Annotated in this window: 846 protein-coding genes, 9 pseudogenes and 2 CRISPR repeat arrays (2 of these 857 running past the window's edge); of the genes and pseudogenes, 439 read left to right on the top strand and 416 right to left on the bottom strand. The window is 73.6% G+C overall.

Features of this window, described 5'->3' with window-relative positions; translation table 11 throughout:
- Positions 1–593 carry the 5' portion of a nucleotidyltransferase domain-containing protein gene (locus ACQPYD_RS17210; protein WP_433696613.1) on the bottom strand. Its footprint begins 181 nt before the window's first position, so the window shows 593 of its 774 coding nt (coding positions 1–593); its start codon is at positions 591–593; its stop codon lies off the left edge, out of view.
- Between the two features lie 224 nt (positions 594–817).
- Between ACQPYD_RS17210 and ACQPYD_RS17205 the strand changes: the two genes are divergently transcribed.
- A complete protein-coding gene (locus ACQPYD_RS17205) occupies positions 818–1,630 on the top strand; it encodes an SAM-dependent methyltransferase (RefSeq protein WP_433696612.1) in 813 nt (270 codons plus the stop codon).
- 232 nt (positions 1,631–1,862) lie between these two features.
- A complete protein-coding gene (locus ACQPYD_RS17200; RefSeq protein ID WP_433696611.1) occupies positions 1,863–3,110 on the top strand; it encodes an Nramp family divalent metal transporter in 1,248 nt (415 codons plus the stop codon).
- A gap of 68 nt (positions 3,111–3,178) precedes the next feature.
- On the opposite strand, the gene ACQPYD_RS17195 is transcribed toward ACQPYD_RS17200, so the two are convergent.
- Positions 3,179–4,219, bottom strand: coding sequence for a hypothetical protein (locus ACQPYD_RS17195; protein WP_433696610.1), 1,041 nt, complete (start codon positions 4,217–4,219; stop codon positions 3,179–3,181).
- 208 nt (positions 4,220–4,427) lie between these two features.
- Here ACQPYD_RS17195 and ACQPYD_RS17190 point away from each other — a divergent pair, with 208 nt between their 5' ends.
- From ACQPYD_RS17190 to ACQPYD_RS17165, 6 genes are all read left to right on the top strand, one after another.
- Positions 4,428–5,516 carry a LacI family DNA-binding transcriptional regulator gene (locus ACQPYD_RS17190; protein ID WP_433696609.1) on the top strand — a complete coding sequence of 363 codons (1,089 nt, stop codon included), beginning with the start codon at positions 4,428–4,430 and terminating at the stop codon, positions 5,514–5,516.
- Between the two features lie 10 nt (positions 5,517–5,526).
- Entirely contained in the window at positions 5,527–7,149 is a 1,623-nt protein-coding gene (locus ACQPYD_RS17185; protein WP_433696608.1) for an FAD-dependent oxidoreductase, read from the top strand.
- 86 nt (positions 7,150–7,235) lie between these two features.
- Positions 7,236–9,419, top strand: coding sequence for a hydantoinase/oxoprolinase family protein (locus ACQPYD_RS17180; RefSeq protein WP_433696607.1), 2,184 nt, complete (start codon positions 7,236–7,238; stop codon positions 9,417–9,419).
- Positions 9,416–10,087, top strand: coding sequence for a hypothetical protein (locus ACQPYD_RS17175; protein ID WP_433696606.1), 672 nt, complete (start codon positions 9,416–9,418; stop codon positions 10,085–10,087). Before ACQPYD_RS17180 ends, ACQPYD_RS17175 begins: the two co-directional genes overlap by 4 nt.
- A complete protein-coding gene (locus ACQPYD_RS17170) occupies positions 10,084–11,415 on the top strand; it encodes a transporter (RefSeq protein WP_433696605.1) in 1,332 nt (443 codons plus the stop codon). Before ACQPYD_RS17175 ends, ACQPYD_RS17170 begins: the two co-directional genes overlap by 4 nt.
- Positions 11,416–11,549: 134 nt before the next feature.
- Positions 11,550–11,684 carry a hypothetical protein gene (locus ACQPYD_RS17165; protein ID WP_433696604.1) on the top strand — a complete coding sequence of 45 codons (135 nt, stop codon included), beginning with the start codon at positions 11,550–11,552 and terminating at the stop codon, positions 11,682–11,684.
- 140 nt (positions 11,685–11,824) lie between these two features.
- Here ACQPYD_RS17165 and paaK read toward each other — a convergent pair whose 3' ends face one another.
- Positions 11,825–13,183, bottom strand: a complete 1,359-nt coding sequence (paaK, locus tag ACQPYD_RS17160) for a phenylacetate--CoA ligase PaaK (RefSeq protein ID WP_433696603.1) — start codon at positions 13,181–13,183, stop codon at positions 11,825–11,827.
- A gap of 244 nt (positions 13,184–13,427) precedes the next feature.
- Here paaK and ACQPYD_RS17155 point away from each other — a divergent pair, with 244 nt between their 5' ends.
- The 11 genes from ACQPYD_RS17155 to ACQPYD_RS17105 all read left to right on the top strand — a co-directional run bounded on the left by ACQPYD_RS17155 (position 13,428) and on the right by ACQPYD_RS17105 (position 23,474).
- On the top strand, positions 13,428–14,663 hold the full coding sequence (locus ACQPYD_RS17155) for a thiolase family protein (protein ID WP_433696602.1): 1,236 nt from the start codon (positions 13,428–13,430) through the stop codon (positions 14,661–14,663).
- On the top strand, positions 14,660–15,409 hold the full coding sequence (locus ACQPYD_RS17150; protein WP_433696601.1) for an enoyl-CoA hydratase/isomerase family protein: 750 nt from the start codon (positions 14,660–14,662) through the stop codon (positions 15,407–15,409). Before ACQPYD_RS17155 ends, ACQPYD_RS17150 begins: the two co-directional genes overlap by 4 nt.
- 68 nt (positions 15,410–15,477) lie before the next feature.
- Positions 15,478–16,296, top strand: coding sequence for a 3-hydroxyacyl-CoA dehydrogenase family protein (locus tag ACQPYD_RS17145; protein WP_433702079.1), 819 nt, complete (start codon positions 15,478–15,480; stop codon positions 16,294–16,296).
- A 4-nt stretch (positions 16,297–16,300) separates the two neighbouring features.
- Positions 16,301–17,089 (top strand): enoyl-CoA hydratase/isomerase family protein, encoded by a 789-nt coding sequence (locus tag ACQPYD_RS17140; RefSeq protein ID WP_433696600.1) that lies wholly within the window; start codon positions 16,301–16,303, stop codon positions 17,087–17,089.
- 97 nt (positions 17,090–17,186) lie between these two features.
- Positions 17,187–18,164, top strand: a complete 978-nt coding sequence (paaA, locus tag ACQPYD_RS17135; protein WP_433696599.1) for a 1,2-phenylacetyl-CoA epoxidase subunit PaaA — start codon at positions 17,187–17,189, stop codon at positions 18,162–18,164.
- On the top strand, positions 18,161–18,478 hold the full coding sequence (paaB, locus tag ACQPYD_RS17130; protein ID WP_433696598.1) for a 1,2-phenylacetyl-CoA epoxidase subunit PaaB: 318 nt from the start codon (positions 18,161–18,163) through the stop codon (positions 18,476–18,478). Before paaA ends, paaB begins: the two co-directional genes overlap by 4 nt.
- Positions 18,479–18,522: 44 nt before the next feature.
- Positions 18,523–19,401 (top strand): 1,2-phenylacetyl-CoA epoxidase subunit PaaC, encoded by an 879-nt coding sequence (gene paaC, locus ACQPYD_RS17125; protein WP_433696597.1) that lies wholly within the window; start codon positions 18,523–18,525, stop codon positions 19,399–19,401.
- Positions 19,395–19,916 (top strand): 1,2-phenylacetyl-CoA epoxidase subunit PaaD, encoded by a 522-nt coding sequence (gene paaD, locus ACQPYD_RS17120; RefSeq protein WP_433696596.1) that lies wholly within the window; start codon positions 19,395–19,397, stop codon positions 19,914–19,916. Before paaC ends, paaD begins: the two co-directional genes overlap by 7 nt.
- Before the next feature lie 2 nt (positions 19,917–19,918).
- Positions 19,919–21,022, top strand: coding sequence for a 1,2-phenylacetyl-CoA epoxidase subunit PaaE (paaE, locus tag ACQPYD_RS17115; RefSeq protein WP_433696595.1), 1,104 nt, complete (start codon positions 19,919–19,921; stop codon positions 21,020–21,022).
- Positions 21,019–21,426 carry a hydroxyphenylacetyl-CoA thioesterase PaaI gene (gene paaI, locus ACQPYD_RS17110; protein ID WP_267944628.1) on the top strand — a complete coding sequence of 136 codons (408 nt, stop codon included), beginning with the start codon at positions 21,019–21,021 and terminating at the stop codon, positions 21,424–21,426. The genes paaE and paaI overlap by 4 nt, the downstream gene beginning before the upstream one ends.
- Before the next feature lie 293 nt (positions 21,427–21,719).
- A complete protein-coding gene (locus ACQPYD_RS17105) occupies positions 21,720–23,474 on the top strand; it encodes a LamG domain-containing protein (RefSeq protein WP_433696594.1) in 1,755 nt (584 codons plus the stop codon).
- Between the two features lie 197 nt (positions 23,475–23,671).
- On the opposite strand, the gene ACQPYD_RS17100 is transcribed toward ACQPYD_RS17105, so the two are convergent.
- Positions 23,672–24,874 carry an MFS transporter gene (locus ACQPYD_RS17100; protein ID WP_433696593.1) on the bottom strand — a complete coding sequence of 401 codons (1,203 nt, stop codon included), beginning with the start codon at positions 24,872–24,874 and terminating at the stop codon, positions 23,672–23,674.
- Between the two features lie 273 nt (positions 24,875–25,147).
- The gene (locus tag ACQPYD_RS17095; protein ID WP_433702078.1) at positions 25,148–26,134 is read right to left on the bottom strand and encodes a LacI family DNA-binding transcriptional regulator; all 987 of its coding nucleotides are present in this window, start codon (positions 26,132–26,134) and stop codon (positions 25,148–25,150) included.
- 747 nt (positions 26,135–26,881) lie between these two features.
- Between ACQPYD_RS17095 and ACQPYD_RS17090 the strand changes: the two genes are divergently transcribed.
- Entirely contained in the window at positions 26,882–27,244 is a 363-nt protein-coding gene (locus ACQPYD_RS17090; RefSeq protein WP_433702077.1) for an ADP-ribosylation/crystallin J1, read from the top strand.
- Between the two features lie 56 nt (positions 27,245–27,300).
- Here the strand turns inward: ACQPYD_RS17090 and ACQPYD_RS17085 are convergent, their stop codons facing one another.
- On the bottom strand, positions 27,301–27,453 hold the full coding sequence (locus ACQPYD_RS17085; protein ID WP_433696592.1) for a hypothetical protein: 153 nt from the start codon (positions 27,451–27,453) through the stop codon (positions 27,301–27,303).
- Between the two features lie 472 nt (positions 27,454–27,925).
- On the opposite strand from ACQPYD_RS17085, the gene ACQPYD_RS17080 reads away from it, so the two are divergent.
- From ACQPYD_RS17080 to ACQPYD_RS17070, 3 genes are all read left to right on the top strand, one after another.
- Positions 27,926–28,087: an LPXTG cell wall anchor domain-containing protein gene (locus ACQPYD_RS17080; RefSeq protein WP_402910920.1), complete on the top strand. Its 162-nt coding sequence runs from the start codon at positions 27,926–27,928 to the stop codon at positions 28,085–28,087.
- Positions 28,084–29,562, top strand: a complete 1,479-nt coding sequence (locus tag ACQPYD_RS17075) for a glycosyltransferase family 2 protein (protein ID WP_433696591.1) — start codon at positions 28,084–28,086, stop codon at positions 29,560–29,562. Before ACQPYD_RS17080 ends, ACQPYD_RS17075 begins: the two co-directional genes overlap by 4 nt.
- A gap of 206 nt (positions 29,563–29,768) precedes the next feature.
- The gene (locus tag ACQPYD_RS17070) at positions 29,769–30,878 is read left to right on the top strand and encodes an LLM class flavin-dependent oxidoreductase (RefSeq protein WP_433696590.1); all 1,110 of its coding nucleotides are present in this window, start codon (positions 29,769–29,771) and stop codon (positions 30,876–30,878) included.
- Positions 30,879–30,925: 47 nt separating this feature from the next.
- Here ACQPYD_RS17070 and ACQPYD_RS17065 read toward each other — a convergent pair whose 3' ends face one another.
- Positions 30,926–31,369, bottom strand: coding sequence for a hypothetical protein (locus ACQPYD_RS17065; RefSeq protein WP_433696589.1), 444 nt, complete (start codon positions 31,367–31,369; stop codon positions 30,926–30,928).
- Between the two features lie 239 nt (positions 31,370–31,608).
- Here ACQPYD_RS17065 and ACQPYD_RS17060 point away from each other — a divergent pair, with 239 nt between their 5' ends.
- From ACQPYD_RS17060 to ACQPYD_RS17010, 11 genes are all read left to right on the top strand, one after another.
- Entirely contained in the window at positions 31,609–32,229 is a 621-nt protein-coding gene (locus ACQPYD_RS17060; RefSeq protein WP_433696588.1) for an FMN reductase, read from the top strand.
- 195 nt (positions 32,230–32,424) lie between these two features.
- A complete protein-coding gene (locus tag ACQPYD_RS17055; RefSeq protein ID WP_433696587.1) occupies positions 32,425–33,723 on the top strand; it encodes an extracellular solute-binding protein in 1,299 nt (432 codons plus the stop codon).
- Between the two features lie 87 nt (positions 33,724–33,810).
- Complete coding sequence (locus tag ACQPYD_RS17050) at positions 33,811–34,680, top strand: carbohydrate ABC transporter permease (protein ID WP_433696586.1); 870 nt, start codon at positions 33,811–33,813, stop codon at positions 34,678–34,680.
- On the top strand, positions 34,677–35,516 hold the full coding sequence (locus ACQPYD_RS17045) for a carbohydrate ABC transporter permease (RefSeq protein WP_433696585.1): 840 nt from the start codon (positions 34,677–34,679) through the stop codon (positions 35,514–35,516). Before ACQPYD_RS17050 ends, ACQPYD_RS17045 begins: the two co-directional genes overlap by 4 nt.
- The gene (locus ACQPYD_RS17040; RefSeq protein WP_433696584.1) at positions 35,513–36,334 is read left to right on the top strand and encodes an IclR family transcriptional regulator; all 822 of its coding nucleotides are present in this window, start codon (positions 35,513–35,515) and stop codon (positions 36,332–36,334) included. Before ACQPYD_RS17045 ends, ACQPYD_RS17040 begins: the two co-directional genes overlap by 4 nt.
- Positions 36,335–36,450: 116 nt before the next feature.
- Positions 36,451–37,122 (top strand): maleylpyruvate isomerase family mycothiol-dependent enzyme, encoded by a 672-nt coding sequence (locus tag ACQPYD_RS17035; RefSeq protein ID WP_433696583.1) that lies wholly within the window; start codon positions 36,451–36,453, stop codon positions 37,120–37,122.
- 200 nt (positions 37,123–37,322) lie between these two features.
- Complete coding sequence (locus tag ACQPYD_RS17030) at positions 37,323–38,042, top strand: nuclear transport factor 2 family protein (protein ID WP_433696582.1); 720 nt, start codon at positions 37,323–37,325, stop codon at positions 38,040–38,042.
- A gap of 540 nt (positions 38,043–38,582) precedes the next feature.
- Positions 38,583–40,718, top strand: coding sequence for a glycoside hydrolase family 48 protein (locus ACQPYD_RS17025; RefSeq protein WP_433696581.1), 2,136 nt, complete (start codon positions 38,583–38,585; stop codon positions 40,716–40,718).
- An 82-nt stretch (positions 40,719–40,800) separates the two neighbouring features.
- The gene (locus ACQPYD_RS17020) at positions 40,801–42,231 is read left to right on the top strand and encodes an endo-1,4-beta-xylanase (protein ID WP_433696580.1); all 1,431 of its coding nucleotides are present in this window, start codon (positions 40,801–40,803) and stop codon (positions 42,229–42,231) included.
- 160 nt (positions 42,232–42,391) lie between these two features.
- Positions 42,392–43,750 (top strand): cellulase family glycosylhydrolase, encoded by a 1,359-nt coding sequence (locus ACQPYD_RS17015; protein ID WP_433696579.1) that lies wholly within the window; start codon positions 42,392–42,394, stop codon positions 43,748–43,750.
- Positions 43,751–43,829: 79 nt separating this feature from the next.
- The gene (locus tag ACQPYD_RS17010; protein ID WP_433696578.1) at positions 43,830–44,900 is read left to right on the top strand and encodes a lytic polysaccharide monooxygenase auxiliary activity family 9 protein; all 1,071 of its coding nucleotides are present in this window, start codon (positions 43,830–43,832) and stop codon (positions 44,898–44,900) included.
- Between the two features lie 229 nt (positions 44,901–45,129).
- Here the strand turns inward: ACQPYD_RS17010 and ACQPYD_RS17005 are convergent, their stop codons facing one another.
- Complete coding sequence (locus ACQPYD_RS17005) at positions 45,130–45,723, bottom strand: flavin reductase family protein (RefSeq protein ID WP_433696577.1); 594 nt, start codon at positions 45,721–45,723, stop codon at positions 45,130–45,132.
- 59 nt (positions 45,724–45,782) lie between these two features.
- On the opposite strand from ACQPYD_RS17005, the gene ACQPYD_RS17000 reads away from it, so the two are divergent.
- Positions 45,783–46,742, top strand: a complete 960-nt coding sequence (locus tag ACQPYD_RS17000) for a threonine ammonia-lyase (protein WP_433696576.1) — start codon at positions 45,783–45,785, stop codon at positions 46,740–46,742.
- Positions 46,743–47,037: 295 nt separating this feature from the next.
- On the opposite strand, the gene ACQPYD_RS16995 is transcribed toward ACQPYD_RS17000, so the two are convergent.
- Together ACQPYD_RS16995 and purB are read right to left on the bottom strand one after the other, a co-directional pair.
- Positions 47,038–47,280, bottom strand: a complete 243-nt coding sequence (locus ACQPYD_RS16995; RefSeq protein WP_433696575.1) for a histidine kinase — start codon at positions 47,278–47,280, stop codon at positions 47,038–47,040.
- A 198-nt stretch (positions 47,281–47,478) separates the two neighbouring features.
- The gene (gene purB / locus ACQPYD_RS16990) at positions 47,479–48,909 is read right to left on the bottom strand and encodes an adenylosuccinate lyase (RefSeq protein ID WP_344176005.1); all 1,431 of its coding nucleotides are present in this window, start codon (positions 48,907–48,909) and stop codon (positions 47,479–47,481) included.
- A 172-nt stretch (positions 48,910–49,081) separates the two neighbouring features.
- On the opposite strand from purB, the gene ACQPYD_RS16985 reads away from it, so the two are divergent.
- The 3 genes from ACQPYD_RS16985 to ACQPYD_RS16975 all read left to right on the top strand — a co-directional run bounded on the left by ACQPYD_RS16985 (position 49,082) and on the right by ACQPYD_RS16975 (position 52,249).
- The gene (locus ACQPYD_RS16985; protein ID WP_433696574.1) at positions 49,082–50,470 is read left to right on the top strand and encodes a sensor histidine kinase; all 1,389 of its coding nucleotides are present in this window, start codon (positions 49,082–49,084) and stop codon (positions 50,468–50,470) included.
- Positions 50,437–51,126 (top strand): response regulator transcription factor, encoded by a 690-nt coding sequence (locus tag ACQPYD_RS16980; protein WP_330159274.1) that lies wholly within the window; start codon positions 50,437–50,439, stop codon positions 51,124–51,126. The genes ACQPYD_RS16985 and ACQPYD_RS16980 overlap by 34 nt, the downstream gene beginning before the upstream one ends.
- A gap of 193 nt (positions 51,127–51,319) precedes the next feature.
- Entirely contained in the window at positions 51,320–52,249 is a 930-nt protein-coding gene (locus tag ACQPYD_RS16975; RefSeq protein WP_433696573.1) for an oxygenase MpaB family protein, read from the top strand.
- 250 nt (positions 52,250–52,499) lie between these two features.
- Here the strand turns inward: ACQPYD_RS16975 and ACQPYD_RS16970 are convergent, their stop codons facing one another.
- Complete coding sequence (locus ACQPYD_RS16970) at positions 52,500–53,597, bottom strand: pyridoxal-phosphate-dependent aminotransferase family protein (protein WP_433696572.1); 1,098 nt, start codon at positions 53,595–53,597, stop codon at positions 52,500–52,502.
- Positions 53,598–53,772: 175 nt separating this feature from the next.
- On the opposite strand from ACQPYD_RS16970, the gene ACQPYD_RS16965 reads away from it, so the two are divergent.
- From ACQPYD_RS16965 to ACQPYD_RS16950, 4 genes are all read left to right on the top strand, one after another.
- Entirely contained in the window at positions 53,773–54,072 is a 300-nt protein-coding gene (locus ACQPYD_RS16965) for a DUF3099 domain-containing protein (protein ID WP_433696571.1), read from the top strand.
- Between the two features lie 129 nt (positions 54,073–54,201).
- Positions 54,202–54,735, top strand: coding sequence for a GNAT family N-acetyltransferase (locus ACQPYD_RS16960; RefSeq protein ID WP_433696570.1), 534 nt, complete (start codon positions 54,202–54,204; stop codon positions 54,733–54,735).
- Positions 54,736–54,961: 226 nt separating this feature from the next.
- Positions 54,962–56,452, top strand: coding sequence for an aminopeptidase P family protein (locus ACQPYD_RS16955; protein WP_433696569.1), 1,491 nt, complete (start codon positions 54,962–54,964; stop codon positions 56,450–56,452).
- 258 nt (positions 56,453–56,710) lie between these two features.
- Entirely contained in the window at positions 56,711–57,868 is a 1,158-nt protein-coding gene (locus ACQPYD_RS16950; protein ID WP_433696568.1) for a glycerol dehydrogenase, read from the top strand.
- Positions 57,869–57,927: 59 nt separating this feature from the next.
- On the opposite strand, the gene ACQPYD_RS16945 is transcribed toward ACQPYD_RS16950, so the two are convergent.
- Positions 57,928–58,974 (bottom strand): phosphotransferase family protein, encoded by a 1,047-nt coding sequence (locus ACQPYD_RS16945; protein WP_433696567.1) that lies wholly within the window; start codon positions 58,972–58,974, stop codon positions 57,928–57,930.
- An 807-nt stretch (positions 58,975–59,781) separates the two neighbouring features.
- On the opposite strand from ACQPYD_RS16945, the gene ACQPYD_RS16940 reads away from it, so the two are divergent.
- From ACQPYD_RS16940 to ACQPYD_RS16905, 8 genes are all read left to right on the top strand, one after another.
- Positions 59,782–61,422, top strand: coding sequence for a BCCT family transporter (locus tag ACQPYD_RS16940; RefSeq protein ID WP_433696566.1), 1,641 nt, complete (start codon positions 59,782–59,784; stop codon positions 61,420–61,422).
- A 296-nt stretch (positions 61,423–61,718) separates the two neighbouring features.
- Positions 61,719–63,206 (top strand): MDR family MFS transporter, encoded by a 1,488-nt coding sequence (locus ACQPYD_RS16935; RefSeq protein WP_433696565.1) that lies wholly within the window; start codon positions 61,719–61,721, stop codon positions 63,204–63,206.
- A gap of 196 nt (positions 63,207–63,402) precedes the next feature.
- Positions 63,403–63,927: a hypothetical protein gene (locus ACQPYD_RS16930; RefSeq protein ID WP_433696564.1), complete on the top strand. Its 525-nt coding sequence runs from the start codon at positions 63,403–63,405 to the stop codon at positions 63,925–63,927.
- 40 nt (positions 63,928–63,967) lie between these two features.
- Entirely contained in the window at positions 63,968–64,528 is a 561-nt protein-coding gene (locus ACQPYD_RS16925; protein WP_433696563.1) for a TIGR03086 family metal-binding protein, read from the top strand.
- Between the two features lie 229 nt (positions 64,529–64,757).
- Entirely contained in the window at positions 64,758–65,276 is a 519-nt protein-coding gene (locus ACQPYD_RS16920) for a 2Fe-2S iron-sulfur cluster-binding protein (protein WP_433696562.1), read from the top strand.
- The gene (locus ACQPYD_RS16915; protein WP_433696561.1) at positions 65,273–66,265 is read left to right on the top strand and encodes an FAD binding domain-containing protein; all 993 of its coding nucleotides are present in this window, start codon (positions 65,273–65,275) and stop codon (positions 66,263–66,265) included. Before ACQPYD_RS16920 ends, ACQPYD_RS16915 begins: the two co-directional genes overlap by 4 nt.
- A complete protein-coding gene (locus ACQPYD_RS16910; RefSeq protein WP_433696560.1) occupies positions 66,262–68,352 on the top strand; it encodes a xanthine dehydrogenase family protein molybdopterin-binding subunit in 2,091 nt (696 codons plus the stop codon). The genes ACQPYD_RS16915 and ACQPYD_RS16910 overlap by 4 nt, the downstream gene beginning before the upstream one ends.
- A 116-nt stretch (positions 68,353–68,468) precedes the next feature.
- Positions 68,469–69,596 carry a sodium:calcium antiporter gene (locus tag ACQPYD_RS16905; protein WP_433696559.1) on the top strand — a complete coding sequence of 376 codons (1,128 nt, stop codon included), beginning with the start codon at positions 68,469–68,471 and terminating at the stop codon, positions 69,594–69,596.
- A 467-nt stretch (positions 69,597–70,063) separates the two neighbouring features.
- On the opposite strand, the gene ACQPYD_RS16900 is transcribed toward ACQPYD_RS16905, so the two are convergent.
- Together ACQPYD_RS16900 and ACQPYD_RS16895 are read right to left on the bottom strand one after the other, a co-directional pair.
- Positions 70,064–70,732 carry a lysophospholipid acyltransferase family protein gene (locus tag ACQPYD_RS16900; protein ID WP_402910829.1) on the bottom strand — a complete coding sequence of 223 codons (669 nt, stop codon included), beginning with the start codon at positions 70,730–70,732 and terminating at the stop codon, positions 70,064–70,066.
- Between the two features lie 147 nt (positions 70,733–70,879).
- Positions 70,880–71,809 carry a threonine/serine dehydratase gene (locus ACQPYD_RS16895; RefSeq protein ID WP_433696558.1) on the bottom strand — a complete coding sequence of 310 codons (930 nt, stop codon included), beginning with the start codon at positions 71,807–71,809 and terminating at the stop codon, positions 70,880–70,882.
- A 99-nt stretch (positions 71,810–71,908) separates the two neighbouring features.
- On the opposite strand from ACQPYD_RS16895, the gene ACQPYD_RS16890 reads away from it, so the two are divergent.
- Positions 71,909–72,829: a LysR substrate-binding domain-containing protein gene (locus ACQPYD_RS16890; protein WP_330159300.1), complete on the top strand. Its 921-nt coding sequence runs from the start codon at positions 71,909–71,911 to the stop codon at positions 72,827–72,829.
- A gap of 231 nt (positions 72,830–73,060) precedes the next feature.
- On the opposite strand, the gene ACQPYD_RS16885 is transcribed toward ACQPYD_RS16890, so the two are convergent.
- Positions 73,061–73,693: a trimeric intracellular cation channel family protein gene (locus tag ACQPYD_RS16885; protein ID WP_330159290.1), complete on the bottom strand. Its 633-nt coding sequence runs from the start codon at positions 73,691–73,693 to the stop codon at positions 73,061–73,063.
- Positions 73,694–73,996: 303 nt separating this feature from the next.
- Here ACQPYD_RS16885 and ACQPYD_RS16880 point away from each other — a divergent pair, with 303 nt between their 5' ends.
- Entirely contained in the window at positions 73,997–75,355 is a 1,359-nt protein-coding gene (locus tag ACQPYD_RS16880; protein ID WP_433696557.1) for a dihydrolipoyl dehydrogenase family protein, read from the top strand.
- A 22-nt stretch (positions 75,356–75,377) separates the two neighbouring features.
- Here the strand turns inward: ACQPYD_RS16880 and ACQPYD_RS16875 are convergent, their stop codons facing one another.
- Complete coding sequence (locus ACQPYD_RS16875) at positions 75,378–76,232, bottom strand: siderophore-interacting protein (protein WP_433696556.1); 855 nt, start codon at positions 76,230–76,232, stop codon at positions 75,378–75,380.
- 210 nt (positions 76,233–76,442) lie between these two features.
- The gene (locus ACQPYD_RS16870) at positions 76,443–77,471 is read right to left on the bottom strand and encodes an N-acetylglucosamine kinase (RefSeq protein WP_433702076.1); all 1,029 of its coding nucleotides are present in this window, start codon (positions 77,469–77,471) and stop codon (positions 76,443–76,445) included.
- 324 nt (positions 77,472–77,795) lie between these two features.
- Here ACQPYD_RS16870 and ACQPYD_RS16865 point away from each other — a divergent pair, with 324 nt between their 5' ends.
- The 10 genes from ACQPYD_RS16865 to ACQPYD_RS16820 all read left to right on the top strand — a co-directional run bounded on the left by ACQPYD_RS16865 (position 77,796) and on the right by ACQPYD_RS16820 (position 91,798).
- The gene (locus tag ACQPYD_RS16865; protein ID WP_433696555.1) at positions 77,796–79,070 is read left to right on the top strand and encodes a GNAT family N-acetyltransferase; all 1,275 of its coding nucleotides are present in this window, start codon (positions 77,796–77,798) and stop codon (positions 79,068–79,070) included.
- A 35-nt stretch (positions 79,071–79,105) separates the two neighbouring features.
- Entirely contained in the window at positions 79,106–80,383 is a 1,278-nt protein-coding gene (locus ACQPYD_RS16860; RefSeq protein ID WP_433696554.1) for a GNAT family N-acetyltransferase, read from the top strand.
- A gap of 390 nt (positions 80,384–80,773) precedes the next feature.
- Positions 80,774–82,222 (top strand): alanine/glycine:cation symporter family protein, encoded by a 1,449-nt coding sequence (locus tag ACQPYD_RS16855; protein ID WP_433696553.1) that lies wholly within the window; start codon positions 80,774–80,776, stop codon positions 82,220–82,222.
- A gap of 382 nt (positions 82,223–82,604) precedes the next feature.
- Positions 82,605–82,694 (top strand): potassium-transporting ATPase subunit F, encoded by a 90-nt coding sequence (locus ACQPYD_RS16850; RefSeq protein WP_433696552.1) that lies wholly within the window; start codon positions 82,605–82,607, stop codon positions 82,692–82,694.
- Entirely contained in the window at positions 82,694–84,364 is a 1,671-nt protein-coding gene (gene kdpA / locus ACQPYD_RS16845; protein WP_433696551.1) for a potassium-transporting ATPase subunit KdpA, read from the top strand. The genes ACQPYD_RS16850 and kdpA overlap by 1 nt, the downstream gene beginning before the upstream one ends.
- Positions 84,365–84,370: 6 nt before the next feature.
- A complete protein-coding gene (kdpB, locus tag ACQPYD_RS16840) occupies positions 84,371–86,533 on the top strand; it encodes a potassium-transporting ATPase subunit KdpB (RefSeq protein WP_433696550.1) in 2,163 nt (720 codons plus the stop codon).
- Between the two features lie 24 nt (positions 86,534–86,557).
- Entirely contained in the window at positions 86,558–87,178 is a 621-nt protein-coding gene (gene kdpC, locus ACQPYD_RS16835) for a potassium-transporting ATPase subunit KdpC (RefSeq protein ID WP_433696549.1), read from the top strand.
- Positions 87,175–89,676, top strand: coding sequence for an ATP-binding protein (locus ACQPYD_RS16830; RefSeq protein WP_433696548.1), 2,502 nt, complete (start codon positions 87,175–87,177; stop codon positions 89,674–89,676). The genes kdpC and ACQPYD_RS16830 overlap by 4 nt, the downstream gene beginning before the upstream one ends.
- Positions 89,673–90,380 (top strand): response regulator transcription factor, encoded by a 708-nt coding sequence (locus ACQPYD_RS16825; RefSeq protein ID WP_433696547.1) that lies wholly within the window; start codon positions 89,673–89,675, stop codon positions 90,378–90,380. The genes ACQPYD_RS16830 and ACQPYD_RS16825 overlap by 4 nt, the downstream gene beginning before the upstream one ends.
- A gap of 53 nt (positions 90,381–90,433) precedes the next feature.
- Complete coding sequence (locus ACQPYD_RS16820) at positions 90,434–91,798, top strand: TrkH family potassium uptake protein (protein ID WP_433696546.1); 1,365 nt, start codon at positions 90,434–90,436, stop codon at positions 91,796–91,798.
- Positions 91,799–92,052: 254 nt separating this feature from the next.
- Here the strand turns inward: ACQPYD_RS16820 and ACQPYD_RS16815 are convergent, their stop codons facing one another.
- The 3 genes from ACQPYD_RS16815 to ACQPYD_RS16805 all read right to left on the bottom strand — a co-directional run bounded on the left by ACQPYD_RS16815 (position 92,053) and on the right by ACQPYD_RS16805 (position 95,295).
- Complete coding sequence (locus tag ACQPYD_RS16815) at positions 92,053–93,411, bottom strand: flavin monoamine oxidase family protein (protein WP_433696545.1); 1,359 nt, start codon at positions 93,409–93,411, stop codon at positions 92,053–92,055.
- Positions 93,412–93,585: 174 nt separating this feature from the next.
- A complete protein-coding gene (locus tag ACQPYD_RS16810; protein WP_433696544.1) occupies positions 93,586–94,641 on the bottom strand; it encodes an aminotransferase class V-fold PLP-dependent enzyme in 1,056 nt (351 codons plus the stop codon).
- A 114-nt stretch (positions 94,642–94,755) separates the two neighbouring features.
- On the bottom strand, positions 94,756–95,295 hold the full coding sequence (locus tag ACQPYD_RS16805; RefSeq protein ID WP_267944570.1) for a MarR family winged helix-turn-helix transcriptional regulator: 540 nt from the start codon (positions 95,293–95,295) through the stop codon (positions 94,756–94,758).
- Between the two features lie 362 nt (positions 95,296–95,657).
- Here ACQPYD_RS16805 and ACQPYD_RS16800 point away from each other — a divergent pair, with 362 nt between their 5' ends.
- The 5 genes from ACQPYD_RS16800 to fahA all read left to right on the top strand — a co-directional run bounded on the left by ACQPYD_RS16800 (position 95,658) and on the right by fahA (position 101,926).
- Positions 95,658–96,620, top strand: a complete 963-nt coding sequence (locus tag ACQPYD_RS16800; RefSeq protein ID WP_433696543.1) for an MBL fold metallo-hydrolase — start codon at positions 95,658–95,660, stop codon at positions 96,618–96,620.
- A 96-nt stretch (positions 96,621–96,716) separates the two neighbouring features.
- Positions 96,717–98,414, top strand: a complete 1,698-nt coding sequence (locus tag ACQPYD_RS16795; RefSeq protein WP_433696542.1) for an FAD-dependent monooxygenase — start codon at positions 96,717–96,719, stop codon at positions 98,412–98,414.
- A gap of 144 nt (positions 98,415–98,558) precedes the next feature.
- The gene (locus tag ACQPYD_RS16790) at positions 98,559–99,767 is read left to right on the top strand and encodes a homogentisate 1,2-dioxygenase (RefSeq protein WP_433696541.1); all 1,209 of its coding nucleotides are present in this window, start codon (positions 98,559–98,561) and stop codon (positions 99,765–99,767) included.
- Positions 99,764–100,633: a hypothetical protein gene (locus ACQPYD_RS16785; RefSeq protein WP_433696540.1), complete on the top strand. Its 870-nt coding sequence runs from the start codon at positions 99,764–99,766 to the stop codon at positions 100,631–100,633. Before ACQPYD_RS16790 ends, ACQPYD_RS16785 begins: the two co-directional genes overlap by 4 nt.
- A gap of 78 nt (positions 100,634–100,711) precedes the next feature.
- Positions 100,712–101,926 carry a fumarylacetoacetase gene (gene fahA, locus ACQPYD_RS16780; protein WP_433696539.1) on the top strand — a complete coding sequence of 405 codons (1,215 nt, stop codon included), beginning with the start codon at positions 100,712–100,714 and terminating at the stop codon, positions 101,924–101,926.
- Between the two features lie 63 nt (positions 101,927–101,989).
- Here fahA and ACQPYD_RS16775 read toward each other — a convergent pair whose 3' ends face one another.
- Entirely contained in the window at positions 101,990–105,232 is a 3,243-nt protein-coding gene (locus ACQPYD_RS16775) for an NACHT domain-containing protein (protein WP_433696538.1), read from the bottom strand.
- Between the two features lie 196 nt (positions 105,233–105,428).
- Between ACQPYD_RS16775 and ACQPYD_RS16770 the strand changes: the two genes are divergently transcribed.
- Complete coding sequence (locus ACQPYD_RS16770) at positions 105,429–106,052, top strand: HAD-IA family hydrolase (protein WP_433696537.1); 624 nt, start codon at positions 105,429–105,431, stop codon at positions 106,050–106,052.
- Positions 106,053–106,276: 224 nt separating this feature from the next.
- Here the strand turns inward: ACQPYD_RS16770 and ACQPYD_RS16765 are convergent, their stop codons facing one another.
- The 5 genes from ACQPYD_RS16765 to ACQPYD_RS16745 form a co-directional block, all read right to left on the bottom strand.
- Positions 106,277–107,614, bottom strand: coding sequence for an MFS transporter (locus ACQPYD_RS16765; RefSeq protein ID WP_433696536.1), 1,338 nt, complete (start codon positions 107,612–107,614; stop codon positions 106,277–106,279).
- A 309-nt stretch (positions 107,615–107,923) separates the two neighbouring features.
- On the bottom strand, positions 107,924–108,580 hold the full coding sequence (locus tag ACQPYD_RS16760; protein WP_433696535.1) for a nucleoside/nucleotide kinase family protein: 657 nt from the start codon (positions 108,578–108,580) through the stop codon (positions 107,924–107,926).
- Between the two features lie 60 nt (positions 108,581–108,640).
- Positions 108,641–109,258, bottom strand: coding sequence for a TetR/AcrR family transcriptional regulator (locus tag ACQPYD_RS16755; RefSeq protein ID WP_433696534.1), 618 nt, complete (start codon positions 109,256–109,258; stop codon positions 108,641–108,643).
- The gene (locus ACQPYD_RS16750) at positions 109,221–109,883 is read right to left on the bottom strand and encodes a hypothetical protein (RefSeq protein ID WP_433696533.1); all 663 of its coding nucleotides are present in this window, start codon (positions 109,881–109,883) and stop codon (positions 109,221–109,223) included. The genes ACQPYD_RS16755 and ACQPYD_RS16750 overlap by 38 nt, the downstream gene beginning before the upstream one ends.
- 142 nt (positions 109,884–110,025) lie before the next feature.
- Positions 110,026–110,562: an NUDIX hydrolase family protein gene (locus tag ACQPYD_RS16745; protein ID WP_267944558.1), complete on the bottom strand. Its 537-nt coding sequence runs from the start codon at positions 110,560–110,562 to the stop codon at positions 110,026–110,028.
- 452 nt (positions 110,563–111,014) lie between these two features.
- On the opposite strand from ACQPYD_RS16745, the gene ACQPYD_RS16740 reads away from it, so the two are divergent.
- Positions 111,015–111,374, top strand: coding sequence for an STAS domain-containing protein (locus ACQPYD_RS16740; RefSeq protein WP_433696532.1), 360 nt, complete (start codon positions 111,015–111,017; stop codon positions 111,372–111,374).
- Between the two features lie 55 nt (positions 111,375–111,429).
- Here the strand turns inward: ACQPYD_RS16740 and ACQPYD_RS16735 are convergent, their stop codons facing one another.
- The gene (locus tag ACQPYD_RS16735; protein WP_433696531.1) at positions 111,430–113,301 is read right to left on the bottom strand and encodes a PH domain-containing protein; all 1,872 of its coding nucleotides are present in this window, start codon (positions 113,299–113,301) and stop codon (positions 111,430–111,432) included.
- A complete protein-coding gene (locus tag ACQPYD_RS16730) occupies positions 113,298–113,795 on the bottom strand; it encodes a PH domain-containing protein (protein WP_330159412.1) in 498 nt (165 codons plus the stop codon). Before ACQPYD_RS16730 ends, ACQPYD_RS16735 begins: the two co-directional genes overlap by 4 nt.
- 105 nt (positions 113,796–113,900) lie before the next feature.
- Here ACQPYD_RS16730 and ACQPYD_RS16725 point away from each other — a divergent pair, with 105 nt between their 5' ends.
- Positions 113,901–114,809, top strand: coding sequence for an SPFH domain-containing protein (locus ACQPYD_RS16725; RefSeq protein ID WP_267944554.1), 909 nt, complete (start codon positions 113,901–113,903; stop codon positions 114,807–114,809).
- A gap of 17 nt (positions 114,810–114,826) precedes the next feature.
- Positions 114,827–115,087 (top strand): hypothetical protein, encoded by a 261-nt coding sequence (locus ACQPYD_RS16720; protein WP_433696530.1) that lies wholly within the window; start codon positions 114,827–114,829, stop codon positions 115,085–115,087.
- 62 nt (positions 115,088–115,149) lie between these two features.
- Here ACQPYD_RS16720 and ACQPYD_RS16715 read toward each other — a convergent pair whose 3' ends face one another.
- The 3 genes from ACQPYD_RS16715 to ACQPYD_RS16705 form a co-directional block, all read right to left on the bottom strand.
- Positions 115,150–115,791 (bottom strand): Uma2 family endonuclease, encoded by a 642-nt coding sequence (locus ACQPYD_RS16715; RefSeq protein WP_433696529.1) that lies wholly within the window; start codon positions 115,789–115,791, stop codon positions 115,150–115,152.
- 156 nt (positions 115,792–115,947) lie between these two features.
- Positions 115,948–117,612 carry an FAD-binding dehydrogenase gene (locus ACQPYD_RS16710; protein WP_433696528.1) on the bottom strand — a complete coding sequence of 555 codons (1,665 nt, stop codon included), beginning with the start codon at positions 117,610–117,612 and terminating at the stop codon, positions 115,948–115,950.
- Positions 117,613–117,806: 194 nt separating this feature from the next.
- Positions 117,807–118,901: an alcohol dehydrogenase catalytic domain-containing protein gene (locus ACQPYD_RS16705; protein WP_433696527.1), complete on the bottom strand. Its 1,095-nt coding sequence runs from the start codon at positions 118,899–118,901 to the stop codon at positions 117,807–117,809.
- 206 nt (positions 118,902–119,107) lie between these two features.
- Here ACQPYD_RS16705 and ACQPYD_RS16700 point away from each other — a divergent pair, with 206 nt between their 5' ends.
- The 3 genes from ACQPYD_RS16700 to ACQPYD_RS16690 all read left to right on the top strand — a co-directional run bounded on the left by ACQPYD_RS16700 (position 119,108) and on the right by ACQPYD_RS16690 (position 121,959).
- Positions 119,108–120,085, top strand: coding sequence for a Ku protein (locus ACQPYD_RS16700; RefSeq protein ID WP_433696526.1), 978 nt, complete (start codon positions 119,108–119,110; stop codon positions 120,083–120,085).
- A 207-nt stretch (positions 120,086–120,292) separates the two neighbouring features.
- Entirely contained in the window at positions 120,293–121,129 is an 837-nt protein-coding gene (ddaH, locus tag ACQPYD_RS16695) for a dimethylargininase (protein WP_433696525.1), read from the top strand.
- Between the two features lie 203 nt (positions 121,130–121,332).
- On the top strand, positions 121,333–121,959 hold the full coding sequence (locus ACQPYD_RS16690; protein ID WP_433696524.1) for a TetR/AcrR family transcriptional regulator: 627 nt from the start codon (positions 121,333–121,335) through the stop codon (positions 121,957–121,959).
- A 44-nt stretch (positions 121,960–122,003) separates the two neighbouring features.
- Here the strand turns inward: ACQPYD_RS16690 and ACQPYD_RS16685 are convergent, their stop codons facing one another.
- The 4 genes from ACQPYD_RS16685 to ACQPYD_RS16670 form a co-directional block, all read right to left on the bottom strand.
- The gene (locus ACQPYD_RS16685) at positions 122,004–123,446 is read right to left on the bottom strand and encodes an aminobutyraldehyde dehydrogenase (RefSeq protein WP_433696523.1); all 1,443 of its coding nucleotides are present in this window, start codon (positions 123,444–123,446) and stop codon (positions 122,004–122,006) included.
- 112 nt (positions 123,447–123,558) lie between these two features.
- Complete coding sequence (locus ACQPYD_RS16680; protein ID WP_433696522.1) at positions 123,559–125,184, bottom strand: thiamine pyrophosphate-binding protein; 1,626 nt, start codon at positions 125,182–125,184, stop codon at positions 123,559–123,561.
- A gap of 4 nt (positions 125,185–125,188) precedes the next feature.
- On the bottom strand, positions 125,189–126,142 hold the full coding sequence (gene speB / locus ACQPYD_RS16675; RefSeq protein ID WP_433696521.1) for an agmatinase: 954 nt from the start codon (positions 126,140–126,142) through the stop codon (positions 125,189–125,191).
- A gap of 71 nt (positions 126,143–126,213) precedes the next feature.
- The gene (locus ACQPYD_RS16670) at positions 126,214–127,728 is read right to left on the bottom strand and encodes a sodium:solute symporter (protein ID WP_433696520.1); all 1,515 of its coding nucleotides are present in this window, start codon (positions 127,726–127,728) and stop codon (positions 126,214–126,216) included.
- A 248-nt stretch (positions 127,729–127,976) separates the two neighbouring features.
- Between ACQPYD_RS16670 and ACQPYD_RS16665 the strand changes: the two genes are divergently transcribed.
- Together ACQPYD_RS16665 and ACQPYD_RS16660 are read left to right on the top strand one after the other, a co-directional pair.
- Entirely contained in the window at positions 127,977–129,563 is a 1,587-nt protein-coding gene (locus tag ACQPYD_RS16665; RefSeq protein ID WP_433701903.1) for a PucR family transcriptional regulator, read from the top strand.
- A gap of 456 nt (positions 129,564–130,019) precedes the next feature.
- Positions 130,020–131,339: a GAF domain-containing protein gene (locus tag ACQPYD_RS16660; RefSeq protein ID WP_433701902.1), complete on the top strand. Its 1,320-nt coding sequence runs from the start codon at positions 130,020–130,022 to the stop codon at positions 131,337–131,339.
- A 296-nt stretch (positions 131,340–131,635) separates the two neighbouring features.
- On the opposite strand, the gene ACQPYD_RS16655 is transcribed toward ACQPYD_RS16660, so the two are convergent.
- Positions 131,636–132,247, bottom strand: coding sequence for a hypothetical protein (locus ACQPYD_RS16655; RefSeq protein WP_433701901.1), 612 nt, complete (start codon positions 132,245–132,247; stop codon positions 131,636–131,638).
- A 560-nt stretch (positions 132,248–132,807) separates the two neighbouring features.
- On the opposite strand from ACQPYD_RS16655, the gene ACQPYD_RS16650 reads away from it, so the two are divergent.
- Entirely contained in the window at positions 132,808–134,040 is a 1,233-nt protein-coding gene (locus ACQPYD_RS16650; RefSeq protein WP_433702075.1) for a PLP-dependent aminotransferase family protein, read from the top strand.
- 56 nt (positions 134,041–134,096) lie between these two features.
- Positions 134,097–135,047, top strand: a complete 951-nt coding sequence (locus ACQPYD_RS16645; protein WP_433701900.1) for a D-alanine--D-alanine ligase family protein — start codon at positions 134,097–134,099, stop codon at positions 135,045–135,047.
- A 228-nt stretch (positions 135,048–135,275) separates the two neighbouring features.
- On the opposite strand, the gene ACQPYD_RS16640 is transcribed toward ACQPYD_RS16645, so the two are convergent.
- The 7 genes from ACQPYD_RS16640 to ACQPYD_RS16610 all read right to left on the bottom strand — a co-directional run bounded on the left by ACQPYD_RS16640 (position 135,276) and on the right by ACQPYD_RS16610 (position 146,000).
- On the bottom strand, positions 135,276–136,274 hold the full coding sequence (locus ACQPYD_RS16640; protein ID WP_433701899.1) for an FAD binding domain-containing protein: 999 nt from the start codon (positions 136,272–136,274) through the stop codon (positions 135,276–135,278).
- Positions 136,271–138,922 (bottom strand): molybdopterin-dependent oxidoreductase, encoded by a 2,652-nt coding sequence (locus tag ACQPYD_RS16635; protein ID WP_433701898.1) that lies wholly within the window; start codon positions 138,920–138,922, stop codon positions 136,271–136,273. Before ACQPYD_RS16635 ends, ACQPYD_RS16640 begins: the two co-directional genes overlap by 4 nt.
- A 235-nt stretch (positions 138,923–139,157) precedes the next feature.
- Positions 139,158–140,600, bottom strand: coding sequence for an NCS2 family permease (locus ACQPYD_RS16630; protein ID WP_433701897.1), 1,443 nt, complete (start codon positions 140,598–140,600; stop codon positions 139,158–139,160).
- Positions 140,601–140,813: 213 nt separating this feature from the next.
- Positions 140,814–143,246, bottom strand: coding sequence for a xanthine dehydrogenase subunit D (pucD, locus tag ACQPYD_RS16625; protein WP_433701896.1), 2,433 nt, complete (start codon positions 143,244–143,246; stop codon positions 140,814–140,816).
- A complete protein-coding gene (locus tag ACQPYD_RS16620; RefSeq protein ID WP_433701895.1) occupies positions 143,246–144,628 on the bottom strand; it encodes an 8-oxoguanine deaminase in 1,383 nt (460 codons plus the stop codon). The genes pucD and ACQPYD_RS16620 overlap by 1 nt, the downstream gene beginning before the upstream one ends.
- Positions 144,625–145,140, bottom strand: coding sequence for a (2Fe-2S)-binding protein (locus ACQPYD_RS16615; RefSeq protein WP_433701894.1), 516 nt, complete (start codon positions 145,138–145,140; stop codon positions 144,625–144,627). The genes ACQPYD_RS16620 and ACQPYD_RS16615 overlap by 4 nt, the downstream gene beginning before the upstream one ends.
- Positions 145,131–146,000: an FAD binding domain-containing protein gene (locus ACQPYD_RS16610; protein WP_433701893.1), complete on the bottom strand. Its 870-nt coding sequence runs from the start codon at positions 145,998–146,000 to the stop codon at positions 145,131–145,133. The genes ACQPYD_RS16615 and ACQPYD_RS16610 overlap by 10 nt, the downstream gene beginning before the upstream one ends.
- Before the next feature lie 244 nt (positions 146,001–146,244).
- On the opposite strand from ACQPYD_RS16610, the gene ACQPYD_RS16605 reads away from it, so the two are divergent.
- From ACQPYD_RS16605 to ACQPYD_RS16585, 5 genes are all read left to right on the top strand, one after another.
- Positions 146,245–147,819: a PucR family transcriptional regulator gene (locus ACQPYD_RS16605; RefSeq protein ID WP_433701892.1), complete on the top strand. Its 1,575-nt coding sequence runs from the start codon at positions 146,245–146,247 to the stop codon at positions 147,817–147,819.
- A gap of 44 nt (positions 147,820–147,863) precedes the next feature.
- On the top strand, positions 147,864–148,565 hold the full coding sequence (locus ACQPYD_RS16600) for a pentapeptide repeat-containing protein (protein WP_433701890.1): 702 nt from the start codon (positions 147,864–147,866) through the stop codon (positions 148,563–148,565).
- Positions 148,566–148,709: 144 nt separating this feature from the next.
- Positions 148,710–149,279: a TetR/AcrR family transcriptional regulator gene (locus ACQPYD_RS16595; protein ID WP_433702074.1), complete on the top strand. Its 570-nt coding sequence runs from the start codon at positions 148,710–148,712 to the stop codon at positions 149,277–149,279.
- Between the two features lie 153 nt (positions 149,280–149,432).
- Positions 149,433–150,617 (top strand): GDSL-type esterase/lipase family protein, encoded by a 1,185-nt coding sequence (locus tag ACQPYD_RS16590; RefSeq protein ID WP_433701888.1) that lies wholly within the window; start codon positions 149,433–149,435, stop codon positions 150,615–150,617.
- A 241-nt stretch (positions 150,618–150,858) separates the two neighbouring features.
- The gene (locus tag ACQPYD_RS16585) at positions 150,859–151,425 is read left to right on the top strand and encodes a hypothetical protein (RefSeq protein WP_433701886.1); all 567 of its coding nucleotides are present in this window, start codon (positions 150,859–150,861) and stop codon (positions 151,423–151,425) included.
- Positions 151,426–151,752: 327 nt separating this feature from the next.
- Here the strand turns inward: ACQPYD_RS16585 and ACQPYD_RS16580 are convergent, their stop codons facing one another.
- Positions 151,753–152,673, bottom strand: coding sequence for an NAD(P)H-binding protein (locus ACQPYD_RS16580; protein WP_433701884.1), 921 nt, complete (start codon positions 152,671–152,673; stop codon positions 151,753–151,755).
- Positions 152,674–152,753: 80 nt separating this feature from the next.
- Between ACQPYD_RS16580 and ACQPYD_RS16575 the strand changes: the two genes are divergently transcribed.
- Complete coding sequence (locus ACQPYD_RS16575) at positions 152,754–153,695, top strand: AraC family transcriptional regulator (protein ID WP_267944525.1); 942 nt, start codon at positions 152,754–152,756, stop codon at positions 153,693–153,695.
- Positions 153,696–153,893: 198 nt separating this feature from the next.
- Here the strand turns inward: ACQPYD_RS16575 and ACQPYD_RS16570 are convergent, their stop codons facing one another.
- Together ACQPYD_RS16570 and ACQPYD_RS16565 are read right to left on the bottom strand one after the other, a co-directional pair.
- Positions 153,894–154,829, bottom strand: coding sequence for an aminoglycoside phosphotransferase family protein (locus tag ACQPYD_RS16570; protein WP_433701882.1), 936 nt, complete (start codon positions 154,827–154,829; stop codon positions 153,894–153,896).
- A 177-nt stretch (positions 154,830–155,006) separates the two neighbouring features.
- Positions 155,007–155,975, bottom strand: a complete 969-nt coding sequence (locus tag ACQPYD_RS16565; protein WP_433701880.1) for a LysR family transcriptional regulator — start codon at positions 155,973–155,975, stop codon at positions 155,007–155,009.
- 38 nt (positions 155,976–156,013) lie between these two features.
- Here ACQPYD_RS16565 and ACQPYD_RS16560 point away from each other — a divergent pair, with 38 nt between their 5' ends.
- Together ACQPYD_RS16560 and ACQPYD_RS16555 are read left to right on the top strand one after the other, a co-directional pair.
- Positions 156,014–156,874, top strand: coding sequence for a serine hydrolase (locus ACQPYD_RS16560; RefSeq protein WP_433701879.1), 861 nt, complete (start codon positions 156,014–156,016; stop codon positions 156,872–156,874).
- 122 nt (positions 156,875–156,996) lie between these two features.
- Positions 156,997–157,965, top strand: a complete 969-nt coding sequence (locus tag ACQPYD_RS16555; RefSeq protein WP_433701878.1) for an MBL fold metallo-hydrolase — start codon at positions 156,997–156,999, stop codon at positions 157,963–157,965.
- Here the strand turns inward: ACQPYD_RS16555 and ACQPYD_RS16550 are convergent.
- A complete protein-coding gene (locus ACQPYD_RS16550; RefSeq protein ID WP_433702073.1) occupies positions 157,889–159,061 on the bottom strand; it encodes an endo-1,4-beta-xylanase in 1,173 nt (390 codons plus the stop codon). The genes ACQPYD_RS16555 and ACQPYD_RS16550 overlap by 77 nt on opposite strands.
- Before the next feature lie 196 nt (positions 159,062–159,257).
- Entirely contained in the window at positions 159,258–160,511 is a 1,254-nt protein-coding gene (locus ACQPYD_RS16545) for a cytochrome P450 (protein ID WP_433701877.1), read from the bottom strand.
- Positions 160,512–161,100: 589 nt separating this feature from the next.
- Between ACQPYD_RS16545 and ACQPYD_RS16540 the strand changes: the two genes are divergently transcribed.
- Complete coding sequence (locus ACQPYD_RS16540; protein WP_433701876.1) at positions 161,101–162,909, top strand: serine/threonine protein kinase; 1,809 nt, start codon at positions 161,101–161,103, stop codon at positions 162,907–162,909.
- 810 nt (positions 162,910–163,719) lie between these two features.
- A complete protein-coding gene (locus tag ACQPYD_RS16535) occupies positions 163,720–164,385 on the top strand; it encodes a lytic polysaccharide monooxygenase auxiliary activity family 9 protein (protein WP_355011849.1) in 666 nt (221 codons plus the stop codon).
- Between the two features lie 81 nt (positions 164,386–164,466).
- Here ACQPYD_RS16535 and ACQPYD_RS16530 read toward each other — a convergent pair whose 3' ends face one another.
- The gene (locus ACQPYD_RS16530; protein WP_433701875.1) at positions 164,467–165,630 is read right to left on the bottom strand and encodes a 4-hydroxybenzoate 3-monooxygenase; all 1,164 of its coding nucleotides are present in this window, start codon (positions 165,628–165,630) and stop codon (positions 164,467–164,469) included.
- Between the two features lie 303 nt (positions 165,631–165,933).
- On the opposite strand from ACQPYD_RS16530, the gene ACQPYD_RS16525 reads away from it, so the two are divergent.
- The 4 genes from ACQPYD_RS16525 (at position 165,934) to ACQPYD_RS16510 (ending at position 170,117) form a co-directional block, all read left to right on the top strand.
- Entirely contained in the window at positions 165,934–166,797 is an 864-nt protein-coding gene (locus ACQPYD_RS16525) for an ABC transporter permease (RefSeq protein WP_433701874.1), read from the top strand.
- Complete coding sequence (locus ACQPYD_RS16520) at positions 166,794–167,651, top strand: ABC transporter permease (protein ID WP_433701873.1); 858 nt, start codon at positions 166,794–166,796, stop codon at positions 167,649–167,651. The genes ACQPYD_RS16525 and ACQPYD_RS16520 overlap by 4 nt, the downstream gene beginning before the upstream one ends.
- Before the next feature lie 58 nt (positions 167,652–167,709).
- On the top strand, positions 167,710–168,558 hold the full coding sequence (locus ACQPYD_RS16515; protein ID WP_433702072.1) for an ABC transporter ATP-binding protein: 849 nt from the start codon (positions 167,710–167,712) through the stop codon (positions 168,556–168,558).
- A 92-nt stretch (positions 168,559–168,650) separates the two neighbouring features.
- Positions 168,651–170,117, top strand: a complete 1,467-nt coding sequence (locus ACQPYD_RS16510) for an aldehyde dehydrogenase family protein (protein WP_433701872.1) — start codon at positions 168,651–168,653, stop codon at positions 170,115–170,117.
- Between the two features lie 167 nt (positions 170,118–170,284).
- Here the strand turns inward: ACQPYD_RS16510 and ACQPYD_RS16505 are convergent, their stop codons facing one another.
- On the bottom strand, positions 170,285–170,938 hold the full coding sequence (locus ACQPYD_RS16505) for a TetR/AcrR family transcriptional regulator (RefSeq protein WP_433701870.1): 654 nt from the start codon (positions 170,936–170,938) through the stop codon (positions 170,285–170,287).
- 59 nt (positions 170,939–170,997) lie between these two features.
- On the opposite strand from ACQPYD_RS16505, the gene ACQPYD_RS16500 reads away from it, so the two are divergent.
- Positions 170,998–172,410 (top strand): aldehyde dehydrogenase family protein, encoded by a 1,413-nt coding sequence (locus tag ACQPYD_RS16500; protein WP_433701869.1) that lies wholly within the window; start codon positions 170,998–171,000, stop codon positions 172,408–172,410.
- A 149-nt stretch (positions 172,411–172,559) separates the two neighbouring features.
- On the opposite strand, the gene ACQPYD_RS16495 is transcribed toward ACQPYD_RS16500, so the two are convergent.
- Both ACQPYD_RS16495 and ACQPYD_RS16490 read right to left on the bottom strand, forming a co-directional pair.
- Positions 172,560–174,176 (bottom strand): polysaccharide deacetylase family protein, encoded by a 1,617-nt coding sequence (locus ACQPYD_RS16495; RefSeq protein WP_433701868.1) that lies wholly within the window; start codon positions 174,174–174,176, stop codon positions 172,560–172,562.
- A gap of 143 nt (positions 174,177–174,319) precedes the next feature.
- Complete coding sequence (locus ACQPYD_RS16490) at positions 174,320–175,414, bottom strand: pyroglutamyl peptidase (RefSeq protein ID WP_433701867.1); 1,095 nt, start codon at positions 175,412–175,414, stop codon at positions 174,320–174,322.
- A 201-nt stretch (positions 175,415–175,615) separates the two neighbouring features.
- Here ACQPYD_RS16490 and amaB point away from each other — a divergent pair, with 201 nt between their 5' ends.
- The 3 genes from amaB (at position 175,616) to ACQPYD_RS16475 (ending at position 178,299) form a co-directional block, all read left to right on the top strand.
- On the top strand, positions 175,616–177,163 hold the full coding sequence (gene amaB, locus ACQPYD_RS16485) for an L-piperidine-6-carboxylate dehydrogenase (RefSeq protein ID WP_433701866.1): 1,548 nt from the start codon (positions 175,616–175,618) through the stop codon (positions 177,161–177,163).
- Positions 177,164–177,313: 150 nt separating this feature from the next.
- The gene (locus ACQPYD_RS16480) at positions 177,314–177,805 is read left to right on the top strand and encodes a MarR family winged helix-turn-helix transcriptional regulator (protein WP_433701864.1); all 492 of its coding nucleotides are present in this window, start codon (positions 177,314–177,316) and stop codon (positions 177,803–177,805) included.
- A 65-nt stretch (positions 177,806–177,870) separates the two neighbouring features.
- On the top strand, positions 177,871–178,299 hold the full coding sequence (locus ACQPYD_RS16475) for an organic hydroperoxide resistance protein (RefSeq protein ID WP_433701863.1): 429 nt from the start codon (positions 177,871–177,873) through the stop codon (positions 178,297–178,299).
- Between the two features lie 301 nt (positions 178,300–178,600).
- Here the strand turns inward: ACQPYD_RS16475 and ACQPYD_RS16470 are convergent, their stop codons facing one another.
- The 4 genes from ACQPYD_RS16470 to ACQPYD_RS16455 form a co-directional block, all read right to left on the bottom strand.
- Entirely contained in the window at positions 178,601–179,611 is a 1,011-nt protein-coding gene (locus tag ACQPYD_RS16470) for a hemolysin family protein (RefSeq protein WP_433701862.1), read from the bottom strand.
- Positions 179,608–180,990 carry a hemolysin family protein gene (locus tag ACQPYD_RS16465; RefSeq protein ID WP_433701861.1) on the bottom strand — a complete coding sequence of 461 codons (1,383 nt, stop codon included), beginning with the start codon at positions 180,988–180,990 and terminating at the stop codon, positions 179,608–179,610. The genes ACQPYD_RS16470 and ACQPYD_RS16465 overlap by 4 nt, the downstream gene beginning before the upstream one ends.
- A 235-nt stretch (positions 180,991–181,225) precedes the next feature.
- On the bottom strand, positions 181,226–181,786 hold the full coding sequence (locus ACQPYD_RS16460) for a TrmH family RNA methyltransferase (protein WP_267944504.1): 561 nt from the start codon (positions 181,784–181,786) through the stop codon (positions 181,226–181,228).
- A 122-nt stretch (positions 181,787–181,908) separates the two neighbouring features.
- Positions 181,909–182,565, bottom strand: coding sequence for a class I SAM-dependent methyltransferase (locus ACQPYD_RS16455; RefSeq protein ID WP_433701860.1), 657 nt, complete (start codon positions 182,563–182,565; stop codon positions 181,909–181,911).
- A gap of 140 nt (positions 182,566–182,705) precedes the next feature.
- Between ACQPYD_RS16455 and ACQPYD_RS16450 the strand changes: the two genes are divergently transcribed.
- Complete coding sequence (locus ACQPYD_RS16450) at positions 182,706–183,212, top strand: dsRBD fold-containing protein (RefSeq protein ID WP_433701859.1); 507 nt, start codon at positions 182,706–182,708, stop codon at positions 183,210–183,212.
- Between the two features lie 342 nt (positions 183,213–183,554).
- Complete coding sequence (locus ACQPYD_RS16445; RefSeq protein ID WP_433701858.1) at positions 183,555–184,820, top strand: APC family permease; 1,266 nt, start codon at positions 183,555–183,557, stop codon at positions 184,818–184,820.
- Between the two features lie 24 nt (positions 184,821–184,844).
- Here ACQPYD_RS16445 and ACQPYD_RS16440 read toward each other — a convergent pair whose 3' ends face one another.
- The 5 genes from ACQPYD_RS16440 to ACQPYD_RS16420 form a co-directional block, all read right to left on the bottom strand.
- Complete coding sequence (locus tag ACQPYD_RS16440) at positions 184,845–185,618, bottom strand: NUDIX hydrolase (protein WP_433701857.1); 774 nt, start codon at positions 185,616–185,618, stop codon at positions 184,845–184,847.
- Positions 185,615–186,355, bottom strand: coding sequence for an HAD family hydrolase (locus ACQPYD_RS16435; RefSeq protein ID WP_433701856.1), 741 nt, complete (start codon positions 186,353–186,355; stop codon positions 185,615–185,617). The genes ACQPYD_RS16440 and ACQPYD_RS16435 overlap by 4 nt, the downstream gene beginning before the upstream one ends.
- A 141-nt stretch (positions 186,356–186,496) precedes the next feature.
- Positions 186,497–187,444, bottom strand: a complete 948-nt coding sequence (locus ACQPYD_RS16430) for a VWA domain-containing protein (RefSeq protein WP_433701855.1) — start codon at positions 187,442–187,444, stop codon at positions 186,497–186,499.
- A 77-nt stretch (positions 187,445–187,521) separates the two neighbouring features.
- On the bottom strand, positions 187,522–188,490 hold the full coding sequence (locus ACQPYD_RS16425; protein WP_433701854.1) for a DUF58 domain-containing protein: 969 nt from the start codon (positions 188,488–188,490) through the stop codon (positions 187,522–187,524).
- A gap of 4 nt (positions 188,491–188,494) precedes the next feature.
- A complete protein-coding gene (locus ACQPYD_RS16420) occupies positions 188,495–189,562 on the bottom strand; it encodes an AAA family ATPase (RefSeq protein WP_433701853.1) in 1,068 nt (355 codons plus the stop codon).
- Positions 189,563–189,711: 149 nt separating this feature from the next.
- Between ACQPYD_RS16420 and ACQPYD_RS16415 the strand changes: the two genes are divergently transcribed.
- The 5 genes from ACQPYD_RS16415 (at position 189,712) to ACQPYD_RS16395 (ending at position 195,494) form a co-directional block, all read left to right on the top strand.
- On the top strand, positions 189,712–190,431 hold the full coding sequence (locus tag ACQPYD_RS16415; protein ID WP_433701852.1) for a hypothetical protein: 720 nt from the start codon (positions 189,712–189,714) through the stop codon (positions 190,429–190,431).
- A 314-nt stretch (positions 190,432–190,745) separates the two neighbouring features.
- Positions 190,746–191,513, top strand: a complete 768-nt coding sequence (locus ACQPYD_RS16410) for a HipA family kinase (protein WP_433701851.1) — start codon at positions 190,746–190,748, stop codon at positions 191,511–191,513.
- Positions 191,510–191,947, top strand: a complete 438-nt coding sequence (locus ACQPYD_RS16405; protein ID WP_267944494.1) for a DUF3037 domain-containing protein — start codon at positions 191,510–191,512, stop codon at positions 191,945–191,947. The genes ACQPYD_RS16410 and ACQPYD_RS16405 overlap by 4 nt, the downstream gene beginning before the upstream one ends.
- A 147-nt stretch (positions 191,948–192,094) precedes the next feature.
- A complete protein-coding gene (locus tag ACQPYD_RS16400) occupies positions 192,095–193,402 on the top strand; it encodes a multidrug effflux MFS transporter (protein WP_433701850.1) in 1,308 nt (435 codons plus the stop codon).
- A gap of 142 nt (positions 193,403–193,544) precedes the next feature.
- Positions 193,545–195,494: an AMP-binding protein gene (locus ACQPYD_RS16395; protein WP_433701849.1), complete on the top strand. Its 1,950-nt coding sequence runs from the start codon at positions 193,545–193,547 to the stop codon at positions 195,492–195,494.
- Positions 195,495–195,552: 58 nt separating this feature from the next.
- On the opposite strand, the gene ACQPYD_RS16390 is transcribed toward ACQPYD_RS16395, so the two are convergent.
- The 3 genes from ACQPYD_RS16390 to ACQPYD_RS16380 form a co-directional block, all read right to left on the bottom strand.
- The gene (locus ACQPYD_RS16390; RefSeq protein WP_402910589.1) at positions 195,553–196,200 is read right to left on the bottom strand and encodes a LuxR C-terminal-related transcriptional regulator; all 648 of its coding nucleotides are present in this window, start codon (positions 196,198–196,200) and stop codon (positions 195,553–195,555) included.
- Complete coding sequence (locus ACQPYD_RS16385) at positions 196,152–197,417, bottom strand: histidine kinase (protein ID WP_433701848.1); 1,266 nt, start codon at positions 197,415–197,417, stop codon at positions 196,152–196,154. The genes ACQPYD_RS16390 and ACQPYD_RS16385 overlap by 49 nt, the downstream gene beginning before the upstream one ends.
- Before the next feature lie 150 nt (positions 197,418–197,567).
- The gene (locus tag ACQPYD_RS16380) at positions 197,568–198,539 is read right to left on the bottom strand and encodes a hypothetical protein (RefSeq protein WP_433701847.1); all 972 of its coding nucleotides are present in this window, start codon (positions 198,537–198,539) and stop codon (positions 197,568–197,570) included.
- 377 nt (positions 198,540–198,916) lie between these two features.
- Here ACQPYD_RS16380 and ACQPYD_RS16375 point away from each other — a divergent pair, with 377 nt between their 5' ends.
- The 3 genes from ACQPYD_RS16375 (at position 198,917) to rnhA (ending at position 201,066) form a co-directional block, all read left to right on the top strand.
- On the top strand, positions 198,917–199,360 hold the full coding sequence (locus ACQPYD_RS16375; protein WP_267950397.1) for an SMI1/KNR4 family protein: 444 nt from the start codon (positions 198,917–198,919) through the stop codon (positions 199,358–199,360).
- Between the two features lie 105 nt (positions 199,361–199,465).
- Positions 199,466–200,134, top strand: a complete 669-nt coding sequence (gene def / locus ACQPYD_RS16370) for a peptide deformylase (protein ID WP_433701846.1) — start codon at positions 199,466–199,468, stop codon at positions 200,132–200,134.
- Positions 200,135–200,592: 458 nt separating this feature from the next.
- Positions 200,593–201,066, top strand: coding sequence for a ribonuclease HI (gene rnhA, locus ACQPYD_RS16365; protein WP_267950192.1), 474 nt, complete (start codon positions 200,593–200,595; stop codon positions 201,064–201,066).
- Positions 201,067–201,154: 88 nt separating this feature from the next.
- Here rnhA and soxR read toward each other — a convergent pair whose 3' ends face one another.
- From soxR to ACQPYD_RS16350, 3 genes are all read right to left on the bottom strand, one after another.
- On the bottom strand, positions 201,155–201,628 hold the full coding sequence (soxR, locus tag ACQPYD_RS16360) for a redox-sensitive transcriptional activator SoxR (protein WP_433701845.1): 474 nt from the start codon (positions 201,626–201,628) through the stop codon (positions 201,155–201,157).
- A gap of 322 nt (positions 201,629–201,950) precedes the next feature.
- Positions 201,951–202,367 (bottom strand): hypothetical protein, encoded by a 417-nt coding sequence (locus ACQPYD_RS16355; protein WP_433701844.1) that lies wholly within the window; start codon positions 202,365–202,367, stop codon positions 201,951–201,953.
- 213 nt (positions 202,368–202,580) lie between these two features.
- Positions 202,581–203,345 carry an SDR family oxidoreductase gene (locus tag ACQPYD_RS16350; RefSeq protein WP_433701843.1) on the bottom strand — a complete coding sequence of 255 codons (765 nt, stop codon included), beginning with the start codon at positions 203,343–203,345 and terminating at the stop codon, positions 202,581–202,583.
- A gap of 145 nt (positions 203,346–203,490) precedes the next feature.
- Between ACQPYD_RS16350 and ACQPYD_RS16345 the strand changes: the two genes are divergently transcribed.
- Positions 203,491–203,994 (top strand): DJ-1/PfpI family protein, encoded by a 504-nt coding sequence (locus ACQPYD_RS16345; protein ID WP_433701842.1) that lies wholly within the window; start codon positions 203,491–203,493, stop codon positions 203,992–203,994.
- 86 nt (positions 203,995–204,080) lie between these two features.
- Complete coding sequence (locus tag ACQPYD_RS16340; RefSeq protein WP_433701841.1) at positions 204,081–205,064, top strand: DUF2332 domain-containing protein; 984 nt, start codon at positions 204,081–204,083, stop codon at positions 205,062–205,064.
- A gap of 51 nt (positions 205,065–205,115) precedes the next feature.
- On the opposite strand, the pseudogene add reads toward ACQPYD_RS16340, so the two are convergent.
- The 4 genes and pseudogenes from add to ACQPYD_RS16320 form a co-directional block, all read right to left on the bottom strand.
- Positions 205,116–205,733, bottom strand: a pseudogene (add, locus tag ACQPYD_RS16335) (adenosine deaminase); the annotation flags it as partial.
- A 5-nt stretch (positions 205,734–205,738) separates the two neighbouring features.
- Positions 205,739–207,274 (bottom strand): tyrosine-type recombinase/integrase, encoded by a 1,536-nt coding sequence (locus ACQPYD_RS16330; RefSeq protein WP_433701840.1) that lies wholly within the window; start codon positions 207,272–207,274, stop codon positions 205,739–205,741.
- Positions 207,275–207,421: 147 nt separating this feature from the next.
- Entirely contained in the window at positions 207,422–207,772 is a 351-nt protein-coding gene (locus ACQPYD_RS16325) for a hypothetical protein (RefSeq protein ID WP_433701839.1), read from the bottom strand.
- A 195-nt stretch (positions 207,773–207,967) separates the two neighbouring features.
- Entirely contained in the window at positions 207,968–208,510 is a 543-nt protein-coding gene (locus ACQPYD_RS16320) for a hypothetical protein (protein WP_433701838.1), read from the bottom strand.
- Between the two features lie 155 nt (positions 208,511–208,665).
- Here ACQPYD_RS16320 and ACQPYD_RS16315 point away from each other — a divergent pair, with 155 nt between their 5' ends.
- The 14 genes from ACQPYD_RS16315 (at position 208,666) to ACQPYD_RS16250 (ending at position 215,396) form a co-directional block, all read left to right on the top strand.
- Positions 208,666–208,899 carry a helix-turn-helix domain-containing protein gene (locus tag ACQPYD_RS16315; protein WP_433701837.1) on the top strand — a complete coding sequence of 78 codons (234 nt, stop codon included), beginning with the start codon at positions 208,666–208,668 and terminating at the stop codon, positions 208,897–208,899.
- Positions 208,896–209,168: a hypothetical protein gene (locus tag ACQPYD_RS16310; RefSeq protein WP_433701836.1), complete on the top strand. Its 273-nt coding sequence runs from the start codon at positions 208,896–208,898 to the stop codon at positions 209,166–209,168. The genes ACQPYD_RS16315 and ACQPYD_RS16310 overlap by 4 nt, the downstream gene beginning before the upstream one ends.
- Before the next feature lie 83 nt (positions 209,169–209,251).
- Entirely contained in the window at positions 209,252–209,587 is a 336-nt protein-coding gene (locus ACQPYD_RS16305) for a hypothetical protein (protein WP_433701834.1), read from the top strand.
- Complete coding sequence (locus ACQPYD_RS16300; protein ID WP_433701833.1) at positions 209,584–209,814, top strand: hypothetical protein; 231 nt, start codon at positions 209,584–209,586, stop codon at positions 209,812–209,814. Before ACQPYD_RS16305 ends, ACQPYD_RS16300 begins: the two co-directional genes overlap by 4 nt.
- Positions 209,804–210,238: a hypothetical protein gene (locus tag ACQPYD_RS16295; protein ID WP_433701832.1), complete on the top strand. Its 435-nt coding sequence runs from the start codon at positions 209,804–209,806 to the stop codon at positions 210,236–210,238. The genes ACQPYD_RS16300 and ACQPYD_RS16295 overlap by 11 nt, the downstream gene beginning before the upstream one ends.
- Positions 210,232–210,642: a helix-turn-helix domain-containing protein gene (locus ACQPYD_RS16290; protein WP_433701831.1), complete on the top strand. Its 411-nt coding sequence runs from the start codon at positions 210,232–210,234 to the stop codon at positions 210,640–210,642. The genes ACQPYD_RS16295 and ACQPYD_RS16290 overlap by 7 nt, the downstream gene beginning before the upstream one ends.
- The gene (locus ACQPYD_RS16285) at positions 210,639–211,523 is read left to right on the top strand and encodes a PD-(D/E)XK nuclease-like domain-containing protein (protein ID WP_433701830.1); all 885 of its coding nucleotides are present in this window, start codon (positions 210,639–210,641) and stop codon (positions 211,521–211,523) included. Before ACQPYD_RS16290 ends, ACQPYD_RS16285 begins: the two co-directional genes overlap by 4 nt.
- On the top strand, positions 211,523–212,278 hold the full coding sequence (locus tag ACQPYD_RS16280; RefSeq protein ID WP_433701829.1) for a hypothetical protein: 756 nt from the start codon (positions 211,523–211,525) through the stop codon (positions 212,276–212,278). The genes ACQPYD_RS16285 and ACQPYD_RS16280 overlap by 1 nt, the downstream gene beginning before the upstream one ends.
- 404 nt (positions 212,279–212,682) lie before the next feature.
- Positions 212,683–213,096: a hypothetical protein gene (locus ACQPYD_RS16275; RefSeq protein WP_433701828.1), complete on the top strand. Its 414-nt coding sequence runs from the start codon at positions 212,683–212,685 to the stop codon at positions 213,094–213,096.
- Between the two features lie 66 nt (positions 213,097–213,162).
- A complete protein-coding gene (locus tag ACQPYD_RS16270; protein ID WP_433701827.1) occupies positions 213,163–213,690 on the top strand; it encodes a hypothetical protein in 528 nt (175 codons plus the stop codon).
- Complete coding sequence (locus ACQPYD_RS16265) at positions 213,687–214,361, top strand: WhiB family transcriptional regulator (RefSeq protein WP_433701826.1); 675 nt, start codon at positions 213,687–213,689, stop codon at positions 214,359–214,361. The genes ACQPYD_RS16270 and ACQPYD_RS16265 overlap by 4 nt, the downstream gene beginning before the upstream one ends.
- Before the next feature lie 68 nt (positions 214,362–214,429).
- Positions 214,430–214,813, top strand: a complete 384-nt coding sequence (locus tag ACQPYD_RS16260; RefSeq protein ID WP_433701825.1) for a hypothetical protein — start codon at positions 214,430–214,432, stop codon at positions 214,811–214,813.
- Entirely contained in the window at positions 214,810–215,166 is a 357-nt protein-coding gene (locus tag ACQPYD_RS16255) for a hypothetical protein (protein WP_433701824.1), read from the top strand. Before ACQPYD_RS16260 ends, ACQPYD_RS16255 begins: the two co-directional genes overlap by 4 nt.
- On the top strand, positions 215,163–215,396 hold the full coding sequence (locus ACQPYD_RS16250) for a hypothetical protein (protein ID WP_433701823.1): 234 nt from the start codon (positions 215,163–215,165) through the stop codon (positions 215,394–215,396). Before ACQPYD_RS16255 ends, ACQPYD_RS16250 begins: the two co-directional genes overlap by 4 nt.
- Positions 215,397–215,446: 50 nt before the next feature.
- Here the strand turns inward: ACQPYD_RS16250 and ACQPYD_RS16245 are convergent, their stop codons facing one another.
- Complete coding sequence (locus tag ACQPYD_RS16245; RefSeq protein ID WP_433701822.1) at positions 215,447–215,629, bottom strand: hypothetical protein; 183 nt, start codon at positions 215,627–215,629, stop codon at positions 215,447–215,449.
- A 120-nt stretch (positions 215,630–215,749) separates the two neighbouring features.
- On the opposite strand from ACQPYD_RS16245, the gene ACQPYD_RS16240 reads away from it, so the two are divergent.
- The 23 genes from ACQPYD_RS16240 (at position 215,750) to ACQPYD_RS16130 (ending at position 227,459) form a co-directional block, all read left to right on the top strand.
- Positions 215,750–215,938 (top strand): hypothetical protein, encoded by a 189-nt coding sequence (locus tag ACQPYD_RS16240; RefSeq protein ID WP_433701821.1) that lies wholly within the window; start codon positions 215,750–215,752, stop codon positions 215,936–215,938.
- A gap of 36 nt (positions 215,939–215,974) precedes the next feature.
- Positions 215,975–216,175: a hypothetical protein gene (locus ACQPYD_RS16235; protein WP_433701820.1), complete on the top strand. Its 201-nt coding sequence runs from the start codon at positions 215,975–215,977 to the stop codon at positions 216,173–216,175.
- A gap of 97 nt (positions 216,176–216,272) precedes the next feature.
- A complete protein-coding gene (locus tag ACQPYD_RS16230) occupies positions 216,273–216,491 on the top strand; it encodes a hypothetical protein (RefSeq protein ID WP_433701819.1) in 219 nt (72 codons plus the stop codon).
- A gap of 16 nt (positions 216,492–216,507) precedes the next feature.
- Entirely contained in the window at positions 216,508–216,690 is a 183-nt protein-coding gene (locus ACQPYD_RS16225) for a hypothetical protein (RefSeq protein WP_433701818.1), read from the top strand.
- Entirely contained in the window at positions 216,687–216,980 is a 294-nt protein-coding gene (locus ACQPYD_RS16220) for a hypothetical protein (protein WP_433701817.1), read from the top strand. The genes ACQPYD_RS16225 and ACQPYD_RS16220 overlap by 4 nt, the downstream gene beginning before the upstream one ends.
- 72 nt (positions 216,981–217,052) lie before the next feature.
- Complete coding sequence (locus tag ACQPYD_RS16215; RefSeq protein ID WP_433701816.1) at positions 217,053–217,412, top strand: hypothetical protein; 360 nt, start codon at positions 217,053–217,055, stop codon at positions 217,410–217,412.
- Between the two features lie 60 nt (positions 217,413–217,472).
- Positions 217,473–217,736, top strand: a complete 264-nt coding sequence (locus ACQPYD_RS16210) for a hypothetical protein (RefSeq protein WP_433701815.1) — start codon at positions 217,473–217,475, stop codon at positions 217,734–217,736.
- Positions 217,737–218,009: 273 nt separating this feature from the next.
- A complete protein-coding gene (locus ACQPYD_RS16205; protein WP_433701814.1) occupies positions 218,010–218,456 on the top strand; it encodes a hypothetical protein in 447 nt (148 codons plus the stop codon).
- Positions 218,453–218,701, top strand: coding sequence for a hypothetical protein (locus ACQPYD_RS16200; protein WP_433701813.1), 249 nt, complete (start codon positions 218,453–218,455; stop codon positions 218,699–218,701). Before ACQPYD_RS16205 ends, ACQPYD_RS16200 begins: the two co-directional genes overlap by 4 nt.
- 57 nt (positions 218,702–218,758) lie before the next feature.
- The gene (locus ACQPYD_RS16195; protein ID WP_433701812.1) at positions 218,759–219,844 is read left to right on the top strand and encodes a hypothetical protein; all 1,086 of its coding nucleotides are present in this window, start codon (positions 218,759–218,761) and stop codon (positions 219,842–219,844) included.
- Positions 219,841–220,458 carry an ATP-binding protein gene (locus ACQPYD_RS16190; protein WP_433701811.1) on the top strand — a complete coding sequence of 206 codons (618 nt, stop codon included), beginning with the start codon at positions 219,841–219,843 and terminating at the stop codon, positions 220,456–220,458. The genes ACQPYD_RS16195 and ACQPYD_RS16190 overlap by 4 nt, the downstream gene beginning before the upstream one ends.
- Positions 220,455–221,807 (top strand): replicative DNA helicase, encoded by a 1,353-nt coding sequence (locus ACQPYD_RS16185; RefSeq protein WP_433701810.1) that lies wholly within the window; start codon positions 220,455–220,457, stop codon positions 221,805–221,807. Before ACQPYD_RS16190 ends, ACQPYD_RS16185 begins: the two co-directional genes overlap by 4 nt.
- Positions 221,807–222,988 (top strand): DNA cytosine methyltransferase, encoded by a 1,182-nt coding sequence (locus tag ACQPYD_RS16180; protein ID WP_433701809.1) that lies wholly within the window; start codon positions 221,807–221,809, stop codon positions 222,986–222,988. Before ACQPYD_RS16185 ends, ACQPYD_RS16180 begins: the two co-directional genes overlap by 1 nt.
- A 154-nt stretch (positions 222,989–223,142) precedes the next feature.
- On the top strand, positions 223,143–223,478 hold the full coding sequence (locus ACQPYD_RS16175) for a DNA translocase FtsK (protein WP_433701808.1): 336 nt from the start codon (positions 223,143–223,145) through the stop codon (positions 223,476–223,478).
- Entirely contained in the window at positions 223,475–223,639 is a 165-nt protein-coding gene (locus ACQPYD_RS16170; protein ID WP_433701807.1) for a hypothetical protein, read from the top strand. Before ACQPYD_RS16175 ends, ACQPYD_RS16170 begins: the two co-directional genes overlap by 4 nt.
- A complete protein-coding gene (locus ACQPYD_RS16165) occupies positions 223,639–223,821 on the top strand; it encodes a hypothetical protein (protein ID WP_433701806.1) in 183 nt (60 codons plus the stop codon). The genes ACQPYD_RS16170 and ACQPYD_RS16165 overlap by 1 nt, the downstream gene beginning before the upstream one ends.
- Positions 223,821–224,255 (top strand): single-stranded DNA-binding protein, encoded by a 435-nt coding sequence (locus tag ACQPYD_RS16160; protein ID WP_433701805.1) that lies wholly within the window; start codon positions 223,821–223,823, stop codon positions 224,253–224,255. Before ACQPYD_RS16165 ends, ACQPYD_RS16160 begins: the two co-directional genes overlap by 1 nt.
- Positions 224,255–224,425: a hypothetical protein gene (locus tag ACQPYD_RS16155; protein WP_433701804.1), complete on the top strand. Its 171-nt coding sequence runs from the start codon at positions 224,255–224,257 to the stop codon at positions 224,423–224,425. The genes ACQPYD_RS16160 and ACQPYD_RS16155 overlap by 1 nt, the downstream gene beginning before the upstream one ends.
- 210 nt (positions 224,426–224,635) lie before the next feature.
- Entirely contained in the window at positions 224,636–224,938 is a 303-nt protein-coding gene (locus tag ACQPYD_RS16150) for a hypothetical protein (RefSeq protein WP_433701803.1), read from the top strand.
- On the top strand, positions 224,935–225,264 hold the full coding sequence (locus ACQPYD_RS16145) for a hypothetical protein (protein WP_433701802.1): 330 nt from the start codon (positions 224,935–224,937) through the stop codon (positions 225,262–225,264). The genes ACQPYD_RS16150 and ACQPYD_RS16145 overlap by 4 nt, the downstream gene beginning before the upstream one ends.
- Entirely contained in the window at positions 225,257–225,769 is a 513-nt protein-coding gene (locus tag ACQPYD_RS16140; protein WP_433701801.1) for a hypothetical protein, read from the top strand. The genes ACQPYD_RS16145 and ACQPYD_RS16140 overlap by 8 nt, the downstream gene beginning before the upstream one ends.
- 109 nt (positions 225,770–225,878) lie before the next feature.
- Entirely contained in the window at positions 225,879–226,559 is a 681-nt protein-coding gene (locus tag ACQPYD_RS16135; RefSeq protein WP_433701800.1) for a phage minor head protein, read from the top strand.
- A gap of 96 nt (positions 226,560–226,655) precedes the next feature.
- On the top strand, positions 226,656–227,459 hold the full coding sequence (locus ACQPYD_RS16130; RefSeq protein WP_433701799.1) for a hypothetical protein: 804 nt from the start codon (positions 226,656–226,658) through the stop codon (positions 227,457–227,459).
- Positions 227,460–227,516: 57 nt separating this feature from the next.
- On the opposite strand, the gene ACQPYD_RS16125 is transcribed toward ACQPYD_RS16130, so the two are convergent.
- From ACQPYD_RS16125 to ACQPYD_RS16000, 26 genes are all read right to left on the bottom strand, one after another.
- Positions 227,517–227,708 (bottom strand): hypothetical protein, encoded by a 192-nt coding sequence (locus ACQPYD_RS16125; protein WP_433701798.1) that lies wholly within the window; start codon positions 227,706–227,708, stop codon positions 227,517–227,519.
- A 49-nt stretch (positions 227,709–227,757) separates the two neighbouring features.
- Entirely contained in the window at positions 227,758–228,579 is an 822-nt protein-coding gene (locus ACQPYD_RS16120; protein ID WP_433701797.1) for a peptidoglycan recognition protein family protein, read from the bottom strand.
- The gene (locus tag ACQPYD_RS16115) at positions 228,576–228,728 is read right to left on the bottom strand and encodes a hypothetical protein (protein ID WP_433701796.1); all 153 of its coding nucleotides are present in this window, start codon (positions 228,726–228,728) and stop codon (positions 228,576–228,578) included. The genes ACQPYD_RS16120 and ACQPYD_RS16115 overlap by 4 nt, the downstream gene beginning before the upstream one ends.
- 60 nt (positions 228,729–228,788) lie before the next feature.
- Positions 228,789–229,106, bottom strand: coding sequence for a hypothetical protein (locus ACQPYD_RS16110; RefSeq protein ID WP_433701795.1), 318 nt, complete (start codon positions 229,104–229,106; stop codon positions 228,789–228,791).
- A gap of 35 nt (positions 229,107–229,141) precedes the next feature.
- Entirely contained in the window at positions 229,142–229,555 is a 414-nt protein-coding gene (locus ACQPYD_RS16105) for a hypothetical protein (RefSeq protein ID WP_433701793.1), read from the bottom strand.
- 188 nt (positions 229,556–229,743) lie between these two features.
- A complete protein-coding gene (locus ACQPYD_RS16100; RefSeq protein WP_433701792.1) occupies positions 229,744–231,681 on the bottom strand; it encodes a hypothetical protein in 1,938 nt (645 codons plus the stop codon).
- On the bottom strand, positions 231,681–232,919 hold the full coding sequence (locus ACQPYD_RS16095) for a hypothetical protein (protein ID WP_433701791.1): 1,239 nt from the start codon (positions 232,917–232,919) through the stop codon (positions 231,681–231,683). Before ACQPYD_RS16095 ends, ACQPYD_RS16100 begins: the two co-directional genes overlap by 1 nt.
- Before the next feature lie 9 nt (positions 232,920–232,928).
- The gene (locus ACQPYD_RS16090) at positions 232,929–233,942 is read right to left on the bottom strand and encodes a hypothetical protein (RefSeq protein WP_433701790.1); all 1,014 of its coding nucleotides are present in this window, start codon (positions 233,940–233,942) and stop codon (positions 232,929–232,931) included.
- An 8-nt stretch (positions 233,943–233,950) separates the two neighbouring features.
- Complete coding sequence (locus ACQPYD_RS16085; RefSeq protein WP_433701789.1) at positions 233,951–234,835, bottom strand: hypothetical protein; 885 nt, start codon at positions 234,833–234,835, stop codon at positions 233,951–233,953.
- On the bottom strand, positions 234,825–238,328 hold the full coding sequence (locus ACQPYD_RS16080) for a hypothetical protein (protein WP_433701788.1): 3,504 nt from the start codon (positions 238,326–238,328) through the stop codon (positions 234,825–234,827). The genes ACQPYD_RS16085 and ACQPYD_RS16080 overlap by 11 nt, the downstream gene beginning before the upstream one ends.
- A 4-nt stretch (positions 238,329–238,332) precedes the next feature.
- Positions 238,333–238,632, bottom strand: a complete 300-nt coding sequence (locus tag ACQPYD_RS16075) for a hypothetical protein (protein WP_433701787.1) — start codon at positions 238,630–238,632, stop codon at positions 238,333–238,335.
- 122 nt (positions 238,633–238,754) lie between these two features.
- Entirely contained in the window at positions 238,755–239,129 is a 375-nt protein-coding gene (locus tag ACQPYD_RS16070) for a hypothetical protein (RefSeq protein ID WP_433701786.1), read from the bottom strand.
- An 86-nt stretch (positions 239,130–239,215) separates the two neighbouring features.
- Positions 239,216–240,034 carry an Ig-like domain-containing protein gene (locus ACQPYD_RS16065; RefSeq protein WP_433701785.1) on the bottom strand — a complete coding sequence of 273 codons (819 nt, stop codon included), beginning with the start codon at positions 240,032–240,034 and terminating at the stop codon, positions 239,216–239,218.
- Positions 240,035–240,117: 83 nt separating this feature from the next.
- Positions 240,118–240,576, bottom strand: a complete 459-nt coding sequence (locus ACQPYD_RS16060) for a hypothetical protein (protein ID WP_433701784.1) — start codon at positions 240,574–240,576, stop codon at positions 240,118–240,120.
- A gap of 8 nt (positions 240,577–240,584) precedes the next feature.
- Entirely contained in the window at positions 240,585–240,860 is a 276-nt protein-coding gene (locus ACQPYD_RS16055; RefSeq protein ID WP_433701783.1) for a hypothetical protein, read from the bottom strand.
- Positions 240,853–241,122, bottom strand: a complete 270-nt coding sequence (locus ACQPYD_RS16050) for a hypothetical protein (protein ID WP_433701782.1) — start codon at positions 241,120–241,122, stop codon at positions 240,853–240,855. Before ACQPYD_RS16050 ends, ACQPYD_RS16055 begins: the two co-directional genes overlap by 8 nt.
- An 8-nt stretch (positions 241,123–241,130) precedes the next feature.
- The gene (locus tag ACQPYD_RS16045; protein ID WP_433701781.1) at positions 241,131–241,511 is read right to left on the bottom strand and encodes a hypothetical protein; all 381 of its coding nucleotides are present in this window, start codon (positions 241,509–241,511) and stop codon (positions 241,131–241,133) included.
- Between the two features lies 1 nt (position 241,512).
- A complete protein-coding gene (locus ACQPYD_RS16040) occupies positions 241,513–241,881 on the bottom strand; it encodes a hypothetical protein (RefSeq protein WP_433701780.1) in 369 nt (122 codons plus the stop codon).
- A 1-nt stretch (position 241,882) separates the two neighbouring features.
- Positions 241,883–242,284: a hypothetical protein gene (locus tag ACQPYD_RS16035; protein ID WP_433701779.1), complete on the bottom strand. Its 402-nt coding sequence runs from the start codon at positions 242,282–242,284 to the stop codon at positions 241,883–241,885.
- 13 nt (positions 242,285–242,297) lie between these two features.
- Positions 242,298–242,483 (bottom strand): hypothetical protein, encoded by a 186-nt coding sequence (locus tag ACQPYD_RS16030; protein WP_433701778.1) that lies wholly within the window; start codon positions 242,481–242,483, stop codon positions 242,298–242,300.
- Complete coding sequence (locus ACQPYD_RS16025; protein WP_433701777.1) at positions 242,480–242,806, bottom strand: hypothetical protein; 327 nt, start codon at positions 242,804–242,806, stop codon at positions 242,480–242,482. The genes ACQPYD_RS16030 and ACQPYD_RS16025 overlap by 4 nt, the downstream gene beginning before the upstream one ends.
- Before the next feature lie 4 nt (positions 242,807–242,810).
- Entirely contained in the window at positions 242,811–243,878 is a 1,068-nt protein-coding gene (locus ACQPYD_RS16020) for a major capsid protein (RefSeq protein WP_433701776.1), read from the bottom strand.
- An 18-nt stretch (positions 243,879–243,896) separates the two neighbouring features.
- The gene (locus ACQPYD_RS16015) at positions 243,897–244,586 is read right to left on the bottom strand and encodes a hypothetical protein (protein ID WP_433701775.1); all 690 of its coding nucleotides are present in this window, start codon (positions 244,584–244,586) and stop codon (positions 243,897–243,899) included.
- Positions 244,587–244,637: 51 nt separating this feature from the next.
- Entirely contained in the window at positions 244,638–246,224 is a 1,587-nt protein-coding gene (locus ACQPYD_RS16010) for a phage portal protein (RefSeq protein ID WP_433701774.1), read from the bottom strand.
- A 53-nt stretch (positions 246,225–246,277) separates the two neighbouring features.
- Positions 246,278–247,561: a PBSX family phage terminase large subunit gene (locus tag ACQPYD_RS16005; RefSeq protein ID WP_433701773.1), complete on the bottom strand. Its 1,284-nt coding sequence runs from the start codon at positions 247,559–247,561 to the stop codon at positions 246,278–246,280.
- Between the two features lie 46 nt (positions 247,562–247,607).
- Entirely contained in the window at positions 247,608–248,180 is a 573-nt protein-coding gene (locus tag ACQPYD_RS16000; protein ID WP_433701772.1) for a hypothetical protein, read from the bottom strand.
- A gap of 191 nt (positions 248,181–248,371) precedes the next feature.
- Here ACQPYD_RS16000 and ACQPYD_RS15995 point away from each other — a divergent pair, with 191 nt between their 5' ends.
- Positions 248,372–248,623 carry a hypothetical protein gene (locus ACQPYD_RS15995; RefSeq protein ID WP_433701771.1) on the top strand — a complete coding sequence of 84 codons (252 nt, stop codon included), beginning with the start codon at positions 248,372–248,374 and terminating at the stop codon, positions 248,621–248,623.
- A 262-nt stretch (positions 248,624–248,885) separates the two neighbouring features.
- On the opposite strand, the gene ACQPYD_RS15990 is transcribed toward ACQPYD_RS15995, so the two are convergent.
- From ACQPYD_RS15990 to ACQPYD_RS15965, 6 genes are all read right to left on the bottom strand, one after another.
- The gene (locus ACQPYD_RS15990; RefSeq protein ID WP_433701770.1) at positions 248,886–249,266 is read right to left on the bottom strand and encodes a hypothetical protein; all 381 of its coding nucleotides are present in this window, start codon (positions 249,264–249,266) and stop codon (positions 248,886–248,888) included.
- An 82-nt stretch (positions 249,267–249,348) separates the two neighbouring features.
- Positions 249,349–250,053, bottom strand: coding sequence for a hypothetical protein (locus tag ACQPYD_RS15985; protein ID WP_433701769.1), 705 nt, complete (start codon positions 250,051–250,053; stop codon positions 249,349–249,351).
- Between the two features lie 20 nt (positions 250,054–250,073).
- Positions 250,074–250,292, bottom strand: a complete 219-nt coding sequence (locus ACQPYD_RS15980; protein WP_433701768.1) for a hypothetical protein — start codon at positions 250,290–250,292, stop codon at positions 250,074–250,076.
- Entirely contained in the window at positions 250,289–250,573 is a 285-nt protein-coding gene (locus ACQPYD_RS15975; RefSeq protein WP_433701767.1) for a hypothetical protein, read from the bottom strand. The genes ACQPYD_RS15980 and ACQPYD_RS15975 overlap by 4 nt, the downstream gene beginning before the upstream one ends.
- A 19-nt stretch (positions 250,574–250,592) precedes the next feature.
- Positions 250,593–250,802 (bottom strand): hypothetical protein, encoded by a 210-nt coding sequence (locus tag ACQPYD_RS15970; protein ID WP_433701766.1) that lies wholly within the window; start codon positions 250,800–250,802, stop codon positions 250,593–250,595.
- Between the two features lie 9 nt (positions 250,803–250,811).
- Positions 250,812–251,168 (bottom strand): hypothetical protein, encoded by a 357-nt coding sequence (locus ACQPYD_RS15965; protein WP_433701765.1) that lies wholly within the window; start codon positions 251,166–251,168, stop codon positions 250,812–250,814.
- A gap of 107 nt (positions 251,169–251,275) precedes the next feature.
- On the opposite strand from ACQPYD_RS15965, the gene ACQPYD_RS15960 reads away from it, so the two are divergent.
- From ACQPYD_RS15960 to ACQPYD_RS15945, 4 genes are read left to right on the top strand one after another with little or no spacing between them, the layout of a single operon-like run.
- Positions 251,276–251,500, top strand: coding sequence for a hypothetical protein (locus ACQPYD_RS15960; RefSeq protein ID WP_433701764.1), 225 nt, complete (start codon positions 251,276–251,278; stop codon positions 251,498–251,500).
- Position 251,501: 1 nt separating this feature from the next.
- Complete coding sequence (locus ACQPYD_RS15955) at positions 251,502–251,729, top strand: hypothetical protein (RefSeq protein WP_433701763.1); 228 nt, start codon at positions 251,502–251,504, stop codon at positions 251,727–251,729.
- A complete protein-coding gene (locus ACQPYD_RS15950) occupies positions 251,726–252,256 on the top strand; it encodes a DUF6221 family protein (protein WP_433701762.1) in 531 nt (176 codons plus the stop codon). Before ACQPYD_RS15955 ends, ACQPYD_RS15950 begins: the two co-directional genes overlap by 4 nt.
- Positions 252,257–252,315: 59 nt before the next feature.
- Complete coding sequence (locus ACQPYD_RS15945; protein WP_433701761.1) at positions 252,316–253,029, top strand: hypothetical protein; 714 nt, start codon at positions 252,316–252,318, stop codon at positions 253,027–253,029.
- Positions 253,030–253,089: 60 nt separating this feature from the next.
- Here ACQPYD_RS15945 and ACQPYD_RS15940 read toward each other — a convergent pair whose 3' ends face one another.
- Both ACQPYD_RS15940 and ACQPYD_RS15935 read right to left on the bottom strand, forming a co-directional pair.
- Entirely contained in the window at positions 253,090–253,305 is a 216-nt protein-coding gene (locus ACQPYD_RS15940; protein WP_433701760.1) for a hypothetical protein, read from the bottom strand.
- Positions 253,306–253,343: 38 nt separating this feature from the next.
- Positions 253,344–253,496 carry a hypothetical protein gene (locus tag ACQPYD_RS15935; protein ID WP_433701759.1) on the bottom strand — a complete coding sequence of 51 codons (153 nt, stop codon included), beginning with the start codon at positions 253,494–253,496 and terminating at the stop codon, positions 253,344–253,346.
- A gap of 73 nt (positions 253,497–253,569) precedes the next feature.
- On the opposite strand from ACQPYD_RS15935, the gene ACQPYD_RS15930 reads away from it, so the two are divergent.
- Complete coding sequence (locus tag ACQPYD_RS15930) at positions 253,570–253,782, top strand: hypothetical protein (protein WP_433701757.1); 213 nt, start codon at positions 253,570–253,572, stop codon at positions 253,780–253,782.
- 621 nt (positions 253,783–254,403) lie between these two features.
- Here the strand turns inward: ACQPYD_RS15930 and ACQPYD_RS15925 are convergent.
- Complete coding sequence (locus tag ACQPYD_RS15925; RefSeq protein ID WP_433701756.1) at positions 254,404–254,574, bottom strand: hypothetical protein; 171 nt, start codon at positions 254,572–254,574, stop codon at positions 254,404–254,406.
- A gap of 77 nt (positions 254,575–254,651) precedes the next feature.
- Between ACQPYD_RS15925 and ACQPYD_RS15920 the strand changes: the two genes are divergently transcribed.
- The gene (locus ACQPYD_RS15920; RefSeq protein WP_433701755.1) at positions 254,652–254,918 is read left to right on the top strand and encodes a GntR family transcriptional regulator; all 267 of its coding nucleotides are present in this window, start codon (positions 254,652–254,654) and stop codon (positions 254,916–254,918) included.
- 1 nt (position 254,919) lies between these two features.
- Here ACQPYD_RS15920 and ACQPYD_RS15915 read toward each other — a convergent pair whose 3' ends face one another.
- The 10 genes from ACQPYD_RS15915 to ACQPYD_RS15870 all read right to left on the bottom strand — a co-directional run bounded on the left by ACQPYD_RS15915 (position 254,920) and on the right by ACQPYD_RS15870 (position 258,958).
- Positions 254,920–255,189 (bottom strand): hypothetical protein, encoded by a 270-nt coding sequence (locus ACQPYD_RS15915; RefSeq protein ID WP_433701754.1) that lies wholly within the window; start codon positions 255,187–255,189, stop codon positions 254,920–254,922.
- Between the two features lie 67 nt (positions 255,190–255,256).
- Entirely contained in the window at positions 255,257–256,468 is a 1,212-nt protein-coding gene (locus ACQPYD_RS15910; RefSeq protein WP_433701753.1) for a helix-turn-helix domain-containing protein, read from the bottom strand.
- A gap of 120 nt (positions 256,469–256,588) precedes the next feature.
- Positions 256,589–256,993 (bottom strand): hypothetical protein, encoded by a 405-nt coding sequence (locus tag ACQPYD_RS15905; protein WP_433701752.1) that lies wholly within the window; start codon positions 256,991–256,993, stop codon positions 256,589–256,591.
- 48 nt (positions 256,994–257,041) lie between these two features.
- On the bottom strand, positions 257,042–257,248 hold the full coding sequence (locus ACQPYD_RS15900) for a hypothetical protein (protein WP_433701751.1): 207 nt from the start codon (positions 257,246–257,248) through the stop codon (positions 257,042–257,044).
- Positions 257,245–257,502: a hypothetical protein gene (locus ACQPYD_RS15895; RefSeq protein WP_433701750.1), complete on the bottom strand. Its 258-nt coding sequence runs from the start codon at positions 257,500–257,502 to the stop codon at positions 257,245–257,247. The genes ACQPYD_RS15900 and ACQPYD_RS15895 overlap by 4 nt, the downstream gene beginning before the upstream one ends.
- Positions 257,499–257,789: a hypothetical protein gene (locus ACQPYD_RS15890; protein WP_433701749.1), complete on the bottom strand. Its 291-nt coding sequence runs from the start codon at positions 257,787–257,789 to the stop codon at positions 257,499–257,501. The genes ACQPYD_RS15895 and ACQPYD_RS15890 overlap by 4 nt, the downstream gene beginning before the upstream one ends.
- A complete protein-coding gene (locus ACQPYD_RS15885; RefSeq protein WP_433701748.1) occupies positions 257,786–258,277 on the bottom strand; it encodes a hypothetical protein in 492 nt (163 codons plus the stop codon). The genes ACQPYD_RS15890 and ACQPYD_RS15885 overlap by 4 nt, the downstream gene beginning before the upstream one ends.
- Complete coding sequence (locus tag ACQPYD_RS15880) at positions 258,277–258,501, bottom strand: hypothetical protein (RefSeq protein ID WP_433701747.1); 225 nt, start codon at positions 258,499–258,501, stop codon at positions 258,277–258,279. The genes ACQPYD_RS15885 and ACQPYD_RS15880 overlap by 1 nt, the downstream gene beginning before the upstream one ends.
- Before the next feature lie 53 nt (positions 258,502–258,554).
- Positions 258,555–258,752 (bottom strand): hypothetical protein, encoded by a 198-nt coding sequence (locus tag ACQPYD_RS15875; protein WP_433701746.1) that lies wholly within the window; start codon positions 258,750–258,752, stop codon positions 258,555–258,557.
- 23 nt (positions 258,753–258,775) lie between these two features.
- Positions 258,776–258,958 carry a hypothetical protein gene (locus ACQPYD_RS15870; protein ID WP_433701745.1) on the bottom strand — a complete coding sequence of 61 codons (183 nt, stop codon included), beginning with the start codon at positions 258,956–258,958 and terminating at the stop codon, positions 258,776–258,778.
- A 120-nt stretch (positions 258,959–259,078) separates the two neighbouring features.
- Between ACQPYD_RS15870 and ACQPYD_RS15865 the strand changes: the two genes are divergently transcribed.
- The 3 genes from ACQPYD_RS15865 (at position 259,079) to ACQPYD_RS15855 (ending at position 261,318) form a co-directional block, all read left to right on the top strand.
- Positions 259,079–259,270 (top strand): hypothetical protein, encoded by a 192-nt coding sequence (locus ACQPYD_RS15865; protein WP_433701744.1) that lies wholly within the window; start codon positions 259,079–259,081, stop codon positions 259,268–259,270.
- Between the two features lie 329 nt (positions 259,271–259,599).
- Positions 259,600–260,505, top strand: a complete 906-nt coding sequence (locus ACQPYD_RS15860; protein ID WP_433701743.1) for a hypothetical protein — start codon at positions 259,600–259,602, stop codon at positions 260,503–260,505.
- Positions 260,506–260,586: 81 nt separating this feature from the next.
- Positions 260,587–261,318 carry a hypothetical protein gene (locus ACQPYD_RS15855; protein ID WP_433701742.1) on the top strand — a complete coding sequence of 244 codons (732 nt, stop codon included), beginning with the start codon at positions 260,587–260,589 and terminating at the stop codon, positions 261,316–261,318.
- 82 nt (positions 261,319–261,400) lie between these two features.
- On the opposite strand, the gene ACQPYD_RS15850 is transcribed toward ACQPYD_RS15855, so the two are convergent.
- Positions 261,401–261,673, bottom strand: a complete 273-nt coding sequence (locus ACQPYD_RS15850) for a hypothetical protein (protein ID WP_433701741.1) — start codon at positions 261,671–261,673, stop codon at positions 261,401–261,403.
- 110 nt (positions 261,674–261,783) lie between these two features.
- On the opposite strand from ACQPYD_RS15850, the gene ACQPYD_RS15845 reads away from it, so the two are divergent.
- Entirely contained in the window at positions 261,784–262,269 is a 486-nt protein-coding gene (locus ACQPYD_RS15845) for a hypothetical protein (protein ID WP_433701740.1), read from the top strand.
- On the opposite strand, the gene ACQPYD_RS15840 is transcribed toward ACQPYD_RS15845, so the two are convergent.
- The 15 genes and pseudogenes from ACQPYD_RS15840 to ACQPYD_RS15770 all read right to left on the bottom strand — a co-directional run.
- Positions 262,254–262,700: an N-acetyltransferase family protein gene (locus ACQPYD_RS15840; RefSeq protein WP_433701739.1), complete on the bottom strand. Its 447-nt coding sequence runs from the start codon at positions 262,698–262,700 to the stop codon at positions 262,254–262,256. The genes ACQPYD_RS15845 and ACQPYD_RS15840 overlap by 16 nt on opposite strands.
- Positions 262,701–262,721: 21 nt before the next feature.
- Positions 262,722–262,925 (bottom strand): hypothetical protein, encoded by a 204-nt coding sequence (locus tag ACQPYD_RS15835; protein ID WP_433701738.1) that lies wholly within the window; start codon positions 262,923–262,925, stop codon positions 262,722–262,724.
- Between the two features lie 133 nt (positions 262,926–263,058).
- A complete protein-coding gene (locus tag ACQPYD_RS15830; protein WP_433701737.1) occupies positions 263,059–263,820 on the bottom strand; it encodes a metal-dependent hydrolase in 762 nt (253 codons plus the stop codon).
- A 176-nt stretch (positions 263,821–263,996) separates the two neighbouring features.
- On the bottom strand, positions 263,997–264,677 hold the full coding sequence (locus ACQPYD_RS15825) for a GIY-YIG nuclease family protein (RefSeq protein WP_433701736.1): 681 nt from the start codon (positions 264,675–264,677) through the stop codon (positions 263,997–263,999).
- A gap of 99 nt (positions 264,678–264,776) precedes the next feature.
- Positions 264,777–266,156: a hypothetical protein gene (locus tag ACQPYD_RS15820; RefSeq protein ID WP_433701735.1), complete on the bottom strand. Its 1,380-nt coding sequence runs from the start codon at positions 266,154–266,156 to the stop codon at positions 264,777–264,779.
- A 65-nt stretch (positions 266,157–266,221) separates the two neighbouring features.
- Positions 266,222–266,404: a type II toxin-antitoxin system Phd/YefM family antitoxin gene (locus tag ACQPYD_RS15815; RefSeq protein ID WP_433701734.1), complete on the bottom strand. Its 183-nt coding sequence runs from the start codon at positions 266,402–266,404 to the stop codon at positions 266,222–266,224.
- A 207-nt stretch (positions 266,405–266,611) separates the two neighbouring features.
- Positions 266,612–268,585, bottom strand: a complete 1,974-nt coding sequence (locus tag ACQPYD_RS15810) for a hypothetical protein (RefSeq protein ID WP_433701733.1) — start codon at positions 268,583–268,585, stop codon at positions 266,612–266,614.
- A 29-nt stretch (positions 268,586–268,614) separates the two neighbouring features.
- On the bottom strand, positions 268,615–269,556 hold the full coding sequence (locus tag ACQPYD_RS15805; RefSeq protein WP_433701732.1) for a hypothetical protein: 942 nt from the start codon (positions 269,554–269,556) through the stop codon (positions 268,615–268,617).
- 697 nt (positions 269,557–270,253) lie between these two features.
- On the bottom strand, positions 270,254–270,499 hold the full coding sequence (locus ACQPYD_RS15800) for a hypothetical protein (protein ID WP_402921211.1): 246 nt from the start codon (positions 270,497–270,499) through the stop codon (positions 270,254–270,256).
- Between the two features lie 82 nt (positions 270,500–270,581).
- Positions 270,582–270,752, bottom strand: a complete 171-nt coding sequence (locus tag ACQPYD_RS15795) for a hypothetical protein (protein ID WP_344175704.1) — start codon at positions 270,750–270,752, stop codon at positions 270,582–270,584.
- Between the two features lie 14 nt (positions 270,753–270,766).
- Positions 270,767–271,354 (bottom strand): NUDIX hydrolase, encoded by a 588-nt coding sequence (locus ACQPYD_RS15790; RefSeq protein ID WP_433701731.1) that lies wholly within the window; start codon positions 271,352–271,354, stop codon positions 270,767–270,769.
- A 26-nt stretch (positions 271,355–271,380) separates the two neighbouring features.
- Positions 271,381–271,704, bottom strand: coding sequence for a hypothetical protein (locus ACQPYD_RS15785; RefSeq protein WP_433701730.1), 324 nt, complete (start codon positions 271,702–271,704; stop codon positions 271,381–271,383).
- A 76-nt stretch (positions 271,705–271,780) separates the two neighbouring features.
- Complete coding sequence (locus tag ACQPYD_RS15780) at positions 271,781–272,002, bottom strand: hypothetical protein (protein ID WP_433701729.1); 222 nt, start codon at positions 272,000–272,002, stop codon at positions 271,781–271,783.
- Entirely contained in the window at positions 271,999–272,202 is a 204-nt protein-coding gene (locus ACQPYD_RS15775) for a hypothetical protein (protein WP_433701728.1), read from the bottom strand. Before ACQPYD_RS15775 ends, ACQPYD_RS15780 begins: the two co-directional genes overlap by 4 nt.
- A gap of 222 nt (positions 272,203–272,424) precedes the next feature.
- Positions 272,425–272,808, bottom strand: a pseudogene (locus tag ACQPYD_RS15770) (adenosine deaminase family protein); the annotation flags it as partial.
- Positions 272,809–273,009: 201 nt separating this feature from the next.
- On the opposite strand from ACQPYD_RS15770, the gene ACQPYD_RS15765 reads away from it, so the two are divergent.
- Complete coding sequence (locus ACQPYD_RS15765; RefSeq protein ID WP_433701727.1) at positions 273,010–274,191, top strand: aminotransferase class V-fold PLP-dependent enzyme; 1,182 nt, start codon at positions 273,010–273,012, stop codon at positions 274,189–274,191.
- A gap of 49 nt (positions 274,192–274,240) precedes the next feature.
- On the opposite strand, the gene pip is transcribed toward ACQPYD_RS15765, so the two are convergent.
- On the bottom strand, positions 274,241–275,185 hold the full coding sequence (gene pip, locus ACQPYD_RS15760) for a prolyl aminopeptidase (protein WP_433701726.1): 945 nt from the start codon (positions 275,183–275,185) through the stop codon (positions 274,241–274,243).
- Between the two features lie 257 nt (positions 275,186–275,442).
- Between pip and ACQPYD_RS15755 the strand changes: the two genes are divergently transcribed.
- Positions 275,443–276,009: a TetR/AcrR family transcriptional regulator gene (locus tag ACQPYD_RS15755; protein ID WP_433701724.1), complete on the top strand. Its 567-nt coding sequence runs from the start codon at positions 275,443–275,445 to the stop codon at positions 276,007–276,009.
- A 140-nt stretch (positions 276,010–276,149) separates the two neighbouring features.
- On the opposite strand, the gene ACQPYD_RS15750 is transcribed toward ACQPYD_RS15755, so the two are convergent.
- The gene (locus ACQPYD_RS15750; RefSeq protein ID WP_433701723.1) at positions 276,150–276,539 is read right to left on the bottom strand and encodes an Hsp20/alpha crystallin family protein; all 390 of its coding nucleotides are present in this window, start codon (positions 276,537–276,539) and stop codon (positions 276,150–276,152) included.
- 168 nt (positions 276,540–276,707) lie between these two features.
- Here ACQPYD_RS15750 and ACQPYD_RS15745 point away from each other — a divergent pair, with 168 nt between their 5' ends.
- Complete coding sequence (locus ACQPYD_RS15745; protein ID WP_433701722.1) at positions 276,708–277,115, top strand: pyridoxamine 5'-phosphate oxidase family protein; 408 nt, start codon at positions 276,708–276,710, stop codon at positions 277,113–277,115.
- A 196-nt stretch (positions 277,116–277,311) separates the two neighbouring features.
- Here ACQPYD_RS15745 and ACQPYD_RS15740 read toward each other — a convergent pair whose 3' ends face one another.
- Entirely contained in the window at positions 277,312–278,295 is a 984-nt protein-coding gene (locus tag ACQPYD_RS15740) for a phosphotransferase family protein (RefSeq protein ID WP_433701721.1), read from the bottom strand.
- A 53-nt stretch (positions 278,296–278,348) separates the two neighbouring features.
- On the bottom strand, positions 278,349–278,834 hold the full coding sequence (locus ACQPYD_RS15735; protein WP_433702071.1) for a MarR family winged helix-turn-helix transcriptional regulator: 486 nt from the start codon (positions 278,832–278,834) through the stop codon (positions 278,349–278,351).
- 77 nt (positions 278,835–278,911) lie between these two features.
- Here ACQPYD_RS15735 and ACQPYD_RS15730 point away from each other — a divergent pair, with 77 nt between their 5' ends.
- On the top strand, positions 278,912–280,561 hold the full coding sequence (locus ACQPYD_RS15730; protein ID WP_433701720.1) for an FUSC family protein: 1,650 nt from the start codon (positions 278,912–278,914) through the stop codon (positions 280,559–280,561).
- 139 nt (positions 280,562–280,700) lie between these two features.
- Here ACQPYD_RS15730 and ACQPYD_RS15725 read toward each other — a convergent pair whose 3' ends face one another.
- The 5 genes from ACQPYD_RS15725 to ACQPYD_RS15705 form a co-directional block, all read right to left on the bottom strand.
- Positions 280,701–281,651: a DMT family transporter gene (locus tag ACQPYD_RS15725; protein WP_433701719.1), complete on the bottom strand. Its 951-nt coding sequence runs from the start codon at positions 281,649–281,651 to the stop codon at positions 280,701–280,703.
- Positions 281,652–281,683: 32 nt separating this feature from the next.
- Entirely contained in the window at positions 281,684–282,385 is a 702-nt protein-coding gene (locus ACQPYD_RS15720) for an ArsR/SmtB family transcription factor (RefSeq protein ID WP_433701718.1), read from the bottom strand.
- Between the two features lie 141 nt (positions 282,386–282,526).
- Entirely contained in the window at positions 282,527–283,807 is a 1,281-nt protein-coding gene (locus ACQPYD_RS15715) for a metallophosphoesterase (protein WP_433701717.1), read from the bottom strand.
- Between the two features lie 132 nt (positions 283,808–283,939).
- Positions 283,940–284,869, bottom strand: coding sequence for a ribonuclease Z (locus ACQPYD_RS15710; protein ID WP_433701716.1), 930 nt, complete (start codon positions 284,867–284,869; stop codon positions 283,940–283,942).
- A gap of 69 nt (positions 284,870–284,938) precedes the next feature.
- Positions 284,939–288,217: a BTAD domain-containing putative transcriptional regulator gene (locus ACQPYD_RS15705; protein ID WP_433701715.1), complete on the bottom strand. Its 3,279-nt coding sequence runs from the start codon at positions 288,215–288,217 to the stop codon at positions 284,939–284,941.
- A gap of 129 nt (positions 288,218–288,346) precedes the next feature.
- Between ACQPYD_RS15705 and ACQPYD_RS15700 the strand changes: the two genes are divergently transcribed.
- Positions 288,347–289,225, top strand: a complete 879-nt coding sequence (locus ACQPYD_RS15700; RefSeq protein WP_433701714.1) for an alpha/beta fold hydrolase — start codon at positions 288,347–288,349, stop codon at positions 289,223–289,225.
- Positions 289,226–289,392: 167 nt separating this feature from the next.
- Here the strand turns inward: ACQPYD_RS15700 and ACQPYD_RS15695 are convergent, their stop codons facing one another.
- Positions 289,393–289,764, bottom strand: coding sequence for a VOC family protein (locus tag ACQPYD_RS15695; protein WP_433701712.1), 372 nt, complete (start codon positions 289,762–289,764; stop codon positions 289,393–289,395).
- A 549-nt stretch (positions 289,765–290,313) separates the two neighbouring features.
- Complete coding sequence (locus ACQPYD_RS15690; RefSeq protein ID WP_433701711.1) at positions 290,314–291,531, bottom strand: acyltransferase family protein; 1,218 nt, start codon at positions 291,529–291,531, stop codon at positions 290,314–290,316.
- Positions 291,532–291,651: 120 nt separating this feature from the next.
- Here ACQPYD_RS15690 and ACQPYD_RS15685 point away from each other — a divergent pair, with 120 nt between their 5' ends.
- From ACQPYD_RS15685 to ACQPYD_RS15660, 6 genes are all read left to right on the top strand, one after another.
- On the top strand, positions 291,652–292,887 hold the full coding sequence (locus ACQPYD_RS15685; RefSeq protein WP_433701710.1) for a sensor histidine kinase: 1,236 nt from the start codon (positions 291,652–291,654) through the stop codon (positions 292,885–292,887).
- Positions 292,884–293,504, top strand: a complete 621-nt coding sequence (locus ACQPYD_RS15680; protein WP_433701709.1) for a response regulator — start codon at positions 292,884–292,886, stop codon at positions 293,502–293,504. The genes ACQPYD_RS15685 and ACQPYD_RS15680 overlap by 4 nt, the downstream gene beginning before the upstream one ends.
- A 647-nt stretch (positions 293,505–294,151) precedes the next feature.
- On the top strand, positions 294,152–294,358 hold the full coding sequence (locus ACQPYD_RS15675; protein WP_433701708.1) for a hypothetical protein: 207 nt from the start codon (positions 294,152–294,154) through the stop codon (positions 294,356–294,358).
- An 8-nt stretch (positions 294,359–294,366) separates the two neighbouring features.
- Positions 294,367–294,906, top strand: coding sequence for a pyridoxamine 5'-phosphate oxidase family protein (locus ACQPYD_RS15670; protein WP_433701707.1), 540 nt, complete (start codon positions 294,367–294,369; stop codon positions 294,904–294,906).
- Between the two features lie 472 nt (positions 294,907–295,378).
- Complete coding sequence (locus ACQPYD_RS15665) at positions 295,379–295,972, top strand: helix-turn-helix domain-containing protein (RefSeq protein ID WP_433701706.1); 594 nt, start codon at positions 295,379–295,381, stop codon at positions 295,970–295,972.
- 334 nt (positions 295,973–296,306) lie between these two features.
- Positions 296,307–297,179 (top strand): class I SAM-dependent methyltransferase, encoded by an 873-nt coding sequence (locus ACQPYD_RS15660; RefSeq protein ID WP_433701705.1) that lies wholly within the window; start codon positions 296,307–296,309, stop codon positions 297,177–297,179.
- A gap of 147 nt (positions 297,180–297,326) precedes the next feature.
- Here ACQPYD_RS15660 and ACQPYD_RS15655 read toward each other — a convergent pair whose 3' ends face one another.
- A complete protein-coding gene (locus ACQPYD_RS15655) occupies positions 297,327–298,166 on the bottom strand; it encodes an alpha/beta fold hydrolase (protein WP_433701704.1) in 840 nt (279 codons plus the stop codon).
- A 389-nt stretch (positions 298,167–298,555) separates the two neighbouring features.
- Between ACQPYD_RS15655 and ACQPYD_RS15650 the strand changes: the two genes are divergently transcribed.
- The 3 genes from ACQPYD_RS15650 to ACQPYD_RS15640 all read left to right on the top strand — a co-directional run bounded on the left by ACQPYD_RS15650 (position 298,556) and on the right by ACQPYD_RS15640 (position 301,196).
- Positions 298,556–299,119 (top strand): TetR/AcrR family transcriptional regulator, encoded by a 564-nt coding sequence (locus ACQPYD_RS15650; RefSeq protein WP_433701703.1) that lies wholly within the window; start codon positions 298,556–298,558, stop codon positions 299,117–299,119.
- Between the two features lie 44 nt (positions 299,120–299,163).
- Complete coding sequence (locus ACQPYD_RS15645) at positions 299,164–300,669, top strand: MFS transporter (protein ID WP_433702070.1); 1,506 nt, start codon at positions 299,164–299,166, stop codon at positions 300,667–300,669.
- A gap of 83 nt (positions 300,670–300,752) precedes the next feature.
- Positions 300,753–301,196 carry a hypothetical protein gene (locus tag ACQPYD_RS15640; protein ID WP_330161369.1) on the top strand — a complete coding sequence of 148 codons (444 nt, stop codon included), beginning with the start codon at positions 300,753–300,755 and terminating at the stop codon, positions 301,194–301,196.
- 126 nt (positions 301,197–301,322) lie between these two features.
- On the opposite strand, the gene ACQPYD_RS15635 is transcribed toward ACQPYD_RS15640, so the two are convergent.
- Together ACQPYD_RS15635 and ACQPYD_RS15630 are read right to left on the bottom strand one after the other, a co-directional pair.
- Positions 301,323–302,330 (bottom strand): aldo/keto reductase, encoded by a 1,008-nt coding sequence (locus ACQPYD_RS15635; protein ID WP_433701702.1) that lies wholly within the window; start codon positions 302,328–302,330, stop codon positions 301,323–301,325.
- Positions 302,330–302,455 (bottom strand): hypothetical protein, encoded by a 126-nt coding sequence (locus tag ACQPYD_RS15630; RefSeq protein WP_433701701.1) that lies wholly within the window; start codon positions 302,453–302,455, stop codon positions 302,330–302,332. The genes ACQPYD_RS15635 and ACQPYD_RS15630 overlap by 1 nt, the downstream gene beginning before the upstream one ends.
- 100 nt (positions 302,456–302,555) lie before the next feature.
- On the opposite strand from ACQPYD_RS15630, the pseudogene ACQPYD_RS15625 reads away from it, so the two are divergent.
- A pseudogene (locus tag ACQPYD_RS15625) lies at positions 302,556–303,110 on the top strand (helix-turn-helix domain-containing protein); the annotation flags it as partial.
- 141 nt (positions 303,111–303,251) lie between these two features.
- Here ACQPYD_RS15625 and ACQPYD_RS15620 read toward each other — a convergent pair.
- The gene (locus ACQPYD_RS15620) at positions 303,252–303,827 is read right to left on the bottom strand and encodes a recombinase family protein (protein ID WP_433702069.1); all 576 of its coding nucleotides are present in this window, start codon (positions 303,825–303,827) and stop codon (positions 303,252–303,254) included.
- A 227-nt stretch (positions 303,828–304,054) separates the two neighbouring features.
- Here ACQPYD_RS15620 and ACQPYD_RS15615 point away from each other — a divergent pair, with 227 nt between their 5' ends.
- Positions 304,055–304,294: a nuclear transport factor 2 family protein gene (locus ACQPYD_RS15615; RefSeq protein ID WP_433701700.1), complete on the top strand. Its 240-nt coding sequence runs from the start codon at positions 304,055–304,057 to the stop codon at positions 304,292–304,294.
- A gap of 268 nt (positions 304,295–304,562) precedes the next feature.
- Here the strand turns inward: ACQPYD_RS15615 and ACQPYD_RS15610 are convergent, their stop codons facing one another.
- Positions 304,563–306,140, bottom strand: a complete 1,578-nt coding sequence (locus ACQPYD_RS15610; RefSeq protein WP_433701699.1) for an alpha/beta hydrolase — start codon at positions 306,138–306,140, stop codon at positions 304,563–304,565.
- Positions 306,141–306,264: 124 nt separating this feature from the next.
- Positions 306,265–306,990, bottom strand: coding sequence for a hypothetical protein (locus ACQPYD_RS15605; RefSeq protein WP_433701698.1), 726 nt, complete (start codon positions 306,988–306,990; stop codon positions 306,265–306,267).
- Positions 306,991–307,104: 114 nt separating this feature from the next.
- Here ACQPYD_RS15605 and ACQPYD_RS15600 point away from each other — a divergent pair, with 114 nt between their 5' ends.
- The gene (locus ACQPYD_RS15600) at positions 307,105–307,749 is read left to right on the top strand and encodes a TetR/AcrR family transcriptional regulator (RefSeq protein WP_433701697.1); all 645 of its coding nucleotides are present in this window, start codon (positions 307,105–307,107) and stop codon (positions 307,747–307,749) included.
- Here the strand turns inward: ACQPYD_RS15600 and ACQPYD_RS15595 are convergent.
- Entirely contained in the window at positions 307,724–310,747 is a 3,024-nt protein-coding gene (locus ACQPYD_RS15595; RefSeq protein ID WP_433701696.1) for a Tn3 family transposase, read from the bottom strand. The genes ACQPYD_RS15600 and ACQPYD_RS15595 overlap by 26 nt on opposite strands.
- On the opposite strand from ACQPYD_RS15595, the gene ACQPYD_RS15590 reads away from it, so the two are divergent.
- Together ACQPYD_RS15590 and ACQPYD_RS15585 are read left to right on the top strand one after the other, a co-directional pair.
- Positions 310,728–311,144: a hypothetical protein gene (locus tag ACQPYD_RS15590; RefSeq protein ID WP_433701695.1), complete on the top strand. Its 417-nt coding sequence runs from the start codon at positions 310,728–310,730 to the stop codon at positions 311,142–311,144. The genes ACQPYD_RS15595 and ACQPYD_RS15590 overlap by 20 nt on opposite strands.
- A gap of 86 nt (positions 311,145–311,230) precedes the next feature.
- Complete coding sequence (locus tag ACQPYD_RS15585) at positions 311,231–311,773, top strand: MOSC domain-containing protein (RefSeq protein ID WP_433701694.1); 543 nt, start codon at positions 311,231–311,233, stop codon at positions 311,771–311,773.
- Between the two features lie 98 nt (positions 311,774–311,871).
- Here ACQPYD_RS15585 and ACQPYD_RS15580 read toward each other — a convergent pair whose 3' ends face one another.
- The 3 genes from ACQPYD_RS15580 to ACQPYD_RS15570 form a co-directional block, all read right to left on the bottom strand.
- The gene (locus tag ACQPYD_RS15580) at positions 311,872–312,201 is read right to left on the bottom strand and encodes a hypothetical protein (protein ID WP_433701693.1); all 330 of its coding nucleotides are present in this window, start codon (positions 312,199–312,201) and stop codon (positions 311,872–311,874) included.
- Between the two features lie 71 nt (positions 312,202–312,272).
- Positions 312,273–312,698: a DNA-binding protein gene (locus ACQPYD_RS15575; protein ID WP_433701691.1), complete on the bottom strand. Its 426-nt coding sequence runs from the start codon at positions 312,696–312,698 to the stop codon at positions 312,273–312,275.
- 145 nt (positions 312,699–312,843) lie between these two features.
- On the bottom strand, positions 312,844–313,584 hold the full coding sequence (locus tag ACQPYD_RS15570) for an SDR family oxidoreductase (protein ID WP_433701690.1): 741 nt from the start codon (positions 313,582–313,584) through the stop codon (positions 312,844–312,846).
- Positions 313,585–313,810: 226 nt separating this feature from the next.
- Between ACQPYD_RS15570 and ACQPYD_RS15565 the strand changes: the two genes are divergently transcribed.
- From ACQPYD_RS15565 to ACQPYD_RS15555, 3 genes are all read left to right on the top strand, one after another.
- Positions 313,811–315,187, top strand: a complete 1,377-nt coding sequence (locus tag ACQPYD_RS15565; protein WP_433701689.1) for an FAD-binding oxidoreductase — start codon at positions 313,811–313,813, stop codon at positions 315,185–315,187.
- 58 nt (positions 315,188–315,245) lie between these two features.
- Positions 315,246–315,848: a helix-turn-helix domain-containing protein gene (locus ACQPYD_RS15560; protein WP_433701688.1), complete on the top strand. Its 603-nt coding sequence runs from the start codon at positions 315,246–315,248 to the stop codon at positions 315,846–315,848.
- 75 nt (positions 315,849–315,923) lie between these two features.
- Positions 315,924–316,634 (top strand): hypothetical protein, encoded by a 711-nt coding sequence (locus ACQPYD_RS15555; protein WP_433701687.1) that lies wholly within the window; start codon positions 315,924–315,926, stop codon positions 316,632–316,634.
- Positions 316,635–316,644: 10 nt separating this feature from the next.
- Here the strand turns inward: ACQPYD_RS15555 and ACQPYD_RS15550 are convergent, their stop codons facing one another.
- The gene (locus ACQPYD_RS15550; protein ID WP_433701686.1) at positions 316,645–317,274 is read right to left on the bottom strand and encodes a histidine phosphatase family protein; all 630 of its coding nucleotides are present in this window, start codon (positions 317,272–317,274) and stop codon (positions 316,645–316,647) included.
- A 345-nt stretch (positions 317,275–317,619) separates the two neighbouring features.
- Between ACQPYD_RS15550 and ACQPYD_RS15545 the strand changes: the two genes are divergently transcribed.
- Entirely contained in the window at positions 317,620–318,165 is a 546-nt protein-coding gene (locus tag ACQPYD_RS15545; protein WP_267950151.1) for a type 1 glutamine amidotransferase domain-containing protein, read from the top strand.
- Positions 318,166–318,249: 84 nt separating this feature from the next.
- Here the strand turns inward: ACQPYD_RS15545 and ACQPYD_RS15540 are convergent, their stop codons facing one another.
- The 8 genes from ACQPYD_RS15540 to ACQPYD_RS15505 all read right to left on the bottom strand — a co-directional run bounded on the left by ACQPYD_RS15540 (position 318,250) and on the right by ACQPYD_RS15505 (position 326,199).
- Positions 318,250–318,363, bottom strand: coding sequence for a methionine/alanine import family NSS transporter small subunit (locus ACQPYD_RS15540; protein ID WP_267950150.1), 114 nt, complete (start codon positions 318,361–318,363; stop codon positions 318,250–318,252).
- On the bottom strand, positions 318,363–319,907 hold the full coding sequence (locus ACQPYD_RS15535) for a sodium-dependent transporter (RefSeq protein ID WP_267950149.1): 1,545 nt from the start codon (positions 319,905–319,907) through the stop codon (positions 318,363–318,365). The genes ACQPYD_RS15540 and ACQPYD_RS15535 overlap by 1 nt, the downstream gene beginning before the upstream one ends.
- Before the next feature lie 267 nt (positions 319,908–320,174).
- The gene (locus ACQPYD_RS15530; RefSeq protein ID WP_433701685.1) at positions 320,175–321,221 is read right to left on the bottom strand and encodes a pirin family protein; all 1,047 of its coding nucleotides are present in this window, start codon (positions 321,219–321,221) and stop codon (positions 320,175–320,177) included.
- A 64-nt stretch (positions 321,222–321,285) separates the two neighbouring features.
- Positions 321,286–322,290 carry a DUF2804 domain-containing protein gene (locus ACQPYD_RS15525; RefSeq protein WP_433701684.1) on the bottom strand — a complete coding sequence of 335 codons (1,005 nt, stop codon included), beginning with the start codon at positions 322,288–322,290 and terminating at the stop codon, positions 321,286–321,288.
- A gap of 127 nt (positions 322,291–322,417) precedes the next feature.
- On the bottom strand, positions 322,418–323,050 hold the full coding sequence (locus ACQPYD_RS15520) for a GyrI-like domain-containing protein (RefSeq protein ID WP_433701683.1): 633 nt from the start codon (positions 323,048–323,050) through the stop codon (positions 322,418–322,420).
- 103 nt (positions 323,051–323,153) lie between these two features.
- Positions 323,154–324,299, bottom strand: coding sequence for a winged helix DNA-binding domain-containing protein (locus tag ACQPYD_RS15515; RefSeq protein WP_433701682.1), 1,146 nt, complete (start codon positions 324,297–324,299; stop codon positions 323,154–323,156).
- Between the two features lie 311 nt (positions 324,300–324,610).
- Positions 324,611–325,582, bottom strand: coding sequence for a lysostaphin resistance A-like protein (locus ACQPYD_RS15510; protein WP_433702068.1), 972 nt, complete (start codon positions 325,580–325,582; stop codon positions 324,611–324,613).
- 53 nt (positions 325,583–325,635) lie between these two features.
- A complete protein-coding gene (locus ACQPYD_RS15505; protein ID WP_433702067.1) occupies positions 325,636–326,199 on the bottom strand; it encodes a DUF3887 domain-containing protein in 564 nt (187 codons plus the stop codon).
- A 431-nt stretch (positions 326,200–326,630) separates the two neighbouring features.
- On the opposite strand from ACQPYD_RS15505, the gene ACQPYD_RS15500 reads away from it, so the two are divergent.
- From ACQPYD_RS15500 to ACQPYD_RS15475, 6 genes are all read left to right on the top strand, one after another.
- On the top strand, positions 326,631–327,785 hold the full coding sequence (locus ACQPYD_RS15500; protein WP_433701680.1) for a Gfo/Idh/MocA family protein: 1,155 nt from the start codon (positions 326,631–326,633) through the stop codon (positions 327,783–327,785).
- Complete coding sequence (locus ACQPYD_RS15495) at positions 327,782–328,942, top strand: dihydrodipicolinate synthase family protein (protein WP_433701679.1); 1,161 nt, start codon at positions 327,782–327,784, stop codon at positions 328,940–328,942. Before ACQPYD_RS15500 ends, ACQPYD_RS15495 begins: the two co-directional genes overlap by 4 nt.
- A complete protein-coding gene (locus ACQPYD_RS15490) occupies positions 328,939–329,859 on the top strand; it encodes a sugar phosphate isomerase/epimerase family protein (RefSeq protein ID WP_402910437.1) in 921 nt (306 codons plus the stop codon). Before ACQPYD_RS15495 ends, ACQPYD_RS15490 begins: the two co-directional genes overlap by 4 nt.
- Positions 329,860–329,929: 70 nt before the next feature.
- Positions 329,930–330,835: a 5-dehydro-4-deoxyglucarate dehydratase gene (locus tag ACQPYD_RS15485; protein ID WP_433701678.1), complete on the top strand. Its 906-nt coding sequence runs from the start codon at positions 329,930–329,932 to the stop codon at positions 330,833–330,835.
- Positions 330,836–330,837: 2 nt separating this feature from the next.
- The gene (locus ACQPYD_RS15480) at positions 330,838–331,926 is read left to right on the top strand and encodes a mandelate racemase/muconate lactonizing enzyme family protein (protein ID WP_433701677.1); all 1,089 of its coding nucleotides are present in this window, start codon (positions 330,838–330,840) and stop codon (positions 331,924–331,926) included.
- A 137-nt stretch (positions 331,927–332,063) separates the two neighbouring features.
- A complete protein-coding gene (locus ACQPYD_RS15475) occupies positions 332,064–332,447 on the top strand; it encodes a DUF2784 domain-containing protein (protein WP_433701676.1) in 384 nt (127 codons plus the stop codon).
- A gap of 87 nt (positions 332,448–332,534) precedes the next feature.
- Here ACQPYD_RS15475 and ACQPYD_RS15470 read toward each other — a convergent pair.
- Positions 332,535–332,840: pseudogene (locus ACQPYD_RS15470) on the bottom strand (alpha/beta fold hydrolase); the annotation flags it as partial.
- Positions 332,731–333,516, bottom strand: coding sequence for a hypothetical protein (locus ACQPYD_RS15465; protein ID WP_433701675.1), 786 nt, complete (start codon positions 333,514–333,516; stop codon positions 332,731–332,733). The gene ACQPYD_RS15465 and the pseudogene ACQPYD_RS15470, both read right to left, overlap by 110 nt.
- A 154-nt stretch (positions 333,517–333,670) precedes the next feature.
- Here ACQPYD_RS15465 and ACQPYD_RS15460 point away from each other — a divergent pair, with 154 nt between their 5' ends.
- Together ACQPYD_RS15460 and ACQPYD_RS15455 are read left to right on the top strand one after the other, a co-directional pair.
- The gene (locus tag ACQPYD_RS15460) at positions 333,671–333,928 is read left to right on the top strand and encodes a hypothetical protein (protein ID WP_433701674.1); all 258 of its coding nucleotides are present in this window, start codon (positions 333,671–333,673) and stop codon (positions 333,926–333,928) included.
- Between the two features lie 121 nt (positions 333,929–334,049).
- Complete coding sequence (locus tag ACQPYD_RS15455; RefSeq protein ID WP_433701673.1) at positions 334,050–334,538, top strand: N-acetyltransferase family protein; 489 nt, start codon at positions 334,050–334,052, stop codon at positions 334,536–334,538.
- Positions 334,539–334,628: 90 nt separating this feature from the next.
- On the opposite strand, the gene ACQPYD_RS15450 is transcribed toward ACQPYD_RS15455, so the two are convergent.
- Positions 334,629–335,195: a TetR/AcrR family transcriptional regulator gene (locus ACQPYD_RS15450; protein ID WP_433701672.1), complete on the bottom strand. Its 567-nt coding sequence runs from the start codon at positions 335,193–335,195 to the stop codon at positions 334,629–334,631.
- 103 nt (positions 335,196–335,298) lie between these two features.
- Between ACQPYD_RS15450 and ACQPYD_RS15445 the strand changes: the two genes are divergently transcribed.
- On the top strand, positions 335,299–336,222 hold the full coding sequence (locus ACQPYD_RS15445) for an NmrA family NAD(P)-binding protein (protein WP_433701671.1): 924 nt from the start codon (positions 335,299–335,301) through the stop codon (positions 336,220–336,222).
- Between the two features lie 82 nt (positions 336,223–336,304).
- Here ACQPYD_RS15445 and ACQPYD_RS15440 read toward each other — a convergent pair whose 3' ends face one another.
- The 5 genes from ACQPYD_RS15440 to ACQPYD_RS15420 form a co-directional block, all read right to left on the bottom strand.
- The gene (locus ACQPYD_RS15440) at positions 336,305–337,366 is read right to left on the bottom strand and encodes a LacI family DNA-binding transcriptional regulator (protein ID WP_433701670.1); all 1,062 of its coding nucleotides are present in this window, start codon (positions 337,364–337,366) and stop codon (positions 336,305–336,307) included.
- Positions 337,367–337,451: 85 nt separating this feature from the next.
- Positions 337,452–338,342 carry an NAD-dependent epimerase/dehydratase family protein gene (locus ACQPYD_RS15435; RefSeq protein ID WP_267950133.1) on the bottom strand — a complete coding sequence of 297 codons (891 nt, stop codon included), beginning with the start codon at positions 338,340–338,342 and terminating at the stop codon, positions 337,452–337,454.
- A gap of 394 nt (positions 338,343–338,736) precedes the next feature.
- Positions 338,737–339,582, bottom strand: coding sequence for a PmoA family protein (locus ACQPYD_RS15430; RefSeq protein ID WP_433701669.1), 846 nt, complete (start codon positions 339,580–339,582; stop codon positions 338,737–338,739).
- Positions 339,579–340,796, bottom strand: coding sequence for a Gfo/Idh/MocA family protein (locus tag ACQPYD_RS15425; RefSeq protein WP_433701668.1), 1,218 nt, complete (start codon positions 340,794–340,796; stop codon positions 339,579–339,581). Before ACQPYD_RS15425 ends, ACQPYD_RS15430 begins: the two co-directional genes overlap by 4 nt.
- Positions 340,793–342,112, bottom strand: coding sequence for a Gfo/Idh/MocA family oxidoreductase (locus ACQPYD_RS15420; protein WP_402910412.1), 1,320 nt, complete (start codon positions 342,110–342,112; stop codon positions 340,793–340,795). The genes ACQPYD_RS15425 and ACQPYD_RS15420 overlap by 4 nt, the downstream gene beginning before the upstream one ends.
- A gap of 424 nt (positions 342,113–342,536) precedes the next feature.
- Here ACQPYD_RS15420 and ACQPYD_RS15415 point away from each other — a divergent pair, with 424 nt between their 5' ends.
- Genes ACQPYD_RS15415 through ACQPYD_RS15405 form a run of 3 tightly spaced genes read left to right on the top strand, consistent with a single transcriptional unit; the run spans position 342,537 to position 345,714 of the window.
- Positions 342,537–343,502: a carbohydrate ABC transporter permease gene (locus ACQPYD_RS15415; RefSeq protein WP_433701667.1), complete on the top strand. Its 966-nt coding sequence runs from the start codon at positions 342,537–342,539 to the stop codon at positions 343,500–343,502.
- Positions 343,492–344,367 (top strand): carbohydrate ABC transporter permease, encoded by an 876-nt coding sequence (locus tag ACQPYD_RS15410; protein WP_267950128.1) that lies wholly within the window; start codon positions 343,492–343,494, stop codon positions 344,365–344,367. Before ACQPYD_RS15415 ends, ACQPYD_RS15410 begins: the two co-directional genes overlap by 11 nt.
- An 18-nt stretch (positions 344,368–344,385) precedes the next feature.
- Complete coding sequence (locus ACQPYD_RS15405) at positions 344,386–345,714, top strand: ABC transporter substrate-binding protein (RefSeq protein WP_352982461.1); 1,329 nt, start codon at positions 344,386–344,388, stop codon at positions 345,712–345,714.
- Between the two features lie 109 nt (positions 345,715–345,823).
- Here the strand turns inward: ACQPYD_RS15405 and ACQPYD_RS15400 are convergent, their stop codons facing one another.
- Both ACQPYD_RS15400 and ACQPYD_RS15395 read right to left on the bottom strand, forming a co-directional pair.
- The gene (locus tag ACQPYD_RS15400; RefSeq protein WP_433701666.1) at positions 345,824–346,780 is read right to left on the bottom strand and encodes an EamA family transporter; all 957 of its coding nucleotides are present in this window, start codon (positions 346,778–346,780) and stop codon (positions 345,824–345,826) included.
- Positions 346,781–347,063: 283 nt separating this feature from the next.
- Complete coding sequence (locus ACQPYD_RS15395) at positions 347,064–347,585, bottom strand: N-acetyltransferase family protein (RefSeq protein ID WP_433701664.1); 522 nt, start codon at positions 347,583–347,585, stop codon at positions 347,064–347,066.
- Between the two features lie 40 nt (positions 347,586–347,625).
- Between ACQPYD_RS15395 and ACQPYD_RS15390 the strand changes: the two genes are divergently transcribed.
- Together ACQPYD_RS15390 and ACQPYD_RS15385 are read left to right on the top strand one after the other, a co-directional pair.
- Positions 347,626–348,189 carry a helix-turn-helix domain-containing protein gene (locus ACQPYD_RS15390; protein WP_330159765.1) on the top strand — a complete coding sequence of 188 codons (564 nt, stop codon included), beginning with the start codon at positions 347,626–347,628 and terminating at the stop codon, positions 348,187–348,189.
- Positions 348,190–348,397: 208 nt separating this feature from the next.
- On the top strand, positions 348,398–349,303 hold the full coding sequence (locus tag ACQPYD_RS15385) for an NADP-dependent oxidoreductase (RefSeq protein WP_433701663.1): 906 nt from the start codon (positions 348,398–348,400) through the stop codon (positions 349,301–349,303).
- Between the two features lie 9 nt (positions 349,304–349,312).
- Here ACQPYD_RS15385 and ACQPYD_RS15380 read toward each other — a convergent pair whose 3' ends face one another.
- The gene (locus tag ACQPYD_RS15380) at positions 349,313–350,083 is read right to left on the bottom strand and encodes an alpha/beta fold hydrolase (RefSeq protein ID WP_433701662.1); all 771 of its coding nucleotides are present in this window, start codon (positions 350,081–350,083) and stop codon (positions 349,313–349,315) included.
- Positions 350,084–350,192: 109 nt separating this feature from the next.
- Positions 350,193–351,026 (bottom strand): phosphotransferase, encoded by an 834-nt coding sequence (locus tag ACQPYD_RS15375; protein WP_433701661.1) that lies wholly within the window; start codon positions 351,024–351,026, stop codon positions 350,193–350,195.
- A gap of 298 nt (positions 351,027–351,324) precedes the next feature.
- On the opposite strand from ACQPYD_RS15375, the gene ACQPYD_RS15370 reads away from it, so the two are divergent.
- Positions 351,325–352,974: a hypothetical protein gene (locus ACQPYD_RS15370; RefSeq protein WP_433701660.1), complete on the top strand. Its 1,650-nt coding sequence runs from the start codon at positions 351,325–351,327 to the stop codon at positions 352,972–352,974.
- Positions 352,975–353,171: 197 nt separating this feature from the next.
- Here ACQPYD_RS15370 and ACQPYD_RS15365 read toward each other — a convergent pair whose 3' ends face one another.
- Positions 353,172–354,224, bottom strand: a complete 1,053-nt coding sequence (locus ACQPYD_RS15365) for a Gfo/Idh/MocA family protein (protein ID WP_433701659.1) — start codon at positions 354,222–354,224, stop codon at positions 353,172–353,174.
- Positions 354,225–354,448: 224 nt separating this feature from the next.
- Here ACQPYD_RS15365 and ACQPYD_RS15360 point away from each other — a divergent pair, with 224 nt between their 5' ends.
- Together ACQPYD_RS15360 and gdhA are read left to right on the top strand one after the other, a co-directional pair.
- Positions 354,449–354,754: an ester cyclase gene (locus ACQPYD_RS15360; RefSeq protein WP_433701658.1), complete on the top strand. Its 306-nt coding sequence runs from the start codon at positions 354,449–354,451 to the stop codon at positions 354,752–354,754.
- Positions 354,755–354,993: 239 nt separating this feature from the next.
- Positions 354,994–356,361 carry an NADP-specific glutamate dehydrogenase gene (gdhA, locus tag ACQPYD_RS15355; RefSeq protein ID WP_433701657.1) on the top strand — a complete coding sequence of 456 codons (1,368 nt, stop codon included), beginning with the start codon at positions 354,994–354,996 and terminating at the stop codon, positions 356,359–356,361.
- A gap of 190 nt (positions 356,362–356,551) precedes the next feature.
- On the opposite strand, the gene ACQPYD_RS15350 is transcribed toward gdhA, so the two are convergent.
- The gene (locus ACQPYD_RS15350; protein ID WP_433701656.1) at positions 356,552–357,583 is read right to left on the bottom strand and encodes an aldo/keto reductase; all 1,032 of its coding nucleotides are present in this window, start codon (positions 357,581–357,583) and stop codon (positions 356,552–356,554) included.
- Between the two features lie 137 nt (positions 357,584–357,720).
- Positions 357,721–358,143, bottom strand: coding sequence for a VOC family protein (locus ACQPYD_RS15345; RefSeq protein WP_433701655.1), 423 nt, complete (start codon positions 358,141–358,143; stop codon positions 357,721–357,723).
- Between the two features lie 265 nt (positions 358,144–358,408).
- On the opposite strand from ACQPYD_RS15345, the gene ACQPYD_RS15340 reads away from it, so the two are divergent.
- Positions 358,409–359,413 (top strand): helix-turn-helix transcriptional regulator, encoded by a 1,005-nt coding sequence (locus tag ACQPYD_RS15340; RefSeq protein WP_433701654.1) that lies wholly within the window; start codon positions 358,409–358,411, stop codon positions 359,411–359,413.
- Positions 359,414–359,531: 118 nt separating this feature from the next.
- On the opposite strand, the gene ACQPYD_RS15335 is transcribed toward ACQPYD_RS15340, so the two are convergent.
- Both ACQPYD_RS15335 and ACQPYD_RS15330 read right to left on the bottom strand, forming a co-directional pair.
- Positions 359,532–360,509, bottom strand: a complete 978-nt coding sequence (locus ACQPYD_RS15335; protein ID WP_433701653.1) for an aldo/keto reductase — start codon at positions 360,507–360,509, stop codon at positions 359,532–359,534.
- Positions 360,510–360,623: 114 nt separating this feature from the next.
- Entirely contained in the window at positions 360,624–361,625 is a 1,002-nt protein-coding gene (locus ACQPYD_RS15330; protein ID WP_433701652.1) for a helix-turn-helix domain-containing protein, read from the bottom strand.
- 51 nt (positions 361,626–361,676) lie between these two features.
- On the opposite strand from ACQPYD_RS15330, the gene ACQPYD_RS15325 reads away from it, so the two are divergent.
- Complete coding sequence (locus tag ACQPYD_RS15325) at positions 361,677–362,078, top strand: cupin domain-containing protein (protein ID WP_330158994.1); 402 nt, start codon at positions 361,677–361,679, stop codon at positions 362,076–362,078.
- Positions 362,079–362,108: 30 nt separating this feature from the next.
- Here the strand turns inward: ACQPYD_RS15325 and ACQPYD_RS15320 are convergent, their stop codons facing one another.
- Positions 362,109–362,765 (bottom strand): CatB-related O-acetyltransferase, encoded by a 657-nt coding sequence (locus ACQPYD_RS15320; protein WP_433701651.1) that lies wholly within the window; start codon positions 362,763–362,765, stop codon positions 362,109–362,111.
- 192 nt (positions 362,766–362,957) lie between these two features.
- On the opposite strand from ACQPYD_RS15320, the gene ACQPYD_RS15315 reads away from it, so the two are divergent.
- Entirely contained in the window at positions 362,958–363,713 is a 756-nt protein-coding gene (locus tag ACQPYD_RS15315) for a class I SAM-dependent methyltransferase (RefSeq protein WP_433701650.1), read from the top strand.
- Here ACQPYD_RS15315 and ACQPYD_RS15310 read toward each other — a convergent pair.
- Positions 363,679–364,497, bottom strand: coding sequence for a TetR/AcrR family transcriptional regulator (locus ACQPYD_RS15310; RefSeq protein WP_433701649.1), 819 nt, complete (start codon positions 364,495–364,497; stop codon positions 363,679–363,681). The genes ACQPYD_RS15315 and ACQPYD_RS15310 overlap by 35 nt on opposite strands.
- A gap of 73 nt (positions 364,498–364,570) precedes the next feature.
- Here ACQPYD_RS15310 and ACQPYD_RS15305 point away from each other — a divergent pair, with 73 nt between their 5' ends.
- Entirely contained in the window at positions 364,571–366,844 is a 2,274-nt protein-coding gene (locus tag ACQPYD_RS15305; protein WP_433701648.1) for an ATP-binding cassette domain-containing protein, read from the top strand.
- A gap of 141 nt (positions 366,845–366,985) precedes the next feature.
- Here the strand turns inward: ACQPYD_RS15305 and ACQPYD_RS15300 are convergent, their stop codons facing one another.
- Positions 366,986–367,849, bottom strand: coding sequence for a hypothetical protein (locus ACQPYD_RS15300; protein WP_433701647.1), 864 nt, complete (start codon positions 367,847–367,849; stop codon positions 366,986–366,988).
- A gap of 347 nt (positions 367,850–368,196) precedes the next feature.
- Between ACQPYD_RS15300 and ACQPYD_RS15295 the strand changes: the two genes are divergently transcribed.
- Both ACQPYD_RS15295 and ACQPYD_RS15290 read left to right on the top strand, forming a co-directional pair.
- Entirely contained in the window at positions 368,197–368,817 is a 621-nt protein-coding gene (locus tag ACQPYD_RS15295; protein WP_433701646.1) for a TetR/AcrR family transcriptional regulator, read from the top strand.
- A 31-nt stretch (positions 368,818–368,848) separates the two neighbouring features.
- Positions 368,849–370,036, top strand: coding sequence for an acyltransferase family protein (locus ACQPYD_RS15290; RefSeq protein WP_433701645.1), 1,188 nt, complete (start codon positions 368,849–368,851; stop codon positions 370,034–370,036).
- Positions 370,037–370,242: 206 nt separating this feature from the next.
- Here the strand turns inward: ACQPYD_RS15290 and ACQPYD_RS15285 are convergent, their stop codons facing one another.
- On the bottom strand, positions 370,243–371,418 hold the full coding sequence (locus ACQPYD_RS15285) for a winged helix DNA-binding domain-containing protein (RefSeq protein WP_433701643.1): 1,176 nt from the start codon (positions 371,416–371,418) through the stop codon (positions 370,243–370,245).
- Positions 371,419–371,517: 99 nt separating this feature from the next.
- On the opposite strand from ACQPYD_RS15285, the gene ACQPYD_RS15280 reads away from it, so the two are divergent.
- Positions 371,518–372,183 carry a TetR/AcrR family transcriptional regulator gene (locus ACQPYD_RS15280; RefSeq protein ID WP_433701642.1) on the top strand — a complete coding sequence of 222 codons (666 nt, stop codon included), beginning with the start codon at positions 371,518–371,520 and terminating at the stop codon, positions 372,181–372,183.
- A 163-nt stretch (positions 372,184–372,346) separates the two neighbouring features.
- A complete protein-coding gene (locus ACQPYD_RS15275) occupies positions 372,347–372,889 on the top strand; it encodes a sugar O-acetyltransferase (RefSeq protein ID WP_433702066.1) in 543 nt (180 codons plus the stop codon).
- Positions 372,890–373,103: 214 nt separating this feature from the next.
- On the opposite strand, the gene ACQPYD_RS15270 is transcribed toward ACQPYD_RS15275, so the two are convergent.
- Complete coding sequence (locus ACQPYD_RS15270) at positions 373,104–373,439, bottom strand: winged helix-turn-helix transcriptional regulator (protein WP_433701641.1); 336 nt, start codon at positions 373,437–373,439, stop codon at positions 373,104–373,106.
- A 169-nt stretch (positions 373,440–373,608) separates the two neighbouring features.
- Between ACQPYD_RS15270 and ACQPYD_RS15265 the strand changes: the two genes are divergently transcribed.
- Positions 373,609–374,499: an NAD(P)-dependent oxidoreductase gene (locus ACQPYD_RS15265; RefSeq protein WP_433701640.1), complete on the top strand. Its 891-nt coding sequence runs from the start codon at positions 373,609–373,611 to the stop codon at positions 374,497–374,499.
- 53 nt (positions 374,500–374,552) lie between these two features.
- Here ACQPYD_RS15265 and ACQPYD_RS15260 read toward each other — a convergent pair whose 3' ends face one another.
- Together ACQPYD_RS15260 and ACQPYD_RS15255 are read right to left on the bottom strand one after the other, a co-directional pair.
- The gene (locus tag ACQPYD_RS15260) at positions 374,553–376,454 is read right to left on the bottom strand and encodes an ABC transporter ATP-binding protein (protein ID WP_433701639.1); all 1,902 of its coding nucleotides are present in this window, start codon (positions 376,452–376,454) and stop codon (positions 374,553–374,555) included.
- Positions 376,455–376,568: 114 nt separating this feature from the next.
- Positions 376,569–377,537 (bottom strand): EamA family transporter, encoded by a 969-nt coding sequence (locus ACQPYD_RS15255; RefSeq protein WP_433701638.1) that lies wholly within the window; start codon positions 377,535–377,537, stop codon positions 376,569–376,571.
- 33 nt (positions 377,538–377,570) lie between these two features.
- On the opposite strand from ACQPYD_RS15255, the gene ACQPYD_RS15250 reads away from it, so the two are divergent.
- Positions 377,571–378,434, top strand: coding sequence for a LysR family transcriptional regulator (locus tag ACQPYD_RS15250; protein WP_433702065.1), 864 nt, complete (start codon positions 377,571–377,573; stop codon positions 378,432–378,434).
- Between the two features lie 29 nt (positions 378,435–378,463).
- Here the strand turns inward: ACQPYD_RS15250 and ACQPYD_RS15245 are convergent, their stop codons facing one another.
- Both ACQPYD_RS15245 and ACQPYD_RS15240 read right to left on the bottom strand, forming a co-directional pair.
- Entirely contained in the window at positions 378,464–379,201 is a 738-nt protein-coding gene (locus ACQPYD_RS15245) for a sensor domain-containing protein (protein ID WP_433701637.1), read from the bottom strand.
- 107 nt (positions 379,202–379,308) lie between these two features.
- The gene (locus ACQPYD_RS15240) at positions 379,309–380,019 is read right to left on the bottom strand and encodes a GAP family protein (RefSeq protein WP_433701636.1); all 711 of its coding nucleotides are present in this window, start codon (positions 380,017–380,019) and stop codon (positions 379,309–379,311) included.
- 71 nt (positions 380,020–380,090) lie between these two features.
- On the opposite strand from ACQPYD_RS15240, the gene ACQPYD_RS15235 reads away from it, so the two are divergent.
- Together ACQPYD_RS15235 and ACQPYD_RS15230 are read left to right on the top strand one after the other, a co-directional pair.
- Positions 380,091–380,720, top strand: a complete 630-nt coding sequence (locus tag ACQPYD_RS15235; protein ID WP_433701635.1) for a TetR/AcrR family transcriptional regulator — start codon at positions 380,091–380,093, stop codon at positions 380,718–380,720.
- Between the two features lie 111 nt (positions 380,721–380,831).
- Positions 380,832–381,404: a GNAT family N-acetyltransferase gene (locus ACQPYD_RS15230; protein WP_433701634.1), complete on the top strand. Its 573-nt coding sequence runs from the start codon at positions 380,832–380,834 to the stop codon at positions 381,402–381,404.
- 18 nt (positions 381,405–381,422) lie between these two features.
- Here the strand turns inward: ACQPYD_RS15230 and ACQPYD_RS15225 are convergent, their stop codons facing one another.
- The gene (locus tag ACQPYD_RS15225) at positions 381,423–381,830 is read right to left on the bottom strand and encodes a MarR family winged helix-turn-helix transcriptional regulator (RefSeq protein WP_433701633.1); all 408 of its coding nucleotides are present in this window, start codon (positions 381,828–381,830) and stop codon (positions 381,423–381,425) included.
- A 197-nt stretch (positions 381,831–382,027) separates the two neighbouring features.
- On the opposite strand from ACQPYD_RS15225, the gene ACQPYD_RS15220 reads away from it, so the two are divergent.
- Positions 382,028–382,522, top strand: a complete 495-nt coding sequence (locus ACQPYD_RS15220; protein ID WP_433701632.1) for a macro domain-containing protein — start codon at positions 382,028–382,030, stop codon at positions 382,520–382,522.
- Between the two features lie 132 nt (positions 382,523–382,654).
- Here ACQPYD_RS15220 and ACQPYD_RS15215 read toward each other — a convergent pair whose 3' ends face one another.
- Complete coding sequence (locus ACQPYD_RS15215; RefSeq protein ID WP_433701631.1) at positions 382,655–384,130, bottom strand: MFS transporter; 1,476 nt, start codon at positions 384,128–384,130, stop codon at positions 382,655–382,657.
- A 425-nt stretch (positions 384,131–384,555) separates the two neighbouring features.
- On the opposite strand from ACQPYD_RS15215, the gene ACQPYD_RS15210 reads away from it, so the two are divergent.
- Together ACQPYD_RS15210 and ACQPYD_RS15205 are read left to right on the top strand one after the other, a co-directional pair.
- Positions 384,556–384,948, top strand: coding sequence for a MarR family winged helix-turn-helix transcriptional regulator (locus ACQPYD_RS15210; protein ID WP_433701629.1), 393 nt, complete (start codon positions 384,556–384,558; stop codon positions 384,946–384,948).
- Positions 384,949–385,177: 229 nt separating this feature from the next.
- Positions 385,178–386,431 carry a 2,4-dienoyl-CoA reductase gene (locus ACQPYD_RS15205; RefSeq protein WP_433701628.1) on the top strand — a complete coding sequence of 418 codons (1,254 nt, stop codon included), beginning with the start codon at positions 385,178–385,180 and terminating at the stop codon, positions 386,429–386,431.
- Positions 386,432–386,651: 220 nt separating this feature from the next.
- On the opposite strand, the gene ACQPYD_RS15200 is transcribed toward ACQPYD_RS15205, so the two are convergent.
- The 3 genes from ACQPYD_RS15200 to ACQPYD_RS15190 all read right to left on the bottom strand — a co-directional run bounded on the left by ACQPYD_RS15200 (position 386,652) and on the right by ACQPYD_RS15190 (position 388,370).
- Positions 386,652–387,449: a methyltransferase domain-containing protein gene (locus ACQPYD_RS15200; protein WP_433701627.1), complete on the bottom strand. Its 798-nt coding sequence runs from the start codon at positions 387,447–387,449 to the stop codon at positions 386,652–386,654.
- Between the two features lie 61 nt (positions 387,450–387,510).
- Complete coding sequence (locus ACQPYD_RS15195; RefSeq protein WP_433701626.1) at positions 387,511–387,933, bottom strand: DUF4180 domain-containing protein; 423 nt, start codon at positions 387,931–387,933, stop codon at positions 387,511–387,513.
- Positions 387,930–388,370 (bottom strand): helix-turn-helix domain-containing protein, encoded by a 441-nt coding sequence (locus tag ACQPYD_RS15190; RefSeq protein ID WP_433701625.1) that lies wholly within the window; start codon positions 388,368–388,370, stop codon positions 387,930–387,932. The genes ACQPYD_RS15195 and ACQPYD_RS15190 overlap by 4 nt, the downstream gene beginning before the upstream one ends.
- A 199-nt stretch (positions 388,371–388,569) precedes the next feature.
- On the opposite strand from ACQPYD_RS15190, the gene ACQPYD_RS15185 reads away from it, so the two are divergent.
- Entirely contained in the window at positions 388,570–389,052 is a 483-nt protein-coding gene (locus ACQPYD_RS15185) for a VOC family protein (protein ID WP_330159020.1), read from the top strand.
- 311 nt (positions 389,053–389,363) lie between these two features.
- Here ACQPYD_RS15185 and ACQPYD_RS15180 read toward each other — a convergent pair whose 3' ends face one another.
- The 3 genes from ACQPYD_RS15180 to ACQPYD_RS15170 form a co-directional block, all read right to left on the bottom strand.
- On the bottom strand, positions 389,364–389,669 hold the full coding sequence (locus tag ACQPYD_RS15180; RefSeq protein WP_344175723.1) for a hypothetical protein: 306 nt from the start codon (positions 389,667–389,669) through the stop codon (positions 389,364–389,366).
- Positions 389,670–390,204: 535 nt separating this feature from the next.
- A complete protein-coding gene (locus tag ACQPYD_RS15175; protein ID WP_433701624.1) occupies positions 390,205–390,960 on the bottom strand; it encodes an SAM-dependent methyltransferase in 756 nt (251 codons plus the stop codon).
- An 87-nt stretch (positions 390,961–391,047) separates the two neighbouring features.
- Entirely contained in the window at positions 391,048–391,779 is a 732-nt protein-coding gene (locus ACQPYD_RS15170) for a (2Fe-2S)-binding protein (RefSeq protein ID WP_433701623.1), read from the bottom strand.
- 210 nt (positions 391,780–391,989) lie between these two features.
- Here ACQPYD_RS15170 and ACQPYD_RS15165 point away from each other — a divergent pair, with 210 nt between their 5' ends.
- The 3 genes from ACQPYD_RS15165 to ACQPYD_RS15155 are packed head-to-tail and all read left to right on the top strand — an operon-like array spanning position 391,990 to position 395,025.
- Positions 391,990–393,273: a sensor histidine kinase gene (locus tag ACQPYD_RS15165; protein ID WP_433702064.1), complete on the top strand. Its 1,284-nt coding sequence runs from the start codon at positions 391,990–391,992 to the stop codon at positions 393,271–393,273.
- Positions 393,270–394,004 carry a response regulator transcription factor gene (locus ACQPYD_RS15160; RefSeq protein ID WP_433701622.1) on the top strand — a complete coding sequence of 245 codons (735 nt, stop codon included), beginning with the start codon at positions 393,270–393,272 and terminating at the stop codon, positions 394,002–394,004. The genes ACQPYD_RS15165 and ACQPYD_RS15160 overlap by 4 nt, the downstream gene beginning before the upstream one ends.
- 46 nt (positions 394,005–394,050) lie before the next feature.
- Complete coding sequence (locus tag ACQPYD_RS15155; protein ID WP_433701621.1) at positions 394,051–395,025, top strand: DUF4097 family beta strand repeat-containing protein; 975 nt, start codon at positions 394,051–394,053, stop codon at positions 395,023–395,025.
- A gap of 21 nt (positions 395,026–395,046) precedes the next feature.
- Here the strand turns inward: ACQPYD_RS15155 and ACQPYD_RS15150 are convergent, their stop codons facing one another.
- Complete coding sequence (locus tag ACQPYD_RS15150) at positions 395,047–395,430, bottom strand: hypothetical protein (RefSeq protein ID WP_433701620.1); 384 nt, start codon at positions 395,428–395,430, stop codon at positions 395,047–395,049.
- A gap of 132 nt (positions 395,431–395,562) precedes the next feature.
- Between ACQPYD_RS15150 and ACQPYD_RS15145 the strand changes: the two genes are divergently transcribed.
- Entirely contained in the window at positions 395,563–396,579 is a 1,017-nt protein-coding gene (locus ACQPYD_RS15145; protein WP_433701619.1) for a Gfo/Idh/MocA family protein, read from the top strand.
- Here ACQPYD_RS15145 and ACQPYD_RS15140 read toward each other — a convergent pair.
- The 5 genes from ACQPYD_RS15140 to ddaH (ACQPYD_RS15120) form a co-directional block, all read right to left on the bottom strand.
- Positions 396,557–397,474: a GNAT family N-acetyltransferase gene (locus tag ACQPYD_RS15140; RefSeq protein WP_433701618.1), complete on the bottom strand. Its 918-nt coding sequence runs from the start codon at positions 397,472–397,474 to the stop codon at positions 396,557–396,559. The genes ACQPYD_RS15145 and ACQPYD_RS15140 overlap by 23 nt on opposite strands.
- A 298-nt stretch (positions 397,475–397,772) precedes the next feature.
- Positions 397,773–398,729 carry a helix-turn-helix transcriptional regulator gene (locus ACQPYD_RS15135; RefSeq protein ID WP_433701617.1) on the bottom strand — a complete coding sequence of 319 codons (957 nt, stop codon included), beginning with the start codon at positions 398,727–398,729 and terminating at the stop codon, positions 397,773–397,775.
- Between the two features lie 156 nt (positions 398,730–398,885).
- Positions 398,886–399,290 carry a RidA family protein gene (locus ACQPYD_RS15130; RefSeq protein ID WP_433702063.1) on the bottom strand — a complete coding sequence of 135 codons (405 nt, stop codon included), beginning with the start codon at positions 399,288–399,290 and terminating at the stop codon, positions 398,886–398,888.
- Between the two features lie 119 nt (positions 399,291–399,409).
- A complete protein-coding gene (locus ACQPYD_RS15125) occupies positions 399,410–400,165 on the bottom strand; it encodes an alpha/beta fold hydrolase (RefSeq protein ID WP_433701616.1) in 756 nt (251 codons plus the stop codon).
- Between the two features lie 163 nt (positions 400,166–400,328).
- Positions 400,329–401,114 (bottom strand): dimethylargininase, encoded by a 786-nt coding sequence (gene ddaH, locus ACQPYD_RS15120; protein ID WP_433702062.1) that lies wholly within the window; start codon positions 401,112–401,114, stop codon positions 400,329–400,331.
- A gap of 134 nt (positions 401,115–401,248) precedes the next feature.
- Here ddaH (ACQPYD_RS15120) and ACQPYD_RS15115 point away from each other — a divergent pair, with 134 nt between their 5' ends.
- Together ACQPYD_RS15115 and ACQPYD_RS15110 are read left to right on the top strand one after the other, a co-directional pair.
- Positions 401,249–402,367, top strand: coding sequence for an NAD(P)/FAD-dependent oxidoreductase (locus ACQPYD_RS15115; RefSeq protein ID WP_433701615.1), 1,119 nt, complete (start codon positions 401,249–401,251; stop codon positions 402,365–402,367).
- A 120-nt stretch (positions 402,368–402,487) separates the two neighbouring features.
- Positions 402,488–402,769: a YiaA/YiaB family inner membrane protein gene (locus tag ACQPYD_RS15110; RefSeq protein ID WP_433701614.1), complete on the top strand. Its 282-nt coding sequence runs from the start codon at positions 402,488–402,490 to the stop codon at positions 402,767–402,769.
- A gap of 98 nt (positions 402,770–402,867) precedes the next feature.
- Here ACQPYD_RS15110 and bioB read toward each other — a convergent pair whose 3' ends face one another.
- Positions 402,868–403,929, bottom strand: a complete 1,062-nt coding sequence (bioB, locus tag ACQPYD_RS15105) for a biotin synthase BioB (RefSeq protein WP_433701613.1) — start codon at positions 403,927–403,929, stop codon at positions 402,868–402,870.
- Positions 403,930–404,267: 338 nt separating this feature from the next.
- Between bioB and ACQPYD_RS15100 the strand changes: the two genes are divergently transcribed.
- Positions 404,268–405,695, top strand: coding sequence for a sugar porter family MFS transporter (locus ACQPYD_RS15100; protein WP_433701612.1), 1,428 nt, complete (start codon positions 404,268–404,270; stop codon positions 405,693–405,695).
- 259 nt (positions 405,696–405,954) lie between these two features.
- A complete protein-coding gene (locus ACQPYD_RS15095; RefSeq protein WP_433702061.1) occupies positions 405,955–407,292 on the top strand; it encodes a sugar porter family MFS transporter in 1,338 nt (445 codons plus the stop codon).
- Positions 407,293–407,317: 25 nt separating this feature from the next.
- Here ACQPYD_RS15095 and ACQPYD_RS15090 read toward each other — a convergent pair whose 3' ends face one another.
- Positions 407,318–407,566, bottom strand: coding sequence for an SHOCT domain-containing protein (locus tag ACQPYD_RS15090; protein WP_267950071.1), 249 nt, complete (start codon positions 407,564–407,566; stop codon positions 407,318–407,320).
- Between the two features lie 323 nt (positions 407,567–407,889).
- Between ACQPYD_RS15090 and pabB the strand changes: the two genes are divergently transcribed.
- Positions 407,890–409,962, top strand: coding sequence for an aminodeoxychorismate synthase component I (gene pabB / locus ACQPYD_RS15085; protein WP_433701611.1), 2,073 nt, complete (start codon positions 407,890–407,892; stop codon positions 409,960–409,962).
- A gap of 8 nt (positions 409,963–409,970) precedes the next feature.
- Here the strand turns inward: pabB and ACQPYD_RS15080 are convergent, their stop codons facing one another.
- Complete coding sequence (locus tag ACQPYD_RS15080; protein WP_433701610.1) at positions 409,971–410,714, bottom strand: TetR/AcrR family transcriptional regulator; 744 nt, start codon at positions 410,712–410,714, stop codon at positions 409,971–409,973.
- Between the two features lie 131 nt (positions 410,715–410,845).
- Here ACQPYD_RS15080 and ACQPYD_RS15075 point away from each other — a divergent pair, with 131 nt between their 5' ends.
- The 5 genes from ACQPYD_RS15075 to ACQPYD_RS15055 all read left to right on the top strand — a co-directional run bounded on the left by ACQPYD_RS15075 (position 410,846) and on the right by ACQPYD_RS15055 (position 418,429).
- Positions 410,846–412,234, top strand: a complete 1,389-nt coding sequence (locus ACQPYD_RS15075; RefSeq protein WP_433701609.1) for a serine hydrolase domain-containing protein — start codon at positions 410,846–410,848, stop codon at positions 412,232–412,234.
- An 86-nt stretch (positions 412,235–412,320) separates the two neighbouring features.
- The gene (locus ACQPYD_RS15070) at positions 412,321–412,929 is read left to right on the top strand and encodes a DUF4291 domain-containing protein (protein ID WP_433701608.1); all 609 of its coding nucleotides are present in this window, start codon (positions 412,321–412,323) and stop codon (positions 412,927–412,929) included.
- Positions 412,930–413,115: 186 nt separating this feature from the next.
- Positions 413,116–415,278 carry an RNA polymerase recycling motor ATPase HelR gene (gene helR, locus ACQPYD_RS15065; protein WP_433702060.1) on the top strand — a complete coding sequence of 721 codons (2,163 nt, stop codon included), beginning with the start codon at positions 413,116–413,118 and terminating at the stop codon, positions 415,276–415,278.
- Between the two features lie 505 nt (positions 415,279–415,783).
- Positions 415,784–416,740 (top strand): ABC transporter substrate-binding protein, encoded by a 957-nt coding sequence (locus ACQPYD_RS15060; protein WP_433701607.1) that lies wholly within the window; start codon positions 415,784–415,786, stop codon positions 416,738–416,740.
- A gap of 60 nt (positions 416,741–416,800) precedes the next feature.
- Complete coding sequence (locus ACQPYD_RS15055) at positions 416,801–418,429, top strand: thiamine pyrophosphate-dependent enzyme (RefSeq protein ID WP_433701606.1); 1,629 nt, start codon at positions 416,801–416,803, stop codon at positions 418,427–418,429.
- 52 nt (positions 418,430–418,481) lie between these two features.
- Here the strand turns inward: ACQPYD_RS15055 and ACQPYD_RS15050 are convergent, their stop codons facing one another.
- The 5 genes from ACQPYD_RS15050 to ACQPYD_RS15030 all read right to left on the bottom strand — a co-directional run bounded on the left by ACQPYD_RS15050 (position 418,482) and on the right by ACQPYD_RS15030 (position 422,687).
- Complete coding sequence (locus ACQPYD_RS15050) at positions 418,482–418,985, bottom strand: GNAT family N-acetyltransferase (RefSeq protein ID WP_433701605.1); 504 nt, start codon at positions 418,983–418,985, stop codon at positions 418,482–418,484.
- A gap of 260 nt (positions 418,986–419,245) precedes the next feature.
- On the bottom strand, positions 419,246–419,890 hold the full coding sequence (locus tag ACQPYD_RS15045; protein WP_433702059.1) for a response regulator: 645 nt from the start codon (positions 419,888–419,890) through the stop codon (positions 419,246–419,248).
- On the bottom strand, positions 419,887–421,062 hold the full coding sequence (locus tag ACQPYD_RS15040; RefSeq protein ID WP_433701604.1) for a sensor histidine kinase: 1,176 nt from the start codon (positions 421,060–421,062) through the stop codon (positions 419,887–419,889). The genes ACQPYD_RS15045 and ACQPYD_RS15040 overlap by 4 nt, the downstream gene beginning before the upstream one ends.
- A 32-nt stretch (positions 421,063–421,094) precedes the next feature.
- Entirely contained in the window at positions 421,095–421,880 is a 786-nt protein-coding gene (locus ACQPYD_RS15035; RefSeq protein ID WP_433701603.1) for a hypothetical protein, read from the bottom strand.
- Between the two features lie 363 nt (positions 421,881–422,243).
- Positions 422,244–422,687, bottom strand: coding sequence for a winged helix-turn-helix transcriptional regulator (locus ACQPYD_RS15030; RefSeq protein WP_433701602.1), 444 nt, complete (start codon positions 422,685–422,687; stop codon positions 422,244–422,246).
- Between the two features lie 130 nt (positions 422,688–422,817).
- Here ACQPYD_RS15030 and ACQPYD_RS15025 point away from each other — a divergent pair, with 130 nt between their 5' ends.
- On the top strand, positions 422,818–423,690 hold the full coding sequence (locus ACQPYD_RS15025) for an oxidoreductase (protein WP_433701601.1): 873 nt from the start codon (positions 422,818–422,820) through the stop codon (positions 423,688–423,690).
- A gap of 13 nt (positions 423,691–423,703) precedes the next feature.
- Here the strand turns inward: ACQPYD_RS15025 and ACQPYD_RS15020 are convergent, their stop codons facing one another.
- Both ACQPYD_RS15020 and ACQPYD_RS15015 read right to left on the bottom strand, forming a co-directional pair.
- Entirely contained in the window at positions 423,704–424,261 is a 558-nt protein-coding gene (locus ACQPYD_RS15020; RefSeq protein WP_433701600.1) for a putative immunity protein, read from the bottom strand.
- 149 nt (positions 424,262–424,410) lie between these two features.
- Positions 424,411–425,340 carry a LysR family transcriptional regulator gene (locus ACQPYD_RS15015; RefSeq protein WP_433701599.1) on the bottom strand — a complete coding sequence of 310 codons (930 nt, stop codon included), beginning with the start codon at positions 425,338–425,340 and terminating at the stop codon, positions 424,411–424,413.
- A gap of 400 nt (positions 425,341–425,740) precedes the next feature.
- Between ACQPYD_RS15015 and ACQPYD_RS15010 the strand changes: the two genes are divergently transcribed.
- The 4 genes from ACQPYD_RS15010 (at position 425,741) to ACQPYD_RS14995 (ending at position 429,666) form a co-directional block, all read left to right on the top strand.
- A complete protein-coding gene (locus ACQPYD_RS15010; protein ID WP_330161513.1) occupies positions 425,741–426,439 on the top strand; it encodes a metal-dependent transcriptional regulator in 699 nt (232 codons plus the stop codon).
- A gap of 150 nt (positions 426,440–426,589) precedes the next feature.
- Entirely contained in the window at positions 426,590–427,414 is an 825-nt protein-coding gene (locus ACQPYD_RS15005) for a class I SAM-dependent methyltransferase (protein WP_433701598.1), read from the top strand.
- Positions 427,415–427,588: 174 nt separating this feature from the next.
- A complete protein-coding gene (locus tag ACQPYD_RS15000) occupies positions 427,589–428,611 on the top strand; it encodes a DUF6924 domain-containing protein (RefSeq protein WP_433701597.1) in 1,023 nt (340 codons plus the stop codon).
- A gap of 155 nt (positions 428,612–428,766) precedes the next feature.
- Positions 428,767–429,666 (top strand): aminoglycoside phosphotransferase family protein, encoded by a 900-nt coding sequence (locus ACQPYD_RS14995; RefSeq protein WP_433701596.1) that lies wholly within the window; start codon positions 428,767–428,769, stop codon positions 429,664–429,666.
- Positions 429,667–429,712: 46 nt separating this feature from the next.
- On the opposite strand, the gene ACQPYD_RS14990 is transcribed toward ACQPYD_RS14995, so the two are convergent.
- Positions 429,713–429,961, bottom strand: coding sequence for a hypothetical protein (locus ACQPYD_RS14990; RefSeq protein ID WP_433701595.1), 249 nt, complete (start codon positions 429,959–429,961; stop codon positions 429,713–429,715).
- Positions 429,962–430,159: 198 nt separating this feature from the next.
- On the opposite strand from ACQPYD_RS14990, the gene ACQPYD_RS14985 reads away from it, so the two are divergent.
- On the top strand, positions 430,160–430,498 hold the full coding sequence (locus tag ACQPYD_RS14985) for a hypothetical protein (protein WP_433701594.1): 339 nt from the start codon (positions 430,160–430,162) through the stop codon (positions 430,496–430,498).
- A 68-nt stretch (positions 430,499–430,566) separates the two neighbouring features.
- Here ACQPYD_RS14985 and ACQPYD_RS14980 read toward each other — a convergent pair whose 3' ends face one another.
- Entirely contained in the window at positions 430,567–431,517 is a 951-nt protein-coding gene (locus ACQPYD_RS14980; protein ID WP_433701592.1) for an aminoglycoside phosphotransferase family protein, read from the bottom strand.
- 441 nt (positions 431,518–431,958) lie between these two features.
- Between ACQPYD_RS14980 and ACQPYD_RS14975 the strand changes: the two genes are divergently transcribed.
- Both ACQPYD_RS14975 and ACQPYD_RS14970 read left to right on the top strand, forming a co-directional pair.
- Positions 431,959–433,206 (top strand): MFS transporter, encoded by a 1,248-nt coding sequence (locus ACQPYD_RS14975; protein WP_433701591.1) that lies wholly within the window; start codon positions 431,959–431,961, stop codon positions 433,204–433,206.
- A gap of 61 nt (positions 433,207–433,267) precedes the next feature.
- A complete protein-coding gene (locus ACQPYD_RS14970) occupies positions 433,268–433,891 on the top strand; it encodes a hypothetical protein (RefSeq protein ID WP_433701590.1) in 624 nt (207 codons plus the stop codon).
- Between the two features lie 121 nt (positions 433,892–434,012).
- Here the strand turns inward: ACQPYD_RS14970 and ACQPYD_RS14965 are convergent, their stop codons facing one another.
- Together ACQPYD_RS14965 and ACQPYD_RS14960 are read right to left on the bottom strand one after the other, a co-directional pair.
- Entirely contained in the window at positions 434,013–434,711 is a 699-nt protein-coding gene (locus ACQPYD_RS14965; RefSeq protein ID WP_433701589.1) for a type 1 glutamine amidotransferase domain-containing protein, read from the bottom strand.
- A 182-nt stretch (positions 434,712–434,893) separates the two neighbouring features.
- Positions 434,894–435,880, bottom strand: a complete 987-nt coding sequence (locus ACQPYD_RS14960) for a phosphotransferase enzyme family protein (RefSeq protein WP_433701588.1) — start codon at positions 435,878–435,880, stop codon at positions 434,894–434,896.
- Positions 435,881–436,433: 553 nt separating this feature from the next.
- Between ACQPYD_RS14960 and ACQPYD_RS14955 the strand changes: the two genes are divergently transcribed.
- On the top strand, positions 436,434–437,234 hold the full coding sequence (locus ACQPYD_RS14955) for a SigB/SigF/SigG family RNA polymerase sigma factor (RefSeq protein ID WP_433702058.1): 801 nt from the start codon (positions 436,434–436,436) through the stop codon (positions 437,232–437,234).
- A 98-nt stretch (positions 437,235–437,332) separates the two neighbouring features.
- Here the strand turns inward: ACQPYD_RS14955 and ACQPYD_RS14950 are convergent, their stop codons facing one another.
- Positions 437,333–437,575 carry a peptidoglycan-binding domain-containing protein gene (locus tag ACQPYD_RS14950; RefSeq protein ID WP_433701587.1) on the bottom strand — a complete coding sequence of 81 codons (243 nt, stop codon included), beginning with the start codon at positions 437,573–437,575 and terminating at the stop codon, positions 437,333–437,335.
- Between the two features lie 1,043 nt (positions 437,576–438,618).
- Between ACQPYD_RS14950 and ACQPYD_RS14945 the strand changes: the two genes are divergently transcribed.
- Both ACQPYD_RS14945 and ACQPYD_RS14940 read left to right on the top strand, forming a co-directional pair.
- Positions 438,619–438,885, top strand: coding sequence for an AbrB/MazE/SpoVT family DNA-binding domain-containing protein (locus tag ACQPYD_RS14945; protein ID WP_433702057.1), 267 nt, complete (start codon positions 438,619–438,621; stop codon positions 438,883–438,885).
- An 86-nt stretch (positions 438,886–438,971) separates the two neighbouring features.
- Complete coding sequence (locus tag ACQPYD_RS14940) at positions 438,972–439,190, top strand: hypothetical protein (RefSeq protein ID WP_402911617.1); 219 nt, start codon at positions 438,972–438,974, stop codon at positions 439,188–439,190.
- 173 nt (positions 439,191–439,363) lie between these two features.
- Here ACQPYD_RS14940 and ACQPYD_RS14935 read toward each other — a convergent pair whose 3' ends face one another.
- From ACQPYD_RS14935 to ACQPYD_RS14920, 4 genes are all read right to left on the bottom strand, one after another.
- A complete protein-coding gene (locus ACQPYD_RS14935; protein ID WP_433701585.1) occupies positions 439,364–441,022 on the bottom strand; it encodes an alkaline phosphatase D family protein in 1,659 nt (552 codons plus the stop codon).
- A 397-nt stretch (positions 441,023–441,419) separates the two neighbouring features.
- Positions 441,420–441,935 carry a dihydrofolate reductase family protein gene (locus ACQPYD_RS14930; RefSeq protein WP_433701584.1) on the bottom strand — a complete coding sequence of 172 codons (516 nt, stop codon included), beginning with the start codon at positions 441,933–441,935 and terminating at the stop codon, positions 441,420–441,422.
- Positions 441,936–442,038: 103 nt separating this feature from the next.
- Complete coding sequence (locus ACQPYD_RS14925) at positions 442,039–442,545, bottom strand: SRPBCC family protein (protein ID WP_433701583.1); 507 nt, start codon at positions 442,543–442,545, stop codon at positions 442,039–442,041.
- A 3-nt stretch (positions 442,546–442,548) separates the two neighbouring features.
- Positions 442,549–442,890 (bottom strand): ArsR/SmtB family transcription factor, encoded by a 342-nt coding sequence (locus ACQPYD_RS14920; RefSeq protein WP_433701582.1) that lies wholly within the window; start codon positions 442,888–442,890, stop codon positions 442,549–442,551.
- 472 nt (positions 442,891–443,362) lie between these two features.
- On the opposite strand from ACQPYD_RS14920, the gene ACQPYD_RS14915 reads away from it, so the two are divergent.
- Positions 443,363–445,372, top strand: coding sequence for a GTP-binding protein (locus ACQPYD_RS14915; protein WP_433701581.1), 2,010 nt, complete (start codon positions 443,363–443,365; stop codon positions 445,370–445,372).
- Between the two features lie 174 nt (positions 445,373–445,546).
- Here the strand turns inward: ACQPYD_RS14915 and ACQPYD_RS14910 are convergent, their stop codons facing one another.
- A complete protein-coding gene (locus tag ACQPYD_RS14910) occupies positions 445,547–446,407 on the bottom strand; it encodes a helix-turn-helix transcriptional regulator (RefSeq protein WP_433701580.1) in 861 nt (286 codons plus the stop codon).
- 232 nt (positions 446,408–446,639) lie between these two features.
- On the opposite strand from ACQPYD_RS14910, the gene ACQPYD_RS14905 reads away from it, so the two are divergent.
- The 4 genes from ACQPYD_RS14905 to ACQPYD_RS14890 all read left to right on the top strand — a co-directional run bounded on the left by ACQPYD_RS14905 (position 446,640) and on the right by ACQPYD_RS14890 (position 449,988).
- Positions 446,640–446,849 (top strand): 4-oxalocrotonate tautomerase family protein, encoded by a 210-nt coding sequence (locus tag ACQPYD_RS14905; protein WP_433701579.1) that lies wholly within the window; start codon positions 446,640–446,642, stop codon positions 446,847–446,849.
- A 133-nt stretch (positions 446,850–446,982) separates the two neighbouring features.
- Complete coding sequence (locus tag ACQPYD_RS14900; RefSeq protein ID WP_433701578.1) at positions 446,983–447,261, top strand: hypothetical protein; 279 nt, start codon at positions 446,983–446,985, stop codon at positions 447,259–447,261.
- A gap of 175 nt (positions 447,262–447,436) precedes the next feature.
- Entirely contained in the window at positions 447,437–448,738 is a 1,302-nt protein-coding gene (locus ACQPYD_RS14895) for an MFS transporter (RefSeq protein ID WP_433701577.1), read from the top strand.
- Positions 448,739–449,142: 404 nt separating this feature from the next.
- Positions 449,143–449,988, top strand: a complete 846-nt coding sequence (locus tag ACQPYD_RS14890; RefSeq protein WP_267950031.1) for an alpha/beta fold hydrolase — start codon at positions 449,143–449,145, stop codon at positions 449,986–449,988.
- 94 nt (positions 449,989–450,082) lie between these two features.
- Here ACQPYD_RS14890 and ACQPYD_RS14885 read toward each other — a convergent pair whose 3' ends face one another.
- Positions 450,083–451,186 (bottom strand): alkene reductase, encoded by a 1,104-nt coding sequence (locus ACQPYD_RS14885; protein WP_433701576.1) that lies wholly within the window; start codon positions 451,184–451,186, stop codon positions 450,083–450,085.
- A gap of 61 nt (positions 451,187–451,247) precedes the next feature.
- Here ACQPYD_RS14885 and ACQPYD_RS14880 point away from each other — a divergent pair, with 61 nt between their 5' ends.
- A complete protein-coding gene (locus ACQPYD_RS14880) occupies positions 451,248–451,616 on the top strand; it encodes a MerR family transcriptional regulator (protein ID WP_433701575.1) in 369 nt (122 codons plus the stop codon).
- A gap of 321 nt (positions 451,617–451,937) precedes the next feature.
- Here ACQPYD_RS14880 and ACQPYD_RS14875 read toward each other — a convergent pair whose 3' ends face one another.
- Complete coding sequence (locus ACQPYD_RS14875; RefSeq protein WP_433701574.1) at positions 451,938–452,813, bottom strand: AraC family transcriptional regulator; 876 nt, start codon at positions 452,811–452,813, stop codon at positions 451,938–451,940.
- A 247-nt stretch (positions 452,814–453,060) separates the two neighbouring features.
- Here ACQPYD_RS14875 and ACQPYD_RS14870 point away from each other — a divergent pair, with 247 nt between their 5' ends.
- Complete coding sequence (locus ACQPYD_RS14870) at positions 453,061–454,197, top strand: hypothetical protein (protein WP_433701573.1); 1,137 nt, start codon at positions 453,061–453,063, stop codon at positions 454,195–454,197.
- 86 nt (positions 454,198–454,283) lie between these two features.
- Here the strand turns inward: ACQPYD_RS14870 and ACQPYD_RS14865 are convergent, their stop codons facing one another.
- A complete protein-coding gene (locus ACQPYD_RS14865) occupies positions 454,284–455,339 on the bottom strand; it encodes an exonuclease domain-containing protein (protein WP_433701571.1) in 1,056 nt (351 codons plus the stop codon).
- Between the two features lie 174 nt (positions 455,340–455,513).
- Positions 455,514–456,770: pseudogene (gene thrS / locus ACQPYD_RS14860) on the bottom strand (threonine--tRNA ligase); the annotation flags it as partial.
- A 382-nt stretch (positions 456,771–457,152) separates the two neighbouring features.
- On the opposite strand from thrS, the gene ACQPYD_RS14855 reads away from it, so the two are divergent.
- From ACQPYD_RS14855 to ACQPYD_RS14825, 7 genes are all read left to right on the top strand, one after another.
- Positions 457,153–457,317 (top strand): hypothetical protein, encoded by a 165-nt coding sequence (locus ACQPYD_RS14855; RefSeq protein ID WP_433701570.1) that lies wholly within the window; start codon positions 457,153–457,155, stop codon positions 457,315–457,317.
- Positions 457,318–457,813: 496 nt separating this feature from the next.
- Complete coding sequence (locus tag ACQPYD_RS14850; protein WP_433701569.1) at positions 457,814–458,731, top strand: ATP-binding cassette domain-containing protein; 918 nt, start codon at positions 457,814–457,816, stop codon at positions 458,729–458,731.
- Between the two features lie 86 nt (positions 458,732–458,817).
- The gene (locus tag ACQPYD_RS14845; protein WP_433701568.1) at positions 458,818–459,612 is read left to right on the top strand and encodes an ABC transporter permease; all 795 of its coding nucleotides are present in this window, start codon (positions 458,818–458,820) and stop codon (positions 459,610–459,612) included.
- A gap of 29 nt (positions 459,613–459,641) precedes the next feature.
- Positions 459,642–460,916: a sensor histidine kinase gene (locus ACQPYD_RS14840; protein ID WP_433701567.1), complete on the top strand. Its 1,275-nt coding sequence runs from the start codon at positions 459,642–459,644 to the stop codon at positions 460,914–460,916.
- Positions 460,897–461,541 (top strand): response regulator transcription factor, encoded by a 645-nt coding sequence (locus ACQPYD_RS14835; RefSeq protein ID WP_433701566.1) that lies wholly within the window; start codon positions 460,897–460,899, stop codon positions 461,539–461,541. Before ACQPYD_RS14840 ends, ACQPYD_RS14835 begins: the two co-directional genes overlap by 20 nt.
- Positions 461,542–461,801: 260 nt before the next feature.
- Complete coding sequence (gene guaD / locus ACQPYD_RS14830) at positions 461,802–464,117, top strand: guanine deaminase (protein ID WP_433701565.1); 2,316 nt, start codon at positions 461,802–461,804, stop codon at positions 464,115–464,117.
- Between the two features lie 206 nt (positions 464,118–464,323).
- Positions 464,324–465,262 carry a phosphotransferase family protein gene (locus ACQPYD_RS14825; protein WP_433701564.1) on the top strand — a complete coding sequence of 313 codons (939 nt, stop codon included), beginning with the start codon at positions 464,324–464,326 and terminating at the stop codon, positions 465,260–465,262.
- A 121-nt stretch (positions 465,263–465,383) separates the two neighbouring features.
- Here ACQPYD_RS14825 and ACQPYD_RS14820 read toward each other — a convergent pair whose 3' ends face one another.
- The 5 genes from ACQPYD_RS14820 to ACQPYD_RS14800 form a co-directional block, all read right to left on the bottom strand.
- Positions 465,384–466,253: an alpha/beta fold hydrolase gene (locus ACQPYD_RS14820; protein ID WP_433701563.1), complete on the bottom strand. Its 870-nt coding sequence runs from the start codon at positions 466,251–466,253 to the stop codon at positions 465,384–465,386.
- Positions 466,250–466,726, bottom strand: coding sequence for a GbsR/MarR family transcriptional regulator (locus tag ACQPYD_RS14815; protein ID WP_267950018.1), 477 nt, complete (start codon positions 466,724–466,726; stop codon positions 466,250–466,252). The genes ACQPYD_RS14820 and ACQPYD_RS14815 overlap by 4 nt, the downstream gene beginning before the upstream one ends.
- Before the next feature lie 153 nt (positions 466,727–466,879).
- Positions 466,880–467,707 (bottom strand): lipase family protein, encoded by an 828-nt coding sequence (locus ACQPYD_RS14810; RefSeq protein WP_433701562.1) that lies wholly within the window; start codon positions 467,705–467,707, stop codon positions 466,880–466,882.
- Between the two features lie 328 nt (positions 467,708–468,035).
- Positions 468,036–469,043, bottom strand: coding sequence for an NAD(P)/FAD-dependent oxidoreductase (locus ACQPYD_RS14805; protein WP_433701561.1), 1,008 nt, complete (start codon positions 469,041–469,043; stop codon positions 468,036–468,038).
- A 121-nt stretch (positions 469,044–469,164) separates the two neighbouring features.
- Positions 469,165–470,904, bottom strand: coding sequence for a serine/threonine-protein kinase (locus tag ACQPYD_RS14800; protein WP_433701560.1), 1,740 nt, complete (start codon positions 470,902–470,904; stop codon positions 469,165–469,167).
- A 371-nt stretch (positions 470,905–471,275) separates the two neighbouring features.
- Here ACQPYD_RS14800 and ACQPYD_RS14795 point away from each other — a divergent pair, with 371 nt between their 5' ends.
- The 6 genes from ACQPYD_RS14795 to ACQPYD_RS14770 all read left to right on the top strand — a co-directional run bounded on the left by ACQPYD_RS14795 (position 471,276) and on the right by ACQPYD_RS14770 (position 476,425).
- Complete coding sequence (locus tag ACQPYD_RS14795; RefSeq protein ID WP_433701559.1) at positions 471,276–472,034, top strand: VanZ family protein; 759 nt, start codon at positions 471,276–471,278, stop codon at positions 472,032–472,034.
- Between the two features lie 155 nt (positions 472,035–472,189).
- Positions 472,190–473,128, top strand: coding sequence for a metal ABC transporter substrate-binding protein (locus tag ACQPYD_RS14790; RefSeq protein WP_433701558.1), 939 nt, complete (start codon positions 472,190–472,192; stop codon positions 473,126–473,128).
- Positions 473,129–473,133: 5 nt separating this feature from the next.
- Positions 473,134–473,907, top strand: a complete 774-nt coding sequence (locus ACQPYD_RS14785; RefSeq protein WP_433701557.1) for a metal ABC transporter ATP-binding protein — start codon at positions 473,134–473,136, stop codon at positions 473,905–473,907.
- The gene (locus ACQPYD_RS14780; RefSeq protein ID WP_433701556.1) at positions 473,895–474,797 is read left to right on the top strand and encodes a metal ABC transporter permease; all 903 of its coding nucleotides are present in this window, start codon (positions 473,895–473,897) and stop codon (positions 474,795–474,797) included. The genes ACQPYD_RS14785 and ACQPYD_RS14780 overlap by 13 nt, the downstream gene beginning before the upstream one ends.
- A gap of 57 nt (positions 474,798–474,854) precedes the next feature.
- The gene (locus tag ACQPYD_RS14775) at positions 474,855–475,838 is read left to right on the top strand and encodes an RNA polymerase subunit sigma-70 (RefSeq protein WP_433701555.1); all 984 of its coding nucleotides are present in this window, start codon (positions 474,855–474,857) and stop codon (positions 475,836–475,838) included.
- Between the two features lie 143 nt (positions 475,839–475,981).
- Complete coding sequence (locus ACQPYD_RS14770; RefSeq protein ID WP_433701554.1) at positions 475,982–476,425, top strand: hypothetical protein; 444 nt, start codon at positions 475,982–475,984, stop codon at positions 476,423–476,425.
- Between the two features lie 89 nt (positions 476,426–476,514).
- On the opposite strand, the gene ACQPYD_RS14765 is transcribed toward ACQPYD_RS14770, so the two are convergent.
- A complete protein-coding gene (locus ACQPYD_RS14765) occupies positions 476,515–477,129 on the bottom strand; it encodes a TetR/AcrR family transcriptional regulator (RefSeq protein WP_433701553.1) in 615 nt (204 codons plus the stop codon).
- Positions 477,130–477,234: 105 nt separating this feature from the next.
- Here ACQPYD_RS14765 and ACQPYD_RS14760 point away from each other — a divergent pair, with 105 nt between their 5' ends.
- Positions 477,235–477,867 (top strand): FMN-dependent NADH-azoreductase, encoded by a 633-nt coding sequence (locus ACQPYD_RS14760; protein ID WP_433701552.1) that lies wholly within the window; start codon positions 477,235–477,237, stop codon positions 477,865–477,867.
- A 232-nt stretch (positions 477,868–478,099) separates the two neighbouring features.
- On the opposite strand, the gene ACQPYD_RS14755 is transcribed toward ACQPYD_RS14760, so the two are convergent.
- Positions 478,100–478,729 (bottom strand): CGNR zinc finger domain-containing protein, encoded by a 630-nt coding sequence (locus ACQPYD_RS14755; protein WP_433701551.1) that lies wholly within the window; start codon positions 478,727–478,729, stop codon positions 478,100–478,102.
- Between the two features lie 119 nt (positions 478,730–478,848).
- On the opposite strand from ACQPYD_RS14755, the gene ACQPYD_RS14750 reads away from it, so the two are divergent.
- The gene (locus ACQPYD_RS14750; RefSeq protein ID WP_433701550.1) at positions 478,849–479,592 is read left to right on the top strand and encodes a metallophosphoesterase; all 744 of its coding nucleotides are present in this window, start codon (positions 478,849–478,851) and stop codon (positions 479,590–479,592) included.
- 151 nt (positions 479,593–479,743) lie between these two features.
- Here the strand turns inward: ACQPYD_RS14750 and corA are convergent, their stop codons facing one another.
- The gene (gene corA, locus ACQPYD_RS14745; protein ID WP_267950005.1) at positions 479,744–480,718 is read right to left on the bottom strand and encodes a magnesium/cobalt transporter CorA; all 975 of its coding nucleotides are present in this window, start codon (positions 480,716–480,718) and stop codon (positions 479,744–479,746) included.
- A 142-nt stretch (positions 480,719–480,860) separates the two neighbouring features.
- Positions 480,861–481,667: a thioesterase family protein gene (locus ACQPYD_RS14740; RefSeq protein WP_433701548.1), complete on the bottom strand. Its 807-nt coding sequence runs from the start codon at positions 481,665–481,667 to the stop codon at positions 480,861–480,863.
- A 162-nt stretch (positions 481,668–481,829) separates the two neighbouring features.
- Between ACQPYD_RS14740 and ACQPYD_RS14735 the strand changes: the two genes are divergently transcribed.
- Positions 481,830–482,606: a MerR family transcriptional regulator gene (locus ACQPYD_RS14735; protein ID WP_433701547.1), complete on the top strand. Its 777-nt coding sequence runs from the start codon at positions 481,830–481,832 to the stop codon at positions 482,604–482,606.
- Here ACQPYD_RS14735 and ACQPYD_RS14730 read toward each other — a convergent pair.
- The 6 genes from ACQPYD_RS14730 to ACQPYD_RS14705 all read right to left on the bottom strand — a co-directional run bounded on the left by ACQPYD_RS14730 (position 482,549) and on the right by ACQPYD_RS14705 (position 488,192).
- Positions 482,549–483,196, bottom strand: a complete 648-nt coding sequence (locus tag ACQPYD_RS14730; protein ID WP_433701546.1) for a hypothetical protein — start codon at positions 483,194–483,196, stop codon at positions 482,549–482,551. The two genes, ACQPYD_RS14735 and ACQPYD_RS14730, sit on opposite strands and share 58 nt — an antisense overlap.
- Positions 483,193–483,576 carry an AAA family ATPase gene (locus ACQPYD_RS14725; protein ID WP_433702056.1) on the bottom strand — a complete coding sequence of 128 codons (384 nt, stop codon included), beginning with the start codon at positions 483,574–483,576 and terminating at the stop codon, positions 483,193–483,195. Before ACQPYD_RS14725 ends, ACQPYD_RS14730 begins: the two co-directional genes overlap by 4 nt.
- An 83-nt stretch (positions 483,577–483,659) precedes the next feature.
- Entirely contained in the window at positions 483,660–483,947 is a 288-nt protein-coding gene (locus ACQPYD_RS14720; RefSeq protein ID WP_433701545.1) for an ATP-binding cassette domain-containing protein, read from the bottom strand.
- A gap of 9 nt (positions 483,948–483,956) precedes the next feature.
- Complete coding sequence (locus ACQPYD_RS14715; protein WP_433701544.1) at positions 483,957–484,835, bottom strand: alpha/beta fold hydrolase; 879 nt, start codon at positions 484,833–484,835, stop codon at positions 483,957–483,959.
- A gap of 3 nt (positions 484,836–484,838) precedes the next feature.
- Positions 484,839–487,514 (bottom strand): helix-turn-helix transcriptional regulator, encoded by a 2,676-nt coding sequence (locus ACQPYD_RS14710; protein WP_433701543.1) that lies wholly within the window; start codon positions 487,512–487,514, stop codon positions 484,839–484,841.
- Positions 487,515–487,697: 183 nt separating this feature from the next.
- On the bottom strand, positions 487,698–488,192 hold the full coding sequence (locus ACQPYD_RS14705) for a hypothetical protein (protein WP_433701542.1): 495 nt from the start codon (positions 488,190–488,192) through the stop codon (positions 487,698–487,700).
- 182 nt (positions 488,193–488,374) lie between these two features.
- Here ACQPYD_RS14705 and ACQPYD_RS14700 point away from each other — a divergent pair, with 182 nt between their 5' ends.
- Both ACQPYD_RS14700 and ACQPYD_RS14695 read left to right on the top strand, forming a co-directional pair.
- Positions 488,375–489,301, top strand: coding sequence for an MBL fold metallo-hydrolase (locus ACQPYD_RS14700; protein WP_433701541.1), 927 nt, complete (start codon positions 488,375–488,377; stop codon positions 489,299–489,301).
- Between the two features lie 122 nt (positions 489,302–489,423).
- Positions 489,424–489,966 carry an NUDIX hydrolase gene (locus tag ACQPYD_RS14695; RefSeq protein ID WP_433701540.1) on the top strand — a complete coding sequence of 181 codons (543 nt, stop codon included), beginning with the start codon at positions 489,424–489,426 and terminating at the stop codon, positions 489,964–489,966.
- A 39-nt stretch (positions 489,967–490,005) separates the two neighbouring features.
- Here ACQPYD_RS14695 and ACQPYD_RS14690 read toward each other — a convergent pair whose 3' ends face one another.
- From ACQPYD_RS14690 to ACQPYD_RS14675, 4 genes are all read right to left on the bottom strand, one after another.
- Positions 490,006–490,251 (bottom strand): DUF397 domain-containing protein, encoded by a 246-nt coding sequence (locus ACQPYD_RS14690; RefSeq protein ID WP_352982588.1) that lies wholly within the window; start codon positions 490,249–490,251, stop codon positions 490,006–490,008.
- Complete coding sequence (locus ACQPYD_RS14685) at positions 490,248–490,505, bottom strand: Scr1 family TA system antitoxin-like transcriptional regulator (protein WP_433701539.1); 258 nt, start codon at positions 490,503–490,505, stop codon at positions 490,248–490,250. Before ACQPYD_RS14685 ends, ACQPYD_RS14690 begins: the two co-directional genes overlap by 4 nt.
- Positions 490,506–490,639: 134 nt before the next feature.
- A complete protein-coding gene (locus ACQPYD_RS14680; protein WP_433701538.1) occupies positions 490,640–490,771 on the bottom strand; it encodes a hypothetical protein in 132 nt (43 codons plus the stop codon).
- 4 nt (positions 490,772–490,775) lie between these two features.
- Positions 490,776–491,273, bottom strand: coding sequence for a hypothetical protein (locus ACQPYD_RS14675; protein ID WP_433701537.1), 498 nt, complete (start codon positions 491,271–491,273; stop codon positions 490,776–490,778).
- Positions 491,274–491,403: 130 nt separating this feature from the next.
- Between ACQPYD_RS14675 and ACQPYD_RS14670 the strand changes: the two genes are divergently transcribed.
- Entirely contained in the window at positions 491,404–491,967 is a 564-nt protein-coding gene (locus tag ACQPYD_RS14670; protein WP_433701536.1) for a hypothetical protein, read from the top strand.
- Positions 491,968–492,015: 48 nt separating this feature from the next.
- Here the strand turns inward: ACQPYD_RS14670 and ACQPYD_RS14665 are convergent, their stop codons facing one another.
- Positions 492,016–493,008: a GNAT family N-acetyltransferase gene (locus ACQPYD_RS14665; RefSeq protein ID WP_433701535.1), complete on the bottom strand. Its 993-nt coding sequence runs from the start codon at positions 493,006–493,008 to the stop codon at positions 492,016–492,018.
- An 83-nt stretch (positions 493,009–493,091) separates the two neighbouring features.
- Entirely contained in the window at positions 493,092–493,502 is a 411-nt protein-coding gene (locus tag ACQPYD_RS14660) for a DUF2000 domain-containing protein (protein ID WP_433702055.1), read from the bottom strand.
- A gap of 107 nt (positions 493,503–493,609) precedes the next feature.
- Between ACQPYD_RS14660 and ACQPYD_RS14655 the strand changes: the two genes are divergently transcribed.
- The 5 genes from ACQPYD_RS14655 (at position 493,610) to ACQPYD_RS14635 (ending at position 499,773) form a co-directional block, all read left to right on the top strand.
- Positions 493,610–494,065, top strand: a complete 456-nt coding sequence (locus tag ACQPYD_RS14655; RefSeq protein WP_267949987.1) for an Lrp/AsnC family transcriptional regulator — start codon at positions 493,610–493,612, stop codon at positions 494,063–494,065.
- Positions 494,066–494,284: 219 nt separating this feature from the next.
- Positions 494,285–494,530, top strand: a complete 246-nt coding sequence (locus tag ACQPYD_RS14650) for a hypothetical protein (protein WP_433701534.1) — start codon at positions 494,285–494,287, stop codon at positions 494,528–494,530.
- 212 nt (positions 494,531–494,742) lie between these two features.
- Entirely contained in the window at positions 494,743–496,152 is a 1,410-nt protein-coding gene (locus ACQPYD_RS14645) for an MFS transporter (protein WP_433701533.1), read from the top strand.
- On the top strand, positions 496,149–498,221 hold the full coding sequence (locus tag ACQPYD_RS14640; RefSeq protein ID WP_433701532.1) for a molybdopterin oxidoreductase family protein: 2,073 nt from the start codon (positions 496,149–496,151) through the stop codon (positions 498,219–498,221). Before ACQPYD_RS14645 ends, ACQPYD_RS14640 begins: the two co-directional genes overlap by 4 nt.
- 97 nt (positions 498,222–498,318) lie before the next feature.
- Positions 498,319–499,773, top strand: coding sequence for an FAD-dependent oxidoreductase (locus tag ACQPYD_RS14635; RefSeq protein WP_433701531.1), 1,455 nt, complete (start codon positions 498,319–498,321; stop codon positions 499,771–499,773).
- 74 nt (positions 499,774–499,847) lie between these two features.
- Here the strand turns inward: ACQPYD_RS14635 and ACQPYD_RS14630 are convergent, their stop codons facing one another.
- Complete coding sequence (locus ACQPYD_RS14630) at positions 499,848–500,696, bottom strand: helix-turn-helix transcriptional regulator (RefSeq protein WP_433701530.1); 849 nt, start codon at positions 500,694–500,696, stop codon at positions 499,848–499,850.
- A gap of 87 nt (positions 500,697–500,783) precedes the next feature.
- Here ACQPYD_RS14630 and ACQPYD_RS14625 point away from each other — a divergent pair, with 87 nt between their 5' ends.
- Together ACQPYD_RS14625 and ACQPYD_RS14620 are read left to right on the top strand one after the other, a co-directional pair.
- On the top strand, positions 500,784–501,587 hold the full coding sequence (locus ACQPYD_RS14625) for an SDR family NAD(P)-dependent oxidoreductase (protein ID WP_433701528.1): 804 nt from the start codon (positions 500,784–500,786) through the stop codon (positions 501,585–501,587).
- A gap of 435 nt (positions 501,588–502,022) precedes the next feature.
- The gene (locus ACQPYD_RS14620) at positions 502,023–502,712 is read left to right on the top strand and encodes a hypothetical protein (RefSeq protein WP_433701527.1); all 690 of its coding nucleotides are present in this window, start codon (positions 502,023–502,025) and stop codon (positions 502,710–502,712) included.
- Between the two features lie 343 nt (positions 502,713–503,055).
- Here ACQPYD_RS14620 and ACQPYD_RS14615 read toward each other — a convergent pair whose 3' ends face one another.
- Complete coding sequence (locus tag ACQPYD_RS14615; RefSeq protein ID WP_433701526.1) at positions 503,056–503,319, bottom strand: hypothetical protein; 264 nt, start codon at positions 503,317–503,319, stop codon at positions 503,056–503,058.
- Positions 503,320–503,450: 131 nt separating this feature from the next.
- On the opposite strand from ACQPYD_RS14615, the gene ACQPYD_RS14610 reads away from it, so the two are divergent.
- Complete coding sequence (locus ACQPYD_RS14610; RefSeq protein ID WP_433701525.1) at positions 503,451–503,639, top strand: hypothetical protein; 189 nt, start codon at positions 503,451–503,453, stop codon at positions 503,637–503,639.
- Positions 503,640–503,803: 164 nt separating this feature from the next.
- On the opposite strand, the gene ACQPYD_RS14605 is transcribed toward ACQPYD_RS14610, so the two are convergent.
- The gene (locus ACQPYD_RS14605) at positions 503,804–504,727 is read right to left on the bottom strand and encodes an aminoglycoside phosphotransferase family protein (protein WP_433701524.1); all 924 of its coding nucleotides are present in this window, start codon (positions 504,725–504,727) and stop codon (positions 503,804–503,806) included.
- A 49-nt stretch (positions 504,728–504,776) separates the two neighbouring features.
- Positions 504,777–505,265 carry a DUF1772 domain-containing protein gene (locus tag ACQPYD_RS14600; RefSeq protein WP_433701523.1) on the bottom strand — a complete coding sequence of 163 codons (489 nt, stop codon included), beginning with the start codon at positions 505,263–505,265 and terminating at the stop codon, positions 504,777–504,779.
- A gap of 211 nt (positions 505,266–505,476) precedes the next feature.
- On the opposite strand from ACQPYD_RS14600, the gene ACQPYD_RS14595 reads away from it, so the two are divergent.
- Complete coding sequence (locus ACQPYD_RS14595; protein ID WP_433701522.1) at positions 505,477–508,479, top strand: AAA family ATPase; 3,003 nt, start codon at positions 505,477–505,479, stop codon at positions 508,477–508,479.
- A 211-nt stretch (positions 508,480–508,690) separates the two neighbouring features.
- A complete protein-coding gene (locus tag ACQPYD_RS14590; protein ID WP_433701521.1) occupies positions 508,691–509,530 on the top strand; it encodes a class I SAM-dependent methyltransferase in 840 nt (279 codons plus the stop codon).
- A gap of 31 nt (positions 509,531–509,561) precedes the next feature.
- Here the strand turns inward: ACQPYD_RS14590 and ACQPYD_RS14585 are convergent, their stop codons facing one another.
- From ACQPYD_RS14585 to ACQPYD_RS14570, 4 genes are all read right to left on the bottom strand, one after another.
- On the bottom strand, positions 509,562–510,731 hold the full coding sequence (locus ACQPYD_RS14585; RefSeq protein ID WP_433701520.1) for a PP2C family protein-serine/threonine phosphatase: 1,170 nt from the start codon (positions 510,729–510,731) through the stop codon (positions 509,562–509,564).
- 296 nt (positions 510,732–511,027) lie between these two features.
- Entirely contained in the window at positions 511,028–512,164 is a 1,137-nt protein-coding gene (locus tag ACQPYD_RS14580) for a hypothetical protein (RefSeq protein ID WP_433701519.1), read from the bottom strand.
- Between the two features lie 181 nt (positions 512,165–512,345).
- Positions 512,346–512,987: a DsbA family oxidoreductase gene (locus tag ACQPYD_RS14575; protein ID WP_433701518.1), complete on the bottom strand. Its 642-nt coding sequence runs from the start codon at positions 512,985–512,987 to the stop codon at positions 512,346–512,348.
- 15 nt (positions 512,988–513,002) lie between these two features.
- On the bottom strand, positions 513,003–513,143 hold the full coding sequence (locus ACQPYD_RS14570) for a hypothetical protein (RefSeq protein WP_433701517.1): 141 nt from the start codon (positions 513,141–513,143) through the stop codon (positions 513,003–513,005).
- 87 nt (positions 513,144–513,230) lie between these two features.
- On the opposite strand from ACQPYD_RS14570, the gene ACQPYD_RS14565 reads away from it, so the two are divergent.
- Complete coding sequence (locus ACQPYD_RS14565) at positions 513,231–513,647, top strand: winged helix-turn-helix transcriptional regulator (RefSeq protein WP_433701516.1); 417 nt, start codon at positions 513,231–513,233, stop codon at positions 513,645–513,647.
- Between the two features lie 134 nt (positions 513,648–513,781).
- Here the strand turns inward: ACQPYD_RS14565 and ACQPYD_RS14560 are convergent, their stop codons facing one another.
- Complete coding sequence (locus tag ACQPYD_RS14560; protein ID WP_433701515.1) at positions 513,782–514,678, bottom strand: ADP-ribosylglycohydrolase family protein; 897 nt, start codon at positions 514,676–514,678, stop codon at positions 513,782–513,784.
- A 281-nt stretch (positions 514,679–514,959) separates the two neighbouring features.
- Between ACQPYD_RS14560 and nirB the strand changes: the two genes are divergently transcribed.
- From nirB to ACQPYD_RS14530, 6 genes are all read left to right on the top strand, one after another.
- Positions 514,960–517,470, top strand: coding sequence for a nitrite reductase large subunit NirB (gene nirB / locus ACQPYD_RS14555; protein WP_433702054.1), 2,511 nt, complete (start codon positions 514,960–514,962; stop codon positions 517,468–517,470).
- Complete coding sequence (gene nirD / locus ACQPYD_RS14550) at positions 517,467–517,838, top strand: nitrite reductase small subunit NirD (RefSeq protein WP_433701514.1); 372 nt, start codon at positions 517,467–517,469, stop codon at positions 517,836–517,838. The genes nirB and nirD overlap by 4 nt, the downstream gene beginning before the upstream one ends.
- Before the next feature lie 122 nt (positions 517,839–517,960).
- Positions 517,961–519,067: a uroporphyrinogen-III synthase gene (locus ACQPYD_RS14545; RefSeq protein WP_433702053.1), complete on the top strand. Its 1,107-nt coding sequence runs from the start codon at positions 517,961–517,963 to the stop codon at positions 519,065–519,067.
- Positions 519,068–519,122: 55 nt separating this feature from the next.
- Positions 519,123–519,815, top strand: coding sequence for a sirohydrochlorin chelatase (locus ACQPYD_RS14540; RefSeq protein ID WP_433701513.1), 693 nt, complete (start codon positions 519,123–519,125; stop codon positions 519,813–519,815).
- Between the two features lie 364 nt (positions 519,816–520,179).
- On the top strand, positions 520,180–521,334 hold the full coding sequence (locus tag ACQPYD_RS14535) for a dual specificity protein phosphatase family protein (protein ID WP_433701512.1): 1,155 nt from the start codon (positions 520,180–520,182) through the stop codon (positions 521,332–521,334).
- Between the two features lie 199 nt (positions 521,335–521,533).
- A complete protein-coding gene (locus tag ACQPYD_RS14530; protein WP_433701511.1) occupies positions 521,534–522,247 on the top strand; it encodes a septal ring lytic transglycosylase RlpA family protein in 714 nt (237 codons plus the stop codon).
- 163 nt (positions 522,248–522,410) lie between these two features.
- Here the strand turns inward: ACQPYD_RS14530 and ACQPYD_RS14525 are convergent, their stop codons facing one another.
- On the bottom strand, positions 522,411–522,794 hold the full coding sequence (locus ACQPYD_RS14525) for a hypothetical protein (protein ID WP_433701510.1): 384 nt from the start codon (positions 522,792–522,794) through the stop codon (positions 522,411–522,413).
- 289 nt (positions 522,795–523,083) lie between these two features.
- Here ACQPYD_RS14525 and ACQPYD_RS14520 point away from each other — a divergent pair, with 289 nt between their 5' ends.
- The 5 genes from ACQPYD_RS14520 to ACQPYD_RS14500 all read left to right on the top strand — a co-directional run bounded on the left by ACQPYD_RS14520 (position 523,084) and on the right by ACQPYD_RS14500 (position 530,729).
- Positions 523,084–526,686: a TM0106 family RecB-like putative nuclease gene (locus ACQPYD_RS14520; protein ID WP_433701509.1), complete on the top strand. Its 3,603-nt coding sequence runs from the start codon at positions 523,084–523,086 to the stop codon at positions 526,684–526,686.
- Between the two features lie 204 nt (positions 526,687–526,890).
- On the top strand, positions 526,891–527,214 hold the full coding sequence (locus ACQPYD_RS14515; protein WP_267949961.1) for a hypothetical protein: 324 nt from the start codon (positions 526,891–526,893) through the stop codon (positions 527,212–527,214).
- A gap of 85 nt (positions 527,215–527,299) precedes the next feature.
- Positions 527,300–527,806 carry a hypothetical protein gene (locus ACQPYD_RS14510; RefSeq protein ID WP_433701508.1) on the top strand — a complete coding sequence of 169 codons (507 nt, stop codon included), beginning with the start codon at positions 527,300–527,302 and terminating at the stop codon, positions 527,804–527,806.
- Between the two features lie 142 nt (positions 527,807–527,948).
- Positions 527,949–529,184 carry a site-specific integrase gene (locus ACQPYD_RS14505; RefSeq protein WP_433701507.1) on the top strand — a complete coding sequence of 412 codons (1,236 nt, stop codon included), beginning with the start codon at positions 527,949–527,951 and terminating at the stop codon, positions 529,182–529,184.
- A gap of 135 nt (positions 529,185–529,319) precedes the next feature.
- Positions 529,320–530,729, top strand: a complete 1,410-nt coding sequence (locus tag ACQPYD_RS14500) for a hypothetical protein (protein ID WP_433701506.1) — start codon at positions 529,320–529,322, stop codon at positions 530,727–530,729.
- A gap of 241 nt (positions 530,730–530,970) precedes the next feature.
- Here the strand turns inward: ACQPYD_RS14500 and ACQPYD_RS14495 are convergent, their stop codons facing one another.
- Positions 530,971–531,489, bottom strand: coding sequence for a hypothetical protein (locus tag ACQPYD_RS14495; RefSeq protein WP_433701505.1), 519 nt, complete (start codon positions 531,487–531,489; stop codon positions 530,971–530,973).
- A 310-nt stretch (positions 531,490–531,799) separates the two neighbouring features.
- Entirely contained in the window at positions 531,800–533,182 is a 1,383-nt protein-coding gene (locus tag ACQPYD_RS14490) for an amino acid permease (protein WP_433702052.1), read from the bottom strand.
- A 274-nt stretch (positions 533,183–533,456) separates the two neighbouring features.
- Here ACQPYD_RS14490 and ACQPYD_RS14485 point away from each other — a divergent pair, with 274 nt between their 5' ends.
- The 3 genes from ACQPYD_RS14485 to ACQPYD_RS14475 all read left to right on the top strand — a co-directional run bounded on the left by ACQPYD_RS14485 (position 533,457) and on the right by ACQPYD_RS14475 (position 536,298).
- Entirely contained in the window at positions 533,457–534,737 is a 1,281-nt protein-coding gene (locus ACQPYD_RS14485) for a sensor histidine kinase (RefSeq protein WP_433701504.1), read from the top strand.
- Positions 534,734–535,390 (top strand): response regulator, encoded by a 657-nt coding sequence (locus ACQPYD_RS14480; protein ID WP_433701503.1) that lies wholly within the window; start codon positions 534,734–534,736, stop codon positions 535,388–535,390. The genes ACQPYD_RS14485 and ACQPYD_RS14480 overlap by 4 nt, the downstream gene beginning before the upstream one ends.
- A gap of 107 nt (positions 535,391–535,497) precedes the next feature.
- The gene (locus ACQPYD_RS14475) at positions 535,498–536,298 is read left to right on the top strand and encodes a class I SAM-dependent methyltransferase (RefSeq protein WP_433701502.1); all 801 of its coding nucleotides are present in this window, start codon (positions 535,498–535,500) and stop codon (positions 536,296–536,298) included.
- 57 nt (positions 536,299–536,355) lie between these two features.
- On the opposite strand, the gene ACQPYD_RS14470 is transcribed toward ACQPYD_RS14475, so the two are convergent.
- From ACQPYD_RS14470 to ACQPYD_RS14450, 5 genes are all read right to left on the bottom strand, one after another.
- Positions 536,356–537,126 (bottom strand): alpha/beta fold hydrolase, encoded by a 771-nt coding sequence (locus ACQPYD_RS14470; protein ID WP_433701501.1) that lies wholly within the window; start codon positions 537,124–537,126, stop codon positions 536,356–536,358.
- Positions 537,127–537,141: 15 nt separating this feature from the next.
- Positions 537,142–537,990, bottom strand: coding sequence for an exodeoxyribonuclease III (locus tag ACQPYD_RS14465; RefSeq protein ID WP_433702051.1), 849 nt, complete (start codon positions 537,988–537,990; stop codon positions 537,142–537,144).
- Between the two features lie 14 nt (positions 537,991–538,004).
- On the bottom strand, positions 538,005–538,994 hold the full coding sequence (locus tag ACQPYD_RS14460; RefSeq protein WP_267949951.1) for a tyrosine-type recombinase/integrase: 990 nt from the start codon (positions 538,992–538,994) through the stop codon (positions 538,005–538,007).
- A gap of 201 nt (positions 538,995–539,195) precedes the next feature.
- Positions 539,196–540,275, bottom strand: a complete 1,080-nt coding sequence (locus tag ACQPYD_RS14455) for an acetate/propionate family kinase (protein WP_433702050.1) — start codon at positions 540,273–540,275, stop codon at positions 539,196–539,198.
- Positions 540,275–542,623, bottom strand: coding sequence for a phosphoketolase family protein (locus tag ACQPYD_RS14450; RefSeq protein ID WP_433701500.1), 2,349 nt, complete (start codon positions 542,621–542,623; stop codon positions 540,275–540,277). Before ACQPYD_RS14450 ends, ACQPYD_RS14455 begins: the two co-directional genes overlap by 1 nt.
- A gap of 372 nt (positions 542,624–542,995) precedes the next feature.
- Here ACQPYD_RS14450 and ACQPYD_RS14445 point away from each other — a divergent pair, with 372 nt between their 5' ends.
- Together ACQPYD_RS14445 and ACQPYD_RS14440 are read left to right on the top strand one after the other, a co-directional pair.
- Positions 542,996–543,427 (top strand): Rrf2 family transcriptional regulator, encoded by a 432-nt coding sequence (locus ACQPYD_RS14445; protein ID WP_433701499.1) that lies wholly within the window; start codon positions 542,996–542,998, stop codon positions 543,425–543,427.
- Positions 543,428–543,605: 178 nt separating this feature from the next.
- Positions 543,606–544,022, top strand: a complete 417-nt coding sequence (locus tag ACQPYD_RS14440; RefSeq protein WP_433701498.1) for a nuclear transport factor 2 family protein — start codon at positions 543,606–543,608, stop codon at positions 544,020–544,022.
- 191 nt (positions 544,023–544,213) lie between these two features.
- Here the strand turns inward: ACQPYD_RS14440 and ACQPYD_RS14435 are convergent, their stop codons facing one another.
- Positions 544,214–544,924, bottom strand: a complete 711-nt coding sequence (locus ACQPYD_RS14435; RefSeq protein ID WP_433701497.1) for a phosphotransferase family protein — start codon at positions 544,922–544,924, stop codon at positions 544,214–544,216.
- A 1,092-nt stretch (positions 544,925–546,016) separates the two neighbouring features.
- Between ACQPYD_RS14435 and ACQPYD_RS14430 the strand changes: the two genes are divergently transcribed.
- From ACQPYD_RS14430 to ACQPYD_RS14400, 7 genes are all read left to right on the top strand, one after another.
- Positions 546,017–546,253: a hypothetical protein gene (locus tag ACQPYD_RS14430; RefSeq protein WP_433701496.1), complete on the top strand. Its 237-nt coding sequence runs from the start codon at positions 546,017–546,019 to the stop codon at positions 546,251–546,253.
- A gap of 114 nt (positions 546,254–546,367) precedes the next feature.
- Positions 546,368–547,585, top strand: coding sequence for an urea ABC transporter substrate-binding protein (urtA, locus tag ACQPYD_RS14425; RefSeq protein ID WP_433701495.1), 1,218 nt, complete (start codon positions 546,368–546,370; stop codon positions 547,583–547,585).
- Between the two features lie 74 nt (positions 547,586–547,659).
- On the top strand, positions 547,660–548,550 hold the full coding sequence (gene urtB / locus ACQPYD_RS14420) for an urea ABC transporter permease subunit UrtB (RefSeq protein ID WP_433701494.1): 891 nt from the start codon (positions 547,660–547,662) through the stop codon (positions 548,548–548,550).
- On the top strand, positions 548,547–549,683 hold the full coding sequence (gene urtC / locus ACQPYD_RS14415; RefSeq protein ID WP_433701493.1) for an urea ABC transporter permease subunit UrtC: 1,137 nt from the start codon (positions 548,547–548,549) through the stop codon (positions 549,681–549,683). The genes urtB and urtC overlap by 4 nt, the downstream gene beginning before the upstream one ends.
- The gene (gene urtD, locus ACQPYD_RS14410) at positions 549,680–550,426 is read left to right on the top strand and encodes an urea ABC transporter ATP-binding protein UrtD (RefSeq protein WP_330159516.1); all 747 of its coding nucleotides are present in this window, start codon (positions 549,680–549,682) and stop codon (positions 550,424–550,426) included. Before urtC ends, urtD begins: the two co-directional genes overlap by 4 nt.
- Positions 550,423–551,127: an ABC transporter ATP-binding protein gene (locus ACQPYD_RS14405; protein WP_433701491.1), complete on the top strand. Its 705-nt coding sequence runs from the start codon at positions 550,423–550,425 to the stop codon at positions 551,125–551,127. Before urtD ends, ACQPYD_RS14405 begins: the two co-directional genes overlap by 4 nt.
- Positions 551,128–551,264: 137 nt before the next feature.
- A complete protein-coding gene (locus ACQPYD_RS14400) occupies positions 551,265–552,092 on the top strand; it encodes an alpha/beta fold hydrolase (RefSeq protein WP_433701490.1) in 828 nt (275 codons plus the stop codon).
- 44 nt (positions 552,093–552,136) lie between these two features.
- Here ACQPYD_RS14400 and ACQPYD_RS14395 read toward each other — a convergent pair.
- A pseudogene (locus tag ACQPYD_RS14395) lies at positions 552,137–553,159 on the bottom strand (acyltransferase domain-containing protein); the annotation flags it as partial.
- Positions 553,160–553,278: 119 nt separating this feature from the next.
- Here ACQPYD_RS14395 and ACQPYD_RS14390 point away from each other — a divergent pair.
- Both ACQPYD_RS14390 and ACQPYD_RS14385 read left to right on the top strand, forming a co-directional pair.
- Positions 553,279–554,901: an AMP-binding protein gene (locus ACQPYD_RS14390; RefSeq protein WP_433701489.1), complete on the top strand. Its 1,623-nt coding sequence runs from the start codon at positions 553,279–553,281 to the stop codon at positions 554,899–554,901.
- A 194-nt stretch (positions 554,902–555,095) separates the two neighbouring features.
- Positions 555,096–556,151, top strand: coding sequence for a tyrosine-type recombinase/integrase (locus tag ACQPYD_RS14385; protein ID WP_433701488.1), 1,056 nt, complete (start codon positions 555,096–555,098; stop codon positions 556,149–556,151).
- A gap of 217 nt (positions 556,152–556,368) precedes the next feature.
- Here the strand turns inward: ACQPYD_RS14385 and ACQPYD_RS14380 are convergent, their stop codons facing one another.
- Together ACQPYD_RS14380 and ACQPYD_RS14375 are read right to left on the bottom strand one after the other, a co-directional pair.
- Positions 556,369–556,776, bottom strand: coding sequence for a hypothetical protein (locus ACQPYD_RS14380; protein WP_433701487.1), 408 nt, complete (start codon positions 556,774–556,776; stop codon positions 556,369–556,371).
- Positions 556,777–557,013: 237 nt separating this feature from the next.
- On the bottom strand, positions 557,014–557,793 hold the full coding sequence (locus tag ACQPYD_RS14375; protein ID WP_433701486.1) for an SDR family oxidoreductase: 780 nt from the start codon (positions 557,791–557,793) through the stop codon (positions 557,014–557,016).
- Between the two features lie 98 nt (positions 557,794–557,891).
- Here ACQPYD_RS14375 and ACQPYD_RS14370 point away from each other — a divergent pair, with 98 nt between their 5' ends.
- A complete protein-coding gene (locus ACQPYD_RS14370; RefSeq protein WP_433701485.1) occupies positions 557,892–558,497 on the top strand; it encodes a helix-turn-helix domain-containing protein in 606 nt (201 codons plus the stop codon).
- Positions 558,498–558,820: 323 nt separating this feature from the next.
- Here ACQPYD_RS14370 and ACQPYD_RS14365 read toward each other — a convergent pair whose 3' ends face one another.
- From ACQPYD_RS14365 to ACQPYD_RS14355, 3 genes are all read right to left on the bottom strand, one after another.
- Positions 558,821–559,321 carry an NUDIX domain-containing protein gene (locus tag ACQPYD_RS14365; RefSeq protein ID WP_433701484.1) on the bottom strand — a complete coding sequence of 167 codons (501 nt, stop codon included), beginning with the start codon at positions 559,319–559,321 and terminating at the stop codon, positions 558,821–558,823.
- A gap of 23 nt (positions 559,322–559,344) precedes the next feature.
- Positions 559,345–559,512 (bottom strand): hypothetical protein, encoded by a 168-nt coding sequence (locus tag ACQPYD_RS14360; RefSeq protein WP_433701483.1) that lies wholly within the window; start codon positions 559,510–559,512, stop codon positions 559,345–559,347.
- A gap of 72 nt (positions 559,513–559,584) precedes the next feature.
- Positions 559,585–559,869: a 4a-hydroxytetrahydrobiopterin dehydratase gene (locus ACQPYD_RS14355; RefSeq protein WP_433701482.1), complete on the bottom strand. Its 285-nt coding sequence runs from the start codon at positions 559,867–559,869 to the stop codon at positions 559,585–559,587.
- Positions 559,870–560,357: 488 nt separating this feature from the next.
- On the opposite strand from ACQPYD_RS14355, the gene ACQPYD_RS14350 reads away from it, so the two are divergent.
- The 4 genes from ACQPYD_RS14350 to ACQPYD_RS14335 are packed head-to-tail and all read left to right on the top strand — an operon-like array spanning position 560,358 to position 564,215.
- Positions 560,358–562,682, top strand: coding sequence for a sensor histidine kinase (locus ACQPYD_RS14350; RefSeq protein WP_433701481.1), 2,325 nt, complete (start codon positions 560,358–560,360; stop codon positions 562,680–562,682).
- Positions 562,682–563,146 carry a roadblock/LC7 domain-containing protein gene (locus ACQPYD_RS14345; protein ID WP_267949931.1) on the top strand — a complete coding sequence of 155 codons (465 nt, stop codon included), beginning with the start codon at positions 562,682–562,684 and terminating at the stop codon, positions 563,144–563,146. Before ACQPYD_RS14350 ends, ACQPYD_RS14345 begins: the two co-directional genes overlap by 1 nt.
- A 57-nt stretch (positions 563,147–563,203) precedes the next feature.
- Positions 563,204–563,584 carry a DUF742 domain-containing protein gene (locus tag ACQPYD_RS14340; RefSeq protein ID WP_433701480.1) on the top strand — a complete coding sequence of 127 codons (381 nt, stop codon included), beginning with the start codon at positions 563,204–563,206 and terminating at the stop codon, positions 563,582–563,584.
- A gap of 55 nt (positions 563,585–563,639) precedes the next feature.
- Positions 563,640–564,215: a GTP-binding protein gene (locus tag ACQPYD_RS14335; RefSeq protein ID WP_267950376.1), complete on the top strand. Its 576-nt coding sequence runs from the start codon at positions 563,640–563,642 to the stop codon at positions 564,213–564,215.
- Between the two features lie 218 nt (positions 564,216–564,433).
- Here ACQPYD_RS14335 and ACQPYD_RS14330 read toward each other — a convergent pair whose 3' ends face one another.
- From ACQPYD_RS14330 to ACQPYD_RS14320, 3 genes are read right to left on the bottom strand one after another with little or no spacing between them, the layout of a single operon-like run.
- Complete coding sequence (locus ACQPYD_RS14330; protein ID WP_267949929.1) at positions 564,434–565,249, bottom strand: ABC transporter ATP-binding protein; 816 nt, start codon at positions 565,247–565,249, stop codon at positions 564,434–564,436.
- 19 nt (positions 565,250–565,268) lie between these two features.
- Positions 565,269–566,360: a FecCD family ABC transporter permease gene (locus ACQPYD_RS14325; protein ID WP_433701479.1), complete on the bottom strand. Its 1,092-nt coding sequence runs from the start codon at positions 566,358–566,360 to the stop codon at positions 565,269–565,271.
- Positions 566,357–567,391 (bottom strand): FecCD family ABC transporter permease, encoded by a 1,035-nt coding sequence (locus ACQPYD_RS14320; RefSeq protein WP_433701478.1) that lies wholly within the window; start codon positions 567,389–567,391, stop codon positions 566,357–566,359. The genes ACQPYD_RS14325 and ACQPYD_RS14320 overlap by 4 nt, the downstream gene beginning before the upstream one ends.
- Positions 567,392–567,532: 141 nt before the next feature.
- Between ACQPYD_RS14320 and ACQPYD_RS14315 the strand changes: the two genes are divergently transcribed.
- Complete coding sequence (locus ACQPYD_RS14315) at positions 567,533–568,540, top strand: ABC transporter substrate-binding protein (RefSeq protein ID WP_433701477.1); 1,008 nt, start codon at positions 567,533–567,535, stop codon at positions 568,538–568,540.
- Between the two features lie 338 nt (positions 568,541–568,878).
- Here the strand turns inward: ACQPYD_RS14315 and ACQPYD_RS14310 are convergent, their stop codons facing one another.
- The 4 genes from ACQPYD_RS14310 to ACQPYD_RS14295 all read right to left on the bottom strand — a co-directional run bounded on the left by ACQPYD_RS14310 (position 568,879) and on the right by ACQPYD_RS14295 (position 572,962).
- The gene (locus tag ACQPYD_RS14310; protein ID WP_344180525.1) at positions 568,879–569,646 is read right to left on the bottom strand and encodes a sulfite exporter TauE/SafE family protein; all 768 of its coding nucleotides are present in this window, start codon (positions 569,644–569,646) and stop codon (positions 568,879–568,881) included.
- Between the two features lie 218 nt (positions 569,647–569,864).
- Positions 569,865–570,497 (bottom strand): alpha/beta hydrolase, encoded by a 633-nt coding sequence (locus ACQPYD_RS14305; protein WP_433701476.1) that lies wholly within the window; start codon positions 570,495–570,497, stop codon positions 569,865–569,867.
- On the bottom strand, positions 570,494–571,444 hold the full coding sequence (locus ACQPYD_RS14300) for a VOC family protein (RefSeq protein WP_433701475.1): 951 nt from the start codon (positions 571,442–571,444) through the stop codon (positions 570,494–570,496). Before ACQPYD_RS14300 ends, ACQPYD_RS14305 begins: the two co-directional genes overlap by 4 nt.
- A gap of 228 nt (positions 571,445–571,672) precedes the next feature.
- Positions 571,673–572,962: an MFS transporter gene (locus ACQPYD_RS14295; RefSeq protein WP_433701474.1), complete on the bottom strand. Its 1,290-nt coding sequence runs from the start codon at positions 572,960–572,962 to the stop codon at positions 571,673–571,675.
- Positions 572,963–573,139: 177 nt separating this feature from the next.
- On the opposite strand from ACQPYD_RS14295, the gene ACQPYD_RS14290 reads away from it, so the two are divergent.
- From ACQPYD_RS14290 to ACQPYD_RS14280, 3 genes are all read left to right on the top strand, one after another.
- Positions 573,140–574,024 (top strand): LysR family transcriptional regulator, encoded by an 885-nt coding sequence (locus ACQPYD_RS14290; RefSeq protein ID WP_433702049.1) that lies wholly within the window; start codon positions 573,140–573,142, stop codon positions 574,022–574,024.
- A gap of 64 nt (positions 574,025–574,088) precedes the next feature.
- Positions 574,089–574,868 carry an SDR family oxidoreductase gene (locus ACQPYD_RS14285; RefSeq protein WP_433701473.1) on the top strand — a complete coding sequence of 260 codons (780 nt, stop codon included), beginning with the start codon at positions 574,089–574,091 and terminating at the stop codon, positions 574,866–574,868.
- 144 nt (positions 574,869–575,012) lie between these two features.
- The gene (locus ACQPYD_RS14280; protein ID WP_433701472.1) at positions 575,013–576,785 is read left to right on the top strand and encodes a GAF domain-containing protein; all 1,773 of its coding nucleotides are present in this window, start codon (positions 575,013–575,015) and stop codon (positions 576,783–576,785) included.
- Between the two features lie 16 nt (positions 576,786–576,801).
- Here the strand turns inward: ACQPYD_RS14280 and ACQPYD_RS14275 are convergent, their stop codons facing one another.
- Positions 576,802–577,455 (bottom strand): response regulator, encoded by a 654-nt coding sequence (locus ACQPYD_RS14275; protein WP_267949918.1) that lies wholly within the window; start codon positions 577,453–577,455, stop codon positions 576,802–576,804.
- 350 nt (positions 577,456–577,805) lie between these two features.
- Between ACQPYD_RS14275 and ACQPYD_RS14270 the strand changes: the two genes are divergently transcribed.
- Positions 577,806–578,375, top strand: a complete 570-nt coding sequence (locus ACQPYD_RS14270; protein WP_433701471.1) for a pyridoxamine 5'-phosphate oxidase family protein — start codon at positions 577,806–577,808, stop codon at positions 578,373–578,375.
- A 415-nt stretch (positions 578,376–578,790) separates the two neighbouring features.
- Positions 578,791–581,004: a DUF6351 family protein gene (locus ACQPYD_RS14265; RefSeq protein ID WP_433701470.1), complete on the top strand. Its 2,214-nt coding sequence runs from the start codon at positions 578,791–578,793 to the stop codon at positions 581,002–581,004.
- 129 nt (positions 581,005–581,133) lie between these two features.
- On the opposite strand, the gene ACQPYD_RS14260 is transcribed toward ACQPYD_RS14265, so the two are convergent.
- Positions 581,134–581,778 (bottom strand): ArsR/SmtB family transcription factor, encoded by a 645-nt coding sequence (locus tag ACQPYD_RS14260; protein WP_433701469.1) that lies wholly within the window; start codon positions 581,776–581,778, stop codon positions 581,134–581,136.
- A 73-nt stretch (positions 581,779–581,851) separates the two neighbouring features.
- Here ACQPYD_RS14260 and ACQPYD_RS14255 point away from each other — a divergent pair, with 73 nt between their 5' ends.
- Complete coding sequence (locus ACQPYD_RS14255) at positions 581,852–583,120, top strand: MFS transporter (RefSeq protein ID WP_433701468.1); 1,269 nt, start codon at positions 581,852–581,854, stop codon at positions 583,118–583,120.
- A gap of 104 nt (positions 583,121–583,224) precedes the next feature.
- Positions 583,225–584,022, top strand: a complete 798-nt coding sequence (locus ACQPYD_RS14250; RefSeq protein ID WP_433701467.1) for a phosphotransferase — start codon at positions 583,225–583,227, stop codon at positions 584,020–584,022.
- A 109-nt stretch (positions 584,023–584,131) separates the two neighbouring features.
- Here the strand turns inward: ACQPYD_RS14250 and ACQPYD_RS14245 are convergent, their stop codons facing one another.
- Positions 584,132–584,833: a class I SAM-dependent DNA methyltransferase gene (locus ACQPYD_RS14245; protein ID WP_433701466.1), complete on the bottom strand. Its 702-nt coding sequence runs from the start codon at positions 584,831–584,833 to the stop codon at positions 584,132–584,134.
- A 628-nt stretch (positions 584,834–585,461) separates the two neighbouring features.
- Between ACQPYD_RS14245 and erm the strand changes: the two genes are divergently transcribed.
- Positions 585,462–586,271: an ErmE/ErmH/ErmO/ErmR family 23S rRNA (adenine(2058)-N(6))-methyltransferase gene (erm, locus tag ACQPYD_RS14240; protein ID WP_433701465.1), complete on the top strand. Its 810-nt coding sequence runs from the start codon at positions 585,462–585,464 to the stop codon at positions 586,269–586,271.
- Positions 586,272–586,522: 251 nt separating this feature from the next.
- Here the strand turns inward: erm and ACQPYD_RS14235 are convergent, their stop codons facing one another.
- From ACQPYD_RS14235 to ACQPYD_RS14225, 3 genes are all read right to left on the bottom strand, one after another.
- On the bottom strand, positions 586,523–587,347 hold the full coding sequence (locus tag ACQPYD_RS14235; protein ID WP_433702048.1) for an alpha/beta fold hydrolase: 825 nt from the start codon (positions 587,345–587,347) through the stop codon (positions 586,523–586,525).
- A gap of 105 nt (positions 587,348–587,452) precedes the next feature.
- Positions 587,453–589,279 (bottom strand): malto-oligosyltrehalose trehalohydrolase, encoded by a 1,827-nt coding sequence (gene treZ, locus ACQPYD_RS14230; RefSeq protein WP_433701464.1) that lies wholly within the window; start codon positions 589,277–589,279, stop codon positions 587,453–587,455.
- Positions 589,280–589,487: 208 nt separating this feature from the next.
- Complete coding sequence (locus ACQPYD_RS14225; RefSeq protein WP_433701463.1) at positions 589,488–590,375, bottom strand: putative RNA methyltransferase; 888 nt, start codon at positions 590,373–590,375, stop codon at positions 589,488–589,490.
- A gap of 302 nt (positions 590,376–590,677) precedes the next feature.
- Between ACQPYD_RS14225 and ACQPYD_RS14220 the strand changes: the two genes are divergently transcribed.
- Positions 590,678–592,222: a serine/threonine protein kinase gene (locus ACQPYD_RS14220; protein ID WP_433701462.1), complete on the top strand. Its 1,545-nt coding sequence runs from the start codon at positions 590,678–590,680 to the stop codon at positions 592,220–592,222.
- A gap of 54 nt (positions 592,223–592,276) precedes the next feature.
- Here ACQPYD_RS14220 and treY read toward each other — a convergent pair whose 3' ends face one another.
- Positions 592,277–594,670: a malto-oligosyltrehalose synthase gene (treY, locus tag ACQPYD_RS14215; protein WP_433701461.1), complete on the bottom strand. Its 2,394-nt coding sequence runs from the start codon at positions 594,668–594,670 to the stop codon at positions 592,277–592,279.
- A gap of 210 nt (positions 594,671–594,880) precedes the next feature.
- On the opposite strand from treY, the gene pstS reads away from it, so the two are divergent.
- On the top strand, positions 594,881–596,035 hold the full coding sequence (gene pstS / locus ACQPYD_RS14210; RefSeq protein ID WP_267949904.1) for a phosphate ABC transporter substrate-binding protein PstS: 1,155 nt from the start codon (positions 594,881–594,883) through the stop codon (positions 596,033–596,035).
- Positions 596,036–596,256: 221 nt separating this feature from the next.
- On the opposite strand, the gene ACQPYD_RS14205 is transcribed toward pstS, so the two are convergent.
- The 5 genes from ACQPYD_RS14205 to ACQPYD_RS14185 form a co-directional block, all read right to left on the bottom strand.
- Complete coding sequence (locus ACQPYD_RS14205; protein ID WP_433701460.1) at positions 596,257–597,909, bottom strand: glycosyltransferase; 1,653 nt, start codon at positions 597,907–597,909, stop codon at positions 596,257–596,259.
- Positions 597,910–598,080: 171 nt separating this feature from the next.
- Positions 598,081–598,257, bottom strand: coding sequence for a hypothetical protein (locus tag ACQPYD_RS14200; protein ID WP_344181395.1), 177 nt, complete (start codon positions 598,255–598,257; stop codon positions 598,081–598,083).
- Between the two features lie 167 nt (positions 598,258–598,424).
- Complete coding sequence (locus ACQPYD_RS14195; protein ID WP_433701459.1) at positions 598,425–599,432, bottom strand: NlpC/P60 family protein; 1,008 nt, start codon at positions 599,430–599,432, stop codon at positions 598,425–598,427.
- 477 nt (positions 599,433–599,909) lie between these two features.
- Entirely contained in the window at positions 599,910–601,808 is a 1,899-nt protein-coding gene (locus ACQPYD_RS14190; RefSeq protein WP_433701458.1) for a S9 family peptidase, read from the bottom strand.
- Between the two features lie 356 nt (positions 601,809–602,164).
- A complete protein-coding gene (locus ACQPYD_RS14185; protein WP_433701457.1) occupies positions 602,165–602,989 on the bottom strand; it encodes an Rv3235 family protein in 825 nt (274 codons plus the stop codon).
- 155 nt (positions 602,990–603,144) lie between these two features.
- On the opposite strand from ACQPYD_RS14185, the gene ACQPYD_RS14180 reads away from it, so the two are divergent.
- The 7 genes from ACQPYD_RS14180 (at position 603,145) to ACQPYD_RS14150 (ending at position 611,326) form a co-directional block, all read left to right on the top strand.
- Positions 603,145–603,969, top strand: coding sequence for a glycerophosphodiester phosphodiesterase (locus tag ACQPYD_RS14180; RefSeq protein WP_433701456.1), 825 nt, complete (start codon positions 603,145–603,147; stop codon positions 603,967–603,969).
- A 5-nt stretch (positions 603,970–603,974) separates the two neighbouring features.
- Positions 603,975–605,381: an MFS transporter gene (locus tag ACQPYD_RS14175; protein ID WP_433701455.1), complete on the top strand. Its 1,407-nt coding sequence runs from the start codon at positions 603,975–603,977 to the stop codon at positions 605,379–605,381.
- A gap of 272 nt (positions 605,382–605,653) precedes the next feature.
- Complete coding sequence (locus tag ACQPYD_RS14170) at positions 605,654–605,878, top strand: DUF397 domain-containing protein (RefSeq protein ID WP_330160324.1); 225 nt, start codon at positions 605,654–605,656, stop codon at positions 605,876–605,878.
- Between the two features lie 2 nt (positions 605,879–605,880).
- Positions 605,881–606,033: a hypothetical protein gene (locus ACQPYD_RS14165; RefSeq protein ID WP_433701454.1), complete on the top strand. Its 153-nt coding sequence runs from the start codon at positions 605,881–605,883 to the stop codon at positions 606,031–606,033.
- A 129-nt stretch (positions 606,034–606,162) separates the two neighbouring features.
- Positions 606,163–609,144 carry a DEAD/DEAH box helicase gene (locus ACQPYD_RS14160; protein ID WP_433701453.1) on the top strand — a complete coding sequence of 994 codons (2,982 nt, stop codon included), beginning with the start codon at positions 606,163–606,165 and terminating at the stop codon, positions 609,142–609,144.
- Positions 609,141–609,878: a hypothetical protein gene (locus ACQPYD_RS14155; protein ID WP_433701452.1), complete on the top strand. Its 738-nt coding sequence runs from the start codon at positions 609,141–609,143 to the stop codon at positions 609,876–609,878. Before ACQPYD_RS14160 ends, ACQPYD_RS14155 begins: the two co-directional genes overlap by 4 nt.
- Positions 609,879–610,486: 608 nt before the next feature.
- The gene (locus tag ACQPYD_RS14150) at positions 610,487–611,326 is read left to right on the top strand and encodes an SAM-dependent methyltransferase (protein ID WP_433701451.1); all 840 of its coding nucleotides are present in this window, start codon (positions 610,487–610,489) and stop codon (positions 611,324–611,326) included.
- Between the two features lie 55 nt (positions 611,327–611,381).
- Here ACQPYD_RS14150 and pcaD read toward each other — a convergent pair whose 3' ends face one another.
- The 7 genes from pcaD to ACQPYD_RS14115 form a co-directional block, all read right to left on the bottom strand.
- Positions 611,382–612,515, bottom strand: a complete 1,134-nt coding sequence (pcaD, locus tag ACQPYD_RS14145) for a 3-oxoadipate enol-lactonase (protein ID WP_433701450.1) — start codon at positions 612,513–612,515, stop codon at positions 611,382–611,384.
- Positions 612,512–614,101 carry a 3-carboxy-cis,cis-muconate cycloisomerase gene (gene pcaB, locus ACQPYD_RS14140; RefSeq protein WP_433701449.1) on the bottom strand — a complete coding sequence of 530 codons (1,590 nt, stop codon included), beginning with the start codon at positions 614,099–614,101 and terminating at the stop codon, positions 612,512–612,514. The genes pcaD and pcaB overlap by 4 nt, the downstream gene beginning before the upstream one ends.
- A 12-nt stretch (positions 614,102–614,113) precedes the next feature.
- Entirely contained in the window at positions 614,114–614,677 is a 564-nt protein-coding gene (gene pcaG / locus ACQPYD_RS14135) for a protocatechuate 3,4-dioxygenase subunit alpha (protein WP_267949888.1), read from the bottom strand.
- Entirely contained in the window at positions 614,674–615,438 is a 765-nt protein-coding gene (gene pcaH / locus ACQPYD_RS14130; RefSeq protein ID WP_433701448.1) for a protocatechuate 3,4-dioxygenase subunit beta, read from the bottom strand. Before pcaH ends, pcaG begins: the two co-directional genes overlap by 4 nt.
- Positions 615,439–615,549: 111 nt before the next feature.
- A complete protein-coding gene (locus tag ACQPYD_RS14125) occupies positions 615,550–616,728 on the bottom strand; it encodes a thiolase family protein (protein ID WP_433701447.1) in 1,179 nt (392 codons plus the stop codon).
- Positions 616,729–616,818: 90 nt separating this feature from the next.
- A complete protein-coding gene (locus ACQPYD_RS14120; protein ID WP_433701446.1) occupies positions 616,819–617,586 on the bottom strand; it encodes a CoA-transferase subunit beta in 768 nt (255 codons plus the stop codon).
- On the bottom strand, positions 617,583–618,431 hold the full coding sequence (locus ACQPYD_RS14115; protein ID WP_433702047.1) for a CoA transferase subunit A: 849 nt from the start codon (positions 618,429–618,431) through the stop codon (positions 617,583–617,585). Before ACQPYD_RS14115 ends, ACQPYD_RS14120 begins: the two co-directional genes overlap by 4 nt.
- Before the next feature lie 177 nt (positions 618,432–618,608).
- Between ACQPYD_RS14115 and ACQPYD_RS14110 the strand changes: the two genes are divergently transcribed.
- Positions 618,609–619,412 carry an IclR family transcriptional regulator domain-containing protein gene (locus tag ACQPYD_RS14110; RefSeq protein ID WP_433701445.1) on the top strand — a complete coding sequence of 268 codons (804 nt, stop codon included), beginning with the start codon at positions 618,609–618,611 and terminating at the stop codon, positions 619,410–619,412.
- A gap of 106 nt (positions 619,413–619,518) precedes the next feature.
- Here ACQPYD_RS14110 and ACQPYD_RS14105 read toward each other — a convergent pair whose 3' ends face one another.
- Positions 619,519–620,055: a CGNR zinc finger domain-containing protein gene (locus ACQPYD_RS14105; RefSeq protein WP_433701443.1), complete on the bottom strand. Its 537-nt coding sequence runs from the start codon at positions 620,053–620,055 to the stop codon at positions 619,519–619,521.
- Between the two features lie 26 nt (positions 620,056–620,081).
- Between ACQPYD_RS14105 and ACQPYD_RS14100 the strand changes: the two genes are divergently transcribed.
- Together ACQPYD_RS14100 and ACQPYD_RS14095 are read left to right on the top strand one after the other, a co-directional pair.
- Positions 620,082–620,255 (top strand): hypothetical protein, encoded by a 174-nt coding sequence (locus ACQPYD_RS14100; protein ID WP_433701442.1) that lies wholly within the window; start codon positions 620,082–620,084, stop codon positions 620,253–620,255.
- Positions 620,256–620,478: 223 nt separating this feature from the next.
- The gene (locus tag ACQPYD_RS14095) at positions 620,479–621,360 is read left to right on the top strand and encodes an aldo/keto reductase (protein WP_433701441.1); all 882 of its coding nucleotides are present in this window, start codon (positions 620,479–620,481) and stop codon (positions 621,358–621,360) included.
- Positions 621,361–621,439: 79 nt separating this feature from the next.
- Here ACQPYD_RS14095 and ACQPYD_RS14090 read toward each other — a convergent pair whose 3' ends face one another.
- Positions 621,440–621,961, bottom strand: coding sequence for a GNAT family N-acetyltransferase (locus ACQPYD_RS14090; RefSeq protein WP_433701440.1), 522 nt, complete (start codon positions 621,959–621,961; stop codon positions 621,440–621,442).
- Positions 621,962–622,189: 228 nt separating this feature from the next.
- Here ACQPYD_RS14090 and ACQPYD_RS14085 point away from each other — a divergent pair, with 228 nt between their 5' ends.
- Positions 622,190–623,182, top strand: coding sequence for a glycoside hydrolase family 6 protein (locus ACQPYD_RS14085; RefSeq protein WP_433701439.1), 993 nt, complete (start codon positions 622,190–622,192; stop codon positions 623,180–623,182).
- Between the two features lie 186 nt (positions 623,183–623,368).
- Positions 623,369–625,206 (top strand): annotated as a pseudogene (locus tag ACQPYD_RS14080) (glycoside hydrolase family 13 protein).
- 31 nt (positions 625,207–625,237) lie between these two features.
- Here the strand turns inward: ACQPYD_RS14080 and ACQPYD_RS14075 are convergent.
- Positions 625,238–625,993 (bottom strand): thioesterase II family protein, encoded by a 756-nt coding sequence (locus tag ACQPYD_RS14075; protein WP_433701438.1) that lies wholly within the window; start codon positions 625,991–625,993, stop codon positions 625,238–625,240.
- 609 nt (positions 625,994–626,602) lie between these two features.
- The gene (locus tag ACQPYD_RS14070) at positions 626,603–626,887 is read right to left on the bottom strand and encodes a hypothetical protein (protein WP_433702046.1); all 285 of its coding nucleotides are present in this window, start codon (positions 626,885–626,887) and stop codon (positions 626,603–626,605) included.
- Positions 626,888–626,943: 56 nt separating this feature from the next.
- Between ACQPYD_RS14070 and ACQPYD_RS14065 the strand changes: the two genes are divergently transcribed.
- Positions 626,944–627,579, top strand: a complete 636-nt coding sequence (locus tag ACQPYD_RS14065) for a hypothetical protein (RefSeq protein WP_402911588.1) — start codon at positions 626,944–626,946, stop codon at positions 627,577–627,579.
- 142 nt (positions 627,580–627,721) lie between these two features.
- On the opposite strand, the gene ACQPYD_RS14060 is transcribed toward ACQPYD_RS14065, so the two are convergent.
- The 5 genes from ACQPYD_RS14060 to ACQPYD_RS14040 all read right to left on the bottom strand — a co-directional run bounded on the left by ACQPYD_RS14060 (position 627,722) and on the right by ACQPYD_RS14040 (position 632,810).
- Positions 627,722–628,039 (bottom strand): L-rhamnose mutarotase, encoded by a 318-nt coding sequence (locus ACQPYD_RS14060; protein ID WP_433701437.1) that lies wholly within the window; start codon positions 628,037–628,039, stop codon positions 627,722–627,724.
- Between the two features lie 77 nt (positions 628,040–628,116).
- Entirely contained in the window at positions 628,117–629,181 is a 1,065-nt protein-coding gene (rhaS, locus tag ACQPYD_RS14055) for a rhamnose ABC transporter substrate-binding protein (RefSeq protein WP_433701436.1), read from the bottom strand.
- On the bottom strand, positions 629,178–630,263 hold the full coding sequence (locus ACQPYD_RS14050) for an ABC transporter permease (RefSeq protein ID WP_433701435.1): 1,086 nt from the start codon (positions 630,261–630,263) through the stop codon (positions 629,178–629,180). Before ACQPYD_RS14050 ends, rhaS begins: the two co-directional genes overlap by 4 nt.
- Complete coding sequence (locus ACQPYD_RS14045; RefSeq protein ID WP_433701434.1) at positions 630,247–631,293, bottom strand: ABC transporter permease; 1,047 nt, start codon at positions 631,291–631,293, stop codon at positions 630,247–630,249. Before ACQPYD_RS14045 ends, ACQPYD_RS14050 begins: the two co-directional genes overlap by 17 nt.
- Positions 631,290–632,810: a sugar ABC transporter ATP-binding protein gene (locus ACQPYD_RS14040; RefSeq protein WP_433701433.1), complete on the bottom strand. Its 1,521-nt coding sequence runs from the start codon at positions 632,808–632,810 to the stop codon at positions 631,290–631,292. The genes ACQPYD_RS14045 and ACQPYD_RS14040 overlap by 4 nt, the downstream gene beginning before the upstream one ends.
- 323 nt (positions 632,811–633,133) lie before the next feature.
- Between ACQPYD_RS14040 and ACQPYD_RS14035 the strand changes: the two genes are divergently transcribed.
- Together ACQPYD_RS14035 and ACQPYD_RS14030 are read left to right on the top strand one after the other, a co-directional pair.
- Positions 633,134–634,183, top strand: a complete 1,050-nt coding sequence (locus ACQPYD_RS14035) for a LacI family DNA-binding transcriptional regulator (protein ID WP_433701432.1) — start codon at positions 633,134–633,136, stop codon at positions 634,181–634,183.
- 130 nt (positions 634,184–634,313) lie between these two features.
- Positions 634,314–635,213: a hypothetical protein gene (locus tag ACQPYD_RS14030; protein ID WP_433701431.1), complete on the top strand. Its 900-nt coding sequence runs from the start codon at positions 634,314–634,316 to the stop codon at positions 635,211–635,213.
- A gap of 10 nt (positions 635,214–635,223) precedes the next feature.
- On the opposite strand, the gene ACQPYD_RS14025 is transcribed toward ACQPYD_RS14030, so the two are convergent.
- Positions 635,224–637,506, bottom strand: coding sequence for a rhamnogalacturonan lyase (locus ACQPYD_RS14025; protein WP_433702045.1), 2,283 nt, complete (start codon positions 637,504–637,506; stop codon positions 635,224–635,226).
- A gap of 344 nt (positions 637,507–637,850) precedes the next feature.
- On the opposite strand from ACQPYD_RS14025, the gene ACQPYD_RS14020 reads away from it, so the two are divergent.
- The 8 genes from ACQPYD_RS14020 (at position 637,851) to ACQPYD_RS13985 (ending at position 644,825) form a co-directional block, all read left to right on the top strand.
- Positions 637,851–638,549 carry a GTP cyclohydrolase II gene (locus ACQPYD_RS14020; protein ID WP_433701430.1) on the top strand — a complete coding sequence of 233 codons (699 nt, stop codon included), beginning with the start codon at positions 637,851–637,853 and terminating at the stop codon, positions 638,547–638,549.
- A complete protein-coding gene (locus tag ACQPYD_RS14015) occupies positions 638,542–639,276 on the top strand; it encodes a CDP-alcohol phosphatidyltransferase family protein (RefSeq protein WP_433701429.1) in 735 nt (244 codons plus the stop codon). The genes ACQPYD_RS14020 and ACQPYD_RS14015 overlap by 8 nt, the downstream gene beginning before the upstream one ends.
- The gene (locus tag ACQPYD_RS14010; protein ID WP_433701428.1) at positions 639,273–640,253 is read left to right on the top strand and encodes a dehydrogenase; all 981 of its coding nucleotides are present in this window, start codon (positions 639,273–639,275) and stop codon (positions 640,251–640,253) included. The genes ACQPYD_RS14015 and ACQPYD_RS14010 overlap by 4 nt, the downstream gene beginning before the upstream one ends.
- 119 nt (positions 640,254–640,372) lie before the next feature.
- Positions 640,373–640,756, top strand: coding sequence for a 6-pyruvoyl trahydropterin synthase family protein (locus tag ACQPYD_RS14005; RefSeq protein WP_330162148.1), 384 nt, complete (start codon positions 640,373–640,375; stop codon positions 640,754–640,756).
- A complete protein-coding gene (locus ACQPYD_RS14000; RefSeq protein ID WP_433701427.1) occupies positions 640,753–641,811 on the top strand; it encodes a glycosyltransferase family 4 protein in 1,059 nt (352 codons plus the stop codon). Before ACQPYD_RS14005 ends, ACQPYD_RS14000 begins: the two co-directional genes overlap by 4 nt.
- The gene (locus ACQPYD_RS13995; RefSeq protein ID WP_433701426.1) at positions 641,808–642,596 is read left to right on the top strand and encodes a class I SAM-dependent methyltransferase; all 789 of its coding nucleotides are present in this window, start codon (positions 641,808–641,810) and stop codon (positions 642,594–642,596) included. Before ACQPYD_RS14000 ends, ACQPYD_RS13995 begins: the two co-directional genes overlap by 4 nt.
- A gap of 313 nt (positions 642,597–642,909) precedes the next feature.
- A complete protein-coding gene (locus ACQPYD_RS13990) occupies positions 642,910–644,118 on the top strand; it encodes a lysylphosphatidylglycerol synthase transmembrane domain-containing protein (RefSeq protein WP_433701425.1) in 1,209 nt (402 codons plus the stop codon).
- 53 nt (positions 644,119–644,171) lie between these two features.
- Positions 644,172–644,825: a DUF6518 family protein gene (locus ACQPYD_RS13985; RefSeq protein WP_433701424.1), complete on the top strand. Its 654-nt coding sequence runs from the start codon at positions 644,172–644,174 to the stop codon at positions 644,823–644,825.
- Positions 644,826–644,950: 125 nt separating this feature from the next.
- Here the strand turns inward: ACQPYD_RS13985 and ACQPYD_RS13980 are convergent, their stop codons facing one another.
- From ACQPYD_RS13980 to ACQPYD_RS13960, 5 genes are all read right to left on the bottom strand, one after another.
- A complete protein-coding gene (locus ACQPYD_RS13980) occupies positions 644,951–645,757 on the bottom strand; it encodes an ABC transporter permease (RefSeq protein ID WP_433701423.1) in 807 nt (268 codons plus the stop codon).
- Positions 645,754–646,446, bottom strand: coding sequence for an ABC transporter ATP-binding protein (locus ACQPYD_RS13975; protein WP_433701422.1), 693 nt, complete (start codon positions 646,444–646,446; stop codon positions 645,754–645,756). Before ACQPYD_RS13975 ends, ACQPYD_RS13980 begins: the two co-directional genes overlap by 4 nt.
- The gene (locus tag ACQPYD_RS13970; protein ID WP_433702044.1) at positions 646,443–648,683 is read right to left on the bottom strand and encodes a polyprenyl synthetase family protein; all 2,241 of its coding nucleotides are present in this window, start codon (positions 648,681–648,683) and stop codon (positions 646,443–646,445) included. Before ACQPYD_RS13970 ends, ACQPYD_RS13975 begins: the two co-directional genes overlap by 4 nt.
- A 534-nt stretch (positions 648,684–649,217) precedes the next feature.
- The gene (locus ACQPYD_RS13965; RefSeq protein ID WP_433701421.1) at positions 649,218–650,903 is read right to left on the bottom strand and encodes an SLC13 family permease; all 1,686 of its coding nucleotides are present in this window, start codon (positions 650,901–650,903) and stop codon (positions 649,218–649,220) included.
- Between the two features lie 269 nt (positions 650,904–651,172).
- Positions 651,173–652,339 carry an enolase C-terminal domain-like protein gene (locus ACQPYD_RS13960; protein WP_330159214.1) on the bottom strand — a complete coding sequence of 389 codons (1,167 nt, stop codon included), beginning with the start codon at positions 652,337–652,339 and terminating at the stop codon, positions 651,173–651,175.
- Positions 652,340–652,454: 115 nt separating this feature from the next.
- On the opposite strand from ACQPYD_RS13960, the gene ACQPYD_RS13955 reads away from it, so the two are divergent.
- Positions 652,455–653,156: a GntR family transcriptional regulator gene (locus ACQPYD_RS13955; protein ID WP_433701420.1), complete on the top strand. Its 702-nt coding sequence runs from the start codon at positions 652,455–652,457 to the stop codon at positions 653,154–653,156.
- Positions 653,157–653,268: 112 nt separating this feature from the next.
- On the opposite strand, the gene ACQPYD_RS13950 is transcribed toward ACQPYD_RS13955, so the two are convergent.
- The 3 genes from ACQPYD_RS13950 to ACQPYD_RS13940 all read right to left on the bottom strand — a co-directional run bounded on the left by ACQPYD_RS13950 (position 653,269) and on the right by ACQPYD_RS13940 (position 655,462).
- On the bottom strand, positions 653,269–653,967 hold the full coding sequence (locus ACQPYD_RS13950) for a hypothetical protein (RefSeq protein WP_433701419.1): 699 nt from the start codon (positions 653,965–653,967) through the stop codon (positions 653,269–653,271).
- A 105-nt stretch (positions 653,968–654,072) separates the two neighbouring features.
- On the bottom strand, positions 654,073–654,822 hold the full coding sequence (locus ACQPYD_RS13945; RefSeq protein WP_433701418.1) for a creatininase family protein: 750 nt from the start codon (positions 654,820–654,822) through the stop codon (positions 654,073–654,075).
- 121 nt (positions 654,823–654,943) lie between these two features.
- Positions 654,944–655,462 carry a TetR family transcriptional regulator gene (locus ACQPYD_RS13940; RefSeq protein ID WP_433701417.1) on the bottom strand — a complete coding sequence of 173 codons (519 nt, stop codon included), beginning with the start codon at positions 655,460–655,462 and terminating at the stop codon, positions 654,944–654,946.
- Positions 655,463–655,681: 219 nt separating this feature from the next.
- On the opposite strand from ACQPYD_RS13940, the gene ACQPYD_RS13935 reads away from it, so the two are divergent.
- The 3 genes from ACQPYD_RS13935 (at position 655,682) to ACQPYD_RS13925 (ending at position 660,158) form a co-directional block, all read left to right on the top strand.
- Positions 655,682–657,361 (top strand): MDR family MFS transporter, encoded by a 1,680-nt coding sequence (locus tag ACQPYD_RS13935; protein ID WP_433701416.1) that lies wholly within the window; start codon positions 655,682–655,684, stop codon positions 657,359–657,361.
- Between the two features lie 303 nt (positions 657,362–657,664).
- A complete protein-coding gene (locus tag ACQPYD_RS13930; RefSeq protein ID WP_433701415.1) occupies positions 657,665–658,369 on the top strand; it encodes a hypothetical protein in 705 nt (234 codons plus the stop codon).
- 133 nt (positions 658,370–658,502) lie between these two features.
- Positions 658,503–660,158: a protein kinase domain-containing protein gene (locus ACQPYD_RS13925; RefSeq protein ID WP_433701414.1), complete on the top strand. Its 1,656-nt coding sequence runs from the start codon at positions 658,503–658,505 to the stop codon at positions 660,156–660,158.
- A 213-nt stretch (positions 660,159–660,371) separates the two neighbouring features.
- Here the strand turns inward: ACQPYD_RS13925 and ACQPYD_RS13920 are convergent, their stop codons facing one another.
- From ACQPYD_RS13920 to ACQPYD_RS13900, 5 genes are all read right to left on the bottom strand, one after another.
- Positions 660,372–661,769: a condensation domain-containing protein gene (locus ACQPYD_RS13920; protein WP_433701413.1), complete on the bottom strand. Its 1,398-nt coding sequence runs from the start codon at positions 661,767–661,769 to the stop codon at positions 660,372–660,374.
- Positions 661,770–662,341: 572 nt separating this feature from the next.
- Entirely contained in the window at positions 662,342–663,847 is a 1,506-nt protein-coding gene (locus tag ACQPYD_RS13915; protein ID WP_433701412.1) for a rhamnulokinase, read from the bottom strand.
- Positions 663,844–665,943 carry a bifunctional aldolase/short-chain dehydrogenase gene (locus ACQPYD_RS13910; protein WP_433701411.1) on the bottom strand — a complete coding sequence of 700 codons (2,100 nt, stop codon included), beginning with the start codon at positions 665,941–665,943 and terminating at the stop codon, positions 663,844–663,846. The genes ACQPYD_RS13915 and ACQPYD_RS13910 overlap by 4 nt, the downstream gene beginning before the upstream one ends.
- Positions 665,931–667,109 (bottom strand): L-rhamnose isomerase, encoded by a 1,179-nt coding sequence (gene rhaI / locus ACQPYD_RS13905; RefSeq protein WP_433701410.1) that lies wholly within the window; start codon positions 667,107–667,109, stop codon positions 665,931–665,933. The genes ACQPYD_RS13910 and rhaI overlap by 13 nt, the downstream gene beginning before the upstream one ends.
- Positions 667,110–667,349: 240 nt before the next feature.
- Positions 667,350–667,970, bottom strand: a complete 621-nt coding sequence (locus ACQPYD_RS13900; protein ID WP_433701409.1) for a LysE/ArgO family amino acid transporter — start codon at positions 667,968–667,970, stop codon at positions 667,350–667,352.
- 72 nt (positions 667,971–668,042) lie between these two features.
- Between ACQPYD_RS13900 and ACQPYD_RS13895 the strand changes: the two genes are divergently transcribed.
- Entirely contained in the window at positions 668,043–668,954 is a 912-nt protein-coding gene (locus ACQPYD_RS13895) for a LysR family transcriptional regulator ArgP (protein ID WP_433701408.1), read from the top strand.
- Positions 668,955–669,075: 121 nt separating this feature from the next.
- Here the strand turns inward: ACQPYD_RS13895 and ACQPYD_RS13890 are convergent, their stop codons facing one another.
- Positions 669,076–669,918 (bottom strand): aminoglycoside 3'-phosphotransferase, encoded by an 843-nt coding sequence (locus ACQPYD_RS13890; protein WP_433701407.1) that lies wholly within the window; start codon positions 669,916–669,918, stop codon positions 669,076–669,078.
- Positions 669,919–670,065: 147 nt separating this feature from the next.
- The gene (locus ACQPYD_RS13885; protein WP_433701405.1) at positions 670,066–670,527 is read right to left on the bottom strand and encodes an N-acetyltransferase family protein; all 462 of its coding nucleotides are present in this window, start codon (positions 670,525–670,527) and stop codon (positions 670,066–670,068) included.
- 204 nt (positions 670,528–670,731) lie between these two features.
- On the opposite strand from ACQPYD_RS13885, the gene ACQPYD_RS13880 reads away from it, so the two are divergent.
- Positions 670,732–671,037 (top strand): hypothetical protein, encoded by a 306-nt coding sequence (locus tag ACQPYD_RS13880; RefSeq protein WP_267949839.1) that lies wholly within the window; start codon positions 670,732–670,734, stop codon positions 671,035–671,037.
- Positions 671,038–671,118: 81 nt separating this feature from the next.
- On the opposite strand, the gene ACQPYD_RS13875 is transcribed toward ACQPYD_RS13880, so the two are convergent.
- The gene (locus ACQPYD_RS13875; protein WP_433701404.1) at positions 671,119–671,937 is read right to left on the bottom strand and encodes a siderophore-interacting protein; all 819 of its coding nucleotides are present in this window, start codon (positions 671,935–671,937) and stop codon (positions 671,119–671,121) included.
- A 467-nt stretch (positions 671,938–672,404) separates the two neighbouring features.
- Here ACQPYD_RS13875 and ACQPYD_RS13870 point away from each other — a divergent pair, with 467 nt between their 5' ends.
- Together ACQPYD_RS13870 and ACQPYD_RS13865 are read left to right on the top strand one after the other, a co-directional pair.
- Positions 672,405–672,755: a DUF3817 domain-containing protein gene (locus ACQPYD_RS13870; protein ID WP_433701403.1), complete on the top strand. Its 351-nt coding sequence runs from the start codon at positions 672,405–672,407 to the stop codon at positions 672,753–672,755.
- A gap of 401 nt (positions 672,756–673,156) precedes the next feature.
- The gene (locus tag ACQPYD_RS13865) at positions 673,157–673,966 is read left to right on the top strand and encodes a peptidoglycan recognition protein family protein (protein WP_433701402.1); all 810 of its coding nucleotides are present in this window, start codon (positions 673,157–673,159) and stop codon (positions 673,964–673,966) included.
- Between the two features lie 137 nt (positions 673,967–674,103).
- On the opposite strand, the gene ACQPYD_RS13860 is transcribed toward ACQPYD_RS13865, so the two are convergent.
- A complete protein-coding gene (locus ACQPYD_RS13860; RefSeq protein ID WP_433701401.1) occupies positions 674,104–677,283 on the bottom strand; it encodes an ATP-binding protein in 3,180 nt (1,059 codons plus the stop codon).
- 107 nt (positions 677,284–677,390) lie between these two features.
- On the opposite strand from ACQPYD_RS13860, the gene ACQPYD_RS13855 reads away from it, so the two are divergent.
- The 4 genes from ACQPYD_RS13855 to ACQPYD_RS13840 all read left to right on the top strand — a co-directional run bounded on the left by ACQPYD_RS13855 (position 677,391) and on the right by ACQPYD_RS13840 (position 680,982).
- On the top strand, positions 677,391–678,152 hold the full coding sequence (locus ACQPYD_RS13855; protein WP_433701400.1) for an SDR family oxidoreductase: 762 nt from the start codon (positions 677,391–677,393) through the stop codon (positions 678,150–678,152).
- A gap of 121 nt (positions 678,153–678,273) precedes the next feature.
- Positions 678,274–679,164 (top strand): LysR family transcriptional regulator, encoded by an 891-nt coding sequence (locus ACQPYD_RS13850; RefSeq protein WP_433701399.1) that lies wholly within the window; start codon positions 678,274–678,276, stop codon positions 679,162–679,164.
- Between the two features lie 103 nt (positions 679,165–679,267).
- Positions 679,268–680,353 (top strand): S-(hydroxymethyl)mycothiol dehydrogenase, encoded by a 1,086-nt coding sequence (locus ACQPYD_RS13845; RefSeq protein ID WP_433701397.1) that lies wholly within the window; start codon positions 679,268–679,270, stop codon positions 680,351–680,353.
- Complete coding sequence (locus ACQPYD_RS13840; RefSeq protein WP_433701396.1) at positions 680,350–680,982, top strand: MBL fold metallo-hydrolase; 633 nt, start codon at positions 680,350–680,352, stop codon at positions 680,980–680,982. Before ACQPYD_RS13845 ends, ACQPYD_RS13840 begins: the two co-directional genes overlap by 4 nt.
- Before the next feature lie 48 nt (positions 680,983–681,030).
- On the opposite strand, the gene ACQPYD_RS13835 is transcribed toward ACQPYD_RS13840, so the two are convergent.
- From ACQPYD_RS13835 to ACQPYD_RS13820, 4 genes are all read right to left on the bottom strand, one after another.
- Positions 681,031–681,501: a GNAT family N-acetyltransferase gene (locus tag ACQPYD_RS13835; RefSeq protein WP_433701395.1), complete on the bottom strand. Its 471-nt coding sequence runs from the start codon at positions 681,499–681,501 to the stop codon at positions 681,031–681,033.
- A gap of 146 nt (positions 681,502–681,647) precedes the next feature.
- Positions 681,648–682,244 carry a DUF4352 domain-containing protein gene (locus ACQPYD_RS13830; RefSeq protein ID WP_433701394.1) on the bottom strand — a complete coding sequence of 199 codons (597 nt, stop codon included), beginning with the start codon at positions 682,242–682,244 and terminating at the stop codon, positions 681,648–681,650.
- Between the two features lie 216 nt (positions 682,245–682,460).
- Positions 682,461–685,031 (bottom strand): M14 family zinc carboxypeptidase, encoded by a 2,571-nt coding sequence (locus ACQPYD_RS13825; RefSeq protein WP_433701393.1) that lies wholly within the window; start codon positions 685,029–685,031, stop codon positions 682,461–682,463.
- Positions 685,032–685,336: 305 nt separating this feature from the next.
- Positions 685,337–685,882, bottom strand: a complete 546-nt coding sequence (locus ACQPYD_RS13820) for a hypothetical protein (protein WP_433701392.1) — start codon at positions 685,880–685,882, stop codon at positions 685,337–685,339.
- 718 nt (positions 685,883–686,600) lie between these two features.
- Between ACQPYD_RS13820 and ACQPYD_RS13815 the strand changes: the two genes are divergently transcribed.
- From ACQPYD_RS13815 to ACQPYD_RS13800, 4 genes are all read left to right on the top strand, one after another.
- On the top strand, positions 686,601–687,791 hold the full coding sequence (locus ACQPYD_RS13815; protein WP_433702043.1) for a multidrug effflux MFS transporter: 1,191 nt from the start codon (positions 686,601–686,603) through the stop codon (positions 687,789–687,791).
- Positions 687,792–687,850: 59 nt separating this feature from the next.
- Positions 687,851–688,369, top strand: a complete 519-nt coding sequence (locus ACQPYD_RS13810) for a pyridoxamine 5'-phosphate oxidase family protein (RefSeq protein WP_433701391.1) — start codon at positions 687,851–687,853, stop codon at positions 688,367–688,369.
- Between the two features lie 122 nt (positions 688,370–688,491).
- A complete protein-coding gene (locus ACQPYD_RS13805; RefSeq protein WP_267949824.1) occupies positions 688,492–688,701 on the top strand; it encodes a hypothetical protein in 210 nt (69 codons plus the stop codon).
- Between the two features lie 181 nt (positions 688,702–688,882).
- Positions 688,883–689,638 (top strand): methyltransferase domain-containing protein, encoded by a 756-nt coding sequence (locus ACQPYD_RS13800; RefSeq protein ID WP_433701390.1) that lies wholly within the window; start codon positions 688,883–688,885, stop codon positions 689,636–689,638.
- 102 nt (positions 689,639–689,740) lie between these two features.
- Here the strand turns inward: ACQPYD_RS13800 and ACQPYD_RS13795 are convergent, their stop codons facing one another.
- Together ACQPYD_RS13795 and ACQPYD_RS13790 are read right to left on the bottom strand one after the other, a co-directional pair.
- Positions 689,741–690,979, bottom strand: coding sequence for a cytochrome P450 (locus tag ACQPYD_RS13795; RefSeq protein ID WP_433701388.1), 1,239 nt, complete (start codon positions 690,977–690,979; stop codon positions 689,741–689,743).
- 216 nt (positions 690,980–691,195) lie between these two features.
- Complete coding sequence (locus ACQPYD_RS13790) at positions 691,196–691,279, bottom strand: cittilin family RiPP precursor (protein WP_352982781.1); 84 nt, start codon at positions 691,277–691,279, stop codon at positions 691,196–691,198.
- Between the two features lie 560 nt (positions 691,280–691,839).
- Here ACQPYD_RS13790 and ACQPYD_RS13785 point away from each other — a divergent pair.
- Positions 691,840–694,131, top strand: coding sequence for a glycoside hydrolase family 3 N-terminal domain-containing protein (locus ACQPYD_RS13785; protein ID WP_433701387.1), 2,292 nt, complete (start codon positions 691,840–691,842; stop codon positions 694,129–694,131).
- Positions 694,132–694,316: 185 nt separating this feature from the next.
- On the opposite strand, the gene ACQPYD_RS13780 is transcribed toward ACQPYD_RS13785, so the two are convergent.
- Both ACQPYD_RS13780 and ACQPYD_RS13775 read right to left on the bottom strand, forming a co-directional pair.
- A complete protein-coding gene (locus ACQPYD_RS13780) occupies positions 694,317–695,138 on the bottom strand; it encodes a hypothetical protein (RefSeq protein WP_433701386.1) in 822 nt (273 codons plus the stop codon).
- A 41-nt stretch (positions 695,139–695,179) separates the two neighbouring features.
- On the bottom strand, positions 695,180–696,100 hold the full coding sequence (locus ACQPYD_RS13775) for an ABC transporter ATP-binding protein (RefSeq protein WP_433701384.1): 921 nt from the start codon (positions 696,098–696,100) through the stop codon (positions 695,180–695,182).
- A 170-nt stretch (positions 696,101–696,270) separates the two neighbouring features.
- Between ACQPYD_RS13775 and ACQPYD_RS13770 the strand changes: the two genes are divergently transcribed.
- On the top strand, positions 696,271–697,557 hold the full coding sequence (locus tag ACQPYD_RS13770; RefSeq protein WP_433701383.1) for a sensor histidine kinase: 1,287 nt from the start codon (positions 696,271–696,273) through the stop codon (positions 697,555–697,557).
- Positions 697,554–698,213: a response regulator transcription factor gene (locus ACQPYD_RS13765; RefSeq protein ID WP_433701382.1), complete on the top strand. Its 660-nt coding sequence runs from the start codon at positions 697,554–697,556 to the stop codon at positions 698,211–698,213. Before ACQPYD_RS13770 ends, ACQPYD_RS13765 begins: the two co-directional genes overlap by 4 nt.
- Positions 698,214–698,410: 197 nt before the next feature.
- Here ACQPYD_RS13765 and ACQPYD_RS13760 read toward each other — a convergent pair whose 3' ends face one another.
- The gene (locus ACQPYD_RS13760) at positions 698,411–700,885 is read right to left on the bottom strand and encodes a GH92 family glycosyl hydrolase (protein WP_433701381.1); all 2,475 of its coding nucleotides are present in this window, start codon (positions 700,883–700,885) and stop codon (positions 698,411–698,413) included.
- Positions 700,886–701,326: 441 nt separating this feature from the next.
- Complete coding sequence (locus ACQPYD_RS13755) at positions 701,327–702,967, bottom strand: glycoside hydrolase family 10 protein (RefSeq protein ID WP_433701379.1); 1,641 nt, start codon at positions 702,965–702,967, stop codon at positions 701,327–701,329.
- 557 nt (positions 702,968–703,524) lie between these two features.
- Between ACQPYD_RS13755 and ACQPYD_RS13750 the strand changes: the two genes are divergently transcribed.
- Together ACQPYD_RS13750 and ACQPYD_RS13745 are read left to right on the top strand one after the other, a co-directional pair.
- The gene (locus ACQPYD_RS13750) at positions 703,525–704,250 is read left to right on the top strand and encodes a hypothetical protein (RefSeq protein WP_433701378.1); all 726 of its coding nucleotides are present in this window, start codon (positions 703,525–703,527) and stop codon (positions 704,248–704,250) included.
- A gap of 36 nt (positions 704,251–704,286) precedes the next feature.
- A complete protein-coding gene (locus tag ACQPYD_RS13745; protein ID WP_433701377.1) occupies positions 704,287–704,712 on the top strand; it encodes a hypothetical protein in 426 nt (141 codons plus the stop codon).
- Positions 704,713–704,792: 80 nt separating this feature from the next.
- Here ACQPYD_RS13745 and ACQPYD_RS13740 read toward each other — a convergent pair whose 3' ends face one another.
- Both ACQPYD_RS13740 and ACQPYD_RS13735 read right to left on the bottom strand, forming a co-directional pair.
- Complete coding sequence (locus tag ACQPYD_RS13740; protein WP_433701375.1) at positions 704,793–705,359, bottom strand: type I-E CRISPR-associated protein Cas6/Cse3/CasE; 567 nt, start codon at positions 705,357–705,359, stop codon at positions 704,793–704,795.
- Positions 705,360–705,613: 254 nt separating this feature from the next.
- Entirely contained in the window at positions 705,614–706,651 is a 1,038-nt protein-coding gene (locus ACQPYD_RS13735) for an LLM class flavin-dependent oxidoreductase (protein ID WP_433702042.1), read from the bottom strand.
- Positions 706,652–707,620: 969 nt separating this feature from the next.
- Here ACQPYD_RS13735 and ACQPYD_RS13730 point away from each other — a divergent pair.
- From ACQPYD_RS13730 to ACQPYD_RS13720, 3 genes are all read left to right on the top strand, one after another.
- A complete protein-coding gene (locus tag ACQPYD_RS13730; protein WP_433701374.1) occupies positions 707,621–708,976 on the top strand; it encodes an L-lactate MFS transporter in 1,356 nt (451 codons plus the stop codon).
- An 83-nt stretch (positions 708,977–709,059) separates the two neighbouring features.
- A complete protein-coding gene (locus ACQPYD_RS13725; protein WP_433701373.1) occupies positions 709,060–709,194 on the top strand; it encodes an MFS transporter small subunit in 135 nt (44 codons plus the stop codon).
- A 170-nt stretch (positions 709,195–709,364) separates the two neighbouring features.
- Positions 709,365–710,114: a hypothetical protein gene (locus ACQPYD_RS13720; protein WP_433701371.1), complete on the top strand. Its 750-nt coding sequence runs from the start codon at positions 709,365–709,367 to the stop codon at positions 710,112–710,114.
- Here ACQPYD_RS13720 and ACQPYD_RS13715 read toward each other — a convergent pair.
- The gene (locus ACQPYD_RS13715) at positions 710,111–711,148 is read right to left on the bottom strand and encodes a DMT family transporter (RefSeq protein WP_433701370.1); all 1,038 of its coding nucleotides are present in this window, start codon (positions 711,146–711,148) and stop codon (positions 710,111–710,113) included. The genes ACQPYD_RS13720 and ACQPYD_RS13715 overlap by 4 nt on opposite strands.
- On the opposite strand from ACQPYD_RS13715, the gene ACQPYD_RS13710 reads away from it, so the two are divergent.
- Complete coding sequence (locus tag ACQPYD_RS13710; protein WP_433701369.1) at positions 711,147–712,562, top strand: PLP-dependent aminotransferase family protein; 1,416 nt, start codon at positions 711,147–711,149, stop codon at positions 712,560–712,562. The two genes, ACQPYD_RS13715 and ACQPYD_RS13710, sit on opposite strands and share 2 nt — an antisense overlap.
- Before the next feature lie 198 nt (positions 712,563–712,760).
- Here ACQPYD_RS13710 and ACQPYD_RS13705 read toward each other — a convergent pair whose 3' ends face one another.
- Positions 712,761–713,660: a virginiamycin B lyase family protein gene (locus ACQPYD_RS13705; protein WP_433701368.1), complete on the bottom strand. Its 900-nt coding sequence runs from the start codon at positions 713,658–713,660 to the stop codon at positions 712,761–712,763.
- Positions 713,661–713,999: 339 nt separating this feature from the next.
- Between ACQPYD_RS13705 and ACQPYD_RS13700 the strand changes: the two genes are divergently transcribed.
- On the top strand, positions 714,000–714,347 hold the full coding sequence (locus tag ACQPYD_RS13700; protein WP_433701367.1) for a DoxX family protein: 348 nt from the start codon (positions 714,000–714,002) through the stop codon (positions 714,345–714,347).
- A gap of 52 nt (positions 714,348–714,399) precedes the next feature.
- Here the strand turns inward: ACQPYD_RS13700 and ACQPYD_RS13695 are convergent, their stop codons facing one another.
- From ACQPYD_RS13695 to ACQPYD_RS13670, 6 genes are all read right to left on the bottom strand, one after another.
- Positions 714,400–715,905 carry a sodium:solute symporter gene (locus ACQPYD_RS13695; RefSeq protein ID WP_433701366.1) on the bottom strand — a complete coding sequence of 502 codons (1,506 nt, stop codon included), beginning with the start codon at positions 715,903–715,905 and terminating at the stop codon, positions 714,400–714,402.
- Positions 715,906–715,992: 87 nt separating this feature from the next.
- Positions 715,993–717,171, bottom strand: coding sequence for an anhydro-N-acetylmuramic acid kinase (locus ACQPYD_RS13690; RefSeq protein WP_433701365.1), 1,179 nt, complete (start codon positions 717,169–717,171; stop codon positions 715,993–715,995).
- Positions 717,172–717,382: 211 nt separating this feature from the next.
- A complete protein-coding gene (locus ACQPYD_RS13685) occupies positions 717,383–718,543 on the bottom strand; it encodes an oxygenase MpaB family protein (RefSeq protein ID WP_433701364.1) in 1,161 nt (386 codons plus the stop codon).
- Positions 718,544–718,565: 22 nt separating this feature from the next.
- A complete protein-coding gene (locus ACQPYD_RS13680; protein ID WP_433701363.1) occupies positions 718,566–719,618 on the bottom strand; it encodes a polyprenyl synthetase family protein in 1,053 nt (350 codons plus the stop codon).
- Positions 719,611–719,892: a hypothetical protein gene (locus ACQPYD_RS13675; RefSeq protein WP_433701362.1), complete on the bottom strand. Its 282-nt coding sequence runs from the start codon at positions 719,890–719,892 to the stop codon at positions 719,611–719,613. Before ACQPYD_RS13675 ends, ACQPYD_RS13680 begins: the two co-directional genes overlap by 8 nt.
- 414 nt (positions 719,893–720,306) lie before the next feature.
- Positions 720,307–720,873, bottom strand: a complete 567-nt coding sequence (locus ACQPYD_RS13670) for a TetR/AcrR family transcriptional regulator (protein WP_433701361.1) — start codon at positions 720,871–720,873, stop codon at positions 720,307–720,309.
- Between the two features lie 90 nt (positions 720,874–720,963).
- Here ACQPYD_RS13670 and ACQPYD_RS13665 point away from each other — a divergent pair, with 90 nt between their 5' ends.
- Positions 720,964–721,971, top strand: a complete 1,008-nt coding sequence (locus ACQPYD_RS13665) for an alpha/beta fold hydrolase (RefSeq protein WP_433701360.1) — start codon at positions 720,964–720,966, stop codon at positions 721,969–721,971.
- Between the two features lie 118 nt (positions 721,972–722,089).
- Positions 722,090–722,392 carry a hypothetical protein gene (locus ACQPYD_RS13660; protein WP_433701359.1) on the top strand — a complete coding sequence of 101 codons (303 nt, stop codon included), beginning with the start codon at positions 722,090–722,092 and terminating at the stop codon, positions 722,390–722,392.
- Here ACQPYD_RS13660 and ACQPYD_RS13655 read toward each other — a convergent pair.
- Positions 722,370–723,101 carry a TetR/AcrR family transcriptional regulator gene (locus ACQPYD_RS13655; protein WP_433701358.1) on the bottom strand — a complete coding sequence of 244 codons (732 nt, stop codon included), beginning with the start codon at positions 723,099–723,101 and terminating at the stop codon, positions 722,370–722,372. The two genes, ACQPYD_RS13660 and ACQPYD_RS13655, sit on opposite strands and share 23 nt — an antisense overlap.
- 191 nt (positions 723,102–723,292) lie before the next feature.
- Here ACQPYD_RS13655 and ACQPYD_RS13650 point away from each other — a divergent pair, with 191 nt between their 5' ends.
- Complete coding sequence (locus ACQPYD_RS13650) at positions 723,293–725,119, top strand: CPBP family glutamic-type intramembrane protease (protein WP_433701357.1); 1,827 nt, start codon at positions 723,293–723,295, stop codon at positions 725,117–725,119.
- Between the two features lie 96 nt (positions 725,120–725,215).
- On the opposite strand, the gene ACQPYD_RS13645 is transcribed toward ACQPYD_RS13650, so the two are convergent.
- Complete coding sequence (locus ACQPYD_RS13645; RefSeq protein ID WP_433701356.1) at positions 725,216–725,731, bottom strand: SixA phosphatase family protein; 516 nt, start codon at positions 725,729–725,731, stop codon at positions 725,216–725,218.
- A 167-nt stretch (positions 725,732–725,898) separates the two neighbouring features.
- Here ACQPYD_RS13645 and ACQPYD_RS13640 point away from each other — a divergent pair, with 167 nt between their 5' ends.
- From ACQPYD_RS13640 to ACQPYD_RS13580, 13 genes are all read left to right on the top strand, one after another.
- Positions 725,899–726,096, top strand: coding sequence for a hypothetical protein (locus tag ACQPYD_RS13640; protein WP_433701355.1), 198 nt, complete (start codon positions 725,899–725,901; stop codon positions 726,094–726,096).
- A gap of 219 nt (positions 726,097–726,315) precedes the next feature.
- Complete coding sequence (locus tag ACQPYD_RS13635; RefSeq protein ID WP_433701354.1) at positions 726,316–727,140, top strand: SDR family oxidoreductase; 825 nt, start codon at positions 726,316–726,318, stop codon at positions 727,138–727,140.
- A 239-nt stretch (positions 727,141–727,379) separates the two neighbouring features.
- Positions 727,380–728,183 (top strand): alpha/beta fold hydrolase, encoded by an 804-nt coding sequence (locus ACQPYD_RS13630; RefSeq protein ID WP_433701353.1) that lies wholly within the window; start codon positions 727,380–727,382, stop codon positions 728,181–728,183.
- 802 nt (positions 728,184–728,985) lie between these two features.
- Positions 728,986–733,320, top strand: a complete 4,335-nt coding sequence (locus ACQPYD_RS13625) for a ThuA domain-containing protein (protein ID WP_433701352.1) — start codon at positions 728,986–728,988, stop codon at positions 733,318–733,320.
- A 172-nt stretch (positions 733,321–733,492) separates the two neighbouring features.
- A complete protein-coding gene (locus ACQPYD_RS13620; RefSeq protein ID WP_433701351.1) occupies positions 733,493–734,236 on the top strand; it encodes a hypothetical protein in 744 nt (247 codons plus the stop codon).
- A gap of 47 nt (positions 734,237–734,283) precedes the next feature.
- A complete protein-coding gene (locus ACQPYD_RS13615) occupies positions 734,284–735,441 on the top strand; it encodes an inositol-3-phosphate synthase (RefSeq protein ID WP_433701350.1) in 1,158 nt (385 codons plus the stop codon).
- Positions 735,438–736,307 (top strand): SCO3242 family prenyltransferase, encoded by an 870-nt coding sequence (locus ACQPYD_RS13610; protein ID WP_433701349.1) that lies wholly within the window; start codon positions 735,438–735,440, stop codon positions 736,305–736,307. Before ACQPYD_RS13615 ends, ACQPYD_RS13610 begins: the two co-directional genes overlap by 4 nt.
- A complete protein-coding gene (locus ACQPYD_RS13605; protein ID WP_433701348.1) occupies positions 736,304–737,158 on the top strand; it encodes a sugar phosphate isomerase/epimerase family protein in 855 nt (284 codons plus the stop codon). Before ACQPYD_RS13610 ends, ACQPYD_RS13605 begins: the two co-directional genes overlap by 4 nt.
- Positions 737,155–737,823, top strand: coding sequence for an EboA domain-containing protein (locus ACQPYD_RS13600; RefSeq protein WP_433701347.1), 669 nt, complete (start codon positions 737,155–737,157; stop codon positions 737,821–737,823). Before ACQPYD_RS13605 ends, ACQPYD_RS13600 begins: the two co-directional genes overlap by 4 nt.
- Positions 737,823–738,698, top strand: coding sequence for a TatD family hydrolase (locus ACQPYD_RS13595; protein WP_433701345.1), 876 nt, complete (start codon positions 737,823–737,825; stop codon positions 738,696–738,698). The genes ACQPYD_RS13600 and ACQPYD_RS13595 overlap by 1 nt, the downstream gene beginning before the upstream one ends.
- The gene (gene eboE / locus ACQPYD_RS13590) at positions 738,695–739,861 is read left to right on the top strand and encodes a metabolite traffic protein EboE (RefSeq protein ID WP_433701344.1); all 1,167 of its coding nucleotides are present in this window, start codon (positions 738,695–738,697) and stop codon (positions 739,859–739,861) included. Before ACQPYD_RS13595 ends, eboE begins: the two co-directional genes overlap by 4 nt.
- Positions 739,862–739,887: 26 nt before the next feature.
- Positions 739,888–741,291, top strand: coding sequence for an alkaline phosphatase family protein (locus ACQPYD_RS13585; protein WP_433701343.1), 1,404 nt, complete (start codon positions 739,888–739,890; stop codon positions 741,289–741,291).
- Positions 741,292–741,480: 189 nt separating this feature from the next.
- Positions 741,481–741,639: a hypothetical protein gene (locus ACQPYD_RS13580; protein WP_433701342.1), complete on the top strand. Its 159-nt coding sequence runs from the start codon at positions 741,481–741,483 to the stop codon at positions 741,637–741,639.
- A 409-nt stretch (positions 741,640–742,048) separates the two neighbouring features.
- On the opposite strand, the gene ACQPYD_RS13575 is transcribed toward ACQPYD_RS13580, so the two are convergent.
- Positions 742,049–742,228, bottom strand: coding sequence for a DUF397 domain-containing protein (locus ACQPYD_RS13575; RefSeq protein ID WP_433701341.1), 180 nt, complete (start codon positions 742,226–742,228; stop codon positions 742,049–742,051).
- Positions 742,225–743,043: a helix-turn-helix domain-containing protein gene (locus ACQPYD_RS13570; protein ID WP_433701340.1), complete on the bottom strand. Its 819-nt coding sequence runs from the start codon at positions 743,041–743,043 to the stop codon at positions 742,225–742,227. Before ACQPYD_RS13570 ends, ACQPYD_RS13575 begins: the two co-directional genes overlap by 4 nt.
- Positions 743,044–743,262: 219 nt before the next feature.
- Between ACQPYD_RS13570 and ACQPYD_RS13565 the strand changes: the two genes are divergently transcribed.
- The 8 genes from ACQPYD_RS13565 to ACQPYD_RS13530 all read left to right on the top strand — a co-directional run bounded on the left by ACQPYD_RS13565 (position 743,263) and on the right by ACQPYD_RS13530 (position 749,125).
- The gene (locus tag ACQPYD_RS13565; RefSeq protein WP_433701339.1) at positions 743,263–743,745 is read left to right on the top strand and encodes an ATP-binding protein; all 483 of its coding nucleotides are present in this window, start codon (positions 743,263–743,265) and stop codon (positions 743,743–743,745) included.
- A gap of 325 nt (positions 743,746–744,070) precedes the next feature.
- Complete coding sequence (locus ACQPYD_RS13560) at positions 744,071–744,958, top strand: tetratricopeptide repeat protein (RefSeq protein WP_433701338.1); 888 nt, start codon at positions 744,071–744,073, stop codon at positions 744,956–744,958.
- Complete coding sequence (locus ACQPYD_RS13555; protein ID WP_433701337.1) at positions 744,955–745,356, top strand: helix-turn-helix domain-containing protein; 402 nt, start codon at positions 744,955–744,957, stop codon at positions 745,354–745,356. The genes ACQPYD_RS13560 and ACQPYD_RS13555 overlap by 4 nt, the downstream gene beginning before the upstream one ends.
- Positions 745,357–745,458: 102 nt before the next feature.
- Complete coding sequence (locus ACQPYD_RS13550) at positions 745,459–745,587, top strand: lasso RiPP family leader peptide-containing protein (RefSeq protein ID WP_433701336.1); 129 nt, start codon at positions 745,459–745,461, stop codon at positions 745,585–745,587.
- Positions 745,588–745,652: 65 nt separating this feature from the next.
- Positions 745,653–747,389: an albusnodin/ikarugamycin family macrolactam cyclase gene (locus tag ACQPYD_RS13545; protein WP_433701335.1), complete on the top strand. Its 1,737-nt coding sequence runs from the start codon at positions 745,653–745,655 to the stop codon at positions 747,387–747,389.
- Positions 747,386–747,661 (top strand): PqqD family protein, encoded by a 276-nt coding sequence (locus ACQPYD_RS13540; RefSeq protein WP_433701334.1) that lies wholly within the window; start codon positions 747,386–747,388, stop codon positions 747,659–747,661. Before ACQPYD_RS13545 ends, ACQPYD_RS13540 begins: the two co-directional genes overlap by 4 nt.
- A gap of 8 nt (positions 747,662–747,669) precedes the next feature.
- The gene (locus ACQPYD_RS13535; RefSeq protein ID WP_433701333.1) at positions 747,670–748,077 is read left to right on the top strand and encodes a lasso peptide biosynthesis B2 protein; all 408 of its coding nucleotides are present in this window, start codon (positions 747,670–747,672) and stop codon (positions 748,075–748,077) included.
- A gap of 31 nt (positions 748,078–748,108) precedes the next feature.
- Complete coding sequence (locus ACQPYD_RS13530; RefSeq protein WP_433701332.1) at positions 748,109–749,125, top strand: protein-L-isoaspartate O-methyltransferase family protein; 1,017 nt, start codon at positions 748,109–748,111, stop codon at positions 749,123–749,125.
- An 84-nt stretch (positions 749,126–749,209) separates the two neighbouring features.
- Positions 749,210–749,666: a CRISPR direct-repeat array (repeat unit 29 nt; unit sequence CGGTCCATCCCCACGTGCGTGGGGCTCAC).
- A gap of 447 nt (positions 749,667–750,113) precedes the next feature.
- Here the strand turns inward: ACQPYD_RS13530 and ACQPYD_RS13525 are convergent.
- From ACQPYD_RS13525 to ACQPYD_RS13500, 6 genes are all read right to left on the bottom strand, one after another.
- Positions 750,114–750,698 (bottom strand): HD domain-containing protein, encoded by a 585-nt coding sequence (locus ACQPYD_RS13525; protein WP_433701331.1) that lies wholly within the window; start codon positions 750,696–750,698, stop codon positions 750,114–750,116.
- A 157-nt stretch (positions 750,699–750,855) separates the two neighbouring features.
- Positions 750,856–751,380: a GNAT family N-acetyltransferase gene (locus ACQPYD_RS13520; protein WP_433701330.1), complete on the bottom strand. Its 525-nt coding sequence runs from the start codon at positions 751,378–751,380 to the stop codon at positions 750,856–750,858.
- An 11-nt stretch (positions 751,381–751,391) separates the two neighbouring features.
- Positions 751,392–752,171 (bottom strand): hypothetical protein, encoded by a 780-nt coding sequence (locus tag ACQPYD_RS13515; RefSeq protein ID WP_433701329.1) that lies wholly within the window; start codon positions 752,169–752,171, stop codon positions 751,392–751,394.
- Between the two features lie 264 nt (positions 752,172–752,435).
- Positions 752,436–752,645 (bottom strand): MbtH family protein, encoded by a 210-nt coding sequence (locus tag ACQPYD_RS13510; RefSeq protein ID WP_267949778.1) that lies wholly within the window; start codon positions 752,643–752,645, stop codon positions 752,436–752,438.
- A 54-nt stretch (positions 752,646–752,699) separates the two neighbouring features.
- Positions 752,700–760,427 (bottom strand): amino acid adenylation domain-containing protein, encoded by a 7,728-nt coding sequence (locus ACQPYD_RS13505; RefSeq protein ID WP_433701328.1) that lies wholly within the window; start codon positions 760,425–760,427, stop codon positions 752,700–752,702.
- Between the two features lie 39 nt (positions 760,428–760,466).
- Positions 760,467–761,816, bottom strand: coding sequence for a serine hydrolase domain-containing protein (locus tag ACQPYD_RS13500; protein WP_433701327.1), 1,350 nt, complete (start codon positions 761,814–761,816; stop codon positions 760,467–760,469).
- Positions 761,817–762,954: 1,138 nt separating this feature from the next.
- Between ACQPYD_RS13500 and ACQPYD_RS13495 the strand changes: the two genes are divergently transcribed.
- Both ACQPYD_RS13495 and ACQPYD_RS13490 read left to right on the top strand, forming a co-directional pair.
- Positions 762,955–772,407 carry an amino acid adenylation domain-containing protein gene (locus tag ACQPYD_RS13495; RefSeq protein ID WP_433701326.1) on the top strand — a complete coding sequence of 3,151 codons (9,453 nt, stop codon included), beginning with the start codon at positions 762,955–762,957 and terminating at the stop codon, positions 772,405–772,407.
- A 251-nt stretch (positions 772,408–772,658) separates the two neighbouring features.
- On the top strand, positions 772,659–773,189 hold the full coding sequence (locus ACQPYD_RS13490; protein WP_433701325.1) for an NUDIX hydrolase: 531 nt from the start codon (positions 772,659–772,661) through the stop codon (positions 773,187–773,189).
- Between the two features lie 125 nt (positions 773,190–773,314).
- On the opposite strand, the pseudogene ACQPYD_RS13485 reads toward ACQPYD_RS13490, so the two are convergent.
- From ACQPYD_RS13485 to ACQPYD_RS13460, 6 genes and pseudogenes are all read right to left on the bottom strand, one after another.
- A pseudogene (locus ACQPYD_RS13485) lies at positions 773,315–773,795 on the bottom strand (DUF4158 domain-containing protein); the annotation flags it as partial.
- 321 nt (positions 773,796–774,116) lie between these two features.
- Positions 774,117–774,818: a response regulator transcription factor gene (locus tag ACQPYD_RS13480; protein ID WP_433701324.1), complete on the bottom strand. Its 702-nt coding sequence runs from the start codon at positions 774,816–774,818 to the stop codon at positions 774,117–774,119.
- A complete protein-coding gene (locus ACQPYD_RS13475) occupies positions 774,815–775,957 on the bottom strand; it encodes a sensor histidine kinase (protein WP_433701323.1) in 1,143 nt (380 codons plus the stop codon). The genes ACQPYD_RS13480 and ACQPYD_RS13475 overlap by 4 nt, the downstream gene beginning before the upstream one ends.
- 40 nt (positions 775,958–775,997) lie before the next feature.
- Entirely contained in the window at positions 775,998–776,810 is an 813-nt protein-coding gene (locus tag ACQPYD_RS13470) for an ABC transporter permease (protein ID WP_433701322.1), read from the bottom strand.
- A complete protein-coding gene (locus ACQPYD_RS13465) occupies positions 776,807–777,724 on the bottom strand; it encodes an ATP-binding cassette domain-containing protein (RefSeq protein ID WP_433701321.1) in 918 nt (305 codons plus the stop codon). Before ACQPYD_RS13465 ends, ACQPYD_RS13470 begins: the two co-directional genes overlap by 4 nt.
- A gap of 55 nt (positions 777,725–777,779) precedes the next feature.
- Entirely contained in the window at positions 777,780–779,009 is a 1,230-nt protein-coding gene (locus ACQPYD_RS13460; protein WP_433701320.1) for an amidohydrolase, read from the bottom strand.
- A 338-nt stretch (positions 779,010–779,347) separates the two neighbouring features.
- Between ACQPYD_RS13460 and ACQPYD_RS13455 the strand changes: the two genes are divergently transcribed.
- Together ACQPYD_RS13455 and ACQPYD_RS13450 are read left to right on the top strand one after the other, a co-directional pair.
- Complete coding sequence (locus ACQPYD_RS13455; protein ID WP_433701319.1) at positions 779,348–780,391, top strand: Lrp/AsnC family transcriptional regulator; 1,044 nt, start codon at positions 779,348–779,350, stop codon at positions 780,389–780,391.
- 63 nt (positions 780,392–780,454) lie between these two features.
- Positions 780,455–781,858, top strand: coding sequence for an L-serine ammonia-lyase (locus ACQPYD_RS13450; protein ID WP_433701318.1), 1,404 nt, complete (start codon positions 780,455–780,457; stop codon positions 781,856–781,858).
- Positions 781,859–782,332: 474 nt separating this feature from the next.
- Here ACQPYD_RS13450 and ACQPYD_RS13445 read toward each other — a convergent pair whose 3' ends face one another.
- The 3 genes from ACQPYD_RS13445 to ACQPYD_RS13435 all read right to left on the bottom strand — a co-directional run bounded on the left by ACQPYD_RS13445 (position 782,333) and on the right by ACQPYD_RS13435 (position 784,722).
- The gene (locus tag ACQPYD_RS13445; protein WP_433702041.1) at positions 782,333–783,124 is read right to left on the bottom strand and encodes an alpha/beta fold hydrolase; all 792 of its coding nucleotides are present in this window, start codon (positions 783,122–783,124) and stop codon (positions 782,333–782,335) included.
- A 5-nt stretch (positions 783,125–783,129) separates the two neighbouring features.
- The gene (locus ACQPYD_RS13440) at positions 783,130–783,984 is read right to left on the bottom strand and encodes an enoyl-CoA hydratase/isomerase family protein (RefSeq protein ID WP_433701317.1); all 855 of its coding nucleotides are present in this window, start codon (positions 783,982–783,984) and stop codon (positions 783,130–783,132) included.
- 138 nt (positions 783,985–784,122) lie between these two features.
- A complete protein-coding gene (locus ACQPYD_RS13435) occupies positions 784,123–784,722 on the bottom strand; it encodes a TetR/AcrR family transcriptional regulator (RefSeq protein ID WP_433701316.1) in 600 nt (199 codons plus the stop codon).
- 233 nt (positions 784,723–784,955) lie between these two features.
- Here ACQPYD_RS13435 and ACQPYD_RS13430 point away from each other — a divergent pair, with 233 nt between their 5' ends.
- The gene (locus ACQPYD_RS13430) at positions 784,956–785,162 is read left to right on the top strand and encodes a hypothetical protein (protein WP_433701315.1); all 207 of its coding nucleotides are present in this window, start codon (positions 784,956–784,958) and stop codon (positions 785,160–785,162) included.
- Between the two features lie 588 nt (positions 785,163–785,750).
- Here the strand turns inward: ACQPYD_RS13430 and ACQPYD_RS13425 are convergent.
- Positions 785,751–787,280, bottom strand: a complete 1,530-nt coding sequence (locus ACQPYD_RS13425) for an acyl-CoA synthetase (protein ID WP_433701314.1) — start codon at positions 787,278–787,280, stop codon at positions 785,751–785,753.
- 240 nt (positions 787,281–787,520) lie between these two features.
- Between ACQPYD_RS13425 and ACQPYD_RS13420 the strand changes: the two genes are divergently transcribed.
- Positions 787,521–788,441 (top strand): ketopantoate reductase family protein, encoded by a 921-nt coding sequence (locus tag ACQPYD_RS13420; protein WP_433701313.1) that lies wholly within the window; start codon positions 787,521–787,523, stop codon positions 788,439–788,441.
- 81 nt (positions 788,442–788,522) lie between these two features.
- On the opposite strand, the gene ACQPYD_RS13415 is transcribed toward ACQPYD_RS13420, so the two are convergent.
- Both ACQPYD_RS13415 and ACQPYD_RS13410 read right to left on the bottom strand, forming a co-directional pair.
- The gene (locus ACQPYD_RS13415; RefSeq protein ID WP_433701312.1) at positions 788,523–789,182 is read right to left on the bottom strand and encodes a hypothetical protein; all 660 of its coding nucleotides are present in this window, start codon (positions 789,180–789,182) and stop codon (positions 788,523–788,525) included.
- A gap of 19 nt (positions 789,183–789,201) precedes the next feature.
- Positions 789,202–789,924, bottom strand: a complete 723-nt coding sequence (locus ACQPYD_RS13410; protein ID WP_433701311.1) for a class I SAM-dependent methyltransferase — start codon at positions 789,922–789,924, stop codon at positions 789,202–789,204.
- A 122-nt stretch (positions 789,925–790,046) separates the two neighbouring features.
- Between ACQPYD_RS13410 and ACQPYD_RS13405 the strand changes: the two genes are divergently transcribed.
- Positions 790,047–790,817, top strand: coding sequence for a class I SAM-dependent methyltransferase (locus tag ACQPYD_RS13405; RefSeq protein WP_433701310.1), 771 nt, complete (start codon positions 790,047–790,049; stop codon positions 790,815–790,817).
- An 8-nt stretch (positions 790,818–790,825) separates the two neighbouring features.
- Here the strand turns inward: ACQPYD_RS13405 and ACQPYD_RS13400 are convergent, their stop codons facing one another.
- From ACQPYD_RS13400 to ACQPYD_RS13375, 6 genes are all read right to left on the bottom strand, one after another.
- Positions 790,826–791,110 (bottom strand): MoaD/ThiS family protein, encoded by a 285-nt coding sequence (locus ACQPYD_RS13400; RefSeq protein WP_433701309.1) that lies wholly within the window; start codon positions 791,108–791,110, stop codon positions 790,826–790,828.
- Positions 791,111–791,125: 15 nt separating this feature from the next.
- Positions 791,126–792,226 (bottom strand): WD40/YVTN/BNR-like repeat-containing protein, encoded by a 1,101-nt coding sequence (locus ACQPYD_RS13395; protein ID WP_433701308.1) that lies wholly within the window; start codon positions 792,224–792,226, stop codon positions 791,126–791,128.
- A gap of 112 nt (positions 792,227–792,338) precedes the next feature.
- Positions 792,339–793,568 carry a macrolide family glycosyltransferase gene (locus tag ACQPYD_RS13390; RefSeq protein WP_433701307.1) on the bottom strand — a complete coding sequence of 410 codons (1,230 nt, stop codon included), beginning with the start codon at positions 793,566–793,568 and terminating at the stop codon, positions 792,339–792,341.
- 3 nt (positions 793,569–793,571) lie between these two features.
- A complete protein-coding gene (locus ACQPYD_RS13385; protein ID WP_433701306.1) occupies positions 793,572–794,408 on the bottom strand; it encodes a TauD/TfdA dioxygenase family protein in 837 nt (278 codons plus the stop codon).
- Positions 794,409–794,799: 391 nt separating this feature from the next.
- The gene (locus ACQPYD_RS13380) at positions 794,800–795,684 is read right to left on the bottom strand and encodes a sulfotransferase (protein WP_433701305.1); all 885 of its coding nucleotides are present in this window, start codon (positions 795,682–795,684) and stop codon (positions 794,800–794,802) included.
- A 264-nt stretch (positions 795,685–795,948) separates the two neighbouring features.
- The gene (locus ACQPYD_RS13375; protein ID WP_433701304.1) at positions 795,949–796,410 is read right to left on the bottom strand and encodes an acetyltransferase; all 462 of its coding nucleotides are present in this window, start codon (positions 796,408–796,410) and stop codon (positions 795,949–795,951) included.
- Between the two features lie 179 nt (positions 796,411–796,589).
- Here ACQPYD_RS13375 and ACQPYD_RS13370 point away from each other — a divergent pair, with 179 nt between their 5' ends.
- Complete coding sequence (locus tag ACQPYD_RS13370) at positions 796,590–798,023, top strand: FG-GAP repeat domain-containing protein (protein ID WP_433701303.1); 1,434 nt, start codon at positions 796,590–796,592, stop codon at positions 798,021–798,023.
- A gap of 47 nt (positions 798,024–798,070) precedes the next feature.
- Positions 798,071–798,817 (top strand): YqjF family protein, encoded by a 747-nt coding sequence (locus ACQPYD_RS13365; RefSeq protein WP_433701302.1) that lies wholly within the window; start codon positions 798,071–798,073, stop codon positions 798,815–798,817.
- Between the two features lie 189 nt (positions 798,818–799,006).
- Here ACQPYD_RS13365 and ACQPYD_RS13360 read toward each other — a convergent pair whose 3' ends face one another.
- Positions 799,007–799,888, bottom strand: a complete 882-nt coding sequence (locus ACQPYD_RS13360) for an endo alpha-1,4 polygalactosaminidase (RefSeq protein WP_433701301.1) — start codon at positions 799,886–799,888, stop codon at positions 799,007–799,009.
- A gap of 449 nt (positions 799,889–800,337) precedes the next feature.
- Here ACQPYD_RS13360 and ACQPYD_RS13355 point away from each other — a divergent pair, with 449 nt between their 5' ends.
- The 3 genes from ACQPYD_RS13355 to ACQPYD_RS13345 all read left to right on the top strand — a co-directional run bounded on the left by ACQPYD_RS13355 (position 800,338) and on the right by ACQPYD_RS13345 (position 804,933).
- Positions 800,338–800,727, top strand: coding sequence for a roadblock/LC7 domain-containing protein (locus ACQPYD_RS13355; RefSeq protein ID WP_433701300.1), 390 nt, complete (start codon positions 800,338–800,340; stop codon positions 800,725–800,727).
- Positions 800,728–801,072: 345 nt separating this feature from the next.
- Entirely contained in the window at positions 801,073–801,318 is a 246-nt protein-coding gene (locus ACQPYD_RS13350) for a hypothetical protein (RefSeq protein ID WP_330160053.1), read from the top strand.
- A gap of 144 nt (positions 801,319–801,462) precedes the next feature.
- Positions 801,463–804,933, top strand: a complete 3,471-nt coding sequence (locus ACQPYD_RS13345) for a PHP domain-containing protein (RefSeq protein WP_433701299.1) — start codon at positions 801,463–801,465, stop codon at positions 804,931–804,933.
- 94 nt (positions 804,934–805,027) lie between these two features.
- On the opposite strand, the gene ACQPYD_RS13340 is transcribed toward ACQPYD_RS13345, so the two are convergent.
- Positions 805,028–805,822: an SDR family NAD(P)-dependent oxidoreductase gene (locus tag ACQPYD_RS13340; RefSeq protein WP_433701298.1), complete on the bottom strand. Its 795-nt coding sequence runs from the start codon at positions 805,820–805,822 to the stop codon at positions 805,028–805,030.
- 164 nt (positions 805,823–805,986) lie between these two features.
- A complete protein-coding gene (locus ACQPYD_RS13335) occupies positions 805,987–806,844 on the bottom strand; it encodes an SDR family oxidoreductase (RefSeq protein ID WP_433701297.1) in 858 nt (285 codons plus the stop codon).
- A 131-nt stretch (positions 806,845–806,975) separates the two neighbouring features.
- Between ACQPYD_RS13335 and ACQPYD_RS13330 the strand changes: the two genes are divergently transcribed.
- The 8 genes from ACQPYD_RS13330 (at position 806,976) to argG (ending at position 818,142) form a co-directional block, all read left to right on the top strand.
- Entirely contained in the window at positions 806,976–807,365 is a 390-nt protein-coding gene (locus ACQPYD_RS13330) for a winged helix-turn-helix transcriptional regulator (RefSeq protein WP_433701296.1), read from the top strand.
- A gap of 705 nt (positions 807,366–808,070) precedes the next feature.
- A complete protein-coding gene (locus ACQPYD_RS13325) occupies positions 808,071–808,880 on the top strand; it encodes a phytanoyl-CoA dioxygenase family protein (protein ID WP_433701295.1) in 810 nt (269 codons plus the stop codon).
- Positions 808,877–809,458 (top strand): DUF6309 family protein, encoded by a 582-nt coding sequence (locus tag ACQPYD_RS13320; protein WP_433701294.1) that lies wholly within the window; start codon positions 808,877–808,879, stop codon positions 809,456–809,458. The genes ACQPYD_RS13325 and ACQPYD_RS13320 overlap by 4 nt, the downstream gene beginning before the upstream one ends.
- On the top strand, positions 809,455–814,032 hold the full coding sequence (locus tag ACQPYD_RS13315; RefSeq protein ID WP_433701293.1) for an AMP-binding protein: 4,578 nt from the start codon (positions 809,455–809,457) through the stop codon (positions 814,030–814,032). Before ACQPYD_RS13320 ends, ACQPYD_RS13315 begins: the two co-directional genes overlap by 4 nt.
- Complete coding sequence (locus ACQPYD_RS13310; RefSeq protein ID WP_433701292.1) at positions 814,022–814,882, top strand: TauD/TfdA family dioxygenase; 861 nt, start codon at positions 814,022–814,024, stop codon at positions 814,880–814,882. The genes ACQPYD_RS13315 and ACQPYD_RS13310 overlap by 11 nt, the downstream gene beginning before the upstream one ends.
- A 77-nt stretch (positions 814,883–814,959) precedes the next feature.
- A complete protein-coding gene (locus ACQPYD_RS13305; protein WP_433701291.1) occupies positions 814,960–815,691 on the top strand; it encodes an SDR family oxidoreductase in 732 nt (243 codons plus the stop codon).
- Positions 815,692–815,695: 4 nt separating this feature from the next.
- Positions 815,696–816,451: a methyltransferase domain-containing protein gene (locus tag ACQPYD_RS13300; RefSeq protein ID WP_433701290.1), complete on the top strand. Its 756-nt coding sequence runs from the start codon at positions 815,696–815,698 to the stop codon at positions 816,449–816,451.
- Positions 816,452–816,690: 239 nt separating this feature from the next.
- The gene (gene argG / locus ACQPYD_RS13295) at positions 816,691–818,142 is read left to right on the top strand and encodes an argininosuccinate synthase (protein ID WP_433701289.1); all 1,452 of its coding nucleotides are present in this window, start codon (positions 816,691–816,693) and stop codon (positions 818,140–818,142) included.
- 142 nt (positions 818,143–818,284) lie between these two features.
- On the opposite strand, the gene ACQPYD_RS13290 is transcribed toward argG, so the two are convergent.
- Positions 818,285–819,547: a D-arabinono-1,4-lactone oxidase gene (locus ACQPYD_RS13290; protein WP_433701288.1), complete on the bottom strand. Its 1,263-nt coding sequence runs from the start codon at positions 819,545–819,547 to the stop codon at positions 818,285–818,287.
- A gap of 219 nt (positions 819,548–819,766) precedes the next feature.
- On the opposite strand from ACQPYD_RS13290, the gene ACQPYD_RS13285 reads away from it, so the two are divergent.
- Both ACQPYD_RS13285 and ACQPYD_RS13280 read left to right on the top strand, forming a co-directional pair.
- On the top strand, positions 819,767–819,943 hold the full coding sequence (locus ACQPYD_RS13285; RefSeq protein WP_352982759.1) for a hypothetical protein: 177 nt from the start codon (positions 819,767–819,769) through the stop codon (positions 819,941–819,943).
- On the top strand, positions 819,940–821,154 hold the full coding sequence (locus tag ACQPYD_RS13280; RefSeq protein ID WP_433701287.1) for an rRNA adenine N-6-methyltransferase family protein: 1,215 nt from the start codon (positions 819,940–819,942) through the stop codon (positions 821,152–821,154). The genes ACQPYD_RS13285 and ACQPYD_RS13280 overlap by 4 nt, the downstream gene beginning before the upstream one ends.
- A gap of 236 nt (positions 821,155–821,390) precedes the next feature.
- Here the strand turns inward: ACQPYD_RS13280 and ACQPYD_RS13275 are convergent, their stop codons facing one another.
- Both ACQPYD_RS13275 and ACQPYD_RS13270 read right to left on the bottom strand, forming a co-directional pair.
- A complete protein-coding gene (locus ACQPYD_RS13275; protein ID WP_433701285.1) occupies positions 821,391–821,573 on the bottom strand; it encodes a DUF397 domain-containing protein in 183 nt (60 codons plus the stop codon).
- A complete protein-coding gene (locus ACQPYD_RS13270) occupies positions 821,570–822,397 on the bottom strand; it encodes a Scr1 family TA system antitoxin-like transcriptional regulator (protein WP_433701284.1) in 828 nt (275 codons plus the stop codon). Before ACQPYD_RS13270 ends, ACQPYD_RS13275 begins: the two co-directional genes overlap by 4 nt.
- A 178-nt stretch (positions 822,398–822,575) precedes the next feature.
- Between ACQPYD_RS13270 and ACQPYD_RS13265 the strand changes: the two genes are divergently transcribed.
- The 4 genes and pseudogenes from ACQPYD_RS13265 (at position 822,576) to ACQPYD_RS13250 (ending at position 824,256) form a co-directional block, all read left to right on the top strand.
- Positions 822,576–823,070, top strand: a complete 495-nt coding sequence (locus ACQPYD_RS13265; protein WP_433701282.1) for an ATP-binding protein — start codon at positions 822,576–822,578, stop codon at positions 823,068–823,070.
- Complete coding sequence (locus ACQPYD_RS13260) at positions 823,067–823,294, top strand: hypothetical protein (RefSeq protein ID WP_433701281.1); 228 nt, start codon at positions 823,067–823,069, stop codon at positions 823,292–823,294. Before ACQPYD_RS13265 ends, ACQPYD_RS13260 begins: the two co-directional genes overlap by 4 nt.
- Positions 823,295–823,535: 241 nt before the next feature.
- A pseudogene (locus ACQPYD_RS13255) lies at positions 823,536–823,700 on the top strand (BldC family transcriptional regulator); the annotation flags it as partial.
- 274 nt (positions 823,701–823,974) lie between these two features.
- Positions 823,975–824,256, top strand: a complete 282-nt coding sequence (locus ACQPYD_RS13250; protein ID WP_433701280.1) for a hypothetical protein — start codon at positions 823,975–823,977, stop codon at positions 824,254–824,256.
- A 346-nt stretch (positions 824,257–824,602) separates the two neighbouring features.
- Here ACQPYD_RS13250 and ACQPYD_RS13245 read toward each other — a convergent pair whose 3' ends face one another.
- Positions 824,603–824,938 (bottom strand): winged helix-turn-helix transcriptional regulator, encoded by a 336-nt coding sequence (locus ACQPYD_RS13245; protein WP_433701279.1) that lies wholly within the window; start codon positions 824,936–824,938, stop codon positions 824,603–824,605.
- Positions 824,939–825,086: 148 nt separating this feature from the next.
- Between ACQPYD_RS13245 and ACQPYD_RS13240 the strand changes: the two genes are divergently transcribed.
- Positions 825,087–825,986 (top strand): alpha/beta fold hydrolase, encoded by a 900-nt coding sequence (locus ACQPYD_RS13240; protein WP_433701278.1) that lies wholly within the window; start codon positions 825,087–825,089, stop codon positions 825,984–825,986.
- A 627-nt stretch (positions 825,987–826,613) separates the two neighbouring features.
- On the opposite strand, the gene ACQPYD_RS13235 is transcribed toward ACQPYD_RS13240, so the two are convergent.
- Positions 826,614–827,000: a VOC family protein gene (locus tag ACQPYD_RS13235; protein ID WP_433701277.1), complete on the bottom strand. Its 387-nt coding sequence runs from the start codon at positions 826,998–827,000 to the stop codon at positions 826,614–826,616.
- A 63-nt stretch (positions 827,001–827,063) separates the two neighbouring features.
- Between ACQPYD_RS13235 and ACQPYD_RS13230 the strand changes: the two genes are divergently transcribed.
- Positions 827,064–828,029, top strand: a complete 966-nt coding sequence (locus ACQPYD_RS13230; RefSeq protein WP_433701276.1) for a helix-turn-helix transcriptional regulator — start codon at positions 827,064–827,066, stop codon at positions 828,027–828,029.
- 687 nt (positions 828,030–828,716) lie between these two features.
- Positions 828,717–829,544: an alpha/beta hydrolase family protein gene (locus ACQPYD_RS13225; protein WP_433701275.1), complete on the top strand. Its 828-nt coding sequence runs from the start codon at positions 828,717–828,719 to the stop codon at positions 829,542–829,544.
- Between the two features lie 325 nt (positions 829,545–829,869).
- Here the strand turns inward: ACQPYD_RS13225 and ACQPYD_RS13220 are convergent, their stop codons facing one another.
- Entirely contained in the window at positions 829,870–830,448 is a 579-nt protein-coding gene (locus ACQPYD_RS13220) for a 3'-5' exonuclease (protein ID WP_433701274.1), read from the bottom strand.
- A gap of 991 nt (positions 830,449–831,439) precedes the next feature.
- On the opposite strand from ACQPYD_RS13220, the gene ACQPYD_RS13215 reads away from it, so the two are divergent.
- The 5 genes from ACQPYD_RS13215 to ACQPYD_RS13195 all read left to right on the top strand — a co-directional run bounded on the left by ACQPYD_RS13215 (position 831,440) and on the right by ACQPYD_RS13195 (position 835,206).
- Complete coding sequence (locus ACQPYD_RS13215; protein ID WP_433701273.1) at positions 831,440–831,655, top strand: hypothetical protein; 216 nt, start codon at positions 831,440–831,442, stop codon at positions 831,653–831,655.
- 316 nt (positions 831,656–831,971) lie between these two features.
- Complete coding sequence (locus ACQPYD_RS13210; protein ID WP_433701272.1) at positions 831,972–832,163, top strand: hypothetical protein; 192 nt, start codon at positions 831,972–831,974, stop codon at positions 832,161–832,163.
- Between the two features lie 52 nt (positions 832,164–832,215).
- Positions 832,216–833,121, top strand: coding sequence for an NADP-dependent oxidoreductase (locus tag ACQPYD_RS13205; protein WP_433701271.1), 906 nt, complete (start codon positions 832,216–832,218; stop codon positions 833,119–833,121).
- Between the two features lie 51 nt (positions 833,122–833,172).
- Positions 833,173–833,895, top strand: a complete 723-nt coding sequence (locus ACQPYD_RS13200; RefSeq protein ID WP_174546726.1) for an alpha/beta fold hydrolase — start codon at positions 833,173–833,175, stop codon at positions 833,893–833,895.
- Between the two features lie 168 nt (positions 833,896–834,063).
- The gene (locus ACQPYD_RS13195) at positions 834,064–835,206 is read left to right on the top strand and encodes a Gfo/Idh/MocA family protein (protein ID WP_433701269.1); all 1,143 of its coding nucleotides are present in this window, start codon (positions 834,064–834,066) and stop codon (positions 835,204–835,206) included.
- Here ACQPYD_RS13195 and ACQPYD_RS13190 read toward each other — a convergent pair.
- Complete coding sequence (locus tag ACQPYD_RS13190; protein WP_433702040.1) at positions 835,158–835,883, bottom strand: Tn3 family transposase; 726 nt, start codon at positions 835,881–835,883, stop codon at positions 835,158–835,160. The two genes, ACQPYD_RS13195 and ACQPYD_RS13190, sit on opposite strands and share 49 nt — an antisense overlap.
- 43 nt (positions 835,884–835,926) lie before the next feature.
- Positions 835,927–836,258: direct repeats of the CRISPR family, unit length 28 nt; unit sequence GGTCCATCCCCGCGTGCGCGGGGAGCAG.
- A gap of 318 nt (positions 836,259–836,576) precedes the next feature.
- Between ACQPYD_RS13190 and ACQPYD_RS13185 the strand changes: the two genes are divergently transcribed.
- The 3 genes from ACQPYD_RS13185 to ACQPYD_RS13175 all read left to right on the top strand — a co-directional run bounded on the left by ACQPYD_RS13185 (position 836,577) and on the right by ACQPYD_RS13175 (position 841,360).
- Positions 836,577–838,346 carry a hypothetical protein gene (locus ACQPYD_RS13185; RefSeq protein ID WP_433701267.1) on the top strand — a complete coding sequence of 590 codons (1,770 nt, stop codon included), beginning with the start codon at positions 836,577–836,579 and terminating at the stop codon, positions 838,344–838,346.
- 203 nt (positions 838,347–838,549) lie between these two features.
- Entirely contained in the window at positions 838,550–839,479 is a 930-nt protein-coding gene (locus tag ACQPYD_RS13180) for a universal stress protein (RefSeq protein WP_433701266.1), read from the top strand.
- A gap of 519 nt (positions 839,480–839,998) precedes the next feature.
- A complete protein-coding gene (locus ACQPYD_RS13175) occupies positions 839,999–841,360 on the top strand; it encodes a YeeE/YedE family protein (protein WP_433701264.1) in 1,362 nt (453 codons plus the stop codon).
- Positions 841,361–841,533: 173 nt separating this feature from the next.
- Here the strand turns inward: ACQPYD_RS13175 and ACQPYD_RS13170 are convergent, their stop codons facing one another.
- The 6 genes from ACQPYD_RS13170 to ACQPYD_RS13145 form a co-directional block, all read right to left on the bottom strand.
- Positions 841,534–842,805 (bottom strand): aminotransferase class I/II-fold pyridoxal phosphate-dependent enzyme, encoded by a 1,272-nt coding sequence (locus tag ACQPYD_RS13170; RefSeq protein ID WP_433701263.1) that lies wholly within the window; start codon positions 842,803–842,805, stop codon positions 841,534–841,536.
- A 93-nt stretch (positions 842,806–842,898) separates the two neighbouring features.
- Positions 842,899–843,561 carry a 2-dehydro-3-deoxy-6-phosphogalactonate aldolase gene (locus ACQPYD_RS13165; protein ID WP_433701262.1) on the bottom strand — a complete coding sequence of 221 codons (663 nt, stop codon included), beginning with the start codon at positions 843,559–843,561 and terminating at the stop codon, positions 842,899–842,901.
- Positions 843,562–843,635: 74 nt separating this feature from the next.
- Positions 843,636–844,688: a 2-dehydro-3-deoxygalactonokinase gene (locus ACQPYD_RS13160; protein WP_433701261.1), complete on the bottom strand. Its 1,053-nt coding sequence runs from the start codon at positions 844,686–844,688 to the stop codon at positions 843,636–843,638.
- A 167-nt stretch (positions 844,689–844,855) separates the two neighbouring features.
- Positions 844,856–845,650: an IclR family transcriptional regulator gene (locus ACQPYD_RS13155; protein WP_433701260.1), complete on the bottom strand. Its 795-nt coding sequence runs from the start codon at positions 845,648–845,650 to the stop codon at positions 844,856–844,858.
- A gap of 276 nt (positions 845,651–845,926) precedes the next feature.
- Positions 845,927–847,756, bottom strand: a complete 1,830-nt coding sequence (locus tag ACQPYD_RS13150) for a BNR-4 repeat-containing protein (protein WP_433701259.1) — start codon at positions 847,754–847,756, stop codon at positions 845,927–845,929.
- 73 nt (positions 847,757–847,829) lie between these two features.
- Positions 847,830–849,158 carry an MFS transporter gene (locus ACQPYD_RS13145; protein ID WP_267949724.1) on the bottom strand — a complete coding sequence of 443 codons (1,329 nt, stop codon included), beginning with the start codon at positions 849,156–849,158 and terminating at the stop codon, positions 847,830–847,832.
- 184 nt (positions 849,159–849,342) lie between these two features.
- Between ACQPYD_RS13145 and ACQPYD_RS13140 the strand changes: the two genes are divergently transcribed.
- The 3 genes from ACQPYD_RS13140 (at position 849,343) to ACQPYD_RS13130 (ending at position 852,531) form a co-directional block, all read left to right on the top strand.
- Complete coding sequence (locus tag ACQPYD_RS13140) at positions 849,343–850,518, top strand: mandelate racemase/muconate lactonizing enzyme family protein (RefSeq protein ID WP_433701258.1); 1,176 nt, start codon at positions 849,343–849,345, stop codon at positions 850,516–850,518.
- A gap of 190 nt (positions 850,519–850,708) precedes the next feature.
- The gene (locus ACQPYD_RS13135; protein WP_433701257.1) at positions 850,709–851,785 is read left to right on the top strand and encodes a dihydrodipicolinate synthase family protein; all 1,077 of its coding nucleotides are present in this window, start codon (positions 850,709–850,711) and stop codon (positions 851,783–851,785) included.
- Positions 851,782–852,531, top strand: coding sequence for an SDR family NAD(P)-dependent oxidoreductase (locus ACQPYD_RS13130; RefSeq protein ID WP_433701256.1), 750 nt, complete (start codon positions 851,782–851,784; stop codon positions 852,529–852,531). Before ACQPYD_RS13135 ends, ACQPYD_RS13130 begins: the two co-directional genes overlap by 4 nt.
- Positions 852,532–852,656: 125 nt before the next feature.
- Here the strand turns inward: ACQPYD_RS13130 and ACQPYD_RS13125 are convergent, their stop codons facing one another.
- Entirely contained in the window at positions 852,657–853,589 is a 933-nt protein-coding gene (locus ACQPYD_RS13125) for a TauD/TfdA dioxygenase family protein (RefSeq protein ID WP_433701255.1), read from the bottom strand.
- Between the two features lie 736 nt (positions 853,590–854,325).
- Between ACQPYD_RS13125 and ACQPYD_RS13120 the strand changes: the two genes are divergently transcribed.
- Complete coding sequence (locus ACQPYD_RS13120; RefSeq protein WP_433701254.1) at positions 854,326–855,549, top strand: MFS transporter; 1,224 nt, start codon at positions 854,326–854,328, stop codon at positions 855,547–855,549.
- Positions 855,550–855,766: 217 nt separating this feature from the next.
- Positions 855,767–856,654 (top strand): glycoside hydrolase family 19 protein, encoded by an 888-nt coding sequence (locus tag ACQPYD_RS13115; protein WP_433701253.1) that lies wholly within the window; start codon positions 855,767–855,769, stop codon positions 856,652–856,654.
- A 275-nt stretch (positions 856,655–856,929) separates the two neighbouring features.
- Here the strand turns inward: ACQPYD_RS13115 and ACQPYD_RS13110 are convergent, their stop codons facing one another.
- A complete protein-coding gene (locus tag ACQPYD_RS13110) occupies positions 856,930–857,601 on the bottom strand; it encodes a pyridoxamine 5'-phosphate oxidase family protein (RefSeq protein ID WP_433701252.1) in 672 nt (223 codons plus the stop codon).
- 67 nt (positions 857,602–857,668) lie between these two features.
- Between ACQPYD_RS13110 and ACQPYD_RS13105 the strand changes: the two genes are divergently transcribed.
- Positions 857,669–859,120, top strand: a complete 1,452-nt coding sequence (locus ACQPYD_RS13105; RefSeq protein ID WP_433701251.1) for a PLP-dependent aminotransferase family protein — start codon at positions 857,669–857,671, stop codon at positions 859,118–859,120.
- Positions 859,121–859,384: 264 nt separating this feature from the next.
- Here ACQPYD_RS13105 and ACQPYD_RS13100 read toward each other — a convergent pair whose 3' ends face one another.
- Positions 859,385–860,938: a PepSY-associated TM helix domain-containing protein gene (locus tag ACQPYD_RS13100; RefSeq protein WP_433701250.1), complete on the bottom strand. Its 1,554-nt coding sequence runs from the start codon at positions 860,936–860,938 to the stop codon at positions 859,385–859,387.
- A gap of 124 nt (positions 860,939–861,062) precedes the next feature.
- A complete protein-coding gene (locus ACQPYD_RS13095) occupies positions 861,063–861,650 on the bottom strand; it encodes a hypothetical protein (RefSeq protein ID WP_433701249.1) in 588 nt (195 codons plus the stop codon).
- 247 nt (positions 861,651–861,897) lie between these two features.
- Between ACQPYD_RS13095 and ACQPYD_RS13090 the strand changes: the two genes are divergently transcribed.
- Genes ACQPYD_RS13090 through ACQPYD_RS13080 form a run of 3 tightly spaced genes read left to right on the top strand, consistent with a single transcriptional unit; the run spans position 861,898 to position 864,861 of the window.
- Positions 861,898–863,043 (top strand): FecCD family ABC transporter permease, encoded by a 1,146-nt coding sequence (locus ACQPYD_RS13090; RefSeq protein ID WP_433701248.1) that lies wholly within the window; start codon positions 861,898–861,900, stop codon positions 863,041–863,043.
- Entirely contained in the window at positions 863,043–863,870 is an 828-nt protein-coding gene (locus ACQPYD_RS13085; protein ID WP_433701247.1) for an ABC transporter ATP-binding protein, read from the top strand. The genes ACQPYD_RS13090 and ACQPYD_RS13085 overlap by 1 nt, the downstream gene beginning before the upstream one ends.
- Complete coding sequence (locus tag ACQPYD_RS13080; RefSeq protein WP_433701246.1) at positions 863,851–864,861, top strand: ABC transporter substrate-binding protein; 1,011 nt, start codon at positions 863,851–863,853, stop codon at positions 864,859–864,861. Before ACQPYD_RS13085 ends, ACQPYD_RS13080 begins: the two co-directional genes overlap by 20 nt.
- 227 nt (positions 864,862–865,088) lie before the next feature.
- Here the strand turns inward: ACQPYD_RS13080 and ACQPYD_RS13075 are convergent, their stop codons facing one another.
- The 3 genes from ACQPYD_RS13075 to ACQPYD_RS13065 are packed head-to-tail and all read right to left on the bottom strand — an operon-like array spanning position 865,089 to position 867,714.
- Entirely contained in the window at positions 865,089–866,129 is a 1,041-nt protein-coding gene (locus ACQPYD_RS13075) for a pyridoxal-phosphate dependent enzyme (RefSeq protein ID WP_433701245.1), read from the bottom strand.
- A 2-nt stretch (positions 866,130–866,131) separates the two neighbouring features.
- Positions 866,132–866,959: a Rossmann-like domain-containing protein gene (locus tag ACQPYD_RS13070; RefSeq protein ID WP_433701244.1), complete on the bottom strand. Its 828-nt coding sequence runs from the start codon at positions 866,957–866,959 to the stop codon at positions 866,132–866,134.
- Positions 866,956–867,714: a methyltransferase gene (locus tag ACQPYD_RS13065; protein ID WP_433701243.1), complete on the bottom strand. Its 759-nt coding sequence runs from the start codon at positions 867,712–867,714 to the stop codon at positions 866,956–866,958. The genes ACQPYD_RS13070 and ACQPYD_RS13065 overlap by 4 nt, the downstream gene beginning before the upstream one ends.
- A gap of 253 nt (positions 867,715–867,967) precedes the next feature.
- Between ACQPYD_RS13065 and ACQPYD_RS13060 the strand changes: the two genes are divergently transcribed.
- The gene (locus ACQPYD_RS13060; RefSeq protein WP_433701242.1) at positions 867,968–869,200 is read left to right on the top strand and encodes an MFS transporter; all 1,233 of its coding nucleotides are present in this window, start codon (positions 867,968–867,970) and stop codon (positions 869,198–869,200) included.
- Positions 869,201–869,291: 91 nt separating this feature from the next.
- On the opposite strand, the gene ACQPYD_RS13055 is transcribed toward ACQPYD_RS13060, so the two are convergent.
- From ACQPYD_RS13055 to ACQPYD_RS13045, 3 genes are read right to left on the bottom strand one after another with little or no spacing between them, the layout of a single operon-like run.
- A complete protein-coding gene (locus ACQPYD_RS13055) occupies positions 869,292–870,137 on the bottom strand; it encodes a citryl-CoA lyase (protein WP_433701241.1) in 846 nt (281 codons plus the stop codon).
- The gene (locus ACQPYD_RS13050; protein ID WP_433701240.1) at positions 870,134–871,354 is read right to left on the bottom strand and encodes a CaiB/BaiF CoA transferase family protein; all 1,221 of its coding nucleotides are present in this window, start codon (positions 871,352–871,354) and stop codon (positions 870,134–870,136) included. Before ACQPYD_RS13050 ends, ACQPYD_RS13055 begins: the two co-directional genes overlap by 4 nt.
- Entirely contained in the window at positions 871,351–872,142 is a 792-nt protein-coding gene (locus tag ACQPYD_RS13045) for an IclR family transcriptional regulator (protein WP_433701239.1), read from the bottom strand. Before ACQPYD_RS13045 ends, ACQPYD_RS13050 begins: the two co-directional genes overlap by 4 nt.
- Positions 872,143–872,447: 305 nt before the next feature.
- Between ACQPYD_RS13045 and ACQPYD_RS13040 the strand changes: the two genes are divergently transcribed.
- From ACQPYD_RS13040 to ACQPYD_RS13030, 3 genes are read left to right on the top strand one after another with little or no spacing between them, the layout of a single operon-like run.
- Positions 872,448–873,440, top strand: a complete 993-nt coding sequence (locus ACQPYD_RS13040; protein WP_433701238.1) for a Bug family tripartite tricarboxylate transporter substrate binding protein — start codon at positions 872,448–872,450, stop codon at positions 873,438–873,440.
- Positions 873,437–874,069, top strand: coding sequence for a tripartite tricarboxylate transporter TctB family protein (locus ACQPYD_RS13035; RefSeq protein ID WP_433701237.1), 633 nt, complete (start codon positions 873,437–873,439; stop codon positions 874,067–874,069). The genes ACQPYD_RS13040 and ACQPYD_RS13035 overlap by 4 nt, the downstream gene beginning before the upstream one ends.
- Before the next feature lies 1 nt (position 874,070).
- Positions 874,071–875,633: a tripartite tricarboxylate transporter permease gene (locus ACQPYD_RS13030; RefSeq protein ID WP_433701236.1), complete on the top strand. Its 1,563-nt coding sequence runs from the start codon at positions 874,071–874,073 to the stop codon at positions 875,631–875,633.
- Positions 875,634–875,835: 202 nt separating this feature from the next.
- Here the strand turns inward: ACQPYD_RS13030 and ACQPYD_RS13025 are convergent, their stop codons facing one another.
- The 17 genes from ACQPYD_RS13025 to ACQPYD_RS12945 form a co-directional block, all read right to left on the bottom strand.
- Positions 875,836–876,390 carry a pentapeptide repeat-containing protein gene (locus ACQPYD_RS13025; protein WP_433701235.1) on the bottom strand — a complete coding sequence of 185 codons (555 nt, stop codon included), beginning with the start codon at positions 876,388–876,390 and terminating at the stop codon, positions 875,836–875,838.
- Positions 876,391–876,399: 9 nt separating this feature from the next.
- Positions 876,400–876,567, bottom strand: a complete 168-nt coding sequence (gene amcA / locus ACQPYD_RS13020) for a multiple cyclophane-containing RiPP AmcA (RefSeq protein WP_433701234.1) — start codon at positions 876,565–876,567, stop codon at positions 876,400–876,402.
- A 3-nt stretch (positions 876,568–876,570) separates the two neighbouring features.
- A complete protein-coding gene (amcB, locus tag ACQPYD_RS13015) occupies positions 876,571–877,671 on the bottom strand; it encodes a cyclophane-forming radical SAM peptide maturase AmcB (RefSeq protein WP_433701233.1) in 1,101 nt (366 codons plus the stop codon).
- Between the two features lie 57 nt (positions 877,672–877,728).
- The gene (locus tag ACQPYD_RS13010; RefSeq protein WP_433701232.1) at positions 877,729–877,860 is read right to left on the bottom strand and encodes a hypothetical protein; all 132 of its coding nucleotides are present in this window, start codon (positions 877,858–877,860) and stop codon (positions 877,729–877,731) included.
- A 152-nt stretch (positions 877,861–878,012) separates the two neighbouring features.
- The gene (locus ACQPYD_RS13005) at positions 878,013–878,549 is read right to left on the bottom strand and encodes an ATP-binding protein (protein WP_433701231.1); all 537 of its coding nucleotides are present in this window, start codon (positions 878,547–878,549) and stop codon (positions 878,013–878,015) included.
- Positions 878,550–878,793: 244 nt separating this feature from the next.
- Positions 878,794–880,005 (bottom strand): helix-turn-helix domain-containing protein, encoded by a 1,212-nt coding sequence (locus ACQPYD_RS13000; RefSeq protein ID WP_433701230.1) that lies wholly within the window; start codon positions 880,003–880,005, stop codon positions 878,794–878,796.
- Between the two features lie 14 nt (positions 880,006–880,019).
- Complete coding sequence (locus tag ACQPYD_RS12995; protein ID WP_433701229.1) at positions 880,020–880,526, bottom strand: flavoprotein; 507 nt, start codon at positions 880,524–880,526, stop codon at positions 880,020–880,022.
- A 149-nt stretch (positions 880,527–880,675) separates the two neighbouring features.
- A complete protein-coding gene (locus ACQPYD_RS12990; RefSeq protein WP_433701228.1) occupies positions 880,676–881,548 on the bottom strand; it encodes an HpcH/HpaI aldolase/citrate lyase family protein in 873 nt (290 codons plus the stop codon).
- A complete protein-coding gene (locus ACQPYD_RS12985; protein ID WP_433701227.1) occupies positions 881,545–882,753 on the bottom strand; it encodes a CaiB/BaiF CoA transferase family protein in 1,209 nt (402 codons plus the stop codon). The genes ACQPYD_RS12990 and ACQPYD_RS12985 overlap by 4 nt, the downstream gene beginning before the upstream one ends.
- Positions 882,750–884,870, bottom strand: a complete 2,121-nt coding sequence (locus ACQPYD_RS12980; RefSeq protein WP_433701226.1) for a formylglycine-generating enzyme family protein — start codon at positions 884,868–884,870, stop codon at positions 882,750–882,752. The genes ACQPYD_RS12985 and ACQPYD_RS12980 overlap by 4 nt, the downstream gene beginning before the upstream one ends.
- Positions 884,867–886,234: an ADP-ribosylglycohydrolase family protein gene (locus tag ACQPYD_RS12975; RefSeq protein WP_433701225.1), complete on the bottom strand. Its 1,368-nt coding sequence runs from the start codon at positions 886,232–886,234 to the stop codon at positions 884,867–884,869. The genes ACQPYD_RS12980 and ACQPYD_RS12975 overlap by 4 nt, the downstream gene beginning before the upstream one ends.
- Complete coding sequence (locus tag ACQPYD_RS12970; RefSeq protein ID WP_433701224.1) at positions 886,231–887,421, bottom strand: ADP-ribosylglycohydrolase family protein; 1,191 nt, start codon at positions 887,419–887,421, stop codon at positions 886,231–886,233. Before ACQPYD_RS12970 ends, ACQPYD_RS12975 begins: the two co-directional genes overlap by 4 nt.
- Positions 887,422–887,551: 130 nt before the next feature.
- Positions 887,552–888,823, bottom strand: a complete 1,272-nt coding sequence (locus ACQPYD_RS12965) for an ABC transporter substrate-binding protein (protein ID WP_433701223.1) — start codon at positions 888,821–888,823, stop codon at positions 887,552–887,554.
- Positions 888,824–888,870: 47 nt separating this feature from the next.
- Positions 888,871–889,698, bottom strand: a complete 828-nt coding sequence (locus ACQPYD_RS12960) for a carbohydrate ABC transporter permease (protein WP_433701222.1) — start codon at positions 889,696–889,698, stop codon at positions 888,871–888,873.
- 2 nt (positions 889,699–889,700) lie between these two features.
- Positions 889,701–890,663, bottom strand: a complete 963-nt coding sequence (locus ACQPYD_RS12955) for a carbohydrate ABC transporter permease (RefSeq protein ID WP_433701221.1) — start codon at positions 890,661–890,663, stop codon at positions 889,701–889,703.
- Entirely contained in the window at positions 890,660–891,718 is a 1,059-nt protein-coding gene (locus ACQPYD_RS12950) for a LacI family DNA-binding transcriptional regulator (protein ID WP_433701220.1), read from the bottom strand. Before ACQPYD_RS12950 ends, ACQPYD_RS12955 begins: the two co-directional genes overlap by 4 nt.
- A 224-nt stretch (positions 891,719–891,942) precedes the next feature.
- A complete protein-coding gene (locus ACQPYD_RS12945) occupies positions 891,943–892,383 on the bottom strand; it encodes a nitroreductase family deazaflavin-dependent oxidoreductase (protein WP_433701219.1) in 441 nt (146 codons plus the stop codon).
- A 309-nt stretch (positions 892,384–892,692) separates the two neighbouring features.
- On the opposite strand from ACQPYD_RS12945, the gene ACQPYD_RS12940 reads away from it, so the two are divergent.
- Positions 892,693–894,525, top strand: the 5' portion of a protein-coding gene (locus tag ACQPYD_RS12940; RefSeq protein ID WP_433701218.1) for an alpha-mannosidase. 1,233 nt of this gene lie beyond the right edge of the window; only the first 1,833 of its 3,066 coding nucleotides appear in the window; its start codon is at positions 892,693–892,695; its stop codon lies off the right edge, out of view.

The raw sequence follows: 894,525 nt of genomic DNA, 5'->3' as shown, positions 1-894,525 counted from the left end.
GTGCGGTCGGGGCCGGGCATCGGCAGGGTCAGCCGCCCGGTCTCCATGAGTTCGACGCCCTGGATGCCGAGCCGGACCATGTGGTAGGCGTACTTGGTGTCGAAGCCGTAGGTGTCGACCAGTTCGGGCCTGTTGGTGTGCTTGCCGCCGCGCAGGCCCTCCATGCGTTCGCGCTGGGCGCGCAGGTAGCCGAGGAAGCGGTGGCCCGACCGGCGCGACACAACGCGGTCGGCGCAGGCGCGCAGTTCGCGGCCGGTGTCCGTGACGGCGACGATCTCGCCGTCGGGGACGAACAGGGGCAGCAGGACGGTCGGGTTGCCGTCCAGGGCCAGGCGCATCCACTTGCGCAGCGAGTAGACGGTCAGGTCGAGGTCGCCCGGGCCGGAGCGGGTGTGCTCGGGCCGGGTGCGGAAGACGTACTGCTCGAAGGCGCGCAGTCCGATCACGTACTCGGGCGGTTCGACGCAGATGCCCATCTCGTCGCGGTCGTTCTGTCCGTCGACGGCGACCCCGTGGACGCCGGATCCCACCTGGCAGCGCAGGACGGTGCCCTTCTCGGCGATGCGTGCGTACTCGGGGGCGGAGTGCTTCACCTGCGGCTCCTGGTCGTCGCTGTGCGGAAGGGGGTGGGGGCAACCTACCCTCCGGGGTGCGGGCGGTTCGACTCCTTTTCGGCGGTCGGGGGCGGGGGAAGGCCTGTGGGGCGGGGGATTCGGGCGGTTCGGTAGTTGCCCGCCGGTCTCCGGGACCGTTTACTTGTCCGCGTAGCGCCCCTTTTCGGGTACTTCCGAGCGACATGCACAGAAAGAGGCATTCCGTGCCCCCCGTGACTTCCGAGGGTCCCGCCCCCAGGATCGACACCTCCGTCCCCCACAACGCCCGTATCTGGAACTACTGGCTGGGAGGCAAGGACAACTACCCGGTGGACCGGGAGATGGGCGAGCAGATCCGCTCGTTCTTCCCGGAGATCGTGGACAACGCGGTCGCGGACCGCGCCTTCCTCGTCCGCACGGTCACCCACCTCGCGCAGGAGGAGGGGATCCGGCAGTTCCTGGACGTCGGCACCGGCCTGCCGACCCACAACAACACCCACGAGGTCGCCCAGTCCGTGGCCGCGGACGCGCGGGTCGTCTACGTGGACAACGACCCGCTCGTGCTCACGCACGCGCGGGCGCTGCTGACGGGGTCGGACCAGGGGGCGACCGACTACGTGGACGCCGACCTGCGCGACCCCGACGCCATCCTGAGCGCGGCCTCCGCGACCCTGGACCTGTCGGAGCCCGTGGCCCTGATGCTGCTGGGCGTGGTGAACTTCGTCGCCGACGACGGCGAGGTCCGCTCGATCCTGGACAGGCTCCTCGACGCGCTCGCGCCGGGAAGCTTCCTGGTCGTGTCGCACCCCACGGACGACATCGACCACGAGCGCGCCCACCAGGTGGCGGCCGCGTGGAACGAGCGCGGCACCCCCAAGCTCACCATCCGCTCGGCCGAGGGCATCGCGGCGCTCTTCGACGGCCTGGAGCTGCTGGAGCCGGGCGTGGTCTCCTGCTCCCTGTGGCGCCCGGGCCCCACCGAGGTGGGCGAGGTCCGTCCGGTGGCCGAGTACGGCGGGGTGGCCCGCAAGGGGTAGGGGCGCGGCCCGGGGCGGGGGCCTCCCGCGGGCTGCGGCCCGGACGCCGCCGCGGGCGGCCCTCCGGCGGGGCGGTCCTGGCCGTTCGTCCCCGCTCCGGGGCCCTCCGGGCGTATCGATTGCGCCACGGAACCCCCGGGGGGAGGCGTCGCCCCTTTTGTACCGTGCGTCACACCCCCTACATTCTTGCCACTGGACGGGCGGACTCCGTCCCCGCACGAAGGAGGGGCCGGTGGCGGCCACCGAACAACGCAGGGCGACCTGGAAGCAGCTCGGGCCGGGCATCGTCGTCGCGGCCACGGGCGTCGGCGCGGGCGACATGGTCGCCACGCTCATCGCGGGCAACCGCTTCGGCTACGCCCTGCTGTGGGCGACGATCGTCGGCTGCCTGGTGAAGATCTCCCTGGCGGAGGCCACCGGGCGCTGGCACCTGGCGACCGGGCGCACCATCTTCGACGGGTGGAGCAGCATGGGGAAGTGGACCACCGTCTACTTCGCCCCCTACATCGTGATCTGGGGCTTCGTCTACGGGGCGAGCGCGATGACCGCGACGGCCCTGCCCCTGGCCACCCTCTTCCCGGCGCTCCCGCTGGAGCTGTGGGCGGTCCTGGCGGGCGTCTCGGGGCTGGCGATCGTCTGGTTCAACCGGTACGCAGTCTTCGAGAAGATCATGACGGTCCTGGTCGGCGTCATGTTCGTGACGGTGGTGGGCCTGGCCCTCTACGTCGGGCCGGACATCGGCCAGACCCTGCGCGGGCTCGTCCCCCTGCTACCGGAGGGGTCGGTGTTCTACACGCTGGGCCTCGTCGGCGGCGTGGGCGGCACCATCACCATGGCGGCCTACGGGTACTGGGTGAACGCGAAGGGCTGGCGCGACTCCGGCTGGATGCGGATGATGCGGCTGGACAACCGCGTCGCCTACGTCACGACCGGCGTCTTCGTCGTCGCGATGCTCGTCGTGGGCGCCGAGCTCCTGTACGCCAGCGGCATCGCGCTGGAGGAGGGCGACCAGGGGCTCCTCCAGCTGGGCGACATCCTGCGCGAGCGGTTCGGCGGTTTCGTGGCGACCGTGTTCCTCGTCGGCTTCTTCTCCGCCGCCTACTCCTCCATCATCGGCGTGTGGCACGGCGTGAGCCTGCTCTTCGCGGACTTCGTCAACCACGTGCGGGGGCGCACCGACACCGACCCCGGGGAGAACGAGAAGAGCTGGGCCTTCCGCGGCTACATGCTGTGGCTGACCTTCCCGCCCATGCTCCTGCTGCTGGTGGGCAGGCCCTTCCAGCTGATCATCGCCTACGGCGTGCTGGGCGCGTTCTTCATGCCGTTCCTGGCGTTCACCCTGATGTGGCTGCTCAACTCCTCCCGCACCCCCCGCGAGTGGCGCAACGGCTGGCTCAGCAACACCGGGCTGGCCCTGGCGGGCTCGCTCTTCGTGGTCCTGTGCTGCTACGAGCTCTACGGGATCCTCGCCGGGGCCTGACCCCCGCGGGACCCCGGTGCTCCCGGCCCGCTCGCGCGGGCGGGCCGGGAGCGTCCGCGCGGGCGGCCTCACCCGGCCCGTGCGATGGCGATGGTGGCCCCCAGGCGGGCGCCCGCCTCGTAGAACATGTACTGCGTGCCCCCGTCCGACCCGTAGGAGGGGGCCGCGCTGCGGCCCGAGTCCGGCGGCCCCGCCAGGGGGCTGTGGACCACGCCCAGGTGGTTGCGCAGGGAGAAGTCCCGCCCGACCTCGGTGAGGCGGATGTCGCCCCGGTCGGTGTGGTAGGCGACGTAGGTGCTCCCGCCCCGCTCGAGGACATGGGGCCCGGACAGGTTCGCCACCCCCACGGAGGAGTGGGAGACCAGCGGCCGGGGGTCGAAGTCGAAGGTGATGCCGTCGGCGGACCACCCCCACCCGATGGAGCGGTTGCCGCCCGTGCTGTTGCGCATGAACACCATCACGTAGCGCGCGCCCCGGTCGGGCAGGGGGTGCTCGAAGACCCGGGCGTAGGAGGCCTCCGTGGTGCCCGGCACCATCGCCGTGGTCAGCACGGTGCCCTGGTAGTCGAAGTCGATCCCGTTCCGCGAGCGCGCCAGGCGCGTGGTGGTGTTCTCGCCGTGGAAGTACAGCCACATCTCCCGGTGCTCGGCGTTCCACATCACGTGGGGCGAGGAGACGTGGCTGACCGAGTAGTGCGGGGACCAGGTGCGGGACACGATCGGGTTGCCCGGGTGCTCGGTGAAGGGGCCCTCCGGGCTGTCGGCGTACGCCAGGCAGATGCCGCCGGGCGCGTCGTGGGGGGCGTAGTAGAGCAGGAAGCGGCCGGGGGCGCCGGAGAGCCTCCCGGCGGTGCCGCGCAGGCACGGGAAGATCAGCTCCCCCGTCGGGTTGTAGGCCAGCGACGAGGTGTCCAGTGCCTCGCGCAGGAACGTGTACCGGGGCAGGACCGGGGCGGTGCGGGCGGCGCCCGCGGGCGCCGGCCCGAGGAGGCCCGGGGCGAGGAGGCCCGGGGCGAGGAGGGCCCCGGCCGCGGCGGCCCCGGCGCCCAGGAGCGCGGTCCTGCGGCCCACGCCCGGGGCCGGTGTGTCGGGGGAGTGTGCGTCGGACATGACGGTTCCCTTCCGGAGCGTGTCGGGGGGTGCTCCGAGGCCCAGAGTCTCTGCCAGGGACGATGCGCCAGTCAAGGACCTAATACGTATTAGTGAAACTCCATGGCCATCAGCCGGAAATCCGACCGACACCTCTTGACATACCGCGTGGCGCGGCTCACAGTCATGGACTAATGCGCATTAGGGCGCCGTATCAGAGGAGGAACAGGTGACCGACGCAAGCCGGGAGAGGGCCGCCGGGCGCCGCAGGCCCCGCCAGTCCGACATCGCGCGGGTCGCGGGCGTCTCCCAGGCCGCCGTCTCCCTCATCCTGCGGGGGACGCCCTCGGGCATGGCGCTCGCCAGGGAGACCCGGCAGAGGGTCCTGGACGCCGCGGAGGAGCTCGGCTACGTGCCCGACCCCGTGGCCACGCGGCTCGCCTCCGCGCGCAACGCGATGCTCGGCCTGTACACCTTCAGCACCACGTTCCCCACCGACGTCGCCCACTCCTACTACCCGGTCCTGGCCGGGGTGGAGGAGGAGGCGGCCGCCCAGGGGCAGGACCTCATCCTGTTCACCGGCTCCGCCCGCGCCGCGGCGCGGGCGCAGGACCCGGCCGCGGTACGGCGCGTCCGCGTCGCCGACGGCTGCCTGTTCTTCGGGCGCCACGTGCCGGAGGAGCCCATCCGGCGCCTGGTCGAGGACGGGTTCCCCTTCGTCTACATCGGCCGCCGGGACGAGCCCGGCGTCCCCTACGTCGGCGCCGACTACGTCCCGGCGTCGGCGCAGGTCGTGGCGCGACTCGTCGCGGCGGGCCACCGAAAGATCCGCTACCTGCGCGAACACGACCAGGCGCCGGCCTCGGCCGACCGGGAGGAGGGTGTCCTGAAGGGCGCCCGCGAAGCCGGCCTGGACACCCGGGGCCTGGTCGCGCCGACCGACGGTACCGACGCGGACGCCCTGCTGGGCGGCTGGCTGGCCGAGGGCGTCACCGCCGTCGTCGTCGAGCAGACCGACACCGGGGCAGCCCTGGCGGGACTCGGGGCGGCCGTGGGCCGGGCGGGCCTGGACTGCCCCGGGGACCTGTCCCTGGCGGTGCTCGGCGCGGCCACCGGGACCCGTGGCCGCGCCCCGGGCGGGGGCGCCGCGTTCAGCGGGTTCGACGTCCCCATGCGCGAGATGGGCCGCGACGCCGTCCGCCTGCTGCTGGAGCTGATCGCGGGCTCCCCCGGGGCGGCCACCCGGCGCCTGCTGCCCTGCGAACCGGTGGAGGGCGGCACGATCGCCGCCCCCCGCCCGCCGAAGAAGCACACCTGAGAGGCACACGATGACCCAGACCCGTACAGAGATCCTCGTCGTGGGCGGGGGACTGGGCGGCGTGGCCGCCGCGCTGGCCGCCGCCGACTCCGGCCGCCGCGTCGTCCTCACCGAGGAGACCGACTGGATCGGCGGGCAGCTCACCTCGCAGGCCGTCCCGCCCGACGAGAACCCGTGGATCGAGCAGTTCGGCGCCACCGCCTCCTACCGCCGCCTGCGCGAGGGCGTCCGCGACCACTACCGCCGGGCCTACCCGCTGCGCGCGGAGGCCGCCGCCTCCCGCACCCTCAACCCCGGCGCCGGCCGGGTCAGCAAGCTCTGCCACGAGCCCCGGGTCGCCCTGGCCGTCCTGGAGGAGATGCTCGCACCCCACCGTGCCGCCGGGCGCGTCACCGTGCTCGAACGGCACCGTCCCGTGCAGGCGCGCACGGACGGGTACCGGGTGGACTCCGTCGTCCTGGAGGACGCGCGGGGCCGGAGGCACACCGTCGCCGCCGACTACGTCCTCGACGCCACGGAGAACGGCGACCTCCTGCCGATGGCGGGGATCGACCACGTCACCGGCGCGGAGGCCAGGTCCGAGCACGGCGAGCCGCACGCACCCGAGACCGCCGACCCCGCCAACCTCCAGGGCATCACCTACTGCTTCGCCGTCTCCCACCACGAGGGCGAGGACCACACGATCGAGCGCCCGCGCATGTACGACTTCTGGCGCTCCTACCGGCCCGACTTCTGGCCGGGCCCCCTGCTGGGCTTCGCCGCGCCCGACCCGCGCACCCTGGAGCCCTCCCGGCGCACGTTCGTCCCCAACCCCGACGTGGACCCCCTCGCCGTGGCCGCCGACCAGAGCGCCGACGCCGGGGACAAGGAGCTGTGGGGCTTCCGCCGTATCCTGGCGCGCGGCATGCACCGCCCCGGCGCGTTCGACTCCGACATCACCCTGGTCAACTGGCCGCTCAACGACTACTGGCTCAAGCCCGCCCTGGAGATCGAGGGCGTCGTGGACGCCGCGACCGTCCGCGAGGCCCACGAGGAGGCCCGCCAGCTGTCCCTGTCGGTCCTGTACTGGCTCCAGACCGAGGCGCCGCGGCCCGACGGCGGCACCGGGTTCCCGGGACTGCGGCCGCGCCCCGACGTCACCGGCGCGGAGGGCGGGCTGGCCAAGGCCGCCTACGTCCGCGAGTCCCGCCGCATCCGGGCGGTCACCACCGTCACCGAGCACGACGTGTCCCTCGACCTCGTGGGGCCGCACGGCATCGTCCGGCGCCACGACTCCGTGGGCATCGGCAGCTACCGCATCGACCTGCACCCCTCCACCGGCGGCGACACCTACGTCGACATCGCCAGCGTCCCGTTCGAGATCCCCCTGGGCGCGCTCCTGCCCGCCCGGGAGACCAACCTGCTCCCCGCCGCGAAGAACATCGGCACCACCCACATCACCAACGGCTGCTTCCGGCTGCACCCCGTCGAGTGGAACATCGGCGAGGCGGCCGGGCGGCTCGCCGCCTTCGCCCTGGAGCAGGGCACCACACCGCACGCCGTCCGCGACAAGGCCGACCTCCTGGAGGCCTTCACCGCCCTCCTGGACCGCACCGGCGTCGAACGCCACTGGCCCGACGTCCGCGGCTACTGACACCCCTGGGCGCCGCCGACCGCACCCCGCCCGGCCGGCGGCGCCCCGCACCGCCCACTCCCCACGCACTCCCCGAAGGGGCGACGATGATCGACCCGACCCCACCTCCCACCCGCGGCCCCGTACGCGTCGGCATCGACGTCGGGGGCACCTTCACCGACGCCGTGGCCGTCAGCGCCACCACGTTCGCCCTCCTCGGCCAGGTCAAGGTGCCGACCAGCCACGACCACGCCGACGGCGTCGCCCACGGCATCATGACCGCGCTGGAGCGCCTGCTCGACGACATCGGCGTCGGCGCCGACGACGTCGGCTTCCTCGCGCACGGCACCACCCAGGCCACCAACGCCCTCCTGGAGGGCGACGTCGCCACCATCGGCATCGTGGGGATCGGCACCGGCTACGACGCGTTCGCCACCGGGCGCCTGCGCTCCCTGGGCAGGCTCAGACTCGACTCCGGGCACCGGCTCCCCGTCCGCTACACCGCGCTCCGGGACCCCGAGGACGCCGCGGCCGCGCTCGCCGGCGTGGACCGGGTGCTCGCCGAGGGCGCCGAGGTCGTGGTCGCGGTCGAGCCCTTCAGCGTGGACGACCCCAGGGGCGAGGCCGCCGTCCGGGCGGCGGCCGAGCTGCGGGGCGTCCCCGTCACCGCCACCCACGAGATCACCCAGCTCTACGGCCTGGGCAAACGGGCCCGCACCGCCGCGCTCAACGCCGGGGTGATGCCCCGCATGCTCAGGACCGCCGACCTCGTCGAGAGCAGCATCCTCAGGGCCGGGGTGAGCGCGCCGCTGATGGTGATGCGCTGCGACGGCGGGGTCATGTCCCTGGCCGAGATGCGCAGCCGCCCCCTCCTGACGGTGCTCTCCGGACCCGCGGCCGGGGTCGCGGGAGCCCTCATGGGGGAGAAGGTGAGCGAGGGCGTCTTCCTGGAGACGGGCGGCACCTCCACCGACGTCAGCGTGATCCGGCGCGGGCGCGTGCAGATCAGGCACGCCGAGCTGGGCGGCAAGGAGACCTACCTGTCGGCCCTGGACGTGCGCACCGTCGGGGTGGGCGGCGGCTCCCTCGTACGCCTGTCCGGAGGCGAGGGGCCCGGCGGGGCCGCCCTGACGGACGTGGGCCCCCGCAGCGCCCACATCGCGGGCCTGCCCTACGCCTGCTTCGCCGACCCGGCCGAACTGGAGGGGGCCCGGCTGGTCCGGGTCAGCCCGCTGGCCTCCGACCCCGCCGACTACGCCGTCCTGGACACCGGCGGACGGCGCTTCGCCCTCACGGTCACCTGCGCGGCCAACGCCGCCGGTCTGGTGCCCGAGGGCGACTACGCCCGCTCCGACGCCCGCGCCGCACGGGCCGCCCTGGCCCCGCTGGCACGCGCCCTCGGGGTCGACGTGGACGGGGCCGCGCGCGCCGTCCTGCACCGGGCCACCGAGCGCGTCAGCGCCGTCGTGGAGGCCCTCGTGCGCGACTACGGGCTCGACCGCGACGTGTGCGACCTCGTCGGCGGGGGCGGCGGCGCCGCCACCGTCACCCCCTACCTGGGCGAGCGCACGGGCATGCGGTCCCGCATCGCCGCCCACAGCGAGGTCATCAGCCCCCTGGGCGTGGCCCTCGCACTGGTCCGCGAGTCCGTCGAGCGCATCATCCCCGGCGCCACCCACGCCGACGTGCTCGCCGTGCGCTCCGAGGCCGAGCGGGCGGTGCTCGCCCAGGGCGCCGACCCCTCCGGGGTGGAGGTGGACGTCACCGTCGACCCGCAGCGCAACCTCGTCACCGCCGTCGCCACGGGCGCCACCGAGCTGCGCACCAAGGACCGCACCGCCGTCACGGACGCCGGCGAGGCCCGCGCCGCGGCCGCCGCCAGCCTCGGCGCGGACCCGCGGGCCGTCACCGAGTACGCCTCCAACGGCTGGTACCGGGTCTTCGGCCTGCTCCGCCGGCCCGGTGGGCCGTTCGGCCGCTTCGCCCGGGAGCGTGCCCACGTGCGCGTCGTGGACGCCGAGGGCGTCGTGCGCCTGCACAGCGCCGACGCCCGGGTGGACACCCTGACCGCCGCGGAGGCTGGGGGAAGGCTCGGGGAGCTGGTGGCGGAGCGCACCGCCTACGGCGACGGAGGGGCGGTACCGCCCGCGGTCTGGCTCCTGCTGGGCCCCAAGCTCGCCGACCTGTCGGGGGTCATGGACCCCGGCCACCTCCTGGCGCTCGCGGGCGCCGAGATCGGCCGCCGCGGCCCCGACGAGACGGTGATCGCCCTGATGGAGACGCGCCGATGACCGCGCCGCCGCGTCCCGGGGCCGACTACGGCCGCATCTCGGCGGCCTCCGACGAGGACCTCGCCGCCGAACTCCTGGCCCTGACCCCCACGCACGAGGGCCGCGACCCCGGGCAGCTGCGCGACTGGGCGCGCACCGCCCTGGCCTTCGGGCGCGAGCTGGCCGACACCGCCGGTGCGGGGCCCGCCGGGCCCGGGGGAGCGGGGGCCGAGGTGACCGACAGGGCCGCCGGGGGGCTGCGCCCCGGCGAGGTCCTGCTCGCCGAGTACCTCCACCGGGCCGCGGGGGACCGGGTGATCGTCTACGCCGACGCCCTGGACTACGCCCGCGGGGTGGCGCAGGCGGCGGGCTGGGGCCGGGACTTCCCGCGCGCCGCGCTGCGCGGGGCGGCGCTCGCCCACGAGGAGGCCCACCGCATGCTGCACCGCGGCCACGGCCGGGAGCTGCGCCGCAGACTCGGCCACACGGCGCTGAGGCTGGGGCCCCTGCGGGTGCGGGGGCACGTCGCCGGCGCGGACGAGATCGCCGCCCACGCCTACGCCGGACGGCGCGGAGCGCTCCGCCGGAGCCCGCTCGCGCTCACCGCGGCCATCGCCGCCACCCTCGCCCACCGGGGCACGGACCAGCACGGACCGGGCCCCAGAACCACCTCCGGAGACCGCCCGTGACCGCCCTGGGAATCCTTCTCGCCATGGCCGTGGGCGTCGGCCTGATGCTGACGCGCCGCCTCCCCACCGCCTTCGCCCTCGTCCTGCTGTCCGTCGCCGTCGCGCTGATCGCCGGGGCGCCCCTCACCGGGGAGGAGGGCAGCGTCGTCGGCACGGTCGTCCAGGAGGGGGCTCCGCGCCTGGCGGCGACCATGGTCGCCATCCTGCTGGGCTGCTGGCTGGGCACGCTGATGTCGGAGGCGGGGATCGCCTCGACGCTCGTCCGCAAGATCGTGGAGTTCGGCGGCGAGCGCCCCTCGGTGGTCGCGGTCGGCGTGTTCCTGGTCGCGATCCTGTGCGGGGCCATCACGGGCTCGGCCCCGGCGGCGATGCTCGCGGGCGTCGTCGGCATCCCGGCGATGATCGCGGTCGGGGTCACGCCCACCGTCGCGGCGGGCACCGTCCTGGTGGGCATCGCCGCGGGGCTCCCCCTGGAACTGATCAACTGGCAGTTCCTGTCCGACGCCATCGGCGTCCCGGTCTCCACCGTGCAGCACTTCCAGCTGCGCATGTTCCCGATCGCCCTGGTCGGCGGCCTCGCCTACATCCTCGTGGAGATGCGCCGCAAGGGGGCGCGGCACACGTGGGCCGTGCGCGTCCCCGCGCCCGCCGGGAGCGGGGGCCCCGACCGCCCCGCGGGCCGGCGCGCACGCGCCGCCGAGCGGCGCCGCCGCCGCGGGGACGCCCCCTGGTACGCGCTGGTCACACCCCTGGTCCCGATCGTGCTGGCGCTGGGGCTGGAGATCCCCATCGTGCCCTCGCTGATCGCGGGCGTGGTCTACGCGCTGCTCACCGCCGTGCCCTGGCGGGACATGACGAGCACCGCGCTGCGGACCCTCTACCAGGCGTTCGACGTGGCGGCCCCGCCCATCGTCCTGTTCATCGCGATCGGGATGCTCCTCGCCGCGGTGAACCTGCCCGGCGCCGTCCAGGCGCTCAGCCCCGTGGTCACCGCGATCAGCCCGGGCAGCCCGTGGCTGTTCGTCCTGGTCTTCGCCGCGCTGGTGCCGCTGGCCCTCTACCGCGGGCCGATGAACATCTTCGGCCTCGGCGCGGGGGTGGCCGGGGTGCTCATCTCCGGCGGCATCTACCCCGCCCCGGCGGTGCTGGGCATGATGGCCTCCTACGGCCAGGTCCTGGGCGTCTCGGACCCCACCAGCACCCAGACGGTGTGGGCCTCGCAGTACGCCGGGGTCCGCCCCGAGCGCTCCATGCTCTCCACGCTCCCCTACACGTGGGTGGTCGCCGTCGCCGGCCTGGCCCTCACCGCGTTCCTCTACCTGCGGTGATGCGCCCGGCGGGGCCCCGCCCGGAAGGGGCGAGGCCCCCGGGCCCGTCCGCCGGGACACGGCCGGCGGCGCCTCCCGTGCCCCGCCCGGGGCGGTCCCGGCGCCGTGTCGGCGGTGACCCCTAGGATCGGGCCATGACCACTGTGTCCCACCTGCGCAAGGCGGCGCTCGCCGCCGCCGACGAGGGGACCGGGGCCGCGGTGGAGCCCGCCGATGGGCCGATCGGACCGCCGGGACCGCGGCCGCGCTGGTGGCGTGGCGCGCCATGACCATCCTGATCGCCTCCCACGTCGCACGGGCGCTGCCGGCTCCCGGGTAGGGGCCGCGGACCCGAAGCCGGGCCCGGTTCCCCGGGCGGCGCGGGCCCACGCCGACGGCCGCCGTGCCCGGGGAGGCCCCGACGTGCCGCCTACGCCCGGGGCCGCTGGTCGACGATGCGCCGGAACTTGCCCACGGACCGCTCGATCTGCTCGGGGTCCACGACCTCCACGGTGACGCTCACGCCGACCCTGTCCTTGACCGTGGCGACGATCTCCCGGCTCAGGGCGGTGCGGCGCTCGGCGGTGCAGTCCGGGGCGGCCTCGATCCGCACGGCCATGCGGTCCAGGCGGCCCTCCTTGGTGAGCACCAGCTGGAAGTGCGGGGCGAGCCCGTCCAGGCCCAGCACGATCTCCTCGATCTGGGTCGGGAAGACGTTGACGCCGCGCAGGATGATCATGTCGTCGCTGCGTCCGGTGACCTTGTCCATGCGGCGCATGGGCCGGGCGGTGCCCGGGCGCAGCGTCGTCAGGTCGCGGGTGCGGTAGCGGATCACGGGCATCGCCTGCTTGGTGAGCGAGGTGAAGACCAGTTCGCCGCTCCGCCCGTCGGGCAGGACCTCCTGTGTGACGGGGTCCAGGACCTCGGGGTAGAAGTGGTCCTCCCACACGTGCAGGCCGTCCTTGGTCTCCACGCACTCGTTGGCCACGCCCGGCCCCATGACCTCGGACAGGCCGTAGATGTCGACGGCGTGGATGTCGAAGCGCTCCTCGATCTCGCGGCGCATCTGCTCGGTCCAGGGCTCGGCGCCGAAGATGCCGATCCTGAGGGAGGTCGTGCGCGGGTCGATGCCCTGGCGCTCGAACTCGTCCATCAGGGTCAGCATGTAGCTGGGGGTGACCATGATGATCTCGGGCCGGAAGTCCTGGATGAGCTGGACCTGCTTGGCGGTCTGGCCGCCGGAGGCCGGGATGACCGTGCAGCCGAGCTTCTCGGCGCCGTAGTGGGCGCCCAGGCCGCCGGTGAAGAGCCCGTAGCCGTAGGAGACGTGGACCTTGTGGCCGGGCCGCCCGCCGGCGGCGCGGATGGAGCGGGCCACGACCGTGGCCCAGGTGTCGATGTCCTCGCGGGTGTAGCCCACGACCGTGGGGCGGCCGGTGGTGCCGCTGGAGGCGTGGATGCGGCTGACCTGCTCCTGGGGGACGGCGAACATGCCGAAGGGGTAGTTGTCGCGCAGGTCGGCCTTGGTGGTGTGCGGGAAGAGGCCGATGTCCTCCAGCGTCCGCAGGTCCGCGGGGCGCACCCCGGCCTCGTCGAACTTCTTCCTGTACAGCGGCACGTTGGCGTACGCGTGGTCCAGCGTCCACCGCAGGCGCCTCAGCTGGAGGGCGCGCAGTTCGTCGACACCCATGCGCTCGGCCGGGTCCAGGAGGTCGGGTGCGGGCGCCTGCCCGAGGCGCTGGTGAGGGGCGGCACCGGCCGACTGCGTGGTGGTGTCGTGGCTTGCCATGGGCCTCTCCGTGTACTGTGCGCGGGAACCCGCCGGGCCGGAGGCCCGGGGGTGGGCGGGCGGGGGCCGCGCGGTCGTGGATGTGGTGCGGGCCCTGTGCGGGGGGACCCGACTTGCTTACTGACCGAACGTTCGGTTACTAATGCATTAACGCAGTCTCCGGGCGAGCATGTCAAGGAGAAGTGTCGATGATTTCACAGAGGGCGGTGGCGCAGGCCACCGCCGCCAACACGGGAGGACGCACGTGAGCGACGTTTACTTGGTCGACGGGGTGCGAACCCCCCAGGGCCGCTACGGCGGCGCCCTGGCCGCCGTCCGCCCCGACGACCTCGCCGCCACGGCCGTCGCCGAGGCGGTCCGCCGCTCGGGCGTCCCCGGCGAGGCCGTCGACGAGGTCATCCTCGGCGCCGCCAACCAGGCCGGCGAGGACAACCGCAACGTGGCGCGCATGGCCGTGCTGCTCTCCGGACTCGACCCCCGGGTCCCCGCCTACACCGTCAACCGGCTCTGTGCCAGCGGGCTGACCGCCGTCTCCTCCGCCGCCCAGGCCATCCGAGCCGGGGAGGCCGACGTGGTCGTCGCGGGCGGCGTCGAGTCCATGACCCGCGCCCCCTGGGTGATGGCCAAGCCCGGCACCCCCTGGGCCAAGCCCGGCGAGGTCGCCGACACCTCCCTGGGCTGGCGCTTCACCAACCCGCGCTTCACCGAGGCCGACACGCGGGTCCCCGCCGGCGCCGCGCCCACCGACCTGCGCTACACGCTGTCCATGGGCGAGACCGCCGAAGAGGTCGCCGTCCTGGAGGGCCTGACCCGCGAGGAGTGCGACGCCTTCGCCCTGCGCAGCCACGAGCGCGCCGTCGCCGCGGCCGGGGCCGGGCGCTTCGACGCGGAGATCGTCCCGGTCACCGTCACCGACCGCAAGGGCCGGACCCACGAGGTCACCGCCGACGAGGGCCCCCGCCCCGAGTCCGGCATGGAGAGCCTGGGCAGGCTGCGGCCCGTCTTCCGCGAGGGCGGCGTCGTCACCGCCGGCAACTCCTCCTCGCTCTCCGACGGCGCCTCCGCCCTCGTCCTGGCCAGCGGGCACGCCGTCCGCGAGTACGGCCTCACCCCCCGCGCCCGCGTCGTCGGCTCCGCCTCCGCCGGGGTGGAACCGCAGATCATGGGGCTGGGCCCCGTCCCGGCCACCCGCAAGGTCCTGGACCGCGCGGGCTGGACGGTCGGCGACATCGGAGCGGCCGAACTCAACGAGGCCTTCGCCGCCCAGTCCCTGGGCGTGGTGCGACAGCTGGGGATGGACGAGGGGATCGTCAACGCCGACGGCGGCGCGATCGCCCTGGGCCACCCGCTCGGCAGCTCGGGCTCCCGCATCCTCGTCACCCTGCTCAACCGCATGGAGCGCGAGGACGCCCGGCGCGGCCTGGCCACCCTGTGCGTCGGCGTCGGCCAGGGCGTCGCCCTCCTGGTGGAGCGCCCGTGAGCGCCCGCCAGGACTTCGGGACGCTCCTCGTCGACCGCCGCGAGGACCGGGTGGTGGTCGAACTGCACCGCCCCGAGGCGCGCAACGCCATCAACGCACGGATGATCGCCGAGCTGCACGAGGTGTGCGCCGAGATCGAGGCCGACCCCAGGCCGCTGCTGCTCACCGGGCACGGGACCGTGTTCGCGGGCGGTGCCGACATCGCCGAGCTGCGCGAACGCGGACGCGAGGAGGCGATGGCCGGCATCAACAGTCGGCTGTTCGAGCGCCTGCACCGGCTCCCGGCGCCCACCGTGGCCGCCGTGGACGGGTGGGCGCTGGGCGGCGGGGCCGAGCTGTCCTACGCGTGCGACATCCGGCTCGCCACGCCCACCGCTGTCTTCGCCCAGCCCGAGCCGGGCCTGGGCATCATCGCGGGGGCCGGCGCGTGCTGGCGGCTGCGGGAGCTGGTCGGCGCCTCGGTCGCCAAGCAGGTGCTGCTGGGCGGTTTCCGGCTGGACGCCGAGGCGGCCCTGCGCCACGGCCTGGTCGCCGAGATCGTCCCGGCCGGGGAGCTGCGCGCGAGCGCCCACGCCCTCCTGGACCGGATGGCGGCCTCCTCGGCACTGGCCCTGCGCATGACCAAGCTGGTCCTGGACGCCGACGGGGCGCACCCGCTGGCCGACGACATGGCGCAGGCGGTGCTGTTCGAGAGCGCCGACAAGCACGATCGGATGACCCGTTTCCTGGAGAGGAAGAAGCGTTGAGCACCCACGAGCAGAGCGCCGCCGGGGCGGGCGTCCCCGCGGTCGTCGCCGTCGTCGGCGGCGGCACCATGGGCGCCGGGATCGTCCAGCAGTTCCTCACGGCGGGCGCGGACGTGGTCCTGGTCGAGGCCACCGCCGAGGCCGCCGCGGCCGGCCGCGCCCGGGTGGCCGCCGGCCTGGAGGGGGCCCGCTCCCGGGGAAAGGTCGACGCCGAGCCGGCCGCCTACCTGGCCCGGCTGCGCACGGTCACCGACACCGCCGCCGTCCCCGCCGACACCGGCCTGGTGGTGGAGGCCGTGCCCGAGCGGCCGGAGCTGAAGATCGCCGTGCTCACCGCCGCGGAGGCGGCCGTGGGCGAGGACGCCGTCCTGGCCTCCAACACCAGCTCCCTGTCGGTCACCGAACTCGCGGCCGCGCTCCGGCGCCCCCACCGCTTCCTGGGCACCCACTTCTTCAACCCGGTCCCCGCCTCCAAACTGGTGGAGATCGTGGCCGCCCCCGGGACCGACCCCGCCGTGCTGGAGTCGGTGCGCGGCTGGGTCGGCGCCCTGGGCAAGACCCAGATCACGGTCAGGGACGCACCCGGGTTCGCCACCAGCCGCCTGGGCGTGGTGCTCGGCCTGGAGGCCATTCGCATGGTCGAGGAGGAGGTCGCCTCCCCCGCCGACATCGACACCGCCATGGAGCTGGGCTACCGCCACCCGATGGGACCGCTGCGGCTCACCGACCTGGTCGGGCTCGACGTGCGCCTGGCCATCGCCGAGCACCTGGCCTCGAAGCTGGGGGACCGGTTCGCGCCCCCGGAGCTGCTGCGCCGTATGGTCGCGGAGGGAAAGCTCGGAAAGAAGACCGGCCAGGGCTTCCACACCTGGGACGAGGGAGAATAGAGCGTTGAGCGAACAGAGGGCGGCGGAGTTCGTCGAGGCCGACGGGATCGCCACGGTGCGTCTGAACAGGCCCGCGCTGACCCGCGAGGTCAAGGAGGAGCTGCTGGCGGCGCTCCGGGGCGCGGCGGCCTCCACCACGGCCCGCGCCGTGCTGCTGCTGGGGTCGGCCAAGGCCTTCTGCGTGGGCCAGGACCTGGCCGAGCACGCGCGGATCCTCCAGGATGAGCCGGGGCAGGCGCTCACCACGGTGCGCGAGCACTACAACCCGATCGTGCTGGCACTGGAGGGCATCCAGGTCCCCGTGGTGGTCGGGATCGGCGGGGCGTGCGTCGGGGCCGGCCTGGGGTTCGCCCTGGCCGGGGACGTGCGCATCGCCGCGCGCAGGGCCAAGTTCGGCACGGCCTTCACGGGCATCGGGCTGGCCTCGGACTCCGGCCTGGCCTACCGCCTGGTGTCGTCGCTGGGACAGGCGCGGGCCATGGAGCTGATGCTCCTGGGCACCGTCGTCGGCGCGGACCGCGCCCTGGAGCTGGGCCTGGTCACCGAGGTCGTGGAGGACGACGCCTGGGAGGGGCGCGCCCGCGAGGTCGCCGCCCTGCTCGCCTCGGGCCCGACCAGCGCGTTCGTGGCCGCCAAGCGCGAGGTCCGCTCGGCCGCCGACGGCGCCCGTGACCTGCCCGAGCTGCTGGAGGAGGAGGCCGACCTCCAGAACCAGCTCGGGATGACCGCGGACCACGCCGGGGCGGTCGAGGCCTTCCTGGCCAAGCGGGCCCCGACCTTCGGCGGCGGCTGAGCTGGGGGATTCCCCCGCCCCGGGGACTTGCCCGGGCGGGGGAATCCGGGGATACTAATTACTGACCGAACGTTCGGTTATGAATGGGGAACGATCAATGTCCACCGTGACGGCCCAGGAGACGCCCCCCGGCGCAGACCTGGACCACCAGGCGGAGTTCGACGCCAAGGTCGCCGCCGACCAGCGCATCGAGCCGCGTGACTGGATGCCCGAGGCCTACCGCAGGACCCTGGTGCGCCAGGTCTCCCAGCACGCCCACTCGGAGATCATCGGCATGCAGCCCGAGGGCGACTGGATCGCCTCCGCGCCCAGCCTGCGGCGCAAGGCCATCCTGCTGGCCAAGGTCCAGGACGAGGCCGGGCACGGCCTGTACCTGTACGCCGCGGCCGAGACCCTCGGCGTGGACCGCGCCGACCTGACCGAGCGCCTCATCGAGGGGCGCCAGAAGTACTCCTCCATCTTCAACTACCCGTCGCTGACCTTCGCCGACGTCGGCGTGATCGGCTGGCTGGTCGACGGCGCCGCGATCTGCAACCAGGTCCCGCTGTGCCGCAGCTCCTTCGGCCCCTACTCCCGCGCCATGGTGCGCATCTGCAAGGAGGAGTCCTTCCACCAGCGGCAGGGCTACGAACTGCTCATGCGGATGATGGAGGGCACCGAGGGCCAGCGCCGGATGGTCCAGGACGCCGTCGACCGGTGGTGGTGGCCCTCCCTGATGATGTTCGGCCCGCCGGACGCCGAGTCGCCCAACACCCGCCAGTCCATGGCCTGGCGCATCAAGCGCGACACCAACGACGACCTCCGCCAGAAGTTCGTCGACATGAGCGTCCCCCAGGCCGAGAAGCTGGGCGTCACCCTCCCCGACCCCGAACTGGCCTGGAACGGGGAGCGCGGCCACTACGACTTCGGCGAGCCCGACTGGGTCGAGTTCAAGCAGGTCGTCTCCGGAGCCGGCCCCAAGAACGCCGAGCGCGTCGCGCGCCGCCGCGCCGCCCACGAGAAGGGCGCGTGGGTCCGCGAGGCCGCCACCGCCTACGCCAGGAAGCACCAGAGCGCCGAGGAGGCCACGGTATGAGCGACGACGGCACCGGCGCCACCGGGGCGGCCCGCCCCGAGTGGCCCCTCTACGAGGTCTTCGTCCGCGGCAAGCGCGGCCTGAACCACGTCCACGTGGGCTCCCTGCACGCGCCCGACCCCACCATGGCGCTCCACAACGCCCGCAACCTCTACACCCGACGCAACGAGGGAGTCAGCATCTGGGTGGTGCTCGCGGAGGACATCACCGCGTCCAGCCCCGACGAGAAGGACCCCTTCTTCGCTCCCAGCGGTGACAAGGTCTACCGCCACCCGACCTTCTACCCCATCCCCGAGGACGTCCCGCACATCTAGCGCGGACGACGGGACCGGGGAACACGAGGCCAAAGGAAACAACCATGAGTGGCGACACCATCTTCACGGCCCTGACCGAGGAGCACGGCGGCGACGCCCGCTGGGCCTTCGGCACCGGCTTCACCGACGCCCTCGCGGGCGTGGACACCACCCTCCCCGCGGGGGTGGACGGCGGCGACCTCGCGCTGTACTGCCAGATGCTCGGCGACGACGCCCTCGTCCAGGCGCAGCGGCTCGTCGAGTGGGTGACCGACGCCCCCGAGCTGGAGGAGGAGGTTGCGCTGGCCAACATCGCCCTCGACCTCCTCGGCCAGGCGCGCCTGCTGCTGGCCCGCGCCGGCCAGGCCGACGGCACCGGCCGCGACGAGGACGCCTTCGCCTACCGGCGGGGCCCCACCGAGTTCCGCAACGTGCACCTGGCGGAGGCCCCCCGGGGCGACTTCGCCCGGGCCGTGGTCACCCTGCTGGCCCTGTCCAGCTCCCGGCTCGCCCTGTTCGCCCGGCTCACGGACAGCAAGGACCCCGTGCTCGCCGCGATCGCCGCCAAGGCGGTCAACGAACTCGCCTACCACCGCGAGTACGCGGTCTCCTGGACCCTGCGCCTGGGCGACGGCACCCCCTACTCCCGCGAGCGCACGGCCGAGGCCGTCGCCGCCGTGTGGCCGCTCACCGGCGAACTCTTCGCCACCCACCCCGTCGAGGCGCGCCTGGCCGGCCAGGGCGTGGGCGTGGACCCGGCCACCGTGCGCGACGAGGTCCACGCCGTCCTCACCCGGGTACTGGTCGAGGCCACGCTGGACGCCCCCGCGCCCTTCCCCGAGAGCGCCACCGCCGGGCGCGACGGCCGGCACACCGCACTCCTCGCCCCCCTGCTCGACGAACTCCAGAAGGTGGCCAGGGAGCACCCGGAGGCGACATGGTAGCCACGGACCGGACCACCGGACCCGAACGCGCCCGGGCGGCGGCCGCGGCGGTCACCGACCCCGAACTGCCCATGCTCACCCTCGCCGACCTGGGCATCCTGCGCCGGGTCGAGATCGAGGAGGACGGGACCGCGGCCGTGTGGATCACCCCCACCTACTCCGGCTGCCCGGCGCTGGCCGAGATGCGCGCCGACGTGGACCGGGCCGTGCGCGGCGCGGGCTTCGACCGGGTGGAGGTGCGCACCGAGCTGTCCCCGCCCTGGACCACCGACTGGATCACCGAGGAGGGCAGGCGCAAGCTCTCCGAGAACGGCATCTCGCCGCCCGGCGGGGCGCCCCGCCGGGAGCCTGGGCCCGTGCCGCTGACCCTGATGCCCACCCGCACCGTTCCGCGCTGCCCGCTGTGCGGCGCGGCCGACACCGAGGAACTGTCCCGGTTCGGCGCGACCTCCTGCAAGTCGCTCCACCGCTGCCGGTCCTGCCTCGAACCGTTCGAGCACGTCAAGGAGATCTGACAGTGACCACACCCGCCACCGACGCCGGGCAGGCCCCGCCGCGCCGCCGGGGCGCCTTCCACCGGCTGCGCGTGGCCGCCGTCGAGCGCCTGTGCGACGACGCCGTCGCCGTCACCTTCGAGGTGCCCGACCACCTGGCCGAGGAGTACGCGTTCGCCCCCGGGCAGTCGCTGACCCTGCGCCGCGAGGTCGACGGCGTCGAGGAACGGCGCAGCTACTCCATCTGCGCCCCCGTCGGGGAGGCCCCCCGCGTGGGGGTGCGCCTGGTACCCGACGGCCTGTTCTCCGGATGGCTGGTGAACGAGGTCCGGCCGGGCGACGAGGTCGAGGTGGGCGCGCCCACCGGACGCTTCAGCCCCGACCTGGGCGCCTCGGCCCGCCACGTGATGATCGCCGTCGGCTCGGGCATCACCCCGGTGCTGTCGATGGCCTCGTCCCTGCTGCGCCGCACCGGGTCCCACGTCACCCTGCTGTACGGCAACCGCCGCAGCGACACGGTGATGTTCGCCGACGACGTGGCCGACCTCAAGGACGCGTACGGGCACCGCTTCGAGCTGGTGCACGTGCTCTCCCGAGAGCCTCGCGAGGCCGACCTGTTCACCGGGCGCCTGGACGGCGAGAAGTTGGAGGCGCTCCTGGACACGGTCGTCGCCGCCGACGCCGCCGACCACTGGTGGCTCTGCGGGCCCTACGGGATGGTCACCGACGCCAGGGAGGTCCTGGAGGGCCGCGGCGTGCCCGGCGACCGCATCCACCAGGAGCTGTTCTTCGTCGAGGGCGCGGAGCCGCCCCCTCAGACCAGGCACGAGGAGCCCGGGGTGGAGGGGCCCTCCAGCGAGGTCACCGTCGTCCTGGACGGCCGCACCAGCACCCTGACCCTGCCGCGCGGCGTACCTGTGCTCGACGCGGCCCAGCGCTACCGCCCCGACCTGCCCTTCGCCTGCAAGGGCGGCGTGTGCGGGACCTGCCGGGTGAGGGTCTGCGAGGGGGAGGTGCGGATGCTGCGCAACTACGCGCTCAGCGACGCCGAGGTGGAGGCCGGGTACGCCCTGTCCTGCCAGTCCGTTCCCGAGACCGACACCGTGACCGTGGACTTCGACTCGTGAGCGCCCGCAACGAGACCGCCTGGCGGATGTTCGAGGCCGACCGCGCGTCCAAGAACCTGGGGATGCGCCTGGTCCGGGCCGACCACGGCACCGCGGTCGTGGAGATGACCGTCGGTCCGATGATGGTGAACGGGCACGGGATCGCCCACGGCGGATACGTGTTCACCCTCGCCGACACCGCCTTCGCCTGCGCGTGCAACACGGACGGGGGAGGGGTGACGGTGGCCTCCGGCGCGGACGTGACCTTCGTGGCCGCCGCCCACGAGGGCGACGAGCTCGTGGCCACCGCCCAGGAGCGGACGCTGTTCGGCCGCAGCGGCCTCTACGACGTCACCGTGCGCCGGGGTGAGGAGGTCGTCGCCGAGTTCCGGGGGCGCAGCCGCACCCTGCCCGGCCGCACCTGACGCGCGACGGGGGCCGACACACGTGGGGCCGGGCCGGTGAGGGTCCGGTCCCACGTCCGCAGTGGGGCGGTGTCCCGGGGGTCGGGACGCTGCCGGCGGCCCGCCGCCTCCCGCGCCCGGCGGTCCAGTGGCCATGACCGGACACGGGGGCGGGTGTTTACCCCGATGTCAGGGCGAGTGTCGGACCCAGTGGGCGAAAAGCGACTCTTGTTGCCTATGTGGGGTTCTGGGTAATTTCTTCCTGTTCTGTTCCGAAGCCCGTACACGGGCCCCAGCCAGACAGGCATCCCCCTATGCGTCGTTCCCTGACCCGTACGACGGCGGCCGCGGCCGCCCTCGCACTGGCCCTCTCCCTCCTCGGGCAGTCCTCTGCACTGGCAGAGGACATCCGACCACCGACAGTCACCTCCGACGACTACCCCGCCGACAACAGGTTCCACGGTGCACCTGGGCAGCCGGGCGACTTCACGTTCGACGCCAACGGCGTGGACGACGCGGTCGCCTTCTACTACGGCCTGGACGGCGTGTGTAGCACGCGGGTGGAGGCCGACGCCCCCGGCGGATCCGCGACCGTGTCGATCACCCCGACCAGGGCCGGTCCGCGGGGCCTTCACGCGCGTTCCGTGGACGCCTACGGAAATTCGTCTGCGTGCGAGAGGGTCTACGAGTTCTGGGTCGCGCCGCACGCCGATCCCGTCGCCTACTTCCCCCTCGACGAGGGCAGGGGCTCCACCGCACACGACTCCATGGTGAGGGGCAGGACCGCTGAGGGCACCGGTGCCATCGACTGGGCGCGGGGCAGGGCGGGCACACGCGGCGGCACCAACCGACTGGAGGGGGCTTCGGTCGTGACGTCCGACGGCCACCTCCGCACGGAGAGGCCCGTCGTCGACACCTCCGGAGCGTTCACGGTGACGGCCTGGGTGCGGCTCGACGACGCCGACGAGGACGCCGTCGCCGTCTCCCAGAACGGTGAGCACGTCAGCGGCTTCCAGCTCGGATACGACGCGCACGAGCGGCGCTGGGCCTTCCGGCAGACGTCGGCCGACGGCGTGGACGCCGCGTTCGACCGTCAGGTCCTCTCCCGGGAAGCAGCCCAGACGGGTGCCTGGACCCGGTTGCTCGCGACCCACGACCCCGCGGAGGACAGGATCGACCTCTACGTCGACGGCGTCCACCAGGGCGGAGCCGACCACGCGTCGGCGTGGAACGCCGGAGGAGCCTTCGCCATCGGCGGCGGCACGGGGCAGGGCGGATCGGTCCTCGGCTGGCCGGGGGCGGTCGACGACGTGATCGTCTGGGAACGCGTCCTCTCCGACGAGGCCCTGGTCGATTCGAGCACCGGCCGATCGGAGGTGTGGGAGTACGCCAACAGGCCCGTCGTCCAGGAGGGCGTGTGGCTGCTGGACGAGTACGACGGCCCCGCGGCTGCCGACAGCACCGACCACGGGCTCGACGCGACGCTGCACGGCGATCCCGCCACGGTGTGGGACGCCGCCTACTCCGAAATCCGGTTCGCCCCCGCCGTCGTGCTGGACGGCGCGCTCGCCGAGCACTTCCGCACCGACGGGGCCGCCGTGCGCACCGATCGCAGCTTCACGGCCTCGGCTGAGGTCCGTCTGGACCATGGCGCGGCCGACGCGGTGGCGCTGTCACAGAGCGGCGAACACACCTCGGGGTTCGCGCTCGGGTACAACGCGGACAGCCGCCGGTGGGTCTTCGAGACGGCCTCGGAGGACGCTGATGGGGGTGGCGCGCACCGGGTCCTCTCCGACACCTCCGCCGTGACCGGCAGGTGGGTCCACATCCTCGGCGTCTACGACCACACCGTCGGCACGCTGGAGCTCTACGTGGACGGACAGCTCGCAGGAACGACGACGCGTGAAGGGTCCTGGCACGCGGACGGGGACGTCGTCATCGGCGGAGCCGGCCACGACGGCGGCGTCGAGCGTGCCTGGACCGGAGCGCTCGGCCTGGCCCAGGTGCACCAGGGAGTGGCGCTGCGGCAGGACATCACCCACATCAGGTTCGGTCGGCCCCCGGTGTGAGCCCGGCGGGGCGGGCCCGTCACCGACGGGCCCGCCCCGCCCGCTCTCGTCCGCGGCGCCCCCGACCGCGAACACGCGGGGGAGGAGGCGCGTCCCACGGGGGACGGTCCTTCGTCCCTCCCTGCCTCGGAGACGTCCTGAGACAGCTCCGGAGAGGCCGCCGGGGAGACCACCGGCCTCCCCGGCGCTGCCCGGGCTCAGGGGGCCGTGCTGAAGCTCGGCGACTCCGCCCCGGCGCCCTCGCGGGCGCCTCCCGCGCGGGGGCGGTCCAGGAAGCCCGCCAGCACGGCGATGCCCAGGCCCACGACGGCCAGCAGCGCGCCGATCGCGGCGGGGGAGGTGTAGCCCAGGCCCGCGCTGATCCCGACGCCGCCCAGCCAGGCCCCGCCCGCGTTCGCCAGGTTGAAGGCGGAGTGGTTCGAGGCCGCGGCCATGGTCGGCGCCGCCCCGGCCCGGTTCATCACCAGGACCTGGAGCGGGGTGCACACGCCGAACCCCACCGCCCCCAGGACGACCAGGCTGACCGCGGCCGTCCAGGGGTTGTGCACGGTCACGGTGAACAGCGCCAGCACGATCGCCAGCGCGGCGAGGGAGCCGTAGATGGTGGGGCGCAGCGCGCGGTCGGCCAGGGGCCCCACGACCAGGGAGCCCAGGGTCATGCCGACCCCGAACAGGGCCAGGACGACCGGCACCGACGACGCGGACATCCCCGCCAGCTCGGTCATCATCGGCGAGACGTAGCTGTAGACGGCGAAGACCCCGGCGAAACCGAAGACCGCGGTGGTCAGGCCGAGCACGACCTGGGGGCGTCCCAGCTCGGACAGCTCCTGGCGCAGGCCCGCCCCCGGCGCCGCGGGCTGGCGCGGCACGAACGCCGCGACGCCCAGAGCGGCGAGCAGGGCGATGCCGGAGACGACCAGGAAGGCGGCGCGCCATCCCATCGCCTGGCCCAGGAAGGTGCCCACCGGCACCCCGACGATGTTGGCCACGGTCAGGCCCAGGAGGACGCGCGACACCGCCGTCGCCTGGCGGCCGGGGCCGGCCATCTGCGCGGCGACCAGGGATCCCACGCCGAGGAAGGCCCCGTGCGGCAGGCCGGCCAGGACCCGGGAGGCGAAGACGGCCCCGTAGGAGGGCGCCAGGACGGTGGCGAGGTTGCCCGCGAGGAAGAGTCCCATGAAGAGCAGCAGGACCGTCTTGCGGGGGACCCGTGTGCTGAGGGCGGTGAGCAGCGGCGCGCCGACGACCACGCCCAGCGCGTAGGCGGAGATGAGGTAGCCGGCGGTGGGGACCGGGACGCCGAGGTCGGCGGCGACGTCGGGCAGCAGTCCCATGATGACGAACTCGGTGGTACCGATGGCGAAGGCCCCGAGGGCCAGGGCGAGCAGGGCCAGAGGCATGGGTGGGCCCTCCAGACAAGGGACGGGGAAGGGACGGGGATCGCGGCGGGCGCCGTCGCCCGGAAAGCCCGCGCCTCGGCGACCCGGCCGGAGCGCCGAGGCGCGCAAGGGTCGTTTAGCACGTGCTAAATCCAGCCTCGCAGCACGGCCGGGGGGTTCTCAAACGATTCCGGTGTGATCTGTCCCGTGCGAGGGGAGAGCCTCACCACTCCCGTGTCCCGGCCGGGGCCGCAGCGGGGACAGGCCCCGGAGGGCCGCCCCCGCAGGGCGGGATCAGCGCCGCGGAGGAGGTCCGGTGCTGCTCCGGACGGTGAGCACGGGCTCCAGGACCAGGTGTCGGCTCCCGGTGCGCCCGTCGTCCAGGCGCTCGGCCACCGAGCGGACCGCGAGCCGGGCCATCCGCGCCGCGTCCTGGCGCACGGAGGTGAGCCGCAGGAAGGGCAGCCGGGCCGTGCGGCTGTCGTCGTAGCCCACCACGGACATGTCGTCCGGCACGGAGGTCCCGGCGCGGACCAGGGTTCCCGCCAGGCCCAGGGCGCACAGGTCGTTGCACGCGACCACGGCGGTCGGGGGCCGGACCCGGGTGAGCAGCGTGCGCGCTGCCCGGGCCCCGGACTCCTCGGTGTAGTCGCCGGGGAGGACGTCGACGCGCCCGGAGAGCCCGTGGGCGGCCATCCCCTCCCGGTACCCCCTCAGGCGCTCACGTGCTCCGGGCAGGTCGCCCCCGTCGACGTGGGCGATGTCGCCGTGCCCCAGGGAGACCAGGTGGTCGACGGCCTGGCGGACCCCGCGCGCGTCGGCGGTCCGGACGCTGTCGGTGCCGGGTGCGCCGGTGCGCTGCCCGATCTCCACCACCGGCACGAGTTCGGCGACCTTGGCCAGGTCGGTTGGGGCGGCGGCGGACATGCCGATGAGGATGAGGGCCTCGCACCGCAGGCCCAGGAGGTCGTCGACGGACTCGCGCTCGGTGCGGGTGGGCAGCATGGCGCTGAGGACGACGCTGTAGTCGAGTTCGGCCGCCACCGGGTAGACGGCCTCGACCACGTGCGCGTCGAGGGGGTGTTCCAGGGTGAACAGCACGCCGACCTGGCGGCTGCGCGTCCGGCGCAGGAGGCGGGCGGCGGTGTCGGCCCGGTAGCCGATCTCCTCGGCCGCCCGCAGGATCTGCTCGCGGGCGGAGGCGCTGGGGCCGGGGCGTCCGCCGAGGACGAGGGAGACCAGCTGCCGGGAGACGCCCACGCGGGCGGCGACGTCGGCCATGGTCGGGCGCCGGGCGGGCCGCTGCCCCCCGGGCCCGCCCGCGTCGGGGTCACCGGGCTTCGGCATCTGCGTCCCCTCGGACTCGCTGGTGTAAGCGCATCGTACTGCGGGGCGCGGCCCCGGCCGTCCGGGAGCCGCCCGTGTCCTCGGCGCGGGGCGCCGGGACGGTCCGGCACCTCGCGGAGGAGATGCGGGAGCCGGGGAGGCCGTGCCGGGGGCCTCGTTCAGCGGGCGGGCCCCGGCCGTCCGCCGGAGCGGCGGGGCGGCCCCGGCGCGGATCACGTGCGGGAGGCACGGGGGAGCGGCGGTCGGGGGAAGGGCGGTGAAAAGGGTCCGGGGACGTGCCGGTGTGGCGGCACGTCCCCGGACGTAGCTGTGGCCCACGTCCCCCAACGCGGGCCACAGCGGGCGCGGCCAGTGTGCACTGAGTGCGGTCTGGCCGCTGGGAAGGCGGATGCAGCGACTGAATACGTGCCGGAAACCCCCATTGCCGACACGAGCGCGTGCATCCGCGCTTGGTTTGTGGTGCGAGCGCCTCACAGGACCTGGGTGGGTGTGGGAAGACTACGGGGTCGGGGTTCGGTCTGGGGCGCTTCACCTGTGAGAACGCTTCGTCTGATTGTGGTGTTCCCGTTCCTCGCACCGATTTTCGGTCCGGCCGGTAAAAAGCAGGTGCTGACTGGGGCAAGGGATGCCTATGCTCCTGCTGTGAACAGCACAGGAGGGGGCGCGGGCACGCCGGGGACGATGACCCTGTGGCGGCCCACGGGGCCCCGGGAACTCGCCCTGGTCAGGGATTCCGGCTGGCGGGAGTGGCCGCCGCGGCTGGCGGAGCAGCCCATTTTCTACCCGGTCCTGAACCGGGGGTACGCGGAGCGGATCGCCAGGGAGTGGAACCTGCCACGCGACGGTGAGGGGCACGTCACCCGGTTCCGCGTGGACGCCGGATTCGCGTCCCGGTACCCCGTGAGGCAGGCGGGCGGGCGCACGATCCTGGAGCTCTGGGTGCCCGCGGAGGAGCTGGCGGAGTTCAACGCCCACCTGCGCGGACCGATCGAGCTGGTGTGGTCCTACCTGCCCGAGCACCCCGAGGGGGTCGCCCCCCGCTGACGGGAGGGGAGCGGGCGGGACCCCGGCGCAGGGGCGGGGTCCCGCCGGTCGGCGTGTCAGGCGTCGGGCACGAGTGCCAGGTCGGGGTCCAGGTCCGTGAGGGCGGCGAGGACGTCGCCGAAGGCGTCCGCGAGCACGACGGGCTCGCGGTCGGTGCGGTCGGCGGCCGGTGCGGAGGGGTCGCGTCGGGGGTCGAGGGTGGTGGCCATGGGGTTCCGGGCGCGGGGGCCGGTGGGGCGCGCCCTCCTCCTTCTCGTGTGATCACGTGCTCGGACGTCCCGGTCGCCGTGACTCCCGGTGACCGCGGGGTTCGGGTCAGGGATAGCACGCGGTGACGACCGTTCGGCTTGCGTCGCACCGGTCTCCCTTCCCCGGGAGGTGTCCGGCCCCTGGGCATGGTCATACCCGCGCACCACATCCGCGTGAACAGACGGCCTCCGGCCTGTGGACGGAGTGCCGGGGACGGGCCGGGCCGACCGCCCGGCGGACCGCTCGGCCACCGGTTCCGGTACCGCGTTCCGGATATGTCGGTCCTGGGCGCGCTCCGGTGTCCGCACCCCGGCCGAGCGGTTCGCGAACCATGCCCCGGTCTTTGCGTGAAATTGGCCTTTCTCTTTTGGAAGCGAGGACGTTCCGTGGGAGACATGTGACGTAAAGTCACCCGATCCCGAGGAAGTTCACATGCCCTACGGATACTCCACAGGTTCCGGAGCGACGCTCGCGGCGACGGGGTTCGCCGTCGGCTACCTCTGGCTGGTCGTCGTCGGCCTCGTCCTGGTCGTTGCCGGAGCGCTGCTCGTCCGCGTCTCCTTCCGCCGGGACAGGGGACCGCTGGAGCGATGACTCTCACTTTCCGCGACCCAGACCGGGCCGGGGGCCGGACCCGGCCGCCGCATGACCCGAACCTGCCCACCGCCAGGACCGCGCGCCCCGGCGCGATGGCGTTCCTGGGGATGCTCGCGTTCGCCGCGTTCACCGTGTGGGGCATGGCCCACGTGGTCGGCGCGGTCGGCGGGTTCCACGAACCCCGGGCGAGCCTGGCCATGGTGTGGCTCGCCTCGTTCCTGCTCCTGTGGTGGGCGCCCTTCGCCTGGCTGGAGAGGCCCGTCCGCGCGACCGCCGACGAGCAGGAGGCGCTCGACTCCCTGACCGTGACGGTCCAGGTCCCCGTCTACAACGAGGACCCGCTGGTCCTGCGCGCGTGCCTGGACTCGGTCCTGGCGCAGAGCCGCACGGTGGACCGCGTGCGGGTCGTCGACGACGGGTCCGTGGACGCCGACGGGGAGCCCTTGGACTACGGCGGCGTCCGCGACGCGTTCCTCGCCCGGGCCGCCGGCCTCGGGGTGGAGGCCACCTGGGACCGCACCGCCAACCGCGGCAAGCGCTTCGCCCAGATGCACGTGCTCGCCGAGGACGACGCCGACATCTTCGTCACCCTCGACAGCGACTCGGTGCTCGACCGCCACGCCGTGAGGGAGGGCCTCGCGCCCTTCGCCAGTCCGCGGGTGCAGTCGGTGGCGGGCCACGTCCTGGTGCTCAACCGGGACGCCAACCTGCTCACCAGGCTCACCTGTGTGCTCTACCTGCCGTTCACCCGGGGCCTGCGCAGCGCCCAGTCGGTCCTGCGCCGGGTGACGATCAACTCCGGCACCCTGGCCTTCTACCGGGCGCAGACGGTCCGCGAGAGCGCGGGGGCCTACGAGAACGAGCACTTCTGGGGCCGTCCCATGCAGATGAACGACGACTCCATGCTCACCTTCTACGCCCTGCTCAAGGGCGACACCGTGCACCAGCCGTCCGCGATCGTCTTCACCCTCGTCCCGGAGCGCCTGCGCCACTACTTCGGCCAGCAGCTGCGCTGGATGAGGGGGACGACGGTGCGGCACCTGTGGTGGCTGAGGTACATGCCGCTGCGCGGCGTGGTGTTCTGGGGGACGGTGACCGAGTACCTGCACATGCTCGTGGCCTACGCGGTCCCGCTGCTCGTGCTGTGCGACGAGGGCCTGCGCGAACAGTGGAGGTCCATCGCGGTCGCCGCACTCGTGATCGGCCTGGCGATCAACTACATCATGGCGCTGCGCCTGTTCACCGTGCGCAGGAGCGACGAGTCGGCGGGCTACCTGCTCCTGCTGTACCTGATCTCCCCCGCGGCCGCGGTGTGGAGGCTCCTGGTGCTGCGGCCCCTGTACCTCTACGCGATGCTGACCTGCAGGCGGATCACCCGCTGGGGCACCAGGGAGGGGGTCGAGGTGGCCATGGCCGGCGGTTCCCCGCAGGAGGGTCCCGAGGCCGCCGCCCGGAGCGCCTCCCAGGGGTGAGGGGAGCGGGGCGGCCGGCGGCGGGAGGAGGGGGCCCATGATCCGAGGGGACCCCTCCTCCCGCGCGGGGCGCCGGTCCTTCCGGGGCGCCGGCGTCCGCGCCCTCCGCTCCGGGAGAGCCGGGGAATACCTGTGTCGCCCCGCCCGTTCCCCGTGATACCTTCATAGGAAATTACTTCTCAGGAAACAATATCGGGGAGCAGGCCATGCAGTTCGGAATCTTCTCAGTCAGCGACGTGACCACCGACCCGACGACGGGACGCACGCCGACCGAGGCCGAGCGGGTCAAGGCGATGGTCGCGATCGCGCTCAAGGCGGAGGAGGTCGGCCTCGACGTCTTCGCCACCGGGGAGCACCACAACCCGCCGTTCGTGGCGTCCTCCCCGACGACGATGCTCGGCTACATCGCGGCGCGGACGGAGAAGCTGATCCTGTCCACCTCCACCACGCTGATCACCACCAACGACCCGGTGAAGATCTCCGAGGACTTCGCGATGCTGCAGCACCTGGCCGACGGCCGGGTGGACCTGATGATGGGCCGCGGCAACACCGGACCCGTCTACCCCTGGTTCGGCCAGGACATCCGCCAGGGCATCCCGCTGGCGCTGGAGAACTACAACCTGCTCCACCGCCTGTGGAGGGAGGACGTCGTCGACTGGGAGGGCAAGTTCCGCACCCCCCTCCAGGGCTTCACATCCACGCCCCGGCCCCTGGACGGGGTGCCGCCCTTCGTCTGGCACGGCTCGATCCGCAGCCCTGAGATCGCCGAGCAGGCCGCGTACTACGGTGACGGCTTCTTCCACAACAACATCTTCTGGCCGGCCACGCACACCAAGAAGCTGATCTCCCTGTACCGGCGCCGCTTCGAGCACTACGGCCACGGCAAGGCCGACCAGGCCGTCGTCGGCCTCGGCGGGCAGGTCTTCATGCGCAAGAACTCCCAGGACGCGGTCAAGGAGTTCCGCCCCTACTTCGACAACGCCCCCGTCTACGGCGGCGGGCCCAGCCTGGAGGAGTTCACCCGCGAGACCCCGCTGACGGTGGGAAGCCCGCAGGAGGTCATCGACCGCACCCTGAGCTTCCGGGACTCCTTCGGCCACTACCAGCGCCAGCTCTTCCTCATGGACCACGCCGGGCTGCCGCTGAAGACGGTCCTGGAGCAGCTGGACCTGCTCGGCGAGGAGGTCGTCCCGGTGCTGCGCAAGGAGTTCGCGGCCGGGCGGCCCGCCCACGTCCCCGACGCCCCGACCCACGCCTCCCTGCTGGCGGCCAGGGGCGCCGGGGGCGACAAGGGCACGGAGGCCGGCCGCGCCTGAGCCCAGGCCCTCCCGGTGCGGGGCGCGGGCGCGCCCCGCACCGGGTGTCAGGCGAGGGTGCCCGGCGCCGCCGGGGAGGTGCTCCCGGCGAAGTACGCCCTGGCGCTCCCGGAGTAGAGCAGCGCGACCACGGTGAAGGCGAACGCGGCGGCGACGAGCTCCGGGAGCCCCGAGACCGGGGTGAAGGCCAGGGCGAGGATGCCCACGCCGTAGACGGCGTTGACGCCCAGGGCCGCGGGCCGCGCGGCGGGCCGGCCCCGGGCGACCATGACGGTGAGCGCCAGCGAGGCGGCCCCGTACACGAGGGCGACGGCGGCGGCCACGAAGATGGCCCAGGCCGGGACCTCGGTCGCGGTCGGCATCGAGGGCGCGGCCTGCGCGGCGAACCCGCCGAGGAGGGCGAGCCCGCCGGCTCCGAGCTGGTAGAGGGTGATCAGGATCAGCAGGACGAGGACCGCGGTGACGCTCGACGGTCTGGTGCGTGCGTTCATGTGACGTTTCCTCCGCGCTAGGGGACGTCTCCTCCCAGGCACATAGCCGCAGGGGAGGGCCCTACACGTGGGTCGCGCGGGCGCCGGGGCGTTCCCCCAGGTGGCGCGGGGGAAACTCATGCGTTCCCGAGGAGCTCGGCCGACCGGTCACGGGGAATAGGCCCCGGGGGCCGGACGTTCCGAGTGTTATCCTTTCCAGGAAACTTCTTCTTAGAAAACCTTTCGCGTGGAGGCCAGGCATGAGCACCCGAAGGATCGTCACCGTGTCGGCGGGGCTGAGCACCCCGTCCTCCACCCGGCTGCTGGCCGACCGGCTCACCGCCGCCACCGAGGCCTCGCTGGCCGACCGGGGGGAGAAGGCCGAGACCCGGGTCGTGGAGCTGCGCGACCTGGCCCACGACATCATGAACGCCATGACGACCCGGGTGCCCACCGGGGAGCTCCCCGGGGTCCTGGAGGACATCGCCGCCGCCGACGGCGTCATCGCCGTCACCCCCGTGTTCAACGCCTCCTACAGCGGCCTGTTCAAGTCGTTCTTCGACATCGTCGAGCCCGAGGCCCTGGACGGGACGCCGGTGCTCGTCGCCGCGACCGGCGGCAGCCCGCGCCACTCGCTGGTGCTGGAGCACGCCCTGCGCCCGATGTTCGCCTACACCCGCTCCGTGGTCGTGCCGACCGGCGTGTACGCGGCCTCGGAGGACTGGGGCGCGGGAGACGGCGGCGGTCGGGAGCTGTCCGAGCGCGTCGACCGCGCCGCACGGCAGCTGGCCCTGCTCGCGGCCGACCACGCCCCCGGGACCGCCGACCCCTACGAGGAGCCCACCTCGTTCGCGGAGCTGATGTCCGGCCTGGGGACCTGACCCCCGCCGCACCCCGAACACGCCCGACCGGGGCGGATCCACGGCGCGCAGTGCACTGCACTGCGCGCCTCCGTTGTGCTCTGCACAACATTGGCACTCCTCCCTTCAACGGAGTCGGACCGGGTGACTACGGTCACTCCACCAGGCTGTCGGTCCCCACCGACCCCACCCCACCGGCCTGGTGAGGGAGTACCGATGCGATTCTCAGGACCCGCGCGCGCCTGCGCGCTCCTCGGGCTTGCCGCCCTTCTCTCCGCGTGCGCGCCCCTCCAGACCAGCGGCGCCGCCTCCGGTGTCGACGAGACGGAGGGAACCCTCCGCGTCTGGCTGTTCTCCGAGGTCGACCAGGCCCCCAAGGAGCGGGTCGTGGAGGCGGCGGTGGAGGAGTTCGAGGCCGCGCACGACGGGGTCGAGGTCGAGGTCCAGTACATCCCGGTGGAGACCCGCGCGGAGCGCTTCCAGGGCGCCTTCCTCGACCCCGCCTCCGCCCCCGACGTCGCCGAGTACGGCAACACCGACCTTGCCGGGTACGTGGAGTCCGCGGGCCTGGCCGACCTCTCCGAGGACCTGGCCGACTGGGGGCCCCGCGCGGACATCTCCGACGACGTCGCGGCCACCGCCCGGGTCGACGGCGCCGACTACGGCGTGCCCTGGTTCCTCGGCGTGCGCGCCCTCTACTACCGCACCGACGTCCTCAGGGACCTCGGGCTGGAGGTCCCCCGGACCCTGCGGGAGGTCGTGGAGACCGGCCGGGCCGTGCGCGAGGAGGACCCGCGGATGCTGGGCGTCTCCGCCGGCGGCGCCTACACCTACGCGATGATGCCGTTCGTCTGGGCGCACGGCGGCGACATCGCCGAACCCGACGGCGACTCCTACACCGCGACCATCGACTCCGCCGAGGCCAAGGAGGGCCTGGAGCTGTACGGGCAGATCCTCTCCGACGACGTGTGCCCGCCCCAGACCTGCTCGGAGATGAGAGGGGACGCCTCCGTGCAGAACTTCGTGGCCGGCAGCGCCGCGATGACCATCGGGGGCAACTTCAACCTCAACGCGGTGCGCGCCAGCGACATCGCCGACGACGCCGCGGTCGTACCGCTCCCGGGCACCGAGCCCGGCAGCATCGCCCCGGCCTTCGCCGGGGGCAACAACCTCGGCGTCCTCGCCGGGACCCAGCGGCGCACGCTCTCCGTGGAGTTCGTGAAGCTGCTGGCCGGGAAGGAGTACCAGCTGCGCATGTACGAGGCCATGGGCAACCTGCCCGTCTTCACCGACGTCCGGGCGGAGCTGGCCGCCTCCGACGACGAGATCGCCCCCTTCGTCGAGACCATCGACGCGGGCACCCGGTTCGTCCCGGTCACCCCCTCCTGGGCGACCGTCGACGCCGAGGGCATCCTGCCGGCCATGGTGCAGCGCCTGGCCGCGGGGGACGCCTCGGTCGACCAGGCCGCGGACGAGGCGGCGCGGGCCCTCGACGACGCCTTCGGGCGGGGGTGACGCGCCGACATGGACAACCGGACAGCTCTTCGCCGCCGCCCGACCGGCGGGCCCTCCGGCAACCGGAGCCGAAGGGTCGAACCCTGGATGTACCTGGTGCCCGCTGCGGTGGTGCTGGGCGGGATGCTGGTCTACCCGCTCTACCAGCTGGTGCTCGTCTCCTTCTTCGACTACCGCCAGCCCCAGGTCACGGGCGCCGAGCCCCTGCGCTTCGTCGGCTGGCAGAACTACCGTGACCTGCTGGCGGACGGCCAGTTCTGGGAGGTGCTGCTCAACACGGTCGGCTTCGCCGCGGCGTGCGTCGTGGGCACGCTCGCCGTGGGCGGAGCGCTGGCCGTGCTCGCCACCCGGCTGACCCCCTGGGTGCGCACCCTGCTCTTCCTCGCCGCACTCGGGGCCTGGGCGACGCCCGCCGTCACCGGCAGCGCGGTCTGGCTCCTGCTGTTCGACCCCACCCTCGGCCCGGTCAACCAGGCGCTCGCCGGGCTGGGCCTGACCGAGTTCACCGGGCACTCCTGGACCTACGACAAGTGGTCGGCCTTCGGCCTCGTCGGCGCGCAGGTGGTGTGGTGCTCGTTCCCGTTCGTCATGGTCACCCTCTACGCCGGCATCCGGGCCATCCCCGGGGAGGTCGTCGAGGCCGCGCGCCTGGACGGCGCCTCCACGTCCCGGATCGCCTGGTCGGTGATGCTGCCGATCCTGCGCCCGGCCGTGACCATCGTGACCATCCAGTCGATCATCTGGGACTTCAAGATCTTCACGCAGATCTACGTCATGACCGGGGGCGGCGGGATCGCCGGACAGAACCTCGTGCTCAACGTCTACGCGTACCAGAAGGCGTTCGCCTCGGGCCAGTACGGGCTCGGCTCCGCCATCGGCGTGATCACCACGCTGCTGCTCCTCCTGATCACGCTCGTCTACCTGCGCGCCCTGCGCCGCCAAGGGGAGGTCCTGTGACGCTCCGCCGACTCAGGAACGACATCGCGGGACTGCTCGTCGCGCTGGTCGTCGCCCTGCCGCTCTACTGGATGCTGCTCTCGGCGCTCAGGCCGCGCGCCGAACTGGAGGCCGGCGACACCGCGCCCTACACCCTCGCCCCGTCCCTGGACTCGTTCCGACGGGTGCTCACGGTCGACGGGTTCGGCCAGTACCTGCTGAACAGCGCGCTGGTGGCGGTCGTGGTCGTGACCGCCTCGACCCTCTGCGCGTTCCTGGCCGCGGTGGCGCTCACCCGCTACCGCTTCCGGCTCCGCACCACCCTGCTCGTCATGGTGCTGGTGGCGCAGATGGTCCCGGTGGAGGCGCTGACCATCCCGCTGTTCTTCCTCATGCGCGCGGTGGGCCAGGGGGTCCCCGAACTGGGCCTGAACCACCTGGGATCGCTCATGCTGGTGCACACGGCGTTCGCCCTGCCGCTGGCGATCTGGATGCTGCGCAGCTTCGTCTCGGCGGTCCCCCGGGAGCTGGAGGAGGCGGCCTGGCTGGACGGCGCCGGAAGCCTCGCCTTCGTCACCCGGGTGCTCTTCCCCCTCGTGGCCCCGGGCGTGGTGGCCTGCAGTATCTTCTCGTTCATCATGACGTGGAACGACTTCCTGTTCGCCCGGACCTTCATCATCTCGGCGCAGGAGAACCAGACGCTGCCGATCGCCCTGCTGTCGCTCTTCAAGCCGGACCAGAACGACTGGGGCGGCATCATGGCGGGCTCGGTCCTGATGACGATCCCCGTCCTGGTGTTCTTCCTGTTCGTGCAGCACCGCCTCGCCTCGGGGCTGGGAGGGGCGGTGAAGGGGTGAACCGGGTCCCGGCGCCCCGGCGCAACTCGTCGGCGTCCCTGCGACGCGCGCTGGCCATCGTGGACTTCGTCCGGGCGAGCCCGGCCGGGAGCGGCGGCGCGACCCTCACCGAGGTGGCCGAGAACGTGGGGGTGAACAAGAGCACGGTGCTGCGCCTGTCCGTTCCGCTGGTGGAGTACGGCCTGCTCACCCGTGACCCGCGCAGCGGGCGGTTCCGCCTGGGCACGGCCGCCCTCACCCTGTGGCAGGCCTACCTGGACGACATGGAGCTGCGCTCGGTCGCCTCGGACCACCTGCGCGACCTCATGAGGCGCACCGGGCACACCTGCCACCTGGTGCTGCTGGACGGCCACGACGTCGTCTACGTGGACAAGGTGGAGAACACGGCCACGGTCCGGATGGCCTCGCGGATCGGCGCGAGGATGCCCGCCTACCGCACCGCGGTGGGCAGGGCGATCCTCGCGTTCTGCCCGGACGACCTCGTGGAGGACGTGGTGGCGGCGGGCCTCCCGGCGGTCACCGCGAGGACGGTGACCGATCCGGCGGTCCTCGCCGGGGAGCTGCGCCGGGTGCGCGAGCGCGGCTACGCCATCGACGACCGGGAGAACGAGCCCGAGGTGCGCTGCGTCGCCGCACCGGTGTTCGACCACAACCGCGACCCCGTGGCGGCGATCAGCGTCTCCTCCCTCGTGAGCCGGCTGCCGGTGGTCGAGGTGCGCAGGCTGGGGCCGGAGGTGGCCGCCGTGGCCGCGCGCATCTCCGCCGAGCTGGGCGGCGGACGGGCCGAGGCCGCGGCCGGTGCGCGTCGGGGCGGGTAGGGGGCGCCGCGGCCCCGCTCCCCGGAGCCGTGGCCGGGAGGCGTCCGCGGGGACCGCCCTCCCCGGGGGCGGCCCCGACCCCACCCTGGCCTAACGCTGTTAGTTAGGCTCGGGGGATGGACTCCGCGCGCATCTACGAGACGTGTCAGAACCGCCTGCTCGACCTGGCCGCCGCCCTCGACGGGGAACAGCTCGGCGCCGTCGTTCCCGCCTGCCCCGACTGGACCGTCCGGCAGGTCTACGCCCACCTCGCCGGGCTCTGCGCCGACGTGGTGCACGGCGATGTCACCCCTCCGGCCGGCGACGAGGTCACCGCGCGCCAGGTCGCCGACCGGGAGGGCCGCGGCCTCGAGGCCGTCCTCGCCGAGTGGACCCGCACGACCCCGGCCCTGCTGGAACTCCTCGCCGCCCGGAGGCGCAGGCGCCACAGCCTGCCAGCCCTGGACGTGTGGCACCACGAGAACGACGTCCGGGGAGCCCTCGGCCTGCCCGCGCAGACCGAGGACGCCGACCAGCTCGCGGACTTCCCGCTGGGCGGCCTGGCCGGGGGGTGGTCCGCACAGCTCCCGCCGGTGCGCGTGGTCGCGACCGACACCGGCCAGGAGTGGGCGCTCGGCGGGGGCGCCGCGCTCACCCTCAGGGGCACGGCCTTCGAGCTCGCCCGCGCCGTGACCGGTCGGCGCAGCGTCGCCCAGATCCTCGCCATGGACTGGAGCGGCGGCGACCCCGCGTCAGCGGCCCCGTTCCTCCCGACGCTGCCCGCGCCCGCGGCCGACCTGGCCGTGTGACGGGAACACGGTCCCGTCCCCCGCGGACCGGGACGGCGGCCCGCGACAGCGGGGGGCGGCGCCCGGTGCCTCCGCGTCCACCGGCATGTGCAGAGATGGCCACGTCTTGGCGAAAGCGGAACCCGGACCGGGCGCAGACTGGGTAGAGAGCCCGTCCGGTCAAGGGTTGGCCGCCCGGGCGGAGAGGGGAGGGCCGGACGATGTCCACCCGTACCGAGACGGATCCGCGGTTCGACAGCGGGGCGTTGACGCGCGCCGTCGAGTCGGCAGACGCGGACGCGATGCTCGCGCTGTTCGCGGACGACGCCGAGATGGAGATGATCGACAAGAGGGCGCAGCCCAGCAGGCCGGCGGTCCTGCACGGCAAGGCCGCCATCGCGCCGGCGCTGCGCGAGGTCTTCTCGCGCGACATGACCCACGAGGTCCTCGACTGCGTGGTGGACGCCGACCACGCCGCCTACACCGAGCGCTGCTCCTACCCCGACGGCACCCGGGTCATGAGCATGACCATGCTCGACCTGAGGGACGGGCGGATCTCCCACCAGTCCACGGTGCAGGCCTGGGACGAGCCGGCGGCCCCGCAGCCGGAGACGGGCGACTTCGCCCGGGCTGAGGAGACCGAGGTCCTCGACCGGGCCCGCACGGAGGCACTGCGGGTGGGCGGCCACACCGCCGTCCGGATGACGCTGCAGCCCGGTTGGCGCTGGACTGTGGACATGGCCGAGTCCAGGGGCACCGCGAAGTGCATGGCGAACCACCGCGCCTACATCGTCTCGGGCGCCCTGCGCTGGAGGATGGACGACGGCACGGAGGGCGAGGCGCGCGCCGGACAGGTCGTGTGCCTGCCGCCCAACCACGACGCGTGGGTGCTCGGCGACGAGCCCGTCACCCTGGTCGACTGGCCGGTGGCCGAGGGCTGACCGCCGCGGCGGACCGACGCGCCCCGCGGTCCGGGGCGCGTCGGTCGCGCGTGTTCCGGAGCGGGCGCGGGGTCCGGTCCCGTCCCGGCTCCGCCGGGCCCCGGGACGGAGGGTCCGGCGGTCTCCGGTCCCTGTTTCGGTCACGCTTCCCGCTGTCTGTCCGAAAAGCCCTGTAGATCACGAATCCTGGGTCGGATTCCTCTGGTTGACCCCATTGCAGGCGCTTATCAATGGTGTTAACTTTTCGGCACTGCTCATGGGAGCGCTCCCGAAACGGGATCGGGGCCCCCTGGGCACCGGAAGGCACCGCTAGCGAGACCGGCGCGGACACCGCGCCCCCCATGGCCCGCACCGTCGACGCCGACGCCGCCGCGGCCAGCGCCCCCCGTCCTCAAGGCCCGCACAAGCCCCCTGTCTCGGCCCCCCGCTGCCCCCCGCCGAGGCGCCGCCACACCCCGGCCGACGCACCGCCCGGGGCGCCGCGCCCCTGCTCCGCGGCACCGGAGAGGCCCCAGCGGGGCACCCTCCGAGGAGAACGATGTGACCGACCGACCCGCAACCCGCCGCCGCAGACGGCGGTGGCCCCTCCCCGCGGCCGTGAGCGCCGCACTCGTGGCGGCCGCCTTCACGGCGGTCCCCTCCGCCCAGGCCGGCCCCGCCGAGCCCGCCTCCACCTACGAGTACACGCCCGTGGCCGACGCGCTCCTGGCCGAGAACCCGGAGATCACCGAGTACGAGGCCTCCTTCCTGGAGCAGTACGACAAGATCAAGGACCCGTCCAGCGGCTACTTCCGCGAGTTCGACGGCCTCCTCGTCCCCTACCACTCCGTGGAGACCCTGATCGTGGAGGCGCCCGACCACGGGCACGCCACCACCTCGGAGGCCTTCAGCTACTACCTGTGGCTGGAGGCGACCTACGGGCGCGTCTCCGGCGACTGGCAGCCGTTCAACGACGCCTGGGCCTCCATGGAGGCCTTCATCATCCCCGGGACCGCCGACCAGCCCACCAACGGGGCCTACGACCCCTCGTCGCCGGCCACCTACATCCCCGAGTCCCTGGACCCCAGCGACTACCCGATGCCGCTCGACCAGGGGGTGGAGGCCGGGCAGGACCCCCTCGCGGCCGAGCTCAGCAGCACCTACGGGACCGACGAGGTCTACGGCATGCACTGGCTGCTGGACGTGGACAACACGTACGGCTACGGGTTCTGCGGCGACGGCGGCGACGAGGCCCCCGCCTACATCAACACCTTCCAGCGCGGCTCCAACGAGTCGGTCTGGGAGACCGTGCCCCACCCCTCCTGCGAGACGTTCGCGCACGGCGGCGACGACGGCACCGGCTACCTCAACCTGTTCGTCGACGACCCGCAGGCCTCGGAGCAGTGGCGCTACACCAACGCCCCCGACGCCGACGCGCGCGCCGTCCAGGTCGCCTACCTCGCGCACGAGTGGGCGAGCGAGCAGGGCAACGAGTCCGCCATCGCGGAGAACGTCTCCAACGCGGCGATGATGGGCGACTACCTGCGCTACGCGATGTTCGACAAGTACTTCAAGGAGGTCGGCGACTGCGTCGGCGCCCAGTCCTGCCCGCCCGGAACGGGCAAGGACTCCGCGCACTACCTCATGGCCTGGTACTACTCCTGGGGCGGCGCCCTGGAGAGCGCCCAGTACCCCTGGGCCTGGCGCATCGGCGGGTCCTCCGCCCACCAGGGCTACCAGAACGTGATGGCCGCCTACGCGCTCTCGGAGGTCGACGAGCTCCGGCCGGAGTCGGCCACCGGGGCCGACGACTGGGGCACCAGCCTCGACCGCCAGCTGGAGTTCCTCCAGTGGCTCCAGTCCTCCGACGGCGGCATCGCCGGCGGCGCGACCAACAGCTGGGAGGGCACCTACGCGCAGCCCCCCGCGGACACGCCCACCTTCTACGGCATGTTCTACGACGAGAAGCCGGTCTGGCACGACCCGCCCTCGAACCGGTGGTTCGGCTTCCAGGTCTGGGACATCGAGCGCGTGGCCGAGTACTACCGCATCAGCGGGGACGAGCGCGCCGGGGACATCCTCGACTCCTGGGTGCCCTGGGCCATCGCCAACACCACCGTCGGCGAGGGCGGCGACTTCGCCGTCCCGGCCGACATGGAGTGGAGCGGCGCCCCCGACGACTGGACCGGTGAGCCCACGGGCAACCCGGACCTGAGCGTCGAGGTCGTCTCGCACAACCAGGACGTCGGCATCGCCGCCGGTCTGGCCAAGACCCTGATGCACTACGCCGCCGCCACCGGCGACACCGCCTCCCAGGAGACCGCCGAGGGCCTGCTCGACGCGCTGCTGGTCCACCAGGACGACCTGGGCGTCGCCGTCCCCGAGACCAGGGCGGACTACGAGCGCTTCGACGACCCGTTCGACTCCCCGAACGGCGGGCTCTACGTCCCCGACGGCTGGACCGGGCAGATGCCCAACGGCGACGTGATCGACTCCGACTCCACGTTCGCCTCCATCCGCTCCTTCTACGAGCAGGACGAGGACTGGCCGCAGGTCCAGGCCTACCTGGACGGGGGAGAGGCCCCCGAGTTCACCTACCACCGCTTCTGGGCGCAGGTCGACGTGGCCACCGCGCTCGCCACCCACGGCGAGCTGTTCGGCGGCGCGGCCGGGGAGGGCGGTGAGGGCGCGGGATAGGCACGGACCACCTCGGGGCCGGGCGCCGCGGGCGCCCGGCCCCCATCCCGCAAAGCCACATCGTGGAAAGGTAGGAGACACCATGTCGGAGAACACGGGGCACCTGCGCCGCCGTGCCGGAGCCGTCGCCGCGACCGTCCTCGCGGCCGGCCTGCTCGCCGGGGGCTTCGCGGCCTCCGCCCACGGGCAGGAGGAGCCGTCGGCGGGGACCGCCCAGGAGGAGACCCTCCGGGACCTGGCCGACCAGCGGGGCGTGTTCATGGGCACCGCCCTCGCGTCCCACCGCCTCGGAGAGGCCGAGTACGCGGAGACCGCCTCCGCCGAGTTCAACTCCGTCACCCACGAGAACGACCTCAAGTGGGAGGCGGTTCAACCGCAGCGGGGCCAGTACTCGTGGGCGGGCGCCGACCGGGTCGTGGACTTCGCCGAGGCCAACGGCCAGGACGTCCACGGACACACCCTGGTCTGGCACAGCCAGCTGCCCTCGTGGGTGTCCGGCGGCGGATTCACGGCCGACGAGCTGCTGGCCGTCATGGACGACCACATCAGCACGACCATGGGCCGCTACGCCGGGCGGATCGACACCTGGGACGTCGTCAACGAGCCCATCGGGGACGACGCGCGGTTCCGGGACTCGGTCTTCCACCGCACCCTGGGGGAGGACTTCGTCGCCGAGTCCCTGCGCATGGCCAGGGCGGCGGACCCCGCGGCGGAGCTGTACATCAACGACTACAGCATCGACGGCGTCAACGCCAAGAGCGACGCCTACTACGACCTGGTCGTCGACCTGCTGGACCAGGGCGTCCCCCTGGACGGGATCGGCTTCCAGAGCCACCTGATCGTCGGACAGGTCCCCGCCAGCATGCGCCAGAACATCGAGCGGTTCACGGACCTCGGGTTGAAGGTGCGCATCACCGAGCTCGACATCCGGATGAACGTCCCCGCGAGCCAGGCCGACCTGGAGCGGCAGGCGGACGACTACCGGGAGGTCGTGACCACCTGCCTGGAGGTCGACGGCTGTACGGGCGTGACCGTCTGGGGCGTCACCGACGCCTACTCCTGGGTCCCCGACCACTTCGACGGCCAGGGCGCGGCCCTGCCCATCGACGAGTCCTACCAGCCCAAACCCGCCTACTGGGCGGTCCACGAGGCCCTCGGGGGCACCCCGGGCCCACAGCCGACCGACCCGCCCACGGAGGAGCCCACCGACCCGGCCGGGGACTGCGAGGCCGAGTACCGCGTCACCAACCAGTGGCCGAACGGTTTCCAGGCCGAGGTGACCGTCACCGCCGGCAGGGACCTCGACGGATGGACCGTGACCTGGGACTTCGGCGGAGGGGAACGCGTCGGCCACGCCTGGAACGCCTCCGTCTCCAGCAGCGGGTCCGCCGTCACCGCCGTGAACGCGGTCCACAACGCCAGGGTCGCGGCAGGCCGGTCCACCTCGTTCGGCCTCACCGGCACCCACGACGGGACCGTCTCCGCACCGGAACCCGTCTGCACCGGGACCTGACCCCGCGGGCCCGCCCGCCCCACGACGGGGCGCCGGGGACCGTGGGCCGCCTCCCACGGCGGCCCCCGGCCGGCGCCCACCGACCGCCACCGGCCCGCCCCTCCTCGGGCCGGTGGCGCCCGGACCCCTCCGCGACACACCCCCCACCACTGGAGAACCCATGGTCACACGCCTGCTCATCGCCCTCGGGGCGGTCCTCGGCCTCGTCACCGCCCTCCTCGTCCACACCGCGCCGGCCCACGCCGACACCGGGTTCCGGGTCAGCGACGGCCGGCTCGTCGACGCGGCCGGGAACGACTTCGTCATCCGGGGCGTCAGCCACGCCCACACCTGGTACCCCCAGGAGACCGGCGCCCTCGCCGACATCAAGTCCCTGGGCGCCAACACCGTCCGCGTCGTCCTCAGCAGCGGGCAGCGCTGGACCGAGAACAGCGCCGCCGACGTCGCCGTCGTCGTGGCCGACTGCAAGGCCAACCGGCTGATCTGCATGCTGGAGGTGCACGACACCACCGGCTACGGCGACCAGGACGGGGCGGCCACCCTGGACCAGGCCGTCGACTACTGGCTGCGCGTCCAGGACGCCGTCGAGGGGGAGGAGGACCACGTCCTCGTCAACATCGGCAACGAGCCCTTCGGCAACGACGCCGCCACCAACCAGAACTGGGCCTCCGCCACGGGCGAGGCGATCAACCGGCTGCGCGACGCCGGGTTCGACCACACCCTGGTCGTGGACGCGCCCAACTGGGGCCAGGACTGGTCGGGGACCATGCGCGACAACGCCCAGGGCGTCTTCGACGCCGACCCCGACGCCAACACGGTGTTCTCCGTCCACATGTACGGGGTCTACCAGCAGGAGGCCACGGTGGTCTCCTACCTGGAGCACTTCACCGACGCCGGCCTGCCGCTGATCGTCGGCGAGTTCGGCATCGACCACAGCGACGGCAACCCCGACGAGGACGCCATCATGGCGCACACCGAGCGCCTGGGCCTGGGCTACATCGGCTGGTCCTGGAGCGGCAACGGCTCCCCCGTGGAGTACCTCGACATGGTCGAGGGGTTCGACGTCGACAGCCTCACCCCCTGGGGCGAGCGCATCTTCCACGGTCCCGACGGCATCGCCGAGACCTCCGTCGAGGCCCCGGTCTACGGCGGCCCGGGAGAGCCCACCGACCCGCCGACCGAGGAGCCCACCGACCCGCCCACGGAACAGCCCACCGACCCGGACGGGGACTGCGGGGCCGAGTACCGCGTCACCAACCGGTGGCACGACGGGTTCCAGGGCGAGGTGACCGTCACCGCCGCGACCGACATCACCGGCTGGACCGTCACCTGGACCGCCGGCGCGGGCGAGGCCGTGGGCCACGCCTGGAACGCCACCGTCTCCAGCAGCGGATCCGCCGTCACCGCCGTCAACGCCCCCTACAACGGAGCGCTCGACGCGGGCGAGTCCACCTCGTTCGGCTTCACCGGCACCCACGGCGGCACCCTCTCCGCTCCCGCGCTCTCCTGCTCCGCCTGACCCGTACCGGGTCGGAACAGAAACCCCGGCCGCGCCGCCCCGCGCGGCCGGGCCTCCCCCACAGAGATAGGAGTGGCCCATGAGGTCACGCAACGCCATCGCCCTGGCAGCGGCGCTCGGCGGGCTCGCAGTCGGCACCGCCGTCGTCGCCCTGCCCGACTCCGCCGAGGCCCACGGAGCGTTCACCTACCCGGCCAGCCGCACCTACGCCTGCTTCCAGGACGCCACCGGCGGCACCGGCGGCGGCGCGCTCCGGCCCACCAACGAGGCCTGCGCCGACGCCCTGGCCGAGGGCGGCGACTACCCGTTCTGGAACTGGTTCGGCAACCTCATCAGCGACGCCGACGGCCGCCACCAGGAGGTCGTGGCCGACGGCGAGCTGTGCGGCCCCACCGACGGGTTCGCGGCCTTCAACGCGGCCCGCACCGACTGGCCCACCACGGCCCTGGAGCCGAACACCACCGTGGAGTTCCGGCACAACGCCTGGGCCCCGCACCCCGGGGTCTTCCGCACCTACGTCACCGAGGACGGCTTCGACCCCGAGCAGGCGCTGAACTGGGACGACCTGGAACTCGTCGACGAGGTGACGGACCCGCCGCTGCGCAGCGGCGGCGACGCCGGAGCCGAGTACTACTGGGACGTGGACCTGCCGGACAGGGAGGGGCGCCACATCGTCTACGTGGTGTGGGAGCGCTCCGACAGCCCCGAGGCGTTCTACAACTGCTCCGACGTGGTCTTCGGCGAGGACCCGGGCACCGGCCCCGGGCCGGACCCGGACCCCTCCCCGGACCCGGACCCCTCCCCGGACCCCACGGAGGAGCCGACGCCCGGCCCCACCGACCCGCCCGGTGACCACTGCACGGCCGAGTACACCGTCACCAACCAGTGGTCCAACGGCTTCCAGGTGGACGTCGAGGTCACCGCGGGGGAGGAGGGCGTCGACGGCTGGATGGTCGACTGGGTGTTCGCCAACCGCCAGGAGATCTCCAGCGTCTGGAACGCCGCCCTCGTCAACCACGGCGCGCACTTCGAGGCCCGCAACTCCGCCCACAACGGGCAGCTCGACCCCGGGGAGTCCACCAGCTTCGGGTTCACCGCCACCCACCCGGGCGTGAACATCGAACCCCTCGTGGCCTGCCACGAGGACTGACCGGCCCCGCCCGCGACCGCGGGCCCGGACCGCCGCGCTCCGACCCGCGCGGGGCGCCGGCGTGCGGAACGCCGAACACCGGCCGAAGCACGCCGCGCCCCGAACCGCTCCCGGGCCGGAGCGCGGACCGGCCCCTCGGGCCGGGGGCCCGGTGGCGCGACGGAGGCCCGGGCGGGGCCGCCGGCCCCGGAACCGGCTCTTCCGGGGCCGGCCGCCTCCGCGTCCGCACTCAGGGGCGGTAGGGGAGGCGGTCCACCGCCCGCACCTCGCCCAGCGTCGACCACTCGTTGCGGCCCAGCCGCGCCAACGGGCGCATCAGCTCCACGTCCGGGTGGCCGTCCGCGAGCACGTCCTCGCGCACGGCCACGCGCACGACCCTTCCGAACACCACCGTGGAGTCGCCCAGCCCCAGCGTCGAGTGCAGGGTGCACTCCAGCGCCACCGGGGATCCCGCCACCCGCGGCGGACGCACCGACACGCTCGCCTCGCGCCCGATCCCCAGGGCCTCGAACTCGTCGACCTCCGGCGGGTAGGGGGTGCCGCTGGCGTTGACCTGGTCCCACATCGCCTCCGGGGCCAGGTTCACCACGAACTCGCCGGTCTCCTCCGCGTTGCGCAGCGAGTCCTTGCGCCGCACCGACGTGAACTGCACGATCGGGGGCTCGGTGCAGGAGATCGTGAAGAACGAGTGCGGCGCCAGGTTGTCCACGCCGCCGCCGGACGTGGTGGAGACCCACGCGATGGGGCGCGGCACCACCACGGAGGTCATCAGCTGGTAGAAGGCCCGTCCGGGCAGGTCGTCTGGGGTCCATTCGGTACGCATCGGCTCCGATTATGCAGCCTCGGCCGTGTGCCCGCGCCGACGCCGGGCATACACGGCGCATGGAACTGGTCACCGCCGACGACGTCCGCGCCGCAGCCACCCGCCTCCAGGGCCACGTGGTCCGCACGCCCCTGACGGCGGGCCCCCCGGGGGCGGACTTCCTCCTCAAACCCGAGAGCCTCCAGCCCACGGGAGCCTTCAAGATCCGGGGCGCCACCAACGCCGTCGCCCTGCTCGGCCCGGGGCAGCGCCGTTCCGGCGTGGTCACGCACTCCTCCGGCAACCACGGACAGGCCCTAGCCCTCGCCGCCGCCCGGCACGGGGCGCCCTGCACCGTCGTGGTCCCCGAGGGGGCGCCCGAGGTCAAGGTCGACCGGATACGCGCCCTCGGGGCACGTGTCGTCATGGCCCCGCCCCGGGAGCGGGAGGCGGTCGCCGGGGAACTGGCCCGGAGCGAGGGGCTCGCGCTGATCCCGCCCTTCGACGACCCGGACGTCATCGCCGGGCAGGGCACCGTCGGCCTGGAGATCCTGGAGCAGTCGCCCGAGGTGACCACCGTCGTCGTCCCCGTGGGCGGGGGAGGGCTGGCCTCCGGGGTGTCCACCGCGGCCTGGACCGTCCACCCGCGCCGCGTCCGCGTCATCGGCGTCGAACCCGAGCTCGCCGCCGACGCGGCCGAGAGCCTGAGCGTGGGACACCCCGTCACCTGGCCGCCCGACCGCACCGGCCGCACCATGGCCGACGGCGTCCGCGTGGGCCTCTCCGAGCGCACGTTCGCGCACCTCGCCGCCAGGCTCGACGGGATCGTCACCGTCACCGAGGACGAGATCGCCCGCGCCGTCGGAGTGCTGGCCCACGGCGCCCGCGTCGTCGCCGAGCCGAGCGGGGCCCTGGCGGCCGCCGCCCTCCTCGCCGGCCGGATCGACACCGTCCCCGGGCGGCCCGAGGCGACCGTGGCGGTGGTGTCGGGCGGCAACGCCGACCCCGGCCTCTTCGCCCGCCTGGTGGCACAGGGCTGAGGGCGCTGCCTCCGGCCCGGCGTACGCCGCCCGGTGGACAGGCCCCGGGAGGCCGGGCACGGCCCCGTCCCTCCGCCGGCCGTCGGCGTTCGTGCGGGCGGCCCACCGCCCGGGCTGCACGGCCGCGGCCGACGGCCTGCCCGTGTCGTCGGTGACCACGGCGTCCGGCCGGGCCCGGCCCGGGACCGGCGCGCACGTCCACGCCGGGCCCGGCGGCCGGGCGCGGGGCGGCGCGGGACCGCGCGGTCACGGTCTCCGCGGGCGGGCTTCGGGCGTCCCGCGGGAGGCGCTGCGGTCAGCGGCGTTGGGCGGTTCCGCGGTCGGGGTCGCCGCCCGCGGTCGCGCCCGTCTGCGGCGCCCGGGCGGCGGGGGAGGCGGGACGGGAGCCCGGGCCGGTCGCCGGGGTGTTCCGGGCGGCTCGGTCCTCGCGGCGGCGCATGGCCATGTCGGACACGGCGGCCAGTCCCAGCGCGACGACGAGCGCGGCGACGATCAGCAGGGTCCACAGGGCGGTGCCGAAGGAGGAGGGGTCGGTCACGGATGCTCCGGGGGTTCGCGGGCGGTCTGGTCCCCTCACCGTAATAGGGGTTAACTTTCGGACCCAGTGTTAGCACGAGTGAACTGCGTCATAAACGACACCGGGCGGGCGAAGGCCCAGGACACACGGAGGGCCCGGGACGGCGCCCCGTCCCGGGCCCGGCGGCCGGCCCCGCGACGCGTCGCGGGGCCGGAACGACTACAGGATCGAACCGGGGGAGTAGGCGGCGGCCTCCGGGCGCTCCGCCACGATCCCGTCGATCCGCGCCACCACGGAGGCGACCTGGTCGGCCGCGGCCCCCGTGAAGGTGATCCGGTCCTCGAGCAGCTCCTCCAGCGCGGCACGGTCCAGCGGGAAGCGCTCGTCCGCGCCCAGCCGCTCCAGGAGCCGGTTGCCCGCGCCCTCCTGGCGCATCGCCAGGGCCGCGCCCACCGCGTGCTCCTTGATCAGCTCGTGGGCGGTCTCCCGGCCCACGCCCGCGCGCACGGCCGCCATCAGCATCTTGGTCGTGGCCAGGAACGGCAGGTACCGGTCCAGCTCGGCGGAGACCACGGCGGGGAAGGCGCCGAACTCGTCCAGCACCGTCAGCATCGTCTCGACCAGGCCGTCGAAGGCGAAGAACGCGTCCGGCAGCGCCACCCTGCGCACCACCGAGCACGACACGTCGCCCTCGTTCCACTGGTCCCCGGCCAGCTCGCCGGCCATCGACGCGTAACCGCGCAGGACCACGGTCAGCCCGTTGACCCGCTCGCACGAACGCGTGTTCATCTTGTGGGGCATGGCCGAGGAGCCGACCTGGCCCTCGGCGAACCCCTCGGTCACCAGCTCGTGCCCGGCCATCAGCCGGATCGTCTTGGCCAGCGAGGACGGGCCCGCCGCCAGCTGCACCAGCGCCGTCAGCACCTCGAAGTCCAGCGAACGGGGGTACACCTGCCCCACGCTCGTGAACCGGTGCGCGAAGCCCAGGTGCCCGGCCACCTCGTCCTCCAGGGCGGCCAGCGCCCCGCGGTCGCCGCCCAGCAGGTCCAGCATGTCCTGCGCGGTGCCCACCGGCCCCTTGATCCCGCGCAGCGGGTAGCGGGCGATCAGCTCCTCCAGCCGGCCGTGGGCGACCAGCACCTCGTCGGCGATCGACGCGAACCGCTTGCCCAGGGTCGTGGCCTGCGCCGCCACGTTGTGGGAGCGGCCCGCCATCACCGTCCCGCCGTACTCGGCCGACAGCCGACCGAGCCGGGCCAGCAGCGCCACCACGCGGTCGCGCACCAGCAGCAGGCTGTCGCGCACCTGCAGCTGCTCGACGTTCTCGGTCAGGTCGCGCGAGGTCATGCCCTTGTGCACGTGCTCGTGGCCGGCGAGGGCGTTGAACTCCTCGATCCGGGCCTTCACGTCGTGCCGGGTGACCCGCTCGCGCTCCGCGATCGAGGCCAGGTCGACCTGCTCCAGGACCTTCTCGTAGTCCTGGACGACGCCGTCGGGGACGTCCACGCCCAGACGCGACTGGGCCCGCAGCACGGCCAGCCACAGCCGCCGCTCGGAGACCACCTTGTACTCGGGGGACCACAGCCGGGCCAGCTCCGCCGAGGCGTAGCGGGCAGCCAGGACATCGGGGATCAGAGGTTTCGCGCTCACGTCGCCCCACCCTACCGTCCTGAGCTGCGCCGCCCGCCCCGGCCTCGGCCCGCCCGGAGGTCCCGGGGCGCCGGGCGGTCCCGGGGCGCCCCGGCGGGGTGGGCCCTGCCCCACCCCCGGCCCGGGGGCGGGGCCGATTCCGGCCCCCGTGCCCGCTGCCTACGGTGGGGGCATGACCACGCCCCGCACGACGAAGGCGCAGCCGAGGACACTCCTGGCCGCCCTGCTGAGCCCCCGCTTCCTCTTCACCGCCTGGCCCTGGCGCGCCCTGGCCCACTCCGCGAACACCGTGTTCGTCGGCCTGGCGGTGGCCGTGGTCGCCATGCCCGTCTACCTGCCGTGGACGCTCGTCGGGGGGATGCTCCTGAGGAGGCCGTGGGACACCCTCTCCACCGGCCCCGTGGCGGCCGGGTTGCTGGGCGGCCTGGCCATGGTCCTGGTCTTCGCGCCGCTCATCGCCCTCCCCCTGGGGGCGCTGGAGCGCCGGCGCCTCGTCTTCGTCACGCGGGGGCCCTTCCCCGGCGGCCACCGCGTGCCGGAACCCGGCCTGTGGGCCTGGGCGCGCACCCGCCTGACGGAAGGGGCGACCTGGCGGGAGATCGCCTACTCGATGCTTCTGCTCCCTGTGGCACTCCTGGTCTGCACGGTCCTGGGCACCCTGATCAGCGCGGCGGTGGTCTTCGCCACGGGACCGCTCCTCGCCGAGGAGTCCCGGGGCGGCCAGGTCGCCCTCGGCTTCGTCACGATCGACTCGTCGGCGGAGGCCGTGCCCTACATGCTCCTCGCCCCGGTCACCCTCGTCGTCCTGCTCTACGCCTCGGCGGTCCTCTCCCAGATGCACCTCGCCATCGCCCGCGCCCTGCTGGTGGGGCCGCCCAAGGACGAGCTCCGCGCCGAGCTCAGCCAGGTCACCGAGTCCCGCGCCCGGCTGGTCAACGCCTTCGAGTACGAGCGCAGGCGCATCGAGCGCGACCTGCACGACGGCGCCCAGCAGAGGCTCGTCGCCCTGTCCGTGGACCTGGGGCTGGCCCGTCTGGACCTGGAGGAGGGCGGCGAGGCCGACCGGCGCGTGGCCGCCGCCCAGGCCAACGCCGACGAGCTCATCGACGAACTGCGCGAACTGGTGCGCGGCATCCACCCCAGGGTCCTCACCGACCGCGGCCTGACCGCGGCCCTGGAGGAGCTGGCCGACCGCTGCCCCGTCCCCACGCGCGTGGAGGCCGCGGTCCCGGGCCGCCTGCCCGCCCACGTCGAGGGCACCGCCTACTTCGTGGTCGCCGAGGCGCTCACCAACGTGGCCAAGCACGCCGGGGCGATGGCGGTGGCCGTGCGCGCCTCCGTCCCGCCCGGGACGGGCGGACCGCCGGGCGCCCTGCTGGTGGAGGTCGAGGACGACGGCGGGGGCGGGGCCGAGCCCGGCCGGGGATCGGGCCTCACCGGGCTCACGGACCGGGTGGCCGTCATGGGCGGCACAATGGAGCTGTCCAGCCCCCAGGGCGGACCGACCCGAATCCGAGTGGAGCTGCCGTGCGGACCGATTCCCCCGACCCCGCTGACCTGACCCCGGTGCCGACCGTCCTCGCCGAGGACGGCGTGCTGCTCAGGGAGGGCCTGGCCGGGGTCCTGGAGCGCTTCGGCTTCCCCGTCGCCGCCGCGGTCGGGGACGGGGAGGCGCTCCTGGCCGCGGTCGCCGAGCACCGCCCCGGCCTCGTCGTCACGGACATCCGCATGCCCCCCGGCTTCACCGACGAGGGGCTGCGCGCCGCGGTCCGGCTGCGCGCCGAGCACCCCGGGCTCGCGGTGGTGGCCCTGAGCCAGTACGTGGAGCTGAGCTACGCCTCCGACCTGCTGGACTCGGGGGACGGCCGGGGCGTCGGCTACCTGCTCAAACAGCGTGTGGGGGACGTGCGCGAGTTCGCGTCCGTGCTCCGGCGCGTGGTGGACGGGGCGACCTTCGTCGACCCCGAGGTGGTCCGCCAGCTGCTGCGCCGTCGGTCCGACCCGCTGGAACGCCTCACCCCCCGGGAGCGCGAGGTGCTCGGGCTGATGGCGGAGGGGCACTCCAACGGGGCCATCGCCCGCAGGCTCGTGGTCAGCGACGCCGCCGTCGGCAAGCACGTGGGCAACATCCTGGCCAAGCTGGACCTGCCCCTGGACGAGGACGTCCACCGCCGGGTCCAGGCGGTCCTGGCCTACCTGCGGGGGCGCTCCGCCTGAACGGCGGGCGGGCCGGGCCCCGCGAACGGTTCGGCCGGTCCGGCGGGCCCCCGCCTCCGGAGCGCCGCGCACCCGCCCCACCGGCCGGTGCGGCGTCCGAGGGGGGCCGAGGGCGGAGCCCGGACCCCGGACGTATCGTGGGACCACTGCCCGCCCAAGGCGCGATCCCCCCGCGCAGCCCGGAGGAGAACGGATGCAGCCCACCGCCGCCGCCCCGGAGAGCGTCACCTGGAAGATCCACCTGGACCGGTCGATGTGGGTGGCGGGCGTGCGCGCCCTCATGCTCCAGGCGCTCCACCCCGTGGCCATGCAGGGGGTGTGGCAGCGCTCGGACTTCCGCTCCGACCCGACCGGGCGCCTGCTCCGCACCGCCCACTTCGTGGCCGTCACCACCTACGGCAGCCCCACCGAGGCCGAGGCCCTCGGTGAGCACATCCGCCGCGTGCACCGCGCGCTGTCCTTCACCGACCCGGCCACCGGACGCCTGCACCGAGTGGACCAGCGCGACCTGCTCGTGTGGGTGCACTGCGCGGAGGTCTCCTCCTACCTGGAGACCGCCCACCGCGCCGGAGTGCCGCTGACGGCGGAGGAGGCGGACCGGTACGTGGACGAGCAGTCGCGCACCGCCGCCTACGTCGGCCTCTCCCGCGACGACGTGCCCCGCGACCTCGCCGGGATGCGCCGCTACCTCGCCGCGGTCCGGCCCTCCCTGCGCGCCACCCCCGAGGCCCGGCAGGCGGTGCGGTTCCTGCTGTGGCCCAAGGTGCCCGAACGCCTGGCGTGGCTGACCCCGCTCAAACCCCTGTGGTTCCCCGTCGGCGCGCTGTCCTACGCCACCCTGCCCGCGTGGGCGCGCCGCGCCTACGGGATGCTGCCGGACCCGCCGGGGGGCGGCGCCCTCGCCACCACCGCCCTGCGGGGGCTGAGGGCCGGGCTGGAGCTGGTGCCGGAGCGGTACTACAACCTCGTCTTCGACGAGGCCACCGTGCGCAGCGCCGACGAGGCGAGGAAGCGCCTGCTGGCCGCGGGGTACGAGGTCGAGAACGGGTTCCGGGCGCTGCGCGCCCACACGCGCTTCCGGGCGCCGGCCGTGCCGGCGCCCCGCGACCCCGCCGAGGTCTGAGGCCCGCTCGCCGGAGCGGGGCTCCGGAGGCGGGCCCGCTCGCGGGCGGGCCGCCGTCCGGCACGGCGTGGAGCCGGTCACGGCCGGGTCCGCCCCGCCCCGTCCCGCGGGCCGGGGCGCGTCGTGGTCCGGCCCACGCCTGAGGAGGTACGGCCTCCGGCGGGGGACTTCGCGCGCAGAGGAGGGGACGGCCCGTGGGCGGCCCCGCCCGGGACCCGAGGGGCTTCCCAACCGTCTGCGGGCCGTGCCCCTACCTGTCCAGGACCCGGCGGAGCGCGGCGAGCACCACCTCGGCGCGGTCCAACCGGGCGTTGTGGCCCATGAGGCCGATCCGCCACACGGACGCCGCGTAGCGGCCCACGCCCGCGCCGATCTCCAGGCCGTACTCGTCGAGCAGGCGCATCCGGACCTTGGCCGAGTCCACTCCCTCGGGGACGCGCACCGACGTGAGCTGCGCCAGCCTGTGCCCCTCGGCGGCGAACAGCTCGAGCCCCATGTCCACCAGGCCCTCGCGCAGGCGGGCCCCGGCCGCGCGGTGGCGCTCGGCCACCGCTTCCGGGCCCTCGGCCTCGATGCGTGCGAGCGCGGCGTCCAGGGACGCGATCATCGCCGTCGGCGCGGTGTGGTGGTAGGCGCGTCCGCCGGGGCCGCCGCGCACATAGGCGCCCAGGAGCCCCAGGTCGGCGTACCACACGGGCGGGGTCGCGACCCTGCGCTCCCAGGCGCGCTCGGAGAAGGTGAACGGGGCCAGCCCCGGTGCGACGCCCAGGCACTTCTGGGTGCCGGAGTAGGCGATGTCGACCTTCCACGCGTCCAGCTCCAGGGGCATGCCGCCCAGGGAGGTCACGCAGTCGGCGAGCAGGAGGGTGTCGTCGGAGCGCTCGCGCAGGGCGCGGCCCAGGGCGCCGACGTCGCTGACCACGCCGGTCGAGGTCTCGGCGTGCACCACGGCGACCAGCCTCGGGGAGGGGTGGGCGTCCAGCACGCGCCGGACGTCCACGGGCTGTCCCCACTCGTGGTCGACCCGTACGACGTCGGCTCCGTAGCGGCGGGCGACCTCGCACATGCGCTCGCCGAAGAGGCCGTTGACCGCGACGACCACCACGTCGCCCGCGGAGACCGTGTTGGCGAAGGCGGTCTCCATGCCGAGGGAGCCGGTTCCCGACAGGGGCAGCGTCAACGGGTTCCCGGTGCCCCACAGGGACCGGAGCCGGTCGCAGGTGCGTTCGAGCACGGCGATGAACTCGGGGTCGAGGTGACCGAGGAGGGGCGCGGCGAGCCCCAGGGTCGCCTCCGGATAGGGGTTGCTCGGGCCGGGGCCGAGCAGGATGCGGTCCGTCAGTGGCATGCGCACACCCTAGCGGGGCGTGCGCGCCGGACGCGTGACGGGGAGCGGGGGGAGGTCCGCCCCGCGGCGGCGGTGCGGACGGCGGGGCCGCGGCCCCGGGCGGCTCCCCCGGGGCCCGCGCCGCGGGCCGCGGGCGCGGGTAGCGTGGATGCCAGCGCAGGTGAGGGGGTTCCCGATGAGACGCAGGGTGCGGCAGTACGGGATCCTCATGGGCGTCTGCCTCGTCCTCTTCGCCGGTTCGCTGCCCGTCTACTACGTGTTCGGCACGGGGTGGGCGGTGGCCATGTGCGCGGTGGCGTCGCTCCTCCCGCCGGTCGCGGCCACCCTGGGCAACCTCGCCGACCCGGCCGACCCGCAGGACCGCGGCGCCCGTTTCGGGCCCAACGCCGACCCGGGCGGCGGGCGCGGTGACGGCCCCGACGGCGGGGACCCCGGCGACGGGGACGGTCCCGGCCGCGCCCCGGGCCCTCCGTAGCCCCGCGGCCCCGGGCCGGCCGACCCCCGTCGGCGGGAGCGGCGGTCCCGCACGTAGTATTCCGGCGGGGTCGGGCACCGTGCGCCCGGACGGCCGCCGCGACTCCCGGACGACAGGGGAGGGGAAGCGGTGACGCACACCAGCACCGAGGACGCCGGGGCGGGCGGCAGCACCGGAGGGGTGCGCATGCTGCGGGTGCTCCACGACGACCCCCGGGTGGCGGGGCTGCTCGCGGGCCTGCTGGAGGAGTACACCGAACGCTACGGCGCCGAGGGCGCCGCGAACGAGCTCGCCCGGTACCCGGTGTCCGAGTTCGTCGCCCCCCACGGCCGCATCGTCCTGGCCGAGTCGGACGGGGAGATCGTCGCCGGGGGCGCGATCCGCCCCTACAAGAAGGACCGCGCGTCCATGGCCGACACCGCCGAGTTCAAGCGGATCTGGACCTCGGGCCGCCACCGCCGCCGCGGGCTCGGGAGGAGGGTGATGGCCGCCCTGGAGGAGGCCGCCCGCGACCTCGGCTACACCAGGGTCCTGCTCTTCACCGGCCCCTCCCAGCCCGAGGCCGTCGCCCTGTACGAGGGCATCGGCTACCGGTGGGTCGACCCGGCCGGGTTCGACGACCTGCCGTACCCCTCCGCGATCCCCTTCGCGCACGAGCTGTGAGCCCGGCCCCTCCGCCACACGGGCAGCCCGACCTGCGGCGATCCGGCTCCGCAGGGCCGGATCCGGGCGCAGCGGGCGCCCCGCGGGCGTTATGGGGGCCGCTATGCCCGTCGGCCGGTCGCCCGTACGGTACCCCCCGTACGATGGGCGGCAACGGCCGTCACCAGCGGTCACCGAGGGCCGTCACCCGCGGCCCCTACGACGGATCCGACAGGAGAGTCACGACGTGAGCGAGCAGCAGCGCCCCGGAGCCCAGACGGACGCACCCGTGTTCAGTCCACGCAAGAACGGGCAGGCGCAGTCGGTCTCCGACGAGCTCGCCGCGTGGATGAGCACCGGGTGGGCCGACACCGAGCTGCGGGACCTGAAGCCGGTCGAGCAGGCCGGGCACACCGCCCGCCGCCGCGCGGCCCTCAGCGCCGCCTTCCCCGGCGAGCGCCTCGTCGTCCCGGCCGGGCAGCTGCTCACCCGCTCCAACGACACCGAGTACCCGTTCCGGGCCGCCACCGCCTACGCGTACCTCACCGGGGACACCTCCGACGGCGGCTGCCTGGTGTTCTCCCCGGACTCCGACGGCGGCCACGACGTGGTCCTGTACCTCAAGCCCCGCTCCAACCGCGAGAACGGCGAGTTCTGGCTGGGCGGCTACGGCGAGCTGTGGACCGGCCGCCGCCACAGCCTGGACGAGGCCGCCGCCCTGCTCGGCGTGCCCACCGCCGACGTGACCGGCCTGACCGGGGACCTGCGCTCCGACGCGGTGACCACCCGGATCGTGCGCGGCCACGACGCCGCCCTCGACGCCCTGGTGGACGGGCTGCGCGCCGACGCCGACGAGGACTCCCGCGCCGGGTCCGCCCGGCTCGACGAGGAACTGGCCGTGACGCTGGACGACCACCGCCTGGTCAAGGACGAGTGGGAGGTCGCCCAGCTCCAGCTGGCGGTGGACGCCACCGTCCGCGGCTTCGAGGACGTCGTCCGGGCGCTGCCGCAGGCCAAGGACACCTCCGAGCGGTTCGTCGAGGGCACGTTCTTCCTGCGCGCCCGGGTCGAGGGCAACGACGTCGGCTACGGCACCATCGCCGCCTCCGGCGCCAACGCCACCACCCTGCACTGGACCCGCAACGACGGGCCGGTGCGCGAGGGCGACCTGCTGCTCCTGGACGCGGGCGTGGAGACCACCACCCTGTACACGGCCGACGTCACCCGCACGATGCCGGTGTCGGGCACCTTCACCGACCTCCAGCGCAAGGTGTACGACCTGGTCTTCGCCGCGCAGGAGGCGGGGATCGCCGCCGTCGCCCCGGGACGGCCGTTCACGGCCTTCCACGAGGCGTCCCAGCGCGTGCTCGCCGAGGGCCTGGTCGAGTGGGGCCTGCTGGAGGGGCCGGTCGAGAGGGTCCTGGAACTGGGCCTCCAGCGCCGGTACACGCTGCACGGCACCGGCCACATGCTCGGCATGGACGTGCACGACTGCGCGGTGTCCCGCCAGGAGGTGCACCTGTACGGCGACCTCGAGCCGGGCATGGTGCTCACCGTCGAGCCCGGCCTGTACTTCCAGCCCGACGACCTGACCGTCCCCGAGGAGCTGCGCGGCATCGGCGTGCGCATCGAGGACGACGTGCTGGTCACCGAGGAGGGCCGCACCGTGATGTCGGCCGGCCTGCCCCGCTCCTCCGCCGACGTCGAGGCCTGGCTGGCCGAGCGCCTGCCGCGCTGACCCCGCCGAGCCGCACGCGCACGGGCCGCCTCCCCTTCCGGGAGGCGGCCCGTCGCCGTCGGGGCCCCGCGACGGTACGCGGCGGTGAACCCCTGACCGGGACGGGGACGCCGAGCCGCGTGCGGGACGCCCGCCGCCGAACCCCCGGGTTTGCCCAAGGACGGGTGATGCTTCGCACCCCGGGGTTTGCGTCACCGTGTGAACGGTGAGCAGGGGGAGAAGGACAGGACACACCGAGCAAGAGGAGGTTCTCCTCTCATGGGAGACGACAACCAGGGCCCCACGCTGCGGATCTTCGCCTCGCCGGGGCGCTACGTCCAGGGGCGCGGCGCCCTGGCCCGGTTGGGCGAGCTGGTCGCCGACCACGGGTCGCGTCCGCTCGTCCTGGCCGACGACGTCGTCCGCGGCCTGACCGAACAGGTCGTCACCGACTCCTTCCGTGAGGCGGGCCTGCCCCTCGTCTTCGAGCGGTTCGGGGGCGTTCCGACCCGGGCGGAGGCCGCGCGCGTCGCCGCGGTGATCGGGGACGGCGGCCACGACGTCGTCATCGGCCTCGGCGGGGGGACGGCGATCGACACCGCCAAGGCCGCGGGCGACGACTCGGGGGTCCCGTGGGTGAGCGCGGCGACGGTCGCGTCGACGGACGCCCCCACGTCGGCGCTGTCCGTCGTCTACACCGAGTCCGGCGCGTTCGAGTCGTACCGCTTCTACGACCGCAACCCGGCCCTGGTCGTGGTGGACACGCAGCTGGTCGCCGAGGCGCCCACCCGGTTCCTCGCCGCGGGGGTCGGCGACGCGCTCGCCACCTGGATCGAGGCGCGGGCCGTGCGCGACGCGCACAGCCACAACATGGTGGGCGGCCTCCCGACCCGCTCGGGGACCACGCTCGCGCGCCTGTCCTGGGACATCCTGTGGGAGTCGGCCCTCCCCGCGCTGGAGGCGGTCGACCGGAACCTGGTGACCCCCGCCGTCGAGGCGGTGGTGGAGGCCAACACCCTCCTGTCCGGCCTCGGCTTCGAGTCCGGCGGACTGGCCGCCGCGCACGCGGTCCACGACGGACTGACCGCGGTGGAGCAGACGCACCACCTGGCGCACGGGGAGAAGGTCAACATCGGCTCCCTCACGCAGCTGCTCCTGGAGGGCGCCCCGACCTCGGAGGTGGACGCGTTCGCGGAGTTCACGGCCCGTGTCGGCCTGCCCACCACGCTCACCGAGGCGGGGCTGGGCGACGCCGACGACGCCACGCTCGACCGGGTGGTGGCCGCGGCGACCGCGCCGGAGGAGACCATCCACAACCTGCCCTTCGCCTTCACCCCCAGGGACGTGCGCGACGCGCTGCGCGCCGTCGAGGGGGTCGGCCGCCGCGCACGCGCGCGGGCGGGCCTCGGGGAGCCGTCCGCGTCGGACCACGGCTGACCGCCGCCCCGCCGGCCCCCGCGACCGAGCGGGCAGGGGGCCGCGCCCGGAGGCCCGCCTCAGGAGACCGGTCCGGCGAGCTCCGCCAGTTCGGCCTCCAGGAGCGGTCCCAGGAACGCCCTGGTGCGGGCCGCGTCCGCGGGGGCGCGACCGCGCGGGGTGGGCTCGACGAACATGATCAGGTACAGGTACGCCCGGTAGAGGGCGAGCCGGCGGAGCAGGCCGGGGGAGAAGTCGAGGACGCCGCCCGCCTCGCGGTACCCCGCGAGGAAGCCGGCGTCGTCCCGGATGTCGCCGAACAGGGCCGAGGAGACCAGGTCCGCCGCGGGGTCGCCCCAGAACGCCCGCTCGGCGTCGATGATCCCGGTGAGGCGCGGTTCGCGGCCGGGGCCCCCGTCCGCGCCGGGCCGCGACGCCAGGACGTTGCCGTCCCACAGGTCGAAGTGCGTGAGGGCGGGGGCGCGGACCGGCGCGAGGTGGACGAGGTTCGCGGACACCAGCCGCACGACCTCGGCGCCGCCCCCGGGCAGGGGCACGGAGAAGCGCCGCGCGTCCGCCACGACCGCCACGACCATGGCGCGGAAGGCCTCCGGCCAGGTGTCCGCCCGCAGCCCCGCGGGCCCCGCCGGATAGCCGAAGGCGTCGCCGGTGACCGTGTGCAGGGCCGCCACGGCACGGCCCAGGTCCCGGCGGGCGGCGGAGGAGCGCACGGGCGCCTCGCCGGAACGCAGGTCCTCCAGGGTCTCCCCGGGCAGGTGGTCGAGGAACAGGTACTCCCGGCCCGGTTCTCCGGGGACCCGCCCGGAGGCCAGGACGCGCGGGACGAGCCCGCCCAGCAGCGGACGGGCCCTCGCGTAGACCAGGGCCTCCGTGGCCAGGAGGCCCTGCTCATAGGTCATGCGGGGGCGGTCGGCGGGCGGCGCGACCTTGAGTACCGACCTCCGGCCGTCGCGCAGGACCACGGAGCGGACCGTGTTGTAGGTGCCGCCGGACAGGGCGGTGTGCCCGCGCACCCGCGCCCCGCGCCCGAAGGCGGAGCCGGCGAGGGCGTCGAGCGCGGGGTCCGCGGGGAAGGGGCGGTCGGCTGCGGGGGGCTGCACGGACATGGGCCCAACCTAGCCGTACCGGCCGCGGAGGCCGGTGACGACCACTCCGCCCGACACACGGCACGAGGGCCTCCGGCACCGGTGCGGACCGCGACATCCGCACCGGCGCACCGGAAGGCCCTCGACGCCCCCCGCCACCCACGCCCCCTCGCACCCGCCGGACGGCCGCGGTCGTCCGAGGGGCGCTGGGCGGCCGCGACGCCCCCGCGTCCTGCCGGCACCGGTTCCGGTCGGCCCGCCGACACCGCCCGTCCCGGCCCGGAAGTCCACGCCTGCCGGTCCGTTCCGCCCCGCGTGCGTCCCCGGCCCGGCCGGGAAGCCGCCGTGGCGGGCGCCCCCGGAACGGCCGCGTGCTCCGAGGACGGGAGTTCCGTTCCGGACGTGCCGGGGCCGGGCGGCCCCCGAGGCGTTCCCGGGACACGGGTGCGTTATCTCACGGGCGCCCCGGAGCCCCCGCACAGGCGTCATCGCGGCCGGACGTGGCCTCCCTCACGGGAGAAGCACGCCCCGTCCCTGGTTGACTGGTCCGCACTGCTCGGGCCGGAGGCGTGCCGGGGGGCCGTAACGCACCGCCGCCCCACCCCTCCGCTCCGTCCACAGTCCGCGTACGTCGCCGAAGCGGCCCGGGACGACCGTCTCCGGGCGGCCCCGCGCCGCCCGACGGCGTCCGGCTCCGCGTTTCGCCGGACGGCGCGCCCCGCAGCGGGCGCCGTCCGACCGGCCTGCCGCCGACCGGGGCGGACCCTTCCACGCCGACCGTCGACAATGCCGGCCGGCAGTTTCCCACCGAGGAGCATCCCCTTCTCCATGTTCTCCACCCTGCGCACACGTGTGTCCGCGTCAGGAAACCGTCCCGACCTCTGGGTCATGGGCGTCACCTGCGTGCTCCTGATCGCCTTCGTGGTGACGGCCCTGGCCTCACCCGGGGCGGTCGGCGCCGCCGTCGACGCCGCCTTCGCCTGGTCCGCGCAATGGTTCGGCGCGTACTGGCAGGTCCTGCTCCTCGCCATGCTCGCCGTCGCCGCCGTCCTCGCGTTCTCCCGCTACGGCAGGGTCCGCATGGGCGGCATGCCCGCACCCGAGTTCGGCATGTTCCGGTGGGTCGCGATGGTCATGACCACCCTGCTCGCCGCGGGCGGGGTGTTCTGGGCCGCGGCCGAGCCCATCGCCCACTACACCGCCGCGCCGCCGGCGTACGCCGACCAGGCCGGAGGCATGGAGGGGGCCGCGGTCGCGCTGGCCCAGAGCTTCGTGCACTGGGGCTTCCCCGCCTGGGCCATCGGGGGGTCCCTGGCCACCCTGGTCATGATGCGGGGTGTCGAGAAGGGCATGCCGCTGCGCCCCCGGACACTGCTGTGGCCGGTCATGGGCGAGCGCGTGCGCACCCACTGGATCGGCGCGGTCGTCGACATCAGCTGCGTGGTCGCGGTCGTCGCCGGGACCGTCGGACCGATCGGCTTCCTCGGGCTCCAGGTGTCCTACATCGGGGGCCAGCTGTTCGGGCTGCCCGACGGGTACGGCACCCAGGCCGCCATCATCGCGGGGCTGACCGTCGTGGGCGCCGTGTCGGCGGCGAGCGGCCTCAACCGGGGCATCCAGCTGCTGAGCAAGGCCAACGTCTGGGCGGCCCTCGCGCTGATCCTGGCCATCGTCGGACTCGGCTCCGTGCCCTTCGTCGTCGACCTCTACCTCCAGGCGATGTCGGTCCACGTCCGCGAGTTCGTGCCGATGGCGCTCTTCCGGGGCGACCAGGAGTGGCTGGGCTACTGGACCGTCTTCTTCTTCGGCTGGTTCCTGGGCTACGGGCCGATGATGGCGATCTTCATCGCCCGCATCTCCCGGGGCCGCACCGTGCGCCAGATCTTCGTGGGGGCCACGGTCGCCCCGGCCGTGGTGACCACTGTCTGGTTCACCGCGCTGGGCGGCACCGGCATCTTCCTGGAGCAGCAGAACCCCGGAGCCGTCTCCGGCGCCTACGAGGCGGACGGGCTCCCCGCCGCCGCCCTGGCCATCGTCGAGGCGCTGCCGATGAGCGCGTTCCTGGGGGTGCTCATGGTGGTGGTGACGCTGATCTTCTTCGCCTCCACCCTGGACGCGATGTCCTACGCGATCGCCTCGTCGAGCATGCACGAGGGCACGCCGCCCGGGTACTTCCGGGCGTTCTGGTGCTTCGGCATGGGCGCCGCCGCCATCGCGCTCCTCCTGGTCGGGGACGGCGGCGTGCAGGCACTCCAGTCCTTCATCGTGGTCACCGCGGTCCCGGTGGGGCTGATCATGCTCCCGACGCTGTGGACGACCCCGCGCCTGCTCCGGACCATGGCCGTCGAACAGGGGATCGTCGCCGACCCCGCCTCCCCGGTCGCGCCGGACGGGGGAGCGCGGGCGGACACGGGGGACGGCGCCCCCTCGGCGGAGGGCGACCGGGTCGCGGCGGGCGGCGCCCGGTAGCCGCGGCGTCGTCCACGGCGCGGGCGGGTACACCCGTCAGGGACCCCGCCCGCGCCGTGTGCGGGCTCCGTGCGGGCCTTCCGGACAGCCGGTTCCCGGCACGCGGAACGGCCTCCGAAGGTTCCCGGACGGTCCATGATCTGGAACACAGAAGTAAATGGGCCCCGTCCCGTAGGATCGGGAATGTCCCGGTCCCATGGGAGGTTGGTGTACCTCTGGGCGGGTCCGAACACGTCCCCCGCGGACCTTGTCCCGTTCCACGACACGACCACCCACACGACGACGCGAGGACACCAGTGACCGGGCAGCACAATCCATCAGTGGCCGAGGAGAACTCGGCCGGCAGCAGCGGCGGAGCGGAGCCGCGCACCGCCGACCGCCTCGTCATCCCGCTGCTCCTCGTCTCGGCGTTCGTCGTGATCCTGAACGAGACGATCATGGGCGTGGCGCTTCCCGCGCTCAACAGGGACCTCGGGATCTCCGTCTCCACCGGGCAGTGGCTGACCTCGGCGTTCATGCTCGTGATGGCCGTGGTCATCCCGGCGACCGGGTTCCTGCTCCAGCGGTTCCACCTCCGCCAGGTGTTCATGGCGGCCATGACGCTGTTCAGCATCGGCACGCTGATCTGCTTCCTCGCGCCGGGGTTCGGGCTCCTCCTGGCGGGCCGGGTCGTCCAGGCCGTCGGCACGGCGATCATGATGCCGCTGCTCATGACGACCGTGCTGAACCTCGTGCCGCCGGACCGCCGCGGCCGCACCATGGGCAACATCTCCATCGTCATGGCGGTCGCCCCCGCGGTCGGCCCCACACTCGCCGGCTTCATCCTCAGCGCCCTGGACTGGCGCTGGATGTTCGGCCTCGTCCTGCCCATCGCCCTCATCGGCCTGGTCCTCGGCTCGCTGTTCATCCGCAACGTCACCGAGCCCCGCCACGCCAGCATCGACCTCCTCTCGGTCCTGGTGTCCGCGTTCGCGTTCGGCGGCCTCGTCTACGGGTTCTCCAGCCTCGGCGAGGGCCACGCCACCGCGATCGTGCCCCCGTGGGTCGCGATCGGCGGCGGCGCCGTGGCACTGGTGCTGTTCGTGTGGCGGCAGCTGCGCCTCCAGCGCGGCGACCGCGCCCTGCTCGACCTGCGCGTGTTCCGCTCGCGTCAGTTCTCGATCTCGATCGGCCTCGTCGCGGTCAGCTTCATGGCGCTGTTCGGCACGCTCATCCTGCTGCCGCTCTACATGCAGAACGTCCTCCAGCACGACACGCTCGTCACCGGCCTGACCCTGCTGCCGGGCGGCCTGACGATGGGCCTGCTCGCCCCGGTGGTCGGCCGCCTCTACGACCGTTTCGGCCCGCGCCCGCTGGTCATCCCGGGTGCGGCGGTCGTCTCGCTGGTGCTCTGGACGATGACGCTGTTCGGCACCGAGACGCCGCTGGGCTTCGTGGTCGCCACGCACGTCCTGCTGAGCGCCGGACTGGGCTTCATGTTCACCCCGCTGCTCACCGGCGCGCTCGGGTCGCTCAAGCCCGAGCTCTACTCGCACGGCAGCGCCGTGGTCGGCACGGTGCAGCAGGTCGCGGGCGCGGCGGGCACCGCCACGTTCATCGCGGTCATGTCCGCCAGCTCGGCGAGCCTGCTCACCGACGGCCTCCCCGAGATCAGCGCCCAGGCCGGCGGCATCCACGTCGCCTTCCTCCTCGGGGCCACGATCTCGGTCCTGGCCTTCGCGGCGACCTTCTTCGTGCGCCGCGTCGAGGCGGGCGCCTCGGAGGGCGCTCCGATCGCCCACTAGGAACCTCGCGACGGCCGCGCACGGGAGCTCCCGTGCGCGGCCGTCGCCGTGTCGGCGGGTCCTCCCTCCCCGACCCGGGTCCCGCCCTCCTCCACGCGCCGCGCCGTCCGCGGCGCGTGCGCCCCGTCCCCGGGACGCCCCTGGATAATCGGTGCGGAGCGGCCGTGCACCGGCGGCCGGGACCGGAGGGGGAGACATGGGCACGACGCGAACGCACGCGGCCGGCGCCGTGATGCTCGGTCTGGCGGCGGGCGCGCGCTCCACGCTCGGGACGGCCGCACCCCTGTGGCCGGCCTCGTCCGGGCGGCGGCGGGTGATCCTCGCCGCGGGAGTCCTCGGGGAGTTCGTCGCGGACAAGTCCCCCGTCGTCCCCAGCCGCCTCTCCTGGCCGAGCCTCCTCGCCCGCTCCGCCAGCGCGGCCGCCGGAGGCGCGGTGCTGGCCCGGGAGCGCTCGCGACCGGTCGTCGTCGGCGCCGTGCTCGCGGCCGCCGCCGCGCCCCTCGGCGCGCTCGCGGGGTCCGGGTGGCGGAAGCTGTGGACCGACGGCGGACTCCCCCCGTGGGTCGGCGCCCTCGTCGAGGACGGCCTCGCCCTCGCTCTCGCGGCGGCCGCCTGCCGGGGGGCCCGCGACGCGGCCGGGGGCGGGGGACCCGGCCCGTGGCGGACCGGCCGCCCGCGCCTCCTCCCGGGGGCGGGTTCGGCCCGCACCCGCTCCGGGTAGGTGACCCGGGCAGAACACGCATCCGACCCTGGGGAAGCACATGGCACGCCTGATCGACCTGCACGGCACCGCGCTGGAGGAGTTCGACCGCCGGGTCCGGGCGGTCGGGCTCACCGACTGGGCCCGGCCCACGCCCTGCACTGACTGGGACGTGCACGACCTGGTCAACCACCTGGCCACCGAGCAGCTGTGGGTCCCGCCCCTGCTGGGCGGGGCCCGGATGGAGGACGTCGGCGACCGTTTCGACGGGGACAACCTGGGTGAGGAGCCCGCGGCCACCTGGGCGGTGGTCTCGCGGGAGGCCCGGACGGCGTGGCTCGGCCTGCCGTCCCTGGAGCGCACGGTCCACCTGTCCTTCGGGGACGTGCCCGCCGAGGTCTACCTCTGGCAGATGACCTTCGACCTGGCGGTCCACGCCTGGGACCTGGCCCGCGCGATCGGCGCGGACGAGGCGCTCGACCCCGACCTGGCCAAGGAACTCCACGCCTGGGCCTCCGATCAGGACTTCGGGCCGGGGCAGATGTTCGACGCGCCCACCCCGGTCGGCCCCGACGCGACGCCCCAGGACCGCCTGATCGCGCTCACCGGACGCACGCCCTGAGCGGCCCCCGGGTCCCGGTGGCCGCCCCCCCGGCCGCCCGGGCCCGGGGGCCACGGGCCCGCCCCTCCGCCGGACTGCCGCGGCCCCTGCCCCCGGCGACTCCGGAGCGCCCCCGGGCGCGGCACGAGCCGTCCCGCGCCGCCCCGACGTGGCGGCTTCGCCGAGCCACCCCCGTGTCACACACTGGGACGAGAGCCGTACGAGGGGCAACGAGGGGAAGGCACATCCGGTGGACGCCACGATCACCCTGCGGGTCGACGGTGAGGAGCGCCGGCTCACCGTCGACACCCGCACCACACTGTTGGACGCGCTGCGAGACCGGCTGCAGGCGACCTCGCCCAAGAAGGGCTGCGACCACGGGCAGTGCGGAGCGTGCACCGTCCTCCTGGACGGGCGCCGCATCCTGTCCTGCCTGGCGCTCGCGGTCGCGCACGACGGCGCCGACGTCACCACCGCGGCCGGTCTGGGGGGCGGGGACGGCGCCCCCGGCGGGGAACTCCACCCCGTGGCCCGCGCCTTCGTCGACCACGACGGCTTCCAGTGCGGCTACTGCACCCCCGGCCAGGTCTGCTCGGCCGTGGGCATGCTGCGGGAGGCCGAGGCCGGCTGGCCCAGCCACGCGACCGCGGACCTCGACGCCCCGGTGAGCCTGGACGACGAGGAGATCCGCGAGCGCATGAGCGGCAACCTGTGCCGGTGCGGCGCCTACACCAACATCGTCGCCGCGATCAGGGAGGCGGCACGGTGAGGCCCTTCGACTACACGCGGCCCGACGGGCCCGCGGACGCCGTCGCCCTGGTCGCCGACGACCCCGGCGCCGCCTACCTCGCGGGCGGCACCAACCTGGTCGACCACATGAAGCTCGGCGTGGCCTCGCCCACCCGGCTCGTGGACGTGCGCGGCCTGCTCGGCAACCGGGTCGAGGAGCTCCCCGACGGGGGGCTCAGGATCGGCGCCTCGGTGCCCAACAGCGACCTGGCCGCCCACCCGGCGGTCCGCCGCCGCTACCCGGTCCTGTCCGCCGCGCTGCTCGCCGGCGCCTCGGGGCAGCTGCGCAACGCCGCCACCACCGGCGGGAACCTCTTCCAGCGCACCCGCTGCCCGTACTTCCAGGACACCACCACGCCCTGCAACAAGCGCGAGCCCGGCACGGGCTGCTCGGCCCTGGAGGGGCACGGCCGCGACAACGCCGTCCTCGGCGCCTCCGACCACTGCGTGGCGACCCACCCCTCCGACATGGCGGTGGCGCTCGCCGCGCTGGGCGCCGAGGCGCGCGTGCTCGGCCCCGGCGGGGAGCGCGTCGTGCCGATCCCGGGCCTGCACCGGCTCCCCGGCAGCGAACCCGAACGCGACACCGTCCTCGGACACGGAGACCTGGTCACCGCGGTCGACCTGCCCCACCTGCCGGTGGCCGCACGGTCGGCCTACCGCAAGGTGCGCGACCGCGCCTCCTACGCGTTCGCGCTGGTGTCGGTGGCCGCCGCGCTCGACGTCGTGGACGGCACGGTCGCGGACGTGCGCATCGCCTTCGGCGGACTGGCGCACGTCCCCTGGCGCGCCCACCGCGCGGAGGAGGCGCTGATCGGCGGTCCGGCGACGGAGGAGGCGTTCCGCGGGGCCGCCCGCGCCGAGCTCGCCGACGCCCGCACCGGGCGCGACAACGCCTTCAAGGTCCCCATGGCCGTCAACACGCTCGCGTCCACGCTGCGCGGCCTCACCGCCGAGGAGGCACGATGACCACCACGCCGGGAACGCCGTCCGTCGGGCGTCCGCTGACACGCCTGGAGGGAGAGGCCAAGGTCACCGGCCTGGCACCCTACGCCTACGAGTACGCCCTCACCGACCCGCTGTACCTGGGCCCGGTCCTGTCCACCGTCGCCCGGGGCCGGGTCAGCGCCGTGGACACCGCGCGGGCGGAGGAACTCCCGGGGGTGCGCGCCGTCCTGACGCCCGCCAACGCCGAACGGCTGGCCGACACCGAGGACCGGGAGTTCGCCGTCCTCCAGAGCGACGAAGTGGCCTTCCGCGGCCAGTTCGTGGCGGCCGTGGTCGCCGACACGCCAGAGACGGCCCGCGAGGCGGCCGGGCTGGTGGACGTCGCCTACGAGGCGCTCGCGCACGACGTGACGCTGACCGCCGACCACCCGCGCCTGTACCGGCCGGAGGCGGTCAACACCGGTGTCGAGGCGGACACCGAGCAGGGGGACCCCGACGCCGCGCTCGCCCGCGCGGCCGTCGTGGTGGACCGCACGTACCGCACGCCCATGGAGCACAACAACCCCATGGAGCCGCACACCACCGTCGCCCTGTGGGACGAGGCGGGCGGCCGTCTCACCCTCTACGACTCCACCCAGGGGGCGCACCCCGTCCGGCAGACGGTCGCCGGGGTGTTCGGCCTCGACCCGGAGCGCGTCAGGGTGATCGCCCCGTACGTCGGGGGAGGGTTCGGGTCCAAGGGCTCGGCGCACGCGCACAACGTCCTGGCCGCGATGGCGGCCCGCGCCGTCCCCGGACGCCCGGTCAAGTTCGCGCTGACCAGGCAGCAGATGTTCAGCCTGGTCGGCTACCGGACGCCCACCATCCAGAGGCTGCGGCTCGGGGCCGACCGCGACGGGCGCCTGGCCGCCGTCGTGCACGACGTCGTGGAGCAGACCTCCAAGGTCAAGGAGTTCGCCGAGCAGAGCGGGGTGTGCACCCGCATGATGTACGCCGCCCCCCACCGGCGCACCACGCACCGGCTGGCGCCCCTGGACGCGCCCATCCCGTTCTGGATGCGCGCCCCGGGCGAGGCGCCGGGGATGTACGCGCTGGAGTCGGCCATGGACGAGCTCGCCCACGAGTGCGGGGTCGACCCGGTGGAGCTGCGCCTGCGCAACGAACCCCCGGTCGACCCCTCGACGGGGGAGCCCTGGTCGGACCGGGCTCTCGTCAGGTGCCTGCGCGAGGGCGCCGAGCGCTTCGGCTGGCACGGGCGCGACCCCGCGCCGGGGGCCCGCCGCGAGGGCGACTGGCTGGTGGGCACGGGGGTCGCCTCCGCCATGTACCCGCACATGGTGAACCCGGGGTCGGTGGCCGAGATCCGGTACGGCGAGGACCGCCGCTACCACGTCGGCATCGGCGCGGCCGACATCGGCACCGGAGCGCTGACGGCCCTCACCCAGATCGCCGCGGACGCGCTGGGGCGCCCGCTGTCGGAGGTCGTGGTCTCCATCGGCGACACCGACCTGCCGGAGGCCTCCGTGGCGGGCGGCTCCAGCGGCACCACGTCCTGGGGGGCGGCGCTGGTCGCCGCGGCCCGGGTCTTCAGGGCCGAACACGGCGACGCTCCCGCGCCGGGCGCGAGCGCGCGCGGCACCACGCCCGAGGACACCGCGACGCCGGGCTGCTCGCAGTACTCGTTCGGCGCCCACTTCGTGGAGGCGCGGGTGCACGCCGACACGGGGGAGATCCGGGTCCCGCGCATGCTGGGCCTGTTCTCGGTCGGCCGGATCGTCAACCCCCGCACGGCGCGCTCGCAGTTCCTCGGGGGGATGGTCATGGGCCTGTCGATGGCGCTCTACGAGCAGAGCGTGGTCGACCCCGCCTTCGGCCATGTGGTCAACCACGACCTGGCCCAGTACCACGTCGCCGTGCACGCGGACGTGTCCGGGCTGGAGGCCGACTGGCTGGAGGGGGAGGACCCGCACGCGGGCCCCCTGGGTTCGCGGGGCGTGGGGGAGATCGGCATCGTCGGCACGGCGGCGGCCGTCGCGAACGCCTGCCACCACGCCACCGGCGTCCGGGTCAGGAACCTGCCCCTCACCCCGGACCTCTTCCTGCGCTGACCTGTGAGGAGGGGCGGCTCGCCCCGGCGTCGGGCCCGCGCGTGCGCGCGGGCCCGATTGGAGCGCCCCGCCGCGGGTAGCCGGGGACCGTGCGCCGACACGGGGAGGGAACGCACATGGTGGAAGCGGTGGCACCGCCGTGGCCGCTGGGCTGGAGTATCGCGATCTTCGTCCTGGTGGCCGCGGTGACCGTGGTGGCCAGCGTCAGGATGGCCACCCTCGGAGACGTCCTCGCGGACCGCACGGGGTGGGGGGAGGCCGTCTTCGGCGCGGTCTTCTTCGGCCTGGCCACGTCCCTGTCGGGGATCGTGATGACGGCGGTGAGCGCCGCCGCGGACCAGCCGGGACTGGCCTACAGCAACGCCGTCGGGGGGATCGCCGCGCAGACCCTCGCGCTGGCGGTGGCCGACTTCTTCCACCGCCGCGCCAACCTGGAGCACGCCGCGGCGTCGTCGGCGAACCTGCTCTTCTGCTGCCTGCTGATCGGGATGCTGTCCCTGGCCCTGATGTCCGGCTTCGGGCCCGACGTGACGGTGCTGGGGGTCCACCCGGCCTCGGTCGTCCTCGTCGCCTTCTACGCGGGCGGGCTCCGGCTGATCCACCACGAGGGCGCGCACCCGATGTGGCGCGCCGTGCACACGCGGGAGACGGTGGTGGACGTCCCCGGCGGGTCCGGCGCCTCCGGCGGCGCCCCGGCGCCCGGCTCCGGTGGCGGTTCCGCGGGGAGCGGGCCCGTGGACGCCCTCCGCGCGGACACCCCGGCGGGCGAGGGGGCCGGGAGCACGGCCTCCCTGTGGGCGGGTTTCGCACTGGTCGGCACCGTCGTGGCCGTGGGCGGATGGGCCCTGGCTGAGGCGGCGGTCGTCGTCGTGGAGTCCACCGGGCTCAGCGCGGGACTCGTCGGCGCGGTGGCGATGGGCGCGGTCAACGCCCTGCCCGAGACGGTCGCGGCGGTCGCCGCCGTCCGGCGGGGCGCCATGACGCTGGCCGTGGCGGCGATCATCGGCGGCAACAGCCTGGACGTGCTCAACCTGGCGGTGGGCGACGTCTTCTACCGTTCGGGGTCGCTGTTCCACGTCGCGGGAACCGACGAGCTCTTCCTCACCTGCGGTGCGCTGCTGATGACGGTGGTGCTCCTCGCCGGGCTCATCGTCCGCCAGGCGCGCGGATGGGGTCGGATCGGCTTCGAGGGCGTGCTGCTGATCGCCGTGTACGCGGGGATCGTCGGTGTGCTGGCCTTCTGAGGCGGGTCCGCCGGCCGCCCGCCGAGGGGCAGTCCGGAGGGCGCCGGGCGGGAAACCCGCCCGGCGCCCCGCCCGCAGGAGGTAGGCGGCTGGGAGTCGGCCCCCGGAGGGGGCGCCGGGGGCCGAACTGGGGAGAGGGTCAGCGGTCCCCGGCCCTCGTCCGGGGAGGAGAACCGGTACGGCCCGCAGGTGCGCCGTCGGCTTCCATGACCCTAGGTGACCACATTCCGGGACGCGCGGTGTGCGATTCCAGAAAAAAACTTCGGGAAATCCGGGAACGGCGAGGGCCTCGGTCCCGGGAAACGCCCCGCCCGCTCCGATCGCCCGGGGATCGGGCCCCGGGAACCCGTGTTTCGACACGCACGCGGAGTCGTCGTCCACCCACGGAAAACCCGTGTGCGCACGGCACCGCCGGAAGGGCGGTGCCGTGCGCACACGGGAAGGGAGGAGGAGTCGGCCGGGACCCGCTAGCCGCCGCTGTGGGAGTTGTACCTCTCGGCGCGCTCCTGGCCGGACATCGCCTGGATGGCGTCCATGACCTGGTCGGCGATCACCCTGCGGGCCTTGCCCGGAGCGAGGTGGTCGTAGCCGGAGGAGAAGTCCAGGGGTTCGCCGAAGCGGATGGTGAAGGGGCGCGGACGCGGCATGGACGCCCCCACCGGCTGCACGTCCTGGGTGCCCGACAGCGCCACCGGTACGACGGGGGCCTTGGACTCCATCGCCAGGTGCCCCACACCGGTCCGGCCCCGGTAGAGGCGTCCGTCGCGCGAGCGGGACCCCTCGGGGTAGATCACGCACGCCTCGCCCTCGCGCAGGCGGTCCAGCATCAGCTCCAGCGACATCATGGCGCCGCGTGCGTCGGAGCGCTTCACCGGCATGGCGCCCAGCGAGGAGAACACGGCCTTGGTCAGGCGGCCCTTGACGCCGGAGCCCTCGAAGTAGTCCGACTTGGCGAGGAAGCGCACCGGGCGCTGCGTGACCGACAGCGGGATGATGATGCTGTCCACGAACGACAGGTGGTTGCTGGCGAGCAGGACCGCGCCGGTGGCGGGGACGTTCTCACGGCCCAGGATGGTCGGGCGGCACAGGGTGCGCGCGAGTACCGACGCAGACTGCCTGAACGCACCATAGAGCACGTGGTCTCCCTCACGAGATTGGTCGGATGCCGGATCCAATGTAAGGGCGACCGGTCGGTAACATCGGCACCGGGTCACCCGGGTGCCCCAGGTCACCGCTTCGCGCGGCGGAGCCCGGGGACGGAGCGGCTCCGCTGCCCCGGCCCGTCAGCCGACGCGCCTCCAGTCCGCGTTGGCGCCGCACACGACCAGGCAGGGCCGCTCCCCGGGGACCCGCCCGGCGAGCCAGGCGGCGAAGGGCACCGCCGCCGCCGGTTCGGTGGCGATCCGGAACTCCTGCCACAGGCGGTCCTGCGCCGCGACGATCTCGGCGTCGTCCACGAGCGCCGGGGTCACCGGGGCGGTGCGCAGCACCTCGAACGGCACGCGGCCCAGGACGGACGCGCCCAGGGCGGAGGCGGCCACCGAGTCCACCGGGGTCTGCACGGGCCGGCCCGCCGCCAGCGCGGCGTGCAGGCTCTGGCAGCCCTCGGGCTCCACGCCCACGACCTCGCGTCCGCCCGCCCCCAGACGCACGCCGGCGGCGAGCCCGCCCCCGCCGACCGCGACCGCGATCGTGTCGCACTCGGGCGCGTCCGTGGCGATCTCCAGGCCGATCGTGCCCTGGCCCGCGACGACCAGGGCGTCGTCGAAGGCGTGGAGGTAGCGCACGCCCTCCGCCTCCGCGCGGGCCCTGGCGGCCTCGGCGGCCACGGCGTAGTGCTCGCCCAGGCGGACGATCTCGGCCCCGGTGGCGGCCAGGGGCGCCGCCTTGGCCTCGGGGACGGTCTCGGGCACGTACACCGTGGCGTGCAGGCCCAGCAGCCGCGCGGCGGTCGCCACGCCCAGCCCGTGGTTGCCGCCGGAGGCGGTGATGACGCGCCCGGTCGGCTCCCCGCCGAGCAGCGCGTTGAGGGCCCCGCGCAGCTTGAACGCGCCCGTGAGCTGGAGGTGCTCCAGTTTCAGGGACAGCGGACGGCCGTCCACCTCGGTGTGCAGCACGGGGGTCCGTCGGGCGTAGGGCGCGATGCGCTCCGCCGCCGCGCGGACGTCGGTGGCCGTGGGCGTGCGCGCGGCGTGCGCGGTCGTGGGGCTCATGGCTCCACTCTGCCGCTACTGACGATTAACTTAAAGTTGGGTCTGCTAAAGATCAGTAAGCAGAACTTTGTACCGGATGTCGTTTGGGGGATGGTCGCCGTGCTGGACGCCAACCGGCTGCGCGTGCTCGTGGAGATCGCGCACGCGGGATCCATCGCCGCCGCGGCCGAGCGCCTGTCGTTCACCCCGCCCGCCCTCTCCCAGCAGCTCACCAAGCTCGAGCGCGAGGTCGGCTGCGCACTGGTCGAGCGCGGACGCACGGGGGCCACCCTCACCGAGGCGGGGCGGGTGCTGCTCGCCCACGGGGAACGTGTCCTGGGCGAGCTGCGCGACGCCGAGACCGCCGTCCGCGCGTTCGCGGGGGTGGTCCCCGACCGCCTGTCCCTGGGGGCCTTCGCCAGCGCGGGCAAGGTCCTGCTGCCCGCCACCCTCGCCGCCTTCGGCCGCGAGCACCCGCACGTGCGGCTGTCCCTGTCCGACATCGAGCCGCCCGGAGGGTACGGCCTGGTCGCCTCCGGCGAGCTGGACCTGCTCGTCACGCACCGCTACCCGGGCGTGCCCCTGCCGCGGGCCGGCGGCCTGCACCGCGAACGCGTCCTCGTCGACCCGCTGCTCGCGGTCGCCCCCACCGGGCACCCCCTCGGCGACCACGACCTGGGGCTGGCGGACCTGGCCGACGAGGAGTGGATCTGCGGGGCGCCCGGGATCCACAACCGCGTCAGCCTGGACACCGCGGCGGCCGCCGCCGGGGTCCGCCTGACCGTGGCCTACGAGACCCGCGACTACGAGGTCGCCCTCGCGCTCATCGAGGCCGGGGTCGGTGTGGCGCTCGTGCCCAGCAGCATCCTGGGCGCCGCGCGCCCCGGGCGCAGGGTGAGCCGCCCCCTGCGCGACGCCCGCCTGGCCAGGGAGATCTACGCCGTCCACCGGCGGCGGCCGACCGGGCCCGTCCACGCCATGGTCACGATGCTGCGCGAGGTGGCGGACCGTGCCCTGGGGGCGACACCGGAACTCCCCTGAGGAGGCGACGGCCGTCGGCGCGCACGCGTGCCCGCGGGGCTCGCCCCCCGCCCGGCCGAGCGCCCGGCCCGTCGGCACGCACGCGTGCGGGGTCCCGCACGACGGGCGCCGACGGCCAGGGGGCCAGGGTCGTGCGTGCGCCCCGGACCCTCCGCCGCGCACACGGGTGCCGGGGCCCGCGCCCCGTCCGCGGACGTGCGGGGCGGCCGGGGACCGGTGCCGGGGCGGGGGTCACAGCGGCGGCGCACCGGGCGGCAGGGGGGCGTTCCACCGGTACCGCAGCGCGAGGATCCGCACGGTGAAGCAGACCAGGGCGCCGACGACCGCGACCAGGCCCGTGCCGAACCCGGCCACGTTCGCGAGCACGACGAACGCGGCGCCGAGCATCGCCGGGATGGCGTACAGGTGCGAGTTGGCGCTGAGCACGGTCGGTACGCGGTTGAGCAGCACGTCGCGGACGGTGCCGCCGCCGACCCCGGTGATCGCGCCGAGCAGGACCGCCTGGAGCGGGCCGAACCCCATCTCCTGCGCCTTGGTCGCGCCGATCACCGCGAACAGGCTCAGGCCGGCCGCGTCGAACAGCAGGATCGGCCTGGACAGGTGCGTCAGCTGGCGGCTGAGGAAGAAGGCCAGCGTGCCGCCGACGAGCGCGGTCGTGATGTAGCGCCAGTCCTGGAAGGTCGCCGGGGTCACCCCCAGCAGGACGTCGCGGATGACGCCGCCGCCGATGGCGGTGACCAGGCCGAGGGACAGCACACCGACGATGTCCACCCGGGCGGTGCGGATGGCCGTCAGGGCCCCGTCGACGGCGAACGCCAGGATGCCGACGAGGTCGAGGACGAGGAGGAGGCTCTGCGTGGACATGGGGATGCGCCGGGGAGGCGGTTCCTTCCGGATCGGACCGGGTGACGACCTGCAATTCCATCACGCCCCGGACCGCGCACGGCCCGTTCGGGGGGTGACGCGCCGCACGCGGGCGCTCCGCCGGACCGCGCTCCCCGTGCGCGTCCGCGGCCGTCCGCCCCGCGCGTGCGGGCCGCTTCCGCGCCGCCCGCGCGGTTCCGGAGGCGCGAACCCGTGGAATAGCCGCGTGTCGGACCTTCCCCGCACCCCGGACAGGGGCCACCATCGTGGTTGACCCACCGGGCTGCGGGCGGAACGAGGCACATGGAACACCTGGACGCGATCATCATCGGCATGGGACCGGGCGGCGAGACGGTCGCGAGCCGTCTGCTCGAGGCGGGCAGGCGGGTCGCCGTCGTCGAGCGCGAACTCGTCGGCGGCGAGTGCGGCTACTACGCCTGCATCCCCACCAAGGTGCTGCTGCGGCCCCCGGAGGTGCGCGCGGAGGCCGCCGGCGCGGCGGGCGTCTCCCGGCCGGACCTCGACTGGCCCCGGCTGCGCGAGTACCGCGACAAGATGATCCGCCACCTGGACGACTCCGCGCAGGTCCGGGGGTACCGGGACCAGGGCGCGCTGGTGTTCAAGGGGGAGGGGCGCGTGATCGGCCGCGACCCGTGGCGCGTGGCGGTGGGGGACACCGAACTCACCGCCGACCACGTGGTCGTCGCCACCGGGTCCTCGGCCGTGCGCCCGCCGATCGACGGCCTCGACGCCCTGGACCGGTCCATGGTGTGGACCAACCGGGAGGCCACCACCCTCACGGAGATCCCCCGCAGCGCCCTCGTGGTCGGGGGCAGCGCCGTCGGCGTCGAACTGGGGCAGTTCCTGTCCCGGATGGGCGCCGCGGTGACGGTGGTCCAGCGCGGGCCCCGCCTGGTGGACCGCGAGGAACCGCGGCTGTGCGAGCTGATCGGCGACCAGTTCGCCCGCGACGGCATCTCCGTGCACCTGGGGACCCAGGTCGCCTCGGTGGCCAGGGACGGAGACGGCGTGCTCGCCACCCTCGACAACGGCGAGCGCGTCCGCGCCGACGTGGTGGTGCTCGCCACCGGGCGCCGGCCCCGGACCGACGGCCTCGGGCTGGAGGAGGCCGGCGTGCGCACGGACCGGAGTGGCCTGCCGGTGGACGACCGCTGCCGGGCGGAGCCGGGCCTGTGGGGCATCGGCGACGCGACCGGGGTGTCGATGTTCACCCACGTGGCCAAGTACCAGGGGCGCGTCGTCGCCGACAACATCCTGGGCACGGAGCGCACCGCCGACTACACGGCGGTCCCCCGCGTGATCTTCTCCGAGCCCGAGATCGCGGCGGTGGGGCTCACCGCCCGGCAGGCGGTGGAGCGGGGGATCGACGCGGTCACCGCCGAGGCCGACCTGCCCGAGACCCTGGCCCGGCCCTGGACCTACGGGACCGACCCGCGCGGCACGCTCGGGCTGGTCGCCGACCGCGGGCGCGGGGTCCTGGTCGGCGCGTGGGCGTTCGGGCCGATGGCGTCGGAGTGGATCCACACCGCCGCGCTGGCGATCCGGGCCGGGATCCCGGTGGCGACCCTGCTCGACTCCATCCCCCAGTTCCCGACCTTCAACGAGGCCTACCTGATCGCGCTGGAGAAGCTGGAGGCGTAGCGGCCGGACCGGGGCCGCGGCGTCAGCCGGAGGAGGCCAGGGTGGCCTCCTCCTCGGCCTCCACGCTGCGGTTCCACTCGGCCTTGGAGGCCTGCCAGCCGTCCTCGTCGCGGCCCAGGCGCCAGTAGCCGGAGATGGACAGGCTCTCCTTGGCCAGCCCGTACTCGACGCGCAGGAGGCGGCGCAGGTCGCGGACGAACCCCGCCTCGCCGTGCACGAACGCGTGCACGGCGCCCTCGGGGAGGTCGAGCGCGCGCACGGCCGGGACCAGGAGGGACCCGACGGGCCTGTCCCCGCGGTGCAGCCAGTGCACGTGGACGTCGTCGTGGGCGTCGAGCTTGTGCTCCTCCTCGGGCCCCTGGACCTCGACGAACACGTGCGCGGTGCGGCCGACCGGAAGCCGCTCCACGGAGGCGGCGATGGCGGGAAGGGCGCTCTCGTCCCCGGCCAGCAGGTGCCAGTCGGCGCCGGGGTCGGGGGAGTAGCCGCCGCCCGGCCCCAGCATGCACAGCCGGTCGCCGTGCGAGGCGCCCGCCGCCCAGGCCCCGGCCAGGCCGGAGCTGCCGTGGTGGACGAAGTCGATGGTCAGCCGAAGGGAGTCGGGGTCCCAGGCGCGCACGGTGTAGGTGCGGGTGACCGGCCACTCCTCGCGGGGGCGCTCGGCGCGGATCCGGTCCACGTCGAGGGGTTCCGGGTCGCCCGGGGCGGGCGGCGGGAACAGGAGCTTGACGTAGCTGTCGGTGTGGTCCCCGGTCGCGAACGAGGAGAGTCCGCCACCGCCGAACACGACCCGGACCATGTGCGGCGTCAGCTGCTCGACCGACTCCACCCGTCCCGTGTGGACGGTCCTCTTCGGACGTTCCCGCCGCTCTGCCATGGTGTCCCCGTTCTCGCGTCGTGGGTTAGGTAAGCCTAACCACCTCACACGGTAGGGCACCCTGCGCCAACAGGGCAAACCGCCGCGAACCACAGGGCCGGTCCGGGGCCGGGCCGGAGCCTCGCGGACGTTCCCGCGCGGGGGCCGGGACGCGCGACCGCCCGTCACGCGTCCCCCTGCGCCGCCCGTGCGGGCCCGGAGGGCCTGACCCTACGCCGCGTCGGTGCGGTCCCTGCCGCGGTCGGCGCCCCCGCCCGGGGCGGGCCGGGTGAACGTCCCGTGCAGCTCGCGGTCCCCGTCCGACGCACCGGCCCGCAGGGCGGCCAGCCAGGCCGCTCCGCCCTCCGTGCACCCGGCCGCGACGACCTCCGACCCGGCGGTGCCCATCGTCAGCTTGCGGGTGAGCGCCGACCGCACCGGTTCCGAATGCGCGAGCACGCCGCCCGCCAGCACCACGGGCAGGCACTCGCCGGGGTTGCGCACCTGGTGCACCGAGTGCGCCAGGTGCCCGGCGGCGGCGTTCACGATCACCTCGGCCGCCGGGTCGCCCAACGCGTACGCCTCGCTGACCAGCGGCGCGAGCGCGGCGAGTGCGATCGGGGGCGCCGCGGTCAGGGTCCGGGCGAAGTTCCTGGCGTGCTCCTGGGGTATGTGGGACTCCCCGTCCACCGGCCTCTGGCCGGGGATGACGCGTTTGGCCACCGCCCGGGCCAGCGGGCTGAGGTCGCCGCCGAGGGACAGCTGCCGCGCCGTCTCCTTGGCCGCGTGGTGCCCGATCCAGAACGCCGAGCCGTCGTCGCCGATCAGCCACCCCATGCCGTCCGCGGACCGGGTCCGACGGCGGTCGTCGATCCGGGTGGCGATCGCCCCGGTCCCGGCGATCAGCACCGTGCCGTGCGCGGACGGGGTCCCGGCGGCGAAGGCCACCTCGTCGTCCCCGGTGAAGACGCCCCGGCCGACGGCCGGTCCGGCCTCGCCCAGGGCGCGCTCCATCCGCGCGCGCACGCCCGCGTCGCGGAGCGCGGAGACCCCGGCCAGGCCCACCACCACGGAGGCCACCGCGTCGCGCGCCCCCCGGCCGGCCTGGTCCAGGGCCCCCGCGATCGCCTCGGCGAGCCGGTCGGCGGCCGTGTCGGCGCCGTGGGCGTTGGGGTTGGCTCCCCCGGTCCGGGCCCGGCCCAGGCGCTCGCCGGCCAGGGTGGTGACCAGTGCGCGGGTGGCGGTGCCGCCCGCGTCCACCCCCACCACGAGTCTGTGCCGACCGTCGCGGGGCGGGTGGTCGGACGGGGTCCTGAGGGGAGGGGTCGTACGTTTCACACGGTAGGAGTGCCCCCTGGGGCCGCGGGTTACTCCTCGGTCCCGCGCCTGTGGACGACGGCCGCGGCGCCGGAGGCCGTGCGCGGCCGCCCCGCGCCGGTCGTCCCCGTCCCGCGGCCCCGGAGGGGCGCGGGACGCGGGGGAGCGGTCGGGCCGGCGGGGAGCGCCCGCCCGCCGGGGGACGATCGCGCCGACACGCGGAAAAACCAGTGGCGCCGCGCCGGGCGAGGCTGAGAGGGTCGGCCCATGGCAGGCGCTCACCACCCCGTTCCCCCCCGCAACGACGATCCAGGATGGGCCGTGCGCAGAAGCACGGAGCAGGAGTACCCCGAGTTCGCGGCGGTCTTCTCGGAGGCCATCGGCCTGCCGGTGGAGAAGCTCCTCCACGAGGAGCGGGACTTCCCCAGCGCGGAGTACGACCGCGCCCTGGTCGCCCTGGACGGTGAGCGGATCATCGGCACCACCATGGCGTACTCGCTCACCCTCACCGTGCCCGGAGGCCCGCGCCGGGCCGCGGGGATCACCGCCGTGGGCGTGTGGCCCACGTACCGGCGCAGGGGCGTGCTCAGCGCGCTGATGCGCCGGCAGCTGGCGGACATCCGCGAGCGCGGCGAGAAGCTCGCGGTCCTCTGGTCCTCGGAGGGCACGATCTACGGCCGCTTCGGCTACGGCCCGGCCGTCCGGCAGTTCGAGGCCTCCGTCCAGCTCGCCCACGCCGCGCTGCGCCCCGGGGCCCCGCGCGACCCGGCCCTCACCGTCGACCTCACCGAACCGGGGTCCGTCCGCGGCGAGCTCGAGGAGCTGCACCGCCGGGCGGCCTCCGCCCGCAACGGCCACATCCTCCGCAAGCCCGGCTGGTGGGGATGGCTCCTGCACGACGAGGAGCGGGACCGCCGGGGCGCCGGGCCGCTGCGCGCCGCCGTCGTGCGCGGCCCCGACGGGGCCGAGGGCTACGCCCTCTACCGCGTCCTGCACAAGTGGGAGGACCGCCTCCCCACGGGGGAGGTCCGGGTCCGGGAGACCGTCGCGGCCACGGCCCGGGCCAGGGTCGCCCTGTACGACCACCTGTTCTCCAGGGACCTGGCCTCCTCGGCCCACCTGGACAACCTCGCCGAGGACGACATCCTCACCGTGCTGCTGGCCGACCCGCGCCGACTGGCGCGCAGGGACTTCGACTCCCTGTGGGTGCGCCTGGTGGACCTGCCCGGAGCCCTGGCCGAACGCTCCTACGCCACCACCCTGGACACCGTCCTGGAGGTCACCGACCGGTTCGCCCCCTGGAACGCCGGGCGCTGGCGGCTCAGGGCCGGCGGCGGGGAGGCCCGCGCCGAGGCGGCGGCCGACGCGGCCCCCGACCTGACCCTGGACGCGTCCCACCTGGGCGCCGTGTACCTGGGGGGCGGCTCCCTGACCGCCTTCGTGGACGCGGGCCTGGCCGTGGAGCACGCGCCGGGAGCGGCCGCCCGCCTGGACACCGCGCTGCACGTGCCCCGCGCACCCCTGTGCACCACGGACTTCTGACCGACCGCGAAGACACGGAGAACGGTAGCACCGGCATGACAGAGAACCCCGAGACCGAGAGAGCCGCGTGGACCGTGCGCGGCACCGACCGGGACGAGTTCCCCCAAGTGCTCAGGGTCGTGGGCGAGGCCCTCCTCGCGGGCGACGACCAGGACACGATGGCGGAGCGCGCCCTCCCCTTCCACGACGCCGTCGGCTACGACCGCGTCCTCGTCGCGGTCGACGGGGAGGGGGACGCGGAGGAGGTCGTGGGCGCCACCAACCACTTCCCCTTCGAGATGGCGCTGCCCGGCGGGCCCCGTGCGGTCGCGGGGATCACCGCCGTGGGCGTGTGGCCCACCTACCGGCGCAGGGGCGTGCTCAGCGCGCTGATGCGCCGGCAGCTGGCCGGCATCCGCGCCTCCGGCGGCAGGTACGCGGCCCTGTGGGCCTCGGAGGGGGCCATCTACGGCCGCTTCGGCTACGGCCCGGCCGCGACCGAGATGGAGACGGCCGTCCAGCGCCAGTACGGCGTGCTGCGCCCGGACGCGCCCCGGGACCCCGCCCTGCGTGTCCGGCTCGCCGATGCGGCCCGGGTCCGCGACGACCTCGCGCGCGTGCACCGCGAGGTGGCGGCGGTCCAGGTCGGCCAGTTCCAGCGCGGAAGCCACTGGTGGGACAGGATCCTGCGGGACGAGCCCGGCTCCCGCGGCGGGAAGAGCCCGAGGCTGGCCGCCGTCGTGAGCGGGCCGGAGGGCCCCCTGGGATACGCCCTCTACCGCACCCAGAGCAGGTGGGCGGACGACGGGGCCGGGGGCGAGGTGCACGTCGAGGAGGTCCTGGCGACCGCCCCCGCCGCCTGGACGGCCCTGTTCGAGCACCTGTTCAACCGCGACCTGACGAGCAGGGTCAAGTTCGACTTCCTGGCGGAGGACAACCCGCTGCGCCACCTGGTCGTGGACAGGGACCGGGTCGTCCCCACGCTCTACACGTCCCTGTGGATGCGGCTGGTGGACGTGCAGGGGGCGCTCGCCGAGCGCTCCTACGCGACCCCGGTGGAGGCGGTGGTGGAGGTCGCCGACCGCCACGCGCCGTGGAACGCCGGCCGCTGGAGGATCGGCGCCGACCGCGGGGGAGCCCGGGTGGAGGCCGTACAGGACGCCCCGGACGTCTCCCTGGACGTGTCGCACCTGGGCGCCGCCTACCTGGGGCAGACCTCCCTGGAGGGGTACCTGCGCGCGGGACTGCTCACCGAGCACACCCCTGGCGCCGTGGCCGGCCTGGACGCGGCCCTGCACCGGGCGGACGCCCCGTTCTGCGGTCGCATCTTCTGACCGTCGCCTCCCCCGGGCCGGCCCGCTCCCGCCACGGGGAGCGGACCGGCACGCAGGTCCCCCTCCCGCCGCTCCGACGGGCACGGGACGGGGCGCGCCCCGCCCCGGGGCTCCACGGCCCGCCGCCGCGGACCGTCCCGGCGCCCCGCCGCGCGTGGGCGCGTTTTCGCGCCCCGGGAGCGGGATACTGGTCGCCGCGGCGGCGCCGCCCGGCCCTCCGGACGGCCGGGGACCGCGGTGCGGGCGGCGCGGCGCGCGAGCAGAGACCGTAGCGGCAGGAACACGTGACACGGATGTAACCGTCACCTGTAACGCTTCCGTGCACGCCTTCGGACCCGCCTCCGGTCCGCCGGGGGCGCCCACCCATCGACGACAGGGAGACACACTCTGATGACCGATACGATCCAGGCGATCCTGGACGCCGTCGTTTCCTTCGTGTGGGGACCGTTCTTCCTGATACCCCTGCTCCTGATCGTGGGCGTCTACCTCACCATCAGGCTGGGCGGGCTCCAGTTCCGCGTGCTCGGGCACGCGCTGTGGCTGGCTCTGATCCGCCGCACCGAGGGCGGCCAGGCCAAGGGCGACATCTCCCACTACCAGGCGCTCAGCACCGCCCTCGCGGCCACCGTCGGCGTCGGCAACATCGCGGGCGTGGCCCTGGCGATCGGCGTCGGAGGACCCGGAGCCCTCTTCTGGATGTGGGTCACCGGCGTCCTGGGCATGGCCACCAAGTACAGCGAGGCCCTGCTCGGCGTGAAGTACCGCCGCCCCGACTCCAAGGGCGAGATGAGCGGCGGCCCGATGTTCTACCTGCGCCACGGGTTCGCCGAGAAGTTCGGCCCCGGCAGCGGCGGGGCGAGACTCGGCCTGGTGCTCGGCACCCTGTTCGCGCTCTTCGGCGCCGTGGCCTCCTTCGGCATCGGCAACATGACGCAGGCCAACGCCGTCGCCGGCCAGCTCGACTCGACCTTCGGCGTGCCGACCTGGCTCTCCGGGATCGTCATGGTCCTGCTGGTCGCCGCGGTCATCCTCGGCGGCATCAAGAGCATCGGCCGCTTCGCCGCCGGCGTCGTGCCGTTCATGATCATCGCCTACGTCCTGGCCGCCCTCGTGGTCCTGGCCGTCTACGTCACCGAGATCCCGGCGGCCATCGCCCTGATCTTCACCGACGCCTTCACCGGCACCTCCGCGGTCGGAGGGTTCCTGGGCTCGGCGTTCATCCTCGCGATGCAGCAGGGCATGGCGCGCGGCATGTTCTCGAACGAGTCGGGCCTGGGCACCGGCGGCATCGCCGCCGCCGCGGCCAAGACCGCGCACCCGGTCCGCCAGGCGATGGTCTCCATGACCCAGACCTTCATCGACACCATCATCGTCGTGACGATGACGGGCCTGGTGATCATCGTCACCGGCGCCTGGCACGCCGAGGCGGACACGGGCGACGGCGCCCTGATGACCAACTGGGCCATGAGCGAGGCCCTGGGCTCCATCTCGCCGGGCCTGGCACCGGTCGGCGGCGCCATCGTGGCGATCAGCCTCATGTTCTTCGCCTTCACCACGCTGGTCGGCTGGTCCTACTACGGTGAGCGCTGCCTGGACTACCTGGTCGGCCGCAAGGCGGTCATCCCGTTCCGCATCGTGTTCGTCCTCGTCGTGTACGTCGGCGCCACGACCGACCTCAGCATCGCCTGGGCGTTCAGCGACGCGGCCAACGGCCTGATGGCGGTCCCCAACCTCATCGGCCTGCTGGTGCTCAGCGGGGTCATCGTCGCGGAGACCAAGAAGTACTTCTCGGACCCGGACTGGAAGAAACCCGACCTGGTGGACGCCCGTCAGCAGTGACGGGGGCGCCGGAGCGGATCCGGACGGGGTGAACGGGGGCGCGGTCGGTACCGCGCCCCCGTTCCGTGTTCCGGGAGCGCGGGGACACGGCTCCGCCGGGGAGGTGCCGTGCGGGACGGGGGCCGGCCCCCGTCCCGCACCGCGGCGGTCCGCATGGATGCCGTGAGGATTCACCACCGGTTCCGCATGGAAGCCGTTAGGAGCGGCATCAGCGCAGTTCCAGGGGTTTTGTATGGGTTTCAGGCCTTCGAGGCCCGTGCCCCGGACAGAGGGGCACATCCTTCACCCCAGGGAGTCGCACCGTGCTCGACGTCGTCTACGTGCTCATCGCGCTCGCCGCTTTCGCGCTGGTCGGCGTGATCGGCCGGGGGGTCGCGAAGCTGTGATCGCCTTCGACCTCCTCGCGGCCGCGCTCGCGGCGGCCGCGGTCGCCTACCTCGTGTACGCCCTCGTCGAACCGGAGCGGTTCTGATGGCCGTCCTCCTCGCGGTCCTCCCCGCCGCCGCCGTCGCGCTGGTCCTCGCCCTGCTGTACCGGCCCCTCGGCGAGTACATGGCGCGCGTCTTCACCTCCCCCCGCGACCTCGCGGTCGAGCGGGGCTTCTACCGGCTCATCGGAGTGGACCCCGCGTCCGGGCAGTCGTGGCAGGCGTACCTGCGCGGGGTGCTCGCCTTCTCCGCGGTCGGCCTGCTGTTCCTGTACCTGCTCCAGCGGCTCCAGGCGTTCCTGCCCCTCTCGCTCGGGCTGCCGCCCGTCTCCGAGGGGCTCGCGTTCAGCACCGCCGCGTCGTTCGTGACGAACACCAACTGGCAGTCGTACTCGCCGGAACTGACCATGGGCCACCTCGTGCAGTTCGGCGGGCTGGCCGTCCAGAACTTCGTCTCGGCCGCCGCGGGCCTCGCGGTCGCCGTCGCCCTGGTCCGCGGACTGGCGCACCGCCGGTCGGGCACGATCGGCAACTTCTGGGTCGACCTCACCCGCGCGACGCTGCGCATCCTCCTGCCGATCTCCCTGGTCGCGGCCGTGGTCCTGATCGCGGGCGGTGTCGTCCAGAACCTCGGCGGCCCCACCGAGGTCCGGACCCTCGTCGGCGCGACGCAGACGATCCCCGGCGGAACGGCGGCCTCCCAGGAGGCGGTCAAGCTCCTGGGCACGAACGGCGGCGGCTACTTCAACGCGAACTCCGCGCACCCGTTCGAGAACCCCTCGCCGTGGACCAACCTGTTCGAGATCGTCCTCATGCTGGCGATCCCGTTCTCGCTGCCGCGCACCTTCGGCCGGATGGTCGGAGACCACCGGCAGGGCTACGCCGTCCTCGCCGCCATGGCGGCGATCTTCGCGGTCTCCCTCACCGCCCTCACCGCCCTGGAGCTGAACGGCGCCGGAGCGGCGCCCGAGGCCGCCGGAGCGGCTCTGGAGGGCAAGGAGCAGCGGTTCGGCGTCATCGCCTCCGCCCTGTTCGGCTCGGCGAGCACCCTGACCTCGACCGGCGCGGTCAACTCGATGTTCGACTCCTACACCGCCCTCGGCGGCATGGTGCCGATGGTCAACATGATGCTCGGCGAGGTCGCGCCCGGCGGGGTCGGCTCCGGCCTCTACGGGATGCTGGTGCTCGCCCTCCTGGCCGTCTTCGTCGGGGGCCTCCTGGTCGGCCGCACCCCGGAGTACCTCGGCAAGAGGATCGGTCCGCGCGAGATCAAGCTCGCCAGCCTGTACATCCTCGTCTCCCCGACCCTGGTCCTCGCGGGTACGGCGCTCAGCTTCGCCGTGCCCGCCGTCCGCGCCGGCGTAGAGGCGACGTCGATCCTCAACCCCGGCCTCCACGGCCTGTCCGAGGTGCTGTACGCGTTCACGTCGGCGTCCAACAACAACGGCTCGGCCTTCGCCGGGCTGACCGCGGACACGCCCTGGTTCAACACCGCGCTGGGCATCGCCATGCTGCTGGGACGGTTCGTCCCGATCGTGTTCGTCCTCGCCCTGGCCGGAGCACTCGCCGCCCAGGACAGGGCGCCCGCGACCGGCGGCACCCTGCCCACACACAGACCGCAGTTCGTCGGCCTGCTGATCGGCGTCACCGTCGTGGTGACCGCCCTGACCTACTTCCCCGTGCTCGCGCTGGGCCCCCTGGCGGAAGGACTGTAACCGACCATGACCACGACATCCCGCACACCCGTCGCCGAGGCGCCGCCGAGCGCCGACCCCGCGACCGGGGCCCGCCGCAGGGCGTTCGGACCGGCCCAGGTCGCCGCCGCGCTCCCCGGGGCGCTGCGCAAGCTCGACCCGCGGATCATGTACCGCAACCCCGTCATGTTCGTCGTCGAGGTCGGGGCCGCGCTCACCACGGCCATGGCGGTCGCCGAACCCTTCCTCGGAGGCCCCGAGGCGTCCGGGGGCTCGCCGATCCCGGCGGGCTTCACCTGGGCGATCGCCGGCTGCCTCTGGCTGACCGTGGTCTTCGCCAACCTGGCCGAGTCCGTGGCCGAGGGCCGGGGCAGGGCCCAGGCCGACAGCCTGCGCAGGACCCGGACCAGTACCGCGGCGAACCTGGTGGTCGGCTACGACCCGGAGGCCGACCCCTCCGCGGAGGACACCGGGACACGCCCCGTCTCCTCGGCCGACCTCGCTCCCGGGGACGTCGTGGCCGTCTCGGCGGGAGAACCGGTCCCCGGCGACGGCGACATCGTCTGGGGCATCGCCTCGGTGGACGAGTCGGCGATCACCGGGGAGTCCGCGCCCGTGGTGCGCGAGTCCGGCGGCGACCGCAGCGCCGTCACCGGCGGCACCCGCGTGCTCTCGGACCGGATCGTCGTCCGCATCACGTCCAGGCCGGGGGAGACCTTCGTCGACAGGATGATCGCCCTGGTCGAGGGCGCCGAGCGGCAGAAGACCCCCAACGAGATCGCGCTCAACATCCTGTTGGCGAGCCTGTCGGTCGTCTTCGTGGTCGTCGCCCTCACCCTGCACCCGATCGCCTCCTACGCCGGGGCGCCGGTCAGCGTCCCCGTCCTGGTCGCGCTGCTCGTGTGCCTGATCCCCACCACCATCGGCGCCCTGCTGTCCGCCATCGGCATCGCCGGCATGGACCGCCTCGTGCAGCACAACGTGCTGGCCATGTCCGGCCGCGCCGTCGAGGCCGCCGGCGACGTGACCACCCTGCTGCTGGACAAGACCGGCACCATCACCCACGGCAACCGGCGGGCCAGCGAGTTCGTGCCCCTGGAGGGCGTGCGGAAGCCGGACCTGGTCCGCTCCGCGGCGCTGGCCTCCCTGGCCGACCCCACCCCCGAGGGCACCTCCGTGGTGGAACTCGCCCGCGCCGAAGGGGTGGTGGTGGACGCCGCGTCACCCGGCGAGGTCGTCCCCTTCACCGCCCAGACCCGGATGAGCGGCGTCGACCTGCCCGACGGCACCCGGATCCGCAAGGGCGCGGGCTCGGCGGTGCTCGCCTGGGTCCGGGAGACGGGCCCCGTGGGCCCCGTCGTCCGCACGGAGCTGGAGGACCGGGTCGGACGGATCTCCGACAGCGGGGGCACACCGCTGGTCGTGGCGGTGCGCAGGCCCTCGGGACACACCGCCGTGCTGGGCGTGATCCACCTCAAGGACGTGGTCAAGGAGGGCATCGCCGAACGCTTCGCGCAACTCCGCGAGATGGGCATCCGCACCGTGATGGTCACCGGGGACAACCCCCTGACGGCGAAGGCGATCGCCGCCGAGGCCGGGGTGGACGACTTCCTCGCCGAGGCCACCCCGGAGCAGAAACTCGCCCTCATCCGCAGGGAGCAGCAGGGGGGCAGGCTCGTCGCGATGACCGGGGACGGCACCAACGACGCCCCCGCGCTGGCCCAGGCCGACGTCGGCGTGGCGATGAACACCGGCACCTCGGCGGCCAAGGAGGCCGGGAACATGGTGGACCTGGACTCGGACCCCACCAAGCTCATCGACGTGGTCCGCATCGGCAAGCAGCTGCTCATCACCCGGGGGGCGCTGACCACGTTCTCCGTCGCCAACGACATCGCCAAGTACTTCGCGGTCATCCCGGCCATGTTCGCCGGGGTCTTCCCCGGTCTGGGCGCGCTGAACGTCATGGGCCTGGCCTCCCCCGCGTCCGCGATCATGTCGGCGATCGTCTTCAACGCCGTGATCATCGTGGTCCTCATCCCGCTCGCGCTGCGCGGTGTCCGGTACCGGCCCCTGCGCGCGCCGCAGATCCTCAGCCGCAACCTGCTCGTCTACGGCCTCGGCGGAGTGGTGGCCCCCTTCGCCGGCATCAAACTCATCGACCTCGCCGTCAGCCTTCTTCCCGGTTTCTGACGGCCCCGAAGGGAGACACCCACCATGGGTTCCACACGCGTCCTGCTCCGCCACCACGGAACCGCCCTCCGGGCGTTCCTGATCCTCACCGTCGCCCTGGGCCTGGTCTATCCGCTGGCCGTGACCGGCGTCGGCCGGGTGCTCCTGCCGGAACGCGCCGACGGCTCGCTCGTCAGGGCGCAGGACGGCACGGTCGTCGGCTCGTCCCTGATCGGGCAGTCCTTCACCGGCGCCGACGGAGCACCGCTCCCCGAGTGGTTCCAGTCCCGGCCCTCCGCCGCCGGCGACGGACACGACGCCGGGGCCTCCGGCGGGAGCAACCTCGGCCCGGAGAACCCCGACCTCGTGGACACCGTCGAGGAACGGCGGGCGGCGGTCGCGGAGTTCGAGGGGGTCGACCCCGAGAGCGTCCCCGCGGACGCCCTGACCGCCTCGGGTTCCGGCCTGGACCCGCACATCAGCCCCGCGTACGCGCTGCTCCAGGCGCCGCGCGTCGCGGAGGCGCGGGGGGTGCCGGCAGCGGACGTCCGGGACCTGGTCCGGCGTAGTATCGAGCCCCGGGACCTGGGGTTCCTGGGCGAGGAGAGGGTCAACGTCCTGAGGCTGAACCTCGCCGTCGACGGGTGGGGGGCGCAAGGCAGATGAGGAGAGGCCGGCTGAGGGTCTTCCTGGGCGCCGCTCCCGGGGTCGGCAAGACCTACACCATGCTCGAGGAGGGGCGGCGCCTGCGCGAGGAGGGCGGGGACGTCGTGGTCGCCGTCGTCGAGACGCACGGCCGCTGCGGCACGGCGGCGATGGCCGAGGGCGTCGAGGCGGTGCCCCGGACGACGGTGTCCCACCGGGGCGTCGGCCTGGCCGAGATGGACCTGGACGCCGTCCTGGCGCGCCGTCCGGGGACGGCGCTGGTCGACGAGTACGCGCACACCAACGCCCCGGGGGCGCGCCACGAGAAGCGCTGGGAGGACGTGTCGGCGCTGCTGGCGGCCGGGATCGACGTCATCACGACCGTCAACATCCAGCACATCGAGTCCCTCAACGACGTCGTCCAGCGGATCACCGGCGTCCCGCAGCGCGAGACCGTCCCGGACCAGGTGCTGCGTGCCGCCGACCAGATCGAACTGGTCGACCTGGCGCCGCAGGCCCTCCGGGACCGCCTGGCGGCGGGGAACGTCTACCCCGCCGAGCGGATCGACGCCGCCCTGTCCAACTACTTCCGCCTGGGCAACCTCACCGCGCTGCGCGAGCTCGCGCTGCTGTGGCTGGCGGACGAGGTGGACAGCGCGCTGAAGGACTACCGGGCCGAGCACCGCATCGACAGCACGTGGGAGGCCCGGGAGCGCGTCGTCGTCGCCCTGACCGGCGGGCCCGAGGGGGAGACCCTGCTCCGCAGGGGCGCGCGCATCGCCGCGCGCTCCTCCGGGGGCGAGCTCCTGGCCGTGCACGTCAGCAGCCAGGAGGGGCTGCGCGAGGGCCGTCCCGGGGCGCTCGCCGCGCAGCGGGCCCTGACCGAGAAACTCGGGGGCACCTTCCACCAGGTGGTCGGCGACGGCATCCCCGAGTCCCTCGTCGGGTTCGCCCGCGCGGTGAACGCCACCCAGCTGGTCATCGGCATCAGCCGCCGGGGGCGCCTCGCCACCGCCCTGACCGGACCCGGCATCGGCGCCACCGTCATCCGCGAGTCCGGCGGCATCGACGTCCACATCGTCAACCACGCGGCGGCGGGGGGACGCTTCGCGCTCCCCCGCCCGGGCGGGGCGCTGACCGCCAGGCGCCGCCTCCTGGGCTTCGCCCTCTCGGTGCTCGGCGGCCCCGTCCTGACCTGGCTGCTCGCCGGCCAGCGCAGCGCCGAGTCCATCGTCGTCGAGGTCCTGGCCTACCAGCTGCTGGTCATCGTCGTCGCGCTCGTCGGGGGCATCTGGCCCGCGCTGTACACCGCCGTCCTGTCGGCGGTCACCCTGGACTACTTCTTCATCGAACCGGTGCGGACCATCACGGTCGACGAGCCGGTCCACCTGCTCGCCCTGGTCCTCTACGTCGTCAACGCCTCCCTCGTCAGCTACATCGTCGACCAGGCGGCGCGCCGGTCGCGCTCCGCCCTCCGGGCCGGGGCGGAGTCCGAACTCCTCGCCACGGTCGCGGGCAGCGTCCTGCGGGGGCAGGACGCCCTCCAGGCGCTGGTGGACCGCACCCGGGAGGCGTTCGGGCTGGACGCCGTGCGACTGCGCTCGGGGGAGGACGTCCTGTGCGCGTCCGGGCAGCCCCGGGGAGGGGAGGAGCCCGCCCTCGTGCGGGTCGGCGACCGCGCCTCCCTCGAACTCCACGGCGCCGGGCCGGGCGCCTCCGAGAGGCGGCTCCTCGGCGTGATCGCCGCGCAGATCGACGCGGCCCTCGAACACCAGGACCTCAGCGACACGGCCAGCGAGGTCGGCCCGCTCGCCGAGAACGACCAGGTGCGCAGCGCCCTGCTGTCGGCGGTCAGCCACGACCTGCGCAGGCCGCTGACGGCGGCGACCACCGCGGTCAGCAGCCTGCGCTCGTCCGAGGTCAGCTGGTCCCCCGCGGACCGCGACGAACTGCTCGCCACGGCGGAGGAGAGCCTGACCACGCTGACCGGCCTGGTGACCGACCTCCTCGACGTCAGCCGCATCCAGGCCGGAGCCCTCGTGGTCTCGCTCGCCGCCACCGACGTCGACGAGGTGATCCTGCCGTCCCTGGACGAGCTGGACCTCGGTCCCGCCGACGTCGACCTGGACCTGGACCCCGACCTGCCGTGCGTGCGCGCGGACGCGGGCCTGCTGCAGCGGGCCATCGTCAACATCCTCGCCAACGCCGTCCGGTTCTCGCCGGGCGACCGCAGCGCGCGCGTGGCCACGAGCGTGTTCGGGGACACCGTGCAGATCCGCGTCATCGACCACGGGGGCGGCGTCCCGCCCGACCGGCGGGAGCAGCTGTTCGTGCCGTTCCAGCGCCTGGGCGACACCGACAACACCACCGGGCTCGGCCTGGGGCTCAGCCTCTCCAAGGGCTTCGTGGAGGGGATGGGGGGCGGGCTCTCCGCCGAGGACACCCCCGGCGGAGGACTGACGATGGTCATCTCCCTGCCCGTCGCGGACGGACAGGCTTCTGGAAGGACGGACCGGTGAAGATCCTCGTCGCCGACGACGACCCGCAGATCCTCCGGGCGCTGCGGGTCACCCTGCGCGCACGCGGCTACGACATCGTCGTCGCCACGAACGGCGCCGACGCCCTCCGGGCCGCCGTCGACCAGCGCCCGGACCTGTACCTGATCGACCTGGGCATGCCCCGCCTGGACGGCGTCGGGGTCATCGAGGGCATCCGGGGGTGGACGAGCGCGCCCATCCTCGTCGTCTCCGGGCGCACCGACTCCGTGGACAAGGTCCGGGCCCTGGACTCCGGTGCGGACGACTACATCACCAAGCCCTTCGCCATCGACGAGCTGCTGGCGCGCGTCCGCGCCCTGACCCGCCGGGGCGTCGGCGGCGACTCGGACCCGGTCGTGCGGGTGGGGGACCTGACCGTCGACCTCTCCGCCAAGACGGTGACCCGGCCCGGCCCCTCCGGCGGGGAGCTCGTCCGGCTGACGCCCACCGAGTGGCGCCTCCTGGAGATCCTCGTCCGCCACTCGGGCAAGCTCGTGACGCGGCAGACGCTCCTCTCCGACATATGGGGGTCCGACCACGTCCACGACACCGGCTACCTGCGCCTGTACGTCTCCCAGATCCGCAAGAAGATCGAACCGGAGCCGAAGTCACCGCGCTTCCTGATCACCGAGCCCGGCATGGGGTACCGGTTCCTGCAGGGCGGCTCCGACGGCGGGGAGGCGTGAACCCGGGCCCCGGGCGAAGACCGGGACCGCCGCGGCGTCGGGGCCGGATCGGCGTGCGCGCCGGACGACGGCTGCGGGACCTCTCGCAGCGGATCAGCCCGCCGCAGCTCACCGTGCTGACGTTCGCGCTCCTCGTGCTCTGCGGGGCGGGTCTGCTGGCGCTCCCCGCCGCCACGGAGAGCGGGGAGCGGACGCCGTTCGCCGCCGCCCTGTTCACCTCCACCTCCGCGGCCAGCGTGACCGGCCTCGCGGTGGTCGACACGGGGGGCCACTGGTCCCTCCTGGGCGAGACCGTGATCCTGGCGCTCATCCAGGTGGGCGGCTTCGGCATCATGGCCCTGGCGACCGTGCTCACCCTCGTGGTGGGCCGCCACCTGGGCCTGCGCATGGCCGTGCGCACCGGCTCGGAGACCAAGACCCTCACCCTGGGGGAGGTGCGCCGGATCGCCATCGGCATCCTCACGGTGACCCTCGTCTTCGAGGCGGCCGTCATGGCGGTCCTCACGCTGCGCTGGTGGATCGGGTACGACCTCCCCCTCGGCTCCGCGGCCTACCTGGGCCTCTTCCACGCGGTCTCGTCCTTCAACAACGCCGGCTTCTCGCCCTTCGCCGACAGCCTCATGGGGTACGCCACCGACCCGTGGATCACGGTGCCCGTCGCCGTGGGGGTCGTCGCGGGAGGCCTGGGGTTCCCGGTGTGGGTGGAACTGTGGCGGTTCGCGCGGCGCAGGGGTGAGCGGCACACCTGGACGATCCACGCCAGGATCACCCTGTCCGTCACGGGGTGCCTGCTGGCGGTCGGCTTCGCGGCCTTCCTGGCCCTGGAGTGGGACAACCCGGCCACGATGGGCGGGCTGGACCTGCGCGGCAAGCTCCTCACCGGGTTCTTCCAGGCGGTCATGCCGCGCACGGCCGGTTTCAACAGCCTGGACTTCGGTGCGATGAACACCCAGACGCTGCTGGTCACCGACCTCCTGATGTTCGTCGGCGGCGGCAGCGCGGGCACCGCCGGCGGCATCAAGGTGACGACGTTCGCGGTCCTGCTGTTCGTGGTCCTGGCCAACGTGCGCGGAGAGCCCACCGTCCACGTCGGCCACCGCCGCCTGGGCGAGGGCGTCGCCTCCCAGGCGGTCACCGTGGTGCTGCTGTCCCTGTCCCTGGTCCTCGCCGGCACGCTCGCGCTGATGACGATGACCACCTTCACCCTGGACGAGATCCTGTTCGAGACGACGTCGGCCTTCGCCACGGTCGGCCTGTCGACCGGCATCACCGCGGACCTCCCGGTCCCGGGGCAGATGGTGCTCGTCTTCCTGATGTTCGTCGGCAGGATCGGCCCGATCGCCCTGGCGTCGGCCCTGGCGCTGCGGCGCCGGGCGCGCGCCTACGAGCTGCCCGAGGAGCGTCCCATCGTGGGCTGAGCGACCTCCGCGCCCCCACGGGCGGGCGCCGTGGTGGCTCCGGGCCCGGCGGGTCCCCCTCCCGGAGCCTCCGCCCCCACGGGCGCGGCGGCCCCGCGCCGGCGGACCGCGGGGCCCTGGCGGGGGCGGGACGGGCGCCTTGGCCCCGACCGGGAGGACCGGGGTCGCCGCGGCGGTGCGGCGGACCCCGCCCCGGCCGCACCGGCGGCCCCTCTCCGCGCGGGGAGGGGCCGCCGGCCCCGCGCCCCGGACCCTCAGGTTCCGCGGGCTGTCGGGTCCAGGACCTCGTCGGCCGCGCGGTACCCGCTCCTGACGGCGCCGTCGAGGGTGCCGTTGCACGGGAACACCGCGGTCTCCGTCGCGGCCCAGTGGAGCGGCCCCACAGGGACGCGCAGGAGGGGGCCGAACTCGGTCAGGAACCCCGGAGGCATCGGGGACTGGTAGGCGCGGCTGTAGGGGTCGGCGTCCGGCAGGGGCTGGTGGAGGGAGACCGGCTTCGCCGCCAAGGGGCCGAGCACACCGCTCAGGTTGTCCAGCAGCAGGGCCCGGTGGCGTTCCGGGTCGTCGGCGACGCTCTGGTCGGCGCCCAGGGGATCGGCTTCGCCGAACGTGTAGGTGTGGGCCACCAGGCGTCCCTGGGAGGCCCCGGGCGGGCTGTCGTCGACGGTCCACGCGGGGACGCCGTCGTCGAAGTGCATCTCCCCGGACAGGCCGAACCCGCGCCAGAAGGGCCGCCAGTAGACGATCTCGGTGCGGATGACCTCGGCCTGCGGCCACTGCCGCTGGAGTCGGCGGCGGCTCGCCGGGAGCGGGGGCGCCACCTCCAGGCGGTCGGCGTCGGAGGGCGGGCACGCGACGACCACGCGGTCGGCCGACAGCGACCCCCAGTCGCCCGAGAGCCGCACCCTCCCGTCGCCGTGCTCGATGCGGGAGACGTGGTGGCCGGGCCGGACGGCGTCATCCGCCCGCGCGGCCAGCCTGCGCACCAGGAGGTCGGCGTCCAGGCGCAGGGGCCGTTCGCCCCTGTCCGGTTTCGGCCCCAGGTGGGCGAGCAGCCACAGCATGCTCATGCGGTCGGCGGGCAGGGCCGCGGCCAGGGTCAGCTGCTCCTCGACCAGTTCGAGCAGGTCCGGGTCGGAGGTGTGCGAGCGCAGCCATCCCCGGACGGTCAGGGCGTCCAGGTGCTCGGCGTCGGCCGAGCGCCAGGGCTCGGCGAAGTCGATCCCCTCGGCGAGCCGGGCGACGCGCCCCAGGATCCACTCGTTGCGGAGCAGGGTCCACCAGGAGGCGCCCAGGGGCATGTGCTCGTCGCTGGCCTCGGTCCCGCCGTCCTCGTCGATGCGCAGGTCGCTCAGCCCGGGGTCGTCGGGCAGCTCGTCGACCGGGACGTCCAGGGCCGCCGCCAGCTCCAGCAGGTCCCGGTCCGACCGCCGCGCGTACATGCTCGCCGGGGGCAGGCCGTCCGGCGGAGGGGACGCCGCGGCCGCGCGCCCTCCCGGCGCGGTCCGGCCCTCCAGGACCACCACCGAGCGGACGCCGCCCGCCCTCAGCCGCCACGCCGCGGCCAGTCCCGACAGCCCGGCTCCCACGATGACGACATCGCTGTGCTCCACGGCCCACTCTCTCCTCGTCTCCCGAGTCCCTGTAATGTCTCAACGGTCCCAGGTGCGGTGGAGTGCCGGGCGGCGGCCCAGGGCGGGCCGCCGGCGCCGTACGCGACCGGCCCCGTGCGCCGCCGGGAGGGCGGACGCACGGGACCGGCGCAGGGAGAGCGGGAGCCCGGGGGCTCAGGAGGTCAGGACCTTGACGAGCCGGTCCACCTCCTCCTCGGTGTTGTACAGGTGGAAGGACACCCTGAGCCGTCCGGCACGGGTGGACGCGGCGATCCCGGCCTCGGCGACCTTCCGGGACAGGTCCTCGGACACGGCGAGGGACACGATCGCCGACCCGGCCGGCGGGAGGTCCAGTGCCGTGAGCAGCCGGTCGCCGAGTCCGGCGTCGTGTTCGCGGATCGTCTCGAGGCCCACCTCCCCGACCAGCTCCAGGGCGGGCGCCAGCCCGACCCACGAGAACCACACGGGGGCCAGGTCCAGGCGCCGCGCCCCGTCGGCGAGCTCCAAGGGGCCTCCGTAGAGGGAGTTCCACGGGTCGGCGGCGGCGTACCAGTTCGCGGCCAGGGGGCCGAGATCGGCCAGCGCCTCCGCGGTCGCGGTGAGGAAGGCCGAGCCGCGCGGTCCCAGCAGCCACTTGTAGGTGCTGCACACGGTGTAGTCGACCCGCTCCAGGGGGAGGGGCAGCCAACCCGCCTGGGTGGTGTCCAGCATCAGCCGCGCCCCGTGGTGGGCGCAGGCCTCCAGAAGGTCCTCCACCGGGGCGAGGGCGCCGTCGGAGGACTGCACCGCCGAGACGGCGACCAGGGCGGTGCCCGGGCCGACCTCGTCGGCCAGCCGGTCCAGGGGCACCTCGCGCACCCGGACGCCGTGCGGCTCCCGGGCGAGGAAGGGGTGGACGACGGAGCTGAACTCGCGGGCGGCGGTCAGGACCTCGGAACCGGGCGGCAGGCTCGCGGCGATCGTCCCGACGAACTGGGAGGCGTGGGAGCCGATGGCCACCCGTTCGACGGGAACGCCCGTGAGGCGGGCATAGGCGCCGCGGGCCGCGGCGATGCCGGGGTCCGCCTCCGCGGGGGAGAACCGTCCGGCGCCCACCGCGCGCAGGTGCCGCTCCAGTTCGAGGAGGGCCGTGCGGGGGGTCAGCCCGTGGGTGGCGGTGTTGAGGTAGGTCGTCTCGGGGGAGAACTGGCTCTGCGCGGAGCGGAGGCGGTCGCGGCCGGTGTTGTGCATGGTCCGATGCTCGCCGTTCGCGGGGCGGCGCTCAAGGTCCAATCCGGGCCGGAGCGGACTCCGCCGCGGCCGGGGCCCGCCGGTGCCGGGCGGCCCGGGGCGGAGGCGTGCGGGTCAGTTGCGGAACTTGGCCTTGGCCTCGGTGGACCCGGCCATGAGCTTGTTGAGCAGGCGGACCAGCTCGGTGCGCTCCTCGGGTTCGAGGGCGGCGGCCCAGGCGGTCTCGCGCCTGTTGTGCGCGCGGAAGCCGCCGAGGATCGCCCCGTACCCGGCCTCGGTGAGGGTGAGCTGGAGGGCGCGCCGGTCGTGGGTGGCGCGTTCGCGGACGATCAGCCCGTCGCGTTCGAGGGTGTTGAGGAGCGCGGACAGGGCCGCCCGGCTCATGCCGGAGATCTCGGCGGTGGTCTTGGCCTCCATGGGACCGGCCAGCCACAGCGCGAAGATCACCCGGAACCCCGGCCAGGTGAGACCGCGCGGGCGGTGGACGGAGGACTCCAGGTCGTAGACGACCATGCTCGTGGCCCGGTTGAGGGTCAGGACCATGCGCATGGCGTCGGCGTTGACGGAGGGCAGTTCCTGTTCGGCCTTCCGCACCGCGTAGTCGACGAACGACCAGAAGGTGAGATCGCTTGGGGGGGCGGTGTCGTGGGTCACGGCGCCCAGCCTAACCCCTGGTGCGGCGCGTCCGCGGGCCGGGGAACGCACGCTCCGGCCCCGTGTCGCGGCGGGCCGGAGCGGCGCGCGGGTACGCCGGCGCCCCGGCGGGAGCCCGGGGCGGGACCGGGGCCGCGATGCTCCGTCGGCCGGGTGCGCGGTGCTCGTGGGGCGGGCGGGACAGGCGAACGGGCTGGTCGGAGTGGTTCTCCGGGTAGCCTTGATATGTGACCTGTATCACTCCACTGGTGGCTCCGCGTCTCTTGGTCCTGTGGCGTGGGGCACGTTATGGTCATGATCGTCAAACCTTTGATCAATTGGGTGGCCGCGGCCATCCTGAGCGAGTGAAGGGTCCTCAGACCATGGCAGCCAAGCCGTTCGCCTCCTCCGCCGACACCGAGGCCAAGCCGCAGACACTGGAGGTCCTGGCCGACGGGGTCTACGCGCTGACCGCGGAGGGCGACCCCAACGTCGGCGCCGTCGAGGGCGAGGACTTCGTCGTCGCCTTCGAGGCCCTCGCCACCCCCGCCGCCGCGCGCGACTGGCTGGAGGTCCTGCGCGAGCAGACCGACAAGCCGGTCCGCTACCTGGTGCTCTCCCACTACCACGCGGTGCGCGTCCTCGGGGCCAGCGCCTTCGACGCCGAGATCATCCTCACCCACGAGAAGACCCACGAACTCATCCGCGAGCGGGGCGAGGAGGACTGGGCCAGCGAGTTCGGCCGCATGCCCCGCCTGGCCAAGGACGCCGACTCCGTCCCCGGCCTCACCTGGCCCACGCAGACCTTCGCCGACCGCACCACCATCGACCTGGGCGGCGACCGCGGAGAACTCGTCCTGCAGTACTTCGGACGGGGCCACACCGAGGGCGACATCGTCGCCTGGCTGCCCCGGCAGAAGATCCTCTTCGCCGGCGACCTCGTCGAGGCCCAGGCCGCCCTCTACACCGGCGACGCCTTCCACAAGGACTGGGCGGGGGAGACCCTGGACCGGGTCAAGGCGCTCGGCGCCGAGATGCTCGTCGGCGGGCGCGGCGCCGTCAGCCGGGGCCGCGACGAGGTCGACGCCGCCATCGAGCAGACCCGCAACTTCCTCGACGTCATGATCCGCGAGGTCGGGGCCGTCCACGAGCGCGGAGGCACCCTCAAGGAGGCCTTCACCGCCACGCACGCGGCGCTCGAGGGCGACTACGGCCACTGGCCCATCTTCGAGCACTGCCTGCCCTTCGACGTCTCGCGCCTGTGGGACGAGTTCCGCGGTATCGAGCGGCCCGTCATCTGGACGGCCGAGCGCGACCGCGAGGTGTGGGCCCAGCTCCAGGGCTGACCGGCCGGACCCGTCCGGCACGGGGCCGGCGCCGACCGCCTCCCGTCCATTCCACTCCGCGCCCCCGCCGGGCGCCCAGACCGAACGGAGCCCGACATGCGACCCCCCGCTCCACGCACCCCCGCCGACCCCGGCGCCGACCCCGTCCTGGTGCTCGGAGCGGGCCCGGTCGGCCAGACGGCCGCCCTGCTGCTCGCCCGGCGCGGCGTCCCCGTCCAGCTCCTGGACGGACGTCCCGAGCGGGACGCCGTGGGCTCCAAGGCCATCTGCCAGCAGCGCGACGTCCTGGACGTCTGGGACTGGCTGGGCGCGGGCGGCCTCGTGGAGGAGGGCGTCACCTGGGACACGGCCCGCACCTTCTACCGCGAGCACGAGCTGTTCAGCGTCCACCTCGCCGATCCGGGGGCCTCGCCCCTGCCCCCGTTCGTCAACATCTCCCAGTCCCGCACCGAGGAGGTCCTGGACGAGCGCCTGACCGCGGCGGGGGTGCGGACCCGGTGGAACCACCGGGTCACCGGCATCGCCCAGGACGCGCGCGGCGTCACCGTCGAGTGCGACACCCCCGGGGGGCCCGTCCTGCTGCGCGGCTCCCACGCGCTGTCCTGCCTGGGCGCCCACGGCGGCGTGGTCCGCGACGCGCTCGGGCTGTCCTTCGACGGGACCACCTTCGAGGACCGCTTCCTCATCTGCGACATCCGCGCCGACCTCCCCGGGTGGGAGCGCGAGCGCCGCTTCTACTTCGACCCCGCCTGGAACCCGGGCCGACAGGTCCTCATCCATCCCTGCCCGGACTCGGTGTACCGCATCGACTGGCAGGTCCCGGCCGACTTCGACCTGGAGGCGGAGGAGTCGGACGGGCGCCTGGACGCGCGCATCCGCCAGATCGTCGGGGACACGCCCTACGAGATCGTCTGGCACTCGGTGTACCGGTTCCACACCCGCGTCGTCGAGCGCATGCGCGAGGGGCGCGTCCTGCTCCTCGGCGACAACGCCCACCTCGTCGCGCCCTTCGGCGCCCGCGGGCTCAACTCCGGGGTCCAGGACGCCGAGAACGCCGCCTGGAAGCTCGCCTACGTCCTCGCCGGATGGGCGGGGGAGGACCTCCTGGAGAGCTACCACGCCGAACGCCACGCCGCGGCGCGGGAGAACGCCGAGGTCACCGGTGCGACCATGCGCTTCCTCGTCCCCCACGGGGACGAGGAGCACAGCACCCGCGTCGGCGTGCTCGAACGGGCCCTCACCGACGACTCCGCCCGGGCCCTGGTCGACTCCGGCCGCCTCGCCGAACCCTTCTGGTACACGGAGTCGTCCCTGACCACCCCCTGCCCCGAACGCCCCTTCGGCGGACGCCCGCCGAGGGGGGCGACCCCCTCCCCGTGCCCCGGTGTGATCCTCCCCGACGCCCCGGTCACCCTTCCCGGCGCGGCGGAGCGGATCCGGCCGCTGCTGCGCGAGGGGCTGACCCTCCTCCTGGGCGCCGCCCCCGCCGGCCTCGACCCGGCCTCCTTCCTGGACGGCGCGCGCAGCGCCGCGCAGGAGGCGACCCGGGCCCCCGTCACCGCCCTCTACCTCGACGGGATCGACACCACGGGCGCGCTCGCCGCCGCGCTGGCGCCCGAACCCGGACAGGTGTGGCTGGTGCGCCCCGACGCCCATGTCGCCGCCGTCGTCCCCGGAGCGGACCACGGCGCCGTCCGCGCCGCCGTCCGCACCTGCCTCGGCCTCGCCGCCGCGGAGGCCCCCGCGTCCCCCGCGCCGACCGCCCGCCCCGAGCGGTCGGCCCCGACCGCCTGACCCTCCGCCGGCCCCGGTTCCGTGCCCGTCCCAGGGGCGGGCCGTGCCGCCGTCCGCACCGGACCAGGAACCCGAACCACGACCGCCCCGCACGGGTACGACCACGGTCGGCCCGGACCCGCCCACGGTGAGGAGAGAACCGCCATGGCCCACTACCGCCGGATCGGCGAGGTGCCCCGCACCCGCCACACCCAGCACCGCAACCCCGAAGGCGGGCTGTACTACGAGGAGCTGATGGGGGAGGAGGGGTTCTCCTCCGACTCCTCGCTCCTCTACCACCGCGCCATCCCCTCGGCCATCGTCGCCGCGGCCGAATGGGAGGTGCCCGCCCAGACCCGCACCCGCAACGCGCCGATGGTCCCGCGCCACCTCCGTCTCCACGACCTGTTCACCGGCGAGGACTGGAAGGCCGCCGACGTCGTCGAGTCGCGCCGCCTCGTCCTGGGCAACGACGACGTGCGCATCTCCTACGTGGTCGCGGGCGCCCCCTCCGAGCTGTACCGCAACGGCATCGGCGACGAGTGCGTGTACGTGGAGTCCGGCAGCGCCCGGGTGGAGACCGTGTTCGGCCTCCTGGAGGTCGGCCAGGGCGACTACGTCATCCTGCCGCGCGCCACCACCCACCGCTGGGTGCCCACCGGCGAGGAGCCGCTCCGCGCGTACGTGGTGGAGGCCAACAGCCACATCGCCCCGCCCAAGCGCTACCTGTCCAGGTACGGCCAGCTCCTGGAGCACTCCCCCTACTGCGAACGCGACCTGCGCGGCCCCTCCGAGCCGCTGCTGGCCGAGGGCGAGGACGTCGACGTGCTCATCAAGCACCGGGGCAACGGCCCCGGCGGGATCTCCGGCACCCGCTACACCTACCCCCGGCACCCGTTCGACGTCGTCGGCTGGGACGGCTGCCTGTACCCCTACGCCTTCAACATCGCCGACTTCCAGCCCATCACCGGCCGCGTCCACCAGCCGCCGCCCGTCCACCAGGTGTTCGAGGGCCACAACTTCGTCATCTGCAACTTCGTCCCCCGCAAGGTGGACTACCACCCCGGCGCCATCCCGGTGCCCTACTACCACTCGAACGTGGACTCCGACGAGGTCATGTTCTACTGCGGCGGCGACTACGAGGCCCGCAAGGGCTCCGGCATCGGCCAGGGCTCCGTCTCCCTGCACCCCGGCGGCCACTCCCACGGACCGCAGCCCGGCGCCTACGAGCGCAGCATCGGCGCCGAGTCCTTCGACGAACTCGCCGTCATGGTGGACACCTTCCGACCGCTCGACCTCGGAGAGGGCGGCGTCGCGAGCGACGACGGCGGATACGCGTGGACCTGGGCCGGAGGAAGGGGGGACCGGTCGTGAGCGGCGCCCTCTACCGGAAGCTGTTCGACGACGCGGCCCTGTTCCCGCCGGGCAACGCGCCGATGGGCGAGGCGCTGCCCGCCCACCGGGCCCACCTGGCGGGCCCCCGGGCCGGGTACGTGGGCCCCTTCCTGGTCGCCGACGCGCGCGTGGCCGAACTGCGCGCCGTCCTGGGCAGGGAGCCGCAGGACGACGGCCGCGCCCCCCTCGCGGTGGCCGTCACCGTCCCCGGCGGCGCGGGCGGGGTGGGGGCGGCCGTCGACGCGGTCCTCGCCGACCCGGCCCTGCGCCTGGCCGGCGTCGAGGTCGCCGCGGCGCCCGGCGACGCCCGGGAGGCGGCCGGGGCGCTGGACTCCCACCTGCCGGGGGGCGCCGAGGGCTTCGTGGAGGTCTCCCGCGGGGCAGGCGTGCGCGAGGACCTGGAGGCGCTGGCCGGCAGCGGCCACAGCGCCAAGTTCCGCACCGGCGGACTCACCCCGGAGGCCCACCCCGGCGAGGACGAGCTCGCGGAGCTCCTGCACGCGGCCGTCGCACTGGGCCTGCCGTTCAAGTGCACCGCCGGGCTCCACCACGCGGTCCGCCACACGACCCGGGAGGGGTTCGAGCAGCACGGGTTCCTCAACGTGCTCCTCGCGACCGGCGCCCTCCTCGACGGCGGCGGTTCCGGCGACGCCGCCCGGATCCTGGCCGAACGGGACGGCTCGACCGTGGCCGGCCTCGCCGCCGGGCTCACCGACGGCGGGGCGGAGGAGGTGCGGGGACGCTTCCGGTCCTTCGGCACGTGCAGCGTCACCGACCCGCTGGAGGACCTGGTCGTCCTCGGAGCCCTGCCCGCCCCCCGGTCCCGGCGGGCCCTGCACCACTGACCGGCTCCGGGGCGGCTCCCCGGCCGGGCCGCCCCGGACCCCGGACCACCGAACTCCCACTCCCAGAAAGCACCTCTCATGCCCGACAGCTGGCTCGACCTCGACCCGGACGCGCAGTTCGGCCCGGCCACTCTGCCCTACGGGGTGTTCAGCACCGCCTCCGACCCCGGGCCGCGCGTGGGCGTGGCCATCGGGGAACACGTCCTGGACCTCGGCGGCGCGGCCCGCGCACTGGGCGCCCCGTTCGCGGACACCGTCGCCGGGCCCGGCCTGGACGCCCTGCTGGCGGCCGGACGCCCCGTGTGGGACCAGGTGCGGACCGCCCTCACCCGGTGGCTGACCGACCCCGTCCACGCCGACGCCGTCCGCCCGCACCTGGTGGACCGGTCGTCCGTGCGCCTGCACCTGCCGTTCACCGTGGCCGACTACGTGGACTTCTACGCCTCGGAGCACCACGCCACCAACGTCGGCCGGATCTTCCGTCCAGACCAGGAGCCCCTCACCCCGAACTGGAAGCACCTCCCGATCGGCTACCACGGCCGCTCGGGGACCATCGTGGTGTCGGGCACCGACATCGTGCGCCCCACCGGCCAGCGCAAGCCGCCGACCGAGCCCGCACCGGTGTTCGGGCCGTCCGCGCGCCTGGACATCGAGGCCGAGGTCGGGTTCGTGGTGGGCACGCCCAGCCCGATGGGCGAGAGCGTGCCGGTGGACTCCTTCGCCGACCACGTGTTCGGGGTCTTCCTGCTCAACGACTGGTCCTCCCGGGACCTCCAGGCCTGGGAGTACGTGCCGCTGGGCCCGTTCCTGGGCAAGTCGTTCGCCACCTCAGTCTCCCCGTGGGTGGTGCCCGTCGCCGCCCTGGAGGCAGCCCGGGTCGAGCAGCCCGCCCAGGACCCCGAGCCGCTGCCCTATCTGCGGGGCACACGGCCCTGGGGTCTGGACCTGCGCCTGGAGGTACGGCTCAACGGTCACGTGGTGTCGAACCCGCCCTTCGACCAGATGTACTGGACCGCCGCGCAGCAGCTCGCCCACATGACCGTCAACGGGGCCTCCCTGCGCACCGGGGACGTCTTCGCCTCCGGGACCGTCAGCGGCCCGGAGCCGGACCAGCGCGGCTCCCTCCTGGAGCTGACCTGGAGCGGCAGGGAGCCGCTGCGCCTGCCCGACGGCACCGAGCGCGCCTTCCTGGAGGACGGCGACGAGGTGGTCATCACCGCGACCGCGCCGGGGCCGGGCGGGACGGTGGTGCACTTCGGCGAGGTGGCGGGCCGGATCCTCCCCGCCAGGTAGGCGGGGGCCGCGGCCGCGCCGACCGGGGGGTCGGCGCGGCCGTTCGCGCGGGGCCGGCCCTGCTCAGGGGAGGGCGGGGACGAACCCCCTTCGCAGGGACGACCCCTCCCCGAGGAGACCCGCTCCGATCACCCGTGTCCGGGGGAAGACCCTGACGGTGAGATCGCGCGCCCCGGCGAGGGGCCGCAAGTCCAGGGCTCCTTGGCACGGGAGGCTCAGGGTGTCCAGTCCGGGGATGTCCCGGACCCAGGACGGAGCCACGGCGGGTGAGTCGCGGAATTCCAGGGAGAGGAACTTCAGGCGGGGGATCCTGCTGATCCACCTCTGGTTCTCCGTCGCGGTCCGCACGTCCAGGCGCAGGAGCGTGAGATTGTCGAAGCGGATCAGCTCACGCAGGTCCGGGACCTCCGGTTCTATCCGGGCACGGTGAGTGAACTGGAGGAGCGACTCCCCCTGGCCCTCCAGGCCGGTGAGGCTCTGGAAGCCGGAGCAGTTCCTGACACTGACCTTCGTGAGCGTCCCCGGCGCGTCGGCCAGGTAGGACAGATCGCCCAACCGCATGTTCTCGCAGGAGAACGATGTCACGCCGGGCGGGCTGATCTCGCTGAGCGGAAGGGCGGGCAGGGCGAGACCGAACCCCAGATGGGCCAATGTCTCGGAGTCGCGCAGCAGCTCCAGGTCGAGGGTGCGGTCGGGATGGCTGAGCGAGAGCACATGGAGGGGCGTCCGGGCCAGGGGGGCGACCGACCGGACGGAGGCGTCGCCGTCCACGTCGACGCTTCTCAGCGCCGGGAGGTCCCGGAGCGGCGCGAGGTCGATGCCGTGCCATTCGTGGTGGTCCCGAGCGCGCATTGCCACGCTGCTCGTATGGGGGAGCCGGACGACATCACCGATCCCGTCCCCGCTACGCCCCTGGATGCAGACGCGGGCGCGTTCAGGGAGATGGCGGACGAGGAGATCGATATCGTCCGCCGGGACGGGAATGTAGTAGTTCTCTCGACGAGCTCTGGCCTGTGACAGGAACACGTCCGCCAGATCCTTGTCCTGGTTTTCCCACCATGCCCTCAGCGCGGCGACGAAGACCCGTTCCGAGTCGAAGTCGAGCGCCCTCCCGATGACCGGCACGGTATCCGGCCCGCCGATGGCCGTGGCGGCTTCGATCACCTTCTCCGCCTGCCGGGCGTTGGCGGGCGGGATCTCCCGGAGGAGGGGCAGGGCGAACTCGCCGACCAGTGACAGCGCGTGCACATGGGCGCGCGTGCGCGGCGGCAGGATGCCCCTGACCCTCTTCCGGATCTCCTCGCCCAGGGCCCTCGACAGCTGCGGCGACGTCTCCAGGCAGGCGAACGCCACGATCAGCAGCCGGTCCCGGTGGGCGCGGACCCGGTCGGAGCGGTCGAGGAGCCCCCGGATCAGCTCCTCCCGCTGGGCGGGGGTGGCGTGGCCCGCCGCCATCACCACCACCTCGTGCCACTGGTCGTCGTGGGCGTTGCGCACCAGCAGCGGGAAGCTGTCCTCCTCCACCAGCGCCTTGGCGGCCAGGTACTCCTCGAACGTGCGGTGCAGGAAGCTCACCCGGTCGGCGGTGGGCGTGTGCAGCAGGCCGCTGCGCACCACCAGGTGGGTGTAGACCTCCTCCGGGGCCTGCTCGACGCGGTGCATCGAGGCGAGCGACCGGGCCACCTGGCGCCGCGCGGTCTCGACGGGCGCGTCGGAGCTGCCGTTGACGACCAGCCACCGGGCGAGTTCCTGGAGCAGCAGGACCAGTTCCCGGCGGGACAGGTCCACGCCCTCGATGCCGCGCTGCTGGTCGCGGTCCTTGAGGAGCATGGCGAGCGCGGCCTCGTACACCTCCATCCGGTCCCGGGGCAGCACCGTGCGCCGGTCCCGGTGCAGGGCGCACAGGAGGGCGCAGAGCAAGGGGGTGGACGCGATGGCGCGCAGGTGCCGCTGCCCCGTGACCTTCCTGCCGAGTTCGCGCTCGTGGCGGGTGAGCAGCGCGCGCTCGTCCGCGTCGGCGGTCCCGCTGCGCACCGCCTCGTGCCAGTGGTGGACGAACGCCCGTACGTCCCGGTCCCCGAGCGGCTGGAGGTCGGCGCCGGCGAAGCCCTCGGCGTCCAGCCACCGCGCCCCGGCGGCCCCGGGCCGCGCCGTGACCACGTACCGGCACGACGGGAAGTCCGCCAGGAGGTCCCGCAGCCAGCGCCGCGCGGACTCCCGCTGCCCTCTCGGGAGCTCGTCCACCCCGTCCACCAGGACCACGGCCCGCCCCTCGGCCAGCAGACCGGTGACCCATCCCGGGGGGACCCGGTCGGCGAGGTGCCGTCCCGTGTGGCGGACGAACTCCGCAGGCTCGGGCAGATCGCGTCCGACGTACTCGCGCAGGGGCACGAGGAAGGGCACGAGCCCGTTCCAGGAGGCCATCTCCTCCGGGAAGTCGCCCCGGCTCGCCCTGACCCCGACCCAGCGCAGGAGCGTGGTCTTGCCCGATCCCGCCGGTCCGCGCAGGAACGTGCGCGGATGGGCGGCCAGAACCTGTTCGACGCTGCTCTCCCCTGTCTCGTACCGGTCCCCGGGCTGCGGATGCTCCGGCTCCCGTGACACGCGCAGGCTCAGGTACGCCAGGGACAGCGGGTAGCTGCGGGTGCCGACGTCGGCTCCGAACAGCTCGAGCACGTCCCAGCGCTGTGCCGCCTTGCGCAGGTAGGCGGTGGTGAACGCGGTCCCGGGGTCCTCGGCCCGCCCCTCGGCCCGCGCGGGAAGGCGGTCCAGGACCTCCTCCAGGTGCTCGAGGACCAGGGACTCGCGGCGCAGCAGCTCGGTGAAGGCCCCCGCCTGGAAGCGCGGCAGGGCGGAGGCGGTGGCCAGGACGTACGCGCAGGCTTCGGGGAGTACCCGGTCGTACAGGGCGACGGCCGGGCCGCCCAGGTCGCGGGTGGCGCCGGGGCTGCGCTCCCGGACGTACCGCTCCAGGTGGAGGGGGTCCAGGTCCTGCTCGAACAGCGTGCGGTCGGTGAGCCCCGCGCGCTCGAACGCGTCGGCCACGGCGAGCACCGCCGCCTCGCGCTCGTTGTCGTCCAGCCCGTGGAACTCGTGCTCGAGCTGTCCGACCACGCGGTCGGCGATGCTCTCCTCGATCTCGGCGAACCGGCGCTCCAGCCTGCGCTGGTCCCGTTGGCCGGCGACCCTGGCCTGGACGAGGTCGACCACGGTCGTGGCGGCGCTCTGCGCCAGGGGGTTGCCGAGCCAGAGGCCGCAGGCGGCCTTGACCACGGCCGCACCGAGTTTGAGGGCTGCGTCGTACACGGGGCTCCCGGGGCGGAGGGGATAGGTGCGCCAGAGCCTACGGCGAAGAGGTCGTCCGGGGGGCGGCGCGACCGGAAGCGGCCAGACGCGGTCCCGCGGCCGTGCCCGGCGGCGGCCGGAGGCCACGCCGCCGTGTCCGCGGGCGGACCCCGGGGACGCTTTGCCCGGGCGGAGCTCCGTCGGGTTCACTGGCGGCATGGTGCATTCCGAACATCCGGGGCAGACCCCCGACATCGTGCTCTTCGACCTCTTCGGCGTCATCGCGTGCCACCAGTCGGAGGAGGGCAGGGACCGGTTGGTGGGAGTCGCGGACGCGCCGGCGCCCGCCTTCTGGAAGGCGTACTGGGACCTGCGCCCCGACTACGACCGGGGCGATGTGGACGGCCCCGGCTACTGGGACAGGATGGGCCGGGCCCTGGGCGCCCGCTTCGACGACCGCCGGGTCGCGGACCTGGTCGAGGCCGACATCGCCAGCTGGAGCGCCGTCGACGCCGGCATGGTCTCGCTGGTCGCGGAGCTGGCGGACGCGGGGCGGACCGTCGCACTGCTCTCCAACATCCCGGAGGAGCTGGCCGCCCACTACGAGGCCGAGCATCCCTGGTTCGGTCGCTTCCGGGTCCGCGGCCTCTCCTGCCGCATCGGCCACGCCAAGCCCGAGGAGGGGGCCTACCTCTGGTGCCGGGACGCGCTGGGAGCGGACGCGGAGCGCATCCTCTTCGTGGACGACCGGGAGGAGAACATCCGCGCGGCGGAGGGGGTCGGCATGCGCGGCCACGTCTTCACGTCCCGCGACCTGCTCGCGGAGGTCCTGGCCGCGTAGCGCCCGTACGGGGACGGGCCGGCCGGCGGGTGCCGGCCGGCCCGTCGGAGGGGCTGGGGTCCTGGGGCGTGTTCCGTGGGTGCTGTCCGTCGCGAGCGGCGTATCCGGTGCGTTCATCGCAAGGCCGAAGAAGGAGTCAGGGCGGGGTCCTGTCGACAGATGAGAACGCCGCGAGGGGCGTGCCGGGGCGACGCGCAGCAGGGCGGGTGTCCGCGGAACACGCCCTAGCGTGCCCGGGCGGGGATGGCGTCCAGGTCGTCGTCCCGGGTCTCGCGGCTGATCAGCAGGGCCACGAGGGTGATCACACTGACGAGCACCAGGTAGCCGCCGACCCACGCCAGACCGAAGGTGCCGGCGAGCCAGGTCGCGATGTAGGGGGCGAACGAGGCTCCGAGCAGGCCCGCCAGGTTGTACGCGACCGAGGCGCCGGTGTAGCGGACGTTGGTCGGGAACAGCTCCGGCAGGACCGCCGCCATGGGGCCGAAGGTCAGGCCCATCAGGGACAGGCCGATGATCAGGAAGGCCATGACCCCGACCGTGCCCCCGCCGGCCATCATCGGCCCCATCGCGACGCCGAAGGCGATGATCGCGACGGTGACCGCGATCAGGGTGGGCTTGCGGCCGAAGCGGTCCGCGAGGAGGCCGGAGACCGGGGTGAACACGGCGAAGAACACCACGCCGATCATGAGGAAGACCAGGAACTGCGAGCGCTCGTAGCCCAGGCCGGCCACGGGGTCGGTGCCGAAGCCCAGCGAGAACACGGTCATCAGGTAGAAGAGCACGTAGGTCGCGACCATGATCAGGGTGCCCAGGACGACCGCGCGCCAGCTGGTGCGGAACACCTCGACCATGGGGGCCTTGACCCGTTCCCCGGATGCGACGACCTTGGCGAACGCGGGGGTCTCGTGCAGGGTCAGCCGGACCCAGAGGCCGACGACGATCAGCACGGTCGAGAGCAGGAACGGCACCCGCCAGCCCCAGGCCAGGAACGTCTCGTCGCTCATGGTCTGGGTCAGGGCCAGGAACACGCCGTTGGCGAGGAAGAACCCGATCGGGGCGCCCAGCTGCGGGAACGTGCCGTAGAAGCCGCGCTTCCCGGCGGGGGCGTTCTCGGTCGCCAGCAGCGCCGCGCCGCCCCACTCGCCGCCCAGGCCGAGGCCCTGGCCGAACCGGCAGACCGCCAGCAGGACGGGGGCGAGGACGCCCACCTGCGCGTAGGTGGGCAGCACGCCGATGCCGACGGTCGCGATGCCCATGGTGAGCAGGGAGGCGACCAGCGTGGCCTTGCGGCCGATCCGGTCGCCGAAGTGCCCGAACACCCAGGAGCCGATGGGGCGGGCGACGAACGCGATCGCGAAGGTGGCGAGCGACTGGAGCCGCGCCGCCAGCATGTCGCCCTCGGGGAAGAACAGCAGCGGGAAGACCAGGACCGCGGCGGTGGCGTAGATGTAGAAGTCGTAGAACTCGATGGACGTGCCCACGAGGCTGGCCGTGAGGACCTTGCGCCTGGGGTTGGTCGGTGGCTCTGCCACATCCGGTGAGTGTGGGGCGACGTCCGTCATGGGACTTCTTTCCAGGTCAGTGCTGTGATGATGGCTGGATGCTAGTCCCGGTGGACACTATGTGAAACATTTGTCTCGCTATGTGGACGCCTGGGGTGCTCGTGTCCGCCTGGTGCTCCCCGGGCGGAACGCGGGGAAGCCGGTCGTTCCAGGCGTTCCCGTCCCGAAGCGTGAGACCCGTCACGCAGGGCGGGTGCGGCCCCGGGACGCGTGCGGCGGGGCGGGGGAGCGGCGGGGCACGGTGGCGGGCCGGGGCGCTCACGCGGCCCCGGCCCCTTCCCGCGGACGCCCCGGGCGGAGGGGCCGGGCTCACCTCCGGGGCACGGTCCCCGTCGTCACCACCCGCGTGCAGTTCGCGCGGAACCGTTTGACCAGCTCGCCGTTGGGGCGGTCGCTGCGCTCCACCCAGTCCCGGGCCGCCTCCTCGCTCGCCCCGCCCGACATCTGCCGCCGGTGCAGCCTGCGCTCCCGCAGCCCGTCGTCGGCCTCCACGTACCAGAGCCCGGCGAACAGGCCCCGCAGCCCCGCCCAGGGCTCGTCGTCGCTCGCGAGGTAGTTGCCCTCGGTCACGACCAGCCGCGTGTGCGGATCGATCACGTGCCGCGCCGCCACCGGCTCGTGCAGGGTCCGGTCGTAGTCGGGGACGTAGACGGGGTGGTCCGCCTCGGTCAGCAGGCGGCGTACGAGCGCCGCGTACCCGTGCGCGTCGAAGGTGTCCGGCGCGCCCTTGCGGTCGAGCCTGCCCAGCCGGGCGAGCTGGGCGTTGGACAGGTGGAAGCCGTCCATGGGCAGGTAGCCGGCGGCCCCGGGCCCCAGCGCCCGGCAGACCTCGGCCACCAGATGGCGGGCGAGGGTCGACTTCCCCGCGGCGGGAGGGCCGGTCAGGCCGAGCACGGCCCTGCGGGCCCCGCTCCCGGCGGCCTCCCGGGCCAGGGCGAGGGCGTCGGGGACAAGCGGTTCGGGCATGGGTCCGAGCTTATGCGCCGGGGGCTCCCCGCGTCCTCCCCCGGGCCCGCCGGAAGGCGGTCACGGCCCGGTCGGCCCGTCCCCGGCGCGCAGCCCCGACAGGCAGACCTCGACCACGGTGCCGGCGAGCCCGTCCAGCCGTACGCCGGGGTCCATCAGCCACTGGACGAGGCAGCCCTCGATCGCTCCGACCACCACGGTGGCCTCGGGTTCGCCGACACCGGGGCGCAGGTCGCCCTCGGCGGCCGCGCGGCGGAGGAGGTCGGCGACCGCGCCCCGGTACTCGCGGTAGACCGAGGCCATGTCGAGGGGGGCGGCTGCCCCGCCGTGGCGGCCGGCCGCCCACAGGTCGACCATCACACGCGTGAGGTCGGGTTCGTCGGCGAGCATGGTCACGGCCGCCCGCACGAGCGAGGCGAGCCGTTCGACCGCCGGTGCCTCCTGCGCGGAGGCGTGTGCCAGCACGCCCGCGGAGCGTTCGGCCAACCGCGCGAACGCGGCGGCCAGCAGTTCGTCGCGGCTGCCGAAGGAGAGGTAGACGCTGCCCTTGGCGATACCGGCCTCGGCGGCGACGTCCTCGATCCTCGTGGCGGCGAACCCCTGGCGCGCGAACACGCGTACGGCGGCCGACAGGATCTCCTCACGCCTCGCCTCCCGGTCGACCCTCTTCGGTGCCATGGGCTCCCCTCTCCGCCGCTCCCCGTGCCGCTCCGGGGAGCATATGGCCCAGGAGGAGTTTGACGAGCATGACCGGGGCCAGCCAGGACAGGGCGTCGGGCACCGGCAGGAGCAGCAGCGCGGCGGCGGAGCCGGTCGCCGTGGCGCAGAACGCGACGGGCGGGCGCAGGGGGAGCGGGGCCAGGCCCACGGCCGCCGCGCACCCCAGTGCGAGCAGGTACAGGGCGGTGGCGGTCCACCAGTCGAAGCCGGGCACGAACAGGGCCAGGGCGAAGGGCTGGACGTGGAGGGCCACGAACCCCAGGTGGTGGCGGAAGGCGCGGCCCGGAGCGTGGTAGCGCCGTTTGGCCGCCGCCGTCGAGGTGGCCGCGGCGCCGCCGAAGAAGTCGAGGGCGACGACCCCGGTGACCGCGGTCGCCGCGGCCGGCAGGCCCGCGGCCAGACAGGCCCCGACGGCGAGTGCGGCGCCCGCCGCGGCGGAGACCAGGGTGGCCGCGGTCTCGCCGGGGGAGGGGTCGGGGCCGACCAGGGCCGTGGCGAGACCGCGCAGGGTGCGCGCGAGGGGACCGCTGCGCGGCCCGCGCACGGCGGCGGGCCCGGAGGCCGGCGGGCGGGTGTGCTTCACGGTGGACCGCTCCTTATTATGACTGACTGGTCAGTCATAATAAGGGACGGAGCGGGGACGGGAAAAGGGGCCGGCGCCGGAGAAGCTCCGGCGCCGGCCCCTCGACGGTCGCGCGGGGCCGCCGCGGCCCGCGCGGTGTGCCTCAGGGCGCGTGGCCCACGTAGGCCAGCGCCTGGCGCAGCAGCACCCCCTGGCCGCCCGTCATCTCCTCGCGCAGCTGCGGGCTGGCCGCCTCCTCCGGGGTGAACCAGACCAGGTCCAGCGCGTCCTGGCGGGGCTGGCAGTCGCCCGAGACGGGGACGATGTAGGCCAGCGCCACCGCGTGCTGGCGGGCGTCGTGGAACGGGGTGACGCCCGGGGTGGGAAAGTACTCGGCGACCGTGAACGGCTGCGGGGAACCGGGGATGCGCGGCAGGGCCACCGGGCCCAGGTCCTTCTCCAGGTGACGGAGCAGGGCGTCGCGCACCCGCTCGTGGTAGAGCACGCGGCCCGAGACCACCGAGCGCTGGAAACTGCCGTCCGGGGTGGCGCGCAGGAGCAGGCCGATGTGGGTCACCTGCCCCGCCTCGTCCACCCGGACGGGTACCGCCTGGACGTAGAGGACGGGCATCCGGCCCCGGACGCTCTCCAGTTCCTCGGGGGCGAGCCAGCCGGGCTGTGTGTCGGCGGTTTCGGTCATCGGGTGCGCGGTGGGTGCCCCCGGCCTGGCGGCCGGACGCGGTCACCGCTCCCTCCCTTCGTCTTGCTGTCCCTGAGGTCGGCCCGGGGGTCCGGCCCGGAGGCGCGGACACCTGCGGGTGTCACATGTACTGCTTCTACCGCATTCACGACCGTAAAGCACGGCGCGGCCAGGGGTTCGGGAGTGTCCGAGAGGGATGAGGAGAGGTCCGGCAGCCGCGGACCCGCAGCCGTGTGTCCCGGCAACCTCGGACAGGGTGACACCAACCTGACCGGGTGGCCATATCAGCGAGATTTCGCGGGTTTTTCTCACGGAAAGCCCCCCAGGGGTTCTCTGTAGAGGCTACGATCTCGTACGCGGTTGCGTAGTGGAAAGGTTACGTCCGGTGAGAGGTGGCCCGAGTGGTGATGGATGCCCGGTTCTCTGCCCAGGAGCGTTTCCGCTGTACAGGTGTGACGGTCGTGCCCGTCCACGGCGAGGTGGACCTCGCCACCGCCGACCGCATGCGCGATCGGCTGCTCCAGGCCGCGCACGCCTCACGGTGCGACTGCCTGGTCGTGGACATGTCGGGGCTCGACTTCTTCGACGCGAGCGGGGTGAGCGCCCTCGTGTCGGTCTTCAGGACCCTCACCGCTGAGGGGCGCCACGTGGTGCTCGCCGAACCCGCGCCCATCGCCGCGCGCGTGCTCGACGCACTCGGCATGGCGCGCCTGTTCGAGATCTACCCGATCCTGGAGATGGCACTGACCCACACCAGCGGACTGCGGGTCAACGGCGACCCGATCGGCGACACGGTCCCCGGCGGACCGTGAGCCGACGCCGGCCCCGGGCCCCCGCACCAGGGGGACCGGGGCCGGGACGCGGCCCTCAGCGCGGGTCGGGGACCCCGGGACCGCCCGCCGGCCCTCCGCCGCCGCGCACCAGGAACGGCTCCAGCAGTTCGGGCACCGCCTCGTCGGCCCAGGCCAGCCCTTCGCCCAGCCCCACGTCCGCCGCCGCGTACATCCCCTCTCCCGCGGCCGTGGTCGCCGCCACGTCCGCCAGGCCCAGCCGCCGCTGGAACGGCGACCTGGTGATCCGCCAGCCGATCACGGCGGCCCTCTCCAGGGTCACCGTCCTGCGCACCGCCATCCCCCGCCGGACCACCAGGTAGCGCGGGTGCAGCCCGTGTCCGAGCCCCCGGTAGGAGCCGACCGCGTACCAGAACGCCGCCGCGCCGAGCAGGACGGCGACCACCGCCCATCCCCAGCTCGGGGCGGACTCCACGGCCCGGACCGTCAGCGGAACGGGCATGATGTACTCCTCGACCTCGTGCGCGGCCTCCCACCACGCCTCGGAGGCCAGCGTGTGGAGCCAGGCCAGGACCCCTGCCAGCGCCAGGGCCAGCACCGTGGCGTACCCCGCGCGGGTGAGCCGGCGGCGCAGCGCCGCCCGCGGGTGGGGGGCCAGGGGCACGTCCAGGGGCGATTCCCGCGTCCGCATCAGGTCGGCGGCCAGCCCCCGAGCCAGCTCCCGGGGCATCGCCGGGGACAGGCGGCTCTTGGCGCTGGCCTTCTGGTCGTCGGCCGCGCCCAGGCCGGTCGCGACCGCCCGCACGTCCGCGCCGCCCGCGGACCTCAGCAGGAACGGCTCGTACAGGGTCACGCCGTTCAGACGGCGCCCCTCCACCGACAGCGACACGCTGGTGAGCAGGCCTCGGCGCAGGCGCACGGTGCCGTCCGCCTCCCGCGTGAGCCGGTAGTCCCACCAGGTCTCCACCGCCACGGCCGTCACGACGAGTAGGCCGGAGACCAGCAGGCCGAGCAGGGTCAGGGGCGCCACGAGCAGTATCTGGCCCACGACGAAGGAGGCCATCTCCTCGCCGCTGGGCAGGTTCGCCCGGTCGGAGATCCACCGCCACGGGGCGCCGTTGCTCTGGGCGTTCGCCCCCAGGAGCGTGGCGACGACACCGAGGCCCACGCCCACCGTGGCGGTGGTCACGGGGGCGAAGGCGAACCAGCGCCGGTCCAGCCGGGCCAGTTCGACCTCGATCCCCCCGTCGTCGCCGGGGGTCGGGACCTCCCCGGCGGCGGTGGCCCCGGCGGTCCGGGGCGCGCCCCGGTGGAGGAGTTCGCGGCGCAGCCATTCGCCCTGCTCCGCGGTGACGTAGAGCAGCTGGAGCTGCTCGGACCCCGCGCCGACCTGCTCGCCGGTGCCGACCGTCACCGAGCACAGGCCGAAGACCCTGGCGTAGAGGGGGGCGGCGACGTCCACGCTGCGCACGCGCTCGCGCGGGATGGAGCGGTACGACTTGGCGATGATCCCGGACCGCACCTCCATGCGCTCGACGGTGACCCGGTAGCGGGTGGCCCGCAGCCGCAGCAGGTCGAGGTACGTCATGAGCGCGAGGAAGGCGAGTGCGCCGGGGACGGGGGCGAGTGCCCACAGGGACTGGCCCGCGATCACCAGGACCACGGTGGCGACGATCGCCCCGGGGACGAGGAACGCGCCCGCCACGAGGGCGCTCGCCCACACGCTCAACGGGTGCAGCCGCCGCCAGCCCCCGTCCTCGGTGGCGTCGGTGCCCGCGCCGGGGGTGTTCCCCGCCTCAGGGCCGTCCGTCCCGACGGGGTCGTGGGCGTCCGCGCCGCCGGTCGGGGGCGGGAGGGGGGAGCCGTCGGCCGTGAGGCCCTCCGGCCCGTCCTGGCGGACCGGCCCGCCCTCGCCCAGGGGCTGCCTGTGCTCGTCGGGGGTGCTCATGTCGCGTCTCCCGGGGTCGCCTGGGTGGTCTCGGTGAGCTGCTCCGCCACCTCGGTGGCCCGGACGTGGTCCAGGCCCGCGATCTCGATCGGTCCCGCCGCCGAGGCGGTGGTCACGGTCACGCTGGACAGGCCGAACATCCGCTGGAGCGGGCCCCGCGCGGTGTCGACGGTCTGGATGCGCGACATCGGGGCCACGCGCCACTCCTGCCAGATCCATCCGCTGGACGTGTACACGGCGGTGTCGGTGACCTCCCACCGGTGGACGCGGTAGCGCCACTGCGGCATGAGGACGGTGATCAGGAGCCCGACCCCGCCGACCACGGCGGTGGCGAGCAGGAACCAGGTGCGCGGCGGTTCCCAGATGATCGCGGGGACCAGGGGGATCGCCGTGAGGACGACGGTCACGGCCAGCGACCGTGTCGTCCACCACCGGATCGCCCGTCGGTCCACGCGGTGGTGGGGCGGGCGCAGGCGCGGCGCGTCTGTGGTCATCGCTTCCACGTCTCCTCTCTTCGGGGCCCTGGAGGCCGTTCGCTATTAAAAGTGATATCACAATGCTATGCTCGAGTCATCACCTTGAAGAGAACGGAAGAAGCGATGGCCGAAACCAGCCAGCCCACCACGCCGGCGCCCGAGTACAGGGAGCACACGGCGAAGAGCCACGACGGCATCCTGTTCGCCGTGATCAGCCTCGTGCTGGTCCTGGGCGGCGTGGGCACCGCCCTGCTCCCGATACTCGGACTGCCGCCCCTCCTGATCGGCGTCGGCATCGTCGTCGGCCTGGTCGGACTGGGGCTCTCGTTCGGGCTGACGATGGTCGCTCCCAACGAGGCCCAGGTCGTCCAGCTGTTCGGCCGCTACGTCGGCAGCGTCCGCACCGACGGCCTGCGCTGGGTCAACCCCTTCACACTCCGCAAGGGGATCTCCACCCGCATCCGCAACCACGAGACCTCCGTCATGAAGGTCAACGACGCCTCCGGCAGCCCCATCGAGATCGCCGCCGTCATCGTCTGGCAGGTCGAGGACACCGCCCGCGCCTCCTTCGAGGTGGACGACTTCGTCGAGTTCGTGTCCATCCAGACCGAGGCGGCGGTCCGCCACATCGCGGGCTACTACCCCTACGACTCCTACGACGCCGACACCAGCCGGTCCCTGCGCGGCAGCGCCGACCTCATCACCGAGGAACTCTCCAGGGAGGTCGGCGAGCGGGTCCAGGCCGCGGGCGTCAAGATCGTGGAGTCCCGGTTCACCCACCTGGCCTACGCGTCGGAGATCGCCCAGGCCATGCTCCAGCGCCAGCAGGCCAGCGCCCTGATCGCCGCCCGTCAGGAGATCGTCGAGGGGGCCGTCGGCATGGTGGACCGCGCGCTCACCCGCCTGTCGGCGGAGAACGTGGTCGAGCTCGACGAGGAGCGCAAGGCCGCGATGGTCAGCAACCTGCTCGTGGTGCTGTGCTCCGACCGGCCCGCCAGCCCCGTCGTCAACACCGGGACCCTGTACCAGTAAAACGGGGGGAGGCGGCCGTGCCCGATCGCAAGAAGGTGCTGCTGCGGCTCGACCCCGCCGTCCACGACGCGCTCGCGCGGTGGGCCGGGCAGGAGCTGCGCAGCACCAACGCACAGATCGAGTTCCTCCTGCGCCGGGCGCTGGACGACGCGGGGCGGATGCCGAAGGAGGCCGGGTCCATCCCCCGCCGGGGCAGACCGCGCAGATCCGCGCCGGAGCAGGACGCGCCCGTGGAGGGGCCCCGGGACGAGGAGTCCCCGGAACCGACCGAGGAGTGACACCCCCCGCCCACGACGGCGCCGGGCACCCGAAGGTGCCCGGCGCCGTTCGCCGTGCGCGTCTAGTCTCCGGCCGCGGGCTTCGTGGTCCCGGCGGTCTCCTCGGGCCCTCCGATGCGCGCGCGCCAGTCGCCGTCGAGCCTGAGCATCCACTGCGGGACGACCCGGACCGGGAAGGGAACGCTGGTCTCGAAGACCTCCTCCCCGAACGCGGCCGAGACCTCTGCGTACTCGCCGTCCTCCAGCCGCAGTTCGATGATGCTCGCCTTGTCCCGGTCAGGGGTGATGACCCAGTACGAGGGGATGCCGAACTCCGCGTACTCGCGCCGCTTGGTGTGGTGGTCGCGGAAGACGCTTTCGGGGGAGACCACCTCGATCGCCAACACCGGCGGCCTCGTCGTGTACGGCATCTGGAAGTCCTCGCTCCGGATCACGGCCACGTCGGGTATCCGGTGCCGTGTCCGCTCCGTGTCGAGAGTGATGCCCGGGCCGTCCATCACGAGCATTCCCACGGGTGCGGCGTAGCTCAGGTGGGCGGTGAGGCGCCCGGTGGTCAGCGTGTGAAGGCTGGAGGGAGCGGGAGCCACGTCAAGCCGCCCGTCGACCAGCTCGTAGCGCCGTCCGTCGTCCGGCGTGTGCTGAAGGTCGTCCACTGTGAGCGGCCCCGGTTTCGGGACGGTCCTGCCGCTAGCCATAACTGCCATCATGCCTCCTCATATGCATGAGGACCAGGATTGTGGAGGAGAGGCGGCCGTGGGCCGGAATCGAGAAACTCGTGAATAAACGACCTCCCCTCTCATCTTGGGCGGTCGGCCGTAACCCGGATCGGAGGGCGGGGCCCCGCCCCCCGGCGCGCGACGCTAGCCGACGGCGGACGCGGCGGCCCGGCCCGCGATGCGGCCCGAGAAGAGGCACCCGCCCAGGAACGTCCCCTCCAGGGCCCGGTAGCCGTGCACGCCCCCGCCACCGAAACCGGCGACCTCGCCCGCCGCGTACAGGCCCGGCACCGGGGCGCCGTCCGCCCCCAGCACACGCGCGTCCAGGTCGGTGTGCAGGCCGCCCAGGGACTTGCGGGTGAGGATGTGCAGCCGCACGGCGATCAGGGGGCCGGCCTTCGGGTCCAGGATCCGGTGCGGCCTGGCCACCCGCACCAGCTTGTCGCCCCGGTAGGTGCGGGCCGAGTGGATGCTCATGACCTGGAGGTCCTTGGTGAAGGTGTTGGCCATCTCGCGGTCGCGGGCCACCACCTCGCGGGTGACGGTGTCGGCGTCGAGCACCCCGTCCCCGGCGATCTCCCGCATCTTCCGGATGAGCGCGGGCAGCCTGTCGGCGACGACGAAGTCCGCGCCGCGCTCCTTGAACGCCTCCACGGGGCCCGGCGCGCCGGGGAGGACACGCTGGAGGAGGAGTCTGAGGTCCTTGCCGGTCAGGTCGGGGTTCTGCTCCGAGCCCGACAGGGTGAACTCCTTCTCGATGATCTTCTGGGAGAGCACGAACCACGTGTACTCGTGGCCGCTCCGCATGATGTGGTCGAGCGTGCCGAGGGTGTCGAACCCGGGGAAGCAGGGCGCGGGCAGCCGCTTGCCGGTCGCGTCCAGCCACAGGGACGACGGACCCGGCAGGATGCGGATGCCGTGCCTGGCCCAGACGGGGTCCCAGTTCTGGATGCCCTCGGTGTAGTGCCACATGCGGTCCGGGTTGACGATCCGCCCGCCCGCCCGCTCGGTGATGCCGAGCATCCGCCCGTCCACGTGCTCCGGCACGCCCGACAGCATGTGCTTCGGAGGGGAGCCCAGGCGCTCGGGCCAGCTCTTTCTGACCAGGTCGTGGTTGGCGCCGATCCCCCCGGAGGTGACCACGACCGCCTGCGCGGCCATCTCGAAGTCGCCGACCACGTCGCGGTTGCTGGCCTGGCCGCGGGAGATGCCGCTGGGGGCCAGGACGGCGCCGCGCACCCCGGTGACGGTCCCGTCGGTCACGACCAGTTCGTCCACCCTGTGCCGGAAGCGCAGCGTGACCAGGCCCCGTTCGACCGCCGCGCGCACCCGGCGCTCGAAGGGCGCGACCACGCCGGGACCGGTGCCCCAGGTGATGTGGAAGCGGGGGACGGAGTTCCCGTGTCCGCCGGCCAGGTGGCCGCCGCGCTCGGCCCAGCCCACGACGGGGAAGATCCGCAGCCCCTGGGCGTGCAGCCAGGAGCGCTTCTCGCCGGCGGCGAAGTCCACGTAGGCCTCGGCCCACCGGCGCGGCCACTCGTCCTCGGGGCGGTCGAAGGCCGCGGTGCCCATCCAGTCCTGGAGGGCGAGTTCGCGGGAGTCCCTGACGCCCATGCGCCGCTGCTCGGGGGAGTCCACGAGGAAGAGGCCGCCGAACGACCAGAACGCCTGGCCGCCGAGGGACTGCTCGGGCTCCTGGTCGAGCAGGACCACCCTCTTTCCCGCGTCGGCCAGCTCGGCGGCCGCGACCAGCCCCGCCAGCCCGGCTCCGACGACGATCGCGTCGGCTCGGTCGGCTCCGCTGCTCATCTGGTTCCTTCCCCTCGGGTGGTCCGCGCCCGGAGGGCACGGCGTGCGCGATGGTGACGACTGTGCCGCGCCGTGCCCCCGCCGACAAGGGTGTCGTGTGTCCTGTGCCACATCATTTGTCACACCGTGACAAACGAGGCGGGTGTTCCGCGGCCGGCGCCGTGTCGTGGGGAGGAGCGGCGCCGACCGCGGGTTCAGGCGCCGAAACGCACGAGGGACCGCCCGCCCAGGCCCCGGCGCATGCGCTCGAAGGCCTCCGGCAGCCCCTCCAGGGAGATCTCGTCGGTGACCATCGCGGCGAGCTTCAGTCCGCCGGAGCGCACGTGCGCGGCGATCACCGGGATGTCGCGCTCGGGGTCGCTGGAGCCGTAGACGCACCCGCGCAGGGTGCGTCCCTGGTGGAAGAGCTCCAGGGCGTTGAACGAGACCTCGTCGTCGAGTGCCCCCACGCCCACCACCGTGACCGTCCCGCCGCGCCGGGTGGCGTCCCACGCCGAGCGCACCACCCGGGCGGAGCCGACCACCTCGAACGCGTGGTCCGTCCCCCGGCGCCCGGTCAGCCCGCGCACGGACCGGGTCAGCGTCTCGTCGGCGATCAGGAAGTCGGTCGCCCCCAGGGACCGGGCCAGCTCCTCCTTGTCGGGGGACACGTCCACGGCGATCACCTGGTCGGCGCCGGCGAGGCGGGCGGCCTGCACCACCGAGAGCCCGACCCCGCCCAGGCCGAGCACCACGGCCGTCTGCCCCGCGCGCACGGCCGCGGAGTTGTTGACGGCGCCCCAGCCGGTGAGCACCGCGCAGCCCAGCACGGCGGCGACGGAGGGGTCGATCCCGTCGGGCAGGGGCACGACGGCGCGGGCGGGGACGACGGTGGCCTCGGCGAAGGCCCCGCAGCCCAGGCCCGGGTGGACGGGGGTGCCGTCGGCCAGTTCGGCGTACGGTCGGGCCGCGCCGTCGAGGGCGTGCTCGCACAGGTGGGGCTCGCCCTGGAGGCAGAACCAGCACTCCCGGCAGGCCGGGGCCCAGTTGAGGATGACGTACTGGCCGGGCACCACGCCGGTGACGCCCTCGCCCACGGCCTCGACGGTCCCCGCGCCCTCGTGGCCGAGCACCGCGGGCCACTTCTGCGCCAGGGTCCCGTTGGACAGGGAGAGGTCGGAGTGGCACACGCCGGCCGCGGCGATGCGCACCCGGACCTGCCCGGGGCCGGGGTCGGGCAGGACCAGGTCGCGGATCTCGGGGGGCGCGCCCTGCTCGGAGAAGACGGCGGCCTTGACGGTCGTACTCATGGGAGCAACTCCAATCGGGGATTGCCGTGACAGTAGCAATACCGACCGGTCGGTCCGACCTTCGGGGCGCTCCCTCCCGCCCCGGCGCGCCGCGGGGCCGCGGTCGCCCGGGACGGCCGCCGTCCGGTGGACCTGACCTCTCCTTTGCCCTCCGTGGGCGGAGTCCTGCCCGGTGGGAGTGATGATGGGAGGCAGAGGGAGGGATCATGGTCAATCCGGTTTGGGTGGGAACCCTGATGTTCGGTCGGGTGCCGATCGGCGTTCGCCTCTACAGCGCCCGGGAACGCAGGGGTCCCGTGCTGCACCAGTTCCAGCGGGGCACCGCGGACCGCATCCGCTACGTGCGCGTCAACGAGCGCACGGGGGAGGAGGTCGCCCCCGAGGAGGTCGTGCGCGGGGCGCGCACCGGGCTCGAGGACGAGTACGTGGTCCTCGAACCCGAGGAGCTGGAGGACATCCTGCCGGCGGGCTCGCGCACCATGGAGATGCACGGCTTCCTGCCGGAGGGGGCCGTCGACCCGCTCTGGTACGCGTCCACCTACTACGTGTCCCCCCGGGGACCCGCCGACACCGAGGCCTACCGCCTCCTCCACGCGGCCCTGGACCGGACGCGCCGGATGGGCGCGGCCACCGTCGTCCTGCGGGAGCGCGAGTACCCGGTCCTGGTCCAACCGCACCGGGGGGTGCTGGCGGCCTCGACCCTGTGGTGGCCGGACGAGGTCCGCGACCCGGACGACGTGATGCCGCCCGTCACGGGCGCCGAGCCCGGCAAGGGCGAGCTGGAACTGGCCCAGGAGCTCGTCAGGGCCCTGTCCGTGGAGTGGGACCCCGGGGACTACGAGGACAGCTACGGCAGGCGGCTCACCGAACTGGTGCGGGCCAAGGCCCGGGGGAGCACGTTCTCCCACCGCCCCGACCGCTCGGAGGGGGGAGGGGAGGTCGGCGCGATCGGCGAGGCGCTCCGGCAGAGCCTGCCCAACCGCCCGCACAAGCGGGGACGCGCCCCCGTGCCGCGCAGGCCCGCCACCGTCCGCGCCGAGGCGAGGGGCGCCGCCGAGGGACGCCGGACCAAGCGCGAACTCCTCCGGCAGGCCTCGGAGCTGGAGGTCCCGGGCCGCTCGAGGATGAGCAGGGACGAACTGGAGGAGGCGGTCGGCCGGGCGGGCGCGGGCCGCCGCCGGTGACCGGCGCCCTCCTCCGGTCGGCGCCGCGCCCTGTTCCGGACCGGGGTCGGGGGAGGCGCGGGGGTCCGGGGGCAATTCTGAAAAACCGTCTGTTGCCGGAACTCCGGGGGAGGGTATCTCCTCTTCATCCGTGCGGGAACCACGATGTGGTAAATGCGTGTACCACCGAGGGCTGAACAGCGTTCCGCGCGTCTCACGGGAGGTCCCATGGCTCGTCCGGCTGCATCGGCACCGGCAGCGCGGCACTACCTGATGTGTCGGCCGACCTATTTCGCGATCGAATACGCCATCAACCCCTGGATGGACCCGGCGGCGGGAGTGGACAGGGAAAGGGCGATCCGGCAATGGGAGGGGCTGCGCGACCTCTACCTCCGCCTCGGGCACCGGGTCAGCGAGATCGAGCCCGTCGAGGGCCTGCCGGACATGGTCTTCGCGGCCAACGGCGCCCTGGTCGTGGACGGCCGGGTCTACGGCGCGCGCTTCGCCAGCGCCGAGCGCACCCCCGAGGGCCCGGCCTACCTGGACTGGTTCCGCAAGGCGGGCTACACCGAGACCCGTGAGCCCAAGCACGTCAACGAGGGGGAGGGGGACTTCGTCACCCTGGACGACGTGGTCCTGGCCGCCACCGGGTTCCGTACCGAGGCCGCCGCGCACCAGGAGGCCGAGCGCTTCCTCGGCCGCCCCGTCGTCACCCTGCAACTCGTCGACCCGCGCTTCTACCACCTGGACACCGCGCTGTTCGCGCTCTCGGGCCGAGAGGTCGCCTACTACCCGGGGGCCTTCTCCGAGGGGAGCCGCCAGGTGCTGCGCGCGCTCTACCCGGACGCGCTGCTGGCCACGGAGGAGGACGCGGCGGTGCTCGGCCTCAACGCCGTCTGCGCGGGGAACGACATCGTCGTCGCCGCGGAGGCGACGGCCCTCGCCGACCGCCTGAGGGAGCTCGGCCGGACCGTCCACCCGGTCGAGATGGACGAGCTGCGCAAGGCCGGGGGCGGCGCCAAGTGCTGCACCCTGGAACTGCGCGACACGCCCGACCCGGTGTGACGGGAGGCGGCCGGGTCCCGCGCACCCGCGCGGCGCCCGGCCGCCCGCACCGGACCGGTGTGGGAAATACCACCGAGGGCCGGCGGCGGTCCGCCCGTCGCCACAGGTCACGCATGCGCGGGCCGCCTGCGCCCCGCGGGGCGGGCGACACGTGTGACGAGCGGCCCTGGACCCGCGCCCCCGCCGCAATAAAGTCTGGGGTCGTGAAGACCACACAGCGCAGACTTCCGCGCCGGATCAGGGAACAGCAGATGATCGACGCCGCGGTGACGGCGTTCTCCCGTGGCGACTACCACTCCGTCAGGGTGGAGGAGATCGCCGAGGCGGCCGGCACCTCCAAGCCCACGGTGTACCACTACCTGGGCTCGAAGGAGGGGATCTTCACGGCCTGCGTGCACAGGGAGGGCGAGCGGCTCATCGCCGCGATCCGGGAGGCGGTCCACGACCCCCGGTCCCGCTCCGGGGAGGACCCCCTGCGCCGGGGCATGCACGCCTTCTTCACCTTCGTGACCGGGAACCGTGAGAGCTGGACCGTCCTGTACCGGCGCGCCGCCGTCCAGGGGGAGCCGTTCGCCGCGGAGGCCACGCGCATGAGGGACCGGGTCATGGACGAGGTCGCCGGCCTCATCACCAGCTGCACCGGAGGCCTCCTGGACGAGCACGGCGCCAAGGACGCGCAGCTCCTGGCCCGCATCGCCGTCAGCACGGCCGACGCCTACGCCGACTGGCTCCTGGACCACCCGGAGGAGAGCCCCGACGCCATGGCCGGGCACGTCACCGAGCTCACCTGGTCGCACCTGCGGGCCCGGCGCGCGGCCCCCGCGACCTGAGGGGGCCCCGAGTCCCGTCCGGGCCCGGGACCGCCCGCCCGCGGTCAGCGCAGCGCGCTCATCACGTGCTTGACCCGGGTGTAGTCCTCCAGGCTGTACGCCGACAGGTCCTTGCCGTAGCCCGAGTGCTTGAACCCGCCGTGGGGCATCTCCGACACCAGCTCCCCGTGGCTGTTGATCCACACCGCGCCGAAGTCCAGCTCACCGCTGACGCGCAGGGCGCGCCCGTGGTCGGCGGTCCACACGGACGAGGCCAGTCCCTGCTCCACGCCGTTGGCCAGCTCGACCGCCTCCTCCTCGGTGGCGAACCGCTGGACGGTGACGACGGGGCCGAAGACCTCCTCGCGCACGATCTCGTCGTCGGCCCGGAGCCCGGACACGACGGTGGGCGCCAGGAAGAACCCCTCCCCGCCCACGCGGTGCCCGCCGGTCTCCACGACCGCGTGCCCGGGCAGGCGCTCCAGGAGCCCGGTGACCCGGGCGAACTGGTCGGCGTTGTTGAGCGGGCCGAAGTCGGAGGGCTGGTCCGAGGGGCGCCCCGTGACCTGCGCGGCAGCCCGTGCGGTCAGTTCGGCGACGAACGCGTCGTGGACGCCCTCGTGCACCAGGACCCGGGTGGCGGCGGTGCAGTCCTGGCCCGCGTTGAGGAAGGCCCCCGCCACCACCCCCGCGGCGGCGCCGGCCGGGTCGGCGTCGCCGAAGACCAGGACCGGGGCGTTGCCGCCCAGCTCCAGGTGCAGCAGCTTCAGGTCGGCGGAGGCCGCCCGTGCCACCTGCACGCCCGCGCGGGTGGAGCCGGTGATCGACACCAGCCGCGCCGCCGGGTGCTCCACCAGCAGGCGGCCGGTGTCGCGGTCGCCCACGACCGCGTTGAGCACGCCCGGGGGCAGGACCTCCGCGGCGGCCTCGGCGAGCATGACGGTGGTGGTCGGCGTGGTCTCGGCGGGCTTGAGCACCACGGTGTTCCCGGCGGCCAGGGCCGGCCCGATCTTCCACACCGCCATCATCAGGGGGTAGTTCCACGGGGTGATGCCCACGCACACGCCCACGGGCTCGCGGCGGATCCACGAGGTGTGCCCCTCCAGGTACTCGGCCGCCGCCCGCCCCTCCAGGTGGCGCGCGGCCCCGGCGAAGAACCGCAGGGTGTCCACGCAGAACGGGATCTCCTCGTCGAGCACGGACGCGCGGGGTTTGCCGGTCTCACGGCACTCGGCGTCGGCGAACTCCCCGGCCCGGGCCGCCAGGGCGTCGGCGAGGGCCAGGAGGGCGTCCTGTCGGCGGGCGGGGGTGCCGCCCCGGCGCCAGAGCCGGAAGGCCCGGGCGGAGGAGGACATGGCGGCCTCCACCTCCCCGGGGCCGAAGACCCCGGACCTGCCCGCGACTCCTCCCGTCACGGGGTCGACCAGGTCCTGGACGCGCCCGTCCGCGGGCGCCAGGGGTTCTCCGTCGACGAAGCCGGGCAGTGTGTCGAACTCGTGGATGCGCATGGTGTCCTCGCGTCGGTTGCGGTGGTGTCGTGAGGCCGGGAGCCGGGCCGACCGGCGGCGGCGCGCCGTCCGGTCGGCCCGCCCGGCGGGCCGGGACTGGGCGGCGGAGACCCTACCCGTCCAGGTGGGTGGGGGCGAACAGCCCCAGCACCATGGGCAGCACGACCACGTTCGGGCCGGGCCGGGACAGGGCGGCGGACAGGTCCTCGCGCAGCCGCTCCGGGGAGGTCCGGGTGGCGGGCACCCCGAACGCCCCGGCCAGGGCCACGAAGTCCGGTCGGGCCAGCTCGGTGTGGGTGGCCTCCCCGAACGACGACTCCATGTACTCGCGCAGGATGCCGTAGCCGCCGTCGTCCACGACCAGCCACGTCACGTCCAGGTCGTGCTGGCGGGCCGTGGCCAGCTCGGCGACCGAGTACATCGCGCCCCCGTCCCCGGAGACGGCCAGGACCGGGCCGCGCCCGGCCGCCGCGGCGCCCAGGGCGGCGGGGAACCCGTACCCCAGGCCCCCCGACCCCTGCGCGGAGTACGAGCCGGCCCCGCGCGGGTCCCACGCGGACCACGCCCAGTAGGCCAGCATCGTCATGTCCCAGAAGCTGGGCGCCCCGTCGGGCAGGGCCTCCCGCACGGCCGTCAGCACGGCGCGCTCCGCTGCCAGGTCCTGCGCGTCCAGGCGGGCGGCCACAGCGGCCTTCACGGACGCCACCTCCCCTTCCACGGCCGGGTCGGCGGGGCGGCGGGCCACCGCCTCCGCGAGGCAGGCGAGGGTCGAGGCCGCGTCGCCGTGCACGCCGAGCGCGGGGTGGTTGGACTCCAGCTTGCCCAGGTCGGCCTCGACCTGGACCACGCGGCCCCGGGGCGCGAACGTGTGGTAGTTGCTGGACAGCTCGCCCAGCCCCGAGCCCACCACGAGCAGGACGTCGGCCCCCTCCAGGTAGTCGGTGGTGTGCCGGTCCTCGATCCACGACTGGAGGGAGAGGGGGTGGTCCCAGGGGAAGGCGTCCTTGCCCCCGAAGGTGGTGGCCACCGGAGCCCGGAGGGCCTCGGCCAGGGCGACCAGCGCGTCCCGTCCCCCGGAGCGGCTCACCCCGCCCCCGGCCAGGATCCTCGGGCGCCGGGCCCCGTCCAGCAGGCGGGCCGCCTCGGCCACCAGTTCGGCGCGCGGCGTGAGCGGGACCGGGGCCGGGTCCACGTCCTCCACCGGGGGCACCACGGTCGGCTCCAGCAGCACGTCCTGCGGGATCTCCACCAGGACGGGGCCGGCCGGGGCGCTCGCCGCGGCCCGCCAGGCCGCGGCCAGGGCCGAGGGGATCTGCGAGGCGTGCCGCACCGTGAACGCCGTCTTGGTGACGTTGGCGAAGCTCGCGGACTGCTCGGGCAGCTCGTGCAGGTACCCGTGGCGCCCGCCCCCCAGGCCCGCACGCGGGACCTGGCTGCTGATCACCAGGACCGGGGCGCTGGACGCCCGGGACTCCTGGAGGGAGGCCAGCGTGAGCAGCGCCCCGGGCCCGGTGGAGACCAGCAGCGGTGTCACCTCGCCGGTGAGCCGGGCGTGCCCGTCGGCGGCGAAGGCGGCGTTGTTCTCGACCCGGCTGGAGACGAACCTCAGCCCCGGGGCCCGGCGCAGCGCGTCGAACAGCCCCAGCGCGTGCTGGCCGGGGATGCCGAAGGCCACCCGCGCGCCGAGCGCGGTGAGCGTCTCGGTGACCAGGTCCCCGCCGTTGCGCGGAGCTCCCATGGGCTCAGGCTCCCGTCGTGTGGTGGAGGGCCAGGACGCTGACCAGGTCGTAGGCCACGTGCGAGGCCGCGGTGGCGGTGATCTGCGCGTGGTCGTAGGCGGGGGCGACCTCCACCACGTCCGCTCCCACCAGGTTGCAGGTGGCCAGGCCGCGCAGGATCTCCAGCAGTTCGCGGCTGGTCAGGCCGCCCGCCTCCGGGGTGCCGGTGCCGGGCGCGTGCGCGGGGTCGAGCACGTCGATGTCCACCGACACGTACAGGGGGCGGTTGCCGACGCGCTGGCGCAGCGCGTCGGCGATCTCGTCCACGCCCTTGCGCATCACGTCGGCCGAGGTGACGATGCCGAACCCGAACCGGCGGTCGTCCTCCAGGTCCTTCTTGCCGTAGAGGGGGCCGCGGGTGCCCACGTGGCAGATGGCCTCGGTGTCGAGGATGCCCTCCTCCACGGCGCGGCGGAACGGGGTGCCGTGGGTGTAGGGCTCGCCGAAGTAGGTGTCCCAGGTGTCCAGGTGGGCGTCGAAGTGCACCATCGCGATCGGCCCGTGCACGCGGTGCAGCGAGCGCAGCAGCGGCAGGGCGATGGTGTGGTCGCCGCCCAGGGTGACCAGGCGCGTGCCCTCCCGCACGAACCGGGAGGCGCCCTCGTCCAGGGTCTCCACGGCGTCGCCGATGGAGAACGGGTTGACCGCGATGTCCCCGGCGTCGACGACCTGCGCGTGCGCGAACGGGGACACGTCCAGGCCCGGGTTGTAGGGGCGCAGCAGGCGGCTGGCCTCACGGATGGCGGAGGGGCCGAAGCGGGCGCCGGGGCGGTAGGAGACCCCGGTGTCGAAGGGGACGCCGACCACGGCGATGTCGGCCTTCTCGACCTGGTCGATGCGGGGGAGGCGGGCGAAGGTCGCCGGCCCGGCGAAGCGCGGTACGAGGCTGGAGTCGGTGGGTCCGATCGGTGCGTTCATCGCGTGGTCCTGTCCTTCTCGTCGTCGGTGCGGCCGGTGGGGCCGCGGTCGGTGCGGTCGGTCGGTGCGGGTCAGTCGTCCCGGGGCGCGGGCGCGGGCGCGTCCGCGGAGTCCACGGCGGCCGGTGCGGCCCCGGCCCCCTCCGGTGCGTCGTCGCCGCGCAGGCGGCTCTGCCAGGCGGCCAGGACGGCCGGGTCCGTCGGCGGGGTCAGCAGGCTCACGGCCACGTACACCACCAGGGCGGTGCCGAGCCCCACGTAGATCGGCTCGTTGGCGAGCATCCCCGTCAGGGCCATGGTGACGATGACGGCCACCGACCCGGTGAGCATGGAGGCCAGGGCGCCCGCGCGGGTGCCGCGCTTCCACACCAGGCCGCCCAGGATGGCGACCAGCAGGCCGCCCACGAGCACGTTGTAGGCCAGGGTCAGCGCCGCGACGACGTCGTCGACGGCCAGGGCGACGCCGATGGTCGCGGCGCCGAGGACCAGGGTGAAGACGCGGTTGGAGGCGACCTCGTCGTGGTTCCCGCCCCCGTGGGAGGCCTCGCCGTGTCCGAACAGGCGGCGGACCTGGGGCCACAGGTCGGTGGACGTCACCGTGGAGCAGGCGATGAGGGCGCCGCTGGCGGTGGACATCACGGCGGACAGCGCGGCGGCGATCACCAGGCCGGCGAGGCCCACGGGCAGGGTCGCGTCGACCATCCGGGTGAACGCGTCGTCGGGGTTGGCCAGGTCGGGGAAGAGAACGGCGGCCGCGGTGCCGATGAGGGCCCCGCACACGCCGTAGACCAGGCAGTAGACACCCGCGCCGATGCCGCCGACCCTGGCGACCCGGTCGTCGCGGCCGGTGAACACGCGCTGCCAGATGTCCTGGCCGATGAGCAGGCCGAGCGAGTAGATGACGAAGTAGGTCAGGATCGTCTCCCCGCCGATGGCGGTGGGACTGAAGTAGGAGGGGTCCAGGGACTCGCGCATCCCGGAGAAGCCGCCCGCCGACCAGATCGCCACCGGCGTCAGGATGAGGACGAGCCCGACGGTCTTGATGGCGAACTGGGCCATGTCGGTCATGGTCACCGACCACATGCCGCCCATCGTGGAGTACAGGACCACGATGGAGCCGCCCAGGATGATCGCCACCGCGCGCGGGAGCTCGAAGAGGCCGCTGAAGATGGTGGAGAACGCCAGGGTGGAGGGCACCGTCAGCATGAAGGTGTAACCCCACATGACCAGGCCCGACACCACCCGCGAGTTGCCGCCGTAGCGCAGGTCCAGCATCTCGGAGACGGTGAAGACCCGCAGCCGCGAGATGCGCTTGGCGAAGAACAGGTGCAGCGCGAGGATGCCGACGCCGATGGCGACGACCAGCCAGGCGCCGGAGACGCCGTAGGTGTATCCCAGGCCGATGCCGCCGACGGTGGAGGCGCCGCCGAGCACGACCGCGGCCATGGTGCCCGCGTACATCAGCGGACCCAGGCGGCGTCCGGCGACCAGGTAGTCGGACTTGCTGGTGGCGCGGCGCATGCCCCACCAGCCGAGGGCGACCATACCCAGGAGGTAGGCGGCGATCACCGCGAGGTCGACGGTCATGGCACTCCAAATGTGGACGCGGGGGTACGGGGGCGTGAACAGCGGCGGCATTGACGCAGGTCACACGGACTTCGGACAGACTAGGCAGCGTCTCGACTACGCTCCAGTGGACGAACCGCACCGTCAAGCCTCCTTGTATGTGCGAAGCATCCAGAAAGTGCGGTCGGCGCACCCCTGTGCGCAACACGGGGGACACGAGGCGTCCGGCGCCCGAACCTGCGGCGCGGGGCGGGAAGAAGGGGAACGCCGTGGCAGACCGGACCCGACGCACCGACGTCCACACCGTGCCGCTGAGCGTGGTCACGGGCCGCCGCGACCTGGCGCTGGCCACCGTCGTCGAGGCGGGCGACCCCGGGATCGCCTGGGCCGTGGTCAGCGAGCTGACGGACCCCTCCGCCTACCTGCGCGGCGGCGAACTCCTGCTCACGGCGGGGGTCAACCTGCCCCGAACCGCCGCCGGCCTGCGCGCCTACGTCGACGCCGTGGCCGGAGCCGGGGTCAGCGCGGTCGGCTTCGGCGTCACCCCCGTCCACGACACCGTCCCCGCGGGCCTGGTCGAGCAGTGCCACGCGCGCGGACTGCCGCTGGTCGCGGTCCCCCGCCCCACCCCGTTCGCCGCCGTCAGCCAGGCCGTCGGCGCGGAGCTGGAGGAGCGGCGGCTGCGCGACCTGCGCCGCCTCGGGGAGGCGCACCAGGCCCTGGCCCTGGCCGTCACCGCCGACGCGCCGGTGGACCGCGTCCTGAGGGTGCTCGCCGAGGCCCTCGGAGGGTGGGCGCTGCTCGCCCGCGTCCCGCCCGGGGCCCCGGGCGCGCCCGGGGAGGTCGCACCGGCGCGGACGGGGTCCGCAGCCGCCTCCGGCGGGCGGCACGCGACGCCGGGCGCCCCCCGGGACCTGGACCCCGACCTCCACGGGCTCGTCGCCCGGCTCACCCTCCCGCACGGTCCCCGCAGCGCCAAGGCGCGGTACGGCGCGGACGAGGTCTTCCTGCACACCGTCGGCACGCCCCCCGACGACCACGGGGTGGTCCTGGTGGGGCGCCCCGACCCCCTCGGCATCACCGACCGCGCGGTCCTGCGCACCGCGACCGCACTGCTCGACCTCCTCGCGCGCACCGACCGGGGCGCCCCGCCCGCCCCGGGCCGCCTCCTCACCGCGCTGCTGCTGGACGGAGGGGTCGCCGAGGAGGCCCTGCCCCTGCTCGCCGGGCTCACCGGGGGCGGGGACGGCCACACCGGCGCCTACCGCGTCCTGCACGCCCTCCCCGCCGACCGGGGACGGCACACCGCGCCCGCCGGCCTGCCCCTGGACACCCGGGTTCTGGACGCCGTCCCCGGCCCGCCGGGACTGCTGCGCGCCGTCCTCGCGGACCGCGGCGACGCCGCGCACCGGGAAGGGCTGGACCTGCTCCTGCTCCACGGGTGGATCGGCGCGCTGAGCGGCCCGGTCTCCCCCGGGGAGCTGTCCGCCGCCGACCGCGCGGCGGCCTCCCTCCTCTCCCGCGCCCGCGCGGCCGGGGGCCCGCTGCTGTGGGAGGAGGGCGCCGACCCCTTCGAGGCCCTCCTGGACCCGCTGGGCGCGGACGCGCTCGCACGCGGCGTCCTGGGGCCGCTCGCCGAGGACACCGCTCCCGCGGAGCTCCTGCGCGCGACCCTGCGGGCCTGGCTCACCCGCCACGGCAACTGGGACCGGGCCGCGGCCGACCTCGGAGCCCACCGCAACAGCGTCCGCTACCGGATCGGCAGGATCGAGCGGGACCTCGGAGTGGACCTGGCCGACGCCGAGCAGCGCATGCGCCTGTGGTTCGCGCTCACCCGGTGGCGGCCCGGCCCCTGACCGCGCTCCCGGGACCTCCGCCGTGCTCCGCTCCGGCCCGCGTGCCCACCGGCGAGGTAGCCGCCCGCGCCGCCCGCAACCCCGCGGGCGCGAGGGCCGCGCCCTTCCCGGCCTCCGCCGCGCTCGGGCCCGAGCGCACGTGCGGGTGTGCGACGCGCACGCACGTGCACGGGCCCGGACCGGCCCCCCACCTGCCCTCGCCCGTGCGGGCGTGGCCGCTTCCGGCCAATTCTCCGATTCGGGGTGCGCGGTGCCCGATCCTGGTCGCGCACATCGTCGTTCCGGCGGGGGCGGCGGCTGCCATGTGCGGCGTACGGACCCGGTTTTCGCTGGGAAAGCGGAAGTTGTGCGCCGGTCACAGTTCCGAATCGTGCGCGTGTTCCGGTTCCCTCACCGTGTCGGGGCTCAGCCTGGACACTTGGTATCTCCGTAGCGAACCCGAAGTCAGGGGGCCACATGTCGTTTCCTCCGCTGGACACGGCCCTGCCCGCCGGGGCCGACGCCCGCGAGCACGCGCTCATGCTCAGACGGGTGCACGAGGCCTCGCTCAGCGGGCGTCCCGCGCCCGCGCCGCTGCGCCCGGTGATCGAGGACTCCTGGGGAAGGATGCGCGGCTTCGGCATCGACCCCGACAGCGCGCCGCCCCCGCGGGTGGCGCGCGTGGACGAGCTCCAGCGCAACCGCGACGCCTCCCCGATCGCGGCGGTCCTCCCGCTGATCCGCCGATCCCTGGTCTCGGTCGCGGACGAGGCCGATCACATCATGCTGGTCGCCGACTCCGCCGGGCAGGTCCTGTGGCGCGAGGGCTCGCACCGCATGCGGTCGGTCGGCGACAGGGTGGGGCTGGTCGAGGGCGCCTACTGGAACGAGGGCAGCACGGGCACCAACGCCATCGGCACGGCCCTGGTCGTGGGACGTCCCGTCCAGGTCTACTCGGCCGAGCACTTCGTCCGGAGCCTGCACGCCCTCACCTGTGCCTGCGCCCCGATCCACGACCCCCGCGACGGGCGCCTGCTCGGCGCCATCGACGTGACCGGTCCCGTCTCCACCATCCACCCCGCGACGCTGGCGCTGGTCAGCGCGGTCGCCCAGCTCGCCGAGGCCCACCTCCAGGGGATCCACCACACGCATCTGGAGCGGCTGCGCTCGGTGGCGGCGCCCCTGCTGGCCGGGATGAGCGAGCGCGCCCTGGTCGTGGACGACGCCGGGTGGACGGCCGCCGCCGTCCACATGGAGCCGGTCCGCAGGGTTCTGCTGCCCACACAGCGGGACACGGGGACGGCCTGGCTCCCCGCGCTGGGGGAGTGCGCGCTGGAGCCCCTTCCCGGGGGCTGGCTGGTGCGCCCCCGGCCGGAGCGGGAGAGCGGCGGGGCCACGGTCACCCTCGACCTGACCCGTTCCGCCCCCACGGTGGCGGTCGCCGGGGCCAGCGGGGAGTGGACGCACCGGCTGACGCCGCGCCACGCGGAACTGCTCCTGCTGCTGGCCGGCCACCGCGAGGGGCGTACGGGCGCACAGCTGTCGCAGGCCGTGTTCGGCGCGGGCGGCCACGTCGTGACCGTGCGGGCCGAGCTGTCGCGCCTGCGCCGGCACCTGGGCGGCATCATCGAGAGCCGCCCCTACCGGTTCAGCGAGGAGGTCCTGGTACGGGTCGTCGCCCCGCCCGCCCCGACCGACCTGCTGCCCGGATCGGTGGCGCCCGGCATCCGGGACCTCCGCGAGGCACTGAGGTCGGGCGACCGCTCTGTCGCTCTGCGCAGTCTTCTCGCAACCTAGTGCAACCGTTGCGCCCCGTTCCCGGGTGCGGTGGACTGTGCTTGCGCGGCCCCGGCCGGGGCGGTCGCCGGGCCGGAGAGGGCACGGCGACCGGAGACCGGTCCGTCGGCGCGTTCACGACCTTCGGGCCTTGAGGGGGGCCACGGGGAGGGACGTACGTGCCGCGGGGCCCAGGCGGTCGTTCGGGGTATCGGGGGAGAGCCCGAGGCCGCCGCGCGACGCGGCGGGACGTCTCCCGAGGTGGTCTCCTCCGGGACGTCCCGCCGCGCACCACGGGGCGCGGGCGCGCCTGAGCCCTAGTCCAGGGCCTCCTCGACGTTCTCCGCCTTCTCCGTCCCGGCGTCCTCGTCTCCGGGCTCCCGTTCCCCGGCGTCCTCGGCCGCGGGGGAGCACTGGAAGCAGTCCATGGTGAAGACCTGCTCGCCGTCGACGCTCCCGGTGAAGCTCCCGGGAAGGCTGTCGTCGCCCGCCTCCCGCTCGGCCAGAGCCCCGCGCAGGAGGCGTCCCTCGAACACCGCCCGCGCGCCGTCCTCGGTCTCGCCGGTGCAGTGGACCTCCAGCCGGCCGCCGCGGGGATCGGGGGAGGCGGACGCCTCGTACCCCTCCGTGCCGGCGGTCCGGTTCGGGCCCGGGGCCACGGAGGCGGCAGGGGAGGCGGCCGGGTCTTCCTGCGGGCGGCTGCCGCAGCGCAGGCCCCCCGGGACCGGGTGTCCCTCGCGGGCGAAGGCGCGCTCGGCTCCCGGTCGCAGTGCCGTCGCGGACAGGGCGTCGGCCGCCTGCTCCAGTTCGACCCGTGCCGCGTCGGCCTCCGCGTCGTGCGCCCCGCCGGGGGAGCAGGACGTGGCGAGCACCCCGCCCAGGACGAGGACGGCCAGCGGGACGAGGACGGTGGTCGAGCGGACTCTCATGGCTTCCCCCTGGAATGTCGGGCCGGGCGGCGGCCCCGCGGACACGCGTGCCCCATGCGCCCAATGTCGCTGATGGGAAGGATGGGTTCTATGTCCGACTCGGGGGGGAAGCGTGAACAGTTCCTCATATTCTCGTCATCCCCCTGTGAGTCGACCGCGGGGGATGGGTAGCCACGATGAGGACGATTCGGGATGAAGGGGACGGGGGTGGTCGGTGTGGCGAACAGCACGGAAGGCCCTTCCCCCCGGACCCGGGGCCGTGGGCTGGGCTACACTCAGCACATTTACCGAACCGTGTTCACCCACGGCTCGACCGACCCGACCGTCTCACCAGACCCCCGCGGCCCAGCCGCCACAGGGGCACCGTGTGAACCATGGGGGCACGACGGGCGTCGTACCGGAAGACCGCACCCGGGTCCCGGCCGACACCCTGCCGGCCCCTCAGACCGTCCTTCCTTCGGAGGTGGACCGTGTCCGCTGACCACCGAGAGCAGCAGCCCGCGCAACAGGGCTCGCGCATCGACCCCCACGTCGGCCGCTACGCACGTCGAGCACAGGGAATGGTCGCATCGGAGGTCAGGGCACTCTTCGCGGTGGCCTCCAGGCCGGAGGTGGTCTCCCTCGCCGGGGGCATGCCCAACGTCGCCGCCCTCCCCCTCGACCAGATCGGAGAGCTCGTCAAGGACGTCGTCTCCGAGGAGGGCACGGCCGCACTCCAGTACGGCTCGGCCCAGGGCGACCCCGTCCTGCGCGAGCAGCTCTGCGAGTACATGGCACTGGAGGGCGTCACCGCCAGCCCCGAGAACGTCATCGTCACCGTCGGCTCCCAGCAGGCCCTCGACCTCCTCACCCGCGTGTTCGTCGACCCGGGCGACATCGTCCTCACCGAGGCCCCCACCTACGTCACCGCGATCAACACCTTCGCCGCCTTCCAGGCCGACATCCGCCACGTGGCGATGGACGACCAGGGCGTCATCCCCTCCGACCTGGAGGAGGCGCTCGTCCGGGCCGAGCTGGACGGCCGCCCGGTCAAGTTCTTCTACACCGTCCCCAACTTCCAGAACCCGGCCGGGATCACCATGAGCGCCGAGCGGCGCGCCCAGGTGGTCGCGGCCTGCGAGCGCCACGACGTGCTCATCGTCGAGGACAACCCCTACGGCCTCCTCCGCTACGACGGCGAGCCCGAGCCCACCCTGTACTCGCAGAGCGAGGGCAACGTCGTCTACCTCGGATCGCTCTCCAAGACCTTCTCCCCGGGACTGCGCATCGGCTGGGCGCTCGCGCCCGCCGCCGTGCGCGCCAAGCTCGTCCTGGCCGCGGAGTCGGCGATGCTCAGCCACTCGACGTTCAACCAGCTGGTCGTGCGCCGCTACCTCAACACCTTCCCGTGGCGTGAGCAGATCAAGGCGTTCAACTCCATGTACGGCGAGCGCCGCGACGCGATGCTCAACGCGCTGACCGCGATGATGCCCGCCGGGTGCACCTGGACCAGGCCCGAGGGCGGGTTCTTCGTGTGGGCCACCCTGCCCGAGGGCATCGACGCCAAGGCGATGCTGCCCCGCGCCGTCACCGAGCGGGTCGCCTACGTCCCCGGCACCGGCTTCTACGCCGACGGCCGAGGGCGCGACAGCATGCGCCTCAGCTTCTGCTACCCCACGCCCGAGCAGATCCGGGAGGGCGTGCGACGCCTCGTCGGCGCCATCGAGGGGGAGGTCGACCTGCGTGATACGTTCGGCACCACCCTGGCCCCGAGCACCGAGGGCCACCAGTCGCCGGCCCCCGACCTGCCCTGACACCCCCGAGCAAGGCACCAAGCACCATGACCGCAGCACAGAAGGAGGTTGGCGCCGTGGCCGACCTTGACCGGGTCCTCGTTCTCGCCGGGGGCCTGTCCCCCGAACACGAGGTGAGCGTCCACTCCGGGCGCAGCGTCGCCGAGGCGCTCCGCCGACTGGACGTGGAGGTCCAGGTCGCCGACGTCGACTCCACCCTGCTCGACCGGCTCTCCGACGACCCGCCGCAGGTCGTCTTCCCCGTCCTGCACGGGTCCGCCGGCGAGGACGGCGCCATCCGGGAGGTCCTGGAACTGGTCGGCGTGCCCTACGTGGGCGCCCGGCCCTCCGCCTGCCGCCTGGCCTACTCCAAGCCCGCGGCCAAGGCCCTGCTCGCCGAACAGGGCGTGCGGGTGCCGCGCGGCGCGGCGCTGCCCAAGTCGGCGTTCCACGACCTGGGGGCACCGGCCCTGCTCGACCGGCTGGCCGAGCGCCTGGGCCTGCCGCTGTTCGTCAAGCCGGACAGGGGCGGGTCGGCCTTCGGCGCCGCCCCGGTGACCTCGGTGCAGGACCTGTCCACCGCCCTGGTCTCCTGCTTCGCCTACAGCGACTCGGCCCTGGTCGAGGAACAGGTCCAGGGCACCGAGCTCGCCGTGGGGGTCCTGGACACGGGCGACGGCCCGGTGGCCCTGCCGCCGGTGGAGATCGTGCCGGACGGCGGGGTCTACGACTACGCCGCCCGCTACACCGCCGGCCGCACGGAGTTCTTCTGCCCGGCCCGCCTGGACGCGGACGCCCTGGCCGCGGCCGCGGAGGTGGCGCTGACCGCGCACCGCGTCCTGGGGCTGCGGGACTTCTCCCGCACCGACCTCATCGTGGGGGCGGACGGCCGGGCCACCTTCCTGGAGACCAACGTCGCCCCGGGGCTGACCGAGACCTCCACGTTCCCGATGGCGGCGGCCGCCGCCGGGCTGGACTTCGCGGTCGTGTGCCGCGAACTCGCCCACCGGGCGCTGCTGCGGCACTGACCGGAGCCGCCCGGCGGACGCGGGGCGCCCCTGCGGCGCCGGAACCCGCCGACCCGCTCGGAACAGCGTGCCCGAACGCCCGGCCGAGGCACACCCCGGCCGGGCGTTTCGCGTGTGCGGCCGCCGGGCGGCACGGCCTCCGTCCCGCACCCGGGCCGCCGGTCCGGGGCCCGTGGGCGCGGACCGGCGCCGTCACGCCGTCCCGCGCCCGGCGGGGTCCCCCGCGCCTCAGGACCGGGGGACCCCCAGCGCCCGTTCGAGCACGTCGCGCACGGTGGCACGGAGCAGGTCCACCTTGTACCCGGTGGAGGGGAGCGGGGAGCACAGCGAGGCCAGGTCCGCCAGGGCGTCCTCCGCCTCCGGGCCCGGCGCGCGCCCCGGAAGGGCGCCGACCAGGGCGGCCTCCACGCCGGGCAGCCTCAGCGGGGTGCGTGCCACCCCGCCCACGGCCACGGCCGCCCGGGTCACCGGTCCGGCGCCGTCCACGCCGCAGTCCAGCCGCGCCACCGCCTCCACCAGCGGCCACTCCGAGCGGGAGCGGCCCGTCGCCCGCCTGTGGGAGGAGCGCTCGCCCCGCACCGGAACCGGCAGGGAGACCGACACCAGCACCCGGCCCGGCGCCAGCACGTGGTCCCGGGCGGGGTCCGCCCCGTCGTACAGGTCGGCCACCGGCCTCTCCTCCGGCTGCGCGGGGCCGGCCCCCGCGACCAGCACCGTCGCGTCGTGCGCCAGCAGGGCGACCGCCAGCGACGAGGGGTGCGGGGCCACGCACGGCCCCTGGTCCACGACCACCCCGTACAGGTGGTCGCCCGAACGGGCGGGGCAGGAGTCACCGCCCGTCTGGAAGCAGTCGAAGGCCGGGTTGCGCAGGTACCAGCAGCGGTTGCGCTGCAACAGGTTCCCGCCCAGGGTCGCCGCGTCGCGTACCTGCGGGGTGGCCAGGACCCGCGCCACGGCGGCCAGCGCCGGGTAGGCGTCGGCCAGCCCCGGGTCCCCGGCCAGTTCGCCGACGCCGGTCAGGGCGCCCACCCGGGCCGATCCGTCGGGGAGCCAGTCCACCCCGCGCAGCTCGCCGACGCCGGACAGGTCGACCACCGGCGCGGAGCCGATGACCCCCGAGCCCAGGCAGGCGGTCAGGTCGGTCCCCCCGGCGCGCGGGAGCGCGCCCGTGCCGTCCAGTCCGGACAGCGCCTCGTCCAGGGTCGCGGGTCGTGTGACGGTGATCATCGCAGTCCTTCGATCAGTCGGTCCGGACGGACGGGCAGCTCGTGCGGCCGCCAGCCGGTGGCGTCGTGCACGGCGTTGGCCAGGGCTGCGGCGACGCCCACGACCGACACCTCTCCCAGGCCGATCCCGCCGCCGGGGACGTGCCCGAACCCCTCCTCGTGGAAGTACACCTCGGTCTCGGGCACGTCCCCCGGCCCCGGGATCCGGTAGTCCTCCATGTTGTCGGTGAGCGTCACCCCCGTGGCGGGGTCGTGGCGCCGCTCCTCGAACAGCGCGTACCCGACCCCCTGGACGACCGCGCCCTCGCACTGGTTGCGGGCCAGCCGCTCGGCGTAGACGCGGCCGGCGGCGATCCCGGCCCAGCAGCGGGTGGGCTGCACCCGGCCCAGCAGGGTGTCCACCTCCACCTCCATCACGTGCACCGCGCCGCTGAGGCCCCGGCCCAGGGCCAGGTCGTCGGCCATGTTCGGGGAGAGCTGGCCCCAGCGGTCCAGGCCGCGCCCGCCCTCCACGCGCACGCCCTCGGCCGCGGTGAGGGCCTCCTTGAACGCGTGCTCGGGGACCGGGCCGACGGCGGGGACCGAGGGCGAGCGCTCCCGCAGGGCGTCGCGCAGCCGGTCGGCGGCCTGCACCGCGGCGGGCCCCATCGACGTGGTGGTGCGCGAACCGTACGACCCGGTGCCGTGCACCGGCCCGCTGCGCCCGATCTCCACCCGCAGGTCCGAGGCGGGCACGCCCAGCCTGTCGGCGACGGCCCCGGCGAGCACCGTGCGGATCCCGGTGCCGATGTCCTGGGTGGACGACCGGACCACCACCGAGCCGTCCTCCACCGAGAGCTCGACCCTGGCCTGCGGCCCGAGGAGGTAGAGCCAGCTCGCGGCGGCCACCCCCACTCCGCGCCGGAAGCGGCCGGAGCGGGGGCCGCGCGGCCGGTCCCGCCACAGGTCCAGTCCCGCGGCCCGCGCGTACAGGGCGCGCCGCTTGGGGTTGCCGTCCCAGCGGGCGCGCAGCGCCAGCGGGTCCTCACCCAGCCGGTGCGCCATCATGTCGACGGCCTGCTCCAGCGCCCACGCCATGGGCGGCCCGCCCGGGCCGCGCATGGGCATGCCGGGGGGCAGGTTGGTGACCACGTCGAAGTCGCGGACCCGCCGGGGCGAGCGGCCGTACATCATGAAGGCGAGCGCAGCGGCGGAGGAGCCGACCGACACCCCTCCCTCGCCCCGGGAGTCCACGCTCATCGCGGCCAGGTCCCCGTTCCGGTCGGCGAGCAGCGCCACCCGGGTGCGGGCCGCGGGCCGGTGCCCGGCGTCGGTCAGCTCCTCCGCGCGGTCGAACGCGACCCGTACCGGCGCGCGGGCGGCCCTGGCCAGCTCCACCGACGCCACGATGTCGGCGGAGAGGGCGTTCTTGGCGCCGAAGCCGCCGCCGACGTACTCGCTGACGACGTGCACCCGGTCCAGGGGCAGGTCCCAGTGCTTCGCGGCGCGTTCCGCGGTCTTGGCCACGGCCTGTGTGGACACGCGCAGGTACAGGTCGCCCCCCGGCTCCCAGGAGGCGACGCACACGTGCGGTTCCAGGGGGTTGTGCGCCTGCGAGGCGGTCGTGAACTCCCCGGAGACCAGGAGCGGGTCGCCTGCCCGCGCGGCCCGGCGCAGCCTGCGCACGGCGGTGGGACCGCGCCAGCTCAGGGTGCCGGGACCGCGCAGGTTGCCCTCCCACCGGGCCGGAGGGGTCGGGGCCTCGCCGTAGCTGGGGGCGGCGGCCCGCTCGGCCCGGGTCGGGTAGAGGACCGGGGCCCCGGGCGCCCGGGCGGCCTCGGCGTCGAGCACGGCAGGGAGCGGGTCGTAGTCGACCCGGACGGCGGCCGCGGCAGCCCGGGCGCCGGCGGAGGTCGGCGCGGCGACGGCGGCGATCGGCTGGCCGACGTAGCGGACGGTGCGGTCCTCCCCGAGCAGGTCGGTGAACACGGGTGCGGTTCCGGGGGGTGCGGCGGTGTCCTCCGGGGCGTCCCCGGCGCGCGCGGCGCCCGGGTCGACGGCGCGCACGCGGGCGTGTGCGTGGGTCGAGCGGACGATCACCCCCTCCCAGTGGCCGTGCGGAGCCAGGTCGGCGCTGAACCGCGCCCGGCCGGTCACCTTGTCGACGGCGTCGCGGCGGGGGGGATCCCGGTCCGGACGGGAGTCGAACTCCCCGGCGCAGGCGGCGGCGACGGCGGCGAAGATCCCCTCGTAGGCGCCGCAGCGGCACAGGTGGCCGGACAGCGCGTCGGCGATGGTGTCGCGGTCGGGCCGGGTGTCGCCGTGGTCCGCACGCCATGCGTCGACGAAGACCGAGGCGGAGACGACGAACCCCGGGGTGCAGTATCCGCACTGGAGCGCGTCGTGCGCCGCGAAGGCGTACTGGACGGGGTGGGTGCCGCCGAGGCCCTCGACCGTCGTGACGGTGCGGCCCGCCAGGCGGTCGGAGGGCAGGAGGCAGGAGACGGTGGGGGAGCCGTCGACGAGGATCGTGCAGGCGCCGCACACTCCGCCGCCGCAGGCGATCTTGGTGCCGGTGAGGCCGAGGCGGTCGCGCACGTGCTCGGCGGTGCTGGTCTCGGGGTCGACGGGTGCGGGATGCCGTGCGCCGTTGACCGTGACGTCGTCCATGGGTGTCCGTCCCTGGTGCGCATTAAAGTTGTCAATGTCAACTTAGGGTGGCTCCGCCGGGCTGTCAACGCCCTTCGGACACCGGCCGCGGACGCTTCCGCCGGGGCGCAGGTCAGCGTTCCCCGGTCCGCTCAGGGGGGCGCCGGCCCTCCGCGTGCCGGCGGCGCCCGCGCCCCCACGACGGCGGGGCCGGTCCGCGCCGCGGCGCGGACCGGCCCCGCGGGGGCGTGCCGGGTCAGAGCCCCAGGGCGTGCATCGAGAAGTGGAACACGAACACGGCGCTGAGCAGCCACATCAGCCAGCCCACCTCGCGGAACCGGCCCTGCGCCGACCTCAGGACCGTGGAGGCGATGATCCCGATGCCGATACCGCTCGCGATGTCGTAGGCGAACGGCATGACCGCGATCGTCAGGAACGCCGGGATCGCGACGGACATGTCGTCCCAGGCGATACCGCGGACCTGCGTCATCATCAGGGCCCCCACCAGCACCATCGCCACCGATGCCGCCTGGGCCGGGACGATCGCGAACACCGGGGCGAACACGATGGCGGTGAGGAAGAGCAGGCCCGTGACCACGCTGGCCAGCCCGGTCCGGGCGCCCTCGCCCACCCCCGCCGTGGACTCCACGAACACCAGGGTCGCCGACGAGCTGGTCAGGCCGCCGACCACGGCCCCGGTCCCGTCCGTGGCCAGGATCTGGTTGACCCGGGGCATGTTCCCGGCCGAGTCGGCGATGTTCGCCTTGGCGCCGATGGCCAGGATGGTGCCGACGGCGTCGAAGAACCCGGCCAGGACGAGGGTGAACAGGATGACCCCCGCGGCCGTGGGCCCCGCCGTGGTCCAGGCCCCGAACATGTCCACCTGGAACAGGAGCCCGAAGTCGGGCACGGCGACCGGGCTCGCGGGCAGCCGGGGCGCGCCGCCGCCCCAGTCCTCCGGGGTCAGGCCCAGGGCGTAGTGCACCGCGACGGCCATCACCGTGGCGCCGACGATGCCGTAGAAGATGGCGCCGGGGACCCCGCGCGCCAGGAGCGCGCCGGCCAGCACCAGTCCGCACACGAACACCAGCAGGGGCCAGCCCAGGAGGTGCCCGCCGTCGCCGGAGGCGCCGATCTGGAGCAGGCCGTCACCGTCGCCCTTGCTGACGAACCCGGCGTTGGCCAGGCCGATCAGCGACACGAACAGGCCGATGCCCACGCCGATCGCGAGCTTGAGGTCGTGCGGCAGCGCGTTCATCACGGCGGTGCGGACACCGGTGACGACCATCGCGACGATGGCGACGCCCTGCCACACGACCAGGCCCATCGCCTCGGGCCAGGACATGACGGGGGCGGCCTGGTAGGCGACGACCGCCATCACCCCGAGGGCGGCGGCACAGGCGATCGGCGCGCGGCCGACCACCCCCATCATGATCGTGACCAGGCCCGCGGCCAGGGCCGTCATGGTGGTCAGCTGTGCGGCCGACAGGGTGTCCCCGTTCACGTCGGCGACGCCGCTCAGGACGATCGGGTTCAGGACGATGATGTAGGCCATCGCCATGAACGTGGTGAGACCGCCCCGGACCTCGCGGGCGATGCCGGAGCCGCGCTCACCGATGAAGAAGAAGCGGTCGAGCCAGGATCGACCTGTGGCGGACGCGGGCTGTTCGCGCCTACGGGCGCGCTCACTTCGGGTCATGTCCCCTCCTGGAGGGAAACGGGGCGGCATGGAGCCACCATAGGTGAGGGGGGCGCTGCTCTGCGTAGTCACCTGGGTGTCGGCGCCGGGACGGTACAGTCCCGGACGGCGACCGGCCGCGGCACCCGCGCGGCGGGGCCCACGGACCGGGGGAGCGGGAGCAGGGGATCCGCGGGGCGCGGCGGGACTCCCCGCCCACCGCGCCCCGGCGGGCTACAGGTCGATGCCCACGATGTCCTCCGGCCGCACCGGTGCGTGCGTCAGCGGACGCCCCGTCGCCGCGCGCACCGCGGCGACGACCGCCGGGGTCGACGACAGCGTCGGCGGCTCGCCGGCGCCCCGCAGCCCGTACGGCGCGTGCGGGTCCGGATGCTCCAGGACCTCGATCCGCATCGGGGGCGTGTCCAGGATCGTCGGGATCAGGTAGTCGGTGAACGACGGATTGCGGATCACGCCGTCCTCCACCAGGATCTCCTCCATCAGCGCCAGTCCCAGGCCCTGGGCGGACCCGCCCTGGATCTGCCCGGCCAGCTGCTGCGGGTGCATCACCTTGCCGACGTCCTGCACCGCGTCCAGGGCCACCACCTTCACCAGGCCGAGGTCCACGTCCACGTCCACCACGGCGCGGTGGACGCACATCCCGAACTGGGTGTGCGAGGCGCCCTGGCCCAGCAGCGGGTCGAGCATCTCGGTGGGCCGGTGGTGGAACTCACGGGTCTCCTCGACCACGACACCGCCCTGCGCCGCCTCGCCCAGCAGGTCCGCCAGCGACACCAGCGCCCCGGCCGTCGCCGACACCACCTTGCCGCCGACCAGGGCCAGGTCGGTGTCGGGCAGGTCGCCGGGCACCAGCCCGCGCTCGCGGGCCAGGGCGAACACGGCGGCGCGCACCGACGCGCACGCCGTCCTGACGGCGCCGCCCGTCATGTACGTCTGGCGCGAGGCGGAGGAGGAGCCCGCCGAGCCCACCTGGGTGTCGGAGGGGTGGATGACGACCTTCTCCACGCCCAGCTCGGTCCGGGCGATCTGCCCCTTGACCGTCACCAGCCCCTGGCCGACCTCGGCCGCGGCGGTGTGCACCATCACCACGGGCTCGCCCGACACGACCTCCAGCCGCACCCGGGCGGTGGAGTAGTCGTCGAAGCCCTCGGAGAAGCACAGGTTCTTCAGCCCCACGCCGTAGCCGACGCCGCGCACCACGCCCTCGCCGCGGGTGGTCCCCGCCACCCCGCCGGGCAGGGTGCGCAGGTCGCCGGGGTCGGGCAGCGCCCCGCGCTCGGGCGGCATCGGCAGGTCGCGGCAGCGCTGCAGCATCTCCGCCATGGGCAGCGGCATGTCGATCTCCTGGCCCGTGATGATCCGCGAGCCCTGCGACAGCGCGTTCTTGATCCGCAGGTCCACCGGGTGCATCCCCAGCTCGGCCGCGAGCCTGTCCATCTGCGACTCGTAGGCGAAGCACGCCTGCACCGCGCCGAACCCCCGCATCGCTCCGCAGGGCGGGTTGTTCGTGTACACGCCGTAGGCGTCGACCAGCACGTTGGGCACCTCGTAGGGGCCGATGCCCAGAGAGGACGCCACACCCACCACCGCTGGGGTCGCCGACGCGTACGCGCCGCCGTCCACGACCACCTCGGCCGTGGCGTACAGCAGCCTGCCGTCGGACGAGGCGCCGTGCTCGTAGCGCATCTTCGCCGGGTGCCGGTGCACGTGCCCGTAGAAGGACTCCTCGCGGTTGTACACGAACTTGACCGGCCTGCCGGTGCGCAGCGCCAGCAGGCAGGCGTGGATCTGCATGGACAGGTCCTCGCGCGCGCCGAACGCACCGCCCACGCCCGCCAGGGTCAGCCGCACCTTGTCCTGCGGCAGCCCCAGGGCGGGGGCGATCTGGCGCTGGTCCACGTGCAGCCACTGGGTGGCCACGTACAGGTCCACCCCGCCGTCCTCCGCCGGAACGGCCATCCCCGACTCCGGGCCCAGGAAGGCCTGGTCCTGCATGCCCACCTCGTACTCGGAGGACACCACCACGGCGGCCTCCGACCGCAGCCTCTCCAGCACCGCGCCCTCGCGGGCGGCCGACCCGGCGGCCTCGGCGAACGCGCCCGTGCGGATCGGCTGGTGGCGCAGCCGGTTGCCGCGCTGGTTGAACTCGGGGTGCTCGGGCAGCGACCCCGCCTCGTGCACCGGCGGGCAGTCCGGGTCCATCGCCGCGCGCCGGGAGTCGGTGACCGGCTCCAGCACCGCGTAGTCCACCCGGATGCGCTCCATGGCGCGCCGGGCCGTCTCCGGGTGGTCGGCGGCGACCACCGCCACCGGCTCCCCCTTGTAGCGCACCTTGCCGAAGGCCAGCACCGGCTGGTCCTGGAACTCCAGCCCGTAGCGCTTCTCGCCCGGCACGTCCTCGTGCGTGAGCACCGCGTGCACACCCGGCACCTCCAGGGCCCCGGTGACGTCGATGCCGCGGATCTCGGCGTGCGGGTGGGGGCTGCGCAGGGTCGCCCCCCACAGCATGTCCTCCATCCACATGTCCGAGGAGTACGCGAACTCACCGGTCACCTTCAGCGTCCCGTCGGGACGCCGCGGGCTCGCGCCCACCCCGTCCTTCGTGGTGCTGGTCAGACCGGTCACGGTACGGGTCGTCGCCGCCATCAGCGGTTCACCTCCTGTGTCAGTGCGCGGTGCGCGGCCCGGCCGCGCGCGGCGGCCGTCTCGGCGGACAGGGTGCGGAGCTCGCCGCGGTCGACGACGGTGCTCCCGCCGACCCAGAGCCGCTCCAGCGGCGGGGTGGGGCCGAAGACCGCCGCCACCACCGGGTCGGCGACGACGTCGTAGCCGAACCCGTCCACGCGCCACAGCGCGATGTCGGCGAGCTTGCCGACCGTCAGCGAGCCCAGCTCCGCGTCGCGGCCCAGCACCCGGGCGCCGCCCAGGGTGGCCATCTCCAGGGCCTGGCGCGCGTTGAGCGCCTGCGGGCCCTTGCGGGCACGGGCCATCAGCAGGGCCTGGTGCATCTCCCCCGCCAGGGGCGTCAGCTCACTGGAGGCGGGGCCGTCCACGCCCAGACCGACCCGCACGCCCGCCTCCAGCAGCTCGGTGACCCGGCAGATCCCCGCGCCCAGGCGGGCGTTGGAGGTGGGGCAGTGCGCGACGCCGGTGCCCGTCGCGGCGATCCTCGCGATCGCCGCGTCGGACAGGTGCACGGCGTGCGCGAACCACACGTCCTCGCCCAGCCAGCCCAGCTTCTCCGCGTACTCCACGGGGGTGCACCCGAACTCGGCCAGGCACTGCTCCTCCTCGTCGAGGGTCTCCGCCAGGTGGGTGTGCATCCGCACCCCCCTGTCCCGGGCCAGCGCCGCGCCCTCCACCATCAGCTCCCGCGAGACGGAGAACGGCGAGCAGGGGGCCACCGCCACCCGCGTCATCGCGTCGTCGGCGCGGTCGTGGTAGGCGTCGATGGCCGCGGCGGTCCCGGCCAGCGCCCCCTCCAGCGTCTCGACGACGCCGTCCGGGGGCAGCCCGCCCTGGCTCCGGCCCCGGTCCATCGACCCCCGGGCCAGGTCCAGGCGCACCCCCACCTCGCGGGCGGCCTCCACCTCGGCGGCCACGATGTCCCCGCGCCCCGAGGGGTGGATGTAGTGGTGGTCGGAGGCGGTCGTGCACCCGGACAGGGCCAGGTGGGCCAGTCCGGCCGAGGTCGTCCCCGAGACGACGCCGGCGTCCAGGCGGCCCCAGATCTCGTAGGACCCCACCAGCCACTCGAAGAGCGTGCCGTCGGCGAACAACCCCTGCGTCGCCCACTGGTAGAGGTGGTTGTGCGTGTTCACCAGGCCCGGCGTGGCCAGGCAGCCGCGCCCGTCCACGCGCTCGGCCCCCGGGGCCGCCGGGGCCGGGCCCGCGCCCACGGCGGTGATCCTCCCGTCGCGCACCACCACGTGGCCGTCGGCGTACTCCGCCCCGTCCACGGTGACCACGTGCGCGCCCTCGACGACCACGGACCGGCCGGTCCCCGCCACGGTGTCCGCCGCGCTCATGCCTCGCCCCCGGTTCCCGCGTGGCGCTCGGCCGCCAGGTGCACCGCGTCGATGATCTTCTCGTACCCGGTGCACCTGCACAGGTTGCCCGCCAGCGCCTCCCGGATCTCGGCGTCGTCCGGAGCGGGCAGGCCCGCCCCCACGGTCCGCTCCAGCAGGTCGTCGGTCTGGACGAGGAGCCCCGGCGTGCAGAAGCCGCACTGGACCGCCCCCGCCTCGACGAACGCGTCCTGCACCGTGCCCAGCTCGCGTTCGGGGCCCTTGCCCGACCCCTGCGCCAGGCCCTCCACGGTGCGCACGCGGCGCCCCTCGGCCTGCCCGGCGGCGATCATGCACGAGCACGCCGTCACGCCGTCGAAGTAGACCGTGCACGAACCGCACTCGCCCTGCTCGCAGGCGTTCTTGCTGCCCGGCAGGCCCAACCTCTCACGCAGCACGTACAGCAGGCTCTCGCCCGGCCACACGTTGTCGGCGGTCACGTCCTCGCCGTTGACGTTGAAACTCACGCGCATCGCGTGGCTTCCTTCCTGTAGTCGGTGACGGACCAGCTCAGAGCGCGGCGCGCCATCACCGAGAGCGCGTGCCTGCGGTACCCGGCGCTGCCCCGCTGGTCGTCGATGGGACGGGAGGCCGCGGCCACCAGCTCCCCGAAACGGCGCACGGCCGCCTCCGAAAGCGGTGCGCCGCCCTCCCAGTCGAACTCCCCGGCCAGGAACTCCTCCGCCGCCTCGGCCCGCAGCGGCGTGGGGCCGGCCGAGCCCAGGCCGGTGCCCACGGTCCTGCGCTCCGCGTCCAGCGCCAGCGAGAAGGAGGTCACCGCGATGACCATCGCGTTGCGCGTGCCGATCTTGGCGAACTGCTGGGGCCCCGACGGCTCGGGCAGCAGGACCGCGGTGATCAGCTCGTCGTCACGCCTGGCCGTGGTCCGGAACGACAGGTAGAACTCCCGGGCGGGCACCCGGCGCCTGCCCCGCACCGACGCCAGTTCGATCACGGCGTCGGTGGCGAGCAACGGCGGGTGCGCCTCCCCGGCCGGGGAGGCGCCGCCCAGGTTGCCCCCCACGGTGCCGCGGTTGCGGATCTGCGGGGAGGCCACCGAGCGGGAGGCCCTGGCCAGCGCCGGCGCCGCCGCCGACAGGTGCTCGATGATCCGGGTGTAGGGCACACCCGCGCCGAGGCGTGTGCAGCCGTCCTCGGCGCCCCACTCGGCCAGTTCGGGGATCCGGGTCAGGTCGATCAGGGCGGCCGGGCGCCGCTTGTCGAAGTTGAGTTCCACCATGACGTCGGTGCCGCCCATGATGGGCAGCCAGTCGGGATGGGCGCTCTTCGCTTCGAGCGCCTCCTCCAGTGTGGAGGGGCTCAGGAATTCCATGCTGGTCCTCGTCGTCGGGGTTCGGTCAGGTCGTCGGCGGGCGCGCAACCCCTGGTCGGTCCGTTGCTGTTGTGAAGTACAACACCGATACACGGGCCCGGCCAGAACGTGATGACATGAAGTGATCCTGGAACGAACCGTTAGTGTTGGGCGTTTCCTACAAGCGGCGTTTCCGAAAAACCTTCCCACCGCCGCCCACCGGTCACGGGCGAGCACCCGCCCGCACAAGCACAGAAGGACGTCAATGCAGATCAGTGAGCTGCTCGCCATCAAGCGGCTGCACCTGAGGTTCCTGTCGGGAGCGGAGCACGCGCACCGCACCCTGCGGTGGGCGTACACCACCGATCTGCTCGACCCGGCCCGCTACCTGCGCGGCGGGGAGTTCGTCCTCACGGGCATGATGTGGCGCACCCGCCCCCAGGACTCGGAGGCCTTCGTGTCCTCCGTGGCCGGGGCCGGCGCCGTCGCCCTGGGGGCCGGCACCGCCCTGGGCGAGGTCCCCGACGACCTGGTGGAGGCCTGCCTGGCCCACGACCTGCCCCTGGTCGAGGTCCCGGCGGAGACGTCCTTCGGCGCGGTCACCGAGGAGGTGCTGCGCTCCCTCACCCAGCGCCGCTTCACCACCATCGCCGAGACCCGCGACCGCCACCGCCGGCTGATGGCCGACGTCGCCGCCGGGGCCGACTTCTCCGACGCGTTCACCGCCGCCACCGCGCAGGAGGGGCGGACCGCCTGGGTGATCTCCTCCACCGGGCGCCACGTCGCCTCCTCGGGGGCGCCGCTGCCGGAGGCCGACCGCGAGTGGATCGCCGCCAAGGCGCTCACCTGGCACGACTTCCCGCACACCACGCGCCTGCCGGAGGAGGGGGGCCGCGTCCTGACCGTGGTCCCCGTCCAGACCAAGGAGTCCCACCCCCTCGCCACCTGGCTGATGGTCTGCGCCGGAGACCACACCGCCTGGACCGACGAGGAGCACGAGGCGGTCGCCGAGCTCGCCTCCGTCGCGGGCCTCGCCCGCAGCCGCGCCGACGAACGCGCGCTGGCCGACGCGCGCCACCTGGAGGGGCTGCCGCGCCTGCTGGCCGCACAGCGCTTCGACGAGGTCACCGAGCTGATGCGCGGAACCGGGACGGCCACGGGCGCCGACGAGGGGGGCCACGTCGTCGTGAGCGCCGTCATGCTGCCCGAGCCCCGCGTGCCCGACCTGCCCCGGCGGGTGGTCACCGAGCTCGTCGCCGACCACCCCGGCGCCGTCGTCACCGGAGACGCCGACACCCTCGCGATCCTCCCGGTGGCCGGCGCGGGGACCGACGCCCGCGCGCGGGCCGAGGAGATCCGCGCCCGACTCCTCCACCGCGCCCGGGTGCTGGACGGAGGCCTGCTCGACCACCGCCTCGCCATCGGTCTCAGCTCGGCCGCCCGGGGCATCCCCGAGCTGCGCGGCGCCGCCGTGGAGGCGCGCCACGCCCGGCGGCTGGCCGAGCTCCGGGGCGGGCGGTCCCGCGTGATCGCCGGGGCCGAGATCGACTCCCACGAGCTGCTGCTCGCCTCGGTCCCCGAGGAGGTCCAGGCCTCCTACCGGGAGCGCCTCCTGGGGCCGCTGCTCGCCTACGACCGCGACCACCGCTCCGAGCTGGTGGACACCCTGGAGCGCTTCCTCGCCCACTCCGGCTCATGGCAGCGCTGCGCCGCCGCCATGCACGTCCACGTCAACACCCTGCGGTACCGGATCGGACGGGTGGAGGAGCTGACCGGGCGGGACCTGAGCAGCCTGGAGCACAGAGTGGACCTGTTCCTCGCCCTCAAGCTCCGCGACTGAGGGGACGGCGCCGGATGTCGCCGGCGACCGCTAGGGTCCTCGCGATGAGTACCGACCTTTCCTCTCCAGAGACCACGGACGCGGACCTGTCCGACTCCGACCTGCGCGACGCCCTGGCCGACGCCGTATCCGCCCCGCGCGTGTTCACCCGGTGCGACCTCTCCGGCGCCGACCTGCGGGACACCGACCTGACCGACGCCGTCTTCGCCGACTGCCGCATGGACGGCGCCCGGTTCGAGCGCGCCGTCCTGGACGGCGCGAGGTTCACGGGGGGAGGGGCGCCCGGGGCTCTCTTCGCCGGGGCGGAGTGCGCCGACACCCGCTTCGAGAGGATGGACCTCGCCAACACCCGCTGGCAGGGCGCGCTGCTCACCGACACGGTGTTCACCGGGTGCCGGCTCACCGGCGCGGGGCTGACCTCGCTGCGGGGGATCGGCTACACGTTCTCCCAGTGCAACATGATGCTGGCCCGCGGCAAGGGGCTCTCGCTGCGCGGCCGCACGCTGGAGGGCCTGCGCCTGGACGAGGCCGACCTGGCGAGCGCCGACCTGCGGGAGACCGTGTGGAAGGAGTCGCGCCTGCGCGGCGCCAACCTGGTCAACGCCAGGTTCGCGGGCGCGGACCTGCGCGGGGCCGACCTGGGCGAGCTCGGCCTGGACCAGGCGGGGTACCTGCGGGGGGCCAACATCAGTCCGGCCCAGGCCGGCCTCATCCTCGGCGCCCTCGGCATCACCGTCGTGGAGTAGGAGCCCCTCCGGGGCGGGCCGGGCCGTCGCGCACCTCGCGGACGGCCCGGCCCCTTTCTGCCCTCGTCGGCCTTCAGGACGACGGGACTTGCCTAAAGGCTTTAGGGAAAGATAGAGTGGGTCAAGGCGAACGGAGAAGGCATGATGGCACGCGCGGGACTGACCCCGGAGCGCCTCGCCCGGGAGGGCGCGGAGATGGCCGACGAGGTCGGCTTCGAGAACGTGACCGCCTCGGCGCTGGCCAGGCGGTTCGACGTCAAGGTCGCAAGCCTGTACTCGCACGTGCGCAGCTCCCGGGACCTGAGGACCCGGATCGCGCTGCTCGCCCTGGAGGAGATGGCCGACCGGGCCTCCGAGGCCGTGGCGGGACGGGCGGGAAAGGACGCCCTCGGCGCCCTCGCGAACGTCTACCGCGACTACGCCCGCGAGCACCCCGGCCGCTACGAGGCGGCCCAGCTCAGACTCGACCCGGAGACGGCGGCCGCCAGCGCCGGCGTGAGGCACGCCCGGACGACCCGGGCGATCCTGCGCGGCTACGAGCTGGCCGAACCGGACCAGACCCACGCGGTCCGCCTGCTGGGCAGCGTCTTCCACGGCTACGTGACCCTGGAGATGGGGGGAGGGTTCAGCCACAGCGCCCCCGACACCCAGGAGACCTGGTCGCGGACCATCGACGCCCTCGACGCGCTGCTGCGCAACTGGCCCGCGGCCTGACCCGCGGCGGGCACCCGCCCGCCCCTCGCGCACGGTGCCGGTGCGCAGTTCCCGCGCCGGTTCCGGTGAGCTGCCGCCGTCCCGCCGTCCCGCCGTGCCCGGGCGCCGGACCGGCCCACCACGCACCCACGACCACCACAGGAGGCCGCCACCATGCACGCCCAGGACGACTGGACCACCACGACCGTCACACCGGAGCTCCTGCGCGGCGCCCTCGACCTGGAGCGCACCGAACGCGGGCTGCTCCCGCACAGGCTCCCCGCCCGTGCCCGGGCCCAGTGCGCCGACCCGCAGCTCGCCATGGCGGAGTCCCAGCCCTCCGGGGTGCGCCTGGCCTTCCGCACACGGGCCACCGCCGTCGAACTCGACACGGTGCCCACCAGACGCGTCTACCCGGGAGGGCCGCCCCGTCCCGCCGGGGTGTACGACCTGCTCGTCGACGGCCGCCTCACCGACCAGGCCGTCGCGACCGGAGGTGACACCCTGCGCGTCGACCTGGCGACCGGCGCCGTCGAGCACAGCCGGGGGCCCTCCGCCACACTCCGCTTCGCCGGCCTGCCCGACCGGGACAAGGACGTCGAGATCTGGCTCCCGCACAACGAGACCACCGAGGTCGTCGCCCTGCGGGCCGACGCCCCGATCGCGCCCCTGCCGGACCGTGGGCGCCGGGTGTGGCTGCACCACGGCAGTTCCGTCAGCCACGGCTCCGACGCGGCGAGCCCCACCACCACCTGGCCCGCGCTGGCCGCATCGCTCGGCGGAGTGGACCTGGTCAACCTCGGCCTGGGCGGCGGCGCCCTGCTCGACCCCTTCACCGCCCGCGCCATGCGCGACACCGACGCCGACCTGATCAGCGTCAAGATCGGCCTCAACCTGGTCAACGGCGACCTGATGCGCCTGCGCGCCTTCGGTCCCGCGGTGCACGGCTTCCTGGACACGATCCGGGAGGGCCACCCCGAGGCGCCGCTGCTGGTCGTGTCGCCGATCCACTGCGCCATCCACGAGGACACCCCCGGCCCCTGCGGCTTCGACACCGAGGCCCTTCGGGCGGGTGAGCTGCGGTTCCGGGCCAACGGGGACCCGGCCGAGCGGGCCGAGGGCAAGCTGACGCTCACCGTGGTCCGGGAGGAGTTGTCGCGGATCGTACGGCAGCGGGCGGCCGAGGACCCGAACCTGCACTACCTGGACGGCCTGGTCCTCTACGGCGAGGCGGACGCCGACGAACTGCCCCTGCCCGACCGGCTCCATCCGGACGCCGCCACGCACCGACGCATCGGGGAGCGCTTCGCCGGGTTCGCCTTCGGGGAAGGGGGCCCGCTCTCCGGGAAAGCGGCCTGAGGGCCCCTCCCGCTGGTTCCGCGGGGCCCGCGCCGCACGGCGGCCCCGCGTTGCCGGTGAGCGTGTAGCACACCGGTCGGTTCCAGGGGTGGATTCGGTGTGATTGGCCAGGTCGGGACAGTCCTGTTACGCAAAGTGAAACAGTGGATACGTTTGTTCCGGCGGTGGTCGTAGGCCGGTTCGGCTCACCGGCCCGGCCGGGCACCGCCACCGGTAGCACACTGCGACAGGAAGAGGTTGTATGGCCAACGAGATCAGGTTCGGCGACCGGATCCACCTGCTGAACGGCTACAACGGCTGGCAGGGCGGTTACCTCGACAGCATCAACCACCGCCCGGCCCCCGCGAAGTACGGGGTGCAGACCGCGGACACCCCCACCCGCGGGGCGGGAACCGGGACCTGGGAGATCCTCTCGCCCGAGGGCAAGGCCACCGGTACGAACGTCCTCAGCGGTGACGTCGTCTGGCTGCGCAACCTCTACGGCGGCGACGGCGGCTACCTCGACACCAACGGCCACGCCAGCAGCACCCAGAAGTCGGCCGGCGCCAAGTACGACGTGTCGACCTCCCAGAGCCGGGACCGCGCCGAGGGTACCGGGCGGTGGCGGATCTTCGCGCAGACCTCCACCCCCACCGACCAGCACGTGCGCACCGGTGACGTGCTCCTGATCTGGAACCTCTACGCCGGCAACGGCGGCTTCCTGGAGACCAACCAGCACTCCACCGAGGGCGACAAGTACGACGTGTGCACCAACGCCTACTTCAACCGCGCCGCGGACGTCGCCTACTGGAAGGCGTCGCGGGCCTGACCGCGGGGACGGGCCGGTAGCGCTCCCGCGCGGAGGGCGCACCCCGGGCCGGTGCGGTGGCGGGGGAGTGCGGGGACCTCCCCGGCCCCCGGCCCCCGGGCACGGCTCCGCGCACGCACGCCCCCGGCGCTCCTGCCGGGGGCGTGCGCCCCTCCGGTCCGCCGACGCCCCCGGAGGAGCCCGTGGAGGTGCGCCCCCGGGGCCCGCTCCCACCGCCGCCGGCTCGCGGCGGGCCCCGGCCGAGGACCGCTCCGTCGAGCGCTCTTCGGCGGAGGGGTGGGGGCCGGCCCGGACGTGCACGCCCCCTCCTCGGCGAATTGCGCGAATCTACGACATAAAGGTGGCCGTTCCTCTTTTTTCCGAAACCGGTCCAGAACTCGCCCAGGCACCTGACGCCACCGCATTCCTCACGTACTCCCCGAAGGCCCGCGGCTCGCGTCCCAGAACCCGCTGGACCCCCTCGGACAGGTGCGCGTCCTTGCCGCGCAGGATGGGGGAGACCGTCGTCGCCAGCGCCTCGGCGTCCTCGGCCCCCACCCCCTGGCCGACGAGCTCCGCGACGAACCCCTCCCGAGGGAGCGCGACGTACTCCACCGTCCGTCCGGTGGCCGCGGAGATCTCCGCCGCCACCTCCGCCAGGGTCAGGGCGCGCGGCCCCGACAGTTCGTGGATCAGGCCCGCGTGTCCCGGCCCGGTGAGGGCGGCGACGGCCACGTCCGCGATGTCCTCGGCGTCGACGAAGCTCGCCGCGCCGTCCCCGGCGGGCAGTCCGATCCTGCCGGAGCCGACCATGTCGGCGAGGAAGCCCTCGTCGAAGTTCTGGGAGAACCATCCCGGCCGGAGGATCGTCCACTCCAGGCCGCTGGAGCGGACGGCCTCCTCGGCGTCCACGAGCGTGTTGCCCGCCAGGGCGGCTCCGGGCAGGTAGTCCGGGTCGTCGATCCCCCGGCCGGAGAGGAGTACGAGCCTGCGCAGTCCCGCGGCCTCGGCCTGCTCGACGAAGGGCCGTACGACCGGTGCGGGGTCGAAGGGGACCACGTAGGCCGTCTCCACGCCTTCCAGCGCAGGGCCCCACGTGGTGCGGTCGTTCCAGTCGAAGGGCCATGCGCCGGAGCGCGACGCCGCGCGCACCTCGTGTCCTGCTGCGCGCAGCCGCGCCGCCACCCTCCGGCCCGTCTTGCCCGTGGCGCCGACCACCAGGACCGGTCGGCGGGCCGTGCTTCGCGCGGTGTTCCGTGTGTCTGTCATGCCCTGAGTCAATCGGAGGGGAGTGAGACGATCCATGGTTGAAAGCCTCACTCCGATGTCTTCGCGTCTAAGGTGGTGACATGGATGCTCTCGCTGACCTGCTGGACGGAGTCCGGGCCCGGGGCGCCCTGTTCAGCCAGTCGATCATGGCCCCTCCCTGGGCCGTGCGCTTCGAGAACCGGTCGCCGTTGAGCGTGGCCACCATGGTGCGCGGGCGCGGCTGGGTCGTTCCGGCGCACGGCGAACCGGTCGCGCTCGGCACCGGTGACGTCGCGATCGTGCGCGGTCCCGATCCGTACACCGTGGCGGACCGCCCGGACACCCGGCCCACCTGCCTGGTGCACGGCGCCGACCTCTGCACGACCCCCGAGGGGGAGGAGTTCGACGAAGGGGCCCTGCTCGGGCCGCGCACCTACGGGGACCGCCCCGACGCCCCGGACCGGTTGCTCGGGGCCTCCTACGAGGTCGGGGGAGAGGTCAGCAGGCGCCTGCTCTCCGCCCTCCCAGAGGTGCTGGTGGTGCCGGCGGACGACTGCCACCGCCCTGTCACCTCCATGATCGCCGAGGAGGTCGTCTGCCGGGCGCCCGGGCAGCAGGTGGTCCTGGACCGCCTGCTGGACCTGCTGCTCATCTCCACCCTGCGTGCCTGGTTCGACCGCCCCGGCACCCGGGCCCCCTCCTGGTACGCCGCCATGGGCGATCCTGTGGTGGGCCGGGCCCTGCGGCTGCTCCACGACGCCCCGGCGCGCCCGTGGACGGTCGCCGCCCTGGCGGACGGCTGCGGGGTCTCCCGGGCCTCGCTGGCGCGCCGGTTCACGTCGCTGGTCGGGGAGCCGCCCATGGCGTACCTGACCGGTTGGCGTATCGCCAGGGCGGCCGACCTGCTGCGCGGAGGGGACGCCACGGTCGCCTCGATCGCCCGAAGCGTGGGCTACGCGAACACGTTCGCGCTGAGCGTGGCGTTCAAGCGCCTGCGCGGTGTGAGTCCCACCGAGTACCGCCGGGCGCTCGTCGCCGCCTGAGCGGTTCGCCGGTCCCGGGTGAGGGCGCCTCGGTCCGGGAGGACGGGACGCCGCTGCGGGGGAGGCCCGCCCCCGCGGCCGGGCCCCGCGGGGCCCGGCCGGTCCTCGGACGGGGCCGCCCCGGCCCGGACGTCTCGGCGGGGAGGGGCCGGGGCACGCCCTCCGGGCGGCGGCAGCGCCCACCGCCCGGCGGGCGCCTCACCCGGTCAGGGCGTCGGCGACGGCCCTGGTGGCGCCGAACCGTGTGCGCTTCCCCTCCTCCATCTGCCAGAGGCAGTCCTCCAGGGCGCGGACGAGGGTCCAGGCGCGGGCGCGGTCCCGGTCGATGCCGGCGGCGCCGGTCAGCCGGTCGAACCTGCGGCGTACGGAGGCGGGGGCACCGCCGGGGGCCGCCTCCTCGGCGAACCTGTTGCGGAGCGCGGGCATCAGTTCGTATCCGGGGTCGCCGACGAGCGGTTTGGGGTCGATGGCGACCCAGGGGTCGGGGCGTGTGCCGGACAGGGGGGCGAGGACGTTGGCGTAGTGCAGGTCCCAGTGCAGGAGCCGGTCGCCGGGTTCGGCGGCCATCTCCCGGGCGACCGCCGTCCAGCGGGCCAGGGAGCCGCGTGCGCGGCTGTCGATCCGCTCGTCGGTCAGGAAGGGGCGGACGCGTTCCACCAGGGACCGGGTCATGGTTCCGAGCCTGCGTACCCCGGGCGGTCCGGGGTGGGCGTCGAGCCGGGCGAGGAGTTCGCCGATGGCGGTGAGGGCCTGGTCCAGGGGTGCGTGTTCCAGGGTGCGGGCGGGGTCGAGGGCTTCGAGGAGCAGGGCGCCGCTGTCCGCGTCGTGGTCCAGGAGGCGGACGGCTCCGTCTCCCGCCCAGGCGCGCAGAGCACGGGGTTCTCCCTCGGTCTCTTCGTCGACGGGCTGCATCTTGAGCACGGCGGGGGTGCCGTCGGCGCGCCGCACCGGGACCACGAGGGCGACCATGCCGTGCATGGGGGCGCCCGCGGGGCGCAGGTTCCACCGTCGGAGCAGGTGTGCGGTCAGTGCGGGCAGGCCGGAGGTCCACTCGGTGCCGAACTCGCGGTCCAGGAGCGGTGCCAGGGTCTCGGGGACCCTGATGGGGGGCGGTGGGGGTGTCGTCTCGTTCACGGGTTCCTCTTCTTCGTCGTCGGTTGCGGCGGTGACGAAGAAGGGCGGGGGACCACGGGTCTAAGGCATGCCGAACACCTCACGGCTTGTCGGCGGTCACGGACGGCACGACCCTACCCGCGCCGTCCGCGCGGCGCTTCCTCTTTGCGCGTGTCCGGCGGGGCGCCGTCCGGGTTCTCACCGGGGGCGGGTGAGGGGGCCGCCTCCGTAGACCAGTGACCAGGGGCGTTCCCCGTGGGGGTCGGCGAGGGAGCTGCGGGGGTGTTCGGCGAGTACCCGTGCGGCCACCTCGGCGAAGGCGGGGGCGGCCGGGTGGGCGTCCCGGGCGGGGCGTACCGCCTCCGTGTTCCGGAGCAGGGGGGCTCCCTCCAGCGGGCGCCAGGCCAGGCGGGGTTCCCGTGCTGCCACCCGTGCGCTCTCCAGTCCCACGCCGAGGCCTGCCAGGACCAGGCCCAGCAGGAATCCCGCGTCGCCGGCCTCCCGGACCCTGGGAGGCGTCCATCCGTGTTCCCGGCACACGTACAGGACGCGCTCGAACCAGGCGGGGTCCGAGCGGCGCGCGGACAGGACGAGTTCGCGGTCGGCCAGGTCGGCGAGGGCGACGGGGGAGGAGTGCGGTGGTGCCTCGGCCCGGGGGAGCACCGCGCCCAGCTCCTCCCGGAGCACCGGTTCGCCGAGCAGGCCGGAGCCCTCGAAGGGCGTGGTGAGGAGGCCGGTGTCGACGGTGCCCTCGCCCAGGGCGCGCACGAGTTCGGAGCCGGTCATCTCGCACAGGTCGACGTCCAGTCCGGGGGCGTGTTCGGCCATGCCCCGGAGGAGGCCGCGCAGGGCCGTCGCCGGGGTGCCGGGGCGTACGGCGGCCCGGAGGGTGCCGAGTTCGCCGTCGCGTGTGCGGCGCATGGTCTCCCTGAGCCGGGCCTCGCCCGCGACGAGGTCGCGGGCCTGGGAGACCAGGAGGCGTCCGGCGGGGGTGAGGGAGACCCGGCGGCGTGACCGGTCGAAGAGGGTGACGCCCAGTTCCTCCTCCAGCCTGCGCACCGATTGGCTCAGGGCCGGCTGGGCGATGCCCAGCTCGACCGCCGCCTCGCCGAAGTGGCCTTCGCGTGCCACGACCAGGAAGTACCGCAGGTGTCGTCCGAGATCCACGGCCAGACACTAGCGGAAGGGGTTGTAGCGTGAGCGCCGTGACCACCACCGACGCCCCTGCCGTGCGCGTGCACGTTCGCGAGGTCGACGGGACCCGCGAGTGGGGGCGTCTCGCGGACGTCCCCGTCGTGCTGGCCTCCGTCGCCAAGGTCCTCATCGTCCTGGAGTTCGCCCGCCAGGCCGGGGCGGGGATCCTGGATCCGGCCGAGCGGGTCGTGGCGCGGCGCGCGGACCGCCTGGGCGGGTCGGGCATCGCGGACTTCGCCGACGACGTCGAGTTGTCCCTGCGCGACTGCGCCCACCTGGCGATGACCGTCAGCGACAACACGGCGGCCGACCTGCTCGTGGACCGGGTGGGGGTGGAGCCCGTCCAGCTGCTGGCGGCCGAGCTGGGGCTGGGTTCCACCCGTTTCACGGGCGGCCCCCGGGACCTGTTGCGGATCCTGTTGGAGGAGGGCGGGCCGGGGGGTGCGGGTTCCTCGGTCCTGCCGGCCGGTGTGCGGGGGCGCGTCACGTCCGGCACGCCGGCGGATCTGACGCGGCTCCTGCGGCTGGTGTGGACGGACGGGGCCGCGCAGCCGGAGGCGTGCGCGTTCGTCCGCGATCTCATGGCGCGCCAGCTCGTGCGTACGCGGATCGCTTCGGGGTTCGGTCCGGGGGTGCGGGTGAGCGCCAAGTCCGGCACGCTGCCGGGGCTTCGTGCGGAGGCGGGGGTGGTGGAGTACCCGGACGGTGCGCGCTATGCCGTGGCGGTGTGCGCGGTCGGCCCCGACCCGGGGAGGACGGGGCTGGAGGCGGACCTGGCGCTGGGACGGGCGGCGCGCGGTGCGGTGGAGCGGCTGCGACGGGTTTCCGGGGCGCCCGTGGCGGGGCGGACCGGGGTGGACCGGGGCCGATAGGCGAACGCCTATGGTCGGGCGCCGCCTGCTTATTGGACGCCTGTTCGGGGCCCGTGTTTGGCTGTGCGCCGTTCGGTCCACCGGGGCCGGGCTCAGGACCGGGTGGAAGAGGTGGCCGGCGCATGGCGATCGGACGACGGGGTTTCCTGCGGGGCGCGGTGGCGGCGGGGGCGCTCACGCCCTTGCTGTCGGGGGCGGCGGGTGCGGTGGCGGGGGCGCCGTCGGAGTCCTCGGGCGGGGGGTCGGGTGCGACGTTCCGGTGGCTGGGGACCAGTGGTTGGCGCATCGACGTCCCGGGGCGGGCGCCGATCCTGGTGGATCCGTTCCTCACCCGGTTCTCCACCGGCCTGTTCGACCCCGAGCGGGGGTTCGACGCCGCGACGGAGCTGGTCGTGGACCCGGTGCTGGTGGACGAGCACACCGCCGACATCGGTGAGGACGGCGTCGTCCTGGTGACCCACAGCCACTGGGACCACTTCTCCGACGTCCCCCACATCGCGGCCACGACGGGGGCGCGGGTCGTGGGGACCCTGACGACGTACCACCTGGCCCGGGCGATGGGGGTTCCCGCGGGTCAGGTGTCCACGGTGCGGGGCGGGGAGGTCCTGGACTTCGGCGGGTGCGTGGTGGAGGTCGTCCGGTCGCTGCACAGCCGCAACGCCTCCAGGTCGGTGCTCTTCCCCGGGGTGCGCGTCGGTGTTCCCGGGGCCCCGGTCACGGTCGCGGACCTGCCGGAGGGCGACACCCTCGCCTTCCAGGTGAGGCCGGGGTCGGGGCCGTCGGTGTTCTTGATGGGGGCGAGCGACTTCGCGGAGCGGGAGGTGGCGGGGCTGGCGCCGGACGTGGCGATGGTCGCGCTGCCGTCGACCTCCAGTACGCACGAGTACGTGCCGCGGCTCATCGAGGCGCTGGACAGGCCGACCACGGTCGTGCCCGTGCACTGGGACCACTTCGAGCGGGAGTTGGTGAACCCGCCCCTGGACGGGACGGGGGAGGGGATGGGCGTGGAGGAGTTCACGGCGGAGGTGTTGCGGGTCGCTCCGCGGACGCGGGTCGTGGTTCCCGAGTACCTGGTCCCTCTGAGTTTTTGAGCCGTGTCCTGTGGCCCGGGGGCGTGCGCGGGGTCGTCCGGCCCGGTCGGGCCCCTGCCCGGCGTCGTTCCAGGGCCTGCGCCATGCCTGCCAGGGCGGGCTTGGGTCGGTAGGAGCCGTCGAAGGGCAGGGCCGCGGTGTAGCCGGGGAACCACTCGGGGATCCAGGAGTGCTGGTCGCTGACGCCCCACACCGTGACGTTGACGCACCGGGGCACGTCCAGGCAGGCCTGGACCACCCGCCGGTACTCCCGGGCCTGTTCCTCCAGCTGTTCCTGTCCGGCCGGTTCGGGTATGCGCACGTCGAGTTCGCTGACGGTGACGTCCAGGCCGAGGTCGCTGTAGCGGCGCATCTGCTCGGTGAGGTCCTCGGGGACGGAGCCGTGGACGAAGTGTCCCTGGAAGCCGATGCCGTGCAGCGGCACGCCGCGGTCCAGCAGGTCGGTCACCAGGGCGTGGAGGGCGTCGGCCTTGGGGCCGGCGCCCTCGATGCCGAACTCGTTGATGTAGAGCCTGGCCCCGGGGTCGGCCTCGTGGGCCATGCGCAGGGCCTCGGCGATGTAGTCCTCGCCCAGGACCCGGTGCCACAGGTTGTCCCGCAGCCGGGGGCCGTCGTCCACGAAAGGTTCGTTGACGACGTCCCAGGTGGTGATCCTGCCCCGGTAGCGGCCCAGCAGCGCGTCCGTGTGCTCGCGCATCACCTCGCGCAGCTCCGCGCCGGTCCAGGACCCCTCTGAGAGCCAGGGCGGCTGCTGGTTGTGCCAGAGCAGGGTGTGGCCGCGCACGTCGAGGCCGTGGCGCCGGGCGAAGTCCACCACCGCGTCGGGGCCGCTCCAGTCGAACTCGTCCCGTTCGGGCTGTACGTACTCCCACTTCATGGTGTTCTCCGCGGTGACGGAGGTGTAGTGGGAGGTGACCACGTCCTGGTAGCCGCCGTCGCGGACCAGCGGGTCCACGGCCACGGCCACCCCCAGGCCGATGCCGTGCGAGCGGGCCAGCGCGGGGAGTTCGCCGACCGGCGCCCGGTCGGGCAGGGCGAGGAGCAGGGCCGCGGTGACCGTGAGGACCGCCGCGCCCAGGGCGCCGGCGGCCGGCAGCGCGCCCCTTGCCCGGGCGGGGGCCCGGCGGGCGCCGGGGGCCGTGTCGTGCCTGTGGTCCGCCGGTGTGCCGTGTTCCTCGGGTTCTCGCGGGCTCGGTTCCACCGGGGTTCCTCTCGCTGGGCCTGTGTGCCGGTGGGGCACGCCGGGGTCGGGTCGCGCGTGTTCGTGCGGGGGCGCACGTCGGTCCGGAGGCTTAGGGGGTGCCGGTGGTGACGGGGAACCTGGACAGGGAGCGTACGACGGTGGTGCCGCGGCGGGTGGGGGCGGCGGTGGGCCGCAGGCGCGGGAGCCGTTCGGCGAGGGCGCGCAGGGCGATCTCGCCCTCGAGGCGGGCCAGCGGGGCTCCCAGGCAGTAGTGGGCGCCGCTGGAGAAGGAGAGGTGGTCGGAGGCGTCCTCGCGGGTGATGTCGAACCGGTCGGGGTCCTCGAAGCGGTCCGGGTCGCGGTTGGCGGACCCGATGAGGCACAGTGCGTAGTCGCCCGGTCGCAGTTGCCTGCCCTGTACGGTCGACTCGGTGTGCGCCCACCTGGTGGTCATCTGCACCGGTGAGTCGAAGCGCAGGACCTCTTCCACGGCTCCCGGCGCCAGGCCGGGGTCCTGTACCAGCCGTTCCCACTGTTCGCGGTGGCGCAGCAGGGCCATGACCCCGTTCCCGATCAGGTTGACGGTGGTCTCGAACCCGGCGACCAGCAGCAGGCGGCACATGGCGCGCAGTGCGGCGGGGGTGAGTGCGCCGTCGTCGGCCTCGGCCACCAGGGCGGAGATCACGTCCTCGCGGGGGCGGGTGCGCCGTTCGGCCATGAGCCGGTCGAAGAGGGCGTCGAGTTCGGCCGAGGCCTCGCCGATCCGGCGCAGGTGGCCCGCCGAGCGGGCGCCGTCCAGGGCGCCGCCGATGGTGTGGCCGATCCGGACGAACCGGGCGTCGTCGGACTCGGGGATGCCCAGGAGGCGGCTGATCACCGCGATCGGCAGGGGCTGGGCGAAGTCGCGCATGAGGTCGAAGTCGCGCCGGGCGGTCGCCGTGTCGAGGAGTTCGTGGGTGACCTTCTCGATCTCGGTGCGGTACCCGGCCATGCGGCTCGGGCTGAAGGCGGGGCGGGCGAGGGCGCGCAGACGGGTGTGCTCGGGCGGGTCGAGCATGAGGAAGGACAGGTCGATGATGTCGAACTGTCCGGGGAGGGCGGCCCCGGCGGGCGGTCGCACGCCGAAGTCCCGGCTGCGCAGGAGGGTGCTCACCGCCTCGTAGGTGTTGGCGGAGCGGAAGCCGAGCTTGCTGGTGGTGAAGGGGCCCTGGGAGCGCATCCGCCGGTAGGTCGGGTAGGGGTTGTCGCGCCAGGGGTGGTGCAGGAGGCGGCTGGGGTGGTCGCCCGTCTGCGCGGACAGCCATGACAGGCCGTGGGCCGCGCGCAGCCGGGCGTCGATGCGCAGTGCGTCGATGATCTGCATGGCCGTGTGGTCCTCTCCTCGGTGCTCCGGCGTTCCCGGCCCGGGTGGGGCCGTCCTCGTGCGCTCCGCGGCGGGAGAGCGGCTGTCGGGTGGCGGGCCGGGGCCGCTGTGCCGTCCCGAGGGGCCGGGCCGGAGAGCACGTACCCGGTCCCGTTCCCTCGCGCGCGTCCCCGCCTTGCGACCCCGCCCCGCGGGCGCGGCGGGAGGCCGCCGTGGCGGTCCTGTGCCGGGCGGGCCGCCGTCCCCGGGCCGGCGGCCGCGGCGTCCTCCGCGCGAGTGGGGGTGATGTGGACGACACTAGGTGTGGCGTGAGGGCCGCAGCCACCGCGTGCGGCAACTTGGCCGGTGGCGGCCAGGGGGGAACTTCGCGGTCGGCCGGGGCGTTTCCGGCGGGGTCCGGCGAACGCGCGGACACGCGACCCCGCTTCCGGGAGTGAGGGGTGCCGTGTCGGCCGAACCCCCTAGACTGGGCCCCTTCCCGCGCGGACGCGGGGGTCGGTCCGCGGTCGGCGCGCCACCCGCCGTTGGCTACGATCGCGGGGGTCCCGGGCGCGCGGTCGCGGGACGACAGTCGCGGCAGAGTCGGAGGATGAGGACGTTGGGTCCCCTAGAGAACACTGACCCCGAACGCATTGGCCGGTACCGGCTGATCGGGCGCCTGGGCGCCGGCGGCATGGGGCAGGTGTTCTTCGGACGCTCGGCCGCCGGCCGGGCCGTCGCGGTCAAGCGCATCCATCCGCACCTGGCCGCGGACGCCTCCTTCCGCCAGCGCTTCGCGCGCGAGGTCACCGCGGCCCGCCAGGTGAGCGGGGCGTTCACCGCCCCGGTGATCGACGCGGGCCCCGACGACGAGGTGCCGTGGCTGGTCACCTCCTACGTTCCCTCGCTGCCCCTGGACGAGGCGGTGCAGGCGTACGGGCCGCTCCCGGAGGCGAGTGTGCGGGTGCTCGCCGCGGGGCTCGCCGAGGCGCTCGTGGAGATCCACCGGGTCGGCCTGATCCACCGCGACCTGAAGCCGGGCAACGTGCTGCTGTCCGAGGACGGGCCGCGGGTGATCGACTTCGGCATCGCCCGTGCCACGGACGGCACGGCCGCCACCCAGTCCATCATCGGGACCCCGGGGTTCATGAGCCCCGAGCAGGTGCAGGGGGAGCACCTGACGCCTGCCGGCGACCTGTTCGCCTACGGCGCCGTCCTGGCCTTCGCGGCGTCGGGCACCGGGCCCTTCGGCGAGGGCAACATGCCGACCATGGTCATGCGCATCATCAGCCGGGAGCCCGACCTCTCGGCGGTGCCCGAGAGCCTGCGCCACCTGGTCGCCGCCTGCCTGTCCAAGGACCCGCAGGGACGGCCCGGGCCGGGCGAGATCCTCGACTACCTGGGCGATGTGCACGCCGGGGCGTCCTGGCTGCCCCCGACGGTGATGGCGGGCGTGCAGGAGCAGGTGGCCAAGGTCAACCGTGCGCTGGCGACCTCGGCGGGGGACCCGCAGGCCACCGGCGGCCACCAGCGCACGGAGGTGCTCGGCGCCGGCGGCGCGGCCGCCCTGGGCGGTGCGGCCGGGGCCCTGGGGGGAGCCGCCGCTGCGGGGGCGTTCGGAGACGACCAGGCCACCCGGGTCGCGGGCACGCAGGGCGCCGGCCACGGGGCGGGTTCCGCGCCGGACGGGTACCAGCCCACGGCGCAGTTCCCGCCCACGCAGCAGCAGCCCGGACAGGCGGCCTCCTCGTACGGGCAGGGGGCCACGTCCCAGTACCAGCAGGGGCAGGCGTACGGCGACCAGGGCGCGGACGACCCCTACGCCGACCTGTACGGCGGGCCCCGCGGGGGGCGTGCCGACACCGGCGCCCACCAGAGGCGCCAGGAGGAGGAGCGCCGCAGGCAGCAGGAGGAGCAGCGCCGCCTGGCCGCGGAGCAGCAGCGCCAGCAGGAGGAGCAGCGGCGCCGCATGGAGGAGCAGAGGATCGAGGAGCGCCGCCGGCAGGAGGCCGAGCGCGTGCACCGCGACCGCCTGCGCGCGGAGCAGGACGCGGCCCGCCGGGCGCAGTCCGAGGCGCGCCGGGCCGACCAGCCCGGCCTGTGGGGTTTCGTCAAGCTCCTGCCGCTGCTGGTCCTGCCGCTGATCCAGATCCCGCTGGGGTACGGTGCGGCCCTGGCGTGGGCGTGGTTCACCACCGAGACGGATGTGTGGACCGGTTCGGCCTACTACTTCGAGCCGCTGTCGATGGACGGGTTCTGGCACGCGACGATGCTGGGCTACTTCCTCCTCAACAACCTGGTGTCGCTGGAGTTCCTGGTGCGTTCGCTGCGCACCTCGTTCGTCACGGGGGCGGTGCTCGCCCTGGGCGTCGTCGCGGCGACCAACGGCCTGCTGTACAGCTTCGGTTTCTGGGGCTGACCGGGGAGGGCGCCCCCGAGGGGCCCCGGGCCCGCCCGGGGCGCCGTGCCGGTGGGGGCGGAGCGGGTCCTCGGGCCTGCTCCGCCCCCACCGGCGGCGATCGCCCGGGGCACCGGTCCGGCCGGGCGGCCGCCCGGGGACGGCGCGGGGCGGTTCCCGTCGTCGGGGCGGCCCCGGCCCCCTCTTCGGGCCTCTCGCGCACGGGGCCCGCGCATGTCCGCCGGTGTCCGCTTCCCGTCTTCCGGGCAGGTCCCTCGCACACGGGGCCCGCGGGGCCCGTGCGGTGCGAGTCGGCGGGCCTCGCCGGGCCCGGTTCCGAATACTTTCCTGAGGGTGCGAAAACACTGACCTTTGCGCGCTCCGGCGTTCGCGGCGGTGGGCTCGCGCGGAGGCGGCCCCGGGCGTCCGGACGGTGATCGGCGCACGTCGGGGGCGCACGGTCGGCGCGAGGGCGGACGGGGTTCCGCAAGGGTCTGTAGCTCAGCGTGTCCGGTTCGATCCGTACCGCGAAAATTCTTCTCCAGGACCCGTTGTGGGCCTGTGTCGTTCCTGTTAACTTGCACGGTGCAAGGCCATGGGAGCGTTCCCAAAATGAATGCCCGCTCATGGTGCTCACGAAAGTCCCGATACGCCCCCGCCCCCCGTCGGGGCGGCGCAGCCGATTCCTCGGCGGGCGCCGCCGTGGTGCGAGGAAAAGGGGCGGTCGGGGCAGCCCTGCCGGGACCCTCGCCGGGTCCACCCGGAACGGGCAGGGCAGGAGCCGCCGGAAGGCCGGGCGGACAGGCCCGCAGACGGAAAGGAAGACCCCCCGTGAAGACTGTGACCAAGGCGGGCGCGATCGCCGCGGCCGGCACCCTCGCAGGTGCGCTGGCCGTGTCGCTCGCCCCGCAGCCCGCCGCCGCCCACGGCGCGTTCACCTACCCCGCCAGCCGCACCTACGCCTGCTACGTCGACGGACTCGAGGGCGGTGCGGGCGGCAACGTCGAGCCGACCAACCCCGCCTGCGCCGACGCCCTGGCCGAGGGCGGCTCGTACCCGTTCTGGAACTGGTTCGGCAACCTCATCAGCGACGCCGACGGCCGCCACCAGGAGGTCGTGGCCGACGGCGAGCTGTGCGGGCCCACCCCCGCCTTCTCCGCGTTCAACGCGGCGCGCACCGACTGGCCGACCACCGGCCTGCCCTCGGGGCAGACGGTCGAGTTCCACCACAACGCCTGGGCCCAGCACCCGGGTACGTTCTTCACCTACGTCACCGAGGAGGGGTGGGACCCCGGCTCCCCGCTCGCCTGGGACGACCTGGAGCTCATCGACGAGGTGACCGACCCGCCGCTGCGCCAGGGCGGGGTCCAGGGCGCCGAGTACTACTGGGACGTCGACCTGCCCGAGCGGCAGGGCCAGCACATCGTGTACGTGGTGTGGGAGCGCTCGGACAGCCCCGAGGCGTTCTACAACTGCTCGGACGTCGTCTTCGGGTGATCCGCCGCCCCGGCCGCGCCGTTCCCCGCCCCGGGGAACGGCGCGGCCGGCCGACGTGTCCGCATCCGCCGCCGAACGCCTCTAGGGGCGTGGCAGACCGGTGTAGTTCTCCGCCAGCTGGGTCGAGGCGGCCCGGGAGGAGGCCAGGTACTCCAGGTGCGAGAGCTGGAGGCGGTGGTCGAAGGCGTCGCCCGAGGTGTGCAGCAGCGTGGTCATCCAGTAGGAGAAGTGCTCGGCCCGCCACACCCGGCGCAGCGCCGCGGCCGAGTAGTCCTCCAGCGCCCCCGTCCCGCCGTGCGTGTACCGGGCGCGCAGGCCCTCCGCGAGCAGGGCCACGTCGTGCAGCGCCAGGTTGAGCCCCTTGGCCCCGGTGGGCGGCACGATGTGCGCGGCGTCCCCGGCCAGGTAGAGGCGCCCGTGGCTCATCGGCTCGGTGACCAGGCTGCGCATGGGGGTCAGGCCCTTGGAGGTGAGCGGTCCGCGCCGCAGTTCCCAGCCGGGCACGGCCATGCGCTCGGCCAGCTCCTCCCACACCCGCTCCTCCGGCCAGTCGTCGGGGTCGGTGCCGTTGGGCACCTGGAGGTAGAGGCGGCTCACCTCCTCCGAGCGCATGCTGTGCAGGGCGAAGCCGCGCTCGTGGCGGGCGTAGACCAGCTCCTCGCACGAGGGCGGCACGTCGGCCAGCACGCCCAGCCAGCTGAAGGGGTAGAGGCGCTCGAAGGTGCGGACGACGCCCTCGGGCAGGCTGCGCCTCCCGATCCCGTGGAAGCCGTCGCAGGCCGCCACGTAGTCGCACTCCAGCACCTGCTCCCGGCCCTCCAGGGTGTAGCGCACGCGGGGGCCGTCGGTCTCGATCCCCTCGATCGCGGTGGCCCGGGCCCCGAAGAGGACCTCTCCTCCGTCGGCCAGGCGCCGGGCGGTCAGGTCCTTGACGATCTCGGTCTGCGCCCAGATCTCGACGCGGCGCCCGCACAGGTCGGAGAAGTCCACGCGGTGGGAGCGGCCGTCGAAGCGCAGTTCGATGCCGTCGTGGGTGATGCCCTCGCGGTCCATGCGCTCGCCGAGACCGCTGCGGCGGAGGAGGCGGGCGACTCCGTGTTCCACGACGCCCGCGCGCTGGCGGGCCTCGACGTAGTCGCGGTCCCGCGTTTCCAGCACCACCGACTCGATACCGGCCAGGTGCAGCAGGTGGGAGAGCAGGAGGCCGGCGGGTCCTGCTCCGATGATGCCGACGCGTGTGCGCATCAGGTGTCCCCTCGTCGGTCGGGCGCGGCGCCCGGGTGTCACAGATGTTCCTTGTGCGAACACATATTCACATGACGAACGAACAGGAGGGGTGGTGGGCCCCGCCAGGCGGCGCGGACCCCGGGGCGTCCCGCCCGGGCGCGGCCGTCCCGCCGTCCCGCCGTCGCGCCTGCGGCGTCGAAATGCGCCCGCACCACGTCTTGACCCGGTGAGGCGCATCACCTATGTTCGCCAAAAGAACAAGTGTTCGCAAAACGTACAGTGGTGGGCGCCGGCGCCCACCCCGACGCGGTTGGAGCGCCGATGCGCCGTGGGCCGGCAGTCCTCACCACCGGGGCCGCACCGCCGGCCGCACCCGCGGGCGGCGGCGCCCGCCCGCGCCGGGCCGCCCGCGCGGGCCCCGGCAGGCCGCTCCTCGGGGCCCTGGGCATCGCCGCCCTCCTCGCGCTCTGGGAGGCCGCGCCGCGCCTGGGAGCCGTCTCCGCCCGCCACCTGCCGCCCGCCTCGGAGGTCCTGGCCACCCTGGCCGAACGCGCCGCCACGACCGCCTTCTGGGCGGCCGTGGGCGACACGCTCACCGGATGGGCCCTGGGCCTGGCCATCGCCTTCGCCGCCGCCGTCCTGCTCGGCCTCACCCTGGGCTCGCTGCCCCGGGTGCGCGCCTTCACCGACTCCACGGTGGACTTCCTGCGTCCCATCCCCTCGGTCGCGCTCATCCCGCTCGCCGTCCTCATGTACGGCACCGACCTGCGCTCCACCCTGCTCCTGGTCGTGTACGCCTCCTTCTGGCTCCTCTACATCCAGGTCCTGTACGGGGTGGCCGACGTCGACCCCGTCGCCGAGCAGACCGCGCGCTCCTACGGTCTCGGCCGCCTGGCCCGCGTCCGCCACGTCGTGTGGCCCACCACCCTGCCCTACCTGATGACGGGCCTGCGCCTGGCCGCGGCGGTCGCGCTCATCCTGTCCGTCACCGCCCAGCTCGTCATCGGCTCCCCGGGCCTGGGCCGCGAGATCGCCGTCGCCCAGTCCAGCGGCGCCGTCGCCTCGGTCTACGCGCTCATCGTCGCCACCGGCGGCCTCGGGGTCCTGGTCAACACCGGGGTGCGCGCCCTGGAGCGCCGCGTCCTGCACTGGCACGCGTCCGTCCGCGGGGAGGCCGCGGCATGAACCGTCCCCTCGGGACCGCCCGGTCCGACGACGGCGCCGGGACGCGGGCCCCGGCCGGGCGGCCGCGCCGCGGCGCCGCGGGCCGGCTGGGCCTGCGCACCCTGCACGTGCTCCTGCTCCCCGTCGTGCTCGTCGGGGTCTACGCCTACGCCGGCGCCGCCTCGGACAGCTACTACGCGCCCACCCCCGACCTCATCGCCGCCGCCTTCGTCGAGCTGTGGTTCTCCGAACGCCTCTTCACCGACGTGCTCCCGAGTATCGCCCGCCTGCTCACCGGCTTCACCGTCGCGGCGGTCCTCGGCGTGGGCCTGGGGGTCCTGCTGGGCCTGTCCCCCCGGACCCGGGCCTTCCTGGAACCCGTCCTGGAGTTCCTGCGCGCCGTCCCGCCGCCGGTCCTGGTGCCGCTGATGATCCTGCTGGCCGGCATCGACGACTCCATGAAGGTCCTGGTGATCGTCTCCGGCTGCGTGTGGCCCGTCCTGCTCAACACCGTGGAGGGCGTCCGCGCCGTGGACCCGGTCCTGGCCGACACCGCCCGCTGCTACGGCATCACCGGAGCCACACGGCTGCGCGTCCTGGTCCTGCGCTCGGCGGCTCCGCAGATCATGGCCGGGCTGCGCCTGGCCCTGGCCCTGGCGATCATCCTCATGGTCATCAGCGAGATGTTCGCCAGCTCCAGCGGCCTGGGGTTCGCCGTCGTCCAGTTCCAGCGCAGCTTCGCCATCCCCGAGATGTGGGCGGGCATGGTCCTGCTCGGCCTGATCGGTTTCGCCCTGTCGGCGCTGTTCGAGCTCGTCGAGGGCCGCGTCCTGGGCTGGTACCGGGGTCTGCGCGCCGCGAACCGGGGCGGGTGAGCCCATGGGCGCAGCCGCGGGACCGACCACGACCGACCACGAGGGAGAACGCCCCACCATGCTCAAGGTCACCGGCCTCCGGAAGGTCTACGACGGGGGAGCCGCCGCCGTCGAGGCCGTCCGCGACCTCACCTTCGAACTCGCCGAGGGCGAGCTCGTCTGCCTCGTCGGCCCCTCCGGCTGCGGCAAGACCACCCTGCTCAAGTGCATCGCCGGGCTCATGCCGCCCACCGGCGGCACCGTCGAGCTCGAAGGCCGCCCCGTCACCGCGCCGCCGCCCGACATGGCCGTGGTCTTCCAGGAGTACGGGCGCAGCCTCTTCCCGTGGATGAGCGTGCGCGCCAACGTCGAACTGCCGCTGAAGCAGAAGAGGCTCCCCGCGGAGCGGCGCACCGGACTCGTCCGCGAGGCACTGGAGGCGGTGGGGCTGGCCGGGTCCGCCGACGCCTACCCCTGGCAGCTCTCCGGCGGCATGCAGCAGCGGGTGGCCATCGCCCGCGCCGTCGCCTACGAGCCCAAGGTCCTGCTCATGGACGAGCCCTTCGCCGCCGTCGACGCGCAGACCCGTGCCGACCTGGAGGACCTGATCCGCGCGCTCTGGAAGCGCCTCGGGGTCACCGTCCTGTTCGTCACCCACGACATCGACGAGGCCGTCTACCTGGGGGAGCGGGTCCTCGTGCTCTCCTCCTCGCCGACCGTGGTGCAGGACGACGTCACCGTCGACCTGCCTGCCCGGCGGGACCAGCTCACCACCCGCCGGGACGGTCGCTTCACCGAGCTGCGCACCCGCGTCTACGCCGAGATCCAGAGGGCGAAGAGGGGCGTCGCGGGGGCGGACGGCCGCCCGCGGGACCAGACTGGGGGCCGGGACGGCAACCCGGTCGCCGGCGGGGCCCCGGCGGGCTGACCGCCCACCGTCCACGGGCGCCGGTCCCGTGCACCGGCCCCACCGAACCGCTCCCGCACGCACGCGCGGGAAACCGTCGAAGGAGACACACCGTGACCCTGATCGCCTCCGAGGAGTTCGCCTCCGCCGTCTTCACCGGGGCGTGGACCCCGGCCAAGGGCGGTGACGCCCCCGTGGTCTCGCCGTCGAGCGGGGAGGTGCTGGGACGCACCGGCATCGCCGACGCCGACGACGTCCGCGACGCCGCCGCGCGGGCCGCCCTGGCCCAGAGGGGGTGGGCCGCCGCCTCCTTCGAGGAGCGGGCCGCCGTCCTGCGCCGCGCCGGAGACCTGCTGGAGGCCAACGCCGGCGAGATCATGGGGTGGCTGCGCCGCGAGGGCGGCGCGGCGGCCGGGATGGCCGGCTTCCAGGTGCACGTGGCCGCGGGGGAGTGCTTCGAGGCCGCCGCCCTGGCCTCCCAGCCGCACGGCGAGATCCTGCGCACCGGGAAGCCGAGGCTGAGCTTCTCCCGCCAGGTGCCGGCCGGGGTGGTCGGTGTGATCGCCCCGTTCAACGTGCCCCTGATCCTGGGCATCCGCTCGGTCGCCCCGGCCCTGGCCGTCGGCAACGCCGTGATCCTCAAGCCCGACCCGCGCACCGCGGTCTGCGGGGGCGCCGTCATGGCCGAGGTCTTCCGCAGGGCGGGTGTCCCCGAGGGCGTCTTCCAGGTGCTGCCCGGAGGGGCCGCTGCGGGGGAGGCCCTGGTGGCCGACCCGCACGTGCGGGTCATCTCCTTCACCGGGTCCACCGCCGCCGGGCGCAGGGTCGGAGAGGCGGCCGGGCGCCACCTCAAGCGGGTCCACCTGGAACTGGGCGGGAACTCGCCGCTGGTGGTCCTGGACGACGTGGACGTGGACGTGGACGCGGCCGCCTCCGTCGGCGCCTGGGGCTCGTTCCTGCACCAGGGGCAGATCTGCATGACCGCCGGCCGCCACCTGGTGCACGAGTCCGTCGCCGACGCCTACGTGGACCGGCTCTCGGCCAGGGCGGACGCACTGACCGTGGGAGACGCCGAGTCGGACGGCTCGGCGCTCGGACCGGTCATCGACGCCGGGCAGCGCGACAAGATCCACGCGCTGGTCACGGGCAGCGTGGACCACGGGGCCGAGCTGCGCGCCGGCGGGACCTACGAGGGGCTGTTCTACCGGCCGACCGTCCTGGACCGGGTCGACGCCGCGACCCCCGCCTACGCGGAGGAGGTGTTCGGGCCGGTCGCCCCGGTCGTGCGCTTCTCCTCGGTGGACGAGCTGGTGGAGCTGGCCAACTCCACGGAGTACGGCCTGTCCCTGGGCGTGCTCACCCGCAACCCGATGCGCGGCATGGAGATCGCGGACCGGGTGCCCAGCGGGATCGTGCACATCAACGACCAGACCGTGGACGACGAGGCCGTCGCCCCCTTCGGCGGTGTGGGCGACTCCGGGACGGGGTCCCGTTTCGGCGGCACCCGCGCCAACCTGGAGGCGTTCACCGAGACCCAGTGGGTGACGATGCAGGCCGACCCGGCCCGCTACCCGTTCTGACCCGGGACCGGCGGCGGGGGCGCGGGGCTCTCGGAGCCCCCACCGGTCCCCGGCGGCCGGGCCCCGGGGCCTGCGGGCGGGGGAGCGCGCCACGCGCCCGCGCCCCTCGCCGTCCGCGCCGAGGCGGAGCAGGCGGGCGCCGCGTGCCCTCCGAGGGCCCGCGCCCCTCACTCCCGCGCGGCGGCCTCCGGCACGGATGCGGAGACCGCTCCCAGCGCCCTCAGCAGATAGGGGAGCAGCCGCTCCGCCATGTCCACGCCCGGTCGTGACCCCGGGGTGTGGGGGATGAGGAAGGTGTGGCTCACCATGGGCCCGATGACCATCTCCCCCACCACGAGGGCGTCCTCCACCGGGGGGATCTCCCCGCGCCCGGCCGCCCGGTCCAGGACGGCGCCGACCCGCTCCTGCAGGGGCATGACGAACTGCTCCACGAGCACGTCTGCCAGGGCCCGGTTGTGGGCGGCCTCGCCCAGGACGGCGCGCAGGAGGCGTCCGGAGGGCCCGTCCAGCGCGGCGGCCTTGTCGTGCAGGAGGGCGCTCAGGTCCGAGCGCAGGTCGCCGGTGTCGCGGTCGGGGCCCAGCTCCTCGGCCCAGGCGCGGGCGGCGCCGACGACGAGGTCCTCCTTGGAGCGCCAGCGGCGGTAGAGGGTGGCGGTGGAGACCCCGGCCCGTTTGGCGACGGCCGCGGTGGTCAGGCCGCTGTAGCCGTTGGCCTGGAGTTCGGCGAGGGTGGCGTCCATCAGCGCGCGGTCCCGGGCGGCGTCCCGCGGGCGCCCCCGGCGGGGGGTGCGGGAGACGTCGGGCAGATGGTCGGTGGTCATACCGGAATCCTATGCGAGCGCCCTGTTGGAAACGAAACACTTTCGTTTACCATCGGTTCATGACGACAACCGACACCCCCGCCGAACCGCTGACCCTGACCACCGACATCCCGCCGATCGTGGCAGGGCTGCGCTCGGCGTTCGCGTCGGGACGCACCAAGCCGATCGCGTGGCGGCGCGCCCAGCTGCGCGCGCTGCGGCGCCTCCTCACCGAGGAGCGGCCGACCCTGGAGAAGGCCCTGTACACCGACCTGGGCAAGAGCCCGGTGGAGGCCCACACCACCGAGATCGGCTTCGTGGTCAACGAGATCGACCACACGCTCAAGCACCTGGCGTCGTGGCTGCGCCCGCAGCGGGTGCCGGTGCCGGTGGCCCTGGCCCCGGCCAGGGCGCGCAAGGTCCGCGAGCCGCTCGGCACCGTGCTGATCGTCGCGCCCTGGAACTACCCGGTCAACCTGTCGCTGGCGCCCCTGGTGGGCGCGATCGCGGCGGGCAACGCGGCCCTGGTCAAGCCCAGCGAGCTCGCCCCGGCCACCTCGGCGGCTTTGGGGGAGCTGGTGCCCCGGTACCTGGACGGCGAGGCGATCGCGGTGGTGGAGGGCGGCATCCCCGAGAGCACCGCCCTGCTGGAGGAGCGCTTCGAGCACATCTTCTACACGGGCAACGGCGCGGTGGCCCGCATCGTCCTGGCCGCGGCCGTCAAGCACCTGACCCCCGTCACCCTGGAACTGGGCGGGAAGAGCCCGGCCGTGGTCGAGCCCGGCGCGGACCTGGCGGTCACCGCACGGCGCCTGGCCTGGGGCAAGTTCACCAACGCGGGCCAGACCTGTGTGGCCCCCGACTACGTGCTCGCGATCGGGGACACCGCCGAACCCCTCCAGCGGGAGCTGGCGGCCGCCATCACGGAGATGTTCGGCGAGGACCCCTCCCGCAGCGCCGACTACGGACGCATCGTCAACGAGCGCCACTTCGACCGGCTGTCCGCCCTGCTGGAGAGCGGGACGGTGACGGCCGGGGGAGAGCGCGACCGCAAGCGGCTCTACATCTCCCCCACGGTGCTGGGCGACGTCGACCCCGACTCGCCCGTGATGGGCGAGGAGATCTTCGGGCCGATCCTGCCCGTCGTCCGGGTGCCGGACCTGGACGCCGCGATCGCCTTCGTCAACGAGCGGGACAAGCCGCTGGCGCTGTACGGTTTCACGGCCTCGGACCTGACCAAGCGGCGCCTGACGACCGAGACCTCCTCGGGCGGCCTGGCGTTCGGCCTGCCCATCGCCCACCTGGCCGTCCCCGGCCTGCCCTTCGGAGGCGTGGGGGACAGCGGCATGGGCGCCTACCACTCGGCGGCCTCGATCGACACGTTCTCGCACACCAAGTCGGTGCTCGACAAGTCGCTCTTCATGGACACGATGAAGGTCGCCTACGCGCCCATCACGGGCGTCAAGGAGAAGCTGCTCCGCAAGCTCCTGTGACCGGGGCCGGGCCGGCGGGGCCCCGCGGGCACTCCACGGCGGCGGGTGCGCGGCCCGTGCCCCGCCGCCGTGGGCCCGCCACGCGCCGGCGGCCCGGTCCGAGGTCCCCGTGGGGGCTCGGACCGGGCCGCGGACGCGCCCCCCGGGGATCAGTCCTCGCCGCCGTCCCCGTCCTCCCCGTCCTCGTCGTCCTGGCCGGCGGGCTGGGCGTCGGTGTACACCTTGCCCGCGGTGAGCGCGTCCGCGCCGAAGATGTCGGTGACCGTCACGAAGTGGTAGCCCTCCCGGTGCAGCCCCGAGAGCACGTCCGGGATGGCCCGCACCGACGTCTCGTGGATGTCGTGGAAGAGGACGACGCTGCCGGGCACGGAGTGCTCCAGCGCGTGCTCGCTGATCGCGCCGGTGTCGCGGCTCTGCCAGTCCAGGGTGTCCACGTCCCACAGGATGAGCGGCTGCTCGACGGCCTCGCGCACCGTGCCGTTGAGCGACCCGTAGGGCGGGCGGATGGTCGGCGGGTCGGAGCCGGTCACCTCCTTCACGGCCTGGTTGGTGCGCTCGATGTCCCGTCGCACCGCCTCGCCCGACATGCCCGCGAGGTCGTCGTGCTTCCAGGTGTGGTTGCCGAGCTCGTGCCCCTCCGCCGCCATGCGCTCCAGGGGCTCGGGGAACTCGCCCACCAGGGACCCCAGCACGTAGAAGGTGGCGCGGGCGTCGTACTCGGCGAGGATGTCCAGGAGTTCGTCGGTGTGCTCGCCGGGCCCGTCGTCGAAGGTCAGGGCCACGCACTTGAGGCGCTCGCAGTCCAGGGCGCCGGCCCGGGCGCTCAGCCCCCCGCCCAGGGGGAAGTCCTCGTCGGCGGTGTTCCGGCCCAGCGCGGCCTCGCGGGCGTGGTAGCCCAGCTCGGACAGCAGCTCCTCGGCCTCCCCGGGCTCCACCGGCAGCAGCACCTCGTCGACGCTGCCCGCGCCCGGCACGTCGGCCGCCTCCATGCGGACGGCCAGGCCGCCCGCGGTGCTGAACGCCAGGTCCTCCAGAGGGGAGCCCGCCCAGCGCTCGGCGGCCTCCGCGGCCTGCTCCGGGTCGGCCAGGTCCAGGGGATCGCCGCCCCCGTCCGACCCGCCGTCGGGGTCGCCCCCGGGGGACGGGGCGCCGTCGGCGGCGGCGGTGTCGGCGCCCTCCTCCCCGTTCTGCGCGGCCCGGGCGGCGACCTCGCCGACCAGGCCCGGCATCTCCTGGACCGGGAGGCGGTAGCTGTCCTCCAGGATCCCGGCCACCTCCAGGTGCGCCTGCTCGATGGCGGCCTCGTCGCGAAAGAGCGAGGTCCAGGGCAGGATCCTCTCCCCGGCGACGTCGTACCACAGGCTGCGCGCGTCGAAGGTGTCGTTGGTCCCCGCGGAGGCGGTCGCGGTGAGCCGCAGCCCGACGACCTCGGAGGAGGCGGCCAGCAGGGCCACGTCCTGGTGCAGTTCCGGGGTGCCGCCCCCGGGAAGCTCCTCCAGGAAGGCCGTCTGCCGCTCGGCCATGGAGGTGCGGAGCTCGGTCATGAGCGCGGGCGCGCCGCCCAGCAGCGGATACCGGTAACTCACCACACTGTGGTCGGTGGTCACCGACAGGGTCTCCGACTCCAGGCCGGGCATCTCGTCGACCGGGGTGCGGACCGCCTCGGCGTACGGGAGCGCCTGGTCCGCGGCATGGCAGCCCGGGACCAGGAGCAGGCCCAGGGCAGCGCTGACAGAGAGATTTCTTCGCAGTGAGGTGACAGCCACGGGGGGACCATATCGAAGGGCCCGGCCGGGGAAGGACCACCGCGCGTCTCCTGGGGCACTCTGGGTGCCGAATTGGCCAATTCGATGCACTCACCAGGCCGAACGGGACCGTGAACGCCTCCGCGGCCCCGTCGGCCGACCCCTCAGGCCGTCGGGGGAGCGGCCCCCGCGACCTCGGCCACGGTGCGCACGATCTCGCGCACCTGGGCCAGGACCGCGGCGTTCTCGCCCGGGTCCGCGACCTCGGGCAGGTGGACGTGCCCGGCCGGGACCTCCCACCCGGAGCGGTCCCGGAGCAGCGTGTTGCGGTAGGCGATCTCGTTGGAGAGGTAGTTCCCGCCGCCCCCGCGGCGCGCGGCGGAGCCCTCGCTGGGGCCGTCGGGCCGCTCCCTCTGCTCGTCGGCCCCGGCGGGGACCTCGGTGACCGCGGTGTTGACCACCACCGGGTAGGGGCGCCCCGCGGCGGCCTCCGCGATCCTGGCACCGGGGAGCGACGAGCGCGTCCACTCCGGCGCGTCGGGTCCGGGCACCGGGGCCCGGCCGGTGCGGACCTCGCGGACGTTGTCCGGCCCCCCTCCGCGCCAGATCCCGTTCCACTCCTCGATGTCGAACCGTCCGGGGCGCCCCCGGCTGAGGGTGACCACGGCGTCGGCGCGCCCGTGCTGTTCGGCCAGGGCCTCCTCCACCAGTCCGGCGTCGAAGTCCGCCCACCGCACGGGGAACACCGCGGTGCGCACCACGGCGGTCCGCCCGCCCACGGGGAAGGTCCATCCGTTGAGGTCCAGGGCGGCGGCCCCCGACGGGTTGGAGCACCCCGGGTCCTCGTCCAGGCGGAAGGGGTCGAAACCGGTCACGACGATCCGGATCCACCGCTCGCCCGGAGGGAAGTCGAGGTCGGTGATCCCCCGCGAGCCGGTCTCCAGCAGGTGCAGCAGGTCCGCGCGCTCGGCCTCGGAGAGCGCGAACCCCGGTCTCCAGGTGCGCAGGCGGGCGGCGAGCACCAGCCGCGCCCAGTACGGGGGGCGGTCGTCGGGGCCGTCGACGTCGGTGCGTGTGGCCTCGGTCCACAGGCGGGAGGCGTGTGCGGAGACCGCCTCGCGGGCCTGGGCGAGGTCGGCGGCGGCGCGCAGGTCGGCGCTGAACAGGGGTTCGGCTGCGCCGAAACCGGAACGGGCCAGGATGCGGCGGGGCTCGGGGAGTCCGGCGCGGTCCTCTTCGGGCGTGGTGTCGTGGTGCACGGGGTCGCTGTCTGTCGGAAGGCGGGGCTGGCGTGTGCGGGGATCCGGGGGGTGGAGCCAGCCGAGTCTAACGTCGCCCGAACCCCGCTGTGGCAGGGGTGCGCGGCGCGTCCCGGAACGGGTCCCGGGGGCTGGACCGGGCGGCTCGGACTTGGCAGGGTGTGTGGTGACCGCAGGCCCTCTCAACGGAGAGAGAAACACATGGACACTTCCGCCCTCCCCGACACCGAGCGACTCGCCGAGCGCGCGAGGGAGGCCCTGGGACGGTGCGGCGTCGAGCGGCTGCGCGAACCGGTCGGGGCCGCCGGGGTGGCCAGGACGCCGATCACCGGACAGATCCTCTTCCCCGTCGAGTTCGACACCGCGGCCTCCGCCGAGCGGGCCGTCACCGCCGCCCACGAGGCCTTCACGTCGCAGTGGCGGGACACCCCGGCGCCCGTGCGGGGCCGGCTCGTGCACCGGCTGGGCGAGCTCCTGCGCGAGCACAAGGCGGACCTGGCCGCGCTGGTGACCGTGGAGGCGGGCAAGATCCACTCCGAGGCCCTGGGCGAGGTCCAGGAGATGATCGACATCTGCGACCTCGCGGTGGGCCTGTCCCGGCAGCTGTACGGCCGCACCATGCCCTCCGAGCGGCCCGGCCACCGTCTGATGGAGACCTGGCACCCCCTGGGCGTGGTCGGTGTGATCACGGCGTTCAACTTCCCGGTGGCCGTGTGGTCGTGGAACACCTGTGTGGCGCTGGTGTGCGGCGACACGGTGGTGTGGAAGCCCTCGGAGCTGACCCCGCTCACCGCGCTCGCCTGCCACGGGCTCCTGATGAGGGCGGCGGAGGACGTGGGCGCGCCCGCCGACGTCCACCGGCTGGTGCTGGGGGGCCGCGAGGTCGGTGGGGCCCTGGTGGAGGACGGGCGGGTGGCGCTGCTGTCGGCGACCGGGTCGACGGCGATGGGCCGCGCCGTCGCGCCGCGCGTGGCCGCGCGGATGGGCCGCTACCTGCTGGAGCTGGGCGGCAACAACGCGGCCGTGGTCGCCCCGTCCGCCGACCTGGACCTGGTGGTGCGCGGGAGCGTGTTCGCCGCGGCGGGGACGGCGGGGCAGCGGTGCACGAGCCTGCGGCGGCTCATCGTGCACGAGGACGTGGCCGACGAGGTCGCCCGGCGGGTCGTGGACGCCTACAAGCAGCTGCGGGACCGCATCGGGGACCCCTTCGAGGAGTCGACCCTGGTGGGCCCCCTGATCGGCGAGCGCTCCCACACCGCGATGCGGGCCGCGCTGGAGCGCGCGGAGGCCGACGGGGGCGAGGTGCTGGTGGGCGGCGCCCGCAGGTGGGAGGAGGCCGCCGCGGACGCCTACTACGTGGAGCCCGCGGTGGTGCGCATGCCGGCGCAGACCGAGGTGGTGCGGGAGGAGACCTTCGCGCCCGTCCTGTACGTGCTGGCCTACAGCACGCTGGAGGAGGCGGTCGAGCTGCACAACGGCGTGCCGCAGGGGCTGTCGTCGGCGATCTTCACCCAGGACCAGGCCGAGGCCGAGCGGTTCCTGTCGGCGGCGGGGTCCGACTGCGGGATCGTCAACGTCAACATCGGCACCTCCGGCGCGGAGATCGGCGGCGCCTTCGGCGGTGAGAAGGACACCGGCGGCGGCCGCGAGTCGGGCTCGGACTCCTGGAAGGCGTACATGCGCCGGGCGACGAACACCGTGAACTACGGCGGCGAGCTGCCCCTGGCCCAGGGGGTCCGCTTCCTGTGACACGCCGGCGCCCGCGCCCCGTGGCGGGGCGCGGGCGCGGCCCCGCGAAAAAAGTTGTGGTCAACCATGTTGCGCACAACTGAATTCTGCTACGGTGGTGCCACCGGCAAGCCCGCAGACGCGGGCCCCCGCGAGGCAGGAGGGAACACCGTGGCGCATCCCGACGAGGGCGACCCCCTCGCGCTGGACAACCAGCTGTGCTTCTCCCTCTACACCGCCTCCCGGGCCCTGACCGGGCTGTACCGGGAGCTGCTGGGGGACCTGGGACTCACCTACCCCCAGTACCTGGTGATGATCGTCCTGTGGGAACGCGGAACGCTCACGGTCAAGGAGCTCAGCCGCGCCCTGCACCTGGACTCGGGCACGCTCTCCCCCCTGCTGCGCAGGCTGGAGGCCTCGGGGCTGCTGACCCGGGAGCGCAGCACCACCGACGAGCGCGTCGTCCGCGTCACCGCCACCCCGCAGGGCCTCGCCCTGAGGGAGCGGGCGACGGACATCCCGGGCCGACTGGTCTGCGCCACGGACCTGACGGCCGCCCAGGCCCGCGAGCTGCGGGACGCGCTCGGCCGCCTCACCTTCTCGGTGGAGACGGCCGCGAGCAGGCGCGCCCCGTGCGACACGGCCGACGCGCCCGGAACCTGACCACGCACCGGAAGAAACCCACCACTGTTGGCTCCGCGCGTGCGGAGCCGGGAGAGAGGCAAGCAATGGCATACAAGGCCATGTACACCACCAACGCCACCGTCACCGGCGAGGGCCGCAAGGGCAGCGGGAAGACCGACGACGGGCGCCTCGCGGTCGACCTGTCCGTGCCCAAGGGCGTGGGCGGCGACGACGGCCTCGGCACCAACCCCGAGCAGCTCTTCGCCGTCGGCTACGGCGCCTGCTTCCACGGCGCGCTCAAGAACGTGGCCCGCCAGTCCAAGACCGACGTCGAGGGCTCGTTCATCGAGGCCCAGGTGACGCTCGGCAAGTCCGACGAGGGCCTGGACATCGCCGTGGAGCTCACCGTCACCATCCCCGGCGTGGAGCAGGCCAAGGCCGAGGAGCTCGTCGAGGCCGCCCACCAGATGTGCCCCTACTCCCGCGCCACGCGCGGCAACATCGAGGTCGACCTGGTGGTCAAGACCGCCTAACGCGCCGACCGGGGGCGTGGCCGGGACGGGGCGGGGGCCCGACCCCGGCGGTCCCGCACCCGCGGCCGGTGTTCGACGCCCGCACGCGCCCCGGGCAGGGGAGAGCGGCGGAGGGCGAACCCCGGCCGCCGTGCCCGGCACGATCCGCGAAGAGGGGGAGGGCGCACGAGCGCCCTCCCCCTCACGCGTCCGCCCGGCCGCCGTGCGGACGCGCATCCTCCGCGGAGACCCGCCCGTGCGAAGGGGCCGGGAGGGACCCCACGGTCCCTCCCGGCCCCTTCGGGCGCCGGCCCCGCCCTCGTCAGGCGGCCGTCTCCAGCAGCAGAAGGCGGTCCAGGATGTCCTGGAGGGTGACCAGGCCGATCACCTCGCCGTCCTCCTCCACCAGCGACAGGTGGCTGCGGCTCTCCCGCATGATGCTCATCGCCGCGTACATCGGCGTGCCCGAGGGCAGCGTGAGCACGGGGCGCATCAGGTCCGCCGCGGTCGTCCCGGCGGGGCTCGTCAGGGCCTCGCGCACGTGCAGGACGCCCACGGGCTCCTCGCGGTCCATGACCACCAGCCTCAGGTGAGTTGAGCTGCGCGACACCTGCTTGATGACCTCGACCCCGTCCTCGGGGGCGACCGAGGCGATCTCCTCGCGCCGGGTGACGATCTCGCTCAGCGGGCGGGAGTTCACCTCCAGGGCGGTGGCCAGCTGGTCGCGCCTCTCGGCGTCCAGGGCGCCCGCCTTGGCGGAGTGCTCCACCAGCTCCCGCACGTCGTCCGGGTCGTGGCCCGAGGACATCTCGTCCACGGCCTCCACACCAAGCCGGTGCAGGCACCAGTTGGCCATGCCGTTCAGCATCAGCAGGGCCGGGCGGGTGAACCACATGAACGCCCGCATCGGCAGGGCGAGCAGGATGGCCGACTTCTCCGGGTGGGAGATCGCCCAGGACTTGGGCGCCATCTCGCCCACGACCAGGTGCAGGAAGGTCACGATGATCAGCGACACCACGAACGAGACCACGTACCCCACCGTGCTGGGCAGGCCGCCGAACAGCGGCTCCAGCAGGTGGTGGACCGCGGGCTTGGAGATCGCGCCCAGCGCCAGGGCGCACAGCGTGATGCCCAGCTGCGATCCGGCCAGCAGCAGCGACAGGTCGCGGGCGCTCTTGAGCGCCGCCCTCGCCGAGGCACTGGTCTCCGCGGCCTCCTCCAACCGGTAGCGGCGGGCCGCCACCAGGGCGAACTCGATGGCCACGAAGAACGCGCTCAGCGCGATGATGACCGCGGTCACCGCCAGGGCCACCCACACGTTCATGTCACTCATGCGCGCACCTCCTCGGCGCCGTTCTCGGCCGCTTCGCGCAGACGCAGCTCCACGGTGTGCGGAACGTGCCTCTGCACGGTGTTGACGATCAGGGTCAGCGCCATGTCGGGGTCGCCGTCATGGGCGCTGGGCGGACGGGGCAGGGCGATGTCCACCCGGTCGCCCGTCTCGGGCAGCCGGTGCAGCTCGTGGATGACCAGTCCGCCGACGGTCTCGTAGTCGCCCTCGGGCAGGTCGTGCCCGATCAGCCGCTCGACCTCGTCGATGTGCAGCGCGCCGGGGACCAGGTAGGAGCCCTCGCCGTCCAGGTAGGACGGGGACTCCTCCTCCGGGGTGTGCTCGTCGGCGATCTCGCCGACCAGCTCCTCGGCCAGGTCCTCGGTCGTGATGACCCCGGCCAGGCCGCCGTACTCGTCCACGACGCAGGCGAACTCCTCGCCCGCCTCGCGCAGCTGGTCCAGCAGCACGGGCAGCGGCAGGGACGCGGGAACCATGACGGTCTCCCGGGCCACCTCGCTGACCTTGACGTCGGACAGGTCGCGGTCGCCCTGGGCGAGCACGTCCCGCAGGCAGATGACGCCCACGATGTCGTCCACCCCGTCGCCCAGGACGGGGAAGCGGGAGTGGTCGGAGGCCATCAGCTCGACGACCCGGCTGACCGGGTCGCCCTCCTCCACGGTGGTGACCTCCGGACGCGGGATCATCGCGTGCCCGGCGGTGCGCTCGTGGAAGTCCAGGGTCCGGTCCAGCAGGGTGGACAGCTCGGCGGGCAGGTCCCCGCTCTCGCGGGACTCGGCGATGATGCTCTCCAGGTCGCGGGCGGTCGCCGCGTGCTGGACGTCCTCCACCGGCTCGATCCGCACCGCCTTCAGCAGCAGGATCGCGGCCTGGTCGAAGAGCCAGATCACCGGCCCGAAGATCTTGAGGTAGATCCCCGTGGACAGCGCCAGCCAGCGAGCCACGGGCTCGGGCCGGGCGATGGCCAGGTTCTTGGGGAAGAGCTCACCGAAGACCATCTGGATGACGGTGGAGAAGACGAGGGCGAGAACGGTGCCGATCGCGACGCCGGCGCCCGTGGGCACCCCGACGCCGCCGAGGAGTTCACCGATGCCCTGGCCGATCATGGGCTCCGCCACGTAACCCACCAGAAGGGCGGTCACGGTGATGCCCAGCTGGGCGCCGGAGAGCATGAACGACGTGCGGTTGGTGATGTCCAGGGCCCGTTTGGCCCCTGCGTCACCGGCCGCGGCCCTCGCCCGCAGGCGCGAGCGGTCCACGGCCATGTAGCCGAACTCCTGGGCGACGAAGTAGCCCGTCGCCACGGTGATCAGGAAGACCACCAGGAATCCGAAGACGATACTGAGTACTGTGCTCATCATCGGGCACGCACCGCCTGGTTCCGGCTCGTGGTCGGATCCTGGTTGCTACGAGGGTGCGCGCCCTTCGGAGAAGGAGGCTCGTCGAGGTCTGGGTCACAGCATCCGTGAGGGATGCTGCTGGTACTTCGGGACGGGTCCACTGTTCCTCTCTCTGCGCTGACACGCGTTGAGTGTGTGACTGGTGTTGGTACTGCGATGGAATGACGAAAAAGCCGCCGGGAAAGTTCCCGGACGCTCAGCTCCCGACGGGAGCGTCGGCCTCTTCGCCGAAGGAGACCCACTCGCGACGGCGGGCCTCGGCGAGGGCGATCGAGGTGGCGACGGCCACGTTCAGCGATCCCACCCGCCCGATCTGGGGAATGTAGGTGACGGCGTCCGCGCCCGCCAGGAGGGCGGGGGAGCAGCCGTGGTCCTCGGCGCCGACGGCCAGGCACACGTCCGGCTCCAGGGGGGCCGCGTGCAGCGGCACCGCGCCCCGGGCCAGCTCGACGGCCACGACCTTGTAGCCGTCGGCCCGCGCCGCGGACAGGGCCTCGGCGGTCGAGGAGAGCCGTGTGTGGCTCACCTTGGCGGCGGTGCCCAGGGCGGTCTTGCCGACCTTGGGGTCGTCGGGGTCCGCGCTGTTGCCCGTGAGCCAGACCTGGTCCACCCCGAAGGTCGCGCAGGTGCGCAGGATCGATCCCAGGTTGAAGGGCTGGGTGACGGATTCGACGATGAGGGCGAGTCGCCCCTCGGTGCGCCGGCGCCATTCACGGTTGAGGCGTTTGACGTCGGTGGGGCGCAACTGCGTGCTCAACTGCGGTGTGTTCCTCAGCGGGTGTACCCGGGCGGTCCCGGTGTGCGGATGTTCGCAACAGGCTACCGGTCAGCGGGCCCGCGTGCACGCATGACCCCTGACACATCCAGGCAAAACGTCTCTCAGTCGCCCGAACGCCGCACGGCCAGGACCCGGAAGCCGGCCCGTGAGGCCACCCGTTCGGCGGGCAGGCCCTCGGCGTCCAGCCACTTCTGGAGCGAGTCGGACCCCAGGTGGCGCTGGACCACGAGGTGGGCCACGCCCTCGGGGGAGAGCCGGCCGAGCCAGGTGCGCAGCATCGCGTGCAGCACGCCCTTGCCCACCCGGATCGGCGGGTTGGACCACAGCGCGTCGAAGGGGCCGAGCAGGTCCCCGGCCAGGGGCGCGGGAGCCCCTTCCCCGTCCGGCTCCGGCACCGGCTCGCCCTCGGGGGAGACGACCGCGAACCGGACGTTGTCCATTCCGTGGTCGGAGGCGTTGCGCCGGGCCAGGCCCACGGCGCGGGAGTTGACGTCCACGCCCAGCACGGTCGCGCCCGGGGCGCGCGAGGCCATGGTCAGGGCGACGGGGCCGTAGCCGCACCCCAGGTCGAGCAGGCGCCCGCCCGCCGGTGGAGCCGGGACCGTCTCCAGGAGCACGCGTGTGCCGAGGTCGACCTTGTCGGGGGAGAAGACGCCCCGGTCGGTGTTCAGGCGCAGGTGCAGGTCCGGCAGGACCAGGTCCGCGGTGGAGGGCCGGCTGGCGGCGTCGGGGTCGGAGTCGAAGTAGTGCTGGGCCACGCCGTGACGCTACCAGGGCCCGTGGCGCGCCGCGTACCGGCAAAAACCTCACCTCCCCGGGGGAACGAAATCCCCAATCCCGGAGACCGTGCCCGGGACAGTGCGGAAGATGGAGGTATCCGAGGTTTGTGGGGTATCCCATGCGAGCAGAGGTAGGGGACCGACTGGTGGTGGAGAGCCCGCGCGACGACGCCCACCGCAGGACCGGCGTCGTCACCGGGCTCCGGGGGGCGGGCGGGTCGCCCCCGTACCAGGTGCACTGGTCCGACGCCGAAGGCGGGCACGACGCCCTGGTCTACCCGGGGCCGGACGCCCACATCGAACACCCGCCCGGCGGCACGGGCGCGGAGGCAGAGGGGACGGATGCCATGCACACGACCAAGCGCTGGAACGTCGACGTCGTCGTCGAGGAGGAGAGCGAGGGCGAGAGCGCGCGCACCTGGGCCGAGGTCGGGCTGGTGGCCGACGACGGTACGGCTCTGCGCGGACACGGCATGTCGCGCAAGCACCCCGTCGACCTCGACGTCCCGGAGATCGGTGAGGAACTCGCGGTCTCGCGGGCGCTCTCCGACCTCTCGCGCCAACTCCGCCAGGTCGCCGCGGAGGACATCAACGACAACACCGGGACCCCCTGGCGTCCCACCTGACGCCCGGGAGGCACGACCGCCGCTCGCCCGCCCGGGTCGCCCGCAGGTCCGGAACCGGCCACCTCCGCCATAGGAGGTTTGCACCCGGTGGTCACCGGCATCGGGCACACTCGGAAGTCGGGCACGACTCCCGCCCCCTCGGCGGGGGGACGTCCCAGCCCCGGACGGGCTGGGACTTCGTCGTGCCCGCCAGGGAACGGACGACGAGGGGCGGGATCACCCGAGCAGCACAAGGCCCGACGTCACGTTCCGAGGTACCGCTGTGCTCTTGCCGGAGGAACTCCGGGGAGAAGCGCGTCGCCGTCCGGCGCGAGCCGGGAGTACTCACGCAAGGAGACCCCGTTGACCACCCCTTCCGGGCCCCAGGCCAGACCCGCCAGGGTCCTCGGTACCGTCGACGCCGTCGCCATCGGTGCGGCCTCGATGCTCGGCGCGGGCGTCTTCTCCGTCTTCGCCCCCGCGGCCCTGGGCGCGGGGGCGTGGCTGCCCGTGGCCATCCTGATCGCGGGCGCCGTCGCCTACTGCAACGCCGTCTCCTCGGCCAGGCTCGCCGCCCGCCACCCCGAGTCGGGCGGGGCCTACGTCTACGGGCGCGAGCGGCTGGGGGAGCTGTGGGGCTACCTGGCGGGCTGGTCCTTCGTCGTCGGCAAGGTCGCCTCCTGCGCCGCCATGGCGCTGACCTTCGCCGCCTACGTCCTGCCCGGCTGGGAGAAGCCCCTGGCTGTGGCCGCGGTCGTCGCGGTCACAGCCCTCGACTACCGGGGCCTGAGACGTTCGACCCTGGTGCTCAAGCTCATGCTGGGCGCCGTCCTGGCCGTCCTGGCCGCCGTCGTCGTCACGATGCTGCTCAGCGGCCGGCTGGCGGCCGTGGCCGAGGTCGACGGCCTGGGGCCCTGGCCCGGCTCCTTCGGCGTGCTGGGCGCGGCCGGGATGATCTTCTTCGCGTTCGCCGGGTACGCGAGGGTGGCGACACTGGGCGGGGAGGTCCGCGACCCCGGGACGACCATCCCCCGCGCCATCGCCCTGTCCCTGGGCGGTGTGCTGGCGCTGTACCTGGTCGTGGGCACCGGCCTGCTGATCGTGCTGGGGCGCGAGCGCCTCACGACCAGCGCCGCGCCGATGGCCGACGCCGTCCAGGTGGCCGGGTTCCCGTGGATGGTCCCGGTGGTGGCCGCGGGCGCCGCCGTGGCCAGCCTGGGCGCGCTGCTCACCCTCGTCCTGGGGGTCTCGCGCACGACCGCGGCGATGGCCTCCGACGGGCACCTGCCCCGCGCCCTGGCCGCGGTCCACGAGCGCCACGGCGTGCCGCACCGCGCGGAGATCGCCGTCGCGGCCGCGGTCGTCGTCCTGGTCCTGGCGGCCGATCTGCGCGGCGCGATCGCCTTCTCGGCGTTCGGCGTCCTGGTGTACTACGCCATCACCAACGCGTCGGCGCTGAGGCTGGGCCCCGAGGAGACCCGCCCGCCCCTGCTGGTCCCCCTGACCGGGCTGGTGGGGTGCGTGGTCCTGGCGTGCAGCCTGCCGCTGCCGGCGGTCATCACCGGGATGGCGGTCCTGGCCGCCGGAGCGGGTCTGTGGTGGCTGCGCGAGAGGCTCACGCTGCGCTAGCCGGCCCCGGCGGCACGCGCCGCCTCAGCGGGTCGGGGCCGACCGGCCGTCGCCCCCGACCACGTGGGCCAGGCCCCTGCGGGCGGTCGTGGACAGGTGCAGCCCGGCCACCTCCCCGGGCTCGAACCAGCCGCAGTCCGAGGTGGAGCCGTTCTCCTCCATCACCCGGGCCGGACCGGGGTTCGCGACGTACACGCGGAAGAAGGCCCACACGGCGTAGATCTCGTAGCCGGTCGGCGGGACCCGGTGGTGGCTGGCGGCGGTGACCAGTTCCCCGACCTCGCCGTCCTGCCCGGTCTCCTCGGCCACCTCGCGCCGCAGCGCGGTGCGCACGTCCTCGCCCGCGTCCACGCCCCCGCCCGGCAGGTGCCAGGTGCCGCCGCCGGGGAACCCCTCGGCGATCCGGCTGAGCAGGATGCGCCCGGCGGGGTCGGTGACGATCCCGTAGGAGGCGAACCGGCGCAGGCGGGGACGGGTGTCCTCGGGGAGCTCCTCCTCGGGCAGCAGCTCGGCGGCCGAGGGCGCCAGTACGCCCTGCGGGGCGTCCGCCGGGGCGGCCCCGGCCTCGGCGAAGACGACCCGCTCCACGTGCAGGGGGGTGCCGTCGGGGGCCCGCACCAGTTCGGTCAGCACGTCCACCGCGACCAGGGGTGTGTGGGGGGAGAGCCCGCCCAGCTCGCGCACCACGTCGGCCGGGTCCTGACCGAACAGCACGCGCGCGCCGAGGACGGAGCGGCCCCCGGTGAGCAGGTGCGCGGTGACGCGCCGGGCGGGCGCCTCCGGGGGGACTGCTGTCACAGGGACCCCGCGGCCGGCGCCAGGCCGGGCGCGCCCAGGCCCACCATGCGCAGCAGCTCGTCGAGGCCGCCGATGGTGGTCACGCCCTCGACGCGCGGCCGGCCGTGCCGGTCGATCAGCACCGGGCGCATCCGCGAGGCGACCGCGCCGACGCCGTCGGACTGGATCTGGTCGCCCACGTGCCAGCAGGCGGCGGGGTCCACGCCCAGGCGCTGGGCGGTCATGTGGAAGATGCGCGGGTCGGGCTTGCCCGCCCCCGCGGTGTCGGCGCACACGACGGCGTGGAAGTAGGGGGTCAGTTCCAGGGCCTGCAGCTTGGCGTGCTGGAGCGACTCGGCCCCGTTCGTGATCACGGCGAGGCGGTAGCCGGCCGATCCCAGGGCGTTGAGGGCGGCGACGGTGTCGGGGAAGACCCTCCAGGCGGAGCGGTGCGCCTCCAGGTAGAGCCGGTAGAGGTCGTCGCAGTGCTGGTCGGCGATGTCGGCGTGCCCGGCCTGGACGGCCAGGGCGCGGACGCGCTCGCGGCGCTGCTGCTCCAGGCTGAGGTTTCCCCGCAGGTAGGCGGCGAAGGAGATCTCGGTCTGCACGTCCCACAGGGCGCGGGCCGCGCCGAAGTCGGTGTGTCCGAGCCGCTCCATGACCGCGCGCAGCCCCTGGGACGAGGCCCCGGTGTCGTCGATGAGGGTGTCGTCCAGATCGAAGCAGATGGCGGTCGGCGGTGCGGGTAGGTTCGGCATCGTTCCTCAACAGGGTGGCCTGACAAAACATGCCAACGCTAACCCCTGGACATAACATAAATGGTGTAAACCCCACCTAAAGGGTTGTGACCAACGTCACCGAGGCCCTGGTTTGCGACCGGTTTCCGAACTCCGCCGACGTCACGGAAGCCGCTGGAACCACAGCAGGGACGTGAGAGCGGTGGCCAGCCCCAGGATGATCGCGACCAGCACGAACCGTGTGACGATCTCCTCGTGGACGAGCTCGGTGCCCAGGGACGAGCCGATGTCCTCGTAGACCTCGTTGAGCTCCGTCTCGCTCTCCGCCTCGTAGAAGTGGCCCTCGGTCTCCTGCGCCAGCCCGCGCAGCGCGTCCTTGTCGATGTCGGCCGGCACCTGGTACCCGTCGATCTCGATCATCGCCGCCCCCGTGCCGAACGCGATCGTGGAGACCGGCACCTCCTGCTCGGCCGCCGTCGCGGAGGCCTGCACGATGTCGCGCCCGCTGGTGTTCTCCCCGTCCGACAGCAGCACGATCGCCGACGGGGGCGGGTCCTCCTCGGAGTCCTCGTCGAAGCTGCTGATCGCCTCCAGGGAGGCGAACACCCCCTCGCCGATGGCCGTGCCCGGCCCCAGCTGCAGGTTCTCGATCGACCCGATCACCGCCTGGTGGTCCTGCGTGGGCGAGGACACCACCGTCGCCGTCGAGGAGAACGCCACCAGCCCCACGTTGAACCTGTCCGGGAGCGTCTCCACGAACCCCTGCGCCGACTCCTTGGCCGCCTGCAACCGGTCGGGCTCGATGTCGGTCGCCGCCATCGACAGCGACACGTCCACGGCCACCATGATGGTGGCCCGCTCGCGCGGCTGCTCCACCGGCATCGCCGGCAGGGCCATCGAGGCGATCAGGACCGCCAGGGAGGACACGAACAGCACCGCCGGGACGTGCCTGCGGATGTCGGGGCGGTGCGGCGCCACCTGGTCCAGCAGCGCCAGGTTCGTGAAGCGCAGCGTGTACTCGCGCCGCTGCTTCTGCGCGAACACGTACGCCCCGACCACCACGACGATCAGGAGCAGCCACCACAGCCGCTGGGGTTCCAGGAAGGTCATCGCTCAGTCCCCCGTGCGTCGGCACTGTCCCGCGGGTCCGGTCCCGCGCCCTCGTTCGGTTCCATCGTGCTCCGCTCTCACCGGGGAGACCCCGGGGTGTGGCGGGCCAGGTGGTGCGCGGTGCGCCGTTGGTGGATGACGAACCGTGCCGTATCCAGTACCCAGTCCCGGTCGGTTCGTAGCAGGAGGTGGTGCACCCCGCACCGGCGCAGGGCGTCGCGCACCGCCGTCCTCTGGTCGGCGGCGGCCCGCCGGTAGCGCTCGCGCACCGCCTTCGTCAGCCGCACGTCGCGCACCCGGCCCGACCGGGGGTCGCGCATGGTCACGTCCCCGACCTCCGGGAGGTCGAGTTCGCGCGGGTCGACCACCTCCACCACCAGCACCTGGTGCCGCGAGGCCAGCTGGCGCAGGGGCCGCTCCCAGTCGATCTCACCGCCGAACGCCGGGGTGTCCAGGAAGTCCGACACCACCACGCGCAGGCCCCGGCGCCGACGGGTGCGGACCAGGTCCGCGACCGCGTCGGCCAGGGTCGCCCGGTCGGCGGCGGGGGCGCGCTCGTCGCCTGTCGGGGCCGCGGCCACCGTGGCCAGGAGGGACAGCAGCGCCTCCTTGCCCGAGCGGGCCGGCCAGCGCCGGATCCTGCCGTGGTGCAGGAAATGGGCGCCGAACCGGTCGCCGACCTTCTGGGTCAGCAGGTTCGCCGCCACCATCGCGCCGACGGCGACGTCGCGCTTGGAGCGCAGGCCGGTGCCGAAGTCCATGCTCGGCGACAGGTCCAGCAGGGTCCAGCTCTCCAGTTCCCGGTCCGCGACCAGGTCGCGGACGTGAGGGGTGTCGGTGCGCGCGGTGACGGCCCAGTCCATGCGCCGTACGTCGTCCTCACCCGGCTGGTAGAGGCGCGCCTCTGCGGCCTCCGAGCCCGGGCCGAGCCGCAGGCCGAGGTGCTCGCCGTGCAGCAGCCCCTCCAGCCGGTGGACGATGTTCAGGTCGAGGCGGCGCAGTGCCGCGCGGAGTCGGGGATCGGTGCCGATCGCCGGAGTGGTCAAGGGGTCACCTCGGGGAGGCGAGGGAAGCGGTCTCTCCGCTGGGAGGCTCGTCCCAGATCACGCGGGGCGCCAGGACGGTCGACAGGATGCGGTCGACGACCTGGGCCGGGGTGATCCCGTCGGCCAGGGCGTCGAAGGTGAGCACCAGCCGGTGCGCGATGACGTCGTGGGCGAGCACGCGCACGTCGTCGGGGAGCACGTAGTCGCGCCCGCGCAGCAGGGCCAGGGCCCGCGCCGAGGCCACCAGGCCCAGGGTGGCGCGCGGGCTGGCGCCCACCTCCAGCACCTGGCGCAGGTCCGGCATCTGGTAGGCCTCCGGCTCCCGGGTGGCCATGACCAGCCGCACGACGTAGTCGGCGATGAGTTGGTGGACGTGCACGCGCTCGGCGTCGGACTGCAGCTCGCCCAGCGTGACCGGGTCCAGGACCTGGTGCGCCGTGGGAGGACTGCTGGACATGCGCCGCAGGATCTCCATCTCCTCGTGCGCGCGTGGGTGCCCGACGTCGACCTTCATCAGGAACCGGTCCCGCTGGGCCTCGGGCAGCGGGTACACGCCCTCGGACTCGACCGGGTTCTGTGTGGCGATGACGATGAAGGGGGAGGGGAGTGGGTAGGTCGTCCCCCCGAGGGACACCTGCCGCTCGGCCATGACCTCCAGCAGGGCCGACTGGACCTTGGCGGGGGCGCGGTTGATCTCGTCGGCGAGCACGAAGTTGGCGAACACCGGCCCCAGCTCCACGTCGAACTTCTCGGTGGAGGGATGGTAGATGCGCGTTCCGACGATGTCGGAGGGCACCAGGTCCGGAGTGAACTGGAGCCTGGTGAACGAGCCGCCGGTGACCTTGGCCAGGGTGGACACGGCCAGGGTCTTGGCGATGCCGGGAACACCCTCGATCAGGCAGTGCCCCTTGGCGACCAGGGCGATGAGGGAGCGCTCCACCATGCGTTCCTGGCCGACGATGACCGTGGACACCTCGTGCAGCGCCGCGCGCAGCAGCCTGGTCGGCTCGCCCGGCGCGCTCTCGGAGCCCGACTGGGGCGCTGAGCCGTTTCCGGGTGAGGTTTCTGCCATGTCCCGCCTTCCTGGCTGGGAGCCCCCGGGAGGGGCACCGGATAGGTTGTGGATCACTCACCTGTGGCGACACTACCTGCTTCGCGGCCGCCAGTCCGGTACACGACGCGGCGGAGCGGACCGGGTGGGGACGGGAAAGGGGGTGTGACATGGCGGTTCCCACGATGGGACTGAACGAGGGCGATCCGCGTCAGTTGGGCGGTTACCGCCTCCTGGGAAGGTTGCGCGACTCCTCCCTGGGCGTGGTGTACCTGGGACGGGACAGTTCGGGGGACCGGGTCAGCGTGGCCGTGCTCGACTCGGGCGCGGGCGGCGACGGCTCGGCGCGCTCCCGTTTCGTGGAGGCGGTCAGGGAGAGCGAGGACGTGGTGGCGGCGCGCACCCACGGGCGCTCGCCCCTGTGGGTGGCGGTGCCCTACGACGGCTCCGGCCGGGGCGCGGAGGACTTCCTGGAGTCGGCGGCCAGGTCGGGCCGCGTGTCCGAGCACGGGCCGGTGGTCATGCCGCACTGGGCGGGCTCGCGGGGAGGCGCCGCGGTGCGGTGGGCGCCGTGGGCCTCGCGCGGGGGCAGCGCGGTGGAGTCGGGGAGGGGCAACTGGTGGCTGATCGGCGGGCTGGGCCTGGTCCTGCTGCTGCTCCTGCTGCTGGTGTCGCTCCTGTACTGGTGGATGCTCCAGTTCCCGCCGCCCGAGATGCCGGGGCCGGCGCAGCCCTCGGAGGCGGAACAGGAGGAGGGCGGAGAGGGCACCGAGGGGGAGGAGGCCCAGCCGACCCCCGGCGAGGACGGGGGGAGCGGACCCTCCCAGCCGATACCGACGCCGGGGGAGGGCGACGGGGAGTGGGGCGAGCAGCCCGAGGACAACCTCTGACCGGGGGCGCGGAACCGATTCCGCGCCCCCTTCTTCCCCCATCATAAAAATCTACGTCGTAAAGGTGGGCATCTGTTTCTATAAAAACAGAAAAAACAAAGCTTGATTCGTGCGGCTACGCCGCCCCCTTTTCAGACTTCCGACGCCGGAGAGGTCGGGCGTGTCGCGGTCGGAGAGTAGGGGCCTGGAACGTGTTCAGTGTCGTTCAGTGGGCCTGCGGGGGAGGGAGCCGGTGGGCGGAGAAGGGCGGAGGCGCGCTCCTCCTACCGGAGATCTGGGCGCCGCGGCGGCCGGGCGCCGGCGGGCCGGTGCCTATGCTGGTCCGCGTGCTGAAAAAGGTGATAGCGACGCGATACGTGCTCGCGCTGCGCGAAGGTGGTTCGCTCCCGGGGTTGGTCGAGGCCGACGACCTGGGGATGTACGTGGTCAAGTTCATCGGCGCCGGCCAGGGGCGCAAGACCCTGGTCGCGGAGGTCGTCGCCGGGGAGCTGGGCCGGGCCCTGGGGCTTCCGGTCCCCGAGCTGGCCCTGGTGGAGTTCGACGCGGTGATCGCCCGCGGTGAGCCCGACCAGGAGGTGCAGGCGCTGCTCAAGGCCAGCGGCGGGCTCAACCTGGGGATGGACTTCCTGCCGGGGTCGCTCGGGTTCGACCCCTTGACGTTCGAGGTGGACCCGGGGTTCGCCGGGCGGGTCCTGTGGTTCGACGCGCTCACGGGCAACGTGGACCGCTCGTGGCGCAATCCGAACATGTTGCTGTGGCACGGGAGCCCCTATCTGATCGACCACGGTGCGACGCTGATCTTCCATCACAACTGGTCGGGCGCGGACCGCTTCGTGGGTCGTGCCTACGATGCCGCCGACCACGTCCTGTCGGGGTTCTCGCCCGACGTGGCCGCGGCGGACGAGGAGTTCGCCCCCCTGGTGGACGAGGATCTGCTGCGGGGTGTGGTGGGGCTGGTGCCCGACGAGTGGTTGGTGGACGAGCCGGGGTTCGGCGCCCCGGAGGACGTGCGGGAGGCGTACGTGAGGCACCTGTCGGCGCGTGTGGCCGACCGTTCGTGGCTGCCGGGGGTGGCGGGGTGAGCGACGTGAGGCGTTACAGCGATGCGGTGACGACGGGGCGTGTGGGTGTGGAGCGTGACCGGGTGGTGTTCGAGTACGCGTTGTTGCGGGTGGTTCCCTGTCTGGAGCGCGGTGAGTGCGTGAACGCCGGTGTGATCGTGTACAGCCAGGAGCGGGGGTTCCTGGCGGCACGGTGGTCGTTGGACGAGGGGCGTCTGCGTGCGGTGTCGCCGGGGGTGGACGTGGCCGGTGTGCGGCGTGCGCTGGAGGCGGTGGAGGCGATGTGCCGGGGTGGTGCCGGGGCGGGTGCTGCGGGGCGTGAGCGGCCGGGGCAGAGGTTCCGGTGGTTGACCGCTCCGCGGAGCACGGTTGTGCAGCCGGGGCCGATTCACGGGGGGTTGGCGGAGGATCCGGAGGCGGAGTTGGAGAGGTTGTTGGATCGTCTGGTGCGGTGACGCACGGGTTGGTAACGGACATCACAGGCGATTGGTCGGTCGGCGGGGGAGCGATTCGTCCCTTTGGGGTGTTGGTATGGAGTGGTCCATGCCTGTGGGTTCGCTCCCACGCGGCCCCCTTTTCCTCTTTCTTGAGCTGGAGCGCCTGTGCAGTCCCCGAACTCCCCCGCCTCGCCCCCTGCGCAGGGGGCGGGTGAGAGGTCCGAGAACCTGTCGTCGTCCGAGAGTCCTGCTGTGTCCCGGGCCGTGCCCTGGACGCGGTCGCGTAGGTCGATCGCGCTGTTGGTGATGGTGCTGGGTGTTCTGACGGCCACGGGGCCGTTGGCGACCGACATGTACCTGCCGGCTTTTCCGGAGATCACGCGGGCTCTGGGGACGGGTGAGGCGCAGATCCAGCTGACGCTGACCTCGATGATGCTGGGTCTGGCCGTGGGGCAGTTGATCCTGGGGCCGATGAGTGACGCGTGGGGGCGTCGGGGTCCGTTGTTGGTGGGTGTGGCCGTGTTCACGGTCACGTCGGTGCTGTGTGTGTTCGTGCCGGATGTGACGTCGTTCATCGTGTTGCGGTTCGTGCAGGGTGTGGCGGGTGCTGCGGGTGCGGTGATTTCGCGTGCTGTGGTGCGTGACCTGTTCGCCGGTGATGACGCGGTGCGGTTCTTCTCGCGTCTGGCGCTGGTGATGATGCTGGCTCCGCTGTTGGCGCCTTTGGCGGGTGCGCAGTTGTTGCTGGTGGGTCCGTGGCAGGTGAGTTTCTGGGTGCTGGCGGTGATGTCGGCGGTCAGTTTCGTGTTGGTGCTGGTGTGGTTGCCGGAGAGTCTTCCGGTGGAGGCGCGTCGTCGTCAGGGGCCGCGTCAGTTGTTGTCGACGGTGGCGGGGTTGGTGCGTCAGCCGCGTTTCGTGGGTCCGGTGCTGACGCTGGGTCTGAGTTTCGGGATGTTGTTCACGTATGTGTCGGCGTTCTCGTTCGTGTCGCAGCAGGAGTTCGGTGCGTCGCCGCAGACGTATGCGTGGCTGTTCGCGGTGAACTCGTTGGGGATGATGGCGGGTACGCAGGCGAACGGTTTCCTGGTGGGTCGTGTGGAGACGTTGCGGCGTCTGGGGTTGGGGCTGGGGATGGCTCTGGCTTCGGTGGGTGTGCTCGCGGTGTTGGCGTCGGTGGGTGTGGCGTCGTTGTGGGTGGCTGTGGGGTTGTTGGCGTTGATGATGTTCAGCGTCGGTTTCATCATGCCGAATGCGACGGTGACGGCTCTTGACGGGCAGCCGGTCTCGGTGGCGGGTACGGCTTCGGCGTTGATGGGGTCGTTGCAGTTTGCGCTGGGTGGTGGTGTGGCTGCGTTGGCGGGGATGACGCCTTCGGGGCAGGCGTCGTTGTTGAGCATGGCGGTGGTGATGGTGTCTGCTGCGTCGTTGTCGTTGGCGGCGTATGTGTGGACGGTGCGTGCGAAGGTTCGGTGATCCCGGGGGTGTGGGGGTTGGGGTCGTGGTGCCAGGTTGCCGTGGGGTGTGGATTGTGGGCACAGTAGGTCACAATTCACCGATTGAGGCGGGTCTGGTCTTGTGTGGGCCCGTCTTCCGATGTGGCAGAGGATGAATTGGTATGGGCGAGCCGAGTGACACCCCTGGTGCGTGGGCTGTGGGCCTTTCGGGTCTGAGTGACCTGGTCTATGGGGTGGCGAACTCCGACGCCCATGCGGAGGTGTTCTCGGTGCCCCGGGGTGAGGGTGGTTGGGAGCGGGTCACGGCGGGTGAGTTCGCGACCGAGGTGACGGCGGTGGCCAAGGGGTTGGTGGCTGCCGGGGTGGGGGCGGGGGACCGTGTCCTGGTGGCGGCTTCGGCGCATCAGGACTGGGTGCGTGTGGCGTTCGCGGTGTGGTCGGTGCGGGGTGTGCTGGTTCCGTTGCCGGAGTCGGCTTCGGTGGAGCGGGTGGCGCATGTGGTGCGGCAGACGCGTCCGGCGGCGGCGGTGATCCAGGGGGATCGGTTGTTGCGTGCTGCGACGGGGTTGCAGCGTGAGTTGCCGGATCTGGGTCGTGTGTGGCGGATGGAGGCGGGCCTGGAGGGGATCGTCTCGTTGGGCCAGTACATGGATGCGTCGTCGGTGCGGTTTCGGCGGGACGAGACGATGCCGGAGGATGCGGCGGTGGTGTTGTATCCGGTGAGTACGGTGTCGCGTTCGATGCGTGGCGTGGTGTTGTCGCACGGGGCGTTGTTGGCGTCTGCGGCGGGTGTGGTGGATCGGGTGTGGCCGCGGTTGTCGGAGTTGCCTGCGGGGCGGGCGAGTGCGTTGTTGGATCTGCCGTTGTCGCAGGTTCAGGGGTTGGCTTCGTTGTTGGCGTGCATGGTGGGGCGTGTGCGTGTGGGTTTGGCGGGGCCGGGTGGGTTCTTGCGTGGGGCGGAGGTGTTCCGGCCGACGGTGTTGGTGTGTGGTGCGGGGTTGTTGGAGTCGGTGTTCGAGTCCGAGCGTGGGAGTGCGCGTTCGACGGGGTGGGACTCGTTGGGGACGTTCAATTCTGCGGTGGATTCGGCGGTGCAGTTCGACCGGTCGCCGAGGAAGGGTACGTGGCAGCGGTTGTCGAGGTCGATGTACGACTGGCAGTTCGCGAGGTTGCGTGAGGCGTTGGGGAACCGGGTGCATGTGGCGGTGTGCTGGGGCGGGGGGTTGTCGGACCGTTTGGACTCGTTCTTCGGCGGTGTGGGGATTCCGGTGTTCCAGGTGTTCGGTACGGCGGAGACCGCGGGGGTGTTCGCGGCGGCCGGTGTGGGGGAGCGGGTGCCGGGGACGGTGGGGCGTGCGGTTGCCGGTCGGGAGGTGTGGGTTTCGCGGGAGGGTGAGGCCCATGTGCGTGGTGGGGGTGTGTTCTCGGGTTATTGGGGGGATGAGGAGGCGACGCGGAGTGCGTTCCGTGAGGGGTGGTTGGCGACGGGGTTCGCGGTGGAGGTGGACGGGGACGGTTTTGTGAGTGTGGTGGGGCGGTTGCGTCCGCAGGCGGCTTCGGTGGAGGTGCCGGGGCGGTTCGTGTCGGGGGCTGTGGCGGAGTTGGAGGTGGCGTCGGAGCCGGAGCCGGTTTTGGTGGGGCGGGTTGTGGAGCCGGCGGTTTCTCCGGTTGCTGCGTTGGCGGCGGTGGAGGAGCCGGTGGAGCGCGGTGATGCGGAGCTGGTGGCGGAGTTCGAGGCGCGGTTGCGTGCTCATCCGTTGATCAGTCAGGTGTTGGTGATCGTGGAGGGGCGTCCGTTCGCGAGTGCTCTGGTGACGTTGGTGCGTGATCAGTTGGAGTACTGGCGTTTGGTGAACGGTCGGCCGTTGGCGATGGCGCCTGAGGAGATCGCGGGGGACCGTGATCTGCTGCGTGAGGTGCAGGGGTTGGTGTATGAGGCCAATCGGAGTGTGCCGCGGCATTTGGCGGTGCGGTCGTTCCATGTGTTGGCTGAGGAGTTCACGGTGCAGTCGGGGTTGGTGCAGCCTTCGGGTGAGTTGCGGCGTGAGGCGGTTTTGCGGGCGTTTTCGGAGGAGATTGACGGGTTGTATCGGGCGCGTCGGGATCGGTAGTGGTGTGGTGGTGGCCGCGGCCCTCGGTGTTGTTGCCGGGGGCCGCGGTTTTTTGTGTCTATTGGCCGTTGAGGTAGGCGAGGACGGCGAGGACGCGGCGGCTGTCGTCGGAGGAGGGGGGTAGGTCGAGTTTGGTGAAGATGTTGTTGATGTGTTTGCTGACGGCTTTTTCGGTGATGTAGAGGCGTCCGGCGATGGCGGAGTTGGAGCGTCCTTCGGCCATTTCGGCGAGGACTTCGCGTTCGCGGGGGGTGAGTTGGGCGAGGGGGCCGCTCTGGTCCTGGCGGGCGAGGAGTTGGGAGATGACGGCGGGGTCCATGGCGGTTCCGCCGGCGGCGACGCGGCGGACGGCTTCGATGAACTGGCCGATGTCGAAGACGCGGTCCTTGAGGAGGTAGCCGACTCCGCCTTCGGCGTCGGAGAGGAGTTCGCGGGCGTAGAGCTGTTCGACGTGTTGGGAAAGGACGAGGATGGGGAGTCCGGGGATCTGGGTGCGGGCTCCGATGGCTGCTTGGAGGCCTTCGTCGGTGAAGGTGGGGGGGAGTCGGACGTCGACGACGGCGACGTCGGGTTTGTGTTCGGTGAGGGCTGTGTGGAGGTCGGGTCCGTTGTCGACTGCGGCGACGACGGTGAAGTCGTGTGCTTCGAGGAGTCTGATCAGTCCGTCGCGGAGGAGGGCAAGGTCTTCGGCGATGACAACGCGCACGGGATCTCCAGGGTCACGATGGTGGGGCCGCCCGGTGGGCTGGTGATGTTCATCGTGCCATCGAAGGCGTCGAGGCGTCGTCTGATGCCGGCGAGGCCGCTGCCGGGGGCGGGGTCGGCGCCGCCGGTTCCGTTGTCGGTGACGGTGATGACGAGGTGGTCGCGGCCGTGGTTGATGTGGATCCAGGCTTGGGTGGCGTGTGCGTGTTTGGCGGTGTTGGTGAGGAGTTCGGCGATGGCGAAGTAGGCGGCGGATTCGACGGGGTCGGCGGGGCGGCCGTCGAGGTCGATGGTGACGGTGATGGGGAGGTGGTGGGTGAGGGCGAGGGCGTGGACGGCTCCGTGGAGTCCTCGTTCGACGAGGACGGGTGGGTGGATGCCGCGGACGAGGTCGCGGAGTTCGGTGAGGGCGTGGCGGGTGGTTTCTCGGGCTTCGGTGAGCATGGTGCGGGCGGTGTGGGGGTCTTGTTCGACGATTTGTTCGGCCATGCCGAGGTGCATGCCGAGGGCGACGAGTCGGGCTTGGGCTCCGTCGTGGAGGTCGCGTTCGATGCGTCGGATTTCGGAGGCCTGGGTGTCGATGGTGTTGGCGCGGCTGGTGGCGAGGTGGGCGACGCGGGCGGTGAGTCGGGCTTTTTCGGAGGGGGCGAGGAGGAGGCGGTTGAAGCGGATGTAGATGTCGAGGGCGGGTGGGAGGAGGACGAGGCCGAGGGTGAAAAGGAGGGCGGAGGGGGCGAGGAGGATGAGTTGGTCGGTGAGTGTGGTGGGGGCGTAGGCGTCGTAGAGGGTGTTGCCGGCGAGGCCGAGGGCGAAGAGGAGTTGGTAGAGGGCGTGGCTTATGAGGGCGCCGGGGATGGCGATGAGGGTGATGTTGGCTGTTCCGGCGATGAGCCAGAGGAGGTCTTTCCAGGTGCCGGGGTCGGTGATGATCGTGGTTCCGCGGCGGGTGAGGCCTCCTGGGGGGATGGGGCGGTAGGCGGAGGGGATGGGGTCTTTGGGGAGGAGGTGGCCGAGGGTGCGGCGTTGGCTGTCGGCGAGGGTGCGTAGGAGGGTGCCGGTGAGGATGACGAAGGGGAGGCCGATCCAGAAGAGGGTGAGGATGGCGGAGGCGAGGACGAGGGGGAGGAGGAGGAGTGCGGCGATGTTCTGGGAGAGCAGGAGGAAGAGGTAGGCCAGGGTGGTGAGGCGGCCTGCGCGGTGGTGGGGTGCGGTGGCCATGGGTGGTTCTTCCGTTCCTGCTGGTGTGGTGTGGTGTGTCCATTCTGGCTTGTGGTGGTGGGTGGTGGCGGTGGTGGTGGCTCCCCTTTTTCGGGGGTGGGCATGGGTGTGGCCCGCCCTGGTGGGGGCGGGTGGGGTGGTGGTTGTGGGTCAGGGCCAGCGGATGTCGGTGGCGGTGTCGAGTGCGGGGATGCGGGTGCTGGCGTGGGCGTTGAGGGCGTCGGTGAGTTGGGTCCAGGCCTGGCGGGGGGTGTTGTCGGTGTTGTTGCAGGTGCGTTGTTGGCAGGCGGTGTGTTGGGACATGGCTCCGGCGAAGCGGAGGGGGTCGTTGGCGTGGGTGTGGCCCCAGCGGCTGATGTTGGCCCATTGGCGGGCTTGGATGCCGTCGGTGCGGTAGATCTGGGGGAGGGCGTGGACGGTGGGTCGGCCGCCTCCGGCGAGGTGGTGGACGTCGGCGAGGGTCCAGTTGTTGTTGCAGTGGGCGGTGCCGGTGGTGGGGCAGCCGTCGGCTGAGTTGGCGGTGTGCAGGGGTGTGGTGGTGGTGTCGGTGTAGGCGTCGATCCAGCCGCGGGCCCAGGTGGGGGTGGACCAGGCGGGTTCGGCGTCGAGGGCGCCGGTGATGGTGACGGCTGGTGTGGTGGAGCGTTGGCGTGCGTCGTGGACGAGGGTGGCCCATTGTTTGCCGGCGGTGGGGCCGGTGAGGTTGCCGTCGTCCTTGTTGTTGACGCCCAGGGCGAGGGTGGCTGTTGTTGGGCCGGTGCGGCAGTCGGTGAAGCCTTGGGCCCAGTGGTGGGCGTAGGAGGCGGCTTTGGTGGTGGCTGCGCGGGGTGTGGTGGTGGCGTGGCTGGTGCCGGGTTCGCGGAGTTGGTTGTCGGTTTCCTGGGTGCCGAAGAAGAGGATGCGGACGCCGTTGGTGCCGGTGCGGGCTTCGGTGCATCCGGCGTCGCGTGCGTGGTCGGCTGTGGCGGGGCCCAGGGGGACGTAGCGGCTTGTGGTGTGTCCGGGGTAGGTGGTGGTGTGGGTGGGGGTGGTTGTGGGGGTTGTGGTGGCGTGTGCGGGTGCGGGCAGGGTGAGTGCGGTGGCGAGGGCTGTGGCGAGCAGGCGTTGTGTGGTGGTGGCCATGGCAGCATTATTACCGTTTGTGGCTTTGCCTACACTCAGGGTGATGATTTGGGCGTGTTCGGGTCGTTCGCGGCATCTGGTGTGTGGGGGTGGGAAGGAGTGCGGGACGGTGCGGCGGTCGCCTCACGGCGTGGCGCACAACGCGGCTCCGTGACCGCCCCTGGGGGCGCGGTGTTCCGCGAAGGCTTTGTGTGAGCCCGGGGGACACTTGCTACCGCACCGTCCCGCTGTGGGGTCAACGGGTCGGGGGGTGCGGCTATTCCCGCGGGGGCCGGTTGGGGGTGTGGGTGGTGGTTTGTGACGCTGCGGACGTGGTCCGTGCGGGTTTTTGGCGCAACTCGCCGTCGACGATTTCCCGTGTCTTGCCACGACCTGTGATGATCGGGAGTGTGTGGCGTGAACTGATCCTGGAGATGTATCCCGAGGCCGATCTGTACGATCCGGCCGATGAGGTGACCCTTGCCGAGGTGGAGAAGCGGTTGATGCTGCCTTTGCCGTTCGAGTTGGCCTCCCTGTTGAGGGAGACGGACGGGGTGACCAACGAGTACGGGGACGCGGTGGTGTGGAGTGCCCGGCGCCTGGTGGAGGACAACCTGGCGATGCGGGGTGAGCCCGATTATCTGGAGTTGTACGCGCCTTTCGACGAGATGATCTTCTTCGGCGACTCCGACATGGGGCCGCAGTTCGCCTACGTGCACACCGACTACGGTCCGGGGATCGTGGTGTGGGATCATGAGAGCGACCGGCGGCGGCTGGTGGTGGTGTCGTTGCGCGACTACCTGGCGCGATGCCTGATCCAGGGCAATTCCTGGTTCCGTTGACCGGGTGCTCCGTGCGTGGCTGACCTGCCGTTTCGTGCTATTTTTCGGGGTGTTGGTGGCGTTGTGTCACCGTTTGTCTCCCCTAGTGCGTTTGAGAGTAGGACCATGTCGGAGCAGTCCACGCCTGCCCATGTCGCCGCTGTTGTCCAGGGCCGGGAGGTGGAGGACTTCCCCGAACTGGCCCCGGAGGCCTCGCGCGGCCGTGTGCGGCGCATCACCGTGACGGGCGAGGAGGTCCTGCACCGGCGCAACGCGGAGGTGCCCGAGCAGATGTGGGGCGGCCGGGAGTTGCACCAGCTCGTCGACGACATGTTCGTGACGATGTACGCGGCCGAGGGTGTGGGCCTGGCGGGCAACCAGGTGGGTGTGGACCTGCGGCTGTTCGTCTACGACTGCCCCGACGACGACGGGGTGCGCCACGTGGGGCACGTGGTCAACCCGGTGCTGGACGAGCGCGACCCGGAGGAGCCCGTGGAGGTCGACAGCGAGGGCTGCCTGTCGGTGCCGGGCCCGCACGCGGACCTGGGGCGGGCCGCGACCGCGACGGTGCGGGGCGTGGACCGGGACGGCAACCCGGTGGTGGTGAGCGGGAGCGGGTACTTCGCCCGGTGCCTGCAGCACGAGACCGACCACACCATGGGCCGGCTGTACGTGGACCGGCTCTCGGCGCGCGAGCGCAAGCGGGTGCTGAAGAAGATGAACGAGATGGCCAACGACGTGTTCGCGCGTCGTGAGGAGCGTGCGGCGCAGCTGGCGGAGGAGTTCGCGGGCTGAGCGCGTGTGAGCGAAGGGGTGTCCCGGCGTCGGCCGGGGCGCCCCCTTTTTTTGTGGCCGCCGGGGTGGGCGGTCGGCGCCGTGTTCCCACCGCGTGCCCTGTCGTGGCCTGCCGCAGTCGGCGTCCGGCTGGGGGCCGGGGCGTGGGCGGAGGGGGTCGACCGCTTGTGCGGCGCCGCGGTCCCCCGGGGACCTCGCGGCGGGGTCCGGCGTTGTGGCACGAGGCCTTCCCGGCGGCCGGTTCGGGTGCCCACAGTGGCAATGCTGTGGCGGAGGGTAGTTGTGGATGGCTGCGCGCGGTGGTCGGTGGTGGCGTGGTCGATGGGTGCCTTTGGGGGGCTTGTTGGTCCGAAATGATGGGTTTAAGGGTGCCAGTGGTGGAATGTGGCTCTGTTTATGGCTCCTCGGGTGGGGGGTGTGACTCTTCTGTGACCGCGGGGGGCGGTAGATTGCGCGGCATGCACAACGGGGACGAGGTCGGCCGGGAGCCGGCGCACAGGGTGGTCGTCTACACCGACGGGGCGTGCAGCGGCAACCCCGGCCCGGGAGGGTGGGGGGTGTGGCTGAGCTACGGCGAGCACGAGAAGGAGCTGTACGGGAGCGAGGAGCAGACCACCAACAACCGGATGGAGCTGATGGCGGCCATCCAGGCGCTGGAGAGCTTGAAGAAGCCGCTGCCGGTGCTGGTGCACACCGATTCCTCCTATGTGCGCAACGGGATCACGACCTGGCTGCACGGGTGGAAGAAGCGCGGGTGGCGCACGGCCGACAAGAAGCCGGTGAAGAACGTGGACCTGTGGCAGCGCCTGGACGAGGTGGCCTCGCGCTACGAGGTGGAGTGGCGCTGGGTGCGCGGGCACAGCGGCGACGAGGGCAACGAGCGCGCGGACGAGTTGGCCCGGCGCGGGCGTGATGAGGCGGCCGGCCGGTAGGCGGTCTGCGGGTGTGGGGTGGCGGCGGTCCCTGTGGGGGCCGCCGTTCTCGTGTGCGGGGCCGGGTGCGGCGGGGGTCGCGGGTGGTTCAGAGGGCGTCGGCGTCCTCGGCGAGGGCCTGGACCATGAGGCGGCGGGGGCCGGGGCCCGCGGCGGCGAGTTCGTCGCCGGGGTTGGACAGGGTGCAGGTGTCCAGGGACAGGCAGCCGCAGCCGATGCAGCCGGTGAGGTCGTCGCGCAGGCGGATGAGCTGGGCGATGCGCGTGTCGAGTTCGTCGCGCCACTGTTCGGAGACGGCGGCCCAGTCGGTGCGGGTGGGGGTGCGGTTGTCGGGGAGGGCTTCGAGGGCCTGGCGGATGCGGGCCAGGGGCATGCCGACGCGTTGGGAGATGCGGATGAAGGAGACCCTGCGCAGGGTGTCGCGGCGGTAGCGGCGCTGGTTGCCGCTGGTGCGGCGGCTGTGGATGAGCCCTTGGCGTTCGTAGAAGTGCAGGGCGGAGACGGCGACTCCGGCGCGTTCGGCGACCTGGCCGACGGTGAGTTCCTTGGTGATGGGTGGCACGGTGCCCATCTTAGGTCGTGGGTGGTGGTGGGGTGCGTGGGTCAGGGGGTGCGGGTGCGGTGGGCGCCGTGGAGGGCGTACAGGCGTGCGTAGGCGCCGCCGCGGACGAGGAGTTGGTGGTGGGTGCCGGTTTCTGTGACGCGTCCGTTGCGCAGGAGGAGGATGCGGTCGGCGGTGCGGGCGTGGGTGGGGTGGTCGGTGAGGGAGAGCAGGGCGGTGTCGGGGGTGGGGGTGGGCGGGGCCGGTGTGGTGGTGGTCAGGAGGAAGAGGCGGGCGCCGGTGTGGCGGGTGTAGAGGGTGCGGGCCTGGTGGATGCGGGTGGTCAGGGCGGGGTCGAGGCGGGTGAGGGGGTGTGCAGGTGGGCGGGGTCGAGTCCGGTGGTGGTGAGGGTGTGGGTGAGGTGGGGGTCGTGGGGGTCGGGGGCGGGGTGGCCGGTGATGGTCTGGGCGAGGGTGGTGTGGGGGGTGGGGGTGAGCAGGTGGGTGGGGGTGTGGGTGGTGATGCGGCCGCGGGTGGGGGTGGTGCGGTGGGTGAGCAGGTGGGTGAGGGCGGTGGTGGCGGTGGGGGTGAGGCCGACGAGGGAGACGTGTTCGCCGGGGTGGACGGTGAGGTCGAGGTGGTCCAGTAGCGGGGGGTGGGCGGGGGCCAGGGACACGTCGTGGAACTCGAGGAGGGGTCGGGTGGTGGGTGGGGTGTGCGCGGGGCTGCGGCGCAGCTTTTCGCGGTGGGTGAGCCTCACGGGTGTCCGTTCGTGTGGGTGGTCGTCACCTGCCTGGGATTGTCCTGGGTGCATGAGAGTTCTCGTTATCTGTTCGTGTCCTTGGTCTCCGTGGGTGGGTGTTCGGTGTGTGGAACGGGCGGTGGGGCGGGTTGGTTCCCGGGGGCGGTGGTGGGTGTGGGCAGGGGTGTGGGCCCGCGCCCGGTGGTGGGGGCGGGCCGTGCGGGGCGGGGGTCAGCGGAAGTCGGTGGCGTGGTCGGCGACCCATTGGCGGTAGGAGCGTGCGGGGCGGCGGAGGATCTGTTCGACGGTGGTGGTGGCAGGTTCGGGGTCGGCGGGGTCGGGGTCGTGGGGGGTGGTGTGGGTCAGGGGCAGGTCCAGGACCTGGGCGAGGATGCGGACCTGTTCGGCTTCGGTGTGGTGGCGGGGGCCGGTGAGGTGGTGGGTGCGCTCGTGGTGGTGTTCGGGGCGGGTGAGGGCGTGGACGGCGACGTCGGCGATGTCTGCTTCGTGGATGAGGGGGCGGGCCGGGTGGGGGCGGGTGGAGTGGACGGTGCGGTGGGTGCGGATGCCGGGGGCCCAGCGCAGGGTGGTGGTGGCCGGTGTGCCGGGGCGCAGGAAGGTCCAGTGGGCGCCGGAGCGGGTGATGAGGTTCTCGAGGTGGCCGTGGGTGCTGTCGCGGGGGTCGGGGGCGTGGGGGTCGGCTGTGGCTGAGGAGAGGTAGACGATGTGGCGGGCGTGGTGGGCCAGGGCGGTGATGAAGTCGGGGGCGTGGTCGGGGGTGGGGTGGGGCCAGGTGAGGAAGGCGGAGGTGGCGCCGTGCAGGGCGGCGGGCCAGGTGGCGGGGTCGTGCAGGTCGGTGTGGACGGTGGGTGTTCCGTGGGGGATGCGGGGGTGGTGGGGGTGGTGGGTCAGGGCGCGGACGGGGTGGGCGTGGGTGAGCAGGGTGGTCAGGACGTGGTGGGCGACGGGGTGGGTGGGTGTGGTGATCAGGTGCACGGGTGGTTCCTCGGGGTGGGTGGGTGTGCCCCCACGCTTGCACCTGAAGTTTTGTTGAGGTCAAGGTGTGGTGGGAGGAAGGGTGGGGTGTGCGACCTTGTGGTCGCCTCGGGGGGCCGGTGAGGACGGGGACAGGGTCCATGAGGTGGTGGTGGTCGTCTTCGACGGGGTGCAGAGCCTGGACGTGACGGGTCCGCTGGAGGTGTTCTCGGGGGCCTCGTATGTGCGCGAGGGGTTCTACCGGGTGCGCACGGCGTCGTTGGGCGGGGGCGCGGTGGTCTCCTCCAGCGGTCTGGGGTTGGCGCCGTCGGTGGCGTTGGAGCGGGCGGGGCGGGTGGACACCCTGGTGGTGGCGGGGGGTGAGGGCACGCGGGGCGAGCAGCCCGGCCTGGTGGGGTGGTTGCGCGAGAACGCCGGGAGCGCGGGGCGGGTGGCGTCGGTGTTCTCGGCGGGGGTGTCGGCGGGGATCGACATGGCGTTGGCGCTGGCGGAGCGGTTGGCGGGGTTGGAGGCGGCGCAGCTGGTGCAGTTGGCCACCGAGTACGACCCGTGCCCGCTCTTCGACGCGGGGTCGGTGGACAGTGCGCCGGCCGGGGTGGTGGCGCTGGCGCGCTCGTACTCGCGGTTCCTGCTGGGGGAGCAGGGGTGAGGGGCGCCGCAGGGGCGGTGCGGGGTGGGGGCGGGTAGGGGTTCGGTGTCTTCTTCGTCCCCCGGTGTGAGAGGTGGGTGTGGGCCGTGGGCCCTGCTGTGGATCGTGGAGCGGACCTTGAGCGCATTGCGCGCGGGTACCGCGGTTTCGCCCGGCACTGTGCGGCGGGGGGTTCCCCTGTCTATGCGCGGATCTGTGAGGAGGTGGCGCGGGACGGGGAGGTGCTGGGTCTGGTGGCGTCCCTGCCGCGGGGCGGCAAGCGCCAGCCCAACCTGCTGCTGGGGGTGGTGCGCTACCTGGGCGGGCCGGTGCAGGGGTGGGGGCCGTGGCGGGCGTGGCTGGTGGGGAACTGGGAGCGGGTGCGCCGGGTGGTGATGGAGCGGCGCACCCAGACCAACGAGGTGCGGCGGTGCGCGGTGCTGCTTCCGGTGCTGGCGGGTGTGCCGGGCCCGTTGGCGCTGTTGGAGGTGGGGGCCTCGGCGGGGCTGTGCCTGTATCCGGACCGGTACCGGTACTCCTTCGACGGCGGGGCGCAGGTGGGCCCTGCGGGCAGTCCGGTGCTGTTGGAGTGTGCGACCTCGGGCGGGGTGCCGGTTCCGGAGCGGGTGCCGCGGGTGGTGTGGCGGGCGGGGGTGGACCTGAACCCGTTGGATGCGGGTGAGGAGGGTGATGTGCGCTGGTTGGAGGCGCTGGTGTGGCCGGGGCGGGAGGAGGCGGGGCGGCGTGCGCGGCTGCGCGGGGCGGCGTCGGTGGTGGCGGCCGATCCTCCGCTGCTGGTGGAGGGGGACCTGGTGGAGCGGGTGGGTGCGGTGGCGGCCCTGGCGCCGGCGGGGGCGACGCTGGTGGTGTTCCACAGTGCGGTGCTGGCCTACCTGTCGCAGGAGCGGCGGGAGGAGTTCGTGCGGGTGGTGGGCGCCCTGGAGGGGCACTGGGTGGCGAACGAGGGGTGGCGGGTGTTCGCGGGGTGGGAGAACGCGGAGCCGGTGGTGGAGACCGATTTCACGGTGGCGGTGGACGGGCGGGTGGTGGCCTATGCCGGTGAGCACGGGCAGTCGCTGACCTGGGTGTGAGGCGGTGGCGGTGGGGCCCCTCCCCTTGGGGGGAGGGGCCCGGTGGTGTGTCTACCCGGTGGCGGGGTGGGCGTCGACTTCGGCGATGAGGGCCTTCTTGCGTTCGGGGGGCAGGAAGGAGGCGGTGAAGGAGTTGCGGGCGAGTTGGCGCAGGGTGGCCTCGTCCAGGCCCAGGTGGGTGCGCAGGGCCTCGTAGTTGTCGTGGACGTAGCCGCCGAAGTAGGAGGGGTCGTCGGAGTTGACGGTGACCAGGAGTCCGGCGTCGATGAGGGCGGGCAGGGGGTGCTGGGCGAGGGTGGGCACGGCGCGCAGGCGCACGTTGGACAGGGGGCACACGGTGAGGGGGGTCTGGGTGCGGGCCAGGTGGGCGAGCAGGTCGGGGTCCTCCAGGGCGCGGATGCCGTGGTCGATGCGTTCGGCGTGCAGGAGGTCCAGGGCCTGCCAGATGTAGGAGGGGGGTCCTTCCTCTCCGGCGTGGGCGACGCAGCGCAGGCCCAGGTCGCGGGCGGCGGCGAAGACGGCGGTGAAGTTCTGGGGCGGGTGTCCGACCTCGGCGGAGTCCAGGCCCACGGCGCTGATGCGGTGCAGGTGGGGGCGGGCCTGGTGGAGGGTGTGCAGGGCTTCGGAGGCGGGGCGGTCGCGCAGGAAGCACAGGATGAGGGCGGTGCTGAAAACTAGGCAGCCACTTCAGCGAGCTTCAACGCGCCCGGGATCAACGAAAACCCCAGTACAGTAACGCCTTCGACCACCATACCCCGAGGAGTGGCAGTGCGTCGAGACTTCGCATCTGGAGTGGATCTGGAGTGAGACTTCAGGGCTCCCACGCCCCCCTCCATGAGCCGCTCCACCACAGACACCGCAGACGACACCCCCAGGGAACGCCTCCACTCCAGGGCCTGCTCCCACTCAGCCGCGAGTCCAGCAAGCATCGCCGCCCTCATGGGCGCGGTCGGATGGGCATAGCTGGCGGACACGGATCGGTCCGAATGGCCCATCCGCTCATCCATCAAAGGCTTGCGCACCCCCAGCTGGTCCAGCAGCGACCGGTGAGAGTGGCGCATGCCGTGCGGCGTGAACCCCGGAACCAGGGGAGCCCAGCAGGTGACTGCGGCCTCCATGCGCGCACGACGCTCCAGAGTCGACTCCCAGTCGAACGGTCCCGGCATGGAACCGTCTTCCCGGAGTGACTGGTACACCGGACGCCGGAAGCGCTTGTCCGTGGGATAGAACAGGCCCTGCGCGGCCGGGTAGTACACCTGCTCGCGGAACACCCCCTGCGGCCAGTGGTAAGAGCCGTCCGGGCCGGAGAAAAGGTGCACGCCGGGCGGGTGCCGGTACTGCTCCTCCAGCGTGTCGCCGCACGGGCACCATCGGGCACCCTTGGGGGGAGTGGGATGGGAAACCTGGCCAGCCTGCCACGCCAACAGCTCTCGCAGGAACGGGGGCAGGTCGACGTCACGAACCGATCCGTCCTTGGGGACCTTGCGGTAGAAGGCGCCTTTCGGGCCACCGTGGAGTTGGTACTGGAGTGAGGCACGGGTACTTACAAGATCTCGCTCCAAGCCCATCGCCTCGGAGATCCGCAGGCCCATGTAGAACATCGCGGTGGCCAGAACGAACTCGTCGTCGCGGCCGGACAGGACAGCGCACCGCTCAGCGGCCAGGAACGCCTGCCGGGCGTCCATCGTGTCCTTCTTCTCCTCGGTGGCGCGCTCGACACGCTTGGGGGCGACCTTGCCTCGGGTGCGTCGGCCTTCTGCGGGGTTGCGGTTCATGAGCTTCGCGTCGACGGCGTCCGAGCACAGGGTGGACATGAGGCCGGTGATGTTGAGGACGTACCGGCGTGAGTACGACTCCGCCAGGGTCGACTTCCACGCCTGGATGCGCCGGCCGGAGTGTTCGAGCTGCTCGAAGGACATGCTGCCCCAGGTGGGGCGGATGTGGTTCTCCAGGATCGATTTGTAGTTGCGCATCGACATGGGCTCAAGGCCGAGCGTGGGCCACCACTCGTCGTCGATCCACTGGCGAAGGGTGAGCTTTCTGGCCTCGGGGCGGGTGGCATCGCCGCGGCGGGCATCGACCTCCTGCTCGGTCGCATACGCGACCGCGGCTTTCTCGGTGGGGAAGCCGGACTTCTTCACGGCGCTCTTGCGGCCGGCCACGTACCAGCACGCGCGCCACGACTTCACCAGCTTCTCGGCGTAGGCCACGTGTGTCTCCTCGGGGGTGAGGGTTCCATGATGCCCTGCTGGAGTGACGCGTGGGAGGGCTGACACACGAATGCCCCGGTGGTCCGGGGCTTGGTGTGAGCGGGGGGTGTGTGGCGCCCCGGGGGAAGAGTCGGGGCCACAGGGTTGTCAGATGGTACTCAGCCACGGGGCCCGCTGGATGCGGGGGACCACGTGGGGGAGCGCGGGCACTGTCAGGATAGTGGGATTGACTCCGGCGATGTAGCGGAGGGGGTCACGGGCGATGGCCGCGAGGTCGACGCCTTCTCCGAACCACGGGGTGGCCCACGAGCTCACCTCGTTGTCGTGGAGGCGTCGAGCTATCTCCTGGATGCCGGGTGGGGTCGGGGTGCCCGGGTGGATCGTGATGAGGGTCCACAGGTCACTGCGGGTGATGTCTATGGGGTCGATGTGGGGTCTGAGTACCTCTGCGATCTGCATGTAGACGTGTCGGGTGATGGGTTCTGTGCTGATGGTCAAAGCGGACAACCCCCCTTGTTCCCGGCCGATCCTAGCGTCTTTGCCAGTTTCGGCTGGGCCACTGAGCCAATAGGTCAGTGACTTGGGTCACACGATACGGGGTTGTCCTGAAAAGGTAAAACAGCGGCGAGTGACCATTAAAGTCACTCATGGTGACAACGGCTGTCTCATAAGGGCTCTCGTGCTCGGTTTCGGTCAAGATCCGCTATGAGACCGCAGTAGATCCCCGCTCACCTGCGCAACCCGCACGGCGAGGGTGCGGCGCAGGTCCCCGATGACGTCCTCGGGGGCGCTGCCCGGCTCCATGCCAGCCTCGAAGGACAGGCCGCGCACCGTCAGCTCAAAGCGGCGCCGGTCGGGCGCGTCTCGCCAGCGGAGTTCCTCGCCCTCGCGCAGCGGCGCGTCCGGGCCGATGATCTCGCCGTCCCACGACGGGGCCGCGGACGCCGGTTGCGGGTCGGCGTCCGCGATCTTCCGAGCAACGTCGGGGCGGCCGGCCTCTTCCATTGCCTCGGCGGTCACGCCAACGAGTCGGGCCATGCGGGCTACGGTTTCGGCGCCGCCCCTGACGGCCACGCGTGCACCCTCTGAGCTGCCGGTGCCCTTGACGATCTGCCGCCACCTGGTGCCGCTGATGCCGACTTCGCGGGCTGCTGCGTTCTGGGATAGCCGAAGCGTTTCGCGGGCTGTCTCGATGAGCTCTCCCGCCGGGGAAAGTGTCTGCTCTTCCTGTGTCATGGGCTTCATTATCTTCGCGAAGCTTCGCGAAGTCGAGTCTTTGTCACCTACTGGCTAGGCAAGGCAACCCTGTGTGCGCAGCTATCTGCGAAGCTTGTCGAAAAGATCCCGTGCATGCGCTTGTGCTTCGCGAAGCTTCGCGCTAACTTCTCGGTATGAAGCTGAACCACCGACCCTCCCGGGTCACTGAAGCCCGCACGGCGGCGAAGCTCACCAAGACGGAACTTTCCGAGAAGCTTCGCTGCTCGCTCAGCCTCGTCAGTGAGATCGAGAGCGGCAGCAGGAACGCTTCACCGCAGCGGCTGGAGCGGATGGCGGAGGTTCTCGGAGTCGAGATCAGCTACCTCGCCAGCGACGCATACCTCGCAGAGCCGGAGGACGCGGCATGACGGACCAGCTGCTCGACAAACACGACGTCGCCGCCCGCCTCAAGGTCTCCCCCCGGCTGGTCGAGAAGAAGTGCGCCAAGAGGGAGTGGCCCTTCGTCTTCGTTGCCCGCAAGTACCGGTTCACCAAAGAGCACGTCGAGCAGATCGTCGCTCTCCTGAAGGAGGAGACGGTCCCGCACGTGCCGCACCTGGTGGCCGCCCGGTCGAACGTGACCCCGCTCCGGGACAAGATCCCGCCCCGCCTGCGCAAGAAGCAGCAGGTCTCCTGACCCCCTGAAACGCAAGATGCCCCCGCCAGGAGCTGACCCCGGCGAGGGCGAAGGCACCACACAGCTACAAGGAAGGCAGTGCCATGACGTACCTTACCGACACCCTCACGATCAGCGCGACGCGCATCCTCGATCTCGCCCGCGACGTCACCGCCGAACTGGGCGAGTGGCAGTTCCACCGCGACCTGGTCGTGTCCGTGAACAACCGGCACGGCGGCGCCCCGCTCGTGTACGTGTCCCTCTCCCCGGACGCTGACGACACCACCCGCCGCGAGTTCATCGACGCGGTCGCTCAGGCCCTCGACACCCCGGTGACCGCTCTCCCGTGCCGCGCCGGCGGGCACTTGCTGTCCGTGTCCGTGGCCGACTACGACCGCACGGGTGTGACCGTGGCGGCGTCTGTGCAGGTGGCCCGATGACCGCTGAGTTCGCTGCCGCTGAGGCCCGCCGTCGGGTGCGTGAGCTCCGCTACCACTCGACTCTCCCTGTCTTCGAGTCCGCCCGTGTGTGGCGGATGGACGACGACGGACTCGGTTTCACCCACGTTCGGTGCGGCAGGTGGTTCGGCCCGTACATCGACCCGCAGCAGACCACGGAGCACGCGGTCGCGCACGACAAGGGATGCGAGGTGCGTCGTGAGCGCTGAGAAGACGATCGAGGAGATGGGTTTCCGGGACTTCCTCGAAGCCCACCGCCGCAACGTGGACGCCGTGGAGGCCGCCTACGAGGCCGGGATCGACGGCACGGGGACGCTCGCGGAGCTGACCGAGCTCTTCGAAGACGCGGGGTTCTCCCTCGTCCTCGCCCGGTCGAAAGCGACCGCTGACCTCCGCGACCTCGAAGCCGCGTCCGTCGGCGACATGGTCCCGGAGGACGTGAACGGGCTTCCCTCCGAGCTTGTGGACGCGATCCTCGCGGACGCTGACGCCGGACTGCTGGACCTGGACACGCTGCACGACCCGGTTCCGGTGTGGACCGAGGGGGAGCGCGCTGCTGCTCTGCCCGACCGCGACGTGATCCGCGCCGACCACCCGTTCCCGATCGACCCCGACGAGGAGGTGCAGTGGTGAACGACGAAGCGACCCCCGCCATGACGTTCGGCGAGGAAGTGAAGGCCCGACGCACGGCACTGACGCCGACGGTTGGGCAAGCCCAGATCGCCGCCTTGGCCGATGTCTCCCGGAACACGATCAGCAACTTGGAGCGCAACGCCACCGAGGTCAGTCCCAAGGTGGGTCGCCGCATCCGTACCGCCCTCGCCCGGCTGGAGAACGGAGACCAGGGGGTGAGTGAGTCCGAGTTGATCGAGCGCGCGACTCGTCGGCGGATTGCCCAGGAGATCGAGGCGCAGCTCGCTCCGTACCCCGAGGACGTGTTCCCCGAGGGGTCCGACACCCCCGAAGGCCGCTACATCGCCGCGATGCGGCACGCGTACAGGACCGCCGCCCGCATCGCGAGGGGGGCCGACCAGTGACCGCCACCGACGAGCGAACCCTGTCCGCGATCACCCGCCCCGGCGTGTACGACGGCATCCCCGAGGCCGTTTATCACCGTGATCCTGTGCCCGGCGGGTCGCTGTCCTCCAGTGGGGCCCGGAAGTTGCTCGCCCCGTCCTGCCCGGCCCTGTTCCGCTACGAACAGGACCACAAGCAGCCCCACAAGGCCGTGTTCGACTTCGGCCGCGCCGCACACGAGGAAGTCCTCGGAGTCGGCGGAGGCATCGAGGTCGTGGACGCCGCTGACTGGCGGGGAGGCGACGCCCGCAAGGCCCGTGACGCCGCCTACGACGCCGGGAAGACGCCGCTGCTCCCCAAGGACTACAAGGTCGTCAAGGCCATGGCCGACGCCCTGAAGGCCCACCCGATCGCCGGGGCGCTGTTCCAGCCCGGCACCGGGAAGGCAGAGCAGTCCTTGTTCTGGAAGGACCCGCAGACGGGCGTCATCTGCCGGGCCCGGTTCGACTGGCTGCCCACACAGGTCAAGGGGCGTCGCCTCGTCATCGGCGACTACAAGACGTGCCGGTCCGCGGCCCCCGCTGACTTGTCCAAGGCCATCCACGAGCACGGCTACCACCAGCAGGACGACTGGTACCGGGCCGGGGCGCGCGCCCTGGGGATTGGCGACAAGCACACCAGCTTCGTCTTCATCTTCCAGCAGAAAACCGCCCCGTACCTGGTCACCGTCGTCGAGCTCGATCACGAAGCCCGCCGGATCGGCGCTGAGCGCAACCGCAGGGCGCTGGAGACCTACGCGCGCTGCATGGAGACCGGCGTCTGGCCCGGCTTCTCCGAAGACATCGAGGTTCTTTCCCTGCCCGCCTACGCGGAGCGGCAGCACGACGAGGAGTTCATCTGATGACCGAGATCGACACCCGCCCCGAGCAGCAGACCGACATCGCTCTCCCGTCGATGCAGGACCACGCCCTCGTGCAGTGGGCCTACGCCGCACAGGAAGCCCACAAGATCGCCCAGTCCCTGGCCCGCACGAGCTTCGTGCCCCGGTCCCTCCAGGGCAAGCCCGGCGACATCACCGCCGCGATCCTCGCCGGACAGGAGCTGGGACTCCAGCCCATGGCGGCCCTCCGCAGCATGGACATCATCCAGGGAACCCCCGCCCTCCGCGCCCACGCCATGCGCGGCCTCGTCCAGTCGCGCGGCCACCAGGTGCAGCTCGTCGAGTCCGGTGAAGGGCTGTGCGTGATGCGGGGCCGCCGCAAGGGTGACGGTGACGACGGGTGGCAGCAGGTCGAGTGGTCGATCGAACGCGCCCAGCGACTGGGGCTGACCGGCAAGGACCAGTGGAAGAAGCAGCCGCAGGCGATGCTGATCGCCCGCGCGACCGGTGAGATCTGCCGTCTGATCGCCTCCGACGTCCTCCACGCGATGCCCTACGCCTCGGAGGAGCTGGACGGGTTCGGGCAGGCCGATGGGGCGATGCAGGTTCGTCCGGTGACCATTCGGGAGCTCGCGCCGGATGCGGCGCCGGCGGAGGAGCAGCCGCAGTCGGAGGGTGAGCCGCGGACGGAGTTGCCGAAGGACGACCCGTGGTACGTGTCCACGGACTCGGACGAGGACGCTGAGGCGCTAGCTGAGTACGAGGCCCAGTCATGAGGCCGTCGCCGCAGTCGATGGTGACTTTGCTCCGTCAGCGTCCGATCCAGCTGGTGCCCGCCACCCCAGCCCCGAAGCGCGCGACTCGCGTGGATGGCCCGTGTGGGTTCTGCGAACACGACCGCGCCGGCCACGGCGTCCGCTACTCGACGTTCGGCGGTTCGCACGAGTGGCTGCCCTGCACCCGATCGGGGACGAGTCGTGACCTCCGCGCAGTGCCCCACGTGCGGCCAGACCCTCACGGTCCGCTCGGACGAACGCCTTCCACGCCACTGGGCGTCGGAAAGGGCTCGTCTCGCCGGGGACCCGCAGTGCCCCAGCAGCCAGGAGGGCACCCGGCACTGGCCGGATCAGCAGGCAGGCAAGCGCACCGTCCGTATCAAGCACCCCCGAAGGAGCAAGCGATGACCCCCGAGCGAATCGCCACCGACCTGTACGACGCCGCCTACCACCTCCGCTGGGCCCTCGGCCAGTTCACCACCGAGACCGTCACCACCGACGCCCCCATGCACACGGAAGCGCCCGACGACGACCCGTACACCCAGGAGACCGAGATCGTCCGCGAGGGCCACCACATCGCCCACACGACCGGACCGGACACCGCCGCCTACCTGTCCATGTGGAACACCGACGTCGCGGTGAAGATCGCCGACCTGTTCGAGGCCGCCGGCGAGCAGGCCGAGCAGGGGCGGGCAAGCGAGGACATCGACCGTGTCCACGATCTCGCACGGACCCTGTGCCCGCACCTGACGGACCGCGAGCACCAGGTGCCGACTGTCGCGGAGATGACCGCGAAGTTCACGGCCGCGACCAGCTGACCATCCCCCTCTGGGCGGCCCCGTCGCGGGGGCGCGGGGTCGCCCACCCCACACGCAGGAGCACACATGGACAAGCCCCGAGTCATCGGACTCGACCTCTCACTCACCTCAACTGGCATCGCCCTCGCCAACGGGGTCACCACCGTCGTCAAGGGCGCGGCCAGCCTCGGCGACTGGCGGCTCTGCCGTATTCGCGACGCCGTGGAGTACGCCGTCGACACCGACAAGCCCGACCTCGTCGTCATCGAGGACCTGCCCGTTCACGCGAAGTCTGCCGGGCTCACCGGCATGGTGCACGGTGCCGTCCGGTCCCTGCTCGTCGCCCGCGAGGTTCCCTACGCGCTGATCAGCCCGGCGACCCTGAAGGCGTTCGCGACCGGCAAGGGGTCCGGCGACAAGACCCCCATGGCGATCGCGGCACTCAAGCGCGCGGGACGGGAGTTCGAGAACGACAAGGGCGGCGACCAGTGCGACGCCTGGTGGCTGCGCATCGCCGGACTCCAGTGGCTCGGAGCCCCAGAGTTCGAGCTGCCCGCTGCGCAGGTCGCCCGCCTCGACAAGGCCAAGTGGCCGGAGCTAGAGGTGGCCCGGTGAAGAGCACGATCCGCCGCACCGGCAGCCCACTCATGCCGCCCACGGCCATCGCTGACTGGACCCGCGAAGCCGCCTGCCGTGCCGAGGACGTCGACCTGTTTTTCGGCCCCGACCATGAGCTGCCCTGGCAGCGGGACGCCCGCGAGGAGAAAGCGCTCGCGATCTGCCGCAGCTGCCCCGTCGCCGCCACATGCCTCGACGCCGCACTCGACCAGGGCATCTGGCAGTGGGGAGTACAGGGCGGGATGACCGCCGACGAGCGAACCACCGAACGTCGACGCCGACTGCGCCGCGCAGGGGACGCACGCCGAGCGGACAAGCCCAAACCCAAGGCGAAGCCCAAGCCGACGGTGTGGGTCGAAGCGATCGGGCTGCAACGCCGCGTCCAGGCCGCATCTGCCGCGGGGCGCCGCATCAAGACGTTCTCGGACATGTCTGGTGTCAGCGAGAGCTTCCTGTCGAAGCTTCGCGCCGGCCGCATCACGCGGCTTCGCGAGGAGACCGCGAAGAAGATCCGCACTGCTTATCCGGACGTGCTCGCGGAGATCACGGACGTCTACCCCGAGCCGCTTGCGGTGGCTGCCGCGCATGGGTGGCCGTTGCCGGGGGCGTGGGGTGCTGACATCGACGACCCGTCTGCTCGCCCCCGTGAGACCGCTGCCGCCGCCTGACCCAAGTCTGCCCGCCGTGCCCTCGGAACGCCATGGACACGGCGGGCCCCACGCCCCGAGGAGGGGACATGACCAGCCAGTCACTCGCCGACCTCCGCCAGGAACTCCGCTCCCTGCTCGCCTCCGCCGACAGCGTCGACCGCCCGGCGCCCGACCGTATCGCCGGACCTGACGAGCCCATCCCCGGTCCCGAGTGGCACGTCACCGGAACCCACGTGGTCGGCCGACGCGCGGAGATGGACCGGTGGATCGTTCGTTCCGGCATGGACGTGGACCTCGCCAGTGCCGTCTACCTGGGATCCCCGGACGACCTCGACAGCGGCGACGTGCGATCAATCGCCACGGAAGACGCACGCCGCCTGGCCGCTGCCCTGCTCGCTGCCGCTGACCACGCAGACCAGATCCGCGACGGAATGATCCCGCTGCGCCTGACGAAGGAGACGACGAGATGACTCACGCTCACCGCTACCTCGCCGCCATGGCCGACCGCGTCACCGAGTGGGACGCCGCGCTCATCCGCCAGGCCGTACTCGTCTTCGCGCACCTTCAGGAAGGCCGGGTGTCCGCGAACGACTTCCGCGACTATCTGCCGCCGACCTCGCAGGGTGCCGTCGGGCTGATCATCCGGCAGCTCCCCACGCCCAAGCACGGCCAGCTGATCCGCAAGGCCACCATCCAGGGCCACCCGATCACCGTCCCCTCGACTGCGGAGTCCACGCACGGCAAGCCGATTCAAGTGTGGGAGCTGACGAACGCCGGGTGGAACGCCGCAAGGGCGCTCATGGAAGGGGAGGTGGCGGCGTGATGGTCCTCCAGCTCCCCGAACCCGACGCCTACGAGCAGGCCCTCCACGCCGCATCACTGATCCCCACGGACACCGACAAGGCGGACCTGGAGAAGGCCCGCGCGTGGGAGCGGAAGATCCGCGAAGACCAGCAGCGACGCGACGCGGCCGAGCTCCTCGATCACGGGTACCCCGCTGACAGCTACCAGGTGCGTCTTGTCCGGTACGCGCCCACGGAGCCGGGGTGGTGAGGCACGCCGAAAAGCCCGCACAGCGGCGGGCTGATGCGAGGACCGCAGGGTCAGGCGTCGATCGGGCGCTTCGGAAGCTCAGCTCCCGGCCGGCCGAGGAACCACGCCATGAAGCCGTTCAGGAGTGCTTGCCGGTTCGTGCCCTGTTCTTCAGCGATGTCACCGAAGGCCTTCCAATCCTCCGGGGGGTCCGGTCGGAAGCTGCGGTTCGGGTTCTTGTGTTGGTTGGCCATGTTCCGAGGTTAGAGGTGGACGTCCAATCTGTCGAGAGGGGTTGCGGGGTGGACGTCCAGTGGTCTACATTCAAGACATCGCAGGGTGGACGTCCACCCGTGAAGTGCAAGGAGACGCACATGGCTCGCGACACTCGCCCCTGGTCCATCTGGGACAACCGCCGCCAGGAAGAAGGCGACCGCGCCCGCAGCCTCGAAGACGCCCGCGACAAGCTTCGCGGCGTCGGCTCCTGGGGTCGCAAGCTCACGATTCACGACGCCGAGGGCCGCATCGCGGAGATCTGGGAGGACGGCCGCAAGGTCGCCTGACCGCCTACTCGCGCTTGATCAACACCAAGGAGACGCATGACCGACCACGAGGGATGCCGCGAGGAAGTCCGATCCGGGATGGCCGACCTGGGGATCGAGGTGACCGTCAGCACCGCTGAGCCGATCATCGTCGGCCGATATCAGGCCTACGGCCACATCTGCCCGCACGGCACCACGTACTGGGTCGAGCCGACCAGCGAGCAGATTGCCCAGTGGCACCGCGACGGCGTCCGCTGACCCCCAGGACTTTACTTTACTAGCACCTTTAAAGAATTCTCTGACCTGCGAAAACACAAAAGAGCTGCTAGTAAACCCCTCGAATCAAGGAGTTCAAATGGCTCGCGACACTCGCCTCGCCACCGCCCGACAGACCGCCCGCGACATCCTCACCCACTCGATCGAGGACGGCTGGGAGCCCACTGACTGGTCCGACGTCCACCAGCTCCCCGAGTACGTCGCCGACCACCTCATGGGTGAGCTGCGGGCCCGCATCCCCGCCGACGCGACCGTCGAGGAGATCCGCGACGTGATCGCCCGCTTCGACGTCCGCTGACCAGCCAAGGAGACCCGTGAAAGCCTCCCGCCTCCGCCGAGGGATGACCCTCCTCCACGACGGCCACTACTTCCGCATCACCGCGATCCGCCGAAGCCTCCTCCGCCGCACCGTGACCGCCTACGGGTTCTACACGCCCGGCGGGCAGATCGGCACCTACGTCCTCAACCCGCAGCACGAAGTGGAGACCGTCCGATGATCCGCCGTCACGTCTGCTTCACCGCTGAGTGCTCCACTCCCGGATGCGAGCCCTTCGACGAGTACACGCCGCACTTCGACACCGAGGAAGAGGCCATCGAGAAGCTCACCTGCGAGTGGGGGTGGCGCTTCAGGGGCAAGACCGGCCTCTGCGCCAGCCACGCCGCCGTCCGCGAGTGCGAGCAGACCGGCCACGAGTGGTCATCCGGGTACACCGACCCGTCCACCGGGGTCCGCGAGGAGTACTGCGGACGGTGCCACGCGGCAAGCCGACTGCTCGCCACCACCTGACACGAGTGAGGCCCCGGATGGGAAAAGCACCCGGGGCCCACCCCCACCGTACCGAACCCCAAGGAGAGCACCGTGAACGCCAACTACATCCCCGGCAGCATCGCCGCCCGCGCCGTCAACGCCCACCCCTGGCTGTCCGCCGTCTACCCCGAGATCGAGGACACCGACCTCCTCATCAGCCGGCCCTACCCCTCTCAGGTCGACGACGAGCCGTCCGGCTACGTCGAGGGCCGCGCCACCTGGAACCTCACCAGCGACGGCACCGTGAACTACCAGATCACCCTCGCCTACGAGGGTCCCGACGGCACCGTCGAGGACGAGACCACCGTCGAGATCACCCCGGGGCCGCTGGCGTGGCTGGACCTGGCCCGCCCCGTCGCGGAGCTGATGGACCGACTGCACACCGACGCGCACACCAACGTCTTCGCCTGACCATCCGCCCGAAGCCGGGGCGCGACGTGCGTCCCGGCCCACCCCCTCGAAGGAGACCACGTGGACATCACCCCAGACGAGAAGCGCACCCTCAGGGCCAAGGTACGGGACGCCATCGGCGCCGGGCTCACATCCGGGCGTGCGCCCGAAGCCCCGCCGATGCCGCCGTCCCGGTCGGAGATCGACAAGGCGTCCGAGTGGGCGGTGGGCGAGCTGGTCCGCTTCCTCGCTTCCAAGCACTGGGAGAGCCTTCAGGGCCGCGAGCGCCTAGAGGGAGAGGTGCAGCGCTTGAAGGGCGAGGTCGAGCGTCTGCGGAAGATCTGACCCGCATGGGGGACCCCACGAACCCGTATGACCACGAGATCGACCACGAAGACGCCTAGGAGACACCGTGAGCACCGACAACCGAGCCCACCAGGTCGACCTCATCGACTGGGACGGTGACTGCGAAGACGGCCACGTCTACGACGGCGACGGCATCTGCGTCTGCTGCAACCACGACGCCTGACCCTCAGCCCGACCGGACCCAGCCGGACACCGCGTGCAAGGCGCGGACGGGCACCAGAACAGACCAGACCGACCCCCAAGGAGGGCCCCGTGAACCACGAAGACCCGACCAGCCAGCAGATGGAACGCCTCACCATCGCCGCACAGAACACCATCACCCACTGGTCCGACCTCGAAGTCCGAGGCCACCTCAAAGAGCACCCCGGCTACGTCCTCCACGACCTCGACCTCATCGAGGACATGATCCGCACCGTCCGCAAGGCCGCCGAAGCCGAGACGGCCCAATGGGGCGCACTGGCCGGAGACCCCCACCAGGAGTTCGAGGACCAGGTCACCGACTACCGAAACCACACCTGCACCTGCGACTACTGCTACCAGCAAGAGCCCGACCCCGACCTTGACCCCGACTACCTCTACGAGCCCTTCAGCACCCCCACGCCCGCGCACACGAAGACCCCGTGCGCGAAGTGCGGCAAGCCCCAGTGGAACGCCGACGGGGACGCGAGCTGCCACGACTGCCGCAGGACGACCCGATGAGCCCCCTCGGGGCCGCCACCGTCGCCCACGACACCGCGCTGGGCACGCTCGCCCGGGTGATGGCCGGCGAGATCGCCGCCGGGGGAGGCGACGCGAAGGACGTCGTCGAAGCCCTCGAACTCCTCCGAGCGCAGGTGCACCACCAGGTCGACGACCTCATCGACGGCATGGAACTCGGCCTCCCGCCCGTCGGGAACGCGTGGCGGGCGAGACGGTACTGCGAACTCCAAGTACCGACCAGCTGAACCCCGCCCTGCTACCCCCACCAACCAACCGACACCGAACACACGGGGGCGCCAGCAATGGCCCGAAACTACGCACAGATCAAGTCTGAGGTCTGGAAGGACGACCACTTCAAGACCCGCCTCGACGTGGACTCGCAGTGGATGTACTTCACCCTGCTCTCCCAGCCCAACCTCAACGGCGCCGGCGTTCTCCCACTCCAGGACCGGAGGTGGAAGAAGCTCGCCAACGGCCTCACCGCGGACCGCATCGAGAGCGCCTTGGAGCAGCTTCAGGCGCACTGGTACGTGATCGTCGACGAGGAGACTGAAGAGGTTCTCATCAGGACGTTCATCCGCAACGACGGACTGTGGAAGCAGCCCAACGTGCTGAAGAGCGCCCTCGGGCACGCGAACAACACCATGTCCGACGCTCTCAAGGCCGTCATCTGGCACGAGGTGGACCGGCTGCCGCTTGACCTTCTGGAAGCGGAGCGCGCGGAGAAGACCCGAACCCTTATCGGAACCCTTCGCCCAACCCTTCTCGGAACCCTTCCGGAAGGGTTCATGGAACCCCCTCGGAAGCCTTCCCTGAGCCCTTTCGAGGTGCCTGAGCAGGGCAAGCGCGCGGAGGTCATCCCGATCACGCGCACCGCTCAGGAGAACACGCAGGTCAACGACCGCCAGCCGATGCTCCCGGAGTCGCTGTGGGAAGGGTTCGCCGAAGGGTTTCAGAAACCCTTCCCGAAACCCTCCGGTGTTGGTGCAGGTGTAGGTGAGGGTGCAGGTGTGTCTTTGGGCGAGGAAGAAATTCCGAAGACTCCGTCTTCGGCGCGCACTTCCCCCAAGGCCGAGAACGCCGGAACCCTCACCGGCTGGTGGATCGACCAGTGCAACGTCCGCCCCCCGAAGCGCACCATCGGCCAGATGTCCAAGGAGATCAAGGGTCTCCTCGACGAAGGCTTCTCTCCGGATCTCATCCGCGCTGGCATCACCGCCTGGATGGCCAAGGAGTGCGGTCCCTCGGCTCTGGCTGGCTTCGTCAACCAGGCCGCGAACACCAAGCCTTCTGTCGCCCGCCGCGTCGTGGGCGGCTCCCGCAATGACGTCCCCGACAACTCGTACTGGGACACCGTGACCGACGAAGACCTGAGGAACTCCCTGTGACCGACTTTGACCCCACTGACCGGGAAGCGCACCTGCGCGAAGCCCAGCAGTCCGTGATCCGCGAACAGATCGAACACCGCGTGGCGACCTTCCTTGCCAAGCGCCCGAAGCGGTTCGCCGCCGAAGGGCAGCTCGACCCGCGACTCCTCGCCTGGTGCCGCGCCCTCTACAAGGGCGACGCCGGATCCCTCGTCCTCGCCGGCGGCATCGGCGCCGGGAAGACCTGGTCGCTGTGGAAGTCGGGGGAGACCCTGATCCGCGCCGGGTGGAAGGGCCGCTTCGAGGTGGTGGAGGCCTACGACCTCAAGCGCGCCGCCCGCAACCGCGACGAAGAGCAGCTCGCCAGGTGGACGAAGGCGGACATGCTCGCGATCGACGACATCGGCGCCGTCGGCCTCCAGGACTGGGACTCCGACAACCTCCACACGATCATCAATGACCGCTGGAAGCACGGCCTGCCGATCGCGTTGACCGCGAACATGACCGCGGACGCGGACGGCAAGGCCCACCCCGAGGATCTGAAGACACTCGTTGGCCCCCGTGCTTCCAGCCGCTTGCAGGACGAGGCGACGTTCGTGGTGTTGCGCGGCGACGACCGCAGGAGGACCGCATGACCACCTACGAAGAAGAGACCACCTCCGACCGCCTGCCCCCGTTCGACGAGCAGGCCGAGATGTCCGTTGTCGGCGGCATGATGATCAGCCGCGATGCCATCACCCAGGTGTCCGGGATCATCCGTCCCGGAGACTTCTACCGGCCCGCTAACCAGCTCATCTACGACGCGATCGTGCGCCTGTCCGACGCAGGCGAGCCCGTGGACGTCATCTCCGTCGACAACGAGCTCCTCCGAGCGGGGGAGGCGGGACGGTACGGCGGGTCCCTGTACCTGTACAAGTGCACGGACGCGATTCCCACCGCAGCCAACGCCGGCTACTACGCCAAGATCGTCTCCGACAAGGCTGTGCTGCGGCGTTTGATCGAGGTCGGCACCCGCACGGCGCAGGTGGGTTACAGCGGTGACGGCGATCTCGCGGAGCTCATCGCGCACTGCCAGCAGATGATCATGGACGTTGAGGCGCTGTCCACCGCGGGTGGCGTGGATTTGGTGCACTCCAGCGAGGTGTATCGGGAGGTCGTGGACGACCAGGACGCCACCGATGAGCAGGGCGCGGTCACCCCGCCGTATGCGGACCTGCGGGAGGTCATCCGCTCGACCAAGCCGGGGCAAGTCGTCATCGTGGGCGCCCGGCCCGGAGTCGGCAAGTCCGTGGTGGCTGCGGATTTCGCCCGCCACAACGCGATGCACCACCAGGTGGGCACGGTGATGTTCTCCCTGGAGATGACGAACCTGGAGCTGGGGCAGCGCATCATGGCGGCCGAGTCCGGGGTGCTGCTCCAGAAGATCCGCGACCGCGAGCTCGACGAGGCGGACTGGGACCGGGTTGCGAAGGTCAAGCAGGTGTGGGATTTGGCCCCGTTCTGGATGTCCGACGACTTCAACATCAGCCTTCCGCACATGCGGTCTCGTCTGCGCCGGCACACCCGCACCCACAAGATCGACCTGGTCATCGTCGACTATCTCCAGCTGTTCGACGGGCCCACGAGTGAGTCCCGCCAGCAGGAAGTGTCGAAGATCAGCCGCGGGTTGAAAAAGCTCGCGAAGGAGTTCGGGATCGTGATCGTCGTCCTGTCGCAGCTGAACAGGGAGTCGACGAAGCGGACGGACAAGAAGCCTCAGCTCAGCGACCTGCGTGAGTCCGGGTCGATCGAGCAGGACGCGGACATCGTGCTGCTCCTCGACCGTGAGGACACCCGCGACAAGGAGTCGGTGCGGGCCGGGGAGATCGACATCGACGTGGCGAAGAACCGTGGTGGCACGTCCGGGCGCGTGGTGGAGCTCGCGTTCCAGGGCCACTACAGCCGGATCGTGGACATGGCCGGGACGAACTGGGGCGGTGCGTGATGGCCCTGACGATCGGCAGTCTCTGCAGCGGCTACGAGGGCCTGGGAATGTCCGTGCAGTCCGTTCTCGACGCCGAACTCGCGTGGGTCGCGGATCCCGACCCGGGCGCCGCGAAGATCCTCGCCCACCACTACCCGCACGTGCCGAACTTGGGCGACATCACCGCTGTGGACTGGAAGGCCATCCTCGCCCTCGGCCTGGCGGTCGACATCCTCACCGCCGGGTTCCCGTGTCAGGACGTGTCCGTTGCCGGACGCAAGGCAGGCATGCGCGCAGGCACCCGCTCCGGCCTGTGGCTGTACGTCCTCCACATCATCCGCATCCTCCGACCCCGATTGGTAGTGATCGAGAATGTCCCCGGGCTCCGACACGAAGCCGCCGACAGCGACCTGGAATTCTGCCCGGGGTGCATGGGAGACCCCGACCGTCAGCCTCCTATGCGGGCACTCGGTGCCGTACTCGCCGGCCTTGCCGACGCAGGGTTCGATGCGGAATGGACAACTGTCGCCGCCTCTGACGTCGGAGCGCCGCACCGACGCGACAGGGTCTTCCTCGTCGCGTGGCCGCAAGAGCAGCCGCCGGCGTTCACCCTCCGCTCCCGAGGACCAGGGCGTACTGTTCCCGGCGGTGTGACGCTCCTGCCTACCCCGCGGGTGTCGGACTCGGCTGGGCCGGGCGTGCACGGCCAGGGCGGCCTGGACCTGAGGACTGCAATCTCCCTCCTGCCCACACCCCGGGCCCGAGACTCCAAGGGCCGGGGCTACCCCGACCAGCTCCCCAATGTCGTCGAGGGCCTGGCGCTTCTTCCGACGCCCTGGGCGTCGGACGGGACGCACGGCGGACCGAACCAACGCGGCTCCAAGGGCGACTTGGCGTTGCCGGTCGCTGTCCAGCCGGAGCGCTTCGCCCAGTACGCCGCCGCTATCGCCCGGTGGGAGCCGACCATGGGCCGCCAGGTCCCGGCACCCACGGACCCGACGGGCAAGGGCGGTCGGGCACAGCTCAGCCCCCGCTTCGTGGAGTGGCTGATGGGCTTGCCCGCCGGCCATGTGACCGCACCGGAGATCGGACTGAAGCGCGCCGAGCAGTTGCACGCCCTGGGAAACGGTGTCGTCCCGCAGCAGGGGTCGCTCGCGCTCCGTCTCCTTCTGGAGCGCGTGACTGCCGAAGTGGCCGCATAGGTGCGCCCCGCCAGGGTCTAGCTGGCGGGGCACGCCCCCGATCCTCTCATACGCCCGCACAACGCACGCTGACGGCCGTACAGGTTTGTCAGCACCCCGAGTCACACTCAAGAAATCTGAGCGCCTGACGCTCACCACAGCCCCGGGAGGGGACATGTCTACGCAAACCGGCCGCCCGCCACTCCACGAGGACTACTGGGACGTCTGCAAGGTGTCCGTGCTCGTCCTGACGCAGCAGTTCGCCGCCCAGTCCTTCGTTATGCGGCACACGGGCCTGTCCTACGACCGGACCCGCCGTGTCCTCGACCTCATGGAGGGGTGGGGGATCGTCGGCCCCGCGGACGGCACCATCGCCCGCGACGTCCTGCGCAGCCGCGACGAGCTTGGCGCGGTCTTGGACGAGCTGCACGAGGACTGGGAGCGCAGCACCGCGTGGATCCGCGCAGCCGCAGCAGAGGGTGCCCGACCCGTTGGGGAGGGCCCCCGATGACCCCCACCGACGAACAGGTCGCCGCCGTGATGGCCGCGATCGTCGCGCCGGACAGCGAGCAGCCGAACTCGGTCGCCGTCGAGTTCCAGCGGTGGCAGCTGGAGCAGACCATCCGCAGGGTGTGGCCGCACATCGCAGCGCAGATCGAACAGGAGGCGTGATGGCTGTCGTCCGCCACGGCGACCACACCCACCGCCTCGCCCCCGCCCGCGAGGACCCCGGGCGGGGGTGGGCGACACGGCGCACCCGCACCGTCTGCCACGTCCCGCTCGACGAGGCCACCATGCCGCCGCTCCCCGCAGGCACAACCGTGACCTGCCCCCGATGCACCAAGGAGAACTGATGTCCCTGCCGAACCTGACCGTGACCGCGCGTCTCGTCGACGCCCCTGAGATCAAGTGGAGCCAGTCCGGAACCGCGATTGCGAAGCTCCGCCTCGTGTCCAACTCCCGCCGCAAGAACCCGCAGACCGACCAGTGGGAGGACGGCGATACCTGGTGGGGGCGCGGCACGGCGTTCGCTCGGACCGCCGAGGCGATCGCCGAGGCGAACCTCCAGAAGGGCGACCTGGTGACGGTGCGCGGGGAGATCAAGACCGATCAGTGGGAGAAGGACGGCCAGAAGCGCAGCGCGGACGAGGTGATCATCCGCGAGATCGGGCGGGCGCTGATGCCGCCCCGCCAGCAGCAGGGCGGGTTCTCCGGCGGGCAGCAGCAGGCCGACCCGTGGGGGCAGGGCGGCCGACCCGGGTTCAGCAACGAGGAGGCTCCGTTCTGATGAGCGACGTCACCGAAGTTCGCATCCACACTGTGACGCTCGGGGACGTCGTCTCCATCAACGGGTCGTGGGTGAACGCCGCTGACCACGAGGAGCTTGCCGCAGTCGGCCGCAGGATTACCGACCTGGCAGTGAAGCTGAGGGCCATCCACGAGGACGAAGCAGGATGACTGCCTTGCGCAGCGATGACGGTCTCGCTCGGGTGTACACGCTGTGGTGCTCCCGGGCGGGCTGTCCCGCGTACTTCAACGCGACGTTGGCTGTGAGGAAGGCGTCTGAGATCCGCGAGTTGGCCCGCGCCGAGGGGTGGCGGGCACCCACCAGCAAGGCCAAGCGCAAGCGGGGCGACCTGTGCCCCGACTGCCGGACGAAGGAGCACCATGTCTAACCAGCGGGCCTACGAAGCCGTGTACGCGTACATCGACAGCATCGGCGGGTACCTGCCGCCCGACGAGGTCCACCGCAACGCCATGATCTGGCGGGCCGTGGAAGCCGCCCTCGAAGCAGACAAGCCGACCGCCCTCCGTCGCGCCCACGACGCGTTCCACCTTGGGCTGCGACTCACCGAGGAGCCCAACGGGACCTTCCACCCCAGCTTCTGGGAGGAGCCGGAGACGCACCTGCACCACATGGACACCTACGTCGGCGGCAACAGCAGCACCAAGCCCGAGGAGGACCAGTGACCCCCGCCCCGTGGCGTGTTGGCCGCAAGCTCGGCCGCACTCTCTACGAACGCAAGTACACCGACCAGCCCAGCGACGAGGACAGGTTCCTCGGGATCATGGACACCCGGGAGGACGCCAAGCGTGTCGTGGGCGCGGTGAACGCCGTGGCGCGCATCCGGCAGATTCACCAGCCCGACCCGAACCCGCGCAGCGGCTGGAACTCCGACGACGACCCTTCCGAGTACGGCACGATCGAGCGCGCCTGCCGCGAGTGCGGGGCCACCGACATGGCGGTGCCGTGGCCCTGCCCGACCATCCGCGCGCTGGGAGGCGACGATGCCTGACACCCTGACCCGTCTCACCACGGCGCTCCACGAGGAGCTGTGCCGCCTCCACGACGTCGCCCCTGAGGGTCACAGCATGTGCGGGGATTTCGCGGCACTGCGGGACGACGCGGCCAAGCTCGCGGAGGTCGCCTTCAACAGCCTCCACCCCACCGTCACCGACGGACGCCTGATCGCGGACCTCTACGAAGAGGCCATCCGGTTCTGGTTCGGAGAGTGCTTCCCGAACGTCTCCACGCCCGCGCTGCTCATCGATGGGATTCGTGGTCAGCTCGGGGGATTCGTTACCGAGGAGCTGATCGGGCGGGAGCAGAAGATCGAGGCGCTGGAAGCGGAGGTCGACCGTCTCCGTGACCTGCTCACCCGCGTGACCCGCATGGACTACGACGGTGTGGACGTGTACCCGCACGGCGACAGCTGGATGACCGCGTGGCGGGGGAGCGTCGAAGATCACGCCAGTCCCGACGATGCCATCGCGCGGGCGAAGGAGATCGCTGGAGGATGACGGAAGGGCCCGGGGTGGAAACAGCACCCCGGGCCCCGCGTCAGCATCGCACACCGTCATGAGAGCAGGCAGGACAGGGGTACCATCCCCGAAACCGTATGGAGGGCACGTGACCACGCCGACGCAGACCACCCCCGCCCAGCAGCTCGACGCCGCCGAGCAGCAGGCCGACGAGGAGATCCAGGCGATCATCACCGCTGCGGTTGCGGCGGGGCTCAGTGGTGCGGCGGTCCTCGCTGTCCTCGCGGCGCTCACGGGCGCGGTGTCAGCGGCGGCGCAGCGCGGGTTCACCACGGGCGCTCAGATCGTCCTACAGGGCGCGGCGGGCAGGCGTGCACGGATGCGTCAGCTGGCCGTGGAACCCATGCCCACGACCGTTGAGGCGGACGTCAGGGCGGTCGTGGAGGACGTCGCACGCAGGATCGATGCGGCCATCGCAGGGGAGGCGCCCGAGACGACGACCGCACCCGTTACGCCCACGCCAGCGGCCGTGGAGTTGGCCCGTTTCCGGCGGCGGATGCGGATCCTCGCGGTCACCAAGATCCACCAAGCGGCGTCGAGCGCGACGTACTCCTATGCCCGTTGGCTGGGGCTCGACCTCGAATGGGTAACGCGACGCGACGGCAAGGCGTGCGCGGTGTGCGGCGCGCTCAACGGGAAGCGCGTGCCATCCGGCGAGAAGTTCGCCAACCCCAGAGGACCCGGCGTTCCGCGGCGGCTGTGGGACGGCTTCCAGGGCCTTCCGCCCACTCACCCTTCGTGCCGGTGCAGGGTCATACCCCGGACATGAGGAAAGGGCCCGCATCCCCCGATGGCAGGCCCTCTCCCACTGCTGAGAAGATCGCTCTTCCCCGTGGTCACATAGTACGACCACGGGGGAGATTCCATGACGTACCACCTGATGTGCCGCCTGTGCCAGTCCGAGATGGACTCCGGTGTGGTGTGCTCACCGTGTGTGGGCGGGATGATGGCGGACCTGAGGGCGCTGTGGGCGACCGGGGACGTGCACGGCCTGGACGTCGACCTGGACATCGCAATCGCGAAGCAGGCGCGGTTCGGCGGTGGTGGAGGCGGGCGCGGCGGGGGCGACGAGATCCCGCTCCTCATCAACGAGGCCGCCAGCGACGTGCGCCGTTACCTGCACAGCATGCTGTCCACGTGGTGCCGGGTAGTGATGGACCAGAGCGGCGGAACCCCGCCTGCGGACACGATCGCGTCCATGGCTCAGTGGCTCCACGGGCAAGGCGTGATCGTCCGCAGCGCTGAGTGGGGCGACGAGTGCGTGCAGCAGATCCGGTACGTCGTCCGCGAGGTGCGCAGGTGTGTGGACCGGCCCGCGGAACGCGTGTACGCGGGGGAGTGCCCGAAGTGCGCAGGGAAGGTGTACGGGCTCGTCGGCGCCGACCGGGCGTGGTGCCGCACGGAAGGGTGCACGGGCGAGATCGAGGACCCGGAGGCGAGGCGGGACGCGGCCGTCAAGCGGGCAGTTGCGGCGGCGCCGGAGAGGCTCGTAACCGCAGCCGAGGCGTCCATGGCCAGTCGGGCGCTCGGGAAGCAGATCAGCGACCGGTACGTCCGCAAGCTCGCGGCCGAGGGGAAGATCCACGCCGTGCCTGGGTCGAAGCCGGCGCGATTCCCGCTCGGGGAGATCATGGACTTCCTCGATCGGAAGAAGGTCGCGGCGGCCTGACCCCGGGCATGACGAAAGCCCCCGCCCTCCGAAGAGGACGGGGGCGAGGTGCGGCGGCTACTTCACCGGGACGTCGGGGCGGCTCGTGTGCGGGGCGAGGTACCCGGCGGCGAAAGTGACCACGAGGGACACGACGCCGACGACGACGGCGTCCACGGAGGACACGTCCACATCGGGCAGGAACCCGGCGACGATCGGGGTGAGGATGGACGCGATCGCCGCGATGACGACCTTGGCTTCGATGCGCATGGTGCTCTTCTCTCTCAGGGGTGGGGTTACAGCCAGGACCAGCCGTTGCTCACGTGATCGCCTCCTCCCACAGGGCCCGCCAGGTCTGCGACCCGGTGAGGCCGTCGACGGCGAGGTCCTTCTCGGCCTGGAACTGGCGGATGACGCCGGCGAGCTTGGTGTCGTACCGGTCGCCCGCGGCGACGGACCAGCCGCGCTCACGCAGCCGGTCCCGGATCTGCCGGATACCGGGTCGCGCCGAGGAGTAGTAGCCGCTGTGGTTGCGGGAGTTCGAAGACTCGGGCCCGTACCAGTGGCCGGACTTCAGCGGGAACTTCGGCGCCTTCGTGCCGGGCTTCGGCGCGGGCTTGGATGAACCCCCGCCCGGGGCCGTGGACCCGCCGGAGGTGAACGTGCCGTCGCGGACCATCGCGTACAGCGGCCCCCCGGGGCACGAGGTGGCCAGGTGGTCGCGGTGGCCGTTCACCCGCGCACCCGCCCCGCCGGACTTGCGCAGGTACGCGACCGCGTCCCTGATGCCCTGCACCATCTCCGGCGTGGGCTTCTGGGAGCCGCCGAGCAGCGCACACACCGCGTACCAGTTCTGGTTGCCGGAGTTGGTGCCGTTCGCGGCGGTGCGCCGGTTGACGCCCCGGCCGACGAACACGTAACCGTGGGCGCACACCAACAGGCTGTAGGCGATGTCGCTCCACCCGTTGCCGTTGATGTGGTGGTTCTGGATGCCGCGCACCCGCCCCGCGCACGCCGAGTGGGAGTCGTTGATGGCCGAGGCACCCACGTAGTGGATGGACGTCCCGCCGCGGCTGGGGGTGATGTTCGTGGAGGTGGTGCGGGAGCGCGCGCCCCACGCGGCGCGGGAGACGAGCTTCATGCGTGGTCCTCCTCGCAGGTGCACCCGGCGTCGTCGGGTTCGGCCGGGTGCGGGTTCTCGGTGGCGCCGACCGCGTCGCGGCCGGCGTCGTGGGGGCCCGGTTCGACCTCGGGGTCGAAGACGAAGGCGTTGGGGTCCTGCTCGGTCACGTGTGCCTCCTGGGCATGGGAAAGCCCCGGGCACGCCGGGGCGAATGTGGAGAAATCGGGTCAGCGCTGACGCAGCTCGGCCAGCTCATCGGCCAATGCCCTCAGGCGGGTCTGCTCCGTGTGGAGGCGGGCTTCCATCTCCCTGACACGGGATTCGAGCGCGTCGATGCGGGCGTCGCGCGCTTCCAGCTCGTCCTCCAGGGACGTGACTCGCCCGCGGAGGCGTTCGTTCTCCTGCTGCAATCCGGTGAGTGAGCTGACGAGGGCGGCGTTCGCGGCGGCGGCGTCCGTCACCGTGGCAGTTCCCGCGTCAGACCGGGTCTGCGACGCCTTCACGAGGAACGTCAGCGCCCACGCCAGAGCACCGAGCAGGCTCACCCCCGTGCCCCCGACGAGTACGCCCTCAAGGCCCATCAGTCGGCCTCCGATCCGGGCAGGGTGCGCGCTGCCATGGCCTGGGTGAGCACGCGAATGCGCAGCAGACAGGCAGCTGCGAAGAGCACATAGGTGGCCGCCGGGGTGATTGCCGCGGCGGGCTGGACGACGATGATGGCCGCTCCGTAGATGAGAGTGGTCGCCGCGAGGAGCACGAGTCCGGCCTGTTCCACCCGGAGCTGCTGGAGGGTGAGACCGGTGAGGATGAGCAGCGATCCGATGATGAGGATGACTCCCCACGCGAGGACCATGGGAGCGGGTAGGCCCTGGTGGATGGATGGTGGGGCGGTTCCGAGGATGGTGGCTGCGCCGCTGATGATGCCGACGGTTCCGAGCATGGCCTCGAAGGGTGCGAGCCCGAGGGTGTCGAGGGTGCGGCGCAGGCGGTGCACGGGCGGCTCCTATTCGACGTCTGGCGGGTCGGGCGGGTACTCGGTGCCCGTGCCGGGAGGGGTGTCCGGGGGAGACCCGGGATCTGGCAGAGGCGGCTCAGTCGGAGGCGGGTCGATGATGGGAGGCGGGTCGATCGTCGGAGTCTCCGGCGACTCCTCCGGGGGCGTGCTCTCGGACATGAGTCCTCCTAGGCGAGGGGTTCGACGACCATGGAGTGTTCGTAGGTCGTGTACCAGTTGACGGTGCTGCCGACCGTGCCGTTGTTGTAGTTCCACGCGGGCGTCAGCGTGTAGGTCGCGTTTGCGACGAGGTCCAGATAGACGACGCGGGAGCAGCACTGCATGACCACTCCTCGGGCGGACCAGGCGCGGGCGACGGCGGCCGGCACGGAGGAGCCCCCGGTGAGGGCGAAGCCCATGTGCACGGTGGATGTGGCCGAGTTGTTGTTGCCTGCCGCCCCGGTGATGGTGACGCGCACCCTGCCTGACCAGCCTGTGCGGAAGGTGAGCGGGGGCCACGCCGACCCGGAGAAGGGGATCCACGTACCCGTGGCGCCGCCGCCGGGGGCGGTGGCCATGTCGGTGCGCAGGGGGGCGTGGCGGGGTGCGTAGAGGCTGTGGGTGTCCGCGAGCTCCACGACGCCGTCGGTGGTGGTGTCCCACGTCCCCGACACCGACTCTCCGCCGACCAGGACCCGCCGCGCCTGGAGGAGCACCCGCGTGTACGTGCGCGAAGGGAGCGCGCCCTCGGCGAAGATCGCCGACCTGCGCTGGTACTCCGGGCCGGTGTTGGCCTGCCACATGGGGCTCTGGAGGGACACCGACGCCGTGTCGTCCCCCGGTGTGCGGTGAGCGAATACGTAGCCGGGCCCGGAAGCGTCGCCCGGGTCGGTGGCGGCAGGGGGCGTCATCAGCACCCGAGCCGTGCTCGCGTTCGCTGAGACCTGCACCTGGGATCCGCTTGCTGACGTCCATGTGCCGCTGGTGTCGGTGCCTGTCGCGGTCAGGCTCGCACGCGGGTCCGCGAGGCTGTTGCGTTTGGACCAGATGGTGAGCTGGGATACCTCCGGGGTGGCGGTGCCCGTCACCGAGGGGAGGCCGTCAGCGGACGTGGCGCTGGAGTCCAGGGCGAAGGACACGGCAGAGCCGGACGCCGCGAAGCCCGCCAGTGGGCTGCTCGCGCTGAAGATGTCCGATCGGGCGGTGAAGTTCGCCTGCGAGCCGGTGGCTGCGAGGGACGCGCCCATGTTCCCGGACTGAACCTGGTTGGTGACACCCCCCGAGTTCCCCTCGATCGCGCCTGTCGCCCCTGAGGAGGAAGTCATGAGGAAGCGACTGCCGCTGATCTCGGACGCGACGATGTCACCGGAGAAGACGGCGTTGCCGCTGGAGTCGATCGCGAAGATGAGCTCGTTCTCCGAGTTGTAGCCCCTGAGCCCGTCTTGGTCCATCTCGACGCGGGCCGCCCCGGGGATGCCCGCGATGATGGTCGTGACCAGCGCGAGAACGGCTTGCAGCTTGTCGGCTTCCACGGCCCCCGCCTTGATGTGCACGGCCTCGATCGAGTCCGCTTCGAGGTCGACCCCGGAGGTCTGAAGAGGCGTCGCAGCCACCTCGGCGGACGCTTCGCCTTGCACACCCCCGGTGGTCACGGGGATGAGCACGACGTAGTGGGGCACGTAGGGGAGCGGCACCACGGGGAGCATGCCGCCCTCGCCGGCGCGACGGATGGACCCGACGTAGGTCGCGGCGCTGGGCGTGAAGCCCGCGCTCGTGCTGACGTGCACGGCCATGTGGTCGAAGTCCACCGGGATCGCGGGGTCGCCGGACAGCAGGCCGTCCCACGTGACGCGGAGGCCACCGAGAGAAGGGGTGACGGTCGGAGCGGTCGGCGCGGACACCGGGTCGCCGCCCTCGGTGACGAGGCCGACGGCGCCGTCCACCCAACCCCACCGGCCGCGGAGAGCGCCGGTCTCGTCGCGGGCCTCGATCGTCTGCCCTTCCTCCAAGGAGGAATGGGCGAGCTGAGAGGTTCGCTGCCCGCGGCTCAGGGCTTCTACCTGTGAGGTGAGGCGAGTGAGCTCACGTGTGTACTCGGCCAGTGCGCGCTGCGTCTGGGCGTCCATCAGGTGGCACCCCCGTATCGGAATCGGTCGGAGCGGGAACAGGTGACAGCGACTTCGCCCGTGTCGGGGGAGAGGGTCATGGAGGTGATGCGCACCCACAGGTCGATGGGAGCCCATCCGGAGTAGGCGTGCACGAGGACGTCGTCGCCGACGTCGAACGTGCCGATCCTGGCGTTCGGGTGGTCCATCACGGTGAATCCGAGAATGTCCTCGACCGAATTCCAGCGCCGCAGTTCGTCGTCTGCGACCGCTTGCAGGGCGGCCTGTGAGGTGATGTCGGGGCGTTCCACGGTGCGGGACCGGCGCACCCTGCCGTCAGTCACCGAGGCGTTCGCGCGGAGCATCTTTGAGCCCTCGCCCGCCCCGTAGGCGGTGACCAGGTTCGCGTAGTCGTCGCCGGACCGCTGGATGGTGAGGACCTCGGAGATGTTCTCCTGCTCCGCGAACCGCTTCGTGGACCGTCCGCCGAGGCGCGGGTAGCCGAGAGGGACGTGCTTGACCACGGCCTCTTTCGCGGAGGAGGCCCACGAGTACCGTTCGCGGTAGTCGTAGGGCGTCTGGCGGGCCATCTCATCCGCGACGCGGCCCAACTCGTGGTTGTCCCACCAGTTCAACTGGTACTGCCAGTAGACCGTCTTCCCGCTGGCTGCGACGGGCTTCTTGTCCTTCGCGGGCACCCACACCTTGTCGATCGGCACGGGCGTCGTAGCGATCTCCTTCGCGGGGCCGAGGCTGCCGTCTTCCTTGAGCGCCCTCGTGTTGTGCCACTCGCCGAGGCGGTACGGAGTGCTCGTGCTGTCCACGGTGACGCCGAGGTTGCCGCCCGCGCGGGACTGGAGCCACGTCCACAGCGCCCGGTACACGTCGAAGGGATCCACACCGTTGCCCGTGGTCCCCGCCTCTTTGCCACCCCACCGCAAGTTGTTCAGCAGCGGCTGACCCGTCAGGCACCCGGTCACCCCGGTGATCTCCACGTCCAGCTCAGAGCCAGCGGTCTTCACATCGGTGACCAGACCTCCGCCGCGGATCTGATCGGAGGCCTCCACCCACACCCACGTCTTCCACGGGAGCAGGAGGAGCTCGCCGTCGTCAGCGATCAGATCCCGGTAGATCGGGTCGATGGACCCAGTCACCCGGCACGGCCCCGACAGCGTCGTGGTGACCTTGAGGTTGGACAGGGGCAGGTCGCGGGACAGCCACTCGTCCGTGAGTGCGCGCTGTGCGTAGCACCGCCACATGGGCACCCCCTACGCGTCCACGTCCACGACCGGGCGCTCCAGGAAGTTCAGGGTGACCCTGTAGTTCGAAGCCCCGTCCGCGCGGAGTCGGCCGCCCGCGAGCGGGTCGCCGGACACCTGCATCTGCAAGGAAGTCGTGATCCCGCGCATCGCCGCAGGAATCAAGACCTGGTCGGAGTTGAAGATCGCAACCCTGATCCCGTTCGTCGGCGAGAGCTGGTTGAAGTTGTAAGACGACCACGCGCTCCGCACCACGTTGCCGGTCACGCCGAGGGACACGCGGGCCTCTCCGCGGGCGTCGGTGGACCCGGACCCGGAGTAGTCGTCGGGGAAGAATCCTGTCTGCCCCCACACGGCGTCGATCTGCACCTGCGTGGCCCACACGGGGATGTCGACGTCGTCCCAGACCAGGTTCGGCCAGTTCTCGAAGTCGGGCGAGGTGATGTTGCCTGCGTAGTCGATCGGGCTAACGCCGCGCTGCACCCGCATGACGACCTTGGAGCGCTCGTCCATCATCTGCCGCAGGTCGACGATGTGCTCCTGCTCGACCGTGCCCGTGGACGCGGGAAGGTCCACCCGGGCAAGGGGGATCGCCGTGATGCCGGGCTGCGACGTCTCCGCGATGGTCGTCGCCGTGGACGGCACCCCGGGGATGACCCGGATGTAGATGAGGGGTTCCGTGGCGGGGTCGTGGCTCCACGGGGACCCGGAGATGGTGGGGTCCTCGACCTGGGCGACGATCATGTCCGAGCGCGCCGACGCACCTGTCTCCGGGATGGTGACGGTCTCCTCGCCGAAGTTCGTCCCGTAGTACGACCCCTGGAAGGACACCTCTTTCCCGCGGATCACGCACGCACCCGACGCCACCCGTACCGACGTGCCCGGCACCGCGAGCTCACGCACCCGCAGGTCGCCGTATTCGATGATGCCCTCACCCGCCCTGGTTGCGGACTGGAGCTGGGCGCGTAGGACCGGGCCCGTCAGCTCCGAGCCGTCCACGGCGTAGACGCTACCGAAAGCCACAGGTCCTCCTAGGGGGTCGAAAAGCAGTCGCGCCAGTGCACGACGCACGATGAGGTGCCGGTGGGGTCCTGTCCGCGGAACGCGATCTGGGTGGATCCCGTGGGCAGGGTGAATTCGCTGAGGCGCGGACCGCGGAGTTGGCCGGCGAGGCTCGCTCCGTCGTTCCTCAGGGCGGTGCGTGCCCACGGTCGGGTGTCGATGACGGCGGTCTGGCTGGCGCCGAGGGTGGTCTGGAGTGTGAGCCGGGATCCGGTGGCGACCCATTCCACGCTGGGGTTGGTGATGGGTCCGCGGAAGGTGATGACGGGCCATGTGGGCGTGTCGCCCGTGTTGGTGGCCATGGTCGAGTCCGAGTTGCTGATGGCGTTCAGGGTGGCGGGCGGGGTGAAAGGCACCATGAGCCCGCCCGACAGGTTCGGGAGGAGGGTCAGGGTGCGTTCTTGCTCCACGTCCGCGTAGAAGCCCCTGTCCGCGGTCTGGAAGTCCGCGACCAGGTCCACGATCCCGGCGTCGCGCATGCGCTGTGAGGCGGGTGTCATCCGCCGCGGTCGGCCGTACACGCGGACGGTGTCAGTGCCCGGCATGCGCATGCGGAGGGTGGTGACGGCCCGGGAGACGCCGCGCACCTGGTCGGCTGACCATACGGTGCGCAGCGCCCCCCACGCTGATCGGGCGTCGGCTGCGGTGGTGGTGTCGGTCCACAGGTCGAGGCTGATCACCCGCCCGTCGTGGTAGTCGAGGCCGAACTGCTGGCCGTCCGCTCCGGGGGAGTCGGCGTCCCCTGTGCGGCGGGCGACGTCACCGAGGTCGACGTCGTCGCACTGCACAGGGGTCAGGTCCCCGAAGAGCAGCCCGCTGAGTTCGAACTGGCGTTCTTGCAGCTCAGTCGGCATACACGCCTCCCTTGCGGACCACGCGGAGGGTGTGGGTGAGCTCAGACATGCCCTCGCGGAAGGTCGCCTCCCCGTTGTGGAGGTGCTGGTGGTACTCGCCCACGAGGGGCGAAGAGCCCCCTCCGGTCGTCGGCGCCTGTGTTGTGGCCTTGCCTGCGGTGGCGAGCATCCGCGCCGACTCGGCGTTGCTGTAGACGCGCGCGGGGTCGTCGAATCTCGCGAGCTCGGGTCCGTCCTCCCCGACGACCGCCCACCCGGACGCCAACCCACCGTTGGCGTACCCTGCGATCTCCCGGATCTGCCGCACCAGCGGCGACATCCCGGAGCGTTCGTCCTGCTCCCTGTCCTGGCGGACGATGTCCGCGATGGACACGAGCCCGCCGTGAGCGAAACCGGCAGCCGACCAGTTCGGGCGGAAGATCGCGCCCCCCGAGTAGGGCGCCGCTGTCACGTTGTTGCTCTGGTTGCCGCCGATGCGCCGGCCACCGCCGGGCGACGCGACGAGGTTGACATGCGACGTGCCGTACACGGCGACGTCGCCGGGCTGCGGGCTGTTTGTGCGCGGCATCCCGCTCGTGTAGTAGTCGCCGGTCCACGCGGTTCTGGCGGCCCCTCCGAGCGCCCGGGAGGCACCCGACTGGGCGAAAAGCCAGCTGATGAACATTGCGCACCACGGCGCACCGTTCATCCCAAACCACTCGGTGATGGCGTTCCTGTTGTTGCCGCCCGACTCCGGATACCTGCCCAGCGACGCCTCAGCGAGCCCGACCACGCCCATCGGGCCCTGGACGGAGGACTTGAAGTCCGCGGCCATGCTGTCGCCAACGCGGCCGATCAGCGAGTTGACGAGGATTTCCCACTCGGGTCGGATGTCTCGTTTGTGGTCGTCGATGACATCCCACGCAGTGGAACCCGCGCCCCGGGAGACACGGCCTCCCTTCGCGAATCCCTGGACAGTGCCCTTGGGGATCTGCTTGTGCCGCAACGCCTCCATGAAGCCCACGCCGTAGTGGTCCACGACGTGCGTGGGCTGCACAAATTCGCCATCGGACAGCCACGCGGGGATCGAGTCCGACGTCGCCGTGCCCGGCCCGGACACCGGACCACCGACCGCGAACGTCGACGCCGACGCGCCCCTGAACGGGTTGGCGTTTGACGCGGACGCGGACACTCCCGCCCACGTGCCGTTTGCCCTGACCTCGATGGCGGTGCGCACGTCCGAGGGGATGCCGAGGTACTCATCGGCGAGATCCTCAGCCTCGGACGACGTCAGCCCCATCTGCCGGGCGACCCTGACGAATTCCTCCCGGCCGCGCGCCGCGGTCGCGGTCTGCTCGGCGACGGACTCGCCGTTGAGCCGCGTGGCCTCCGTGTTCGCGATGGTGGTGTCGCGGATCTGACGCAAGGTCGACTCGTTAGCGCGGCCTTGCTCCGTGTTCAGGTCAAGCGTCGCGCCGTTGGTGGAGATGCTGGCCGTGGCGGCGTCTACGGCGGCCTGGAAGTTCGACTCTGCCTCGACCGCCGACACATGAGCGCCGGTCAGCGCGTCGAGAGCCGTCTTCAGGTCGCGGGCCTGGAACGCCCCCTCAGCCATCGACGCGTTGAGCTCGTCCTGCCCCTCCCTGGCCGGGCCCATCGCCTCCGTCTGGCGACGGTACGACTCACCCGCCCCATCGACCGCGGTCGCTTCCTCCTCGATGGCGTCCCGCAGCTCCATGAGCTGAGTGACCGACCCGGACCACTGCTGGTGGCTGATCTCGCCCGCGTCGTACATGCGGTCATAGGCGGCGATCTGCTCGTCGATGCTGCCGACGACCTCTTCGTAGGCTCCGCCCTGTCGGAGGACAGCGTCGGTGACGCGGTCGGTGGAGAAGCCCAGCCGTTCGGCGAGCTGAAGGGCTTCCTCCTCCTCCAAGTTCTTGACGGCGAGGGCGCGCGCGGACTCGCCGAGCGCCCCAGCGTCGGCCTGGATGGCGGCGGTGTACGCCTCCGTCTCCTGGCGGGCGCGCGCCTTGGCAGTCGCAAAAGCCCCAAGGGCGATGACGCCAGCGGCGATGGCGATGCCCCACGGGCCGCCGAGGGCGCCGACCGCACCGGACAGGGCTCCGGAGAAGCGCGAGGTGCCGGTCGCTGCGGTGGTGGCGTTGGTGCCGACCGTGGACAGGCTGGACGTGTACTCGCGGATGTGCCCGGGGAGTTCCCGCATGGGCTGGATCAGCGAGGTGTTGACCCGCCCGAAAAGGCTGAAAGCGACCTGCGCGGTCTTCGCCGCGATGGCCGCCTGAAGCAGCCACGGGGCCGTCTCGGCGACCATGGAGATCGCTTCCGCGAAGACGGTGAGGCCCTGCGCGTAGATGGTGCCGAGCGGACCGATGGCCACACCGACGTCGATGGCGGCACCTGCGATGGACCCGAACATCTCGGTGAAGACGGGCCCGTTGGCCAGGGTCCACTCGATGAAGTCGGTGAAGTTCTCGGCTTCGTGACCCCACTCGGCGAAGCGTGCGGTGGACCGCTCAAGGCCGGGAGCGACCACAGTCCACAGCGGCTCCATGTTCATCACAAGCCCGGCGACGCCGCTGGCGAGGTTGCCGATGGAGCGGCCGAAGGTGATCGTGCTGGGGTTGGCCTGTCGGGAGATGAAGCTGAAGAACGCCGTCCAGCGCGAGTTGCCGAGTGCCTCCCGCGCCTCGTCGCCGAGGGTGGAGAGTGCCGAAGCGGTGCGGTTCGTCGCTGGGGTGAGCAGACGCAGCCCCACGTTGGCGACGTCCAGGCCGGACGCAGCTGCCTGAAGCACGGGGCGGTCCGTTGCCGCACGGAAGGTCTGCCACGACGCGGTGAGCCCACCCATGGAGTCGCGGAACTCGCGCTGACCGGAGGTCAGATCGCCGGTCGCGGCGTTGGCTTCGCGGATCGCGGGGACCGCGGCCAGAGCGAAGCCGAGCGCGCCCACGCTGGCGGCAGTGAAGCCCGACGCGACCGCGCCCAGACCCCCGGCGAGCGCACCCACGGCGGGCACGAGCGGGGGGATGAGGGTGGTGATCGCGAGGACCCCGGCGGGGGACACATCAGAGAACGGACGCTGCTGCCCGACGCCACTTCGGGGCGTGCTCCCGCCGCCCCCTCCACCCGACGGGGCAGAGGGGGTCCTCGGGGCGATGGGTGCGACCGGGCCGTCACCGCTGGTGTTGACGCGCATGTTGATGACGCGCCCGTCCAGCCGGTCCGCGGCCTTCTCGGCACGAACCAGGCTGGCGAGCGCGGTGCGGGTGTCCGCTGACACGGTGATGCGCGGGGTGCGCCGGCCGAGGTTGTCGACCTGACGGCGGAAGGCGTCGAGCTCCGCCTTGGCCTTCGTCGAGTCGAGTCCGACGGGCACGTCCATGCCGCGACCGGCGTGCTTCTGAAGCTCAGCACGCAGCCGAGGTCCGAACTTCTTCAGGTCGGGCAGGACGTCAACCCACACTGATCCGGCATCCGGCACGTCGGACACCCCCTCACTCTGGTGGTGGTGTCTTGACGAGCTTCAGGTGCCTCTTGGGTGGCGCGAATCTTTCGAGGTACGCCTGTTTGCGCGGGTCAGGGCGACGCGACTGACGCTCCTGTGCCTTCTCACCCTTCGCGGCGGGCACCGGGTACGGGTGGATGTCGGGGGGTTCGCCTTTGAGGCGACCGCCGACCCACATGACCCGCATGAGCGCCTGGAGCCGGGAGTCGAGCAGCGCCAGCTGGTCGTTCAGCTCCGACCACGGCCGTCCCGGGTCGCGTCCGGTGAGTGCCGCACGGGTGCGGGGCATGCGCGCCATGTCATGGATGACGAGCAGGACCATGCGGCGGAAGCTGATCTCGCGACGATAGAAGTCGAGAATGTCGTAGCCACGGTCAAGCAGGTCCAGCTCAACCTCACGCGGGTGCTCCTCTAGGACGTAGAGGAGCTGTCGCCTTCCCCCGCGTCCACCCCGGTCTTGGTCCGGTAGAACTGCACGATGCGCCCGATCTCACGGGACGTGTGCTTCAGGAGCGAGTCGAACTGCTTCGGGTCAGCCAGAGCTTCGGGGAGCCACTGTCCGAGGCGTCCGGTGTGCATGGCGACCTCTGCGGACATCGGCCAGTCATGGACGGGCTTGAACTGGTACTCGTCGCCGTTGGCCATGGCGAACGAGTAGGCGAAGGACAGGGCTTCGCTCTCCTGCGCTCCCCTGTGGTCGACGAGTTCGGCGACGGCAACGGTCTGCCGGTTCTCCTGAACGGGCTCAGCGGGCTTCTTCGCGGCGGGCTTTCGGGCAGCGGTCATGGCAGAACTCCTCGTGTTCACGCAGGTTGAGCGCAGGTTGGTGTAGGCGGGTGGGCGCACCTGCGCGGACGCCCACCCACCGGTCTTTAGGCGGTGACGGTGACCGCGAGGGTGTCGGACACGCCCCGGTACGACGCGGTGATGGTTGCGGACCCGGCGCCGACCCCGGTGACAGTCCCGTCGGCGTCGACGGTCGCAATGAGGGGCGCGGAGGTGTCCCAGGTGGCCGTCGCACTGACGTCGTCGGTGGTCTCGTTGTAGAAGGTCGCGGTCGCGGTGAGCTGCGTCGTCGCAGCCACGACGACGGCCGCGGTTCCGTCGACAGCGAGGGACTCCACGGGCAGCCACATGCCGTCGGAGAGGAAGTACCTGTTGAACATGAGGCCGTCGCTGGCCTCGTACACGGTCCACGTGAGGCCCGAAGCGGTTACGTTCTCGGCGTTCTTGGACCGTTCGGCGCGGGTGGTGACCTCCGCGATGGCGGCGACGGTGCGCTCGTGGTTGACCCCGTCGAAGGTGTCGACGGCGAGCATGTACTTGCGCTGCCCGGTGGGCCGGTACACGGGGTACGTGATGATGCCCCCGGGAAGCTCTTCCAGGGCGCTGAGGTCGACGTTGTCGTAGAGGGCCTGGGTGTAGACGTTCATCTCCCACATGGGGGTGGTGAAAGTCTTGGTGACGCCGGTGATATCGGTCCTGACGGGCGACTTGTACCCGAGGGGCCTCTTCTCGTTGCGCTCTTCCTCGTAGGCCTCGGTCAGGCCGGCGGGGTCGATCGCGCCGAGGTCCCACCACTCCGGCCCGAACGCGTCCAGACCCTCCGGCAGCTGCGAGCCGAGCGGCGCGACGTAGCACTTACCGCCGTCAGTTCCATAGGCCCTGATGGCATTGACGCTGTCCGCCATGTCCCCTCCTGGGGTTGTCAGCCCTGGTGCGGGCATGGGAAAACCCCGGCACCATGAGGCGTCGGGGTGTGGTCGAGGGTGGGTCAGGTGACCCTGAATGGGCGCAGGTACAGTTCGCCTGTGAAGCTCATGGCGAGCAGGTTGGTGTTGTCGTCGCGGAACGGGCTGGGGTTCGACTGGTGGCGGACGCACCCGACGGTGGCCGCACCGCCCGGCGTGTACGTGGTCGCCGGGAGGGTGATGGTCTGCCCGGACATGGCGGCGAAGTGCGCGGACACGTATCCGGCGAGGTCGATCGCTCCGGGCCTCCCCGTGGCCTCGTCCACTCGGACGATGCACTGGAGACGCGCGATGTCGTGCACCCTGCGATCAGCAGGCGGCGACGGGAGCCTGACGAACTGCACGATCGGCAGCGACGCCGCGAACAGCTCGGGTTCGGGGAGCTCCGAGCACACCATGCCGACTGCGCCGCCGAGGCGTTCCCGGTGCCAGGTGATCGCGACCAGCTCAGCGTCCGGGTAGAGGATGACGGGCAGGGCCACGACGCCCCCTAGCTGCGCTTGGGTGGCCGCCAGGACGACGGCGGAGCCTTGCTGTCGAGATAGCTGGCGACGCGTTCCTTCTCCGCCTCGGGGACACGAGGCGCGTTCGAGTCCACCAGCTCCACAGCACTCGCGAGGATCGTGACGTTGATGCCCGCCGGATAGCCGGGCGCGGACATGATCCGGATGCCATCGTCCACAGCGATCGGGAGCGGCTTCCCATCGAGGGTCACCCGCTGCTCGTCGCCGTGCCGCTCCACCCGGATGACGGGCAGGTCAGCCATCGGTGGGCTTCTCCGTCTTCGTGGCCACGGGCCGCTTCGGGAGGGGCTTCGGGGCCTCGTCCTTCGCCTTGGGCTTGTCGTCCTTGGGCTTGGATGCCTCGGCGATCTTCACGGCCTCCTTCGGAGAGACCTTGACGATCTTGCCCTTGCCATCAGCGACGATGCCCTCCGCCTCAGCGCTGGACACGTACACGGTCTCGCCCTGCGTTCGCTTCGATCCGTCGGGGGCCTTGTGCGGGTAGCCGATCTTGACGTGCGGCATTGCTGCTCCTAGGTGTGTGTGGTGCCGCGCGCCGCGAGTTCGAGCGCTTCGGCGAGATTCTCGGTGGGTCTAGTGCCCGGGTGACGGACCATCGCTACCGGGTGAGCCGCGCCGGGCCACCACAGGACGCCGGCCGTGCGCGGCCGGATGATGTGCGGGCGGGTACCGAATTCGATCCACGCGCTCTTGCGGTCGCGGGCGATGACTCTCCACCCGTGGGGTTCGAGGCGTTCGGTGTCGATCGAGGACACGTAGTCGCCCGTGTCGATGGGACCACGGCCGCGCGCCATCGCCTGCACACGACGGGCACGGTTGCGGATGTCGTCGTCGACGGGACCCCACGACCCCAGCCGGTTGATCACCGCCTGGTTCAGTTCAACGCGACCCATGTCACCCCTCGATCCAGTCGCCCTTGCAGATCATGTGACCGAGACCGCCGACGTCGGGGAGAGTGAAGGGTTCGCCGTTGACCTGCCAGATGCGCCCGTTGATTTCCAGTCCGTCCGTAGCGAGCACGTCCGTCCCCGGCTGCAAGAACACCTGCACCGACTTCGACAGCTGCTCGCGCCCGCCTCTGCGCTCCTCCTTGGTGGCCAGCGACGCGCCGAGCGTGGCCGAGTCCGGCTGCACGCAGGCGTCGAAAGGGCCCGTGCGAACCGCAGCCGCCCAGTCCTTTGTGGACCTCGACCTGTTGCCGTGTGCGTCCTCCACGATCGGCGGCCTGAGCACGTACACCTGGTCCGTGATGATCGGCAGCACGTCACACCACCCGGGGGTGCGCGGGGATGAGCCCCTCGATGCGGAGGATGTCCAGGGCTTGCTGTGAGTAGGGCTCCTTGATGACCTCGCCCGTGGCCGGGTTTGTTGCGAAGCCAGTGGACACCTTGTCCACCTTCACTGTCGTTGGTCGCCCGCCCTCCGGCGCCGGCGTGTTGCTGCCCTTGGGCTTGAAGGCGGCCTGCGCGCACGTGGCGTCCCGCAGGGTGTCAATCACGTGCTGGTCCGTGGGCTTGCCGTCGGCGTCCGTCTCATAGACAGCGCCGATCAGCAGCCCGTCGACGATGAGAGAGGCGTCCCGCAGCGCCGTCACAGCGCCGACCGGAGGCTCATCAAGACCCAGCCAGGTGGCGAGCTCCTCGGGCGTTGCGTACACAGGAGCCACGGGACACCCCCCTCTACGCGATGACGCCGCGGTCCCGCAGAGCGGGCAGCAGCACCGTGTTGATGTACGTGACCACCGCGGCCGTGTCAGCCGCACTGATGTTCGCGACCGTGGGCGCGTCGCCCTGGAGGCCGCCTTCCTCTAGTGCGGCGATCTGGTCTCGGATGATCCCGGTGAACTCGCCAGCAACGTGGCTCATGCCTGCTCCTCGTTCTCTGTGAGCTCGATGAGCTCGTCCTTCTTCAGGTCGGCGGCCTCAGCCTCAGTGAGATCGGTGGTGGCGACCACGTACTTGACCCACACGGCCTTGGAGTCGGCCTGCTTCGGCTTGTCCGGGGTGCTGTCCTCGGAGGGCGTCTCCTCCTCGCGGACCTCGGTGAGCGTGTAACCCCGCCGGCGCATGTACTCCACCGCAGCGAAGTGCGTCGAGGAGTCCACGTGAGCGCGGCCCTTGTAGAAGCGGACGCCGCCGGTCTCGCCGTTGTAGCCCTCGACAGGGGCCTGAACGTCGTACCTGGTCACGACGTCACCCACTCACGCGGACGTTGCGGAGCACGCCGCAGCTTCGGGTGTTGCGCAGGACCACCGCGGCGGGGCCGATCTCCAGTTCGCCACTCTTGACCGCGCCGGGCTGGTTCCAGTCGGGGAGGAATGTCTCCACCAGCGGGGTGCTGGCCATCGACGCTCCGTGGAAAGCGTCCATGCCGAAGCTGACCGCGTACAGGTCGGTCATGCCAGCCAGCGAAGCGCCGCCGCCCGCACCGTCGGTGTCACGCGACTCGATCGGGATGATCGGCCCGGACCCGTCGAAGGTGTCACCCAGGTCCATCAGGACCCAGGAGCCGTACATGGCCACGTCACGACCGAGGGCGTCCTTGGTCTCGGTGTACGACCCAGCCCACCGCGCCAGCGACTTGATGCGGGTCATGGACTTGGTGTTGCCCATGATCGCCTTCACTCCCGGAGGCAAAGCACCCGGGGTTCCCTGGTCGCCGCCGCCGACCTTCGACGGGACGATGCGAGACAGGAAGTCGTCCAGGATGTCCAGCTGAGACAGGGCGAGCGCCTGCGTGTTGACCACGGACCCGCGCCAGTCCAGGTGACCGGACGTGACCCCGTTGGCGAGAGGCAGGTACTCCGTGGACTCACCGGTCAGGCTCTTGTCCAGGCCATCGAAGCCGAGCGCGTTGACCGCGGTGTCACCGTGGATGATCTCGGACTGGAACGCGATCGTGGCGCCCACGAGGAGCTGCTGGAGCTGGAACACCATCTCGTTGGTGGTCGCCGGGCCGAGGTTGCGGAGCTTGCGGTCCAGGGTGAACGCGCCGCCGAACGGCTTGAGGTTCACCGTGTGCTGCTCGCGCTCGGCCTTGTCCGCCGGGTACTCCGTGTTGAACGCTCGGAATCCAGCGCCGCGGGCAGCCTTGAGGCGGGTGTACCCGTAGATGAGAGTGTCGCCGCCGGCGCCGGGGGTGGCGGCGTCGTCGAACGCCATCTGGTCCCACAGCCAGCTGTACCTGCGGAGGTTGTCGATGACGGCGTGGTCGATGTCCGCACGCGCGTTGATCTGGGCGTCGGCCAGAGTGATGGCCATGTGTGGTCTCCTGTCGGGCTAGCTGCCGCGGACCCCGTAGTGGTCGCGTGCGGCGGCGTGCATTGAGTTGGTGCGTTTGCGCTGCTCGCCAGGCCCGCTGGAGAAGTCCGCGCTTGAGGAGGTGGCCGCCTGGGTCGCCTTGTACTTGGGGTTCGAGTCGACGGTCTGCTTGACCAGGTCGCTCACGGTCGCGGCGAAGTCGTCCGCCGCGGGGTCTAGATCGCCGAGCTTCGTTGCGAAGCTGCGGCTGTCGAGCAGCACGTCGACGTCCGCGCCGTGCTCACGGGCGGCACGCTCAGCGGCGCGCTCCACGGTGAGCTGACGGAGGGCCGTGTCCCGCTCGGTGGCCTGCTGCTGAGCGGCGGTGAGCTGCGCGGTCAGGTCGTCCACCGACGGGGGCTTGTCGTCCTGCACCAAGCCCAGCGCTTTGCCGAGCTTCCCGGTGAGTTCGTCGACCGCGTCCTTGGCTGCCTGCTGCTTGGCCGTGGTGCGGTCGCTGGCGTTCTCGGCGCGGAGCTTGCGGACCATCTTCGCGAGGTCAGCGGACGACAGCTCGGAGAGGTCATCGGAGGCGGTGGGCTTGGTCGGCTTGGGGTCCGGCTTCGCCTGCTGCTGGGGCTGCTCCTGCTGGCCGGTGTCGGCCTGCGGGGGAGCGGTGGTCGTGGTGGTGTCGGCGGCTTCGGGCGCCTGGCCCTGCTGCTCGGTCACGTGGTCTCCAAAAGGAAGAGGTCACCGCCCGGGTGACCTCTGGATGGGTTGCTATTCGTCCCGCTCAGGCGGGGAGTCCTCAGGTGGGTCGGGTGGTGTGTCCTGCCCGTTGACGAGGCCGGCCGCGGCCATGGGGTCGACCACGGGGTTCTCGTCCTGGATGCGCTGCACCTCCTGGGCGATCTGCTCGTCATCCCAGTCCTTGTGAGCCATCCGGATCTTGATCTCCGTGGACACGGCCTGCGCGTCGGAGAGGAGCTGGATGGTGCGAGCGGTCGCCTCGGGCGCGTCCTGAACGCCATCGGGCCATTCGACCGTGGGTCGCTGCGGAGTGACGTCGGTCCCCAGCTGGGAGCGGTCCATCTCCAGCACGACCTCAGTGAAGCTGGCCAGCTCCGGGGTCACGTAGCCGATCTTCCGACTGCGGGTCGAGAAGCTCCGCCGCTCCCGATGCTGCACCTCCGTCGCGGTGATCGCGAGGTCACCGGACTCGCCGAAGGTCTGAGCGGAGTAGCCGCCACCGCGCACGATCTGCTCAGTGAGCGCAGTCGCCGCGGCGAGGTGTTCGTCCACACGGATCGCGAACTGGACCTGCTCGATCATGTCCGTGAACTTGTCGCCCGCACCCTGCAAGCCAGTGAGAGGAGTGAACACCGACCGGGACATGTCGAAGCTCGCGCCATGGCCCCGCCCGTGGGTGTCGAGGAAGCTCGTGGGCACCAGGAGGCGGGCCTTGCCGGAGTCGATGTCCTGGAGGAGCGACGACCACGTCTCGTCCAGGGCGTCCATGAAGTGCTCGACACCGGAGTAGTCCGACCGTCCGAGCGGCGTGCCGCGGATGATCCTGTGCGGCCTCATGTTCGGGATGTACACGACGGCGAGGCGTCGCGCCCCGGTGGGGATGCCGCCGGTCGCGTCGACCTTGAACCCGATGGTCTCGGGGTGGTCAGCGAGCGGGAGTTTCCTGCCGAGGCTGTCCCGGTTGCCCTCGTAGAGGCCGTGGTAGACGACGCCGGGCTCATGTCGTTCGAGGTGGCGCAGGACCGTGTTGTCGTCCCGGTCTTCGAGGACACGCCACAGGGTCACCGCGACCAGGCGGCCGGCGCGCCATTCGGGTGCGGCGCAGTCGGGGGCGATGGCGTCGACGAGCGGATGGTCCGCGACGGCCTTGTCCCAGCTGGCGCGCAAGAACACGCCACCGTAGGCCGACGCCAGCTCCGACGCTTCGAGGAGCGCGGCGTGCATGCCGCCTTCGGTCATCAGCCAGTCGATGCGGTCTTGGGTGACCTTGTCGGCCGTCTGGTCAGCGACAGCGAGCGTGGGGGCTTCCCCGAAGAGCAGGTCAGCGGACACGGAGCTGATGTCGCCGGCGAGGGGCACGTGAAGCTTGATCGTTGCCTGTTCGGGGCTGGGCGGTCTTCCCCACCACCACCGCGCGACGGTTCCGACGACCCCGCCGCGGTACTGGGAGGGCCGCGGCTGCGGCGACATCCGGTTGTGTCCGCCTCCGCCGCCGTAGTACGCGGACAGCTGGTCGGGGTCACCGGAGTACCAGGCACCCCACGCGTCGTACAACGCGCGCGGGCGGTCGGTTTCGGCGGGCGGCCATGGCACGGAGGAGTCAGGGAGCGGCACCACACACCCCCATCTCACTGGTAGTAGTCATCAGGCCCGGGGATCTCGCAAGGAAGTCACGCAGCGAGGTCAAGAGGGTCGATCAGGTACGGGCGCCACAGCGCCTCGGAGGTCGTCAGGGCGTACCGGCCGGCGTCGAGCGAGTGGTCGGCGGTCTTGATGGGGGCGTCGAGGCCCTTCTCGGTGGCCTTCTCGTCCCACGAGTAGCCGCCGACTTCGTTGATCCAGCCCGTGCAGCGGTCGGACACGAGGAGCTGACGGCGGGCGAGCAGCGTCGCGACCATGCTGATGCCGTGCGCGACGTCGTTGTGAGCAGGCGACGTGGCCAGACCGTCCTGGTGCAGTTGCACCCGGAACGAGGCTGCGGCGGGGTCGACGGCCACGTACTCGACTGGGAGGCGCGAGCCGTCGGGGAGGTGGGGGCGGTCCATCCACTCCAGCAACCGGGCCGACTGCTGAGCGTCGGTGAGGCGCTGTGTGTCGCGGCGGGGTTCGTGCCTGTACTCGTCGACGAGGAACAGGCGGCCGTCCCGAGCGATCCCGAGGAGCAGCCCAGCGGACGCGTTCGTCGTGCCGTAGTCCACGCCGAGGCACACCAGCCGCTCCATGGACGGCAGATCCTGCCACGCCACCACGTGTTCGTCGGGGTCCCACATGTCGTAGACAGCGCCCTGACCAGCGATCCAATCCCCGAGGATGAACCTCCTGAACCAGAGACCCGTGTACTGCTGCTTGAGCAGGTCCACGTACCCGGGGTCCAGGCTGGGATTGTCGTCCAGCGTGAAGTGCCAGTGCCGCATGCCAACCTCGTCGGCGCGGAGTACGAAGTCCTGTCGCAGCCAATGCCCGGGATGATCAGGGTTGGTGGTGGCCAGCAGCTTCGCGCCCTTCACGCGCAGGCGGCTGATCAGCATCATCCAGAAGCTCTGAGGCACGAGAGTGGCCTCGTCCACGTAGCTGAGCGCGATGGTCGCCCCGCGGATCCTGCCTTCGGAGCGGGCGTCTGACGCGCCCACGAGGTGCACCGTCCGGCCGAGGATGACCGCGGTCGTGGACCCGGGCGTGTGGTGGATCTGGCCGGCGAGCACACCGAACAGCTCGGGTGCGGACAAGGGGTCGAGGAGGTTGCGTTCGATGGTCTGTAGCGTCCGCCCGACCATCACGATGAGCCCGGTCGACGGGGCGCGGGTCAGAAGGATCAGGAACGCCAGCAAGGAGCTGATCGTCTTGCCCGACGACACCGCCCCGGACCACAGAGCGATCTGCGGGGTCGACATCGACCCGACGATCGACCGGATCTGAGCGGGGGACAGGTGCCCGGTGAGACGCGACAGATCCACGCCCACCCCCGAATCCTGACCACCGATAAGTGATGGTTCTCGGAGGTTAGGGGTCGTTCGAGACCTCGTCGGACGGCTCCGAGTCGAGGACTTCCGCGGCCTTCTCCAGAGCGTCAGCGATACCCGACAGCATCGACGCCGCAGTCGCAGCACCCGAGTCGGTCTCGGTCGCGAGGATCTTCAGGTGCTTGTCGAGGGCGACGGCGCTGGCAGTCATGAGGTTGCGGAGGTCACCCGTCGGCGCACGCTCCAACACGGCCTCGTTGTACGTGTTCTCCTTGCCGCCGAACGAGTAGACGAGGTGCGGCTGATCCATCTGGTCGAGGAGCTCCGACGCCTTGCGGAGGTACTTCTCGGAGACCTCGGCTCGCATCGCAGCGAGGTCGGCCTGACGCGCGCGCGTGGCCTTTTCAGTGCCTTCGCGCGAGAAGGCGTCGGTCTCGCCGGCGTCCTTGGCGATCTTGCGAACGCTGGCGTCACTGACTCCGTGTCGTGCGCCTATGGCTCGCGTGGACCCGTTCTTGGCGCGGATGTCTTCGAGGATGGCGGCGCGCTGTTCGTCGCTGATGCGCTGTCCCTGGGCCACAACACCCTCACCCCCAACCCGTTCCTGGTGCACACTGGTGTCCCGCGTCGCCCGCTCCGACGTCCCCCTACCGGAGGTGTGTCGTGAAGCTGTTCGTGGTGTGCGCTGTCGTGGTCATGGTGTCGGGATGCTCAAGCGCCGGTGCCCCTGTGGAGGAACCGTCCCCGTCGGAGGCTGCCGTGTCGCCTACCGCACCCGCGTCCCCGGAGGTGGTGGTGGATCCGATGTCCGCTCAGATCATCTGCCAGGACCTGCGTCTGTGGGACGCGTACCGCCGGGCGAATCTTCCGGGGGAGCGTGAGGCCATGGTGGCGTTGGGGGAGGACATCTCCGCGAAGGCGTTGGAGGAGGATGCGGAGCCGGAGCTGCGTGAGATCGCTGTGGAGCACGAGGGCGAGGCGGGGGTGTCTGCTGACGCGATGATCCCGTGGTGTACGGAGAACACGGAGGCGGCGAACGACTCGTCGCCGTGGTGAGTCGCCCGGCCGCTCGCCTACCCCCTGTGGTGAGCGGCCGGGACGTGTGTGTCCGGTCGCGGGCCATGCGCGGGAGCGCGAAGCGTGTGTGCCCGGCCGGACGGTTCGTGGGTGCAGCCGGAGGAGAAGGTCCGGGCACGCGAAAGGCCCCGGAGCTTTCGCTTCCGAGGCCCGATGTTCCGAGGGGTTTTCTCAACCCTATTGAATCTTACGGAACTTTTCGATTGTGCGCAACTCTTCTGAGAAAGCGCAGGTCAGCTGGTCACCGCTCGTCTCCCTCCCCCTGCCTGATGAGCTCTCCCCATGCGCCGTCGTTGATCTCGCACTCCAGCACCCACGCCGTGTGCGACTCCGGGATGCGCGCTTCCCCGATGACGACCCGCCTCCTGTCGATGACCTTCAGCGTCTCCACCCACGAGTACGAGACCGCCGGGACGCCCCTCGCCTGAAGCGCACCGACCACCCACAGGCCCACCGGGTGCCAGCGGACCGAGTCCTTCCACCCGACGATGCCGTCCGCTTCGAGCCGCCGCCCGAGCTGCTCCGTGGTCAGCCAACCCACCTGACCCAACACGTCGTCCAGGTGCGCGTTCACATCCGTGCGCCCCAGACGCGGGCGCGGCGGCGCGATAGTCTCCAACATGATCCTTCTTCCGTAGCTGGTTGCAAGGTCGCGAGGCCCGGCGGGAGGTGGTGCTCCTGCCGGGCCGTCTTCGTGTCAGGCGCTAGAGGCTCGGGAGCCATATCCGGTGGCGGGTCAGGTCGCAAGGCTCACCGATCACCGCGCGGACGTCAGCACCGGACAGCCGCCCCTCACCCACCAGAGCCCGGCCCACCGAACAGATGACCCCCCACACTTCTGGGGAGTCGAGCAGGGCCTGAGCGTCCCTCTGTGCCTGCGACCGCCAGATCACGTGCCCTTCAGCGAGCCGGGTGGTGATCGTGGCGCGGTCACCCTGGCCGGCGAGGCCCTCGACTGCCGCCTGCACCAGGGGCTCGTAGCCGAGTTCGGCCACAGCTCTGGCTTGGGCCATGGGGCCGGCCGTCAGGTGCACGGCGAGCGCCTGCGGGGGACCTGGATCGAAGCGGGCCTCACCCCCGACGCCTCCGTGGCGCCCGGTCTTGACCCACACTTCCTTCAGGGTCAGGCCGACGATCATGCCGATCACGGCGTGCGCGGCCTCGTGGATGGCCCGGGTGGTGGCCCAGTCGGTGTCGCTGACCTTGTCCTGGTGGTCAGCGAAGATGTGTCGGCGTCCGCTGGTGGACTGCGGGGCGGCGACTTCTTCGATGGTGGCCTGGTCGGGGCGGACCATGACCTCCGATCCGTCTCCGATGTCGATGACGTGAACGTGTTCGGTGCGGTCGGGGCGCAGGGTCCCGATGATGGCGGTCCTGTTGGTCAGGGTCACTGTCACCGTCTGGCCCATGAGTGGGTGCTCCTTCTCGATCATGATTCGGTGGCGTGCGCCAGGTACCGCCGGTACGCCTCGTAGCTGATCCGACCCGCGTCGACGTCGAGCATGTGCGCCCCGCAGATCGGGCCGTCGTCGCACAGCTGCCCGCACTCCACGTCGTAGCCGAGCCTGTTCACCTCCACCATGCACGTCGTCTCCACGTCGGGCACCTCCTCCGGCAGGTAGTAGCGGTCCTCGACCGTGAGGGTCACGGGTCCACCTCCTCAGGCAGTTCGGGAAAGGCCACGTACTGCTGGTGGTACTCGCTGTCGCTGAGCACGAGAGTGTCCGCCATGAGGGTCCCGAGCCGCACGAGCCAGTCGCCAACACGTCCCGTCGCGAACTCCTGGCGCCCAGTGGAGAAGACGAGCGCCCCGTCCTTGACGGCCCCGTGGAAGACCTGGTCGGTGAGGGCGTGAATGTTGTCGTGGGTGATCCGCACGGAGTGGAACTTGCGACGCTCGCGGGGTGTGCAGGTCTGGAACAGGTCCATGTGGGCCTCCTTGTGTTAGTCAGGCGTGGTCGGCGACGATGCGGCGGGCGATCGCGGACAGGTTGCGGTTGATCTTGTACTTGCGAATCAGGTGCCCGGCGCCCGACGTGCGCATGGCGGCGGCGCGGCCCTCGTCGGTGTTGACGTCGAGGAACTGGCGGGCGGCGGCCACGTCGAGCGGGGTGGCCTCCGCGGAGATCTCGCGGGCAACGGTGTCGATGGCGTTCATGCGTGCCTCCTAGGCAGCGAGTGCGAGCAGCTGGACGCGGGCGGCCTTGTACGTGTCCTTGCGCGGCTTGTAGTCGACGAGCCCGCCCATGACCCGCCCGAGGGTGTAGCGGGTGCAGTCCCTTCGAATCCCGTCCTTCCGGACGAACCCGTCGATGCCCCCAGCGAGCTTCTTCCGCAGCGTTGCCGCCATCCCGGTCGCGGTCGCGTCGTCGACCCCGAGGGCCCGCAGGTGGCCGGCGACGGTCTTCAGTCCGGCCCGGTGGGCGGTCTTCGCGGCGTTGCGGGTGGCGACGGTGGCGCGGCGCTGGAGGCGGCGCATCTCCTTCTTGACGCGGGCTTCGGTGTTGGTGGGGCGGATGCGCATGTGGTCCTCCGGGGGGCTCGTGCTGATGTGCCCACCATATGACAAGCGTGCTTGCCATTGCAAGTGGCTAGTGAGATAGTCATTCCATGAGATGCGAAACTAGCCTCATGGCAGCAAGTGACCTAGTGAAGGCAGTGCGCGACAACGTCCACGCGCAGGAGCATGCCGAGAAGACCAAGGAAGCCCTGGACGAAGCGATCGAAGACGCGATCTCTCTCCATGGCTGGCGTGTCATTGACGTGATGGACGTGACTGGACTCAGTCGCCAGCGCATTACACAGATCCGGCAGCAAGTGCGCGAGCGGCGCGCAGCACAGAAGAAGGAGGCCTGACATGGGACGCGAACGGCACGAGCTGCGTGCGAGCGCTGCACTGTCGAACCACAACAGCGCGGAGGACGACCGCGACGCCCGTCTGTGGAACGAGTTCGTCGCGGAGGTCAAGAAGCTCGCGGCCGAACCCCGCTTCGAGGATCTGGGGTGGGGGATCGACGTGAGTGCGGATGAGGCATCCGTCTACGGGTGGCCTGAGGACGAGGACGACGAAGAGGCCACCTCATGACCATCGTCGAGTTCCTGGCCGCACGGCTGGAAGAGGAAGAACAGGCGGCGAAGGCCGCTGCCGATGCCTCCGGTTACGACACCTGGCTCAGTATCGGCATCGAAGCCGGACCCGACGACGACGCGAAGTGGACTGCGATAGCCGACCGGTCGTGGGGCATCGTCGCCCCGCACCCCGATCCCCCAGACGACGACACCTTCTACGAGCTCGGCGGGGAGCTGTTCCGGCAGAGGGGGAGCCGCGGCCTGACGGACCACATCGCCCGCCACGACCCCGCCCGGGTGCTGCGGGAAATCGCGGCGAAGCAGGCCATCGTTGCGGCTTACCTGCCCAGCGGCGAAGACCCCCACCCCGGGCTGCCCTGCATCAACTACGAGGGGCAGGACCCCGAGACCTACTCCGAGTGGGACACATGCTCGCGGCACATCAAGGCCAGCGAGAGGCGGATTCACCACGACTACGTGATCCGCCTGCTCGCCGTCGTGCACTCCGACCACCCCGACTACGACCCCGCATGGGCTGCCTGACCCACACCTGAGCCCGCCCCACTTCCCCGGGGCGGGCCCCAATCCCCGAAGGAGCCTTCGTGATTAATCAGCCCACTGACCCGCAGCAAATCCGTGAGCTCATGCAGGAGCTCACGGATATCCTCGTCGAAGCGGGGTTCAAGGCCGCTACCCCCGTAGGCGCGCCCAAACCCCCGATCGGAGGCCGCGCTCGCACCAATGGCCTTTGGATCGAGTTCTGCCCCGACGGGGGCAGCACCGAGGAATCCCCCCGCCCCGAGGGCTACCGCGGGGAATTCCGCGTCCACGACATACGTCAAGGGAAGGTGGATAGCTTCTCTTCCCGCAAGAACATCAAGCGCTGCAAGCAAGCCCTCAAAAAGAGCGGCTGGCACTGCGACCACTCGCTCGACAACCCCCTCCGCACGCTCCCCATGTCCATGCACGAGGAGCAGCACCTGGTCACCAGGTGGATCCGAGAGAAGCAGCTCCAGGAAATCAGGGGTGCGAAGAAGCGTGTTCGCCGCGCAGAACTTCCCTTCGAGCTGGCCGACGGGCTGCGCGCGGAATGGGATCCCGAATTCGAGTCGAAGGCTCAAAGGGTTGGAATCGCGAGCGAGGAGTCGCGCGGGACTGTGAAATCCAAAAAGGCCGGTCAGCTCATCGCAGTCAAGGTGACGCTGCACGACGGAAGCTGGAACAACCGGTGGGACGTCGTGCCGTCCGGCGGAGGAGAACCGGAGCGATGCTACGACTTCGATGAGGCCGTGGCTGCCTTCCGCGCGCTGGGGTAGCCGAAGCCGCGCACGCGGGGATGAAAGCCCCCACCACAAGAGGTGGGGGCTTCGCCGTGTCTACTCCTGCGCCGTCCCTGCTTGCGGCACCCCGAGGTACGACTGCCCCTCCAGCGTCTCCACGTCACCCCTGGGCACGTCGTCGACGCACCACCGCCACTGGTGCGGCTCTACGTGCCCGGGGAGGGGCTGGTACTGCTCGCACCACCCCACACGCGCCCGGTCGCCCACCCACGCGAGGAGGTAGGCGTGCAGGCGCACCCCCTGAACGGTCACACGGACCAAGGGCGGGGTGCGATGCGTCGTCGGGGATCTCACCGGTAGTCCGGCCGGTAAGTGCTGTCGTTCTCGGCGTCGACGAGACGGTCGAGCATCATCCCGACGAGGACACGCTGTGAGGGCGGCAGGGAAGCGAGCCACTTCTCGTCTTCGGCGGCTTCGGCGTCCGAGACCTCTTCATCGTCCACGCAGGTCATGTACCCGCTTGGCCATCTTCGGCCACCTCGCCCGCGCGTCGTATCCGACTGGGAGGATCACAGCATGAGCGACATGGTGCAGGTGCGACTGATCGGCGGCCCGATGGACGGCGGGACTCTCCCCGTGGACAGGGAGGCGATCGAGGACGCGGAGCCCGGCTTCGACTTCGTCCCCGAAGACAGCCGCGGTGCTCCCGATGACTGCTCGCGGGTCCTGTACACCGCCGAGCCGGGCGGGGACCCCACAGTGTGGCACTGGCGGTCCTGGGTGCCGTAGACGACGAAACCCCCACCGGCATGGTGGGGGTTTTCGTATCCCCGCGCGGGCGGGGAGCAAATGCACTCAACGTAGACCCCACCGAGGGGATCAACCCCGCGTGCGCGGGGAGCAGCTCAGCGGCAGTCGCACTGGTCGGTGAGCCCGCACGTGCCGCACGAGGAACCTACCTTGGCTGGTCCTTCGGGGCCGTCACTGGGTGCCCATCCTCCGGCGACGCGGGGCTTCTGCCTTGCTTTCGCTGCTGCCCGCCGCCGTCCGGCCTTCGACCATCCGCTCGGCGGCTTCGGCTTCTCGGGGGTGTCTGCCATGGTGCTCCTCTCGGTGGGCCCATTTTCCCACCCGGTGCTGACGATCGGGCGGAATTGCGAAAACCCCCGCCCACTGGATCGTGGACGAGGGCCGGGCCCGGCTCATGTGTCTTCCCCGCCGGACCCTCCCCGGGGAGCCACCCCGGGGCCACCGCGCTATGCCCCGTGGGGCGCGCGGAGGATCAAAGGGGGCGCCGCTGTCACGAACAGCGGGCGCCCCCGCCCGACATCTGGTCGGGCTCGTCGCGTCCCCTCGCAAGGTGGCGACGCTGGCCCCGCGCGCAACAAGGGGACGGTGCGCGCGGGAAGCTCAGCGGGTCTTCGGCCCCCACCGGACGCCGTCCATCGCGTCAGGCACCTTGTGGCCGGCCGCGCGGAGACGGTCCTCCCACCGCAGCTCCATGGCGATCAGCTCGCCCTGCCGGTCGTAGTCGGCTTGTTCCTTCGGGGTGAGTGGGGCGTCGGCCTTGGCGACGGTCACTGGTCTCTCCTGGTATCGGTACGTCTCGATACGTATCCCGTGGTGGCGGCTCGTATACGCAGTTTTACGGTCGCGCCATGAATCGTGATCTTGAAAACCCTGGCCCCGACGACGAGATCGACCACGAAGGGCCCATCACCCCGTATAAGCAGCTCGCGGCCATCCTGACAGCACGCATCGAACGCGGCGACTGGGCGCCGGACCGCGCCATCCCATCCGAGGTGCGCCTCGTCCAGGAGTACGGTCTCGCGCGTTCCACCGTCCGACGCACGATCGCGCTCCTCGTGGACGAGGGGGTGCTGTATGTCGTCCCGCAGCGCGGCATGTTCGTGAAGGGGAAGTAAGTCACGACACCGTCGCCTGCGGATACAGGCCCGGTTGTAGCTGGCGCCACGCGGCCCGCACGGTCGCCCACGACCCGGCCTCTTCGATGGTGCGGTCCATCAGCGTGCCCGGACGGGCGACGAATGTGGAGGCCATCTCCTGTGAGAGCAGGGCGACGAGGTCCGCGAGCGCGGCCCGCTGAGATTCGGTGAGCGTCCCGGCTGCGATGGCGGACACGAGCGGGTCCGGGGTGTGTTCCCTGCGCGGTGGCGGCGGGCTGTGAGCGTCCATACCTCTACGTTCACAGCCCGCAAGGGGCCTGATGTTCCAAGACGGAACATTCCAAGCTTGACCCAGATCAGGCGATCTGCATTCGCGTCATCAGACCCCGCAGGGGCTCCGGGATCGACCGGTGCCGGTCCACCAGGTGCGCCGCCACCTGCCGCGCCGACGGGTGGTACCTGGTCATCTGCGGGGCCGCCTTCTCAGCCACCACGAGCGAACTGAGTGCCTTGTCGTGCCTGCCCAGCTCCACGTAGGCGCGCGCCATGTCAATGCCGTGGTGGGCCCGCCGTTCCGCAGGCAGGGTGAGCAGGACGGGGGAGGAGATCGCAGCGTCCCGTCGCAGCGCTTCGTCGTAGTCGCCCATCTCCACCGCGACCGCCGCGCCGTGAATGGCGACGTTCGCGGGGTTGAACTGCAAGGCGTACCAGTCCTGGGTGCGGGCGGGCAGCTGCCGGGCGGTCTCCACCGCGGACTCGTGGTGGGTCCACGCCTCCGACGCCGAGGTCTCCCCGGTCTGTGTACCCCTGGCGGACAGCACCGCCGACCGCAGCTGAAGAGCCCCGTGCACGGCCAAAGCCTGCGGGGAGTTCTGCTCGATGCGCGTCGCCGCCGACCGGACGAGCCGAAGTCCACCCGTCCACGACCCGTACATCATCATCATGAGCGCCCTGCTGAGCTGGGCAAGCGCGGGCAGGTTCGGGTCATCGGAGCGCCCGGCCGACCATGCGGCATCCTTGATCGCGGACGTCGCCAGATCCGTGTACCCCAGCCGGCGGCTGAGTGACACCGCGAGGGCCTGCGCGGCGTTCAGCAGACGCCACGCGCGCGGGGAGTCCGTGGTGTGGACGTGAACGGCGAGTTCCTCGATGACCGCGGGAAGCTTCGTCCCCACCTGTAGGTGCTTGGCGTCCTTCGATGCGAGACGGAGCGCTTCGATCTCCCGGGCGAGGGTGTCCAGGCTCCGCGGGTCCATACCGAGGTCCGGGGGGACGTCGACGGCGTCCAGGGCTCGGCGCAGGTCGGGGATGGTCGCGTGCACCCGGTCTTGCGCGGGGGTTTCGCCGCGATAGGGCTGGCCGGCGAGCTCGGTGGCGTCGACTCGGAGTGCGGAAGAGATCGCCGCGATGAACGCGGGTGTGGCCACTTTGCGGTCCGTTTCGACTTGGGCGATGAGGCCGCGGGAGACGTGGCTGCGGTCCGCGAGCCCGTGCTGGGTGAGGCCTCGGAGTTTTCGGAGTCGGGCTACTCGTTGGCCTACGGTCTCGGAGGTATCCTGTGTGGGCATGGCCCCGCCTTCCTTGGTGCGTCGCTGCTCTCAGGGTAGGCCGGGGCCTTCGTCTTGTCAGGGGTGCGGACTACCTGTGACAACGGGCCCCGCCGTGAGGCAGGGCCCGGGGGTGCGGACTCAGTCGGCTTTCCTCCAGCCGCCCGTATCGGACTTGTACCGGCCAGGCTCAAAACTGCGGGTGTCCAGGAAGATCTGGAGCACGATCGTCATCTCAGCGTGCAGCCGGTCCCAGCGCTCGGCATGGGCCTCGATGTAATCCTGCCGCGCGCCGTCACCCAAAGCGCCGAGGAAAGCCCCGTCCACGATTTCGGCGATGTCTTCGTGCCAGTCGGAATTGCCGTAGGGGCGCTTCCAGTTCAGACCAGGACCGGCCGCGCGTTCGGTCCAGTTCCAGCCGATATTTGCGCGTCGGGCAAGAGCGAGGTGCTCCTCGGTGACGGTGAACTCGGGCTCTTCGGGTAGCTGCTCCCGCCATCTGGCCTGTATCTGGTCGTAGAAGTGGGTGGCGTCGCGGTAGGTCATGTAGTCATCTTTCCAGCGAGAGAGACCCGCCGTGAGGCAGGGCCCGGGTCACTTCTTCGCGTCCAGCTCTCGTATCCGCTCCCGGTGCCGTGCCCACCACTGGCAGGCCTGGCAGTCCACGGGGGTGTCGTCGGGGAGGAAGGTCGCGGACAGGTCGCCCCCGTCGATGATGAGGGTCCTGTGGCACTCGGTCCAGTCGTCGCGGCCGGGTTGGGTTTCGTGGACGGTCGGGTCGAAATGCTGGCGGACTTTCACCGCTTCTCCCTCTGGCCCTTCTTCACGCCGCGGCGCACGTGGGTGCGCAGCAGCTTGCCGAGCTGCTTCCACTCGGCGTCGAACTCCTCCAATGTCTTGGCCTTGACGACCGAGGTCGGGCCGCAGCACCCGCAGTCAGCAACCGCGACCTCGACCGTGCCGTCGTTGCGCAGGTGGACTTCCCAGTCGCCGGAGCCGTGGTACGGGTCGCCCGAGGAGTCGGTTCCCATCTGCTCCCAGATCATCTCGCTCATGCTTTCTCCTCCCAGTACTTCACTTTGACGCCGACGCTTTCCGCGTAGGCGATCTCGCTGCTGACCGCGTCCCCGATGGTCCCGTCGGGCTTCCTCACGATGACGACCAGGTCGGACATGCGAATCTTCGCGTGGTGGGTGTCGGTGAGCTCTGCCATCTCCTCCTCGGTGACCGGGCGTCCCATGGGGAGCGGTGCGAGGACGGCGTGTCCGGCGAGGGTGAGGGCACGGTCGGCGGCGACGAGGAGTTCGGGGTGGGCGACGCTGCCGCACAGGGTGATGGTCATGGGTTCTCCCTCGTGTTCTCCCACATGTCGCCGTTGTGGTCGGAGTGGTCGCCGGTGTGCCCGTCGGGCCGCGAGCACGTGCTGCCTTCGAGCATTAGGCCGGATGCGACGTGCGAGCAGGCCCCGGGGTGGGGCTCCTCCCCGGCGATCTCCCGGGCACGACCCAGGGCGGCGTCGCGGTCCCATGTTTCCTCGTCGGGTCGGTCGAAGCGGTCTCGCCAGCGGTCGGAGGCGTGGGAAACACCGACCAGCCACCGTCCCCCAGCGCGGGAGACACGGAGGTCTCCGATCCGGAAGAGGATCGCGGCCTCCAGATCCCCCCGCAGCTTCCGGTTCTCCGCCTCCAGCTCCCGCACGCGGGTCTCGACCACTCCCATCACGTCGTCGGCGCGGCGGTGGGCTGCGTCGCAGGCCAGCTGCTCCGCCATCCCGGACGGGTACTCGGGGCGCTGATACAGCATCTGCGCCACCTTCTCTCGCAGGCCCATCACGACTCCTCGGAGGTCAGGGCAGCCTTGAGGCTGTAGCCGGACTTGCGCGGCTTGCCGTCGGTGTGGAGCGCGGCGAGGGTCTTCCACCGTCCGCGCTTGCCGTCGAGGCCCTCGATCCACGCAGACGGCCCGAGGTAGTAGGACCGGCCTATGCGGACGACACGGACGGTGCCGCCGCTCTTGTTGTTGATGTAGGTCTGTCCAGGCTGAACACCGGCCATCGTGTCTCCTTGTGGTCTTCTGCCGCCCCGTGGCGGCCTCTTGCGTGCGGGGGTCAGGCGCACCAGCGGGCGAAGTCGATGTCTACGGTGCGCAGCGCTTCACGGGCGAGCTCGGTGGCGTTTGGGGCTCCACCTGCGATCGCTTTCAGCACGTCGGTGTACAGGTCGTCCTCCATGCTGTGCGCGGTTTCGTCGTCGTCGCGGTTCGCTTCGATGCGTGCAACTCGGTCGCGGATGTCCTGCGGGGTCATCAGTTCTCCTTTGTTCGGTCGGGTCAGGCGGGCTTCGGCATGTCCAGGCGGAGGGGGCCGTCGGGGGTGCTGATCTCACGCCACCCCGTGGTGTCCAGGCGCGTTCCCGGGCACGGGGTGCGCTTGGGGCCGTGGAAGTGGATGCGGCCGTCCTTGAGGGTCTTGACGATCTTCGGGCAGTGCGGGCACTGGGCAAGGGCGGTCATGGGAGTCTCCTGGGGGTCGTTGCTCTTATTTTACCCGATCAGAGGTGGTTAACCACCCGTTATCTGACCCCAGTATGCACCCCGGTGGACAGGTGGTCAACCACCCCTCACAATGGGGTCATGGCCAACCAGCACAAGCACAAGCTCCGAGGCGTCAGGAACACCCCTGACGAGCTCTGGGACGCCCTCGACGCCGGCGCGAAGTCCATCGGCTCCGACCGGTCGGCGGTCACGCGTCAGTTGTGGGAGGCGTGGCTGGGGTACCCGGGCGCGGAGTGGCCTCCGGCGCCGAAGCAGGACGCGGGGGAGTGATCTCTACCCCGTGACGCACGAAAGCCCGGCGCATGGCCGGGCTTCCGTTTCCTCTGAGGACGTATGAAGTGGGCCCATCGTGTGGGCGGGGCCCGCGAGCGCTCAGGTTGACACTCCTCGGAGGACGTATGAGATGCCCACGCTAGCAGGGCTTTGTCCGCTTTGATGCACGTGCACACAAGGTAGACTGAGGGCACAACCGAAAACAGCGAAGCCGCCCGGAGTTGGCGCTCCAGACGGCTTCTAACCACCAACCTGAACGTGACTCAGGAGGCGGCCTTGTCTAAGGCTAATGGTACCTCGCGCGCACCCCGCATAGGGGGCCTGTCGTGCTGAAGGTTCACCAGATGCGCCACGAAGCGCACTTCACCATCCTCGCCAACCAGGCGATCCGCGACGGCCGACTCTCCGGCCTCGCCCGCTCCGTCCTCATGGAGCTCATCTCCCGCCCCAAGGGCTGGCAGACCAACGCAGACCAGATGTGGCGTCAGGCCCGCAAGGACCGAGGCGAACGCGCCGAAGGACGCCGCGCGTTCCGGGCCGCGTTCTCCGAGCTCGAAGAGTTCGGCTACCTGATCCGCGAGCTCAAGCACAACGGCAAGCGCGTCGAGACGGTCATGCACCTCTTCCACCTCCCCCAAGAGGGTTCAGGGAAGGGTTCGGGCAACGGTTCCGGTGACGACGCTGCTGATCAGGGCAACGACAAGGGCGACCCTGAGGCAGACCAAGAGGACTCGTGGGGTACCGGTTCCGGTACGTCTGATTCCGGTACGTCAGGAAGCGGTACGTCTGAAACCGGTACCTCTTTAAGAAGGACCGACAACGGAAGTACCGATGTAGGAAGTACCGAAGAAGAAGAGTCCTTCCGAGCTCGCTCCGCTCGCTCGGGCTCGATCGCAAGCGATCAAGCGCGCGATGAGCAAGCAGCCAAGCAGCAGCGAGAAGAGCGGCAGCGCCAACGCGCCGCAGAGCTGAACAGGCGATGGGACCTTGTGGACGCCCTCTCTCCCGACGACCTGCGAGCGGCCATGCTGAAGCTGGAACAGCAGCGGCCCACCATCTATCGCAAGGCCCGACAGGACGCCCTAGGGCAACTGAAGGGCGATGGCATCAGCAGCACCCCGAAGGGCGTCGACAACCTCGCGTGCAAGTTCGCCCTGTTGCACTACGCCAACAAGGGGATTATGACCCCGGCGTTCCTCGCGAAGCCGCTGGGACTGAAGGACACGGCCTGACCCTATGAAGCGGGCTCGTCCGGTGAACCACCACCAGACGAGCCCTAACCCCCAACCTGAACCACCAGGAAGAAGGCTGACATGAACGCTACCCCCCAAACCCCCGACGGCTGGCGCGACCTCGTCTGCAACGCCGGACTCGACAGGATCACCACCAAAGCCGCCCTCAACCTCGCCGACCGTTTCGACGGCCTCCCGCCCAAGGAAGGCCCCCGCGAGGAGCCGCCAGCCGAGATCGACACTGCCATTGAGCGGGTCCTCCAGACGCTGGAAGACCGTGGCTTCCTCCGAGTCCACGAACCGGCGAGGCCAGAAGAAGGAGGCTTCAGGTACTGGTTGACCACCCCACCGAAGGACGACGGACGTGTCGAGGTGGTGATCCCGACCTTCGCCAGCGGTTCGCAGGGCGTCGGGGGGAGCATCTTCGAGGTCAGGCCCGACCCGGTTCGTAAACGGCCCGCCCTCAAGTCCTCCCAGAAGCGCAAGGGCGTCCGACGCCGTGAGACGGTCCTGTACCGCTACTACGACACCGAGGACGTCCTCCTGTACGTCGGCATCAGCGCGAACATGCCTGGCCGCCTGGACTCGCACGAGACCGACTCCACGTGGATGGACTTCGCCGCCCGGTCCACGCTGGAACACTTCGGAGACCGCGCCGACGCGGAGGCCGCGGAACAGGCCGCGATCGAGGCGGACCGACCGCTCTTCAACATCCTCCACAACGAGACCCCCGACCGCGTCCGCCGCCTGGTGGACTACCTGATCGACCGGGACCGGCGCGATCTGCTCGTGCCGCTGATCTCGCGCGGCTAACCCCCCGGGCCCGTCGGGTGACCTCCGGCGGGCCCATCAGCCAAGGTTGCTCACTAGGTTGCCCACTGCCCGTGTGAGACACCTAGTGGGCAACCCCAAATCGGTAGCCGAGAGCCAGCCGGGGCTCCATGTCCAACTCGATCGCTTCCCCACGCTCAGTTCGGCGTGCCGTGCCTATCTGCTTCCCTTTCGCAGCCCGCTGTAGTTCTTCGACGCAGAGAGTCATCTCTGCGGCTAGGGCCTCCTCATTCAGAAGGCTCGTCGTGTTCCGCAGGATGTTCCGGTAGAAGGGGTAGCCGAAGTCAGGTTCGCCGTCTACATGCCACATGGCAACTTCATGCTTCTTCAATTCCATGTTGCCATGGTCCCTCCGCCCTGGTCTGTAGCAGGTCACGGCGGCGGCAAGGTCTGACCGCTTCCGGACATCCACCCCCGACGCCCCACCCGTACCACTACGCTCCCCGCGTGGACCTCACCCTCACCGACGCCTGGACCCTCTGGTGGTCCGGGCAGCAACTCACCGAACACAGCATCCACGGCATGTCCGTGCTCTGGGCAGCGCGCACAGGGAAGCTACTCGCGTTCCTCGCGGGCACGACGATCGTCCTCGACATCATCGGGTCCGAGAAGCTCATCGCTTGGAGTAAGAAAGCAGGCGAAAACCCGCGCCTCAAACGCATCGTCGTGTGGACCCTGTTCGTTCTCGGAGCAGGGGTTTCTCTCGTCTTCGAATTCTTCGCGTGGAGGCAAGGTGGCTTCGAATCACCGGTCTATGATCCACGATTGCTGTTCGCTACCGGCCTTGTTGCTTTGCTTCTAGGCACCAGTTCCAGGAGGCTGGCCGGGTGGGTTGGTGCTGCGCTTGCACGAGAAGGCATCGAGAAATGGGTGCGCTGGATTGCCGTCCCACTGTTCTTCCTCGGCTTCGCCCTGGACTACCTGGCGTCGTGAGTCCGCCTCCCCATCGCGGGCCACTGCTCCCCGGGGTCGTTGACCGCCTCGAACCCGGCCCGCTCGAAGAACCGGACGCGCCCCTCCACGTCCTTGCCCTCGTCCGGGAACAGGAACACCCACCGGCAGCCCACGTCCCGCGCCTCGGCTACGAACGCGTCCAGCAGCCCCGTACCGACCCCCTGCCGCCTCCACCCGGCGTCCACCACCAGGGCCAGCACATATCCGTGCGGAGGCGGCACCGGGGCGCCAGGGCCCGTGTACGCACCGTCGAGGACACCCTCGATCCAGCCCACGACCGCGCCGGCGTCCACAGCGACCAGAGCGACGGTGTCCTCGGAGTACTCCTTCGCGCCGAAGCTCGGAGCCGCGGCGGCGACCAGGGCCGCGATGTGTGGGCCGTCCTCAGGCAGGGCAGGGCGGAACAGCATGGAGGCACGGTACCTGGAACCTCAGCCCACGGGCGCGTACCCCCACCGCTCCTCAGAACCTGCGGACGCCCGCAGGCTCACCGCCGGCACACGATGCGGACGCTGCGACCGCACATCGGCCACCGACACCCACGGGCCGCCGTCGTAGGCACGCACGATCACCGAGGTGCGCGACCCCGGGTAGAGGCTGCGGAACACCCTGCCGGTGTAGATGTGGTCGTGCATGGTGCGCTCCGTTCGTAGGGGTGGTCCCATCGTGCTCGGGTCGGGCAGACGGGACCGTCCAATTCCGGACTCTGCGCAGTGGCACCGGTCACACGAAAGGCCCCCGCCGAAGCAGGGGCCGAGGGCATGCGAGTCATGCCGGCGGAGGCATTGGCGTGCTCAACAGCATCACCAGCGGGATCCCGACCAGCGACGCAATCCGGATTCCCGCCTCCACCGGAGACCGATCCTCCGTGCGGAAAGCAACCGGGCTGCGGAACATCCACCAACGCTTGCCGCGGACCACGAAGGGCCATGCCAACGGCACACCCGACTTCGTCAGCCAATCACCCAGCACGTGCGTGAGCGCGCCGACGAATACCGTCAGCCCGAGCAGCCACGCCGGAGGAGCAGCATCCGCCCCCCAGTACGCGTACATGGCCAAAAGGATCGAAACCCCCAGCACGACCTGACGGCGCTGCTTCTGCGTCCCCCAGTCCTTCTTGAGCTTCAGCACCGCCGTGCCCAGCCCCAGCGCGGACATCGACAGCACCAGCAGGGCCGCCCCCAGCGGCAGCAGTGAAAGCCCCAGGGCGACCAGGCCGAACGCCAGACACGCTGGCACGGTGTGTGTGAGGTGACGGTGCCCGCCGTCCTGGGGCTTGCGGAGCTCCACTTCCGTGGCAGTGCGCCGGTACACCTGACGAGAAGTCTCGCGGAGCCTCCCCGAGACGAGCTCGGTGACCGCGCCCAGCGATCGACCTACGCGGGACCGCGGCTCGTCCAAGTCGGGCAGGAGGGCAGCGCCGGCCCCGACGGCTGCACAGACGAACATGAACTCCGGCCTCTGGCCGATCCAGTAGCCGACCATCGCTCCGGTGAAGAGACCGGTCGCAGCATGACTGACACCCATCATGGGGGGCTCCAAGGGGGAGGAGGGGACGCGTCCTGAGGATCTCTCGGACGTGTGACATTGCGTGGGCGGATGGCCACAAGAGGACAAGGCGGGAAAGGTCGATCGCTCAGCTGAGCCCACCGCTCGTCGATGCGCTCAGATGAACGGAGCGCCCGCCGCAACGGGCGCTCCACCCTCTACGGCTGAACCTTCTGCACCGCCGCCCGGTCACGCTTAGCGGTCGGAACCGAAACCGTGTACCCGTGTTCCGCCAGGCGCTCCGCGATCTCCGGACCCGTCATCCCCGGGCTCTCCTCCAGGAACTTCGCCACCAGCTCCTGGCGCTCGGAGGTGAGAACCGAAGCTGCAGACGACGGTGCCGCGGCAGGAGACCTCCGTTGCGTCGCCGCAGCCACGTAGTGGAAAACCTCGGGGCTCAACTCGAACCACTCGCTGCTGCCATGCCGGAATGAGGTGAAGCGGGCATGCAGGGCCCGCTCCAGCTCCGGGCCTCCGGACAGCAGCGCGAGCACGTTCTCGCGGCGCAACGACAGGGCTCGCAGTCGACCGAACAGGTTCGTTGTGAATCCGATCTTCACCCGGCCGCCGTTCGCGATGAAGTACACGACATGGTCGTGGACACCGTCAGGCAGCTCGTCCTTGTCGACGGGCAGCGCGGCGTCGGCAAGCTCGGCGCGCGGTGGCGGGACGATGGTTTCGGTGACGGCGGTTCCGAGACGGTCTCGCAGGACGTCGGGAATGACCGCGAGGGCGATCTCGATCTGGTGTGCGCGGCACAGCGGGGCGGGGGCGATGAGGGTTGCGGGGCGTGGGCAGGGGCGGCCGTCGTCGGTCGCAATGCAGGGGGTGTCGTTCACAGCATCTCCAGTTGTTCGCAAAGGGGCCTCCCAGGGGTGGCGGGAGGGGAGGCGCAAGGGAGGCGCCCGCAGGTCAGGACGGGTGCCTCCCGAGGCGCACTACTCGCCGATCGGCAGCTCGTACCCGAGCTCGGACAGGCGGTCCTTCCACCGGCGGATCGTGCGCGGGTCACGGTCGAGCTTGCGGGAGGCGCCGCGGATCGTCGCCGTCTTCTCCGCCTTCACGTACTTCACGAGCTGCTGGTGGGTCTCCGGGAGCTCCTCGAAGGACACCGACGCACCTTCGGGGGTCAGCGCCTTCACGTCCAGGGGGCGAGTGAATCCGAACCCGCCACCGAACCCGGCCCGGTTCGTGATCCCCGCAGGGGCAGCCTCCGCAACGACCTCCGCCTCAGCCACGCCCGGCTCCAACGCGAACCGCGGCGCCTGCCCGTGGATCGTGCGCAGGTGACGCTCCAGGCGGATGCGCTGCTCGTACACGTCCGCCTCCTCCTGGTCCTCCGCGCGCTGCTGCTCCCCCAAACGCTTGATCTTCGCCAGCGCCTTCTTGTGCTCCGCTTCGGACTCGGCCAGCTCCAGCTCCAGCTCAGCGGCGGCCATCTCCTTCTTGAACTTCGCCAGCCGCTTCTTGTCCGCGACCTTGCGCTGCTCCTCGTGCGTCAGCTCGGTGGACAGCTCCGCCTCCCGGACTGCTTTCTCCTGGAGGCGCTCCGCCTCCACACGCGCCTCCTCAGCGGCGCGGGCCGCCTCCCTCTGCCGGGCCTGAGCCTGCTCCGTGCGGATCTGCACGACCATGCCCCACAGCAGCTTTGACACCAGCGGAGCCGCCGCGAACAACGCCGCGACCGACAGGCCAGCGTGAGCGACGATCGCGGCAGCCGCCAGAAACGCGGTGATCCAGCCGACCTGAATGGCCGGGCGCGCGAACCGCGGCGCCAGCAGGGCGATGAGGACCGACGCGACCATGGCCACGTCGAACAGCACACCAATGGGGAGCGCCACCACATCGGGGACGGGTAGCACCTGAGCGACCGACCAGGCAGCCAGCGGCAGAGCGAGCAGGGTCGGCACCGAGGCGATGGCGACGAGCGCCTTCATGAGCCACGGGGGTGCGTCGTCCACGGCCGCCTCCTCAGCGGGGGCGGCAGGGGGGCGGGACGCCTCCTCCTTGGCGGCGGGCTGCTCCGCGATGGGAGGCGGGGGCGCCTCCCCCGTGGGGGCGGGCGGCGCAGCGGAGGCCTCGGGGGTGTGCCCGGGAGGAGGCGCAGGGGAGGCGGTGGTGCGCTTCATAAGGAGGCGTCGCGTGTGACCAGCAACGACGTCGCGGGCGGTGTGGAATCCTCCGGCGAGACTGGAGCCGCGCAGGCGGGAGATGACCCACCAGGTGGCGCCGACGACAGCAACCGCGATGGCCAGCCACGCCCACCAGGGGATGGACAGGCCCTCCGCGGCCGGATCAGCAATGACATCTGCGAACATGGTGTTGCCCTTCTGGGTGGGTGGCTCGCCTTGGTCTGCCAGGACTTGAGGGGCGGGCCACTCTTCTACTTCTCGGAGTTGTTCAGAGCCCTCTGTGCGCGCTCGAACCAGTCGGCCGAGACGATCACCGCGATGGGCTTGTTGTATCGGTGGATTGCTGTGTTGACTCCCTTGTGGGCGTCGTCGAGCAGGTCGCGGAAGTGCTGTCGGGCCCATCCGCTCTGCACGACTTGAGGGTCTTCTGTCATGCCTCAAGTCTACCCGATTGTCGTACAACATGAACGTGATGTACAGAAGGGAAAGGGAGGTGTGACACCTGTGACGTCACCCCGTCCACACCCCCTCCCCGGGGCCCCAGAACAGCCAGACCCCCACCCCGTGACGGCGCCGTCACGGTGTCACCGCAGGTCAGAGGGTGACGGCCAGTGACACCGTCACGGCTGTGACGGCAGCCGTCACGCCGCCGTCACGCTCAAAGCAGCCTCGATGTCACGCCGATACCAACCCCGCGCGTCCCGCCCGTCGACCTTCAGCGAGTGCACCGGGCACGCCCCCGCAGCCGTCATCCGCGACCGCAGGACGTCCTCGTCCCCGCCCGTGAGCCGCTCCGCGAGCTGAGAGCGGGTCGCCCGGTCCGACCCGGCGTCCGCCATCACCCGCAGGGCACCCACGAGGATGTCGTCGATCGGGGTGTCCTCCACGATCTCCGCGTCCTCGATGCCGTCGTCGCCAGCGACCAGGGCGGGACCGGCGGGCTCCGGCGCGGGGGAGGCAGTGTTGCCGAACGAACCCCACCCAGACGTCCACGTCCCGGACGCCGCGGCCGACACAGGCTCGTCCTCGACGATCTCCGCGTCCTCGGTGAACAACTGGCGCATCCGCTCGTAGCGGGTCGCGTAGTCGTCGCCGGCCACACCCGCGGACGCCTCATCCAGATCCGGGCGCACCTGGGCGATCCGCAGCGCCGCCTGCTCCATGTCGTCGGGGAGAATGTTCCACCCCTGGTAGCGGGTCGGCAGGGCGCCGTCGACACTGATCCACCCGGAGCCCTTCGCCGTCAGGTGCTCCGGCTTCAGCTTGAGCTCCCACGCCGCCTCGAAGACCGCGGCGATCTCCTTCTGCTGGCGGACCTTCATGCAGATCCCCACGCCGGTCTGGGTGGACATCGCGGCGGGAACCAGGTCTCCGGTGCCACGAAGGACGCTGAGGACGAGGTTCACGGCCTCGTTCCTCGCGATCCGCTGAATCTCCTCCAGCTTCGTCGCGAGCTCCACAACCTGCCCCCTCCCTGCCGCGGCCATGGCCTCCGCGCCCTCGTCGAGGATGATCACGATCTCCGGCAGGTCCGCACCGACAGGGAGGAGGTTGGTGTTGTGCTCCTTCTTCCGCTTCCGGTACGCGATCTTGCGGTGCTTCGCGATCTTCACCGCGGCGGTCACCATGCGGATCGCCTCGTCGACGCTCGGGGCGGCCCAGTCGATCGGGCAGCGCTGCACTCGCCCGTCGAGCCACACGTCCACCCACGGCTGCGTCATCCCGCCGCCGTTGAGGTCGATGTGCCAGACGAGCGCGTCGGAGCACATGCCCACGGTCGCGGTGATGCCCCACAGCAACGTGGTCTTGCCAGCGCCCTTCTTGCCGACGACCAGCCACGACTCCTCACGCATTGGCCCTTCGGCGGTGTCGCCGTTGGGGTGGGCGCCGATCGGTACGCCGTCGAGGATGGACCGCTGTTCCTCCCACAGCGGGTGGCCTTCGTCGAGGGACGTCATGACCTGGGTGGGGACCCGCAGAATGACGGTGCGCTGACCCTCACCCTCCGGCTCGATCACCTCGATCGAGCAGCCGTGGGGGAGATTCGCGTCGGCAGCCAGGCCGGGGGCGAGGTAGCGGAGCTGGTCGACGGTCGCGCCGGCCTTGGGCAGGCACACCCGCACGTCCACCCCCAGCCCGTTCTCCCACTTCGTGACGGCCTCCACGACGATCCCGTGGAACTGCTGGCCGCCGCGGTCGATGATCCGCTGCTGCCACTCCGCGGTCTCCTTCGCGGTGGACCCGAGCACCAGACCCCCCGCACGCGCCCCGTCGGGCACGGCGGAGCGCCGCTTCAGCCACGGGCCCATGGACGCTCCGAGCACGGACCCGCCCACGAGCGCCCCGATGCCGAGCGCGGACCACGGGTCGCCGGCGAGCGCCCACGTCATCCACCCGCCGACACCAGCCCACCTGCCCAACGTCGCCATGACCCGTTCCGGTGGGGCCATGCCGCCGGTCACGAGGGAGGAGAGGGCCCCGACAGCGGCGATGCCCACTCCGGCGATGGGGTGCAGGCCGAGCGCGTCCATGGCTGCGGTGGTAGCGGCCACACCGACAGCGGCCGTGATGGCGTTGCCTCCGACGCTGTCGGTGGCGAGTGACCAGGTGGCCATCGGGGGTCTCCTCTCAGATCAGGGGTGGTTTAGGGGACGTTCCACTTGGACTCGTCGCCGCGACGAGCCTCCTGGCGGGCAATGTCAGCGGCGTGCGCCTTGCGCATCAGCGGCTCGATCTCCTCGGCGAGGTCGTACACGGACCCGAGCGCCTCGAACACCTCGCGAATCTTCGCGACAATCGCCGGATTCAGCGGGAAACGCGCGGTCTCCAGCCCATCCGCGTAGGCCTTCACGGCGTGTCCGGTCTGCACGAAAACTTCCGGCCACTGACGGGCGTCCCGCAGCACCTGGTAGGCGTCAGCGGGCTCGTAGCGGGTCATGGCGCCGGCCATGTCGGTGGCGATAGCAGCGGCGGGCAGTCCAGCCATGGTGTTTCCTCCTGTGGGTGTGCTGCTGGTCTTGGTGGTGTTGGGACTGAAGCCGGGCACGTCGCCAGCGGCCACGCGTTCGTCCCACGACCGGGGGTCGACGTTGGCGTCGTACTCGGTGGTGGTGTAGCCGGGCCAAGCAGCCCCGCCCCGGGGGTCGACGTAGCCGGGCCGGGTGTCGGTCGGGTCGGCGTAGAAGGATCCGGGCGCTCCGGGCACCTCGGGGCCGAGCTTGTAGCCGTCGCGGGCGTACCGGGCAGCCGGGGTGTCCGAGGGGGCTGCGGTGTCTGCGGCGTGCTTACCGGTGGGCGTCTTCTTCTTGGATCCTCCGAAGAGGGAAGCGAGCCCGGCCCATGCGGCGACGATGACGCCGACGATCCCGGAGGTGAGCTTGCCGCCGCCCTTCTTACGGATGGCCTTGCTGGCGGCCTTGGAGCGGGCACGGAAGCCCTTCTCCTTGCGGGCAGCCTTGAACGCGCTGGAGGCTCGCTGTCCGGTCTTGCGGTCCGCCCAGGCACCCGCGGCGCGGCCGGCGCGCTTGAGTCGACCTGCGGGCTTGGCGGTGGGGCCGGACGAGCCGCCCCACCTGGTCTTCGACATGCTGCCTCCAGAGGTGCGGGGCGGCTTCGACTTCCCGAAGCCGCCGGTCGGGGGTATGGTCTTGCGCTTCGACGAGGTGGCCCCGGGGGAGCGGCGACCGAACAGGCCACCGCCGCGCGGGGCGGAGCCGCCGCGAGGAGACGAACTCCGAGGGGAGGAGCCGCGAAGACCCCCGCCGCGAGGAGAAGTCCCACGGGATGAGCGGCCCGACGAGCCCGACTTCGGCCCGGCACCCTTGAGCGCCGACGCCCCACCGAGCCCACCCGGCCTACCGCGGCCCGGAGAACCGACGCCACCCGCTCGTGCAGCCGACGGCGAAGAGGCGCGCCCACGCCCACCGGGCAGGCTCGGTGACCCCATCCGGAGCCTCCCGCCCGGGGCGCGGCGGATCGTGCGAGGGCGACGCTCCGAGCGACGACCGCCGCGCTTCCCGCGCTTCTTGCTGTGGCGGTACGCGACGTACCCCACGCCAGCGACACCAGCCGCAGCCGGAGCAGCCAGCCACCCCACGGGGCCGACCACGGACGCGAGCGCGTAGGAGCCGAGCGTCACGGCCCCCAGGCCACCGACGGCGGCCTGACCGACGGGAAAGCCCGACTCCTTCTTCTCCTTGGCCTCCTTCGGGGTCTTCTCCGCAGGCGTCTCAACAGCAGGCGCCGGCGCGGGGGAGGCCTGCTCCTTCGTGGTGTCGGGAGACTCAGTCATCCCAGCCCTCCCTCATGTAGTCCTCAGCTTCGTCAGGTGCGTCGTCGGGGGTGATCTCACCGAGAGCCCCCGCGTAGCTGACCGCGAGTCCCGTGGCGCACAGGCCCGCGATCGCTCCGGTGATGTGGATGACCGCCCAGGGGGTGTCCCGGTGGATCCAGGTGACCCATGCGGCGGTGCAGGTGTAGACGAGGAGCGCGAGGATGCGCATGGGACCCTCCGGGTGGCGTGTCATCATGGGAGAGTCCTCCTCTCGTCTTGCAGGCAGTGGGGGCGTGGCCCGCCCGGTCCTTGGTCGTTCTGGGCGGGCCTTCGGCGTGTCAGATGAGGCCGTCGACCTCGGCGGTCAGAGCGGTGACCAGGGTGCCGATCGCGTCCCCGCCGTCAACGACTAGGCCGATCGCTGCTCCGGCGAGTCCCGCTACCGATTCCGGGTGGCGGAGGATCCAGAGGATGACGGCGACGATGAATCCCCAGGTGATGAGTTGCATCAGGCATCCGCGGATCACGACGCGACCTCCGCCATGTAGAGCTTCTGAACAGCCGCCACGTCCGAGTACGGGAGCTTGACGATCGTGTCCGTCATGTCAGACCAGAGGCTGACCCGCTTCGGGATGGTCTCGAAGATGTCCACCCACACCGGCTCCAGACCCGGGGACGCCTGCCACTCCGCCTCGGTCACGTACCCGTGCGCGTAGGCCACGGTCCGCTCCGCGAGGGCCTGGATCTCCTCGGCCGTGTACCAGTCGGCACCGCGCGTCTCGCGCTCGGACGGGGTCAGCTCGCCCGTCCACTTCGTGGCGCCGAACACCATCCACTCGTGGCCCAGCGACGCGGCGGGGATGCGGCGGCACCTGTTCTCGATGGCGCGGGCGTAGATGAGTGCCAGATCCTCCGGCCACACCGTCAGGCCGACCTCTTCCTGCGTCTCGACGACGGCGGCACCGAGGTGGGTGAGGGTCGGGATCTCGTCGGTGACGTGACCCGCGATCGGGGCGACGCCGGACGGGGCGAGGTTGCGGGTGATCATCAGGATGCGGCCGTCGCTGTCGCGGAGGACGACGCCGACCGAATTTCCATCGCACTGCTTCATGAGAGCTCCTTCTGAGGTGAGGTGGATCAGTACCGGGCGGCGGCGCGTGCGACCTGGCGGGGCGACGAACCCGCAGCCAGGCGCATCCTCGTGCTGATCCCGTACTGGTCGCGCAGCCCCCAGCCGTCGAGGTGGTGCCAGGTCAGGGCCTGCCCGTCGGGGAGCGAGATGGCCCCGCCGGGGCCGGTCTCCGCGACCTCCAGGTAGGCGGAGAGTGCGACGGCGGCGTCGGAGATCTCCAGGTCGTCCTCGGGGATGTGGGGCGTGGCCTCCCAGGCCCAGGAGTTCTCGCTGTTGCGGATGGCGATCTCGACAGATCGGATGTAGCTGTCAACGGTGGTGGCGGTCATGCTGAGCTCCTTCTCGTGTGGTCGTGCTGGTCCCCGAGCCGCCCGGGTCGTGCCGGGCGGCAGAGGGAGAGCACGACTACAGGGCGTCGGGTTCCAGCGAGAAGAAGACGGTGGTCGGCTGCCCCGTGAACGGCAGGCCCTTGCTACGGGCGTCCGCGACCATGTCCGCGCGGAGCTGCTGGAAGGCCTCGTATCGGCTCGACCCAGAAGCGAGGGTGATGACGCCCGTGGCCTCAGCAACGATGTGGTCCATGCCGCCCATGGCGAACTGCATCGTGAGGATGTACGTGTACCTCATCGCCGGGCCTCCTCGACCTCGGCGACCGCGCGCTCGTTCAGGGTGACCACCGGGCGGCGGAAGGTCGCGAGGGTGACGACGAAGGCGATGGCGAGGGCGACAAGCGCGCACACCTCGACGGGGGAGAGGGAGAAAAGCGCGAGGCGAAAAGCCTCAAGCGCGGGGGAGACGCCAGGGGCGTCGAAGGATATGCTGTTCACAAGCTCGACTCCTGCTCAGATCAGGTGATCGGGTAGCCCCTGAGGTGGTGTTCGAGACCACCTCGGGGGCTTCTTCAGTTCTGGGGTCAGACCCGCTCCATCTGGAGTGGATCTGGTGTGGCCTACACGGGCGAGCGGGGGTCCGCTGCGCTCCACGGGGGCCTACATGGGCCCCTGAACTGGGATTTTGCTGATCAGCTGGGAAGAGTCGAAGCTCGATTAAAGGGCGGTGCTGATGCCGTGGTCGCGCAGGCTGGTGTCCAGGGCGGCGGCCAGGCCGTTGACGACGGTGTCCAGGGGGATGCCGCGGCTGGTGTGGGCCTGGGGGTCGAAGAAGATCTCGGCGTGGCGCACGCCTTGGGCTGCGGCGCGGGTGAGGTAGGCGTTGGCCAGGTCGGTGAAGTCGGCTTCGGTGCGCAGGACGTCCATGAGCTCGTAGTAGAGGTTCAGGAAGGACTGCAGGTCGGTGAAGGAGTAGGCGGCGCGCAGGTCCTGGACGGTGGGGTGGGGCAGGGTGATGCCGTTGCGGTGGGCGAGGGTGAAGGCGAGTTCGGGTTCGAGGGTGCCTTCGATGTGGAGGTGGAGTTCGGCTTTGGGCAGGGCCATGGCGGGGTGCTCTCTGGTGGCGGGTGTGGTGGTGTGTGGTCATTGTGGCTGATGGGTGGGGGTGGGTGGGTCGTGTGCGGGGGCGTTGTGGCCCACACCGGGCGGGGCGGGTGTGGGCGTTGTGGGTCGGTTTCGGTGCGCCGGGCGGGTGGTGGGTAGGTTCCGGGGGGTTGGTGGTCCCCTCCTGGAAGGTGGCGGTGTATGGGAATCGATGTGGGCGCGGTGCGGGCGGACACCCCGGCGGTCGCGGAGCTGGTGCACCTGAACAACGCGGGTTCGTCGTTGCCGCCGGCTCCGGTGGTGGAGGCGGTGGTGGGGCACCTGCGGTTGGAGGCGCGGGTGGGGGGCTATGAGGCGGCCGAGCGCGCGGAGGGGCTGGTGGAGGGGTTCTACACGGCGGTGGCGCGGATGCTGGGGGCGCGGCCGGAGGAGGTGGCGTTCGTGGAGAGTGCGACGCGGGCGTGGGAGGCGGGGTTCGGGGCGGTGCGCCTGCAGGCGGGGGACCGGGTGCTGACGACCACGAGCGAGTACCCCAGTAACGCGTTGGGGCTGGTCAAGGCGGCCCGTGAGCGGGGTGTGCGGGTGGAGGTGGTTGCGGACGGCCCGGAGGGGGTGGTGGACCTGGGGGCGTTGGAGCGGGAGTTGGGGCGTGGCGGGGTGCGGTTGGTGGCGTTGAACCACATGCCCACGCACAACGGGTTGGTCAACCCGGTGCAGGAGGTGGGGGCGTTGTGCCGGGCGGCGGGGGCGGTGTTCCTGTTGGATGCGTGCCAGTCGGTGGGGCAGTGGGATCTGGATGTGGAGCGGTTGGGGTGCGACCTGTTGACGGGGACGGGGCGCAAGTTCCTGCGGGGGCCGCGGGGGACGGGTTTTCTGTACGCGCGTGCGGGTGCGGACCTGGTGGAGCCGGCGGTGGTGGATGTGTCCTCGGCGCACTGGGTGGGGGAGGGCGAGTACCGGGTGCGTGCCGATGCGCGTCGTTTTGAGAGTTTTGAGCGCAGTGTGGCGGGTCAGATCGGTTTGGGTGTGGCGGTGGACTACGCGGTGGCGCTGGGGTTGGAGCGGGTCCGGGAGCGGGTGGGGGCTCTGGCGGAGTACGCGCGGGAGCGGTTGGGGCAGGTGGCGGGGGTGCGGGTGCTGGACCGGGGTCCGGTGCGGTCGGGGATCGTGACGTTCGCGGTGCGGGGGGTGCCGGCCGAGCACGTGCGGGCGCACCTGGTGGGGGCCGGGGTGAACGTGAGTGTGGCGCGGGTGTGGAACCAGGTGTGGGAGCCGCGGGAGGGGGTGGACGAGGCGGTGCGGGCCTCGGTGCACTACTTCAACACCGAGGAGGAGGTGGAGGTGTTGGTGCGGGAGGTGAAGGAGCGCCAGGGGCGGGGGTGAGCCCGCGGGGCGGGGCGCCTCGGGCGGCGCCCCGCCGGTCGGTGGGCCGCTAGGGGGCGAGCCGGTCGGTGGCGGCGCGGGTCGCCGCTTTGAGGGTGGTGGTGCCCGCTCCGTGTCCGGCCTCCTCGACCACCGTCAGGTCGGCGTCGGTCCAGGTGCGCGAGAGCCGGTAGGCGATGTCGGCGGGGCCGCTGATGTCCATGCGCCCGTGGATCATGGCCCCGGGTGTGCCCGCCAGGCGGTGGGCGTCGCGTTGGAGCTGCCCGTCGGGGAGGAAGGCGGCGTGGGACCAGTAGTGGGTGACCAGGCGGGCGAAGGTCATGCGGAAGGCGGGGTCGGTGAAGGCGGGGTGGGGGGTGTGGCCGGGGGCGGTGGAGACGTGGACGTCCTCCCAGCGGCACCAGGCGCGGGCGGCGTCGAAGCGTACCTGCGGGTCGGGGTGGGCCAGGCGGTGTGCGTAGGCGGTGGACAGGTCGTGGGGGTCGGCGCCGGGTCCGGCGCCGTGGCGGAAGAGTTCCCATTCCTCGGGGAAGACGCGGCCCATGGCGTGGGTGAGCCAGTGGACCTCGGCGGCGGTGGTGGTGGTGAGCGCGGTCAGGATCAGGGCGCTGACGTGTTCGGGGTGGGCCTGGGCGTAGGCCAGGCCCAGGGTGCAGCCCCAGGACAGGCCCAGGACGTGCCAGGTGGTGAGGCGGTGGTGGGTGCGCAGGGCTTCGATGTCGTGGAGGAGGTGGTGGGTGGTGTTGGTGCTCAGGTCGGTGCTGGTGTGGCGGGCGTTGGGGGTGGAGCGTCCGCTGCCGCGCTGGTCGAGCATGATGACGCGGTAGCGGTCGGTGTCGAAGAAGTCGGTGTAGGCGGGGTGGCAGCCGCTGCCGGGGCCGCCGTGCAGGACCAGGGCGGGGTGGCCGCGGGGGTTGCCGTACTCGTGCCAGTACAGGTGGTGTCCGTCGGCGGTGGGGAGTAGGCCCTGGGTGTGGGGGGTGGGGGCGCTCATGGGGGTCTCCGTGGTCGCAGGGGCGGGCCGGGGACTCTACTGCAGGGCGGTGCGGGGTTGACCGTGCCCTGGGGGCAGGTGCGTCGCCGTCGGGGTGTCGGGGGTGGGTGGATCTGGTCTCGCGGCGGGCGGATCCGCCCGTGTGGTTGCGGGGGGTCGGTGGTCCCCGGCTTGCGTCTCTACCGACTGGTCGGTAGGGTCGTGGGTGCGGGTCGGCGCCCCGGTCCGCACCGCCGTCCACCAGCGAGGAGCCCACCATGACCGGCGACACCCGGACCAGGGCCATGTCCGTCTACGCCGCCCACTTCGCCGCCCGCGGCTACCGCGGCACCTCGCTGGAGGCCGTGGCCACCGAGGTCGGCGTGCGCAAGCCCACGCTCTACCACCACTTCCCCGGCGGCAAGGAGACCCTGCACAAGCTCGTGGCCCTGGACTTCATCGACAGGCGCGGCCGCAGCCTGCGGGAGTCGCTGGCCGCCCCGGGCGGGCTCGCCGCCCAGCTGCGGGCCGTCATCGTCGGCGCCGTGGCCGACCCCACGGGGGCCACCTCCTCCTTCGAGCAGCACCTGTTCGACTCCCTGGGCCAGCTGGAGGGGGATGCGGAGAAGGAGCTGCGCGAGGCGTACGTGGGCGGGCTGCTGGAGCCGGTGACGGAGCGCCTGGCGCGGGCGGTGGCCGAGGGCGAGCTCGCCGAGCGGGACCCGGCTCTGCTGTGCAACGCCTTCCTGCACCTGGCCAGGGCGGTGGACATGGCGCCGGGTTCCCCCGAGGAGGCGGCCGCCGCCCTGGTGTCGCTGTTCCTGGACGGGGCCCGCGCGGCCTGAGCGCACGCCGGCCACCCGTGCGCGGGGCCGGGCCCCGCCTGCCCGCGCGGGGGCGGCCCCGGGTGGGGCGTTCCCGCTGGTTCTCGCGCCGAGGGGGCGCGGGGCCCCCGTGGCCCCGCGCCCCCTCGGTCGTGTCGGCCTCAGAGGGCTGCGCCGCCCCGGCCCAGGAGGATCTTGCGCGGCTTGGCCTTCTCGGCCACGGGAAGGCGCAGGGTCAGGACGCCGTCGGTGTAGTCGGCGCTGATGTTGTCGGTGTCCAGGTCCCGACCCAGGCGCAGGCGCCGGGTGAAGGGGCCGGTGGGGCGCTCGGTCAGGACGGGGGCGGCCCCCTCCTGGCGGGCGGGGCGCCGGGCGCTGACGGTGAGCACGTCGCGTTCGACCTCCAGGTCGATGCTGTCGGCGTCGGCGCCGGGCAGGTCGAGCCGGACGAGGAGTTCGTCCTCGGTGCGCAGGATGTCCATGGGGACGGTGCGCTGGTGGGTGGTGGCGGCGCGGGTGGGGTCGAAGGGGATGGTGCGGGTGAGGAGCATGGTGTGAACCCCCGAGAAAGTCTCAGAAACATAACTTGATGCTGATGGGCTCAAGTTTATTGACGGAGTTTGGCGCGTCAATGTGGTGTGCGCCACCGCACACCCGGGGTTCTGGGATCCTGGGGTCCTCAGCCACGACCCGATTCGACGACCCGAGAAGAGCTGCCCGTGTCCCCGATCCCCGACGACCCCTTCCTCGCCTTCTGGAGCGAGCGCCGCATCTGCACGCTGGCCAGCCCGCGCCCGGACGGCAGCATCCACCAGGTCCCGGTGGGGGCGACCTACGACCCCGTGCGCCGCCTGGTGCGCGTGATCGCCGACGGGGCCAGCTTCAAGGCGCGCAACCTGGCCGCCCACCCCGGGGCGCGGGTGTCGGTGTCGCAGGTGGAGGGTGCGCGCTGGTCCACCCTGGAGGGCACGGCCACGGTGACGCGCGACCCGGAGGCGGTGGCCGAGGCGGTGCGCCTGTACACCGGGCGCTACCGGGCCCCGCGGCCCAACCCCGGGCGGGTCGCCATCGAGATCGCGGTCACCCGGGAGCTGGGCAACGTCCGCCCGGGCCCGGCGCGGGACTGATCCGGGGCGCACCGGGCCGTCCGGGGCCCGGCCCGCAGGGCCGTGCGTCCTCGCGGCCACCGCGCCGGGCCCGCGCCCGGGAGCGGGGCGCGCGCGGCCGGGTCGGCGTCCTGCGGGGTGTCCCACCGGGCGGTGTGGGGCCGGACGGTGCCGGTGTTGCGCAGGTGGTCGGGGGCGCCCATGGCCGGGGAGCGCGTCAGGCGGTGGTCTGCAGGGCCCGGGCCAGGTGGTGTTCGGCGATGGCGAGCATGAAGGCGCGGTCGGGGTAGTCGCCCTCGAGCAGGCGCAGGGGGCCGGCGACCAGGGACAGGTGCATGGCCAGGTCGTACAGGGCGCTGCGGTGGGGGTCGGGGGTGCGTGTGCGCAGGCGGGGGTGGTGTTCGCCGAAGCGCAGGCGCAGGAAGGAGTGCTCCCATTCGGCGTCGAAGAACATCATGCCCTCGATGTCGATGAGGACGGGGGTTCCGTCGGTGTCGACCAGGACGTGGTCGGGGCCGAGTTCGCCGTGGATGAGCACGTGTTCGCGGCGCGGGGCGATGCGGTGGGCCAGGGTGTGCAGGGCGGTGGTGAGCCGTGCGTGGTGGGGGTGCAGGCGCGGGTCGCGTGCGGCGGCCTCGTCCAGGTCGCTCAGGGCGCGGTCCAGGACGGCCTGTTCGCAGGAGGGGGCGTGGGGGCGGCCTCCCGTGGCGAGGTGGTGGACCTTGCCGAAGCCGGGGTGGGCGGTGGCGTGCATGGTGCGCAGGAAGGCGCCGAGGCGGTCCAGGACGGGGGCGGCCTCGGCGGGGTCGCGTTCGAGGAGCTCTTCGAGGGTGGGGCCGGGCACGTCCTGGACGAGGGCGATGGCGCCGGGGTGGTGGGTGCCGGTGGTGTCGTGGGCGAGCAGGCGGGGCACGCGTACGCCCAGGTCGGTCAGGGCGCGGTGGGCGGCGGTGAACAGGTGGGGGCCCGAGGCGTGGGAGAAGGGGTCGGCGGGGTCCTCGCGGTGGGCGGCACCGGTGTGCCAGTAGTCCTCGGTGCTGTGCCACAGGTAGGCGATGACGGTGTCGGTGTGGTCGAGGGTGAGGCGGTAGACGCCCTTCTTGCTGCCGCCGCGCAGGCGTTGGACGCCGGTGACGGGGCGGGGGTCCTGGAGCAGGGCGGCCAGGGCTCGGGCGAGGCGGGTGTGGGGTTCGCGGATCATGAGGGGGTCCTGGTGGGTGCGGGGGGCGGTTGGCGGCCGGGGCCGGCAGGGGTTCAGGCGCGGTCGATGGGGGCCAGGACGCGGGCGAGCAGGTCGGCGAGCTGGGCGCGTTCGTCGGTGTTCAAGGGGGCCAGGACGGTGGCCTCGCGGTCGAGTTGGGCGGCGAAGAGGGTGTCGGCCAGGGTGCGGCCGCGGTCGGTGAGGCGGACCTGGACCTCGCGGCGGTCGCGTTCGAGGGGGGTGCGGGTGATGAGTCCGGCGGATTCCAGGCGGGTGAGGCGCTTGGTGGTGGAGGCGCCCGAGGCGATGGTCTCGCGGGTGAGCTGGCGGGGGCGCAGTCCGTCGGGGGAGCGGCGCAGGGCGGCCAGGACCTCGAACTCGGGGCGGGTGACCTCGGCGCCGGCCAGGCCGTCGTCGGTGATGTTGTTCATCAGGGCGGCCAGGCGCAGGACGCGGCCCATGGCGGCCATGGTGGACAGGTCCAGGTCGGGGCGCAGGCGGGTCCAGCTGCGGAGGAAGCGGGAGACGGCGTCGCTCATGGTGGCCTTCCTGGTGGGGGAGGTCTCCCTCTCCACGGGTGGTGTGTGCCGGTGGACCACCCTAATATAATTTACTTGTGAATTACTTTTTGTCCAAGGTGGCGTCCCTGCGCGGCGTCCTCGGTGTCCGCGGGGCCTTCGCCCCCCGCCGCGTCCACGGCAACGTCACCCTCACCGCCCTGCGCGCGGGGGCGTGCGTGGCCCTGCCCCTGCTGCTGCTCCACGCCCTGGGGCGCGTGGACCTGGCGCCCTACGCCGCCATGGGCTGCTTCACCGCCCTGTACGCGCGCGACGACACCTACGCCCGCCGCGCCCGGGTCCTGGCCGTCGTCGGCGCCGCCCTCACCCTGGCGGTGGCGGTGGGCGGGCTCGCCGCGGCCCTGTTCTCCCACACCCTGGCCGCGGTCCTGGCGGGCTCTTTGGTGGCCGCCGGGGCCAAGTACCTCTCCGACGCGCTGGCCTTCGGCGCCCCCGCGGGGCTGATGTTCGTCTTCGCGACCGGCGTGGCCGCCTACAACCCGCAGACCCTGGCCGCGCTCCCCCTGGAGGTGGCCGTCACCGCGGCGGCCGCCGCCCTGTGCTGGACCGCGGCCGTGGCCGGCGCCCTGGTCCACCCCACCGCCCCCGAGCGCCTGGCGGTCTCCCGCGCCCTGTACGCCCTGGCCCGGCACCTGGGCGGGCCCACCGGCGCCACCCGCGCCGCCGCCGAGGCCGCCGTGCAGCACGCCTGGACCACGCTGCTCTCCCGCACCCGCCCCGCCCGGGCGGGGAGCGCCCCCGAGCTGGAGTCGCTGGAGGTCCTCACCGCCCGGGCCGAGACCCTGCTCGGCGGCACGGGGGACGCCCTCGGCGACGCCCGCGCCGCCGCCGAGATGAGCGAGCTCGCCCGCCGCACACGGCGCGAGCGCGTGGTGCGGCCCCTGGTCGCGGGCCGCGAGCGCGCCGCCCTGGCCGCCCACGCCGAGCACCTGCGCCGGCACAGCACCCCCGCGCCCGGTGTGGCCGAGCGCCTGCGCGGTGCGCTGCGCTCCCCCTCGCCCACCCCGGTCTCGGTGGCCCGGGTGGGGCTGGCCTCCCTGCTCGCCGGGGCCCTGGCCTGGGCCGCGGGGATGGACCACGGGTACTGGGCGGCCGTCTCGGCCGGGTCGGTCCTGCAGGCCGCCGACGTCACCACCACCTGGCACCGCACCCTGCAGCGCGCCCTGGGCACGCTCGTGGGCGTGGCCCTGGCGGCCGTGCTCTTCTCCTTCGACTACTCGCCCCTGGGCGTCATCGCGCTGGTGGTGCTCTGCCAGATGGCGGCGGAGATGGTGGTCCTCACCAACTACTCCTACGCGATCGTGTTCGTCACCCCGCTCACCCTGGCCCTGTCGGGGCTGGCCCACCCCGGGGGCGGGGCGCAGGACCTGGCGGCCGAGCGGCTGTGGGCGACCGTGCTGGGGGCCGCGGTGGGCATCGTGGTGTGCGCCGTGCTGGCCAACCGCAGGGCCGACGAGCACCTGGAGGCCGCCCTGGCCGAGGGGGAGCGGGCCCGTCTGGCGCTGGAGCGGGAGGGCGGCGCCCACCCGGCCGCCCGGCGGGGCCTGGCCCGCGCGCTGGTGGCGCTGCGCGAGGCCCACGCCCTGTCCTCGGGCGAGCCCCGCTCCCGCGGGGTGGCGCGCACGGGCGAGGTCGAGGACCTGCACCGGCGTGCCCGCGCCCTGCTGGACGCCCCCCGCGGGGGCTGAGGCCGCGGCCCCCGCCCCCAAGGGCCAGCGCGGGACCGCGGGGGCAGGCGGTGCGCCCTGCCCCCGGCCGGGACGGCCCGGCGGCGCCGCCGGGCCGTCCCGGCCGGGGCGGGAGCCGCGAGGCCGCGCCGCGGTGCGGCTACCGGGGCTCGCGGCCGGGGGCGGGGGAGGGCGCCGTCGGCGGGCCTTCGTGCGCGGGGGCGGGGGGTGCGGGCGATCGGCGGCGGGAGATCGCCACCCCTGCCAGGCACAGGGCCCCTCCCGCGAACGCCGCCGGCGCGGGCGCCTCCCCCAAGAACGCCCAGGAGAGCACCACCACCAGGACCGGCACCAGGTAGGTGGTGGCACCCAGCCGGCCCGCGGGCATGCGCGCCAGGGCGTAACCCCAGGTGGTGAAGGCGACCGCGGTCGGGAACACCCCCAGGTAGAGCATGTTGAGCGTGGCCGCGGCGGGGGCGCGGGCCGCCTCGGCGGCCAGGTCCCCGGCGAAGGGCAGGCACGCGGCCGTGCCCACCAGGCAGCCGAACGCGGAGACCTGCAGGGGGCAGGCGTGGCGCAGCGCGGGTTTTTGGCAGACCACGCCGAGGGCGTAGGTCACCGCGGCCGCCAGGCACAGCAGGACCCCGAGGACGGAGGCGTCCTCGGCGCCGGCGGTGGCGATCCCCACGACCACGGCGCCGGTGAAGGCGACCGCGGTCCCCCACAGCAGCGGGCGGGGGAGCCCCTCGCCCAACCACGCGGCGCCCAGCAGGGCGATGAGGATCGGCCCGAGGTTGACGACCATGGCGGCGGTGCCCGCGTCGACCTCGCGCTCGCCCCAGTTCAGGGCGACCGTGTACACCCCGAACCAGAGCACGCCCGAGGCGGCGATGCCCGGCCAGGCGGCGCGGGCGGGCAGGCCCGTACGGGTCGCCGCCAGGAGTGCGGCCAGGACCAGGGAGCCGGCCGCCAGGCGGCCCAGGGCCAGGGCGCCGGGGGAGTAGAACTCCCCGGCGCTGCGGATGGAGACGAAGGCCGAGGCCCACAGCAGCACGGTGAGGCCTGCGGCTGCCGGGGCGGCCCGGTGGCGAAAGGTGTGCGAGGAGGTCATGGCAGGACGGTAGGGGGCGGACGCTGCGGCGGTCAGCGAAGTGTGTCCGCGTCCAGGCCCAGGGCCTGCCCCAGGGCCCGCACCCCCAGGTCGGTGATCCTCAGGGCGCGGCCCGAGCCGATCCGTGTGATCCAGCGCGCGTCCAGGGCGTGGGCGCACAGTGCGGCTCCGGCGGTCCCGGCCAGGTGGGGGCGGCGTTCGGTCCAGTCCAGGCAGGGGCGGGCCAGGGGGCGTGAGCGGGTGCGCTCCAGGGGGATGGCATGGTCGCAGAACCAGGCCAGGCCGTCCTCGGTGAGGGCGAACCCGGTGTCCTGGCGGAGCAGGCCGCGGCGGGTCATGGCGTCGGTGAGGGCGCAGCCCAGGCGTCCGGCCAGGTGGTCGTAGCAGGTGCGTGCGCGGGCCAGGGCCTCGTTGGCGCGTGAGGTGCGCAGGGTGCGCGGGGGGTCGGCGGCGGGGGCGGCCTGGGAGGCCAGGGTCTCGACCAGGCGGGCCGCGCCCGCGTCGGCCAGGCGGACGTAGCGGTGGCGGCCCTGGCGTTCCTGGGCGAGGAGGCCGCCCTCGGTGAGCCTGGTCAGGTGCGCGCTGATGGTGGAGGCGCCCACACCGGTGTGGCGGGCGAGTTCCCCGGCGGTCCAGGCGCGCCCGTCCAGCAGGGCCAGGCACACGCCGGCCCGGGTGGGGTCGGCCAGGAGTGCCGCCAGGGCGGCCAGGCGGGTTCCGTCGGGAGCGTGCATGTCCTCCAGGATGCGTCATGGACGGTGCGTTCGCGGACGCAGCGTTGGGGCGCGGCCCTGTCCCGCCTGCGGTGACAGCCCGTGCGGGGGCGGGGTGTCCCCGCCCGAACGCGGGGACACCCCTGGAGGGAGGGCCGGGGGTCAGAGGGTGTCGGTGACGCGCTTGCCGTCCTGGTCCTTGACGATGGTGAAGGAGTCCACGACCGTGCCCTGGGCGGTGAGCGCCCGGTACCGCAGGGTGTGGCCGTCCACCGACACCGCCTGGAAGGTCTGGGTGCGGCCGAGCTGCACGCGTGCCTCGGCGCCGTTGGCGGTCCAGTTGCCGTCGCCGACGTCGTACATCTTGGGGCCGGTCACCGTGACCGCGTAGACGGGGCCGGTGTGCACGTCGGGGTCGCCGGTGCGGTTGCGCACCAGGTTGCCGCGGCTGTAGGAGTGGTCGTGGCCCTGCAGGACCAGGTCCACGTCGTACTCCTCCAGGGTCTGCAGCCAGGCCTGGCGCAGGGGGGCGTTGTCGCGGCCGGGGCTGTTGGAGAAGACGGGGTGGTGGAAGGTGACCACGGTCCACCGGTGGGGGTTCTGGCTCAGGGCCCGCTCCAGCCACTGCTGCTGGGTGCGCAGCCACGCCGAGGCGTCGAGCGGGGCGGCGTTGCGGTAGTTGGAGTTGAGGACGATGAAGCGCACACCCTGGTAGTCGGTGTGGTAGACGGTCTGCGGCAGGTCGCGGCCGGTGGCGGGCCCGTTGGCGGCGCCGGGGAACTGCGGGGCCCAGTGGGCGCTCAGGTTCGGGCCGGAGTACTCGTGGTTGCCGGGGGCGGCGATGTGGTTGATGCCGCCGGTGGCCCGGGCGCCGAAGGCGTCGAACCACTCCCCCCACTGGGAGTCGCTGTCGGCGCTGTCGACGAGGTCGCCCGCGTGCACGGCGAGTTCGGCGTCGGGTTCGGCGGCCAGGGCGGCGCGGACCACGGGGGCGGCGCCCCGGGTGATGTCGTTCTGGATGTCGCCGAAGTAGAGGAAGTCGAAGGGCTGCGCGTCCTGGGCGGGGGTGGTGAGGGTGCGCCAGGGGGTGTCGGCGCCGGCCCCGTCGCCGACCCGGTACCGGTAGGCGGTGTCGGGTTCCAGGCCGGTGGCGGTGGCGGCGTGGTAGGTGCCGCCGACGCGGGCGCTGGTGTGTGCCCGGACGCGGGTGACCTGGTCGGGGGCGGTCCCGGGGGCGATCTCCAGGACCTGTTCGCCGGCGTCGGCGGTGCGCCAGGTGAGGGTCTGGGAGGTGGAGGGGTCGGCGGTGGGGGAGAGGATGACGCGTTCGGGGAGGGTCTGGGCCAGGGCGTGGGGGGAGGCCGGGAGGGCGCTCATCGCCAGGGCGGCGCCGCTCAGGACGGCGAGGGTGCGGCGGGCGGCGGATCGGGGGGAGGCGGGCATGGGGTGCCGGGCCTTTCTGCCGGGTGCGCTGACGGTGCGAACGTAGCGAGCGTGTCGCAACGGTGCGTGAACACCCGGCGCTCCTCCGTGTCCGGGCGGTGAACTCGGCGCCCGCCACCCGGGTGGGGGCCCTCAGGAGTCGCGGGCCGGGAGGGGGATGCGGTCCAGGTCCTGGGCCAGGACGATGCGGCCGTCGAACTCCTGGCCGGCCTGGGCGGTGAAGAGCGGGTCCTCGCTCTGCTCGTAGCGTTCGGAGATGTGGGTCAGCACCAGGGTGCGCACCCCCGCCCGGGCGGCGATGCGCCCGGCCTGGCGTGCGGTCAGGTGCCCGTAGGAGGCGGCCAGCCCCTCCTCGGCGTCCAGGTAGGTGGACTCGATCACCAGCATGTCGGCGCCGCGCGCCAGTTCCAGGGCGCCCTCGCACTCGGCGGTGTCCATGACGAACGCGAATACCTGGCCGCGGCGCGGGCGGGCGCACTGGGCCAGCTCCACCCGGCGCCCGTCGCCGGTGGTGACCGCGCCCTCGCGCTGCAGGCGCCCCACCAGGGGGCCGCGGACCCCGTGGGCGGCCAGCCGCTCGGGGAGCATCCGCCACCCGTCGGGCTCGGCGAGCCGGTACCCGTAGGCGGGGACCGAGTGGCGCAGCGGCAGCGCGGTCAGCGTCAGGTCCTCCTCGCCCAGCGGGCAGGCGCCCAGGCCGCCGACCGGTTGGGGCAGGACGGTGTCGGTGTCGCGGAAGGGGGTGGCGTGGCGCAGCCTGCGCCAGTACTCCTCGCCTTGGGCGGGGTAGGTGACCCGCACGGTGTGGGGGACCTGGTCGCGGGCGATGCGCTGCAGGGTGCCGGGCAGGCCCAGGCTGTGGTCGCCGTGGAAGTGGGTGAGGCAGATGCGGGTGATGTCGGTGGCGGCGAGCCCGGCCGTGCGCATCTGGCGCTGGGTGCCCTCGCCCGGGTCGAACAGGATGCCGTGGCCGTCCCAGCGCAGGAAGTAGCCGTTGTGGTTGCGGCGGCGGGTGGGCACCGCGCTGGAGGTTCCCAGGACGACGAGTTCGCGTACGGACATGACAGGGATGCTGCCACACCCGTGGCGGGGCCCGCCCCGTCCCCGGCGGTGCGGGCCGGTGCGGGGCGGTCAGCCCAGCGCGTCCGCGGCGCGGCGGGCGGCGCGCGCCCAGTGCGGTGCGCCGGCCCGCTCGGCGGTCTCCAGGGCCCGGCGGTAGTGGCCCGCGGCCCGGGCGGGGTCGCCCAGGGCCAGGGCGAGGTCGCCGAGCTGGTGGGCGACCGGTCCCAGGGTGAGCAGTCCGCTGCCCGCCCCGGCCAGTTCCCCGGCGGCGGGCAGCAGCAGGCTGTGGGCCCGTTCCATGGCGGCGCGGTCGCCGCGTTCGAGGGCGGCCCGGGCGCCCAGGCAGGCCAGGGCCTCGGTGAGCAGCCCGGGGGGCGGGGGCGGCAGCGGTGGGCGGTCGGTGTCGGTGTCGGTGAGGGCGCGGATCCACGGCGCGTGGGGGCCGGGGGCGTCGGCGGTGGGCGGGGGGTGGCCGTGCTGCAGGCGCAAGCACACCAGGGCCAGGTCCAGCAGCCCCTCCTCCATGCCGGGCATGCCGCCTCCCGCCAGGCGCACGCTCGCGGTGCGGTAGGCGGCCTCGGCCTCGCGGGGGGTGCCGGTCACGGCCAGGCGCAGTGCCGCGTACCAGTGGGTGAACACGCCCACGAGGGGGATCTCGTGGAGGGCGCCCAGCCGGTCGGCGGCGCGCATGTGGGTGTCGGCGGCGGCCAGGTCGGCCAGGGCCGCGTGGGCCTGGACCAGGATGAGGTGGCCCAGGACCTCGAAGGTGACCAGGGAGTGCTCGGTGGCCAGCGCGACCAGTTCGGCGCCGATGCGCAGCCGTTGCGGGGCCTGGCCGGTGCGGGAGAAGGACTGCATGAAGCGGGCGTTGAGCGCCAGGGCGAGCAGTGCGGGCTCCTCCAGGCGTCGGGCGCTCTGCTCGGCCAGGCGGGCGGCCCGGGCGCCGCGCCCGTCGAGGGTGCCGCGCATCTCCAGGGCCTGGGCGGCCAGCAGGCGGGCGCGCAGGGCCTCGCGGTCCCGGGGCAGGGCGGCCAGGGTGCGTTCGGTGGCGCGGACCAGGTGCGCGGACAGGTCCGGGTCGTCGTTGCGGGGCCACAGGGCGGGCACGTCGAAGGCGGTGATGACGCGGGCGCTCAGGTCGGGGTCGCCGAGCCGTTCGGCCTCGGCGACGGCCCGGCCGCGGTGGTGGCGGGCGGACTCCAGTCGGCCCGTGAGGGCCAGGGCCCGCACCAGTCCGGTGAGGGCGTCCAGGCGGGAGCGGGGGTCCTGGTCGCCGGAGCGGTCGTGGGCGGTGAGGGCGTCCTGCCACAGGCGGGCGGCCTCGTGGGGGGCGAAGCGGTGTTCGGCCTGCAGGGCGGCGGCGCGGGCGTGGTGCGCGGCCAGGGCGGCGGTGGCGGGGGTGTCGGCGCGGGCGTAGTGGTGGGCCAGGGCGGCGTCGGCGCCGGGCCGGTCCGGGTGCAGGGCGGTGATCGCCTCGGCGGCGGCGGTGTGCCAGCGGGCCCGGCGGGGGTGGGACAGGGAGTCGTAGAGGGTGTCGCGCACCAGGACGTGGGAGAAGCGCAGCGGTGTGTCCTGCTGGGTGAGGAAGCCGGCGTCCAGGGCGGCGTCCAGGGCGTCCAGGTGGGTGTCCTGGTCCGGGGCCAGGGCGGCTAGGACGTCGGGGTCGATGTCGTGGCCGATGACGGCGGCCTGGTGCAGGAGGCGCTGTGCGGGCGGGGGCAGGGCGGTCAGGCGGTGGCGGATGACGTCGCGTACGCCGGCGGGGACGGTGGCCAGGGCGCTCGGGCCGTCGGTGCGCAGCAGGCGGGCGAGTTCGCGGGCGAAGAAGGGGTTGCCGCCGCTGCGCCGGTGGATGGTGCGCAGGGTGGGGGTGTCCACGTCGTGGTCCAGGACGGTGCGCAGGAGTTCGCCGGTGGTGTCCTGGGGGAGTCCGCCCAGGTAGACGCGGACGGGTTCGTGGGGGGCCAGGCGGGCCAGGGCCGCGGCCAGGGGCGGGGAGATCTCCCCGGTGCGGTGGGTGCCCACGATGAGCAGGGGGCCGGGGATGTGTTCGGCGACCAGGGCGGTGAGCAGTTCCAGGGTTTCCTGTGCGGCGCGGTGCAGGTCCTCCAGGACGAGCAGGAGGGGGCCCTGGCCGGTGGTGCGGGTCAGGAGGTCGGTGGTGCGGGTCAGGGTGTGGAAGCGTGCGGCGGCGGGGTCGCCCGGGGCGGGGTGGGGTGTTTCCGCGGGGTGGGGGGTGTCGGTGCCGGTCAGGGCGGTGGTGATCTGGGTCCAGGGCCAGGTGGGCGGGGCCCCGTCGTGTTCGGGGCTGCGCCCCCAGGCGGTGCGCCAGCCGCGGTGTGCCAGGCGCCGGGTGAGTTCGCGGGCCAGGGCGCTCTTGCCCGCCCCGGCGTCGCCGGAGACCAGGGCGGTCGTGGTGCGGGCGTGTGCGGTGGCGGTGGCGGCGGCCTGTTCGAGCAGGTCCAGTTCGTGGGCGCGGCCCACGAAGGGGTGGTCGGCGGGCTGGGGGCGGCCGGGCAGGTCCGGGGCCGCGGCCACGGGGGTGGGGGTGGGGGTGGGGGGAGTCAGGCGGGGTGCGTGGTCGAGGATGTCGGCTTCGAGGCGGCGCAGGTCGGGGCCGGGGTCCACGCCGAGTTCGTCGGCCAGGGTGCGGCGGGCGCGGCGCAGGGCGTGCAGGGCCTCCCCCTGGCGCCCGCACCGGTACAGGGCCAGGGCCAGCAGGTGCCAGGCGTTCTCGCGCAGGGGGTGGGCGGCGGTGTGGGGGTGCAGGTCGGCGGCGGCCTGCTCGGCGCGGCCCAGGTCCAGCAGGGCGCGGGCGCGCTGTTCCACGGCCAGGAGCCGCAGCCCTTCGAGGCGGTCGGCCTCCTGGTGCGCCCACGGGTAGGCGGTGAACTCGGCGTAGGCGGGGCCGCGCCACAGGGCCAGCGCCCGGTCCAGTGCGGCCAGTGCGGGGCCCGGCTCCCCGGTGTCCATGTGGGCGCCGGCGCGGGTCAGGGCGGCCTCGAACCTCCAGGCGTCGACGCCCTCGGGGCCGGTGCGCAGGGCGTAGCCGGGCGGGGCGGTCACGAGCAGGCGGGCGGGCCGGCGCGGGGCCCGGTCGGGTTCCAGGGAGCGGCGCAGCGCGGAGACGAAGGTGCGGACCGCGGCCACCGAGCCCTCGCGGGGGTGTTCCCACAGGTCCTCCACGAGCAGGTCCACGGGGACGGTGCGGCCCCGGGCCAGGATCAGCCGTGCCAGGACGGCCCGGTGGCGGGGGCCGGGCAGGGGGAGCGGCCCTTGGGCGCGGCGGGCCTCCAAGGGGCCCAGGACGCGCAGCTCCGCGGCCGTGTCCTCGTGTTCCCCCGTCATGTCCTCCACGGTAGCGGGCGCGGGGCCGTGGGCCGGTCCTCGCAGGCGGGGGCGCTCAGCGGGCGCTCATCGCCCGCTCATCCGCGCCCGGCATGCTCTGGTCCGAGAACCGAACCAGTGGAGGTAACCGTGGAACCGAGGATCAGCGGATTCGACTACCAGCGTGTGCCCGTGGCCGAGGGGGTGGCGCTCAACGCCGCGGTGGGGGGCTCGGGCAGCCCCCTGGTGCTGCTGCACGGGTTTCCGCAGACGCACCTGATGTGGCGCCACGTGGCGGCGGACCTGGCCGCCGACCACACCGTCATCTGCCCGGACCTGCGCGGCTACGGTGACAGCGACAAGCCCGCCGACGCCGACGGGCGCGCCTACGCCAAGCGGACCATGGCCGCGGACGTGGTCGCCCTGGCCGCGGCCCTGGGCCACGACCGGTTCGCGCTGGCGGGCCACGACCGCGGCGCGCTGGTCGCGATCCGCGCGGGCCTGGACCACCCCGGCGCCGTCACCCACCTGGCGTCGCTGGACGTGCTGCCGACCCTGGACATGTGGGACGTGATGCACGGGGTGTCGGCGTCGGTGGGCTTCCACCTGTACCTGATGGCGCAGCGGCCGGGTCTGCCGGAGGCGTTGATCGGCGCGGAGCCCGACGTGTTCTTCGGCCACTTCCTGGACGTGTGGGCGCGCGACCCCGAGGCGATCCCGGCGCCGGTGCGCGCCGCCTACCTGCGGGCGAGCCGGGAGGCGGTGCCCTCCATCGTCGCCGACTACCGGGCCTCGGCCGGGGTGGACGTGGCCGACGACGAGGCCGACCGGGCGGCGGGGCGGACGTTGTCGATGCCCGTGACGGTGCTCCAGCAGGACTGGGGGTCCGAGCTCGGCTTCGACGCCCTGTCCCGGTGGAAGGAGTGGGCGCGGGACCTGCACCACGCCACGGTCTCCTGCGGCCACTTCATGGCGGAGGAGGACCCGGCGGAGGTCGTCAAGGCGCTGCGCGCCCTGCTGGCCCGGTAGGGCGGACGCACCCCCGGGAGGGGATCCTCCCGGGGGTGCGGGGCGCCGCCGCACCCGGGGTGCGGAGGAGGGGCCGGGCCGGTGGGCGGGATTCCCACGCCCGAGGGGTGCGGTGGGCGGGCGGGGCGGGGTCCGCGCGGTGTGCGGGCCCCGCCCCGGCGGTGGGCCTAGGAGTGCGCCCATACCCCCAGTTCGTTGCCGCTGGGGTCGGCGAAGCGGAAGCGGCGCCCGCCCGGGAAGGCGTAGGGGGCTTCGACGATGCGTCCCCCGGCGCGGGTGACCGCCTCCACCGACCGGTCCAGGTCCTGGGAGAAGAGCAGCACGAAGGGGCCTCCGGGCTGTACCCGGCCCTGGGGGGTGAGGCCGCCGACCTCGTGGTCCTCCTCGCCCGGCCCCCGGATGCCCGCGTACAGGGGGCCGTAGTCGTTGAAGCGCCACCCGAACGCCTCGGAGTAGAACTGTTTGGCCTCCTGCAGGTCGGTGACGGTGAGTTCCACGTAGTTCAGGGCGTGGTGGGCTGGTGCGGCTGACGGGTTCATGGGCCGCATTGTGCCGCAGGGGTCCGACAGCGGGCGCCCCCCGTGCGCCCGCGTGTTGCGAGGAGCAGCGGTCCGAGAAAGCCACGCCGCCCCAGCCCGGTTCCCCGGCCCGGAGAGAACCACAGGCCAGGGACACCACGGCGCCGGCGCCCTCTTCGGCCCCGGCGCCAAGAAGAACAGCCGCGCCCAGGTGGTCAAAGGCGCTCTGGCCACCCGGTGGACGTATGTGAGGAACCGCTTTCCAGCCGAGGCGTCCAAGGCCGCTCGCCACGTCCTCAAGGCCCGGCCGCGCACCGACTCGTCGGCCGCCGACCAGCGCTGACAGGTCGGCCCTGCGGCCTCCGCGCTGAAGGTCTGCTTCCGGAAACACCTGTTTCCAGGAGTACGACACCGGCCACGAGGCCCGAACAGGTGACTCGCGGGTTGCTTGGCGCCTGGTGCCAGGCTCCTGACCGACGCAGAGCAAGCTGTGGCGGACCGGGGGCCAAGCGTTGGACTCTCCGCGCAAACTACTGGGACCCCGACAACGCGGGAGCGGCCGAGCGGCGTTCACGCCCTTCGTTCGGCGCTCTTCCACGGGTGTCGGTGTCCGTTTCGTTCGGCGCTCTTCCACGGGTGTCGGTGTCCGTTCAGCCAGGCGCCGAGCGGTGTGCAGCGGACGGCTAGCTGGTACGTGAGGAGCAGCACCGCGCTGGAACCGATCAGGGTGATCAACAGTTTGACCGCGACCGGGAGGCTCAGGTCCGCAAGGCTCATCCCGATGGCGACCACGATCGGCAGGTGCATCAGGTACATCCAGTAAGAGGCGTCGGCCAGGTACCGGATCGTCGGGCGGGGGCGGGTGAGGAAGCGCACGCACACGCCGACCAGACCGTAGGTCACGCACCATCCGCCGAGGGCGACCAACGCCGCGCCTATGGGTAGCGGAACCTGCCCTTGGGCGATCAGCATGATCGACAGGCTGACCGCCCCGACGGTGAGATACGCGGCCCAGTCCCTGCTGATTCTGGCCAGTGCGTCGGAGCGACGACGCAGGGCCCAGCCGACCGCGAAGGCGCCGAGGTATCCGACGAGTGGGGCGACCTCGGGAATGATCGTTGCGGGCTCGATGATGCCCGCCATCGGCTCCCCCTGGATCAACACGGCGACGATGTAGGGCACGGATGCCACGAGGACGCCGGCGCGCGACGAGAACAGCGTCGCCATCCGCTCGGAGAACGCCGACGCCCGTTCCCTCCCGATGAACCGGATGAGCAGAGCGCGCACTGCCACGGTGATCACGATGCATTCCATGAGCACGAGGAGGAACCAGAGCTGACCGGGACTGAACATGACCAGCGGGTCGGTCACCTCGGGCTGCGCCGTGCCGGGATGAGTGCTCGCGAACATGAGCGCCAGCAGGCCGAGCGGAAACACCGCGACCGGCCAGAACGCGAACATGGGCAGCAGGACGCGCTTGGCTCGATCACCCACGTACCGCTGGGCGCCACGCCGGTCGAGCATCAGAGCCCCGAAGTAACCGGCCAGCGTCATGAACAGCACCATCCTGAACGAATGAATGACGAAGTTCGTCTCGGCGAGTCCCACCGACGTGTGTCGATCGTGGAAGAACCAGGGCTGGGTCGCGATGAACGGCACGAATGCGTGCAACACGATGCCCAGCAGCAAGGCACCGCCACGAAGCGCATCCAGTCCGTGTATCCGTTGCGGGCGGCCGGCGGGCTCCGCCGCGCGGACAGGGACCGGTTCCTTGGAGGAGGTCGTCATGCCGGCGACGCTACGGATCGCGCCGTGCGGGCACATCGATCATCGGGCCAGCCGGATATCCACCGATCGGTGGAGCGGAGACGCTGGCGGATCGTCGTTCGGGACGGCGACAATCGAGTGGTGCCAAGACAAAACGGATCGGGGCGGGGCCCGGCGCCGACATCTGCCGGCCCGGTGGGAGCCTCCGCGCTGTGGATCGTGTTGTCGGTCGCCGCGCTCTCCCTCGTGCTCGCGATCAGCCTGGGAATCGGCGGAGACCTGCCTCTTCTTCTCAGTGAGCGAGCGGAGCCGGCTCCGCTGCGGGTCGTGTCACCGATCGTCGTGCTGCTCGTGCTCCGCGTCTGTATGGAACTGGTGTATCAGAGGGCGCACGAGGGCAGCCGCCTGGCGACGGCCCTCTACCTCGTGCACGGCCTCACCCTGCTGGCGGGGGTCACCCTCAACCCGTTTCTGTGCGTCTACGCCTTTCTCGGCTTCCTCGACGTCGAGCGTTTCCTGCCTCGACGTGTCGTCGTCGGAGGAATCATCGGTACGGCTTTGCTGTGCGCCTTCGGCCAGGTGGGCGCTGTCGCAGGCGTGACGACCAGCCCGCTCGTCTTCGTCACCCTGCTCCTGGTCAACGTCGGCCTCGCCGGCGCGATGACATGGTTCGCGCAGTTGCGAGAGGAACACGCGGACGAACGAGAGCGCGTCGCCGCCGAACTCGCCGAAGCTCACCGGGAGAACCTCGCCCTTCACGGGCAACTGCTCGAACAAGCCCGCTCCGCCGGCGTCGCTCAGGAACGCGCCCGGCTGTCGCGCGAGATCCACGACACAGTGGCCCAGGGCCTCGTAGGAGTGATCCGCCAGCTCGAGACGCTCCCCGGCGATCTCGGGCAGAACGCACGACCGGGGATCGAACGGGCGGAGCACGCAGCAAGGGACTGCCTCTCCGAGGCACGCCGGGCCGTGCGCGCCCTGGCTCCACACCAACTGGCCAAGGACGACCTCACCAGCGCGCTCCGCGGCCTCGTCGAACGCTGGGCCGCGTCTCAGGAAACGCCGGCCGAACTCGTCGTCGTCGGCGCCCCGGTCGCCGGCGACGGCGACGACGTGGTGCTACGAGTCGCGCAGGAGTCGTTGGCCAATGTCGCGCGCCATGCCCGGGCCTCGTCGGTCACCGTGACGCTGAGCTGGCTACCCGGCACCCTGCTGCTGGACGTCGCAGACGACGGCGTCGGATTCGACCCCAACACGATAGTTCGAGGGAGAGGACTCGCAGGAATGAAGGAGCGACTCGCCGAAGTCGGCGGCCATCTGATCGTCGAATCCGAACCCGGCCACGGCACCACGATCGCAGCCAAGGTGCCACGGTGAGCGCCGTCCGCATCGTCATCGTCGACGACCATCCGATCGTCAGACACGGCCTGGCCGGAGTCTTCGCCGACGAGCCCGGCATCGATGTGGTCGGCGAGGCGGACAGCGGCCCCCGAGGCCTGGTTGTCATCGCCGACACCGAACCAGACGTCGTCCTCATGGACCTGCGCATGCCGGACGGCGACGGTGTCCCCGCGATCCGGGAACTCGTCAAGAACAGAACCCACGGCCGACCACGAGCGCTGGTCCTCACGACCTACGACACCGATCGCGACATCCGCAGCGCCCTCAACGCCGGCGCGGACGGATACCTGCTCAAGGATGCATCGCGCGCCGAACTGGTCCGCGCCGTGCGCGACCTGGCCGTTGGCCGGCCGGTGCTGGCACCCGCAGCGCTCGCTGCCCTCCTCGGACGCGAAGCGGAGACCGAGCTCAGCACCAGAGAAATCGACGTACTGCGCCTCGTCGCCGACGGCCTCACCAACAGAGCGATCGCAACCCGCCTGAGAATCAGCGAGTCCACCGTCAAAACCCACCTCCTCCACACGTACTCGAAGCTGGAAGCCGCCGACCGCGCGCAAGCCGTCCGCATCTGCTGGGAACGCGGCCTCATCTGAGGCCGGCAGGGCGGGAGCCCTGTCTCGGGACCGGCCGACAGGCGCCGCACGATCCTGGCCCGCCGCTGCGCGAGATCGCCCCGGGGGGTCGGGGTGAGCCTGGCCGTTGTGCCCGGCGAGGTCACCGCAGGTCGCCTTCCGGAGGCCGTGCGACACGGTTGGGCCTCCCGGTCTTCGTCGCGAACATTCCAGGGCCACGGGCTCCGGGGGCACGTCCGGCGGCTCACCGCACCGCGGCCCGCAAGGGGGCGATCCGGGGCTCACCGGTCCCCGCGGCTGAGAGAAGGCCCCGCGCCCGGCGATGCGACAGCAGCCAGTGGATTCACGGTTTGGTGTACCCATCGCGTTCTCGATGCCCCCTGACCTGCCCTGAATTACGTTGCGGGGCCCTGGAGGGGGCCACTGGGGGCCTCGGCCACCCCCATGGGGGTAACCGCCGATAAGGTTCACTTATCGGGGGTGAGGATTCGGGGGTCCCCGGGGATTCGTTTCGTGTGCTCCAGGGGTTTTTGTTGTTGAGTTACGTTACAAACGAAACGTTATTAAGGAAGGGCGGGAACGGCCCTCCCAGGGCGCGCCCATCGTGGGGGCCCGGGGCCCAGGGCGGCGGCACCGAGAACCCCCTCCTGGAGGAGTCGGTCCGGGCGGTGCGCACCGTCTTCGCCTGCGGCCACCTGGCCGACGAGGCCCTGCGCAGGGAGATCCACGGCGGGCCGGAGGGGGTGGAGAACCGGGACGGCGCCGACGACACGTTCTTCCAGGGGGCCGTTGACGAACGTGTCACCAGCCGCTCCTGCGCGGGGAGCCTGGGGCGGCCGCGCACTGAGCCGACACTGTCGGTGGGATCCGATTGACTGGCCCAATGTTCGAAACTCCCGACGAGCTCCACAGCCTCCAAGTCCTGCTCGACACGTCCTTGGCCGGCTCCAGCAGCCACCTCAAATCGATCATCCGGCCAGGTGAAAGCACCTTGGACGCCGAGCAGGTCGTCCGAGTCTGCCAAGGCATGTGCACCCTGGCCATCGCCACAGTCACCCGGCGCGGTGAGCCGCGCATCAGCGGCGTCGACGGGCACCTCCTGCACGGCCGTTGGATCGTCGGCACCCACCGCCAGGCCGCCAAAGCCCGTCACCTCGCGGCGCGGCCCGGCATCAGCGCGACCTTCATGCGCGGCGAGCAGCTCGGCGTTTTCACGCATGGACACGCCGTTCCGCTGAACCCCGAGGGCAGGAGCAGCGACCCGACGTGGCCGAGCGTCCGTGACTACCTCGTCAACCACTACGACGGCGACGATGACGACCCGTTCTGGGACGAGAACGTGTGGTATCGCATCGACCCCAGCTGGATGGTCGCCTACAGCGCCGACCCCGTCGCGCTGCTCGACCGGCAACCGTCAGTCTGAGGAGAGCTCGCGCGGGTCCACCTCAGGCCGTCACGGGGCTTGAGCAGCAACCGGACGGCCAGTGGCGATAAGCCGTGACCCGGGGGTTCGCCAACGCCACTGGCCGTCCTGATCCAGGCGGCCGCGCGCAACCGCTGTGAGGCACGAACTCCTCCGGCGGCGCACGCTCCTCAGCGCGCCCGGATCCTTCCCCGCGGCCAGGGCGGTGCGACCGCCGGAGCGCTCCGGGACGTTCTTGTGGATCGTGGAGCGCGATACCCCGAGCAGGCGGGCGATGGAGGCGACACTGTTCTCTGAACGGCCTCCTCGTCCGCGGCTGCCGCCATCGCAACCTCGACCGCCGCAGCCCTCGGCTACCGGACACCGGCTCCGAACCGAATATCCACCGGCGACCTCCGCTTCCCTGTCACGTGGTCCTTCGCGCCCCCACGGCGACGGCCCCGGGGCGCACCGGAGGCATACGCTGTTGCTCATGACGCAAGAAGACGGGGAGCTGGACAGCCTCGTACGCAAACGCATCCGTGCCCTGCGGGTGGCGCAGGGGTGGTCCCTGGCCGAACTGGCCACCCGTGCCCACCTGAGCCAGTCCTCGCTGAGCCGCATCGAGAACGGCAGGCGCCGCCTGGCCCTGGACCAGCTGGTCACCCTCGCCCGGGCCCTGGACACCACGCTGGACCAGCTCGTGGAGACCGCCGCCGACGACATCGTCACCAGCCCGATGATCGACGCCGCCCACGGCCTGATGCGCTGGCCCGTCAAGGGGGACCCCGGCATGAGCGTGGTGCGCCAGCGCATGACCGAACCGCCGCCCGACAACCCCGCGCGCATGCGCGCCCACCCCGGACGCGAATGGCTCGTCGTCCTGTCCGGGACCGCGACACTCATGCTCGGCCACCGCCGGTTCCGCGTCGAGGCGAACCAGGCAGCCGAGTTCCCCACGATGATGCCCCACGCGATCGGCGCCGAGGGCGGCCCCTGCGAGATCCTGGGCATCTTCGACCGCGACGCCCGCCGCGGCCACCAGCGCGAGGGCGCCGCCCCCGAGATCCGGGGCGCCGACGGGTGAGCGCACCGGCCCGGGGACGCGACCGGATCGGCGGGAGCGGCCCCGCCGACGGCGGCGAGTCGGCCGCCGAACCGGCCGACGCGGTCCGGTGGCCGGGCTGACGGGGCACGTCGGCCTGGACACCGCCCGCCTCGCCCTGACCGGTAGGGCGGGCGGAGCGGTGGGTGTCGCAGGCGCCCACCGACGACCGGTGGGCCGGTGCGGCCTGAGGCCACCCTCCCGTACCGGTCTTCCCAGCCCCGCGTCTTGCGCCTCGGGCAGCGCATCCGACCATCGTCTTGCGCAACGGGGAAGGAACCGCGCCCCAGAGGCATGACCGTCCTACGGTGAAGGCATGAACGAAGCGCATTCGCACACTTCCCACCACGGCACCCGGCACGAGCACCACCGGGAGCACGACTCCGAGGTCCAGGCGGAGATCCTCGACCTGGACGCCGAGGTCCTCGCCGAACACATGGCCTCGATCACCGCGTGGCTGCCGCTGGAGACCGTCCCGCGCCGGATCGTGGACCTGGGCTGCGGCACGGGCGCGGGCACCTTCGCCCTCCTGGAGCGCTTCCCCGACGCGCACGTCACGGCCGTCGACACCTCCGCCGGGCACCTGCAGCGGCTGCGCGCCAAGGCCTCTGCCCGCGGCGTCGGGGAGCGCGTGCGCACCGTGCAGGCCGACCTGGACGCACCCGGGTGGCCCGGCCTCGGCTCACCGGACCTGGTGTGGGCGTCGGCCTCGATGCACCATCTGGCCGACCCCGACCGCGCCCTGCGCAACGTCCGTGGCGCGCTCGCGCCCGGCGGCCTGTTCGCCCTCGTCGAACTGGCCGGCTTCCCCCGCTTCCTGCCCGAGGGCGCTCCGCAGGAGCGGCCCGGCCTGGAGGAGCGCTGCCATGCCGTGGCCGACCGCTTGCACGCCGAGCACCTGCCCCACCGCGGTGCGGACTGGGGTCCGATGCTGGCCGCCGCCGGTTTCACGGTCGAGGGCGAACGCACGGTCTCCGTGGACGTCGCGGGCTCCCGCAGCGAGGCGGTCGGCCGCTACGCGCTCGGCGGACTGCAGCGCATCCGCACCTCCGTGGCCGCCGAGCTCTCCCCGGAGGACCTCGCCGCGCTCGACCGGCTCCTGGACGCCGAGAGCCCGCACGGCATCCTGCACCGGGAGGACCTGGCGGTGCGCACCGAACGCACCGTGTGGGCGGCACGCCGTGCCTGACCCCGGGTTCCGCGTTGCGGGGCGGGAGCTCCGGTAGCCGCCTGCCCGCCTCTTCACGCGGGCCGGCGGGTCCGGTCCCCGGCCGGCTGTGGCCGGGGTCCTGTGCGGCCCGGCCCGGGCGTCCGCCCCGGGTCGGGCCCGCCCGGGTCAGGCGCGGAGGAACTCCAGGACGGCCCCGGACCGGTCCAGGATCGCGTGCCCGACCCCGGGCAGGACGTGCACGGAGGCGTGCGGCACGCACCTTCGCACGCGGCTCGCGGTGCCGGCGGAGTCGAACATCGCGTCCCGCTCGCCCACGCTCACCTGCACCGGCATGGTCAGGCGGCGCAGGGTGTCGTCGGAGAAGACCGGGAGCCGCTCCGTGCGCGGCCGGAACTGCTCGAAGGTCAGGCTGACCCGGTCCAGGGCGGGTCCGGCCGAGAGCGCGTCCAGGCCGGTGGCCACCAGCACCGAGCGGCGCCGGCCCCAGCGCCCGAGGGGGCGCAGCAGCAGGGTCGCGAACAGCCATCCCACCTTCTGGGCGCCCACGCCCCCGGGGCACAGCAGTGCCAGGCGGCGTACCCGGTCGGGGCGGTGGGCGGCGTAGTCCAGTGCCATCCAGCCGCCCAGGGAGGTGCCGACCAGGGCCGTGTCGCCGAGCCCCAGCCCCTGCAGCACGTCGTCGAGCCAGAGCCGGTGGGCGCCCGAGGACAGGGGCGGGCGGGAGGGGGCGCTCAGGCCGGGTTCGCCCACCAGGTCCACGGCGTAGGTGCGGAAGTGCCGTGCCCAGGCGGCCGCGTCCTGGCGCCACATCGTCGCGTTGGCCCCCGATCCGTGCAGCAGGACCACGGGGGGCGCGTTCGCGGGGCCCGAGGCGAGCACGAAGGTCTCGCCCTCGCGGGTGGGCACCCGCAGGTGGTCGGCGGGAACAGGCCAGGTGCGCAGGTCCTCCTGGTAGAGGCGGCGCAGTTCCCGTTCCCCCGCTTCGGTCTTGTAGATCGCACTCATGGGTCGAGCGGTCCTCTCCGGATCGGCCGCCCGTGTCCGTCGGGCGGGGCCCGGTCGACACAGACGAACATGTGCCACCAAAGTAAACCAAACTTCCCTAAAGTCGAACCAATAAAGGGAGCTTTGGGGAGTATTAGAGTAGGAGATGGAAGATCGGCAGCCCCTGGCGCGCCCCTGCGGCCCTGGGAGCCGGGGATACTGCGCACGGTGACGCGTCCCGGCCGGGGCGCCAGGGCGCCGGAGTGGCCGGGATCACCTCCGCCGCGGGGCCCGGGGGGTGCGCGGGTTTCCAGTACTCTCGTACATGTACAGATGTACTAAACCTTGTCCGGAGCAGGAGGGACACGTATGCGCCGCAGGAACGGCCGCGCGCCCGGGGCGGAGCGGCGGTGAGCGCCCGACGCGACCCCCAGGGGCGCCGCCGGAGCATCGTCGAGGCCGCCGCCGCGCTGATCGCCGAGAGCGGCGTCTCCGGCCTCACCCACCGCGGCGTCGCCGCGCGCGCCCGTGTGCCGCTGGGCGCCACCACCTACTACTTCGCCACGCTGGACGACCTGAGCACAGCGGCCCTGGAGCACCTGGCCCAGGACACCGACGAGGCCCTGCGCGAGCTCGCCGGGCAGATCGCCCGCGACCGGGGCGACCCGGCCGCCGTGGCCGCGCTCCTGCACGACTACCTGCGCCAGGGCCCCCGGGTGCGGGCCGACGCCGAGCTGTACCTGGCCGGAGTGCACCGGCCGGACCTGCGCCCGCTGACACTGCGCTGGTTCGAGGGCCTGGTGCGGGTCCTGGCCGAGCACACCACTCCCCGGGCCGCGCGGGCGCTGGCCCTGTACGTGGACGGGGCGATGCTGCACGCCCTGACGCACGACGACCCCCTGGACCCGGACGAACTCGCCTTCGCGGTCACCGCCCTGATGGGCCGGGCCGCCACCACCGACACGGAGCTCTGATGGGAACCGATCCCTCCCCGACCGCCACCACCGGGAAGGGGCCGATGTCGGCCGCCCGGCGCTGGGCCGCGCTGATGGTGCTCTCCGGCAGCCTCCTCGTGGTGGTCATGGACATGACCATCCTCAACGTCGCCCTGCCTGCGCTCTCGGCCGACCTGAGGCCCACCTCCGGCCAGCAGCTGTGGATCGTGGACGCCTACTCCCTGGTGCTGGCCGGGCTCCTGGTGACGATGAGCGCCCTGAGCGACCGGTGGGGCCGCAAGAGGATGCTGCTGGCCGGCTTCGCGGTCTTCGGCGGCGCCTCGCTCGCGGTGCTGGCGGCCGACAGCCCCGGCACCGTGATCGCGGTGCGCGTCCTGCTGGGCGTGGGCGGGGCGATGATCATGCCCACCACCCTGTCGATGATCCGCACCGTGTTCCCCGACCCCCGCGAGCGCGCCACCGCGCTGGGGATCTGGGCGGCCATCGCGTCGCTGGGCGCGGCGGTGGGCCCCATCGTGAGCGGGCTGCTGCTGGAGCACTTCTCCTGGCACGCGGCGTTCCTGGTCAACGTGCCGTTCATGGCCGCGGGCCTCCTGGCGGGGATGCTCCTGCTGCCTGAGGCCCGCGACCCGCACCCGGGCAGCTGGGACATGGTGGCGACCGTGCTGTCGATCGTGGGCATGGTCGCGCTGGTGTGGGGCATCAAGCAGTTCAGCAAGGCCGGGGTGCTGGACCCCTCGGCGCTGCTGGCGTTCTCCCTGGGCGCGCTGGTGCTGGGCTGGTTCGTGGTGCGCTGCCTCAGGCGCCCGGACCCGCTGCTGGAGGTGCGTCTGTTCTCCTCCCCGGCCTTCACCGCGGGGACCGTGGCCGCACTGGCCTCCATGTTCGCCATGGCGGCGATGCTGCTCCTGGTCGCCCAGTGGCTCCAGCTCGTGGAGGGGCACTCGCCGCTGCAGGCGGGGGTGCGGCTGCTGCCGATGGCGCTGGGAGCCGCGGTGGCCTCGCCCCTGGCGCCGGCGCTGGCCCGGCGCCTGGGGAGCCGCACCGTGCTGGCGGGCGGGCTGTTCGTGGCCGCGCTGGGGTTCGTTCTGATGTTCGCCCTGCCGGGGCCGCTGTCCTACCCGGTGGTCATGGTCGCCCTCGTCCTGCTCGGCACGGGTTCGGGCTCCCTGGCGATCGCCTCGGCGGTCATCATGTCCAGCACCCCGCAGGCGAAGGCGGGCAACGCCGCCGCCATCGAGGAGACCTCCTACGACCTGGGCAACGTCCTGGGGGTGGCCGTCCTGGGCAGTGCCGCCGCGGCGGTCTACCGGGCGGAGCTGCCCGTGGGGCTCCTCACCGGCACCGGCCTGGGCGAGCAGACGGTGCTCGCCGCCCAGGAGTCGCTCGGGGGAGCCCTCGACATCGCCGCCGAGACCGGCTCCGCCGAGCTCGCCGCGCTGGCCCGGTCGGCCTTCAGCGAGTCGCTGACACAGATCAGCCTGGCGGGCGGCCTCGCGCTGCTGGCCGCCGCGGTGGCCGTGTTCGTGCTCACGCCCAGGTCACTGGACGTCTCCCAGGGGCACTGAGCCCGGATCGGGGCGAGAAGGGCCGGAACCGGGTCTGTGGACAACCGGTTCCGGCCGCCTGCGACCCCGCATACTCCGTAGGTATGGACTCCCACAAGGTCCGGGCCCTCCTCGACCCGCTCCTGGACGGCGCCCCCGGCGACCTGCACATCCTCACCCTCCTCACCACCTCCTCCGCCTACACCTGCCTGCGGCGCCGTCTGGGCGTGCTCAGCGTCGAGCACCCCGAGGTGGTCGACGCCCTGGGCGCGGCCCTCCTGGACGGCGTCCCCGGGACGGCCGTGCTGCGCACCTTCACCGACCGCACCTCCCACACCCTGCCCGACGGCCGCGCCGTCCCCCTCAAGAGCGTGTGCGGGTGGCGGCTCGACGGGGGAGGGCTCCACCCGCTGGACGCGCGGGGCGTCGCCGCGGTCGCCCGCACCGACGCCCTCACCGGTCGGCGGCTGCCGCCCGAGCGCGGGGTCGGGTACGCCGACGCCTGGCCCGTGGACCTGGCCCGCTTCCACGCCCCGGCCAGGAGGTGAGGGGCGTGGAAGCGGAGGCCCGGGCGTGCGGTCCGGTGGTGGACGTCGCCGTCCACACCGGTGCCGGAGGCCCTCTTCGCCCGTGCCGGGCGGGGCGGGTGTCACCGACCTCCGTGGTCGGTACGCCTAGGGCAGCGGCGCCCCGCTCCTGGACGGCGGGACCACCTCGCTGTCGCCGTTCAGCCACGAGCGCGCGCCCCTGTCCTCGGGACCCGGATATCCGGGGTCGAACCCGGCCACCGCGTCCAGGCGGCGCACCGCCTGCTCGGGCAGGTCCACCCGGACCGCGCCCAGGTTGTCCCGGAGCTGGTCGGCGGTGCCGGCGCCGATGATCGGGTGGACGGTGTGCGAGCGGGCCAGGGTCCAGGCGATCGCGACCTGGGCCGGGCTCGCCCCCACCTCCCCGGCCACCTCGCGTACGGCGCGTGCGGCCCCGTGCTCGTGCGGGGAGAGGGCGGCGGCGTCGACCCGGCGGCTGGAGGCCTGGGCGCCGGGGCCGGTGAACCTGCCCGAGAGCACCCCGGCGGCCAGGCCGCCGTAGGTGGCCGCGCTCAGCCCCAGGGCCTCGGACATGGGCAGCAGTTCGCGTTCGACGTCGCGCCGCAGGAGGCTGTAGGGCACCTGCACGCCCACGAACGGGGACCAGTCCCGCCACAGGGCCAGGGTGTTGGCCTGGGCGACGAGCCACGCAGGAAGGTTGGAGGCCCCCACGTACAGGACCTTTCCCGCGCGCACCGCCTCGTCCAGGGCGCGCATGGTCTCCTCCACGGGGGTGTACTCGTCCCAGGTGTGCACCCACAAGAGGTCGATGTAGTCGGTGCGCAGCCGTCGCAGGCTCCGGTCGAGGGAGAGGGCGAGGTTCTTGCGGTGGGTGCCGCCGGTGTTGGGGTCGGTGGGGTCCCGGGGCATGGCGTACTTGGTGGCGAGCACGAACCGGTCGCGGCGCCCCCGCAGGAGTCCGCCCACGACCTCCTCGCTGTCGCGGTAGGCGGAGGCGGTGTCGATGACGTTGCCGCCCGCGTCCTGGTAGAGGTCGACCATGCGGCGCGCCTCCTCGGGCCCGGAGAAGGTCATCGCTCCGAGGAAGAGCTGGGAGACGCGCAGGCCGGAGGGGCCCAGGAGCCGGTAGCGCATCAGGCGGCTCCCCTGGTCGCGCGTGCGGCGCCCCCGGTGCGGGCGGGCCGGTCCGCCGCCGGGTGCGGCCTGCTCGCCGCGGGCCGACCGTGCGGGTGGGCGGTTTCGTCCGGTGTGAAGGTCATGGGGCCAGTGTGGAGAGGAGGCGGGCGCGGAGGAAGGCCGTGGCGAGGCTGGCCCTGAGGGGGCCAGGACGGCAGGGGCGCCCGATCCTAGACTCGGCCCATGGACGACAACGCATTGGGAGAGTTCCTGCGCGCCCGCCGGGAGGCCCTGCCCCCGGACCGGGTGGGGCTTCCGGCGGGGCCGCGGCGGCGCACCCCCGGTCTGCGGCGGGCCGAACTGGCCACGCTCTCGGGGGTGAGCGTGGACTACCTGACCCGGTTGGAGCAGGGGCGCGACCGCAACCCGTCCGGGCAGGTGCTGGTGGCCCTGGCCGACGCGCTGCGCCTGTCCGTGGGCGATCGGGTGCAGTTGCGCAACCTGTCCAAGGCCGCCTCCGGTGTGGGGGCGCTGTGCCCGCAGCAGCCGCCCGAGCGCGAGGTGCGCCCCACCATGGTGTCCCTGCTGGAGCGTCTGGAGCCCGCCCCGGCGGTGCTGTTCAACAGGGTCGGTGAGACCCTCGCGCACACGGCCGCGTACGCGCGCCTGGCGGGCCCGGTCGGGCTCCTGGACGAGGACGGCGAGCCGGTGAACCGGTGGTGGTTCGTGTTCGCCGACGACCGGGCGCGGCAGGTGTACCCGGACTGGGACGGCGTCGCGGACGAGCGGATCGCCGAGCTCAGGTCCGAGAGCGCGCTCGACGACCCCTTTCTCGCGCACCTGGTGGAGGAGTTGGAGATCGTGGGCGGCGCGCCCTTCACCGGGGGGCGAACCAAGTACGCCAGAAAGCGGCAATGGGCTGGGCGTCGAGTAGCTGAGCTACCGCGGTTCAAGGTCGTTTTCCGCTGCCCTGACTTCCCCATGCACGACGGCCAGGTTCACCCCGACCCCACGGGCGATCTCGCGCAACGACTGACCCTCGGCGCGGCGGGCCAGGATCGCGCGGCGTTTGTCGGCGTCTACCACCCGGGGGCGTCCGCCCCTGCGTCCGGCCCGGGCGGCCGATTCCAGGCCACTCTTGGTCTTGCGGACGATGTCGCGGCGGCGGTCCTCGGCCAGGGCGAGCGCCAGGTCCAGGATCAGGCTGCGCTCGGTGTGCTCGCCGGCGGCGATGCCGTCCAGGATCTTGACCGCCACGCCGCGCTCGAACAGGTCGTTGAGCACCATCAGCCCTTCGAGGAGGTTACGGCCCAACCGGTCGGCCTCCTGAACGGTGAGCATGTCACCGGGGCGCCTGTAGTCCAGGACCGCCCTCAACGCGGGCCGATCGGCAATCTTGAGCTTGCCGCTGATCTTCTCCTCGAACACCTTGACGCAGATCGGGTCCAGGTCCTCGTGCTGGCGCCGGGTCTCCTGCTTGCTCGTGCTGACCCGCACCAGTCCGACCAGCGCCATCCCCACCTCCCGGCGTTCGCAAAACGCGTTCACAAACCAGGGTAAAGCCCACGGGTAAACGAACGGGTTGATGAACACCGTGTCCTGGGAGAACACCACCGGCCGCCCCCGGGCCGGTGGTGTTCGGTAATCGGTCGTTATCCGAACGGGTGCGTCCCCGACCGGACCGGTAGGGCCGGCCGGAATCACCTGCTGGCGCGGCCGCCCTCGCGAAGGAAGAGGGCGAAGTGCACCACCGGCCCCGCAGGCACTTCGAATCCGTCACCGGGATGCCGCCTCTGCAGACCCCGCTCGACGACTACGTCGCAGCGATCCGCAGTTCCTTCGAACCGTTCGTCGCCACGCATCACTCCGTCACCGGCCACGTCATCACCATCAACGGCGACCATGCCGCCGCCCACGCCCACGTGCACGCCGAGCATTGGGTCCCCGGCGAAGTCGCAGCCGGCGGTAAGCCTTTCGGCTGACAGGTTGCCCTCCCACAACCGGCCCCCGGCACCGGCGCTGACATGACACGCAGCGCCACCCGGCCTTCGTCGGGGTGGACGACGGGACCGCTCACCGTACGGCCGCCCACACCACGACGAAGGCCTACATCGTCCCGGGCACCGAGCCCCAGCGCGGTGATCGCCTCATGCCACGCCCTCGATCACGTCCCGACGGCCCTCGGTCCGTTCAGCCCGGCACCCACACGGTGGGCGAGGGGACCCGAGGCCTCAACCGGAGTCGAGCGTGTCACAGGCTGCAACGGGCGTCGGCGGGCGGGGGTTCGAGGTCGAGGAGATATTCGTTGACCGCGTCGTCGACGCACTCGCTGCCGCCGAGGAGGTAGGCGCCGTGCTGCTTGCCATCGACGGTGAGCAGGCTTCCGCCGAGAGCTCGAGCCATCGCGACGCCACCCTCGTGCGGCGTCGCGGGGTCGCCGGTGACCGACACGACGAGCGTCTCGGGGAGGCCTTCGACATCGGCGAGCCAGGGCTCGTCGCTCGTGGGCGGTGCGGGCCACGCCTCGCATTCGCTGTGGTAGTTCCCCGCCGTGAACACGTCGAGGTCGAACATCGGCGCGGCCTCCCCGAGCTCGCGTGCGAGCGCGGTCTGTTCCTCCGGCGTCAGGCGGGGCCAGTCCATGCAGCGCACGGCGAGGTTCGTGTCGGTGTCCAGGCCGTAGGCGCCGTCCGGCGTGCGGGCGTAGAAGGCGTCGCGCAGGGCGAGCATCTCGTCGGGGTTCCCTGCCTCGAGCGCCGTCAGGGCGGAGATGACGTTGGTCCAGCTCGCCTCCGAGTACAGGCCGCCGGAGATGGCGAGGTAGACGTCCCAGACGTTGAGGGCTCGGCCATCGGAGGTCGCCGCTGGTGTCTCGATGATCGGCTGGACGATCTCGTGCAGGCGATCGTTCGCGGCCGCGGGATCGGCACCGAGTACGCAGCCGGGTGATTCGGCGCAGAGCGCGGCGAGGTCGTCGAACCGGGCCTGCATGCCGGTGAACTGGGAGATGCGGAACTCGCTCGCCGTCAGGTCGGGCGGGACGGCGCCGTCGAGCACGATCGCACGGACCTTCTCCGGGTAGGTCGCGGCGTACATGGCGCCGAGCTCGGAGCCGTAGCTGTAGCCGAGGTAGGTGAGCTTCTCGTCGCCGAGCACCTCGCGTATGAGGTCCATGTCGCGCACGACATTCGTCGACCCGGCGTTGACGAGGTTCTCGACGCCGCCGGAGCCGTCGGCGCAGCGCTGCGCGATCTCGGCCGCCTGCTCGGCGCTCGTGACCTCGTACACCGCGCCGAACCGCAGCGCGTCGCCCGCGTCGTACTCCTCGTCGGTGTAGCAGTCGAGAGCGGGAGTAGACGACCCGACCCCGCGCGGGTCGAAGCCGACGATGTCGAAACGCTCGGCGACGGGGCTGGCCTGCCACAGCGGCAGGGTGGACGCGACGAAGGTGGTGCCGGAGCCTCCGGGGCCTCCCGGGTTGATCAGCAACGAGCCCTCGGCCTCGCCCGTGGCGGGCAGGCGCAGGAGCGCGACCCGCGCCCTCTCCCCGTCCGGCTCGTCGTAGTCGAGCGGCACCTCGACCGAGGCGCATTCGAGTGCCGGGTTCGCGAACAGCTCGGTGTCCGCCGCGTTCGTCGCGGTGTCCTCGCATCCGCCCCAGTCGAGCTCTTGTTCCAGGTAGGCGCCGGGGTCCGCATCCGCGCCGGAGTCCGGTGGGGGAGAGGCGGACGCGCAGCCGGCGAGTAGGAGGAGTACTGGCGTGGCGGCCGCGGCGAGCACGGTCGTGAGGCGCCGGGAGCGATTCGGGAGTGGAGGACGTGATCGCATGCGTTTCTCCTTTGTCGAGCCGCAGTCGTGTACGAGGGTGCGGCGGCGGTTGACGGGGTGTTCTTGGTCGAGTGCGCTGAGATGCTCGATCAGGCAGCGACCCTGACCGGCTGGTGCGGGGACCTCAGCTCCCGATCCCTTCGGTCTCGGCGTCCAGGAGCCGGTGGTGGCGGAAGGTGAGTGCTCGTTCGGTCCCCGCGAGGCCCGCGGTGATGGTGAGCGCCGTGTTCGCCCACGTCGGCAGAGCGACGGGCGAGACGAACGGGATGAAGCGATCCGCCCAGAGCGGCAGATGGGTGACCAGTTCGAGCAGCTGCGGCGCGAGGAGGATCAGATTGACCGTCAGCACGATGACGGCGCTGGCGGCCAGCGCGCGCCCGACCCCGGGGTGCCGCCGGGAGAGCTGAGCGCGCCGGTGCTCGGGCGTCCCCGGCGCGGGATCGAGGCGTCGCTGGCTACCGTCCGCGCTGATCAGGTGGATCCGCTGCATGCCGTACCTGCTCGCGGCGACCTCGATGCCGTCCGGTCCGAGTGGGAACCGGACCGGCATGTCGGAGGTCCGCACGTGCCGGTCGTCCCTGTAGAGCGACGCCCGCCCCGACAGGTGGTCGACGTCGACCGTCGCCGTCGACGCGTCGGGAAGGTCGATCGCGAAGCGCGTGCGCTGCAGCGAGAGGGAGGGGCGAAACGGTGGCAACGGCGCTCCCGGTTCCGGATCGGGCGTCGACCATGCTCCCGCGTCCCCGTCGAGACCGTCGAGACCTTCGAGCCCGTCGAAGCCTTCGATCCGGCCGTCGTCGTGATGCCTCTTCCGCGCCGCACCGTTCCAGGGGTCGTGCCAGCCGCTCACGTCTGGTCCAGTCCGGGGCCGGGACGGGAGGGAACACCGCCACGGGACCTATTTAGCATCCTCATGCCAAATAAAGTAGCACATGCATGCCAAAAAATGACTAGGATGGTGTCCATGCCTAAGAGAGTCGACCCGGATGCCCGCCGGGAGCAGGTCGCCGATGCCGTGATCGACGAGATCGCCGAGCACGGGATCCGCTCGGTGACCCTCACCCGGATCTCCGCACGCACCGGCCTGGCCATCGGGAGCATCCGGCACTACTTCGGCGACACCGTCCGCGAGGTCATGCGCTTCACGCTGGGCGTCCTCATGCAGCGCGCCGCGCGCCGCGACGCGAGGATGTCCGACGACCCGGTGGCGCGAATCGCGGATGTGATCGCCTTCGCCACGCCGACCGACGAACAGGAGCACCGGGAGAACATCGCCCTGGTCGAATACCGTGTCATGGCGCGCACGGACCCGGAGCTCGCTGCCGACATCGCCGCGACGTCCCTCGCGGCCGAGGAGCTGATCCGCTCGCTGCTGCGCGAAGCGCTGGCCGACCGTGTTGTCGACGAGGAGGCGCTGCACCGCGAGGCGCTCCTGCTGTTCGCCCTGATCGAGGGTCTCTCGTTCAGTTCGGCGCTGTCCTCCGCCCCGTTGCAGGAGACGGACGTCCGTGCCGCCGTGACGGCGACCATGCAACGTCTGCGCAACGCCTATCCGCCTTCCGAAACAGCCGTAGAGGGAGCGGCTAAGCGGCCAGGTCCAGGACGGTGAAGTCGATCTCGTCCAGGGCGGCCTCGAACGCCTCCGGTTCGATGCCCAGCACGTCGGTGGCGTAGGCGCCGAACCGGGTGATGTGGAAGCGGATGTAGGGGGAGAGTCCGGCGAGTTCGGCGGCGGTGATGGTCCACCCCTCGGCGACCAGGTCGCGGACGATGTCGGCGATGTCCAGGGCGTTGTGGAAGATGACCAGGTTGGCCAGCAGGGTGTTGAGCTTGATGAGCTTCTCCTGCTCGACGGGGTCGTTGTCGGCCAGCACCCCGTTGTTGCCGAACCGCAGCCATTGGGAGAAGCCGTTGTAGGACTCGACCTTGTTGGTGGCCGCGGTGATCCGGGAGCGCAGCGCCGGGTCGGCCAGGAAGCGCAACAAGGCCACGGTGCGCACCGACCGGCCGACCTCGCGGAACACCTTGTAGATGCGGTTCTTGCGCGAGTTGGAGCGCAGCCGCCGCATCAGGGTAGCCGAGGACAGTCGCCCCTGGCTGATGGAGACGGCGACCTGCATCAGGTCGCGCCAGTGCCGCTCGATCAGCTTGAAGTCGATGACGTTGCGCCCCCGCTCCCCGTACAGCTCGTCGGTGCTGGGGTAGATCACCTTGTCGGATGCGCGGAAGAAGGTGAGGTCGGCGAAGTTGCGGATGCGGGGCATCAGGTCGAACCCGAACAGGGTGGCCAGGGTGAACACCGGCGCCGACTGGCCTTGCGTGTCGGCGTGCACGGTGGAGGGCTTGATGCCGGAGGAGTTCTCCAACAATCCCTCGATCAGGTGGACCGCCTCCCACACCCCGCACGGGATGAACCGGGAGAACAACGCGACGTAGGTGTCGGAGACGTAGTGGTAGGCGATCCCGCCCACCCCGCCGTAGCGGATGGAGGTCTCGGCGAGCAGGTTGTCGACGTAGGTGGCGACCTGCGTGCCGTCGGCGGCCACCGAGGTGCCGTCGCCCCAGGCCCGTACCACGTCCAGGTCGTTGAATGCGTTGACCACCACGGCGATCGCGGCGTTGAGCTTGGTCAGGTCGATGTGGCGGTTGCGCACCATCGACAGCTCCCGGGCGGTGATCCCGGCGATGTGGCGGGCGGCCTCGGTCGGGCCGATGTTGATGCCGCCGGTGAACACTGCCAGCGAGTACCGGCCCAACGTGTCGCGGATCTTGGGGTCGGCCCCGGAGGCAGGGCCGAAGCAGTGGTGCCAGCCCAGCCAGTAGGCGGTGCGCGCCACGATCTGCAGCAGGGACCGCTCGGGCAGGCGCGCCTCGATCGCCGCGGCGAGTTTCTCCACCGCCTGCGGAGCGGCCGAACCGCGCCGCGAGCGCAGTCGGGGCACCCCGTCGTCGATGAACAGGTCGGTGTTGTCGGCGTACCCGGCCTCCAGTGCGGTGGCAGCGTCCAGGTGCTGGTGCCTGAGGTGGTCGACGAACCCCGCCGCGGTGGCGGGCAGGCCGACCTCGGCGCAGAACGCGGCCAGCTGCTGCTCGCACTCGGCCCAGGTGAGCAGGTGCTCGGACCAGTCGGCGTACTCGTTCGACCCGACCACGGCGATGTCGCCGGTGCGCAACTCCTCGGCCAGGTAGCAGAACACCATCGCCTCGAAGTGGCGCCGCTCCACCATGCCCGGCCGGCGCCGGTCGGTGACGACCCGCCGCCAGTTGCCCGAGGCGAAGCAGATCCCAGACTCCGCATCCTCCGGCTCGGCCGGAGGCGGCAGCGGGATGAAGTCACGCCGCTTGACCGCGTACTCCCGGGCGTGCTCCAACGCCACCAGCACCGAGGCATCCGAAGAGGTCGCTTTCAGCTCCAACCGGCCGGCCAGGTCGAACATCACCGCCCGGTCCTTCTTGAAGAACCGGTGCACCAGCACCTCGTGGTTGTCGCCGTGGAAGGCCGACACCTCCTCGATGTCGGCGAACTGGGAGGCGAACCCGCCCGCCTGCTCCACCACCTGCGCGGCCCGGCGGGCCCGCTCGGCCGCCCCGCTGCCCTCCGCAGCGTCCGGGTCCAGGTGCTCCAGGACACCGCGGTAGGTGCCGATCAGGTGCTCGTTCACCGCCCGCTGACGCTCGCGGATCTCCTCCAGTTCCTCCTTGGCCTTCTTCTGGTTCGAGGCCACCCGTTTGCACAGCATCTCGGCCAGGTCGTCCCGGGCGCGCATGCGGGCGGTGTGCACCAGGCACGCCACCAGGGCCAGGCGCTTGACGGGGTCATAGCGAGAGAGCGTGTCGGCGTCCTGGGCGGCGGCCTCGCCCGCGAAGTCGCCGATCTTGGACGGGGCGATCCCCTCCAGCCAGGCGCGGGTGTCGCCGAGCTCGTCCACCTCGGCCATGTAGGCGACCTGGGCCTTGAACCGCGACCAGGACGCCCGCTTGGCGGGCTTCTTGAGCCGGTTGAACATCGAGTAGCCGTCCTCGGCCACGGCCACCAGGGCCTGAAGGCGCGCTCGGCCTTCCTCGCCCATCCGGTCGTTGACCTGGGTGAAGATCTCGGCGTTGGCCTCGGAGCGGATGTGGGCGGCCATCTCGTCCAGGGTGGTGAACCCCGGCAGCTCCAGCGACGCCTCCACCAGGCGGTCCAGCGCGACGTTGATCAAATCGGGCGGGTAGTTCTTGGACCGGGCGGCCTCACGGATCGCCTCGGCGGCGACCGCGCGGGCCCGCGGCGGATCGTTGGTCACGCCCTGGCGGGTCCGGATCTGTTTGCGGTGCCAGCGGGTGGTGCGCCCCGCCCCGTGGTCGGGTTCGACCTCGGCATCCAGGTCCAGGCAGCGCCGGACGTGGTCGACCACCTCGGCGGGGATCTCCTTCTGGGTGGGGAAGCGCGCCATCTTCTGGTAGCACTTCAGCGCGAGCACCACCGCGAACAGCGCCTCGGGAGTGTTGGTCAGCCCGGCCGCCCAGGTGACCTCGTCGGCGTTGGGGGTGAAGGACAGGTGCAGCATCCGCGCTGAGGTCAGCTTCTTGAACTGCGGGTAGGCCGTGCGCTCGATCGAGGTCACTGGCGGCCCTCTTCCAGGACGGGGGGCGGGGATCGCGGACACGGTAGCGACAGCGAACCAGTGCGTCCCGGGCACTTCACCGAATCGCAACCGAACAGGAGCAGACCTCTCCGGCGCGGATGCCATCGGGTCCGTTGATCAGCTCATTGCCGCTTTCCGGCGTACTTGGTCCGCCCCCCTCACCGACCGGCTCGCTGCGGCGCCCGCCGTGCCCCGGCGCAGCGGCCTCGAACGCCTGGTGCACCCGGAGGCGGGCGAGTTGCGGTTGTCCTACGAGAGCCTGGACGCCGGAGGCCAGCGCCTGGTGGTCTACCTCCCCGCCGACGAGGGGACCGCCGCGGCCCTGGACCGCCTCACCCTGTGCGGCCCCGTGCCCCTGCGGGCGGTGTCCGGGTAGTGTCTCCGGCCGCCCCGGCACGGGGGCGCCCGCCCCCCTCTGGCTAGGCTGTGGGGCTCTGGCGACTGAGAGAGAGGACTGCGCCCATGGGCCCGGTCGTGGAATCGGTGAGCAGCAGCCCCGTGCACGCTTTCAGCAAGGACGTCCTTCCCGGTATCCGGCTCCTGGCCGGGCTGGGTGTGGAGGGCGACGCCCACATGGGCGTCACCGTCAAGCACCGGTCCAGGGTGGCCGTCGACCCCACCCGGCCCAACCTGCGCCAGGTGCACCTGATCCACGCCGAGCTGTTGGAGGAGCTGGCCGCGGCCGGTTTCGCGGTCGCCCCGGGGCAGTTGGGGGAGAACGTCACCACGCGCGGGCTGGACCTGCTCGCCCTGTCGACCGGGACCGTCCTGCGCTTCGGCGGCCGCGCCCGGGTGGAGGTCACCGGGTTGCGCAATCCGTGCCTGCAGATCGACGGTTTCGCCGGGGGCCTGCTCAAGCGGCTGGTCCACCGCGACGGGGACGGGAACATCGTGCGCCGGGCCGGGGTGATGGGGGTCGTCCTGGAGGGAGGCCCCGTGGAAGCGGGCATGCCCGTCGAGGTGGGCGCGCCCGCGGGGGAGCACTCCCCCCTCGTGCCGGTCTGAGGAGCGCCCGTTCCCGCCCCCGGTGGCCGGGGGCGGGAACGGGTTGCGGAGCGGGGTGCGCCACCGGGCGGGCGGTCCCGTCGCCGGGGCCCGCGGGGTCAGGCCAGCCCGGCAAGGAGTGCGGGTTCGTAGAGGACGTCGAACCCGGTGATGCGGTCCCCGTGCACCGTGAACGCCAGGGCGGCGTAGGGCCGCCCGCCCTTGAGGGAGACGAACCCGGGCAGGCCGCGGACCAGCGCCGGGCGCGCCTGTTCAGCCAGCCGCGCGAAGGCGATGGCCTGGGAGGCCACGGCCCGCGCGCCCCGGGTCCCGGCGGGGACGCCGGCGGGTGTGGCTGCGGCGTCGGGGCGGACGACCACGTCGGGGGCCAGGACCCGCAGGAGTGCCTCGAAGTCGCCTCCGCGGGCGGCCGCGAGGAAGGCGTCCACCACCTCCCGGCGGTGTGCCAGGTCGGTCCGGCCGCTCGCGCGGTCGGTCCCCGCGGTGTGGTCCGTGCCGGTCAGGAATCGGTGCGCCGGGAGAGCCGTTCGTGGCGCTGGCGGGCGGCCTGGGCCGAGCCGAGGCCCAGTCCGAAGGCGATCTCCTGCCAGGTCATGCCGCGGCCCTTGGACATCTGGAGCAGGCCGGCCTCCAGCTGGTCGAACTCCGCGCGGGCCCAGGGCACCAGGGTGAGGGCGGCGGTGAGGTCGTCCTGGTCGACGGGGGGTTCGCCGTCCTGGGGCAGGGCGCTGCCGGCGGCGAGGTCGGCGACGCGGCGCAGGGCGTCGAAGGGCTGCATGGGCATGCGCTGCTCGTCCCAGCGCGTGCGGTGCTCGCCGGCGGCGTGGCGTTCGGTGATGCGCAGGAGCGCGTGGTGGGTGCGCAGGCGCTGGGCGTTGCGGGCGTCGGGCCGGGTGAAGGCGGCGTCGCGTTCTTGCTCGGTCATGCATCTAGCATGGGGTTTGAACAAGTTGTTGTCAACTAGTTTTTTTCAACTCAGTGTTCATGACTGGGGCGGCGGTCCCCGAGGTGTTCCCCGGGGACCGGTCGGGGCGTCCGCCGCACGGCCCGGCGCAAAGGCGCCCCGGTCCTCAGCGGGCCAGGTACTCCGCGAAGGTGGTCCTGCCGACCGCTCTGTCCGGGGCCAGGTGGCCGCCCGCCCGGTAGGCGGCGAAGGTCCTGCCGGGCAGGCGCACCGGCAGGAGCCGCCGGCGCACCCCCTCCGCCTCCAGGTAGGCGCGGGCCAGGTCGCGGAAGGACTCCACGCGCGGTCCGCCCATGTCGGGGGCGCGGCCCGCCGGGGCCCCCTCCGCCAGGCGGGCCAGGCGGGAGGCGACCTCGGCGCTGTCGACCGGCTGCACGTCCACGTCCGGGAACGGCATGAGCGGCGAGCGGGCCGCGCCCGCGCAGAACCGCCGGACCAGGGCGTGGAACTGGGTGGCGCGCAGCACCGTCCAGCCCAGGCCGGAGGCCTCCAGGGCCCGCTCGACCAGCAGCTTGTCCTTGTAGTAGCCCAGGGGTACGCGGTCCACGCCGACGATCGAGACGTAGACCACGTGCGCCGTGCCCGCCGCGCGCACCTCGCGGACGAGGTGGGTGGCGGACTCGATGTCGCCGCCGGCGGGACTGGAGGCGCAGTGGACCACCGTGTCGACCCCTTCCAGGGCCCGGCCCAGGCCGGCGCCGGTGCGCAGGTCGACGCCGACGGCGTCGGGGTCCCCGGGGTCGGGGTGGCGGCTCAGGGGGCGCGCGCCGCGCCCCGCCCGGCGCAGGTGCTCCACGACGGCACGGCCGAGGGTTCCGGTACCGCCTGTGACCAGCACTGTCCTCATGGTGGCTCCCTCTGTGGCCGGTGGGGACGACGCTAACACCGGAGCAGGGTCGTACGTGTGCTTTCGCGGTGGTTCGTCGTGGTGTGTGTTCCGGCTGCCCAAGGGCCCCGCCGGACCGTTCGGCCGATTGGCCGGGGGACGGGTGACCTGCGGGGAAGGCGCGGCGCTAGGGTGCTGGCAGCGTCGGCGCAGCGGGCGGCGGCGCGAAGCGGTGAGGAGTGTGCCCATGTCCGGGATCGCCGAGAGGCTGACGGCAGCGGTCGGGGAGGAGCAGGTCGTCACCGACCCCCAGATCATGGAGGGCTACTCCCACGACGAGGCCGAATGGGCCCCCTACGGGCGCCCCGCCGCCGTGGTGCGCCCCCGCGACACCGCCGACGTGTCGGCCACGGTCGCCCTGTGCGCCGAACTGGGGGTCCCGGTGGTCGCGCGCGGCGCGGGCACCGGGCTGTCCGGGGCGGCCAACGCCGTGGACGGCTGGGTGGTGGTCTCCTTCGAGCGCATGAACCGCGTGCTGGAGGTGGACCCGGTCCAGCAGACCGCGACGGTGCAGCCCGGCGTCGTCAACGACGACCTGCGCGAGCGGGTGGCCCGGGACGGCCTGTGGTACCCGCCCGACCCCGCCTCCGCGCCCTGGTCCACCATCGGCGGGAACGTGGCGACCAACGCGGGCGGGCTGTGCTGCGTCAAGTACGGGGTCACCCGCGACTACGTGCTGGGCATGGAGGCGGTCATGGGGGCCGGGGAGGTGGTGCGGCTGGGCCGTGTCACCGCCAAGGGCGTGACCGGCTACGACCTGTGCGGATTGATGGTCGGGTCGGAGGGCACCCTGGGCATGGTCACCGAGGTGACGCTGCGGATGCGGCCCCTGCGCACCGGCGCCGAGCACACGGTGGTCGGCTACTTCGACTCCCTCACCGACGCCGGGCGCGCCGTGGCCGCCGTCTCGGCGGCGGGGGTGGTCCCCTCGGCGATGGAGCTCATCGACCGGTTCTGCCTCCAGGCGGTCGACGCCTGGAAGAACATGGGGCTGTCCGCCGAGGGCGAGGTGCTCCTGCTGGCGCGCAGCGACCAGCCGGGCGCGGCCGGGGAGGAGGAGGCCGAGCGCATCCTGTCCTGCTTCCGGGACGAGGGCGCGGTGTACGCGGTGCGCTCCACCGACCAGGAGGAGGCCGAGGCGCTGTTCGAGGCCCGCCGCCTGGCCTACCCGGCCCTGGAGCGGCTCGGACCGCTGCTGACCGAGGACATGTGCGTGCCCAAGGCGAAGCTGCCGGAGATGCTGGAGAGGATCGAGGCCGCCGCCGAGCGGTTCGACACGCGGATCGGCAACATCGCCCACGCGGGCGACGGCAACCTGCACCCGCTGTTCATCGTCCCCGCCGGCGACGAGGCGGCCAAGAAGCGCGCGCAGGAGGCCTTCGAGGTGATCGTGGACGAGGCCCTGGCCCTGGGAGGGACGGTCACGGGTGAGCACGGTGTGGGGTTGTTGAAGATGCGCGGCGCGGCACGGGAGATGGGGCCGGACGTGGTGCGGATGCACCACGCGGTCAAGAACGCCCTCGACCCCCGGGGCATCTTCAACCCGGGCAAGGTGTTCGCCTGACCCGCGGGCCGGGCGGGCCGGGGCCTCCCCGGGGGCCGCGCTGTGGCAGATTGTGGTCATGGACGACGAACTCGCGCCGACCCTGGCCGCGGTCGGACCCCGCCTTCGCGCCCTGCGCCGTGAACGCGGGGCGACCCTCTCCCAGCTGTCGGAGGCCACCGGCATCTCGGTGAGCACCCTGTCGCGCCTGGAGGCCGGACGCCGGCGTCCCACCCTGGAACTCCTGCTCGCGCTGGCCCGCGCGCACGGCGTGCCCCTGGACGAGCTCGTGGGGGAGGACCCCGCCTCCGATCCGCGCGTGCGGCGCAGCTCCTTCGTCCGCAACGGGATCACGTTCGTGCCGCTGACCCGCAAGCCCGGGGGGCTGCAGGCCTTCAAGGTCACCTATCCGCCGCCCCAGGGCCACACCGGGATCGAGCAGCGCACCCACGAGGGCTACGAGTGGCTGTACGTCCTGAGCGGGCGCCTGCGCCTGGTCCTGGGCGACCACGACATGGTGCTCTCGGCCGGGGAGGTCGCCGAGTTCGACACGCGCCTGCCGCACGCCTTCGCCAACCCCGGCCCCGAACCGGTGGAGTACCTGGGCCTGTTCGGCCCCCAGGGGGAGCGCGCCCACGTGCGGGTGCGCCCGCGCACCAGGGGATCCGCCGACAAGGAGTGAGTGGGAAAGGGGAACCGGTCCGGTGGTGAGCGGCGTCTCACCGTGGGAGAGCCGCACCCGGATGAGGAGTTCCCCTTGGACGTCGCCCTACTGGTCCTGGCCGTCACGGTCGCTGTGGTCGCCGCGGTCGGCGCCCTGGTGTTCGCGGGCTCGGCCGCCGAGCGCCGGCGTGCGAAAGCCCTGGCCGCCTGGGCCGAACGCGAGGGGTGGCGCTACGACCGGGAGCGCCCGGAGCTGGTGGACCGCTTCTCGGGGGATCCTTTCGTGAAGGGACGTTCCGACGCCAGGGCCACGCACGTGCTGTGCACGGAGCTGAGCGGCCACCGTGTCCTGGCCTTCGAGTACCGCTACTCCTCCTCGCACCACGACGGGCGCCAGACCAGGACCGCCACCCACACGCACACCGTCGTGGTGCTCCCGGTCCCGTCCGGCGCCCCCGTGCTGGAGCTGCGGGAGGAGGCCCTGGGGCATGCGGTGCTGGGGCCGCTGGGGGTCCACGACCTGAGGCTGGGCGAGACGGCGTTCGACTCCCTCTTCTACGTCGCCACCTCCGACGACGGCTTCGCCCGCGCCGTCCTGGACGAGGACGTGCGGTCGTGGCTGGCCGGCGCCGGTGCGGCGGCCGTCCCGTTCCGCGTCCACGGCGACCGCCTGCTGTGCTGGGACCACCGGGAACTGGACGCCGAACGGGTCCGTGCCTCGGCCCGGACCATGGTCGGACTGCTGGAGCGGATCCCCGCCTCGGCCTGGGAGGTCGCCCCGAAGGCCCCGGAGGTCCGTCCCTGAGTCGGCTGCCTCAGGGACGCCGCGCGGGCGCGGAACCGCTCCACCGCAGGTCCGGTTCCAGGTGCGAGACGTCGTTGAAGGCCAGGATCTCCGCCGCCCGCCCGGGCGTGTGGCGGATGACGGTCAGGGCGGCGTTGGCCGGGGCCAGGGTCGCCCACCGCCAGGCGGGCGCCCCGAGGGCGGCCACCGTCAGCCAGCCCACCGGGTAGGCATGGGTGATGATCGCCTCCCGGACCTCCCGCTCGCCCGGGGCCGGACCGGAGAAGCGCTCCAGGCACCGGCGGCCCAGCTCGGGACCGGGGCCGCGCTCCCGCTCCGGCAGGGAGGCGGTGAACGCCATGACGGTGTCTGCGTACTCGGGCGGCACCTCCTCCCGGGAGGGCAGGTGGGGCGCGTAGTCGCCCGCCTCGGGCGCGGCTGTCGTTTCGACCCCGGCCCCGTCCAGAGCGAGCCGGCCGGCTACCAGGCGCGCCGTCTCGGTGGTCCGCTCCGAGGGTCCGTGGTGGAGCGTTCGCACCCCGGCCTCGCGGAGGCGGTCGCCGAGCAGGACGGCCTGGCGCAGGCCGTTCCCGGTCAGTCCGCCTTGACCGGGGTCGGCCTCGGCGTGGCGGGCCAGGTACAGGTAGCGGGTCGCGGGCATGGGGGTCCTCCGGTCGGGTCGGTCCTCGGAGCCGGGAAGCCGCCGCCCTTCCCGGGGCGCGGCGGGGCTGCGGCCGTACCGGTCGGATCCCGTGGGGCTGTGCGCGGTTCGGCGTGCGGGGCTCACGCCGGGGACCGCGTCGGCGGGGGCGGCACCGAGGCCGTGCGCGCACCGGCCGCCGGGCCCGTTCCGCCGCCCGCCCGGGCCGCTCTGCGACGGGGCTCCGGCGGTGGCCGCGGGGGCGCGGTCCGTCCGCCGGCGGAAGGTGAGACGTCCCCCCTGAGCGGGTAGGGCGGCCAACGCGGCACCGGAGCGGTGCCGAGGACGCGACCCGAGGGGGCAGCCATGGCCGACAGGCTCAACGGACGCAGGATCGCGATTCTGGCCGCGGACGGGGTCGAACGGGTCGAACTCGTCCGCCCGCGCGAGGCGCTGCGGGAGGAGGGCGCGAGCACCGACCTGGTCTCGCTGAGCGAGGGGGAGATCCAGTCGATGAACGGCGACATCGAGCCCTCCGAGCGGTTCGCGGTGGACCGTGTGGTCTCCGAGGCCAAGGTGGAGGACTACGACGCCCTGGTGGTCCCGGGAGGGACCGTCAACCCGGACAACCTGCGCCTGGACGCGGACGCCGTGGGGTTCGTGCGCGACTTCGTCGCGGCGGGCAAGCCGGTGGCGGCCATCTGCCACGGGCCCTGGATCCTGGTGGAGGCCGACGTGGTGCGGGGGCGCACGGTGACCTCCTACCCCAGCATCCGCACCGACATCCGCAACGCCGGCGGGGTCGTGGTGGACGAGGAGGTGGTCACCGACCACGGGGTCACCACCAGCCGCAACCCCGACGACCTGCCCGCGTTCTGCGAGCGCATCGTGCGGGAGTTCGCCCAGGGGTGAGGCGTGCGCCGGCGCGGTGCGAACGACGGGCGGGGCGGTGGATGCTCCCGGCATCCACCGCCCCGCCCGTCGTCTGCCCGGAGCCTACTCCGGCCCGGACTCGTCGGGGTGGCGCCGCAGGTGGACGACGGCCGCGACGAGGCCGCCCCAGAGCACGGCGATGGAGACGACCATCATGACGATCGCGCTGGTGGACATCAGCTGTCACCTTCCTTGGCGGTCAGGGCGGCGTCGGCCGCGTCCTCTCGGGCGATGGCGTCGGCGCGCTTCCAGGGGAACAGCGAGACGACGATCCCGAACACGAGGGCGCCGATCGCCACGCCCCAGCCCGCGGAGAGCAGGAACCCGGTGGAGTAGCCCGCGTAGTTCTCCGTGAGCTCGGTGCGCAGGCTGTCCCACATCATGAAGCCGAGCAGGACCGGTGTGATCCCGCCCAGCACGACCTTCCACCACGTGCCCAGGCGGATGGAGGACACCTCGTTGGCGTGCTTCTGGAACATCGGCAGCCGGCGCAGGACCCACCCGAAGACGATGAGCATCGCCAGGGCGGCCAGGACGATGCCGTACTGGTTGATGAAGTGGTCGAACACGTCCAGGTAGTGCAGGCCCTGGTGGGTGGGGAAGATCAGGATGGAGACCAGGGCGATGATGCCGCCGACCAGGAACACGGACTGCAGGCGGCCCAGGCCGACCCTGTCCTGGACGGCGGAGACGACGACCTGGACGATGCTGATCAGGGAGGTCAGCCCGGCGATCATCAGCGAGGCGAAGAAGAGCACGCCGAACAGCGCCCCGCCGAAGGGCAGGGTGGAGATGATCTGCGGGAAGGCGATGAAGGCCAGCCCGATGCCCGAGGTGGCGACCTCGTCGACCGCGGTTCCGGCGGCGGTGGCCATGAAGCCCAGCGCCGCGAACACGCCGATGCCCGCGAGCAGCTCGAAGGAGCTGTTGGCGAAGCCCGCGACCATGGCCGAGCCGGTCAGGTCGGCCTTGCGCTTGAGGTAGGAGGCGTAGGTGACCATGATGCCGAACCCGATGGACAGCGAGAAGAAGATCTGCCCGTAGGCCGCCACCCACACGCTGCCGTCGAGCATGGCGTTCCAGTCGGGGGTGAACAGGGCGTCCAGGCCGGCGACGGCGCCGTCCAGGGTGAGCGCCTGCACCACCAGGACGAGGAACAGGACCGCCAGCAGCGGGATGAAGACCTTGTTGGCCTTCTCGATGCCGTTGCGCACGCCCAGGGCCAGGATGGCCAGCACCACGACCCACACGCCGACCAGCGGCCATGCCACCGCGGGCACGTACCCGGTGATGCCGCCGGGGGTCTCGCTCATCTGGAGGTAGTCGCCGAAGAAGAACCCGTTGGGGTCGTCCCCCCAGGCGCCGGTGACCGAGAAGTAGATGTACGAGGCGCTCCAGGCGATGATCGCGCCGTAGAAGATGGCGATGACGAAGCAGATCGCCACCTGCCACCAGCCGATGGCCTCGGCGGGCCGGGAGATCCGTCTGTAGGACAGGGGGGCGGAGGACCGGTACCGGTGGCCGATCGAGTACTCCAGGATCAGGAGTGGGATACCGGCGGTGAGCAGGGCCACCAGGTAGGGCAGCATGAACGCCCCACCGCCGTTCTCGTAGGCGATGTAGGGGAATCGCCAGATGTTCCCGAGTCCGACGGCGGATCCGATCGCCGCCATCAGGAATCCCGCGCGCGTCCCCCACTGCTCGCGAGGCTGTTGGGCCATGTTCAGGCCTCCTAAATCATCCCGTAGTTCGCGAACCGCACCGTAGCAGGAGTTGGTCCAGGCGGCATCGTTGGGACATTTCGCCTCGCCGCATGTCGTGCAGCAATACGGTTTTCGTATCACTTCGTCCAGGTATGGACGTACCCCGCGCGTGTGTCAAGGAACACTGGACACCTCTCTTCAGTCGCGCTTGCACACGCGTGTGGCGGCGCCCCCGGGGTACCGGGGGCGCCGCCACAGGTCCTGCCGCGCGGGGCCGGAGGGGTGTCAGGGGCGGTGGCGCGGCCTGGGACGCAGGCGGGCGTTGGGCAGGTCGGGCGCGGGCAGAGCCGCGCCCCCGTCACCGGTCACCGCGGGGAAGCGGCATCCGGGGGCGGGCGCCTCGCGGCCCTGTTCCCAGGCGGTGCGCGCCCGGACGATCTCGTCGTGGTCGCGTCCGACGAAGTTCCACCACATCACCAGGTCCTCGGCGAAGGGCTCGCCGCCGATGACCAGCAGGTGGGCGCGCTCCTCGGCGTGCAGGACGGCGTGGTCGCGCCCCTGCCCCAGGTAGAGCAGGGATCCCGCGCCGACCCGGTGCCCGAGGGTGTGCACGGTCGCGTCCAGTGCCAGCACGCCGTGCTCGAACCCCGGATCCAGGGGCATGCGCACGCGGGCGCCGGGCTCCAGCACCAGTTCGGCCCCCATGAGCGGGGTGTAGGTGCGGGCGGGGGAGCGGCGCCCGTCCACCTCGCCCATGATCACCGTGACCCTCGCCCCGTGCGCCGGCGGATCCGCGGGGGCCGCGCCGTCCCGGTCCAGGCGCGGGAGGTCCAGGACGGGCAGGTCGGCGTGGTGCTCGAAGTGCGGGTCGCCCTCGCGATCGGCCCCGGGCAGTGCCACCCACAGCTGGGCGCCGTGCAGGTCGCGGGGGGCGTCGGCGGGGGTGCGCTCGGAGTGGGCGATGCCGTGCCCGGCGGTCATGAGGTTGAGCTGGCCGGGGCGGACCAGCTGGTCGGAGCCGACGCTGTCGCGGTGGTGGACCGTCCCCCTCACCAGCCAGCTGACGGTCTGGAGGCCGATGTGGGGGTGCGGCGGCACCTGCATGCCGGCCCCCGGGGAGACGTCCGTGGGGCCGTAGGCGTCGGCGAAGCACCAGGCGCCGACCATGCGGCGGTTCTTGCCCGGGAGGGCCCGGCGGACCAGCATCGCGCGGGGCCCGCCCAGGGGGACCTCGCGGGGTTCGAGGAGTTCGGTGTCCGGGTCGGGGAGGTCGGGGTCGATCTCCCCGGCGCACACGCGCTCTTCGGCGGGGTGGGGTTCGAGATTGCTCACCCTGCCGAAAATAGCCGAGGCGGCGCCGGCGCGGGCACCGCCGCGAACCGGGACCGCACCCGTGTCACCAGCGCATGTGCACGTGTTCGGCGAATCCGAAGAGGCCGTCCACGGCCACCGGGTGGCCGTCGTCGGTGTGCACGGTGCCGGTGTAGTGGCCGAAGCACTGGTGGGTGTCGTTGACGAGGACGCCGGCGTCGGTGCGGTCGACCCGCTCGTGGAAGGGGGTGAAGACGAGGTCGACCTGGTCGGAGCCGGGGGTGCGGATCCACCAGGGGGTGAGGGCGTCGTCGGGGTCGTACTCCCATTCGAGTTCCTCGCCGATCTTGGACAGGCGCCCGTCCACGCACAGGGCGTTCTCGGTCAGGCCGGTGCCCTCGGTCCACCGGCCGCCGAACTGCAGCCCCACCGTGTGGCCGTCGGTGCGGCCGGAGGCCGCTCCCCAGTTCCACCGGGTGTCGTAGGGCCAGCGGCCGCGCCCGTGGTCGAGCACCCCCCAGCCGCCCCCGAAGTCCAGGACGTCCCCTCCGAGGCGGACCGCGCCCCGGGCGGGGCGGGCGGTGTGCTTGGAGGTGTACTGGAAGCGGTCGGCGCTCCAGGGGATGACCACGCTCATGGTCTCGTGGTCCTGGGGCAGGTCGACGGTGAGGTCGCCGTGGAGCCTGCCCTCGGGGGTGTCGCAGGAGAAGCGGAGCCGTGTCGCGCCGGGCGCCTCCTGGACGAGGGCGCGCACGGGTCCGATGGCCGCGCCCGTCCCGGCGCCCAGGGTGTCGGGCAGGCGGACGCCGTGGGCGAGCGGACGCAGGGAGGTGCGGCTCACCTCGCGGCCCCCGTACTCCAGGAGGTACACGCCGACCACTCCGAGGTAGTCGATGTCGGCGACGGTGAGGGCGACCAGGTGGGTGGGGGTGGACACGCACCAGTACTCCCACTTCTTGCGGCGGCCCCAGCCGGGGAGCGCGCTCCGGTGCAGTGGGGTGCGCGACCACCCCACGGCGTCGGGGTTGAGGCGGCCGTCGGGCGCGCACAGGTCGACAGGGGCGGTGATCTCCCGCTCGTGTGTTGCCATGCCCGGCAGCATAGGGGGGAGCGGGGCCGCCGGTAAGGGCCCGGCGGGCCAGGTCGGCGGCGGTGCGGCGTGCGCGGCCGCCCCGGGCGGCGGTGCCGGGCCGGTCCGTCGCGGCCGCGGGCGGGTGCTACCCGCCCGCGGCCGCGGCCTCGACCGGTTGCCTGAGGATGGTGCGCATCTTCCCCGGTGCGACCCTGCGGAAGTCGCCGAGGTAGATCTCGTGGTGTCTTCCGGTCATGCGCAGCCCGTGGTCGGGGATGAACTCGTGGTGCATCCGCGCCAGGACCCCGGCCTCCCCGTCGAACGGGCCGACGTGCAGCGTCTGCACGCACCGGCCCTCCGACAGCCGCTCCAGGCGGACGTCGCCCAGGCGCGCCGGCCTGTTCGCGGCCGCCGCACGCTCGACGGCGGAGGCGAACATGTCCTGGTCGGTCCAGTCCGGGACCATGATCATCATGGTCCAGTCCCACCGGGACTTGTCGCGGGCCGCCGTGAAGGCGTCCATGTCCTCGGCCCACCACAGGCCCTCCAGGGGCATGACGACGTAGTCGCGCCCGAGCTCCCGCTTGCTGGCGAACTTCAGCTTGTAGGCCACCGGGTAGAGCGCCCCGACCGCCTGGGCGAAGGCCGGTGAGGTGTTCGGGTCCCCGCGGCCGTCGATCATCAGGTAGTGCAGGTCCGGTATCTCGGCGATCCGGAACCGGCCCCGTGGCGCCCGGTAGGCGTCGAGGGTCTTCTTGAAGTCGGTCTTGTCGGTCATCGCGTACCTGGGCCCGGACTGCGGGCCGCGGCCTTTCCGCCTCGGAAGGCTCGGTGGGTGGGGGAGGGTCGGGGTCCGCCGCCGGTCGGCGGCGGACCCGTGGTCAGGCGTGGGGGCCCACGGTGACGGTGTCGAAGGCCAGGCGCGGAGAGGCCTGGAGGATGCGCCCGACCCGTTCGGCCTGCTCGGCGACGGCGTCGCGCCGTGCGGGCGGGAGCGGGGCCAGGGCCTCCACGGTGATGTCGAGGTGACGGCCCGACCTCCGCTGGTGCCAGACCCCGGCCGCCAGGCCGTCCACGAACAGGACGGGGTGGGTCCCGGCCTGGCCCCGGGCCAGCGCACGCCGGCGGGCCGGTCCGGGGAAGACCACCTCGCGCGGGTGGCAGCCCACGGTGTAGGCGTCGAAGTAGGGCAGCAGCAGGACCTCCGGGGCGGGGGCGGGAGGGTCGGCGGCGTCCCCGGCGACCTGGTAGAGGGTGGCGCCCTCCACCTCGACGGGTTCGACGAGCCCGCCCATGGACGCGAACAGCTCGACCGCCCAGCGCCTGGGCGCGGAGAGCCACTGGGCGAAGTGCTGGGGCGTGGCCGGGCCGTAGGCGCGCAGGTAGGCGGTCAGCACGTGGGCGAGGGCCCGGTCGGTGTCGGCCGGAGCGGTGTCCGGAAGCCATCGGCGGGGGCTGGTGTAGGTGACCTTGCGGCCGCGCATCGGGCCGAAGCACAGGGAGCCGCGGTTGGCGAGGGTGTGGGTGGCCTGCCGCCAGCGCGGCCACTTGGCCTGGAAGGCGTCCATGACGGGGTCGGCCGCCCAGGAGCCGGCCCGCTCGGCCAGGGCCTCGGTGAGCTCGTCCACGGTCATCTCGGCGCCGGCGAGGACGGAGGCGGACGCCTCGACCAGTTCGTCGGTCTGCTCGGGGGTGAGCAGCGCCCCCTTGGGGGAGGGGTTGCCCGCGCGCTGGGCCGCCGAGAGCGCCGCGGTCCACAGCGGCAGCTCGCGGGTGGGCAGCAGGTGGACGGTGCCGCGCGGGCCGAAGGTCTTGACCAGCTCGTGGGTCTCCCACAGGGCGGCGCGCACATGCGTGCGGTCGGCGCCCTCCAGGCGCAGGCCGAGCGACACCTCGGCCGCCGACATCACCTGGGCGTGGACCCCGCACATGGCGCCGACCACGTCGGACGCGCTCGTTCCCGGGGAGGTGAGCGCATGGCGCCACAGGCGTCGCGCGGTCATGTCCTGCCAGGTGGGGGTGCCCATGGGTCTCCTCGGGGTGCTGTGGTGTGCCCCCACTCTAGGAACCGTGCAGGTCGGGAACTGTCCTCCACTCGGCGGGCGGTGCCCCCTTCCGCGACCGCGTGCGAGGCAGCTCGGGGCGGGCCCGGCCCGGCGTGCGGTCAGGACTGGTCCAGGGCCCGTTCGATCGCGCGGCGGGCCAGAGCCTCCGCGAACCGGTGGGGCGGCCCCCGGGTAGGCCGGGCCCTGTGGGCGGTCCCGGCCGCGCGGGGTCCCGGTGTTCCGCCGTCTGCCACCGCCGCACCAGTCCTCGGAGGTCTCAGGGGCCGTTGCGGCTACTCACCGGTCGCCTGCCCCGTCGCCGGGTGCTCGGGGGGACGCCCCTTCTGCGACGGCGGGGCGGACGGGTGCTTCGCGGAGGAGAACTGTCCCGTGGCGATCAGGACCACGACGAGCGCGAGCGGCACGATCCATCCGCTCCAGCCCAGGACCGTCGCCTGCGTGGTGTCGACGTGCTCTCCCGCCTTCGCGAAGAGGAGGTAGGACCCGCCCGCCCCGTTGAACGCGGCATGTGCGAGGGCTGCGGGCCACACGGACCCCGAGCGGAGCCTCAGCCAGCCGAAGACCGCGCCGATCAGAACGCACATGCCGACCATCGCGGCCAGGCCGAGCCAACCCGGCGCATCGGGGTAGTTGTACCCGAGGAGGATGAGCGGCGCGTGCCATAGGCCCCAGATCACGCCGGAGGCCAGCAGGGCCGGCAGGGTGCCGAGCGGCATCAGTTTCGGGAGCAGCCACCCTCGCCACCCGAGTTCCTCGCCCAGGGCCGGAAGCAGGTTGACGAACGCCGCCAGGGGGAGTGCGGCGAGCTGGACGGCGATGAGCGCGCCGATCGGCATCGGGATCTCGGCAGCGCCTGCGGCGCCCGCCTGCTCGTCGAGGGCCTGCTGGAACGCGGAGAAGTTCGCGAAGTCGGCCGGATAGACCCCCAGCAGTGCGCCCACCGGAAGCGCCACCAGGACCAGGGCGATGGACACGAAGATCCCCAGCGCCCCGTAGCCGAGCAGCCCGCGGACCGGCCTCAGCGGCCAGACCCCGAGTTTCCACGCCTTGTGCTTCGGCCGCTCCACGAAGAACACGACGACGAGGGCGGCGATCGCGGGGGTCGCCATCGTGGCGGTCGCCACGAAGGGGAACCAGGGGCCGGCGAGCCCGTCACCGAACCAGAGCGGGAGCGCGAAAAGCCAGGCGAGCGCGAACGCCAGGGCGGTGAACACGCCGATGGATCGCAGATCGCGGCCGTCCATGCGGGGTCCGCCCCGGGCCGCGGTCGTCCTCGGTCCGCCCGCAGATCCGATGGTCACGGCGTCTTCCCCTCCAGGATGTGCAGACCGGCGATGGCGCGGTCGTCGCGGAACGCGATCCGTGCCGTGTAGTCGCCCGCCTCGAACGAGAGCGGCGTGTTCGTGACCGTCACGTCGCCGGCCCGGGCGACCTCCGGCTCCCCCCTTCCTTCGAGAGCTCCCGACAGGCCGACGATCTGCGCCCACGCGGCCGCGAGCGCGTCCTCCGACAGGCCGTCGCGCATGGCCGGATCGAACTGCTCGGTGACCCGCGTCCATTGCCCGGCAGCGAGGTCCCCGATCACCGAGGCGGCCAGTTCGGCGGCGCCGGGGAGCGGTGTGGTGTTCATGGGTTCTCCCGTTCTGGGATCGATCGGTTTGCCATAGCGCTGAAACGCCGCTTGCCTGCTCACGCCGAGCGCGTCACCGATGACCTGCCACGTGGCGCCGTTCTGGCGCGCCCGCTGCACGACAGCGCGCACGACGTCGTCGGCAGCCGCCTGCATGCCCACGGCACGGCCTATCGCGTCGGCCCAGTCGTCGTCCTTCGTCAGGACGCGTGACGCGAGGAACGCGTCCAGGCGCGCCTTCACGTTCCTCAGCGCATCTGTCAAATTTCCTTGCATATGTAAAGGATACCTTTACAACCGGACCGCGCGACAGGGGGGTGTGCGCGACGGTGTGCGACGCCGCCCGCCCGGGTGCGTGCGCGGGCATGGGCGCCGGAGGCCCGGGAGGCGCCCCCGCTGGAGGACCACTCCCTTGCCGAAGGCTGCCCCCGGGACCGCGCCTCGCCCTCCCGCCAGGGCCTCGACCGGGGCCCGCCGAGCCGTCTCCGCCCGCTTCTCCCGGGCGCCACGACCCCCTTCCCGGCGGAAACGCCCCCGGTGCGCGGGGGTTTTCCGCGGTTTTCCTCCTCGGAGCCCCTTGCGGCACCTCCGGCCCACTGGTGTGGACGGACGGTTTGCCGTACGCTGGAAAGCGCTTTCACAAGGAGAGGTGGTAACAACCCATGAGTGATCACGTGCTGGGTGTCGCCATGAACGGCGTCACCGGACGCATGGGGTACCGGCAACACCTGACCAGGTCGATCCTGGCGATCCGCGAGGCCGGAGGGGTTCCCCTGCCCGACGGCTCCCGGATCATCCCCGAACCCGTGCTGGTCGGGCGCTCCGAGCGGAAACTGCGCGAGATCGCGGACCGGCACGGCATCGAGCGCTGGACCACCGACCTGGACTCGGTTCTCTCCGACGACCGGATCTCGATCTACTTCGACGCGCAGATCACGCACGCCCGCGAGGCCGCGGTGCGCGCCGCCATCGCCGCGGGCAAGCACGTCTACGTCGAGAAGCCCACCGCGAGCACGCTCAGCTCGGCGCTGGAACTGGCCAAGCTCGCCCGCGACGCGGGCGTGCGCAACGGCGTCGTCCAGGACAAGCTCTTCCTGCCCGGCCTGCTCAAACTGCGCCGGCTGGTCGAGAGCGGCTTCTTCGGAAAGGTCCTTTCCGTCCGGGGGGAGTTCGGCTACTGGGTCTTCGAGGGCGACTGGCAGCCCGCGCAGAGGCCCAGCTGGAACTACCGGGCCGAGGAGGGCGGCGGCATGGTGCTGGACATGTTCCCGCACTGGCACTACGTGCTGGAGCACCTGTTCGCCCCGGTGCGCACGGTCACCGCCAAGGTGGCCACCCACATCCCGCAGCGCTGGGACGAGGAGGGGCGCGCCTACCAGGCCACCGCCGACGACTCCGCCTACGGCATCTTCGAGCTGGAGGGGGGCGTCATCGCCCAGATCAACTCCTCCTGGAACGTGCGCGTCAACCGCGACGAGCTCGTGGAGTTCCAGGTCGACGGGACCCACGGCAGCGCCGTGGCGGGGCTGCGCTCCTGCCGCTTCCAGCACCGCGCCTCCACCCCCAAGGCCGTCTGGAACCCCGACCTGGAGGACCCCGCCAGCTACCGCGAGCAGTGGGAGGAGGTCCCCGACAACACCGACTTCCCCAACGGGTTCCGCGCCCAGTGGGAGGGCTTCCTTCGGCACGTGGTCCTGGACACCCCGTTCCCGCACGACCTGCTCTCCGGCGCGCGGGGCCTGCAGATGGCCGAGGCCGGACTGCGCTCGGCCCAGAACGGGCACACCGTCGAACTGGACGAGGTCACCCTGACGTGAACACACTGCGCCTGCCCTCCCCCGACGGCGCCGTCGCGCCCTACACGCTGACCGGCGCCCCCGCCGACACCTCCCCCCTGCCGCCCGCGCGCTCCCGCGTCGCCTACGCGGCGGCCCACGTGGTCGCCGACCCGGCGGCCCCCAACGCGCCCGGGGCCCCCGCCCGCCTGGACTGGGAGGCCACCCTCGCCTTCCGCCACCACCTGTGGGACCAGGGGCTGGGCGTCGCCGACGCCATGGACACGGCCCAGCGCGGCATGGGCCTGGACTGGGAGGCCACCGCCGAGCTGATCCGCAGGTCGGGGGCGGAGGCCGCCGCGCGCGGCGCCGCCCTGGCCTGCGGGGTGGGAACCGACCAGCTCGATTCTTCCCATGTCGACCTGGAAAGCGTTATCACGGCCTACGGGGAGCAGCTCGACGTCGTCCAGGGCGCCGGTGCCACACCCGTCCTGATGGCCTCGCGTGCCCTGGCCGCCGTCGCCCAGGGGCCGGAGGACTACGCCAAGGCCTACGGCCGCCTGCTGCGGAGGGCGGAGCGCCCGGTCGTCCTGCACTGGCTGGGCACCGCCTTCGACCCGGCCCTGGCCGGGTACTGGGGGTTCGCCGACCCGGCCGAGGCGATCGAGCCCGTGGCCGCGCTGATCGCCGAGCACGCCGACGCGGTGGAGGGCATCAAGGTCTCCCTGCTCGACGCCGCCCTGGAGGTCCGGCTCAGACGCCTGCTCCCCGAGGGCGTGCGGCTGTACACCGGCGACGACTTCAACTACCCCGACCTGGTGCTGGGCGACGAGCAGGGCCACTCCCACGCCCTGCTCGGGATCTTCGCCGCCATCGGACCGGCCGCCGCCCGGGCGCTCGCGGCGCTGGACGAGGGCGACACCGGCCGCTACCGCGCGCTGATGGACCCGACCGTCCCCCTGGCCCGGCACCTGTTCGCCGCGCCCACCTTCTACTACAAGACCGGCATCACCTTCCTGGCCTGGCTCAACGGCCACCAGAAGGGGTTCCACATGGTGGGCGGCCTGCACAGCGCCCGCGACCTGCCCCACCTGGCCCAGGCCCTGCGCCTGGCCGACGCCGCCGGGGTCCTCTCCGACCCCGACCTCGCCGCGGCGCGCATGCGTGCCCTGCTCCAGGTGTCGGGGGTGGACCAGTGACCACGTACCCGCCCCACGGCGCCGCCCCGGTGGTGCCCGGCGCCGTCGACGTCCCCTCCGGCCTCCCTGCGGCCGTGGACACCCCGGAGCCGGGCGACCCCCGGCTCGCGCGGCTGTCCCTGAACCAGGCCACCGTCAAGCGCTGGAGTCTGACCCAGGCGGTGGACGGGTGCCTGCGCGCCGGGCTGCCCGCCATCGGCCTGTGGCGCGAACCGGTCGCCGAGACCGGGCTCGCCAAGGCCGCGGACCTGGTGCGCCGCAGCGGTCTGCGGGTCTCGTCCTACTGCCGTGGAGGGTTCCTCACCGGTGAGGACAGGGCCGCCGCGCTGGAGGACAACCGCCGGGCCGTCGACGAGGCCGCCGAGCTGGGAGCGCCCTGCCTGGTCATGGTGGTGGGCGGCATGCCGGACGGGGACCGCGACCTCGCCGGCGTGCGCGAGCGGATGGTCGAGGCCCTGGCCGAGCTCGTCCCGTACGCGGTCGAGCGCGGTGTGCGCCTGGCCCTGGAGCCGCTGCACCCGGTGTTCTGCGCCGACCGCGCGGTGCTGTCCACCCTGGGGCAGGCCCTGGACGTGGCCGAACGCTTCGACGCCGAGGCGGCGGGCGTGGTCGTGGACGCCTACCACGTGTGGTGGGACCCGCAGGTGTGGACCCAGATCGAGCGGGCCGGGGCGGGCGGGCGCATCGCCTCCTTCCAGGCCTGCGACTGGGTGGTGCCGCTGCCGGCCGACAACCTGCTGGGCCGGGGCATGGTCGGTGACGGCCACGCCGACGTGCGCGGCCTGCGCCGGGCCGTGGACGCGGCGGGGTACGACGGGGACATCGAGGTGGAGATCTTCAACCGGCAGGTGTGGGACGCCGACGGCGACGACGTCATCGCCACCCTGGTCCGGCGTCATGTGCAGCACGTCCTGTGAGGTCCCGCGGACCTCGCCGGGGCCGCCCGTACCCGGGGCGGCCCCGATCCCTCAACAGCCAAGGAGCGGCATGAACTTCGAAGGAATCCTGTTCTTCCCCCTCACCCCCTTCGACTCCGGAGGAGGCGTCGCCGAGGCCGTGCTGGCCGAGCACGTCGCCTCGGGCGTGGAGCAGGGGGCCGGCGGGGTGTTCGCGGCGTGCGGTACAGGTGAGGTGCACGCCCTGTCGGCCGCCGAGCACGCCGCGGTGGTGCGGCGGTCGGTGGAGGTCACCGCGGGGCGTGTGCCCGTGGTGGCCGGTGCGGGCGGCAGCGTCGGCACCGCGGTCGAGCAGGCCCGCGCGGCCCGGGAGCTGGGCGCGGACGCCGTGCTGCTGCTGCCCCCCTACCTGGTGGGCGCCCCGCAGAGGGGGCTGGTGGAGTACGTGCGCACCGTGACCTCGGCCGTCGACATCCCGGTGATCGTCTACCAGCGCGGATCGATGGTGTTCACCCCCGAGAGCGCCGCCGAGCTGGCGGCGATCCCCACGGTGGTGGGCATCAAGGACGGGGTGGGCGACCTCGGGCGCATGCACCAGATCGTCCTGGCGGTGCGCGAGGTGCGAGGTGACGAGTTCACGTTCTTCAACGGGCTGCCCACGGCGGAGCTGACCGTGGCGGCCTACCGGGGTGTGGGGGTGCCGCTGTACTCGTCGGCGGCGTTCGCGTTCGTGCCCGAGGTGGCGAACGCGTTCTACACGGCCTTCCACGCGGGGGACCCGCTCGCGGACCGGCTGCTGTCCGGGTTCTTCGAGCCGCTGGTGCGGCTGCGCGACCGGGTGCCCGGGTACGCGGTCTCCCTGGTCAAGGCGGGGGCGCGGCTGCGCGGGGTGGAGGCGGGCGGGGTGCGTGCCCCGTTCACCGACCCCACGGCCGAGGAGGTGGCGGCTCTGGGAGAGCTGATCGAGACGGGCCTGTCCCTGGTGAAGGAGGGCTGACGGTGCGTGTCACCGAGGTCGTGGCCCGTGCCTACCGGCTGCCGCTGCACCGGGCGTGGGACGGGGGGGTGGACCGCAACGACGTGGTGGTGGTGCGGGTGGCCACCGACACGGGGCTGGTCGGCACGGGGTTCTCGTGGACCCCGCTGATCGGGGCCCGTGCGGTGGCGGCGCTGGTCAACGACGACCTGGCCCCGGTCCTGGCGGGGGGTGCGGCGCACCCCTCCCGGTGGGACGAGCTGCGCTGGCACCTGCGCGAGGCGGGGACCAGCGGGCTCACCCTGATGGCGCTGGCCGGTGTGGACATCGCCCTGTGGGACCTGTCCGCCCGTGCGGCGGGGGTGAGCCTGGTCGACCTGGTGGGCCGGCGCCGTGACTCGGTGGAGTCCTACGGCAGCGGGGTCAACCTCGACTACTCGCTGTCCGACCTGGTGGAGCAGGTGCGGGGCTGGGTCGGGGCGGGGCACCGGGCGGCCAAGATGAAGGTGGGCTCGGCCGAGATCTCCCGCGACGTCGAGCGCGTGGGCGCGGTGCGGGAATCGCTGGGGCCGGAACGGTTGTTGATGGTGGATGCCAACCAGCGCTGGGACGTGCCCAGGGCGGCGCGGGCGCTGCGCGCGCTGGAACCGTTCGATCCGTACTTCGTGGAGGAGCCCCTGCCCGCCGAGGACCTGGAGTCGCATGCCCGCCTGCGCGAGCGGACGGGCATCGCTTTCGCGATCGGTGAGAACCTGCGCACGGCCGAGGAGTTCGAGCGGGCCGTGGACCTCGGTGTGTGCGACGTGGCGCAGCCCAACGTGGTGCGGGTGGGCGGGGTGACCCCGTTCCTGCGGATCGCGGAGTCGATGGCGCGCCGCGGCGTGCCGGTGGCTCCGCACCTGTTGCCCGAGCTGTCGGGCCAGTTGGCGCTGTGCCTTCCCCGGGTGGCCATGGTCGAGGACATCGACCGTGCCTCCTTCGCCGCGCTGGGAGCGTTGGCCCGCCCCAGCGGGGTGGAGTTCGACCGGGGGACGGTGCGCGCCGACACCGGGCTCGGCCACGGCCTGGTGTTCGCCGACACGCTCACCCCGGTCGCGGACCCCTCCCCCTAGCACAGGGTTCGCGACCGTGCGCCGGGGCGCCCTCCGCCGGTCGGGGGGCGCCCCGGCGCGGTCATGAGCACGGGTACTCAGAGGGGGTGGGTGCGGGTGCCGATGTGCGCTGTGCCGCCCCGGCCTAGGTTCGGGGCATGCCCTACCTCCTCCTCGGCCACACCGCGATGGTCCTCCACTTCGCGTTCCTCGGCTTCGTCGTCCTCGGCGGGTTCCTGGCCTGGCGATGGCCCCGGCTGTTCCGGGTGCACCTGGTGGTCGCCGCCTACGCCGTGGGCATCGTGATCGTCGACTGGCCGTGCTTCCTGACGGAGATCGAGAACTGGGCCCGGCTCAACACGGGTCGCCCGGTGATGGAGTTCGGCTTCATCGACTTCTATCTGACGGAGCGCCTGTACCCCCGCGAGCACCTCATGACCTCGCGCTGTGTGATGGCCGCCGTCGTGGCCGCGGCCTGGGCGGGTGTGTGGGTGCGCCGTCGGCGTGCCCGGTCCGGCGGTGTCTGCGCGCCGACGGCCTGAGGGCGGTGATGAGCAGAACCCGGCCACGGCCCGTACGACGGCCCCTGGATCGTTCTCCATCGGGATGTGCCCGGCCCGCGCGACGCGCACCAGCGTGGTCCGCGGGATCTCGGCGGCGAACCGCTCCGCGTGGGCGACCTCCCGGAACGGGTCGTCCTCGCCGCACACCAGCAGTTCGGGGATCGGGGACGCGCGCAGTGCGGGCACCGGGTCGAGGGTGTGGCGGGAGTCCGCCGCGGCGGCCGGTGCCGTCCAGGGCCGGGCGGTCCGGACGTGGGGGCGGTCAGGGAGCGGTGATCTCCGCAGCTGCCTGGTCGTAGGCGCGGATGCCCGCGCTGATCGCGTGCACGGTCCACAGGTAGTGCTCGTCCCAGTCGTGCAGGTCGACCTCACCGGGGTCGGGGAAGGCGATTCCCAGCTCGTCGTAGGCGTTGGCCAGTGCCCAGCGCGCCGACGCCTCGTGCTCGAGGTTGTAGCCGCTGTCCTCGCTCAGGACCTTGCGCGCCTGCTCCAGGACACCGAGGGACTCGGCCTCCCCGGTCAGCCAGTCGCGGAAGCGCGGCTCGGACCAGGAGCGGGCGGTGCCGGCGTCCAGCGTCTGTGCCCAGTAGGCGGGGTCGACGCCGCTGAAGCGGAAGCTGCTGAAGATGTCGGGGGAGCCGTTGGCGAAGACGAAGGCGCCGTGGTCGCCGCGCACCATCAGCCCACCGGGGAACGCGTGCAGATCCCACCAGGCTGTGCCCTGTTCGAAGTGCAGGTGGCGGTATCTGGCGTTGTCCATGCGCACGTCCATGGTGAACCCCGCGCTGTCGCGGGCGAACGCCTGCTTGGCGCGGTCGAGTTCGGCGGGACTGATCGTCCGGGGTTCGTCCACGGGTGCGGTGCGATCGGTCGGGTCGATGTCGGCGGCGCGCAGGTCGGCGTAGACGGTGTCGCGGTCCACGCTGTGGCGAGTGGCCAGGGCGCGGATGTCGCGGTCCCCGCGCCGCCAGGCGGCGGCAATGTCGCGGGCGCGCTGCTCGGCGAGGGCTCTGCGGGCGGTCAGGGGCGAGGTGGTGCGGTCGTTCATGGGCACAGCCTGTGTCGAACAAGACGACGTGTCCAATCACCCGTCATGTCTGACAAGTGAGCCCAGGGGGGCGTTCGGGGGTGGGCCGAGTACGCCGGAAAGCGGCCATGGGCTGGTCAACCGCCCCGGGCGCAAGCGCGTTGGAGGGGTCGGCTTGCACCATCTGGACCTGCCGCGTCCGGAGGTGGCCGAGGCCTCCGGGCGGATCACCGGGCCCCTGCGCCCGGCCGGCCTCCCCACGGCCACCGGAACGCTGGTCGCGCCGCTGCTGCTCCGCTTCGCCGAACGTCACCCGCGGGTCGGGGTCCGCCCCGTGGAGGGCTTCGACCGGGACGTGCGCGACCGGCTGCGCCGAGGCCGGCGTGGTCGTCCTGCCGGCGCCGGGGCTGGACACGGTGGACCCGGGCGGTGACGGGATGGTGGCGGTGCTGCCCGAGGGCCACCGGTGGGCGGTCGACTGCCCGGCGAGGCCGCCGGCTTCGCCGTGCGGAAACCGGTTGCGGAGGACGGCGCCCGCCAGCATGCTGGCGGGCATGCAGATCCGTGAGGCCGTTTCCGCCGACTGGCCCGCCATGTGGGCCTTCATGCGCCCCGTCATCGCCGCGGGCACGACGTTCACGTGGGAGACCGACCTCGGTCCGGAGGAGGCGCGCGAGCGCTGGTTCCCGCCCCCGCCCGGGCGCACGTTCGCGGCCGTGGACGCCGACGGGACGGTGCTGGGCACCGCCAACTCCGTCCGCAACCACCGCGGGCCCGGGTCGCACGTCGCGAGCGCGAGTTTCATGGTCGACGCCGCCCACGGCGGGCGCGGTGTCGGCCGTGCGCTGGCCGCCCACGTGCTGGACACGGCCCGCGCCGACGGGTTCCGCGCGATGCAGTTCAACGCTGTCGTGGAGACCAACACCCGCGCGGTCGCGCTGTGGCGCTCCCTGGGCTTCACGGTCGTGGGCACCCTGCCCGAGGGGTTCGCGCACCCCGAGCACGGCTACGTCGGCCTGCACATCATGCACCGCAGGCTCTGAGCCACGGCCGCCGGCCCGCGCGCCAGCGGTGGCACGGACCGGTCGGCCCCGCATACGGGGCCGGGGGAGCCGGCCTCCGCGCCGCGCCCCTCATCCCCGGGGGAGAACTCCCGCCATGGTCAGACCGAGCATCCGGTCCGCCTCGGCGACGGGGTCGGGGTGGTGTTCCGTGGCCAGGGTGATGCCGGTGACCAGGGTGACCAGATCCTCGGCGGTCACGCCCGGGGCCACCGCGCCCGCCTCCGCGGCGCGCTCCACCAGCGGTTCACCGGCAGCGGCGAGCTCGTCCGCGCAGGTGTTCCCGTGCTCCGCGTCGGCGGAGGCCCCCGTGTCGCGGAGCAGGGCCACGGCCAGCCCCCGAGTGGACGCGCCGTACTCGGTCACGGCGCGCAGCCACTCCAGGAGCGCGGTCCGGGCGTCGGCCGCGCCTGCCAGGTCCCGCGCGTGGGCGCACAGGGCCTCGATCCGTCCGCGGAAGACCGCGTCCAGCAGGGCGCGGCGGTTGGGGAAGTGGCGGCGTACGGTGGCCGATCCGACCCCCGCGACACGGGCGATCTGCTCCAGGGAGGCGTCCGCGCCGTGCGCGGCGATCTCCTCCTCGGCCACGGCGAGCAGGCGGGCGTGGTTGCGCCGGGCGTCCGCGCGCTGGACGGGCATGGTGTCACCTCGGCTGTTGCTAAGTGGCGGGGTCCTCCGTATCTTAGCGGACAAGAAACGGCGGGGCCCGCCGTTTAGTGGTGCACACCCGAGGAGCGACCCCATGTCCACGAATTCCGCACCCGTCCTGGTCACCGGCGCCACCGGCCGCCAGGGCGGCGCCACGGCCCGCGCCCTGCTCGCGGCGGGCGTCCCCGTCCGCGCCCTGGTGCGGGACCCCGCGACCGAACGGGCCAGGGCCGTGGAGGCGCTCGGCGCGGACCTGGTCACCGGCGACCTCCGCGACCGCGACTCGGTGGCCGGGGCCGCCGAGGGGGCCCGGGCGGTCTTCTCGGTTCAGATGCCCGAGATGAGAGGGGACTCCGTCGACTTCGGGGGCGAGGTGGCCCAGGCCGCCAACCTGATCGCGGGCGCACTGACCGCGGGCGTGCCGCAGTTCGTGCACACGTCCGTCTCCGGAGCCGGGCAGCACACCGGCATCGCCGGATGGGACGAAGGCCGCTGGACGGCGCTGGAGCCCTACTACACCGCCAAGACCGGGATCCAGGACCGGGTGCGGGAGGCGGGGTTCCGGCACTGGACGATCCTCAAGCCGGGCTTCTTCATGGAGAACTTCCTCCCGTCGGCGGCGTTCCTGTTCCCCCGAGGCGTCGAGGGCGGCCTGGTGAGCGTGCTGAAGCCCGGGACGCCGGTGTCCCTCGTCGCCGTCGACGACATCGGCGGGGCGGCCGCCGCGGCGGTGGCCGACCCGGAGCGGTTCCACGGGGTCGAGCTGGAGCTGGCGAGCGACCACCTGACCATGACCGAGATCGCGCGGACCCTGTCACGCGCCCTGGGGACCGAGCTGGGCGCGCCCGACATGAGCACGGAGGAGGCGTTCGCCGCGGGGATGCCGGGGATGGGGGCGTCGCACGAGTTCATGAACGTGACCGGCCAGCCCGCCCGGCCGGAGTTCGCGCGGGCCCTCGGCATCCCGCTCACGACCTTCGCCGAATGGGCGGACCGCTACCTGCGCACCGCCGGCTGACACCGCCCGCGCATCCGCCGGACACGCGTGTGGGCCCGCCCTCCGGGGGCGGGCCCACACCGGAGCGGTGCCGGCGGCGGGGTCAGACGGTGCCGACGGCCGGCCTCCGGGCCGACCGGCCGGGCGGCGCGGTGCTCTCCCGCTCGACGACCTCGCCCCGGACGGTGATCACGCGGGCCTCCTCGCCGGAGCCCTCCTCCAGGGCGAGCACCGCGGCGCGCTCGCCCATCTCCTCCAGCGGAAGGCGCACGGTGGTCAGGGCGGGGGTGAGGTCGCGCAGGGTCGGGATGTCGTCGAAGCCCGCCACCGACAGGTCCTCGGGCACGCGCAGCCCCAGGTCGCGCAGGGCGGCCATCGCCCCGGTGGCCATCACGTCGTTGACCGCGAACAGGCAGGTGGCCCCGGTGCCGACCGCCATCAGGCGGCGGGTGGACTCGTAGCCGCCGTCGCGGGTGAACGCGCCGTGCACCACGTTGTGGTGGGCCAGCTCCAGGCCCGCGCCCGAGAGCGCCGAGTGGAACCCGTCCAGGCGCTCGCGCGCGGTCCACAGGTCGGTGGGCCCGGCCAGGATGGCGAACTCGCGGTGCCCCTGCGCGATGAGGTGGCGTGCGAGGTCGGCCGCGCCTGTGTGGTTGTCGGGCGTGACCGTGTCGGCGGGCAGCCCCTCCTGGGACACGCACGCCACCCGTCCGCCCTGGCGGCGGAACAGGCGGATCTCCTCGGCCAGGCGGCGGTTGCTCTCGTCGTCGGTCGAGCGCGATCCGACCAGCACCACCGCGCGCGCCCGGTGGGCGCGCAGGGCGGCCAGGATGCGCCCCTCCTTCTGGGCGGAGCGGCTCGTGGTGCCCAGCACCAGGACCAGTCCGCGCTCCTCGGTGTGGCGGGTGACCCCCGCCGCGATCGAGGAGAAGTAGGGGTCGGCGATGTCGTGGACGAGCAGCCCGACCAGTGAGCTGCTGTTGCGGGCGAGCGTCTGCGCCGAGGCGTTGGCCAGGTAGCCGAGTTCCTGGGCGCTCGCGGTGACCTTGTCGCGCAGCCGCTGGCTCACCTGCCTGGTGCTGCCGTTGATCACCCTGGAAGCCGTGGCCAGGGACACCCCGGCGTGTGAGGCGACCTGTTCCAGCGTCACGTAACCGGACTCCACACCGCTCCCTCTTCTGGTTCGGGCCACTGGGAAAACTCTTTCCTAGCGTAGCGGAGCCCTCGACCTGTTCACGGCCGATCGGGTCTCACGGGGTGGGGGCGGACATCTGGTCGCGCCAGGTCCGGGTGGGGTTCCAGCCGAGGGCGGTGCGGGCGGCCTCCGAGGAGAACACGGAGCGGCCGTCCGCCAGGGACGCGGCGGTCTGCGCCGTGGAGGGGTGGAAGCGGGGGAGCAGCTCGTGGACCGGGCCCTCCGCGAGCGGGTCCGGCGCGACGGCGTTGAACACCTGGCCGCTGCGCACCCGCTCCGGCCGCTCCACCACGAGCGCGAACAGCTCGGCGGCGTCGCGCGCGTCCACGTAGTTGAACAGGGAGGTCGCGGCCAGGGCCGGGTCGGCCAGGCGCTCGGCCATGGTGTGGCCGAGCTGGGTGACCGCGCCCCGCCACTCCTCGGGGGCGACCACGTAGCCGGGGCGCACGCAGGACAGCACGCAGGTGTCGCTGGTGCGCGCCAGGGAGCGCACGGTGTCCTCGATGATGGCCTTGCTCAGCCCGTAGGCGTGCCAGGGGGCGACGGGGTGCTCCTCGTCCAGCGGCAGGGCCAGGGGCCGCCAGGAGGGCGTGTTGTAGCCGTAGACGGTGGGGCTGGAGGCGGCCACCGCCGAGCGGGCCCCGTGGGCGACGGCGGCGGAGAGCACGGCCCAGGCCAGGCCGGTGTTGACCTGGAGGGTCTCCACGTCGGGGCGGGCGAAGGGCACGGCGATCCCGGCCAGGTGGACGACGGCCTCGGGCCGCGCCCGGGTGAAGGCGTCCTCCCGACCCGCGTCGTCCAGCAGGTCGGCGACGATCCCGGTGACCCCGGCCGGGTGGTCCGCCTCGGCGGTGTCCACCGACGTGACGTCGTGGCCGCGCTCGGCCAGGGTGGCCACGACGCTGCGGCCGAGCCTCCCCGAGCCTCCGGTGACGAGGACGCGCATGGGTGATGCCTTTCTCTCGTACGGCGCGTGGGCGCCGTGGTCGTCCACAGGCCGGTGAAGGGCCTGGTCCGGCCCGCTCCGCGGGCCTGCATTCGTTATAGGGGCCGCCCGGACGGACGGCACCGTGCTGCCCGCCCGCGGGCGACGTGCCCCGGGGCGTGCCCCCGCGGGGGCGTCGCAGGGCCCGGGGCGGCTTCCAACACGGGCCTGCGCCGTTCCGGCGGCCAGGGGACGCCGGAACGCGAGGACCCACGGTCCCACGCCCCGGCCCCCGTGGTCCCCGGAACCCGGAGGCGTGCCCACGGCCCGGCCGGGGTCCGACCGCCGCCCCGCATCCCTCGGAACCGACGGCCGCGGCCCCGCTCGGCCCGCCAGCCCCGGGGCCCTCCCGCGCTCAGTCCAGCGCGCCCACGGCCTCCGCCAGGGCCGCCGGGTCGGCGGGACGGCCGTCGCACACCGCCACGCGCAGTCCCCGCTCCAGCCGGCCGCCCCCTGGCAGGGGCAGGCGCTCCTCCCAGGCCAGGGCGGGGCCCACCCCCGGGTAGTCCGAGGCGCGCAGGAACCACGGGTCGCGGTGCCCGCCGGGCTGGACGAACAGGAGCGTCCACGGCGCACCGGAGCCGTCCTCCCCGGCCAGGGCCAGCCACTCGGCCCGGGAGCCGTGCAGGGCCTCCTCGCCCCGCAGGCCCCCGGCGCCGGTGACCTCCGGGGGCCGCGCGCCCAGCGGGGCGCGCCAGAACAGCCCGCCGTACCCCGCCCCGGGCCGGCCGTTCGTGGCGGGGCTGCCGATGCTCAGGTCCCGCCCGGAGGTGTTGGCCAGTTCCACCCGCAGGTCCAGCACCCAGGTACGGGCGTCCAGGTCCAGGGCCCGGGTGGATCGCCGCTCGCGCAGCAGTTCCGCCCCGTCGGGTCCGGTCCAGGACAGCTCCTCGACCCGTTCGGCGTCCTTCTCCACCGCCCATGCCAGGTGCTCCTGGCGGCCGTGGTTGTCGAGCATCACCGAGCCCCGGTCGCGCACGAAGGTGCGCCCGCCCCAGAAGCTCACCCCCGAGACGTCGGGGACGGCCACGCCGACCCCCAGGTGGTGCAGGTGGTCGGCGGGCAGGTGCTCGGTGACCTCCGTGCCGCCCCGCGTGCGTACGGGGTGCAGGTAGGGGCGGGGCGAGAGCCGGGGGTCGATGTCGGCACCGTCCCGCTGGACGGCCAGGACTGCACCGTTGAGGGACAGGGACGCGGTCATGGGCGGGCCTTCGTGGTCGGTGTCGCCTCCGCGGCCCCGGGGAGCCACGCGGGTGCGAGTTCGGAGAACAGGGCGAGGTTCTGCGCGCTGCGGTGGACGAGCGCGCCGATCCCGTTGACGGTGCGGTGGGTGACGTCGTCCTCGTTCCACACCCGCTGGTGTTCGAGGGGGACGGGGGCCGGGTCCGGGGCGTGCCGGACCGCTTCCAGCACGTGCATGAACCCCCGGGTGGCGTCGGGCGGCACCAGCAGCGGAACGCCGTCGCGCAGGTGGTCGACCAGGTTCTCCAGCAGGCCCGTGCGCGGGTGGACGGTGGTGGCCGGCGCGCGGCCGGGCCGGTGCAGGGTGACCCGGTCGAGGGTGTAGTCCAGCTCGATCCGGCCGCGTTCGCCGTGCACGACCAGGCGCGGCGGTTGGCTGTCGGGGGCGCACAGCGTCACCGCGAGGGTGATGACGGTTCCGTCGGCGGTGCGCAGCCGCAGGCAGGAGGTGTCGTCGCTCTCGATGGGGTGGGCGTGGAACAGCTCCAGCTCCACGTCCCGGGGCGCCTCGGTGGCGGCCCCGGCCACGGCCAGGGCGGTGGCGACCGCGTGCGCGAACGGGTTGGTGAGCGCCCCGTCCACGACGTCGCGGCCGTCCAGGTGGCGGCGCCCGGCCCAGGGGGCCCGGTCGTAGTAGGCGGAGGTGCGCTTCCAGGCGCCCTCGCCCCCGATGCCGCGCACGCGGCCCACCGTTCCCCCCGCGATCAGGTCGCGCACGGCCGTGACCGCCTGGGAGCCCAGGCTCTGGAAGCCGACCTGGCAGGCGAGCCCGGAGGCGTCGACGGCCGCGCGCAGCTGCTCGAACTCGGCCAGGCCCGCCGTGGTGGGCTTCTCCAGCAGCAGGTGGGAGCCGTGGTCCAGAGCGATCCTGGCCAGCGGCAGGTGGGTGTGGATCGGGGTGACCAGGATAGTGATCCGGGCGCCGGTCTCGTCGACGGCCCTGCCGAGGTCGTCGAACCAGGGGACCGGGCCGTGGCCCTCCAGGTCGTCCCCGGGTTCGGGCGGTCGGCTGTCGCAGACGCCCGCCAGGCGGACGAGTCCGCTCTCGCACAGGGGGAGCAGGGAGCGCAGGTGCGAGCGGCCGTGGCCGTGCAGGCCGACCAGGAGCACCGGGACGGGGTCGCCGGCGCGGTCCGCCCGTTCCTCGGCCCCGGCTCCCCGGGGCGCGGTCACCGGTCCGTCCCGAGCAGGTCGGCGATCCTGACCGGGGCCCCGGAGTCGATGGAGGCGTTCGCCGCGAGCCCGGTGAGCAGGGCGTTGCCGCCGTCGGCGTGGTCGGGGCGGATGCCGTCGTCGGATCCGCCGAACAGGGAGTCGAGCATGACCTGGTCGCCTCCGCCGTGGGGGCCCTCGCCGACAGCGATCGGGATCTCCTCGGGCTCCTGCCAGTGGCGGCGCAGGAGGAGGCGGGCCGAGGTGTGGTCCTTGGGGGCGGGCATGCCGCGCACGGGGGTGGACTCGTCCTGGTGGGGGGAGGTGTGGTCGAACTCGGTCATGTCCAGTTCCAGGCGTCCCCGGCTGCCGGTGATGGAGATCCGGTAGCCCTCCCAGGGGGCGTAGGCGACCAGGTGGTAGCTCAGGCGGGCTCCGGTGTCGTAGCCGACGAGCACCGACATGTCGTCCTCGATGGTGATGCCGGGGCCGAACACGTTGAGGTCGCGCCGGTAGCCGTCCTCGTGCTCGGCGTCCAGGTACAGGGCGGTCAGGTCGGGGCTGTCGCCCATGTGCAGGGCGAAGGGGTCGGCCTCGGCGGCGGGGGAGCCGTGTCCGCGTTCGTAGTCGCCCGCGAGGCCGTGGCGGCGGCCGTTCTCGTCGCCGTAGAAGAACAGGCGGCCCCAGGCGAACACCTCGGTGGGCCGGGCGCCGATCCACCAGTTGACGAGGTCGAAGTGGTGGCTGGCCTTGTGGACGAGCAGCCCGCCGGACTGGGTCTTGTCGCGGTGCCAGCGGCGGAAGTAGTCGGCGCCGTGGCGCAGGTCCAGCAGCCACTCGAAGTGCACCGAGCCCACCTCGCCGATGACCCCGGAGGCGATGAGGTCGCGCAGCTGGCGGTGGACGGGGTTGTAGCGGTAGTTGAAGCCGACGGTCACCCGGCCCCCGGTGCGGGCCTGGGCCTCGTTGATACGCCGCAGCCCTTCCAGGTCCGCGGTCATGGGCTTCTCGGTGATGGCGTCGAGGCCGGCGTCCAGCGCGGCGACGACGTAGTCGGCGTGGGTGCGGTCGACGGTGCACACGATGACCTCGTCGACCCGCTCCTCCTTCAGCATGCGGGTGAAGTCGGAGGGGGAGTAGGTCGGCACGGGGTCGAGACCGGCCTCGGTCACGATGCTGTTGTGCACGGCCATCCGGGTGGCGTTGGTGTCGCAGAGGGCGACCAGTCGTCCCTGGTCCCGGTGGGTGCCGGTCAGCGCCCGTGTGTACATCCGGGCCCGGGAACCGGTGCCGACGATCGCGTACCTGCGTGGAGTGGTGTCGTTCACATGCTGCATGGTAAACGCTTTCCACAAAAAACGACAGGGGTGTCCCGCGACGAACTGGTCAAATCCGCGTCCCAAACCGATCACATCCACGCGTGTTCGCGTGACTACGAGGAGTGGCGTTTGGCGCACGAAGATCCCGGGAAGCGCGTTCACCGGCTCGTTCCCGCGCCGTGAGGGGGGTGCGAACGGTAACGATCTGGGGTGTGGATCACACTTGTGGGGAAACGAATCGTTGACACCCATGTAACCCGGTGCTAGAAACTGAACATCCTAATACTTGGATAGCGCTTACCAGGGCTACTCAGCCCGGTTCTCCCCGTGTTCTCGCACACACAGCGCCCGTGCCCTCCGAGTGAGATTGGCTCCCCATGAACCCAGGACCGAACGCCACCGGTCGCCGCCTTCCGTCGGCCCTCCGGGACGGCGGCGCGCCGTGAGCGCCCTGCTCCAGCGGGGGAGGGCGGCGGCCCGGGACCAGGCCGCGCCCGCGTCGCGCCCCCGCAGCGGAAAGAGCGCGGCCCCCCGCGCCAAGCGCGAGAACCTCGCCGCCTACGGCTTCCTGGCCCCGTGGTTCATCGGCCTGGTGTTCATCACCGCGGGTCCGCTCCTGGCCTCCCTGTACTTCTCCTTCACCGACTACAACCTCATCGGTGACCACGAGTGGGTCGGCGCCGAGAACTACGAGCGGATGTTCACCGACGCCCGGCTGCACAGCGCGCTGAGGGTCACGTTCGTCTACGTGTTCGTGTCGGTGCCGCTCCAGCTCGCCCTCGCGCTCGCCCTGGCGATGGTCCTGGACCGCGGTGTGCGGGGACTGCCCCTGTACCGGTCGGTCTACTACCTGCCCTCCCTGCTGGGCGGCAGCGTCGCCATCGCCATCCTGTGGCGCCAGGTGTTCGGCGCCGAGGGCCTGATCAACCAGGTCCTGGCGTTCTTCGGGATCCAGGGCGAGGGGTGGGTCTCCCATCCCGACTACGCGCTGGGCACACTGATCGTGCTCAACGTGTGGACGTTCGGCGCGCCCATGGTGATCTTCCTGGCCGGCCTGCGGCAGATCCCCGCCATGTACTACGAGGCGGCCTCCGTGGACGGGGCGGGACCGGTGAGCCGGTTCTGGAACATCACCGTTCCCATGCTCACCCCGATCATCTTCTTCAACCTGGTGCTCCAGATCATCAACGCCTTCCAGACCTTCACCCAGGCGTTCATCGTCAGCGGCGGCACCGGCGGCCCCTCGGACTCCACCCTCTTCTTCACGCTCTACCTCTACCAGCGCGGCTTCGGCGCCTTCGACATGGGCTACGCCTCGGCGATGGCCTGGCTGCTGCTGATGATCATCGGAGGGTTCACCGCGGTGAACTTCCTGGCCTCCAAGTACTGGGTCTTCTATGGCGACTGAGACAACGGCCCCCGCGACCTCCACCAGGCGCCTCGGGGCCCGACGCACACGACGGCTGCTCGTCCACATCGGGCTCATCGGGTTCGGGCTGATCATGCTCTACCCGCTGCTGTGGATGCTCTCCAGCTCCTTCAAGCCGACCGCGGAGATCTTCCGCGCCCCCGGGCTCATCCCGGAGACCTTCACCCCGGGCAACTACACCGAGGGGTGGACGGCGCTCCAGTTCCCGTTCCACCACTACCTGCTCAACTCGGCGGTCGTGGTGGCCGGATCCATCATCGGCAACCTCGTCGGCTGCTCGATGGCGGCCTACGCCTTCGCCCGCCTGGAGTTCCGCGGCAAGCGGCTCTTCTTCGCGGTCATGCTCGCCACGATCATGCTGCCGATCCACGTCGTGATCGTGCCGCAGTACATCCTCTTCGCCGAGCTGGGCTGGATCAACACGTTCCTGCCGCTGATCGTGCCCAAGCTCCTGGCGACGGACGGCTTCTTCATCTTCCTGATGGTGCAGTTCATCCGCGGACTGCCCAAGGACCTGGACGAGGCGGCGCGCATCGACGGCTGCGGTCACGTGAGGATCTTCTTCCAGATCATCATGCCGCTGTCGCTGCCGGCGCTGGCCACCACCGCGATCTTCACGTTCATCTGGACCTGGAACGACTTCTTCAGCCAGCTGATCTTCCTCACCAGCCCGGACATGTACACCGTCCCGGTCGCCCTGCGCACCTTCGTCGACTCCAGCTCCCAGACGTCGTGGGGGCCGCTGTTCGCGATGTCCGTCGTGGCACTCGGCCCGGTCTTCGGGTTCTTCCTGGCCGGCCAGCGATACCTGGTCAAGGGCATCGCCACCACCGGAATCAAGTAGTCGAAAGGAAATCGACCCATGTACACACCCCCTGGCGTCGGGCGCCCCCGGGCCCGCCGTCGCAGTACCCTCCTCCCCCTGGCGGCCGCGGCCACCGCGCTCGTGATGGCCGTCACGGCCTGCGGAGGAGACTCCGGCTCCGAGGACGGCGTCGTCGAACTCCGCTTCTCCTGGTGGGGCGCCGACGACCGCCACTCCACGATGCAGCAGGTCATCGACGTCTTCGAGGCCGAGAACCCCGACATCCGGATCGTCGGGGACTACACCGACTGGAGCTCCTACTGGGACCGGCTGGCCACGAGCACCGCGGCCAACGACGCTCCCGACATCCTCATGCAGGAGGAGCGGTACCTGCGCGAGTACGGTGACCGGGGCGCGCTGGCCGACCTCACCGAGTTCAGCGATGTGCTGGACCTGTCGAAGATCGACCCGCTGGTGGCCGAGAGCGGCGACCTGGACGGCCAGACCTTCGGCGCGGCCAGCGGCGTGAACGCGTACGCGATCCTCGCCGACCCGCAGGCGTTCGAGGACGCGGGCGTGGAGATGCCCGACGACGAGACGTGGACGTGGGACGACTACGTCGAGATCTCGGCGCAGATCAGCGAGGCGACCGACGGCGAGACCGTGGGCACGCAGAGCATGTCCTACAACGAGTCCGGGTTCCAGATCTTCGCCCGTCAGCGGGGCGAGAACCTGTACGCCGAGGACGGCTCGCTCGGTTTCTCCCAGGAGACCATGGCGGAGTGGTTCAGCATCACCGAGCAGCTGCTGGAGAACGGCGGCCAGCCGGGGGCGGCCGAGAGCGTGGAGATCGAGGGCGGCGGTCCCGACCAGTCAGTCCTGTCCACGAACCAGGGCGCGATGGCGCACTTCTGGACCAACCAGCTCGGCGGCATCAGCGAGTCCTCCGGCCGGGAGATCGAGCTGCTGCGCTACCCGGGCGAGTCCGAGGGGGAGCGCACGGGGATGTACTTCAAGCCCGCGATGTTCTACTCCGTCGCGGCGTCCTCCGAGCACCCGGAGGAGGCGGCCCGGTTCGTGGACTTCATGCTGAACGAGAACGCGGCGGCCGAGCTGATCCTGGCCGACCTGGGCCTGCCCGCGAACGTGGACGTGCGCGCGCACATCCTCAACTCGCTGCCGGAGGCGGACGCGCGCAGCGCCGTGTTCCTGTCCGACATCGAGGGCACGATCGTGGACGGCAACCCGCCGCCCCCGATCGGCGCCGGCCAGGTCGTGGAGATCACCAAGCGGGTCACCGACGACCTGGCGTTCGGGAACCTGACGCCCGAGGAGGCCGCGGAGCAGTTCATGTCCGAGGTGGAGGCGGCGACCGGGGGCGCCTGACCCGGATCGGTGCGAGTGGTGGCCGGGCCCGGCGGGAGAGACCTCTCCCGCCGGGCCCGGCGCCGTGTGCGGTCCTGCGCGGCCCCGCGGACCGGTGCGGGCGGAATCTTCAGGGGGAGGCGGCGGCGTCGGCGCGCCGGACGTCCGACGGGGGCGCCGGTGCGCCGGGGACGGCGGTCTGGGCGATGAACGCGCCGGTGACGATGACCGCGGCGCCCAGGATCTGGACCGGGGTCAGCGCCTCGCCGAGGAGCACCCACGCCAGCACGATCGCGGTCACGACCTCCAGGTAGGCGACGGCCCCGGCGACCTGCGGGGACAGGCGCCGGATCGCGGAGACGCCGGCGAAGTAGGCGACGGCGGTGCACACCAGTCCCAGCCACAGGGCCGGGGCCCAGCCGGGCACGTGGAGACCGCCCAGGGGGACCGGGTCGGCGAGCAGGCCCCACGGGATCGTCCACGGGCGGGCGAGGGCCCCCAGGAGGACCGTGGCGACCAGGGAGCCGAAGGCGATGACGGCGAGCGGGTCGGTGTCCTCCCCCATGCTGTCGCCCAGGAGGAAGAAAGTCGCCTGCGCGGCGGCGGCGCCCAGGGCCAGGGCCACGCCGATCGCGTCCAGGCGCATGCCGGCCCAGACCTCCAGCAGCAGTCCGAGCCCGGCCACGGCCAGGACGACCCCGACGACGGCGGCGGGGGAGACCCGGGTGCGGCGCACCACCCTCAGCCACAGCAGGACCAGGACCGGGCCGAGGAACTCGATGAGCAGGGCGATGCCGACGGGGATGCGGGCGACCGCGGCGAAGTACAGGGCCTGGACCCCCGCCATGGGGAAGACGCCGTAGGCCAGCACGAGCAGGGGCCGGCGGCGGGCGACCCGCCAGTGGGCGGCGGCGACGGGAAGGAGGAGGAGCGCCGCTCCGGCGACCCGCAGCCACGTCACGTGCAGGGGGTCCATCCCCGCGTCGAGGAGGGGGCGGGCGAACACGCCCGAGCCGCCGAAGGCGAGCGCTGAGCCGAGCGCGAACGCCAGCCCGGAGGGGCGGTGGCGTGCGGAGGGGGCGGACACGTGGCTGCTCCAGGGGATTCATGGGGAGAGGGGACCTGGGCAGAGCATACGGTCGGCGCGTCGGCCCCGGCGGGAGGGGCGGCGGCGCGAGGGCTCGCAGGCCCCGGCGGGAGCGTGGGTTCCCCGCCGGGCGGGCGCTGCGCGAGGGGCGTCGTCCCCCGCTGCACGGGGCCTCCCGCCCCGGCGCGTCGGACGGCTCGACGGACCCCCGGGAGGCGGATCGCGGGCTCGGGCCGGTTCGAAGGCCGGGGGCCCTCGGAGGAGCCGCCGCGCCTCCTCGCGGTCAGTGCCGGGGGAGGGCGGTCAGGTCGAGCTGGGCCCAGGCCACGTCGTGCCAGGCGTCGTGCTTCCAGCCCACGCGCGACATGACGCCGACGTCCTCGAAGCCCAGGGCGCGGTGCAGTCCGAGGCTCGCGTCGTTGGGCAGGGTCATGCAGGCGACGGCGACCCGCATGCCGCGCTCGGCCAGGCGGGGCAGGAGGGCGCCGTACAGGGCCCGGCCCGCTCCGGTGCGGCGGCGGCCCTGCTCGAGGTAGACGCTGACCTCGCACGTGCGCCGGTAGGCGGCGCGGGTGCGGAACGTGCCGCCGTAGGCGTAGCCGAGGACGCCGTCGGCGTCCTCCATGACGATCCAGGCGTGCTCGCGCTGGGCGGCGGCGATCCGCGCCGCCATCTCCTGCGCACCGGGAGGGTCGAGCTCGAAGGTGATCGCGGTGTCGGTGACGTAGGGCGCGTAGATCGCGGCGCAGACCTCGGCGTCCGCGGGGGTCGCGTCGCGGACGGTGAGGGTGGGCATCGAAGTCATGGTCATTATAGTAATCCGGAGCTGTCACTATAGTGAACACATGAGCGACGAACTGGGTTCCGCCCTCGCCCTGACCCTCAAGGAACTCCGAGGCTCCCGCGGTTTGAGCGCCTCGGCGCTGTCCGAACTCTCCGGCGTCTCACGGACCATGGTCAGCCGTATCGAGAACGGCGACGTCCAGCCCACGGCCTCCCTGCTCGGACGCCTGTCCGCGGCGCTCGGCATCACCCTCTCCGAGCTGATCTCCCGTGCCGAACAGGGCGACCGGCGCCTGGCCCGCTCCCACGAGCAGCCCACCTGGACCGACCCCGACACCGGCTACGTGCGCCGGGCGGTCTCCCCGACCTCCGGCGGCCCGATCGAGCTGGTCGAGGTGGAGCTTCCGGCGGGCGCGAGGGTCGCCTTCCCCGTGGAGGCCTACGTCTTCACGCACCACCAGATATGGGTCCTGGACGGCACGCTCGCCTTCCGCGAGGGCTCCGTCGAGCACCTCCTGGAGGCGGGGGACTGCCTCCAGCTGGGTCCGCCCGAGCCGTGCGAGTTCCACAATCCGGGCCGGTCCCCCTGCCGCTACCTGGTGGTCATCGCCCGGCGCGGCGCCTGAGGGACCGCCCGGGGGCACGGGCCGTGCGGTGGCGGCGGACGGCCAACACCACCTCGACCGGCCGACGCCGATCGGGGTCTTCGGGCGTGGCGCGGCACGGAGGGCGCGGGCCCGGTGCGTAGGGTGCGAGACGGCCTGGTGAGCCTCCGGGCCGAGTCGTGCTCCCGCCGCCCCCGGGGCCGGAACACCCAGATCCGAAGGAAGAACCATGCGTGCTGTGAGCTTCTCCGAGTACGGCGACCCGTCCGTCCTGACCGTCGTGGAGTCCGAGGTCCCCGAACCCGGCCCCGGTCAGGTGCGGGTGGCCGTCCGCGCCGCGGGCGTCAACCCGTTCGACGTCAAGGCGCGTTCGGGGCTGATGGCGCAGGGCGGGCGGCCGGCCACACCGCGCGTGCCGGGCCTGGAGGCCGCCGGGGTGGTGGACGCGGTCGGTGAGGGCGTCACGGGCACGGCCGTCGGCGACGCCGTCGCCGGATGGACCGCGGGCGGCGGCGGATACGCCGAGTACGCCGTGCTGTCCACCTTCGCGGCCAAGCCGGAGGCGCTGACCTGGCAGGAGGCGGCGGCTCTCCCGGTGGCGGGGGAGGCCGCGGTCCGCGCGCTGCGCGTCCTGGACCCCCGGCGCGGGGAGACGCTGCTGGTCAACGGCGCCTCGGGCAGTGTCGGAGGGATCGCCGTCCAGCTCATGGTCGAGGTCGGGATCACGGTGATCGGGACGGCGGGCGGCGCGAACCTGGACCGGGTGCGCGCGCTCGGAGCGCTCGCCACCCCCTACGGGGAGGGGCTCGCCCAGCGTGTGCGTGCGCTGGCGCCCCGGGGCGTGGACGCCGTCCTGGACGCGGCCGGGCACGGGGCGCTCCCCGACGCGATCGCCCTGCGCGGCGGCACGGACCGGATCGTCACCCTGGCCGACCCGGCCGCCTTCGACCTGGGCGTCCCCTTCCTCTCCAAGCCGGAGGACCAGACCGCGCAGACCCTGGAAACGCTGCTGGGGGCCGCGGCCGAGGGGCGGATCACCCCGCCCGCGTCCCGGGCGATGGGGCTGGAGGAGGCCGCGCAGGCCCACCGGGAGTGGGAGCGGAGGTCCTCCGGCAAGATCGTCCTGGTTCCCTGACGCGTCCGCTCAGGGGCGTGTCCGCCCACCTGTGACAGGGCTCCGACCCGGTGGCGCACCCGGCCACGCGGCGTCGTCGATCGCGAGCCACGGAGCGACGGCCACGGCCGTGGGGGTGTGCCCGGTGAAGGACTTGGCCTCGCGGTGCAGGTGGGACTGGTCGACGTAGCCGCTCTCGGCGGCGACACCGGCGGCGGCGCGGCCCGCGGCGAGAAGGCGGGCGGCGTGGTCGAACCGCACCAGTCGGGCGGCGCGTTCGGGCGTGATGCCGAGCTGGGCCCGGAAGCGGGCCGACAGGCGCTTGCGGCTCCAGCCGACCTCGTCCGCGAGGCCGTCGACCCGCGCCCGCCCCCGGCTGGAGCGCACCTGCCGCCAGGCGAAGGCGACCTCCGGGTCGACCGCGGGGCGGGCGTGCAGCCGTGGGCCGAGGATCTCCTCCGCGATCGTGAACCGTTCGTCCCACGACGCGGCGGCGCGCAGCCGGTCCTCCGCCCGTCCGGCGTCGCGGCCCCAGACGTCCGCGAGGGACACCACGGTCCCGGTGAGCCCGGTCGCCGTGCCGAGCACGGCCGCCGCTGCGGCCGGATCCAGCCGGATCTGGCCGCAGCCCGGCAGGTCGATCCGGAGGACGTGGTGGTGTTCGGCGAGGGCCGGGACCATCCTGCTCCAGGAACCGCCCGAGGCGCCCGATCCGTGGATGAGCAACAGCGGCGCCCCCTGTCGGGGGCCGTCGTGGACCACATGCATCCCGTGCGCGGGCTCGGCGTCGTACTCGGTCATGCGACCGATGGTGCACGGGCCGGCAGGCGCCGGTCTTGTACGAATGTCGCCGTGGAGCCGACCGTCTCCCCCCGGATCGGTGGAGGACCCGGCGCGTGCCGTGCCCGCGTCAGTGGAGGAGGGCCCGGGTGAACACCGGGCGCTGCTCGGCGAGCCAGGTCTGGCGGCGGTCCCAGCGGCCCCAGCCTCCGGACCGCTCCAGGGCGCGGACGAACGCCTCCTCGCCTGCGTCCACGCGTGCCGCCACGAACGTCCGGGCCACGGCCGTGTACTGCTCGATCACGCCGGGGAGGGCGGCGCGATCCACGCGGGCAAGGCCGTAGGCGTCGGCTGCCGACCGGAGTCGGCGGGGCACGTCCGCGCCCTCGCTCCAGGTCCCGGCGGCGGAGACCGGGTCGAGGGCGGGGACCAGGTAGTAGGCCAGGGCGGCCACGTCCCACACCGGCCTTCCGGGCGCGGCGAGGTCGAAGTCGATCAGGGCCTCGGCGCGTCCGTCGCGGAAGACGAGGTTCTCCACACAGGGGTCGTTGTGGCACAGGACCGGCCCGCCCTCGGGATCGGCCAGCCCGGCCGCCCCCGAGGCCCACGGCGCGGCGGCGTCCACGCCGACACGGGACGCGGCCTCGTGGTAGCGGCGCAGCAGCGCCGCGGCCGAGCGCAGAGCCGACTCGGTGCGCACCCAGGTGGGGAAGGGCGGCAGGGCCACGTCGCCCTCCACGAAGGTCAGCTCCTCGCGGCCGTCACCGCGCAGCCGGAGGGGGAGGGGGGCGCCCCGGTAGCCGGTGTCGGCCAGGGCCCGCAGGTGGGTGTGGAGGGCGGGGGACGCGGGGGTGGCGGTGCGCACGACGCGGCCGCCGTGCCGGAAGACCGTGTTCATCATCCCGCCGCCGAGCCGGCGCACGTCTTCGCGGGCGTCGTCGTCGGGGCCGGTCGCAGGGGGCATCGCTCTCCTCGGGGTGCACGGAAAACCTGTGGCGACTCGGCTCCGGCCGGGCCGCTGACCCGGTGTTCCGGCCCCGGGCGGAGGGCTCCGGGGCGGGCGGGAAAAGGCCGGGGGAGGGTTTTCCACAGCCGCACCCGAACCCGTGTTCGCTCCACTACTCTGGGTCCCGAAAGCAGTCGAGCCCGGCTCCGGTGTTGGTAGCACCTGCCGGGCTCTGACCCCCAACCTGGCAACAACAGGGAGGCGGCTAGTGGTGGAGTGTATCCAACCCGGCCCCGATGTCACGGCCATATCCCGCATGTCGTCTCCTTCGGGCACGGCGACGCAGGCGTCGCAGCCCCCGCCGGGGCCCGTCGGTCCGCGCCGGCGCGCCCCGGGCGCCATGCGCGGTATCGGCTTCATGCCCTCGCTCTGGATCACCGACGCCCTCAGGGCGGGCCTGCTGCCCAGCACCCGCGCGCACACCGTCGCGGCGATCATCGCCGACGCCGCCGACGCGGACGGGCGCTGGTGCTACCTGTACCTCGACACGATCGCGGAGCGCTCCGGCGGGACGATGAGCGCCTCCACCGTCAAACGGGCGCTCCACGACCTCGTCGGCGCGGGCCTGGTGCGCAGGCTCGGCCCGTCGCAGGCGCGCCTGTTCTTCCGCGCCGACATCGCCGCCGGGCGCCGGTGGCCCGACCGGCTCCCGCCGGTGCTGGAGCTGCTGATCCCCGCGCAGGCGTACACCGCCCAGGCGCTGGAGGAGGTCAACCGGGTGCGCCGGGTGCTGGGGGAGGAGCCGTTGTCCCCGGTCTCACGCCCCTGTCCTCCGGTGCGAACGACCGTTCATCCTGATCCGGCCGACAGGTCAGAACGACCTGCAGACCTTTCCCCTGTACACCCCTCCCCGATCCGGCGCTCCGTCCGCGGGAGCGCCACCACAGGGCGGGTGGCCGCCCGGGCGTACGCGCGCGGGGTCCGTCCCCTGCCTGTGCCGGTGCAAGCGCCCGTGGTCGGCCCGGAACGGGTCCCCGGCCCCGCGCCGGCCCCGGGGACGCGCGGGGCGCCAGCGCGCGGCGGTCCTCCGCAACGGAGGCCGGACCCCGCGCCGGAAAGGGTGACCGCCCCGGGGCCGCGAGGGCTCGCCCGGAGCCTCCTCGCCCGGATACCGGACTCGGTGCTGCGCCGCCCCGGACCGGACCGCGAGGCCCTGGCCGGAGCACTCGACCGGCTCGCCGGGCAGGGGATGCGCACGGCCGAGCTGGGCGCGCTGCTGGAGGGCGCGGAGACCCTGCGCAGCCCGTTCCCGGCGCTCATGCGCCGCTTGGGCGGCGTGAAGGACGCCCGCGGGTTCCTGGACGGCCGCCTCGGCGCGGGCGTGCGGTGCGGCGGAGGAGGCGCCCCGGCCCCGCCGTGGGCTCCCGCGCCGCGCACGGACCGGCTCGCTCAAGGGGTGCCCGCTCCCCGGCGTCCGGACGACGGGGACGCGTTCGCCGAGCCGCCCGGGTTCGCCGTCGGCCCCGACGGCGCGGCGCCGCGCACCTGCCCCGACCACCCGGGCGTGCGCAACGTCCCGGGCGGGAGCTGCCGCGTGTGCGGCGGGGCCTGCCGGAGCGTGCCCGGCGAGATCCTCCACCCGCGCCGGGACCCCGGCGTGGGGGCGGCCCGCACGGGCGGCGATCCGCCCGGGAGTCCCGCCCGGCCCGAGGGGCCCGTGCGGGCCGCGGAGGACCCGGCCGGGGCCCCGCTGGACGGTTCTGGCACCGGCGGCGCCGGGGACGGGGAGGCCGGGGAGACGGATCCCGCGGTCCTCGCGCTCATGCGCGCCTCCCTCGCCGGGGACCGCCGCGGACCGGCGCGCCCACCCGTGCGCACGGGCCGCGCGCCCACGCCCGCGGCCCGTGCCGCGGTCGACTCCGTGCGCCGCCGGCTGGACCTCCTCCGCGGGCGGGCCGCCGGGTGAGGGGCGTCGGGGAGGGCGAAGGCGCGGCGGGCCTGCGGGACGTCCGGGCGGGAACGCCCGGGTGCCGGAAGGCACGGCGTCCTCCGGGACGGGGCTCACGGTTCACGCCCCCGACTCCCGTGGGCGCGGCTCAGACCTGCGGCACGGAGTCCTCGGGGACGGGGCTCGCGGTGTCGCGCGGCGCTCGCGGACGCGGCTCAGACCTGCGGCACGGGGACCGGGCGGGACCCCCGGGCCAGCGACTCCGCACCGGCCACACCCACCAGGGAGGCCGCCACGGCGTCGCGCACCGGCACCAGGGGCGGTGTGCCGTGCAGGACCGTGTCGCGAAAGCCCCGCAGCAGCAGGACCGTTCCCTCGGTCCCGCGCTCCAGGGGCTCGCCGTCCAGGGTCACCGGAGGCGGTACACGCTCCTCCTCGCGCGTCACGCCGTCCTCCTGCGTCCAGCCCTCCTGGCGGACCCGCACCGACCAGGCCCGGTCGCCCCCGGCGCGCACCGACTCGGCCAGTCCCCGGGTTCCGCGCACCGACACCCAGCTCCAGTGGCTGTCGGACTCGCCCTGGAGGAACCCGTTGCGGGTGATGGCCAGCGCCCCCGTGGACAGGCGCACCACCATGGTGGAGGCCTCGCGCGGAGAGGCCTCGTCCACGCCGAAGGCGGTGACCTCGACGGGACGCGCCCCGGTGATCGCCAGGATCGGGGACAGCGAGTGGGTGCAGTACGCGGTCGCGGGGATCCGGCCGCGCCAGTGCTCGGGGTCGCCGATCAGCGCCGTCCGCGCCCCAGGCGACATCCCGTGCAGGTAGTCGGCCTCCACCAGGCTGATCCGGCCGACCTCTCCCGCCTCCACCGCCTCGCGCAGGAGCCGCACGTGCGGGTGGAGCACGTAGTTCTCGGCGAAGGAGTAGGTGGCTCGGGAGCGGTCGGCGGCCCCGACCAGGGCCCGGCCCTCCTCGGCGTTCGCGCAGGCGGCGGTCTCGGAGAGCACGTGGACGCCGTGTTCGAGGAAGGCGATCGCCATCGGGGCGTGGGCGTCGAAGTCGTTGGCGAGCACCACCCCGTCGAGGCGGTGGCCGGGGTCCAGCAGATCCTGCCAGCGGTCGACGGCGACCGCGCCGGGCAGCAGCTCGCGCGCCCGCTGGCGCGGTCCGGCCTCGCGGTCGCAGACCGCGACCACGTCGATGCCCGCCTTGGCGGCCCACACCGCCAGGTGCAGCCCCATCCCCAGTCCCACCACTCCTATGCGCATGGGGGCATCCTCCCGGGAGCCGCCGGGGCGGACAACGGGTTTTTCCCCGCCGACGCACGGCGACCGCCCCTCCGGGAGCGACCGTCCGCGAACCAGCGGCAGCCGCCCCCGGTTCGGTCGGTCTCCGGCCGGGACGCCGCACGGAAGAGCGACGCGTATGCGCTGCCGCTGCGCCGGACGGGTTCGAGTCCGACTTCGCGGGACTCAGCGCCTACTTCGCGTCAGTGCGCGCGGCCTTCGACGACCGGTCCATCCGGCGCGGCGTCGTGGTGGCCGAAGGCGACCACCTGGCCTGCCAGACCTGGATCGAAGGCACCTTCGTCCGTGAGTTCACCCAGTCGCCGGTCGGCCCGCTGCCGCCCAACGGCGAACGCGTCGTGTTCGACCTGATCAACATCTTCCGCTTCGACCGCCAAGGCCGCCTCGTCGAGGAGTGGGTGCGTATGGACAACCGCCACCTCCTGCGCCAGCTGGGCGCCGGGGAGGGCCGTGCGGACGACCATCGGGGGTCGGCGGTGCCCAGCAGCTGAGAGGGCGCCGCCGTCGGCAGGGGTGAGCGGCCGGAGCGGCCGACGGCGGAGGCCGGGAAGCACCGATGCGCCCAAAAGTATGTTTACGTCAAGGCAATACACTGGCAACACCACGGGTGGACAGGGCCTGTATGAGCCCATGGCCCCGTCTCCTCGAACCGATTCCTCCGACGATCGAGGTTCCCGGCACAACGGCGTGCGGGGTGCCCGTTCCAGCAGTGAGAAGGGAACGCACTCGCATGCCGTTTTCCGATGGTGCCCGCAGCGGGCACCACCCGGGGGTCCGAAGCGCGTACGAGCACGTGGTGCGGCGCAACCCCGACGAGCCCGAGTTCCAGCAGGCCGTCCTGGAGGTGCTCGACAGCCTCTCACCCGCCCTCTCCCGCCACCCCGAATACGCCGACCAGCGCATCCTGGAGCGCCTCTGCGAACCCGAACGCCAGGTCATCTTCCGGGTGCCGTGGCGCGACGACCAGGGCAACGTGCACGTCAACCGTGGTTTCCGGGTGGAGTTCAACAGCGCCCTGGGCCCCTACAAGGGCGGGCTGCGCTTCCACCCCAGCGTGAACCTCGGGGTGATCAAGTTCCTGGGCTTCGAGCAGATCTTCAAGAACGCCCTCACCGGCATGAGCATCGGCGGCGGCAAGGGCGGCAGCGACTTCGATCCCAAGGGTCGCTCCGACAACGAGATCGAGCGGTTCTGCCAGTCGTTCATGACCGAGCTCCACCGCCACCTGGGCGAGCACACCGACGTCCCGGCCGGGGACATCGGGGTGGGCGGCCGCGAGATCGGCTACATGTTCGGCCAGTACCGGCGCCTCGCCAACCGGTGGGAGGCCGGGGTCATCACCGGCAAGGGCCTGGAGTGGGGTGGTTCGCGCGCCCGTACCGAGGCCACGGGGTACGGGAACGTGCTGTTCACCCAGCGGATGCTGGAGCGCTCGGGCAGGAGCCTGGACGGCCGGCGCGTGGTGGTGTCCGGTTCGGGCAACGTGGCGGTCTACTCGGTGGAGAAGGCCCAGCAGCTGGGCGCCACCGTGGTCGCCTGCTCCGACTCCGGCGGCTACGTCGTGGACGAGAAGGGCATCGACCTCGACCTGCTCAAGCAGATCAAGGAGGTGGAGCGGGCCCGGATCTCCGAGTACGCCGAGCGGCGCGGCGACGCCCGCTACGTGGAGGGCGGCAACGTGTGGGACGTGCCCTGCGACGTGGCACTGCCCTCCGCCACCCAGAACGAGCTGGACGCGGCATCGGCGCGCACCCTGGTCCGCAACGGCGTCCTGGCGGTGGCCGAGGGCGCGAACATGCCCACCACCCCCGAGGCCGTCCAGGTGCTGCGCGAGGCCGGTGTGCTGTTCGCGCCGGGCAAGGCCGCCAACGCCGGCGGCGTGGCGACCAGCGTCCTGGAGATGCGGCAGAACGCGCGGCGCACGTCGTGGTCGTTCGAGCACGCCGAGGCCGAGCTGGCCGAGGTGATGACGGGGATCCACGACCGGTGCGAGGAGGCAGCCGAGAGGTACGGCGCCCCGGGCGACTACGTGCTCGGCGCGAACGTGGCCGGGTTCGAGCGTGTGGCGGGCGCGATGCTAGCCCAGGGCCTGATCTAGGCACCGGCCTCCGTCCGGGGCCTGTGGACGGGCCCGGACGGAGGCGGGTCCTCCTGCTCCGGTGGGGCGGCGAACCCACCGGAGCAGGAGGACCCGCCTCCGCGCCGACCGGTCGGGCGGACCGGGGAGACGGCCGTGCACGGAGGAGCGCGCGACCGCCCCCGGGACCGCGCCGGGGGCGCGGCGGGCCTCAGGCCGCGGACCGCTGGTCGGCCGGGCGCCTGCGCAGTTCCGGGTGGATGACGGCGGGCGGGTCGTAGGAGACGTCGAGGGGGCCGATGTCGGTCCCGGGCGCGACGATGCCGTCGATCCTGTCGAGGACGCCGTCGTCGAGCACGGCGCCGGCGCCCGCCAGCAGGTCCTCCAGCTGTTCCATGGTGCGGGGGCCGATGATGGCGGAGCTGACGTCGGGGTGGGCGGCGACGAAGGCCATTGCCAGGTGGGCCAGGGACATCCCGGCCTCCTCGGCCACCACGATGAGCTGTTCGACGGCGTCGAGCTTGCGCTCGTCGGTCAGGTGCTCGGGCATCCAGTGCATCCTGGCGTTCTGGGCGGGGGAGGCGCCCTTGCGGTAGCGGCCGGTCAGCAGGCCCGAGGACAGCGGCCCCCAGGTCAGCACGCCCAGGCCGTAGCGGCGGCAGAGCGGCAGGACCTCCCGCTCGATCCCGCGGTTGAGGATGGAGTAGGTGGGCTGCTCGGTGCGCAGCCGCTGGAGCGCGCGCCGCTCGGCCACCCACTGCGCCTCCACGATCTCCGAGGGCGGCAGGTTCGAGGAGCCGACGACGCGGACCTTGCCGCTGCGCACCAGGTCGGTCAGCGCCGAGAGCGTCTCCTCGACGTCGGTCCGGGGATCGGGGTGGTGGAGCTGGTAGAGGTCGATGTAGTCGGTGCGCAGGCGCCGCAGCGAGTGCTCGACCTCGGCGATGATCCAGCGCCGGGAGCTGCCGTGCCGGTTGGGGCCCTCGCCCATCCTGCCGTTGACCTTGGTGGCCAGCACGACCTCGTCGCGGCGGCCCTTGAGGGCCTTGCCGACGATCTCCTCCGTCTCGCTGTAGCCGTACACGTCGGCGGTGTCGACGAAGTTGACGCCGGCGTCCAGTGCCCGGTGGGTCATACGGATGCATTCGTCGTGGTCGGGGTTGCCCACCCGGCCGAACATCATGGTGCCCAGGCAGTAGGCGCTGACCTCGATGCCGGTCCGCCCCAGCTCGCGCGTTCTCACAGTGATCCGGTTCCTCTTCCTTTCCGGCAGCCGCACGGCACACGCCTGCGGCGGTGACGCTCCCGTGCCCGCCTGGACGGGCACGGGGCCGGGGCGGCGGGGCGCTCAGCCCGCCCTGCCGCCCCGGCACACGGGGGTCAGCCGTTGTACGGGGCCGCGACGTCCAGGACCCAGACGATGCCGAAGCGGTCCTTGAGCATCCCGTAGAGCGGCGCCCACGGGGAGGCCTCCAGCGGCTGCACGACGGTCGAGCCGACGGCCAGCTTCTCCCAGAGGGCGGTGATCTCCTCGGTGCCGTCCCCGCGCACGGAGACGAACACGGCGTTCTCGCCCCGGTCCCACGGCATCGGGGAGGGCACGTCGTAGGCCATGACGTGGAAGCCGTTGTCCGCGATCACCTGGCCCCAGGTCACCCAGTCCGCCTCGTCCGGGTTCTGCACGTTGCCCGTGTCCTTGTAGGTGACGACGGCGATGTCCCCGCCGAAGACGGAGTGGTAGAACTCGAGCGCCGCGCGGGCCTCGCCGCGGAAGTTCAGGTGGGTCGTGGTCGTGATGGACATGGTGGCTCCCGGTCTTCGTCTGCTCGGGTGAGCTTTGTACGGCTGGTGTCGGCGGCGGTCGGCCGTGCGCCGCCGCGGCGGCGCACGGCCGGGTCCCGGGGGCGGTGGAAGGCCCCGCCCCTCGGCAGCGGACACGGAAACGTCCGCTGCCGAGGGGGTGTGACCTGCGATGACCGCGTTTCCGCCCGCCCCCTCGCTGCCTGCGGCCCTACATTCGCAGGCTCACAGGACAGGGTGTGTCCTCTATGTCGAGCAGGATGGGTCCATGGTGAAAACGTCCGCCCGCCTGCTCGCGCTCCTGTCCGTGCTCCAGACCCGCCGGGACTGGTCGGGTGACGAACTGGCCGAGCGACTCGACGTCAGTGCGCGCACGGTCCGCCGCGACGTGGACCGCCTCCGCGAACTCGGCTACCCGATCACGGCCTTCAAGGGGCGCGACGGCGGCTACCGGCTCGACGCGGGCTCGCAGATGCCCCCGCTGCTGTTCGACGACGAACAGGCGGTGGCGCTGGCGGTGGCGCTCCAGTCGGCCACCGCGACCGGCGCCGGTATCGGGGAGGCCGCCGAACGCGCGCTCAACACCATCCGCCAGGTCATGCCCGCACGCCTGCGCCAGCGGATCCGCCCGATCCGGGTCGAAGCGGTCGCGCCGCCCGACGCCGCCCCCGCCCGGGCCGACGGCAGCCTGCTCATGGCGCTCAGCGCCGCCGTCCACGCCCGCGAGGAACTGCGCCTCGACTACGCCCCCGCCTTCCGGTCCGCCTCGGACCGGGACGGCACCGCGGTGGTCCGGCGCCGGGTGCAACCCCACCACCTGGTCACCTGGCGGGGGCGCTGGTACCTCCTGGCGTGGGAGGAGGAACGCGGCGACTGGCAGACCCTCCGCGTGGACCGCATCTCGCCCCGCACCCCCAACGGTCCGCGCTTCACCCCGCGCGAGGTGCCCGGCGGCGACGTGGCCGCCTTCGTCACCGGCAGGTTCCGGGGCTCGGACGGGCCGGCCGACTGGCCCTGCCGGGGGGAGGTCGTCCTCGACCTGCCCGCAGCGTCCGTCGCCCCCTTCGCCTACGACGGGCTGGTCGAGGAGCTGGGGCCGGAGCGCTGCCGGCTGGTGCTCGGTTCGTGGTCGTGGGCCGGCCTGGCCTCCGCCGTCGGGCGGTTCGACGCCGACTTCGAGGTCGTCGGACCGCCCGAGCTCGAGGACGCGTTCGAGCGCCTCGCCCGCCGCTTCGGAGGCGCCGGACGCGGGGCCCGCCCCCCGGAGGGCTGACCGGCCGCGCCGCTCCCGGCCGCAGCCCTCCGCGGCCGGGGCCGCCACGGGCCCTGTCGGACGCGGGACCGGCAGGGGCCCGTGGCGGCCTCCCGTCAGCCCGCGGGGTTCTCGCCGGTCACCACAGGTGGTGGACGTGGGGTCGGACGAGCTCGTCGTAGACCTCGCCGATCCGGGCGTGGACCTCGGGGGAGAGGGGCGCCAGGTCCGCGGCGGCGGCGTTGCCGCGCGCCTGGTCGGCGTTGCGGGCCCCGGGGATCACGACGCTCACGCCGTCCTGGTCCAGGATCCAGCGCAGCGCGAACTGGGCCATCGCCATCCCCTCGGGGACGAGCGGGCGGATACGCTCCACGGCCTCCAGCCCGGTGGCGTAGGGGACCCCGGAGAACGTCTCCCCCTTGTCGAAGGCCTGCCCCTCGCGGTTGAAGGCGCGGTGGTCGTCGTCGGCGAAGGAGGTGTCGGCGGTGAACCTGCCCGAGAGCAGGCCACTGGCCAGCGGGACGCGGGCGATGACACCGACCCCGGCCTCGCGCGCGGCGGGCAGGAACCGCTCCAGGGGCTTGTGGCGGAAGGCGTTGAGGATGATCTGGACGGTGGCCACGTGGGGGCGGGCGACGGCGGCCAGGGCCTCGTCCACGGTCTCGACCGAGACGCCGTAGGCGCGCATCCGCCCCTCCTCGACCATGGCGTCCAGGTCGTCGAAGACGGCGTCGGTGGAGATGACGGCGGAGGGCGGGCAGTGCAGCTGGACGAGGTCGACGGTGTCCACGCCCAGGTTGCGGCGGGAGTCGTCGTTCCAGGCCCGGAAGTTGGCGGGGCTGTAGTTCGCGGCGAGCTGCTCCTGGCGCCGGCCCATCTTGGTGGCCACGGTGATGTGGGGGAGTTCCTTGAGCAAGCGTCCCACGAGCCGTTCGCTGCGGCCGTCGCCGTAGACGTCGGCGGTGTCGAAGAAGGTGACGCCCTCCTCGGCCGCGGTGTGCAGGGCGGCGGTGGCGTCGGCCTCGCTGACCTCGCCCCAGGAGGCTCCGATCTGCCAGGCGCCGAAACCGACGACGCCGACGTCCTTGCGGGTGCGACCCAGTACACGTGTTTCCATGCGGCCGATCCTAGACCTCTGGAAGCGCTCCCAGGCGAGGAGGTCCGTGGTCTCCGGCGGTCCGGCGGCTGCGCGACCGGTCCGCCCGTGAGCACGGGGGCCGTGATGGCGCGGTCAGGCGCGGTCCGGGGGCCGGCCGCCTGCCGGGGCCGGGGGACGCGGACCGAACCGCTCCCGGTACCGGGCCGGGCCGACCCCGGTGTGCGCCCGCACGCTCGCTCGCAGGTTGGCGGTACTGCCCAGGCCGCTGGCCCGCGCCACCGCCTCGAAGCCCATGCCCCCGGCCTCGATCAGGCGGCAGGCCAGCAGCACGCGCTCGGAGCGCAGCCAGGCCAGCGGGGTCGTGCCCAGTTCGGCCCGGAACCGGCGGTGCAGGGTCGCCGGGCTGACCGACGCCCGGGAGGCCAGGTCGGCGACGGCGAGCGGTTCGCCCAGGTGCTCGCGGGCCCAGGCCAGGACCGGGGCCAGGGAGGTGTCGGCGGTCTCGGGGAGCGGTCTGCGGACGAACTGACGCTGCCCGCCCTCCCTGTGGGCGGCGAACACCAGCCGCCGGCTGACCGTGTTGGCGGTCTCCGCGCCGTGGTCGCGGCGGATCAGGTGCAGTCCCAGGTCCAGGGCGGCGGCGCTGCCCGCCGCGGTGAGCACGTCGCCCTCGTCCACGAACAGCACGTCGCGTTCGAGGCGGACCTCTGGGTGCATCCGGGCGAACAGTTCCTCGAACCTCCAGTGGGTGGCGGCCCTCCGCCCGTCCAGGACCCCGGCGGCGGCCAGGGTGAACGCACCGCTGCAGAAGCTGACCAGCCGGGCTCCCCGCCGGGCCGCCCGGCGCACGGACGCGACCACCTCCGGCCTGGGCGGCACCCACGGGTCGGGGCGGTTGGGCACAATGACTGTGTCGGCCTCCTCCACCACCTCCAGCCCGGCCAGGTCGGTGATGGTGAACAGTCCCAGGTGGACGCGCACGTCGGGGACCGCCGAGCACACGGTGAGGTCGTACCAGGGGTGGTCGAGCTCGGGACGGCGCAGCCCGAAGAGCTCGGTGGCCACGCTCATCTCGAAGGGGTTCGAGCCCTCGTCGACGACCAGTGCGACTCGGTGCGAGGATTCTTGCGGCATGTGCGATTCCTAGCACTTCCCCGGTCCGGGCGCCATGGCCAGGATGGCCCTATGAGCGAACGACCGATCAACCTGCGGGACGCGCTGGCCTCCTTCGACGAGCTGTGGAGTCCGCGCATCGTCACCCGGGTCAACGACTACGACGTGCGCGTGGCCAAGGTCCGCGGCGAGTACGTGTGGCACGCCCACGACGGCACCGACGAGTTCTTCCTCCTCCTGGACGGGGACCTGCGCATCCGGCTGCGCGAGCGCGAGGGCGCCCCGGAACGGGTCGTCACCCTGGAGAGGGGATCGGTGTTCGTGGTCCCGCGCGGCGTCGAGCACCGGCCCGAGTCGGACGGGGGCGCGTCGATCCTCCTCTTCGAGCCCACCGGCACCCTGACGGTCGGCGACCGCCACGAGGAGGTGCCCGACCACGTGGACGCCACCACCGGGCACGCCCTGGACGGCTGAGGCCCCGCGGCCCTCCGCCCCGCCCCGGGCTCAGTCGCCGAGGACGCCCTCGGCCACCGCGGCCACCTCGGCGGGGCTGCCGCCCATGATGAGGGCGGCGTGCTCGGTGATCGCCTCGACGGGCCAGTCCCACCACCGGGCCGCGAGCAGGCGGGCGACGTCGTCCTCGCCGAAGCGGCTGCGGATGTGCCGCGCCGGGTTGCCGCCGACCAGCGCGTAGGGGGCGACGTCCTTGGTCACGACACTGTGCGCGGCCACGACGGCGCCGTCGCCGATCGCCACCCCCGGCATGAGCGTGGCGCCCCGGCCGATCCACACGTCGTTGCCGATCCTGGTGTCGGGCGGGGCGGGGATCGACAGGTAGGTGTCCATGGTGCGCTCGGACCACTCGCCGCCGAACATCGTGAACGGGTAGGTGGAGGGGCCCACGGTGGGGTGGTTCCCGGCGGGCATGAGGATGGTGGCGCGCGGCGCGATGGCGCTGAACCGGCCGATCACCAGGCGCTGGGGGCCGTAGTTGTAGAGCACGCACGCCTGCTCGAAGGGGACTCCGCTGCCCTCGTCGTCGTAGTAGGTGTACTCCCCCACCTCGATGAGGTCGGAGGTGACCTGTGCCTTCAGGAAGACGACGTTGGTCAGGTCCGGCCGGGTCGTGGGGTGCAACCGGTTCGGGTCGGGTGCGGGCATGGGTCTCCCCGTTCTCCTCTCCCGGGGCCGGGCGGCGCCGGGTTCGTCGGGGACGAGGCTAGCGAACCGGGGCCCGCCGCCCGGCCCGCGGCGCCCCCCGGCCGCGGCCGGGGCGAGGGCCCCTCCGCGGGCGGAGGGGGCGGTCCGGAAAATCCGGGTGCGGGCGCGGGGCCGGCTCGCCAGACTGGCCGCATGGTCGACAACGTCTTCTCCGATGCCGCGATGGCCGAACTCTACGACGTCTTCCACCCCTGGGGCCTGGCCCCCGACGACGCCTTCTACATCGACCTGGTCATGTCCGCGCGGTCGGTCCTGGACGTGGGCTGCGGCACCGGGCTGCTCCAGCGGGAGGCCAGGAAGCGGGGCCACACGGGGCGGCTGGTGGGGCTCGATCCCGCCGACGCGATGCTGGAGGTCGGCCGACGCGACCGCGGGGACGTCGAGTGGGTCCTCGGAGACCTGGCGACGACGTCCTTCGAGAACGAGTTCGACCTCGTCGTGATGACCGGGCACGCGTTCCAGGTCCTCACCACGGACGAGGAGCTCCGGTCGGCCCTGGCGGCCGTGCGGCGGGCCCTGGCGGAGGACGGCCGGTTCGTGTTCGAGACGCGCAACCCCGCGGCGCGGGGATGGGAGGCCTGGCGGCCCTCGCGCACGCGCACGGTGACCGGTCCGGACGGGGCCGAGGCGACCTCCGTGCACCGGCTGGAGAGTGTGGAGGGCGACCTGGTCACCTTCACCGCCGCCTACTCCAGTACCGCGTGGGGCGGAGAAGTCCGGCACAGCCGCAGCACGCTGCGCTTCCCGGACGCCGACGCACTCGACGCGCTCCTGGCCGGGGCCGGCCTGGAGGCGCGGGCCCGGTACGGCGACTGGGCCCGCGGTCCGCTCACGGACGCCTCCGAGGAGATCATCACGTGCGCGGTTCCGGTCGGGCCCGCGCGCTGAGCTTGCCCCGGACCCCGTCGAGCAGGGCGTTCAGCCCGAACTGGAAGGTCTCCCACGCCTCCTGCTCCAGGTAGGGCTCGTTCTCGTCCTCGTTGGAGAACGCGCCCGCCTCGGACATGCGGGCGAGGACGGGGAAGCGCTCGGCGAAGTCGGGCACGAGCTCGTCCAACTGCGCGGACCGGGAGAACCACCACTCGTCCTCGGGCACTCCCGTCACGGCCTCGGCGCGGCGGGCCTCCGCGGCCGTCCGCACGGAGCCGCACACGAGGGAGAAGAGGTTGCCGTAGGTGCTGCGGATCCCGGCCGCGTCCAGCCCCGCACGGTGCAGCACGAGGGCCATGGACTCGAACAGCCGGTACTCGTTGGGGCCCAGCACCGGCCTGGCCTGGGACACCTCCAGCGCCCAGGGGTGGCGGAGGTAGAACTCCCACAGCCGGGTCGCCCAGTTCGTCGTAGCCTTGCGCCAGTCTGGTTCGCCATCGGCTTCGGCTGCTTCGGCGAGCTCCCCGAACGCGTGGTCGTACATCAGCTCGATGAGCTCGTTCTTGCTGGCCACGTAGGTGTACAGCGACATGGCGGTGCGCCCGAGCCGCTGTCCCACCGCGCGCATCGACAGCGCGTCCATGCCCTCTTCATCGGCGACGCCGATGGCGGTCTCCACGACCAGGTCCACGCTGAGTTCGGGCTTGGGGCCGGGGACGGCACGCGCGGACGGGTCCGCGGGGGCGCGCCACAGCAGGCCCATGGAGCGACGAGCGTCACCCTGCCCGGCGTAGATGACCACTTGCATCTCCTTATGCCATAAACTAACGTTCGCAGGCCGCCAGTTTACCGCATAAGGATTTCCGAGGAGCAGCGTGTCTTCCGAACCCACCTCCATGGCCGACAGCCACGACACCATCCAGGTCAGGGGCGCAAGGGAGAACAACCTCGCCAACGTCTCGGTGGACATCCCCAAGCGGAGGCTGAGCGTGTTCACCGGCCTGTCCGGGTCGGGAAAGTCCTCCCTCGTGTTCGGCACGATCGCCGCCGAGTCGCAGAGACTCATCAACGAGACCTACACGACGTTCGTCCAGTCGTTCATGCCCAGCCAGGGCAGACCCGACGTGGACACCCTGCGCAACCTGAGCGCCGCCATCATCGTCGACCAGGAGCGGATGGGCGCCAACTCCCGCTCCACCGTCGGCACCGCCACCGACGCCGCGGCCATGCTGCGGATCGTCTTCAGCCGGGTCGGCACCCCGCGCCTGGAGCCGTCGAGCATGTTCAGCTTCAACAACTCCGAGGGCATGTGCCCCGAGTGCGAGGGACTGGGCCGCACCAACCAGGTCGACCTGGAGGAGCTCTACGACCGGGACCTGTCGCTGAACGAGGGAGCCATCACCGTCCCCGGGTTCGCGGTGGACTCCTGGTACTGGCAGGTCATGGCCAACTCCGGGTTCCTCGACCCGGACCGCAAGCTGCGCGACTACACCCCCGAGGAGTGGGAGACCTTCCTCCACGGCCCCGCCACCCGCGTCAAGGTGGGCGGCAACTCCTTCTCCTACGAGGGGCTGGTGGTCAAGCTCAAGCGCACCTACCTGGCCAAGGACCGCGACTCCATGCAGCCCGGGATCCGCGCCTTCGTGGACCGCGCCGTCACCTACTCCACGTGCCCCGAGTGCGAGGGCACGCGGCTCAACGCCGAGGCCCGCTCGGTCAAGGTCGCCGGACGCACCATCACCGAGTGCTCGTCCATGCAGATCAACGAGCTCGCCGATTTCGTCGGCTCCCTGGACGAGCCCTCGGTGAAGCCGCTGCTGGACAACCTCGGCCACACCCTCGACTCCCTGGTCGAGGTCGGCCTGGGCTACCTCAGCCTGGACCGGGAGTCGGGCACGCTCTCCGGCGGCGAGGCCCAGCGCGTCAAGATGGTCCGCCACCTGGGCTCCAGCCTCAGCGACGTCACCTACGTCTTCGACGAGCCCACCGTGGGCCTGCACCCGCACGACATCGAGCGGATGAACAACCTGCTGGTGAGCCTGCGCGACAAGGGCAACACCGTGCTGGTGGTCGAGCACAAGCCCGAGACGATCGCGATCGCCGACCACGTGGTGGACCTGGGGCCGGGCGCCGGACCGTCCGGCGGGCGGATCACCTACTCCGGGGACGTGGCCGGGCTGCGCGCCTCGGGCACGCTCACCGGCGACCACCTGGACCACCGCGCCACCCTGCGGGCCGAGGTCCGCCGCCCCACCGGGGCCATCTCCATCACCGGGGCCGACAGCCACAACCTCAAGGACGTCAGCGTGGACGTTCCCCTGGGGGTGCTCACCGTGGTCACCGGGGTCGCGGGGTCGGGCAAGAGCTCGCTCATCCACGGCGCCCTCCCCGGCAGGGAGGGCGTGGTGGTGGTCGACCAGTCACCGATCCGCGGGTCGCGCCGCTCCAACCCGGCCACCTACACCGGCCTGCTCGACCCGATCCGCACCGCCTTCGCCCGCGCCAACAAGGTCAAGTCCTCCCTGTTCAGCGCGAACTCCGAGGGAGCCTGCCCCGAGTGCAAGGGCGCGGGGGTCATCTACACCGACCTGGCGATGATGGCCGGGGTCGCCTCCACCTGCGAGCAGTGCGAGGGCAAGCGGTTCCGGCCCGAGGTGCTCACCCACGAACTGCGCGGCAGGAACATCAGCGAGGTGCTCTCCATGTCGGTGGTGGAGGCACGGGAGTTCTTCACCACCGGCAACGCCCGCACCATCCTGGACCGGCTCTACGACGTCGGCCTGGGCTACCTGGGCCTGGGCCAGCCGCTGACCACCCTGTCGGGCGGTGAGCGCCAGCGCCTGAAGCTGGCGATCAGCATGGCCAAGGAGGGGGCGGTGTACGTGATGGACGAGCCCACCACCGGCCTGCACCTGGCCGACGTGGACCGGCTCCTCGCCCTGCTGGACCGGTTGGTCGACGACGGCAACACGGTGGTGGTGATCGAGCACCACCAGGCGGTCATGGCGCACGCCGACCACCTCATCGACCTGGGGCCGGGCGCCGGGCACGACGGCGGCCGCGTGGTCTTCGAGGGCAGTCCCGCCGAACTGGTGGCCGAGGGCGACACCCTCACCGCCCGCCACCTGCGCGCCTACCTGGAGCGCTAGGCCGTGGGCCGCTCCGCCGTCCGGCGGGGCGGCCCACGCGCTCGGACCGGTGGGGCGTCCCCGCCCCCCGACGGCCGTGAAGGACGGCGTGCCGGGGGGCGGGCGACCCCGGGCCCGGGAGCGGCTCGGGTCCCGCAGGGCTCAGGGGCGGTCCCCGTGCCCCTCCAGCACGACCTTGAGCTGCCCCAGCCGGTGCCTCCAGAACGCCTTCGTCCCGGCGGCGGTCTCCGCGTCCGCCAGCTTGGTGTGCTCGAAGGCGACCGTGCTCCTGCCACCGTCCTTGGCGGTGAAGTTGGCGCTGATCCGCGTGGACCGGTCGAAGTCGGCGGTCAGGCGCCGGGGCTCGGTGGAGGTGCGCACCGACAGGTCGTGGTCGGGCAGCCACCTCCCGCGCTCGCCCTCCTCGACGAAGGCGGCGAAGAGGCGCTCGACCGGCGCGTGGACGGTCTTGCTGACGCTGACCGCGAACCCGTCCTTCTTCTGGCCAGGGACCCGCATCCCGCGCTCCTGCTCGTAGGCGACCGTGACGGTCTGCGCCCACCACGCCGGGACGCCCTGCTCCCGGCCCAGCCACGCGGCCAGCTCGGTGTGGGTGCGGGCGGTGCCGTTCCAGCCGTCCAGGAGGGCGAACCATCCGGCGTAGTCGCGGCCGGTGTGCTCCCGCACGGAGTCGTCGGTGACGCGGCCGCGCATCGTCCCCGTGGTGCGCCGGTCGGCCGCTGACGGGGCGGGTGCGCCGGTGGGGCCGGCGGAGCCCGCCGGGGCCCCGTCCGCGGGAGCGGCGTCGGCGGACGCGGGGTGCTCCCCGCCGGGCGGGGGCTGAACGGCGGGGGAGCGGTCGGCGGCGGCTCTCCCGGGCCCGACGGCGGGCTCGGAGGACGCGCGGTCGGATCGGGGGGCGGTTCCGGTGCGGCCGATCAGGTGTGCGCGGGCGGCGGTGTAGCTCTCGCCGGTCTTGTCCATGCGGGCGCGCACGCGCTGCTTGAAGGATTTGTGGCTGGTCATGACGGCTCCTCGGCGACAGCGTCGGAACTCGCGCTCCCTCCGCCCCGCCGGTGGGGCACATCGGACCGGCGTCCCGAGGACCCTGAGTCCCCTTTGCCCCCTCACAGCCGGTGGCGCGAGCACCGGGACCGGGGGTTGGGCGCGGGACCGCGCCTACGGACAACGGTACCCCTGTCCCCGTTGATACTCCAGGGCCTGTGGACGAGGGCCGGGGCCCCCGGCTCGGCCGCAGGGGGAGGCGGGCCGTGCCGTCCCGGGGTTTCCACCCCCGGCCCGACGGGGGCGGGCCAGGGGCGGTTCAGGGACATCCCCCATGGATTCCTGGCCCCCTGTGTTAGATTCTGGCCATGCGGTCAGAAAATAATCCAGCCGGTCAGAAAAGGTCCTTCATCGAGGAGGCCCGCAGGGCGCAGATCGTCGCCGCGGCGATCGACACCATCGCCGAGGTGGGCTATCCCAACGCCTCACTGGCGCGGATCGCCGAGGAGGCGGGCGTGAGCAAGGGCGTGATCTCGTATCACTTCGCGGGAAAGGACGAGCTGATGGACCAGCTGGTGACGGGCGTCTACACGGAGATCGCCGAGTCCGTCGTCCCGCGGATCCTCGCCCAGGACAACGCCGCCGACATGCTCCGCGCACACGTGCGGGGTGTGGCCGCCTACGCGCTGGAGCACCGGAGCCGCATGGCGGCCCTGGCGCAGATCTTCATCCACGCGCGCAGGCCGGACGGCTCCCCCCGGTACGGGGCCGGCGAGTCCGAACCCCTCTACGAGTCCCTGGAGGGGCTCTACCGGGAGGGGCAGAGGAGCGGCGAGTTCCGCGACTTCGACGTGCGGGCGATGGCCGTGACCCAGCAGTCCGCCACCGACGGGATGTTCGAGTACTGGCGCGTCCACCCCGACCACGACCTCATGGCGCACGCCGCCGAACTCGGCGAACAGCTCGTACGCGCCACCCGCGCCGACTGACCGGCGCACCCACCCCCATCACGAGGACCCCATGACACAGCAACACGCGCCCGCCCTGAACCCGGAGGCGGCGCCACCGCCCCCGAGGCGCCTGCACTACGTCGACAACCTGCGCGTGGCGATGACCGTCCTGGTCGTGCTGCACCACGTCGCGCTCACCTACGGCAACATCCCGGTCTGGTTCTACACCGAGCCCGCGCAGGACCCCACGGGCGGGCTGCTCGACCTCCTGGTCGTCGTCGACCAGACCTACTTCATGGGCCTGTTCTTCCTGCTCGCGGGCTACTTCGTGCCCGGAGCGAGGGACCGGAGGGGGCGTCGGGGGTTCGTCCGCGAGCGCCTGGTGCGCCTGGGCGTCCCCCTGCTGCTGTTCGTCCTGCTCGTACGGCCCCTGCTCACGACCGGCGCCTACCGACTGTTCGCGGAAGGGGCCGCCGCCGAGGGCACGGAGATGCCCTACTGGCTCTTCTACGTGATCACCTTCGACCCCGGCCCCATGTGGTTCGTCGAGGTCCTGCTCGTCCTCAGCCTCACCTACGTCATGGTGCGCGGCTTCCGCGAGCGCCGCGCCGAGCGCCGGGGCACGGCGGTCCTCCCCGCCTCCCGCCCGGAGGGCACGGCCCCGCTGCGCTGGCTCGGTCCGGTCGTCGCCTTCACCGTGGCCCTGGCCCTGGTGTCGTTCGTCTGGCGCTGGGTGAACCCCGCCCCCTACTGGCCGTTCGTGGGGCTGCCCAGCCCCGACTACCTGCCCCAGTACGCGGCCCTCTTCACCGTGGGCGTGCTGGCCTACCGCCGCAACTGGTTCACCCGCCTGCCAGGCGGGGCCGGCTGGTACGGGGGCGCGACGGCCGTCCTCGGGCTGGCCGCGTTCCTGGGAGGGTCGCTCGTCCTCGGAGCGGAGAACGCCCCCGGCACCGCTCCGGCGCTGTTCCACATGGTGGCGGAGACGTTCTTCGCGGTCGGCGTGACACTCGCGCTGATGGTGTCCTTCCGACGCCTCCTCGACCGGCGGACCCGCTTCTCCGCGTTCCTGGCCGACAACGCCTTCGCCGTGTACTTCCTGCACCCGCTGGTGCTGGTCGGCCTCGGGACGGCGCTGAGCGGCTGGGAGGCTCCCGCAGCGGCGAAGTTCCTGGGCCTGGCCGCCCTCGCGGTCCCCGCCTGCTGGGCGCTCGCCGCCGCGGTCCGCGCGATCCCGGGGGCCCGTCGGATCCTCTGACGTGCCCCTCCGCGGGGCCGCCTCCGGGAAGAGCCGGAGGCGGCCCCGCCCCCGCTTCTCCCGGGGCGGCCCCGCCGGCCGACGCCGCCACCGCCCTCCGGGACCCGTGCGTCCCACGGCGCCGGGGCGGAACTCAGCTCTCCGAGAAGCGGGACGACGCTGAGCACGTGCGTCCCCCGGCGCCGGGGCGGCGCCCCCGGCAGACCTCACCCCACGGCGTCCAGGGCGGCCCGCATCGCCGGTGACACGTAGCCGGTGCCGACGCGCACCCCGCCGAGCCACGCGGTCAGCCGCTCCGCCTCCTCGTCGAGGGCCCGCCGCGTCGGGGCCGGGACCGGCTCCAGCAGGCGCACCCGGACGGCCCCGGCGCCGTCCTGCACCCATGTACCGACGGCGCGGCCGTCGGCCCAGGCCGTGGTGCCGGCGTTGCCGCGCCGCTCGAAGAGCTGCTCGCGGTGCGGCCCCAGGTAGAAGTCCCGGTCGCGCCAGCCCATCACGGTCGGGTCGAGCACCGGCAGGAGCGCGACCCACCCGCCCGGGTCCTCCACCGGTCCCACGTCGTCGGGCAGGAGCCAGCCCGTGGCGCCGCTGTCCAGGGACACCGCGACGGCCTCCAGGTCGGCCAGCGCGCCGCGCACGATCGTCTTGGTGGCGCCCAGCCACCAGACGATGTCGTCCTCGGTCCCCGGGCCGAAGCGGAGGAGCCAGCGGCGGACCAGTTCGCGGTACCCCTCGCCCGGGCTCCACGGGTCGGGGACGCCGTCCAACCAGTGCGAGGCCAGGGTCCACCGGGGCCGTGAGACGGGGAAGCGGCCGGCGTCGGCGCCGCGGACGATGTCGCCGGCGGCCCCGAGGAGGGTGAGCACCCGGGGCGCCGACCACAGCTCGCCCGGCGACCCCTCGACCCTCACGTCGATCCTCGGCACCGCCCGGCGCACGTCGATGGCGGCGAGGCCCTCCGGCGCGTCGGCGAGCACGGTGAGGATCTCGGCCCGGGCCCGGTCGAGCCAGGCGCCTCCGTCGTCGGTGAGGCCCGCCCGGACGAGGTCCTTGGCCATGCGGGCGCGCTCCGCCGCGGCGACACGGGCGGAGGCGCTCGGCCACACGCCCGGCAGCAGCTCGCGCGGGAACACGAAGAGGGTGCGCCGCATCGCCAGCTGCTTCACGAGCAGGCGCTCCCGGTGGAGCGCCCCGTCGACGTCGGCGACCGTCAGCGAGGAGACGCGGGCCCAGCAGGAGAGGTGGACCGTGGCCGGCTCGGTCGCGTGCAGCGCGACGACGGCCCGGGTGGCCGCTTCGGGGGAGTCGGCGCGGGCGCCGGGCGCCAGTGCGTGCCGCACGGCCAGTCGGGCCCGGCGTTCGCCGTCGGTGACATGGTGCATCGGGTCATCGTGCCACACCGGACAGACCATTCGATACAGTGTCGTTCCGGAACTGATGTGTATCGCTTTCGGGGGCGGAGAGACGAGGAGGCGGCTGCCATGGCGAGAGACGGCCAGACCCGGGAACCCGCGGAGGATCCCGTGCGCCCGGGCCGCAAGCGGGACCCCTCACGGGACGGCGCCATCCTCGACGCGGCGCTGGAGGTCCTGGCCGACGTCGGCTACTCCCGGCTGTCCATGGACCTGGTCGCCGCGCGGGCCGGGGCCGGGAAGGCCACGCTCTACCGCCGCTGGGCCTCCAAGGCCGAGCTGGTCGTCGACGCAGTGGCGCGCATGAAGCGCGACCAGGTCGACCTGGAGCACCTGCCCGACACCGGGGACCTCCGGGGCGACCTCCTCGGCCTGTTCAGGCCGCAGACGGTCGAGGAGGCCGAGCGCCGGCTCGAGGTCATGGCGGGGCTGGCGTCGATGCTCGTCCAGGACCGCGCCCTGGCCGACGCGGGCACCGCCGCGATCATCCAGCCGTGGGCCGAGGCCCACCACGCCCTCATGCGGCGTGCCGTCGACCGGGGCGAGATCCCACCCACGGCCGACATCGAGGCGCTGTCGCAGCTCGTCCCCTCGATGGCCGCCTTCCGCGCACTCGTCCGGGGCAAGCCGTTCGACCGGGACTTCCTCGTGTCGATGGTCGACGGCGTCCTGCTCCCGGCCCTGCGCCACCCGCCGGACGCCCCCGCGGGGCCCGACCGCGGGCCCGCCTCCTGAGGCGGGCGCCACCGGTCTCCGTCCTGCGGTGCCACCGTCGGCCGGGACGCCCGGGGGAGGGGCGCCGGACGCGGGGGCGCGCTTCGGGGAAGGCACGCCCGGGGCTAGGGTCGGGGGCGAATCATGATCGAAGGGACCCCGTGTGACCACTCAGAAGGACCGCATGCTCGCCGGTGAGCTCTACCTCGCCGACGATCCCGAGCTGCAGGCCGACCTCTTCCTCGCCGAGAAGCGGACGGAGGCGTTCAACTCGTCGACGATCGACGACCTGGAGGCGCGGCGCGCGGCGCTGGCCGAACTGGTGGGCGAGCTGGGGGAGGACAGCGTGATCCGGCCCCCGCTGCGGGTCGACTACGGCTACCGGATCACCGTCGGTCCCCGCACGTTCGTCAACTGCGGCGCGGTCATGCTGGACGTGGCCCCGATCCGGATCGGGGCGGACGTGCAGATCGGCCCGAACGTCCAGCTGCTCACCCCCACCCACCCGGTCGACCCCGAACTGCGGCGCGCCAAGTGGGAGGCGGGCGAGCCGATCACCATCGGCGACAACGTGTGGCTGGGCGGAGGGGTCATCGTCTGCCCCGGCGTGACGATCGGTGAGAACACCGTGGTGGGCGCGGGCTCCGTGGTCGTCAAGGACCTGCCCCCGAACGTGGTGGCGGTCGGCAACCCGGCCCGCGTCGTCCGCGAGATCGGCGCCTCCTAGGCGTACCGACCACGGAGGTCGGTGACACCCGCCCCGCCCGGCACGGGCGAAGAGGGCCTCCGGTGACGGTGTGGACCGCGACGTCCACCGCCGGACCGGAAGGCCCTCGACACCCCGCACCGCCCACGCCGAGGCCGCCCCCCCACACCCGCCGGGCGCCTCGCGCCGGTCCGATGCGCCGTCGACCGGGGCCGGCCCCTGCGACGGGCCGCTCCTACCCCCGGGCCCGGTCCTGGAGGCGCTCCATGTTGGCCTCGCCCCACGCGCCCAGGGCGTTCAGCGAGGGCAGCAGCGTGCGGCCGAAGTCGGTCAGGGAGTACTCCACCTTGGGCGGGACCTGGTGGTGGACCTCCCGGTGGACCAGGCCGTGCCCCTCCAGCTCCCGCAGCTGGACGATCAGCACCCGCTCGCTGATGCCCTCCACCGAGCGCCTGAGCTCCCCGAAGCGCAGCGGCCCCTCCTGGAGCCACCACAGGATCAGCCCCTTCCACTTGCCGCCCATGACGTCGACGGCGGCGTCGATCCCGCAGGTGTAGATCCGATTCGGCATGCTCCGCTCCCCACCGACCCGGAGGTCAGTACCCGACGAAAAGGTCAGTACCCGTCAAAAATATCGGTACTTGTACGAAAGTGCGTGCGCTCCAAGGATGGGAACGGGCCTCGACCGGAACCGCGGGGCCCTCCGTACGAGACACCGAGACGAACCGGGGAGAAGAGCGATGACGCAGGAGAACCGCACGGCGGTGACGGTCGTCGGACTGGGCCTGATGGGGGCTGCTCTGGCGGAGGCGTTCATCGCCGCCGGACACCCGACGACCGTGTGGAACAGGAGCGCCGACAAGGTCGCACCGCTCGTCGACCTGGGCGCCTCGCCCGGGAGGACGGTCACGGAGGCGGTGAGGGCGAGCCCCCTGGTCGTCGCATGTCTGAGCAGCTACGACGCCACGCTCCAGGCACTGGCTCCCGCCGCCTCCGAACTGCGGGGGCGCACCCTGGTCACGCTCAACTCGGGGACCCCCGCGGGAGCCCGGGGGATGCAGTCGTGGGCGTCCGGACACGGGGCCCGCTTCCTGGACGGGGCGGTCAAGAACGTGCCCCCCGCGGTGGGACTCCCGGACACCCTCCTCTACTACGGCGGCGACCGCGCCGTGTTCGACGAGCACGAGGCGACCCTGCGGGCGCTGGGCGGGGACACCGTCCACCTGGGCGACGCCCCCGACCTCGCGGCGCTGTACGAGACGGCCGTCGGCGTGCCCCTCCTCCCGGCCCTCCTCGGCTTCTTCGAGGGCGCGGCGCTCCTGAGGGAGCGCGGCCTCGACGCGGGCTCGATGGTGCGCTACTCCGTCAAGTGGCTGGAGATGATCGCCTCCGTCCTGCCGCGCCTCGCGGACGAGATCGATCGCGGCGACTACACCGACCCCCTCTCCACCGTGGGCACCTTCCACGAGGGGATCGCCCACGACCGGGAGATCGCGGCCGACGGTCCGGTGGACATCGCCTGGCGCGAGCCCATGAACGGCCTCCTGGAGCGGGCCGTCGCGGAGGGCCTCCGCGACCAGAGCGTCGCGGCCCTGTACGAACTGCTCAGGAAGCCCGCGCCCGCGGCGTGAAAAGGGTCCGTCCCCCGGTGTGGCGCCACCGGGGGACGGGGTCCGCGGGGCAGCTATCCGGCCGCGACGGGAGCGGCGGCGGTCGTCCCGGGGTCTTCGGCGGCGAACTGGGTGCGGTACAGCTCCGCGTAGCGGCCGTCCCGTGCCAGCAGCTCGGCGTGGGTGCCGCGCTCGGCGATCCGCCCCTCCTCGACGACGAGGATGGCGTCGGCCGCCCGGACCGTGGAGAGCCGGTGGGCGATGACCAGGGCCGTCCGCCCCCTCAGCGCCTCGGTGAGGGCCGCCTGGACCGCGGCCTCGGAGGTGGAGTCCAGAGCGGAGGTCGCCTCGTCCAGGATGACCACCTCGGGCCCGGCCAGCAGCAGGCGCGCGATGGTCAGGCGCTGGCGCTCGCCGCCGGAGAACCGGTAGCCGCGCTCGCCCACGACGGTGTCCAGCCCGTCGGGCAGTGCGGCCACGAGGGCGTCCAGCCTGGCCCGGCGCAGCGCGTCCCACAACTGCTCGTCGGTGGCCCCGGGGGAGGCCAGGGCCAGGTTGGAGCGGATGGACTCGTGGAAGAGGTGCCCGTCCTGGGTGACCATCCCCAGGGTGGCGCGGATGGAGTCGAAGGTCAGGTCGCGCACGTCCGTTCCGCCCAGGCGCACGGCGCCGGAGTCCACGTCGTACAGGCGGGGGACGAGCTGGGCGATGGTGGACTTGCCCGCGCCGGAGGAGCCGACCAGGGCGACCATCTGCCCGGGTTCGACGCGGAAGGACACCCCGTGCAGGACGTCCCCGTTGTCCTGGACGTCGAGGGCGGCGACCTCCTCCAGGGAGGCCAGGGACACCTTGTCGGCGCTGGGGTAGGCGAAGGTGACGTCGTCGAACTCCAGTGACACCGCTCCGTCGGAGACGGTCCGGGCGCCGGGCTTCTCGTCCACGATCGGTTTCAGGTCGAGGATCTCGAAGACCCGGCTGAAGCTGACCAGGGCGCTCATGACCTCCACCCGGGCGCCGGCGAGGGAGGTGAGCGGCGCGTAGAGGCGGGTGAGCAGCATGCCCATGGACACGACGGTGCCCGCGTCGAGCTGGCCGCGCAGGGCGTAGAAGCCGCCGAGGCCGTAGACCAGCGCCAGGGCGAGCGCGGACACCAGGGTGAGGGCGGTGAAGAAGACCTCTTGGACCATCGCGGTGCGCACGCCGATGTCGCGCACCCGGCTCGCCCTGCGGGCGAACTCGGCCGACTCCTCGTCCGGGCGGCCGAAGAGCTTGATGAGGGTGGCTCCCGGAGCGGAGAACCGCTCGGTCATCTGGGTGCCCATCGCCGCGTTGTGGACGGCGCGCTCGCGCTCGATCCGCGCCAGGCGGGCGCCCATGCGGCGGGCCGGCACGACGAACACCGGCAGCAGCAGGAGCGAGAGCAGGGTGATCTGCCAGGACAGGGTGAGCATCACGGCCAGGGCGAGGACCAGGGTGACCAGGTTGCTCACCACCCCGGAGAGCACGTCGCTGAACGCGCGCTGGGCCCCGATGACGTCGTTGTTGAGGCGGCTGACCAGGGCCCCTGTGCGTGTGCGCGTGAAGAAGGCGACCGGCATGCGCTGGACGTGGTCGTAGACGGTGGTGCGCAGGTCGAGGATGAGCCCCTCGCCGACCCGGGCCGACAGCTGTCGTACGACCAGCCCCAGGACCGCCTCGGTGACGGCGACGGCGGCGATGAGCCCGGCCAGGACGAGCACGGGGCGCAGTGCGCCGCCGTCGACGATCGCGTTGACGACCCGTCCGGCGAGGAGGGGGGAGGCCACGGCCAGGGCCGCGGTGGCCACGCTCAGGAGGAGGAACCAGGAGAGGTGGCGGGAGTGGGGGCGGGCGAAGGAGAAGATCCGGCGCAGGACCGGCAGGGAGAAGGGGCGCTGGTCCTCCTTCGCGTGCATCGCGTGGTAGACGGAGTTCCACGCGGCCATTTCCATGCTCATGTTCGACCACCGGGTGTGTTGGGGCTGTTGGCAAGAACCGTAGAACCTCAACTAATGTTCTGGTCAAGTCGGAGGGCGGTCCGCGCCCGGCGGCGCGCCGCCCTCGGCAGTGCGTCACCTCTCGGCGGTGCGTGTCCGCCCCGCGCGGCCCGCTGCCAGGGCGCTGACGGCGTTCGCCGCCACGATGGCCGCCACGGCCGCCCAGTCGACCCACTCCAGCGCCTGCCCCAGCACCGCCAGCCCCACGAGGGCCGCCATCACCGGGTGCACGCTCATGAACAGGCCGAAGTGGCGGGCGGGAACCCGCCTCAGGGCGAACAGGTCGCCCAGGAACGGCACGGTCGAGGACAGCACGCCCGCCGCCGCCGCGCACGCCAGGGCGGCGGGGGTCGGCGGGTGGGCGATGAGCACCAGCGCGCCGACGGGCGCGAAGACCAGCGCGGAGACCCCGGCCGCGGCGGCCGAGCCCCCGATGCCCGGCACCCGCCGCCCCACGGTCCGGTTGAGCAGGATGTAGGCGGCCCAGCAGGCGGCGGCCGCCAGGGCCAGCGCGATGCCCGCGTGGTCGGTGCTGGCCTGGGGGCGCATCAGCACGGCGACCGCTCCCCCCGCTGCCAGCGCGCACACCAGGTCCACCCACCGGCGCGAGGCGGCCAGGGCCACGGCCAGAGGGCCGAGGAACTCCAGGGTCACCGCGAGCCCCAGCCCGATCCTGTCGACGGCCGAGTACAGGGTGAGGTTCATGGTCCCGAACACCAGGGCCATGGACAGCACCGGCCACCACTGGGACCACGTGAACGCGCGCAGGCGGGGCCGGCCGACCGCCAGCAGGACCGCGCCGGCGACCCATTGCCGCACGGCCACCACCCCGACCGGACCGATCACCGGGAAGGCCAGGGCGCCCAGGGACGCGCCGAACTGGTTGGACAGGCCGCCGCCGAGCATCACGGCCGTCCCCGCCAACCGCGTCCGCCCGTCCGGGCCGGCCGAGGGGGAGGCGGGGGCGGTTCCCGCCCCCGGCGTGTTCACCGGTGTCTCCATGGGGGCGAGCATGCTGCTCACGGCCGCATACGCAAAATGCATGTAGGCGACCGTCTATACGCTGTGCGCATGGATATGCGCCCGAACGATCTGGAGCTGCGGCACCTGCGCTGCCTGGTCGCGATCATCGACACCGGGAGCTTCACCGACGCCGCCCTCGACCTGGGCGTCTCGCAGGCCGCGGTCTCCCGCAACCTCGGAGCCCTGGAGAGTGCGCTGGGGGTGCGGCTGCTGCACCGCACCAGCCGCAACGTCACCCCGACCACGGCGGGGGTCCAGGTCCTGGCCAGGGCCAGGGTCGTGCTGGCCGAGGTGGACAACCTCGTACGCGAGGCCGTCGACGGGCACACGCGGCTGCGCCTGGGGCACGCGTGGTCGGCGGTGGGGCGCCACACCGGGGAGTTCCAACGGCGCTGGGCCGACCTGTACCCCGGCACCGAACTGCACCTGGTCCGCACCAACTCGCCCACCGGGGGCCTGGCCGAGGGCCTGTGCGACCTCTCGGTCGTGCGGGCGGCCTTCGACGGGCGCAGGTTCGAGAGCGCCGTCGTGGGCAGGGAGCGCCGGTACTGCGCGATGGCCGCCGACGACCCCTGGGCCCGTCGGCGGTCGCTGCGGCTGTCCGAGATCGCCGGACGGCACCTGATCTTCGACCGGCGCACCGGGACCACCACCGCCGACCTGTGGCCCGAGGAGACCAGGCCGGTGATGGAGCACGTCAACGACATCGAGGACTGGTTCGCCGAGATCGCCACCGGGCGCAGCGTCGGCATCACCCCGGAGGGCACGGTGGCCCAGCACCGGCGCCCCGGGATCGTCTACCGTCCGGTGCGCGACGCGTCCGCGATCCCGGTCCGCGTGGTGTGGCGGCGGCACGACCCCCATCCGGCCACCCACGCGGCCGTCGCCCTGCTGACGGAGCTGTACCGGGGGCGGTGAGGCCCCCGGCCAGCGGGGATCCGCCGGGGTCAGACGCCCGAGGGGACGCGCTGCCCGGCGGGCGGGGCGGCGTGCGGCGGGACGTGCCGGCGGGCGCCCTCGCCCGGGACGCCGCCGGGGTGGGCGGTGTACACCCGCACCCCCGCGTCCTCGGGGGCCAGCAGCAGGGCGCGGCCCACCGTGGACCGGGCGTGGGCGCAGCCGCGCACGACCATCGGCAGGCTCAGCGCGAACAGCGCCCCGGCGGCCATGTGGATCACCGTGGTGGCCGCGACCGGGTTGTCCGGGGCGACGTAGGTCCCCAGGTCGGTGTAGCCGGGGACGGTGTACAGGGACCATCCCCACAGGGGGTGGAGCAGGCCGGCCGCGGCCCCGGCCCACCAGGTGACGGTGACGCAGAAGCCGACCACCGCGACCGGCAGTCCCACGGCGGCGTGCAGCGCGTCCAGCCAGCTCTGCCTGCAGGCGAGGGCGCCGAGAGCCCGGCGCAGGGGGCCCGCTCCGGAAACGGGGGAGCGGTAGGGGCGGCGCACCACCGGTCGGCCGTGGAGGTCGGCGAGTCGGATCCGCTCGACGTGGGCGAGCCCCCGGGCGGCGTGCAGGGTGCCCGCGGCCAGGAAGAGCCCGGCCCCGACCACGGCGGTGCCCGCTCCCGCGGCCAGGCCGACCACGACGAGCACGAAGGAGACGAGGGCGAGGGGGAACCCCCACAGGTTGTAGCGGGAGTCGGCGACGACCTGGGCGAAGACGGACTTGGGCCTGTTCATGGCACCGAAACTACGCCCGGACGGGTCGTCCGTCAGGGTCGCACGCATGCGCATCGGTGGTGGTGCGGACTCCACCGCGCGTTGGCGCCGGGACACGCCTTCCCGGCTCACAGGCCGTTGAGGAAGGCGATGACCCCGACCCCCTCCAGGGCCGCGACGACCCCTGTCTGGGCGAGGCCGTTGATCAGGAGGAGGAAGCCGACCAGGCCGATGATCCACCCCATCGCCTCCCGGGAGCCGGACTCGACCCTGGCGCGCCAGCGCTCCAGCCGGGGGCGCAGCCGCTCGCCCAGGGCACGGTGGCCCAGGTAGAGCAGGACCGGGGGGAGCACCATCACCGCGTTGTAGGCGGCGAGCAGGGGGACCCAGGTCGCGGCGGGGAGGTCGGCGGCGGTCATGATGCCGATCGCGCCGAAGTAGGGGAAGGCCGTGCCGCCCTCCAGCAGGCCGGTGGCCAGGCCCAGGCCGACCATCGAGACCGTGCGGAAGGAGGCGGGTCTGCGCTGTTCGCGGGGCTTGGTCGGCATGAGGAAGCTGTAGACCAGCAGGCCGCCGCCCAGGACGGCCATCGCCCAGCCGACGGGGGCGCTGTCGGCCAGACCGCCGAGGGCCTCCAGCAGGACGCCGAGGCCGAGCACGAGCGCGCAGCCGAGCACGAAGTAGAAGAGGGCGACGGTGCCCAGGAAGGTGAACAGGGGGCGGGCCACCGAGCGCGCGCCGCTCAGCAGCAGGTACAGGGAGATGCCGAGGGTGGCCGGGCTGAGCGTGTCCAGCAGGGCCAGTCCGGCGACGGGCAGCAGTACTTCCCAGGGGGGCATGGAGGTCTCCTCGCGGTTTTTATCGCACGTCTGTGTGAAATAAAATAACACAGATGTGTTAGAAAGGTGGCGTGCCAAAGATCGTCGATCACGAACAGCGCCGCCGGGAACTGGCCGAGGCCCTGTGGCGGGTCATCGCCGCGTCCGGCCCCGCCGCCGTGTCCATCCGCTCCGTGGCGGCCGAGGCGGGCTGGTCCCCGGGAGCGCTGCGCCACTACTTCCAGACGCGCGAGGAACTCCTGGTCTTCGCCATGAACCTGTCCGAGGACCGCGCCACGGAGCGGATCAGGGGCCTGTCCGAGCGGCAGCCCGCCGACATGCCGCTGACCGACCGCGTGGCCGAGTACGCCGAACAGCTCCTGCCCCTGGACGAGACGCGCCGGGCCGAGTACCGGGCCTGGGAGTCCGCCGGGATCCTCGGCGAGTACGACAAGGACCGGGCCCAGCGCTGGAACCTCCAGCGCAGGCTCTACAGGCAGCTGGTCGCCTCGCTCGTCGGAGCCCCGGTGGGGGACCCCTTCCGGCCCCATGCCGACCCCTGGGTGGAGGAGTGGGCCGGCTACCTCCACACCCAGGTGGACGGGCTCTCCCTCGAACTGATGGTCACCCCGGGGATGCTCGACGCGGACGACGCCCGGCGTCGCCTGCGGAGCTTCCTGGTGCGGACCGGGGAGGCGTGGCGGCACCGGGCGGACCCCTGACCTGGGGGTGCGCGAGGTGCCGGTTTTCGCGCTGGGGGTCCGTATTTGCCCGACTTCGCGGTAGTCGATACTGGGTGGTGCCAGTGACCGTAAGCGACGGGGGAGACGCGCGTGACCACCAGCCAGACCAGCGAGACGGCAGCCGGCGGGCCGCTCAGTCCGACCTACCGGCACGCCGGCCCCGCGGACGTCCCGGCCCTCGTCGAACTGGTCAACGCCTGTTACCGGGGCGACCCCTCCGCGGGGGGCTGGACCACGGAGGCCCACCTGCTCGACGGCCAGCGCGTGGACGACGAGGGCATGGCCGAGCTGCTGGGGCGCACCAACACGATCGTCCTCGTCGCCGAGGCCGACGGCCTCCTCGTGGCCTGCTGCGAACTCCAGCGGGGCGTCAACGGCGCCTACTTCGGGATGTTCTCCGTCCGGCCCGCCATCCAGGGCGGCGGGCTGGGACGGCAGGTGCTGGCCGAGGCCGAGCGCACCGCCGTCACGGAGTGGGGTTGCCGCCTGATGCGGATGAAGGTCCTCAAGCAGCGCCCCGAGCTGATCGCGTGGTACGAGCGGCGCGGCTACACCGGTACCGGCAAGACCGAGCCCTTCCCCTACGGGGACGAGACCTTCGGCCTCCCCAGGCGCGCCGACCTGGCTTTCGTCGAGCTCACCCGGGAGCTGCCCGCCCCGTGAGCCGGGGCGTCCGGCCCCTCAGTCCTGTTCGAGGTTGGCCGACATCCGCTCCAGGACGTCGACGGCCACGCGGTACTCCTCGTCGCCGATCCCCTGCGTGAGCCGTGCCCTGGCCTCCTTGACCCGGGAGAGGAGCTTGTCGTGCTCGGCCTCGCCCCGGGGCGTGAGCGCGAGGGCGGCCAGGCCCTCGACCCACCCCAGTTCGCGCAGCCGGTCGACGGCGGGGGCGACCGTGGACTCGTCCTCCTCCAGGAAGGGGGCCAGTCTGCGGTCGAGGTCGGCGGTCGTGCCGGGCTCGGTGTGCAGGGAGTTGAGCACCTGCCAGTGGCGGCGTCCCAGCGACTCCGAGGCGAGGACCCGGTCGAAGTCGTTCTCGATGAGCCGGTCCAGGTGCTTGAGCCAGTAGCCGATGGGCAGGTCGGACATGCTTCCTCCAGCGAGCTGCGTACATGCGTACACTGCCGCGCGTGCGCGGCAGGTCGACGATATGCCGCCCGACCGCGGCTTGTCAGGGGCTCGCGGCGGTGTCGCGCCGACAGGCTCCCCGTGGCCGGGGCGGAGGAAGGCCCCGGCGGCCCGCTGTCCAGGGACGCCTTGTCACCACCGGCCGCTAGCGTTCGGCCATGCCCACCGAGACAACCCCGCCCGGGCTGCGAATCGTCCGCGGCGACGCCACGAGTCCCCGGGCCGCGGGGCCCAAGATCATCGCCCACGTGTGCAACGACCGGGGCGGCTGGGGCAAGGGGTTCGTACTCGCCCTCTCCCGGCGGTGGCCCGGACCCGAACGCGACTATCGCGCCTGGCACCGCGAACGTGCCCGCAACGACTTCGCCCTGGGCGCCGTACGCCTGACCGCGGTCGGGCCCGAGACCTGGGTGGCCAACATGGTGGCCCAGCACGGCACGAGGCGGGGCAGCGGCGGGCCGCCCATCCGCTACGACGCGGTCGCCGCGTGCCTGCGCGCACTCGCCGTGCACGCCCTCGACCTCCGTGCGACCGTGCACATGCCCCGCATCGGCTGCGGGCTCGCCGGCGGGAAGTGGTCACGCGTCCAGCCCCTGGTCGAGAGCGAACTCCTCGACCGGGGGATCGGGGTCACCGTCTACGACTTCGACTGAGCCCTGCGCGTGGGGCTGCAGAAAGCCCCGGGGCAGCGGCGGTGGCGGGGACGACGCGATCGTCCCTCCGGAGGCCGCCGCCCCCGGGTCCGCGGCACGCGTGCCGCGGACCCGGGAGCGCGCTGCCGCCCGTCAGGCGCGGCCGGCCCTGCGGGCGAACAGGGCGACGCCCGCGGTGGCGACGAGGACGCCCGCGGTCGCCCAGGTGAAGGCGGTCCTGTACCCCTCGACGGCCGCGTCGGTGTCGCCGGACGCGCCCGCGGCGACCGCCGCGCCGACGAGGACGGCCATGCCGGTGGCGCCGCCGAGCTGGTCCACCGAGCGCTGGACGCCCGAGGCGACCCCCGCGTCGTCCTCGGTCACCCCGTGCAGGGCCGCGTTCTGCAGGGCGATCAGGCCGACGCCCATGCCGACGCCGACCAGGACCATGCCGGGCATGGCGTCGGTCCACAGGTCACCGTCGACCGGCAGCCTCGACAGCCAGGCGGTTCCGGCGGCGGCCGCCAGCAGGCCCGCGATCGCCGCCCCGGAGAGACCGAGCGCGCCGATGACGCGGCCGACCACGGTCGCCGAGGCCAGGATCGCCGCGCAGAACGGCACGTACGCCAGCCCCGCCTGGAGCGGGCCCATCCCCAGCACCTGCTGGAGGTAGAGCGTCACCAGGAGGAACGAGGTCGACAGCGCCGCGCTGAGCAGGACCGTCGCCGCGTTGGCCACCGTCCTGGTCCTGTTCGCGAAGAACGACAGCGGCACCAGCGGGTTGGCCGACCGCGCCTCGACCAGGACGAACAGCCCCAGCGCCGCGACCCCCGCGGCGAGCGGGCCGAACACCTGCGGGTCGCTCCAGGGGGCTTCCGCCGCCCGCAGCACCCCGTAGACCAAGGCGAGGGGGCCGGCGGTCAGCAGCACCGCGCCCGTGATGTCGGGGCGGCGCCGCACGGGTGCGGACGCCTCGGCGGGCGCCGTGTCCCCTGACCCGCCCGCCGCACGGCGGGCGCCGTCGGGAGCGACCAGGAGCGGGACGGCGACCAGGACCACCGCCACCACGGGGAGGTTGACGAGGAAGATCCACCGCCAGTCGAGCAGTTCGGTGATCACTCCGGACAGCAGCACCCCGCCGACCAGACCGGAACTGGAGATCGCTCCCCAGACGCCGAGCGCCTTGGCGCGCTCCCGGGGAGCGGGGAACAGCATGGCGATGAGCGACATCGCCGCCGGGGAGGCCAGGGCCTCGCCGGCCCCCTGTCCGAAGCGCGCGGCCAGGAGCCACGGCAGGTCGGGGGCCGCACCGGCCACGAGCGAGGCCGCGCCGAACAGGGCTGCGCCCAGCAGCAGCATGCGGCGTCGGCCGAGCAGGTCGCAGATCCTCCCGCCGAGGAGCAGCAGGCCGCCGCCGACGAGCGTGTACCCGGCGACGACCCAGGTCAGGCCCTGGGGTCCGGCGCCGAGGTCCGCCCCGATGGAGGGCAGGGCGATGTTGACGACCGTGACGTCCACGGCGATGAGGAACTGCAGCATCGAGACCGCAGCCAGGGCCCACCAGCGGCGGGTACGGGTGAAGCGCTCCTGGCGGCCGGAGCGCGCGCCAGGAGTTCGGAACGAGGTCATGTGTGATGGCCGATCGGGTCGGGCCCGCCTGAAAGCGGGCCGGGAACGGGAAGAGAGAACAACCGTTCCGCCCGCGCGGCACGCCGAACGGGCCCCGCCGGTCCTCCCAGGACACGGCGCGGCGCTCAGCGGGCGCGGACGCCCGCCTACTCCGTGACTGCGACTGCCATCATGGACGGCATCCTAGGGGCCCGTGCCGCCCGGCGCACCCGGTTTTCCCGCCCGCCCGCCCCGGGAGGGGAGCGAACCGGGTCGGTCGGGAAGGGGCGACGGGCGGTTGACCGCGCCCGCGGGCGGGCGCGAGCCGCGTGCGCGCCCGGTGGCCCCGCCCGCTCCGGCCGGATCTGGGCCGGTTGTATAGTTCGCATATGAACGTTCATGGGCGAACTAATCAGTGGTCGAGTGAGACCGTCGCGGAGAGCCCGATGCTCGCGGTGATCGCCGCGGCGCGTGCACTGGAGTCCCGGGTGAATGAGGCGCTGTCCTCGGTGACGTTGTCGTTGGCGCGGTTGGCGCTGCTGCACCGGCTCGCGGGCAGTACGAAGCCGGTGGGCCTGAAGGAACTGGCCGAGGCGCTGGGGTGCTCGAAGTCGAACGCGAGCGTGCTGGCGGATCGGATGCTTCAGGAGGGGTACCTCACGCGCGAGACGGACCCGGCGGACCGGCGCGGTGTCCTGCTCTCCCTGACTCCGGCGGGTGCGGCCGCGCACGCGGCGGGGTTCGAGGTGGTGGCCCGTCAGCAGGACGAGGTGTTCGCGGACGTGGCGCCGCAGGACTGCGCCACACTGCTGCGGGTCCTCGGGCAGGTCACGCGGTGAGCGCGCCCGGGCGCCGCACACCCGTCCCGTGGCGGGTGCGGAGCGCGGCCGACGGGGCGCCGGACGGGGCTAGGACGCTCGCCGGCCTGATCCGGCGGCCCCGAGGCGTGTCCGTCATGTTCTCCCCCGCCGCGGGCCCTGCCGCACCCGGGCGGAACCAGCCGGACCGCGGCCGCATCGAGCCCGCGACCGAGACGCCTCCGAGAAACGGAACAGGACAGAACCTGACATGAACCAGCCCCGAGACGGCAGAGCGCAGCCCCGGCACATCCTGGACACACCGCTCCGCCTGCGCAGCGGCCTGGTCCTGCGCAACCGCGTCGTCAAGGCCGCGATGGAGGAACAGCTCGCCGGGCCGCGACGGCAGCCCGATCACCGCCTCGTCACCCTCTACCGGCGACTCGCCGACGGTGGTGCCGGGCTGCTCGTCACCGGCCACGTCATGGTCGAGCGCCGGGCCGTCGCCCAACCGGGCGACGTCGTCCTCGACGAGGCCAGCGACCTCGACGCGTTCCGCCGCTGGTCGGCTGCCGCGGGCACGCTCCCGGTGTTCATGCAGTTGAACCATCCCGGGCGGGTCGTGCGACGCGACACCGGCTCCATCGCCTACGCGCCCTCCCCGGTTCCCGTCCAGGCCGGCGGATTGTCCGGACTCTTCGCGCCCCCGGTGGAGATGACCGCGTCGGACATCACACGCACGATCGGCCAGTTCGCCGCCTCGGCCCGCCTCGCCCGGGAGTCGGGATTCTCGGGTGTGGAGATCCATGCCGCCCACGGATACCTGCTGTCGCAGTTCCTCTCCCCACTCGTCAACAACCGTACCGACGAATGGGGCGGGGCTCTGCGGCAACGGGCCCGACTGCTTCTCCGCGTCGTGGACGCGGTGCGCGACAGCGTGCCGGACTCGTTCCCCGTCGCGGTGAAACTCAACTCCGCCGACTTCCAGCGCGGCGGCTTCGACATCGACGACGCCGCTGAGGTCATCGACTGGCTGTCTCCCGCCGTCGACCTCGTCGAACTCTCGGGAGGCAGCATCGAGTCGCTCGCCACAGCGGGGCATCCCGCCGACAACCGCACCCTCGCCCGCGAGTCCTACTTCCTCGACCTCGCCGCCTGCCTCGTCGGACGGACCGCCACCCCGCTCATGCTCACCGGCGGCATTCGCCGCGGCCACGTGGCGGAGAACGTCCTACGGCGGGGTTTCGCGCTCGCCGGGGTCGGCACCGCCTACGCGCAGAATCCCCGCGCGATACGGCAGTGGCTCGACGGACACGATGCCCCCGTCGCCCCGCCCACGACGTGGATCCGCTCGAAGGCCCTCCGCGCCGCCGCCGTGCAGGCCGCCGTCACGGACCGCCTCCACACCGGCGCCTGTCACCGGCGCCGCCCCCGGATGCCGGCCGGCGCGGCTCTCCTCGCCGACCAGATCCGCCGGGGCCGGCAGCTCCGGCACTACCGGAAGGAGCAGGACGGGGCGATCTGACGCTCCGGCCGACGAGGCGCTCCCGCGGTACCGGAGGAAGAGGACGGGACGGGTTCCGAGCCGGGAACCGGCGGGCCGGGCCGGAGTCCGTTCCGGGCGAAGCAGGTGCGCGCGGACGGGTGGCCGGAGCGCATGAGGGGCTTCCCGGGGACCGGTCGGGAGGGACCGGCCGGGTTCTCCTCCCCGCCCCGGCCGGTCCGGGAACCGCGGGGCGGCGCGGTCAGGCACGGCACAGGATCGCGCCGTGCGGGACCACGAACACCCCGTCGGGATCCCGGCTCCAGGCCGTCCACCCGCGCGAGATGCGCTCCAGCTCCTCCCGGGTGGCGTCGCCCTCGGCGACGGCCTGCCGCCCCAGGTCGGACTCCAGGATGCGCCGGGCCCACATGCCGCCCCACCAGGCGCGGCTGTCGGGGTCGGAGTAGGTCCACACCTCGGCCGCGTAGGCGACGTCGGTGAACCCGGCCTCGCGGGCCCAGGCCGCCATCCTGCGGCCCGCGTCGGGCTCGCCGCCGTTCCCGCGGGCGACCCGCTGGTAGAGGTCCATCCAGGAGTCCAGCTCGGGCAGGCGCGGATACCAGTACATGGCGGAGTAGTCGGCGTCGCGGGCGGCGACGGTCCCGCCGGGACGGGCCACCCGGCGCATCTCGGCCAGCGCCCGGACCGGGTCGGCCACGTGCTGGAGGACCTGGTGGGCGTGGACGACGTCGAAGGAGTCGTCGGGCAGGTCCAGGCGGTGCACGTCCGCGACCCGGAACCCGATGTTCCCGGCCCCCGCCGCGGCCGCGGTCGCGCGGGCGAGGTCGACCGCCTCGGGGGAGGAGTCCACCGCGGTGACCGGCCCCGGGGCGACCCGCCGGGCGAGGTCGACGGTGATGCTGCCCGGGCCGCAGCCCACGTCCAGCAGGGAGCGGCCCGGGACCAGCCGGTCGAGGACGTAGGCGGCGGAGTTCTCCGCGTCGCGCCGGCGGTAGGAGTCGGTGACGGCCGGGTGGTGGCCGTGGGTGTAACGCGTCATGGATCGCCCTCTCACCGGGTCGCGGAACTGTCGACGCGTCCGACCCTACATCCGACTTCTCTTATTCTGAGATGAGTTTCTCACCATGTGATACGGATCGGACATTGGTCGAGGCCAAGCGCTCCCGGAGCGCGTCCATGTCGGGGACGAACCACAGGCCGCGGCCGCGGTTGGCCTCCCTGACCAGGTCCCGCAGAGCGGTGCTCGCCGCCACGTGCGCGGAGACGTCCCCCACGACGGCCAGCCCCATCCCGTAGGTGACGAACTTCTGCGTCACGGCTCCCGCCATGCCGGTGCGCAGCGAGAAGAAGTCCCCGTCGATCCGTTCGACCGGCAGGACCACCCACGAGGCGCCCCCGTAGGAGGCCTCGCCGATGAGGTCGATCGCCTCGGTCTCACCGCGCAGGGGCGGGCCGTCGGCCGCGCACACCATGACCCGGACGCCACCCAGTTCCCGCAGGACATCGGCCATCGGACCGCTCACCCTCTTTCCTCGTTCACCATGACGTCGATCAGCTCCAGGACCGCCGCGGTCGCGGAGAGGTCGCCCAGGACGACGACCTTCAGACTCGCGCGCTCCCTGTCGTGGACGGTCTGGACATGGACCTTCGCCGCGCCGCCCGGCGCCCCGAAGAGGGAGGACGTGACCAGGGTGGTCAGACGCGAGGCGTCGTCGGGGCCGATCCCGTCCACCCGCACGACCGTGGAGGCCTCCGCGGTGCGCCCGCCGCCTGCGGCGGGCGCCTCCGGCTGGGGGAGCGGGCCGCCGGTGAACTCCTCCAGGTCCTGGCGCCTGACCCGGTACTGCTTGCCGATCCGGGTCGCCCTGAGCCGCCCGTCGCGGATGTAGGCCCGCACCGTCTTGACGTGCAGGTCCAGGAGCTCGGCCACCTGGTCCACCGAGTAGTACTGCTGATCCAACGCACTCTCCCCATCGGGGCGCTTGAAACTTCTCTATACATCCCTGACATTACCTTACGAAAGAGGAGTTTAGGGCTATATGGGACTTCCTGGATGGGGGAAGAGAAAAACCGCGCCCGCCCGATGAGTCGCGCCGTCCGGCCCGGTCGGTACGTGTAGGAAGGACGCGGGAACCGCGCCCCCGTCGAGAGGACGACCGATGAGCACGCTGAACAAGATCACGCCCTGCCTGTGGTTCGACACCCGCGCGGAGGAGGCCGCGAACTTCTACGTCGGACTGTTCGAGAACTCCCGCATCCTCAGGGTCCGCCGCTTCGGCCCCGGGGGACCCCGCCCCGCGGACATGGTGCTCACCGTGGACTTCGAGATCGACGGCCAGCAGATCACCGCCCTCAACGGCGGCCCCGAGTTCACGTTCTCCGAGGCCGTCTCGCTCCAGGTGATCTGCGACAGCCAGGAGGAGTCCGACCACTTCTGGGCCGCGCTCGGCGAGGGCGGCCAGGAGAGCCAGTGCGGATGGCTCAAGGACAGGTTCGGGTTCTCGTGGCAGGTCTTCCCGGCCGAGCTGGACGACCTCCTCGACGACCCCGACCCGGCACGCGCCGAGCGCGCCATGCGGTCGATGCTCTCGATGACCCGTATCGACCTGCCCGAGGTCCGCCGGGCCATGGACCGGGCCTGAACGGCCGGCTGGACGGTCCTACGCCCCCCGACGCCGGATCGCGTGAGCCGGCCCCGGCTGTGCGGCCGGCGCGGCCGGGAGCTCACCGGCCGCCCCTGCCGGCTCCGTGTCGGAAGCGGCGGGGAACCTGGCCCGACCGCCCGGAACGCAGGGCCTCGACCGTCCCCCGGTAGGGGGCCGGCCCGGGGGAGCCGTGGGAAGGGCGGCCACGGCCCGCCCCGGGCCGGAGTCCCTGATCGGTGTCCGCACAGGGGCGCCCTCCCGGTCAGGGAGGACGCCCCGGACGTGCGGTCCCGGTCGGTGGGAACGGGTCAGCGGTGGAGCGCTCCGTCCTCGGAGTCGTGGTCCAGCCCCAGCACCGCCAGCAGCTGGGCCAGGTCCTCGGGGTCCGCCGCGTGGGTGTAGACCGCGCGCCGGGCGTGGTCGGCCTCGCCCTCGCCGGTCGCGAAGCGCCGGGCGTTCATCCCCTCGGCCGTCACGAACCGGCCCTCGGGGCTGTCCGGGGTCACCCACTGGCGCTGCTCGGCGACGGTCCAGGTCTGCCAGAGGTGTTCTCCGGTGATGACCCTGCCGGTGGCGTCGGCCGAGTTCAGGAGCTTGAGGAGCGCGGGGTTCATGAATTCTCCAGTGGTGTGAGAGCGGGTTCGATGATGTGGCCGCGGACTGCCTCGAAAGGGCTCGCCGTCACCGGTGGACCGGTGGGCTGGTGCGGTTGCTCGCTGCGTGGGATGCTCCGGGTTCGATGGTTCCGCCCGCGGGCCCCGGCAAGGGGCGGCCGCGTGGTGGTGTGCTCGGGGTCCTTCTCCCCCAGTATCGCACTTCGGCCCCGCCATCACCGCCCCTGGACGGGGCGGATGTCGCGCGGTTCCGCCCCGGTCACGGAAACGGCCCCGCCCGGCGCCGCGGGGCGGTCGCGTGGGTTCCGGCGGTCCCCGCGACTCCCCGGAGGCCGGGGGGTCGCGGGGACCGTGAGGTGGACGGCGGGGTTCTTCGAGGCGCCGGACCGGGAGGACGGCGGCGTCCCGGGTGCCGCCCGGGCGGGAGAAGCCCTCACACGGCGGCTGACCGGCCGCGGAAGGCCGGTGCGCGCGGCCGCGGGGAGACGAACACGAGCGGGCCTCGGGAACAGCCAGGGAGCGGGGCGGACGCCCCCTACACCCGGATGAGGGTCAGGTAGACGAAGCCGATCGTCTCGCGGGTGCCGCGGATCCGGAACTCGCGGTGCCGGTCGGCCCGGGCGCGGACCTCCTCGGCGTCGGGGGAGTCCGGGTTCTCCAGCAGCCAGTCCTCCCACCCCTGGGCGTGCCGGGACTCGAAGTCGTCCCATTCCTCCAGGGACGCCTGGGACAGCGCCCGGAGCCGGAACCCGTGGGAGAGGGCGCGGTCGACCAGGTCGGGCACCGATCCGTACTGGGCGAGCGGGATGTCCTGCATGACGCCCAGTTCCTCCGGGGTGGGCTCGCGCAGCCAGAAGCCCTCGCCGAACAGGAGCCGTCCACCGGGAGCGAGCAGGTCGCTCGCCGCCGCCAGGGCGTTGCCGGTGTGCGTCACCGGATCACCGCCCCACACGTGGGACGCCCCGTTGTTGACCACGACGTCCGCCTCGGTCCCCGCCCATTCCCCCACGTCGCCGACCACCAGTTCGACGCGGTCGTCCAGCCCCCGGGCCGCGGCGAGCTCACGGCCGTGCCGGACGTGGTCCCCGTTCCGGTCGATGCCGAAGCCGGTCGCGGTCGGCTCGGACTCCAGGGTGCGCAGGAGGAACTCGGCCCAGCCGCAGCCGACGTCGACGATCCGGCGCCCCTCCAGGGGCCCGAGCGTCCGGATCAGCCGCGCCGCGTGCGCGTCGGAGAGCGGGCCGTTGAAGTCGGTGTCGCGGTACAGGGGAGGTACCTCGGGAGTGGCCATCAGATCAGGATGACGCAGGGGGCCGACCGGGTCCAGGGATTTTCGGCGCCCACGGCCGCCCGTGCACCTCCTGCGGGCCCGCGCACGTCAGGGCCGCAGCGCGCAGTCCCCGCAGTAGCCCCCGCCGGGCAGCCGGTAGTACAGGCAGCACGTCGTGCGCCGGAACGCCCCCGCACCGCCGGCCTCCGTCCCCGCGTACCCGCCGGCGCCCTTCAGTGCCGTCCGCCCCAGAAGGTCGCCGACCAGGGCCTCGGCCTCCGCGCGCCGCTCTGGCCGGGCCGCGCCCAGCGAGCGGGCGGCTCCCGCCAGGGCCGAGGCCGTGTTGCCCCGCAGCAGCCCCGGGGCCACACGGCCCGTTCCGGACAGGCTCCGGGCGACCCCCTCCAGCACGCCGAGGAGCACCGCCGCCTCGATCCGGTCGGCGGTCCGCCCGGGACCGCCGACCACCGTTTCGGCCGTCTCCTGGGAGGTGCGCAGCACCAGGGGCCCCTCCCTGCGCGGATCCCACCGGAACCGCGCCGCGTCCAGCAGCACACCGTGACACAGGGCCGCCGCCAGTACCGGGGAGAGGACCCGTGTGGCCAGCCCCTGCTGGAAGAGCGACGCCGCCACCCTCCACTCCACCTCCCCGCCGGTGCGCCCGGCCGGTGCGCCCAACCGTGCGCGCACCCGCGCCACCTCGGCCGCGAGGACCTGCCGTCCGACCCCTTCCGGGGAGACCCAGCCGGGCCCCGGGGGCTCCCCCTCCAGCGCGAACAGCGCGTTGATCCGGCCGACGTCCTCCAGGACCGGCCCTACCGGGACGCGGACGCCTCCCATGCGCACCCCTCTTTCCGGTGGGTAGTGCCAGCACCACCCGTGCTCCACGTGCTGACGGCCTCGTGCCGCCGTACCGCGGTTCCCTAGATTGGTGGCGTGACCGGTCGGAGCAGTCGTGGCGGCGGACGGGGCGGCGGGAGGGGCCTGCTGCCCGTCCTCGCCGGGCTGCCCCGCGTCGCAGAAGCCTACGGGCCGCCCTGGCGGGTCCGCATGGTGGAGCTCCTCCACCTGGTCACGTCGCTGGCCCTGGCCCTGTTCTACCTGGTCCCCGCGTTCCTGCTCGTGGTCTCCGCCACCTGGGTCGGTTTCGCGGTCACCCTGCCCTGGCTGCCGGACACCCCCGAGCGGGGCGTCGGCGGGCTCGCCGTGGACGCGCTCCTGATGCTGGTGGCCTCCCCGGTCGCCGCCTCCCTGCTGGCACGCCTGGCCTGCCGGGTCCAGCGCGAGCGCCTGGGCGCGGTGTTCGGGATCGTGGAGACCAGCCCGCCCGACCCCCTTCCGGGCGACGGTCCGGCGGTCCGCGCCTGGCGGTTCGTGTTCGGGCGCGACGCCTGGTCGATGATCGTCTACAGCACCGTCGCCGGGCTCCACGGCCTCGTCGCCGGAGGCCTCGTGATGTTCCTCGTGGTGTGCGGCGGCGCGGCGGCCGTCGGGGCCCTGTTCGGGATCATGTTCGTCCTGGTCCGGGGCGCCCCCGAGGACATCGCCGGTCCGCTCGCCCTGGTCGCCGTCGGTCCGCTGCTGGCACTCGTCGGGCTGCGGCTGACCCCCTCCCTGGTCGCCACCGAGGTCCTCCTGCACCGGATGCTCCTCTTCGAGGCCCCGGAGCTGCGCATCCGACGGCGCCTCGTCCACGTCCAGGACAGCCGCCTGCGCATGGTCGACGCCGCGGAGGCCGAGCGGCGCCGGATCGAGCGCGACCTGCACGACGGGGCCCAGCAGCGCCTGCTCGCCCTCACCATGACCCTCACACGGGCCCGCTCCCGTGTCACCGCAGACCCGCAGAAGGCCCTGGAGCTCATCACCGAGGCCCAGCGGGAGTCCCGCGAGGTGATGGACGAACTGCGCCAGGTCGCGCGGGGCCTGCACCCCCGGGTCCTCACCGACCACGGCCTGGGCGCGGCCCTCCCGGTCGCCGCGGGACGCGCCCCCGTCCCCGTGCGCGTGGACGTGGACCTGCCGGAGCGCCCCTCGCAGCGCGCCGAGGGGGTCGCCTACTACGTGGCGTGCGAGGCGCTGAACAACGTCGCCAAGCACGCCGGGGCCGCACGGGTCACCGTGGCCGCCGAGCGGGTGGCCGGCGGGGCCCGCGGCTCCGCCGACCGGCTCCGTCTCACCGTCACCGACGACGGGGTCGGCGGGGCCGACCCCGAGGCCGGCACGGGCCTGTACGGCCTGTGGGACCGCGTCGACGCGGTCGACGGCGTCCTGACGGTCCACAGTCCGGTCGGCGGGGGAACCGTCCTGACCGCCGACATCCCATGGGAGGCATGACCGTGTACAGCGGTGCGAACGCGGCGACGGACCCGGCGACGGACCCGGCGCCGGAGAAGGGGCCGGAGAAGGGGCCGAGGGTGATCATCGCCGAGGACTCGGTCCTGCTGCGCAGCGGCATGGCCCGGCTGCTGGAGGACGCGGGCGTGGAGATCGTCGACCAGGTCGGCGACGCCGACGCCCTCCTGAGGTCGGTGGAGGAGCATCCCGACGTGGACCTGTGCCTGGTCGACATCCGCATGCCGCCCACCTTCTCCGAGGAGGGCATCCAGGCGGGCGTCGCGATCCGGCGGTCCCATCCGGAGGTGGCGGTGCTGCTGCTGTCCCAGCACGTGGTGAGCCGCTATGCCGCCGACCTGCTGGGCGGCGGTTCCAGCAAGGTCGGCTACCTGCTCAAGGACCGGGTCGCCGACATCGACGAGTTCCTGGCGGTGCTGCGCAGGGTCGCCGGGGGCGGCGCCGCCATCGACCCCGAGGTGGTGTCACAACTGCTCAGCCGACACAGGGACAGCGCCATGGACCGTTTGACCCCCCGCGAGACCGAGGTGCTGGAGGTGATGGCCCAGGGGCTGAACAACGCGGGGATCGCGTTGCGTCTGAGCGTGACCGAACGCGCGGTGGAGAAGCACATCCGCTCCATCTTCACCAAGCTCGACCTCGGCCAGGACGACCACGACCACCGCAGGGTCCAGGCCGTCCTGCACTACCTGCGCGGCGCCGACCGCACCTGACCGCACCGACATCCGGAGGGCGGGAGTCCTCCAGGAAGGGAAGACAGTGACATTCAAGGCACGGGGGCTGTACGCCTCGTCGAGCAAGGAGCCCCGCCGCAGGTTCCGCGTGGGCCCCTGGCTCGTCATCGGCGGCGTGCTGGTGGCGATCATGGTGGCGGCGACCTCGTTCTCCGTGCTGGGCAACGTGGGCGTGGACAGGGGCGACCGCAGCGACTCCTTCGCCGGGATCCGGACCCTGGAGGTCGACAACCGCACGGGCGGCGACGTCGTCCTCGCCGGCGGCGGCGACGAGGTCGTGGTGGAGCGCACCCTGCGCGGCACGCCCTTCACCGAGCCGAGGGAAGGGGCCGAGGCCGACGGGGACGGCCTCGAGGTGGAGGCCGTCTGCCAGGGCGTCCCCTTCTTCGGGGGGTGCGCGGTCGACTACGAGATCACCGTCCCGGAGGGGACCGAGGTGACCGTGGAGACCGTCAGCGGCCGGATCAGCGCGGAGAACGTCAACGGCGCACTGGAGCTGTCCACGACCAGCGGTCCGGTCGAGGTGTCCGACAACGTCGGCGACGTGGCCGTGGACACCACCAGCGGGCGGGTGTCGCTGGCCGGGGTGGAGGGCTCGGTGGGGGTCGACACCACCAGCGGCGAGGTCAGCGCCGCGGGCTCGGGCGAGAGGCTGGAGGTGTCCTCCACGTCCGGACGGGTGGACGTGTCCGGGTTCGAGGCCGAGTCGGTCAGGGCCGAGTCCACCAGCGGCGACGTGGCCGTGGGCGGGGGCTTCACCACGGCGGAGGCCTCGACGGTCTCCGGTCGGATCGAGGTCGCCACCGGGGACGCCTTCGACACGCTGACCCTGGACACCACCAGCGGCAGCATCGACGTGCGGGTCCCCGAGGGCGCCTACGACGTCACCGGTGACTCCACCTCCGGGGAGCGGGACGTGGACGTGGACGTCGAGGACGGGGCGGCGTCGCGCATCGACGCCAACACCGTCAGCGGCTCCCTCAGCGTCGAGCCTGGCTGACCGCGGCGGGGCGGGGCTTCCTCAGCTCCGCTCGAAGCGCAGCGCCGCCCAGTCCGAGTCGATCGGCTCCTGGGCGGCGCGGCGCCAACCGGCGTCCACGAGCACGTCCCAGCCCTTGTCCGCGGTCAGGTCGGTGATGATGGTGCCGCCGCGCTGGGGGAAGCACACCCAGAGCCTGGTCCCCGGGCCCACGGAGGCGAGGACGCGGGGGACCTCGCGGTCCACGGTCCCCTTGTCCAGGGCGAACAGGTGGACGTCGTCGTAGTCGGCGCCCTCGATGGGGCCCAGGTCGATGTGGATGTCGAGCGGTGGCTCCAGGAGCCGCAGGTAGCGCTCGGGGGCGTTGAGGACGAGCAGCCGGTCCCCGGGCCGCACCCCCAGCCTCCGCGCGAGCGTCTCCGACATGTCCTCCTCCGTTCGTGGTCCGGCGGGCGGGCTCGTCCGCCTCACTGGCCCCCACCGTACGGTTCCCGGGCGCCGATTCCGAGGACCTTCCCCGCCTCGACCCCGAGATGACCCTGTTTTTAGGATGGGCCCATGACAGACGACAACGGTGGGCTGCGCTGGGGCGTGGTCGGAACCGGCGGTATCGCACACTCCTTCCTCGAAGGGCTCCGGGCCATCCCCTCGGCCACGGTCACGGCGGTCGGTTCCCGCACGCGGGAGCGGGCGGACGAGTTCGCGGACGCGTGGGGCGTCCCGGAGCGCCACGGCAGCTACGAGGAGCTGGCCCAGAGCCCGAACGTGGACGCCGTCTACGTGGCCACCCCCCACCCCTGGCACCACCCCAACACTCTGACCTGCCTGAACGCGGGCAAGCACGTCCTGGTCGAGAAGCCCATGGCGATGAACGCCCTCCAGGTGTCGGAGATGGTCGCGGCGGCGCGCGCCAACGACCGCTTCCTGATGGAGGCGATGTGGACGCGCTACCTGCCGGTCTCCCGCCTGGTCCGCGAGCTGGTGGACGACGGCGCGATCGGGGAGGTGTGCTGGCTGTCCGCGGAGTTCGGCGCCAACGTCCCCTACGACCCCGACCACCGGATCTTCAACGCGGACCTGGGCGGGGGCGCCCTGCTCGACCTGGGGATCTACCCGCTCGCCTTCGCCTCCCGCCACCTCGGTGAGCTGACGGTCGTGGGCGCCACCCGCCAGCTGTCGCCCGACCGCATGGTGGACACGCACACCACCGTCCTGGTGCGCGGGGAGAACGGGGCCACCGGGACCCTGTCCTGCTCCTCGCGCACCACGCTCCCCAACCGGGCGGTGGTGGCCGGGTCGAAGGGGTGGCTGGAGATCCCGAACTTCTTCGCGGCGACCACCGCGGTGCTGCACCGCGACGGCCGCGAGCGGGAGGAGTTCCACCGGCCCTTCCGGGCCAACGGCTACGAGTACGAGGCCGAGGAGGTCGCCCGGTGCGTGGCGGCGGGGGAGCGGGAGAGCCCTGACATGCCGTGGTCGGAGAGCCTGCACCTGGCGCGGATCTCGGACCAGATCCGGGACGTGGGAGGGCTCGTGTACAGCCCGGCCAACGTCAAGGCCGTCCCCCTGGGATGAGCCCGGCCGCGCCCGCCCCGGTGGGCGCGGCGGGGGCGGACCCCACGGGGACGGCTCCGCGCACGGGCCGGCCGCCGGTCGGGGGCCGTCGGCGGGCCCGCGCGCTGAGCGCGCGGGCCGCGGCGAACCTGGCCAGGCCGGGAACGCTCATGCGCGCGACGACCAGGACGGCGTCCTTGGGGCCGACCGCGTGGGCGAAGTAGTCGTCGATCGCCGGGTGGCCGCTGCGGGGCGGGACCCCGTAGACGTCGCCCTCGAACATGCGGTAGGCGTCGCGGACGCGCAGGCTCCCGGGGTCCAGCCGGGGGCCGTCCCCCAGCCACTCGGCCGCCTCGCCCGCGATGCGCCGGACCAGGGCGGGGAGGGGCCGGTGCTCGCTGGGGAAGACGCGTGCGGCGCCCAGGCCCTTGCGCCACCCGGCGTAGACCGCGGGGTGGCGGGTGCGCAGGACGACGTAGGTGCGGCGCAGCGGGTGGGCGAGGATCTCCCGTGCCAGGAAGTGGGTCATCAGGGCGGAGGTCAGGCCGAACCGGCGGTGGGCGGGGACCACGCCCGCGGCGTCCAGGTACAGGGCGCGGCGTGAGGCGAAGCTGCAGCGGTGGTAGCCGCCCCAGCCGACGGGGACGCCGTCGGGGCCGAGGATGAGCGCCAGCGTGGAGACCTGGTCGAAGAACCCGGCGTCGACGCGGGCGCGCCAGTAGCCGGAGTGGTCGGCGCCGAAGGCGCGGGCGGCGAGTTCCCGCAGGGTCCCGTGGAGCCGCCTGCGGCAGTCCGGTGAGAGCGAGGCGGGGGAGTCCCACCGGGCGATCCGGTAGTCGGGGCCGAGGTCGCGGATGGTGGGCGGTGCGCTGAGGCCGCGCAGTTCAGGGCAGTGGAGTCGGGTTGGAGCGGGCACGGACACCCCTGCTTTCATTACTCTTCGGAGGTAAATGACTCCTCAACGTAGTGGTTTTGGCGGGTTCGTGGGGTGAACTTCGACCAGAAGGTCCGCTCCCCGCCACGGCGGCCGTACGGGAGGATCCCCGCGCACGCGGGCGCCCCCGCTCCCGGCGGACCTCGGCGGCGTGCCGTTCGTGTACGGGCCGGGCACGGTCGGCCCGCGCCGCGGACCTCCCGGCGTCCACCGCGATCGTGTCGGTCCGACGATCGGTATGGGCACCGGCCTGGCCGGGGGCAGGGGGGATCGGAGGCGCTCAGCCGGAGGCGGCCCGGTTGAGCCGGACCGCCAGGCGGGCCATCTCGGCGCGCAGCTCGTCGGGTTCCTCCACCTCCATCTCGACGTCGAGCATGGCCAGGTAGCAGGCCATCATCCGGAACGAGTCCCCCGCGCACACCAGCACGCACGAGTCCCCGTCCGCGGGTTCGATCCGGCCGTGGTCGCCGATCCCGCGGCGCTCCGCCTCCTCGGCGGGGACGGCCAGCCTGATGCGGGCCTGGTGCGGCCACATGTGCACGCTCATCCGCTCCGCCAGGTAGGCGGCCACCCCCTGCGCGGGAGGGTCGCGCGGCGGGACCCGGGGGCCGGTCGGGGTGAGGGGGCGCATCCGGTCCGCCCTGAAGGTCCGCCAGTCCTCGCGGGCGGTGTCCCAGGCCACCAGGTACCAGCGCCGTCCCCGGGAGACCAGCCGGTGGGGTTCGACGATCCTCCGCGAGAGGGTTCCGTCGTGGCTCTCGTAGTCGAAGCGCAGCCGCTCGCTGTCCCGGCAGGCCGACGCGATCAGGGTCAGCACGTCGGAGTCGACCGTGGGTCCGGCGCCGGGCATGGGGACGGTGAAGGCGCCCAGGGCGTCCACCCTCCGGCGCAGGCGCGAGGGCAGGACCTGGAGGAGCTTGGCCAGGGCGCGCACGGAGGTCTCCTCGATCCCCGACACCCCGCCCTGGGCCGCCGTGCGCAGGCCCACGGCGACGGCCACGGCCTCGTCGTCGTCCAACAGCAGCGGGGGCAGGGCGGCGCCCGCCCCCAGCTGGTAGCCGCCGCCGGTGCCCATGGTCGCCCGGATCGGGTAGCCCAGCTCCCGCAGCCGGTCCACGTCCCGGCGCACGGTGCGCGGACTCACCTCCAGCCGGTCGGCGAGGTCCGCCCCCGGCCAGTCCTTGCGGGTCTGGAGCAGGGACAACAGGCGCAGCAGGCGTGCGGAGGTCGCTTTCATGCCCGCAGTCTGCCAGGGGTCCAGGACAGTCACGGTCCTGGATGCCGGGGCAGACCGGGGGTCTCCCGCGCCCGGCTCCCGCTCCGTCCGGGACCGGCGGGCGGTTCCCGGACGGAGCGGGGGAGGCGTCTACCTGCCCCGCGCTCCGGCGGTCGCTCAGCCCGCGGTGACCGCGACCGCCTCCACCTCGACGAGCTGGTCGTCGTAGCCGAGCGCGGCCACGCCGAGCAGGGTGCTGGGCGCGTCGTGCCCGGCCATGTGCTCGCGCACCACGTCCCAGGCCTTCACCAGGTCCTCCTGCCTGGCGGACGCCACGTACACCGTCGTCCGGACGACGTCGGTGAGGTCGGCCCCGGCGTCGTTGAGGGCGGTGCGCAGGTTGCGCATGACCTGGTGGGCCTGGCCCGCGTAGTCGCCCACGGCGACGGTGCCGCCGTCCTCGTCCAGGGGGCACGCCCCTGCGGTCCACACGACCCGCGCCGGGGCGCTCGCCGTGGCCGCGTAGGCGTAGTCCACGTGTTCGGTCAGGGTCTGGCTGCGGATCAGCCTCACAGCGCTCATCGTGCTCCCGTGTGCTCGTTCGTCCATGTGTACGGGACAACGACTCGGAGCCGGGCCGGGGTTTCCGCCTCTGCCGACGGCAGAACGGCCCGGGGGTCGGGGAGCGACCGGTCCCGGGGTCAGGCCCCGCGCCGGACGGGCATGAAGGTGGGCGGACCGTCCCCTGCCAGGAACCTCCGCACGTGGGAGGTGCACTCCTCCGGCCGCTCCCACAGCAGCGCGTGGGAGGCGTGCGGCACCACCGCCAGCTCCGCCGAGGGCAGGCCCCGGTACGCCGCCACGGCGTGCTCGACGGGCACGATGTCGTCGTCGCCCACCATCACGAGCGTCGGCGCCGCCACCCCGGCCAGGTCGGCGCTCTCCAAGGCGGGCTCGACGGCCATGGACTCGGCCACCTTGCGCAGGACCACGCGGATGTGGTCGGGACCGTCCGGGGAGAGGGCGGCGTAGGGCCCGGCGACCATCTCGGGCAGTTCGCCCTCGGGGCCGGGCTTGGAGAGCAGCGCGGAGTGGTGGAACACCCCGCTGATCAGCACCAGGCGCGACACCAGGTCCGGACGTAGCAGGGCCAGCGTCAGCGCGACCATCGCGCCGTGGCTGTAGGCGGCGATGCGGACCGGTCCGCCCGCCACCTCCTCCACGAACGCGGCGGTGTCCAGGGCCAGGGTCTCCAGGGCGTAGGGCCCCTCCACGTCGGCCGTGCGCCCGTGCCCGCGGCGCTCCGGGACGAGGACGCGGTAGGTGTCGGACAGCCCTGCGAGACCGCCCTGGAAGTCGTCCGCCGTGCCGAACCCGCCGTGCATCAGGAGCAGGGGTTCTCCCGCACCGCTCTCCTGGTAGTAGGTGTGGACGCCGCCGGCGTCGGCGTAGGCCATGGTGGTCCCCCTCCGGGCGGGCCCCGTGCGGGAGACGGGGTCCGGCACTGGTTCGCTCTGCCGCGCCCGCGACGCTACGCACCGCCACGGACATTCGGGGCGGGCGGGGCCCCGGACGCCTTCCGGCCCGCGCCCCCGCCGCCCGCACACCCGGCCTCCCGGATCAGCGCGCCCGATCGGGGACCAGGACGCTCAGGCAGGTCACGCACGCCTCCAGCTTCTCGAACTCCGAGATGTCCACCGGCAGCACCCGCCACCCCTCGGCCGCCAGCTCGTGGACGGTCTCGTGCGCGGCGGCGCTGACCAGCACGTCCCGCCCTCCCAGGGGCAGCACGTGCGCTCCCCGCTCCTCCGGGGGGCGGCGGACCGGTGGCAGGGCGTCGGCGTCCACCAGCTCGGACAGGCCGATCAGCGAGCCGTCCGGCAGGGCGGTCACCGCGGACTTCAGGTGCAGCGCGCGGCCCAGCTCCACGCGGACGACCTCGCGGCCCAGGGGCTTGACCAGCTGTTCGAGCTGGGCGGCGCCGTCGGCGTCGGTGCGCCCGCCCACCCCCACGTAGACGGTCGACCCCACCTGGAGCACATCGCCGCCGTCCAGCGTCCCGGGAGCCTCGATCCGGGCCACCCGCAGCCCCAGCAGGCGCACCGACGCCTCCACCCCGTCGACCTCGCCCCGCCGGGCGTCGGCGCCGGGCCGGGCCAGGATCGCGAGGTCCTCGCACACCACCACCGGGTCCTCCACGAACACCGAGTCGGGCAGGCCCGGAGCCGTCTCGACCTCGTGCACCCGCCACCCCGCCGAGGCGACGGTCTCCTGGTAGATCGTGTACTGGCGTGCGGCCAGGACCGGGTCCACGGGCGTCCGCTCCGTGTGGGTCACGATGCCCTGCGCCGACTCGGGGACGGGGCGGCGCATCAGGGCGACCCCGTAGTAGGTGTATCCGTCCACGTACACGTCCTCCAGGGGATCGGGGGTCGGCTCTCGGGAGAGCACAACCTATCGCGCACCCTTACCCCTTTCCCGGTCACGGCACGCGGGCCGTCCGGCTTGTCCCGCGGAGCCGGGAGGGGCAGGGTGGGGGCATGGACGTGATCGTGGTCGGTGGCGGGATCGTGGGGACGAGCGCGGCGTTCCACCTGGCCAAGAAGGGCGTGTCCACCGCGCTGGTGGACGCCTCGCACCTGGGGCAGGCCACGACGGCCGGGACGGGCATCGTCTTCCCCTGGCCGTTCCCGTGGGACGCCGCGCCGGTGTGGGACTTCAAGGCCCGCGCCGCGGAGCACTACCCCCTGCTCATGGCCGAGCTCTCGGAGGACGGACACGCCCCCGGCTACGAGGTGGTCGGCGGGATGTCGGTGGACCTGGAGGGGGACGACGCCGGGTTCGACCTGATGCGCACCCTGTCCGAGCGCCCGGAGTTCGCGACGATGGGCCGGGTGGAGCGGCTGGCCCCGGGGGAGCCGCGCGCCCGGTTCCCCCTGGTGCCCGAGCCCTACGGCGGCCTGTACATCGAGGGCATGGCGAGGCTGAACGGCCGGGCCGCCCGTGCGGCGCTGTTCAACGCGGCAGAGGAGCGGGGCCTGCGCTACTTCAAGGGCGACTCACGCCTGCTCTGGAACGGCCATCGGGTCACCGGGGTGAGGGTGGGCTCCGACGACCTGGAGGCGCCCGTGGTGATCGTCGCGGCGGGGGCCTGGTCGGCGGGGCTGCTCGCGGTCGCCGGGGTCGACCTGCCGGTGCGCCCGGTACGCGGCCAGATGACCCACTTCGCGCTCCCCGGCCGGGACACACGGGCGTGGCCGGTGGTGCGCTTCGGCGAACGCGACTACTTCGTGTCCGCGTTCGGCCCGGACCGTGTGGTCACGGGGGGCACGCTGGAACCCGGGGCCGGGTTCGACCGGAGGGTGACGGCCTCGGGGCTGCTGCACAACCTCTCCACCGCGCTGGAGGTGCTGCCCGAGCTGGGGGAGGCGACGGTCGTGGAGACGCGGGTGGGGTTCCGGCCGGGCACGCCCGACGGCCTGCAGCTGCTGGGCCCGGTGGAGCGGCTCCCCGGCGTGCTCGTGGCCACGGGCCTGGGCGGGCAGGGGCTGACCTTCGGTCCCTTCCAGGGCGTGGTCGCGGCCCGGTTGGCCATGGGGGAGGACCCGGGGGTCGACCTGTCCGCCTTCCGCCCCGACCGGTCGACGAGCCCGGCCTGACCCGGCGGGCGCCGTCCCCGCCCGCCGGGGCGACCCGCGAGGGCCGGCCGGGGACGCGGCGACGGGCCGTTGAGTAGCGGTACTCAGGCGTGGAGACGGGGGGCGGGGCACCCTGGGGACATGAACACCTTCACCCCCCGGTCCTCCCCCCACTTCTACCTCCAGTCCGCGGTCTCCTTCGGGATCTCCTCGGTCGGCGTCGGCGCGGGCATCGTCTTCCTCCCCGTGGACCTCTGGATCCGCGCGTTCCTCGGGCTCGGCCTGCTCTACGTCGTCACGTCCACGTTCACGCTCGCCAAGTGCGTGCGCGACCGCCAGGAGGACGCGGTGGCCGCCGAGCTGGCCCAGAGCTACCAGCAGGCACCCCTCTGGAACGGCGCCGAGCAGCCCGTCCAGCGCTGACCGGTGGCCCCACGGGTCGCGTGGGCACGGTCGGCCCCGGGTCCCGTGGGCACGAGTCCTCGGCGACCGGGTCTCCGGCCCACAGGGGCGCACGCACGTCAGACGTTGGGCGGAAGGGCCGTCCCCGCACCCCGCAGCCGCGGTTTCAGCAGGTCGCTGCGGTCGCCCGGCAGGGCGGGCCCGTCCGCTCCCTGTACCGCGAAGCCGGCGTCCTCGATCATCTCCCGGTCGGCACGGCCCGCCTGCCCCTCGCTGGTGAGGTAGTCGCCCAGGAACACCGAGTTGGCGATGTGCAGGGCGAGCGGCTGGAGGGAGCGCAGGTGGATCTCACGTCCCCCCGCCAGGCGCACCTCCACGTCGGGGAAGACGAACCGGGCCGCGGCCAGGATGCGCAGGCACCTCTGCGGTGTCAGCTCCCAGGTCCCCTCCAACGGGGTGCCGTCGAAGGGCATGAGGAAGTTGACCGGAACCGAGTCCGGACCCAGCTCCCGCAGGGCCAGGAGGGCGTCGACCAGGTCGTCGTCGCTCTCCCCCATGCCCGCGATCAGGCCGGAGCAGGGGGAGAGGCCGGCCTGCTTGGCCTTCTCGACCGTGTCCACCCGGTCGGCGAACCCGTGGGTGGTGCAGATGTCGGAGTAGCGCTCCTCCGACGTGTTGAGGTTGTGGTTGTAGGCGTCCGCCCCCGCCTCGCGCAGACGCTCGGCCTGCCCCTCGGAGAGGAGGCCGAGGCAGGCGCACACCTCCACGCCCGGGTGCTCGGCCTTGATGCCCTCGATGGCGGGGGCGAGCCGGGCCACGTCGCGGTCGGTGGGGCCGCGACCGCTGGCCACCAGGCAGACGCGGGTGGCTCCGGCCCCGACGCCGGCCGCCACGGCCGCACGGGTCTGGTCGGGCTCGAGCCAGGTGTACTTGACGACGCCCGCCCGCGAGCCCAGGCGCTGGGAGCAGTAGGAGCAGTCCTCGGGGCACAGGCCGCTCTTCATGTTCACGAGGTAGTTGAGCTTGACGCGGCGCCCGAAGTAGCGCAGCCGGACCCGGAAAGCGGCGGCGACCAGGTCCAGCAGGTCGTCGTCGGGGCCGGACAGGACCGCGAGGAGTTCTTCCCGGGTGGGCTTGTGCCGGCGGACGGCCTTCTCGGCCAGGGCGGGATAAGTGGTCACGTCATGATCCTGGAGGCTCGGGCCTGGAACGCGCAGCCACCGGACGAGCCAAAAACGCGGCGCATGTCTTGTGCGGGAGCGCCGTTTCCCGCCCGGCGAGGAGCCGTCCGCGCCGCCCCGGCACCCGTCGGGCGCGCGGTCACGACCGTGGGGGCGCCGGTTCCGGGCGAAGGCCCCGCTTCCGGCAGCCGGAGAGGCCGGCGCCGGGGCGAACCGGGTCCCGGAAGCGCCAATCCCCGGACAACTTTTGACCCGTGGGCGTTTTGTCCGTGACCTCCGCCGCCTTGTGTGCTCACCCTGGAGGGCTATCGACCAACATGGCGCTGGGGGCAGTGGACGTGAGCGGAGCCAGTCAGTCCGGGACGGGGAAGACGCCGGAGGGGGAGGGCAACATCGTCCACGTGACGATGATCGCCGCTGCGGCGGCGATGGGCGGTTTCCTCTTCGGTTACGACAGCTCGGTCATCAACGGGGCCGTGGACGCCATCCAGCAGCGGTTCGACGTCGGAGCGGCCACACTCGGCTTCACGGTCGCGTCCGCGCTCCTGGGGTGTGTGCTGGGCGCCGCGGTCGCCGGCGGACTGGCCGACCGGCTCGGCCGCATCAGGGTCATGCAGATCGCGGGTGTGCTGTTCGCGGTGAGCGCCGTCGGATCGGCCCTGCCCTTCACGGTGTGGGACCTGACCGCGTGGCGCATCGTGGGAGGCGCGGCCATCGGGCTGGCGTCGGTGATCGCGCCGACCTACATCGCCGAGGTGTCCCCGGCCGCCTACCGCGGCCGCCTGGCCTCCCTTCAACAGCTGGCCATCGTCCTGGGCATCGCCGCCTCCCAGCTGGTCAACTTCGGGATCGCGCAGATGGCCGACGGCAGCGCGCACAACATGCTCGGACCGATCCAGGCCTGGCAGTGGATGCTGGGCGTCGAGATGCTTCCGGCCCTGGTCTACCTGGGCCTGAGCCTGCTCATCCCCGAGTCCCCCCGCTACCTGGTCCGCGTGGGGCGCGTGGACAAGGCCCGCGGCATCCTCGCCGACGTCGAGGGCGGCGGGACGGAACGGGTGAACCGCAGGATCGGGGAGATCCGCGAGGCCCTGGGCTCGGAGGTCCGGCCCCGGCTGCGCGACCTGACCGGACGCTACGGCCTCCTGCCCATCGTGTGGATCGGTATGGCGGTGTCGGCGTTCCAGCAGCTCGTCGGCATCAACGTGATCTTCTACTACTCCAGCTCCCTGTGGCAGTCGGTCGGTGTGGCCGAGACCGACTCGCTGCTGCTGAGCCTGTTCACCTCCGTCGTGAACATCGTCGGCACCTTCGTGGCGATCCTGCTGGTGGACCGGATCGGCCGCAAGCCCCTGCTGCTGGTGGGCTCCGCGGGCATGACCGGGGCGCTCGCCCTGGCCGCCTACGCCTTCTCCAACGCTGTCGTGGAGGGTGAGGAGGTGGCCCTGCCGTTCGTGTGGGGCGCGGTGGCCCTGGCCGCGGCCAGCCTGTTCGTGCTGTTCTTCGCCCTGTCGTGGGGTGTGGTCGTGTGGGTGCTGCTGGGGGAGATGTTCCCGCTGCGCATCAGGGCTGCGGCGATGGGCGTGGCCACCGCCACGCAGTGGCTGGCCAACTGGCTGGTCACCGTGAGCTTCCCGAGCCTGCGCGACTGGAACCTGAGCGGGGCCTACCTGATCTACGCGGCCTTCGCGGCGATCTCGTTCTTCCTGGTGTGGAAGTTCGTCAAGGAGACCAAGGGCAAGACGCTGGAGGAGATGACCGGCTGACCTGCCCGAGTCCCCGTCCCCGGTAGACGGCCGGTCGGCTGGGGCCCAAGCGCCGGGCATCTTTTTCCCCGTGGGCGTTTCGTCCGTCCCCCCGCCCCCGCACCGCGTTCACCCTGTCGGTGACGGCCGACGGCGGCGGAGTGCCGCCGAGGAGGGAGCGGGGATGACGAGAACGGGCGGGCCCGGCGCCGGGGGGACGGGACGGGCGGACGGGGGAGCAGGTCTCGCACGGGTGACCCTGATCGCCGCCGCGGCGGCGATGGGCGGGTTCCTGTTCGGTTACGACAGCGCGGTCATCAACGGGGCCGTGGACGCCATCCAGCAGCGGTTCGAGGTGAACTCCGCCGTCCTGGGCTTCACCGTGGCCTCCACCCTGCTCGGCTCGGTGGTGGGCGCGGCGATCACCGGCTGGCTGGCCGACCGCAGGGGCCGGATCAGCACGATGCGGATCGCGGGCGTGCTGTTCGCCGTGAGCGCCCTGGGGATGGCGCTGCCCTTCTCCATCTGGGACCTCACCGCCTGGCGGGTGCTCAGCGGTGTGGCGATCGGCATCGCCTCGGTGATCGCGCCGACCTACATCGCCGAGGTGTCCCCGGCCGCCTACCGCGGCCGCCTGGCCTCCCTCCAGCAGCTGGCCATCGTCCTGGGCATCGCCGCCTCCCAGCTGGTGAACTACCTGTTGGCGAGCCTGGCGGGCGGCAGCGCGCACAACATGCTCGGACCGATCCAGGCCTGGCAGTGGATGCTGGCGGCCGAACTCGTGCCCGCTCTGGTGTACCTCCTGGTCAGCCTGGTCATCCCCGAGTCCCCGCGTTTCCTGGTGCGGGTCGGCCGCGCGGACGAGGCCGGGGACGTCCTGGCCCGCGTGGAGGGCGGCGGAGACCGGCAGGTGGCCCGGCGGATCGGGGAGATCCGGGAGGCGCTGGGCTCGGAGCGGCCCGCCCGGCTCCGGGACCTGCGCGGGCGGTTCGGCCTGCTGCCGATCGTGTGGGTCGGCATGGCGCTCTCGGCGTTCCAGCAGCTCGTCGGCATCAACGTGATCTTCTACTACTCCAGCTCCCTGTGGCAGTCCGTGGGGGTCCCCGAGGGGGACTCCCTCCTGCTGAGCCTGTTCACCTCGGTGATCAACATCGTCGGCACGGTCGTGGCGATCCTGCTGGTGGACCGGATCGGCCGCAGGCCCCTGCTGCTGGTGGGCTCCGCGGGCATGACGGTGACCCTGGCGGCGACCGCGTTCGCGTTCAGCCATGCCACGGTGGCGGGCGACACGGCGCAGTTGGGTTTCGGCTGGGGGGTGGTGGCGCTCACCGGGGCGAGCTCGTTCGTGCTCTTCTACGGCCTGTCGTGGGGTGTGGTGGTGTGGGTGCTGCTGGGGGAGATGTTCCCGCTGCGCATCAGGGCTGCGGCGATGGGCGTGGCCACCGCCACGCAGTGGCTGGCCAACTGGCTGGTCACCGTGAGCTTCCCGAGCCTGCGCGACTGGAACCTGAGCGGCTCGTACCTGATCTACACCGCCTTCGCGGCGATCTCGTTCTTCTTCGTCTGGAAGTGCGTGAAGGAGACCCGGGGCAAGACCCTGGAGGAGATGACCGGCTGAGCCCGGCCGCAGGAAGGCCGGTCGGTCAGCGCTCCAGGTCGATCTTGCGCTGGAGGAACTCCTCGCGGCCGATCTCACCGCGCGCGTATCTCAGCCGCAGCTCCTCCTCCGCCGCGTCCGGGACCCCGTGTCCGGGCGCGGCGGAGTGCTGCCTCCACGCCGGACGCGGGTGGTCGAACCGCGCGGAGCCGGACACGGTGGTCACCGCCCCGACGAGGAGGGCTCCCAGCGCCACCATGATGAGGATCACGGCCATGGCCATCACATAGGACATCGTCCACTCCCTGTCCGGTGGAGGAGCCGCCTTCCACCTCTGACTACCTGTCTACCCGGACCGGCGCCCCGCCACCAGGCCCCTCCCGTACCTGTGGACGGAACCGCCGCCTCCTCCCTGCGCCGTGCGCACGCGGGTCCTGCCCCGGGCCCTGCCCGTGCCGTTCGCGACGGCCCGCCACCCCGCCCGGTCGCCCCGGCCCGCCGGAACCGGACCCCGTGCCCCTGTTCCCGCCCCCACGGCCCCGGGAGCACGGCCCGGCCACAGCCCCGCGGGAGCCGGGCCCTAACCTGGAGTGCCAAAAACAGGACAGAAGGGGCGAAATGCGCGTTCTCCTCGTGGACAACCACGACTCCTACACGTACAACCTCGCCCAACTGGTGGCGCGCGTCCTCGGCGACACCCCCCTGGTCCTCACCAACGACGACCCCCGCTGGGCCGCGTTCGACACGTCCTCCGTGGACGCCGTCGTCGTCTCGCCCGGACCGGGCCGACCCCAGAACCCCCGCGACCTGGGCCGCGTCCCCGGCCTCCTGGAGGACGGGCGCCTTCCGGTCCTGGGCGTGTGCCTGGGCCACCAGGCCATCGCCCACCTGGCCGGAGCCGACGTGGTCTCCGCCCCCCAGCCCCGTCACGGCCACCTGACGCGGGTCCGGCACACGGGCCGCGGCCTCTTCGCGGGCGTGCCGCAGGACTTCACCGCCGTGCGCTACCACTCCCTGGCCGTCCCGGCGCCCCTGCCCGAGCCCCTGGCCGCGACCGCCTGGGCGGAGGACGGCGTGGTCATGGCGCTGGAGCACCGGCGCCTGCCCCGCTGGGGGGTGCAGTTCCACCCCGAGTCGGTGGCCAGCGACTTCGGAGCGGACCTGGTCGCGAACTTCCTGGACATGGCCCGCGCGCACCTGTCCGCGTCCCGCCCCGCGCGGGCGCCGTCGGGGGCACGCGCGTCCGCCGCCGCGGCCGCCCCCACCCCTCCCGCGGCGGTGCGCCCCCGGGCGCCCGAGGCGCCCGCCGCCCGCCCGCCGGGCGCGCCGCGAACCCTCGAACTACCGCGCGCCGTCGACGCCGAGGCCGCCTTCTGCCACCTGTACGGCGACGCCGAGTACGCGTTCTGGCTGGACAGCTCCCGGCCCCAGGGGCCCGCCCGCTTCTCCTTCCTCGGCGCCGCCACCGGCGAGGTCCTCACCTACAGGGTCGGCGGCCCCGTCCGCGTGCGCGACGCCGACGGCGCCGAGCACCACGAACCCGGGAGCGTCTTCGACGCCCTCGACCGCAGGGTCGGACGCCCCGGCCCCGCCCCCGCGGGACTGCCCTTCGACTTCACCGGCGGCTACGTGGGCTACCTGGGCTACGAGTGCAAGGCCGACACGGGGGGCGCCGCCGCGCACACGGCGTCCACCCCCGACGCCGTGTGGCTGCGCTGCGACCGCTTCGTCGCCGTGGACCACCTCCTCGGGCGCACCTACGCCGTCTGCGCCGACGGGCTCCCCGACGGCGACGACTGGCTGGCCCGCACCCTGGCCTCCCTGGACGGGCTCGCGCCGCCGGCGCCGCCCGCGCCCCCCGCGCCGGCGGCCGACCTGGCCCCCCTGCTGGAGCGCCCGCGGGAGGGCTACGTCAGCGACGTGAAGGAGTGCCTGGGGCAGCTCACGGCGGGGGAGAGCTACGAGATCTGCCTGACCAACCGCGTCCGCAGGCCCGCCGAGGGCGACGTCCTGGACGTCTACCGCCGGATGCGCGCAGCCGGCCCCGCGCCCTACGCCGCCCTGCTGCGCCTGGGCGGCGTGAGCGTGCTCAGCGCCTCGCCCGAGCGGTTCCTGCGGGTGGAAGCGGACCGCACCGCGGAGAGCCGGCCGATCAAGGGCACCGCACCGCGCCACCCCGACCCGGCCGCCGACGCGCGCGCGGCCGAGGAGCTGCGCACGGGGGCCAAGACCCGCGCCGAGAACCTGATGATCGTGGACCTGCTCCGCAACGACCTGGGAAGGGTGTGCGAGGTCGGCAGCGTGGAGGTGCCCGCGTTCATGTACACGGAGTCCTACGCGACCGTGCACCAGCTGGTGTCCACGGTGCGCGGGAGGCTCCGTCCGGACGTGTCCACCGTCGAGGCGGTGCGCGCCTGCTTCCCGGGAGGGTCCATGACCGGCGCGCCCAAGGTGCGCACCATGGAGATCATCGACCGCCTGGAGTCCTCGGCCCGCGGCGTCTACTCCGGCGCGCTGGGCTACCTGTCGCACACCGGTACCGCCGACCTGAACATCGTCATCCGCACGGCCGTGAGCGCCGACGGGGAGCTGACCATCGGGGCCGGGGGCGCGATCGTGCTGGACTCCGACCCCGAGGAGGAGTACGAGGAGATGCTGCTCAAGGCCGCCGTCCCCGCCCGCGGCCTCTGACCCGCGCCTCAGCCGTCGCCGCCGAGGCGGGCGAGCCGCGCCTCCAGCCCGTCCAGGACCCGCTGGAGGCCGTAGTCGAAGCCGCTGTCGCGGATCTCCTCCAGGCTCCTGCCCTCCTGGGCTGCGTGCCCGGCACGCAGCCTCGGCAGGTCCCGGACCGACTCCTCCATGGCGGGGGCGAGGCTCTCCCGCCACTCGCTCTCACTGCGGCCGCTGCGCGCGAACACCGACAGGTAGGCGACCTCGCTGGTCACCATGCCCATGACGTAGGCGGTCACGGTGCTCATGGCCTGGTCGGCCTCCTCCACGCCGAAGCCCGCGGCCTCGAACACGCCGAGCAGCCCCTCCGACACCTGCGCCAGGTTCGGACCGAGGCGGGAGAGCCCGACCCGGCCGAGCACGGAGACCATCCACGGGTGCCGCAGGGCGGCCGCCCTCAGGTCCCGGGCGTTGCCCTCGACCGCGGCCCTCCAGCCCCCGGCCCCTTCGGGGGCCGGCACCGGCAGCTCGCCGTAGACCTCGTCCACGACGAGTTCGATCAGCTCGTCCTTGCCGGCCACGTGCCGGTAGAGCGACGTGGCCCCGGCGTCGAGCCGGGAGCCCAGTGCGCGCATGCTCAGGGCGTCGATGCCCTCCTCGTCCAGAAGCCCGATCGCCTCGGCCACGATGCGGTCCCGGCTCAGCGCGGGTTGCCCCCCGGACTTGTTCCGCCTGGCCCACACCGACGGGACCGCCCCGGCCCGACCTGCCACGAAGCCTCCTTCGATCGACACTGATCTCCAGCGGAGACTAGCGGACAGCGTTCCCCCTTGCGCACACCCAACCCGAAGCGTACAGTGTTCGCAAGAAGAGAACACCGTACGCACGAAGGCGGGGAACGACCATGGGCTTCGACACCTCCCACTGGCAGGGCCGGCTCGACGAGCTCGGCGCCGCCCACCGCGTCCCCGGGGCGGCCCTGGCCGTCCTCACCGGCGGCACCGTCCACGAACTGGCCACCGGGATACTCCACCGGGGGACCGGCGTGGAGACCACGACCGACTCGGTCTTCCAGCTCGGCTCCATCGCCAAGGTCTACACCGCCACCCTGGCGATGGGCCTGGCCGAGGAGGGCCTGCTGGACCTGGACGCGCCGGTGCGCGACGTCCTGCCCGACTTCTCCCTCGCGGACGAGGAGGCCGCCGGGATCATCACCCCGCGCCACCTGCTCACCCACACGAGCGGACTCAGCTGCGACCTCGTCGTCGACACCGGTCGGGGCGACGACTGCCTGGCGCGCTTCGTCGCGGCGTGCGCGAAGGAGGACCTGGACTGCCCGCCCGGCACCGCGCTCTCCTACAGCACGAGCGGGTTCAGCGTGCTCGGCCGCGTCATCGAGGTCCTGACGGGCAGCACCTGGGACCGGGCGCTCAGGGACCGGGTACTGGACCCCCTCGGGCTGGACCACACCATGACCCTCCCGGAGGAGGCCCTGCGCTTCCGCACGGCGATGGGCCACACGCAAGGGGACGGGGAGGCCCCCGTGCCGACCCCGGCCTGGGACCTCATGACGCGTTCGTCCAGCCCCGGGGCCCTGGTCCTGGCCACCGCCGGAGACGTGGTGCGCCTGGCGCGGGCGCACCTGGAGGACGGCAGGGCGGCGGACGGCGCCCGCGTCCTGGCCCCCAGCACGGTGCGGGCCATGCGCGAACTGCAGGTGGAGTCCCCCGACAGGTGGTCCGTCGAGGCCGCAGGGTGGGGACTGGGCTGGACCCTGCACGACTGGGACGGGGTCCGGGGCTTCGGGCACGTCGGCGCCGCCACCGGCCAGTACTCCTACCTGCGCGCGGTGCCCGGCGCGGGGGTGGCCCTGGCCCTGGTGACCAACGGGGGAGGGGCGCAGAGCCTCTACGCCGACCTGTTCGGGGAACTGCTCGCCGCCCTGGCCGGCGTGCGCATGCCCGACCGCTTCGCCCCGCCGGAGCAGCTTCCCGCCGTGGACACGGCCCGCCTCACCGGCACCTACCGCCGTCCGGGCGTCGTCATCACGGTCACCGGGGGCGGGAACGGCCTCCGGATGGTCTACGAGTTCGTGGACGGCATGAGCCACTTCTCGCCGCCGCTGGAGGTGGACCTGGTGCCGGTGGAGGTGACGGCGACGAAGACCGTGTTCGCGGCCTCCGTTAGCGGCACCGCCTTCGGGGAGGGCTGGATGCCGGTGGTCTTCACGACCTCCGCCGACGGCACACGGTACGCCTACGTCGGCATGCGGGCCGCGCCCGAGGTCGCCTGAGGGGCCGGTGCGCCACCGGTGGGGGAGCGGTCGCCCCCGGAAATCCGGTTGCCCCGGGACCGGCCGGGGCACCACCCTGAGCGGTCATGAACGCCCCCGACGTCCCGCGGTACCAGATCCGCGCCCTGCACACCGACACCACCGTCACCGTCTACCAGGCCTACACCCCCTCCATCGGACTGCCCGCCGCCCGGCAGGGCCGCTTCCCCTCCTCCTGGAAGAGGGAGCGGATGACCTGGGTGAAACCGTCATTTATGTGGATGATGTACCGCTGCGGGTGGGGCCTCAAGAAGGACCAGGAGACCGTGCTGGCGGTGGAGATCAGCCGCGAGGGGTTCGAGCTGGCGCTGCGCGACGCGTGCCTGTCGCACTTCGAGCCCCGCGTGCACACCGACCGGGAGACCTGGAGGCGCCGGCTGCGGGAGGCCTCCGCGCGCGTGCAGTGGGACCCCGAACGCGACCTGGGCCTGGCCCCGCTGGCCCACCGCTCCCTCCAGCTGGGGCTGTCCGGGCAGGCCTCGCGGCGCTACGCCGACGAGTGGACCGTGTCCATCACCGACGTGACCCCGCTGGTCCGGCGTGTGCACGCGCTCGTCCTGGAGGGGGACAGCGCCGCGGCCGCCCGCCTGCTCCCCGAGGAGCGCCCCTACCCGGTTCCGCCAAAGGCCCTGGACCACCTGCGTCCCGCCGGCTGAGGCCGCCGACCGCCGTACGCGTGCGGCGGCCCACCGGGCCGCCCCCTCGGGGACCCGTCCCCGGCGCACGAAAAAGGAGAGGGTTCTGGGAACTCCTCTCCACTCTCAACTTATAGCGCACCCGGGGGCTTGCGGCAAGACCCCCGTCGTGCTGCAGAATCGTCCTCCGTGACCAGCACCGACGACATGGGAGACGGCGTGAACAGCCTCACCACCAGCGCGTTCGACCTCCCCGAGCACCTCGCCGCCAAGGCCGACCCGGCCCTGATCGCCGACGACGAACGGCACTTCGCGTCCATCGCGCAGAGCCTCGAACAGTCGGTCTCCGAACTGTCCGCCCGCCTGGACGCCCGGCGCAGCGCGCCCGTCGGCAAGGGGCGGGAGGTCCTGGACCGGGACCTGGAGATCCACCGGATGGCCAACCGCCTGCGCGCCCTGCGCCGCTTCGGCCTGGACCTGTGCCTCGGGCACATCGTCGGCGCGGACGGATCCGAGCCCGTCTACATCGGGCGGCTCGGCCTCACCGACGGCGAGGGGCGCCGCCTCCTGATCGACTGGCGCTCCCCGGCGGCCGAGCCGTTCTTCGCGGCCACCCACGCCGACCCGATGGGGCTGGCCAGCCGCCGCCGGTACCGGTGGACCCGCGGCCGGATCAGCGACTACTGGGACGAGGTGTTCACCGCCGACGGGTTCGAGGGGCACGCCGCCCTCGACGACCAGTCCGCCTTCATCGCCAGCCTGGGCGACAACCGGTCGTCCCGGATGCGGGACGTGCTCGGCACCATCCAGGCCGACCAGGACGCCATCATCCGAGCCGGGTCCCGCGGCGCCCTCGTCGTCGACGGCGGGCCGGGCACGGGGAAGACCGTCGTCGCCCTGCACCGCACCGCCCACCTCCTGTACTCCGACCCGCGGCTCGGCCACCGCCGGGGCGGCGTGCTGTTCGTCGGCCCGCACCAGCCCTACCTGGCCTACGTCGCCGACGTCCTTCCCAGCCTCGGGGAGGAGGGCGTGCAGACCTGCACCCTGCGGGACCTCGTCCCGGAGGGCGCCTCGGCGAAGCCGGAGAAGGACCCCGGGGTCGCCGCGCTGAAGTCGTCGGCGGGCCTGGTCGACTCGATCGAGGCGGCCGTCAGGTTCTACGAGAAGCCGCCCGCCGAGGGGATGACGGTCTCCACGGACTGGTCCGAGGTCTGGCTGGGCGCCGACGACTGGGCCGAGGCGTTCTCCGCCCCCGGGCCGGGGACCCCGCACAACGAGGCGCGTGAGCAGATCTGGGAGGAGCTGGCGTCGATCGTGGCCGACAAGCACGACGACGAGGAGGTCACCCCCGAGCTCGTGCGCGGTTCGCTCATGCGGGACGCGGAGCTCGTCACGGCCCTCCAGCGCGCGTGGCCGATGATCGAGCCGACCGATCTCGTCGGCGACCTGTGGTCCGTCCCCGCCTACCTGCGCCTGTGCGCGCCCTGGCTGAGCCCTGGCGAGGTCCGCGGGCTCCAGCGGGAGGACGCCCAGGCCTGGACCGTGTCCGACCTGCCGCTCCTGGACGCGGCGCGCCGGCGCCTGGGCGACCCGGGGGCGTCACTGCGCGAGCGCCGGCACAGGGCCGCCGTCGCGGCCGAGCGCGAGCGCATGTCGGGCGTCATCGACAACCTGCTCGCGGCGGACGACGACGGAGAGGGCATCGTGACGATGCTGCACGGACGAGACCTCCAGGACACCCTGGTGGACGGGGCGGCACTGCCCTCCACGAGCCCGGACCTCCTCGCCGGACCGTTCGCGCACGTCGTCGTGGACGAGGCCCAGGAGCTGACCGACGCGGAGTGGCGCATGCTGCTGCTCCGCTGTCCCTCCCGGAGCTTCACCATCGTCGGGGACCGCGCCCAGGCCAGGCACGGGTTCACCGAGCCGTGGCGGGAACGGCTCGAACGGGTCGGGTTCGACCGGATCGGGACGGCCTCCCTGAGCATCAACTACCGGACGCCGGAGGAGGTCATGGCGGAGGCCGAGCCGGCCATCCGGGCCGCGCTGCCGGACGCCAACGTGCCGACCTCGGTGCGCGCCGGCGGGATCCCCGTCACGCACGGCCCCGTCGAGGACCTGCACCGGGTCCTGGACGCGTGGCTCGCCGGGAACGCGGAGGGGACCGCCTGCGTCATCGGCGATCCGGCGTTCCGGGCGACGGCGCGCGTGCGTTCCCTGACACCGCAGCTGGCGAAGGGGCTGGAGTTCGACCTGGTCGTCCTCGTCGACCCGCAGGAGTTCGGCGAGGGGATCGAGGGGGCGGTCGACCGCTACGTCGCCATGACCCGCGCGACGCAGCGCCTGGTCGTGCTCACCAGCGGCTGACGGCGGCCTGCACGGCACCATCGGCGCCGCCGGTTCCGGCCGCCGCGGCCGGGTGCGCCTTCGCGGGCGCACCCGGTCCCGGGACGGAGACCCGGGAGGGGGACCGCGTCAGCTCCGGCCGTCGGCGGTGAGCGGTGCGCCGTCCGGTGCGGTGTCCGTGAGGGGGGCGCGGAGCTCGGTGACGACATCCGCCCGGAGTCCGTCCGCCTCTCGCCGCACAGCCACACAGCATCTCCTCGACTGCCGGCCCCCACCCTCAGCTCTCGGCCAACGGCGCCGGGCCCGCGTTCGGCGCGGGTCTCCTCATCGTGAGGCCTCTCCGGCGCCGGGCACCCGGGCCGCGCCCTTGACCCGGTGACCTGGATCACTTAAGTTCGCCTTCAGCACAGTTGTTCGCAAAACGTACATCCGTGGCCTGTCGTGAGTTCGGGCCCCGCCCCCCGCCGGCCCCCGGCCCTCGGCGCGGCGACCCCTCCCCGACCGCCGACCGACTCAGGAGACACAGATGCGCCGACTTTCGACCGCCCTCAGCGGTATCGCCGTACTCGTCCTCGCCACGGCCTGCTCCGGCGGCGGTGGCGGGGAGGACGAAGAGGGCGGTCTGCGCCGGATCACCGCGGGCGCCATCCCCATCGTGGACGTGGCGCCCCTCCACCTCGGCGTCGACCAGGGCTTCTTCGCCGACCGCGGCATCGACCTGGAGATCCAGCCGGGCTCGGGCGGAGCCGCCGCCGTCCCCGGCGTGGTCAGCGGGAACTTCGAGTTCGCCTTCGGCAACACCGTCTCCCTCCTCGTCGCCCGGGACCAGGGGCTGCCCCTCAAGGTGTTCGCCAACGGCGTCTCCAGCAACGGGGAGCAGGGCGCGGACTTCAGCGCCGTGTTCGTCCGCGACGACAGCCCCGTGGAGACCGCCGCCGACCTGGAGGGCACGACGGTCGCCGCCAACAACCTCCTCAACATCGGCGACACCACCGTCCGGGAGTCCGTCCGCGAGGCGGGCGGCGACCCCTCCGACATCGAGTTCGTCGAGATGGCGTTCCCCGACATGGTCCCCGCCCTGGAGAACGGCCGGATCGACGCCGCCTGGCTCGTCGAGCCCTTCACCACCGCCGCCCTCGACGCGGGCAACCGCGAGATCGCCTCCAACTTCGTGGACACCCACCCCGAGCTGTCCGTGGCCGCCTACTTCACCTCCGAGGAGATGCTGGCCCGGGAGCCCGAACTCATCGACGACGTCGAGGCCGCCCTCCAGGAGTCCTTCGCCTACGCCGAGGCCAACCCCGACGAGGTGCGCCGCGTCCTCGGCGAGTACACCGAGATCGACGGGGCCGCCTTGACCGACATCCGCCTGCCCCGCTGGCCCGAGGCCGTCAACGAGGAGTCCGTGGGCGTCCTCGCCGACCTGATGCTGGAGGACGGCCTCATCGGGACCGAGGCCGACCTGGCCGCCCTGTACCGCTGACCGGGCCGCCCGCCGCCGAGCCGGACCGGCCGAGCCGCACCGACCGAGAGAAGGGGCACCGTGCCCGACCAGACGAGGCCGACCGTGCGCGAGCAGACCCTGGGGGCCATGCGCGAACTGGGGATGACCACGGTCTTCGCCAACCCCGGCTCCACCGAGGTCCCGTTCCTGGTGGACCTGCCCGACGACGTCGACTTCGTCCTGGGACTGCACGAGGGTTCCGTGGTCGGCATGGCCACGGGCTGGGCCATCGCCCGCGACCGGCCCGCGATGGTGCTGCTGCACACCACCGCCGGCCTGGGCAACGCGGTCGGCGCCCTGGCCACGGCTCGCGTCAACCGCGCGCCGCTCGTGGTCCTGGTCGGCCAGCAGGACCGGCGCCACCTGGAACACGAGCCCTTCCTGGCCGGACGGCTCGAAGGCCTCGCCGGGGACTACCCGGTCGCGGTCCACCGGCCCCCGCGCGCCCAGGACGTGCCCGCCGCCGTCGTGCGCGCCCACCACGAGGCCTCGCACGGACACGGACCCGCCCTGGTCATCGTGTGCATGGACGACTGGTCGCACCCGGTGGACCCCGGACAGCCCCGGGCCGCGGCGGTGCGGGTGGCCCGCCCCGCGCACGTGGCCCCCGACGACGGCGCGGCGGCCGAGGTCGCCGCGCTCCTGGACGGCGCCGCACACCCCGCCCTGGTGGTGGGGGCCGGCGCCGACAGCGCGCCCGCGTGGGCCGCCCTGACGGCACTCGCCGAACGGCTGGGCGCCCCCGTCTACCAGGAGAGCTTCGGCGCCCGCGCCGGGTTCCCCCAGGACCACCCGCTGTTCGCCGGGCACCTGCCCGCCGAGCGCTCGCGGCTGCGGGAGGCACTGCGCGGCCACGACGCGGTGTTCACGGCGGGCGCCCCGGTCTTCCGCCAGTACATCTACGCGGACGGCCCCCTCGTGGTCCCCGGCACCCGACTGGCGATGGTCTCCGAGGACCCCGCGGAGGCCCACCGCGGACCCGCGGGGATCGCCGTCATCGCCCCGGTCGCGCCCTTCACGGCGGTGGTCGCGGACCTGGTGCGCGAACGCCCCGTATCCCCGGCGCCATGGTCGGCGGCGGCCCATGAGGAGGTGGCGCCGCCGGCGGAGGGCGAGCCGCTGCGCGCGGCCCACGTCCTGCGGGCCCTGGCCGAACGGATCGCACCGGACACGGTCGTGGTCGAGGAGACCCCCTCCAGCCGGCCGCAGCTGCACCGGCTGCTGCCCGCCCGCGCCCCGCTGGGCTTCCTGTCGGCCGCCATGGGCGGGCTCGGCTTCGCGCTCCCCGCCGCCACCGGGGTCCGCATGGCCGCCCCCGAACGCCCCGTGGTCGCGGTCGTCGGCGACGGATCCGCGCTGTACCAGGTGCAGGCGCTGTGGAGCGCCCACCGCTACCGGGCCGGGGTCCTCTTCGTCGTCCTGGCCAACGGCCGCTACGCGATCATGGACCGCCTCGCCGAGCACAGGGGAGGCAAGCCGCCCTGGCCCGCGTTCGGCGAGGTCTCCCTGGCGGCCCTCGCCCGGGGGCTGGGCTGCCCGGCGGTGGAGGTCCGCGCCCACGGCGACCTGGTGCGGGTCCTGGACGAGGTCGTCCCCGGGCTCGCCGACCGCGACGAGCCGCTGGTCCTGGACGTGGCCGTGGCCCCGGACCCCGCCTTCGCGCCCTGAGAGCGCCCGGGCCGGAGGGGGTACCGCGCGCACGCGTGGAGGCCCGGGGCGGTCAGCCCCGGTCGAGGTCGAGTCGGTAGACGACGCTGGACCGGCCGGAGCCCTCGAACCGGCCCTCGCCCACCGCCCGCCACCCCGTGGACTCGTAGAGGGCGCGGGCGACCGCGTTGTCGGGGAGGACCTCCAGGGTGACCGCGTCGGCCGTCCCCGACAGGCGGTCCAGGGTGGCGGCCAGGAGGCGGCGTCCCCATCCGCGCCCCCGGCGGGCGGGGTCCAGTGCGAGGAAGGCCAGGTGCGCGGTGCGCGACGGGTCCCCGGCGGCGGGCGGGAAGCTCAGCGAGAACCCCGCCGGGTCGCCGCCCTCCGCGGGACGCAGTACGAGGAGCAGGTGGGGCGGCATCCCGAGCTTGCGCAGCACCCGGTCCCTGGCGGCGGGGTCGGGCGCCGTCCCGTCGCGGTGGGCGAGGGCGCGCGTCCACAGGTCGGCGCAGGCGGCGTGCTCGTTCTCGGTTCCCGGGACGACGCCGGGCCGGGGATCGCGGCGGGGAGCGCTCATCCGCGTGATGCTAGCGGAGCCGTTCCCGTGGACACGCGTCCTCGGGGAGGGCGGGGGCGGCCGCTCCGATCGGAGCCCCGGTTCCGGAGAGGGCCCGACCGGCCCGACGCGGTCGACGGACGCGCCCCGCCCGTCATTCCGCCGACGGGGCCGAACCCGCCCGGCCGCGCGCGGCCTGGGACCGGACGGCCTCCGGGGCCCGGCAGATCCCCGAAGACCCCTGCCGTACCACGAACCCCGGGCCCCGGCCGGATGCGCTCTCACCGCTCGGCATCGCGCACGAGCAGGGCGATCTGGACCCGGTTGGCCAGGCCCAGTTTGGCCAGGGACCGGCTGACGTGGGCCTTGACCGTGGTCTCGGTCATCACCAGTTCCCGGGCGATCTCCGCGTTGGCCAGACCCCTGGCCACACCGTCGACGACGTCACTCTCCCGTGCGGTGAGCCTCGCCAGACGGTCGCGTGCATCGCGCACTCCAGCGGGACGGCGTTCGGCGAAGGCATCGGCCAATCGCCGGGTGAGGGCCGGGGCGAGGATCGCGGTGCCGTCGACCACGGCGCGGACGGCGGTTATCAGTTCACGGGGACCACTGCCCTTGAGCAGGAACCCCGCAGCCCGCGCGTGCAGGGCACCGTACACGTAGTCGTCCAGGTCGAACGTCGTCAGCATGACGACCTTGGGCGGATCGGGCTCCCGGTTGATCGCCTTGAGCGCAGCCACCCCGTTCATCCGGGGCATGCGGACGTCCATCAGGACCACGTCCGGCTGCAGGCTGCGGACGGCGGCGAGTGCCTCTGCGCCGTCCGCGACCTCCCCCACGACCTCCAGGTCGTCGGCCGTCTCCAGGATCATCCGCAGTCCGGTGCGGACCAGCGTCTCGTCGTCGGCGAGGAGGACCCGGATCACGTCGGCAGCCTCGCCCACACCCGGAACCCGCCCCGCGGGGTCGGCGCCGCCCGGAAGTCGCCGCCCAGCGCTTCGACGCGCTCGCGCAACCCGATGAGGCCTGTCCCGGTCCCTGGCAGGGCCAGGGGAGCCCTCTCGGGCGGGGAGTTCTCCACCGCGACCTCGACGGCTTCGGGCTCCCGGCGCACCGCTACGCGGGTCGCGGCGCCTCCCGCGTGCTTGTGCACGTTGGTCAGCGCCTCCTGCACGACCCTGTACACGGCGTGCTCCTCGACGGGGTCGACCGTGTCTGCTCCGCCTCCGTCCGGAAGCTCCAGCTCGACCGGGACGCCCGCCGACCGTGACCGGTCGACCAGTTCCGCCAGGTCCGCGAGTACGGGCGGGGGGCGCAGGAGGTCCGGGGCGCCGGACGCGGCCTCCCCTGACCGGCCGAGCACCCCGAGCACATGACGCAGTTGGAGGAGGGCGTCCTGGCCGGTCCGGCGGATCAGCTCCGCCTCCGCCGCGGTGGCCCCGTCGGACGCGCCGACCTCCAGAGCCCCGGCCCGCAGCACGATGAGCGACACCCGGTGCGCGACGACGTCGTGCATGTCGCGGGCGATCCGGGTCCGTTCCTCGGCACGGGCCTGCGCAGCCAAGGCGGACCGCTCGCGTTCGAGCCGGTCGGCCCTCTCCACCAGCCCGGCCAGCACCTGGGCGCGAACGGCGGTCCACGCTCCCAGGGCCAACGGCAGCCACACGAACAGCGGTGCGTTGCCGAGGGCCGAGTCCCAGTCCACCCCGGGCCGCGGGACCACGGAAAGGAAGGTCGTTCCCACAGCGGCCACGGCAACGGCTGGAGGCCGGCCGTGGACCGCCCAGACGTAGAGGGCGATGGCGGTCACCGGACCGGGGGCCCGGAGCACGGCGTCCACGGCGGCCAGAGCCATCAGCGGCCAGACCGGGTGCGGTGCCGCCCGGACAGCGGCTGCGGCGGCCGCACCGACCACCAGGGCCGCGGCGACGCCGGGCACTGCGGTGAACCCGGTCACCAGAGCGGCGTAGGACGGTGGATACAGCAAGGGGTAGAAGGCGCCGCAGAACGCCCCCAGGGGGAGGACGGCGGACACCGCCCTGCCGAGCACCCGGTCGGCCCGGCCGGACCGAGGGCGGGCACGGCACTCGACACTCACTCGCCACACCCTAGCCGCCCACCACCGCACGGTCACCAGCTGAGAAGGCGCGACCACGTGTTCGCGGGCGCTCCGCCCCGCTCCGCCGCGCGGTAGGGCACCGCCCTCCTCAGAACACGGACCCCGAGCGGTGCGAACACCAGCCCGGCCGCTGCCGCCGCGATGGCGCAGTCCAACAGCGTCGCCTCCTTCAGTACCCCGATCCAGAGCGCGCCCCACAACAGCAGCAGGACGGTGCGGCCCGTGCCGAGCACCCCCGAGCGGTGGGCGCCGACCGCCAGCAGCAGAACCCCGGTGTACTGGCCGAAGTACGCGATCACCGGCACACGCCACGGACCGTAGGAGACATCGGTGTAGACGGCGGTCACGGTCGCCGTCGCCGGACCGAGGCCGAGGTCGTCCACCAGGGCGAAGGCGGTTGCGTCGACGCCCACCGCGTACATCCGGGCGAGCAGTCCGAGCGCGATCAGCACGGCGCCCGTCGTGGCGAGGCGCGGAGACGCCGGGGCGGCCAGGCGTGCGAGGGCGGCGAACGCGAGGACCAGCAGCATGGTCCCGGAGGCGAACAGTGCCTGTGCGGCCGTGGCCGCCAGAGGCGCCTCCGTGTAGGCAGCGAGCTGGGAGGCCGCCATGAAGGGTTGGGCCTCGAACGCGCGCAGCTCCGCGTCGGTGAAGGCGCCTCCGTGCAGGGCGAGGTAGCGCAGGAACAGGCCGGTGCACCACAGGAGCGGAGCGGCGACGAGCGCCGCGCCGCCGATGCGGCGGCCGGGGAAGCCGGAGAGGTCCGGCACCCGATCGGTCTCGGAGAACGTGGTCATGCGCCCAGCCTGGGGGCCGGCGGGCGCGAACGCATTCTCCTTTCGTTACCGGAGCCGTCTCTTTGGTCGGGGGTCCGCCCGCCGCGGTCGGGCAGCCCGGTCCCGGGGGGAGGGGCCGGGCCTGCTCGCCCCGGTCGGCGAGGCCCTCCCTCAGCGCGCCGACGGGACTGCCGGAGGGACTCGTCCGCGACCGGGACCGCCCCGGCACGGGAGGCGGGCCGGGGGCGGGGAAGAAGGGCTCCTGGTCGGAGCGGTCCGGCTGTCGGCGGCAGCACTCGGCGCGGCGCGGACGGCTCGGGCCGAGCGGGCAGGGGCGGGGCGGGAGGGCCGGCGCGCTGCCTCCGCTCCGCGGGACGGGGTGGTTCAGGCGTCGCGGTCGTCGTGCGCGTCGCGGTTGGCGAGCACGTCGTCCATGTGCGTCTCGGCCCAGGCCCTGATGGTGCGCACCGCCCCGTGCAGTGAGAGACCGAGGTCGGTCAGCTCGTAGGTGACCGTGACGGGCACGGTCGGCACCGCCGTGCGGGTGAGGAGCCCGTCGCGTTCCAGCGAGCGCAGCGTCTGGGTGAGCATCTTCTGGCTGACGCCCGCCAGCCGGCGCGACAGCTCGGAGTAGCGCATCGGCCGGGGCCCGCCGGGGCCGCTGGAACCCGGCAGGGGCGAACCGTCCCCGCCCAGGGCGCACAGAATCAGCGTGACCCATTTGTCGGAGATGCGGTCGAGTAGTTGACGGCTGGGACACACCGCCAGGAAGGCGTCGTACTCGGCCTTGGCCTGTGCCCTCTTCTGGGCCGCCGTCCTCGTCGCCATCGCCTGCTCCCCTCACCCGTGGGTGACTTACGCACCCTGAAGTGCCTACTTCCCAGAAGGAAGTTGCCTTCCCATACTGATGCAAGGAGCCGTTGGGCACCACCCCCGGCCCTCGACGAAAGGCAAGGACATGAACACGACCCCCACCCCCCTCCCCGGCGGCGCCTGGACCCTGGGAGATCTGTCCGTCTCACGGTTCGGCTACGGGGCCATGCAGCTGGCCGGCCCCGGGGTCATGGGTCCGCCGACCGACCGCGACGCCGCGCTCGCCGTCCTGCGCGAGGCCGTCGACCTCGGGATCACGCACATCGACACCGCCGGCGCCTACGGGCCGCGCTTCACCAACCAGCTCATCCGCGAAGCGCTGCACCCCTACCCCCCGGAGCTGCACCTGGTGACCAAGGTCGGCGCCGACCGCGACCGGCACGGCGGCTGGCCCCCGGCCCGCGAGCCCGAGGACCTGCGCCGCGCCGTCCACGAGAACCTCGACGACCTCGGCCTCGACGTGCTCGACCTGGTCAACCTCCGACTCGGTGACGCCCAGGGGCCCCGCCCCGGCTCGCTCGCCGAGCCCCTGGCGACCCTCGTCGAACTCCAGCAGCAGGGCCTGATCCGGCACCTGGGGGTGAGCAACGCGACGGCGGAGCAGGTCGCCGAGGCACGCGCCATGGCGCCGATCGTGTGCGTGCAGAACATGTACAACCTCGCCCACCGCCAGGACGACGAGCTGATCGACGAGCTCGCCGGACAGGGCGTCGCCTACGTGCCCTTCTTCCCGCTCGGCGGCTTCAGCCCCCTGCAGTCCTCGTCGCTCTCCGCCGTGGCCGACCGCCTGGACGCGACGCCGATGTCGGTGGCCCTGGCCTGGCTGCTCCGGCGGTCGCCGAACATCCTGCTCATCCCCGGAACCTCGTCGAGGGCGCACCTGCGCGAGAACGCCGCCGGCGCGGGACTCCGGCTCTCCGCCGAGGACCTCGCCGAGCTGGACGGGATCGGCCGCTGACAGGGACACTCCGTCAGCGCACCGGCGGGGACCGCCGGAGGGACGCGTCCAACCGGCGGACGAGTTCCCCGACGCGCCCGCCGCCGGGCGGGGCGTCGGGGTAGCGTCCCAGGACGTCCACGACGACGGGGGTGGCGAGGAGCCCCAGCCGCGCGAGGTGCTCGTCGGCGGTGTCGGGGCCGTCCCCGGAGGAGAGTTCGAGGGCGTGCGCGGTGTACGCGGCCGACGCGAGGATGTGCTTGACCTGGGTCGCCTTGGCCAGGGGGTGGAGGAACGCCGCACCGCACGTGTTGGCGGCGGCGCGCGCGGCGGCGCTCGCCGCGCCCCGGCCCGCGTCGCGGGTCTCCTGGGCCGCGCGGTGCGCCGCCCACGCGTTGTCGCGGATCGCCTTGGTCCGCTCGGCCCCGTCAGCGAACGCCAGCGCCGCCTCGATCGCGGCCCGGGGACGCCGGTCGCCGGGCCGCTCGCGCTCGAAGAGCGCCAGTGAGGGGCGCGCGCACGCCACCGTGAAGCCGGTGACCTCGCGGAGTTCGGCCCGGTCGAGTTCGATGGTCGTGGAGGCGTCCGCCATGGTGCCGCCCTTCTGCGGAGGGGAGGAGGCACCTTGATTTTATCTGTGAAACACCGGTGTAAGCTTTGCCGCCGTTCACGCCTACTGGGAAGGCAGAACCCTCAAAACGCGGTGAGCACCCGGCACCCGCCCGACGTCGGCGCAGGCGGTCAGGCGGGGACGGCGGTGGAGACGGCGGCGGTGGCGGCGAGCCTCTGGAGCTCCTCCTGGGCGGCGGCCACCGCGGGGTTGCGGCGCGATCCCTCCCGGACGCACGTGAGCATCTTGCGCACCGGGACGTAGGGGCCCTCCAGGAGCACCCGGGCGATGGGCAGGCCGGGGGAGAGGTCGTTCATCCGCGGGATGAGGGCCACCCCCAGATCGTGCGCGACCAGGCTGGCGACGGCTCCCCAGTTCAGGGCCTGGTGGGAGCCGTCGGGGGTGAAGCCGACGGCGGCGCAGGCGGTCATGGTGTGCGCGTGGCAGGTCGTGCCGGGGGTCGGCAGGATCCACGACTCGGCGGCGGTCTCGGCCAGCGCCACGCTCTCCCTCCCCGCGAGGCGGTGGCGGTCGGACACCACGAGGTCGAACACGTCGTCCAGGAGCGGGGTCTGGTCGAAACGGGCGTCGGTGCGGGGCGGCGCCCCCGGCGCGGCCTCGATGACCGTCAGCTCGATCTCCCCCTGGAAAAGCAGGTCCAGGCACTCCCCGGGCTCGGCCTCCAGGACGCGCACGTCGAGCTGGGGGTGCCGGGCGGTCAGGGCCGCGGCCATGGGGGCGAGAAGCCGGGACAGCGCCATGGGGAAGGCGGCCACCCGCAGGAGTCCGGAGGGCTCGGTGCCCAGCCCGCGCATCTCGATCTCGGCCTGCTCCCACCGCGTGTGGATGGCGTCGGCGTGGTCGAGCAGGGTGCGGGCGGCGGGTGTGAGCCGCACGCCCCGTCCGTTGGGCTCCAGGAGCGTGACGCCGAGTTCCCTGCCCAGCTGGCGGATCTGCTGGGAGGCGGCGGAGGGGGTGAAGTGCAGGGCTCCGGCGGCGGCGGTCACCGTCCCGTAGTGGGCGACGGCCCGCAGGATACGGAGGCGCCTGAGATCGATCATGTACCTGATTCTTCACATAACCATGCGGAAAATCAACCTGGACATTAACGGTTTCGGCCGTGAGGCTGGTGTGAGACCCCGATGGAGAAGGTGTGCGATGACGACTCTCTGCCCCCACTGCGGATGGCCCGACGACCAGCCGTTCCTGGTGGTGTCCCGACATGCCACGGGCCTCGGTCTGACCGTGTGGGTGCGTTGCGCCTGCGGTTCCGTGCAGGTTCGCGAGGTCGGCCCGGCCGGGGCGCGGATCGTCTCACGGGGGCGTCCGGCACTGGGGCCGCCGTCCGGTCAGAACTGCCCGGGGTGAGACCCTTCACGGCTGTTCGGGGAGGTTCGGGCCCCGTCCACAGGGCGGCACGGAAATCGTTTCCGGCGGGCGGTCCGCGATACGGTTATGGCCATGGGGAACACACCGGCACGGCCGTCCACATCGGCCGAGGACTACGTGAAGGTCGTCTACGACCTACAGGAGCGCGGCACCGGCCCGGTGACGATCTCCGGAATGGCCGAACGCCTGTCGGTGTCCAACTCCTCGGTCTCGGGGATGCTCCGCAAGCTCACCGAACTCGGCCTGGTCGAGCACCAGCGCTACGGCGCGGTCAACCTCACCGAGGCCGGGACCAGGGCCGCGCTGTCGGTGCTGCGCCGCCACCGCCTCCTGGAGACCTACCTGGTCGCCGAACTGGGCTACTCGTGGGACGAGGTCCACGACGAGGCCGAGATCCTCGAACACGTCGTGTCGGACAAGTTCGTCGACCGTATCGCCGCCCACCTGGGCAACCCCGTGGTGGATCCCCACGGCGACCCCATCCCGACCCGCGACGGGCACATCGTCGAGCGCGAGTCCGTGCTGCTGTCCAACGCCGACGAGGGCGTCAGCGGCGTCATCGTGCGGGTCAACGACACCGACCCCGAACTGCTCCGCTACCTCGCCGACATCGAGATCGGCATCGGGATGAACGTGGAGGTGGTCGAGCGCCAGCCCTTCGCGGGGTCCCTCCAGATCGCGGTGCGCCCCGACGAGGGCGCCCCCGAGCGCTCCCAGGCCCTCGGCCTCGTGGCCGCCGAGGCCCTGTGGATCAGCCCCGAGGCCAAGTAGCGCCCGGCGCCGCGTGCGTTCCTGCGCCCCGCCCGGGCCCGCTACCGGCCACCGGGAGAGTGCCGGGACACGGTCGCCGGTTCCGCGCGTCCGGCGGACGGTAACGGGTAGGGAACCGGTCACCGATCGCCGGACGAGAGGACACCGGGCATGGGCGAGGGCGGATCCGGGAACCGAGCGACGGACAAGATCGACGTCCGCCTGGGCAAGGTCGAGAGCACCCTGCTGTGGACCGTCCACCACAAAGTCCTCGACTTCCGCAACACCCGACCGGTCCTCGGCGACGTGTGGGCCGTGGACGTGATGGACCGCCTGGAGTTCGACCGGCGCCACCTCCGGGGCACCTCGGGGGACCGCTACATGGTCCTGCTCCGCGCCCGCCGCATCGACGCGTGGGTGCGCGAGTGGATCGCGGCGAACCCCGGGGGGACCGTCCTCCAGCTGGCCTGCGGGCTGGACGCCCGCGCCCTGCGCGTCGGCGCCCCCGAGCGGGGCCGCTGGATCGACACGGACCTTCCCGACGTCGTCGCCCTGCGCCGCAGGGTCCTGCCCGAGCCCCCGCGCTACCGGCTCCTCGCCGGATCGGCGACCGAGTCCGACTGGCTGGAGGAGGTCCCGACCGGCGCGCCCGTCCTGGTGGTCGCCGAGGGCCTGGTGGAGTATCTGCGGCCGGAGGAGACCCATGCCCTGCTCGGCCGCATCCTGGCGTGCTTCCCCGGCGGGGGCGAGATGGTGTTCGACGTCGTGTCTCCCCACGTGGGCCGACTGGCCGGGGTGTTCGGCTGGCAGATGTACGGCCTGGAGGACCCCCGCCTGCCGGAGTGCTGGTATCCGGGGCTGTCGCTGACCGGCGACTACGAGGTGGTCGGGGACCACGCCTCCGTGCCCGAGCAGCCCTTCCGCTCCCTGTACCGGGTGCTGCCCCGGTGGCCGTGGACCCGGGGGATGATGCGGGTGCTGCGCTTCCGCTTCTGAGCCGGCGGCGCGCCCCCGCGCCCGCCGCGGCGGGCTCCGGCCGGACGAACCGGTCGCGGGGGACCGCCGCCCGTGCCTTCGCGGGCGGGACGCCCGGCGCGGGAGGCCGGGCGGATCGTCGGTCCGCCCTGCTAGAACCGAGGGGTCCCATCCCCTCCTGCGAAGCGGCCCCCGATGCACCCCACCCTGAACCTCCCCCCGGCCTCCGACGGCCCCCCGGTGCCCGGACTCCTGATCGTGCGCACCCACTACGCCGACGACGACGCCTGGAAGAACCTGCGCTCCCGCCTGGGCGACCTGCCCGGCGCGTACCCGCCCGGACCGGGCCCGGTGAGCGCGCGGGAATCCGCGATCCTGGAGAAGAACCCCAAACACCTGGTCGTGGTGGACGACCCCGCCTGGAGCGGCGCCGGCCCCGACGAGGTCCGCGACGCCCTGCACCGCGCCGGGACGTGGGTCCCCAGCCTGGTCCTGCTCGCCGACGAGACGACCATGGCCGACACGCTCCTGCTCCCCCTGCTGGCCCTCCGGGACGGGGAGGACTCCTACCGGATCGGCCCGCACGCCGCGGCCGTGTTCCACCTGCTGGTCCAAGCGCTCGACGAGGATTTCGCGGACGGTTTCGCGCAGGACGAGGACTCCTCCCCGGGGCCCGACGACGTCTTCGGGGCCCGGCTGGAGCTCTCGGCCCGCACGGCCCCGTACCGGGCCCCGGACACGCGCATGGAACTGCTGCCCCACACCGAGGACGCGCTGATCGTCCGCACCGACCACACCGACGACGCGGTCTGGGAGGCCGTGGTCGCGGAGGTCCGCGCTCCTGTGCCGGACGGCGCCTTCCGACAGGAGGGGGAGGAGGAAGAGTTCTACCACGCCTACGTGGACGTCCTCGACGACCCCCGGTTCGCGGGTGCCACCACGGAGCAGATCCTCTCCCTGGTCCCGCGGGACTACGAGCACAGCTTCCTGATCATCGCCGACAGGACGACCATGGGCGACCCCAGGCACCCGCTCCTGGTCGTGGACCTGTACGAGGAACCCGGCCTGTCCTTCCGCGCGGTCCCCGTGGCGATCCAATCGATCGAGAACAACCTGTCCATCGCCAACATGGACTTCTCCGACTTCTACGTCGACGAGGGATACATCCAGTACTGGGACGCCAGGGAGGCGCTCACCGACGAGCAGATCAGGTTGTGACACGGGGCCGCGGGGCGGAGGGGGACGACGGTGCCCCGCGCCGTCCCCCTCCGCCCTGTGCCGCGCGGTGAAAACCGGTGGACAGGCGGGCGCCCGGGGCACTGTGATGGCCCAGGCGCCCGCCGGACGCAGCGGGCCGACGGCTGGAGCTGCTCTTGGGAACCGACACGCCCCCGGACCCCCGACCCTTCATCGACACCGCGCTCGTCAGGCGCCTGGTCGACGCCCAGTTCCCGCAGTGGTCCACGCTCCCGCTCAGGCCGTTCGGCCCGGCCGGCTCGGACCACGTCATCCACCGCCTGGGCGACGAGCTCTCGGTCCGGCTGCCGCGCCACGCCGGTGCGGGCGGCCAGGCCCGCAAGGAGTTCGCGTGGCTGCCCCGGCTCGCCCCGCACCTGCCCCTGGCCGTGCCGGCCCCCGTGGCGGTGGGCGAACCCGACCTCGGCTACCCGTGGCCGTGGGCGGTGTCGCGCTGGATGGACGGCGAGGTGGCGACCGTCGAGGCGCTGGGGGACTCCCGCGGCGCCGCTGTCGAACTGGCCGGGTTCCTGAGCGCCCTTCAGCGGTTCGCCCCCGAGGGGGCCCCGGCCGACGGCGCGGACACGGCGGCCGAGGACAGGTCGTTGGCCGCCCGGGACAGGCAGACGCGGGCCGCCATCGCGGAGGTCGGCGGCGTGTTCGACGCCGCGGCCATGACCGGGCTGTGGGAGGCGGCGCTCGGCGCCCCCGGATGGGACCGGCCGCCCGTCTGGTTCCACGGCGACTTCCACACCGGAAACCTGCTGATGGACAACGGCCGCCTCAGCGCGGTCATCGACTTCGGCGAACTGGGGGTCGGGGACCCGGCGCGCGACATGACCATCGCCTTCACCCTGATGTCGGCCGGGAGCCGGGCCGCCTTCCGCGCCGCGCTCGGTGTGGACGAGGACACCTGGACCCGGGGGCGGGGCTGGGCGCTGGCCTCGGGGCTGAGCGCCTACACCGCCTACGCGGCACACGACGCGCGGGTCGCCGAGCAGACCACCCGCCAGATCGGCGAGGCCCTCGCCGGATAGTGCGGCGGCCGTGGGGTTCACCGTCGCGGCCCGTGCGGAGCAGGGGTCACAGGGGCAGAGCGGCCAGCAACGCCGGTAGCGCCGGCAGCACCAGGAGGAGCATGAGGCATCCCCCGGCCGGCGGTGTGCTTCCCCGGGGCGCCTTCGCCTCCAGGTCGGCGATCATGTGCGCCTGGGCCGGGCATCCCGGAGTCACGACGTCCTCGGGGCTGAACACGCGGCAGGGCAGGCCCGTCATGAACTCGCCGTCGTACTGCCGCCCGCACATGGAGCAGGTGGGGTCACTCGGCTTCATCGGCTCCGCCCTTCCCTCGGCGGCCTGGTCCCGAGGTGCGACCACGCTACCCGCCCGGGGGCTCCGCGCAAGGGCGGCGACCCCATCCGGTCAGGGGTCCGCGACGGGGTGCGGGGTTCCCCCACATCGGGGACCTGACGGCGGAACCGGGGGCCCTGAGCGGATGTGACAGGAGAAGGGCCGCCCGGTACAACACTCGTGGACCATTCACGTCTTCCTCCACGAGGCGGGGCCGTCATCGTTCTCCACGGCAGGCGATTCGTCCACGGTTTCCTCTTCGGAACGCTGGCGGGACTGGTCGTGCTGAATGCCGCCTTCGCCCTCACGTGGGCTTCGGCGCACCTCGGCTACGGCGGGGTCTCCGACACGGGGGCCTTCCGCCTGTCGTACCATCCGAGCCTCGGCCGCCCCGTTCACCTGGACATCAGGGAAGGACGTATCGGCGCCTTTCTCGCGCTGTGCGGGTTCACGGCCGCCGCGGCGAACCTCGTGCGGGGGAGGCGGGGCGAGGGCGCGGAACGGGTTCCGCGCCCCTGAGGAACGATGTGTGCCCCCGGCCTGGCCCGGCCACGGCGGGCTCCCCGGCCGGGACGGATCCTCCGGGGTCAGTCGGCCATCCCACCGGCGAACGGCGTCGTCCGCCACTGGTCGACGGCCGGACCCAGGTACTCCACCAGCACGGGCAGCTGCGGCGCGAGGGCGAGGGCGGCGATGGCCCGCAGCATCCCCACGGCGTTCACGAAGCGCAGGACGTCCCTGTCCAGCTCCCGCACGCCGCTGCGCCGGGCTCCGCGGTCGTAGGCGGATTCGATCTCCGGGCCGAGCGCGGCCAGGTCCCATTCGACGGGGCCCAGGGTCACCAGCTCGAAGTCGGAGTAGAGGTCGCCGTCCGCCCCGGAGAAGATGTTCGCCGGCGGGGAGTCGCCGTGGATCGGTTGGACGCCGATCCCCGGGAACGCCTTCTCGAAGGCCGCGCGCGAACTCACGAGGGGCTCCAGGACACGCCATTCGCGGCGTGCGCGGTCGAGGTCGGACGGATCGATGAGGTCGGGGCGCCCGTCGAGCCGGGCGAGGTCATCGGCGAGGGTCTGCGGTTCGGCCGCGGACAGGAACGACAGGCGGCCCGGGTAGTCGCGCATCGCGGCGTGCAGTCCCGCGACGCTCTCGGCGTTCGCCGCGTAGTCGGGCTCCCTGCCCCGGTCCTCCTCGACGAACTGCCAGAACGTCATCGAGAACCCGTCGCGCCGCACCGGTTCCCGGGGGACGAGGGGGCTGGGAGGGATCACCGGCGTCCCCCGGGCCGCCAGCCACCGTGTCACGTCCAGTTCCGCGCGCTGGCGGTGCGCCAGGGCGTCGAGGTCCGTTCCGGGCGGCAGGACGACGGGGATCCGGGCCACGACCGGTGATGGCGCGAGGTGGACCACGACGGAGAACAGGTCGTGGAGCACCCTCGCGTCGGTCACGGTGAGTCCGAGGTCGCGCCCCGCGCCGACGGCGGCGTCGACCGCGGCGGAGGCACGGCGGGCGGTCTCCTGCGGGGTCATGAAGTCGTTCATGGCCCGATCATCCCAGGCCCCCGGGCGGACGGCAGCACGGTCGGCGCGCTGTACCGGGCGCCGGGGTCCGGACGCGGAACGCGGTCCGGCACGTGCTCCCGCGCGTCCGGGAGGACGGGCCCCGGCGGTCGGACTCCGTCGCGCAGGACGCCGATGGGGCGGGCGATGCGGGCGGCCCCGGTGTGAAGGCTCCGGTGTCGGCGGCCAGGGCGCGGACCTCTTCGAGGGCCCGGATGATCTCCGTGCCGTCGGGGCCGGTGTCCAGGAGCGCGGTGATCTGGGACCGGGGCGGCGGCGGTGGCGCGGTACGCACATCCGCGCGCCACGCGACGGAGACCGGGGCAGGCGGGGTCCCGGGGTTGCGCGCCGCCTCTGTCCGAGGCCGACACTAGCGTGCCCGGTGCCGAGAACCCCCACCGACAGGCACCGGAGGCCGCCCCCATGGCTCGGAGTGAACACGGCCCCCCGCGTCTCTACCGGGTCTGGCTGACCGGAGCCGGAGTGACGGCGCTGGGCACGCAGATACTCGTCTTCGGGCTCGTGTGGCACGCGGCCCTGATCGGCCCCGGCGCCGCAGCCGCCGTGCTCACGGCGCAGACCGTCCCCCGGGTGCTGCTGACCCTGCACGGGGGCGCGCTCAGCGACCGTGTCGGGGCGCTGCCCGTCATGGTGGCCGCGAACGCGGTCCTGTGCGCTCTGGCGGCCGTGGGCGCACTGGCCATGTCCGCCGCCGATCCGGGGCCGGGCGCCATGGTCGCGACCGCTCTGGCCCTGGGCACGGTCGACGCGGTCAACATCCCGGCCTCGGCGTCGGTCCCCCGACTGCTGGTCCCCTCCGAGGCCATGGGCCGCGCCCTGGCGGCCCGGCAGATCGTCCTCCAGGGCGCGGTGCTGTGCGGACCGCCGATGGGAGGCGCCGCGATCACCTTCCTGGGGCTGCCCGCCACCTACGGGGCCGGGGCCCTGGGCTACCTGGTGATGCTCGCGGTGCTGCGCCTCGTCGGATCCCGGACACGGTTCCCTGCGTCCGCCGACGCCGGACCGGGCCTGAACCGCCAGGTCGGGGAGGGGCTGTCGACCGTGTTCGGCACACCGCTGCTGCGCGCCGTGGTGCTGCTCACCGGGGCCTTCGCCATGTTCGCCATCCCCTTCTCCTCGCTCCTGGTGCCGGTGGTCTCCGCCGCACACGGGTGGGGCGCCGCGGCCACGGGTGCGGCGGCGGGCGCCTTCGGGGTCGGCATGGCCGGTCCGACCGCGCTGGTCCTGTGGCGCGGGACCGCACGGCGCGCCGGCCCGGCCGCCGCGCTGGGGATGGTCACCGCGGGAGCGGGGGTCGCGCTCGCCGCCGCCGCTCCCGGACCGGCGGCGTTCTGCCTGGTGTCCTCGCTCGTGGGGCTGGGCACCGGTGTCTTCTCCACCCACGTCGGGCCGCTGTTCATGGCCGCCTGCCCGAGCGGAGCCGTGGGGCGGGCCCACGCGGTGCTGACCCTCGCCCAGTGGCTGCCGCTCCTGGTGGCCAACCCGGTGATCGGCGTCCTCGCGCGGGCGTACCCGGTGTCCGTCCTCCTGCTCCTGTGGGGCGCCGGGGCGAGCGCGGCCGGGGCGGCGGCCCTGGGCACGCGTGCCTTCCGCACGGCGGTGCTGCCCGGCGGCACCCGACGGGGAGAACAGGAACCGGAGGCCGGCTGAGGCCCGCCCGCGCTTCGGGCGACCGCTTCCGCCTCCTCCGGCGACCTGCTTGAGTGGTCGCATGGACGCCACTCCCCATCCGCGCCACGATCCCGCCGTGGTCGCGCACGCCGCCCACGTCCTGGACCTCCTCGGCGGCCCCGTGCCACCCGTGGAGGTCTCGGCGCCGGGGCCGGCTCTTCCGTCCCGCACCCCCGGGCCCGTCCGGAACCGACCCGGCACCCCCTCGGGACCTCTCCACCCCTTCCCCCAACCCGGAGGCCCGCCGCCTCCACGGGACGGAGAACACCAACGCCCCCTCCCCGCCGGACCGCCCCGGAGAAGGGGACTGACGTCCTGGCTCGCGTCCCTGGTCGGGCGGCCGCCCGGACCGGCCGGGGCGCCGCCGGGCGGGCCCGGCGGACGCACCGGGGAACGCAGGGACCTCACCCGCAGCCTGGCCAGGTACCGTGCCGCCCCCACCGAGGACCACCACCTCGTCCTCCTGGAGAGCATCTCCAAGAGCCTGGACGCCTACGTGGAGCTCCAGGAACAGCGCGCCCGTGCCGAACGCGAGCAGGCCGAGCAGGCGCACCGGTCGGCGGTGGCGGCGCACCGCGTAGCGGTGGCCGGGACGGTCTTCGGCGCGGCGGGCTGGCTCGTGGCCCTGGCGCAGCTGCTCCTCTCCCTCCTCGGGGGCGGGTAGCCCCGATCCGGGTGTGCGCGCCGGTCGGCCGACCCCGCAGGCGGAACCCGGGGCCGGGCCCTCCGGGCCGTGTCCGCCCCGGGAGCGGCGGGCCCCGAGGGGCGCGTCACGGCGTGTGCGCTCATGCGCGTTCGCCGTCCACCTCGGCGACCAGATCGAGCAGGGCCTCGGCCGCGGGACCCGAGGACGCGGGGTTCTGACCGGTGAGCAGCAGGCCGTCGCGGACGACGTACGGCTCCCAGTCCCCGACCTTGGAGAAGACGCCGCCGAGTTCCTTGAGCTGGTCCTCCACCAGGAACGGGACCACCTCGGTCAGTCCGACGGCGGCCTCCTCCGTGTTCGTGAACCCCGTGACCCTCCTGCCCCGGACCAGCGGGTTGCCGTCCTCTCCGGTGACGTGTCGCAGGGCCCCCGGCGCGTGGCAGACCAGGGCGAGCGGCCTGCCCGCCCGCAGGGTGGTCTCGATGAGCCGGACGGAGTGCTCGTCCTCGGCGAGGTCCCACAGCGGACCGTGTCCGCCGGGGTAGAAGACCGTGTCGAACTCGGCGGCCGAGACCGCGTCGAGGCGCACCGTGCTCTCCAGGGCCGCCATGGCCTCGGTGTCGGACTCGAAGCGCCGGGTCTGGTCGGTCCGGGCGCCGGGCTCGTTGCTCTTGGGGTCCAGCGGCGGACGCCCGCCCCGGGGCGATGCGAGCACCAGCTCGGCGCCGGCGTCCTTGAAGCGGTAGTACGGGGCTGCCAGTTCCTCCAGCCAGAAGCCCGTCTTGCGTCCGGTGTCACCGAGCTCGTCGTGCGAGGTCAGGACGATGAGGATCTTCATGAACGCTGCTCCTTCGAGTGGACCGGTGTCTCCTGGGGGCGGTGGGCGCGGCCTGCGGCGCCTACCGGCCCCGGCGGGGAGGTCCCTCCGCCCGGGGCCTCGCCCGTGCCCACCCGGCTACCCGCACGTGGCGCTCCCCATGCCTCCTCCAGGGGTGCGACCAGGGGCGATCCGACGGCCCCCTATTCGGACAGCGCCTGGGCGAGCAGGCCCGTCGGGGAGAAGACGCCGCGGACGTGGCCGAAGGCCTCGCGGCGCTCCTCCTCGCCGCAGGCGGGGTCGATGACGATCCCCGCGAGTTCGGAGGCGTCCTCCAGCACGCGCAGGCCCCGGTAGTAGGCGAGCAGTTCGGCGTCGACCCGGTGGTGCCCGTACCCGTCGAGGAACAGGCCCTGCTGCTCCTCGGTGACGGCCCGGTCCGCCAGGACACCGCCCCCGAGGACGAACATCAGGTCGCGTTCGCGCGGGGCGAGGACCGCGTCGTCGAAGTCGATGAGGACCGGGCGCCCGTCGTTGGCGATGACGAGGTTGCCCAGGTGCGGATCGGCGTGGCAGGCGGCGAAGCCGGGGAGGTCGTCCCGCTCCCGGAGGCGTGCGGCCAGGTCGATCGTGCGCCGGTGGACCTCGCGCAGCGCCGCGCGGTTCCCGGACCACAGCTCGGCCAGCCGCCGTCCGACCCCCTCGGCGGGACCGGCGTCGAGCGCGGCGTCGACGCGCTCGAACAGCCCGGCCCACCGGCCGGGGTCGAAGTCCTCGCGCGGGACCCGCTCCAGCACCTCGTCCCCGAGCGGAACCCCGTGCAGAGCGGCCAGGAGCCGACCCAGCTCGCGCCATCCGGTCGGCCCCGGGGGTGTTGCGAGGGCGCTCGTGCCCTCGACCCACTCCATGACCGACAGGCGTGCGCCGCCGGTGTCGACCCACAGGGCTCCGGTGCGTGCGGGCAGCGGCTCCGGAGCGCTTCCCGGCCGTACCGCGTTGAGCGCGGCGGGCAGTACGAGCCCGGCGGGGGAGCCCCCGCTGCTCCACTTGACGGCGAAGCGGCGCCCGCGCGCGTCGGTGGCCCGCCACAGCGAGGCGTTCAGGTCCGCGCCGCCGCCGACCGGGACGAGGTCCGCCCCCTCCAGTGCGTAGTGCTCGCCGACCACGGAGGCGATACCGGATGGTGCCATCGAACGTCTTCCCCCGACTGCTCGTGCGTTCGCGTCCTGGCACGGTGCGCAGGACCGGTGGCCGCCGCAGGGCGGCCACCGGGCATGGTACGGGTCCGGCGCCGGGGCGTCCTGGTGTTTTTCGCGTTCGGAGAGACAGGGGGCCGCACCTGTTCTTCACGGGACCCCGCCGGCGCGCTCCGCGACCGGGGCGCGTTCGCGCCGTGGCTCCCGTGGCAGGGGGAGGGGGAGGGGCGGCGCGCGACGCCGTCGTCGGGAACGGGAAACCGCCGACACGCACCGTGGGCGCGGGGAGCGCCCAGGATGCGTCGGCCGCTCACCACACGCATGTACTAAATGTCTTGTTTGTCGCTCCGTGGCGGTAAGAGTTCCCAAAAGTTCTCTCTGGGCCTTTTAGTCTCCTTCGTGGGGGAAGGATGACAGCGGCACGTGCCTTCGAGGGCCGTGCCCTGCCGTTGCGGCAGCAACACACAGGCCAGCTTTCAGGGGGTCTCTCTTGTCCGTCACCGACACCGAAGCGCTTCCGGTCGACGCTCCCGCCGCACGAGGTCCGATGGTCCCGGCGCCGCGCCGACCGGGACCGGGCGAACGGGACCCGGGCGAAGCCCTCCTGCGACAGCTCAAGGCCCTGGGCCCGGGCGGTCCCGGAGCACACGAGCTCCAGGAGCGGGTCGTGTCCCACTACGCGCCGGCCATGAAGCGGATCGCGCACCGCTACGGAGGGCGCGGGGAACCGGTGGAGGACCTGTACCAGACGGCGATGGTGGGGCTGTGCAAGGCCATCCGCGGCTTCGACCCCGACCGGGGGGCGCCGTTCCTCGGCTATCTGATGCCGACCGCGATCGGCGAGGTCAAGCGCCACTTCCGCGACCACACCTGGGCCGTACGGGTGCCCCGGTCGGCCCAGGAGAACCGGATCCGCCTGCACCAGGCCCGGCAGGAGATGACCCAGGAACTGGGGCGCACGCCCACCGGCGACGAACTCGGGCACAAGCTCGGCATGACCCGCGAGCAGCTGGACGAGGTCCGCCAGGTCTCCGACCTCTACCGCGCCCTGTCACTGGACGCCCCCGACAACCCGGACGCGGACGGGGACGACTCCCCCTCGCTGGAGGAGCACCTGGGCTGCGAGGACCGGCTCCTGGACCTGGTGGTCGACCGAGAGGCACTGAAGCCGGCCCTGGCACGCCTTCCCGAGCGCGAACGCCACATCCTCATGATGCGCTACTTCCACGACCACACCCAGACCGAGATCGCCGAACGGCTGGGCTACTCCCAGATGCACATCTCCCGCATCCTGCGGACGACCCTGGAGCGCCTGCGCGAGGAGATGGGTGTGGGGACCGCCGCCTGAACCTGACCGCGTACCGGCCCGCTCGCAGGGGAGTCCCCGCGGCGTCTCCGCCGCGGGGGCCCGGCCATGGCGTCATGGCCTCGTGGAGCGGGTGCGGGCTACTTCACCCCCGCCACCTTCTCCACGAACTCCTTCATGACCTGCCCGCCGGCAGTCCCGGTGATCGGCGTCCCGGGCTTGGTCGAACCCTGCGCCTCCCTGGCCTTGCGAACCGCTGCGGTGGTCTCGGACCCGTACTTGCCGTCGGCCCCGGGGTCCTTGTCCAGGTGGCCCGCTGCGATGAGCAGTTCCTGAAGGTACGCCACCTTTTCCCCGCCGTCGCCCTGCTTGAGACCAATCATGTCGTTCCTCTTTTCTTGCCGTGAGGCCGTTGAAGCCCCATGATTCGGGGTCGCCGCAGAACACGGAACCACCGTTGCGCGGCTGGTTTTCCGGGAGGAGAGTTTGTTTCCGCCACCTCTGTCGAGATTCCACAAGAAATCCTGAATTCGGCAGGGTCGTTTTCCGTTCGGTTACTTCATCCGCCACCGCGAAGGGCGCACTTGAACCCGACCCCCGCAATCGGAAGAAGCCACGGGAGGCCACGGCCCGCCAATGATCTCCTGACCTCACAGGCCAGCCCCGACCTCGGGGCATTCGCTTGCGGAGAACACCCGCCCGAGCCGCCAGGGGGCGCCGTCGGTCCAGCATCCCGGTGCACGCAGTGAATACCACCGGCGGAGGAGTGCACGACGATGCTCGTTCGAGAACATCAGCGCTTCCCGACGGCGACGAGGACATCCCACTCCGGCCGTCGTCGGAAGGGGAGTCGAAACCGTCTCCCGTGATTCTTTCCACGGACGGAAACCGTTGCCGCGGATGAGTGTCACAGCACCACGCCTTGAGAGGCCAATGCGTGTGCCTCCGCGCTTTCGGCGCCGCCCTTCATGGCACCAGGATTCGCGGAGTTCGCGCTCATCCTTTCTCTTATTGTAGACCCGGTACGCACGCCCTTGAGGGGCGATCGTCCGCGCCCATGCCTGGGAGAACAGCACCCTGTTCCCTCTCCTTGACGAACCCCGGTGAGTGGAAAGAAAAACGAGTTTCCCTTGGCGTGCCGATGGCCGGGCGTGCGGGCGTATGCAGAAGGAGTATTTACCGCGCCCGAGGCGGTCCGGTCCGACCAGTCGGGAGGCCGGGGGAGAGGCCGGTCAGGCCTTGCCGGGCTCTGGCTGATCGCGTCCGCAGATGCCGTCTCGCCCCGTGGAGCGCTGTAGGAAAGTTGTACTGTCCGTCTTTCTGATCCATGCTGTGACTGAGGGACCGGACGGGAACCCGGCGCTCTCACACCCCTGAGGAGGCCACCCCGATGAGCGAGACGAAGTCGAGACGCCGACGTGCGGTGATGCGTCGCAAGAACCAGGTCACGCTGCCCCGTGAGGTGGCGGAGGCCCTCCACATCCGAGAGGGGGACGAGGTCGAGTTCGCCATCACGGAGAGCGGCCAGGTCACCCTCCGGGGCATGACCGCCGTACCGGCCGACCAGGCGTGGTTCTGGGACCCCGAATGGCAGCAGGGTGAGCGGGAGGCCAGTGAGCAGATCGCCGAGGGCCGGACCGAGGAGTTCGAGGACGCGGAGTCGATGTTCGACGCCCTGGAAGAGGAGCGCTGAGAGCACTGGCCACGTTCGCCACCACCCCCCGGTTCCGGGCCGACTTCAAGAAGCTGACGCCTCAGCAGGTCGAGCGGTTCCGCAAGGTGGTCACCACCGAGTTCGCACCCGACGTGGAGCAAGGACGGTTCCGGCCCGGCCTCCGGGTCAAGGGCGTGCAGGGCGCTCCGGGGGTCTACGAGATGACCTGGGCGCCTGACGGGCGCGCCACGTGGGAGTACGGGGACGAGCGTTTCCCCGGGAAGGCGCACGTCGTCTGGCGCAGGGTCGGCACGCACTCCGTCTTCAACCCCGGGCCGCCCTGAGACCCGTATCGGAACAGCGCCTGCCGCTCCGACCGCACGAGGTCCGGGGCCGTCCCACCGCGAGTCCTCGGGCCGACACGCGGAACGCCCGGCCGGAGTTCTCCGGCCGGGCGTTCGTCCGACGGGGCGGAGAACGGCCTACGCACCGGCCGCCTCCGGCAGCCGGGGGCCGGTCAGGCCTGGGGGCGCACGCCCGGGACGCCGTCGTCGATGACGAACCGGGCCCGGTCGGTGATGGGCGCGCCGGGATCGGTCACGTAGTCGAGCGTCCTGTAGTCGGCCGTCCACCCGGTGGGGGTCACGACGTTGCGGACGTAGCCGCGTCTGCGGTTGAGGAACCGGATGTGCGGGTTCTCCCTCAACTGCACCGCGTCGCCCGGGTTCTGCTCCGCGCCGTCCCCTCCGCTGGTGAACGAGGTGCCCACCAGTTCCGTGGCGACCGTCGCCGAACCCGGGTCGTCGAAGTCCGCCTTCACGTCGCACACGTAGTTGGCGTGCACGTCCCCGGTGATCACGACCGGGTTGCGCACACGGGCCAGCGCGTCGCGGACGGTGTCCCGCTCGACCCGGTAGTTGTCCCAGGCGTCGTCGCTGAAGTCGGTGGCGGCGCCGGCGGCGAAGTCGCGCTGGGAGAAGAACACCTGCTGCGCCAGCACGTTCCAGCGGGCCCGCGAGGAGGACAGCCCGTCCAGCAGCCACGCCCGCTGGTCCGCGCCGAGCAGGGTGCGCGAGGGGTCGCCGCGCTCGGAGTCCGCCACCTGCACGTCCCGGTACTGGCGGGTGTCGAGCAGGTGCACGTCCACGAGGTCGCCGAAGGACAGCTTGCGGTACAGGTGCATGTCCGGCCCGGCGGGGATCTGGGAGCGGCGCAGCGGCATGTGCTCGTAGTAGGCCTTGAGCGCGTCGGCCCTGCGCTGGAGGAAGGCCTCCGAGGGTTCGCCGCCGTACGGGGTCTCGTCGGCCCAGTTGTTCTCCAGCTCGTGGTCGTCGAAGACCACCGCCCACGGGAAGGCGGCGTGGGCCGCCTGGAGGCCCGCGTCGGCCTTGTACTGGGCGTGCCGGACGCGGTACTCGGCCAGGGTCTGGACCTCCCGGGCCGGCACGTGGGGGCGTCCGGCGCCCCCGGCCTCACCGGTCTCGTAGATGTAGTCGCCCAGGAACACGACCAGGTCCAGGTCCTCCCTGGCCAGGTGCTCCTGGGCGGTGAAGTGGCCGCTGGTGTAGCTCTGGCAGCTGGCGAACGCGAACGCGAAGCGGTCCGTCCGCGCGTTGGGCGCCGGCGTGGTCCGGGTCCGGCCCACGGGGCTGATCTCGGCGCCGTGGCGGAACCGGTAGTAGTAGGGGGTTCCGGGCCGCAGCCCCTGGACCTCCACGTGGACGGAGTGGGCGGCGCGGGGTCCGGTCCCGACGGTGCCGGAGGTGGTGATGCGGCGGAAGTCCTCGTCCCGGGAGACCTGCCACTCGACCTCGACCCGCCGGTCGGGCATGCCGCCGAGCCCGTTCTCCGCCAGGGGGTCGGGCGCCAGGCGGGTCCACAGGACGACGCCGTTGTGGAGGGGCTCTCCGGAGGCGACGCCGAGGGTGAAGGGTTCGGCCACCCGACCGGGCCGGGGTGCGGCGCCGGCGTGCGCCTCGGGGGCCCAGCCGGAGGCCAGGGCGACGGCTCCCAGGGTGGCGGCGCCGCCCACCAGGAGCTGGCGGCGGGTGGCGCGGGCGGACTCCCCCGCGAGGGAGGCGGGGACGGCGCCCGCCGGCGGGGCGGTCGGCGCGGGCTCTGCGGTCAGGAGTGCGGGGGAAGGAGCGGGGGCGGGGGTGCGGGGAGTTCCCGGCATGCACGGTCTCCTGGAGTTCGTGGAGCGCCCGGCCCCGGTCGGGGCGGGCGGGGACCGTGCTCTATCCGGCCACGGAAAGCGGAACGTCCCAACCACCGCCCGGTGAACGTTGAACCCGCGCGGGTGACCATCAGGTGACGGAGAGCTCCGAGGACCAAGATGCCCCGGGAGGACGCCGATGCCACGACCCGCACCCCCCTGCTTTTGCATAGTTCGAGCAATCGAACTGTAAAAACAGGCCATCAAAACAGAAGCAATGCATCGATTCAACTGGAAATGCAAGAACAACCCGGAGTCGAATGGAAAACCCCTTTTCCGCCCCTCCTCGCCCGGCTTCTCCCGGACCCCGACTCCCTGCCGCACGCCGATCCCGGCGGGCGGCGCCGAGGTCGGGGAGTCACCGCTTCCGGACGGCGTAGGTCACATGCGTCGCCCAGGGGGAGGGCTCCACGCGGACCTGCTCCAGGGCCACACGGTCGGCGTCCACGCCCTCGAACAGGCGGACCCCCGAGCCGAACAGCACGGGTGAGAGCGCGATCGAGAACTCGTCGACCAGACCGGCGTTCACGTACTCCAGGATCGTCGCGCCGCCGCCCGCGATGCGGACGTCGCGATCGCCGGCGGCCTCGCGGGCCCGGTCGAGGGCGGCGCCGATGCCTTCGTCGACGAAGTGGAACGTGGTGCCGCCCGGCCGCTCCCAGGGGTCGCGCCCGGTGTGCGTCACGACGAAGACGGGCGTGTGGAACGGCGCCTCCTCCGGCCACATCCGCTCGCCGGCGTCGAACATGCGCCTGCCCATCACGCTCGCGCCGGTGCGCTCGAACGTCTCCCGCACGATGTCGTTGTCGCGCCCCTCTTCCCCGCCCCGCCGAGCTTCAGGTTCTCCCGGAAGAACCGCTGAGGGAAGACCCACTGCTGCAGTTCCATCCACTGCCGCCCCATCAGTTCCCCGGCGGACCCGGGCGCGATGAAGCCGTCCAGCGACATCGACACGCTGAAGAACACCTTCCCGGCCATCAGTCCTCCGCTCCCTTCCGGACGGCCTCGGCGACGTAGTCGGCCAGGTTGTCCAGAGTCTGCCGTCCGGCCTCGATCGCGTGGTACTTCTCGGCCGCCTCGTCGCGCTGCTCCCTGGTGGGGAACACCGTGCGCATCTCGATCCGGGTCGCAGCACCGTCGGGCTCGAACCTCAGGACCGACTCGAAGGCGTTCGGGTCGTCGCGGGTCTCACCGTGGAGCATCGCGATCCGTTCCGGCGGGGCGATCTCGGTCCAGGTGATCCACTCCTGGTAGTCCGTCCCGTCCGGTCCGTGCATCATGAAGTCCCACACCCCGCCGACGCGGAACTCGAACGCCCGCGTGGTGGTGGTGAACCCCTCCGGCCCCCACCACCGCGACAGGTGCCGCACCTCGGTGAACGCCTCGAACACCAGCTCGGGCGGGGCGTCGATGGTCCTGGAGACGACGATCTCGCGGTCGGCTGTCGCCGACCGGGCCGGGGTCCCTCGTTCTGTCGCGCTCATCGGCTACTCCGCTTCCCTCGTCTGCTTCAGGTCCTGCACGTAGGCGTCCAGCCGGTCGAAGCTCTCGTCCCAGAACCGCTCGAACCCGCCGGTCCACTCGTGGACGGGCCGCAGGCCGCCGGCGTCGAGGCCGTACAGGCGCTGCTTGCCCGCCCTGCGGTCCCGCACCAGCCCGACCTCCCGGAGCACCCGCAGGTGTTTGGAGGCTCCGGGCTGGGTCATCCCCAGCTCCTGGGCCAACTCGGTCACCGACCGCTCACCCGCCCGCAGCAGCACCAGGATCTCCCGGCGCTGCGGTTCGGCGATCGCGTTGAAGACGTCCGACGTCGTCGCTGCTCGTGCCATGGGGCAATCATATTCCCATATCGGTATGCGTCAAGCCGGAGGCGCCGAGCGGATCCTGCCGGACAACGATCGCGACCCCTGTCAGCTGCGGGGACACCGGGCGGCGGCAGACCCCGGACCAAGGGCCGGCGGAGTCCGCCACGGCGGCGGGGTCCGCCCGCACCGCCGGGCAGGCCCCTCGTCAGCGGGTGGACTCCACGGTGTGTGGGGAGGCGTCCGGGCCGCGGCCTCCGACGACACCGGGGGAGGGCGGGGCGCCTTCGCTCCGAAAGCCGCCGACGGGGCGCCCGTCACCCGGTTCGCCGCTCGTCGACGGCGCCCCCACGCGGGAAAACGAGTTGTGCGGCCCCCGGGACGGGACCAGAATCGGACAGCCGACCGACAGCCGAGGAGAGGAACAACGGGATGCGCCGGTCCTACGGAGTTTTCGAGCCCTGCAACCGGACACGAATCCCCGAGGACACCTCCGCTCTTGTCATCTCTTCCGACCGTCCTGAACATCGGCGTCGTCGCGCACGTCGACGCGGGTAAGACCAGCCTCACCGAGCGCCTGCTGTTCGACGCCGGCGCCCTCGACCGGCTCGGCAGCGTCGACGCCGGGGACACCCGCACCGACTCCGGCCGCATCGAACGCGAGCGCGGCATCACCGTGCGCACGGCCGTCGCCTCCTTCCGGGCCGGCCCCGTGCAGATCAACCTCGTCGACACCCCCGGCCACACCGACTTCGTGGCCGAGGTCGAACGCGCCCTGACCGTGCTCGACGGCGCGGTACTCGTCCTGTCCGCGGTCGAGGGCGTCCAGGCCCACACCCGCGTGCTGATGCGCACCCTGCGGGACGCGGGGCTGCCCGTGGCGCTGTTCGTCAACAAGACCGACCGCCGGGGCGCCCGCCCCGACGGAGTGCTCGCGGACGTGCGGCGGCTCCTCTCCCCGGACGCGGTCGCGCTCAACCGCGTGCGCGGCGCGGGCACGCCGGGCGCCCGCACGCTGCCCCTGGACCGGCACGACCCGGCCACGGGGGCGGCGCTGGCCGAGGTCCTGGCCGCGCACGACGACGGCCTGCTGGCGCGCCTGGTCGACGGCCTCCCGGTCCCGCCGGCGCACGAACTGGACAGGATGCTCGCGGCCCAGGTGACACGGGGCCTGGTGCACCCCGTGCTGTTCGGCTCGGCCGTCACAGGCGCGGGCGCCCCCGCACTGGTCCGCGCCCTCACCTGCCTGTTCCCCGCCACCGCCCCGGAACCGGGGACCGCCGACCCCGAACCGCGGGGCACGGTGTTCTCCGTCGAACGCTCAGCCTCGGGGGAGAAGACCGGCTACGTGCGGCTGCGGTCGGGCCGCCTGGCCGAGCGCGACCGCGTCGTGCTCCACCGCGACGCCCCGACGGCCCCCGACGGCGCCGAGTCCTCGCACAGCGGCCGCGTCACCCGCCTGGCGGTCGTGGGCGCCGAGGGCGACCGCACGCGTGCGCTGACGGCGGGCCACATCGGCCGCGTCCGGGGGCTGCCGGGCCTGCGTGTGGGGGACCGGCTCGGCCCTCCCGCCCCCGGCGGCCCCGGGCCCCGCTTCGCGCGCCCCTCCCTGGAGGCGGTCGCCCGTCCGGAGCACGAGGGCGAGGGTCCGCGCCTGCACGCCGCCCTGACGGCGCTCGCCGAGCAGGACCCGCTGATCGGTGTGCGCACCGTGCCCGGCCACGGCTTCTCGGTCCTGCTGTACGGGGAGGTGCAGAAGGAGGTGGTCGCCGCGACCCTGGCCGACGACTTCGGCGTGCGCGCCGTGTTCGACCGCAGCACCGTCGTGCACGTCGAGCGCCCCGCCGGCGTGGGCGAGGCCGTCGAGACGGTCGGCTCCCAGCCCGCGGACGGGTTCGCCGCCACGGTGGGCCTGCGGGTGGAGCCGGGGGAGGAGGGGAGCGGCGTCGTGTTCCGCAGGGAGGTGGAGCTCGGCGCCCTGCTGCCGTCGTTCGACCGGGCGGTGGCGGAGACGGTCCACGACACCCTGTCCCAGGGGCTGTACGGATGGCAGGTCACCGACTGCGTGGTGACCCTGGTCCGCAGCGGGTTCGTGGCCCCGACCAGCACGGCGCGGGATTTCCGCTGCCTGACCCCGATGGTGCTCATGCGGGCGCTGCACCGCGCGGGCACACGGGTGATGGAACCCGTGCACGCCTTCGAGCTGGAGGTCCCCGCCGACGCGCTGAGCGCGGTCCTGGCCGCCCTGGGCGCCGCCGGCGGCCACGTGCACAAATCCTGTCCGGGAGGCGGCGCGTGGGAGCTGAGGGGGGAGCTGCCCGCCCGCGCGGTCCACGGGTTCCGGACGGCGCTGCCCGGCCTGACACACGGCGAGGGGTTGCTGCTGAGCCGCCGCTCCCGGGTGCGGCCGGTGGCCGGCGCCCCTCCGCGCCGGGCCCGCACCGACGGGAACCCGTTGAACCGGGAGGAGTACCTCGTCCACCTGCGGCGGTCCGGGCCGGGCGGATGAGGGCACCCGGCGGTTCTCCCGCCGGGCCCGCCCGGGAAACGCGTGCCCGGGGGCGAGGACGCGGGACGTTCCCGGACAGGAACAGCGGGACCGCGTCGGTACGCGCCGCCCGCTCGCAGCGGGGCCGTTCCCACAGGGTCCCAAAGCCGACCACCGCCACTGCGGACAGGGGGGTCAGAGCGTCGGCCCGGTGACCTCCTGGGTGCCGAGGACGGCGAGCAGGTCGAGGAGGCCGGCGCTGTCGGTGCCGACCGCGGGGGTGAACCAGAGCAGCCGCTGCCGACCGTCCTCGCTGAACAGGTGGAGGCAGTTGACCTCGATCAGGCCGAGCTCGGGGTGGACGAGGCGTTTGCGGTCGTCGCGCCGGAAGGCCACGTCGTGGTCGGCCCACAGGGAGGCGAACTCGGAGGAGGCGCCGATCAGCGAGCTGATCATCGAGCGGGCCTCGGTGTCCTTGGCACCTCTTCTGGCGGCGGCTGCCCGCAGGTCGGCGACGAAGGCCCGGGACTGGCCCCCGTGGTCGGCTTCGGGGTACATCCGCCGCGCGTCGGGGTCGGTGAACCACCGGTGGATGAAGCTGGCCCGGGCACCGCGAAGACCCGAGTGGTCCCCGAGCAGCGCCACCGCCGGCGGGTTCTGCACGAGGGTGACATGCAGGTCGGTGATGACCTGCGCGGGTGTCGACGTCAGACGGGTGAGCAGGTCGAGCATGCCGGGGTGGACGTGCGAGGCCGGTCCGCCGTGCGCGGGCACCGGGCGGTCGGCCAGGTGGTAGAGGTAGTCGCGCTCGTCGGCGGTCAGGCGCAGGGCCCTCGCCAGCGCGGCGATCATCTGCGCGGAGGGCTGGGATCCGGCGCCGCGTTCGAGTTCGTTGTAGTAGTCCACCGATGCGCCGGCGAGCTGGGCGACCTCGTCGCGGCGCAGCCCGGGCACCCGGCGGCGGAGCCCGTGGGGAAGTCCGACGTCGACCGGACGGATGCGTTCACGCCGCGAGCGCAGGAAGGCTCCCAGCTCGGTGTAGTTCACAGAACCCATGCCGTCCATTCTCGGTCCGGCCGGGCCGCCGGCACAGGGGATGGGATCCCCTGGTTCCGCCGGGCGGCGCCGAGCATCCTGGAGGACATGGCTGCCGACCGCTCCGCGCGGAGTCCTGCCACCGGATCGGCATCGGCCGGCTGCCGTTCCCGTCCGGGAACGGCGCCACGGCCACACGTTCTCGGACACATGCTCCCGCGCCGCGGGAGAACCCACTCAAGGAGGAACACCCATGCCTTTCGCCAACTTCAAGGTCCCCGCGGGCACCGTCACCGCCGAGGACAAGAAGAAGCTCGTCGAGCGCACCACCGACCTGTACGCGGAGATCTACGGCGAGCGGGCCCGTTCCACCACCGTCGTGCTGGTCGACGAGGTCGCCGACGGCGGCTGGGGCGTCGCCGGCAGCGTCCTGACCGCCGCCGTGCTCAACGGCGACGCCTGATCTCCCCCCTGTGCGGGCCCGGCCCCTCCGCGCCGGGCCCGCACCGACGGGAACCCGTCGAACCGGGAGGAGTACCTCGTCCACCCGGGGCGGGTCGGTCCCCACCCGGCTCACCCACGACCATGAGCTCAGCGTGGGCGAGCTCGCCGCCCGCCTGGAGGTGGGGCTGCCCACCACCGGCGAGCTGGTCGGCGACCTGTCCGGGGTGGGCCTCGTGGTGCGGCGGCAGGACCCCGCCAACCGCCGGCGCGTCCTGCTGTCCCCGGCCGAGGAGTACCGGGACCCCATGCGCGCGTTCGCGAGCAGACGGGTCCCGCCCCTGCTGCGGGCGTTCGAGCGGCTCACGCCCGCCGAGCGGCAGGGGTTCTCCGCCGGCCTGCGGGCCCGGGCCCACGAGGCGCACCCCTCCTGAGCCGTCCGCCATGCCGTGCCGAGTGTCAAAGCACTGGCCCCCGGCGGCGCCGACGGCCTATCCTGGGGCCATGCACAAGAGACGTTAAGTCCCCGACCGGTCTTCGGACCGAGCACGCGGACCACCGGGCGAACACGCTCCCGGTGTCCTCGTTCCGCTCGACCGAAAGACCTCCATGAACACCCTTCCACCGCGTGCCCCCGGCACGCGTACCTCCCGTCTGACCCGGCCCCTGTACGCGTACGCGGTCCTGGAGGAGTTCGTCCTCCTCTACCCCCTGTACGCGATCCTCTTCGACGAGACCGGGCTGACGGTCGCCCAGATCAGTTCGCTGTTCGTGCTCTGGTCCCTGACCTCCGTCGTCGCGTCGGTCCCCGCCGGCGCCTGGGCCGACGTGGTGCCCCGCCGCTACCTGCTGGCCGCCGCACCGCTGTTCGCGGCCGCGGGCTTCGCCCTGTGGCTCCTGCTGCCCGGCTACTGGGCGTTCGCCCTGGGCTTCGTGCTGTGGGGCGCGGGCGGAGCCCTCTCCTCCGGCGCCTTCGAGGCCCTGGTCTACACCGAACTCGGACACCGCGGCGCGGCCGACCGCTACGCCCGGATCATGGGCGTGACCCGCGCCCTGGGGGTGGCCGCGGTCGGCGCCTCCACCCTGCTGGCGGTCCCCGTGATGGAACACGGCGGCTACGCGGCCATCGGGGCGGCGAGCGTGGCCGCCTGCGTGCTGTGCTCCGTGGCCGCGCTGGCGCTGCCCGAGCACCGGCGGGCCGCCGGCGGCCCCGACTCCGGGGACGAGCCCGCCGGCTACCTCGCCACCATGCGCGCGGGCCTGGCCGAGGCTCGTGCGAGCCGGGGCGTCCGGGGCGCGATCGTGCTCGTCGTCGTGGTCACGGCCTTCTGGGAGATGCTGGAGGAGTACGTCCCCCTGCTCGCGGACGAGGCCGGCGTCCCCACGGCCGACATCCCCCTCGTGGTCCTGGTGGTGTGGGTGTTCATCACCGCGGGCGGCCTCCTCGCCGGGCCCGCGTCCCGGCTGCCCGTCCGGCTCCTCGCCGTCCTGCTCGGCCTGGCGGCGGTCGCCATCGCGACCGGCGCCCTGCTCGGCAGCCTCCCCGGCTGGATGCTGATCGGAGCGGGGTTCGGCGTGTGCCAGACCGCGAACGTGGTCGCCGACGCCCGGCTCCAGGAGCGCATCACCGGGACCAGCCGGGCCACGGTCACCTCGCTCGCCGGACTCGGCGCCGACGCCTTCACCGGCGCCTCCTACCTGTTGTACGCGGCGGTCTTCGCACTGACCGGCCACGCCCTCGCCTTCGCCCTCTTCGCCACCCCCTACCTGGCCGCGGCCCTCGTCCTGGGCCGGAAGCGGGCAGGGGCCTCCTCCCCACGGGGCGGGGACCCCGGGTGCCGGGAGGACGACGCCGCCACGGGGGAGTCCGCCGGGACGGGTCCTCTGACGCGTCGGGGGGAGGCCGGGTGAGACGGGGCGCGAACAGGGCCGAACCCGACGGCTCCCGGGGACGTCTCCCCCTGTAGCCGGGCGCTCCGCGCTCCGGCGCCCGTGGCGGACGGCCCCGTCCGCCACGGCGCACCGTGCCCGAGGACGGCGGGTCACGGCGCGCGAGGGGCCGCAGGCGCTGAGGGACCGCCTGCGCCCCGCTCGTCCCCGGCGGTGGGTGCGCCGCGCCGCGGCCCCCGCCGGGGCACGCACGCGCGTGCGCGGGGCCCGTATGCGCCCCAGCGGGCGGGGACGCCCGTTGACTGGCGCGCACGCGCGTGCGCGGGGCCCGTTCCCGGAAGCGGTGCGGCCCCGGCCGACTGGGCGCGCTCCCATGGCCATCCCGGTGGGAGGGCGCCTTGCACGGATGAATAGCATCGGTTCTTGTGGCACACGAGACGACGAACACCGCGAACAGTGACGCCCCGGACACCGCCTCCGTGAGCGGGATCGACGTGAGTTACACCGATCGCGGAGCCGGGTACCCCGTCCTCTTCATCCACGGCCACCCCTTCGACCGGACGATGTGGGCACCGCAGGTCAAGGCGTTCGCCGGGCGCGGATACCGGGTGGTGGTGCCGGACCTGCGCGGGTACGGCCGCAGCACCGTCGTCCCGGGGACGACCTCCATGAGCGCGTTCGCCCGCGACCTCGCCGCGCTCCTGGACCACCTCGGCCTGGACGTGGCGGGCGTGGTGGGACTGTCCATGGGAGGACAGGTCGCCCTGGAGTTCTACCGGCTCTTCCCCGACCGGGTCGACTCCCTCACCCTGGCAGCCACCAACCCGCGCGCCGAGACCGACACGGGCCGAGCCTCCCGGGTCGCGATGGCCGAGCGGCTGCGGGGAGAGGGGATGCGGGGCTACACCGACGAGATGCTCGTCGGCATGATGACCGCCGACAACGTGCGCGACCTGCCCGCGGTGGCCGACCACGTGCGCGCCATGATGTACGCCGCCCCGCCCGAGGGGGCGGCGGCCGCCCAGTACGGACGCGCCCAGCGCCCCGACTACACCCCCCTGCTCCGGCGGGTCTCGGCGCCGACACTGCTCATGGCGGGCCAGCACGACCGGTTCACGCCTCCGGACTTCACCGAGTCCATGCACGTGCTGATCCCCGACTCCGTCGTGGAGATCATCGAGGGCGCCGGGCACCTGCCCAACCTGGAGCGCCCCGACCGCTTCAACGAGGTGCTGCGCAGGTTCCTGGACCGCTGCCGCACCCGCGTCTGACCGGCGCGCCCGGAAGGCCCGGCCTCCCCCTCCGCGCCCGGCGCGGGGAGCGGCTGCACCGGGGCGGCCCGCCGCGCGGCGCCCGCCGCCGGGATCAGACGGCCGCGGCGGGGTAGTCGGTGTAGCCGGTGGCGCCCCCCACGTACATCAGGTACTTGTCGCGCACCGGGTTGACCGGCGCACCGGTACGGATGCGCTCGACGAGGTCGGGGTTGGCCAGGAAGGGACGCCCCAGGGCGACCAGGTCGGCTCCGGCCTCCAGCATCCGCTCTCCCGCGGCCCGGCCCCCGTCGGCGGGGATCCCCTCGGCGGGCAGGACCGGGTTGCCGACCAGGGTCCGCGACCAGCGGGAGCGGATCTCCTTCCAGACCCGGCTGTCGGGGTCGGCGAAGGCCACGTGCAGGTAGGCGGGGCCCAGGGCGTCCAGGCGCTCGGTCAGCCCGGGGTACAGGGCCGCGATGTCGTCCGCGGTCTCGGCGATGCCGTTGCTGGTGTTGCCCGGGGAGACGCGCACACCGACCCGGTCGGGACCGATCTCGTCGACGACGGCCCCGACGACCTCCAGCACGAACCGCATCCGGTTCCGCGGTTCGCCGCCGTAGGCGTCCCGGCGCCGGTTGGTGGTGGGAGCCAGGAACTGGTGGAGAAGGTAGCCGTTGGCCGCGTGGACCTCCACCCCGAGGAAGCCCGCGTCCACGGCCCGGCGGGCCGCGGCGGCGAAGTCGGCGACGGTCCCGTCGATGTCGGCCCGGTCCATCTCCCGGGGCGTCACGGCCGGCTGACGGCCGCCGGGCGTGTGGATCGTGTCGGGCAGGGCCACGGGGGAGGGCGCCACCGGCGTCAGCCCGCTGGTGGCGGGGTGGCCGACGCGGCCCCCGTGCTGGATCTGGAGGAACATGCGGCCGCCAGCCTCCGCCACGCGGCGGGTGACCGCCCGCCAGCCCTCGACGTGCTCGGGGCGGTGCAGGGCGGCGATGTTCGGATAGGTCTGGCCGACCGCGTTCGGGGTGGAGGCCTCCGCGATGACGAGGCCCGCCGAGGCGCGCTGGGCGTAGTACTCGGCCATGAGAGCGCTCGCGGCGCCCGAGGGCTCGGCCCGGTTGCGGGTCATCGGGGCGATGACCAGGCGGTTGGGCAGGTCGATGCCGGCCAGGCGGGCGGGGGTGAGCAGCGGAGAGGTTCCGGATGTGGTGTCCATGCGGCTACCGTAGGAGTTGACGCCAATGTCAACTTCAAGTGCGGGGAGTGTGAGTTGGGCCATGCGGATCGGTGAATTGGCGCGGCGCAGCGGTGTGAGCACACGGTCGCTGCGCTACTACGAGCAGCAGGGCCTGCTGTCCTCCGAGCGCACACCGGGCGGTCAGCGCGAGTACGCCGAGTCCGCCCAGGACCGGGTCGAGCGCATCCAGGAGCTGTTCGCGGCGGGGCTGTGCAGCGCCAAGATCGCGACCCTGCTGCCGTGCATGCGCGACGCCGACGGCGGCCCGGCGGAGCCGGACGGCACCCTGGTGGCGGACCTGATGGTGGAACGCGACCGCATCGACCGGATGATCGGGGACCTGCAGCGCTCCCGCAAGCTGCTCGACGACGTCATCGAGGCGGCCTCCGACGAGGTCGCGGCGCCGTAGGCCGCGCCCCCTCCTGCGGGCCCGCACCGCCCGCGCGAGGACCCCGGACGATGCCCGCGCCGACCGGGGAGGGCGCCCGGACGGCCGGCCTCCCACCGGTCCGCCCGGGGAGTCCGGCACCGGGCGGGGCGGACGTGTCGGCGCACCACCGCGCACCGCCCCTCCTGAGGGCGGGGCGCAGTGCGCTCCGCGCGGCCGCGCCCGCGTCGGTCTTCATCCCGCTGCCGGTGGTCCTGTTCCTGTGCGCTCCGCGCGGCCGCGCCCGCGTCCGAAGGCCCGGACGCGGGCACGGCGGAGCCGCGGGGCACCCGTCCGGCCGGGTCAGTCCGCCCGCTCGACGGGCAGCCACAGCTCGGCCTCGGCGTTCGCGCCGTCCTCCCCGTACTCCACCCGCAGGATCGACGGCCCCTCGACGGTCCGGTAGGACGGGTGGGACGGGAACCAGTGCCCGAACGCGTCCGACCACAGCCGCTGCAAGGGCTCGGGGAAGTCCGCCGAGGGACCCGAGTACGGGAAGACCACCCAGGTCCCGGCCGACACCTCCAGGACCTCCATCCCCGACGGCGCGGGAGCGGTCGTGGCCGCCGCCTGGTAGTAGTCCAGTTCGGTCCCCTCCTCCCGCGAGGAGCCGAGGTGGACGCTCACCGACAGGACGCCGCGCGGCTCCTGGTCGGACAGCCGCCCCACCTCCTCCAGCACGGCCCGTCCGAGCCCTCTCGTGAACGCGACGATGTCCGGGTTGGGTCCCCGGTGCACCAGGGGGACCCGGGCCCTGGGCCCCACGAGGCGGAACGCCTCCTTCTCCACGATCCGGTAACGCACAGTGGTGCTCCCTTCGACTGTCAGGCGGAACGTCATCCGCGGTTGGGAGGCGAGTACCGCACCGGTTCGGCGGGCCTCCCCGGGCCCCACTCCGTGCATGGAGCGGAACGCCCGGGCGAACGCCTCCGCCGAGCCGTAGCCGTACCGGACCGCGACGTCGAGCAGGGGGGCGTCGCCGTGGAGCACCTCGGCCCCCGCCAGCGTCAGCCTCCGCCGCCGCGCGTACTCCGACAGCGACATCCCCGCCAGGGCCGAGAACAGCCGCCGGAGGTGGTGCTCCGAGGTCAGCGCGTCCCGCGCCATCGCGGCTGCGTCCGGCGGAGTCCCGGGGTCCTCCTCGACCCGTTCCAGGGCCCGGTTCAACCTGTCCAGCATGTCCCGCCTCCTTCTTCCACCACCGACGTTAGGGATCCGGCCCCTGTCCGCGCCCGACAGTTCACGACCCTCTCCGGTCGGGTGGCGGCCGTTCCGTTCTCGGGCAAATCGTGGAAATCCTTGGGCAAGGAGCGTGTCTCCCTCGACGTGGCGTACGTACGGTTAGCACCATTGGCCCCAGGATGGCCCGCAGGCCGACCCCGAGAAGGAGGTGGGCGGGGCGGGGGTGACCACGCCCCGCGGATACATGGACATGGGTTTTCTGCGACCTCTGTACGAGAGCGGCGCTCCGGTGGCTTCGGTTCACATGGACACCAGCCGCGACACCACCGACGCCGACAAGAAGATCGAACTGCGCTGGCGGCACCTGCGTGAGGAGCTCGCCGCGCTGGGCACGGACGAGGCCACCCTCGACGTCCTGGAACAGGCGGTCGGGGAGAAGACGTCCCGCGCCTACGGCGACCACGGGCAGGCCCTCTTCGCCTCCGAGGGAACCCTTCTCGGCGCCCACACCCTGGGCGACATCCCCGTCCAGGACCGGGCCTCGTACCTTCCCGTCCCGGACGTGCTCCCCCTGGCCGTCGACCGGGGCCGCCGCCTGCCCTACGTGCTGGTGGCCCTGGACCGGGTCAACGCCAAGGTCACGGCCTACACCGCCCGACCGACCCGGGAACCGGTCCTGGAGGCCGACTCCGCCGGGGAATCCCTCCGCAACATCGACGGCCTGGGCGGGCGCGGAGGCCGCGGCCAGCGCAACAACCCCGGCGGCCCGGGAGCCGACTCGCACGCCGCCCAGGAACTGTGGCGGGAGAACACCGCGAAGGTGGCCGAGCACGTGCGCGAGGCCGCCCGGAAGGTCGGCGCCGAGATCATCATCGTCGGCGGCGACGAGGAGGCCATCGCCTACCTGCGCGACAACCTGGGCCCGCGCCAGCTCGCCCTCCCGATCCGGGTGGTCCCGGGAGGGCGCGGCGGGACCGACGCCGAGGAGCGGCTGCACAAGGCCGCCGAGGACGCCCTGCGCGAGTTCGTCGTGGAGAGGCACGACGCGTTTCTGGAGGACTACCAGCGCAAACTCGCCCACGACCAGGCGGTGCGCGGGACCACGCCCATCCTGCCGATGCTGTCGGAGGCGCGGGTGGAGACCCTCCTCCTGGGCGCCGAACGCGACGGGGAGCCCGAGCTGTGGGGGTCGTTCAACGAACCGCTGCTCGTGGACACCGACCCCAAGGGCCTGGACGACCCGAACGCGGCCTTCCGGGCCCCGGCCAGCGCGCTGATGCTGCGCTCGGCGGTCCTGGCGGACGCCGGGTTCACCGAACTGCTCGACCACGGGCGGACCAGCTCCGAGAGCGGGGCCACCCTGCGCTTCCCCAAGCAGTAGCCGGACAGCCGGCGGAGCCGCCCGCGCACCCGACCGGGGCGCGGGCGGCTCCGCCGTTCCCGCAGGGCCGCACGGCCCGGCACCGGTCAGGGGCCGGCGGTGGTCATCCCCAGCAGGGCCAGGAGCTCGTCCTCGGTGACGAGGTCGATGCGCTGGCCGCGCTCGCGGTAGGCCTCGGCCTGGCGGTGCTTGGAGGTCTTGCCGGTCCCGTCGTGGCCGCCCAGGACGAGCACGTCGGTCTTCCTGGTCACGTTCTTGGCGGGGCGCCCGCCCGCCTCGGCCACGCGCCGCCACACCTCGGGCTTGTCCATGGAGGCCAGGTCGCCGGACACGCACACGGTGCGCCCGTACAGGGGACCGGCGGGGTCGGCGTCCGGGGAGGGTTCGGGGAGCGGTGTCTGGGCGACCCTCTGCCACCTGCTGAAGCGGTCCTCACCCGTGGCGGGTCCGGGGGCCGTGGCGGCACCGGCGGGCGCGGACGGGCCGCCCGCCGCACGCGCGGCGGAGGCCGGGGGCGGCGCGGCGGTCCCCGCCCCCACGGGCAGGGCCTCCTGGACCGGGAGGGCCCCGGCCGCCTCCACCCGGCGCAGGTCCAGGCGGGCGGCGCGGGCGAGGTCGGCGAGGGAGGAGGTCCCGTAGCGGGTCATGGCCGCGATCATGATGCTCGCGGCGGCCTCGGCGTCGGCGTCGGCCCGGTGGTGGTGGAGGACCCGGTGGCCGATGTGGGCGCACACCGTGGGCAGCTTGTGGTCGGGCAGGTCCGCCCAGGTGCGCCTGGACAGTGCGAGCGTGCAGGCGTACTCCCACGCCGGGTGGGACAGCCCCGTGTGGGCGCAGGCCTGGCGCAGCACGCCGATGTCGAAGGCGGCGTTGTGCGCCACCAGCGGGTCCCCGTCGGCGAACTCCACGATGCGGGCGTGCGCCTCGGGCCATCCGGGGGCGTCGGCGACGTCGGCGGCGGTGATGCCGTGCACGGCGATGTTGTGCCGCGAGAAGAAGTCCACCTGCCGGGGCGGCCGGATGAGGGTGGTGAACCGGTCCACGACCGCGCCGTCGCGGACGCGCACCAGGCCGACCGCGCACGCGCTGCCGCGGTCGTGGTTGGCGGTCTCGAAGTCGATCGCGGTCCAGGTGTGGGACACCACGTACCTCCTGCAACGTCCGGGGAACGGGTCGAGGCTACCCGGGCGGGGACCCCGGCGGGGACAGAACGGTCGTCCCGGGCAGCCCCGCCCCTGCGGTCCGTCCCGAAGGAGCGGGCCGTGGCGCCCCGGGCCCCGGCCCCCTCGGCGGGGGCCGGGACGGCGGCGGCACGGTCAGGGGGCCGCGTCCCACAGGTCGGTGCGGTGCGCCCCCACCAGCCTCCGGACCCGTTCCAGGACCTCCACCACAGGCAGCGGGTCCAGGCGGCGGCCGTCGCGCAGGCGCAGGGCCACGGTCCCCCCGGCGGCCTCCCGCGCCCCGACGACCACCTGGTAGGGCACGAGCCTGGCCGCGCGGATCCGCGCGGCCAGGCTGCCCCTGTCCGGGGGGCTCACGCTGGCCCGCAGGTCCAGCTCCGCGCACCTGCGGGCGAACTCCCCGGCCTCGGCGCCCTGGTCGCCGCTCACCGGCAGGATCTCCAACTGGACAGGGGCGAGCCAGGCGGGGAACGCGCCCCCGTGCTGTTCGATCAGGTGGGCCACCGCCCGCTCCACACTGCCGACGATGCTGCGGTGGACCATGACCGGCCGGTGCCTCGCGCCGTTCGCGCCCACGTAGTGCAGGTCGAACCGCTCGGGCTGGTGGAAGTCGACCTGGACGGTGGACAGGGTGGACTCCCGTCCCGCGCCGTCGGCGACCTGGACGTCGATCTTGGGCCTGTAGAACGCGGCCTCCCCCTCGGCCGCCTCGTAGGGCAGGCCGGAGTCGTCCAGGACCCGGGTGAGCAGGGCGGTGGAGCGCCGCCACAGGTCGGGGGAGGCGACGTACTCGCCTCCCGGTCCGGGCAGCGACAGCCTGTACCGGGCCGGGGTGATCCCCAGCGCCCGGTAGGCCCGGCGGATCAGCTCCAGTGCCGCCCCCGCCTCCGCCTCGACCTGCTCCAGGGCGCAGAAGACGTGCGCGTCGTTGAGCTGGATGGCGCGGACCCGGGTGAGTCCGCCGAGCACGCCCGAGGGCTCGGACCGGTACATGCCGCCCAGCTCGGCCATGCGCAGGGGGAGCTCCCTGTGGCTGCGCGAGCGGGACCGGAAGATCACCGCGTGGTGGGGGCACAGGCTCGGCCGAAGGACGAGCTGTTCGGAGCCCTCCCCGCCGGCTCCCCGCGCCCCCGGCTCCATGGGCGGGAACATGTCGTCGCGGTAGTGCGACCAGTGCCCGGAGATCTCGTAGAGCTCCCGCTTGCCCAGCACGGGCGAGTGGACGTGCTGGTAGCCCGCCCTCCTCTCGACGGTGCGGACGTACTCCTCCAGCGCGTGCCGGACGGCGGCGCCGTCCGGCAGCCAGTAGGGAAGGCCCGAGCCGATCAGCGGGTCGGTGCCGAACAGCTCCAGCTCACGGCCCAGCTTGCGGTGGTCGTGCATGGCGGTCTCCTCGCGTGGGTGGAGCGAGTGGCCGCACGGCGAAGCCCCGGGGCACTCGCCCCGGGGCTTCGAACAAGACGTCTGTCAGCGCGCCGGGACACTCTCCGGCGTCGTCGTCATGGCAGCGCGCTTCATGGCGAGGACGATAGCAGACCCGCCGGGCCGGGTCCGGCTGTAGGGGGCCGAACCCCGTGGTGGCGCTCCGCCGGTACGGCGCTCGGGAGGCGGTCGCCCCGGCCGACCTGGTGGCCTCATCGGGGCGATCTGCGGTCCGCGGGGAGAGGACCGCCAAAACCTCACAAAACCGCAGTTCGAGGTGTTTCCTGCCCTCAGGATCGGGAACCGCTGCCGCCATAGGGCCCCGGACGGAGCCCGTCCGGAGGAGAGACCGATGCGCCGCATCATCGCCGCCCTCGCCCTGACCGTCGCCGCACTGGGGACCGTCGCCGTGGGAGCGGCGGCCGGCATCGACTGGGGTCGCGGGTACGACGACCACGGAGATCACGACACCGTCCAGACCCTCGCGTACGGCCGCGAGTCCAACGAGCGCCGCTGACCACCTGACGCCGGGGCCCGGCCGGGGGCAGTGGATGCCCGGCTGCCCCGGTGGCGCCGAACAGCCGGGACCCGGTGACGGCCCGCCCGTGAGAAGACCCCGCCACCTCCTCACCGCCGCCGCGTCACAGGGGTCTCCGGGCGCGTCCAGGCCCCCACGCCTCGCGTCGAACCTCTGCCACCTCGCCCAGGGCCCAGCCGCCCTTCATCGCCCTGGCCGACGACGGCCGCTCCCCCGACCACTCCGACAGCGCGAAGGCCGTCACTGCGATGCCGGCCGGTACGGAACCCGCTGCCCGGCGCACCGTCCCGGCCCTGCCGCCGGTGGCGGGGACCGGTTCCGCCACAGGACGGGGCGACCGGAGCCGGGGCGTGCCCGCCGCCCGGCGCACCCTGCGGAAAACCGCACCCCCGCCCGACGGCGCACCCCATGGCCGCGCAGGACCTCCGCTTCCTACCGTTGTCCCACCGCCGACAGCCGAGACGACAGGACGACCATGATCACCCTGCAAGGACTGAGCAAACGCTACGGGGACACCGTCGCCGTGGACTCGCTGGACCTGGAGGTCCGGCCGGGCAGGGTCACGGGCTTCCTCGGGCCCAACGGCGCGGGCAAGAGCACGACCATGCGGATGATCCTCGGGCTGGACCGCCCGACCTCGGGGAAGGCCCTGGTCGACGGGCGCCCCTACCGGGAGCTGGACCGGCCCCTGCACCACGTGGGCGCCGTCCTGGACGCCCGGGCCGTGCACCCGGGACGCAGCGCCCGCTCCCACCTGCTGGCGCTGGCCCGCACGCACCGCATCCCCGACCGGCGGGTGGACGAGGTCCTGGACACCGTGGGCCTGGCCGGGGCGGCGCGCAGGCGCGCGGGCGCCTTCTCCCTCGGCATGGGCCAGCGGCTGGGCATCGCCGCGGCCTTGCTGGGCGATCCGCGCCTGCTCGTCCTCGACGAACCGGTCAACGGCCTGGACCCCGACGGGGTGCGCTGGGTGCGCGACCTCATGCGCTCGATGGCCGCCGAGGGGCGCACCGTGTTCGTCTCCAGCCACCTGATGAGCGAGATGCAGCTGACCGCCGACCACCTGGTGGTCATCGGACGGGGGCGGCTCATCACCGACGCCCCCCTGGCCGAGGTGCTCGACAACAGCGCGTGGAGCGCCGTGCGGGTACGCGCCCCCCACCCCGAGGACCTGGTCACCGCCCTGGAGGCGGAGGGCGCCGGCGTCGAGCGCCCCGGCGCGGGAGAGCTGCTCGTGACCGGCGTGCCCATCGAGCGGGTCGGTGAGCTGGCCCACCGGGCGGGGGTCGCCCTCCACGAGCTGAGCCCCCGCGAGGCCTCCCTCGAACAGGCCTACAGGGAACTCACCTCCGACAGCGTGCAGTACGCGGCGCCGACGGGGGGCCGACGGTGACGGCCTCCGACCCCACGCCCTCCGCCCGCTCCGGTCCCGCACCGGCCGCCGCACGGCCCGACCGGCCCGCCGGCCCCGCACGTGCCTTGTCCGACCTCGCCGCGACGGCCTCCTCCGAGTGGGTCAAGCTCCGCTCGGTGAGGTCCACCTGGTGGGGAGCGGCCCTGGCCCTGGGCCTGTCGGCGACCGTCGCCCCCCTGACCGCGGTGGCCACCGTCGGCAACATGCAGCAGGACCGGATCCCCTCCGCCGACGTGCCCGCCTCGGAGATGGCGGTCTACGCGGCCGTCTGGGCGGTCCAGTTCGCGGTCATCGCCCTGGCCCTCCCGGTGATGACCTCCGAGTACTCCTCGCGCTCCGTCCACCCCGCGCTCCAGGCGGTCCCGGCGCGGGTGCGCCTGCTGGCGGCCAAGACCGTGGCCCTGATGTCGTTCGTGTTCGCGTGCGGCCTGGTCACGGGCACGGCAGGCACGCTGACCGCCCACCTGGTCATGCTGCACCCGCTGATCGAGGGGTACGGAACGCTGGATCCGGCCGGGGCAGCCGCGGACGTGGTGCGCCTGTCGGCGTACCTGGCGCTGGTCGCGGCCCTCACCCTGGGGGCGGGAACCGCGCTGCGCTCGGCCGCGGCGGCGCTGGCCGCGGTGTCGGCGCTGCTCTTCGCCCTGCCCGCGGTCCTCGTGCTGCTGGGCGGCCGGACGGGGGTGTACGTCGCCGAACGGCTCCCTCTGTCCGCGGGCGTGTCGTTCGTGGACAGCGCGTTCGTGATGGGGCGGTCCGAGGCCGCCCTCCCCCCCGGCGCCGGGGGGATGGTACTCCTGTGCTGGGCGGCGGCCGCCCTGGCGGCGGGGGCGCTGGTGCTCACGCGCCGGGACGCGTGAGACCGGCACGCCGGATACGGGGAGCGGGCATGGACGAGTCGGGCGGCACACGGGGGACGGCCGGTCTCCGCGCCCGCGCGGGGGCGGCGGCCGTGCCGCTCGGACGCGCGGCGGGGGAGTTCACGGGAACGGTCCTGGGGCTGCTCACCGCAGCCCTCACCCTCGTGTGGGCGGCGGCGGCCCTGCTGCTCCTGGCCGCCGCGCTGGTCCGGCCCTCCGCCCGTCCGCGGACGCGGGACGCGCTCTCGCGGTGGACCGGGAAGCTGTGCGACCTCGACCTGGCGCGGCTGGAGCGGTGGACGGGGTGCGCGGTCCGGCCCCGTCCCGGCGCGGCCCACCGCGCGGCCTACCTGCTCCTGCGGCTGCCGCTCGCCCTGGTGTGCGGTTATCTGGCGCCGTCGGCCGCCCTGCTGGTGGCGGTGTTCCTCGGCGGGGCCGCGCTGGAGGCCGTCACGGGGACCGGGACCAGCGTCCCGGTGTCCCTGCCCGGTGCGCGGCTGTCCGTCTCCAGCGTCAACCTGGGGCTGGCCGTGGGGCTGGTCGTCCTCGCCGCGGTGTGGCTGGTCGCGGCGCTGGCCTCCGCCGTCGACCGCTCCCTGGCCCGCCGGCTCCTGGGCCCCAGCCACGAGGACCTCCTGAACCGCCGGATCGACGAGCTCACCCAGACGCGTTCGGGCATCGTCCGCGCGGTGGACGAGGAGCGCCGCAGGATCGAACGCGACCTGCACGACGGGGTGCAGCAGCGGGTCGTGGCCCTGGCGATGCTGCTGGGCCGTGCCCAGCGCGGCACCGACCCCGAGCGGACGGCGGGGCTGCTGCGCGAGGCCCACACCGAGTCCCGGATCCTGCTCGACGAACTGCGCGAGGTGGCCTGGCGGGTCTACCCGACCGCCCTGGACACCCTGGGGCTGGAGGCGGCGCTGACCGAGGTGGCCAGGCGCAGCCCGCTGCCGGTGGCGGTGCGCTCGGACCTGCCCGCGCCGCCACCGCGCGAGCTGGCCGCGGCCGTGTACTTCGTGGCGCGCGAGGCCATCACCAACGCCGTCAAGCACGCCGGGGCCGGTGAGGTGATCGTGCACGTGGACGGCCGCGGCGGAGTGCTGGACCTGCGGGTCCTCGACGACGGCCGGGGCGGCGCGGACCCGCGGGGGAGCGGTCTGACGGGCCTGGCGCGACGGGTCCAGGCCCTGGACGGGACACTGTCGGTGCACAGCCCCGCGGGCGGGCCGACCACGGTGCACGCCACCCTGCCGCTGCCCGACGAACAACGGATACGGAGCCCCCATGCGCCTGGTGATCGCTGACGACTCGGTCCTCCTGAGGGAGGGCCTGGTACGGCTGCTGGAGGAGGAGGGCCACCAGGTGGTGGCGGCGGTCGGCGACGCCGAGGCCCTGCTGGAGGAGGTCGCCGGGCACCGGCCGGACGCGGCCGTGGTGGACGTGCGGATGCCCCCGACCCACACCGACGAGGGGCTGCGCGCGGCCCTGCGCATCCGCGCCGAGCACGAGGGGGTGGCGGTGCTGGTGCTGTCGCAGTACGTGGAGCAGCGCTACGCCGCCGAACTGCTCGCCGCCGCCTCGGGCCGGGTCGGCTACCTGCTCAAGGACCGGGTGTCGGAGGTGGGGGAGTTCCTGGACGCCCTGGAGCGGGTCCGGGCCGGAGGGGCGGCCTTCGACCCCGAGGTGGTGCGCCAGCTGCTGGCCCGCACCACCCACGCCGACCCGCTGGCGAGGCTGACCCCGCGCGAGCGCGACGTCCTGGAGCTCATGGCGCAGGGGCTGAGCAACACGCTGATCGCCCAGCGCCTGTTCGTGTCCGTGAGCGCGGTGGAGAAGCACGTGAACGCGATCTTCGACAAGCTGGAACTGGGGCACGCCTCCGGGTACAGCCGCCGGGTGCTGGCGGTGCTGCGCTACCTGGGCACCTGAGGAACGGCCGACGCGCTCGCGCCGGGTCGGCGCGTGCGCCCGGGCCCGCCCGTGCCGCCGCCACCCCTCGACGGACACCGCAGAGGCCGACAGAGCATCCCCTGCCTGCGACGACGCCGGGCAGGGGAGTTTTCCGCCGGCGGCCCCCGGGTACTCGCGGTGACGGACCGAGCACCCGAGCGAGGAGCGGACATGGCGCGCGACGCCGCGAGAAGGCGGGAATCCGACCGGCGACCGGGACCCCGAGGGGGTGGTCGGGCATGAACGCCGTCACCGCACCCCCGGAGGCCGGCGGCTGCGGCGCCGTCACGGCGGTCCGCGGCTCCCTGGTCTGGTTCGGCGAGGACCCCTTCCTCACCTCCGGCGAACGGGCGCTGGAGTACGTGGAGGACGGCCTCCTCGTCTGCCGGGACGGCAGGATCACCGCGGCGGGGGAGTACTCGGAGCTGGTGGAGCAGCTTCCCGTCGGCACCACCGTCGTCCACCACCGGGACAAGCTGATCCTGCCGGGGTTCGTCGACCCCCACGTGCACTACGTGCAGACGCGGATCATCGGAGCCTACGGCGACCAGCTCCTGGACTGGCTGCAGAACTCCGTCTACCCCGAGGAGGCCCGCTTCGCCTCCAGGGCCTACGCCGAACGGTTCGCGAAGCTCTTCTGCGAGCAGATCCTGCGCAACGGCACCACCACCGCCCTGGTCAACTGCGCGACCTACCCGGTCTCGGTCGACGCCCTGTTCGAGGAGACCCACCGCAGGGGGATGCGCGTGGCCGCGGGCAAGGTCCTCATGGACCGCAACGCCCGCTCCGACCTCCTGGACCCCTCGCCCCGGCAGGGCTACGAGGAGTCCGCGGCGCTCATCCGCAAGTGGCACGGCGTGGGTCGGAGCCTGTACGCGGTCACCCCGCGGTTCGCCGTGGCCTGCACCGACGAGATGCTCCGCCTGGCCGGGGAGCTGTGGCACGAGCACCCCGGCACCCTCATGCAGACGCACCTGGCCGAGAACACGGACGAGGTCGAGGAGGTTCGCAAGCTCTTCCCCGGCCTCAAGGACTACGTCGACGTCTACGAGCACTACGGCCTCCTCGGTCGCGGGGCGGTCTTCGCCCACTCGGTCCACCTGGAGAAGCGCGAGTGGAAGCGCCTGTCGGCCACCGGCAGCGGGGTGGCGCACTGCCCCACCTCCAACCTGTTCCTGGGCAGCGGGCTCTTCTCCATGCGCGACGCCAGGCACCGCAAGCGGCCCGTGCACACCGGCCTGGGCACCGACGTGGGCGGGGGCACGAGCCTGTCGCTCCTGCAGACCATGAACGAGGCCTACAAGGTCGGCCAGCTCGGCGCCCTGCCCATGGACGGGACCAAGCTCTTCTACCTCGCCACCCTCGGCGGGGCCGGCGCGATGGGCCTGGAAGGGGTCATCGGCTCGCTCGCGCCCGGCCACGAGGCCGACTTCGTGGTCCTGGACCCCTCCGCCACCCAGCTGCTCGCCGCGCGCACCGCGGAGAGCGAGACCGTCGACGACCTGCTGTTCGCACTCGCGACGCTGGGCGACGACCGGGCCGTGGCGGCGACCTATGTCGGCGGCCGCGTCGCGCACGAGCGCAGCCCCTGTCCGGACCCCAAGCCCCGGCGCTCCTCCCGCCGCCGCTGGAACAGGTCGCGGAACAGGGAGTTGCGGTGGCTCAAGTTCGAGGAGGGCACGGGCTGGTCCAAGGACCTGGAGGTCCCCGGCGCCTGGTCGCCCCACGGCCCCGGCATCGAGGCGTACAAGAGCCTCCTGTACTGCCTGCACCAGGACACCGTCGCCAACCCGTTCCTGTGGTGGGACGTCTACGACAAGGAGACCGGGGCCTGGAGGGGCGACCGGGAGATCACCGACGTGCTCGGGAAGCGCGTGCCCAACCACGGGCAGCCCGCGGTCTCGCACGCCAACGACTTCCTGTACTGCGTCCACCACCGGGAGGCCTCCGACACCCGCCTGTGGTGGTCGCGCTACAACATCGAGGGCGGCGAGCCGGGATGGTCGTCCGACCAGGTCGTGAAGGAGCCCGGCGGCCGGGAGGTCAGCGCCTCGGGCGCCTCCCTCACGGTCTACGACGGCCTGCTGTACTGCGTCCTCAGGCGTGAGGACGGCACACTGCGCTGGCTGAGCCACGACACCGGGGCCAAGGCCTGGAGCGCCGAGAGCGAGGTGCCCGGAGGGCTCACCGCGTCGCGCACACCGGTGGTGGAGCGCTTCAAGGACCACCTCTACTGCGTCCACGACCGCGGGGACGACCAGCTCCACTGGCTCACCTACGACAGCGCCTCCCGGAGCTGGAGCGGGAGCCGGCGCATCGAGGACCCGGACGGCAACCCCGTGCGCACCTCGTACGCCCCGGCGATCACCCGGTACAACGACCACCTGTACTGCGTCTTCCACCAGGAGGACTCCGGCGGGTGGGGGCGGCTGTGGTGGACCCGGTACGACGGGAAGGGGTGGAGCCGTCCGGAGCGGATCGGGGACGCGATCTCCTCTCCGGGGTTCGACGTCTCCGCCTACCACGGGCCGCTGTTCTGCGTCCACCGGGGCTGAGGCCTCCCGTGTCCCGCACCGGCCGGTCGGCTCCGGAGCCGACCGGCCGGGCCCTGGGACCGCCGCGGCCCCGGGCGTTCTCCCGGGACCGCCGCGGCCCCGGGCGTTCTCCCGGGGCCGCCGCGGTCGGGGGCGGCGCTCCTGTAGGGTCGCAGCGCCCACGGGGGAGGCTTCCCCGTCCCCCGGTCCCGACCGAACGGAACGGCGTGCGACGACCGATGGCGCACACGACACCCGCCGCCGAGGCCGCCCGCGCCCTCGCGGCCGGGGCGCTGGGACGCGACCCGGGCCCCATGACGGCCGCCGGGAGCGCGTCCCACGAGGTCTTCGTGGGCTCCGACCTCGTCGTGAAGGTCATCGACGCCGCAGGGCACAACCGCCTCGACCGCGAGACCGCCCTCGTTCCGCACCTGCCCGCCGGACTCACCGCCTCCCTGGTGGGCAGCGGGCTCAGCCGGGTGGGGGACCGCACCGTGCGCTACGCCTGCTACACCCGCGTCCCCGGGACGGCTCCGGGGATCGGCATGCCCGGGACCGACACCGCCACGGCGCGGTCCCTGGCCGAGCAGGCGGTCGCGCGCCTGGACCGGCTGCACCGCTGGTCACCGCCGGAGCGGGCGGCCGGGGTTCTGGCGGACCCTCCCGGCGACGGCGGTTTCACGGGCCGCGCCGCTCTGCTGGACGGGGTGGAGCGCCTCGCGGACGCGGACCGGGACGGGGCGGTGGCCGCCCGGCTGATCGACGGTCTGGCCGCCCTGGCGCGCACCGCCCCGGAGTCCGCGCGCTCCGCGGTCCCGGTGCACGCCGACGCCCACTGGGGCAACTGGCTCGCGTGCGGGGGCGCCGTCTCGGCGCTGCTGGACTTCGAGTGGGCGCGCTTCGGTGAGCCGGCCGACGACTGGTTCTTCCTGATCAGGTTCAGCGGCGGGCACGGGGGGACGGTCCTCCGGGTGGTCGCCGACCTGACCGGAACGGACCTCCGGTCCCTGTGCGCGGCCTGCGAGGTGCGCGAGGCGGCCTATCTCGTCTCCGACCTGCGGTCGGCCCTGTCCCCTCCCACGCCCGACCCGCGCCTGGCGGGGGAGCGGCTCGCGTCCCTGGAGGAGCTCGTCGTCGAACGCCGCTGGTGGAACCCGCGCCGCTGAGGCCGGGGCCGCCGCACTGTGTCCAGGAGTCCCGTGCGGGATGCCCGCACGGGTGCGTCGGGGCCTGCCCCGGGTGTCGGGACCACCTGTGGAGCCGGCACCCGGGGACGCCGTGGCGGGGTCAGGTTCCGGACTCGGCCAGGAACTCCCTGACCAGGGCGTTGACCCGGTCGGGCGACTGGCGGTTGAGCCAGTGCCCGTTGCCCTCCAGGAGTTCCAGACGTGCCCCGGGCACGCGGCGGGCCGCCTCGACGGTCCGCGCCGGGCGGACGCCGACGTCCTTGTCACCCTGGATGAACAGGGTGGGGCACGAGATCTCGCCCAGGCGCGGGCGCAGGTCCACCCTCATCCGCCAGGGGCCGATGGAGGCGTTCTGCCAGTCGGAGGACCCGACCCCGCTGACACGGACCTCCTCCATGACCTCGTCCACGACGGAGTCCAGGTCCGCGACCGGGCCGGCGAACAGGGCCCGCCGCACGAAGCGCTCCACCCCCTCCCGGGTGCGGAACATCCGCTCGGGCAGCGTGCGGTTGAGGAGCCTGCTCCGCGCGGTGAGCCACAGCAGCTGGTGCACGCCGGGAGGGAAGGCGATGACACCGGCGGGAGCCATGGCGACGAGCCTCTCGACCCGTTCGGGACGGTCGATGGCGTAGGACAGGGCCAGCGCACCGCCCTGGGACAGGCCGACGAGCGCCACCCGGTCCAGGCCGAACCGGTCCAGGACGTGGGTGACGACGTCTGTCAGGGCTGCGTGGTCGGCGAGTCCGTTCCACGGCCTGCTGTGCCCCTGCTTGGGCCAGTCGGGGGCGAACACCCGGTGCTCGGCCGCCAGGACCGGGAGGAGGTGGCGCCAGCTGAGCAGGGCGTTGTCCTGCCCGGCTCCGCTCAGCAGGACCACGGGGGCGCCGTGCTCGCCCGCGGTCACCACGCTCAGCCGCCCCTCGGGGCGGTCGAGGGCGATGCGCTCGAAGGGGGTCGGGGTCCGGGTCATCGGTCGTGGTCCTCCTGTTCGTCCCGCCAGCGCCGGAGCACCGCGGGGAGTTCGGCCTCCAGGAAGCCGTAGAGCCGGTTGACGTTGGCCAGGCGCTCGCGCCGCTGCGGGGCGGAGCCCTCCAGGGCCCTGAGCCCCCGCTCGGTGACCTCCCGGAATCCCGCGGCCTGGGCGTAGCGGCGCTCCAGCATCCGGCTCCAGCCGTCGGCGGCGATGCGGAGGTACTCCTGTCGCTCTCCGCGGCGGCGCACCCCCTCGACCAATCCGCTGGGGGTGAGGAGCCGGGCCGCGGTGCTGATGGAGCTGCGGCTGACCTGGAGCGCCTCGGCGATCTGGGCGGCGCTCTGCTCGGGCGGGTCGCTGATCAGCAGCCATCCGATGACGCGGCCGGAGATCAGGGGCAGTCCCTCGCGGGCGAAGAAGCCCGCGACGTCGTCGACGAAGGCCAGTTCGTCCTCGGTGGGTTCGCTCATGCCCCTCACGTTACAGTCATTGCAGCAATTACTGCAATGGCTGGAACGCGAGGGCGTGCGTACCCCGCATCCGCCCCTCGTGGGCCCGGCCCCCCGGCAGGGGGCGGCTCCCGCCGGGGCCGTCGCTGCACGGGGGGACGGCCCCGGCGCGCCTCAGCGGCCGACCGCCTCCAGGCACGCGATGTAGGCGTCGATGAAGTGGTCGGTGACCCCGTCGGCGTCGGGCCTGAGGGCGGCCGCGTCCAGGGCGTAGCCCCTGGCCCTGTCCGAGACCCTGCCGAGCAGCCCCGGCGCCTTGGCGTGCAGGCGGCCGTCGGCGTCGAAGTAGCGCTCCTCGGCCACGTGCGTGTACAGCGGCCCCGGGGGCACCTGGGCGACGACGTCGTTGTTGTTGACGAAGCGGTGGGTGCGCCCCCGGAGCGCCTCGTCGTAGGCCAAGGCGAGTTCGCGGTCGCAGGTGCGGGGCTGGCCGAAGGTGTAGACCCCGTCCGCCAGCAGTGACGGGGGCTCGAAGTGCAGGCGTGCGGCGGCGAGCACGGCCAGCGCGCCGCCCAGGCTGTGGCCGGTGAACCACAGGGACTGCCCGGCGGTGCGGAACTCCTCGACGGCCCCGCGCAGTTCCGCGTACACGGCGTCCACGGCGGTGCTGAACCCCCAGTGCGCCCGGCCCCGCCGGGAGGGGTGCCGGACCAGGGGGGCCTTGCCGTCGGAGAGCCAGTCCATGATCTGGGTGGGTTCGGTCCCGCGGAAGGCCGTGACGACCATGTCGTCGCTGGCCATGGTGAAGCCCTGGGTGTGGTCCAGGGCGAAGGGGGGCGCGAAGTCGGCCTCGAAGAAGCGGAAGCGGTCGAACCCCCACTCGGCGGCCTGGCGCCGCGCGGCGTCCGGATCGGCGTAGGCGAGTTTGGCCGCGTGCGCCAGGCACAGGGCGTGCGGCACCCGGTAGCCGGTGGTGGTGTGGTCGAAGGCGACCGTCGTCATCGTGTGGGCTCCCTGGGGCGTTGCGGCGCGGGCGCGGCCACGGCCGGGTCCGCGCCGTGCGGGGAGGGCGCCCGACGAGGGCACCCTCCCCGCGGTGGTCGGCGCTGCGTGCTGATCGTTTCCGAGCGGCACGCGTTCCCAACCTCCCGTGCGGAATGCCGCCCCGGGGAGGGGGCGCATCGGGACCGGTCAGGAGAAATCGCCCCGGCCGCAATGCGGTATCGGCCGTGTCGGACCGGCCCCTGCGGTCGGGTCCGAGCCCGCCCCGTCCCGGGGCGCGGACGCCGCCGCACCCCGGCCGCTCACGGTCCGTGGCCGCGCCCGTCCGTCACCTCGGGCCCGCACCCGCCGCGGCCGAGAAGGGGTCCCGGGCCTCGACCGCGAGGCGGGTCTCCTCGGTCACGAGGTCCATGTTGATCTGGGCCCCCGCGCCCGCGCCCGCCGCGGCCGAGGATCCGACCTGAGCGGACGGATCGGTCACGTTGCCCGCCACCCACACCCCGGGCACGCTCGTGCGCCCCGTGGGCTCGGCGGGGACGTACGTGCCGACCCCCATCGGGTGCTCCTCGGTCCGCAGCCCCAGGTCCGCGAGGAAGCCGGCGCGCGCCACCATCCGGGAGGAGACCGCCACGGCCTCGCGGCCCACGACCGTGCCGTCGGCCAGCCGCACCCCCGTGAGGCGGTCCTCCTCGACCTCCAGGGCGGCCACCTCTCCGTCGACCACACAGATCCCGCGGGCGGCGAACTGCTCCGACTGCTCTTCGGTCAGCGGCTGCGCGGTGTGGGAGAAGTACGTGACGTCCGCGCTCCACTGGCGGAACAGCAGCGCCTGGTGCACCGACATCGGCCCGACCGCCAGCACGCCGATGGCACGGTCGCGGATCTCCCAGCCGTGGCAGTACGGGCAGTGGACCACGTCGCTGCCCCAGCGCTCCCGCAAGCCGGGGATCCCGGGGAGCTCGTCCACCAGACCCGTGGTCACGAGCAGCCGGCGCGCCCGCACCGTCCGTCCGTCGGCGAGCGCCACCGCGAACCCGTCGCCCTCGCGGGCGACCGCGTCGACCCGGCCGGTCACCACGTGGCCGCCGTAGCGGCGCACGTCCGCCCGTCCCCGCTCCAGCAGATCGGCGGGCGCCGTCCCGTCCAGGGCCAGCAGCCCGTGCACCGCGTCGGCCGGGGCGTTGCGCGGCTCTCCCGCGTCGACCACCACCACCGACCGGCGCGCCCGCGCCAGCATCAGAGCGCCGCTCAGACCGGCCGCGCCGCCTCCGACGACGACCACGTCATAGCTGTTTCCCAACTGTTCGGCCACCATGACCACCTCCACGGCCACCATGCGCGCACACCGGCCAGAACCACAAGTTCTGTTGCCGTTGTGGCAAAAAATGCGCGGGCGGCGTCCCGGTCCGGGGAAGGGTGGCGCCGGTCCGGGCGCGCGGGCGGAGGACCGCGAGGGGTCAGGAGGGCTCGAAGGAGTCCAGCGACTCGGCGCGCAGGTCGGCCTGGTCGTTCCACGAGGCCGCGGGGGTCACCCAGGCGACCGTGTAGTGCACGCCGGGCGCCACCGCGATGTTGCGGGACAGCAGGCGCCGCTCCTGGCCGTCGCTGTTCCAGGTGAACTCCCACTCGGCGACCGAGTGGAACCCGCTGCCGTCGGTGGCGTCCTCCAGCCGCACCCGCTCGTAGCCGGGCATGCGCCCCGACTCGTGGACGCCCTGTTCCAGCCCGACGACGTGCTGGTACTCGTCGTCGGTGGGGTGCTCGGCCATGTCGACCTGGAGGTAGCTGCCGTCGTGGGGGGAGTCGTAGAAGACGCTGGTCCCCGCGGTCCTGCGGATCCACCCGTCGGGCACCCCGATCCCGAAGCCCTGGTCCTCCTCGGTCCAGGTCGTCCCGTTCCCGGTGACGGACTCCCCTCCGTCCGGCTCCGGTCCGCCGTCCCCCTCCTGCTCGGAGGGCTCGTCGGTGGCGTCCGCCGCGCCGCCGTCCGCCTCGGAGCCCTGCTCCTCGCCGGAGGCGGCCGCGGTGGGGTCGGGCTCCCCTCCCCACGGGTCGAGCGCGACCAGGAGGGAGGCCGCCGCGACCAGCGCGGACAGCCCCAGGGTGAGCACCACGAACGGCCAGGACAGCCGCCCTCCGCTCCGCGGCGCCTTGGCCATCGGGACCGTCGGGCCGGGAGGGGGCCCGTGCGGCGGCGCGACCGGACGCGCCGACTGCGCCGGGGGCGGCGCGAACCCGGTCGGGGGCGCCTGCGGGGCGGTCCCGAACCCGGTCGGGAGCGGCGCTTGCGCGGGCAGCGGCCCGGAGGGCGTGGGGCCCGCGGCGGAGGAGGCGAGGGCGGGGGAGGCCGTGAAACCCGTGCCGACGACGGCGCCGACCGCCTCGGCGGACAGGAGTTCCCGGCACCGGTCGGCGTCGATCCGCGCGGCCGGGTCCTTCACGAGGAGCCCTCGGACGGCCTGGCCCAGCGGCCCCCGCCCCAGGACGTCCGGCGGCTCCACGGAGGTGACGGCGTGCAGCGTCGCGGGGATGCCCTCCCGCCGGAAGGGTGAGACCCCGGTGGCCGTGTGGTACAGGGTCGCGCCGAGCGACCACAGGTCGCTCGCGGGGCTGGCCGGGCCCGTGCCCAGGCGCTCGGGGGCCAGGTAGGCGGGGGAGCCGAGCACCCCGGCCGTCTGGGTGACCGAGGCGGTGTCGGCGATGGTGGCGATCCCGAAGTCGGTGAGCACCACCCGGCCGGAGTCGGTCACCATCACGTTCTCGGGCTTGACGTCGCGGTGGGTGATGCCCTGGCCGTGCGCGGTGGTCAGCGCGCTGAGCAGGTCCAGGCCCCATGCCGCGGCCTCCCGGTGGTCGCGGGGGCCGTCGTCGCGGACCAGGGCGTGCAGGGAGCGCCCGGTGAGGAACTCCATGACGATCCACGGCCGCCCGTCGTCCTCGACGATGTCGTGCACGGTGACGATGTTGGGGTGGCCGCCCATCGCCGCGGCCTGCGCCTCGCGCCTGGCCCGGGCCGCCGTGCGCCCGCGTTCGGTCTCGTCCTGGCCCGGAGCCAGAAAGATCTCCTTGACGGCCACGGCGCGGTTGAGCCGTATGTCGTGCGCGCGCCAGACCCGTCCCATGCCGCCCCGGCCGATCTCGGCCAGCAGTCGGTAGCGCTCGCGCAGCGTGCGGTGCGGATCGGCGTCGGACCCCATCGGTCTCCCTCGTGGTACGGGGTCTGGCGACCTCGTGGACATCGGGGCGCGCGAGGGGCGCGGGACAGGGGCTTTCCGCGCGTGCCGGGCGACCAGTCTAGTGAGACGGACCCGTACCGCCGAACCGGGCCGGAAGGCCTCCCACCCCGGCCTCCGGCCTTCCGAGAAAATGTCGGTGCGAAGAGTTCCAGTTCACGCGCCCGCGGGGTCGCCGAGAATGCGCATTACCGTCCGCGAAACACTCCTGGCGTGAAACAGGGGACCCGCCGGCGTGTAATCTCCTGAACGTCCTGCCCGACTTCGCCGAAAAACATGGGAGTGCCGTCCGAATGTGGAGAGTTCTGTTCTATGTCACGCCGCTGACGTTGTCCGTGGCGATTCTTCTGCTCTTTGCGCTCTCCCTCGCGCTCGCGGCCGCCGCGGCCCGCTCGCAGGGCGCGTTCCCCCGGCACACGCGAAAGTTGCTGGCGGCGACGGCGTCCGTCTACGTGCTGGTCCTGGTGATGCCCTTCTCCGGCGGCTCCCCGGCCGACCCCGGCCGCTACGTCCACTGGAACCCCCTCGGCTTCGTGAACGATCTCGCGATGAACGAAGCCGTGGAGGAGAGCTTCGGCCAGCAACTCACCGACGGCACCGTCGCCCACTACAGCGTCGAGGAGCTCACCGACCAGGAGAAAGAGGAGCTGCGGGGGACGAACCCGGCCGACTTCTACGTCCACGGCGACCCCGATCACGGCCTCTTCGTGGTCGACGGCCAGGGCGGTCCGGTGTCGCACGCCCAGGAGAACCTCGTCCTCACGGAGCTCTCCGAGGGGATCGAGACGGCGGGCGAGCCCGTGCAATACACGGCCCTGATCCTCGAGGAAAAGGCCATGAACGCGCTCCTTTTCGTCCCCCTGGGAATCCTGGCCTTCTTCGCCTTCTCCCCCTGGTGGGCCCGCCTGTCGTTCGGGCCGATCCTTTCCGTGTCCGTCGAAACGCTTCAGTGGGCCGCGGGGGCGGGCAGGGCCGCCGACACCGGGGACGTCCTCGCCAATTCCGCGGGATTCCTCGTCGGCGCCGGAATGGCCGCGGCCTCGGCGGCGATCCTCGTGCGACTTCCCCGGGAATCGGGAAATCCGGTGGGTTGACGCGGCCGGGCGCCCGGGGCCCCGCCGTGCCTGTCCCCGGCGTCGGGGCCCGGTGAGCGGAGCCCCGGATCCCCACACCCGTCCGGGGGCCGGCGCCGAGCGTCGGCCCCCGGGACCGTGGCTCAGTTCGGCAGTGTTGTGATAAAAAGTTAGGTGTGCCGAACTCTAGAGGTTGGTCCCCTTCAACATCCTGGTCGAGGGCGATCCCCGCCGCCGGGCTGGCCCTCATCCTGCCCCTCACCGCCTGCTCCGCCGAGGCCGGCCAGACGCGGGACGACACACGGCCCCTGGTCCTGACCACGTTCACGGTCCTGGCCGACATGGTCGGGAACGTCGCGGGCGACCGGGTCGAGGTCGCCTCCCTCACCCGCCCCGGGGCCGAGATCCACGGCTACGAACCCACCCCCGACGACCTCGTCCGGGGCCAGGACGCCGACCTGATCATGGAGAACGGCCTCGGACTGGAGGCCTGGTTCCAGCAGTTCACCGAGCGGGTGGAGGCGCCCACCGCCCTGCTCAGCGAGGGCATCGAGACCATCCCCATCTCCTCGGGGGAGTACGAGGGCGAACCCAACCCCCACGCCTGGATGTCACCCGACAACGCCCTGGTCTACGTGGACAACATCCGTGACGCCCTCACCGAGCTGGACCCCGACGGCGAGGCCGCCTACGCCGAGGCCGCGGAGTCCTACAAGGCGGAGATCTCCGAGGTCGGCGACTACCTGGACACCGAGCTCGCCGGGGTCCCGGAGGAGGCCCGCGCCCTGGTGACCTGCGAGGGCGCCTTCTCCTACCTCGCCCGCGACGCGGGGCTGAGCGAGCGCTACCTGTGGCCGGTCAACGCCGAGACCGAGGGCACCCCCCAGCAGATCGCCTCCGTGACCGGCTTCGTCCGCGACAACGGCGTGCCCACCGTGTTCTGCGAGAGCACCGTGAACGACGGCACCCAGCGGTCCGTGGCCCGCGAGACCGGCGCCGAGATGGGCGGCACCCTCTACGTGGACTCCCTGTCGGAGGCCGACGGCCCCGTCCCCACCTACCTCGACCTGCTCCGGCACGACGCCGAGACGATCGTCGCCGGCCTGAGGGGGTGAGCGCCGTGTCCGCCTCCACCACGTCCTCCCCGGCGGTCCCCGCCATCGAGGTCTCCGGCGCCACCGTGCGCTACGGCGACGTCCTCGCCCTGGACGACGTCTCCCTGGAGGTCGCCCCGGGCCGCGTCTGCGGACTGCTCGGCACCAACGGCTCGGGCAAGTCCACCCTGTTCAAGACGGTCCTCGGGCTGGTCCCCGCCGACCACGGCCGCGTACGCCTCCTCGGCCGTACCGGCGCCGACGCGCGCAGGGCCGGGGCGGTGGGCTACGTGCCCCAGTCCGAACAAGTCGACTGGGCCTTCCCGGTGCGCGTACGCGACGTGGTGATGATGGGCCGCTACGGGCACATGGGGCGCCGCCGCCGGGCCCGGGCCGCCGACCGCGAGGCGGTCGAGCACGCCCTGGAGCGCACCCACCTGTCCGACCTCGCCGACCGCCAGATCGGAGCCCTCTCCGGCGGCCAGCGCAAACGCGCCTTCGTCGCCCGCGCCATCGCCCAGGGCGCCGCCGTGCTGCTGCTCGACGAACCCTTCGCGGGGGTCGACAAGCGCTCGGAGGCCACCATCGTCGAACTGCTCCGCGCGCTGCGCGGGGAGGGGCACACCCTGCTGGTCTCCACCCACGACCTCGCCCAGGTGCCCGTGCTGTGCGACGAGGCGGTCCTGCTCCAGCGCCGCGTCATCGCCCACGGGGCACCGGCCGAGGTCCTGCGCCCGGAGGTCCTCATGGAGGCCTTCGGCGTCCACTCCGACGAGGAGGGCCCCGCATGGACGCGCTGATCACCGGTGTCACCGAGTGGTTCACGGTCCCCCTGCAGTTCGAGTTCGTCCGGCGCGCCCTGCTGGTCGGCGTGGTCGCCGGGGTCGTCTGCGCGGTCCTGTCCTGCTGGATGACGCTCGTGGGGTGGTCGCTGATGGGCGACGCCGTCTCCCACGCCGTCCTTCCCGGGGTGGTGCTGTCCTTCATGTTCGGCCTGCCCTTCGCGGTCGGCGCCCTGGTGTTCGGCGCCGGGTCCGTCGCACTGATCGGGGTGGTCAACCGCACCTCCCGGGTCAAGGAGGACGCCGTCATCGGCGTCGTGTTCACCGCCATGTTCGCCCTGGGCCTGGTGCTCGTCTCACGGGTGCCCAGCCAGACCGACCTCGGCCACATCCTGTTCGGCAACGTGCTCGGGGTGTCCGACACCGACATCTGGCAGGTGCTGGTCCTGGCCGCCGTGGTCCTGGCCGTGGTCTGGTACAAGCACCGCGACCTCACCCTGTACGCCTTCGACCCCGTCCACGCGCACGCCATGGGCATCAACCCGCGCCTGCTGGAGACCCTGCTGCTGGGCCTGCTCTCGGTCACCGTCGTCGTGGCGCTGCAAGCGGTCGGGATCATCCTGGTGGTGGCCATGGTGATCATCCCCGGGGCCACCGCCTACCTGCTCACCGACCGGTTCGAGCGCATGCTGCTCATCTCGGCGGCGATCGCGGTGGCGGCGGCGGTGGCCGGTGTGTTCACCAGCTTCCACCTCAACGTGTCCACCGGCGGGTCGATCGTCCTCGCCCAGGCGGCGGCGTTCACCCTGGCCTACCTCCTCTCGCCCCGGCAGGGCGTGCTCCGGCGCGGGCTCTCCGCCCGCCGCCGCCGGGCCCGGGGCCGCTCCTCCGTCACCCCCGCGCCCTAGGATTCGGTGGGCGCCGGCGGCGGGCCGGGAGCGCCGGGCGAGGGGTGGTCGGGACACATGGCCGGGAACAGCGTGGTGGACGACGAGGCCGCCTTCTCCGCACTGGCCGAACGCCACCGGCACGAACTCCGCGTGCACTGCTACCGGATGCTCGGCTCCTTCACCGAGGCCGAGGACATGGTGCAGGAGACGCTGCTCAAGGCCTGGAGCCGCCGCTCCACCTTCGAGGGGCGCTCCACGTTCCGGGCGTGGCTGTACAAGATCGCCACCAACACCTGCCTGGACGCCCTCGACCGGCGCCGTACCCGGGACAGGCCCGTGGCGGAGGGCACGGGGGCCTCGCCCTTCTCCGAGGTCCCCTGGCTCCAGCCGTACCCGGACGAGCTCCTGGACCGGGCCGCACCGCCCGAGGGGGAGCCGGAGGCGGCGGCCATCGCCCGCGAGACCGTCGAACTGGCCTTCCTCGCCGCCATCCAGCACCTGCCGCCCCGCCAGCGTGCCGTCCTCATCCTGCGCGACGTCCTCGGCCGGCCCGCCGAGGAGACCGCGAGCACCCTGGAGGTGTCGGTCCCGGCGGTCAAGAGCGCCCTGCAGCGCGCCCGCGCGACCCTGCGCGCGGTCCTTCCCCGGCACAGGGCGGACTGGGGCCCGGTCACGGCCCCCAGCGAGGAGGAGCGCGCCGTCCTGCGCCGCTACGTGGAGGCCTCCCGGGACGCCGACCTGGACGGGCTCGCCGCCCTGCTGCGCGAGGACGCGCGCCAGACGATGCCCCCCGCGTCGCTGGTCTACGAGGGCCGCGAGGCCGTCCTGGCCCTGTGGCGCCCGGTGCTCTCCGGGGACCGGGCCTGGGGTGAGTGGATCGCGGTGCCCGTGGACGCCAACCGCCGCCCCGCCGTCGCCAACTACGTGCGCGTGCCGGGGGAGGCGGTCCATGCCGCCGTCAACCTCGACGTGCTGCGGATCGAGGACGGCCTCGTCGCGGAGATCACCACGTTCGGCCCCGAGACCCTGCCCGCGTTCGGTCTCCCGCCCACCCTCTGACCAGGAGGAACGCGTTCCGGTGCGGCCGCGTGCCGAGAATCCGTCCGGGCGCCGATTCCTTCTGCCTCCCGGTCCGGTCGTACGGGTGGGGACGACGCGGCGGCACCGTGCCGCCGCGCGCCCGATCCGGAAGAGGCCACGACATGAACGCGTACGAGCAGGACCCCGCCGGCCCCGACGCCGCCCTTGCCGCCCTGGACCGCCTCGTGGGCGCCTGGAGGGTGACCGGCGGGGCCGAGGGCACCGTCGTCTACCACTGGATGGAGGGGCGGCACTTCCTCCTCCAGGACGTCGACCTCGTCCAGGACGGCACGAGGGTCGTCGGCCTGGAGGTCATCGGGAGGGAGCGGGCCTTCGGGGCCGAGCGGCCCGGCGAGGACATCCGGTCGCGCTTCTACGACAGCCTGGGCAACACCTTCGACTACGTCTACGAACTGGCCGGGGACACCCTCACCATCTGGGCGGGGGAGAAGGGGTCGCCCGCACGCTACACGGGCTCCTTCAGCGCCGACGGGTCCACCGTGACCGGCCCGTGGACCTACCCGGGTGGCGGCGGCTACGACTCCACGATGGTCCGCGCCGGCTGAGCCGCGGAGCGGGCCGGGACCGGGCGGGAGGGCGGCGCCGAGGCGCTCCCCCTCCCGGTCCGGGGACGCGGGTCGGCGCCCCGGAGCGGTCAGCCGGGGAGGACGCGTTCGACGAGTTCCTGCCAGCTGTCGGCGAGGGGGTCCTCGGCGTCCGGCTCCGGGGACCGGGCGATCTCCTCCCTCGACAGGTACAGCATGAGCGGGCCCTCCAGCGCGCTGGTGAGCTGGAGGGCGAGGCCGTCCAGGTGGCGGCGGGGGAGGTCCGTCCGGCCGAGCAGCATCCGGAAATGGGGCAGGGTCATGCTGACCTCGCCCATCGGGGCGGGCCGGTTGCGGTCCAGCGAGGCCCTGACGAGGGCGTGGTGGACGAACAGGTAGGCGATGCGGGCGCGCCCGTAGGCGATCAGGCGCTGCTTGGGCTCAGCGCCCGGCCCCAGCGGCGGCGGCCCCGAGAGGACCTGTTCCTGGAACCGCCCCTCGCTGTCGTCGAGGAGGGCGTGGAAGATGCCGGCGCGGCTGCCGAAGCGGCGGAAGACGGTGCCCTTGCCCACACCGGCGCGTTCGGCGAGGGCGTCCATGGTGACCTTCTCCGCGCCGTGCTCGGCGAGCATCGCCCGGGCCGCTTCCAGCAGGATCAGGCGGTTGCGCGCCGCGTCCGCGCGTTCGGGGCGCGGTTTTCCGAAGGGCACGAGAGGGGCGTTCACAGGAAGGAAACTACACCACGTCGACTAAGCGGGGTAAAGTCCGCTTATGCTGTAGCCAGGTTCGCGCCGAGCGGACCCCCTGCCCTTCTGGAGAAACGGACCCCCATGAACCTGTTCCGACTGGACGCCAGCATCCTCCCGAGCACCTCCGTGAGCTCCGAGATCGCCGACCGCGCCGAGGCCGAGTGGACCGCCGCCAACCCCGGGGGCACCGTGACCCGCCGCCACCTGGGCACCGACCCGCTGCCCTCCGACGCCTGGGCCCTGGCCACCGCGGCCGCCTTCGCGGCCGAGCCCGACCGCACCCCGGCCCAGCGCGAGGCGCTCGACCTGGCCGCGGCGCTGGGCGCCGAGCTGGAGGGCGCCGACGCCGTGATCCTGGCCGTGCCGCTCTACAACTTCGGCGTCTCCCAGCACTTCAAGGCCTGGTCGGACCTGGTGATCGCGGGCGTGGGCGCCACCACCCCGCTGCTCAAGGGCACCCCGGCCCTGCTGGTCACCACCCTCGGCGGCGGCTACGGACCGGGCACGCCCCGGGAGGGCTGGGACCACTCCACGCCCTACCTGGAGCGCGTCGTGGGCGACATCTGGCAGGCCGAGCTGACCCTGGTCAAGTGCGAGCTCACCCTCGCCGCCACGACGCCGGCGATGGAGGGGCTGAGGGAGATGGCCGCGCAGCAGCGCGCCGAGGCCCTGGACGCCGCCCGTGACGCCGGGCGCGCGCTCGCACGGGCCTGAAACCGGGGGCGTCGCGCGGCCGACGCGTCCGACCCGGGGCCGCCTCGCCAGGGAGGCCACGGGGAGCGGGGCAGGGGCCCGGGGGACCGCACCGCCCCGGCTCCCCCGACCGGGTGCGGGCGGGCCGCGGGCTCCCCGTGGGCGGACCCGCGGGACGCGGCCCCACGAGCGCTCCCCGGGGGTCGGCCGCCCGGCCCCGGCCACCGCACCCGGTCGACCCGCCCAGCGACGGCTAGGACTCCACGACGCTCCGGAGCGGCCGGGCCGCGGAGCGGGCCAGGACCTGGCGCTCGTAGTGGCGGGCGGCCCTGGCCCGGTTGCCGCAAGCGGTCCCGCACCACTGCTGGCGGCCGTGGGCCTGCACGAAGTAGCGCACGCAGCGCGGCGCGGTGCAGGCCCGCAGCCGCTCCCGGTCGGGACCGTGCAGGAGGGCGATGGCGGCGCGGGCCAGCGCCGCCACCACCCGTGTGTCGGAGGCTCCGCCGCCGGACCGGAGTTCGACCACCGGCACGTCGCCCTCGTCCCAGCGCAGCCGCGGCACGACGGGCTCCCTGGCGGCCGCGGAGTTGAGCCGCTCCAGGGCCTGCTCGGCGGGCAGGAGCCGGTGGGCATCGGCCGGACTGGGCGGCCCCGGGCGCACGGCCCGGGCGAGCAGCGCCCTGACGGCGCCGCGCAGCGCCAGGACCTGGTCCCGCAGGTCCTCGCCGGCCCCGGGGTCCAGGACCGGCGCTCCGGGCAGGAGGTCCGCCACCGACGCCAGCCACCGCGCGGTGTCCGGGACGGTGTCCAGGTCGTCCGCGACGCCCCCCGAGCCGTCGTGGCGGATCGTGCTGGCCAGTTCGAGCGCCAGATGGCGTTGCATGGGTTCCCCGTCCTCGTCCCGTTTGCCCGTCGCCTTGCCCACGAGCTAACGTTCTAACGCTTAAGGCTAACTTATCCGTTAGAAGTGCGGGGCGGGAACGTGCCCGCGAGAGGACGACCATGACGGTTCTGCTCGCCCACATCAGTGACCTGCACCTGGACGGGACCGACCGCGCCACCGAGCGCGCCACCCGGACGGTGGACTACCTGCGCGGACTCTCCCAGGCCCCCGACGCCCTCCTGGTCAGCGGCGACATCGCCGACCACGGCGCACGCGAGGAGTACGCGGAGGCGGCCGGCCTGCTGGACCTGCCCTTCCCGGTGCTCAGCTGCCCGGGCAACCACGACGACCGCGCGGCCTACCGCGAGGTGCTGCTGGGGGAGCCCGGATCGGGCGAACCCGTCAACCGGGTGCACCACGTGGCGGGCGCGGCCGTGCTGGCCTGCGACTCCACGGTCCCCGGCGAGGACGGCGGCCACCTCGACGCGGCCACCCTGGTCTGGATCAACGACACGCTGAACGAGCTGCCCGGCGACACCCCCGCACTGCTGGCCCTGCACCACCCGCCGGTGCGCGTCCACCACCCGCTGCCCGACTCCATGCGCCTGGACAACGCCGACGACCTCGCCGGGCTCCTGGCCGCCCACCCCCGGGTGGCCGGAATCCTGGTCGGGCACGCGCACACCGGCGGGGCGACGACCTTCGCCGGACGGCCCCTGCTGCTGGCGCCCGGGGTGACGTGGACCCTGCGCATGCCGTGGGAGGGCGAGCCCGCCTTCAACCGCGACCAGCCGCCCGGCGTGGCCTTCCACGTCCTGGAGGAGGACCACCGGCTGACCACCCACTTCCGCGCGGTGGTCTGAACGCACGGCCGCACGGCGGGCCCGGCGGGGGAGGGCCGGGGCGGCCCTCACGGGGACCGCCCCCTCTCCCCGGCGGAAGCGCGCGCGGCCGGGGACGCCCGCCGGAGCCCCGCTCCGGCGGAGGAGCGCCCCCGGCCGCGCGCGCCGTCCCCTACAGCCAGCCGTTCTTGCGGAGCTGGCGGTACGCCAGCGCCGAGGCCCCGACCATCACGCCCATGATGATGGGGTAGCCGAAGAGCCAGTGCAGCTCGGGCATGTGGTCGAAGTTCATCCCGTAGAACCCCGCGATCATGGTGGGGATCGCGATGACGGCCGCCCAGGAGGAGATCTTGCGGACGTCCTCGTTCTGCTGCTTGCCCAGGAGGGCCAGGTGCGCGGTGAGCGCACTGGTGAGCAGTTCGTTGTGGTCGTCCACCTGGTCGTCCACCCGCAGCAGGTGGTCCAGAACGTCGCGGAAGTACTCCTTGGTCTCCTCGAACCGGGGGATCCGCCCCTTGGAGACCTCCTCCAGGACCGGGATGAGCGGGCTCTCGGCGCTCCGGAACTCCAGGACCTCGCGTTTGAGGTGGTGGATGTCCTCGGTGACGTCGCCGCCGCGCGGCTGGAAGACCGCCCGCTCCAGTTCGATGATGTCGGACTCGATCTTGTGGACCACCGTGCCGTAGTGGTCGACGACCTCGTCGCACACGCCGTACAGCACGGCGGCGGGTCCCGCGGACAGCAGCTCGGGGTCGGCCTCCAGGCGTGCGCGGACCCTGCCCAGGGGGTTCCCCGTGCCGTGCCTGACGCTGACCACGAAGTCGGCGCCGACGAACAGCATGGCCTCGCCGACCTCCACGTCGGAGGTGTCCTCGTGGTAGGCCAGCGTCTTGACCACGACGAAGACGGTGTCGTCGTAGCGCTCCAGTTTGGGACGCTGGTGGGCGGTGAGGGCGTCCTCGACCGCCAGGGGGTGGAGGGAGAGCTCCTCCTCGATGAGGGCGAACTCCTCCGGGGTGGGCTCGTGGAGCCCGATCCACACGAAGCAGTCGTCCTGGTCACGGCGGGCCTCGTCGAAGGCGTCGCTGATGTCGCCGTCGATGTCCTGCCGCCGACCGGCGTGGTAGATCGCCTTGTCTATGATCACGGAGCCCAATTATGGGTGCATTGTCGCGCTCCCAGAACCGGTTCCGGGCCGCGGAACCCGCGCCCCCGCACGGGATTCCGGGGCGGGCCGGATCGGGGGGCCGGCTCGTGGCGCCGGCCCCCGACCCGCGGGTCCCGACCCCTCAGAGGAGCATGGCGAGCTGGCGGGCCTGGGCGACGAGGGCGCCCTCGCTGTCCCAGATCTCCATGTCCTCCTCGTGCAGGCCCCCGGAGACGTGCTTGGTGAACACCCGGCAGGCGAGCCAGCCGGGGGCGGGGCGGGCGCGCACGTGCACGCTCAGCTCGACGGTGATGGTGCTGAACTCGCCGATCTCCAGCACCGCCGGGACGGCGAAGTCCACCATGGCCGGCAGGGAGTGGACGTCGGCGGGGCGCCCGTCGGCGAAGCGCATCCAGAACTCGACGTGCGGGCGCCCGTCCTTCTTCCCGTCCAGCCATCCGGGGCGCGCGGGGTAGCGGTACTCGACGCTGTGGGCGATGGTCAGGCCCTCGGGCGCGTCGAACTCCGCGGGCACCGGGCACTCCTCCGGCGCGGGGAGCGGCGGCGGCCCCTCCAGGTGCAGGACGCGTCCCTCCGCGGTCAGGTCGCCGTAGGTGGCCGTGGCGCGCAGGACCTCCTTGCCGCCCTGCTCCAGGACGACCTGGCCGGTGGCGGTGCGGCGGCCCTCGCGGATGGTCTCGGTGCGGATCTCGGCCCTGCCCGGGGCGGCGGGGCGCAGGAAGAACGCGGAGACCACGAGGGGGTCGGGCTGGCTCATCCCCTGGGCCAGCGCGTTGAGCGCCGTGCCCAGGACGTAGCCGCCGTTGGGGTGGGAGGTGAAGGTGGTCCACCCGTCGGTGAGGGTGGCGGTGAACTCGCCGTCGCTCCGCTTCTCGACGCGGGTGTCCCGGTCGAACTGGAAGCCCTCGGTGGTGTCGTCAAGGCTCATCCCCCAAGGTTACCGGCGGGTAGCCGCGCTGCGTGTGCCCGGGCCGCCCTCCCGGGCCCCTTCTCCCGGGCCTCTCCTCCCAGGGAAAGGGCTTGACCCTCACGCCGCGTCAACCCCTAACGTCGTGGACACGTCACCACCAGCGACGGAACAGGAAACACCATGGGCCACACCGTCGGCGAGGCCGCCCGGATCAGCGGGCAGACCGTCCGCACCCTGCACCACTACGACACCATCGGGCTCCTCGTCCCCGCCGAACGCACCGCGTCCGGCTACCGCAGCTACAGCGAGCGGGACCTGGAGCGGCTCCGGCAGATCCTCACCTACCGGGAACTGGGCTTCGGTCTGGAGCGGATCGCCGAGCTCCTCGACGACCCCGCCGCCGACACCCGCGACCACCTGGTCCGGCAGCACGCGCTGGTGACCGAGCGCATCGACCGCCTGCGCACCATGGCGCGGGGGCTGGAACGCCTGATGGAGGCCGACACCATGCAACTCGATCTCACCCCCGGCGAACGCCTCGAACTCTTCGGGGACTTCGACGTCGACGCCCGCGCCGAGGAGGCCCGCGAACGCTGGGGCGCCTGCAACCCCGAGGCGTTCGACCGGTCTCTGCGCGACGTCGGCCGCTACACCAGGGACGACTGGCTGCGGAGCCAGGCCGAGGCCGCCGAGGTCTACCGGGCCCTGGCCCGCGCCATGGACGAGGGGGTGCCCGCCGACAGCGAGGCCGCCGCCGACCTGGCCGAGCGGCACCGCGCCCACATCACCCGCTGGTTCTACGACTGCACCGTGGAGACCCATCGAGGGCTGGGGCAGCTGTACGCGGACGACGAGCGGTTCACCGCCACCGTCGACGCCCACGGCCAGGGGCTGAGCGTCTACCTGCGCGACGCCTTCGCCGCCAACGCCGCCCGCCGCGGCGCGGACGGGAGCTGAACACGCCGGGGAACCGTCCGGAAGCCGCACAGTCCGGTGCGGCCCCGGGCCCGGTCGTCCGAAGGCGGTCCGCCGAGTGCCCCCGGTCGGCCGGTCGGATTCCGCCTCTGCAGGCCCGTCCCGGTCTTCCCACCTCCCGTACGCGGCTGGTGACGCGTTCGTCGACGACACACGAACGCGGCCACCGCAGCCATGGCGACCACCACCGCCGCCGCGCCGCCCGGCGCGGCCAGCACCACCAGCGACGACAGGCACGCCAGCGTGACCAGCGGGCCGACGCCCAGCAGTTCGGTCCACGAGAGCGCCCGCGCCAGCCGCCACGGCCGGAGCGGATATCCGCGCAACCACTCGTGGGAGATGACCGACGGCTCATGGCGGGGCTGGGCCAGCGGCCCGAACAGCCACATACCGCCCCACACCGTGAGCGCCACGGCGATCCAGCCCTCGTGGATCACGCCATGGGTGGCCGAGGACGCGCCCGCGATCACCAGGGCGGCCAGAATCAGTCCGGTGACCAGGCTGAAAACGCGCTCGTCGTGCGGGCCGTCGCGGAACAGGCGCAGCTTGAGCGCGAACAAGGCGCGCGTCATGACAGCCATTCCAGCGGGCGCACCGGATCTGCGCCCACCAGCTCGACGAACCGCTCGTTCAGTGTCGAGTCCCCGGCCACTCGCTCCACCGGCCCCTCGACCAGCACCCGGCCACCGACCACCACCGCGACCCGCCGGCAATTGCGCTCGACGAAGTCCATGATGTGGCTCGACAGGACCACCGTGCCGCCGGCGTCGACGTACTGCTTGAGCACATGCTCGATGGAGCGGGCAGAGACCGGGTCGATCGCCTCGAACGGCTCGTCCAGTACGAGTACCCGGGGCCGGTGCAGCAGTGCCAGAGCAAGACCGATCTTCTTGCGCATACCTGTGGAGTACTCCACGATCAGCGTGCGTGGAACCGCGTCGAGTCCGAGGATCTCCAGCAGGTCGCCCGCCCGTGCCCGCCAGCCGTCGTCCAGGCCGCGCAGCCCCGCGCTGTAGCGCAGGATCTCGGCGGCGGTCAGTCGCTCGGCAAGGACAACCCGTCCATCATGACGCCGAGCTGCGCGAGCGCGGCCTCCCTCGCGGTGCGCAGATCATGACCGGCGACCCTGATTGTGCCCGCGGTCGGACGGCGCAGCCCGCACACAGCCGTCAGGATGGTGGTCCTACCGGCGCCGTTTGGCCCCACGATGCCGTAGAACATCCCCGGCGGGATGCTCAGGCTGAGCCGGTCGACGGCGAGCGCGGTGCTGAAGCGCTGAGTCAGGTCCGCCACTTCGATGGCGGGGACGCAGGGGTTCTGCAACAGACTTCCTCACCCGGCCGTGTGCGTGAGGATCGCGTCGGCCAGTTCCTGGTGGGTCTCCAGTGGCAGCGTGTGCCCCATGCCCGCCACTGTCATCAGTCGGGCCCCCGGGATCTGCTCGGCGATGAACGCGCCGTGACCCGGTTTGACCGGCTCGTGGCTGCCCTCGACGACCAGCGTGGGCGCCTGCACCCGGTGCAGCGCGTCCACCGGCTCGAAGTCGGGGTCGGCCCCCGCGGCCAGCCGGTGGTTGGCCGCCGCCGACAGGTCGCGCGCCCGGTCGTAGACGCGTTCCTGAAGCCGGCGCGCCGCGTCCTCGTCGAACGGCAGTCCGGTGCCGTGCAGCACACGCTGCTCGGCGATCATGCCGTCGATCAGGGTGCGGCGGTCCTGGGCGGGCGGGGAGGCCATCAGCGTGCGGAAGAATTCCACGAACTCCGGCTCCGGCGCCGGCAGGCTGCCCTCGGACTGCGGCTGACCGGTCAGCGCCCGCACGAGCACCTGGCTCTCGCCGCCGCCGAGCGGCGAGGAGGCGATGACGGTCAGCGACCGCACCCGCTCCGGCGCCTCCACGGCGATGAGCTGACTGAGCAGCCCGCCCGCTGAATGGCCCACCAGGTGGGCGCTCTCCAGGCCGTGGGCCGCCAGCACGCGGTAGACGTCGTTCTTGATGTCCTCCCAGGTGTACGGCGCGGTCGCGAAGTCGACGGTGCCCGACATGCCGGTGTCACGGTGGTCGTACCGGATCACCCGGCGGCCTCCGGCGGCCAGGCGGCCGACGAACTCGTCCGGCCACAGGATGCCCTGCGACATCGAACCCATGATCAACAGGATCGGCGCGTCCGTCTCGGCGCCGAACCCCTCACTCCAGATGGTCACGTTCTGCATGCCTCACAGCATGTCGTCCCCGGCCACGGGGGCCTTCCGTAGAACTACCAGCCGCGCCAGATCCGTACGGGAGCCGATGCCCAGCTTCGGATAGATCTTGTACAGGTGGTACTCGACCGTACGAGGACTCAGGAAGAGCCGGGCGGCGATCTGCTTGCTCGACAACCCGTCGGCGACCAGGCCCGCGATGCGCAGTTCCTGCGGGGTCAGCGCGTCGAGCACGCCGGGGGACGGGGCGCCGCCGTACTCGCCCGCCGCCCGCAGCTCCTCCTGTGCGCGCCGCGCCCATGGCCGGGCGCCGGCCTGCTCGAACACCTCCCACGCCGTCCGCAGGTGCGCTCGCGCCCGGCCCGGCTGCTGCGCGCGGCGCAGGCGCTCGCCCAGCAGCAGCGCCGTCCTGGCCGCCTCGAACGGGTTGGTGTGCAGCCGCAGCGCCTCCCCGAAAGCCTCCTCGTCCGCTTCGGCCAACCCCCGGCAGCGGGCCAGCAGCGCGCGCGACTCCGGCGTCACGGCGTGCTCGGTCGACCGCTCGTAGGCCGAGAGCGCGGCTCGGGCACCGGTCTCGTCGCCCGCGCCCACCGCGGCCTCGATCAGGTCAGGCATGGTCCGCCAGGCCACGGTCGGATGTCCCGTGCCCGGCCCCGCCACCGCGAGGACCCGGAAGCGGTCGCGCGCCGACGCGTAGCGGCCCAGGCACAACTCGAGCATCGCCTGCGCGTAGGAGGCCACCCCCGCGCTCAGCCCCACCCGGTGCGGCAGGGCGATGGCCAGCGCCTCACGGGCCTGCCGTTCGCAGGATTCCTCCTCGCCGCGCAGAGCCGCCAGCACCGCCAGATTGGCCAGGTGCGCGGCCACCGTGTTCTCGTACCCTGCCTCCCGCGCCAGCGCCAGGCCCTCCTCGGAGACGGCCCGGCTGTGCGCGAGCCGCCCCGCGAGGCGGTCGGCGGTCGCCACGAACCCCAGCACGACGGGAAGTTGTCCGGCCATCCCCGACACCCTGGCCACTCGCCCGGCCCGCTCGGCCATCCCGGTCGCCAGGTCCGACTCTCCCAGAGCGCTGGCCGCGGCCGTCGCCCAGAGGCAGCCCACCGCGTCGTCCAGCTCGTCGGCCCGAGCCAGTGCCCGCCGCAGCAGTCCCGGTCCGGCGGCGTCGCCGTCCAGGGTCAGCCCGATACCGGCCACCGTGTCCCGCAGGAACCCCTCGGGGTGCGCCGTCGCCCGTCGGCCGAGCTCGACGACGGCGGCCGTGTCGCCGACGTGGGAGGCCGCTTCCACGGCGTCGGCCAGCATGTCCAGGCTGTCGCCCGCCGCCAGGATCCGCACGGCCTCGGCGGCGTTGCCCGAGTTCAGCTCGAACCGACCGCGGAGCCGGGTGATCTCCATCGCGAGCGCGCTGTCGCCGCCGGCCCCTTCGCGTGCCTCTGCCAGCAGCGACTCGGCCTGTCCCGGCCGACCGGCGAGCCAGGCCGAAACGGCGGCGTCCTTGAGCCGGACGGCGCGGGCGCGTGGTTCGGGGGTCAGCTCGGCGGCCCTGGTCAGGGCGGAGGCGGCGGCGCCGTACCCGCCACGGTCGCGAGCCCGCCCGGCGACCTCCGCCAGCGCGACGGCAACCGGCTCGGCCTGGCCCAGAGCGGCTCCGGCCAGGTGCCAGGCCCTGCGGTCGCCCGCGGTCAGCTCCGCCAGGGCGGCGTGCACGCGGCGGACCTCGGCCGGGGCGGCCGCCTCGTGGACCGCGGATCGCATGAGCGGGTGACGGAAGCGCACGCCGGCGCCCGACACCCCGGCCAGCCCGCACTCCTCCAGCTCGGCGAAGGCCGTCGCCGCGGTCCCCGACTCCCTGTCCGCCAGCTGTTCGGCGGCGCGCAGGACCACCTCGAGGTCGGTCTCGAGGGCGGCGATCAGGGCGACCAGCCGGGCGGGGGAGGACAACCCGGCCACCCGGTCGCCGTAGAGCCGGGCGCCGCCGGGCAGCGGGTCGGGCAGCGGTTCGCGGTCGGCGAGCTGCGCGGGCGTCAGCCGGGCGGCGATCTCGACCAGGGCCAGGGGGTTCGCGCCGGTCAGCTTGATCAGTTCCCGTCGCACCGGGGCGGCCGGCAGCCCGTGCCGGGACTCCAGCAACTCGGCCGCAGCGTCCTCGGGCAGGCCGCCCACGTCCACCGTCGACGGCACGCCCTTGACGGGGGCGTCACCGCGGACGGCGAACAACATCGCGATCCGTTCGGTGCCCAGCCGCCTGGCGGCGAACAGCAGCGCGTCGGCCGACGCACGGTCGATCCATTGGAAGTCGTCGACCACGCAGACCAGGCCCTCCGGGCCCGCCGCTTCCACCAGCAACGACAGCACGCCGGCGCCCAGGAGGAAGCGGTCGCCCGTGCCGCCGGAGGCGTGCCCCAAGGCCGCTCGCACGGCGTCGCGTTGCGGCCCGGGCAGCGCGTCGAGCAATCCGGTCACCGGCCACAGCAGCTGGTGCAGCGCCGCGAACGCCAGATCGGACTCGGACTCGACGCCGCCGGTCCGCAGCACCCCCATCCCTTCGATCCGCTCGGCCGCTGCGTCGAGCAGGGCGGTCTTGCCGACGCCGGCCTCGCCCCGGAGCACCAGCGCCCCGCCGCAGCCGTGGCCGGCCCTGGCGATCACTTCGTCGAGCGCGCCGATTTCCACAGATCTTCCGTAAAGCACGAAGACCCACTGTAAAGGAGGGCCGTCGGAACGCGGCAGCGAGAGGTAGTGGGGCCAGCAGGCGTCTAGGCGTTCGTGGAGAAGACCGGAGGCAGGGCCGAGGTGAAGTGGCCGGTCCGTCCTGACGACCGCCCCGGCCTGGGGGAGCCAGGGCGGCGGCCACCGTTCGCGCGGTCGCCCCGGCTACCGAGGGGCGGGCGTCCGAGCACGGTGGCCGCGCAGGTCACGGGCCAGCGGTGAGGGGTGCAGGCGCCGGGTGCGTCGGAGCCGGGCCAGGTCGGCCCGGCACTGGTGGGAGAGCTGGAGGTGGAAGTAGTTGACGTGCTCCAGCACAGCGAACCCCCACAGGGCTGCCCCCGGCCACACGTGCGCGCCGGACGCGCCGGTGGCCAGGGCTCCGGCGATGACGGCACCGCCCAGGGCGAACAGCGCGAGGTTGAGGCGGCCCAGCGTCCGGAAGACGCCGATCCCGGCAGGGCGGGGCGCGCGGACCCTGAGCTGGTGCACCTTGAGCCACCAGTAGGCTCCGCCCTCCAACAGCAGCAGCGCGACCAGGCCGAGCCCGGCCAGGTTGGCGGGGCTCGCGGGCATGCCCAGGACGCCGAGGGTCACCGCCGCGATCAGGACGATGTTGACGTGTTCCAGGAGGGCCGTGTGGCGCAGTCGTCGAATGAGCACGTCCCCATTGTCCGCCGGGCCGGACCCGCGGACCGCGGGGGAGGGCCGGCCGCCGGATCCCGTGCCCGCCGGCCGGGGACCGCCGGTTCACCGGCGGTCCCCGGCACTTCCCGGCGACGACGCCGGCCCGGAGGGCTTCCCGCGCCGCTCCGACCGGAGGGGCCCTGGTTAGACTCCGCCCCATGAAGGTCCGCCTCGGTCGCCCCGACCTCTCCCGCCGCACCGGCCTCTTCGACCTCCCGGAAGCCGGAGCGGGCCCCGGCCCCTCGGTCACCTTCCTGGGGGTCTCCACGCTCCTCGTGCGAGACGGGGACTCGGCCGTCATGACCGACGGGTTCTTCTCCCGTCCGTCGCTGACCTCCGTGGGCCTGCGGCGCATCGCCCCCGACCCCGCACGGATCGATGCCGCCCTGGCGCGGGCCGGGGTGACCTCGCTCGAGGCCCTGGTCCCCGTGCACACCCACTTCGACCACGCCATGGACTCGGCGGCGGTCGCCCTGCGGACCGGGGCCCGACTGGTCGGCGGCGCGTCCACCGCCAACATCGGGCGCGGCGGCGGCCTGCCCGAGGACAGGATCGTCCGCGCCGTGCCGGGCGAACCCCTGGTGTACGGCCCGTTCACCCTGACCCCGGTCGAGTCCCGCCACTGCCCGCCCGACCGCTTCCCCGGGGAGATCGACGCGCCCGTCACACCGCCGGTCCGGGTCTCCGCGTACCGCTGCGGCGAGGCCTGGTCCCTCCTGCTGCGGCACACCGGCGGCGCGTCCGCGCTGATCCAGGGGAGCGCGGGGTTCGTGCCGGGCGCCCTGGCCGGGTACTCCGCCGATGTGGCCTACCTCGGCGTGGGGCAGCTCGGCAGCCGGGACGACGACTACATCCGGACCTATTGGCGGGAGACGGTCGGGGCGGTGGGGGCGCGCCGGGCCGTCCTCATCCACTGGGACGACTTCTTCCGACCGCTCGACAAACCCCTGCGCGCGCTGCCCCGGCCCGCGGACGACCTGGACACCACCATGCGCGTCCTCGGCGGACTCGCCGCCGAACAGGGGGTCTCCCTGCACTTCCCCACCCTGTGGCGGCGCGAGGACCCCTGGGCGGGCCTTGCCTGACACCGCTGGCCCCGGGGACCGACGGCCGCGCCGCACCCGGGCCGGGTGAGCGCCGCCCCACACGGGTACACCCACGGCGTCGCCGTCGGCGGCCACCACCCTCGTTCACCGGGAGAGCACTCGTGCGCTGGACCGTCCACTCGGAGAAGCCCCTCTACACCGACCCGTGGCTCGACGTCCGCGTCGCCGACGTCGAGCTGCCCGGCGGGAAGCGGTTCGGCCACCGGCTGATCCGCACCCCGGGCGGGGCCGGGGCGGTGGTGCGGGACGGGAACGGCAACGTGCTGCTCCTGTGGCGGCACCGGTTCATCACCGACACCTGGACCTACGAGATCCCCATGGGAGGCCTGCACGAGGGGGAGAGCCCCGAGTCGGCCGCGGCCCGCGAGGTCGAGGAGGAGACGGGGTGGCGGCCCGGCCCGCTGCGGCCGCTGGTGTACGCCCAGCCCTCCCACGGGCTGATGGACAGCGAGCACCACGTGTTCGTCGCCGACGGGGCCGAACACGTGGGGGAGCCCACCGACACCTGGGAGGCGGAGCGCGTCGAGTGGGTCGCCCTGGACCGGGTCCCCGCACTCGTCCGGGAGCGCAAGCTGGTCGGCGGCACGTCCATGAACGCGCTCCTGTACCTGTACGCCTGCTCCCTCGACGGCCACGAGGTCTGACGGGGTTCGGGTCTGAGGGGGCCGGCCGGAGCCACGGACCTACTCGGGGAAGTCGAACTCTCCGGCGCGGACGCCCCGGGTGAAGGCCTCCCACTCCTGGCGGGTGTAGAGGATCGTCGCACCGTCGGGGAAGTGGCTGTGGCGGACCGCGACCCGGCCCGTCCCGTCGTTCAGCGGACCGACCTCGACACAGCTTCCGCCACCGCTTTCACTGAAGCTACTGATGCGCCAAGCAGCCCTCTCCAATTCTGATGGAGTGGAGGCCTGCGGATTCTCGTCGCTCACCTGAGTTCCTTGCTGAGGGTCGTGATGAACTCGGCCGATTCCTCGTAGGAGAGGATCCGGATGTCCACACGATCACGTGTGGCAGCCGCAGCCAGTGCTTGCAGCTGAGCACTCATGATTCGCGAGGAACCCACCTGTCTGCGCAGCACGGACTCGTCCAACACCACACGGACGACGGGCGGCTGTTCCCGATCGAGTAGTGCCACGACCTCCGTCCGACGAATCGGATGGATGCCCGTCTCGAAACGGCTCACAGTACCCCTTCGGAGGAGTCGTCACCTGGCGCTGACCGGTCACCCGAGGGCCGCCCACACCTCCGCCAAGGCCCGGGCGGCCCTGCCGTGCAAGGAGGGGTCGTTCTCGGTCCCCAGGCGTTCGACCGCACGGCTCAGCAGGGCGCCGAGCCCTCGGGCGCGGCGTAGTTGTTCTGCACCCCGATGGCGTCCCGCCGGGACACCGGCTCGCGCATGTCGACGCGCGAGCCGGACTTCTTGGGGGATTTTTTCTTCTTCCTGCCCACGTGGTCAGCTCTTCCGGCGGCGGTTTCCGTCGTTGTGCTGGGTCCCGATCACGTCGCCGCCGGCCTTCGCGCCGCGCATGTCCACGTGGTCGCCCTGGTAGGTGTGGCGGTGGACGCCTCCCTCGATGCTCCCGGCCTGGATGAGGATGCCCTGGTCACGGACGTCGCCGTGGTGGATGTTGGTGACGCCGCCCCGGCTCTCCGGCTCGGGCGCGATCTCGTCCAGGAGGGCGCGCAGCTCCGCGACGGCCTCGGGGTCGTTCTTCAGGCGCTGGCGCAGCCGCACCTTCCACATCCCCCGCACGCTCTCGGTCAGCTCCTCGTCCTCCTCCAGGACCTCCTCGCGCGAGGTCTCCAGCTCGGCGAGGGTCGCCTCGTCGGCCTCGCCGCGGCCGAACACCCGGGCGAAACCGCCCTTCACCAGCTCCCAGCCGGTCCGGGTCATCTCCTGCACGAGGACCTTGGACCCCTCGTCGGCCAACATCGCCGGGTCGAACTCCACTGTGCGCCGCCTTTCACGTGACAGGGGCGGGAAACCCCTGCGGATAGGAGACACCAGCATCCCGCACGGTTCCCCGTGCGAGGGCGCAAATCCCCTCGCGCCCCGGAGGGGTCCGGGTTAGCGTGCCCGTATGGGGAGCACGCGCCGGCGGTGGCGCAGCCGGGAACTGGCCGAGGCCATGGAGCTGATCGGCGCGGAGGTCGACAGGGCCTGGTCGCGGGTGTGCGCGGTCTGGGGCGCCGAGCCGGGCAGTCCGGAGGAACAGGACCTGGCCCGGCTGGTGGCCGAGGGCCCCGACCAGTTCGACTGGCGCGTGGTCGACGCCGCGCTCGACCGTCTGACCTGCGAGGACTGCGGCGAGAGCCTGGGGGCGGGCGAGCGCGGCTGCGCCCCCTGCGATCTGGCCGACGGGTTCCGCTACGCGGCCCGCGAGGTCGACCGCCCCGGGGTCCCGCCGGGCAACGAGCACGCCGTCCGGGTGGCCTGGTCGGTGGCGAGCCGCCCCCACCGGGTGCAGCCGCGGGCGGTGTGCGGCATGGAGCTGGGGCTGCCGTTCGTCCACGCGGGGGGCCTTCCCACCAGGGAGCAGGCGCACGGCTACCGGCACATGATCAACCAGCTCACCGGGGCCGAGGTCGAACGTGTGGCCTCCCTGGAGGAGCTGGAGGCGCTCACGGCGCGCTACCGCGACTGAGCCGACAAGACCCCGGCCCCCGGAACCCGGCCGCGCCGCGACCGCTCCTCACCCCTCGTGGACCAGCGCCTCCTCCACGAGCAGCCGCTCGCTGACCCTCCGATAGCCCAGGGAGCGGTTGACCGCGAGCATCGGGGCGTTCTCCCGGTTGATGGTCACCGCCATGGCCTCCACGTGCGGGAACAGGTCGTGGACGCGCAGTGCCTGGGTGGCCTTGACCCGGCTGGCCAGGCCCCGGCGCCGGTGCCCGGGCAGGACGGCCGTGTCGTGCTGGTCGGCCACCGGGCCCCGCGTCACCGTGCTCACCGTGGCGGCGACCACCTCGTCGGTGGTGCGGTCCAGCGCCGCCCCCACCACCAGGCGCGAACCGTCGTCGGTCATCCGGCGCTCCCACTCGCGCACCTGGTCCGCGCCCCAGCTGCGCGCACCCGTCTGGAGGATCGCCCCGGGGGCGTCGAGCACGTGGTCCAGCACCCGGCCGAAGGACGCCGCCAGGGCGTCGGGGGCCTGGTCCAGCCAGTGGGTGAGCCGGTACCCGGGTCTGGGCCTGGAGGCGACGCCCCAGCAGCGCCGCAGGGTCTCCTCGTCCAGGTACTGCCTCTGGAGCTCCAGGCGCAGCAGGGTGCGCAGGTAGGGGCTGCTGTGGGCGAAGGGCTCACCCGGGGGCCCGGCCAGCACCGTGCTCTGGAGTCCCACCACGCCCAGGGAGCGCGCCTCGGCGGCGGCCGCCTCCCGCAGGGCCCGTCCCAGCCCCCGGCGGCGCGCCGCCCGGTCGACGAAGAGGCGCAGGAAGCCGAGCCTCACGTCGTGCGGCTGGCGGCGCAGCTCCGCCACCCCCTGGACCGGATCGCCCGGCGCTGCCCGGGCCGACCAGCGCCACGCCTCCCCGGCCGGTGTCCGGAGCAGCTGCCGGACCAGGGCCTCCGGTTCGGGAGCGCTGCCGGACACCTCGCTCTGCCCGTCGGCGTAGACCGAGGCCCACGCGGCCAGGTCGTCGTGCGGGGCCGTGGAGGGGTCGAGGACTTCCACCAGGGATCTCACAGTGCCACCGTGCCACACGAGTGGCCGGGTGTCCCACCACGGCCCGCCCGGCGCGGGTCGGCCGCCGGGTGCGCGCCCCGGCCTCAGCGCATGAGGGGCAGCTGCCGGGTGAGCTTGTTGACCGCGGCGCGGGGGCCGTGGAGCGCCACGCCCACGTATTCCAGGTCACTCGCCGGGGTGGCGGCGAGCGCGTCCATGTACGCGCCGTAGTCGCGGGACCGGCGGGCCACCTCGTTGAACCCCACCACGGTCAGGTCCTGCTCGTCCGCCCCGGCCTTGATCTCGCGCAGCCGCTCGCCGGAGGCGACCAGCGTCGGCACCGGGTGGGGGTTGAGCCCGGCGTGCACCCCGCCGTCCGCGTCCTTGGTGTCGGCGGCCACGGAGTTCTCCAGGCGTCCGCCCAGCGCCAGCCCGAGCACCACGCCGGCGTTGGCGGCGATCGCGGGAGGCAGGTCCTCGCGCAGGATGATGACGAGCTTGGTGTCCATGGTCATGATTTCCCCGTTCATATGACGTTCCAGCGGTCCAGAAACTAGCCATAAGCACGCGGGTTGGGGGCTGGTTCCGAACACTATTCGTCACGGCTTCTAGGCTGGAGGGCATGGACGAACTAGATTCGGCGATCGTGCGCGAACTCCAGCAGGATGCGCGGCAGACCAACCGCTCCCTCGCCCAGAAACTCGGCGTGGCCCCCTCCACCTGCCTGGAACGGGTCCGGCTGCTGCACCGGCGCGGGGTCGTCCGCGGCTACCACGCCGACATCGACCCGGCCGCGCTCAACAGGCCGGTGGAGGCGTTCGTGTCGGTGCAGCTGCGCCCGCCCAGCCGCCAGGTCATCGAGGGGTTCAAGGCGGCGATGTTCGCCCTGCCCGAGGTACTGGCGGTCTACGTGGTGGCCGGCGAACAGGACTTCCTCGTGCACGTGTCGGTGCCCTCGCTGGACACCCTGCACAGCTTCCTCATCGACCGGCTCACCCAGCGTCGGGAGGTGACGAGCTTCCGCAGCCAGATCATCTACGACAGCGCCCGCAAGCACGTCGTCGCACCGCTCGACTGACGCCCTCCGCCGGGAGACTCCCCGCCCGCCCCGGCCCGGGGCGGGCGGCCCCGTGTCCGCCTCGCGGCGATCGACCACTGGACGGGGACCGGGGCGGGTACCCCCCTTTTCGTCTCCGAGTGGGCCGAGAACGCCGACCACGCTACCTTTGTGACGCCTGGGAATCACGGGGCGTGTGCGGACAACACGGCCCCGGCCGCCACCGGACACGAGGAACGCATGAGCACGAAGAACAACATCGGCATCGGCCTGGCCCTGGGGCTCTCCCTCGGCGCCGCCTTCGGTCTGGTCATGGACAACCTGGCCCTGGGCATCGGCATCGGCCTGGCCGTCGGCGTCGCCCTCGGCTCGTTCACCGGCGGCGGCGACGAGCCCGAGGACGACGGCGCCGAGAACGAGGACCGGGACGAGGGCGAGGAGACCGACGGCGACACGGACGCCGGGGGCGACGACAAGAAGGACTGACCGGCCCGACGTGTCCCCCGCCACACCTCCGCACCGAGGCCACGACCCCCACCTGCGAGGACGTCGGCCTCACCGCCCGCGCGGCGCCCGGGTGAGCCGACTGTTTCCCGCGTGTTACGGCCCGACACGTCCAGGCAACGCGGGCTTCCTACCTTCGGTTTCATCGGTATCCGTCGAACCCGCCATCTGCCGTCGAAAAGGAAGGCCCGGTCGTGACGTCTGGCCAGCGCGCCCAGCGCACCGGTAAGAGCTGGATCTCCCGCTGGGACCCCGAGGACGAGGGGTTCTGGAACAGCGAGGGCCGTCCCGTGGCCCGCCGCAACCTGTGGGCCTCCATCGCCTCCGAGCACATCGGGTTCTCCGTGTGGAGCATCTGGTCGGTGCTCGTGCTGTTCATGCTCCCCGAACACGGCTTCTCCACCACACCCGAGCAGAAGTTCCTGCTCCTGTCGGCGGTCACCCTGGTCGGCGCGATCCTGCGCGTGCCCTACACCCTGGCCGTGCCGATCTTCGGCGGCCGCAACTGGACCATCGTCTCCACGGCGCTGCTCCTGATCCCCACGGGCGCGGCGTTCTTCCTCGTCCAGAACCCCGACACCCCCTTCTGGCTGATGCTGGCCCTGGCCGCCACCGCCGGCCTGGGCGGCGGCAACTTCTCCTCCTCCATGGCCAACATCAACTCCTACTTCCCCGAGCGGGAGAAGGGGTGGGCGCTGGGCCTGAACGCCGGCGGCGGCAACATCGGGGTCGCCACCGTCCAGCTCGTGGGCCTGGCCGTCATCGCCCTGTTCACCACCTCCGCCGGGCAGCTGGTCCCCCTCTTCTACGCCCCGCTGATCCTCCTCGCCGCCTGGTGGGCGTGGCGGTCCATGAACAACCTGGTCAACGTGCGCAGCGACATCCCCGCGCAGCTCTCGGCCACGCGCGACCGCCACTTCTGGATCATGTCGCTGCTCTACATCGGCACCTTCGGGTCGTTCATCGGCACGGGGTTCGCCTTCGGGCTCCTGCTCCAGGCCCAGTTCGGCCTGGCCCCCGTCCAGTCCGCCGGGATCGCCGTCCTGGGGCCCGTCATCGGCTCCCTCATCCGCCCGGTCGGTGGGCGCATGGCCGACTCCCTGGGCGGCGCCCGCGTCACCCTGTGGGTCTTCGCCGCCATGACCGCCTGCGCCGCCGTGCTGGTCCTGGCTGTTCAGGCCTCCCAGCTGGGCCTGTTCATCGGCGCGTTCGCGGTCATGTTCGTCCTGACCGGCCTGGGCAACGGCTCCACCTACAAGATGATCCCGTCCATCTACGCCGCCAAGGCGGAGGACGCCATCGCCGCGGGCGAGCCCCGCGAGGAGGCCCTGGCCCGGACCAAGCGCGTCTCCTCCTCCATGCTCGGACTGATCGGCGCCGTGGGCGCGCTGGGCGGGGTCGCCATCAACGTGACCTTCCGCGAGTCGTTCGCCGCCACCGGGTCGACCGCGCCCGCCTTCCTGGCCTTCGGCGCCTTCTACCTGCTGTGCGCGCTGGTCACCTGGGCCGTCTACCTGCGCAAGCCCGCCCGCGCCCCCGAGGGCGCCCGGACCGCCGAAACCGCCGCACCGGCGGCCGACGCGGCGGAGACCACCACGCGATGACCACCACCCACTGCCCCTACTGCGCGCTGCAGTGCGCCATGCGCCTGGAGCCCGGGCCGGACGGGCGCCTGGCCGCCCGCCCGGCCCCCTTCCCCACCAACCGTGGCGGACTGTGCCGCAAGGGGTGGACCTCCGCCGAGGTCCTCACCGTCCCCGACCGCCTCACCCGCCCCCTGATGCGCAAGGACCGCGACTCGGACCTGGTGGAGACGGACTGGGACACCGCCCTGGACCACGTGGCCGAGCGCCTGCTGGCCCTGGCCGCCGAGTCCGGCCCCGACACCGTCTCGGTGTTCGGCAGCGGCGGGCTCACCAACGAGAAGTCCTACACCCTGGGCAAGTTCGCGCGCCTGGCCCTGGGCACCTCCCAGATCGACTACAACGGCCGGTTCTGCATGTCCTCGGCCGCGGCCGGGGGTATGCGGGCCTTCGGCCTGGACCGGGGTATGCCCTTCCCCCTCTCCGACGTCGGCGGGGCCGAGGCGGTCCTGCTGGCCGGGGCCAACCCCGCCGAGACCATGCCGCCGATGATGGGCCACCTGTCCGCGCCCGCCCTCCTGGTCGTCGACCCGCGCCGCTCGGCCACCGCCCAGGTCGCCCTCGACAACGGCGGCCTGCACCTGGCGCCCCGCCCCGGCACCGACCTGGCCCTGGCCCTGGGCCTGCTCCACGCCGTACGCGTCGGGGGATGGGTGGACGAGGAGTTCGTCGCCTCCCGCACCACCGGCTTCGAGGCCGCCTGGGAGCACGCCGCCGCCTGGTGGCCCGAGCACACCGAACAGGTCACCGGTGTGCCCGCCGCGCACATCAGGGCCGCCGCCGACCTGCTCGGCGCCGCCGCGCGCAACCGCTCCGCCTACGTCCTGACCGGACGCGGCACCGAGCAGCACGCCAAGGGCACCGACACCGTCTCGGCGTGGATCAACCTCTCCCTCGCCCTGGGCCTGCCCGGCCGCACCGGCTCCGGCTACGGGTGCATCACCGGGCAGGGCAACGGCCAGGGCGGGCGCGAGCACGGCCAGAAGGCCGACCAGCTCCCCGGCTACCGCCGGATCGACGACCCCGCCGCCCGCGCCCACGTCGCCGGCGTGTGGGGCGTGGACCCCGACACCCTGCCCGGGCCGGGCCGCTCCGCCTTCGAGCTCCTGGACGCCCTGGGCGCCGACGGGGGGCCGCGCGCCATGCTGCTGTTCGGCTCCAACCCGGCGGTCTCCGCCCCCGACAGCGGACGCGTGCGCTCCCGCCTGGCCGCACTGGACCTCCTGGTCACCGCCGACTTCGTCCTGTCGGAGACCGCCGCGATGTCCGACGTCGTCCTTCCCGTCGCCCAGTGGGCGGAGGAGTCGGGGACCATGACCAACCTGGAGGGGCGCGTCCTGCGCCGCAACCGGGCCGCCGAGCCTCCCCCCGGGGTGCGCACCGACCTCCAGGTGCTCTCCGACCTGGCCGTGCGGCTGGGCCAGCCCCCCGAGCGCTTCGCCACCGACCCCGACACCGTCCTGGCCGAGCTGGGCCGCGCCTCCGCGGGGGGCGCCGCCGACTACTCCGGGGTCACCCCCGCACGGCTCGACTCCGGCGAGGCCCTGTACTGGCCGGTGCGCGCGGACGCCGCGCCCACGCCCCGCCTGTTCCTGGACTCCTTCGCCCACCCCGACGGCCGCGCCCGGTTCCTCGCGGTGTCCCACCGGCCCCCGGCCGAGGCCACCGACGCCGACTACCCGCTGGTCGCCACGACGGGGCGGCTCATGGGCCACTACCAGTCCGGCGCCCAGACCCGCCGCGTCCCCGAGCTGGGGCGGGCCGAACCGGAGGCGTACGTGGAGGTGCACCCGGACACGGCCGCCCGCGCCGGACTGGCCGCGGGGGACTGGGCCCGCGTCACCTCCCGGCGCGGCCGCACCCGCGCCCGGGTGCGCCTGTCGCCCACCGCGCGCCTGGACACCGTGTTCCTGCCCTTCCACTACGCCGGGGACCAGTCCGCGAACAACCTCACCAACCCGGCCCTGGACCCCACCAGCCGCATGCCCGAGTTCAAGGTCAGCGCCGTGCGCCTGGAACCCGAGCCCTGATCCCGTCCGCCGCGGGCGCCGCCGCCCGCCCCGCACCGCACCCGTCCACCCGGCCGACGCAGCCCGGGAACGCACACCCCACACCAGGAGGCAGAAGTTGAGCACCGTGCAGGGCGCGTCCCCGCGTCAGATCGTCGTCGTCGGCAACGGCATGGTCGGAGCCCGCTTCGCCGAGGAGGTGGCGCGCCTGGACCCCCGGGGCGAGCGCGTCCACGTGAGCGTGGTCGGCACCGAGCCCCACGCCGCCTACAACCGGGTCCTGCTGTCGGGGATCGTCGCGGGCGACTACAGCGCCGACCAGATCCGGCTCCCCGTCCCCGACACCCCGGGGGTCACCGTGCGCACCGGCGTCACGGCCACCGCCCTGGACACCGAGCGGCGCACCGTCGCCCTGGACGACGGCAGCCACCTGGCCTACGACGAACTGGTCCTGGCCACCGGCGCGCGCGCCGCCTTCCCGCCGATCACCGGGGCGACCGCGCCGGACGGGGCGCCGGGGGAGGGGGTGACCGCCCTGCGCGACCTGGCCGACTGCCACCGCCTGCTGGCCCTGGCCCGGCCCGGGGCGCCCGTGGTGGTGCTGGGCGGCGGGGTCCTGGGCCTGGAGGCCGCCCGCGGCCTGGTGGGACGCGGCGCCCGGGTGTCGGTGGTGGAGTCCTCGCCCTGGATCATGCGCCGCCAGATCGACCAGCCCGCCGCCCGGATCCTGGCCGACCGCTACTCCGCCCTGGGAGTGGCCGTGCACTCCTGGCGGGTGGCCTCCCGGTGGATCCCGGGAACCGGCCTGGAACTGGACGACGGCCGGATCCTGCCCGGCGACGCCCTGGTGGTCACCGCCGGGGTGCGCGGCAACACCGAACTGGCCGCGGACGCGGGGATCGAGGTCGAGCACGGCATCCTGGTGGACGACGCCCTGTCCACCTCCGACGCCCGCGTGCACGCCATCGGCGACTGCGCCCAGCACCCGGGCGGCGGCGCGGGCCTGGTCCAGCCCGGCTGGGAGCAGGCGGGCGTCCTGGCCCGGCGGCTCACCGGAACGGCGCCGAACGCCCTCTACACCGGGGCCCGGCCGCTGACCCGGCTCAAGGCCGAGGGCATCGAGCTGACCGCGTTCGGCAGGGTGCACGAGGCCGACGACGCCGAGGGGCTGGAGACGGTCACCATCAGCGACCCCTACGGCGGGCGCTACGCCAAGCTGTCGGTGTGCGAGGAGAAGGTGGTGGGCGCGGTGCTCCTGGGGTTCCCCGAGGCCGCGGCGACGCTGTCCCAGCTCTTCGACACCGGCGCCCCGGTGCCCGCCGACCGGCTGGCCCTGCTGCAGGGACTGCCGACCGCCGCCCCCGAGGGGCAGGGCTCGGTCGCGGAGGCGCCGGTGTGCCGCTGCAACGCGGTCACCCGCACCGACATCGAGCAGGCCTGGCTGGACGGGGCGCGCACCCGCGAGGCCATCGCCGAGACCACGCGGGCCACCACCGGGTGCGGCGGGTGCGTGCGCGACGTCAACGCGCTGCTGTCGGGGATGGGCGCCCAGGCCCCCGCCCCGGTCGCCTGACCCCGGGGCCGGGAGCCCCGGTCGGCGGGGCTGCGTCCGCCGGTCCGGGCCGGGCCCCGAAGCACCGGCCCGCCTCAGCCCGGCACGTCCATGCGCTGCGTGCCGACCACCGACAGCAGGCGCAGCGCCTCCTCCGCCGGGGAGCCGGGGTCGGCCGTGTAGATCACGACCCGCTGGTCCCGGTCGGCGATGTCCAGGACGTCGCAGTTGAGGGTGAGGGCGCCCAACAGCGGGTGCCGGAGGGTCTTGCGCAGGCCGGGCCCGGTGCGCACGTCGTGGTCGGCCCAGAGCCGGGCGAACTCCGCGCTGCCGGAGAGGAGGTCGCCCACCAGCGCGGCCACCTCGGGGTCGTCGGGGTAGCGGGCGGCGGCCGCCCTCAGGTGCCCGGCCGCGGCGCGCGCGAACGCCTCCGCCTCGGCGGGGTCGTGCAGCCGCTTGTCCGAGCGCGGTGCGAGGAAGGCGTGGCGCACGAGGTTGCGCTCGTGCCGGGGCAGGGCGGAGAAGTCCCCCAGGAGGGCGGCCGCCAGGTCGTTCCAGGCGATCACCTCGTAGGTCGCGGACAGCACGATCGCCGCGGCCTGCGGCAGGCGCCCCAGCAGGTCGAGAATGCTCTGCCGCACCTCGCGCGAGGGGCCGACCGGCGGCCCGGGCGGCGCGCCGGCGAGGTGGTGCAGGTGGTCCCGTTCGGCGTCCGACAGGCGCAGGGCCCGGGCGAGGCCCGAGAGCACCTCGCGCGAGGGGCGCGGACCGCGGGCCTGCTCCAGGCGCGTGTAGTACTCGGTCGAGATGTACGCCAGCTGCGCCACCTCCTCGCGACGCAGTCCCGGCGTGCGGCGGCGCGGACCGACGGGCAGCCCCACGTCGGCAGGGGCGATGCGCTCACGCCTGCCGCGCAGGAATCCGGCCAGCTCTCTTCTGTCCACGCCCCCAGTGTGCACGCAGGCCGGGGGCGGTAGCCAGGTACCGCCGGTGCCTGGATCGGCCGCGCGGTCCGCGCCAGGCTCACCTCCATGAACACTGCACAGACCACCGACACCCCCACCCACGCCGCCACGGGCCTCCTGGCCGGCAAGGTCGCCCTCGTCACCGGGGCCGGCCGCGGCATCGGCGCCGCCGCGGCCCGCCTGTTCGCCCGGGAGGGCGCCAGGGTCCTGCTCGCGGCCCGGACCGAAGAACAGCTGAAGGCGGTGACCGAGGAGATCAGGGCCGCGGGCGGAACCGCCGACCACGCGGTGTGCGACCTGGCCGACAGCGACAGCATCCGCGGCGCCGTCGACCGCGCCGTGGCCCTGTACGGCCGCCTCGACGTCGCCTTCAACAACGGCGCGACCGCCGTGCCGCCCGGCCCCATGGACCAGGCGACCGAGGCCGACTTCGACCACGTCTACGCCGTGAACCTCAGGGGCCCCTGGGCTGCCATGGTCGCCCAGGTGGGCGCCATCCGGGCCACCTCCGGCACCGGCGCCATCGTCAACACCTCCTCCGTCGGCAGCCTGAGGGGCAACCCCGCGCTGCCCTCCTACGGTGCGACGAAGCGGGCGCTCAACAGCCTCACCGAATCGGCGGCGGCCACCTACGGGCCGGAGGGCATCCGCGTCAACGCCATCGCCCCCGGCACCACGCTGACCGAGATGATGTACGGCTGGGACGAGAGGTCGCCGGGCATCATCGACCACCTCAGCGCCCGCACCCCGCTGCGCCGCGCGGCCGACCCCGAGGAGATCGCCCAGGCGGCCGCCTGGCTCCTCAGCGACCGCGCCTCCTACGTGACGGGGGCGATCCTGCCCGTGGACGGCGGCATTCAGGCGGTGTGATCGGGGACGTCCGGGCGGCAGGAGGGGACCTCCGGCGTCGGCGCCGACGGCGGGCGGCACGGTCGGCGGCGCCCGGCAGGGCCCGGGGCACGGGCCGGAGGGAGGTCCCTCGTTCCGGCGCCGGAGCGAGGGGCCCACACGCCCCCCGGCCAGCCGCGCCGGACCGTGTGCGCCGCCCCGGGCAACGCTGCCGGGGCGGCTGTGGGAGGTCTGCCCGGCGAGGTCGGTGCGGCCTTCCCGGAGGCCGGTCAGCACGCCGGCGCCCCGTGCCGCGCTCCACGGGACACCCTGCGACCATGGCCGCACAGCCCCGACCTCCCGAACCGCCGGGGCCGGGTGCGGACTGTCGGAGGGACGGGCCAAGGTGGCGGTGGCCGCCTCCGCCGTCCCCCGGGCGCAGGCCCCACCACCGACCCCGACACGATGGAGACCCCCATGCCCGGCCGCCTCACCCCGGCCCGCTTCGTCGACCTCTACGACCTGGGCGCCAGACCGCACATCCTCGCCTACCGCACCTCCGTCGGCGACCGGCGGCGCCGGGAGTGGCTGATCGACGCCGGGCTCCTCGCCGCGTGCGATCCCCCCAGCCGCGGCTACGCCTTCCGCATCACGCAGGCGGGTCTGGCCGCGCTGCGCGAGCACCTGGACTACCTGGAGGAGCGCGAGTCCCAGGGGCTGGCGCACCGCTCCGGGAACGAGTACGGCATCCAGCGCGGGGTCCTGGCCTCCCGCGCCGGGCTGGACGCGGCCCTGGCGCGGCGGGCACGGGGCGAGGCCGCGCCCGTGGAGGCACCGGGCAGGGAGTGGTGGGGCGGGCAGGGGACACCGGCGTGGGAGGGCTCGCCCCCCGAGGTGCTCCGGGCGGTGGCCGTGTTGCAGGCGGCAGGGCACGCGCCGGTGGACTGGACGGCGGTGGGGGAGCCCCGGGGCTTCTACGTGGAGCCGCGCGGGCGGCTCCTGTACGTGTACCACGGCCAGGCCCGGCGCTCGCAGCGGGAGGACGGGGGGTGGTTCACCGAGGAGATCGGCGCCTATGCGGACGCGCTGCGCGCCGCCGGGTGGCAGGTGGACGCGGACACGGGCCGGTGCGCGCACGTGCGGGTGCCCGGCTCCGGCCGAGGGTGAGCCCGGTCGGGGCCGCACTTCTGTGAACACACGGACCGGGCGGCCCCGCCGCACCCCCGACCTTCCCGACGACCTCGAGGCCGAGCTCGCCGCGTTCACCGACCGCCTCGCCTCGGCCACCCACCTGGGCGCGGCCACCGTCAACAAGCGGCTCGCAGCCGTGGACGCCTTCCTCGCCCTGCGCGGCTCCGGGCGTCCCGCGCCCTGGAGGCGCTCACCGCCGACCGGTGAACAGGCGAGGGCCTACCGCCACATCCTGGAGCGATCCTCCTCGACCCCCGACAGGGGCGATGGCCTCCCACCAGACCCTTCGAAGGGGATAAGGCGCGGCGTAGCCGCGCACCTACCGGCGCCCTGTCGCCCCGGCGCGGATCCGCGCCGCCGCCCGCGCGGTGGTGAGCCCTGCTCCCACGACTCCGAGGGCTCCCACCAGGACCGCGAGTGCGGGGAACAGCCAGAAGACGTCCACCGGGACGTAGCTGTTGTCCTGAAGCGCGGGAGCGACGAGGAACAGGAACACCACCAGAGCCGGGGCGACGCACTGGGGAAGCAACCGCAGGGCGAACCTCCAGGCGGGCCAGGCGGCGCGGCGCGCGGCCCACCGCATCACCTGGTTCTGACCCCCGGTACATGCTCCTACCAGTGCGGGCCGCCCCTGGGATTCCACTCCTCGCACTTCGCGCACGTGTACCGCAGGAGGGGGTCTACGAGGCGGCGGATCCGGCTACCGTGACGGCCATGGCTACCCAGCACGAACTCTTCCAGCGTCATCCCGACGTGGTCTTCACCAGCCTGCCACCCGGCGCCCACGGGGCCGGGGCGATCTGGAGGATCTCCCCGATCGGGACGACGGCGCCGACCATGTGGGCGTACACCGACGAGCAGGCGGAGAGGTACGCCAGGGTCGTGGCGCGCATCTCCGGCTGAGCCCCGGAACGCAGAAAAGGCCCCTTCGTCCGGCATGAGGCCGGACGAAGGGGCCTTGGTGCGGGCCGGTAGACCGTGGTGTTGTACGGGGCGGGCGGCGGAGTCGACGAAGACGGCCCGGACGCAGCCGTGCGGCGGTCGCACCGGGGCGCCGGGCCCCGCGATCAGGGCTGCGGACGGGCCGGGGCGGTGAGGCGCCGCAGGGCTGCGCGGGCGGGCGGACCCCAGTCGGCCTTGCCGCCGGGGCGCCCGTGCTCGCCGGCGTCGCCGACGAGGAGCCCGACGAGGGCGCGCATCACCGCGCAACCACGGGCACGGCGCAGGGTCGCGGCGTCCGCGCCCGGGCCGTAGGCGTCGTGGAAGCGGTCGGCGGCGCCGTCCGGCAGCAGGGTCCAGGCGGCGGCGAGGTCGTAGGCCGGATCGCCCGCGCACAGGTCCCCGAAGTCGACCACCCCGCAGAAGGCGCCGTTCTCGGTGAGGACGTTGGCCGGATGCAGATCGGCGTGCAGCCACAGCGCCGGGCCTGCCCAGCCGGGAGCGGCGACGGCGTCCTCCCAGACGGCGCGGACCGCGTCCGGGTCGGGGACCAGCCCCAGCGCGGTGGCCGTCTCGAGCTGCTCGGCGAACTGCTCGGCGGCCCCGGCCAGCGGCCCCCCGCGGTCGCGGCCGACGGGCGCCCCCACGGGGGCCGGCCGGTGCAGGGCCGTGAGGAAGGCGGCCAGGCCGTCGGCCGCGGCCCCGGCGCGCGTGGCGGGAGCGCGGTCGGCCGGCGTGCCCGGTACCCAGGTGGTGACGATCCAGGGCCGCGGGAACCGCTGGGAGGGCTCGCCGAGGCGCTGGGGGACGGGGACCGGGAGGGGGAGGCGCGGAGCGAGGAAGGGCAGCCAGGCGTACTCCTTGTGCAGCAGCGCGTCGGCGGCCTCCGTCGCCCACGGCAGCCGGACGGCGAGATCGTCGCCCAGCCGCCACAGCTGGTTGTCCCAGCCACGCGCCCCGAGGCTCAGGGGCAGGTCGGCCAGGTCGGGGTGCTGTTCACGCAGCAGGCCGCGGACGAGCTCCCCCGTGATGTCGATCTCGGTGCGGGTCATGGGAGGCAACAGTAGACCCCGGCCGCACCGGCTCCGCGCCCCCGGGCCGTCAGCGCACGGTCAGGGCCACGACGGCGCAGACCAGGGCCGCCGCGGAGGCGAGGGAGCGCAGGTGGTTCCAGCGCACCCACACCGGCTCGAAGGCGCCGCGCACCGCCGCCGGGTCGGCGATCCGCTCGGCGGGGCCGGCCTGGTCCAGGGCGTTGTTGCGCGGGACGTTGACCCCGAAGGTGATGCCCAGGGCCGCCAGCAGGCAGGCGAGCGCCCCGCCGAACCAGACCGCGGAAGCGGTCTCGGCCGCACTGGTGTGGAGCACCACCGAGGCCAGCGCCCCCACCGGGGCGCCGATGAACACAGCGGCGAAGAGCGGGTTGAGGATGGCGACGTTGATGCCCTGCATCGACTCGATCATGGCGCGGTCGCCCGCCCGGCCCAGGCCGGGCATGACGGCGATCGAGAACCCGAAGAACAGCCCCGCGAACAGGCCCGTCAACACTGTGGCGGCCACCGGGACGACCGCGTACACCATGTCCGCCATTTCGTACCCCGGTTTTCCTGTTGTCGCGATCCTCTGGGCGGATTGTATGCCCGGAACCGGTGGTCGCGCGCCCCTGCGGACGCGTGCGGCCGGGGCCGTTGTCGCCCTGCGGGGCGCCCGGGCACGGTGTCCTGTGTTTCCGGCGCATCAACACCTGAGTGTGCGACCCGAACCCCTTCTCCGCCGCCTTCTGCCGCTATACCGTCGGTAGGTGTGCTTCCCCCCGCTCGTCGGCCGTGAGAAGGAACGACAACAGCTGCGCACCGCGGCGGTCCCCGGGTCCCTGGTCCTGCTGTCCGGGGCCGCCGGATCGGGTAAGACCCGCCTGGTCCGGGAGCTCCCCGGAGCCGTGGACGCCACGGTCCTGACCGGGTACTGCCCCTCCCGGGACGAACCCTTCCCCTTCGCCCCCGTCATCGAGGCCCTGCGCCGGGCGGCGATCCCCGGCGGGCTCAGCCCGCTGTGCGGCGCCCTGCACCCCCTCATGCCCGAGCACGCCGAGCGGCTGCCTCCGCCGCCCCCGCCCACCGGTTCGCCGGCGGCCGAGCACCACCGCACCTACCGGGCCCTCACCGAGCTCCTGGACTCCCTGGGCCCGACGGTGCTCGTCCTGGAGGACGTGCACGCCATCGACCCGGCCACCCGGGACCTGCTGTACTACCTGGCGCCGCGCCTTCCCGCCCACCTGTGCCTGGTACTGACCTACAGACCCGAGGAACTGCCCCGGGCCTTCCCCGTCCACGCGCTGGCCGCCCGCACCCCGCCGGGCACCCCGCACCACGAACTCGCCCTGGCCCCTCTGAACCCCCGCGACCTGTTCGCCCTGGCCTCCCGGCTCCTGGACGCCGCCCCCTGCGGAGCGACCGATCCGCGCACAGCACCCGCCGACCCGGCCGCCGAGACCGCCGCCCCGCCCCCGGCACCGGACGGGTCCGGAGCCGGGGTCACCGCCGAGGACGCCGAACGCCTGCACGCCTGGACCGGCGGCCTGGCCCTGGCCGCCGTGGAGACCCTGCACCACCTGGCCTGCGCCCGCGCCGCCACCGGGCCCGGCGCAGGCCCCGCCGTCCCGGAGGAGCCGCCCGTACCCCCCACCCTGCGCGACTGGTTCCTCGAACGCCTGCACGCCCTGGACCGCGACACCCGCCACCTGGTGCGCGCCGCCTGCGTCCTGGAGGCCCCCGCCGCCGACGACGTCCTGGCCCGTGTCGCGGACCTGGGCCCCTCCCGCGCGGAGAAGGCGCTCTCCCGCGCCTGCCAGCTCGGCCTGCTGCGGCCCGCCGGCCCGGCGGCCCTGGAGGTCCGCACCCCTCTCCTGCGCCGGGTCTGCCACGACTCCCTTCCCCTGGGCAAGCACCGCCACCTGCACCGGGCCGCCCTGACCGCCCTGTCCCGGGGGCCCGCGCCGCCCCACGCCCGCCTGGCCCGCCACGCCCGTGAGGCCGGACTCGTGGAGGAGTGGACCGACCACGCCGAACGCGCCGCCGACCAGGCCCTGTCCCAGGGCGAGGACGCCACCGCCGTCACCCTGCTGCGCGACGCCCTGACCCGCCACACCCTGCCCGCCGGGCGCCGCTGCGACCTCGCCCTCAAACTGGGACGGGCCGCCCTGACCGGGATCTCCGCCCAGCACACCATCACCCTGCTGCGCGACGTCCTGGCCACCCCCGGCCTGCCCGCACCCTCCCGGGGCGAGCTGCGCATGGAGCTGGGCCTGCTCCTGCTCAACCAGGCGGCGCAGGGGCGCACCGCCCGCAGCGAACTCGTCCGGGCCGCCGCCGAACTCACCTCCCGCCCCGACCTGGCGGCCCGCGCCATGTGCGCCCTGGCCGTGCCGCGCAGCACCCCCGACCCCGTGGACACCCACCGCCGGTGGATGGAGCAGGCGGTCTCGGCCGCCCACCGCAGCAAGGACCCGGCCGTGGCCCACAGCGTCTCGGTCAACCAGGCCACCCTGCTCGCCCAGATCGGGGACCCGGCCGCCTGGACAGCGGCCCTGCCCGACCCCGGCTCCCCGCACGTGCGGCCCACGCCCGAGGCCCTCCTGCGGCGCCGCGAGTTCGCCCGCGCCTCGCTCAACCTGGCCGACGCCGCGGTCATGCTCGGCCACTACGAGCGCGCCGACCACCACCTGACGGACGCCGCCACCTGGTCGATCGCCTCGGATGTGCCCTACATCCGCGAGAGCGCCCAGGCGCTCCGGCTGATCCTCGACTGGCAGCGCGGCCACTGGGCGGGCCTGGACGAGGAGGCCGAACGCCACCTGGGCCCCGCGCGCCTGGCCCACCTGCACGCGGTCGCCGCCGAGCTGACCCTGGTGCGCTCCGCCCTGGCCCTGGCCCAGGGGGACCCGGCCGGAGCCCGGTCCCACCTGGCGCTCCTCGAACCCGCCCCCGGGGACGACCCAGCGGCGCCCGACCCCGACCACGCGGTTCCCGTGCGCGCGTTCGCCGCCGGGCTGCTGGCCCGCCTGGCGATCGCCCGGGGCGACCCCGGGGAGGCGTGGTCCCGGGTGGAGGACCTGGTGTCCCTGGTGGCGAGCAAGGGCGTGTGGGTGTGGGCGGCCGACCTGGTCCCGGGTATGGAGGCGCTGGTCCCGGCCGGGCGCGGCGCGGAGGCCCAGGACCTGTGCGCCCGTTTCCGTGCGGGACTGCGCGGCGCCGGCGCCCCGGCCGCCGCGGCGGCCCTGGGGCGGTTCGAGGCCGCCCTGGCCCGGCACCGCGGCCAGGGGGACCGGGCGCTGCACCTGTACGCCGAGACCGCGTCCGCCTACCGGGCCATGCAGCGCCCCTACGACGCCGCCCAGGTCCGCGAGGCCGCGGCCCACACGAGACTGGACCGCTCCGGGGGCCGGTCCGAGGAGGAGGGCGTGGCGGGGCTGCGGGCAGCGCTGGAGGAGTACACGGCGCTGGGCGCGGCCTGGGACGCGGCGCGGGTGCGCCGTGCGCTGCGCGCGCACGGGGTGGTGGCCGCCCCGGCGGACGGCGGCGGCCCGCGGGACCCCCGCCTGTCCCCGCGTGAGGGGGAGATCGCGGCCCTGGCCGGGCGGGGGAGCACCAACCGGGAGATCGCGGCCCTGCTGCACCTGTCCCCGCGCACGGTGGAGACCCATGTGGCCAACGCGCTGGCCAAGCTGGGGCTGCGTTCGCGCCGGGACCTGGCCTCGCCGCCGGGCCGGGACCACGGGGGCGGGGTCGCCGCCGGCTCCGGTTGACCCGGGCCCCGCCCTCCCCGCGCCGGGCCCGGCGCGGGGAGGGCACGGCCCCGGAGGCGGTCCGCCGAGGGGCCCGCCCCTCTCCCGGAGGGAGCCCCGTGCCCCGCGAAAAACCGCTTCCCCGTCCGGCCCCGATCCGAGACCATGCCCCGAAGGGCCGGGCGGGCATCCGCTCCGGCGCCCCGACACACGGAACGAGGCGTCCGCAGACATGAGCGACCACGACAGGGCCGTCGCCGACAACCGCGCGAACTGGGACCAGAGGGCCGACGTCCACGCCCGGTCCGCGATGTACGACGTCGACGGGCTGATCGCCGACCCCTCCTACATCTCGGAGGTCGTGCGCAACGACCTCGCGGTCCTGGAGCCGCACCTGGACGGCGGGACGGTGGCGGGCAGGTCGCTGCTGCACCTGCAGTGCCACATCGGCACCGACACGGTGTGCTGGGTCCGGCTGGGCGCCGTGGACGTCCACGGCCTGGACCTGTCGGCGAACTCGCTGGCCCACGCCCGGCGCATCGCCGCCGCCGACGGCGCGGACGTCACCTGGGTGGAGAGCGACGCGCGCACGGCCTCGCAGGCCATCGACCGGCGGTTCGAGGTGGTCGTCACCGGCACGGGCGCCGTCACGTGGCTTCCCGAGCTGGGCCCGTGGGCGCGGTCGGTCCACGACCTGCTGGAGCCGGGCGGGGTGTTCGTGGTCAGGGACGACCACCCGCTCCTGAACGCGCTGGACTACGAGCCTTGGCAGGTGACCGGCGACTACCTCGGCGGCGGGGGCGCCGACACCTACGACGAGGCCGAGACCTACACCGACGGGGCGGCGGAGTCCATCACCAGCACCGTCAACCACCAGTGGCGCCACAGCCTGGCGGAGGTGACCGGCGCGCTGCTGGAGGCGGGCCTGGTGGTCGAGGCGCTCGGGGAGCACCCGTTCATGGACTGGCCCGCCTTCCCCGGGCTCGTGGCGTGCCCGCAGGGATGGCGGCTCCCGGAGGGGGCCCCGCGGATCCCGCTGAACTTCTCGGTGGTGGCCCGGCGCCCGGGGTGAACGCGAACGGCCGCGGGGCCGCGCCAGGGGGTCAGCCGTGCCACTCGCAGAAGAGGACGGTGGCGTCGTCGCCGAACTGCCCGTGGTGGTACTCCAGGACCGCGTGGACCAGGCGCCGCAGCGTCTCGGGGACGGGCAGGCTGTCGGCCTGGTGGCGGATGACGAAGTCCACGAACCGCTCCACGCCGAACTCCCGGCCCTCGGAGTCGCGGGCCTCGATGATGCCGTCGGTGTACAGGAGCAGGCGGTCGCCGGGCTCGAGCTGCTCGTGGCAGACCGCGACGGGCACCCCCAGGTCCATGCCCAGGGGGTGGGAGGGGTCGCACTCCAGGTTGCGGACCTCCTCCCCCCGGATGAGCACGGGCGGCAGGTGGCCGCAGTTGACCCAGCTCAGCTCACCGGTGCTCAGGTTGAGCTCCGCCAGGATCGCGGTGGCGAACCGGGTCTGGACGAACTCCTGGATCAGGGTGTTCTCCACGCCCCGGGGGATCTCCTCCAGCGGGACGCCGCGCCGGCGCTCGTTGCGGAAGGCACCCACCGCCAGGTTCGCGATGAGCCCGGCGGCGGTGTCGTGGCCCATGGCGTCGAACATGGCCAGGTGGGCGATCTCCCCGGCCAGGGCGTAGTCGAAGGAGTCCCCGGCGTTGTCGTAGGCGGGCTCGGTGGCGGCGGAGATGGTCACCCGGGAGTCGGCGAAGGTGCCCGGGGGCATCAGGGTCCACTGCATCTCCGCCGAGACGGACATGGGGCTGACCCTCACCAGGCGGGCGTGCGCGTCGCTGTTGGCGCGCTTGGCGATGATCAGCAGGCTCACCATCGCGGCCAGGTCGCGCATCGCGGAGCGGTCGGGGTCGCCCTTGTAGGCCACGTGGAGCACGCCCAGGCGTTCGGCCCCGTCCAGGATCGGCACCCAGTAGCGGCCCCTGTCCCCGACGGGCACGGTCACGCCCATGATGTAGGCCTCGCCGGCGACGGTCCCGTCGATCTTCAGGTCGTCTCCGCCCTGGTGGGCGTCGAGGCCGCGGCCGGTGACCTCGCGCAGGACCTGCTGCTGGCGGTCGGCGAGGTAGATGCGGATCTCGGTGAGGTCCGCGGCCGCGGCCTTGCCCGCCACGAGGGAGGGGAGCTCCTCGAAGTTGGCGAGGTGCCCTGCCCTGACCAGGGACGTCATCAGCTCGTTGGACCCGTGTTTGAGCGACATGGCATGACCCCGGTCAATCTCGCGAGGCGGCAACTGCTTCGGAACCTCTACCCGGTTTGCCACATTTCGAGCAGAAAGTCCAGCTTGGGAGGGTGGCCGACCCCGGCACCACGACCGCCGCGACCGGTCCGCGCACCCCTCCCGCGGGACCGGCGCCCCGCCCGGGCCCGGACGCGCGCGCCGCACTCCCGCCGCACACGAGGCGGCGCCCCTCCCCGCCGGGGGAGGGGCGCCGGTCCCGCACGCGCCGCCCCGGGCGGGCGCCTCCGGGAGAGGGCCGGGAGGGCGGTCCCCGCTCAGGCCGCCGCGGCCCGGATGTCGCGGGGCTCCGCCTCGGGAAGCCCCCGCCGGCACCGGCCGCACTCGGACCGGCGCCGCACCAGGTAGGCGGCGGTGGCCACGCCCAGGGCCGCCCCCCACACCCCCATGGAGGAGAACACCAGCACGTGCACGGTGCTGGAGCTCAACATCGACCCGGCCCCCGCGGCGAAGGACTCGGTGACGGCGCTGCGGCCCATCGCCACCAGGGCCACCGCGACCAGCGTCGCGGGCACCACCGCCAGCGGCACCGGCACCCGGCGCCCGGCCAGGCCCGCGGTCCACCGGGGGAACCGCACGCCCCAGCGCTGGACCAGCCCCAGCATGAGAACGGCGCCGACGATGCCGGCCGACCCCAACCCCACGCCGATGACCAGCGTGAACGGGTCGGCGGAGAGCACCGCGAAGTCCTCCCGGCTCATCCCGACCGGGACGCCGAACAGCCACGGGATCCTGATGGACGGATAGACCAGGGCGGTCGCCGCGCCCACCGCCACCGCGATCCGACCCACCCTCAGCGCCCGCGCCCGGGTCCCGCGCTCCACGGCGGCCGACCACCGCGGGCTCCGGCCGCACAGCGAGCAGGAGCGGCGCCCCGCACGGCGGCACGCGAGGGCCGCGACCACCCACACCCCCACGCCGGCCATGAAGAACAGGCCGGTGAGGCTGTCGGGCGCCAACAGCGCGGTCACCCAGGTCTGGGCCAGGCCGGGCACGATCCAGCCCACCACCGGCATGATCATCGTGTAGCCGAACAGGGCCAGCAGGTTGCCGTCCACGAACACCAGCAGGACGAGGACGGCCAGGGCCCAGGCGCCCGCCTGGGCCGCACGGGGCCCGCCGCCCCGGAGCATCAGCACGGAGCACACGACGCCCACCGCGCCCATGGCCAGGACGAGGACCACCGGCAGAGCATCGCCGCGCCCGGCGAAGAGCGAACCGAACCCCTCCTCATCGGCCACGCTCAGGGGCAGCACCCCCGACAGCCAGCCCAGGCCCAGTGCCAGGGCCGCCGCCGACCACGCCAGCGCGGCCCAGGGCACCGCCGTCGCGCGGTCGTGCCGTTCGTGCCCCGGATCTGCGGGGGGTGCGGGAAGGGGTGGCAAGGCGGTCATGGCGTGCTCCCGGAGTGGTGCGGAGTGGATACCTCCACCCTGGCGCGCGCACCCCCGGGCACACCTCCCCCACGAGCGGGAGCGGGCTCCCCCCTGAGGGGGAGCCCGCTCCACCGGCCCGGTCCCGGGCTCGCTCCGGCGCGGGCGCCCCGGGGGCGCGCCCGGACCGCCCGCCGGCGCTCTAGGCCGACGCCGCCCGGTAGGCCTTCTCCAGGGCCGAGGCGAACACCTCGACGGGCTGTGCGCCCGAGATCCCGAAGGCCCGGTCGATCACGAAGAACGGTACGCCGCTCCCGCCGAGGCGCTGCGCGGCGGCGCCGTCCTCGCGCACCTCCGCGGCGTAGTCGTCGCCCTCCAGCACCCGGCGGGCCTCCTCGGCGTCCAGGCCGATCTCCACGGCCAGCTCCACCAGGGTGGCGGTGTCGGAGAGGTCCTTCGCCTCCACGAGCTGGGCGTGCATGAAGCGCTCGTGCGCCTTCGTGCCCAGCCCCCGGCTCTGCGCCAGGTGGACGAGCCGGTGCACGTCGAAGGTGTTGACCATGAAGCCGTTCTCGAAGTCGTACTCCAGCCCCACCTCCGCGGCGACCTTCTCCACCTGCGCGGTCATGGCGCGCACCTGCTCGCGCGAGGCGCCCGTCTTCGCGGCCAGGGCGTCACGGACCGGTTCGCCGCGTCCCCGGGGGTAGGAGGGGTCGAGCTGGAAGCTGCGCCAGAGGACCTCGACCTGGTCGGCGTGCTCGAACTGCTCCAGGGCCGTCTCGAAGCGCCTCTTGCCGATGTAGCACCACGGGCACACGATGTCGGACCACACCTCGACCTGCACGGACAATCCCCTCACTCACCAGCACGTTCCGTCCGAGCACGCCGGCGCGTCCTCGGTTCCCAGCGACACCAGTCCGGTGACCGCCTCCAGGGGGAGCTCCTCCTCGGCGGGCCGGTCCGCCTCCCGCGGCCCGGTCCGCGGTTCAGGGCTGCTCACGCTCACGACACCCCTTACATACTTATTGTGCGTAACAACATTATCAGTCAGTATGAGGTGAGCCCGGACCAGGCACAAGGAGGCACATTGACGTCCCGAGCGCACACCGGTGTTCCCTCCACCGGGCACACCGACGAACGCGCCCCCGAGGACTGCCCGGTCCGCGAGGTCCTGGACCGGGTCGGCGACAAGTGGAGCGTGCTCGTCATCGTCCTGCTGGGGCGGCGCACCCACCGCTACACCGAGCTCCACCGCGCCGTCGACGGCATCAGCCAGCGCATGCTCACCCTGACGCTGCGCGCCCTGGTCCGCGACGGCCTGGTCGAGCGCACCGCGCACGCCACCGTCCCGCCCCGCGTGGACTACGCCCTCACCGACCTGGGCCGCACCCTCCTGGAACCCCTCAACGCGCTGGACCGCTGGGCGAGCCTGCACCGCGACGACATCCGCGCCGCCCGCGCACGCCACGACCGCGCCGGGGACCCCCGTCCGGACGGCCCCTGAACCCCTCCCGGCCGCGGCGGCCCGGGGCCCTGCGCCCGGCCCGCCGCGCACACGTGGGCCCCGCCCGGGCGGGGCCCGCGCCCCTCCTCGGGCAACGGGGGTGGACCCCGCCCCCTCCGGGACGGGGCCCGCGCTCAGCCCTCCAGCGCCCACCCCGGCAGGGGCTCGGTGCGCTCGGCCCACTCCGCGGGCACCCGGCCGCCCGGCAGGCCCGCGCCCAGGATCCCGCCCACGATCGCGCAGGTGGTGTCCACGTCACCCCCGGCGGAGGCGGTCGCCCACATGGCCGAGGCGAAGCCCGACCGGTACCGCGCCGCCGCCCACAGGGTGAAGGGCACCGTGTCCAGGGCGCTGACCCGCGAACCGTTGCCCAGGGCGCGGGCCGCCCCGACCGGATCGGCGGTCACCAGCAGCAGGCGCGCACCGCGCACCGCCTCGCGCATCCGCCCCGCCGGAAGGCGCTCGAGCACCCCGTCCAACAGGGGCCCGGGCGCCGCCGCCCCGCCCCCCGCCACCAGGGACGCGGCCACCGCCACCGCCACCGCGCCGTCCACCGCCTCGGGGTGGGTGTGGGTGACGCGCGCCGTCACCGCCGCCTGCCCGGCCGCAGCGTCCGGGTCGCCGGCGAACCAGGCCCCCAGCGGGGCCACCCTCATCGCCGCCCCGTTGCCGAAGGAACCCGACCCCCCGAACAGCCCCGCGGCCAGCTCCCGCCAGTCCCCGCCCTCGCGCACCAGGCGCAGCAGGCGCCCCGTCGCCGGACCGTACCCCCGGTCGAAGTCGTGGTGGCGGGCGAAGGAGGACGCCAGCCGGTCGGGGTCCACCACCCCGCCCCGGAGCGCCTCGGCGTGGACCGAGGCCGCCATCTCCGTGTCGTCGGTCCACTCCCAGGGCCCCGGGGGCAGCTCGCGCTCCTCCAGGAAGCGCAGGTTCGCGGGAACGAAGAACTGGGAGCCGAAGGCGTCGCCGACGGACAGGGAGGACAGGGAGGACAGGGCGCGCGCCCGGCGCGGATCAGGGATCGTGTGCATCACCGGCCATCCTGGCCGACCCCGCCACCGCTGTCCACGCACCGGCCCCGCACTCCGGCCCCGCACTCCGGCGCCCGGTGTGACCGAACACCCATCCGCGCCCCCGCGCCGCCCGCACCCGCCCCGGGCTGGCCCTTCTCCGCCCCCGGCCCGAATCACGCACTCCCCACCTGCGGTGACAGCACATCGAAACAACCGCGACACACGAGGCTGACCCGCGGGTAACACCCTGCGGGTTGCCTGAGAAGCGTCCGACCCCGCAGCAGGAGGAGCCGCGCACCATGGAAGAACTCGTCGTCATCGGCAACGGCATGGTCGGCCACCGACTCGTCGAGGCCCTCCACGACCGCGACAGCGACCACCGCTGGCACGTCACCGTCGTGGGCGAGGAGCCCCGCACCGCCTACGACCGCGTCGCGCTCTCCTCCTACTTCGACGGCGCCAGCGCCCAGGACCTGTCCCTGGGCGACCTGTCCGGACCCCACGTGGACGTCCACGTCGGCGAGCGCGCCACCGCCCTGGACCGCGACGCCCGCACCGTCACCACCGCCTCCGGCCGCACCCTGGGCTACGACCGGCTCGTCCTGGCCACCGGGTCCACCCCCTTCGTGCCCCCCGTCCCCGGACACGACCTGCCCGGCTGCCACGTCTACCGCACCATCGAGGACCTGGACGCCATCACCGCCTCCGCCCGCCACGCCCGCACCGGCGTGGTCATCGGCGGCGGACTGCTCGGCCTGGAGGCCGCCAACGCCCTGCGGCTGCTGGGCGTGGAGGCCCACGTCGTCGAACTCGCCCCCCACCTGATGCCCGCCCAGATCGACGAGGGCGCCGGCGGCCTGCTCCGCAGACTCGTCACCGACCTGGGCGTGCACATCCACACCGGAGCGGCCTCCACCGCCGTCGAGGCCGGCGCGGACGGCCGCGTCCGCAACCTCCTCCTGGGCGACGGCACCCGCCTGGACGCCGACCTGGTCGTGTTCTCCGTGGGCATCCGCCCCCGCGACGACCTCGCACGCGCCGCCGGCCTCCGGGTCGGCGAACGCGGCGGCATCGTCATCGACGACACCTGCACCACCTCCGACGCCCGCATCCACGCCATCGGCGAGGCCGCCGCCCACCGCGGCACCGTCTACGGGCTCATCGCCCCCGGCAACGCCATGGCCGAGGTCGTCGCCGACCGCCTCCTCGGCGGCGGCGCCACCTTCACCGGCGCCGACACCTCCACCAAGCTCAAGCTCCTGGGCGTGGACGTGGCCAGCTTCGGCGACGCCCACGGCCGCGCCGACGACTGCCTGGACGTGGTCGTCAACGATGCAGCCGGCGGCCGCTACGCCAAACTCGTCCTGTCCGACGACGCCACCACCCTCCTGGGCGGCATCCTGGTCGGCGACGCCTCCGCCTACGCCACCCTGCGCCCCATGGTCGGCTCGCCCCTGCCCGGGGACCCGCTCACCCTCATCACCCCCGAGGGCGGCGCGGCCCTGGGCGCCGACGCCCTCCCCGACTCCGCGCAGATCTGCTCCTGCAACGCCGTCACCAAGGGCGCCCTCACCGACGCCGTCCACACCCAGGGCGCCTGCGACGTCGCCGGCCTCAAGGCGTGCACACGGGCGGGCACCAGCTGCGGATCGTGCGTGCCCATGCTCAAGCAGATCCTCTCCCAGGCGGGCATCGAGCAGTCCAAGGCCCTGTGCGAGCACTTCACCCAGTCCCGCGCCGAACTCCTGGAGACCGTCCGCGCCACCGGCACCACCACCTTCTCCGCCCTCATCGAGAACCACGGGACCGGCCAGGGCTGCGACATCTGCAAGCCCGCCGTCGCCTCGATCCTGGCCTCCCTGGGGGGCGGGCACATCCTCGAGGGCGAACAGGCCACGCTCCAGGACACCAACGACCGCTACCTCGCCAACATGCAGCGCAACGGCACCTACTCGGTCGTGCCCCGCATCCCCGGCGGCGAGATCACCCCCGACAAGCTCATCGTCATCGGGGAGGTCGCCCGCGACTTCCAGCTCTACACCAAGATCACCGGCGGCCAGCGCATCGACCTGTTCGGGGCCCGCCTCGAACAGCTCCCCGCCATCTGGACCCGCCTGGTCGAGGCCGGGTTCGAGTCCGGCCACGCCTACGGCAAGTCCCTGCGCACCGTCAAGTCGTGCGTGGGCACCACCTGGTGCCGCTACGGCGTCCAGGACTCGGTGGGCCTGGCCATCCGCCTGGAGGAGCGCTACCGGGGCCTGCGCTCGCCCCACAAGCTCAAGTCCGCCGTCTCCGGGTGCGCCCGCGAGTGCGCCGAGGCCCGCAGCAAGGACTTCGGGATCATCGCCACCGACCAGGGCTGGAACCTGTACGTGGGCGGCAACGGCGGCTTCACCCCCCGTCACGCCGAACTCCTCGCCTCGGACCTGGACGAGGAGACCCTCATCCGCTACATCGACCGGTTCCTGATGTTCTACATCCGCACCGCCGACCGCCTCCAGCGCACCGCCCCCTGGATCGAGGCCATGGACGGCGGCCTGGACCACGTGCGCGACGTCGTCGTCCACGACACCCTGGGCATCGCCGAGGAACTCGAGGCCGCCATGGAACGCCACGTGCACTCCTACACCGACGAGTGGGCCGCCGTCCTGGCCGACCCCGCCAAACTCGCCCGGTTCGAGTCCTTCGCCAACGCCCCCGGCACACCCGACCCCACCATCAGCTTCACCACCACACGCGACCAGCCCGTCCCGGGCGCCGCTCTCGACCTCGGCATGCCCGCCCCCCGCCCGCAGGAGGCCACCCGATGACCGCCACCACCCACGCCCCGCCCGCCCTGTGGATCGACGCCTGCCCCGCCCACCGCCTGGGCGCCGACGACGGCGTGGCCGTCCTGCTGCCCGACGGCCGCCAGGCAGCCCTGTTCCGCACCCGCGACAACCGCCTGTTCGCCGTCGACAACATCGACCCCTTCACCGGGGCCGCGGTCATCTCGCGCGGCATCGTCGGCGACCGCCGTGGCGAGCCCACCGTCGCCTCGCCCATGCTCAAGAATGTGTTCTCCCTGCTGACCGGACAGAGCCTGGAGGACCCCCAGGTGCGCCTGCGCACCTGGGCCGTCCGCGACACCGGCGCCACCGTCCAGATCAGCGCCCGCGCCGAAGAGGAGTCACCTTGAGCACATCCGCGTCCGCGCCGTCCTCCCACACCCCGCCCCCCGCCGCGGGCGCCCACCAGGACCGCGCGAGCGGGGCCGGCGGCACGGGGGCGGAGGCCGACGCGCCCGCGACCACCGCGCCCCTGGCCGGGTTCACCGTGGCCGTCACCGCCGCCCGCCGCGCCGACGAGCTCAGCGCCCTGCTCCAGCGCAAGGGCGCCCAGGTCATCGCCGCCCCCGCCCTGCGCATCGTCCCGCTCAGCGACGACCAGCGCCTGGCCTCGGTCTCCGACGAACTCGCCCGCCGCCCCGCCGACGTCGTCATCGCCACCACCGGCATCGGCTTCCGCGGCTGGATCGAGGCGTGCGAGACCTGGGGCACCGTCGAACCCCTCCTGGCCAGCATGCGCTCCTCGCGCCTGCTGGCCCGCGGCCCCAAGGCCAAGGGCGCCATCCGCGCCGCCGGACTCACCGAGGAGTGGTCCCCGCCCTCGGAGTCCTCCGCCGAGGTCCTGGACTACCTCCTCGAACAGGGCGTCACGGGCCTGCGCGTGGCCATCCAGCTGCACGGCGAACCCCTGCCCGACTTCACCGCGGCCCTGCGCCTGGCCGGCGCCGACGTCGTGGAGGTCCCCGTCTACCGGTGGACCCAGCCCGAGAACGTCGCCCCCCTGGACCGGCTCATCGAGGCCGTCACCTGCGGGGGAGTGGACGCCGTCACCTTCACCAGCGCCCCCGCCGCCGCCGGCCTGCTGGCCCGCGCCCGCACCACCGGCCGCACCGGCCCCCTGGTCGAGGCCCTGCGCGGCGACGTCCTGGCCATGTGCGTGGGACCGGTCACCGCCCGCCCCCTCATGGCCCACGACATCCCCACCGTGTGGCCCGAACGCGCCCGCATCGGCGCCCAGGTCCGCAAGCTCACCGAGGAGCTGCCCGCGCGCTTTCCCACCCTGGGCGTGGCGGGGCACCGGCTGCGCCTGCGCGGCCACGCCGTCCTGGTCGACGGCACCGTGCACACCCTCTCGCCCACCCTGATGCGCCTGGTGCGCGAACTCGCCCGCCGCCCCGGCCAGGTCCTGGACCGCACCCGCCTGCTCACCTGCCTGGGCGAGGACGCCGACGCGCACGCCGTGGAGACGGCGGTGGCGCGCCTGCGCACCGCGCTGGGCGACGCCAGGATCATCCAGACCGTCGTCAAACGCGGCTACCGCCTGGCCCTGGACACCCACGACTGCGAGCCCGAGCTCTGAGCCGCCCGGCGGCGCGCCCCACCGCACACGCACTCCACTCCCACACCCGAGAGCCATGAACAGACACCCCACCCTGCTGCTGGCCGTCCACGGCACCCGCAACCCGCACGGCACCGCCGTGGCCCACTCCCTGGCCCTGCGCGTGGGGGAGCTGACACGGCGCCCCACCCGCCTGGCCTTCGCCGACGTGCTCGCCCCCACCGTCGGCGAGGTGGCCGCCGACACCCCGGGGCCCCTGGTCGTCGTGCCCGCCTTCCTGGCCTCGGGCTACCACGTGCGCACCGACATCCCCGACCAGCTCCTGCGGGCCGGGCGCGCCGACGCCGTCCTCACCCCCGCCCTGGGCGCCCACCCCGCGGTGCTGGACACCGCCGTGCGCCGCCTGGCCCAGGCCGGGTACCGCCCCGGGGACGCCGTCGTGCTGGCCTGCGCCGGAACCACCGACCCGCGCGCCGGAGCCGAACTGTCCCGCGCCGCCGCCGGTCTGGCCCGGCGCCTGGGAGCCCAGGTCACGACCGGCTTCATCGCCACCGGCCGCCCCACCGTCGCCGAACAGGTCGCCCGCCTGCGCGCCCGGGGCCACCGCCGCGTCGCGGTGGCCAGCTGGCTGCTCGCACCGGGCCTGTTCCACGACCGGCTCGCCCTGGCCGGAGCCGACGCGGTGGCCCGCCCGCTGTGCCCGGACCCGGCCGTCGCCCACGCCGTGGCCGACCGCTACCACCGCGCGGCCCTTCCCCAGCACGCCTGAGCGGGCCCCGTGCGGGGCGGCCCGCCGCCGTCCCCGGCCCGGGGGCCGACGGGGGCGGGCGCCGGCCGTACCGTCCCCGGCCGGTGAACGGCCCCGACCGCCCCGCCGGGCACCGCCCCCGCCGCTCCGCAGGTGCCCCCGCCGCTCCGCGGCGGACCGCGCGGCCCGGGGTTCCCGGCCGCGCGCCCCGGCCGCCCACCGGGTTCCCCACCCGGCGCAGGAGCCCTCCGCGCTGCCACCGGTGTACACCCCCCGAACCCCGGATGGCCACAACCGGCAACCCGTGCGCAACACCGTGCCCCCGCGGGAAGACCACCCCTGGGACACCAGTCCGCACCAGACCGCAGCGCCCACGAGGACGGCCATGTCCGCAGTACCCGCCCCCGCACCCGACTTCCACGACCCCGCCGCCGACCGGTCCATCGGCGCGATGCTCGGCGCGCCCGTGGCCGCCGCGCTGGTGGGCGCCCCCGCCGCGCTGACCCGCGGGTTCACCGAGGCCTCCGCGCGGCTTCCCCGCCTGATCCGGACCGCGCTGACCGAGCTGACCGCCACCGCGCGCACCCCCGCCCCGCCCGCGGACCCCACAGAACAGGCCTGGGCGCAGGTCCTGCGCAGCACCGCCCGCACCGGGACCCCGCCCGGATCAGCGCCCGCCCTGGAGCACACCACCGCCGACGACCCCCTGGGCGCCTCCTGGCGGGCCCTGACCCGCACCCCCCGCCCCGCCCACGACCCCGCGGGCGGGTCCTTCGCGTGCGCCCACCTCGTCGACGCCGTCTGGTCGGCGTACACCGCCGCCGGGGACGACGCCGCCATGCACACCGGCGCCCTGGCCGGAGCCCTGTGGGGCGCCTCCGCCGTGCCCCTGCACGCCCTGCGCCGCATGTCCGAGACTCTGGACCCCCACGCCCTCACGACCGCCGCGCTGACGGCCGTACGCGGCACACACCCCAGCGCCTGGCCCGAACACCCCGTCCTGCTCCAGGAGCCCCGCCGCCTGCCGCCCTTCGCCGTCCCCCACCCCCTGGACCCCCAGGTGCTGCTCGGCAACCTCGACCACCTGCGCCACCACCCCGAGAGCGTGGACGCGGTCGTCTCCCTGTGCCGCACCCACCCCCAGGACGCCCCCCACCTGCCCGACGCCGACTGGGTGCGGGTGTGGATGCACGACCGCCCCACCGCCAACGCCAACCTGCACTTCACCCTGGACGAGGCCGCCGCGACCGTGGCCGCCCTGCGCGCCGAGGGCAAACGCGTCCTGCTGCACTGCTGGGCGGGCGCCTCGCGCACCCCCGCCGTGGCCACCCGCTACGCCGTCGCCTCCCTGGGAGCCCCGCCCCTGCCCACCCTGGCCGCGATGATCCGCGCCGTGGGCGGACACCTGGACAACCCCGCCCTGGCCCAGGCCGTCGCCCAGCTCAGCGGGGTGCACCTGCCCGACCCCGCCCTGCGCCTGTTCCCCGACGGCGTCCCGCCCCGGCGCCCCGAACTGCCCGAACCCCACATCACCGGGTGACAAGTTCCACAAACCCCCGCTTTCCGGTACCGTTACCCTCGCGTTACCCCTAAGCTCTGCGCCCAGACCCCGTGCACCGCCACCGGCGGTCCCGGCTCCGCGCCCGTGCCACGCCCTCCCGCACCCGTCCGGGGCGTCGCACACACCCCGCACCAGGAGCGGGCCGCCACGCCCTGTTCCCGTTCGTAAGGACTCCGCCGTGGGCAAACACGAGCCCCAGACCCCGCCGGTCGAAGACGACCGCACCGACGCCCCCGCCGTCGGCCCCCGCGTCGCCGCCAAGCGCAGCCGACGCAAGCGCACCATGATCCTGGCCTCGGCCACGGGTCTGACCCTGCTCGTGGGAGGGACCGCCACCGCGGCCGTCATCGCCTCCGGCGCCGACCCCGAGACGGCCGCCAACGCCGCCGGGGTCCCCGAGGCCGACCCCGACCCCCTGGTCGCCGAGGACGCCGCCCCCCAGGCGGGGGAGGACGCCCTCCAGCGGGCCCAGGAGGCCGTCACCTCCGCCACCCAGAGCACCAGCACCGACGCCTCCGACGTCCTGGAGGAACCCGAGGAAGAGGAGGAGGCCGAGGAGCCCGAGGCCGACACCGGCGGCGGGGGAGGCGAGGCCTCCGGCGACGGCGGCACCTGCCAGGCCTCCTTCTACGGCGCCGACCTTGCGGGCAACTCCACCGCCAACGGCGAGACCTTCGACCCCAGCGCCATGACGGCCGCGCACAAGACCCTGCCGTTCAACACCCAGGTCCAGGTCACCAACCCCAGCAACGGCAAGTCGGTGACCGTGCGCATCAACGACCGCGGCCCCTACATCGACGGCCGCTGCCTGGACCTGTCCACGGCCGCCTTCGACCAGATCATCGGCACCGGGGCCGGTGTCGGCCAGGTCGAGTGGCAGGTCGTCGGCTAGCCGGCCCCTCCACACGGACCCCGTGCGCCCCGCCCCGACACCCCGGGGAGGGGCGCACCCGTCTCCGCCCCGGCCCGACCGCCACCGCAGCGGGCGCGAGGCCCCGGCCCGGCCCCCGCGAGCCGGGCGGCCCCGCCACCGCCCGCGGCGGGAGGGCGCCGGCTCAGTCCTGCCAGGTGAAGTCGAACGTGGCGGCGCCGCCGGTGTGCTCGACGTAGGTGACGGTGTAGCCGCCCACCTCGGCGGAGTCCCCGGGCACGAGAACGGCCTCCTCCGACTCCCGGTACGCCCGCTCCTGCACGCTCACCCGCACGTCGGCCTCCTGGTCGTCGGCCAGGCGGATGCGGTACCCGATCGTCGTGTTCCCCTGCTCCCACAGGTCGCCGGCGCCCTGGGACCCGCTGACGGTGACCTCGCAGTCCCGGCTCTGGCAGGAGGTGGTGGCCGACCTGGCCCCGCTGCCCGACGTCACCTCGCACGAGGCCGAGGACGCCAGCACCAGCAGCGCGTTCGCGCCGATCACCGCAAGACTCCGCGGGAACACCATGGGGATCCACTCCTTCCGGGCCGCCGGTGCGGACACCGCTGCTGGTGACCGATCCGCGCCGACCACCGGTGAGGACGCCACCCGCGCCCCTCCGGTTCCCCCGGCCCGTGTCACGTTCGCGTCACCGGCCCCGGCGGGGCCGCCGCGGAAGGGGCCGCTCCCCGGCCGGGCGCGGACGCGCCCCGACACCCCGCGGCGGGTCGCACGCGCGTGTGAGACCCCACACGTCACCTCGACGTGGCACAATCCCCAGCACCCACCCACCACCGACACACAGGGAGCAGGGGCGTTGTTCCGCACCACCACCGGCTGGGTCGTCTCGCCCACCGACCTCGTCGACACCCTGGAGTGCGACCACCGCAGCGCCCTCAAGACCGCGCTGGCCGCACGCCTGGAGGGCGCCCCCGCCCCCGACAAGGTCGATCCCCTCATCGCCCACCACGGCCACGTCCACGAGCAGGCCGAACTCGACCGGCTCACCGCCCTGTTCGGCGAGGTCGTGCGCATCGAGGAGCCCCGCGCCGACGACGCCTCCCTCGCGGCCGCCGCCACCGCCACCGCCCGGGCCATGGCCGCCGGGGCGCCCGTCATCTACCAGGGCAGCTTCCACCACCCCCTGACCGCGGCCACCCCCACCGCCCCGGCCGTGGCCTTCCACGGCCGCGCCGACTTCCTCATCCGCTCCGACCTGGACCCCGCCACCGGCGAGCGCCGCGACCCCGCCCCCGACCCCTGGTCCTACGAGCCCTGGGACACCAAGCTCGCCCGCCGCCCCGGCCCCGGCGCCGTCGTCCAGCTCGCCGCCTACGCCCACGCCGTCGCCGTGGCCACCGGCCGGACCCCCCACCGCATGCACCTGCTCACCGGCGACGGCCACACCCACACCCTGGACACCGCCGACTTCGCCCCCATCCTCACCACCGTCACCACCCGCCTGCTGGACCGGCTCGCCCAGCCCCCCGCCCTGCCCGCCCCCACCTGGGGCGAGCCCCGCCCCGGCTGCGAGGGCTGCGGCTACGGCGCCTGGTGCTCGGGCGGGCGCACCGCCGCCCGCCACCTGTCCCTGGTCGCCGGGCTGCGCACCGACCAGGCCGCCAAACTCACCGACGCCGGCCTGGACACCATCGACGCCCTGGCCGGCGCCGGCGACGACCAGCGCCCGGCCACCCTGCCCCGCCGCTCCTTCGACCAGCTGCGCGCCCAGGCCGCCCTCCAGGTCCGCCAGGACACCACGCGCACCCCCCACAACCCCCAGGGCACCGTCACCGCCGAGGTCTTCTCACCCGACGGCCTGGCCGCCCTGCCCGCCCCCAGCCCCGGCGACGTGTTCTTCGACATGGAGGGCTACCCCTACCACTCCCGCGACGGCGGACGCGGCCTGGAGTACCTGTTCGGCGCCACCACCGAGGACGAGCACGGCGCCGAGACCTTCCACACCTTCTGGGCCCACGACCGCGCCCAGGAGAAGAAGGCCCTGGAGGACTTCGTCGACTTCGCCTGCGCCCGCATCGACGCCGACGAGAACGCCCACGTCTACCACTACGCCTCCTACGAGGTGGACCGGCTCAAACACCTCAGCTCCGAGTTCGCCACCCGCGAGGAGGAGGTCAACCGGCTCCTGCGCGAGAACCGGCTCGTGGACCTGTACACGGTGGTCCGCAAGAGCCTGCGCGTGTCCCAGCGCTCCTACTCCATCAAGTACCTCGAACCCCTCTACCTGGGCGCCGCCCGCTCCGGCGACGTCACCACCGCCACCTCCAGCATCGACGCCTACGCCGCCTACCTGCGCGCCGCCGAGCACGGCGACCACGACCGCGCCGCCCGGGTGCTCGCCGACATCGGCGCCTACAACCGCGACGACTGCCACTCCACCGCCCGCCTGCGCGACTGGCTGGAGGACCACCGCGTCCGCCAGGGCATCACCGACCGGCCCCCCGTCCAGCTCGAACTCACCGAGGAGGAGGCCGAACGCGCCCGCAAGCGCGCCGAGAAGCTCGCCCGCCACGCCGCCCTGACCGAACCCCTCCTGGCGGACCTGCCCGCCACCGCCGAGGAACGCGGCGAGGAGGACCGCACCCGCGCCTCCCTGGCCGCCCTGGTCGGCTACTACCAGCGCGAGAACCTCCCGCCCTGGCGCGAGCACTACCGCCGCACCAGCGCCCCCCTGACCGACCTGGAGGCCGACACCGACTGCGCCGTGCCCTGGCAGGTCCACACGGGGGAGTGGGCCGAACCCACCGGCCGCCAGCGCAAGGCCCGCCGCGAGCTGTCCATGCGCCTGGACGCCGCCCACCCCCACCCCTTCACCACCGGCCAGGACGTCCACCTGCTCTACCCCGGCGCCCCGGGCAGGCCGGCCACCGCCGCACCGGCCACCGTCGCCCGCGCCGACGCCGACACGCTCACCGTCACCGAGACCAGCGACCCCGACGACACCCGCTCCCGCGCGCCCGTGGCGGTCCTGCCCGGCTCACCGGTCAACCCCCAGCCCAAGGACGGGGCGCTGGAGTCGGTCGCCCGCACCGCCGTGGCCGCCCTGCCCCGGTGGCCCCACCACCCCGGCCTGGACGTGCTGCGCCGCCTCCCGCCCCGCCTGCGCACCCCCGGCCCCCTGCCCTCCCCGGACGAGCACGGCGGCGACCTCATCGCCGCCACCATCGCCGCCGTGGACCGCCTGGACGGCTCCTACCTGGCCGTGCAGGGCCCGCCCGGCGCCGGAAAGACCTACCTGGCCGCCCAGCTCATCACCCACCTGGCCCGCCAGGGCCGCAACGTGGGCGTGTGCTCCACCAGCCACAAGGCCGTGGAGAACGTCATGGGCGCCGCCCTGCGCGCCGCCGAACAGGCCGGGGTGACCCTGGCCGCCGCCAAACGCGCCAAGGGCCGCGGCAAGGACGCCGTCGACCCCGACCTCCCCTGGGACCAGCCCACCAGCCCCCAGGCGCTGATGGGCTGGCGCGCCAAGCGCACCGCCGACAACCAGCCCGTCCTGATCGGCGGCACCGCCTGGGCCCTGTCCAACGCCGCGATGATCGCCGACCCCCTGGACGTGCTCATCATCGACGAGGCCGGCCAGTTCGCCCTGGCCGACACCCTCGCGGTCTCCGCCGCCGCCCACAACCTCGTCCTGCTCGGCGACCCCCAGCAGCTGCCCCAGGTCGTCCAGGGCACCCACGGCGAGGGCGCCGACGCCTCCGCCCTGCAGCACCTCATGGCCGGACGCCAGATCATCGACCCCGCCCGCGGGTACTTCCTGGACCAGACCCGCCGCATGCACCCCGACGTGTGCGCGACCGTCTCGGCCCTGTCCTACCAGGGCCGCCTGCACGCCCACCCCTCCACCGCCGAGCGCGCCCTGTCCGCCCTCGACCCCGGCGTGTACACCCTGCCCGTCACCCACCACGGCCGCACCACCCACAGCCCCGAGGAGGTCGAGGCCGTCGTCGCGATCGCCACCCGCCTGGTCCAGGACAAGCTCACCCCCGGCCCCGGCCTGGAGCCGCGCCCCCTGACCGGCGAGGACATCCTGGTGGTGGCCCCCTACAACCTCCAGGTGCGCGCCCTGCGCCGCGCCCTGGCCGCCGCGGCCCGCACCGACCCCGCCCTGGAGGGGGTGCGGGTGGGCACCGTCGACCGCTTCCAGGGACAGGAGGCGGCCGCCGTCATCTGCTCGATGACCACCTCCAACGCCGCCGAGGCCAGCCGCGGCACCGCGTTCGTCCTGGACCGCAACCGCCTCAACGTCGCCCTCTCGCGCGCCCAGCTCCTGGCCGCCGTGGTCCACTCGCCCGACCTGCTCACCACGGCCCCGCGCAGCATCGACGAACTCCGGCTGCTGGCCTCCTTCACCGGCCTGGTCGGGGGCGCCCGCCCCTGGCCTCCCGCGCCCTGAGGGCCCGCCCTCGGGTTTCGGACGCCCCCCAGGTGGAGTACGTTTTACACAGCACCGCACTCGACCCGGCGCGCTCGCCCGCGCCCGGGCGGATGCGGGCCGTCCCCGACGGACCCACCCACCCCGCGCCCCCGGGCCCGGGCATGCCCCCGTCCGTCGACGCCCTGGCCCGCCGCCCCGTTCTCGAAAGGCACCACGGCCCCCGTGTCTGACCGTCCCTCCGCCCCCGGCGGTGGCCGCAACACCAGCCACCCCACCGGCATCCGCGTCGTCGTCGCCGTCCTCGCCCTGTTCGCCCTGGTGTTGGGGCCCGTGGGCTACCTGATGGGCGTCGACGCCCACTCCCACGCCGGCTCGGCGGCCGAGTGGTTCACCCTCGCCTTCGGCGCCGCCGTCGGCATCCCCCTGCTGGCCGCCGCCGTGGCCACCGTCGCCGGGGACCGCAGAGCCGCCCTGTGGGCGCTGGCACTGCTCGCCTGGCCCGTGGTGTTCGTGTCGGCCATCCACCTGACCCCCCTGGGCGGGTAGGCTCCGCCTTCCCGGCCGCGCCCGCCCGCGAGGACCCCGGGCCGGGTGCGGCGACCAGCGAACCCACCCCACCAAGGACAGGCGCGTGTCACCCAAGAAACGCAAACGCCGCAAGGACCGGCCCACCGCACCCGTGTCCGCCACCGCCCCCCGCGCCCAGGAGGCCGACGCGCCCCCGGCGCGCGGCGAGGGCAGGATCAGCCGCACCCCGGTGGTCGTGGCCGACCCGCCCGACCGCAGGATCACCCTGCTGTGGGTGGTGCTGACCCTGCTGTGGGCCCTGGGCTCCTTCCTGGCCCTGGCCAACCTGCTGTTCACGGCCATGGACCTGCAGGACGCCGCCGTGGCCGCGGCCGACCCCACCGCCCCGGCGCCGCAGGAGGCGATGGACGCGGTCGGCAACGCCCTGGTGTGGGTCCTGGTCCTGGCCCTGGGCGTCCCCCTGGGCGGCGCCGTCACCGCCCTGGTGCTGCGCCGCAGGATCGCCGCGATCGGGTTCACGGCCGCCCTGGTCCTGTCCGCCGCGCCCCTGCTGTGGGTCATGCCGCCCGCCGAGCTGTGGGACGCCCTGCGCGCCCACTTCGGCGGCTGAGCCGTGGCCCCCGCCCCACCGCCCCCGCGCGCGGGACCGGACCGGCGGCGCTGAGGACACCCGGCACACCAGCCACCACCCCCGCACGCCCCCGTGCGTCGCGGTGCCGCCCGCACCCGCGCCTGGGCCATCATGGATAACCGTGAACACACCCACCCCCTCCCAGGACCCCGAACCGGCCGACGAGGCCGCCCTGCCCGCGACCGTGCGCGCCCGCCTGGAGCGCGTCACCCACAGCGTCCTGGTGGACACCCGCGCCCTGGCCCGGGTCCGCGAGCGCTTCGACGACGAACAGGCCCGCGCCCTGGGCCGGTACCTGGCCAGCGCCCAGTCGCCCAACACCCTGCGCGCCTACCGCGCCGACTGGACCTCCTTCACCGCCTGGTGCCTGGCCGAGCACCGCCAGTCGCTCCCGGCCGACCCGGTCGACGTGGCCGTCTACCTGGCCGCCTGCGCCCAGGCCCGCACCGGCGACGGCGCCGGGTGGGCGCTGGCCCCCTCCAGCATCGAACGGCGCTCCGCGGCCATCGCCGCCGTCCACGGCGCCCACGGCCTGGAGACGCCCACCCGCGCCGAGGTGGTCCGGATGACGCTGCGCGGCATCCGCCGCACCCGCAGGAGCCGGCCGCGCCGCAAGGACCCGGTGGTGCTCTCCACGCTGGAGTCCCTGCTCGCGGTGCGCCCCGCCGACGGCTTCCCCGGCGGGGTCTGCCGCCGCAGGGACACGGTGCTGCTGCTGACCGGGTTCGCCGGTGCGCTGCGCCGCGCCGAGCTGGCCGCGCTCACCTTCGACGACGTGGCGGTGCGCACCGACGCCTCCACCGGCACCCCTGCCCTGGTGGTGCGGCTGGGCTCGACCAAGACCGACCAGGAGGGGCGCCACGGCCAGGTCGTGGCGCTGCCCCGGGGCCGCCACCGCCACACCTGCCCGGTGTGCGCGCTGGCCGACTGGTCCCAGGTGCTGGAGGCGCGCCGCGACGGCGGGCCGCAGGCGGTGCGGGCCCTGGTGGAGGGGACGGCGGCCACGGCCTCGCCGGCGCACCGGTGCCAGGGCTGGCGGGGCACCGACCTGGCCGACGGCTCCGAGCGCCCGCTGCTGCCCACGGTCACCCGACACGGCCGGGTGGGGGAGCGGGCGATGTCGGGGAGGGCGGTGAACGAGCTGGTCAAACGCTACGCCGAGCGGGCCGGCCTGGACCCCGACGACTTCGGGGGCCACTCCCTGCGGGCGGGGTTCGCCACCCAGGCGGCCCTGGGCGGGGCCACCGACCGCGAGATCATGCGCCAGGGCCGGTGGACCAACCCGCGCACCGTGCACGACTACATCCGCACCGCCAACCCGCTGGAGGACAACGCGGTCACACGACTGGGGCTGTGAGCCCCCCGGGGCCCTTACGCCCCTGGCGTCTCAAAACGTCAACAAACCCACCAGCAGCACATGAAATCACCCGTTAAAGTGCGATCCTTCCCTGATGAGACATTAGGTTGGTTGCGTAAGAAAGGGGACGGACCCATGGTCGACGAGTTTCGCAGGGCGTTCCAGCAGCTGATCGACGCCTCAGTCGCCACGGACCCCCGCCACTTCCCCCCGGCGGTGCACACGGTCTACGTACTCGCCTCCCGCATCCCCGCCTCCGAGCGCGAACTCGCCCTGGAGGCCCTGGCCCCCCTGCTCTCCGGGGACCACGCCGCCCCCGGCATCATCGCCGACCTGTCGGTGGTCGCCGGAGCCCTCGTCGAGATGGGCACCGACCCCGGCCCCACCGCCCCCGAGGTCCTGCACCGCCTGCGCACCATGGGCAAGGGCGCCATCGTCTTCGTCCGCGCCTGGGAGCGCACCGGCGGCGGCCCGCCCCCCGACCCGGACTCGGTGACCGCCGACGCCGAGGCCCGCGTGGCCGCCGAACTCGGCACCGACGCCCCCAACGCCACCATGTGCTGGTGGACCATCCGCCGCCACGGCCTGGCCGCCCGCACCATGCTCGGCGAGGCCTCCGTGCGCGCCCTGGTACGCCGCACACCCTCCCTGCACGCCGAACTCATGGCCATCGCCAACCAGCTCAGCGACCTGCTCGACGAGTTCGACGAGGTCCGCGCCCTGCTGCGCATGTCCGAGGCCACCAGCGCCCTGGTCATGGACCGCCACTCCCAGCGCGCCTTCCGCGTCCTCTTCGACGGCATCGGCGACAACTTCCAGCTCCACACCCTGCTCGCCGACGCCCTCGTCGGCCCCCGCGGCCAGGGGCTGGCCGGGGACCCGCCCGACCCGCGCTGGGTCGCCGCCTTCCGCGACAGCGACCCCGACCCCGCCGCCCAGACCGTGCGCGGCTGGTGGAACCTGGTCGCCCACGACGGCACCTGGGTCTGGAACGAGGGCGTGCCCGCCGAGATCCCCACCGTCGACGGCGAACCCGTCCTGGTCCTGGACGAACAGCCCTACCCCCGCTCCTGGAACGCCGGACGGCGCCACCCCCAGGTCCGCGGATGGCTGGAGGTGGAGTCCGAACTGCCCCGGGAGGAGGCCGCCCTGTGGTGGAAGCGCGTCGCCCCGGCCGAACCCGCCATCCCCAGCGACGACGAGGGCGATCACACCCCCATCCCCGAACCCGTCCTGGCCGTGGACGAACCCGAGCCCGGGCGCGTGCGCGGCTTCCTGGCCGAGGAGGCGCCCGCACCGGCCCCGCCCCCCGCCGCACCCCTGGCCGAGCCGTGGACCGAGCCCTTCCCCGTGCCGCCCCCGCCGGCGCCGGACCCCCGGCCCCCGGCCGGGCCGCGCCCCGTGGGGCCCGCACCGTCCGCCGCCCCCTCGCCCGAGCCCCCCGGCCGGGCCGGCCGGCGCCCCGGGACCCCCGGTACCGGGATCCTGCCACCCCTGCCGCCCGGGGTGTCCAAGAGCGCCAACTGGGGACCCACCTGGCGCTGATGCGCCACGGGGGACCGCCCCCGCCACGGCCGGGACCGCACCGTCCGGGCCCCGGCTCCGCGGCGCGGTGAGCCGGACGGGCCCCGCGCACCGCACACCCCCCAGGGGGAGGGGCGCGGCCCCGCGCCCGCCGGGGGAGCGCGCCGCCGGACCGCCGTGTCCGGAGGCCCCCGGACACGGCGGCGCCCCCGTCCGCAGGAGCGGGCGGGGGCGCCGCGGGCAGTACAGGCCGGAAGGGGGCTCAGGCGCGGTGCCGGGGGGCGTGGGGGGCCGAGTGCGCGCCCGCACGCGGGGCGCGGTCCTCGTCGTCCTCCTCGTAGAGCCCGTCGAAGTACACCTCCTCCTCACTGGGGCCCTCGGGCTCGCGGCGCCAGCGCCCGCCCACGAACAGGGGGGCGAACAGCACGAGCACGAGCGGGACGAACACGCCCAGGGGGAGCAGGACCAGGGCGCCCTCGGCGCCGGGGACCTGGGGCAGCCGCTCCAGCAGGGGCATCCGCACCAGGGACAGGGCGGTCAGGGCGCCCAGGACCAGCGCCGCGCCGAAGGGCAGCATCGGCGTCAGCCGCGGGGGGACCGCGACCAGCGCCACCAGGACGCCCACGCCCACCAGGCCCGCGACCGCCACCGGCCCGGAGCCCTGCAGGGCTCCCAGGCCGGCCGCGTGCAGGCCGCGCAGGTGGGCGAAGGCCCATCCGCACACCAGGACCAGCACGGGGCCCAGGATCAGACCGGACAGGAAGCCGACGAAGTGTCGCACGGGGGTGCTCCTCTCAGGGGTTGCGCAGCACCCTAGCGACAAAAAACAAGTTCAGCACCAAATCGCACAAATAACCGCATCTCGGACACCGGTGGTCGCGTGGGACCCCACCCCGCCCACCGGGCCGCAGGGCCCTCCGAAGTGGACCACGGGCACCGGCAGGAACACAGGAGCGGGACGGCGGCACGCACACACCACCCGCCCCCGCACACCCCGGCGCCCCGCGGACGGCGAAGGCCGCCGCCCGCACCCGGACGACGGCCCCCACAGCACACACAGGGCCGGACACCACCGGCCCCGCGCCCCCCTTTCAGGGGGCCGCGGGATCGCGTCTGAGCCCCTCCGCCCCGGGCCGGCCCGGCAGCTCCAGCACCCGGTCCGAGGGCCTGGCCCCCCACCGGCGCCGGAACGCGTACGCCACCAGCGCCACCACCACCGAACCCACCGACGCCCACAGCGCCTGACGCTGGTCGGGGATCACCACCATCGCCACGAAGATCGTCACCAGCCCCGCCAGCACCACCCACGTCAGATACGGGAACGCCCACATCCGCAACGACAGGCGCTCGGGCTCACGGCGGCGCACCCGCGCACCCAGCACCAGCTGGGAGGCGCAGATCGTCAGGAACAGGATCAGCAGGATCGCGCCGATCGAGGCCACCAGGAACGGGAACACCCGGCCCGGCCACAGGTAGTCGGCCACCGCCGCCGCGTACCCCACCACCGTGCCCAGCAGGATCGCCCGCACCGGCACACCGCGGCGGTTCACCCCCCGCAGCACCCGCGGGGCGTCCCCCTGGCGCGTGAGCGTGAACAGCATCCGCGAGGAGGTGTACATCGCCGCGTTCAGCACGCTCAGCACCGCCACGAAGACCACCACCTCCATGATCAGCGCCGCGCCCGGCACCCCCACGTGCTCCATCACCGCCACGAACGGGCTCAGGGACGGGTCGACCGTGTTCCACGGCAGCACCATCACCACGACCACGATCGAGGCCACGTAGAACAGCCCGATCCGCCACAGCACGTTGGTCACCGCCGAGGCCACGCCCCGCTCGGGCTCGGCGCTCTCGCCCGCCGCCACGGTGATGATCTCCACCCCGCCGAAGGCGAACAGCACCACGACCGTGGCCGCCAGCACCGCCACCCACCCCTGGGGCGCGAACCCGCCGTGCTCCCACAGGTTGGAGACCCCCGACCCGTCCGAGCCGCTCCACAGCCCCAGCGCCCACAACCCGCCGATCAGCAGGAACGCCACGATCGTGGCCACCTTGACCAGGGAGAAGAACGACTCGGTCTCGGCGAAGAAACGCACCGACACCAGGTTGGCGACCGTCATCGACAACAGCACCAGCAGCGCCAGCGCCCACCCGGGCACCCCCGGCACCCACCGGCCCAGGATCGCCGCCCCGGCCACCGACTCCGCGGCCACCAGCACCGCGTACATCCACCAGTACACCCAGCCGATCGTGAACCCCGCCCAGGGCCCGAACGCCAACCGGGCGTAGTCGGAGAACGAACCCCCCGCGGGGACCGCCACCACCATCTCGCCCAGGGCGCGCAAGGTGAGGAACACCAGGGCGCCGGCCAGCACGTAGGACACCACCGCCGCCGGCCCCGCCATCCGGATGACCGCACCGGAGCCGATGAACAGCCCCGCGCCCACCGACCCGCCGATCGCGATCAGCGCCATGTGGCGCCGCCTCAGCGAGTGCGCCAGCCCGGCGCCCGTGTCGCCTGTCTCCTTGGCCGCCCCACCGGGCGGCGTCACACTGCTCGTCACCAGCCCCACACTAGGAGCAGCACCGGCCCCCCACGTGCACCGACCCCACAATAAACAGCCCATGACCACACGAATGTGGCCGGCGCGACACACCCCCGCCCCCGACGCCCGGGGGAGCACCCCCCACCCGCCTCACCCCCCGGAGGGAGGCGCACCACCACCGGTCTGTGCCACGATCACCCACGTGCGCCACCTCACCCCGCTCCTGCACCCGCTCACCAGCGCCCACACCTACCGCCGCTGGGCCCACCTCGTCATCGGCGGCGCGCTCCTGACCCCCTACGCCATGGCCGCCCTCGTCCTGGCCTCACTCCTGACCCAGAACGGCCGCACCGTCGACGTCGGCGCGTCCCCCGGCCCCGCCGTCTGGGCCCTGACCGCCGCCCTGGCCCTGACCGCCGTCGCCGCCACCGCCCGCATCCCCGGCGTGCGCAACGCCCAGATCCACCTGGCCCGCGCCCTGCTGCGCGGACCCCTCACCGACCGGCCCGCACCCGCCGCCACCTGGCGCAGCACCGCCCGCACCAGCGCCTTCCTGTGCCTGCACATGGTCCTGGGCCTGGCCGTGTGCCTGCTCACCATGACCGCCCTCACCGAAGCCGCCCTCCTGGCCGCCGCCCCCCTGACCCCCGGCCCCCACACCACCGCCCAGGGCCCCCTGACCTTCACCGGCCGCGGAGAACTCTCCCGCGCCCAACTCCTGGCCGGCCCCCTCCTGGGCCTGCTCCTGCTCGCCGCCCTCCTCTACACCGTCGCCCTGGCCGGCCACCTGCTCACCCTGGCCGCACCCCGCCTGCTGGGCCCCTCACCCGCCGAACGCCTGGCCGCCGCCCAGGCCCACGCCCACACCCTCGCCGAACGCAACCGCCTGGCCCGCGAACTCCACGACTCCCTGGGCCACGCCCTGTCCGTGGTCACCCTCCAGGCCGCCACCGCCGCACGCCTGCTCGACACCGACCCCGAGTTCGCCCGCCAGGCCCTCACCCACATCGCCGACCAGGCCCGCACCGCCACCGCCGACCTCGACCACGCCCTGGGCCTGCTGCGCGAGGACACCGCCGCCCCCCGCACCACACCCCCCGACCTGACCCACCTGCCCCACCTGGCCCACGCCACCCAGCACACCGGCACCGACCTGACCTGCCACATCAGCGGCGACCCCACCCGCGTCCCCGCCCTGCTCTCCCGCGAGACCTACCGCATCAGCCAGGAGGCCCTCACCAACGCCCTGCGCCACGCCCCCGGCCAACCCCTCACCCTGCGCCTGCAGACCACACCCACCACCCTCACCCTCACCGTCACCAACCCCCTGCCCCCCGCCCGCACACCCCGCCGCCCCCGCGGCGGACGCGGCATCAACGGCATGCGCGAACGCGCCCACCTGCTCGGCGGCACCCTCACCGCCCGCCCCCACGACCGCACCTGGCAGCTCACCCTGCACCTGGCATGGAAAGAACAACCGTGATCGGCATCAACCTGGTCGACGACGAAGCACTCATCCGCGCCGGCCTGGCCGCCCTCATCGACGCCGAACCCGACATGGAGGTCACCGGCCAGGCCGCCGACGGCTCCGAGGTCCCCGACCTCGTGCGCCGCACCCGCCCCGACCTGGTCCTGATGGACGTGCGCATGCCCCGCCTGGACGGCATCCAGGCCACCCGCACCCTGCACGCCACCCTCACCGACCCGCCCCGCGTCATCGTCCTGACCACCTTCGACAACGACGACCACGTCTGGGACGCCCTGCGCGCCGGAGCCGTCGGCTTCCTCCTCAAACGCACCCCGCCCGAGGACATCCTCGCCGCCCTGCGCATCGCCCACCGCGGCCAGACCCTGCTCTTCCCCACCGCCCTGCGCCACCTGGCCGCCACCCGGCCCGCCGCCCCCACCCCCGCCGCACGCGCGGTCGCCACCCTCACCGAACGCGAATCCCAGACCCTCACCCTCATGGCCCAGGGCATGACCAACGCCGAGATCGCCGACCGCCTCTTCCTGGGGGTGCAGACCGTCAAGACCCACGTCTCCAACACCCTCACCAAACTCGGCGCCCGCGACCGCACCCAAGCCGTCATCGCCGCCTACGACGCCGGACTCATCCGCCCCAACACCGGCCCCTGACCCCGCCCGACACCACGACACACCCACCCTTGCGCAAACACAGGGTGATAACACTGCTACGTTCAGTCATCAAAAGGTTCTGGACGCGACAGCCACACGGGGGAAGCATGCCAACCGCGTCAGCGATCGACATCAACCACATCAGCAGCCTGTACCGCACCCACCGCGACGACCTGGCCCGCGTACGCGACCAGATGCGCGCCCACCACCAGGCCGCCGACCCCCCCATGACCCCCCAACTCGACGACATCGAAGCAGAGATCACCTACCTGCTCCTGCGCGAGCACACCCCCGCCCACACCGTCGAGATCGGCACCTACTACGGCTGGTCCACCACCTGGATCCTGTCCGCCCTGCGTGACAACGGCACCGGCCACCTCTACTCCTTCGACATCATCGACCACGCCCCCCGCCACGTCCCCCCACACCTGGCCCAGAACCGGTGGACCTTCACCAAGGGCGACGTACGCGCCAAGATCGCCCACATCCCCTCCGACACCGACTACCTGTTCATCGACGCCGCCCACAACGGCTGGTTCGCCCGCTGGTACCTGCACCACCTCCTGCCCGCCCTGCCCGCCCACATCCCCGTCAGCATCCACGACGTCTTCCACCAACGCCACGCCCTGCCCTTCACCGAAGGCGCCATCGTCCTCAAATGGCTCGCCACCAACACCACCCCCTTCTTCACCGCCTCCAGCGCCCGCGCACCCCACACCCACCAGGCCATCCAGGACCTCAAACGCGAACTCGGCCTGGACGAACCCGTCCGCACCGGCCACCACAACCCCATGATCTACTTCCGCCTCCCCGTCCTGCCCGGCCACAACCCCCACCCCCACCGCCCACCCCAGCAGCGCCCCGCCCCCCACGAACAGACCGAACCCCACCCCTCCGACAGCCCCTGACCCCGCACACGAAAAAACGGGGGGCGGGCCACCGGCCCACCCCCCGCACACCCCCGCTCACCCCGCCCCGTCGGCCTCCACCGCCCGCGGCGAACCCCCACCACCCTCCACAGCCCGCTCACGCACCGCCACCACATCCGCCGCATCGGCCACGATCCGCGAGAAGTTCACCGGCTGGTCCAGACTCACCATGTGCCCCGCCCGCGGCACATTCACCAACCGCCCGTCCGCACACGCGTCGAAGAACTGCTTCTCATGGATCCGGAAATGGTCCCGCGCACCGTTGATCAACCACACCGGCCCCTGGTACGAGGCCAGCGCCGACAACGGATCCATCTCCGAGACCGCGTCGATCACCGCCGTGGCCGCCTCCACCGCCAGACCGCCGTCCAACACCGCCTCCGCCGCACCATCACGCAACGTCAACCGGTGGAACCGCTCATTGAGCGTCGCCCCCTTGTCCGGCAACCGATCCATCAGCACCGCCGGAATCCGGTACACCTGCGCCAACGACTGCGCCGGCTTGGCCGTACAACTCGCCGCCACCAACCCCGCCACACGACCCGGCGCCGCACCCGCAGCCGCGATCGACACGAAACCGCCCAGACTCAACCCCACCAGCAGAGCCCGACCGCCCACACCGTCGATCGCCTCCAGCACCGTGTCCACCGCACGCCCCAGCGAGAACTCCTCACCCCGCCGCGACCCGTGCCCGGGAAGATCAGGGGCCACCACCGTGCACCCCTGCCCCTCCAACAACTCCACCTGCGGACGCCACATACTCCCCGACACCCGCAGACCATGCACCAGAACGATCGGCACACCCATGACCCGTCCCCTTCCCTACGCCCGGTACCGCACCGTCACCGGCGCATGGTCGGACCACCGGGCCCCGTGCTCGGCCGCCCGCTCCACCCGGGCCGACTCCGCCCGCACCGCCAACCCCGGCGTGCACATCTGATAGTCGATACGCCACCCTGTGTCGTTGTCGAAGGCCCGCCCCCGGTAGGACCACCACGAGTACGGCCCCTCCTGATCGGGGTACAGCGCCCGCACCACGTCCACATAACCGGCCCCGTCCAGGACCCGCCCCAACCACTCCCGCTCCTGGGGCAGGAACCCCGCACTCTTCCTGTTGCCCCGCCAGTTCTTCAGATCCGCCTCGGTGTGCGCGATGTTCCAGTCACCGCACACCACCAGATCGCGCCCCTGCCCCTCCACCTCCTTGCGCCGCCGCACCAGATACGGCAGGAACGCCTCCATGAAACGCTCCTTCTCCTCCTGGCGCGGGGTACCCACCTCACCCGAGGGCAGGTACAGGCTCGCCACCGTCACCGCCCCCAGATCCACCTCCACATACCGGCCCGACCCCTCGAACTCGGCCTCACCGAACCCCACACGCACAGCATCGGGCTCCACACGCGAGTACACCGCCACACCGGCCCGCCCCTTGGCCTGCGCGGGAACCAACACCACATGCCACCCCTGCGGCGCCACCACCTCCTGCGGCAACTGGGAGGCCTCGGCCCGCGTCTCCTGCACACACACCACATCGGCCTCGGTGGCCGACAACCAGGACACGAAACCCGGATCCTTCTTCGCGGCGGCCCGCAGGCCGTTGACGTTCACGGTGGACACAACGAAAGTCGACTGATTCACGCCCACAGAGTAGCCACCCCCGCGCCCCCGCATCTCCCCGCGCACACTCACCCCACCACCTCACCGCCCCCCAACCGCCGCAACACCCCATAGGTACGGTTGGCCCCCGCCGCCTCCCGCTGAGCACGGTCCGTCACCTGGATGTAGGCCTGCGACGACGACAACGACGCATGCCCCAGCAAACGCATGATCTCGGTGACCGACGCCCCGTCCTCCGCCAACCGCGTCGCGAACGTGTGCCGCAACGCGTGCACCAGCGTCCCCCGCGCCACCCGGTCGTGCACACCCGCATGCCTGTAGCACTGCTTGACCAGGTACTGCAGCCCACCCCGGCGCAACCCCTCGCCCCGGTTGTCCACCAGCAGCGGATCCGACCCCCGCACCACCCCGAACCGCGCCCGCCGCGACTCCAGGTAGGCCTCCAACAACACCTCCAACGGCACCTCGATGGGCAGCGACCTCTCCCCACCGCCCTTGCCCACCACCCGGATACGCCGCTCCCCGGCCCGGCCCCCCACCGACTCCACCCGCAACGACAGCATCTCCGCCGAACGCATCCCCGTCAGCAGCGCCAGCGCCAACACCGCCAGATCCCGCTCCGGCCACGGATCCCGCGCCTTGCGCGCCCCCCGCGCCAACGCCTCCAACAACCGCTCCGGGGTGTCCTCGCCCATCAGCGGCTTGGGCACCGAGGGCCGCACCCGCGGCCGCGGCACCGCCGACATCGGATTGCCCGCCACCACCCGCTCCGACACCCAGAACGCGAAGAACCCGTTCCACGTCGACCACGCCCGCAGCACACTGGAGGCCGCACGCTCGGCCGCGAACTCCGCGAACGCCCCCCGCAGCACCGTCGCATCCAGGTCCGACCACACCACCGCACCCGGATCCACACCCCGCACCCGGCCCACACACGCCAACACCCCCAGCAGGTCGCGCCGGTAGGCGGCCACCGTATGGGGGGAGGGCTTGGCCGCACGCCGCGCCACCAGGTACTGCTCCACGGCCTCGACCACGGACCCCTGTTCAACATCCATGCCCACAGCATCCCCGATACCGCGGGCACTTCCACCCCCGCACCCCAGGTGTCCGCACCCGTTCCACAACCCTCCGGGCGCCCGCCCCGCGGGGGAGCGGGGCACACCCGGCCGGGGGAGCGGCCCACCCCGCCCCCCGCCCCGCCCCCGACACACACCACGGGGGCACGGAAAGAACCCCGCACCCCCGCAGCACCCGCCTCACCCCCCGCCCAGCACCTCCCGCACCCCCCGCGCCACCTCCACGTCCTCACGCGCGTGCACCACCAACGTCCGCACCGCAGCCCCCGCAGCACTCACCTCACCCTCCACACCCACACCCTCGTTCGCCCCCGCATCCACCTCCACACCCAAGAACCCCAACCCCTCCGCCACACGGGCCCGCACCAGCGCCGACCCCTCACCCACACCACCGGTGAACACCAACGCGTCCAACCCGCCCAACGACGCCGCCATCGCCGCCACCCCCGCACGCAACCGGTGCACATACACCCCCGCCGCCAGCACCGCCTCCGCGTCCATGCGCCCCAACACCTCACGCATGTCCGCCGACCCCGCCAACGCCAGCACCCCCGACTCGTGCTCCAACGCCTGAGCGATCTCCTCCACCGCCAACCCCGCATGCTGGTGCAGCCACAACACCATCCCCGGATCCACACTCCCCGACCGCGTCGCCATCACCAGCCCCTCCAACGGCGTGAACCCCATCGTCGTGTCCACACCACGCCCCTCCAGCACCGCCGCCAACGACGCCCCCGCCCCCAGATGCGCCGTCACCACACGCCGCACACCACCGCACACCTCCACCGCCCGACGCCACGCATACGCGTGCGAGAGCCCGTGGAACCCGAAACGCCGCACCCCCCACTCACGCCGCCACCGCTCCGGCACCGCATACGTCGACGCCTCCCGCGGCATCCCCGCGTGAAAGGCCGTGTCGAAACACGCCACCGCCGGCAGCCCCGGCAGCACTTCACCGACCGCCTCGATCCCCGCCAACGACTTGGGCTGGTGCAACGGCGCCAGATCCCCCAACGCCCTCAACCGCCCCACCACCCGCGCATCCAACCGCACCGGCGACACGAACTCGCGCCCCCCGTGCACCACCCGGTGCCCCACCGCCTCCACCGCCGGAAACCCCTCCAGCGCCGCCCGCACCGCACCCCGGTCCCACACACCGCGCCGCACCGGCACCGACTCCGACGCCAGCACCTCCTCCCGCGGCCCCACCACACTCAACTTCAGACTCGAGGACCCCGCGTTGACCACCAGAACACGCATCAGTACGGCCACACCCACTCACGCACCTCCACCGGATCCTCACCGAACTCCCGCGTGTACGCCCGGTGCCGCAGACGCTCGTCCACCATCCGCTGACGCACCCCCGCCGCACGCCCGCCCAACCCCGGAACCCGGTCGATCACATCCATCACCAGGTGGAACCGGTCCAGGTCGTTGAGCATCACCATGTCGAACGGCGTCGTCGTGGTGCCCTCCTCCCTGTACCCGCGCACATGCAGGTCCCCGTGCCCCGCACGCCGGTACGCCAGCCGGTGCACCAGCCACGGATACCCGTGGAACGCGAAGACCACCGGCGTGCCCACCGGGAACAGCGCCTCGTACTCCGCATCGGGCAACCCGTGCGGATGCCCGCTGGGCGGCTGCAACCTCATCAGGTCCACCACATTGACCACCCGCACCCGCAACTCCGGGAACAGCTGCCGCAACAGGTCCGCCGCCGCCAGCGTCTCCAGCGTCGGCACATCACCCGCGCACGCCAACACCACGTCCGGATCCTCACCCGCGCCCGTGCTCGCCCACTCCCAGATCCCGATCCCGCGCGTACAGTGCGCCACCGCCTCCTCCACCGACAAGAAGTCCAGGGCGGGCTGCTTGCCCGCCACCACCACATTCACGTAGTCCCGCGAACGCAGGCAGTGGTCGGCCACCGACAACAACGTGTTCGCGTCCGGCGGCAGATACACCCGCACCACCTCCGCCGGCTTGTTCAGCACCACATCCAGGAACCCCGGATCCTGGTGCGTGAAACCGTTGTGGTCCTGACGCCACACATGCGACGTCAACAGATAGTTCAACGACGCGATCGGCCGCCGCCACGGCAGCCCCCGCGTCACCTTCAACCACTTCGCATGCTGGTTGAACATCGCATCCACGATGTGCACGAACGCCTCGTAGCAGTTGAACAACCCGTGCCGCCCCGTCAGCAGGTACCCCTCCAACCACCCCTGGCACAGGTGCTCACTGAGCACCTCCATCACACGCCCGTGCCGCCCCAGGTGCTCGTCCGAGGCCAGCACCTGCGCCTGCCACACCTTGTCCGAGGCCTCCAGCACCGGCGCCAACCGGTTCGACGCCGTCTCGTCCGGCCCCATGATCCGGAACGAGTCCGGGTTGCGGCGCAGCACATCACGCAGGAAGTGCCCCAGCACCCGCGTCGCCTCACTGCTCTGCTTGCCGTTCCCCGACACCCGCACCCCGTACTCGCGAAAGTCCGGCACCACCAGGTCCCGCAACAGCGACCCCCCGTTGGCATGCGGATTCGCACTCATCCGCCGCGCCCCCGCCGGCGCCCACTCCCGCAACTCCGCCACCGGGGCCCCCGACTCCCCGAACAACTCCTCCGGCCGGTAGGAGCGCATCCACTCCTGCAGCATCCGCCGGTGCTCGGCGTTGGCACGCACCTGCCCCATCGGCACCTGGTGCGAGCGCCACGTCCCCTCCACCGCCACCCCGTCGACCTCCCGCGGCCCCGTCCACCCCTTGGGCGAACGCAGCACCACCATCGGCCACACCGGACGCCCCTCCAGACCCGAGGACCGCGCCACCCGCTGGATCCGCGCGATCTCCGCCAACGCCTCGTCCAGCACCTGCGCCATACGGCCGTGCATGTACACCGGATCATCACCGGAGACCACCAGCGGCCGGTACCCGAACCCCTCCAACTGCTTGAGGAGCTCCTCCTCCGGGATCCGCGCCAACACCGTCGGATTCGCGATCTTGTACCCGTTCAGGTGCAGGATCGGCAGCACCGCCCCGTCCCGCACCGGGTCCAGGAACTTGTTGGAATGCCAGCTGCCCGCCAACGGCCCCGTCTCGGCCTCACCGTCGCCCACCACGCACGAGACCACCAGATCCGGGTTGTCGAAGGCCGCACCGAACGCGTGCACCAGCGAATACCCCAGCTCGCCGCCCTCATGGATCGACCCCGGCGTCTCCGGCGCCGCATGGCTGGGCACACCCCCCGGGAACGAGAACTGGCGGAACAACCGCCGCATCCCCTCCTCATCCCGCGTGATGTGCGGGTACACCTCGGTGTAACCGCCCTCCAACCACGCGTTCGCCACCGCCGCCGGCCCCCCGTGCCCCGGACCCATCACGTAGACCATGTCCAGGTCGCGCTCCCTGATCACCCGGTTCAGGTGCGCGTAACAGAAGTTCAGCCCCGGGGTGGTGCCCCAGTGCCCCAGCAGCCGCGGCTTGATGTGCTCGGGCCGCAGCTCCTCCCGCAGCAGAGGGTTGTCCAGCAGGTAGATCTGCCCCACCGACAGGTAGTTCGCCGCACGCCAGTACGCGTCCACACGCCGCAGCTCGTCATGGTCAAGGGCCATACCGTGTGCCTCCCCACAAGGCGGTGCCGTGAGCGGCCGGGGCGGACCGGCGCCCTTCCGGGGCAGGGCCCGCCCGCCACCCGCGCACCGGACGGACGCGCCGCGAACCCACCGGCGCCGCCACCCGCTCGGATCTCCTGGCAGCGCCTGCCCAGATACCGGTCCGGGAAACGCCCGCCCCGCACCGCGGGCGGCGCCCGCGGCGGCGCGCCCGGCCTGGAGGGGGTCGCGAGCGCGGGCCGGGAGGGCGGGGCCCACACCCCGGGCGGGCCTGCGAGGGGCGGTCCGGCCTGCTCCGCGGGAGTTGCCGACCTTGGTCGTAACCACTACGGTTACGACCAAGGTCGGGGATCGGGGGAGGCGGAGTCCCACATGAGCGCCAACAGCAGACTGACCATCGCGGCACACGCCCTGACATGGATCGGGCTGTACCAGCGGCGCGGCCACGAGGTCGCCACCTCCGAGCAGATCGCGACCAGCGCCAACACCAACCCGGTGGTGATCCGCCGCCTGCTGGCCACACTGAGCAAGGCCGGCCTGGCCGATTCACGGCGGGGAGCGGGGGCGGGCTGGATGCTCGCACGGGACCTGGCGGCGATCACCCTGCTCGACGTCTACCAGGCGATCGAACCAGGGCCGGTCTTCGCCCTGCACCGCGCCGCACCGGACCCCGAGTGCGTCGTGGGCCACGGCATCGGACCGGCGATGACCGCCGTGTACGACGGCGTGGAGGCCGCCCTGCGCAGGGAGCTGTCCAAGACCACGCTGGAGGACGTGCTGCGGGACGTCCTGAAAGCCGCCTGACCCCAGCCCCCGCACCCCGGCCGGGGGAGCGCCTTCCGCGCCCAACAACGTAACAACAATGGTTACGACAAGGCGCGGGGGAGCCCCACGCACGACCGGACCACAAGACCACCGAGCCGCCCCCGCCCCAGGACCCGACCGGCACACCCCGGACGAACGAAAGACAAGGACAAGCACCATGGCAACGGACACCCAGACCTCGCGGACCCTGGCCGAGAAGTTCGTGGAACGCCTCGGCGCACAGGACCCCGACGGCATCCAGGAACTGTTCGCCCAGGAGATCGACTGGCACGTGCCCGGCAGCGACGCGCTCTCCTGGAGCGGGCGCCGCACCCGCCGGGACCAGGTCGCCCCGTACTTCACCACGATGTGGCCGCACTTCGCCCAGGGCAGGAGCAAGGTCGCACTGGAACACGTCATCGTCGACGGAGGCGACGCCGTACTGCTGGCCACCTGGACGCACACCGTCGTGGCCACGGGCAAGGAGTTCACCACACCGGCGGCCATCCACCTCAGGGTCGAGGACGACCGGATCGTCCGCATGCACCTGTACGAGGACACCCTGACCATCGCCAAGGCGTTCGACGCCGACTGAGCACCGAGCACCAGGATCCCGACCCCAGGCACACGGCGGCCAGGACCTCCACAGCAGGGCCGGGGGAGGGGGCGGCGCCGGGAGCCGGTGCCGCACACGGCCCTCCGCGTGCGGCACCGGCAGGGGAGGGACCCCGCGCACCCCCGGCGCCCCCGGGGAAGATCCCGACCGGGGGAGGAGCCGCCTCGACCTCACCCCCGCCAGGCCCGCGTGGCCGCCCACTGGGCACGGCGCAACCCCGCAGTGGGGGAGAGGGGCCTCCACTCCTCCCAGAACACGGCCACCTCCTCGCAGCGGCGCACCATCCACGCATGGCGCTCGGCCCACGGCGGACACACCCCGTACGCGGCGAAGAACGCCTCCAGCGCCCCGACCTCGCCCGGATGGTAGGTGCGCACCACCCACTCGCACCAGGCCAGGTCCTCCACCGGCGCCCCCGGATGCGCCCACTCCCAGTCCAGGACGGCCGCCACCCTCCCGCCTCGGGGCTCCATCAGCACATTGTTGGGACCGAAGTCCCCGTGCACGAACACCTGCCCCGGCAGCGGCCCTGGGCCGGGCAGCAGCGCGGGGTCCAGGGCGTGCACCAGGCGCAGCACCCGCCCGCAGGCGGCCATGACCTGCTCGGCGCACCCGCGCGCCCACAGGTCCTTGGCGTGCACGGCCTCGACGAAGGCGGTGCGCAGGGGCAGGGCGGCTCCCACGAGGCCGCCGGGACCGCGGCCGCCGGCGTCCGGCGCGGGGTCCAGGAGCGCGGGAACGGGCACCGCACCGGCAGCGGCGCGCAGGGCGCGGGCCTCGGTGTCCCGGCGCCGCGCGGCGCCGGGACCGAGGTGGTGCTTGACCACGGCGTCGCCGCTCCTGCGGGTGTCGTTGGTGTAACTGTGCGTGAAACGTGCCATGGGTGGCTCCTGTGGAGGGGGAGAGGTGACCGGTGCGGCCGGGCGGCCCTGTGCGCGCGGGGGGCGAAGGGGCAGGGGAGGCGGGACCAGGGTCCGGACCCGCGCGGCGCCGGGGTTGGGAGCGGGGGCGCGGGGAGGACGGAGGGGGTGGGGCCGGTCGAGGCGACGGCCGCCCAGGAGATCACCACAAACCACTCAGGTGTCTGCAAAGTTCACCAAAATCATGCATAACACGGTTTATGCATCAAACATGGAGAGATCGGACCCGCCCCCTGTGGGGGACGACCTCCGGAACCTGCGCACCGGGGCCTGCACGCGGAGCCGCTCGCCCCCAGGACACCGCACCGCCAGAACCCCCGACACCCGGAGCACCGCCCCGGGCAACCCCAGGGCGTCGACGCCCTGACCTGCGGCCGACCCCGGACCGGGGCGGACCGGGCCGGCGTCCACAGGCCCCGAACGACCCTTGCCGCACACCCACCGACCTGCGGATACTGGGATTCGGGGGCGGCGCGCTCCGGCAACGAGGCTGCGGGCGCCCCCGAATCCACGCTAACCCGCCGCACCGCGCCTGCGCCAGACCGGCACAGGACCTGTGGACGGACGGCCGCCCGGAGCATTCGCCCCGAAGCCCCCGGTGCGCCGACGACGCCCAGCGCCCGGCCCCGACACGCCTCCGACGCACCGACGCGAGGCGAGGCGAGCACACACGGCCCGCCCAACACGACGGCGGCCAAGAACACGAAAAGCCCGCACACACGGGCCTTCCAACCCCTTCCCACCACCCCGCCCATATCGCCGATAATGCACATTATGTCAAGTTAGAGCTCTCGAGCCCCTGCCGGGTCGGAGTCGCCCGGCCCATGCCGGGCTCGAACCCCCGCCCCCCTGCCGACCGGCAGGCCCCCGCGCCCGGCCGCGCTCCCCACCGCCCCCACGACACCCGGCCCACCCGCCCGAACCACCGGCCCCGCACACCGTCCGCTCCCGCCGACCCTCCCGGCTTCCCACACCGCACCAACAGACGCACAAAACCCGACAAGCTCGGCCGTTCACCCCCACCACCACGCACACACCACCTATTCTGCGCACATGCTCATCCGAACCCTGTGCCGCAGCTGCCTGGGCAGCGGTACACGCGTGGCACTCCTGGCCCACCTCACCCTCACCGGCCCCGACTCCCCCACCCACACACACGACACCGACCACCCCGCACCCGCCCTCGGGGACCAGGCCCTGGCACCCCACCCCTGCCCCCACTGCGACGGCACCGGCCACCACCTGCTCGCCGCCACCACCCGCCCCCCACCCCCGAAAAACGCGATTTAACCACCCACCGGATACCGACATGTATACGTAACCACCGGGCACGCCCCACGAAACACCCCGACACCAGCCTCCTAGGTGCACCCCCACCCCCGACCCCCTAGGAGATGGGCACACGTGGCACGCACCCGCCCGCGCACAACACCCCTGGCCGCCACCGCACTCGCCCTGGCCCTGACCGCCACCGCCTGCGCCCCCGCCGGAACCGGAACCGACGACGACACCGTCACCGTCGGCCTGCTCCACTCACTCTCCGGCACCATGGCCATCAGCGAGGTCACCGTCCACGACGCCGTCCAACTCGCCATCGACGAGATCAACGCCGACGGCGGCGTCCTGGGACGCCAGATCGAACCCATCGTCGAGGACGGCGCCTCCGACGAGGCCACCTTCGCCGAACGCGCCCAAAAACTCCTCCAGTCCGACGGCGTCGCCACCGTCTTCGGCGGCTGGACCTCCGCCTCCCGCAAGGCGATGCTCCCCGTCTTCGAACGCAACGACGGCCTGCTGTGGTACCCGGTCCAGTACGAAGGCCTCGAAGCCTCCCCCAACATCGTCTACACCGGCGCCACCACCAACCAGCAGATCATCCCCGCCCTGGACTACCTGCGCGAAGAAGGCCACACCAGCCTCTACCTCGTCGGCTCCGACTACGTCTTCCCGCGCACCGCCAACCAGATCATCACCGCCTACGCCCAGGCCCACGACATGGACGTCATCGCCCAGGAGTACACACCCCTGGGCCACACCGAGTACGCCACCATCACCGACGACATCGCCCGCACCGCACCCGACGCCGTCTTCAACACCCTCAACGGCGACTCCAACGTCAGCTTCTTCCAACAGCTGCGCTCGGCCGGGGTCAGCGCCCAGGACACCCCCGTCCTGAGCGTCAGCGTCGCCGAGGAGGAGATCGAGGGCATCGGCGCCGACAACATCACCGGCCACCTCACCGCCTGGAACTACTACCAGAGCACCCCCACCGACACCAACACCGATTTCGTCGAGGCCTTCACCGACGCCTACGGCGAAGAACGGGTCACCTCCGACCCCATGCAGTCCGCCTACAACGCCGTCCACCTGTGGCGGGCCGCCGTCGAGGAAGCCGGCAGCTTCGAGGTCGCCGACGTCCGCCAGGCCCTGGACGGCACCACCTTCCAGGCCCCCGAAGGCACCATCACCATCGACGGCGCCACCCAGCACGTCGTCAAGACGGCCCGCATCGGCCAGGTCAACGACCAGGGCCTCATCGACGAGATCTGGTCCTCCCCCGAACCCATCACCCCCGACCCCTACCTCGAAGGCTACGACTGGGCAACCGCCCTCACCGGCTGAGACCACCGCCCGGCGGCCGGACCCCGACCCCTACGGGCCCGCCCCGGCCGCCCCCGACCCCACAAGGAGCCGCGGTGGACGCCCTCGTCAACCAACTCCCCACCGGACTGGCCATCGGCGCCGTCCTCCTCCTGGCCGCCCTGGGCCTGAACTTCACCTTCGGCCAGATGGGCGTCATCAACATGGCCCACGGCGAATTCATCATGGTCGGCGCCTACACCGCCTACGTCCTGCACGCCTGGGCCGGCCTGGACCCCACCTGGGCCCTCATCGCCGCCCTGCCCCTGGCCTTCACCCTCACCGGCACCCTGGGCTGGCTCCTCGAACTCGGCCTCATCCGCCACTTCTACGGGCGCCCCCTGGACACCCTGCTGCTCACCTTCGGCATCGGCATGATCCTCCAACAGGCCGCACGCGACACCTTCGGCGCACCCAACGTCGACGTCCCCGCACCCGGCTGGCTCACCGACGGCACCACCCTGCCCGGCGGCATCCGCCTGCACCACTCACGCCTGTTCATCCTCGCCCTGGCCCTGGTCTGCGTCCTGGCCATCGCCCACTACCTGCACCGCACCCACCAGGGGCGCCAGATGCGCGCAGTCATCCACAACCGCGACCTGGCCGGCGTCAGCGGCATCAACACCCGCAAGGTCGACGCCACCACCTTCTTCATCGGCTCCGGCCTGGCCGGCGTCGCCGGCGTCGCCCTCACCCTCATCGGACCCACCGGCCCCACCCTGGGCGCCAACTACATCGTCGACGCGTTCCTCGTCGTGGTCATCGGCGGCCTGGGCCGGCTCCGCGGCACCGTCCTGGCCGCCTTCGCCCTGGGCATCCTCAACGCCACCGCCCAGGCCTGGACCGACGCCTCCCTGGCCAAACTCCTCGTCTTCGCCGCCATCATCGCCTTCCTCCAGGCCCGCCCCCAGGGACTGTTCACCGTCAAGACAAGAGCGCTGACATGACCCCCACCCCCGCGCCCGAACCCGGACGGCGCACACCCCTGGCCCGCCTGCGCGGCCCCGCCACCTTCCTCGCCCTGCTCGCCGCCGCCCTCCTGCTCCTGCCCCACCTCCTCGAACCCTTCCGCCTCAACCTCCTCACCCAGTACCTGTGCTACTCCATCGTCGCCCTGGGCATCGCCCTGGCCTGGGGCCGCGGCGGCATGCTCACCCTCGGCCACGGCGTCTACTTCGGCCTGGGCGCCTACGCCATGGCCATCCACCTGACCCTGGCCGCCACCGCCGCCGACCCCCTCACCCGCGGCCGACTCCCCCAGTTCATGACCTGGTCCGGGCTCACCGAACTCCCCTGGTTCTGGCAGGCCCTCACCCACCCCGCCGCCGCCGTCACGGCCGCACTGCTCCTCCCCACCGCCCTGGCCGCCCTCCTGGGCTGGTCCGTGTTCCGCCAACGCGTACGCGGCGCCTACTTCGCCCTCCTCAACCAGGCCCTGGCCGCCGCCTTCGTCATCCTCCTCATCGGCCAACAACACCTCACCGGCGGCTCCAACGGACTCACCGACTTCCCCGTCTTCGCCGGCCACAGCCTCTACACCCCCACCGCCCAGACCACCCTCTACACCCTCACCGTCCTGACCCTGGCCGCCACCTACCTGCTCATGCGCCACCTCACCCACAGCCGCTACGGCAGACTCCTCATCGCCATCCGCGACGGCGAGGACCGCGTCCGCTACCTCGGCTACGACCCCACCTGGGCCAAAACCCTCGCCTACGCCCTCTCCGCCACCGCCGCCGGAGCCGCCGGAGCCCTCTTCGTCCCCGTCATGGGCATCATCTCCCCCACCCTCATCGGCGTCGTCCCCTCGATCATGATGGTCCTGGCCGTGGCCATCGGCGGCCGCCACTCCCTCGCCGGCGCCGCCGCCGGAGCCCTCATCATGAACACCGCCCAGACCACCTTCTCCGAAACCTTCACCGGAGGCTGGACCTACCTCCAAGGCGCCCTGTTCGTCATCGTCATCGCCCTGGCCCCCCACGGCCTGGCCGGACTCGCCCACACCGCCCGAACCGCCCTGCGCCGCCCACGCACCCCCGCACCCGCCCAGGAGACCGCCACCGCCGGGAGCACCCCATGACCCTGCTCGACATCCGCGACCTCACCGTCACCTTCGGCGCCTTCACCGCCCTGGACCACATCGACCTCACCCTCGACCACGGCGAACTCCGCTTCCTCATCGGCCCCAACGGCGCCGGAAAAACCACCCTCATCGACACCATCACCGGCCGCACCCGACCCACCAGCGGCACCATCACCTTCAACGGCCACACCCTCAACAAACGCAGCGAACACCACATCGTCCGCGCCGGCATCGGCCGCACCTTCCAGACCAGCGTCGTCTTCGAACACCTCACCGTCGCCGACAACGTCGACCTGGCCGCCTCCTTCCGCCTACGCCCCTGGCAACTCCTGCGCCGCCCCCGCACCCCCCACCCCGAGGTCCCCGACCTCCTCGAACGCGTCGGCCTGACCCCCCACACCCACGCCCCCGCCGGCACCCTCTCCCACGGCCAACGCCAATGGCTGGAGATCGCCATGCTCCTGGCCCAACACCCCCGGCTCCTCCTCCTGGACGAACCCGTCGCCGGCATGAGCGCCGCAGAACGCACCCGCACCGGCGAACTCCTCACCCAGATCGCCGCCGACCACACCGTCGTCGTCATCGAACACGACATGGACTTCCTGCGCCGCTACGCCCGCCAGGTCACCGTCCTGCACGAAGGACGCATCCTCACCCACGGCGACCTGGCCACCGTCCAGAACGACCCCCGCGTCCAAGAGGTCTACCTCGGCCGCACCCCCCAGGAGACCCGCCCGTGAACACACCCCACCTGAGCATCCACGGCCTCCACGCCGGCTACGGGCGCGCCCGCGTCCTGTTCGACATCGACCTCACCATCGACCCCGGCACCATCGCCTGCGTCATGGGCCGCAACGGCGTCGGAAAAACCACCCTCCTCAACACCATCGCCGGACTCCTCACCCCCACCGCCGGCACCATCACCCACAACGGCACCGACATCACCCGCCACCCCCCGCACACCCGCACCCGCAACGGCCTCGCCTACGCCCCCCAGGGCCACGCCACCTTCGCCCCCCTCACCGTCGCCGACAACCTCCACCTCGCCCACCGGGCCACACGAAGAGGCGGCCCCGAACTCATCGACGCCGCCCTGGACCGCTTCCCCCGCCTCCAACCCCTCCTGCACCGCCGCGCCGGACTCCTGTCCGGAGGACAGGCCCAACAACTCGCCATCGCCCGCGCCCTGGTCACCGACCCCACCCTGCTCATCCTCGACGAACCCACCGAAGGCATCCAGCCCTCCATCGTCGCCGAGATCGAACAGGCCGTCACCGACATCGCCGCCCAGGGCATCACCGTCCTGCTCGTCGAGCAGTACCTCGACCTGGCCCTGCGCCTGGCCGACACCGTCACCGTCATCGACGCCGGCCGCATCGTCCACAGCGGCGACCGCGCCGACCTCACCGACGACACCGCCCACGCCCTCATGGCCATCTGAGAACCCCCAAACCGAACTTTCCCCAGCCTTGCCCACCAGCGGGTTCACCACCACGCCCCACCGTGATCGACTCGGCAACGGTGCGCCCCCACTGCGGCGCACCACACCCGCGAGACCACGCAGAAGGGGCACCACCCATGGGCCGCATCACCACACGCGACAACGTCGGGATCCACTACAAGGACTGGGGCAGCGGGCGCCCCGTCGTGTTCATCCACGGATGGCCGCTCAACGCCGACGCGTGGGAGGACCAGATGAAGTGGGTGGCCGACAACGGGTTCCGCGGCATCGCCCACGACCGCCGCGGGCACGGCCGCTCCGACCAGCCCTGGAACGGCTACGACTTCGACACCTTCGCCGACGACCTCGACGAGCTCATGAACCAGCTCGACCTGCAGGACGCCACCCTGGTCGCGCACTCCATGGGAGGCGGCGAACTCGCCCGCTACATCGGCCGCCACGGCACCCGCAGGGTCCGCCAGGCGGTCCTGCTCTCCGCCGTCCCGCCCATCATGATCAAATCCGACACCAACCCCGAAGGCGTCCCCGAGGACGTCCTCACCGGCATCAAGAACGGCATCCTCGCCGAACGCTCCCAGTTCTGGAAGGACACCGCCGAGGGGTTCTTCAGCGCCAACCGCCCCGGCAACAAGGTCACCCAGGGCAACAAGGACGCCTTCTGGTTCATGGCCATGCACCAGTCCATCCAGGCCGGCGTCAAGTGCGTCGACGCCTTCGGCTACACCGACTTCACCCAGGACCTGCGCAGCTTCGACATCCCCACCCTGGTGGTGCACGGCGACGACGACCAGGTCGTCCCCATCGACGCCACCGGCCGCAAGTCCGCCAAGATCATCGCCGACGCCACACTCAAGGTGTACGAGGGCGGCTCCCACGGCATCGCCCTGGTCCCCGGCGACAAGGAGAAGTTCAACCGCGACCTGCTCGAGTTCCTCAAGAGCTGACAGGCCCGCCCGGCCCGCGCCGCGGCGCGGGCCGGCCGCCCCCACGGCAGCCGCAACCACCCCGTGCGCACCTGCCAGGAGCCCCCCGACTCCAACCGCTCCACCACCGCGCGCTCCAACCGCGTCCGCCGCGGCGCACCCCCCACATCCACCCGCGCCCTGCCGAACACGAACCGGAACACGTCCGACTCCCCCGGCACACCCGCACCCACCAGCGTGAACCTCCGCTGGAACCCCACGATGTTGGACCCCTCCCCCAACACCTGGCCCCACTGCGGATCCAGCAACCACGACGTACACGTGGCCACCACCGGATCGATCCCCAAACACGTACGAGCGAACCCCCGCGCCCGCCCCAGCGCCTCCTCCACCGCCACCGGGTCCAACCCGCCCGTGGGGATGTGCAACCGCAGCACCGGATCACCCACACCCATCCCCGGCCCCCGCCCCCGGGCCTCCTCGGGCGGATACCACTCCACCCCGCCCTGGTTCCCCAGCAGGGCCGGCTCGAACTGCAGCCCGCCCACCCAGAACAGGCGGCCCCGGAACTGCGCCGCCACCCACGACGCCGTCTCCAGCGACAACCGGCCGAACATCCGCCGCGAACGCCCCATCTGCACACCCACGTCCGCGAGCGTGGCCGCCGTCACCGACCGCTCCACACCCCGCGCACCGTGCGAGGCGAACTGCGCCCCCACCATCGCCGCGAACGCCCACAGCGACGCCACCCGCACCCGCGGATCCTCCACGCCCACCAGCGAGGGCCAGTCCCGCCACTGCCCCGCCGGCAGCTCCGCATCGGCGCACAACCGCCGGTACATGCACTCCACCACGTACCACAGCTCCGGCGGCCACACCCCCCACGGCCCGCCCGAGCCCGGCCACAACCCCTCCACCTCGGCCCGGTCCACCGCCTCCAGGGCGAACAGGTCCAACACCCGCGCCGCCTCCGCCCCCGAGGGCACCACCAGCGCCCTCACCGGCTCCGGCAACAGCGCAGCCTCCTCCAACCACGCACGCTCACCAGCACCCAGCCCGAAACGCTCCGCAACAGCACCACTGTCCATCCCCACATCATGGCCGAACCGCCACACCCGGCGCGAGTGAGGCCAGGCTCACAGGTGGGCATAGGGTTGACGTAACCCGGCGATACCAACAAACCCACCGAAACCGAGGAAGACCACCGATGCCCGTGCCCGACCCGGCGCACCACGTACGCGACTGGCTCGCCACCTACGACACACCCACCACATCGGTGGCCCACCTCCTCTGCGACCGCCACGACCCCCACACCGTCGCCACCACAGAAATCGGCCCCACCCTCACCGCCACCACCCTCACCTACGGCGAACTCACCCACCGCTCCCGCGCACTGGCCACCGGACTCGCCGACCTCGGCATCACCACCGGCGACCGCGTCGCCACCCTCCTGCCCAAAGGCACCGACCTCACCGTCACCGCCCTCGCCGTCTGGCGCCTGGGCGCCGTCCTGGTCCCCCTCCTCTCCTCCTTCGCCCCCTCCGCCATCAACGAACGCCTCACCAACTCCCGCGCACGCCTGGTCGTCTGCGACGACGAATACCGCACCAAACTCGACCCCACCCCCCACACCACCCCCACCTGGGACATCGCCACCACCGGCACCCACCCCCTACGCCCCGGCGACCACACCCTCACCACCCTCACCCAACCCACCACCACACCCACCGTCACCGACACACCCATCGGCGGCCACGGCACCCTCGCCATCCTCTACGTCTCCGCCAACGTCGGCCCGCCCCGCGGCGTCCCCGTCCCCGCCCGCGCCCTGACCGCCATGCACGCCTACCACCACTACGGCCTCGGCGTCCGCGACGACGACGTCTACTGGAACACCGCCGACCCCGGCTCCGCCTACGGCCTCTACCACGGCCTCATCTCCCCCCTCCTGGCCGGACACGGCTCCCTCGCCCTACGCGCAGGATTCTTCGACCCCGAACTCACCCTCGACGTCCTGGGCCTGTACGGCGTCACCAACCTCGCCGCCGACCCCACCACCTACCGCACCCTGCGCGCCGCCACCAAGACCCTGCCCCCCGAAGTCATGGTCCAACGCCTCACCAGCGCCGGCGAACCCCTGGCCCCCGACGTCATCGACTGGGTCGCCGACGTCTTCGGCGTCCCCGTACGCGACCACTACGGCCAGACCGAACTCGGCTGGTGCATCGGCGTCCCCAACGGCGACACCCCCGACCACACCGCCCCCCTCGTCCCCGGCGCCATCGGCCCCGCCCTGCCCGGCTGGAACATCCAGGTCCTCGAAGCCGTCTCCGACGACCCCGCCCCCCTGGGCACCTACGGCCGCATCGCCGTCGACCTCGCCAACAGCCCCCTCGCCTGGTTCGACGGCTACCTCGACAACGAGGCCGCCTCCCAGGTCCGCTTCACCCCCGACCGCGCCCACTACCTCACCGGCGACACCGGCATCCAGGACCGCGACGGCCAGATCTTCTTCTCCACCCGCGACGACGGCGCCATCCTCACCCACGGCTACCGCATCGGCCCCACCGAGGTCGAAGCCGTCCTCAACGACCACCCCGCCGTCGAGGAGTGCGGCGTCTACTCCATCCCCGACGAGATCGCCGGACAGCTCATCGGCGCCCGCATCGTCCCCGCCCCCGGGCACGCCGCCACCCCGAGCCTGGCCGACGACCTCAAGGAATGGGTACGCACCCGCTTCGCCACCCACGCCGCACCCCAGGTCGTCGACTTCGTCGACGAACTCCCCCGCACCGCCTCCGGCAAGATGCGCCGCTCACGCCTGCGATGACCCCGCCGGGCGGCCCGGCGCAGGGCCGGGCCGCCCGGCGTGCACGCCCCCTCGAGAACCACCGCGAACCCACCCAGAACCCCACCCCCAAACCACCCCAGACACCCACCAACCCTCACTTTTGATAAGCTGACTTGTCGAAACCCAGAATTCGGACATCTACCCCACCATCCCCACCCCTGGGAGCCCCCCCTGTGACCGCCACCGAGTTGATCCCGTTCCCCGCCGACGACGACCACGCCCCGGAGGCCGCCGTCCTCGAGGAGGAGGGCCAGGCGCTCGTCCTGCCCGAGACCCAGCTGACCGAGTCGGCCGCGGCCCGGGTGGCCGACGGGTGGGCGGCCTCGACCCGCACCGGCTACGCCCGCGACTGGCGCACCTTCACCGCCTGGTGCTCGACCACCTCGCGCACCCCGCTCCCGGCAACCGCCGAGACCCTCGCGTCCTACACCGACCACCTCGCCACCGCCGGGGCCGCCCCCGCCACCGTGGACCGGGCCCTGGGGTCGATCGCCTCCCGCCACGCCGCCGCCGGACACGCCGTCTCCACCAAGGCCGCCCGGCTGGTGCTGCGCTCCTACCGCCGCGAATGGGCCGCAGCCGGAGGCCGCCGACGGCAGGCGCCGGCGCTCTCCGTCGAGGAGCTGCGGCGGATGATCGACGCCGCCGGGGAGGACCTGACCGGCCTCCGCGACCGCACGCTCCTGCTGCTCGGCTACGCCATGATGGCCCGCCGCTCCGAACTGGCCGCCCTGGACGTCGCCGACGCGCGCCAGGTCCCCGAAGGGCTGGAGGTGTTCGTGGCCACCTCCAAGACCGACAAGGACTCCGCCGGCACCACGGTCGCCGTCCCCTACGGCACGCACCTGGCCACGTGTCCGGTACGCACCGTGGCCGCCTACCTGGCCGCCCTGGCCGAGGCCGGGGTCACGACGGGACCTCTGCTGCGCTCGGTGGACCGGCACGGGCGCCTGTCCGGGACCGCCGAGTCGGCCGGGCGCGGAACAGGACGCATGTCCGGAGCGGGGATCAACCTCGTGGTCAAACGCCTCGCCGAAAAAGCCGGCATCGAGAACGTCACCGCCCACTCCCTACGCGCCGGACCCGCCACCGCCGCGGCGGCCGCCGGAGCCCCCCGCGCCTGGATCGCCCGCCAGGGCCGATGGTCCGAAGCCTCCACCGCCGTCGACACCTACATCCGCCCCGCCGACGCCTGGCGCGACAACCCCATCCGCAAAGTCGGACTCTGACCCCTCGCCCCCACCCGACCCGCATCGACGAGAACAGCCACCCGCCGAACCCGACGCCCGGAGCCGGGTCCGGAACACCGCGACAGGATCCGGTCAGAGACGGGGCCCGGGTGGCCCCCCGGGCCGCCGAACCCGACGACCAGCGCCCTCCGGGACGGCCCACACCCGGCCCCGCAGGAACACGGCGCGGCCCCTGCCGCCCAGCCGCCGCCCCTCCTCAGAACGAGTGCGCCCCGTACGACCACAGGACCGCCACGTCCGGCTTCATACGCAGCCACAGCGTCGACGCCGGAGCACCGTCCGGAAAGTCGACGCGGAGAAACTCACGGCCCACCGCTCGCTCCACCCCGACAGTGCGCACGCCGACGAGGTTCAGATCGAGCAGCCCGGCGCCGCCGCCCTCCGCACACAGCCGCAACCGGACGACCTCGTACCCCGGCTCGATGTCCATCGCGATCTCATAGCCGCACCGAGTGGTCCTGAAGGTCACCGACGTGTACGGCCACAGCTCCCGCCAGCCGTACTCGTACCCGGCCGCCTTCTCGTCCTCGGCATACCGATAGACCGGCTCCTCCTCGAAGAGCCAGATCAAGTCGTCGCAGTCGGGCACAGGCTCCATCACCATGCGCAGATGATGGCATCCGGCTCCCCCGACCGACCCACCGCGACCCCCTCTACGCCCGCGACCTGGGCGGTGAAACAGCAGCGCACCCGCGGATCGACGGCCGGGCGCGGGTGCGGGCGCGGGTGCGGGTGCAACAGCGTGACCGCCGCGACGTCCTCCCGAAGCAGCCCTCCCCGGCCGGCGGCGGCAGGGCGCGCTACGGCGGCGCGTCAACGCCACCGGCCGTCCGGTTGCCGCTCAAGCCCCGACGCGTGGACCGAGGTACAGGCCACCGCTCGCGTCGACGACCTGGCCGGTGATCCAACGAGCGGCGTCGGACGCGAGGAAGGCGACCACGTCGGCGATATCACCGGGGCCGCCCAGCCGGTCCAGTGCCGTCATAGCGGTGATCTGTTCAGTGAGGCCCGGTACGTCGAAGACGGCTCCGTTGGTCGCCGTCCTGGTGACTCCGGGGGCGACAGCGTTCACCGTGATACCCCGGGGCCCGAGTTGGTTGGCCAGGGCCCTGCTCATCGTCTCGACAGCGGCTTTCGTCATCGCGAAGGACGTCTGGGCCGGGTTGGCCATCCGGGTCGCCACCGATGAGATCGTGATGATCCGGCCGCCGTCACGCAGCAGAGGCAGCGCGCGCTCGATGATGAAATACGGCGCTCGCACGTTGACCGCGAACAGGCGATCGAACTCCGCCCGGGTCGTTGCGCCGAGGGGGCCTGCCGGTGCGGCCGCGGCGTTGTTGACGAGGATGTCGAGCGGTCTACCGGACAGGCAGGACTCGACACCGGCCAAGAGCGTCTCGACATCGCCGTCCACGCCCAGTTCGGCCCGGACGGCGCGGGCGGCCCCACCGGCGCGTTCCACCGCCTCGACCGTCGCCGCCGCCCCGCTCTCGTCCGTGCCGAAGTGCACGATGACCATGCCCCCTTCCGCTGCGAGCCGGATCGCGATCGATTGCCCGATACCGCGCGACGCACCCGTCACCAAAGCTGTCCTACCGACCCGACCGCTCACGCCGTCCACCCCATCTTTGTGTTAGCCACTCACATTACGGTAGTGTCTACCACATGACGGAGCGGAAACCGACCCTGAGACAGCGACAGCGAACCGAAACGCGGCACATGATCCAGGCGCATGCGGTACGGCTGTTCACCGACCGCGGCTACGACACGGTGACAGTGGCCGAAGTAGCCGAGGCCGCCGGCGTCTCGGCGATGACCGTCTACCGGCACTTCCCCACCAAGGAGGACCTCGTCCTCATCGACCAGCCCGCCCGGCTCATCGCCCAGAAGGTCGCCGTATCGTCGGCGACGCACCCCGTGGTACGCCGCGTGGGCGGCGCACTCGTCGACGCAGCCACGGTGTTGACCGGCGACAAGGGGGACGAACCAGCGGTGAGCAAACGGTTCCTGCTGGACTGCCTCCGGCTGATGGTCTCGACGCCCGCGCTGCGGGCCCGGCATCTGGACAGCCAGTACGCGCTCCAGCAAGCCATCGTCGACGCCCTGGGAGACGACGCGACCACCCACGACGCCGCGTTCCACGCCCAGGCCGCGACCAGCGCATGCCTGGCCGCGATGCACACGGCACTGACGCGCTGGGCCGAGGACGACGGACAGACGGAACTGCCCGAACTGATCGCGCGAGCACTCGCCGCGGCCTTCGGCGACATCGTCGACCACCGGCCACAGGAACCGGGGCGTGAGACTGGCAGGCTCGCGCGTTAGGCGTCTGCCCTGGCGAGTTCCGCTTTGACCGGTTGGTGATCGCTGCCGGAGCCTTCGCGGGTCTTGAGCCCCAGACCCGACGGAAGCCCCGGGCGCCGGTCGAGTTCTCGTCCGATGAGCAGGCGGCAGCGTTCGCGTCGCTCCGGACACCGCCGCCTCGCGCGGAGCCGAGGAGGTACAACCGAACAGCGCCGACCATCACATCCGGTCGGCGCCCAAGGGCCTCACCGGGCGGTTGCCCCTTCCGGCCCTACTCGGCCTGCCCCCGGCACAGCCGGCGCCCACCCGACCGTCCCTCGGACCGACCACGCCCCGGAACGGCATCACACCCACACATAGTCGTCATCGGTCACAGCACCCCACCCCGCGTCGGCCACCACCGCACGCGGAGACGACAACGCCGCCAACGCCGCACCTACCGGCGGAAACAACGGCAGCGCCCCGGCCGCACGAAAATCCACCCACTCCACGACACCCACCTCGAAACCGCCATCCCGCTGCTCGTCGTACTCCTCCACCGCCAACACCTCCCGCACCGCCTCGCTCACATGCAACCGGTACAACAGGTGCAGCTTGCGCGGAGAGGGCGTGGGCCCCGGACGCGTCACCCGCTGGTCCACCACCCACAACAGCTCCGGCGCCCCCGCCTGCCCCTCCCCGAGCCACAGCTCCTCGCCCAGCTCGCGCCACAGCGCGACCAGCAGGTCCTCACCGGGCTCGACGTTCCCGCCCGGAGGCGTGTAGTGAACCGAGCCGGGCCGGTCCCGGCGGATCAGCGCGACCTCCTCACCGCAGAACACCAGCGCCCCGACACGGATCTTCACACGCGAGAACGCCTCGGAAGCGGTCACAGCGGAGCCCCGCCGAACCGGATCCTGTCGCCCTGCGGATCCCGGAGCACCGCCTCCGTCTCACCGGCCCCGTACGGGGGCGGCGAGCCGAACAGGCGCCCGCGCCGCGCCGGGGCGGCCTGGCGGTCGGTGGCGGGGACTCCCGCGTACAGGTCAAGGGCCATGCCGAGATCCTAGGGACTCCCCTCCCCCGCCGCCATGGGTGGCCCCGCACCACCGCGGCGCCGGGAGGCGCTTCAGGGCACGAGCTCGTCGATGCGCGCGGCCAGGGACATGTCCTTGTCGGTGAGGGCGCCCTCGGAGTGGGTGCTCAGCGCCAGGTGCAGCGTGTCGTAGCGGATGTCGATGTCGGGGTGGTGGTCCACCTGCTCGGCGGCCTGGGCGATCTCGTTGACCAGGGAGACGGCCGCCGGGAAGCCGGACAGGCGCACCGTCCGGCGGATGACGGGTGCCTCGGGGTCCAGCTCCCAGCCGGCGAGTCTGGTCAGGCCGTCACGTACCTGGTCCTCGGTGAGCTTCATGCGGATCCTCTCCCCCTGCCCGCGCACGGCGGGCGGTCTGCAGTGCCCGGTGCGCGGGACGGCCGGGACCGACCGCCCGCGCACCGTTTCCGGCGCCGCCGGGTGAACGCCCGGTCGCCCCGGGTGCGCGCGGATGTGTTCGCAGGAGGCTACGTACCCCTCGGAGAGCCCGTGTTCACACAGAGTTCTCGCCATGAAAGTGATTTCTGGTATTCAGTGCGGCGAAGCCGCCCCTTTGTTCTGTTTGTCTGTTTTTTGAGAGAAGTGCCCATCTTTACGACGTAGATTTTTTGTGCGTTTCGCGTTATCAAGCTGAGGCCCATGCCCTGACCTGCGAAGATGCACCCACACACCCTCTCATCAGCCTTTTCAGCCCTTTCAGGCTTGCGTAATCCCCCGTGGAGCGGTTCACTCTGGGAAACTCCGGCCCTCCCCCACCCCGGCGGACGCTTCCCAGCCACGCCCGCCTCTCCCCCGGAAGCGAGCCCATGCCCCACGAGAAGCGCCGGTCGCTTCGCGCCCGCATGATCACGCTGGTCCTGATCCCCAGCACCGCGCTGCTGCTCCTGTGGGCTGCCTTCACCGCGGTCCTGGTCACCGACATCCGCGAACTGCGCACCACCGCCGCCCTCACCGAGCAGGTCGCCACCCCCGTCATCACGGTCATCGGCGAACTCCAGCGCGAACGGCGCGCCACCATGGACTCCGCCAACGGCACCGAGCGCACCGCCCACCGCCTGCGGACCACCCGGCAGGAGACCACCGAGGCCGTCGAAGCCCTCCGCCTGCGCCTGCGCGCCTTCGACGAGGACGACCTGCCCGAACAGGCCCTGAACTTCCAGCGCTCCCTCAACCGGCTCGAGGCCCACCGCCAGAGGGTCGACGCCCTCTCCCCCGGCGAACGCACCCTGGAGGAGGCCGCCACCGCCTACACCGAGATCATCGAGAGCGGACTGCGCGTGTGGGACGCCCAGGTCGAGCGCGCCGACTCCGCCCAGGTCCCCCACCTGCGCTCCCTGACCTCCCTGGCCCGCACCCGCGAACTCCTCAACCAGCAGGACGCCGTCCTGGCCCACGCGGTCGCCACCAACGCCTTCCCCGCCGAGGCCCACGCCGAGTTCGCCGCCGCCGCCGGGGCCCAGCGCTACACCTGGGGCCGGGTGGGCGCCGAACTCAGCGACCAGGACAGCCAGCACTACCTCCTCCTGGAGTCCTACTCCGCCCTGCAGAGCGTCTACCAGCTCCAGGAGAGCATCATCAGCATGCCCGTCCGGGGCGAGAACACCGTCCCGGTCAACGCCACCGCCTGGCGCGGCGCCGCCGAGGCCGTGGACCTGCGCATGCGCGGTGTGGAGGAGGCCCGGACCGAGCAGGTCATCGCCTTCAGCCACACCCAGTCCGCCGAACTGCGCAACAGCGCCCTGCTCGTCAGCGTGCCCGCCCTCGTGGCGGCGCTGGCCTCCTCCGCGGTGGCCGTGGGCGGCACCCAGCGCCTGGGACGCCGGCTCCAGCACCTGCGGGTCCTCACCCTGGAACACGCGCAGGTGCGCCTGCCCGAGGTGACCGCCCGCCTGCGCGCGGGCGGCAGCGTGGACGTGGACGCCGAGGTCCCCAAACTGCGCGTGCGGGTGCGCGACGAGATCGGCCGGATGGCCGAGGCGTTCAACGACGCCCAGCGGGCCGCGGTCGCCGCCGCCGTGGAGGAGGCGCAGGTCCGCGCCGGGGTGCGCGCCATGTTCCGCAACATCGCGCGCCGCACGCAGTCACTCGTCCACCGCCAGCTGGGGCTGCTGGACACCCTGGAACGGGGCGAGACCGACCCCGAGGTGCTGGAGGCGCTGTTCCGCATCGACCACTTCAGCACCCAGCTGCGGCGCAACGCCGAGAACCTCATGCTGCTGAGCGGGGACACCCCCGTGCGCCGCGGACTGGGCCCGGTGCGGCTGCACGAGGCGGTGCGGGCCGCCGCCAGCGAGATCGAGGACTACGCGCGGGTGCGCATCCTGGCGCTCCCCCCGGTCGCGCTGCGCGGCGACGTGGGGACCGACACCGTCCGGCTGCTCGCCGAACTGCTGGAGAACGCGACCTCCTTCTCCCCCCCGGGGACGGAGGTGACGGTCCGGGGCCGCGAGGACGACCGCGGCCGCCACGTCCTGGAGGTGGAGGACCGCGGACTGGGCATGACCGACGCCCAGCTGGACTCGGCGAACGTGCTATTGGCCGACCCGCCCCGGTTCGACCTGGCCCGCATGCGCGAGGACTCGCACCTGGGCCTGTTCGTGGTCGCCACGATCGCGGCCCGGCACGACTTCGAGGTGACGCTGCGGGACTCCCCCCACGGGGGCACCCGGGCCGTGGTGTCCATCCCCCGCCGGGCCCTGGCCGCCCCCGGGGACGGCCCCTCGCCGCTGCAGGCCACCGGGCCGCACCGGCGGCTCGTCCCCGGCACCGGACCGGCCGCCCCGGCCGCGGAGCCCGGCGGGGTGCTCACCGAGGTCGCGGCGGCCCCCGCCCCCTCCGAACCGCAGGACCGGGACGCCCCGGCCGGCGAGGGGGCCGCCGACGGCGGCGCCGCCGGGGACGGGGCGAAGGACACCTACATGGGGCTGCCACGGCGCCGGCGCAAGCACGTGGCGTCCCCCCAGGAGGCGCCCGCGGCGGCGCAGGACACGGGCGGGCAGCGTTCGCTGTCGGACATCCGGTCCATGATGAGTGCCTTCCAGTCCGGGACCCTGCGCGGGCGCGCGGAGTCCGAGGAACTGGGTGAGGGTGGCGCGCGCGGTGCGCGCCCCGGCGAGAGGTCGGAAGGGTGATGTCGATGTCGGCGGGCACTACGGCGGGAGACCGGGTCACCGGTGGAGAAGAGGTGGGCGGGGAGTCCCCGGCCAGGACCCTGGACTGGCTGCTGGGCGACCTGGTGGACAGGGTGGCCGGTGCGCGCGACGCCCTGCTGCTGTCCGCGGACGGCCTCCTGCTGTCCTCCTCCCCGGGACTGGTCCGGGAGGAGGGGGAGAGGCTCGCGGCGATCGCGTCGGGGTTCGCCAGCCTGGCCCGGGGGGCGCGTTCGCAACTGGGGGCCTCGGAGGTGCGTCAGACCGTCGTGGAGATGGACAACGTCTTCTTCTTCGTGCTGGCCGCGGGCCGGGGCGCGTCGTTGGCCGTGGTGGCCGAGTCCACGTGCGACATGGGCCAGGCCGCGTTCGAGGTGAACCGCCTCGTGCGCCAGGTGGGGCCGCACCTGTCGGCGCTGCCCCGCCGCGGGCACGGGAGGTCGTGAGGCGGGGGCCGGGGCGCCGCGACGGCGCACGGCCCGTGCCGTCGAGGAGGAGTGGGAATGAGCGCGGTGCCGCCTGGCGAGGAGTCCCCCCGGGGATGGTCGTTCGAGTCGAGCCTGATCCGGCCCTACTCGCTGACGGGTGGGCGGACACGGCCCTCGCGCTCGGACTTCTCCATGACGTCGCAGGTGGTGGCGGTCCCGTCGGGGGCCCCGCCGGAGGTGGACCCGGAACTGGAGCTGATCCTGTCGCTGTGCGCGCGTCCGCTCTCGGTGGCGGAGGTGGCCTCGCGGTCGGGTTTTCCCCTGGGCGTGACCAGGATCCTGCTGGCCGACCTGTTGGACCAGGGGTACGTGATGGTGCATACCTCGGACTGGGAGCGGAACAGGCCCGACGCGGCGACGCTGCGCGCGGTACTGGACCGTATCCGGGAGTTGTGAGGGTGGAACGGATGGGCCTGAGAGGCCGGATGGGGTGGATGGGGCGTTGGTCGTGATGGAGGCCGAGGGGGCAGGGCCTGTCCCCGACACCCTGAAGATCGTGGTGGCCGGGGGTTTCGGGGCCGGCAAGACCACCTTGGTGTCGGCGTTGAGCGAGGTGGAGGCGCTGCACACCGAGGAGGTCATGACCTCCGAGAGCGTGGGAGTGGACGACCTGGAGGGCGTGGAGGGCAAGACCACGACGACGGTGGCGCTCGACTTCGGGCGCATCACCTTGGACGAGTCGACGGTGGTGTACCTGTTCGGGACCCCCGGGCAGCGCCGGTTCTCGTTCATGTGGGAGGAGCTGGTCGAGGGCGCTCTGGGCGCGGTGGTGCTGGCCGACACGCGCCGGCTGGCGGACTCCTTCGACGCGATCGACTTCTTCGAGTCGCGCGGGGTGCCGTTCGTGGTGGCGGTGAACTGCTTCGACGGGCACCGCACGCACCGGGCCGACGACGTGCGGGTGGCGTTGGACCTGGAGGAGCGCGTGCCGCTGCTGCTGTGCGACGCGCGGGACCGGGAGTCGGTCAAGGAGGTGGTGGTGGAGCTGGTGTCGCTGGTGCTGCGGTTGGAGCTGTCGGGGGCCTGAAGGCGGCCCGGCCCGGGCCGTGATGGGCGCGCCGGTCGGGCGGACCCGCGCCCCGGGCGCGCGCGAGGGGCTGCCGGCGGCCTCCCGGGAGGGCCGTCCGCTGTACCGGGCCCCGGGGCGGCGGGTGCACGCGGACGCGGTCATCGGCTCGACCCCGGGGCCCGCCGCCGCGGGGGAGGCTCCGGCCTCCCCCGCGGTCCGGCCCTGAGCGGGCACCGCTACCGGGCCGCGCCCCGGCGGTCCACGGGCACGATCATCGGCGTGCCGGTCTCGGGGTCGGGGATGATCCGCACCGGGAGCCCGAACACCTCCTCCACGAGCTCGGCGGTGACCACCTTCGCCGGGTCGCCCTCGGCGACGATGGCGCCCTCCTTCATCACGATCAGGTGGCTCGCGTAGCGGCACGCGTGGTTGAGGTCGTGCAGGACGGCCACCAGCGTGTAGCCGCGCTCGGCGTGCAGGTCGGCGCACAGGTCGAGCATGTCCATCTGGTGGGCGATGTCCAGGTAGGTGGTGGGCTCGTCCAGCAGCAGCAGCGGGGTCTGCTGTGCCAGGACCATCGCCAGCCACACGCGCTGGCGCTGCCCCCCGGAGAGCTCGTCCACCGACCGGTCGGCCAGGGCGGTGACGCCGGTGGCGTCCATGGCCTCGGCCACCACCGCCTCGTCCTGGGCCGACCACTGGCGCAGGAACCCCTGGTGCGGGAACCTGCCCCGGGCCACCAGGTCGGCGACGCCGATGCCGTCGGGGGCGATGGAGGTCTGCGGGAGCAGCCCCAGGCGGCGCGCGACCTCCTTGGCCGGGTAGGATCCGATGACCTGCCCGTCCAGGTGGACGTGGCCGTGCGCGGGCTTGAGCGTGCGCGACAGGGCCCGCAGCAGGGTGGACTTGCCGCACGCGTTGGGGCCCACGATCACCGTGAAGGAGTTGTCGGGGATCGACACGGCCAGGTTCTGGGAGATGACGCGCTGCTCGTAGGCGAGGGTGAGGTCCCGGCCGTTGAGGCGGGAACCGGTGTCGGCTGGAGTGGTCATCGTTCTCTCTCGGTCTCGCTCAGGCACGTCCGCCGCGCCATTCGGTGTACAGCAGCCAGATCAGGTAGCTCCCGCCGATGACGGCGGTGACCACGCCCACGGGAAGCTGGGTGGGGGCCAGGGCGCGCAGCGCCACCAGGTCCGCGACCGCCAGCAGGGCCGCTCCCGTGAGCGCGGAGCCCACCAGGGTGGTCCCGCCGGCGCGGGTCAGGCGCCGGGCGATCTGGGGCGCGGCCAGGGCCACGAAGCCGATGGGGCCCGCCACCGCGATGGCGGCGCCGGTCAGCGCGCTGGCGGCCGCCAGGGCCCAGATCTGGGTGGAGCGGATGGGCACCCCGAGCCCCTGGGCCGTGTCGTCGCCCAGCTCCATGAAGCGCAGCCGCTGCCCCAGGGCCAGGAGCACGGGGGCCAGGACCGCCAGGGAGATCCACACGGCGGCGACCTCGGCCCAGCCGCGCGAGTTGAGGCTGCCGATCATCCAGATCTGGGCGCCCAGGGCGTCGGTGAGCTCGGCGCGGGTCAGCAGGTAGTCGCGGACCGACCCGAGCATCGCGGACACGCCGATGCCCACCAGGACCAGCCGGTACCCCTGCACGCCGTTCTTCATGGCCAGGAGGTAGACGATCGCGGCGGTGAGCAGCCCCCCGGCGATGGCCCCCAGGGACACCGCCAGACGGCCGGCGCCCAGGACCAGGATGACCAGGACGGCGCCGGTGGCGGCCCCGGACGTGAAGCCGATGATGTCGGGGCTGCCCAGGGCGTTGCGCGACAGGCTCTGGAAGACCGCGCCCGCGATGCCCAGGGCCGCGCCCACGCCGATCGCGGTCAGCGCGCGGGGCAGGCGCACGCCCTGGACGAAGAAGACGTCGAGGCGTTCGCCGTAGCCCAGGATCGCGCCGGGCACGGCCGCCAGGGAGATCTCGTAGTCCCCCACCGTGACCGTCACGGCCAGCGCGAGGACGCCGACCAGGACCAGGGCCAGGCACACGGCCACGGTGCGCGGGCGCACCAGCAGGGAGAGCCGTTCGCCGAACAGGCGCACGGCCAGGGCGCCGCGCGGGGTGGCGCGGCCGGTCGGGGCGGGGCGGTGCGGTGCCAGGGTCTTGCTCAAAGCTGGGCCATCCTTCTGCTGCGGACCAGGGCGATGAACAGGGGCGCCCCGACGAAAGCGGTGATGATGCCGACCTCCAGTTCGGAGTGGGGCAGGACGACGCGGCCGACCACGTCCGCCGCGGTGAGCAGGATCGCGCCCAGGACGGCGGCGTAGGGCAGCAGCCACCGCTGGTCGGGGCCGGTGATCATGCGCGCGGCGTGGGGGATGATCAGGCCCACGAACCAGATGGGCCCCGCCGAGGCGGTGGCCGCCCCGCACAGCAGGACCACGGCCAGGGCCGTGGCGGCGCGGATCAGGGGGATCCTGGCGCCGAGGGTGGCCGCGAGGTCGTCGCCCAGGGCGACCGCGTTGAGGGAGGGGCCCAGGCACAGGGTCAGGACCACCCCGGCGACGAGGAAGGGGGCCACCTGCCAGAAGACGTCGAGGTCGCGTCCGGCGAGGGAGCCCACCTGCCAGAAGCGGATCCGGTCGAAGACGAAGTCGTTGAGGACGATCACCCCGTAGACGATCCCCTGGAGCACGACCGCGACCGCGGTGCCGGCCAGGGCCAGGCGGACCGGGGTGGCGCTGGCGCGCCCGCGCGACCCCAGGGCGTAGACGGCCACGGCCGCCACGGCGGCGCCGATGAACGCGGGCCACACGAACGCCGACCCGCCGGCGCCGAACGCGAAGACGGCGATGACGACGGCGGCCGCGGCCCCGGAGTTGACGCCCAGGAGGCCGGGTTCGGCGAGGGGGTTGCGGGTCAGGGCCTGCATGAGGGCGCCGGCCAGGCCCAGCGCGGCGCCGACGAAGATGCCGATGACCGTGCGGGGCACGCGCAGGCTGCGGATGACGTCGTGGTCGTAGCTGCCGTCGTAGGCGGCCAGGGCGGCCCAGACGTCGGCGACGGGGATGGGTTTGGCTCCGACGGTGACGCTGAGCAGGGCGCACACGGCGAGGACGCCGAGGGCCAGGAGCAGACCCGTGGGTCGAAGGACACGCCTGGTGAGGGTGGGGCGCGTGAGGGTGGGCGCGCGCAGGGCCACGGCTTCCCCGTTCGTTGTGGCGTGGGTGGTGGGTGGGGCCGCCCTGGCGGGCGCGGCCCGGCGGGGCGTGGTTCGCGGAACCGAAAAGCCCAGGGGACAGGTTAGCCTTACCTTCATCCTGTTCGCACGGAAGGGCCCCTCATGGTTTCGCTCCCGCGCACCGCACGCACCCTGGTCACAGTAGCCGCCCTGGGCTCGCTCCTGGCCTGCGGGTGCTCCCCGCAGCCCCCGGCGCCGGAGGAGCCGGAGGGCGGGACCCGCACCGTGGAGGCGGCCAACGGGTCCGTGGAGATCCCCGCCACACCGCGCAGGATCGCCGTGCTGTGGCGCCCGACGCTGGCGGCGGTCACCCTTCTGGGCCACGACGTGGTCGCGACCATGGGCACGCCCGGCGGGGACGGCCAGGGGCTGGCGCCGTTCCTGCCCGAGGGCGCGGACGGCGGCGGGCACGCCCTGGTGACCAACTCCCCCTCCGAGGAGGACGTCGACGTCGAGGAGCTCGCCAACGCCGCACCGGACCTGATCATCGGCGTCAGCACCCCGGTGGGCGCGCAGGCGGACATGCTGGAGAGCCTGGAGGCGATCGCGCCGACGGTGCTGCTGGAGTGGGAGGGCACCGGGTCCTGGCGCGGGCACCTGGACGAGGTGGCCGGGGTCCTGGACGCCTCGGAGGAAGCGGGGCGGGCCCTGGGGGCGTACGAGGAGGCGGTGGCCTCCGCCCGCGGGGAGATCGAGGCGGCCGGCGTGGACCCCGCCGCGACCGAGCTGTCGCTGGTGCGGTTGCAGAGCGGGAGCGAGATACGCCTGGAGACGGCGGAGTCCTTTCCCGGGCAGGTCGTGGACGATTTGGGGTTCGCCCGCCCGGAGGGGCAGCTGGAGGGCGAGGGCCCGGCCGACTACATCGCGCAGAGCTACGAGAACCTGGACCGGGCGGACGGGGACGCCGTCTTCGTCATGGCCGGGTCCGGGTACCCCGACGCGCCGCGGACCTTCTCCGAGGGGGTGTGGTCGAACCTGGACGCCGTGCGCGAGGAGGCCGTGTACCGGGTGGACCACGACCACTGGGGCGCGGCCAACCACTACGCGGCGCTGCGGATCGTGGAGGACGTCAGGGCGGCCCTGACCGGGGAGGCCGAGCCCGCCCTGTGACACCGCCGCCCCGGTTCCGAGGGCTCGTCCGCTCCCGGGGGACATCTCCCGGGCGGCCCGGTGCGGGGCCTCCGGGCCCCGTGCGACGGCGGGCCGGCCGCCGCTGCCCCGGCGCACACCGGCGTCCAGGCGCCGCGAGGGCGCCGGCGCCCCCACCAGGGGCAGGCGCCTGACCGCGTGCTCGGGCGGGGCGGCAGGCACAGCCGAAGCCGCGGGCGACCAGGGCCGAGACGGCCACCCGCTCCTTGGCGTGGTGGGCCACGCGGGGCGAGAACCCCGCGGCCGAGCAGGCCGCGTGCGGCAGGTGGTACCGGTCCACGCGCTCGGCGCCGGACGCCCTAGGCGAGGAGGTCCCAGGCCATGCGCAGGAGCAGGGCCAGGACGACGACGAGCAGGACGGCGCGCACGAACCCGGAGCCGCGACGCAGCGCCATCCGCGCGCCGATCTGGGCGCCGATGATGGTGCACACGGCCAGGCTCAGCCCCAGGAGCCAGTCGACGTGGCCGCCGAAGGCGAACACGGTGAGCGCGCCGAGGTTGGTGCACACGTTGACGATCTTGGCCGAGGCGGAGGCGGAGACGAAGTCCATGCCGACGACGGCGGTGAAGGCGATGATGAGGAAGACGCCGGTGCCGGGGCCGATGAGGCCGTCGTAGAGGCTGACGCCGACCCCGGCCAGGGCGGTGACGGCCAGCAGCCGGTTGCGTGTGCGCAGGCGCGGGTCGGGGGTGGCCCCCATGGCGGGGCGGAAGTAGACCAGCAGGGCGACCCCGGCCAGGACGACCATGATGACGGGTTTGAGGACCTCGGCGGTGAGGGCGGCGGCCATGGCGGCGCCGACCCCGGATCCGAGCAGGGCGAGCGCGGCGGTGGGCAGGACGACGCGGCGGTCGACGGCGACCTTGCGGGAGTAGGCGATGGCGGCGGAGACGGTGCCGAAGACGGCGCCGAGCTTGTTGGTGCCCAGCAGGGTGGCCAGGGGGGTGGTGGGGGCGGCGACGAGGAGGGCGGGCAGCAGGAGGAGGCCGCCTCCCCCGACGACGGCGTCCACCCAGCCGGCGGCGACGGCGACCCCCATGACCAGGGCGAGGATCTCGGGGTCCATCTACCGCACGCGTTCGGGGAGAGAGATGATCATGGGTTCTTTTCAATGAGGGAGAGCGGGAACCCGGTGAGTTTATCCAGCCCGTACCGGTGCATTCGGGGCGGTCGACTACCACGAACCCCTTACAGAAGCCCGTCCTTTACAACGTAGATTCGTAGTGAGGGAAAGGGGCGGCGGCGCCCGGGCTCAGGGGGCGCCGCCGCGGTCTGCTGTCCCGGTCAGAACCGGGAGCGGTCGAACCAGTCGCGGGCCTGCGCCAGCACGTCCGGGTCCAGCCGGTGTCCCCCCGGGTGCTCGCGCGCCTCCACGTCCGCTCCCCTGTCGCCGAGCTGGGCGGCCAGCAGCCGCGTCTGGTCGGGGGGCGTGACCGGGTCGGCCGCCCCGGACCCCAGGAACACCCGGACCCCGGACAGGTCCACCGGGTCGGGTTCGCGCCCCTGGAGGGGAGCCCCCGCCGCGAACAGGGCGGCCCCGCTGAGCAGGCGGGGGTGGAGCAGCAGCAGCGCCGCACCGGTGTTGGCCCCGTTGGAGAACCCGCTGACCACGATCCGGTCGGGGTCCAGGCCGTAGTCCCGGGCCGCGGCGGTGACGAACCCCGCCAGCTCGGCGCTGCGCGCGACCACGTCGTCGACGTCGAAGACGCCCTCGCGCAGGCGGCGGAACCAGCGGTTCATGCCGTTCTCGCTCACACGGCCGCGGGGTGAGAGCAGGGCCGCGCCGGGCGAGAGGGCCCGTCCCAGCGGCAGCAGGTCGTGTTCGTCGGCGCCGGTGCCGTGGAGCAGCAGGAGCGTGGGCGCCCCCGGCCGGGTGGCGGGCTCGAAGACGTGGACGAAGTCCTGGGTCGCCGTCACCGGGGGACCTCCAGCGCGGGCAGGCGGCGGGCGATCTCCTCGCGGCCGGGCTCCAGCCACGGCGGGAGCCTCAGCTCCCGGCCCAGTTCGAGCAGCGGCTCGTCGTAGTCGAAGCCGGGGCCGTCGGTGGCGATCTCCAGCAGGACCCCGCCCGGCTCGCGGAAGTAGATGGAGGTGAAGTAGGTGCGGTCGCGGATCTCGGTGACGCCCACGCCGTCGTTCTCCAGGGTCCGGCGCCAGGCCTCCTGGACGTCGCCGTCGGGGGCGCGGTAGGCGACGTGGTGGACGGTGCCGGCCGCGACCAGGCCGCGCTCCGCGCCGGGGGCGGCCAGGACGTCGACGATGGTGCCCACCCCGTCGCCGGAGCCGCCGGTGCGGAACCGGAGCCGGTCGCCGTCCTCGCCCTCCAGCCGGAAGCCGAGCTGCCCGCTCAGCATCTCCACGGTGCCCTCGACGTCCTGCTCGGTGAGGGTGACCGCGCGGATGCCCCGGATGGCGTGCTCGGGCGGCACCGCTCCCCCGTCCCAGGGGTCGGTGTCGTGGGCGTCGGCACTGGCGGCGAGCTCGATGGCGAGTCCGTCGGGGTCGCGCAGCGCGAGCACGTCCTCCTCGCCCCTCTCGGCGGGCCGGGTGGCGTGCACGCCCAGGGACGCCAGGTGCTCCGCCCACCATCCCAGGGAGCCCTCGGGCACGGAGAAGGTCGTGGTGGTGGCCTGGCCCGCGCCGATCCTGCCCCGGGGCGCGTCGGGCCAGGGGAAGAAGGTCATGATCGTGCCGGGGTTGCCCGCGCGGTCGCCGTAGTAGAGGTGGTAGGTCTCGGGCGCGTCGAAGTTGACCGTGCGCTTGACCAGCCGCATGCCGAGGGCGTTGAGGTAGAAGTCCGCGTTGGCCTGCGGATCGCTGGCGATCGCGGTCACGTGGTGGATTCCCGCGGGGCGCACGTCCATGTCGTCACCTTCCGTCGAAGTCGCCGGTGTGTCCTCGGACCAAGGTAGTTGAATTTTAAACTAACCCGGCCGATGCGTCTCCCCCACCCTCCCCCGGCGGGGCGCCCCCGGCGCCCAGGGACACGGGGCGGGCGCCTCCGCGGCCCTGCGCCCGGGCACGCGGTCGGCGCCGCCCCGGACCGGTCCCGCCACCGGGACGGGGCGTGCGAGCAGGGGGGCGACGCGGCCTCAGTCGGCGGGCGGCAGGCGGCGCAGCCGCAGCCCCACCAGGGCCGCCGCCGCGCACAGCCCCGCCGCGAAGGCCACGGCGCCTGCCCAGCCCACCGCGTCGTAGACCAGACCGCCGCACCACCCGAACAGGCTGGAGCCGAGGTAGTAGGCGAGCGTGTACAGGGCCATGGCCTGGGCGCGGCCGGTGACCGCGCGGGCCCCCACCCAGGCCGAGGCGGTGGCGTGGGCGCAGAAGAAGGCGAACGTCAGCACCAGCAGGGCGGCCATGAGGCCGGCCAGCGCGGTGGTGAGCAGGCCGCCCAGGCCCGCGGCCATCAGCGCCGTGGCGGCGATGAGCACGGGGTAGCCGCCCCAGCGCCCGGAGAGGTGCCCGGCGACCGCCGACCCGAGCATCCCGGCGGTGTAGGACAGGAAGAGCAGGGACGCCGCGGACTGCGAGAGCCCGAAGGGCTCGCCCATGAGACGGAAGCCGAGCAGGTTGTACACGGTCATGAACGCGCCCATGAGCAGCAGGGCCTGGGCGTAGAGGGCGGGCAGGCCGCGCGTGGTGAGCGCGGCGGCCAGGCGCCGCCCCATCCCCGGGGTCCCGGCCCGGCCGCCGGGGGCCCTCGCCCCGCCAGGGCCGTCCCCCGGCGCCCCTTGCGCGGGGCGCCCGGCGGAGGGCGCGGCCCCGGCCGCACGCCGCGGGCGCGGCAGGACCAGCACGAAGACGACCAGGCACACCAGGCCCAGGAGGGTGTTCGCCGCGATCCCCCACTGCCAGCCGCCCAGGTCGGCGGCGAACCCGGCGAGCAGGCGCCCGCCCATCCCGCCGAGGGGGTTGCCCGCGATGTACAGGCCGGTGGCGCGCGCGGCGTCGGCCGGGTGGACCTCCTCGGACAGGTAGGCGACGGCCGCGGCGGGCACCCCGCCCAGGGCCGCCCCCTGGAGCGCGCGCAGGGCGAGCAGGACCCACAGGTCGCCCGCCAGGGGCGTCACACAGCCCAGGAGGGTGGTCAGGGCCAGGGACACGGCGATGACGCGGGCGCGGCCGAACCGGTCGGCGGCGCCGCTCCACACCAGCGTGAACCCGGCCAGTCCCCCGGTGGCCACGGAGACCGTGAGCGCGGCCTGGGACGCGGTGGAGCCGAAGCCGTCGGCGATGGCGGGCAGGACCGGCTGGACCGACCACAGCTGGGCGAAGGTGGCCACGGCGACGGCCACCATGGCGGCGACCGTGCGCCGGTAGGCGGCCGTGCCCGCGCGCAGGCGGGCGTCGTGGTCGGGCGGGGACGTGGTCACGGTCATGGGTCCACGCTAGGAACCACGGTTTCATACGTCCAATGCATGGTTTGCCCCTGACCCATACTGGAATGCATGGAACACACGGAGGGGTCGGAGCGGGCGGGGCGGCACGGGCGCGCGGACGGGGCCCGGGAGCCGGACGCGGACGCGCTCGCCCGGGTGCTGGCGCCCAGGCTGAGGATGGTGGCGGCGGTCGCGGCGACCGAGCACGTCACCCTGGCGGCCGAGACGCTGGGGGTGCCCCAGCCGACGCTGAGCCGGGCCCTGGCACGGGCCCAGGAGGAGCTGGGGATCGCCCTGGTGGAGCGGACCGGCCGGGGGGTGCGGCTGACCCGCGCCGGCCGGATCCTGCTCCCGCACGTGGAACGCGCCCTGGACGACCTGCGCAGGGGGATGGCGGAGCTGACCGGCGCCGAGGAGGGGCGGGTGGCGCTGACGTTCCTGCCCACGCTGGGGGTGGAGGTCGTGCCGGTGCTGCTGCGGGGGTTTCGCGCCGAGCACCCGGGGGTGCGGTTCTCGCTGACCCAGGAGCCGTGGGCGGAGTCGCTGAGCCGCGTGTCCTCCGGCGGGGCCGACCTCGCCCTGACCTCCCCGCTGCCCTCGGGCAGGGGGCTGGCGTCCGCGGTGCTGCACACGCAGTCGCTGCGGCTGGTGGTGCCCGAGGGGCACGCCCTGGCGCGATCACCGCGGGGGGTGGCGGCGGTGGCGGCGGCCGAGGAGGAGTTCGTCCTGCTCAAACCGGGCCGGGGCGTGCGCCACCTGACCGACCGGCTGCTCGACCGGGCGGGGTTCACCCCCCGGGTCGCGTTCGAGGCCGACGACATCTCGACCGCGCGCGGCCTGGTGGCGGCGGGCCTGGGGGTGTCGGTGCTCCCCGCCCGCCCGCGCGGGCCGCTGGCCGGGACGGTGGAGCTGCCGGTCCTGGGCGGTGGCGCGGACCGGCCGATCGGGGTGGTCTGGCCGCGCGAGGGCTCGGGCGGCGGGTACGAGCCCCCGGCCGTGGCCCTGTTCCGCGACTACGTGCGGCGGGTGGGGCCGCGCATCATCCCCGGCCTGACGGGCTGAGCCGCCGCACCGGGTGCCCGGTAATCCCGTTGCCCCGCCGCGCGCGCTGCGCCACGATGGCCGCATGACCTCCTCGCCGCCCTCCTCCCCCGCCCGGCCGGTCGCCCTCGTCACCGGGGTGGGCCGCACCGTCGGCATCGGCTCGGCGATCGCCCGCCGGCTGGCGTCCTCGGGCTGGGACGTGGCCTTCACCCATTGGACCCCCTACGACGCGCGCATGGACTGGGGCGTCGAGCCCGGCGCCGCCCGGGCCACCCTGGACGCACTGGCCGAGCGCGGCGCGGCGGCCCACTCCGTGGAGGCCGATCTGGCCGACCCGTCCTCCCCCGCCCGGATCTTCGACGGGGCCGAGGAGTACCTCGGCCCCGTCACCGCGCTGGTGATGGCCCACTGCGAGTCGGTCGACTCGGGCCTGCTGGACACCACCGTGGAGTCCTTCGACCGCCACTTCGCGGTCAACGCGCGCGCCACCTGGCAGCTGGTGCGCGAGTTCGGGCTCCGCTTCGGCGGGGCGCACGGGACGGGGCGGATCGTCGCCCTGACCAGCGACCACACGGTCGGCAACCTGCCCTACGGGGCGAGCAAGGGCGCCCTGGACCGGATCGTCCTGGCCTGCGCACGCGAACTCGCCCACCTGGGGGTGACCGCCAACGCCGTCAACCCCGGCCCCGTCGACACCGGATGGATGTCGCAGCAGACGCGGGAGGAGTGCGCGGCCCACACCCCCCTGGGGCGGCTCGGCACCCCCGAGGACACCGCCGACCTGGTGGACTTCCTGTGCTCCCCGCGGGGGGCGTGGATCAACGGCCAACTCCTCCACAGCGACGGCGGCATCTCCGCCTGAGCGCTCCGTCCGGCCGCCGAGGGGGCGGCGGACCCTGCCCCTGCCCGCCGGTCCGGCCCGGTGGGCAGAGGCCGACCGCGCCCGTGCCGAACCTGCCCCTAGACTCGGGGGCGAGCCCCTCCACAGCTGCCGGAAAGAGCCTCCATGAGCCAGACGGACGGCGTCCGCACCGCCCACCACGGGCAGGACCGTCTGTCCCTCCCCCAGGTCCGGCTCGACGACCTCCTGGACGAGGTCCGGTCGCGGCTGAGCGAGATCTCCGCCGGCCAGGAGCGCATCCACACGCTCCTGGAGGCGGTGGTCTCCATCGGGGAGGGCCTCGAACTCGACCCCCTGCTGGTGCGCATCACCGAGACGGCCGCCAGCCTGGTCGACGCGCGCTACGGCGCCCTGGGCGTGATCGGCCCCGACGGGGAGATGAGCCGCTTCATCCCCGTGGGCCTGGAGCCGGACGAGATCGCGGGCATCGCGCACTGGCCCAAGGGCGAGGGCGTGCTGGGGCTGCTCATCAAGGACCCGCGCCCCCTGCGCCTGCGCGACGTGCGCGACCACCCCGAGTCGCGCGGTTTCCCGGCCGGGCACCCGCCCATGCACACCTTCCTCGGCGTTCCCATCAGCATCCGCGACCAGGTGTTCGGCAACCTGTACATGACGGACAAGCGCGACGGCGCGGAGTTCACCGGGGACGACGAACTCCTGCTGCGCGCCCTGGCCACCGCGGCGGGGACCGCCATCGAGAACGCCCAGCTCTTCGCCCAGACGCAGAGCCGGGAGACCTGGTTGGACGCCTCGGGCCAGATCACCACCCGGTTGCTGTCCGGCGCCCCTCCCGAGGAGGTGCTGCGCCTGGTCGCGCGCCGCGCCCGGGGGATGGTCGACGCCGACCTCGCGGTCATCGCCATGCCGGGCGAGGAGCCCGACACCCTCACCGTGCGGGTGTGGGACGGGCCCGACAAGCACAGCGGGGCGGTGGCCGCCGGTGCGCGGGGGGCCACGCTCACGTGTGCGCCCCAGACCCTGCTGGGGCGCGTCTACCGCAGCGGCGAGCCCGTCCAGACCGACGTGTCGGCCTCGGACGGCGACGGGGCCGGCTTCCTGACCCGGCTGGGGGTGGGTCCCGTGCTGGTGCTGCCGTTCGGGCCCCCGGACGGGGCGCGGGGCGTGCTCGTGCTCGCCCGGGGCCGGGACGGCGGGGATTTCCAGGACAGCTGGCTGAGCATGCTGTCGCCGTTCGCCGACCAGGCGGCGGTCGCGCTGGAGCTGGCCGAGGCCCGTCTGGACTCCGAGCGCCTGAGCGTGCTGGAGGACCGCGACCGCATCGCGCGCGACCTGCACGACACGGTCATCCAGCGCCTGTACGCCACCGCCATCACGCTGATGGGCACCGTGCGCCGCATCGACGACACCGCGTCCTCCCGGCGGGTGCAGAACGCGGTCGACGACCTGGACGACACCATCCGCCAGATCCGCTCCACGATCTTCGCGCTCCAGAGCTCGGGCGAGGAGGGCCCCTGGCTGCGGTCGCGGGTGCTGGACCTGGTCAACTCCGCCTCGGAGACGCTGGGGTTCGCGCCCCGCCTGCTCACGCAGGGGCCGATCGACAACGCGGTGGACGAGGCGGTCGGGGAGCACCTGGTGGCGGTGCTGCGCGAGCTGCTGTCCAACGCCGCCCGCCACGCCCGGGCCACCGCCGTGGACGTGGAGCTCTCCGTGGGCGAGGAGCTGGTCCTGCGGGTGAGCGACGACGGCCGGGGCATCACCGGGGGCGTCTCGCGCAGCGGGCTGCGCAACGCGGCCTCCCGGGCCGAGGAGCTGGGCGGCCGCCTGGAGGTGACCTCCGGTCCGGGCGGGGGAGCGTGCGTCGAGTGGTCGGTGCCGCTCCGCCGCACCGGCGGGGCCGGGGAGGTGCGCGGGTGAGGCCCGCGGGGCCCGCCTACCCCTGGTCCATGGACAGCCGCACCGCGTAGGCCGCGGCCTGGGTGCGCCGGGCCATCCCGAGCTTGGCCAGGACCCTGGAGACGTAGTTCTTGACGGTCTTCTCCGCCAGGTACATCCGCGCGCCGATCTCCCGGTTGGTGAGCCCCTCGCCGATGAGCTCCAGGACGCGGCGCTCCTGCTCGGTGAGTTCGCTGAGCGGGTCCTTGCGCACCGCCTCCTCGCGCAGCCGCTTGAGCATGCGCGCGGTGGACTCGGGGTCCAGCAGGGAGCGCCCGTCGGCGACCGTGCGCACCGCCCCGACCAGGTCGGTGCCGTGGATCTGCTTGAGGATGTACCCGGACGCCCCGGCCATGACCGCGCCGTAGAGCGCCTCGTCGTCGGAGTAGGACGTCAGCATGAGCATGCGGGTGTCGGGGAGCAGGGAGCGGATCTCCCGGCACACGGTGACGCCGTCGCCGTCGGGGAGGCGCACGTCGAGCACGACCACGTCGGGGGCGAGCGCGGGGACCCGCGCCAGCGCCTGCGCCGCCGTCCCGGCCTCGCCGACCACCTCGATGCCGTCCTCCTCGTCCAGGAGCGATCCCACACCCCGCCGGACGATCTCGTGGTCGTCCACCAGGAACACCCGGATCGTTCTGTCTCCACCCATCGGGCGGGCACCTCCTCAGAGCTGGGGGCGGGAGCCCGAGGCGGCCCGTCCGCCCTGTGTCGGGGTCGCCCGCCGCCGCGTGCCCATTGTCGGGCACCCGCGGCGGGGGTGCTCCGGCCGCGGGAGGGGCGGGGCGGGAGGCAGGCTCCCGTCCACCCAGCCTAGCCAGCGAAGATTCATGCCATATGAGTCGAACGTCCCGTTCTGTTTGAGCCCTGCGTCCCCCCGGGTAGGCGCACAGGAGGGGACCTCCGCCGCCGGACGAGGGGCCGGCGGTCCGCGCCCTCGGCGCCGGGACCGGCGAGAATGGCGGAGGACGGAGCGAGGGCACCGACTTCGGGGAGCCTGTCATGGACGGATCACGCGGCGCCGGGGCGCCGGACCAGGACCGGGGAACGGCCGCGGGAGCGGCCGCACCGCCCGCGCAGCGCGAGGCGGACGACCACGCGGGGACCGACCGGCTCGCGGAGGAGCAGGAGCTGATGGAGGGCGCTGACGTCGCCGAGGGGGACGACGGGGCGAGCTTCACGGTGCTGGAGCGGCAGACCTGCCTCAACCTGCTGGGCACCCGCGACATCGGCCGGGTGGCCTTCACCATCGACGGGGACGCCGCCCCGACGGTGCTGCCGGTGAACTACGCGCTGTTCAACGACACGGTGGTGTTCCGCACCACCCTGGCGGGGACCGTGATGCGCTACGCGCGCGGCCACGCCGCCTTCCAGGTCGACCTCTTCGACGAGGAGCGCCGTGACGGCTGGAGCGTCCTGGCGAGCGGGCGGTGCAGGTGGGTCCGCGACGCCGAGGAGCTGGCCCGCATCCCCCAGGGCCGCCTGCCCCTGCCCTGGGCGGCGGGCGAGCGCGACCAGGTCCTCAAGCTCGTCCCGGGCCGGGTGAGCGGGCGGCGGGTCCACCGGCCCTGAGCCGGCGGGCGGCGGCGCGGCCGCCTCCGGCCCGGGGGCGGGCCCCCGCGGGGCCCCGCGGGGCCCGGCCACCGGCGCGCCACCCGGGGGTCGGCGAACATCTCCCCAGCCTTGTCCGTACCGGGCGTTCGGGCTGTCCGGTTGCGGGTACCGAATCCGTCATGGGAGCACATCACCCCCTTCGGGCCCGGTACGCCACGGGCTCCCCCCACCGCCGTCCGGGCCCGGCCGCCCCCTGCGCGCACCCCGCCCACGGGGCGCCGGGGCCCGGTCCCCGGCGCCCCGGGCAGCTGCCCGGCCCCTCCCGCCTCCCCGGTGACGCGGCCCGCCGCGCCCGCTCCGCGGGACACGGCTCCCCCGGGGCCGGCCGGTACCCTGCGGGGCGCCCGGCCCCCCGCGGCCGCCCCGGACGCGCGTGAGGGCGGGACCGCGGGGCCGCACGCTCCTGGGCGCCGCGGCGGCGGCCGCGGCGGCCGTCCTCCTCACCGTCTCCGGCGCGCCCCTGCTGTCCGGACTGTGGGCGCGGCCCGCCGCCCCCGAGTCGCCCCGCGACGCCGACGCACCGCTCTCCCTGGAGGTGCTCTCCTCCCGCCCCGACACCGTCATGGGCGACACCGCCCTGGTCAGGGTGGTGCCCTCCCCGTCCGTGCCCGCCGCCGACGTCCGCCTGGACGCGGGGGGCTCCGACGCCACCGCCTCCCTGCGCACGGTGCGCCTGGCCGACGGCGCCCCCGCCCTGGAGGGCCTGGTCTCCGGGCTGCCCCCGGGGAACACCGTCCTGACCGCCTCGGCGCCCGGGGACGGGGGCAGCGCGCGAGAGGGGGCCGCCCCGGTGACGGCCAGGGTCACCGTCACCGCCCACCCCCTCACGGGCCCGGTCTTCTCCGGCCCCCACCAGGAGCCCTTCGTGTGCGACACCGAGCGCTTCGAGCTGCACGGCGGCGGCACCCTCGGCCCGCCCCTGGACCCCGACTGCTCGGCCCCGACCGTGGTCCGCCACATGTACCGCACCGAGGAGGGGGCCTGGGCCCCCATGGCCGACCCCGACCGGGTGCCCGGCGACGCCGCCCGGACCACCACCTCCACCGGCCACAGGGTCCCCTACACCGTCCGGGTCGAGACCGGCACGGTGAACAGGTCGATCTACGAGACGGCGCTGCTGTACACCCCCGGCGATCCCGGGCCCGACCCGTGGCAGCCGCCGCGGGGCTGGAACCGCCGCCTGGTGTACACGTTCGGCGGCGGGTGCGCGGGCGGCTGGTACGTCCAGGGGACCAGGACCGCCGGGGTCCTGGACCACGGCATGCTCTCGCAGGGGTACGCGGTGGCCTCCGCCTCCCTCAACGTGTTCGGCAACAACTGCAACGACCTGCTGGCCGCCGAGACCGCGGCCGCCGTGGTCCAGCGCTTCTCCCTCACCCACGGCGCCCCCGACCTGACCCTGGGCCGGGGCTCCTCCGGGGGCGCCTACCAAGCGCACCAGATCGGCGACAACCAGCCGGGCCTGCTGGACGGCCTGCTGGTCTCCCACTCCTTCCCCGACGTGGCCTTCTCCGTGGTGCCCACCGCCACCGACGCCCTGCTGCTGCACGAGTACGCACGCGAGCACCCCGGCGCCCTGAGCAGGGAGGAGCAGCGCGCCGTGTCGGGGTTCGCGCGCTGGGACGCCATCGGCAAGCTCGCCGGGGAGGCCGACCGCGTCGACCCCGCGGGCGTGTGCCCGGACCGGGTGCCCGAACGGGTGCGCTGCGAGCTGTACGCGCACACCGGCAACGTCTACGGGACCGACCCCGCGACCGGTCTGCCGCGCCGCCCCCTGGACAACGTCGGCGTCCAGTACGGCCTGGGAGCCCTCCTGGACGGCACGATCGACGCCGACCAGTTCCTGCACCTGAACAAGCACGTGGGCGGCCTGGACGCCGACGGCCGGGTGGTGGAGGAGCGCACCGAGGCCGACCCCGCCGCCACCGTCGCCGCCTACCGCACCGGCCGCCTCCTCAACGGGGGCGGCGGACTGGCCGACATCCCCGTCGTGGACCACCGCGCCTACGAGGACGACGTCCCGGGCGGCAGCATCCACATGCGCTTCCACTCGTTCTCGCTGCGCGAGCGCCTGCTCGCCGCCAACGGCACGGCCGACAACCACGTGATGCTCGTGGAGCGGGGCGGGCGGGGCGGGTTCTCCTCCTCCGCCCCGGTGGCCGGAAGGGCCCTGGCCGAACTCGACGCCTGGGCGAGCGGGGTGCGGGAGCTCGGCGCCGCCGACCCCGGCCGACCCGCCATCGACCACGTGCGCGCCGCGCGCCCGGAGTGGCTCGCCGACTCGTGCTGGGTGGGCGACCCCGCCCGCCGGGTGGTGGCCGAGCAGCTCCCGCTCACCGCCGGGCAGGGGGACGTGTGCGCCGACGCCTACCCCGTGCACGCCTCGCCCCGGCTGGTCGCGGGCGCGCCCCTGGCCCTGGACGTGGTCGCGTGCCGCCTGGTCCCCTTCGACGCCGCGGAGCACCCGGCCGACCTGACCCCCGAGCAGGCGGAGCGCGCCGCGGAGGTGTTCGCCGACGGGGTGTGCGACTGGTCGGCCCCCGGGCGGGGGCAGCAGGGGCTCGCGGGAACCTGGCTGCGCTTCTGAGCCGACCCGGAGCGCCCCGGGACCCGGTCCGCCGGTGTCCTCGCGCCCGTCTCCGGGCCCGGGGCCCGGAGACGCGGAGCCTCCGGGGGAGGGCCCTCACGCCCCGGCGGCGCGCTCCGGGGCGCCCGGCTAGCGGCCGGCGCCGTCCGGCCCCGGCCCGGCCTCCCCGTCGCGGGGCGCGCCCGCCCCGTCCGGGTCACGGTCGGCCAGGGCGTGCAGCAGGAACGCACCGCCGTAGGCCGGCCTCCCCCGGCGCTCGTGCTCGGTGAGCACGTACTCGTCCAGGACGGCGAGGATGCGCCGGCCCAGCTCGTCCCGGTCCTCGTCGGACAGGTGCAGCACGAACCGCGCGTAGTCGCGGACCGCGTCCGGCCCGGCCTCCTCCAGTTCCCGGCGCAGGGCCTCCACCGGCGCGTCGGCCGCTTCGTCGCCGGCGCCGATCAGCGGCCCGTCCAGCCACCAGGACTCCCCGGTGGCCCGGTAGGGCTTCTCCAGGGCCCCGCTCGCCCCGGTGCGCACGGGCGCGGGCACGAGCAGGCCCGAGTCCACGAGCTGGCGGACGTGGTACAGGACCGTGCCAGGGGTCGTGTCGAGCCGGTCGGCCAGTTCCCGGTTGGTGAGCTCCCGCACCGCGCACAGCCGCAGGATGCGGATCCGCAGCGGGTGGGAGAGGGCCTTGACCTCCTTGACGGTGGCCGGTCGCCTCCTGCGCGCGGGGGGCGCCTCCCCCGGCGCCCGCGTCTCGGTCCCCTCCGCACCAGCCCGTTCTCCCATGGCTCCAGCGTAGCAACGATCGACAAAAACCACATCGATTGTTTTCTCTCAATCGATCTGCGAGGCTCGACCCATGACGGAGACGACCCCCCTTTCCGACCCCCCGCCCGCCACCGGTCCCCGGCGCCTCGGAGGCCGGTTCTGGACCGTGTGGACCTCCTCCGGGCTCTCCAACCTCGCCGACGGGATCCTCAAGGTCGCGCTGCCCCTGGTCGCCCTGCGCTTCACCGACTCCCCCACACTGATCGCGGGCGTGGTGTTCGCGCTGACGATCCCCTGGCTGCTCCTGTCCCTGCCGGCCGGCGCCCTCGCCGACCGGTACGACCGCCGCCGCCTCATGGTCGGCGCCAACCTCGCGCGGGGGCTGCTCCTCGCCGGCCTGGCCGCGGCGCTGGCCCTGGACCTGGGATCGGTCTGGCTGCTCTACGCGGTGGCACTGGGCGTCGGGACCGCGGAGACCGTCCACGACACCTCTGCCCAGTCGATCCTGCCCCAGGTGGTCGGCCGCGACCGTCTCTCCCGTGCCAACGGGAGCCTGCACGCCGTCGAGCTGACCGCCCACCAGTTCGCCGGACCTCCCCTGGGCGGGCTCCTGGTCGCCCTGGGGCTGGCCGCCGCCTTCACCGCCCCCGCCGCCCTGTGGCTGGTCGCGGCCGGCACGCTGGTCCTGGTGCGCGGGCGCTTCCGGACCGAACGCGCCGCACCCGCCACCATGCGCACCGACATCGCCGAGGGGCTGCGGTTCCTGTGGCGCCACCGGACCCTGCGCACCCTCGCCGCCATGGTGGGCCTGAGCAACTTCTCCACCAACGCCGCCTTCACCGTCATGGTGCTGTTCGCGGTGGGCCCCGCCTCCCCCATGGGCCTGTCCGAGCCCGCCTACGGACTGCTGCTGACCGCCACCGCGGCGGGCAGCGTGCTCGGCGCCCTGACCGCCGAGCACGTCGAGCGCCTCCTGGGCCGGTCCTGGTCCCTGCGCGTGAGCGCGCTCGCCTTCGCCGTCCTGGTGGGGGTCCCGGCGCTGACCGCCGACCCGCTCGTGGTCGGGGCGGGCTTCTTCGTCGGCGGGGTGGGCCTCTCGGTGTGGAACGTGGTCACCGTGTCGCTGCGCCAGAGGGTCACCCCCGACCACCTGCTCGGACGGCTCAACAGCGCCTACCGGCTGCTGGCCTGGGGCACGCTCCCGCTGGGCGCCGCCGCGGGCGGGCTGATCGCGCAGTTCTTCGGCCTGAGCGCCGTGTTCGCGAGCATGGGCGCGCTGGCCCTGGTCGTGTTCCTGTGGCAGTTCACGCTGAGCGAGACCGACCTGGGCGGCGCCGGGCGCGCCACCGCCGGGACCTGAGCCCCGAGCGCCGGGAGGGGCGCCCCTCCCGGCGCCGCGCGGGCCGCGGGTGCGGCGCGGGAAAACCACCTGCGCCCGAGGGCGCCCCCGGGGATACTGCTGCGATGACCGAACCAGAACACCGGGAGCAGCGCGAAGAGGTCCTGGAGGGCGGCAACGTCGCCGACGGGGTCGTACGGGTGGGGCGGACCGTGCGCAAGCCGTGGACGCGTTCGTCCCGGTCGGTGGCGTCCCTGCTCCGGTACCTGCACCGGCGCTCCTTCGAGGCCTCCCCGGTCCCCTTGGGCGCGGACGCCCGCGGGCGCCAGGTGCTCGGCTACCGCCCCGGCGCGACGGCCGACACCCTGCCGCCGCTGACGGGGGCCGAACTCCGCCGGCTGGGCGGGATCATCCGGCGCCTGCACGACCTCACCGCCGGTTTCCGGCCGGACGGGGAACCGGAGTGGGACATCGCGACCCCCGACCCGCGCGAGGAGGTGCTCTGCCACTACGACCTCGCGCCGTGGAACCTGGTGCGCGACGGCGACGACTGGACGTTCATCGACTGGGACGGCGCGGGGCCGGGCACCCGGATGGGCGACCTGGGGTACGCGGCGCACGGGTTCGTGCCGCTGCACACGGGCGGCGACCCCGGGGCGGACGCCCTGCGGCTGCGCGCCCTCGCCGACGGCTACGGGTGCGACGACGTCCAGCGCCGTGAGCTGCCCGACGCCGTCCTGCACCGGGTGCGCGGCATGTACGACCTGCTGGAGGAGGGCGCCCGGACCGGCGCCCAGCCCTGGGCCCGGCTGCACACCCAGGGGCACGCCGACCACTGGGGGCCGGCCGCCGACTACGTCGAGCGCCACCGGGAGGTGTGGCTGGCGGCGCTGACCGGCCCCGGGGAGCCCGCCGCCACGTGAGCGCCCTCGGCTGGGGCCTCCGGCGCGGAGCGGGCCGACCGGCCCGCGCGATGACCGGCCGGACCGGACCGGCTCCTGAGCCCTGCGCGACGGTACCGGCGCGCAGGGCTCAGGCGGGCCTGGTCCACACGTAGGCCGCCGAGACCGGGTGCCCCCGGAACCTCTCCCACTTGGGCTTGGCCGCCACCCACGTGTCGTCCACCGTGCCCTCGGAGAGCTCGGCCAGGGTCCAGCCGGCGGCCGTCGCGGCGCGCACGTGGTCGCTGATCAGGTGGACGTGCGTGGTGATGGCGATGTCCTCGCCGGAGGCGTCGGTGTAGTGGGTCGGCATCCCGGAGACCATCGAGAAGTGCGGGTGGTAGGACACCAGCACGCAGGTGCCGCCGGGGCGGGTCAGCCGGAAGGCCTCAGCGTAGAAGGGGGCCAGGTCGGGCAGGTGCTCGTCGATGAGCGAGGCGACGGCCAGGTCGTAGGAGCCCCCCGGGAGGCCGGTGTCGCGCACGTCGCCCAGGGTCAGGGTGTCGTGGGCGCCCCGCTTGCCGGCCAGTTCCAGCATCCCGGAGCTGATGTCGACGCCGTCGATCCGGGCGACCCCGCGCGACCGCAGCCAGGAGCCGGTGCGACCGGTCCCGCAGCCGAGGTCGGCGGCGGCGGTCACGGCCGACCAGTCGGGGGCGGTGAGTCCGTCCAGCAGTCCGAGGTCCATGGCGTCCAGGACCGATCGCTCGTAGGTGGCCGACCAGCCGTCGTAGCCGGTGGCCGGGTCCACGGTGCGGTAGTGGCGGGTGTCGAAGTCCGCGAAATCTGGCATGGGGCCGAGTATGGCGCGGCCCGGGATCGGGCCGCGAACGCTTTTTCCCGTCCCGTGCCCGCTACCGGGCGGGCCCGGGGCGGGCGCCGTTCGCGCGCCCGGCGCCGCCCTGCGGGCCGTGCGGCGGGACCGGGACCGCCCGGGAGGGCCCTCCGCGCAAGAGGGACCGCGGCCCGCGGGACCGGGGCGGGACCGGGACGGCGGAAAACCGGTTGCGGCGCCCCGGCGCGGCCTCCTACGGTGCATGCCATGTCCTGCTGCCACGCGATCTTCGACGGGGCGCTCGCCTGGTCGGTGAACGCCCACCCGTACGCCAAGCGCCTCCGGTCGGCCCGCCTGCACCGGTAGGCCGGGCCCCGGTCGGCCCCGGCCCCCTTCGGGGGCCCGCGCCGACCGCCCCGCTTCGCGTACGCATCCCCTTCCGCCCCGCGCTCCCCGCGGCGCCGCCCAGCGGCCCCGGTGGCCGCGCCGGGCGGTCCCTCCCGTGTGGCCCGCCGGTCCAGGCCCAGTCGCGTCCCCTTCTCCCACGGACGGGCTGCCCGGACCCTTCACCCGCACGCCGGCCGGCGTGCCCGTTCGTGCTGCCCGTCCTCGTTCGCCACCCCGCGTGGCCGGAACGGACCTTCCTGTGGCACGAACCGAACGACCCTCCCGGACGAACGCCCGCGACAACCGGCGCCGCCTGTCCCAGAACTTCCTCGCCGACCCCGGCGCCGCGCGCCACGTGGTGCGCGTGTCCGGGGTGGGGCCCCGGGACCTGGTGGTGGAGGTGGGGCCCGGCGAGGGCGCCATCACCCGCTTCCTGGCCCCGGCCGCACGCCGGGTGCTCGCCTACGAGCTCGACCCCCGCCTGGCCGAGCGCCTGGCCGCCCGCTACCGCGATCCCGAGCGGGGCGTCCGCGTCACGCGGGCCGACTTCACCCGTGTGCGCCCCCCGCGCGAGGACTTCGCCGTCGTCGGCAACATCCCCTACTCCCGCACCGCCGACATCGTGCGCTGGTGCCTGGCAGCCCCGCACCTGACCTCCGCCACCCTGGTCACCCAGCTGGAGTACGCGCGCAAGCGCACCGGCGGGTTCGGCAGGTGGAGCCTGCTGACCGTGAGCACATGGCCCGAGTGGTCCTGGTCCCTGGCCGGGCGGATCGACCGCCACCGGTTCCGCCCGGCGCCCCGGGTCGACGCCGGCCTGCTGGTGCTGCGCCGCCGCCGCACGCCCCTGGTGGATCCGGGGAGGACGGGCGGGTACCGGCGCATGGTCGAACTCGGTTTCGGCGGGGCGGGCGGCTCCCTGGGCGCGTCGCTGCGCCGCGCCCACCCGGCCCTCCGCGTGGACCGCGCCCTGGACGCGGCCGGGGTGGCCCGGGGCACCCCCGTCGGCCACGTCTCCCCCGACCAGTGGCTGGAGGTGTTCGACGTGCTGGACCCCCGGGGGCGGTGACCGGGGAGGGCCGTCCCGCGCGGGGCGCAGCGGGGCGGGCCCCTGCACAGGCGCGCCCCTGCCCCGGCAGGCCGCCGGGCCCCGCGTGCGCCGCCGGGGCTCCGGCCGCGCGTCGCCCCGCGCACACCTGGACGGCTGTGCGCGGGGCGGGGCCCGGGGGCGTCCTCGCCCGCCCCGGGCCCCGGCCACGCGACGGGGACACGAGGCGTCCGGCCGGGGCGGCTCCCCCGGGGCCGGGACCGGACGCGGCCTCAGCGCAGGAAGTCCAGGAGCGCGGCGACGAGTTCGGCGGGCGCGTCCTCCTGGACCAGGTGCCCGGCGCCCTCGAGGAGCCGGAGGCGGGCGCCCGGGATCGCGGCGGCCAGCCGCTCCCCCCGTTCCGGGGGCAGCCAGGTGTCCTGCCGGCCCCACACCACCAGGGTCGGCCGGTCGAGGCGGGCGTACCCGTCCTCCACCTCGGCCGTGTGGCGCTCGTCGGCCTGGGCGATCTGGCGGTAGAACGCGGGCTGCCCCTCCTCCCCCAGCCAGGGCCGCACCAGCGCGTCCAGGGTCTGGGCCCGCAGTTCGCGGTGGGCGGCCGAGGCCACGTAGGCGCGCACCAGCGCCTCGTGCAGGTGCGGCGGGAGCGCGGCGAACACGTCCGCGCTGGCGTTGACCAGGCGGAAGAAGTCGCTGCCCCAGGGGCGCACGCTCACCGCGTCCACCAGGGCGAGCCGCTCGTAGGCGACCCCGTCGAGCACGGCGGCGCGCAGGGCCACCGCGCCGCCGAAGTCGTGGGCGACCACGGCGGGCCGCTCCAGCCCCCAGTGGCCGAGCAGCGCGGTGAACGCGGCCTGCTGGGCGGGCAGGGACACGTCCTGGCCCTCGTACTTGGCGGAGGCGCCGTAGCCGGGCATGTCCCACACGTGGACGGTGTACCGGTCGCCGAGCGCGCGGACCGCGTGGCGCCACACGTAGGACGAGAACGGGGTGCCGTGCAGGAGCACGAGGGGGGCGCCGTCACCGAACCTGTCCCAGTGGACCGTCCCGTTGGGCGCCTCGAACCTGCGGCCGAGCCTCCAGTCGGCTTCGGTCATCATGAGCCCTTCCGTCGAACCGGCCCGGCGCCGGACACCCGGTACCGGGAGCAGCCAGCCTAGGGAGGACCGGTGACCGGCGGCCCGGGCGGGCCGGGCGGAGGCTCACACCCGCAGGACCGCGAAGCACTCCCCGGGCAGCGCGACGGTGGCGCCGCAGAACCGCGCGGCGCCGTTGGCCAGGACGAGTTCGCGGGGGGCGGCGTCCAGTTCCACCTCGGCGCCGCCGGGGTCCAGGTTGACCACCACCCGCAGCCCGCCCCTCACCAGGACCAGCCTGCGTCCCTCCCCCTCGGCGGTCACCGCGAAGCGGTCCAGCCGCGGGTCGGACAGCTCGGGTTCGCGGCGGCGCAGCGCGATGAGCGCCCGGTAGGTCTCCAGGACGAACCGGTGGGGCCCGGTCCAGGGCTGGGCCCAGTCCAGGACCGCCCCGTCGCGGGTGGCGGGGTCCATCGGGTCGGGGACCTCCTCCTCGGCCCACCCCAGGGCGGCGAACTCGCGGCGGCGGCCCGCGCGCACCCCCTCCGCCAGCGCGGGGTCCTCGAAGGAGGCGAAGAACGGCCACGGCGTGGTGGCGCCCCACTCCTCGCCCATGAAGACCATGGGGGTGAACGGCGAGCACAGCACGAGGGCGGCGCCGCACACGAGCAGGCCCGGCGAGAGGTGTTCGCCCATGCGGTCGCCGCGCGCCCGGTTGCCGATCTGGTCGTGGGTGCTGAGGTAGGCCAGGAACCGGTGCCCGGGGACGCGGGCGGTGTCCACGGGCGCCCCGTGGGTGCGACCGCGGAAGCTCGAGTAGGTGCCGGCGTGCCAGAACACGCGGCCGAGCGTGGCGGGCAGCGCCCCGGGGCCGGCGAAGTCGCCGTAGTAGCCGTGGGTCTCCCCCGTCAGGGCCACGTGCAGCGCGTGGTGCAGGTCGTCGGACCACTGCGCGCTCATCCCCAGGCCGCCCGCCTCGCGGGGCAGGACGGTGCGGGGGTCGTTGCGGTCGGACTCGGCGATCAGCGACAGCGGGCGCCCCAGGGCCGCGGCCAGGGCGTCGGCCTCGGCGGAGAGTTCGGCCGTCAGGGGGAGGGCGCGGTCGTCGCGCAGGGCGTGGACCGCGTCCAGGCGCAGCCCGTCCAGGTGGTAGTGGCGCAGCCAGCCCAGGGCGTTGTCCAGGACGTGGCGGCGCACGGGGTCGGAGTCGGGGCCGTCCAGGTTGAGGGAGGGGCCCCAGGCGTTCTCGCCGCGGAAGTAGGGGCCGAACCGCGGCATGTAGGCGCCCGAGGGGCCCAGGTGGTTGTAGACGACGTCGAGGAGTACGGCCAGACCACGGGCGTGGCAGGCGTCCACCAGGGCCTTGAGGGCGTCGGGGCCTCCGTAGGGGGCGTGGACCGCCGCCCACAGGACCCCGTCGTACCCCCACCCGTGGGTGCCGTCGAAGGCGTTGACGGGCATCAGCTCGACGTGGGTGACGCCCAGGTCGACCAGGTGGTCCAGCCGGCCGACGGCGGCGGTGAGGGTGCCCTCGGGGGTGAAGGTGCCCACGTGGAGCTCGTAGACGACCGCGCCGGGCAGCGCACGGCCGGTCCAGGAGGCGTCGGTCCACCCGAAGGCCGCGTGGTCGTGCACGCGGCTGGGGCCGTGCACGCCGTGGGGCTGGTCCTGGGAGCGCGGGTCGGGCAGGGGGGTGGGGTCCTCCTCCAGGAGGTAGGCGTACTCGGTACCGGGCCCGGCCCCCTCGACCCGGGCCCGCCACCACCCGTCCGCGCCCCGTTCCATGGGGACCACGCGCGCACCGGGGGCGGGGGAGCCGCCCGGTCTCCCGTCGCCCGCCCCGGGGGCCACGCTCAGGCGGACCCTCTCCAGGCGGGGGGCCCACACGGCGAAGTCGCCGTGGACGCCCAGGCCGGGCTCCGCGGTGGTCGGGATGATGTCCGGTGCGCTCACGCAGGGTGTGTACCCCCCGGCCGGCCCCGTCACCCGCGGGTCCGCCCGGGCGGAGGGCGGACCCGTGCGGGCCGCGCCCCGGGAGCGGCGCCGCAGGCTCCCGGGCGGTGCGTGAGGCCGGACGGCGGACGGGTACGCGCCCGGGCGCCGGGAGGGGCGCACGGCAGCGGCCTCGGGCGCGGGCCCGCGGCCGTGTCCGACCGGGGTCTCAGGGGCGGGGCCGGTAGGCGTGCAGCCGCACCGAGGCGGTGACGGCGAACGGCTCGGGGAGCCCGGCGACGCGGGCGCGCAGCTCCCCGGCGCCGATGTGGCGGGCGCTGGGGCCCATGCCCACGACCGTCGCCACGTCCTCGTGGGAGAGCGCCATGGCCAGGCCCAGGTCCTGTGCGCCGACCGGTGCGAAGTGTCCGTGCAGGGACTCCGCCAGGCGCTCGTCCTTGCGCGGGTCCACCTCCAGCAGTCCCAGCGGGGCGCGCAGTTCGGCCAGGTGGTCGGCGGCGGGGACGACGACGAGCAGGAGGCCGTCGGGGCGCAGCACCCGGTGGAACTCCGCCGCGTTGCGCGGCGCGAACACGTTGAGCACGGCGTGCGCGGAGTCCCCGCGCAGGGGCAGGCCGCGCCAGGCGTCGGCGGTGACGGCGCCGCCGCGCCCGTGTGCGCGCGCGGCCCGGCGGGCGGCCCACTTGGACACGTCCGCGGTCAGCCCCACGGCGCCGGGCAGGGCGTCCAGGACCCGGGTCAGGTAGTGGCCGGTCCCGCCGCCGACGTCGACCACGACCGGGGCGGCGTCGTCGAGCTCGCGGCGCAGCGCGTCGGCGAGAGCGTCCCCCACGAAGTCGTAGTGTCCGGCCTGCTGGAAGCGCAGGCGGTCGGCGACCATCTCCTTGCTGTCGCCGGTCCCGGGGGGCGTGGCCCCGGTGAGCAGGCTCGCGTAGCCCTCCCGGGCCACGTTGAAGCTGTGCCCCGCGGCGCAGGCGAGGCCGCGCTCGTCCGGGCGCAGGCCCTCGCCGCAGGCGGGGCAGGCCAGGAGGGCGGCGACGGTGCCTGGCATCCGCAGCCTGGGGCCGGTGTGGTGTGTGGTGTTCGCTTGCGCCATGATCGCCGCTCAGCCTATCCCGTCGCCCGGACCGGGGCGGGGCGGTGGACGGCCGGGGCGGGCCCGGCCCCCGCGGCTCCGGCCGGGGCCTGCGGGCGGGTGGGCACGGCGAACCCCGCAGCGGTCCCCCGGTGCGGCCCGGGACGCGGGATCCGCGGCCCCGGCCGGGGCGGGCAGCGCCGATTCCCGCGCGGAGGGCGGAACCACTTCCCGCCGCCGGGTATCTGAGATCGTAGTCACCGTCGACCTCGCAGCCCCCACCCCCCTGAGGCGCCCTCGCCCTCCACCCGCAAGGAGCACGCGTGAAACCCCCTGTCGCGGACCGCTACCGACTCGACGAAGTGATCGCCGCGGGCGGCATGGGAACGGTCTGGCGGGGCCATGACCTGCGCCTGGACAGACCGGTCGCGGTCAAGCTGCTGCGCGACACCGCCTTCCAGGACGCCGAGGGCGCCCGGAGGCGCTTCGAGCGCGAGGCCAGGGCCGCGGCCAGGCTCAGGGGGCCCGGCTTCGCGGAGGTCTACGACCACGGCGAGACGGTCCTGGACGGCGAGAAGCTCGCCTACCTGGTGATGGAGCTGGTCGAGGGGGAGTCCCTCACGGCGCTGCTCAGACGCGAGGGCCCGCTTGTGCCCGATCGGGCCATGGAGATCACCGCCGTGGTCGCCCAGACCCTGCAGACCGTGCACGACGAGGGCATCGTCCACCGCGACATCAAACCCGGCAACATCCTCATCGACCTGGACGGGGAGGTCAAGCTCGTCGACTTCGGCATCGCCCGGATCAACGACGCCACCTCCCTGACCTCCACCGGCATCGCCCTGGGAACCCTCTCCCACGCCTCGCCCGAACAGCTCGACATGGGCGAGCTCACCTCCCGCACCGACATCTACTCGCTCGGCACGGTCGCCTACCAGTGCCTGGCCGGGAGACCGCCCTTCGACTCCGTCGACCGCGCCGCCGTCATCGCGGCCCACCTGAACGCCGAGCCGCCCCCGCTGCCCGACCACGTCCCCGACCTGGTCGCGCACGTGGTGCTCGTCGCCCTGGAGAAGGACCCGCGCGACCGGTGGGGTTCGGCGCAGGAGTTCGCGGCGGCCTGCCGGGACGCCGCGTCCGGCGACCGGACCGTGCTCACCCGGCGCACGCGCAGCAGGAGGGCGGGCCCCCGGGGGCTGTGGTCCTGGCGGGGCGGGTTCGTCGCGATGGCGGTGGCCGCCGCGCTGCTGCTGACCGCGACACTGGTGTGGTCCCCGCTGACGGGGGCGGGCGGCTCCCCCGCGACCGCGGACGGGGCCGCCGCCGAGGCCCCCGCACCGACCGGCGGCACGCCCTCCGGCGACGGCGGGCCGTCCGCGCCCGAACGCGACCGGGGTCCCGGCGCGACGGCCCCCGCCTCGGCCTCCGACGAGGCCCCGGGCGCCTCCGAGCGGGAGGAGGACGACGAGGAGGACGGGGACGACGGGGAGGACGGGGGCTCCCCGCGGGACGACGGCGCGCCCTCGGGCGGGAGCGGGTCGGGGGACGGGAGCGGAGGCGGCGGTGGCGGATCCGGGGGCGGTGGCGGTGGCGGTGGCGGGTCGGCCCCCACCGACGGCACCGTGCCCGACGTCGAGGGGATGACGACGCACAGTGCCAGGAGCGTCCTGCGCGAGCGGGGGTTCACCAACGTCCAGGGGCAGTGGCAGACCTGGGGCGAGGGGCAGAACTTCCTCCCCTCCGAATGCGAGGTGCTGTCCCAGACACCGGCCTCCGGCACGGACCAGGACCTCGACGCACCGGTGCGCCTGACCTACTTCTACTCCCGCGGCCTCCCGGACTGCGGTTTCCCCGTCTTCGGCCGGTAGGCGCCCCCGGGGAGCATGGCGCCGCCGGGACGACCCGCGCGGGCGCCGCGCCGGTCACCGGCGGACCAGCACGGCCACCGGGTAGCGCCCGAGCAGCTCCGCGAGCGGCGCGCACGTGTGCCCGTCGGTGCGCGCGGGCGCGAGGACGCGCCCGGTGAGCCGGTCGGTCCACTCCCCCGGGCCCGCGGGCAGTGCCAGGACGGTGTCCGCCCACCCCCCGTCCCCGGCCAGCCCCAGCGGCAGGCGGGTGGCGACCGCCACCACGTCGGGGTGGCGCGCCCCCCGCGAGGTACGGGCGAAGGCCACGGCGTGGTCCGCGGCCCGCCCCGAGGCGGTGAGCGCCAGGTAGCCGGCGGGGCGCAGCTCCCGGCGCAGGCGCAGGCAGGTGCGGACCAGGTGGAGCTTGGCCGCGCCGGTCCCGTCCACGGGGGGCAGCCACCCCTCCTCCAGGCGGGCGAGCATGTCGGCGCGGAGCCGGTGGTCCACGGGCCTGCGGTTGTCGGGGTCGACCAGGGAGAGGTCCCACAGCTCGGTGCCCTGGTAGACGTCGGGGACCCCGGGGCCCAGCAGCTGCACGGCCTTCTGGCCCAGGGAGTTGCTCCACCCCGCGCCGCGCACCGACTCCACCGCCGAGACGACCTCCTGCCTCAGGGCGGGGTCGCCCAGGACCCGGCCGGGCCAGGAGCGCACCCGCTCCTCGAAGTCGGCGTCGCGGTCGGTCCAGGAGGTGCCCAGGCGCGCCTCGCGGGCGGCCTTGAGCAGGTACTCGGCCAGGCGCTCCTCCCCGATGGGCCAGGCCCCGACCAGGGTCTGCCAGCCCAGCAGGTTGAGCGCGGGCTCGGGCAGGGCGCACCGCCCGGTCCAGCGGCGCACCGCTCCGGCGAAGGCCTCCGGTGTCTCGGACAGGGCGGCCAGGCGGGCGCGCACGTCCTCGGAGCGCTTGGTGTCGTGCGTGGACAGGGTCGTCATGGCGGCGGGGCGGGAGGCCTCCCGCCGGGCCGCCCCGTCGTGGAACTCGCCCGGGTCCACGGCGAAGCGCGAGGGGTCGCCGCCCACCTCGTTCAGGGCCGCGAACCTGGTCCCCCGGTAGAACGCGGTGTTCTCGGTCCCCATCGCCACGACCATGCCGCTGGTCTGCTGGATGCGGCGGGCCGGCTCACCGGAGGGGTCGCCGCGCACCAGCCGGTCGATGTCCTCCAGGTCCGGGGCCAGGTCGGGGCGCCGCCCCCGGGCCCGCTCCACCGCCGCGGCCCAGTCGGCCTCCCCCTCGGGGAGGTAGGAGCGGTACACCCCGAAGGCGCACAGGAGCTCGGCGACGGCCTCCTCGCCCCGGCGGGCCGCCCCCTCGGGGTCCGGATCCGCTCCGCCCCCGGCCCGGGACGGCAGCAGGGCGGCGATGCGCCGCACCTCCGCGCGCAGCAGCACGGTGGCCGCGTGGCGGCGCGCCCCCTCGTCGAGGGCCTGCGCGTCCACCTCCACGCCCTGCTCCCGGGCCAGGTCGGTGAAGGCGGCCTCCCCGGCCGGGTCGACGAACAGCCCGCACACCTCCCGCAGGGCGTCGTAGCCGGTGGTCCCGGCCACCGGCCAGGACTGGGGCAGGCTCTCGCCGGGGGCGAGGACCTTCTCCACCACCACCCACCCGCCGAAGCGCCCGGCGAGCCTGCGCAGGTACCCGCCGGGGTCGCTGAGCCCGTCGACGTGGTCCACCCGCAGCCCGTCGAGCTGGCCCAGCTCCGCCCACCGCAGGATCTCGGCGTGGGTGGCGTCGAACACGCCCGGCTCCTCGACGCGGACGGCGGCCAGCCCGTCCACGTCGAAGAACCTGCGGTAGGTGAGTTCGGAGTCGCCGCGGCGCCAGGACACCAGCCGGTAGTGCTGGCGCCCGTGGACGTCGCCGGCCCGGTCGCCGGGGGCGTACGTGCCAGGGGCCAGGGGGTAGCGCTTGTCGTGGTAGGCCAGGCACCCGTCGACCACGCGGAGGTCCTCCAGGGCCGAGGCCCCGCCGTCCCCGTCGTCGGCCAGCACCGGCACCAGGACGGGCCCGGCGTCGAAGTCGACGTCGAAGCAGCGCGCGTACACCGACGCCCGCCCGTGTTCGAGCACGTCCCACCACCAGGGGTTGGCGTCGGGCCGGGCGACGGACATGTGGTTGGGCACGATGTCCACGACCACGCCCAGGCCGCGCTCGCGGGCCTCGGCGGCCAGGGCGGCGCGGGCGGCGTCGCCGCCCAGCGCGGGCGAGACCGCGGTGGGGTCGACCACGTCGTAGCCGTGGCCGGACCCGGGCGCGGCGGTCAGGATCGGCGAGAGGTAGAGCGCGCCCACCCCGAGCCGGTCCAGCTGGTCCAGCAGACCCGCGGCGTCCTCCAGGGTGAACCCGGGGCCCAGCTGCAGGCGGTAGGTTGACGTCGGAGCGGCGGCCGTGGGCGTGCTGTGCGTGCTCGTCACGCACGTACCCGTGCCCGCGCCGCCCGCGTGTCATGCACGCCCGTCACCGCAGGCGGTGAGCGCCATCCCACACGGGGGCGCTTTGGGGGTGTTGGTCCACCGATGGTTAAATTCTTCGGCGGTGGACCATCACCAGCGACGACGTGCCGGGAACCGGCCGCGGCGGTGAGACCAGGACCACCGACACCGACGAAGGGGATAGAAGCAGTCGTGCTCCCGTCCAACAAGCACACCAAGACCGGCGCCCCGCGCCACCGCGGCGCCTACCGGGGGGCGGCCTCGGCCGCGCTCGCCGGTCTGCTGCTGGCGACCACCGCATGCGGAAGCGACGACGCGGTCCAGGGAACCGCCCCTCCCGCGGTCCCCGACGACCTGGAGTGCTTCTCCGGAAGCCTGTCGGGCGCCGGGTCCAGCGCCCAGGAGAACGCGATGACGACCTGGATCGCGGGCTACCAGTCGGCGTGCGAGGACGCCCGCGTGTACTACGACTCCATCGGGTCGGGCGGGGGGCGCAACCAGTTCATCGACGGCGCCGTGGCCTTCGCCGGGACCGACGCCGCGATGGACCCCGACGAGAACGGCGACGCCATGGAGCGCTGCGGCGGGACGAACACCATCAACCTGCCCGCGTACGTGGTGGCCATCGCCGTGGTGTTCAACCTCGAGGGCGTGGACTCCCTGAACCTGCGCCCGGACACGATCGCCAAGATCTTCAACCAGGACATCACCCGCTGGGACGACCCGGAGATCGCCGAGGACAACCCCGACGCCGACCTCCCCGACCTGGAGATCACCCAGGTCAACCGCGCCGACGACTCGGGCACCACCGAGAACTTCACCAACTACCTCAGCCAGGCGGCCCCCGACGCCTGGCCGCACGAGGCGGGCGGCCAGTGGCCGATCACCCCGCGCGAGTCGGCGCAGGGCAACAGCGGTATCGCCGACACGGTCCAGCGGGCCGAGGGCTCGATCGGGTACGTGGAGATGTCGCACGTGCACGGGATGTCCACGGCGAACATCGGGGTCGGCGGGGAATTCGTGGAGATCTCCCCCGAGGCCGCCGCCCAGGTGGTCGCCGACTCCCCCCGCCGCGAGGACAACGCCAGCGAGCACGACCTGGCCCTGGACCTGGAGTACGGCACGACCGAGGCGGGCAGCTACCCGCTGGTCCTGGTCAGCTACGAGACCGTGTGCGAGGAGTACCCGGACGCGACCGAGGCGGAGAACGTCAAGTCGTTCCTGCGGTACGTGGTGAGCCCCGAGGGCCAGGAGGCGGCCTCCGCCGAGACCGGCTCCACACCGGTCAACGACACCCTGCGCGAGCAGCTCCTGGCGTCGATCGACGCCGTGGGCGCGCGGGACTGACGCGTCCGCCCGGGACGGGGCGGACCGAGCGGGCGCGCCGCCCCTGCGGCGCGCCCGCTTGACGTTCGGCGTCGGGTACCTTACGTACGGACCGCGTCGCGCTCGGTCACAGGGCCGGGCGCCGTGGTGGGCGTGCGGGGCCCGCTCGTCTCCGGGCCGGTGTCTTCCCCCATCTGCCCTGACACGGCCGGACCCCGCACGCCCTCCCCCGGGACCCCGCCTCAGCCCTCCTGGGCCGGGTCCCGGCCGGCGGCGGGGCCGTGTGCCCGCTCGCGCCGCAGGCGTCTCAGCGTGCCGCGCCAGGCGGACCTCACCAGGGCGCCCACCGGCCGCCGCCCGCCCCGCCGCGCACCGGACGCCGGCGCCCCCTCCCGGGACCCCGCGTCCCCGTGGGGGCACGGGGCGGCGACCGTGTCGGGGGCGGTGCGCGGCGGAGGCGGCACCGAGCGGTACAGCGACAGGTCGGTGAGCGTCTCCTGGCCCGCGTGGATGCGGTAGCGGCCGTGCAGCTCGGCGACCACGTCCCCCAGGTCCTCCTCCTCGCCGCACACCCGCATGGCCCGGGCCAGGGCCCGCGTCCGCCACAGCCGCACACCGGCGTCGCGGGCGGGCGAGGTGGCGGAGAACAGCTCGGTGAGCCCGGCGCGGGCGCGTTCGGCGCTGGCGAGCAGCCGTGACAGGGCGACCTGCCCCAGCCCCCACGCCACCGGGACCTGGAGCAGGAAGGGCGAGGGGAAGCCGGTGCGGGGCGCGGCGGTGGCGAAGGAGATCCGGGGCTCGCGCAGGTAGTTGGCCTGGACCAGGCGCAGGTCCAGGTGGGGGCCGGCGGGGGCGCCGCCCCCGTCGCGCGCGCCCTCCCAGTCGGCGACCAGGGTGATGGCCAGGTCGGTCTCAGCGCTGTCCAGGAGCCGGTCGACGCAACCGCGGACCAGGTCGTAGGGGGCGCCGGACACGTCGACGACGGCGTGCACCAGGGGGATGCGGCGCCGGTGGGCGGGGACGCGTTCGCGGTAGGCGTGGGGGTGGGGCATGAGTTCGGCGAGCACCTGGGTGCGGAAGCGCTCGGAGGGCAGCCGGGTGCGCGCGGTGCCCGCCCGGCCCACGTGCCAGGCGGTGGCGGCGTGCTCGGGCACCATGACCGCGCCCGCCTGCCAGAGGCGGTAGCCGAACTCGGTGTCCTGGCCCAGGTCGAGGTCGGGGTCCACCCCTCCGGCGGCCTCGTACAGGTTGCGCCGCACACCCGCCGCCGCGCCGACGTAGGCGTGGAAGCCCAGGTGGTCGGCGTCGCGCAGGCGGTCGCTCTGGGTGAGCAGGCACTCGACCCACTCGTGGCGGCGGCCGGTGTCCAGGCTCCGGTGCAGGGTCCCGGCCCGGACGCGGGCCAGGAGCTCCTCCGGGGTCCGGGGGCCGGCGTCGGCGAAGCGGACGCGGCCCAGGGTGACGGCCTCGGCGTGCGTGTGGTGCCAGCGGGCCTGGGCCTCGACGAACTCGGGGCCGGCGACCATGTCGGCGTCCATCCACACGAGGATGTCGCCGGTGCTGGCGTGGGCGCCGTAGGCGCGGGAGTACCCCGCGCCCCATCCGCCCTCGGGGACGTTCAGGACGCGGCACCGGGCGGGGCGCAGCGGGGGCAGGCGCAGGGCGGGCGAGGAGTGGTCGTCCACGACCACGACCTCCAGCAGGTCCTCGGGGTAGGTCTGGGCCGCGAGGGAGGCCAGGGCGAGGTCGAGCCGGCGCTGTCCGCCGCGGGCCGGCATGACCACGCTGACGCTCAGGTCGGGGGTCCAGCGGCCGATCTCGGGGGGTGTCAGCGCACTCCAGTCGTTGCGGAAGACGCGGGTGAGGACCCGTTCGACCCGCCCGCGGTGGGACACCCCGTCAACATGAGACCCTACGTGCTTATTCAGTGACACAGAGTCACTATAGCCCTGTTTCCCCGAACCGCTGCGGCCTTCCCCGATGTGTCACCGGATCACCCGGAGAGCACCCCGGGCACACCGCGGGGCGCGCCGCACCAGCGAGTGCGACGCGCCCCAGGAGGCGGACTACCGGCCCCTCCCGGCGGAATCGGCCCTGAGCATCCTCACCCCGAGGACGACCACGCCGACGGCCAGGGCGATGACCACGCCCCAGATCAGCAGGCCGACCACCACGGAGAGCAGCCAGAAGAAGGCGAGCACCACCGCCACGCCGGCGGCGACCCTGAACAGAAGTCGTCCCATGGGCCGAAGGATACGCGGGCCGCGCCCGGACACGGGCGCGGACCCGCCCCCGCCGCGGCCCGGCGCCCGGACCCGGCCCGGGCGCCGGGACCGGCGGCAGGAACGACATCCGCCGGTCCGCCACAGCGACGCCGGGGCCCGCACCGGCCGCCCCCGCGGCCGGTCCGCTAGCCGACGCGGACCGCCCCGGAGAAGACGCCGTCCCAGTACGCGGCCAGCGAGACCTCCTCCAGCGGCTTGGAGGGGTTGGAGCCGTGGATCATCATCCCGTCGCCGGAGTAGATCCCCACATGGCTGGGGGCGGACTCGCTGTAGAAGAACAGCAGGTCACCCGGCTGGACCTCGTCGCGCGAGACGCGCGTGCCCGCGTTCACCTGGTCGTAGGTGGTACGGGGCAGGCTCACGCCCGCCTGGGCCCACGCCGCCTGGACCAGGCCCGAGCAGTCGTAGCCGTCGGGCCCGGTGCCGCCCCACACGTAGGGCTTGCCGATCTGCGCGCGGGCGAAGTCCAGGACCGCCTGGACGTCCCCGGACACCGCGCCGGCGTCCCCTCCGGTGGCGGCCGCGCCGGCGGCGCCCGCCGTCGGGTCCACCCCGCCCAGGCTCTCCAGCACCGCGGCCTGCTCCTCCAGGGCCGCCTCGCCCTCCTCCTGGGCGGACTCGGCCTCGGACAGGGCCTGCGCGGCCCCCTCCTCGGCCGCCGCGGCCTGCTCGCGCAGCTCCTCGGCGCGCTCCACCTCCACGACGTAGTCCGCCAGGACCACCTCCTGTCCCTCGGAGAGGAAGTTGAGGTCGGCCACGTTCTGCAGCGCCGCGTCGGGGGAGCTGTCGAACAGCACCGTGAAGAGGCTGTGCGTGGACTCGGTGTAGGCCACCCGGGCGATCCCGGAGACCTGGCCGGACATGGCGTCCAGGTCCTCCTGCGCCTCGGCCAGCCGGGCGTCGATGTCCTCCAGCTCGGTCCGGGCGCTGGAGTGGTCCTCCTCCGCCTGGTTGAAGGCCTCGTTCAGCACCGAGAGCTCCTCCTGGAGCTCCTCGTAGCGCTGCTGCGCCTCCTCCGCGGTGGGTTCGGCCAGTGCCGGAGCCGAGGAGAGGGCGAGCGCGCCGAGGGCGACGAAACCGACCGTCGCGACACGGCGCCTTCCACGCGAACCGGGTTCGGGGTTGCGAGTCAAGGGTTCGACTGCCTTTCTCCCACACCCGTCTACCAGCGCAGGGCATCCCGCGGACACACCTGTGGCAGGCGTGCGGGGATGAGCGGTAGGGGGTCCCGGTACGCGGCGGGAAGGCCGCGGGAGGTGTGCCGGGCGTGCTGCGGTGGCCCCCGCCCTCGGGAAGAGAACTGCTGACGGGCGGGGTGCGACGGAAACCGGACGCCGTCACCCTGGTGGTGACCGAGCGGTGCGTTCCGACCTGAGGGAACACTAATTCACGACAAGAGCGAAACGCGACCCTTTCGTTACCTCGCCATGGGCAACCCCCTGACCTGCGGGGTCGTGCCGAAGGAGCGCAAAACCCGACAGCTCCCGCGAAGCGGGCACACATCATCCCCGCCCCGAACACACCAAAACCAGGTCAAGTACCCCAGAAAAAGAGACGTGTATCACGAGAACCGGGGGAAGGGGCGGGCACCTCCCCTCCCCCGGCCGACATCACAGGTGGCGCTGCCACCAGTCCAGGACCGCCTCGAAGCGCGCGACCCGGTGGCTGGGCAGCCCCGACCTCGACAACTCGTGCCCCTCACCCGGGAACAACAGCATCTCCGCCTCGTGCCCGCGCAGCTTGAGCGCCACGAACAGGCGCTGGGCCTGCTCCACCGGACACCGCCAGTCCTCCTCCGAGTGGATGATCAGGAACGGCACCCCGATCCGGTCGGCATAGGTGAGCGGACTCTCCTTCGCCCACACCTCCGGCGGACCGTACAGCGGCCGCGGGAAGAACGAACCGATGTCGGAGGAGCCGTGGAAGCTCTCGATCGCGTTCACCGCCCGCTCGCTGATCGCCGCACGGAAGCGCCCGCCGTGGTGCGCCGCGATCCACGTCGTCATGAAGCCGCCGTGCGAACCGCCCATGACGCCCACCCGCGAGGAGTCCAGCCGCCCGTCCTCCAGGGCCGCGTCCAGGAACGCCATCACATCGGCCGCGCTCACCTCGCCCACCGCGCCGATGATCGCCCGGCCGTGCCCGTCCCCGTACCCCGAGGACCCGCGCGGATTGCACATCACCACCGCGTACCCCGCCGCCGCGTACACCTGGGTCTCGTCGAAGAGCTGGTGGCCGTAGGGCGCGAACGGGCCGCCGTGGATCATCAGCACCACCGGGTGCGGCCCCTCCCCCTCGGGAAGGGTGACCCACCCGTGCACCGGGTACCCGTCGGGCGCGTGCGCCGTCAGCTCGGCCATCGGGAGCGGGGCCGGCCCCCGCGCGAACCCCGTCAGCCGCCTGACACCGTCCCCGGACACCACCACCAGCTCACCGCTGGAGCGCCCGTCGGCCACCACCGCGACCGTCACACCGCCCGCGCTGTCGAACGACTGGACCTGCGCCTTGTCGCCCACCAGGACCCGGGGCACACCGCCCCCGAAGGGCACCAGCACCAGATCGACCGCGCCCCGGTTCTCCGCCAGGCCCAACACCCCGTCCGCCACCACCAGCAGGGGACCCGTCATCCGCGGCCCTTCCCCCGGCGTCAGGCGCGTCGGCGCCGCCGAGGCGTCCGCCGGGACCGACCACACCCCGGTCGTGCGCCCCGCGAAGTCGTCCAGGTCCGGGCCGAGCTCGTCACCGCTGAAGAACACCGTCGAACCGTCCCCGGAGAACCGGCCGCCCCAGGCGTCCAGGTCCCCCGCGGTCACCCGGCGGGGCCGTGCCCCCTCCTCCGGCGCGCACGCCCACACGTCCTGCACCAGGTCGGTGTCGCGCGCCTCGTGCCGCGAGGCCGCGAACAGCAGCTCGGAGCCGTCGGGCCGCCACGCCACGTCGGCGTGCTCGAAGTCGCCCCCGGTTACCCGGACCGGCTCCCCCGTCTCACCCGAGGCGTCCACCGGCGCGGACACGAACACGTGCGAGCGGCGGTCGTTGGTGAACCCCAGGCCGTCCAACCGGTACTTGACCTGCGTGATGCGCCGGGGCGGCTCCTTGCCCGGCTCCACGCCCACGTACCGGCCCGGCTCGGGGACCCTGGCGGTGTAGGCGAGGCGGCTGGAGTCCGGACTCCAGCGCGGCGCCCCGGCGCCCAGGGGGTGCGACGTGATCTTCCAGGGCTCACCGCCGTCGGCGGGCAGCACGTGGATCTGGGCGCGCTCGTCCTCGTCGGGACGCAGGAAGGCGATCCAGCGCCCGTCGGGGGAGAACACCGGGCCGCTGTCCCTGGCGCCCCGGGTGAGGCGTGCGGGCGGGGCCGACCCGTCCGTGGGGACCGACCACAGGGAACCGAGGTAGGCGTCCTCCTCCAGGTCCGGTCGGGTCACGGCGAAGACCGCGCGCCGCCCGTCCGGCGACAGGGTCGGAGCGCTGAGGCTGTGCAGGTGGACGATGTCAGCAGGTTTCATACACGGATGGCCGTCCCGGCGCGGGGGCGCCGCGACCGCCCCCTCCTTATCCCTTTGCGGGGCGCCGTCGTCCGGAGCCTCCGCGTACCAGGTACGGCGCGACCACGTCGGGGCACGACCGCTCGAACACGGGATGCGCTCCGGTCAGGAGACCACCCCAGGGGGACCCTATCCACGCCCGTAGCCGGAAATCCAGGCACTTTCCCGGTTCACCCGCGACAACCGCCGCCGACCCCACCCGGACCGGGCCCGGACGCGCCGTCCGGCCCGCCCCCGCCCCGGAGGAACCCCGCCGGGGCACGGGCCACCGGCCCCGGGCCCCGCCACGGCGCCGCGCCCCGGGCACCCCCGCCCCCTCACGGCGAGCGCTCCACCGGAACCCCCGTCCGACTCCGCACCGCGCTGTCGGTCTCCAACCGCACACACACCCACCGACCCTCCACCCGCCGCGCCCTGAACGCGAACACCCGCGACCGCCGGGCACAGCCGATCACCGCACTCGCCTCCACCTCGGGAGCACCCGACCCGCCCGCGTCCGCCCTCTGGTGGAACACCCTCCCCAACCGGGGCGCCAACCCGCACGGGATCGCCCCCCGCAGCCGACGCAGCTCCTCACGGACCGGAACCGCCAACTGGTCCCGCAGCACCTCCGGCGCACGGCGGCCCACCAGCACCTCCGCCAGCCGCTGGGCCAGCAGATACACCTCACCCGGCGTCCGATGGCCCGCCAGCAGCGGACCGGCCGCGCACCGGCCCGCCGCCGCCCCGGCAAGCGGGGCCCGGCCCGGGGTCCGCACCGGACGCGCACGCCCGCCCGCCACCCGGGCACCGGACGAGGGCTGGTGCGGCGCCGACCGCCGACCCGCCGCCGCGGACCCGCGGCACGGCCCCGGGGAGCGGCGGACCGGCGGGGCCCCCGCCCCCCGCGAGCCCCCCGACCCGGCGGAGGAACCCGGCACCGGCTCCGCGTGCGCGCCCTCCCCGGGACGGCGGACCTGCGCCGGACGGCCCGGACCCCCGCGGTCCGGAAGGGCCTCCGGCCCCCGGGCCCCCTCGCAGGCCGGCGCACCGGCCCGGACCCGGTGCTCGGCCCCCCGGCGGGCGGAAGGGCCGCGGTGGACCGCAGGACCGGAACGGCACGCCGGCAACGGGCAGCGGTGACGTGGAGGGGTGGTCGACATGAACGGGTCCCTTCGACGAGGATGACGTCCGCCTACACCCCTCCACAGAGCACGCCGCACACCGCCCGCTCCACCGGGCATTCCAGGTTTTCCGGATTTCCGGGCACCCCGCGGCGACGGGCGCGCCGCACCGCACAACCGGCATACTGCAAGGCGTGACTCACGCGTACCTCTCCTCCCCCGTACCCGTGGCCCTCGCCCACCGGGGCGGATGGCTCACCGACGACCAGGGCGTGCGCAGCACCGAGCTGGAGAACACGGCGGCGGCCTTCCAACACGCCGTCGACCTCGGATACACGTACCTGGAGACGGACGTCCACGCCACCGCCGACGGCGTCCTCATGGCCTTCCACGACCCGACGCTGGACCGCGCCACCGACAGGACCGGCGCCATCGGCGACCTGCCCTTCAGCGAGGTCGCCCGCGCACGCGTGGGCGGACGCGAACCCGTACCGCTCATGGAGGACCTCCTCGGCTCCTGGCCCGACGCGCGGTTCAACATCGACCTCAAGGCCGACGCCGCCGTCCTCCCCCTCATCCGGGTCCTGCGCCGCACCCGCGCCTGGGACCGGGTGTGCGTGGGCTCCTTCGACCAGAGGCGCCTGGACCTGGCCCGGCGGCTCTTCGACCGCCCCGTCGCCACCTCCTGCGGACCCGCCGACGTGGTCCGCCTGCGCATCGCCTCCCTTTCCCCCCTGCTGCGCCCCCTGGCCGGCCGCACCCCCGTGTGCGCCCAGATCCCCCTGTGGCAGGGCGGCTTCCCCGTGCTCAGCCGCGACCTCATCCACACCGCCCACCGCCTGGGCATGCAGGTGCACGTGTGGACCGTCAACGACCCCGGGGTGATGGAACGCCTGCTCGACGCGGGCGTGGACGGCATCGTCACCGACAACACCACCGCGCTCCGGCGGATCCTCCTCCGCCGGGGCCAGTGGACCGACCGCCCCGCCGGCCCCGGCCGAACCCTCCAGAACGGATGACCCCCATGGGCGACCCCACGGAGGCGGCGGCGGACAACGCCCCCTCCAGCGACCCGGTCCAGCGCAGGCGCGAACAGCGCGGCTGGTACCTCTACGACTGGGCCAACTCGGTGTTCATCACCTCGGTGGTCACCGTCCTCATCGGCCCCTACCTGAGCAACCTGGCCTGCGTGTCGGCCGGCGCCCCCGACGCCGCGTCCTGCCTGGACCCGTCGCTGACCGTCGCCCCGCTCGGGACCGAGCTCCTCACCCTCCACCCCAACGCGCTCTACCCCGCGCTGACCACGGTCGCGATCCTGCTCCAGATCGTCTGCCTGCCCGTCCTGGGGGCGATGGTCGACCAGTCCCGCCACAAGAAGCGGTGGCTGTTCTGGCTGGCCCTCAGCGGGTCGCTGTCCACCCTCGGGCTGTACTTCGCCGACGGCGGCTACATGCTGGCCTCGCTCCTGTTCGTGCTGGCGAACCTGCTGTACGGCCTCTCGATCGTGGTGTACAACGCGTTCCTGCCCGAGATCTCCACCTCCGACGAGCGCGACCGGGTGTCGGTGACCGGCTGGGGCATCGGCTACCTGGGGGGCGCGCTCCTGCTCGCCGCCCACCTGGGCCTCGTGGTCGGCGCGGACTCCCTGGGGATCGGCGCGGACGACGCGGCGCGCATCGCGTTCGCCTCCTGCGGCATCTGGTGGGCGGGCTTCACCGTCCTGGCGGTCAGGCCGCTGCGCAACAGGTTCGGCGCGATGGCGGCGCGCGGACGAGGCCGCCCCCGGGTGGGGCGGTCAGTGCGCGAGTTCGGACACACGCTCAAGGACATGCGCAAGTACCCCAACACGATCCTTTTCCTGCTGGCCTTCATCTTCTTCAACGACGGCGTGCAGGCGGCGATCCGCTACGCGGCGCCGTTCGCGACACAGGACCTCGGGCTGCAACAGGACATCCTCATCGTCACGATCCTCGTCATCCAGTTCGTGGCGTTCGGCGGCGCGTTCCTGACCGGGTGGATCTCCCGTTTCCTGGGGACGAAGAACACCGTGCTGGCCTCGCTGGCGGTCTGGGGCGCCCTCGTGGCGGCCGCGTACTTCCTGCCGGTGGGGAACGTGCCCCTGTTCATCGCCATGGGTGTGGGCATCGGCCTGGTGCTGGGCGGGACGCAGTCCCTGGCGAGGTCGATGTACTCCCAGCTCATCCCGAAGGGCAAGGAGGCGGAGTACTTCAGCCTCTTCCAGATCTCGGACCGGGGGTCGACGTTCCTGGGGTCGCTGACCGTGACGATCGCGGTGTCCCTGACCGGCGGCTACCGGGTGGCGATCCTGTCGCTCATCGCGTTCTTCCTCCTCGGAGGGGTGCTGCTGTGGCGGACGCGGATGCGCGAGGGGATCGTCGCAGTGGGCAACGAGGTCCCGAAGAACCTCTGACCCCCCGATGACGGACCCCGGCTGCCCGCCGGGGTCCGTCCGCGCTGTGACGAACAGCCACCTTTACGACGTAGATTCACTATGTCGGCGCCTCCCCGGCGCGGGGCGTCAGGGGAGAGGACCATGAGGGCGGTGGAGCCGTCCACGGCGACCAGGGCGACGGTGAAGCCGTTCATGGCGAAGGCGGGGCCGACCCCCGGAGCCGCGACCCCCGTGTGACCCTGGCCACAACCGGACAGCGCCATCGCGCCGGAAGCGGGTAGACCACGTGGATGAGCGACCTCGCATTCTTCAAGTCCAGCCACTCCCTCGAACGGGGGGAATGTGTGGAGGTGGCCTTCCGCACGCCCCCGCGTCCCCCCGGGGACGGCGCTCGCGCGACGGCCGCGGGCCCTCCCGTCGGCGCCGCCCTCCGCGACTCCGGGCACCCCCGCCGGGGGCGCCTGGACGTCCCGCGCCGGGAGTGGGCGGTCTTCCTCGGCACGGCGAGGCTGTGACCGTGGGGAGCACAGCCGTGTACCTGGTGGTCCTCGCCATGCTCGTCGCGCTGGTCGTGTCCCTGGCGAGCGCCTCCCCGCGGTCGGGGGAGGACGCGGCGGGACCGCACGGATCCGGCGGCGACGGAGGCGGGGCGGGCGACGGAGGCGGCTGACGCGCCGGGGCCCCGACGGAGCGCCCTCGCCCATGCCTCCCCCGGTCCTCTCCGCGTCCCCCGTGCCCGGGCTGTCGGCGGTCACGGGGATACTGGGCCCACGGGCAACGGGGGAACGCGGGAGGTGCTGTGCGGGTCGTGCACGGCGTGTGGGTCGGGGACGCGCTGGCGGTCTGGGCGGAGGCGGACGCCCCGTCCCTGGAGGCCCGCGGGGGAACGGGGGCCGGGTCACCGCGCCCGCACCCGTTCGCCGCGGGTACCGCCGAGCTGCGCACCCTTCCCGGCACCGGGTCGGCCTCACCGCTGGTCCTCGGGCTCACCCTCCCCGGCGACACCTCCGCCCCCTCCCCCTCCACGGCAGCCGACGGGGAGCCCGCGGCCTTCCACCCCTGGCGGGTGCCCGCGCTCCGCCTGCCGCCCGCCGGGGCCGAGGCCTTCCTGGCCGCCGCTCCCCCGGTACCGGCCGGCCCCTCCCTCCGCCACCTGGCGGCCGTCCGGGAGTTCGCCGAGCAGCTCGTCACCACGGGCTGCGTCCTTCCCGACCTGGTCGGGAACCCGCCCCGGGCGCGGTGGCGCCCCGCGCCCGTGGACTGGGCGGAGGAGCACCTGGCCGCCCTCACGGCCGCCCTCCCGCCCTCCGCCCGCTCCCACATGCCCGGCGAGTCCCCGGACCGCGCCGCCCGCTCCTGCGTGCTCGCCCCCCTCGAACTCCTCACGGACGCCGTCGCCCGGCGGCTGGCCGCCCGGCCCCGCCGCGCCGCCGGGCCGGACGACGGCACGGCCACCCCCGGGCAGCGCCTCGCCGCCGCCCTCACCGGAACGCGGGACGCCGTGGACGCCGGGACGGCCGACCGCCTGCGCGGCCCCCTCCGGGACTGGCGCTCCCGGCTGCGCGGCGCGGGACGCGCCACCCTCCTCCTCGTCCTGCGCGAACCTGAGCGGGGCGGGCCCTGGACTGTCGAGTTCTGGGTCCGCTCGGTCTCCGACCCCGGGCTGCGCCTGCCCCTGGAGCAGGTCTGGCTGGGCGAGGGCTCCGCCTGGCTCCCCGCCGACGTGGGCGCCACCGCCCTCGCCGACCTCGACCGCGCCGCCCGCCACTACCCCCGGCTGCGGCGCGCGCTGCGCGACCTGGCCCCCGCCCGCCTGATGCTCACCACCGAGGACGCGCAGGAGTTCGTGTCCTCGGCCGCGCCCCGCCTGACGGCCGCGGGGTTCGCGGTGGTGCTGCCCGAGTGGAGCGGCCACCGGGGGATCGGCCTGCGCGTGAAGGTGGAGGAGGCCGGGCCCGCGCGGCGGCGCGGCGGGGGCGGGGTGGGCCCCTCCGACCTGGTCTCCGTGTCCTTCGAGGCGCTCCTGCGCGGAACGGGGGCCGACGGGAACGACGCCGAGCCCCTGACCGGGGAGGAGCTGGCCGAACTCGCGGAGCTGGCCCGCCTCAAGCGCTCCCTGGTGCGCGTGCGGGGCCGGTGGATGGAGATGGACCCCGAGCGGGTCTCCGCCGCCCTGGACCTGGTCACCCGCCGCGGCGGCCACCGCATGCGCACCGACGAGGCGCTGCGCACGGCCCTCGGCGTGGCGGGGACCGCGCCCCTCCCCGTGGGCGACGTGGTCGCGGACGGGCCCCTGGGCGCCCTGCTGGACGGCGGGGCCGAGGCGGAACCCCGCCCCATGGGCGCTCCTGCCGGCTTCCGGGCCTCGCTGCGCCCCTACCAGGACCGGGGCGCGGCCTGGCTGCGCTTCCTGGGCGAGCTCGGCCTGGGCGCGGTCCTGGCCGACGACATGGGCCTGGGCAAGACCGTGCAGCTGCTGGCCCTGCTCGCCGACGAACGCCTCCGCGACCCCGCGCCCGGCCCCACCCTGCTGGTGTGCCCGGTGTCGCTGGTGGGCAACTGGAGGCGGGAGGCGGAGAGGTTCGCACCCGACCTGCGGGTGCACGTCCACCACGGCCCCGACCGGCCGTCCGGCAACGCGCTCGCCCGCCTGGTGGGCGGCTGCGACCTGGTGGTGACCACCTACGGCGTGGTCACCCGGGACGCGGAGGAGCTCTCCGGCATGCCCTGGCACCGGATCGTGTGCGACGAGGCCCAGGCGCTCAAGAACCACGGGACCCGCCAGGCCGCGGCGGTGCGCTCGCTGCCCGCGGCCACGCGGGTGGCGCTCACCGGCACGCCGGTGGAGAACAACCTCGGCGAGCTGTGGTCGGTCATGGACTTCGCCAACCCCGGCCTGCTGGGGTCGGCCGCCGCGTTCGAGCGGGCCGTCACAGGCGAGGACGGGCCCGACACGGGCCTGGTGCGCCGGATGACCGGGCCGTTCGTGCTGCGCCGCCTCAAGACCGACCGGTCGATCATCGCCGACCTGCCCGAGAAGATGGAGATGCGCACCTGGTGCACGCTCACCCCGGAGCAGGCCTCGCTGTACAAGGCCGTGGTCGACGAGATGGCCGAGCGGATGGCGGAGGCCACGGAGAAGGAGCGCAGGGGCCTGGTCCTGGCGACCATGTCGCGGCTCAAGCAGATCTGCAACCACCCGGCCCAGTTCCTCGGGGACGGTTCGGCCCTGGCGGGCCGCTCCGGCAAGCTCGACCGCCTGGAGTCGATCCTGGGCGAGGCGGCGGCCGAGGGCGACAAGGCGCTCTGCTTCACCCAGTACGCGCGGTTCGGCGACCGGTTGGAGCCCTACCTGCGCTCGCGCCTGGGGGTGCCGGTCCTGTGGCTGCACGGCGGCACACCGCGCGCCGAGCGTGAGGAGATGACCCGGCGCTTCCAGTCCATGGAGGGGCCCGCGGTGTTCCTGCTCTCGCTCAAGGCGGCCGGGACGGGGCTGAACCTGACGGCGGCCAACCACGTGGTGCACCTGGACCGCTGGTGGAACCCGGCCGTCGAGAACCAGGCCACCGACCGGGCGTTCCGCATCGGGCAGCGCCGGGACGTGCAGGTGCGCAAGATGGTGTGCGTGGGAACGGTCGAGGAGCGGGTGGACGAGATGATCGAGCGCAAGAGCGCGCTCGCGGACAGCGCGGTCGCGACCGGCGAGCAGTGGCTGGCGTCCCTGTCGGTGGAGGACCTGCGCGAGGTGGTCCGGCTGTCCCCGGAGGCGGTGGCCGGATGAGCGCCTGGTCGGAGCTGCTGTCGGAGTCGCTGGGGGCGCCGGCCGGGGCCGCCCCGGCGGTGGAGCGGTTGTCGGTGCGCCCCGGGGAGGTCGCGGCGCGGGTGCGCGCCGGGGGCGGCCGCGGGAGCGTGCACGAGGTGAGCCTGATCCGCCCGGTGCCGCCCGAGCCGGAGCGGGAGCGCGTGTGCGCCGCGCTGGCCTCCCAGCCGGTGTTCCGGGCCAGGATCCTGGCGGAGGAGCTGCCCGTGGCGGCGGACCGCGTGTTCGCCCTGCTGGGGTGGAACCTGGTCCCCCGGAGCTGGGACGCGCTGGTGGCGACGTGCTCGTGCGAGGTGTGGGAGTCCAGGTGCGCCCACCTGGGCGCGGTCGCGGCGGCCCTGGGCGCGGAGGCCGACCGGGACCCGTTCGTCCTGACCCGGTGGCTGGGGCTCGACCGCCGCACCCTGGTGGCCCGGGTCAGGACGCTCTCCCCCTCCGCCGCGCAGGGGCCCGCGGCGCAGGAGGAGGCCGTGTCCGGCGGCGCGGAAGCGCCGCAGGGCGTCCGCGGCGGGGCCGGACAGCCCTCGCCCCCCGCCCCGCCGGACGCCGCGGCGACCTCGGCCGCCGTGTTCTGGTCGGCGCCCGCGATCCCGGCCCCGCCGACCCCGCCGGGCGGCACGGGCGAGCGCGTCAGGGCCTCCGCCCCGGGGCTCGTGGCGGACGAGCTGCCCGGGTTCGGCCGTCCCGGGGCGTGAGGCGCGGCGGGCCGGTGCGCTCTTTCCCCTTTCTACGGAAAACGCCGGTGGGCTCGGCCGAACGCGGCTACGATGCGCCTGAAGATCGCTGCACGGCCTTTCCGCCGCAGGGCGGCCCCTCGCGCCGAGGGGTCCGGGGCCGTGCGCAGACCGGCGATCGGCGCGCACGCGCGCGGGCAGAGCGAGGGAGGTGACCGATGGCGGCCCTGGTCCGCTCCGGGCCGGCGTTCCGTCCCGGACCGCTCTCCCGGCTCCGGTCCCCGCTCGCCTCCGCATCCCGGGACTCCCGCGCGCCCTCCGCACCGCGGGACCGGCCCACCGCCTCCGTATCCCGGAGCGGCCCCGTCCCGCACGACGGCCGGAGCGGCGACACCCCGGAAGCCTTCCGGCGGCATGCCCTCGCCGCACCCGGTCCGGCGCACCCCTCCCGGAGCACCGGCGGCTCCCCACCCGGATCCCCGCCCTCCACGACGGCGCCCCCGCCCCGGGGACCCGCCACCGCTGTGTCGGCCCGCACCGGCGGGCCGACGGGTACGCGAACACGACGAAGAAGGAGGCAGGGGCTCCCTCGGCCCGGTCCGCGGACCGGGTACAGCCCCAGACATCTGATGGCCGATCGCTTCCCCCCCGACATCGACATGGAAACCCCCAGCATCGCGCGTATGTACGACTACCTGCTGGGCGGCAAGGACAACTTCGAGGCGGACCGGAAGGCCTGCGAAGTGCTCGCCGCGGGCACTCCCGAACTCGTCTCCTTCGCGAACGACAACCGCGCCTTCCTCTCCAGGGCCGTCGAGTACGTGGCGGCCCGGGGCGTGGAGCAGTTCCTCGACCTGGGAGCGGGGCTCCCCACCGCCAACAACACCCACCACGTGGCGCAGCGCGCCAACCCCCGGGCCCGGGTGGTCTACGTCGACCACGACCCGATCGTGCTCGCGCACGGCCGGGCGCTGATCAACGACAGCGCGGAAACGGCGTTCCTGCTCTCGGACATCAGGGAGACGGACCGGGTCCTCGGCGCTCCCGAGACCCGGCGGCTGATCGACACCGACCTGCCGGTGTGCGTGATGCTGGTGTCCCTGCTGCACTGCCTGCCGGACCACGACGACCCGTTCGGCATGGTGCACCGGCTGATGGAGCGGCTGGCCCCGGGCTCCTGCGTCATCTTCTCCCACATCGTCTCCGACGACCCCGCCTCGGGCGCGTGGATGACCGACCAGATCCTCTCCTTCGGCACGCCGTGGGGACGCGTGCGCAGCCCGGAGGAGGCCTCTGCGGTCTTCCGGGGCCTCGAGCTGGCCAGCCCGTGGACCGACGGGCGCGAGGACGGCGGGCCCCGGGCCGTGGACTGCGCCTCCTGGCGCCACCCCGACGTGCCCCCCCGGTTCCGTCCCGAGGACCCCGGAGTGAAGCTGTGGGAGCTGTCGGGGGTGGCGTTCAAGCCCTGACCCGGCCGCTCCCTCCCGCGGCACGGTCGGCCGCGGCCGCGCCGCGGGAGGGGGCTCAGGGGTCCTCGGCCAGGACCTCCTGGGCGATGGCGAAGGCCCTGTTCGCGGCGGGCACGCCGCAGTAGACCGCCGCCTGGAGGAACACCTCGCCGATCTCGTCGGGGGTCAGCCCGTTGCGCAGCGCGGCGCGGACGTGCATGGCGACCTCCTCCCAGTGGCCGTGGGCGACGAGGGCGGTCAGCACCATGCAGCTGCGGGTGCGGCGGTCCAGTCCGGGGCGGGTCCAGACCTCGCCCCACGCGTAGCGGGTGATCAGGTCCTGGAACGGCTCGGTGAAGCCGGTCGTGCGCGCGCCGGCCCGGTCGACGTGCGCGTCGCCCAGCACGCTCCGGCGCACCCGCGTTCCGGCCGCGTGGCGGTCGGCGGACGCGAAGTGCTGGGTGAGGAGTGTGTTCACCTTGGCGGCCTGCTGCCAGGAGAGCAGGTGCGCGGCGTCCTCCAGCACCGCCAGGCGGGCGTGCGGGACGCGCTCGGCGATGAGTTCGGCGTTGCCCGCGGGCGGGGTGGAGGGGTCGTCGGCGCCCGCGACGACCAGCGTCGGGGCGGTGATGCGGTGGAGCTCGTCGCGCAGGTCGTAGGTCTCGATCGCGCCGCAGCAGCCCGCGTACCCCTCGGCGGGGGTGGCGGCGATCTGCTCGCGCAGCCCGGCGGCGTCGCGGGGGTGGGCGTCGCGGAAGCCGGGGGTGAACCAGCGCTCCACCACGGAGTCGGCCACGGCGCCGGCGCCCTCGGCGCGCACCAGGGCGGCCCGCTCGCGCCAGTTCCGGGCCGGTCCCATGTAGGGGGAGGTGGCGAGCAGGGCGAGGCGGTCGATCCGCTCGGGGCGGTGGACCGCCAGCCACTGCCCGACCATGCCGCCGATGGACAGCCCGGCGTAGTGGGCGCGGCCGACGCCCAGCCGGTCCATGAGGGCGACGACGTCCCCGCCCAGGTCCGCCATCGTGTACGGGCCCTCGGGGACCGGTGAGCGGCCGTGGCCGCGGTGGTCGAAGCGGATCACCCTGAAGACCGTGGACAGTGCCTCGACCTGCGGCTCCCACATGTCCACGGTGGCGCCGAGGGACCCCCCGAGCAGCAGCGGCGGCGCGTCGGCCGGTCCGCTCTCGACGTGGTGCAGGTCAACGCTCATGGGTGCGCCCTTCCGTTGTTCTCACGATCCGTGTCCTCGGGCCCCGGCCGCGGGTCGTGGCCGGATACCTCCGCGGGCCCGTGCGCCCGGGGCGTGCCGCCGGGCGCCGGCGCCGCGTGCGTCCGGGACGCCGCGTTCGCCTGGGGCCCTCCCGTCCCCGTACCCGTCCCGGGGGCCCGGGAGACACACGGGACCCCGGGGTCACCGCCCGCGCCCGGCTCCGGGCCGGTCCGCGGGGCCGTGACGGCTCCCCGGCCCGTCCGCCCCCCGGTGACCCGGTCGGTGAACACCGCCGCCGCCCCCAGGTAGCCGGAGGGGTCCAGGAGCTCGAGGACGCGCTCCCGGGAGCGGACCCCGTCGAGGCGCGCGGTGAGGACGTCGGCCAGGTCCCTGCCGGAGGCCGCCGACTCGCGGCAGGCGTCGGCGACGAGGTGGTGGGCCTCCGTCCGGCCGAGTTCGGGGGCCAGGTCGGTGGTGACCCGTTCGGAGAGCGCCAGACCCCCCGTGAGGCCGAGGTTGGCGCGCATCCGCCCGGGGACGACCCTCAGCCTGGAGGCGCTGGTCCGCAGCCAGGCCACGGCCCCGCCGGCACGGCGGAACAGGTCGGTGAGGGGCAGCCATTCCGCGTGCCAGCCGCCCGCGGCGCGCTGGTGCTCCTGGATCTGGGCGGCGAGGAGGTTGGCGACGAGTCCCGGGGCCTGGCGGGCGCAGGCCAGGGCGCCGACGGCGGCGACGGGGTTGCGCTTGTGCGGGAGGGTGGAGGACCCTCCGACGCCGGGCCCGCCGTCCTCGACCAGTTCGCCCACCTCGGTCTGGGCGAGCAGGACCACGTCCTGGGCCGCGGTGCCCGCGGCGCCGCAGATCCGGCCCAGGGCCGAGGCGAGTTCGGCGATCCGTCCCCGCTCGGTGTGCCAGGGCAGGACGGGGTCGGCCAGGCCCAGGCGCGCGGCCAGGGCCGCGGTGACCTCCGGGCCGTCCTCGCCCAGGGAGGCCAGGGTGCCGACGGCGCCGCCGAGCTGGACGGCCAGGCGGCCGGTGAGCACGCGGTCGAACTGGTCGGCGGCCTCGGCCAGACCGTTGGCCCATCCGGCGGCGACCGCCCCGAAGGTCGTGGGCAGGGCCTGCTGGAGCAGGGTGCGTCCGGCCATGGGCGTGTCGCGGTGCGCGGCGGCGAGGTCGCGCAGCTCGTCGGCGAGTCCGCGCAGGTCGGCCAGGAGCGCTCCGCCCGCGCGCCGGGCGACCAGCATGGCGGCGGTGTCCAGGACGTCCTGGCTGGTGGCGCCCCGGTGCACGTGGCGGGCCGCTGCGGGGTCGAGGGCGCGGACGCGGCCGGTGAGCTCCTCGACCAGGGGGATGACGGGGTTGCCGCCGCCCGCGGCGGCGCGTCCCAGGGCGGCCGGGTCGTAGCGGTCGGCGGCGCAGGCGGCGGCGATGCTCTCCGCCCGGTCCCGCGCGAGGCGCCCGGTGTCGGCGAGGGCGTGCGCGAGGGCCGCCTCCACGTCGAGGAGCGCCTGGAGCCAGGCGGTGTCACCGGTGGCCCCGGCCACGGGACCGCGGTCGAGGACGCCGTCGAACAGGCCGGTCATGGGGGTTCCTCGCTAGACGTCGAAGAAGACGGTCTCGCCGTCCCCCTGGATGCGGATGTCGAAACGGTAGCCGTCCGGCGCCGCCCCCGCGACGAGGGTGGCGCGCGCGTCGGGGTCGCCGATGCTGTTCAGCACCGGGTCGGCGGCGTTGGCGGCCTCCTCCTCGGGAAAGTACAGGCGGGTGACGACCCTGTGCAGCATGCCGCGCGCGAACAGGGACACGTCGATGTGGGGGGCCTGGTCCCCGTGGGGGCCCGGCACGGTCCCGGGTTTGAGGGTGAGGATGCCGTAGCCGCCGTCGGCGCCGGTGGGACAGCGCCCGAAGGCGCGGAAGCCGGGGTGGGACCGTGCCCCGCGCGGGTCGTCCGGGTGGTCGAACCGGCCCTGGGGGTCGGCCTGCCAGGTCTCCACGAGGGCGTCGGTGACGGGCTCTCCGGCCCCGTCGTAGACGGTGCCGCGGATCCACACCGCGCCCGGGGCGCCCTCGGCGACGGCGTAGGGGCCGTCGGGCCAGGGCAGGCCGATGTGGAGGTAGGGGCCGACCGTCTGGGCGGGGGTGGTGGGGTGGGTGCTCACTCGGCGTCCTCCAGGATCTCCTCGTCGGACTCGAACGGGGTCTGCTCGCGGCCGCGCAGCACGATGTCCCAGCGGTAGGCCAGGGCCCACTCCGGCCGGGTGGCGTCGTGGTCGTACCGGGCGAGCATGCGCTCGCGGGCCCGGGGGTCGGGTACGGAGTTCCACATCGGGTCCTGGAAGAACAGCGGGTCGTCGGGGAAGTACATCTGGGTGACGAGGCGCTGCGTGAAGGCCCGGCCGAAGAGGGAGAAGTGGATGTGGGCGGGCCGCCACGCGTTGCGGTGGTTGCGCCACGGGTAGGCGCCGGGCCGGACGGTGACGAACCGGTAGCGGCCCTCGGCGTCGGTCATGGCGCGGCCGACCCCGGTGAAGTGGGGGTCGAGGGGCGCGGGCCAGTTGTCGCCGGTGTGGCGGTAGCGGCCCGCGGCGTTGGCCTGCCAGACCTCCACCAGGGTGTGGGGCACGGCCGCTCCGCCGCTGTCGCGCACCTGCCCGTGCACGATGATGCGCTGTCCCTGGGGTTCCCCGTCGTGCCCGCGGGTCAGGTCGTGGTCGTGCTCGCCGACGCGGTCCTCGCCCAGGACGGGCGCGGTGATCTCGGTGAGCGTGTGCGGGAGCGGGGTGAGCGGGCGCCGGGGGTGGCGCAGCGCGGTGCTCCGGTACCCGGGGTGGTCCAGCGGGGGGTGGGTGTCGTGGTCCCGGACGTAGCCGGGGACGTACAGCCCGGACGGCGCGGACGCTGCGTCGGGTGCGGTGGGCATGGGGGGTCGTCCCTTCGTTCGTGCGGCTCCGGCTCCCTGCGGTCCGCGGTGGGCGGGGCGGTCCCGGCGGCGGGCGGGGTGCGCCGCCGGGACCTGTGGTGCGGTGGCGGCCTACTCGGCGTGCAGGACGACGGCCAGGCCCTGGCCGACGCCGATGCACAGCGCCGCCAGCCCCCATCCCCCGCCGCGCCTGCGCAGCTCGTGGGCGAGTGAGCCGAGGATACGGGCGCCGGAGGCGCCCAGCGGGTGCCCGATGGCGATGGCGCCGCCGTTGGGGTTGACGATGTCGGGGTCCAGGCCCTTCCAGCTGCGGACGCAGGCCAGGGCCTGGGCGGCGAAGGCCTCGTTGAGCTCGACGGCGGCCAGGTCCCCCCAGCCGATCCCCGCGCGTTCGAGGGCGGTCTCGGCCGCGCGGACCGGGCCGATGCCGAACACGTCGGGGTCGACCCCGGCGGCGCCGCGTCCGGCGATGCGGGCGAGGGGTTCCAGGCCGGCGGCGTCGGCGGCGGCGCGGTCGCCGAGCAGCAGGGCGGCGGCTCCGTCGTTGAGGGGGGAGGCGTTCCCGGCGGTGATGGTGCCCTCGGCGCGGAAGGCGGGTCGGAGTCCGGCGAGCTTGTCGGGGGAGCCCTCGCGGATGCACTCGTCCCGGTCCAGGTGCGCGTCCCCGACCTGGACGATCTCGCCGTCGAAGACCCCGTCGGCCCAGGCCCGGGCCGCCTTGGCGTGGCTGGCGAGGGCGAAGGCGTCCTGGTCCGCCCTGGTGACGCCGTGCTGCCCGGCCAGCCCCTCGGTGGCCTCCCCGAGGGAGACGGTCCACCTCCCGGGCATGCGTGGGTTGACCATGCGCCAGCCCAGGGTGGTGGAGTGCAGGGTGGCGTCGCCGGCGGGGTGGCCCTTCGCGGGTTTGGGCAGGACCCAGGGGGCGCGGCTCATGGACTCCACTCCCCCGGCCACGACGAGGGAGGCGTCCCCGGTCTGGATGGCGCGGGAGGCCTGGACGGCGGCCTCCATGCCGGAACCGCAGAGGCGGTTGACGGTGACCCCGGGGACGGAGGTGGGCAGTCCGGCCAGGAGGGACGCCATGCGGGCGACGTTGCGGTTCTCCTCGCCGGCGCCGTTGGCGTTGCCGAGGACGACCTCGTCGACGTCGGCGGGGTCGAGGCCGGGCGCGCGCCGCACGAGCGAGCCGACGACGTGGGCGGCCAGGTCGTCGGGGCGTACGCCGGAGAGCGCGCCTCCGTACCTGCCGAAGGGTGTGCGGACGGCGTCGAGCACGTAGACGTCGGTCACCGCGGGCCTCCTGGGGGTGGTGCGGCCGGGTCGGGCCCGGCCGCGGGCGAGATGGAACCTAACACTGTTAGGTAACTGTAGGGCGGCGCCTCAGCCGACCCCTCGGGCGGCCCCCGTCAGGGAGCGCAGCACCGAGAGCTCGGCGACGGTGGGCTCGGGGGTGACCTCCAGCCCCTCGGCCACCGCGAGGTCCCATCCGGTCGCCTCCCGGACCTCGTCCGCCGCCACGCCCGGGTGCACGCCGGTCAGGACGAGCTCGCGCGTGCGGGGGTCGGGTTCGAGGACGCCGAGGTCGGTGATCACCCGCACCGGGCCGGCGCCGCGCAGGCCGAGCCGCTCGCGGTCGCCGGGGCCGGAGCCGTGGCCGACCGAGGTGACGAAGTCGACCCGCTCCACGAAGGCCCGTCGGCTGTGCCGCATGACCACGACCACCTCGCGGCAGGACGCGGCGATCTCGGGCGCCCCGCCCGCCCCCGGCAGGCGCACCTGCGGGTCGGCGTAGTCGCCGATGACGGTCGTGTTGATGTTGGCGTACCGGTCGAGCTGGGCGGCGCCGAGGAAGCCGACGTCGATCCTCCCGGCCTGGAGCCAGTAGTTGAAGACCTCCGGGACCGGGACCACCGTGTCGGCGGCGTCGGCGAGGATCCCGTCGCCGATGGACAGCGGCAGGCGGTCGGGGACCGTGCCCAGGGTCCCGGACTCGTAGATCATCCACAGGCCGGGGGCGTGGGTGCGGCGGGCCAGGTTGGCGGCGGTGCTGGGCAGGCCGATGCCGACGAAGCACGACATGCCGTCGCGCAGCGAGCGGGACGCGGTGACGGTCATGATCTCGTCGGAGGTCCAGGCCGCGGTGGTCACAGGCCCCTCCCGGCGGGCTCGGGGGCGGCCGGGCCGGCGGGGGGCGGCGCGGTGGCGGTGAGTCGGGCGAGCCAGGCGGTGAAGGCCTCGCGGTCGCGGCCGATCGCGTCCCAGGCGCGGTAGGCCTCGTTGTCGCGCTCGTAGTAGCCGTGGGCGTAGGAGGGCGCGGCTCCGCCCGCGGCGACGCTGACCCGGTCGAGGACCCGCGCGGGCAGGACGACCTGGCCCGGGACGGGGTCGAGGGCGTCGACGACCTCCTCCACGGTGGCCAGGACCCGTTCGGCCGCCAGGGCGGCCTCCTTCTGGACGCCGGTGATGCCCCACAGCTGCACGTTGCCGTCGCGGTCGGCGCGCTGGGCGTGCACGACCGTGACGTCGGGGTTGATCGCGGGGACGGCGGCGAGTTCCTGCCCACTGAAGGGGCAGGTGATGGTCCTGATGTTGGGGTTGTTCCCGATCAGGTCGGTGCCGGCGTAGCCGCGCAGGATGGCGAAGGGCAGCCCGGAGGCCCCCGCGACGTAGCGGTTGGCCATGCCGGCGTGGCTGTGCTCCTCGATCTCCAACGGGACGGGCCAGCCGTGGGTGACGGCGTCGCGGAAGCGGTGCAGCGAGCCCACGCCGGGGTTGCCGCCCCAGGAGAAGACGAGCTTGCGCGCGCATCCGGCGCCGATGAGCTGGTCGTAGACGATGTCCGGGGTCATGCGGACCAGGGTCAGGTCGCGCAGGCCCTGGCGGATGATCTCGTGCCCCGCCGCCACGGGGATGAGATGGGTGAACCCCTCCAGGGCGACGGTGTCGCCGTCGTGGACGAGTTCGCGTACCGCCTCGTCCAGGGGCACGATCATGGAGAACCTCCCGTTCGTATAGCGAATGGATGTTCTCACAGCGAACACCTTGGGTACGAAGGTAGCGCCGATCCCCGACAGGGTCAAGACGCCGACACGGACGGCCACACCCGTTCGGTATGAGAACATTTCCGGGGACGTCCGTCCCCAGGCCCACACCCGAACCAGGAAGACCACATGCCCGACGAAGAAGAACCGGCCCGCGGCGCCCACTTCGTGCAGTCCCTGGAACGCGGCCTGACGGTCGTCCGCGCCTTCTCCGCGGAGCGGCCGTCGATGACCCTCAGCGAGGTCGCGCGGGAGACCGACCTGACCCGCGCCGCCGCCCGCCGCTTCCTGCTGACCCTGGCCGACCTGGGGTACGTGCGCACCGACGGACGCCTGTTCTCCCTCACCCCCCGCGTGCTCGACCTCGGCTACGCCTACGTGGCCTCGGCCGGCCTGCCGGACGTGTCCCAGCCCCACCTGGAGGACCTGTCGGCCCGGGTGCACGAGTCCGCCTCCGTGTCGGTGCTGGAGGGCGACGACGTGCTGTACGTGGCGCGCGTGGCGACCTCCCGGATCATGGCGGTCGCCATCACCGTGGGCACGCGGTTCCCCGCTTCGGCCACCTCGATGGGGCGGGTGCTGCTGGCCGGGCGCGACGAGCGCGGCCTGGAGGCCTACCTGGACCGCGTGGAGCTGCGGCCCCTGACCCGGTTCACGATCACCGACCCGGACGAGCTGCGCGCCGAGCTGCGGCGGGTGCGCGAGCAGGGGTACTCGATCGTGGACCAGGAGCTCGAGGAGGGGCTGCGCTCACTGGCCGCCCCCGTCCGCGACGCGGAGGGTCGGGTGATCGCGGCCGCGAACGTGTCGGCGCACGCCAACCGCTCCTCGATCGAGGACGTGCGCCGCGACCTGCTGCCCGCCCTGCTGGAGACGGCCTCGCGCATCGAGTCCGACCTCGCCTCCGTGTCGCGCCGCGGTTCCGGCCGCTGAGGCCGCGCCGCCCGCCCCCTCGGAGCGGAGGCGGGCGGCGGGGCGGGATGGCGCCCGACCGGCGGGGCCCCTGCCGTGTCCGGAGCGGCCGCACCGCGCCGCCGCCCTACAGCGCGCCCTCGCGGTCGTCGGCGCGGGCCCGGTGGCGGCGCACGGCGTCCCTGTTGCCGCAGGCGGGCGAGCAGTAACGCTGGCGCCCGTTGCGGGAGAAGTCGGCGTAGACGCGTGCGCAGCCGCGGGCCGCGCACCGGCCGAGGCGGTCCATGCCCCGGCCGGTCAGGTGCAGGGCGGTGCCGACCGAGACCAGCGCCGCCACCTGGCGGTGGGCGGGCAGCACGTCGGGCCGGTAGTGCAGGTGCCATCCGGTGCCGGCGTGGTCGGTCAGGCGCGGGGCGGAGGAGTGCTCCTCGAGCAGGGCGTTCAGACGCGCGGCGCGGGTCGGGCGGTCGGAGCCGTCGACCACCCCCTCCCACAGGCCCAGGAACTCCCGGACGGCCTCGACGTCGTCCTCGCCGACCGCCCGCGCGAGGACGAACCCCACCTCGGCGCAGCGCCGCTCCAGATCCTCCGCGCCCGTCAACGGGCGGTTGACCAGGTCCACCGCGAGCGACAGCGGACCCTGGCCGTAAGGGTTGAGATGCATAATGCCATTACATCAGACTGGGGGCCATGGGTACACGGCACGAACACCTCTGGTCCACCGAGTCCGACCACCCCACCAGCGAGGGCGTCGTCAGCTACCAGCGCTGCGCCTGCGGTGAACGGCGGGTGACGCTGCTCCCGGCCGTCCGCGTCGTCCAGGCGCGGACGGCGGTCCCCTCCGGGGGCCGGTCCGACCGCTGACGGCCCCTCCGGGCCGACCGGAGGGGGCCCCGGGACCGGCGGCCCCCTCCGGCGCCCCGGGGACTCCCCCGGCACCGTGGCGCCTTGCGGCGCTCCCCTCCGGCTGAGATCCTGCCCGCGACACCGCCGGGAGCGCGCGTCCGGGCACTCCGCGACCGCGCCACGGCAGAGGCCTTCGGGCCAGGACGCGACCGCGGCCCCAGCGCCGCCCGGAAGGGACACAGTGACCGACGTGCACGCCACACCAGACATCGCAGAGCGGTCGGGGACCTTCGCCCTCGGCGGCGACCTCCCCGTCCACCGGCTGGGCTTCGGTGCGATGCGGATCGTCGGCGAGGGGGTGTGGGGGCCGCCCCGCGACCGCGACGAGGCACTGGCCGTCCTGCGGCGCGCGGTCGAACTCGGCATCACCTTCATCGACACGGCCGACTCCTACGGTCCCCAGATCAGCGAGCAGCTGATCCGGGACGCCCTGCGCCCCTACCCCGACGACCTGGTCATCGGCACCAAGGCGGGGTTCGCGCGCACCGGTCCCGGCCGGTGGCACGTGCTGGGGCGGCCCGAGTACCTCAAGCAGCAGGTGGAGCTGAGCCTGCGCAGCCTGGGCCTGGAGCGGATCGACCTGCTCCAGCTCCACCGGATCGACCCCGAGGTGCCGCTCGCCGACCAGCTCGGCGCGCTGGTCGAACTGCGCGAGGAGGGCAAGATCCGGCACATCGGCCTGAGCGAGGTGACGGTCGACGAACTGTCGGCCGCCCGCGCGATCACCCCGGTGGCGTCGGTGCAGAACCAGTACGCGCCGTCCTTCCGACAGTCGGAGGACGTCCTGGAGCAGTGCGAGAAGGACGGGATCGCGTTCCTGCCGTGGGCCCCGGTGGGGCGCGGCGAGCTGGCCGGCCCGGAGTCGCCCCTGGCCGCGGTCGCCGCCGGGCACGGCGTCACACCGGTCCAGCTGTCCCTGGCGTGGCTGCTGCACCGCTCGCCGGTGATGCTGCCGATCCCGGGCACGTCGCGGGTGGCGCACCTGGAGGAGAACACGGCGGCCGCGGCAGTGCGCCTGTCGGAGGAGGAGACCGAGCGGATCGACCAGCTCCTGGGCGCCTGAGCCCGCTCCGCCGGAGGGCGCGGGAGGCCGCGCGTGCGGTCCGCCGGCGGACCCGGCAGGCCGCGCGCGGCCCCCTCCGTCAGCCGGGACGCAGGCGGAAGACCTGAAGGCGCATGTCGTAGTACTTCTCGGTCTCGCCCACCCACTCCATGCCCAGGCGGCGGGCGACGGCGATGGCCCGTTCGTTGCGGGGGCGCGCGACGGCGAACACCTCCTCGATCCCCTGCTCGAACGCCCAGGCGATGACGGCCCGGCTCGCCTCCGTGGCGTAGCCCTGGCCCCACACGTCCGGGCGCAGCGCCCAGCTCAGCTCGAAGTCCTCCTCGAAGGGCGGGAGCAGCTTGAGCGACAGCCCGCCCACCAGCTGTCCGTCCTGTCGCCGGACGATCGCCCAGCGGCCCGCGGGCGGGATGAGGTTGGGTCCGGCCTCGATCCAGGCGTGCAGGACCGAGCGCATCGCGTCGGTCTCGTTCACCGGATGCCACTCCGGTGTCAGCCAGTGCGCGACCTCGTCGGCCCCGTAGATCTTCAGGGCGTCCTCGGCGTCGCCCAGCTCCCACTCCCGGATGAGGAGTCGGTCGGTTGGCAGCTCAAGGCTCATACCACAACCGTAACCCGGGACCAACGACCACGACAGGGGGGCGGGGCAAGAGTCTGCATCCCCTGCGCGAGCGCGCCTGCGGGGCGACCCGCCGCCCCCGCGGGGTGGTACCGGGACCCGATCGTCACGGCCCCTTTACACGGAGTTCACTGTTGCCTATCGTGGTGCGCCACGACTGGGAGCGCTCCCAACTACCCCTGTCCCCCGCTCGTACGAGGAGTAGTCACGATGATTCGCAGATCAGCGGCCCTGGGGGCCGTCGGCGCCCTGGCCCTCGGCACACTGCTGTCCGGCGGCGCCGCCCCGGTCGGGGCCGCGGCGGCGTCCGGCGCCGATGCGGCGCCCGCCGCCCAGGACGCGCCCTTCTACGTCAACCCCGACACCGGTGCGGCGAACTGGGTCGCCGACAACCCGGGCGACCCCCGCGCCTCCGTCATCGGCGAGCGCATCGCCGGGGTGGCCCAGGCGACCTGGTTCACCCGGTACAACCCCGACACCGTCGAGTCCGAGGTGGCCGCCCTGACCGGCGCCGCCCAGGACGCCGGCGCCGTGCCGATCATCGTGGTCTACAACGTCCCCGGACGCGACTGCGGCAACCACAGCGGGGGCGGCGCGCCCGACCACGCCTCGTACAGGGCCTGGATCGACGCGTTCGCCGCCGGGCTCGACGACCGCCCCGCGACGATCGTCGTGGAGCCCGACGCCCTCTCCCTCATGGGCTCCTGCGAGGGCCAGCCGCCGGCCGAGGTCATGGACTCGCTGGCGTACGCGGGACGCACCCTCAAGGAGGGCTCCTCCGAGGCCCGCGTGTACATCGACTCCGGCCACTCCGCGTGGCACTCCCCCGCGGAGGTCGCCGAACTGCTGCACGGCGTGGACGTCGCCGACAGCGCGGACGGCATCGCCGTCAACACCTCCAACTACCGCACCACCGCGGACGAGGTCGCGTACGCCGAGGCGATCATCGGCGCCACCGGCCTGGACGGGCTCGGGGCTGTCGTGGACACCAGCCGCAACGGCAACGGCCCGGCGCCCGACGAGGAGTGGTGCGACCCGGCCGGACGCGCCCTGGGAACGCCCAGCACGACCGACACCGGCCACCCGCTCATCGACGCCTTCCTGTGGGTGAAGCTCCCCGGCGAGGCCGACGGCTGCGCCGGGCCCGCCGGTTCCTTCATCCCCGAGCTCGCCTACGAGATGGCCGTGAACGCCGGGGGCTGACCGGCCCGGGACCCGGACCCGCGGCCCGAAGGGGGCACGGAACGGGTCGCCCCCTGAGGTCTCCGTTGCGATACTGGCGCTCCGGACCCCGCCCGCGTGGCGGGGTCCGGTCGCGTGGCGGGGTCCGGTCGCGTGCGCCCGCCGGCCGGCGGGCGCCCCAGCACACGAGCGCACCGGAGCAGCCCCATGAAGTTCGCCGGAGACCCCCACCACGACGGGTCCCCCGACCACGTCCGCGTCGAGGACGGGCACGCGGTCCTGCGCGTGCGCGTCCCCGGGGGCGCGGACGCGGTGTACGTCCGCGTCGTGGAGGACGGCGAGGGCGTCCTCGTCCGGGCCGAGGAGACCGGGACGACGGCCGGCGGCACCGCCTGGTTCGAGGCGTCGGTGGCCCTGCGCCCGGTGGTGACCGGGTACCGGTTCGCCGTCGTCCGGGGCTCCCGGTACACGTGGCTCAACCAGGAGGGGGCCCACGGCCACGAGGTCACCGACGCGGGGGACTTCCGGCTGATCGCCGGGCCGCCGCCCCCCGCGTGGGTTCCCGGCACGAGCGTCTACCAGGTCTTCCCGGACCGGTTCGCCCGGGACGACGACTCCACCGCCCCCCTGCCGAGTACCCGGACTGGGCGCTGCCGCGGTCCTGGGACGACGAGCCCGAGGGCCTCGGCCGGACGGCGTCCCTGGAGTACTTCGGCGGGACCCTCGACGGGGTGCGCCGCCGCCTGGACCACCTGGCGCGGCTGGGCGTGGAGGTCGTCTACCTCACCCCCGTGTTCCCCGCGCGGTCCACGCACCGCTACGACGCGTCCACGTTCTCCGAGGTGGATCCGCTGCTGGGGGGCGACCGGGCGCTGCGCGAGCTGGTGCGGGCCGCCCACGGGCGCGGCATGCGGGTGATGGGCGACCTGACCACGAACCACACCGGGGACGCCCACGAGTGGTTCCGGACGGCCCGGGCCGACCCGGACTCGGTCGAGGCGGGGTTCTACTACTTCACCGAACACCCCGACGACCACGTGGGCTGGCTCGGGGTGCGCACGCTGCCGAAACTGGACTACGCCTCGGCGGAGCTGCGCCGCAGGGTCTACGGCGCCGACGACTCGGTCCTGGTGCGGTGGCTGACCGGGGAGGACCCGGTGGACGGCTGGCGGATCGACGTGGCCAACATGACCGGGCGCCACGGCGTCCAGGACCTGAACCGGGAGGTGTCCGGGGAGATCGCCGCGCGGATGCGCGAGGTGGACGCCGCCCGCGGCGGCGACGGGTCGTGGCTGCTGGCCGAGCACTTCCACGACGCCGGGCCGGACACCCACCACGACGGGTGGCACGGGGTCATGAACTACGCGGGGTTCACCCGCCCGGTGTGGAGCTGGCTGAACACCGCTCCGGAGGAGGTGAAGTACCTGACCACCCGGGCGCCGCTGCCCCGGAACGGCGCCGAGGACGCGGTGCGGGCGATGCGCGCGGCGAACGCGGGGCTGCCGTGGCGGGTGCTGACGCACAGCGTCAACGCGCTGAGCACGCACGACTCCGCGCGGTTCCGGACGGTGGTGGGCGGCGACCCGGTGCGGCACGAGGTCGGGGTGGCGGCCCAGGTGACGCTGCCCGGCGCCCCGTTCCTCTTCGCCGGCGACGAGATCGGCCTGGAGGGGCACGACGGGGAGAACGCCCGCAGGCCCATGCCCTGGCACCGGCCCGGCGCGTGGGACCGGGGCATCCTGGACGCGTACACCCGGCTGCTGGCGCTGCGGCGGGAGCTGCCCGCCCTGAGGACCGGCGGCCTGCGCTGGCTGGACGCGGGACCGCACCACATGACGTTCGTCAGGACGCTCGCCGGCCAGGTGGTGCTGGTGCACCTGGCCGACGGCCCGCACACGCCGGTGGCGGTGGCGCCCGCCGACCTGGACGCCGCACGCCCGGAGGCCGCCGCCTCGGGCGGGGGCGTCCGGCTGGAGACGGACGGGGCCGGAGGGGTGGTGCTCGGCGCCGACGGGCCCGGCTACGTCATCGCCGTCGGGGGCTGAGGCGGGGCGGCGGGGCCGGGCGGCCCGGGGACTACACGCCCGCGGCGAGGGCCGCGCGGACGTCCCTGGTGATCCGCCCGGTCACGTCGTCGATGCTCCCGACGAAGTAGAAGTGCCCGCCGGGCAGGGAGTGCCGTTCGACCGGGCCGTCGACGTGGTCGGACCAGGCGTCGAGCCGACGGGGCGGCATGCCGGGGTCGTCCTCGCCGCCGAAGACCGACAGCGGCACGCGCAGCCTCTCCGCGCCGGGCTCCGGCCGCCAGGTGTCGACCAGTTCGAGGTCGGCGCGGACGAGGGGCTCCACGAGCCGCCACAGGTCGGGGTCGGCCAGGACCGCGGCGGGGGTCCCTCCCATGGCGGCGATGCCGTCGCGCAGGCGGTCGGAGGACAGGAGGTGCCGGGGCCGCTCGCGTTCGGGGCCGGGCTCGGGGCTCCACGCCGACACCCCCAGCCAGGAGGGGCCGCGGTCCCCGCCGGCCAGCCGCGACGCCATCTCGTAGGCGACGAGCCCGCCCATGCTGTGCCCGAAGAGTCCGAAGGGGCGGTCCAGCTCGTGGCCCACGCGCCCGTTGAGGTACTCCGCCAGTTCCCCGGCGTCCCGGAAGGGCTCCGCGTCGGCGCTGTGGGCGCGTCCGGGCGCCTCCACCAGGCACACGTCCCAGTCGTCGGGGAAGCGGCGCACCCAGGGGCGGTAGCCGAGGGGCGATCCGCCGGCGTGGTGGAGGAGGAAGAGCCGGAACCGGCTGTCGGGGACCGGTCTGAGCCTGGACAGGACGCCCTCGTGCACTGCTCTCCCCCTGCTTCCTCTCCCGGCCGACTCGCGGTCGTCGCGACAGGGAGAACCTACCAGTCGGTAATACCCATCGGTAACAAAGGGGGAGCGCACGGCGGCCCCGCGGCCGACCGCTCCCGGGCGACCCGCGAAGGACCGCCCGATCCGCGTCTGCCCAGGTCAGAACCCTGTGGGGCGGACCGCCCCCCGTCCCGGCGGCAGCGGTACGCCGCGGCCCGCCGGTCGGGGCGGGCCGCGTTCCGTGACCGAACGCACCACGACAGGCCGGGCGGCGGAGGGAGGCGCCCCGGGCAGGGGGCGCGAGGGGGCCGCGGGACGTCGGGGAGAGCGGTGGCGCGGGACGCGGCGGCCCCTTCCACCGGGCGGGGGCACGGAACGGCGGGAGGACAGCCGGGCAGGAGAAGCGCTCCGGGCGCCGGGGAAACCCCGGGGGCCGGGAGTCGGGCGGCACGGCCGGGCGCCGAACGGCGTCGCACCGCCCCCGGAGGGGTCGCACCGCCCTCGGGGGAACGGACGGAGGCGGGGGCGGCACCGTTCCGGCGGAGCCCGACCGGACTCCGGGGAGACTCCGGGGAGCACGCCCCGGGGGAGGCCGGAGCGGTGTCAGGCCCGGTCGGGGTCGCCGCCGCGGGGTTCGTGGCCGGGGCCGCGGTCGACCCTGGGGTGGCGGCTCACGGCGCCGAGCAGCATCTGGCGCCAGGCGGGCATCCCGGGGTCGTCGGGCGCGGTGAGCGCCGGGGCGGACGCGGCGGGGCCCTGCGCCGCCTCGGCCTCGGCGACGCGTGCGCGCAGCCGGTCCCTGACCTGTTCGGGCGTGTAGGCGCGGCGCTGCCGCTCGGCGCGCGCGATCACCGCGCCGGTCGCCGCGACGCCCACGAAAGCGGCCACTCCAAGGACTTTCCACCATCGCATGTGCCTAGGCTATCCCTGTGGCAGACACGAGTATGTCCCTGAACGAGGCGCTGGAGCTCACCCGGACCGGTGACGTGTGGGTCTTCCGGGGCACGAGCGTGCCCGACCGCGCCATCCAGATCACCACCAACAGCCCCGTCAACCACGTCGGCATGTCCATCGTGGTGGAGGACCTCCCGCCGCTGATGTGGCACGCGGAGCTGGGCCGCTCCCTGCCCGACGTGTGGACGGGACGGCACCAGCGCGGCGTGCAGCTGCACGACCTCCGCGACGCCGTCCTGGTGTGGGGCCGCAAGTACGGGCAGCAGGGCTGGGTCCGCCAGCTCGACCCCCTGGCCACCCGGGCGATGGAGGACGCCGCCCTGCGCGCCGTGGCGCGGCTCGACGGCACCCCCTTCCCCTCCACCGCGCAGCTGGCGGCGAGGTGGGCGCGCGGGCGCCTGCCCCTGCGGCGCCTGCCGTTCGGGAGGCGCTCGCGCGAGCGTGCGCTGGAGACCGCCTACTGCGCGGAGGTGATCGCCCTGACCTACGAGGAGATGGGGCTGCTGCCGAGGGGCCGCCGCACCGGGTACTACGACCCGGGGCGGTTCTGGAGCGGCGACGACCTCGAACTGGAGGGCGGGGCCTCCCTGGGCGGGGAGATCCGGGTGGAGCTCCCCGCGGACTGACCCCGCGCCCCCGGCCGATCCCCGCGGCGGTGGCGGCCGGCCCGCGGGGGGCGGCCGCTCCCGGGCACGGGATCCGCGCCGTGGGTGCTGTACCGCCCCGGCCCGCGGGAGACGGCCCGTGCCGGGGAGGACGGGAGAGGGGTCAGGGCAGGTGGAAGAGCTCGGTCAGCGGGACCATGCCCTCGTCGGGGCGGCCGGGCAGGCCCTCGAAGAAGGGCGCCATCTCGGCCTGCCAGCGGGCGTTGACGCCGGTGCGCGCCATGGCCTCCCGGGCCGCGTCGAAGTCGTCGGTCTCCAGGTAGCCGACGACAGTGCCCTCGTCGGTGCCGAACAGGGAGTAGTTGTGCCAGCCCGCGGCGGAGAGCGCCTCGCGCATCTCGGGCCAGACGTCGGCGTGCCGTTCCCGGTACTCGTCGAGGCGGTCGGCGCGGACCTTGAGGATGAAGCAGACACGCTGCACGGCGTGGTCCTCCCGGTGGGTGGAAGGCGGCGGGCGGAGGGCTCCCCTCCGCCCGCCGCGGACTGCGGTGGGCCGGGTCAGAAGTCGAAGTCGTCGATGTTGTCGGCGTCGAAGACGGTCGGCGGGCCGAGGACGATCTCGCCGTCGGCCCCGACGGTGTACTCGCCCAGGTCCCCGGCCTCGAAGGTCTCGCCCTCGGCCCCGGTGATGCGTCCCGCGCTCAGCGAGGCTCCCGCGTACCCGGCGAGGTAGCCGAGCTCCTCGGGGTTCCACAGCGCGAAGGAGTCGACGGTGCCGTCCTCCACGAACTCGCGCATCTGGTTGGGGGTGCCCAGGCCGGTGATGGCGACCTCGCCCTTGTACTCGGAGTCGCTGACGTAGCGGGCCGCCGCGGCGATGCCGACGGTGGTCGGGGAGACCACGCCGTCCAGGTCGGGGTGGGACTGCATGAGCCCCTGCATCTCCTGGAAGGACTGGAGGTCGTCGTCGTTGCCGTAGACGGTGTCGACCAGTTCGAGGCCCGCGTACTCCTCCTCCGCCAGGACCTCCTCCATGGCGGCGATCCAGGAGTTCTGGTTGGTGGCGTTGGGGGTGGCGGACAGGACGGCGAAGGTGCCCTCGCCGCCGATCTGCTCGGAGATCATCTCGACCAGGGTGCGGCCGATGAGCTCGTCGGAGGACTGGTTGACGAAGATGTCCGTGCAGCTGGCGTTGGAGTCGTAGCCGACGATGGCGGCGCCGTTGTCCCTGGCCTGGTCGAGGGAGGGGCACACCGCGTCGGGGTCGTTGGCGGCGATGACGATGACGTCGCTGCCCGCCTGGCTGGCCGCGTTGATGTACTCGACCTGGGAGTCGGCGGTGGGTTCGGTGCCGCCCCGCTCGGTGAACTCCCCGGCCAGCTCCTCGACGGCGACGGCGCCGCCCTCGTTGACGATGTCGGAGTAGGGGTTGTTGAGCTGTTTGGGCAGGAAGTCGAGCCTGAGGCCCTCGGGGATCTCGGCGTCCGGGTCGGCGGTACCGGTCGGACCGGAGGCTTCCTCCTCCTGCGCGTCGTCGATGGTGGTGCCGCCGCAGGCGGCGGTCATCAGCACGGCGAACGCGGAGGCGGCCAGCAGCAGGTGGCGGGGGCGGGGGTCGGTCATGAGGGTTCTCCCTGGGTGGGGTCGGGCGCGGGGGCCGCCGCCGGTCGGGGGCGGGGTTCGCGGGCGGCACGGACCCGGGCCGCGATGTTGGGGGTGACGACGGAGGCGATGAGGATGAGGCCGGTGACGATCTGGAGGACCTCGCTGCTGATGCCGAACAGCTGGAGGGCGTTGCGGATGGTCCCGAGGAGCAGGACGCCGCTCATGACCCCCAGGACCGACCCGACCCCGCCGAAGATGGACACCCCGCCGAGGAGGACGGCGGCGACGACCTGCAGCTCCAGTCCGAAGGCGGTGTCGGCGCGGGAGGTGCCGTACTGGAGGGTCCAGAAGATCCCGGCGCCGGAGGCGACGACGCCGCTGAGCGTGAACAGCCAGAACCTGGTCCACGCGACGGGGACCCCCGAGAAGCGGGCGGCCTCGTCGTTGTTGCCGATGTCGAACAGGGACCGGCCGACGCCGGTGGCGTGGAGCAGGACCGCGAAGGCGGCGGCCAGGACGAGGACGGCCACGGCGATCCACGGCAGGCCCTCGATGCCGAGGAAGGGCGCGCGGGCGCCGCCGACCCAGTCGCGGGGGTAGCTGGCGACGGCGCGGTCGCCGAGGAGCACGTAGGCGAGCCCCCGGTACAGGGCCATGGTGCCGATGGTGACGGCGAGGGAGGGCAGTCCGCAGACGGTGACCAGGAACCCGTTGAGCGCGCCCAGCGCCGCGCCGACGGCCAGGCAGATCCACAGGGCCGTCTCGATGGGGATCCCCGCCTCCCAGAGCACGCCCAGGGTGGCGCTGGTGAGGGCGAGCGTGCTGGCCACCGACAGGTCGATCTCGCCGGTGATGACGATGAGCGTCATCGGCAGGGCCATCAGGGCGATGGCGGCGACGCTCAGCACCAGGAAGTCGATGTTGCGGCCGGTGGCGAACATGTCGACGAACAGTCCGGCGCCGAGCAGGGCCACCACGAGCGCGCCGACGACGGGGGCCTCCCGGGCGGAGAGCAGGGCCCTGGCCCGGGATCCGGCCGTCCGCGTGTCCGGTGCGGCCGCCCGGGCCGGTGCGGCGGTGCGTTCAGGCGCCACGGGCACCTCCTCTTCGAAGCTTGCGCGCCGTGCGCAGCGCGAGCAGCCGGTCCAGGCCGATGGCGGCCAGGATGAGCGTGCCCACCACGGCCTGGTGCCAGAACGGGTTGATCTGCCAGATGGGCAGTGCGGCGGTGATGGTGGTGAGCAGGACGGCGCCGAGGGCGGCTCCGTAGACGGTGCCGACGCCGCCGGCGATGGCGACGCCGCCGACGACCGCGGCGGCCACCACCTGGAGTTCCATGCCGGTGCCGACGGTGGAGTCGACGGTGCCGTAGCGGGCGGCGAACAGGACCCCGGCGAGGCCCGCGAGGGCTCCGTTGGCGGCGAAGGCCAGGATGATCCGGCGCCCCGCGGGGATGCCGGACAGGCGTGCCGCGTCGGCGTTGGAGCCGATGGCGTACAGCTCGCGGCCGGAGCGGTGGTTGGCGAGGTAGAAGCCGACGGCGGCGACCACGGCGATGGCGACCGCGGCGGGCAGCGGTACGCCGAGGACGCCGACCCGGCCCAGGAGCAGGAAGGACGCGGGCATGTCGGTGGCGTTGACCTGGCCGCCGTCCGCCCACCAGTGGCCGAGGCCGCGGTAGGCGTAGAGGGTGCCCAGCGTGACGACCAGGGCGGGTACCTGTGCGGTCGTGACGAGCAGGCCGTTGGCCAGCCCGCACGCGAGGCCGATGAGGACGCCGGCGAGCATCGCCACGGGGACCGGCAGGCCGGGGAGTGCCACGAAGAGGGCGCCGGTGCCGAAGGCCGACAGCCCCATCACCGATCCGACCGAGAGGTCGACGTTCCTGGTGATGAGGACGAGGGCCTGGCCGGCGGCCAGGACCGCCAGGACGGTGGCGCCCAGGAACAGGTCGCGGACGCCCTGGGCGGACAGGAACCCGGGGTTGTGCAGCCAGGTGGCGGCGATCAGCAGGACGACCGCGAGCAGCACGCCGAGTTCGCGGAACTGCCGACGGCGCCGGGCCGGGCGCCCGGGGGGCCGGGGAGGTGCCTCCGCGGAGGCCCCGGGGGCGGTGGGGGGTGCGTTCATCGGGCGGCCCCGTTCGGTCGCTGTCCGGTGGCCGCGTACATGACGGACTCCTCGTCGGCGTCGGCGCGGTCGATCTCGGCGGTGACCCTGCCCTCGTGCATGACCAGGACCCGGTCGGCCATGCCGAGGACCTCGGGGAGCTCGCTGGAGACCATGACGATGGCGAGACCCCGTCCCGCGAGGGTGGAGAGCAGGCGGTGGACCTCCGCCTTGGTCCCGACGTCGATGCCGCGCGTGGGCTCGTCCACGAACAGCACCTTCGGTTCGGTGGAGAGCCACTTGGCGAGGACGACCTTCTGCTGGTTGCCGCCGGAGAGGGTGGAGACGGGGTCGTCGATGCGGCCGTAGCGGAGTTCGAGCCGTTCGCCCCACTCGCGGGCGGAGTCGCGCTCGGCGCGCGGGCGCAGGAGGCCGAAGCGGCTGAGGGGCCGGCGGCGGGTGGCGGTCGCGTTGCGTTCGATGGAGGACTCCATGACCAGGCCCTGCTGGCGGCGGTCCTCGGGGACCAGGGCCATGCCCGCGGCCATGGCCGCCCGGGGGCGGCCCGCCGGCAGGGGCGTGCCGTGGACGCGGACGGCGCCCGCGTCGTAGCGGTCGACGCCGAAGACCGCGCGGACGACCTCGCTGCGCCCGGCGCCGACGAGTCCGGCCAGGGCCACGATCTCGCCGGCCCGCACCCGGAAGGACACGTCGGCGAACACGCCGCGGCGTGTGAGCCCGTCGACCTCCAGGACGGTGTCGCCGCGCTCGGCGTCCTCCTTGGGGTAGAGGCTGGTGACGTCGCGTCCGACCATGCGCCGCACGACGGTGTCCACGTCCAGGTCGGGGGTGGGGTCGCAGGAGACGAACGCGCCGTCGCGGACCACGGTGACGCGGTCGCAGAGGGCGAAGACCTCGTCGAAGCGGTGGGAGATGAACAGCAGGGCCGCCCCGGAGTCGCGCAGGGTGCGGGCGACGGCGAAGAGGCGTTCGGCCTCCACCCCGGAGAGGGCCGCCGTGGGCTCGTCCATGACCAGGACCCGGGCGCGCCGCGTGAGGGCCTTGGCGATCTCGACGAGCTGCTGGTCGGCGATGGAGAGGCCGCGTGCGGGACGGTCGGGGTCCGTGTGGACGCCGAGGCGGGCGAAGGCCTCCGCGGTGTCGCTGCGCATGCGCTTGCGGTCGATGGTGCGCAGGCGGGTGAGGGGCTGGCGTCCGACGAAGATGTTCTCGGCGACCGACAGGTCGGGGAACAGGGTGGGTTCCTGGTGGATGACGGCGACGCCGGCGCGCTGGGCGTCGGCCGGCGCCCCGAAGGCGGTCGGGACCCCGTCGACCAGGAGCTGCCCGCTGTCGGGCCGGTGTACGCCCGCGATGGTCTTGACCAGGGTGGACTTGCCGGCCCCGTTCTCGCCGACCAGCGCGTGGATCTCCCCGGGGCGCAGTTCCAGGGACAGCCCCCGCAGGGCCCTGACGCTCCCGAAGGACTTGGCGACGTCCACCAGCGCGAGGGGTGGAGGGACCTCTGTCGGGTCCACGTGCCCTCCTTCTCCGGTGCTGGTTCGACGAGGTTCCGCCGAACATTACAAAAACGTTTTAATATGAAGGGGATGTTAAATGGAACACACTCCTCCGTCAAGAGGATCACCCTGGAATTGCCAGGTATCGCCCTGGTAACGGCCTCCGGGAGGACATCGGTCGGCCCCGGATGCCGAGGCACGGGAAGGCCCCGTCACAGGATGGTTGTTGACACGTTTCAATCCGGGTGTGAGCATGATCCCCCGCGCATCGGGGCCGGATCAGCAGCATGCGTTCGCGCAGTCCCCTGATGACCGTCCGAACACGCCCCGGGAGAAGCTCCTTGTCCACCAGGCCCCGCTCCACCCGCCCCTCCGTGGGCATCACCGAGGTCGCCCGGCACGCCGGGGTCTCCCCGGGCACCGTCTCCAACGTCCTCAACCGGCCCGAGCGCGTCGCCGAGGCCACCAGGGCCAAGGTCGAGGCCGCCATCGCCGAGCTCGACTACGTGCGCAACTCCTCCGGCAGCAGCCTGCGGTCGGGTCGCAGCGGATCCGTGGGCCTGCTCGTCCTGGACGTCACCAACCCCTTCTTCACCGAGGTCGCGCGCGGCGTGGAGGACGAGGCCGCCGGGGCGGGGCTGGCCGTGGTGCTCCTCAACTCCGCCGAGGCCCAGGACAGGCAGCGGCGCAACGTGCGCCTGCTCGCCGAGCAGCGCGCCGCGGGCGCGGTGGTGATGCCGGTGGACGACGACCTGTCCGACCTGCTGTGGCTGAGCCACCAGGGCACCTCCTGGGTCGCGCTGGACCGGGGCGACGTCGCCGAGGACGTCGGGTGCAGCGTCAGCGTCGACAACCACGCGGGCGGCCTCGCCGCGGGGCGCCACCTCATCGGCCTGGGCCACGAGCGGGTCACCTTCCTGACCGGGCCCTTCGCCATCGAGCAGGTGCGGCGCCGCCACCAGGGGCTGCTCGACGCCTTCACGGAGTCCGGCATGGACCCCGAGGCCCACGTCCGGGTGGTCGAGCAGCCGCTGCTCAACCCCCAGCAGGGCGAACGCGCCGTGGACGCGGTGCTGGCCGGCGGTCCGCGCCAGCGGCCGCAGGCGGTGTTCTGCGCCAACGACCAGCTCGCCCTCGGCCTCATGAAGGGCCTGGGGCGGCGCGGCCTGCGCGTGCCGGACGACATCTCGGTGGTCGGTTACGACAACGTCGACCTCGCCGACCTGGTCCACCCGGGGCTGACCACCGTCGCCCAGCCCAAGTACGACCTCGGGCGCGCGGCGATGCGGCTGCTCCGCTCGGAGCTCGACGACGCCGGCCACCGGCACGAGCGCGTCCTCTTCACCCCGGAGCTGGTGGTGCGGGGCTCCACCGCCGCGTACCGCTCCTGACCGCGCGGCGTCCCGGCACGCGCATACGGCCGGGAGCTGCGCCGGGCGGAAATTCGGGAACGCCACCGCGATATCGACGCATCGAATTCCCTCGATCGCATTTTCCTCCGAAAAATGGCACGATGACGCCATGGAAGACCTTCCCTATCACGGCTCCGGACCTTATTGCTATTCCAGTTGCCTGGTCATGATGATGGGGTCCGGCGCCCCCGCCCCCGGCGTGGTCGAGACGGTGACCGGGAGCCCGTTCGGCGCCCAGCTGCTCGGCGGGACGCTGCCCTTCTTCGACCCGTACGGCTGGACGCCCGAGACCGGGGTGGACGACGCCCTCACCGCTCTCGGCTGGGCGGCACGGACCACCGGCGGCGGAGACGCCGACGCCGCGCTCGACCGCCTCGCCTCCCACCTTGCGGACGGACCCGTCGTGGCCGGACCCGTGGAGATGGGACACCTGCGCCACCAGCCGGGCCGGTCCGGCCCCGTGGGCGCCGACCACTACGTCGTCGTGCTCGACGCGGACGAGGACGGCGTCACCCTCCACGACCCCGAGGGGCACCCCTACGCGAGGCTCCCGATCGCCGATTTCGTGGCGGCCTGGCGGGCCGAGGACGTCGAATACGGCGACCCCTTCACCCTGCGCTCGAATTTCACCCGAATTTCCCGGGTTCTTCCCGAGGAGGCGATCGAGTCGATCGTCCCCCGGGCGGTGTCCTGGCTGGGGCCGGAGAACGGCGACGCCGTCCTGGCCCTCGCGGACCGGGTCGCGGACGGCTGCGACCCCGCTCTGCGCGAGCACCTCGCCGGCTTCGCGATCCGGGTCGGCGCGCGGCGCCTGGCGGACGCCGCGGCCTGCCTGCGTCATGTCGGACGCGACACCGCGGCCGGCACGCTGACCCGCCAGGCGCGCCTGCTCGGATCGCTCCAGTACCCGGTGGCCACGGGCGACGACCGGGCTGCCGCCCGGATCCTGCGCGCCCTCGCGCCGACCTACGGGACCCTGCGCGAGGACCTCGGCCGCCGGTGCGGCTGACGCCGGGCGGCTACTCCGGGTACACGGCGTCGGGCACCGGGACCCTCGCCCAGTCGGTGTCCGACCCCAGGTGGAAGGACGGCTGGGCGGGCTGGTTGTAACCGGTCTGCTGCCGGGCCGCGCCCACCCGGTACTGGGGGTCCTGCATGAGCGTGTGCAGCTTGCGGTCGGTCACCTCGGTGCTCGTGTGGATCCTCAGGGCCGTGCTGTCCACGGTGCGTAGGACCAGCTCCTCCCGCCAGTCGCCGAGCACGTCCGCGACGAGGGCGGGGTTCCCCTTCGTCCCGTTGTTGGCGAGGGTCCCCTCCGCGGTGAGCAGCGTGCCGCGCCTCCAGTCCGCGATCGCCGGGACCTGCGCCTGCTCCCCGGTCCCGGTGCGCTCCACGACCTGGGTGGTCATGTCGGCGGCCCAGCGGATGCTCATGTCGGTGCCCGGGGTCCTGTCCCCCAGGTACTCCCCGCCGGCGCTCCACAGCCCGGCCTCGACGTCGTCGCCGGGCGGCATCGAGGACCACGCCTCCAGCCCGGGGACGTCCGGGTCGATGTCGCCGACCATGGCCCTGCCGGTGTCCACGCCCGTGTACCCGCCGAAGAGGACCTCCCCCGTGGCGGCGTCGCGCATCGCGAAACCGTAGGGCGCGTGCGCGCCCCCTTCGTGCACCGTCCAGACCTCCAGGCCGTCCCGGTCCGGGTCGAGGTCCCCCACGTGCATCGCGTCGCCGTGCCCGAGCTTAGTGTACTCGCCCTCCACCGCGCTTCCGGGGGGACCGGGGGCGTGCGAGGAGTACAGGAGCGACCCGTCGTCGTCCAGCGTCGCCGCTCCGTAGACGATCTCCTGGCGCCCGTCCCCGTCCACGTCGGCCACGTCCAGGGAGTGGAACCCCTGTCCGGCCAGCGCGCCCAGCGCGGGGTCCGAGCCCCGGCCCGCGTGCGGCGAGGCGTCGAAGGGGTTGTCCATCGGGACGTGTCCGCTGTCGGCCAGCCAGCGGCGGCGGATCGACTCGCCGTCGAAGTCGTAGGCCGCCACGGCCGAGCGCGTGTAGTAGCCCCGGGCGAACACCGCCGACGGGCGCTCGCCGTCCAGGTAGGCCACGCCCGCCAGGAAGCGGTCGACCCGGTTGCCCGGTTCGATGCGCGCCATGGCGTAGTCGCCCCACAGGAGCCCGTCGTCGCCCCGGCCCGGCTCGTAGCGGACGGTGTCCAGCTCCGCGCCGGTCAGGCCGTCGAAGACGGTCAGGTACTCCGGGCCGTCCACGACGAAGCCCTCGAACTCCCGGAGCAGGTTGCGCCCGCTGCGCCCCGGGGCGTACTCGTCCACGAAGAAGTCCGCGAGCTCCGCGGCGTCGTCCCTGTCGAGCGGGTGGTCGTACTCCGGTTCCAGGCCCAGGGCCTCCTCCACGGTGCCGGGCCAGTTCCCCGCCACCACCTCGGGGTGCCCGTGCCAGTCCTGGAACATCCCGACCAGGTGCTCGTGGTAGTCCGCCGCGCTCATCCGGTGGTCGTCGCCGTGGCCGTGGCCGGCCGCGACGTCCTCCTCCGGCAGCGTCACGTACTCCTCCGTCACGCCCCCGTCCCCGTCGAAGGACAGCGTCCTGGTCCCCGGCGCGGTCTTGAGCATCAGCTCGGACCGTCCGTCGCCGTCGAGGTCGTAGACGAGGAACTGGGTGTAGTGCGCACCCGAGCGGATGTTCACGCCCAGGTCGACGCGGTGCAGCAGTTCGCCCTCCAGCGTGTAGGTGTCCACGTAGGTGTTGCCGGTGTACCCCCGCTGGGAGACGTCCTTGGCGTTGGTGGGCTCCCACTTGACGACGAACTCGTACCGGCCGTCGCCGTCCGCGTCTCCCACGGCCACGTCGTTGGCGGTGTACCCGTACCGCTCCCCCGCCGGGGTCGTGCCGCCCTCCGGCTTGCGCAGGGGCAGGTCGTGGTGGCCGTCCGCCCACACGGACGCCTCGCCGGCGGGGCCGATGTCGAGCCGTCCGCCGGAGCTGCGCGGCAGCGGCACGACCTCGTACCGGGAGTCCTCCGAGCCCCCGGGGTCGAGGAGGTTGGTGCTGTCCGCCACGGTCGCGATGCCCCTGCCGTCCCGGTACACGGCGAACCTCGGCCCCCTGAGCCCGGTGTCCGTGTGCCCGGTGACCTCGTGGGCGAGCAGCCGCCAGCTCAGGAGGACGCCCTCCTCGGCCTGGACCGCGACCAGACCCCGGTCCAGCCGCTCCAGCCGGATCCCCGGGCCGTCCCGCGGCTCGGCCGGGGCGGGGCCGGCGGAGGCGGCCAGGACGACCGCGCACACAGCTGCGACCAGGGGGCTTCTTCTCAGGACGGGACTCCGGGGGATGTCCACGGGTGGCGCCTCCTCGTGCCGGGGGGTGGCCCACCCTACTGGGCAAGCGCTTTCCAGCCAAGGCCCCGAACCGGCCCCGGTCACGGAGGGCGGAGCGGGGCGGCACACGGAACGGGCCCTGACGCCTGCGGCCGGGGAGCTCCGCCCCGCCCCCCGGGGGGCGGGGCGGAGCTCCCGTCGGCCCCGGCCCGCGCCTCCCCGGCCCCGCGCCCGACCTGTGCGAGGTTTTCCCCTGGGGGCCACCGGGCACCGGGCGTGTGTGGCCGCTGTTCCGAGACGGATCGAGGGGGCTTATGAGCTGTCAGGGCGTGGGCGGGGCGGGCGGGAGCCGTTCGGACGGGGCGGAGCCGGAGGCGCTGGGCGCGGGAGCGCCGGCCGCGGGCCCCGCCGCCGTGGCCGAGGCGGAGCTCGCCACCAGGCGGGGGCCGTTCCGCCTCGTGGCCCTGCGGGACCCCTCCGACGGCCAGGAGCACGCAGCGCTGGTCCTGGGCGAGGTGTGCGGGGGCGAGGACGTGCTGGCCCGGGCGCACTCCGAGTGCGTGACCGGCGACGTCTTCGGAGCGCTGCGCTGTGAGTGCGGGGACCAGCTGGAGGCCGCCCTGGACCTGATCTGCGCCGAGGGGCGGGGCGTGGTCGTGTACCTGCGCGGGCACGAGGGGCGCGGGATCGGGCTGGTGGAGAAGGTGCGCACCCTCGCCGTCCAGGACGCGCGCGGCCTGGACACCGTGGACTCGGCGACCGCCCTGGGACTGCCGGTGGACGTGCGCGACTACGGCCCGGCCGCGCGGATCCTGCTCCACCTGGGGGTGCGGTCGGTGCGGCTGCTGTCGAACAACCCGGCCAAGGTGCGGGCGCTCCGGGAGCACGGGGTGGAGGTGGCCTCCCGGGTTCCGCTGCTGATGCCCGCGCGCCGGGAGAACGTGGCGTACCTGACCGCCAAGCGGGACCGGCTGGGCCACGACCTCCCGCACCTGGACGGTCCGCGTGGGTGACCCCGCGGCCCTGGGGGCCGCCGCGTGCGCGCAGGCGGCGCTGCTGGCGCTGCTCGCGTCGGCCACGGGCCTGGGCCCGGCGGGCTGGGCGGCCGGCGCCGTCTTCCTGCTGGCGGGGGCGGCCGCCGTGGCGTGGGCGGTGCGCAGGTCCGGGCGGACCCGGCTGGGCCCCGCGGACCTGGTGACGCTGGCGCGGTCGGTGCTCATCGGCGGCGTGGTCGCCCTGGTGGCGGACGGCGGGCCGGCCTGGCCCCTGGTCGCCCTGGCGTCGGTCGCGCTGGCCCTGGACCTCGTGGACGGCCTGGTCGCCCGGCGCACGGGGACCGAGTCGTCCTTCGGGGCGCGGTTCGACATGGAGGCCGACGCCTTCCTGATCCTGGTGCTGAGCGTGCGGGTGGCGGCGGAGCTGGGGTGGTGGGTGCTGGCGATCGGCGCGATGCGGTACGCGTTCGCCGCCGCCGGTCGGGCGGCGCCGTGGATGCGCGGACCGCTGGCGCCGAGCCGGGCGCGCAAGGCGGTGGCCGCCGTCCAGGGCGTGGCCCTGGTGGCGGCCGCCGCCCCGGTCGTCCCCGCGGAGGGCGCGACGGCCCTGGCCGCGGGCGCCCTGGCGCTCCTGGCCTGGTCCTTCGGGCGCGACGTCGCGGGGCTGTGGCGGGCCGGGCCGGGGGCGGGCGGCCCTCGGGCCGTCGGACACGGGACCGGCGCACGGCGAGGAGGAGGGGCATGAGCCGTACGGCGCGGGCGTTCTGGGTGGGGTCGCCCGGCGAGGGCGAGATCCGGGAGAGCGCGCTGCCCCCTCCCGGGCCGGGCGAGGCGGTGGTGCGCTCCCTGTACTCGGGGGTGAGCCGGGGCACCGAGGCCCTGGTGTTCCGCGGCGCGGTGCCGCCGAGCCAGCGGCAGGTGATGCGGGCGCCCTTCCAGGAGGGGGACTTCGGCTCCGCGTTCAAGTACGGCTACCTCAACGTCGGCGTCGTGGAGGAGGGCGCGCCGGACCTCGTGGGCACGACGGTGTTCAGCCTGTTCCCGCACCAGACGCGGTTCGTGCTCCCGGTCGGGGCGCTGCGGCCGGTGCCCGGGGACGTGCCCCCGGGGCGCGCGGTCCTGGCGGGGGCGGTGGAGACGGCGGTGAACGCGCTGTGGGACGCCCCGCCCCTGCTCGGCGACCGGCTGACGGTGGTCGGCGCGGGAATGGTCGGGTGCACCGTGGCCCGGCTGGCGTCCCGGGTGCCGGGGGTGCGGGTGCAGCTGGTGGACGTCGACCCCGGCCGCGCGGAACTGGCGGAGCGGCTCGGGGTGGAGTTCGCGCTCCCCGGGGACGCCGGCGGCGGGCGCGACCGGGTCTTCCACACCAGCGCCGACCCCGCGGGGCTGGAGCGCTCCCTGGAACTGGTCCGCGACGAGGGGGAGGTGGTGGAGATGAGCTGGTACGGGGACCGGCGGGTGTGCGTGCCCCTGGGCGAGGGCTTCCACTCGCGCCGCCTGACCGTGCGCTCCAGCCAGGTCGGGGCGGTCTCCCCCGCTCGCCGGGGGTCGCGGGGGCACGGCGACCGGCTCGACCTCGCACTGGAGCTGCTGTCCGACCCCGCCTTCGACGCACTCGTCACCGGGGAGAGCCCGTTCGAGGAGCTGCCGGCGGTGATGCCGCGCCTCGCCGACGGGAGCCTCCCCGCCCTGTGCCACCGCATCGTCTACCCGGGGCCCTGAACGCCGCCGCGTCCCGCGCGCGGGCGCGACCGGACGTGCGTCCGTGCCCGCCGAACGGCCTTGCCCACCACGACGCCGGCCGGAACGTCCGTCCGGCCCCACCGCAGAGGAGACCGCCGATGTACAGCGTCACCGTCCGCGACCACCTGATGGTCGCCCACAGTTTCCGCGGAGCGGTGTTCGGCCCCGCCCAGCGGCTGCACGGGGCGACGTTCGTCGTGGACGCCACCTTCCGCCGCCGCGAACTCGACGCGGACAACATCGTGGTGGACATCGGCCTGGCCACCCGTGAGCTGGGAGGGCTGGTCGCCGAGCTCAACTACCGCAACCTGGACGAGGAGCCGGACTTCGCCGGGGTGAACACCACCACGGAGTTCCTGGCCAGGGTGGTCGCGGACCGGCTGGTGGAGCGCATCGACGCGAGGGCGCGGGGCCTGGACTCGGTCGCGGTCACCCTGCACGAGTCGCACGTGGCCTGGGCGAGCTACGAGCGCGAGCTGTGAGGACCGTCCTCGTCGTCCCGCACGGGGGCGCTCCCAGCGGCGGCGGGGTCTACGACCGCCGCCTGCGCGAGGCCCTCGCCGGGCTGGGGCGCCCGGTGCGGGAGGAGGCGGTGCCCGGAGCCTGGCCCGTCGCGGACCCCGCGGCGCGGGCCGTCCTCTCCCGTGTGCTGGAGGGCGTCCCCGACGGGGCCGCGGTGCTCCTGGACGGCCTCGTCGCCTGCGGGGTGCCCGAGGTCCTGCTCCCCCACGCGCCCCGGCTGCGGCTGGTGGTCCTGGTGCACCTGCCGCTGGCCGACGAGACGGGGCTTCCCGAGGCGCGGGCCGCCGCCCTGGACTCGCGTGAGCGGGCGGTCCTGCGGGCCGCCTCCGCCGTGGTGGCGACGAGCCGTTGGGCGGCGCGGCGGGTGGCCGACCACCACGGGGTGCAAGGCGTGCACGTGGTCGAGCCCGGCGCGGACCAGGCGCCCCTCTCCCCCGCCGGCGACGGCACGCGCCTGCTGTGCGTGGCCTCGGTGACCCCGCGCAAGGGGCACGACGTCCTCGTGTCCGCGCTCGCCGCGCTGGCGGACCTGGCCTGGGGATGCGCGTGCGTCGGCCCGGTCCCGTCCGGGGCCGCGGGGGCGCACGCGGCCCGCCTCCGCGGCCTGGTCCGCGAGCACGGCCTCGCGGACCGGGTGGCCTTCACCGGACCCCTCACCGGCGCGGACCTGGAGGCCGTCTACACCGCTTGCGACCTCCTCGTCCTGCCCTCGCGCGGGGAGACCTACGGCATGGTCGTGACCGAGGCGCTGGCCCGGGGCGTCCCCGTGGCCGCGACGTCGGTGGGCGGGGTGCCCGAGGCGCTGGGCTCCGCCCCGGACGGCTCCCGTCCGGGGCTGCTGGTGCCTCCCGGGGACCCGGGGGCCCTGGCCGCCGCCCTGCGGCGCTGGCTCACCGACCCCGGCCTCCGCTCCGGTCTGGGGCGTTCGGCCCGCGCGCGGCGGGAGGGCTTGGCAGGATGGGAGGAGACGGCCCGGCGCATGGCGGCCGTCCTCGACGGGGAGGCGGTGCCTTGAGCACGACCGGTGTCCCGGCGTTCGCGCCGGAGTGGCTGGCCCTGCGCGAGGGCGCGGACGCGCGGGCCCGCTCCACCGCCCCGCTCGCGCTCCTGGCCGGCCACGGGCGAGTGGTCGCCGACCTGGGCTGCGGGACGGGGTCGCTGGGGCGCTGGCTGGGGCCGCGGCTGCCCCGGCCCCAGCGCTGGCTCCTGTTCGACCGCGACCCGGCCCTGTTGGAGGAGGCGGGGAGGCGGGTCCCCGCCGCTTCGGTGCGGACGCGCCGCCTGGACGTGGCGGCGCTGCGCGCCCGCGACCTGGAGGGGGTGACCCTCGTGGTGGCCTCGGCGCTCCTCGACCTGCTCACCGGGGCCGAGGTCGCGGCGCTCGCGGAAGCGGTGTCCGCCTCCGGGTGCCCTGCGCTGTTCTCGCTCTCGGTGGTAGGGCGGGTGGAGTTCTCGCCCGGGGACCCGTCGGACGCGGCGTTCGCGGAGGCGTTCGACGCCCACCAGAGGCGGGAGGGCCGGCTGGGACCGGAGGCGGCCGGCGCCGCGGCCGCCGCGTTCGAGGGCCTGGGCCGGCGGGTGCGGACGTTCCCGAGCCCGTGGCGCCTGGGGCCCGGGGACGCGGCGCTGACGCGGGCCTGGCTGCGGGGCTGGGCGGGCGCCGCTGTCGAGCAGGACCCCTCGCTCCCCGGGGACGCGTACCTGGAGCGGAGGCTGGAGCAGTGCGGGCGGGGGGAGCTCGGCGTGACGGTCCACCACACCGACCTGCTGGTGCTCCCGCGTCCCCCGGCACGCCGATGAGCGCGGCGCGGCCGGGACCGCCGTGCGCGTCCCGGACCCCGGGCGGGCGTCCGGGCCCCGGACGCCGCCGCACGGCGGGCGGCCCGCCCGGACCGCCGGTCACGGGCTCCCCTCGGGGGCGGCCGGTTCCGTCCGCGCCGGGATACGGGTGCGCCGCCCCGGGTAGGTGCGGGACATACGCCCCTCCGGGGCGGACGGGGCGCCCGGGCGCGGGCCCGGCACGCCCCCGGAGCACGCCGCGGCCGCCCGGAGGGGGCACGGTGGACGTCGGCGGCACCGCCGGGCCCGCCGACGTCGGAGGGGCGACGAGCGCATGACCGCCACGACCGCACGGGGGACACGGGAGGGGCCGCCGACCGGCGGCGCCCCGCCCCGCCGGTGGCGGGCGTGGGCCCGGACCTCGGCCGGGGCCGCGATCCTGGCGGCGGTGGTGTGGTGGTTCCCCGGCGGGACGTTCGCCGACGCCTTCTCGGCCGTGGGCGCCGGCCCGGTCCTGACCGCCCTGGGGATCGGCGCGGCGACGACGGTGCTGTGCGCGGCCCGCTGGCGGGAGGTGGCGCTCGGGGTGGGCCTGCGCCTGCCGTTCCGGCGCGCGGTGGCCGACTACTACCTGTCCGTGTTCCTGAACGCGGTGCTGCCCGCCGGGGTGCTCGGGGACGTGAACCGCGCGGTCGGCCACGGCCGGTACAGCGGCGACCTCGGGCGGGGCGTGCGCGCCGTGGTCCTGGAGCGCATGGTGGGGCAGGCGGTGCTGGCCGCGACGGGAGCCGCGCTGCTCATCGCCCTTCCGGCCGCGCTGCTCGGCCCTGGCCTGTGGGCGGTGGGGGCGGCGTCGGGCGCGGTCGCGGCGGCCGCCCTGGCGGCGGCGTTCGGCCTGCGGGCGGGCCGTGCCCGCGAAACCCGCTGGTGGCGAGCCCTGCGCACCGCCGCGGCCGACGTCCGTTCGGGGGTGTTCGCGCGCTGGCCGCGCGTGGTCCTGCTGTCCGCGGCGGCGCTGGCCGGGCACGTGGCCCTGTTCGCGGTGGCGGCGCGCCTCGCCGGTGTCACCGCGCCGGTGCCGCAGCTGGTCCCCCTGGTGGTGCTGGCCCTGCTGGCGATGAGCCTGCCGGTGAACGTCGGCGGCTGGGGGCCGCGCGAGGCGGTCACGGCGCTGGCGTTCGGCGCGGCAGACCTGGGCGCCGCCACCGGGGTGACGGTCTCGGTGCTCTACGGCCTCCTCTCCCTGGTCGCCGCGCTGCCCGGCGCGGCGGTCCTCGTGTCGCGGTCGCCGCTGCGCCTCCGTGCCCGGGGGCGCGCGGGCGCCGCCCGCGCGGCGCGCCGTGAGGGCGGGGACGCCGGCGGGGGCCGCCTCCGCGCGTCGGCGCGCGCCGGCGCGGACGGCCTGCCGCCCCGTACGGGCGGCGACGGGGGACCGCCGGGTGTCGGCGCCCGCCCCCTCCCCGACGGGGACGGCGACGGGCGGGGGCGCGAGCGCCGCTCTGAGCAGGGGCCGCGACCGCGGGGGGCCGGGGCGGCGTCATGAATTCGTTGCCCCGCAGCCGAACCCCGCGGGCCCGGAGAAGCGATGACGCAGGCATGAGCACCTCTACGACGACCCAGCACCCGACACCCCCCGGCCTCGCCGCCTCCGCGGGCGCCCTCGCCGCGGCCGCGCTCGGCGGGCTGGCCATCGGCGCGCTGACCTCCTTCAGCCAGGGATGGCTGCCCTTCCACCTGAACTCCCTGAGCAACTCCAGCGGTTCCTGGAGCGTGGCGGCGTTCCTCCTCGCCCTGCTGCCCCGGCACCGGTGGGCGGCCGTGACCGCCGCGGCGGCGGCGCTGGCGTGCATGATGCTCGGCTACGACCTGGCCTCGGTCCTGCGCGGCTACCACGCCTCGGCGGGCACCACGGCCTTCTGGCTCATCGCGGCCGTCCTGGTGGGCCCCTTCCTCGGCCTGACGGCCCACTCCCTGCGCTTTCGCACCGGCTTCGCCCCCTGGGGCACGGGCATGCTCAGCGGTGTGCTCATCGGCGAGGGGGTCTACGGGCACCTCGTGATCGCCGAGACCACCTCGGTGGCCTACTGGAGCGTGTCCGTCGCCGCGGGCCTGGCCTTCCTGGTGTGGGCGTGCGCGCGGCGCTTTCCCGCGCGGCGCCCGGTCCTGACCTCGGTGGCCGTCACCGCGGTCGTCGGCGGCGCGTTCGTCGCCGTCTACGGCATGAACCCGATCCAGTGGTTCTGGTTCTGACCGGGGCCGGGCCGTGTTCCGCGGACCGTCCCGGACCCGCGGCCGCCGGGAGGGATGCCCCCTCCCGGCGGCCGCGGGGCCTGCCCCCCGGGGGCGCAGCGCACGGCGGTTCGGCGGGGCGTCCCTCACCCCCGCCGCGGAACACCCCTGCGCATCCCGGCCAGGGGCGAGCGGCGGTCACGGGTGCGCATCCACAGCACCGTCCCTGCCACCACCACCGCACACACGAACCACAGCGGTCCCAGCGCCATGTGGAGCCAGGGGACGTCCTCCACGAACCCCGCCGCCGTCCCCGACTGCATGCTCCCGTAGGAGGGCAGGTAGCGCACGACGTCGCTGTCGGCCGCCGGGTTGGCCACCGGGTTCTGGAGCCCCATGTCGATGATGCTGAGCATGATCACGGCGAACATGCCCTCCAGCTCCCCGCGCAGGGCCACCCCGAGGGCGATCCCGATCCCGCCGAACGCGAGCGCGGCCCCGCACAGCGCCGCCCACAGCGCCACCGGCCGTTCGGGGGACCAGTAGACGGCTGTCACGGCGGTGGCGTAGGCGCACACCACCGCCGTGGCCAGGGCCAGCGCGGTGAGCTTGGCCGCCAGCAGGTGGCCGCGCGGATAGCCCGCCATGACCAGCCTCTGGTCGAAGCCCACCGACCGGAACGTCACGATGAACATCATGAAGCCGACGATGAGCGTGACGGCGTTGACGGCCCCCGAGATCTGGCTGATGTGGTTGCCGTTCACCGTCAGGTGCTCGCCGCTGGCGCGCAGCAGGAACGTGACGTCGCCGTCGGCGATCACCAGGTGGACCAGGGTGATCCACAGCGGCACGAAGCCCAGCACGAGTACCAGGGCCAGGCGGTTGCGCAGGTGCTCGGTGACCGCGAACACCGTCGCGGTCCGGTAGCGTTCCCAGGCCCGACGCACGTTCATCGCCCCTCCCCCGCTCCGGTGGACACCGGTACCGGCCGGCCCTGTTCCAGCCGCCACAGGCGGTCGAAGCGGGTCGTGTCGAAGGCGATGTGGGAGACCACCAGCACCGATCGGCCCCGGTCGCGCAGGCGGGCGGCCAGCTCCCAGAAGCGTTCGTAGGTCTCCCAGTCGAAGCCCTGGTAGGGCTCGTCGAGGAGCAGCAGGGGCGGATCGTGCATGAGGGCCAGGGTGAGGTTGAGCTTCTGCCGGGTCCCCCCGCTGAGGGCGCCCACGCGGTGGCGCCGGTACCCGGTGAACGACAGGAGGTCCATGAGCTCGTGGGCCAGTGCCAGGTCCGGCAGGTCGTAGGCGACCTGGAAGAACCGCAGGTGCTGTTCCACGGTGAAGGACGGGTTGAGGACCGTGTTCTGGGGGCAGTACCCCAGCCGGCCGGCGTAGGCCACGGTGCCCCGGTCCGGCGCCAGCTGTCCGGCGAGGATCCGCAGGAGGGTGGACTTGCCGGAGCCGTTCTCCCCGACCACGCCGCCCAGGCACCCCGGGGGCAGCTCCAGGTCGGCGCCGCCGAGTACGCGGTGGTGTCCGTAGGACTTGTGGACGCCGCGGACGCTCAGCGTGGACGTGGCGGGCGCGGGCACGGGCGTGCCGGCCGTCCCCTGCGGGCCCGGTGACGCGGAACGTACCACGCTCACCACTCCGCGTTCCGGTGGACGGCCCAGGTTCCCAGGGCGTGCAGGCCCAGCGCCGACCAGTTCCGGGGCAGGTCCCCCCGCAACCGGTCCCATCCCTCGGCGACCAGGGCGCGGCACTCGTCCTCGCAGGCCCGCACCGCGCCGCAGGCGATGAGCTCGTCGGCGATCTTCGCGGCCTCCGCCCCGTCCGCCACCCCCTCCCGCACCCGTCCCCACAGCGCGCGTACGCGCTCGGGGGGCAGGAGGGCGACGGCGTGGGCCAGGGGCATCGTCACCTTGCCCTCCCGCAGGTCCTCGGCCCGGAGCTTGGTGGACACCGAGGCCCCGGAGGAGGTGCGCACGCCGACCCCGCTCAGGTCCAGCGCGTCGTCCCCGATCTGAAAGGCCAGGCCCACCTTCTCCCCGTAGGAGCGGACGGCCCGCACCTGCTCCCCGGAGGCCCCGGACAGGAGCGCGGCGATCTCCGCCAGGCCGCGTATGGGCATGGCCGTCTTGAGGAGGTGGGCGGTACGGATCCGCCTCAGGAGGGGGTCGGCCTCACCGGTGCGCACGGCCTCGTCCATCGCGGCGGCGTGGCCGGTGATGTCCAGGGCCTGGCCCGCGTGCCCGACGCGCATGATGCCCATGACGACCCGGTACACGGCCAGGAGCAGGCGCTCGTCCCCGGCCAGGAGCGGGGGCAGCACCTGGTCGACGAGGAAGTAGGCGTCGGTCCCGGCGTTGATCGTCAGCGCCTCCCCGAACACCGTGTGGGCGGCGGGCCGCCCCCTGCGCACGGGCGAGCGGTCCTGGATGTCGTCGATCATGAGGTTGCCCGCCTGGAGCCCCTCGATGACCGCGAGCATGGGCCTGAGCCTTTCGGGGTCGCCCCCGTACAGGTCCACGATCTGCAGCCACAGGTAGGTCCGCATGCCCTTGCCCACGCCGTCCGTGGTGTGGCGGAGCGGTCGGACGAGCGCGGCGTGCAGGTCCTCCACCACGGAGGCGTCGAGCGTCCCGGGGCGCTCCTCCAGTCCCGCGAGGGCGGTCAGGGCGTCCTCGTCCGGGCGGTCGGGGTAGACGTGCCGCAGCTCCTCCCCCACCATCGCCTCCACACCGCGCATGTGGGGCTCGAAGCGCGTGATCCTGCCGACGGGGCGGGACTCCAGGTGTCCGCGTCCGCGGACGGGCACGCCGTCCCGGACGCCCTCGACGTCGGCGTGGGCCACGAGCGTGCCGGTGCCGTGGAGGAGGGCGCGGGACTCCTGGGAGGGGAACCACGCCCGCACCCGCAGGCGCAGTCCGCCGGGGGCCTCGACCACGCACTCGGTGGCGTGGGTGCGCAGGCTGGCCGGGGAGGTCCAGGTCGCGGTGTCGGACACGCTCGCCGCCACCGTCGTGCACTCCCCCTCCGGCGAGTGCAGCACGACCTCCGCCGGTTCGGTGCGGGTCCGCCCCGTGAGCGCGTCCACCCGGCCGCGCCGTGTGGCGGTGACGGTCCACCCGTCGTCCAGGAGCGCGACGGCGCGGGTCCACACGGGGTCGCTGTCGGGGAGGGGCCCGACCGCGTCGCGGGGAGGGCCGGGCAGGACGCGCTCGTACCAGCCGGCGCCGGCGACGGGCCGCTCGCCGTCGGCGTCGTCCCGGGCCCCCTCCACGGCGAGGCGCGGCACGACCAGGGACAACCGTGTGGAGGGGTCGCCGTCCACGGCCGTGTGGGGGGAGGCGGGCGCCCCGGGGGTGAGGCGCAGGCGCCAGGCGCCCCCGTCGCCGCGGAGGTCGAGGAGGAGGTGGTCACCGACGGCGCGCAGGCGGACGGCGCCGCCGTAGTCGAGGTCGAGGCCGTCCCCGGCCGCCGCCACGGGCCCGGGCAGTTCGCGGTCGGGGTACAGGCCGTCGCCGGGCTTGAGGAGGTCCAGCATCGCGGCGCGCACGCTGCGGTCCAGGTGGGGGTCCTTCTCGGCCCCGGCACGCGCCAGGTCGACGAACGCGGTATCGGTCCAGGAGGCGTCGGCACGGCTCCCGGTGTCCCGGCGGCGGACGTGCCAGGTGGCGGCGTGGGCGTGCGCGGGGCCGCCGTCCGCGTCCCCGACCCCGTACCGGGCCAGGTGGACGGTGAGGCCGACCGGGACGCCGCCGTCGTCGAGCCAGGCGACGAACCGCCAGTAGCCCTCGTCGTGGTCCGTCCCCGGCGGGGTGCGCGCGGCGGCTCCGGCGCCCACCCGCCGATCCGTGTCGTCCTCGGGCGTCGTCGCCATGCTCACACGTCTCTCCTCACGGAAGGTCGACAGACCGCTGCTGCATTCCGAACGGACCGTTCTCCCGGGGGGAGCACAAGGCACGGGAACGGAAATCACCCCGCGCCCGGCACTCCGCAATCCGGTCCACACGCGAACCTATCGCGCTGGAGGGATTTTCTTTCCGGTTCCCTTGTAACGGTCCTCCGAACTGCGTTGACCGGCACGACAAAAACACCGATGAGGGAACAACGAGTGGAGCAACTTCCTCTATTTCACAAAAGGGATTTTCGACTCAGGCGCCTTTGGAAATGACTTTGTCCTGATCTTTCTCCGCGGTCGTCGGGAGGGGAGCTTGGACGCGGACGCGGGCGGGCCCTCGTGGGCGGGGCCGGTCCCCGCCCACGAGGGCCCGCGGCGGCGGCCAGCAGCCGGAGCGCGCGGCGAACGCGTCCCCCGGGACCGGCGCGGGGCACCCGGCGAACCGGCCCGGGGGCGGGGGGCCACGCCCCGTGGCGTGTCCCGCCGCTCCGGGCCGGTGTCACCGGGCGGGCCTCACCGGAACGCGGCGGGAAGGGACATGAGGTCGATCCCCCACATGAGCGGCAGCATGTAGAGCGTCCCCGCGACGATGAGGGCGAGGGCGATGACGTTCAGCCAGAACCCGGTCCTGACCATCTCCATGATCGTCACCCGGCCGGTGCCGAACATGATCGCGTTCGGAGGGGTGCCCACCGGGAGCATGAACGCGCAGTTCGCGGCCATCGCGCAGGGGACCATCAGCGCGTAGGGGTGAACGTTCAGCGAGATCGCGAAGGCCGCCATGACGGGGAGGATCATCGTCGCCGTCGCGGCGTTGGAGGTGATCTCCGTCAGGAACAGCACGAGGGCGGTGGCGATGACGATGATCAGGACCACGTCGATCCCGTCGAGCGTGCGCAACTGCTCGCCGATCCACGCGGACAGGCCGGTCTCGACGAACCCCGCGGCGATGGCCAGCCCGCCGCCGAACAGCAGGAGGATCCCCCAGGGGATCTTCTTGGAGTCCTCCCACCGGAGGATCTTCCTCTCCTCGTCGTTGCGCGACGGAAGCGTGAACAGCACCACCGTGGCGACGACGGCGATCACGCCGTCGCTGATGCCCGGGAGGAGGTCGTCCCAGAGGAACGAGCGGGTCACCCACATGAACGCCGCCCCGAGGAAGACGACGAGCACGGCCTTCTCCTCGGCGGACATCCTGCCGAGGGACCTCCTCTCCCCCCGGATGATCTCCTTGCCGCCGGGAAGGTGCTTGAACCGGACCTTGAAGACGACGCCCGTCAGGTAGAACCACGCGAAGGCCAGGAGGACGACGACGATCGGGAGTCCGAACACCATCCATCCGCCGAACGAGATGCTCTCTCCGAAGAGTTCCCCGACGGTCGCCGAGAGAATGGCGAGCGGCGGCGTCCCGATGAGCGTCCCGAGACCGCCGATGGTGGCCGCGTAACCGATGCCGAAGACGATGGACTTCTCGAACTTCGGCAGGTCCGCGGCGAATTCCCCGCCCCGCAGCGAACGGGCGGCCTGGTAGACGACCGCCAGCCCCACGGGGATCATCATCATCGTGGCGGCCGTGTTGGAGACCCACATCGACAGGAAGCCCGTCGCGACCATGAACCCGAGGACGATACGGCGCGGACTCGTACCGATCGCCGCGACGATCGAGAGGGCGATGCGTTGGTGGAGGTTCCACTTCTCCATCGCGATCGCGAGGGAGAAGCCCCCGAGGAACAGGAAGATGATGTCGTTGCCGTACGCCGCGACCACGGCGTCCCCGCCCAGCGCACCGGTCAGCGGCAGGAGCACGATCGGGAGCAGGGACGTGACCGGGATGGGGATCGCCTCCGTGATCCACCAGGTCGCGACCCACAGGGTGGTGGCGAGGACCGCCCGCCCCTCCGGTGAGAGCCCCTCGGGCTCGAAGAACACGAGCGTCGCCGCGAAGAGCAGCGGGCCGAGTACCAGTCCGATGACGCGTGCGGGCGTGTACCCGGGTCCGGGATCGCCGGAGCCCCGGTCCGGTTCCGGGCCCTCCGGGCCGCCGGGGGCCCGCTCGGAGACTCCGCCGCCCCCGGGGGACGACGCCACGGGCTCCGGCCGCAGTGCCTTCCTGCGGCTGGAGAACGTCAGGAGCTCTTTGATCTCGCGGTGCGAGGCCCACAGGTTCCCCCAGAGGGGATACAGGTAGGAGTGTGCCATTGCCGTACCTTCTTCGGTCTCTTGCTCGGCGCGACTTGCTGCTGGGGGGTCGGCGCGGGGGGTACGCGGGTCGACATCGGCCATGAGGGAAAAGGGGGACGTGGGCACTCCGCCGGGGAGCCCAGGGGTCCGTCGTCGGTCATGGGGCCGACTTCGTCGGGGGGCCGCCGCGGGGGCGGTCGTCCGGGCCGCCCCGGGGCGGCAGCGGGCGTCGTCGGGACCGGAGGCCCGCCTCCGCGGACGGTTCGGAGGCCGCCGGTCCCGGCCGGTCAGGCGTGCAGGCCGCGGAGGAGGCGGTGGAACTCCGCCTTGCCCTCGAGCCCGATGCCCGGCAGCTCCCCCGGCGCCACACGGCCGCGGGTGACCACCGCGTCGTCGGTGAAGCCGCCCGTGGGCTGGAACTCCCCGGGGTAGGACTCGTTGCCGCCGAGCTTGAGGGCCGCGGCGATGTGCAGCGAGAACTGGTGCCCGCCGTGCGGGACGCACCGGCGGGAGGACCAGCCGTGCAGGGCGAGCATGTCCAGGACCCGGCGGTACTCCGTCAACCCGTAGCTCAGCGCCGGGTCGACCTGGAGGAAATCGCGGTCCGGGCGCATGCCGCCGTAGCGGATCAGGTTCCGGGCGTCCTGCAGCGAGAACAGGTTCTCGCCGGTCGCGATGGGGTGGCGGTAGTTCTCCGACAGCGTCGCGTTCAGGCCGTAGTCCAGCGGGTCGCCGACCTCCTCGTACCAGAAGAGGCCGTACCGCTCGATGGCCCGGCCGTAGTCCAGCGCGGTCTGCAGGTCGAACTTGCCGTTGACGTCCACCATCAGGCGGGACCCGTCGCCGTCCAGGACGTCGATGACCGCCTCGATGCGCCTGAGGTCCTCGGCCAGGTCGGCGCCGCCGATCTTCATCTTGACGATCTCGTACCCGGCGTCGAGGAAGCCCCTCATCTCGTCCTGCAGGTCCTTCAGGGACTTGCCGGGCGCGTAGTAGCCGCCGGCGGCGTAGACGAAGACGTCCTCGTCCGGGTCGCCGTCACCGTAGTGGTCGGAGATCCACCGGTACAGCGGCACACCCGCGGCCTTGGCGGCGAGGTCGTGCAGCGCCATGTCCACCACGCCGACGGCGACGGAGCGCTCACCGTGTCCGCCGGGCTTCTCGTTGCGCATCATGACGTCCCACGCCGCGGCGGGCGAGAGTTCGCCGTCGCCGTCCAGCAGTTCCTCCGGCGAGGCGTCCTGCAGCCGCGGCAGCATCCGCTCGCCCAGGATGGCCGTGGCGTTGTACCGGCCGTTGGAGTTGAAGCCGTAGCCCACCAGGGGCTCGCCGTCGACCACCACGTCGCTGACAAGCGCGAGGATCGTGCAGTCCATCTTGCTGAAGTCGATGTAGGCGTTGCGCATCGACGAGCTGATGGGGATGGTCCCGACGTGGGCGGAAACGATCTTCATGGCCTTCTTCCTGCCGAACCGGTTCTTATAAGTCCCTTATAAGTTATGCGGAGCCTATACTGACCGAGACGGGGGTCACAAGCCCGCGAGCGAGGATTGTGTGAGAGAGGCCACGATGACCAGCGCCAACGTCTTCTCCAGCAAGGGCGGACTGGCCTACGCGGAGCTGCGCCGCCGCATCACCTCCGGTGAGCTCGCCCCGGGATCACGCCTGTCGCAGTACGAACTGGCGGAGGAGATGGGGATGAGCATCACCCCCCTGCGCGAGGCGATCAGACGGCTGGCCAGCGAGGACTGGGTCGTGATGGACGCCCACCGTGACGTCCGCGTGGCGCCCATGAGCGCCTTCGAGGCGCGCGAGCTGCTGGAGGTCCGCTTCTCGCTGGAACCCTCCGCCACCGAGCTCGCCGCGCTGCGCCGGACGGACCGGGAGATCGCCGCGATGAGGGAGGCGGCCGAAGCCCTGCTGCCGGTCACCCGCAGCTGGGGCGAGGAGGCCATCACGGCGCACCGGGCCTTCCACCGGGCGATCTACGCCGCCTCCCACAACAACGTGATGGTCAGGCTCCTGGACGACCTGTGGGACAAGGCCGACCGGTACCGGCGGATCGGGCTGGAACTGCCCGCGGGCGCCGAGCCGCGCACCATCGACCTGAACCAGCACCACAGGATCCTGGAGCTCGTCGTCGCAGGCGAGGGCGCCGCCGCGGCCGGACTGGTGCGCTCCCACATCCGCAACAGCCTCGGAGCCATGGTCACGGACGCCCTCGAGGGCCGGGAGCGCGCCTACCACCCCATCGCCGGGCGTTCGGCCTGAAGCGCGGGCCGCTCGACCGGCGAGCGGCGCCGGTGACGGGTGGGCCGCTGGCGCCCGCCGGCCTCCTCCGCCCGCACCGCCGACGCGCGTCCCCCGGCGGCCGCGAGGAGGCTCAGCGGGACGGGGGCGCCGCCCCGGAGCGCGTCCGCGCGGGCCGCGCCGGCGTACCGGCGCGGCCGGGGCCGGCCTCCCGCGCGGTGAGGGCGAGTCCGGCGATGAGCACCACCTCCCCCAGGTTGCCCACCGCCAGCGGCGCGGAGGGCGCCGCCGCGGTCGCGAACATGAACACCGCCCCGGCCAGCATCCACGCGCTCCGCGCACGGACCAGCAGCGCGGCGCCGACCAGGATCAGCACGACGACGGCCGCGACGGAGGGGATCGGCACGGAGGACTCGGCGGCGGAGTAGCGCAGCGCGTCCCCCTCCCGGTCGGGGACCAGGGTGTGCCCCACCGCCTCGGTGGCGAGGCCGTGGGCGATGAGCGCCAGCGCCAGGAGCCGGAAGGCGGCGTGGACGGCGCGCCCGCGCGCCCAGCCGAGCCCGAGGTCGCGGGCGGCTCCGACGGCGAAGACGACCAGCAGCGGTGTGACCAGGGCGTGCACGAGGAACCGGGGCAGGTTCAGCGCGTACAGCAGGTCGCCCGCCCCGAGGGTGGAGCCGATCGCGACGATCCCGTTGTCGTAGACCAGTCCGGCGGCGACGAGCGCGACGAGCCAGGTGTGGGCGGAGCGCCGGGTGGCCGCCAGCCACACCAGCCAGAGGGTCAGGCACAGGTGGGCCAGCGCGAACACGGCGAAGACGAGGGAGGTCATCGGCGCCTTTCTATCTCGCTTTCCGAGATGGTAGCAATCCGAGCCTCCGCCTCGCCCCGGGGCCGGACGCCCCGCCCGGCGGCGCACCGGCCCCGGGCCCCGGCCTCAGGCCGGGGCGCCGCCGGGGGCCGCCCCGGGCGCGGAGCTGGGCGCGCCGCCCAGGGCGGCCAGGCACCCCTCGAAGGCCCGGTCGAGCGCGGCAAGGAGGGCGTGCCCCTTGGCCGCCGTGGCCAGCGAGGGCCTGCCGGCCACGCCCGAGGCGGTGTAGGGCGCCAGCCCCACGGTGAGCAGGTGGTCGCGCGGCGGGGTGACGTGGTCGGCGCGCTCGTAGCCCCCGCGGACCAGCTCCGGGGCCGCGTGCAGGAGCACGGAGGTCTCCAGTTCGCCGGCGTGCATGTCGCCGTCGTTGCCGGTGGCCATCCCCGCGGCCGCGCGGGCGGCCTCCCAGTCGCCGGGGCAGGGGAAGAGCGCCATCCGGCCGCCGGACTCCTGGACCGTGTTGGCGAGCACGTGGTTCCCCCCGTGGCCGTTGACCAGGACGAGCCGGGTGTCCCCGAGGGAGGCGGCGATGTCGGTGACGACGGCGTGCAGGGTGGGGGCCGAGATGCTGACGGTGCCGGGCCAGGCCGCGTGCTCGTGGGAGCAGCCGACGGTGACGGGGGGCAGGACGCGCAGCCGGCGGGCGCCGGCGAGGACGCGGGCCAGGACGCAGGCGACGACCGTGTCGGTGACCAGCGGGAGGTGGGGGCCGTGCTGTTCGAGGCTGCCCACGGGCAGCAGCGCCACCCGCGCGGCCCGCTCCCCCTCCTCCGCGCTGGTGGTCAGGGGCAGCAGGGAGCGTACGAGGTCGTCCATGGGCCCAGTATCCCGGCCGTGCGCGGGACCGCCGGAGCGCGGCGCGGCCCTCGGGCGGGTTCGCGGCCGCCCCGCGCGCGACCGTCCCCCGGCCGGGCCCGGCCGGGGGACGGGTCCGCCCTCAGCCGCCGAACGGGGCCTCGACCTCGTCCAGGACCTCGTCGACGACCGTCAGCAGGGCGCGCTCCCCCTCTTCGCTCCACGTGACGACCGCCGTGCGCAGCCCGGCGAGGAACACGGCGACGAGCACCCCGTGGCGCACACCCGGCGGCCCCGCCCTCCCGTCGAGTGCGGCCTCCAGGTCCTGGGCGAGCCGTGCCTGGTTGGCGAGCTGCCGGGCCAGGAGCGAGGGGTGGTCGCGGGCCAGGCGGGCGCGCGCGGCCCATTCGCGGTCCATCGGCCTGTTCCAGGAGGAGTAGAGGGCGCGCACGGCGGCGCGCAGCGCGGACCAGGCGGCCTCCTGCCGCGGCCGTTCGCGCAGGTGGCGCACGAAGGCGTCGATGTAGAGCCGCTCCCCGTGCAGCAGCGCCTCCTCCTTGCACGCGAAGTAGTTGGAGAACGTGCGGCGGGAGATGTTGGCGGCCTCGGCGATGGCCTCGACGGTGACCTGGTCGAACCCGCGCTCGACTGTGAGGCGCACTGCAGCGGTGTGTACCGCTCGTCTCGTCTCGGCCTTTTTACGTTCCCGCAGCCCTGGTGTCCTGTCCACGGTGTTATTCTACATGGAGTGCAAAAATGCCCACCATGCAGTTTTGCCCCCTGAGCAGTCTTCGCGGCCCGTCGAGGCCGCTTCCGTTCTCGCAGAGGTCGTTCTTTGAGCACTAAGCGTTCCCTTACCGACACCGGGCAACCACCGATCATGCGCTCCCTGAGCGGCCTGCTCATAGTGCTCGGCGTGACGATGCTCAGCGGCACCATCGTGTCCGTGGCCCTCCCGCAGATCGTCGGCTCCCTCAACGGGACCCAGGCGCAGTACACCTGGGTGGTGACCGCCACCCTGCTGGCGTCGACGGCCTCCACGCCCGTCTGGGGCAAGCTCGCCGACCTGTTCGACAAGAAGAAGCTGCTCCAGCTGTCGATCGTCCTGTTCGTCGTGTCGTCGCTGCTGGCCGGGTTCGCGCAGACCACCGGCCAGCTGATCGCGTTCCGCGCCGTGCAGGGCCTCGGCATGGGCGCCTCCCAGGTGCTGGTGCAGGTGATCATCGCCTCGCTGGTCAGCCCGAAGGAACGCGGTCGCCTCAACGGCTACATCGGCGGCATCATGGCCGTGGCCACCGTCGGCGGACCGCTGATCGGCGGGGCCATCACCGACATCTCCTGGCTCGGATGGCGCTGGTGCTTCTTCATCGGCGTGCCGTTCATGGTCATCGCCTCCCTCGTGCTGGGCCGCACCCTGAAACTGGCCGACGTCCGCCGCGCCGACGCCAAGGTCGACTACGCCGGGGCCCTGCTGATCGCCTCGGGCGTCAGCACGCTGCTGCTGTGGGTCACCTTCGTCGGCAACGACTTCGCCTGGATCTCCTGGCAGTCCGGCGCCATGGTCGCCGGCAGCGCCGTCCTGCTCGGCCTGGCCGTGTGGGTGGAGTCGCGGGTCTCGCAGCCCGTGATCCCGCTGCACCTGGTGGTGCGCCGGGAGACCGCCATCGCCATCCTGGCCAGCATCGCGGTCGGCATGGCCATGTTCGGCGGCGCCGTCTTCCTCGGCCAGTACTTCCAGCTCGCACGCGGCTACTCGCCCACCGAGGCGGGCCTGCTGACCACCCCGCTCATGCTGGGGGTCCTGGTCTCCTCGACCGTCTCCGGCCGCATGGTGTCCAACTCCGGCCGGGTGAAGCCGTACGTGGTCACCGGCCTGGTCTCCCTGACCCTGGGCTTCCTCCTGCTGTCCACCATCGACGAGACCACCTCGCTGCTCATCGTCTCCGCCGGGATGCTCCTCGTAGGAACCGGCGTGGGCATGTCCATGCAGAACCTGGTCCTCGTGGTGCAGAACTCCGTCCCGCTGAGCGAGCTCGGCGCGGCCAGCGGGGCCATCACCTTCTTCCGCTCCCTGGGCGGCACCATGGGCGTCTCCGTGCTGGGCGCGATCCTGGCCAACCGGGTCGGCACGAACATCTCCGAGGGGCTGGCGGGGGCCGGTGCCGACGCCTCCGCGGCGGCGGGCAGCGGGACGCTGAACCTGGCCGCCATGCCGCCGTTCGTCCGGGAGATCGTGGAGTCGGCGTACGGCTCCTCGACCGGCGACATCTTCCTCGTCGCCACGGGCATCGCCGCGGTGGGCCTCGTGGTGGGCCTCTTCCTGCCCAGGGTGCGCCTCCGCGACACCCTCGACCTGCCCGGCGCCGAGGAGGCCCCGTCGGACGGCGCGACGGGAACCGGCGCCGGGGACCCGTCCGTCGGCGGGAGCGCCGCGAACGCGCCTGCCCCGGCGGACGGGCCGGTCCCGGCCGCCGGGGACGCGCCGGGGACGCGGGTGGTGGCGCGGGGGCAGGCCGCCCGGGTCGTCCGTGCCGCGAAGCGGGAGGACGGGACGGGCTGAGCCAGCCCCTGGAGCCCGGCGCGTCCGCGCGCCGCGGGGGCGCCTCCGCCGGGAACCCTCCCGGCGGAGGCGCCCCCTCTCCGTGCCGGGCCCGAACACCGCACCGCCCCGGGCCGGGCGCGCTCCGGGTCTCCCGCGCACGGGCGGGGTGGACGGCGTCTCCGGCGGAGGCCGGGGAAGGGGCCGCCGGGCCCGGGAGCCGCGCCCGTGGACAGCCCGCCGAACGGCCGTTCCGCTGCGGGCCCGGCCGCCCGTGTGACAGCATGGCGCGCGTCACGTCCGCCTCCACGCCGAAGGACGCCGATGAGCTACGCGGGTCTGGTCCGACCGGTCATCGACCGGGTCCACATGGGGGTGCGCGCCCTCGCGCTCCCCCGGCTGCTCCCCCTCTACGACCGGTGGGGGCGGGAGCCGGGTTTCGAGACGAGCCTGTACGCCGGGCTGCTGGCCCGCCCGATGGGCGCCGCGGCGTTCGCCGCCGCGTCCGTGTACGCCCGCAAGCCCATCGCCCCGGAGATCGCGGACACGGACGCCGACGGGACCCGCGCGCTCACCCCGCTGGGCCGGGAGGTCGCCCTGGCCGTGCAGGAGGTCGTCGGCGCCGCGGCCGAGGAGCTGTGGTCGGTCGGTGTCCCCCCGAACCGCGTGCCCGTGGAGCGGCTGTGCGAGCTGACCGGGCGCCTGCTGGAGGCCGGGGCGGCCACCGGGGGTCCGGCGTTCGGCGCGATGTCCCCGCCGTACGAGCCCGAGGGGGCGGGCGCCGCCCTCGTCCTGACCTCCCGCCTCAGCGCGCTGCGCCACCACCGGGGGGACGCGCACCGTGCCGCGTGGGCGGCGGAGGGCCTGTCCGTCGAGGAGGTCCGGGGGCTGACCGGCGGACCCCTGCGGGAGCGGATCGAGGCGGAGACGAACCGGCGGGACGAGCCCGTCTACGCCGTCCTCTCGGAGGCCGAGCGCTGGGAGTTCGCCTCGGGGCTGGGCTCGCTGCCCGACGGCCTGCGGGGCTGACCCGCCGGGGGCCCGCGCCCCGCAGCGGGTCCGCGCGCGCCCCCGGGAGGGCGGAGGGGAGCGGCCGCCCGCGCGGACTGGGATAATCCTTCGCGCCCCCTTCCTGTCCCCACGTCCGGAAAGCCGACGGAAAGTGCAACCACTCCACCCGACCGATCCCCGGCGCGTCGGCCGCTACCGGCTCACGCACCGCCTGGGCGCGGGCGGTATGGGCCGCGTGTACCTCGCCCTCACCCCCGCCAGCAGGCGGATCGTCGTCAAGGTCGTCCTCACCGAGTACGCCGACGAACCGGACTTCCGGGCCCGGTTCGCCCGCGAGGTCGAGGCCGCCCGCCGCGTGGGCGGGTTCCACACCGCTCCGGTGGTGGACGCCGACCCCGAGGCGGAGTCTCCCTGGATCGCGAGCGCGTTCATCCCCGGCCCCTCCCTGGGCCGGGCGGTGCGCGAGCACGGCCCTCTGCCCGAGCAGGCCCTGCGCGCCCTGGCCGCGGGGCTCACCGAGGGCCTGGAGGCCATCCACGCCTGCGGGCTCATCCACCGCGACCTCAAGCCCGACAACATCATCCTCGCCTCCGACGGCCCGCGGATCATCGACTTCGGTATCGCCCGGGCCCCCGACGCCGCGCGGGTGACCATGACCGGCATGCCGGTGGGCACCCCCTCCTACATGTCCCCCGAGCAGACCGAGGGCGCGGTGGTGGGCCCCTCCTCGGACGTGTTCTCCATGGGGACGGTGCTCGCCTACGCCGCCACCGGCACGAACCCGTTCGCCGCGCCGTCGGTGCCCGCCGTCATCCGGCGGCTCATCGGCCCGCCCCCCGAGCCCGAGGGGGTGCCCGGCCCGCTGCGGGACCTGGTCGCCGCCTGCTGGCGGCACGACCCCGCGGCCCGGCCGGCGCCGGTCGAGATCCTCTCGCTGTTCGGGGACGACGACCTCAGCGGGGCGTGGCCTCCGCCGCACCTGGCCGGCCCCGGGCCGGAGGCCGCTCCCCCGGACACCGGGGTCCCGGCGCCGGGGACCGCGCCTCCCACCGGCTCCCCCGCACCGCTGCCGCCCCCCGACACCGCCGCCCCCGGCACCCGGTCGGACGCGCTCACGGTGCTGGAGGACAGGGCCCGGGCCTCGGCCCAGACGGGGGATCCCGCCGCCGCCCTGCGCGCCTACCGCGCCCTGCTGCTGGAACAGCTGCGCGTGCTGGGTCCGCACCACCACGGCACGCTGTCCACCCGGCGGGAGATCGCGCACTGGACGGGGGCGCGGGGCGACGTGGAGGACGCGCAGCACGGGTACGAGGCGCTGCTGGTGGAGACGGAGCGCGTACTGGGTCCCGACCACCTCGAGACGCTGCGGACCCGGCGGCACGCCGCCCTCCTGGTCGACCGGGTGCACGGGCACGACCGTGCCCTGCGGGTGGCCGCTCCCCTGCTGCGCGACCATGCCCGTGTGCTGGGCGGGGACCACCCCGAGACGCTGGCCCTGCGGTTCAGGGTCGTCCAGTGGGAGGCCTCCGGCGGGGACCGCGCGGGCGCCCTCGCGGCGTTGCGCTCGCTCCTGGACGACATGCTGCGCGTGCTGGGGCCCGAGCACGCCGAGACCCTGCGGTGCCGCGCCTACGTCGCCCACTGGAGCGGTTGGGCCGGGGATCCGCACGGGGCGGTCGGCCAGCTGCTCACGCTGCTCTCGGACCAGGCCCGTGTGCTCGGGCCCGACCACGAGGACACGGACCGGACGCGAGCGCTCCTGGGCGAGTGGCGGAGCGTGACGGGCTCCCCCGACCGGCGCTTCTGAGGGGTCCGGTCCTCCCGCCCGCGCACGCTCCCTCCCGGGGCGCCGGCGCTCCGGGAGGGGCGGTGGCGGGCGCGGCGCACGGGGGTCTTCCCGAGGGCGTGCCGGTGGTCCGGGAGGGGCGGTCGCCCGCCCCTCCCGGGGCACCGCGGCCGACCGCCCCTCCGGCCCCGGGCCGCCCGTGCCCGGACGGGCCGCGCGGGGGCCGTCCCCGGGTCAGAGGGCGCCGTCGCGGACGGCCGTCTCCAGCGTCCGCTCCAGGGTCCGCAGGTACCCGCCCGTGGTGGTCCGCGCCCGGGGCGTGTCGGGGAAGGCCGTGTTGACGTGCAGACCCGAGTGGTTGCGGTAGAACCAGAAGAAGATGCCGTCGCTGTGCGACCCCCACACGTGCCCGCACGCCTTGCGCGCGACGTGGCTCGCCCCTCCCGGGGTCCTCCTGAAGTCGAGGTAGGAGAAGAAGTTGACGGGGTAGGGCCAGCTCCTGGGTTCGGCCCCCTGCTCCGTCATCACCTCCACGGCCCGGTCGAAGGGGACGTTGACGTTCCTCAGCATCGCCAGGAGGGCCGCCCGCACCCGGGAGACGACCTCCCCGAAGTCCCCTCCGCCCGCCACGGAGAACTCGACCGGGAGCGTGTTGACGTACCAGCCCATGCTGCGGGCGTGGGCGACGCGGTTGCGGCGGCTGACGGGGAGGAGCGCGCGGTAGGTTTCCGGTCCCCCCTCCTTCGCCTGGCTGACCGCCACGGCGGCCAGGATCCCGGCGGTGGGCTCGCTGCCCGCGGCCCGGCAGCGGGCCTCCAGCGCGTCGGCCCCGCGCCCGTCCAGCAGCGTGCGCGCCTCGTTGACGACGGGGTGGAGCACGCCCGGCTCGACCCCCAGGTCGAGCGGGAACCTCGGGAACACGGCGCCGTTGCGCTCCACGAACCCCTTCCAGTGGTCCAGCCGGCTGTCGTCGGGGCCGAGTGCCCGGCCGCGGCGGCGCTCCAGAGCGGCGAATTCGCCGTAGCCGCCGGTCTCGGGCAGGTCGACCGGGCGGCCCTCCGAGAACGCCTCGTAGGCGGTGGCGACGTCGTCCACGACGACGGCCGTGGACACGCCGTCCGACACCAGGTGGTCGCAGGCGAAGTACAGGGTCGTGGCCTCCTCCCCGATCATCGCCCCCATGACGAACCAGGGCCCGCGGAGGGTGTCGGTCCCCTGCAGGAACCGGTGCACGTAGTCCCGGGCCTCGGCGGACGTGGCCACGGGGCCCGCGTCGACGGTGTCGAGCTTGACCTCCTCCGGGCCCAGGACGCTGACGTCCAGGCCCTCGGCCGCCCCCTGGAACACCCAGCGCAGCACCTCGTGGCGGCGTACGAGGTGCAGCAGCGCGGCCTCGAGCGCGGCCCGGTCGAGCCGCCCCGGGATCTCGAACGACCCGCCGAGATAGGACGGGCAGGTGATGCCCTCCTGCTCCATGTGCCGGGCGACGGCGAAGTGCTTGTCCTGGATGTAGGAGGCGCGGCGGCGCGGCCGTCCGGGGCCCGTGGCGCCCCCGTGCGTCGGGAAGGCGATCGTCCATTCCACGGCGTACCCGGGCGCGATCCGCAACTCGTCGATGGGAATCTGGAGCACAACGGCCCTTTCCTGTGGTCGGCTGCCTGGTGGCTGGCGCGCGCTGGGCCACCGGGGCCGACAGGAAGTCGAAGGGCCTTGGGAGCGGGCCGTTTCGCCGGGGCAGGGAGATCCGTCGTGCCGAGGGCAGGGCGGCTCACTCGCACCAGGGACGGGGTTCGGTGCTGAACCGCTCATCCTTGCCCAAGATTATAACCATGAGTTACATCACTATTACACATAGTACTTGACGGATGCGTGCGTACCGGTGTTCGCCGCCCGTGTTCGCCGCCCGGCGGCGCGGCCTCTCCGCCGGAGGGTCCGGACGCGCGCCCCGCCCGCGCGGGAGCGGCGGACACGGTGCCGCGCAGAGGCCGGCCGTGCCGCCCGCACCTCCGCCCGCGCGGGAGCGGCGCCACCGCGGGGACCGGGCCGGGAGCCGGACCCGCCCCCGCGCCTGAGCGGGCGGGAACGGCCGCACCGCCCCCGCCCGCGGGCCGCCCCGGGCCCCGCCCCTGGCGGGCGGGGCCCGGGGCGGCCGGGCAGAGGGGCGGCCGGGCAGAGGGGCGGCGGACGGTCCCGGGAGCGGCGCCCTACCCCCGCAGGAGGCGCTCGGCGGCCTGCCACGGCGCGGCGGGTCCGCTCGGCTCGTAGCGGCGCGTCACGGTGGAGTCCGCGACGATCCGGCGCAGATCCGCCAGGCCGCCGTGGACCTCCCCGACCGCCCGGGCCTGCACGAGCAGGTTGCCGACGGCCGCGCCCTCGGCGGGGCCCGCGACGACCGGCAGGCCGACGGCGTCGGCGGTGAGCCGGCACAGCAGGGCGTTGTTGGCCCCCCCGCCCACGACGTGCACCACGTCCACGCGCCTCCCGCTCAGCTCGGAGGCCTGGCGCACGGCCCGCCGGTAGGCCAGCGCGAGGGAGTCGAGGACGCACCGCGTCGTCGCGGCCTCGTCCGCGGGGGGCTCCTGCCCGGTCTGCGCCGCGAACGCGCGGATGCGCGCCGGCATGTCGCCCGGCGGCAGGAACCGGGGGTCGTCCACGTCCACCACGCAGGACAGTGCGGGCACCGCGGCGGCGCGCTCCAGCAGGACGGCCAGGTCGGTCTCTGCGCCCCACACGCGCAGGCACTCCTGGAGCACCCACAGGCCCATGACGTTGCGCAGGTAGCGGACGGTGCCGTCCACGCCGAGCTCGTTGGTGAAGTTGGCGGCCCGGCTCTCCTCGGTGCGGACGGGCGCGTCCAGCTCCACACCGACCAGCGACCACGTCCCCGAGGAGACGTAGGCGAAGTTCGGCGTGGCCGCCGGCACCGCCACGACCGCGGACGCGGTGTCGTGGGAGCCCACCGCCACCAGGGGCGCCCCGGCCGCCGCGCCCACCGCGTCCCGCCGCAACAGGGGGCCGACGACGGTGCCCGGCTCGACCAGGCCCGGCAGCAGTCGGCGCGCCGGGACCCCGAAGGGCCCCTCCAGGACGTCCAGGCACGCGTCGGCCCAGGCGCGCGCGTCCACGTCGACCAGGCCCGTGGTGGAGGCGTTGGTCAGCTCCGCCACCCGCTCCCCCGTCAGCCAGTACCCCAGGAGGTCGGGGATGAGCAGCAGGTCGCCGTCCAGGGCGGCGAGCCGGCCGCCCTCGGACGCGGCCGCCAGCTGGAAGACCGTGTTGAACGGCTGGACCTGGAGGCCGTTGACGGCGTACATCTCGGCGGCGGGCAGGTGCTCGAACACCCGCTCCGGGGCTCCCGCCGTCCGCGCGTCTCGGTAGTGCACCGGGTTGCCGATCAGCGCGGCGTCGCCGTCGAGCAGCCCGTAGTCGACCGCCCAGGAGTCGATGCCCACCGACGCCAGGCCGCCGTGGGGCTCGGCGGCGCGGCGCAACCCCTCCAGGACGCCGCGGTACAGGGACAGGATGTCCCAGTACAGGGTGTCGCGCCCCCGAGCGGGCACCGGGACGGGCCCGTTGGGGAAGCGGGCGACCTCCTCCGTGTGGAGCCGGCCGCCCTCCAGGCGGCCGGTGATGACCCGGCCGCTGGAGGCGCCGAGGTCGACGGCGGCGTGCACGGGCGGGCCCGTCCCGGGGGTGCGGGCGGCGCTCATCGCAGGAACGCGGCGGCCACGCCGCTGTCGACCGGGATGTGCAGGCCGGTGGTGTGCGAGAGCTCCCCGGCGGTCAGGGCGAACACGGCGTTGGCGACGTGCTCGGGCAGCACCTCGCGGCCCAGGATGGTGCGCTGGGCGTAGAACGCCCCCAGGTCCTTCTCCTCGACCCCGTAGACCTTGGCCCGCTGGGCGCCCCAGCCCCCGGCGAAGATCCCGGAGCCGCGCACGACCCCGTCGGGGTTGACCCCGTTGACGCGGATGCCCCGGCCGCCGAGTTCGGCGGCGAGCAGGCGCACCTGGTGGGCCTGGTCGGCCTTGGCCGCGGAGTAGGCGACGTTGTTGGGGCCGGCGAACACGGCGTTCTTGGAGGCGATGTAGACGATGTCGCCGCCCATGCCCTGGGCGGTCATCACCCGGGCGGCCTCGCGGGAGACCAGGAACGAGCCCTTGGCCATGACGTCGTGCTGGAGGTCCCAGTCGCGTTCGGTGGTCTCCAGGAGGGGCTTGGAGACGGACAGGCCGGCGTTGTTGACGACCAGGTCGACGCCGCCGAAGGCCAGGGCGGCCTCGTCGAAGGCCCGCGCGACCGCGTCGGCGTCGCTGACGTCGCAGGCCACGCCGACCGCGACGTCGGCCCCGCCGAGTCCGGCGGCGGCCTCGGCTGCCCGGTCGGCGTCGAGGTCGGCGACGACCACGCACGCGCCCTCGGCCGCGAGCCTGGCGGCGACGGCCCCGCCGATGCCTCCGGCCGCGCCGGTGACGAGGGCGACGCGGGAGGCCAGGGGCTTGGGCCGGGGCAGCCGGGCGAGCTTGGCCTCCTCCAGGGCCCAGTACTCGATGCGGAACTTCTCCGACTCCTCGATGGGGCGGTAGGAGGAGACGGACTCCGCGCCGCGCATCACGTTGACGGCGTTGACGTAGAACTCGCCGGCGACGCGCGCGGTCTTGGCGTCCTTGCCGAAGGAGAACATGCCCACGCCGGGGACCAGCACGATCGCGGGGTCGGCGCCGCGCATGGCGGGGCTGTCGGGGCCCGCGTGGCGCTCGTAGTAGGCGCGGTACTCGTCCCGGTAGGCCGCGTGGAGCTCCTTCAGGCGGGCGACGGCGTCGTCGAGGGGGGCGTCGGCCGGCAGGTCGAGGACCATCGGGCGGACCTTGGTGCGCAGGAAGTGGTCGGGGCAGGAGGTGCCGAGGGCGGCCAGGCGCGGGTGCTCCGCCCCGGCGAGGAAGTCCAGGACCACGTCGGCGTCGGTGAAGCGCCCGACCTGGGGGTGGTCGGTGGAGGCCAGGCCGCGCAGGACGGGGGCCAGGGCGGCGGCCCGCTCGCGGCGCGCGGCGGCGGGCAGCGCGCCGTAGCCGGGCAGGGGCGGTCCGAAGGGCCGGGGGCGCCCGCGTTCGGCGAGGAACGCCTCGGCGGTGCGGATGATCTCCAGGGAGTTGGCCTGGCACTGCTCGCTGGTGTCGGCCCAGGAGGTGATGCCGTGGCCGCCCAGCACCGCGCCGATGGCTCCGGGGTTCTCCTCGGCGATCCGGGCGATGTCCAGGCCCAGCTGGAAGCCGGGCCGCCGCCAGGGCACCCAGACGACGCGGTCGCCGAAGCACTCGCGGGTGAGCCGCTCGCCGTCCTCGGCGGTGGCCAGGGCGATGCCGGAGTCGGGGTGCAGGTGGTCGACGTGGGCGGCACGGACGAGGCCGTGCATGGCGGTGTCGATGGAGGGGGCCGCGCCTCCCCTGCCGAACAGGCAGTGGTCGAAGGCGGCGACCATCTCGTCCTCGCGCTCCTCGCCCGGGTAGACGTCGACGAGGGAGCGCAGCCGGTCCAGGCGCAGGACGGCGAGGCCGTCCTCGGTGAGGGTGCCGAGGTCGCCCCCGGAGCCCTTGACCCACAGGAGTTCGACGGGCCGCCCGGTGACGGGGTCGGTCCGGGTGCCGGCGGCGGAGGTGTTGCCCCCGGCGAAGTTGGTGTTGCGCGGGTCGGCGCCCAGGGCGTTGCTGCGGGCGATGAGCTGGTCGACGACGGAGTCGGGCACGGTGCTGTCTCCCTGAGGGGTGCTGTGGTCGGTGGGTGCGTCCGGCTCGCTCACGCGCCCCACCCGGCCTGGGTCCCGCCCCTGCGCTCGTCGGTGACGCGCTCCATGTAGCCGGAGCGGGCGTGCGCGGCCATGGGGTCGGCGTCGAGCCCCCGGTCCTCGCGCATCTGGGCGAGCATCGGCCGGACGTCGGTGTTGTAGGCGTCCATGAGGGCGGCGTTGGCGGCGAGGACGTCGCCCTCGCGCTGGGCGGCGGCGAGCGCGTCGGCGTCCACGAGCAGGGCCTTGGCGGTGGCCTCCTGCACGTTCATCACCGAGCGGATCTGTCCGGCGATCTTGGGCTCGATGTTGTGGCACTGGTCGAGCATGAACGCGACGCCGGTGTCCTCGGCCGTCCCGCCGCCCCGCACGACCTCGTACATGATGCGGAACAGCTGGAAGGGGTCGGCGGCGCCGACCATGAGGTCGTCGTCGGCGTAGAAGCGGGAGTTGAAGTCGAAGGCGCCGAGCCTGCCGGCCCTGAGCAGGAACGCGACGATGAACTCGATGTTGGTGTGCGCCGCGTGGTGGCCGGTGTCGACGCAGACCACGGCCTTCTCGCCGAGTTCGAGGCAGTGGGCGTAGGCGGTGCCCCAGTCGGGGACGTCGGTGGCGTAGAAGGCGGGCTCGAAGAGCTTGTACTCCAGGAGGAGGCGCTGGTCGTCGCCGATCCGGCCGTAGACCTCCGACAGCGCCTCGGCGAGGCGGTCCTGGCGCGCGCGCAGGTCGTCCTGTCCGGGGTAGTTGGTGCCGTCGGCGAACCACAGCTTGAGGTCGCGGGAGCCGGTGGCGTCCATGACGTCCACACACTCCAGCAGGTGGTCGACCGCCTTGCGGCGGACGGCGGGGTCGGGGTTGGTGACGCTGCCGAGCCGGTAGTCGTCGTCCTGGAAGACGTTGGCGTTGATGGTGCCGATGCCCACGCCCAGGTCGCGTGCGTGGGCGGCGAGCGCGGCGTAGTCGTCGACCCGGTCCCAGGGGATGTGGAGGGCGACCGTGGGGGCGGCGCCGGTGAGCCGGTGCACCTGGGCGGCGTCGGCGATCTTCTCCCAGGGGTCGCGCGGGACCCCCGGCTGCGCGAACACCTTGAACCGGGTGCCGGAGTTGCCGAAGGCCCAGGAGGGGAGTTCGATGTGCTGGCGCCGCAGGACGGCCAGGGCGTCGGCGCGGCGGTCGGAGGGTGCTGCCACGGTGGGCTCCGTTCGGGGGACCTGCCGGTCGGACCGGCGTCATTGAATCGTTTCACTCAGGTTTCGCTGAAACTACCTCCAGCTCTTCTCGTGTGTCAATATCCCTCAAGCGCACAGCGCATGACGTGCGCACATGTGGTCTTGAAACGTTTTATAGCCAGAGACGCCGAGACGACGGCGGCGGCCCGGACCCCGTGGTCCGGGCCGCCGGGACTGTGCGGGCGGGCGGCGGGCGGCGGCTCAGGCGCCGAGGGCCATCCGGACGCCGAGGGTCAGCATGAGGGCGGCGATGAGCGCGTCCAGGACCCGCCAGGCCCCGGGACGCGCGAAGAGGGGGCGCAGCAGCCGCGCGCCGAACCCCAGGGCGAAGAACCACGTGAAGCTCCCCGTGACCGCGCCGACCGCCCACCACCAGCGGGCGTCGCCGGCCTGCTGGTTGGCGAGCGAGCCGAGGAGGACGACCGTGTCCAGGTACACGTGCGGGTTGAGCCAGGTGAGCACCAGCGCCGTCGCCACGGCCGCCCTCCGGCCGTCCCGGGCCGCGCCGCCGACCACGAGCGCCCCCGGCCGCAGTGCGCGGCGCACCGCGATCAGCCCGTAGGCGACGAGGAACCCCGCGCCGAGGAACCGGACGGCGGTGACCAGGCCGGGGGCGGCCCCGAGGACCGCGCCGACGCCGAGGACCCCGGCGGTGATGAGCAGTGCGTCGGACAGGGCGCAGACCAGCACCACGGGGAGGACCGTGCCCGGGCGGCCGTCGATGCCGACGCGCAGGACGTAGGCGTTCTGCGCGCCGATGGCCACGATGAGCGCGAGTCCGGTGCCGAATCCGAGCAGGGCGGGGAGGAGTGTCTCGTTCACCGTCAGAACGCTAGGGCGAGGTGGGCGTGCAGTAAAGCTAAAGTTTCTCAGGACCATGAAGAGAGGCTTAAGATGCCGTTCCAGTTCGACCACCTGCGCACCCTCACGACCCTGGTCGACGAGGGCACCTTCGAGGCGGCCGCGCGGCGGCTGCACGTGACCGCCTCGGCGGTGTCCCAGCGGGTGCGGGCGATGGAGCAGAGCACGGGGAAGGTCCTGGTGCAGCGGACGAACCCGGTGCGGACCACCGCGGCCGGGGACGTGGTCCTGCGCTACGCGCGCCAGGTCCTGCTCCTGGACGCGGACACCGCCGCCGAGCTGCGCCTGGGCGGCGGGGACGGTCCGGGGGGCGGGGCCGAACCGGTGTCGGTGCCGCTGGCGGTGAACGCCGACAGCCTGTCCACCTGGTTCCTGGACGCGCTGGCGGAGGCGCCCCCGGAACCGGGCACGGTGTTCGAGATCCACCGGGAGGACGAGGAGCACACCACGTCGCTGCTGCGGTCGGGGACGGTGATGGCGGCGGTCACCTCGACCCCGGAGGCGGTCCAGGGGTGCGCGGTGGCGGGACTCGGCGCGATGCGCTACCGGGCGGTGTGCAGCCCGGAGTTCAACGCGCGCCACCTGGGCGGGCGCGCGGACCCGGAGCTGCTGCCCCGGGCTCCGGTGGTCAACTTCGACCGCAGGGACGACCTCCAGGACCGGTTCGTACGGGAGACGACGGGGCGGGAGCCGTCGGGCCCGCGGCACTACATCCCGGCGTCGGAGGACTTCGCCCGGACGGTGCTGCTGGGGTTCGGGTGGGGCGTGGTGCCCGAGTCGCAGTGCGTCGCGGACATCGGGGCCGGGCGGCTCGTGGAACTGGCCCCGGGGCACCCGGTGGACGTACGGCTGTACTGGCAGCGGTGGAACCTGAGGTCGCCCGTGCTGGACCGGATCTCCGAGGTCGTCCGCGCGGGCGCGGCGGCCCGCCTCCACCCCTTCTGACCCGGTCCCCGGCCCCTGGGCCGGAGAGGGGTCCTGCCGGGGGGCGGTCCGGACTCCCCGGCCGCGGGGCCGCCGGCGTCCGGCCCGGCCTCGGGACGCGGCCGCCCCGGCCGGACGCGGCTCAGCCCCCGGGACCGCGCGTCTCGGGCACGGGCCAGAAGAAGCTCTCCAGGAGGTCGTGCAGCCGGAGCCGCTCGGGGTCGATCCGGTCGCGGCCGTACGCGTCCAGGAACCTCTCGGCCGAGGCGGGTCCGAACTGGGGGTTCATGTGGCTGCGCAGGCTCCGTGCCATGTCCGCGACGTCGGAGTGCGGGTCCGCCGTGCCCGCGCGGCCGACGTCCACGAACCCGGTCCCGCCGGACTCCGCGACGAGCACGTTGGGCAGGCAGAAGTCGCCGTGGGAGACCGCGGGCCCGCCGTCGCCGAGGGCCTCGGCCGCGCTCTCCAGCTCCGGCAGCACGGCCGCGGCCGGAGGGCCCTTCCTGCCGGCGATCTCCCACGACCTGTCGACCAGTCCGGACGCGACGCGCGCGCGGACCTCCGGGAGCACCGACGACAGGGACCGGTCGAAGGGGGCGTCGTCCGCGGCCGTCGCGTGGAGCTCCCGGGCGGCGCGGGCGATCCGGTCCACGACGGGGCCCCGTTCCCCCACGGGCCAGGGGTCGGACGCCGGACGGCCGGGAAGCGCCCGCGTCGCGAGCCAGGACCCGCCGTCGTCGGCGCCGGCGCCCAGGACCTCGGGGACCGGAACTCCCAGCCGGGCCAGCCACTCCAGGCGTGCGGTCTCCGCCGCGAGCTCGCCGGCGAGGCGGCCCCGCGCGTCGTCGACCAGCTTGACGAACGCGACCGGCCGTCCCCGGGCGTCGAGCAGGCGCAGGACCCTCGCGCCCGAGAGGCCGAGTCCGACGGTCTCCCGCCGGACGGCGCCCGTCGCGTGTTCGACGGCCCTCACCGCGTCGGTCATGGACCCGATCGTAGATTCGGGGGCGGCCCCGCGCCAACCGCGCCGGCGGCGGGGCTCCGGGCCCGGCGGCTCCTGACGCCCCGGCCCGCGCGATGTGGTGGCCGGGAGCGGGCCCGTGTCCCGGGCGGGGACCACCACCGCCCCGGGCTACCCTGCGCCGCGGGTCCGCCGACCCATGGGCGGCCACGTCCCGTCGGGGTCGGGCACGGGCGCGAACCCGGCCTGCTCGAAGAAGGCGACGCGCTCCTCCACGTGCTCGCCCTCCTCGGGTTTCAGGAACACCCAGCGTGTGCCCGACCGTCCCGCCACGGCCACGAACGCGTCGAGCAGCCCCGTGCCGATCCCCCGGCGCCTCCACGCCGCGTCGACCACCAGGGCCAGGACGTACCCGTGGGGAGGCGGCACCGGGGCGCCGGGGCCCGTGTAGGCCCCGTCGAGGATCCCCTCGATCCAGCCGACGACGGTGTCCCCGTCGACGGCGACCAGGACCACCATCCCCTCGGGCCACTCGCCGTCGGGGTACCCCTTCACCTCGAAATGCGGGGCCGCGCGCACGATCAGGCGGGCGATCCCCGCGCCGTCACCGGGCAGGGCACGACGAATCAGCATGACGGCACGGTACCGACCGGCCCGATCCGGCCACCGGCGCCACCCCGGCGTCGGTGCTCCCGGCGTGTCGCGGACCCGGCTGCCCGAGCCTCCCGCCCACGCCGGGGCACCCCGGGATTCGGCCCGACCCAATCGCCCCCGACCTGCGGTTTCGCGCTCCGGGAAGTACGCGGACCCGCTCTGCCCCCTGCTAGCTTCCCCTGCATGAGAATGCACGAGCGCCCCAGTCCCACCGAGGTCATCTCGGCGTGGATCCCCCACGACGCCCGCTGGCACGAGTCCGCCCGCTCGGCGGCGATCACCGGCGAGGAGGCCCTGCGCCGGTACGTCACCGGCCTGGTGCGCGACCACAGGGACGGCGACGGCGGCCGGGAGCTGGTCGACGACCACGACCTGCACAGCGTCGGGGCGGTCGCCGAGGACCTCGGCGTGGCAGGGCTGGGGGGCGTGGACTGGCGGCGGGTCCGGGAGGCGATGCTCGTCCCGCTGCGGGAGCGCGGGACCGGGTGAGGCCCGCCCCGCGCGCCGCCCCGGCGCCGTCGGGGACGGGGCGCGCGGGCACGGGCCCCGCGCCCGTCCTCCCCGGGCCCCCTACTCGTCGTCGTCCTCCGCGTGGTGGTCGAGGTTGGAGGTGCCCCGGCGCCAGTAGCCGTCGACCTCGCAGGTCGCGTGGCGGACGAACCCGCGCTCCTTGAGCAGGCGGCGGATCGGCTTGAGGGTGTTCGCCTCGCCGGCGGCGTACACGAACCCGTCCCCCCCGGGCAGTTCGAGGGAGCGGAACGCCTCCAGCAGCAGGTCGGTGGCGCCGGGCTCGGCCCCTCCCCGGTGCAGCCAGGTGATCCGGGCCCCGACGGGGGCCTCGAGCTCCTGCTCCTCACCGGCGTCCGCCACCTCGAAGAACGCGAACACGCGGGCGTCGGCGGGCAGTTCCTCCACGTAGCGGGCCGCGGCGGGCAGCGCCGTCTCGTCCACCAGCAGCACGTGGTAGTCGAACTCCCCGCTGATCCGGACGGTGCCGCGGGGGCCCAGCACGCCCAGCTTGTCGCCGCGCCGGGCGGCCTGCGCCCAGCGTCCCGCCGGTCCGTGGTCGTGGGCGACGAAGTCGACGGTCAGGCGCCGGGCGCCCGTGTCGAGCGCGCGGACGGTGTAGTCGCGGAACACCACGCCGGGGGCGCGGAAGTTCAGGCAGCGGTCGTCCTCCACGACGGGCAGGACGTGCCCGCCCTCGTCGTTGGGGAACCACAGCTTGACGTGGTCGTCGAAGTTGGCGCTCTCCATCCCGGCGAGGTCGGGCCCGCCGAGGTGGACGCGGATCATGCGCGGAGTGACGCGCTCGACGTCGGCCACTTCGAGGACGCGCGGCTTGAGCGGGTACCTCTGGACGCGGCGCTCGTGGGTCGGGGTGCTCACTGCTTCTCCTCGGTGGTGTGATTCCGCCCTGGGCGGAGACTGCGGCGGGAACGGGCGCGGGCGGCTCGGACGCCCGACCTCGGAACACCGCTGAGGGTAGCCTTGCCTAAACCCTGGTCCTCGCCCGGGGGCGGCTCGCGGGGCGCGGCCGACCGCCCCGCACGGTCCGGCGGTCCGGGCACGGCGGCGGGGGCTCCGGCCGGCGGCGCGGAGCACCGCCGGGACGGGCTCCCCGCACGGAGACTTCACCTCTCCGAAACCCGGCCGGGGCGCGGCGCCCGCCGTCCCCGCGGACGCCCGCGCGGCCGCGGACGGGGCCGCACGCCCCGCGGGGGCGGAGGGCCGCCGTGCCCGACCGACGGACACCCGAAGACGGACATTCCACATCATGTCCTAGCCTGGAGGCCCGTCCCGGCCCAGAGCGCCGGGATCCGCCGTGTCCAGCGAGAACGAGTCCGAGGAACAACGTGAACATCAGTCCCCGCGTCACAGCGACCGTCTTCCGCGTGGTGGCGGTCTTCGAGGCCTTCACCTGGGCCGGCCTCCTCGTCGGCATGGGGTTCAAGTACCTCGGGAACGGCAGCGAACTGGGCGTGCAGATCTTCGGCCCCCTGCACGGCGGGGCGTTCATGGTCTACGTGGCCGTCGCCCTGGCCGCCGCGCTCCACCTGCGCTGGGGCGTGTGGCCGACCCTGGTGGCCCTGGCCGCGTCCGTCCCTCCCCTGGGCACCCTCCTCGCCGACTGGTGGCTGCACCGCAGCGGGCGCCTGACGGCCGGCGCGAAGGGGCGCGACAGGGCGCCCGAGCCGGTCGCCTGAGACCGCACCGCCCCCGCGGGGCCCGGTGGGACCACAGGTCCCACCGGGCCCCGCGCCGTTCCCACGCCTCCCCCGACCTCGGGTTCCGCGTTCCCGCCGAGTCGCGCGAAGGCGGGGCGCACACCGGCCACGGTCCTTTCACCAATGGCTTCGGAAACGACAGGGAAATGTCGGGCGAATGACATCGGGGAAACCTGGAAACGCCTCGGTGACGTCATCGCGCGCCCCTCGCGAAAGCCTTTCCCCCTACACCCGGCCGGGGCCTCTGACTACGGGGGCAGGGGGTTTGCATTCTGACCGGAAGCGGACAGAGAAATCTCCGGGTCACCCTTTGCGCACGGTCCGTGGTCCGTGTTCTTTTATGAACTGGCAAGTAACCACCCCCCACGAAGGGTCCCCCCATGCCACACACCCACCCGTCCGGACCGGACCGGCGCACCATCCTGCGCGGAGCGGCCGCGGCCTCGGGAGTCGCCGTCCTCGGCGGCGCGCTCACCGTGGGCGGCGCCACGAGCGCCTCCGCCCAGGCAGCCCCCTCGTTCCTGTACTGGCGGGGCGCCTGGAACGCCCGGCCGCCGTCGAGCCCGATCCAGGTCCTGGCCCAGCGTCCGAGCTACATCGTGGTCCACCACACCGCGACGCCCAACAGCACCAACTACTCGCTCGACCACGCGCTGGCCCTGTCCCGGTCGATCCAGAACTTCCACATGGACAGCAACGGCTGGTCCGACGCCGGGCAGCAGCTGACCATCAGCCGGGGCGGCCACGTCATGGAGGGCCGCGACCGCACCCCGGAGGCCGTCGGTGCGGGCCACCACGTGGTGGGCGCCCACGTCGCCAACAACAACAGCACCTGCATCGGGATCGAGAACGAGGGCACCTACATGACCACGGGGCCCACCCAGGCCCTGACCAACGCCCTCGTCGCCACCCTGTCCTGGCTGTGCGGGGCCTACGGGCTCAACCCCCAGAGCGCGATCCGCGGACACCGGGACTTCAACGCCACCGCCTGCCCCGGGGACGTGCTGTACGCGATGCTCCCCGACCTGCGCAACGCCACCGCCTCCGTGCTCACGGCCCAGGGCGTGGACCTCGGCGCGCTGCGCGAGCCCTCCGGTGAGGGACCGACCTTCCCGCCCGTGCCGGAGGACGAGCCGCAGCGCGAGTTCTACCACGGCCCCGGCCGGGGACCCGACGACTTCACCCGCTGACCCTGCGCGAGGACGCCTCCCCGTTCGGCGTCGCTCGTGCGCGCCCCTCCAGCGGTGCCCGCCGTCCCCCGGCGGGCACCGCCCCTCCCGGGCCGCCGTCCCTCCCCCCCTGTCTCCGTTCCTCCCCGGGCCCCCGCTCAGCCGGCGCGGGACCCCGCCCGGATGCGCTCGGCGATCCGGTCGACGTCCCAGCGCTCGGCCGGGGGCAGCGGCATGCCGACCCCGTCGCGCAGGGCGCGGGCACGGTCCAGGAGTTCGGCCGCGGCCCCGTGTTCCCCCGCGAGGGAGCGCGCCCCGGCCAGCCCCTCGAGCGCGAGGGCGACGGCGCGGGGGTCGCCGCCGCGCTCGGCCTCGCCGAGCCCCTGCCGGTGCAGGTCGAGGGCCTCGGCGGCGTCACCGCGCTGCTCGGCGACGAACCCCAGCTGGGTGAGGATGAAGGCGGTCCCGATCCGCCCGTCCACGCGCCGGTTCCACTCCAGCCGGCGGCGCAGCGACCGCTCCGCCAGGTCCAGGTCGCCCCGGCGGCGGGCGGTCAGCGCGATCCCCGCGTCGGCGAACTGCTCGGCCACCGCGTCGGCGTGCTCCTGCGCCACGCGCAGCGCCCGGGAGTGCAGGGCGTCGGCGCGGTCCAGGTCGCCCTCCAGGAGGGCGATCCTCCCCAGGCCGGCCAGTTCGAGGGAGACCGTGCGCCACAGGCGCAGCTCCTCGGCGATCCGCAGCCCCTCGGCGTGCCGGGCGGCGGCGTCCTCGAAGTCCCCGAGCGCCTCCGCCGCCTGGGCGAGGACGTCGGAGGCGTGGAGGACGCCCCACCGGTCCCCGAGCCCGCGCAGGACGCGCTCGCCCTCCGCGGCCAGGCGCAGGGCCTCCGCCGGTGAGCCCTGCACGAACGCGGTCCGGGCGAGCCCCACCCGGCAGACGGCGGCGCACCAGGGGTCCCCTGCCTCCAGCGAGGCGGCGAGCGCCTCCTGCGTCCGTCGGGTCGCGCGGTCCAGGTCGCCGAGCCCCCAGCGGGTGAGCTCCGAGAACCAGGCCAGCCGGGCGCGCTCGGCCGGGTCACCGACCCCGGCGAGGTCCTCGTCGGCGGCGGCGCGCCTGGTCCGGTCGTCCTCGGACCCGGGGGCGGAGAGGGCCGTCCGCCACACGACGGCCCGGGCCCGTGCCTCCCCGCCCGGCCGCGCCCGGTCCCGGGAGGGCTCGCCCGCGACCGGGCCGGCCCCGGCGGAGAGCGCGGCGTCCAGGGCGTCGCGGGCCTCCCCGGTGCGTCCGCGCAGGTAGCGGTACCAGCACAGGGCGTTGGCCAGGCGGGCCGCGAGGTGGGCGTCGCCCTCGCCGACCGCGAACTCCAGGGCCGCGCGCAGGTTCGCGCTCTCGCGGTCCAGGCGCTCCAGCCAGTGCCCCTGCTCGGGGCCGCGCAGGAGCGCGTCGGCGCGTTCGGCCAGGTCGGCGAAGTGGGCCGCGTGGCGGGCCCGGGTCCTCCCCCCTTCCCCGGCCTCCTCCAGCCGTTCGAGCGCGTACGCGGCCACCGACTCCAGGAGGTGGTAGCGGGTGCCCCCCGGACGGTCGGCGGCCACGACCAGCGACCGGTCGACGAGGGAGCCGACCAGGTCCAGCACCCGGGCCCGGGGGACCCCCTCCCCGTCGGAGCAGACCTCCTCGGCGGTGGCCAGGTCGCATCCGTCCGCGTGCACGGCCAGGCGGGAGAGCACGGCGCGCTCGGGGGCGCCGAGGGGTTCCCAGCTCCAGTCGATCACCGCCCGCAGGGTGCGCTGCCTGGCGGGCGCGTCGCGGCGGCCCATCCCCAGGAGCGCGAAGCGGTCGTCCAGGCGGACGGCGAGGTCGGCGGCCCGCATGTGGCGCAGCCGGGTGGCGGCCAGCTCGAGCGCGAGGGGGATGCCGTCCAGGCGGCGGCACACCGTGGCGACGGCGGGCGCGGTGTCCTCGTCGAGGGCGAACCCGGCGACGGCGGCCTCCGCGCGGGCGGTGAAGAGCCGGACGGCGCCGGATCCGGCGAGGGCCTCGGGCGTGTCCGCGCCGGGCCCGGGCACGTCCAGCGGGGGCACCGCGAACAGGTGCTCGCCGGTCACGTCGAGGGGCACCCGGCTGGTGGCGAGGATCCGCAGGCCGGGGGCGGAGCGCAGGAGCCGGGAGACCGCGTCCGCGACGGGGGCGACGACGTGCTCGCAGTTGTCGAGGACCAGGAGGGGGCCTCCCCCGCGCAGGAGTTCGGCGACCCTGTCCAGGAGCCCGGGGCCGGCCCCGTCGTCACGCACCCCCAGGACGGCGGCCAGCGCGGGGACGGGGTCGCCGTCCGGGGCGAGTCCGGCCAGTTCCACGAACCGCACGGTGTCCGCGGGGTCCCGCGCAGCCACCGCCAGGGCCAGCCGCGTCTTGCCGACGCCGCCGGGGCCCGTGAGGGTGACCAGGCGCCGGTCCGCGACGAGGGAGCGCAGCGCCCGGAGCTGGAGGTCGCGTCCGACCAGGTCCCCCACGGGCGCCGGCGGGAGCCCCGTGCCCGGGGGCCCGGGGGTCGCCTCCGGGGACGACTCCGGGACGTCCGCCGGGCCGCGCGGCGGGTCGAGGGAGGGGTCCTGGGCCAGGACCGCGCGGTGCAGGGCCGTCAGCTCGGGGCCGGGGTCGATCCCCAGCTCGTCGGCCAGCCGGGCGCGGAGCCGTTCGTGGGCGGCGAGCGCCTCGCCCTGGCGGCCCGCGCCGTAGAGGGCCCGGATGTGGGCCGCGTGCAGGCGTTCGCGGTAGGGGTGGCGGGCGGCCTCCTCGGCCAGCTCGGCGACGAGCGCGGGGTGCTCTCCCAGTTCGAGGCGGGCCAGGGCCCGCTCCTCCACGGCGGTCACCCGCAGCTCTTCCCACCGGGCGGCGGCGGAGCGGGCGGGTTCGGCGTCCGAGAACTCGGACAGGGCCGGGCCGCGCCACAGATCGAGGGCCCGGGCGAGCAGGTCGGCCCTGCCGCGCGGGTCGGCGGCCGTGCCCGCCCGGCGGACCAGGTCCTCGAAACGGGCGGCGTCGAGGTCGTCCGCCTCCAGCAGATAGCCGGGGGCGCGGTGGCGGACCAGGGCGCGGGCCCCGGGCTCGGCGCGCTCCAGGTCGCCGCGCAGCTGGGAGACCCGGGCCTGGAGGACGGCCGTGGGCCTGACCGGCGGACGGTCGCCCCACAGGTCCCGGACGAGGCGGTCGGCGGGGGCGGGCCGTCCGCGGGCGAGCAGCAGGGACGCCAGCAGGGCGCGGACCTTGGCGTCGCCGATCCTGACGGGCCCGCCGTCGTCGGTCCACACGGCCAGCGGCCCCAGCACCCCGAATCGCATGTGCCAACCGTAGTGTTCCCGTGGGGGACCCGTGGCGGCCGCGGCCATCGTGGTGCTCACACGGGGAGGCCGCCGGGCCTCCCCACGGGAGACACCTGGCGGGAAAGATGAGCGAGTACAGCGGCAAGCGCGCAGTGGTGATCGGCGGGACGCACGGGATGGGCCTGGGCGTGGTCGAGGACCTCGTCGCCGGAGGGGCCCGGGTCCTGCTGACCGGGCGCAACGAGAAGAACCTGGAGGAGGCGCGCGGCAGGCTGGGGCCGGACGTGCACGTGGTGCGCGCCGACGCCGCCGACGCGGCCGACACCGAGGCGCTGGCCGAGGTCGTGGGCTCCGCCCTGGGCGGGATCGACTTCCTGCACGTCAACGTGGGCACGTCGGAGTTCAGCCCGTTCACGGAGGTCACCGAGGAGTCCTATGACCGGATGTTCGCGGTCAACACGAAGGGGGCCTTCTTCACGGTGCAGCGGCTGCTGCCGCTGGTCGCCGACGGCGGGTCCATCGTGTTCACCACGTCGGTCACCAACGTGACCGGGACACCGGGGATGAGCGTGTACACCGGCACGAAGGCGGCCGTGCTGGGGTTCTCGCGGGTGCTCGCCTCGGAGCTGCTGCCGCGCGGGATCCGGGTGAACACGGTGGCGCCGGGCTTCGTGGACACCCCCTCCATGGGGGTCTCGGGCCTCACGGAGGAGACCAGGGCCGAGTTCATGAGGGTCGGCGACGAGGCCACCCCCATGGGACGGCACGGCACCGTGGCCGAGGTCGCGCGGGCCGTCCTGTTCCTGGGCTTCGGGGCCACCTTCACCTCCGGCGCGGAGATCCCCGTGGACGGCGGCCTCGGCCTGGGCCTGAGCACGTCCCTCTAGCGTCGCGCCCGGGAGCGCGGACGGTGTGACGCGGCGGGCCCGGCCGCCGCGACCGCCCGTCCGGCGGGCCGGGTCCCCGAGCGCGGTCGGCCCGGCCCCCGGCGCTCGTTAGGCTGGCGCCGTGGAGCTTCGACAGTTGAGACACTTCGCCGCGGTGTGCGAGGAGCAGCACTTCACCCGCGCCGCCGAGTACCTCGGCATCACCCAGTCCGGCCTGTCCGCGTCGATCCGGGCGCTGGAGAGGGACCTCGACGCCCAGCTCCTCCTGCGCACCACCCGGCGCGTGAGCCCCACTCCGACCGGCCGCCTGCTGTGGGCCGAGGCCCAGCGCATCCTCTCCGCCGCGGACGGGCTCAGGGACCTGGTGGCCGACGGCGACGGCGTGCGCGGCACCCTGGCCCTGGGCACCGAGCAGTGCATGGGGGTCGTGGAGGCGGCGCCCCTCCTGCACTCCTACCGCTCGCTGCACCCGCAGGTGGCGATCAACCTCCAGCAGGCCGCCACGGGCCAGCTGATGGACCAGGTCCGGGCCGGACTGCTGGACGCGGCCCTGGTCGCGGGCCCCCTCGAGGGCGAGGGGGGCGCGGACCTGCTGCGCATCTCGGAGGAGCCGCTCATGCTCCTGGCCGGTCCCGACCACGCGATCGACGCGGGGGACGTGCTGGCCCAGCTGGAGCGGGAGGACTACGTGGACCTGCACCCGGGGTGGGGCGCTCGGGACTGCGCGGACCTCGCGTTCGCCGAGTTCGGCATCACCCGCAGGGTGGCCCTCCAGGTCAACGACGTGTACACCCTCCTGGACCTGGTGCGCCGCCGGATGGGGGTGGCGGTCGTGCCGCGGCCGGTCGTGGACAAGCCGCAGGCGGCCGGGCTGCGGAGCGCCCCCCTGCCCGGCGGCACGCGGTGGCGGGTCGGCCTGGCCACGCCGCGCGGCTCCCACCCCTCGGGCGCGACCCGCGCGTTCCTCGACCTGCTGCGCGAGGAGCACCCGATTGATGACTCCCACGCGTGAATCCCACTCTTCTCACATGTTGGACATGTGTGAGCCCGGTACGGCATGGTGGCGGGAGCGGAGCCCGCCGGCTCCGGCCTACAGCCACGTCTTGGGAGCCCAGATGTCTCAGCGGGTACAGGGTGTGATCTCCCGTGCCAAGGGAGCACCCGTCGAACTGACCACGATCGTCGTCCCCGATCCGGGCCCCGGGGAGGCAGTGGTCCGGGTCCAGGCGTGCGGGGTGTGCCACACCGACCTGCACTACCGCGAGGGCGGCATCAACGACGAGTACCCGTTCCTGCTCGGCCACGAGGCCGCGGGCGTGGTGGAGTCCGTCGGCGAGGGCGTCGTCAACGTCCGGCCCGGCGACTACGTCGTCCTGAACTGGCGCGCGGTGTGCGGTGAGTGCCGCGCCTGTCGGCGCGGCCGCCCCCAGTACTGCTTCGACACCCACAACGCCACCCAGAGGATGACCCTGGAGGACGGCACCGAACTCTCCCCCGCCCTGGGCATCGGCGCCTTCGCCGAGAAGACCCTCGTCGCCGCGGGCCAGTGCACCAAGGTCGACCCGGATGCCTCGCCGGCCGCCGCCGGGCTGCTCGGCTGCGGGGTCATGGCCGGGATCGGCGCCGCCGTCAACACCGGCGGGGTGACCCGCGGCGACTCCGTCGCGGTCATCGGGTGCGGCGGCGTGGGCTGCGCGGCCGTCGCCGGGGCCCGCCTCGCGGGGGCCAACCGGATCATCGCCGTGGACCTGGAGGACCGCAAGCTCGAGCAGGCGCGCGGTTTCGGCGCCACCCACACGGTCAACGCCTCCGCCTCCGACCCCGTCGAGGCGATCCGCGAGCTGACCGGCGGCTTCGGCGCGGACGTGGTCATCGACGCGGTCGGGCTGCCCTCCACCTACGAGCAGGCGTTCTACGCCCGCGACCTGGCGGGCACCGTGGTCCTGGTGGGCGTGCCCACGCCGGAGATGCGCCTGGAGCTGCCGCTGCTGGACGTGTTCGGGCGCGGGGGCGCGCTGAAGTCGTCCTGGTACGGCGACTGCCTCCCCTCGCGGGACTTCCCCATGCTCGTCGACCTCCACCTCCAGGGCCGCCTGGACCTAGACGCCTTCGTCAGCGAGGAGATCGGCCTGGGCGACATCGAGGAGGCCTTCGTCCGCATGGAGCGCGGCGACGTCCTGCGTTCGGTGGTGCGGCTGTGAGCGGCGCGCGCGTGGAACTCCTGACCACCTCCGGGGTGTTCGCCCTGGACGGCGGCGAGTGGGAGGTCGACAACAACGTCTGGCTGGTCGGCGACGACGAGGAGGTCGTGGTCGTCGACGCGGCCCACGACGCCGACGCGGTCCTGGCGGCGGTCGGCGGGCGCAGGGTCGTGGCCGTGGTGTGCACGCACGCGCACAACGACCACGTCAACGCAGCCCCGGCGGTGGCCGACGCCGTCGGCGCCCCGATCCTGCTGCACCCCGACGACCGGGTGCTGTGGGACACGACCCACCCGGACCGCGCCCCCGACGGGGAACTGGCCGACGGGCAGACGGTCGAGGTGGCCGGGACCGGGCTGCACGTGCTGCACACCCCGGGCCACGCCCCGGGGGCGGTGTGCCTGTACGCGCCGGAACTGGGGACGCTCTTCAGCGGGGACACCCTGTTCCGGGGCGGGCCCGGGGCGACGGGGCGGTCCTACTCGGACTTCCCGACGATCGTGGGGTCCATCCGCGACCGGCTGCTGACGCTGCCTCCGGACACGGTGGTGCGCACCGGGCACGGTGACTCCACGACGGTCGGCGAAGAGGCGCCCCACCTCCAGGAGTGGATCGACCGGGGCCACTGACGGTGCGGAGGGGTTCGCGGCCCCGCCCCTGCGGCGGGGCCGTCCCCCTCACCGGTCGAGGACCATCTCCCCGACCACCTGTCCGCCCATCACCCGTCCGGTGGGCCGGAACCCCGCACCGAGGTAGAAGCCCTCGGGGCCGCCCCCGCCCGGCACCCACATCACCGTGAGCCTCCGGTTCCCCCGCACACGCGCCTCGGCGGCGACGGCCCCGACCGCGAACCGCCCGTACCCCCTCCCCTGCGCGTCCCCGGCGATGTTGAGCCGCCAGATGCCGCAGCGGAAGTCCGGCTCCTCCTCGTCGGGAGCAAAGTCGGCCATGACGAAGCCGACGGCCTCGTCCCCGTCCATGACGAGGCGGGGCCAGGCCGTGGCGCGGGAGGCGTAGGCCTCGGCCAGGGAGCGCTCCACGGGGGCCACGAAGGCGTTCTGGTCCTCGCGGACCTTCACCCCGAGGGCGGCGTGGACGTTCGCGGGGGTGATCTCCGCGAGGCGGAGCGAGGGGGCAGGAGTGGTCATGGCGAAAACCCTAGGGGGCGGCTCCGACCGGACACCACGGGTTTTCCGGGCGGGCGCCTCCCGCCCGCCGCCCCGGGCCGCGGGGCCCAGCGGCCACCTCCCTCCCGGGCGCCCGGGCTCCCGGGACTGGCCGGGGCGTTGGGCCGTCAGTCCGCCTCGACCACCAGCGGGCCCTCCGTCGACAGCGTGTCCGTCACCTCGACCTCGGTGATCTCGGTTCCCTTCGGCACGTCCACCGCAGCGGACCCGGAGACCTCGTTGCCCGGGTTGATCTGCTCCAGGAACAGGGAATCGGCCGTCAGGGACCCGCTCGAGGAGTGGGTGTTGCCCTCGGAGTCGACGAGGCTGATCGCCGAGCTGTCGAAGATCGTGGCCTCGGTCCCGGTGTTCTTCACGGTGAGGTCCACGATCGCGTACTCGCCCTGCGCCGTCTCCTGGGAGAACTCGTCCCCGTAGGTGGCGGCCGTCTCGATACCGTTCACGGTCACCTCCCACTGGCCGACCGTGCCGGGCTCGCCCATGCCGACGGACTCGGCCTCGCCCGCGTCGTCGGCCGTCTCCTGGCCGGCTCCTCCGGCGAACAGCGACACCGTGCAGGCGACGCCCAGGATGATCACCAGCAGCGCGGCACCGCCGCAGCCGAGCAGGACCCAGGGCCAGGCCCTCCTCTTCTGCGGGGGCGGTGGCTGTCCGGGAGGCGGCTGCTGAGGGTACTGAGGTCCACCCGGCGGTTGTTCGTACATGGCGCACTGCTCCCCCGCGGGAAGGTCCGGCCCGGACAGGCGGGATTCCCTCCCTCCTCCAAGGGTCACCCATCCGCCCGGGGAAAGAGGGCTCATTACGCCAAAGGCTTTCCGTGCTGAGACCGACGCCTTGACAATTCCCGGGCAAGACCGGGATCCCCGGGCGACCGCGCCGCCCCGGAGTCCTCCTCCGGGGCGGCGCCGGTGCGGGCGGGCTCAGCCCTCCTGGGCGAGCGAGCTCCAGTAGAGGGCCTGGGCGACCTGCCCGAAGAGGCCCTTGGGGTGGTTGCGGAACATCGGCTCGGTGCCGAACAGCACCACGGACGCGCCCTGCTCCGCGACACCGCTGACCACGGAGGCCCGTCCGGCGGCGGCGTCCTGGCCGCCCTCCCCGTTCGCGTCGGCGCGCCAGTGCCCGGCCACGAGCGGCCCCTCGGCGGCGTAGGACTGCTCGACGGACACGTCCTCGCCCAGGTCGGTGAACCACCCGGGCGAGTACACGAACGAGTGCCCGCCCGTCCCGGCCAGCGCCCCGTCCCCGGCGGTCACGGCCACCACGCCGTTGGCGTCCGGGCGTCCCGCATGCCTGACCACGTCCAGCAGACCGGCCTGGTCGTTGAAGCGGGCGCCCGTCGGGCCCCTCCCCACCACTCCGCCGTGTTCCAGGAACGCGTCCAGGTCCGCGCGGGCCTCCGCGTCGAGGTCGGCGTGGACCAGCCCGCTCGACACGTAGAGCACGTCCACCCCGGTCCAGTCGAACCCGTCGTTGAGCACGCGCGTGGACACCGGTTCGACGTCGAACCCCATCCGGCCGAGGGTGAACAGCTCGTCGGCGGCGCCCGCCACGGCGACGGTCGGCGCCGACAACCCCTCGCCCCCGCCGCCCTCCGCCCCGGCGAAGACCGCCCCGTGGCGGTCGGAGACACGCTCGACGGCATCGGCGGCCGACGCGGGGACGAGCACGCCGCCCCGCCCGCTCCACGTCACCTCGACCCCGTCGGCGAGCAGGGCGTTGAGGGCCGCGACCTGGGCACCGTCGTCCAGTGCCAGGTCCCAGCCGTGCCCGCCCGCCTCGTCCACCCGCCCTGAGGGGCCGGCCGCCGCCACGGGCGCGGTGTCGGCCCCGACCTCGGTGTGGAGGGCGTCAACCCGCGCCCCCCACAGCAGCCCGTGGCTCCATCCGGAGATGTCGTACATCGCGCCGACGTCCTCGCTGATGTCCCGCCCGTTCTCCAGGAGGACGTTGGCCATGCCGCGCTTGGGCTGGTGCATGTCCACCACGTACGTCCCGGCGTCGTAGGAGGTCCCGCCCGCCTCGAAGCCCTCGTCCGCGCGTTCGACGACCACGTCGTTGGCGACGAGCAGGTCCACGAGGCGGGCCGCGGCCGGACCCTGCGCGGGGATCGCGTAGGCGCGCGGGAACTCGGTGGTCCACACGTCCTCCGGGTCGAACCCGGGCACCCACCCCTCCGGGGGCACGACCTGCTCCTCACCGGCCGCGCCCCGGCGGAACACCTCGACCTGGTCGCCGATGAGCTCGTCGCGGTTCTCTCCGACGTAGTCCAGCGTCGCCCCGATGGTGGCGGCGGAGACGTCGGTGTTGATCGCCGAGCGGCGCCGCAGCTCCTCCTCGTCCAGGTCGTCGTAGTCGGCGTTGTTGACGCGCATCGGGAACTCGACCGTGGCGGAGGCGACCGCCCCCTGGTAGGGCGCGTACATGGGGGTGAAGATCGGCGGCCAGTCGTCCCAGCCGTCCTCCCAGTCGCGGAAGGGGATCTGCGGGGGCTCCACCCCGTCGTCCTCGGGCGTGTACCCGAGGTCGAGGACGGCCTCCTCCATGTTCTCCGCGTTCGCGTACGTGTGCTTGATGTAGAGGTCGTACTCGTAGTTCTGGCCGTGCGGGGGCGTCCCCGGCTCGATGAGCGTGCCGTTGACGTACCCGTGCTGGTCGAGCAGGACCAGGGGCTGGGTGTCGATCACGACCTGGCGCACCGCCGCCGTCTCGGGCTGGGAGACGGTGACGAAGTCGCGGTTGAGGTCGAAGCCGCGGCTGTTGGCGCGCTGTCCCGCCACGCGGCCGTCCGGGTTGGCGGTCAGCACGAAGTACAGCCGCGTGCTCTCCAGCAGCTCCTCCGTCGCCTCGTCCGTGCCGGTGGCGAGCTCCTCGATGACCCGCAGCGACGCGTCCGTGCCCTCCCACTCGTTGCCGTGGATGTTGGCGTTGACGAGCACGGGGGCCTTGTAGCGGTCGGGCAGGGTCCTGTCCCGGGCGGCCCGCGCGGGGTCCTGCGAGATCAGCTCGCGCATCCGTCTCTGGTGGTCGGACTCGGCCCGGTTCTCGGGTTCGGTGACGGTGACCAGGTACATGTCGCGGCCCTGTACAGAGGTGCCGACGACCTCCGCGCTCACCCGGTCGGAGGCTTCCTGGAGTTCGTTGAGGGCGGGCGCGATGCCGTGGTAGGGCATGAGGCCGAGCCTGACCGAGTGGTCGTCGGGGTCCTCCGGCGGCTCCGGGAGTGCGGTCCGCCTGGGGTAGGGGGCGTCCGGGTCCACCCCGGCGGCGTCCGGCGGGGCGGCGAACGCGTGCGGAGAGGCGCCGTCCAGGGCCTCCGCCCCGGCGGCCCGGTCGTTGCGCTCGGGGCCGTTGGCGGCCTCCCCGCGCGGGACGGGGTCGGCGGACGCGGCACCGGGGGTGGCGAGCAGGCCCGCCGCGACGACGGCGGCCAGTGTGCCGGAGAGGACGGACGGGGCGCGAAATCGGGGGCGCGGCTGAGGGGGCTGGTGCACGGGGGCTCCTCCTGGGGTCCCCACCGTTCCTACCGACACGGCCGGTGCCGGACAAGACCGGCAGCCGTGAAATCCCTGTTTCGCGCGGCGGCGCGTGTGCTCCCGACCCTCCCGACCGGCCGGGCACGGCCCCGGCGGCGGCACACGGGCGCGCGAACCCGACCGGGCGCCGGGAGCAGGCGTCCGGGCTCACGCGGGCACACGTCCGGCCCGGCGGGTTCGCCGTCGATGAGCCCGTCTCACGCGCCCCGGACTCCCCCCGCCCGGCGCCGACGCCACCGTGATCCGCCGGCCCCCGCCCGCGCCTACTCGACGATGCCCGAGAAGAACACGGCCTTGTGTGCGAGCTCCGCGTCGCCGGGTCTGGAGAGGCCCAGGAGGAGCTGGAGTTCGTACTCCTCGGCGGGCATCTCGCAGGCGGGCTCCAGGATGCCGGTGGCGTCGGGCCGGATCGTGCCGGGCCGCTCGTGTGCGTACTCCTCGAAGGCCTCGTCGTCGCCTTCGACGCCGCCGGTGCAGAACCAGTCGATGCGGTCGATCCGCACCGGGACGTCACTGTCGTTGGTGAGGGCGACGGTGAACGTGACCATGCCCCGGCCGCCGCTGTCTCCGAGGGCGTCCCCGTCGGGCAGCTCGACGTCGGACAGTCCCACGGACAGGCCGTCGTCCCAGGTGTGGGTGTCCCCGATCTCGAGGAGGACCGGCATCGACTCCTCCGGGGCGGGCAGGTCGGCCTCCTGCTCCTCCACGGACTCGAAGGAGTACTCCACGGGCGCGTCCTCGGCACAGGCGCTGAGGCCGGGGACGAGCAGGACGGCGGCCGCGGAGGCGACGGGGGCGGTGGGGCGCACCGGGGCTCCTGGGGGTGTCGGTTCACAGCACGACGATCGGGGTCGGGAGCGCGACCATAGCAACCCCTGGGGACATCGGTGTGCGGAAGGGTGGGAATCGGTCCAGGAGCCCCTGGACCGGGGCTGCGCACGACGGAATGCGCGGGCACGTCCCCGGCGTGGACGGAGTTCCCCCGCGGCACCGCGCCGTGCCCCGCGCCGCCGACCGTGGTCCCGCCCCGCGGAAGGGCCCACGCCGGGACCGGTGGGAGGACTCCGGCCGCGCGCTGCCACGGAGGCCGCCGCCGGGCCGGCCGCCACGCCCCTGATCACGGCTCACCGGTCCGCGCCGCGGCCCTCATGGCCGCCGTCACAGTCCTCCGCAACCCCGCCCCACACGGGGGTTCGCGCTACGTAACGCGGATCACGCGGATCGCCGGGTAAAGCCGGGATTGCCGGGGCCCGGTCCTGTGTTGGTGCCGGGAGTATCCCCACGTGGGACTTTCTTGACGGTGCCCCGCCCGAAGGCGGTTCACGGCGCCCGAGCACCTTCCCGGTTCTCCCTGTCCTTGACCTTTCCTGTGCTGGAGCCCCTGTGACCCTTCTTTCCGTGCGCCCGAAGCACCGCGCCCCGGAGACCGCCGCGACCGACGAGGCGACCCCGGTCGTCCGCGCCGACGCGACCGACGTCCGGGACGCCGCCCCTCGCGGCGGGGACCGGAGCACGCGCCGCCGCACGCTGCTGCTCGTGCTCGTCCTGGGCGTGCTGTCCGCCCTCGGCCCGCTGGCCACCGACCTGTACCTGCCCGCCCTGCCCCAGATCTCCGCCGACCTCGGCGCCAGCGAGTCGAGCGTCAAGCTCACCCTGACGTCGGTGATGGCCGGTCTCGCCCTGGGACAGCTGATCATCGGACCGCTCAGCGACCGGTGGGGACGCCGCCTGCCGCTCCTCGCGGGGATCGGCGTGTTCACCGCCACGACGCTCGCCATCGCGATGGTGTCGAGCGTGGAGGCGTTCAGCGCGCTGCGCTTCCTCCAGGGGCTGTCCGCCGCCGCCGGACTGGTGGTCTCGCGGGCGATCGTGCGCGACGTGTTCGACGGCGACGCCGCCGCCACCTTCTTCTCCCGGCTCGTGCTGCTCGCCGGGCTGGCGCCGATGCTCGGCCCGGTCCTGGGCGGACAGCTCCTCTTCTTCGGCCCCTGGCAGCTGCTCTTCGCCGTGCTGGGCGGCGCGGGCCTGCTGACCTTCGGCCTGGTCCTGTTCGGCCTGCCCGAGAGCCTGCCGCGCGAGGAGCGCCAGCGGATCAGCCCGCGCGCGCAGATGCGCGTGTTCGGCAGCCTGCTGCGCGACATCCGCTTCACGGGGCCCACGCTCACGCTCGCGCTGAGCTTCGGCATGAGCTTCACCTACATCTCGACGTTCTCGTTCGTGTCGCAGTCGCGGTTCGGCGCGAACGCCCAGGAGTTCAGCCTGGTGTTCGCGGTGACCACCCTCGGGATGATCCTCGGCAACCAGCTCAACGCGTTCCTCATCCCCCGGGTGGAGATCCACCGCCGGCTGATCCTCGGCCTGGCCGGGTCGATCCTGTCGGTGGCGGGCCTGGCGCTGCTGGACACCGCGGGCCTCGCCGACCTGGTGACGGTGACCGCCGCCCTGTTCGTGATGATGGTGTTCACCGGCCTGGTGTCGCCGAACGCGACCGCGCTGGCCCTGAACGGGCAGCCGCCCCAGGTCGCCGGAAGCGGCTCGGCCCTGCTGGGCTCGCTCCAGTTCGCGATCGGGTCCGGCCTGGCCGCCACCGCCGGGCTGTTCGGCCCGGTGACGCTCTCCAGCATGACGGTGGTCATGTTCGCCACCGCCGTCGGCGCGGCCGCGGTCTTCGCCGGGTTCGCGCTGCGCGTCCGGCGCACCGCGCCCGCGGCGGCGTGAGTGTCGGCACCGCCCATTACCCTGGTCTGTTCACGCCAGAGAGCCCAGAGGAGTGTGTCGTGTTCGCTTTTCCGGATCCCAAGGCCGAGTCCCTGACGAGCGGACCCCCCGGCGTGTGGTCGGAGGTCCTCCCCCACCTGGTGGAGACGGCCGGGACGTACTGGCTGACCGTGTCCCGCGCGGAGGGCCCTCCGCACACGCGGCCCCTGCTGGCGGTGTGGGTGGACGGCCAGCCCTGCTTCGCCTCGGGGCAGGACTCGGCCAAGTCCCGCCTGATGGCGTCCTCGCCCGACGTGAGCCTGGCGTTCGGCACGGGCCGTATGGACGTGGTGGTGGAGGGGACCGTCGAGGCGGTGCTGGACGCCGAGCGCCTGGACAGGGTCGCCGCGGCGTACGCCGAGCGCTACGGGTGGGCCCCTGCCCCCGGGGACGGCGAGCTGACCGGCCCCGAGGGGGCGCCGACCGCGGGGCCGCCGCCCTACCGGGTCTTCACCGTCACCCCGTCGACGGTGTTCGCGTTCCCCTCCGACGAACTGCCGCACGGCCCCACCCGGTGGCGCTTCGACGTGTGGCCCTGAGCCGGTCGCCGGACGGCTCGGCGCCGCCCGGCGGGCGAAGCAGGTGAGACGTCCCTCCTCGCGGGTAGATCCCTGGCGAAGCAACGCCGCCTCGTCAGCTCACCCCCCCTTGGAGGCAGAGAGTGCGCGTGAAGATCGTTCTTTCGACGCTGGTCGTCCTGTGGCTTCTCATCGGCCTGATCGCCGCGTTCCAGCGCGGCCTGTTCGGCGCGGACGAGGCCTCGTGCTCGAACCTCGGGCACACCGTGGGCACGGTCTTCGTGGGCCCCCTGAACTACGTGGGGGTCAACCCGACCATCGAATGCCCGGAGCTTCCCGAACCCTCCGAATGACCCCTGGTCCGCTGCGCCCCGCCCGCCACCGGCGAGCGGGGCGCCGCTGTGCGCGGACGCCCCCGTGCCCCGGCGCGCGCAGCGCACGACCGCCACCGCGACGCCGCAGACGCGGACGGGGCCGCACGGGAGGGGCGCGGGGGTCTTGCCGTCCGGTCGGCGGGGCCCCACAATCCCTTCCATGCGGACCTCCGAACGGTCGGACACCGACCGGCTCCTGGCCAGGCTGGACCGGTTCGACCTGACGCCCGGGGCGGTGCGGCTGCGCTCACGCGCGCGGGAGCTCCTCCGCGCGGGGCCGGGGGACACGGTGGTGGACGTGGGCTGCGGGGCGGGACGCGCGGCGGCGGAGATCGCCGCCGAGGGGCCGCGCGTGGTCGGCGTGGACCTCGACCTTCGCATGCTCGGCGCCGCCCTCGGGCGCCACCCCGGACCGGGGTTCCTGCGCGGCGACGCCTACGCGCTCCCCCTGCCCGACGGCAGCGTCCAGGGGTACAGGGCGGAGAAGGTCTACCACTCCCTCGGCGATCCCGCGCGCGCCCTGGCCGAGGCCCGGAGGGTCCTGGCCCCCGGGGGCCGCGTCGTCCTGCTCGGCCAGGACTGGGAGGCGTACGCCGTGGACTCGGCCGACCCGGTGCTGACGCGCGCGATCGTCTCCTCGTACGCCGACGGCATGCCCGACCCCCGCGCGCCCCGGCGGCAGCGCGCCCTGCTGATGGAGGCGGGCTTCGGGGACGTGGAGGTGGAGGGCAGCGTGCTCCTGTTCACCGACGCCGGTGTCCTGCCCATGCTCACCGGCCTTGCCTCGGCGGCCGTGGCGGCGGGAGCGGTCCCCGGGGACCGGGCGGCGGCGTGGGCGGACGAGCAGCGCGAGCGCGCCGGGACGGGGCGGCTGTTCGTCGCCATCCCGTTCTTCCTGGTCTGCGCCCGGCGCTAGAACGTGGTCCGCGGGTGATCCCGGCCGGCTCGGCGCCCGCGCCGGTCACGGCGAGCGGTCGCCGGGCCCTCTCCCGCAGGACGGCAGGGGGAGCCGGGTGGTTCAGTCGCGCCGCGGCTTCCGGACCACCGCGCGCACCCCGCGGGGCTGGAGCGCCAGGGCCGGGCGCGGCCGCACCGCCTCCGGCGCGACGGGTTCCAGGCGCACGCGGGCGCACAGCTCCCCGGCGATCACCTCCACCTCGCGCAGGGCCATCGACGCCCCGATGCAGCCGCGCGGCCCCGCCCCGAAGGGGAAGTAGGCGTAGCGGTGGGAGGGCCCGCCCGCGAGCCAGCGCTCGGGGCGGAACTCGGCGGCCCGGGGGAACCACCGCTCGTCCCTGTGGGTCACCCACGGGCTGAGCCCGAGGACGGTCCCGGCGGGGAGGGTGTGGCCGCCCGCCTCGAACGGCCGCACGGTCTCCCGGCTGATGACCCACGCGGGCGGGTAGAGGCGCACGGCCTCCTGGGCGGCGGCCCGGGCGAACCCCTCCTCGCCCATCCGGGCGTTCGCCTCCGGGTGCGCCCCCAGGAGGTGGAGGAGCCAGGTCAGCGCGTCCGCGGTGGTCTCGTAGCCCGACATCAGCAGGGTGGCCAGCTCGTCGCGGACCTCCTCGAAGGGCGGGTCGTCGGCGAGGAGGGCGTCCAGGGCCGTCCCGGCGCCGTCGTCGCGGTGTTCGCGGATCATCACCGCGAGCGCGTCGTCCAGGTCGCGCAGGGACCGCCGCAGGTCGCGGTTGACGCGGGTCGGCAGCCAGGCGGGCAGGCGCGGGGACGACGTGAGCCGCATGATGGCGGCGACGGCGCCGGCCAGGGCCTCGCCGTGCTCCCCGGGTTCGCGGCCCGCGATGTGGGTGGCGCCCACCAGCATGGCCAGCCGGGACATCTCGTGGTGCACGTCGACGGTCTGCCCGTCCGCCCACGATCCGACCGTGCGGGCGACGCCCTCCCGCGCGGCCTCCTCCAGGTGCGCGAGGCGTTCGCTGCGGAAGGCGGGGCGGAGCCGGGCGCGCTTGCGCTCCCAGTCCGCCCCCTCGCTGTTCATCATGGCGAGGGGGAAGCCGGTGGGCCCCCGCCGGGTGCCGTCGCTGATCTTGACGACGTTCTCGCCCCGGTCGACCAGGACGCGGCCGATGTCCTCGGGGTGGGCCAGGAGCACGTTGGAGGAGGTCAGGGAGACGACGTCGCCGAACTCGCGCACCGCCCCGGTGAGGAAGCCGAGCGGGTCCAGGGCGTAGTCGGCGGCGTTGGCCGTGCCGCGCCCTCCCCCGGGTCCCGGAGGGGCTGTGTGGGTGACCGTCATCGGGACCGTCCTGGGAAGGCGGCGGGCCCGTGCCCCGGAGGATCGGCACGGGCCCTGGGAGCGGCGGGGGGCGGGACGCCGGGGCCGTGCCCGCCGGACCGCGGTCCGGGGGTCGGTGCCCGCGGCGTCCCGGAGGCTCCGGGACCCGCTCTCGGGGGGTCCGCGGGTGTGGCGGGGGCCGGGCGGACCGGGGCGCGGGTCCGGGGAGGCGGCGGCCTAGTAGTAGATGTAGGGACGGGTCAGGCGCTCGCTGTCGACGATGCCCAGCCTGGCGGCGATGCGGTAGGCGACTTTCCTCATCGGTTCGTTCCCTCCTGCGGGGTTTCCCGGTGGCTCCGGGCGACCAGCTGAACACTACGCGGACCCCCGGCGGCCGAGGCAGTGGCGGAGAGGTGAGCGATCACAGGTGCGGAGGTAAGCCGGGGGTGGCGGCGCGGACAGGCCCGCCGCGGGGCCGCACGGCGCCCCCGCCGGCGCGTCGGCGGGGACCGGGCGCGCGGGCGGGCCGGTGACCGCCCCGGGCGGGCCCGCCGCCGTGGAGCACGGTGGCCGGGCGCGCGGGCGGGCCGGTGCGGCGCCGCGCGTTTCCCCGCCCGCCCGCGGTACCCGGTACGTTGCGGCCCCCGGTTTGACGCGGGTGGCGGTGACTGCCGTAGCGTACGACCGTACGCGGACCGCTCCTCGCCGCGGGGCGGGGCGCGTCCCCGCCACGAGGGTGTCGGAGGGGCCCGTGTTCGCGGGGGAATCTCACGGCCCGTGCCCATGGGAGCGTTCCCATGGCTGTCCGTGACGGCCTCCCGCCACGCCGACCCGCATCCGCGACCAGACCGCGCCCAGCCGACGCCGCAGGAGAGACCCCGTTGAACGCACCCCTTCCCTACCTCGACCCCGCGCTGGGCCACGCCGAGCGGGTCGCCGACCTCCTGGGGCGCATGACGCTGCCCGAGAAGGTCGGCCAGATGCTGCAGCTCGACGCCAAGGACGGGGTCCGCCCGCTCATCGAGGACATGCACGCGGGCTCGATCCTGCACACCTCCCCCGAGCGGGTCCTGGAGGCGGCGGCCCTGACCGAGCGGACGCGGCTGCGCATCCCCCTCCTCGTCGCCGAGGACTGCATCCACGGGCACTCCTTCTGGGAGGGGGCCACGATCTTCCCGACCCAGCTCGGCATGGCGGCGACCTGGGACGCCGGGCTCGTCGAGAGGGTCGCCCGCGCCACGGCCGTCGAGGTCGCCGCGACCGGTATCCACTGGACGTTCTCCCCGGTGCTGTGCATCGCCCGCGACCTGCGCTGGGGACGCGTCAGCGAGACCTTCGGCGAGGACCCCTTCCTCATCGGCGAGATGGCCTCGGCGATGGTCAGGGGCTACCAGGGCGAGGGGCTGGAGGACCCGACGGCGATCCTGGCGTGCGCCAAGCACTTCGCCGGCTACTCCGAGACGCAGGGCGGACGCGACGCCAGCGAGGCGGACATCTCGCGGCGCAAGCTGCGCTCGTGGTTCCTGCCCCCGTTCGAGAGGGTCGCGCGCGAGGGCTGCCGCACCTTCATGCTCGGCTACCAGTCCATGGACGGCGTGCCGATCACGGTCAACGACTGGCTGCTCGACGAGGTCCTGCGCGGCGAGTGGGGGTACACCGGCACGCTCGTGACCGACTGGGACAACGTGGGCCGCATGGTGTGGGAGCAGCGCGTGTACGCCGACCACGTCCAGGCCGCGGCGGCCGCGGTCCGCGCGGGCAACGACATGGTGATGACCACGCCGCAGTTCTTCGAGGGCGCCCAGGAGGCGGTCGCCCGGGGCACGCTGGCCGAGGCGGAGATCGACGCCGCCGTCGGCCGCATCCTCACGCTCAAGTTCGAGCTCGGGTTGTTCGAGGACCCGCGCCACCCCAGTCCGGAGCGCCAGGCCGCGGTCATCGGCGCACGGGAGCACACCGACCTGAACCTGGAGGTCGCCCGCCGCTCCCTGGTCCTGCTGGCCAACGACGGCACCCTGCCCCTGGACGGGGGGTTCCGCGCCGACGCCTCCGGGCGGGCCGGCGCCGCCGCGGACGCCCCGGCGCGCACCGTCGCCGTGGTGGGGCCCAACGCCGACGACCCCCACACCCAGCTCGGCGACTGGGCCGGCGCGTCGGGGCAGGTGGACTGGCTTCCGGACGGCCACCCGCGCGGGATGGTCCGGACCGTCCTGGACGGCGTGCGCGACCACTTCCCCCGGGGGTGGAAGGTGCGGCACGCCCGCGGCGCGGACATCCTCCGCCTCGCCCCGGACCCGGAGGGGGAGTTCTTCCCCGACGGCCAGCCGCGCCCCCGCGTCGTGGTCCCCGCCGAACCCGACGGGCGGATGATCGGGGAGGCGGTGGCGGCGGCCGAGGACGCCGACGTCGTCGTCGCCGTGGTCGGCGACCGGATCGAGCTCGTGGGCGAGGGCAGGTCGACCGCGACCCTCGAACTCGTGGGCGGACAGGTCGCGCTCCTGGACGCCCTCGCCGCGACCGGGACCCCGATGGTCGTCGTGGTGGTCGCCTCCAAGCCGCTGGTGCTGCCGGACTCCGCGCTGGACGCCGCCGCGCTCGTGTACGCGGCCAACCCGGGCATGCTGGGCGGGCGCGCCGTCGCGGAGCTGCTGCTCGGGCTGGTGGAGCCCTCGGGCCGCCTGCCGATCTCCTTCGCGCGGCACGCCGGCCAGCAGCCGACGTTCTACAACCAGGTGCGCGGCCAGCACGGCGACCGGTACGCGGACCTCACCCAGCGCCCCGCGTTCGCGTTCGGCCAGGGGCTCTCCTACACGACCGTCGAATACGCGGACCTGCGGATCCCCCGGCCCGGGGTCGGGCCCGGGGACACCGTCCGCGCCCGGGTCACGGTGGCCAACACGGGCGCCAGGCCCGCGCTGGAGACCGTCCAGGCCTACGTCTGCGACACGGTCGCGTCGGTGACGTGGGCGGAGAAGGAGCTCAAGGCGTACCGGCAGGTGCTTCTCGAACCGGGCGAGTCCCGTGTCGTCGAGATCGAGGTGCCGGTGGCCGACTGCACGATCGTGGACGCCTCGGGCGCGCGCGTGGTCGAGCCGGGCGGGTTCGAGCTCCTCGTGGGCCCGTCGTCGCGCGAGGAGGACCTGCTCCGCGCGGGCTTCACCGTGGAGGCCTGAGGCCGGGCGGGCACGGGGACGGCGCCCCTCCGCCGCCCGACGGGGCCGCGCCGGTCCCTGCGGCGGTGAGGCCCCCGCCCGCCGCACCCGGTCCTCGCGGAGCGGGCGCGGCGGGCGCCGCGGGGCGTCCGGGAACAGACAGCCCCCGATGACGCGGCGGGCCCTCTGCCATCGGCGCGCAGGGCTCAGGCGTCCCGGCGGGTGAAGGCCGCCGCCGCCACCGCCACGGACACCGCGGTCCACACGGCGATGACGAGCAGCGCGGGCAGGGTGGGCAGGAAGCCCTCCGTGCCCGGGACGGCCATACCCGCCACGCTCTCGGACGCGGCGCCGACCATGTGCCGGGGGACGTTCTCGCTCCACCAGGATCCGAAGAACCGGGCCCCCACGACGGGCAGCGTGCTGAGGAGGACGACGAGGCCGAAGGCCCCCGGCGCGCTGCGCAGCACGACGGCCGCGCAGGCGGCCAGCAGGGCCTGGGAGAACGCGGACACCGGGATGTAGAGGAGCACGGCGCGGAGCATGCCGGGGTCCGAGAGGCGGACGGTGGCCTCCCCCGCCGCCGCCAGGGCCGCCTGGGTGAGGGCGAAGTTGGCCAGGGAGACCACGAGTCCGCACCCGAGCGCGAGCACCGCGACGACGACCAGCTTCGCCGCGAGGACGCGCCCGCGGCGCGGGGTCGCGGCCAGGGTGAGGGCGACCGTCCCGTTGCGGTGCTCGGAGGCGACGACGTTGGCGGCGAGAGCGGCGAGGACCCACACGCCGAGCGTGCTGCCGAAGAAGATCACGCTGTAGCGGCCGTCCTCCTGTTCCCGGGCCATGGCCGCGGTGTCGCCGAACACCGCCATCAGCAGGGTGATGCCGAGCGTCAGCACGACGGCCACGCCCAGGATCGTCCGGTTGGAGGGCAGTGCCCAGAACTTGGACCACTCCGATCGGAGCGCCGCCGCGAACCCGGGGGCCCGCCGGCCGGTCGCGGGAGCGCTCGGCCCGGTCGCCGTCGTCATCGTGTTCTCCTCGTGGGTGCGGGGCGGTCGGCGCCGCGGGGTCATCGGGAGCCGACCGGGGCGAAGCGGTGCACGGCGGTGTCGCCGGTGAGTTCCATGAAGACGTCCTCCAGGCTGGCGCGCTCCTGGACCAGGGCGTGCAGGGTGACGCCGTGGCGGGCGGCGATCTCGCCCACCCGCGCCGCGTCCGCGCCGAGCACGGTCAGCCCCCCGCCGGAGGCGTCGCGCTCGACCGCCAGACCCGCCTCGTCCAGGACGGCCGCGAGCAGGTCCCGGTGCGGGGTCGCAACGGCCACCCTCCCCGTGGCCCCGTGCCGGATGAGCTCGTCCGTCCCCTCCTCGGCGATGAGCCGCCCCGCGCCGATCACCACGACCCGGTCGGCGGTGTCGGCCATCTCGCTCATCAGGTGGCTGGAGACGAGGACGGTGCGCCCCTCCGCGGCCAGGCCCCGCAGCAGGGTGCGGATCCACCGCACCCCCTCGGGGTCCAGGCCGTTGACGGGCTCGTCGAGAACGAGCGTGCCGGGGTCGCCGAGCAGCGCCCCGGCGATGCCCAGGCGCTGGCGCATGCCCAGCGAGTAGCTCGAGACCCTGTGCCGGGCGGCGTCGGCCAGGCCGACCGCCTCCAGGACCTCGCCCGTCCTGCGGGCCGGCAGGCCGCCGGCGCGGGCAAGCCACCCCAGGTGGGCGGCGCCCGTCATGCCGGGAGGGATGGCCCCGGTGTCGAGCAGGGACCCTACCTCGCGCATCGGCTCCGTCAGGTCGCGGTAGCGGCGGCCGTTCACCAGCGCGCGCCCTTCCGTGGGGCGCTCCAGGCCCAGCGCGAGCCGCATCGTGGTCGACTTGCCTGCGCCGTTGGGCCCGAGGAAGCCCGTGACCTGCCCTGCCGGGACCGTGAATGAGAGTGCGTCCACCGCCTTGCGCCCCCTGTACTCCTTGGTCAGTTCCTCGACCTCGATCACGCCGCCTCCGGATGCGAGTGCTGTCCCGGCCCCTCGTGGACCGGCTCGCTCCAGGCAACCGTCGGGGGCGGTGGACCCGCGAGCGCACAAGGTGGTCACCCCTGTCGACGAAAGTTGTCTTCCGTCCCCGGCCGCCCCCGACCGTCCCCGTGCGGGCCTACCGTGGGGGCATGGTCGACACGGAGGGGGCGGACACGGCCCCGGTGGCAGGGGCCGTGGTGCCGCGGTCGGCTCCGGCGCGACGCGACGCGGGCCTGCGCAGGGCGGCGGCCGTCGTCCTCTCCGCGGTCGCCGTGGCCAACGGGCTGTTCTGCCAGGCGATCATGCCCGGCGCCGCCCCGGGCACGGTGGCCCTCGGCGTCGCCGTCATGGTCGCCGCGTCGCTGGCGGCGCCCGTGGCACGGGCGGAGCCGCTGACGTCCGTCCTGGTCACGGTCGCCGCGAGCGTCCTGCTGGTCGCCCCCGACTCGGTGTGGCGCGACCTCTCCCACGAGGGCGGCCTCGTGTGGCCGCTCCTCGCGGTCGCCTGGTGCAGCACGGTCCTGGTACGCGAGGGGTGGGCGCCCCGCCATTTCGCACTGGGCGGGGCGGCGCTGGCCGGCTACGTCGCGGTCACCACCGCGGTGGCCCTGCCCGCCGGCGGCCCCGTCCTGGTCACGGTGCTCAACGCGGCGGCGCCCGTCCTCGGCGGCGCCTCCCTCAGCCTCTGGGCAAGGCTGGCGGAGGCGCGCCGGGACCGGGCCCTCCAGGAGGAGCGGGAACGGGCGCTGCTCACCGACCGGGCCCGGGCCGACGAGCGGCGGCGCCTGGCGGCGGAGATGCACGACGTGGTCTCGCACCAGGTGAGCCTGATGGTGCTGCAGGCCGGCGCGCTGGCCGTGGCGACCTCGGATCCGGGGGTCCGCGAGGCGGCCGACGGCATCCGCGCAGCGGGTAGCCGCGCGATCGAGGAGCTGCGCGGGATCATCGGGGTTCTGCGGGAGGACCGGGCCGCGGACGCGGAGCACCCGGACGCGTTCCCCTCCGGCCCCGTGGAGCCCGGACCGGACCCGGCCGTACTCGTCGGCGAGGCCCGGGCGGCCGGGGAGCGGGTGGAGCTGACGGTCTCCGGGGCCCCCGCCGGAACGGCCCCGCACACCGCCCGCGCGGTGTACCGCATCGTGCAGGAGGGGCTGACCAACGCCCGCAAGCACGCTCCGGGCTCCGATGTCGGGGTGGACCTGCGCTACCGCCCGGACGCCGTCGTGGTCGAGGTGGTGAACTCCGCTCCCGTGGCCGCGCCCGACCCCCTGCTCGCCGGGGGCGGGGCGGGTTCGGGGCTGGAGGGTCTGCGCCAGCGCGTGGACCTGCTCGGCGGGACGTTCGCGGCGGGGCCGGACGGCGGCGGGGGGTTCAGGATCGGTGCGATACTGCCGGACGGGGACAGCGGCGAGGACGGGGCGGGTGGTGTTCCGTGATCCGGGTCGTCGTGGTCGACGACGAGCCGATGGTGTGCGCGCACCTGCGCACGATCCTCGGTTCGGCGGACGACATCGAGGTGGTGGGCCAGGCCGGGGACGGCGCGGAGGCGGTGGAGTCCGTGGTCCGGATGCGCCCCCGGGTCGTGCTGATGGACCTGCGCATGCCCGGGGTGGACGGCATCGCCGCCATCAGGCGCATCACCGCGCTGGCGGACCCGCCGGTCGTCGTGGCGCTCACCACGTTCGACGACGACACGCACGTGGTCCGCGCTCTCAGCGCCGGCGCGATCGGGTTCCTGGTCAAGACCACGCCCGCGGAGGACCTGGTCAACCTCGTGCGGGTGGCCGCCGACGGGCACACGGTGATGTCACCCGTGGCGGCCCGCCGCCTGCTGGGCGCCTCGGCCGGCGACCGCGTCCGCGCGGAGGGCGCACGCGCACGCGTGAGGGGGCTGAGCGTACGGGAGCGCGAACTCCTGGGCTGTCTGGGGGAGGGCATGTCCAACGCCTCGATCGCCGCCCGCCTGTTCCTGTCCGAGTCGACCGTGAAGAGCTACGTGTCGCGCATGCTCGCCAAGCTCGACTGCGAGAACCGCACGCAGGCCGGCCTGCTCGCCCACGAGGCGGGCGTCGCGGCCCCGCCCCCGCCGTGAGGTGGCCGGGGCGGGACCGACCGGGGGCGCCGGTTCAGGGCCGCGCGGGCTTCACCGTGCAGGCCTGAGCCCGGGCGGGCACGGGGACGGCGCCCCGCCGCCGCCCGACGGGGCCGCGCCGGTCCCGACGGCGGTGAGGTCCCCGCGCCCGCCGCACCCGGTCCTCGCGGAGCGGGCGCGGCGGGCGCGGGCCCGTGTCAGTGGTCGACCGGCAGGTCCTCCGCGCCGGTGGCCCACTCCGTGTCCGGCTGTGTGCCCAGGACGTGGGTGAGGGTCCCTCCCCCGGTGGTGAACTCCTCCGGGAGCCACGAGCGCCCGTACGGCTCGCCGTCCAGGCGCACCGAGTCGATGTAGACCGCGTCCGGACCGGCGTTGCGGGCGACGACGGTGATGGGCGGTCGCCCCCGCGGAGCGATCCGCGCGTACGGGAACACGGGGCTGGACAGCAGCAGTTCGCCGCGTCCGGGCGCCTGCGGGAAGAGCCCCAGGCTCGCGAAGACGTACCAGGCGGACATGGTCCCGAGGTCGTCGTTGCCCGGGAGCCCGCTCGGCCCCGTCCCGTACTGGGAGGCGGCGATCTCGCGCACCGTCTCCTGGGTCTTCCACGGTTGGCCGAGCGCGTTGTACAGCCAGGGGGCGTGGATGCCGGGCTCGTTCGTGGGGTCGTAGCGGAGGGGGTCGCCGCCGCCCACCGACCACTCGCCGCCGGGGGTGCGGAAGAACCCGTCCAGGCGTGCGGCGGCGGCCCCGCGCCCGCCCATCGCGTCGGCCAGGCCGCCGACGTCGTGCGGCACCATCCAGGTGTAGGTGGCGCTCGTGCCCTGGGCGAAGCCGGTGTCCCGGGCGGGGTCGAACGGGGTCACCCACGAGCCGTCGGCGTCGCGCGCCTGGACGTACCCGGCGCCGGGGGTCGCGCCGGGGTTGAACACGTTGCGCCAGTACCCGCCGCGCTCGGCGAAGGCGGCGGCGTCGGACCCGCGTCCGAGCCGGGCCGCCCACTGGCCCAGGGAGTGGTCGGCGACGGAGGCCTCCAGGGTCTCGGCGGCCCCGCCCCAGCAGTGGCAGTCGTCCTGGGGCGCGTAGTGGAGTTCGAGGTAGCGCTCCAGGTGCGGCCGCTGGCCCTCGCACTGGCCGGGGCACCCGGCGTCGGACAGCCCGTCGGGGTGCGGCTCGGTGGCCTGCGCCCGCAGCGAGTCGTAGGCGGCCCCGGAGTCGAAGCCGTCCACGCCCATGGCGGCGAACGTGGCCAGGGTCGCGGCGGAGGGGTCGCCCGTCATCACGTGGGTGGGCCCGTTGATGTGGACCCAGCGGTCCCACACCCCTCCGTTCTGCTCGGAGAAGTTCAGGAGGGACTGGGCGAAGTCGCCGGCCACCTCCGGTTCCAGGAGCGCCAGCAGCTGGATCTGCGCACGGTACTGGTCCCAGCCGGAGAAGTTCGTGTACTGGGCGCCCTGGTCGCCGACGACGCGGTGGGGGTCGCCGTCCATGCCGGGGTAGCGTCCGTCGACGTCGCTGACCAGGTTGGGCTGGAGGAGGGAGTGGTAGAGGGCGGTGTAGAAGGCGGTGAGCCGGTCCTCGGCGCCGCCGCCGACGCGGACGGTGCGCAGGCGCCGGTTCCACGCCTCCTCCGCCTCCGCGGCGACCGCGTCCACGTCCGCGCCCTCCCCGGCGGGGATCTCGGCGGCCAGGTTCTCCTCGGCCCCTTGCGCGTCCACGTAGGAGATCCCCACGCGCACGCCCACGGTCGCGCCCTCCTCGAAGCCGACGTAGCCGCCGGAGCCCGCGCCCCGGCGGGCGGCCCTGTCGTAGCCCTCACCGCCCGACGCGGTCGTGGCGCCCTCCCGGAGTTCGCCGTCCTCCCAGGCGCCGACCTCGGTGAACGGGGTGTCGAAGTGCGCGGTGAAGTGCAGGCGGTAGTACGACCTGCGGTTGTTCTCCCCGCCGTTGGCCCGCTGCCCGCAGAAGGCGCCCGTCAGCACGGAGCCGGACACCGTGCGCGCCTCCTCGTCGATGCTGATCTCGGCGTCCTCGCTGCCGTTGAGCGAGTTGGAGGTGCGGAAGAGCAGGTTCGCGGGGACGCCGTCGGGGAAGGCGAACTCGCCCGCGCCCGCCCGGTCGGTGACGGACAGGTCGGTGCGCACCCCGTTCTCCAGGGTGACGGTGTAGCGGCCCGGGGTGGCGGACTCGTCCGCGTGGTCGAAGTCGCTCGCGTAGACCTCGTCCGCGCTGTCCGCGCTGGGCGAGGTGTCCACGGGCACGGTGACCGGCATGATCGGCACGTCCCCCGCCGCTCCGGGATGGCATCCGGCGCCGTTGACGTGCGTGAGCGCGAACCCCCGGACCCGGGTGGCGTCGTAGGCGTAGCCGTTGGCGGCCCCGGTGTCGGTCTGGTCGCCGCGGGTCGTGGTGGGGCTCCACGAGACCATGCCGAACGGCCGCACCGCGCCGGGGTAGGTGTTGCCGCCGCCGGAGGTGCCGATGAACGGGTCCACGTACCGTGCGGGCGAGCCGACGGCCGAGGGCCCGGGCGCCGGGGCGGCGGTCGCCGGGACGGGGAGGAGCAGGGCGGCGCCCACGGCCAGGGCGAGGACCGGGGCGAGCGGGCGCCGTGGGCGGCGGGCGCCGCGGGGGGCGGCGGGCCCCGTGCCGCGGGTGTGTGCGGGGGAGGTCATCCTGGGCTGGATCCTTACGCGGGGGTGACGGACGGCTCCGGTGAGTGTGCCCCACGGGGGCGCGGACGGACCAGACCCCGTGCCGTGAGTTGGCGCGGTCTTCGCCGCCCCGTGGCCGGGGCGTCACGGACGCCTCCGGTCCGCCGCCCGCGCGTCACGCGGGCGGCGGACCGGAGGCGTGGCCGGGCGCGGGGCCGCGGCCGGGGCGGGGTTCGGGCCCGCCGGGAGCCGCCGAGGCCGAGTCGGTCGCGACGGACTCGCAGGAAGGGCCGGTCGGCGACCGGCGACGAGCCCGCGGCGGGATCCGGCGACGGGTCCGCAGGACGGGACGGGAGGGACGGGCCCGCGGGGCGGGCCCTGGAGGAGCGGTCCCGGGAAACGTCCGGGAGCCGTACCGCGGGGCACGGCCCCCGGGCGCCGCTCTTCCGGGGGTGGTCGGTGTCAGCGCACGTAGCGCGGGTTGCTCACACCGCTCTCGTGGTGCAGGCGGTCCAGTGCGGTCACGTAGTAGGTGCGGTCGCCCTCCGCGGAGGGCGCGGTGAAGACCGTCTCCCGGCCCTCGGCACGGACCGTGCCGACCATGGAGCGCGGGTCCTCGATGCCGCACGCGGTCCCGTCCCTCCCGGGCGGGCCGTCGAAGGCGTAGACCGCGTAGTAGGCGGGGTCCTGGCCGCGCCCCGGCCGGATGGTCAGCTCGGTGCCGCCGTCCCCCCTCACGGCGCTGGCGACCACGGGCTCGGCCGGCGCTGCCCCTCCGAGGTCCTCCTTGACGGGGACCAGGGCGGGGTGGGCGTAGTGCTCGTCCACCACGACGTCCATGCCCGCCCGTGCGTTGGTGGCCAGCGAGGTGGCGCTGAAGTAGACGTCGCCGTGCACGCCGGGGCGGTCGCGGTTGAACTCCAGGTGCCGGGCGAGCTCGCGCGGGTCGGACCAGGCTCCCGCGTTGCCCGCCTTGTAGGCGGCCTGGCCGATGTAGAGGTGGGTGCCGGTGCCCTCCGCGACCTCCTCCCACCAGGGGACCAGCACCGCGTAGTCGGCCACCGGCAGGCCGATCTCCCAGTAGACCTGCGGGTTGATGTAGTCGAGCCACCCCTCGGTGACCCACTTGCGGCTGTCCGCGTACTGGCCGTCGTAGGACTGGGAGCCGTTGGTGTCGGAGCCGTCCGGGTCGCTGGAGGCGTTGCGCCAGATCCCGAAGGGGCTGATGCCGAACTTCACGTGGGGCTTGGCGGCGTGCACCGCCTCGCTCATGCCCTGGACCATCAGGTCGACGTTGTTCCGGCGCCAGTCCGCCACGTCGTCGAACCCGCCGCCGTGCTCGGCGAAGGTGTCCCCGTCCGGAATCGTCTGCCCCGCCACCGGGTAGGGGTAGAAGTAGTCGTCGAAGTGGACCCCGTCCAGGTCGTAGTTCTCGACCGAGTGCATCATCGCCTCGATCACGAACTCGCGGGCCTCGGGGACGCCCGGGTCGTAGTAGAGCCTGCCCCCGTACTCGAAGACCCAGTCCGGGTTCTGCCGGGCGGGGTGGTCCTCGACCAGCCGCGCCGGGTCGGCGTGCATGGCGACCCGGTAGGGGTTGTACCAGGCGTGGAACTCGAGGTTGCGGGCGTGGGCCTCCTCGACGGCGAACTCCAGGGGGTCGTAGCCGGGGTCGCCGCCCTGCTCGCCGGTCAGCCACTCCGACCAGGGCTCGTACGGGGAGGGCCAGAACGCGTCGGCGGTGGGGCGGATCTGCACGAACACGGCGTTGAGGCCGTCGTCCACCGCCCGGTCGTAGAGCGCGGCGAGCTCGGCCTGCTGCTCCTCGGGGCTGAGCCCCTGCTCGCTGGGCCAGTCGATGTTCTGCACCCCGGCGATCCACTCGGCGCGCATCTGCCGCTTGGGCGGGGCCTGGGGATCCGTCTCGCACACCCGGTCAGGGGCGCCCGTCCCGGTCCCGCGCGGGGCGGCGCCGGCCGGCGCGGTGGCCAGGGAGGTGGTGAGCACGGCGGCGAGGGCGCCGCAGAGGAGGGCCGTTCGGGGGATCAGAACCGCGGCCCGTGAGGGCCGGGACGCGGTGCGGTTCCGGTGCGATGGCGCCAACGTGGCTCCTTCCGACTTGTGTCCGCGCGGGCGGAGGGCGGGCGGGGGGCCGGTCGCCGCCCCGGGACAACTGTGCGCGACGGCCAGGTCGCTTTCAGAAGAGAACCTTCATGATTTGCCGAACGAAGGCAAGAGTCCTACGGGAGGTTGATACTCATATGAAAGAAAGAGCCTTATGGGCGTTCTGCCGCACCCTGCCGACCCGCCGTGTCGGCGGACGGGGGCGGCTCCGCCCGGGGGTCGTGCGGGTGCGGGCCGGGCCCCGCCGACCGGCGCGGGACGCCGCCGGGAACGGCCGCGGGCGGGCCCTCACGCGACGCCGTGGAACCGCGGACGGCCGCGGGCGGGCCCTCTTCGCCGAACCGCCGCGCACACCCTAGACTGCCCGGGATCCCGGACCTTCCGTTCCCCCGGGCGCGGGCGCCGGAGAGGGCGGGAACGACGTCCCGGGCGCTCCCGGGGCGCGGCGCCCGCCCTGCCGCTCCCCCTCCCGGCGGCGTCCCGCGCCGCACGCGGGACCGGTCCGTCCCCTCACCCCGTGGAAAGGGCCGTACCCGGTGGACCTCTTGCGCGTCGTCGTCGGCGCGGGCATCTCCGTGCTCCTGTCCTACAGCCTGCCGTGGGCCCGCCGCACCTGGTGGCGGGCCGCGCTGGTGGCCCTCGCCTTCGGGCTGTACGCGCTGGCGCCGCTCCTGCCCGGCTGGGGGCCGGCGCTCCTCCTGCTCGCCTGCCCCGCCATCGCGGTCGCCCTCGCCCGCCTCGCCAGGGAGGACGAGAACGCCCAGACGTCGCCGACCCTGTTCAACGACCGGCCCGGGCTCGTGCTGTGGCCCCTGGGCGCGCTCGCGGGCGTCTGCCTGGTCGGGGCCCTGGTCCACGACGCGTCCGGCTCCGTCGCGCTCGCGGCCCGGCTGTTCGGGGACGACCGCCTCTTCGTCGTCGTCGCCGGGTTCGTCCTCGCGACGTTCATCGGCGGGGAGGTGGTCACGCACCTCCTGCGCCCGTTCACGAAGGTCCTCGACGAGGAGGAGGGCGCGGAGATGAGGTCGCTGAGGGGCGCGGGAGCGGTGATCGGGTGGCTGGAGCGCTCGCTGATCTACGCCTTCGTGCTCGCCGGCCGCCCCGAGGGCGCGGCCCTCGTCGTGGCCGTCAAGGCGCTGGCCCGGTTCCCCGATCTGCGGGCCCACCAGAAGGGCTTCGCGGAGTACTTCATGATCGGCTCCCTGAGCAGCCTGGGGGTCGCGGCCTTCGTCGGATTCGCGGCCCTCACTATAATGTCGTGAGACGGGTGCGACGCCGCCCGACTCAGGAGGGTGTCTGTGTACCTCAGAGAACACGACCTCGTCAAGAAGGTCCTGTCGCTAGGACTTCCCGAACACGACTTCGTCATCGCCGGCAGCGGCCCGCTCCTGGCCCACGACCTCCGCTGGGAGGTCGGGGACATCGACGTCGTCGCCCGCGGGGCCGCCTGGGAGAGGGCGCTGACCCTGGGCGAGCCCGAGGACGCACCCTTCGGCGACGGGGTCCGCCGGGTCCTCCTCTTCGACGACCGGGTCGAGATCCTCAACGGGTGGTTCCCCGACATCTGGACGGTCGACGAGCTGATCGACGGCGCCGAGGTGATCGACGGCCTCCGCTTCGCGGTCCTGGACAACGTGCGGGTGTGGAAGACGCTCCTGGGCCGGAGCAAGGACCACCTCGACGTCAAGCTCATCAACGAGTACCTGGAGTCCGTCGCCCACTGAGGGCGCCTGCCCCCTGCCCGGAGCGCCCGCGGTGCCGACCCCGGCACCGCGGCCCCGGGCCCCCTCCGGGGCCTGCCTCCCTAGACGGTCGGCGCGGTGCTGGTCAGGAGCAGGCCGGCGCCGGTGCCGCGTCCCGCGCCGATCCCTCCCAGGCACAGCTCCTGGAGCGCCTCGCTGTCCTCCACGACGGCCTGGCCCGTGAAGTGGTACCGGGCGGGCCTGCCGCCCAGCCGCTTCCATTTGGCGGACGTCACCCTCAGCGCGCCCGCCGTCTTGGCCTCGATCCACTCCTGGAACTCCGACTCCTCCAGGGCGACCCGCTTGCCCCGCGGTCGCGGCTCGTCGGCGTCCGCGTCGGCCCCGCGCTGCCCGGTGGGCGCGGCGATCAGCTCCCAGCGGATGGTCTCGCCCTCGGTGTGGCGGGGCGGCGGCTGCATCGTCGCCGCGTACGCGCCGGGGATCTTCCCCCAGGCTGGGGCCGTGTCGGAGCTGACCACGAGCGTGGTCGGGGACACGCGCGCCCACAGCACCCGGGCGTCGGAGTCCGGGTCGGGGTCGACGGCCTCCCGTACGGACCGCCCCATGGACGCCCACTGGTCCATGGGGGTACTGCGCTTGGGGTTGAGACTGATGCGAGCCAGGTACAAGGATTTCCGATCCGGGTCTCGTCCCCGCCGGGGCGGGGCGTGTGTGCGGGCGCGGACGGCCGGGCCTCCCCCGTCCGCTCTGGATCCTTCACTGTACGAGGCCCGGACGCCTGTTCGTCCCGTTCACCGGGGTGGCGGCCCGGTCGTGGCGCCCCGGCCCCGCCGCACGGCACGGTGGTCCGCCCCCGCCCGGGCGACCCGGTTCTGGACGGCCCGGACCGGGCGGCCCGGTTCCGCACGGCCCGGTCCGGTCCTCACGTCCCCTGACCGCTCCGCCCCGCGGGCGTCCAGCCGAGCAGGGGGCCCAGCCGTGTGGCGGTGTCGGTGAGGATCTGCTCGTAGTCCTCGTACTCGAACGTGAAGGGCAGCGCGAACACGACCTCGTCCACCTGCTGGAACCCGGCGTGCTCCGCCAGCGCCTGCGCGATCCGCTCCGAGCTCCCCACGAGGTCCGGGGCGAAGAGGAGGCGCCCCGGCCCCTGCGGCGCGGTGGTGCGCGCGAGACGGCCCCGCGCGTACTCCTCGTACTTGCGGCGCTGCGCGGGCGTGGCGCTGTCGGTGGGGACCACCACGAGCCCCTGCGAGACGCGCGCCCGCTCCCCGAGCGGGTGGCGCTCGCGGAACCGCAGGATGTGGGAGCGCTGCACGCGGGCGAAGTCGTCGTCCTCCTCGGCCCGGACCACGCTGCTGGTCAGCAGGTTGAGCCCCTGCTCCCCCGCCCATTCGGCGGAGGCCAGCCCGGCCGCCCCGTACCAGACGCGGCCGGCCAGCCCCGGCGAGTGCGGCTGGACGCGCCGCGAGTACGTCTCGATGCCCTCCCGGCCGGAGAACGTGCTGACCGGTTCGCCGCGCAGGTTGTGCAGGAGCCGGGACAGGCGCGTGCGGCCGAAGTCCTCCGCGTCCCAGCTGTCCGGGTAGAGGTGCTGCTTGATGTGGTCGTAGTGGGTGGGAGGCCCCACGCTGACCCCCGGGTTGAGCCGTCCGCCGCTGAGGACGTCGACGGTCGCGAGGTCCTCCGCCAGCCGGAACGGGTTCTCCAGTCCGAGCGGGATCACCGCCGTGCCCAGCTCGATGCGGGAGGTGCGCTGGGTGGCCGCGGCCAGGACCGCGACGGGCGAGGAGATGCCGTGCTGGAGGTGCCGGTCGCGCAGCCAGGCGCTGTCGAAGCCGAGCCGCTCCCCGAGTTCGATCATCCGGAGCGTGTTCTCGTGGCCCGCGGCGGGTTCGTCCTCGTCGAACAGGCCGATCGTGAGGAATCCCAGCTTCGAGAGGGGGCGTTCCGGGACGGTCATCGCTTCCACCGCACTTTCCCTGTCTGGACAGTAGGAAGATCCTAGGCAACCGGCCGCCCCGACGCCCCGTGCGCGACCGTCGCGCGTCCGGTGGGATGGGTCACGCGGCCCGGCCGCGCGGGGGTGCGCAGGCCGCCCGCGCGGTCGGTCCGGGGGCGGCCGCGGCGCCGGAGCCCGGCCGGGACAACCGCCCCGGAAGGAGCGGGCACGCGGGCCGTCCGGCGCCGGCGGGCGGATCGGCGGGCACGGGGAATGCCTTCCCTCCGCCTTTTCCACCCCTCCCCTTTCGCCGTTTCCCCCGCCCCGTTCCAGGAATGCACCGGAATCCACGCGTGGCCCCGCCCGGACCCCCCGCCCCGTATCCGGAAAGAACGCGTGGGAGCCCGGGCGCCTTTTCCGCTCTTCCCGCCGAACCCGCCGGGAGGCGCGGCCCGGGGAGGGCGGCGGGCCCCTCCTCCGTCGGCCGCCCGGGACCGCGCGTGACCGGCCGCCTCCGCAACAGGGGGGTCCGCCCTTGTTCGGCGGCATACGCACCTGTACTGTGTCCGCATGTTGTCGAGCCAGCTCAGGTACCCCACGGCGCTGGCAGAAGGGCGCAATGGCGTCCTGACGGTACAGGCGCGCCCTGTTTCCGGGCCCGCGCCTTTCACCGCGACACCCACCATCGCCTTCTTTTCCGGCGCCCCCGTCCCGAAATGCGGAAACCGCATTCCCGGCGTTTCTCCCGCGTGCGCGGGAACCGTCGTGCGGGGCCCCGCCGCGGCCGGGCGCCCGGCCCCCGGGCCCGGTCGCGCGCTCCCCGGCGCCTCGCACCGCGTCGGCGGAGGACCGGACCGGTAGCGCCCCCGCGGTCCCTCCCGCCCCGGACGGCGCTCCGCACGAGCCCCCGTCCCGAACGGGACCGCACCTGGAAGACCCGCGCGCGGCGACCGGATACCGCGCGTGCCCGATCAGTGAAGAGGATGCTCCATGCCGTCGTTCCTTGACCGCGAGAGAAGCGTGGCTCCCCCGGGCTACAGCCGGTGGCTCATCCCGCCGGCGGCACTCGCCGTCCACCTCTCCATCGGCCAGGTGTACGCCTTCAGCGTCTTCAAGACCCCCCTGGTCGAACGGTTCGACACCTCGCTGACCGCGATCGGGGTCGTCTTCAGCATCGCCATCGTCATGCTCGGCCTGTCCGCCGCGTTCGGCGGCAAGTGGGTGGAGCGCAACGGCCCGCGCAAGGCCATGTTCGTCTCCGGGGTGTGCTGGGCGGGCGGTTTCCTGGTCGGCTCGCTCGGCGTGGCGACCGGCCAGCTCTGGCTGCTCTACCTCGGCTACGGGTTCCTCGGCGGGATCGGCCTCGGCATCGGGTACATCTCCCCCGTCTCCACGCTGATCAAGTGGTTCCCGGACCGCCCGGGGATGGCCACGGGCCTGGCCATCATGGGGTTCGGCGGCGGCGCCCTCATCGCGTCCCCGCTGTCCTCCGCTCTCCTGGACCGGTACGCCGCGACGCCCTCCGAGGCGATCGTCCCCACGTTCCTCACCCTGGGCGCCGTGTACTTCACGGCCATGATGCTGGGCGCCGCGACCGTCCGGGTTCCGCCGCCGGGGTGGACGCCCGAGGGCGGCACGCCCGCCCAGGCGCCCCCCGCGCGCGAACAGGTCCAGGACGGCCTCAGCGTGGAGGCGGCCTTCCGCACCCGCCAGTTCTGGCTGCTGTGGATCGTGCTCTTCTGCAACGTCACCGCCGGGATCGGCATCCTCGAGCAGGCCGCCCCCATGGTGCAGGACTTCTTCACCGGCGTGGGCCCGGCCGAGGCCGCCGGGTACGTCGGCGTCCTCTCGCTGTGCAACATGCTGGGGCGCTTCATCTGGTCCTCCACGTCCGACGCCCTCGGGCGCAAGCGCACCTACATCGGCTACCTGGGGCTCGGCTGCGTGCTGTACCTGGTCATCGCCGTGGCCGGAACGAGTTCCGTTGCGCTCTTCGTGGCGGTCACCGGTGTCATCCTGTCCTTCTACGGCGGCGGCTTCTCGACGATCCCGGCCTACCTGAAGGACCTGTTCGGCTCGTTCAACGTCGGAGCCGTCCACGGCCGCATCCTCACCGCGTGGTCGTGCGCGGGCATCGCGGGGCCGCTGATCGTCAACGTGGTCGCCGACAGCCAGCTCGCGGCGGGCCGTTCGGGCGCCGACCTGTACACCGCCTCCCTGTACCTCATGGTGGCCGTGATGGCGGTCGGGTTCACGGCCAACATGCTGGTGCGCCCGCTGTCCGCGTCCTCGACGCGGACCACGGGAGAGGCCGGCCCGGACCGGTCCCGCGAGGCGGTCGCGTGAGCGCCGGACGGACGCCGGGAGCACCCGGAGGGCAGGCGGAACTGGAAGCGCCCGGAGGCACCGGGCCGCGGAGGGAGGACCCGGTGGACGGTACGCAACGAGGCGGGCAGACGCTGTCGAAGGCGGCGGCGCTCTTCCTGTGGGCGGTCGTGGTCGTCGCCCTGGGCTACGGGGTGGTGCAGACCGCGGTCCAGGCCGCGGCCCTGTTCACCGGCTGACCGGGAAACCCGTCGCGGGCGCGGCTCCCCGACCCGGGCGGGGGCGGAGCCGCGCCCGCGACGGTGCGCCGGGGGCCCTTGCGACCCCGGCCCCGGTTCGGAAGACTCTCGTGCGCACGCTTTCCCTGGCGCGGCCGAGGCCGATGCCACGACACAGGTGAGGTCCCTCCATGCCCGCCCCCTCGGACGAACCCGCCCTCGCAGCGGAACTGGCGCGCCTGGAGTCGCTGGCAGAGGACGCCACGGGGAACCTGCCCGAACTGGAGCACGGCCTCTCCCGCCTGATCGGGGATCTGGGCGCCCGGCTGCGGAACGAGCACGTCGGCCCGGCCCGCATGTATGCGTTGCGGGCCGAGCGCATGCTCCCCGCCGCCCTGTACCGGGAAGGCCTGGCGAGTCTGGCGAGCGGTGACCACGCCAGGGCGGAGGAGCTGCTGAGCGACGCGGCCCGGCGCCAGGAGCAGTCGGTCCAGCGGCTGCGTGGGCACGCCGAGGCGATCCCGTCGCTGCGCAACGACGCGGAGGAGAGCGCCCGCCTCATGTGGACCATGCGGTGGGAGACCAGCAAGGCCCTGCGCGGGCTCGGGCGGTGGCGGCAGGCGCAGGAGCTGCTCACCGGCGTTCTCGACGCGGTGAGGACGGACGGCCGCTTCGGGCTCGTCCGGCGCGACCTGGAACTCGTGACGGCCAGGGTCCGCCAGGAGGACCTGCGCAACGAGGGGCACGGTGTACGGGCGGCCCTCCGGGGCCTCGGGCCGGACGCCCGGCGGGCCTCCCGTCCGGGAATCACGCCGGAGGGGTTCACCGCCCTCACGGGGAACGCGCCCCGTGTCCGGACCCCGTTCCTCCGTCCGGGCCGGTCCGAACCCCGCCCGGCGAAACCGGGCGGGGCCGCGCACGGGAGGGGTCGTGGCGGCTAGCCACGAGGTCCCGTGCGCCACCGGCCCGTGGTCCACCGGTCGGGGCGGCCCCCGCCGGCCCCGCCACGGCTCCGCTGCGCCGGGTCGGCCCCCGCCGCGTCCCCGGCTCCCCCGGACGGCCGCAGGCGGGCGCGGACGGCCGTCGCCGCGCAGGCGACCACCGCCACCCCTCCGAGGACGGTGGGCCAGGTGAGCTGTTCGTGCAGGAGCAGGGCGGCCCAGCCGATGGTCATGACCGGCTGGACGAGCTGGACCTGGCTGACCTGCGCCATCGGGCCGATCGCCAGCCCCCGGTACCAGGCGAAGAAGCCGAGGAACATGCTCACCACCGCCAGGTAGGCGAAGGCCGCCCACTCGGCCGGGGAGCCGCTCGGCGGCCGGTCGGCCACCGCCGCCCCCGTGAGAACGGCCATCAGCGGGAAGGACAGGACGAGCGCCCAGGAGACGGTCTGCCACGCGCCGAGTTCGCGCGCCAGGAGCCCGCCCTCCGCGTAGCCGACCGCGGCCGCGGCCACGGCGCCGAACAGCAGGAGGTCGGACCAGGACGGTCCGCCGAACCCGCCGCCCTGCAGCGAGGCGAACACGGCGGCGGCCACCGCGCCGACGGCCGCCATGGTCCAGAAGCGGGCCGGGGGCCTCTCGCGCCCGCGGAGCGCCGCCGTCACCGCCGTCGCCGCGGGCAGGAGGGCGATCACGACGGCACCGTGGCCCGCCGAGGCGGAGGTGAGGGCGAAGGAGGTGAGTACCGGGAAACCGACGACCACACCCCCGGCGACGACGGCCAGGCGGCCCCACTGGCTGCCGCGCGGCAGGCTCTGCCCGGTGCACGCCAGGGCGGCGGCCGCCAGGAGCGCGGCGACGACCGCACGGCCGGAGCCGGTGAACAGCGGTGACATCCCGCCGCCCTCGACGGCCACACGTGTGAAGGGGATGGTCAGGGAGAACGCCGCGACCCCGAGCAGGCCCCACGGCAGCCCGGCCCGCGAGGATAGCGCTGGTCGCGCCACTTGAGTAGCGCTACTGTTGTTCTTCATGAACAACGATAGCAGTTCGCGTATCGTCGCAGGGCTCCGCGAGTGGATCGCCACGGCCCCGCCGGGGGCGAGGCTGCCGTCCACGCGGGTCCTGGTGGCGCAGTACGGGGCGAGCCCGGTCACGGTGCAGAAGGCGCTGCGGACACTGGTCTCCCAGGGAGCGGTGGAGAGCCGCCCCGGGGTGGGGACCTTCGTCCGCGCGGCCCGGGCCGCGCGTCCGCACGACTACGGGTGGCAGACCGCCGCGCTCGGCCCGACGGCCCAGCGCGCGCCCCGGTCGGCCGCCGCGCTGCGCACCGCCCCCGACGGCGCGGTCGCCCTGCACTCGGGCTACCCCGACCGCGAACTCCTCCCCGAGCGCCTGGTGCGCGGAGCGTTCACCCGGGCCGCACGCGGCGCGTCGGCCGTCGCGAGGCCCCCGGACGCGGGCCTCCCGGACCTGCGGGCGTGGTTCGCGACCGAGCTGGGGGCGGACTCCCCCGCCGGGGTCGCGCCGCCCGCCCCCGGCGACGCCGTCGTCCTGCCGGGAAGCCAGAGCGGGCTCAGCACCGCCTTCCGCGCCCTGGTCGGCGCGGGCCGCCCGCTGCTGGTGGAGTCGCCCACCTACTGGGGGGCGCTCCTGGCCGCCGCGCAGTCGGGGGTGCGGGTCGTGCCGGTGCCCAGCGGCGCCGGGGGGCCGGACCCGGACGCCCTGGTCCGCGCGTTCGAGCGCACCGGGGCGAGCGCCTTCTACGCCCAGCCGAACTTCGCCAACCCCACAGGGGCGCGCTGGTCGCCAGACCTGGCCGACCGGGTGCTGGACACCGTGCGCCGCTCCGGGGCGTTCCTGATCGAGGACGACTGGGCGCACGACTTCGGGATCGAGGACGGGCCGGCGCCCGTGGCCGCGCGCGACGACGGCGGGCACGTGGTGTACCTGCGCTCGCTGACCAAGAGCGTGTCCCCGGCCGTGCGCGTCGCCGGGGTGGTCGCCCGCGGCCCCGCCCGGGAGCGGATCCTCGCCGACGCCCGGGCCGGGTCCCTGTACGTCAGCGGCGTGCTGCAGGCCGTCGCGCTCGACGTCGTCACCCAGCCCGCCTGGCGCACCCACCTGCGGGGGCTGCGCCACCAGCTGGCCGCCCGGCGCGACCTCCTCGCCGGCGCCCTGCGCGAGCACGTCCCCGCCGCGCACCTGGAGGCGCTGCCCCGGGGCGGGCTGAACCTCTGGGTCCGGCTCCCCGACAGCACCGACCTGGCGCGGCTCGTCGCGGACTGCGAGGACCTCGGGGTCGTCGTCGCCCCGGGAGACGAGTGGTTCCCCGCCGAACCCACCGGCCCCCACCTGCGGCTCAACTACGCCGGCCCGGATCCCGGGTCCTTCCCCGAGGGGGTGCGCGCGCTCGGCCGGGCGCTCGCGCGCCAGGCGCCGCGCTGATCCCGCGCCGGGGGCGCGGGACCCGCTCCCCCGGCCGCGGTCCCCGGTGACGCGCGCGCCGGTCCGGCCGGGGGTCTGCCGACCGCCGCGCCCGGCGCCGCGACCCCGCCGCTGTCAGGCCCGCAGCCCCCGGTAGTGGGCGCGCCGGTGCGGGGACGGGCCGCCGCCCCCGGGTCCGGGGGCTCCCCGCGCCCGGTCTCACGGGTCCAGGCGGGCGAGGCTCCCGTTCTCCAGGGCGGCCCACACCGCGCCGTCCGCGGTGACCGCGATCCCGTGGGGTTCACTGCGGGGGGTCGGGAGGTCGACCAGGTCGATCTCCCCCTCGGCGGTGACGTGCCCGATCCGGTTCGCGCCCCACTCCGTGAACCAGCACCCCCCTGCGGGGTCGGCGGTGATCGCGTGGGGCCGCGAGCCGCGCCGGGGCAGGGGGAACTCCCGGACGTCGCCGTCCGGCGTGAGGCGTCCGACCTGTCCGGCGCCGATCTCCACGAACCACAGGGCCCCGTCGGCGCCCGCGGTGATGCCCACGGGAGCCGCGCCGCGGGTGGGGAGGGCGTGGACGGTGACGTGCCCGCCGACGGTGATCCGGCCGACCGCGTCGGCCTGGTTGAGGGTGAAGTACAGGGCCCCGTCCGGCCCCGCGGTGACGAAGGACGGGAAGCCGCCCCGGGTCGGCAGGGGGAACCCGGTGATCTCCCCGTCCGGGGTGATGCGCCCGATGCGGTCGGTGTTCATCTCGGTGAACCACAGCGCCCCGTCGGGGCCCGCCGCGATGCCGAAGGGGCGTGCGCCGGGGGCGGGCAGCGCGAAGGACCCCGCCTCGCCCTCCGCCGTGATGCGGCCGATCCTGTCGTCCTGGGTGCGGGTGAACCAGAGCGCGCCGTCGGGGCCCGGGGTGATGAGCGAGGGGCCGCAGGTCGCGGAGTCCAGCGGGTACAGGGTCGTCGCGCCGTCCGGCGCCAGGCGGGCGATCTGCCCGTGGTGGACGAGCGTGGCCCAGAGGGTGCCGTCGTCCGCTCCGGTGACGCCGTAGGGGCCGGCGCCCGGCGCTGCCAGCGGGTGCTCCCGGAGGGTGCGGGCGTGTGCGTGGTGGGTCATCCGGTGCCTCCTGTCAGGCGGACCATCGTGGTCGAGGGGCGGGGCGCGCGCAACCGCTTTTCCGCGCGCGGCGCGGCAGCGCGGTGGGCCGCGCCCCCGGTGAGGCCGGGCGGGCGTGCGGCGGCCGTCGGCCCCGGGGCGCGGGGGGCCGTGTCACGTTCCGGGGCCGGCGCCCGTCAGGAGGGGCGAGGCACACCGGAGCGACACTTCCCGGAGGTGGAAGGACATGACCCCTCGAACGGCCCGTTCCGACACGGGCGCGACCACGGGCTCGACCACGGGCGCGCGGGATCGCGGCCCCCGGCCCCCGGTCGCCACGGCGGCGGGCGGGAGGCCGTCATGACCGCCGCCTACATCGCGGTGACCGTGCTCACCGCCGCCGCGAACGGCTTCTTCGCCGTGGCGGACCTCCTCCGCGCCCGGTTCGTCCTCGCCAACTCGGCCGCCGTGGGGGTGCCCGAGTCCTGGCTGACCGCGCTGGGTCTGCTCAAGGGGGCCGGGGCCCTGGGCCTGCTCCTCGGACTGGCAGGGGTGCCGCTCGTGGGGACGGCGGCCGCGCTCGGCCTGGTCCTGTTCTTCGCCGGCGCGGTGGCCGTGCACCTGAGGGCGCCGGACCCGTCCCTCCTCGTGCCCCTCGGGTTCCTCGGCGCGGCGGCCGGCTCCCTGGTCCTGTCCCTCGCCGTGTGAGGGCGCCGGACCTGCGTCCCGGGGACCGGGGTCCGGGCCCCGCCGCGCGGGGTCAGGGGCCCTCCCCGTCCGGCGTCCGCTCCGGCTCCGCCTCCGGAGCCGGAGCGGGGGCGCTCCCGCGGTGGCGCAGCGACAGCAGGTAGCCCAGACCGAGCACGACGGCCGTGCCGATCGCCGTGTACCACGTGAACCCGACCAGGCCCGGCGCGAAGAGGAAGAGGCAGGCCATCGTCGCGACGGCCGCCGCGAAGGCGACGGCGGCGTCGGCCTGGCGGGCCCGGCGGACCCACAGGCCCAGGAAGAACGCGCCCAGGAGGCCGCCGTAGGTGATGCTGGCCACGGACAGGCCCAGTTCGACGACGGGGGTGTCCGTCCCGGTGAACATCGCCCCCGCGCCGACGAACACCAGTCCCCACCCGAGGGTGAACAGGCGCCCGAGCCGCAGCCCCTGGACGTCGGTGAGGGGGCGGCGGGCGAACCGTTCGTAGAGGTCGGCCATGGTGGAGGACGACAGCGCCGACAGGGACGAGGACAGGGTGCTCATCGCGGCCGCCATGATGCCGGCGAGCAGGAGCCCCGACAGGCCCGTGGGCAGCCCCTCGACGATGAACACCGGGAACAGCTCGTCGGAGTTGGCGAGGCCGAGCTGCTCGGTCGAGGCGCCCTCGAAGTAGGAGTACAGGGCCAGGCCCACCGTGAGGAACAGGGCGAACTGGAGGAAGACCACGACGGCGCTGCCGATCACCGCCTTCTGCGCGTCGCGGAGGCTGCGGCAGCCCAGCAGCCGCTGCACGATGATCTGGTCCGCGCCGTGCGAGGCGGTGGAGAGCAGGGCCCCTCCCAGCACCGCGGTGACCGTGGCGTACGGCGAGGAGACCGGGTCCGACGTGAAGTCGAGGAACCGGGTCTTGCCCTCCTCCGCGGCGACCGCGAGGAAGTTCACGTCGAGGCTCTCGACGATGACGACGAGGGCGACGACGCCTCCGAGCGCGTACAGCGCCATCTGGAGGACGTCCACCCACACCACCGCCCTGATGCCGCCGATGAGGGTGTAGAGGACGGTGACGCCGCCGAGCAGGGCGATGATCGTGAAGTAGGGCAGTTCGAGCCCGTAGGAGTCCAGGACGATCTTCATGGGGATGGCGGCGGCGAACATCCGCACACCGTCCGCGAGGAGCCGGGTGAACAGGAACGTCACCGAGGCCGTGCTCTGCATGCCCCGGCCGAAGCGCAGGCCGAGGTAGGCGTAGGCCGTGGTCATCTCGCCCTGGTAGTACCGGGGCAGCAGCACGAACGCGACGACGACGCGCCCGATGAGGTAGCCGACCGCCACCTGGAGGAAGGTCACGTCCCCCAGGTAGGCCACGCCGGGGACGCTGATGACGGTCAGGGCGCTCGTCTCGGTGGCCACGACGGACAGGCAGACCGCCCACCAGGGCAGGTTGCGGCCGCCGATGAAGTAGTCGCGTGTGTTGCGCTGGCGGCCGGACAGCTTCAGGCCGAGCCATGCCGAGCACAGCAGGTACACCACGATGACCGCGAGATCGACGGCGTGCACGGGGCGGCTCCGGAAAGTGGGGGGCGGGGGCGGGCGGGTCACGGCGCGGGGGTCGGTGCGGCGTGTGCGGGGCGGGGAGGGACGGGGTCAGGGCGCCGGCGCGTCGACTCTCAGGCGCGCGGGTGCGACGGCCGCCGGTTCGGGCAGCCGGAGCGGTCCGGCCCCCGGGGTGAGGCGGCCGGCGAGCGACGGGCGGCGCGCGCCCGTGCAGCCGGGGAGGGACCCGGCGATCCCGTGCCAGGTGAGGAAGCCGATCAGCGCGAACAGGTAGGCCTCCTTGGCGTCGCTGTCCAGCCCGAGGGCGTCGAACGGCCGGAGCCGCGCCGGTGCGAGCCGGGCGGCGATCCGGTCCATCAGCACGGGGTTGCGCGTGCCGCCGCCGGACGCGAACACGTCGGCGGTCCCGTAGGGCCGCAGCGCGTCCGCGACGGTGGCGGCGGTGAGCTCGGCCAGGGTGGCCAGCAGGTCGGCGGCCTCCGGTGTTCCCGCGCGCCGCAGCGCCGCGTCCAGGTGGCCGGGGCCGAACAGCTCCAGACCGGTGGACTTGGGCGGGGCCAGCCCGTAGTACGGCTCGGCGAGCAGGAGTTCGAGCAGGGCGGGGTCGGGGCGCCCGGCCCCGGCCAGGGCGCCGTCGGCGTCGAGGTCGGCGCGCCCGCCGGTCGCCCGGCGCACCGCGGCGTCCATCAGGGCGTTGCCCGGACCGGTGTCGAAGGCCACGGGCGGGGCCCCGTCCCGGACGACGGTGACGTTGGCGATGCCGCCGAGGTTCAGTGCGGCCGCGGGTTCGGCGCGCCCGCCGAGGAGGAGGACGTCCAGCAGCGCGGCCAGCGGCGCGCCCTGGCCCCCGGCCGCCACGTCGGCCGTGCGCAGGTCCGACACGACCGGCAGGCCGGTGGCCCCGGCGATCCACGCGGGCTGGCCGAGTTGGAGGGTCCCGTGCACCGAGGTCCCCTCGGCCCAGTGGAAGAGGGTCTGGCCGTGCGAGGCCACCAGGTCCGCGCGTCCTCCGGCGAGCTCGTCCGCGCCCAGGCGCGCGGCCTCGGCGAACGCCTGCCCGATGCGGGTGTCGAGCCGGCACACGGCCTGCATGGTGGTCGCCGCGGGCGGGAGGGCGTCGCGGAGCTCCGTGCGCAGGTCTGCCGGGTAGGGGACGGTGCGGTGGCCCAGCGGCGCCAGGCGGACCAGGTCCGCGTCCAGCTCCAGGCGTGCGGCGGCGACGTCGATCCCGTCGGCCGAGGTTCCGGAGGACAGCCCGAGGACGATCACGGGGCCTCCGCCCCGGGGACGGCGGCGTCCCGGCGGCGCGTCCCGGGCCCCGCCCGGCGCGTTCGGACACGTCCGGCAACCATCCGCACCTCCGGTCGCTGTCTGCCCACCAGGCTTATACCGTGTGTGACGCCCGCGTCAATCCCCCTTGTCCGCCCTGTGGACGCGGCCGGGCAGCCCGATGGCGCCGCGCGGCCGGGACGCCCGGCGCTCAGGTGGGGGTGGGCGGCGGCGGGGTCCAGCGGTGGACGCGGGAGGCGGTGGAGGTGACCCCGTACTCGCCCTTGAGGCGCTCGGGTATCGCGTACTGCATGATCCGGCCGCGGGTGAGGGAGCTGAGCTCCAGGTGGGTGGTGATGTGGCCGAGGCGGTCCAGGGCCCACGCGCCCAGGGGCGAGCGGTCCTCGATGCGCTCGAGGATCCCGAGCAGGGCGGGCGAGGCCTTGACGGCCGTGTCCCAGCCGGTGCGCGGGACCTGGAGCCAGTCGGCGCAGGTGTCGCCCATGAGGTAGCGGATGAGGGCGGCGACGACCGGGTCCAGGACGGTGCCCGGGACGACCTCCTCGTAGAGCTCGATGAGCCTGCGGGTCAGCAGCGCCCCCTCCTCGGAGGGACCCATGTGCCGGGTCATGTAGAGGTCGGAGAACCGGCGGCCGGCCGCCGCGTCGGCCGGGGCGTGTTCGGGGCTGATGCCGAGCATGGCGCCGACGACGCGCCAGGCGTAGAAGTAGGACTCCGCGCCGTCGGTGGACATGTGGATGCCCAGCCGGTGGAGCGCGTCCAGGACCTGGATGGAGAACATCATCTGGCCGCCGATCATGTCCTCCTGGCAGATCGGCGTGCCGAGGGCCGCCTCGTCCCAGCGCCCCTCACGGCACATGTGGTGGCGGATCGAGGCGTGCAGCAGGCGTACCTTCTGCGCGGCGGGGACGAACCGGCTCCCCGCCTCGAACGCGTCGGGCTGCATGAGGTAGACGGTGAACTGCCCCGTCTCCGCCATCCTCCGCGAGGGGTACTCCAGGGCGTGGGTCGCGCTGAGCAGCCTGGCCACGTGCGGCACGACGTAGCAGGCGGGCATCGACGCGAAGGCCAGGGCGGTCGAGATGTGCACGTTGTTGTCGATGAAGAACAGCCGGGCCTTCTCCATCTCGCCCCAGTCGACCCAGTCCGGCGGCGAGGCGGTGGTGTGCAGGTACTCGCGGGCGACGTCGGGCAGCCCGTCGGGGAGGTCCTGGCCGACCGTGGTGAAGTAGCGCATGAGGGTGTTGAACTTGCCGACCTCGCCGCGCTCGAAGAGCGCGGCCACCGTCGCGTCCGCGAGTTCGTCCCCCACGAGCCGCAGCGCGTCCATGGATTCGGGGGTGTAGGGCATGGGGGTCTCGCCTTTCGACGGTTCAGGACTGGCGGGCCGCGGCCGAGGCGACCATCAGGGACAGGGCCTCGGCGGCCCCGTGCGGGAGGTCCGCGCGGGCGAGGGCGTCGTTCGCGGCCCGCACGCGCAGCGTGATCATCTCCTCGATCCGCTCGGGGGCCCCGGTGCGCAGCATGATCGCCCGCACCCTCTCCAGGCCCTCGCGGTCCAGGCCGCGGCGGCCGAGCAGGCCGCGCAGCTCCCGGCGCTCGGCCGAGGTGGAGGCCGACCAGGTCTCGGCGAGCAGGGCGGTCGGCCGGTTGCCCCGGACGTCGTCGAGGTTCGACTTGCCCGTGCGCTCCGGGTCGCCGAACAGCCCGAGCAGGTCGTCGCGCAGCTGGAACGCCTCGCCCAGGGGGAGGCCGTAGGAGGTGAAGGACTCCATCAGCGTCCCCGGCGCGCCGGCCAGGGCGCCGCCGATGTGCAGCGGGTGCTCGACCGTGTACTTGGCCGTCTTGTACCGGATCACCTGGAGCGAGCGGGCCGTGTCGGGCGGGGCCCCCGTGCGCAGGACCTCCAGGCACTCCCCGGCGATCAGCTCCCGGGCCATGACCGCCCACAGGTCGCGGGCACGGGACAGGTAGGCGGAGGGCAGGCCGCAGGAGAGGAACATCTGCGCCGCCCAGGCGATCAGCAGGTCCCCGGTCAGCATGGCGAGGGCGCGGCCGCCCGCCAGGGGGCGCGCCCGGCCGCCGAGGGCGGCCCCCAGCGCGGCGTGGGCGCTCGGCACGCCGTGCCGCGTCGGGCTCTCGTCGATCAGGTCGTCGTGGACGACGGCCGCGGCGTGCAGCAGCTCCATCGCCGCGGCGGCGCGGACGAGCGCGTCGCTGTCCGGCTGCCCGGCCGCGCGCCACCCCCAGTAGCAGAACGCGGCGCGCAGGCGCTTGCCGCCGGCCACCGCCACGGACAACTGCTCGGCCACGGGCAGCAGGTCGGCGTCGACGGCGGCGAACCGGTCCGCCTCCTCCCGCACGAACTCCTGGAGGACCGCGTCCACCCTGGTCCGGAGCAGTGCCTGCTCCGGGGTCTCAGGCATCGCCCTGTCCGGTGCGGGAGGCGACCCGCCGTGCGAGCACCTCCATGTGGCACTCGGGCGTCCGCCCGTACCTCTGCAGGGCGAGCCGTCCCCGCTCCCGCAGGTCGTCCCGGCCGTCCCGGGCGAGGTCGGCCAGGTCGGACCGGCCCAGCAGCGACCTCGTCCGCCGCAGGGCCGCGCCCAGGCGGTCGAGCGCGAGGTCGGCCGCCCCGGCCGCGACGAGCAGCGGCTCGCCGACGGCCCCGGTTGCCCCGCCGTCGCCGGTGTGCGCCACGGTGCTCCCCCATCTCCAGACGACACGAAAGGGACGAGGGACCGCGGTGGAGAACGTACCGGGAATCCAGGAGAAGAGGAGTCCGGACGGAGAAATATCAGATGCGCGTCCCTTGTCGAGCGATCATCTTCCGCCATCGTCGGCTTTGTCAACACAATGGTGTTTCCGGACCACCCCCGGGGCGACCGAAACAACCATGGAGCGTCCGAACAGGGGCGATGCCCTGGAATCCAGCAAGAATACCCCCAACCGAAAAGCACCCCGATAACACCCGTCAACGCCATTCATGGAACCCGTGTCGCTTTTTTCCGACATAAGAGAAATGTGAATGACGGGGGGAGTCATCGCCGCCCAGCGGGGAGACCCCGCGGACCACCCGGCGCGTCACACGGAAACCGGTACGACCCCCGCCGCTCACGACAGGACCCTGTCCAGTTCGGCCCGCAGTGCCTCCTCGGCCTCCGGCGCGGAGAGGCCGCCGATCAGCACGCGCATGGACAGGCCGTCGGCGGTGGCGATCAGCGACCGGGCCGCCGCGCGGGGGTCGGCGAGGCCGGGGGAGATCCCGGCGAGCAGCCGGGCCGCTTCGGCCTCCGCCCCGTCCTTGGCCCCGGCCAGCACGCGCGCCAGCTCCGGGTGGTGGAAACCGGCGGCGACGTACTGGTGGAACACCGAGACCCCGGCCCGGTCCGACTCCGCCCGGGGAACGGAATGGCCGACCAGCCGCCACAGCGCCTCGCGGTCGTCGGCGCCGCGGGTGGCCTCGGCGTGGAGCCGCGCGGCCTCCGAGAGCATCTCCTCCAGGCCGGCCCGCAGGAGTTCGTCCTTGCTCGGGAACCAGTACTGGATCCGCCCGACCGACGCCCCCGCGGCCGAGGCCACGTTGCGGATGGACACCGCGCCCATGCCGCTCTCCGCGATCACGTGCCACACCGCCCGGATGATGGCGGTCCTTCGTTCGTCCGGCCCGGAGCTGTCCATGCCGCCATCATAACCAAGGACAATACGAACGTATTGCCGGGGTGTACACTCGGGACTCGGTCCAATACGACTGTATTTCCGGGGGTTCCCATGAGTGACAGGCCCGAGCGCCGGACCCGGCGCCGCCGCGTGCTGCAGGTCCTGGCTGCCCTGGTGGTGGCGTGGCTGGTGGTGGACAAGGCCGCCTCGGTCGCGGCGCCCGAACCGGAGGTGGGCCACTGGCTCGGCCGCGAGGGGTTCGAGTCCTACCGGGCCGCCTACGACGACGTGATGGCGGCCCTGCCCGCGCCGACCCGCACCCACGACGTCGCCACCGGGTACGGCTCCGTGCGGGTGTACGAGTGGGCCGCCCCGGACGACGGGGCGGAGGGCGGGCTGCCGGTGGTGCTCCTGCCGGGGATCCGCTCCGGCGCGCCGATGTGGGGCGAGAACCTCGCCCACTGGATCGGCCGGCGCACCGTCTACGCCATGGACGCGGTCGGCGACGCGGGCATGTCGACCCAGTCGGTGCCCTTCTCCTCGTTCGACGACCAGGCCGCCTGGGTGGAGCAGGCCCTCGCGGGGCTCGGCCTCGAACGGGCGCACGTGGTCGGGCACTCCTTCGGCGGGGCGATCGCGACCGCCCACGCCCTCGCCCACCCCGGCCGCGTGGCCTCCCTGACCCTGCTCGAACCGGTGATGGTGCTGCACGGGCTGCCCGCCTCGACCTACCTGTGGTCGGTGCTGCTCTTCCTGCCGGGGCCGCAGTCGTGGAAGGACCGCGCGCTGGCGGGGATCGGGGGCGTCTCGGTCGAGGAGGTCCGCGAGCGCACGCCGATGTCGGTGATGATCGACGAGGGGTCGCGGCACTACTCCGCCGCCTCCCTGACGCCCCGGACGCTCACCGACGGGGAGTGGCGGTCGCTGTCCGTGCCGGTGCGGGTCGACCTGGCCGCCGACAGGTCCCTGGCGGGCGGCCGGGAGGCCGCGGACCGCGCCCGGGCCCTGGGGCTGGACCCCGTCACCGTCTGGCCGGACACCACCCACTCCCTTCCCATGCAGGCCGCCGAACGGCTCGGCACGGAGCTGGAGGGGTACTGGGCCGCCCACGACCGGTGAGGGGGTGTGGCGCCGGCCCCAGACGCCGTGGGCTCCTTCCCGGTCCGTGGCAGTTCGCGGGGAGAGGAGTTGTCCGCGATCCGGCGGGACGCCGGACCCCCGGGAGCGCCCGTTCACGGTGAGGTGGCTCGTCCCGGCCTTCGCCCGCGGGGGCGTCGACCATGTCGGGGAGGTCGTCGCGGACCGGCACGGCCGCGTCGCCTACCTCAAGTCGCTCCGGCTCTCCCCCGCCCAGAGCCGCCGCGGCCGACTGCTCCGGGTGCTCGGGGAGGCCGGCTGGGAGCTGGACCGGGCGGCCCTGTCCCTGGGCACCACGCGCTCGGGCCTGGTCGACCGGCTGGAGCGGGCGCGCCTGTCCCACCTGCTCTCGCCCGGCCTGCTGGCGGAGCACCGCGCGGCTACCCGGCGGCGCGCTCCCTGATCCTCTGTGCGACGCCGTCCAGGAGCCAGGCGAGCCCCGCCTCGAACACCTCCTCGGTACCGGGGGCTCCGGTGAGGCGCTCGATCGCCGGGTAGCGGCCGGGCTCCGCGTGCGCCTCCAGGAAGGCGTCCTGCACCGTGTCCCACGTGCGTCCGTCGGGGGTGGTCCACCGCGCGGCCCGGTCGGCCCCGACCGCCTTCGCGACGTGGCCGCGGGTGTAGCCGTCGACGGCCTCGACGACCGTGAGCGCCTCGTGGCCGGTCAGGCCGGTGCCGTCGAAGACCCGGAGCGCGGAGTCGGTCCAGGCGAAGGCGTGGGGGCCGACGGGCTGCGCGGCGTCCGTCAGCCGGACGAGCCAGGGGTGTTCGCGGTACGCGCGCAGGGTCGCGCGCGCCCACGCCTCGACGCGCTCCCGCCAGTCCCCCGGGCGGGTGTGCGGCAGCGGCGCCTCGCCGATCATCGTGTCCACCATGAGGGCGATCAGGGCCGACTTGTCGGGGACGTAGGTGTACAGGGTGGCCGCTCCCACGCCGAGCCTGGCCGCGAGACCGCGCATGGACAGGGCGTCGACGCCCTCCTGCTCCGCGATCTCCAGGGCGGCTCCGACGAGGGCGTCGACGGTGAGGTGGTGCCGGGGCCCCCGCCGGGGCCGCGCCGGCCCGTCCCACAGCAGCCCGAGGGTGGTCGTGGGGTCGTCGGCGGTCGCCACCGTTGTCTCCTCCCGAGAACTCCGTACACTGTTCGATAAGTCGAACGGTGTACGGAGTTTACCTCGGGGAGGCCCCCATGCCCGAACAGACACCCCCGCCTGAGCGGAGGGCCCGGCCCGGGCAGGAGCCCCCGGCCGAGGGGGTTGCGGCCCCCGCCCCGCCGGAGCCCCCGCCTCGGACGTCGCCCCTGATGAGGACGGCCGTCGTCGCGGTGGCCGCGACCGGGATCGGGGCCCTCGCCGCCGCCTCCGCCGTCCTGTTCCCGGGCCCGGACGCCCCGGCGGAGGCGCCGCTCGCCCTGGCCGTGCGCGCCGCCTTCACCGTGGCCGGGACCGTGCCCCTGGTGTGGGCCGCCGCCCGCTTCCTGGACCGCCGCCCCCTGGCCGCGTTCGGCCTGGGCCGGTACCCGAGGGGCTGGGCCATGCCCCTGGCCGCCCTGCTGGCGACGCTGCTCGCCACCGCGCTGTTCCTGGTGGCCGCGGTGGCGGCGGGCGCGGCCTCCGTCGATCCCGGCGCCGCGGCCCGTGCCGTCCCGGCCCTGGCCGTCGTGCTCCCGCTTCTCGTGCTGGCGCAGCTGCTGCCCGAGGAACTGGTGTTCCGCGGCTACGCGCAGAAGGTCCTGGGCGAGCGGTTCTCCCCCTGGGCGGCCCTCCTGCTCCAGGCCGCGCTGTTCGCCGTGTCGGCCGCTCTGGTCGCCGGCGCGTACGCGAACGCGGTCCACCTGTTCCTCCTGGGGGTGTTCACCGGGGTCCTGCGCATGACCGCCGGCGAGGTGTGGACGGTGCTCGCGACGCGCACGGCCCTGGCCGCCGGAGGACTCGTGTACACCGCGCTCGACCTGCGCCTGCTCCAGGCGGTCGGCCTGTGGGAGGTGCTGCTGGTGTTCGGGCCCGCGCTGGCCGCCGTCTGGGCCGTGACCTCGCTCCGGAGCCGGCGACCCGACCTCGCCGCTGCCGCACCGGACGCCGTGCCCGGGCCCCGACGCGAGCTCGGGCAGAAGGGCGTCCTGTACGACGTCGGCTCCAGTTACCGGCCGGGGCAGCACTCGCGCCCCCGGTGGCGTCCCGACGTGGTGGACGAGGAGATGCGGGTGATCCGCGAGGACCTGCACTGCACGGCGGTGACCGTCTTCGGGGAGGACCTGGGACGGCTGGAGGAGGCCGCCCGCCTCGCCCTGGCCCGCGGGCTGTACGTGTGGGTCCAGCCCCGGCTGGTCGAAGGCGGCCGGGAGGAGGCCCTCGCCCGCCTCGCGCGGACGGCGGAGTTCTCCGAGCGGCTGCGCGAAGAGCACCCGGAGCGGGTCGGCGTCAACGTGGGGTGCGAGCTCAGCATGTTCGTGCGGGGCATCGTCCCCGGCCGCGACTTCGACGCGCGCACCAGGTCGCTCGGCCTGCTGTCCCCGCTGTTCCCGCTGTTCAACCACCGCCTCAACCGCTTCCTGGGCGAGCTGGCCGCCACCGCCCGGGCCCGGTTCGGCGGACCGCTCACCTACGGATCGGGAACCTGGGAGAGCGTGGACTGGACCCCGTTCGACGTCATCGGGGTGGACTACTACCTGGACGTCCTGACCCGCGCCACCTACCGGCAGGGGCTGCGGCGGCTGCGGGCGACGGGCAAGCCGGTCCTGGTCACCGAGTTCGGCTGCTGCTCCTACGAGGCGGCGCGGTACCAGGGCGGGTCGGGCGGCGACGTCATGGACTGGGACGACCTGGACGACCGCCGGGTCACGGGCGGCCACGTCCGGGACGAACGCGTCCAGGCCGAGGTCATCGGCGAACTGCTGGACGTGTACGAGACCGAGGACGTGATGGGCGCGTTCGTGTGCATGTTCGTCGAGGGGGACTGCCGCTACTCCCCCGACCCCGCCCGCGACCTGGACATGGCGAGCTTCGGGATCGTGCGCCCGCCGCCGCTGGAGTCGGGGCTGTCCCCCGACGACGGCCACTGGGAGCCGAAGGAGGCCTTCCACACCCTCGCCGCCCGCTACGCCGCGACGGTACCCGCCGAGGGCTCCTGAGCCTCCCCGCCCCGGTCCGGGCGTGTCCGCCCCCGGACCCCGGACCGGGCGGGCGCGGGGACGGCCGGGCGAGCCGGGACCCCGCGGGCCGGGCCGTCAGGCGTGCGGGGTCCAGAAGGCGGACAGCCTCGCGACGCCGTGCTCCACGCCCTTCCAGCTCCCGGTGAAGCTCAGCACCGCAATCGCGGACGTCGGGAACCCGGAGCGGTTCATCCTGGGGAGCAGGTCGCCCTCGGCCTCACCGGCGAGCGCGTCGGCCAGGGCGTGCACGCCCGGGTTGTGGCCGACGACCAGCAGGTGCGCGACCCCGTCGTCGACCTCGCCGAGCAGGGCGGTCAGCTCGCCCGCCGACGCCTCGTAGAGCCGGTCCTCGTAGACGGTCCTGGGGCGCTGCGGGAGTTCGGCGGCGGCGAGCTTCCAGGTCTCCCGGCAGCGCACGGCCGTCGAGCACAGGACGAGGTCGGGCAGGAGGCCCGAGCCGGCCAGCCACCTCCCGGCGACCGGGGCGTCCTTCCTCCCCCGTTCCGCGAGCGGGCGTTCGTGGTCGTCCCCGTCGTTCCACTCGGCCTTGCCGTGGCGGAGGAGCGCGACGGTGCGTACGGTTTCACTCATGCCCCGATGCTGTCACGGTGCGTAGTCGCACGGCGGGTGTTCGGGGGAATCGGCTCCGGGGCCGCCCCGTGCGGCGGACCCGCGGAGGCGGCGGCTTCCGCACGGCGCGCCGGGCCGCCTCCGCGTAGGAGTGCGCCTGCAGGGGCGCCTCCTCCGTCCCCAGCCGGGTGATCGCCGAAGTGCTGCCCTGCGCCGAGACGCCCGGCGAGGAGGCCTTCGACAGCGCGATGCGGCGCATGGAGCTGGAGCGTGCCCGGATCACCGGGGAGACCGGCGACCTGGTGCGCAAGCGGCAGTCGCTCGACGCGCTGGTGGCCGAGGCGCACGAGTACCGGAGGCGGCTGGTCGCGAGCGGTTCGGCCTGAACCGTCGGCGGGCGCAGCTCCCCGGGTCCGCCGCCGCCTGCGCGGTGGGCGCGACAGGCCCCTCCCCCGCGCGCGTCCGGTCGGCGGCCCCGGGCCGGGAACGGCAACGGGCCCCGGCGCGGCCCCGGAACCGCGGATGGTACGAAGGTCGTCACGGAACCGACGAACGCCGTGACGCGGGGAGCGCAGCGCCCACCGCGCGCGGAGAAGGAGGGCGGTATGGCCGACGACGTGACCGTGGTCATCGGAGCGGGCGGCATGGGCGAGGCGATCGCCGCGAGGATCGGGGCGGGGACGCGCCTGCTGCTCGCCGACCGCGACGAGGAGCTCTTGTCGGCGGTCGCCGAACGGCTGGCGGGCCAGGGCTACGACGTGGCGGGGCGGACGGTCGACGTCGCCGACCGGGGCTCCGTCGCCGGACTGGCGCGCGCCGCCGCCGGGTCGGGCGCGGTGCGCAAGGTCGTGCACACCGCCGGGGTGTCCCCGGTCCAGGCCCCCGTTCCGGCGATCCTGGCGGTGGACCTGCTCGGCGTGGCCCTCGTGCTGGAGGAGTTCGCCGAGGCCGTCGCCCCGGGCGGGGCCGGCCTGGTCATCTCCAGCATGGCCTCCTACGGCCCGGTGGAGCTGTCGCCGCAGGAGGCGGTCCAGCTCGCCTCCGCGCCGGCCGACCGCCTGCTGTCCCTGCCGGTCGCCGCGCGGGACCGCTTCCCCGACTCCGGGCGGGCCTACGCGTTCGCCAAGCGTGCCAACCGGCTGCGGGTGCAGGGCGCCAGCGTCGTCTGGGGCGCCAAGGGGGCCCGGGTCAACAGCATCAGCCCCGGAGTGGTCTCCACGCCCATGGGCCGCGGTGAGCTGAACGGCGAGCACGGGCGGAGCATGCGGGCGATGGTGGAGGCCTCCAACGCCCGACGGGTGGGCACCCCCGCCGACATCGCGGCCGCGGCGGAGTTCCTGCTCGGCCCGTCCGCCGGGTTCGTCTCCGGCGCCGACCTGCTGGTGGACGGCGGTGTGATCGCCTCCTCCGTCAGCGGCGCCCTCGGCTGACGGGCCGGGGGCTCCGGTCGACGGCGGCCTGACGGGACCCCGCCGGGCCGGGGTCCGCGCCCGGCCGTACCCCGGGCCGCGCCGACCGGGGCGCCGGTGCGCGCAGCGCCCCGGCTCCGGAATGCGGCGGCGGCCCGGAACCGCCCTGTAGCGTGAGGGCCGACGGTCCCGGGCCCCGGCCGGACCTCCCCGGTCCTCCGCCGGGACCGCACGCCCCGACCCGAGGAACCGGAGGCCCCGTGACCGCCCAGACCCCCGTCACCCTGAACGGGCGCGCCTTCAGCTACCTCGACTTCGGCGGGGACGGCGTCCCGCTGGTCGCCCTGCACGGGACGTTCGGCCGCGCCGCCTCCTTCACCGGCCTCGCGCCGTACCTGGCCCCGGACTTCCGGGTCGTCGCCCTCGACCAGCGCGGCCACGGGCTCTCCGAGCACGGCGGCGACCTCGGCCGCGACGCCTTCGTCGGGGACGCGGCCGCGTTCCTGGAACACCTCGGCGCCGGCCCGGCGATCGTCCTCGGCCACTCCCTCGGCGGGGTGACCGCCTACCAGCTGGCGGCACGCCGCCCCGGACTGGTGCGCGCCCTGGTGGTCGAGGACATCGGGGCCGTCACGGACGCCTCCGAGGTCGAGAACCCGGTGTTCGACACCACCGGGTGGCCGACGGCCTTCCCGAGCCGGGAGGCGCTGGCGGAGTTCCTCACCCGCGAGGGCGTGCCCGCGCTCGGGTACTTCATGGAGAGCGCCCACGAGCACGACGGGGTCTGGCGCCTGCGGTTCGACCACCGGGACATGCTGGCCGCCCAGCGCGGCAACACCGGGGACTTCTGGACCGACTGGCTGGGCTCCGCCTGTCCCGCCCTGCTCCTCCGCGGCGGCCTGAGCCCGCTGCTGTCGGCCCGGCAGGCCGGGGAGATGGCCGAGCGCCGGCCCGGCACCCGGCTGCGGGTGCTGCCGGGATGCGGGCACTGGGTGCACCGCGACGACCCGTCGGGCTACGCCCTGGCCGTACGGGACTTCCTGCGCACGGTCCCCGCCGCCTGATCCCCGGGACCGTCCGGCCACGGTGGCCGGAACCGGCGGAGGGACCACGGCGGCGGGGCCGCGCGCCTCGCGCCCGTCCCCCGGCCGCGGTCCGCTCACGCCCGTCCGCCGCCCCTCCGCCGTCCGGGCCGGTACGGGCACACGCCGCTCCGTCCCGTCACCGGTGCGCACCCGCCTTCCCCGGAGCGAAGGAGCGAGGCGGGCCGGGACCGCCTGTCGGACACCGGCGTCCGGGTCGTGCCGCGGGCGCCTTCGCGAAGGCGTGGACGCACACGCCGCCGATCCCCGGGCGCCTCCTCTATCGGATGAGCGGGACCCACCTATTGCGACCTGCACCGACAACTTCTGCTTGACGATCGACATAAGACCGACGTACGGTTCGAGGCAGCTGGGTGAGGCAGATCACAGGTCCGGGTGATGTGGTGTCTCCGGACCGTCGGCATGGCCTCCACCGGTCACGAAGAGCTGTACCCCCTGCACCAAGCGGAGTCCGGCGGGGGCCACCCGCCGGTCCTGCCCTCCACGACGTGGACGGGGCGCCGGCGGACCGGGCCGCCGACGCCCGGCCACCGCGCCGCCCGACCACGATGAGGTCTGCGAGGAAAGGAGCCGGTATGGGCTGAGGCCGATGAGGCGGCACACCCCCGCTTCCCGCACCTGATAGCAGGAACTCCCCGTCAGCCCACCGGTCACAGCCACACGGCCCCCACCGGGCCGCGCGACCGCCGGGCCGCCCCTGCCGTCGGCGCCGGCACGCCGCACGGACTCATCGATTCGCTCCCACCCCCAGGTGAGGTTCCGTATGAAGAAGAGACCCCTGCTGACACTGGGCGCGCTCGCGGCCGGCGTCACCATGGCGCTGACCATGACCGCGCCGGTCGCGCACGCGGAAGAGACCGGCGAGGACGCGTTCTCCACCCTGATCTTCTCCAAGACCACCGGCTTCCGGCACGACTCGATCCCCCACGGCGTCGCGCTCGTCGAGGCGCTCGGCGAGGAGCACGGCTTCAGCACCGAGCACACCGAGGACTCCTCGGTGTTCAACGACGAGGACCTGGCCGCCTACGACGCGGTGATCTGGCTCTCCACCACGGGCGACGTGCTCGACGAGGACCAGCAGGGCGCCTTCGAGCGCTACGTCCAGGACGGGGGCGGCTTCGTCGGCGTCCACTCCGCCTCCGACACCCACTACGACTGGGAGTGGTACGGCGACCTCGTCGGCGGCTACTTCTCCAGCCACCCGCCGGGCACGCAGGACGCCCGGGTCGTGGTCAACGACAGGGTCCACCCCTCCACCGAGCACCTCCCGGCCAGCTGGGAGCGCCGCGACGAGTGGTACGACTTCGACCTGTCCCCCCGCGGCGACGTGCACGTCCTGGCCGGACTCGACGAGGACTCCTACGCGGACCAGGTCGATCCGGGGGGCCAGATGGGATGGGACCACCCGATCGCCTGGTGTCAGGCCTACGACGGCGGCAGGTCCTGGTACACCGGCGGCGGCCACACCGTCGAGTCCTACTCCGAGCCGGAGTTCACCGAGCACCTGCTCGGCGGACTGCGGTGGGCGGCCGGGGCCGCCGAGGGCGACTGCGGCGCCACGCAGTGGGACAACTTCGAGAAGGTCACCCTCGCGCAGGGTGAGGGCGCCGTGGGCGAGCCCATGGGCCTGGCGGTCCTGCCCGACGGCCGCGTCATGCACATCACCCGCGACGGCGAGGTGCGGCTGTGGTCCCCGGACACCTACACCACCGAGCTGATCGCCCAGGTGCCGGTGTACAACCACGACGAGGACGGGCTGCAGGGCATCGCCCTGGATCCGGACTTCGAGGAGAACGGGTGGGTGTACCTGTACTACGCGCCCGTGATCGAGGGCATCCCGCCGGGTGAGGCGCCCGCGGACGGCTCGCCGGAGGACTTCGAGCCCTACGAGGGCCACAACAACCTCTCCCGCTTCCAGTTCGCGGACGGGGACTCCCCCGCCCTGGAGCTGGACAGCGAGCAGGTCCTGCTGGAGGTCGGGACCGACCGGGGCATGTGCTGCCACGTCGGCGGCCACATCGACTTCGACTCCGAGGGCAACCTCTACCTGGCCACCGGCGACGACACCAGCGCGTTCGGGTCGGACGGCTACACGCCCATCGACGAGCGCGAGTCGCGCAACCCCGCCTTCGACGCCCAGCGCAGCTCGGCCAACACCAACGACCTGCGCGGCAAGCTGCTGCGGATCGCGCCCACCGACGACGGCGGCTACGAGATCCCCGAGGGCAACCTCTTCCCGCCGGAGGAGTACAGCGGCGAGCAGACCCGGCCCGAGATCTACGCCATGGGCCTGCGCAACCCGTTCCGGTTCACGGTGGACGAGGAGGACGGCACCGTCTACCTGGGCGACTACGGCCCCGACGCCAACGAGCCCGACCCGGACCGGGGACCGCAGAACACGGTCTCCTGGCACGCGATCTCCGAGCCCGCCAACATCGGCTGGCCCTACTGCATCGGCGACAACAGCGCGTTCGTCGACCACGACTTCGCGTCGGGGACCTCCGGCGAGGAGTTCGACTGCGCCGCGCCGGTGAACGACTCCCCGCGCAACACCGGCCTGGAGGAGCTGCCCCCGGTCACCCCCGCCTCGATCTGGTACAGCTACGAGGAGTCGGAGGAGTTCCCGCAGCTGGGCACGGGCGGCGGCGCCCCGATGGGCGGCCCGGCCTACCGGTTCGACCCCGAGCTGGAGTCGGACACCAAGTGGCCCGAGTACTACGACGGCATCCCGCTGTTCTACGAGTGGGACCGCGACTGGATCAAGCAGGTGCACCTGGGCGACGACGGCGACGTCCTGGACATCACCGAGACCGTCCCCGACATCAGCCTGGCCAACCCCATGGACATGGAGTTCGGCCCGGACGGCTCCCTGTACGTGCTGGAGTACGGGTCCGGGTACTTCGGCGGAGCCGACGACTCGGCGCTGTCGCGCATCGACTACACCGGCGGCGGGACCACCCCGGTCGCCGACATCAGCGCCTCCACGACCTCGGGACCGGCCCCGCTGGAGGTGGAGTTCTCCGCGGAGGGCTCCCACCACCCCGGCGGCCTGCCCATGGAGTACGCGTGGTCGTTCGGCGACGGCGCGACCTCGACCGAGGTCTCGCCCACCCACACCTTCGAGGAGGCGGGCCAGTACACGGTCGTCCTCACCGCGACCGACGGCGAGGGACGCACGGGGACGGCCACCACGACCGTCACCGCGGGCAACACCGCGCCCGACGTCTCCTTCCGGACCCCGCAGGACGGCCAGTTCTTCCACTGGGGTGACGAGATCCCCTTCACCGTGGACGTGGAGGACGCCGAGGACGGCTCGGTCGGCGCGGGCGTCGACTGCGGCGACGTCGCGGTCACGGCCTCGCTCGGCCACGACCGGCACGCCCACCCGTGGACCCAGTACGACAGCTGCGAGGACGTCAGCCTCACCGAGGTCGACGGCGGCCACGGGCACGACATGAACATCTTCTGGGCGTTGCAGGCCGAGTACACCGACTCCGGCGGGGACGGGGCGCCCGCCCTCACCGGAAGCGACGGGATCACGCTCAAGCCCGCACGGACGCAGGCCCAGTACTTCACCGACAGCGAGGGGGTCCGGACCGAGCCCACCGAGGACGCCGAGGGCGGCCTGGTCAACGTCAGCCACATCGGCCACGGCGACTGGACGGCCTACGACACGACCAACCTGACCGGGGTCGGGCAGATGGAGTTCCGGGTCGCCTCCGCGGGGGCGGGCGGAGCGATCGAGGCGCGCATGAACGCCCCCGACGGCGAACTGCTCGGCAGCGCCGACGTGCCCTCCACCGGCGGTTGGCAGGAGTGGACCGACGTGACCATGGACATCACCGATCCCGGGGAGACCTTCACGCTGTACCTGGTCTTCACCGGGGAGGACACCTCCGCAGAGGACGGCCTGTTCAACCTCAACTACTTCGAGGCGGTCCTGGACGGCCACGGGGGGCACGGCCCCCGGACCGAGCTGACCAGCCCGCAGGACGGGGCGGTCTTCGAGGAGGGCGAGGACGTCCCCCTCTCCGCCGAGGTCACCGACCACGCCGGGGCCGGTGTGGAGAAGGTGGACTTCCTCGTGGACGGCGAGGTCGTCGCCACGGTGACCGAGGGCCCCTACACGGCGGCCTGGCAGGGTGCGGCCGCGGGCGAGTACGAGGTCAGCGCCGTGGCCACCGACGGCGACGGCACCACCGGCGCCTCCGGCGCCGCCACCGTCACGGTCGAGGCGGGCGGCGCCGAGCCGCCGGAGTGCGCCCCGCCCGAGGCCGAGGACGGCTACACCCCCCTGTGGGACGGCGCGTCGCTCGACGGGTGGACCATGGCGGGCCCGGGCGGCTTCGACGTCGTCGACGACGGCGACGGCTGCGCCCTGGAGACCCGGGGCGGCATGGGGCTGCTGCGGCACGAGACGGAGATGGAGTCCTACCGGCTGAAGCTGGACTTCCTCGCCTCCGAGGAGACGGACAACTCCGGTGTCTTCGTCGGCTTCCCCGACCCCGGGGACGACCCCTGGGTCGCCGTCGAGGAGGGCTACGAGATCCAGATCGACGGCTACGGGGCGCCCGACGGCGACCCGGTCCACCGGACCGGCGCCGTCTACGGCTTCCGGGCGGCCGACTCCCACCCCGCGCGGGTCGGCGAGTGGAACGAGATGGAGATCGAGGTGGCCGACCCGGTGATCCGCGTGTGGATCAACGGGGAGCTGGTGAACGAGTTCGAGAGCACCGACCCGGCACGTGACCTGTCCTCGGGCCACATCGGGCTGCAGAACCACGGCGAGGCCGACCGGGTGCTCTTCCGCGACGTCCTGGTCCAGGAACTGGACGCGGTCGAACCGGTCACGTTCGCCGAGGTCCACGAGCGCATCGACGCCCTGGAGGGCGACGGCGCGCTGACCAGGTCCGAGGCGCGCCGGCTGGTCCCGCAGCTGGAACTGGCCGAACACCACCTGAACGTCGGCCGCACCGGGCAGGCCGCGCACGCCCTGGACCGGTTCGTCGAGGTTGCCGAGGCGGTCGCCGACGACGGCGCCAGGGAGGAGCTGCTGGAGCTGGCCGACAGGCTGCGTCCCCTCATCGACGACGAGTGACGGGACGCCTCCGGCGGACGCCGCCCCCTGGGACGAGCGTCCGCCGGAGGCCCCGTGACCACGGCGGGGCCGGTTCCGGCCGGCCCCGCCACCCCCGCGGCGGCGCCCCGACGGCGAGAACCACGACGTCGCGGCGCCGGGCCCACACGTACGACGAGAAGAAGGTGCCACGGTGTCCGCCAAGAAGGACCGCTCCTCCCCCGACACGCACCGCGAGGCGGCCGGGAGCCCCTCGCCCAAGCTCACCTGGGGGCTGACCGCCGGGTCCGTCCTGGTGGTCGCCGCCCTGGTCGCCGTCCTCGTCCTCTCCTTCACCGGAGACGACCGCACCGCCCCCGACCCGGCGCGCGTCGCCGAGCTCCAGGCCTCCGCTCAGGAGCGCGACCGCGCGCAGGTCGACCTGCTCGTCGAGCGTGCCGGAGCCGCGCACGAGGCGCTGGTGCCCGTGGTGGAGAGCCTGGACGCGGCCGTCCCGCCCGACGGTTCCACCCCTGCCGGGGACGCCCCCGACGACGGGGAGGTCGACTCCTGGCTGACCACCGTCCACGACGCGGCCGGGCACTTCGAGGACGCCCCCTCCGGGAACACCGGCCACAACGTCGCGTACGCGGGGCTGTCCAACTCCGTGGACCTGCTGGGTTCCGCGGTCGTGGCCTACTCCAGCGCGGAGCGCGCGCAGGACGCGCAGCGGACCGAGCTGCTGGAGCTGGCCGGGGACCTGCGCACCCAGGCGGTCCGCGGCTGGTCGGTGGCGGCCACCCAGCTGGACACGGTCAGTGTGGAGTCCGGCCACGGCCACGTCCACCTGTACCTGCCCGCGGCGCCCGGCAGCGGCGCGCTCGGCCCCGACGGCGCGCAGCCCGGCGAGGGCGGCGGCGCGCCCGAGGAGGGCGGCGCGGACAGCGGCGACCGGTGACCACACCGTTCCCCGAACGCTCGAAGGCACGGAGAAGGGAGCATGCGTTGACGCGAGTCGGAGTATGGCTGATCGGGGCACGGGGGTCGGTGGCGACCACCGCCGTCCTGGGGGCCCTGGCGGTGCGGTCCGGCGCCTCCGGGCGAACAGGGTGCGTGACCGAGCGGCCCGAATTCGCCGGGGCGCGCCTGCCCGGGATCGGCGACCTGGTCTTCGGCGGCCACGACGTGTCCGAGGTCGGCCTGTGCGAGAGCGCCGAGCGGCTGGCCCGTGCGGGGGTGCTGCCCGCCCACCTGCCGCCGGCCTTCGCCGACGGGCTGGACCGGACCGAGCGCGGTCTGCGCCGGGGCCTGGACGACGTCTCCGGCGGGGTCCGGCGCGGGGACGTGGACCGCCTGGAGGCGGACCTGCGGGGGTTCTCCGAGCGGGAGGCGCTCGAACGCGTCGTGGTGGTGGACCTGTCCAGCACCGAGCCCCGGCCCGGCGCGTACGCCGAACACACCGACGCCGACGCGCTGGAGGCGGCCCTGGACGCCGGGACCGCGCGGATCCCGGCCAGCTCCGCGTACGCGTACGCGGCCCTGCGCGCGGGCTGCGCGTTCGTGGAGTTCACGCCCAACACCGGCCCCCGGCTGCCCGCCCTGGCGCGGCTCGCCGACCGCTCGGGCGCGCCGTGGGCCGGGTCCGACGGCAAGACCGGGGAGACCCTGGTCAAGAGCGCGCTCGCGCCGATGTTCGCCGCCCGGGCGCTGCACGTGCGCTCGTGGTCGTCGGTCAACCTGCTCGGCGGCGGCGACGGCGCCACCCTGGCCGACCCGGCCAACGCCGAGAGCAAGCTCGCGTCCAAGGCCCGGGGGCTGGAGCACATGCTCGGCCACGGGCCGGACGGGCCCCTGCACATCGACTACGTCCCCGACCTGGGGGACGCCAAGGTCGCCTGGGACCACGTCTCGTTCGAGGGGTTCCTGGGGGCGCGGATGTCCCTGCAGTTCACCTGGTCGGGCTACGACTCCGCGCTGGCGGCGCCCCTGGTGCTGGACCTGGCGCGGCTGGCCGCCCACGCCCACCGGCAGGGCCGGACCGGCCCCGTGCCGGAGCTGGCGTTCTTCTTCAAGGACCCCGTGGGCACCCGCGAACACGGCCTCGCCGAACAGTGGCGGGCCCTGACGTCCTGGTGCGCCGCACCGGCGGAGGAGACCGAATGAGAGCACGCGACCTGGCGAGGCTGGTGCGCCTGCCCGCGGCGCTGAGCGTCCCCGGTGACACCCTGGCCGGCGCCGCTGCGGCTGGGGGCCTGCGCGGCCCCGGGGCCTGGGCGCTGCCCACGGCCTCGGTCTGCCTGTACTGGGCGGGCATGGCCCTCAACGACTACGCCGACCGGGAGGTGGACGCGGTCGAGCGCCCCGAACGCCCCATCCCCTCCGGGGCCGTTCTCCCCGGCGAGGCCCTGGCCGTCGCCTCGGGGCTGACCGTCACGGGCGTGGGCCTGGCCGCGGCGGCGGGCGGACGCCGGGCCGCGGGGGTGGCCACGGCCCTGGCCGCCACCGTGTGGGGCTACGACCTCCTCCTCAAGCAGACCCCGCTGGCCCCGCTGGGCATGGCGGCGGCCCGGGGGCTGGACGTGCTGCTGGGCGCGGGTGCGCGCCCCGCCGACGCGGGCAGGCCCGCGCTGGCGCTGGCCGTCCACACGCTCGGGGTGACCGCCCTGAGCCGGGGCGAGGTGCACGGGACGCGGCCCTCCGTCGCGGCGGGGTCGCTGCTGTGCACCCTGGCCGGCGCCGCGCTCGCCGCCGCGCCCGCCCGCGGTCGTGCGCCGGGCGGAGCCGCGGAGAGGGTCCTGGCGGGGGCGCTCGCGGGGCTCTTCGCGGTGAGGGTGGGCTCCGCCCAGGTCCGGGCGCTGGTCGAGCCCGAGGCGCGCAACGCGCGTGCGGCGACGGGCGAGGGGATCCGGGGCATGATCCCGCTCCAGGCGGCCCTGCTGGCCGGGCACGGCGCGCCGGGCACCGCGTGCGCGCTCGTCCTCGGAGCGCCCGTGGCGGCGCGGGCGTCCGAGGCGGTGTCGTTCACGTGAGGTTCGGATACGGCACCAACGGCTTCCGGGACCACCGGCTGGACGACGCGCTCGCCCTCCTCGCCGACCTCGGCTACGAGGGGGTGGGGCTGACGCTGGACCACCCGCACCTGGACCCCTTCGCCCCGGACGCCTTCGCGCGCACGGCCCGGATCGGCCGGCGGCTGTCCGAGCTGGGCCTGGCGGTGGTCGTGGAGACCGGCGCCCGCTACCTGATGGACCCGCGCCGCAAGCACGAGCCCACCCTGGTCTCCGACGAGGGCGCAGGGCGGCGTGTGGACCTGCTGTGCCGCGCCGTGCGCATCGCCGAGGACCTGGGGGCCGAGGCCGTCTCCTTCTGGTCGGGCGTCCTGCCCGCTGGGGTGGGCCGGGCGCAGGGCTGGTCCCGGCTGGCCTCGGGCGTGGAACGGGTCCTGGCCACCGCCGACGACCACGGTGTGGACTGCGCGTTCGAGCCCGAGCCCGGCATGTTCGCCGAACGGGTGGCCGACGCCCTGGAGCTGCGCGGCCGGCTCGGCGACCCGCCGCGCCTGCGGCTGACCGTCGACGTCGGGCACGGCGTGTGCAACGAACCGGACGGCCCCGAGGGCGCCGTCCGGCGCGCCGGGTCCCTGATCGCCAACGTCCAGCTGGACGACATGCGGCCGGGCGTCCACGAGCACCTGGAGTTCGGCGACGGGGAGATCGACCTGCCCGGCGTCCTGGGCGCCCTGGAGGGGGTCGGCTACCGGGGCCTGGCGTCGGTGGAGCTGCCCCGCCACGGGCACGCCGCCCCCGCGGTGGCCGAGCGGTCGATCCGCGCGCTCTCCCGGGCGCTGGCCGACTCCCGTGCCCGGAGGGCGGAGGTGTGAGCGAGAGGTACGCCTTCCTGGGCACGGCCGCGGCGCGCGAGGCCCTCGCCTCCCGGGTCGCGCAGGTACGGGACCGGCCCGCCCGGATCGCCGTGCTCTTCCCCGCCGCGGCCAGGAGCGTGGCGCGGGGGCCGGGCCCGTCCGGCGACCCCGACGGGGTGGCCGGGCCGACCCTGGAGGACATGGTGCGCGTGGAGCTGCTGGCCGCGCTGGCCGGGGCCCTGGCCCCGCCGGAGCTCGCCCAGGAGGTCCGCGACCTGTACCACCACGGTGACGCGGGTGAGCGGCGCGCCGTCCTGCGGGGCCTGGACGTGCTCGGCACCGGCCGGGAGGAGCTGGCCGGCGCGGCGCGCGAACTCTTGGCCGACGCGATGCGCACCAACGACACCCGGCTGATCGCGGCGGCGGCCTCCAGCGCGGCGACGGCCCTGCTCGACGCGGACTCCTGGCGCCAGGGCGTCCTCAAGTGCCTGTTCACCGGGGTGCCGCTGGGGACGGCGGCCGGAGTGCCCGAGCGGGCCGACGCCGAGCTGGCGCGCATGTGCGCCGACCACGCCGAGGAACGGGCGCTGGCGGGCCGGGAGGTCCCCGCCGACGTCCACCTCGTGCTGCGGCGCTTTCCCGACCAGGCCGCCCGCCTGGACACCCGACGAACGGAGGCGTGATGCGCATCTTCGACCCGCACGTCCACATGACCTCGCGGACCACCGACGACTACGAGGCGATGCACGCCGCAGGGGTTCGCGCCCTGGTGGAGCCGGCGTTCTGGCTGGGCCAGCCCCGGACCGGGGTGAGTTCCTTCCGCGACTACTTCGACGGCCTCGTGGGCTGGGAGCGCTTCCGTGCCGAGCGGTTCGGGATCCGCCACCACTGCGCGATCGCGCTCAACCCGAAGGAGGCCAACGACCCCCGCCTGCACGGGGTGCTGGACCTCCTCCCCCGCTACCTGGCCAAGGACGGCGTCGTGGCGGTCGGGGAGGTGGGCTTCGACTCCCGGACCTCGGAGGAGGAGAAGGCCTTCCGCCACCAACTGGAGCTGGCCGGGGAGTTCGGCCTGCCCGTCCTGGTGCACACCCCGCACCGCGACAAGGCGGCCGGGACCCGCCGCACCCTGCAGCTGGTCGCCGAGTCCGGCATTCCGGCCGAGCGGGTGCTGGTGGACCACCTCAACGAGGCCACCGTGGCGATGGTGCACGACTCGGGGTGCACGCTGGGCTTCTCCATCTACCCCGACACCAAGATGAGCCCGGAGCGCATGGTCCGCGTCCTGTCCGAGTGGGGCCCGGAACGGATGGTGGTCAACTCGGCCGCCGACTGGGGCCGCAGCGACCCGCTCGCCACCCTGCGCACCGGCGAGGCCATGCTCGCCGCGGGCTTCACCGACCGGGACGTCGAACGGGTCCTGTGGGACAACCCCGTCGAGTTCTACGGACGCAGCGGTCGCCTGCTGCTGGACGACGTGCCCGGGGCCGACCGCACCGCGACCTACTCCGGCAACTCCGTGCTGCGCGGCGAGCGTGCGGACGGAGGCGCCGCGTGAGGCTGCGCCACCCCGACGGCACGGTCGTCCACCTCGCCTACTGCACCAACGTGCACCCGGCCGAGGACCTGGACGGCGTCCTGCGACAGATCCGCGTCCACGGCGGCGGCGTGCGGGAGGCCCTGGGCGCGGACCGGCTCGGCCTGGGGCTGTGGCTGCCCGCCCCGCTGGCCCGGGAGCTGGCGGCGGACCCGGGGCTGACCGACCGGCTGCGCGCGGAGCTGGCGGCCGCGGGGCTGGAGACGGTGACCCTCAACGCCTTCCCCTACACCGGGTTCCACGCGCCCGTGGTCAAGCACGCCGTGTACGGCCCCGACTGGACCGACCGCGCCAGGCTGGACTACACGGTGGACTGCGCCCGGGTGCTGGCACGGCTGCTCCCCGACGACGCCGCGCGGGGCAGTGTCTCCACCCTCCCCCTGGCCTGGCGCGCACCGTGGGACCCCGGCCGCCTCGCCACCGCCCGCGCGCACCTGGACGAGCTCTCCGCGGCGCTGGAGGACCTGGCGCGGCGGGAGCGCCCGGTACGGGTGGGACTGGAACCCGAGCCCGGGTGCCTCGTCGAGTCCACCCGTGACGCGGCCCGGCTCCTGGCGGACCCGCCGCCGCACCTGGGCGTGTGCCTGGACACCTGTCACCTCGCGACGGCCTTCGAGGAACCGGGGGCGGCCCTGGACAGGCTCTCCGCCGCGGGCCTGCCCGTGGTCAAGGCCCAGGCGTCGGCGGCCGTGGAGGTCCCCGACCCCGCCGACCCGGCCGCCCGCGAGGCCCTCGCCGCCTTCACCGAGGACCGCTTCCTGCACCAGACGCGCGTCCGCGGCGAGGACGGTGCGCGGGAGGGCCGCGACGACCTGCACGAGGCCCTGGGCGGCGCCGACCCCCTGCCCGGGGACGCGCCCTGGCGCACCCACTTCCACGTGCCCCTGCACGCCCCCGCCGCCGCCCCGCTGCGCGGGACCACCGACCACCTCACCGACACCCTGCGCCACCTCCTGGGGCCCGGCGGCGCGCGCACCGACCACGTGGAGGTGGAGACCTACACCTGGTCGGTGCTGCCCGAGGCGTCGCGCCCCACCGACGGGAAGGGGCTCACCGAGGGCATCGCGGCCGAAGTGGCCTGGGCCCGCGACCGCATGACCGACCTCGGCCTGACCGTCCTCTGACCCCCGCGAGACGAAGGGACACCCGTATGCCGACGGAGGAACCGCGCCTGCTCGTCGTCAACGCGGTCGGGCTCACGCCCCGGCTGCTGCGACACGCGCCCCGACTGCGCGCCATGGCCGAGACGGGCTGGCAGGCCCCGCTGGAGACCGTCCTGCCCGCCGTCACCTGCACCGTCCAGTCCACGTTCCTGACCGGCCTGCCCCCGGCCGGGCACGGCGCCGTCGGCAACGGCTGGTACTTCCGGGACCTGGGCGAGGTGTACCTGTGGCGCCAGCACAACCGCCTGGTCCAGGGCGAGAAGGTGTGGGAGACCGCCCGGCGCCGCCGGCCGGGTTTTCGCACCGCGAACGTGTGCTGGTGGTACGCCATGGGCGCCACCACCGACTGGACCGTCACCCCTAGGCCGGTCTACCACGCCGACGGGCGCAAGTCCCCCGACTGCTACACCCGTCCCCCCGCCCTCCACGACGAGCTGACCGCGGAGCTGGGGCCCTTCCCGCTCTTCCACTACTGGGGGCCGACCGCGTCGATCCGCTCCACCGAGTGGATCGTGGCCGCGACCCGCAGACTGATGCCGCGGGCCGACCTGACCCTGTGCTACGTCCCCCACCTGGACTACGACCTGCAGCGGTACGGCCCCGGCTCGGAGCAGGCCCGCCGGGCGGTGGGCGACCTGGACGCGGCCCTGGCGCCCCTGTTGGACGACGCCGAGCGCTCGGGCACCGCCGTGATGGTCCTCAGCGAGTACGGCATCACCCCCGCGGACAGGCCCGTGCACGTCAACCGGGTGCTGCGGGAGGCCGGGCTGCTGGAGGTCCACACCCAGCACGGGATGGAGTACCTGGACCCGTGGGAGTCGCGCGCCTTCGCGGTGGCCGACCACCAGTGCGCCCACGTGTACGTCCGCGACCCCGGCGACGTGTCCGCGGTCGCCGGCCTCCTCGCCGGGGTGGAGGGGGTGGACCTCGTCCTGGACCGCGACGGGCAGGCGGAGCACGGGCTGGACCACGAGCGCTCCGGCGAGCTCGTCCTCGTGGCCGACCCGGGGGCCTGGTTCACCTACTACTACTGGCTGCGCGACGGGGCGGCGCCGGACTTCGCGCGGGGCGTGGACATCCACCGCAAGCCGGGCTACGACCCGGCCGAGCTCTTCCTGGATCCCCGGGACCGGTTCGTCAAGGCGCGCGCGGCGGCCAACCTCGTGCGCAAGAAGGCCGGTCTGCGCTACGCCATGAACGTGGTCCCGCTCGACCCGGGCTGTGTGCGCGGCACCCACGGGCGCGCGCACGGGGACCCCGACGACGGCCCCCTGGTGCTGTGCACCGATCCTGGCTTCGCCCGGGAACGCGTCGCGGCCACCGAGGTCCGCGACCTCATACTCGGTCTCGCCGGTGTGCCGGCACCGGCGGGACCGTCCACCCTCCCCTGACCCCCGGCCGCCGCCGGCCGCGTGGTCCGACCTGCGGCTTCGTGGGCGGTGCCGGCGGCTCCGGGCGCGTGGCCCTGCCGCTCGGTCACGGTGGTCTCCCCGTGCGTGGAGACCACCGGCCGGGCGGCCTCTGCCGGTGGATGCGGGGAAGTGGCCGGACATGTCCGGTATCGGGTCTAGGGTTGGCGCATGACTGAATCGCAGGACATCCAGGCCCAGGCACGCGAAGCCCTCCTCAAGAAGATCGTGGAGCTCGCTCCCGTGTCCGAGGAGGCCGAAGACGTGAAGGACCTCGCCGAGGCCTACGCGCTGGTCGTCAGCACCGACGAGGAGCACGCGGGACACTAGGGCGGGCGACTGCCCTCCGGGCGCCGACGGATCCTCGTCGGCGCCTTCGTCGTCCCCGGGGTCCTGCCCGCCGACGAGAACGGCCGCGGGCGTGGGGCGACGACCGGGGGCTCCTCTTCGATCAGGCCGACCCCCTTGTCCGCCCGGGACGGTCCCCCACGTGCGTGGGGCTCATACGCTCCTGACGGTCCAGGACGCCGAGCTGCCCGGTCCATCCCCACAAGCGCGGGGCTCACAGGAGCACGCCAAGGACCGCGGCCTGGATGGGCGTCTCCGCCACCGTCGCCCCTCCCCTTGGCTCACTGCGACCTCGTGTCCGCACGATATCGACGCACGGGGGGACAACAGGCAGAGATCGTAGGGGCAACCGCAGGCCCCTGGACGGCGACTCCCAGGGGCCGGTGCGGCACTATCGGCTGCTCTGCTTGACTTTGCCCAGGAACGCGGCCCACGCATCGGGCGAGTACGCGATGTGACCGAGCGAGCGGTTCTGGGTGTCGCGCACGTCAGCACCTGCTGCGTACTCCCGAACTTCCACGCACTCGTTGTTGCCACTGCTGTATGAGGACTTGTGCCACTCGGCGGTCATGCCAGGTCACCTCTCACTTGCTTCACCAGGTCCAGGGAGGCTGCGGGCGTAAGCGCCCAGGACATCTGTTCCCCGAAGATAGCGCCCAGCCGCCTGACCTCGTCGCGCTGGTCGATGATCACTCCTCCGGAGGCGTGTTCGGCGTAGGCCATCGGCAGCCGGTCCTCGAAGGAGATGAGCCTGAACGGTCCGGTCGCTACACCCGCGCGGTTCTGTGTTCCCGATGGGACGATCAGAAGCCGGATGGTCCCATCGGAATGCAGCCTCAGCAGATGATCCAGTTGCTTCACTTGGTCCTGTGGTGCTCCTATGTTGTGGCGGATCACGTACTCAGTGAGCACCACGAGCATCTGCGGACGGTTGAGCGAAAGCAGTTTCGGCAGCATCGACGTTCTGATCTTCACCAGCCGATCGATGTTGGCCGGGTCGTCTCCGGGGCGGCAGTCGGTTAGCACTGCGCGTGCGTACTCGGGGATCTGAAATCTTCCCGGGATGAGTGCTGAGTGAAAAATATCGATGGTGGTCGCATACTTCTCCGCTTCGGCGATCGCTCTGAACCACTCCGGGTTGTTGTCCGTTCGCCGCGCGGCTTCCCAAGCGCGTAGAACACCTCCGTGTGCTTCCAGCTCCCGGTCCAGGGCCTCTACATGGCTACGCCTGGGCCTGCGGGCCCCAGACTCGTAGCCACCGAGAGTGCTCCGAGCTATGCCGCCTAGCTGGGCTAACTCATGCTGGGATAAACCGGCCATTTTTCGCAAATGGCCCAATCTGGCACCAAATTCGCGCCATGCGCCGGGAGGGGCCTCAGTCGCCATGCCAGCACTATGCCACAGGACATGTTGCAGGGATGACGCGCTGCCGACGCAGAATGATGCGTCGTTCTCGCGTCTGTCCTGATTACGCGGCATCCCTAGATTCCTAACCGACTCGCGTCCATGCTCTCGGCAGAGGCCGAACGTCTCCGAACGGACCGACCGAGGGTGATCTCTGTGGGCAAGGTGATCGAGTTGCATGAGAGCAGCACGCAATCCGACATGAGGTTGCCGCCGCCGCGCCGTGTGACCGATGAGGCTCTACGGTCACCGATCATCACCAGCCGGCCCCTGCCGATCGGGGACGCGGTCGCCGTCTACGGGCTCCACCAGCTGGCCGCTGTCGCCCGACGGTGGGTCCGCGAGTACGCCGGGCGCCCCGCCGAAGAGGCAGAGACCCTTGCACTCCTCACCACCGAGCTTTTCGCGAACGCGGTCCGCCACAGCCGCAGCGGAAAGGCCGGTGGTGAGGTCATCGTCATCGTCAGCAAGACCGGCATGACCACGCAGGTCAAAGTCGTGGACAACGGCCCCTGCGAGCCAGGGGCCGGGCCGCGCCTTCGGGACGTCGATGTGGCGGCCGGAGAGGGCGAGGACGGGGGGTTCGGGCTTCGCCTGGTCGATGCCATGTCCACCCGATGGGGCGTCCTCTACGAGGACAGCCGCACCACCGTGTGGTTCGACATCGACCGGGACCAGCAGTGAGCGTCCGCGCTCGCACGCAGGCAGAGGACGCCCCGCACCGGCAGAACGCCGCAGCGCTGCAACGGGCGGTCGGGCCTTGGTGGGTCGTGTTCTGGGGACCCGCCTCCCGGAGGTTCTGGGCCTTCCGGCGGGGAGGCACCCATCCTCTGATGCTGAGCCGAGCCACCCCCAATGACCTCTACGAGGAAATCCAGCGGCACTAGCCAGACCGGCGTGGCGGGCGGTTGACCGTGCCAGGCCAGCACACCGGGACCGTCCCCCAGGCCCCGTGCGAGTCCCGCCCGCCACGCCTCCACACCAACCCACCAAGAGAGGACCCCCGCAGGTGACCACTCCCACGCTCGATGACGCGGAACGCTTGCCCGCCGAACTGATCGACGTCTTCCTGCCGCTCGCTCAGGCGGCGGATCGGCGCATCAACCCCGGCCGGTGGCTGCTCGCCGACTACAGCCGGGCAGCGCACGACGCATTCGACACCCACCAGGACGCCATGGCGTGGATGGATGTCGCAGCTCCGGTGATCCGCGGGTGCATCCGCATCGCAACTGCGACCACGCGCCACGAAGAGGCGTGGCAGCTCGCGGAGGCCCTGTCGGGGTGGCTGCACATCCGCAAGGACTGGCAGCTCTGGAGGTGCACACATGAGATGGCCGAGGAGTCGGCCCGGCACTGCGGCGCCGCCGCCCACGCCCGGATGCTCGCCGCGCTGGGCGAGTACCACCTGTGGCAGGACCAGGTCGAGGTGGCCGAGTCATATCTACAGCGCGCACGGGCCCGGTGGGCCGAAGCCGCCCACCGTCTCGGTGAAGCCTCGTGCCTGGAGGCCCTGGGCACCGTCGAGATGAAGAAGGACGACCCCGGCAAGGCGCGGGAGTTGGTGACCCAGGCTCGGGACCTGTTCGCCACGGCCGGCCGCGAGAGAGGGGTCGTGCTCATGAACCGGCGCATCGGGGAGACCTACCGCCACGAGGGCGACTACGCCAAGGCTCTGGGATTCCTCGAACACGCCTACCGGTGGTTCGAGGGAGACGGGGACGCCTATCAGCGGGTCCGCTGCGGACGCAGCCTCGCCCTGACCCTCGAAGGACTCGGCCGCGCCGCCGACGCCCAACAGCTCCTCACCGACCTCGTCAACCTCGCCGAGTCGATCGGCGCGCACACCGATGCCCGAGAACTTTCCCGCCTGGCCGGTCCGGTCACCGCGGGAGCATGACCGCCGTCCGCTCGGAGCCAGACCCCCTCAGAGCGGAACGGCCACGGCGACAAGGGGCGACCAAGGGGGCCGCCCCTTGTCGCCGGACTACCCACCGATCGCATCGACCAGGAAGAAGCCCGCAGGTGACCGATTCGAAACCGGAAGTCCTGAGCCCACGCGAAACACAGCGAAGGCTCGGCGTCCACGCGAACACGCTCCACGCATGGGCTGACAAGGGCGCGATTCGAGTCGCCCGCACTCCAGGTGGTCACCGCCGGTTCTTTCGGGAGGATGTGGACCGCATCGCCGACACGCGAATGACCCTCGGCCTCATCTCGACTCTCGGACGTGGCTCCAGCGAGTTCCAGAAGCCCGTGAAGCCCCGGCGTGCGAGAGACACCAAAGACTCCACATGACTGTCACATGTGGACGTGCGGTGAAGGCACCCCGGTCCGAAACCGCACACCCCGGGAAGGACCCCCAACCCGGTTAAGAGAGAGCGATTCCAAGGAGGAACCGTGAACGAGAACACCATCCCCGAGACCTACGAGGCCCCGGCGCTGACCGACCTGGGCGACGCCCGTGAACTCACGCTGGGTTCCGCTCAGAACGACACGGCGGACCTGGACGCCGCCCGCTACAACTAACCCCCGCGCCGGGCGCGGACCCCATGTGGGTTCGCGCCCGGACCTCGTCGGAAGAAGGAGGGCCGGTGCCGGACGCGCCACCCCCACAGACCACGATCCGGTTCAGCCGCTGGGACCCCCCAACCCGCCAGATCAGCACCCCAGGGTTGTCAGCGACGTTGTTCGGTGACTGTCTGTCCAGCGACCAGACCGTAGCGGACGCGATCGTCACGAACACCACCCCGGCTCAGGCAGTCCGAGCCCTGGTACACCTCCCCGGGCGCTTCGGCGTGACGGTCAGAGACGGCGACGGTATTGCTGTGGCCGGTGATCTCGCCGGCACGATCCGATGGTGGTGGACCCGACACAACGGCACTATTCAACTGGCGTTGAGTCCGCTCCCGCTCGCGCAACTGACCGGATCACAGGTCAACCCCCTCGCGGTGGCGGCGAACTTGTTCCTTCCCGACGCCGCGCCCGACCTGTCGGACGAATCGATCTACCACGGGGTACGGGAGCTCTCCCCCTCCCGCATCCTCGTCATCTCCGGCGAGCACGCGACCACCGAGCGGCGCCCAGACCCGTCCCCTATTCCAGTCCGCGACGCACCCGAAGCTCTCGCCGAGGCGCTGGCGACGTCTGTCAGAGCACACACCGCCGGAGCCGCGGCCGTGTCGGCCGACCTGTCCGGGGGGCTGGACTCCTCGACGTTGGCGCTGCTCGCTGCGCGGACCACCGACACCCCGATCACGGCACTGACCTACACCGATTCCTACTCCGCGAACGACGACGATGCCGGGTATGCGCTCGCGCTCGCCAAGGACGAGCCCGGCCTGACCCACCAGGTGCTCACCGGAGGCCCGGAGGAACTGCCATTCACCGACCTGTTCGGGGCACCCGTCACTGATCTGTCGAGCCTGGACGTACTCCTGTATGCCCGCACCCGGTTCCGCTTAGCCCCCGTCGCAGGGACCAGTGTTCATCTCGTCGGGGGAGGTGGTGACGTCGTCCTCGGTGCGCCGATCACCTACCTTGCTGACGCGGCCCGCCTTGCTGGCGCACGCCGATTCATCTCGGAGTGCACAGGGTGGGCGCGACTACGGCACCGGCCTGTGCATCGGCTGGTGCGCGCGGCGTTGGTCGCTTCCCGGACGTCCTACCGGGCTGCGCTCGAACATGCTGCCACCGAGCTGGACACGCCTCCCAGGGCGCGCCGTGCCGAGCACGTCCCCCGGTTCGAGTCCTCCGTCGCCTGGGTCCACGTGAGCAAGAGCGCCCGGTGGGCAACGCCTTCGGCACGAGCCCAGGTGGCCGAAGCGCTCCGAGCCGGCCGCCCCGGAGACGACCAGGACGGAGCCGACGCCCACACGTTGCGGCTCATCCGGTGGCACGGCAGCGTGACCCGCTCCTTCCTCCACGTGGCCGATCACCTCGGCGTGCCGATCGCCGCACCGTTCTTCGACTCCGACGTGCTAGCCGCGTGCCTGTCCGTTCCCGCGTGGCAGCGCGCGACAGTGCACCAGGCCAAGCCGCTGCTGCGCCAGGCCTTTACCGGTCGGCTACCGAACGACCTGTTCATCCGGCGCACCAAAGGCGACTACTCCGCGTGCGAGTACCACGGGCTTCGCGCCAACGCTGGCGCAGTGCGTGCGTTGCTGACCGATTCGCGCTTGGCCGATCTCGACATCATCGACGCGGCGGCCGTCCGCGCCGACCTCGACGCGGCGATCAGCGGGGCTCGCGCGCCCATGGGCGCACTCAGTCAGGTCCTGGCCACCGAGGTGTGGCTACGGCAGCTCGAAACGTACACGGGAGAAGCATGACCACCTACATCCCCGGCGAGGCCGTGAAGTTCGTCGTCCAGGAGGACGGCGCAATGCTCCTCGACCTGGCCACCGGGAAGTTCTACGGGCTGAACCCCACGGGCGCGGGGCTCTGGAAGTCGCTCATCGGTGGCAACGACCCCGAAGAGCTGGCCGAGAACCTGGCCGCTGAGACGGACACCGCCCCGGAGATCGTGAAAGCCGACGTCAACCGACTCGTGCAGGACCTGTCCGAGCGAGGGCTGATTCGCCCGGAGGGGGACGGCCCGTGACGATGCCCATGGCTCTTCCCTCCGAGCCGTCCCGACGCCCGCGGCTGAGACGACGCATCCTGGGCATCATCGGCTTCTGGTCGGCCGTGGTGCTGCTGCGCCTCCCGCTCAAGCACAGCGTGGCCACCCTCACGGCCCTCAAGAGCCGAACCCGGACTCCCGCGTCCTCCTCCGAGGCGGCCGACGCCGTTGCCGCCGCGCGATCCGCCGCGCGCTGGTATCCCGGACGCGCCGCTTGCCTGGAACTCTCCCTGGCAGCGGCCTTGACCGCGATACTGATGCGCAGGGCCGTGGACTGGATCATCGGTGCCCGCATGATGCCCTATGCCGCCCACGCCTGGATCGAGGCGCAGGGAACCCCCATCGGAGAACCGGTCGAGCCCGACCGCCCCTTCATCGCGATCAACCGAACCTGAAAGGCACCATGTGGCTCAGTACACCCAGCGAGTGACCGCTGCTCTGGAGACGGTGGACGAAGGCGTCTACACGCTCAACGCTGACGGTTCGCTCGTCACGCAGACAACGGCGGGACCGCTGATCGCCGCCACCCTCGACGGACTCGACGTTCAGCCCGGCATGAAGGTGCTGGAGATCGGGACGGGCTCCGGATACAGCAGCGCCCTGCTGAGCGAACTCGTCGGCCCGTCCGGGACCGTGGTGACGGTGGACGTCGTGCCCGCCCTGGTCGAGCGAGCGCGAGCGCTCCACACCCAAGGCGACCGGACCAACGTCACTCTGCTGACCGCTGACGGTCACGCGGGGGCACCCGAGTTCGGGCCGTTCGACCGCGTGGTCGCGTGGACGACGCCCGAAGCGATTCCGCACACCTGGGTCGAGCAGAGCCGCCCCGGAGGGCAGATCGTCGCTCCGGTCGAACTGGCAGGGCTGGTCAAGACGCACGCCGTGGTGACGGCCGACGTCACCGAGGACCACGGCCTGACGGGGCGCGCGCTGGCCCCGGGCGGGTACGTCGAGATGCACGGGGCCGACCTCGACCAGTGGACGGTTCCGCCCCGAGGCATTGACGTTCGCGTGCAGGACGACCGGGACGGGACGTGGTGGGTCGCGGGAGCGTGGGCGAAGGAGCACCCTGCCGACGCCGGGGAGAGGTTGACTCGACTCGCTGATGACTCGCAGACGGTCCAGGTGTTCGAGGACGGCGACGACCCCTCGGCGTTTCGGGCCTGGCTGTACGCCACACACCCGGACGAGCTGGCCACGGTCGGAGGGCCGAAGGGGTTCGGTGTGGGATACGCCGACGCCGGTGGGCTGTTCGTGTTCCGTCCGTTCGGACCGGACGCCCTCAGTACCGGTGCCTCCTCTGCTGAGACCGTGGCTCGGGGTTGGGTCGAGGAGTGGCGAAGCGCTGGCTGCCCGGGATGGGCGCAGGTTCGCCCGGTTCTGCGTCAGGAGGGCAACGGGTGGAGGGTCCGGGCGGAACAGAGTGAACCCGCCCGCCCCTGACCCCGTTCAAGGGCTGGCTTCCCACCTACTCAGTCCGCGGTGGTCGCACACCGCAGGGCCTCGCTCGGTGATCCGGGTGAGGCCCGGTCCATCCCCACGTGCGTGGGGCTCACCGCCGCTGGTCGCAGGTGGTCGACATTCTCGGCGGTCCATCCCCACGTGCGTGGGGCTCACGAGACCGTCGAACTGAAGCCGCTCGGTGGCAGCGGTCCATCCCCACGTGCATGGGGCTCACATCTCCTCCCCGATCGTGTCCGCGTGCTGAGGCGGTCCATCCCCACGTGCATGGGGCTCACAGGCTTCTCGCGGTCGGGCTCGGGGTGGTGGGCGGTCCATCCCCACGTGCGTGGGGCTCACGTACAGGAGGCCATGGCCACGCGCCCCCGTTGCGGTCCATCCCCACGTGCGTGGGGCTCACCGTCGCCAGCATCCCGATCCACAGCTCGATCGCCGGTCCATCCCCACGTGCGTGGGGCTCACACCGTGCACACACGCACCCCCTCCCTCACCGCCGGTCCATCCCCACGTGCGTGGGGCTCACACTTAACGACCTGCAACAACGCGGGACGTTATCTCCGCGAGTCCTACTGGCCAGTCAAGGAAATGACCGACCTCGGCTCCCACCAAGATCGGCGGTACGCCGAACACCGGGCGGATGAGCGCCTCCGCGACGATCCGCAGGTCCGGAAACTCCGACTTCTCGAGGGCAAGCCCGAGTGCCTCGACGTCCATACCCTGCCACAGCGCCACCGGTTCGCCGCGGCGACCACTGCCGAACTTCTGCTTCCACTCGGTGATGGGCCGGGCGGCAACTCCCTCGTCGGGCTTCCGATGGACGGATATCTCTCGCGTGCTGCTTCGTTCAGCGGTCCTCGGAGAACGAGCTGCCCATCTCGTGGACATCTCCTGTCACTTCGGATGGTCCGAGGCACTCGGGCAGGAGTGACGAACAGGCCCTGCCCCACAGCGGGGCCCGTCCGCGTCTTCTCTACAGGGCGGGCTTGGAGTCCCGCGCCTCGTGCATCCACGCCAGCGGATTCCGCTCCAGCGCGACCTTCGCGAGCCGCTGTGCCGAGCCGGTCTTCAACGCCGCCAGCGACGAGTCGATCCACGCCTGCGCGTCCGTGCCCTGCTCCTGGTACTCGACGGCCTGGAGGAGGCACTCGAGCTTGTCGGCGTCCTTCGCGCACCGCGCCTCGGCCGTCTCCTGGGCCTCGTACTCGGCTTCCGCCCCGCCGATCAGACGCGCCGGCCCCTCCGGCATCCCCACGACCTGGTCCGCGGTCACCTCCGCGTTCGACACGGCCTTGAGGTACCGCTTCCCGATGTGGGGGATGTCGGTGATCCGGGTCTCCTGCGTGTCGTGGAAGAGCGCCAGGAACGCCGCACGCTGCGGGTCCGCGCCCTCCAGCTCGGCGATGACCGCCGCCGTGATCGCCGTGCGGTGCGAGTGGTCCGCGATCGACTCCGGGGCCGAGACGCCCGCGACCGTCCACCCGGTGCGCTTGTACCGCTTCAGCAACCCCATCTCGTACAGGAAGTCGACCGTGCGGGTGTCCTGCTCGTCAGCCATGTGACCCTCTCTACCGGCGGTGGATCATCCTGAGAGCGTAAAGCAGTCCCCCCGGCTCGCGGTGGGAATCGGAGAACGAGCCCGACCCATGTCGGGCCCAACGCACGACCGCCCGCCCCTCCTTCCGGAGGGGCGGGCGGTTTTGTCGTGCCTGCGGTCAGACCGCGGCCGACGTCGACAAATTGAACTGCCCGAGGTCGAGGCGTTCCGCGCGACGCTCGAGCAGGTACAGGTGTCCGGCGCTCCGGTCCTGCTCCTTGACCAGGGAGAACCCCTGGGTCTCGTAGTACTTGACCAGCTCGGGGAAGAAGCAGCCTCGCCGCACCCACTGGTGGCCGTGACGCGCTGCCAGGTCGACCGCCCACAGGGCGATCAGGGTGCCGGGCCTGTGCTCCCGGTAGGCCGGGTCGGTCACCGTCGTGAACAGGTACAAGGACTTCTCGGCGGCTTCCTCGGGAGTCCAGTCCTTCGGCGGCGCGTGGTTGGTCACCGTGGTGCATCCGACGATGCGGTCCTCGTCCTCGAGCACCCACATGAACCCGGTCGCGGCCTGCCCTGCGAGGTCGTCCACGTTCTCACGCCAGGACTCCAGCCCGTGCTGTTCCATCCAGTCGCAGCGCGCGGTGATCATCGACGCGACGCCGGGGGTGTCGGCCTCGGTGGCGGGACGCATGGTGAACACGGCTGATCCTCTCAGTGCAGGAAGGCGGTGGCGGACAGGTGCAGGCTCAGGACTTCCAGGATCTTCGCGTCACGTTCTTCGAGGTAGCACCCGGGAGTCAGGCGCTCGGCGGCCGTGCGCAGCCCGTCGGGGTCCACCAGGCCCTCCTCGAACAGCACCGAGCCCTCGGCCAGCATACGAGCGAACAACTTCGGGGCGTTGGTGATCAGGGCTTCCTCGATGACCTCGGCGAAGCTCTCCCGTTCGACCGGGTGCACCACGTCCTCGCTCATCCCGAGTGCCGCCAGGCGGCGCCGCTGGAGCTGCTTCAGCTCCCGACAGGCGAACGGGAGCTGCTCGCCGAGTTCGACCATGGTCGGGTCAGCGAACGGGTGTACCGGCCACAGCCCGTGCCTCAACAGCACGGGTGCGGTGGTCTCCAGCGTCAGCAGGGTCATGGAGTTGACCAGCGCCGGGGGTGCGATCCCGTCGTCGGCGAACTCCAGCACGCTCCGGGAGCGCGGGCCGACCCGAGGGAGGAGCTGGGCGTCGGTGATCTCGCCGAGCCCCGTATGGGGTTCCTCTTCCTGGGTCGGCCACGCCACCAACTCCGTGAACGGGCGGGTGATCACCCCCGTGGCGAGGGGGCGATGGTCCAGGTCGACGGGCCCGTCGCTGCCGAGCACGTACCCGATGAACCGGTCCGCTTCCACAGCGGTGTCCGACTGCTCCAGCGGTCGGGGTGTGAATCCGAGCCGGTGCAGCAGGTGCCGCAGTCGGAGGTAGGACCCTGCGGGGATCGGTGAGGTCACCGCACCCGGGGCCGGGCAGGGTCGGCACGAAACCTCCGGCGTACTCGTCTTCTCGGTCGTCGAGCCGTCTAACCGGAGACTTCACCCGTGCGCTGGACGACAGGCCCGCCGCTACCGCTCTGGTGCTTTCCTCCGCTTTCTCGAAAATCCTCCACCAGGTCTTCGAAGCACCGCCCCGGGAGGCCGGGGCACGCGCGGCGGGACGGCGCGGAACGCGGGCCCGGGGACACTGCCCGGGCGCCGGCTCCGCGCGTCCCGGCGCGGTCAACCCTCCTGTGCGGCGATCAGGCTCGCCGGACGCAGGTCGGTCCACTCGCGCTCCACGTACTCCAGCGCCTCGGCCCGGGAAGTCTCACCCTGGGCCACCCGCCACCCCCGGGGCACCTCGGCGAAGGCGGGCCACAGGGAGTGCTGTCCCTCGTCGTTGACCAGCACCAGGAAACGGCCGTCCTCGTCGTCGAAGGGGTTGCTCACGTCGATCGTTCTCCTTTGTCGTCGTGGGTCTCGCGCGCCGTTCGCGCGACACCGTCAGCGCGCGCGGCGGTCCCGCGCGCGTCCGCGTCCGGCCTCGCGCACGAGTGCGCGCAACCGCTCGGCGTACTCGTCGGCCAGGGCCCGGACCGTCGCGGTCCGGTGCCGGTGGGCCGAGTAGGTCCAGGAGAGCTCCAGCCGCTCCCCGACCACGGCACCGGTCACGTCGAACAGGCTGGTGCGCTCCTCGTCCGGGGCGTGGTCGCACGGCGGCAGGGGCAGCGGACGACCTACCGGCCCCTCGCCCCGGTCGCCGAAGCGCCCCAGGTAGTTGAAGGTCACCTGCGGCTCGGGCATCGCGGCCGGCGCCGCGGGGGCCCGCCCCCCGGACAGCTCCCGCAGCGCCCCGAAGCCGATCCCGTCCGGGGCGGCCCGGCGCCGCCCGCGCGCGACGGCGATCGCCCCGGCGGTGTCGGCGTCCGCGGGGACCTCCAACAGCACCGGGTGGATCGCGGTGAACCAGCCCACCGTGCGGGACAGGTCCACGTCGTCGAACAGGTCCTCGCGCCCGTGCCCCTCCTTGGCCACCAGCAGGCGGGGGGAGCCGCTCCAGCCGGTCAGCACCTTCGCCAGCGCGCCGAGCAGGACGTCGTCGATGCTGCTGCGCAGGTTGCCGGGCACCCGGCGCAGCAGGACCGCGGTCTCCTCGGCCGACAGGGAGGCCGTGAGAACCCGCTGCGAGGCCACGTCGTTGGGTCCGGAGTCCAGCTCCACGGGAAGGCGCGCGTCCGCGGCCCGGGCCGCCAGGTCGGACCAGTGGTCGAGGTCCCCGTCGAAGGCCCCTTGGGCGGTGTGCTCCCCGAGGCGGCGGGCCCATTCCGGGAACGGCGTGGTGGGCGCGCCCAGGTCCACCTTCTCGCCCCGGTCCAGTTGTCCGTAGGCGGTGGCCAGGTCCTCCAGCAGCACCCGCCAGGACACGGCGTCGACCACCAGGTGGTGCGCCGACAGCAGCACCCGCGGGGCCCGGCGGGGCCCGGCGTCGAACACCACGGCCTCGAACAGCGGCCCCCGCGCGAGCCGTTCGGCGTGGCGTGCGCGCAGCGCCTCGCGCTCCACCGCCCGCTCCAGCTCCCCGCCGTCCACCCGCACCACCCGGGCCCGGTGGGGCGTGTCGGCGTCCAGGTGCCCGCGCGGGCCGTCCCCGGTGTCGACGACCCTCAGACGCAGCATGTCGTGGTGGGCGGGCAGGCTGTCGGCGGCCCGCGCCCACAGGCCGGGGTCGGTGCCCTCGGCGACCTCGAACAGCAGCGACATGTCGAAGTGCTCGGGGCGGCGGGTACGGGTGCGGAAGAACCAGCGGTCCACGGGGGTGGGCGGGACGGGGCCGGTGACCGGGGCCCGCACGCCGGTGCCGCCGGTGGTCCCGCCCCGGTCGGCCGCGGCGGCCAGGTCGGCGACCGTCTGGTGCAGGAAGGCGTCGCGGGTGGTGACGTTCCACCCCGCCTCGCGCACGCGCGAGACCAGCTGGATACTCAGGATCGAGTCGCCGCCCAGGGCGAAGAAGTTGTCGTGGCGGCCCACGTCCGCCACGTGCAGCAGCTCCGCCCAGATCCGCGCCAGCGCCCGTTCGGTGGCGCCGCGCGGCGCCGCGTCCTCGCGTGCCCGCTCGCCGGGCTCGTCCGGTTCGGGCAGCGCCGCCCGGTCGACCTTGCCGTTGGCGTTGAGGGGGATGGCCCGCAGGGACACCACGGCCCCCGGGACCATGTAGTCGGGCAGGGTCTCGCGCAACCGCTCGCGCACGTCCGGCAGGTCCGTCCTCCCCTCCTCGCGGGGGACCACGTAGGCGACCAGGCCGCGCGCCCCCGAGGCGGCGCGACGGACCTGGACGGTGGCCTGCTCCACGTCGGGCAGGCGCAGCAGGGCCGCCTCCACCTCGCCCGGCTCGATGCGGAACCCGCGCAGTTTGACCTGGGAGTCGGCGCGACCAGCGTACTCCAGCTCCCCGGAGTTGTTCCAGCGGACCAGGTCGCCGGTGCGGTAGAGCCGGCCGCCGTCGCCGAAGGGGTCGGCCACGTACCGTTCGGCGGTCGGGGCCGGTCTGCCGTGGTAGCCGCGCGTGACCCGCCCGCCCACGTACAGCTCGCCGATCGCGCCCACCGGCACCGGCCGCAGCCGCTCGTCGAGCACGTGCAACCGCGTGCCGTCCAGGGGACGGCCGATCGGCACCGGGTCGGGGGTGGCGCCCTCGCGGGGCAGCGCGTGGTGGGCGGCGAAGGTGGTGGTCTCGGTGGGTCCGTACCCGTTGGCCACCGTCGTGTCCGGGCAGGCGCGCCGCACCAGTTCCACCGCGTGCGGGCTCGCCGCCTCGCCACCGGTGACGACCTGCTCCATCCCCGCGAAGCAGGACGGGTCCTGGGCGGCGTAGAGGTTGAACAGCGCCGCGGTGACGAAGGTGGCGCTGACCCCGTGCCCGGAGACCAGCGCGGCGAAGCCGTCCGCGTCCAGCCGGCCCGGCGGGGCCACGACGACGGTGCCGCCGGTCAGCAGGGCCGCCCAGATCTCGTAGGTGGCGGCGTCGAAGGCGTGCGAGGAGTGGAAGAGCGTGCGCCGGGCGTGCCCGCCCGACCAGCGCCGGTCCGCCGCCAGACGCACCACGTCGGTGTGGGTCACCGCCACGCCCTTGGGCGTCCCGGTGGAACCCGAGGTGTACATGACGTAGGCGAGCTGGTCGGGGTGGGCCCGGTCCAGGCCCTCGACGGGGGCGCCGGCGTCCGGCACGGGATCGAGGGCGTCGACCGAGACCGCCGGGACCCCGGAGGGCACCCGGGAAGCGCAAGCGGTGTCGGTGACCACGCACGGGGCCCCGGTCCCGGAGACCAGGAGGCGGACGCGTTCGGCGGGGTCGTCGGGGTGCACGGGGACGTAGGCGCCCCCGGCGCGCAGCACGGCGAGCATCGCGGTGACCACGTGCGGACCCCGCTCCAGCAGCAGCGGAACGGGGGTCTCGGGCCCCACCCCCAGCGAGCGCAGCCGTGCGGCCAGGGCCGCCGAGGCCCGGTCGAGTTCGGCGTAGGTCATCGTCACGCCGGGTCCCGCCAGGGCGGGCGCGTCGGGCAGGGCGCGCGCCCGCTCGCCGAACGCCGCGGGCACCGACGCCGGCGGGCGCCCGGGGGCGCCCGTGCTCCAGGAGCGCAGGGCCTCGGCCTCGTCCGGCGCGGGTGCGGGGTCCAGCTCCCGCACGGGCGCATGCGGGGCACGGGAGAGCAGGTCCAGGGTGGCGGCCAGGTGGTGGGCGATCCGGTCGGCCGTGCGGGCGTCGAACAGGTCGGTGTCGTACTCCACCGCGCCCAGCAGCCGCCCGTCCTCCTCGGCGAACTCCACCGTCAGGTCGAACTGGGTGTGCCTGTGGGCGACGGCGTGGGGGCGCGCGTCGAGGCCGTCCGCCTTCCAGGGGGCGCCCGGTGTGTTCCGCAGCGTCACCAGGGCCTGGACCAGGGTGGGGCGGGAGGGATCGCGCTCCTGCCCGGTCGCGTCCACGACGGCGTCGAAGGGCGCCTCGCCGTGTTCGAACGCGGCCAGGACGGTCGCGCGCACGTCGGCCAGCAGCGCGGAGGCGGACGCGTCGGGGTCCACCCGCAGGCGCAGGGCGAGGGTGTCGACGAAGAACCCCACGACGTTCTCCAGGTCGGCGCCGTCGCGTCCGGAGGTCACCGTGCCCATCACCACGTCGTTCCGGCCGCTGTGGCGCGCGAGCGTCAGAGCGGTGGCCGCGACCAGCACCATGAACAGCGTCAGGCCGTGGTCGGACTCCAGCTCGCGCACGCGCCCGCGCACCCGCGCGGGGACCTCGAAGGAGCGCGCGGCGCCGCGGCCGCGCCGTTGGGCGGGCCGGGGCCGGTCGGTCGGCAGCTCCAGGGGCTCCACCCCGGCCAGGTGGTCGCGCCAGTACCGCAGGTGCTCCTCGAAGGCCCCCGAGCGCGCCCGTTCCTCCTGCCACACGGCCACGTCGGTGGAGCGCAGGAGCACCGGCTCCAGGCCAGCGGCCCCGGGCAGTTCCCCGGCCGGGTCGTCGGGCCGTTCCCGGGCGGCCCGGTAGAGCTCTCCCAGCTCCCCGACGAGCACCGACATGGACCAGGCGTCGGTGACGATGTGGTGCATGGTGATCGCCAGGACGTTGTCGTCCTCGTCCACGCGCACCAGCATCGCCCGGGTCAGGGGGCCGCGGGCCAGGTCGAAGGGCCGGGAGGCGAACTCCTCCAGCAGCGCGTCCAGCCGTTCCTCGCGCTCGCCCCCGGGGGCGCCGCCCAGGTCGACCGTGTCCAGGGGCAGGCCGGAGGCGTCGAGCACAAGCTGGCAGGGCGCGCCGTCCCGTGAGGGGAAGACCGTGCGCAGCGCCTCGTGGCGCGCGGCCAGGGCGTCCAGGGCGCGCTCCAGCGCCGGAACGTCCAACGCGCCGGACAGGCGCAGCGCGCCGCCGGAGTTGTACCCGGCCCCTCCCGGCGAGTACTGGTCCAGGAACCACATCCGGCGCTGCGCGGCGGACAGGGGCGCCGGACCCTCGTGCTCCACGCGCACGGGTGCGGAGCGGCGCTCGCCGGGGCCCTCGTAGAGCTCGGCCAGCGCGGCGACGGTGGGCCGCTCGAACAGCGCGCGCAGCGGGGGGCGGGCGCCGAGCCGGTCGGCGGCGCGGGCGAGCATGCGCACCCCGCTGACGGAGTCGCCGCCCACACGGAAGAAGTCGTCGTGCACGCCGACGCGCTCCAGGCCGAGCAGGGAGCACCACACCGCGGCCAGCTCCCGCTCCGCGGTGGTGCGCGGGGCCGTGTACCCGTTCCGGGAGCGCCCGGTCCAGTCCACGGCGGGCAGCGCGCGCCGGTCGGTCTTGCCGTTGGCGGTCACCGGGATGTCGTCCAGGACGACGAAGGCCGCCGGGACCAGGTAGGAGGGCAGCGACCGGGCGGCCCGCTCCAGGTCCTCGGGGCTCGTGGCGCACCCGGGGGCGGGGACGGCGTAGGCGACCAGACGGCGCGAGGAGCCGGAGCCGTCGACCACCACCACGGCCCGTTCCACCTCGGGAAGGCGGGTGAGCACGTGCTCGACCTCGCCCGGTTCGACGCGGTGGCCGCGGATCTTGACCTGGTCGTCGGTGCGGCCCAGGAACTCCAGCCGTCCGCCGCGGCGCACGACCAGGTCGCCGGAGCGGTACATGCGCCCGCCCTCGGCGTCCGGGTCGGCGACGAAGCGTTCCGCGGTGGTGCCGGGCAGCCCGAGGTAGCCGTGGGCCAGCCCGTCGCCGCTGATGTAGAGCTCGCCGGGGACGCCGTCGGGCACCGGGCGCAGCCACCGGTCCAGGATCCGGACGCGGGTGCCCGCCACCGGGTCGCCCAGGGCGGGGGTTCCCGCTCCCGAGAGCGGGGCGCTGATGGTGGCGCACACGGTGGACTCGGTGGGCCCGTAGCCGTTGTACACGGCCCGGTCGTCGCAGAAGCGGGCGATCTGCTCGCCGGGGCAGGCCTCGCCCGCCACGAGCAGGTGTTCCACCGGTCCCAGTTCCTCGGGGGTCAGACCGGGCAGGAGCGCCGGGGGCAGCGTCACGTGGGTGACGCGGTGCTCGCGCAGGGCGCGGGGCAGCCCCTCGCCCATCAAAGAGGGGCGTGGCAGCAGTACGGCCGCGGCCCCGTTGAGCAGTGCCACCGTCATCTCGGCGACGGCCGCGTCGAAGCTGGGGGAGGCGAACTGGAGCACCCGGCAACCGGGGCCCACACGCATGCGCCCGCCCTGGGTGGCGGCCAGGGCGGCCAGGCCGCGGTGCGCCACCAGCACGCCCTTGGGCCTGCCGGTGGAGCCGGAGGTGTAGATGAGGTAGGCGGGGTCCTCGGGGTGCAGCGCCTCGCGCAGCGGCTCCGCCCGGGCCGCGGCGGGGTCCGCCGCGTCCAGCGTCGGGAGGCCCGCGGGCAGCCGGGGGGCGGACGCGGCGTCGACGATCACGGCGCGTGGCGCGGCGTCCTCCAGGACGGCGGCCAACCGCTCGGCCGGGTACTCCGGGTCCAGGGGCACGTAGACCGCTCCCGCGTACACCACGCCCAGCAGCGCCTCGCCCAGGGCCGTGCCCCGCTCCACGCACACCCCGACGCGGTCGCCCCGCCGCACGCCCAGCTCCCGCAGGCGACGGGCCGTGCGCGCGGCCCGGTCGTCGGCCTCGGCGAAGGAGACGGTGCGGTCGGCGTCGACCAGCGCGGGGTCCGTGGGGCGCAGCCGGGCCTGCTCCGCGAACAGGTCGGGCAGGGGCCGCGGGCGCGGACCGGGCGCCCCGGTCAAGGCGCGTTCCGCTTCCCGGGTCCGCTCGCGGTCCGTCAGGGGCAGGGCCCGCAGGGGGCGGGGGTCCTCCGCGCCCTCCAGCACCCGCACCAGGTCCGCGACCAGGCGCTCCACGGTGGCACGGTCGAACAGGGCGGTGTCGAACTCGGCCGACCCCGCGACACCGTCGGGACCGGGGCGGAACTCCAGGGTCAGGTCGAAGACCGACTGGCCGCGCCGCACCCGCACCGGTTCCGCGTCCAGGCCGCCCAGGCCCGCCTCCCCGGGGGGCCGGGCGCTCTGGAAGACCACCGCGGCCTGCACCAGCGGCGGCACCGCGGGGTCGCGTTCGGCCAGGACGGCGTCCACGACCGTGTCGAAGGGGACCTCGCCGTGGTCGAGGTCGGCGAGGAACCCGGCACGCGTCCGGTCGAGCAGTTCCGCGAAGGACAGCTCCTCGTCCACCTGTTGGCGCACGGCCAGGGTGTTGACGAAGAAGCCCGTCATCCGGTGCAGCCGCCGGTCCTCGCGCCCGGAGGTGACGGTGCCCAGCACCACGTCGGGGTTGCGGCTCCAGCGGGCCGCGGTCACCTGGGCCGCGGTCAGCAGCACCGTGGACAGGTGGGCGCCGCGTCCGGAGGCCAGGCGTTCCAGGCGTTCCGCCAGCGGGGCGGACAGGGAGAAGGGCAGGGTGTCGCCGGCGCCGTCGCGCACGGCCGGCCGTGGCCGGTCGGTGGGCAGCTCCAGCACGGGGGGGTCGGCGAGTCTGCGGCGCCAGTGGTCCAGCGAGCGAGTCAGGGCGGCCCCCTCCAGGCGCGAGCGCTGCCAGGAGGCGTAGTCGGCGTACTGGGCGGGCAGCGGGTCCAGGCCGGCGGCCAGGGCGCCCGGCGCGCGGCCGGGGTCGGCGGTGGCGGCGCGGTAGAGGGTGTCCAGCTCGCCGCGCAGCAGGTCCAGGGACCAGCCGTCGGTGACGATGTGGTGCAGGCACAGCACCAGCACGTGGCTGCCGGGTCCCTCCACCAGGAGCCGGCTCCGCAGCAGGGGGCCGCGCTCCAGGTCGAAGGGCAGGGCGTACTCCTGGGCGGCCCTCTCGGCGGACTCCTCGCGTCCCCCGGTCGCGGTCGTGGGGAGGTCCACCTCGTAGGGGGCGCCGACGACCTGCCTCCCCTCGCCGTCCACCTCGGTGAAGGTGGTGCGCAGGGACTCGTGCCGGTGCACCAGCGCGGTCAGGGAGCGTCGCAGCGCCCCGGCGTCCAGGTCCCCGGTCAGTCGCAGGACCAGGGCGGAGTTGTAGTCGGTGCGCCCCGGCCGCATCTGGTCCAGGACCCAGAGCCGTTGCTGGGCGAAGGACAGCGCGACCGGGCGGTCGCGGGGGACGCGGGGGATGTCCTGGCCGCCCCCGTCACGCGCGCGCAGGCGGCGCAGGACCTCCTCGCGGGCCCTGGCCCGGTCGGGCTCGGAAGTGTGGTCAACGGGGGCTTCGCTCATGGTCGCTGTGCCGGTCCTCGTGTGCGCAGGGGTGGTGGATCAGGCGTTGGGGCCCACGGCGAGCCCGCTCAGGCGCAGGGTGCGCCCGTTGTACTGCAGGGCCGTGGCACGTCCGGGGGCGGCGGGGTCGGTGAGGAAGCGCCCGCTGAGGGCGATCCCGCCGTGGCGCTCGGAGACCACCCGGAAGGCTCCGCCCGGCCCGGTGGTCAGCTCGCCCTCGAAGCCGTTGGACATGACCAGCCGGTGGCCGCCGCGGTCGTGGACGACCTCGGCGCTCAGGCCGCCGTTGCCGTAGCGCCCGGTGACCCGGTCGGGGGCGGTCGCGGTGGTGGCGGCGCCCTCGGCCGCGGCGTCGGGCTGGCGGTAGTGGCCCACGTCCACCCCCAGCTCGCGCAGGCCGCGGACCAGGTGCTCCCAGGTGGTCACACCGGTGGTGGAGTTGGTGGTCAGGGCGACCACCGTCCCGCCCTCGGGGTCCACGCGCAGGTTGCAGGTGGCCCCGTCCAGGGTCCCGTCGTGGCCGTACCACAGGCGGTCGCCCGCCAGGTGCAGGGACCAGCCGGCGCCCCAGCCGTCGGCCAGGCCGAAGGGGTCGGCCACGCTCACCGAGCGGCCCATCTCGCCCAGCACCTCCGGGGCGGCGACCTCGCCGTCCAGGGCCGCGTGCCCGGGGCCGAGGAAGGCCCTGCCGAAGGCCGCCAGGGTGGCGGCGCTCGCGGCCAGTCCCCCGGCCGGGGCGAGGGCGGGCTCGATGTGGAAGCCCACCGGGTGGGCCCGGCCCGCGCCGTCGACGGCGTGGCCGGTGACCAGACCGGGGGCGGGGGGCCGCGGCGCCCGGACCGGCGCCAGTTCCATGCCGGTGGACCAGCACAGGTGCGATTCCACGGTGTCCCACCAGCCCTGACCGGTGACGGCCTCCACGAGTCGGCCCGCCACGGCGTAGCCGGTGTTGGAGTAGGAGAACACCGTCCCCGGTGGGGCGATGCGGTCCTCGGGGGTCAGCGAGGAGACGTAACGGCGCAGGGAGGTCGCGGGGGCGTCCGCGGACCGCTCCGAGACCAGCCCGGCGGTGTGGCTGAGCAGGTGGCGGGCGGTGACCCCCCGCAGCGGGTGGTCGGGGGAGCCGCCCCCCAGGTGGTCCAGCACGGGGGCGTCGAGGTCGACGTCGCCGTCCTCCACCAGTTGCATGACCAGGGCGGCGGTGACGGGCTTGGTCACCGAGCCCAGGGGGAAGAGGGAGGCCTCCTCCACGGGGCGTCCCGTCGCGGAGTCCTCCACGCCGGTGACACAGGTGTGCAGTTCTCCGCGGTGGTAGACCGCGAGTTGGGCTCCGGGGACGCCGGTCCGGCGAGCGGACCGCAGGAGCAGGTCGGACAGGGCCTCACGCACGATGGTTCTCCTCGTGGAGCTCGGAGGGCACCCGAAAGACCGGCGCCCGGGACGGGAGCAGCCGGTCGCTTCGGTGGGGACAGGGCGGTTCGACGCACGTGCCACGGATACTCACATATCGCTTCGAATCTTGGCAAGGGATTCTGATATGTCGGGAACCAGGTGAGGGTGAATGCGGTCGGGGCGTACGCGGAGATTTCCGTGGTGTGAAGGCATTGCGCCCTCATCGGCGGTCGTCAGTTTTTTTCGTATGTCCCCCGGTTTTAGCAGGGTGTTCACCTCGCGGCCGCGTGAGCGCCCCCCGGAGGGGCGCGCCACGTGCCGTTCCGGACGCCGGTCGGAACACCGGTGGTTTACCCGCGCCCCTGTGGTTCTTCTCACTCGTTTGCGCTGCTGGGAGGGCATGGGAGGAGAAATGATGTTCCGGTTCGCGCACCCGCTCCACGGTCGTCGGAACGGACGCTTCTCCCCTTGCGCGTGAACGGAAAGTTCGCCCAAACCACAAAAAAAGGCCCTTTGCGGCGAAACGTATGCAGTGATCCGAATACTGTGCTATGGGCCGAACATGGGCCCTGACCACGGGTTATGGCGGGATCGCACCGCCCCCGGGCGGGAGGGTCCGCGGCGGGGGCTCGCGGCGCGGGCGACGGCGCCCCTGGCGGTGCGCGCGGTGGCTCCCGCCCCACAGAAGGAACGAGAGGGCCCCTCGTAGCCACATGCGGTCAAACATTGAATTCTCATTACTCTAAGTACTCAGACAACTTCGGAGAGTGTTCATAATTCGTGGTCATGCGCACCTCTCACGCACATGGAAGGTCTTTGTTCTTGGACTTTATGGAAAATAATATATTATGCGTTGTTTTGTCTGGTTTGTGGCGTTAAGTATTCCTTGTGGCACAAGTTGTTCCGAGTGTGATTTTCTGCCCGTGGAGGGAATTTCAGGACGAAGATGATTTTGGTAAAGTGCCCGGTTGGATAAGGCGGTGTGGCACGCTCTGTTGTCGTACGGCGGCCATGGGGGGAATAGCGGATCGACCGGTGTCCGCAGACCCCGATGCCGGACGGCCACGCCGTCGCGGCGACGGCCCCCGCACCCGTCCGCCGTCCTCCCTCCCGAACGCGCACCAGGAGCCACCACGTGCTGTCCCCCCAGGAGTCGAACCGCCCCGAGCCCGTCCCCGTGGACGCGGTCCCGCACGCCTCGGTACCGGAGGTCTTCGCCGCGCAGGCGGCGCGCTCCCCCGGCGCCCCGGCCCTGCTCGGCGACTTCCCCGAGGTGTCCTACGCCGAGCTCGACGCCCGGTCCGCCGACCTGGCCCGCCTCCTGCGCGCCCTGGGCCTGCCCCGCGAGGGCACCGTGCTGCTCGCCCTGGAGCGGGGTCCGCACGTGGTCACCGCGATGCTCGCCGTGCTGCGCGCCGGGGGCGCCTACGTCCCCGTGCACCCCGACGACCCCGCCGAACGGGTGCTGGCCGCCGCCGGGCGCACCGGCGCCCGCCTGGTCCTCACCGACCGCTCGCTCGGCCACCGCCTGCCCGAACGCCTGACGGGGACCGCCCGGGTCGTCGACCTGGACGGGACGGACGTCCTCGTGGCGGGCCAGGGCGCGGACACGGCACTGCCCGTGGTCGACGCGCGTGCGGCGGCCTACGTCATGCACACCTCCGGGTCGACGGGTGTGCCCAAGGGGGTGGCGGTGACCCATGCGGACGTGGTGGCCCTGGCCCGGGACCCCCGGTGGGGCGGCGGGCGCGACCGCCGGGTGCTCTTCCACTCCTCGCACGCCTTCGACGCCGCCACCTACGAGATCTGGGTGCCGCTGCTGCGCGGCGGTGCCGTGGTCGTCGCACCCCCCGAACGGCTCACCGCCCACGCCTTCGGCGCGCTGGCCCGCCGGCACGGGGTCACCTCCACCTTCGTCACCGCCGCCCTCTTCGACCTGTTCGCCGCCCAGGACCCCTCCTGCTTCGCCCCGCTGCGCGAGGTGATCGCCGGGGGCGAGGCCGTCCCGCCCGCAGCGGTCCGCGCCGTGCTGGAGGCCTGCCCCGACACGGTCGTGGCCAACGGGTACGGGCCCACCGAGACCACCACCTTCGCCACCCGCTTCGCCGTGGACCGAGCCCGGCCCCCGCGCCTGTCGGTCCCCGTCGGCACACCCCTGGACGGCATGTGCGCCCGCGTGCTCGACGCCCGGCTGCGCACCGTGCCCCGGGGGCGGGTCGGGGAGCTCTACGTCGGCGGCGCCGGGGTCGCGCGCGGCTACCACGGGCGTCCGGCCCTGACCGCCGAGCGCTTCGTGGCCGACCCCCTCGGCGACGGCGGACGGCTCTACCGCACCGGCGACCTCGTGCGGTGGAACCGCTCCGGGGAACTGGAGTACGTGGGCCGCGCCGACTCCCAGGTCAAGATCCGGGGCTTCCGGATCGAACCCGGGGAGGTCGAGGCCGCCCTCCTCGCCCAGGAAGGGGTCGCCCAGGCCCTGGTCACCGTCCGAGAGGACGCGCCGGGCGCGCGCACCCTGGTCGGCTACGTGGTCGGCCCGGCCACGGACACCGCGGCCCTGCGCGACAGGCTCTCCGACCGCCTGCCCGGCTACATGGTCCCCTCCGCCGTCGTGGTCCTGGAGGCGCTGCCCCTGACCGCCAACGGCAAGGTCGACCACCGCGCCCTGCCCGCGCCCCCCGCCCGCACCGTCGACTACGTCCGACCGCGCGAGGGCGCCGAACACGCCGCCGCCGAGGAGTTCGCCGCGGCCCTGGGGCTGGAACGCGTGGGCGCGCGCGACGACTTCTTCGCCCTGGGCGGCGACTCCATCCTCGCCGCCCGCGTGGCCTGGCGCCTGGGCGAACGCCTGGGGACCGCCCTCGACCCCCGCGCCCTGTTCCGCCACCCCACCCCGGAGGGCATCGCCGCCGCGGGCGGCGCAGGCTCCGGCGAGGAGCCCATCTCCCCCGTGGGACGCGGGCGCCCGCTGCCGCTGTCGGCGGCCCAACGCCGCCTGTGGTTCCTGCACCAGCTCGACGGCGACAGCGCCGAGTACCACACCGGCAGCGCCTTCCGCCTGCGCGGCCCGCTCGACGTGTCCGCGCTCGGCCGCGCCCTGGAGCTGCTCCAGGAACGCCACGAGTCCCTGCGCACCACCTACGACACCGTCGACGGCGAGCCCTTCCAATACGTGGGCTCCCCCCGCCGCGACCTGCTCACGGTGCGCGAGGTGGCCGCCGGGGACCGGAGCACCCTCCGGGAGGAACTGCACGCACACCTGCGGCGCGAGGTCGACACCCCCTTCGACCTGGTCACGGGGCCGCCTACCCGTGCCCTGCTGCTGCGCCTGGACGCCGAGGACCACGTCCTGGTCCTGAGCACCCACCACATCGCCTGCGACGGCTGGTCGGTCGACCTCCTGCACCGCGACCTCGCCGCCTTCCACCGGGCCGTCGTGCGCGGGGAGGACGCCGACACCGGCGCGGAGATCGACTACGCCGACTTCGCCGTCTGGGAGCAGGGCCGCTGGGAGGGCCCCGAGGCCCGACGCCGCCTGGAGTACTGGGCGCGCACCCTGGAGGACGTGCCCCCGCTGGCCGTGCCCACCGACCGGCCCCGGCCCGCGCGGCGCACCACGGCCGGGGCCGTGCACCGCACCACCCTGGACGCCGGCCTGCTCAGAGGGCTGCGGGCCCTGGGCGCGGAACGCGGCGCCACACTCTTCGCGACCCTGGCGGCCCTGACCCAGGCGGTGCTCTCCGCGGCCTCCGGCTCCGCCGACGTCGCCCTGGGGGCCGCCTCCGCCGGACGCGACCACCCCCGGCTGGAGGACGTGGTCGGCTTCTTCGTCAACCCGGTCGTGCTCCGCTCCCGCCTGCGCCCGGGCACCACCGCGGCCGCGTTCGTCGAGCAGGTGCGCGCCGAGGCCGACGCCGCCCTCGCCCACGAGATGCCCTTCGACCGCGTCGTCGACGCCCTGGTCACCGAACGCGACCCCTCCCGCGGCCCCCTGTTCCAGGCGCTGATGGTCCTGCAGAACGCCCACTCCGGCGGACTCGAGCTGGAGGGACTGCACACCGAGGAGCTCGACCTGCCGCGCACCGCCGCCCTGGCCGACCTCGTCTTCGAGTACGCCGAGCGCGACGGCGTCCTGCGCCTGGCCGTCGAGTACAACACCGACCTGTACGACGCCGGGCGCGTGGAGGCCCTGGCCGAGGCCCTGTCCCGCCTGGCCGACGCCGTCGTCGCCGACCCCGGCCTGGACCTGACCGCCCTGGACCTGCGCCCCGCGTCCGAACGGGCCCTCCTGGAGACCTGGGAGCGGGGCCGCGCCCAGGCCGAGCCCGTCTCCGTGACCGCCGCCTTCGCCGCGCAGGCGGCGCGCACCCCCGGCGCCCCGGCCCTGCTCGGCGACTTCCCCGAGGTGTCCTACGCCGAGCTCGACGCCCGGTCCGCTGACCTGGCCCGCCTCCTGCGCACCCTGGGGGTGGACGCTGAGCAGGCCGTCCCGCTGCTGCTGGAGCGGGGTCCGCACGTGGTCACCGCGATGCTCGCCGTGCTGCGTGCCGGGGGCGCCTACGTCCCCGTGCACCCCGACGACCCCGCCGAACGCGTGGCCTGGACGGCCGAACACACCGGGGCCCGCGTCGTCGTCACCGACACCGCCTCGCGCTCCCGCCTGCCCGTGGGCGTCGACGCCCGCGTGCTGGTCCTGGACGGGACCGACCCGCACCCGCCCGCCCGTGGCGAGGACCCCCTGCCCGTGGTCGACGCGCGTGCGGCGGCCTACGTCATGCACACCTCCGGGTCGACGGGTGTGCCCAAGGGGGTGGCGGTGACCCATGCGGACGTGGTCGCCCTGGCCCGGGATCGGCGCTGGGGCGGCGGTCGCGACCGCCGGGTGCTCTTCCACTCCTCGCACGCCTTCGACGCCGCCACCTACGAGATCTGGGTCCCGCTGCTGCGCGGCGGGGCCGTGGTCGTCGCACCCCCCGGTCGCGCGGGCGCGGAGGAGTTCGGCGCGCTGGCCCGCCGGCACGGGGTCACCTCCACCTTCGTCACCGCCGCCCTCTTCAACCTCTACGCGGCCCAGGACCCCTCCTGCTTCGCCCCGCTGCGCGAGGTGATCACCGGGGGCGAGGCCGCCAACCCCACGAGCGTCCACCGAGTCCTGGAGGCCTGCCCCGACACGGTCGTGGCCAACGGGTACGGGCCCACCGAGACCACCACCTTCGCCACCCACCACCCCGCCGCGCGCACCCGCGAACCGGTGCGCGCCGTCCCCGTCGGCACGCCCCTGGACGGCATGCGCCTGCGGGTGCTCGACGGCCTCCTGCGCCCCGTCCCCCTGGGCGCGGTGGGAGAACTGCACGTCGGCGGCGCCGGGGTCGCGCGCGGCTACCACGGGCGTCCGGCCCTGACCGCCGAGCGCTTCGTGGCCGACCCCCTCGGCGACGGCGGACGGCTCTACCGCACCGGCGACCTCGTGCGGTGGAACCGCTCCGGGGAACTGGAGTACGTGGGCCGCGCCGACTCCCAGGTCAAGATCCGGGGCTTCCGGATCGAACCCGGGGAGGTCGAGGCCGCCCTCCTCGCCCAGGAGGGGGTCGCCGAGGCCGTCGCCCTGGTGCGGGCCGCCCCCGGCGGCGGGCGACGGCTCCTCTCCTACGTCGTCGCCTCGAAGCAGGGCACGGGGCAGGAGGAGGCCGAGGGGTGGCGCCGCGCCCTGGCCGCCCGCCTGCCCGGCTACATGGTCCCCTCCGCCGTCGTGGTCCTGGAGGCGCTGCCCCTGACCGCCAACGGCAAGCTCGACCACCGCGCCCTGCCCGAACCCGGGAACGACCGGGAGCACGCCGCCCCCCGGACCGACGCCGAGCGCCTCCTGGCCGAGGTGTTCGCCTCCGTCCTGGCCGTGGAGCGGGTGGGGGTCCACGACGACTTCTTCGCCCTGGGCGGCGACTCCATCCTCAGCATCCAGGCGGTCTCCCGCGCCCGGGCGGCCGGGGTGGAGCTGACCAGCCGCGACGTCTTCTCCCACCCCAGCGTCGCCGCCCTGGCCGAGGTGGCGCGCGTGCGGCCGACCGGGACGGCCGGGACGGGACCGGTGAGCGGCCCGGTCACCCCCACGCCCGTCATGGGCTGGTTCGACAGCACGCACCCGGTGGCGCCCGACCACTTCGCCATGTCCGTGCTCCTGGACCTGGCCCGGCCCCTGCGACCGCGCGCCCTGCGCACCGCCCTGGCGGCCCTGGCCGACCACCACGACATGCTCCGCCTGCGCCGCGACGGCGACGGCCCGCGTGTGGCCGAACCCGGCGCCGCGGCCCCGCCCCTGGACGTGGTCGACCTGACCGGGCACCCGCCCGAGAGGGCGCACGACCTGGCCTCGGAGCGCATCCGCGCCGCCCACGCCGGTCTCGACCTGGCCCGCGGGCCGGTCGTCGCCGCCGTCCTCCTCGACTCCGGCGCCACCGGCTCCCGGCTGCTGCTGACCGCCCACCACCTCGTCGTGGACGGGGTGTCCTGGCGGGTGCTGCTGGAGGACCTGGCCACCGCCTACCACCAGGCGCTCCGGGGGGAGCCGGTGGACCCGGGGCCGCGCACCACGCCCTTCCCCGTGTGGGCGGACCGTCTGGCCCGCCACACCGCTGAGGGGGGCTTCGACGCCGAGCTCGACACCTGGGCCGCCGTCGCCGCCACCCGCGTCGAACTGCCCCGCGACCGCCCGGGCCGGGGCAACGGCCTGGTGGGGGACCAGCGGGTGGTCACCGCCGGACTGTCCGAGGAGGACACCCGCCGCCTGCTGCGCGAGGCCCCCTCGGCCTTCCGCACCCGGGTCAACGACCTGCTGCTGGCCGCCCTGGGCCGCGTGCTGTGCGGCTGGACCGGGGCCCGGAGCGTCCCCGTGGACCTGGAGGGCCACGGCCGCGAGGACCTGTTCGAGGACGTGGACACCTCCCGCACCGTGGGCTGGTTCACCACCGTCTTCCCCGTCGTGCTCACCTCGGCCCCCCGCTGGGCCGACCAGATCCGCGCCACCAAGGAGACACTGCGCGCGGTCCCCGGCAACGGCGTGGGCTACGGGGCCCTGCGCCACCTGGGCACACCCCGGCAACGCGCCCTCCTGGAACGGGAGCCCGCGCCCGGCGTGAGCTTCAACTACCTGGGCCGCTTCGACACCGCGCCGGGCCGGGACGCCCTGCACACCGGCCTGCGGCTCAACCCCGGAGGCGAGCACTCCCCGCTCGAGGAACGCGCCCACCTGGTCGAGGTGGTGGGCCGTTTCGAGGGCGAACGCCTGGTCTTCGACTGGTACCACGCCACCACCGTCCACGACGCGGCCACCGTGCGCCGCCTCGCCGACCGCCTGGCCGCCGAACTCGCCGACCTGGTCGGCTTCTGCCTCGACCCCTCCCAGGGAGGGGCCACCCCCTCCGACTTCCCCCTGGTGCGCCTGGACCAGGCCCGGGTCGACAGCCTCGTCGGCGACGGCCGCCACGTGCAGGACGTGTGGCCGCTCACCCCCATGCAGCAGGGCATGTTCTTCCACTCCGTCCTGGAACCCGGCTCCGGCTCCTACCTGGAGCAGGTCGTGGTCGACCTGACCGGGGTCGGGGACCCCGGCCCCCTGGACCGCGCCTGGCGGGAGGTGGTCGCGGCCACCCCCGTCCTGCGCGCCCGTGTGGCCTGGGAGGGGCTCGGCGAACCGGTCCTGCTGGTGCAGCGCGACGTCCCCGTCGAGGTGGTCCACCGCGACCTGCGCGGCGCCGGGGAGGAGGAACGCGAACGGGCCCTGGCCGACCACCTGGCCCGGGACGCCTCCCGGGGCGTGGACCCCGCCCGCGACCCGCTCCTGCGCGTGGCCCTGCTGCGCACCGGCGACACCTCCGTGCGCATGGTGTGGACCTTCCACCACATCGTCCTCGACGGGTGGAGCCTGCCCCTGGTCCTGGAGGACCTCCTCACCGCTTACCGGGGCCACGCCCCGGCCCCGCGCCCCGACTTCCGCGAACACCTGCGCCGCCTGGCCGAGCGGGACGCCGAGGAGGCGCACGCCTTCTGGCGGGAGGCGCTGGAGGGGGTGGCCGAACCCACCCCGCTGCCCTACGACCGGCCCCCGGCCGCGCTGCGCGCCGCACGCTCGTCCGCCCGCGTCCAGGTCTCGCCGGCCCCCGCGCGGGCCGAGGCCGTGCACGCCTTCGCGCGCGCCCACGGACTGACCGTCAACGCCCTGGTGCAGGGGGCCTGGGCCCTGCTGCTGTCCGCGTACTCGGGCCGCACCGACGTGGTCTTCGGCGCCACCACCTCCGGCCGGCCCGACGACATGCCCGGCGTGGAGGCCGCGGTGGGACTGTTCATCAACACCCTGCCGGTACGCGTCGCCGTCGACCCCGCCGTGCCCGTGGTCCGGTGGCTGCGCCGACTCCAGGAGGACCAGGCGCTCTCGCGCACCCGGGACCACGTCTCCCTGGCCCGGGTGCAGGCGGAGGCGGGCCTGCCCGGCGACACCCCGCTCTTCGACAGCGCCGTGGTGTTCGAGAACTACCCGGTGGTCGGGGCCCCGCCCGGGGACGGTCCGCGCGCCGAGATCGTCACCGCGTTGGAGGCCACCAACTACCCGCTCGCCCTGAGCGCCTACGCCTCCGACGGGCTGCGCCTGGTCCTGGGCCACGACCCCTCCTGCTTCGACACCGCGACCGCCGAGCGCCTCCTGGCCGACCTGGAGCGCATCCTGGTCTCGCTCACCGAGGACCCCGAACGCCCCCTGGGGCGCGTGGCCGGCGCCGACCCGGCCCGCTCCCTGGCCCTGGCCGAGGGCGGCGGGAAACAGCCGCCCCGCACCACCGTCACCGCCCTGTTCGCCGAGCGCGCCGCCCGCCACCCCGGGGCCACCGCCCTGATCGGGGCCGACGGCGCGTGGACCTACGCCGAGCTGGACGCCGAGGCCGAGCGGGTCGCCGACCGCCTGCGCTCCCTCGGCGTGGGCGCGGAGTCCCGGGTGCTGCTGCTCATGCCCCGGTCGCCGCGCGTGGTCGCGGCCGCGCTCGGCGTCCTGCGCACCGGGGCCGCCTACGTCCCGGTGCACGAGACCGTGCCGACCGCGCGGGTCCGGTCCCTGGCCGGGGCGCTGGGTGCGCGCGTGGCCGTCGCCGATCCCGCCATGGCCGGGCGCTGCGCGGACCTGGAGGCCGTCGTCGGCTACGCCGCCGACGGCGCCCTGACCGGCGCCGGCGACGAGGGGACGGGGGACGGGGGAACCGGGGGCCCGGCCGGGCGGGGGCCGGCGCACGAGCACGCCGCCGCCTACGTCATGTTCACCTCGGGCTCCACCGGCGTCCCCAAGGGCGTGGTGGTCGACCACCGGGCCGTGGTCGCCCTCAGCGCCGACTCCCGCTGGGACCGCGGCCACGACAGGGTGCTCTTCCACTCCTCGCACGCCTTCGACGCCGCCACCTACGAGATCTGGGTCCCGCTGCTCAACGGCGGCACCGTCGTGGTGGCCGACGGGCCGCTCTCCGCCGACGCCCTGCGCGATCACACCGCCCGGCACGGGGTGAGCGCGGTCTTCCTCACCACCGCGCTGTTCAACCTCTTCGCCCAGCAGGACCCGGAGTGCTTCGCGGGACTGCGCGAACTGTGGACCGGCGGGGAGGCCGCCGACCCCGCCTCCCTGGCCCGGGTGCGCCGGGCCTGCCCCGACACCTCCCTGGTCCACGTGTACGGGCCCACCGAGAGCACCACGTTCGCCACGTGCGCCGCGGTGGGCGAGGAGGAGGCCCGTGCCGGGCACTGCCCCATCGGCCGCCCCATGGACGCCACCGGCGCCCACGTGCTGGACGGCGCCCTGCGGCCGGTGCCGCCGGGGGCGGTGGGAGAGCTGTACCTGTCCGGGCCCGGGACCGCGCGCGGTTACGACGGCCGGCCCGGCCTGACCGCCGAGCGCTTCGTGGCCGACCCCTTCGGCGACGGGGGCAGGCTCTACCGCACGGGCGACCTGGTGCGCTGGTCCGCCGACGGACGCCTGGTGTTCGTCGGCCGCGTCGACGGCCAGGTCAAGCTCAACGGGTTCCGCGTCGAGACCGGGGAGGTGGAGGCCGCCCTGCTGCGCGGACCGGACGTCGCCCAGGCCGTGGTGCTGGTGGCCGAGGCGCCCACCGGGGGGCGCAGGCTCGTCGCCTACGTCACCGGGCACGGGGCGGACCCCGAGGCGACGCGGGAGCGGCTGACCCGCGAGCTGCCCGCCTACATGGTGCCCGCCGCCGTCACCGTGCTGGAGTCCCTGCCGCTCAACAGCAACGGCAAGGTGGACCGGGCCCTGCTGCCCGAACCCGCCTGGGCGCGTGCCGCCGCACCCGTCCACGTCGAGCCGCAGACCCCCACCGAGGAGGCCGTGGCCCGGGTGTGGGCCCGCACCCTGGGCCTGGAGCGCATCGGACGCGACGACAACTTCTTCGAGATCGGCGGGGACTCGGTGCGCAGCCTCCAGGTGGTGCGCGAGGTCGAGAACCTGCTGGCCGTCACGGTGCCCACCCGCCTGCTGTTCGACCACCAGACGGTGCGCGCCTACGCCGAGGCGGTGGAGGACGTGCTGCTGGAACAGATGTGACACGGCGCGGGCGCCGCCGGGCGGCCCTCCCCCGCCCGGCGGCGCCCGCACACGGCCGGTCCCCGGCCCGGCGATGATCAGCCGCGCTACCGCCGACGACGAAGCGGTGGTGGCCATGGAAGGCCCCGGTCTCACCTACTGGCACAGCGGCGACAGCCCCCGTGACACGGGGACTGTCGTGGGGTTGAGCACTGCTCTCCCGGGCCCTGCCTCACGGCGGGACCCGATCTCACGCCCGCTAGGGTGCCCGTGTGACCACCCAGTGGACCATCCACGGTGAGAAGCTCGTGGACGAGAACAGGCACATCCGGCTGTCGACCGTCGACATCACCCTCCCCGACGGGGTGTCGTTCACCCAGTACGTCGTGAAGATGCCCCCGGCCGCGATGACCCTCGTGATCAACGATGCCCGAGAGGTGCTGCTCATGCGCCGGCACCGGTTCATCATCGACCAGTGGGTGTGGGAGCTGCCCGGCGGCTACGTCAACACCGCCGAGGACGTCGAACTCGCCGCCGCCCGCGAGGTCGAGGAGGAGACCGGGTGGCGCCCCAGGACGATGGAGCACCTGGTCACCTTCCAGCCCGCCATCGGGTCCGTGGACCAGCCCCAGATCATCTACCTCTCCCGCGGCGGCGAGGCCACCGACACCGTCCCGGACGTCAACGAGGCCTCCGAGATCCGGTGGTGGCCCATCGAGGACGCGGTGGCCATGATCGCCCGCGGTGAGATCGTCGGAGCGTCCACGGTGGTGGCTGTGTACCGGGCGCTCAGCCTGACGTGAGGGCCCGTGCCCGCTCGCGGAACACCAGCACCTGCGGCATGCTCGCGTGCGGGCGGTGTGCACCAGGCACGCCACCAGCGCCAGCCGCTTGACGGGGTCGTAGCGCGAGAGCGTGTCGGCGTCCTGGGCGAAGATCTCGGCGTTGACCTCGCCGCGGATGCGGGTGGCCATCTCGTCCAGGGTGGAGAACTCCGGCAGCTCCACCGATGCCTCCACCAGGCGGTCCAGCGCGGCGTTGATCAGATCTGGCAGGTAGTTCCTGGACCGGGCGGCCTCACGAATCGCCTCGGCCGCGATCGTGCGGGCCCGCGGCGGGTCGTAGGTCCCGCCCTGGCGGGTGCGGACCTGCTTGCGGTGCCACTTGGCGGTGCGCCCCGACCCGTGATCGGGTTCGACCTCGGCGTCAAGGTCCAGGCGGCGCCGCACGTGGTCGACCACCTCGGCGGGGACCTCCTTCTGGTCGGGGAAGCGCGCCATCTTCCGGTGGCACTTCAGCGCGAGCAGCACCGCGAACAGCGCCTCGGGGGTGTTGGTCGGCCCGGCCGCCCACGTGACCTCGTCAGCGTTGGGGGTGAAGGACAGGTGCAGTATCCGCGCGGAGGTCAGCTTGGCGAACCGGGGGTAGACCGTGCTCGCTCGAGGTCACCGGCGGCCCTCTCCAGAACGGGGGCAGGGGGTCGCGGACACGGTAGTCAGGGGCCGGTCAGGAGTGTGGGGGTCTCACCGAACCGCAACCCGACACGGGCTTGCATCACGGGGTGGTCGGGGCCGTTGCCCCTTTCGGGCTTACTCGGTTCGCCCCCCGGGCAGCAGCGGTTCGATCATCGCCCACAGCTCGTCACCGATATGCCATGGCTTCGGCCGCGCCACCCAGCACCCCAGGACCATCGCCTCTGTGATGATCCGAGCACGCTCGGTCCCATTCCGTTAGAAATTCTCAGCCCTTGGACGAGGAGGTCGTTGCTCGGCAGGCGCCGGCATGACACCGGCTTGAAGAGCGAGGATTACCGCGTGCACGCGGTCACGTGCGCCGATCTTCGTGAAGATGCGTCCCACGTTGCTCTTGACGGTCGACTCTGCGAGGTGAAGCCGCGCAGCGATCTCGGCGTTCGTCGCCCCCCGCGCGATCTCGAGGAAGATCTCATGCTCACGGGGGCTGAGCCCCGCGACGGCGATACGCGCCGACGAACTCGACGCCGCCTGCGGGGAGGCCCCGCTGGTGAGTCGCGTGAGCAGGCGGCGCGTGGCGCTCGGCGCGATCACCGCGTCACCGGCGGCGACGGCGCGGATGGCGGAGAGGATGTCTTCGGGCTCGGCGTCTTTGGTCAGGAACCCGCTCGCTCCCGCCTCCACCCCCTCGATCACGTACTCGTCGAGGTCGAAGGTGGTCAGCAGCAGCACCCGAACCCCTGGAGCGACCTCGACGATCCGCCTCGTCGCCTCAATACCGTCGGTGCCGGGCATCCGCACGTCCATAACGACGACATCAGGGCGCAGGCGCAGCGCACGCCGGACGGCCTCGGCTCCATCCGCCGCCTCACCCACGACCTGGAGACCGTTCTTGCCGGAGAGGAACATTCGCATGCCCATCCGGTGCAGCGCCTGATCATCGACGAGGAGCACCCTCATCCGACTCGACCTTCCATGGGGATCACGGCCCGCACGAGCCACCCGGCGGCCGTCGATCCGACCTCCAGCGCGCCACCGAGCGCCTCAACACGTTCCCTCATACCGAGGATGCCGTGCCCGTAGCCCGAAGCGGCCGGGCGATCGGCCTCCGGAACGGCGCCACTGTCGGCGATGGTGACGACCACATCGCGCGCGTCGACGGCGACCCGCACCCTCACGGCTGCCCCTCCCCCACCATGGCGCAGCGTATTGGTGAGGGCTTCCTGCACGATCCGGTACACCGCGAGCTGGTGCCCAGGCGGTAACCCCTGGAGATCGCCACGGCGTTCGTCATCGACGTGCAGGCCCGCATCGCGCACCGCACCGATCAGGGCACCCAGTTGCGACAGGCCGGGCTGCGGCGCGAGCGGGAGGAGGCGTTCGTCATCCGCGGCCCGGAGCAGGCGGAGCGCGTGCCGCAACTGACCGACCGATGCCCGGCTCACCTCACCGATGGCCGCGAAGGCGCGTTCGGCTTCTTCCGGCGATGACCGCACCACGTTCTGGCCGCCCGCGGACAGCGAGGCGATGACGGAGAGGTCGTGCCCGATGAGATCGTGCATCTCACGTGAGATTCGCGACCGTTCGGCGGCCACCGCCGCCCGTGTTGCTTCGTCGCGGTGCCGTTGCTCCGCCTCACGGGTGCCGCGCGACTGCGATCCGGCCAGAAGCGCCACCGCGCTCATGGCCGCCACCGGCAGCAGTGCCGATCCGCGTTCATCGAGTGCGAGCTGGTCGGGCTCCGCCGCACCGGCGAACGCCGCGAGCGCCACCACGCCCGCGAGGGCTGCGGCGGACGCGAGCGCCCTCCTCCGCCGCAGCCCCACGTGGAAGAGCAGTATCCATATGGCGAGATGACCCCACGGTGGCGCCTCCCCGAGGAATCCGCACACCACGATGCCCGTGCTGAGTGCGACGCTCGCGACGGCGAGCGCGAGCAACGGCGCTCGTCGGCGGAGCGCGACCGCGCCGCACGCGATGAGCAGGAACGGCGCTCCGACCGGACGGAGGCCCACCGAAGCGCTCGTGCACGCGAGTGCGACGAGAAGGGCGAACGCGACGTCCCACACGAACGGGTGCGAGGCGTCGAACGCCCGCACACGTGTCCATCGCCCTCCCATGCCCGCCTCCTCCATCGACTCAGCCGTCGAACTTCTTCAGACGCCACCACGCGCTTCCGCCGAGCGCGGCCAACCACGCCCCCAGGATGATGATCGCGGTGACGGTCCCGTACGGCTCGGTGCTCAGTCCGCCCGATCGCATGATGTTGATCGCTGCGAGGGGCATGTAGTCGATCACGCCCGCCAGCGGCTCGGGGAGGAAGGCCGGAAGTATCTGCGGCCCCATCTGGAACAGACCGAAGTACAGGCAGATCGCGCCCGCGGCGTTGCGCAGCAGCCACCCCAGCAGCACGCCGAACAGTGCCCCGTACGGCAACATGAGCGTGCCGCCGAGCGCTCCCCAGAACATGTCGGGGGCGAACAAGGACATCCCCACGGCCGAAGGGACCGTGCCCGCGGCCTGGAGCAGCAGATACAGCAGAACGGTCGTGGGGGCCGCGAGGATCGCGGAGACGCCCGTGACGACCGCGGTCTTCGCGAGCATCACCCCCGTGCGGCGGGGCGCGACGGTGAGGCTCGTGCGGATCGAGCCGCTCGCGTACTCGGAGCTGACGCTCAGCACGCCGAAGACGACGAGCCCGAGCATCCCGACCGGATAGATGCCCGTCCATCCGAACGGGATATGACCCGCGTCGGCGCCGCCGAGCGTCGTGCCGTCGATGATCATGTACGCGCACAGCCCGATCGTCAACGCGAAGGCAGCCGTCAGGGTCATCCACAGAGGGCGGACCGACCAGAGCTTGCGCCACTCCGAGCGCAGCAGCCCGGCGGCGGTGATGCGCTCACGGCCACGCGACGCTGCGACGGAGGGAAGGGCGGGAGGGATTCTCATGCGGCGACCCTTTCGCGAAAGGTGTATTCCACGGCGTTCCGGGTGATCTGCATGAACGCCTCCTCGAGCGAAGCGCGTTCGGTGGCGAGCTCGTGGAGCGTGATGCCCTGGGCCGCCGCTATGGTGCCGACCTCGCGAGCGGTGTGTCCGGTGACGACGAGGGTGCCCTCGTCGACCCGTCGCACCTCGATGCCGGACGCCTGGATCGCGTCGGCGAGGCGTGCCGCGTCGGGCGACACCACGCGGGTCGTCTGCGGCGCGACCGACTCGATGACATCGTTGACGCTTCCCGCGGTGAGCAGTCGTCCCTGGCCGATGACGACGAGGTCTTCCGCGATCAACGACAGCTCGCTCATGAGGTGCGACGAGAGGAAGACGGTTCTGCCCTCGGCGGCGAGCCGCACGAGTAGTTGGCGGAGCCAGAGCACCCCGTCGGGATCGAGCCCGTTGACCGGTTCGTCCAGCACGAGCGCGGCGGGGTCGCCGATGAGCGCGGTCGCGATGCCGAGCCGTTGGCCCATGCCGAGCGAGAAGCCCCCCGCACGCTTGTCGGCGACGGCTCCCAGGCCCACCATCTCCAACACCTCGTGCGCTCGGGCACGCGCGATGCCATGGGTCTCGCCCACGACGAGGAGATGGTTGAGGGCGGTACGGCCGGGATTCACCGACCGCGCGTCGAGCATGACGCCGAGATGCCGCACCGGGTCGGGAAGGTCCTGATACCTCCTGCCGCCGATGGTGATGTCGCCGTGGGTCGGCCTGTCGAGGCCGACGAGCATGCGCATGGTGGTGGACTTCCCGGCGCCGTTCGGCCCGAGGAATCCGGTGACGACACCCGGACGGACGGTGAAGCTGAGGTCGTCGACGACGGTCTCGTCGCCGTACCGTTTGGTGAGGTTGTTACTAACGATCATGCCTTCCATCCTGGAGTTCGCCGTTCCGCGCGGCATCGGCCCGCGGTACCGCGCACTACCGACCGTGGTACCGCTTGCCGTCGGCGGCGTCGCCCTCCTCCACGAGCGCCCGCCCCGCGCGCAGATGCGCCACGGCGTCAGCGGCGGTGAGCGCCATCGCGAGCGCCGCGTCGACGGCCGCGCCCTCGGCGGCGGGACCGATCGCCTCGCCGGTGAAACCGGGCGTGTGCGGGGCCGAGGAGCACCCCTCGATGGCGATGAGCGGATGGATGGAGGGGACGGCGCGAGAGACATTGCCCATGTCCGTCGAGCCGCCCGCCGTCCCCGCGTACGGTTGCGGCGAACGCCCGAGGGCGGCGAGGTTGCGGTCCCACGCGCGGGCGAGCACGGGGTTCTGCACGACATCGGCGTACGTGGGCCCGGTGTGTTCCCAGCTCCACGAGCAACCGGTCGCGATCGCGCCGCCCTCGAAGCAGGCGAGGACGCGCCGCCGGGCTGTCTCTACGGCCTCCAGCGTGTCGGCACGCACCTCTGCACACACACGTGTCGACGACGGGATCATGTTCGTCGCCTCGCCACCCTCGGCGACGAAGGCGTTGGCCCGCACGCCGTCGGGGAGGTGCTGGCGGAGGAGCCCCAGCGCGACGAGTCCGACCGTCGCGGCGTTCGCCGCGTTGGCCCCCTCCGGGCTGGGGGCGCCCGCATGGCCGGGGAGCCCCTGGAAGGACAGGTCGAATCGTGCCACAGCCTGCGTGCGCACATCGGCGCAGCGCAGGTCCTGTCCGGGTCCGCCGTGGACCATGAGGGAGAAGTCGACGTCGTCCCACGCCCCTGCCTCCAGCATGAGGATCTTGCCGCCGCCGTGCTCCTCCGCCGGGGTCCCGAGCAGTCTCACCCGGATGCCGAGGGTGTGGGCGACCCCCGCCAGCGCGATTGCCGCACCGACGCCGGCCGCGGCGATGATGTTGTGTCCGCACGCGTGACCGATGCCCGGAAGAGCGTCGTACTCGGCGCAGACCGCGACCGTGACGTCCCCTTCACCGAAGCTGGCGTCGACCGCGGTGTCGAGCCCGAACGCGCCCACGCGCACCGCGAATCCCTCGGCGCGCAGCACGTCGGCCACGCGGGCGGCCGCACGGTGTTCGGCGAAGGCGAGTTCGGGATGCCGGTGGATCTCGGTGCTCAGGGCGAGGACCTGCTTCCTCCAGCGCACGTGCGAGGCGCGCAGGGCGTCACGGAGCTCGTCGGTCGCGGAGTGGGACGTGGGCGGTGGGGCGATGGTCATCGTTCCTCGATCTGTTGGAAGGCGGGGCGGAGGCGTCGTACGACGGTTCGGAGGAGGCGGACACCCGGATGTTCAGCGCCGCGGCGGCGAGTGCAAGGGCGCATGAGGGCGAAGCCGCCTGCGGCGGATGCTCCCGAGAGGGAGATGACCGCCCGGACGAGCGCCCCCGTGCTCTGGCTCGTCACGCGGACGACCGTGCACTCCAGGAGGAAGGCGGCGACCCCGAATGTCGAACGCGCTCGGGGAGGTCTTCACCGCGCGGAGTGCCTCCACGCGGTTCCACCGGGAGGGACAATGCTCGCTCCACCCAGCAACATCGCCCCGTAAAATGCAGTTTCATGAACATGGATGACCGCCAGCCGCAGATTCAGAGTCTCGATGAGACCGACAGGCGACTGATCCAGGCGCTCCAAATCAACCCGCGAGCCCGGTGGTCCGCCATCGCGCCGATCATCGGCGTCGACTCGGTCACGCTCGCCCGACGGTGGGAGCGGCTGTCCGAACACGGTCTGGCGTGGGTGACGGGCCACCCCGGCGCCGAGGCCCGCGGACCATCGGCCATCCTCGAAGTCGAGACCGAGCCGGGCGCCACTCTGGAGATCGCGAGCGCACTCGCCGCCGACCCCGAGGCGTTCACGATCGATCACACCGCCGGTGGGCGCGACCTGCTGGTGATCGTCGGCGCGTCCGACCTGGACTCGCTGGGCGAGTACGTCATGGGCAGGATGCGCCGGCTCTCCGGCGTACGCGCCACACGCACGCTCCTCCTCTCCTCTCCGTTCACCGACGCCGGCCAGTGGCGCCTGCGTTCCCTGTCGGCGGAAGAGGTGGTCTCGGTCGAGCGCACGATCACCGCGCCGGTGGCCGCGCGCGGACGGGTCGAGCCGCAGCTGGAACACGACCTGTTGCAGATCCTCGGACACAACGGACGTGCCACGGTGACGAACATCGCCAGGGAGCTCGGCGTGGGACAGCGCCGGATCCGTGAGGCGTTCGCGACGCTCAGCGCCCGGGGACGCTTGGTCGTGCGCACCGAGGTCGCACGCGCCCACTCGGGGTGGCCGGTGCACGCCTGGTACTTCCTGCGGGTGCCGACGACCATGGCCGAGCAGGTGGGCTCCGCCATCACGCGACTCAAACAGGTGCGGATGGCCGTGTCGACGATCGGCCCCCACAACCTCGTGCTGTCGGTGTGGATGAGAGACCTCACCGACGTGCAGCGGCTCGAAGCCGCCATCGAGAAGAGCGTTCCCCGCGTGTCCATCGCGGATCGGTCGGTGGTGTTGCGCAGCCTGAAGAAGGAGGGGCGCTACTTGCATACGGGAGGACTGGCAACCGGCACAATGGTGCCACTTCGGACCTCGATACTGCGTCAGCGGTAGTTTCTCGGTGCTGGATCATCAGATCGCTGGCTCTCTCGGATTCGAGACCTAACGTAACGGTCTATGACGCCTGCCCAGCCAACCTTCGGGGTCTTCGATCTGTTCACGGTCGGGATCGGCCCGTCGAGTTCTCACACTGTCGGCCCGATGAAGGCCGCCACCGAGTTCGCCGCCTCGATCGAGGAGAGCGGCGTGATCGAGCGCGTGGCAACTGTGCGCGTCGAGATCTTCGGGTCCTTGGCCGCGACGGGCGCGGGGCACGGCACGTTCACAGCCGTGCTGCTCGGACTGACGGGAGCGCGCTCGGACGAGATCACGCCCGAGGAGTTCACCGCGCGGCTCGACGAGATCACCCGCTCGGGGGTTGTCGAACTCGGCGGGCGGCGTCCCGTGCCGTGCCGGATCGGGGACTTCGTCCTGCGCCCGCTGACCGTGCACCCGCGACATCCCAACGCCCTCTCGTTCACCGCCGTCGATTCGGTCGGAGACGACCTCTGGACACAGACCTACTTCTCGGTCGGCGGCGGGTTCGTCGTGCGCGAGGGTGACGACGCCTCCGCCTCCTCGACGCAACCGCGCACCCCGCCTCTTCCGTTCCGCTCAGGAGCGGAGCTCCTCGCCGTGTGCGACGCGACCGGACTCACGGTCAGCGAGGTGATGCGCGAGAACGAGCGCGCTCGTCGCCCGGACGCCGAGATCCAAACAGGCCTTCGCCGCATCTGGGACGTGATGGAGTCGAGCGTGCGCTCCTCCCTCGGGCGGACGGGTGTGCTGCCCGGCGGCCTGAGAGTACGACGTCGCGCGGGTGCGTGGGCGACGCGACTGGACGCGGAGGACCCCGACCACGACGGCGAGCACTGGCAGCAGCGGGTGAACCTCATCGCCCTTGCCGTCAACGAGGAGAACGCGAGCGGCGGGCGAGTGGTGACCGCCCCGACGAACGGAGCGGCCGGCATAGTCCCCGCGGTGCTGTACTACGCGCTGCACTACACCCCCGCGGCCCGATCGGGCGGCGAAGGCACGCGCGCAGACATCATCGAGAGGTTCCTCCTCACCTCTGCGGCGATCGGCACGCTCTACAAGGCCAACGCCTCGATCTCGGGCGCGGAGGTGGGATGCCAGGGCGAGGTCGGATCGGCGTCGTCGATGGCCGCAGCGGGGTTGGCTGAGATCCTCGGCTGCACCCCGCGCCAGGTCGAGAACGCCGCCGAGATCGCCATGGAGCACAGCCTGGGCCTCACCTGCGATCCCGTCGGCGGACTTGTGCAGGTCCCGTGCATCGAACGCAACGCGATCGCGGCGTCGAAGGCCGTCAACGCCGCGCGGATGGCGCTGTGGGGCGACGGGGATCACCGCGTTTCGCTCGATCAGGTGATCGCGACGATGCGTGATACCGGCGCGGACATGAGCGACAAGTACAAGGAGACGGCCAGGGGAGGCCTCGCCGTCAACGTGGTGGAGTGCTGACCCGAGGGGAGAGCGCGCTAAAACACACCGTGCTCACAGAGGGGCGGGTATTCGACGGCGCGTCGACCTCGTGGGGCGACCTCGCCGTGGCGGGCGATCGCACCGTCGACGCGGGGCGTCGGGCCGGACGGTGGCAGGTCCATCGATCCCCTGCTGCGCGGGGATGCCCGGCTCGTGCCGACTCTGTCAACGACCTCAGCGATCGTGGATGCAACTGACCACGGCGAACTGATCCTGGTGGGAAGCCTCGCACCCGCCCGGGAGAGGCGCCCGGCGGGCCGCCACCGCAGACGCCGCGGCGCCGCTCCGACAGGGAGCCCCGGCGCTATCGCGCCCGGGAAGATCGCCGACCCCGTCGTCGCGGACGGACGACTCGAAGGTCGGGGGGACCGCGCGACCGTATCCGGCACGTCACCGTCGGCGGGCAGCGCGTGCGGGGAGAGGTGGGACGACGCACGCGGCGTCGCCCCACCTTCAGCGCACCTCGGAGAGAAACGCGACGATCGCCGCCGCCGCACGGGCGGGCCGCTCGTTCTCCCACGTGTGACCGCTCCCGGAGAGCACCAACACGTCGGCGCGCGGGATCTCGTCCGCCATCGACAGCGCGTCCGCCACGGGAACCACGGCGTCGTCACGCCCGTGCACGACGAGCGTCCCAGCGCTGATCGGCCCGAGGCGTCCACGAGTGTCGAACGAGCGCGTCGCGGCGAAGCGCCGCATGAGCGCGTCGTCGCGATCCGGCGGCGTCGGCGCTCCGCGCCCCATCGGCGCGGACGCCGTGGCCGGTGCCATCCGCGCGAGGAGAGCCCTGGCGCGCTCCTCGGCGCCGTTCTCAAGCGCGCCGAGGAGCTCTGCCACGGGGCCGGCGATACGCTCGTCGCGGAACGGGGCCTGCGACGTCGCGCCGAGCACCAGGCCGCCCAGAAGGTCGGCGTGGCGCAGCGCGAAGGCCTGTGCCACCATCCCTCCGAACGACGTTCCCAGCACGTGCGCGCGGGTGAAGCCGAGTGCCCCGATCAGCGCGGCGAGGTCGTCGGCCAGATCGTCGGTCGTGTACGCCGACGGCTCGAACACGGTGTCCCCGCGATCACGCTGGTCGTAGGTGACCACGGTGAAGGAGGCTTCCAGATACACGCGGAGCTCGTCGAAGAGCTCCTGCCCGACCTGCAGACCGTGGAGGAGGACGAGGGGAGGACCGGCGCCGTCGGCACGGAACGAGGTGAACCCCGAACCGGTACGAACGAGCGACGCCGTGCCCCCGTTCATCCGTGTCACCAGACCTTGCGCTCGCGGGCGTCCGCGACCAGATCGGGGTCGGGGATGAGCGTCTTGGAGGCCACGGTCGCCAGCGACTGCTGCGAGAAGTGGAAGCCGAAGTCCTCCGTCACGAGCTTGCGCCACGGGCGGTTGAGGATGCTGTGCGTCGACCAACGCGCGAACCGCGGTCGCTTCATGATGTCGCGTGCGAGTTGCCATGCCTTGGGCAGGAGCTCCTCGCGTGGCAGCACATCGCTGACGAGACCGTATTCCAATGCTTTGGGGGCGGGGATCCCGGCCCCGCTGTAGATGGCGTACGCGGCACGCTTGGTGCCCATCAGGTGCTGCAGCGCGAGCGCGAGGCCGTCGCCGGGCGCCGTGCCGACCATGAAGTGCGGGTCCATGAAGTCGGCGTCCTCGGCGGCGAGCGTCACGTCGCACATCAGAGCGAACTCCGTGTGGATCCCGGGCCCGTTGACGGCCGCGATGGTGGGGACGTCGATGTTGTTCACGAAGTTCTCGATCAGCTTCCAGGCATCGATCGTCTGCTGGAAGATGTAGTCCGGCGTCTCTTCGACGAGCGGCTTCGGCCAGGTCTGACGCGGGTCTCCCCGGAACCAGGTGTCGCCCGTTCCCGTGATGATCAGCACGTGGTTCTCGGGGTCGTTGCCGACGTCCTGCCACACGCGGCTCCAGGCGTTGTGCGCGGCCCAGTTGTGCACGTACGGGCCGCCGTCCGTGTGCAGGCGCAGTTCGAGGATGCCGTCCTCCCGGCGCATCTCGAAGAAGTCGGCGTAGCGCTCCGAGTACTCCTCCAACGGAGTGGGGGCGACGTGGCCGTCCCATCCGAAGCTCGACGTGTCCGCCATGGTGAGTCCCTTCGTCGGAGCGAGCCCGTCCCGCCCGTTAATGAGACAGATTATCTCGATAAGCGCAATCGAGGATGGTCTGTCCGAGAGTTCGCAGGGAATGCACTCACAGCGGCGAGCCGATGAAGATTCAGCACCCTATTCGGCGTGATCCCGCCACAATCCAGCCATCACGAGCTCGACGATCTCGCGCGCATCACTCAGCGAGAAGGGCCGCGACCGGCGCAGGACGAACCACTGCACGGGCCCCGAGAGCATCATGTTGACGAAGGGCGCCTCCGTCTGGGGCAGCTGTCCGGCCTCGGCCGCCCGATCGAGACGGCGCTGCAATTCATCGGTACGACGGTCCAGAAGCTCCAGCCCCATACGATGCAGTCCGTCGGCTTCACCGACGCGGCGCAGAAGGATCTGTAGCGCCGCACGACCGGCCGGGGACGTGGAGGCCTCGGCGAACGAGTACACGAAGGCCGTGAGATCGCGGGCGATATCGCCGGTGTCGTCGATCGGCACCGACGTCTCGGCGAATCGCGCGAGCACGTCACGGAAGAGGTCGTCGCGACTCGGCCACCGTCGATAGACCGTGGCGCGACCGACTTGCGCGCGGAAGGCGAGTTCCTCGTACTGAAGGCCCTCGACCCCCTGTTCGGCGAGAATTTCGAGCGCCGCCGCCCACAACCGCTCGGTCACCTGACGCGTGCGCCCACCGGGACGACGCGCCCGCTCGGGCTTCGCCGTCATGCGCCCTGGGCCTCCCATCCGATGTCTCGACTTCCACTGCTGTACGACGGCCGCGAGTCGAACTCAGTCGATGATCGCAGTTTCGCTCACTTACGCCACCGTCTTTCCTGCACCGAGGCAGTTCTCCGCACTCATTTCCTGCATCTTCGGGGATGCGACGTCATTCTCTCAGAAGGCGGGCCAGGGGCACGGTGTCGGACGCCTCCCGGCCCACGTCGAAGCTGTAAGAGGTCATGGCCTCGGAGACATACTCGACCTGGCGGGTTCGGGTACGCCGGTTCCCGGGGTTCGCTGCCGTCGAGCTGGAGCAGATGTCGGAGGGCTTCCACCCGCCGCAGGGGTATGTCCTGGTCGACAACCACCCCGGGTGGCGGGCAGTGTGCGACAAGCTGCTGTCCAGCCCCGTGCTCCGTGAAACGACGCTGTCCCCCGCCCCCTGACCTGCCTCCCTTGAGGATGTGGTGTGTTGAGGCCCCCGCGTCATACCCGAGCCCGCTGCGCCGAGCCCGGCTCGACCAGGGCGCCGCCCTGGAGCAGGTGTGCGCGGAGTTGGACGCCCTCACCCCGTGTCCGCGGCGGGCGGCCGGGCCCGGTGTGGGTCTTGGACGCTTGCCTGGACACCGCCCCCGTCGGCGACGTCGACGTAGGGAAGCACGCTCGGTGACCGCCACCGGTGAGCGACGGTTGTGGGTCCAGGAGCCGGGCAACCCGCTCCTGGGCGTGCCGGGTGGTGCAGGAACAGGCGGTGCGCGTCCTCGGAGGGTAAGCGGCGTGGGTCGGCACGCTCCGTCTTCTGCGTCTCCCTGACTCTGCGGCAGAGAAGTTCGAGCGGATGGCTCCGAGTTGCGCGAACCACGAGAGCGGGCATCAGCCGAGGCCGGACGCGACCTGGTTCGCGTGCCGCACGGGACAGGTCGGAGCCCGCGGGGAAGAGACTGAGCGGGCCCGGCCCCCGCCCACTGATCCACGTGGGCGGGGGGTCCCAGCAGCCCTCCACCGCGCTCCATACCCACGCGTGTGGGGCCCGCTCAGACGGGGCGGTCGCGGAGCTCGCGCTTGAGGATCTTGCCCGAGGCGTTGCGCGGCAACTCCTCCACCAGCCGCACGGCCTTGGGCACCTTGAACGGCGCCAGGCGCTCCCGCACGTGCTCCACCAACAGCCCCGGCAGCGCGTCCGCGTCCGCCCCCGGCGCGGGGACCACGTAGGCCGTCACCGCCTCGATCCACTTCTCGTCGGCCGTCCCCACCACCGCGGCCTCGGCCACCCCGGGGTGCGCGAACAGCACGTCCTCGATCTCCCGGGAGGCCACCAGCACGCCGCCCGTGTTGATCACGTCCTTGATCCGGTCCACGACCTCGATATAGCCACCGGCGTCAGCGCGGACCAGGTCACCGGAGTGGAACCACCCGTCCCGGAACGCCTCCGCCGTCTCCTCCGGCTTGTCCCAGTACCCCTGGCACAACTGCGGCGACCGGTACACCACCTCGCCCAGCTCCCCCGGCGCCACGTCCCGGCCCCGCTCGTCCACCACCCTCAGCTCCACGAACAGCACCGCCCGCCCCGCCGAGGCGGGCCGCCCGGCGTGCTCCTCCGGGCGCAGCACCGTGGCCAGCGGGCCGATCTCGCTCTGCCCGAAGCAGTTGTAGAACCCCAGTCCGGGCAGGGCTCCCCGCAGCCTCTCCAGCACCGGCCCCGGCATGACCGACGCCCCGTAGTACGCCTTGCGCAGGCTGGACAGGTCACGTCCGCCGAAGTCCGGGTGGCCGGCCATCGCCACCCACAGGGTCGGCGCCGCGAAGAACGCCCCGTGCCGCCCCTCCTCGATCCTGCGCAGCAGGTCCGCCGGGTCGGGCGCCTCCACCAGCGTGTTGGCCGCGCCCACCGCCAGCCACGGCATCAGGAACACGTGCATCTGGGCGCTGTGGTAGAGCGGCATCGCGTGCAGCGGCGCGTCGTCGGCCCGCAGGTCCAGGCCGGCGACGCACGACAGGTACTCGTGGACCAGCGCCCGGTGGGTCATCATGGCGCCCTTGGGGCGGGAGGTGGTGCCAGAGGTGTACAGGAGCTGCACCAGGTCGGTGTCGCCGACCTCCGCGTCGAGTTCGGGCACCGGCCCGTCCAGGCAGTCGGCGAGCAGGGAGCCCGGCCCGTCGCGCAGTTCCAGGACCTGTTCGACCCCGGTCTCCGCGCGCAGGTCGTCGACGGCCGACCGCAGGGCGGGGTCGACGAGGGCGATCGTGCTGCCCGACTGCCCCAGGAGGTAGGCGAGCTCCTCCCCCCGGAGCGCGTAGTTGATCGGCACGTGGACCAGCCCCGACCGGGCACAGGCCAGGAAGCCGATCAGGTAGGCGTCGGAGTTGCGCCCGTAGGCGGCGACGCGGTCCCCCTTGACCGCGCCGAGGCCGAGGAGCCGGGCGGCGGCCCGTGTGACGGCCGCGTCCAGGTCGGCATAGGTCCAGGTGCGGTCCTCGAAGGTCAGCGCGGTGGCGTCGGGCGAGCGGGCCGCGCTGCGCCGGAGGACGCCGTCGACGGTGCTGGATGTCGTTGAACCGTTCATGCCCCTGTTTTCCGTCGGTCGGTGAGGCCCGGGGGCCTCCGGCACGCCCCCATCCTGGAGGGTGGCGGAGGCCGCGGCAACCGTTCGGGGGCGTTCTCGGGGGACGGACCGCGACACGCGTCCCGCCCCCGTGCCGCGTTGCGACTCCGCGTGACCGGGGGGCGACTCCTTCGCCCTTGCCCGCAAGCGTCCCGTGGTCATACGTTTTGCGGTGTTCACGAGTCACCGGGTGGGAGAAACATGAAGATCCTTGTCGTGGGTGCCGGGGCCGTCGGCGGCTACTTCGGCGCGCGGCTGGTCCAGGCGGGCCGGGACGTCGACTTCCTCGTGCGGCCCGCGCGCGCCGAACTCCTCCGGGACAGGGGGCTGGTCCTGCGCGGTGTGGACGGCGGCGTGGAGAAGGTCCCCGTGTCCGCGGTGACCGCGGACCGTCTGGACGCCGGCTACGACCTGGTCGTCCTGGCCGTGAAGTCGTACGGGTTCGAGGCCGCGCTCGCGGACGCGGCGCCGGCGGTGGGGCCGGGCACCGTGGTCCTGCCGTTCCTCAACGGCATGCGGCACATCGACGTGCTGGTCGAGCGGTTCGGGGCCGAGCGGGTGTACGGCGGGGTGGCCATGGTGATGACCCGGCTGGACGGGGACGGCGCGATCGTCGAGGTCGGCAGGATGGGCCGGCTGATCTACGGGCCCCTCTCCGACAGCCCCGTGGCGGCCCCGGCCGACGTGCACGCCGTCCTGGACGCGGGCTCCTACTCGGCCACCCTCACCCGGGCCCCGCTCCAGGAGCTGTGGGACAAGTGGGTGTTCCTGGCGACCCTGGGCGCGTGCACGTGCCTGATGCGCGCGCCGATCGGGGCGGTCAACAGCGCCCCCGGCGGCCAGGAGTTCACGTCGGGGATGTTCGCGGAGGCCATCGCGGTGGCCACGGCCGCCGGGTACCCGCCCGGCCGGGAGGCCCGGGAGCGGGCCGACGCGATCATCGCGGACACGACGGCGACGACCACGACCTCGATGTACTGGGACCTGACGCAGGGCAACCCGGTGGAGGCCGACCAGATCGTCGGGGACCTGGTCGCCCGGGGGCGCGAGCTGGGGGTCCCCACCCCGCTGTTCTCGCTGGCCTACACCGCCTTGAGCGCGTACGCGGCAGGGCGCGCCTGACCGTCGGCGGCCGGGCGGCGTCCGGCGCTACCGGGCACGGCCCCGGGGCGCGGCGCCGGCTGGCGGGCCGCCGGCACCGCGTCACAGCGGGGGCAGGGCGGCGTCGCTCAGCGCGCCCACCCACATCTCGTCCCCGACGAACCGGCCCGCGGGGTAGCGCTCCAGCGCGCAGTGGTAGTGCTCGTGCCAGGCGTCGTGCAGGACCACGACCGTGTCCGGGCCCAGGCGCTCGGAGGCCGAGAGCAGGCACCGCCGCCGCATCCGCCCGTCGACGAACACCACGTCGAACGGTTCGCGTCCGGCCGGATAGTCCACGTAGGCGTCCAGGTCCACCCCGCGGTCGGCGTGGTTCTGCGCGGGCCGCAGACGCGTCCGGTTCCAGCAGACCGCCGTGACGCGGCTCGTTCCCGGCGTCCCGGGGACGGTGAGGGCGGCGCCGTCGTCGGGGTAGCGCACCTCCGATCCGGGACGGGCGGTGAGCGGCGGCAGCACGTGCTCGTCGAAGAACGCCCGGTCGTACTCCAGGGCCGTCCACTCGTGGGCCGCCCCGCGCTCGGCCAGCACCCGTGTGAACTCCACGGTGCTCTGGCCCGACCCCCACTCCAGCACGCGCAACGGCCCGTCCCGCCGCGCGGCGAACTCCAGGACCGCCAGGAGGAGTTCGCCGTCCCGAAGGCTCATCCACGCGTGGGGGCTCCGGGCCTCGCGCCACGCCCCCGGCCGCAGTCCGCTCGCGTCCATCCGCCGCTCCTCGTCTCGTTCAGGCCAGTACCAGCAGGTCGATCCGGTCCGTCACCGGCTCGCGGACGCCGGTGCGCCGCTCGCGCACGGCCGCGGCCCGCAGCCGTGCCGTCCCGCGCGTGAACTCGGCGTCGCTCAGGCAGCGCAGCATGCCGTCCCCGTCCCGGCGTACACGCGCCGCCAGGTCGGCGGCCGAGTCGGCGAAGGGCTCGCGCACCGACGCCGTCTCGCGGGGCGTGAAACCGGCCTCCGCGAACACGGCCAGCGTGCGGGCCAGGGTCGGCCGCCCCCGCGCGGCGCGCACGCCCTCCGGGAAGAACTTCGCGTAGGCACGGGTGTGCGCGTACTCCGGGAAGGCCTCCCGGACCAGGACCGGCGCCCCCGGCGCCAGGACCCGGCGCACCTCGGACGCCAGCCCCGCGAGGTCGTCCACGTGGTGCAGCACCCGCGAGAGCCAGGCCGCCGACCCGGTCCCCGGCGCCAGGGGGAGGGCCGGCGCCCCGCCCGCGACGAACACCGCGTCCCCCCGGTGGGCGCGCGCCAGGGCCGCGGTGTCGGGGTCCACGCCCACCACCGGTCTGCCGCTCCAGCGGGCGAGGGCGCCCGCGCAGTCCCCCGCCCCGCAGCCCACGTCCAGGACCGGGCCCGGCCCCAGGCCGCGCAGGTGGCGGGCCGCCCCCTCCCACACGGCGGGCAGGCCCCCGGCGCGGTCACGGCCCGACGGGCGTCGCGTGCCGGTCACGTCGTCCCCTTCCCTGAGCGGCGCGCCCGCCCCGGACGGCGGGCCGCCCCAGGACGGCGGACCGCCCCGGGAGGGCACGCCCGCCCGGGACGGGCGCCGCCCCGCACGTGTAGCGTGCGCCCATGGACGCCTCCTCCTGGGACGCCGCGCTCGACGCCTGGCGCCCGCCCGCTCCCCCGGAGTCGGCGCCGGCCCGGGAAGCGGCTCTCCAGACCGCCCTGACCGACGACGCCGACGCCACCGGATCGCCGTCCTTCGACCGGGCTCGCCGGGCCCTCACCGACGGCGCCGCGGTGCTCGACGTGGGGTGCGGCGCGGGCCGCGCGTCGGTCGCGCTGGCCGCCGACGCCCCGGGGGCCGCGCTGGTCGGTGTGGACCCCAGCGCCGCGCTGCTGGAGGCGTTCGCCGCCCGCGCCCGCGGGGCCTCGGTCCCGGTCCGCACGGTCCTCGGCTCCTGGCCCGAGGCCGCCGCGCGCACGCCCTCCGCCGACGTCGTCGTGTGCCACCACGTGCTCTACTACGCCGCCTCCCTCGTGCCGTTCGCCCGTGCGCTCACCGACCGGGCCCGGCGGCGCGTGGTCGTGGAGATCCCCTGGGAGCACCCCCACGCCTGGATGCGCCCCCTGCGGGCGGCCCTGGGCGAACCGGACCGCCCCGACCCGCCGACCGCCCCGGGGGCGGCGCGCGTCCTGCGCGGCCTGGGCCTGCGGGTGCGGATCCAGGAGTGGACCGACGACGCCGATCCCTGGTGCGGACGCGCCGGGGCCCTGGCGCGCCATGTCGGCGACCGGCTGGGATCGACCGACACCGACCGCGTCCGCGCCCTGTTGGACGAATACGGCCTTCCCCCGCGCGGCAGGCGCATGGCCACGCTGTGGTGGCCGCCGCCCTGACCGCCGGCTCACCCGCCGGAGATGCACGGCAGGACGTGGATGCGGCTGCCGGGAGGGACCGGGACCTGGGCCAGGCTGCTGCGCCGCAGGTTCTCCTCCTCCAGGAAGACGTTGACGTGGCGGCGGATACGGCCCTGCTCGTCGCGGATGCGCCCGTGCAGCGCCGGATAGTCCGCCAGCACGCGGGCGAACACCTGCTCGGCGCTGGCGTCGGCGGGCACGTCGATCGACAGCGTCGCCCGTCCGCCCGCGAGATCGCGCAGCACGCCGGGGATGAGCATCTGGACGGCCATCGGGGGCTCCTTCGGTCAGTGGCGCAGGGCGCGCAGGGTCAGGACGTCGGGCAGGTGTTCGGCGACGGTCTCCCACGAGTCGCCGTCGTCGAGGCTGGCGTAGACCTGGCCGCCGCGCGTGCCGAGGTAGACGCCGGCCGGGTCCCCGTCGTCGGTGCTCAGCGCCTCGCGCAGCACCGACGGGTAGAAGTGCTCCTGCGGCAGCCCCTTGACCAGCGCCTCCCACGTGAGCCCCGCGTCGCGGGTGCGGTAGGGGCGGCACCGGGCGTCGGGCGAGATCCTCTCGGTGTCGGCCACCAGCGGGTAGACGTAGAAGGTGCCGGGTCTGCGGGGGTGCGCCACGACCGTGAAGCCGAAGTCCGCGGGCAGGCCCTCGCCCACGGGGGACCACGTCGCCCCCTCGTCGTCGCTGCGGTACACGCCGAAGTGGTTCTGCAGCATCAGCTGCTCCGGCGCGGTCGGCACGCGGGCGATCTTGTGCACGCACTGCCCGTACACCGGGTAGCGCACCGGCAGCGAGGTCGACTCGATGCCCTCGTTGGAGGGGTTCCAGGTGCGGCCGCCGTCGTCGCTGCGGTAGACCCCGCCCGCGGCGATGCCGATCGTGAGGCGGTCGGAGTCGTCGGGGTGCGTCAGCACGGTGTGCGTGTACAGGGCCCCGGCCTCGGGGATCCAGTCGATCAGCGCCTGGCGCTGCGGGTGGTCCCACAGCTCGCGGACCAGGTGGAAGCTCTCCCCGCCGTCCTCGGAGCGAAAGAGCGCGGCGGGCTGGGCCCCGGCGTACACCAGGCCGGGGCGGTCCGGGCCCGCCGGGCGGATGTCCCACAGCCGCACGAGGGAGGCGCCGGTGTCGGCGGGGAAGGCGACGGCGGCCTTGGGGCTCTCCTGCCAGGTGGCTCCCAGGTCGTCGGAGCGGAACAGGCCCGGGCCCCAGTGGCCGTGGCTGGTGCCCACCAGGATGCGGGGCGTGCTCGGGCGGGTGTCGACGGCCAGGCAGTGGATGGACTGCATCAGCAGGTGGGGGCCCTCCAGCTCCCAGGCGCTGGTGCCGTCCAGCGCCCGGTGCGCGAGGAACAGCCCTTTGCGGGTGCCGATGACCAGGGTCACCTTCTCCATGGGTCCTGCCTTTCTGCTGGGGGACGGTCGGTGTCGGGCGCGCGGCGGGAGCGGAGGCGCCGCGGCGGTCGGGGCACGGCGCGGTCGCGGGGCGCCGCCCCGCCGCGCGGGGTCAGCGCGCGGCCCGCGGGCGCGGGGCGGCGGCCTGGTCGAGGTGGGCGTGGACGAGGAGCGCGGCCCGGTCCGCGCCTCCGGCGGAGTGGATCCGGGAGCGCATCCGCGCGACCCGCTCCCGTGTCCCCGGATCGGCCGCCAGGAGGTCGACCGCGGCGCGCAGCGTGTCGGGGGTGACCCGCTCGGGCGGCAGGCGGACGCCGAGCCCCAGGTCCTCGATCCGGCGCGCGACGGCGTCCTGTTCGGGGGTCTGCGGCACCGCCGCGACGGGCACGCCCGCGGCGAGGGCCTCCATGGTCGATCCCATGCCCGCGTGGCAGACCATGACCCGCGCCCGGGCGAGCACGGAGGGCTGCGGGACGCGGGCGTGGACCTCCACGTTGGGCGCGGGCCGCCCCAGCTCCCCGGGCGACACGCGCTCGCCCACGGCCAGCACCGCGTGCCATCCCGTGCCCCGCACCGCCTCGACGCAGGACCGGTAGAACGCGGGGCGCCGGTTGTAGAGGGTGCCCAGCGCCACCAGGAGGACGGGGCCCGCCTCCGGGGGCGGACGCCACCGCGACCGCGCGCGCCCGCGCGACAGGCACGGGCCGACGAAGGCGAACGCGTCGGGGGGAAAGGTCTCCGACGCCTCGTGGAAGCCGCGGGGCTGGAGGACGAGCGACAGCCGCTCCCGTGGGGCGAACAGGGCCGCGGCCCGCTCGCGCGCCAGGCCGTGCTCTGCGGCCAGGTCCAGCAGCGCGGGGTCGGGTGCGGCGGGGGGCAGCCCGGCCAGGTCGGGGTAGCGCTCGGCCAGGAGCGGCGCGAGGCTGAAGCCCGGGCCGGCCGCGACACCCGTGAACACCTGGACCCCGGGGACCCCCCACAGCGCGGTGAGCACCCGCGCGGCCGGTCCGACCGCGGTGTCGTAGACCACGGCGCGCGGGCGGGGCGACCCCGCCCGGGCCAGTGCCGTCCGGGCCTGCGCCACCCCCTCCCGGGCCAGCATGGCCCTCAGCTCCAGGGCCCGCGCCGCGGTCCGGGGGGACGGAAGGGCGGCGGGGACGGGCCAGGTGGTCGGGTAGGCGAGCGGGCGCGCACCGCTCGCCCTGACCGCGCCGGCGAACTCGTCCGAGGCCAGGAACTCCACGGGAAGGCCGCGCGCGACGACGCTCTCGGCCAGCGCCAGGGTCGGGATCATGTGGCCGTGGGCCGGGATGCCGGCGAACAGGACCGGTCCGTCCCGCACCGGTCAGCCCTCCGCCGGGGCGTACGGCGACGCGCCCGCGGTGGTCGTCCGGTGCAGGACCCGGGGCAGGTCCGGCGGCAGGTCTCCGGCGCGGTGCAGCACGCGGGAGTTGTCCCACACCACGACGTCGCCCCGGCGCCAGCGGTGCCGGTGGACGAACCGCTCGCGGGTGGCGTACTCGTGGAGTTCGGCCACACCGACCGTGACCGGCTGGCCGTCGGGGCGGTGCAGGCTGGCCATGCACAGCTCGTTGAGGTAGAGCGCCGGGGTCCCGGTCTCGGGGTGGGCCCGCACCAGCGGGTGGACGGTCGGGGGGTACTTGCCGGCGTAGCCCTGTTCCAGCGGGGCGCCGTGGGCGCGGGCGCGGAGCCGGGCCACGGTGTCGTACGAGTGCACCGCCTCGGCCCCGTCGATCACCGGGCGCCACTCGTCGCTCAACTCCCGGTAGGCCGCCGTCATGTCGGCGAACAGGGTGTCCCCGCCCTCGTCGGGGACGACGTCGGCCCGCAGGACGGTGTACCGCGTGGGCTCGGGCAGGAACGACCGGTCGGAGTGCCAGTGGGTGTTGCCGACCACGGGGGTGGCCCCGGCGTTGCGGACGACCAGGATGTCGGTGCTCTCCGGGTGGTGGTTGCGCATGTCCGTCACGATCTCCGGGGGACCGAGGAGGCGGGTCAGCGCCACCTGCTCGGACGGCGCCAGCTCCATTCCGCGCATAATGACGACGGAATACGAAAGGAGCGCCTTCTTGATCGCGTCACCGTCGCGACCTGCCAGGATCTCGCGATTGTGCCCCACCACCTCGGTGACGAATCCCGGCCTGATCTCCCTGATTTCCAACGGAAAGCCTCCTTGAATGCCTCGGGCTTGGCAAACCTTATATGAGGCAGGAAAGAAATCATGGGTCACCATCCCGACACAAAATTATCACCAGGACCATCCGCCTCTCCACGTGAAAATCCCTGGTCGATATTATTCACTTGCGTCACACTGGAGCACGCACGCCCCACCGGCATCATGCCGCAGGTCCCGGCCTCCACAGGCCGAAGGGAAACAGAGGTCCATCGACCGGCAATCCGCCTCGGACGAATTCCCGCGCGAATGAGTAGGGATTGGCGAAGAATGCCCCTACCAGACTTCGATCGGCAACATCAGGGAAAGAAGTCACCGAAATCGCCCGGCACTTCAGACTGCCGCAGGAAACGCGGTCGTCACGTATTTCCGGAAGGCGTCACGGCACCCGGTAGCCGAGCCTTTCGGCGTGCTCCCGCACGCGGTCGCGCGTCGCCATCGCCGCGAACCGGCGGGCGACCTCCTCGGCGCCGGGCATCGCGCGGGGCGTTCTCCCCACCGCTCCGGGACGGTGGATGCGCTGGTTCAGGACCGCGCGGTCGAGGGAACCCGCGGCCAGGCCCAGGTGCTCCTCCAGAGCGTCCACCGCGTCGGCCCGGCCGGCGCCCTCGGCCCCGTCGGCCCGGACCGACGCCAGCTCCTCGTAGGACAGGCGCAGCAGCCAGGGAGGGTCGGCGCCGGCCGTGTGGAACGAGTCGACCACCGTGAGCCAGTTGCCCATCGCCTCCGCGGTCAGGTCCGGTGTCCACCGGGTCACCTGTTCCTCCCACGACAGGAGGGACCTGAGCACGTCGAGGGGGTGTCGGACCAGGTGGACGACGCGCGCCCGGGGGTACAGGTCCACGAACCATTCCGCGAAGGAGTGCCCCAGACGGACCTCCTTGAACCCCCAGCGCGCGCCGGCCCCGCCCCGGGGGGCGTCGGCGAACGCGGTGTCGAACCACGCCCGCGCGGCCGAGCGGTAGGTTTCCGCCGGGGGGAGCACCACGGCGATGAACCCGGGCGGGCCCGCGGGCCCCACCTCCGCCGCGGCCTCGCGCGAGCGGTAGTCGCTGAGCGCCCGCATCGCGAGGTCGGCGTCCCGCAGTCCGAGGATGCCGGGTCCGGGCTCGCCCCACACCCACAGGTCCGGGCCGGAGGAGACGATCCGCTGGAGGAGGGTGCTCCCCGACCTCTGGCCGGAGCACAGGAGCAGGACCGGCCCGGGGTCGGCCGTGTCCTCAGGGGTCTGCGATTCGTTGCGGTGTGGGGGGTTCGTAGGCATGTCCGTGCTCCTTCCCGGCCCCGTCCCACGCGACACGCGGGCCGGCGCCCGAGCCGGACCCCGACGTCTCCGGCACCGGCAGGCCCGGCACGGCTCCCGTGCCCGCCCGGCGGTGGCCGCCGGTGACGGCGACCCGCTGTCCGACCACAGGGGGCGGGGGACGCGAGCCCGACGCCCCCGGAGCGGGCGGCGCCGGGCGCGCGGACGGCGCACCGCGGACGGGGCGGGCACGGGACCGACCCCTCCCGCGGCGGCGGGGCCCGGTCAGGCGGCGGCGCGGCGCATGTGGACCAGCGGGAACGGGCGGCCCTGGCCGTCGACCGGTGAGCGGCCCGTCTCCTCGAACCCCTGGGCGGCGTAGAAGCCGCGCGCGGAGGGGTTCTGCTCGTTGACGTCGAGGGTGAGGACCGGGTGCCGCTCCGCCGCCCAGGCCAGCAGGGCGCGTCCCACGCCGCGGCCCCGGGCGTCGTCGTGGACGAACAGCATGTCGATGTGGTGGCCGTCGAGGCCGATGAAGCCCAGGGGGCGGTCGCCGGGGTCCACGGCGACGTGGACGTCGTGGCGGGGCAGGTAGGAGTCCAGGATCCTCGCCTCGTAGTGGTCGACGTCCTCCCGTGTCAGGAAGGCGTGCGTGGCGACGACGGCGCTGCGCCAGATCCCCGCCAGGGCGGGGTGCTCGTCCGCTCCCGTGGACGGGCGCACCAGGACTGTGAGAGAAGAGGGCATACGCGCACCGTACCGGGGCCGCCCCCGCACGTCACGGGGTTATCCTCCGCGCCGGGCCCGTCGCGGAGCGCGCGGGGGCGCCGGGGAAGAGGACTACCCTGGCGGGGTCCCGAAGGCCGGACGGGCGCCCCCGTGCCGGCGCCCCGCCCCCTGGACGCCCCGACCCCCTGGAGACCTCCATGCCCTTCGGCCGCCTCGCCGTCCCCGCCTGTGTCGGGGCGATCCTCCTGACGGGCGCCTGCGCCGGCACGTCCGGCGCCCCGGCGGCCGGGCCCGCCGAGGAGTCGGCCCCCGACGCCTCGCCCGTCCCCGAGGGGCGGGGAGGCGGTGTCGCGGACGACGTCAACGGCGACGGCTTCCCGGACCTCCTCTTCCTGAGCTCCTACGGGGAGGAGGAGGGCGGCGTCGAGGGGGACCTGCGCCTGGTGGTCGTCCACGGCTCGCAGAACGGCCCCGAGCCGGCGACCCGCGCCGTCTTCGGGCCCGGGGTCGTGGGGGCCGCGGCCTCCGTCGGCGGCGGGAACGCCCTGCGGCCGGGCACCGCCGACCTGGACGGGGACGGCTACGCCGACATCCCCGTGTTCACCGGGTCCGCCCCCGGCAGCCTCGGGGCGACCGTCTCGGGCGGCCACCCCGGGATCGTCTGGGGCGGCCCCACCGGTCCCGACCCGCGGGAGGAGCCCGGCCCGGTGTCGGTTCCCGGCGGCTCCGCCGGGGAACCGGGCTCCGCGGGGGCGGCCCCGACCCCCGGCGACTTCGACGGCGACGGGCACGCCGACCTGGCCCTGGCGGAGGACTCCGCGACCGGCGCGGACGCGGCCGAACTGGTGGTGCTGTACGGCCCGTTCGACCGGGAGGGCGCGCCCGGGCGCACGGCCCGCAGACCGGTCGACCCCTGGCTCGGCGGACTCGTCGCCGCCCCCTCCGGGCCCGGCGGCGGGCCCACCCCGCTGCTCGTCCGGCACGGCAGCGACGGCGAACAGCCCGCCAACACCCTGCTCGTGACCGGCCCCGGCGACCCCGCGGGATGGGACGCCCTCGAACTGCTCCCCGGCTCCCTGTCCGCCTTCGGCGACTTCGACGGCGACGGGGAGACCGACGCGGCCGTCGGCGACGACGGGACCCGCAACGACGAGCCCGGCCACGGGACCGAGCCCGCCGAGGTCGACGGCAGGATGAACGTCTACCACGGCCCCTTCGGCCCGGAGGCCCCCGAGCCCCTCCCCGTGCCCCTGACCGGGACCGGGCCTTCCCTCAGCTACCACCAGCGCACGGTGGCCGCGTGCGACCTGGACGGGGACGGCGCGGACACGCTCGCGGTGGGGCTCGCCGGGCACGGCGTGGACCTGCTGGACGAGGACGGCGGGGAGTTCGCCGCGGCCGGGGGCCCGCCCCTGGTGCGCAGCGGGCCCGAGGACGGGCCGCGGGGCGCCGACTCCCCCGCCGCCCGGACGGCCGGGGTGTTCGCCTGCGCGGACCACGACGCCGACGGGTCGAACGAGCTGGTCCTGGCCTACGACCCGAGCGTGGACCGCTCCGCCCCGGTCCGCTGGTGGGTCACCGACGGGGACGCCGACGAGGGCGCGTTCGACAGCGGGGACTTCGGCGGCTGAGGCGGGCCGCGCCCACGGACGGCGGCACGGGCTGGGAGCATGCCCTCATGGCTTCCGCACCCGACCCCTCGCGGCTCCCCCCGCCCACCGCCCCGCCGCTCCCCGGGCCCGCCCTGATGCTCCAGGAGTGGCGGGACGTCGCCTTCTGGCACTGGCCGCTCCCTCCGCGGGAGGCGGCCCCGCTCCTGCCCCCGGGCACCCGGCCGGACGTCCTGGACGGCGTCACCTACGTCGGCGTCGTCGCCTTCCGCGTGGCGCGCACCCGCCTGCCGGGAGGGGTGCCCGGCGGCGGCTACGGCGAGGTCAACGTCCGGCTGTACTCCGTGGACGGCCTCGGGCGCCGTGGGGTGGTCTTCCTGTCGCTGGAGGCCTCCTCCGCGCACACCGTCCTCGCGGGGCGGGCGGCGGGGCTGCCGTACATGTGGTCGGACGTCAGCGTCGGCGCCGACGGCGACGGGGTGGCGTACGCGACCCGGCGGCGCCTGCCCCGGTCCCCGGGCCGGGCCCGGGGCCGCTTCCACCTGCGGGTGGGCGACCCGGTCGACGACCCGTCCCCCTTCGAGCGGTTCGTGACCGACCGGTGGGGGCTGCACACGCACCACGCGGGACGCACCCGGTGGGTGGCCGCCGCCCATCCGGACTGGCGGCTGTACCGGGCGAGCCCCCTCGGCTGGGACGAGACGCTCCTGGAGCGGGCGGGGGTCGCCCGGCCCCCGGGGGTTCCGAGCGTGCTGTTCTCACCGGGCACGGACACCCGGTTCGCGCCGGGCGGGGCCCTTCGGCGCCACCGGTGACCTCGATCCGCCCCGCCGCGCCACGGCGGGGCGGGGCCGCCCGGTCGGAGGGCGGGTCCGCGAACCCGGGGGCCGGGCCGCGGCCCGGCCCCCGTCAGGGGCGGGCGGAGCGGCCGAGGCCCGGGCGGCCCGTCGGCGAGGACGGGCCGCAGGGCCGCCGCGCGTGCCGGCGGGGCCGGACCGTGCGGGTCAGCAGGCCTCGTAGAGGTAGTCCTCGTGCTCCGGCCCGACCAGGTCCAGGTCGCGCAGGATCATCCGGGCGGGCGCGCCCTCGGCGTCACAGGCCTCGGCGAAGGTCATCCCCGCCTCCTCCAGGGCGTCGGGGTACTCCACCGCGATCACGTCGTCCCCGTAGACCCCGGTGTAGGCCGAGCACTCGCTCCAGACGGCGCAGTCCTCGGCCACGGCGAACTCGAAGCCGACCTCGTCCCTGCCCTTCCGGGTCACCTCGGCCGCGTTCTTCTGCCCGGCGGCCATGCCGTGCCCGTTGGCCAGGGCGACCAGCTCGGTGGCCAGCGCCAGGTTGTCGTCCTGGGTCAGCAGGCCCTGCGAGCGCAGGTCGGAGTCCAGGTTGTCGAACTCGACCGCGTCGAAGCCCTTCTCGGCGCAGGTCGCGATGGTCTCGGCGAGGATCTCCGCGATGTCGGCCCTCTTGTCCTCGTCGGAGGTGTCCAGGATCCGCTCGGCCGGCCACCCCGGGTCCACGACCGGTTCGCCGGAGGCGTCGCGCAGGATGAGGTCGGGGTGCTCGAGGAGCCACCACTCCAGGTCGCCCGGCTGGGTCTGGAACCCGTTGACGTAGCAGATCGAGTACATGTCCGGCGCGGGTTCGGCCGTGGAGTCGCGGACCACCGTCCCCACCCCGGCGGGGGGCTCGTAGGAGGCGCCGAGCTGGTAGTCGAAGGTGCCCTCGGGGAAGCCCTCGGCGGCCCCGGTCGCGCTCTCGTCGGCGACGTGGGCGACGGTCTCGGTCTCACCCGGTCCGGCGCAGGCCGAGGCGGTGGTCACGGCGAGGAGTGCCGCGAGGAGTCCGCCGGGGGCCGCTCGCCGGATCCGTCGTGGTGCGGGCATGGGTTGTCCGTTCTCGTCTGGCGGGGGGGTGTCCGCCGCGTCGTGGTGTCGTGCCGGGGAGTCTCCCCGGGCGGAGTTTGGTGGGGTTTCCTCCTGCGCGTCCAGTGTTCCGCACCGGCCACCGTCGTGATCTTCCGCACTCGCGTTCGGACGGCTCCGGGAGGAGCCGGTCCCGGGGTGCGCCTGCGACCCGCCGGGGCGTCCCGGCGAAGGCGCGTCCCGCGCCTGTGACCTGGACCTGCGCCCGGCGTTCCACCGGGCGGACGCGGCGCCGGCCGCCCCGGCCCGGCGGCGGCGCGCGAGGGGGGCTTTACCGCCGGGGAAGTTGAATTTTGAACGAGTTGCAGCACAGTGTATCTTCGCCGTTTCCGAGCGTTATATCCGTTCTGCGTTCGACTCCCCCGCGATGCGCTCGGTCCCGCCTCCACCCGACTGCCAGAAGGTTCGCGATGAACAAGACCGGCCCTCCCAGTACCAGCCCGGCGTTGAGCGCCCTCCTCGCGGACGTCCCCGGGGTCGAGAACGTGGTGCTCTGCACGGAGGGGGGCATGGTCCACACCCTGGCCCGGGGCGCCGACCGCCGCGGGGCTGACCAGCTCTCGGCCCTGGGCAGCTTCCTCTTCAGCGGCGCCGGGCGCATCGGCTCGCTGACGCGGTACGGCGCGGTCGACCACGTGGTGATCCGCCTCCGGGGAGGCGGATCGCTGCTCGTGCGCCCGGTCGGCGAGTTCCTGCGGGTCGTGATGCTGACCAGGGCCGACACCCCCCTGCCCCGGGCCGCGGTCGCCCTGGACGGGCTCGTCCGGGAGCTGGAGGGAGCCCTCCCGGCCCGCCGGTAGCCCGGCCCCCGGGAGGGCCCGCCCGGGGGCCGCGGGTCCGCGGCCCCCGGCGCGCCGTCAGGCCCTCCTGCCGACACCGCCGTACCGGTCCGCCTCCGCGGGCCGCCCGGCGCCCGCGACCGGGGGGCGCCGGCGACCGGGGGGCGCCGGCGGGTGACCGGGACCAGGCCCGGCCCCAGCGGTTCGAGCCCGTCCGGGACGCCGGCGCGCCGCCCGCCGGACACGGGTCCACGGGTCCGCACCCGACACCCCGGAACCGGCGCACCGCCCCCCGAGGAGTCCGGTGTCGGAGGATGTGGCGCGAAGACCCCGGACACTCACCACCCCACCTGCGACAATGGGCGCATGCCGAGTCCGCTGACCCGTGTGCCGCCCCTCGTCCGCGCCCGCGAGGCGGGCGGGTACGCCTACCTCCTGGCGTGGGTCGAGACGCGCGCCGGGCTCCGGGCGCGGATCACCTGGGTGGAGCAGTACCGCGAGGAGCCCTACCAGTGGCGCTGGGAGGTGGCCGAGGTCCCGGCCGCGCGGGTGACGCAGATGGCCGGACAGTCCTACCAGGGGGTCCCGCGCGAGCGGCGCGTGAGCGGCTGACCCTGGCCCCGCCGTGCGCGGACCGCGCCGGGACGCCGTCGCGCCTTCCATGGTCTAGAATTCGTACATAGGTTCGATTGTGTCGCTTCTTCCCCACCGGCACCAGGCCCGGACCGAGGCCCAGCACACCCGGGGGGACCGCGCATGCGGCACGACAGCGAGCACACGGACTTCGCCCACCTGGCGGTCGCCTCCTCGTTCTCGGCCCGCCACGGCACCTGCCCTCCCGAGCGCCTGGCCGCCCGCGCCGCCGACCTGGGACAGGACGTCCTCGCCCTCACCGACCGCGACGGCGTGTACGGCATGGTCCGGCACGTCGACGCCTGCCGCCGGGCGGGCATCCGTCCCGTGCTGGGCTGCGACCTGGCGCTGGCCTCCCCCGACGGCGGCCGGGTCACCCTCCTGGCCCGGGGCCGCACCGGCTGGGCGACCCTGTGCCGCCTCGTCACCCGCGCCCACGCCCACACGCGGTCCGCTCCGGAGGCGGGACACGGGCCCCGGCCGGAGCGGGGTCCCGGCCCCTCCGGCCCGCCGCGGGTCCCGGGGGCCCCGGCCCTCCCCCACGCGGCCGTGGCCGGCGACTCCTCGGGCGTGGTCGTGCTCCTGGGCCCGGACTCCGACGTCGGCGAGGCCGTCGCCCGGGAACGCCCCTCCCACGCCCGGCGGCTGCTCGCCCGCTGGAAGGACGCGGCCGAGGTCGCGATCGCCGTGGCCGACCACGGCCTGCCCGGGCAGCGGCGCACCGCCCGCGCCCTGCTGGCCCTGGCCGCCGAGACCCGCACCCTCGCCGTGCTCACCAACGCCGTCCGCTACCCCGTGGCGGAGGACGCCGAGGTGGCGCACGTCCTGGACCAGGCCCGGCGGTGGGCTCCCGGCGGCTCCCGGCCGGGCCCCGCCACGGACCGGGCCTACCTCAGGAGCGGCGCGGAGATGCTCGCCGTCGCCGACCGGCTGTGCGGCGGGGACACCGCCCGCGCCCGGCGCCTGATCGCCCACACCGCCGCCCTGGCCTCGTCCTGCGTCCTGGACCCCGCCGCCGACCTCGGCATGGGCGGCCTCCACCTGCCCTCCGTCCCCCACGCGTCCGACCGGCTCCTGCGTGCCTGCGAGGACGGCCTGGTCCGGCTCGGGCTGGGACGCGACCCCCGCGCCCTGCACCGGCTGTCCCAGGAGATGGAGGTCATCGAGAACAAGCGCCTGCCCGCCTACTTCCTGACCGTCGCCGACGCCGCCGCCCGCATCCGCGACAAGGGCATCCGCTGCTCCATCCGCGGCTCGGGCACCGGCAGCCTGGTCAACCACCTGCTGGGCGTCTCCGCCGTCAACCCGCTGGACCACGGGCTGCTGATGGAGAGGTTCCTGGGCCACGGCCGCCCGGGGCTGCCGGACATCGACCTGGACGTGGAGTCCGCCCGCAGGCTGGAGGCCTACGACGCGGTGTTCGGCGGCCACCCGGACGGGACGGCGTGCGTGTCGATGACGGAGACCTACCGTGCCCGCAGCGCCCTGCGGGAGGTGGGAGCGGCCCTGCGCCTGCCCCCGCTGGAGGTCGACCGGCTCGCCAAGGCCTTCCCCCACCTGAGGGCGAGCGGCATCCGCGAGGCCGCCCGGGAACTGCCCGAACTGCGGCGCTACGACGGCGCGGGCCTCGACGACCCCGCCACCCAGAACCTGTTCCGGCTGGCGGAGAGGCTGGACGGCCTGCCCCGGCACACGGCCATGCACCCGTGCGGCCTGGTCGTCTCCGACGGCTCCCTGCGCGACCGCGTCCCGGTCGAGCCCTCCCCGGCCGGCTACCCCGTGGTCCAGCTGGACAAGAACGGCGTGGAGCGGATGGGGCTCATCAAGCTGGACGTCATCGGGGTGCGCATGCAGTCGGCGCTGGCCCACGCGCGGTCCGAGGTGGAGCGCACCACCGGCCGGGCGCCGGACCTGGAGGCCCTGCCCCGGGACGGGGCGACCTACGCGATGATCGGGGCCTCGCTCACCCTGGGCTGCTTCCAGATCGAGTCGCCCGGCCAGCGCGAGCTCCTCAGCCGCCTGCGCCCCGCGGACATGGCCGACCTGATCGCCGACATCTCCCTGTTCCGCCCCGGGCCGGTCAAGAGCGACATGGTCACCCCCTACCTGTCGGCCCGCGACGGCGCGCCCCCGGCGCGGCCGCTCACCCCGCTCCTGGACGGCGTGCTCGCCGAGACCGGCGGGGTGGTGATCTGGCACGAGCAGATCATCACCCTGCTGCACGCCATGACCACCTGCGGACCGGACCGGGCCGAGGCGATGCGCCGGAGGCTCGGCACGGAGCAGGGGCGCGCCGACGTGCGGGAGGAGTTCACCTCCATGGCCTACGACTGCGGACACGACGAGGAGACCGTGGAACGCGCCTGGGAGGTCGTGGCCTCGTTCGGCTCCTTCGGGTTCTGCAAGGCGCACGCCGCCGCCTTCGCGCTGCCCACCTACCAGTCGGCGTGGCTCAAGCGGCACCACCCGGCCGCCTTCTACGCGGGGATCCTCACCCACGACCCCGGCATGTACCCGCGCCGCGTCCTGGTCGCCGACGCCCGCCGCTTCGGGGTCCCCGTCCTGGGCGTGGACGTCAATCGGTCCGGGCGCACGTGGCGGGCCGAGCGGGCGCCGGACGGGCGGTGGGGCGTGCGCGCGTCCCTGGCCGACGTCCGGGGCGTCACCGGGGCGGAGGTCGACCGGATCCTGGCGGAGCGGCCGTTCCTGTCGCTGCCGGACGCCGCGGAGCGGGCGCACCTGTCCCGCGAGGCGCTGGACAACCTGGTGCGGGTGGGCGCCTTCGACGCCCTGTCCGGGGTGGGCGGGGGGCCGGACGCCGTCCCGGGGCCGCGGGCGGCCGGCACGGGCGCGGAACCGCCCGGGGAGGGCGCGGGACAGCGGGCGGCCGGGCCTCCCGACCGCCGCGACCTGCTCCTCCAGGTGTCCGCCCTGGAGAGGTCCCGCAGGACGCGGACCGACCGGGGGCAGCTCCCGCTGCCGCTGGAGGGCACGGCGCCGGCGCGGGGGTCCCTCCCGGCGACCACCGCGGACGAGCGGGTCTCGGCCGAGCTGGAGGTGCTGGGCTACGAGGTGGAGCGGCACCTGCTCGACGGCTACGCCGACTTCCTCGCCTTCCTGGCGGTCCGCCACCGCCTGGTGCGCGCCCAGGACCTGCACCTGGTGCCCGCGGGCGAGGAGGTGCTGGTGGCGGGGGTGAAGGTGGCCACCCAGACCCCGGCGGTGCGGTCCGGGCAGCGGATCGTCTTCGCGACCGTGGACGACGCGACGGGGCTGGCCGACCTGACCTTCTTCGCCTCGGTGCAGCACCGGTGCGCGGCCACGGTGTTCTCCTGTCCGCTGCTGGCCGTGCGCGGCAGGGTGCGCCGGTCCGGGACGGGGATGGCGACGGTGACCGCCTCCCACGCCCACGACCTGGCCGTACTGCACCGCGTCTGGGAGGAGCGGGGCGCCGGCGCGCTGGCGGAGGCGCTGCGCGCGGACCCGTCCGCGCTCCCTCCGGGGCCGCCGCCGGGGCGCTCCGCCCCCGCGCCGTTCCCGGGGGCGGCGCGGCGCCGCCTGTGGCACGCGAGCCCCGGCAGCCCGGGGCGCTGACGCGGGGACCGGCGGTCCGCCCGCCGGGGCCGACTCCCGGTCCTCCGCGTCCGCCCCGGGCGTGCCCGCCCTCCGCCGCCGGGGGCGGCGGGCCTCAGGGCAGGATCGAGTCGACGTACCCTCCGTCGACGCGCAGGGCGCCGCCCGTCGTGGCCGAGGCCAGGGGCGAGCTGAGGTAGACGACCATGTTCGCGATCTCCTCCGGCTCGATCAGCCGCTGGAGGAGGGACTGCGGCCTGTGCTCCCGCATGAAGGCGCGCTGGGCCTCCTCCCACGGCAGGTCCCTGTCGACCAGCTGGTAGACGAACTCCTCCACGCCGCCCGTGTGCGTGGGGCCCGCGATCACGGAGTTGACCGTGACCCCCGTCCCCGCGGCCTCCTTGGCGAAGCCCCGGGACACCGAGAGCAGGGCGGTCTTGGTCACGCCGTAGTGGATCATCTCGGCGGGGACGACCACCGCCGAGTCGCTGGCGATGTTCAGCACCCGGCCCCAGGAGCGCTCCTTCATGCCCGGCAGGAGCCCGCGCGTCATGCGCACCGCCGTGAGGACGTTGACCTCGAAGTAACGCCGCCACTCGTCGTCGTCCACCTCCAGCGCGGGCCGGGCGCCGAAGATGCCGAGGTTGTTGACGAGGATGTCCGCGTGCCCCGCCGCGTCGAGGACGCGGCGCGCGCCCTCGTCGGTGGCGACGTCCCCCGGGGCGGCGACCAGCTCGGCCCCGGGGAGCTCCCGGCCCAGGCCCTCCAGCGCCCGGCCGACGGACTCCCCGGTCCGGCCGTTGACGGCGACCCGGGCCCCGGCGCGGGCCAGGCCCAGCGCGATGGCGAATCCGATGCCCTGGGTGGAACCGGTGACCAGGGCGGTCCTGCCGGACAGGTCGATGCGCATGCGGGGCTCCCTACCGTCGGAAGGCGGCTCCGGTGGGGCGGAGCGCCGCAGACGAAGGTAGTCGCGCGCGCGGCCCGCGCACAACGGCGACCCGCGGGCGCCGCCCTGCGGCGCGGGGCGGGCCCCCGGGCCGCCCGGCGGAGGCCCGGGGCGTCCTCCGGGCGTCAGGCCAGGGCGCGCAGGGTCTCGGCCAGCGGGGTGGTCGGGCGGCCGATCAGGCGGGACAGCTCACCGCCGGCGGCGGCCAGCTCCCCGTCGCGGATGTTGGCGTCCAGGGCGACGACGAACCCGGCGGTGCCCTCGTCCAGTCCGGCCGCGGTCAGCGCGGCCAGGTGCTCCTCGGGGGTGAGGTCGCGGTAGACGACCTCGCGGCCGAGCACCGCGCCGAGGTCCCGGGCCAGTTCCGGGTGGGTCCAGGCGGTGTCGCCGGAGAGCTCGTACACGGCCCCGGCGTGGGCCCCCGGGGCGCGGAGGACGGCCGAGGCGGCCTCGGCGTAGTCCTGCCGGGAGGCGCTGGCGACCCGTCCCCCGCCGGCGCTGCCGATGACGACGCCGCTCTCGCGGGCCAGATCGAGCTGCTGCCCGTAGTTCTCGTTGTACCAGCCGTTGCGCAGGATCGTGGCGGGGACGCCGGAGGCGGCGAGGACCTCCTCCGTGGCCTTGTGCTCGGGGGCCAGGACCAGGGTGGTGGCGTCGGCCCTGGGGGCGCTGGTGTAGACGATGTGCCCGATCCCGGCCTCCTTCGCGGCCTCGACGGCGTTGGTGTGCTGGGGCACCCGTCGGCCGACCTCGCTCCCGGAGATCAGGAGCAGGGTGTCGGCCCCCTGGAAGGCGGCCTTGAGCGCCTCCGGGTCGTCGAGGTCGGCGCGGGCGGTCCGCACACCGGTGGCGGCGAGCGCGGCCAGCCGGTCGGCGTCGCGGCCGGTCGCGGTGATCCGGTCGGCGGGGAGGCCGTGGGACAGGAGGTCGGCGACGACGAGGCGGCCGAGGTGGCCGGTGGCGCCGGTGATGACGACGGACATGCGGGTCCTTCCGATCGCTGGCCGGGGGTTCCCGGCCTTCGTGCGGTGGCAACAGGCCTGTTCTCGAGCGCATTCCAGAAGTCGTGTACGCACCTTTAAGTCAGGTACCCACCTTTTGGTAAGGTCCGGACATGGAGACGTCGCAGGAGAACCCGGCCGGCCCGTGGCCCCGGGGGGAGGTCCTGTCCTCGGACTGCCCCTCGCGGCGGCTGCTGGGGGACATCACCAGCAAGTGGGGGGTGCTCGTCCTGATCTCCCTCGCCGGGGGGCCGCTGCGCTGGAGCGGGCTGCTGCGCGCCATCGGCGGGATCAGCGAGAAGATGCTCGCCCAGACCCTGCGCACCTTCGAGGCCGACGGCCTGGTCCTGCGCGACGCCAGGCCGGTGGTCCCGCCGCACGTGGTCTACAGCCTCACCGCCGAGGGCCGCGAGGTGACCGCGCTGCTGCTGCCGCTCGTGGAGTGGGCCCAGGACCACGTCGCCGCACCGGGCACGGGGGCCGGGCCGGGCGGGGACGCGTAGGCCCCCGGGCGCCGGACGCGGAGGCGGCCGCGCGCAGCCCGCGCACGACGGTGACCCGCGGGCGCCGCCGGGCGGGCGCGGCCGCCGGTCCCCGTCCCACAGGACGACGGCACGCCTTTCCTTTTTCTCCTTTCACACCATTACCATCCACAACTCTTCCCCCAATTTTTCGGACACAGAGCCGAGCAACCGCTTTCCTTCGCCGCAAGCACGAGCCGACGGCAATACGCAACCCTTGACAAAAGGGTTTACCCGTGGTGCTCCCGCACCGGAACACGGTGGTCCATATCCCGACCTGCGGCCCGCCGGCAAAACACTTCCCGGCCCCGGCGACGAAGACCGGGAGCGCGAACGGAAAACCGCCCCACCGACCCGACCCGCGGAACGAAAAGGGAAATAACCCCTCCGGCACCATGCAAAACACCCTCAGCAGCAGAGGCAGGCATCCCAGCAGGTCACAGCGGTATTTCCCGGTTTCCCTTGACATCGCCCGAAGCAAATGGAAACTGATACTGCCGAACTTCGGCCCGGCGTCCCCCGCCGGACTTGCTCTCCCACCGTTCCCCGAGATCATGACCGGCCAGCACGAGGAGCCGACCACCGCCCACCTGCGCATAACCGGTCCATGATCGATATTTCGCGAGCGTCCCGCTCGTGCCACGCGAACGGCCCACCACCAACGTGCGAAACAGGGGCGATATCCTGATGCATGCGTTTCCCCAGGAAGGCGACACCGTCACCACGCGGCAGAAACAGTTCGCCGAATCCGGATACCTCGTCCTGCCGGGCCTGATCCCCGACCCCCTCCTCGACCGCCTCCTGCCCGAGGTCGACCGCTGGGTGGACGAGGGCCTGCGCGACCGCTCGATCGCCGCCTGTCTGGCCCCGGACGTGCACGGCCCTCCCCCTCTCCTGGAGCTGGAGCTGCCCGCCCACGGGCGGCTCCTCACCCACGAGCCGCTGCTGGAGGTCCTGTCCGAGCTCATGGGCCCCTCCTTCGTCTTCCACCACCTGCACAGCGACCGGCACGGGGCCGCGACCACCGGCAAGCCCTGGCACCACGACCACGAGTCCAACGACCGGGCGGACCGGGACCTGCTGATGGTGCACGCCCTGCACTACCTCGGCGGCCTCGACCGGACCGTCGGGAGCCTCGCGGTCCTGCCCGGCTCCCACCGCGAGCACGCGGACAAGACGGCCCGCGCCCACCTGGGGACCGCGGAGCTGCCGGGCGAAGTCGTCATCGACAGCCTCCCGCCCGGTTCCACCGTGCTGATGAACTCCGCCCTGTTCCACGCCCGCAGACCCGCCGGCCCCGCCCCCTCCCGCCCCCGCTACTTCGTCGACGCGTCGTACTGCCAGGCCGGCGCCCGGTGGCGGCCCGTGAAGCCCTACTGGCGGTACATGCTCTCCCGCGCCCGCGAGCTCGACCTGGGCGGCGGGCGGTGGCCCGAGCTGTTCTCCGCCCGGCACTTCACCGAGTACGCGGCGGCCGAGCGGGGGGCCACCGCGTGAGGCTCGTCCACCCGGTCACGTACGACCAGGTGAGGGCGGTGTACCTGCGCGACCATCCCGCCGACCGGCCCCACGCCGCCAACTCCAACCGCGACGGGGAGAAGGCCCTGGCCATGGCTGAGGACCTGCTCGGCGCCTGGTCCCTGGTCCGGCTGACGAGGGAGGAGGTGCTCGGCGTGGTCCTGCCCTGGCACCTGAGCGAGGGGGGCTCGGTCGAGCTGGTGCCCCGGTCCGGCCTGACGGTCGGCGAGGCCGCGGACCGGATCCGCGCGGGCGGTCCGGGCATGGCCGCCGCCAACCCGGTCTGCGCGCGGAAGCTGGAGCTGTTCCGGAGCGCGCCCCTGACCCCCGTCTACCTGAGCACACGCCCGGTGCCGCACTCCGACTACGGGGACCTCCGCGTCCGCACCGGCCTCATCCACCTGGACGGCCTGCACCGCATGATCGCCTGGGAGCTGTCCCGGCGCCTGTCCCCCGGGGAGCCGCTGGAGGCGTTCGTGGCAGGCTCCCCCGTCCCGGCCACGCACCCGCCGCACCGCCGCCCCGACACCGCGCGAACCGGAGGCCCACGCCCTTGACCCGTACGATGCGTCCCGCGCTCTCCCTCCCCGACCTGCTCACCCGGGGGGCCCGGTCCCATCCGGACCGGACGGCGCTGACCGACGGCGTCCGCTCCCTCGACTACCGCGCGCTCCACGCCGCGTCCGGTCGCGTCGCCGCCCACCTGCACGGCCTCGGCGCCGGGCGCGGCGACCGGGTGGCGGTGATCGGCCCCCGCGACGGCCGCGTGTGCGCACTGCTGTACGGCGTCCTGCGCTCGGGCGCCGCCGCGGTGCTCATCGACCCCTCGTGGAGCGCGGCCGACGTGCGGGCGCGCCTGGACGCCGTCGCCGTGCGGCACGTGCTCGGCACCGACGGGGCGGTGCCGTCGCCCGAGGGGTACCGCGCCGAGGTGCTGGACGTGGACGCGCTGGCCGCCGCGGGGCCGGTCGACCCGCCGGTGCCGGCCGCCGCGCCGGGGAGCGAACCGGCCTCGGACGCGGCCTACCTGTCCTTCACGTCGGGGTCCAGCGGGGAGCCCAAGGCCGTCGCGGTGACCCACGCCAACGCCGTCCACTACGCCCGTTCGCTGCGCCGCCGGCTGGGGCTGACCCGCGCGGACGCGCCGTGCGTCGCGCACGTCACGACGATGGCGGCCGACCTCGGCCACACCTCGTGGCTGCTCGCCCTGGCCACGGGCGGATCGGTGCACGTGGTGCCCGACCACGAGACCCGCGACCCCGAGGCGTTCTGGGCGTCCCTGGCCGGCGCCGGGGTGTCGGTGCTCAAGACGACCCCCTCGCACCTGACCGCCCTGTTGGAGGGGCGGCCCCCCGGGAGCCCGCCGCTGAGCACGCTGCTGCTGGGCGGTGAGACGCTCCCCCGCTCCCTCGCCGCCGGCCTCCTCGCCGGGGGCGTGGCGGACCGCGTGGTCAACCACTACGGGCCCACGGAGACCACGATCGGCGCGACGTGCTTCGTCGCCGACTCCCCCGCCGACCTTCCGGCGGACGAGGCGACGGTCCCGGTCGGCACGGCGCTCGGGGACGTCTCCCTGCGCCTGCTCGGCCCCGACGGCCTGCCGGTCCCCGACGGGGTGGAGGGGGAGCTCCTCATCGGCGGGCGCGGGGTCACCGCCGGCTACCACGGCCGCCCCGACGAGACGGCGCTCCGCTTCGTCCGGCACGACGGGGAGCGGGTGTACCGGACCGGCGACACGTGCCGCCGCCGCCCGGACGGGAACCTCGTCTTCACGGGCCGGACGGACCGCCAGGTCAAGATCCGGGGCTTCCGGGTGGACCCGGCCGAGGTGGAGTGGGTGATCGGCGAGTTCCCCGGCGTCGGCCAGTCCGCGGTGTTCGTGCGGGAGACCTCCTCGGGGGGACAGCTCCTGGCCGCGGTGCGCCCGGCGGCCGGGCACGACGAGGGGTTCGTGCTCGACGCGCTCCGCTCCCACCTGCGCGACAGGCTGCCCGGGTACTCGATCCCGCAGCCGATCGTCGCCCTGCCCGACTTCCCGACCGGCCCGAACGGCAAGCTCGACCGCGACCGCCTGGCCGCGGTCGTGGACGGGGTCCTGGAGAGCGGGGGCAGGCGGGCCGCCCCCGGCCGGGGCGCGGCGCCGGAGCGGATCGGGATGCCCCTGGTGCGGGCGGTCGCGGAGCTGTGGGCGGGCGCGCTGGGCCTGCCCTTCGTCGACCCGCACGCCGACGTGCTCGAACTCGGCGGCGACTCGATCCTGGCCATGCGCACGGTCACGCTGCTGCGGCGGTCCGGGTACCGCGTGGCGTTCGAGGACTTCTACCGGAACCCGACCCCGATGCTCCTGGCCTCCGCCGCCCGGCCCGCGGGCGAGGACGCGGAGGGCGGCGGGGACGCGGGAGCGGAGGGGCCCGGGGAGGGCGGCGCGCTCGCGCCGGCCCAGCGCTGGCTGTTCCGGCAGCGCCTCGGGGACCACCGGCACTGGAACCAGTCCGCCGTGCTGTGCTGCGGGGTTCCGGTGGACGCGGCGGCCCTCTCCGCGGCGGTGGAGGACGTGCTGCGGCGCCACCCGGCGCTGCGGCAGCCGGTGGGCCCCGAGGGCCCCGGGGTCCCCCGCCCCGCCGAGGACGTGGACGCGGTGACCTTCTCCTCCCTGCCCCGCACCACGGGCCATCTGGCGGAGGCGGTCGAGGCCACGTGCTCCGAGCTGCAGCGCGGCATGGACCCGCGGGCCGGACGCCTGATCCGGGTCCACCTGTTCTCCGGCGGGCACGGCGTCCGGGACCGGCTCGCGGTGATCGTCCACCACCTGGCCGTCGACGGCCTGTCCTGGCGGATCCTGCTCGACGACCTCGCCCACGCCTACCGGGCGGCCCTCTCCGGGCAGCGGGCCGACCTGCCGCCCACGGCCGACTTCTACCGGTGGGCGGCGAAGGCCCCGCCGCCTCCCCCCGTGCCGGAGCGGGCCGTGCCGGAGGCCGCCGGGGACTCCCCGGCCGGCGTCGGCGCGCACCGCGCGGGCGGCGCGAGCGGCACGGGCGGCGCGAGCGGCACGGGCGGTTCCGGCGACGCGAAGAGCCCCGGCGGGGAGGGCGGCGCGAACGGCGCACCCGGAACCGGCCGCGCGAACGGCACGGGGACCGGAGGGAACGCAGGGGGCGCGAACGGCACGGGGAACGCGGGCACCGCCGCAGCCACCGAGCCGGTGGCCCTCACCTGGGCCCTGGACGAGAGCGCCACCGCCCGGCTCGTCCGGCGCCACGGGCGGGCCCAGCGCCTGGAGGCGTTCCTGCTGACGGCCCTGGCCGAGGCGGCCCTGCGCTGGAGCGGCCGGCCGCGCCTGGGGGTGGAGGTGGAGACCCACGGCCGCGACACCACCGGCGAGGGCGGCGACCACATGGACACCGTCGGCTGGTTCACGGCGGTCAAGCACGTGGTCGTCGACCACCCCGTCCGGGCGGTGCGGGCCGGGCCGGCGGACGCCGTCCGCGGGTCCCGGCGCGACGACCGCGCCGGCCGGACCGCCTCCGCCCCGGCCCTGCCGTGGACGGGCGGCCGCCCGGCGGGCGCGGAGACCGTGGCCGAGCGGGCGGGCGAGGTCGAGCGCCGCGTGCGGGAGGCCCCGGAGCTGCCGATGGACGCGCCGGGCCCGCGCCCCGACGTGGGGTTCAACTTCCTGGGCACGTTCGAGCTGCCGGACGAGCCGTCGCTGCGGTGGTCCGTCGCGCCCGAGGCGGGCGGGGCGGCGCGCTGCCCCGACGGCGATCCCCTGTACCGGATGCGCCTGACCGCCCGCATCGTCGAGGGGAGGCTGGTGACCGACCTCGTGTACGCGTGGCCGCGGCTGTCCCACGACGCGGCCCACGGCGTCGTCGCGTCCTTCGGCCGCGCCGTGGCGGCCGAGGCGGGCGCCACGCCCCTGCCCCACACCAGGTCCCCCGTCTCGACCTCCGGGCGGCTGCTGTACGACGGCTCCGTCCGGCCCGCGCCGCGCGCGCGGGTCACCGGCGAGCCGGTGCGGGTCCTGCTCACCGGCGCCACCGGCTACGTGGGGAGGCACCTGCTCCCCGCGCTCACCGCCCGGGGCGCCCGGGTCACGTGCCTGGTGCGGGGCGGGCGCGACGCCGACGCCGCGCTGCGGCTCCCTCCGGGCCCGGAGGGCTCCGGGGCCGGCCGGGGCGGGTTCGACGTGGTCGCGGGCGACATCGACCGCGAGGGCCTGGGCCTGTCCCCCGAGGCCCTCGCCCGCGTGCGGGACGTGCAGGCGGTCGTGCACGCGGCCGCGGACGTGCGCCTCGTGGCCCCGCCCGCCGACCTGGAGCGCACCAACGTCGCCGCGGTCCGGCGGCTGCTCGGGTGGGTCGACGCGCAGGTCCCCGGCGCCCGGCTGCACCACCTGTCGACCCTGGCCGTCGCCGGTGGCGTGGAGGGGCCGGCCCGCCGGTTCAGCGAGGCGGACCTGCGGATCGGCCAGGGGTTCCGCACCCCCTACGAGAGGACGAAGTTCGCGGCCGAGGAGCTCGTCCGCGCCTGGGCCGCGTCGGGCCGCCAGTGCTACGTCCACCGCAGCGGGCACGTCGCGGCGCACAGCGCCACGGGGGCCTTCCAGGCCAACGTGGAGGACAACAGGGTCTACCAGCTGGTCCGCGGCTACGTCCTGGCCGGGGCGGCGCCGAGCCGGCCCGGGGAGACCTTCGCGTTCTCCCACGTCGACACGGTGGCGGCCGGGATCGCGGCGATCGTGGCGAACCCGTACGCGGCCCCGGGCGCCTACCACGTCGAGACGCCGCACACGGTGCCCCACGACGAGCTCGTGTCCTGGCTCGTCGGCCTGGGGTACCCGATCGAGCTGACCGGCGAGGACGCGTTCGCCGCCGCCCTGGCCCGGGTGGAGCGGACCAGGCCGACCGCCGCGCGGCTGGCCTCGGCGTGGTCGCAGCTGGAGGACCGCAACGTCGTGGTGGACAGCTCCTCCACCGCGGCCGCGCTCGACCGTGTCGGCGTGCGCTTCGCCCCGCCGACCCCTGCCTGGTGGTCCGCCGCCATGGCGTGGGCCGCCGGTGTCGGCTTCCTGCCGGAACCGGGTGCCGATGTTCACGACGAAGGGAACGATCCTCACCATGACCGATGACACCGTGACAGAGATCGGCTGGGGCAGCACGACCCTGGACACCCGTCGAGCGCTGTGGTCGCAGCCGCTCGGGGACGAGGACAGGCGCCTGCTCTGGGCGGACGCCACCGCCGGGAGGTGGGACGGGGCCGCGCACGTGCGCGACGGGCTCCGCGCCTTCACGGAGGAGAGCATCCGCTCGGTGGGCTTCGCCCACGTGCCCAACCTGATGGACGCCTCCGCGGACGGCGAGGAGATCGTGCGGGCCCTGTCCTTCGTGATGCGGGACTTCGGCGAGATCATCCCGCAGAACGCCCAGGGCGACCTGTGGCAGGTCCTGCGCGACCGGGACGGGGACGGGGCCACCGAGCTGGGGTTCCACTGCGACACCTGCGACGTGCTCGTCCTGCTCTGCCTCCAGCCCGCGGTGCTGGGCGGCGGCGACACCAAGCTGGCGAGCGCGCGGTACGTGCGGGAGATCATCGAGCGCGAGCGCCCGGACGTCCTGGCGACCCTGGAGGAGGACTGGACCTTCGACCGGACGGGGCGGGCCGGGCAGCAGGTCATCGTCTCCCCGATCCTGTTCACCCAGGAGGACGGGACGGTGGGCTGCTACTACCAGACCCGTACCGTGCGCACCTCGCCGGAGAGGGGCGGGCCGCCCCTGACCGAGCGCCAGTGGGAGGCCCTCGACGTCCTCGACGAGGTCCTCTACCGGCCGGAGATCGCCTTCGGCCTGCGGCTGGCGGCGGGCGACCTGCTGCTCATCCGCAACAGCCGTGTCCTGCACGGGCGCTCCCCCTACGTGGACGAGCCCGGCCCCCGCGCGCGCCGGGTGCTGCGGGCGTGGATGAACACGGGCAGCCGGTGAGCCCCCGCGGGGATGACCGCGCGCCGGGGCGCGCGGGGGGACGGGACGCGGTCCGGGCGCACGCGCGCGGGACCGCCGTGGTCACCGGGGGCGGCAGCGGCCTGGGCAGGGCGGCCACGCTCGCCCTGCTCGCGGACGGCTGGTCGGTCGCGGTGGCCGGGCGCCGCAAGGAGGCGCTGGAGGAGACCGTCGGCCTCGCCGGGCCGGACGCCGACCGGGTCCTGGCGGTGCCGACCGACATCCGCGGCCCCGCAGAGGTGGAGGCCCTGTTCGCCGCGGTGCGCGAGCGGTTCGGCCGGGTGGACCTGCTGTTCAACAACGCGGGGGCGGCGGTCCCCCGCACGCCCGTGGAGGAGGTGGCGGTGGAGGACTGGCAGCGGATCATGGACACCACCGTCACCGGGACCTTCCTGTGCGCCAGGGAGGCGTTCCGGGTGATGCGCGGGCAGTCACCGCCGGGCGGGCGCATCATCAACAACGGGGCCCCGTCCGCCCACGTGCCGCGGCCCCACTCCGTCGCCTACACCACGGCCAAGCACGCGGTCCTGGGCCTGACCCGGGCCCTGTCCCTGGACGGGCGGGCGCACGGCATCGCCTGCGGGCAGATCGACGTGGGCAACGTGGCCCCGGCGGACGGCGGCCCGCAGCCGCCCGCGATGCAGGCCGACGGGACGACGGCGGTGGAGCAGACCATCCCCATGGAGAGGTTCACGGAGTCGCTGCTGCTGATGGCGTCGATGCCCCTGGAGGCCAACGTGCAGTACCTGACGGTGCTGCCGACGACGATGCCCTTCGTCGGGCGGGGGTGAGCGGGTGTTCGTGAGCGCGCGCTCCTTCGAGGAGTACCGGGCGATGTTCTCGCTCTCGGACCACGACCTGTCGCTGCGGATCCTGGACTGCCCCGGCGGCGCCGCGAGCTTCGTTGCGGAGGCCGGGGCCCGGGGCACAAACGCGGTGGCCGTGGACCCCCAGTACGGGCCGGGCCGTGAGGGGCTGGGGGAGCTGGCCCTGCGGGAGAACGAGCACAAGCACGCGGAGCTGGTCGAGCGCTCCGGGGAGTACGACTGGAGCTGGTTCGGCGGCCCGGCGCGGTACACGCGGCTGCGCTCGCGGTCGGCGCGCGCCTTCGGCGCGGACGTCGCGGCGCGGCCCGGGCGGTACGTCCTGGGCTCGCTGCCGGACCTGCCGTTCGCGGACCGCTCGTTCGACCTCGTGCTCAGCTCCCACCTGCTGTTCTCCTACGGCGAGCAGCTGGGCGAGGACTGGCACCGGGACGCGCTGCTGGAGCTGGTGCGCGTGTCCCGCGGGCAGGTGCGGCTGTACCCCCTGTTCCAGCACACCAGTAACAAGCGGTATCCGGCGCTGGACCGGATGCGGGAGGCGCTGGCGGAGTGCGGCGTCCCCTCGCGGGTGGAGGGGGTGGACTACGCGTTCGCCCGGGGGGACCGGGAGATGCTGGTGCTGGAGTGCGCCGGCGCCCGTGCGCCGGCGGGGGCCTCCCGCGAGGGCGGGGGCGCGTCCGCGGCGTTCGACCCGGTGCGCTGGAGGCACCTCGAAGCGGGGCGGTGACGGGTGGGCGCGGGGCGGGTCGCGGGGACGCGGCCCGCCCCGCCGCCGTCGCACGGCCCGGCCCTTGCGGGGGCGGGCGCGTGCGGGCGGGACAGGGCGTGCGGCCGGGGTGCGGCGCGCGGTCGGAACCGGACCGCCGGGCGCCGGGGCGCGGCCCCCGGGGATGAGAACGGCCACATCCAGGGCGCCGACACCGCCCCAGATTGCATGTTCATTCATTTTTCTGCATACTTATTTTCATGTCCAAGGTACTCACTTCCCTTCCTGTCGGCGAACGTGTCGGAATCGCCTTCTCGGGGGGCCTCGACACGTCCGTGGCCGTCGCGTGGATGCGCGAAAAGGGCGCGGTTCCCTGCACGTACACCGCCGACATCGGCCAGTACGACGAGCCCGACATCGCCTCGGTGCCCGGCCGCGCCAACGCCTACGGCGCGGAGGTCGCCCGGCTGGTCGACGGCCGCGCCGCACTGGTCGAGGAAGGGCTCGCCGCCCTGGCCTGCGGCGCGTTCCACATCAGGTCCGGCGGGCGCCCCTACTTCAACACCACCCCGCTCGGCCGCGCCGTCACCGGCACCCTCCTGGTCCGCGCCATGCTCGACGACGGCGTGCAGATCTGGGGCGACGGCTCCACCTACAAGGGCAACGACATCGAGCGGTTCTACCGCTACGGCCTGCTCGCCAACCCCTCCCTGCGCATCTACAAGCCGTGGCTCGACGCCGACTTCGTCAACGAGCTCGGCGGGCGCAAGGAGATGTCCGAGTGGCTGGCCGAGCGCGACCTGCCCTACCGGGACAGCACCGAGAAGGCCTACTCCACCGACGCCAACATCTGGGGCGCCACCCACGAGGCCAAGTCCCTCGAGCACCTCGACACCGGCATCGAGATCGTCGACCCCATCATGGGCGTCCGGTTCTGGGACCCCGAGGTGGAGATCGCCCCCGAGGACGTCACGATCGGCTTCGAGCAGGGCCGGCCGGTGACCATCGACGGCCGCAGGTTCGACACCGCCGTGGACCTGGTGCTGGAGGCCAACGCCATCGGCGGCCGGCACGGCCTGGGCATGTCCGACCAGATCGAGAACCGGGTCATCGAGGCCAAGAGCCGGGGCATCTACGAGGCCCCGGGCATGGCCCTCCTGCACGCCGCCTACGAGCGCCTGGTCAACGCCATCCACAACGAGGACACCCTCGCCAGCTACCACAACGACGGCCGCCGCCTCGGCCGGCTGATGTACGAGGGCCGCTGGCTGGAGCCGCAGGCGCTGATGGTGCGCGAGTCGCTCCAGCGCTGGGTGGGCACCGCCGTCACCGGCGAGGTGACCCTGCGACTGCGCCGCGGTGAGGACTACTCGATCCTGGACACCACCGGACCGTCGTTCAGCTACCACCCGGACAAGCTGTCCATGGAGCGCACGGAGGACTCCGCGTTCGGTCCCGGCGACCGCATCGGCCAGCTCACCATGCGCAACCTCGACATCGCCGACTCGCGGGCCAAGCTGGAGGACTACGCCAGGATCGGCATGGTCGGCAGCGGGGGCGCCCACCCCACCTCGATCGGCGCCGCCCAGGCGGCGGCGACCGGCCTGATCGGCGCGATGCCCGAGGGCGGCGCCGAGGCGATCGCCTCCCGCGGCCAGGCCGCCGACGAGGACTGGCTCGACCACGTCGCCATGGAGTCCGGCACGGACTGAGGCCCGCTCCCGCCGCCCGCACCGCCTTCCGGGGGCCGGTGCGGACGGCGGCGGGTCCGGAGGGACCGGTCCCCCGGCCCTCCCGCGACGACGGGCGGCCCTTCGGTACCGAGGCTCGGTACCGAAGGGCCGCCCGCGGTCGTCACCGGGGGAACAGCGCGTCGGTGAAGGCGTTGCGGAACGTGCCGAGGGGGTCCATGCTCCGCGCCAGGCGGGCGAAGTCGTCCGCGCGCTCGTACCCCGCGACGATGTCCCCGGCCGAGAGCGTGGTGAGCTTCCCCCAGTGCGGCCGGGCGCCCAGGGGCGCCAGGAGTGCCTCCACCTCGGCCAGGACGGCCACCACCGCCTCCGCGTCGCTGACCCAGGTGAAGTGGAACGTGACGGAGTCGCGGCCGTATGCGGGGCTCAGCCACAGGTCGTCCCCGCGCACCGTGCGCACCTCCGACACGTGCAGAAGCGGGGCCACCTTGTGCCCGATGCCGCGCAGGGCGGCGAAGGCCCGCGCCGCCTGCTCCCGTGGCAGGTACAGCTCCGACTGGAGCTCGTCGCCCGCGCTCGGCGTCACGTCGGGCCGGAAGTGCGGCAGCCGCTCGTGCCAGGGCCCGGAGACCCCCAGCTGCACGGTGCAGGACTCCGCCGACATGCCCGGCACGGGGTGCACCGGTCCATCCGCCGGCCGTCCGCCCTCCCACGGGCGCTCGGGCAGGTCGGTCCGGTGCTTGAGCCACACGTCGGCGGCGCCCCGGGCCCAGTCGGTGAACGCGCTCACGCTGTACGCGGCGCCGAACACCGCGTCGAACCGCTCGGCCACCGCGTCCAGGGGCACGTCGAGGTGGACGCGCTGGGCGACCTCGAAGGCGGGCTCGACGTCCAGGGTGAGCCGGGTGACGACGCCGAGCGCACCGAGGGAGACCACCGCGCCGGGGAACGTGTCGGGGTCGGTGTCGCGGGACAGCTCCACGAGGTCGCCCTCCGGTCCGACCATCTGCACGGCCCGCACGGAGGCGGCGAGGCAGCGCCGGCCGTCCCCGGAGCCGTGGGTGCCGGTGGCGCACGCCCCGGCGACGGAGATGTGCGGCAGGGAGGCCATGTTCGCGAGGGCGAACCCGTCCCGGTGCAGGGCGGCGGAGAGGTCGACGTAACTCGTGCCGGCGGACACCGCCACGGTCCCCGCCCCGGGGTCGAGGACGATGTCCGGCGGAAGGCCGTCGAGGCGGACCAGCTCGTGGTCGGAGTCGGCCACCCTGCTGAAGGAGTGGCCGCTGCCGAGGGCCCGGATCCTGGGGCTGTCGCGGACGAGGCGGCGCAGTTCGTCCAGGGTCGAGGGCCGGTGCACCGCCGTGTGGGAGAAGGCGACGTTCCCGGCCCAGTTCCTGAGGGGCGGGGGTGGTGGTGTGGTGGACATGGGGCCTCCTTGACCGCCGGGGGGACGCCCGTGCATCTTCCCCCGTGGCCCGGGTCGCGGGAGCGGCCGGGGTCCGTGAGTCCGGGATCCGCGTGGATGCGGGCCCCGCCGGGGCGACCGTGTGTCCCGCTCCCCCCATGTCGCGCGTTGGGACGGTGGATTGCGCGGGGTGGCCACTTCCAGCCGAAACCACTCACAGTGACCGGACGGTGGGTTACTGTGCCCGTGGTGACAGCCCTCGACCCTTTGGAGGACCACGTGGGAGATCACGGCAAACCCGACAGCACCAACACCGGCAAAGGCGGCTCTGCCAGCGGCGACGGCCAAGACCCCAAGAAGCACGGAAGCGAACCCCTCCCCACCCAGTCCGGCGACGGCAAGGACCCCAACCGGTGACCACACCCGGCGCCCGTCTGGCCCGCGCCCTCACCATCGCGGGCCACATCATCGACCCCCAGTGGCACCGGGCGATCCTCGCGGTGGACCGGGCCGGGTTCATCCCCGACACCGTGTGGGTCACCTCCACCGACCACCCCGGCTACTACATGCCGGTCAGCCGCGAGGACCCCGACCACGCCCGTTGGGCGCATGAGGACTACGCGCTCGCGACCCAGGTGGACGACGGCAACCCGGCCGGGGGCCCGAACGGCGAACCCGGGTGGGGCAGGTTGCGGACCTCCAGCCTCAGCCAACCGTCGCTGGTCGTGGACATGCTCCAACAGCTCGACGCCGCCGAGGGGCACCGGGTGTTGGAGATCGGCACGGGGAGCGGCTACAACACCGCTCTGCTCTGTCACGCGCTCGGGGAGAAGGCGGTGGTGTCCGCCGAGATCGACCCAGAGCTCGCCCGGGTCGCCGTCGACAACCTCGACCGCGCCGGTTACCGGCCGACCGTGCTGGACGAGGACGGCGCCGAGCGCCTGGAAACCGATCTCGGCGCGGACCGCTTCCACCGGGTGATCTCCACCGTGGCGGCCCGCGGGTCCATCCCCCACGCCTGGGTGGGGCAGACGTGGCCGGGCGGGGTGATCGTGACCCCCTGGGAGGTGGGGACCCGCCCCGGGGTGCTGGTGCGACTGGAGGTCGGGGAGGACGACACCGCGCACGGGCGGATCGTCGGCGGGGCCCCGTTCATGGTGTTGCGCTCCCAGCGTTCCGACAGCCGCCGTCTCCGGGACCTGGTGGACGAGGAGGACCCCGGCAAGCAGACCGGAACCACCACCGTGAACCCCCGCCTGGTCGCCTACGAGCACCCCGGATGGCAACTCGTTCTCGGACACCTGGTGCCCGACCTGCGGTACGCCGTCTACGAGGCGTCGGAGGAGCGGCCCGAGTGCGCGGGCGAGGCGTCCGTGTACGTGGCCACCCCGGACAGGTCATGGGCGCTGGGCGAGTACACACCGGTCGGCGGCCCCTACGCCACCGAACGCGCCGGGGGCCGGGACCTGTGGGCGGAGGTCGGCGCGGCGTGGGAGGAGTGGCAGCGGGCGGGTCGGCCGGGCCGGGAGCAGCTGGGGGTGACCGTTGACAAGCACGGCACACACCTGTGGGCGGGTTCCCCGGCCGGGGTTCTACGGCCGCTGGGCTCGGCTGCCACGGTGGGGTAGCCGTTCGGGCAGTGTGTCCGCTGTTCCCTGAGGTGAGTCCGGGGTTCGGGTGGCATACCGGCACCAACGTCCGCGAGACTCCCCCACCCGGTGGCCCGGTTTGGAGCGGGACTGCGGTGGGGTCTTTGGTCCTCGTGGTGTGTCGCGCACCCGGGGTAACCTGAACCCGCTGAACACGAGAGCCGCACCCCGTCACCAACATTGACGGGGTGCGGCTCTTCGCGTGCGCGGGGGTGTTACCGGCCGCGCACCGCATTCACGAGAGCAGTCCACTCAGGGGCAGGTACAGCAAGGTGACCCGACTCCCGGTTCTGGGTGTCACGAACAGCAGCCCTCTGACCAGGCATAATTCGTGCCTCCACGCACTGACCACCGGACCCGTTGCTGTAGCTGGACTTCTTCCAGACCTGACTCATCATCGGATGTTGCCTCGTATCTCTTCCATCTTGGACCGCGACGCCGTAATCGGCAGAGCGGCGCTCCTCAGCTCCGCGAAGGTTCGGTCATAGCGTGCCACAATCTCCGGTTGCTTCAGCGATACACCTGTCTGCTGGCTCTCCACGTAGACGAACGAGCCGTTGCCAGGCACGTCCATCACGGTGAACGAACCACCCAGTCCAGCGTGCCCCTCTGCCTCACTCGGGATTATCTGTATGTCCACCCGTGAGCGATATGACAGTTCCAGCAGGTGATCGATCTGCTTGGGCCTCACTTCGGGGTTCCGAAAGCGGCGAACTAGGACCACCTCGTCCAAGAGAGCGGTGATCTTCGGTGGGTGTGGCCGGTCCAGGATGAGCTGACGTTGCTTTCGCGCATCGACGATCTGGTCGATCGCTTCCGATGTGGCATCGGGCTCAGCGATCTCGCTGATGGCCCTCACGTACTCCTCGACCTGGAAGATTCCTGGAACCAGGCCGAGGGAGTAGTCCCGAAAGGTTGTGGCGGCTTGCTCCGCCTCAGCAACCTCGCGGAAGTACGACGTCATCCCAACCCCGGAGAACGCAGCGTCCCAGGCACCCAGCAGAACCCCGTTGGCCTTGAGAGCAGCATCAAGGCGCACCACTTGGTCCCTGCGCGTCCCTTTCTTGCCGAGCTCCAAATCGCTGATAGTGCTTTGCCCGACCAGGGATACAGCGGCAAGCTTCTGTTGCGTGAGACCCGCTAGACCACGGGTTTTCTTGAGCAGCTTCCCGAAACGAGAGCGCGCCTCGCCGTCCTCACCATCGACCCTCAATCGAATCACCGACCAATTATCTGTCTTCACCGCTTTGCAAGGTTCTAAGACCGAGTCCAGCGATAAGCATAGACCCACGGCGTCTGGGATTGGCAAGGTCTGGGACATGAAAAGGCCCCGGCGGCCGCTCGCAACGACCCCCGAGGCAAATGCCCCACCTGTCACGAAAAGACATGAGGTGAAGCAAATGAAGCCTATCGGTACCACCGCACCAAAAACAGACGCAGACCCCGAACCCGAGCCCGCCGGTGTCCCGTACCCGCACCGCATCGCGTTCTCCGAGCCCCACCGGCACGGCATCGTCCTCGGCCACGAGCGCGACTACACCGCCCTGGCCAAGTGGGTGCGGGCCATGACCCCCCAGAGGGCCGCGAAACCGGTCTCGCTGGTGGCCGAAGCGCTCGCCTCGAACGCCCACCAGCACACACTCAGCGGGGACCCCGGCGGAACCGTGCGGGTGGTCCTCGACGTCAACCCGTTCCTCATCACCATCGCGGTCACCGACCGCGGCCCCCGCCCGGACTCCGTCATCCCCTACCCCCGGTTGGGTGACCCCCGCCTCGCGCCCCTCCCGGGCCTGCATCTAGTGGACCAGATCGCCGTGTACTGGGAGTGGGACTGGGTGATCCCCGGGGCAGGGTCGGGACCGCTGACGATCCGCGCGAAGGTGGAGAACCCGTGAGCGGGTGGACACCGGAGCTGGACCGCGAGTACCGGCAGGTGGCCGCATCGCTCACCTACCACCACCCGGGCTGGTGGGTGATGTGGTCGTACTCCCTGCGCGTGTGGGTGGCGTTCTTCCTCGGCCCCGCCACGGTGGCGCCGCTGCGCTACGCCAACCCCGACCGGCTCTCCCGACAGATGCGGCACGTGACCCGTACGGTCGCCTCCGGCGGCTCCCCCTGAGAACCTCCTCCGGGCGGCACCGTTCCGTCCGGAGGTTCCCCGCCCGGTGCGTTCGCGCCGGGCCGCGGGACCGCCGCCGAAAAGGGGGGCCGGCGGCCCCGCCCCACCCACTCGGGTCCGGTCGTACTTCCCCGGACCGGACCCGACCCCCACCCACCATCGACCACCCACCCGTACACGCCCGACAACCGACGACACACGCTGACGGAGAACCACCGTGCCCACCGGACCCCTGCCCGACCTGGTCGAGAACGCCGAGGCCCTGCTCACCCCCGGAGAGGTCGCCCGCCTCTTCCGCGTGGACCCCAAGACCGTCACCCGCTGGGAAAAGGACGGCCGACTGGCCTCGGTCAAAACCCTGGGCGGACACCGCCGCTACCCCAGGTCGCAGATCACCCACGTGCTGAACGCCGGAACGGGCAGCACCGAGGTCGTCCGCGCTCTGGAAGCAGTCCACGCCCTCGCCCTCGAAGTCGGAGCGATGGGCGACGCCGGACACGTCGCGACCCTCATCGAGACCCTGCGCGCCGGGAAGTCCTGACCGCAGCCCTGAACCGTCCGGACGGGCCGTGGACAGCATGTCCCCGGGGCGACCGTGGTTCGCGCCGGACCCCCGCCCCGAGGGGTCCGGCGCACCACGAAGGCCCGCGCCGAGCCCGGCCCGTAGAAGGAGGAAACCGGTGACCGCCCGATCCAGGCCCCCGCACGCCAGCGACGGGACCCCGCTCGTCCCCCGCTACACCGAGCACGCCGAACGCCTCGCGTCCCGCGTCATGCAGGAGCGGGAACGGTCCGCCGCGGACGCCGCCGCCGGTCTGGCCCGCCTGGAACAGATCGCCGCCCAGCAGCAGTTCGACGCCGCCCAGGCCCGACTGGAAGCCGCCCGCAGACGGGTCGAGGCCCAGGACACCGCCTACCTGGGGGTGGCGGTCCGCCAATGGTGCCGCCGCATGGCCCCATGAACCGGACCCGTACAGGCCCATCCCCGCGTGCGCGGGAACGCGGAGGGTCCACCGTGGCCTTCATGTTGGCAGTTGGCACGCACGGGAATGCCGGTGGATCGAGCACCAACTTGCCAATGGATGCGAACACGGACATGGCACTGGTCCGCGCTCTCCTCGGCAATCGCGGGTGGGGTGTGTTCAGGCGGGAGACCGATCCGAACGGCCTGGTCGACAGCGAACCCGACCTCGGCGGTGTCCATGGCCAGACCGGCCTCGGACGGGCCCACGGCGCCGACGCTCCGGCCGTGTCCGGATGCGCCTGGATGTGGTCGAGCGCGACCCTGAGCCGGGGTGCGGCCTTGACTCAGGCCGCAGGAATGGCCTCGATGGTCTTCCTGTGCTTCTCACCCCACTCGCCCAACGGGATGAGGGCTTGGTTGAGCGAGGTGCCGAGGTCGGTCAGCGAGTACTCCACCTTGGGCGGGACCTGGGGATACACCTCCCGGTGCACCAGGCCGTAGTGTTCCATCTCGCGCAACTGGATGATCAGCGACTTCTCACTGATGCCGGGCACGCCCCGCCTCAGCTCACCGAAACGCTTCGGACCGTCGTGCAGAGCCCACAGGATCAGCGCCTTCCACTTGCCGCCCACCACGTCCACGGCGGCATCGAGCCCGCACGAGTAGCTTCGCTTCTTCACTCCGCACTCCCCCATACTGAAAAAAAGGTAGGTACCCGAAAAAATAGTAGGTACTTGTAGGAAGTGCAGCAAACAAGCACGATCGGAATTGCTGCGGGAGGGGCCCATCCCGCAGCGCCACACATCACTTCACAAGCACGGAGTCCACGTGAACAACGGGCGCATCACCGCCAACGGCATCGACTTCTCCTACGTCGAGGAGGGGGAAGGACCGCTGGCCCTGCTGCTGCACGGTTTCCCCGAGTCCGGAGATGTCACCTACCGCCATCTGATTCCGGCACTGGCCGCGGCCGGCTACCGGGCCGTCGCGCCCAACATGCGCGCCTTCGCCCCCACTGCACTCCCGGCCGACGGCAGCATGCTCCTCAGCGACCTCGTCGACGACGTCAACGCCCTGCACCAGGAGTTGGGCGGTGACAGTGAAGCGATCCTGGTCGGGCACGACTGGGGCGGGGGCATGGCCTGGTCCGCCGCCGTCACGGCACCCGAGCGGTGGTCGCGGGTGGTGGTCAGCGACGTCCCGCCTCTGCGGTTCTTCGCCGCCTATGCCAACACCTTCGAGGGCATCGAGAACCTGAACCACTTCTGGTTCATCCAGATGGACATGGCCACCGAGGTCCTGGCCGCCGATGACATGGCCTGGCTGCGCCAGGGTTTGCAGGACAAGTGGACGGCCCCCGGATTCGACGCCACCCAGGAGATCGACGGGATGCGCAAGGCCCTGGGCGAGCCCGCCCGGCTCCGTGCCGCCCTGGACCTCTACCGCACCAACTTCGGCACCCAGCAGATGGGCACGCCGGAGTGGGCGGCCGAACACGGTCGTCTCTGGGGCGCCCTGCCCAGCCAGCCGACCCTGTACCTGCACGGCACCGAAGACAAGAGCGTCGTGCTGGACCAGGAGACCCTGGCCTCCATCGGCACAGCCCTCGCCGAGAGCAACAAGGACTCCGAGGCCGCCTTCGTCGAGGGAGCCGGACACATCGTCCCGGCCGAACAGCCCGACCGGTACAACGAACTCGTGCTCCGCTTCCTCGACAAGAGGAGCTGAACCGCCGGACAACGGCATCGCGTACCTCTACTCCGGTATCCCGCCGGAGTAGGGGTACGCCCCAGCAGCCTGAGCCACGGGTGGTAATGCGGACACTCCTACAGCTCGATGAGGACATCTTCGGCCTCGCCTGGCCCGCCAGAATTGAAGACGTCCTCTGATATGGGACCATCCCCGCGTGCGCGGGGAGCACCAGGGGCGGCCTCCACTACTACATCAGCCTTGAGGGTCCATCCCCGCGTGCGCGGGGAGCACCGTAGCCGTGGTGGTGGTCTCAGGGCTCATGGGGTCCATCCCCGCGTGCGCGGGGAGCACCCCGGCGCCGCCATGACCCGCACACCCGACTCGGGTCCATCCCCGCGTGCGCGGGGAGCACAGCAGATCACCAGCGAACTTACCAGCGGCAAGCAGCCGATTTTCCAACTTCTCAAGAAACCGACACTGAGGACATAGCAGAATTTGACGCCATAGAAGCATAGTAAGCGTCATTCTCATCCGACCACCGTCATGCCGAACCTTCTTCGGCCTCAAAGGTGGGGATTCCCGACTGACCTCCTGCACACCTGATGGGTTCTATGGCTCTTTGGCCTGGTCCCTTTTCCGAACTCCATCGAGGGTGAACGGCATTCAGACCAGGGTGGAGATGCAGAAAGGATGTCCGGCGGGGTCGAGCAGAACCCTCCACCGGTCGGGCTCGGGCTGACTCGAAGGTTCGGTCGCGCCCAGGGCCAGAAGCCCGGCCTGGGCGGCGTCCAGATCGTCGACGCCCAGCTCGATGTGCGCCCGCTTCTCCCGGGCGGGGTCCGGCCAGGTGGGCCGTTGGTAACCCGGCAGCCGGGAGAAGCCCAGCCCAGGCGCCCCCTCCTGACCGAGCAGGATGAAGTCGTCGCTGGAGTAGGCCACGGGCAGGTCGAGGGCTTTGCCGTAGAAGCGGGCCAGTTCGGCGGGGTCGGGGCAGTCGAAGGTGACGGCCGTGTAGCGCATCGAGGGCAGCGGCGTGGTTTCAGTGCTCATGGGCAGCACGTTAGAACGCGACCAGGACAGGTTCGGTCCTGGTCGTGGGAGAGACTTCAGGACGTGATCAGCACATCCGCCCGTCTCCTCCATCTGCTTTCCCTGCTGTCCGCACAACCGTCGTGGACCTGCCGCGAACTGGCCGAACGCATGGCGGTCAACGAGCGCACCGTTCGGCGCGACGTCGCCAGGCTCAGGGAACTCGGCTACGGAATCGAGTCCGATCCCGGACCGTGGGGCGGTTACAGTCTCGGCGGCGGTACCCGGATACCACCGCTGGTCCTCGACGACGAGGAGGCGCTGGCCGTCGCCGTCGGCCTGCGCGAGGCCGCGCTCAGCGGTGTTCTCGGTAGCGACCAGGCCGCGTTGTCAGCCCTGTTGAAGCTGCGCCAGGCCCTGCCGTCGCGGGTCGCGAGCCGACTCGGTGAGATGGACTCGGCCTTCGTGCACACGACCAGACCCGATCGGCCGCAGATCGCGCCGGGCATGCTGCTGGAACTGGTCGCCGCCTGCCGCGGAGGTGAACGTGTCCGCCTGTCCTACCGTGACCGCGAGGGGCAGGCGACGGACCGGGACGCCGATCCCTACCGCCTAGTGCACACGGGTCGACACTGGTACTTCGTCGCCCGCGACGTGGCGCGCAACGAGTGGCGAACGTTCCGCGCCGACAGGGTCGAGCGCGTACGACCCACGGGACACGCGGTGGAACTCGTCGATCCACCGGACCCGGCGCTGCTCGTCTCCGATTCGCTGGCGGGCGGTAGGTATCCGCTCTATGCGAGAATCCGCCTCCCGCTGCCGATGGAACAGGCGCTCCAGCTGATCCCTCCGACGGTTGGCACCCACCGTCCGGAGGGCCCCGAAGCCACCGTCGTCGATATCGGTGGACCCGACGCGAACGGCCTCGCCGGGTACCTGCTCGGCCTGGCCACCCCGCTGCGTGTGCTTGCACCGGACGAGGTGCGGGAAGCCCTGGTTCGCCGCGCTCGCGAGCTGGTCGAGGACAACATGGACGGGCGGCTTCCCTGAGCTGCGTGCGCCACCACACGCCCTGGGTCCATCCCCGCGTGCGCGGGGAGCAGCGGGTCAGGCGCAGGTCCCATCGGCCGTCGACGGGTCCATCCCCGCGTGCGGGGGAGCAGGGGGCGTGGTGGCGGGCGAGGGAGGCGGCGATGGGTCCATCCCCGCGTGCGCGGGGAGCAGACCCCCGGAAATTCGCGGCCTGAGCAGAGAGGAGGTCCATCCCCGCGTGCGCGGGGAGCAGTGCTGTCCTCATACCGGCCTACCCCGAAAGGCGGGGTCCATCCCCGCGTGCGCGGGGAGCAGACGTTCATCGAGCGCGACCCCACCCTGGACGAGGGTCCATCCCCGCGTGCGCGGGGAGCAGTCTCGTTGACCTGCGCCTTCATCCCCAGCAACCGCTCGAATCTGCAAGTTGTTGAGAAACAGACATATCGCCCACCGGTCGGTGTTCCTGTGTAGTTCCTTCCTACCGCACACCACCTCCATCCGACACCCACAGCCACACCTACCAGGAGGAGACACAGGCCCACTCCCGAGTGCGCAGGAAACGGGACCGACCCACCGGGCCGGCTGCCACGCGCATCTCGGCCGTGGTCGAGGCTCGGAGGTCTGCCCGCAGCAGAAAGGGCGTCCGCACCCGGTAGAACACCCGTACGGTTGGCGGCGTAACCCCCGAAAGCCGTAGGAGTGTGTATGGATGCGATCACCGGTACAGCCGCAGGCGTGCCGTTCACAGCCCTCCCGCCGTCCGGGACGGGCAACGACCGTGCGCCGTTGATCGTGACCTGGCACATGCTGGACGCACCCCGAACGGACGCGGCCTTCGCAGCGGCACTGCCCATGGCCGGTGTTCCTTCCTGGCGGGTCCACCTGGGTATGCCGCTGTGCGGTCCGCGTATGGTCGATGGCCGTCTCGACAGACACCTCGAACTCGCTCGCGAAGACATCCTGTTGGCGTACCTCGGACCGATCGTCCACCAGGCCGTAGAGGAGTTCCCGGCCGCGCTGGCTGAGCTGCGCCGTCAGCTACCGGTCGACGACCAGCCGATCGGCATCCTCGGTGCATCGCTTGGCGGGGCGGTGGCTCTGCAAGTGCTCACAGCCCCGCCGGCGCCGATCGGAGCGGTCGCGCTCGTCAATCCCGCTGTGCGGGTGAGGGCGGCGGTCGAACTTCTCGCGACCGGGCTCGACCAGCCTTACGTTTGGACCGCCGAATCCCGCAGAGCGGCCGACGATTTGGATTTCGTCGGTCGTGCCGGAGAGCTAAGCGGAGAGCCCCCGCTGCTGCTGGTCAGCGGCGAGCGCGACCACCCGGCATTGCGCGAAGATGCTTTTTCCCTGGTCAAGGCACTTCGTGGGCGGTACGCGCGTCCGGATGAGATCGAGCTGGCGACTGTGCCGGACTTGGCCCACCCGCTGGCCGATGAGCCCGGGTTGGAACCGGCTCCCCAGTTGCCCACGACGGCGGCGGTCGACGGGGTTCTTACCCGGTGGTTCGTCCGGCGATTCGCGAGGCAGTGAGCAGCGGTGGGTAAGCGTTCCCAAGGCTGGTGGCACCCCCTGTCCTGAGGCGCGTTGAGGCTGCGCAAACGGAAGCCTGCCCGCACGGAGCGCGGGCAGGCTCTTGAGACGACAGCTCCAAGGCGGGTCTCGTTCCATCCCCGCGTGCGCGGGGAGCAGGTGACAGCCTCGCCGCATACTGCACACGAATTAACGACTCAGGACACTAGGGCAATGATACGGGCCAGAAAGGCGATCTATTCTTCCTCGGTGAGATCATCGGAGAGAACGCCAGCCACAAATACTCCGGCGCCCTGAGTTATTTCCTTAGCCGATGCGGTCCGAGCTAGAAAAGAGCGGGTTCGTCATCGGAGCGACCCCCTGTCGGCTGATTCCTGAGTTCTTCGAGGCTCCGCCGGCCTGCGAGATGAACGAACAGCCTTGCTGTCACAGTGGCGTCGTACTTAGCCCGATGCGGTTGGTCTTCGCCGTCCAGGCCGTGATCAAGCTCGAATTCCTCGACCAGTGAGCCCAGCTTGTACGTCTTGCGGCCAGGCAGCAGGCGCCGAGCGAGCTTGAGCGTGTCGAAGACCTCCGGGGGCTCCCAGCCGGTCATCTTGCGCTGAAGCACGCCGACATCAACGTGCGCGTTGTGGGCGATCAGGGCGGGGTGAGACAGCGCGTGTAGCACGTCGACCACGACGTCCTTGAACACCGGCTTCTCAGCAACGTCGTCGTTGCTGATGCCGTGAATCCGCTTCGCCATCGGGGCGATCGGTTGGTCCGGGCGAACCAACCAGCTCGCCGGCTCTCCGATGATCCCGTCGACGATCGGCACCGCGGCCAGCTCTACCAAGTCCGGCGGTTGCTGGCCGTTGCCCTCGACATCTACGACGACGTAGCTGAGGCTCTTCCAGTCAGTCATTTGCGCGTTGGGGCCTTCCATCCAAGGTCAGCGCGACCATGCCGGTTGGCGTGGTGCGGGTGACGCTCGTCGTGGACCTGGAAGCCGAGCGCATGCTGGAGGAAGTACCGAGGCTGCTCAGCGGCCAGGCCGGACACGACGGCCGCCCTGTCAGTGGTGTCTACGACCTTCAGGTCACCAGCCTCGGGCAACACGCGGGCGACATCGTGCAGTTGATCGGAGGTCGGTACTCGGTGCGCCCGCGCACAGGGAGCATCCCCGCATGCGCGGGAAGCAGCAGCCCGGCACTTCCCGGTTGGCCTTGGCGGCGGGTCCATCCCCGCGTGCGCGGGGAGCAGCCGACATGCCCACCGTGAGGGTGTGGCGGTTGGGTCCATCCCCGCGTGCGCGGGGAGCAGAGCGAACGACCAGCGAACTTACCAGCGGCAAGCAGGCAATTTTCCAACTTCTCGAAAAACCAACACCGAGGACATAGCGCCCTTCAGGGGTTCCAAGTCGCGAGTAAGCATGTTTTCCTCCGACGAGCCGGGCCGCGCCGCGTGCAACCATCCCGGTCCCGGTGGCGCGAGAGCCCAATGTACAGCCCCGTCCTCGGCCCGCGAGCTCCCAACTGCTCCCACCGCCCCTCTCCTCCTTTGAGCCGATACGCCCTGTCGGTGTGTGTCCCTAGGGGTGTCGGTAAGGAGCGTGTCACCAAGTGCCAACTAACCCGCGAATAATTTAGACGTTCTCCAGACAGCCGACTCCGATCCCACGGAAGATCGTTGATAACCAGGCAAACAGCCCGGGGAAGACTACCTGCCGTAGCCGGGGCCGCGGCCGCGGGTGGGGCCCGGCGGGGTGTGCCGGTAGGACTGCGGGGGCACTGAGGGCGGGGGAACGGGGCGCGGCGTCCTGGCCCTGCGGACCGGCGCCGGGGCGGGCGCGGGGGCGCGCTCTCCTGGCGCTCGCGGCCCGCCCTGGACCGCTCGCGGGCCTGGCCGGAGGTCTGGTGGATCCTCTCGCGTGCCTGCTGGGCTGCGGCGCGGGACCCACCGCCGCCGACATCTGGACGGGCGCTTCCATCAACGTCGGCGAGGTCTACGCCAGCCTGGCCCACGACATCACGAACGGCACCCACCACACCCCGGGTTTCCAGCACGCCGCACACAACAGCCGTCTCATCGCCCGAGTCGAACAAGCCGCCCGGACCGGCGTCCGGCAGTGACGCCACCGCACCTCGCGGCACCGTGCATTACTGCCGTGACGGATACGGCGACCGATTTGCGGGCACGGGCGGCCGCCATAGGTTAGGGCCCGCTGAAGGGTTCCTGAGGCCCACCCCCTATCAGGGAGTCGTTGATGATTTCAGTCCCTCGTCACCATGGCCCTCGCGGCGCTTCGCGGCAGGCTCACGGCGTATGACCACCTCCGCGCGCGCCGCTGTTCTCGAAGCGCAGGACGGGCCCTTCGAATTCCGCGACATCGTGACCGGCACCGGCTGGAACAGGATCTTCGTCGGTACCGAGAACTGAATCAGCTCCATGGCGAACTACACCACCCGCCACGTCCTCGAGAAGGAGACGAGCGACGGCCGGCTCTGGTGGGAACGGCTGGCAGGAGCCACCACCCAGACCAAGTACCACGCGTACACCGTGCTGGAATCGATCCGCCTCGAACGGCCCCGGCCCGACTACCGCCTGCGGGGCGAGAATCCTCCGGTCTTCCTGACCTGACACCGTTCTGAACGGTGCGAGCAAATAGCCCTTGTATATGAGAAGGATCGTCATGAAAGCCGCCATCATCACCTCGTTCGGCGAACCCTCCGTGTTGCGGGTTGCGGAGGCTCCGCGACCTGTGCCGGGTCCGGGTCAAGTACTGGTGCGGGTTCACGCCGCCGGGGTGAACCCGGCGGAGATCCAGGCACGCGCCGGAGCGTTCCGCCTGCGTGCTCCCGCCATCATCGGATTCGAGTTCGCCGGCGTCGTCGAGGCGGTCGGCCCGGGCGTCGACGAGGGCGTGGTCGGCGACCGCGTCGCCGGGTGGCCGGACTCCGCCACCCAGGGCTCCTACGCCGAGTACACGGTCAGCAGCAACTTCGCGACGATCCCCGACGGCGTTTCCTTCGAGGAGGCCGCGGCTACTGTCATCGGCGCCGACAACGCGGCGAGGGCTCTCGGGCTTCTGAACATTCGCCCGGGTCATACGCTCGTGGTCACCGGCGCGAGCGGTGCTCTGGGCGGCGCCGCCGTGCAGTTCGCGCGACAGCGCGGTGTGACGGTGATCGGCGTCGCCGGGACTGCCAACGCCGATTTCGTCAGGAGTCTCGGAGCGACCTCTGTCGCCCATGGCCCGGGCCTGGTCGATCGCATCCGTGCCGCCGCTCCGGGCGGGGTCGATGCCGCGCTCGACACCGCCGGCAAGGGGCTCCTTCCCGCCCTCGTCGATCTTCTCGGCGGCCCCGACCGGATCGTGACGCTCGCCGACCGCGATGCCGCACAATACGGCGTCGCATTCAGCCCCGGGGGCAGCGGGAACCGCGACCGCGGCCCTGTGCAGGAAGCCCTGAATCTGATCGCCGCCGGCGCATGGACCGCACGCATCGGCCGGAGCTTCCCACTCGACGAGGCCGCGGACGCTCATCGCCTCGTCGCCACGGGCCACACCCACGGCAAAGTCATCCTCCTTCCCTGACTCGGCCGACCGGCCATTCAACCACGGCAACAAACAATTGGAGAATCCGAAATGCCTGCAGTCCTCGTCCATGGTGTACCTGATACCCACCGGCTTTGGGACACCGTCCGCTCCCATCTTCAACGCGAAGATATTGTGACGATCGATCTCCCCGGGTTTGGCGTACCCCTACCAGCGGGATTCACGTCGACGAAAGAAGAGTATCTCGATTGGCTTATTAAGAAGATCGAAGAAATCGGCGAACCCGTCGACCTGGTCGGTCATGATTGGGGGTCTCTGCTCACAGGCCGTCTCGCGTCTATCCGACCAGATCTGGTGCGGACATGGACAGGCATCAGCGGACCAATCGATCCGGAGTATCCGTGGCACTATCTTGCCAAGATCTGGCAAACGCCAGGCGAGGGCGAGCAATGGATGGCGGACCTCGACCTCGAGGCGTTCGCAGCAAGCCTCAACGAGGCGCAGATGCCGCGCGACGCGGCAAACGAATCGGTCCGGCATCTCGATGCCACTATGAGAGCAAGCATTCTCGCCCTTTACCGTTCGGCGATCGAGGTCGGGGCGGAGTGGAAGCCGGGTTTGAGCAACGTGACCGCACCAGCGCTAGTGATCTGGGGCCTGGACGATCCGTTTCTTCCTCACCGCTTCGCCGACGAGCTCGGTAATGCCACACGCGCACGTGCCGTCTTCAAGCTGCGCAGCTCACACTGGCCGATGATAGAGCGTCCGGCCGATGTCGCGCGCGAACTCGAGGCCCACTGGGCTCACGTGTAAAACCTGCGCTTGGGTCACTCGGGCTCAAACCCCGCGGCCGCTACGCGAACGGCAATAATTGCTCGCTCGCCATGGTGAGCCCGAGTCCCCACGCATTTGTCCGGAAACGAATCATCGTGACGCAGCCCGGAGAGCGTTGCCGGGGCTGCACACGGCAGGAGCATCCTGATGAAGAATTCAGCAAATACCCGGATCGGCGTCGGCCTTATCGGTGCTAGCGCCGATCGGGGTTGGGGCGGAATTGCTCACGTCCCGGCGCTGCAGGCGCTCGACGCGTTCCAGATCCGCGCCGTCAGTACGACTCGTATGGAGAGCGCGAACGCGACCGCTCGTCGGCTGGGCACCGATCTCGCCTTCGACACACATGAGGCTCTGGTCGTGCGACCAGAGGTCGACCTGGTGGTGGTTGCGGTCAAGGTGCCGGAGCACAAGCAGATTGTTTCCGACGCGCTGGCCGCGGGCAAGATGGTTTATTGCGAATGGCCGCTCGCAAGAAACCTGTCGGAGGCCGAAGCGCTGGAGGGGTTTGCCCGCGAGCGACGGCTGCGGACGGTTGTCGGGTTGCAGGGCGGCCTGCACCCGCCGATCCTCTTCCTTCGCGACCTCATCGCGCAAGGCGTGATCGGCAAGCCGCTCAGCACGAGCATCCGAGCGCATTTGACCGACGACATGTGGGTCGGCCGATATGACCCGCCGGTCGAGTACATGGCTCACGCAAAGCATGGCGCCACGCTTCTGAGCATCATGCTCGGCCACGGGCTCGAACCGCTTGCGCGCGTGCTCGGCACGTTCGAGAGTCTGTCCGCCGTCGTCGCCAATCAGCGCGGTGACGGCGTCCGCCTCTCCGATGGCGCGTCGCTGCCGAAGGACGCGCCGGATGAGATCGTCGTCGCCGGCGTTCTCGAAGGCGGGATCGTCACTTCGCTGCACTACAGTGCCGGGCAGTCTGCCGGCTCGGCGATGGTATGGGAGATCCAGGGCACCGAGGGCAGTATGCGTGTGGAGTCGGCGTCGGGCTACATCCATTTCACCGATTTCACCATCACGCTGCGCCGCGGCAGCGAGCCTGTCCAAGTGCTGCAGGTCCCCCCCGCTTATGCGGCTCCCGACCTGCAACTCGACGCACCCGCAGCGGGGGTCGCCCGCCTCTACGCCCAGTTCGCCGCCGACCTCCGCGACGGAACCGCCGATGCGCCGGATTTCGCGGTCGCACTCGATCGCCACCGGGTACTCGAGGCGATCACACGGGCCGCTGAAACAGGTCATCGGCAGCATCTGTCCCGCCCCGACCGAATGAACTCCCATCTTTGAACCCGGGAGAGGCACTGCCGCAGGACCCGAGGAGATGGCGATCCGCGAGCTAACCCTGACTCGATCACGGGGGTCGAGACTGGCAGGAGTCGTTGATCGAGTGATCTGTATTCTTCGGGGCTTCCACCACTCCGGTCACTGTGTGTGGTCGCTGGGGGCGTAGCGGTTCCAGCTTCCTCCGGCCTCGGTGAGGACTTGCGTGGTGGTCTTGTCGTGGAAGCCCAGTTCTCGTCCAGGACCCGGCGTAGGAGTTCGAGACGCCGGTGCTGGGCGAGCCGCTGCCCTTCTGCGATGGCCAGGCGGGGGAACGCCGGCCGTGAGGGGAGCCGGCCGGTGTCGCGTGCCCAGGTCAAAAACGCCCGCAGGGAACGTTGCCGGTGAAGCGGGTTGGCTGCGTGCCAGCGGTCGATCTCGGACTGGCCGTGGGAGTCGACGTAGTTGGCCTCCACGTTCATCGAGGTGCCGTGCCGCCTCGCCCCCTCCACCATGGCGTGCACCTCCGAGGCCGAGCACGACAACAGTTGGGAGTGCACCGCCATCGACCGCTCCTCGATGTGCCAGTAGATGAGCACACCCCGGCCCCCGTACCGGGAGTGCCACTCGGTGAACAGGTTCTGGTCGAACGCCTTGACGTGCGTGGAGTCCGACCCCACCGCGGTCGAGCCCTGCCCCCAGATCGTCTCGGAGCGGATGGCGAAGGTGGCGTTGGCGATCGCGCGGGCGGCAACCTCGCGTGCGCGGGGAGCAGCACGTCCAGGTCGGCGTTGAGCCCTCCCCGTAGGTCCATCCCCGCGTGCGCGGGGAGCAGCCACCATGACACAGGAAGCCGCCCACCCGGCCGGGTCCATCCCCGCGTGCGCGGGGAGCAGTTCACCCGGCCGATCTTCTTCTCACTGGCGCGCGGTCCATCCCCGCGTGCGCGGGGAGCAGGTCTGGTGACGTCTCACCAGCGGGGGAAGGTCAGGTCCATCCCCGCGTGCGCGGGGAGCAGGGTCGGGGCGGGCTCCTCGACCCGCGGGGGCAGGGTCCATCCCCGCGTGCGCGGGGAGCAGTGAAGATGACCAGCGAACTTACCAGTGGCAAGCAGCCAATTTTCCAACTTCTCGAAAAACCGACACCGAGGACATAACAGACATCAACAGTTCTGAATCGCGATCAAGCACGTTCTCCTCCGACGAGCCGGACCGCCGGACCGACGGACCGCCCCCTCGCGTGAGCCCCGGCCCCTGACAACGGGAGGGCCCAATCTACAGCGCCGTCCGCTCCCCCACACCCCGACCTCCACCCCTGCGCCCGGACCACCCGCCCCCGCCCCCCTCTCCTCCCTTGAACCGATACGCCCTGTCGTCAGGTGTCCCTAGGGTCGGCGCATGACGCAAGCGACACATGAGGCGCCCCCACTCCCCGCCGCCGTTCTGGCCGACGTCGAACGCGACGACCCCGCCGCGGCGTGCGAACGGGCCCTCGCCCACCCGGGTTTCCCGCACGCGGCGAAGGGACTGTCCGGCCTCCCCACCAAGGCCGTGAGACGGCTGGCGCAACATTGCGTCGAGCTGTACAGGGAGGCGAGGACCCCCGAGCGGCGGGACGCCGTCCTCACGCTGCACACCGCGCTGCTGGGGCTCCGGCTGGACTTCCTGGAGGAGGACCACCTCGAGATCGAGGTCCTGGTCGCCGCCTCCTCCCGCGACATCGCCGACGCCTGTGAGACCGCCCTCGCCGCCGGGAACCCCCGCCGGACGGCGGAGCGTCTGCGGGGCCTCCACGAGTCGTACCGGCACCGCCTGACGGACGCCCTGGCCGAGCTCCACGGGGCCGCGCGGACGCCAGAGCGGAGGAACCGCGTCCTCTGGCTGCACACGGCCCTCTCGCACTACCAGCTGAACCTGCTGAGGTTCGAGGACCTCGAACCCGTGGTCCGCGAGGTCCTCGGGCGCGACGGTTCCGCGGAGGTCGAGGCGGTGCTCGCCTCCGAGTCCTTCCTCCGGGTGATGTCCGGCCTGCGGGCCCTTCCCCCGGAGGCGCGGGAGCGGCTCGCGGGTGGGGCCCGCTCGCTCCGCGAGGAGGCGCGGACCCCGGAGCGGAGGGAGCTGGCCGTGTGGCTGGAGGCGGCGCTCCTCTTCCCCCCGCTCCCGGGCGGGCTCACGCTGTCCGAGGAGTTCGAGGCCATGTGGCGCGAGGTCCTCCCGGTCGACGCCGCGGCGGCGTGCGAGATGGTCCTGGCGGACAAGGAGTTCAGCGGGGCGAGGCTGCTCCCGACCCTGCCCGAGGACCTCCGGGACCGCCTGGCCCGGGTCTGCACCGAGCTGTACGGGGCGACGGACTCGTGGGCACGGCGGGACAGGATCGCCAGGATGCACGCGATGCTCGCCCCGGGGCGCCCCGACGACCTCATGGCGCACACGCGCCAGGAGGCGCTGTCGGCCGCGACGGCGGCGGCGTTCTGGGGGCAGGGCTGTGTCCACATGGTCTGGGTGGAACTGGTCTCCGGGCGCGACGTCCCGGTCCGCTTCGGCCAGACCCTGCGGCGCTACTGGGGCGAGGGCTACGGGTCCGGTGTGCCCCTGGGCGAGGTCGTGCGCCTGCTCACCGCCCACCCGGTGGTCAACGCGGGCGACGAGTGGACGGACCACGCGCTCGCCGAGCTGGCGGACCTCCCGGACGCGTGGCGCGACCTGGTCGCGCACGCCGCGACGGCGAAGGCGAGCAGGCCGAGCGCGACCTGGGAGAGGAGGGGCCGGGCGCTGCTCGCGGAGGTCGACGCGGACGAGTTCCGGGAGCGGGTGCTGGGCTGGCTGGCCCTGGTGGGAGAACCGCGTTCGCTGCCGCTGGAGAACGACGTCCGGCACGACCGCTTCAACGACATCGCCGTCCGCGGCCTCGTACGGCTCCTGTCCTTCCTCCCCGGGCACGCGCGCACCGCGAGCGGGCTGGGCGCGCTGCTGGAGAAGTCCCTGCGCAAGGTCCCCGGCCAGGGGCCGGACAGGCCGGCACTCGCCAACGCGTGCGCGACGGCGCTGGGCCGGATCCGGGGAGAGGACTTCCACGCCGAACTGGTCAGGCTCGCCGCCGTGGTGGACCACCGGCCCACGCTCAAGCTGATCGGGGCCGGGGTGGACGCGCACACCGGCGCGGTGTAGGCCCGGACCGCGCCCCGGGCCCTTCCGAACCACGCCCCGGGCCCTCCGGCCCCCGTCCCCGGCCTCGCGCGGGCCGAAGGGCCCGGGGCGCAAGTCGTCCTGTGTGACGAATTTTCCGCCACGCCACGTGACTGTTGGTGCGTTCGATCCCGGGTACGGCAGTCTCGACGGGGAATCCGACATCCCCGGACGAAGGAGGTTTCATGGCGGACGAGCAGCTACCATCCCCCAAGGTCGCGGTGGGGGTCGACGGATCGGCGACCGGGCGGTCGGCGCTGGAGTGGGCCACGGCCGAGGCCGTGCGGCGGGGCGTCCCCCTGTACGTGGTGCACGCCCTGTCCATGCCGCTGGTGATGTCCGTCTACACCGGGCCGACGCGCTTCCCCGCGTCGGAGGAGATCGCCGACCAGGGCCGGCGCATCCTGGCCGAGGCCGCCGAGCACGCGCGCTCCCTGCGGCCGGAGGTGGACGTGCAGACGGTCCTCGCCCTGGAGGAGCCCCCTCTCGCCCTGCTGCACCGCACCGGCCCGCACGACCTGGTGGTCGTGGGCACGCGCGGGCTCGGGCCGGTCCGCTCCGCCCTCGCCGGCTCCGCGGGCGTGCGCCTTGCCTCCCGCGCCGAGTGCCCGGTGGTCGTCGTCCCCGCCCCGGAGGGCGAGACCCCGCCCCTGCGCGACTTCCGGCGGATCGTGGTCGGCGTGGACGGCTCGGAGGACTCGCGGCGCGCGCTGGGCTTCGCCCTGCACGAGGCCGTGCGCAACGGCGCGGAGTCGGTCGTGGTGGTGAACAGCTGGGAGGTCCCGATGCCGTTCGCCACCGAGTCGCTGGTCGCGGCCGGCTGGACCCCGCCGGACGACCTGCTGGACCGGCGCTCGGAGGAGCTCGTCTCGGGCGTGCTGGCCGAGGTCATGGACGAGAGCACGGAGAACGTGGACGTCACCGTCGTGCGCACCGAGCGCAACCCGGTGGACGCCCTGGTCGAGGCGGGGTCCGAGGCGGACCTGATCGTGGTCGGCTCGCGCGGCCGGGGCAGCGTCCGGGGCCTGATCCTGGGATCGGTGAGCCAGGGGGTGCTGCACAGCGCCACGGTGCCGGTCGTGGTGCTGCCCAAGGGCGTGGACGCGACGGAGTGAGCGCGGCGGGCCGGGTCGAAGCCCTGTCCGACAGTACGTGGAGCCCGGCCCGAGGGGGCGGCCCCGTCCGGGGCGCGCGGCGGCGCCCCGCGGGAGGGGCCGCCCCTCCCCCGCCTCCGATCCCCAGCCGCTCCGGCCTCCGGCCCGCCCCTTCTGCCACCGCCCGGTCGCGCCCCGGCGCCCCCTCGGCCCCCGTGGTGGCCGTCACACGGTGCCCGCCCGTTGCCACATGGGCCCTGTGTCCTAGAATGTTCGCCGTGTCCGATACAGCCCGCTTCCTGCGCATGGTCCTCATCTCCATGTCGCTGACGAGCACCGATGACGGCCTCTGTCGCCGCCGGTGCCGCGACGGCGTGCGCTGACGCGAGGCCCCGGGGTTCCCTCCCCCGCCTCCTCACGGGCGCCCGTGCCCGGCACCGGTCCCCGTCCTTCCGGACGCAGTCATCCCCGTTCCACGGCACCGGTCCGTCCCCGGACCGCCGCCGTTCCCCGCCACCGCATGGTTTGGACAGCACCCGCATGACCACTAACCCCACCTCACCGCCCGGAAATACCGACTCGGTGGGAAGCGTCGGCGGCCCCGCCGCCGACGCCCCCGGGTCGGCCGCCGGCACCGCCACGGCGACCGTCTCGCCCGCCCTCGCCCTGACCTGGCGGCCCGCCCTCTCCGCGCCTCCGCCCCGGCCCGCCGAGGCGGAGCCGGTCCGCTGGTGGCCGCTGGGCATCGCCCTGGCGGGCGCGCTCGCGCTGGCCGCCTACGTGTGGAACGCGCACGGGGCGCTGCCCGCCGTGCTGCTGGTCCTGGGCACCGGCCTCGGCTTCACCCTGTTCCACTCCCGGTTCGGCTTCACCTCCGCCTGGCGGCAGTTCCTCGCCGTGGGCAACGGCACGGGCCTGCGCGCGCACGCCGTGCTGCTGGGCACGACCGCGACCCTGTTCGCCCTGGTCATCGGCACCGGAACCGGGCTGTTCGGCAGCGCCCCGGCGCCGTCGGCCGGGCCCATCGGCATCGCCCTGTTCCTGGGGGCGTTCCTGTTCGGGATCGGCATGCAGCTCGGCGGCGCCTGCGCCTCGGGCACCCTCTTCGCGGTCGGCTCCGGCCAGTCCGCGATCGTCATCACCCTGGTCGGGTTCATCGCGGGCTCGGTGATCTACAGCGCCGCGTGGCCGCTGGTCGCTGACCTGCCCGCGCTGCCGCCGTTCCTGCTCTCCGACCACGTCGGCTGGGGCGGCTCCTGGGCCATCACGATCGCCCTGCTGGCGGCGCTGGTCGTGGGCACCCGGGCGGTGCAGAACCGCCGCGTCCCGCCGCCCGTGGGCGCCCCGCCCTCGGCCCGGGGCGCGCTGCGCGTGGTGCGCGGCAGCTGGCCGCTGATCGCCGGTGCGCTGGTCCTGGCCGTGCTCGGCACCGCCGTGCTGGTGGTCTCCGGCGGCCCCTGGGGCATCACCTCGGCGTTCAACCTGTGGGGGGCCAAGGCCCTTCAGCTCGTCGGCCTGCACCCGGAGACCTGGGCGTTCTGGAGTCAGCCGGCCCAGGCCGAGCAGCTGGCCGGCCCCGTGCTCCAGGACAAGAACAGCCTCACCAACATCGGGATCATCCTCGGCGCGGCGGTGGCCGCCGGCGCCGCCGGGACGTGGAAGCTGCACACCGGCCTGAGCTGGAACCTGGTCGCCGCCGGGCTGGCGGGCGGGATCCTGATGGGCATCGGCGCCCGTCTGGCCGGGGGCTGCAACATCGGCGCCTACCTGGCGGGGATCGGCTCGGGGAGCCTGCACGGGTGGCTGTGGGCGATCTTCGCGCTGGCCGGGACCTGGGCCGGGCTGCGCGCCCGCACCCTGTTTGGGCTGGGCGTGCCCAAGCCGGGCGACAGCGTCTGCTGACCCGGCCCCCAGGGCCCCCACGGCCCCGCCCGCGCGAACGCGGGCGGGGCCGTTCCCGTTCCACCGGAACGGGGGGCCGGGGCGGTCGCGCCGCAGGTCCGCGGCCCCGGGCCGCCACGCCCACGGCGGGGGCGCGACGGGCGGGGCGGCCGACGGCCGCCCCGCCCCCTGCGTCAGCCCTTCAGCTGCTTCTCGATCCCCACCAGGCGCACGCAGACCGTCAGGCCGTGCATGGCCTGCTCCAGGTCCTCCTGGCCGGGGTAGCTGGGCGCGATGCGGATGGTGGCGTCGTCCGGGTCGTCGCCGTAGGGGTGGGTGGCGCCGGCGGGGGTGAGCACGATGCCCGCCTCGGCCGCCCGGCGGACGACCTCCTTGGCGCAGCCGTCCTGGACCCGCAGGGTGACGAAGTAGCCGCCCTTGGGCTCGGTCCACGTGGCCAGGCCGGTGCCGCCGAGCTCCGCCTCCAGGATCCGCTGCACGGCGTCGAACTTGGGCCGCAGCAGGTCGCGCTGGCGGTCCATGTGGGCGCGCACGCCCGCCTCGTCGCGCAGGAACAGCGCGTGGCGCAGCTGGTTGACCTTGTCGGGGCCGATGGAGCGCTTGCTGTTGTTGGCGAGCAGCCACTTGACGTTGGCGGGCGAGGAGCCGAAGAAGGCGACGCCGGAGCCGGCGAAGGTGATCTTCGAGCTGGACCCGAAGACGAACACCCGGTCGGGGTTGCCGCTGTCGGCGCACGCGGCGAGGACGTCGGCGATCTCGACGGGCTCGTCGGTGAGGTGGTGCGCCGCGTAGGCGTTGTCCCAGAAGATGCGGAAGTCGGGGGCGGCGGTCGGCATGGCCGCGAGGCGGGCCACGGTCTCGTCGCTGTAGCTGACGCCGTCCGGGTTGCTGTACTTGGGCACGCACCAGATGCCCTTGACCGCGGGGTCCTGGGCGGCGAGGCGCTCGACCTCGTCCATGTCGGGGCCCTCGGGGGTCATCGCGACCGGGATCATCTCGATGCCGAAGCGCTCGCACAGGGCGAAGTGGCGGTCGTAGCCGGGGACGGGGCACAGGAAGGCGATGCGCTCCTCGTCGGCCCAGCGGCGCTCGGAGCCCGGCAGGACGCCGAGGAGGGCGTGCACGATGCTGTCGTGCATCAGCTCGAGGCTGGAGTTGCCGAGGGCGAGCAGCTGTCCGACCGGCGTCTGGAGGACCCCGGCGAAGATCTCGCGCAGCTCGGGCAGGCCCTGGAGCCCGCCGTAGTTGCGCGCGTCCGTGCCGTCGGCGGCGGTGTGCGTGTCGCCGGGGAGGCCGAGCAGGGCCTCGGAGAGGTCCAGCTGCTCGGGCGCGGGCTTGCCCCGGGTGAGGTCCAGCGAGAGGCCGCGGGCGGCCAGGTCCGCGTAGTCCTTCCTGGCCCGCTCGAACTGCCCTTCCAGGGCGTCGTGGCTCTGCTCGGTGGTCATGGTGGAGTCCTCTCGCGGATATGTCGTGGGGCGCTGCCGAGGATACCGAGAAGGGAGGGGCCGCCGCTCACCGCCCGGGGCCCCTCCGCGGTCTCAGCGGCTGGTCGCGGGGCCGTCGGCCCCCAGCGGGCGCAGTCGGGGGGCCGCCTCGTCCCAGGCGCCGACGAGTTCCGCGGCGACCGCGACCATCTCCTCCTCGGCGATACCCGGGCGGTAGACGGCGGAGCCGATGCCGAAGCCGGTGGCGCCCGCCTCGACCCACGCGCCCAGGGAGGAGGCGCCGATGCCGCCGACGGGGACGAGTTCGAGGTCGGCGGGCAGCACCGCGCGCCAGGCCTTCATCCCGTCGATGCCCACCTGGGTGGAGGGGAAGAGCTTGACCGCGCGGGCGCCGGCGTGCACGGCGGTGAACGCCTCCGTGACCGTGGCCACGCCCGGGTAGGAGTCCATGCCCAGCGCGACGGTCTCGCGGACGACGTCGGCGTCGACGTTGGGCGACACCACGATCTGCCCGCCCGCGTCGTGCACGGAGCGCGCCTGCGCGGCGGTGAGGACGGTCCCGGCGCCCACCCGGGCGTCGTCGGGCAGCTCCTCGCGCAGGACCTCGATGGCGCGCAGGGGGTCCGGGGAGTTCAGGGGCACCTCCAGGGTCCGCATCCCGGTCTCGTAGAGGGCGGAGCCCACGCGGGCGGCGTCCGCGGCGGGCAGGCCGCGCAGGATGGCGATGAGCCCGCTGGGGCAGCGTGTGTCGGTCATGGTTCTCTCCATGGGTCGTCTGGCCGTCCGGTCCCGCCGGTGGTCCACCGGCCGCGCGGACGGGAGGTCGGTCGTCAGGGGGACGCGGGTGCGCGGTCCGCGTCGTCGGGTCCGGCCGTGCCGGAGCCGCCGCCGAGCAGTCCCGCGCGCCGGGCGAGGTGGGCCAGGGCGCGGGGGGTGGTCCCCGTGGCGCCCCGGGCGGAGGCCACGCCCGCCCGGGAGAGCGCGCGCCCGTAGCGGTCGCACAGGTCGTCGGTCCCCAGGAGGAGGACGTCGTCCGCGCCCGGCGTTGCGGCCCCGCCGCGGAGCTCGCCGCGGACCTCGCTGCCGATGACGAGGCCGGAGACGTAGTCGCCGACCTGGTCGGGCCGGAGCCGACCGGTGACGACGAGGGCGCGGGCGGAGAAGAGGGTGCCGAGGAGCCCGGGGTCCCCGTCGGGGCCCATCGCCACGTCCAGGCCCCGCTCGTAGGCCTCCCACCGGTCGCCCTCCGCCGGGCGGGCGAGGCGGCCGAGGATGCTGTTCTCCATGAGCAGCGCGTAGACCTCGCCGCTCATGTGGGTGGCGAAGCCGGTGACGACGGAGCCGCGCAGCCGCACCCACTTGGCGTGGGTGCCGGGCAGGACGACGGTCCGCTCGCGCCCCCCGCCGGCCTGCGCGGTCGCGTCCCCCGCGCCGTCGGTGAGCAGCGCGCCGACGACCTGGGTCTCCTCGCCGCGCAGGAGGCCGGGCAGGGGCCCCGGGGCGGTGAGCCCGGGCAGGATGTGGACCGGCCCCAGGGAGGACTCGACCCTCGTCAGGGGCAGCGCGGTCGCCAGCGGGTCGACCGGGAGCTCGACGTAGGGCGCCCGGGCCCAGCCCTGGTCGCTGCCGACCATGCCGCTCGCGACGACGGGCAGCGCCCGGGGGGCGGCCTCCACCCAGTCCAGGCACAGGGAGCGCAGCGCCCGGTCGAAGGCCTGCTCCCTGCTCTCTCCCGACTCGCGCGCGCCGGCCGTGACGCGCATGACGCCGTCGTCCGTGGACCTGTGGTCGAGGACGGTTCCGTCCTCCGTCAGGAGGTAGGCGCGGCAGGAGCTGGTGCCCCAGTCCAGCGCCACAAGCCGGGCCGCCGAGTAGTCGTCCATCGCATCCGTTCCGTCGTGCCGTGGTCTGGCCTTATGCCGACAGGTAACGCGAGGCGTCCCACTTTGTCGAACACCGTCCCACATAGAGGGATGGACGGACGCCATGGGTGCCCTGACCGGGGGCGCGACCCGCCCCTTCCCTGGCGCGGCGCGCGCCCCCGGCCGGGTCAGCCCCTCGGGGCGAGGATGCGGTGGGCCTGGTAGCCCAGGGCCAGGGCGACGCGGTCGGCGGCCTCGATGACGGTCCCGGCGAGCTCCGCCTCGCGGTGGTGCAGGTCGATCGCGCTCAGCGGCCCGGACACGGACAGGCCCGCGACGATCTCGCCGGTGGAGTCGCGGACGGGGGCGGCCACGCAGGCCCTCCCCAGGGCGAGCTCCTCGACCTCGGTGGCGTAGCCCCGTGCCCGGGAGCGCTCGATCTCCGCGTCCAGTGCGTCGTGGCCGGTGACGGTGGAGACGGTGTAGGCGTGGAGGTCGTCCCCGAGCAGGGCGCGGCGCTGCTCGGCGGTGCTCGACAGCAGCAGGCACTTGCCCAGGCCGGTGGCGTGCAGGGGGTTGCGGCTGCCCATGAGCACGTGGGCCTTGGGCGCCAGTGCCCCCTCGAAGTTGCACAGGTAGAACAGGGAGTCCCCGTCCCGGACCGCGACGTTGGCGCCGAGGCCGAGTTCCTGGGCCAGCCGCTGGGCCACGGGGCGGGCCTCGCGGTGCACCGGGTTGCCGTTGAGGAAGGCGGCGGCCAGCGACACGTGGTCCATGCCGAGGCGGAAGAACCCGCTGTCCTCGTCCTTGCCGATGAGGCGCGCGGACTCCAGGGTCGCCAGCAGCCGGGAGACGGTGGACTGTCCGATGCCGGTCAGCCGCGCGATGTCGGACACCCGCAGCTCGGGCTTTCCCTCCAGGAAGGCGCGGAGCACGCTGATCGCCCGCTCGACGGACTGGTTCCCACTCTGTTCGGCTGCCACCACGGTCCCATCGCATAAGTGATGCACTGTCCGCATCGTCATCTGCACTGTACGGGTACTCGGTTCGCCGTACCAAACACCCTGCTCACACCGCGCCCGGCGGCGCCGGACCTCCGCCGCCGCACCCGTGCGGCACGGCCGGCCGGGACCCGCGCCCCGGCCGGGAGGCGTCCCGGGCCCGCCGGACGGCTCCCCCGGCGGCCGGACGTCCGTGCGGGCCGGCCGCCGGGGCCCGGCGGCCGGACGGTCCGGGGCGCGCCCCCGCGCCCCGGGCCCTCAGGAGAACACCTGGAACTCCCGGACCCTGGCGACGTCGACCTCCGAGGCCGAGGGGTCGGTCACCACCAGCTGGACCCGGTCGACCTCGGCGGACGCGAACTCCACGACGCGCAGCTCCTCGGTGTTGCCGCTCACCGAGGCCAGGGTGGTCCAGCCCCCGCCGGGGGTACGGCCGCGCACCTCGAAGTCCCGCAGGACGGTGGAGGCGGGGTCGGGCGCGTAGCCGCTGGCCACGCGCACCGCCGACACGTCCGCCACCGCGCCCGGGTCCACGGTGAGGGTGGGCTCGGCGTCGCCCTCGGCGGAGATCCAGCGCGAGGCGTCGGAGCAGTCGCCGTCCACGGCACGGTCCCCTCCGCTGTCGGCGTCGCGCCGGGAGCTCACCGACGTGGCGCCGCCCAGGGCGAGGTTCTCGCCCAGGTCGGGGTCCTCGGACATGCCCGAGACCAGCTCCTCCCACGTGCCGCCCCCGGAGGGCGTGCCGCGGGACAGGCCCACGCGGAACACCGAACCCCGCGTCCCCTCCGCCAGGGGCGCGCTGACGTAGAGGGTGTCGGCGCCGTCGGCGCCGGTGAGGGCGCTCAGCCGCTGGAGGCCGGGGCGTTCGGGTCCGGCCCGGTCGAGCAGCCACGGCCCGCTCCCGGACCGCTCCGCCCGCACCACCTGGCTGAACGCCCCCGCGCAGCGGCGGTGCTCCGCCACGAGGTAGACGCGGGTGGTGCCGCCGGCGTGCGTGGTGTCGATCGCCGCGGAGGTGTGCACGCCGCCCGCGCCCGCCTCGGCCAGCACCTCCCTCTCCCAGGCGGTCCCGGTCCAGCGCGCGTACCGGGCGTCGTAGCCGGAGAAGCCGTCCCCGGTGTCACGGTCGCGGAAGCGGTAGGCGACGCCGGCGAGGGAGCCCTCCGGGGTGAGCGCCAGTTTGGCGCTCTGGAGGGAGGGCGCCTGCGTGCCGATGTCCTCGCCCCCGGTGTAGGGCTGGTAGACGACCGCTCCGCCGGGGTCGGCCGTGGCGGGCAGCGCGACGGGGTCGCCAGCGGCGTCCGCCGCGGTCCCGGTCGCGGGGTCGTAGACGAGGTAGGAGCCCAGGTGACGGGCGGTGCTGGAGGGGAAGGGCCCCCACTCCCACAGCACGTGCACCCGTCCCCGGCCGTCCACCTCCAGGTCGTCGGGGTAGAACGCGTGGCCGGGGGCGGAGGCGACCGTGGTCTCGCGGGACCACTCCCCCGCCGCGTTGTCCCAGCGGTACAGGCGGCCGTGGCGCCTGTCGGCGGCGTCGGCCCTGACCAGCGCGTACACGTCGCCGCTCGCGTCGTCGCGGGCGGTCACCGGGTACGTGTAGGTCCCCCCGGCGTCGGGGAGGTCGGCGGCGGACTCCACGAGCGAGTCCACGTCGCCCGGGGCGGTGGAGCGGTAGTAGCGCCAGGCGTCGTTGTGCATGGACACGAAGGCGTGGACGCGGCCGTCGCCGTCCACCGTGATCGAGGGCTGGTTGTGCCCGATGTCGTCGGTGTAGGCGACGCAGTCGGCCCCGGCCCGGGCACGCAGGCACCCGGAGGTCCACTCCCCCGAGGCGGTGCGCCGGGCGAGGTGGACCTCGTGGCGCCCGGCCTCGGGGGCGGGGGCGTTGAAGGCGAGGTAGTCGTGGCCGTCGACGGAGTCGATCGGCTTCCACCAGGCGGCCTGGTTGGAGGTGTCGACCGCGTAGGGCATCTCCTCGATGTCCGCGGGGGCCTGGGGCGCGGCGAGCGCGCTTGCGGGGGCCGAGGCGAGGCCCGCGGCGAGGGCGGCGGCTGCCAGGGCGGGCAGGGTGCGTCCGGTTCTTCTCACAGGGGGTGTCCAGTCCGTTGTTCGGGGGGCGGGCGGGGCGGGCGGCCCCGGGGAGCGCGGCGGGGGCCGCGGGTCAGGGGGCGGCGTCGGCCGGGGCGCGCCGTCCGGCGGTCTCGCGGAGCCGGAGCACCGTGCCCAGGGAGATCGCGGCGACGAACATGATGTAGAAGGCCGGGCTGATGGGGGATCCCGTGGCCGCCACCAGCATTCCGGCGAGGTAGGGGGCCGTGCCGCCGAAGAGGGCGACGGCGATGTTGTAGGGGATCGCGATGGCGCCGTTGCGCGTGCGCGGGGGGAAGAGCTCGGCCATCGCCGCGCTGACCGCCCCGTCGAAGGCGGCGATGAGCACGCCGAGGAGGGCCATGGCCAGGAACGCGAGCGCGAAGCTGCCCTGGGACATGAGCCAGAAGGCGGGGTAGGACAGCAGCAGGAACCCGCCCGCGCCCGCGACGAGCAGCGGCTTGCGGCCCACCCTGTCGGACAGCGCCCCCATGAACGGCACCAGGACCGCGACCACCGCCAGGCACGCGGTGGTGACCTGGAAGGACTGCACCGAGCTGAAGCCCAGGGTCTGGGCGAGGTGGCTGGGCATGTAGGTCTGGAGCGTCCAGTGGGCGACGGCCTTGATGACGACCATGCCCGCGAGCAGCAGCATCGCGGTCCCGCCGGTGCGGAACGCCTCCCTGACGGGGGACTGCGCGATCTCGCCGAGCTTCTCCAGGCGGCGGAACTCCGGTGTGTCCTCCATGCGCACGCGCAGGTAGAGGCCGACCAGGCCGAGCGGGAGCGCGAGCAGGAAGGGGATGCGCCAGCCCCAGTCGCCCATGGCGGCGTCGCCCAGGACCGTGGTCAGCAGCAGGGCCAGCCCAGAGCCCGCGACGAAGGCCAGGAACCCGAAGGTGTCGATCCAGCTGGTGAGGAAGCCGCGCCGGCCGCGGGGGGCGTACTCGAACAGCAGGGTCGTGGCGCTGGCGGACTCGCCCCCGGCGGCGAAGCCCTGGACGAGCCGGGCGAGGACGAGCAGCAGCGGGGCGAGGGCGCCGACCGTGGCGTAGGTCGGCAGGACGCCGATGAGGAAGGTCGCCCCCGAGGTGATGAGGACGATCAGGGCGAGGACCTTCTGCCGTCCGATCCGGTCGCCCAGCGGTCCCCAGAAGAGGCCGCCGAGGGGGCGGACCACGAAGGAGACGGCGAACAGCGCGAACGTGGAGAGCAGCGCCGCGGTGGGGTCCCCGGGGGCGAAGAAGTTGGCCGCGATGCTGGTGGCGAGGGTTCCGTAGATCCCCATCTCGAACCACTCCACGAAGTGGCCGATGCCCGTGGCGAGCAGGACCTTCCTCGTCTCCCTCCGGGTGGGAGGGGCGACGTCCGCGGCGCGCACGTCGGATGTTCCTTCGGTCATGTCTACCTCGTTGTCCGTGTCGTCGGCCGGGGGTCCGGCAACGTGGCGGAAGGTGCGGCGCCGCCGCCTTCGCGGGAGTGCGATGCATCCTGTGTCATATCCGCCACTTCATTGCATGAGCCATGCAGTGTGTGCAACAGTGATTTAACTCAGTCGACATGTCAAGGGTCACATGGGAAGTTCGATGCGCATTCGTAACGTAGAGACGTTCGTCGTCAAGGTGCGCGGCCCCGCCGCCTACCTCGGCTCCCTCGCCGACGGCTCGGCGCTCACCGAGGAGCAGGGCTACCGGGTCCGCGAGCCGTGGCTCAGCCTCTACTCCGCCCTCTTCGAGACCCTCCTGGTCCGCGTCGAGGCCGAGGACGGTACCGCCGGGTGGGGCGAGGCGCTGGCCCCCGTCGGCCCCGAGATCCCGGCGCAGGTGGTCGACGGGCTGCTGGCCCCGCAGCTCATCGGCGCCGACGCCACCGCGCCGCGCCCCGCCTGGGCGCGGCTGCGCTCTCTCATGCGCGAGCGGGGCCACCTGGTCGGCCACCAGGCCGACGCGCTCGCCGCCGTCGACATCGCCCTGTGGGACCTGGCCGGGAGGATCAGCGGACTCGGCGTGGCGGCCCTCCTCGGCGGCGCGCACCGCACCCGCGTGCCCACCTACGTGTCCGGGCTCCCGAGCCCGGACGACGCCGGACGGGCCGACCTCGCCCGCCGGTGGCAGGAGCGGGGGGCCCGTACGGTCAAGCTCCACCTGGGCAACGGGGTGGAGGCCGACCTGGCCACCGTCGACGCGGTGTCCGCGGCGGCGCCCGGCCTGGCCCTCGCCGTGGACGCGCACTGGCGCTACACGCCCTCCCAGGCCGCCCGACTGGGACGGGAGCTGGCCGACCGCGGGGCGGTGTTCCTGGAGGCCCCGCTCGCACCGGAGGACGTCGAGGGGCACCGCCGCCTCGCCGACCGGATCGAACTGCCCGTCGCCGTCGGGGAGACGCTGCGCAACCGCTACGAGTTCGCGCAGTGGCTGGCGGCGGGGGCCCTCGGCCTGGCCCAGCCCGACGTCGGCCGCACCGGCGTGACCGAGGCCGCCTCGATCGCCGAGGTGTGCTCGGCCCACCACGTGCCCGTCGCCCCGCACCACTCCGTCGGCCTGGGCCCCGCGCTCGCCGCCGGGGTGCACGTGAGCGCGGCGACCGAGGACTCCCCCTTCTTCGAGTACCAGCCGACCACCGTCGAGACCGCCGCCGAGCTGGGATTCCACTTCGACGCGCACCCCGACGGCATCGGACTCGGCTCCGGCCCCGGACTCGGCCTGGAGGTCGACGAGGAGCGCGTCCGCTCCGCCGCCGTCCGCCACCGCTCCACGCGGTGACCCCGCTCCGGCCCCGGAGCGGCCGCGCCCGGCGCCGCCCCTCGGGGGGGAGGGCCGAGCGCACCGTCCGCCGACCGGGGCGCGACGACCGCCCGCGCCTGCCGGGCCTCCCGGCACGGCGGTGCGCCGCCGCCCGCCGACCACGACCGACGAACCACCCACCCACCCACCCACCTGAAAAGAGGCGACCATGACCGCTCTCCGCGGACTCGTCCCCATCCTCGCCACCCCCTTCCACCCGGACGGAACCCTCGACGACGAGGGGCTGCGCCGGCTCGTCCGCTTCCAGTTGGCGTGCGGCGTCGACGGCCTCGCCGTGTTCGGCATGGCGAGCGAGGGCTTCGCCCTCACCGCCGACGAGCGGTCCCGGATCCTCGACGCGGTCGCCGAGGAGGCCTCGGGAGCGGTGCCGGTCGTCGCGGGGGTCAACGGGACCTCCGTCGAGACGGCCGTCGAGCAGGCGCGAGCCGCGGAGGCGGGCGGGGCGGACTCGCTGATGGTGCTGCCCCCGTACCTGGTCAAGCCCTCGGCCCGCCAGGTGGTGGAGTTCTACACCCGGGTGTGCGCAGCGACGGCGCTGGACGTGATGGTCCAGGACGCGCCCGGGGCGACGGGGGTGTCCATGGCTCCGGCCGTGATCGCCGAGATCGCCGCGCTGGAGCGGGTCACGTCGGTCAAGGTCGAGTCGCCGCCCACCCCGGCCTCGACCGCCGCCGTGCGCGCGGCCCTGGACGCGCGGGGCGCCGACGCGGCCGTGCTGGGCGGCCAGAACGCCTTCTTCCTGCTGGAGGAGTACGGGGCCGGCGCCGTGGGCACCATGCCCGCCTGCGAGGTGAGCGACCTGCTGGGCGGCGTCCTCTCCCTCTGGGAGGGCGGGGACCGCCGCGCCGCGAGGCGCGCCTACGACCGGCTGCTGCCGCTGCTGCGCTTCGGCATGCAGGGCGGCGTCGCCTGGGCCGTGCACAAGGAGGTACTGGTGGCCCGGGGCGTCATCGGCTCCGCCGCCGTGCGCCTGCCCGCCGCCCCGCTCGACCCGCGCACCGCAGCCGGGCTCGCCGCGATCCTGCACGACCTCGGCCTGCCCGACCACGACACCGTCGTGGCGGCGGCCCGGGGCGCGAACCCGTCGCCGCGCGCGGCGGGGGCGGAGGACGCCGGTCCCGGCCGCGGGCCGGACGGCTCCGGAGCTCAGGCCGCGGGAGCCCCCGAGGCCGCGTCCGCCCCGGTGGGCGGGGGCGGCGCGACGGCGGGCGGTGCGGGCCGATGAGCAGGCGCGTCCTCGTCGTCGGGGCCTCCTCCGACATCGGCCGGGCCGTCTCCCGGGCCTTCGCCTCCCGGGGCGACCGGGTCGCGGGCGTCTCGCTGGAGGAGTTCGACGACCCCTCGCTCGCCCTCTCCATGGCCGCCGACTGCGCGGACCCGGCGGGCGCGGCGTCGGCGGTCGCCGGGGCGGCCGAGGCCCTGGGCGGACTGGACGTCCTGGTCCCGGCGGCCGCGGCCATGCCCGTGGCCCCCGCCGAGCACACCAGCGACGAGCAGTGGCGCACGGCCGTGGACACCACCCTGGGCTCGGCGTTCTACACCTGCCGGGCGGCGCTCCCGCTGCTCGGCGAGGGGTCGGCGATCACGGCCGTCGGCTCGGTGAACGGCACGCTCGCGGCGCCCGGCCTGCCCGGCTACGCGGCGGCCAAGGCCGGCGTGGAGGGGCTCGTGCGCCAGCTCGCGCTGGAGTACGGGCCCCGGGGTGTGCGGGTGAACGCGGTCGCGCCGGGGCTCATCGGGGGCCGGGGGCTGCCCGCCGCCTCCGAGGGCTACCCGCTCGGCCGCACCGGCACGCCCGAGGAGGTCGCGCACGCGGTCGTGTTCCTGTCGGCCCCGGAGTCCTCCTTCGTCACCGGCGTGGTCCTGCCGGTGGACGGCGGGCTCTCCATCGCCTCCCCGGCCGCGTTCCTGCGCCCCGACCTGCGCGCCCGGTTCCTCCCCGGTCCCGCAGGGCCGACCGCCGGCCCGTGACCCGGCGGGGGCGGCCGCGACCCGCCGTGCCGGTCCCACGGGCCCGGTCGCGGGCGGGCCCGCGGGCCCGCCCGGCGGGCGTCTCCCCCGGCCCCGGCGGCCCGCCCGCCGGGGCCGGGCCCCTTCTAGAAGGGGCGGTCCCCCACGATGGCGACGCGCTCGGCGATCCGGGGGTGGGGGTGGTAGTCGTTCACCGCGTAGTGCTGGGTGGCGCGGTTGTCCCAGAAGGCGACCGAGTCGCGCTCCCACCGGAAGCGCACCTGGAACTCCGGCGCGTGCGCCTGCTGGAACAGGAAGCGCAGGATCTCGTCGCTCTCGGCCCGCTCCATCCCGACGATGCGGGTCGTGAAGGAGACGTTGACGAACAGCGTCCTGCGCCCGGTCTCGGGGTGCGTGCGCACGACGGGGTGCTCGACCGGCGGGAACCGGTCCTGCCACTCCAGGAGCCTGCGCTCGTCCAGGAACCGCGAGAACCCGGGGATGACGTCGTGGACGGCGGTGCGGCCCTCGATGCGCTCCTTGACGGCGTCGGGCAGGTTGTCGTAGGCGGCGGCCATGTCGGCCCACAGGGTGTCGCCGCCCACGGGCGGGACCTCCACCAGGCGCAGGATCGCGCCCATGGCGGGCCGCTCCCTCCAGGTCACGTCGGTGTGCCAGACGTTCTCGTAGCTGGGAGGCGTCCCGCCCTTGGCGAACCGGGCGACGTGGGCGTCGTCCCCCTGGTCGATGAACGGGTTGGTCTCCAGCTCCCCCCACATCCGGGCGACGGCCTTCTGGCGCGCGGAGTCGATGGGCTGGTCGCGAAAGAAGACGACCTTGTACTCCAGGAGCGCGCGGTGGATCTCGGCGCGCAGGTCCTCGCCGATCTCCTCCCGCAGGTCCACGCCGTGGATCTCGGCGCCGATGAGGGCGCCGAGGGGACGGACCCCGAACAGGCGGTAGGGCTCGGCGGACGCGCCCTCGGGGAGCCGGCGCAGTGTGCGCGGGCCCTCGACGAGCGCCGTGTCGACCGCGGCGCTGTCGCGCAGCCCCGCCGTGGTCTCGATCATCGCAGTCATGTTCCATACCTTTCCGATGGGAAAACAGGATAAACGGGGGGCGTCCACCGGGATCCGCGGCTCGCCGGGCGACGACCGGGGGGCGGGGGCCCTGTTCACGGGCGGGGGCCGTCGGCGCGCAGGGCGTGGGACACGAGCCCCCGGACGCCGCGCCGGGCGCGGGGAGCGGACGGGGCGGGACGCGGAGGCGCGGACCCGGGGCCGGGCCCGGCGGTCACCGGCGGAACGCTGGCGCCGGGGGTCGCCCGCGGGTCAGGCGCGGGGAGGGGAGCCCAGTCGGCCGCGGCGCAGGATGAGTCCCGGCGTGCCGCGGCGCTTCCGGTCGGGCCGGGCGGACCGGCGGGCGGTCGGGCGGTTCGACGGGAGGGCGTCCATGGAACCGACAGTGGCGCATCGGGGACGTCCCGTCAATGCCCTCCGCCGACAGGCGTCCGTACCCCGGCCCCGCCGGGCCCGCGGGCGCGGCGGCACCAGGCGTATGGGCGGATGACCGGACAGGCGCGGATAGTCGCAGGTTGACCGTAAAGAACCTGGAATGCCAGGCAAACGACAGATGGTCATTCGGTGAATACTCAGTGTAGTAAGGGGGATATGGACATGAACGCGTCACCTGTTCGTTCGATCCCTGGAGCTGCCCCTTCCAGGGCGAGGAGTCCCCCGTGCAAGAGCGATGGAACCGTGCCTCCGTTCCCCAGCCCTTCACCCGCTCCCGACAGTCGTCGGGCGGGTGGCGCGTATGACCTTTCGGCGCCCGCGCCCGCGGAGACGGCGACCGGCCGGCACCGAGGCGCGCGGGGCGCTGGCCGCCCTGTGCGTCACCGTCACCGTCAGCCAGGGAGTGCTGTTCTACGCCTTCCCCGTGCTGGGACCGGCCATCGCCGAGGACACCGGCTGGTCCCTCCCGATCGTCATCGTCCTGTTCTCCGGCTCCCAGGTGATGGCGGGGCTCAGCGGCCCCTTCGTGGCCCGCTGGCTGCGCCTGCGCGGCCCGCGCGCGGTGATGACCGCGGCCGCCCTGCTCGGGGCCCTCGCGGTCGTCGGGGTCGCCCTGGCCCCCGACCTGTGGTTCTTCGGCGCGGCCTGGCAGGTGGCGGGGATCGCCGTCGCCGGCCTCTCCTACCCGCCCGCCTTCGCCGCCCTGACCCGCTGGTACGGTCCGCGCCGGGTCCGGGCCCTGACCTTCCTCACCCTGGTCGGCGGCCTGGCCAGCACCGTCTTCGCGCCGCTGACCGCCGCGCTGGAGGCCCAGGTCGGCTGGCGCGGCACCTACCTCGTCCTCGCGCTGATCCTGGCCCTGGTCGCGGTCCCGCTCCACGCCCTGGCCCTGTCCCGGCCCTGGAACCCGGTCCGGGCGGAGGACCGGGCCCGCGACCGCACCGCCGTGCGCGCGGTGCTGCGCAGCGGCGCGTTCTGGGCGCTCACCACGGCGCTGGCCCTGGGCACCCTGACCGTGTACGCGGTGGTGGTCGCCATCGTCCCGCTCATGCAGGAGCGCGGCTACGGCACCACCGAGGCCGCCTGGGCGCTCGGCGTCGTGGGCGTGGGCCAGGTGCTGGGCCGACTCGCCTACGCCCCGCTGGCGCGGATCAGCGGGTCGGTCCACCGGATCGCGGTCGTGCTCCTGGCCTGCGCTGCGGCGACCGCCCTGCTCGCCCTGGTCAGCGGACCGCTGTCCCTGGTCATCGGCGCCGCCGCGCTGGTGGGCTCCGCCAGGGGCGTGCTCACCCTGCTGCAGGCCACGGCCGTGGCGGACCGCTGGGGGGAGGCGCACTACACCACGCTCAACGGCGTCATGCACACCCCGCTCATGCTCACCATGGCGCTGGCCCCGGGGGCGTGCGCGCTGCTGTCGGGCCCGATGGGCAGCTACGCCGCCGTGTTCCTGCTGCTGGCGGGGCTGTCCGTGCTCGGCGCCGTCGTCGCCCTGGCCAGCGGCCCGCAACGGGGCCGGGCCCCCTGAGCCGGTCGGGCCCGACCGGCCCCGTCCGGCAGGGGTCGAGGGCGGTCGCGCCGACCCGGAGCGGGACCCTCCGCCACACCGGCCCCAGCCGTTCCGTCACCGTATCCTCACGATCCGTGGCACAGGTCTTGACAGGTCTAGACCAGCCTTGCTTAGGTGACGGCACCCCCTGCGGCGCACGGTCGGACGTCGCGCCGCACCCTAGGAGTGTGACCCCGTGATCCGACGTCTCCTGAGCCAGCTGGCCGCGCTCGGCGCGCTCGCCGCCGTGCTCGCCGTCCTCCCCGCGTTCTCCGCGCAGGCCGCCACCGCCTGCGCGACCGCCTGGAGCTCCTCCGCCGTCTACACCGGCGGCAACCAGGCCTCCTACAACGGCCGCAACTACACCGCCAAGTGGTGGACGCAGAACGAGCGTCCCGGCGCCTCCGACGTCTGGACCGACCAGGGCGCCTGCGGCAACGGCGGCGAGGAGGAGCCCAACCCCGTGGCGTTCGTCGTCAGCGAGGCCCAGTTCAACCAGATGTTCCCGAACCGGAACTCCTTCTACACCTACAGCGGCCTCACCACCGCCCTCAGCTCCTACCCGGCCTTCGCCAACACCGGCAGCACCGAGGTGCGAAGGCGCGAGGCGGCCGCCTTCCTCGCCAACGTCAGCCACGAGACCGGCGGGCTGGTGCACATCAGGGAGACCAACGAGGCCAACTACCCGCACTACTGCGACTGGAACCAGCCCTTCGGCTGCCCGGCCGGCCAGGCCGCCTACTACGGACGCGGTCCGATCCAGCTCAGCTGGAACTACAACTACAAGGCCGCCGGCGACGCCCTCGGCATCGACCTGCTGAACAACCCCTACCTGGTCGAGCAGAACGCCTCGGTCGCCTGGCGGACCGGCCTCTGGTACTGGAACACCCAGAGCGGCCCCGGCACGATGACGCCCCACAACGCCATCGTCAACGGCCACGGCTTCGGCGAGACCATCCGCTCGATCAACGGCGCGATGGAGTGCAACGGCAACAACCCGGGGCAGGTCCAGAGCCGCATCAACAAGTTCACGGAGTTCACCCAGATCCTCGGCACCACCACCGGGGGGAACCTGAGCTGCTGATCCGACGGGCGCGGCGAAGCGCCCGCGGACCGCATCGGAGCGGGGGCGCCCCCGGCGGACGCCGCCGGGGGCGCCTCCGCGCCGGTGTCCGGGGAGCGGGGGCCGGTCCCCGCGAGCCGTGTTCCCGACCCCGCCGGACGGCGCTTCGGGCCGTGCCTCCCCGCACCGTCCCGGCCCCGCGACCAGGACGGCCCCCTCCCACGGGGCCCGCGCCCGTGGAGCACGACCGGGCCCGCGCTCCGCCCCCGAACCCCTCGGAGGGCGGCGCCCCGGGGTCAGTGCGCCCCGGCCGCGCCGCCGGGCGGCGCGAGCGCGCCGGAGAGCGCCGCGACGTGCTCGGGCACCCCGGTCCCGGACGCCAGGCCGGGGTCGGGCTCGGGTGCGCCGAACACCTGGCGGACCGGCACGACGCCCGCCCAGACCGGCAGGCCGAGGTCGTCCTCGTCGTCCACGGGCGGGCCGGTCCGCACCTTCACGGAGGCCTCCTCCAGGGACAGCGCCAGCACCCGTGTGGCCGCGAGCTCCTTGGCGGTGGGCGGGCGGACGGCATCCCACCGCCCCGGCGCGAACTGCTCGGTCAGGGCCCGCAGCGCGGCCAGCGCCTCCTCCTCGTCCTCGACCACGCGCGGGACGCCGTAGACCATGGCGGAGCGGTGGTTGAGGGAGTGGTTGAACGCGGACCGGGCCAGGACGAGGCCGTCCACGAGGGTCACGGTCACGCACACCTCCCCGCCGGCGCGCAGCGACCGGGCGCCGGTGGACCCGTGCAGGTAGAGGGTGTCGCCGATGCGGCCGTAACCGGTGGGGACCACCATGGGCGCGCCGTTCACGACGACGCCGAGGTGGCAGACCGACCCGGCGTCCAGGAGGTCGTAGAGGTCGGTGCGCCCGGTCCGGGCCTTGTGCTTGGCGCGGCCGAGCCTGGTGCGTTCCGTGGTCGAGAGCATGCGGCTAGCCTAGAAAGAAGTGGACTCCCCGAACACAGCCACTTCCTCCCTGAAATGGAAGACCACTTTGTCCCGACCTCCGGCCGACCCGCCCCTGTGCCTGGACCGCTCCAGCGCGGTGCCGCTCACCGTGCAGCTGTCCGACGCGCTGCGCGGCGCGATGTCCGAAGGGCTGCTCAGGCCGGGCGAGCGCCTGCCCTCCAGCAGGTCCCTCGCCGCGCAGCTGGGCGTCAGCCGGACCGTCGTGACCGAGGCCTTCCAGCAGCTGTACGCCGAGGGCTGGCTCGACGGACGGCACGGGTCGGGCACCTACGTCGCCGAGCACGCCTCCCCGCCGGTCCCGCCCTCCCCCGGCTCGCCCGCGCTTCCGGAGGGCCGGCCGCCGCACGCGGAGGGCCGGCCGCCCGAACCGCGCCTGTCGCGGGCGGAGGCCCGGCGGCTGGGCATGGTCGACCTGCGTCCGGGCGCCCCCTGGGTGCGCTCGCACGACGGGGCCGCCTGGCGCAGGGCCTGGCGGCACGCGGCCTCCCTGCCGCTGGACGACGACCCGGACCCCCGCGGGCTCCCGCGGCTGCGCGAGGCGCTCGCCGAGCACCTGCGCCGGACCCGCGGCGTCCGGGTCGGCCCGCGGAACGTCCTGGTCACCCGCGGCACGGGCAACGGCCTGGACCTGCTCACCGCGACGGTCCTGGCCCGGGGCGGGCGGGCGGGGGTCGAGGAGCCCGGCTACCAGAGGGCGCGCGACATCCTGGAGTCGCGCGGGGCGGAGGTCGTCCCCTGCCGGGTGGACCGGGACGGCATCGTCGTCGACGACCTGCCCGCCGACCTGTCCGTGGTCTACACGACGCCCGCACACCAGTACCCGCTCGGCGGACGCCTCCCGGTCCCCCGCCGCGAGCGCCTGCTGGCCTGGGCGCGCAGCCGGGGCGCGCTGGTCGTCGAGGACGACTACGACGCCGAGTTCCGCTACGACGTGGCGCCGCTGCCCGCGCTGTACGGGATGGACCCCGGGCATGTGGTCCTGCTCGGCACCCTCTCCAAGACGCTGTCCCCGGACCTGGGGATCGGCTGGCTGGTCGCCGACGCCGCGCTGCTCGAACGCGTGGCCGGGACCCGCGACCGCCTGTCCGACCGCACCGGCGTCCAGGCCCAGGCGGCGACGGCCATGCTGTTGGAGCGCGGCGACCTCGACCGGCACCTGCGCCGCATGCGCCTGGAGTACGCCCGCCGGCGGCGGACGCTGATCGACCACCTGGGCCCGTACCTGACCGGGGACACGGCGGGGCTGCACGTCATGCTGCCGCTGCCGGCCGACGCGGTCGCCGGGGTGGTGGCCGAGAGCGCGGAACAGGGGGTCCTGGTGGAGGACACCTCCCGGGCGAGCCACGGCGAACCGACCGTCCACGGCCTGGTCCTGGGCTACGGGGCCGCGCACCCGGCCGACCTGCGCAGGGCGTGCCGGGTCCTGGCCGGGGCCGTGGGCCGCCGCGCGGGGAGCGGCGGCCCGGCGTCCCGCTGAGCCCTCGCCCGCCGTTCCGCGGAGGGGCGCGGGCCCCGGGCCGGATCGCCGTCGAGAAGCGGTCCGGGTGGTGCTCCCCCGTGGGGCCGGGCGCCTCCCGCCCTCCTCCGGCGGGCCGAGGGGCCGGCTCCCCGCCCGGCCGGAAGCTCCTCGCGCCCTGGGGCGGCGCCTCCGGGGCCGGGGGCCGGAAGGGCGCGCGGCCCCTCCGGCCCCCGGTCCGGGAGCCCGGTCCCGGCCGGTCCTCCCGTCCGGGACCGGGCCCCGTCAGGCGGCGCGGGCCCTGCTCCTGCGGCGCGCCCCGACGGCGAGGTCCACCGCGAGGAACAGCAGCAGCGACACCCCCAGGACCGGCAGCAGGTACCCGACGGCCACCGCCACGGCGACGACCCCGACCCTGGCCCAGGGCGGCGCCGCGCGCCACGCGCCGCGCGGGACCGGCCGTCCCGTCGCGAACGCCCCGTCCCTGGTCGGACGGCGCTGCCACCACATCCGGTAGCCCCAGAAGACCATGGCGAGCAGCGCCAGGACGAGGACGGTCAGCAGCACCTGGTTGGCCACCCCGAACAGCAGGCCCATGTGGAAGGCGATGCCCCAGGTGGACAGCTTGGCCATCAGGGGGTAGTCGGCGAAGCGCAGCTCCTCGACCACGGTGTCGGTGTGCGGGTCGACGGCGACCGCGTCCTGCTGGACCGGCCAGCTCTGGTCGGTCTCCCTGACGGTGAACGGCGCGCCGTCCTCCACAGGGAAGGACACCTCGACCGGTCCTTCGAGGCCGGCCGAGCGGGCCGTGTCCACCACCGCGTCGACCTCGCCGGCCGGGTCGGCGGCCTCGTGTCCCGCGTGGTCCCCGTGGCCGGAGTGGCCTCCGTGGTCGGAGGGGGCGGGCGCGGAGAGCGCCGGGGTCTGCCAGCCGAACGCGCCCCGGATACCGCCGATGTTCTCCCCGGCGAACTGGGACCAGGTCAGCCCGGTCGCGGACACGAGGAGGAGGCCCGCGAGCGCCCAGGTCCCGACGGACCCGTGCCAGGAGAGCGTCCTGGCGCGCCCGGAGGCCGAGCGCCGGGGCAGCAGGACGCGGCGCGCGCGGCGGTTGCGCCGGCCGCGGGAGAGCCACAGTGCGAGGCCGCCGAGGGCGACCGCCCACAGCCAGCTCGCGGCGAGCTCGCTGTACAGGCGGCCGGCGTCGCCCAGGTGCAGGGTCCGGTGGAACTCGGAGAGCCAGGACCGCACCGGGAGCGACGCGCTGCTGCCGTAGCTGGTCGAGTCGCCGACGACCTCCCCGGTGTGGGGGTCGACGAAGACCGCCAGGCGGTAGCTCTCGGAGAGGCCGTCCGCGTCGAAGAGCACGCGCGTGGTCAGGCCCGGTCCGACGGAGGGGCGCACGGCGCTCGGCTCCGCCTCCGGGTGGGCGGCGAAGGCCGCCTCGACTTGCTGTGAGAGCGGGACGGCGGTGTCCGCCGGCGCGACGCCGAGCAGGTCGGCGTGGACCGCTTGTTCGAGTTGGGGCGTGTAGACGTACAGGAGCCCGGTCAGGGCTGCCACCACGATGAACGGGGCGACGAGGACGGCTGCGTAGAAGTGCATCCGCAGGACGAGGGGGCGTAGGGAGGCCCACAGGGTGCGGGCGGGGGCGGGGGTCGCGGGGGCGGGCGTAGCGGGATCGGACGTAGCGGGAGCTGGGGGATCGGCGGGGGCGGAGGCGGTGGAGGCGGGAGCTGCGGAGTCGGCGGGTGTGGCGGGGACGGGGGTCGCGGGATCGCCGGGGACGGGGGCGCCCGCCGCGGGCTCGTGGGGGTCGGAGGTGTCGTTTCTTCGCATGGGTCGGGGCCTTCTCCTGATCTCCCCGCGGTCCGTGGGGGACGCGGGCACGGGTGGCGGCGCCGGCGCGCGGGGCGTCGGCGGGGGCCGGGCGCAGGGCGCGCGGCAGGCGGCGTGGTGTCGATCAGGGAAGGGCTGGGGGTCCGCGCACGAGGCGCACGCACCGCTGCCCCGGGCGCGGGGCGGGCACACCGGTGCGGGCGAAGCGCGGCGGGCCGGGGAGCACGACCGCCCGGGGGCGTGCGAGGAGGACGAGGAGCACTCCCCGCAGGAGCGCGTCCAGGAACCCGAGGAGGTCGAAGAGGGCGCGTTCGCCCTGGCGCAGCCACCACGCGCTCACGAGCCCGGCAGCGGCGTGGGCGAGCAGCATGTCGGCTCCGGCGCCGGACGCGCCCTCGGGGAGGGCGGCGTGCGCGGCTGCGTGCCCGTGGCCCGTCCCGCCCGGCGCGGGCTCCCCGGGCGGGGACGCGAGGGTGAAGACCAGGTGCAGTGCGGCCTGGCTCCACAGCATCCGCGCGGCGAGCGGGCCCAGGCCCTGTTCGGAGCGGGCCGCGCCGTGGGCGAGCGCGAGGACCAGCACGCCCCCCAGGACCAGGGCGAGCGGGGGCACGCCGTGACCGGAGGAGAGGCCGTGCCCGGTGGCGGAGACGCCCACGCACACCCCCGCGAACACCGCGGAGCGCGGCAGCCGGGGCGGGGCGGGCGTCGACATGGCTGCCATTGTGCACGGGCGGCGCTTGCGTGGCTATACGTGTACCCGGGGTGATTTCGGCCGGGCCCCCGCGTTCGCGCCCCCTCCGGAGCCCCTGCGGGGCCGACGTTCTACCCCCTTGTCCCTTTAGGGCACGTTTGGCCCTTCGGACCGGCGAATCCGTGCCCCGATCGTGTGCGCGAGTGGTGCAATTCAAGCTTAGAATGATAACCATTGTCATTATCGCGCATATCGGAAGGGAGACCAGGTGCGCCAACTGTCCGTCCCCCCGGACGAACCACGGCAGGCACACAGTCCCGACCCCCGCTCCGCTTCCACCCCCGCCCCGAAGGGCCCGCGCCGGGTCCGCCGCCTGTCCACCCCCGCCGGCGCCGCGGTGGCCGCCGTCGTGCTCGGCGCCGTCCTGGCCGTGTCGATGGTCCTGGCGATCGGGCTGGGCTCGGCGCTCGTCCCGCCCGGCGAGACCGTGCGCTACCTGTGGGCGGCCCTCACCGGCGGCGTCATCCAGGCCGACGAGGTCGTCCGGTACCAGATCATCTGGCAGATCCGGACGCCGCGCGTGATCCTCGCCGCCCTGGTCGGCGCCGGCCTGGGCGTCGTCGGCGTCGCCGTCCAGGCGATGGTGCGCAACGCGCTCGCCGACCCCTACATCCTCGGCGTCTCCTCCGGGGCCTCCGTGGGCGCCGTCCTCGTCGGCGTGTTCGGGGCCCTCTCGGCCCTGGGCGTCTACGCGGTCTCCGCCGGCGCCTTCCTCGGGGCCCTCGTCGCCACCCTCCTCGTCTACCTCATCGCCTACTCCCGGACGGGGGTGACACCGCTGCGCCTGGTGCTGACCGGTGTGGCCCTGTCCTTCGGGTTCCAGGCGGTCATGAGCGTGATCATCTACCTCGCCCCCAGCAGCGAGGCCACGAGCACGGTCCTGTTCTGGTCCATGGGGAGCTTCGGCGCGGCCACCTGGGGCTCCCTCCCCGTGGTCGCGGCGGTGGTCGTCCTCGGGGCGGTGATGCTCCGCGGCCTGGCACGCCCGCTCGACGTCATGGCGCTGGGCGACGAGACGGCGGCCAGCCTGGGCATCGGCGCGGACCGGCTGCGCCGGTGGCTCTTCGCCCTGACCGCCGTCATGACCGGGGCCATGGTCGCGGTGAGCGGGGCGATCGGGTTCGTCGGCCTCGTCATCCCGCACATCGTGCGCATGCTCGTGGGCGCCGACCACCGCCGGGTCCTCACCGTCGCCCCGCTGTTCGGCGCGGTCTTCATGGTGTGGGTCGACCTCGCGTCCCGCGTGGCCGCGGCCCCCCGCGAGCTCCCGCTGGGCGTCATCACCGCCCTGGTCGGCGTCCCGGTGTTCATCACCCTGATGCGCCGCAGGGGCTACCTGTTCGGAGGACGCTGATGGACCTGCGCCTCGACGGCCTGTCCGTCGAACTCGGCGGCGAACCGATCGTCCGCGCGCTGACGCTGGACGTCCCCGACGGGCAGGTGGTGGGGCTGGTCGGCCCCAACGGCTCGGGCAAGTCCACCGCCCTGCGCTGCGTGTACCGGGCCCTGCGCCCCGACGCGGGCCGGGTGTGGCTGGGGGCGGAGGACCTGTCCTCCCTCAGCCTGCGCCTGAGCGCCCAACGGGTCGCGGCGCTGACCCAGGAGAGCGGCAGCGACCTGGACTTCACCGTGGAGGAGGTCGTGGCCCTGGGACGCGCCCCCCACTTGCGGGGCAACCAGGCGCTCAGCGCCCGCGAGCGCGACCTCTGCCGCAACGCCATGGAGCTCCTGGACGTGGCGCACCTCGCGCACCGGGGCGTGCTCGAACTGTCCGGCGGGGAGCGCCAGCGGGTCCTGGTGGCCCGCGCCCTGGCCCAGGAGCCCCGGGTGCTCGTCCTGGACGAGCCCACCAACCACCTCGACGTCCGGCACCAGGTCGAACTCCTGTCCCTCGTGCGGGGGGCCGGGATCACGGTGCTCGTGGTCCTGCACGACCTCAACCTGGCGTCGGCCGCCTGCGACCGGATCGGGGTGCTCTCCGAGGGCGCCCTGGTGGCCGCGGGCACCCCCGGCGAGGTCCTGACCCCCGCCCTGCTCCGCGAGGTCTTCGGCATCGAGGCCTCGGTGGTGCCCCACCCCCTGACCGGCGACCCCCAAGTGCTGTACCGGCTCCCTCCCCGTCCAGGCCACCTGGACTCCGTGATGTCGAGAAAGGCGTCCCATGACGACCAGCGTTCGTGAAGGCAGTTCCCCCTGGCGGTCCGTGCTCCCCGTGGCGGCCGTCTCCGTCCTCCTCGCCGGGTGCGGCGCCCAGGTCCAGGAGGGCTCGGCGGCCGCGGACACGGTGACCGTGGAGCGCTGCGGCGAGGAGGTGGAGTACACGACCCCGCAGCGCGCCGTCGCCTACGAGGGCGGCAGCGCCGACAAGCTGTTCGCCCTCGGGCTGGCCGAGCAGGTGCACGGCTACGTGATGCCGCCGGCCAACCCGCCGGTGGAGGAGTCCCCCTGGGCGGAGGACTACGCGAGCGTCGAGTTCCTCGGCGACGACCTCCTCGACCGCGAGACGGTCGTGGACGCCGAGGCGGACCTGGTGGTCGCGGGCTGGAACTCCGGGTTCAGCGACCAGCGCGGCATCACCCCCGAGATCCTGGACGGCATCGGGATCCAGAGCTTCATGCACGCCGAGTCCTGCTTCAACTACCCGGGCTTCCCCGAACGCGTCACCCCCTTCGAGGGCCTCTACACGGACCTGGAGCGGCTGGGCCGGATCTTCGGGGTCGAGGAGCGGGCGACGGAGCTCGTGGAGGGGTACAGGGAGCGGGTCGCGGCGGTGGAGGAGCAGGTGCCCGAGGGCGACCCGGTCCCCGTCTTCCTCTACGACTCGGGCGCCGACCAGCCCTTCACCGCGGGAAGCCAGGTGCCGCCGAACGACATCATCTCCGCTGCCGGGGGCGAGAACATCTTCGGCGACCTCGACGAGCGGTGGACCCAGGTCGGCTGGGAGGCGGTCGTGGAGGCCGAGCCGGAGGTCGTCATCATCCTCGACTACGGCGACCAGCCCGCCGAGGAGAAGATCGACTTCCTGACCTCGTTCCCCGCCATGTCCGAGGTCCCGGCGGTGGTCGAGGAGAACTTCTTCGTCCTGGACTACAACGAGGGCATCTCCGGCCCGCGCAACATCGACGGACTGGAGAGTTTCGCCGAGTACCTGCGGGAGCTGGAGCGGGGCTGACCCCGGCGGGGCCGGCGCGCTGCCGGCCCCGGGGCGGCCCCGGTAGCGGGGCCGCCCCTGCCGCCCCGGGCGGGCCGGGCACGGCGCGCGCCCCGCGACCGCGCGGCGGGGCCGGCACGCCCCGACCGCCGGCGCGGCCCGCGCACGGGGAGGCGCCCGCCGGAGGGGGACTCCGGCGGGCGCCCTCCCGCACCGCCCGCGCCTCGCCCGGCGGGCCGGCGGGGCCCTCACCCCTCCAGGGACGTGACCAGGTCGTCGGTGTGGACGGCGCGGGAGGGCGGCGCGGCCCCCTTCCACTCCATCCGCGACCACGGGAGCTCCAGGTCGTCCGGGTCGAGGACCTCCCGCGGAGCCAGGTCCTCGACCGCCGCGGCCTCCGCGTGGCGCGCGAACACCGACTCCACGTACCGGTGGCCGGTGTCCGGCGCCAGGAACACGACGCGGCGCCCCGGGCTGCGGCGGGCCTCCCACCGCGCCGCGAGGTGGGCCGCCCCGGTGGAGAGCCCCGCGAACACCGCGTGGCGGCGGAGCAGGTCGACGCTCCCCGCCAGGGCGGCCGAGAACCCGGTCCAGTGGACGGTGTCGTAGAGCGAGTGGTCGACGTTGCCGAACGGGATGGAGCTGCCGATGCCCGCGATGATGATGTCCCGGTCCTCGACGCCGTCGCCGCCGAACGTGACGCTGCCGAAGGGCTGGACCCCCACCAGCGCGGTGCCGGGCTCCCGCTCCCGCAGGAAGCGGGCCAGGGCCCCGGTCGAGACGCCCGTCCCCACGCCGCCCACCAGGGTCAGCGGCTCGCCCCCCGTCTCCCGGGCGATCATGTCGGCGGCCTCGCGGTAGCCGAGGGCGTGGACGTCGTCGTGGTACTGGCGCATCCAGTGGAACCCGGGGTTGTCCCGGATCACCTCGCGGACCCTGCGCACCCGGCGGTTCTGGTCGAGCCGGAGGTCGTCGGAGGGCGGCATCTGCTCCAGGGTGGCGCCGAGCACGGCGAGCTGGACGCGCAGGGTCCGGTCGACGGTGGTGGAGCCGATGATGTGGCAGCGCAGGCCGTAGCGGTGGGCCGCCAGGGCCAGGCCGTGCGCGTACATGCCGCTGGAGCTGTCCACGAGGGTGTCGCCCGGGCGGACGGCCCCCGTGTCGAGGAGGTGGCGGACCGCCGCCACGGCGGAGGCCACCTTCATGGACTCGAAGCGCAGGCAGGCCACCCCCTCGCCCAGGTCGATGAGGTCGGGTCTGCCGACGGCCTCGGAGAAGTGCTCGTCCACGGTCACCCCTCCCCTCTCCCGGCCCCTGCCGCTCTGCGGTCCGCACCGTGGTCCCGGTAGCGGTAGAGGGAGGTCGCGTCGGCGCTGAACTGCGAGAACGGGAAGGGTTCGGCCGACAGGGCGCTCACGCCCGCGCCGAGGAACGCTCGGGCCACGGCCGCGCCGCTCTGCGCGTAGACCACGAGCGGGACGTCCCGTTCGCGGCAGCGCTCCAGGACGCGGTCGAAGGTCCCGTTGCCCAGGGTCATCCCGGTGGCGACGACGGCGTCGGCCTCGGAGAGGACCTCCTCCATGTCCGGGGTGACGGGGTCGCCCCACTGCGTGCTCCGCAGGTTGAGGTCGCAGGGCAGGCAGCGCCCTCCCCTCTCGTGGATGGCGGCGACGAGGGGGTTCACCACGCCGATGAGGCCGACCTTGCGGCCGTCGGGCTCGGGGACGAGGCCGGCGACGGCCGCGTCGCGGGCCAGGGCCCGCTCCTCCGGGGTGCCCCGGGGCAGGACGACCTCCTCGGCGCGGGGGTCCTCGGCGTGCGGCGCGGCCTGTCCCAGGTAGGCGTCCAGGGCGGCGAGCCGCAGCGGGAGCGGCCCGCGCAGGAGGAGCTCGCGCAGCGGGGAGCCGGACGCCTCGGCGCAGACCGCGGGGTCCAGGGCGCCCTGCTCGAAGGCGCACGCGCCGAAGGCCCGGCCGACCCTGACCAGGACGTACTGGTTGAGGTAGGTGACCCCTCCCCCCGCGAGCCGGGTGCCGTGGTGGACCCAGAACACGCTGGTCGCCGGGGGCAGGTCGGGCTCGGCCAGCACCGACCGGAAGAGTGCGTCGAGGTCCTTCATCGGACGGCCTCCCGCCGGTGGGCGCCGTCCCCGGCCCCGGCGGGTCCGCGGGTCAGCCGGAACAGGTGGGTGAGGACGCCGTCCTCCCAGTCGTGCAGGTGGTGGATCTCGGCCGTGAACCCGGTGTCGGCGGCGTGGCCGATGATGCGGCGCAGGTCGGCGGTGTTGGACACGATGAGGTAGACCTCCCCGCCGGGGGCCAGCAGGTCGCGTTCGGCGATCTGCGAGAAGAAGGCCTCGGTGACCGCGGCTCCGGCGCACACGTTGCGGACCACGTCGGGGTCGTCGCTCACCGGCTGGCTGACGGCCGGGGGGTTGAACGTGACGACGTCCGCCTGGTGGCCCTCGGGGAAGCCCGCGAAGACGTCGGAGACGACCGGGACGAACTCCGGGGCCTCCGTGCCGGTGACGAGCCTGCGGTAGTTGTCCCCGGCCGTGCGGACGCTGTCGGCGTGCACGTCCACGGCGTAGACCCGCGCCGCTCCGCGCAGGCCCGCCACGGCGGTCTCGACCCCCAGGCCGACCCCCATCGCGGCGTAGCGCCTGCCCCGCACCGCGATGTCGCCGTCGAGGAGTCGCTGGTGGATCATCCGGCTCGTCTCCCCCGGCATGAACACGCCGGGAGGGACGGTGAAGTCCCATCCGTTCCAGGTGTAGGTGCGGTGGGTGCGGAGGTCGGCCTTGGGCCGGTTCATGCCGATGATCTGCTCGGCCGGAAGAGGGGGAGGGAGCTGGGCGATCAGGGAGGGATCCACGCGGGTCCTTTCGACGGCGGAGGGGTACGTCTCGGAATGCGGACACGGGGCGCCGGCACACACGCCCCAGGTCGCATCTCGGACACCGGGCCGACCGCGGGAGCGGCGGGGGCGGTCCGGCGATGACGACTATAGGGGAAATGAAAATCATTGTCAGCAGATGGCGGCGATGTGCATACGAGCGTTAGTGGTTATCGTTTTCACTAAGATGGAGGGGACCCCTGCCGATCCGCCAGAGAGCGAGAGACCACGCGTGTCACCGACGCCGCCGAACCGAACCGAACCCCGCAGGCTACGGGGCTCCCCCCTCCTCGACCCCGACTTCGTGCGCCTGTGGTGCGGGACCACGGCCTCGGGCCTGGCGACCTGGGCCCTGCCGTTCATCCTCGGCCTGGCGGTGCTCGACGGCTCCCTCGGCGCCGTGGGCCTCGGACTGGTCCTGGCCACGCGGACCGCGGGCTTCCTGGTCGCGGTCCCCCTCGGCGGACTGCTCGCCGACCGCCACTCCCGGCGGTCCGTCGTCCTGTGGTCGGGACTCGCGGCGGCGGCCGCCACACCCGTCCTCGCCGCGGGGCTGGGCGCCTCCACCGCGCTCATGGCAGCGGCGGCGGCCGTGGTGGGCGTCGGCCAGGGCGCCTGCCGCCCCGCGTTCCAGGCGCTCACCGCCGAGGTCGTGGACCCCGAGGACCGGCAGCAGGCCAACGCGGCCCTCACGTTCTCCGTGCGGGGCGCCACCCTGATCGCCCCCGGGCTGACCGCGCTGCTGTCGACGGTGACCGGCACGGGCGCCCTGCTCCTGGTCACGGCCGCGCTGTGGCTCGCGGCCGCGCTCCTGCCCCCGGCGGGCGCCGCGGCGGGGACCGGGGAGCGGGGAACGCGCGCCGCCTTCCACACCGAGTTCCTCGAAGGGCTCGCCGAGGCCCGCAGGCACCCCTGGTTCGTCGCCGGGCTGGGCGCCCTCACCGTGGTGATCGCCCTGGGCTACTCCGCCACCAACGTCCTGCTCCCCCTGGCCAGCCGCGACCACTACGGGACCGAGGCGGTCCTGGCCGGGGCGCTCACCGCCTACACCGGCGGCGCCCTCCTCGGCGCGGTGCTGGTCTCCCGGTGGCGGCCCCCGGCCCAGGGGTGGACCGCCCTGGCCGGGCTGGCCCTCTACGGCCTGGCCCCCCTGAGCCTGATCCTGCCCGTGGGCCCCCTGGCGGTCATGGCCGCGTACGCGGTGGTGGGGGTCGGCGTGGAGCTGTTCAACGTCCCGTGGTTCACGGCGGCGCAGCGGGAGGTGGAGCCCGGCAAGCTCGCGCGGGTCTCCTCCCTGGACTTCCTGTTCTCCTACGGGCTCGCGCCCGTGGGCCTGGCCCTGATCGCCCCGGCCGCGCAGGCCTTCGGCGCCGGGCCGGTGCTCCTGGCGTGCGCCGTGCTGTGCGTGGCGGCGCCCGCGCTGGCCGCGCTGGCCCCCGGGGCCAGGGAGTTCCGGACCCCCTGAGCCCCGGGCCGGGGCGGTCGGCGCCCGCCGGACGGCCGCCGTCGCGCCCGGCGCGGCGGTCCCGGGGCCGACGGGCGCCCGGGACCGGCCCTCAGGCCCTCCGGTCCGCGGGAACGTGGCGGGTCGGCGGCCCGGTGTACTCCGCCAGGACCGATCGGGGGAGCGGCCCCTTGATCCGGGCGCCCGACCCGTGCTCCTCCCAGGCGTGGGCGAGGATCCCGACGGAGCGGGAGAGCACGAACAGCCCCCGCGCCAGCTCGGCGGGGAACCCCAGGGACGCGTAGACGACCGCCGTGGCGCCGTCCACGTTCATGGGGACGGGTCTCGCACGCCCCTCGGACAGGGCGGCCTCCAGGGCCAGGGCCGACTCCAGGGGGCCGCCCGGCACCACGCCCTCCTCCACGGCCGCCCCGACCAGGCCCAGGAGCGGGTCGCGGCGGGGGTCGCGGGGGTGGAAGCGGTGGCCGAACCCGGGCACGTACTCGCCCCGGGCGCGGTACCCGGCCACCTCGTCGGCGGCCACGCGGTCCACCGGGGCGCCCCCGGCGCGCAGGGCCGCCATCCGCTCCAGGAGCTCCACGCACTGCTGGCCCGCTCCGCCGTGGACGTCCCCGAGGAGGTTGACCCCGGTGGCGACGGCGCTGTTCAGGCCGACGCCGCAGGTGGCCGCCATGCGCGCGGCCGCGATCGACGGCGCCTGGGGGCCGTGGTCGACGGCGGCGACCAGGGCCGCCTCCAGCAGGCGGGACTGCCGGGGGTCGGGCAGCTCCCCGCGCAGCATGAGCCACACGGTGTCCACGAACGAGGCCTGTCCGATCAGCTCCTGGACGGGGTAGCCGCGCGGCTCGATCTCGCCCGGGGCGATCCTGATGACCCCCGTGGACCACCAGCTCCCGATCTCGCTTCGGGTCATGGTCTCCTGACCGGTGTCGCTCATACGGTCCCCTCCTCGCGCAGCCTGTCGATCTCCTCGTCGCCGAACCCCGCCTCGCGCAGGATCTCCGCCGTGTGCTCCCCGAGCACGGGGGGCGGTCCGGGCGGGGCGAGGGCGGCCCCGTCCACGTGCACCCCGCTGCCGAGGACCCGCAGCTCGCGCCCCTCCTCCCCGGGGAAGGGGAGCGTGTGCACGAGGCCCCGGTGCTCCACCTGGTCCAGGTCCAGCGCCTCGGACACGCTCAGCACGCGGGCGGCCGGGACGCCCGCCTCGGACAGCTCCCGCTCCCACTCCCGGGCCGTGCGCCGGGCGAGGTGCTTCTCCAGCTCCTCCCGCAGGGCGTCTCTGTGGGCCTTGCGGTCCTCGCGGCGGGCGAAGCGCGGGTCCGAAGCCAGGTGGGGTGCGCCGACCAGGGCGCACAGGGTCTCGAACTGCTCCTGCTTGTTGGCGGCGATGTTGAGCGCGCCGTCGGCCGCGGCGAAGGTGCCGGAGGGCGCGGCGGTGGCGTTCTCGTTGCCGATGGGGGACGGCTCGACGCCGGTGGTCAGGAAGTTGGAGACCCCCCACCCCATGGCGGTGATGGCGGTCTCCAGCATGGACACGTCCACGCTGGCGCCGATCCCGGTCCGCTCGCGCCGCACGAGCGCGGTGCTGACCGCGAAGGCCGCGGCGAGGCCGCCCAGGACGTCCGCGACGGGGAAGCCGGCCCGGAGCGGCCCGGTCCCCGGGGTGCCGGTGGCGCTCATCATCCCCGAGAGCCCCTGGACGATCTGGTCGTAGGCGGGGCGTCCGCTCATGGGGCCGTCGGCCCCGAACCCGGAGACCGCGCAGTACACCAGCCGGGGGTTGATCGCGCGCAGCCGCTCCCAGCCGAAGCCCAGCCGCTCCAGGACCCCGGGGCGGAAGTTCTCCAGCAGCACGTCGGCCCCGCGGACCAGCCGCTCCATCACCTCGCCGCCCCGGGGGGACTTGAGGTCGAGCGTGAGGGAGCGCTTGCCGGCGTTCTGCGCCAGGAACGACGCGCCCAGGCCCCGGGCGCTGAGGTCGGGGGCGGCCCCGAGCCGCCGGGCGAGGTCCCCGCCGCCGGGCACCTCGACCTTGACCACCTCCGCGCCCATGAGGGCCAGCTGGTAGCCGGCGTAGGGGCCGGCCAGGACGTTGGTCATGTCCAGGACGCGGACCCCGGCCAACAGGGGTTCGGGCTGTTCCGCCGCGCTCATCGGGCCGTCCTTCCGGGGCCCGCGGGCCCGCCCAGGGGGTCGAGGCCGATACCGGTGATGCGCCCCGCCGCGCCGACGACGGCCGAGGTGAAGCTCTCGACCGCGGCGTCGGTGAAGCGGGCGGTGGGCCCGCCCACGGCCAGGGCCGCGACGGGGACGGCGCCGTCCGGCCCGTACACGGGGGCGGCGACGCCGGAGGCCCCGGTCTCGCGCTCGCCGTGGCTGACCGCGTAGCCCAGCCGCGCGGCGCGCTCCACCTCCTCCTTGAGCCGGTTGAGGTGCCCGGGGCCGTGGGGCGAGGCCGCCGAGACGCGCAGGAGCAGGGACTCGGGGGCGCCGATCAGGAGGACCTTGCTGGCGGAGCCGCCCCACAGGACCATCTCGTCACCGGTGTTCACGACGTGGCGGAGCCGCTGGGGGCCCTCCTCCTGGGCGACGCACACGCGCACCGCGTCCGCGCGGACGTAGAGGTTGACGGTCTCCGCGGTGTCCGCGACGAGTTCGCGCATCACCGCCCGGACCGCCTCGGGGACCCTCCAGACCGCGTGGGCCAGGCGGGCCCACCGCAGCAGTCCGGGGCCCACCCCGACCCGGCCGTCGGGCCGGGTCCACAGCAGCCCCCGCTGTTCCAGGGTTCCCACCAGTCGCAGGACGGTCGTCTTGGCCAGACCCGTCCGCTCGGTGAGCTCCCGGACGGTGTGGGCCTGGTGCGTCTCGTCGAACAGGTCCAGCAGGTCCAGTGCGCGCGCCACGCTGCGCACGGAGCCGTCCGCGTCGCCTCCCGGCATGTCTCCTCCTCGCCAGTGGTCCACTGGATGGTCTTTCTGATCCACCAGGTGGACTCACGGCGACAGCCTAGCGCACGGGGCGGATTCCCGTACAGACCCGCCCGCGACGGGCGCCCCCGCCCCGGACGCCACGCCGGGAAAAAAGACGCTGGAAGAGGCACGTACACCCGGACCGCGACGAACACGTTACGGGCGCGTGTCATCCTCCCGTTGACAGGAGCCATTGTGACCCGCATCATTTCCGGAACCAGCAAGCGGCCCTCCTGGTCCACCAGGTGGACCAGAGGGTCGAGAGGAAGTGAAGGATGAAGAACCAGCGGATCCTCCGCTCGGTGGGAGCCGTGGCCTCCGTCCTCGTCGTCGGCGCCGCCGCGGCCAACGCCGCGCTCTCCGACACGGGCGCGTCCGAGGCCCGGGCCCGGGTCGACATCGTCGTCCCGGCCGACCCCGGCGGAGGCTGGGACCTGGTGGCGCGCGAGGCGCAGAACTCCCTGCGCGTCAACGGCATCGTCGAGAACACGCAGGTCCTCAACCTGCCCGGGGCCGGCGGCACGATCGGCCTCGCCCAGACGGTCCGCCGGGAGGGCGACGCGACCACCCTGATGACGACGGGCACCGTCATGATCGGCGGCATCATCGTCAACGACTCGGCGCAGACCCTGGACGACGTGGTCCCCATCGCCCGCGTCGCCGACGACTACGAGGTGTTCGTGGTCAGGGAGGACTCCCCGCTCGAGGACATGTCCGACCTCATCGGGGCCTGGGAGGAGGACCCGGGCGCGGTGGCGGTCGGCGGCGGCTCCCTGGGCGGCACCGACCACCTCCTCGCGGGCCTGGCCGCCCAGTCGCGCGGGGTGGACCCCCAGAGCGTCAACTACATCCCCTTCGCGGGCGGCGCCCAGGCGCTCACGTCCCTGCTCTCGGGGAGCATCGACGTCGGCGTCTCGGGCTACAACGAGTTCCGCGACCAGGTGGAGGCGGGCAACCTCCGCGTCCTCGGCGTCTCCGCGGAGGAGCGGGTCCCGGGGCTGGAGGAGCACCCGACCCTGCCCGAGCAGGACGTGGACGCCGTGCTGCCGAACTGGCGCGGCTTCATGGCCGCGCCCGGCATCAGCGACGCCGAGCGCGAGGAGCTGACCGCCATCGTCGAGGAGATGGTCCGCACCCCCGAGTGGCAGGACACCCTCGAACGCAACCGGTGGGAGGACACCTTCCAGTCCGGACCGGAGTTCGAGGAGTTCCTCGCAGCCGAGATCGACCGCATCACCACCGTCACAGAGGACCTGGGACTGTCATGAGCCTGAGCAGCACACCCGCGGAACCGCGCGGGACCGAGACCGGACCGCGCCCCGCGCGGCCGGCCCGGCACTGGTGGAGGGGGCGGAGCGAGATCTTCGTCGGCCTGCTCACCATCGGCATCGGCCTCTTCCTCGGCGAGCAGACGCTCACCATGCACGTGCCCGACAACTCGGCCTCGCCGGGGCCGCAGTTCTTCCCCTCCGTCGTCGCGGTCCTGATGGTGGTCCTGGGCACGGCGCTCGCCGTCCAGGTGATCCGGCGCCCCGCCCCGGAGCCGGAGAGCGGCCCCGCCGACACCGAGACCAGGGCGCACGACCAGGCCGGAGCCGTCGGAGAGCTGGTCGACGGCGAGCGGCCCCCGGCGGGCGCGCCCGCCACCCACAGCGACTGGCTCACGGTCGGCACCGTGGTCGGCTCCGTCGTGCTCTTCGCCCTGCTGCTGCAGCCGGTGGGCTGGCTGCTGTCGGGAGCCCTGCTGTTCTTCGGCGTCGCCTGGGCCTTCGGCGACAAGCGGCGTCCCGTGTTCGAGGCCGGAGTGGCTCTGGTCTACTCCTCCGTCGTCCAGCTGGCCTTCGTCGCCGGGCTGGGCCTGAAGCTCCCCGCGGGGATCCTGGGAGGGGTGCTCTGACATGGAGACTCTCGGACTTCTCGGGGGCGGCTTCGCGGCCGCCCTCACCCCGGAGAACCTGCTGTGGGCGCTGGTCGGCGTCGTGCTCGGCACCGCGGTCGGCGTCCTGCCCGGCCTGGGGTCGGCGATGGCGGTGGCCCTGCTGCTGCCCGTCACCTTCAAGCTCGACCCCACGGGCGCGTTCATCATGTTCACCGCCGTCTACTACGGCGGGCTCTTCGGCGACTCCACGACGTCGATCCTGATGAACACCCCGGGCAACAGCTCGGCCATCGCCACGGCGATCGAGGGCCACAAGATGGCGCTCAAGGGCAAGGCGTCCCAGGCCCTGGCCACGTCGGCGATCGGCGCGTTCATCGGCGCGGTCGTCTCCACGGCCGTGGTGGCGTTCTTCTCCAACGTCATCATCGACATCGCCCTGCGCTTCGGCCCCGCCGAGTACTTCGCGCTGGCCGTCTTCGCCTTCCTGGCCACCTCCGCGGTCGTCGCCCAGTCCATGGTGCGCGGTCTCATCGCGCTCTCCATCGGCCTGTCCCTGGCCATGGTCGGCATCGACACCCAGAGCGGCGCGGCCCGCTTCACCCTGGGCATCCCCTCGCTGTTCGAGGGGGTCAGCGTGATCACGGTGACCGTGGGCCTGCTCGCGCTCGGGGAGGTCCTCCACGTGGCCTCGCGCGTGCACCGGGGCGGGGGCGGCACCACCGAGCTCCTGCGCACCACCGGCACGCCCTGGCTCAGCCTGCGCGAACTGCGGCGCGCCCTGCCCGCGTGGATCCGCGGACTGGGCTTCGGCCTCCCCTTCGGCGCCGTCCCCGCGGGCGGCTCGGAGATCCCCACGTTCCTGGCCTACGGCACCGAGCGCAAGCTGTCCCAGCTCCGGGCGCGCAGGGGCAAGCGCCCCGACGAGTTCGGCAACGGGGCGATCGAGGGCGTGGCCGCCCCGGAGACCGCGGCGAGCGCCACGGCGGGCACCGCGATGGGCGCCCTGCTGGGGCTGGGCCTACCCACCTCGGCCACGGCGGCGATCATGCTCGCCGCCTTCCAGCAGTACGGCATGCAGCCCGGCCCGCTGCTCTTCGAGCGCAACGCCGACCTGGTGTGGGCGCTCCTGGCCAGCCTGTTCATCGGCAGCGTCATGCTGCTCATCCTGAACCTGCCCTTCGCACCGCTGTGGGCGAAGCTGCTGCTGATCCCGCGCCGCTACCTGTACGCCGGCATCACCGGTTTCGCGGTGCTGGGGGTCTACGCCTCGTCCTACTCGGTGACCGAGCTGTGGCTCCTGATCCTGCTGGGTCTGTTGGGCTTCATGATGCGGCGGTACTCGATCCCGGTGGCCCCGGTGCTCATCGCGGTCATCCTGGGCCCGCTCGCCGAGACGGAGCTCCGCCGGGCCCTGGCCATCGGCCAGGGGGACGTGGGCGCGCTCTTCGCCGGGCCGATCACCATCGGCATCTACACGGTCATCCTCGCGGCCGTGGCCCTGGTCGCCGTCGCCCGGATGCGCTCGGCGCGCCGGAGCCGGGCCCAGGCCGAGTCAGCCGAGAAGACGGAGGTTGCCGGGTAGCCGGGGACGGTGGGTCCTTCTGGAGGCCCCGGACGCGGCGACCGCCGTGCCCGGGGCCTCCGTCGTGGGTGCCTCGTGGGCCGGGCCTCCACCTCCGACGGCCACAGGGCCGACTCCTGCCGGGTGCGCCACGCACTCCCGGGACGGACGGCTGACACGAGGACCCCAACAGCGCTCTTCGCCGCGTTGCCGTCCCCGAGGCCTACAACGGGATCTCCGCGATCGTGAGGTCCAAATCGCGGATCATGACCTCGCTCAACTGCCGGAGCTGGATCTCGGTCACCTTCGCGCCGTGGAGCGAGGCCAGCCCGGACAGGTTCGACAGGTCACTGCCGCGCAGGTCGGCACCGGACATCTTGGTGTTCTCGATGTCCGCGGCGAAGGCGCAGTCGTCGAAGACCGCACCGCGCAGGTCGCTTCCGATGATCTCGGCTTCCTTGAAGGAGCAGCCGACGAACGCCACGTCACCGGTGACCCTGACCTGCTCCCAGCTGGCGTAGTCGAACTGACAGCCCTCGAAGAGCACGTCAGACATCGAAACGCGCGCCAGGGACACCCCCATCAGCCGTGAGCCCGTGAACCGGCACCGGTTCAGGGTGGTGTTCACCAGGCGGTGTGAGGTCAGGTCGAGGGAGGCGAAATGGGTGTTGGCGACCTTCTCCTCCTCCAGCGGGTCGGGGTAGGGCCAGGCGCGCACCGTCGGCTCGTCGTCGCTGGGCAGGAGCACTTTCGCGCCCCGGATCTCGGCGGTCTGCACAGGCTTCCCCTACTTCTTCCAGTTGTCCCACGTCGAACGGTTGTCCCAAGGGCCACCGCCGACGTTGTCCCAGGTGTCGCGGTTGTCGAACAGCCCTACCGGGGTCCTCGGTCGGAGCCGCTCGATCAGGTCGGCGGCCCGCTCGGATGCTTCAAGTCCGGTCAGGGTCGTCATCATCGGTCACACTCCCATCTTCTCGCCCAGGGCGCGGACGAGTTCCTGTTTGGCGTTGCGGCAGTAGGTGGTTTCGGTGGTGGTGAAGCGGCCGGTTTCGAAGTACTTGTTGGAGGCCTGTCCGCCTCGGCAGAAGGTGAAGAACTCGCAGGTTCGATGGCATTGGCGCACGCCGTCCAGGTGTTCGCGGACGTAGGCGGTGTGTGGGGCTCGGGCGAGGATGGCGGGCAGTTGCTCGTTCAGGACGTTGCCCAGGACGAAGTCGTCGTACTGGGTGTCCTCGACGCCGAGTAGTTCCGGGGAGAGCACGACCACGTCGCCGTTGATGCCGACGGTGGGGATGGGATCGAGCAGAGCGGTTTCCCACCGGTCCTTGTGCCCGGCCCTCACATCGGCCAGGTAGCCCAGGAGTCGTTCGGCCTCGCGGACACGGAGAGGGCTGCCCGCGTCGATGCGGTCGAACATCGTGCGCCAGAAGCGGCGAACGTGCACGGGGTCGATGTCCTGGCGGGTGTCGTTGGCGCCTTCGAGTTCTTCGATGTTGAAGCCGACGCTCTTGGCGCCCAGGCCCTCGAAGAAGTCGAGCAGGGTGTCGGGGTGGGTGATGGTCTGTGCGGTCACGACGCAGATGGCGGTGAAGTCGACCCCACGGGCTCGGAGGCGGGAGATGCCGCGTTCCACGCGGGAGAAGACCGGCCGGTTCGACCAATCCACTCTGGACAGATTCGCCGCCGCAGGGCCGTCGATGCTCACCCCGACCCGGAAGTCGTATCCGGTGAAGAAGTCGCACCAGGCGTCATCGATGAGGGTGGCGTTGGTCTGCACGCAGTGGCGGATCCGACCCTCTCGGCGCAAGGGCTCGAATGCCTCCACGAGGTCGCGGAAGTTCTCGCGGCGTGTCGTGAGGGGTTCGCCTCCGTGCCAGACCACGTCCACGACCTCGCTCGTGTTCTGTGTCTCGATGCCGACGGCGAGGGCTCGGGCGACCTCGACCGGCATCTCGGCGCGGGTCTTGCGCTCGTGGACCGGCAGGTAGCAGTAGGAGCAGTTGAGGTTGCACAGCGTGGTGGGTTGCAGGATCACCGAGTGGAAGTGGGGGGCTATCACGGCACCTTCTCACGGGAGGGAGTCGAGAGTGGGCAGGCCAGACCGGTGGAGATCAGGTCAGCGGTTGTCGGGAGTCTGGGTGACCTGCGCGGTCTGGAGGGTGTGCGTCGCGGCGTAGGTCGGGCGCATTTGCCGATGGTCGACGTTGCGAACCTGCTGGCGCAGGCCTTCGAGCGTGGGATCGGACAAGATCAGAGGGTCACGACCTCCTCGGGCAAAAGTCCAGAAGCGCCGCGATCCGGGCCCCACAGAACCACCCAGCCGACTCCGAGGTAGTACTGGAGGCGTTCGGCATCGGCGTACAAGCTCGTGTCATCAGCGCGTGTCCAGGACATGAGGAGTCAGGTCTGTTTGCCTGGGCGGTCGATCTCGAACCACACAGTGGTGCGCCCGTTCTCCTGGAGGGTGCCCCACCGGCTCGCCTCGGCGGCGACCAGATGCAGACCGAACCCTCCCTCGGTGCACACATCCAGCGGGCGTGGGCAGGGGAAGACGTGCTCGCCCTCCCGCGGGCCCTGGTCGGTGACCTTGACCTGAAATCGGTCGGGGAGCTTGAAGACCGCCACCATGACCTCGCCGCCAGATTCTCCGCTGCGGGTATGGCGCAAGGCATTCGTGAAGAGCTCGTCGGCCAACAGCACCAACGCCTCTGTCGCTGAACCGAGGACACCGGCCCGGGAGCGGATGCGTCGTCGCATCACCGCGGCCTGCTCCGGCTCCCCGGGCAGGATGACCGCTGCCGCCTGCTGCGGCTGGGCGGTGTTGGTGGCAATCGGGGTGTTCGCGCGCGGATCGCTCGTGCGCCGAGGGAGCCGTTGCACCGGCTGAGCCTTGTGGACGCGGAACCGGTCCACGTCCACCTCGATCACCTGGGCCACGTCGCCGCCTCCTGCAGACCGAACAGGGGGCGTGCGACCGGCCGACCGAGCCGAGGGTCAGCCCCGCCCTGCTGAGCAAGGTGTTGGCCACGGTGTCGCTGCTGTGGAATCGAGGCGGGAAGGGGTGATCGTCCGGCGGGTCGGGAGCAGTTGCAGAGTGACATGCGGTGACCGTAAGACGCGGACAGCGCACGGTTCCGCAGCCGCAGGAGGGTAAAAGACCCGCAGGAATGTGCGGATCGGCTCAAGCCACCCCGGCCCTGCTGGCCAGAGGGCGCAGTTCCGGTGTGGAACGCCGGTGCTCCCTGCGCAGCAGTTCGGTCAGCACCCGGGCTGTTCCGGGGTGGTAGCGGATGAGTTCGGGGGCGAGCCGTTCGGCGTCCAGCAGAGTGTGGACCGCTGCGGCGTCCTGGCGGCGCTGGGTGTAGGCGCGGGCCAGGTCCAGACAGACCTGGGCCCGCCGGCCGACCAGACCTGCAGGCAGCGTGCCCACCTCCAGGTCCTCCCCCGCTTCCACCGCGGTGCGGGCGTCACCGATCGCGACGGCGGTACTGATGGTGTGGATGGCCACGTTCGTCGGACCGAAAGCGGTCCCGTGCAGGTTGTGGTCACCGCTCAAGCGGTTAGCAGCTCGACGGGCCTGGCGTAGGAAGCGCGGTACCGCCGCACGGTCGAACTCCGCAGCGGCGGCCGTGGCGGCGGCGAGGTGGAGTCCGCCGTAGACACTCAGCTCCTCGGGGGTTCCGGGACGCATGCGGCGCTCCAGCGCCGAGGCCGCGCCCATCGCCAACTCCACCGCTTCAGCGGGCCGCCCGCGCGAGATGAACACGTACGCCAGTCGGTAGGCGCCCACTGCGGTCAGGAGTGTTTGGTCGGCCCACTCGGCGGCTGACATGGCTCGGTCGGCGGCCTGCCAGGCCAAATCCTTCTCCCCCACCCTGCGCAGCAGGGCCGCGGTGGTGTTGTAGACCATGGCTCGGGCCGAGCACACAGCAGGCCGGTCCGAGCCGAGGGTGTGTGCGGCGGCTTCGGCCTCGCGGATGAGCCGGGGCAGTCGTCGTCCGACCTCGTCGTAGCGGGCCGCTTGGTAGGCGGCATAGGTCTGGTGTGCCTGGGTGAAGAGCGAAGCGGGGTCGACGCGGGGATCGGTGCCGGTCTCGGCGACGATGGTCTCCAGGGTGGAGTAGCGCATCATGGCCCGCTCAATGGCTCGGGCGGCGTCGTAGCGCATGTCGGTGACCGCCTCGGTTTCGGTTCCGGTCAACTCGCTCAGGTCCAGACGCAGGACGCGGGCCAGGCGGGTGAGGATCTCGTGGGAGTCCACCGACAAGATGCCGCGTTCGACCTGGGAGAGCCAGGACTCGGAGCGTCCCACGAGTCCGGCGAGCACGCTCTGGGAGTAGCCGTGCCGTCGTCGGGCACGTTTGATCGTCTGGCCTCGAGTGGCGGGGTCCACGCTGTGCCTTTCGGTCAGAGGCGGTTGACGGTGTCGACGACCTGCTGCCAGGAGGGCAGACGGTTCTCATAGGGGGCGTCGGGGTCGTGCAGGACGGTGACCGACTCCATTCCGCGCAGGATCTCCAGGGAGCGGACGAAGGCCGGGTGGGTGGCGAGCTGGGGTTTGCAGTGCGGCACCACCACGGTGGGCACCCCGTATCCGACCATCTCGCACAGCAGGGCGATCGCGAAGTTGTCCGCCAGCCCCTGGGCGAACTTGTTCGTGGAGTTGAAGGTCAGCGGACAGGCCAACACCACATCGGCGGGCGGCAACGGCTTGCCTTGCCCGGGCATCCGAAACGCCACACGGACTGGCTCGCCCGTCAGCTCCGCGAGCTGGTCCTGGTCGTGGAAGTCCGTGCCCGTGGGGGTTGACAGCACAGTCACGTGCCAGCCGTGGCTGTGAAGGGCCTGGACGAGATCGGTCCCCCCTTCCGGCGTAGGAGCTCCGGACAACACCAGGTACAGGGTTCTCGGCATGAGCCAGAGTCTAGAGGCCCACCGCACAGAGGAGTCGCCGCTTATCGGTCCTCAAGCGAGGGACGGTGGCCGGTGACGGGAGGCGATCCCGGCACACACCACAGCCTCCATCGCACCCGGTGCAAGACAGACCTCCACCGGCCGGGTCGTCAGCTCACCGGCTCGTGCGGCACGCCCTCCCGACCGGCCAGGGCCAGTACCGCGCGCGCACGCTCGACCATGGCGGCGTCGAGGAAGGTCCCGTCGGCCAGGACGACCACCCCCGTCCCCGCGGCGGCGGCCCCGGCGACGCGGTCCAGGACCGTGCGCGCCCGCTCCACCTCCTCCGGCGAGGGCAGGAACGCGGCCCGGATCGTGCCGAGCTGGGCCGGGTGGATCGCGGTGCGGCCGCAAAAGCCCAGCGCGCGCCCGGCGCGGCACGAGGCGGCGAGGCCCTCGGGGTCGCGCACGCGCGTGTACGCCGACATCGCGGGCGGGGGCAGCCCGGCCGCCCTGGCCGCGTTCACGACGCGGCCGCGCGCCCAGGCCAGGCCCTCCTCCCCGTCCACCCGCAGGTCCGAGCGCAGGTCCGCCTCGCCGAGGCCGATCGAGGCCACCGCGGGCGAGGCCGAGGCGAGGTCGAAGGCGCGCTCGACCCCGAGCGCGGATTCCACGAGCAGGTGCAGCGCGCGGCCGGGCAGGGCGTCGGCGAGCGCCCGCACCCCGTCGGCCGACTCGGCCTTGGGCACGCGGGCCCCGACGCCGGAGGGCAGTCCGGCGAGCGCGGCGACGTCGGCGTCGTGCCACGGCGTGGAGCGGTGGTTGATCCTCACCTGGACGGGACGGGTCGCGGAGGCGAGCAGCCGCACGGCGTCGCGCCGCGCTCCGTCCTTGAGGGAGGGGGCGACGGCGTCCTCCAGGTCGACCAGCACCACGTCCGCGGCGGATCCGAGCGCCTTGGCCACCCGGTCCGGCCGGTCGGCGGGCACGTACAGGAGCGTGAGGGGAGGCGCCGCGCCCGGGTCGCGCGCCGCGCCGCTCACACCTCCCCCCGCTCCCGCAGCTCGGCGATCCGCTCGGGCGCGAACCCGAGCTCGCCGAGGACCTCGTCGGTGTCCGCGCCGTGCGGGCGGCCGGTGAAGCGCACGACGCCGTCGTTGTCCGACAGCCGGAACAGCGGGCCCTGCATGAGCATCGGCCCGAGTTCGGGGTCCTCGATTTCGTGGACCGTCCCCAGTTCCCGGAACTGGGGGTCGGCGACGATGTCGGACGCGTCGTAGACCGGGGCCACCGCCGCCTGGGCCTCCTCGAACGCGGCGACGACCTCGTCGCGCGTCCTGCGGGCGATCCACCCGCCGACCGCCTCGTCGAGCTCGTCGGCGTGGCGGGCCCGGTCGGCGCCGCGCGCGAACCAGGGCTCGTCGGCCAGGTCGGGGCGGCCGACGAGCCGCACGACGCGCTCGGCGATCGACTGGGCGGAGGTGGAGACGGCCACCCAGTGCCCGTCCCCGGTCCGGTAGGTGTTGCGGGGCGCGTTGTTGGACGAGCGGTTCCCGGTGCGCGGCTGGACCGTGCCCAGCTGGTCCCACCGGGTGATCTGGGGTCCCAGCACGGCCAGGATCGGCTCGATGATCGCCGTGTCGACGACCTGTCCGCGCCCGGTCCCCGCGCGCGCGGACAGCGCCACCATGACGGCGAACGCGGTGGCGAGCGAGGCGACGCCGTCGGCCAGCCCGAACGGCGGGAGCGTGGGCGGCCCGTCGGGCTCGCCCGTCATCGCGGCGAACCCGCTCATGGCCTCGGCGAGCGTGCCGAAGCCGGGCCGCGTCCGGTACGGGCCGATCTGGCCGAACCCGCTGACGCGCGCGAGCACCAGCCCGGGGTTGCGCCCGCTGAGCTCGTCGTAGCCCAGCCCCCAGCGCTCCAGTGTGCCGGGGCGGAAGTTCTCGACGACGACGTCGGACTCCGCGGCGAGCGCGAGGAACACCTCCCGCCCGCCCTCGGTCCCGAGGTCGGCGGTGACGGTGCGCTTGTTGCGCCCCAGCGTCTTCCACCACAGGTTGACGCCGTCCTTGGCGGCGCCGTGCGTGCGGGAGGGGTCGGGGCGGGAGGGGTGCTCGACCTTGACGACGTCGGCGCCCATGTCCCCCAGGTGCATGGCGGCCATGGGGCCCGCGAAGAGCGTGGAGGCGTCCACGACGCGCAGGCCGGCGAGTGCGCCCGAGGAGGGGTCGCGCGAGACGGTCACGCGACCACCTCCCCGGTGCGCTCCGGCGCCGAGGCGGGGGGCGCCGTTCCGGGAAGGTTCGTGTCCGGCAGGTCCCACGCGCAGCGGAAGCCGACGGTGGCCCCCCGGGCCAGGCCCAGGCCGGGCAGCAGCAGCTTGACGCTGCGGTCGGGGGCGTGGCGCCCGCCCTCGACGTACCAGTCGGACCCCTCGGCGACGTAGTCCGCGCCGCCCTTGAGCATGGCGAACCGGGTCCGGCCGTCGCTGTGCTCGCTCTCGGTCCAGTTCCAGACGGCCGGCGCCCCGCGGCGCAGGCCGCCGGCCTCGCCGGCGAGCTGCCACTCGTCCTCCGTGGGAAGCCGTCCGCCGCGCCAGGCGCAGTACGCCCGCGCGTCGTCCAGGTCCACGAACGACACGGGTTCGTCCTCCGTGCCCGGGGCGGGGCGCCCGTCCTGCCAGTGCGCGAGGAAGCGGTGGGGGAACGCGGACCCGTAGCCCGTGGCGTCGAGGAACGCGGCGAACTCGGCGTTGGTGGCCTCGCTCGCGGCGACCGCGACGGGCGCGGACAGCACCCCGTCCCGCTGGAGGGTGCGCGCGTCGTGCAGGCGCGGCGGGAGCGGCTTCCACTCGTCCACGTACGGGGCGCCCTGGTACATGCCCGTCTCCCGTGCGCGGTAGCGCACGGTGAGGACGTACGGCCCCGCGGGCACCACGGCCGCGTCCGGCTCCGGGCCGCCCGCCGCGGGGGCGCCCGCGCCCGCCGCTCCGGCCTCCGGGGCCGCGGGGCGCAGCCGCGCGGCGAGGCGGTGCCGGAATCGCGCGTCGGGGTCGTGCGGCGCGGCGGCGAGCAGGTCGAGAAGGCCGGGCAGCCACTCGGGCTCGGGGGCGCCGTCCGCGACGCGCAGGAGCGCGGCGATACCGCGCCCGGGCACGGTCACCCGTCCGGCCTCCCCGCGCCCGCCGCCCGTGAGGTCGACGAGCGTGCCGCCGGGGGCCCGGTCGCCGTCCCCGTGCGGGAGCACCGGGCCCGTGTGGTCGGCCTCGCCGCGGTTGACGAGCGTCCACAGGGTCAGGCCGTCCAGCTCCCACCGGGAGGCGTACACGCCGGCGGCCTCCGCCTCGGGGGCCAGTTCCGCCAGGGGCGTCCACTCCCCGTCGAGGAGGAGGTCGCCGGCTGCGCGCTGGACGGCCGTCATCCGGCTCACGGTGGCCGCGTCGCGCGGGGACCAGCCGACCCAGACCCCGAACACGACCTCCCACACCATGACGCCGACCCCGTTGAGCCAGGCCGACTGGAGCTCCTCGGAGTGGTCGCGGTGCCAGCGGCGCACGTGGTGCTGCATGTGGCGCCGCTCGTACCAGTGCGCCCTGAGCACCCCGGGCACGGGCGAGTCGGCGAAGAACTGCGCCCACGAGGTGGCGTGGTCCTCGATGCGCTCGACGGCCAGCTTCGACTCGCCCTCCAGGACCACGCCGGGCCGGGCGGCGTCCAGGCGGGCGACGAGGTCGGGGTCGGCCTTCTTCAGGGTGTCGAGGAAGACGCCGTCAGCGCCCAGGTCGGCGACGAGCGACGCGAGCTCGGTGACGTCGTCGGCGCCCCGGCGGGTGCCGACGTCCCAGGGGTTGTAGTCGACGAACACGCGCAGTCCGGCGCGGTGGAGCGCCTCCACGAGGCCCCCGGGGCCCGCCAGGCCGGGCACGTCGCGGTAGTGGTCCCACTGGTTGCGGTCGTCCAGGCCGATCACCGGGTAGGCGTGCCAGAGCACGACGGCGTCGAGCCCGCCGAACCGCTCGCGGGCGTCGGCCAGGAAGCGCTCGGGGGTGAACCGGTGCTCGTCGAACGAGTACAGCAGCTCGTCCCACAGCCACACCTGCGCGACGGTGTGGCAGCGGGCGGCCCACGCCGCCTCCGGGTGCTCGTAGACGGCGCCCCGGTAGCCGTGGCGGGTCCGGGCGTCCTCGCGCCACGCGTGCAGGCGCTCCCGCCAGGCGGGGCGGTCGGCGGGGTCGGCCGGGGCGGCGAAGACCTTGGCCTCGTCGAGGGCCCGGAGCCGGTCCCCGGAGGGTTCGCCGTCGAGCGGCACCTCGGTCGGGAGGTCGATCGGGCGGGGGACGAGCGGGTCGAAGCGGTAGGTCACGGCGTGCTCCTCTCGGTCGTGCCCGCGGGGACCGCGAGGGCCGCCGTCCGGGCGGCGAGGTCGTCGATCCGCTGCTCGCCGCCGGGGAGCGAGGTCGCGATGCGGCCGTCGAGCGGGTCGGACCACCGCGCGCCGATGCCCCGGGCACCCCGGAGCGCGCCCACCACGCCGCCGACGGTGGCCGCGGCCGAGTCGGTGTCCCATCCGGCCGTCACCGCGTGCGAGACGCTCGGGCCGAACTCCCCCGCGCCGCGGGCGAGGGCGTACGCGATCACGGCCGCGTTGTTGAGGACGTGCACCCAGTGCAGGTCGCCGTAGGCGTCGTGGAGCCGGTCGAGCCCGGCGCGCACGTCCCCCTCCCCCGCGGCGGCGCGTCCCAGCCGGACGGCCGCGGCGAGGCGGCTGTCGGGCGGGACGACCGCGTCCGCGGCGTCCAGGACCTCGTCGACCGTGTCGTGGACCATCGCCGCCGAGGCCAGCGCCGCCGCCCACATCGCCCCGTAGACGCCGTTGCGGGTGTGGCTGAGCCTGGCGTCCGTCCAGGCGAGCCGGGCGGCCCCGCGCACGTCGCCGGGGCTGGTCCACCCGAGGACGTCGGCGCGGATGAGCGCGCCGATCCACTCGCGGAACGGGTTGTGGCGGGTGGCCGTCTCCGGGACGGGGCGCGCGTCGAGGAGGTTGCGGTAGGCGGCGCGCTCGGCGGTGAAGACGCGGCCCGCCGGGAGGTTGTCGAGCCAGAGCTGGGCGACGTCCTCGGTCCTGAACCCGCGCCCGTGCCGTTCGAGGAGGGCCAGGGCGAGGATGGGGTAGTTGAGGTCGTCGTCCTCCGGCATGCCGTCGATGTTCTCCTCCAGGGACGTCGGCGCGCTGCGGCGGTTCCACGGCCAGCGGGCGGCGACGTCGTCGGGGAGCCCGGCGGCCGTGAACCAGCGGTCGAGCGGCCAGCGCCCGGTGGAGCGCAGGATCTCCTCGATGCCCTCGCGGGGGATCTTCTCGACGGGTTTGCCGAGCAGGCATCCCGCGGCGCGGCCGGTCCAGGCGCCGCGCATCCGCGCGGGGAGGTCGCCGCCGGGCGCGGAGGGCCGCGGCGCCGGGGGCAGGACGGCCTCGATGCCGGCCCAGCCGTCGGGTTCGCCGGGCGCGGCGGGGACGGGCAGGGCGGCCAGTTCGTCGAGCAGCGCGCGTGCGAGTTCTCGCAGTTCCGGGGAGGCGGGCACGGGTCCGGCGCCGCTCACCGCGGGGACGGGGTCGCCCCCGGCCCCGGCCCACCGGTCCCGGATCGCGGCGACGTCGCGCCCCTCGGCGGCGGACTGGACGAGTTCGTGCGCGAGCAGGTCCTCCGGCTGCGCCCAGGTGAGCCTCACTCCGCCCCACCCCCCGGGACCGCGGCCGGCGCGCGGTCGATCGCGTCGAGGTCCCGCAGGCGGGCGGCGGCCCGCTCCCGGTCGGCGCGCAGGATGTCGGCGGCGGCGGAGGCCATGAGTCGGCCGGTCTCGCGGATGTCCATGCGGCTCGCCTCCTCGACCGCGTCGAGCCAGTCGGCGGGGACGGCGGCCGTCCCCCCGAGCCCGGCGCAGACCGCGCCCGCCATGACGGCGATGGAGTCGGCGTCGCGGCCGTAGTTGACGGCGCCGAGCACCGCGCCCCGGTAGTCGCCCCGGTGCCCGAGGACGAGGCCCAGCGCCGCGGGCAGCTCCTCGATGGCCTTGGTCCGGGAGGGGCGGCGCGCGTCCATCGACATCTGCCGGTAGGCCGGGCCCACCGAGTCGAACGGGGCGACCGTCTCGCGGACGAGCCGTGCCAGGGCGCGCTCCTCCTCGTCGGTGCGGGGCGGCGCGTTCCAGCCGTCGAAGGCCCCGACGACGGCGCGCAGCGCGGCGGCGGTGCCGTCGTGGGCGACGTCGAGCGCCGCGGCGACGACGTCGTCGAGGGAGGCCCCGGGGGCGACGGAGGCCGCGACCATGGCGGCGAAGACCCCGGCGGCCTCGCGCCCGTAGCTGGACTGGTGCGCGCCCGTGAGGTCGATCGCCTCCGCGTAGGCGCCCCGGGGGTCGCCCGGGTTGGCCAGGCCGACGGGTGCGACGTACATCGCCGCACCGCAGTTGACGACGTTGCCGACGCCCGCCTCGCGGGGGTCGACGTGGCCGTAGTGGATCCGGGCGACCATCCACTTCTCCGCGAGGAACACCCGCTGGAGCAGCAGCGCGGTCGACTCCAGCTCGGGAACCCAGCGCGGTTCGCCGATCATGAGCGGGACGAGGTCCTCGGCCACCGCGTAGGCGTCCAGGTGTGCCCGCCGCTTCGCGTAGACCTCCACCAGGGCGCGCGTCATGAGGGTGTCGTCGGTGACGTGTCCGTCGCCCTTGTGGTAGGGCGCGATCGGGCGGGCGTTGCGCCAGTCCGGGTACCACGGTCCGACGATGCCGGTCACCCGTCCGCCGTGGCGCTCCTCGATCTGCTCGGGCGTCCACCCCTCGGTGGCGCCGCCCAGGGCGTCTCCCACCGCCGCTCCGGTGATCACGGCCACCGCTCGGTCGTCCAGCCAGGTCACGGGCCCACTCCCCTGTCGTTGCTCGTCTGCGCTGCGGGCCCGCCGTCGCGGGCCCGCCCACTCGTCCGCCCCGGGCAGCGCCCGGGACTCCCCGTGCCGGGGGCGTGGCGCCCCCGGCCGCTCCGGGTCCCTACCGCGTGATCTCCTCCCACCCGTTCTCCAGCTCGGCCGCGAGGCCGTCCGCGTCGATCTCCCGGGCGAGGAAGCGCTGGTAGGCGGGGGTCGCGACCGTGTCCTTCCACTGCGCGTAGGCGTCGACGAACAGGTACGGGGAGGACTCCAGGTACTCGCCCGAGGCGAGGACGGCGTCCCAGCCGTTCTCGCCCTCCAGGGACGACCCCATGACCTCCCTCGCGGAGGTCGTCGCCGGGATGAGCGAGTCGGCCTCGTTGAGCGCCGCGAGGTTGTCGGTGGAGGTGAAGAACTCGATGAACGCGGCGGACTCCTCGACGTGCTCGGAGTCGATGTTCACCGACAGCGTCTGCGGGTTCGCGGCCTGCCAGGGGCCCGCTGGCCCCTCCAGCGGCGGGAGGACGACCCAGTCGAGGTCCTCGGGCGCGTCGGCGGCGATGTTGGCGGCCTGGAAGGAGCCCTGGACCGTCATGGCGACATCGCCCGCGTAGAAGGACGGGAGCGCCTCCGTGCCCGACTGGGTGAGCGTGACCGGGAGGATCGACCGGTCCTCGTGGGCCATGGCGTCGACGAGTTCGGGCAGGGCCATCTCCCCCTCCCCGATCGCCAGGGAGGCGTCGGGGCCGGACCCCTCGAAATAGGTCCCCCCGAAGGCCGGGGCCATGGCCATGAACACGGCCGTGGGGCTGGACAGCCCCCAGCCGAGCCCGTGGGCCTCGGGGGTGGTCGCGGCCAGCGCGATCTCGCGCAGGTCCTCCCAGGCCATGGTCTCGCCGGTCGGGACGTCGACGCCCGCGTCCTCCAGCATGCCCCGGTTGGCGAAGACCACGTAGGACTGCATCTCGGTCGGGTACGCGATGACCTGGCCGTCGACCGTCACGGAGTCGAGGACGCCCGGGGGGATGTCGCCGCGCGCCGCCTCGGACATGTGATCCGAGAGGTCGGCGAGGTACCCGTCGACGGCGAAGGGGACGATTCCGGCGGCCTCGTAGTGGATGATGTCGGGCGCGGCGCCGCCGTTGAACTGGGTGATGAGCTTGTCGTAGATGCCGTCCCAGCCGGCGGGGACGATCTCGACCTGCGTGTCGGGGTTGGCCTCGTTCCAGGCCGCGACGATGCTCTCCGTCGCCTCGATGGCGGCGGGCTGGTCCGAGAGGGACTGGAACTCGAGGGTGACGGGGCCGCCGTCCCCCTCGCCGGAGCCGCAGGCGGTGAGGAGCAGTGTCGCGGCGGAGAGTCCCGCGGCGACGGACACGACGCGTGTCTGCATGGGTCTACCTTTCGTCGGGGGGTGCCGGGGGGCGCCGGTCGCGGGGGTCATCCCTTCACCGCTCCGGCCATGAGCCCTCCGGTGAGCTTCTTCTGCATGATCGAGAAGAAGACGATGCTCGGGATGGCGGCGAGCACCGATCCCGCCGCCAGCGGCCCGAGCGCCACCTTGCCCTCGCCGCCGATGAACATCTTGAGGGTGATGGGCAGGGTGTAGTTCTCGGGCGACTGGAGCAGCACGAGGGCGAAGAAGAACTCGTTCCAGGAGGAGACGAAGCTGAACATGGCCGTGGCGACGACGCCCGGGGCCAGGAGCGGGAGGATGATCAGGCGCAGCACGGTGAGGCGGTCCGCGCCGTCCATGGCCCCCGCCTCCTCCAGGTCGACGGGGATGCCGGACACGTAGCCCTGGAGCATCCACAGGGCGAACGGCAGCGTGTACGTCGTGTGGACGAGGGTCAGGCCGACGAGGCTGTCGGTGAGCCCGATGGTCCGCAGGACGAGGAAGAGCGGCAGGATGACGAGGATGACCGGGAAGACCTGGCTCACGAGGATCCAGCCGACGCCCGCCGTGCGGACCCTCCCCTTGAGCCTGGCGAGGACGTAGGACGCGGGCAGCGCGATGAGGACGACGAGCGCCGTCGACACGAGGGCGACGAACACGCTGTTCCACGCGGAGCGGACCAGGCCCTGGCGGGCCAGCGCCTGCGCGTAGTTCTCCCAGTGCCACTCCTGCGGCAGCAGGCCCACGGTGAGCGAGTTGAGCTCGCCCGAGGACTTGACCGAGGCCGAGATCAGCCACAGCAGCGGGAAGCCCAGGAAGAGCACGTAGCACGCGAGGGCCGCGTACTGGGCGGGACGGACGAGGGAGCGCACGGTCAGCCCACCTTGCCTTCGCGGTCGTCGCGGAACTGGGACCGCAGGTAGAAGGCCAGGAGCAGCACGACGACGATGACGAGCACCATGCCCATGGCCGCGGCGTAGCCGATGTTGCGGTTCTTGAACGCCTCCAGGTAGGTGAACAGCATCGGGAGCATCGTGCGGCCGCCCGGACCGCCCTCGGTGAGGACGTACACCAGCGAGAACGAGTTGAAGTTCCAGATGAAGTTCAGCGACGTGATCGAGGCGACGATCGGCCGCAGGCCCGGCAGGGTGACGCCGGTGAACCTGCGCCAGGCGCCCGCACCGTCCATGGCCGCCGCCTCGTGCAGCTCGGACGGGATCTGCTGCAGCCCGGCGAGGAGGGTCACGGTGGTCTGCGGCATGCCCACCCAGACGCCGACGACGACCACAGCGGGCAGCGCGGTCGAGAAGTCGGCGAGCCAGTTGACGTCGCCGGGCAGGCCCAGTGCGCCCAGGGCGGCGTTGAGCGGCCCCGCGTTGGGCGAGTAGATCATCTGCCACATGATCGCCACGACGACCGGGGGCATCGCCCACGGGATGAGGGCGAGGACGCGCGTGAGGCCCTGGAACCTGAGGCCGGCGTCGAGCAGGAGCGCCAGCCCCATCGCGGCGACGAGCTGGAGCAGCGTCACGGAGACGGCCCAGACCATGCCGATGCGGAACGACTCCCAGAAGTAGGAGTTGTCGAGGAGGCGCACGAAGTTGTCGACGCCGACGAACTCGTAGTCCGGGCGGCGCACCAGGCGCGCGTCGGTGAACGCCAGCGCGATGCCCATGACCAGGGGCGCCACGCTGAGCACCAGGATGGGCAGCAGGGAGGGCATGACCAGGGCGGCCGCCTCGCGGCGCCGTGCACGGGCCGCGCCGCCCGGGCGGGGCCGGGCCCCGCGCGCGGGGCGGGGCGGGGCCGTGCCCCGCGGTGAGGGGGGCGCCGTCATCCGGTGCCTCCCCCGGGCGCGGACGCGCGGGCCGGCGCCGGGGCCGTGGACTCCCGGACGACCAGCCGGGGTCCGACCGAGGCCGTCTGCGGCTCGCCGGCGTCCCCGTCGACGAGCCGCAGCATGATCTGCGCGGCGGCGCGCCCGCGCTCGTCCGAGCCGAGCGAGACGCTCGTGAGGCTGGGCTGGAAGACGCGGCCCAGCTCGGTGTCGTCCATGCCCGTCACCGCGACGTCCTCGGGCACGGACAGGCCGAGTTCGCGGGCGGCGCGGATGGCGCCGATGGCGAGGAGGTCGTTGGCGGCCACGACCGCGTCGAGGCGGGCGCCGCCGTCGGGCGCGCCGGCGAGGAGCCGGTGCGCGGCGGCCACGCCGGCCGCGACGGTGAAGTCCTCGGCGAGGGCGACCTCCACGCGCTCGGCGGTGGACCCGGGGGCGGAGGCGGCGGCGTCGAACCCGCGCCTGCGCGCCTCGCCCGGGGTCGTGTCGGGGGGGCCGTTGAGGAAGCCGATCCTGCGGCGGCCGGTCTCCAGCAGGTGCCGGACGGCCTGGCCGATCCCGTCCGCGGAGTCCGTGGACACGGAGTCGATGCCCTGGTCCCCGAGGGAGCGCCCGATGACCACGACCGGGACCGGCGCCCGCTTGATGGCCCGCACCAGCCCGTCGTCGGTGCGCAGCGGGCTGAGGACCATCCCGTCGACGAAGCCGCTGCCCAGGCTGCGCACGAGCTCCGTGGCCGAGGCGGGGGTGTCGCCCGTGGTCATGACCACGACGCGGTAGCCGTGCGGGGCCAGGACCTCGTGGATGGCGGTCATCATCTCCACGTAGACGGGGTTGCCGATGTCGGCGACGGCGAACGCGATCTGGAAGGTCTTCCTCAACCGCAGGGAGCGGCCGGTGACGTCGGGGCTGTAGCCGAGCTCGGCCGCCGCGGCGCGTACGCGCTCGACCATCGCCTCGCTGGCCCCGCTCCCGTGCAGGGCGCGGGAGGTCGAGGCCAGCGAGACCCCGGCGCGTTCGGCCACCTGGATCAGGGTGGCGCGTGATGACGTCATCGCGGCTCCAGTCACGCTGTGCTCCGGAAGGGCTTGGAAACGTTTCCAGAAACACGGCGCAATGTACCGGACATCTCCTGGAAACGTTTCCGGGAAACTACCGTGACCCAGTTCACCCTGTCAACAGGTTCAACTCCCTCATCCCTGGTCGCCGGGGACGGGAAGGGCCGCGCACCCCGTTCCCGGGTGTGCGCGGCCCGTGGACCCCTCGGCCGCTCAGCCGGTCATTCGGCCCGGTCGACCACGAAGACGGGGATGAGGCGGTCGGTCTTGCGCTGGTAGTCCGCGTAGTCGGGGAAGGCCGCGACGGCCCGCTCCCACCACTCCTCGCGCTCCGCTCCCCCGACCTCGCGCACACGGGCCGCGAAGGGGGTGGGGCCGTCCTGCAGGGTGACGGCGTCGGGGTTCTCGCGGAGGTTGTGCACCCACTTGGGGTCCTCCGGGGCCCCGCCCTGGGAGCCCACGAGCGCGTAGCGCCCCTCGTGCTCCACGCGCATGAGGGCGATCTTGCGGATCTTCCCGGTCTTCCTCCCGAGCATCGTCACGATGACGACCGGCAGGCCGGTGTCCCCCAGGGTGTTGCCCTCGGCCCCGCCGGTGCGCTCGTACAGGGCGACCTGCTCGCGGACCCACGCGGACGGGCTCGGTTCGTATTCGCCTTCCACGGCCTTCTCCCTCTGGGCGTGTCCGGGGCGGGCGAGCGGCCCGCCCGCCCCGGACGGTCGGCGCCCCGGCCCGCGCGGCGCCCGTGGCGCACGGGTGCGACCCGGTCGCGGGCGCCGCGCCGCCCCTTCGGCGGGGCGGGACCGTGAGGCCCCGGCGGAGCACCCACATGGTGCCACGGCGGCCCCGCGCGGGGGCGGGCGACGCGGCCGGGACCGGGCCACCCGCTCCGGCCGGGGCGTTGACGCGGTCTCCGCGGCGGTGACAACGTACCCACCACCTGTCAGGGGACGATCGAACGGAGAACCACCGTGCACGACGACCGGCGGCTGACCGAGGCCCGCCTGCAACGGGTACTGGGCGAACGCGTATGGCCCGCGATCTACACGAGGTCGGTCCCCCTGGAGGTGGCGCGGTGGGACGCCCCCGGCGAGCCGGTGCCCGCGGCGGAGGGGATCGCCGCGGACCACGTGCCCGCCCGCGTCGGCGACGCCTGGGGGCCGGCCTGGGGGACGACGTGGTTCCGGCTGCGGGGCGAGGTGCCCCGGGAGTGGGCCGGGCTGACGGTGGAGGCCGTCGTCGACCTGGGCTTCGACAGCGGCATGCCGGGCTTCCAGAGCGAGGGGCTCGTCCACCTCCGGGACGGCGCCGTCGTCAAGGGCCTCAACCCGCGCAACGCCTGGATCCCGGTCGGCTCCCCGGCCGGGGGCGGAGAGGCCGTGGAGTTCCACGTGGAGGCCGCGGCCAACCCCGTCATCCTCGGGAACCCGCCGTTCCGGCCCACGGAGCTGGGCGGGGGGCGGGGGCCCGCGGACGAGCCCCTGTACCGGCTGGCCCGCGCCGACCTGGCGGTCTTCGAGACGGCGGTGTGGGAACTGGCCATGGACCTCGACGTCGCGGGCGGGGTCATGCGCTCCCTCGACACCGGCGACCCGCGCCGCTGGGAGCTCCTGCGCGCCCTGGAGAGGTCCCTGGACGCCCTCGACCTCCACGACGTCCCGGGCACGGCCGACCGCGCGCGGGAGGCACTGGCCCCGGCCCTGCGCTCCCCGGCGGCAGCGAGCGCCCACCGGGTGTCGGCCGTGGGCCACGCCCACATCGACTCCGCCTGGCTGTGGCCCGTGCGGGAGACCGTGCGCAAGGTGGTCCGCACCAGCGCCAACGCCGTCGCCCTCGCGGAGGACCACCCGGGGTTCGTCTTCGCGATGTCCCAGGCCCAGCAGTGGGCCTGGCTCAAGGAGCACCGGCCCGACGTCTTCGCCCGGGTGGTGCGCGCGTCCGAGGCCGGGCAGTTCGTGCCGGTCGGGGGCATGTGGGTGGAGTCCGACACCAACATGCCCGGCTCCGAGGCGCTGGCCCGGCAGTTCAGCTTCGGCAAGCGGTTCTTCCGCGACGAGCTGGGCGTCGACACCCAGGAGGTGTGGCTCCCCGACTCGTTCGGCTACTCGGCGGCGCTCCCCCAGCTCGTGCGGCTGTCGGGCTCTCAGTGGTTCCTCACCCAGAAGATCTCCTGGAGCCAGACCAACGCGTTCCCCCACCACACGTTCTGGTGGGAGGGCATCGACGGCACGCGCGTCTTCACCCACTTCCCGCCCGTGGACACCTACAACTCCGAGCTCACCGGCTCGGAACTTGCGCACGCCTCCGGCAACTTCCGGGACAAGGGCGGCGCGTCGCGGTCCCTGGTGCCCTTCGGGCACGGCGACGGCGGAGGGGGCCCCACCCGGGAGATGCTCGCCCGCGCCCGGCGGACCCGCGACCTGGAGGGGTCCCCCCGGGTGGAGGTCGAGCACCCCTCGGAGTTCTTCGCCAAGGCCCGCGCGGAGTACCCCGACGCGCCCGTGTGGCTGGGCGAGCTGTACCTGGAGTTCCACCGCGGGACCTACACGAGCCAGGCGGCCACCAAGCAGGGCAACCGGCGGTCCGAGCACCTGCTGCGCGAGGCCGAGCTGTGGGCCGCGACCGCCGCCGTGCGCACCGGCGCCCCCTACCCGTACGAGGCCCTGGACCGGGTGTGGAGGACGGTCCTGCTGAACCAGTTCCACGACATCCTGCCGGGGAGCTCGATCGCGTGGGTCCACCGGGAGGCGGCCGAGTCCTACGCGGCGGCCGCCGCCGAGCTGCACGGGATCGTCGCGGCGGCC

Origin of the sequence: Nocardiopsis sp. CA-288880 (genome assembly GCF_050955985.1) — a bacterium.
In the GTDB taxonomy this organism is placed as follows: domain Bacteria; phylum Actinomycetota; class Actinomycetes; order Streptosporangiales; family Streptosporangiaceae; genus Nocardiopsis; species Nocardiopsis tropica.
This window is presented reverse-complemented; position numbering and strand designations above follow the sequence as displayed.

What these genes read in the sequence shown, in the direction of transcription:
- ACQPYD_RS17195 (WP_433696610.1), bottom strand. Translation starts at nt 4,219, where the DNA reads ATGTCCGACGCACACTCCCCCGACACACCGGCCCCGGGCGTGGGCCGC.
- ACQPYD_RS17185 (WP_433696608.1), top strand. Translation starts at nt 5,527, where the DNA reads ATGACCCAGACCCGTACAGAGATCCTCGTCGTGGGCGGGGGACTGGGC.
- ACQPYD_RS17180 (WP_433696607.1), top strand. Translation starts at nt 7,236, where the DNA reads ATGATCGACCCGACCCCACCTCCCACCCGCGGCCCCGTACGCGTCGGC.
- ACQPYD_RS17175 (WP_433696606.1), top strand. Translation starts at nt 9,416, where the DNA reads ATGACCGCGCCGCCGCGTCCCGGGGCCGACTACGGCCGCATCTCGGCG.
- ACQPYD_RS17165 (WP_433696604.1), top strand. Translation starts at nt 11,550, where the DNA reads ATGACCACTGTGTCCCACCTGCGCAAGGCGGCGCTCGCCGCCGCCGAC.
- paaK (WP_433696603.1), bottom strand. Translation starts at nt 13,183, where the DNA reads ATGGCAAGCCACGACACCACCACGCAGTCGGCCGGTGCCGCCCCTCAC.
- ACQPYD_RS17145 (WP_433702079.1), top strand. Translation starts at nt 15,478, where the DNA reads ATGGGCGCCGGGATCGTCCAGCAGTTCCTCACGGCGGGCGCGGACGTG.
- paaA (WP_433696599.1), top strand. Translation starts at nt 17,187, where the DNA reads ATGTCCACCGTGACGGCCCAGGAGACGCCCCCCGGCGCAGACCTGGAC.
- paaB (WP_433696598.1), top strand. Translation starts at nt 18,161, where the DNA reads ATGAGCGACGACGGCACCGGCGCCACCGGGGCGGCCCGCCCCGAGTGG.
- paaC (WP_433696597.1), top strand. Translation starts at nt 18,523, where the DNA reads ATGAGTGGCGACACCATCTTCACGGCCCTGACCGAGGAGCACGGCGGC.
- paaD (WP_433696596.1), top strand. Translation starts at nt 19,395, where the DNA reads ATGGTAGCCACGGACCGGACCACCGGACCCGAACGCGCCCGGGCGGCG.
- ACQPYD_RS17105 (WP_433696594.1), top strand. Translation starts at nt 21,720, where the DNA reads ATGCGTCGTTCCCTGACCCGTACGACGGCGGCCGCGGCCGCCCTCGCA.
- ACQPYD_RS17100 (WP_433696593.1), bottom strand. Translation starts at nt 24,874, where the DNA reads ATGCCTCTGGCCCTGCTCGCCCTGGCCCTCGGGGCCTTCGCCATCGGT.
- ACQPYD_RS17095 (WP_433702078.1), bottom strand. Translation starts at nt 26,134, where the DNA reads ATGGCCGACGTCGCCGCCCGCGTGGGCGTCTCCCGGCAGCTGGTCTCC.
- ACQPYD_RS17090 (WP_433702077.1), top strand. Translation starts at nt 26,882, where the DNA reads ATGACCCTGTGGCGGCCCACGGGGCCCCGGGAACTCGCCCTGGTCAGG.
- ACQPYD_RS17085 (WP_433696592.1), bottom strand. Translation starts at nt 27,453, where the DNA reads ATGGCCACCACCCTCGACCCCCGACGCGACCCCTCCGCACCGGCCGCC.
- ACQPYD_RS17080 (WP_402910920.1), top strand. Translation starts at nt 27,926, where the DNA reads ATGCCCTACGGATACTCCACAGGTTCCGGAGCGACGCTCGCGGCGACG.
- ACQPYD_RS17075 (WP_433696591.1), top strand. Translation starts at nt 28,084, where the DNA reads ATGACTCTCACTTTCCGCGACCCAGACCGGGCCGGGGGCCGGACCCGG.
- ACQPYD_RS17070 (WP_433696590.1), top strand. Translation starts at nt 29,769, where the DNA reads ATGCAGTTCGGAATCTTCTCAGTCAGCGACGTGACCACCGACCCGACG.
- ACQPYD_RS17065 (WP_433696589.1), bottom strand. Translation starts at nt 31,369, where the DNA reads ATGAACGCACGCACCAGACCGTCGAGCGTCACCGCGGTCCTCGTCCTG.
- ACQPYD_RS17060 (WP_433696588.1), top strand. Translation starts at nt 31,609, where the DNA reads ATGAGCACCCGAAGGATCGTCACCGTGTCGGCGGGGCTGAGCACCCCG.
- ACQPYD_RS17055 (WP_433696587.1), top strand. Translation starts at nt 32,425, where the DNA reads ATGCGATTCTCAGGACCCGCGCGCGCCTGCGCGCTCCTCGGGCTTGCC.
- ACQPYD_RS17050 (WP_433696586.1), top strand. Translation starts at nt 33,811, where the DNA reads ATGTACCTGGTGCCCGCTGCGGTGGTGCTGGGCGGGATGCTGGTCTAC.
- ACQPYD_RS17035 (WP_433696583.1), top strand. Translation starts at nt 36,451, where the DNA reads ATGGACTCCGCGCGCATCTACGAGACGTGTCAGAACCGCCTGCTCGAC.
- ACQPYD_RS17030 (WP_433696582.1), top strand. Translation starts at nt 37,323, where the DNA reads ATGTCCACCCGTACCGAGACGGATCCGCGGTTCGACAGCGGGGCGTTG.
- ACQPYD_RS17020 (WP_433696580.1), top strand. Translation starts at nt 40,801, where the DNA reads ATGTCGGAGAACACGGGGCACCTGCGCCGCCGTGCCGGAGCCGTCGCC.
- ACQPYD_RS17015 (WP_433696579.1), top strand. Translation starts at nt 42,392, where the DNA reads ATGGTCACACGCCTGCTCATCGCCCTCGGGGCGGTCCTCGGCCTCGTC.
- ACQPYD_RS17010 (WP_433696578.1), top strand. Translation starts at nt 43,830, where the DNA reads ATGAGGTCACGCAACGCCATCGCCCTGGCAGCGGCGCTCGGCGGGCTC.
- ACQPYD_RS17005 (WP_433696577.1), bottom strand. Translation starts at nt 45,723, where the DNA reads ATGCGTACCGAATGGACCCCAGACGACCTGCCCGGACGGGCCTTCTAC.
- ACQPYD_RS17000 (WP_433696576.1), top strand. Translation starts at nt 45,783, where the DNA reads ATGGAACTGGTCACCGCCGACGACGTCCGCGCCGCAGCCACCCGCCTC.
- ACQPYD_RS16985 (WP_433696574.1), top strand. Translation starts at nt 49,082, where the DNA reads ATGACCACGCCCCGCACGACGAAGGCGCAGCCGAGGACACTCCTGGCC.
- ACQPYD_RS16975 (WP_433696573.1), top strand. Translation starts at nt 51,320, where the DNA reads ATGCAGCCCACCGCCGCCGCCCCGGAGAGCGTCACCTGGAAGATCCAC.
- ACQPYD_RS16970 (WP_433696572.1), bottom strand. Translation starts at nt 53,597, where the DNA reads ATGCCACTGACGGACCGCATCCTGCTCGGCCCCGGCCCGAGCAACCCC.
- ACQPYD_RS16965 (WP_433696571.1), top strand. Translation starts at nt 53,773, where the DNA reads ATGAGACGCAGGGTGCGGCAGTACGGGATCCTCATGGGCGTCTGCCTC.
- ACQPYD_RS16950 (WP_433696568.1), top strand. Translation starts at nt 56,711, where the DNA reads ATGGGAGACGACAACCAGGGCCCCACGCTGCGGATCTTCGCCTCGCCG.
- ACQPYD_RS16945 (WP_433696567.1), bottom strand. Translation starts at nt 58,974, where the DNA reads ATGTCCGTGCAGCCCCCCGCAGCCGACCGCCCCTTCCCCGCGGACCCC.
- ACQPYD_RS16940 (WP_433696566.1), top strand. Translation starts at nt 59,782, where the DNA reads ATGTTCTCCACCCTGCGCACACGTGTGTCCGCGTCAGGAAACCGTCCC.
- ACQPYD_RS16930 (WP_433696564.1), top strand. Translation starts at nt 63,403, where the DNA reads ATGGGCACGACGCGAACGCACGCGGCCGGCGCCGTGATGCTCGGTCTG.
- ACQPYD_RS16925 (WP_433696563.1), top strand. Translation starts at nt 63,968, where the DNA reads ATGGCACGCCTGATCGACCTGCACGGCACCGCGCTGGAGGAGTTCGAC.
- ACQPYD_RS16910 (WP_433696560.1), top strand. Translation starts at nt 66,262, where the DNA reads ATGACCACCACGCCGGGAACGCCGTCCGTCGGGCGTCCGCTGACACGC.
- ACQPYD_RS16905 (WP_433696559.1), top strand. Translation starts at nt 68,469, where the DNA reads ATGGTGGAAGCGGTGGCACCGCCGTGGCCGCTGGGCTGGAGTATCGCG.
- ACQPYD_RS16895 (WP_433696558.1), bottom strand. Translation starts at nt 71,809, where the DNA reads ATGAGCCCCACGACCGCGCACGCCGCGCGCACGCCCACGGCCACCGAC.
- ACQPYD_RS16885 (WP_330159290.1), bottom strand. Translation starts at nt 73,693, where the DNA reads ATGTCCACGCAGAGCCTCCTCCTCGTCCTCGACCTCGTCGGCATCCTG.
- ACQPYD_RS16880 (WP_433696557.1), top strand. Translation starts at nt 73,997, where the DNA reads ATGGAACACCTGGACGCGATCATCATCGGCATGGGACCGGGCGGCGAG.
- ACQPYD_RS16875 (WP_433696556.1), bottom strand. Translation starts at nt 76,232, where the DNA reads ATGGCAGAGCGGCGGGAACGTCCGAAGAGGACCGTCCACACGGGACGG.
- ACQPYD_RS16865 (WP_433696555.1), top strand. Translation starts at nt 77,796, where the DNA reads ATGGCAGGCGCTCACCACCCCGTTCCCCCCCGCAACGACGATCCAGGA.
- ACQPYD_RS16860 (WP_433696554.1), top strand. Translation starts at nt 79,106, where the DNA reads ATGACAGAGAACCCCGAGACCGAGAGAGCCGCGTGGACCGTGCGCGGC.
- ACQPYD_RS16855 (WP_433696553.1), top strand. Translation starts at nt 80,774, where the DNA reads ATGACCGATACGATCCAGGCGATCCTGGACGCCGTCGTTTCCTTCGTG.
- kdpA (WP_433696551.1), top strand. Translation starts at nt 82,694, where the DNA reads ATGGCCGTCCTCCTCGCGGTCCTCCCCGCCGCCGCCGTCGCGCTGGTC.
- kdpB (WP_433696550.1), top strand. Translation starts at nt 84,371, where the DNA reads ATGACCACGACATCCCGCACACCCGTCGCCGAGGCGCCGCCGAGCGCC.
- kdpC (WP_433696549.1), top strand. Translation starts at nt 86,558, where the DNA reads ATGGGTTCCACACGCGTCCTGCTCCGCCACCACGGAACCGCCCTCCGG.
- ACQPYD_RS16830 (WP_433696548.1), top strand. Translation starts at nt 87,175, where the DNA reads ATGAGGAGAGGCCGGCTGAGGGTCTTCCTGGGCGCCGCTCCCGGGGTC.
- ACQPYD_RS16810 (WP_433696544.1), bottom strand. Translation starts at nt 94,641, where the DNA reads ATGCACAACACCGGCCGCGACCGCCTCCGCTCCGCGCAGAGCCAGTTC.
- ACQPYD_RS16800 (WP_433696543.1), top strand. Translation starts at nt 95,658, where the DNA reads ATGGCAGCCAAGCCGTTCGCCTCCTCCGCCGACACCGAGGCCAAGCCG.
- ACQPYD_RS16795 (WP_433696542.1), top strand. Translation starts at nt 96,717, where the DNA reads ATGCGACCCCCCGCTCCACGCACCCCCGCCGACCCCGGCGCCGACCCC.
- ACQPYD_RS16790 (WP_433696541.1), top strand. Translation starts at nt 98,559, where the DNA reads ATGGCCCACTACCGCCGGATCGGCGAGGTGCCCCGCACCCGCCACACC.
- fahA (WP_433696539.1), top strand. Translation starts at nt 100,712, where the DNA reads ATGCCCGACAGCTGGCTCGACCTCGACCCGGACGCGCAGTTCGGCCCG.
- ACQPYD_RS16770 (WP_433696537.1), top strand. Translation starts at nt 105,429, where the DNA reads ATGGTGCATTCCGAACATCCGGGGCAGACCCCCGACATCGTGCTCTTC.
- ACQPYD_RS16765 (WP_433696536.1), bottom strand. Translation starts at nt 107,614, where the DNA reads ATGACGGACGTCGCCCCACACTCACCGGATGTGGCAGAGCCACCGACC.
- ACQPYD_RS16760 (WP_433696535.1), bottom strand. Translation starts at nt 108,580, where the DNA reads ATGCCCGAACCGCTTGTCCCCGACGCCCTCGCCCTGGCCCGGGAGGCC.
- ACQPYD_RS16755 (WP_433696534.1), bottom strand. Translation starts at nt 109,258, where the DNA reads ATGGCACCGAAGAGGGTCGACCGGGAGGCGAGGCGTGAGGAGATCCTG.
- ACQPYD_RS16745 (WP_267944558.1), bottom strand. Translation starts at nt 110,562, where the DNA reads ATGACCGAAACCGCCGACACACAGCCCGGCTGGCTCGCCCCCGAGGAA.
- ACQPYD_RS16735 (WP_433696531.1), bottom strand. Translation starts at nt 113,301, where the DNA reads ATGAGCACCCCCGACGAGCACAGGCAGCCCCTGGGCGAGGGCGGGCCG.
- ACQPYD_RS16730 (WP_330159412.1), bottom strand. Translation starts at nt 113,795, where the DNA reads ATGACCACAGACGCGCCGCGCCTGCGCCCGCCCCACCACCGCGTGGAC.
- ACQPYD_RS16725 (WP_267944554.1), top strand. Translation starts at nt 113,901, where the DNA reads ATGGCCGAAACCAGCCAGCCCACCACGCCGGCGCCCGAGTACAGGGAG.
- ACQPYD_RS16715 (WP_433696529.1), bottom strand. Translation starts at nt 115,791, where the DNA reads ATGGCAGTTATGGCTAGCGGCAGGACCGTCCCGAAACCGGGGCCGCTC.
- ACQPYD_RS16710 (WP_433696528.1), bottom strand. Translation starts at nt 117,612, where the DNA reads ATGAGCAGCGGAGCCGACCGAGCCGACGCGATCGTCGTCGGAGCCGGG.
- ACQPYD_RS16705 (WP_433696527.1), bottom strand. Translation starts at nt 118,901, where the DNA reads ATGAGTACGACCGTCAAGGCCGCCGTCTTCTCCGAGCAGGGCGCGCCC.
- ACQPYD_RS16700 (WP_433696526.1), top strand. Translation starts at nt 119,108, where the DNA reads ATGGTCAATCCGGTTTGGGTGGGAACCCTGATGTTCGGTCGGGTGCCG.
- ddaH (WP_433696525.1), top strand. Translation starts at nt 120,293, where the DNA reads ATGGCTCGTCCGGCTGCATCGGCACCGGCAGCGCGGCACTACCTGATG.
- ACQPYD_RS16685 (WP_433696523.1), bottom strand. Translation starts at nt 123,446, where the DNA reads ATGCGCATCCACGAGTTCGACACACTGCCCGGCTTCGTCGACGGAGAA.
- ACQPYD_RS16680 (WP_433696522.1), bottom strand. Translation starts at nt 125,184, where the DNA reads ATGGGAGCTCCGCGCAACGGCGGGGACCTGGTCACCGAGACGCTCACC.
- speB (WP_433696521.1), bottom strand. Translation starts at nt 126,142, where the DNA reads ATGAACGCACCGATCGGACCCACCGACTCCAGCCTCGTACCGCGCTTC.
- ACQPYD_RS16670 (WP_433696520.1), bottom strand. Translation starts at nt 127,728, where the DNA reads ATGACCGTCGACCTCGCGGTGATCGCCGCCTACCTCCTGGGTATGGTC.
- ACQPYD_RS16660 (WP_433701902.1), top strand. Translation starts at nt 130,020, where the DNA reads ATGTCGTTTCCTCCGCTGGACACGGCCCTGCCCGCCGGGGCCGACGCC.
- ACQPYD_RS16655 (WP_433701901.1), bottom strand. Translation starts at nt 132,247, where the DNA reads ATGAGAGTCCGCTCGACCACCGTCCTCGTCCCGCTGGCCGTCCTCGTC.
- ACQPYD_RS16650 (WP_433702075.1), top strand. Translation starts at nt 132,808, where the DNA reads ATGGTCGCATCGGAGGTCAGGGCACTCTTCGCGGTGGCCTCCAGGCCG.
- ACQPYD_RS16640 (WP_433701899.1), bottom strand. Translation starts at nt 136,274, where the DNA reads ATGATCACCGTCACACGACCCGCGACCCTGGACGAGGCGCTGTCCGGA.
- ACQPYD_RS16635 (WP_433701898.1), bottom strand. Translation starts at nt 138,922, where the DNA reads ATGGACGACGTCACGGTCAACGGCGCACGGCATCCCGCACCCGTCGAC.
- ACQPYD_RS16630 (WP_433701897.1), bottom strand. Translation starts at nt 140,600, where the DNA reads ATGACCCGAAGTGAGCGCGCCCGTAGGCGCGAACAGCCCGCGTCCGCC.
- pucD (WP_433701896.1), bottom strand. Translation starts at nt 143,246, where the DNA reads ATGGCGGCGACGACCCGTACCGTGACCGGTCTGACCAGCACCACGAAG.
- ACQPYD_RS16620 (WP_433701895.1), bottom strand. Translation starts at nt 144,628, where the DNA reads ATGAGCGCGGCGGACACCGTGGCGGGGACCGGCCGGTCCGTGGTCGTC.
- ACQPYD_RS16615 (WP_433701894.1), bottom strand. Translation starts at nt 145,140, where the DNA reads ATGCGCGTGAGTTTCAACGTCAACGGCGAGGACGTGACCGCCGACAAC.
- ACQPYD_RS16610 (WP_433701893.1), bottom strand. Translation starts at nt 146,000, where the DNA reads ATGGAATTCCTGAGCCCCTCCACACTGGAGGAGGCGCTCGAAGCGAAG.
- ACQPYD_RS16605 (WP_433701892.1), top strand. Translation starts at nt 146,245, where the DNA reads ATGCAGATCAGTGAGCTGCTCGCCATCAAGCGGCTGCACCTGAGGTTC.
- ACQPYD_RS16600 (WP_433701890.1), top strand. Translation starts at nt 147,864, where the DNA reads ATGAGTACCGACCTTTCCTCTCCAGAGACCACGGACGCGGACCTGTCC.
- ACQPYD_RS16595 (WP_433702074.1), top strand. Translation starts at nt 148,710, where the DNA reads ATGGCACGCGCGGGACTGACCCCGGAGCGCCTCGCCCGGGAGGGCGCG.
- ACQPYD_RS16590 (WP_433701888.1), top strand. Translation starts at nt 149,433, where the DNA reads ATGCACGCCCAGGACGACTGGACCACCACGACCGTCACACCGGAGCTC.
- ACQPYD_RS16585 (WP_433701886.1), top strand. Translation starts at nt 150,859, where the DNA reads ATGGCCAACGAGATCAGGTTCGGCGACCGGATCCACCTGCTGAACGGC.
- ACQPYD_RS16580 (WP_433701884.1), bottom strand. Translation starts at nt 152,673, where the DNA reads ATGACAGACACACGGAACACCGCGCGAAGCACGGCCCGCCGACCGGTC.
- ACQPYD_RS16575 (WP_267944525.1), top strand. Translation starts at nt 152,754, where the DNA reads ATGGATGCTCTCGCTGACCTGCTGGACGGAGTCCGGGCCCGGGGCGCC.
- ACQPYD_RS16555 (WP_433701878.1), top strand. Translation starts at nt 156,997, where the DNA reads ATGGCGATCGGACGACGGGGTTTCCTGCGGGGCGCGGTGGCGGCGGGG.
- ACQPYD_RS16545 (WP_433701877.1), bottom strand. Translation starts at nt 160,511, where the DNA reads ATGCAGATCATCGACGCACTGCGCATCGACGCCCGGCTGCGCGCGGCC.
- ACQPYD_RS16540 (WP_433701876.1), top strand. Translation starts at nt 161,101, where the DNA reads ATGAGGACGTTGGGTCCCCTAGAGAACACTGACCCCGAACGCATTGGC.
- ACQPYD_RS16530 (WP_433701875.1), bottom strand. Translation starts at nt 165,630, where the DNA reads ATGCGCACACGCGTCGGCATCATCGGAGCAGGACCCGCCGGCCTCCTG.
- ACQPYD_RS16525 (WP_433701874.1), top strand. Translation starts at nt 165,934, where the DNA reads ATGCGCCGTGGGCCGGCAGTCCTCACCACCGGGGCCGCACCGCCGGCC.
- ACQPYD_RS16520 (WP_433701873.1), top strand. Translation starts at nt 166,794, where the DNA reads ATGAACCGTCCCCTCGGGACCGCCCGGTCCGACGACGGCGCCGGGACG.
- ACQPYD_RS16515 (WP_433702072.1), top strand. Translation starts at nt 167,710, where the DNA reads ATGCTCAAGGTCACCGGCCTCCGGAAGGTCTACGACGGGGGAGCCGCC.
- ACQPYD_RS16505 (WP_433701870.1), bottom strand. Translation starts at nt 170,938, where the DNA reads ATGACCACCGACCATCTGCCCGACGTCTCCCGCACCCCCCGCCGGGGG.
- ACQPYD_RS16500 (WP_433701869.1), top strand. Translation starts at nt 170,998, where the DNA reads ATGACGACAACCGACACCCCCGCCGAACCGCTGACCCTGACCACCGAC.
- amaB (WP_433701866.1), top strand. Translation starts at nt 175,616, where the DNA reads ATGGACACTTCCGCCCTCCCCGACACCGAGCGACTCGCCGAGCGCGCG.
- ACQPYD_RS16475 (WP_433701863.1), top strand. Translation starts at nt 177,871, where the DNA reads ATGGCATACAAGGCCATGTACACCACCAACGCCACCGTCACCGGCGAG.
- ACQPYD_RS16470 (WP_433701862.1), bottom strand. Translation starts at nt 179,611, where the DNA reads ATGAGTGACATGAACGTGTGGGTGGCCCTGGCGGTGACCGCGGTCATC.
- ACQPYD_RS16465 (WP_433701861.1), bottom strand. Translation starts at nt 180,990, where the DNA reads ATGATGAGCACAGTACTCAGTATCGTCTTCGGATTCCTGGTGGTCTTC.
- ACQPYD_RS16450 (WP_433701859.1), top strand. Translation starts at nt 182,706, where the DNA reads ATGCGAGCAGAGGTAGGGGACCGACTGGTGGTGGAGAGCCCGCGCGAC.
- ACQPYD_RS16435 (WP_433701856.1), bottom strand. Translation starts at nt 186,355, where the DNA reads ATGCCGAACCTACCCGCACCGCCGACCGCCATCTGCTTCGATCTGGAC.
- ACQPYD_RS16430 (WP_433701855.1), bottom strand. Translation starts at nt 187,444, where the DNA reads ATGACCTTCCTGGAACCCCAGCGGCTGTGGTGGCTGCTCCTGATCGTC.
- ACQPYD_RS16420 (WP_433701853.1), bottom strand. Translation starts at nt 189,562, where the DNA reads ATGGCAGAAACCTCACCCGGAAACGGCTCAGCGCCCCAGTCGGGCTCC.
- ACQPYD_RS16415 (WP_433701852.1), top strand. Translation starts at nt 189,712, where the DNA reads ATGGCGGTTCCCACGATGGGACTGAACGAGGGCGATCCGCGTCAGTTG.
- ACQPYD_RS16410 (WP_433701851.1), top strand. Translation starts at nt 190,746, where the DNA reads ATGCTGGTCCGCGTGCTGAAAAAGGTGATAGCGACGCGATACGTGCTC.
- ACQPYD_RS16395 (WP_433701849.1), top strand. Translation starts at nt 193,545, where the DNA reads ATGGGCGAGCCGAGTGACACCCCTGGTGCGTGGGCTGTGGGCCTTTCG.
- ACQPYD_RS16385 (WP_433701848.1), bottom strand. Translation starts at nt 197,417, where the DNA reads ATGGCCACCGCACCCCACCACCGCGCAGGCCGCCTCACCACCCTGGCC.
- ACQPYD_RS16380 (WP_433701847.1), bottom strand. Translation starts at nt 198,539, where the DNA reads ATGGCCACCACCACACAACGCCTGCTCGCCACAGCCCTCGCCACCGCA.
- ACQPYD_RS16375 (WP_267950397.1), top strand. Translation starts at nt 198,917, where the DNA reads ATGATCGGGAGTGTGTGGCGTGAACTGATCCTGGAGATGTATCCCGAG.
- def (WP_433701846.1), top strand. Translation starts at nt 199,466, where the DNA reads ATGTCGGAGCAGTCCACGCCTGCCCATGTCGCCGCTGTTGTCCAGGGC.
- rnhA (WP_267950192.1), top strand. Translation starts at nt 200,593, where the DNA reads ATGCACAACGGGGACGAGGTCGGCCGGGAGCCGGCGCACAGGGTGGTC.
- ACQPYD_RS16320 (WP_433701838.1), bottom strand. Translation starts at nt 208,510, where the DNA reads ATGACACAGGAAGAGCAGACACTTTCCCCGGCGGGAGAGCTCATCGAG.
- ACQPYD_RS16315 (WP_433701837.1), top strand. Translation starts at nt 208,666, where the DNA reads ATGAAGCTGAACCACCGACCCTCCCGGGTCACTGAAGCCCGCACGGCG.
- ACQPYD_RS16310 (WP_433701836.1), top strand. Translation starts at nt 208,896, where the DNA reads ATGACGGACCAGCTGCTCGACAAACACGACGTCGCCGCCCGCCTCAAG.
- ACQPYD_RS16305 (WP_433701834.1), top strand. Translation starts at nt 209,252, where the DNA reads ATGACGTACCTTACCGACACCCTCACGATCAGCGCGACGCGCATCCTC.
- ACQPYD_RS16300 (WP_433701833.1), top strand. Translation starts at nt 209,584, where the DNA reads ATGACCGCTGAGTTCGCTGCCGCTGAGGCCCGCCGTCGGGTGCGTGAG.
- ACQPYD_RS16280 (WP_433701829.1), top strand. Translation starts at nt 211,523, where the DNA reads ATGACCGAGATCGACACCCGCCCCGAGCAGCAGACCGACATCGCTCTC.
- ACQPYD_RS16275 (WP_433701828.1), top strand. Translation starts at nt 212,683, where the DNA reads ATGACCCCCGAGCGAATCGCCACCGACCTGTACGACGCCGCCTACCAC.
- ACQPYD_RS16270 (WP_433701827.1), top strand. Translation starts at nt 213,163, where the DNA reads ATGGACAAGCCCCGAGTCATCGGACTCGACCTCTCACTCACCTCAACT.
- ACQPYD_RS16260 (WP_433701825.1), top strand. Translation starts at nt 214,430, where the DNA reads ATGACCAGCCAGTCACTCGCCGACCTCCGCCAGGAACTCCGCTCCCTG.
- ACQPYD_RS16255 (WP_433701824.1), top strand. Translation starts at nt 214,810, where the DNA reads ATGACTCACGCTCACCGCTACCTCGCCGCCATGGCCGACCGCGTCACC.
- ACQPYD_RS16245 (WP_433701822.1), bottom strand. Translation starts at nt 215,629, where the DNA reads ATGGCCAACCAACACAAGAACCCGAACCGCAGCTTCCGACCGGACCCC.
- ACQPYD_RS16240 (WP_433701821.1), top strand. Translation starts at nt 215,750, where the DNA reads ATGGCTCGCGACACTCGCCCCTGGTCCATCTGGGACAACCGCCGCCAG.
- ACQPYD_RS16235 (WP_433701820.1), top strand. Translation starts at nt 215,975, where the DNA reads ATGACCGACCACGAGGGATGCCGCGAGGAAGTCCGATCCGGGATGGCC.
- ACQPYD_RS16230 (WP_433701819.1), top strand. Translation starts at nt 216,273, where the DNA reads ATGGCTCGCGACACTCGCCTCGCCACCGCCCGACAGACCGCCCGCGAC.
- ACQPYD_RS16220 (WP_433701817.1), top strand. Translation starts at nt 216,687, where the DNA reads ATGATCCGCCGTCACGTCTGCTTCACCGCTGAGTGCTCCACTCCCGGA.
- ACQPYD_RS16200 (WP_433701813.1), top strand. Translation starts at nt 218,453, where the DNA reads ATGAGCCCCCTCGGGGCCGCCACCGTCGCCCACGACACCGCGCTGGGC.
- ACQPYD_RS16195 (WP_433701812.1), top strand. Translation starts at nt 218,759, where the DNA reads ATGGCCCGAAACTACGCACAGATCAAGTCTGAGGTCTGGAAGGACGAC.
- ACQPYD_RS16185 (WP_433701810.1), top strand. Translation starts at nt 220,455, where the DNA reads ATGACCACCTACGAAGAAGAGACCACCTCCGACCGCCTGCCCCCGTTC.
- ACQPYD_RS16180 (WP_433701809.1), top strand. Translation starts at nt 221,807, where the DNA reads ATGGCCCTGACGATCGGCAGTCTCTGCAGCGGCTACGAGGGCCTGGGA.
- ACQPYD_RS16175 (WP_433701808.1), top strand. Translation starts at nt 223,143, where the DNA reads ATGTCTACGCAAACCGGCCGCCCGCCACTCCACGAGGACTACTGGGAC.
- ACQPYD_RS16170 (WP_433701807.1), top strand. Translation starts at nt 223,475, where the DNA reads ATGACCCCCACCGACGAACAGGTCGCCGCCGTGATGGCCGCGATCGTC.
- ACQPYD_RS16165 (WP_433701806.1), top strand. Translation starts at nt 223,639, where the DNA reads ATGGCTGTCGTCCGCCACGGCGACCACACCCACCGCCTCGCCCCCGCC.
- ACQPYD_RS16160 (WP_433701805.1), top strand. Translation starts at nt 223,821, where the DNA reads ATGTCCCTGCCGAACCTGACCGTGACCGCGCGTCTCGTCGACGCCCCT.
- ACQPYD_RS16155 (WP_433701804.1), top strand. Translation starts at nt 224,255, where the DNA reads ATGAGCGACGTCACCGAAGTTCGCATCCACACTGTGACGCTCGGGGAC.
- ACQPYD_RS16150 (WP_433701803.1), top strand. Translation starts at nt 224,636, where the DNA reads ATGTCTAACCAGCGGGCCTACGAAGCCGTGTACGCGTACATCGACAGC.
- ACQPYD_RS16140 (WP_433701801.1), top strand. Translation starts at nt 225,257, where the DNA reads ATGCCTGACACCCTGACCCGTCTCACCACGGCGCTCCACGAGGAGCTG.
- ACQPYD_RS16130 (WP_433701799.1), top strand. Translation starts at nt 226,656, where the DNA reads ATGACGTACCACCTGATGTGCCGCCTGTGCCAGTCCGAGATGGACTCC.
- ACQPYD_RS16125 (WP_433701798.1), bottom strand. Translation starts at nt 227,708, where the DNA reads ATGCGCATCGAAGCCAAGGTCGTCATCGCGGCGATCGCGTCCATCCTC.
- ACQPYD_RS16120 (WP_433701797.1), bottom strand. Translation starts at nt 228,579, where the DNA reads ATGAAGCTCGTCTCCCGCGCCGCGTGGGGCGCGCGCTCCCGCACCACC.
- ACQPYD_RS16100 (WP_433701792.1), bottom strand. Translation starts at nt 231,681, where the DNA reads ATGGACGCCCAGACGCAGCGCGCACTGGCCGAGTACACACGTGAGCTC.
- ACQPYD_RS16095 (WP_433701791.1), bottom strand. Translation starts at nt 232,919, where the DNA reads ATGTGGCGGTGCTACGCACAGCGCGCACTCACGGACGAGTGGCTGTCC.
- ACQPYD_RS16085 (WP_433701789.1), bottom strand. Translation starts at nt 234,835, where the DNA reads ATGCCGACTGAGCTGCAAGAACGCCAGTTCGAACTCAGCGGGCTGCTC.
- ACQPYD_RS16075 (WP_433701787.1), bottom strand. Translation starts at nt 238,632, where the DNA reads ATGCCCCGCACCCGTGCGGCACTCACCGGACGCGACCCGGGACGGCCG.
- ACQPYD_RS16070 (WP_433701786.1), bottom strand. Translation starts at nt 239,129, where the DNA reads ATGACCGCTGCCCGAAAGCCCGCCGCGAAGAAGCCCGCTGAGCCCGTT.
- ACQPYD_RS16065 (WP_433701785.1), bottom strand. Translation starts at nt 240,034, where the DNA reads ATGGCGGACAGCGTCAATGCCATCAGGGCCTATGGAACTGACGGCGGT.
- ACQPYD_RS16055 (WP_433701783.1), bottom strand. Translation starts at nt 240,860, where the DNA reads ATGGCTGACCTGCCCGTCATCCGGGTGGAGCGGCACGGCGACGAGCAG.
- ACQPYD_RS16050 (WP_433701782.1), bottom strand. Translation starts at nt 241,122, where the DNA reads ATGCCGCACGTCAAGATCGGCTACCCGCACAAGGCCCCCGACGGATCG.
- ACQPYD_RS16045 (WP_433701781.1), bottom strand. Translation starts at nt 241,511, where the DNA reads ATGGGTCGCGTTGAACTGAACCAGGCGGTGATCAACCGGCTGGGGTCG.
- ACQPYD_RS16030 (WP_433701778.1), bottom strand. Translation starts at nt 242,483, where the DNA reads ATGAGCCACGTTGCTGGCGAGTTCACCGGGATCATCCGAGACCAGATC.
- ACQPYD_RS16020 (WP_433701776.1), bottom strand. Translation starts at nt 243,878, where the DNA reads ATGGCCATCACTCTGGCCGACGCCCAGATCAACGCGCGTGCGGACATC.
- ACQPYD_RS15995 (WP_433701771.1), top strand. Translation starts at nt 248,372, where the DNA reads ATGTCCGCTCAGATCATCTGCCAGGACCTGCGTCTGTGGGACGCGTAC.
- ACQPYD_RS15990 (WP_433701770.1), bottom strand. Translation starts at nt 249,266, where the DNA reads ATGTTGGAGACTATCGCGCCGCCGCGCCCGCGTCTGGGGCGCACGGAT.
- ACQPYD_RS15985 (WP_433701769.1), bottom strand. Translation starts at nt 250,053, where the DNA reads ATGGGCCAGACGGTGACAGTGACCCTGACCAACAGGACCGCCATCATC.
- ACQPYD_RS15975 (WP_433701767.1), bottom strand. Translation starts at nt 250,573, where the DNA reads ATGGACCTGTTCCAGACCTGCACACCCCGCGAGCGTCGCAAGTTCCAC.
- ACQPYD_RS15970 (WP_433701766.1), bottom strand. Translation starts at nt 250,802, where the DNA reads ATGAACGCCATCGACACCGTTGCCCGCGAGATCTCCGCGGAGGCCACC.
- ACQPYD_RS15965 (WP_433701765.1), bottom strand. Translation starts at nt 251,168, where the DNA reads ATGCGCATCCGCCCCACCAACACCGAAGCCCGCGTCAAGAAGGAGATG.
- ACQPYD_RS15960 (WP_433701764.1), top strand. Translation starts at nt 251,276, where the DNA reads ATGGCAGCAAGTGACCTAGTGAAGGCAGTGCGCGACAACGTCCACGCG.
- ACQPYD_RS15955 (WP_433701763.1), top strand. Translation starts at nt 251,502, where the DNA reads ATGGGACGCGAACGGCACGAGCTGCGTGCGAGCGCTGCACTGTCGAAC.
- ACQPYD_RS15950 (WP_433701762.1), top strand. Translation starts at nt 251,726, where the DNA reads ATGACCATCGTCGAGTTCCTGGCCGCACGGCTGGAAGAGGAAGAACAG.
- ACQPYD_RS15930 (WP_433701757.1), top strand. Translation starts at nt 253,570, where the DNA reads ATGAGCGACATGGTGCAGGTGCGACTGATCGGCGGCCCGATGGACGGC.
- ACQPYD_RS15920 (WP_433701755.1), top strand. Translation starts at nt 254,652, where the DNA reads ATGAATCGTGATCTTGAAAACCCTGGCCCCGACGACGAGATCGACCAC.
- ACQPYD_RS15915 (WP_433701754.1), bottom strand. Translation starts at nt 255,189, where the DNA reads ATGGACGCTCACAGCCCGCCGCCACCGCGCAGGGAACACACCCCGGAC.
- ACQPYD_RS15910 (WP_433701753.1), bottom strand. Translation starts at nt 256,468, where the DNA reads ATGCCCACACAGGATACCTCCGAGACCGTAGGCCAACGAGTAGCCCGA.
- ACQPYD_RS15905 (WP_433701752.1), bottom strand. Translation starts at nt 256,993, where the DNA reads ATGACCTACCGCGACGCCACCCACTTCTACGACCAGATACAGGCCAGA.
- ACQPYD_RS15895 (WP_433701750.1), bottom strand. Translation starts at nt 257,502, where the DNA reads ATGAGCGAGATGATCTGGGAGCAGATGGGAACCGACTCCTCGGGCGAC.
- ACQPYD_RS15890 (WP_433701749.1), bottom strand. Translation starts at nt 257,789, where the DNA reads ATGACCATCACCCTGTGCGGCAGCGTCGCCCACCCCGAACTCCTCGTC.
- ACQPYD_RS15885 (WP_433701748.1), bottom strand. Translation starts at nt 258,277, where the DNA reads ATGGGCCTGCGAGAGAAGGTGGCGCAGATGCTGTATCAGCGCCCCGAG.
- ACQPYD_RS15880 (WP_433701747.1), bottom strand. Translation starts at nt 258,501, where the DNA reads ATGGCCGGTGTTCAGCCTGGACAGACCTACATCAACAACAAGAGCGGC.
- ACQPYD_RS15875 (WP_433701746.1), bottom strand. Translation starts at nt 258,752, where the DNA reads ATGACCCCGCAGGACATCCGCGACCGAGTTGCACGCATCGAAGCGAAC.
- ACQPYD_RS15870 (WP_433701745.1), bottom strand. Translation starts at nt 258,958, where the DNA reads ATGACCGCCCTTGCCCAGTGCCCGCACTGCCCGAAGATCGTCAAGACC.
- ACQPYD_RS15865 (WP_433701744.1), top strand. Translation starts at nt 259,079, where the DNA reads ATGGCCAACCAGCACAAGCACAAGCTCCGAGGCGTCAGGAACACCCCT.
- ACQPYD_RS15855 (WP_433701742.1), top strand. Translation starts at nt 260,587, where the DNA reads ATGAACGCTACCCCCCAAACCCCCGACGGCTGGCGCGACCTCGTCTGC.
- ACQPYD_RS15850 (WP_433701741.1), bottom strand. Translation starts at nt 261,673, where the DNA reads ATGGAATTGAAGAAGCATGAAGTTGCCATGTGGCATGTAGACGGCGAA.
- ACQPYD_RS15840 (WP_433701739.1), bottom strand. Translation starts at nt 262,700, where the DNA reads ATGCTGTTCCGCCCTGCCCTGCCTGAGGACGGCCCACACATCGCGGCC.
- ACQPYD_RS15835 (WP_433701738.1), bottom strand. Translation starts at nt 262,925, where the DNA reads ATGCACGACCACATCTACACCGGCAGGGTGTTCCGCAGCCTCTACCCG.
- ACQPYD_RS15830 (WP_433701737.1), bottom strand. Translation starts at nt 263,820, where the DNA reads ATGATGGGTGTCAGTCATGCTGCGACCGGTCTCTTCACCGGAGCGATG.
- ACQPYD_RS15820 (WP_433701735.1), bottom strand. Translation starts at nt 266,156, where the DNA reads ATGTTCGCAGATGTCATTGCTGATCCGGCCGCGGAGGGCCTGTCCATC.
- ACQPYD_RS15815 (WP_433701734.1), bottom strand. Translation starts at nt 266,404, where the DNA reads ATGACAGAAGACCCTCAAGTCGTGCAGAGCGGATGGGCCCGACAGCAC.
- ACQPYD_RS15810 (WP_433701733.1), bottom strand. Translation starts at nt 268,585, where the DNA reads ATGGCCACCTGGTCACTCGCCACCGACAGCGTCGGAGGCAACGCCATC.
- ACQPYD_RS15805 (WP_433701732.1), bottom strand. Translation starts at nt 269,556, where the DNA reads ATGTCGAAGACCAGGTGGGGCGGCTCGTCCGGCCCCACCGCCAAGCCC.
- ACQPYD_RS15800 (WP_402921211.1), bottom strand. Translation starts at nt 270,499, where the DNA reads ATGATGACACGCCACCCGGAGGGTCCCATGCGCATCCTCGCGCTCCTC.
- ACQPYD_RS15795 (WP_344175704.1), bottom strand. Translation starts at nt 270,752, where the DNA reads ATGCAACTCATCACCTGGGGATTCATCGTCGCCGTCATCCTCTGGATC.
- ACQPYD_RS15790 (WP_433701731.1), bottom strand. Translation starts at nt 271,354, where the DNA reads ATGAAGCAGTGCGATGGAAATTCGGTCGGCGTCGTCCTCCGCGACAGC.
- ACQPYD_RS15785 (WP_433701730.1), bottom strand. Translation starts at nt 271,704, where the DNA reads ATGACCGCCACCACCGTTGACAGCTACATCCGATCTGTCGAGATCGCC.
- ACQPYD_RS15780 (WP_433701729.1), bottom strand. Translation starts at nt 272,002, where the DNA reads ATGAGGTACACGTACATCCTCACGATGCAGTTCGCCATGGGCGGCATG.
- ACQPYD_RS15765 (WP_433701727.1), top strand. Translation starts at nt 273,010, where the DNA reads ATGGGAATCGATGTGGGCGCGGTGCGGGCGGACACCCCGGCGGTCGCG.
- pip (WP_433701726.1), bottom strand. Translation starts at nt 275,185, where the DNA reads ATGAGCGCCCCCACCCCCCACACCCAGGGCCTACTCCCCACCGCCGAC.
- ACQPYD_RS15755 (WP_433701724.1), top strand. Translation starts at nt 275,443, where the DNA reads ATGACCGGCGACACCCGGACCAGGGCCATGTCCGTCTACGCCGCCCAC.
- ACQPYD_RS15750 (WP_433701723.1), bottom strand. Translation starts at nt 276,539, where the DNA reads ATGCTCCTCACCCGCACCATCCCCTTCGACCCCACCCGCGCCGCCACC.
- ACQPYD_RS15740 (WP_433701721.1), bottom strand. Translation starts at nt 278,295, where the DNA reads ATGATCCGCGAACCCCACACCCGCCTCGCCCGAGCCCTGGCCGCCCTG.
- ACQPYD_RS15735 (WP_433702071.1), bottom strand. Translation starts at nt 278,834, where the DNA reads ATGAGCGACGCCGTCTCCCGCTTCCTCCGCAGCTGGACCCGCCTGCGC.
- ACQPYD_RS15725 (WP_433701719.1), bottom strand. Translation starts at nt 281,651, where the DNA reads ATGACCTCCTCGCACACCTTTCGCCACCGGGCCGCCCCGGCAGCCGCA.
- ACQPYD_RS15720 (WP_433701718.1), bottom strand. Translation starts at nt 282,385, where the DNA reads ATGCACGCTCCCGACGGAACCCGCCTGGCCGCCCTGGCGGCACTCCTG.
- ACQPYD_RS15715 (WP_433701717.1), bottom strand. Translation starts at nt 283,807, where the DNA reads ATGCCCGCCTCCCCCCGATCCGCCGCCCGCCGCACCCTCGCCGTCCTG.
- ACQPYD_RS15710 (WP_433701716.1), bottom strand. Translation starts at nt 284,869, where the DNA reads ATGTCCGTACGCGAACTCGTCGTCCTGGGAACCTCCAGCGCGGTGCCC.
- ACQPYD_RS15705 (WP_433701715.1), bottom strand. Translation starts at nt 288,217, where the DNA reads ATGACGGGGGAACACGAGGACACGGCCGCGGAGCTGCGCGTCCTGGGC.
- ACQPYD_RS15695 (WP_433701712.1), bottom strand. Translation starts at nt 289,764, where the DNA reads ATGAACCCGTCAGCCGCACCAGCCCACCACGCCCTGAACTACGTGGAA.
- ACQPYD_RS15690 (WP_433701711.1), bottom strand. Translation starts at nt 291,531, where the DNA reads ATGACGACCTCCTCCAAGGAACCGGTCCCTGTCCGCGCGGCGGAGCCC.
- ACQPYD_RS15670 (WP_433701707.1), top strand. Translation starts at nt 294,367, where the DNA reads ATGTTCGAAACTCCCGACGAGCTCCACAGCCTCCAAGTCCTGCTCGAC.
- ACQPYD_RS15665 (WP_433701706.1), top strand. Translation starts at nt 295,379, where the DNA reads ATGACGCAAGAAGACGGGGAGCTGGACAGCCTCGTACGCAAACGCATC.
- ACQPYD_RS15660 (WP_433701705.1), top strand. Translation starts at nt 296,307, where the DNA reads ATGAACGAAGCGCATTCGCACACTTCCCACCACGGCACCCGGCACGAG.
- ACQPYD_RS15655 (WP_433701704.1), bottom strand. Translation starts at nt 298,166, where the DNA reads ATGAGTGCGATCTACAAGACCGAAGCGGGGGAACGGGAACTGCGCCGC.
- ACQPYD_RS15645 (WP_433702070.1), top strand. Translation starts at nt 299,164, where the DNA reads ATGTCGGCCGCCCGGCGCTGGGCCGCGCTGATGGTGCTCTCCGGCAGC.
- ACQPYD_RS15640 (WP_330161369.1), top strand. Translation starts at nt 300,753, where the DNA reads ATGGACTCCCACAAGGTCCGGGCCCTCCTCGACCCGCTCCTGGACGGC.
- ACQPYD_RS15635 (WP_433701702.1), bottom strand. Translation starts at nt 302,330, where the DNA reads ATGCGCTACCGGCTCCTGGGCCCCTCCGGCCTGCGCGTCTCCCAGCTC.
- ACQPYD_RS15630 (WP_433701701.1), bottom strand. Translation starts at nt 302,455, where the DNA reads ATGACCTTCACACCGGACGAAACCGCCCACCCGCACGGTCGGCCCGCG.
- ACQPYD_RS15620 (WP_433702069.1), bottom strand. Translation starts at nt 303,827, where the DNA reads ATGGCGCTGGTCGGACTGGTGCGGGTCAGCACGAGCAAGCAGGAGACC.
- ACQPYD_RS15610 (WP_433701699.1), bottom strand. Translation starts at nt 306,140, where the DNA reads ATGCGATCACGTCCTCCACTCCCGAATCGCTCCCGGCGCCTCACGACC.
- ACQPYD_RS15600 (WP_433701697.1), top strand. Translation starts at nt 307,105, where the DNA reads ATGCCTAAGAGAGTCGACCCGGATGCCCGCCGGGAGCAGGTCGCCGAT.
- ACQPYD_RS15585 (WP_433701694.1), top strand. Translation starts at nt 311,231, where the DNA reads ATGGGCCCGGTCGTGGAATCGGTGAGCAGCAGCCCCGTGCACGCTTTC.
- ACQPYD_RS15575 (WP_433701691.1), bottom strand. Translation starts at nt 312,698, where the DNA reads ATGACCGAGCAAGAACGCGACGCCGCCTTCACCCGGCCCGACGCCCGC.
- ACQPYD_RS15570 (WP_433701690.1), bottom strand. Translation starts at nt 313,584, where the DNA reads ATGAGGACAGTGCTGGTCACAGGCGGTACCGGAACCCTCGGCCGTGCC.
- ACQPYD_RS15565 (WP_433701689.1), top strand. Translation starts at nt 313,811, where the DNA reads ATGTCCGGGATCGCCGAGAGGCTGACGGCAGCGGTCGGGGAGGAGCAG.
- ACQPYD_RS15560 (WP_433701688.1), top strand. Translation starts at nt 315,246, where the DNA reads ATGGACGACGAACTCGCGCCGACCCTGGCCGCGGTCGGACCCCGCCTT.
- ACQPYD_RS15550 (WP_433701686.1), bottom strand. Translation starts at nt 317,274, where the DNA reads ATGCCCGCGACCCGCTACCTGTACCTGGCCCGCCACGCCGAGGCCGAC.
- ACQPYD_RS15545 (WP_267950151.1), top strand. Translation starts at nt 317,620, where the DNA reads ATGGCCGACAGGCTCAACGGACGCAGGATCGCGATTCTGGCCGCGGAC.
- ACQPYD_RS15540 (WP_267950150.1), bottom strand. Translation starts at nt 318,363, where the DNA reads ATGTCCACCAGCGCGATCGTCATGATGGTCGTCTCCATCGCCGTGCTC.
- ACQPYD_RS15535 (WP_267950149.1), bottom strand. Translation starts at nt 319,907, where the DNA reads ATGGCCCAACAGCCTCGCGAGCAGTGGGGGACGCGCGCGGGATTCCTG.
- ACQPYD_RS15525 (WP_433701684.1), bottom strand. Translation starts at nt 322,290, where the DNA reads ATGGCAACACACGAGCGGGAGATCACCGCCCCTGTCGACCTGTGCGCG.
- ACQPYD_RS15520 (WP_433701683.1), bottom strand. Translation starts at nt 323,050, where the DNA reads ATGACCGACAAGACCGACTTCAAGAAGACCCTCGACGCCTACCGGGCG.
- ACQPYD_RS15515 (WP_433701682.1), bottom strand. Translation starts at nt 324,299, where the DNA reads ATGGGCACCCCCACCTGGCAGGACATGACCGCGCGACGCCTGTGGCGC.
- ACQPYD_RS15510 (WP_433702068.1), bottom strand. Translation starts at nt 325,582, where the DNA reads ATGGACGGCCGCGATCTGCGATCCATCGGCGTGTTCACCGCCCTGGCG.
- ACQPYD_RS15500 (WP_433701680.1), top strand. Translation starts at nt 326,631, where the DNA reads ATGAGTGATCACGTGCTGGGTGTCGCCATGAACGGCGTCACCGGACGC.
- ACQPYD_RS15485 (WP_433701678.1), top strand. Translation starts at nt 329,930, where the DNA reads ATGAACTTCGAAGGAATCCTGTTCTTCCCCCTCACCCCCTTCGACTCC.
- ACQPYD_RS15475 (WP_433701676.1), top strand. Translation starts at nt 332,064, where the DNA reads ATGCCCTACCTCCTCCTCGGCCACACCGCGATGGTCCTCCACTTCGCG.
- ACQPYD_RS15465 (WP_433701675.1), bottom strand. Translation starts at nt 333,516, where the DNA reads ATGAACGACCGCACCACCTCGCCCCTGACCGCCCGCAGAGCCCTCGCC.
- ACQPYD_RS15455 (WP_433701673.1), top strand. Translation starts at nt 334,050, where the DNA reads ATGCAGATCCGTGAGGCCGTTTCCGCCGACTGGCCCGCCATGTGGGCC.
- ACQPYD_RS15450 (WP_433701672.1), bottom strand. Translation starts at nt 335,195, where the DNA reads ATGCCCGTCCAGCGCGCGGACGCCCGGCGCAACCACGCCCGCCTGCTC.
- ACQPYD_RS15445 (WP_433701671.1), top strand. Translation starts at nt 335,299, where the DNA reads ATGTCCACGAATTCCGCACCCGTCCTGGTCACCGGCGCCACCGGCCGC.
- ACQPYD_RS15435 (WP_267950133.1), bottom strand. Translation starts at nt 338,342, where the DNA reads ATGCGCGTCCTCGTCACCGGAGGCTCGGGGAGGCTCGGCCGCAGCGTC.
- ACQPYD_RS15430 (WP_433701669.1), bottom strand. Translation starts at nt 339,582, where the DNA reads ATGACCGCGTCCCTGTCCCTCAACGGTGCAGTCCTGGCCGTCCAGCGG.
- ACQPYD_RS15420 (WP_402910412.1), bottom strand. Translation starts at nt 342,112, where the DNA reads ATGCAGCATGTGAACGACACCACTCCACGCAGGTACGCGATCGTCGGC.
- ACQPYD_RS15410 (WP_267950128.1), top strand. Translation starts at nt 343,492, where the DNA reads ATGGCGACTGAGACAACGGCCCCCGCGACCTCCACCAGGCGCCTCGGG.
- ACQPYD_RS15405 (WP_352982461.1), top strand. Translation starts at nt 344,386, where the DNA reads ATGTACACACCCCCTGGCGTCGGGCGCCCCCGGGCCCGCCGTCGCAGT.
- ACQPYD_RS15395 (WP_433701664.1), bottom strand. Translation starts at nt 347,585, where the DNA reads ATGACTTCGATGCCCACCCTCACCGTCCGCGACGCGACCCCCGCGGAC.
- ACQPYD_RS15390 (WP_330159765.1), top strand. Translation starts at nt 347,626, where the DNA reads ATGAGCGACGAACTGGGTTCCGCCCTCGCCCTGACCCTCAAGGAACTC.
- ACQPYD_RS15385 (WP_433701663.1), top strand. Translation starts at nt 348,398, where the DNA reads ATGCGTGCTGTGAGCTTCTCCGAGTACGGCGACCCGTCCGTCCTGACC.
- ACQPYD_RS15380 (WP_433701662.1), bottom strand. Translation starts at nt 350,083, where the DNA reads ATGACCGAGTACGACGCCGAGCCCGCGCACGGGATGCATGTGGTCCAC.
- ACQPYD_RS15375 (WP_433701661.1), bottom strand. Translation starts at nt 351,026, where the DNA reads ATGCCCCCTGCGACCGGCCCCGACGACGACGCCCGCGAAGACGTGCGC.
- ACQPYD_RS15370 (WP_433701660.1), top strand. Translation starts at nt 351,325, where the DNA reads ATGTCGTCTCCTTCGGGCACGGCGACGCAGGCGTCGCAGCCCCCGCCG.
- ACQPYD_RS15365 (WP_433701659.1), bottom strand. Translation starts at nt 354,224, where the DNA reads ATGCGCATAGGAGTGGTGGGACTGGGGATGGGGCTGCACCTGGCGGTG.
- gdhA (WP_433701657.1), top strand. Translation starts at nt 354,994, where the DNA reads ATGCCGTTTTCCGATGGTGCCCGCAGCGGGCACCACCCGGGGGTCCGA.
- ACQPYD_RS15345 (WP_433701655.1), bottom strand. Translation starts at nt 358,143, where the DNA reads ATGTCCATCACGACCACGACCCACCTGAACTTCCGCGGCGAGGCCCGC.
- ACQPYD_RS15340 (WP_433701654.1), top strand. Translation starts at nt 358,409, where the DNA reads ATGGTGAAAACGTCCGCCCGCCTGCTCGCGCTCCTGTCCGTGCTCCAG.
- ACQPYD_RS15335 (WP_433701653.1), bottom strand. Translation starts at nt 360,509, where the DNA reads ATGGAAACACGTGTACTGGGTCGCACCCGCAAGGACGTCGGCGTCGTC.
- ACQPYD_RS15330 (WP_433701652.1), bottom strand. Translation starts at nt 361,625, where the DNA reads ATGCCGCAAGAATCCTCGCACCGAGTCGCACTGGTCGTCGACGAGGGC.
- ACQPYD_RS15325 (WP_330158994.1), top strand. Translation starts at nt 361,677, where the DNA reads ATGAGCGAACGACCGATCAACCTGCGGGACGCGCTGGCCTCCTTCGAC.
- ACQPYD_RS15320 (WP_433701651.1), bottom strand. Translation starts at nt 362,765, where the DNA reads ATGCCCGCACCCGACCCGAACCGGTTGCACCCCACGACCCGGCCGGAC.
- ACQPYD_RS15315 (WP_433701650.1), top strand. Translation starts at nt 362,958, where the DNA reads ATGGTCGACAACGTCTTCTCCGATGCCGCGATGGCCGAACTCTACGAC.
- ACQPYD_RS15300 (WP_433701647.1), bottom strand. Translation starts at nt 367,849, where the DNA reads ATGACCAGCCACAAATCCTTCAAGCAGCGCGTGCGCGCCCGCATGGAC.
- ACQPYD_RS15295 (WP_433701646.1), top strand. Translation starts at nt 368,197, where the DNA reads ATGCGGTCAGAAAATAATCCAGCCGGTCAGAAAAGGTCCTTCATCGAG.
- ACQPYD_RS15290 (WP_433701645.1), top strand. Translation starts at nt 368,849, where the DNA reads ATGACACAGCAACACGCGCCCGCCCTGAACCCGGAGGCGGCGCCACCG.
- ACQPYD_RS15285 (WP_433701643.1), bottom strand. Translation starts at nt 371,418, where the DNA reads ATGCACCATGTCACCGACGGCGAACGCCGGGCCCGACTGGCCGTGCGG.
- ACQPYD_RS15280 (WP_433701642.1), top strand. Translation starts at nt 371,518, where the DNA reads ATGGCGAGAGACGGCCAGACCCGGGAACCCGCGGAGGATCCCGTGCGC.
- ACQPYD_RS15275 (WP_433702066.1), top strand. Translation starts at nt 372,347, where the DNA reads ATGCTCGCCGGTGAGCTCTACCTCGCCGACGATCCCGAGCTGCAGGCC.
- ACQPYD_RS15270 (WP_433701641.1), bottom strand. Translation starts at nt 373,439, where the DNA reads ATGCCGAATCGGATCTACACCTGCGGGATCGACGCCGCCGTCGACGTC.
- ACQPYD_RS15265 (WP_433701640.1), top strand. Translation starts at nt 373,609, where the DNA reads ATGACGCAGGAGAACCGCACGGCGGTGACGGTCGTCGGACTGGGCCTG.
- ACQPYD_RS15260 (WP_433701639.1), bottom strand. Translation starts at nt 376,454, where the DNA reads ATGAGCATGGAAATGGCCGCGTGGAACTCCGTCTACCACGCGATGCAC.
- ACQPYD_RS15255 (WP_433701638.1), bottom strand. Translation starts at nt 377,537, where the DNA reads ATGCATTTTGCGTATGCGGCCGTGAGCAGCATGCTCGCCCCCATGGAG.
- ACQPYD_RS15250 (WP_433702065.1), top strand. Translation starts at nt 377,571, where the DNA reads ATGCGCCCGAACGATCTGGAGCTGCGGCACCTGCGCTGCCTGGTCGCG.
- ACQPYD_RS15245 (WP_433701637.1), bottom strand. Translation starts at nt 379,201, where the DNA reads ATGAACAGGCCCAAGTCCGTCTTCGCCCAGGTCGTCGCCGACTCCCGC.
- ACQPYD_RS15240 (WP_433701636.1), bottom strand. Translation starts at nt 380,019, where the DNA reads ATGCCCCCCTGGGAAGTACTGCTGCCCGTCGCCGGACTGGCCCTGCTG.
- ACQPYD_RS15225 (WP_433701633.1), bottom strand. Translation starts at nt 381,830, where the DNA reads ATGTCCGACCTGCCCATCGGCTACTGGCTCAAGCACCTGGACCGGCTC.
- ACQPYD_RS15220 (WP_433701632.1), top strand. Translation starts at nt 382,028, where the DNA reads ATGCCCACCGAGACAACCCCGCCCGGGCTGCGAATCGTCCGCGGCGAC.
- ACQPYD_RS15215 (WP_433701631.1), bottom strand. Translation starts at nt 384,130, where the DNA reads ATGACCTCGTTCCGAACTCCTGGCGCGCGCTCCGGCCGCCAGGAGCGC.
- ACQPYD_RS15210 (WP_433701629.1), top strand. Translation starts at nt 384,556, where the DNA reads ATGCTCGCGGTGATCGCCGCGGCGCGTGCACTGGAGTCCCGGGTGAAT.
- ACQPYD_RS15205 (WP_433701628.1), top strand. Translation starts at nt 385,178, where the DNA reads ATGAACCAGCCCCGAGACGGCAGAGCGCAGCCCCGGCACATCCTGGAC.
- ACQPYD_RS15200 (WP_433701627.1), bottom strand. Translation starts at nt 387,449, where the DNA reads ATGACGCGTTACACCCACGGCCACCACCCGGCCGTCACCGACTCCTAC.
- ACQPYD_RS15185 (WP_330159020.1), top strand. Translation starts at nt 388,570, where the DNA reads ATGAGCACGCTGAACAAGATCACGCCCTGCCTGTGGTTCGACACCCGC.
- ACQPYD_RS15180 (WP_344175723.1), bottom strand. Translation starts at nt 389,669, where the DNA reads ATGAACCCCGCGCTCCTCAAGCTCCTGAACTCGGCCGACGCCACCGGC.
- ACQPYD_RS15175 (WP_433701624.1), bottom strand. Translation starts at nt 390,960, where the DNA reads ATGGCCACTCCCGAGGTACCTCCCCTGTACCGCGACACCGACTTCAAC.
- ACQPYD_RS15170 (WP_433701623.1), bottom strand. Translation starts at nt 391,779, where the DNA reads ATGGGAGGCGTCCGCGTCCCGGTAGGGCCGGTCCTGGAGGACGTCGGC.
- ACQPYD_RS15165 (WP_433702064.1), top strand. Translation starts at nt 391,990, where the DNA reads ATGGTGGAGCTCCTCCACCTGGTCACGTCGCTGGCCCTGGCCCTGTTC.
- ACQPYD_RS15160 (WP_433701622.1), top strand. Translation starts at nt 393,270, where the DNA reads ATGACCGTGTACAGCGGTGCGAACGCGGCGACGGACCCGGCGACGGAC.
- ACQPYD_RS15150 (WP_433701620.1), bottom strand. Translation starts at nt 395,430, where the DNA reads ATGTCGGAGACGCTCGCGCGGAGGCTGGGGGTGCGGCCCGGGGACCGG.
- ACQPYD_RS15145 (WP_433701619.1), top strand. Translation starts at nt 395,563, where the DNA reads ATGACAGACGACAACGGTGGGCTGCGCTGGGGCGTGGTCGGAACCGGC.
- ACQPYD_RS15135 (WP_433701617.1), bottom strand. Translation starts at nt 398,729, where the DNA reads ATGAAAGCGACCTCCGCACGCCTGCTGCGCCTGTTGTCCCTGCTCCAG.
- ACQPYD_RS15130 (WP_433702063.1), bottom strand. Translation starts at nt 399,290, where the DNA reads ATGAGCGCTGTGAGGCTGATCCGCAGCCAGACCCTGACCGAACACGTG.
- ACQPYD_RS15125 (WP_433701616.1), bottom strand. Translation starts at nt 400,165, where the DNA reads ATGGCCTACGCCGACGCCGGCGGCGTCCACACCTACTACCAGGAGAGC.
- ACQPYD_RS15115 (WP_433701615.1), top strand. Translation starts at nt 401,249, where the DNA reads ATGGACGTGATCGTGGTCGGTGGCGGGATCGTGGGGACGAGCGCGGCG.
- ACQPYD_RS15110 (WP_433701614.1), top strand. Translation starts at nt 402,488, where the DNA reads ATGAACACCTTCACCCCCCGGTCCTCCCCCCACTTCTACCTCCAGTCC.
- ACQPYD_RS15095 (WP_433702061.1), top strand. Translation starts at nt 405,955, where the DNA reads ATGGGCGGGTTCCTGTTCGGTTACGACAGCGCGGTCATCAACGGGGCC.
- ACQPYD_RS15090 (WP_267950071.1), bottom strand. Translation starts at nt 407,566, where the DNA reads ATGTCCTATGTGATGGCCATGGCCGTGATCCTCATCATGGTGGCGCTG.
- pabB (WP_433701611.1), top strand. Translation starts at nt 407,890, where the DNA reads ATGCGCGTTCTCCTCGTGGACAACCACGACTCCTACACGTACAACCTC.
- ACQPYD_RS15075 (WP_433701609.1), top strand. Translation starts at nt 410,846, where the DNA reads ATGGGCTTCGACACCTCCCACTGGCAGGGCCGGCTCGACGAGCTCGGC.
- ACQPYD_RS15070 (WP_433701608.1), top strand. Translation starts at nt 412,321, where the DNA reads ATGAACGCCCCCGACGTCCCGCGGTACCAGATCCGCGCCCTGCACACC.
- helR (WP_433702060.1), top strand. Translation starts at nt 413,116, where the DNA reads ATGGGAGACGGCGTGAACAGCCTCACCACCAGCGCGTTCGACCTCCCC.
- ACQPYD_RS15060 (WP_433701607.1), top strand. Translation starts at nt 415,784, where the DNA reads ATGCGCCGACTTTCGACCGCCCTCAGCGGTATCGCCGTACTCGTCCTC.
- ACQPYD_RS15050 (WP_433701605.1), bottom strand. Translation starts at nt 418,985, where the DNA reads ATGAGCGCTCCCCGCCGCGATCCCCGGCCCGGCGTCGTCCCGGGAACC.
- ACQPYD_RS15035 (WP_433701603.1), bottom strand. Translation starts at nt 421,880, where the DNA reads ATGACCACGTTCTCCGAGACCGATCGGGTGCCGGACCTCTCCGGCTTC.
- ACQPYD_RS15030 (WP_433701602.1), bottom strand. Translation starts at nt 422,687, where the DNA reads ATGGCGACGAGGACGGCGGCCCAGAAGAGGGCACAGGCCAAGGCCGAG.
- ACQPYD_RS15025 (WP_433701601.1), top strand. Translation starts at nt 422,818, where the DNA reads ATGAACACGACCCCCACCCCCCTCCCCGGCGGCGCCTGGACCCTGGGA.
- ACQPYD_RS15020 (WP_433701600.1), bottom strand. Translation starts at nt 424,261, where the DNA reads ATGGCGGACGCCTCCACGACCATCGAACTCGACCGGGCCGAACTCCGC.
- ACQPYD_RS15015 (WP_433701599.1), bottom strand. Translation starts at nt 425,340, where the DNA reads ATGATCGATCTCAGGCGCCTCCGTATCCTGCGGGCCGTCGCCCACTAC.
- ACQPYD_RS15010 (WP_330161513.1), top strand. Translation starts at nt 425,741, where the DNA reads ATGGGGAACACACCGGCACGGCCGTCCACATCGGCCGAGGACTACGTG.
- ACQPYD_RS15005 (WP_433701598.1), top strand. Translation starts at nt 426,590, where the DNA reads ATGGGCGAGGGCGGATCCGGGAACCGAGCGACGGACAAGATCGACGTC.
- ACQPYD_RS15000 (WP_433701597.1), top strand. Translation starts at nt 427,589, where the DNA reads ATGCACCCCACCCTGAACCTCCCCCCGGCCTCCGACGGCCCCCCGGTG.
- ACQPYD_RS14990 (WP_433701595.1), bottom strand. Translation starts at nt 429,961, where the DNA reads ATGAAGCCGAGTGACCCCACCTGCTCCATGTGCGGGCGGCAGTACGAC.
- ACQPYD_RS14980 (WP_433701592.1), bottom strand. Translation starts at nt 431,517, where the DNA reads ATGAACGACTTCATGACCCCGCAGGAGACCGCCCGCCGTGCCTCCGCC.
- ACQPYD_RS14975 (WP_433701591.1), top strand. Translation starts at nt 431,959, where the DNA reads ATGGCTCGGAGTGAACACGGCCCCCCGCGTCTCTACCGGGTCTGGCTG.
- ACQPYD_RS14970 (WP_433701590.1), top strand. Translation starts at nt 433,268, where the DNA reads ATGGACGCCACTCCCCATCCGCGCCACGATCCCGCCGTGGTCGCGCAC.
- ACQPYD_RS14965 (WP_433701589.1), bottom strand. Translation starts at nt 434,711, where the DNA reads ATGAAGATCCTCATCGTCCTGACCTCGCACGACGAGCTCGGTGACACC.
- ACQPYD_RS14960 (WP_433701588.1), bottom strand. Translation starts at nt 435,880, where the DNA reads ATGGCACCATCCGGTATCGCCTCCGTGGTCGGCGAGCACTACGCACTG.
- ACQPYD_RS14955 (WP_433702058.1), top strand. Translation starts at nt 436,434, where the DNA reads ATGGTCCCGGCGCCGCGCCGACCGGGACCGGGCGAACGGGACCCGGGC.
- ACQPYD_RS14950 (WP_433701587.1), bottom strand. Translation starts at nt 437,575, where the DNA reads ATGATTGGTCTCAAGCAGGGCGACGGCGGGGAAAAGGTGGCGTACCTT.
- ACQPYD_RS14945 (WP_433702057.1), top strand. Translation starts at nt 438,619, where the DNA reads ATGCGTCGCAAGAACCAGGTCACGCTGCCCCGTGAGGTGGCGGAGGCC.
- ACQPYD_RS14935 (WP_433701585.1), bottom strand. Translation starts at nt 441,022, where the DNA reads ATGCCGGGAACTCCCCGCACCCCCGCCCCCGCTCCTTCCCCCGCACTC.
- ACQPYD_RS14925 (WP_433701583.1), bottom strand. Translation starts at nt 442,545, where the DNA reads ATGAGCGCGACAGAACGAGGGACCCCGGCCCGGTCGGCGACAGCCGAC.
- ACQPYD_RS14920 (WP_433701582.1), bottom strand. Translation starts at nt 442,890, where the DNA reads ATGGCACGAGCAGCGACGACGTCGGACGTCTTCAACGCGATCGCCGAA.
- ACQPYD_RS14910 (WP_433701580.1), bottom strand. Translation starts at nt 446,407, where the DNA reads ATGGGTTCTGTGAACTACACCGAGCTGGGAGCCTTCCTGCGCTCGCGG.
- ACQPYD_RS14905 (WP_433701579.1), top strand. Translation starts at nt 446,640, where the DNA reads ATGCCTTTCGCCAACTTCAAGGTCCCCGCGGGCACCGTCACCGCCGAG.
- ACQPYD_RS14895 (WP_433701577.1), top strand. Translation starts at nt 447,437, where the DNA reads ATGAACACCCTTCCACCGCGTGCCCCCGGCACGCGTACCTCCCGTCTG.
- ACQPYD_RS14885 (WP_433701576.1), bottom strand. Translation starts at nt 451,186, where the DNA reads ATGGACACCACATCCGGAACCTCTCCGCTGCTCACCCCCGCCCGCCTG.
- ACQPYD_RS14880 (WP_433701575.1), top strand. Translation starts at nt 451,248, where the DNA reads ATGCGGATCGGTGAATTGGCGCGGCGCAGCGGTGTGAGCACACGGTCG.
- ACQPYD_RS14875 (WP_433701574.1), bottom strand. Translation starts at nt 452,813, where the DNA reads ATGCTGGACAGGTTGAACCGGGCCCTGGAACGGGTCGAGGAGGACCCC.
- ACQPYD_RS14870 (WP_433701573.1), top strand. Translation starts at nt 453,061, where the DNA reads ATGGACATGGGTTTTCTGCGACCTCTGTACGAGAGCGGCGCTCCGGTG.
- ACQPYD_RS14855 (WP_433701570.1), top strand. Translation starts at nt 457,153, where the DNA reads ATGCGCCGCATCATCGCCGCCCTCGCCCTGACCGTCGCCGCACTGGGG.
- ACQPYD_RS14850 (WP_433701569.1), top strand. Translation starts at nt 457,814, where the DNA reads ATGATCACCCTGCAAGGACTGAGCAAACGCTACGGGGACACCGTCGCC.
- ACQPYD_RS14840 (WP_433701567.1), top strand. Translation starts at nt 459,642, where the DNA reads ATGGACGAGTCGGGCGGCACACGGGGGACGGCCGGTCTCCGCGCCCGC.
- ACQPYD_RS14835 (WP_433701566.1), top strand. Translation starts at nt 460,897, where the DNA reads ATGCGCCTGGTGATCGCTGACGACTCGGTCCTCCTGAGGGAGGGCCTG.
- guaD (WP_433701565.1), top strand. Translation starts at nt 461,802, where the DNA reads ATGAACGCCGTCACCGCACCCCCGGAGGCCGGCGGCTGCGGCGCCGTC.
- ACQPYD_RS14820 (WP_433701563.1), bottom strand. Translation starts at nt 466,253, where the DNA reads ATGACCCGGACCCCGACCCCCTTCGAGCGCATCGCCCTCGACCGCCCC.
- ACQPYD_RS14815 (WP_267950018.1), bottom strand. Translation starts at nt 466,726, where the DNA reads ATGAGCGAACCCACCGAGGACGAACTGGCCTTCGTCGACGACGTCGCG.
- ACQPYD_RS14810 (WP_433701562.1), bottom strand. Translation starts at nt 467,707, where the DNA reads ATGACGACGGTCGCCTTCGACCACACCACCACCGGCTACCGGGTGCCG.
- ACQPYD_RS14805 (WP_433701561.1), bottom strand. Translation starts at nt 469,043, where the DNA reads ATGGTGGCCGTGGAGGTGGTCATGGTGGCCGAACAGTTGGGAAACAGC.
- ACQPYD_RS14800 (WP_433701560.1), bottom strand. Translation starts at nt 470,904, where the DNA reads ATGGGGTCCGACGCCGATCCGCACCGCACGCTGCGCGAGCGCTACCGA.
- ACQPYD_RS14780 (WP_433701556.1), top strand. Translation starts at nt 473,895, where the DNA reads ATGGACGCGCTGATCACCGGTGTCACCGAGTGGTTCACGGTCCCCCTG.
- ACQPYD_RS14775 (WP_433701555.1), top strand. Translation starts at nt 474,855, where the DNA reads ATGGCCGGGAACAGCGTGGTGGACGACGAGGCCGCCTTCTCCGCACTG.
- ACQPYD_RS14770 (WP_433701554.1), top strand. Translation starts at nt 475,982, where the DNA reads ATGAACGCGTACGAGCAGGACCCCGCCGGCCCCGACGCCGCCCTTGCC.
- ACQPYD_RS14760 (WP_433701552.1), top strand. Translation starts at nt 477,235, where the DNA reads ATGAACCTGTTCCGACTGGACGCCAGCATCCTCCCGAGCACCTCCGTG.
- ACQPYD_RS14755 (WP_433701551.1), bottom strand. Translation starts at nt 478,729, where the DNA reads ATGCAACGCCATCTGGCGCTCGAACTGGCCAGCACGATCCGCCACGAC.
- ACQPYD_RS14750 (WP_433701550.1), top strand. Translation starts at nt 478,849, where the DNA reads ATGACGGTTCTGCTCGCCCACATCAGTGACCTGCACCTGGACGGGACC.
- ACQPYD_RS14740 (WP_433701548.1), bottom strand. Translation starts at nt 481,667, where the DNA reads ATGAGCCTTGACGACACCACCGAGGGCTTCCAGTTCGACCGGGACACC.
- ACQPYD_RS14735 (WP_433701547.1), top strand. Translation starts at nt 481,830, where the DNA reads ATGGGCCACACCGTCGGCGAGGCCGCCCGGATCAGCGGGCAGACCGTC.
- ACQPYD_RS14730 (WP_433701546.1), bottom strand. Translation starts at nt 483,196, where the DNA reads ATGACGCGCGCCTTGTTCGCGCTCAAGCTGCGCCTGTTCCGCGACGGC.
- ACQPYD_RS14715 (WP_433701544.1), bottom strand. Translation starts at nt 484,835, where the DNA reads ATGCAGAACGTGACCATCTGGAGTGAGGGGTTCGGCGCCGAGACGGAC.
- ACQPYD_RS14700 (WP_433701541.1), top strand. Translation starts at nt 488,375, where the DNA reads ATGAAGGTCCGCCTCGGTCGCCCCGACCTCTCCCGCCGCACCGGCCTC.
- ACQPYD_RS14670 (WP_433701536.1), top strand. Translation starts at nt 491,404, where the DNA reads ATGGGGAGCACGCGCCGGCGGTGGCGCAGCCGGGAACTGGCCGAGGCC.
- ACQPYD_RS14660 (WP_433702055.1), bottom strand. Translation starts at nt 493,502, where the DNA reads ATGACCATGGACACCAAGCTCGTCATCATCCTGCGCGAGGACCTGCCT.
- ACQPYD_RS14655 (WP_267949987.1), top strand. Translation starts at nt 493,610, where the DNA reads ATGGACGAACTAGATTCGGCGATCGTGCGCGAACTCCAGCAGGATGCG.
- ACQPYD_RS14650 (WP_433701534.1), top strand. Translation starts at nt 494,285, where the DNA reads ATGAGCACGAAGAACAACATCGGCATCGGCCTGGCCCTGGGGCTCTCC.
- ACQPYD_RS14640 (WP_433701532.1), top strand. Translation starts at nt 496,149, where the DNA reads ATGACCACCACCCACTGCCCCTACTGCGCGCTGCAGTGCGCCATGCGC.
- ACQPYD_RS14625 (WP_433701528.1), top strand. Translation starts at nt 500,784, where the DNA reads ATGAACACTGCACAGACCACCGACACCCCCACCCACGCCGCCACGGGC.
- ACQPYD_RS14620 (WP_433701527.1), top strand. Translation starts at nt 502,023, where the DNA reads ATGCCCGGCCGCCTCACCCCGGCCCGCTTCGTCGACCTCTACGACCTG.
- ACQPYD_RS14615 (WP_433701526.1), bottom strand. Translation starts at nt 503,319, where the DNA reads ATGCGGTGGGCCGCGCGCCGCGCCGCCTGGCCCGCCTGGAGGTTCGCC.
- ACQPYD_RS14610 (WP_433701525.1), top strand. Translation starts at nt 503,451, where the DNA reads ATGGCTACCCAGCACGAACTCTTCCAGCGTCATCCCGACGTGGTCTTC.
- ACQPYD_RS14605 (WP_433701524.1), bottom strand. Translation starts at nt 504,727, where the DNA reads ATGACCCGCACCGAGATCGACATCACGGGGGAGCTCGTCCGCGGCCTG.
- ACQPYD_RS14600 (WP_433701523.1), bottom strand. Translation starts at nt 505,265, where the DNA reads ATGGCGGACATGGTGTACGCGGTCGTCCCGGTGGCCGCCACAGTGTTG.
- ACQPYD_RS14590 (WP_433701521.1), top strand. Translation starts at nt 508,691, where the DNA reads ATGAGCGACCACGACAGGGCCGTCGCCGACAACCGCGCGAACTGGGAC.
- ACQPYD_RS14585 (WP_433701520.1), bottom strand. Translation starts at nt 510,731, where the DNA reads ATGTCGCTCAAACACGGGTCCAACGAGCTGATGACGTCCCTGGTCAGG.
- ACQPYD_RS14580 (WP_433701519.1), bottom strand. Translation starts at nt 512,164, where the DNA reads ATGACCGCCTTGCCACCCCTTCCCGCACCCCCCGCAGATCCGGGGCAC.
- ACQPYD_RS14560 (WP_433701515.1), bottom strand. Translation starts at nt 514,678, where the DNA reads ATGCACACGATCCCTGATCCGCGCCGGGCGCGCGCCCTGTCCTCCCTG.
- nirB (WP_433702054.1), top strand. Translation starts at nt 514,960, where the DNA reads ATGGAAGAACTCGTCGTCATCGGCAACGGCATGGTCGGCCACCGACTC.
- nirD (WP_433701514.1), top strand. Translation starts at nt 517,467, where the DNA reads ATGACCGCCACCACCCACGCCCCGCCCGCCCTGTGGATCGACGCCTGC.
- ACQPYD_RS14540 (WP_433701513.1), top strand. Translation starts at nt 519,123, where the DNA reads ATGAACAGACACCCCACCCTGCTGCTGGCCGTCCACGGCACCCGCAAC.
- ACQPYD_RS14535 (WP_433701512.1), top strand. Translation starts at nt 520,180, where the DNA reads ATGTCCGCAGTACCCGCCCCCGCACCCGACTTCCACGACCCCGCCGCC.
- ACQPYD_RS14525 (WP_433701510.1), bottom strand. Translation starts at nt 522,794, where the DNA reads ATGGTGTTCCCGCGGAGTCTTGCGGTGATCGGCGCGAACGCGCTGCTG.
- ACQPYD_RS14500 (WP_433701506.1), top strand. Translation starts at nt 529,320, where the DNA reads ATGGTCGACGAGTTTCGCAGGGCGTTCCAGCAGCTGATCGACGCCTCA.
- ACQPYD_RS14490 (WP_433702052.1), bottom strand. Translation starts at nt 533,182, where the DNA reads ATGGCGCTGATCGCGATCGGCGGGTCGGTGGGCGCGGGGCTGTTCATC.
- ACQPYD_RS14475 (WP_433701502.1), top strand. Translation starts at nt 535,498, where the DNA reads ATGCCAACCGCGTCAGCGATCGACATCAACCACATCAGCAGCCTGTAC.
- ACQPYD_RS14470 (WP_433701501.1), bottom strand. Translation starts at nt 537,126, where the DNA reads ATGGGTGTGCCGATCGTTCTGGTGCATGGTCTGCGGGTGTCGGGGAGT.
- ACQPYD_RS14465 (WP_433702051.1), bottom strand. Translation starts at nt 537,990, where the DNA reads ATGCGGGGGCGCGGGGGTGGCTACTCTGTGGGCGTGAATCAGTCGACT.
- ACQPYD_RS14460 (WP_267949951.1), bottom strand. Translation starts at nt 538,994, where the DNA reads ATGGATGTTGAACAGGGGTCCGTGGTCGAGGCCGTGGAGCAGTACCTG.
- ACQPYD_RS14455 (WP_433702050.1), bottom strand. Translation starts at nt 540,275, where the DNA reads ATGCGTGTTCTGGTGGTCAACGCGGGGTCCTCGAGTCTGAAGTTGAGT.
- ACQPYD_RS14450 (WP_433701500.1), bottom strand. Translation starts at nt 542,623, where the DNA reads ATGGCCCTTGACCATGACGAGCTGCGGCGTGTGGACGCGTACTGGCGT.
- ACQPYD_RS14445 (WP_433701499.1), top strand. Translation starts at nt 542,996, where the DNA reads ATGAGCGCCAACAGCAGACTGACCATCGCGGCACACGCCCTGACATGG.
- ACQPYD_RS14440 (WP_433701498.1), top strand. Translation starts at nt 543,606, where the DNA reads ATGGCAACGGACACCCAGACCTCGCGGACCCTGGCCGAGAAGTTCGTG.
- ACQPYD_RS14435 (WP_433701497.1), bottom strand. Translation starts at nt 544,924, where the DNA reads ATGGCACGTTTCACGCACAGTTACACCAACGACACCCGCAGGAGCGGC.
- ACQPYD_RS14430 (WP_433701496.1), top strand. Translation starts at nt 546,017, where the DNA reads ATGCTCATCCGAACCCTGTGCCGCAGCTGCCTGGGCAGCGGTACACGC.
- urtC (WP_433701493.1), top strand. Translation starts at nt 548,547, where the DNA reads ATGACCCCCACCCCCGCGCCCGAACCCGGACGGCGCACACCCCTGGCC.
- urtD (WP_330159516.1), top strand. Translation starts at nt 549,680, where the DNA reads ATGACCCTGCTCGACATCCGCGACCTCACCGTCACCTTCGGCGCCTTC.
- ACQPYD_RS14400 (WP_433701490.1), top strand. Translation starts at nt 551,265, where the DNA reads ATGGGCCGCATCACCACACGCGACAACGTCGGGATCCACTACAAGGAC.
- ACQPYD_RS14390 (WP_433701489.1), top strand. Translation starts at nt 553,279, where the DNA reads ATGCCCGTGCCCGACCCGGCGCACCACGTACGCGACTGGCTCGCCACC.
- ACQPYD_RS14380 (WP_433701487.1), bottom strand. Translation starts at nt 556,776, where the DNA reads ATGGTGATGGAGCCTGTGCCCGACTGCGACGACTTGATCTGGCTCTTC.
- ACQPYD_RS14370 (WP_433701485.1), top strand. Translation starts at nt 557,892, where the DNA reads ATGATCCAGGCGCATGCGGTACGGCTGTTCACCGACCGCGGCTACGAC.
- ACQPYD_RS14360 (WP_433701483.1), bottom strand. Translation starts at nt 559,512, where the DNA reads ATGGCCCTTGACCTGTACGCGGGAGTCCCCGCCACCGACCGCCAGGCC.
- ACQPYD_RS14355 (WP_433701482.1), bottom strand. Translation starts at nt 559,869, where the DNA reads ATGAAGCTCACCGAGGACCAGGTACGTGACGGCCTGACCAGACTCGCC.
- ACQPYD_RS14350 (WP_433701481.1), top strand. Translation starts at nt 560,358, where the DNA reads ATGCCCCACGAGAAGCGCCGGTCGCTTCGCGCCCGCATGATCACGCTG.
- ACQPYD_RS14345 (WP_267949931.1), top strand. Translation starts at nt 562,682, where the DNA reads ATGTCGATGTCGGCGGGCACTACGGCGGGAGACCGGGTCACCGGTGGA.
- ACQPYD_RS14340 (WP_433701480.1), top strand. Translation starts at nt 563,204, where the DNA reads ATGAGCGCGGTGCCGCCTGGCGAGGAGTCCCCCCGGGGATGGTCGTTC.
- ACQPYD_RS14335 (WP_267950376.1), top strand. Translation starts at nt 563,640, where the DNA reads ATGGAGGCCGAGGGGGCAGGGCCTGTCCCCGACACCCTGAAGATCGTG.
- ACQPYD_RS14330 (WP_267949929.1), bottom strand. Translation starts at nt 565,249, where the DNA reads ATGACCACTCCAGCCGACACCGGTTCCCGCCTCAACGGCCGGGACCTC.
- ACQPYD_RS14315 (WP_433701477.1), top strand. Translation starts at nt 567,533, where the DNA reads ATGGTTTCGCTCCCGCGCACCGCACGCACCCTGGTCACAGTAGCCGCC.
- ACQPYD_RS14310 (WP_344180525.1), bottom strand. Translation starts at nt 569,646, where the DNA reads ATGGACCCCGAGATCCTCGCCCTGGTCATGGGGGTCGCCGTCGCCGCC.
- ACQPYD_RS14300 (WP_433701475.1), bottom strand. Translation starts at nt 571,444, where the DNA reads ATGGACGTGCGCCCCGCGGGAATCCACCACGTGACCGCGATCGCCAGC.
- ACQPYD_RS14295 (WP_433701474.1), bottom strand. Translation starts at nt 572,962, where the DNA reads ATGACCGTGACCACGTCCCCGCCCGACCACGACGCCCGCCTGCGCGCG.
- ACQPYD_RS14290 (WP_433702049.1), top strand. Translation starts at nt 573,140, where the DNA reads ATGGTGGCGGCGGTCGCGGCGACCGAGCACGTCACCCTGGCGGCCGAG.
- ACQPYD_RS14285 (WP_433701473.1), top strand. Translation starts at nt 574,089, where the DNA reads ATGACCTCCTCGCCGCCCTCCTCCCCCGCCCGGCCGGTCGCCCTCGTC.
- ACQPYD_RS14280 (WP_433701472.1), top strand. Translation starts at nt 575,013, where the DNA reads ATGAGCCAGACGGACGGCGTCCGCACCGCCCACCACGGGCAGGACCGT.
- ACQPYD_RS14275 (WP_267949918.1), bottom strand. Translation starts at nt 577,455, where the DNA reads ATGGGTGGAGACAGAACGATCCGGGTGTTCCTGGTGGACGACCACGAG.
- ACQPYD_RS14270 (WP_433701471.1), top strand. Translation starts at nt 577,806, where the DNA reads ATGGACGGATCACGCGGCGCCGGGGCGCCGGACCAGGACCGGGGAACG.
- ACQPYD_RS14260 (WP_433701469.1), bottom strand. Translation starts at nt 581,778, where the DNA reads ATGGGAGAACGGGCTGGTGCGGAGGGGACCGAGACGCGGGCGCCGGGG.
- ACQPYD_RS14255 (WP_433701468.1), top strand. Translation starts at nt 581,852, where the DNA reads ATGACGGAGACGACCCCCCTTTCCGACCCCCCGCCCGCCACCGGTCCC.
- ACQPYD_RS14250 (WP_433701467.1), top strand. Translation starts at nt 583,225, where the DNA reads ATGACCGAACCAGAACACCGGGAGCAGCGCGAAGAGGTCCTGGAGGGC.
- ACQPYD_RS14245 (WP_433701466.1), bottom strand. Translation starts at nt 584,833, where the DNA reads ATGCCAGATTTCGCGGACTTCGACACCCGCCACTACCGCACCGTGGAC.
- ACQPYD_RS14235 (WP_433702048.1), bottom strand. Translation starts at nt 587,347, where the DNA reads ATGACCGAAGCCGACTGGAGGCTCGGCCGCAGGTTCGAGGCGCCCAAC.
- ACQPYD_RS14225 (WP_433701463.1), bottom strand. Translation starts at nt 590,375, where the DNA reads ATGGCGCAAGCGAACACCACACACCACACCGGCCCCAGGCTGCGGATG.
- ACQPYD_RS14200 (WP_344181395.1), bottom strand. Translation starts at nt 598,257, where the DNA reads ATGGGACGACTTCTGTTCAGGGTCGCCGCCGGCGTGGCGGTGGTGCTC.
- ACQPYD_RS14190 (WP_433701458.1), bottom strand. Translation starts at nt 601,808, where the DNA reads ATGAAACCTGCTGACATCGTCCACCTGCACAGCCTCAGCGCTCCGACC.
- ACQPYD_RS14185 (WP_433701457.1), bottom strand. Translation starts at nt 602,989, where the DNA reads ATGTCGACCACCCCTCCACGTCACCGCTGCCCGTTGCCGGCGTGCCGT.
- ACQPYD_RS14175 (WP_433701455.1), top strand. Translation starts at nt 603,975, where the DNA reads ATGGGCGACCCCACGGAGGCGGCGGCGGACAACGCCCCCTCCAGCGAC.
- ACQPYD_RS14170 (WP_330160324.1), top strand. Translation starts at nt 605,654, where the DNA reads ATGAGCGACCTCGCATTCTTCAAGTCCAGCCACTCCCTCGAACGGGGG.
- ACQPYD_RS14155 (WP_433701452.1), top strand. Translation starts at nt 609,141, where the DNA reads ATGAGCGCCTGGTCGGAGCTGCTGTCGGAGTCGCTGGGGGCGCCGGCC.
- ACQPYD_RS14150 (WP_433701451.1), top strand. Translation starts at nt 610,487, where the DNA reads ATGGCCGATCGCTTCCCCCCCGACATCGACATGGAAACCCCCAGCATC.
- pcaD (WP_433701450.1), bottom strand. Translation starts at nt 612,515, where the DNA reads ATGAGCGTTGACCTGCACCACGTCGAGAGCGGACCGGCCGACGCGCCG.
- pcaB (WP_433701449.1), bottom strand. Translation starts at nt 614,101, where the DNA reads ATGACCGGCCTGTTCGACGGCGTCCTCGACCGCGGTCCCGTGGCCGGG.
- pcaH (WP_433701448.1), bottom strand. Translation starts at nt 615,438, where the DNA reads ATGCCCACCGCACCCGACGCAGCGTCCGCGCCGTCCGGGCTGTACGTC.
- ACQPYD_RS14115 (WP_433702047.1), bottom strand. Translation starts at nt 618,431, where the DNA reads ATGATCGTGCCCCTGGACGAGGCGGTACGCGAACTCGTCCACGACGGC.
- ACQPYD_RS14110 (WP_433701445.1), top strand. Translation starts at nt 618,609, where the DNA reads ATGCCCGACGAAGAAGAACCGGCCCGCGGCGCCCACTTCGTGCAGTCC.
- ACQPYD_RS14105 (WP_433701443.1), bottom strand. Translation starts at nt 620,055, where the DNA reads ATGCATCTCAACCCTTACGGCCAGGGTCCGCTGTCGCTCGCGGTGGAC.
- ACQPYD_RS14100 (WP_433701442.1), top strand. Translation starts at nt 620,082, where the DNA reads ATGGGTACACGGCACGAACACCTCTGGTCCACCGAGTCCGACCACCCC.
- ACQPYD_RS14090 (WP_433701440.1), bottom strand. Translation starts at nt 621,961, where the DNA reads ATGAGCCTTGAGCTGCCAACCGACCGACTCCTCATCCGGGAGTGGGAG.
- ACQPYD_RS14085 (WP_433701439.1), top strand. Translation starts at nt 622,190, where the DNA reads ATGATTCGCAGATCAGCGGCCCTGGGGGCCGTCGGCGCCCTGGCCCTC.
- ACQPYD_RS14065 (WP_402911588.1), top strand. Translation starts at nt 626,944, where the DNA reads ATGTCCCTGAACGAGGCGCTGGAGCTCACCCGGACCGGTGACGTGTGG.
- rhaS (WP_433701436.1), bottom strand. Translation starts at nt 629,181, where the DNA reads ATGACCGACCCCCGCCCCCGCCACCTGCTGCTGGCCGCCTCCGCGTTC.
- ACQPYD_RS14045 (WP_433701434.1), bottom strand. Translation starts at nt 631,293, where the DNA reads ATGAACGCACCCCCCACCGCCCCCGGGGCCTCCGCGGAGGCACCTCCC.
- ACQPYD_RS14030 (WP_433701431.1), top strand. Translation starts at nt 634,314, where the DNA reads ATGGAAGACCTTCCCTATCACGGCTCCGGACCTTATTGCTATTCCAGT.
- ACQPYD_RS14020 (WP_433701430.1), top strand. Translation starts at nt 637,851, where the DNA reads ATGAGCTGTCAGGGCGTGGGCGGGGCGGGCGGGAGCCGTTCGGACGGG.
- ACQPYD_RS14010 (WP_433701428.1), top strand. Translation starts at nt 639,273, where the DNA reads ATGAGCCGTACGGCGCGGGCGTTCTGGGTGGGGTCGCCCGGCGAGGGC.
- ACQPYD_RS14005 (WP_330162148.1), top strand. Translation starts at nt 640,373, where the DNA reads ATGTACAGCGTCACCGTCCGCGACCACCTGATGGTCGCCCACAGTTTC.
- ACQPYD_RS13990 (WP_433701425.1), top strand. Translation starts at nt 642,910, where the DNA reads ATGACCGCCACGACCGCACGGGGGACACGGGAGGGGCCGCCGACCGGC.
- ACQPYD_RS13985 (WP_433701424.1), top strand. Translation starts at nt 644,172, where the DNA reads ATGAGCACCTCTACGACGACCCAGCACCCGACACCCCCCGGCCTCGCC.
- ACQPYD_RS13980 (WP_433701423.1), bottom strand. Translation starts at nt 645,757, where the DNA reads ATGAACGTGCGTCGGGCCTGGGAACGCTACCGGACCGCGACGGTGTTC.
- ACQPYD_RS13970 (WP_433702044.1), bottom strand. Translation starts at nt 648,683, where the DNA reads ATGGCGACGACGCCCGAGGACGACACGGATCGGCGGGTGGGCGCCGGA.
- ACQPYD_RS13965 (WP_433701421.1), bottom strand. Translation starts at nt 650,903, where the DNA reads ATGGCACACTCCTACCTGTATCCCCTCTGGGGGAACCTGTGGGCCTCG.
- ACQPYD_RS13960 (WP_330159214.1), bottom strand. Translation starts at nt 652,339, where the DNA reads ATGAAGATCGTTTCCGCCCACGTCGGGACCATCCCCATCAGCTCGTCG.
- ACQPYD_RS13955 (WP_433701420.1), top strand. Translation starts at nt 652,455, where the DNA reads ATGACCAGCGCCAACGTCTTCTCCAGCAAGGGCGGACTGGCCTACGCG.
- ACQPYD_RS13950 (WP_433701419.1), bottom strand. Translation starts at nt 653,967, where the DNA reads ATGACCTCCCTCGTCTTCGCCGTGTTCGCGCTGGCCCACCTGTGCCTG.
- ACQPYD_RS13945 (WP_433701418.1), bottom strand. Translation starts at nt 654,822, where the DNA reads ATGGACGACCTCGTACGCTCCCTGCTGCCCCTGACCACCAGCGCGGAG.
- ACQPYD_RS13935 (WP_433701416.1), top strand. Translation starts at nt 655,682, where the DNA reads ATGCGCTCCCTGAGCGGCCTGCTCATAGTGCTCGGCGTGACGATGCTC.
- ACQPYD_RS13930 (WP_433701415.1), top strand. Translation starts at nt 657,665, where the DNA reads ATGAGCTACGCGGGTCTGGTCCGACCGGTCATCGACCGGGTCCACATG.
- ACQPYD_RS13915 (WP_433701412.1), bottom strand. Translation starts at nt 663,847, where the DNA reads ATGAGCGCCGCCCGCACCCCCGGGACGGGCCCGCCCGTGCACGCCGCC.
- ACQPYD_RS13895 (WP_433701408.1), top strand. Translation starts at nt 668,043, where the DNA reads ATGCCGTTCCAGTTCGACCACCTGCGCACCCTCACGACCCTGGTCGAC.
- ACQPYD_RS13890 (WP_433701407.1), bottom strand. Translation starts at nt 669,918, where the DNA reads ATGACCGACGCGGTGAGGGCCGTCGAACACGCGACGGGCGCCGTCCGG.
- ACQPYD_RS13885 (WP_433701405.1), bottom strand. Translation starts at nt 670,527, where the DNA reads ATGCTGATTCGTCGTGCCCTGCCCGGTGACGGCGCGGGGATCGCCCGC.
- ACQPYD_RS13880 (WP_267949839.1), top strand. Translation starts at nt 670,732, where the DNA reads ATGAGAATGCACGAGCGCCCCAGTCCCACCGAGGTCATCTCGGCGTGG.
- ACQPYD_RS13865 (WP_433701402.1), top strand. Translation starts at nt 673,157, where the DNA reads ATGCCACACACCCACCCGTCCGGACCGGACCGGCGCACCATCCTGCGC.
- ACQPYD_RS13860 (WP_433701401.1), bottom strand. Translation starts at nt 677,283, where the DNA reads ATGCGATTCGGGGTGCTGGGGCCGCTGGCCGTGTGGACCGACGACGGC.
- ACQPYD_RS13855 (WP_433701400.1), top strand. Translation starts at nt 677,391, where the DNA reads ATGAGCGAGTACAGCGGCAAGCGCGCAGTGGTGATCGGCGGGACGCAC.
- ACQPYD_RS13845 (WP_433701397.1), top strand. Translation starts at nt 679,268, where the DNA reads ATGTCTCAGCGGGTACAGGGTGTGATCTCCCGTGCCAAGGGAGCACCC.
- ACQPYD_RS13835 (WP_433701395.1), bottom strand. Translation starts at nt 681,501, where the DNA reads ATGACCACTCCTGCCCCCTCGCTCCGCCTCGCGGAGATCACCCCCGCG.
- ACQPYD_RS13830 (WP_433701394.1), bottom strand. Translation starts at nt 682,244, where the DNA reads ATGTACGAACAACCGCCGGGTGGACCTCAGTACCCTCAGCAGCCGCCT.
- ACQPYD_RS13800 (WP_433701390.1), top strand. Translation starts at nt 688,883, where the DNA reads ATGCGGACCTCCGAACGGTCGGACACCGACCGGCTCCTGGCCAGGCTG.
- ACQPYD_RS13795 (WP_433701388.1), bottom strand. Translation starts at nt 690,979, where the DNA reads ATGACGGTCACCCACACAGCCCCTCCGGGACCCGGGGGAGGGCGCGGC.
- ACQPYD_RS13790 (WP_352982781.1), bottom strand. Translation starts at nt 691,279, where the DNA reads ATGAGGAAAGTCGCCTACCGCATCGCCGCCAGGCTGGGCATCGTCGAC.
- ACQPYD_RS13780 (WP_433701386.1), bottom strand. Translation starts at nt 695,138, where the DNA reads ATGACGACGGCGACCGGGCCGAGCGCTCCCGCGACCGGCCGGCGGGCC.
- ACQPYD_RS13770 (WP_433701383.1), top strand. Translation starts at nt 696,271, where the DNA reads ATGGTCGACACGGAGGGGGCGGACACGGCCCCGGTGGCAGGGGCCGTG.
- ACQPYD_RS13760 (WP_433701381.1), bottom strand. Translation starts at nt 700,885, where the DNA reads ATGACCTCCCCCGCACACACCCGCGGCACGGGGCCCGCCGCCCCCCGC.
- ACQPYD_RS13735 (WP_433702042.1), bottom strand. Translation starts at nt 706,651, where the DNA reads ATGACCGTCCCGGAACGCCCCCTCTCGAAGCTGGGATTCCTCACGATC.
- ACQPYD_RS13730 (WP_433701374.1), top strand. Translation starts at nt 707,621, where the DNA reads ATGCCGTCGTTCCTTGACCGCGAGAGAAGCGTGGCTCCCCCGGGCTAC.
- ACQPYD_RS13720 (WP_433701371.1), top strand. Translation starts at nt 709,365, where the DNA reads ATGCCCGCCCCCTCGGACGAACCCGCCCTCGCAGCGGAACTGGCGCGC.
- ACQPYD_RS13710 (WP_433701369.1), top strand. Translation starts at nt 711,147, where the DNA reads ATGAACAACGATAGCAGTTCGCGTATCGTCGCAGGGCTCCGCGAGTGG.
- ACQPYD_RS13715 (WP_433701370.1), bottom strand. Translation starts at nt 711,148, where the DNA reads ATGAAGAACAACAGTAGCGCTACTCAAGTGGCGCGACCAGCGCTATCC.
- ACQPYD_RS13705 (WP_433701368.1), bottom strand. Translation starts at nt 713,660, where the DNA reads ATGACCCACCACGCACACGCCCGCACCCTCCGGGAGCACCCGCTGGCA.
- ACQPYD_RS13700 (WP_433701367.1), top strand. Translation starts at nt 714,000, where the DNA reads ATGACCGCCGCCTACATCGCGGTGACCGTGCTCACCGCCGCCGCGAAC.
- ACQPYD_RS13685 (WP_433701364.1), bottom strand. Translation starts at nt 718,543, where the DNA reads ATGCCCTACACCCCCGAATCCATGGACGCGCTGCGGCTCGTGGGGGAC.
- ACQPYD_RS13680 (WP_433701363.1), bottom strand. Translation starts at nt 719,618, where the DNA reads ATGCCTGAGACCCCGGAGCAGGCACTGCTCCGGACCAGGGTGGACGCG.
- ACQPYD_RS13670 (WP_433701361.1), bottom strand. Translation starts at nt 720,873, where the DNA reads ATGGACAGCTCCGGGCCGGACGAACGAAGGACCGCCATCATCCGGGCG.
- ACQPYD_RS13665 (WP_433701360.1), top strand. Translation starts at nt 720,964, where the DNA reads ATGAGTGACAGGCCCGAGCGCCGGACCCGGCGCCGCCGCGTGCTGCAG.
- ACQPYD_RS13650 (WP_433701357.1), top strand. Translation starts at nt 723,293, where the DNA reads ATGAGGACGGCCGTCGTCGCGGTGGCCGCGACCGGGATCGGGGCCCTC.
- ACQPYD_RS13645 (WP_433701356.1), bottom strand. Translation starts at nt 725,731, where the DNA reads ATGAGTGAAACCGTACGCACCGTCGCGCTCCTCCGCCACGGCAAGGCC.
- ACQPYD_RS13635 (WP_433701354.1), top strand. Translation starts at nt 726,316, where the DNA reads ATGGCCGACGACGTGACCGTGGTCATCGGAGCGGGCGGCATGGGCGAG.
- ACQPYD_RS13625 (WP_433701352.1), top strand. Translation starts at nt 728,986, where the DNA reads ATGAAGAAGAGACCCCTGCTGACACTGGGCGCGCTCGCGGCCGGCGTC.
- ACQPYD_RS13610 (WP_433701349.1), top strand. Translation starts at nt 735,438, where the DNA reads ATGAGAGCACGCGACCTGGCGAGGCTGGTGCGCCTGCCCGCGGCGCTG.
- ACQPYD_RS13595 (WP_433701345.1), top strand. Translation starts at nt 737,823, where the DNA reads ATGCGCATCTTCGACCCGCACGTCCACATGACCTCGCGGACCACCGAC.
- ACQPYD_RS13585 (WP_433701343.1), top strand. Translation starts at nt 739,888, where the DNA reads ATGCCGACGGAGGAACCGCGCCTGCTCGTCGTCAACGCGGTCGGGCTC.
- ACQPYD_RS13580 (WP_433701342.1), top strand. Translation starts at nt 741,481, where the DNA reads ATGACTGAATCGCAGGACATCCAGGCCCAGGCACGCGAAGCCCTCCTC.
- ACQPYD_RS13575 (WP_433701341.1), bottom strand. Translation starts at nt 742,228, where the DNA reads ATGACCGCCGAGTGGCACAAGTCCTCATACAGCAGTGGCAACAACGAG.
- ACQPYD_RS13570 (WP_433701340.1), bottom strand. Translation starts at nt 743,043, where the DNA reads ATGGCGACTGAGGCCCCTCCCGGCGCATGGCGCGAATTTGGTGCCAGA.
- ACQPYD_RS13565 (WP_433701339.1), top strand. Translation starts at nt 743,263, where the DNA reads ATGAGGTTGCCGCCGCCGCGCCGTGTGACCGATGAGGCTCTACGGTCA.
- ACQPYD_RS13555 (WP_433701337.1), top strand. Translation starts at nt 744,955, where the DNA reads ATGACCGCCGTCCGCTCGGAGCCAGACCCCCTCAGAGCGGAACGGCCA.
- ACQPYD_RS13540 (WP_433701334.1), top strand. Translation starts at nt 747,386, where the DNA reads ATGACCACCTACATCCCCGGCGAGGCCGTGAAGTTCGTCGTCCAGGAG.
- ACQPYD_RS13535 (WP_433701333.1), top strand. Translation starts at nt 747,670, where the DNA reads ATGGCTCTTCCCTCCGAGCCGTCCCGACGCCCGCGGCTGAGACGACGC.
- ACQPYD_RS13525 (WP_433701331.1), bottom strand. Translation starts at nt 750,698, where the DNA reads ATGGCTGACGAGCAGGACACCCGCACGGTCGACTTCCTGTACGAGATG.
- ACQPYD_RS13505 (WP_433701328.1), bottom strand. Translation starts at nt 760,427, where the DNA reads ATGAGCGAAGCCCCCGTTGACCACACTTCCGAGCCCGACCGGGCCAGG.
- ACQPYD_RS13480 (WP_433701324.1), bottom strand. Translation starts at nt 774,818, where the DNA reads ATGAGGGTGCTCCTCGTCGATGATCAGGCGCTGCACCGGATGGGCATG.
- ACQPYD_RS13470 (WP_433701322.1), bottom strand. Translation starts at nt 776,810, where the DNA reads ATGAGAATCCCTCCCGCCCTTCCCTCCGTCGCAGCGTCGCGTGGCCGT.
- ACQPYD_RS13465 (WP_433701321.1), bottom strand. Translation starts at nt 777,724, where the DNA reads ATGATCGTTAGTAACAACCTCACCAAACGGTACGGCGACGAGACCGTC.
- ACQPYD_RS13460 (WP_433701320.1), bottom strand. Translation starts at nt 779,009, where the DNA reads ATGACCATCGCCCCACCGCCCACGTCCCACTCCGCGACCGACGAGCTC.
- ACQPYD_RS13455 (WP_433701319.1), top strand. Translation starts at nt 779,348, where the DNA reads ATGAACATGGATGACCGCCAGCCGCAGATTCAGAGTCTCGATGAGACC.
- ACQPYD_RS13450 (WP_433701318.1), top strand. Translation starts at nt 780,455, where the DNA reads ATGACGCCTGCCCAGCCAACCTTCGGGGTCTTCGATCTGTTCACGGTC.
- ACQPYD_RS13445 (WP_433702041.1), bottom strand. Translation starts at nt 783,124, where the DNA reads ATGAACGGGGGCACGGCGTCGCTCGTTCGTACCGGTTCGGGGTTCACC.
- ACQPYD_RS13440 (WP_433701317.1), bottom strand. Translation starts at nt 783,984, where the DNA reads ATGGCGGACACGTCGAGCTTCGGATGGGACGGCCACGTCGCCCCCACT.
- ACQPYD_RS13435 (WP_433701316.1), bottom strand. Translation starts at nt 784,722, where the DNA reads ATGACGGCGAAGCCCGAGCGGGCGCGTCGTCCCGGTGGGCGCACGCGT.
- ACQPYD_RS13430 (WP_433701315.1), top strand. Translation starts at nt 784,956, where the DNA reads ATGGCCTCGGAGACATACTCGACCTGGCGGGTTCGGGTACGCCGGTTC.
- ACQPYD_RS13425 (WP_433701314.1), bottom strand. Translation starts at nt 787,280, where the DNA reads ATGAACGGTTCAACGACATCCAGCACCGTCGACGGCGTCCTCCGGCGC.
- ACQPYD_RS13420 (WP_433701313.1), top strand. Translation starts at nt 787,521, where the DNA reads ATGAAGATCCTTGTCGTGGGTGCCGGGGCCGTCGGCGGCTACTTCGGC.
- ACQPYD_RS13415 (WP_433701312.1), bottom strand. Translation starts at nt 789,182, where the DNA reads ATGGACGCGAGCGGACTGCGGCCGGGGGCGTGGCGCGAGGCCCGGAGC.
- ACQPYD_RS13405 (WP_433701310.1), top strand. Translation starts at nt 790,047, where the DNA reads ATGGACGCCTCCTCCTGGGACGCCGCGCTCGACGCCTGGCGCCCGCCC.
- ACQPYD_RS13400 (WP_433701309.1), bottom strand. Translation starts at nt 791,110, where the DNA reads ATGGCCGTCCAGATGCTCATCCCCGGCGTGCTGCGCGATCTCGCGGGC.
- ACQPYD_RS13395 (WP_433701308.1), bottom strand. Translation starts at nt 792,226, where the DNA reads ATGGAGAAGGTGACCCTGGTCATCGGCACCCGCAAAGGGCTGTTCCTC.
- ACQPYD_RS13380 (WP_433701305.1), bottom strand. Translation starts at nt 795,684, where the DNA reads ATGCCTACGAACCCCCCACACCGCAACGAATCGCAGACCCCTGAGGAC.
- ACQPYD_RS13375 (WP_433701304.1), bottom strand. Translation starts at nt 796,410, where the DNA reads ATGCCCTCTTCTCTCACAGTCCTGGTGCGCCCGTCCACGGGAGCGGAC.
- ACQPYD_RS13370 (WP_433701303.1), top strand. Translation starts at nt 796,590, where the DNA reads ATGCCCTTCGGCCGCCTCGCCGTCCCCGCCTGTGTCGGGGCGATCCTC.
- ACQPYD_RS13365 (WP_433701302.1), top strand. Translation starts at nt 798,071, where the DNA reads ATGGCTTCCGCACCCGACCCCTCGCGGCTCCCCCCGCCCACCGCCCCG.
- ACQPYD_RS13360 (WP_433701301.1), bottom strand. Translation starts at nt 799,888, where the DNA reads ATGCCCGCACCACGACGGATCCGGCGAGCGGCCCCCGGCGGACTCCTC.
- ACQPYD_RS13355 (WP_433701300.1), top strand. Translation starts at nt 800,338, where the DNA reads ATGAACAAGACCGGCCCTCCCAGTACCAGCCCGGCGTTGAGCGCCCTC.
- ACQPYD_RS13350 (WP_330160053.1), top strand. Translation starts at nt 801,073, where the DNA reads ATGCCGAGTCCGCTGACCCGTGTGCCGCCCCTCGTCCGCGCCCGCGAG.
- ACQPYD_RS13345 (WP_433701299.1), top strand. Translation starts at nt 801,463, where the DNA reads ATGCGGCACGACAGCGAGCACACGGACTTCGCCCACCTGGCGGTCGCC.
- ACQPYD_RS13340 (WP_433701298.1), bottom strand. Translation starts at nt 805,822, where the DNA reads ATGCGCATCGACCTGTCCGGCAGGACCGCCCTGGTCACCGGTTCCACC.
- ACQPYD_RS13335 (WP_433701297.1), bottom strand. Translation starts at nt 806,844, where the DNA reads ATGTCCGTCGTCATCACCGGCGCCACCGGCCACCTCGGCCGCCTCGTC.
- ACQPYD_RS13330 (WP_433701296.1), top strand. Translation starts at nt 806,976, where the DNA reads ATGGAGACGTCGCAGGAGAACCCGGCCGGCCCGTGGCCCCGGGGGGAG.
- ACQPYD_RS13325 (WP_433701295.1), top strand. Translation starts at nt 808,071, where the DNA reads ATGCATGCGTTTCCCCAGGAAGGCGACACCGTCACCACGCGGCAGAAA.
- ACQPYD_RS13310 (WP_433701292.1), top strand. Translation starts at nt 814,022, where the DNA reads ATGACCGATGACACCGTGACAGAGATCGGCTGGGGCAGCACGACCCTG.
- argG (WP_433701289.1), top strand. Translation starts at nt 816,691, where the DNA reads ATGTCCAAGGTACTCACTTCCCTTCCTGTCGGCGAACGTGTCGGAATC.
- ACQPYD_RS13290 (WP_433701288.1), bottom strand. Translation starts at nt 819,547, where the DNA reads ATGTCCACCACACCACCACCCCCGCCCCTCAGGAACTGGGCCGGGAAC.
- ACQPYD_RS13275 (WP_433701285.1), bottom strand. Translation starts at nt 821,573, where the DNA reads ATGATGAGTCAGGTCTGGAAGAAGTCCAGCTACAGCAACGGGTCCGGT.
- ACQPYD_RS13265 (WP_433701282.1), top strand. Translation starts at nt 822,576, where the DNA reads ATGAAGCCTATCGGTACCACCGCACCAAAAACAGACGCAGACCCCGAA.
- ACQPYD_RS13235 (WP_433701277.1), bottom strand. Translation starts at nt 827,000, where the DNA reads ATGAGCACTGAAACCACGCCGCTGCCCTCGATGCGCTACACGGCCGTC.
- ACQPYD_RS13225 (WP_433701275.1), top strand. Translation starts at nt 828,717, where the DNA reads ATGGATGCGATCACCGGTACAGCCGCAGGCGTGCCGTTCACAGCCCTC.
- ACQPYD_RS13220 (WP_433701274.1), bottom strand. Translation starts at nt 830,448, where the DNA reads ATGACTGACTGGAAGAGCCTCAGCTACGTCGTCGTAGATGTCGAGGGC.
- ACQPYD_RS13210 (WP_433701272.1), top strand. Translation starts at nt 831,972, where the DNA reads ATGGCGAACTACACCACCCGCCACGTCCTCGAGAAGGAGACGAGCGAC.
- ACQPYD_RS13205 (WP_433701271.1), top strand. Translation starts at nt 832,216, where the DNA reads ATGAAAGCCGCCATCATCACCTCGTTCGGCGAACCCTCCGTGTTGCGG.
- ACQPYD_RS13200 (WP_174546726.1), top strand. Translation starts at nt 833,173, where the DNA reads ATGCCTGCAGTCCTCGTCCATGGTGTACCTGATACCCACCGGCTTTGG.
- ACQPYD_RS13195 (WP_433701269.1), top strand. Translation starts at nt 834,064, where the DNA reads ATGAAGAATTCAGCAAATACCCGGATCGGCGTCGGCCTTATCGGTGCT.
- ACQPYD_RS13185 (WP_433701267.1), top strand. Translation starts at nt 836,577, where the DNA reads ATGACGCAAGCGACACATGAGGCGCCCCCACTCCCCGCCGCCGTTCTG.
- ACQPYD_RS13180 (WP_433701266.1), top strand. Translation starts at nt 838,550, where the DNA reads ATGGCGGACGAGCAGCTACCATCCCCCAAGGTCGCGGTGGGGGTCGAC.
- ACQPYD_RS13175 (WP_433701264.1), top strand. Translation starts at nt 839,999, where the DNA reads ATGACCACTAACCCCACCTCACCGCCCGGAAATACCGACTCGGTGGGA.
- ACQPYD_RS13170 (WP_433701263.1), bottom strand. Translation starts at nt 842,805, where the DNA reads ATGACCACCGAGCAGAGCCACGACGCCCTGGAAGGGCAGTTCGAGCGG.
- ACQPYD_RS13165 (WP_433701262.1), bottom strand. Translation starts at nt 843,561, where the DNA reads ATGACCGACACACGCTGCCCCAGCGGGCTCATCGCCATCCTGCGCGGC.
- ACQPYD_RS13160 (WP_433701261.1), bottom strand. Translation starts at nt 844,688, where the DNA reads ATGGACGACTACTCGGCGGCCCGGCTTGTGGCGCTGGACTGGGGCACC.
- ACQPYD_RS13145 (WP_267949724.1), bottom strand. Translation starts at nt 849,158, where the DNA reads ATGACCGAAGGAACATCCGACGTGCGCGCCGCGGACGTCGCCCCTCCC.
- ACQPYD_RS13140 (WP_433701258.1), top strand. Translation starts at nt 849,343, where the DNA reads ATGCGCATTCGTAACGTAGAGACGTTCGTCGTCAAGGTGCGCGGCCCC.
- ACQPYD_RS13135 (WP_433701257.1), top strand. Translation starts at nt 850,709, where the DNA reads ATGACCGCTCTCCGCGGACTCGTCCCCATCCTCGCCACCCCCTTCCAC.
- ACQPYD_RS13130 (WP_433701256.1), top strand. Translation starts at nt 851,782, where the DNA reads ATGAGCAGGCGCGTCCTCGTCGTCGGGGCCTCCTCCGACATCGGCCGG.
- ACQPYD_RS13125 (WP_433701255.1), bottom strand. Translation starts at nt 853,589, where the DNA reads ATGACTGCGATGATCGAGACCACGGCGGGGCTGCGCGACAGCGCCGCG.
- ACQPYD_RS13120 (WP_433701254.1), top strand. Translation starts at nt 854,326, where the DNA reads ATGACCTTTCGGCGCCCGCGCCCGCGGAGACGGCGACCGGCCGGCACC.
- ACQPYD_RS13110 (WP_433701252.1), bottom strand. Translation starts at nt 857,601, where the DNA reads ATGCTCTCGACCACGGAACGCACCAGGCTCGGCCGCGCCAAGCACAAG.
- ACQPYD_RS13100 (WP_433701250.1), bottom strand. Translation starts at nt 860,938, where the DNA reads ATGCGAAGAAACGACACCTCCGACCCCCACGAGCCCGCGGCGGGCGCC.
- ACQPYD_RS13095 (WP_433701249.1), bottom strand. Translation starts at nt 861,650, where the DNA reads ATGTCGACGCCCGCCCCGCCCCGGCTGCCGCGCTCCGCGGTGTTCGCG.
- ACQPYD_RS13085 (WP_433701247.1), top strand. Translation starts at nt 863,043, where the DNA reads ATGGACCTGCGCCTCGACGGCCTGTCCGTCGAACTCGGCGGCGAACCG.
- ACQPYD_RS13080 (WP_433701246.1), top strand. Translation starts at nt 863,851, where the DNA reads ATGACGACCAGCGTTCGTGAAGGCAGTTCCCCCTGGCGGTCCGTGCTC.
- ACQPYD_RS13070 (WP_433701244.1), bottom strand. Translation starts at nt 866,959, where the DNA reads ATGAAGGACCTCGACGCACTCTTCCGGTCGGTGCTGGCCGAGCCCGAC.
- ACQPYD_RS13055 (WP_433701241.1), bottom strand. Translation starts at nt 870,137, where the DNA reads ATGAGCGACACCGGTCAGGAGACCATGACCCGAAGCGAGATCGGGAGC.
- ACQPYD_RS13050 (WP_433701240.1), bottom strand. Translation starts at nt 871,354, where the DNA reads ATGAGCGCGGCGGAACAGCCCGAACCCCTGTTGGCCGGGGTCCGCGTC.
- ACQPYD_RS13045 (WP_433701239.1), bottom strand. Translation starts at nt 872,142, where the DNA reads ATGCCGGGAGGCGACGCGGACGGCTCCGTGCGCAGCGTGGCGCGCGCA.
- ACQPYD_RS13040 (WP_433701238.1), top strand. Translation starts at nt 872,448, where the DNA reads ATGAAGAACCAGCGGATCCTCCGCTCGGTGGGAGCCGTGGCCTCCGTC.
- ACQPYD_RS13035 (WP_433701237.1), top strand. Translation starts at nt 873,437, where the DNA reads ATGAGCCTGAGCAGCACACCCGCGGAACCGCGCGGGACCGAGACCGGA.
- ACQPYD_RS13030 (WP_433701236.1), top strand. Translation starts at nt 874,071, where the DNA reads ATGGAGACTCTCGGACTTCTCGGGGGCGGCTTCGCGGCCGCCCTCACC.
- amcA (WP_433701234.1), bottom strand. Translation starts at nt 876,567, where the DNA reads ATGATGACGACCCTGACCGGACTTGAAGCATCCGAGCGGGCCGCCGAC.
- ACQPYD_RS12995 (WP_433701229.1), bottom strand. Translation starts at nt 880,526, where the DNA reads ATGCCGAGAACCCTGTACCTGGTGTTGTCCGGAGCTCCTACGCCGGAA.
- ACQPYD_RS12965 (WP_433701223.1), bottom strand. Translation starts at nt 888,823, where the DNA reads ATGCAGACACGCGTCGTGTCCGTCGCCGCGGGACTCTCCGCCGCGACA.
- ACQPYD_RS12955 (WP_433701221.1), bottom strand. Translation starts at nt 890,663, where the DNA reads ATGACGGCGCCCCCCTCACCGCGGGGCACGGCCCCGCCCCGCCCCGCG.
- ACQPYD_RS12950 (WP_433701220.1), bottom strand. Translation starts at nt 891,718, where the DNA reads ATGACGTCATCACGCGCCACCCTGATCCAGGTGGCCGAACGCGCCGGG.